Source organism: Enterococcus sp. DIV0170 (assembly GCF_051710765.1).
Taxonomy (GTDB): Bacteria; Bacillota; Bacilli; order Lactobacillales; family Enterococcaceae; genus Enterococcus_A; species Enterococcus_A raffinosus.
In genome coordinates, this window is sequence record NZ_JBIOLG010000001.1 from 229,336 (window position 1) to 1,100,000 (window position 870,665).

At 39.2% G+C, this 870,665-nt stretch carries 800 protein-coding genes, 10 tRNA genes, 4 rRNA genes, 1 other RNA gene, 5 pseudogenes, 3 riboswitches and 5 other annotated features (2 of these 828 only partly in view); of the genes and pseudogenes, 624 read left to right on the forward strand and 196 right to left on the reverse strand.

Annotated features, from left to right (window positions below; all coding sequences use genetic code 11):
- Positions 1-116: the 5' portion of a YfhO family protein gene (locus IGI50_RS01175; protein ID WP_438775804.1), read on the reverse strand. It extends 2,482 nt beyond the left edge of the window; the window shows 116 of its 2,598 coding nt (coding positions 1-116); the start codon lies at positions 114-116; the stop codon falls past the left edge of the window.
- Between the two features lie 246 nt (positions 117-362).
- Positions 363-551 (reverse strand): 50S ribosomal protein L28, encoded by a 189-nt coding sequence (gene rpmB, locus IGI50_RS01180; RefSeq protein ID WP_010747188.1) that lies wholly within the window; start codon positions 549-551, stop codon positions 363-365.
- A gap of 322 nt (positions 552-873) precedes the next feature.
- Between rpmB and IGI50_RS01185 the strand changes: the two genes are divergently transcribed.
- From IGI50_RS01185 to gshAB, 10 genes are all read left to right on the forward strand, one after another.
- On the forward strand, positions 874-1,236 hold the full coding sequence (locus tag IGI50_RS01185; protein WP_010742791.1) for an Asp23/Gls24 family envelope stress response protein: 363 nt from the start codon (positions 874-876) through the stop codon (positions 1,234-1,236).
- A gap of 29 nt (positions 1,237-1,265) precedes the next feature.
- Entirely contained in the window at positions 1,266-2,948 is a 1,683-nt protein-coding gene (locus IGI50_RS01190; RefSeq protein WP_010747187.1) for a DAK2 domain-containing protein, read from the forward strand.
- A gap of 181 nt (positions 2,949-3,129) precedes the next feature.
- On the forward strand, positions 3,130-5,163 hold the full coding sequence (gene recG / locus IGI50_RS01195) for an ATP-dependent DNA helicase RecG (protein WP_438775806.1): 2,034 nt from the start codon (positions 3,130-3,132) through the stop codon (positions 5,161-5,163).
- A gap of 115 nt (positions 5,164-5,278) precedes the next feature.
- A complete protein-coding gene (gene plsX / locus IGI50_RS01200) occupies positions 5,279-6,280 on the forward strand; it encodes a phosphate acyltransferase PlsX (RefSeq protein ID WP_218256456.1) in 1,002 nt (333 codons plus the stop codon).
- Positions 6,281-6,397: 117 nt separating this feature from the next.
- Positions 6,398-6,643 (forward strand): acyl carrier protein, encoded by a 246-nt coding sequence (gene acpP, locus IGI50_RS01205; protein ID WP_028020380.1) that lies wholly within the window; start codon positions 6,398-6,400, stop codon positions 6,641-6,643.
- 168 nt (positions 6,644-6,811) lie between these two features.
- Positions 6,812-7,507, forward strand: coding sequence for a ribonuclease III (rnc, locus tag IGI50_RS01210; RefSeq protein WP_218256457.1), 696 nt, complete (start codon positions 6,812-6,814; stop codon positions 7,505-7,507).
- A gap of 165 nt (positions 7,508-7,672) precedes the next feature.
- The gene (gene smc / locus IGI50_RS01215; RefSeq protein WP_438775809.1) at positions 7,673-11,266 is read left to right on the forward strand and encodes a chromosome segregation protein SMC; all 3,594 of its coding nucleotides are present in this window, start codon (positions 7,673-7,675) and stop codon (positions 11,264-11,266) included.
- Positions 11,263-12,081 (forward strand): Cof-type HAD-IIB family hydrolase, encoded by an 819-nt coding sequence (locus IGI50_RS01220; protein WP_218256459.1) that lies wholly within the window; start codon positions 11,263-11,265, stop codon positions 12,079-12,081. The genes smc and IGI50_RS01220 overlap by 4 nt, the downstream gene beginning before the upstream one ends.
- Positions 12,082-12,102: 21 nt before the next feature.
- On the forward strand, positions 12,103-13,464 hold the full coding sequence (ftsY, locus tag IGI50_RS01225) for a signal recognition particle-docking protein FtsY (protein ID WP_438775810.1): 1,362 nt from the start codon (positions 12,103-12,105) through the stop codon (positions 13,462-13,464).
- 399 nt (positions 13,465-13,863) lie between these two features.
- Positions 13,864-16,125, forward strand: coding sequence for a bifunctional glutamate--cysteine ligase GshA/glutathione synthetase GshB (gene gshAB / locus IGI50_RS01230; protein ID WP_218256462.1), 2,262 nt, complete (start codon positions 13,864-13,866; stop codon positions 16,123-16,125).
- Positions 16,126-16,145: 20 nt separating this feature from the next.
- Here gshAB and IGI50_RS01235 read toward each other — a convergent pair whose 3' ends face one another.
- Entirely contained in the window at positions 16,146-16,703 is a 558-nt protein-coding gene (locus IGI50_RS01235; protein ID WP_438775812.1) for a TIGR00730 family Rossman fold protein, read from the reverse strand.
- Positions 16,703-17,104, reverse strand: a complete 402-nt coding sequence (locus tag IGI50_RS01240; RefSeq protein WP_010747176.1) for a hypothetical protein — start codon at positions 17,102-17,104, stop codon at positions 16,703-16,705. The genes IGI50_RS01235 and IGI50_RS01240 overlap by 1 nt, the downstream gene beginning before the upstream one ends.
- A gap of 133 nt (positions 17,105-17,237) precedes the next feature.
- On the opposite strand from IGI50_RS01240, the gene IGI50_RS01245 reads away from it, so the two are divergent.
- From IGI50_RS01245 to IGI50_RS01295, 11 genes are all read left to right on the forward strand, one after another.
- Complete coding sequence (locus tag IGI50_RS01245; protein WP_438775814.1) at positions 17,238-18,137, forward strand: metallophosphoesterase; 900 nt, start codon at positions 17,238-17,240, stop codon at positions 18,135-18,137.
- A gap of 16 nt (positions 18,138-18,153) precedes the next feature.
- Positions 18,154-19,500 (forward strand): hypothetical protein, encoded by a 1,347-nt coding sequence (locus IGI50_RS01250; RefSeq protein WP_438775815.1) that lies wholly within the window; start codon positions 18,154-18,156, stop codon positions 19,498-19,500.
- On the forward strand, positions 19,484-19,933 hold the full coding sequence (locus tag IGI50_RS01255) for a YaiI/YqxD family protein (protein WP_218256467.1): 450 nt from the start codon (positions 19,484-19,486) through the stop codon (positions 19,931-19,933). The genes IGI50_RS01250 and IGI50_RS01255 overlap by 17 nt, the downstream gene beginning before the upstream one ends.
- A 100-nt stretch (positions 19,934-20,033) precedes the next feature.
- The gene (locus IGI50_RS01260; protein ID WP_010747172.1) at positions 20,034-21,098 is read left to right on the forward strand and encodes a D-alanine--D-alanine ligase; all 1,065 of its coding nucleotides are present in this window, start codon (positions 20,034-20,036) and stop codon (positions 21,096-21,098) included.
- Between the two features lie 164 nt (positions 21,099-21,262).
- Positions 21,263-22,618: a UDP-N-acetylmuramoyl-tripeptide--D-alanyl-D-alanine ligase gene (locus IGI50_RS01265; protein WP_438775817.1), complete on the forward strand. Its 1,356-nt coding sequence runs from the start codon at positions 21,263-21,265 to the stop codon at positions 22,616-22,618.
- A gap of 330 nt (positions 22,619-22,948) precedes the next feature.
- Complete coding sequence (gene cshA / locus IGI50_RS01270; RefSeq protein ID WP_218256469.1) at positions 22,949-24,493, forward strand: degradosome RNA helicase CshA; 1,545 nt, start codon at positions 22,949-22,951, stop codon at positions 24,491-24,493.
- A gap of 148 nt (positions 24,494-24,641) precedes the next feature.
- Complete coding sequence (acpS, locus tag IGI50_RS01275) at positions 24,642-24,992, forward strand: holo-ACP synthase (protein ID WP_218256470.1); 351 nt, start codon at positions 24,642-24,644, stop codon at positions 24,990-24,992.
- 19 nt (positions 24,993-25,011) lie between these two features.
- Positions 25,012-26,139, forward strand: coding sequence for an alanine racemase (alr, locus tag IGI50_RS01280; protein ID WP_438775820.1), 1,128 nt, complete (start codon positions 25,012-25,014; stop codon positions 26,137-26,139).
- Positions 26,140-26,384: 245 nt separating this feature from the next.
- On the forward strand, positions 26,385-26,756 hold the full coding sequence (locus IGI50_RS01285; RefSeq protein WP_010747167.1) for a type II toxin-antitoxin system PemK/MazF family toxin: 372 nt from the start codon (positions 26,385-26,387) through the stop codon (positions 26,754-26,756).
- Between the two features lie 216 nt (positions 26,757-26,972).
- Positions 26,973-27,275, forward strand: a complete 303-nt coding sequence (locus IGI50_RS01290; protein ID WP_438775823.1) for a helix-turn-helix domain-containing protein — start codon at positions 26,973-26,975, stop codon at positions 27,273-27,275.
- Entirely contained in the window at positions 27,253-27,468 is a 216-nt protein-coding gene (locus tag IGI50_RS01295; protein ID WP_438775824.1) for a hypothetical protein, read from the forward strand. Before IGI50_RS01290 ends, IGI50_RS01295 begins: the two co-directional genes overlap by 23 nt.
- A 27-nt stretch (positions 27,469-27,495) precedes the next feature.
- Here the strand turns inward: IGI50_RS01295 and IGI50_RS01300 are convergent, their stop codons facing one another.
- Entirely contained in the window at positions 27,496-28,509 is a 1,014-nt protein-coding gene (locus IGI50_RS01300) for a sortase domain-containing protein (RefSeq protein ID WP_438775826.1), read from the reverse strand.
- A gap of 243 nt (positions 28,510-28,752) precedes the next feature.
- Between IGI50_RS01300 and IGI50_RS01305 the strand changes: the two genes are divergently transcribed.
- The 12 genes from IGI50_RS01305 (at position 28,753) to IGI50_RS01360 (ending at position 47,335) form a co-directional block, all read left to right on the forward strand.
- A complete protein-coding gene (locus IGI50_RS01305; RefSeq protein WP_438775827.1) occupies positions 28,753-30,207 on the forward strand; it encodes a helix-turn-helix domain-containing protein in 1,455 nt (484 codons plus the stop codon).
- Between the two features lie 84 nt (positions 30,208-30,291).
- Positions 30,292-31,938 carry a MutS-related protein gene (locus IGI50_RS01310; RefSeq protein ID WP_438775829.1) on the forward strand — a complete coding sequence of 549 codons (1,647 nt, stop codon included), beginning with the start codon at positions 30,292-30,294 and terminating at the stop codon, positions 31,936-31,938.
- A 147-nt stretch (positions 31,939-32,085) separates the two neighbouring features.
- Complete coding sequence (locus tag IGI50_RS01315; protein ID WP_438775831.1) at positions 32,086-33,825, forward strand: ABC transporter ATP-binding protein; 1,740 nt, start codon at positions 32,086-32,088, stop codon at positions 33,823-33,825.
- Complete coding sequence (locus tag IGI50_RS01320; protein WP_438775832.1) at positions 33,815-35,695, forward strand: ABC transporter ATP-binding protein; 1,881 nt, start codon at positions 33,815-33,817, stop codon at positions 35,693-35,695. Before IGI50_RS01315 ends, IGI50_RS01320 begins: the two co-directional genes overlap by 11 nt.
- 110 nt (positions 35,696-35,805) lie before the next feature.
- Complete coding sequence (locus tag IGI50_RS01325; RefSeq protein WP_438775833.1) at positions 35,806-36,252, forward strand: GNAT family N-acetyltransferase; 447 nt, start codon at positions 35,806-35,808, stop codon at positions 36,250-36,252.
- Between the two features lie 18 nt (positions 36,253-36,270).
- Positions 36,271-37,203 carry an NADP-dependent oxidoreductase gene (locus tag IGI50_RS01330; RefSeq protein WP_438775834.1) on the forward strand — a complete coding sequence of 311 codons (933 nt, stop codon included), beginning with the start codon at positions 36,271-36,273 and terminating at the stop codon, positions 37,201-37,203.
- A 1-nt stretch (position 37,204) separates the two neighbouring features.
- A complete protein-coding gene (locus IGI50_RS01335) occupies positions 37,205-37,522 on the forward strand; it encodes a hypothetical protein (protein ID WP_218256481.1) in 318 nt (105 codons plus the stop codon).
- A 154-nt stretch (positions 37,523-37,676) separates the two neighbouring features.
- Complete coding sequence (locus tag IGI50_RS01340; protein ID WP_438775836.1) at positions 37,677-40,412, forward strand: YhgE/Pip family protein; 2,736 nt, start codon at positions 37,677-37,679, stop codon at positions 40,410-40,412.
- Between the two features lie 176 nt (positions 40,413-40,588).
- Positions 40,589-42,412 (forward strand): APC family permease, encoded by a 1,824-nt coding sequence (locus IGI50_RS01345; protein WP_438775838.1) that lies wholly within the window; start codon positions 40,589-40,591, stop codon positions 42,410-42,412.
- Between the two features lie 235 nt (positions 42,413-42,647).
- Complete coding sequence (locus IGI50_RS01350; RefSeq protein WP_010747153.1) at positions 42,648-43,094, forward strand: MarR family winged helix-turn-helix transcriptional regulator; 447 nt, start codon at positions 42,648-42,650, stop codon at positions 43,092-43,094.
- Positions 43,094-45,475 carry an ATP-binding cassette domain-containing protein gene (locus tag IGI50_RS01355; RefSeq protein WP_438775840.1) on the forward strand — a complete coding sequence of 794 codons (2,382 nt, stop codon included), beginning with the start codon at positions 43,094-43,096 and terminating at the stop codon, positions 45,473-45,475. The genes IGI50_RS01350 and IGI50_RS01355 overlap by 1 nt, the downstream gene beginning before the upstream one ends.
- Before the next feature lie 15 nt (positions 45,476-45,490).
- The gene (locus IGI50_RS01360; protein WP_218256485.1) at positions 45,491-47,335 is read left to right on the forward strand and encodes an ABC transporter ATP-binding protein; all 1,845 of its coding nucleotides are present in this window, start codon (positions 45,491-45,493) and stop codon (positions 47,333-47,335) included.
- A 50-nt stretch (positions 47,336-47,385) separates the two neighbouring features.
- Here IGI50_RS01360 and IGI50_RS01365 read toward each other — a convergent pair whose 3' ends face one another.
- Together IGI50_RS01365 and IGI50_RS01370 are read right to left on the reverse strand one after the other, a co-directional pair.
- Positions 47,386-47,979 carry a hypothetical protein gene (locus IGI50_RS01365; protein ID WP_438775842.1) on the reverse strand — a complete coding sequence of 198 codons (594 nt, stop codon included), beginning with the start codon at positions 47,977-47,979 and terminating at the stop codon, positions 47,386-47,388.
- Positions 47,969-48,973, reverse strand: coding sequence for a DUF4947 domain-containing protein (locus tag IGI50_RS01370; RefSeq protein WP_438775844.1), 1,005 nt, complete (start codon positions 48,971-48,973; stop codon positions 47,969-47,971). Before IGI50_RS01370 ends, IGI50_RS01365 begins: the two co-directional genes overlap by 11 nt.
- Positions 48,974-49,236: 263 nt before the next feature.
- On the opposite strand from IGI50_RS01370, the gene IGI50_RS01375 reads away from it, so the two are divergent.
- Both IGI50_RS01375 and IGI50_RS01380 read left to right on the forward strand, forming a co-directional pair.
- Positions 49,237-49,878 carry an L-fuculose-phosphate aldolase gene (locus IGI50_RS01375; RefSeq protein WP_438775846.1) on the forward strand — a complete coding sequence of 214 codons (642 nt, stop codon included), beginning with the start codon at positions 49,237-49,239 and terminating at the stop codon, positions 49,876-49,878.
- Between the two features lie 34 nt (positions 49,879-49,912).
- Positions 49,913-50,953: a 2-hydroxyacid dehydrogenase gene (locus IGI50_RS01380; protein ID WP_438775847.1), complete on the forward strand. Its 1,041-nt coding sequence runs from the start codon at positions 49,913-49,915 to the stop codon at positions 50,951-50,953.
- Between the two features lie 42 nt (positions 50,954-50,995).
- Here IGI50_RS01380 and IGI50_RS01385 read toward each other — a convergent pair whose 3' ends face one another.
- The 3 genes from IGI50_RS01385 to IGI50_RS01395 are packed head-to-tail and all read right to left on the reverse strand — an operon-like array spanning position 50,996 to position 53,598.
- Complete coding sequence (locus IGI50_RS01385; RefSeq protein ID WP_438775849.1) at positions 50,996-51,985, reverse strand: transketolase family protein; 990 nt, start codon at positions 51,983-51,985, stop codon at positions 50,996-50,998.
- Between the two features lie 24 nt (positions 51,986-52,009).
- On the reverse strand, positions 52,010-52,915 hold the full coding sequence (locus IGI50_RS01390; protein WP_218256491.1) for a transketolase: 906 nt from the start codon (positions 52,913-52,915) through the stop codon (positions 52,010-52,012).
- Between the two features lie 29 nt (positions 52,916-52,944).
- Positions 52,945-53,598: an L-ribulose-5-phosphate 4-epimerase gene (locus IGI50_RS01395; RefSeq protein ID WP_218256492.1), complete on the reverse strand. Its 654-nt coding sequence runs from the start codon at positions 53,596-53,598 to the stop codon at positions 52,945-52,947.
- A gap of 214 nt (positions 53,599-53,812) precedes the next feature.
- Here IGI50_RS01395 and IGI50_RS01400 point away from each other — a divergent pair, with 214 nt between their 5' ends.
- From IGI50_RS01400 to IGI50_RS01425, 6 genes are all read left to right on the forward strand, one after another.
- Entirely contained in the window at positions 53,813-55,216 is a 1,404-nt protein-coding gene (locus tag IGI50_RS01400) for a PTS galactitol transporter subunit IIC (protein ID WP_438775851.1), read from the forward strand.
- Complete coding sequence (locus tag IGI50_RS01405) at positions 55,213-56,253, forward strand: zinc-dependent alcohol dehydrogenase (RefSeq protein ID WP_438775852.1); 1,041 nt, start codon at positions 55,213-55,215, stop codon at positions 56,251-56,253. The genes IGI50_RS01400 and IGI50_RS01405 overlap by 4 nt, the downstream gene beginning before the upstream one ends.
- A gap of 14 nt (positions 56,254-56,267) precedes the next feature.
- On the forward strand, positions 56,268-56,732 hold the full coding sequence (locus IGI50_RS01410; RefSeq protein WP_438775854.1) for a PTS sugar transporter subunit IIA: 465 nt from the start codon (positions 56,268-56,270) through the stop codon (positions 56,730-56,732).
- Positions 56,733-56,829: 97 nt separating this feature from the next.
- Entirely contained in the window at positions 56,830-57,135 is a 306-nt protein-coding gene (locus tag IGI50_RS01415) for a PTS sugar transporter subunit IIB (protein WP_218256496.1), read from the forward strand.
- A 52-nt stretch (positions 57,136-57,187) separates the two neighbouring features.
- Entirely contained in the window at positions 57,188-57,994 is an 807-nt protein-coding gene (locus IGI50_RS01420; protein ID WP_438775855.1) for a Cof-type HAD-IIB family hydrolase, read from the forward strand.
- 40 nt (positions 57,995-58,034) lie between these two features.
- Positions 58,035-58,970, forward strand: coding sequence for a sugar-binding transcriptional regulator (locus IGI50_RS01425; protein WP_438775856.1), 936 nt, complete (start codon positions 58,035-58,037; stop codon positions 58,968-58,970).
- A 52-nt stretch (positions 58,971-59,022) separates the two neighbouring features.
- Here the strand turns inward: IGI50_RS01425 and IGI50_RS01430 are convergent, their stop codons facing one another.
- From IGI50_RS01430 to IGI50_RS01445, 4 genes are read right to left on the reverse strand one after another with little or no spacing between them, the layout of a single operon-like run.
- Positions 59,023-59,685, reverse strand: coding sequence for an ABC transporter permease (locus IGI50_RS01430; RefSeq protein ID WP_028020376.1), 663 nt, complete (start codon positions 59,683-59,685; stop codon positions 59,023-59,025).
- Between the two features lie 5 nt (positions 59,686-59,690).
- A complete protein-coding gene (locus tag IGI50_RS01435) occupies positions 59,691-60,608 on the reverse strand; it encodes an osmoprotectant ABC transporter substrate-binding protein (protein ID WP_010747147.1) in 918 nt (305 codons plus the stop codon).
- Positions 60,609-60,611: 3 nt separating this feature from the next.
- A complete protein-coding gene (locus IGI50_RS01440; protein WP_010747146.1) occupies positions 60,612-61,247 on the reverse strand; it encodes an ABC transporter permease in 636 nt (211 codons plus the stop codon).
- A gap of 2 nt (positions 61,248-61,249) precedes the next feature.
- A complete protein-coding gene (locus IGI50_RS01445; protein WP_438775858.1) occupies positions 61,250-62,422 on the reverse strand; it encodes a betaine/proline/choline family ABC transporter ATP-binding protein in 1,173 nt (390 codons plus the stop codon).
- Between the two features lie 431 nt (positions 62,423-62,853).
- Between IGI50_RS01445 and queA the strand changes: the two genes are divergently transcribed.
- Positions 62,854-63,885: a tRNA preQ1(34) S-adenosylmethionine ribosyltransferase-isomerase QueA gene (gene queA, locus IGI50_RS01450; RefSeq protein ID WP_438775859.1), complete on the forward strand. Its 1,032-nt coding sequence runs from the start codon at positions 62,854-62,856 to the stop codon at positions 63,883-63,885.
- A gap of 156 nt (positions 63,886-64,041) precedes the next feature.
- Here queA and IGI50_RS01455 read toward each other — a convergent pair whose 3' ends face one another.
- On the reverse strand, positions 64,042-65,220 hold the full coding sequence (locus IGI50_RS01455; protein WP_438775861.1) for a tyrosine-type recombinase/integrase: 1,179 nt from the start codon (positions 65,218-65,220) through the stop codon (positions 64,042-64,044).
- Between the two features lie 121 nt (positions 65,221-65,341).
- On the reverse strand, positions 65,342-66,022 hold the full coding sequence (locus IGI50_RS01460; RefSeq protein WP_438775862.1) for a helix-turn-helix domain-containing protein: 681 nt from the start codon (positions 66,020-66,022) through the stop codon (positions 65,342-65,344).
- 166 nt (positions 66,023-66,188) lie between these two features.
- Here IGI50_RS01460 and IGI50_RS01465 point away from each other — a divergent pair, with 166 nt between their 5' ends.
- From IGI50_RS01465 to IGI50_RS01480, 4 genes are all read left to right on the forward strand, one after another.
- Positions 66,189-66,395: a hypothetical protein gene (locus tag IGI50_RS01465; RefSeq protein WP_438775864.1), complete on the forward strand. Its 207-nt coding sequence runs from the start codon at positions 66,189-66,191 to the stop codon at positions 66,393-66,395.
- Entirely contained in the window at positions 66,376-66,675 is a 300-nt protein-coding gene (locus IGI50_RS01470) for a helix-turn-helix domain-containing protein (RefSeq protein ID WP_438775865.1), read from the forward strand. Before IGI50_RS01465 ends, IGI50_RS01470 begins: the two co-directional genes overlap by 20 nt.
- 53 nt (positions 66,676-66,728) lie before the next feature.
- Positions 66,729-67,175 carry a hypothetical protein gene (locus tag IGI50_RS01475; protein ID WP_438775866.1) on the forward strand — a complete coding sequence of 149 codons (447 nt, stop codon included), beginning with the start codon at positions 66,729-66,731 and terminating at the stop codon, positions 67,173-67,175.
- Between the two features lie 121 nt (positions 67,176-67,296).
- The gene (locus IGI50_RS01480) at positions 67,297-68,883 is read left to right on the forward strand and encodes a DNA primase family protein (protein WP_438775868.1); all 1,587 of its coding nucleotides are present in this window, start codon (positions 67,297-67,299) and stop codon (positions 68,881-68,883) included.
- Between the two features lie 456 nt (positions 68,884-69,339).
- Here the strand turns inward: IGI50_RS01480 and IGI50_RS01485 are convergent, their stop codons facing one another.
- Positions 69,340-70,296 carry a hypothetical protein gene (locus IGI50_RS01485; protein WP_438775870.1) on the reverse strand — a complete coding sequence of 319 codons (957 nt, stop codon included), beginning with the start codon at positions 70,294-70,296 and terminating at the stop codon, positions 69,340-69,342.
- 18 nt (positions 70,297-70,314) lie between these two features.
- The gene (locus tag IGI50_RS01490; RefSeq protein WP_438775871.1) at positions 70,315-72,270 is read right to left on the reverse strand and encodes a MucBP domain-containing protein; all 1,956 of its coding nucleotides are present in this window, start codon (positions 72,268-72,270) and stop codon (positions 70,315-70,317) included.
- A 227-nt stretch (positions 72,271-72,497) separates the two neighbouring features.
- On the opposite strand from IGI50_RS01490, the gene IGI50_RS01495 reads away from it, so the two are divergent.
- Positions 72,498-72,785, forward strand: a complete 288-nt coding sequence (locus IGI50_RS01495; RefSeq protein ID WP_438777558.1) for a helix-turn-helix domain-containing protein — start codon at positions 72,498-72,500, stop codon at positions 72,783-72,785.
- A 209-nt stretch (positions 72,786-72,994) separates the two neighbouring features.
- Here the strand turns inward: IGI50_RS01495 and IGI50_RS01500 are convergent, their stop codons facing one another.
- Genes IGI50_RS01500 through IGI50_RS01515 form a run of 4 tightly spaced genes read right to left on the reverse strand, consistent with a single transcriptional unit; the run spans position 72,995 to position 74,387 of the window.
- Entirely contained in the window at positions 72,995-73,246 is a 252-nt protein-coding gene (locus IGI50_RS01500; protein ID WP_438775873.1) for a hypothetical protein, read from the reverse strand.
- A gap of 42 nt (positions 73,247-73,288) precedes the next feature.
- Positions 73,289-73,717 (reverse strand): hypothetical protein, encoded by a 429-nt coding sequence (locus IGI50_RS01505; RefSeq protein WP_438775875.1) that lies wholly within the window; start codon positions 73,715-73,717, stop codon positions 73,289-73,291.
- The gene (locus IGI50_RS01510) at positions 73,717-74,175 is read right to left on the reverse strand and encodes a JAB domain-containing protein (RefSeq protein ID WP_438775876.1); all 459 of its coding nucleotides are present in this window, start codon (positions 74,173-74,175) and stop codon (positions 73,717-73,719) included. Before IGI50_RS01510 ends, IGI50_RS01505 begins: the two co-directional genes overlap by 1 nt.
- Complete coding sequence (locus tag IGI50_RS01515; protein WP_438775877.1) at positions 74,172-74,387, reverse strand: hypothetical protein; 216 nt, start codon at positions 74,385-74,387, stop codon at positions 74,172-74,174. Before IGI50_RS01515 ends, IGI50_RS01510 begins: the two co-directional genes overlap by 4 nt.
- 1,849 nt (positions 74,388-76,236) lie before the next feature.
- Here IGI50_RS01515 and IGI50_RS01520 point away from each other — a divergent pair.
- The 16 genes from IGI50_RS01520 to IGI50_RS01595 all read left to right on the forward strand — a co-directional run bounded on the left by IGI50_RS01520 (position 76,237) and on the right by IGI50_RS01595 (position 94,055).
- Positions 76,237-77,355: a tyrosine-type recombinase/integrase gene (locus IGI50_RS01520; protein WP_438775879.1), complete on the forward strand. Its 1,119-nt coding sequence runs from the start codon at positions 76,237-76,239 to the stop codon at positions 77,353-77,355.
- Positions 77,356-77,735: 380 nt separating this feature from the next.
- Positions 77,736-78,395, forward strand: a complete 660-nt coding sequence (locus IGI50_RS01525; RefSeq protein ID WP_438775881.1) for a WxL domain-containing protein — start codon at positions 77,736-77,738, stop codon at positions 78,393-78,395.
- A gap of 78 nt (positions 78,396-78,473) precedes the next feature.
- Entirely contained in the window at positions 78,474-79,520 is a 1,047-nt protein-coding gene (locus tag IGI50_RS01530; RefSeq protein ID WP_438775883.1) for a DUF916 and DUF3324 domain-containing protein, read from the forward strand.
- A 4-nt stretch (positions 79,521-79,524) separates the two neighbouring features.
- Positions 79,525-79,863, forward strand: a complete 339-nt coding sequence (locus tag IGI50_RS01535; RefSeq protein ID WP_438775885.1) for an LPXTG cell wall anchor domain-containing protein — start codon at positions 79,525-79,527, stop codon at positions 79,861-79,863.
- On the forward strand, positions 79,856-82,411 hold the full coding sequence (locus IGI50_RS01540) for a WxL domain-containing protein (RefSeq protein ID WP_438775886.1): 2,556 nt from the start codon (positions 79,856-79,858) through the stop codon (positions 82,409-82,411). Before IGI50_RS01535 ends, IGI50_RS01540 begins: the two co-directional genes overlap by 8 nt.
- 11 nt (positions 82,412-82,422) lie before the next feature.
- On the forward strand, positions 82,423-82,653 hold the full coding sequence (locus tag IGI50_RS01545; protein ID WP_207110805.1) for a hypothetical protein: 231 nt from the start codon (positions 82,423-82,425) through the stop codon (positions 82,651-82,653).
- 26 nt (positions 82,654-82,679) lie between these two features.
- Positions 82,680-83,372 (forward strand): winged helix-turn-helix domain-containing protein, encoded by a 693-nt coding sequence (locus tag IGI50_RS01550; protein ID WP_438775888.1) that lies wholly within the window; start codon positions 82,680-82,682, stop codon positions 83,370-83,372.
- Positions 83,373-83,474: 102 nt separating this feature from the next.
- Positions 83,475-83,807: a hypothetical protein gene (locus IGI50_RS01555; protein ID WP_438775889.1), complete on the forward strand. Its 333-nt coding sequence runs from the start codon at positions 83,475-83,477 to the stop codon at positions 83,805-83,807.
- A gap of 1,017 nt (positions 83,808-84,824) precedes the next feature.
- Positions 84,825-85,943: a tyrosine-type recombinase/integrase gene (locus tag IGI50_RS01560; protein WP_438775891.1), complete on the forward strand. Its 1,119-nt coding sequence runs from the start codon at positions 84,825-84,827 to the stop codon at positions 85,941-85,943.
- 376 nt (positions 85,944-86,319) lie between these two features.
- On the forward strand, positions 86,320-87,003 hold the full coding sequence (locus IGI50_RS01565) for a hypothetical protein (RefSeq protein WP_438775893.1): 684 nt from the start codon (positions 86,320-86,322) through the stop codon (positions 87,001-87,003).
- Positions 87,004-87,069: 66 nt separating this feature from the next.
- Positions 87,070-88,149, forward strand: coding sequence for a DUF916 and DUF3324 domain-containing protein (locus IGI50_RS01570; RefSeq protein WP_438775895.1), 1,080 nt, complete (start codon positions 87,070-87,072; stop codon positions 88,147-88,149).
- A gap of 24 nt (positions 88,150-88,173) precedes the next feature.
- Positions 88,174-88,539 (forward strand): hypothetical protein, encoded by a 366-nt coding sequence (locus tag IGI50_RS01575; RefSeq protein ID WP_438775896.1) that lies wholly within the window; start codon positions 88,174-88,176, stop codon positions 88,537-88,539.
- On the forward strand, positions 88,532-92,242 hold the full coding sequence (locus tag IGI50_RS01580) for a hypothetical protein (protein WP_438775898.1): 3,711 nt from the start codon (positions 88,532-88,534) through the stop codon (positions 92,240-92,242). Before IGI50_RS01575 ends, IGI50_RS01580 begins: the two co-directional genes overlap by 8 nt.
- Before the next feature lie 89 nt (positions 92,243-92,331).
- Positions 92,332-92,574, forward strand: coding sequence for a hypothetical protein (locus IGI50_RS01585; protein ID WP_242550764.1), 243 nt, complete (start codon positions 92,332-92,334; stop codon positions 92,572-92,574).
- Between the two features lie 56 nt (positions 92,575-92,630).
- Complete coding sequence (locus IGI50_RS01590) at positions 92,631-93,269, forward strand: winged helix-turn-helix domain-containing protein (RefSeq protein WP_438775900.1); 639 nt, start codon at positions 92,631-92,633, stop codon at positions 93,267-93,269.
- Positions 93,270-93,512: 243 nt separating this feature from the next.
- A complete protein-coding gene (locus tag IGI50_RS01595; protein ID WP_438775901.1) occupies positions 93,513-94,055 on the forward strand; it encodes a PepSY domain-containing protein in 543 nt (180 codons plus the stop codon).
- Between the two features lie 157 nt (positions 94,056-94,212).
- On the opposite strand, the pseudogene IGI50_RS01600 reads toward IGI50_RS01595, so the two are convergent.
- Positions 94,213-94,428: pseudogene (locus IGI50_RS01600) on the reverse strand (IS256 family transposase); the annotation flags it as partial.
- A 1-nt stretch (position 94,429) separates the two neighbouring features.
- On the opposite strand from IGI50_RS01600, the gene IGI50_RS01605 reads away from it, so the two are divergent.
- Together IGI50_RS01605 and IGI50_RS01610 are read left to right on the forward strand one after the other, a co-directional pair.
- Entirely contained in the window at positions 94,430-94,621 is a 192-nt protein-coding gene (locus IGI50_RS01605; RefSeq protein ID WP_438775903.1) for a hypothetical protein, read from the forward strand.
- A 107-nt stretch (positions 94,622-94,728) separates the two neighbouring features.
- Positions 94,729-94,899: a hypothetical protein gene (locus IGI50_RS01610; protein WP_438775905.1), complete on the forward strand. Its 171-nt coding sequence runs from the start codon at positions 94,729-94,731 to the stop codon at positions 94,897-94,899.
- 151 nt (positions 94,900-95,050) lie between these two features.
- Here IGI50_RS01610 and IGI50_RS01615 read toward each other — a convergent pair whose 3' ends face one another.
- Both IGI50_RS01615 and IGI50_RS01620 read right to left on the reverse strand, forming a co-directional pair.
- Positions 95,051-96,244 (reverse strand): hypothetical protein, encoded by a 1,194-nt coding sequence (locus tag IGI50_RS01615; RefSeq protein WP_438775907.1) that lies wholly within the window; start codon positions 96,242-96,244, stop codon positions 95,051-95,053.
- A 391-nt stretch (positions 96,245-96,635) separates the two neighbouring features.
- A complete protein-coding gene (locus IGI50_RS01620) occupies positions 96,636-96,926 on the reverse strand; it encodes an SOS response-associated peptidase family protein (protein WP_438775908.1) in 291 nt (96 codons plus the stop codon).
- 489 nt (positions 96,927-97,415) lie between these two features.
- On the opposite strand from IGI50_RS01620, the gene IGI50_RS01625 reads away from it, so the two are divergent.
- The 3 genes from IGI50_RS01625 to IGI50_RS01635 all read left to right on the forward strand — a co-directional run bounded on the left by IGI50_RS01625 (position 97,416) and on the right by IGI50_RS01635 (position 99,764).
- Positions 97,416-97,991: a helix-turn-helix domain-containing protein gene (locus IGI50_RS01625; protein WP_438775910.1), complete on the forward strand. Its 576-nt coding sequence runs from the start codon at positions 97,416-97,418 to the stop codon at positions 97,989-97,991.
- A gap of 52 nt (positions 97,992-98,043) precedes the next feature.
- On the forward strand, positions 98,044-98,223 hold the full coding sequence (locus tag IGI50_RS01630; protein WP_438775912.1) for a hypothetical protein: 180 nt from the start codon (positions 98,044-98,046) through the stop codon (positions 98,221-98,223).
- A 152-nt stretch (positions 98,224-98,375) separates the two neighbouring features.
- Positions 98,376-99,764 (forward strand): ISLre2 family transposase, encoded by a 1,389-nt coding sequence (locus tag IGI50_RS01635; RefSeq protein WP_438775913.1) that lies wholly within the window; start codon positions 98,376-98,378, stop codon positions 99,762-99,764.
- A 240-nt stretch (positions 99,765-100,004) separates the two neighbouring features.
- On the opposite strand, the gene IGI50_RS01640 is transcribed toward IGI50_RS01635, so the two are convergent.
- Positions 100,005-100,100, reverse strand: a complete 96-nt coding sequence (locus IGI50_RS01640) for a type I toxin-antitoxin system Fst family toxin (RefSeq protein WP_438775915.1) — start codon at positions 100,098-100,100, stop codon at positions 100,005-100,007.
- 197 nt (positions 100,101-100,297) lie between these two features.
- Between IGI50_RS01640 and IGI50_RS01645 the strand changes: the two genes are divergently transcribed.
- From IGI50_RS01645 to IGI50_RS01680, 8 genes are all read left to right on the forward strand, one after another.
- Positions 100,298-100,447, forward strand: a complete 150-nt coding sequence (locus IGI50_RS01645; protein WP_438775917.1) for a hypothetical protein — start codon at positions 100,298-100,300, stop codon at positions 100,445-100,447.
- A gap of 183 nt (positions 100,448-100,630) precedes the next feature.
- Positions 100,631-101,338, forward strand: coding sequence for a hypothetical protein (locus IGI50_RS01650; protein ID WP_438775919.1), 708 nt, complete (start codon positions 100,631-100,633; stop codon positions 101,336-101,338).
- A 1,583-nt stretch (positions 101,339-102,921) separates the two neighbouring features.
- A complete protein-coding gene (locus tag IGI50_RS01655; RefSeq protein ID WP_438775920.1) occupies positions 102,922-103,632 on the forward strand; it encodes a helix-turn-helix domain-containing protein in 711 nt (236 codons plus the stop codon).
- Between the two features lie 27 nt (positions 103,633-103,659).
- Positions 103,660-104,160 carry a hypothetical protein gene (locus IGI50_RS01660; protein WP_438775922.1) on the forward strand — a complete coding sequence of 167 codons (501 nt, stop codon included), beginning with the start codon at positions 103,660-103,662 and terminating at the stop codon, positions 104,158-104,160.
- A gap of 150 nt (positions 104,161-104,310) precedes the next feature.
- Positions 104,311-104,634: a hypothetical protein gene (locus IGI50_RS01665; RefSeq protein ID WP_438775924.1), complete on the forward strand. Its 324-nt coding sequence runs from the start codon at positions 104,311-104,313 to the stop codon at positions 104,632-104,634.
- A gap of 89 nt (positions 104,635-104,723) precedes the next feature.
- Complete coding sequence (locus IGI50_RS01670) at positions 104,724-107,492, forward strand: MucBP domain-containing protein (protein WP_438775926.1); 2,769 nt, start codon at positions 104,724-104,726, stop codon at positions 107,490-107,492.
- 78 nt (positions 107,493-107,570) lie between these two features.
- Entirely contained in the window at positions 107,571-108,995 is a 1,425-nt protein-coding gene (locus IGI50_RS01675) for a helix-turn-helix domain-containing protein (protein WP_438775928.1), read from the forward strand.
- Positions 108,979-109,392 (forward strand): hypothetical protein, encoded by a 414-nt coding sequence (locus IGI50_RS01680; protein WP_438775930.1) that lies wholly within the window; start codon positions 108,979-108,981, stop codon positions 109,390-109,392. The genes IGI50_RS01675 and IGI50_RS01680 overlap by 17 nt, the downstream gene beginning before the upstream one ends.
- Positions 109,393-109,836: 444 nt before the next feature.
- On the opposite strand, the gene IGI50_RS01685 is transcribed toward IGI50_RS01680, so the two are convergent.
- Positions 109,837-110,160 (reverse strand): hypothetical protein, encoded by a 324-nt coding sequence (locus IGI50_RS01685; protein WP_438775931.1) that lies wholly within the window; start codon positions 110,158-110,160, stop codon positions 109,837-109,839.
- 747 nt (positions 110,161-110,907) lie between these two features.
- Here IGI50_RS01685 and IGI50_RS01690 point away from each other — a divergent pair.
- The 8 genes from IGI50_RS01690 (at position 110,908) to IGI50_RS01725 (ending at position 122,755) form a co-directional block, all read left to right on the forward strand.
- A complete protein-coding gene (locus IGI50_RS01690; RefSeq protein WP_218256501.1) occupies positions 110,908-113,550 on the forward strand; it encodes a cation-translocating P-type ATPase in 2,643 nt (880 codons plus the stop codon).
- Positions 113,551-113,748: 198 nt separating this feature from the next.
- A complete protein-coding gene (gene tgt / locus IGI50_RS01695; protein ID WP_010747142.1) occupies positions 113,749-114,894 on the forward strand; it encodes a tRNA guanosine(34) transglycosylase Tgt in 1,146 nt (381 codons plus the stop codon).
- Between the two features lie 85 nt (positions 114,895-114,979).
- The gene (gene yajC / locus IGI50_RS01700) at positions 114,980-115,348 is read left to right on the forward strand and encodes a preprotein translocase subunit YajC (RefSeq protein ID WP_245001275.1); all 369 of its coding nucleotides are present in this window, start codon (positions 114,980-114,982) and stop codon (positions 115,346-115,348) included.
- A gap of 263 nt (positions 115,349-115,611) precedes the next feature.
- Positions 115,612-117,204: a SpaA isopeptide-forming pilin-related protein gene (locus IGI50_RS01705; protein WP_438775933.1), complete on the forward strand. Its 1,593-nt coding sequence runs from the start codon at positions 115,612-115,614 to the stop codon at positions 117,202-117,204.
- 278 nt (positions 117,205-117,482) lie between these two features.
- Entirely contained in the window at positions 117,483-120,083 is a 2,601-nt protein-coding gene (adhE, locus tag IGI50_RS01710) for a bifunctional acetaldehyde-CoA/alcohol dehydrogenase (RefSeq protein WP_438775935.1), read from the forward strand.
- A 280-nt stretch (positions 120,084-120,363) separates the two neighbouring features.
- On the forward strand, positions 120,364-120,837 hold the full coding sequence (locus IGI50_RS01715; protein ID WP_010747138.1) for a hypothetical protein: 474 nt from the start codon (positions 120,364-120,366) through the stop codon (positions 120,835-120,837).
- A 135-nt stretch (positions 120,838-120,972) separates the two neighbouring features.
- The gene (locus IGI50_RS01720) at positions 120,973-122,130 is read left to right on the forward strand and encodes an MFS transporter (RefSeq protein WP_438775937.1); all 1,158 of its coding nucleotides are present in this window, start codon (positions 120,973-120,975) and stop codon (positions 122,128-122,130) included.
- On the forward strand, positions 122,114-122,755 hold the full coding sequence (locus IGI50_RS01725) for a FadR/GntR family transcriptional regulator (protein ID WP_438775939.1): 642 nt from the start codon (positions 122,114-122,116) through the stop codon (positions 122,753-122,755). Before IGI50_RS01720 ends, IGI50_RS01725 begins: the two co-directional genes overlap by 17 nt.
- An 18-nt stretch (positions 122,756-122,773) precedes the next feature.
- On the opposite strand, the gene fni is transcribed toward IGI50_RS01725, so the two are convergent.
- Genes fni through mvk form a run of 4 tightly spaced genes read right to left on the reverse strand, consistent with a single transcriptional unit; the run spans position 122,774 to position 126,819 of the window.
- Positions 122,774-123,817, reverse strand: a complete 1,044-nt coding sequence (fni, locus tag IGI50_RS01730; protein WP_438775940.1) for a type 2 isopentenyl-diphosphate Delta-isomerase — start codon at positions 123,815-123,817, stop codon at positions 122,774-122,776.
- The gene (locus IGI50_RS01735) at positions 123,807-124,895 is read right to left on the reverse strand and encodes a phosphomevalonate kinase (protein WP_218256506.1); all 1,089 of its coding nucleotides are present in this window, start codon (positions 124,893-124,895) and stop codon (positions 123,807-123,809) included. The genes fni and IGI50_RS01735 overlap by 11 nt, the downstream gene beginning before the upstream one ends.
- On the reverse strand, positions 124,896-125,885 hold the full coding sequence (mvaD, locus tag IGI50_RS01740; RefSeq protein WP_438775943.1) for a diphosphomevalonate decarboxylase: 990 nt from the start codon (positions 125,883-125,885) through the stop codon (positions 124,896-124,898).
- Positions 125,878-126,819, reverse strand: a complete 942-nt coding sequence (gene mvk, locus IGI50_RS01745) for a mevalonate kinase (protein WP_438775945.1) — start codon at positions 126,817-126,819, stop codon at positions 125,878-125,880. The genes mvaD and mvk overlap by 8 nt, the downstream gene beginning before the upstream one ends.
- A gap of 383 nt (positions 126,820-127,202) precedes the next feature.
- Here mvk and IGI50_RS01750 point away from each other — a divergent pair, with 383 nt between their 5' ends.
- Positions 127,203-127,859, forward strand: coding sequence for a deoxynucleoside kinase (locus IGI50_RS01750; protein ID WP_438775947.1), 657 nt, complete (start codon positions 127,203-127,205; stop codon positions 127,857-127,859).
- A 25-nt stretch (positions 127,860-127,884) separates the two neighbouring features.
- Here IGI50_RS01750 and IGI50_RS01755 read toward each other — a convergent pair whose 3' ends face one another.
- The 4 genes from IGI50_RS01755 to IGI50_RS01770 are packed head-to-tail and all read right to left on the reverse strand — an operon-like array spanning position 127,885 to position 134,065.
- The gene (locus IGI50_RS01755) at positions 127,885-129,507 is read right to left on the reverse strand and encodes a glycoside hydrolase family 13 protein (RefSeq protein WP_438775949.1); all 1,623 of its coding nucleotides are present in this window, start codon (positions 129,505-129,507) and stop codon (positions 127,885-127,887) included.
- Positions 129,508-129,509: 2 nt separating this feature from the next.
- On the reverse strand, positions 129,510-131,135 hold the full coding sequence (locus IGI50_RS01760) for a glycoside hydrolase family 13 protein (protein WP_438775951.1): 1,626 nt from the start codon (positions 131,133-131,135) through the stop codon (positions 129,510-129,512).
- Positions 131,136-131,180: 45 nt separating this feature from the next.
- Positions 131,181-132,947 (reverse strand): glycoside hydrolase family 13 protein, encoded by a 1,767-nt coding sequence (locus IGI50_RS01765; RefSeq protein WP_438775953.1) that lies wholly within the window; start codon positions 132,945-132,947, stop codon positions 131,181-131,183.
- 14 nt (positions 132,948-132,961) lie between these two features.
- On the reverse strand, positions 132,962-134,065 hold the full coding sequence (locus IGI50_RS01770; protein WP_218256512.1) for an ABC transporter ATP-binding protein: 1,104 nt from the start codon (positions 134,063-134,065) through the stop codon (positions 132,962-132,964).
- 331 nt (positions 134,066-134,396) lie between these two features.
- On the opposite strand from IGI50_RS01770, the gene IGI50_RS01775 reads away from it, so the two are divergent.
- The 4 genes from IGI50_RS01775 (at position 134,397) to IGI50_RS01790 (ending at position 139,008) form a co-directional block, all read left to right on the forward strand.
- Complete coding sequence (locus IGI50_RS01775) at positions 134,397-135,653, forward strand: extracellular solute-binding protein (RefSeq protein ID WP_438775955.1); 1,257 nt, start codon at positions 134,397-134,399, stop codon at positions 135,651-135,653.
- Between the two features lie 130 nt (positions 135,654-135,783).
- Positions 135,784-137,109, forward strand: a complete 1,326-nt coding sequence (locus IGI50_RS01780; RefSeq protein WP_438777559.1) for a carbohydrate ABC transporter permease — start codon at positions 135,784-135,786, stop codon at positions 137,107-137,109.
- Positions 137,109-137,948: a sugar ABC transporter permease gene (locus tag IGI50_RS01785; RefSeq protein WP_010747124.1), complete on the forward strand. Its 840-nt coding sequence runs from the start codon at positions 137,109-137,111 to the stop codon at positions 137,946-137,948. Before IGI50_RS01780 ends, IGI50_RS01785 begins: the two co-directional genes overlap by 1 nt.
- Before the next feature lie 154 nt (positions 137,949-138,102).
- Entirely contained in the window at positions 138,103-139,008 is a 906-nt protein-coding gene (locus IGI50_RS01790) for a magnesium transporter CorA family protein (RefSeq protein WP_010747123.1), read from the forward strand.
- A 37-nt stretch (positions 139,009-139,045) separates the two neighbouring features.
- Here the strand turns inward: IGI50_RS01790 and IGI50_RS01795 are convergent, their stop codons facing one another.
- Both IGI50_RS01795 and IGI50_RS01800 read right to left on the reverse strand, forming a co-directional pair.
- Positions 139,046-139,855, reverse strand: coding sequence for a Cof-type HAD-IIB family hydrolase (locus IGI50_RS01795; protein WP_438775957.1), 810 nt, complete (start codon positions 139,853-139,855; stop codon positions 139,046-139,048).
- Positions 139,856-139,932: 77 nt separating this feature from the next.
- Positions 139,933-140,967 carry an FUSC family protein gene (locus IGI50_RS01800; protein ID WP_438775959.1) on the reverse strand — a complete coding sequence of 345 codons (1,035 nt, stop codon included), beginning with the start codon at positions 140,965-140,967 and terminating at the stop codon, positions 139,933-139,935.
- Positions 140,968-141,099: 132 nt separating this feature from the next.
- Positions 141,100-141,228 (forward strand) — a sequence feature (ribosomal protein L20 leader region).
- Between the two features lie 27 nt (positions 141,229-141,255).
- On the opposite strand from IGI50_RS01800, the gene infC reads away from it, so the two are divergent.
- From infC to rplT, 3 genes are all read left to right on the forward strand, one after another.
- A complete protein-coding gene (infC, locus tag IGI50_RS01805; protein ID WP_010747120.1) occupies positions 141,256-141,780 on the forward strand; it encodes a translation initiation factor IF-3 in 525 nt (174 codons plus the stop codon).
- Positions 141,781-141,853: 73 nt separating this feature from the next.
- Complete coding sequence (gene rpmI / locus IGI50_RS01810; protein ID WP_010747119.1) at positions 141,854-142,054, forward strand: 50S ribosomal protein L35; 201 nt, start codon at positions 141,854-141,856, stop codon at positions 142,052-142,054.
- Positions 142,055-142,115: 61 nt separating this feature from the next.
- Positions 142,116-142,475 carry a 50S ribosomal protein L20 gene (rplT, locus tag IGI50_RS01815; RefSeq protein ID WP_010781965.1) on the forward strand — a complete coding sequence of 120 codons (360 nt, stop codon included), beginning with the start codon at positions 142,116-142,118 and terminating at the stop codon, positions 142,473-142,475.
- A gap of 36 nt (positions 142,476-142,511) precedes the next feature.
- Here the strand turns inward: rplT and IGI50_RS01820 are convergent, their stop codons facing one another.
- Positions 142,512-143,717 carry a tyrosine-type recombinase/integrase gene (locus IGI50_RS01820; protein WP_438775962.1) on the reverse strand — a complete coding sequence of 402 codons (1,206 nt, stop codon included), beginning with the start codon at positions 143,715-143,717 and terminating at the stop codon, positions 142,512-142,514.
- Positions 143,718-143,753: 36 nt separating this feature from the next.
- Positions 143,754-144,314, reverse strand: coding sequence for a helix-turn-helix domain-containing protein (locus IGI50_RS01825; protein ID WP_438775964.1), 561 nt, complete (start codon positions 144,312-144,314; stop codon positions 143,754-143,756).
- A gap of 145 nt (positions 144,315-144,459) precedes the next feature.
- On the opposite strand from IGI50_RS01825, the gene IGI50_RS01830 reads away from it, so the two are divergent.
- Entirely contained in the window at positions 144,460-144,705 is a 246-nt protein-coding gene (locus tag IGI50_RS01830) for a helix-turn-helix domain-containing protein (RefSeq protein WP_438775966.1), read from the forward strand.
- Positions 144,706-144,815: 110 nt separating this feature from the next.
- Positions 144,816-146,402, forward strand: a complete 1,587-nt coding sequence (locus IGI50_RS01835; protein WP_438775968.1) for a DNA primase family protein — start codon at positions 144,816-144,818, stop codon at positions 146,400-146,402.
- Positions 146,403-146,952: 550 nt separating this feature from the next.
- On the opposite strand, the gene IGI50_RS01840 is transcribed toward IGI50_RS01835, so the two are convergent.
- Positions 146,953-147,786 (reverse strand): hypothetical protein, encoded by an 834-nt coding sequence (locus IGI50_RS01840; RefSeq protein WP_438775970.1) that lies wholly within the window; start codon positions 147,784-147,786, stop codon positions 146,953-146,955.
- 19 nt (positions 147,787-147,805) lie between these two features.
- Positions 147,806-149,575, reverse strand: coding sequence for a MucBP domain-containing protein (locus tag IGI50_RS01845; RefSeq protein WP_438775972.1), 1,770 nt, complete (start codon positions 149,573-149,575; stop codon positions 147,806-147,808).
- A gap of 236 nt (positions 149,576-149,811) precedes the next feature.
- Here IGI50_RS01845 and IGI50_RS01850 point away from each other — a divergent pair, with 236 nt between their 5' ends.
- Positions 149,812-150,078, forward strand: coding sequence for a helix-turn-helix domain-containing protein (locus IGI50_RS01850; RefSeq protein ID WP_438775973.1), 267 nt, complete (start codon positions 149,812-149,814; stop codon positions 150,076-150,078).
- Positions 150,079-150,285: 207 nt separating this feature from the next.
- On the opposite strand, the gene IGI50_RS01855 is transcribed toward IGI50_RS01850, so the two are convergent.
- Genes IGI50_RS01855 through IGI50_RS01870 form a run of 4 tightly spaced genes read right to left on the reverse strand, consistent with a single transcriptional unit; the run spans position 150,286 to position 151,723 of the window.
- Positions 150,286-150,534: a hypothetical protein gene (locus tag IGI50_RS01855; protein WP_438775975.1), complete on the reverse strand. Its 249-nt coding sequence runs from the start codon at positions 150,532-150,534 to the stop codon at positions 150,286-150,288.
- 43 nt (positions 150,535-150,577) lie between these two features.
- Complete coding sequence (locus tag IGI50_RS01860; RefSeq protein WP_438775976.1) at positions 150,578-151,006, reverse strand: hypothetical protein; 429 nt, start codon at positions 151,004-151,006, stop codon at positions 150,578-150,580.
- Positions 151,006-151,479, reverse strand: coding sequence for a JAB domain-containing protein (locus IGI50_RS01865; RefSeq protein ID WP_438775978.1), 474 nt, complete (start codon positions 151,477-151,479; stop codon positions 151,006-151,008). The genes IGI50_RS01860 and IGI50_RS01865 overlap by 1 nt, the downstream gene beginning before the upstream one ends.
- Entirely contained in the window at positions 151,457-151,723 is a 267-nt protein-coding gene (locus IGI50_RS01870; protein ID WP_438775980.1) for a hypothetical protein, read from the reverse strand. Before IGI50_RS01870 ends, IGI50_RS01865 begins: the two co-directional genes overlap by 23 nt.
- A gap of 821 nt (positions 151,724-152,544) precedes the next feature.
- On the opposite strand from IGI50_RS01870, the gene IGI50_RS01875 reads away from it, so the two are divergent.
- Positions 152,545-152,760 carry a hypothetical protein gene (locus IGI50_RS01875; RefSeq protein WP_438775981.1) on the forward strand — a complete coding sequence of 72 codons (216 nt, stop codon included), beginning with the start codon at positions 152,545-152,547 and terminating at the stop codon, positions 152,758-152,760.
- A 122-nt stretch (positions 152,761-152,882) separates the two neighbouring features.
- Here IGI50_RS01875 and IGI50_RS01880 read toward each other — a convergent pair whose 3' ends face one another.
- Together IGI50_RS01880 and IGI50_RS01885 are read right to left on the reverse strand one after the other, a co-directional pair.
- Complete coding sequence (locus tag IGI50_RS01880; protein ID WP_438775982.1) at positions 152,883-153,212, reverse strand: hypothetical protein; 330 nt, start codon at positions 153,210-153,212, stop codon at positions 152,883-152,885.
- A 326-nt stretch (positions 153,213-153,538) separates the two neighbouring features.
- The gene (locus IGI50_RS01885; RefSeq protein WP_438775983.1) at positions 153,539-154,795 is read right to left on the reverse strand and encodes a DNA cytosine methyltransferase; all 1,257 of its coding nucleotides are present in this window, start codon (positions 154,793-154,795) and stop codon (positions 153,539-153,541) included.
- A 138-nt stretch (positions 154,796-154,933) separates the two neighbouring features.
- Here IGI50_RS01885 and IGI50_RS01890 point away from each other — a divergent pair, with 138 nt between their 5' ends.
- The 6 genes from IGI50_RS01890 to IGI50_RS01915 all read left to right on the forward strand — a co-directional run bounded on the left by IGI50_RS01890 (position 154,934) and on the right by IGI50_RS01915 (position 167,028).
- Positions 154,934-157,360, forward strand: a complete 2,427-nt coding sequence (locus tag IGI50_RS01890; protein ID WP_137614183.1) for a hypothetical protein — start codon at positions 154,934-154,936, stop codon at positions 157,358-157,360.
- Positions 157,360-160,839: a helicase-related protein gene (locus IGI50_RS01895; protein ID WP_438775984.1), complete on the forward strand. Its 3,480-nt coding sequence runs from the start codon at positions 157,360-157,362 to the stop codon at positions 160,837-160,839. The genes IGI50_RS01890 and IGI50_RS01895 overlap by 1 nt, the downstream gene beginning before the upstream one ends.
- Positions 160,840-160,850: 11 nt before the next feature.
- Positions 160,851-162,761 carry a DrmB family protein gene (drmB, locus tag IGI50_RS01900; protein WP_438775985.1) on the forward strand — a complete coding sequence of 637 codons (1,911 nt, stop codon included), beginning with the start codon at positions 160,851-160,853 and terminating at the stop codon, positions 162,759-162,761.
- Entirely contained in the window at positions 162,736-163,743 is a 1,008-nt protein-coding gene (locus tag IGI50_RS01905) for a DUF3883 domain-containing protein (protein WP_438775986.1), read from the forward strand. The genes drmB and IGI50_RS01905 overlap by 26 nt, the downstream gene beginning before the upstream one ends.
- 447 nt (positions 163,744-164,190) lie before the next feature.
- Complete coding sequence (locus tag IGI50_RS01910) at positions 164,191-164,319, forward strand: hypothetical protein (RefSeq protein ID WP_010747051.1); 129 nt, start codon at positions 164,191-164,193, stop codon at positions 164,317-164,319.
- Positions 164,320-164,475: 156 nt separating this feature from the next.
- Complete coding sequence (locus IGI50_RS01915) at positions 164,476-167,028, forward strand: HAD-IC family P-type ATPase (protein ID WP_438775987.1); 2,553 nt, start codon at positions 164,476-164,478, stop codon at positions 167,026-167,028.
- A gap of 9 nt (positions 167,029-167,037) precedes the next feature.
- Here IGI50_RS01915 and IGI50_RS01920 read toward each other — a convergent pair whose 3' ends face one another.
- Positions 167,038-168,486: a helix-turn-helix domain-containing protein gene (locus tag IGI50_RS01920; RefSeq protein ID WP_438775988.1), complete on the reverse strand. Its 1,449-nt coding sequence runs from the start codon at positions 168,484-168,486 to the stop codon at positions 167,038-167,040.
- Between the two features lie 163 nt (positions 168,487-168,649).
- Here IGI50_RS01920 and IGI50_RS01925 point away from each other — a divergent pair, with 163 nt between their 5' ends.
- A complete protein-coding gene (locus IGI50_RS01925; protein ID WP_438775989.1) occupies positions 168,650-169,576 on the forward strand; it encodes an aldo/keto reductase in 927 nt (308 codons plus the stop codon).
- A gap of 429 nt (positions 169,577-170,005) precedes the next feature.
- Entirely contained in the window at positions 170,006-173,491 is a 3,486-nt protein-coding gene (locus tag IGI50_RS01930) for a MucBP domain-containing protein (RefSeq protein ID WP_438775990.1), read from the forward strand.
- Positions 173,492-173,536: 45 nt separating this feature from the next.
- Here IGI50_RS01930 and IGI50_RS01935 read toward each other — a convergent pair whose 3' ends face one another.
- Positions 173,537-173,890 (reverse strand): LytR/AlgR family response regulator transcription factor, encoded by a 354-nt coding sequence (locus tag IGI50_RS01935; protein ID WP_438775991.1) that lies wholly within the window; start codon positions 173,888-173,890, stop codon positions 173,537-173,539.
- 27 nt (positions 173,891-173,917) lie between these two features.
- Here IGI50_RS01935 and IGI50_RS01940 point away from each other — a divergent pair, with 27 nt between their 5' ends.
- Both IGI50_RS01940 and IGI50_RS01945 read left to right on the forward strand, forming a co-directional pair.
- On the forward strand, positions 173,918-174,097 hold the full coding sequence (locus IGI50_RS01940; protein ID WP_438775992.1) for an LPXTG cell wall anchor domain-containing protein: 180 nt from the start codon (positions 173,918-173,920) through the stop codon (positions 174,095-174,097).
- 24 nt (positions 174,098-174,121) lie between these two features.
- Positions 174,122-174,430 carry a DUF2089 family protein gene (locus IGI50_RS01945; protein WP_218256528.1) on the forward strand — a complete coding sequence of 103 codons (309 nt, stop codon included), beginning with the start codon at positions 174,122-174,124 and terminating at the stop codon, positions 174,428-174,430.
- A gap of 119 nt (positions 174,431-174,549) precedes the next feature.
- Here the strand turns inward: IGI50_RS01945 and IGI50_RS01950 are convergent, their stop codons facing one another.
- Complete coding sequence (locus IGI50_RS01950) at positions 174,550-175,605, reverse strand: hypothetical protein (RefSeq protein ID WP_438775993.1); 1,056 nt, start codon at positions 175,603-175,605, stop codon at positions 174,550-174,552.
- Between the two features lie 817 nt (positions 175,606-176,422).
- On the opposite strand from IGI50_RS01950, the gene IGI50_RS01955 reads away from it, so the two are divergent.
- The 9 genes from IGI50_RS01955 to celB all read left to right on the forward strand — a co-directional run bounded on the left by IGI50_RS01955 (position 176,423) and on the right by celB (position 187,476).
- A complete protein-coding gene (locus IGI50_RS01955) occupies positions 176,423-177,628 on the forward strand; it encodes a glycine C-acetyltransferase (protein WP_218256530.1) in 1,206 nt (401 codons plus the stop codon).
- A 40-nt stretch (positions 177,629-177,668) separates the two neighbouring features.
- Complete coding sequence (locus IGI50_RS01960; protein ID WP_218256531.1) at positions 177,669-178,670, forward strand: NAD-dependent epimerase/dehydratase family protein; 1,002 nt, start codon at positions 177,669-177,671, stop codon at positions 178,668-178,670.
- Positions 178,671-178,915: 245 nt separating this feature from the next.
- Entirely contained in the window at positions 178,916-180,265 is a 1,350-nt protein-coding gene (locus IGI50_RS01965; protein ID WP_438775994.1) for an APC family permease, read from the forward strand.
- A gap of 196 nt (positions 180,266-180,461) precedes the next feature.
- Positions 180,462-181,895 carry a 6-phospho-beta-glucosidase gene (locus IGI50_RS01970; protein ID WP_438775995.1) on the forward strand — a complete coding sequence of 478 codons (1,434 nt, stop codon included), beginning with the start codon at positions 180,462-180,464 and terminating at the stop codon, positions 181,893-181,895.
- A 57-nt stretch (positions 181,896-181,952) separates the two neighbouring features.
- Positions 181,953-182,270 carry a PTS cellobiose transporter subunit IIB gene (locus IGI50_RS01975; protein WP_010747039.1) on the forward strand — a complete coding sequence of 106 codons (318 nt, stop codon included), beginning with the start codon at positions 181,953-181,955 and terminating at the stop codon, positions 182,268-182,270.
- A gap of 12 nt (positions 182,271-182,282) precedes the next feature.
- Entirely contained in the window at positions 182,283-184,298 is a 2,016-nt protein-coding gene (locus IGI50_RS01980; RefSeq protein ID WP_438775996.1) for a BglG family transcription antiterminator, read from the forward strand.
- Positions 184,299-184,310: 12 nt separating this feature from the next.
- On the forward strand, positions 184,311-184,628 hold the full coding sequence (locus IGI50_RS01985; protein ID WP_010747037.1) for a PTS cellobiose transporter subunit IIA: 318 nt from the start codon (positions 184,311-184,313) through the stop codon (positions 184,626-184,628).
- A gap of 950 nt (positions 184,629-185,578) precedes the next feature.
- The gene (locus IGI50_RS01990; RefSeq protein WP_438775997.1) at positions 185,579-186,088 is read left to right on the forward strand and encodes a hypothetical protein; all 510 of its coding nucleotides are present in this window, start codon (positions 185,579-185,581) and stop codon (positions 186,086-186,088) included.
- 14 nt (positions 186,089-186,102) lie between these two features.
- On the forward strand, positions 186,103-187,476 hold the full coding sequence (celB, locus tag IGI50_RS01995) for a PTS cellobiose transporter subunit IIC (protein ID WP_438775998.1): 1,374 nt from the start codon (positions 186,103-186,105) through the stop codon (positions 187,474-187,476).
- A 42-nt stretch (positions 187,477-187,518) separates the two neighbouring features.
- Here the strand turns inward: celB and IGI50_RS02000 are convergent, their stop codons facing one another.
- Positions 187,519-187,953: an acyl-CoA thioesterase gene (locus IGI50_RS02000; RefSeq protein ID WP_438775999.1), complete on the reverse strand. Its 435-nt coding sequence runs from the start codon at positions 187,951-187,953 to the stop codon at positions 187,519-187,521.
- A 2-nt stretch (positions 187,954-187,955) separates the two neighbouring features.
- A complete protein-coding gene (locus tag IGI50_RS02005) occupies positions 187,956-188,795 on the reverse strand; it encodes an NAD(P)H-hydrate dehydratase (RefSeq protein WP_438776000.1) in 840 nt (279 codons plus the stop codon).
- 194 nt (positions 188,796-188,989) lie between these two features.
- On the opposite strand from IGI50_RS02005, the gene pepV reads away from it, so the two are divergent.
- From pepV to IGI50_RS02020, 3 genes are all read left to right on the forward strand, one after another.
- Complete coding sequence (pepV, locus tag IGI50_RS02010; protein ID WP_438776001.1) at positions 188,990-190,402, forward strand: dipeptidase PepV; 1,413 nt, start codon at positions 188,990-188,992, stop codon at positions 190,400-190,402.
- Positions 190,403-190,534: 132 nt separating this feature from the next.
- The gene (locus IGI50_RS02015; protein ID WP_438776002.1) at positions 190,535-191,455 is read left to right on the forward strand and encodes a nucleoside hydrolase; all 921 of its coding nucleotides are present in this window, start codon (positions 190,535-190,537) and stop codon (positions 191,453-191,455) included.
- 90 nt (positions 191,456-191,545) lie between these two features.
- Positions 191,546-192,439: an SDR family oxidoreductase gene (locus IGI50_RS02020; protein ID WP_438776003.1), complete on the forward strand. Its 894-nt coding sequence runs from the start codon at positions 191,546-191,548 to the stop codon at positions 192,437-192,439.
- Between the two features lie 38 nt (positions 192,440-192,477).
- On the opposite strand, the gene IGI50_RS02025 is transcribed toward IGI50_RS02020, so the two are convergent.
- The 3 genes from IGI50_RS02025 to IGI50_RS02035 all read right to left on the reverse strand — a co-directional run bounded on the left by IGI50_RS02025 (position 192,478) and on the right by IGI50_RS02035 (position 195,514).
- The gene (locus tag IGI50_RS02025) at positions 192,478-192,813 is read right to left on the reverse strand and encodes a hypothetical protein (RefSeq protein WP_218256541.1); all 336 of its coding nucleotides are present in this window, start codon (positions 192,811-192,813) and stop codon (positions 192,478-192,480) included.
- Positions 192,814-193,055: 242 nt separating this feature from the next.
- Positions 193,056-194,996 (reverse strand): FAD-dependent oxidoreductase, encoded by a 1,941-nt coding sequence (locus IGI50_RS02030; RefSeq protein WP_438776004.1) that lies wholly within the window; start codon positions 194,994-194,996, stop codon positions 193,056-193,058.
- A gap of 2 nt (positions 194,997-194,998) precedes the next feature.
- Positions 194,999-195,514 carry a DUF3237 domain-containing protein gene (locus tag IGI50_RS02035; RefSeq protein ID WP_218256543.1) on the reverse strand — a complete coding sequence of 172 codons (516 nt, stop codon included), beginning with the start codon at positions 195,512-195,514 and terminating at the stop codon, positions 194,999-195,001.
- A gap of 161 nt (positions 195,515-195,675) precedes the next feature.
- On the opposite strand from IGI50_RS02035, the gene IGI50_RS02040 reads away from it, so the two are divergent.
- The 5 genes from IGI50_RS02040 to IGI50_RS02060 all read left to right on the forward strand — a co-directional run bounded on the left by IGI50_RS02040 (position 195,676) and on the right by IGI50_RS02060 (position 198,840).
- Positions 195,676-196,911, forward strand: a complete 1,236-nt coding sequence (locus IGI50_RS02040) for a PucR family transcriptional regulator (RefSeq protein WP_438776005.1) — start codon at positions 195,676-195,678, stop codon at positions 196,909-196,911.
- A 66-nt stretch (positions 196,912-196,977) separates the two neighbouring features.
- On the forward strand, positions 196,978-197,295 hold the full coding sequence (locus IGI50_RS02045; RefSeq protein WP_010747028.1) for a thioredoxin family protein: 318 nt from the start codon (positions 196,978-196,980) through the stop codon (positions 197,293-197,295).
- 9 nt (positions 197,296-197,304) lie between these two features.
- The gene (locus tag IGI50_RS02050; RefSeq protein WP_010747027.1) at positions 197,305-197,760 is read left to right on the forward strand and encodes a universal stress protein; all 456 of its coding nucleotides are present in this window, start codon (positions 197,305-197,307) and stop codon (positions 197,758-197,760) included.
- A gap of 112 nt (positions 197,761-197,872) precedes the next feature.
- A complete protein-coding gene (gene ytpR / locus IGI50_RS02055; RefSeq protein ID WP_218256545.1) occupies positions 197,873-198,484 on the forward strand; it encodes a YtpR family tRNA-binding protein in 612 nt (203 codons plus the stop codon).
- A 170-nt stretch (positions 198,485-198,654) separates the two neighbouring features.
- Positions 198,655-198,840 (forward strand): hypothetical protein, encoded by a 186-nt coding sequence (locus IGI50_RS02060; protein ID WP_010747025.1) that lies wholly within the window; start codon positions 198,655-198,657, stop codon positions 198,838-198,840.
- A gap of 108 nt (positions 198,841-198,948) precedes the next feature.
- Here IGI50_RS02060 and IGI50_RS02065 read toward each other — a convergent pair whose 3' ends face one another.
- Entirely contained in the window at positions 198,949-200,247 is a 1,299-nt protein-coding gene (locus IGI50_RS02065) for a S1C family serine protease (RefSeq protein ID WP_010747024.1), read from the reverse strand.
- Positions 200,248-200,706: 459 nt separating this feature from the next.
- On the opposite strand from IGI50_RS02065, the gene rlmH reads away from it, so the two are divergent.
- Positions 200,707-201,186, forward strand: a complete 480-nt coding sequence (rlmH, locus tag IGI50_RS02070) for a 23S rRNA (pseudouridine(1915)-N(3))-methyltransferase RlmH (RefSeq protein WP_438776006.1) — start codon at positions 200,707-200,709, stop codon at positions 201,184-201,186.
- A 163-nt stretch (positions 201,187-201,349) separates the two neighbouring features.
- On the opposite strand, the gene IGI50_RS02075 is transcribed toward rlmH, so the two are convergent.
- Complete coding sequence (locus IGI50_RS02075; protein ID WP_438776007.1) at positions 201,350-202,375, reverse strand: LacI family DNA-binding transcriptional regulator; 1,026 nt, start codon at positions 202,373-202,375, stop codon at positions 201,350-201,352.
- 159 nt (positions 202,376-202,534) lie between these two features.
- On the opposite strand from IGI50_RS02075, the gene IGI50_RS02080 reads away from it, so the two are divergent.
- The 8 genes from IGI50_RS02080 to IGI50_RS02115 all read left to right on the forward strand — a co-directional run bounded on the left by IGI50_RS02080 (position 202,535) and on the right by IGI50_RS02115 (position 210,940).
- Complete coding sequence (locus IGI50_RS02080) at positions 202,535-203,971, forward strand: GH32 C-terminal domain-containing protein (protein ID WP_438776008.1); 1,437 nt, start codon at positions 202,535-202,537, stop codon at positions 203,969-203,971.
- A 14-nt stretch (positions 203,972-203,985) separates the two neighbouring features.
- Positions 203,986-205,266, forward strand: a complete 1,281-nt coding sequence (locus tag IGI50_RS02085; RefSeq protein ID WP_438776009.1) for an ABC transporter substrate-binding protein — start codon at positions 203,986-203,988, stop codon at positions 205,264-205,266.
- A 13-nt stretch (positions 205,267-205,279) separates the two neighbouring features.
- Positions 205,280-206,230 carry a carbohydrate ABC transporter permease gene (locus IGI50_RS02090; protein ID WP_438776010.1) on the forward strand — a complete coding sequence of 317 codons (951 nt, stop codon included), beginning with the start codon at positions 205,280-205,282 and terminating at the stop codon, positions 206,228-206,230.
- A complete protein-coding gene (locus IGI50_RS02095; protein ID WP_438776011.1) occupies positions 206,230-207,057 on the forward strand; it encodes a carbohydrate ABC transporter permease in 828 nt (275 codons plus the stop codon). The genes IGI50_RS02090 and IGI50_RS02095 overlap by 1 nt, the downstream gene beginning before the upstream one ends.
- A gap of 3 nt (positions 207,058-207,060) precedes the next feature.
- Positions 207,061-208,497 (forward strand): glycoside hydrolase family 32 protein, encoded by a 1,437-nt coding sequence (locus IGI50_RS02100; protein WP_438776012.1) that lies wholly within the window; start codon positions 207,061-207,063, stop codon positions 208,495-208,497.
- A gap of 19 nt (positions 208,498-208,516) precedes the next feature.
- A complete protein-coding gene (locus tag IGI50_RS02105) occupies positions 208,517-209,386 on the forward strand; it encodes an ROK family protein (protein WP_438776013.1) in 870 nt (289 codons plus the stop codon).
- 24 nt (positions 209,387-209,410) lie between these two features.
- Positions 209,411-210,520, forward strand: coding sequence for an ABC transporter ATP-binding protein (locus IGI50_RS02110; protein ID WP_438776014.1), 1,110 nt, complete (start codon positions 209,411-209,413; stop codon positions 210,518-210,520).
- 273 nt (positions 210,521-210,793) lie between these two features.
- A complete protein-coding gene (locus IGI50_RS02115) occupies positions 210,794-210,940 on the forward strand; it encodes a hypothetical protein (protein ID WP_438776015.1) in 147 nt (48 codons plus the stop codon).
- A 68-nt stretch (positions 210,941-211,008) separates the two neighbouring features.
- Here IGI50_RS02115 and IGI50_RS02120 read toward each other — a convergent pair whose 3' ends face one another.
- Positions 211,009-211,461 (reverse strand): DUF2188 domain-containing protein, encoded by a 453-nt coding sequence (locus tag IGI50_RS02120; RefSeq protein WP_438776016.1) that lies wholly within the window; start codon positions 211,459-211,461, stop codon positions 211,009-211,011.
- A 166-nt stretch (positions 211,462-211,627) separates the two neighbouring features.
- Between IGI50_RS02120 and IGI50_RS02125 the strand changes: the two genes are divergently transcribed.
- On the forward strand, positions 211,628-212,956 hold the full coding sequence (locus IGI50_RS02125) for an FAD-dependent oxidoreductase (protein WP_438776017.1): 1,329 nt from the start codon (positions 211,628-211,630) through the stop codon (positions 212,954-212,956).
- Between the two features lie 39 nt (positions 212,957-212,995).
- On the opposite strand, the gene IGI50_RS02130 is transcribed toward IGI50_RS02125, so the two are convergent.
- Positions 212,996-213,163: a hypothetical protein gene (locus IGI50_RS02130; protein WP_438776018.1), complete on the reverse strand. Its 168-nt coding sequence runs from the start codon at positions 213,161-213,163 to the stop codon at positions 212,996-212,998.
- A 135-nt stretch (positions 213,164-213,298) separates the two neighbouring features.
- On the opposite strand from IGI50_RS02130, the gene IGI50_RS02135 reads away from it, so the two are divergent.
- Positions 213,299-214,438: a glycerate kinase family protein gene (locus tag IGI50_RS02135; protein WP_438776019.1), complete on the forward strand. Its 1,140-nt coding sequence runs from the start codon at positions 213,299-213,301 to the stop codon at positions 214,436-214,438.
- A gap of 421 nt (positions 214,439-214,859) precedes the next feature.
- Positions 214,860-215,567, forward strand: coding sequence for a helix-turn-helix domain-containing protein (locus tag IGI50_RS02140; protein ID WP_438776020.1), 708 nt, complete (start codon positions 214,860-214,862; stop codon positions 215,565-215,567).
- A gap of 284 nt (positions 215,568-215,851) precedes the next feature.
- Here IGI50_RS02140 and ypfJ read toward each other — a convergent pair whose 3' ends face one another.
- The gene (ypfJ, locus tag IGI50_RS02145) at positions 215,852-216,748 is read right to left on the reverse strand and encodes a KPN_02809 family neutral zinc metallopeptidase (protein ID WP_438776021.1); all 897 of its coding nucleotides are present in this window, start codon (positions 216,746-216,748) and stop codon (positions 215,852-215,854) included.
- A gap of 284 nt (positions 216,749-217,032) precedes the next feature.
- Between ypfJ and IGI50_RS02150 the strand changes: the two genes are divergently transcribed.
- A complete protein-coding gene (locus IGI50_RS02150) occupies positions 217,033-218,382 on the forward strand; it encodes a CHAP domain-containing protein (RefSeq protein WP_438776022.1) in 1,350 nt (449 codons plus the stop codon).
- An 81-nt stretch (positions 218,383-218,463) separates the two neighbouring features.
- Here the strand turns inward: IGI50_RS02150 and IGI50_RS02155 are convergent, their stop codons facing one another.
- The 5 genes from IGI50_RS02155 to IGI50_RS02175 form a co-directional block, all read right to left on the reverse strand.
- Complete coding sequence (locus IGI50_RS02155; RefSeq protein ID WP_438776023.1) at positions 218,464-219,873, reverse strand: MFS transporter; 1,410 nt, start codon at positions 219,871-219,873, stop codon at positions 218,464-218,466.
- A gap of 235 nt (positions 219,874-220,108) precedes the next feature.
- Entirely contained in the window at positions 220,109-220,708 is a 600-nt protein-coding gene (gene dhaL / locus IGI50_RS02160) for a dihydroxyacetone kinase subunit DhaL (protein ID WP_218256560.1), read from the reverse strand.
- Positions 220,709-220,733: 25 nt separating this feature from the next.
- Complete coding sequence (dhaK, locus tag IGI50_RS02165; protein WP_438776024.1) at positions 220,734-221,717, reverse strand: dihydroxyacetone kinase subunit DhaK; 984 nt, start codon at positions 221,715-221,717, stop codon at positions 220,734-220,736.
- 1 nt (position 221,718) lies between these two features.
- Positions 221,719-222,117: a dihydroxyacetone kinase phosphoryl donor subunit DhaM gene (gene dhaM, locus IGI50_RS02170; protein WP_010746942.1), complete on the reverse strand. Its 399-nt coding sequence runs from the start codon at positions 222,115-222,117 to the stop codon at positions 221,719-221,721.
- Between the two features lie 55 nt (positions 222,118-222,172).
- Positions 222,173-223,303 carry a glycerol dehydrogenase gene (locus IGI50_RS02175; RefSeq protein ID WP_438776025.1) on the reverse strand — a complete coding sequence of 377 codons (1,131 nt, stop codon included), beginning with the start codon at positions 223,301-223,303 and terminating at the stop codon, positions 222,173-222,175.
- Positions 223,304-223,471: 168 nt separating this feature from the next.
- Here IGI50_RS02175 and IGI50_RS02180 point away from each other — a divergent pair, with 168 nt between their 5' ends.
- The 17 genes from IGI50_RS02180 to truA all read left to right on the forward strand — a co-directional run bounded on the left by IGI50_RS02180 (position 223,472) and on the right by truA (position 241,005).
- Positions 223,472-224,488, forward strand: coding sequence for a PocR ligand-binding domain-containing protein (locus IGI50_RS02180; RefSeq protein WP_010746940.1), 1,017 nt, complete (start codon positions 223,472-223,474; stop codon positions 224,486-224,488).
- 158 nt (positions 224,489-224,646) lie between these two features.
- Positions 224,647-226,794 carry an ATP-dependent helicase gene (locus tag IGI50_RS02185; protein WP_438776026.1) on the forward strand — a complete coding sequence of 716 codons (2,148 nt, stop codon included), beginning with the start codon at positions 224,647-224,649 and terminating at the stop codon, positions 226,792-226,794.
- A gap of 26 nt (positions 226,795-226,820) precedes the next feature.
- Positions 226,821-227,258, forward strand: coding sequence for a GNAT family N-acetyltransferase (locus IGI50_RS02190; protein ID WP_438776027.1), 438 nt, complete (start codon positions 226,821-226,823; stop codon positions 227,256-227,258).
- 27 nt (positions 227,259-227,285) lie between these two features.
- A complete protein-coding gene (locus IGI50_RS02195; RefSeq protein WP_438776028.1) occupies positions 227,286-227,672 on the forward strand; it encodes a C-GCAxxG-C-C family protein in 387 nt (128 codons plus the stop codon).
- Between the two features lie 163 nt (positions 227,673-227,835).
- A complete protein-coding gene (locus IGI50_RS02200) occupies positions 227,836-228,252 on the forward strand; it encodes a hypothetical protein (protein WP_438776029.1) in 417 nt (138 codons plus the stop codon).
- 192 nt (positions 228,253-228,444) lie between these two features.
- On the forward strand, positions 228,445-230,058 hold the full coding sequence (locus tag IGI50_RS02205; protein WP_438776030.1) for an FAD-dependent oxidoreductase: 1,614 nt from the start codon (positions 228,445-228,447) through the stop codon (positions 230,056-230,058).
- A 4-nt stretch (positions 230,059-230,062) separates the two neighbouring features.
- On the forward strand, positions 230,063-230,413 hold the full coding sequence (locus tag IGI50_RS02210; RefSeq protein WP_438776031.1) for a hypothetical protein: 351 nt from the start codon (positions 230,063-230,065) through the stop codon (positions 230,411-230,413).
- 67 nt (positions 230,414-230,480) lie between these two features.
- Positions 230,481-230,990, forward strand: coding sequence for a DinB family protein (locus IGI50_RS02215; RefSeq protein WP_438777561.1), 510 nt, complete (start codon positions 230,481-230,483; stop codon positions 230,988-230,990).
- A gap of 105 nt (positions 230,991-231,095) precedes the next feature.
- A riboswitch (Fluoride riboswitch) is annotated at positions 231,096-231,162 on the forward strand.
- Positions 231,163-231,263: 101 nt separating this feature from the next.
- Complete coding sequence (gene eno, locus IGI50_RS02220; RefSeq protein WP_438776032.1) at positions 231,264-232,535, forward strand: phosphopyruvate hydratase; 1,272 nt, start codon at positions 231,264-231,266, stop codon at positions 232,533-232,535.
- A gap of 323 nt (positions 232,536-232,858) precedes the next feature.
- Entirely contained in the window at positions 232,859-234,718 is a 1,860-nt protein-coding gene (locus IGI50_RS02225; RefSeq protein ID WP_438776033.1) for a BglG family transcription antiterminator, read from the forward strand.
- Between the two features lies 1 nt (position 234,719).
- Entirely contained in the window at positions 234,720-235,760 is a 1,041-nt protein-coding gene (gene ypdE / locus IGI50_RS02230) for an aminopeptidase (RefSeq protein WP_218256573.1), read from the forward strand.
- Between the two features lie 14 nt (positions 235,761-235,774).
- Positions 235,775-236,080, forward strand: coding sequence for a PTS lactose/cellobiose transporter subunit IIA (locus IGI50_RS02235; protein ID WP_218256574.1), 306 nt, complete (start codon positions 235,775-235,777; stop codon positions 236,078-236,080).
- Between the two features lie 26 nt (positions 236,081-236,106).
- Positions 236,107-236,448, forward strand: coding sequence for a PTS sugar transporter subunit IIB (locus IGI50_RS02240; protein WP_010746926.1), 342 nt, complete (start codon positions 236,107-236,109; stop codon positions 236,446-236,448).
- Positions 236,449-236,555: 107 nt separating this feature from the next.
- Positions 236,556-237,881 carry a PTS sugar transporter subunit IIC gene (locus IGI50_RS02245; protein WP_311816849.1) on the forward strand — a complete coding sequence of 442 codons (1,326 nt, stop codon included), beginning with the start codon at positions 236,556-236,558 and terminating at the stop codon, positions 237,879-237,881.
- 16 nt (positions 237,882-237,897) lie between these two features.
- A complete protein-coding gene (locus tag IGI50_RS02250; RefSeq protein ID WP_438776034.1) occupies positions 237,898-238,956 on the forward strand; it encodes a M24 family metallopeptidase in 1,059 nt (352 codons plus the stop codon).
- A gap of 1 nt (position 238,957) precedes the next feature.
- Complete coding sequence (locus tag IGI50_RS02255) at positions 238,958-240,145, forward strand: MalY/PatB family protein (protein WP_438776035.1); 1,188 nt, start codon at positions 238,958-238,960, stop codon at positions 240,143-240,145.
- Between the two features lie 122 nt (positions 240,146-240,267).
- Positions 240,268-241,005: a tRNA pseudouridine(38-40) synthase TruA gene (gene truA, locus IGI50_RS02260; RefSeq protein ID WP_438776036.1), complete on the forward strand. Its 738-nt coding sequence runs from the start codon at positions 240,268-240,270 to the stop codon at positions 241,003-241,005.
- A gap of 47 nt (positions 241,006-241,052) precedes the next feature.
- Here truA and IGI50_RS02265 read toward each other — a convergent pair whose 3' ends face one another.
- A complete protein-coding gene (locus IGI50_RS02265) occupies positions 241,053-241,823 on the reverse strand; it encodes an ABC transporter permease (RefSeq protein WP_010746921.1) in 771 nt (256 codons plus the stop codon).
- Positions 241,816-242,733: an ABC transporter ATP-binding protein gene (locus IGI50_RS02270; protein ID WP_438776037.1), complete on the reverse strand. Its 918-nt coding sequence runs from the start codon at positions 242,731-242,733 to the stop codon at positions 241,816-241,818. The genes IGI50_RS02265 and IGI50_RS02270 overlap by 8 nt, the downstream gene beginning before the upstream one ends.
- 176 nt (positions 242,734-242,909) lie before the next feature.
- Here IGI50_RS02270 and IGI50_RS02275 point away from each other — a divergent pair, with 176 nt between their 5' ends.
- The 11 genes from IGI50_RS02275 to IGI50_RS02325 all read left to right on the forward strand — a co-directional run bounded on the left by IGI50_RS02275 (position 242,910) and on the right by IGI50_RS02325 (position 255,801).
- Positions 242,910-243,434, forward strand: a complete 525-nt coding sequence (locus IGI50_RS02275; RefSeq protein ID WP_438776038.1) for a LysR family transcriptional regulator — start codon at positions 242,910-242,912, stop codon at positions 243,432-243,434.
- The gene (locus IGI50_RS02280) at positions 243,409-243,774 is read left to right on the forward strand and encodes a LysR family transcriptional regulator substrate-binding protein (RefSeq protein WP_438776039.1); all 366 of its coding nucleotides are present in this window, start codon (positions 243,409-243,411) and stop codon (positions 243,772-243,774) included. Before IGI50_RS02275 ends, IGI50_RS02280 begins: the two co-directional genes overlap by 26 nt.
- Before the next feature lie 101 nt (positions 243,775-243,875).
- The gene (locus tag IGI50_RS02285; protein WP_438776040.1) at positions 243,876-244,817 is read left to right on the forward strand and encodes an NAD(P)H-binding protein; all 942 of its coding nucleotides are present in this window, start codon (positions 243,876-243,878) and stop codon (positions 244,815-244,817) included.
- A gap of 181 nt (positions 244,818-244,998) precedes the next feature.
- Complete coding sequence (locus IGI50_RS02290) at positions 244,999-245,580, forward strand: MutS-related protein (RefSeq protein WP_438776041.1); 582 nt, start codon at positions 244,999-245,001, stop codon at positions 245,578-245,580.
- A 481-nt stretch (positions 245,581-246,061) separates the two neighbouring features.
- A complete protein-coding gene (locus IGI50_RS02295) occupies positions 246,062-249,466 on the forward strand; it encodes an MSCRAMM family protein (RefSeq protein WP_438776042.1) in 3,405 nt (1,134 codons plus the stop codon).
- Positions 249,463-251,022 (forward strand): SpaA isopeptide-forming pilin-related protein, encoded by a 1,560-nt coding sequence (locus IGI50_RS02300; RefSeq protein WP_438776043.1) that lies wholly within the window; start codon positions 249,463-249,465, stop codon positions 251,020-251,022. Before IGI50_RS02295 ends, IGI50_RS02300 begins: the two co-directional genes overlap by 4 nt.
- 205 nt (positions 251,023-251,227) lie before the next feature.
- The gene (locus IGI50_RS02305; RefSeq protein ID WP_438776044.1) at positions 251,228-252,940 is read left to right on the forward strand and encodes a SpaH/EbpB family LPXTG-anchored major pilin; all 1,713 of its coding nucleotides are present in this window, start codon (positions 251,228-251,230) and stop codon (positions 252,938-252,940) included.
- An 89-nt stretch (positions 252,941-253,029) separates the two neighbouring features.
- A complete protein-coding gene (locus IGI50_RS02310; protein ID WP_438776045.1) occupies positions 253,030-254,130 on the forward strand; it encodes a class C sortase in 1,101 nt (366 codons plus the stop codon).
- 132 nt (positions 254,131-254,262) lie between these two features.
- Positions 254,263-254,628 carry a LytTR family DNA-binding domain-containing protein gene (locus IGI50_RS02315; protein WP_438776046.1) on the forward strand — a complete coding sequence of 122 codons (366 nt, stop codon included), beginning with the start codon at positions 254,263-254,265 and terminating at the stop codon, positions 254,626-254,628.
- 2 nt (positions 254,629-254,630) lie between these two features.
- Positions 254,631-255,050, forward strand: coding sequence for a hypothetical protein (locus IGI50_RS02320; RefSeq protein WP_438776047.1), 420 nt, complete (start codon positions 254,631-254,633; stop codon positions 255,048-255,050).
- 40 nt (positions 255,051-255,090) lie between these two features.
- Positions 255,091-255,801: a winged helix-turn-helix domain-containing protein gene (locus IGI50_RS02325; protein WP_438776048.1), complete on the forward strand. Its 711-nt coding sequence runs from the start codon at positions 255,091-255,093 to the stop codon at positions 255,799-255,801.
- Between the two features lie 49 nt (positions 255,802-255,850).
- Here IGI50_RS02325 and IGI50_RS02330 read toward each other — a convergent pair whose 3' ends face one another.
- The gene (locus IGI50_RS02330; protein WP_438776049.1) at positions 255,851-256,399 is read right to left on the reverse strand and encodes a chromate transporter; all 549 of its coding nucleotides are present in this window, start codon (positions 256,397-256,399) and stop codon (positions 255,851-255,853) included.
- Positions 256,400-256,402: 3 nt separating this feature from the next.
- Positions 256,403-256,963, reverse strand: coding sequence for a chromate transporter (locus IGI50_RS02335; protein ID WP_218256591.1), 561 nt, complete (start codon positions 256,961-256,963; stop codon positions 256,403-256,405).
- Between the two features lie 82 nt (positions 256,964-257,045).
- Between IGI50_RS02335 and IGI50_RS02340 the strand changes: the two genes are divergently transcribed.
- The gene (locus IGI50_RS02340; protein ID WP_438776050.1) at positions 257,046-257,942 is read left to right on the forward strand and encodes a LysR family transcriptional regulator; all 897 of its coding nucleotides are present in this window, start codon (positions 257,046-257,048) and stop codon (positions 257,940-257,942) included.
- Positions 257,943-258,024: 82 nt separating this feature from the next.
- A complete protein-coding gene (locus IGI50_RS02345; protein ID WP_010746906.1) occupies positions 258,025-258,726 on the forward strand; it encodes a DUF975 family protein in 702 nt (233 codons plus the stop codon).
- A gap of 43 nt (positions 258,727-258,769) precedes the next feature.
- On the opposite strand, the gene IGI50_RS02350 is transcribed toward IGI50_RS02345, so the two are convergent.
- Positions 258,770-260,236 (reverse strand): helix-turn-helix domain-containing protein, encoded by a 1,467-nt coding sequence (locus tag IGI50_RS02350; protein WP_438776051.1) that lies wholly within the window; start codon positions 260,234-260,236, stop codon positions 258,770-258,772.
- A gap of 384 nt (positions 260,237-260,620) precedes the next feature.
- Here IGI50_RS02350 and IGI50_RS02355 point away from each other — a divergent pair, with 384 nt between their 5' ends.
- Both IGI50_RS02355 and IGI50_RS02360 read left to right on the forward strand, forming a co-directional pair.
- Entirely contained in the window at positions 260,621-260,977 is a 357-nt protein-coding gene (locus IGI50_RS02355; RefSeq protein WP_438776052.1) for a VOC family protein, read from the forward strand.
- Positions 260,978-261,041: 64 nt separating this feature from the next.
- Positions 261,042-261,548, forward strand: a complete 507-nt coding sequence (locus IGI50_RS02360) for a DNA-3-methyladenine glycosylase I (protein ID WP_438776053.1) — start codon at positions 261,042-261,044, stop codon at positions 261,546-261,548.
- Between the two features lie 94 nt (positions 261,549-261,642).
- On the opposite strand, the gene IGI50_RS02365 is transcribed toward IGI50_RS02360, so the two are convergent.
- A complete protein-coding gene (locus tag IGI50_RS02365; RefSeq protein WP_438776054.1) occupies positions 261,643-262,416 on the reverse strand; it encodes a DeoR/GlpR family DNA-binding transcription regulator in 774 nt (257 codons plus the stop codon).
- A 380-nt stretch (positions 262,417-262,796) separates the two neighbouring features.
- Here IGI50_RS02365 and IGI50_RS02370 point away from each other — a divergent pair, with 380 nt between their 5' ends.
- From IGI50_RS02370 to IGI50_RS02405, 8 genes are all read left to right on the forward strand, one after another.
- Entirely contained in the window at positions 262,797-263,870 is a 1,074-nt protein-coding gene (locus IGI50_RS02370; protein ID WP_218256597.1) for an alcohol dehydrogenase catalytic domain-containing protein, read from the forward strand.
- Positions 263,871-263,902: 32 nt separating this feature from the next.
- On the forward strand, positions 263,903-264,331 hold the full coding sequence (locus IGI50_RS02375; protein ID WP_438776055.1) for a PTS sugar transporter subunit IIA: 429 nt from the start codon (positions 263,903-263,905) through the stop codon (positions 264,329-264,331).
- Between the two features lie 68 nt (positions 264,332-264,399).
- Positions 264,400-264,873 (forward strand): PTS sugar transporter subunit IIB, encoded by a 474-nt coding sequence (locus IGI50_RS02380; RefSeq protein WP_218256599.1) that lies wholly within the window; start codon positions 264,400-264,402, stop codon positions 264,871-264,873.
- Positions 264,874-264,897: 24 nt separating this feature from the next.
- Complete coding sequence (locus IGI50_RS02385; RefSeq protein WP_438776056.1) at positions 264,898-265,665, forward strand: PTS mannose/fructose/sorbose/N-acetylgalactosamine transporter subunit IIC; 768 nt, start codon at positions 264,898-264,900, stop codon at positions 265,663-265,665.
- Positions 265,665-266,522, forward strand: a complete 858-nt coding sequence (locus IGI50_RS02390) for a PTS system mannose/fructose/sorbose family transporter subunit IID (protein ID WP_222226388.1) — start codon at positions 265,665-265,667, stop codon at positions 266,520-266,522. Before IGI50_RS02385 ends, IGI50_RS02390 begins: the two co-directional genes overlap by 1 nt.
- 351 nt (positions 266,523-266,873) lie before the next feature.
- Positions 266,874-271,691: a SpaA isopeptide-forming pilin-related protein gene (locus tag IGI50_RS02395; protein ID WP_438776057.1), complete on the forward strand. Its 4,818-nt coding sequence runs from the start codon at positions 266,874-266,876 to the stop codon at positions 271,689-271,691.
- 97 nt (positions 271,692-271,788) lie between these two features.
- Entirely contained in the window at positions 271,789-272,418 is a 630-nt protein-coding gene (locus tag IGI50_RS02400; RefSeq protein WP_438776058.1) for a CatA-like O-acetyltransferase, read from the forward strand.
- A 46-nt stretch (positions 272,419-272,464) separates the two neighbouring features.
- Positions 272,465-273,118: an endonuclease III domain-containing protein gene (locus tag IGI50_RS02405; protein ID WP_438776059.1), complete on the forward strand. Its 654-nt coding sequence runs from the start codon at positions 272,465-272,467 to the stop codon at positions 273,116-273,118.
- Between the two features lie 181 nt (positions 273,119-273,299).
- Here IGI50_RS02405 and IGI50_RS02410 read toward each other — a convergent pair whose 3' ends face one another.
- Positions 273,300-274,181: a LysR family transcriptional regulator gene (locus IGI50_RS02410; RefSeq protein WP_438776060.1), complete on the reverse strand. Its 882-nt coding sequence runs from the start codon at positions 274,179-274,181 to the stop codon at positions 273,300-273,302.
- A 129-nt stretch (positions 274,182-274,310) separates the two neighbouring features.
- Here IGI50_RS02410 and IGI50_RS02415 point away from each other — a divergent pair, with 129 nt between their 5' ends.
- Positions 274,311-274,793 (forward strand): GNAT family N-acetyltransferase, encoded by a 483-nt coding sequence (locus IGI50_RS02415; protein ID WP_438776061.1) that lies wholly within the window; start codon positions 274,311-274,313, stop codon positions 274,791-274,793.
- A 108-nt stretch (positions 274,794-274,901) separates the two neighbouring features.
- On the opposite strand, the gene IGI50_RS02420 is transcribed toward IGI50_RS02415, so the two are convergent.
- Positions 274,902-277,580, reverse strand: coding sequence for an FtsX-like permease family protein (locus IGI50_RS02420; protein WP_438776062.1), 2,679 nt, complete (start codon positions 277,578-277,580; stop codon positions 274,902-274,904).
- Positions 277,581-277,587: 7 nt separating this feature from the next.
- Positions 277,588-278,289 carry an ABC transporter ATP-binding protein gene (locus IGI50_RS02425; protein ID WP_218256606.1) on the reverse strand — a complete coding sequence of 234 codons (702 nt, stop codon included), beginning with the start codon at positions 278,287-278,289 and terminating at the stop codon, positions 277,588-277,590.
- A gap of 119 nt (positions 278,290-278,408) precedes the next feature.
- On the opposite strand from IGI50_RS02425, the gene IGI50_RS02430 reads away from it, so the two are divergent.
- From IGI50_RS02430 to IGI50_RS02540, 23 genes are all read left to right on the forward strand, one after another.
- Positions 278,409-278,996 (forward strand): TetR/AcrR family transcriptional regulator, encoded by a 588-nt coding sequence (locus tag IGI50_RS02430; RefSeq protein WP_438776063.1) that lies wholly within the window; start codon positions 278,409-278,411, stop codon positions 278,994-278,996.
- A 130-nt stretch (positions 278,997-279,126) separates the two neighbouring features.
- A complete protein-coding gene (map, locus tag IGI50_RS02435) occupies positions 279,127-279,879 on the forward strand; it encodes a type I methionyl aminopeptidase (RefSeq protein WP_438776064.1) in 753 nt (250 codons plus the stop codon).
- Between the two features lie 213 nt (positions 279,880-280,092).
- The gene (locus IGI50_RS02440) at positions 280,093-281,154 is read left to right on the forward strand and encodes a hypothetical protein (RefSeq protein WP_438776065.1); all 1,062 of its coding nucleotides are present in this window, start codon (positions 280,093-280,095) and stop codon (positions 281,152-281,154) included.
- 188 nt (positions 281,155-281,342) lie between these two features.
- A complete protein-coding gene (locus IGI50_RS02445; RefSeq protein WP_438776066.1) occupies positions 281,343-283,115 on the forward strand; it encodes an oleate hydratase in 1,773 nt (590 codons plus the stop codon).
- A gap of 181 nt (positions 283,116-283,296) precedes the next feature.
- Positions 283,297-284,268: a diaminopimelate dehydrogenase gene (locus IGI50_RS02450; RefSeq protein ID WP_438776067.1), complete on the forward strand. Its 972-nt coding sequence runs from the start codon at positions 283,297-283,299 to the stop codon at positions 284,266-284,268.
- A gap of 368 nt (positions 284,269-284,636) precedes the next feature.
- Positions 284,637-284,933, forward strand: coding sequence for a WXG100 family type VII secretion target (locus IGI50_RS02455; protein ID WP_207106780.1), 297 nt, complete (start codon positions 284,637-284,639; stop codon positions 284,931-284,933).
- A 61-nt stretch (positions 284,934-284,994) separates the two neighbouring features.
- A complete protein-coding gene (locus tag IGI50_RS02460; RefSeq protein ID WP_218256613.1) occupies positions 284,995-285,273 on the forward strand; it encodes a TIGR04197 family type VII secretion effector in 279 nt (92 codons plus the stop codon).
- On the forward strand, positions 285,270-285,632 hold the full coding sequence (locus IGI50_RS02465; RefSeq protein WP_438776068.1) for a DUF3958 family protein: 363 nt from the start codon (positions 285,270-285,272) through the stop codon (positions 285,630-285,632). Before IGI50_RS02460 ends, IGI50_RS02465 begins: the two co-directional genes overlap by 4 nt.
- Entirely contained in the window at positions 285,622-287,199 is a 1,578-nt protein-coding gene (locus IGI50_RS02470) for a T7SS effector LXG polymorphic toxin (RefSeq protein WP_438776069.1), read from the forward strand. Before IGI50_RS02465 ends, IGI50_RS02470 begins: the two co-directional genes overlap by 11 nt.
- 18 nt (positions 287,200-287,217) lie before the next feature.
- Positions 287,218-288,030: a hypothetical protein gene (locus IGI50_RS02475; protein ID WP_438776070.1), complete on the forward strand. Its 813-nt coding sequence runs from the start codon at positions 287,218-287,220 to the stop codon at positions 288,028-288,030.
- Positions 288,031-288,241: 211 nt separating this feature from the next.
- On the forward strand, positions 288,242-289,078 hold the full coding sequence (gene msrA, locus IGI50_RS02480; protein ID WP_438776071.1) for a peptide-methionine (S)-S-oxide reductase MsrA: 837 nt from the start codon (positions 288,242-288,244) through the stop codon (positions 289,076-289,078).
- Positions 289,079-289,177: 99 nt separating this feature from the next.
- Positions 289,178-289,840, forward strand: a complete 663-nt coding sequence (locus IGI50_RS02485; RefSeq protein ID WP_218256617.1) for a TetR/AcrR family transcriptional regulator — start codon at positions 289,178-289,180, stop codon at positions 289,838-289,840.
- A gap of 128 nt (positions 289,841-289,968) precedes the next feature.
- Positions 289,969-290,328 (forward strand): hypothetical protein, encoded by a 360-nt coding sequence (locus IGI50_RS02490; RefSeq protein WP_438776072.1) that lies wholly within the window; start codon positions 289,969-289,971, stop codon positions 290,326-290,328.
- A 466-nt stretch (positions 290,329-290,794) separates the two neighbouring features.
- Positions 290,795-292,234: a helix-turn-helix domain-containing protein gene (locus IGI50_RS02495; RefSeq protein WP_438776073.1), complete on the forward strand. Its 1,440-nt coding sequence runs from the start codon at positions 290,795-290,797 to the stop codon at positions 292,232-292,234.
- Positions 292,227-292,772: a hypothetical protein gene (locus tag IGI50_RS02500; protein WP_438776074.1), complete on the forward strand. Its 546-nt coding sequence runs from the start codon at positions 292,227-292,229 to the stop codon at positions 292,770-292,772. Before IGI50_RS02495 ends, IGI50_RS02500 begins: the two co-directional genes overlap by 8 nt.
- Positions 292,773-292,787: 15 nt before the next feature.
- Entirely contained in the window at positions 292,788-299,735 is a 6,948-nt protein-coding gene (locus IGI50_RS02505) for a Spy0128 family protein (RefSeq protein WP_438776075.1), read from the forward strand.
- Positions 299,736-299,763: 28 nt separating this feature from the next.
- Positions 299,764-300,072 carry a DUF2089 family protein gene (locus IGI50_RS02510; RefSeq protein WP_438776076.1) on the forward strand — a complete coding sequence of 103 codons (309 nt, stop codon included), beginning with the start codon at positions 299,764-299,766 and terminating at the stop codon, positions 300,070-300,072.
- Between the two features lie 153 nt (positions 300,073-300,225).
- A complete protein-coding gene (locus IGI50_RS02515; protein ID WP_438776077.1) occupies positions 300,226-300,963 on the forward strand; it encodes an AAA family ATPase in 738 nt (245 codons plus the stop codon).
- 74 nt (positions 300,964-301,037) lie between these two features.
- Entirely contained in the window at positions 301,038-301,673 is a 636-nt protein-coding gene (locus IGI50_RS02520; RefSeq protein ID WP_438776078.1) for a DUF998 domain-containing protein, read from the forward strand.
- A gap of 118 nt (positions 301,674-301,791) precedes the next feature.
- On the forward strand, positions 301,792-302,898 hold the full coding sequence (locus tag IGI50_RS02525) for a hypothetical protein (protein ID WP_218256621.1): 1,107 nt from the start codon (positions 301,792-301,794) through the stop codon (positions 302,896-302,898).
- A 282-nt stretch (positions 302,899-303,180) separates the two neighbouring features.
- On the forward strand, positions 303,181-304,005 hold the full coding sequence (locus tag IGI50_RS02530) for a class I SAM-dependent methyltransferase (RefSeq protein ID WP_218256622.1): 825 nt from the start codon (positions 303,181-303,183) through the stop codon (positions 304,003-304,005).
- Positions 304,006-304,064: 59 nt separating this feature from the next.
- The gene (locus IGI50_RS02535) at positions 304,065-304,757 is read left to right on the forward strand and encodes an aspartate/glutamate racemase family protein (RefSeq protein ID WP_438776079.1); all 693 of its coding nucleotides are present in this window, start codon (positions 304,065-304,067) and stop codon (positions 304,755-304,757) included.
- A 9-nt stretch (positions 304,758-304,766) separates the two neighbouring features.
- Positions 304,767-305,996, forward strand: a complete 1,230-nt coding sequence (locus IGI50_RS02540; RefSeq protein ID WP_438776080.1) for a glycosyltransferase — start codon at positions 304,767-304,769, stop codon at positions 305,994-305,996.
- Positions 305,997-306,044: 48 nt separating this feature from the next.
- Here IGI50_RS02540 and IGI50_RS02545 read toward each other — a convergent pair whose 3' ends face one another.
- Positions 306,045-306,611, reverse strand: coding sequence for a hypothetical protein (locus IGI50_RS02545; RefSeq protein ID WP_438776081.1), 567 nt, complete (start codon positions 306,609-306,611; stop codon positions 306,045-306,047).
- 350 nt (positions 306,612-306,961) lie between these two features.
- On the opposite strand from IGI50_RS02545, the gene IGI50_RS02550 reads away from it, so the two are divergent.
- A complete protein-coding gene (locus IGI50_RS02550) occupies positions 306,962-308,110 on the forward strand; it encodes a hypothetical protein (protein WP_438776082.1) in 1,149 nt (382 codons plus the stop codon).
- Between the two features lie 76 nt (positions 308,111-308,186).
- Here IGI50_RS02550 and IGI50_RS02555 read toward each other — a convergent pair whose 3' ends face one another.
- Together IGI50_RS02555 and IGI50_RS02560 are read right to left on the reverse strand one after the other, a co-directional pair.
- Positions 308,187-309,536, reverse strand: coding sequence for a PTS sugar transporter subunit IIC (locus IGI50_RS02555; RefSeq protein ID WP_438776083.1), 1,350 nt, complete (start codon positions 309,534-309,536; stop codon positions 308,187-308,189).
- Between the two features lie 158 nt (positions 309,537-309,694).
- Positions 309,695-310,408 (reverse strand): GntR family transcriptional regulator, encoded by a 714-nt coding sequence (locus IGI50_RS02560; RefSeq protein ID WP_218256627.1) that lies wholly within the window; start codon positions 310,406-310,408, stop codon positions 309,695-309,697.
- 252 nt (positions 310,409-310,660) lie between these two features.
- On the opposite strand from IGI50_RS02560, the gene IGI50_RS02565 reads away from it, so the two are divergent.
- Positions 310,661-312,079 (forward strand): glycoside hydrolase family 1 protein, encoded by a 1,419-nt coding sequence (locus IGI50_RS02565; protein WP_438776084.1) that lies wholly within the window; start codon positions 310,661-310,663, stop codon positions 312,077-312,079.
- A 130-nt stretch (positions 312,080-312,209) separates the two neighbouring features.
- A complete protein-coding gene (locus IGI50_RS02570) occupies positions 312,210-313,085 on the forward strand; it encodes an ROK family protein (RefSeq protein ID WP_438776085.1) in 876 nt (291 codons plus the stop codon).
- Between the two features lie 41 nt (positions 313,086-313,126).
- On the opposite strand, the gene IGI50_RS02575 is transcribed toward IGI50_RS02570, so the two are convergent.
- The gene (locus IGI50_RS02575) at positions 313,127-313,441 is read right to left on the reverse strand and encodes a hypothetical protein (RefSeq protein ID WP_438776086.1); all 315 of its coding nucleotides are present in this window, start codon (positions 313,439-313,441) and stop codon (positions 313,127-313,129) included.
- 265 nt (positions 313,442-313,706) lie between these two features.
- Here IGI50_RS02575 and IGI50_RS02580 point away from each other — a divergent pair, with 265 nt between their 5' ends.
- The 6 genes from IGI50_RS02580 (at position 313,707) to IGI50_RS02605 (ending at position 318,051) form a co-directional block, all read left to right on the forward strand.
- A complete protein-coding gene (locus IGI50_RS02580) occupies positions 313,707-314,225 on the forward strand; it encodes an isochorismatase family protein (protein ID WP_438777562.1) in 519 nt (172 codons plus the stop codon).
- 93 nt (positions 314,226-314,318) lie between these two features.
- Positions 314,319-315,266 (forward strand): class I mannose-6-phosphate isomerase, encoded by a 948-nt coding sequence (locus tag IGI50_RS02585; RefSeq protein ID WP_438776087.1) that lies wholly within the window; start codon positions 314,319-314,321, stop codon positions 315,264-315,266.
- Between the two features lies 1 nt (position 315,267).
- The gene (gene hxlB / locus IGI50_RS02590; RefSeq protein ID WP_438776088.1) at positions 315,268-315,831 is read left to right on the forward strand and encodes a 6-phospho-3-hexuloisomerase; all 564 of its coding nucleotides are present in this window, start codon (positions 315,268-315,270) and stop codon (positions 315,829-315,831) included.
- A gap of 13 nt (positions 315,832-315,844) precedes the next feature.
- Positions 315,845-316,471, forward strand: coding sequence for a 3-hexulose-6-phosphate synthase (gene hxlA, locus IGI50_RS02595; RefSeq protein ID WP_438776089.1), 627 nt, complete (start codon positions 315,845-315,847; stop codon positions 316,469-316,471).
- Positions 316,472-316,593: 122 nt separating this feature from the next.
- On the forward strand, positions 316,594-317,472 hold the full coding sequence (scrK, locus tag IGI50_RS02600; RefSeq protein ID WP_010746873.1) for a fructokinase ScrK: 879 nt from the start codon (positions 316,594-316,596) through the stop codon (positions 317,470-317,472).
- A gap of 153 nt (positions 317,473-317,625) precedes the next feature.
- Positions 317,626-318,051 (forward strand): phosphate-starvation-inducible PsiE family protein, encoded by a 426-nt coding sequence (locus IGI50_RS02605; RefSeq protein ID WP_010746872.1) that lies wholly within the window; start codon positions 317,626-317,628, stop codon positions 318,049-318,051.
- Positions 318,052-318,086: 35 nt separating this feature from the next.
- On the opposite strand, the gene IGI50_RS02610 is transcribed toward IGI50_RS02605, so the two are convergent.
- Together IGI50_RS02610 and IGI50_RS02615 are read right to left on the reverse strand one after the other, a co-directional pair.
- Complete coding sequence (locus IGI50_RS02610; protein ID WP_438776090.1) at positions 318,087-318,962, reverse strand: permease; 876 nt, start codon at positions 318,960-318,962, stop codon at positions 318,087-318,089.
- 118 nt (positions 318,963-319,080) lie between these two features.
- Positions 319,081-319,947, reverse strand: a complete 867-nt coding sequence (locus IGI50_RS02615; protein ID WP_438776091.1) for a LysR family transcriptional regulator — start codon at positions 319,945-319,947, stop codon at positions 319,081-319,083.
- Between the two features lie 206 nt (positions 319,948-320,153).
- On the opposite strand from IGI50_RS02615, the gene IGI50_RS02620 reads away from it, so the two are divergent.
- Positions 320,154-320,693, forward strand: a complete 540-nt coding sequence (locus tag IGI50_RS02620) for a prolyl-tRNA synthetase associated domain-containing protein (RefSeq protein WP_438776092.1) — start codon at positions 320,154-320,156, stop codon at positions 320,691-320,693.
- A 115-nt stretch (positions 320,694-320,808) separates the two neighbouring features.
- Here the strand turns inward: IGI50_RS02620 and IGI50_RS02625 are convergent, their stop codons facing one another.
- From IGI50_RS02625 to IGI50_RS02635, 3 genes are read right to left on the reverse strand one after another with little or no spacing between them, the layout of a single operon-like run.
- Positions 320,809-322,377, reverse strand: a complete 1,569-nt coding sequence (locus tag IGI50_RS02625; RefSeq protein WP_438776093.1) for an L-serine ammonia-lyase, iron-sulfur-dependent, subunit alpha — start codon at positions 322,375-322,377, stop codon at positions 320,809-320,811.
- Positions 322,378-322,389: 12 nt separating this feature from the next.
- On the reverse strand, positions 322,390-322,602 hold the full coding sequence (locus IGI50_RS02630; protein WP_218256643.1) for a tautomerase family protein: 213 nt from the start codon (positions 322,600-322,602) through the stop codon (positions 322,390-322,392).
- A gap of 33 nt (positions 322,603-322,635) precedes the next feature.
- A complete protein-coding gene (locus IGI50_RS02635) occupies positions 322,636-323,622 on the reverse strand; it encodes an ornithine cyclodeaminase family protein (RefSeq protein WP_218256644.1) in 987 nt (328 codons plus the stop codon).
- Positions 323,623-323,768: 146 nt separating this feature from the next.
- On the opposite strand from IGI50_RS02635, the gene IGI50_RS02640 reads away from it, so the two are divergent.
- From IGI50_RS02640 to IGI50_RS02650, 3 genes are all read left to right on the forward strand, one after another.
- On the forward strand, positions 323,769-324,695 hold the full coding sequence (locus tag IGI50_RS02640) for an FAD:protein FMN transferase (RefSeq protein WP_438776094.1): 927 nt from the start codon (positions 323,769-323,771) through the stop codon (positions 324,693-324,695).
- Positions 324,696-325,120: 425 nt separating this feature from the next.
- Positions 325,121-325,606 carry a rhodanese-like domain-containing protein gene (locus IGI50_RS02645; RefSeq protein ID WP_218256646.1) on the forward strand — a complete coding sequence of 162 codons (486 nt, stop codon included), beginning with the start codon at positions 325,121-325,123 and terminating at the stop codon, positions 325,604-325,606.
- Positions 325,607-326,124: 518 nt separating this feature from the next.
- Positions 326,125-327,957: a DUF4365 domain-containing protein gene (locus tag IGI50_RS02650; RefSeq protein WP_438776095.1), complete on the forward strand. Its 1,833-nt coding sequence runs from the start codon at positions 326,125-326,127 to the stop codon at positions 327,955-327,957.
- Positions 327,958-328,473: 516 nt separating this feature from the next.
- On the opposite strand, the gene IGI50_RS02655 is transcribed toward IGI50_RS02650, so the two are convergent.
- Positions 328,474-329,070: a DUF2922 family protein gene (locus IGI50_RS02655; protein ID WP_438776096.1), complete on the reverse strand. Its 597-nt coding sequence runs from the start codon at positions 329,068-329,070 to the stop codon at positions 328,474-328,476.
- 45 nt (positions 329,071-329,115) lie between these two features.
- Positions 329,116-329,499, reverse strand: a pseudogene (locus IGI50_RS02660) (hypothetical protein).
- 437 nt (positions 329,500-329,936) lie between these two features.
- On the opposite strand from IGI50_RS02660, the gene IGI50_RS02665 reads away from it, so the two are divergent.
- From IGI50_RS02665 to IGI50_RS02730, 14 genes are all read left to right on the forward strand, one after another.
- A complete protein-coding gene (locus tag IGI50_RS02665; protein WP_438776097.1) occupies positions 329,937-332,960 on the forward strand; it encodes a 5'-nucleotidase C-terminal domain-containing protein in 3,024 nt (1,007 codons plus the stop codon).
- A gap of 345 nt (positions 332,961-333,305) precedes the next feature.
- Positions 333,306-334,118: a MetQ/NlpA family ABC transporter substrate-binding protein gene (locus IGI50_RS02670; RefSeq protein WP_010746864.1), complete on the forward strand. Its 813-nt coding sequence runs from the start codon at positions 333,306-333,308 to the stop codon at positions 334,116-334,118.
- Positions 334,111-334,911, forward strand: a complete 801-nt coding sequence (locus tag IGI50_RS02675; RefSeq protein ID WP_438776098.1) for a DUF169 domain-containing protein — start codon at positions 334,111-334,113, stop codon at positions 334,909-334,911. Before IGI50_RS02670 ends, IGI50_RS02675 begins: the two co-directional genes overlap by 8 nt.
- A gap of 11 nt (positions 334,912-334,922) precedes the next feature.
- Positions 334,923-335,897, forward strand: coding sequence for a methionine ABC transporter ATP-binding protein (locus IGI50_RS02680; protein WP_438776099.1), 975 nt, complete (start codon positions 334,923-334,925; stop codon positions 335,895-335,897).
- Positions 335,890-336,546, forward strand: a complete 657-nt coding sequence (locus IGI50_RS02685; RefSeq protein WP_438776100.1) for a methionine ABC transporter permease — start codon at positions 335,890-335,892, stop codon at positions 336,544-336,546. The genes IGI50_RS02680 and IGI50_RS02685 overlap by 8 nt, the downstream gene beginning before the upstream one ends.
- Positions 336,547-336,720: 174 nt before the next feature.
- Entirely contained in the window at positions 336,721-337,920 is a 1,200-nt protein-coding gene (locus tag IGI50_RS02690) for an MFS transporter (protein ID WP_438776101.1), read from the forward strand.
- 192 nt (positions 337,921-338,112) lie between these two features.
- Positions 338,113-339,762: a hypothetical protein gene (locus IGI50_RS02695; protein WP_438776102.1), complete on the forward strand. Its 1,650-nt coding sequence runs from the start codon at positions 338,113-338,115 to the stop codon at positions 339,760-339,762.
- A gap of 97 nt (positions 339,763-339,859) precedes the next feature.
- On the forward strand, positions 339,860-340,126 hold the full coding sequence (locus tag IGI50_RS02700) for a hypothetical protein (protein WP_010746858.1): 267 nt from the start codon (positions 339,860-339,862) through the stop codon (positions 340,124-340,126).
- A gap of 20 nt (positions 340,127-340,146) precedes the next feature.
- Positions 340,147-341,223: a hypothetical protein gene (locus IGI50_RS02705; RefSeq protein WP_438776103.1), complete on the forward strand. Its 1,077-nt coding sequence runs from the start codon at positions 340,147-340,149 to the stop codon at positions 341,221-341,223.
- Between the two features lie 131 nt (positions 341,224-341,354).
- Positions 341,355-342,113: a MurR/RpiR family transcriptional regulator gene (locus IGI50_RS02710; protein ID WP_438776104.1), complete on the forward strand. Its 759-nt coding sequence runs from the start codon at positions 341,355-341,357 to the stop codon at positions 342,111-342,113.
- Between the two features lie 200 nt (positions 342,114-342,313).
- Positions 342,314-343,669: a PTS sugar transporter subunit IIC gene (locus tag IGI50_RS02715; protein WP_218256670.1), complete on the forward strand. Its 1,356-nt coding sequence runs from the start codon at positions 342,314-342,316 to the stop codon at positions 343,667-343,669.
- A gap of 27 nt (positions 343,670-343,696) precedes the next feature.
- The gene (locus tag IGI50_RS02720; protein ID WP_438776105.1) at positions 343,697-345,127 is read left to right on the forward strand and encodes a 6-phospho-beta-glucosidase; all 1,431 of its coding nucleotides are present in this window, start codon (positions 343,697-343,699) and stop codon (positions 345,125-345,127) included.
- A 13-nt stretch (positions 345,128-345,140) separates the two neighbouring features.
- Positions 345,141-345,461, forward strand: coding sequence for a PTS sugar transporter subunit IIB (locus IGI50_RS02725; RefSeq protein WP_218257313.1), 321 nt, complete (start codon positions 345,141-345,143; stop codon positions 345,459-345,461).
- A 24-nt stretch (positions 345,462-345,485) separates the two neighbouring features.
- Positions 345,486-345,800 (forward strand): PTS lactose/cellobiose transporter subunit IIA, encoded by a 315-nt coding sequence (locus IGI50_RS02730; RefSeq protein ID WP_218256672.1) that lies wholly within the window; start codon positions 345,486-345,488, stop codon positions 345,798-345,800.
- Positions 345,801-345,869: 69 nt separating this feature from the next.
- Here IGI50_RS02730 and IGI50_RS02735 read toward each other — a convergent pair whose 3' ends face one another.
- The 3 genes from IGI50_RS02735 to IGI50_RS02745 are packed head-to-tail and all read right to left on the reverse strand — an operon-like array spanning position 345,870 to position 346,723.
- Positions 345,870-346,079: a hypothetical protein gene (locus IGI50_RS02735; protein WP_438776106.1), complete on the reverse strand. Its 210-nt coding sequence runs from the start codon at positions 346,077-346,079 to the stop codon at positions 345,870-345,872.
- 59 nt (positions 346,080-346,138) lie between these two features.
- On the reverse strand, positions 346,139-346,453 hold the full coding sequence (locus IGI50_RS02740) for a DsrE family protein (RefSeq protein ID WP_438776107.1): 315 nt from the start codon (positions 346,451-346,453) through the stop codon (positions 346,139-346,141).
- Between the two features lie 9 nt (positions 346,454-346,462).
- A complete protein-coding gene (locus IGI50_RS02745) occupies positions 346,463-346,723 on the reverse strand; it encodes a metal-sensitive transcriptional regulator (RefSeq protein WP_010746854.1) in 261 nt (86 codons plus the stop codon).
- Positions 346,724-346,902: 179 nt separating this feature from the next.
- Here IGI50_RS02745 and IGI50_RS02750 point away from each other — a divergent pair, with 179 nt between their 5' ends.
- The 9 genes from IGI50_RS02750 to IGI50_RS02790 all read left to right on the forward strand — a co-directional run bounded on the left by IGI50_RS02750 (position 346,903) and on the right by IGI50_RS02790 (position 354,761).
- Positions 346,903-347,214, forward strand: coding sequence for a rhodanese-like domain-containing protein (locus IGI50_RS02750; protein WP_438776108.1), 312 nt, complete (start codon positions 346,903-346,905; stop codon positions 347,212-347,214).
- Between the two features lies 1 nt (position 347,215).
- Positions 347,216-348,865 (forward strand): FAD-dependent oxidoreductase, encoded by a 1,650-nt coding sequence (locus IGI50_RS02755; RefSeq protein ID WP_438776109.1) that lies wholly within the window; start codon positions 347,216-347,218, stop codon positions 348,863-348,865.
- On the forward strand, positions 348,858-349,157 hold the full coding sequence (locus IGI50_RS02760; RefSeq protein ID WP_218256677.1) for a rhodanese-like domain-containing protein: 300 nt from the start codon (positions 348,858-348,860) through the stop codon (positions 349,155-349,157). Before IGI50_RS02755 ends, IGI50_RS02760 begins: the two co-directional genes overlap by 8 nt.
- A gap of 160 nt (positions 349,158-349,317) precedes the next feature.
- Positions 349,318-349,995 (forward strand): deoxyribose-phosphate aldolase, encoded by a 678-nt coding sequence (deoC, locus tag IGI50_RS02765; protein ID WP_218256678.1) that lies wholly within the window; start codon positions 349,318-349,320, stop codon positions 349,993-349,995.
- A 4-nt stretch (positions 349,996-349,999) separates the two neighbouring features.
- Positions 350,000-350,446 (forward strand): PTS sugar transporter subunit IIA, encoded by a 447-nt coding sequence (locus tag IGI50_RS02770; RefSeq protein WP_218256679.1) that lies wholly within the window; start codon positions 350,000-350,002, stop codon positions 350,444-350,446.
- Between the two features lie 15 nt (positions 350,447-350,461).
- A complete protein-coding gene (locus tag IGI50_RS02775; RefSeq protein WP_218256680.1) occupies positions 350,462-351,838 on the forward strand; it encodes a PTS fructose transporter subunit IIC in 1,377 nt (458 codons plus the stop codon).
- A gap of 8 nt (positions 351,839-351,846) precedes the next feature.
- The gene (locus IGI50_RS02780) at positions 351,847-352,869 is read left to right on the forward strand and encodes a Gfo/Idh/MocA family oxidoreductase (protein ID WP_218256681.1); all 1,023 of its coding nucleotides are present in this window, start codon (positions 351,847-351,849) and stop codon (positions 352,867-352,869) included.
- Entirely contained in the window at positions 352,870-353,916 is a 1,047-nt protein-coding gene (locus tag IGI50_RS02785) for an alcohol dehydrogenase catalytic domain-containing protein (protein ID WP_218256682.1), read from the forward strand.
- Between the two features lie 68 nt (positions 353,917-353,984).
- The gene (locus tag IGI50_RS02790; protein ID WP_438776110.1) at positions 353,985-354,761 is read left to right on the forward strand and encodes a DeoR/GlpR family DNA-binding transcription regulator; all 777 of its coding nucleotides are present in this window, start codon (positions 353,985-353,987) and stop codon (positions 354,759-354,761) included.
- Between the two features lie 79 nt (positions 354,762-354,840).
- Here the strand turns inward: IGI50_RS02790 and IGI50_RS02795 are convergent, their stop codons facing one another.
- Together IGI50_RS02795 and IGI50_RS02800 are read right to left on the reverse strand one after the other, a co-directional pair.
- On the reverse strand, positions 354,841-356,172 hold the full coding sequence (locus tag IGI50_RS02795) for an ISL3 family transposase (protein ID WP_438775664.1): 1,332 nt from the start codon (positions 356,170-356,172) through the stop codon (positions 354,841-354,843).
- Positions 356,173-356,336: 164 nt separating this feature from the next.
- Positions 356,337-357,248, reverse strand: coding sequence for a prenyltransferase (locus IGI50_RS02800; RefSeq protein WP_438776111.1), 912 nt, complete (start codon positions 357,246-357,248; stop codon positions 356,337-356,339).
- A 347-nt stretch (positions 357,249-357,595) separates the two neighbouring features.
- Between IGI50_RS02800 and IGI50_RS02805 the strand changes: the two genes are divergently transcribed.
- From IGI50_RS02805 to IGI50_RS02830, 6 genes are all read left to right on the forward strand, one after another.
- On the forward strand, positions 357,596-358,909 hold the full coding sequence (locus tag IGI50_RS02805) for an NCS2 family permease (RefSeq protein ID WP_438776112.1): 1,314 nt from the start codon (positions 357,596-357,598) through the stop codon (positions 358,907-358,909).
- Positions 358,910-359,308: 399 nt separating this feature from the next.
- Positions 359,309-360,016 (forward strand): helix-turn-helix domain-containing protein, encoded by a 708-nt coding sequence (locus IGI50_RS02810; RefSeq protein ID WP_218256686.1) that lies wholly within the window; start codon positions 359,309-359,311, stop codon positions 360,014-360,016.
- Positions 360,017-361,196: 1,180 nt separating this feature from the next.
- Positions 361,197-361,853, forward strand: coding sequence for a hypothetical protein (locus IGI50_RS02815; protein ID WP_438776113.1), 657 nt, complete (start codon positions 361,197-361,199; stop codon positions 361,851-361,853).
- 64 nt (positions 361,854-361,917) lie between these two features.
- Positions 361,918-362,616 carry a helix-turn-helix domain-containing protein gene (locus tag IGI50_RS02820; RefSeq protein WP_010746840.1) on the forward strand — a complete coding sequence of 233 codons (699 nt, stop codon included), beginning with the start codon at positions 361,918-361,920 and terminating at the stop codon, positions 362,614-362,616.
- A gap of 258 nt (positions 362,617-362,874) precedes the next feature.
- Positions 362,875-364,386: a glutamate:gamma-aminobutyrate antiporter gene (gene gadC, locus IGI50_RS02825; RefSeq protein ID WP_438776114.1), complete on the forward strand. Its 1,512-nt coding sequence runs from the start codon at positions 362,875-362,877 to the stop codon at positions 364,384-364,386.
- 27 nt (positions 364,387-364,413) lie between these two features.
- The gene (locus tag IGI50_RS02830) at positions 364,414-365,814 is read left to right on the forward strand and encodes a glutamate decarboxylase (protein WP_438776115.1); all 1,401 of its coding nucleotides are present in this window, start codon (positions 364,414-364,416) and stop codon (positions 365,812-365,814) included.
- Positions 365,815-365,843: 29 nt separating this feature from the next.
- Here IGI50_RS02830 and IGI50_RS02835 read toward each other — a convergent pair whose 3' ends face one another.
- The gene (locus tag IGI50_RS02835) at positions 365,844-367,298 is read right to left on the reverse strand and encodes a helix-turn-helix domain-containing protein (protein ID WP_438776116.1); all 1,455 of its coding nucleotides are present in this window, start codon (positions 367,296-367,298) and stop codon (positions 365,844-365,846) included.
- Between the two features lie 647 nt (positions 367,299-367,945).
- Between IGI50_RS02835 and pflB the strand changes: the two genes are divergently transcribed.
- Positions 367,946-370,243: a formate C-acetyltransferase gene (gene pflB, locus IGI50_RS02840; protein ID WP_438776117.1), complete on the forward strand. Its 2,298-nt coding sequence runs from the start codon at positions 367,946-367,948 to the stop codon at positions 370,241-370,243.
- 181 nt (positions 370,244-370,424) lie between these two features.
- A complete protein-coding gene (locus IGI50_RS02845; RefSeq protein WP_438776118.1) occupies positions 370,425-371,834 on the forward strand; it encodes a L,D-transpeptidase family protein in 1,410 nt (469 codons plus the stop codon).
- A gap of 34 nt (positions 371,835-371,868) precedes the next feature.
- Here IGI50_RS02845 and IGI50_RS02850 read toward each other — a convergent pair whose 3' ends face one another.
- Complete coding sequence (locus IGI50_RS02850) at positions 371,869-372,525, reverse strand: Crp/Fnr family transcriptional regulator (protein WP_218257316.1); 657 nt, start codon at positions 372,523-372,525, stop codon at positions 371,869-371,871.
- 405 nt (positions 372,526-372,930) lie between these two features.
- On the opposite strand from IGI50_RS02850, the gene IGI50_RS02855 reads away from it, so the two are divergent.
- A complete protein-coding gene (locus IGI50_RS02855; protein WP_010746833.1) occupies positions 372,931-373,218 on the forward strand; it encodes a hypothetical protein in 288 nt (95 codons plus the stop codon).
- 15 nt (positions 373,219-373,233) lie between these two features.
- The gene (locus tag IGI50_RS02860; protein WP_010746832.1) at positions 373,234-374,430 is read left to right on the forward strand and encodes an MFS transporter; all 1,197 of its coding nucleotides are present in this window, start codon (positions 373,234-373,236) and stop codon (positions 374,428-374,430) included.
- Positions 374,431-374,489: 59 nt separating this feature from the next.
- On the opposite strand, the gene IGI50_RS02865 is transcribed toward IGI50_RS02860, so the two are convergent.
- Entirely contained in the window at positions 374,490-375,308 is an 819-nt protein-coding gene (locus IGI50_RS02865) for a hypothetical protein (protein WP_438776119.1), read from the reverse strand.
- A 297-nt stretch (positions 375,309-375,605) separates the two neighbouring features.
- Here IGI50_RS02865 and IGI50_RS02870 point away from each other — a divergent pair, with 297 nt between their 5' ends.
- From IGI50_RS02870 to IGI50_RS02940, 15 genes are all read left to right on the forward strand, one after another.
- Entirely contained in the window at positions 375,606-376,652 is a 1,047-nt protein-coding gene (locus IGI50_RS02870; RefSeq protein ID WP_438777563.1) for an aspartate-semialdehyde dehydrogenase, read from the forward strand.
- A gap of 271 nt (positions 376,653-376,923) precedes the next feature.
- Complete coding sequence (locus IGI50_RS02875; RefSeq protein WP_438776120.1) at positions 376,924-378,606, forward strand: ribonuclease J; 1,683 nt, start codon at positions 376,924-376,926, stop codon at positions 378,604-378,606.
- Between the two features lie 120 nt (positions 378,607-378,726).
- Positions 378,727-378,933, forward strand: a complete 207-nt coding sequence (locus IGI50_RS02880; RefSeq protein WP_010746828.1) for an MJ0042-type zinc finger domain-containing protein — start codon at positions 378,727-378,729, stop codon at positions 378,931-378,933.
- A gap of 89 nt (positions 378,934-379,022) precedes the next feature.
- On the forward strand, positions 379,023-380,444 hold the full coding sequence (locus IGI50_RS02885) for an MFS transporter (RefSeq protein ID WP_438776121.1): 1,422 nt from the start codon (positions 379,023-379,025) through the stop codon (positions 380,442-380,444).
- A 141-nt stretch (positions 380,445-380,585) separates the two neighbouring features.
- Complete coding sequence (locus tag IGI50_RS02890) at positions 380,586-381,917, forward strand: DRTGG domain-containing protein (RefSeq protein ID WP_010746826.1); 1,332 nt, start codon at positions 380,586-380,588, stop codon at positions 381,915-381,917.
- Between the two features lie 14 nt (positions 381,918-381,931).
- Positions 381,932-382,879, forward strand: a complete 948-nt coding sequence (locus IGI50_RS02895) for a DHH family phosphoesterase (RefSeq protein ID WP_438776122.1) — start codon at positions 381,932-381,934, stop codon at positions 382,877-382,879.
- 210 nt (positions 382,880-383,089) lie between these two features.
- Positions 383,090-383,941 (forward strand): PRD domain-containing protein, encoded by an 852-nt coding sequence (locus IGI50_RS02900; protein WP_438776123.1) that lies wholly within the window; start codon positions 383,090-383,092, stop codon positions 383,939-383,941.
- A 4-nt stretch (positions 383,942-383,945) separates the two neighbouring features.
- Positions 383,946-385,907, forward strand: coding sequence for an N-acetylglucosamine-specific PTS transporter subunit IIBC (gene nagE, locus IGI50_RS02905; protein ID WP_218256700.1), 1,962 nt, complete (start codon positions 383,946-383,948; stop codon positions 385,905-385,907).
- A gap of 190 nt (positions 385,908-386,097) precedes the next feature.
- A complete protein-coding gene (locus IGI50_RS02910) occupies positions 386,098-386,421 on the forward strand; it encodes a zinc ribbon domain-containing protein YjdM (RefSeq protein WP_010746822.1) in 324 nt (107 codons plus the stop codon).
- Positions 386,422-386,535: 114 nt separating this feature from the next.
- Positions 386,536-387,246, forward strand: coding sequence for a zinc metallopeptidase (locus IGI50_RS02915; RefSeq protein ID WP_010746821.1), 711 nt, complete (start codon positions 386,536-386,538; stop codon positions 387,244-387,246).
- 285 nt (positions 387,247-387,531) lie between these two features.
- Positions 387,532-387,867, forward strand: a complete 336-nt coding sequence (locus IGI50_RS02920; RefSeq protein ID WP_010746820.1) for a hypothetical protein — start codon at positions 387,532-387,534, stop codon at positions 387,865-387,867.
- A 93-nt stretch (positions 387,868-387,960) separates the two neighbouring features.
- Positions 387,961-388,464, forward strand: coding sequence for a tRNA adenosine(34) deaminase TadA (tadA, locus tag IGI50_RS02925; RefSeq protein WP_010746819.1), 504 nt, complete (start codon positions 387,961-387,963; stop codon positions 388,462-388,464).
- A 26-nt stretch (positions 388,465-388,490) separates the two neighbouring features.
- An RNA gene (gene ffs / locus IGI50_RS02930) (signal recognition particle sRNA small type) lies at positions 388,491-388,574 on the forward strand.
- 169 nt (positions 388,575-388,743) lie between these two features.
- Positions 388,744-389,613 carry an SPFH domain-containing protein gene (locus IGI50_RS02935; RefSeq protein ID WP_438776124.1) on the forward strand — a complete coding sequence of 290 codons (870 nt, stop codon included), beginning with the start codon at positions 388,744-388,746 and terminating at the stop codon, positions 389,611-389,613.
- An 11-nt stretch (positions 389,614-389,624) separates the two neighbouring features.
- The gene (locus IGI50_RS02940; protein WP_438776125.1) at positions 389,625-390,119 is read left to right on the forward strand and encodes an LURP-one-related/scramblase family protein; all 495 of its coding nucleotides are present in this window, start codon (positions 389,625-389,627) and stop codon (positions 390,117-390,119) included.
- Between the two features lie 43 nt (positions 390,120-390,162).
- Here IGI50_RS02940 and IGI50_RS02945 read toward each other — a convergent pair whose 3' ends face one another.
- On the reverse strand, positions 390,163-390,642 hold the full coding sequence (locus tag IGI50_RS02945; RefSeq protein ID WP_222226442.1) for a methylated-DNA--[protein]-cysteine S-methyltransferase: 480 nt from the start codon (positions 390,640-390,642) through the stop codon (positions 390,163-390,165).
- Between the two features lie 95 nt (positions 390,643-390,737).
- Here IGI50_RS02945 and IGI50_RS02950 point away from each other — a divergent pair, with 95 nt between their 5' ends.
- From IGI50_RS02950 to IGI50_RS02965, 4 genes are read left to right on the forward strand one after another with little or no spacing between them, the layout of a single operon-like run.
- On the forward strand, positions 390,738-392,117 hold the full coding sequence (locus IGI50_RS02950; RefSeq protein WP_438776126.1) for a bifunctional metallophosphatase/5'-nucleotidase: 1,380 nt from the start codon (positions 390,738-390,740) through the stop codon (positions 392,115-392,117).
- 34 nt (positions 392,118-392,151) lie between these two features.
- Positions 392,152-392,772, forward strand: coding sequence for a YutD family protein (locus tag IGI50_RS02955; protein ID WP_010746814.1), 621 nt, complete (start codon positions 392,152-392,154; stop codon positions 392,770-392,772).
- Positions 392,773-392,776: 4 nt separating this feature from the next.
- Positions 392,777-393,547 carry a TIGR01457 family HAD-type hydrolase gene (locus IGI50_RS02960; RefSeq protein ID WP_438776127.1) on the forward strand — a complete coding sequence of 257 codons (771 nt, stop codon included), beginning with the start codon at positions 392,777-392,779 and terminating at the stop codon, positions 393,545-393,547.
- Complete coding sequence (locus tag IGI50_RS02965) at positions 393,537-394,172, forward strand: TIGR01906 family membrane protein (RefSeq protein WP_010746812.1); 636 nt, start codon at positions 393,537-393,539, stop codon at positions 394,170-394,172. The genes IGI50_RS02960 and IGI50_RS02965 overlap by 11 nt, the downstream gene beginning before the upstream one ends.
- Before the next feature lie 18 nt (positions 394,173-394,190).
- On the opposite strand, the gene IGI50_RS02970 is transcribed toward IGI50_RS02965, so the two are convergent.
- Positions 394,191-394,700 carry a phosphatidylglycerophosphatase A family protein gene (locus tag IGI50_RS02970; RefSeq protein WP_010746811.1) on the reverse strand — a complete coding sequence of 170 codons (510 nt, stop codon included), beginning with the start codon at positions 394,698-394,700 and terminating at the stop codon, positions 394,191-394,193.
- Between the two features lie 18 nt (positions 394,701-394,718).
- Complete coding sequence (locus IGI50_RS02975; RefSeq protein ID WP_218256709.1) at positions 394,719-395,702, reverse strand: NAD(P)/FAD-dependent oxidoreductase; 984 nt, start codon at positions 395,700-395,702, stop codon at positions 394,719-394,721.
- 128 nt (positions 395,703-395,830) lie between these two features.
- Between IGI50_RS02975 and IGI50_RS02980 the strand changes: the two genes are divergently transcribed.
- On the forward strand, positions 395,831-396,418 hold the full coding sequence (locus IGI50_RS02980) for a peptidylprolyl isomerase (RefSeq protein ID WP_010746809.1): 588 nt from the start codon (positions 395,831-395,833) through the stop codon (positions 396,416-396,418).
- Between the two features lie 24 nt (positions 396,419-396,442).
- On the opposite strand, the gene IGI50_RS02985 is transcribed toward IGI50_RS02980, so the two are convergent.
- Positions 396,443-397,609 carry a MalY/PatB family protein gene (locus IGI50_RS02985; protein WP_438776128.1) on the reverse strand — a complete coding sequence of 389 codons (1,167 nt, stop codon included), beginning with the start codon at positions 397,607-397,609 and terminating at the stop codon, positions 396,443-396,445.
- 77 nt (positions 397,610-397,686) lie between these two features.
- On the opposite strand from IGI50_RS02985, the gene IGI50_RS02990 reads away from it, so the two are divergent.
- From IGI50_RS02990 to IGI50_RS03020, 7 genes are all read left to right on the forward strand, one after another.
- Entirely contained in the window at positions 397,687-398,067 is a 381-nt protein-coding gene (locus tag IGI50_RS02990) for a CvfD/Ygs/GSP13 family RNA-binding post-transcriptional regulator (RefSeq protein WP_438776129.1), read from the forward strand.
- A gap of 85 nt (positions 398,068-398,152) precedes the next feature.
- Positions 398,153-398,515 carry a hypothetical protein gene (locus tag IGI50_RS02995; protein WP_028020625.1) on the forward strand — a complete coding sequence of 121 codons (363 nt, stop codon included), beginning with the start codon at positions 398,153-398,155 and terminating at the stop codon, positions 398,513-398,515.
- A gap of 354 nt (positions 398,516-398,869) precedes the next feature.
- Positions 398,870-400,428 (forward strand): 16S ribosomal RNA (locus IGI50_RS03000).
- A gap of 76 nt (positions 400,429-400,504) precedes the next feature.
- Positions 400,505-400,577, forward strand: a tRNA-Ala gene (locus IGI50_RS03005).
- Between the two features lie 176 nt (positions 400,578-400,753).
- Positions 400,754-403,666, forward strand: a 23S ribosomal RNA gene (locus IGI50_RS03010).
- 78 nt (positions 403,667-403,744) lie between these two features.
- Positions 403,745-403,860, forward strand: a 5S ribosomal RNA gene (rrf, locus tag IGI50_RS03015).
- Together the 16S, 23S and 5S rRNA genes with 2 tRNA genes alongside form the textbook arrangement of a ribosomal RNA operon.
- A gap of 9 nt (positions 403,861-403,869) precedes the next feature.
- Positions 403,870-403,943, forward strand: a tRNA-Asn gene (locus IGI50_RS03020).
- A gap of 95 nt (positions 403,944-404,038) precedes the next feature.
- Here IGI50_RS03020 and IGI50_RS03025 read toward each other — a convergent pair.
- Positions 404,039-405,346, reverse strand: a complete 1,308-nt coding sequence (locus IGI50_RS03025; protein WP_438776130.1) for an ISL3 family transposase — start codon at positions 405,344-405,346, stop codon at positions 404,039-404,041.
- A 207-nt stretch (positions 405,347-405,553) separates the two neighbouring features.
- Here IGI50_RS03025 and IGI50_RS03030 point away from each other — a divergent pair.
- Both IGI50_RS03030 and IGI50_RS03035 read left to right on the forward strand, forming a co-directional pair.
- A pseudogene (locus IGI50_RS03030) lies at positions 405,554-405,742 on the forward strand (IS91 family transposase); the annotation flags it as partial.
- A gap of 71 nt (positions 405,743-405,813) precedes the next feature.
- The gene (locus IGI50_RS03035) at positions 405,814-406,176 is read left to right on the forward strand and encodes an iron-sulfur cluster biosynthesis family protein (RefSeq protein ID WP_438776131.1); all 363 of its coding nucleotides are present in this window, start codon (positions 405,814-405,816) and stop codon (positions 406,174-406,176) included.
- A gap of 14 nt (positions 406,177-406,190) precedes the next feature.
- On the opposite strand, the gene IGI50_RS03040 is transcribed toward IGI50_RS03035, so the two are convergent.
- Positions 406,191-406,811 carry a flavin reductase family protein gene (locus IGI50_RS03040; protein ID WP_218256714.1) on the reverse strand — a complete coding sequence of 207 codons (621 nt, stop codon included), beginning with the start codon at positions 406,809-406,811 and terminating at the stop codon, positions 406,191-406,193.
- A 10-nt stretch (positions 406,812-406,821) separates the two neighbouring features.
- On the reverse strand, positions 406,822-407,796 hold the full coding sequence (locus IGI50_RS03045; RefSeq protein WP_218256715.1) for a ring-cleaving dioxygenase: 975 nt from the start codon (positions 407,794-407,796) through the stop codon (positions 406,822-406,824).
- 123 nt (positions 407,797-407,919) lie between these two features.
- On the opposite strand from IGI50_RS03045, the gene IGI50_RS03050 reads away from it, so the two are divergent.
- Complete coding sequence (locus IGI50_RS03050) at positions 407,920-408,570, forward strand: HAD-IA family hydrolase (RefSeq protein ID WP_218256716.1); 651 nt, start codon at positions 407,920-407,922, stop codon at positions 408,568-408,570.
- Between the two features lie 50 nt (positions 408,571-408,620).
- Here IGI50_RS03050 and IGI50_RS03055 read toward each other — a convergent pair whose 3' ends face one another.
- Entirely contained in the window at positions 408,621-409,226 is a 606-nt protein-coding gene (locus IGI50_RS03055) for a LysM peptidoglycan-binding domain-containing protein (protein ID WP_010746801.1), read from the reverse strand.
- 829 nt (positions 409,227-410,055) lie between these two features.
- Here IGI50_RS03055 and IGI50_RS03060 point away from each other — a divergent pair.
- The 5 genes from IGI50_RS03060 to IGI50_RS03080 all read left to right on the forward strand — a co-directional run bounded on the left by IGI50_RS03060 (position 410,056) and on the right by IGI50_RS03080 (position 415,681).
- Entirely contained in the window at positions 410,056-411,459 is a 1,404-nt protein-coding gene (locus IGI50_RS03060) for a L,D-transpeptidase family protein (RefSeq protein ID WP_438776132.1), read from the forward strand.
- A 309-nt stretch (positions 411,460-411,768) separates the two neighbouring features.
- Complete coding sequence (locus IGI50_RS03065; RefSeq protein WP_438776133.1) at positions 411,769-412,500, forward strand: GntR family transcriptional regulator; 732 nt, start codon at positions 411,769-411,771, stop codon at positions 412,498-412,500.
- A 12-nt stretch (positions 412,501-412,512) separates the two neighbouring features.
- Complete coding sequence (locus tag IGI50_RS03070) at positions 412,513-413,685, forward strand: SIS domain-containing protein (protein ID WP_438776134.1); 1,173 nt, start codon at positions 412,513-412,515, stop codon at positions 413,683-413,685.
- A gap of 24 nt (positions 413,686-413,709) precedes the next feature.
- Entirely contained in the window at positions 413,710-414,717 is a 1,008-nt protein-coding gene (gene lacD / locus IGI50_RS03075) for a tagatose-bisphosphate aldolase (RefSeq protein ID WP_438776135.1), read from the forward strand.
- A gap of 10 nt (positions 414,718-414,727) precedes the next feature.
- Positions 414,728-415,681 carry a hexose kinase gene (locus IGI50_RS03080; RefSeq protein ID WP_438776136.1) on the forward strand — a complete coding sequence of 318 codons (954 nt, stop codon included), beginning with the start codon at positions 414,728-414,730 and terminating at the stop codon, positions 415,679-415,681.
- Here the strand turns inward: IGI50_RS03080 and IGI50_RS03085 are convergent, their stop codons facing one another.
- The gene (locus IGI50_RS03085) at positions 415,682-416,392 is read right to left on the reverse strand and encodes a GntR family transcriptional regulator (RefSeq protein ID WP_438776137.1); all 711 of its coding nucleotides are present in this window, start codon (positions 416,390-416,392) and stop codon (positions 415,682-415,684) included.
- 170 nt (positions 416,393-416,562) lie between these two features.
- Here IGI50_RS03085 and IGI50_RS03090 point away from each other — a divergent pair, with 170 nt between their 5' ends.
- The 7 genes from IGI50_RS03090 to IGI50_RS03120 all read left to right on the forward strand — a co-directional run bounded on the left by IGI50_RS03090 (position 416,563) and on the right by IGI50_RS03120 (position 422,438).
- Positions 416,563-418,341: a glycoside hydrolase family 35 protein gene (locus IGI50_RS03090; RefSeq protein ID WP_438776138.1), complete on the forward strand. Its 1,779-nt coding sequence runs from the start codon at positions 416,563-416,565 to the stop codon at positions 418,339-418,341.
- A gap of 2 nt (positions 418,342-418,343) precedes the next feature.
- Positions 418,344-418,823 (forward strand): PTS system mannose/fructose/N-acetylgalactosamine-transporter subunit IIB, encoded by a 480-nt coding sequence (locus IGI50_RS03095; protein ID WP_218256724.1) that lies wholly within the window; start codon positions 418,344-418,346, stop codon positions 418,821-418,823.
- Between the two features lie 11 nt (positions 418,824-418,834).
- Entirely contained in the window at positions 418,835-419,734 is a 900-nt protein-coding gene (locus IGI50_RS03100) for a PTS mannose/fructose/sorbose/N-acetylgalactosamine transporter subunit IIC (RefSeq protein ID WP_010746792.1), read from the forward strand.
- Positions 419,721-420,530 (forward strand): PTS system mannose/fructose/sorbose family transporter subunit IID, encoded by an 810-nt coding sequence (locus IGI50_RS03105; protein WP_438776139.1) that lies wholly within the window; start codon positions 419,721-419,723, stop codon positions 420,528-420,530. Before IGI50_RS03100 ends, IGI50_RS03105 begins: the two co-directional genes overlap by 14 nt.
- 31 nt (positions 420,531-420,561) lie before the next feature.
- On the forward strand, positions 420,562-420,963 hold the full coding sequence (locus IGI50_RS03110; protein WP_218256725.1) for a PTS sugar transporter subunit IIA: 402 nt from the start codon (positions 420,562-420,564) through the stop codon (positions 420,961-420,963).
- A gap of 119 nt (positions 420,964-421,082) precedes the next feature.
- Positions 421,083-421,673, forward strand: coding sequence for a helix-turn-helix domain-containing protein (locus IGI50_RS03115; RefSeq protein ID WP_438776140.1), 591 nt, complete (start codon positions 421,083-421,085; stop codon positions 421,671-421,673).
- A gap of 108 nt (positions 421,674-421,781) precedes the next feature.
- Positions 421,782-422,438, forward strand: coding sequence for a phosphatase PAP2 family protein (locus IGI50_RS03120; protein WP_438776141.1), 657 nt, complete (start codon positions 421,782-421,784; stop codon positions 422,436-422,438).
- A 19-nt stretch (positions 422,439-422,457) separates the two neighbouring features.
- Here IGI50_RS03120 and IGI50_RS03125 read toward each other — a convergent pair.
- A tRNA-Thr gene (locus IGI50_RS03125) sits at positions 422,458-422,530 on the reverse strand.
- A gap of 115 nt (positions 422,531-422,645) precedes the next feature.
- Entirely contained in the window at positions 422,646-423,809 is a 1,164-nt protein-coding gene (locus tag IGI50_RS03130; protein WP_438776142.1) for a serine hydrolase domain-containing protein, read from the reverse strand.
- Positions 423,810-423,941: 132 nt separating this feature from the next.
- Here IGI50_RS03130 and IGI50_RS03135 point away from each other — a divergent pair.
- The 6 genes from IGI50_RS03135 to IGI50_RS03160 all read left to right on the forward strand — a co-directional run bounded on the left by IGI50_RS03135 (position 423,942) and on the right by IGI50_RS03160 (position 429,053).
- A tRNA-Asn gene (locus IGI50_RS03135) sits at positions 423,942-424,015 on the forward strand.
- A 180-nt stretch (positions 424,016-424,195) separates the two neighbouring features.
- Positions 424,196-425,167, forward strand: coding sequence for an acyltransferase family protein (locus tag IGI50_RS03140; RefSeq protein ID WP_438776143.1), 972 nt, complete (start codon positions 424,196-424,198; stop codon positions 425,165-425,167).
- Between the two features lie 56 nt (positions 425,168-425,223).
- Positions 425,224-426,552, forward strand: a complete 1,329-nt coding sequence (locus tag IGI50_RS03145; protein WP_438776144.1) for an aminopeptidase C — start codon at positions 425,224-425,226, stop codon at positions 426,550-426,552.
- 131 nt (positions 426,553-426,683) lie between these two features.
- Positions 426,684-427,469, forward strand: coding sequence for a tyrosine-protein phosphatase (locus tag IGI50_RS03150; protein ID WP_438776145.1), 786 nt, complete (start codon positions 426,684-426,686; stop codon positions 427,467-427,469).
- A gap of 12 nt (positions 427,470-427,481) precedes the next feature.
- The gene (locus IGI50_RS03155; protein WP_218256729.1) at positions 427,482-428,315 is read left to right on the forward strand and encodes a fructosamine kinase family protein; all 834 of its coding nucleotides are present in this window, start codon (positions 427,482-427,484) and stop codon (positions 428,313-428,315) included.
- Positions 428,316-429,053 (forward strand): acyl-[acyl-carrier-protein] thioesterase, encoded by a 738-nt coding sequence (locus IGI50_RS03160; protein ID WP_438776146.1) that lies wholly within the window; start codon positions 428,316-428,318, stop codon positions 429,051-429,053.
- Between the two features lie 44 nt (positions 429,054-429,097).
- Here the strand turns inward: IGI50_RS03160 and IGI50_RS03165 are convergent, their stop codons facing one another.
- On the reverse strand, positions 429,098-430,072 hold the full coding sequence (locus IGI50_RS03165) for an asparaginase (protein WP_438776147.1): 975 nt from the start codon (positions 430,070-430,072) through the stop codon (positions 429,098-429,100).
- Positions 430,073-430,161: 89 nt separating this feature from the next.
- Between IGI50_RS03165 and IGI50_RS03170 the strand changes: the two genes are divergently transcribed.
- The 3 genes from IGI50_RS03170 to IGI50_RS03180 are packed head-to-tail and all read left to right on the forward strand — an operon-like array spanning position 430,162 to position 432,409.
- A complete protein-coding gene (locus tag IGI50_RS03170) occupies positions 430,162-430,992 on the forward strand; it encodes a DUF72 domain-containing protein (RefSeq protein WP_438776148.1) in 831 nt (276 codons plus the stop codon).
- A 13-nt stretch (positions 430,993-431,005) separates the two neighbouring features.
- The gene (locus IGI50_RS03175; protein ID WP_438776149.1) at positions 431,006-431,842 is read left to right on the forward strand and encodes a Cof-type HAD-IIB family hydrolase; all 837 of its coding nucleotides are present in this window, start codon (positions 431,006-431,008) and stop codon (positions 431,840-431,842) included.
- 57 nt (positions 431,843-431,899) lie between these two features.
- A complete protein-coding gene (locus IGI50_RS03180; protein WP_218256734.1) occupies positions 431,900-432,409 on the forward strand; it encodes an HAD family hydrolase in 510 nt (169 codons plus the stop codon).
- A gap of 51 nt (positions 432,410-432,460) precedes the next feature.
- Here IGI50_RS03180 and IGI50_RS03185 read toward each other — a convergent pair whose 3' ends face one another.
- On the reverse strand, positions 432,461-433,813 hold the full coding sequence (locus IGI50_RS03185) for an aspartate kinase (RefSeq protein WP_218256735.1): 1,353 nt from the start codon (positions 433,811-433,813) through the stop codon (positions 432,461-432,463).
- Positions 433,814-434,128: 315 nt separating this feature from the next.
- Between IGI50_RS03185 and IGI50_RS03190 the strand changes: the two genes are divergently transcribed.
- The 9 genes from IGI50_RS03190 (at position 434,129) to IGI50_RS03230 (ending at position 445,460) form a co-directional block, all read left to right on the forward strand.
- Positions 434,129-435,850 (forward strand): septation ring formation regulator EzrA, encoded by a 1,722-nt coding sequence (locus IGI50_RS03190; protein ID WP_010746776.1) that lies wholly within the window; start codon positions 434,129-434,131, stop codon positions 435,848-435,850.
- A 155-nt stretch (positions 435,851-436,005) separates the two neighbouring features.
- Positions 436,006-437,148, forward strand: coding sequence for a cysteine desulfurase family protein (locus IGI50_RS03195; protein WP_438776150.1), 1,143 nt, complete (start codon positions 436,006-436,008; stop codon positions 437,146-437,148).
- A 40-nt stretch (positions 437,149-437,188) separates the two neighbouring features.
- The gene (gene thiI, locus IGI50_RS03200) at positions 437,189-438,397 is read left to right on the forward strand and encodes a tRNA uracil 4-sulfurtransferase ThiI (protein ID WP_438776151.1); all 1,209 of its coding nucleotides are present in this window, start codon (positions 437,189-437,191) and stop codon (positions 438,395-438,397) included.
- Positions 438,398-438,590: 193 nt separating this feature from the next.
- Positions 438,591-439,226, forward strand: coding sequence for a redox-sensing transcriptional repressor Rex (locus IGI50_RS03205; RefSeq protein WP_010746773.1), 636 nt, complete (start codon positions 438,591-438,593; stop codon positions 439,224-439,226).
- A gap of 33 nt (positions 439,227-439,259) precedes the next feature.
- Positions 439,260-439,471, forward strand: a binding site (T-box leader).
- A gap of 116 nt (positions 439,472-439,587) precedes the next feature.
- A complete protein-coding gene (locus IGI50_RS03210; protein ID WP_438776152.1) occupies positions 439,588-442,227 on the forward strand; it encodes a valine--tRNA ligase in 2,640 nt (879 codons plus the stop codon).
- 167 nt (positions 442,228-442,394) lie between these two features.
- The gene (locus IGI50_RS03215) at positions 442,395-443,723 is read left to right on the forward strand and encodes a bifunctional folylpolyglutamate synthase/dihydrofolate synthase (RefSeq protein ID WP_438776153.1); all 1,329 of its coding nucleotides are present in this window, start codon (positions 442,395-442,397) and stop codon (positions 443,721-443,723) included.
- Complete coding sequence (locus IGI50_RS03220) at positions 443,710-444,369, forward strand: HAD family hydrolase (RefSeq protein WP_010746770.1); 660 nt, start codon at positions 443,710-443,712, stop codon at positions 444,367-444,369. The genes IGI50_RS03215 and IGI50_RS03220 overlap by 14 nt, the downstream gene beginning before the upstream one ends.
- Before the next feature lie 49 nt (positions 444,370-444,418).
- The gene (gene radC / locus IGI50_RS03225) at positions 444,419-445,108 is read left to right on the forward strand and encodes a RadC family protein (RefSeq protein WP_010746769.1); all 690 of its coding nucleotides are present in this window, start codon (positions 444,419-444,421) and stop codon (positions 445,106-445,108) included.
- A gap of 151 nt (positions 445,109-445,259) precedes the next feature.
- Positions 445,260-445,460 (forward strand): cold-shock protein, encoded by a 201-nt coding sequence (locus IGI50_RS03230; RefSeq protein ID WP_010746768.1) that lies wholly within the window; start codon positions 445,260-445,262, stop codon positions 445,458-445,460.
- A gap of 92 nt (positions 445,461-445,552) precedes the next feature.
- Here the strand turns inward: IGI50_RS03230 and IGI50_RS03235 are convergent, their stop codons facing one another.
- The 3 genes from IGI50_RS03235 to IGI50_RS03245 form a co-directional block, all read right to left on the reverse strand.
- Entirely contained in the window at positions 445,553-446,062 is a 510-nt protein-coding gene (locus tag IGI50_RS03235) for a TetR/AcrR family transcriptional regulator (protein WP_218256742.1), read from the reverse strand.
- Positions 446,063-446,306: 244 nt separating this feature from the next.
- Positions 446,307-447,983, reverse strand: coding sequence for a ribonuclease J1 (gene rnjA / locus IGI50_RS03240; RefSeq protein WP_218256743.1), 1,677 nt, complete (start codon positions 447,981-447,983; stop codon positions 446,307-446,309).
- A gap of 1 nt (position 447,984) precedes the next feature.
- Complete coding sequence (locus IGI50_RS03245; RefSeq protein ID WP_010746765.1) at positions 447,985-448,197, reverse strand: DNA-directed RNA polymerase subunit epsilon; 213 nt, start codon at positions 448,195-448,197, stop codon at positions 447,985-447,987.
- A gap of 347 nt (positions 448,198-448,544) precedes the next feature.
- On the opposite strand from IGI50_RS03245, the gene IGI50_RS03250 reads away from it, so the two are divergent.
- From IGI50_RS03250 to IGI50_RS03335, 18 genes are all read left to right on the forward strand, one after another.
- Positions 448,545-450,275 (forward strand): ABC transporter ATP-binding protein, encoded by a 1,731-nt coding sequence (locus IGI50_RS03250; RefSeq protein ID WP_438776154.1) that lies wholly within the window; start codon positions 448,545-448,547, stop codon positions 450,273-450,275.
- Entirely contained in the window at positions 450,272-452,032 is a 1,761-nt protein-coding gene (locus IGI50_RS03255; protein WP_438776155.1) for an ABC transporter ATP-binding protein, read from the forward strand. The genes IGI50_RS03250 and IGI50_RS03255 overlap by 4 nt, the downstream gene beginning before the upstream one ends.
- A 161-nt stretch (positions 452,033-452,193) precedes the next feature.
- Positions 452,194-452,706 carry a gamma carbonic anhydrase family protein gene (locus IGI50_RS03260; protein ID WP_438776156.1) on the forward strand — a complete coding sequence of 171 codons (513 nt, stop codon included), beginning with the start codon at positions 452,194-452,196 and terminating at the stop codon, positions 452,704-452,706.
- On the forward strand, positions 452,693-453,031 hold the full coding sequence (locus tag IGI50_RS03265; protein WP_438776157.1) for a hypothetical protein: 339 nt from the start codon (positions 452,693-452,695) through the stop codon (positions 453,029-453,031). Before IGI50_RS03260 ends, IGI50_RS03265 begins: the two co-directional genes overlap by 14 nt.
- A 62-nt stretch (positions 453,032-453,093) precedes the next feature.
- Positions 453,094-453,360: a (4Fe-4S)-binding protein gene (locus IGI50_RS03270; protein WP_218256747.1), complete on the forward strand. Its 267-nt coding sequence runs from the start codon at positions 453,094-453,096 to the stop codon at positions 453,358-453,360.
- Positions 453,361-453,385: 25 nt separating this feature from the next.
- Complete coding sequence (locus IGI50_RS03275) at positions 453,386-453,661, forward strand: GNAT family N-acetyltransferase (protein WP_010746759.1); 276 nt, start codon at positions 453,386-453,388, stop codon at positions 453,659-453,661.
- Positions 453,662-453,740: 79 nt separating this feature from the next.
- Complete coding sequence (gene secG, locus IGI50_RS03280; RefSeq protein ID WP_010746758.1) at positions 453,741-453,977, forward strand: preprotein translocase subunit SecG; 237 nt, start codon at positions 453,741-453,743, stop codon at positions 453,975-453,977.
- A 206-nt stretch (positions 453,978-454,183) separates the two neighbouring features.
- Entirely contained in the window at positions 454,184-454,948 is a 765-nt protein-coding gene (locus tag IGI50_RS03285) for an alpha/beta hydrolase (RefSeq protein ID WP_438776158.1), read from the forward strand.
- Positions 454,929-457,301 carry a ribonuclease R gene (rnr, locus tag IGI50_RS03290; RefSeq protein WP_438776159.1) on the forward strand — a complete coding sequence of 791 codons (2,373 nt, stop codon included), beginning with the start codon at positions 454,929-454,931 and terminating at the stop codon, positions 457,299-457,301. The genes IGI50_RS03285 and rnr overlap by 20 nt, the downstream gene beginning before the upstream one ends.
- Before the next feature lies 1 nt (position 457,302).
- A complete protein-coding gene (smpB, locus tag IGI50_RS03295; RefSeq protein ID WP_010746755.1) occupies positions 457,303-457,767 on the forward strand; it encodes an SsrA-binding protein SmpB in 465 nt (154 codons plus the stop codon).
- A gap of 288 nt (positions 457,768-458,055) precedes the next feature.
- Positions 458,056-458,769, forward strand: coding sequence for a F0F1 ATP synthase subunit A (gene atpB, locus IGI50_RS03300; RefSeq protein ID WP_218256750.1), 714 nt, complete (start codon positions 458,056-458,058; stop codon positions 458,767-458,769).
- A gap of 35 nt (positions 458,770-458,804) precedes the next feature.
- Entirely contained in the window at positions 458,805-459,020 is a 216-nt protein-coding gene (gene atpE, locus IGI50_RS03305) for an ATP synthase F0 subunit C (protein ID WP_010746753.1), read from the forward strand.
- A gap of 95 nt (positions 459,021-459,115) precedes the next feature.
- Positions 459,116-459,637 carry a F0F1 ATP synthase subunit B gene (atpF, locus tag IGI50_RS03310; RefSeq protein ID WP_010746752.1) on the forward strand — a complete coding sequence of 174 codons (522 nt, stop codon included), beginning with the start codon at positions 459,116-459,118 and terminating at the stop codon, positions 459,635-459,637.
- Complete coding sequence (gene atpH, locus IGI50_RS03315) at positions 459,627-460,172, forward strand: ATP synthase F1 subunit delta (protein ID WP_438776160.1); 546 nt, start codon at positions 459,627-459,629, stop codon at positions 460,170-460,172. Before atpF ends, atpH begins: the two co-directional genes overlap by 11 nt.
- A gap of 19 nt (positions 460,173-460,191) precedes the next feature.
- Positions 460,192-461,718 (forward strand): F0F1 ATP synthase subunit alpha, encoded by a 1,527-nt coding sequence (atpA, locus tag IGI50_RS03320; RefSeq protein WP_218256751.1) that lies wholly within the window; start codon positions 460,192-460,194, stop codon positions 461,716-461,718.
- An 18-nt stretch (positions 461,719-461,736) separates the two neighbouring features.
- Positions 461,737-462,639, forward strand: coding sequence for a F0F1 ATP synthase subunit gamma (locus IGI50_RS03325; RefSeq protein ID WP_010746749.1), 903 nt, complete (start codon positions 461,737-461,739; stop codon positions 462,637-462,639).
- Positions 462,640-462,661: 22 nt separating this feature from the next.
- Positions 462,662-464,062 (forward strand): F0F1 ATP synthase subunit beta, encoded by a 1,401-nt coding sequence (atpD, locus tag IGI50_RS03330; protein ID WP_010746748.1) that lies wholly within the window; start codon positions 462,662-462,664, stop codon positions 464,060-464,062.
- Between the two features lie 13 nt (positions 464,063-464,075).
- Positions 464,076-464,510, forward strand: a complete 435-nt coding sequence (locus tag IGI50_RS03335) for a F0F1 ATP synthase subunit epsilon (RefSeq protein ID WP_010746747.1) — start codon at positions 464,076-464,078, stop codon at positions 464,508-464,510.
- Positions 464,511-464,643: 133 nt separating this feature from the next.
- Here IGI50_RS03335 and IGI50_RS03340 read toward each other — a convergent pair whose 3' ends face one another.
- Together IGI50_RS03340 and IGI50_RS03345 are read right to left on the reverse strand one after the other, a co-directional pair.
- Positions 464,644-465,975, reverse strand: a complete 1,332-nt coding sequence (locus IGI50_RS03340) for an ISL3 family transposase (RefSeq protein WP_438776161.1) — start codon at positions 465,973-465,975, stop codon at positions 464,644-464,646.
- Between the two features lie 217 nt (positions 465,976-466,192).
- Complete coding sequence (locus tag IGI50_RS03345) at positions 466,193-467,494, reverse strand: ISL3 family transposase (protein ID WP_438776162.1); 1,302 nt, start codon at positions 467,492-467,494, stop codon at positions 466,193-466,195.
- 363 nt (positions 467,495-467,857) lie between these two features.
- On the opposite strand from IGI50_RS03345, the gene IGI50_RS03350 reads away from it, so the two are divergent.
- From IGI50_RS03350 to IGI50_RS03410, 13 genes are all read left to right on the forward strand, one after another.
- Positions 467,858-468,091 carry a DUF1146 family protein gene (locus IGI50_RS03350; RefSeq protein ID WP_010746746.1) on the forward strand — a complete coding sequence of 78 codons (234 nt, stop codon included), beginning with the start codon at positions 467,858-467,860 and terminating at the stop codon, positions 468,089-468,091.
- A gap of 45 nt (positions 468,092-468,136) precedes the next feature.
- A complete protein-coding gene (gene murA / locus IGI50_RS03355) occupies positions 468,137-469,438 on the forward strand; it encodes a UDP-N-acetylglucosamine 1-carboxyvinyltransferase (RefSeq protein ID WP_218256752.1) in 1,302 nt (433 codons plus the stop codon).
- A gap of 11 nt (positions 469,439-469,449) precedes the next feature.
- Positions 469,450-469,626, forward strand: a complete 177-nt coding sequence (locus tag IGI50_RS03360; RefSeq protein WP_010746744.1) for a DNA-directed RNA polymerase subunit beta — start codon at positions 469,450-469,452, stop codon at positions 469,624-469,626.
- 173 nt (positions 469,627-469,799) lie between these two features.
- Positions 469,800-470,087: a membrane protein insertion efficiency factor YidD gene (gene yidD / locus IGI50_RS03365; protein WP_311854915.1), complete on the forward strand. Its 288-nt coding sequence runs from the start codon at positions 469,800-469,802 to the stop codon at positions 470,085-470,087.
- Positions 470,088-470,548: 461 nt separating this feature from the next.
- Positions 470,549-471,712, forward strand: a complete 1,164-nt coding sequence (locus IGI50_RS03370; protein ID WP_010746742.1) for an ABC transporter substrate-binding protein — start codon at positions 470,549-470,551, stop codon at positions 471,710-471,712.
- A gap of 117 nt (positions 471,713-471,829) precedes the next feature.
- The gene (locus tag IGI50_RS03375) at positions 471,830-472,708 is read left to right on the forward strand and encodes a branched-chain amino acid ABC transporter permease (RefSeq protein ID WP_010746741.1); all 879 of its coding nucleotides are present in this window, start codon (positions 471,830-471,832) and stop codon (positions 472,706-472,708) included.
- Between the two features lie 9 nt (positions 472,709-472,717).
- Positions 472,718-473,692, forward strand: coding sequence for a branched-chain amino acid ABC transporter permease (locus IGI50_RS03380; protein ID WP_218256754.1), 975 nt, complete (start codon positions 472,718-472,720; stop codon positions 473,690-473,692).
- The gene (locus IGI50_RS03385) at positions 473,673-474,449 is read left to right on the forward strand and encodes an ABC transporter ATP-binding protein (protein WP_438776163.1); all 777 of its coding nucleotides are present in this window, start codon (positions 473,673-473,675) and stop codon (positions 474,447-474,449) included. Before IGI50_RS03380 ends, IGI50_RS03385 begins: the two co-directional genes overlap by 20 nt.
- Entirely contained in the window at positions 474,449-475,150 is a 702-nt protein-coding gene (locus tag IGI50_RS03390) for an ABC transporter ATP-binding protein (RefSeq protein ID WP_218256756.1), read from the forward strand. Before IGI50_RS03385 ends, IGI50_RS03390 begins: the two co-directional genes overlap by 1 nt.
- A 3-nt stretch (positions 475,151-475,153) precedes the next feature.
- The gene (locus IGI50_RS03395) at positions 475,154-475,798 is read left to right on the forward strand and encodes a CBS and ACT domain-containing protein (RefSeq protein WP_218256757.1); all 645 of its coding nucleotides are present in this window, start codon (positions 475,154-475,156) and stop codon (positions 475,796-475,798) included.
- Positions 475,799-475,873: 75 nt separating this feature from the next.
- Entirely contained in the window at positions 475,874-476,104 is a 231-nt protein-coding gene (locus IGI50_RS03400; RefSeq protein ID WP_010746736.1) for a DUF2969 domain-containing protein, read from the forward strand.
- A gap of 83 nt (positions 476,105-476,187) precedes the next feature.
- Positions 476,188-476,271: transfer RNA gene (locus IGI50_RS03405), tRNA-Tyr, on the forward strand.
- A gap of 1 nt (position 476,272) precedes the next feature.
- Positions 476,273-476,344: transfer RNA gene (locus tag IGI50_RS03410), tRNA-Gln, on the forward strand.
- 91 nt (positions 476,345-476,435) lie between these two features.
- On the opposite strand, the gene IGI50_RS03415 is transcribed toward IGI50_RS03410, so the two are convergent.
- Positions 476,436-477,311, reverse strand: a complete 876-nt coding sequence (locus IGI50_RS03415) for a helix-turn-helix domain-containing protein (RefSeq protein WP_438776164.1) — start codon at positions 477,309-477,311, stop codon at positions 476,436-476,438.
- A gap of 286 nt (positions 477,312-477,597) precedes the next feature.
- Here IGI50_RS03415 and IGI50_RS03420 point away from each other — a divergent pair, with 286 nt between their 5' ends.
- Positions 477,598-477,768, forward strand: a complete 171-nt coding sequence (locus IGI50_RS03420; RefSeq protein WP_218256759.1) for a hypothetical protein — start codon at positions 477,598-477,600, stop codon at positions 477,766-477,768.
- A 37-nt stretch (positions 477,769-477,805) separates the two neighbouring features.
- Here IGI50_RS03420 and IGI50_RS03425 read toward each other — a convergent pair whose 3' ends face one another.
- Positions 477,806-478,414, reverse strand: a complete 609-nt coding sequence (locus tag IGI50_RS03425; RefSeq protein WP_010746733.1) for a TetR/AcrR family transcriptional regulator — start codon at positions 478,412-478,414, stop codon at positions 477,806-477,808.
- 175 nt (positions 478,415-478,589) lie between these two features.
- Here IGI50_RS03425 and IGI50_RS03430 point away from each other — a divergent pair, with 175 nt between their 5' ends.
- Together IGI50_RS03430 and IGI50_RS03435 are read left to right on the forward strand one after the other, a co-directional pair.
- Complete coding sequence (locus tag IGI50_RS03430) at positions 478,590-482,831, forward strand: acyl-CoA dehydratase activase-related protein (RefSeq protein ID WP_438776165.1); 4,242 nt, start codon at positions 478,590-478,592, stop codon at positions 482,829-482,831.
- A 146-nt stretch (positions 482,832-482,977) separates the two neighbouring features.
- Positions 482,978-483,682, forward strand: coding sequence for a GntR family transcriptional regulator (locus IGI50_RS03435; protein ID WP_028020170.1), 705 nt, complete (start codon positions 482,978-482,980; stop codon positions 483,680-483,682).
- Positions 483,683-483,691: 9 nt separating this feature from the next.
- On the opposite strand, the gene IGI50_RS03440 is transcribed toward IGI50_RS03435, so the two are convergent.
- The gene (locus tag IGI50_RS03440; RefSeq protein WP_438776166.1) at positions 483,692-484,333 is read right to left on the reverse strand and encodes a YigZ family protein; all 642 of its coding nucleotides are present in this window, start codon (positions 484,331-484,333) and stop codon (positions 483,692-483,694) included.
- Positions 484,334-484,443: 110 nt separating this feature from the next.
- Here IGI50_RS03440 and IGI50_RS03445 point away from each other — a divergent pair, with 110 nt between their 5' ends.
- The 31 genes from IGI50_RS03445 to IGI50_RS03595 all read left to right on the forward strand — a co-directional run bounded on the left by IGI50_RS03445 (position 484,444) and on the right by IGI50_RS03595 (position 511,891).
- Entirely contained in the window at positions 484,444-484,731 is a 288-nt protein-coding gene (locus IGI50_RS03445) for a DUF7662 domain-containing protein (protein WP_438776167.1), read from the forward strand.
- Between the two features lie 125 nt (positions 484,732-484,856).
- Positions 484,857-486,161 (forward strand): DEAD/DEAH box helicase, encoded by a 1,305-nt coding sequence (locus IGI50_RS03450; protein WP_438776168.1) that lies wholly within the window; start codon positions 484,857-484,859, stop codon positions 486,159-486,161.
- On the forward strand, positions 486,151-486,816 hold the full coding sequence (locus tag IGI50_RS03455) for a ComF family protein (protein WP_438776169.1): 666 nt from the start codon (positions 486,151-486,153) through the stop codon (positions 486,814-486,816). The genes IGI50_RS03450 and IGI50_RS03455 overlap by 11 nt, the downstream gene beginning before the upstream one ends.
- Before the next feature lie 140 nt (positions 486,817-486,956).
- Complete coding sequence (hpf, locus tag IGI50_RS03460; RefSeq protein ID WP_218256767.1) at positions 486,957-487,505, forward strand: ribosome hibernation-promoting factor, HPF/YfiA family; 549 nt, start codon at positions 486,957-486,959, stop codon at positions 487,503-487,505.
- Between the two features lie 267 nt (positions 487,506-487,772).
- The gene (gene secA, locus IGI50_RS03465) at positions 487,773-490,304 is read left to right on the forward strand and encodes a preprotein translocase subunit SecA (protein WP_010746725.1); all 2,532 of its coding nucleotides are present in this window, start codon (positions 487,773-487,775) and stop codon (positions 490,302-490,304) included.
- 205 nt (positions 490,305-490,509) lie between these two features.
- Positions 490,510-491,620, forward strand: a protein-coding gene (prfB, locus tag IGI50_RS03470; RefSeq protein ID WP_218256769.1) for a peptide chain release factor 2 whose coding sequence is annotated in 2 segments (ribosomal slippage) — positions 490,510-490,581 and positions 490,583-491,620 — 1,110 coding nt in all. Because the reading frame shifts where the segments join, the coding sequence is not laid out codon by codon here.
- A gap of 97 nt (positions 491,621-491,717) precedes the next feature.
- Positions 491,718-492,407, forward strand: a complete 690-nt coding sequence (gene ftsE / locus IGI50_RS03475) for a cell division ATP-binding protein FtsE (RefSeq protein ID WP_010746723.1) — start codon at positions 491,718-491,720, stop codon at positions 492,405-492,407.
- Positions 492,400-493,284 (forward strand): permease-like cell division protein FtsX, encoded by an 885-nt coding sequence (gene ftsX / locus IGI50_RS03480; RefSeq protein ID WP_438777564.1) that lies wholly within the window; start codon positions 492,400-492,402, stop codon positions 493,282-493,284. Before ftsE ends, ftsX begins: the two co-directional genes overlap by 8 nt.
- Before the next feature lie 285 nt (positions 493,285-493,569).
- Positions 493,570-493,890, forward strand: coding sequence for a DMT family transporter (locus tag IGI50_RS03485; RefSeq protein WP_222226484.1), 321 nt, complete (start codon positions 493,570-493,572; stop codon positions 493,888-493,890).
- A 42-nt stretch (positions 493,891-493,932) separates the two neighbouring features.
- Positions 493,933-494,370, forward strand: a complete 438-nt coding sequence (locus IGI50_RS03490; protein WP_438776170.1) for a GNAT family N-acetyltransferase — start codon at positions 493,933-493,935, stop codon at positions 494,368-494,370.
- A 60-nt stretch (positions 494,371-494,430) separates the two neighbouring features.
- Complete coding sequence (cls, locus tag IGI50_RS03495) at positions 494,431-495,879, forward strand: cardiolipin synthase (protein WP_438776171.1); 1,449 nt, start codon at positions 494,431-494,433, stop codon at positions 495,877-495,879.
- Positions 495,880-496,022: 143 nt separating this feature from the next.
- A complete protein-coding gene (locus IGI50_RS03500) occupies positions 496,023-496,871 on the forward strand; it encodes a phosphate ABC transporter substrate-binding protein PstS (protein ID WP_280640435.1) in 849 nt (282 codons plus the stop codon).
- A gap of 140 nt (positions 496,872-497,011) precedes the next feature.
- Positions 497,012-497,734 carry a helix-turn-helix domain-containing protein gene (locus tag IGI50_RS03505; RefSeq protein ID WP_438776172.1) on the forward strand — a complete coding sequence of 241 codons (723 nt, stop codon included), beginning with the start codon at positions 497,012-497,014 and terminating at the stop codon, positions 497,732-497,734.
- 67 nt (positions 497,735-497,801) lie between these two features.
- Positions 497,802-498,194, forward strand: coding sequence for a VOC family protein (locus IGI50_RS03510; protein ID WP_438776173.1), 393 nt, complete (start codon positions 497,802-497,804; stop codon positions 498,192-498,194).
- A 63-nt stretch (positions 498,195-498,257) separates the two neighbouring features.
- The gene (locus IGI50_RS03515) at positions 498,258-498,455 is read left to right on the forward strand and encodes a helix-hairpin-helix domain-containing protein (protein WP_255212356.1); all 198 of its coding nucleotides are present in this window, start codon (positions 498,258-498,260) and stop codon (positions 498,453-498,455) included.
- Between the two features lie 258 nt (positions 498,456-498,713).
- Positions 498,714-499,646: a phosphate ABC transporter permease subunit PstC gene (gene pstC, locus IGI50_RS03520; RefSeq protein WP_010746714.1), complete on the forward strand. Its 933-nt coding sequence runs from the start codon at positions 498,714-498,716 to the stop codon at positions 499,644-499,646.
- Positions 499,639-500,526, forward strand: a complete 888-nt coding sequence (gene pstA / locus IGI50_RS03525; protein WP_010746713.1) for a phosphate ABC transporter permease PstA — start codon at positions 499,639-499,641, stop codon at positions 500,524-500,526. The genes pstC and pstA overlap by 8 nt, the downstream gene beginning before the upstream one ends.
- Positions 500,527-500,581: 55 nt before the next feature.
- The gene (gene pstB, locus IGI50_RS03530; RefSeq protein ID WP_010746712.1) at positions 500,582-501,382 is read left to right on the forward strand and encodes a phosphate ABC transporter ATP-binding protein PstB; all 801 of its coding nucleotides are present in this window, start codon (positions 500,582-500,584) and stop codon (positions 501,380-501,382) included.
- 17 nt (positions 501,383-501,399) lie between these two features.
- Positions 501,400-502,155: a phosphate ABC transporter ATP-binding protein PstB gene (gene pstB, locus IGI50_RS03535; RefSeq protein WP_010746711.1), complete on the forward strand. Its 756-nt coding sequence runs from the start codon at positions 501,400-501,402 to the stop codon at positions 502,153-502,155.
- A gap of 127 nt (positions 502,156-502,282) precedes the next feature.
- Positions 502,283-502,960 carry a phosphate signaling complex protein PhoU gene (gene phoU, locus IGI50_RS03540; protein WP_010746710.1) on the forward strand — a complete coding sequence of 226 codons (678 nt, stop codon included), beginning with the start codon at positions 502,283-502,285 and terminating at the stop codon, positions 502,958-502,960.
- Between the two features lie 182 nt (positions 502,961-503,142).
- Complete coding sequence (liaX, locus tag IGI50_RS03545) at positions 503,143-504,693, forward strand: daptomycin-sensing surface protein LiaX (protein WP_438776174.1); 1,551 nt, start codon at positions 503,143-503,145, stop codon at positions 504,691-504,693.
- Positions 504,694-504,718: 25 nt separating this feature from the next.
- The gene (locus IGI50_RS03550; RefSeq protein ID WP_010746708.1) at positions 504,719-505,036 is read left to right on the forward strand and encodes a PspC domain-containing protein; all 318 of its coding nucleotides are present in this window, start codon (positions 504,719-504,721) and stop codon (positions 505,034-505,036) included.
- Positions 505,036-505,398 (forward strand): phage holin family protein, encoded by a 363-nt coding sequence (locus tag IGI50_RS03555; RefSeq protein ID WP_010746707.1) that lies wholly within the window; start codon positions 505,036-505,038, stop codon positions 505,396-505,398. The genes IGI50_RS03550 and IGI50_RS03555 overlap by 1 nt, the downstream gene beginning before the upstream one ends.
- Before the next feature lie 205 nt (positions 505,399-505,603).
- Positions 505,604-506,539 carry an HPr(Ser) kinase/phosphatase gene (gene hprK, locus IGI50_RS03560; protein ID WP_010746706.1) on the forward strand — a complete coding sequence of 312 codons (936 nt, stop codon included), beginning with the start codon at positions 505,604-505,606 and terminating at the stop codon, positions 506,537-506,539.
- Position 506,540: 1 nt separating this feature from the next.
- Entirely contained in the window at positions 506,541-507,371 is an 831-nt protein-coding gene (gene lgt, locus IGI50_RS03565; protein WP_438776175.1) for a prolipoprotein diacylglyceryl transferase, read from the forward strand.
- Between the two features lie 135 nt (positions 507,372-507,506).
- Positions 507,507-508,526: an NAD(P)H-dependent glycerol-3-phosphate dehydrogenase gene (locus tag IGI50_RS03570; protein ID WP_438776176.1), complete on the forward strand. Its 1,020-nt coding sequence runs from the start codon at positions 507,507-507,509 to the stop codon at positions 508,524-508,526.
- Between the two features lie 20 nt (positions 508,527-508,546).
- Complete coding sequence (galU, locus tag IGI50_RS03575; protein ID WP_010746703.1) at positions 508,547-509,440, forward strand: UTP--glucose-1-phosphate uridylyltransferase GalU; 894 nt, start codon at positions 508,547-508,549, stop codon at positions 509,438-509,440.
- Between the two features lie 165 nt (positions 509,441-509,605).
- Entirely contained in the window at positions 509,606-510,166 is a 561-nt protein-coding gene (locus IGI50_RS03580) for a TetR/AcrR family transcriptional regulator (protein WP_010746702.1), read from the forward strand.
- A gap of 118 nt (positions 510,167-510,284) precedes the next feature.
- The gene (locus IGI50_RS03585; protein WP_010746701.1) at positions 510,285-510,722 is read left to right on the forward strand and encodes a DUF948 domain-containing protein; all 438 of its coding nucleotides are present in this window, start codon (positions 510,285-510,287) and stop codon (positions 510,720-510,722) included.
- Between the two features lie 2 nt (positions 510,723-510,724).
- Positions 510,725-511,291: a YtxH domain-containing protein gene (locus tag IGI50_RS03590; protein ID WP_218256780.1), complete on the forward strand. Its 567-nt coding sequence runs from the start codon at positions 510,725-510,727 to the stop codon at positions 511,289-511,291.
- A 111-nt stretch (positions 511,292-511,402) separates the two neighbouring features.
- Positions 511,403-511,891, forward strand: a complete 489-nt coding sequence (locus IGI50_RS03595) for a helix-turn-helix domain-containing protein (RefSeq protein WP_218256781.1) — start codon at positions 511,403-511,405, stop codon at positions 511,889-511,891.
- 68 nt (positions 511,892-511,959) lie between these two features.
- On the opposite strand, the gene IGI50_RS03600 is transcribed toward IGI50_RS03595, so the two are convergent.
- Complete coding sequence (locus tag IGI50_RS03600; RefSeq protein WP_438776177.1) at positions 511,960-513,060, reverse strand: M24 family metallopeptidase; 1,101 nt, start codon at positions 513,058-513,060, stop codon at positions 511,960-511,962.
- Between the two features lie 193 nt (positions 513,061-513,253).
- On the opposite strand from IGI50_RS03600, the gene ccpA reads away from it, so the two are divergent.
- Positions 513,254-514,258, forward strand: a complete 1,005-nt coding sequence (ccpA, locus tag IGI50_RS03605; protein ID WP_010746697.1) for a catabolite control protein A — start codon at positions 513,254-513,256, stop codon at positions 514,256-514,258.
- Between the two features lie 46 nt (positions 514,259-514,304).
- Here ccpA and treR read toward each other — a convergent pair whose 3' ends face one another.
- Entirely contained in the window at positions 514,305-515,027 is a 723-nt protein-coding gene (treR, locus tag IGI50_RS03610) for a trehalose operon repressor (protein WP_438776178.1), read from the reverse strand.
- A 375-nt stretch (positions 515,028-515,402) separates the two neighbouring features.
- Here treR and treP point away from each other — a divergent pair, with 375 nt between their 5' ends.
- Positions 515,403-517,349 carry a PTS system trehalose-specific EIIBC component gene (treP, locus tag IGI50_RS03615; RefSeq protein ID WP_438776179.1) on the forward strand — a complete coding sequence of 649 codons (1,947 nt, stop codon included), beginning with the start codon at positions 515,403-515,405 and terminating at the stop codon, positions 517,347-517,349.
- Between the two features lie 15 nt (positions 517,350-517,364).
- A complete protein-coding gene (treC, locus tag IGI50_RS03620) occupies positions 517,365-518,987 on the forward strand; it encodes an alpha,alpha-phosphotrehalase (RefSeq protein ID WP_438776180.1) in 1,623 nt (540 codons plus the stop codon).
- Positions 518,988-519,020: 33 nt separating this feature from the next.
- Here the strand turns inward: treC and IGI50_RS03625 are convergent, their stop codons facing one another.
- The 4 genes from IGI50_RS03625 to IGI50_RS03640 all read right to left on the reverse strand — a co-directional run bounded on the left by IGI50_RS03625 (position 519,021) and on the right by IGI50_RS03640 (position 523,137).
- Positions 519,021-519,527, reverse strand: coding sequence for a QueT transporter family protein (locus IGI50_RS03625; protein ID WP_010746693.1), 507 nt, complete (start codon positions 519,525-519,527; stop codon positions 519,021-519,023).
- A gap of 117 nt (positions 519,528-519,644) precedes the next feature.
- Positions 519,645-520,397 carry a 3-oxoacyl-ACP reductase gene (locus tag IGI50_RS03630; protein WP_438776181.1) on the reverse strand — a complete coding sequence of 251 codons (753 nt, stop codon included), beginning with the start codon at positions 520,395-520,397 and terminating at the stop codon, positions 519,645-519,647.
- Positions 520,394-520,615 carry a DUF2829 domain-containing protein gene (locus IGI50_RS03635; protein ID WP_010746691.1) on the reverse strand — a complete coding sequence of 74 codons (222 nt, stop codon included), beginning with the start codon at positions 520,613-520,615 and terminating at the stop codon, positions 520,394-520,396. Before IGI50_RS03635 ends, IGI50_RS03630 begins: the two co-directional genes overlap by 4 nt.
- Positions 520,616-520,749: 134 nt before the next feature.
- Entirely contained in the window at positions 520,750-523,137 is a 2,388-nt protein-coding gene (locus IGI50_RS03640) for a transglycosylase domain-containing protein (protein WP_218256786.1), read from the reverse strand.
- Positions 523,138-523,470: 333 nt separating this feature from the next.
- On the opposite strand from IGI50_RS03640, the gene tyrS reads away from it, so the two are divergent.
- The 3 genes from tyrS (at position 523,471) to IGI50_RS03655 (ending at position 526,649) form a co-directional block, all read left to right on the forward strand.
- The gene (gene tyrS, locus IGI50_RS03645; protein ID WP_010746689.1) at positions 523,471-524,733 is read left to right on the forward strand and encodes a tyrosine--tRNA ligase; all 1,263 of its coding nucleotides are present in this window, start codon (positions 523,471-523,473) and stop codon (positions 524,731-524,733) included.
- Positions 524,734-524,829: 96 nt separating this feature from the next.
- A complete protein-coding gene (locus tag IGI50_RS03650) occupies positions 524,830-525,735 on the forward strand; it encodes an AEC family transporter (RefSeq protein ID WP_438776182.1) in 906 nt (301 codons plus the stop codon).
- Between the two features lie 23 nt (positions 525,736-525,758).
- Entirely contained in the window at positions 525,759-526,649 is an 891-nt protein-coding gene (locus tag IGI50_RS03655; protein WP_010746687.1) for a deoxyribonuclease IV, read from the forward strand.
- Between the two features lie 195 nt (positions 526,650-526,844).
- Here IGI50_RS03655 and IGI50_RS03660 read toward each other — a convergent pair whose 3' ends face one another.
- Positions 526,845-528,095: a glutamate-5-semialdehyde dehydrogenase gene (locus IGI50_RS03660; protein WP_010746686.1), complete on the reverse strand. Its 1,251-nt coding sequence runs from the start codon at positions 528,093-528,095 to the stop codon at positions 526,845-526,847.
- Complete coding sequence (gene proB / locus IGI50_RS03665; protein WP_218256790.1) at positions 528,088-528,897, reverse strand: glutamate 5-kinase; 810 nt, start codon at positions 528,895-528,897, stop codon at positions 528,088-528,090. The genes IGI50_RS03660 and proB overlap by 8 nt, the downstream gene beginning before the upstream one ends.
- A 302-nt stretch (positions 528,898-529,199) precedes the next feature.
- Between proB and IGI50_RS03670 the strand changes: the two genes are divergently transcribed.
- From IGI50_RS03670 to IGI50_RS03710, 9 genes are all read left to right on the forward strand, one after another.
- Entirely contained in the window at positions 529,200-529,418 is a 219-nt protein-coding gene (locus IGI50_RS03670) for a YneF family protein (RefSeq protein WP_010740033.1), read from the forward strand.
- Positions 529,419-529,648: 230 nt separating this feature from the next.
- The gene (gene trxB, locus IGI50_RS03675) at positions 529,649-530,563 is read left to right on the forward strand and encodes a thioredoxin-disulfide reductase (RefSeq protein ID WP_438776183.1); all 915 of its coding nucleotides are present in this window, start codon (positions 529,649-529,651) and stop codon (positions 530,561-530,563) included.
- 145 nt (positions 530,564-530,708) lie between these two features.
- Entirely contained in the window at positions 530,709-532,433 is a 1,725-nt protein-coding gene (locus tag IGI50_RS03680) for a phospho-sugar mutase (RefSeq protein ID WP_438776184.1), read from the forward strand.
- 18 nt (positions 532,434-532,451) lie between these two features.
- The gene (locus IGI50_RS03685) at positions 532,452-532,739 is read left to right on the forward strand and encodes an ArsR/SmtB family transcription factor (protein WP_010746682.1); all 288 of its coding nucleotides are present in this window, start codon (positions 532,452-532,454) and stop codon (positions 532,737-532,739) included.
- Between the two features lie 127 nt (positions 532,740-532,866).
- Entirely contained in the window at positions 532,867-534,156 is a 1,290-nt protein-coding gene (locus IGI50_RS03690; protein WP_218256792.1) for a homoserine dehydrogenase, read from the forward strand.
- A 2-nt stretch (positions 534,157-534,158) separates the two neighbouring features.
- Positions 534,159-535,217, forward strand: coding sequence for a threonine synthase (thrC, locus tag IGI50_RS03695; protein WP_438776185.1), 1,059 nt, complete (start codon positions 534,159-534,161; stop codon positions 535,215-535,217).
- Complete coding sequence (thrB, locus tag IGI50_RS03700) at positions 535,214-536,077, forward strand: homoserine kinase (RefSeq protein WP_218256794.1); 864 nt, start codon at positions 535,214-535,216, stop codon at positions 536,075-536,077. Before thrC ends, thrB begins: the two co-directional genes overlap by 4 nt.
- A 599-nt stretch (positions 536,078-536,676) precedes the next feature.
- Positions 536,677-537,948 carry an O-acetylhomoserine aminocarboxypropyltransferase/cysteine synthase family protein gene (locus tag IGI50_RS03705; protein ID WP_438776186.1) on the forward strand — a complete coding sequence of 424 codons (1,272 nt, stop codon included), beginning with the start codon at positions 536,677-536,679 and terminating at the stop codon, positions 537,946-537,948.
- 3 nt (positions 537,949-537,951) lie between these two features.
- Positions 537,952-538,881 (forward strand): homoserine O-succinyltransferase, encoded by a 930-nt coding sequence (locus tag IGI50_RS03710; RefSeq protein WP_010746677.1) that lies wholly within the window; start codon positions 537,952-537,954, stop codon positions 538,879-538,881.
- A 2-nt stretch (positions 538,882-538,883) separates the two neighbouring features.
- On the opposite strand, the gene IGI50_RS03715 is transcribed toward IGI50_RS03710, so the two are convergent.
- Positions 538,884-539,738: a pyruvate, water dikinase regulatory protein gene (locus IGI50_RS03715; RefSeq protein WP_010746676.1), complete on the reverse strand. Its 855-nt coding sequence runs from the start codon at positions 539,736-539,738 to the stop codon at positions 538,884-538,886.
- A gap of 84 nt (positions 539,739-539,822) precedes the next feature.
- Here IGI50_RS03715 and IGI50_RS03720 point away from each other — a divergent pair, with 84 nt between their 5' ends.
- From IGI50_RS03720 to recO, 9 genes are all read left to right on the forward strand, one after another.
- The gene (locus IGI50_RS03720; protein WP_028020179.1) at positions 539,823-540,260 is read left to right on the forward strand and encodes a Fur family transcriptional regulator; all 438 of its coding nucleotides are present in this window, start codon (positions 539,823-539,825) and stop codon (positions 540,258-540,260) included.
- A gap of 138 nt (positions 540,261-540,398) precedes the next feature.
- A complete protein-coding gene (gene rpsU / locus IGI50_RS03725) occupies positions 540,399-540,575 on the forward strand; it encodes a 30S ribosomal protein S21 (protein ID WP_002356740.1) in 177 nt (58 codons plus the stop codon).
- Between the two features lie 21 nt (positions 540,576-540,596).
- Positions 540,597-541,043, forward strand: a complete 447-nt coding sequence (locus tag IGI50_RS03730; RefSeq protein ID WP_438776187.1) for a GatB/YqeY domain-containing protein — start codon at positions 540,597-540,599, stop codon at positions 541,041-541,043.
- Between the two features lie 211 nt (positions 541,044-541,254).
- The gene (locus IGI50_RS03735) at positions 541,255-542,175 is read left to right on the forward strand and encodes a PhoH family protein (RefSeq protein ID WP_051095960.1); all 921 of its coding nucleotides are present in this window, start codon (positions 541,255-541,257) and stop codon (positions 542,173-542,175) included.
- A gap of 15 nt (positions 542,176-542,190) precedes the next feature.
- On the forward strand, positions 542,191-544,395 hold the full coding sequence (locus IGI50_RS03740; protein ID WP_438776188.1) for an HD family phosphohydrolase: 2,205 nt from the start codon (positions 542,191-542,193) through the stop codon (positions 544,393-544,395).
- Positions 544,395-544,868 carry an rRNA maturation RNase YbeY gene (ybeY, locus tag IGI50_RS03745; protein ID WP_010746671.1) on the forward strand — a complete coding sequence of 158 codons (474 nt, stop codon included), beginning with the start codon at positions 544,395-544,397 and terminating at the stop codon, positions 544,866-544,868. The genes IGI50_RS03740 and ybeY overlap by 1 nt, the downstream gene beginning before the upstream one ends.
- A complete protein-coding gene (locus IGI50_RS03750) occupies positions 544,846-545,241 on the forward strand; it encodes a diacylglycerol kinase family protein (RefSeq protein ID WP_010746670.1) in 396 nt (131 codons plus the stop codon). The genes ybeY and IGI50_RS03750 overlap by 23 nt, the downstream gene beginning before the upstream one ends.
- Before the next feature lie 36 nt (positions 545,242-545,277).
- The gene (gene era / locus IGI50_RS03755; RefSeq protein WP_438776189.1) at positions 545,278-546,177 is read left to right on the forward strand and encodes a GTPase Era; all 900 of its coding nucleotides are present in this window, start codon (positions 545,278-545,280) and stop codon (positions 546,175-546,177) included.
- Positions 546,178-546,249: 72 nt separating this feature from the next.
- Positions 546,250-547,026 (forward strand): DNA repair protein RecO, encoded by a 777-nt coding sequence (gene recO / locus IGI50_RS03760; RefSeq protein ID WP_245001286.1) that lies wholly within the window; start codon positions 546,250-546,252, stop codon positions 547,024-547,026.
- A 27-nt stretch (positions 547,027-547,053) separates the two neighbouring features.
- Here recO and IGI50_RS03765 read toward each other — a convergent pair whose 3' ends face one another.
- Together IGI50_RS03765 and IGI50_RS03770 are read right to left on the reverse strand one after the other, a co-directional pair.
- Positions 547,054-547,428, reverse strand: coding sequence for a hypothetical protein (locus tag IGI50_RS03765; RefSeq protein ID WP_438776190.1), 375 nt, complete (start codon positions 547,426-547,428; stop codon positions 547,054-547,056).
- Complete coding sequence (locus IGI50_RS03770) at positions 547,409-547,837, reverse strand: hypothetical protein (protein ID WP_218256800.1); 429 nt, start codon at positions 547,835-547,837, stop codon at positions 547,409-547,411. Before IGI50_RS03770 ends, IGI50_RS03765 begins: the two co-directional genes overlap by 20 nt.
- Positions 547,838-548,143: 306 nt before the next feature.
- Here IGI50_RS03770 and hisG point away from each other — a divergent pair, with 306 nt between their 5' ends.
- The 11 genes from hisG (at position 548,144) to glyS (ending at position 559,885) form a co-directional block, all read left to right on the forward strand.
- Positions 548,144-549,703 carry an ATP phosphoribosyltransferase gene (gene hisG, locus IGI50_RS03775; RefSeq protein WP_010746665.1) on the forward strand — a complete coding sequence of 520 codons (1,560 nt, stop codon included), beginning with the start codon at positions 548,144-548,146 and terminating at the stop codon, positions 549,701-549,703.
- Positions 549,700-550,980, forward strand: a complete 1,281-nt coding sequence (gene hisD / locus IGI50_RS03780) for a histidinol dehydrogenase (protein WP_438776191.1) — start codon at positions 549,700-549,702, stop codon at positions 550,978-550,980. Before hisG ends, hisD begins: the two co-directional genes overlap by 4 nt.
- Positions 550,977-552,035, forward strand: a complete 1,059-nt coding sequence (hisC, locus tag IGI50_RS03785) for a histidinol-phosphate transaminase (protein ID WP_438776192.1) — start codon at positions 550,977-550,979, stop codon at positions 552,033-552,035. The genes hisD and hisC overlap by 4 nt, the downstream gene beginning before the upstream one ends.
- On the forward strand, positions 552,032-552,625 hold the full coding sequence (gene hisB / locus IGI50_RS03790) for an imidazoleglycerol-phosphate dehydratase HisB (RefSeq protein ID WP_010746662.1): 594 nt from the start codon (positions 552,032-552,034) through the stop codon (positions 552,623-552,625). The genes hisC and hisB overlap by 4 nt, the downstream gene beginning before the upstream one ends.
- Before the next feature lie 13 nt (positions 552,626-552,638).
- Positions 552,639-553,265, forward strand: a complete 627-nt coding sequence (gene hisH / locus IGI50_RS03795; protein ID WP_438776193.1) for an imidazole glycerol phosphate synthase subunit HisH — start codon at positions 552,639-552,641, stop codon at positions 553,263-553,265.
- Complete coding sequence (hisA, locus tag IGI50_RS03800; protein WP_438776194.1) at positions 553,262-553,981, forward strand: 1-(5-phosphoribosyl)-5-[(5-phosphoribosylamino)methylideneamino]imidazole-4-carboxamide isomerase; 720 nt, start codon at positions 553,262-553,264, stop codon at positions 553,979-553,981. Before hisH ends, hisA begins: the two co-directional genes overlap by 4 nt.
- The gene (gene hisF / locus IGI50_RS03805; protein WP_438776195.1) at positions 553,978-554,736 is read left to right on the forward strand and encodes an imidazole glycerol phosphate synthase subunit HisF; all 759 of its coding nucleotides are present in this window, start codon (positions 553,978-553,980) and stop codon (positions 554,734-554,736) included. The genes hisA and hisF overlap by 4 nt, the downstream gene beginning before the upstream one ends.
- A gap of 79 nt (positions 554,737-554,815) precedes the next feature.
- Complete coding sequence (gene hisIE, locus IGI50_RS03810) at positions 554,816-555,451, forward strand: bifunctional phosphoribosyl-AMP cyclohydrolase/phosphoribosyl-ATP diphosphatase HisIE (protein WP_438776196.1); 636 nt, start codon at positions 554,816-554,818, stop codon at positions 555,449-555,451.
- Between the two features lie 15 nt (positions 555,452-555,466).
- Positions 555,467-556,294: a histidinol-phosphatase gene (locus tag IGI50_RS03815; RefSeq protein WP_438776197.1), complete on the forward strand. Its 828-nt coding sequence runs from the start codon at positions 555,467-555,469 to the stop codon at positions 556,292-556,294.
- Between the two features lie 623 nt (positions 556,295-556,917).
- Entirely contained in the window at positions 556,918-557,805 is an 888-nt protein-coding gene (glyQ, locus tag IGI50_RS03820; RefSeq protein ID WP_438776198.1) for a glycine--tRNA ligase subunit alpha, read from the forward strand.
- A gap of 1 nt (position 557,806) precedes the next feature.
- A complete protein-coding gene (gene glyS / locus IGI50_RS03825) occupies positions 557,807-559,885 on the forward strand; it encodes a glycine--tRNA ligase subunit beta (RefSeq protein ID WP_438776199.1) in 2,079 nt (692 codons plus the stop codon).
- Positions 559,886-559,947: 62 nt separating this feature from the next.
- Here the strand turns inward: glyS and IGI50_RS03830 are convergent, their stop codons facing one another.
- From IGI50_RS03830 to IGI50_RS03845, 4 genes are all read right to left on the reverse strand, one after another.
- Entirely contained in the window at positions 559,948-560,889 is a 942-nt protein-coding gene (locus IGI50_RS03830; RefSeq protein ID WP_438776200.1) for an AEC family transporter, read from the reverse strand.
- Between the two features lie 137 nt (positions 560,890-561,026).
- Positions 561,027-562,961: a fructose-1,6-bisphosphatase gene (locus IGI50_RS03835; RefSeq protein WP_438776201.1), complete on the reverse strand. Its 1,935-nt coding sequence runs from the start codon at positions 562,959-562,961 to the stop codon at positions 561,027-561,029.
- A gap of 68 nt (positions 562,962-563,029) precedes the next feature.
- A complete protein-coding gene (locus IGI50_RS03840) occupies positions 563,030-563,842 on the reverse strand; it encodes a pyruvate, water dikinase regulatory protein (protein ID WP_010746652.1) in 813 nt (270 codons plus the stop codon).
- Between the two features lie 11 nt (positions 563,843-563,853).
- Positions 563,854-564,483: a CBS domain-containing protein gene (locus IGI50_RS03845; protein WP_010746651.1), complete on the reverse strand. Its 630-nt coding sequence runs from the start codon at positions 564,481-564,483 to the stop codon at positions 563,854-563,856.
- A gap of 241 nt (positions 564,484-564,724) precedes the next feature.
- Here IGI50_RS03845 and IGI50_RS03850 point away from each other — a divergent pair.
- From IGI50_RS03850 to IGI50_RS03875, 6 genes are all read left to right on the forward strand, one after another.
- Positions 564,725-564,796 (forward strand) — tRNA-Glu (locus tag IGI50_RS03850).
- A gap of 277 nt (positions 564,797-565,073) precedes the next feature.
- On the forward strand, positions 565,074-565,409 hold the full coding sequence (locus IGI50_RS03855) for a hypothetical protein (RefSeq protein WP_438776202.1): 336 nt from the start codon (positions 565,074-565,076) through the stop codon (positions 565,407-565,409).
- A 369-nt stretch (positions 565,410-565,778) separates the two neighbouring features.
- Positions 565,779-566,252, forward strand: coding sequence for a hypothetical protein (locus IGI50_RS03860; RefSeq protein ID WP_438776203.1), 474 nt, complete (start codon positions 565,779-565,781; stop codon positions 566,250-566,252).
- A 3-nt stretch (positions 566,253-566,255) separates the two neighbouring features.
- Entirely contained in the window at positions 566,256-567,470 is a 1,215-nt protein-coding gene (locus IGI50_RS03865) for an efflux RND transporter periplasmic adaptor subunit (RefSeq protein WP_438776204.1), read from the forward strand.
- Positions 567,471-568,157, forward strand: a complete 687-nt coding sequence (locus IGI50_RS03870) for an ABC transporter ATP-binding protein (RefSeq protein ID WP_010746647.1) — start codon at positions 567,471-567,473, stop codon at positions 568,155-568,157.
- Positions 568,154-569,353, forward strand: a complete 1,200-nt coding sequence (locus IGI50_RS03875) for an ABC transporter permease (RefSeq protein WP_438776205.1) — start codon at positions 568,154-568,156, stop codon at positions 569,351-569,353. Before IGI50_RS03870 ends, IGI50_RS03875 begins: the two co-directional genes overlap by 4 nt.
- A gap of 94 nt (positions 569,354-569,447) precedes the next feature.
- Here IGI50_RS03875 and IGI50_RS03880 read toward each other — a convergent pair whose 3' ends face one another.
- The 4 genes from IGI50_RS03880 to IGI50_RS03895 form a co-directional block, all read right to left on the reverse strand.
- The gene (locus IGI50_RS03880; protein WP_438776206.1) at positions 569,448-569,834 is read right to left on the reverse strand and encodes a type II toxin-antitoxin system HicB family antitoxin; all 387 of its coding nucleotides are present in this window, start codon (positions 569,832-569,834) and stop codon (positions 569,448-569,450) included.
- A gap of 52 nt (positions 569,835-569,886) precedes the next feature.
- Entirely contained in the window at positions 569,887-570,072 is a 186-nt protein-coding gene (locus tag IGI50_RS03885; protein WP_438776207.1) for a type II toxin-antitoxin system HicA family toxin, read from the reverse strand.
- A gap of 233 nt (positions 570,073-570,305) precedes the next feature.
- Positions 570,306-571,241, reverse strand: a complete 936-nt coding sequence (gene yidC / locus IGI50_RS03890; protein WP_218256819.1) for a membrane protein insertase YidC — start codon at positions 571,239-571,241, stop codon at positions 570,306-570,308.
- A 104-nt stretch (positions 571,242-571,345) separates the two neighbouring features.
- Positions 571,346-571,618: an acylphosphatase gene (locus IGI50_RS03895; protein ID WP_010746642.1), complete on the reverse strand. Its 273-nt coding sequence runs from the start codon at positions 571,616-571,618 to the stop codon at positions 571,346-571,348.
- Positions 571,619-571,757: 139 nt separating this feature from the next.
- On the opposite strand from IGI50_RS03895, the gene IGI50_RS03900 reads away from it, so the two are divergent.
- From IGI50_RS03900 to efp, 4 genes are all read left to right on the forward strand, one after another.
- Complete coding sequence (locus IGI50_RS03900) at positions 571,758-572,519, forward strand: TrmH family RNA methyltransferase (protein ID WP_438776208.1); 762 nt, start codon at positions 571,758-571,760, stop codon at positions 572,517-572,519.
- Positions 572,520-572,649: 130 nt separating this feature from the next.
- Entirely contained in the window at positions 572,650-573,147 is a 498-nt protein-coding gene (locus tag IGI50_RS03905; RefSeq protein WP_010746640.1) for an HD domain-containing protein, read from the forward strand.
- Between the two features lie 371 nt (positions 573,148-573,518).
- Complete coding sequence (locus tag IGI50_RS03910) at positions 573,519-574,151, forward strand: YczE/YyaS/YitT family protein (RefSeq protein ID WP_438776209.1); 633 nt, start codon at positions 573,519-573,521, stop codon at positions 574,149-574,151.
- A 164-nt stretch (positions 574,152-574,315) separates the two neighbouring features.
- Entirely contained in the window at positions 574,316-574,879 is a 564-nt protein-coding gene (efp, locus tag IGI50_RS03915; protein ID WP_010746638.1) for an elongation factor P, read from the forward strand.
- Positions 574,880-574,958: 79 nt separating this feature from the next.
- Here the strand turns inward: efp and IGI50_RS03920 are convergent, their stop codons facing one another.
- The 3 genes from IGI50_RS03920 to IGI50_RS03930 all read right to left on the reverse strand — a co-directional run bounded on the left by IGI50_RS03920 (position 574,959) and on the right by IGI50_RS03930 (position 576,489).
- Positions 574,959-575,333, reverse strand: coding sequence for a DUF1801 domain-containing protein (locus tag IGI50_RS03920; protein WP_438776210.1), 375 nt, complete (start codon positions 575,331-575,333; stop codon positions 574,959-574,961).
- 63 nt (positions 575,334-575,396) lie between these two features.
- Positions 575,397-575,591, reverse strand: coding sequence for a hypothetical protein (locus IGI50_RS03925; protein ID WP_438776211.1), 195 nt, complete (start codon positions 575,589-575,591; stop codon positions 575,397-575,399).
- Positions 575,592-575,775: 184 nt separating this feature from the next.
- Entirely contained in the window at positions 575,776-576,489 is a 714-nt protein-coding gene (locus IGI50_RS03930; RefSeq protein ID WP_438776212.1) for a GntR family transcriptional regulator, read from the reverse strand.
- Positions 576,490-576,768: 279 nt separating this feature from the next.
- Here IGI50_RS03930 and IGI50_RS03935 point away from each other — a divergent pair, with 279 nt between their 5' ends.
- The 6 genes from IGI50_RS03935 to IGI50_RS03960 all read left to right on the forward strand — a co-directional run bounded on the left by IGI50_RS03935 (position 576,769) and on the right by IGI50_RS03960 (position 582,367).
- Positions 576,769-577,101 carry a PTS lactose/cellobiose transporter subunit IIA gene (locus tag IGI50_RS03935; protein WP_438776213.1) on the forward strand — a complete coding sequence of 111 codons (333 nt, stop codon included), beginning with the start codon at positions 576,769-576,771 and terminating at the stop codon, positions 577,099-577,101.
- Between the two features lie 3 nt (positions 577,102-577,104).
- Positions 577,105-578,547, forward strand: a complete 1,443-nt coding sequence (locus IGI50_RS03940) for a PTS sugar transporter subunit IIC (protein WP_438776214.1) — start codon at positions 577,105-577,107, stop codon at positions 578,545-578,547.
- 97 nt (positions 578,548-578,644) lie between these two features.
- The gene (locus IGI50_RS03945) at positions 578,645-580,087 is read left to right on the forward strand and encodes a glycoside hydrolase family 1 protein (protein ID WP_438776215.1); all 1,443 of its coding nucleotides are present in this window, start codon (positions 578,645-578,647) and stop codon (positions 580,085-580,087) included.
- A gap of 12 nt (positions 580,088-580,099) precedes the next feature.
- Complete coding sequence (locus IGI50_RS03950; protein WP_010746631.1) at positions 580,100-580,426, forward strand: PTS sugar transporter subunit IIB; 327 nt, start codon at positions 580,100-580,102, stop codon at positions 580,424-580,426.
- 37 nt (positions 580,427-580,463) lie between these two features.
- Positions 580,464-581,516, forward strand: a complete 1,053-nt coding sequence (locus tag IGI50_RS03955) for an oxidoreductase (RefSeq protein WP_438776216.1) — start codon at positions 580,464-580,466, stop codon at positions 581,514-581,516.
- Entirely contained in the window at positions 581,513-582,367 is an 855-nt protein-coding gene (locus IGI50_RS03960) for a DUF7916 family protein (protein WP_438776217.1), read from the forward strand. The genes IGI50_RS03955 and IGI50_RS03960 overlap by 4 nt, the downstream gene beginning before the upstream one ends.
- 57 nt (positions 582,368-582,424) lie before the next feature.
- Here the strand turns inward: IGI50_RS03960 and IGI50_RS03965 are convergent.
- The 3 genes from IGI50_RS03965 to IGI50_RS03975 form a co-directional block, all read right to left on the reverse strand.
- A tRNA-Ser gene (locus tag IGI50_RS03965) sits at positions 582,425-582,512 on the reverse strand.
- A gap of 6 nt (positions 582,513-582,518) precedes the next feature.
- Positions 582,519-582,608: transfer RNA gene (locus IGI50_RS03970), tRNA-Ser, on the reverse strand.
- An 11-nt stretch (positions 582,609-582,619) separates the two neighbouring features.
- Positions 582,620-582,692 (reverse strand) — tRNA-Asp (locus tag IGI50_RS03975).
- Between the two features lie 475 nt (positions 582,693-583,167).
- On the opposite strand from IGI50_RS03975, the gene IGI50_RS03980 reads away from it, so the two are divergent.
- Together IGI50_RS03980 and IGI50_RS03985 are read left to right on the forward strand one after the other, a co-directional pair.
- Positions 583,168-583,719, forward strand: coding sequence for a hypothetical protein (locus IGI50_RS03980; RefSeq protein WP_438776218.1), 552 nt, complete (start codon positions 583,168-583,170; stop codon positions 583,717-583,719).
- Positions 583,720-583,746: 27 nt separating this feature from the next.
- Positions 583,747-584,334 (forward strand): hypothetical protein, encoded by a 588-nt coding sequence (locus IGI50_RS03985; RefSeq protein ID WP_438776219.1) that lies wholly within the window; start codon positions 583,747-583,749, stop codon positions 584,332-584,334.
- Between the two features lie 205 nt (positions 584,335-584,539).
- Here the strand turns inward: IGI50_RS03985 and IGI50_RS03990 are convergent, their stop codons facing one another.
- Complete coding sequence (locus tag IGI50_RS03990; RefSeq protein ID WP_438776220.1) at positions 584,540-586,030, reverse strand: helix-turn-helix domain-containing protein; 1,491 nt, start codon at positions 586,028-586,030, stop codon at positions 584,540-584,542.
- A 1,117-nt stretch (positions 586,031-587,147) separates the two neighbouring features.
- On the opposite strand from IGI50_RS03990, the gene IGI50_RS03995 reads away from it, so the two are divergent.
- From IGI50_RS03995 to IGI50_RS04080, 18 genes are all read left to right on the forward strand, one after another.
- Entirely contained in the window at positions 587,148-588,257 is a 1,110-nt protein-coding gene (locus IGI50_RS03995) for a tyrosine-type recombinase/integrase (RefSeq protein WP_311816446.1), read from the forward strand.
- A 587-nt stretch (positions 588,258-588,844) separates the two neighbouring features.
- Complete coding sequence (locus IGI50_RS04000) at positions 588,845-590,647, forward strand: SpaH/EbpB family LPXTG-anchored major pilin (RefSeq protein ID WP_245001287.1); 1,803 nt, start codon at positions 588,845-588,847, stop codon at positions 590,645-590,647.
- Between the two features lie 21 nt (positions 590,648-590,668).
- On the forward strand, positions 590,669-595,651 hold the full coding sequence (locus tag IGI50_RS04005; protein WP_438776221.1) for a SpaA isopeptide-forming pilin-related protein: 4,983 nt from the start codon (positions 590,669-590,671) through the stop codon (positions 595,649-595,651).
- A gap of 3 nt (positions 595,652-595,654) precedes the next feature.
- Entirely contained in the window at positions 595,655-596,329 is a 675-nt protein-coding gene (locus IGI50_RS04010; protein ID WP_218256831.1) for a pilin N-terminal domain-containing protein, read from the forward strand.
- 60 nt (positions 596,330-596,389) lie between these two features.
- Positions 596,390-598,141 (forward strand): sortase family protein, encoded by a 1,752-nt coding sequence (locus IGI50_RS04015; protein ID WP_376713197.1) that lies wholly within the window; start codon positions 596,390-596,392, stop codon positions 598,139-598,141.
- A 12-nt stretch (positions 598,142-598,153) separates the two neighbouring features.
- Entirely contained in the window at positions 598,154-600,307 is a 2,154-nt protein-coding gene (locus tag IGI50_RS04020; RefSeq protein ID WP_438776222.1) for a glucosaminidase domain-containing protein, read from the forward strand.
- Positions 600,308-600,345: 38 nt separating this feature from the next.
- The gene (gene lepB, locus IGI50_RS04025) at positions 600,346-600,828 is read left to right on the forward strand and encodes a signal peptidase I (RefSeq protein WP_438776223.1); all 483 of its coding nucleotides are present in this window, start codon (positions 600,346-600,348) and stop codon (positions 600,826-600,828) included.
- Positions 600,829-600,856: 28 nt separating this feature from the next.
- Entirely contained in the window at positions 600,857-601,594 is a 738-nt protein-coding gene (locus IGI50_RS04030) for a hypothetical protein (protein ID WP_438776224.1), read from the forward strand.
- Positions 601,595-601,629: 35 nt separating this feature from the next.
- Positions 601,630-602,193, forward strand: a complete 564-nt coding sequence (gene lepB / locus IGI50_RS04035) for a signal peptidase I (protein WP_218256834.1) — start codon at positions 601,630-601,632, stop codon at positions 602,191-602,193.
- Positions 602,194-602,225: 32 nt separating this feature from the next.
- A complete protein-coding gene (locus IGI50_RS04040; RefSeq protein WP_438776225.1) occupies positions 602,226-602,966 on the forward strand; it encodes a hypothetical protein in 741 nt (246 codons plus the stop codon).
- A 16-nt stretch (positions 602,967-602,982) separates the two neighbouring features.
- Positions 602,983-604,077 (forward strand): hypothetical protein, encoded by a 1,095-nt coding sequence (locus tag IGI50_RS04045; protein ID WP_438776226.1) that lies wholly within the window; start codon positions 602,983-602,985, stop codon positions 604,075-604,077.
- A gap of 114 nt (positions 604,078-604,191) precedes the next feature.
- Positions 604,192-604,902: a hypothetical protein gene (locus IGI50_RS04050; protein WP_218256837.1), complete on the forward strand. Its 711-nt coding sequence runs from the start codon at positions 604,192-604,194 to the stop codon at positions 604,900-604,902.
- Positions 604,902-606,392: a hypothetical protein gene (locus IGI50_RS04055; RefSeq protein WP_438776227.1), complete on the forward strand. Its 1,491-nt coding sequence runs from the start codon at positions 604,902-604,904 to the stop codon at positions 606,390-606,392. Before IGI50_RS04050 ends, IGI50_RS04055 begins: the two co-directional genes overlap by 1 nt.
- Before the next feature lie 58 nt (positions 606,393-606,450).
- On the forward strand, positions 606,451-607,242 hold the full coding sequence (locus tag IGI50_RS04060) for a helix-turn-helix domain-containing protein (RefSeq protein WP_218256839.1): 792 nt from the start codon (positions 606,451-606,453) through the stop codon (positions 607,240-607,242).
- Between the two features lie 74 nt (positions 607,243-607,316).
- A complete protein-coding gene (locus IGI50_RS04065) occupies positions 607,317-608,399 on the forward strand; it encodes a DUF5105 domain-containing protein (protein ID WP_438776228.1) in 1,083 nt (360 codons plus the stop codon).
- A 9-nt stretch (positions 608,400-608,408) separates the two neighbouring features.
- Positions 608,409-609,464 (forward strand): hypothetical protein, encoded by a 1,056-nt coding sequence (locus IGI50_RS04070; RefSeq protein ID WP_438776229.1) that lies wholly within the window; start codon positions 608,409-608,411, stop codon positions 609,462-609,464.
- Between the two features lie 142 nt (positions 609,465-609,606).
- Positions 609,607-610,092 (forward strand): STM3941 family protein, encoded by a 486-nt coding sequence (locus IGI50_RS04075; RefSeq protein ID WP_438776230.1) that lies wholly within the window; start codon positions 609,607-609,609, stop codon positions 610,090-610,092.
- Between the two features lie 275 nt (positions 610,093-610,367).
- A complete protein-coding gene (locus IGI50_RS04080) occupies positions 610,368-611,690 on the forward strand; it encodes an LPXTG cell wall anchor domain-containing protein (RefSeq protein WP_438776231.1) in 1,323 nt (440 codons plus the stop codon).
- A gap of 271 nt (positions 611,691-611,961) precedes the next feature.
- On the opposite strand, the gene IGI50_RS04085 is transcribed toward IGI50_RS04080, so the two are convergent.
- The gene (locus IGI50_RS04085; protein WP_438776232.1) at positions 611,962-613,251 is read right to left on the reverse strand and encodes an LPXTG cell wall anchor domain-containing protein; all 1,290 of its coding nucleotides are present in this window, start codon (positions 613,249-613,251) and stop codon (positions 611,962-611,964) included.
- A gap of 431 nt (positions 613,252-613,682) precedes the next feature.
- Between IGI50_RS04085 and IGI50_RS04090 the strand changes: the two genes are divergently transcribed.
- Entirely contained in the window at positions 613,683-615,215 is a 1,533-nt protein-coding gene (locus tag IGI50_RS04090; protein ID WP_438776233.1) for a GNAT family N-acetyltransferase, read from the forward strand.
- Positions 615,216-615,240: 25 nt separating this feature from the next.
- On the opposite strand, the gene IGI50_RS04095 is transcribed toward IGI50_RS04090, so the two are convergent.
- Positions 615,241-617,826: a tetratricopeptide repeat protein gene (locus IGI50_RS04095; RefSeq protein ID WP_438776234.1), complete on the reverse strand. Its 2,586-nt coding sequence runs from the start codon at positions 617,824-617,826 to the stop codon at positions 615,241-615,243.
- A 103-nt stretch (positions 617,827-617,929) separates the two neighbouring features.
- Between IGI50_RS04095 and IGI50_RS04100 the strand changes: the two genes are divergently transcribed.
- Positions 617,930-618,835: a tyrosine-type recombinase/integrase gene (locus IGI50_RS04100; RefSeq protein WP_438776235.1), complete on the forward strand. Its 906-nt coding sequence runs from the start codon at positions 617,930-617,932 to the stop codon at positions 618,833-618,835.
- A 97-nt stretch (positions 618,836-618,932) separates the two neighbouring features.
- Here the strand turns inward: IGI50_RS04100 and IGI50_RS04105 are convergent, their stop codons facing one another.
- Positions 618,933-619,379, reverse strand: a complete 447-nt coding sequence (locus IGI50_RS04105; RefSeq protein ID WP_438776236.1) for a hypothetical protein — start codon at positions 619,377-619,379, stop codon at positions 618,933-618,935.
- 380 nt (positions 619,380-619,759) lie between these two features.
- Here IGI50_RS04105 and IGI50_RS04110 point away from each other — a divergent pair, with 380 nt between their 5' ends.
- Together IGI50_RS04110 and IGI50_RS04115 are read left to right on the forward strand one after the other, a co-directional pair.
- On the forward strand, positions 619,760-620,707 hold the full coding sequence (locus IGI50_RS04110) for a hypothetical protein (RefSeq protein WP_438776237.1): 948 nt from the start codon (positions 619,760-619,762) through the stop codon (positions 620,705-620,707).
- An 11-nt stretch (positions 620,708-620,718) separates the two neighbouring features.
- Complete coding sequence (locus IGI50_RS04115; protein WP_438776238.1) at positions 620,719-621,276, forward strand: hypothetical protein; 558 nt, start codon at positions 620,719-620,721, stop codon at positions 621,274-621,276.
- Between the two features lie 132 nt (positions 621,277-621,408).
- Here the strand turns inward: IGI50_RS04115 and IGI50_RS04120 are convergent, their stop codons facing one another.
- From IGI50_RS04120 to IGI50_RS04145, 6 genes are all read right to left on the reverse strand, one after another.
- Positions 621,409-621,501, reverse strand: a complete 93-nt coding sequence (locus IGI50_RS04120) for a type I toxin-antitoxin system Fst family toxin (RefSeq protein ID WP_111945260.1) — start codon at positions 621,499-621,501, stop codon at positions 621,409-621,411.
- Between the two features lie 83 nt (positions 621,502-621,584).
- A complete protein-coding gene (locus IGI50_RS04125) occupies positions 621,585-622,205 on the reverse strand; it encodes a DUF2922 family protein (RefSeq protein WP_438776239.1) in 621 nt (206 codons plus the stop codon).
- A 54-nt stretch (positions 622,206-622,259) separates the two neighbouring features.
- Positions 622,260-622,643, reverse strand: a complete 384-nt coding sequence (locus tag IGI50_RS04130; protein ID WP_438776240.1) for a hypothetical protein — start codon at positions 622,641-622,643, stop codon at positions 622,260-622,262.
- 67 nt (positions 622,644-622,710) lie between these two features.
- Positions 622,711-622,923: a DUF2922 domain-containing protein gene (locus tag IGI50_RS04135; protein ID WP_438776241.1), complete on the reverse strand. Its 213-nt coding sequence runs from the start codon at positions 622,921-622,923 to the stop codon at positions 622,711-622,713.
- Positions 622,924-622,934: 11 nt separating this feature from the next.
- The gene (locus IGI50_RS04140; protein ID WP_218256849.1) at positions 622,935-623,144 is read right to left on the reverse strand and encodes a hypothetical protein; all 210 of its coding nucleotides are present in this window, start codon (positions 623,142-623,144) and stop codon (positions 622,935-622,937) included.
- A 280-nt stretch (positions 623,145-623,424) separates the two neighbouring features.
- Positions 623,425-624,144 carry a hypothetical protein gene (locus tag IGI50_RS04145; RefSeq protein WP_438776242.1) on the reverse strand — a complete coding sequence of 240 codons (720 nt, stop codon included), beginning with the start codon at positions 624,142-624,144 and terminating at the stop codon, positions 623,425-623,427.
- 557 nt (positions 624,145-624,701) lie between these two features.
- On the opposite strand from IGI50_RS04145, the gene IGI50_RS04150 reads away from it, so the two are divergent.
- The 40 genes from IGI50_RS04150 (at position 624,702) to IGI50_RS04345 (ending at position 681,050) form a co-directional block, all read left to right on the forward strand.
- Positions 624,702-625,805: a tyrosine-type recombinase/integrase gene (locus tag IGI50_RS04150; protein WP_438776243.1), complete on the forward strand. Its 1,104-nt coding sequence runs from the start codon at positions 624,702-624,704 to the stop codon at positions 625,803-625,805.
- A gap of 423 nt (positions 625,806-626,228) precedes the next feature.
- The gene (locus IGI50_RS04155; protein WP_438776244.1) at positions 626,229-626,645 is read left to right on the forward strand and encodes a DUF1149 family protein; all 417 of its coding nucleotides are present in this window, start codon (positions 626,229-626,231) and stop codon (positions 626,643-626,645) included.
- 175 nt (positions 626,646-626,820) lie between these two features.
- The gene (locus tag IGI50_RS04160; protein ID WP_438777565.1) at positions 626,821-628,245 is read left to right on the forward strand and encodes a glucosaminidase domain-containing protein; all 1,425 of its coding nucleotides are present in this window, start codon (positions 626,821-626,823) and stop codon (positions 628,243-628,245) included.
- A gap of 9 nt (positions 628,246-628,254) precedes the next feature.
- Positions 628,255-628,857 (forward strand): DivIVA domain-containing protein, encoded by a 603-nt coding sequence (locus IGI50_RS04165; protein WP_438776245.1) that lies wholly within the window; start codon positions 628,255-628,257, stop codon positions 628,855-628,857.
- 16 nt (positions 628,858-628,873) lie between these two features.
- Positions 628,874-629,593 (forward strand): DivIVA domain-containing protein, encoded by a 720-nt coding sequence (locus tag IGI50_RS04170; protein WP_438776246.1) that lies wholly within the window; start codon positions 628,874-628,876, stop codon positions 629,591-629,593.
- A 15-nt stretch (positions 629,594-629,608) separates the two neighbouring features.
- The gene (locus IGI50_RS04175; RefSeq protein ID WP_438776247.1) at positions 629,609-629,899 is read left to right on the forward strand and encodes a hypothetical protein; all 291 of its coding nucleotides are present in this window, start codon (positions 629,609-629,611) and stop codon (positions 629,897-629,899) included.
- Between the two features lie 64 nt (positions 629,900-629,963).
- Positions 629,964-631,610: a hypothetical protein gene (locus IGI50_RS04180; RefSeq protein WP_438776248.1), complete on the forward strand. Its 1,647-nt coding sequence runs from the start codon at positions 629,964-629,966 to the stop codon at positions 631,608-631,610.
- A gap of 64 nt (positions 631,611-631,674) precedes the next feature.
- Positions 631,675-638,778, forward strand: coding sequence for a MucBP domain-containing protein (locus IGI50_RS04185; RefSeq protein ID WP_438776249.1), 7,104 nt, complete (start codon positions 631,675-631,677; stop codon positions 638,776-638,778).
- An 83-nt stretch (positions 638,779-638,861) separates the two neighbouring features.
- Positions 638,862-644,684 (forward strand): MucBP domain-containing protein, encoded by a 5,823-nt coding sequence (locus IGI50_RS04190; protein ID WP_438776250.1) that lies wholly within the window; start codon positions 638,862-638,864, stop codon positions 644,682-644,684.
- Between the two features lie 74 nt (positions 644,685-644,758).
- A complete protein-coding gene (locus IGI50_RS04195; protein WP_438776251.1) occupies positions 644,759-645,460 on the forward strand; it encodes a class A sortase in 702 nt (233 codons plus the stop codon).
- Between the two features lie 71 nt (positions 645,461-645,531).
- On the forward strand, positions 645,532-647,025 hold the full coding sequence (locus IGI50_RS04200; RefSeq protein ID WP_438776252.1) for a Mur ligase family protein: 1,494 nt from the start codon (positions 645,532-645,534) through the stop codon (positions 647,023-647,025).
- A 41-nt stretch (positions 647,026-647,066) separates the two neighbouring features.
- Positions 647,067-647,792 (forward strand): hypothetical protein, encoded by a 726-nt coding sequence (locus IGI50_RS04205; RefSeq protein ID WP_438776253.1) that lies wholly within the window; start codon positions 647,067-647,069, stop codon positions 647,790-647,792.
- Positions 647,792-649,885, forward strand: coding sequence for a hypothetical protein (locus IGI50_RS04210; RefSeq protein WP_438776254.1), 2,094 nt, complete (start codon positions 647,792-647,794; stop codon positions 649,883-649,885). The genes IGI50_RS04205 and IGI50_RS04210 overlap by 1 nt, the downstream gene beginning before the upstream one ends.
- Positions 649,886-649,900: 15 nt before the next feature.
- The gene (locus IGI50_RS04215) at positions 649,901-650,617 is read left to right on the forward strand and encodes a winged helix-turn-helix domain-containing protein (RefSeq protein WP_438776255.1); all 717 of its coding nucleotides are present in this window, start codon (positions 649,901-649,903) and stop codon (positions 650,615-650,617) included.
- Entirely contained in the window at positions 650,589-651,443 is an 855-nt protein-coding gene (locus tag IGI50_RS04220) for a hypothetical protein (RefSeq protein WP_438776256.1), read from the forward strand. The genes IGI50_RS04215 and IGI50_RS04220 overlap by 29 nt, the downstream gene beginning before the upstream one ends.
- Before the next feature lie 22 nt (positions 651,444-651,465).
- Positions 651,466-651,819, forward strand: coding sequence for a hypothetical protein (locus IGI50_RS04225; protein ID WP_438776257.1), 354 nt, complete (start codon positions 651,466-651,468; stop codon positions 651,817-651,819).
- A 50-nt stretch (positions 651,820-651,869) separates the two neighbouring features.
- On the forward strand, positions 651,870-652,253 hold the full coding sequence (locus tag IGI50_RS04230; RefSeq protein ID WP_438776258.1) for an LNS2 domain-containing protein: 384 nt from the start codon (positions 651,870-651,872) through the stop codon (positions 652,251-652,253).
- Positions 652,241-653,953: a hypothetical protein gene (locus IGI50_RS04235; RefSeq protein WP_438776259.1), complete on the forward strand. Its 1,713-nt coding sequence runs from the start codon at positions 652,241-652,243 to the stop codon at positions 653,951-653,953. The genes IGI50_RS04230 and IGI50_RS04235 overlap by 13 nt, the downstream gene beginning before the upstream one ends.
- Positions 653,928-654,698: a CatB-related O-acetyltransferase gene (locus tag IGI50_RS04240; protein WP_438776260.1), complete on the forward strand. Its 771-nt coding sequence runs from the start codon at positions 653,928-653,930 to the stop codon at positions 654,696-654,698. The genes IGI50_RS04235 and IGI50_RS04240 overlap by 26 nt, the downstream gene beginning before the upstream one ends.
- 33 nt (positions 654,699-654,731) lie before the next feature.
- Positions 654,732-655,472, forward strand: coding sequence for a glycosyltransferase family 2 protein (locus tag IGI50_RS04245; RefSeq protein ID WP_438776261.1), 741 nt, complete (start codon positions 654,732-654,734; stop codon positions 655,470-655,472).
- The gene (locus IGI50_RS04250; protein WP_438776262.1) at positions 655,472-657,235 is read left to right on the forward strand and encodes a CapA family protein; all 1,764 of its coding nucleotides are present in this window, start codon (positions 655,472-655,474) and stop codon (positions 657,233-657,235) included. The genes IGI50_RS04245 and IGI50_RS04250 overlap by 1 nt, the downstream gene beginning before the upstream one ends.
- Positions 657,236-657,249: 14 nt before the next feature.
- The gene (locus IGI50_RS04255; RefSeq protein ID WP_438776263.1) at positions 657,250-659,061 is read left to right on the forward strand and encodes a hypothetical protein; all 1,812 of its coding nucleotides are present in this window, start codon (positions 657,250-657,252) and stop codon (positions 659,059-659,061) included.
- A 69-nt stretch (positions 659,062-659,130) separates the two neighbouring features.
- The gene (locus IGI50_RS04260) at positions 659,131-661,326 is read left to right on the forward strand and encodes a Mur ligase family protein (protein ID WP_438776264.1); all 2,196 of its coding nucleotides are present in this window, start codon (positions 659,131-659,133) and stop codon (positions 661,324-661,326) included.
- A 9-nt stretch (positions 661,327-661,335) separates the two neighbouring features.
- The gene (locus tag IGI50_RS04265) at positions 661,336-662,817 is read left to right on the forward strand and encodes a hypothetical protein (protein WP_438776265.1); all 1,482 of its coding nucleotides are present in this window, start codon (positions 661,336-661,338) and stop codon (positions 662,815-662,817) included.
- Between the two features lie 51 nt (positions 662,818-662,868).
- A complete protein-coding gene (locus IGI50_RS04270; RefSeq protein ID WP_438776266.1) occupies positions 662,869-663,900 on the forward strand; it encodes a D-alanine--D-alanine ligase family protein in 1,032 nt (343 codons plus the stop codon).
- A gap of 594 nt (positions 663,901-664,494) precedes the next feature.
- Positions 664,495-665,727 (forward strand): hypothetical protein, encoded by a 1,233-nt coding sequence (locus IGI50_RS04275; RefSeq protein ID WP_438776267.1) that lies wholly within the window; start codon positions 664,495-664,497, stop codon positions 665,725-665,727.
- Positions 665,728-665,764: 37 nt separating this feature from the next.
- Positions 665,765-667,057 carry a hypothetical protein gene (locus IGI50_RS04280; protein ID WP_438776268.1) on the forward strand — a complete coding sequence of 431 codons (1,293 nt, stop codon included), beginning with the start codon at positions 665,765-665,767 and terminating at the stop codon, positions 667,055-667,057.
- 70 nt (positions 667,058-667,127) lie between these two features.
- A complete protein-coding gene (locus IGI50_RS04285) occupies positions 667,128-668,498 on the forward strand; it encodes a hypothetical protein (protein WP_438776269.1) in 1,371 nt (456 codons plus the stop codon).
- A gap of 52 nt (positions 668,499-668,550) precedes the next feature.
- A complete protein-coding gene (locus IGI50_RS04290) occupies positions 668,551-669,840 on the forward strand; it encodes a hypothetical protein (RefSeq protein WP_438776270.1) in 1,290 nt (429 codons plus the stop codon).
- A 98-nt stretch (positions 669,841-669,938) separates the two neighbouring features.
- A complete protein-coding gene (locus tag IGI50_RS04295; RefSeq protein WP_438776271.1) occupies positions 669,939-671,390 on the forward strand; it encodes an immunoglobulin-like domain-containing protein in 1,452 nt (483 codons plus the stop codon).
- Between the two features lie 1,419 nt (positions 671,391-672,809).
- Positions 672,810-673,247: a PTS galactosamine/N-acetylgalactosamine transporter subunit IIA gene (agaF, locus tag IGI50_RS04300; protein ID WP_218256850.1), complete on the forward strand. Its 438-nt coding sequence runs from the start codon at positions 672,810-672,812 to the stop codon at positions 673,245-673,247.
- Between the two features lies 1 nt (position 673,248).
- The gene (yajC, locus tag IGI50_RS04305) at positions 673,249-673,524 is read left to right on the forward strand and encodes a preprotein translocase subunit YajC (protein WP_218256851.1); all 276 of its coding nucleotides are present in this window, start codon (positions 673,249-673,251) and stop codon (positions 673,522-673,524) included.
- 20 nt (positions 673,525-673,544) lie between these two features.
- Positions 673,545-674,027 carry a PTS N-acetylgalactosamine transporter subunit IIB gene (agaV, locus tag IGI50_RS04310; protein ID WP_218256852.1) on the forward strand — a complete coding sequence of 161 codons (483 nt, stop codon included), beginning with the start codon at positions 673,545-673,547 and terminating at the stop codon, positions 674,025-674,027.
- Between the two features lie 24 nt (positions 674,028-674,051).
- Positions 674,052-674,855: a PTS mannose/fructose/sorbose/N-acetylgalactosamine transporter subunit IIC gene (locus IGI50_RS04315; RefSeq protein WP_438776272.1), complete on the forward strand. Its 804-nt coding sequence runs from the start codon at positions 674,052-674,054 to the stop codon at positions 674,853-674,855.
- Positions 674,845-675,885, forward strand: a complete 1,041-nt coding sequence (locus IGI50_RS04320) for a PTS system mannose/fructose/sorbose family transporter subunit IID (protein WP_438776273.1) — start codon at positions 674,845-674,847, stop codon at positions 675,883-675,885. The genes IGI50_RS04315 and IGI50_RS04320 overlap by 11 nt, the downstream gene beginning before the upstream one ends.
- 132 nt (positions 675,886-676,017) lie before the next feature.
- Positions 676,018-676,746 carry a GntR family transcriptional regulator gene (locus tag IGI50_RS04325; protein WP_438776274.1) on the forward strand — a complete coding sequence of 243 codons (729 nt, stop codon included), beginning with the start codon at positions 676,018-676,020 and terminating at the stop codon, positions 676,744-676,746.
- 14 nt (positions 676,747-676,760) lie between these two features.
- Positions 676,761-677,933: an SIS domain-containing protein gene (locus tag IGI50_RS04330; RefSeq protein WP_438776275.1), complete on the forward strand. Its 1,173-nt coding sequence runs from the start codon at positions 676,761-676,763 to the stop codon at positions 677,931-677,933.
- A gap of 16 nt (positions 677,934-677,949) precedes the next feature.
- On the forward strand, positions 677,950-679,098 hold the full coding sequence (gene nagA, locus IGI50_RS04335; RefSeq protein ID WP_218256856.1) for an N-acetylglucosamine-6-phosphate deacetylase: 1,149 nt from the start codon (positions 677,950-677,952) through the stop codon (positions 679,096-679,098).
- 12 nt (positions 679,099-679,110) lie between these two features.
- The gene (gene lacD, locus IGI50_RS04340; RefSeq protein ID WP_438776276.1) at positions 679,111-680,103 is read left to right on the forward strand and encodes a tagatose-bisphosphate aldolase; all 993 of its coding nucleotides are present in this window, start codon (positions 679,111-679,113) and stop codon (positions 680,101-680,103) included.
- Between the two features lie 11 nt (positions 680,104-680,114).
- Positions 680,115-681,050 (forward strand): hexose kinase, encoded by a 936-nt coding sequence (locus IGI50_RS04345; RefSeq protein ID WP_438776277.1) that lies wholly within the window; start codon positions 680,115-680,117, stop codon positions 681,048-681,050.
- Positions 681,051-681,174: 124 nt separating this feature from the next.
- On the opposite strand, the pseudogene IGI50_RS04350 reads toward IGI50_RS04345, so the two are convergent.
- The 3 genes and pseudogenes from IGI50_RS04350 to IGI50_RS04360 form a co-directional block, all read right to left on the reverse strand.
- A pseudogene (locus IGI50_RS04350) lies at positions 681,175-681,267 on the reverse strand (helix-turn-helix domain-containing protein); the annotation flags it as partial.
- A complete protein-coding gene (locus IGI50_RS04355; RefSeq protein WP_218256860.1) occupies positions 681,260-682,159 on the reverse strand; it encodes an oligosaccharide biosynthesis protein Alg14 in 900 nt (299 codons plus the stop codon). The pseudogene IGI50_RS04350 and the gene IGI50_RS04355, both read right to left, overlap by 8 nt.
- 317 nt (positions 682,160-682,476) lie before the next feature.
- The gene (locus IGI50_RS04360) at positions 682,477-683,007 is read right to left on the reverse strand and encodes a folate family ECF transporter S component (RefSeq protein WP_010746618.1); all 531 of its coding nucleotides are present in this window, start codon (positions 683,005-683,007) and stop codon (positions 682,477-682,479) included.
- A 35-nt stretch (positions 683,008-683,042) separates the two neighbouring features.
- Positions 683,043-683,139: riboswitch (THF riboswitch) on the reverse strand.
- Positions 683,140-683,322: 183 nt separating this feature from the next.
- Here IGI50_RS04360 and IGI50_RS04365 point away from each other — a divergent pair.
- Both IGI50_RS04365 and IGI50_RS04370 read left to right on the forward strand, forming a co-directional pair.
- Positions 683,323-683,982, forward strand: coding sequence for a hypothetical protein (locus IGI50_RS04365; protein WP_438776278.1), 660 nt, complete (start codon positions 683,323-683,325; stop codon positions 683,980-683,982).
- A gap of 38 nt (positions 683,983-684,020) precedes the next feature.
- Positions 684,021-684,722 (forward strand): hypothetical protein, encoded by a 702-nt coding sequence (locus IGI50_RS04370; protein WP_438776279.1) that lies wholly within the window; start codon positions 684,021-684,023, stop codon positions 684,720-684,722.
- A 148-nt stretch (positions 684,723-684,870) separates the two neighbouring features.
- Here the strand turns inward: IGI50_RS04370 and IGI50_RS04375 are convergent, their stop codons facing one another.
- Positions 684,871-685,773 (reverse strand): LysR family transcriptional regulator, encoded by a 903-nt coding sequence (locus IGI50_RS04375; RefSeq protein ID WP_218256863.1) that lies wholly within the window; start codon positions 685,771-685,773, stop codon positions 684,871-684,873.
- A gap of 279 nt (positions 685,774-686,052) precedes the next feature.
- Here IGI50_RS04375 and IGI50_RS04380 point away from each other — a divergent pair, with 279 nt between their 5' ends.
- From IGI50_RS04380 to IGI50_RS04410, 7 genes are all read left to right on the forward strand, one after another.
- A complete protein-coding gene (locus IGI50_RS04380; protein ID WP_218256864.1) occupies positions 686,053-686,907 on the forward strand; it encodes a sugar phosphate isomerase/epimerase family protein in 855 nt (284 codons plus the stop codon).
- A gap of 18 nt (positions 686,908-686,925) precedes the next feature.
- The gene (locus IGI50_RS04385) at positions 686,926-687,777 is read left to right on the forward strand and encodes a shikimate dehydrogenase (RefSeq protein WP_218257327.1); all 852 of its coding nucleotides are present in this window, start codon (positions 686,926-686,928) and stop codon (positions 687,775-687,777) included.
- Between the two features lie 39 nt (positions 687,778-687,816).
- Positions 687,817-689,121 (forward strand): MFS transporter, encoded by a 1,305-nt coding sequence (locus IGI50_RS04390; RefSeq protein WP_218256865.1) that lies wholly within the window; start codon positions 687,817-687,819, stop codon positions 689,119-689,121.
- 144 nt (positions 689,122-689,265) lie between these two features.
- A complete protein-coding gene (locus IGI50_RS04395; RefSeq protein ID WP_218256866.1) occupies positions 689,266-690,594 on the forward strand; it encodes a citrate transporter in 1,329 nt (442 codons plus the stop codon).
- 24 nt (positions 690,595-690,618) lie between these two features.
- Positions 690,619-692,739, forward strand: a complete 2,121-nt coding sequence (locus tag IGI50_RS04400; RefSeq protein WP_438776280.1) for a hydantoinase/oxoprolinase family protein — start codon at positions 690,619-690,621, stop codon at positions 692,737-692,739.
- 40 nt (positions 692,740-692,779) lie between these two features.
- Positions 692,780-693,397 (forward strand): hypothetical protein, encoded by a 618-nt coding sequence (locus IGI50_RS04405; protein WP_438776281.1) that lies wholly within the window; start codon positions 692,780-692,782, stop codon positions 693,395-693,397.
- A gap of 92 nt (positions 693,398-693,489) precedes the next feature.
- Positions 693,490-694,326 (forward strand): SDR family NAD(P)-dependent oxidoreductase, encoded by an 837-nt coding sequence (locus IGI50_RS04410; protein ID WP_010746608.1) that lies wholly within the window; start codon positions 693,490-693,492, stop codon positions 694,324-694,326.
- A gap of 195 nt (positions 694,327-694,521) precedes the next feature.
- Here the strand turns inward: IGI50_RS04410 and IGI50_RS04415 are convergent, their stop codons facing one another.
- Positions 694,522-696,429 (reverse strand): M13 family metallopeptidase, encoded by a 1,908-nt coding sequence (locus tag IGI50_RS04415; protein WP_438776282.1) that lies wholly within the window; start codon positions 696,427-696,429, stop codon positions 694,522-694,524.
- A gap of 101 nt (positions 696,430-696,530) precedes the next feature.
- Between IGI50_RS04415 and IGI50_RS04420 the strand changes: the two genes are divergently transcribed.
- The 5 genes from IGI50_RS04420 (at position 696,531) to IGI50_RS04440 (ending at position 700,190) form a co-directional block, all read left to right on the forward strand.
- Complete coding sequence (locus tag IGI50_RS04420; protein ID WP_438776283.1) at positions 696,531-697,082, forward strand: hypothetical protein; 552 nt, start codon at positions 696,531-696,533, stop codon at positions 697,080-697,082.
- Positions 697,083-697,217: 135 nt separating this feature from the next.
- A complete protein-coding gene (locus IGI50_RS04425) occupies positions 697,218-698,189 on the forward strand; it encodes a ribose-phosphate diphosphokinase (protein ID WP_010746605.1) in 972 nt (323 codons plus the stop codon).
- 61 nt (positions 698,190-698,250) lie between these two features.
- Positions 698,251-699,396, forward strand: a complete 1,146-nt coding sequence (locus IGI50_RS04430; RefSeq protein ID WP_438776284.1) for a cysteine desulfurase family protein — start codon at positions 698,251-698,253, stop codon at positions 699,394-699,396.
- A gap of 64 nt (positions 699,397-699,460) precedes the next feature.
- On the forward strand, positions 699,461-699,808 hold the full coding sequence (locus IGI50_RS04435) for a DUF1831 domain-containing protein (RefSeq protein ID WP_010746603.1): 348 nt from the start codon (positions 699,461-699,463) through the stop codon (positions 699,806-699,808).
- A 61-nt stretch (positions 699,809-699,869) separates the two neighbouring features.
- Positions 699,870-700,190 carry a hypothetical protein gene (locus IGI50_RS04440; protein WP_218256873.1) on the forward strand — a complete coding sequence of 107 codons (321 nt, stop codon included), beginning with the start codon at positions 699,870-699,872 and terminating at the stop codon, positions 700,188-700,190.
- Between the two features lie 145 nt (positions 700,191-700,335).
- On the opposite strand, the gene IGI50_RS04445 is transcribed toward IGI50_RS04440, so the two are convergent.
- Complete coding sequence (locus IGI50_RS04445) at positions 700,336-701,667, reverse strand: ISL3 family transposase (RefSeq protein WP_438776285.1); 1,332 nt, start codon at positions 701,665-701,667, stop codon at positions 700,336-700,338.
- A gap of 414 nt (positions 701,668-702,081) precedes the next feature.
- Between IGI50_RS04445 and IGI50_RS04450 the strand changes: the two genes are divergently transcribed.
- The 3 genes and pseudogenes from IGI50_RS04450 to lepB (IGI50_RS04460) all read left to right on the forward strand — a co-directional run bounded on the left by IGI50_RS04450 (position 702,082) and on the right by lepB (IGI50_RS04460) (position 704,128).
- Positions 702,082-702,726, forward strand: a complete 645-nt coding sequence (locus tag IGI50_RS04450) for a hypothetical protein (RefSeq protein ID WP_010746600.1) — start codon at positions 702,082-702,084, stop codon at positions 702,724-702,726.
- A 116-nt stretch (positions 702,727-702,842) separates the two neighbouring features.
- Positions 702,843-703,448, forward strand: a complete 606-nt coding sequence (locus IGI50_RS04455) for a metallophosphoesterase (protein WP_010746599.1) — start codon at positions 702,843-702,845, stop codon at positions 703,446-703,448.
- Between the two features lie 137 nt (positions 703,449-703,585).
- Positions 703,586-704,128, forward strand: a pseudogene (lepB, locus tag IGI50_RS04460) (signal peptidase I).
- Between the two features lie 38 nt (positions 704,129-704,166).
- Here the strand turns inward: lepB (IGI50_RS04460) and IGI50_RS04465 are convergent.
- Both IGI50_RS04465 and IGI50_RS04470 read right to left on the reverse strand, forming a co-directional pair.
- A complete protein-coding gene (locus IGI50_RS04465; protein WP_438776286.1) occupies positions 704,167-705,543 on the reverse strand; it encodes a PH domain-containing protein in 1,377 nt (458 codons plus the stop codon).
- The gene (locus IGI50_RS04470; protein ID WP_438776287.1) at positions 705,543-705,917 is read right to left on the reverse strand and encodes a GntR family transcriptional regulator; all 375 of its coding nucleotides are present in this window, start codon (positions 705,915-705,917) and stop codon (positions 705,543-705,545) included. The genes IGI50_RS04465 and IGI50_RS04470 overlap by 1 nt, the downstream gene beginning before the upstream one ends.
- A 183-nt stretch (positions 705,918-706,100) precedes the next feature.
- Between IGI50_RS04470 and mnmA the strand changes: the two genes are divergently transcribed.
- On the forward strand, positions 706,101-707,219 hold the full coding sequence (gene mnmA, locus IGI50_RS04475; RefSeq protein WP_218256877.1) for a tRNA 2-thiouridine(34) synthase MnmA: 1,119 nt from the start codon (positions 706,101-706,103) through the stop codon (positions 707,217-707,219).
- 48 nt (positions 707,220-707,267) lie between these two features.
- On the opposite strand, the gene IGI50_RS04480 is transcribed toward mnmA, so the two are convergent.
- Positions 707,268-707,498: a hypothetical protein gene (locus tag IGI50_RS04480; RefSeq protein ID WP_218256878.1), complete on the reverse strand. Its 231-nt coding sequence runs from the start codon at positions 707,496-707,498 to the stop codon at positions 707,268-707,270.
- A gap of 78 nt (positions 707,499-707,576) precedes the next feature.
- A complete protein-coding gene (locus IGI50_RS04485) occupies positions 707,577-708,869 on the reverse strand; it encodes a multidrug efflux MFS transporter (protein ID WP_218257328.1) in 1,293 nt (430 codons plus the stop codon).
- Positions 708,870-709,065: 196 nt separating this feature from the next.
- Here IGI50_RS04485 and IGI50_RS04490 point away from each other — a divergent pair, with 196 nt between their 5' ends.
- The 17 genes from IGI50_RS04490 to IGI50_RS04570 all read left to right on the forward strand — a co-directional run bounded on the left by IGI50_RS04490 (position 709,066) and on the right by IGI50_RS04570 (position 730,017).
- Positions 709,066-709,437 carry a DUF1033 family protein gene (locus tag IGI50_RS04490; RefSeq protein WP_010746591.1) on the forward strand — a complete coding sequence of 124 codons (372 nt, stop codon included), beginning with the start codon at positions 709,066-709,068 and terminating at the stop codon, positions 709,435-709,437.
- The gene (locus IGI50_RS04495) at positions 709,376-711,451 is read left to right on the forward strand and encodes a DNA topoisomerase III (RefSeq protein ID WP_438776288.1); all 2,076 of its coding nucleotides are present in this window, start codon (positions 709,376-709,378) and stop codon (positions 711,449-711,451) included. The genes IGI50_RS04490 and IGI50_RS04495 overlap by 62 nt, the downstream gene beginning before the upstream one ends.
- A gap of 205 nt (positions 711,452-711,656) precedes the next feature.
- On the forward strand, positions 711,657-714,335 hold the full coding sequence (locus IGI50_RS04500; RefSeq protein WP_438776289.1) for a sigma 54-interacting transcriptional regulator: 2,679 nt from the start codon (positions 711,657-711,659) through the stop codon (positions 714,333-714,335).
- A 119-nt stretch (positions 714,336-714,454) separates the two neighbouring features.
- Positions 714,455-714,772 carry a PTS sugar transporter subunit IIB gene (locus IGI50_RS04505; protein ID WP_010746588.1) on the forward strand — a complete coding sequence of 106 codons (318 nt, stop codon included), beginning with the start codon at positions 714,455-714,457 and terminating at the stop codon, positions 714,770-714,772.
- 23 nt (positions 714,773-714,795) lie between these two features.
- On the forward strand, positions 714,796-715,125 hold the full coding sequence (locus IGI50_RS04510; protein ID WP_218256881.1) for a PTS lactose/cellobiose transporter subunit IIA: 330 nt from the start codon (positions 714,796-714,798) through the stop codon (positions 715,123-715,125).
- Positions 715,126-715,138: 13 nt separating this feature from the next.
- Positions 715,139-716,281 (forward strand): GNAT family N-acetyltransferase, encoded by a 1,143-nt coding sequence (locus IGI50_RS04515; RefSeq protein ID WP_438776290.1) that lies wholly within the window; start codon positions 715,139-715,141, stop codon positions 716,279-716,281.
- A gap of 18 nt (positions 716,282-716,299) precedes the next feature.
- Complete coding sequence (locus IGI50_RS04520) at positions 716,300-717,553, forward strand: PTS sugar transporter subunit IIC (RefSeq protein ID WP_218256883.1); 1,254 nt, start codon at positions 716,300-716,302, stop codon at positions 717,551-717,553.
- A gap of 83 nt (positions 717,554-717,636) precedes the next feature.
- Positions 717,637-719,025, forward strand: a complete 1,389-nt coding sequence (locus IGI50_RS04525; protein ID WP_028021109.1) for a glycoside hydrolase family 1 protein — start codon at positions 717,637-717,639, stop codon at positions 719,023-719,025.
- 20 nt (positions 719,026-719,045) lie between these two features.
- On the forward strand, positions 719,046-720,137 hold the full coding sequence (locus tag IGI50_RS04530; protein WP_438776291.1) for a DUF871 domain-containing protein: 1,092 nt from the start codon (positions 719,046-719,048) through the stop codon (positions 720,135-720,137).
- Between the two features lie 80 nt (positions 720,138-720,217).
- Positions 720,218-720,444 (forward strand) — a binding site (T-box leader).
- A 732-nt stretch (positions 720,445-721,176) separates the two neighbouring features.
- The gene (locus IGI50_RS04535) at positions 721,177-721,818 is read left to right on the forward strand and encodes an amino acid ABC transporter permease (RefSeq protein WP_438776292.1); all 642 of its coding nucleotides are present in this window, start codon (positions 721,177-721,179) and stop codon (positions 721,816-721,818) included.
- Positions 721,819-721,831: 13 nt separating this feature from the next.
- A complete protein-coding gene (locus tag IGI50_RS04540; protein WP_010746581.1) occupies positions 721,832-722,467 on the forward strand; it encodes an amino acid ABC transporter ATP-binding protein in 636 nt (211 codons plus the stop codon).
- A 23-nt stretch (positions 722,468-722,490) separates the two neighbouring features.
- The gene (locus IGI50_RS04545; RefSeq protein WP_438776293.1) at positions 722,491-723,318 is read left to right on the forward strand and encodes a transporter substrate-binding domain-containing protein; all 828 of its coding nucleotides are present in this window, start codon (positions 722,491-722,493) and stop codon (positions 723,316-723,318) included.
- A 118-nt stretch (positions 723,319-723,436) separates the two neighbouring features.
- A complete protein-coding gene (locus IGI50_RS04550; protein ID WP_438776294.1) occupies positions 723,437-725,839 on the forward strand; it encodes a DNA translocase FtsK in 2,403 nt (800 codons plus the stop codon).
- Positions 725,840-726,146: 307 nt separating this feature from the next.
- Entirely contained in the window at positions 726,147-728,093 is a 1,947-nt protein-coding gene (locus tag IGI50_RS04555; RefSeq protein ID WP_438776295.1) for a BglG family transcription antiterminator, read from the forward strand.
- Between the two features lie 3 nt (positions 728,094-728,096).
- The gene (locus IGI50_RS04560; protein WP_438776296.1) at positions 728,097-728,558 is read left to right on the forward strand and encodes a PTS sugar transporter subunit IIA; all 462 of its coding nucleotides are present in this window, start codon (positions 728,097-728,099) and stop codon (positions 728,556-728,558) included.
- A 44-nt stretch (positions 728,559-728,602) separates the two neighbouring features.
- On the forward strand, positions 728,603-728,914 hold the full coding sequence (locus tag IGI50_RS04565) for a PTS fructose-like transporter subunit IIB (RefSeq protein WP_010746576.1): 312 nt from the start codon (positions 728,603-728,605) through the stop codon (positions 728,912-728,914).
- 11 nt (positions 728,915-728,925) lie between these two features.
- Positions 728,926-730,017: a PTS fructose transporter subunit EIIC gene (locus IGI50_RS04570; RefSeq protein ID WP_438776297.1), complete on the forward strand. Its 1,092-nt coding sequence runs from the start codon at positions 728,926-728,928 to the stop codon at positions 730,015-730,017.
- A gap of 37 nt (positions 730,018-730,054) precedes the next feature.
- Here IGI50_RS04570 and IGI50_RS04575 read toward each other — a convergent pair whose 3' ends face one another.
- Positions 730,055-730,813, reverse strand: coding sequence for a DeoR/GlpR family DNA-binding transcription regulator (locus IGI50_RS04575; RefSeq protein WP_438776298.1), 759 nt, complete (start codon positions 730,811-730,813; stop codon positions 730,055-730,057).
- A 177-nt stretch (positions 730,814-730,990) separates the two neighbouring features.
- Between IGI50_RS04575 and IGI50_RS04580 the strand changes: the two genes are divergently transcribed.
- The 5 genes from IGI50_RS04580 (at position 730,991) to IGI50_RS04600 (ending at position 736,815) form a co-directional block, all read left to right on the forward strand.
- Complete coding sequence (locus IGI50_RS04580; protein WP_438776299.1) at positions 730,991-733,339, forward strand: formate C-acetyltransferase; 2,349 nt, start codon at positions 730,991-730,993, stop codon at positions 733,337-733,339.
- A gap of 14 nt (positions 733,340-733,353) precedes the next feature.
- A complete protein-coding gene (locus IGI50_RS04585; protein ID WP_438776300.1) occupies positions 733,354-734,136 on the forward strand; it encodes a glycyl-radical enzyme activating protein in 783 nt (260 codons plus the stop codon).
- Between the two features lie 247 nt (positions 734,137-734,383).
- Positions 734,384-735,451 carry a 23S rRNA (adenine(2503)-C(2))-methyltransferase RlmN gene (rlmN, locus tag IGI50_RS04590; protein ID WP_218256896.1) on the forward strand — a complete coding sequence of 356 codons (1,068 nt, stop codon included), beginning with the start codon at positions 734,384-734,386 and terminating at the stop codon, positions 735,449-735,451.
- 106 nt (positions 735,452-735,557) lie between these two features.
- On the forward strand, positions 735,558-736,376 hold the full coding sequence (locus IGI50_RS04595; protein WP_438776301.1) for a prenyltransferase: 819 nt from the start codon (positions 735,558-735,560) through the stop codon (positions 736,374-736,376).
- 40 nt (positions 736,377-736,416) lie between these two features.
- Positions 736,417-736,815, forward strand: coding sequence for a hypothetical protein (locus IGI50_RS04600; RefSeq protein WP_438776302.1), 399 nt, complete (start codon positions 736,417-736,419; stop codon positions 736,813-736,815).
- A gap of 23 nt (positions 736,816-736,838) precedes the next feature.
- Here the strand turns inward: IGI50_RS04600 and IGI50_RS04605 are convergent, their stop codons facing one another.
- From IGI50_RS04605 to IGI50_RS04625, 5 genes are all read right to left on the reverse strand, one after another.
- The gene (locus IGI50_RS04605; RefSeq protein ID WP_438776303.1) at positions 736,839-737,318 is read right to left on the reverse strand and encodes a DUF2798 domain-containing protein; all 480 of its coding nucleotides are present in this window, start codon (positions 737,316-737,318) and stop codon (positions 736,839-736,841) included.
- Positions 737,319-737,613: 295 nt separating this feature from the next.
- A complete protein-coding gene (locus tag IGI50_RS04610) occupies positions 737,614-738,441 on the reverse strand; it encodes an NUDIX hydrolase (protein WP_438776304.1) in 828 nt (275 codons plus the stop codon).
- Positions 738,442-738,547: 106 nt separating this feature from the next.
- Positions 738,548-739,480, reverse strand: a complete 933-nt coding sequence (locus tag IGI50_RS04615) for a peptidylprolyl isomerase (RefSeq protein ID WP_438776305.1) — start codon at positions 739,478-739,480, stop codon at positions 738,548-738,550.
- Positions 739,481-739,640: 160 nt separating this feature from the next.
- On the reverse strand, positions 739,641-740,021 hold the full coding sequence (locus IGI50_RS04620) for a YtxH domain-containing protein (protein WP_218256901.1): 381 nt from the start codon (positions 740,019-740,021) through the stop codon (positions 739,641-739,643).
- The gene (locus IGI50_RS04625) at positions 740,022-740,447 is read right to left on the reverse strand and encodes an HIT family protein (RefSeq protein WP_218256902.1); all 426 of its coding nucleotides are present in this window, start codon (positions 740,445-740,447) and stop codon (positions 740,022-740,024) included.
- A gap of 192 nt (positions 740,448-740,639) precedes the next feature.
- Between IGI50_RS04625 and IGI50_RS04630 the strand changes: the two genes are divergently transcribed.
- The 16 genes from IGI50_RS04630 (at position 740,640) to IGI50_RS04705 (ending at position 752,447) form a co-directional block, all read left to right on the forward strand.
- Complete coding sequence (locus IGI50_RS04630; protein WP_438776306.1) at positions 740,640-741,377, forward strand: ABC transporter ATP-binding protein; 738 nt, start codon at positions 740,640-740,642, stop codon at positions 741,375-741,377.
- The gene (locus IGI50_RS04635; RefSeq protein ID WP_438776307.1) at positions 741,370-742,578 is read left to right on the forward strand and encodes an ABC transporter permease; all 1,209 of its coding nucleotides are present in this window, start codon (positions 741,370-741,372) and stop codon (positions 742,576-742,578) included. The genes IGI50_RS04630 and IGI50_RS04635 overlap by 8 nt, the downstream gene beginning before the upstream one ends.
- 3 nt (positions 742,579-742,581) lie before the next feature.
- Entirely contained in the window at positions 742,582-743,451 is an 870-nt protein-coding gene (gene dat, locus IGI50_RS04640) for a D-amino-acid transaminase (protein ID WP_438776308.1), read from the forward strand.
- Positions 743,452-743,540: 89 nt separating this feature from the next.
- The gene (locus IGI50_RS04645; protein ID WP_010746560.1) at positions 743,541-744,323 is read left to right on the forward strand and encodes a phosphotransferase family protein; all 783 of its coding nucleotides are present in this window, start codon (positions 743,541-743,543) and stop codon (positions 744,321-744,323) included.
- A 411-nt stretch (positions 744,324-744,734) separates the two neighbouring features.
- A complete protein-coding gene (gene trmB / locus IGI50_RS04650) occupies positions 744,735-745,385 on the forward strand; it encodes a tRNA (guanosine(46)-N7)-methyltransferase TrmB (protein WP_010746559.1) in 651 nt (216 codons plus the stop codon).
- A gap of 93 nt (positions 745,386-745,478) precedes the next feature.
- On the forward strand, positions 745,479-746,411 hold the full coding sequence (gene comGA, locus IGI50_RS04655; protein WP_438776309.1) for a competence type IV pilus ATPase ComGA: 933 nt from the start codon (positions 745,479-745,481) through the stop codon (positions 746,409-746,411).
- Positions 746,390-747,403, forward strand: a complete 1,014-nt coding sequence (gene comGB, locus IGI50_RS04660; RefSeq protein ID WP_438776310.1) for a competence type IV pilus assembly protein ComGB — start codon at positions 746,390-746,392, stop codon at positions 747,401-747,403. The genes comGA and comGB overlap by 22 nt, the downstream gene beginning before the upstream one ends.
- A complete protein-coding gene (comGC, locus tag IGI50_RS04665; protein ID WP_010746556.1) occupies positions 747,400-747,669 on the forward strand; it encodes a competence type IV pilus major pilin ComGC in 270 nt (89 codons plus the stop codon). The genes comGB and comGC overlap by 4 nt, the downstream gene beginning before the upstream one ends.
- Positions 747,641-748,108: a competence type IV pilus minor pilin ComGD gene (gene comGD, locus IGI50_RS04670; protein ID WP_438776311.1), complete on the forward strand. Its 468-nt coding sequence runs from the start codon at positions 747,641-747,643 to the stop codon at positions 748,106-748,108. Before comGC ends, comGD begins: the two co-directional genes overlap by 29 nt.
- Positions 748,086-748,367: a competence type IV pilus minor pilin ComGE gene (gene comGE, locus IGI50_RS04675; protein WP_438776312.1), complete on the forward strand. Its 282-nt coding sequence runs from the start codon at positions 748,086-748,088 to the stop codon at positions 748,365-748,367. The genes comGD and comGE overlap by 23 nt, the downstream gene beginning before the upstream one ends.
- Positions 748,354-748,776 carry a competence type IV pilus minor pilin ComGF gene (gene comGF / locus IGI50_RS04680; protein ID WP_438776313.1) on the forward strand — a complete coding sequence of 141 codons (423 nt, stop codon included), beginning with the start codon at positions 748,354-748,356 and terminating at the stop codon, positions 748,774-748,776. The genes comGE and comGF overlap by 14 nt, the downstream gene beginning before the upstream one ends.
- Positions 748,769-749,089 carry a competence type IV pilus minor pilin ComGG gene (gene comGG, locus IGI50_RS04685; protein ID WP_218256912.1) on the forward strand — a complete coding sequence of 107 codons (321 nt, stop codon included), beginning with the start codon at positions 748,769-748,771 and terminating at the stop codon, positions 749,087-749,089. Before comGF ends, comGG begins: the two co-directional genes overlap by 8 nt.
- Before the next feature lie 166 nt (positions 749,090-749,255).
- Positions 749,256-750,263, forward strand: coding sequence for a class I SAM-dependent methyltransferase (locus IGI50_RS04690; RefSeq protein WP_438776314.1), 1,008 nt, complete (start codon positions 749,256-749,258; stop codon positions 750,261-750,263).
- A gap of 48 nt (positions 750,264-750,311) precedes the next feature.
- Positions 750,312-751,508, forward strand: coding sequence for an acetate kinase (locus IGI50_RS04695; protein ID WP_010746550.1), 1,197 nt, complete (start codon positions 750,312-750,314; stop codon positions 751,506-751,508).
- Between the two features lie 144 nt (positions 751,509-751,652).
- Entirely contained in the window at positions 751,653-752,003 is a 351-nt protein-coding gene (locus tag IGI50_RS04700) for a BMC domain-containing protein (RefSeq protein WP_010746549.1), read from the forward strand.
- 3 nt (positions 752,004-752,006) lie between these two features.
- Positions 752,007-752,447, forward strand: a complete 441-nt coding sequence (locus IGI50_RS04705; protein ID WP_218256914.1) for a EutP/PduV family microcompartment system protein — start codon at positions 752,007-752,009, stop codon at positions 752,445-752,447.
- Positions 752,448-752,457: 10 nt separating this feature from the next.
- Positions 752,458-752,639: riboswitch (cobalamin riboswitch) on the forward strand.
- A gap of 310 nt (positions 752,640-752,949) precedes the next feature.
- On the opposite strand, the gene IGI50_RS04710 is transcribed toward IGI50_RS04705, so the two are convergent.
- On the reverse strand, positions 752,950-753,846 hold the full coding sequence (locus IGI50_RS04710) for a PocR ligand-binding domain-containing protein (protein WP_218256915.1): 897 nt from the start codon (positions 753,844-753,846) through the stop codon (positions 752,950-752,952).
- Between the two features lie 283 nt (positions 753,847-754,129).
- On the opposite strand from IGI50_RS04710, the gene IGI50_RS04715 reads away from it, so the two are divergent.
- The 18 genes from IGI50_RS04715 to IGI50_RS04800 all read left to right on the forward strand — a co-directional run bounded on the left by IGI50_RS04715 (position 754,130) and on the right by IGI50_RS04800 (position 770,357).
- Positions 754,130-754,408 (forward strand): BMC domain-containing protein, encoded by a 279-nt coding sequence (locus tag IGI50_RS04715; RefSeq protein ID WP_010746546.1) that lies wholly within the window; start codon positions 754,130-754,132, stop codon positions 754,406-754,408.
- A 17-nt stretch (positions 754,409-754,425) separates the two neighbouring features.
- On the forward strand, positions 754,426-755,235 hold the full coding sequence (pduB, locus tag IGI50_RS04720; protein WP_088931994.1) for a propanediol utilization microcompartment protein PduB: 810 nt from the start codon (positions 754,426-754,428) through the stop codon (positions 755,233-755,235).
- Positions 755,236-755,254: 19 nt separating this feature from the next.
- The gene (locus tag IGI50_RS04725) at positions 755,255-756,916 is read left to right on the forward strand and encodes a propanediol/glycerol family dehydratase large subunit (RefSeq protein WP_438776315.1); all 1,662 of its coding nucleotides are present in this window, start codon (positions 755,255-755,257) and stop codon (positions 756,914-756,916) included.
- A 462-nt stretch (positions 756,917-757,378) separates the two neighbouring features.
- Complete coding sequence (locus tag IGI50_RS04730; RefSeq protein WP_010746543.1) at positions 757,379-758,044, forward strand: propanediol/glycerol family dehydratase medium subunit; 666 nt, start codon at positions 757,379-757,381, stop codon at positions 758,042-758,044.
- 13 nt (positions 758,045-758,057) lie between these two features.
- The gene (locus IGI50_RS04735) at positions 758,058-758,570 is read left to right on the forward strand and encodes a diol dehydratase small subunit (RefSeq protein WP_218256917.1); all 513 of its coding nucleotides are present in this window, start codon (positions 758,058-758,060) and stop codon (positions 758,568-758,570) included.
- Positions 758,571-758,608: 38 nt separating this feature from the next.
- Entirely contained in the window at positions 758,609-760,444 is a 1,836-nt protein-coding gene (locus IGI50_RS04740) for a diol dehydratase reactivase subunit alpha (RefSeq protein WP_438777566.1), read from the forward strand.
- On the forward strand, positions 760,434-760,811 hold the full coding sequence (locus IGI50_RS04745; protein WP_218256918.1) for a glycerol dehydratase reactivase beta/small subunit family protein: 378 nt from the start codon (positions 760,434-760,436) through the stop codon (positions 760,809-760,811). Before IGI50_RS04740 ends, IGI50_RS04745 begins: the two co-directional genes overlap by 11 nt.
- Positions 760,808-761,383: a BMC domain-containing protein gene (locus IGI50_RS04750; protein WP_438776316.1), complete on the forward strand. Its 576-nt coding sequence runs from the start codon at positions 760,808-760,810 to the stop codon at positions 761,381-761,383. The genes IGI50_RS04745 and IGI50_RS04750 overlap by 4 nt, the downstream gene beginning before the upstream one ends.
- 237 nt (positions 761,384-761,620) lie before the next feature.
- Positions 761,621-761,905, forward strand: coding sequence for a BMC domain-containing protein (locus IGI50_RS04755; protein WP_010746538.1), 285 nt, complete (start codon positions 761,621-761,623; stop codon positions 761,903-761,905).
- Positions 761,898-762,530 (forward strand): phosphate propanoyltransferase, encoded by a 633-nt coding sequence (gene pduL / locus IGI50_RS04760; protein ID WP_438776317.1) that lies wholly within the window; start codon positions 761,898-761,900, stop codon positions 762,528-762,530. The genes IGI50_RS04755 and pduL overlap by 8 nt, the downstream gene beginning before the upstream one ends.
- A gap of 15 nt (positions 762,531-762,545) precedes the next feature.
- Entirely contained in the window at positions 762,546-763,391 is an 846-nt protein-coding gene (eutJ, locus tag IGI50_RS04765; protein ID WP_438776318.1) for an ethanolamine utilization protein EutJ, read from the forward strand.
- 56 nt (positions 763,392-763,447) lie between these two features.
- Complete coding sequence (gene pduM, locus IGI50_RS04770; RefSeq protein ID WP_010746535.1) at positions 763,448-763,954, forward strand: PduM family microcompartment protein; 507 nt, start codon at positions 763,448-763,450, stop codon at positions 763,952-763,954.
- Between the two features lie 87 nt (positions 763,955-764,041).
- Complete coding sequence (locus IGI50_RS04775) at positions 764,042-764,305, forward strand: EutN/CcmL family microcompartment protein (RefSeq protein ID WP_010746534.1); 264 nt, start codon at positions 764,042-764,044, stop codon at positions 764,303-764,305.
- Between the two features lie 17 nt (positions 764,306-764,322).
- Entirely contained in the window at positions 764,323-765,324 is a 1,002-nt protein-coding gene (locus IGI50_RS04780; RefSeq protein WP_438776319.1) for a cob(I)yrinic acid a,c-diamide adenosyltransferase, read from the forward strand.
- On the forward strand, positions 765,317-766,702 hold the full coding sequence (locus IGI50_RS04785; protein ID WP_438776320.1) for an aldehyde dehydrogenase family protein: 1,386 nt from the start codon (positions 765,317-765,319) through the stop codon (positions 766,700-766,702). The genes IGI50_RS04780 and IGI50_RS04785 overlap by 8 nt, the downstream gene beginning before the upstream one ends.
- A 15-nt stretch (positions 766,703-766,717) precedes the next feature.
- Positions 766,718-767,836, forward strand: a complete 1,119-nt coding sequence (locus tag IGI50_RS04790; protein ID WP_218256924.1) for a 1-propanol dehydrogenase PduQ — start codon at positions 766,718-766,720, stop codon at positions 767,834-767,836.
- Between the two features lie 543 nt (positions 767,837-768,379).
- Positions 768,380-769,096 carry an MIP/aquaporin family protein gene (locus tag IGI50_RS04795; protein ID WP_218256925.1) on the forward strand — a complete coding sequence of 239 codons (717 nt, stop codon included), beginning with the start codon at positions 768,380-768,382 and terminating at the stop codon, positions 769,094-769,096.
- 76 nt (positions 769,097-769,172) lie between these two features.
- On the forward strand, positions 769,173-770,357 hold the full coding sequence (locus IGI50_RS04800; protein ID WP_438776321.1) for an acetate/propionate family kinase: 1,185 nt from the start codon (positions 769,173-769,175) through the stop codon (positions 770,355-770,357).
- A 57-nt stretch (positions 770,358-770,414) separates the two neighbouring features.
- On the opposite strand, the gene IGI50_RS04805 is transcribed toward IGI50_RS04800, so the two are convergent.
- The 5 genes from IGI50_RS04805 to IGI50_RS04825 all read right to left on the reverse strand — a co-directional run bounded on the left by IGI50_RS04805 (position 770,415) and on the right by IGI50_RS04825 (position 774,862).
- Positions 770,415-770,972 (reverse strand): BMC domain-containing protein, encoded by a 558-nt coding sequence (locus tag IGI50_RS04805; protein ID WP_218256927.1) that lies wholly within the window; start codon positions 770,970-770,972, stop codon positions 770,415-770,417.
- Positions 770,972-772,318, reverse strand: coding sequence for a 4Fe-4S dicluster domain-containing protein (locus IGI50_RS04810; protein WP_438776322.1), 1,347 nt, complete (start codon positions 772,316-772,318; stop codon positions 770,972-770,974). Before IGI50_RS04810 ends, IGI50_RS04805 begins: the two co-directional genes overlap by 1 nt.
- Before the next feature lie 17 nt (positions 772,319-772,335).
- Entirely contained in the window at positions 772,336-773,550 is a 1,215-nt protein-coding gene (locus tag IGI50_RS04815; protein ID WP_438776323.1) for a phosphotransferase, read from the reverse strand.
- A 209-nt stretch (positions 773,551-773,759) separates the two neighbouring features.
- On the reverse strand, positions 773,760-774,236 hold the full coding sequence (locus tag IGI50_RS04820; RefSeq protein WP_438776324.1) for an MGMT family protein: 477 nt from the start codon (positions 774,234-774,236) through the stop codon (positions 773,760-773,762).
- Between the two features lie 98 nt (positions 774,237-774,334).
- Entirely contained in the window at positions 774,335-774,862 is a 528-nt protein-coding gene (locus IGI50_RS04825; RefSeq protein WP_438776325.1) for a CDP-alcohol phosphatidyltransferase family protein, read from the reverse strand.
- 124 nt (positions 774,863-774,986) lie between these two features.
- Here IGI50_RS04825 and IGI50_RS04830 point away from each other — a divergent pair, with 124 nt between their 5' ends.
- The 16 genes from IGI50_RS04830 to IGI50_RS04905 all read left to right on the forward strand — a co-directional run bounded on the left by IGI50_RS04830 (position 774,987) and on the right by IGI50_RS04905 (position 793,274).
- Positions 774,987-775,553: an NAD(P)H-dependent oxidoreductase gene (locus IGI50_RS04830; RefSeq protein ID WP_438776326.1), complete on the forward strand. Its 567-nt coding sequence runs from the start codon at positions 774,987-774,989 to the stop codon at positions 775,551-775,553.
- Positions 775,554-775,976: 423 nt separating this feature from the next.
- The gene (locus tag IGI50_RS04835) at positions 775,977-776,828 is read left to right on the forward strand and encodes a DUF368 domain-containing protein (protein WP_218256933.1); all 852 of its coding nucleotides are present in this window, start codon (positions 775,977-775,979) and stop codon (positions 776,826-776,828) included.
- 318 nt (positions 776,829-777,146) lie between these two features.
- Positions 777,147-778,586 carry a proline--tRNA ligase gene (proS, locus tag IGI50_RS04840; protein ID WP_010746520.1) on the forward strand — a complete coding sequence of 480 codons (1,440 nt, stop codon included), beginning with the start codon at positions 777,147-777,149 and terminating at the stop codon, positions 778,584-778,586.
- Positions 778,587-779,327: 741 nt separating this feature from the next.
- The gene (locus IGI50_RS04845; protein WP_438776327.1) at positions 779,328-779,804 is read left to right on the forward strand and encodes a GNAT family N-acetyltransferase; all 477 of its coding nucleotides are present in this window, start codon (positions 779,328-779,330) and stop codon (positions 779,802-779,804) included.
- A gap of 275 nt (positions 779,805-780,079) precedes the next feature.
- Complete coding sequence (locus IGI50_RS04850; RefSeq protein WP_438776328.1) at positions 780,080-781,465, forward strand: sensor histidine kinase; 1,386 nt, start codon at positions 780,080-780,082, stop codon at positions 781,463-781,465.
- On the forward strand, positions 781,455-782,510 hold the full coding sequence (locus tag IGI50_RS04855) for a hypothetical protein (RefSeq protein ID WP_438776329.1): 1,056 nt from the start codon (positions 781,455-781,457) through the stop codon (positions 782,508-782,510). The genes IGI50_RS04850 and IGI50_RS04855 overlap by 11 nt, the downstream gene beginning before the upstream one ends.
- A 491-nt stretch (positions 782,511-783,001) precedes the next feature.
- On the forward strand, positions 783,002-783,682 hold the full coding sequence (locus tag IGI50_RS04860; protein ID WP_438776330.1) for a response regulator transcription factor: 681 nt from the start codon (positions 783,002-783,004) through the stop codon (positions 783,680-783,682).
- Positions 783,683-783,755: 73 nt separating this feature from the next.
- Complete coding sequence (locus tag IGI50_RS04865) at positions 783,756-784,451, forward strand: WxL domain-containing protein (RefSeq protein ID WP_438776331.1); 696 nt, start codon at positions 783,756-783,758, stop codon at positions 784,449-784,451.
- 60 nt (positions 784,452-784,511) lie between these two features.
- A complete protein-coding gene (locus tag IGI50_RS04870) occupies positions 784,512-785,555 on the forward strand; it encodes a DUF916 and DUF3324 domain-containing protein (RefSeq protein WP_438776332.1) in 1,044 nt (347 codons plus the stop codon).
- A gap of 11 nt (positions 785,556-785,566) precedes the next feature.
- Positions 785,567-785,962, forward strand: a complete 396-nt coding sequence (locus IGI50_RS04875) for an LPXTG cell wall anchor domain-containing protein (RefSeq protein WP_438776333.1) — start codon at positions 785,567-785,569, stop codon at positions 785,960-785,962.
- Positions 785,955-789,338 (forward strand): WxL domain-containing protein, encoded by a 3,384-nt coding sequence (locus IGI50_RS04880; RefSeq protein WP_438776334.1) that lies wholly within the window; start codon positions 785,955-785,957, stop codon positions 789,336-789,338. The genes IGI50_RS04875 and IGI50_RS04880 overlap by 8 nt, the downstream gene beginning before the upstream one ends.
- A 27-nt stretch (positions 789,339-789,365) precedes the next feature.
- Positions 789,366-789,596: a hypothetical protein gene (locus IGI50_RS04885; RefSeq protein ID WP_438776335.1), complete on the forward strand. Its 231-nt coding sequence runs from the start codon at positions 789,366-789,368 to the stop codon at positions 789,594-789,596.
- A gap of 115 nt (positions 789,597-789,711) precedes the next feature.
- Entirely contained in the window at positions 789,712-790,395 is a 684-nt protein-coding gene (locus tag IGI50_RS04890; protein ID WP_438776336.1) for a winged helix-turn-helix domain-containing protein, read from the forward strand.
- A 170-nt stretch (positions 790,396-790,565) separates the two neighbouring features.
- On the forward strand, positions 790,566-790,868 hold the full coding sequence (locus tag IGI50_RS04895) for an LPXTG cell wall anchor domain-containing protein (protein ID WP_438776337.1): 303 nt from the start codon (positions 790,566-790,568) through the stop codon (positions 790,866-790,868).
- Positions 790,869-790,974: 106 nt separating this feature from the next.
- A complete protein-coding gene (locus IGI50_RS04900; RefSeq protein WP_438776338.1) occupies positions 790,975-791,946 on the forward strand; it encodes a D-2-hydroxyacid dehydrogenase in 972 nt (323 codons plus the stop codon).
- Positions 791,947-792,314: 368 nt separating this feature from the next.
- A complete protein-coding gene (locus IGI50_RS04905) occupies positions 792,315-793,274 on the forward strand; it encodes a hypothetical protein (protein ID WP_438776339.1) in 960 nt (319 codons plus the stop codon).
- A 134-nt stretch (positions 793,275-793,408) separates the two neighbouring features.
- Here the strand turns inward: IGI50_RS04905 and IGI50_RS04910 are convergent, their stop codons facing one another.
- Entirely contained in the window at positions 793,409-794,344 is a 936-nt protein-coding gene (locus IGI50_RS04910; RefSeq protein ID WP_218256946.1) for an aldo/keto reductase, read from the reverse strand.
- Between the two features lie 175 nt (positions 794,345-794,519).
- Positions 794,520-794,730: a binding site (T-box leader), on the forward strand.
- Positions 794,731-795,199: 469 nt separating this feature from the next.
- On the opposite strand from IGI50_RS04910, the gene hisS reads away from it, so the two are divergent.
- The 4 genes from hisS to IGI50_RS04930 all read left to right on the forward strand — a co-directional run bounded on the left by hisS (position 795,200) and on the right by IGI50_RS04930 (position 801,828).
- Positions 795,200-796,498 (forward strand): histidine--tRNA ligase, encoded by a 1,299-nt coding sequence (gene hisS, locus IGI50_RS04915; RefSeq protein ID WP_438776340.1) that lies wholly within the window; start codon positions 795,200-795,202, stop codon positions 796,496-796,498.
- Positions 796,499-796,557: 59 nt separating this feature from the next.
- Positions 796,558-798,330, forward strand: a complete 1,773-nt coding sequence (gene aspS, locus IGI50_RS04920; RefSeq protein ID WP_010746514.1) for an aspartate--tRNA ligase — start codon at positions 796,558-796,560, stop codon at positions 798,328-798,330.
- A 190-nt stretch (positions 798,331-798,520) separates the two neighbouring features.
- Positions 798,521-799,399: a YitT family protein gene (locus IGI50_RS04925; RefSeq protein WP_438777567.1), complete on the forward strand. Its 879-nt coding sequence runs from the start codon at positions 798,521-798,523 to the stop codon at positions 799,397-799,399.
- 545 nt (positions 799,400-799,944) lie between these two features.
- Entirely contained in the window at positions 799,945-801,828 is a 1,884-nt protein-coding gene (locus IGI50_RS04930; RefSeq protein WP_438776341.1) for an acyltransferase family protein, read from the forward strand.
- 23 nt (positions 801,829-801,851) lie between these two features.
- Here IGI50_RS04930 and IGI50_RS04935 read toward each other — a convergent pair whose 3' ends face one another.
- Together IGI50_RS04935 and IGI50_RS04940 are read right to left on the reverse strand one after the other, a co-directional pair.
- The gene (locus IGI50_RS04935; RefSeq protein WP_438776342.1) at positions 801,852-802,127 is read right to left on the reverse strand and encodes a GIY-YIG nuclease family protein; all 276 of its coding nucleotides are present in this window, start codon (positions 802,125-802,127) and stop codon (positions 801,852-801,854) included.
- Entirely contained in the window at positions 802,117-802,851 is a 735-nt protein-coding gene (locus IGI50_RS04940) for a tRNA1(Val) (adenine(37)-N6)-methyltransferase (protein ID WP_010746510.1), read from the reverse strand. The genes IGI50_RS04935 and IGI50_RS04940 overlap by 11 nt, the downstream gene beginning before the upstream one ends.
- 75 nt (positions 802,852-802,926) lie before the next feature.
- On the opposite strand from IGI50_RS04940, the gene IGI50_RS04945 reads away from it, so the two are divergent.
- Positions 802,927-803,556 carry a lysophospholipid acyltransferase family protein gene (locus IGI50_RS04945; RefSeq protein WP_010746509.1) on the forward strand — a complete coding sequence of 210 codons (630 nt, stop codon included), beginning with the start codon at positions 802,927-802,929 and terminating at the stop codon, positions 803,554-803,556.
- 63 nt (positions 803,557-803,619) lie between these two features.
- Here the strand turns inward: IGI50_RS04945 and IGI50_RS04950 are convergent, their stop codons facing one another.
- Positions 803,620-804,348 (reverse strand): DUF554 domain-containing protein, encoded by a 729-nt coding sequence (locus tag IGI50_RS04950; RefSeq protein ID WP_438776343.1) that lies wholly within the window; start codon positions 804,346-804,348, stop codon positions 803,620-803,622.
- Between the two features lie 155 nt (positions 804,349-804,503).
- On the opposite strand from IGI50_RS04950, the gene IGI50_RS04955 reads away from it, so the two are divergent.
- From IGI50_RS04955 to IGI50_RS04965, 3 genes are read left to right on the forward strand one after another with little or no spacing between them, the layout of a single operon-like run.
- A complete protein-coding gene (locus IGI50_RS04955; RefSeq protein ID WP_218256953.1) occupies positions 804,504-805,655 on the forward strand; it encodes an exonuclease SbcCD subunit D in 1,152 nt (383 codons plus the stop codon).
- Positions 805,637-808,759 (forward strand): AAA family ATPase, encoded by a 3,123-nt coding sequence (locus IGI50_RS04960; RefSeq protein ID WP_438776344.1) that lies wholly within the window; start codon positions 805,637-805,639, stop codon positions 808,757-808,759. Before IGI50_RS04955 ends, IGI50_RS04960 begins: the two co-directional genes overlap by 19 nt.
- Positions 808,760-811,939 (forward strand): DEAD/DEAH box helicase, encoded by a 3,180-nt coding sequence (locus IGI50_RS04965; protein ID WP_438776345.1) that lies wholly within the window; start codon positions 808,760-808,762, stop codon positions 811,937-811,939.
- 21 nt (positions 811,940-811,960) lie between these two features.
- On the opposite strand, the gene IGI50_RS04970 is transcribed toward IGI50_RS04965, so the two are convergent.
- Entirely contained in the window at positions 811,961-812,680 is a 720-nt protein-coding gene (locus IGI50_RS04970; RefSeq protein ID WP_438776346.1) for an HAD family hydrolase, read from the reverse strand.
- Between the two features lie 780 nt (positions 812,681-813,460).
- Between IGI50_RS04970 and spxA the strand changes: the two genes are divergently transcribed.
- The gene (gene spxA / locus IGI50_RS04975) at positions 813,461-813,859 is read left to right on the forward strand and encodes a transcriptional regulator SpxA (RefSeq protein WP_010739854.1); all 399 of its coding nucleotides are present in this window, start codon (positions 813,461-813,463) and stop codon (positions 813,857-813,859) included.
- A gap of 31 nt (positions 813,860-813,890) precedes the next feature.
- Here the strand turns inward: spxA and IGI50_RS04980 are convergent, their stop codons facing one another.
- Positions 813,891-814,496: an HAD family hydrolase gene (locus IGI50_RS04980; protein ID WP_438776347.1), complete on the reverse strand. Its 606-nt coding sequence runs from the start codon at positions 814,494-814,496 to the stop codon at positions 813,891-813,893.
- A gap of 224 nt (positions 814,497-814,720) precedes the next feature.
- Here IGI50_RS04980 and IGI50_RS04985 point away from each other — a divergent pair, with 224 nt between their 5' ends.
- From IGI50_RS04985 to IGI50_RS05005, 5 genes are all read left to right on the forward strand, one after another.
- Complete coding sequence (locus IGI50_RS04985) at positions 814,721-815,365, forward strand: adaptor protein MecA (protein ID WP_010746501.1); 645 nt, start codon at positions 814,721-814,723, stop codon at positions 815,363-815,365.
- Positions 815,366-815,503: 138 nt separating this feature from the next.
- On the forward strand, positions 815,504-816,502 hold the full coding sequence (locus tag IGI50_RS04990; protein WP_438776348.1) for a competence protein CoiA: 999 nt from the start codon (positions 815,504-815,506) through the stop codon (positions 816,500-816,502).
- A 133-nt stretch (positions 816,503-816,635) separates the two neighbouring features.
- Positions 816,636-818,453: an oligoendopeptidase F gene (gene pepF, locus IGI50_RS04995; protein WP_438776349.1), complete on the forward strand. Its 1,818-nt coding sequence runs from the start codon at positions 816,636-816,638 to the stop codon at positions 818,451-818,453.
- Between the two features lie 315 nt (positions 818,454-818,768).
- A complete protein-coding gene (locus IGI50_RS05000) occupies positions 818,769-819,947 on the forward strand; it encodes a class C sortase (RefSeq protein WP_438776350.1) in 1,179 nt (392 codons plus the stop codon).
- A 1-nt stretch (position 819,948) separates the two neighbouring features.
- The gene (locus IGI50_RS05005; RefSeq protein ID WP_438776351.1) at positions 819,949-821,127 is read left to right on the forward strand and encodes a class C sortase; all 1,179 of its coding nucleotides are present in this window, start codon (positions 819,949-819,951) and stop codon (positions 821,125-821,127) included.
- A 34-nt stretch (positions 821,128-821,161) separates the two neighbouring features.
- Here IGI50_RS05005 and IGI50_RS05010 read toward each other — a convergent pair whose 3' ends face one another.
- Positions 821,162-821,806, reverse strand: a complete 645-nt coding sequence (locus IGI50_RS05010) for a DsbA family protein (protein ID WP_010746496.1) — start codon at positions 821,804-821,806, stop codon at positions 821,162-821,164.
- Positions 821,803-822,411: a CYTH domain-containing protein gene (locus IGI50_RS05015; RefSeq protein WP_438776352.1), complete on the reverse strand. Its 609-nt coding sequence runs from the start codon at positions 822,409-822,411 to the stop codon at positions 821,803-821,805. Before IGI50_RS05015 ends, IGI50_RS05010 begins: the two co-directional genes overlap by 4 nt.
- Positions 822,412-822,616: 205 nt before the next feature.
- Between IGI50_RS05015 and IGI50_RS05020 the strand changes: the two genes are divergently transcribed.
- From IGI50_RS05020 to IGI50_RS05040, 5 genes are all read left to right on the forward strand, one after another.
- Positions 822,617-823,282 (forward strand): GTP pyrophosphokinase, encoded by a 666-nt coding sequence (locus tag IGI50_RS05020; protein WP_010746494.1) that lies wholly within the window; start codon positions 822,617-822,619, stop codon positions 823,280-823,282.
- The gene (locus IGI50_RS05025; RefSeq protein ID WP_218256963.1) at positions 823,254-824,057 is read left to right on the forward strand and encodes an NAD kinase; all 804 of its coding nucleotides are present in this window, start codon (positions 823,254-823,256) and stop codon (positions 824,055-824,057) included. The genes IGI50_RS05020 and IGI50_RS05025 overlap by 29 nt, the downstream gene beginning before the upstream one ends.
- 4 nt (positions 824,058-824,061) lie before the next feature.
- Positions 824,062-824,955: an RluA family pseudouridine synthase gene (locus IGI50_RS05030; protein WP_438776353.1), complete on the forward strand. Its 894-nt coding sequence runs from the start codon at positions 824,062-824,064 to the stop codon at positions 824,953-824,955.
- A 624-nt stretch (positions 824,956-825,579) separates the two neighbouring features.
- On the forward strand, positions 825,580-826,950 hold the full coding sequence (gene mgtE, locus IGI50_RS05035) for a magnesium transporter (protein ID WP_010746491.1): 1,371 nt from the start codon (positions 825,580-825,582) through the stop codon (positions 826,948-826,950).
- Between the two features lie 41 nt (positions 826,951-826,991).
- On the forward strand, positions 826,992-827,432 hold the full coding sequence (locus IGI50_RS05040) for an NUDIX domain-containing protein (protein ID WP_438776354.1): 441 nt from the start codon (positions 826,992-826,994) through the stop codon (positions 827,430-827,432).
- A gap of 21 nt (positions 827,433-827,453) precedes the next feature.
- Here the strand turns inward: IGI50_RS05040 and IGI50_RS05045 are convergent, their stop codons facing one another.
- Complete coding sequence (locus IGI50_RS05045; protein ID WP_218256966.1) at positions 827,454-828,254, reverse strand: MurR/RpiR family transcriptional regulator; 801 nt, start codon at positions 828,252-828,254, stop codon at positions 827,454-827,456.
- A 158-nt stretch (positions 828,255-828,412) separates the two neighbouring features.
- Here IGI50_RS05045 and IGI50_RS05050 point away from each other — a divergent pair, with 158 nt between their 5' ends.
- Positions 828,413-829,861, forward strand: a complete 1,449-nt coding sequence (locus tag IGI50_RS05050) for a glycoside hydrolase family 1 protein (protein ID WP_438776355.1) — start codon at positions 828,413-828,415, stop codon at positions 829,859-829,861.
- Between the two features lie 63 nt (positions 829,862-829,924).
- On the opposite strand, the gene IGI50_RS05055 is transcribed toward IGI50_RS05050, so the two are convergent.
- Complete coding sequence (locus IGI50_RS05055; RefSeq protein ID WP_218256968.1) at positions 829,925-830,560, reverse strand: copper homeostasis protein CutC; 636 nt, start codon at positions 830,558-830,560, stop codon at positions 829,925-829,927.
- A 187-nt stretch (positions 830,561-830,747) separates the two neighbouring features.
- Between IGI50_RS05055 and IGI50_RS05060 the strand changes: the two genes are divergently transcribed.
- From IGI50_RS05060 to recD2, 4 genes are all read left to right on the forward strand, one after another.
- Positions 830,748-831,602, forward strand: a complete 855-nt coding sequence (locus tag IGI50_RS05060) for a methyltransferase domain-containing protein (RefSeq protein ID WP_438776356.1) — start codon at positions 830,748-830,750, stop codon at positions 831,600-831,602.
- 287 nt (positions 831,603-831,889) lie between these two features.
- On the forward strand, positions 831,890-832,396 hold the full coding sequence (gene trmL, locus IGI50_RS05065; RefSeq protein WP_010746485.1) for a tRNA (uridine(34)/cytosine(34)/5-carboxymethylaminomethyluridine(34)-2'-O)-methyltransferase TrmL: 507 nt from the start codon (positions 831,890-831,892) through the stop codon (positions 832,394-832,396).
- Between the two features lie 25 nt (positions 832,397-832,421).
- A complete protein-coding gene (locus tag IGI50_RS05070) occupies positions 832,422-833,078 on the forward strand; it encodes a histidine phosphatase family protein (protein ID WP_438776357.1) in 657 nt (218 codons plus the stop codon).
- A 24-nt stretch (positions 833,079-833,102) separates the two neighbouring features.
- Complete coding sequence (recD2, locus tag IGI50_RS05075) at positions 833,103-835,505, forward strand: SF1B family DNA helicase RecD2 (RefSeq protein ID WP_438776358.1); 2,403 nt, start codon at positions 833,103-833,105, stop codon at positions 835,503-835,505.
- Positions 835,506-835,537: 32 nt separating this feature from the next.
- Here the strand turns inward: recD2 and IGI50_RS05080 are convergent, their stop codons facing one another.
- Entirely contained in the window at positions 835,538-836,527 is a 990-nt protein-coding gene (locus IGI50_RS05080) for a diacylglycerol/lipid kinase family protein (protein WP_218256973.1), read from the reverse strand.
- 133 nt (positions 836,528-836,660) lie between these two features.
- Positions 836,661-836,960 carry a hypothetical protein gene (locus tag IGI50_RS05085; RefSeq protein WP_438776359.1) on the reverse strand — a complete coding sequence of 100 codons (300 nt, stop codon included), beginning with the start codon at positions 836,958-836,960 and terminating at the stop codon, positions 836,661-836,663.
- A gap of 188 nt (positions 836,961-837,148) precedes the next feature.
- On the opposite strand from IGI50_RS05085, the gene IGI50_RS05090 reads away from it, so the two are divergent.
- Complete coding sequence (locus IGI50_RS05090) at positions 837,149-837,652, forward strand: QueT transporter family protein (RefSeq protein WP_376713210.1); 504 nt, start codon at positions 837,149-837,151, stop codon at positions 837,650-837,652.
- Positions 837,653-837,694: 42 nt separating this feature from the next.
- On the opposite strand, the gene cbpA is transcribed toward IGI50_RS05090, so the two are convergent.
- The gene (cbpA, locus tag IGI50_RS05095) at positions 837,695-838,336 is read right to left on the reverse strand and encodes a cyclic di-AMP binding protein CbpA (protein ID WP_438776360.1); all 642 of its coding nucleotides are present in this window, start codon (positions 838,334-838,336) and stop codon (positions 837,695-837,697) included.
- A 291-nt stretch (positions 838,337-838,627) separates the two neighbouring features.
- On the opposite strand from cbpA, the gene rpmG reads away from it, so the two are divergent.
- The 8 genes from rpmG to IGI50_RS05135 all read left to right on the forward strand — a co-directional run bounded on the left by rpmG (position 838,628) and on the right by IGI50_RS05135 (position 844,572).
- Entirely contained in the window at positions 838,628-838,780 is a 153-nt protein-coding gene (gene rpmG / locus IGI50_RS05100) for a 50S ribosomal protein L33 (RefSeq protein ID WP_010739830.1), read from the forward strand.
- A gap of 24 nt (positions 838,781-838,804) precedes the next feature.
- Positions 838,805-838,975 carry a preprotein translocase subunit SecE gene (gene secE, locus IGI50_RS05105; protein WP_010746478.1) on the forward strand — a complete coding sequence of 57 codons (171 nt, stop codon included), beginning with the start codon at positions 838,805-838,807 and terminating at the stop codon, positions 838,973-838,975.
- 96 nt (positions 838,976-839,071) lie between these two features.
- The gene (gene nusG / locus IGI50_RS05110) at positions 839,072-839,614 is read left to right on the forward strand and encodes a transcription termination/antitermination protein NusG (protein WP_028020861.1); all 543 of its coding nucleotides are present in this window, start codon (positions 839,072-839,074) and stop codon (positions 839,612-839,614) included.
- A 184-nt stretch (positions 839,615-839,798) separates the two neighbouring features.
- Entirely contained in the window at positions 839,799-840,665 is an 867-nt protein-coding gene (locus IGI50_RS05115; protein WP_438776361.1) for an alpha/beta fold hydrolase, read from the forward strand.
- Positions 840,666-840,740: 75 nt separating this feature from the next.
- Positions 840,741-841,847, forward strand: a complete 1,107-nt coding sequence (locus IGI50_RS05120; RefSeq protein WP_438776362.1) for a lactate oxidase — start codon at positions 840,741-840,743, stop codon at positions 841,845-841,847.
- A gap of 139 nt (positions 841,848-841,986) precedes the next feature.
- Complete coding sequence (locus IGI50_RS05125) at positions 841,987-842,736, forward strand: metal ABC transporter ATP-binding protein (protein WP_438776363.1); 750 nt, start codon at positions 841,987-841,989, stop codon at positions 842,734-842,736.
- On the forward strand, positions 842,726-843,592 hold the full coding sequence (locus IGI50_RS05130; protein ID WP_218256979.1) for a metal ABC transporter permease: 867 nt from the start codon (positions 842,726-842,728) through the stop codon (positions 843,590-843,592). The genes IGI50_RS05125 and IGI50_RS05130 overlap by 11 nt, the downstream gene beginning before the upstream one ends.
- A gap of 50 nt (positions 843,593-843,642) precedes the next feature.
- A complete protein-coding gene (locus IGI50_RS05135; protein ID WP_438776364.1) occupies positions 843,643-844,572 on the forward strand; it encodes a metal ABC transporter substrate-binding protein in 930 nt (309 codons plus the stop codon).
- A gap of 42 nt (positions 844,573-844,614) precedes the next feature.
- On the opposite strand, the gene sdaAA is transcribed toward IGI50_RS05135, so the two are convergent.
- On the reverse strand, positions 844,615-845,499 hold the full coding sequence (gene sdaAA, locus IGI50_RS05140) for an L-serine ammonia-lyase, iron-sulfur-dependent, subunit alpha (protein ID WP_010746471.1): 885 nt from the start codon (positions 845,497-845,499) through the stop codon (positions 844,615-844,617).
- A 70-nt stretch (positions 845,500-845,569) separates the two neighbouring features.
- Positions 845,570-846,244: an L-serine ammonia-lyase, iron-sulfur-dependent subunit beta gene (gene sdaAB, locus IGI50_RS05145; protein ID WP_438776365.1), complete on the reverse strand. Its 675-nt coding sequence runs from the start codon at positions 846,242-846,244 to the stop codon at positions 845,570-845,572.
- 297 nt (positions 846,245-846,541) lie between these two features.
- Between sdaAB and rplK the strand changes: the two genes are divergently transcribed.
- The 4 genes from rplK (at position 846,542) to rplL (ending at position 848,907) form a co-directional block, all read left to right on the forward strand.
- Positions 846,542-846,964, forward strand: coding sequence for a 50S ribosomal protein L11 (rplK, locus tag IGI50_RS05150; RefSeq protein ID WP_010739820.1), 423 nt, complete (start codon positions 846,542-846,544; stop codon positions 846,962-846,964).
- A gap of 104 nt (positions 846,965-847,068) precedes the next feature.
- The gene (gene rplA, locus IGI50_RS05155) at positions 847,069-847,758 is read left to right on the forward strand and encodes a 50S ribosomal protein L1 (protein ID WP_010746469.1); all 690 of its coding nucleotides are present in this window, start codon (positions 847,069-847,071) and stop codon (positions 847,756-847,758) included.
- Positions 847,759-847,811: 53 nt separating this feature from the next.
- Positions 847,812-847,938, forward strand: a sequence feature (ribosomal protein L10 leader region).
- A gap of 43 nt (positions 847,939-847,981) precedes the next feature.
- Positions 847,982-848,482, forward strand: a complete 501-nt coding sequence (gene rplJ, locus IGI50_RS05160) for a 50S ribosomal protein L10 (RefSeq protein WP_010746468.1) — start codon at positions 847,982-847,984, stop codon at positions 848,480-848,482.
- 53 nt (positions 848,483-848,535) lie between these two features.
- On the forward strand, positions 848,536-848,907 hold the full coding sequence (rplL, locus tag IGI50_RS05165; protein WP_010746467.1) for a 50S ribosomal protein L7/L12: 372 nt from the start codon (positions 848,536-848,538) through the stop codon (positions 848,905-848,907).
- Positions 848,908-849,017: 110 nt separating this feature from the next.
- Here the strand turns inward: rplL and IGI50_RS05170 are convergent, their stop codons facing one another.
- Positions 849,018-849,650 carry a hypothetical protein gene (locus IGI50_RS05170; RefSeq protein ID WP_438776366.1) on the reverse strand — a complete coding sequence of 211 codons (633 nt, stop codon included), beginning with the start codon at positions 849,648-849,650 and terminating at the stop codon, positions 849,018-849,020.
- Positions 849,651-849,840: 190 nt separating this feature from the next.
- Between IGI50_RS05170 and IGI50_RS05175 the strand changes: the two genes are divergently transcribed.
- Positions 849,841-850,242, forward strand: a complete 402-nt coding sequence (locus tag IGI50_RS05175; protein ID WP_010746465.1) for an organic hydroperoxide resistance protein — start codon at positions 849,841-849,843, stop codon at positions 850,240-850,242.
- Positions 850,243-850,466: 224 nt separating this feature from the next.
- The gene (locus tag IGI50_RS05180) at positions 850,467-851,120 is read left to right on the forward strand and encodes an MIP/aquaporin family protein (RefSeq protein WP_438776367.1); all 654 of its coding nucleotides are present in this window, start codon (positions 850,467-850,469) and stop codon (positions 851,118-851,120) included.
- Between the two features lie 69 nt (positions 851,121-851,189).
- Here the strand turns inward: IGI50_RS05180 and IGI50_RS05185 are convergent, their stop codons facing one another.
- From IGI50_RS05185 to IGI50_RS05195, 3 genes are all read right to left on the reverse strand, one after another.
- Complete coding sequence (locus tag IGI50_RS05185) at positions 851,190-851,618, reverse strand: hypothetical protein (protein WP_438776368.1); 429 nt, start codon at positions 851,616-851,618, stop codon at positions 851,190-851,192.
- Position 851,619: 1 nt separating this feature from the next.
- Positions 851,620-851,817 carry a helix-turn-helix transcriptional regulator gene (locus IGI50_RS05190; protein ID WP_010746462.1) on the reverse strand — a complete coding sequence of 66 codons (198 nt, stop codon included), beginning with the start codon at positions 851,815-851,817 and terminating at the stop codon, positions 851,620-851,622.
- A 126-nt stretch (positions 851,818-851,943) separates the two neighbouring features.
- On the reverse strand, positions 851,944-853,278 hold the full coding sequence (locus tag IGI50_RS05195) for an amino acid permease (protein ID WP_438776369.1): 1,335 nt from the start codon (positions 853,276-853,278) through the stop codon (positions 851,944-851,946).
- Between the two features lie 453 nt (positions 853,279-853,731).
- Here IGI50_RS05195 and IGI50_RS05200 point away from each other — a divergent pair, with 453 nt between their 5' ends.
- Positions 853,732-853,974, forward strand: coding sequence for a GlsB/YeaQ/YmgE family stress response membrane protein (locus IGI50_RS05200; protein WP_010746460.1), 243 nt, complete (start codon positions 853,732-853,734; stop codon positions 853,972-853,974).
- A gap of 40 nt (positions 853,975-854,014) precedes the next feature.
- Here the strand turns inward: IGI50_RS05200 and IGI50_RS05205 are convergent, their stop codons facing one another.
- Positions 854,015-854,956, reverse strand: coding sequence for a 2-dehydropantoate 2-reductase (locus IGI50_RS05205; RefSeq protein ID WP_218256993.1), 942 nt, complete (start codon positions 854,954-854,956; stop codon positions 854,015-854,017).
- A gap of 275 nt (positions 854,957-855,231) precedes the next feature.
- Here IGI50_RS05205 and IGI50_RS05210 point away from each other — a divergent pair, with 275 nt between their 5' ends.
- The 4 genes from IGI50_RS05210 (at position 855,232) to IGI50_RS05225 (ending at position 859,574) form a co-directional block, all read left to right on the forward strand.
- On the forward strand, positions 855,232-856,287 hold the full coding sequence (locus IGI50_RS05210; RefSeq protein ID WP_438776370.1) for a DUF871 domain-containing protein: 1,056 nt from the start codon (positions 855,232-855,234) through the stop codon (positions 856,285-856,287).
- Positions 856,284-857,174 (forward strand): N-acetylmuramic acid 6-phosphate etherase, encoded by an 891-nt coding sequence (murQ, locus tag IGI50_RS05215; RefSeq protein ID WP_438776371.1) that lies wholly within the window; start codon positions 856,284-856,286, stop codon positions 857,172-857,174. The genes IGI50_RS05210 and murQ overlap by 4 nt, the downstream gene beginning before the upstream one ends.
- Positions 857,175-857,186: 12 nt before the next feature.
- Positions 857,187-859,142, forward strand: a complete 1,956-nt coding sequence (locus tag IGI50_RS05220) for a glucose PTS transporter subunit IIA (protein ID WP_438776372.1) — start codon at positions 857,187-857,189, stop codon at positions 859,140-859,142.
- 114 nt (positions 859,143-859,256) lie between these two features.
- Positions 859,257-859,574 carry a DUF1905 domain-containing protein gene (locus tag IGI50_RS05225; protein WP_438776373.1) on the forward strand — a complete coding sequence of 106 codons (318 nt, stop codon included), beginning with the start codon at positions 859,257-859,259 and terminating at the stop codon, positions 859,572-859,574.
- A 41-nt stretch (positions 859,575-859,615) separates the two neighbouring features.
- On the opposite strand, the gene IGI50_RS05230 is transcribed toward IGI50_RS05225, so the two are convergent.
- Positions 859,616-860,467: a MurR/RpiR family transcriptional regulator gene (locus IGI50_RS05230; RefSeq protein WP_010746454.1), complete on the reverse strand. Its 852-nt coding sequence runs from the start codon at positions 860,465-860,467 to the stop codon at positions 859,616-859,618.
- A 141-nt stretch (positions 860,468-860,608) separates the two neighbouring features.
- Between IGI50_RS05230 and IGI50_RS05235 the strand changes: the two genes are divergently transcribed.
- Entirely contained in the window at positions 860,609-861,244 is a 636-nt protein-coding gene (locus IGI50_RS05235; protein WP_438776374.1) for a VTT domain-containing protein, read from the forward strand.
- Between the two features lie 48 nt (positions 861,245-861,292).
- On the opposite strand, the gene IGI50_RS05240 is transcribed toward IGI50_RS05235, so the two are convergent.
- From IGI50_RS05240 to IGI50_RS05255, 4 genes are all read right to left on the reverse strand, one after another.
- Positions 861,293-862,087 carry a metallophosphoesterase gene (locus tag IGI50_RS05240; protein ID WP_438776375.1) on the reverse strand — a complete coding sequence of 265 codons (795 nt, stop codon included), beginning with the start codon at positions 862,085-862,087 and terminating at the stop codon, positions 861,293-861,295.
- Positions 862,088-862,172: 85 nt separating this feature from the next.
- Positions 862,173-863,180, reverse strand: a complete 1,008-nt coding sequence (locus tag IGI50_RS05245) for a LacI family DNA-binding transcriptional regulator (RefSeq protein ID WP_010746451.1) — start codon at positions 863,178-863,180, stop codon at positions 862,173-862,175.
- Between the two features lie 21 nt (positions 863,181-863,201).
- The gene (gene pgmB, locus IGI50_RS05250) at positions 863,202-863,861 is read right to left on the reverse strand and encodes a beta-phosphoglucomutase (RefSeq protein ID WP_438776376.1); all 660 of its coding nucleotides are present in this window, start codon (positions 863,859-863,861) and stop codon (positions 863,202-863,204) included.
- Complete coding sequence (locus tag IGI50_RS05255; protein WP_438776377.1) at positions 863,854-866,139, reverse strand: glycoside hydrolase family 65 protein; 2,286 nt, start codon at positions 866,137-866,139, stop codon at positions 863,854-863,856. Before IGI50_RS05255 ends, pgmB begins: the two co-directional genes overlap by 8 nt.
- A gap of 334 nt (positions 866,140-866,473) precedes the next feature.
- On the opposite strand from IGI50_RS05255, the gene IGI50_RS05260 reads away from it, so the two are divergent.
- From IGI50_RS05260 to IGI50_RS05270, 3 genes are all read left to right on the forward strand, one after another.
- Entirely contained in the window at positions 866,474-868,657 is a 2,184-nt protein-coding gene (locus tag IGI50_RS05260) for a PTS transporter subunit IIBC (protein ID WP_438776378.1), read from the forward strand.
- Between the two features lie 30 nt (positions 868,658-868,687).
- On the forward strand, positions 868,688-869,497 hold the full coding sequence (locus IGI50_RS05265) for an endonuclease/exonuclease/phosphatase family protein (RefSeq protein WP_438776379.1): 810 nt from the start codon (positions 868,688-868,690) through the stop codon (positions 869,495-869,497).
- A gap of 423 nt (positions 869,498-869,920) precedes the next feature.
- A 16S ribosomal RNA gene (locus tag IGI50_RS05270) occupies positions 869,921-870,665 on the forward strand (it continues 814 nt past the right edge of the window).

An 870,665-nucleotide genomic window follows, 5' to 3' on the forward strand; every position in this document is an offset into this window, starting at 1 on the left:
CTACGACTTGATCCAGGATAGATACCAATCGTTAGATAGACGATCACCATGAGGGTGAGCGGCAGGAAAAAGCTGGCTAATAAATACCAACGGTTTTCTTTAAGATAGTTTTTCATATAAAAATCACCAAACTTCTTTCAACAGACTATCCAAATTTTACCATAAACGCAGCAAAATATTGTGAAAGAGCTATGAAACTCAAGCAAAGATTTGAAATTTGTGTGGAGAAGTGTCTATTCAAAATGAGAAATAAAAAAACGAGCCGATACGATCGACCCGCAATTCTTATTCAAAATATGTAAAATAGAAAACTGTCAAAAAAAACCGTTCAGAATTGAACGGTTTGACTTAGTTGGATAATATTAAACGCGCTCAACTTTTCCAGATTTCAAAGCACGAGTTGAGACCCAAACTTTTTTAGGTTTTCCGTCCACTAATACGCGAACTTTTTGTAAATTAGGTTTTACAGTACGTTTAGTAGCGTTCATAGCGTGAGAACGGTTATTTGCACTTCTTGTTTTACGACCAGTAAAATAGCAAACTTTTGCCATGTGTTGTTTCCTCCTTTTGCCTTGATATTGGAGCGCTTCTTTGGCTCATACTAAAATAAAATAGCACAGATTAGCAAGATTAGCAAGTGAATTTTTTTAGAAAGATTGACATTCTATGGATTTGCAGGTAAATTATACTCTGTTAGCGTAAAAATTTTTTAGTAAAAGTTTTGATGCAAGAAAGTTGGTACAATTTGCGGCAAGCAGGCAGCGCCCTATCAGCAAATCGCAATGGAACTTTCTTTTATTTGTCATAGGGCTATGATAAACTATTATAGTAGAAAAAATGGGCGAGTGTGCCTATTTAAGGAGGCTAACAACTATGGCTGTGAAAATTAATACACAGACTGGTATGATCGAAATTTCAAACGACGTCATCGCGACGGTTGTCGGCGGTGCAGTTACTGACGTGTTTGGTATCGTCGGTATGGCTAGTAAAAATCAAATCAAAGACAATATCACAGAAATTTTAAGAAAAGAAAACTATTCACGCGGCGTCGTAGTACGTCAAGAGGAGAACGGGATCGCAGTCGACGTCTATACGATCGTCAGCTACGGCACGAAGATCTCAGAAGTGTCGCGCAATGTCCAAGAAAAAGTGAAATATAATTTGGAAACGATGCTTGGGGTTACAGCCAACTCAGTGAATGTCTATGTTCAAGGTGTACGTGTTCTGCCTGATTAAGGGCAGCGTTCTTAAGGAGGACTAAGTAAGTGAAGGTAACAGAAATCAGCGCGAGTCAATTCCAAGAAATGGTAGAGGCTGGCGCTAAACGTCTGCAAGTCAATGCAGAATATGTCAATTCATTAAATGTATTTCCAGTACCGGATGGTGATACTGGGACCAATATGAATCTATCTATGACTAGCGGTGCAACGGCCGTTGTCAATTCTGCTTCTGAAAAGGTTGGAGAGTTAGCTAATGTTTTAGCAAAAGGATTATTGATGGGCGCTCGCGGAAACTCCGGGGTTATTTTGTCACAATTATTCCGTGGTTTTTCTAAAGAGATTTTAGAGGTGGATACATTAAATGCGCGAGATTTAGCAGAAGCATTAGTGCATGGTGTAGAGACTGCCTATAAAGCAGTGATGAAACCCGTAGAGGGGACGATCTTAACTGTGGCTCGCGAATCAGCAAAAGCTGGTGAACGTAAAGCGAAACAAACAGATGATGTGGTTGAAGTCATGTCCGCTGTTGTTAAATATGGAAAAAAAGCATTAGATAAAACACCTGACATGCTGCCAGTATTAAAAGAGGTTGGTGTAGTTGATAGCGGTGGACAAGGGTTATTGTTCATTTATGAAGGCTTCTTGAGTGCGTTAAATGGCGAATTTCAAGCAGATGATACGTATGAGCCAAGTCCAGCTGAAATGGATGAAATGGTGAATGCGGAACATCATCGCAGTGTTCAAGGTCAATTAGCGACAGAAGACATCAAATTCGGCTATTGTACTGAAATTATGGTTCGTCTAGGGGAAGGTCCAACCGTTGATAGTAAATTTGATTACGATACTTTCCGTAACTATTTGGATGGCATTGGCGATTCACTGTTGGTGGTCAATGATGACGAGATCGTTAAAGTACACGTGCACACGGAACATCCTGGCGAAGTCATGAATTATGGACAAAAATTTGGTGCGTTGATCAAAGTTAAAGTGGATAACATGCGTCAACAGCATGAAACGATCTTAGAACACGATGAAGAGGTCGCAGCTTTTGAAGCAGCACCAGCAGAGCATAAACCTTACGCAGTGATTGCTATTGCAGCCGGTGAAGGAGTCCAAGAATTATTCAAGAGTCTAGGAGTCTCTTATGTCATCAGCGGCGGTCAGACCATGAATCCAAGTACAGAAGATATTTTGAAGGCTATCAAAGAAGTCAATGCGGACCAAGTCATTGTCTTGCCGAATAACAAAAATATCTTTATGGCGGCAGATCAAGCAGCGGAAGTTGCGGAAATTCCAGTTGCAGTAGTACCAAGTAAAACTGTTTCTCAAGGAATGACAGCGATGTTGGCATTTAATGGGGATCAAAGCCTAGAGGATAATAAAACATCAATGACTGAGATGCTGGATTCAGTAGTTAGCGGTCAAATTACGAATGCGATTCGTGACACAGCGATTGATGGTGTTGAGATTCATGAAGGCGACTACTTAGGGATGATCGATGGGAAAATCGTTCTTTCAGAAGCAGATAAATACCAAGCGACCTTAGATACCTTGAATAAAATGATCAGCGAGGATATCGAAATCATCACGATCATCGTAGGTGTTGAAGGTACCCAAGCAGAAGCTGAAAAAATAAGCGAAGCAATTGAAGCAAGCTATCCTGATTTAGAGGTTGAGATTCACGAAGGAAACCAACCCGTTTATCCATACTTGCTTTCAGCAGAATAAATTAGTAAAAGTCGGAGGGAGTGGGCCAAGAATATCTGGCTCACTCCTGTTTTTGTCAAATTGAATTTTCGCTTAAACACAATTAGCGGAGTCGTATGCTGAGCGAGAATAAGGTGATTTTCGAAAAATAGCGCTATTGACTCCGAGACAGCAGAAAGCCAAAAACGAAAGGGGGATTACGATGACGATCCAAGAATCTGTTTCGGTATTACTAGGTGTAGGGCCGAAACGTGCGCAAACGTTAGCTGACTTAGGGATTTTAACGATTGAAGATCTATTAAGCTATTACCCTTTTCGTTATGAAGACATTCAAGAAAAAAATTTATTAGAGATCAACGATCAAGAGAAGGTTACATTAAAAGGTGTCATTGTCTCGGCACCCGTAGTTAGCCGCTTTGGCTACAAAAAAAGCCGTCTTCAGTTTCGGATGATGCAAGATCACGCCGTATTTATGGTTTCTTTTTTTAATCAGCCTTACTTAAAAGATAAAGTTGAAGTCGGTGAAGAGCTAGCCGTTTATGGAAAATGGGATGCTAAGCGTAAGTCATTAACTGGGATGAAGATTTTAGGCGGCAAACAAACAGAAGAATATGCCCCCATCTATCATGTGACGAAAGCGATTCGACAAAGTACCTTGATTGACTTAATTAAGGCTGCTTTTGAAAAATTTGGTGATCAAGTGATGGAAAACCTGCCTGAATATCTTTTGGAAAAGTATCGCTTAATGCCAAGAAAGCAAGCGATGCGAGCGATGCATTTTCCTAAAAATCCGGCAGAAAGCCAACAAGCCAAACGGCGAGTTGTTTTTGAAGAGTTTTTCCTATTCCAAATGCGAATGCAGGGATTAAAGAATAGTGAGCGCAGCGAAAAAAACGGAATCGCAATTCGTTACGATGTAGAGCGATTAAAACAATTTACTCAAAGGTTGCCTTTTGAGTTAACAGACGCGCAAAAACGGGTAACCAATGAAATTTGTTATGATTTACGAAGTAAAAAACATATGCAGCGTTTGCTGCAGGGAGATGTTGGGAGCGGAAAAACAGTAGTGGCCGCCATTGCTTTATACGCGACAATGACAGCAGGGTTTCAAGGAGCTTTAATGGTGCCAACGGAAATTCTGGCGCAGCAGCACTTAGAAAGTCTGAATCAACTGTTTGATCCGTTGGAGCTGACGACAGCACTATTGACCGGTTCAACGAAAACAAAAGAGCGACGAGCGATTCTCGCAGGCTTACAAAATGGCGAAATAGATGTGGTCATTGGGACACACGCTTTAATTCAAGACGATGTCCAATTTGCTAATCTGGGATTAGTTATCACGGATGAACAACACCGATTTGGGGTAAATCAGCGGCGAGTCTTGCGAGAAAAAGGGCTACACCCTGATGTTTTATTCATGACAGCGACACCGATTCCGCGGACATTGGCGATCACAGCCTATGGAGAGATGGATGTTTCTGTTATTGATCAAATGCCTGCGGGGCGAATTCCCGTCAAAACCAGTTGGATTAAGCCTAAACAATTGGAGCATACCTTAGATTGGGCGAAACAAGAATTGCAGGCTGGTCATCAGTTGTATGTGATTTGTCCTTTAATTGAGGAGTCTGAAGCGTTGGACGTGAAGAATGCGACTGAAATTTATGAGCATTTGAAGGAGTACTATGCACCGACTTATCAGGTTAGTCTATTACACGGAAAAATGAAGAATTCCGAAAAAGATGCGATTATGGAAGCATTCAAGGATAATCAAAGCCAAATTTTAGTTTCTACCACCGTTATTGAAGTGGGAGTCAACGTTCCAAACGCGACTGTGATGTTTATCATGGATGCGGATCGTTTTGGTTTGGCACAGCTTCATCAATTACGTGGTCGTGTGGGCCGTGGTTCAGATGCTTCTTATTGTATTTTAGTTGCTAGTCCTAAAAATGAGCTGGGCAAGGAACGTATGAAGATCATGACTGAAACAAATAATGGATTTGTCTTAAGTGAAAAAGATTTAGAATTACGCGGGCCTGGGGAGGTTTTTGGCTTCCGTCAATCCGGGCTGCCGCAATTTTTAATTGCGGATCTGGTAAATGATGCCAACGTATTAGAAGTAGCGAGGGACGAGGCCAATCAGATTTGGCAAGTAGATAATTGGCGTGAGCAGCCAGCCTTTGCACCATTAGTAAAGACCTTAAAACCGACTGAAACTGGCGAAACATATTTCGATTAGTATGCTATACTGTAGAAAAATTTAAAGACTCCCATTGCTATTTTGGATGATATAAAAGGCAAATGGGACACGGATTAAATATGAATTTATTGAAAAAAAAGGAGAGAGTGTTCTCATGAAAATTGCTGTAGATGCAATGGGCGGAGATTTCGCACCTAAAGCTATCGTGGAGGGTGTGATGTTAGCACAACAAAATCACCCGGAAATCGAGTTCCAATTATACGGAAAAGAAGACGCCATTCGTCAATATGTAACTAACGAAAAGAATATTACGATTATCCACACAGATGAAAAAATTAATAGTGATGATGAGCCTGTTAAAGCTATTCGTCGCAAGAAAAATGCTTCAATGGTTTTGGCAGCGCAAGCGGTCAAAGAAGGGAAGGCAGATGCGATTTTTTCTGCAGGAAATACAGGAGCGTTGTTAGCTGCTGGGCTATTTGTAGTAGGAAGGATCAAAGGAATCGAACGTCCTGGGTTGATGTCTACTTTGCCTGTTTTAAATAGCAACAGTGGTTTCGACATGCTGGACCTAGGAGCGAATGCAGAAAACAAAGCAGAGCATCTTCACCAATATGCGATTTTGGGTTCATTCTATGCAAAACATGTTCGTGGTATTGAAAGCCCTCGTGTCGGACTTTTAAACAACGGGACTGAAGAAACAAAAGGCAGTGAATTAACAAAAGAAGCATTTAAACTATTGCAAGCTGAAGAGAGCATCAACTTTATCGGCAATGTGGAAGCTAGAGAGCTGTTAAATGGTGCCGCTGATGTCGTTGTTACAGATGGCTTTACAGGAAACGCGGTTTTAAAAACAATCGAGGGAACAGCAATGGGTCTGATGAGCTTGATTAAAGGCAGTATCAATGAGGCAGGTGTCAAAGGGAAATTTGGAGCACTGATGTTAAAAGATACGCTTTATGGCTTAAAAGACAAATTGGACTATTCTTCTCATGGCGGTGCAGTATTGTTTGGTCTGAAGGCACCAGTGATTAAAACACACGGTTCTACCGGTCCAGAAGCAGTAGCTAATACGATTGATCAAATTCACACGATGCTTGAAACGAATGTGGTTGGGCAATTGGTCCAGTTTTTTGAAACACCTAAGGGCGAATAAGCAGGGTGACAATTTACCGAAAAAGGTAGACAAAGGGCACAAACATCAGTAAAATGAACTGTGACCTTCTGGTAAAACATAGACGAATATTAGTTGATCAAGTGGAGGTGAATGTTGTTGACTCGTGAAGAAGTATTTAGCAAAGTTGCTGAAATAATTTCAAATCACTTTGAAATTGATAAAGACAAGGTAACACTTGAATTGAGTATCAAAGACGATTTAAATGCAGATTCAATCAGTATTATGGAATTTGTTCTAGAATTAGAAGATGAATTCGGAACAGAAATTTCTGATGAAGATGCTGAAAAAATTGAAACAGTTGGAGCTGCAGTTGATTACATTGTGGAAAACAACCAAGCTTAACAAAGTGGTACACCGGCAATTGCTGGTGTATTTTTTTTGTGTAATAAAAGAGAGGTGAAGGTCGATCATTTTTTGAAAATTTCTTACTATCATGACTTCTGATTTAAAAATCCTAGAAAAAACAGTATAATAAAGCGTGATGGAAATCTCAAAAAAAGGAATGAGCCCATGGATACACAGTTGATCAATGAATTGAAAGAAAACTACGGCATCGTTTTTCACGATGTGAACTTATTAGAGCAGGCGTTTACCCACTCATCATATGTGAATGAACACCGTAACATGAATATCTCAGATAATGAACGGTTAGAATTTTTAGGGGACGCTGTCTTAGAAATTCAAGTATCGGACTATTTGTATCACCATTATCCAAATTTGCCAGAAGGCCGCTTAACTCGGCTGCGTTCGGCAATTGTAAGAGAAGAAAGTTTATCAAAATTTGCGAAAGAATGTCATTTTGATCACTATATCCTGTTAGGAAAGGGCGAAGAGAATTCTGGCGGTCGTGACCGTGCAGCACTCTTGTGTGACTTGTTTGAGGCATTTTTAGGTGCTTTGTATCTAGATCAAGGCTATGATGTGGCTCTACGTTTCATTCAAACCGTTGTCTTTCCGAAAATTGAGGCAGGGGTCTTTACGAGAGAAATGGATCATAAGACTCGTTTGCAGGAAGTTTTGCAAAAAGGTGGAGACGTATCGATCGATTATCGATTAGTGAATGAAGAGGGACCAGCCCATGAGCGGATTTTTACGATTGATGTGTATGCTGATGATGAATTGATTGGTTCAGGTCAAGGGAAATCTAAAAAATTGGCAGAACAAGATGCAGCGGAAAAAGCATTAATAAAAATTGCAGCTAAATAAGACGTTGTTCTCTACGTATCAAAATAGATGAGGCAGACGTAGAACTACGACATATCTTAAAGGTAAAGTCAGCAGTTATATCTGCTTAACAAAAGGGATGCACAGCAACTGTCGTTGCTGTGCAAGTTCGTATAGCTCTTTTTATGAAAGTATAGGAGGAACATTTTGTATTTAAAACGAATTGAGATCGCTGGTTTTAAATCCTTCGCCGATCGAACAAAGATCGAGTTTGAAAAGGGCGTAACGGCGGTTATTGGACCAAACGGCAGCGGGAAAAGTAATATTACTGAAGCGATTCGCTGGGTTTTAGGCGAACAATCTGCAAAGAGCTTGCGGGGAGGCAAAATGCCCGATATCATCTTCGCCGGTTCAGAATCGCGAAAACAGTTGAATATCGCTGAGGTGACCGTAGTGTTGGACAATACGGATCACTATTTACCGTTAGCCTTTAGTGAAGTCAGTGTGACGAGACGTTATCGACGAACGGGAGAAAGCGATTTTTTCATTAATAAAAAAGCTTGTCGTTTAAAAGATATCCAAGACCTTTTTATGGACTCTGGGTTAGGAAAAGAATCCTTCTCGATTATTTCTCAAGGAAAAGTAGAGGCGATTTTTTCCAGCAAACCGGAGGATCGTCGCGGAATTTTCGAGGAAGCCGCAGGTGTCTTGAAATATAAGCAACGAAAGCGTAAAGCTGAACAAAAGCTTTTCGAGACGGAAGACAATTTAAGCCGCGTTCAGGATATTATTTATGAATTAGAGGATCAGCTGACTCCTTTAGCTGCTCAAAGTGAAGCAGCCAAGGAGTTTTTAGCGCTAAAAAAAGAATTGACAGCTACGGATGTCAGTTTGATGGTAGCCAAAATTAAGCAAACGCGAGATTCTTGGCAATCAGCTAAAACTGATTTTGATACATTGTCCAAAATAGTCGAAGAAAAAAGCCAGTTTATTCAACAAACAGAAGTGCAATTAGGCACACTACGAGAAAAACGTGGAACTTTGGATGAACAGTTGGAAACTGGACAGCAGCAATTACTCCACTTGTCAGAGGCTCTGAAGCAAGCAGAGGGCCAAAAGGAACTATTGAGTGAGCGTTCAAAGAATACCCAAAAAACTAGTGCGGAATATCGAACAACATTAGAGGAACAGCGCAAGAAAAAAGCAGAAGCACAATTGAACCTGCAGGATGTTCAAGCGCAGCAGAAGGATAAGCAAGCCGAAAAACTGGCGTTAGAGGAAAAGATTCAAGAATTAACTTCGGAAGCTGAGAAATATCAAAAATCTCCCAAAGAATTATTAGAGGATCTACGTGGCACTTACGTAGAATTGATGCAAGAATCAGCGAATGTCAGCAATGAATTGAAATATTTAGAGCGCCAATACTCGCAAGAAAAAGCAAAGAACCAACAGAGCATGAGTCGCTTTGAAGCGTTAAAAGAGCAATTGGAAGCATTGACAGCACAACAAACAACCGCACAAACTAAGTGTCAAGACTTAGAGACACAATTGAAAGAAGAGCAGGAAAACTATCGACGGTTAGCAGAAGAAAAAAATGCGGCGCAGCAGCAACTGCAAAAAGAGCAGCAGCTGATGTATGATTTGATGAGTCAGGTCCAGCAAGCGCGGGCACGACAAAAGAGTCTGCAAGAAATCCAAGAGAATTATAGCGGCTTTTATCAAGGGGTACGTAGTGTCTTGCAGCACAAGGACCAGCTAAGCGGAATTGTTGGTGCAGTGGCAGAATTGATTCAAGTCCCCAAGGAGTATACTTTGGCGATTGAAACAGCTTTAGGTGCATCAGCACAGCATATCATCGTAGAAAATGAAAAGGATGCCCGTCAGGGTATTACTTTTTTAAAGAGACAACGCAGCGGCCGAGGAACCTTCTTGCCGTTAACGACGATTAAGCCACGAAGCTTAGGAGCTCATCAATATCAGGCAATTAAGGATGAAGAAGGCTTTTTAGGAGTTGCAAGTGAGTTAGTATCATTTCCTGAGAATGTTGCACCTGTTATGCAGAATCTCTTGGGCGCTATTGTAATCGCCAAAGATCTAAACAGTGCCAATCAGCTTGCTCGGCAATTAAGATATCAAGTTCGAGTGGTCTCATTGGATGGCGATGTGATGAATGCCGGCGGCTCCATGACTGGTGGTGCGACGAAGCAAGGGAACCGTGGGAACTTATTCAACCAAGGACATGAATTGGAAGAATGGACGAAACGCTATGAGGAAATTAATCAAGCGTTGCAGACAAAGGAAAAATTTGTTCAGGAGCTACAAACAAAAGTAGCGGAGCAAACAGACACACTTGAAACTTTGCGAACGCAAGGGGAGCAAACACGGTTAGCCTATCAGGAAGCACAAAACAACGAAGAACAGGTTAACACTGAGTTGGCGCGTTTGCAGAAAGAGCAAGCGTTATTCTCGTATGAAGCTAAGGAATTAGAAAGCTTTTTGAATGATTATCAAACACAAAAAGAGGCTTTAGAAATTCAACAGGTTGAATTGAAGACGCAGCAAGAAAGAATCAATCAAGAAATTCAGCAGATGAATGAAGAAAGCGATCAGTTAGAAGAAAAACGCGCAAATATCAATGCTGAATTAAGTCGTCTTCAAGCGGATTACGCTGTATTAGATGAGCGGTTACTGTATCTAGAACGACAAGCTATAAGCTTTGAAAGTCAGATGAATGAGTTGACGGGTCAGATTATGAGTCTGGAAAACCAAATATTAGCACTCTCTAGTGATTCGTCAGACCATGAGGAAACTGAAGAAAGCTTAAATCAGCGCCTAACAGAGTTGGCCACGGCGAAAGAGCATTTGCAGGAGCAGTTGACTTTGTGGAAGGAATCGCGTCAGGACTTACAGAAACAAGTGGATCAGTCTGATAGCGCATTAACTGAAGCCAATCGGGAACAAAAACAATTGCTTGCAAGACAATCACAGGCAGATGTTCAAAAAAACCGGTACGAGCTGAAATTGGATAATGCATTGACCTATTTACAAGAAGAGTATAGTTTGACCTTCGAAGGGGCAGAAGCGCAGGCGGACCCTGAAATTGATCAACAGATAGCGCAAAATGAAGTCAGTCGCTTGAAACAAGCCATCGAAAAATTGGGTCCAGTGAATCTGAATGCGATTGAGCAATATCAACAGGTTGAAGAACGCTATGATTTTCTTACTACACAAAGAGATGACTTGTTATCAGCGAAAGAGCAACTATTTGAAACGATGGACGAGATGGATGATGAAGTCAAAACACGTTTCTTCACCACATTCCAAGCGATACGTGAAAAATTCAATGAGGTCTTCCCTAATATGTTCGGCGGGGGTCGTGCGGAGCTAGTATTGACTGATCCTGATGACTTGTTGAATACAGGAATTGAGATAGAAGCGCAGCCCCCAGGGAAGAAATTACAAAGTCTGTCGTTGCTTTCTGGTGGAGAACGCGCATTGACGGCAATTGCCCTACTCTTTTCGATTATTCAGGTTCGCCCAGTACCATTTTGTGTCTTGGATGAGGTAGAAGCTGCTTTGGATGAGGCGAACGTTACTCGCTTTGGTCGTTACTTGAGTGCTTTCCAAAATGATACGCAGTTTATTGTAGTTACTCATCGTAAAGGAACAATGGAAGCCGCTGATGTCCTATATGGAGTGACGATGCAAGAATCAGGTGTATCAAAAATTATTTCAGTAAGGCTTGAAGAAGTGAAAGAGGATGGGAAATTTCAAGTGAAGGAAAGGGAATTGTTGGAATGATAAAATTAATTGCGATTGATTTAGACGGAACATTGTTGACGGATGCGAAAACAATCTCCGATACAAATAAAAAAATGTTGGCTGAAGCAAAGGCACGAGGGGTTAAAATCGTGATTTGTACAGGACGTCCACTGATTGCGATCAAGGATTATTTAGCCGAGCTAAACTTATTGGATGCAGATGATTACTCTATTACATTTAATGGAGGATTAATCCAAACAAATACAGGTGAAATTTTAGGAAAGACAGCAATGGATTTGGCTGATGTACAACATATTCATCAGTTATTGACGAATCTTGCTCTGCCGATGGACGTTCTATCAGATGCTCTATGTTTCCAATTTGAAACAGCAAAAGATCATCCATCAATTTATCCAACATTGAACAAAGCATTAACGTATGTTCCAAAGACGATTGAGGCATTGGATGAGGATACGTTGTACAATAAAGTGGTGGCGGCAATTGATGCAGCATACTTGGATCAAAAAATCGCCTTAATTCCGAATGAAGAATACGAGCGCTTCGAAATTTTCAAGACGCGTCCTAATTTATTAGAATTTATGCCAAAAGGTGTGACAAAAGCTTTTGGACTTTCAGTCTTAGGTGAGCATCTTGGTATCGATGCTCGTGAGATGATGGCATTAGGGGATGAAGCGAATGATCTGTCGATGATTAATTATGCTGGAATGGGTGTCGCGATGGAAAATGCGACAGATGGAGTGAAATCAGCAGCTAATTTTGTGACGAAAACCAATCAAGCGGATGGTGTTGCTCATGCTATTCAAAAATTCGTATTTGATGATTTGAAGGAATAATTGAAATGAGGGGGGATATTCATGGGACTATTTGATCGAATAAAAAAGGCTTTTTCTAGTGAGCAAAAGGAAGAAACGGAAAAACAAGAGGCGCTTTTAGAAGATAAAGAAGTCTTAGATTCAGAAGCTGCCACTGACAATGAGGAAGAAACAGTCGTTAGTGAAGATACTGCTGATGATGCAATAGAACAAAAAGAAGAATCTCAGGAAGAATCGCAGGAACAAGCGACTGACGAAGCACCAGACACTCCTTTGGAAGAGATACCTCCACAGGGATCTGACAATTCTGATGCATCTGATGATTTAGTGACGATTGAAGAGGAGCAGTCTGACAAACAAGCTGAAGTTATCGAGGAACTCGTTGAAGAAACTGTAGAAAATTCCGAAGAGGCTGAAACAGAGACGGAGATCATGGATTCAGCAGAACCTGTTCAGGCAGAAGAGACGGTTCAGGAAAAATATGACAAAGGGTTGGAAAAGACGCGTAAATCATTCGGTGAACGAATGAATGAACTGTTTGCTCGCTTCCGCCGAGTTGATGAAGACTTCTTTGAAGAATTAGAAGAAACCCTGATAGGCGCTGATGTTGGCTTTGATACGGCCATTAAATTGACGGATTCCTTGAGACAAGAGGTTAAGTTAAAAAATGCCAAGAAACCAGCTCAGATCCAAAATGTAATTATTGAAAAGCTGGTAGAAATTTATGAGGCAGAGGGCGTCAACGAAAACAACAAACTCAATCTACAAAATGATGGATTAAGTGTGATTTTATTTGTTGGGGTCAACGGTACAGGGAAAACCACCAGTATCGGAAAATTAGCCAATCAGTATAAAAATGAAGGCAAAAAAGTTTTACTAGCTGCAGCAGATACATTTCGTGCTGGCGCGATTGATCAGCTAGTGGTTTGGGGTGAGCGTTCTGGAGTAGAAGTTGTTCGCGGCAATGCAGGTGGCGATCCGGCGGCAGTAGTTTTTGATGCGGTGGATAAAGCCAAGAGAGAAAATTATGATGTTTTGCTGATTGATACAGCAGGACGCTTGCAAAATAAAGTTAATCTAATGAACGAGTTGGAAAAAATCAAACGAGTGATAAAACGAGAGTTTCCAACAGCTCCACATGAAGTTCTGCTAGTAGTTGATGCAACAACTGGTCAAAACGCGTTAGTTCAAGCACGCCAGTTCAAAGAAACTACGGATGTTACAGGATTAGTTTTAACTAAGCTAGATGGAACGGCGAAAGGCGGTATCGTGTTGGCGATCCGTAATGAGCTTCGTCTGCCAGTTAAACTAGTTGGGTTAGGTGAAGGAATCAATGACCTTGAAGCCTTTGATCCAAATGATTTTGCAGTCGGACTCTTTAAAGGTCTGTTGAAGGAAGAATAAAAAAAGAACTGTTGAGAAAACCTCAACAGTTCTTTTGCATAGTCTGAAAATATGGCGGAACGTGCAGACTGACGTTGCTTTGCCGAGCATTGGCATCCATTATTCGATGAACCTCGTTGCAATGGAACTGATGTTGGTGGTGCGGTTTTAACATTACAAACTCTTTTGGGGTCGTTTCTTGTTGTAAATGAGTGGTATCTATCATTGAACCATTTTTTTGTTGCATGAGCGAGGCCTCCATTCTTTTAATAAAAGCAAACTAAAACTGTAGTTTGATTAGACTAGTTGTTATTAATATTTAATCATATTTTCATTTAAAAGGCTATTTCTTTTTCAAGCATTTCCGTTCTGTTTCTGGTTATTCTTCTATATAATGTAGCTTGGGAGGACTATGGACAAATGAATACAAAAAAAATGATGGCACAAGAAAAGGTAAAACCATTCTTGCTGCAAGCACGCTATGGGATCGAAAAAGAAAGTCAACGGGTAACCTTAGATGGTGAACTTGTACAGACGGATCATCCAGCCCCTGTGGGGAACCGGAGCTTCCATCCCTATATCCAAACAGATTTTTCTGAAACACAATTAGAGCTGATCACCCCAGTGACGGAATCAGTGGATGAAGTTTTAGCATATTTAGAAGCAATCCATGATGTTGCACAGCGAAGCATGTCAAAAGATGAAATGATGTGGCCGTTTTCTATGCCGCCAGTACTTCCCGAGAAAGAGGAAGATATCCAGATCGCGAAGTTGGAGCGACATGCAGATGTGTTGTATCGGCGTTACTTAGCGCGGGAGTATGGCAAACGTAAGCAGATGGTCAGCGGGATTCATTTTAATTTTGAATATGGCTTAGATTTAGTAAAGCAGCTCTTTTTAGCACAAACTGAAGAAGCTTCTATGGAAGATTTCAAAACGCGATTATATATGAAAATAGCCCGTAATTTTTTGCGTTATCGCTGGCTGTTGACCTATTTATTTGGAGCGAGTCCGTTAAGTGAAAACCGCTACTTTGATAGTGAGGATCGTCCAAAAGAACCTGTCCGAAGTATTCGGACTAGTCATTATGGCTACGTAAATAAACCAGATGTACAAGTCTCCTATGAAACCTTGACACGTTATAGTGAAGATTTAGCGGAAAATGTTTCGCAAGGCCGATTATCGGAGGAAAAAGAGTTCTATGCACCCATCCGCATGCGTGGTGGAAAAAAGGTGGCCGATCTTTTCCATACAGGAATTCGTTATGTAGAGTTGCGGAATATTGATTTGAATCCCTTTGATCGTGTGGGGATCAATGCAGAGGAGATTGAATTCATCCATTTGTTCATGTTGTATTTGTTGTGGACCGATGAAAAAATGTCAGCTGATGAGTGGGTAGCGGAAGGAAATCGCATAAGTGATGAGGTCTCTTTAGAGCATCCAATGAAACCAACTGCACATTTAGCAGAGGGACATATGATTTTTGCTGAGATGCTGCAAATGGTTGACGAGCTAGAATTAGAAGGTGCTGAACTAATTAAAAAATATCAAGCCTGGATGGATCGACCTGAAGAGACGTTAGCTGCCAAAATTCTTGCTTTGGATGAAACTGAAGGACAGGCAGCAGTGGCAACCATGTTGGGACGTAAGTTCTATGATCAAGCGTGGGCACACCCTTATCAATTAGCAGGCTTCCAAGAAATGGAATTATCAACACAAAATTTACTGTTCGATGCTATTCAAAAAGGAATCGAGACGGAAGTATTGGATCGGCAAGATCAGTTCGTGAAACTTCAGCATAATGATCATCAAGAATTAGTAAAAAATGGAAATATGACCAGCAAAGATACGTATATCGCACCGTTGCTGATGGCAAATAAGACGGTCACTAAAACGGTCCTAGCTCGAGCGGGCTTCCGGGTACCAGATGGCGAAACCTTTGGCTCGATCGAGACAGCGAAAAAGGCATATCCACGATTTGCTCAAAAGGCTTTCGTGATTAAACCAAAATCTACGAATTATGGCTTAGGGATTACCATTTTTAAAGGTGAGACCTCGGTGACGGATTTTAATAGTGGTTTGGCGCTTGCTTTTGCTGAAGACGATGAAATCATTATTGAAGAATTTTTACCTGGAACAGAGTATCGGTTCTTTGTCATCGATCACCAAGTGAAGGCCGTTTTACTTAGGATTCCTGCGAATGTTATAGGCGATGGGGATCGTACGATTGAAGAGTTAGTCGCTGAAAAGAACGCAAATCCTTTACGGGGAATGAATCATCGGTCGCCTTTAGAAAAAATTCAATTGGGTGATTTAGAACAATTGATGCTGAAGGAACAAGGATTACGGATTGACAGTATTCCCGACAAAGATCAACAAGTCTTCTTGCGGGAGAACTCCAATGTTTCTACCGGCGGAGATTCTATTGATGTAACGGATGAAATTCATGAAAGCTATAAACAAATAGCAATCGAAGCAGTGGAGGTATTGGGAGCTAGTATCAGTGGTATTGATTTGATCATCCCAGACAAGAACAAGCCTTATGAAACACACGATGACTACGGGATTATCGAAGCGAACTTTAACCCAATGATGCATATGCACATATACCCCTATATCGGGAAAAGTCGGCGATTGACTCTGGACGTATTGCGCTTCTTGTATCCAGAAATGACTATCTAAAATACTCCACACGACTTGACTCAGTCGTGTGGAGTATTTTTATAAAAGCATTGTATGAAGTTGTCGATTTCGATTAATGAGTCAGAAAATAAAACGAGCTGACGATCCTCCGCTGACAAAAAGTGTTGTTCCACCATTTGATCAAAAAAATCACGCAGAAGACGATAATAATCATTCACATCAAAGAAGATACAGGGATTATTATTTTGCCCAACACGAGCCCAAGAATAAGCCTCGCTGATTTCTTCTAATGTTCCGACGCCTCCAGGCAAAGCCAAACAAACATCTGCGTGTTGCATCATCATCTTTTTTCGTTCGTCTAAGTCATTTACGGTGATCATACGTGATAAACCGGTGTGAACACGTTCGCGATCCTGCAGAAATTTCGGCATGATGCCAATCACAGTACCGCCGGCGTCCAAAACACTGTCTGCGACCACACCCATTAACCCAAGTTTGCTACCTCCATAAACAAGTTCGTGCCCATTCCTTACGATCCAATGTCCCAGTGCTTGTGCTGCAAGAGCATAGGCAGGGTCGGCCCCAAGGTGTGCACCACAATATACAGCTATTCGCATCAGTGTTCTTCCAATTCGAGCGTTTGCTTCGTTGATTCCACGATTAACCCTGTCTTCTCTTCCCACCATAGCTTCATTTCATTTTCATAGGTATTAGGGAATTTATCAACAGTGTTCATTAAAGGTTCTTCCTGTAGTTTGGCGTAAGGATAATTCATTGCCAGATTCAATTTCAGTTCTTTTAACAAACTATAATATTGAAACATCATGTAATACATTTCTTCATCATCGCCGCTTGCTAAAACTAATGCTGCCCGATCAAGCATGAAGCCCAAGCTGCGCATCATAAATAAAAAAGCAGGAATCTCTTCTGTTTTAATATCGTTGACTTCTTTTAAAATATCCACGTGTAAATCAAGCGCTTGCAATAAATCGGTTTGAAGATTTTGATAAGTAACCATTCTGTTCTCCCCCTTAAATTCTTTCTTTGAAATAAGTATAGCACAGACCTGAAATATCCTACGTGCGGATTCAGCTTTTGGCTCGCATTATTACAAGGATTTGTGTAAAGTAGACGGGTAAGGAGGCAGTATGATGGGAAAATTAGCAGTGATCACGGACCTACATGCAGATATTAATCACTTTGGCGAGACTGAGCTGTCAAAACTTTTTGCTTTACTGAAAGAGCAAGAGGTGACACGCTTACATTTTGCTGGAGATACTGCGAATAAGATGGATCAGACACTAGCGGTCAATCATTTTTTTCGTCAACGAGAGCTTCCGACAACCTTTAATTTAGGAAACCATGAGATGGGAAATGTTAAAGGAGAACAAATGATTGAGCATTATCCAGACAGTCATTTTCTAAATCTCCGTTATTTGCCCCTCAACCAAAAAACGGTTCTATTAGGGTTTAATGGCTGGTATGATTATGGCTTTTCTGAGTTAAAAGATCCAAAACAAATTCGTTCAATCAAAAATATTTATTGGTTCGATCGGATCATCGAACGTTTTTCAGATGATCAGACGGTGAATCAAGAGATTTTACGTCAATTGCGCAATGTACTGGATGATTTAGCTAGAAAAAATTATCAGGTTATTTTGGCAACTCACTTTGTTCCGAAAGAAGAGTTTATTGTACATTTAAGTGGGAAATATCAAATTTGGAATAAATTGAATGCTTTCTTGGGGTCGAAGGCATTAGGCGAACTGCTGGACCAGTATCCCAATGTTCAACAGGTTGTATTTGGGCATACACATCGCCGGTTTGGCGATCGTAAGATTCATGACACCATTTATAGCTGTCGACCATTCGGGTATTATTATGAATGGTCGATTACAAAGAATTTTGTTTTAGATAATCATTTAGCAGAAGTTTTCATTCCTATGAAAATGCGCGGCTTATTGAATAAGCATCAGGAAGATTTTGCTGCTTATAAAGAGGATCATTTGATTGAAGAATTTCAACAAGCGATAACGTTGATTTCTTATTAGTGGAAGGATAATTTTAATGGAAGTAATAAAAAAATTTTTAAGACAATTTACGCAAACAACCCCTTTTGTTTTAGCCAACACGATGATTGTTATTCCATATCTATTATTTATGCACTTGGTAGATTCGCAGTCGTCTGTTACGGTTCTACCCTTTGTTTTCTTTTATACGTTTCGTGTGACTGGAATTTTTCTGATTCGCGGATTATATCGGTCGATTGATCAGTATACGCTATTAATGGTTTCTCTTTTGGTCGGTGGGATTGGTTCTTTTCTAACCTTAATTGGAGCATTGCATTTTACTTTCTACTTATTTGGCAGTATCTTTTTAGGATTAAGTGCGGCTTGGTTGCCGCCAGCAAATGCCAGTGTTAATTTTTTTGAAAAATCTAAAGGCTTTCAAACGATGAGCAGCCGTCGCTATCTGATCGCTTTAATTGTTCTGGCGCCCTTATTTTATGGAACAACACTTGCATTTCCTATTCAATCAGTTATCGTGCCAAGTGTCGTTACCCTTTATTTTATTTGTGCTTATCATACGGTGAAACATTATCCGCATTACGAGATGGATTTTAAAGAATTAACGAAGCATGTTTTTTCAATTTCTGAATTGATCTGGTTCATTTTATTCTTTGTTGCTCTCTTTTTATTACGAAGTGGTCGATTGTTGTTTAATGAATCTTTGTTGAACAATGCCATTATTTTGTTTGCGGGAATATTTATGGTGGCTATCGTTGTGGTTAATCAAGTGAAAAGTCGATGGAAGCTGCCGCTTTGGCAGAATGCACTAACGTTTCTTAATGGCATGTTAGGAAATTTTATTTTTCTTTTCGGTGCATTTTATGTTGCGGTTTATAAAGGGGCTGCTTCACAAGGCCTGTATCTATTTTTACCTTATCTTTTAGGGGTTATTAGTTCCTTAGTATTGGCAGGAAAGGTGCGTCAATCGTTTAAAAATGAGTTGAATGTACAACTGGCTGGTTTAGCGGCGGGTTTATTACTATTAAGTATTCGCTTCTTATTTCCAGTTGCCATCTTTGTACTAACCTTTTTTCAAAAAGGAACCAGCGCTTGGCTAAATCGTTTGTACTATCAAACAGAGAGTATTGAAGCGCAGCAGCGCCTTACTGCAAAGTATTCAACATCTAACAAAGGGAGCATCACGCATCAATTTATCTTAATGTTGTTGATGCTTGTCACATTGCAGGCGAAAAATTTACCAATGAAGGATATTTTTCTGCTGCGCAGCTTGCACTCCTCAGAAATCCTTGCCACAATGGACATAGTTAAATTTCTCTCGATCATTATTCTATTGGTTGGGCTTGGTCTAATTAGAAGGGTTGGAAAACATGCGTTTAATTATTGATGGCGATGGGTCGCCAGTAAAAGATACCACGATCGCGGTTGCAAAAAAATATGGACTGCCAGTTGTGATCGTTACAAGTATTGATCACTATTCAAAAAAAGAATATCCAGATTTCGTGGAGTTTATTTATGTGGATCGTGGTGCCGATTCCGCCGATTTTAAAATAGTTTCCGTTATTCAACCAGAGGATATTTTAGTGACGCAGGATTATGGTTTGGCGTCATTGACCTTGGCGAAGGCTGCACATGTTTTACATCAAATAGGGATGGAATATACGCAAATGAATATTGATGCGCTCCTGACACAACGTTTTATTGGAGGCAAAATGCGTCAAGCGAAACAACGTACAAAGGGACCGAAACCTTTTACTAATGAGGATCGGACACATTTTCAAGAAGTTCTGGAAAGCTTGATCCAACAGTCTTTGTTGTAATCTAAATGATAAGCTTTGTAATACTTGTAAAATTTCTTTTTGGGGATTTTGATTTTTGTGCTAAAATGTTAGGGATCAGAAAGTAATGGAGGACATTCAGTTGAAAATTATTTTACTTTATGGTGGGAAAAGTCCAGAACACGATGTAGCGATTTTATCGGCTTTTTCAGTTATTTCTGCGGTTTATTTTGACTATTATCAAGTACAACTTATCTATATTGATAAAACCGGACAATGGGTTAAAGGCCCATTGTTAACGGAAGCGCCAGAAACAGATGAAACGCTGCGCCTAACTTGGGACCCAACCGGTCATGAAGTTGAGGGATTCAGCGGCAAGGTAATCGCTCCCGGTGATATTAAGGAAGACAATGCGATTGTCTTTCCAGTTTTACATGGACCGAACGGAGAAGATGGAACCATCCAAGGCTTTTTAGAAACATTGGATATGCCGTATGTCGGTGCAGGTGTGATGACGAGTGCTTGTGCGATGGATAAAATTATGACGAAATATATCCTGCAAGCAGCCGGTATTCCACAGGTTCCCTATGTTCCCGTTTTGAAGAACCAATGGAAAGAAAATCCAAAACAAATCTTTGATAAATGCGAAGGGACCTTGTTGTACCCAATGTTTATCAAACCTGCTAATATGGGTTCGAGTGTAGGAATCACACGAGCAGAAAACCGTGAAGAGCTGCAAAATGCACTGCAAGAAGCCTATCGCTATGATTCTCGTGCTTTGGTAGAGCAGGGAATTGATGCTCGTGAAATCGAAGTAGCTGTTTTAGGAAACGACGACGTGCGGACAACATTGCCTGGAGAAATTGTAAAAGAAGAAGCTTTCTACGATTACAACGCTAAATATATCGACAACACGATTCAAATGGCGATCCCGGCAGATATTCCAGAAGAAGTGATGCAGAAAGCTCGCGATTATGCCAAGTCAGCCTATACAATGTTAGGCGGTTCAGGACTTAGCCGAATCGACTTTTTCCTAACGAATAAAAACGAATTATTCTTGAATGAATTGAATACGATGCCTGGTTTTACTGAATTTAGCATGTATCCATTATTATGGGAGAACATGGGCTTGAAGTATGGCGATTTGATTGAAGAATTAATTCAATTAGGTACAAAGCGTCATGAGCAGCGAGCTGCCCTTGAATAATTTCGCTTCTGTTTAACAACCGAGTAGGGCTTGAGACATGATTCGATTGAATGATGTTTCAAGTTCCTTTTAACGTCTGGCGTATCAAAGGAGTATTATTTGGAGGATACTCAGGCACATGAAAATTTCACTGTAGTCAGAAACAAAAATTTGGGAGGAACACCATGAATTTTACAACGACAATCATCAGCAAGGCCGTTCAAGGTAAAGTATTGGCGGAAAATGAGGTGACCGTTACTGGTGTCGAATTCGATTCACGAAAAATTGAAGCTGGCGATTTATTTGTGCCTTTGCAGGGAACAAATGATGGCCATGAGTTTGTATCAAAGGCAATAGAAAATGGAGCGACTGCAACACTATGGAGCAATGATCCAGAAACAGCGCCAGAAGGTATTGCTGTCATTTTAGTTAAGGATACGCTGCTAGCCTTTCAAGCTCTAGCAAGCTATTACTTATTGGAGGAAAATCCAGACGTGATTGCTATTACAGGCTCGAACGGAAAAACCACAACAAAAGATATGACTGAATCGGTCCTTAGCCAAAAGTTTCGGACATATAAAACACAAGGGAATTACAACAATGATATTGGCTTGCCTTATACGATCTTGCACATGCCAGAAGGAACTGAAAAGTTAATTTTGGAGATGGGCATGGACCATGCTGGTGAGATCAGTATCTTATCAGAGTTGGCTGAGCCGGATGTTGCAGCAATCACGATTATCGGTGAGGCCCATATAGAAAACTTAGGTTCGCGCGACAAAATCGCAGATGCGAAGATGGAAATTACAACAGGTTTAGCCTCAGACGGTCTACTAATTATCCCTGCCGATGAGCCTTTATTAGAAGAACGCATTAGTTCGTTGTCTCAAACGGTCGAAACCGTGGGCATTCAAAAAGGTGACCTATCTGCTACGATTCTGAATGAAAACAAAGGCGCGACCGTTTTTTCAGTTGATGATAATGGGTACCAAATTCCTCTGCCAGGAAGCTATAATGTGCAGAATGCGTTGATTGCGATGGCAATTGGTCGATGGTTCGACGTTAGCAATGAGCAAATTTTTCAAGGACTAGCCTATGTACAGGTGACTCAAAATCGCACCCAGTGGTTGAAGGCGAATAATGGCGCAGACATTTTGAGTGATGTTTATAATGCGAACCCAACAGCAATGGGACTAGTGCTGGATACTTTTGCAAAATTACCAACAGAAGGCCGCCGCCTAGCTGTTTTAGCGGATATGTTAGAGTTAGGCGCGGATTCCTATTCGCTACACGCGAGTATGGTAGATCATATTAATGACCAAGACTTTCAAGAAATCTATCTTTACGGAGATGAAATGAAGGGACTAAAGCTTGCTTTGGCGGATCGGTATCCATCATTGACAGTGCGGTACTTCAATAAAAGTGATAAATCGCAAATGATTCAGGCGATCAAAGAAAGTTTGCAAACAACAGACAGCATTGTTTTGAAAGGCAGCAACGGCATGGGCTTATTCGAAGTCGTTGAAGCTTTGCAGCAATAGTGAAAACTTGCAGAAAATGAAATGATGTGCTAAAATGAGCCATTGCCGAGAAATGAAGTAATGATTGAATGAGTCATCCAATAAATTAAAGATTCGCTAGCGGTGTATCGCTGGCTTACCAATTATTTTTGAGAAGCGGTTGGGGCATTTTTCAATTGAACGATGTCTCAACCACTTTTTGTGAGAGATGATCCTTCCGCCTGACTTCGCGGAGCGGTTTTTCGGTAGTATCGCCAAGGACGGCAACTAAAGGGACAGTTGCAGACCAAACGCAGATACCAAACCATACGCTCTAAATGATAAGGTCAACAGACATTAGGAGGATATCATTTGAAATTCAAAGAACTAAAATTATCACCAGAACTATTAGTAGCGATCGAACGCTCAGGTTTTGAAGAAGCAACACCGATTCAAGAACAAACTATTCCTTTAGCACTAGACGGAAAAGATGTTATTGGTCAAGCACAGACAGGGACTGGTAAAACAGCCGCTTTTGGTCTACCGATGTTAGACAAAATTGATACGACGAAGAATGTTTTACAAGGTCTAGTAATTTCACCAACCCGTGAACTTGCTATCCAAACACAAGAAGAATTGTATCGTTTAGGCCGCGATAAAAAAATTCGTGTACAAGCTGTCTATGGCGGTGCAGACATTGGTCGTCAGATTCGTGGGTTGAAGGATCGTCCACATATCGTCGTTGGAACACCAGGACGGATGTTGGATCATATCAATCGTCACACCCTAAAATTAGAAACAGTCGAAACGCTTGTTCTAGACGAAGCAGACGAAATGTTGAACATGGGCTTCCTAGAAGATATCGAAAAAATTATCAGTAAAGTCCCTGCAGAACGCCAAACATTGTTGTTCTCAGCAACAATGCCTGATGCAATCAAAAAAATCGGCGTGAAATTTATGAAAGACCCTGAACACGTGAAAATCAAAGCGAAAGAAATGACCGCTGATTTAATCGATCAATATTATGTTCGGGCGAAAGATTATGAAAAATTCGATATTATGACTCGCTTGTTTGATGTTCAAACACCAGATTTAGCGATTGTCTTTGGACGTACTAAACGTCGCGTTGATGAATTAGCACGTGGCTTAGAGGCGCGCGGCTACAAAGCAGAAGGAATTCATGGCGATTTGTCACAACAAAAACGAATGAGTGTCTTGCGTTCATTTAAACGTGGCGATCTTGATATCTTAGTCGCAACAGATGTTGCTGCTCGCGGATTGGATATCTCAGGTGTCACTCATGTGTATAACTATGATATTCCACAAGATCCAGAAAGCTATGTTCACCGCATCGGTCGTACAGGTCGTGCTGGTAAAGGTGGTATGTCTGTAACTTTCGTTACACCAAACGAAATGGGTTACTTGCATGTCATTGAAAACTTAACGAAAAAACGTATGAATCCAATGCGTCCGCCAACCGAGAAAGAAGCCTTCAAAGGGCAACTAGGAGCGGCGATGGAACAAATTCAAAGCCAAATGGAAGAAAATTCTGATAGCTTAGAAAAATACAATGAATCAGCACAGGAGTTATTAGCAGCTTATTCTCCAGAAGAATTAACTGCAATGCTGTTGAAGACGGTCGCTAAGGACCCAGCTGACTCTGTACCTGTTAAAATTACACCAGAACGTCCATTGCCTTCAAATAAAAAAGGCGGCTTTAATCGTGGCGGTAAACGCGGCGGAGGAAACAACCGTGGCGGCGGACGCGGAAAAGATAACTACCGCAAAGATCGCGACCGTAACAATAACAAGAACAAAAACTACGGCGGAAACAAACAACGCAGCAACAATAAAAATTCAAACCGTAGTAACGACAAAAAGCGCGGGTTTGTAATTCGCACTAACACAAACGATTAATTCGTGCATAACTGTCAAAGCCATCAATCTTTTTGATTGATGGCTTTTTTCTTGATATAAAGGACTTTGCGCGGATTATTAAAAAAAAATCATAGCATTTAAAGAAGTCTTTGGTAAAATAAAGATGTTACTTGAAAGGGTTGAGAGTATGATCAAAGGAATCGGGATTGATGCGACTGAACTTGAACGAGTCGCAAAAATCATTGAGCGCCGACCGCATTTTGTGGAACGAATATTAACTCCGGCGGAACAGACCCTTTTTGCTAGCCATTCGCCTCATCGTCAGGTAGAATTTCTAGCAGGACGGTATGCATGTAAAGAAGCTTTTTCAAAGGCGTGGGGGACCGGCATTGGAAAAGTCAGTTTTCAGGATTTAGAGATTTTACGAGATGATAACGGTGCACCCGCCTTTACAAAATCACCTCATCAGGGAAAAGTTTTTGTCAGCTTGACCCATACGGAGGATCTAGCGATCGCTCAAGTATTGCTAGAAGAATAGAAAGAAGGATACTTAGTTTATGGTTGTAACGTATCATCGACCTACAAGAGCTATCATACATAAGAAAGCATTGAGAGAGAACATCAAACATGAGGTTGAGCGTTTGCCGGAAGGCGTGGAATTGTTTGCGGTAGTGAAAGCAGACGGCTATGGTCATGGAGCGGTTGCTACTGCTCAAACGGCTTTATCGGTTGGTGCTACAGGTTTTTGTGTGGCGACACTGGATGAAGCAATCGAGTTGCGAGAAGCGGGGATTACGGAGCCTATTTTAGTTTTGAGTGTGGTATTCCCAAGCTATCTATCATTGGTTATTGATTATGATTTGTCAATCACCGTGGCGACAAAGGAATGGCTGATCGAGGCTCAAGAAGTTTTAAAAGATTTAGAAGAGGCAACAAAACCAATAAAGATCCATATCAAAGCTGATTCTGGAATGGGACGAATTGGTTTCTTAACACCAGAAGAAGTAAAGGAAGCTGCAGCAATCATTGATGATTCACCAAATATGATTTGGGAAGGTCTATTTACCCATTTCGCTACTGCTGATGAGAAAGACGCTTCTTATTGGCATAAGCAAGCAGAGCGGTTTAACATGATGATTGAGGCGCTAGATCATTTGCCACGCTACGTTCACTCAAGCAACAGTGCGACGGCCTTATGGCATGACAAAGAAATGCCTGGAAATATGATTCGCTATGGCATTGGAATGTATGGGTTGAATCCATCAGGTCATGAATTGCCAGAGACCTATCCATTAAAACCTGCAATGGAATTAGTTTCTGAGTTGATTCAAGTAAAAGAATTGGCTGCCGGTGAAGGTGTGGGATACGGGAAAACCTACGACACACCTAAAAATGAATGGATCGGGACGATTCCGATTGGTTATGCCGATGGTTGGTTACGGAAGATGCAGGGATTTTCATTATTGGTAGAAGGCGAGTATTGTGAGATTGTTGGTCGTGTGTGTATGGATCAATTAATGGTTCGTCTGCCACGAGAGTTCAAGGTCGGTACAAAAGTCACATTGATCGGTAAAAACAACGGAAAAGAGATTACAATGCAAGAGGTTGCGGATCATTTAGGGACAATCCATTATGAGGTTTGCTGCATGCTTTCAGAACGTGTTCCTAGAATTTATCAAAACTAAAGGCAAGAAATACTTAGAGGAATGATATACGGCAAGAACATCGGGGGCATTTTTTGATAAAAAAATGCCTATATTAAAAGGAGTAAGGATGTCAGTTCCTCTTTTCGCAGTATACATCGATGACTAAAGTAAAATAAGATGAAACAAGAATAAGGCAAGAATACTTAGAGGAATGATATACGGTAAGAACATCGGGGGCATTTTTTGGAAAAAATGCCTACATTAAAAGGAGTAAGGAGATTATTATGGTTAAACGTGGTGATATCTATTTCGCGGATTTATCGCCAGTCATTGGTTCTGAACAAGGTGGCATTCGGCCGGTATTGGTCATCCAAAATAATTTAGGAAATCATTTTAGCCCGACGATCATCATCGCTGCGATCACAGCGAAAATGGCTAAGCCTAAATTACCAACACATATCGGAATCAAATCAAACGGTACCGGAATTGAACGAGATTCGGTTATCTTATTAGAGCAGATTCGCACGATTGACAAATCACGTTTGAAGGAAAAGGTTTGTCATTTAGATCGGTGCTTGATGGCAGAAGTGGATGCTGCCTTACGTATCAGCGTGGGTATCGAGACGATGTCTGCTGTGACATCGAATCTTACATAAAATCAGCTAGATTTACAAGGCTTGTTTCTTATCTTAGGAACCAGCGTTTAAGCTACAGGAAAATTTCTCAAAATGTGCTAGCTAACAAGGACACAACGATTCGTTGTGTTCTTTTTTTCATGGTTCAACGAATCATCTATCAATGATTTATAGTAAACTTGGAGGTTAGCATTGTATAATACAGGTATAGAAAAGCACTGGAAATGAGGGAGAGCAATGGTTGATATCGGAGAACAGCTTCGGTATTTTCGTCAAAGAAAAAAGATGAGCCAAAAACAGCTTGCCGAGCTGCTGCATGTTACACCGCAAACCATTTCTAAATGGGAATTGAATAAAAGTGCACCAGATTATGATCAGCTGATTGCCCTTAGCAAAATTTATCGAAAAAGTATCGATGCGCTTTTAGGTCAGGCCAAACCTAGTCTTTTGGATTATTTGGCAGATTCGCAGAATTTTAGAAACCAGTATGGGTTGCCCAGTATGAACGGAGGAGAAGATGATGGAAGAAAGGATTCGTAAAATCAATAAGCTACTTTTAATTACCTATAATTTAGGCGGAGTGTGTTTAATTGCGATAGGCCATCTGAGAGGCATCGGGGCTTCACCAGGGTATATTCCAACAGGAATAAAGATAGTCGCTGCGCTTGTTTTTTCTACTATGTTGATAGCTCATCTTATTCGCTATATTATGGAGCGGACAATAAAAAAGTAGGCTGGCACACAAAGTGTCAGCCTCTTTTTATGCTTGCGCATAAACGATCAGATTGACGGTATCGCTGAGACACGTCTGTAAGGTAATACGTTCGCCTCCACCAGCAGAGGTAATCTGGTCCCAATTATCTATTCCAGAAGCGATGTCTCTGCCGCCATCATCGACTTGAATCAATCCGTTTACTATATAAGTGGTTGCATTGCCTGCGTTATCAGTAACAGTAATGGCATCTCCTCCACCAAGGGCTAATAATGGCGAGAAGATTCCAGGATTGTGCCCAATAAAATGAGTGTTTTGATTATCCATACCAGATTGTGTAGGGTTTCCACCCCAAGTTGCAGCAACCGCACTACCATTGATAACCCCCTGGCCGCTGCCTTGCCCAGCATTTACATAAGGAAGAAACTGACCGTGAAAAGAAATTTGATTTGGCTGTAAAGAAGGTGTTTGTGGAGCAGTAACTTCTGTTTGAGTTTCCTCTGGGACTACAGGCTGTATTTCTTGTTCATTGTTGAGCTGTTCTTGTTGTACTGGAGGTTCGACAGGTGCTTGTTCTGTTTCTGAAGAAGTAGTAGGTTCTGCTACTTCTGACGGATCGGGAGTTTCAACAGGGGCTAGGACTGCCTCTTTTTGCGAAGCAACAGCGGTAAGAGTTTTATCTTCTTTTTTTTCAGAAGGAGCAACTTTTTCTTCCTCAACAATAATAAGGACTTTCCGCTTATCGTAATCCTGTTTGTTTTTTGCCGATAAGGTTAGTGAGTGGCGTCCAGGTTTGCTTGTATTAATTTTAGAATAGTTGAGTTTGATAAGTTGATAGTTATCATCAACGGCTTTGTAATACTGTTTTGGGTGAAAGGAATGGTTCGCAGTGATCGTGATCGTGTCTTCACCATAAATCTTTACTTGATTTTCATAGCTATCTTCCTTTTTATTATTGGATCGAGCATCTGAAATGGAAGAAAAAATAAGTGGGACAAATAATAAGAGGAGACATACAATAACAGCTGAAAAAATAGTTTTTTTCCTTCGTGCTGATTTCATAAAAAACACTCCTTTTTCTTATTTGCCTAGATGATAAAGTATAAATGATTAACAAAAAATAAAAATAACGTAATTGTTAAAAGGAGTTGTTATATGTGGATTTTAGTTAAATAAATATCAATATTTTTCCGCTTTTATGGAGTTATTTTATGATATAATGACCAAAGAATGTTATAATCCAAAAAAATAAAAAAGATTATTGAATTTGAAGAATAGTGACAATTGGCTTAAGGGGGGACTTTTGTGCGAAGATTATTAAAAAATACAACACAACGGCGGCTAGCCATTATTGGTGTTTTAAGGGATTTGATTGGATGGCAGAATCCAGAAATGATTGCTGATCTGTTAGATTGCTCAATGAAAACGGTTATCTCTGATGTTGAAGCAATCAATGATCATTGGGGAGAACATGTTGGGGTAGAATATTCTCGTACAAACGGCTTTCGTTTGAATGATGCACTTCATAATAAGACACGACAGCTAGCGCGAAATTTGATGGAAGAGTCTGAAGCCTTTACTTTTTTGGAACGAATCTTCTTCCAACCAAATGAAGATATGGATTATTGGATCAAGGAGCTGTACATTAGTGAAGCGACTTTTTATCGCATGATCAAGCAAATTGATAAGGTTTTAAAAGAAAAAGGGCTCGTTTTGGAACGAAGGCCCTTTCGAGTAAATGCGAAAAACGAACGGTGGGTCCGTGTTTTTTATGTTCAATTATTTTTAGAGAAATATGGATTGAACGAATGGCCATTTGTATTAGAACGCCAACGAATGATTGAGTTTATCAAATGTGCGAATCGTTCTTTTGATATTGTTTATAATGATCGTGAAGTTCTAGAGAGCAGTTACTTATTGGCGATCATTATCGAGCGTACGTCACAGGGGTTTGTATTATCAGAGCGAGAGAAAATGAGCTTGAATCAAGCGTTGATTGATAAAATTTTGACCTTGAGACCAGCAGCAGATCGAATAGTCCAAAACTCGGAATATTTAGTGACAGATGAGTGGTATTATGAGGTGGCGAATAGTTTGTTTTGTTCGTGTTTCATTACGCGTTTTGATCCAACTTGTCAACATACACTCGGGTATTTAGATAGTTTTCTTGGAGAGCTGGAGCATGTTTATGAAATCCCTCTGTCTGATGAAAGACGTAAAGTTATCCTGCAAAAACTTTTGCAAATACAAGCAGCATATCAGGTTTGTCCCTATCCACGGTCAATTTTATTTGACTCGGCTGCTTATTTTTCACGAAATGCAAAACAGCAATACCCGCATTTCACAAAATACGTCCATCAATTATTACTGCGGATGGAACGAACACTCGGAGACCCTTGGTTTAGTCAATTTTATTTTTCAGTTCTGACAGTTTTATTTAAAGAATGGGAGGGATTGGCACACTCTTTAGATACTCATTCGACAAAGGTTAAGATTTTGGTGATGAGTGATTCTGGTAAAAGTCATGCAGAATTGCTTGCAGAACTCATTAGGAGTCGGTTTCATTCTCGGGTATGGATCGAATCCCATCAAGGATCAGCGTTGAATTATCGGCAGGATGTGAACTTCAAAGATTATGATCTAGTGCTTGCTAACTACCCAATTAAGAATTATTCCTATGGTAATTTGAAAATCGTTGATGATTTTTTGACAGAGAGTGATTTGTCATCGATTGGTTCTGTGATAAAAGAGATTCGTTAGACTCGCTTTGAGTCTCTTTTTTTGTTTCTATTGCTCATAACTTTCGCTACAATGGGATTAACTGTTCTAAGTGAGGAGAAATTGATGAATCCCATACTATTAGCTGTAGGTATTGTTTTGATTGTTGCGATATTTTTTGTCGTGTTAGATAGTTCTTCCCAACTCAAGATTCGGGTTAGAACCCAGTGGGGAAAATTGCCACGTCAGACTCGTTTTGATAAAGAAGAAAGTTTGAAGGCTGTCTGGCAGCTTGAAAAGCAATTTCATGAATGGGATAGTGAAATTGACGATTTAACTTGGTACGACTTGAATATGCGTGAAATTTTTGAACTGCTCAATGGGACTTATTCTAGTATTGGATCAGAGGCGTTGTATCAACGCTTGAGAAACTATAATTTTCATCAAGCCGATGATTTAGAAGAGTTGATCCAGTTTTATCAAGCGAACCCTGAAATCAGAGAGAAGGTTCAGTATCATTTTGCTGGATTGGGAAAGTGGGACAATAATTTTACTAAGCAATATATTGCGAATGGTCAAAAAGAAAAGTTAGGGAATTTATGGTTATTTGTTTTACTGGGAGCTTTGCCGCTTGTGGGACTTCTTTCGCTTTTATTCATTGGACCAATAGGTATATTTTTGCTGCTGGGTTCTATTTTATTCAATATTATTTTTTATATGACAAAGAAAGCCAACTTGGAAACAGAATTAGAAAGTATGCGCTATTTGGTTCAGTCGATTTCTTTGGCTAATAGATTAAGTAAGTTAGCAACTCCACGTCAGACAGAAATCATGAAAAATGTAAAACCCTTAAAATCCATTGCTCGCTGGGGTTTTACCTTTCGAGTAAAGAGTACAAGTGAAGCGGATATTTTATTTGAATATTTGAATTTGGCTTTTATGATTCCTTTTATTGCCTATAATTTCGTGATTTCTCGCTTGAGTAAATATAGTCAAGAAGCAATTGCTTTGTGGACGGTGCTGGGAGAGATGGAGGTTGCCGCAGCGGTTCTGAATTTTCGGACGTATTTCCCAGAAAGCTGCCAGCCAGAATTTGCTGAAGGAGGAATTCAAGCAAAGGACGTTTATCATCCGCTTGTTGATTATTCAGTGGTTAATCCTGTTGACTGGCATCGAAATACATTAGTTACCGGCTCCGATGCCTCTGGAAAATCGACCTATGTCAAAAGTATTGCTATTAGTGCGATTCTTTCTCAGACGATCAATACAGCAATTGCTGAAGAATTTGTCTTACAGGCGGGACACGTTCTAACTTCCATGGCTGTTGAAGATGACATTATCGCAGGTGACAGTTATTTTGTCGCTGAGACAAAATCAATCAAAAGGCTTCTGGATCAAGTGGAACAAGGTGAACGATGCTATTGTTTTATTGATGAAATACTAAAAGGAACGAATACGATTGAACGAATCGCAGCTTCTTCTAGTGTTGTTACCTGGTTGGCAGATTACCCAAGCTTAAGCTTTGTAGCGACACATGAGATTGAATTGACTGAAATCCTGAAAAATCAATGTGATAATGTGCATTTTGAGGAAACGGTGACAGAAGAACAAGGCATCACGTTTGACTACTTATTAAAGAAAGGACCGGCAATTACTCGTAACGCAATCGCCTTGTTGAAGGTGATGGATTATCCTGAAAAACTGGTCACTCAGGCTCAAAATGAGGCGCGTTATTTCGATCAGCAGCGAAAGTGGCCGATTCTAAAAAAATAGGCGGACAAGTATGTTTTGTTTCGAAATGAAAGAGCCTCTTAAAAACAAGAGGGCTCTTTTTTATGAAAAAGGGGTTAATTTATTAGAACTTTTGTATAAAAATCTCTATACTATAGTAAGCAATTAGTTAGGAAAGGACGTGAATACATGCTGAAAAAATTACTGGCAAATATCGGTGAATATAAGAAGCAGAGCTTACAGACCCCTCTATTTACAATGGGGGAGGTTTTGATGGATGTGATCATGCCCTTGATCATGGCAGGGTTGATCGATCATGGCATCGAAAAAAGTGATACGAATACGATTTTACGTTATGGTGGTTTATTATTTTTGTGTGCATTGTTTGCACTGGCTATGGGAACATTAGGCGGGCGAACTGCCGCTATCGCCTCAGCAGGATTTGCCAAAAATTTGCGTCATAACTTGTTTGAACGGATTCAAAGTTTCTCCTTCTCGAATATTGATCGTTTTTCAAGTTCGAGTTTGATCACTCGTTTAACCACGGATGTTACCAATGTTCAAAATGCTTATCAAATGGTGATCCGGATTTTGGTACGCTCACCGCTGATCTTGATTTTCTCATTAGTGATGACCTTTCATATTAATCGAGAGCTATCCATGATTTATTTAGTGATTGTTCCGATTATGATTGTGGGGCTAGGTCTGATTATTCGCTTTGCCCATCCTTTGTTTGAAAAGGTATTCCGAACCTATGACCGATTGAACAACGTGGTCCATGAAAATCTGCAAGGGATCCGAGTGGTGAAGTCTTATGTCCGTGAAGGCCATGAAGAAAAAAAATTCAGTCGTGTATCAAAAATGGTTTTTGATAATTTTACGAAGGCACAACGAATCGTCGCTTTCAATATGCCGCTCCTGCAGGTAGCCGTGTATACGTGTATGCTGCTGCTTTCTTGGTTAGGTGCGGAATTGATCGTAGACAAAGGGAATCTGACTACCGGTGAGTTAGTCAGTATGTTCAATTATACAATGCAGATCTTGATGAGCTTGATGATGATGTCAATGACCTTTGTTCAGTTGATGATCGCCCGTACATCTGCGGAGCGAATAACAGAGGTGTTGACGGAAGAAAGTGATCTGAAAAATGGCGATAATCCTCTGACAGAAGTATCAGATGGTTCAGTAGAATTTAAAGATGTCTGCTTTAGCTACAAAGATGATATGGATAAACTAGTATTGGAAAATATTGATTTGAAAATAGCTTCTGGTGAAGTCATCGGAATTGTGGGGGGGACCGGGAGTTCAAAATCAAGTTTGGTCCAGTTGATTCCACGACTTTACGATGTTACGCATGGTCAAATCAAAGTAGGCGGTCATGATGTTCGCAGCTACGATTTAGAAACATTACGTGACCAAGTGGGAATGGTTCTCCAGAATAATGTTTTATTCAGCGGAACGATCACGGAAAATCTGCGCTGGGGCGATGAAAACGCCACAGAGGAAGAAGTTATCCATGCAGCAACGATTGCACAGGCAGATTCATTTATTCAAGAATTTCCTAATAAATATGACACAATGATCTCTGAAGGCGGGAACAATGTTTCCGGCGGTCAGAAGCAGCGCTTGACGATTGCCCGTGCTTTGTTGAAAAAGCCCAAAATTCTGATCTTAGACGATTCTACGAGTGCAGTAGATACGAAAACGGATCGGGCGATTCGCGAAGGCCTAGCTAAAGAGATTCCAGGGACGACGACCTTCATTATTTCTCAACGGATCAGTTCCATCCAAGATGCAGATCGAATCATCGTATTGGACGATGGAAAAATCAACGGTGTCGGAACGCATGATGAGCTGCTGGCAAATAATGTTATCTATCAAGAAGTCTTTGATTCTCAACAGAAAGGATTTGGTGACCATGATGAATAAAGCAACGATGCCCAAATCCAGCCCTATGAAAACAATCAAACGCCTTTTGAAAATTATGGCGAAGGAGCATAAAATGCAACTGATCATTGTCTTTTTCATGATCCTGATCAGTGCCTTTGCGAATGTGCGGGGCTCACTGTTTTTGCAGGTCGTGATCGATGATTACATCACTCCATTGATTGGACAAAGCAATCCTGATTTCACAGGTTTGTTGAAGGCGATTATGACGATGGCTTTGATTTACGTTGTCGGGATTATTGGGACGCTTTCTTATAACCTGATCATGGTAAAAGTTTCTGAAGGAACGCAAAAGAAGATTCGCGATCAAATGTTTAATCATCTAGAAACGTTGCCCTTACGCTATTTTGATTCAAATGCTGATGGAGACATCATGAGTCATTTTACCAATGACACCGATACATTGCGTCAGATGATCTCGCAAAGTATTCCGAATCTAATGATGGCGCTAGTCACATTTGTTTCCGTGTTTATTGCGATGTTTTCATTGAGTATTCCTTTAACTTGTTTTGTTATTGTTTCGGTTTCAATGATGTTTGTCATGCTTCGTTTTATTACCAATCGCAGCGGAAGGTATTTTGGTGAACAGCAGCGCTCTCTTGGAAAAGTCAATGGATACATCGAAGAGATGATGCACGGACAAAAGGTAGTAAAGGTCTTCAATCATGAAGAAAATGCAATGAAGGAATTCGACGTAATCAATGATCAGCTGCAAGAAAGTGCGACGAAAGCCAATGCTACTGCAAATACATTAATGCCCATTATGATGAATCTCTTGAATATTCAGTATGTTTTAGTGGCAATAATTGGCGGCCTCTTTGCAGTTTACGGTGTTTCTGCTCTGACTGTCGGAATGATTGCTTCGTTCTTACAATTGAGCCGTTCGTTGAATGGTCCTATTAGTCAAATTTCACAACAAATCAATTTCGTTATTATGGCTTTGGCGGGGGCAGATCGGATTTTCCAATTATTGGATGAAGAATCAGAAGTGGATGATGGCTATGTAACGTTAGTCAATGTCAAAGAAGTTAATGAGGATCTAGTCGAGACCAATGAACGGACTGGTATATGGGCTTGGAAGCATCCTCATGAAGATGGCACGACTTCTTATGTCCGTCTGACCGGAGATGTTCGATTCGAGGATGTGAATTTCGGCTACAATGACGATCAACTGGTACTGCATGATATTAATCTTTATGCCGAGCCTGGTCAAAAGGTGGCTTTTGTCGGGGCGACAGGTGCTGGTAAAACGACAATCACGAATCTGATTAATCGATTCTACGATATTCAAGAAGGTAAAATACGCTACGATGGTGTCAATGTCAAAAAAATCAAAAAAAGCTCTCTGCGTTCTTCTTTAGGGATCGTTTTGCAGGATACCCATCTATTCACAGGGACCGTTAAGGAAAATATTCGTTACGGAAATTTAAGTGCGACAGACGAAGAGGTTTATCAAGCAGCGAAGCTATCAAATGCGGATACCTTTATCCAGCATTTGCCAGAAAAATACGATACGGTGATCACTGGCGATGGCGAAGGTCTATCACAGGGACAACGTCAATTATTGGCGATTGCCCGTGCCGCGATCGCAGATCCCCCAGTTATGATCATGGACGAAGCAACCTCTAGTATTGATACTCGAACGGAAAGCATCGTTCAATCTGGAATGGATCGTTTAATGGAAGGGCGCACGGTATTTGTTATTGCCCATCGATTATCAACGATTCAAAACTCGGATGTGATTATGGTAATGGATCATGGTCGAATCATTGAACGTGGAGATCATGAAAGTCTGTTAGCCGAAGGCGGAATGTATTATCAATTGTATACTGGAAAAGTTGAATTAGATTAGTTGCTAAAGAAAAGGTGTGTCTTGCATAGGTGAGACACACCTTTTTGTTGGAACAACTGTAAAAGAATCGCTACAATAAAAATAAAGGTTTCTGGAAAGGAAGCGGTGGGATGAATGTTGAGATTTCAAGGTTGGACCTATCGGAATTATCTGAGGCGAAAAAATTGGTCAAAAAAGTATTTATGACATTTGAAGCACCAGATTATTCAAAGGAGGGCGTGGCTCATTTTTTGACATATTTGGATGAAGAGCTAGAAATGGAGCTTGCAGCGAATCAAGTACAGGTTTGGTGTGGGAAAGATGCCCAGCAAATCGTAGGACTGCTAGCGGTCCGTTTACCTGCTCATGTAGCACTTTTGTTTGTTGACGAAGCCTATCATCGTCGAGGGATCGCGAAGCAATTATTTCAAGAGATACTTTCAGAACTAATGCCGGAACAAGTAACAGTCAATTCTTCTCCCTATGCTGTTCCGATATATGAACGGTTAGGGTTTCAAATTGAAGGAAACGAAAAAACTGTTTCAGGGATAAGGTTTCAGTCAATGGTTTATAAATAATAGAAAGGACAGATGAAGATGAAACGTTTTGCAATAAAAGATTACGGTACGGCCAAAGATGTATTGATAGAAATCGAGGCAGAACCTCGAGCGGTGGATGCGAGCCATGTTCGGGTAAAGCTATTGTCTTTCGCGATTAATCCTTATGATATTGCTTTGCGGCAAGGAGCGATGCGTGATTTTCGAACACTTAAATTTCCTTACGTATTAGGCAATGATGGTGCGGGAATCGTGACAGAAGTTGGCAGTGAAGTTGCCCATGTAAAGATTGGCGATGAAGTGATTGTTCATGCGGTTGGAGGGACTTATGGCGAAGAAGTAGTCGTTCCAGGTAAAAAAATAGTGAAGAAACCAGCTTCAATGTCTTGGGAAGCGGCAGCAGGTGCTGTAACTCCGTGGTTAACAACGTACAATTTAGTCACGCACGTATTAGGTGATGATATTGGGAAGACAGTGATGGTACAAGGGGCATCTGGAGCAGTTGGCTCACTGCTAGTCCAATTTCTAAAGAAACAAGGAAAGATTGTTTTTGCTTCGGCTTCTAAACGGAATGAGTCCTTAGTTCGTCAACTAGGAGCGGATCACTTTGTTGCTTATGATGAAGAGGATGCTGGAGTGATTTTTGAAAATCAGGCGGATACAGTAATTGACGCAACTAAAGGCGGGCGTGCTGGTGAATCAGGGATGCAGATTATGAAAGAAGGCGGGAATTTTGTCGCCTTAAACGACCTGCCAGAGGAACAAAAAAAATCTGGGCATTACCTCTCTTACAGTCCTTCAAAGGATTATTCAGATTTTGAAGCGTTGACGGCATTAACAGAACTAGCGGACAATCTTCAGTTAACGATTGCAGAAGTATTGCCCTTCACTTTATCGAGTGTGATTCAAGGACATGAAGCATTAGAAGGTCACCCGTCAGCCGGAAAAATCATTATTAAAAGAGAGGCATAAAATGGATCAACGAAAATGGTTATTAATAAAAGCGAATTTTGATGGAACAGAAGATTTGGCAGATGGCTATTATCGCTTGCGTGAAATTGATGGAGGCTATCAGCTTGCGTTTTTAGTCGCGGGGCCTTGCGGAGACAAGATTCCACATCCAGAGGTGACGCTGCGTTTAGAAGGGAATCAGATGCAGCCGATTCGTTTACGGGATTTGGAAGCAACACCGATTTTGAACCTATCACAGGAAAATGATTTAGAAAGAATCGAAGCCTTGACAGATCAACTTCTAAATCGCTTTATCAAGGCCAAAAAACTCAGCCTTTAAGCATTTCTTTAGCTTTTCATAGGTGAAAAGGGATACAATTATGACAAATCGTTAGGAATGTCAAAAAAGGTCATTTCAGACCCACACTAGAATTGAAATTAGCCGAAATTCCGTGCTAAAGTGGTTCAGCGAGAAAAAATAGTAGGTGAAATCAATGAAAGTTTTACAATCTCTTAAACATACATGGAGTCTTTTTAAATTAGATTGGCGACGAATTTTCAAAAATCCGATCGCCATTTTTCTGATGGCTGCGTTAGTTATCATTCCATCCCTTTACGCCTGGTTCAATATAAAAGCCTTATGGGATCCATATTCCAATACCGGTGAATTACCAATCGCTGTGTACAGCGCCGATACAGGGGCGAAATTCCAAGACAAGGATGTCGAGATCGGAAATGAAGTCGTCAAAAATCTTCACAAAAATAAGCAATTAGGCTGGCGCTTCGTTGACTCAAAAGAACAAGTCGTCGAAGGCGTAAAGTCTGGTAAATACTATGCGGGTATTTATCTACCAAAAGAATTTTCGAAAGATTTATTGAGCTTCACCTCCGGAGATATAAAAAAACCAAAGATCGAATATTATCTGAATCAAAAAATCAATGCGATCGCACCGAAAATTACGGATAAGGGTGCCGGATCAATCCAACAAGAAATCAGTCAAGAGTTTATTAAAACAGCTAGTTCAACACTGTTGAAGGTTTTTAATGAGATCGGCTATAACATTGATGAGAACTTAGTAAGTATCAATAAGGTCAAAAATTTGATTCTTACTACGAATGATAATTTAGGTGAAATCGATAAATATACGCAGGAAGTTGTAGAGGTGCAGGGCAAGTTACCTGAGTTGAAGGAAAAATTAGCAAAAGCCAATGAATTGCAGGCTTATTTACCACAAGTCGATGAAATGGGCCAAAAATTGATCACGTTAAATCAAAAGATGCCAGAGATCAAACAGCAAGCTAGTGTTATCTTGACTCTACAGCAGAAGATTCCAGAAATTCAACAAGCTGGCAATCAATTAGCTCAAGTTGACGGTGACTTTGCTGAGATTCAAAAGACAATGAATGACGGCATTAATGAGGCCAAACAAGGATTGAACATCATTCATCAGGTTCAAACGATCCTGCCGGACATTCAAAAGCTTGGGAACCAAGTGGACGATTTTGCTGCAACAACAAAAGATGGCGCAGAAAAGCTGAAATCCGCGGTACCCAGTATTTCAAGCAGTGTTCAGGTGACGCTGCAGTCGATTGGACAAGTAGCGACGACGACACAATCAATAACTAGTGATTTATCTGCTTTATTAGATAAAGAAGAATTGACTGCAGATGAAAAAGCACATATTGCTGCAATCATTGGTGATTTTCAAAATAATCTTGCAGGACAACAAGAAGCCATAGATAAACTCAATCAATTTTTGACGGACTTAAAGAAAACAGCAGAAGATAACGGTAATACTGAAGCAAGTCAAAGTTTAGCAACAATTATAGGTCAACTTGAAAATGTGAAAAATTCTCTAGGCGATCTAAGCAATCGTTTTGGTCACCTTAATGATTTGGTTCAAAATGGTAGTACAGATGAAGCAAAAGAATATTTAAAGGAAATCAATACAGCTGCTGGAAATATTACTAATTTCGTTAACGGTATCAACGTTGAGCAAATCTCTCAAACGGTCAGCACGATTCTTGATAAATTAATCAATACAATTACTACAGCACAAGGGGTATTGAATCAAGCACAGCAAATTGATTTTGCTTCTTTATTAAATTCGACAGAAGGCACTGTCAGCAATGCGATCACCTTCTTAGAAAAATATCAAAAACAAATGCCAGCCATTGGTCAGGAAGTACATGATGCAAATGTGCTATTAAATGGACATATGAACGACATTGTTAATGGGATAAATACAGGTGCAGATCTTTACAATAATGAATTGCCAGTAGTAGAACAAAAGTTAGGCATGGCTGCGGACTTCATGCAAAATGATTGGCCGGGTGTGAAAAAGGACCTGACAGGCGGCTTGAAAGTCGCAAATGATAAAATGCCCGAGGTTGAACAGGCCTTAAATCTTGCGACGGATTTAATCCAAAATGATTGGCCGACTCTACGCAGCGGTATCCAAAAAGCGGCGAATGCGATTCAGCAAGGGGATAAGACCATTGACTTCGGTCAAGTATTGAAATTATTGAAGCTGGATGCACAAAAGGAAAGTGACTTCTTCACTACTCCTGTAGATTTACAAACCAATACGATGTATCCAATCGAAAATAACGGGTCAGCTAGTACGCCTTTCTATACAGCATTATGTCTGTGGGTTGGAGCGGTATTGTTCTCAAGTGTTACCACAACAGAATTTTTCTTAGATAAAAAAGATCGCGGCAAATACACGAAACGTGAACAGTTTGGCGCACGGATGTTAACCTATTTGGTCGTAAGCGTTGGACAAGCGTTGATTGTAACGCTAGGAAATATGTTCTTACTAGGCGTTTATGTGAAAAATCCAGTCTATAGCGTACTGTTTGCTGTATTGGTCGCTCTGTCCTTCATGATGATTGTTTATACGCTTGTAGCGCTCTTCGGAACTGTCGGAAAGGGGATCGCGATTATTATTCTCGTGCTTTCCATCTCTGGTGGAGGCGGGAACTACCCAATCCAGGTATCTGGGAAGTTCTTCCAAGCAGTCAATCCTTGGTTGCCATTTACCCATGCGGTTAACTTGCTGCGTGAAAGCGCAGGTGGGATCTATTGGCCAAATGCGACAGGAGATATCATTATTATGATCGTTCTTTTCATCGTGTTTGGTATCCTAGGAACTTGGGCATATCCAGTATTACAACCTCGTTTAACCAAACTTACAAAAGTTGCCCATGAAAGCAAAATTTTCCATTAAAAAAGTACAGGCAAGACAACAGCGTATCACTGTTGTTTTGCCTGTTTTCGTGTTTTACTAAAGGTATGAAAATTTGTTGGAAAAATCATTGACATTTGATAGGAGTGCGAGTAATATTTCGCTTGTTTGCATTTTTTAAAGAGAATGCTGATTAATAGAAATAGGGAGTGAGTCTAGTGGATTATCTTAAACGCTTGCTGGTTGGCCGGCCGCTAAAGTCTTCGGAAAACGATGATCAAAACTTGTCACGTTTTGCTGCTTTAGCAATGCTTTCCTCAGATGCGCTATCTTCTGTGGCTTATGGGACGGAACAGATCGTTGTTGTTCTGGTTACCTTGTCAGCAGCAGCGATTTGGTATTCATTGCCAATCGCAATAGTCGTTTTGGTTTTATTAGCGTCATTGATTTTATCTTATCGTCAAATTATTCATGCCTATCCTCATGGCGGCGGAGCATACGTCGTCAGTAGTGAGAATTTAGGGAAAAATGCTGGTCTGATTGCCGGCGGCTCACTTCTCGTCGATTATATGTTGACCGTAGCTGTGTCCGTATCAGCGGGGGCGGAGGCAATTGCTTCTGCAATTCCAGCCCTGTATCATCATCGCGTGTTGATTTCCGTTATTATTGTTTTATTATTGATGCTGATGAATTTACGTGGGCTGCGTGAAAGTGCGGGACTGTTGATGGTTCCCGTGTACAGCTTTATTGCGGTGATTACGATCTTAATTATTGTTGGTCTTGTTAAAATTGTGACAGGTGCAGCGCCTATGCATGCAACGGCTCAAGTCGGAGCAGTTGTTCCAGGAATTACTATGGCGCTCTTGCTGCGGGCATTCTCTTCCGGCTCTTCCTCGTTGACGGGGGTTGAAGCAATTAGTAATGCCGTTCCGTTCTTCAAAAAACCGCGCGCAAAGAATGCTGCAGGAACATTAGCAATGATGGGCTTGATTTTAGGGTTCTTCTTTACGGGAATTACTTTTTTGAACTATTGGTTTGGAATTGTTCCGACGGCGGAAGTGACCGTCCTATCACAAGTGGGAGAAGCCGTCTTTGGTAAAGGTATCATGTATTATCTATTGCAATTTGTTACAGCTTTGATTTTAGCGGTAGCAGCAAATACGGGCTTCTCAGCGTTTCCTGTCTTAGCTTACAATTTAGCAAAGGACAAATTTTTGCCTCACCGCTATCAAGATCGTGGCGATCGTCTAGGCTACTCAAACGGGATTATTACTCTGGCCTTAGGTTCCATTGTCCTGTTGTTGATTTTCCAAGGATCAACAGAACGCTTGATTCCATTGTATTCAGTAGGGGTCTTCATTCCATTCACGTTATCACAAACTGGAATGGTCTTGAAATGGCGTAAAGAAGGACATCACTGGATTCGAAAATCTATTGCTAACATTATCGGTGCTTTGATTTCATTTGCAATCGTAGTGATTCTATTTGTTTATCGTTTACCGGATATTTGGCCCTTCTTCATCATTATGCCGATTTTGATCTTTGGTTTTTACAAGGTTCATGAGCACTATAAAAATGTTGCCGAACAATTACGTTTAGTTGACGATGTTGAATTGCACGAATACGCTGGAAATACTGTGATTGTGCTAGTTGGAAATGTGACTCAAGTAAATATTGGCGCAATCAACTATGCGCGTTCAATCGGTGACTATGTCATTGCCATGCATGTATCGTTAGAAGAGAATGAAGAGAAGGAACGGGAGATACGTCATGAGTTTAGAGAAAAATTCCCGGATGTTCGTTTTTCAGTTATTCGTTCTCCTTATCGGTCGATCGTCAATCCAGTCAGTCGATATGTTGATCGGGTAAGTAAAAATGCCAAACAGCACAACTATACAACGACTGTCTTGATTCCGGAATTTGTTCCTAATAGAACATGGAAACGTTCCTTGCATAACCAAACGGCGTTGCGTTTACGTTTCCGCTTGTCTTATCGGGATGATATCATTATCAGTACCTATAATTATCATTTGAAAAAATAGAAAACTGTCAATAGCGGGGTGTCCAAATTGCATGGATACCTTGCTTTTTTATGCTTAAAAACTATATTTCTTAAGAGAAATCAAAAAAATTAAAAATAAAACGGATTCATCTGTTTTTTTGAGTAAAATGGGTTGATTTTAATTGCTATTAGCGGTAATATCAAACAGCATTAATTACTAACACTGTTAGGTATTAATGGACTGAAATTATTTTTTCGAAAGAGGGAGGAGTCTAATGACATTCGCAGAAGATGCTGAACGTGAACTGATGCAGCTGATGGTCCAAAATCGTCATGGCGCATTCAGTAAAATAGAAAAGAGCAGCAAAGGCGCTAATATCGTCATTAAGGTGCTGGATCGTTTAGGTGAACCGACAAATCCGAAGCATTTAGCCGATACGCTTAATCTGTCTACTGCTCGAATTGCTGCTGTGTTGGGGAATTTGGAAAAGCGCGGATTGATTAGCCGAACGATGGATCCTGATGATCGACGGCGAATCAATGTCAGTTTAACGGAAAGCGGAAAAAAAGTAGCCAAAGCTGAAAAGCAGGAGATGCGAAATAAAATTGTTCGAGTGTTTGAGCTTATGGGAGAAGAAGACACAAAAAAATATCTCGAATTAACTGCAAAGTTTGTCGACTACTCGCAAAAATTATCCATGGAAGGGGAAGGTGAGCAATAGTGAAGATTTTTAAATATCTTGGTAAATATTGGTATGCGATCATCGCCGTATTTTTACTTTTAATTGTACAGGCATCTAGTGATCTGAGCTTGCCAAGTTTAACATCGGATATCGTTGATGTCGGTATTCAACAAGGAGGACTTGAACAGTCGACTCCAGATAAAATTAGAAAATCAACGCTTCAAGGAATCGAAATCTTCATGACCGATAAAGAGAAGCAAACGATTAAAGACAATTATAAGGAAGCTACTCAAACCGTTGATGGAAAAAAAGTGGCTATCTATAAACTAGATCTTCAAGAGGGCATGACGAAAGAAAAATTAGCTAAAATCTTTGATCTGCCAATGATGATGATTGCTTCGACTCGTTCAAAAGATTCAAGCAACGCGAAAGAAGCAAAAGAAATCATTAATGATTACACAGCTATTTCAAAAGATGCTGCCAAAGCACAGACGTTAGGACAGGAAGCAAAAGCTTTAGGTGAACAGGCACAAGCTGCTGGACAAGAAGCCGCAGCGGCAACAGATGGCGCAACGGCTGCCGCTAAAGGCGCTGAAGCTCAAAGCTTAGCTGCTGAGGCCCAAGCAAAAGGAGCAGAAGCTCAGAAGCTTGGCGAAGCGATTAAAGCAAAAAATGATGAGATGCCAGCCAAAGTAAACGCTGCGCGTAAGGCGACGAAGGATAGCTTAGGTGATGTTGGTGAAGCTTCATTGAAGACTGTCGGTATCCAGTTGACTTTAGCTGAATACAAAGCCTTAAACGTCAACACGCAAAAAATTCAAACCGACTACATGATCAAAACAGGTGCTAAAATGATCGGTCTAACACTCCTATCAGCAGTAGCAGCGATTATTGTAGGTCTGATTGGTTCGTTGGTTGCCGCGACAGTGGGTAAAAACCTGCGGGTCGGACAATATGAACGCACATTGGAATTCTCTAACAATGAGATGGAAAAATTCTCTCCAGCTTCATTAATTACTCGAAATACCAACGATATCCAGCAGATTCAAATGGGGATCGTTATGATCATGCGTATCGTATTGTATGCTCCGATTTTAGGAATTGGTGGTATTTACAGAGTATATAAAACCGGGACTGGCATGGGCTGGATCGTTGGTGTAGCTGTAGCGGGTGTCTTAGTTTTAGTCGTGACCTTGTTACTGACCACGATGCCTAAGTTTAAAGCTTTGCAAACATTGGTTGACCGTGTGAACTTGGTTTCTCGTGAAATCATCACTGGGCTCCCAGTTATTCGCGCGTTTTCTCGTGAAAAGTATGAAGAAGAACGATTTGATGTGGCCAACACGAATTTGATGAAAACACAAATGTTTGTAAACCGTGCGATGTCACTGATGATGCCGATCATGATGCTGTTGATGAATGGTATCTCGGTCTTGATCGTTTGGGTCGGCGGACATAATATGGACAATGGTCAATTACAGGTCGGAGATATGATGGCGTTTATTACCTACACGATGCAAATCGTTATGGCCTTCATGATGTTGTCGATGGTATCTATTATCTTGCCTCGTGCCAATGTGGCTGCAGGTCGTGTGGATGAAGTTTTGAACACAGAACCTACGATTAAAGATCCAGAACAACCAAAAGACGACCATGACTTTAAAGGTGAAGTGAAATTTGAAGGTGTTCAATTCCGTTATGGCGATGCGGATGCTGATGTACTACATCACATCAATTTCACGGCTAAGCCTGGTGAAACGACAGCCTTGATTGGGTCGACTGGATCTGGGAAATCAACGATCGTTAATTTGATTCCGCGTCTATTTGATGTGACTGGTGGACGAATCACCATTGATGGCATCGATATTCGTGAAATGAGTATGCACAAGCTGCATGAAATCATGGGCTTTGTACCACAAAAAGGTGTTTTATTCTCTGGCGATATTGCGTCAAATATCAAATTTGGCGATGCGGATATCTCTGATGAGCAAATGAAAAAAGCGGCTTCGATCGCACAAGCTGATGAATTTATCAACTCGAACGAAAAAGGCTTTGATCGTGCAATTTCTCAAGGTGGTACTAATGTTTCTGGTGGACAAAAACAACGGTTGTCAATCGCTCGTGCATTAGCGAAGAATCCTAAGATATTGATCTTTGATGACTCATTCTCAGCTCTTGATAACAAAACAGATGTTGCATTGCGTAAAGCGCTAGCTGAAAATATCAAGGATGCGACGCAAATCATTGTGGCACAAAAAATATCAACGATCCTGCATGCAGACAATATTATCGTATTGGATGAAGGCCGTGTCGTTGCGCAAGGGCGTCATGAAGAATTGATGCAAACATCAGCTGTCTATCAAGAAATTGCTCAGTCACAATTAAGCAATGCTGAATTAGGCATAGAAGAAGCGGATTAAGGAGGAGCGAGAAGAATGGCAGAACAAAAACAAAATCGCCCTCATGGTGGCGGACCTGGCCGGGGAATGGCTGCGCCAGTAGAAAAAGCCAAAGACTTCAAAGGAACAATCAAAAAATTAGTTTCCTATCTTGGCGCATATAAAATCGCAGTTTTCTTTGTAATGATCTTTGCAGCAGCCTCAACGATTTTTAATATTTGGGGGCCAAAAATCTTATCAAAGGCGATTACAGAATTATTTAATGGCTTGATTAAGAAGTATCAAGGAACCGGCGATATTAACTTTGAGAAAATTGGTGGGATCTTAGTCTTCATGTTAGGCCTGTATCTAGTAGCTTCCTTATTTGGAGTTATCCAAGGCTGGATCATGTCGACGATCTCGCAAAGAATTACGTATCGGATGCGTAAGGAAATTTCTGAGAAAATCAATCGCATGCCAATGAATTATTTTGAGAGTCGGACGACAGGAGAAGTTCTTTCCCGTATCACAAACGATGTGGACACTTTAGGACAATCCTTGAATCAAAGCTTAACTCAATTGATTACTTCAACCTTTACGATTGTCGGAGTTATCGTTATGATGCTTTCGATTTCAGTGAAGATGACAGGGATTGCGATCTTAATCGTACCAATTTCTTTAATACTGATCTTAGTTGTTGTGAAAAACTCACAAAAATACTTCAAAACCCAACAGGAATACCTTGGAGTTATCAATGGGAAGGTAGAAGAAACCATCGGTGGGTATACAATCGTTCGTTTATTTAATGAAGAAGAAAACTCATTAAAAGAATTTAAAGAGCAAAATGATGTATTGTTCAAATCAGCTTGGAAATCACAATTTCTTTCTGGTTTGATGCAGCCTATTATGAACTTTGTCGGAAACTTAGGCTATGTCGGTGTGGCGATCGCTGGTGGGGTAATGGCATACAACGGTTCAATCACAGTCGGAGATATCCAAGCGTTTATCCAATATGTACGTAACCTGACACAACCAATTGCTCAGCTTGCGCAAGTATCTAACATGCTTCAATCAATGGCGGCAGCGGCTGAACGCGTCTTTGAATTCTTAGCAGAAGACGAAGAAGATCAACTGGCTGAAAACCCAGTTCAGATCGACAAAGCAGAAGGCATGGTGGACTTTGAACATGTTCAATTCGGTTACACACCGGATAAGATCGTTATCCAAGACTTTACTTCTCATGTTGATCCTGGTCAGACAGTCGCAATTGTTGGACCAACTGGCGCTGGTAAAACGACAATGGTTAAGTTGCTGATGCGCTTTTATGATGTAAATTCTGGTGCAATCAAAATTGATGGTCATAACATCAAGGATTTCAATCGTGCAGATTTACGTAAAAATATCGGGATGGTTTTACAAGATACCTGGTTATTTAAAGGCACAATTATGGACAACCTTCGTTACGGTCGTTTAGATGCTACCGATGAAGAAGTTTATGCAGCGGCAAAAGCCGCTCACGTGGATCACTTCATCAAGACATTACCTGGCGGCTATAATATGGAGTTAAACGAAGAGTCTTCCAACATCTCGCAGGGGCAAAAACAATTGTTGACGATTGCTCGCGCGATTTTAGCAGATAAACCTATTCTAATTCTCGATGAGGCGACATCCTCTGTTGATACACGGACAGAAGGATTGATCCAAGAGGCTATGAATAACTTAATGAAGGGGCGTACCTCTTTCGTTATTGCCCATCGTTTGTCAACAATCAAAGATGCGGATAAGATTCTCTATATGCAAGGCGGAGATATTAAGGAACAAGGAAGCCACGAAGAATTATTGGCTCAAAACGGGCTTTATGCCGCATTGTATAATTCGCAATTTGAAGAATTATCAGAATAATAGAAAATGGACGAGACATCCTTCTGATGTTCGTCCATTTTTTTAATCACTCAGTAATGATCTTTGTCTGTGATCATCATTGTCTCTTTATCGTAGTGAATGGTGATCGAATGACTAGTATACTCCCCATTTTTTAGTTTATTCCAAGTAGCCATTGCTCTTGGGGGCATTCCATAATCTTCTTTTTCCCAACTAGTCACCGTATCTGGTGGGCCAACAAGCTTTTCTAGTTCTTCATAGCTGGAGCCGCCTGTGAAAGAGTACTTTTCTTTATCATTATCGTAGTTCTCTGTCGCGACCTTTACCGAATCGTAAATACTTGATGTCCATTCTCCGGGAAATTCGGTTTTTTCTCCAGAATTTGCAGCATTAGGTTTAATTGGTTCGTATGTCGGTGTGCGAGTATCATTTATTTTTGTAACCAAAAAACTAAGCGGACCAATTAAGACAAAAATAGTCGAAAGAACCGACCAAATCAAAATTTTTGTCTTTTTCTTTTGGGGATTGGACGGCTCTTGAATTGGTTTTTCTGGTGTCTTCTTTCTTTGTTTTAAATAGAGCGTACCACAGTAATCACATTTCCAGCCATTTTCAACTTGATGAAATTTAGTACTTCCACAGTTCATACATTCTTTACTTTTCATGATAAAGTCCATCCGATCCATAATTTTCAGGAAAATCATCTGGATACTTGCCTAGTCCTGCGCGTGGACATTTTTCCGGTAATCGAGTAAAGGAGACATAGCGGACTATCGGCGTCACATATCCTACTTGATCATCAGTGAAATAGACATTAGGTTTTCCTTGTTTTTCATAAACGAATTGCTTCGTATAGCCTGCATAAGAATTATCTTGAACGAAGGCAATAAAAGCTCGTACTTCTCGCCAAGTCAGTTTGCCTTGCTGCCATTGTTCTCTAAGAATTTTGGCTTCGTAACTCACGGGGTTATTTTGATCATCGAACTCAAGGGTAAGATTTTTTTGAATTTCCTCTGAATTTGTGAGAATGTCATCAGGTTGTCCCCAAATGCGTATAATATCTGAACTTGAGTATTGATCAAAATTAGGACCATAAGCCGCAAGAAAACCTGCTTCGCGGTAATAGGTGGTTACAGCGAATTCAGAGTCTGGATTTTCAATAATCATATCCTCTTTCGGTGCTGTTTTAAGTCTCTTATTTTTTAATGACTCATGTTCCGCTTGGGCTTTCTTCAAACGCTCTTCGAAGTCCGCAGTTTTGTCTCCGCCGTATTCTTTGACGGATGCGCTAGCTAGTTTCAGTTCGGTTTGATTCAAAGAAAGCTCAGCAATTCGTACATTTCTTTCTGGATTTTTTAATTGACTAGCAGTATACGTTTCTTTCCCAGGTTTATCAATTGCTGCGGGATTAGTGTAAGAAGCTGTTTTTGTTGGTGTTTGCTCTTTCGTAATGACCAGAAAAAATCCGCTAACTAAAAGAAGGCCCAACATGATAAGCAAAGTAATCCGCGTAATAGGCATCCTTTTTTGCGGAAGGCTACTCGTTTTTTTCGGGTCCTCTTCAAATTCATAAACAGCATGACAATAATCACATTCATAGCCTTCTGCGGTTTTATTAAAGTGATTTCCACCGCAATATTTGCATACTAAACCCTTCATCTTTTCTCCTCAAACTTCTTTTTCATAAAAGTCATCTTCAAATAACTTGAATAAATGATAACACGGAGTAAATGGTGAGGAAAAGCACAGAATGAAGGATTAAGGGAAAGTTTATTGTGGTCTGTCTGCCTTTATCTTATGAACACAATTTCTGTGTTTAGATAATATGTTCATATTTGACTATTATTTGAAAAGATGATAAGTTTCAAATAGAGAATGTTTTCTAATTATAGAACATAATTTCAAAAAGGAGAGGAAGAGAAATGCTGGAAGGAGAAAAGAAGTCATTGGTGGAGTATGGAAAGAAGCTTATTTCCTCAGGGTTAACGGCAGGGACAGGGGGGAATATTAGCGTATATGATTCTGAGAAGAAGTTGATGGCTATTACACCAAGCGGAATCGATTATTTTGAGATGACTACAGAGGATATTGTCGTATTAGATCTTGAAGGGAATGTGGTAGAAGGAACACGAAAACCTTCAAGCGAGTGGCAAATGCATTTAATCAATTATCAAAAACGTGGTGAGGAAGTCCGCGCGGTTGTTCATGCGCATTCAACATTTAGTTCTATCCTTGCTACGTGCCGTAAGGATTTACCAGCAAGCAATTATATGATAGCGATTGCAGGAGGGAGTGAGGTTCGCTGTTCGAAATATGCGACGTTCGGGACAGCGGAATTAGCGGAGTATGCTTTTGATGCAATGAAAGATCGGTATGCCTGTTTTTTGGCGAATCATGGTTTATTAACTTGTGGTCCGACTTTGAAAGAGGCTTTTTCTATCGCTGGTGAAATCGAACGATTGGCTGGACTGCATATAGGCGCATCGTTACTAGGGGACCCAGTGATTTTAGATGATGCAGAGATGAAGAAGGTGCATGAACAATTTCCAAGCTATGGACAATAAATAGCTTCAGATTAATCGGAGAAGAGGCGAGAAAATGAGTAAGGTAATTATCGTGGGTGATACATTTGTTACAGTCGATACAATGAAAAGAGCTGTGGAATCTATGCTCCTTCCAAAACCATTAGAGGTTGTTGCATTGGAATGGTGTCCAGAAGATTCGCCTGAGATGTTTCAGCGAAACTTGAAGTTAATCGAGCAACATGGTCCTGAAGCAGTGCCTCCGCCTGAGGGAATCATGGAAGAACTGGTGGATGCAGACTATTTATTCGTTCATCTTGCACCGATTTCACGTAGGTTGCTGGAAAATGCGAAGCAATTGAAATTAGTCGGTACTTGTCGCGGTGGAGTGGAACATATTGACATGGAAGCGGTACACGAAAAAAGGATACCAGTTATTCATGTTATTCGAAATGCTGAACCAGTTGCAGATTACACACTGGGCTTAATCTATACAGTGACTAGAAATATCGCGCTTTCTCATAAGGCAGTGATGAAGGGTGAGTGGTCCAAAAAATTTCCGAATGATGGATACCGGACGACGCTTTCAAATCAAACAGTTGGATTAGTCGGGCTAGGTCATATTGGAAAAATGGTTGCCCAACGTTTAGTAGGTCTGGGAGTGGATGTGATCGCCTATGACCCGTTTGTTGAACAGGAAAAGGTTCTTGACTCAGGACTGTCTTTGACATTTGTTTCTTTAGAGGAGCTATTTACAAAAGCAGACATTGTTTCGCTGCACATGCGTGTCACACCGGAAACGGAGAATCTAGTGGATGAATCATTGTTAGCGCTGATGAAACCTAGCGCTTATTTGGTTAATACCGCAAGACCAGGAATATTAGTAAAGGAAGCGTTCATTAAAGTTTTGAAGGAGCGTAAAATTGCTGGGGCAGCGATCGATGTTGTTTGGGAGGAACCGATGGCATTAGATGATCCTTTGCGAGAATTGGATAATATAGTTATTACGTCGCATATCGCAGGTGATACAGTCGATGCGATACCGAATTCACCGTTCTTGTTAGCGAAAACAGTAAATGACTATATAAAAACTGGAGTCAGTGAATTTATTATATAAATAAGCGTTTCTGAGAGGTTATTTCTCAGAAACGCTTTTGTGTTATACCCGATCGTAATCTTCTAAACGAATGTCTTCTAGTTCTTCTTCTTTGAAGCCTAAGTCTTTATCTATTATTTTTTCGACAGCTTTTATTAATGAAGCGGCGTCTAGCCCGTATTTTTTTAATAAATATGGTTTTGATGCACCATGTGTCCATTCATCGTCAATTCCGACTTTGATCAAGGGTCTATGCAACTGATGTTCTAACATCACTTCGCCGACTGCGGTACCTAACCCGCCGATTTTCACGTGGTTTTCCATTGTAACAACACCGTGCTTTACTTTTTTGATAGATTCTACTACCAACGGATCGGTAAATGGTTTCAACGTTGTGATATGAACATGTTGAACAGAAACTCCTTGCTTTTCCAACCACTGGGTAGCTCTCATAGCCTCTTCTGTACAGATGCTGCTGGAGAACAAAGCGACATCGGTTCCCTCTGAAATGACACGCCCCTTATTGAACTCAGTCGGCTTGTCAGGAGAGAATAGTCGCGGCATTTGTCCACGAAGCATTCGAACGTAGATAGGACCATTTACTTCTTTGCAGATGTCTAATGCGGATTCAACATCTGTCGCATCGCCACAGTCAAAAATTGTCATATTTGGAATGGTTCTTAAAATTCCGACGTCTTCGATGGATTGATGAGTGACCCCCCCGGGAGTGGTAATTCCAGGAACGAATCCTAAAAGTGAGACAGGAAGATTCGGGTAGGCAATCGACATCTCCAATTGATCCAGCGGTCGACGATATAAAAAGACTGCAAAAGTGTGCAGGAAAGGACGGAAACCCTCTCGAGCTAAGCCAGCGGCCCAGCTTAACATGTTTTGTTCAGCGATCCCCATAGATAAGTATTTTTCAGGGAAAACTTTTGGAAACTCCTTTACCTCGCAAGAAGTACCAAGGTCGGCAGATAAAACTAAAACGTCCTCGTTTTCACGTGCAAATTTGATCATATTTTTTGAATGAACATCCGATTCGATTTTCATAATAAGACTCCTTTCTGATTTAGCTTACATTTCATTGTAAAATGTTTCGTATTTATCAAATTCTTCTCCCTGTTTTAAACGAACGAAATGCAAAATGGGTCTTCTTTCGTTTAAATAAGGGATTCCTTGCGTTGGATCAGTATAGCAAAGGATAACTAGTGGTTTATTCTTTTCACCTTTTTTTGTAGCTTCTTCAATCGCGTTGATGTCATGTCCATCGACAGAGACAGCTTTTGCTCCAAAGGCAGTGAAGCGATCTTCTAATGGTTCGATGTTCATGACTTTTTTTGTTTCTCCTTCGACTTGCTGTCCGTTGATGTCGACTAATAAAACGAGATTATCCAATTCATAAAAAACAGCTGCCTGTATGGCTTCCCATAATTGCCCTTCTTCCATCTCGCCATCGGACATCATCACGAATACACGTCCTTCTTCCCCGCGCAATTTTCTTGCGTGAGCAGTTCCGCCTGCGACACTGATTGCCTGATCTAAAGTCCCGGCAGCATTTTCGAATCCTGGTGTGTGATTGGCTCCAATCATTTCCATTGAGTAACCGTCGCGGTTGAACATCTCCAAAGCGTCTTCGTCTAGGCGATTTGCTTCGATCAAAGCTGCATATACGGGCGCAGCATAATGAGCCGGTGACACGAAGAAACGATCATAAGGTGCTTTTAATGATCCGTGATACTCAGCTCCTTGGATGTAATCCATATTGTCCTTCGAAGGGGTCCCTGGGAACTTTTCAGGTAGTCGGGGCGCTGTGCTTTCGCTAAGATTGAGTACGCGTAAATAAAGCGTTGCGAAAAGTTCGGCTGAAGAGCAGGCTTGTGAAAGGTAACAGCCATTTCTTTCAAGTGTCAATTTCAGTACGTGTTTGCGAATGTTTTTTGCAGCTTTTTCTACATCGGCGATCGTATAATTATTTGCCATGATAAAACTCCTTTTTTATATAATTGTATTTATTTTTGACCATAATTGTTTTGATAGAAGTCATATACTTCAGAGGTATAGGAAGAGTCTAATGGTTTTATTGCTCCATTTAATGTTCGAGCATAATAGACACTTTGAGCGGTTTCTTCAAGGATGACAGCATTTTTTAATGAATTTGTCGCAGATTTACCTACTGTAAAGACCCCATGATTTTTTAACAAAATTGCTGGGCAATTCGTTTCTTGATAACAACGTACGATTTCGGCTCCGATAGCTTTTTCACCTACGGCTGCGATTCTAGATAAAGGAATTTCTCTACCAAAAACGGCAGCGGAAGTCGTTGTATAAATAGGAAGTGGTTCTCCAGCAATCGAAAATGCAGTAGCGTATGGAGAATGTGTATGGGTGATACCAAAAACGTCCGGACAATGATTGTACACATAGAGATGTGATTCTGTGTCGACAGAAGGGGTTAGGTCTCCTTCTATCACATTTCCTGCTAAATCAACCACAATCATATTTTCAGGAGTCAAGTCCTCGAAATGAATCCCGCTAGGTTTGATGACCACATATTCTGTTTCCGGATCTTTTGCGCTGACATTTCCGCTCGTCCATAAAACCAATCCATTTTTAGGAAGCGCTTTATTTTCTTTGCAGACAGTCTTTTTCAATTGTTCAAGCATAACGATACCTCCAATATTGTTTTTTACATTATTTCATCATAAAGAACAAATGTCAATGCTGGATTTTTAAATTAATTTGTATAAAATCTATTTATAGTAATTAAAAACCACTGTAATCGTTTCCAATAAAAGTGTTGACAGAACGAAAAACCCGTGCGATACTTTTCATAAGTTCTAACAAGTGAAAAATAGTTCAATAAAAGGAGGAATTATTGTGGAGTTGTTACAAAATATCTTAAGTTCTTTTGGTGCCGCTGTTGTTGTACCGGTAATGTTGTTCATCGTAGCCTTATTTTTGAAGGTAAAGCCGAAAAAAGCCTTTCAATCTGCGTTAAATGCCGGAATCGGATTAACAGGTTTCAACTTGATTGTTAATTCATTTGTGCCGATTGTTACACCTGTCATCAATAACATGGTTGAACAAACAGGTGTTAAATTACCAGTATTTGACACTGGTTGGCAGGCAACCTCAGTTATTGCCTATTCTACACAGGTAGGTGTCGTCTTCTTAGTAGTGGGATTGGTCCTGCAAGTGGCTTTGTTTCTATTAAAGTGGACAGATGTATTTATGCCTAGTGATATGTGGAACAACTATTCTTTCATGGTTTGGGGTTCTATGATTTATTTGATTACTAGTAACATGGCTTTAGCCATGGCTTGCATGATCGTGCAAAACTTATACGTCATGCTACTTGGAGAAGTAATCGCAAAACGCTGGGCCAATTATTATAATTTGCCTGGTACGACATTAACTGCACCGCATCATGTAACTTCTGTTCCTTATGCAATCGTGATGAATTGGCTTTTAGATAAACTAGGTGCTGGGAAAATCAATTGGGATCCTGCCACTTTGAAAAAGAAATTAGGGTTTTTAGGAGAGCCGGTTACTTTAGGATTGTTTTTAGGTTTATTAATTGGAATTATGGGAAATTTGAATAATTTAACTTCATTAGATGGTTGGGGCAGTGTTTTCACAATGGGGTTAGCAGTATCAGCCGTTATGGCGATTTTCCCTCGGGTCGCAAGTATTTTCGCTTCAGCATTCACTAGTCTAACGAATGCTAGTAAGAAAACTGCGAAAGGCAGCGGTAAAAACCGTGAATGGATGCTCTCTGTCAATGACGCCGTCGGTTACGGGGAACCCGCAACTTTAATGACTGGGCTGATCTTGATTCCAATCATGGTATTGCTGGCGATGATTTTACCAGGAAATGAAACGCTACCTTTGGTTGACTTAATCGCTTTGCCATACATGGTAGAAATGATTATTTGTGTTTCGAAAGGAAATATTTTCAAAGGCGTTATATCAGGAATCATTTGGTTTACGATTGGACTATACGTATGTACATTAACAGCACCATACTTTACTGAAGTTGCTGCTCAAGTTGGCGTGAATATTCCAGAAGGCGCTATGATGATTACGAGCTTCGGAATTTTATACAATCCTGTGATGGCATTAATCTTTTTAGCCTTTTTATCAGGGAACTTTTTATGGATGGGAATCGTTGTTGTTCTTTATTTAGCAATGTATGTATTGTTCAAGAAAAATAAACAAGCTGTTTGGAGTTTCTTGGAAGGTGAGAAAAAGGGTGCTCCAGAAGAAAAGGTGGTTGCATGAAGGCGCTAGTCAAAACAGAACCTGGCTATAATAAAATGAAGTTGTTAGAAATTGAGAAGCCTGTACCTAAAGGAACCGAAGTATTGGTTAAAGTGATTTATACAGGAATTTGCGGAACAGATATTCATGGATTCAAAGGAGAATACGATCGCTTGAAGACACCGTTAGTGTTGGGTCATGAATTCTCTGGAGTAGTCGAAGCAATAGGAGAAAGTGTAACAAATGTACAGAAAGGTGATTTGGTCACTAGTGAGACGACGTTTGATACTTGCGGGGAATGTGAATCATGTAAAAATAAGGAGTACAATCTTTGTTTAAACCGTCAAGGAATAGGCAGTCAAGTGAACGGCAGCTTTGCGGAATATGTGTTGACTCGGGAAGAGAGCATCCATGTTTTAGATGAAAAAATCAGTTTATTGGCCGCATCGATTACTGAACCCATCGCTTGTGGTGTTCATGCAAGCCTTGAAAAAGCGCAAGTTAAGAAAAATGACGTGGCAGTGATTGTCGGACCTGGTCCTATTGGCTTATGCTTAAGTCAAGTATTAAAAAGTGTTGAGGCCAAAGTGATTGTTGTAGGAATCACTCAAGATGCAGAACGGTTGAAAACGGCAAAAGAATTAGGTGCAGATATCGTCATTGATTCCTTGACAGAAGACGCGGTTGAGATCATAAATACATTTACTAATGGAAAAATGGCAGATTATTGTTTCGAATGCTCTGGTGCAGCCCCCGCAATTAAAAATATTTTTGATTATTTGAAACAAAAAGGAACTTTAGTACAAATGGGGGTCTTTTCTAAAAGCTTAAATGAGTTAGATATGAATTCAATTGTACAAAGAGAAATGAATGTTATTGGTTCGCGCTCTCAAAAACCGTCTACATGGCGTTTGACTTTGGATTTAATGAGAAAAGGAAATATTGATGCGGAACGCTTGATAACAAAAGTTTATCCATTGGAAAAATGGGATGAGGCAATTGAACAAGTAATGGCTGGCAATGAGATAAAAGTTGTGTTACAGCCGAACAAACAATAAGGTGAGGATTAGTGATGGAAGAGAGAAATCTTGTAGAAAAAAATTGCATCTTGCTTGATCAAGATGTCCATTCGTTTGACGAAGTTATTCAATTAATCGGAGCGGAATTTGAAAAGGCGCAGATTGTGAAACCATCCTACGTGGATGCTGTGATTGCCAGAGAAAAAGTATTTCCTACAGGCTTAGCGGCTGACGGGCATAATATCGCGATTCCTCACACGGACCCGGAGCATGTCTTGCGTCCAGGGATGGGTGTCGTTGTTACGAAAGAACCGATTGAAGTTTCCATGATGGGAAGTCCAGATATTAAATTGCAAAGCAACATTTTTTTCCCGCTGGCAATGGAACACCCTAAGAAGCAGTTGGCCTTGTTGCGGCAACTAATGAGTGTTTTTAAAACGAAAGAAGACTTGGATTCGATCCGTATGGCTAAAACGCCCGAAGAAGTTTTAGCGGTAACTAGTAAAATAAAGTTTTAACAGACATCAATTGATGGAAGCGTTATACTATTGGTAGATAGAGGAAATGCTGTGTACCTGAGAAAAAATGAATAACAAACTAATGGGAGGTTTAGAAATGGCTGAAATTAAAGTTTTATCCGTGTGCGGATCTGGCACAGTTAGTTCAGCAATGGTTGGTGAACGGATCGTCGAGCTGTTAGAGGAGCACGGTTATGAAGTAGAGATTCAAGAAGTTAACCCGGGAATGGTAAAGGGAGCTGTAGCCAATGGAGATATTGATCTAATTGCCTTTACAAGTCCAATTGACCCAGCAGATGCGGAGGGAATTCCACAAATCAATTCTGTCGGATTATTGACGGGTTTAGATGAAGAAACATTCTTAGATGCAGCGCTAGAAGCCTTGAAAGAAATGGGAAAATAATAATTTGTAAGGCTGGATCAGAGTGTCCAGCCTTTTTTGAAAGGATAGAATAATGAAGTTAGTTGCTTTGGATCTTGACGGGACAACACTAAATTCCAGCGGAAAACTGACAAAAAAGGTTACTGAGGCGATTCGTTTAAGAGCAGAATCCGGTGCGTACCGATTTGCTTTTTGTTCTGGACGACCCATGTCTGGTGTTTTGCCCCATGCGGAAATTGCAGGCATCGCTGGCGATTATCACGTAATTGCCAATGGAGCAATAGTGCAAAATGGAAGCGGTCAGAAACTTGTTGAAAAGTTGCTTGATTTAAACGATTATCAGGAAGTGGTAAATTATTGTCAAAACAATGCCTTGACATGCATCGCTGTTAGCGAACGAGAAGTAACAACTCCTTTTCCAACGATCAATCTAGGAACTTTAGAATTTTGTTTTCTAACAAATAACCAGTTAAATGTCTGTCCAATCAGCGAACTTAACCCAGCGGACAAATATTCCAAATTGCTTATTTGTGATAACCCCGATATAATTAAGCAGAACAAAAGTAAGATAGAACAACGCTTTTCTAATCATTATTCTTGTGTTCAGGGATACCCCACAATGATTGAGTTTTCTAAGAAAAATGTCAGTAAGGGAGCAGCATTAGTAAAACTAGCTGACTATTATGGTATTTCCAATAATCAGGTATTTGTGATCGGTGACAATGGGAACGATCTCTCGACTTTTGAAAGATTTTCTCAATCAATCGCCATGGGAAATGCTACGATTGAATTAAAAAAGGCAGCGAAATGGCATTGTCCAACGAACGATGAAGATGGAGTAGCAAAAGCATTAGAGCTCATTGACGAATTTATTACATAATTACAGGATGTCGGTCCAGTATTCGAACTAGGAGGAAAAAATGGCGAATGATATTTCTACATTATTAAAAGTAGCAGAACTTTATTATTTAGATAGGATGAACCAAAATGATATTGCGAAAATAATTGGGGTATCCCGTCCATCCATTTCCAGAATGCTGGAAGAAGCCCGTGAAAAACAAATTGTCAAAATATCGATCGAAGCGCCCTTTGAGCGAAACAATAAACTGATGATGCAATTAAAAGAAAAATTTGATTTATTAGAAGTTATCGTTGTAAAGAGTTTAGGGGACTACGATTATGATCTAGACAACGTAAGTAAAGCTTCAGCAGATTTTATCAGCAATGCGCTATCAAATGATAAGATTTTAGGGATATCTTGGGGTGTAACGGTCGAAAAAATGGTGAAAAATTTCCCGGATCATGACTTAAAAAATGTTCATGTCGTTCAGCTGACTGGAAGTTTAGGCCCAAATCGAACAGTGATGGATGGAAATGAACTGGTTTTCCGCTTAGCGCAAAAACTAAACGGACGTCATGAATTTTTCAATGCACCGGCTTTTGTCAATTCCAAAAAGCTGCAGGAAGAGCTGTTGGCGCAACCGCAAATTGATTTGAATATCTCACTTGGACGGAAAATTGATGTGGCGTTTAGCGGAATCGGAAATATCGAAACGACGCGAAATACACTTGTTTCTTCAGGGATTTTAGATAATCGTGATTTGAATGATCTTGTAGCCGAAGGCGCTGTGGGAACGATGATCGGTCGAGCGTTTGATATTGAAGGAAAAGAAATTCAATACCGCAATCAATTTCCGATATCTAGCGGCTTAGACTCTTTACGCCTAGCCCCAATTAGTATTGGTGCAGTCTGCTCGAAGAAAAGAGCAACGGCAACTCTAGGAGCTATCAACGGTAAATTGATCAATGTGTTGATTTGTGATGAAGAAGTTGGGTATGAATTATTAGATAGTTAACTAAAAAAATGCTGCTGTTTGAATGTCTCTTCAAACAGCAGCATTTTTCATTTTATTTACTTGTTTTAGTAGCAGGGTCTAATTTCCGTTCGACCATCCCTAAAATCCAGTCAGTCATGATAGCCATTAAAGCAGTAGGTAAGGCACCTGCCAAAATAATGGCGGTCCCATCTGTTGCATTCGTACCACGAATGATAATATCGCCTAAACCACCCGCTCCAACGAATACTCCGATGGCAGTGATTCCGATGGCAACGACTAACGCATTTCGAATTCCTGCCATAATGACTGAAACGGACAGAGGCAGTTCGATCATATAAAGTCGCTGCCAATTTGTCATGCCCATGCCGGTTCCGACGTCTAAGGCATTTTTATCAACTTGCCGCATACCAGTGTAAGTATTTTTGATAATTGGTAGTAACGAATATAAAAATACTGTCAGGATAACAACGTTGACACCAAGACCCATTCCAATCATCAATACGGAAATCATTGCCAATGAGGGGATTGTTTGGATAACATTGGCTAAACGAATAACCCAATTGGCTAACTTCGTATGGCGCGCAATGAAAATCCCCAACGGAATTCCCACGATCGCGGCGAAGATAACTCCATAGATCGAGATTAAGAAGTGGCGTACAAATTGGGCAAAAATAATACTGCCATTCGTTTGATAGTATTGAATGAATTGTTGAAAAGTATTTAGATTTTCCACTACGCTCACTTCCCTTCGAAATAGTTATGTTCTTTTAGAAAATCTTCTGCAACGATTTGTGGTTCGACTAAGTCATTATCTGCGCGATAATTAAGCTTTTGCATCTCTTCAGTAGAAATCGTTCCTGCAAGACGTTCCAGTGCATCTTTTACTTTGGGATCAGATTTCAATAGCTTATTAGAAACGATTGGCGCAGCGTCATAAGGAGGGAAGAAGCGTAAGTCATCTTCCAGCATTACGAGATCATAGCTGGCGATACGTCCATCTGTTGAATACCCGAGAACAATATCCATCTTTCCAGCTGAGAGGGCATCATATACAAGGCTGACCTGCATCGGTAAGATTGAAGAAAACTCAAATCCATAGGCTTGCTTAAATCCTTCGTAGCCATCTCCTTTACGTGTAATCCAAGAAGTGTCTACCCCAGCTTTCAATTCTCCTGAAACTCGTTTTAAATCACTTACCTTTTTAAGATTATATTTTTCAGCGGTATCTTTTCTTACTAAAAAGACATAGGTGTTATCAAATCCGTAAGATGGAAACCAAGTTTGATCAAAACGTTTTTCAAATTCATCATGCACGATATTGAACGCTTTTTTCGGATCTTTTTCCGCAGGCAATTGCAAGATAGACGATAAATCTGTTCCCGTGTAGCGTGCGGAAGATATGGAAGCATCGTCTTTTAACATAGCTTGATGGTTAATCATATTGGTAGCTAAATTATTAATTACGGTGGTCTTTTTATCCGTATAATGTTCAACCATACCAGCAGTGATGCTCCCTAATATTTGCATTTCTGAAGTAATCCCGCCTGTAATCGCGATTGTGTCTTCATCATCATTGGAAGCTAATCCAGGAAAAGAACAACTACTTAGAAACAATAATGAAAGTCCGAGTAAAGCTAAAACTTTTATTTTTTTCACTCTTTACTCCTCCTTCCTTAGTGCTGCGGGTGTCATGCGATCCTCTAAGAAACCTAATAAGAGGTCCACAATTAACGCCATTAAGATAACAGGAACGGTTCCAGCGATAATCAAAGGGGGTTGGAAATTATTCAAACCACTGAAAATCATATCCCCTAATCCGCCTGCTCCAATATAAGAAGCCAGCGTTGCCCATGCAATTACATACACTGCGGCTAAACGAATACCAGCCATGATCGTTGGGACTGCGATTGGCAATTCTACCGTGAAAATTGATTGCAAATTGGTCATCCCCATGCCTTTAGCAACATCTCGGTAATTTCGATCTACGTTTTTCATTCCGATATAGGTGTTTCGTAAAATCGGCAATAAAGAATAGATAAACAACGCGATGATCGCTGGGAATTTACCTACGCCGAAGAAGGGAATCATCAAAGCAAGCAAAGCAAGTGAGGGAATGGTTTGTAAGACACTGGCAACCCCGATAACAAAATTTGATATTTTCGGCAGGCGAGTCAATAAAATGCCTAAAGGTACAGCAACTAAAATACCAAGACCTAATGCAATAGCAGAGATATATAAATGTTCAGCACTCTTTGTCAGCATTTGCCCACCATATTCATTGATGAATGCTTGCATAGTTATGCCTCCTCGCTTGTAATGCTTTCGGCCGCATCTCCGAAGGTTTCTTCTTCACCCCAAAGAACATCATAAATGATGTCTACAAGGGAAACTCTAGTTAAAATGCCGACAAGATGTTTGTTTTCATCTACGACGGGAACATATTTAACGCCACGTTTTAGAATTCGTTGTAAACTATCGCGAACCAAAGCTGCTTCCTTCACATAAAAAACGTTCGGATTAATAATATCTCCGATACTCGTAGCTTTACCGCGTCGACGTTCACGGTCGATAGTTTCCACATCGACAAATCCCTTTAAGACATTGTCTTCATCAACAATTAACAACGTATCTACACGTTTTTCACGCATTAAACGAATGGCATTTTGCAAGCTCTTTTCCGGTGTAATAGATACGGCGGTATGCATCATAATTTCGCCAACTGTTGTCGTATCCGGTTTTGCTTGTAATAATCGATCTTCACCCAAAAGCTCCTCTACGAATTCATTCGCGGGTTGCTGCAGGATGTTTTCCGGTGTATCAAATTGAATGACTTTTCCGTTGTCCATGATCGCAATTCGATTGGCCAATTTTAAAGCTTCATCCATATCGTGGGTAACGAAAACGATGGTCTTACCTAAGCGTTCTTGTAAATCCTTCACAAGGTCCTGTAAAGAATCGCGAGTGATCGGGTCGAGGGCACCAAAAGGTTCATCCATTAAAATGATGTCTTGATCGGCTGCGAGTGCTCGAACAACCCCAATCCGTTGCTGTTGCCCACCAGATAGCTCATGGGGATAACGATCCAGCATGTCCCGCGGTAATTCGACTAGATCAATCATTCTTTCTGCTGTTTTATTTTGCTCTTCTTTGTCTACCTTTAACAAACGTTGAACAAGATTAATATTTTCACGAATCGTCATGTGGGGCATCAATCCAATATTTTGGATGACGTACCCGATTTGTCGACGCAATTCAACAGGGTTTTTCTTTTGAATGTCTTCCCCGTTAATCGTGATTGTTCCTTTTGTTGGATCAATCATCCGATTAATCATTCGCATAGTCGTCGTTTTCCCGCTCCCACTTGTACCAATCAAACAAATGAATTCTCCTTTTTCAAAAGAGAGGTTGACGTCCTCAACGGCTACTTTGTTTCCATTGTAAATTTTAGAAACGTGGTCAAACTCAATCATTTTTTCACTCCTTCTTTCTGAATAAAAATCATCTTATTAGCGCTTTGTACACCAAGATTACGAACTTGCATTAGCAAGATCGTAATCTTAATAATTAGCATCTTAAATGTAGAAAAGTTAACAGACTTATAGTTTTAGTATGCAACAAAGGCCAATTAAAAACAAATAACTGGCTTGTTTTTGGTCAAAATAATGTATTAGAAACCGTTATCTATGGTTTTAAAATAACCGTTTCACCCTTAGTACATCACATTTTTCTCATCACAAAGGAGTAGAGAAGGGGAGAATAAAAAAACATTTTTATACTAATGAAAGAAATCAATTTTTAAATTTGTATTATTTTTTCTTTTGGTTCTTGAGGAAGAAAGCAGCACGGTGCTTTTCAATCAGAATTCCCCATGATAGAATAGCGAAGGAAAAGAGGAGAAGCTATGTTAACCACAGAGGATTTTGATTTTGATTTACCAGAAGAATTAATTGCCCAGACCCCTCTAGAAAAACGCGATAGTTCACGTTTGCTGATTTTGGATCGGGAGACTGGTCAAATTGAGGATAAACATTTTGATGAGATTATTGAGGAGTTAGCTCCTGGTGATGCATTAGTAATGAATGATACTCGAGTTTTGCCTGCTCGCTTATATGGAGAGAAGCCAGAAACCGGCGGTCATCTAGAAGTACTTTTATTGAACAATACACAGGGTGATGAATGGGAGACATTGATCAAACCAGCGCGTAGAGCGAAAGTAGGGACCCAGATTGTTTTCGGTGATGGGCGCTTACGTGCAGAAGTGAAGAAGGAATTGGAACACGGCGGACGGATAGTAGAATTTTCATATGAGGGAATCTTTTTAGAAAATTTAGAGTCGTTAGGTGAAATGCCTTTACCGCCTTATATCAAGGAACGCTTAGAAGATCCTGAACGCTACCAAACGGTATATGCGAAGGAAAATGGTTCGGCAGCTGCGCCAACTGCGGGGCTGCACTTTACTCCGGAATTGTTGGAAAAGATTGCAGCTAAAGGTGTGAAGCTTGTCTATTTGACCCTGCATGTTGGGCTTGGTACATTCCGCCCTGTAAGCGTTGATAATATTGCTGAACATCAAATGCATAGTGAATTCTACCGTTTGACAGAAGAAGCTGCGGCTCAATTGAATGAGGTTCGTGATAATGACGGAAAAATAATTGCTGTTGGGACGACATCTATTCGTACGCTAGAAACAATCGGAACGAAATTCAATGGTGAAATCAAAGCCGACAGTGGTTGGACAGATATCTTTATCACGCCTGGCTATGAATTCAAAATCGTTCAAGCGTTTTCGACGAATTTCCATCTGCCGAAATCAACACTAGTAATGCTAGTCAGTGCTTTTGCTGGACGAGAAAAAACTTTGGCGGCTTATCATCATGCAATTGAAGAACGTTATCGTTTTTTCAGTTTTGGTGATGCAATGTTTGTTAAATAAGAAGGAGACCAGTGAATGATTTCACTGGTTTTTTTGCACACAAAAAAGCCAGGCTCTCGACTGCCTGGATCGCTATGTATAAGTGTTGACATATCAATGGTTTTTAAGTATTTAAAAAAGATGGCTAAAATTTTGGCTAAAATTGTTCGTCCTTTACTATTCTTTTCGAGATGAAGGAAGTAAGGTGGTCAATGCATCTCGCAGTTGATCTTCTGAGCGTTTTGTGACATGTGCGTATGTTTTACCTATCATTGTTGTGTCGATGTGTCCCACACGATCAGCAATCGCTTTCAGCGACACTCCATTTTGAACCAAAAGTGAGATATGAGTGTGACGAAAGCCATGTATATCAATTCTTTTGAGAATTACGTCTGATTCTTCATCCATCAGATCCTGCACATTAATTTTCCATTTTCGTATGCCAGTTGTACTGAGAAATTTGGTACCATCAGAATCTCTATTGTTTGTAAACACAAGCCAATTATCGTTCCATTTTGGATACTTACTTTGTTGCTTTTCACGCCATTTTTTCAATACTTTAAGTGTTTCATCATCAATAGAAATTTGTCGTGTTGAAGATTTGTTTTTCGTCCGTTCAGCGATATATTCACCTTCTTTGCTCACTGTGACTGCGCGGTGAATGTACAAAGTCTTAGCTTCATAGTTTATATCTTTTTCTTGAAGTGCACGTATTTCCTGATTGCGCATTCCTGTCATTGACAATAACCTGAAAAAAGCATATTGTTTATAATTTTTTTCAGACAATCGCTCTGACATGCTTAAGAATAAATATAGTTCTTCTTCTTCGTAAAAGTCATCTGCTTTTGATTGCTTAGCGTCAGACCTCGGCCTCGGTGTATCAACATATTTTGATGGATTACGCTCTAACAATTCAAGTTTGTACGCAAAAAGGATTGGTGCTACAAATCGACTGTACACCAAATCACAACATACGAACTGTTTAGATAGTTCAACTGAATAATCGTTAATCATCAAAGGTGAAATGTCAGTTAGTAGCATATGACCAAATCTAGGTAAAAAATGATTATCAAACATCCCTTTTGCTTTTTTGCTTGTAGCTGGTTCGTGATTTTGTTCAAATTTTTCCATCCATAATTCATACGCATCTTTGTACGTTAAATTTGCTTTTTTTTCATCTTTCCAATACTCACCTGCTGCAACCTGCCGTTCAATTTCGGCAGCGATCAAATTAGCTTCTTTTTTTGTTTTTATACTTCGTCGTTTTGCTGTTGAGTAACTACCCGTTTTTGGATTTTTTCCAAGTGAAACTTGTACAGTGTATGTACCGTTTTTTTCCTTTTTAATTGATGCCATTATGCGCTCACCCTTTCGATGTAAGACCAGCCTTTAAAGGCTAATCCCTGTCGAAAAGTTGATAGAATGATTGTAGAATCATTTTCTTTGCTCCTTTTTCTTCTTTCTATAGTAGAGATTTTTACGGATGGTTGGTTTGATTGCTGATAGCCCCAACAACAACACCTTTTATCTCGAATTTATATGAATCATTATTAGTCGTCAAGATAATGGGTTCGTATTTTGAATCACGGCTATCAGAATCTAAGATTGTTGTGTTTTGTGTCGTATAATAGCGTCTAACATGTTGAATTCCGTTGATTTCGCACAAAATAATTTCCCCATTATTAGGTAAAATGTTAGGAGCAACAGCGACGATATAACCTGCCAAAATAGCATTGTTTATAACATCACTGTTCAATATGAGTGTGAAAATATCAGCGTCTTCTATTAACCAATCACGTGCAATAGATGTTACATCCAATTCACCAGCAGGGTGCAATCCATTTATATCATCAAAAATATACTTAATTGGAACGTTGTCAGTGTCAGCAAATAATCTACGATCAATTTCATCTTCGTAAGACACGATTGATTCGGTGCTAAGTTCTCTCGGATCAATATTTAATAGATTTGCTATTCGAGCAAGTGTTGGTTGATCAATATCTGTTTGACCGCGTTCGGCACGTGACAATGTTGAATGGTTCATATCAATTTGCTGAGCTAGTCCTCTGACGGACATATTATGACTTTCACGAGCGTCTCTGACTATCCTTCCGATTCTTTCTCTGTATGATTGTTTGTCAGTTTCACGATTTACCATTTAAACAGCTCCTTCTCGGTTCGAAATCGAACCTCTTTCTGTAATTTTAGCATAAAATGAAACAAAAATGAACCAAATAGGATGGATGTTAAATTGAATCGACTATTACTGTTGCACTTTTGAACCATAGGTGATATAATGAAATTGAGATAAGGAGTTGAAAAAGATGAAAAAAATAGGAAATATTAAGATAGCAAAACAAGTTTTAAAGCTATTTTGTTTGAATGTTGCAGATGATGGATTACTAGTTATTTCACAAGTAATAGCTGTTCAAATGCAAAAAAATATTGCATTTAATGATAAATTTTTTTACGCCTTGTGGTTCAAAAATGAAACGGAGGTGAAGTGTGATTATGGAAAATACATTAGATAAAAAATTGATCGATCAGTTAGTCAGACAGATAACAGAATTAGTGTTGAAGCAATTACCGCAAACGTTTGAACTGAATCAACTCGAAACTCATGTACATAAGAAAAGATACATGAATCAAAAAGAAGTATGCGAATACATAAATGTATCAGCACACACAATCAATAACTACATAAAACAAGGTTTACCGATTATCCAGATCATTGATGGTGGCAGAACATACTACGACAAGAACGACGTTGATGAATTCATGCAAAACCATAAAATAAGTACAAAAAGCTAACAAACGTTGTAAATGCAACGTACAAAAAATATTATGAAAAGGAAGTTTTTACAATGACAAAAACAAGCCAAGAAACTACACAATTAACTACAGAAGAAACCATCAAAAAAGGAACATTATATCAATCAGACATCATCGAAAAATTAGGTTACAAATATCTGTCAGTATGTCAACGCTGGTACATCAATTGGGATCGGAAGGGTATGTATGAACACACAATCGTCGTTTCTGAAAAAAATGACGAAAAAATAGTAGAAGATTATCTGCGAGGTCTCAATAAACACAAAAAATATCGTTTTTTCAAAGCATATACTTTAGAGCTAAGTAACCAAAATTTGAGACGTCTGTTTGATAACGATGATGAGTTGTTCAACAAAGAAGACAAAGACGTATCTGTTAGATTGAAGAAAATCATGCGTGAAAAGATCATCGAAGATCTCGGACCCGCGTATTTGTACAGAATGATGCTCAAATTCAATACTGTGGCTTATTACAGCTAATACACAAATAAACAACCGCAACCCGGTGGCAAAGGCAGGTTCAATTCCTGCCTGCGGTGTTATCGCAAATACAATGAGTTTTGAAAATGTGATAAATCATTAAACTAGAAAGGATTTTTTCATGAAACCAATTTTAGAATTAAAGACAGCACAATATTTACAAGAATTACTTAAAACGATTGACCCGCAAAAAATTTCTGATGAATATGTTTATGAATTTGGAGTGAAGGCTTTGCATGAACTTACAACTAATATTGAATTAGAAAACGAAGGTGTAGCTAAAAATTTACAAAAACGTCTTCCAACACAGTTAACCAGCGTTGATTGTGCAGTGCTTCTAGTTCGACTTTATGATTTTCGTAAAGTACATATGAGTAATAATTCGAAAGAAACGCTTCTTTCTGTTTACGACAGAAACACAGGATTGTATCGTAATGATAGAGAATATTTTGAGTATTTAATAAAACTGATATCTCCAAATAAAACTATGCGACAATGTGAAGAAGTCTTGTCGGATATTAAGACAGTGGTATCAATTGTACATAGAACTGATGATAAGAATTTGATTGCTGTCGAGAATGGTATCTTCAATAAGAAGACAAAAGAGTTAGAACCATTTACATCTGAATACATTTTCTTTTCAAAGTTGGCTATTAAGTATAATGAATCGATAAAATTACCACGTATTAAAGCGAATGATGGCTTTCGATGGGATGTAGAAAAATGGTTAACTGAACTTGCTAACGGTGATAAAGAGGTAACTACTCTTTTTTGGCAAGTAATTGCAGATTCAATTCAAGGCAATTTTTCAAGAGGTAAAGCGATCTTTTTTTATTCTCAATCTGGGAATAATGGTAAAGGAACCATTGGACAATTGATAAAAAATATTTTAGGAAAGGGGAATTATTGTAGCCTCAGCATTGATGATTTTCGACAACCTTTTTTAAGAGCTCAGCTTGTAAATACAATTGCAAATATTTGTGATGAAAACAACGTGGATCAATATATTGATTCTGTACGAGATTTTAAAGCAAGTATTACTGGCGATGACATAATAATTAACGGGAAGTTCGAAAAGCCTTTTCCATACCAATTTCGTGGATCAAACATACAAATGATTAATGGATTACCTCGAACGCGGGATAAATCAGATTCATTTTATCGTCGAATTATATTAGTACCCTTCTTAAAATCTTTTCAGAATAATGGCGAACGTAAAGAAATTAAGATCGATTATATTGCTAGAAATGATGTTTTAGAGTATGTTCTGAAGAAAGCTTTGTTGATGGATTTTGATGAATACATAATACCAAAAATCAGTTTAGAATTAATGGACGAGTATAAAGAAGTTAATAATTCTGTTTTAAAATTTTGGAAGGAAATGAAAACGGAATTAGTATGGGATTTCATTCCTAAAAATTTCTTGTATGATCTTTATAAATCATGGTTTTATCAGAATATACCATCAGGTCGCACTTATAGTAAGCAACGTTTTTACGAAAATATTTCAGGGATAATTGGAAATGATAACGAATGGACGCTATCTGATAATCCTGTATCTGTTCAAAAACGAATGGATGCTGATGAACCTCTGATAACAGAATATAATCTAGAAAATTGGCAAGATCATCGCTACACTGGAAATGAACAAACAAGGATTAGAAATTTTGAACGAAAAGATCGATATCGAGGAATATGGAAAGTATAGATGCGAAGAGGTACAGAAACTGTATCTCTTTTTTGTGTTAAAACACAATAGATATAATTTCAATTGTGTAAAAATGAAAGCAATAAAAGGTGATTTATTAGCGTTTAATACATGTTGAAATCTACAAACACAGAAAACACAGGTTAGATTGAATTCTTACTAACCTTATAAAAAATATTTTCCTTATTATATATTTGATTGTTTTAAACTTGTGCATACTGTGTTCTGTACTATTAAAGCTGATTTATCAATATTTTTAGAACACTGAATGCACAAGATATATTTGTGAAACACAGAAACTATAGGGAATAGAAGAAAAAGAGATGCTCTCTGTGCGTAACTGCTAATTACTGTAAGCATTTGATTTGAATTTTTAGTGTATGAGTATAGGCTCTAATTTGCAAAATGACTATACAATAAAATAATCCCTCACCGTTAGAAGGCAAGGGACAGGTATTAGTTTTTGTCGACCGTGACGTTTTTTATCTTTGAGTCAGGTTTATCAAAATCTAGCAAAATTTGTTTTTTGGTTCTAAACGCAATGATACGATCAGTATTGTTAACTGTAAAGATGTTGTAATTGCTATCATAAATCTCTGACCATCGCTCCAAAGTGGGGCCATCAATATTCAATGCTTTAGTGTGTTTTTCTACATTCATTTTATAGCGCTTTTCACTTATTGCTTCATCAATAGCATCAACTGATTGACTGTCGAATTGTGTGTAGGTATCTCCATCTTCATTTACAACGCCAGTGAACGATAGATCTGGGTATGTCGCGTCGTTATAGTCGAATGATAGTTCCTCACTTTGTGTTTGATTACCCGATGCGTCCGTTATAATATTGAACGATATTTTCGATTTGTACGGTTTTACTGATTTTACGTTGTTATCTTTTTCAAGATATTCTAAATATTTTTTCTCGGCAATACGTACATTTTGATCAAAATCAGATGACGCAGAGTCATCAATGTTCTCTTTGACGGTATCAAGCCTACTTGAAAAACTATTTATTTCGTGATCCTGCTTTTCCTTCCACATTGATTTTACTTTTTCTAAAATATCACCATCGGACATTTTTGCAACATCACCCATCGTCAATTCTTCACGCGATGATCTATCAACAAGATCATAGCACGTCACATACCCATTTTCAGAAACGAGCACAGAATAAATAGGGCTATCTTTACCAAAAACGTCTCTGCGGTCAACGTTCGTCACATAAAACAGGTTTGTTTCTTTTTTCTTAGAATTGAAATAGTCAGCGAATGTTGTTGATTGAACCTTACTGTTACCATTCGACACGTTTTCGGTTTCGTTTTTATTTCCATTATCATTCTCATTATTACTTGAGCAGGCTGTCAACGTAAACATCGACACAGATAAAACAAGTAACGTAACAAATTTCTTCAATTTTCAAAACTCCCTCGTCTAGTAAATAAAAAGCTGTGTTGCGTAAACTTCGTTCTTTTCAACATACAGACCTACACCAATAGTTGTAAATGTTGGGTGAATCATTGTGGCTTTATGTCCGGGGCTATTGAGCCACTGATTGAATAGATAGTTTCCTAGTTTTTCGCCATCGCGTATATCAGTGTGTCGTGCTGCGATGTTTTCACTAGACATATCGTATTCGATAGAATATTGATCTAGTATAGACATATAGCCTGATCCGTTAGGACGAATATGTTCGAATAATGTAGAAATTTCTTGTGCGCGAACATTTGCGGCTGTTGTTAATTGACTCATTTCGCTAACAGGCGCTAGGCTGTATTGCGCACGTAATTCGTTTACCTTTGTAATAATTGTGTTGCGACATTTTACTGTTTCTGCTGGTGATAATGTTTTGTAAGTGTACACATCGAATTCATAGTCGTAAGTTTTTCCACCGACCCAGTTTTTTACAGGATATGTGACACTACTTGATAGGTCATAGATGTTTTCGTCTAAGCCTAAGTTTTTGGTGGAAGGTTGATACGATTCACCCTTTTTGATTGTTTTTACGAGAGTTGTATAATACTCATCGTCAACGTAGATTTTAAGGTTGAAGGTATCGACTAATTCAACTTTTTTGTAATCGAAAGTGATGATTGTATCACTGTTTACAGTTACCGTTTTAACGTTGTATTCGTTTAATCCGTAGCCTTCGATTTCCTCAGCGAAAGCGGTGTATTGTTTACCTTTTTCAATCATTTCGCTGCGTGTTTTGATGACTTGTCCATCGCACATCGCGTTTACAGTTACTTTGTATTTCACAGGTGCAACTGGATCTTTTTTATAGTTGAAGGTAATAGTCGTATCTTTGTTTACAACTACGGTTTTTGTTTTGACATCATCCAGCGTGTAGCCTACGAATCCCGCAGTTGCGGCATTTGCTGTGTATGATGTTCCAGCTTCAACGATATCGCCTAGATTTCCGAGCAGTTTACCGTCTGAACCGATGTGTTTAATGGTTACAGTATATTTTACAGGTGCTACTGCATTTTTAGTGTAATTAAATGTAATCGTTTGATTGGCATTAACTGTCACCGTTTGAGAGTTGCTGCCTTTCAAGGTATAGCCGCTAAATGATTCAGCTTTGGCTGTATATGATTTGCCTTTTTCTACGGCTGTTGTCGTTTTCTTTAATTCTTTGCCATCAGATCCTTTATGAACGACGGTGACATTGAATTTTTGAACAGCATTTTTAGTGTAGTTGAAGGTGATTGTTTTGTTCGCATTTACGGTGACAGTCTGAGAATTATTACCTTTTAAAGTATAGCCACTAAAACTTTCTGCTTTTGCTGTGTACGATTTGCCTTTATCCACTTTAGTTGTTGATGATTTTAGTGTTTTACCATCAGAACCAACATGCTTGATTGTCACCGTATATTTTGTGACAGGGGTTGGTGCAGTCGTTTTCTTAATTCCATACCACGAGATTCCTTCGTTTCGCCAACCGTGTTTTAACAAATTCTTTTGTTCCGCATAATTTACTGTGTAGTTATGTGAGCCAGCTTTCGCATTTGGATTATACGCGCGGTAGAGCGGAATAGCTTTTTTTGTATCTGAATACCATCCGACGCCTTCATATTTCCAGCCAACTTTTACTAAATTATTTTTCTCATTTGCATTCATCGTGTAGTGATGATCGCCAGCATTTTTGTTGTAGAGGCGATAAACAGGATTACCAGAATTTGGTGCTATCCATCCGATACCTTCCGATTTCCATCCGACCTTTGTTAGATTGTTTTTTTCTCCTGTATTTGCTGTGTAGAAGTGTTCACCAGAATTTGGATTGTACAAACGGTGCATGTCAGCGGCATTTGCTTTGTCTGCAAAGGCGAGGGATGCTGTGGCGAGTGCAAAAGTTGAAACCATTAGTGCTAAAATCTTCTTCTTTTTCATTCATTAAATCTCCTTTTTGTTATTAGATTTTGGTGCAAAATTTTGGACAAATGATTTCAATACTGATATCAATGTATAATCAGCATCGAAAGAATACATATATAGCACATTCTACACTAGAATAATATATTTATCATCTGATTTTTGATGTTAATTAAAACTATCATAGATGATGAGAGGTGAGGTGATGTGCTATTTTAAATGATCAAATTTCAAGACAAATACGAATTTATAGAAAAGAACGGAAAATGACGCTCGCTGAATTGTCGGTTCGTACTGACATCGATGATACATATTTGGGTCGTGTTGAACGTAATGAGATCAATATTACGTTAAACACGCTTGAAAAAATTATTGCTGGGTTGTCTATGACGAGCAGCGAGTTCTTTTCATTTTTGGAAGTTGAGGAAAGATCGCCTGAAATTTTCAAAATAATTCAAGGAATACAAGAATCAAAAGAAAAAGAAAAAATCTTAGAATTAATAAGAGGTATCCTAGATTTATATCAGTCATAAAAAAGTTGCTTTTTGCCGAAGTAGCTTTTTTTTCTTTCCTCGAACTTCAAGCCGAAAAACAATAAAAAAAAAGACTCAACCGTTTAACGGCTAAGTCAATAATAATCAAGCATTTTTGGGTTGTAAATAGTAAGTGAGATCATGAATTAATTTTCGTTTTGTGAAAAATTCTTGTATAAAATTAATTTTAACATACGTGTCAAATCATATCATTTTTTTCTCGATTTTCCTGCGATTTTTTTGATTTTATTCGCAAGGTGATACATGTATACACGTACAACAACCTCTGGAATATTCTGATGTGCTGGATTTAAAAGGTTGAGTGCTACCAGAATTTCACCTGCTCGGCTATAGTCATTTATGGATTCTTCGATGGTTTCGTTTTTATCTATGTTCATCATGATGTCGTAGATTTCTTTTTCTAATTTTGTTCGTTCAGCAGTTGTTAGCTTTTTGGTCATATGTAGTTTACCTCCGATTTTTTTTTCAATTATACACTATTGTTAAAAAGGATATTCATAGTCGTCGATTGATGAGGGTTCATCGAGTTTGAATTTACCGATCATTTCATCAAGACGTCGTTCATATTCAAACACGTATAGCCCCGCGACGAACTGAATGAGTGTCGAATCGCCCGCGTTTGACAGATTAAACGTTCCATGACATACATAAAATTTCGTATTTATCCGGCTGCGTACAGCCAAAATGTTGGTCGCAAAATTTAGTTCAACTGAAAACACATGAGTTCCTTCGCATGATTTTTGCGACCAAAAACATTTTTGTTTCAAATAATAGCATTTGAGCAAATCAACAGTTTCGTCATCGTATCTGCTAATATATTTATCTGCAATGAGATACGACAAATACAATGTTCGGTTTTGACTCATGATCTTTTTGATTTCACGCGTTGTCAATACGCTTACATTACTCATTACAAAATCCTCGCTTCTTCTTTGTATGAAAAATACTTGCTAGAATCGGTTACTATGATGTGGTCGAGCAAGTCGATTCCAATAATTCCACAAGCGTTCGCGATTCGTTCGGTAAAGCTGTCGTCGTTTCGCGATGGTGCCTGATGTCCTGACGGATGGTTATGAACAATGGCGATCCGCGCCGAATTCGATAGCAAAGCTCGCTGCAAGATATCTCTTGGATGTGCGACGGATTGATTTAACGATCCAATTGAAACCGTCGCGTAACTGTTAATTTGATTTTTAGTGTCTAAACAAACAACGATCAGATGCTCTTGACACTCGCTTCCAATTAGCTTTGACATCCATTGTGCAAGGGTAAACGACGACGTAATCTTTTCTGGAATGTCCTTATTTTTACGCTTTCTTTTCACTTGTTTCAACGTCATGATCTCTTCGCAGATTACGTTGTCGTTCATTTTCTATCAGCCTCTTCTCTTTTTATCTTTTCGCTTTTTTCGATACGTTGTCTCCAATATTTGCGATATGCGTCTCGTTTATTTTTATAATCCCGATATTTTCCTGACACAAACTTGTACGTTGTATAAAAGATAATAGCTAGAATAATGAGCGCATACGTTTCAGCAGATATCGCTTCAAGAATTAGTTGTAATAAAGTCAGTTGCATCATTGATAATTCCTCCTTTTTTGACATACATCTAATAGTCGACATTTATGTCGAAAAAAGCTCTTAAAATAACGCGGCGCAAGCCGATGGAGCATCCGAATGCTAATGAGGACAAGGAATATCACGGCTGAGTGATTTCCGCAGTAAGGGGTGGGGCCGGCCACTGCCGGATGGAGAAAAATGCGGCGGAGCATTTTTAGACATACACACCCCTTATGCTCTTTCCCCGATGGGCCATCGATAGCGTGTCAAATGTACCACACCCTAGGGTACATACGCTAAAACCCTTTCGCGGCGGGATTTGTGAGCAATATGAATTTTCAATTTTGCCGAGAGGTATGGTAACATGGTTACCACACCCCTGTCGAAAACCTTTCGTACCAACAAAGGTGTGGAGACATGCCCCCATGATTTTAGGTATTTTTTGTATGTCATGGGTCTTGTGGGTCATGAGTGTGGTGATTTGCGGTTTGGGGCATTGGGGAGTTAGCGTGCAATAGATGAATTTGCTGCGTTTCTGCGCAAGAGAGGCCGTCGGCGAGACCGCACAAATAACAATCTCAAAAAGGTGGTGGGGCGAAGTGAGCAAGATTTTCTGGGGTGAGTTAAAAGACGAATTTCGCGAATGGAGCGGGGACCCATCAACTTTTTATGTTGCAGGAAAAAAATAAGTTGATTGGCTGCACGAAGGTGCAAGCAAGGTTTTAGCAAATTGCTAGCAGAATGATTAAAAGTTTTAGCAGATTGCTAGCAAAAAGATATACGAGAGGAATCAGTTAACAAAGTGCTAGCAATTTGCTGTCAACGTGCTAACAAATAGTTTGCAAATTGCGCGTAGAAAAAGGAGAGCCACACAGCAGTTTGTTAACGATCAGAAGTTGATTTTGAATGTAACACAAACGGATTGTGTAACATTCGACAAAATAGCTCTATCCCTTGCGGCTTTGAGGAAAGCTTGTTTTTCCTTTGGCCGATTGTCACTTTTATTTTTAATTGGCGGAAATTTTCCTATTTATATGGCGTGGTTACAATGCATTCACAATAACTCCTTTAGAGGTACTGTGAATGTTCTGTCCTTAGCTCCATTTTTTATTAAACGGGGAAATAAAATTAAATTTATTCAAAGAATAGAAAATAAGTGGAGAGATTCTCTTCTTTAAGAGAGAAAGAAGCATTTAATAAAACCTATTCTGAAAAAGAGAGGGTTTGATCGCGTGCTATTTCTCCTCTAGCGCGTCAATGTACTATACTCCTGCCATATTTCCTTGATGGTAAAATTTCGAATAAACACTGGAAACGACTAACTTTCGTTTGATAACTCTTGATAAAAGGACTTCTTTTTGAGGTCCTTTTTTTGTTTTTATCGGTTTTCCTAAAAATGTACTTTTAAAGTACATTTTTAGGAAACCACTTAAAGCATACGCATGCTAAACTCCATTCTCTAAGAACTCTTGTTTGGGAAGAGAGGGATTCTTAGAGAACCGCTAGACATAGGAGAAATGATTGGATGAATAAAAAAAAGCATCTCCTCGAAGTGAGGGGATGTTTTTCATAACTTATAAATTCAAATAATTATTAATTGTAACCATCAAATCTCTTGGTTTTAACAAAACCAAGGGAACAGCTTGTTGTTACAGCCTATAAATAACGGTGTATATACATTTATTAATTATATTGTAATCGAACGATACAGGAAAATCAACTTAATTTTAATAATAACTGTCGCATTTATTCTGAATCTCGTTTGTTATAAGCAATTAATAGACACTCGAATGTTCCAAATCACAATAAACGGGAAAATGACTCGCTGCTTAGTACGTCATTTTCGCCGTCAAAATAAAAGGAGAAAGATATGCGTAGAGGAGAAAATATTTATCAAAGAAAAGACGGTCGTTGGGAAGGCCGCTATCGTAAAGGACGAAAAGCTGATGGACAGGTGAAATACGGCTATGTCTATGGGAAATCCCTACGGGAAGTACGAATGAAACTGTATCCGTTAAAGGTTCGTTACCAGACCATTCAGTCCATGCAAGGAAGTTCATGTATCCCTTTGGAAGAATGGGGCTGCCAATGGTTACGTGCCATCAAAAAAGACGTAAAACTATCCACCTATGCGAATTACCACTACAAGTTGACCAAATATGTCTTTCCATTTATTGGCGATCGCTCGTTAAATGAGCTGACGCACGAAACCGGGAACTACTTGGTTCAACAATGGAGTCTGTATGGATTAAAAAGCTCGACCATGAAGGTGATTATGCAGATCTTAGGCCAGTGTTTAAACAAGGCGAAGAAAGGTGATCATATAAAGGAGAATCCTTTTTCTTCTATTAAATTACCGAAGGAACGGAAACAAAAAATTCGTTCACTGACCGAAAAAGAACAAGAAAAGCTAGAAACAGCGGCGATAAACGTAGGCGGCGTCCGCGGATTACCCACGTACTTAGCCTTGAATACCGGCTTACGTATTGGAGAAATCGCTGCTTTGTGTTGGACAGATATTGATTTTGAGCGAAATCTGATTCAAGTTTCTCATACGTATCAACGAGTGGCGTCAATGGATGGGCTACGGAAAACCCAACTCGTGTATGACACCGTGAAAACGGAAGCGTCGACACGTCTCGTTCCTTTCGGAACGATAATGAAGAGAAAACTGCTACGATTAAAAAGACAATCCACGAGTCAATATGTCTTTTCAACCAATGATCGCCCAATGGAGCCACGTTTGTTAACGTACTACTTCCATCAATTACGAAAAAAAGCAGGGGTTCAAGACATCCATTTCCACCAATTGCGTCACACGTTTGCGACGCGTTGTCTGGAAGCACAAGGAGATATTTTGTCTGTTAGTGCGATCCTTGGGCATACCTCGACACAACTGACCTTAGATACCTATGCAGATTCAATGATCGAGCAGCGGATGCAGGTGATTGTTCAATTGGAGAAACACCTTCAAAGAGTAAATGAATAGCTAAAAGCAAAAATGAAAAAATTTTTTAAGGAAGAATTTTCGGTTATTCTTTTTTTGTTTTTCAAGAAAGCGCTTACTGAGAGAGCGAATTGTTTCCTTTGAATAAATGTCAGCTGTTATTAAAAGAAAAACGTTCGTCAAGCGTGTTTTTTCACTATTTGCCGTCAACTCTCGTCAAGCCCTCATAAAAAAGAGCATGACATCAATGATTCTAGCATTCAGCTTGGTTTTGTTAAAACCAAGAGAAAAAAGGACATTCTAAAAAAAGAACGGTGTCCCTTGAATATATTTATTGTACGACTTGTTTCTTTTAATATCAATTGTGCGTTTTCGCACATGTTAGATATATTAAACTATTTTATTACAAGGAGAGAAAAGAGATGAAGAAAAAATTATTGGCAGGTTTAGTAACAAGCGCAACTTTGGTCGGTATTTGTGTGGCAGGAGGTCTGAATGTGTCGGCTGCAGAAGTAGACAACGCGGATACTGAAGTAGGGATCGGCTTTACTGGACATGGACCTGGGACAACCCCTGGACCATTAGAAATTCAATGGGCGCCATTGAAACTTGATTTCCACAATGCAAATACGGTGAATACGGTTGTTGCAGATTTCCCAGAGATCACAGGGAATAAAAAATATGCCGTGATCAGCGATACACGTGCTGGGGCAACAGATGAATGGAAATTAACGGCTCAATTAACTGAATTGAAAAATGCGGCTGCTACTCAGACCTTGACAGGCGCTATTTTGAAATTCGATTCTGTTCTTCAAGGATACCAAGGCACAAACGCGCCAGAAGCACCTGGTTCAATCATTGCAGCTGGGGCACGCACAGCAACAATCTCAGCGGCTAGCCAAACAGTCAATGCTGGCGGAACAGCAGTGACTGTGATGCAAGACGGCACAGGTTCAGGGACATTCCAAGGTCAATCGGCTATGGAAATGGATAACATTGAATTAGAAGTACCTGCAAATGCCGCACAAGTGGGCGAACAATACCAAGGGACATTGACTTGGTCATTGGATGACACGATCTAATTAAGAAAGTAACCATTTGGGGGAGGAGTGAAACTCCTCTCCCTTTTCATCTTTGGATGAATAGTTAGGAGGCCACCTGTGAGACAAAAAGTCATGTATTCAACACTTGTATGTTACTTTCTTCTGTGTCTGCTTTTATTTCCAACACGGAGTTTCGCGGACGAAGCAGGGACGGAAGAAAAGATGGGATTTTCAGTGGAAAGTATCATTCCAGAGAATCAAGTGGATCGGACAAAGACCTATTTTTATTTATCGGTCATGCCCGAACAAACACAGACCATTCAAGTCAAGCTCAAGAGTTTACAAGAAGCCCCTGTGACTGTTCAAATCAACATTCATGACGCGGTAAGCAGTTCGATCGGCGCCATTGATTACGCCCAAGAGAAGCCAAAATTGGATCAAAGTTTGACCGATCCAATCACGAAGGTAGTTCGCATGAAAGACGATGTGAAAGAGGTCACCTTAAAGAATAAGGAAGAGAAAGTCGTCGAATTTGAGATCACGCCACCGAAAACACCTTTTACTGGTGTGAAGCTGGGCTCTCTTCGTTTCTTGAGAAAGAACGAAACGGCAGACAAACAAACCTCCGGTTTGATTCCACAATACGCGCGAGTGATTGCGGTCATGTTGACGGAAGACGAGGAGCCCTTTAATCAGGGGGCAGAACTTCATTTGAAACGAGTGGGGTTACAGCTGTCTAATGGACGAAAAGTGATCGCTGCCCGCATTCAGAACGATCAACCGAAGGTCCTGCAGGAAATGACGATTCAAGGAAGCGTTCGTCGAAAAGGGGAAAAGAAGTCACTGGCAAAACAGAAACTTGAGAATTTTTCTGTCGCCCCGAATTCTAATTTTGATTTCGAGATCCCTCTAGGGCTGGAACCCTTTGAAGCTGGAACCTACATATTTACAGGAAAGGCGGAAGGAGACGGCCGTACTTGGCAATGGACCAAAGAGTTTACAATTGGGAAAGAACACGCGGATAAGATCAATGAGGAAACCGCCTATAAAGTGGTCATCCCGAATTGGGTGCCTTGGACGGCACTTGGCTTGATCGGTGCGTTAGCTGTCTTAGTGAGCTACCTTCTGTCTCGTCAACAAAAATGGAAAAAGGAAGGGAAGTGAGGATGTGAATCGATGGAAACGCCTAGTTCTCTTTGTTGGACTGTTTCTTTTCTGTCTGCCACAACTAGCCGTTGGGAAAGAAGTAGATACTAGTGAAGTAGGAATCGGTTTTGTGTCTGAAGGCGGTCAACCCGCGCCGAAACCAACAGAACCGACTGAAAATGTGATTCCTCTGACCACGCGGCAAGCAGATCAACCTTATCAGGGCACACGTGCCAAGAGCCTGCCTCAGACCGGGGATCAAACAGCTGGCATTCTGCGAGCATGGGGAGTTGCATGTATAGTCGCGGTCTTTTGGCTGTTCCTCTTCAAGCAGCTGCGAGAGGAGGAGGACTATGAATAGAATTCTACGTCTTTTCTTTTGTGTCAGTCTGTTGGCTGCACCGTGCTTAGGGGCTGGCGCTGCAACAGTCGTTGCAGAAACCGAGGTGCCAGAAGAAACTGTTGTATCTACGATTCCAACGATGGCCACTGAGCCAGCGGCGAGTCAGCCGGAGGATTCAGCAACTATTCCTGAAAAGGAAACCGAACCAAGCAAAGACAAACTGGAAGATGTCCCAGAACCGGAAGCGACCAATGAGTCTGAAGAAAAGGAAGAACAAGCCGACAAACAACCCACGACCAAAGGTGCCAGTCCTTACGCGGTCACGTTGATTGAAGGCGTAGATATCGATGCGGAGTTTGCACAACGTTTACGAACGCACAATTTGTCTACAAATAAAGGAGCTGCTTGGTCTGGTCGCGGAAAAGGGCAAGATCAATTAACCAAAGCTGACATGGAGGATTTAACTCACATTCAGGTGGATATGCGCAACTTTTCCAGCTTGAAAGGAATCGAATATGCGATAAATCTTGAATCCTTATCCTGTGCTTACAATAAGCTAACAACTCTGGATGTAAGTAACAATCCTTTGTTGACTTTTTTATCTTGTGATTCAAATCAATTAACAAATCTAGATGTTACTAACAACCCGAAATTAGACCTGTTGTGGTGTAAGTATAATAAGTTAACTAGTCTAGACTTAAGTAGCAACGCTTTGCTGACAGATTTAGATTGTTCTGGAAATCAGTTAACAAGCCTTGATATAAATGACAATTCTCCGTTTGTAAATTTGAGGTGTGCATCTAACACTTTATCGACGTTAGCGTTAGATGTGAATAATCGTCTTTCATTGACTACTTTAGACTGTAGTAATAATCAGCTAACAAGTTTAGATGTGAGCAACTCACCTAAGTTAATTTCTCTTGCCTGCTATTCAAATAAGATAATCAGTTTAGATGTAAGTGATAGTCCTCTTTTGGAAATTCTATCCTGTGGATATAATTATACGTCAGGGCAACCGTCACTGTCCTCTTTAAATCTCAGTGCTAATCCTCTATTGAGGGAGTTGTTCTGTGAAAATAATCGGTTTGGCGACTATAGCTTGGATTTAACGGATAATCCATTGTTAGAGGTTTTACATTGTTCCGGTAATAACATTAGCAATCTAGATTTGTCTAATAATTCTTCGTTAGAACAACTAGTTATCGTTGGTAACAAATTTACAAATTTAAATTTAATTAGCGCGAGTGCCAATCCGTTATTGAAGACTTTGTATTGTTCTGACAATCAAATAACTGACATAACAGGCGCATTTGGGTTGACTAATTTAACTCTTTTTTCTGCTTCGAATCAGTCAATTCAGGCGGGTATACCACCAATTGTTGGAGGAAACGCGACAGTTGATTTACTAAAAACCTCTGCGAGCACTGGATTAAGTCTCTCTAATATATCTCTCGGCGGTTCACCTATTCTCACACCTAATGGAGATAAAATTGAATTAGGCAATGTAACATACGCTGATTTAGATAATAAAGAGTTACAGTTTAATTATTCCGGAAGTGATTTAACAGAGGGGGCTTCATCTGGATCTAAAAGTTATGATGGAACCATTCGTTTTGCTCCGGTTAGTGACTTGGAAAGTCAGCTTGTTTTAGTTCCAGAAGATGAAAAGAAAGTAGAATCCGGTGGTACCGTTAATTGGAAGTGGACAATCAAGAGTATCAATCCTCTTAAAGCAGAGAATGTTCATGCGACTCTCACTTTACCTACAGGTCTTGTGATCGATCCCAGCAGTATTAAACGTGACGGAGTACCAGCGTCACTTTCAGATATTGATGGAACGACCAACTTAGGGGATTTAGCTCTTGGGGAAACGCTTACCGTTGAATTCAAAACTAAAGCAAGTGGTAATGTAAATGATTGGTTAAAAGCTATCGGACGATTAGATTGGCAAGACTCACAATCAAGAACAAACCAAACAGATTGTTCTGTTCAGATCAAAGATGACGAACAGACGTATACACCGAAAACTCAAGAGGACATGGCTTTGCTGTCGGTTCCGGAATCTTTTCGCTTTGGTGTTTGGGATGTGAAGAATACCGCACAGACTTTCTCACTTCATTCATCCAATTATCTGACGAATACTGAAGTGGTGTCTGAAGGGTTTTATACACGATTGCGAGACGATCGAACAGTCAATAGCGGCTGGAAACTTAGTGCACAACTATCTGATTTTAAAGATAGCACAAGTGAGCTTATGCCAAACAGTGCCGGAACTTCGTTGCGAATGCAAGATATGTCGATCGAGTCCATTGTCGATCGGGACACACCAGCTGAAGCAATTGATCCAACACCTACAGGTGTGCCATCTACTGTGTTGGCTGATGAAACCTTAGTCGCCGGTCAAACGGCAAAACCTTTAGTCACGGCAGGTACAGGAGAAGGAGCAGAAACTTGGCAGCTTCGGATTCCTTTCGATAAGGTCTCGTTACAGTTACCGGCGAATGCTGGAAAGAAAAATACGTATTATTCCGCGACCTTAACGTGGTCCTTGGATGATACGCCATAGGGGAGAATGCTATGTCAATACAAGTATGGATCGGAGTATTCGGGATCGTCGCACTTGTTTCAATGAGTGCTTTTGCTTACTTTTTTATTAAAGACAGTCGCCTTTCCGCAAAAGTGGGACGAAAAGGAACGACGCTGCTGGTGGATTGCGGGTTGCTGTTTGTTTCGTTGCTTTCAATTATAGCGGGCGTACTCCTTTATATGAACTGGCAAGAACAATTGAATTACTTCTTAAATCGATAAATAGTGAAAAAAGACGGAGGACGATCATGACAAGAATACTGCTGCTAACGAAAAATATAGATAACGAAGACAACTTTGAAAAACAATTAAGACAATTGGGAAACGAAGTGTTCACTTCCATTTCTTTGATTGAGGGTATTTTGTCTGATCGTGTGCCGAACAGCTTTTTATCGATGTACCATCAAGTGATTTTTAGTGAAACCATTGATACGAAATTAGTGGCCACTTTAGTTTCAACCTTAAAAAGACACGCGCTGATTCTTATGAGAAAAACAGATGAGCAATTGAATGAAACGCAAACACTCGAATGGCAAGAGCTGGGGCTGACGGATTGGATTAAGTGTTGCCCAACGTTAGAAACACTCCGAGATCAATTGACTTGTGATCAAACAGGATTAGTGAATACGGATGTTTCACCTGTTCACCCGAAAAAGAACCTAGCGATATCAAGTCTTCCATTGAGCGCATCTGAAGAAAGATTGTTGACGATTTTGTATCAACACCAGACCGTTGTTACTTCTCGAGAAGACCTCTGCAGAGAAATGTGGAGGAAACCCAAAACGCACTCGACGATGTCTCAACTCTCGACCTTAGTCAGTAAATTGAAGCGGAAGCTAGAAGAAGTCGGTCTAACTGGAGAGATCATTGAAACCTCTTGGGGGCAAGGGTATCGCCTGTCGGAACAAACCTATCAACAGTTGTACATGGAAGAGCATTAAATGTAGTGTTACATCAAGGTCTTGATCCTAAAAACGCGACAAATTTCTTCGTTCAACTTCTACAGATGTCTCGAAAGTAAAATAAAGGAGACTGTTGCTGCTATGTTTGAGGTATTAGCTGAATTACTAGCTGAATTAATTTTTGCTGGTTTGATTGAGGGTCTCCTTCCCTCTTCTTCTGCGACTAGCTCAAAAAAAGTGAAAATATGGCATGCTTTTTTTCGCACAACATTTTATCTTTTAGCAACTGGACTATTTGTTTTATTAGCCCTAGGGGCTACAGATCGGAAACAGCTGATTTATGGTTTGATTGGAGTCTCCTGTTTTGGCGCTATGATAAAAACAAATTGGACATCTTACCAACGTCATAAAAAGTGGCAAATGAGACAAAAGAACGTTAATACCCACAAAGCGTCGGAAAAAAAGGGCGCTTAATTAAGCATAAAACAGCTATGAAACGCAAATATGAGCGTTTTATAGCTGTTTTAAGTCTTTTACACGAATAAAAAAATGGACCTAATAGGATTTTGTTCTTTTCACTTATCACGAATAGCTATACACTCCTACAAAAAAAGCACAATAGGGTACACTCTATCTTGCCTAAGATTATCTTGGAGTAATGATTGGTTCGATCTAGCACAATAGAGTTGTTCAAAACTTGAAAGTCAGGATTTTCTTAGTATCCGGCAATGAAGAAAAAAGTTGGGAACAAGTCGAAAATCTTAGAAATATGAATGTCACACAAACAGATTGAGTTACATTATTAAAAACACTTATCCCTTATGAATCTGAGGAAAGTTCGTTTTTCCTTTAGTTGCTGATACTTTTGAATGTTACTAATATATGTGGTACTCCTGCTACATTTCCTTGATTTTGACTTTCGAATAGGCAATGTCAAAAAATAAACAGCACTTGGTTACTCCCCGTATGAGGACATCTTTTTGATGTTCTCATTTTTTGTTTTTCGTAGCCATTACAAAAAAGTGCACTTTTAAAGTACATTTCTAGGAATCTCCTCGAATCACACGCATGCTAAGCTCAAATAATCTGAGACACCTTATTTTTGAATATAAAAGGTTTTTAGATAATTCGTTGGATATAGGAATAACCGATAAACAAAAAACCTCTCCTCGAACGAGGGGAGGTTTTTCATAACTGACAAATTTGAGCAACTATTAATTATAACCTGTAAATCACTTGGTTTTGCAAAAACCAAGATGATGAGCTTTCTGTAAAGATTATAAATAATATTTTATAGGGATATATTAACTGTATTGTAATCTATTAGGACAGAAAAATCAACTTTATTTTAATAATATCTGTCGAATTTCTCATGAGTCTGGTTAGTTACATGAAATTAAAAAAATGTCAAAAGGCCAAAATCAAAATATTCGGTGAAATGACTGTTTGCTTAGTACGTCATTTTCGCCGTCAAAATAAAAGGAGAAAGCTATGCGTAGAGGAGAAAATATTTATCAAAGAAAAGACGGTCGTTGGGAAGGGCGCTATCGTAAAGGACGAAAAGCTGATGGACAGGTGAAATACGGCTATGTCTATGGAAAATCGTTACGAGAAGTACGAATGAAACTCTATCCGTTAAAAGTGCGTTATCAAACCATTCAGTCGATGCAAGGAAGCTCATTCATTCTTCTTGAGGAATGGGGCTGGCAATGGTTACGGGCGGTTAAAAAGGACGTGAAATTGTCCACCTATGCCAATTACCAATACAAGTTGACCAAATATGTCTTTCCATTTATTGGAGATCGCTCGCTGAATGAGCTGACTCACGAAACTGGGAATCACTTGGTTCAACAGTGGAGTCTGTATGGGTTAAAAAGCTCGACTATGAAGGTGGTTATGCAGATCTTAAGCCAGTGTTTAAACAAGGCAAAAAAATGTGATCATATAAAGGAGAATCCATTTTCTTCTATTAAATTACCGAAAGAACGGAAACAAAAAATCCGTTCACTGACCGAAAAAGAGCAAAAAAAGCTGGAAACCGCTGCTATAAACGTAGGTGGAGTCCGCGGATTACCCACGTACTTAGCCTTGAATACCGGCTTACGCATTGGAGAAATTGCTGCTTTGTGTTGGACAGATATTGATTTTGAACGAAATCTAATCCACGTTTCTCATACCTATCAACGACTGGCCTTGGTAGATGGGCTACGGAAAACCCAACTCGTATACGACACCGTAAAAACGGAAGCGGCAGCGCGTCTTGTTCCTTTCGGAACGATATTGAAGAAGAAACTGCTTCGATTAAAGAGACAATCCACGAGTCAGTATGTTTTTTCAACCAATAATCGCCCAAAGGAACCACGCTTGTTAACCTACTACTTCCATCAATTACGTGAAGCAGCAGGGATTCGAGACATCCATTTCCACCAATTGCGTCATACATTCGCGACTCGTTGCTTGGAGGTACAAGGAGATATTCTGTCTGTCAGTGCAATACTTGGGCATACATCTACACAACTAACCTTAGATACCTATGCGGATTCCCTGATTGAGCAGCGGATGCAGGTGATTGTTCAATTGGAGAAAAGGCATCAGAGAGTAAATGAATAGCTAAAAGCAAAATTTTAAAATTTTTAGGAAGAACAATTTTGGGTTATTCTTTTTTCATTCTGCAAGAAAACGCTTACTTAAAAGGGTGAATAATTTCAATTACTAAAAAGCTGCGTGTTCCTAAAAAAATCGATTACCAATCGGTCTTTTTTTATTATTCGCCGTCAACTTTCGTCAAGTGCTCCTCGATAACAGCTTTGTATCAATGATTCTAGCTCTCAACTTGGTTTTTGCAAAACCAAGAGAAATTGTATTGTTAGGCTAAATCTATTCGAGGTATCACTACTAGATTTTAACAGAAAATAGTCCATTTGCTAAAACAGAAAGCTCCACTTTCTGTTTAGAATAAAAAATCAAAAAAAAGGAGAGAAATAGGATGAAAGATTTAAAAGGAAAGTTAGTCGTCAGTTTAGCTAGCCTATCCGTTTTGGGGTTGGCATTTGCAGGAAGTATTGGAGGGTTTGCGGATACCTTGGATACGCCGGTAAGGGTTCAATTCGAATCAGAAGGACATGTTACAAATCCAGATCCAGATCCAGAAGTATTACAAATGCGTTTTGTGCCAGACCTTGTTGATTTCGGGAATACGCATACTGCAGGAAATGCCTTAACACAATCTATCGGAACAACTGGAAAATATGTGGCCCTATATGATGGCAGAGACAGCAGTGTGACAAACAATGAATGGACATTGTCAGCCAGTGCGTCTAACTTAACGAACCCAGTAGCCTCTTCTCAAGTCATCAACTCAGGGAAAATTAAGGTTTCTGTTGGAGATATGAAGGATTGGGCTGCTCCAAGTGCACCTACGGCAGCGAATACAACAACCAATGCAGCGAACATTACTGTAGGGAGTGGAATCGCAGCGGGTGTTGCAGAATTGACATTAGATGGAACATCTACAGAACTCGCAAAAACAGATTCAAGTATTAGCGATCATGGGTATGCGTTACCGATTAATTCCATGACTTTGGAATTAGCCGCAGGAGATTCAACCACTGCATTTGCAGGTCAAGCATTTTACGGCAATATCACGTGGGCGCTAACTGATTCATTCTAATCATTTTATTGAGTGAAAGAGAAGAGGATTGTTCTCTTCTCTTTCTTTTATTAAGGAGAACCATTTATGGGAAAACAGTTTCTCAAGAAAGATTTTTTATTCCTATTAAAGAACATTTTTTGTTGTCTATTGGTCGTTTCTAGTTGTTTCCTTTTCGTCACCTCCGGTTATGCGGAGGAAACAAAGGAGACGGGCGGAAAAGAAAGCCAACCCCAAAATGATGTGGGATTTGCCGTTGAGCCTGTTCAAACGACCACTCAAATAGACACACAGAAAGGATTTTACTTTATTAAAGCAACACCTAATGAACCCCAAGAATTAACGATCAAAATAAGAAGTACGAATGTGCAACCAGCAACGGTGTCTATTTATGTGAAGAATGCGTACACGAATCAAAATGGTGTGATTGACTACGATAATGATGAGTATACAAGGGATAAGACCTTAAAACAGTCCATTGAAGAACTCACCTCCGTTTCTGAAAAGAAAATCACGGTACAAAATTACGAAGAAAAAAAGGTGACGATCACCGTTACCCCGCCGGGGGAACGATTTGAAGGGGTAAAAGGCGGGGCCATTTGCGTGATGAACGCCGACTCCTCAGAAACAAAAGAAGGCTTACGTTCTACTTTTGGCTATCGGATTGGTCTTTTGGTCACCGAAGATTCTGAACGATACGATGATGGTTCGTCCCTCAATCTTTTAGACGTAAAGCCGACCGTTCATCAAGGCAAGCGTGTGATTCAAGCGCGTCTGCAAAATCCAGAAGCCAAAATTCTAACTGATTTAACGGTTGAAACGAAGCTGTACAAAAAAGGCAGTCGTGAGATTCTTAAGAAACGAACGGCAAATAATATGCGGATGGCTCCAAATTCGCAATTTGATTTCGCCACCAATTGGGGAATTGATCCTATTAAAAGTGGGGCATATACACTAGCTATCAAGGCGAAGTCAGGAACCAACACTTGGGAATGGAAACGAGATTTTAGTGTTGGTGAAAAGCAAGCAACAAAGATAAACGAAGAGGCGAGTTTTACCATTACTTACCAAGGGTGGGTGCCGCTTGTAGTAATCTTAATCGGTTTGACAAGCATTATTTTAATCGGTTGCCTTTATGTACGCAGCAAAAAATGGGAAGCCTTATAAATAACTAAGAAGGAAGGTGCAGAGATGAAAAAAAAGAAACGAGGAACCTTCTTATTAATCGGTTTGGTAAGTAGTGTGTTTCTTCTGATGTCTCCTACAAAAACTTGTGCAGACAGTACCTCTACGACCGCTTTCTCCGTCACATTTTCTGCTCAAGAAGCAGCTGGTGATAACGATCACTTAAGTGATCTGCCGGTAATCAAAACAGTCACGTCGAAAAAAAGTTACGCGGTTTCTTATGGTGTACAAACGAAGCAGAAAAGACTCCCAATGACTGGAGAAGAATATAACGTGGTTCTTTACCGGCTTGGTTGGATCACGCTATTAGGTGTTTTCCTCTTTTTCTTCATCGGTAGTTATGCGCGTAAGGGGGAGAAGGACCGTGGGTAAAAAAGGAAGTTCATTTATTTTAATCGTGAGTCTTTTATCGAGCATGGTGATTCAACCCGCGATTAGTGTTGCCATCTCGCAAAACTCAGAGGAGCCGCAACAGACGGAACAGTCTTCTGGTGGATTGACCACTTTGTCTAGTGATGTGTTGGGAAATCCAAACGAACCAATGGTCTCGGAAGAAGAACCAGCCAATGACGAGAAAGAAAAAGACGTTTTTGCGGAGGAAACCTACGAAGCGCGAGACTTATCAAAAAAGGATGAAGACAACGCTTCACATCCAATCGTAGAAGTACAAATGAGTCAAGAAACGCTCAAAGGAGAAATCGTTTTGGGTTCTGACCCACCGAATGGCACCAAAACAATTTTGAAAACAATCGCGTTGCAAACAAAAGATGAAAGCACTGAATGGCAAGAAGTGAAGGTGTTTGAGGATGGGAAGGACCATGTATTAAACGATTCCTCCTTCAATTTTGAGTTTTCAGATAGTTTGAACGATCAGGACTATCGAATCATTTCAGAATATGTCATCGAAGAGACAGACGAAGAACAACACGTCGTACGCACGTTTCATAAAGGGCAAGTTCTTCTTGATCCAGTCGAACCCACAGAAAAAGGGGAAGAGCTCCCAAAAACAAAAGTGGGCACCGATGAGACCCAAGTAGCTCCAACAGAACCGGAGAATGACGTGGTGAACAAGAGTTCTGAGTTTATTGGTCCACGAGCTGTAAATGATGTTGTGTATAACGGAACTTCAAATGGAATAAGTACTTATGTGAAAATACATGATATAGGAACTAGAGAAGCATCTATTGAATACAAACATCAAAGACATAGCAATAGCGCTAGCACTTATAAACGGTATGTTTACTGGAGTACAGATGTTGCTCGTATGACTTTCCTTTGTAGGGGTCTAACAAATGCTGATTACTTACCAGCCAATTTGTGGGCTGAATTGAAGGCAGAAGGTACGAATGTAATGATCCCGCTAAAAAGTACTTGGGACGATGGATCGGCTACTTATGGCCCTGCGAAAATGACAAACCTAGAACCAAATAAGACATATTATGTTTGGCTTTTTTATGAAAATCCAATTGCATTAAGCGCAGAATGGCAGAATCCAGCAGGGACTACCACTATTGGAGCTAAATATATTCCTTATCCCTATCGGTTTACCACAGAAGCTGCAGTTCCACTGTCTATTACTACTCCAACGTTCACTCAGGGAGATGCCACGCATAACACTATTCCCATGGTTGGAAAAACATACACCGGAGAGATTTTCCAAACTAGTGGACAAGGAAAGGTTCAAGTAACTTCCAATGATGGAACGACCGTTCAAGATAAAGTAACGAATTTGGGGCATACAACGACACATGGCGGAACTTATAATAGTGCAGCAGTAACCGGTTTGACAGCAGGGACACGGTATAAAGGACGAACCGCATTAAAGGATTATGGAGGAAACTGGAAATATTCAGGCTGGAGCAGCTATTTCTATACGGCGAATACCGTGAATCAACCCGCAGCCCCGACTTTGAATACGCCAACCGCTTCAAATAATGCGACGGCCGCTGTTACGGCAACCTACAACGCAGGAGACGTGGCGGCTCATCCGACAGCTGTTGAGGTTCAGGCGAGTACAAACAATTCTGCATGGTCAACACTGAGTACGAGTAGTACGCCAGCAACCACAACTCCGACGATCAATACCGGAAACAAGAGTGTGAGCTTTACTCTGTCGAAGTTAAATTCAAAAACAAAGTATTATGTTCGGTATCGTGTACGAAATGCCAGTAATGTTTGGTCTGGTTATTCGACTTCTCGTGAGTTTACTACGGGAGCTATGACATTAACACTTAATACGCCAACATTTACCCAAACTACTGCTACACACAACGCTATATATATGACAGGTACTACCTATACAGGAGATATTTTTCAAACGAGTGGACAAGGAAAAGTACAGGTGACTCCAGATGATGGAACAACCATTCAGGATAAAGTAACAAATTTAACGCATACAGTATCTCAAGGAGGAAATTATCATAATATAACAGTCCCAGGTCTGACTCCAGGAACACGGTACAAAGGTCGCGTTGCAATAAAGGATTACGGAGGCACATGGAGATACTCTGCTTGGAGTAGTTACTTCTATACAGTTAATACCGTGAATCAACCAACAGTAACGAACTTGAATACGCCGACTACGTCAGCCAATGCGACAGCCGACATTACAGCAACCTACAATGCAGGAGATGTGGCGGCGCACCCTTCAGCTGTCCATATCGAGGTAAGTACAGACAATTCTACATGGACGACACCTAGCACGACGAGTACGCCAGCAACCACAACTCCAACGATCAACGCCGGAAACAAGAGTGTGAGCTTTACCTTGTCAAAACTTAATTCTAGAACAAAGTATTATGTTCGGTATCGTGTACGAAATGCCAGTAATGTTTGGTCTGGTTATTCAACTTCTCGTGAGCTTACGACAAAAGGGGTACCATTAGTGATTTCACCACCTGTTTTTGATCAAGCGACTGCCACGGCCACAAGTATTCAATTGAAACCAGGCAGCTATACTGGGGATATTTCCCAAACTGGAAATCAAGGAGTCGTTTTTTCTGAATCCTATAACAGTGGCACGAATGACAAAGACTGGACAGCGCGGGTGCATAATTTACAACACACCACAACAACCAATGGGACCTACTCATCTACTCAGATTACCGGGTTAACTCCTGGGACTCGGTACCGAGGGTGGGTACAAATAAAAAATGCAGAAGAGGTAGTTGTTGGTCCAGTGGGACAACCAGCAGGGGCAGAAAACGAATATTTTTACACGAAGAATGCGTTATCTAGTTTAAGTGCACCTACACTAAACACTCCCGTTGCGGAGCATGGAGCCACTGCCGAATTTTCAGTGGATTATCAAGCGGCAGGCGATCATCCAGACCAACCTGCAGCCCATCCAAACAACGTAAAAGTGTATTTGAGTACTGATGGTGTAGCCTTTTCTGAGATTAGCTCTCATCAGACATCTCCCTCAATCGATACATTTGATATTGATATGACAAATAAAAAAGCTACTGTGAAAATCAAGAACTTGACTGCCGGACAAACCTATCATGTGAAGTGCAGTGTGGTTAATCAGGGCGGCGAGTCTGAACAGACACCGGCCCGAATGTTTACGACCAATCCACGGCAAGCAGGCTTATATATTTCTGATACACCGACCTTTAACTTTGGTGTTCAGTCGGTCAACTCAATTGGAACAAACGCGAGACTATCGAATACTCAAGGAACCACTGATTTTGGAATTAAGATGGAAAATGTTGGCATAAGTTCAAATTGGTCTTTTGCGGCTCGTCTTTCTTCTTTACGAACACAAGATGGCAGCAATCAAGAGTTAACAGGCGCACAGCTTTCCTTAGGAAAGCAGCTTCAGAAAACAACCGATGGCACAACGTGGCAAGATGTAACACAAGATTTTGAAGGATTGGGCGAAACGACTGCGATACTTCCTGCCGATCATTCGACGACGCAATTATGGAAATCGACGGACATTTCTGCAGGACAAGGAAAATTCAGAACAGCAATTGCCTTTGACTCGGTGAATCTATTGATTCCAGGAAACACGGCTCAGAAAGGCGCGTTTTATGAAGGGAAAATTGAATGGTTGATGGTGAATGAACCGTAACGTTGGGGTGATTTCAAATACAATAACTCTTTTTTCTCGTTAAAAAGAGGAATAGTGAGAAAACAATCTTCCTCACTATTCCTGAAAGGATGACAGAGTTGGAACGATATAGTTGGATGATCATTTTAGCGATAATGGGAATGATCAGCTTGATTGCTTTTTTCTATTTCATATTTAAAGATATGAAGAAAATAAGCACATTGAAACTGTCAAAAAAGAAGTATCTTTTAAATTATGCGTTGTTGCTCGTTGTTGTTGTGTGTATCATTTTGGCGGTCTACTTATATTTTGATGTACAAAAACAACTTCGAATACTAGAGGGAATCTTGTGAGGTGATAGAAAATTAGACTATTAATATTGACCCATAATATTTTGAATGAACGATCCATGCAGGAAAATTTACAGAATTTTAATTATGAGGTATTTGTTTCAAAGACAATGTTGGATATGCTTTTGTATAGTGACGATCCGTGGGATAGTTCGTTTTATCAGTTAATTATCCTTAGTGAATCCCTATCGAATCGGGAATTGAAACGAATTGTTCCAAAATTAAAAGAAAGAAACGCAGTGATTTTTAGAAAGTATGTCTGTGAACCTATAAATAAAGAAAAAGGGGTTCTGGAAGAGTTAGGAATCGATCAATGGATCCCTAGAGAAATCGGGACAGATGCGTTGCGAGAATTAATCAGTGAGTGTACGACATCAATGAATGAAGCAGTAAAAGTAAAGAAAGCAACAGAAACTTTAGCAGAACTCACTATGGAGTTCACTAAGAATCAGAAGAAGTGTTTTTCAAAATTGTATGACGCCGAAGGGGCGATTGTCTCACGAGAAGAACTTTGTATGTCTATTTGGAATGATGAACCTACTCGGTCCAATTTGGCACAACTTTCAGTATTAACGAAGTCGTTACGCCAAAAACTAATGCGAAAGGGATTTGCGTCAGATATTATCGAAACCGTATGGGGAAAAGGGTACCATCTCAATAAGGAGTTTTATACTGTTTATCACACCCCTTATCAGTAATAGGCAATGTAAGAAGTAGATGAATGACCATTAAAAGAGGAATGCTCTAGTCGGATATGTTCTCGATTAGGGCATTCCTCTTTTATAAATTGGGATAAAGCAACCATAAACGACAGCTTATGAGTTAATTAAATGCATTCTTAGAATGAAAAAAATACGACTAAAGTCCCGCTTGAAAAACAATAAGAATAAATTATACTTATATTATAGTAAAGTAACTAAATGGAGGTTATTGTTATTAGCATGAAGAATATTAAGTTAATTGTTTTAGGTATGGTGACTTTAGGAGCGGTAGCAAACGTTACGTCTGTGGAAGCCGCCACTACCCCATCAAAAAAAGAGGTTTCTGTTTCTGTAAAAGAAGCAATAAAAGTATTCCAAAAAGAGTACCCTGATACAGATATAACTTCTATTGACCTGAATAGTTCATTTGGAAAATATTTTTATGAAATTGAAAGTATGGATGATTCAGTAGAATATTCAGCTAAAATTGATGCTAAGAGTAAAAAAATTAGTGATAAAGAAAAGGATCGTTTGGATGCAGACGATCGAGGAGCAAATAAAAGAAAAGAAGAAAAATTAGATACAAAAGATATTATTAGTGTCAAAAAAGCTTCTGATTTAGCGATAAAAGAAGTAGGCAAAGGAAAAGCAACTGATTGGAAATTAGATAGAGAATTAGATACGACTTATTGGAAAGTGACAATCAAGAATAAGAGTAAGTCAACTGAAGTAATGATTGATGCTAAAACAGGTGACGTATTATCTACTGAAATAGATGATTAATAAATAGAAAAGAAGCTTCTAGAAAACAGAAACTTCTTTTTTTGGTCAACTAAACTGTGGAAGTTAATTAGTTAAGTTTTCTAGCAAATAACCTTTCATAGTATTTTTAAGCAACTAGTAGAAAACTATTTGAACGTATAGTTAAATAAACCTGCCTTTATGGAAGGTAAATGGCATACTTTTCAATTCGAGAAGAGACGGTTTCGTTGACCATTAACTGATTGAGCACTATAGCCCAGTTTTGGATACGACCGCCAGCCCACTTCGTGTGTAACTCTTTCGTACGTAAATAAAGCAACTTAAGGAGCGCATTCTCATTAGAGAACGCTCCTTTTTTGGTGACTTTTATATAGCTGGAACGGATACTCTCCAGCATGACAGGTTTTAGATCATTACTTGGAGATCTTTCTCAACAATTGTTTTACTCTACAGTTATTGCCTTTGTGGTTATCGGTGTACCGTTGATCATTCTAGCCTATATTTTTCTTAAAAAAGTTATTCCAGTGTTAATTCTAGTTTGGGCACGCTACATGATTATTCAAACCAGGAGAGGGAAAGTATTCTAGTTGATCTTTAGACATTTAGTTATAAAAGATAATAATATCGCAAACGCGATAACTTGGTTTAATTTAGATTATGTCTACTAGCGAAAAACTAACGAAAAGGAGAGACCATGCAAAATACATTATATGAAGAATTTTACATTTACTTACAAGGAGTAGAGCTAAAGTTTGAAGGAGAGGATGCTCTAGTTGTAAAACAAGCATATTATGGCGCAAAAAGAAGGAAGTTTGAGGAAATTGAATTAGATAACTTAACTTTTAAAAAGGAGCGGATTGAGTGAAATCTATGTATTAAAATGGACAAAATGTTGTACACTGAGAGCTACTTTCGGAAGTATTTGTAAGTTGGAGCTATCATTGATCTATCTAAGATCCCTTATTTGGAAGAAAAAACCTCAAAAAGAAATTATCTTCTTGAGGTCATTTTGGAGTTTAGTATTTTTTCCATAACAGAAAAACGGATGTGCTCAAAAATATTGAACCGAGTATCAAATATAATGGATTTCCCTTTTTCATATTAGTTCTCGGGTAGCTACCCTTTTCTGCCCCATATATATGGGAATAGGACGAAACGTTTCTATATTTTACGTCATAGGTAGAGTGAGTATCTTTACTATTTGTTGATAGTGAATTAGATTCTGTAGTTGAACTAGGTTCTGTAGTTGAACTAGGTTCTGTAGTTGAACTAGGTTCTGTAGTTGAACCAGGTTCTGTAGTTGAACTAGGTTCTGTAGTTGAACTAGGTTCTGTAGTTGAACTAGGTTCTGTAGTTGAACTAGGTTCTGTAGTTGAACTAGGTTCTGTAGTTGAACCAGGTTCTGTAGTTGAACTAGGTTCTGTAGTTGAACTAGGTTCTGTAATTGAACTAGATTCTGTAGTTGAACCAGGTTCTGTAGTTGAACTAGGTTCTGTAGTTGAACTAGGTTCTGTAGTTGAACTAGGTTCTGTAGTTGAACCAGGTTCTGTAATTGAACTAGATTCTGTAGTTGAACTAGATTCTGTAGTTGAACCAGGTTCTGTAGTTGAACTAGGTTCTGTAATTGAACTAGATTCTGTAGTTGAACCAGGTTCTGTAGTTGAACTAGGTTCTGTAGTTGAACTATCTGGACTTATAGGGGGTGAAGGAAGAGACTCATCAATAGTAATTTCTACAGGCATTCCTTTTTTACCTTGTCCATTGCTATTCACAATATAAAAAGTCACAGTAGCTCCGCCTTCTGCAATATGATCAGGTGCAAGATCTATGGCCCAATTTGGAGCTTGCAATATAGTCTCCCAATCGTCACCTTTACCTGTAGCATTGGGATTAGAGGCACCTATGATTGCGGCGTATAAAACATAAAGATTCGTGTTTTCTGTTATAGGTCCAATCGTCAACCAATCGTTAAGGACTTCGCCTTGAGCGTTGTATTGATCGCCAGGATAGGAATCACTTTCTGAATTTCCATTTAGTTGTACGTATTTTTCCCAATTGTAGTAGGCATCTTGAACTTCAGGATCTTCCCAATGGTCGATGATACTTGTGTTATCTTCAGTGATTGCCAAAGTTCTCTGGTTTAAAAGTAAACTAGAACCAATAAGTATGCTGAGTACTAGAGAAATTCCGATTATTTTTTTGAGTAACATATTTTTCACTCCATTAAATGTTATGTTATCGATAGTAAGACAATTGGATGAATAAGACAAAAAATAGGTTTGAAAAGTAAAGAACTCTAACTATTTTAATAAAAAATCAAAATCTCAGAATTGTATTTTTAGTTTTGAATGTATTTATCGTGACTATTTATTAATAAAAAAGTTCTTCTAATGACGAAACAATATATCTTAGAATTTAAGTGATACTCATTTTTTTCAGCTACAGTCGGCGTTCAGGTTCATTTTCGAGTATCGATTTTTGGATACTCAGAATTCCGCTCAATTGTGAAGATACTGGAGAAGAAATAACTCTCAGTGAATATAAAGAAGCGACATACTGTTTAATGTATGCTGCTTCTTTATTTGGAACTATGACATCAGTTTACTGCTTGAGAGCAGGCATTCCACCTTTGATGTATTCTCTAGTGGGTTCTATATCAGGGATAAAGCGATCAATTTTTTCTTTTTCGATGATCACTGGCATACTATCATGAACTTTTGATACAGATGTGTTAGGACTGGTTATTATTATAATTGATTCTATTTCATTGCCGCTGTCTGAGTGGAGAATACGATAAAAGCCATCAACATAAGTTACTTTTCCTTTTGAGAACAAATGTTTTTGTTTACTGGAATCCCATTCGTGTTTTTCATTGTCAACAACTAGTTTCAAGTAGTAGCTTAATCTATCCCTCCCCTCTTCATACTCTGTTTGCTCACCGCAAAGTGAAAAAGGTTTCTTGATTGATGCACTTTAGCTCATACAGTTTGATCATGCTGAGTTCGTGTAAAACGAATATAATGATCTCATTCAGTCTCATGACTTTCACCTTCTGCATCTTCATAGAATGGTTGGTAAAACGCATTATCTTTTCCTGATTGATTTACTTGATTCAATTCTGCTTCAGTAGTTGATAAAACTTTTTTGGGATTTTCGAACATATCAATTAATGTTTGTTAAGAAAAAATAATTACCAAATTTATATGGATTTATTTAGGAAAACTAACAAAAAGGTTAGTGGCTTATCCCTAGGGTCAGAGCGTGTTTATCTGAGTAGATCATGAAGTTTATTTTCATAATATTACTAGTAACATTAATCCGAATATGCTATGATGTTGCTGTTAATGTTACTGGTAATTTAAAATTAGGAGGTGATAAATATTGAATATCAATGATGCTTCAGATTTGTTAGAGAAAAATGGCGTTACAAATAGTAAACAGATGTTACGCCGGTGGATTAGGCAAGGGAAAATTGAAGCTACTCTACTTTCAAAGAAACAAGGTTACCAAATCGATGAAAAAAGCCTGGACCAGTTTATCAATGAGAAGAAAAATGACGTCCAAAGATCGGGTAGTTATCAAGAAGGGTTTTCAGCAGGTTATGCAGCAGCAAAGGAAGAAATTTCTGGCCGCTTCAGGAAAATGATGCTTTTAGGTATGTATGAAAAGCAATTCCCTATTAGGCGCGGTGAGTTTAGGGAACACTGCTCTGATAGGATTTCTGAGCGAAATCTAAGGAGTTTTCTTGAGTTTTCTGACAAAACCTTTTTTAGTAAAGGAGTCAGCAACCCAAGACAAAAAATTTATTGTAACCAAATTGGAGATTATTTCTATTTTGAGAATACTGGTCTTACCATTGACCGGCTGCAGTTTAATTGTGACCAAGAAATATCTTTAGAGGGCAACGCATTAGATATGTTGATACAAGTGCTACTTGAAGATTTCAGAAACAGATAGTATAGCGTTTAAGAACATTTAAGAGTTGTTAGACTTTTGGAGGTGAGTATGCATGAATGAAGAACAAAAAGAGGCTTTCGAACAAATCGAAAAGCAAGTAAACGTTATGGGATTTACACCAATAGCAGCTTTAACAATGATACTTTCCTATCATAAAGGTGGCTATTACGAAAAACTGAACGATAAAGACTTTGAAGTCGTAGTGAAACACTTTGTTGAAAGATACATGTAGCTTGATTGAGTAAATGAATTTGAAGAACTGTTTTATTTGCCATACCAATTGTTAGCGTAAAATAATTGTTGGAAAACAAAAAAGAGATTTCTCCATGTGTGTTAAAATCAAGGTGCTTAAAACCTTAAAACATCAGCATGGAGGAATCTCTTATGAATATTGTACAACAAGCTGCAGAGAAAATCAGTCAAGAAATGCTAGAACAATTTGTTGGAATTCAAAATCATGATGTTAATTTTTCGGAACTTGTAGCGAATATTCAATCATGTGTTCATGAAATCGGTGTTTCTATGATTGAGACATTGATCATAGAAGCTGATTCTGCCTTGCGGCAGTCGCCTACAAGAAAGCGTGAGTGGCATATTCAGCGGAATGAAGATTCAAAGAGCTGTGCGACAACTCTGGGTCCAGTTGAGATTAAGCATACGTATTTTAAACATAAGAAGGATGGCCACTTTTCTTACTTGTTGGACGAGTATTTAGATATTTTACCTTACGAACGGATGGATATAGGATTAGAATCACAGATACTGGAAACAGCGTCAGAAAGATCTTACCAACAAACAGTTAAACAATTCCAACATTCTGGGATTACAAGTAAAGAAACGGTGAAAAATATTATTCACCGGCTAGAAACTGAAAAGCTGAATGTTCCTGGAAACACAAAAGCCAGCACACCTAAGGTGCTATTTATAGAAGCCGATGAGGATCATGTAGCTTATCAAGATGGTAAAAATCGCTTTATGAAGCTTGTTTATGTCCATGAAGGCTATGAAGAGAATCAAGGAACAAATAGTCGAACTAAACTAAAGAATATTCATTATTTTAGTGGCTTGTATTCAGATAATTATTGTTTGTGGGAAGAAGTTTCCAGCTATCTAGCTGTAACTTATGACTTAAATAAAGTAGAAAAGATTTATCTTTCTGGAGACGGTGCTGCTTGGATCAAAGAAGGAGTGGAAACTATTCCAAATGCACTATTTGTCTTAGATCGTTTCCATATGATTAAATATGTCCGAAATTCTTGTACGGGAATGATGAACTGTACATCCACCTTGTTAGGTTGGATTGATCATGGTCATAAGTTGTTCGTTCAAGAATTCTTTTCAAGTCGATTGAGCGATAAAAAAATAACTAAATCGCAAAGAAAGCAATTGAAGCAAGCAAAATCTTATCTCTTAGGTAATTGGCAAGCGATACAACGGCAACAAAATAGAGACTATATTGGTTGTAGTGCAGAAGGTCACGTGAGTCATGTTCTTTCGGCCAGATTAAGTTCTAGGCCGTTAGGCTGGAGTAAAGTTGGGGCAAATAATATCGCAAAGATGCGTGTATTTCTAAAGAACCAAGGAAACCTCATGGTTCACTTAGAATTGAGAAATAAAAAGATACAGAAAAAATCTAGAATTAATAAATTAGATAAACGTGTAAATAGTCCCAAAATATTGATAGATCAATCCTTTTTAGCAACACTACCAGTGTTGAAAGATGGTCGGGCAACTGGCTCAAAAACTAAAATTAAGAAAATGATCGATTATTAATTGATTACACAATCCTAGTTATATTTAGTACACACTTGGGAGAAATACAGTTTCCAACAAATTCTTGACGCAATGCTTAAAAGTTGGGAGTTGGAATTTGTAAAAGAATCGTGTTACAATGAACTTGCGAAATGTGAAGATTTCGAATATCAGGAACACGAAAGCCCTACTCGGCCAGGAGTAGGGCTTTTTTTAACACTGGATGCGACGGCCAGCGCGTGGGTTGAGTGACAGCTGCGTTCAGTTGTCGTCCCGATCATTCAACCAATGATCGACTAGTGTTGTCACTAGAGCCACAAATAGAGGTGCAACAACTAATGTGAAGAAATCTTTCATACCAGGAACACCCCCTCTCGGGGCAGCTGCCTTTGTTAGTATATCACAGGGCTTTCTTTTGTGTATGGTTACCCGCTATGAAAGCTGAAACGTTGTTAGAACGTGTTCTGACGCATGAAAATTCACAGAATTACCTTTTTTTGAAACAGCAGCATAACTTTCGTTAAATCAGCGTACTTTATTTAGAGGTGAATAGTATGCTTTATATTTTAGTTACCAATGATCAGGATCTATCAATCAGTCTTCACTTTGCTGATAGTTTTGAATTATCGTCATTCTATGTGTATGAATCCCAACAATCTTATCTAGCAGCAGTGGATCTATTCTTAAAAACGATTCTTAAATAATTTAGTAATCGTTCGGATTTGCTGCTGACGTTTGAGCTGAAGTAACTTGATTTTCCTGCAAATAGAATATTAAACAAGAACTTTCGAGCTTCCGATTGTTCACTAAAAATAATGATAGTAAGTTTGACTGTGTCTATTTATTCGGGATATAGTAATAGAAATTGGAGAGTTGGAGGTATTGATATGCCATATTATTTTACAAAGGGAAGAGCATACAATATTAATTATTCAGATCTAAAAACCGAACTATTAAAACTATTAAGAGGAACTGTCTTCAACTCATATATATACTGTGATATATATATAGATAAGTGGCTAGTGTGGTTAAAAACTTCTGATGATATGACGTTTGAGCAAATGGATACTAATCAGGAATATTACGCCAAAGTGATAAATAAATTTCGAATATTTAACCAGAATATTGAACTTGGGAATCAGATGATGAAAATTCATTTTAACTCTGAACTTTTTGCTGAAGCTATAAAAAATAAGAAGAATGTATCAAACGTTATCAGCTATAAACAGTTTGAAGGATCTCAGCCGTACTATACATGGTCTCCACCTGATGATGGTGAAAAATCTATTTCAAAGGGGCCAATTCTAGTTGTACCATTTAAGGGTGCTGGTGGAGCCTATTTAGTTATCGATGGAAATCATAGAGTATTCGAAGCAATAGAAAAAAAAGAAGATATTAAAGTTATTTACATTGATTTATCCGACAAGAGGATCAGACAAGCGTTATTTACTTCAGTATTTGATGAAGTTCTTTACGATTTCTATTTTGAAATGGCGTGTCTGTCAATTTATAAAGAAGCTAATCCTGAAATCAGTGATGTACTATTGCTAGAAAAGTCTTTTGTTTCAGGTGCATCCATTGATTATGAAATGTAGTTTAATTAGAAGTCTTAAGTTTAAATCTAATTAGCAGCATACATTTAAAGTATGCTGCTTCTTTATATTTTAGTCTATCATTCCGCCAAACTCAGAAGTTGGGACTTTAGATACTCAAAAGAGGAGTTATGTTGGGAAAACCCATACGAAAAGAGGGAGGATATCTTTGGCAACTATCAGATGAGTTCTTCGTGATAATACTAGGAGTATGCATTTTACTTGGACTACTGCTAGACTGCACAGGTTACGAAGGGTCAATTACTGTAGAAGATAGTGAAAGTTCTTCAGGGATATTAACTAATTCGGCCTCAGTCCTTTTTGGAATTGCCTTTTGGTTGCTAGGTGGGGTCAATTTTAAAGTCGCAACATTCAAGAAATCTTTTTTCACCATTCTTGTCAGTATTATTGTGGTAGATCGAGCCAGTTGTCACTTTTATTTTTAGTTGGCGACAATTTTCATTAAACGGAGAAATAAAATTAAATTTAATCAAAGAATAGAAAATAAGTGGAGAGATTCTCTTCTGTAAGAGAGAAAGAAGCATTTAATAAAACCTATTCTGAAAAAGAGAGGGTTTGATCATGTGCTATTTCTCCTCTAGCGTGTCAATGTATTATATTCCTGCCATATTTCCTTGATGGTAAAACTTCGAATAGACACTGGAAACGACTAACTTTCTTTTGATAACTCTTGATAAAAGGACTTCTTTTTGAGGTCCTTTTTTGTTTTTATCGGATTTCCTAAAAATGTACTTTTAAAGTACATTTTTAGGAAACCACTTAAAGCATACGCATGCTAAACTTGATTATCTGAGCACCTTTGTATGGGAAGAGAGGGATTCATAGAGGACGGGGGATCTGGAACAGTGACACAGAAAATAGCGGTAGAAATACAGACTATATCAAAATCATATTTTAAGAAGTTCGCTTATTTAAGTCTAAAGATTTCACATAATGTGATCATGTTGCATTCGTTTGGAACTCCTCCCTTATTCAATTAATTGTAGAAATGTATTAAGCAATTTCTGCAAGTCACTTTATTAATCCCTGACAATTACCTTAAAATTGTAAACCAATAAGTAATATTGATAATGTATATTTAAAACTATATCTAAAAATAAGCTTTTATATCTATAAAATTACAAGCAAACATGTTCTATCATCATGTAAATATATGTATTCAATTCAAGAATAGGTATCAATGCAAGAAGAATTAAATGTTGACAACTGTGTTCTTTTGTACAAACCGCGCAAACTTAATCCTAACATATCCTTAAAATCACCATGAAATGTTAGAGATATATCATCCATGAAAGCCATCCCAAATTCAAATTGGCGAAGAAATTATTGATTATGCAATTGAGTAGCTCTTTTTTATTTTCGAAGCTTTAATAAAATGATTAGAAAAAAGCGACTCTAATCTAAGAAAAACACAAGATATAAAAGTAAATTATCTATTATCATTTTTTTTTTGTGAAATAAAATTTCTGATAATTTTTCGTTTTATCCACCAACATAGAGAAATCCCTATATTGTACTATTTAGTATGTTCTTAAATTACAACTTTATAAATTAGGAGGAACGCTATGGGAAGGATATTGATACTGACGAAAAATCTATTGGCAGAGCAAGAATTACAATTAACTTTGCAAAGATCAAATGAGGAGGTTTATTGTTCATTCAATTTATTAAATAGTGTAGAAAAACATCAACAATTCTTTTCTTACTTCTCAGTTATTATATTTAGCGATACTGTATCTACACAAGAATTTGCTAAATTTCACTCTCTATTCAAAAAAACGAATCAAATTATTATTAGAAAAGGGAACCTGAGTATACTAAAAAATTCTGAACATTCATATTTAACGGATGTAGTTGATCATTGGATTGATTTAAATGGAATCAGCATTGGTGCTAACAACAAAATAAGCCTGTTGACAGATACAATTAGCGAGACAGAAAAAAGGATGGAATCCAAAAAAGAAGTGAATAGTTCAAACACTAAAATAGATTTGTTTTTTTCTAAGTTGTCTAACAATGAAAAAAAACTGTTGTATCATTTGGCTAAAGCTAATGGGAGAGCAGTATCGCGATTTGAACTTAGTTATATTTTGTGGGGAACAGAATTAAGCAGCTCACAAATGAGTCAACTTTCTAGTCTAAAAAAGCGTATCTGTAAAAAATTAGTAGAGACTGATTTTTCAGAGGACGATTTAACTATTTTGTGGAAAAAAGGATACTTGTTAAGCAACAAATTATTAAGAGAATTAATGAGTATTCCCTATTTTAAGAATTGAGATAAGAAAAAAAGAGAGAGGAAAAGTATGTTCATCCGAAAAAATAAACATATTATAAGAGATAAGATGAAAATTGGGAAATCAAAAAATGAAGACTCAGAATTAGGTGAGTGTATTCATGTAATTAATGAAAGCAAATTGGTGAAATTCTTTATCTTTATTGGAGGAATTTTGATGGGAACCTGGGTTTCATATTCATATTTTTTCTTGGGACATGTTTGGGTATATGGAATTTTCTTTGCAGAATTACCGGATATAGTGATACTAATTTTAAGCGGAGTGTTACTTCTAGTCGGAATTTCTTCTTTATGGAGTATGCGAAAAAGAAACGATATTCAAATTTATCAAAATGGGTTATTAATAAATGGGGAAAAAGTTACATATGCAAACGTCATTTCCATGGAATTAAAACGACGTATGTTTGTAAGTATAATTGTACGAACATTGGAGAATGAATTCATATATACAGCCTCTATTTTCACGCATAAGGATCAAGAAGCGATAAATCAAGTAATGAAAAGGCTATAGGGAATATTAGTTACATCTTTATTTTTATGTAAATGTCTAGATAGGTTTATTAGGTTCTAGATTAATATTGTTGAACGGGAATGAGTAGAAATCTTTTATATTGATAAAAAAGTAATTGATGCTTTGAAAATAGAATACGGAGAAAATGATATGTTACCTTGCTATACTATAGCTCAAGGAATTTCGGCTAGCTCTAATCAAGCTGTTCTTTTAGTGAATAAAAACAAATTGATTGTATTATATATTCACAAACTATCAGATAAAGTAGTACAAAAGAATGAATTAAACTTAGCTGAAATTTCAAGAAGTACTTTAAGGAATTCTCTACCTTTTTCAAAAGTTTGGAGATTCTATTACAAGGAGCAAAAATGGATATTTAGAATTCCTTATATCCATCCATTGAGAATTATCAAGACAGACTTTGTTGATTTTCTATATGAATTAAAATCTAAGGGTTTATTATCTAATGATTAGAAAGATTAAGAGGAACTTTCTAACACGAATTATTTGGGAGAATAAACTTGTGATTTAATGATTAATATTTAAAAGGAAGGATTGGATTTATGAAATATATAAAAATACTTGTTGTCTTTGTACTATTATTAGTATCGTTTCCTATAAATGTTTTTGGAGACGCTTCAGCTATCATGTTTGGAGGCACTTCATATTCGAGTATTAGAGCGCAGACCGAAAAAGTTGATTTTTCGGGTGCACCAAACAAGCTGGTTTGGAGCATTAGAGTAAATAGAGTTAATAATGAACCTGTTAATTTTAGTTCAAGAGTTTTCTTGAATGATGGAACGGTTACTACGTCATATAATGATGTATTTGAATTGGATAATAGTTTGGTCAGACTGGTGGATAGACCTGACATTTCTACTTCATCTGATTCATCGTACCAATTGCTAACTTCGACGGATGGCACTAACTATACTGAAGAGTTACCGATGGACTGGAGACAAGTAAAGGGATTCAAAGTTGTTTTACCTTCTAGCGTGCCTATAGGAACCACCTTAGAAGTCGGCTTTTCAATTGAGATAGATGCGCTTAATTTACCTACAGATTTAGCCACAAAAGGAATAGAGCATTCTTACATATATGGTAGCTCTGGTGGCAGAAGTGGTGATTGGATGCCTTTATATATAAGTCCAAAGATAGATGAAGGAAAAGATGTCATTGTTGAGTATGTGGATGAGGACGATTTTGAAATAAGCACATCCCAGGCATTAAGTGGTAATATTGGTGATCCATACGATGCTACTACTGATGAATATAAATTAGTAATCCCAGGCTATACCTTAGATGAAAGTCAACTTCCAAGTAATGCAACAGGGTTATTTAGTGAAGAAGAACAGAAAGTTAGATATGTATACAAGAAAGATATAAATTCAGCAGAAGACGTGACAGTGAAGTATCAGGATGAAGAAGGACGCAAGCTGGCAGAGGACGAAGTGAAAAGCGGAAACATTGGCGATCCGTATACCACTGAACAGAAAGAAATTGAAGGATATACGTTCAAGGAAGTACAGGGTTCGGCGACCGGCACATTGAGTGATCAGGCGCAAACAGTGACGTATATCTACAGTAAGATTCCAGTACCAGCAGAAGACGTGACAGTGAAGTATCAGGATGAAGAAGGACGCAAGCTGGCAGAAGACGAAGTGAAAAGTGGAAACATTGGCGATCCGTATACCACTGAACAGAAAGAAATTGAAGGATATACGTTCAAGGAAGTACAGGGTTCGGCGACCGGCACATTGAGTGATCAGGCGCAAACAGTGACGTATATCTACAGTAAGATTCCAGTACCAGCAGAAGACGTGACCGTGAAGTATCAGGATGAAGAAGGACGCAAGCTGGCAGAAGACGAAGTGAAAAGTGGAAACATTGGCGATCCGTATACCACTGAACAGAAAGAAATTGAAGGATATACGTTCAAGGAAGTACAGGGTTCGGCGACCGGCACATTGAGTGATCAGGCGCAAACAGTGACGTATATCTACAGTAAGATTCCAGTACCAGCAGAAGACGTGACCGTGAAGTATCAGGATGAAGAAGGACGCAAGCTGGCAGAAGACGAAGTGAAAAGCGGAAACATTGGCGATCCGTATACCACTGAACAGAAAGAAATTGAAGGATATACGTTCAAGGAAGTACAGGGTTCGGCGACCGGCACATTGAGTGATCAGGCGCAAACAGTGACGTATATCTACAGTAAAATTCCAGTACCAGCAGAAGACGTGACCGTGAAGTATCAGGATGAAGAAGGACGCAAGCTGGCAGAAGACGAAGTGAAAAGTGGAAACATTGGCGATCCGTATACCACTGAACAGAAAGAAATTGAAGGATATACGTTCAAGGAAGTACAGGGTTCGGCGACCGGCACATTGAGTGATCAGGCGCAAACAGTGACGTATATCTACAGTAAAATTCCAGTACCAGCAGAAGACGTGACCGTGAAGTATCAGGATGAAGAAGGACGCAAGCTGGCAGAAGACGAAGTGAAAAGCGGAAACATTGGCGATCCGTATACCACTGAACAGAAAGAAATTGAAGGATATACGTTCAAGGAAGTACAGGGTTCGGCGACCGGCACATTGAGTGATCAGGCGCAAACAGTGACGTATATCTACAGTAAGATTCCAGTACCAGCAGAAGACGTGACAGTGAAGTATCAGGATGAAGAAGGACGCAAGCTGGCAGAAGACGAAGTGAAAAGTGGAAACATTGGCGATCCGTATACCACTGAACAGAAAGAAATTGAAGGATATACGTTCAAGGAAGTACAGGGTTCGGCGACCGGCACATTGAGTGATCAGGCGCAAACAGTGACGTATATCTACAGTAAGATTCCAGTACCAGCAGAAGACGTGACCGTGAAGTATCAGGATGAAGAAGGACGCAAGCTGGCAGAGGACGAAGTGAAAAGCGGAAACATTGGCGATCCGTATACCACTGAACAGAAAGAAATTGAAGGATATACGTTCAAGGAAGTACAGGGTTCGGCGACCGGCACATTGAGTGATCAGGCGCAAACAGTAGTATTTGTATACACGAGGAACGACTCATCTGGAGTTAAAGATACACAAAAGAACTCTGATAAAGGAGAGGTTGTTATTCGACACACAGATATGAATGGGAAATCTTTAGGAGAAGATGAAATAATTATAGGAAATGTTGGTAGAACTTACACGACGAAACCATTAAGCTTTTTACCAAGTACAGGAATGGATAATACTACATCAGAAATGCTTAAAATTTTAGGCGTAATTATCTTAATTTGTATTGCAGCATTTTGGAGAGTGCTTTGTACAAATAAGAAACGTGGATAAAAGCTAAAACAATCTAGAAAGTAGTTTTTCTAGATTGTTTTTTTAAATATTATCATGAAATTGGAACGGTGAATTTGTATGATTCTAGATATACTTGAAGAAAAAGATAAAAATGTATTCTTAACTGCACAAGTACTTGAGCAATACAATAACGAACTTTTAACTGACAGTATAATCTGTGAAAAGTTATCGTTATCTAAATATAAAGTTGAGTCATGTATAGACGAATTGAATGGCTACCAATTAAAAGGGGAAATTTCAATTAATAAAAATAGTGAGATTGTCTATTCAAATATTACTATGAATGATTTGGAAAGATTGAAAAATGAATTAATCAGACGATCTAAAAAGTTTAAGTTATTACATTACATTGTACAAGAAGGTTCCAACATAAAAATATTTGCTAAGGAAGAGTATTTGAGTTTGCCTCAGGCCTATCGAAAAAGACAGGAATTAAACGCGTATTTATATAAAGAATTTGGAATTAAAATTGAAGGGATGAGTTTAAAAGCGGATTCTGAATTACATATAAGAAATATGCTAAATGATATTTACTTTTTCTATTTCAGTGGATTTCCTCCACCCTTTTCAAAAAAAGTATGTGAGTATAGCAATACAACCAAAACAGTAATTATGGCAGATTTACAGAATCGTATCACTAAAACGCTTCAAGAAAAATTAGTTTTGTTTTTATCTATTCAATATTGCAGGGCGAAAAATAGCTATGCAATTTCTTACAAAGATGATGAGTTTATTAAATCTATTGTATCGATTGATAGAACTAGAGTTATCAAGGTACGTAAGCACTTATATAAGAATGGATTATCGGATACAGAGCAATATTTGTTAGATACTTACATTTTTTTGGGGGGATACAAAAAAAATATAACAATTCAACCCCAAGGAGCGGTTATCTATTTAATAGATAGATTTCAAGACATCTTTAATAATTATTTTGGCCAGGCGCATCTTTATGCTGATAAAACAAGAAAAAAACTTACAATACTTTTTTCCAATTGGTTTATTTTTTCTAGTATGGCAACTTCTTTCATTGACGAATTCCAAATTAATTATTTTAGTGAAATGTTTCCTACATTTCACGCAATCGCATTTGAATTTGTTGATAAGCATTGTCGGGTAATACTAGGTATAGGGATTAAAAATTCACAATTGGTAAAATTCTATTATGACATAATATTCATGTTAGTTGATAATATACCTGTAAAAGAAATAGAACCTTTAATTAAAGTGTGTATAGATTTTTCACATGGGGAATCTTACAATTCCTTCATTGAAAGAAATATTGAATACTACAAAGATTTAAATATCGAGTTTCAGCGATTCAATGATACTGAAACAGATTTATATTTAACTGATATTTATCAACCGTTGCTTTTGGCAAAACAAATTATTTGGAGAGATCCGCCTACAAAGAATGATTGGGCGTATTTTGCCGATATAATTTTAGAACTGAAGAGGGATAAAATTGAAAAAGAAACGTAAGCATATAGTACTAATTACCTTCATTTTTTTTATCGGACAAATACAATCAGCTAGACTATCAAAGACAAATAAATACTTTAATAATTTAGAGATAAATGTTTTGAGTCAACAACATTATATTATTCAGAATAATGTACTATGGAAGCTACGTGAAATTCCAATAAATGCATCTGGGCGAATAATGAATAAAAAACAGGAAGTTCATTATGTATACGAAAGGGTAAACAGAAAAGAGAAAAGAGAACTTAGGGAGGCGACCACCTCCAAAGGAAACCAAATCTTGTCTTTACAGAAAAGAACTGCTTTTGGCGGAAATAATCATCCGAAAGAACCATATGCGTTAAATAATTTGGTGAAATGTTTATGTGGGAAATTGATATACGGACTCTCAGATTAATTATTTTAGGGTGGCTAAGATTATTCGTACAGGCATTACATTTTTCATGGTATCCGGCAATGAAGAAAAAAGTTGGGAACAAGTCGAAAATCTTAGAAATATGAATGTCACACAATCTGATTGTGTGACATTCGCTAAAATAGCTCTATCCCTTGCGGCTCTAGGGAAAGCTCGTTTTTCTTCTGGTCGGTTTTTTATTTGTGTGTTTTGAATGCAACATAACCTAATGCACACTAGACTTAAGTTGCATTGGGTAAAAAGAACGGTTGCATTTTTATGTTTAAAAGAAAGAATCGATCGTTTTTATGTATTTCTCCTTTTTTGTCTGGTTTATAGAGTAAAAGAAGTTAGTGAAGTGGTCGTAAATTGCGTGTAAAAAAAGAGGACAGCTAAAATTAGCCATCCTCAGTTGCACTCGATAGTAATACCGGAATGCTTTTTAAATTAAATTGATACAACAGTGCAGTCTTTGGCAACCTCTTTTAACAAACATGCAGATTCTGACGCGGATAGACCGTTTGATCTTTTGACGATACGCCCTTGATTGATTGCTCGCGATAGTAAGAACCGTACTTCAGCGAACCGATAATCCCATAATTTCAACGGTACATCATTCAAATGTGGATCACGCGATTTGCAAGCATCCGCTGGCACTAACGATGCAAGGTCATCGAAATTGATCGCGTCTGCAAATTCTAAATAAAATTCTTCATGTGAAATCTCGCCAACGAGATACTCTTTTCTTTTTTGCTCGTAATTGAATCCCATATTTAAGCCACTCCCTATGTTTTATTTTCGGTGATTTCATAGGGCGTAAGCCTCGTTTTTAGGTCTTAGAAAGTGGCTAAAACTTGGCTAAAATTGATGTTCAAAACAGTGCAATTCAGTGCAAACTTTTGGCAATCAATTTTTACAAAACCGCTTCAAATCGTTGTTGTTTCAATGGATTGCAAACTTAAACACAAAAAAGCCAGGCTCTCGACTGCCTGGCTCTTAGAATATCGGAAGGATTAGTTCATTCGAATTTTATATTACTTTTTATGATACATGCAAAGTATTACATGAATTTCTTGACTATAAACATAAATATTTGTTTTTACTACGTTTTCACTTTTATTCAGTTTTAAGAAACTTTTTTCTTACTTACGTATCTTTTTACTTGTGTGTTTGATGTACTACTCAACCTCTGATACGCATTCACTATTTATAAAGAAATACTTCACACGTACACTCTTGACAACTTTTCGGTGAATCTTGTATTACTAACAATTTTATTGTTTACTTTTTTCTACTTTCTTATCGAGAAATCCTTCGAATGATCTAAGTTCCTCCTTCCTTGTATCTATAATATAGCACATTTGAGTTGTTTTTGGAAGCGATTACACTTGGTTATTTAGAAAGATTAATTTTGTTACTTTTTGATCAAAAGACAAGGTGTATGCTTTGAGTTAAGACTCTTTTCTGTGTTATAGTAATAATATAGACAGGTTTTTTATAACGAAAAGGAGGGATGGGATGGAACCCTACAAAGAGACGATAGATACCGTAGTTAGCGAATTTGACGCTGATTTAGCTGATGGATTGACGGAAGATAAAGTACAGGAACAAATAAAAAATAACGGAAAAAATAAATTTGATGAAGCGCCAAAGGAATCCTTGATTAAAAAATTTTTTCATAGTTTGACAGATTTTACAACGATTATTTTATTAGTTGCAGCAGTTATATCCCTTTATACCGCTATAGCGACTGATCATGGTGATTATTTCGAAAGTTTTCTAATTATAGCTATTGTTGTGATTAATTCGGTTTTGGCGATCGTGCAGGAAGGAAATGCGGAGAAAGCATTATCTGCTTTGCAAGATATGAATAAGCAGACAGCGACTGTCATGCGTGATGGAAAACAAGAAGAAATTGATGCTGAGAATCTTGTGCCGGGGGATACACTACTACTTGAATCTGGCTCAATGATCACTGCGGATGCAAGAATCGTAGAAGCGTCACAATTACGTGTAGAGGAATCAGCATTAACTGGTGAAAGTGAACCAGTGATGAAAGATCCAGAATATCAAGGCGAAGAGGACGATGCATTAGGTGATCGCTTGAATATGCTTTACAAAGGATCGACAGTAGTTAATGGTCGCGGGAAAGCAATCGTAACTGCAACTGGTATGAAGACTGAGATGGGAAAAATCGCCGGTCTTTTAAATAGTGATGAAACACAAAAAACACCTCTGCAAAAACGATTAAATCAATTAGGGAAACGGATCAGTTTGATCGCTTTGGCAGCTGCGGCTTTTGTGTTTTTCATTGGAGAGATGCAAGGCGAACCAATGTTGGATATGTTTATCACAGCGATTTCCTTAGCTGTGGCGGCCGTGCCGGAAACATTGACGGTTATTGTGACATTAACATTAGCCTATGGCGTTCAAAAAATGGCGCAAAAGAATGCGATTATTCGCCGATTACCAGCTGTGGAGACTTTAGGATCAGCAAACGTGATTTGTTCTGATAAAACTGGGACATTGACTCAAAACAAAATGCGTGTTCGTCGTGTCTGGACACATGGTGATTCGGTCGTTGATACTGAAGAAGGTATGACGGAAGAAGCGATGGAAGTTTTGAGCATTGCGGCTTTATGTACCGATGTCATTGTGGAAAATGATGACAATGAATTAGAAATTAAAGGCAATCCTACAGAAGCAGCAATTGTTCGCGCAGTAGAGGAAAATTATCATACGAAAGCTGAACTGGAAGAAAAATACCCGAGAATCGGTGAAATTCCTTTCGACTCTGATCGGAAAATGATGACGACTGTACATAAGCGCGGGAAGAAATTTATTTCTATTACTAAAGGTGCTTTCGACGTGTTACTACCAAAATTCCATTACGGGGATGTAGATCAGGCGGCGATCGTTAATGACCGTTTCGGGAAAAAAGCGTTACGAGTCATTGCTGTAGGTTATGCGATCCATGAAGAAGAACCTAAGGACATAACCTCGGAAGCATTAGAAAAAGATTTGCGCTTGATGGGCTTGATCGGTATGATTGATCCGCCAAGACCAGAATCAAAAGCAGCTATTGCACGTGCCAAAAAAGCAGGGATCAAAACAGTGATGATCACCGGGGACCATGTCGTTACTGCCGGAGCTATCGCCAAAGAATTAGGAATCATGAAAACTCGGAAAGAAGCGATCTCTGGTGCTCAATTACAAAAAATGAGTGATGAAGAGCTTGATGGACGTGTGAAGGACTTATCTGTTTATGCACGTGTGACACCAGAAGATAAAATTCGAATCGTCAAATCCTGGCAACGTACAGGCGCTGTCGTAGCGATGACTGGAGATGGCGTCAATGATGCTCCAGCATTAAAAGCGAGTGATGTTGGTTGTGCCATGGGAATTACCGGTACCGATGTTGCTAAAGGTGCAGCCGATATGGTGTTGACCGATGACAATTTCGCAACAATCGTTGATGCAGTAGCTCGTGGACGTTCTGTGTACCAAGGAATTCGTAAAGCAATCAACTTTTTATTAAGCTGTAATATCTCAGAAATTTTCATTGTAGTGATTGCAATGCTATTAGGCTGGGGTGCCCCGTTTACGGCAGTACAATTGTTGTTTGTAAACGTGGTAGCAGATGGGCTTCCTGGATTTGCGTTGGGGAGAGAACCGGCTGAAGCTGGAATCATGGATGAAAAACCAATTCCTCGCGATGAAGGAATCTTTGCTCGCGGTCTATGGGAAAAAATTGGTTTGAACGCAGCGGTCTTTACGGTTGTGACTCTGATTGGTTTCTATATTGGGGCATTTGTTGAACATGTTAGCTACTTTACGCCACCAAGTTTGGAAGTTGGGCAAACTGTTGCATTTCTAGTTTTAGCTTACTCATCAATCCTGCACGTATTTAATGTACGTAGTAGTAAATCGATTTTTAAAGTAGATTTAGCAACGAATAAATCATTGGCTCAAATGGCCTGGTTAGCATTAGGAATTACAACGGCAATTGCGCTAATTCCTCAGACACAAGAATTGTTCTATCTTGTACCAATCAGTATGAATCATTGGGTGATTGCGATCTTGCTTTCAATTGTACCAATCATAGTGAACGAGCTAATCAAGTTCCATAAAGCACCAGAAGTAGATCCGAAAAATATCTAGAAACGAACGTCTTCGATGGTCATTCTTTCCATCGAAGACTTTTTTTAATAGTAAGGGAAAGGTTATACGCAAAAAGAGATTTTGAGTCTGTTTAAGTTCTTCTTAGGATCGCTGTAAGAGAAGTTGCAAAAGCAAGTTAAAACCAGTATTATGGTACAAGTTGCAAACACATACATATAGAAGAAAGTAGGAAATTAAATGACTGAACCTGCCATTTCTTATCGTTTAATAAAGAAAGAAAAACATACAGGCGCACGCTTGGGCGAGATCATTACGCCTCACGGTACTTTCCCGACCCCTATGTTTATGCCCGTAGGGACGCTTGCTACAGTAAAAACAATGTCACCAGAAGAATTGAAGGAGATGGGTGCCGGCATTATCTTAAGTAATACCTACCACCTTTGGCTGCGTCCAGGAGAAGATTTGGTCGCTGAAGCAGGCGGCCTGCACAAATTTATGAATTGGGATCAGCCAATCTTAACCGATTCTGGCGGTTTCCAAGTCTTTTCACTGGCTGATATGCGCAATATCGTCGAAGAAGGAGTTCATTTTAAAAATCATTTAAATGGTTCGAAGATGTTCTTATCACCAGAAAAAGCGATCGATATTCAAAATAAATTAGGCTCAGATATTATGATGAGCTTTGATGAGTGTCCACCATTTGATGAAAGCTATGATTATGTCAAAAAATCTGTTGAACGTACGTCTCGCTGGGCTGAACGCGGCCTAAAAGCACATGCGAATCCAGCGACTCAAGGCCTATTCGGGATTATTCAAGGGGCTGGCTTTGAGGATCTACGACGTCAAAGCGCGAAAGATCTTGTAAGTATGGATTTTCCTGGCTATTCTATCGGCGGGCTTTCTGTTGGTGAGCCAAAGGAAGAAATGAACCGAGTATTAGAATTTACTACACCGTTAATTCCAGAAAACAAACCTCGATATCTTATGGGAGTTGGCGCAGCCGATTCATTAATAGATGGTGTCATACGCGGTGTTGACATGTTTGACTGCGTGCTGCCAACACGTATAGCACGTAATGGTACCTGTATGACGTCTGCTGGTCGATTAGTCGTTAAAAATGCGAAGTACGCTCATGATTTCCGTCCTCTAGATGAAAAGTGTGATTGCTATACTTGTCGTAATTATACACGTGCATATATTCGTCATTTGATCCACTGTGATGAAACCTTTGGGATTCGCCTGACTTCTTATCACAATTTGTATTTCTTGATCAACTTGATGAAGCAAGTTCGTCAAGCAATTATGGATGATAACTTATTAGAATTTCGTCAAGCCTTCTTTGAAGAATATGGTTTTAACAAGCAAAACGCAAAAAGTTTCTAAAGTCTGATTAAAAAGGCTAGTGTAACGCTGGAAACTTTGTTACAGTTAAAAGTGGATTTACTAAGAATGCGAGGGGAAATTTAAAATGGGAAACTTTTCAATGATTATCTTGCTAGTATTAATGCTGGGAATGTTCTTTATGATGAACCGTTCTCAAAAGAAACAACAGCAAGAACGTCAAAGTTTATTAGATGCAATGAAGGTCGGAGATAGCGTAGTTACTATTGGCGGACTTCATGGTGTGATCTCTGAGATCAACAACAACGATAAAACAGTTACGTTAGACTGTGAAGGAATTTATCTAGTATTTGATCGTTCTTCAATCAGAACGGTGAAGTCTGGTGTCCGTCCAGCGGCAGCCCCTGTTGAAACGGAAGTTGTTGAACCAGAAACAACAGAGCCTACTGAAACTGTCGTGGAAGAAAAACCTGAAGATAAAACAGAAGATAAGTAAGATTTATTATTGTTCTTACTATTATAATCGTTGAGGTGCGTAATTATACGCACCTTTTTTTGTTTTCTCGCAAAAACCAGATTACTTATCAGCTGTTAAAAATAAGGAATATAAGATTTTAAAACCATCTCTTTTGCTAATGATAATCTGAGAAAATAAAAAAAGAGAGGTACTTTGCCAGTAGAGGAATCAGTACTAGGAAATAGTTATGACGCACGTGTTCTTTTGTTTAGTGGAATAAAACGATAGTGGAGGGGAAAAGAATGAGAGAAAGAAATGGTGTATCTATCCTTGTCCTTCTTTTGTTATTGGGGCTGAGTATGACAATGACTAGTGTGTTTTCTCCTGTGGTTACAAGCGCGGCGAAAGATGTTACAGATAAGGTAGAGGTTCTTGGGGTAGAAGTATCCAAAGAGAACGGGATTCAAGTTTCTGAAGCGAATAAAGTTCAAGTAGACGAGATTGTCCAATTGAGCTACTTATGGACCATTAGTACAGAAAACATGAAAGAAGTGGAAGCGGGAGATACATTTGCTTTTACGTTGCCCGATGAACGGTTTCTCCATACTTATATAGAGGAGCCGACATTGGATTTGACTAATTCTGTCATCAAAGAGACGATTGGTCAGGCTTTTCTAAGAAATAATCGTTTTACTGTAAGACTTAATGACCTAGGAGCAAGTCAAAAAGAGCTGATAAATATTCCATTAACAATTAAAGTGAAAGCTGTAAAAGCAGGCAATGGTATTAATCTAGGAGGCAATGATTCGCTGACAAATCACAAATTGACAATTATCGATTCAGTAACTTCAAAGGCTAGTCCAATCCAAGTAGAAGCCCAAGTAACAGGAATTGGTGACTTGCCTGAATTTCAACATTTCGAATATGTGATCGTGGATCAAACGCAGCCTGTTAAAGCAGTTGCTTATGGGATTACTGAAAAAAAGATAGTAAAAAAAGGGGAAGTAGTCAAAGTTTCCTTCTATAAAAATAAGTCTCCTCAGGGAAAGTATTTAGACAGGATCGAGGGTTTGAAAGACTGGAAGTCATTGTTAAGCGATGGACACAGCTATTTAATTCGTGAGGTTTCTACTCCAGGGTATCAAACAGTAATTACAGGCGGAGCTGGTGAAGGAAATCAATATAATTTTCGAACTCAAAATACCCAAACCAATAAATTTCTTGTCTTAAATCAAATTTCCTTAAGAGGACAGGTCTCTAGTGATCAAGTTTTTGTTCCTGCGACAGCTATTCTTCAGAGTCGAAAGGAACAGTCAGAAATAACAATTGGAAAACCTTCTACAAAAGAAAAGATGACAGCTCAAAAGTCTACTACCCCTACTTCAACCACTAGTTCAGAGAATAAAGACGGTATCAATTTAACTAAAATCGATTCGGTAACGGGAGAGAAGCTCTCAGGTGCAGAATTTGAATTAAGCAACGAGAAGGGAGAGAAGATGTATCTTCGTAAGAAGCTAATAACGGATAAGAATGGCCTGCTGCACATTCATCCGTTGCCAGAAGGTAACTATTCATTAGTAGAAATAAGAGCACCTGAAGGCTATACATTGAATAATGAGCCGATAACATTTACCTTTACCAAAAAAAATAAGCGAATCTCCTTAACAAAAGAGAATATCAAGGAAGGCGAGACAGCAGCTACGAAAAAGAATGCTTCAAAAGAAATGGACACAACAAAAGAAAGCAGCCGCGAACAATCAAGCCAATCAGCATCAACTGCAACTAAAAAACAATATCCAAAAACAGGGATGTCTAATAATAAACTTCTCTCTATTATAGGCTGCATCCTCTTGGTAGGGACAGTTTTTGTATTAAGTGCTAAAAGGACCAGTTAATGCAGACTTAATAGAAATTCATTTGGGTAGCCACTAATTTCGTATAATCCGAAAAAGCAATTAACGGGTAAATTGCATTTGTGAAAAAAGTTCTTTAAAAGAGTAAAGAATTAGTTAAAGTTACTATAAAAACAAATGTTACGAAAGTCTTTAAAATAGGGAGTTTGTTAATAAAACGAAATGGTGTGAAAAAAATCACAAAAAGTATTTACAAACGATCGGCTGTGTTGTATGATGTGTATGTGAAAAGTAACACAAAAATTTTTAGGAGGATACACATGGCTAAAGCGATTGAAAAGGAAAAAGACGCGATCAGCGTTGAGCAAGTGATTGATGAATTAGCGGCAAAAGCAAATGTTGCTCTGAAAGAAATGGAAGATTTCGATCAAGAAAAAGTTGACCATATCGTTCATGAAATGGCAATGGCTGCACTAGACAAACACATGATGTTGGCAAAAATGGCGGTTGAAGAAACTGGCCGTGGGATTGTCGAAGATAAAGCAATCAAAAATATGTACGCATCAGAGTATATTTGGAACAGTATCAAACATGATAAGACAGTTGGCGTAATCGGTGAAGACAAACAAAAAGGTTTAATTGAAGTTGCCGGACCTGTCGGTGTTGTTTGTGGGGTAACACCTACCACGAACCCAACTTCTACTACAATCTTCAAATCAATGATTGCATTGAAAACAGGGAATCCAATCGTTTTTGCATTCCATCCAAGTGCTCAAAAATGTTCAGCTGAAGCTGCACGTATCGTTCGTGATGCTGCAATCGCAGCGGGCGCTCCTGAAAACTGTATCCAATGGATCGAAAAGCCATCGATCGACGCAACTTCAATGTTAATGAATCACCCAGGTGTAGCAATCGTCCTTGCGACTGGCGGACCTGGCATGGTTAAATCAGCATATTCTACTGGGAAACCAGCTTTAGGTGTAGGTGCTGGTAACGTACCTTCATACATTGAAAAAACTGCAAAAATCAAACGTGCGGTAAATGATTTGATCGTTTCTAAATCTTTTGATAACGGAATGATTTGTGCTTCTGAACAAGCGGTCATCGTTGACAAAGAAGTCTATGAAGAAGTAAAAGCTGAGTTCCAAGCACATCAAGTATATGTAGTGAAGAAAGCAGAATTGAAGAGATTAGAAGACGCTGTAATGAACGAAGGAAAATATGCAGTAAATCCTGCAATCGTTGGTCATTCAGCTGAAGATATCGCGCAACGCGCAGGAATCAAAGTTCCAGCGGGAACTAAAATCCTGATTGCGGAATTAGATGGCGTGGGTGCGGATTATCCATTATCTCGTGAAAAACTTTCTCCAGTTTTAGCTATGATTAAAGCAAATGATCACCAACATGGATTTGATCTTTGCCAAGGCATGCTTGAGTTAGGCGGATTAGGACATACAGCGGTTATCCATACTGAAGATGAAGATTTACAAGTGAAATTCGGCTTACGTATGAAAGCTTGCCGTATCTTAGTAAATTCACCATCTGCTGAAGGCGGTATCGGTGACATCTACAATGAAATGATCCCATCATTGACTCTTGGTTGTGGTTCATACGGTAAGAACTCTGTATCTAAGAACGTATCTGCTATTAACTTAATCAATGTTAAAACTATAGCGAAACGGAGAAATAATATGCAATGGTTTAAATTACCATCAAAAATCTACTTCGAAAAGAACTCTCTATTGTATTTGACGCAAATGGAAAATGTTGAACGTGTTATGTTAGTTTGTGACCCTGGTATGGTTCAATTTGGGTATGCTGACATCGTTCGCGAAGTTCTTGGACGTCGTAAAAATGATGTGAAAATCGAAGTGTTCTCTGATGTTGAACCAAACCCTTCAACAAACACTGTTTACAAAGGGCTAGAAATGTTCAACGAGTTCCAACCAGATACAGTCATCGCTCTTGGTGGTGGTTCAGCAATGGATGCGGCGAAAGGCATGTGGATGTTCTTTGAACACCCAGACACTTCATTCTTCGGCGCGAAACAAAAATTCTTAGATATTCGTAAACGGACTTACAATATCGGCAAACCTGAAAAAACTCAGTTCGTATGTATCCCGACAACTTCTGGTACTGGTTCTGAAGTAACACCATTTGCCGTTATTACAGATAGTGAAACACACGTGAAATACCCATTAGCAGATTACGCGTTAACACCGGATGTAGCGATTGTTGACCCTCAATTTGTTATGACAGTACCTGCTTCAGTAACAGCTGATACTGGTATGGACGTATTGACACATGCGATCGAGTCTTATGTATCTGTTATGGCATCTGACTACACTCGCGGATTAAGCTTACAAGCAATCAAGATCGTTTTTGAAAACCTTGAAAAATCTGTTAAAACAGCTGATCCAGAAGCACGTGAAAAAATGCATAACGCATCAGCAATGGCTGGTATGGCCTTCGCCAATGCATTCTTAGGAATTTGTCACTCAATCGCTCATAAAATTGGTGGAGAATATGGTATCCCTCACGGACGTACGAACGCAATTCTATTGCCTCATATCATCCGTTACAATGCCAAAGATCCTCAAAAACATGCGATGTTCCCTAAATACGACTACTTCCGTGCCGATGCTGATTATGCTGATATCGCGAAGTTCTTAGGACTTAAAGGCAATACAACAGCTGAATTAGTGGAAGCACTAATCGAAGCAGTTTACAACTTAGGAGCAGCTTGTGGTATTGATATGAACTTGAAAGCGCAAGGCGTGACTCAAGAAACATTGAATACAACAGTGGATCGTATGGCTGAGTTAGCTTACGAAGACCAATGTACAACAGCGAACCCTAAAGAACCATTAATCAGCGAGCTGAAAGAAATCATCGTAACAGCTTACGATTACAAAGCGTAGAGTTTAGCGAGAGCCCTCTTTATGAGGGTTCTTTTTTTTGAACATTTCTTATCCTGTTAGGCAAACAAATAGTAAATGGATAGCTGTCAAAATTATTTTCGATCGATGTCCCAAAGACAATAGCGAGTTATGGGAAATTTACATATTTTTTAGAAAAAAATAATTTCGATTGTTTTTATTTAAAAGATTCAATTTTTTTAGGAAAAATGAATCTCTTTGATTGTTATAGTCTGTGAAAAACGATAGACTAGAATTAGGATAAGAAGAAGGGTTCGAGGGCATGGAGAAGCTGAAGCGAGAGATAAAAGAACTAAGTGAATCAAATGCGCGTTTAGGTGCATTAATTGATTATTTAACAAATGAAAAGAAGTTAATGGCAAGTAAAGCAAATCATATCTTTATGTTAGATATGCAAGATTATGTTGCCGCGTTGAGTCGCTTGGCTCCCTCGGATTCAAAATTTTCTGTGGCACCTCCTGAAATCAAGCAAATCAATCGACTTTTGACGCAGCAATACGAACTGATGAAACTGGTTCAAAGAGATTATGCTCGTCTTGAGGTTTCTGGGAATTTACCAGAGGAGCTAGAGTTCGATGCGAGCAAGAAAAAGCATTTTAGACGCTTGCAGATTATTAATCAGTTATTACTGCAAGACAATATCTATTTTCAATCTATGTTGGATGCAAAAAAAATCAGCGGAAATATTCGGATCGGTGAGAAGAAAAACTGGCTGCAACGACTTCTTAGAAGATAAAGAAATCCATTCGTGGGTTTCTTTTTTTTGATTTTTGAATTAGATGACACAAATAAAGAACGACTGATTGATGTGCTCTTCGATGAATGATATGATGTTTTGAAATACATCATATGAATTTGAAAGGAGTGCATCATGAAAAATAAAAAAATGATTTTTGTGGTATTTATCGTAGCGTTGAATCTTCGATTGGGGATTTCATCCATACCGCCATTAATTGGAATGATCAAGCAGGACTTGCAGCTGAACAATTTTCAAGTAAGTTTATTAACAAGTATTCCTGTAATATGCATGGGCATGATGGCGTTTGGTGTCAAACGAATGCAGCAACAATTCGGTCGTGATCGAAGCATTCTGGCTTGTCTATTTTTATTGGCGATAGCAACCGCCAGTCGGGGAATATTTTCAAGTTATATAAGTTTAGTCGTTTCTGCTATTGTCATTGGCTTTTCAATCTCAATCATCGGTCCCTTGCTTTCAAGCTTGATTAAGGAGTTTTTTCCAAAACAAACAGGCTTGCTAATTGGTATTTATTCAATCAGTATGGGGGTGGGATCGGCTACGGCATCGAGGTTTAGTCTTTCGTTAGCTAAAAACACTTGGCCCTTTGCGTTAGGAATTTGGAGTCTGTTAGCTATTCTAGCGGGATTAATTTGGTTCGTTATGATGGGAAAGAAGTCTGTTCAAATGATGAGCTCAGTAGCTAAAGTAAAGGGGTTTCCACTTAGTAATAAGCAAGCTTGGAAGATGGTTCTATTTTTTGGCTTACAATCAGGCATGTTTTATGGAATGAGCACGTGGTTAGTCGAACTGCTTGTTCAAAAAGGTTTTTCTCGTGAGACAGCTAGTCAATACTTAACATTATTTGTGATAGTGCAAATGCTTTTTAGTTTTGTTATTCCAGTATTGATGGACCATTGGGGAAAGATTCGAAATTGGATCATTCTTTGTGGCGTAATGATCGTTTTGGGGATAGTCTGCTTGATGATGAATGTGTTTTTTCTCTTGATTGTCGGTATTTTTCTGGTTGGTTTTGGTCTAGGCGGTTATTTTCCTATAGCGATGTTGTTGCCGCTTCAGGCTAGTGAGGATCCTTTAGAGGCAAGTTTATGGACAGGAATGATCCAATCTTTTGGCTATATTGTGGGTGGAATGATTCCGATTCTTTTAGGGATTTTTGTCGATATTTTTAAATCCTTCAACATCTTCTTATATGGTATGATTATTTTGTGTAGCGGGATACTACTACTGACAATTCAAGGAAGAGGCTATGAGAATGACGAAAAATCGTAATCTGGTGAACGAAACGATTCAACAGCTGGAGAATTACATTCAGCAAAAAGAGCTGATGATAGGAGATAAACTACCCGTCGAAAAGGAATTAGCTGAGTTTTTTGGTGTTGGTCGTTCCACATTGCGTGAAGCGGTTAAAATTCTAGCTTTTAGTAATATTTTAGAGGTGAAGCAAGGTTCTGGAACCTTCATCAAAAATGGCATAATCGGTGAGTATTCAACGAAGGAGCTCTTGCAGGCACGATCTATGATTGAGACCCAAGCATCTATCATGGCAGCAAAACACCAAACGGATAAGGAAATGCTGGAGTTGAAAGAAGTGCTGTTTCAACGGAATCAGTTGCTGGAAGCGGGGAAATTTTCCGAATACATTGATGCAGATTTGACTTTCCATCAACAAATTGTTTCTATGAGTCGCAATCCCTTTTTAATCAAGTGGTACAATGAGCTACTTCCTGATATAAAATTACATTTGAGTCAACAGGTCTTGCGAATGGAAGCGTATCAGGATAATACAAGTTTGCATAATAAGATTTATCGGGCATTACTTGATAGGAAAGTGGAAGAAGTTCAGGCGATGATTCAAAAAAATATTTTTATAGACGAAGAGGACGCAATCATTTGATCGCATCCTCTTTTTTGGCTAGCAGCGTACCGCTAATTTTTTATAATCAATTCCTCGAGCTTGGCACCATTCTTTTGGCGCACCGCTTAGAATAATAGGGTTATGAATCAAATCAGTCGTTGCGGCTTTATCCGTCATAAGGTACAGGCGATGCAACTGTATCTTCCAGTCTTCAATCAATTCGATTGTCGCGTCAATGCCATTGCTTATAAGGTGATCTAAGATGGCTGCTGAAATGCCGACAGCCTTAGCGCCTAAACAGAGTGCCTTAAAAATATCATACGCGTCGCGAATGCCGCCAGAAGCCAAAATGGTCATATCCTCGATCGTTTGGGCTTCTAGCAGTGAGATAACTGTTGATTGACCCCAATCATCCAAATAGTCCAATTCTCGTTTTTTCCGACGAGCATTTTCAATTTGAGAAAAGCTCGTGCCACCGCGTCCTGAGACATCTGCTGCTTGGGCGCCAAGCAATTGCAGCTGCTGGATGGTTTCTTTGCTCATACCGAAGCCGACCTCCTTCACAATCACCGGAACAGATAATTGCTGGATGGTTTCTTCGATATTTTTTTGCCATTCATGAAAATCGCGATCGCCCTCAGGCATGACAAGTTCTTGTGGTACATTCAGATGAATCTGCATGCCATCTGCTTGTAGCAGATCTACGATTTTTTTTGCATCTTCACTGGTTCTTCCTGCCCCCATGTTCCCTAAGATCAAGCCATTGGGATTTACTTCCCGAACTACGGTATAGGAATCGGCAACACTAGGGTCCTTTAATGCTGCGCTAACTGAACCAGTAGCCATCATTAGGTCGGTTTCTCGAGCGATGATTGCTAAATCATGATTGATTTTTTTTGTTTTTTCACTGCCACCAGTCATGGCATTGATGTAGAAGGGGACACTGAGCTTTAGTCCTAAAATATCTGTGCTCAAGTCAATTTCTTCTGGACGTGTATTGACCAAAGAAGAATGAACGAGACGAATTGCGTCGAAATCATTTTCTTTGGGTTTCTGATGAAAAGCTCTAGCTAATGAAACATGTTCATCCTTACGATTCATGGCGATCCTCCGTAAGATGGTAGACATGTAAAGGTAACGGGGTGATGCCCGCTTTTTCCCACGAACTCATCAACGGTAAGATACCGGCACGTTTATCAACAATCACGATTCCGCAATCGCCACCGCCTGCGCCAGAAGATTTTGCGGCACCGCCATATTTTTCTGCTAGGTCATTCAAGCGTTTCAATTCTTCGGTCTCAATGGATACGTTGCTTAGGCTAGTAAGCTGATTTAATAAACTGCGGTTTTTGCGAATCATTTTTTGGATCAAAGCAATATCGTTTTGTTTGAAGCCTTGGATCATTAGATCTACGCAGTTTTTACTCTCGTTTAAGAAATTCTCATAAGAGTTTTTCTTTTCTTCACGGGATTGATGAACTTGATCCACTAAATCTGAAGTTGATGCTGGACTGCCAGTCCAGCCAATCAATAAGCGCAAATCTTCGGGAACTTGCAAGGGTTCGATCTTTAGATTTGGCCAATCACTTTCAATCAAGGTAGTCATTTTTTCAGTAGCTAATTTTTCCAATACCCAATCATGATCAAAGGTTGAAAATGCGAGCCATCCGCCATAACAGCTAGCTGCGATATCGCCGCAGGAGCCGTTGCCTTGGACGTTCAGGTGAGCCAGTGTAGCCAGTTTGAATAATTCAAGTTGAGAAAGATTTAGTTCGTAAAATGCGTTCAGTGCTTTGACAGTAGCCACTGTTACAGCGCCGCTGGAGCCTAAACCGTATTTTCGTCCATTGGAATTATCTAATTCGCTGGTAACCTTTAGGTCGAAGAAGGCTAGCTGCTTACCTTTTTCTTGAGCGAATTTTTCAGTAAAGTGAATGGCAGCCAATATATAATGGAACGGATTGTCTCGAATATCTAAGACTAATTCATTTTTACGTCGTGTCCAACGAATCGGCATGTCGCTATATTGAGCGGATTGGATACTGCCGCTTTTTTTAGCTGGACCAATAGAGACGGAAATGAATTGATCGATCGCAACGATGATTGCCGGATGTCCCGGTTCAACGACCGCATATTCACCGGCGATGTATAATTTTCCAGGTGCAGTCACTTCGATCATTTAATTCTCCTCCTCTGACAAGATTTCAATAGCAGGACCAGCATGAGCAACAACGATTTGTTGTGGGTTAAAGTGGTCTTTTAAGGTATCTAACAATGCTTCTTCATTTTTACGTTCAACTAGAATTTTGACATTGGGACCAGCATCCATCGTAAAGTAACAAGCCAGCCCATTTTCTCTGATCTGACGAACGAGATTCATCGCCTTCATACTTTCTGCTGACCAATAGGTAAATGGGGGAGTTGCCGCTAAGGTCGTTCCATGCATTTTTAAGGCACTGGCTTCAGTGACTTCTCCAAGAGCAGTAAAATCTTTATCCTCGATGGCTTTTCGTGCTTTCTTAAGATCTTGCGGTACAGTCTGTAGCCAGCCGTCATAGAAAGCGGATGTTTCGACTGTTCGCTGCATACCGTCGCGGCTGGAGATGTCTTTTTGTGCGTCGTTAACCACTATGAAGAGCATACTAAGCTCGTTTTCAAAGCCGTCACTAGGAATGTTGACAGCAAAAGAAGAGTCATCGGAGTCGCCCTTTTGCCATTCAGCAAACCCGCCGTAAATGCTACGACAAGCAGAGCCAGATCCACGACGAGCCAAACGGGATAATTCTTCTGGTGACAGGTCTAAGTTTAGCGCTGCGCTAGCTGCACCAGCTAAAGCCGCCAACCCGCTAGCAGAAGAAGCCAAGCCAGCTGCTGTAGGGACAAAGTTTTGACTTTTGACAACTGCGGCCAAGTTAGTGTTTGCTTTAGCGCGCACTAAATCAAGAAAGCGACTCACTTTTAGGGTCGCTTTCGAATCCTGCAGTTGATTGTCTAGATAGAAGAGATCCTCGGACACGTCTTCTGAAAAAGTAACGCTTGTTTCAGTATAGAACGCATCCAATGTTAGTGATAAGCTGTTATTCATTGGAATGATCAGCTCTTGATTTTCTTTCCCCCAATATTTTATCAAGGCAATATTCGTATAAGCCCGAGCTTTACCATTAAACATGCGCATAGACACCTAACCCTTCGATCCATGTATTTCGTGCGCCTGCATCCAATAGAATCTGTTGCAATTGTCGCCCGCTTGTTTCGTCTTCAGCTAAAGCAATCATGCAGCCGCCACGGCCGCCACCTGTTAGCTTCGCGCCTAAAGCGTGATTTTCTAATGCCGTTTCAATCAAATGATCTAAATGCCGATTGCTCGTTCCTAATAAACGCAATAGACCTTGTGCTTGATTCATACAATCGCCTAAAATTTGTGGTCGATTTTGTAAAATGGCTTTTTGAGCTTGGGCAGTCAATTTACCCAGTGTTCGCATTTGCTTATTCGTTTCGTAAGGACGCATTTCCATCAGTTTAGCAATGTCCTTAACCGCTTTACGAGTCTGTCCTTTAACGCCGGTATCGGCCACCACTAAAAAGGCATCCATGTTCAATTGGAAGGGTTGGAAACCAATCCCTTTTTGATAAAGAATTGGTTCAGTACCGCTGATAGTGGTCGCATCAATTCCGCTAGGATTTCCGTGCGCCACAGCTTCTGCTTGATTTACGAAATGCAGCACATTTTCCTGAGTGGCTGGTTCTTCCATCCAATCAAAGACAGCACGAGTAATCGCGACTGCTACCGCTGCGCTAGAGCCCATTCCGCGTTCTGCTGGAATCGTGCTTTCTATTTTTAAATAAAATGGTTCTGGAATTTTGAAATGCTTTACCAAATACCAAAGTAAGACCGTAACATTGCGCATTGTATTAGGCGCTTCTGAAAGCGGTCCGTGAAAGAAACTGGATTCAATCCACGATTCTAATTTATTCGCGCGAATCGTTGCTTGGATTCCTGTTCCTGAAAAGGGAAAAGCAATCGCTGGTTCTCCATAGACAACCGAGTGTTCTCCCATTAATATAATTTTCCCACTGGCATAACCCGTGCCAATCGATTTCATTAAAAAAACCCCTATTTCGTTTTAGAGTAACTATTCCCAAAAAAATATTTCTGCGGTTTATTGCTGTCTGTTAATGATTTTAAAGCAATTATTTTTCTAGTGAAAGCAATACGTTTTTTTGTATTCCACCTGAATAAACAGGGGTTGATTTTTCTTTATAACGACTATTTATTTATTTCTCTTTTTCATTTTACTCAGAGAAAGCCGACAAGTAAACGAAACCCTTGAAAAGATTTTGAAAATCAACGATTTTTTAAACATTCCTTAGAAGAAGAAAATGCTTTTTTTTAGAAGTATTTCAATTGACGGCACAAGATATTGGGGGTATATTAGATAAGTTGAAAAAAACGCACTATATTTTGTATGAAATGAGTTGGAGGTTTATGAGCGTGATCGTATTAGCAGGAACCATTGGAGCAGGGAAATCAAGTTTGACCGCGATGCTGTCAGAGCATTTAGGCAGTCAAGCTTTTTATGAATCCATTGATGATAATGAAGTATTACCGCTGTTTTATGCTGATCCAGAACAGTATGCATTTTTACTACAGATTTATTTTTTGAATAAACGTTTTGATAGCATCAAAAAAGCGATGCAGGATGATAACAATGTTTTGGATCGTTCGATCTATGAAGATTCATTATTGTTTCATTTAAACGCCGATCTTGGTCGTGCAACTGAGACGGAAGTGAAGGTCTACGATGAATTATTAGCGAATATGATGCAAGAGCTGCCTTACGCCGCTCACAAAAAACATCCTGATTTATTAGTGCATATTCGAGTTTCCTTTGAAACGATGATGGAACGTATTCAAAAACGTGGACGAGAGTATGAACAATTAGAATTTGATCCAACACTCTATGATTATTATAAAGAATTAAATAGCCGTTACGACCAATGGTATGAAGAGTACAATGAGAGCCCTAAAATTCAAATTGATGGTGATCGTTTGAACTTTGTAGATGATGCGGCGGCTCGTGATGAAGTGATTCGTTTGATTGATGAAAAAATTTTAGAAGTTCAAGGCGCAGTAGTGGAATAATCAAAAGATGCTTAACTCAATGGGGTTAAGCATCTTTTTTTACCACTATCGCCTCGAAAGGACGTAATGTCATTGTTTTTTTCCACGATGGGTCGGGGTAATTTGCCAGTAATATCGTAGTTGCTGTATTTATCCAACGGTTTGGCAGAGTAACAGATTGTAGCTGATCGCTCAAGTTAGTGATGACATAGGCTTCATCGGATACTGTTTTGCGTGTATAAGCCCAGACTGTCGGGTGTTTTGGCAATTCAATTTGATAACTTCCAGAAATAAAAACAGGCATTGATTTTCTCAATGAGATCAACTTTTTATAGTAGTTGAGCGGAGAGAAAAGATCCGCTTGCTGCATAGCAACATTGATTTTGTCAGTGTTAGGATTTACCTTCATCCAAGGCAGGCTATTAGAAAAACCGCCAAAGTTGTTCCAATGCATTGGAGTGCGAGAGTGATCTCGAGTCCAATGAGTGGTTAAACGTAGAGCTTCCTCAGGCGACAATCCTTGTTCAAGCCAAGCGTGATAGGATGCTAATGAATCTGTCGCGTTCACTTCATCAATCGATTCGAAAGGATAATTGGTCATCCCTAATTCTTGTCCTTGGTAGATAAAGGGTGTTCCTCTTAAGAGCATATAGGCAGTTGCTAGTGCGGATGCCGACTCACTTGTTCCGTTTCCAAAAACGGAGTTACTACGAGGGTTGTCATGATTATCGATATAAAGTGCATTCCACCCTATCGGCTGCAGGTCTTTTTGCCATCGTGACAAGACTTTTTTGAACCCTAAGAGATCGCCCACCTCTTGACCAGGTTCTCCGCTTCGAACTTGGTGTTCTAATTCAAAGATCATATCGATATAACCGTCTTCTTCATGTGTCCAAAAAGGAGCCTTCTTACTATTGACTCCGCTTGCTTCACCGACAGTCATAATGTCGTAGCTGCGGAAGATTTCTCGCAATTCAGACATATATGTTTCGATACCGGAGACATTCATGAAAGGTGCCCATGGATTATCGGTAATTTTAAAATCCCAAGGTTCTTTTTGAATGTGACTAATCGCATCTAAACGAAAACCGTCGATACCAAAATCGAGCCACCAGCGAATCATTTGATAGATTTCTTCTCGCACTGCTGGATTTTTCCAGTTGAGATCAGGCTGTTCTTTTGCGAAAACATGAAAATACGCTTGCTTCGTTTGCTGGTCATAGGTCCAAGTTGATCCTCCAAAAAAACTTTGCCAATTATTAGGCATTTTTTCAGGGGTTGCATCAGCCCACAGATAATAATCTCGATAAGGATTTTCTCTGTCTTTTCTTGATTCGATGAACCAAGGATGCTGATCACTGGTGTGGTTTACTACTAAATCCATGATGAGGCGAATTCCTTGCGCATGGGCTTCTTCGAGCAAGTTCTTCAAGTCCTCAAGTGTACCAAATTCGGGATTGATTGCTTGATAATCGGAGATGTCATAGCCGTTATCTATGTTGGGGCTTTGATAGATAGGGTTGAGCCAAATAAAATCAATCCCTAATTCTTTCAAATAGGGAAGTTTTGACTGGATTCCTTTTAGATCACCAATTCCATCATCATTGCTATCCATGAAACTGCGGGGATAGATTTGATATCCTACAGCATTTTTCCACCATTTACTCATTATTAATCTCCTAGCTCTACTACAAAAGCATCCCAAGGAGCTAAATTAACAGTTTGCTCGCGAGGAATATCTGATGTTAAGTTTGAAATAATCACTTTTCCTAAGTTTCCTTCTGGGAAAGTAAAGGAATGAGGGGTGTTTGAGAAATTCGCGACGACCAACCATCGTTTGTCTTCGTAGATTCGAAGGTAGCTGTATACTTCATCCGCTGTGTCAAGCAGTAACTGATAATCTCCCCAAACCATAATCGGGTGCTCTTTACGTAATTGAATCAATTTTTGATAGGTATAAAAAATTGATTGGGGATTATGCAAAGCTTTTGTAACGTTGATTTTGGAATAGTTTGGTGAAACTGCGAGCCAAGGCGTTCCTGTTGTAAAACCAGCTTGAGGAGACGTATCCCATTGCATCGGAGTTCTCGCGTTATCTCTTCCTTTTTGATTGATCGCGTTTAATAAGGTTTCCTTTGATTGTCCTGCTGAGAGCTGTTCGAAATACATATTTCGACTTTCAATATCCTCGACTTCTTCAATGTCAGTAACTACATGATTGGTCATGCCGATTTCTTCTCCTTGATAAATGTAAGGTGTGCCCTTCATGCAATGGAGTAAAATAGCTAGCATCTTTGCTGATTTCTCATGATAGTCCTCGTCATTTCCCCAACGAGAAACAATACGAGGGAGATCATGATTGTTCCAAAAAAGGGAATTCCAACCGTTATCACCTAATTCAGTTTGCCATTTTGAAAAAACAGTTTTTAATTCTTTAATCTGTAACGGTCGGCTGACCCACTTAGATTGTCCCGCTACTTCATCTAAACCAATGTGTTCAAACTGGAAAACCATAGATAATTCCTCGCGAGAAGGGTCAGAATAAAGTTTTGCGATGTCAGGCGTCGCTCCCCATGTTTCGCCAACAGTCAAAAGCTCTTTGTTGCCAAAGGTCGCGTGATTCATTTCCTGTAAGTATTTATGGAGTTTAGGCCCGTTACCAGTAATCTTTTTATCCGGAATCTTTCCAATCAAGTCAATGACATCCATCCGAAAACCACCAATGCCCTTATCGATCCAAAAGTTCATCATGTCGTATACAGCTTGCCGAACAGAAGCGTTTTCCCAGTTTAGATCGGGCTGCTTTTGGCTGAATAGATGGAGGTAATATTGTTTCGTCTTTTCGTCATATTGCCAAGCAGGTCCGCTGAAGATACTCTTCAAATCATTTGGATAAGTATTATTGACTGGGTCACGCCAGATATAAAAATCACGGTAAGGATTGTCCTTGGAGTTTCGTGCTTCGATGAACCAAGGGTGTTCATCGCTAGTGTGATTGACGACTAAATCTAAGATAATTCGAATGCCGCGTTCTTTCGCTTCATGAATTAATTGCTCCATCTCTGCCATCGTGCCGAATTCTTGCATGATGGCTTGATAATCTGAAATATCATAGCCGTTATCATCATTTGGACTTTGGTAAACCGGACTTAGCCAAATGGCCCCAATTCCAAGTTTTTGCAGGTAATCCAGTCGTGAAATAATTCCCTTTAGATCTCCGATCCCATCGCCGTTTGTGTCTTGAAAGCTGCGTGGATAAATTTGGTAAACAACGACTTCTTGCCACCAGTGGCTCATAAACGTCACACTCCTATGAAAATGAGGAAAGGATCTAGCCTTCCGTTATTTTTTTAAAATTGCAAAACCATTCGGTTCAATCGTAATTCTATCGCTGTCTGCATCAGCTAGATGCAGCATGATGGATTCGCCTAGAGAATGCTCAACGATTGGTAGATCACCTGTATTGAAAATGCCGATCATGCATTCATCTGGAATAGTTCTTGTAAAGATTAACGTTCCAGTGTTCGCATCAACTTTCTGCCATTCTAGCGAGCCTTCGGAAAGAATGAATTGATTTTCTCGGCGAAACGCAATCAATTCCTTTACAAATGCAAAAAGATTCAAATCCTGTTTTTTAGGATCCCAGACCATGCATTTTCGACAATCAGGGTCCATACCGCCATCCATGCCGACTTCGTCCCCGTAGTAAAGACAAGGAACCCCCTGTTGCAAGTAAAGAAACGCTAGAACTTGTTTCATTAGGTTCTTGTCGCCGCCGGCAAGTGTTAATAAACGAGGTGTATCGTGACTGTCGATCGTGTTTAACATCATTTGATTTGTTTGCTTGCGGTACAATGTTAACTGTTCGTTTAGATTGCTGACTAATTTATCCAACGGAATCTTTTTCTCTAAAAAATAGTTCGTGATAGATTCAGTAAAGGCGTAATTCATCACCGCGGTAAATTCATCGCCTTGCAACCAAGGCTGTGAGCTATGCCAAACTTCTCCAAGAATATAGAAATCATCTTTTAATTCGTGACAGGTCTCCGCGAATTTTTTCCAAAGATGATGATCCACTTCATCAGCTACATCTAACCGCCAAGCATCGATATCGAATTCTTGGATCCAATATTTTGCAATCGTTAAGATGTATTCCTGAACTTCTTTGTTTGCGGTATTTAATTTTGGCATATGAGGTGTAAAAGCGAACGTATCATAATTCATATCTTCCGCAACTTCAAAGTCGTCTGTTTTTGTATAGTGAACGGGGAAAGAATGGATATGAAACCAATCTTTAAAGCGAGACTGCTCTCCTTTTTCTAGGACATCACGCCATTGCATAGAGGTATCACCAATATGATTAAATACCGCATCTAACATGACACGTATCCCGCGACGATGACATTCTTCGACTAATTTTCGAAAGAGCTCTTTATCGCCAAACCCAGGATCAATTTCTAAATAATCCGTTGTATCGTATTTGTGATTGGTAGGAGCGGTGAAAATTGGACAAAAATAAATGCCATTAATTCCTAGATCACTTAAATAGTCTAGGTGATCAATAACTCCTTGAAGATCTCCGCCGTAGAAATCTTGTCGTCCAGGAAATTCCTTACTAGCCCAAGGGAGTACATCTGCTGGATCGTTACTTGGATCACCATTAGCGAAACGCTCAGGAAAAATTTGGTACCAAACGGTTTCTTTTACCCACTGAGGTGCCTTGAAGCGATCGATCTCATGGAAAAAGGGCATACGGAAATAGTTATTAGCCATCAACAAATAGATTTCTTCAACAGGGAAAACTCCATGTTCTGTAAAAAAAACAGAGGTTTCGTCGTAGCCTGTAACGATAAAACCGTAACCCAGACGTCGGTGAGGAGCAGTAACATCAATTTCCCAATAATCATACAGATCGGTAGATAGGGTCTTCCTCATTTTTGCGGGTTTGCTATACCAGCGTTGTTTGTCTAGTTGATAGGGGTCTCCGTGGACTAATGAGACGTTTTTACAATCTGCCCGAGCGGTACGCAAACGTATATGCATTATTTCGTTTGTGTATAAATAGGCAAATTCACTTTCAGTGCGATGATAAATTGCTGCTGTGTTCATGTAAACCTCCGTTACTAATAGATTGCCTCTTCCGTTTCGAAATCAAAGAAGCGAGCCTTATTTAAATTGAAGGCGAGACAGATTTGTTCGCCAGGATTATGAAAATCTCGAGCATCTACTTTAGAAATGAATTCTGTGTCACCGATTGTGGAGTACAGCATGGACTCATATCCAAGCAGTTCGCTGACAACAACGGTGGCAGAGACAACGGAATTCTCATAAGCTTCTAAAGCAACCTCTTCTGCTGTAATGTCTTCTGGTCGAATCCCAAAAGTTACTGTTTTTCCCTCATAACCTTGACCCGTTAACGTTTTTACTTGTCCTTCCGGCAAAGGGAGATCCAGACCTTTATGATTTGTGATGCGTCCATTTTTAAAAGTAACTTCAAAGAAATTCATTGCTGGGCTACCCATAAAGCCGGCAACAAATTTGTTCGCTGGTCTATTATATAGTTCCTGAGGAGATCCCACCTGTTGAATGACCCCTTCATTCATAATGACGATACGATCCGCTAAAGTCATTGCTTCCGTCTGATCGTGAGTTACATAGATTGTCGTGGAACCTAAGTTTTGATGGATTTTAGCGATTTCTGCTCGCATTTGTACGCGGAGTTTCGCATCTAAATTAGATAAAGGCTCATCCATCAAAAATACTTTTGCATCACGGACGATGGCACGACCCATAGCAACTCGCTGCCGTTGGCCGCCTGACATGTCTGCGGGCTTTCGATCTAACAATTCTGTCAAACCTAAGATTTTCGCAGCTTCTTCTACACGTTGTTTGATGTCATCTTTAGGATATTTTCGCAATTTCAATCCAAAAGCCATATTTTCGAAAACAGTCATATGAGGATAAAGGGCATAATTTTGAAAAACCATCGCAATATCACGATCCTTAGGAGGAGTATCGTTCATTCTAATTCCATCGATCTCGAATTCGCCATCAGTGATATCTTCCAATCCCGCGATCATTCTAAGTGTGGTGGATTTTCCGCAACCTGAGGGACCAACGAAGACGATGAATTCATGCGTTTTGATATGAAGATTAAAATTTTTGACAGAGTAGGCATTATTGTTTGGGTATTTCTTGTTAATGTGTTTCAAATTTAATTCGACCATTCTAATGCTCCTTTGGATTTAATAGGTTATTGTGGTGCAATTATTACATATTATGCAATCGGTTGCAAATGTGTAATTTATATTTCGATAGTTAAATAATTTGTATTTTATAATGTTTAACAAGCGATGTATATAAGTTAAACGCTGTATTAACAATGCTTAATAGTCTTTTAGAAATGAAGGACATGAGATTTAAAAAAACAATTTTTTTGTTTAAAATAAAATAAATTCAAAAAAATAAAATAATTTAAGCGCTTTCTATTGCAAAAATGAGCAATCGGTTGCATAATATGTTTTGTAGCAAAAATCAACTAACGCAGGAGGAAGCGGAATGAAAAGTAAATTGAAGAAGTATTTATTGTCAGGGGCAATGTTAGGAGCAGCTGTTTTAACATTGACTGCATGTGGGTCAGGTTCTGATGAAAAGAAAGCGGCTAGCTCATCAGATAAAACAGATGTGACGTTATGGGTTACAACGGATTCAAAAAAATTCTATACGAAAGTTTTAGAAGACTTTAAAAAGGACAATCCAGATATCAATGTAAAGGTTGTTGAAACTGAAGACTCGAAGGCTCAAGAAAATGTTAAAAAAGATCCTTCTTCTGCGGCAGATGTTTTTGCGCTGCCTCATGATCAGTTAGGACAATTAGTAGACTCTGGGGTTATTCAAGAAATTCCTGAAAAATATGCAAACGAGATTAAAGAGGAACAGTCGGAAACAGCATTGTTAGGGGCTACGTATAAAGACAAGGTCTATGCGTTCCCATACGGAATCGAATCTCAAGTGCTTTATTACAATAAAAAATTGTTGAGTGAAGACCAAGTCGGAACCTATGAGAACATTACTAAAGAAGCGACTTTCGGTGCGAATTTAAAGGCTGTCGATGCTTATAAAATTGGTCCATTGTTCATGTCGGTAGGTGATAAGCTATTTGGCGATACTGGAGAAGACGTGAACGGGACAGATTGGAATAATTCTGCGGGTGTTTCAGTCTTACAATGGATCGCAGATCAGAAGAATAATTCTGGATTTGTGAATGTCGGAGACGATTATATTTCGCAATTTGAGAACGAGAAGATTGCGGCGTTTGAATCGGGTCCATGGGATAAAGATAAAGCGATTGAAGCGGTTGGAAAAGATAATTTAGGAATCGCAGTTTATCCGAAAATTACTATCGGGGGCAGTGAAGTCCAACAAAAAGCCTTCTTAGGTGTGAAATTATATGCAGTAAACCAAGCTCCTGCTGATGGTGATTCGAAAAAAATTGCAGCAGATTACAAACTTGCGGCTTACCTATCTAATGCTGCGACACAAGAAGCTCAGTTTAAAGATGAAACGAGAAATATTATTCCATCGAATACAACGGTTCAACAAGCGGATTATGTAGCGAATGATGAATTAGCGAAAACGGTCGTTACCATGAGTGGTTCGGATTACTCTGTTGTTATGCCGAAGATTCCTGAAATGACGAATTTTTGGACAGCCTCTGCAGCCGTTTTAAGTGATACTTACAATGGAAAAATCAAGCCAGATCAATATCAAGCGAAGTTAGATCAACTAGTTGAGGATATCTCTGGCAACAAGTAAGGAGTAGATGTCGGAGCAAAAAAATTAACCTTTTTTGCTCCGAAATTCTTTTGTGTATCGAACAAGCTTACTTCAAAAAAAGGAGGTTCTTTCAATGGAAATATCCGGGGGTTATGGTGATGATTTCTCAATGAAGCGTGTGTTCAGGGAGGGAGACCTCAAAACAAAGCTATCATTTGGAATTATGGGACTCAGCAACCTGTTAAATAAACAATTCTTTAAAGGTATTTTATTCTTGTTGTCTGAAATTATATTTATTATCGCTTGTATCTATCAGGTTATTCCGGGAATTGTCGGATTAGTAACGTTGGGAACGAAAACTCAAGGGATGCAATGGCAAACGATTGATGGAATAAAGATGAAGGTGTCGGTAGAAGGCGACAACTCCATGCTATTGATGATCTATGGATTAGCAGCTATTATTTTCTGTGGCGTATTTGCTTATGTTTACTGGTGCAGCCTGAAGAGTAATCGAAAATTATTTTTGTTAAATAAAGAAAATAAGAAGATCCCAAGTTTTAGAGAAGATCTAAAAACACTAGCTAACGGCCGCTTTCACATGACATTAATGATCATTCCGTTAATCGGTGTGCTGCTTTTTACTATTTTGCCGTTGGTTTATATGATTGGTATTGCATTTACGAATTATGATCATAATCATTTGCCTCCTGGACACTTGTTTGACTGGGTTGGCCTGGCAAATTTTAGCAATGTATTAACCGGCCGTATGGCAGGGACTTTCATGCCGTTGTTGTCGTGGACAATGATCTGGGCTGTTGTAGCTACGGCAACCAACTTCTTTTTTGGAATTTTACTGGCCCTGCTAATTAACACAAAAGGGCTGCGAGGGAAAAAAGTTTTTCGAACGATCTTTGTAATCACGATGGCGGTGCCGCAATTTGTTTCTTTGTTAATCATGCGTAATCTTTTAGCGGATTGGGGCCCTTTAAACGCTCTTCTAGAGAAGTGGGGATTGATTTCTAACGCGTTACCATTCTTAAGTGACGGCACTTGGGCGAAGTTTTCGATTATTTTTGTCAATATGTGGGTAGGGATTCCGGTAACGATGTTAATCGCGACAGGAATCATTATGAATTTACCGACTGAGCAGATCGAAGCAGCTGAGATTGACGGAGCAAATAAATTTCAGATTTTTCGATCCATTACATTTCCACAAATTCTGCTAATCATGACACCTAATCTGATTCAGCAGTTTATTGGAAATATCAATAATTTCAATGTGATCTATCTATTAACTGGCGGTGGACCCAATAATTCTGCTCTCTACCAAGCCGGGGATACTGATTTATTAGTAACTTGGCTGTATAAATTGACCGTTGTAGCGAGTGATTATAACTTAGCCAGTGTCATAGGGATCATTATCTTTGTGTTGAGCGCGGTCTTTAGTTTATTAGCTTATACTCGCTCAAAATCTTATGAAGGAGGTTTGCAATGATGAAGAAGCAAAAAACGCGAACACTAGCATTTGTTTACATCTTGTTGATCACTCTTTCGATCATTTGGCTATTTCCAATTTTATGGGTTGTTTTGACTAGCTTTCGCGGAGAAGGAGCGATGTCGGTCAACTATATTATTCCGAAAACCTTTACGTTGGAGAATTATAAAATGCTATTCAGTAATAACTCATATCCTTTTGCCCAGTGGTTTTTCAATACACTGATTGTAGCAATCGCTACCTGCCTCATTTCAACGTTCATCACTGTAGCAATCGCTTATTCTGTTTCGCGAATCAAGTTTAAGTTTCGAAATCGTTTCTTGAAGTTAGCGTTGGTTTTGAACATGTTTCCTGGCTTTATGAGCATGATTGCTGTGTATTATATCTTAAAGGCGATGGAACTAGATGGGACATTGATTGCTTTGATCATCGTATATTCCGCGGGTGCGGCATTAGGTTTTTATATCGCGAAAGGTTTTTTTGATACGATTCCGTACTCCTTAGACGAGTCAGCTATGATTGACGGGGCTACAAAAAAGGATATTTTCTTTAAGATCACATTGCCGTTGTCAAAACCGATCATTGTCTATACGGCATTAATGACGTTTATGATTCCGTGGATGGATTTCATTTTCGCACAGGTTATTTTGGGTCAACAAAAGCAGAAATACACGGTAGCAATCGGCTTGTTCACCATGCTTCAGCCAGATAAGATCAATCAATGGTTCATGCCTTTTACAGCAGGATGTGTGATTATCGCCATTCCGATCACATTGTTGTTTATGGTAATGCAAAAGTATTATGTGGAAGGGATCACGGCTGGCGGAGTGAAGGGATAATTTAGCTTTGCTTTCATTTTACAAATTTGAATCGTTGAGGACAGAGGTGAAATTAATTCGCTTCTGTTCTTTTTTATTATCAAGTAGTATTAAACTACTGAATCAAATTTTTTTGCTATACTGAAGGTGAATGATTTAGTTAGGGAGGATTGTGATGGACAGCAGACAAACATTCAATCAAGAGATGTGTTCATGGATCAATGTAGATGCTACACAGCCTCACGAGATAAAAAAATTACGAGCCAGCTATGCGATCAGCGACGAAATGCTGACGTACGCATTAGATGATAATGAACGGGCGCGGGTGGAGTATGATCCGATGGAAAAAGCCCTTCTATTGATCTTTAATGTGCCGAACCTCTTGAAAAAGGATAATCATTATGAGACAAGTCCGATGGCCTTTATTCTGAAGGACCATACCTTTTTTTCTTTTGTAAATGATCGGACTTCTTATGTTGAGAATATTATTGAAAACATCTTATCGAATGAGCCGAATCAAAGTACCGCGAGTTTATTGTTTCATACGTTGTTTTTGATTTCTGATTATTATTTTCCGTTAGTGGAGGAAGTCGACAGTCAGCGAATCCACCTAAATAAGAAACTACGGGAGAAAACAACGAATAAAAATTTATTGGCTTTATCTGATTTGGAGATCGGTTTGGTGTATCTAGTGACAGCGACTAAGCAAAATGCTGTGTTGCTGGAACAAGTAAAGGTTCAATCTATTTTTTCTAGTTTTACCGATAAGGAAAAAGAAGAGCTGGATGATGCGTTGATCGAGGCGAGGCAGGCAGTAGAGATGACGAAACTGTCTAGTGAAATTTTGGATCAATTATCTGGTACCTATAATAATTTATTGAACAACAATTTGAATGATACGATGAAAATTCTGACGATTTGGTCGTTGTTACTAACAATTCCGACAATCGTGACGGGCTTTTTCGGGATGAATATGCCATTGCCGTTTACGCATTCTGAGATTGGGTGGGTTATTACGCTAATCATCAGTCTTGGGTTATCAGTGTGGTTAATCTTGGTCTTATGGCGCAGAATACGTTAAAAGCGAAGCAATCAAATGATGCTTCGCTTTTTTTATCTTATAGGATGAATGTTTCAATGACTTCGGCTACAGCGCTTTGCTCGTGATCTGCAATGGTTGTATGTTGAGCCGCCTCTTTTACAGCAGGAACCGCGTTTGCTACGGCAATGCCCAGTTCTGCTGCATGGATCATAGCCAAGTCATTGGTGTTGTCACCGATTGCGATTGTTTCTTTCATAGGAATCTCCAGATGCTCGGCGAGTGTTTGTAAGGCGACTCCTTTACTGACTCCTTTAGGGTTGAATTCGATGTAACGATTAGAAGAATAACTGATCTCTAAGACATCGTGGAGGGACTTGGGCATCTCTTGCTCTAACCGTTCCAAATAGCTGCGATCTAAATTTTGGAACAAGGCTTTATAGCAGACTTGATCTTTTAGAAAGCTTATCTCATCATCCGGCCGTTTTTCGTGGGGGATTGTCGTTAAGTAGGCGTCCTCCTCTGGGTTGCTGTGATAGACATACGTTTGATCGAAGGTATAGAGATGGATCGCAACATCATAGTTCGAACCAAATTCAAATAGTTGAGCCAAAATCTCAAAAGGCATAGGAAAATCTTTGATGATTGTTGGTCCATAGTTTTCTACGACTACGCCGCCATTAAAACCGATCATATAATGATTTTTCTTATTCGCCGCATCTAACTCTTCTAGCGTTTGTTTAATGGAATAAAAGCCGCGTCCGGTAGCTGGTGCAAAGACCAATCCTTGCGCTTCAGCCATTTTTATTGTTTCTTGTGTTCGTTTTGAAACATGTCGGCCTTTATCTAACAATGTTTCATCGAGATCGCAAGCAATCAATCGATACATAGTGGAGCCTCCTTCATTTTTATTGTCCTTATTATAGCAAAATCCGAGTGGACTCACTCGGATTTTAATGGTTGTATTTAATTAGAATGGAATTTACGGTTGTAAAATTCTAAACTGGTACTCATCAACCAACCAGCAAACAGCCCCAATAAACTGCCGATCACGATTCCTAGAAAGCGGAATTGGATCAGAGAATAAAGATACTGTTGTCTTACCAACATAGAAAGCATTAATGCCATTGGGGTGGAGAAGAACTGAGCGATGGCATAATTACGTTTCACGAAATATTCGACTGTTACAAAAAGGGCGGTAATAATCAGTAAGGTTTCAAAAACGGATAATGGTAAATTCAGCAGGAAGGCTGCAATTGCCAGTCCGATAATCGTACCGAAGATTCGTTGAACATTGCGATGAGCCATCGCTCGAAGATTGTCTCCCTGTAATATGGAGGCGCAGGAAACGACCAACCAATAAGGGTTTTTCAATTGCAGTCCCATACTTAGATAAACAGCAAAGAATAAAAAGCCGCTATATAAAAGACTATCGATCACTACTGCTGGATCATCATTGATTCGTTCCTTCACTGTTTTTGGAGGTTTACTAGCAGGCAAAGGTTCCTTTTCTACAAGATGTAGCAGGAAAGCGAAGCCTAAAGAAAAAAGAACACCGAGAAGCAAGAAGCTGCTCATTATGGGAATTCTATGTAGCGGAATTTTTGTACTAGCCCCCATTGCTGTAACCATGACAATAAAGAAGGGACCAGGTTTAGCGATACCATATAATCTAAAGAAAAATCTTCCTAAAAAACCAACGATTGCAACGACGATCGGAGCCGTCCAAGCAGCATGAGTGGAAAGCATTCCGAGAAAGTTTCCTACAGTTAAAAAGCTGCCGACGATAGATAAACGGATCATCAATTGTTTTAATGGAAGTTTTTGATAATAGAGAAAGGTGAAGATACCTAATGAGCCGAAACTAGAAATCGTTAGTTGGTGGAATAAGTAGCCGGTAAAAAGAATGCTGCTCATGCAAAGGCCGGCGCCAATCAAGCGTAATGGGGATTCCTTGGGTTTGTTGTAATGAATCAATTCTTTAAAAAAAGAATGCTCCATACGATCACTTCCTTCCTCTATACGTTAGCACACAAACTAAAGAAATTTCAACAAAAGTTTCAGAAAACAATCAGAAATAGGAATTATCTGGTTGACATTTTAAGTTACTCCTTGTATACTGGTAAAGTTGAGAAATGAAAGCAGAAGCACCCGCTTCTCGCCTTACGCGAACATCTCGCTGGGCTAGATAGTTAATGACTGATCTTTTCGATGAGTCGAACTACGTGCGGGTTCGTAAAGAACTCGTTTTTTTATTCGCTTTTTTTCTCTCAAAAATTTTGGAGGTGAATGACCATAGCAAAGGATATGATGGTTAACGACGGCATTCGTGCACGTGAAGTACGTTTGATCGGACAAGACGGCGAACAATTAGGTGTGAAATCGAAAGTAGAAGCCTTAAAGATTGCTGAACAAGCAAACCTTGATGTAGTCCTAGTCGCTCCTGGTGCAAAACCACCTGTAGCGCGTATTATGGATTATGGGAAGTATCGCTTCGAACAACAGAAAAAAGAACGTGAAGCTCGCAAGAAACAAAAAGTGATCAACGTTAAAGAAGTTCGTTTGAGCCCAACAATCGACGTGAACGATTTTAATACAAAACTTCGTAACGCACGTAAATTCTTGGAAAAAGGCGACAAAGTAAAAGCGTCAATCCGTTTCAAGGGCCGTGCCATTACCCACAAAGATATTGGTCAAAAAGTTCTTGATCGCTTAGCTGAAGAAACTGCCGATATCGCGACAGTGGAACAAAAGGCGAAGATGGACGGACGTAGCATGTTCTTAGTGCTTGCACCGAAAGAGAAGAAAGACTAGCAATAATTTTGAGAATGCATCTTTGACTCTCGTTAAAGAGTATGCGAAATGAAAAGTAGGAGGAAATTTAGTCATGCCAAAACAAAAAACACATCGCGGTTTAGCAAAACGCGTAAAACGCACTGGTAAAGGCGGTTTGAAACGTTTCCGCGCGTTCACAAGTCACCGTTTCCACGGAAAAACAAAAAAACAACGTCGTCAACTACGTAAAGCGTCTATGGTATCAAAAGGCGATTACAAACGTATCCGCCAACAATTGGCACGCATGAAATAATTGCGCAACCCGCTTTACAATTTAAAAAATTCAATGATTTATTTATTAGGAGGAATTAAACATGGCACGTGTTAAAGGTGGAACTGTAACTCGTAAACGTCGTAAAAAGACATTAAAACTAGCTAAAGGTTACTACGGTTCTAAACACACTCTATTTAAAACAGCTAAAGAACAAGTAATGAATTCATACAACTACGCATACCGCGATCGTCGTCAAAAGAAACGCGACTTCCGTAAATTGTGGATTGCACGTATCAACGCTGCAGCTCGTATGAACGGCTTGAGCTACTCAAAATTAATGCACGGTCTTAAAGTTGCCGGTATCGAAATCAACCGCAAAATGTTAGCTGACTTAGCAGTTAACGATGCAGCTGCTTTCACTGCACTAGCTGACCAAGCAAAAGATTCATTAAACAAATAAGCTTATAAACGTTGATTTAACAACGTTAAAACCCGCTCATTCGAGCGGGTTTTTTGTTTGACCCAAAGTTTGACCCACACGCTTACCATTTGCCATAAAATCATCAAAGAGTGAGGCCGTTTCGTCTTTACCTTCTTGTGTTACATGGATATAGGTATTCATCGTTGTCTTAATATTGGTATGTCTTAATCGATCTTGTGCTTGTTTCATATCTGCCCCTGCTTCAAAAAGCAAAGAGGCATGAGTATGGCGAAATCCATGAACTGTAATTTTTTTCATGCTTGGATGATGATGGTAAAAAACTTGAAGCCAAGTGAGTGGAGTCCTTGAGTGTAAAAGGGAGTTATCTTCATCTTGGCTAAAAACTAGCTGTTCGGTGGAAGCAATATGACCCAATTGATTTAGGATTCTATTTTGCTGAACACGCCATTCTTTTAAAGCAGTAATAACAGTACTATCAATGCTTATAGTACCATTACTTGCTCTTGTTTTTGGTCGTTGAATTAAACGAGCACCATTTTTACCAGCAGCCAATGTTTTATTGATTGTAATTGTTTTTTCATTAAAATCAATATCTCGCCAAGTGAGTGCTAATGCTTCACCTTTACGCAATCCAGTGAAACCCAAAAGTAAAAAGAAGGTGTAGCGTTTAGGTTGATCAAGCTTCTTGTATGCCGCTAGAAAGGTTAATAATTCTTCTCGCGAATAGAAATTCTTCTTTGTTTCTTCGTCATCAAACACTACTGGAACAGTGATACGCTCTAAAGGATTCTTTTCTATTTCGTCAAGTGTTTCCGCGTATTTGAAGACCATCCCAGCGTAATTTAGATACCTTTTGTATCGTCTTGGATGCTCTTGTGACCAAGCGTTAGCTAACCTCTGGCAAAAAGTGACAGAAATACTATTTATTTTCAAGGCTCCTAATGCAGGTAAAATATGCTTTTCGAATGGAATGAGTGTATTCCAGTAAGTACTTTCCTTTACTCTGGTTTTATATACGAGTTTATACCATTCTTCGAAAACTTCTTGATATGTTCGTTGTCTTTTTTTAGGTGAAAAACCGTTTTTTGCAAATTCAATTTCTAAATTTGCCAGTGCAATCTTTGCTTCTTTAGTAGAAGAAAAACCACGTCTAGTTGTTTCTTGCCGTTTTCCAGTTACTGGATCAATTCCTAAATACTTTTTAAACATGTAAGCAGTTGTTCCGTCTTTTTTCTTATATTTCTTGATTTGTGTTGCCATAATATGCTCCTATCAACGTGGGGCGCTGAAAAAAGCCTATTTCAAGTAAAAAATCCCATCAAACACGGTGTCGCCACTCTTAACAAACACAGGAATAGATCCTTGTTTATCATTTAAAGAGTAGGGCATCTGTTTAATTGCTGAGCTTGCAACAAGTCTTAAAAATATTGGTTCTAAATCATGAATGTTGAATTCTTGTTCATTTTTTTTAATGTTTTTTATCTTAATATTGATGGCTAGTGCTGAATTGTTACTAAGATGTGGGATTTTTTCTAAGATTTCTAGTTGACCATCCAAATTAGCATCAAATGAATCACTAACTACACGTGATTTATAAGAAAAATGAGTTTCATCTTCTTGGTCAACACTTACATCAACCAAAGTGAATTCTTCTTGTCCTCCAAACTTTAGCAATTCTGATGATGGGATATCAAATATATTTGCAATCTTTTTTATCATATTGATGTTTGGTTCACGATTTCCATATTCCCAGTTGGAATATGCTCCTCCGGATATACCAATTTTTCTTGCCATCTCTGCCTTTGATAAACCATGTGCTTCTCGTAATTCTTTCATTCTTATAGATAAATCAGACATGATATGACCTCCTCTTAGAACTATTATACATTATATTCACTGAAAATTCTATTCGAAAAGAATAGAAAAAGTATTGACTATTCGTTTTGAATAGATTATTCTGATAGTACAAGTTATTCAAAATGAATAGAAATGAGGCGTGTGTATGGAAACTATAACAAATACGGAAGAAAAAAAGCTATCGAGTAAAAAAGTGCGTGATCCGACCAAATTATCAACTTCAATAACGAAACGTTACTTAAATAAAAAGGAAGCAGCAGTGTACTGTGGGGTTAGTTATAATACACTACAAAAATTTATACATAATGGTCTTAAAATAGTGATGGTTGATTCTTTAGTCAGAATTGATCGATATGATATTGATGATTTTTTTCAGCTTTATAAAAAATAAGTATACGTGGGGCGCTGAAAAAGTAATCGATTCAAATGTAAAAAAATTACTATTGTAAAAGTACATAAATGCATCGCAAAACAATAAAAATATTGAAAGGATTTATTGCAATGGACAAAATTTTAAAATTGAAAACACCAACATATTTAGAGACGCTTATACAGAAAATTGATTATCAAAACATTTCCGATGAATACGTTTTTGAATTTGGAAAATCTGCATTAACGGAACTTATTGTACAAGTTGAATTAGAAAATGAAGGTTTATCAAAAAATTTACAAAAGCGTTCTCCTGTACAGTTGACTAGTCTTGATTGTGCTGTACTTCTTGCTTATCTTTACGATTTTCGTAAAGTCCGTATGAGTAATAATTCCAATGACACACTTCTTTCTGTTTATGATAAGAAAAATGGCTTATTCCGTAATGATAAAGAATATCTTGAGCAGTTAATAAAATTAATATCACCAAACAAAACCGTAAGACAGTGTGAAGAGGTTGTATCTGATATTAAGACACTAGTACCAGTCGTACATAAAACAAATGACAAACATTTGATTGCGGTAAAAAATGGGATATTCAATAAAAAGACAAAAAAACTGGAGAAATTTAATCCAAAATATGTTTTCTTTTCAAAATTGTCTGTTGAATATAATGAAACAATTGTGTTGCCGCTTATCACAGCAAATGATGGATATAAATGGAATGTTGAAGAATGGTTATCTGAACTTGCGAATAACGATAAAGAAGTATCCGAGCTTTTTTGGCAAGTCATTTCGGATGCAATTCAAGGGAGTTTTTCTAGAGGAAAAGCAATCTTTTTTTTCTCACAATCTGGTAACAATGGCAAAGGAACCATTGGACAACTGATTAAAAACATTTTAGGCAATGGAAATTATAGTAGTTTAAGCATTGACGATTTTAGACAACCTTTTCTAAAAGCTCAACTTGTAAATGTGATTGCCAATATTTCGGATGAAAATAGTGTTGATCAATATATTGATTCTGTACGTGACTTTAAAGCTAGTATAACAGGTGATGATATAATAATTAATGGTAAATTTGAGAAGCCTTATCCGTTCCAATTTCATGGTGCAAATATCCAAATGTTAAATGGATTACCTAAAACCCGTGATAAATCCGAGTCATTCTACCGTCGAATTATACTAGTGCCTTTTTTAAAATCATTTCAGAATAATGGCGAGCGAAAAGAAATTAAGAATGATTATATTGCTAGAAAAGATGTTTTGGAATACGTTCTGAAAAAAGCTCTGCTATTAGATTTTGATGAATATATTGTACCTGAAGTTAGCTTGAAATTAATGGATCAATACAAAGAGATAAATAACTCCGTTCTAGAGTTCTGGAAGGAAATTAAGACAGAATTAGCTTGGGATTTTGTCCCTCGAAATTTCTTGTACGATCTTTATAAATCATGGTTTTATCAGAGTACACCTTCAGGTCGAGTGTATAGTAGGCAGCGCTTTTATGAAATTATTAGCGGGATTATTGAAAATGATAAACAATGGACTCTTTCTGAGTATCCTATAACTGTTCAAAAACGAATGGATGCTGATGAGCCACTTATTACTACATATAAATTAGAAAATTGGTATGATCAAAGTTATACAGGTAACAGTTTAGAACGAGTCCGAGATTTTGAGCGAGCTGATCGATATCGAGGATTTTGGAAAGTTTAGATATGTAGAGGTACAGGTAACTGTATCTCTTTTTTGTGCATAAGTACAATAAACAATCTTAGACGTGTGCAAAAAAGAAAGTAATAATGGTTGATATATCAGTATTTAGTACAATTTGAAAGTCACAGACACAGAAAACACAGAAATAAACAACCCTAGTAGTATTAACAACCTCATAACCAATAATATATATTTTTTCAATATTGTATTATTTAAACTTGTGTATTTTGTGTTTTACCTACTTTGATTTGATGTATCAACGATTCGTGTACACAAAAAGTACAAAATGAGGGTTTGTGCCATGAAATATAGTGTTAGTCGTTTTTTTGTATTAATAAGGGAGAATTGAGTTGAATAGAAAATTCGAAGCATTTATGTAAGATTGCGTCCAGAGATAATTAAAGTCTTAGTTCTTGTACTAAAGATCTTTTTCAAAAATCAACACGTTTCTAATGTATGAATCTATTTTCTGTTAGTGGAGAAAATAGATTTTCAAAAGTGAAAATCCCTCACACAATAAAAAGGCGAGGGAAAGATAGTTCGAATTCTGCTATTTTTTTGGATCAACTTCGACGTTTTTGGCGTCTGGTTCGTCAAAAACTAAAGGTGTCATTTTGTCATCGCGACAAAGTACAAAGTAATCGTCGTCGACATTAACAGTAATGTACGTAGCGTCATAAACAGTAGTACCACGCAGAACCGATGGGCCAGAAAAATTTAACTCATCTTCTTGATCGACAAGTTGAGTTTTTACGACAGAATCTTTTTCAGCGGCCTCATCCATACGTAAGTAAGCCAATTCTTGTTTTTTAAATCCAAAACTGACTGTCTCGCTGGCAGCGTTGTTGCCTGTACTGTCGGTCTGGATCGAAAATTTATAGCTAGACGGTTTTGGGGTATAAACGCTCGTATCTTTAAGATATTTTAATTGCTCATTGAATAATGCAATTTGATCTGCCGCTGCTGTGCTGTTTTCTCTGTCGTGTATTGTTTCTTCAACTCTTTTGATATTTTCATCAATTATGTTTTGATCATACGTATTTTGTTGCTTTTTGATCTCTTTTATAATTTCTGAGTCACTCATTTTTGATACATCGCCCAATGACATTTCAAACTCCTCATATTTTGTCACTTTATCTTTGTCAAAAACGTACGCACTGCTGATCTCAGTGTCTTTTCCAATACCGTCGTCATTAGACCTAACACGATACCAGATTTGTGCTTCTTTTTTTGATTTGGCGAAATATTCGGAAAAGGTCATTTCTTTACCATTTGACGCTTCGGATTCTGGCGTAGATGATGCTACATCTTTTTTCTCACCGCAGGCTGTAAGTAGTGATATAAGCGATACTGATAAAATTAATAAGCCGATTTTTTTCTTCATTTTCTAAGACCCCTTTGTACTAATCAATAAATAATTGTGTTGCGTATACTTCATTTCTTACGACGTAAACACCAATTCCGATTTTGCTGAAACGAGAACTTAGCATCGTTGCTTTGTGTCCAGCGCTACTTAACCATTGGTTGTATAGCTGCAAACCAAGCTTGTTGCCATCGCGTTCACTCGTATTTCGATCTGCAATGTTTTCGCCCGTTTGTCCATATGAGACGCCTAGTTGATCTAAAACTGTGAAAAATGCAGAATTATTCGGACGGATGTGGTCAAAGTTAGTTTCTAACTCTTGCGCGCGGATTGCTGCTGCGTTATCTAGTAATGCCACTTGGGATACAGGTGCTACGCCGTTTGCTGCGCGTAGTTCGTTTACTTTTGCTAAAATTGTTGATTTCAGTTTTGCTGTTTCAGTTGCGTCTAATTTCTTGTATGTGTATACGTCAAACTCGTATTCGTATGTCTGACCGCCAATCCAGTTTTTAAGTCCGTAAGTGACACCATTTGAAAGGTCATATCGGTTTGGATCAAGTCCTAGATTTTTCGTGGCAGGTTGATATGATTCTCCTTGGCTGATTGTTTTAACAATTGTTGTGTAGTACACATCATCAACGTAGATTTTTAGATTAAACGTATCAACAAGAGGAACCTTTTTGTAGTCAAATGTGATGGTCATGTCTTTATCAACGGTTACTGTCTTGATGTTGTATTCATTGAGTTCGTAGCCATCAATCACTTCAGCTTGAGCTGTGTATTGTTTACCGCTTTCGACATCAGTGCTTTTTGATTTAATGATTTCTCCATCGCACATAGCATTGACTGTTACTTTGTATTTTGTTGGTGCAACTGGATCTTTTGTGTAATTGAATGTGATTGTTTTATCACTATCAACAGTCACTGTTTGTGTTTTATCGCCTTTTAGCGAGTAACCAACATACAATCCAGCATTTGCTGTGTATGATTTACCTTTGTCTACGGATACTGTTAAATTGCCTAATAATTTACCGTCTGAACCTACATGTTTAATTGTTACAGTGTATTTGGTAACTGGTGCAGGATTTTTGGTGTAATTAAAGGTAATTGTTTTGTTGCCATTTACAGTTATAGTTTGAGTGTTGCTGCCTTTTAGAGTATAACCGCTGAATGATTCAGCTTTTGCTGTATAATTTTTCCCTTTTCCAACTGTAGCCGATGTTGATTTTAATGTTTTACCATCTGATCCAATATGTTTGGTAGTCACAGTATATTTTGTTACTGGCGCTGGTGTTGGCTTAGGTTTTGGTGTAGATGTTGTCTTCTTAATGCCGTACCAACTTATTCCCTCATTGCGCCATCCGTGTTTTAATAAGTTTTTCTGTTCTACATAATTTACAGTGTAATTGTGCGATCCAGCTTTTGCATTTGGATTGTATGCACGGTAGAGAGGTACAGCCTTCTTGGTGTCTGAGTACCAACCAATACCTTCGTATTTCCATCCGACTTTTACTAAGTGATTTTTCTCGTTGGCATTCATTGTGTAATGATGATCACCAGCGTTTTTGTTGTATAAACGATAAACTGCATTTCCGCTGCTTGGTGCGGTCCAACCAATACCCTCTGATTTCCACCCAACTTTGGTTAAGTGATTTTTTTCGTTGGTGTTCGCTGTGTAAAAGTGTTCGCCGCTGTTTGGATTATACAGGCGATGCATGTCAGCAGCTTCTGCTGCATCTGCAAATAATACAATGCTTGTCACCGCAAATACCGAAAATCCTAGCGTTAGTAGTAGTTTTCCCTTTTTCATTATTTTGTTCTCCTTTTCTTTTAGTCGTGATTTTTAGACAATCTGATAATTTACTGTTATCAATATATATTTAACAGTCAAAATAATACATATATAGCATATTATACATTGCGAGAATACATTTATCATCTGCTTTTTTCGAGAAAAAATACTTATCATAGATGAGAGAGAGGTGATACGCTATTCTAAACGATCAAATTGCAAGGCAAATCCGAATTTATCGCAAGCAAAAGAAAATGACTCTTGCCGATTTGTCCGCGCGAACAGATGTAGACGAAACCTACTTAGGGCGGGTTGAGCGCAATGAAATAAACATAACGTTGGCTACCCTAGAAAAGATAATCTCAGGACTAGGGATGACAAGTAGTGAGTTCTTCGCTTTTTTTGAAATTGAGGAAAGACAGCCTGAACTTTTTTCTTTAACGCAAGATATTAACGAATCTCCTGAACGAGATAAAATAATCGATTTGATTAAAGGTATTTTAAACCTGTATCAGAGCTGAAGTTGCTTCCGGCAAGAAGCAGCTTTTTTCTTTCCTCAAAATCCAGCCGAAAACGATAAAAAAAAGACTCAACCGTAAATCGGCTGAGTCTATGATATATCAACGATTTCATAAATGTAAATAGCAGTGGAAGCCTTGAATTAATTTTCGTTTTTGTAAATTTTCTTTTTGTATCAAAATTAATTTTAACATGCGTGTCAAGTCCTATCAATCTCGCGTCGCATTGACGATTTTTTCAATCTTTCTGCGAGTGTGTTGAGCATAGACACGTGCAACAATTTCTGGAATCGTTTTATGAGCTGGGTCAAGTAGATTAAGTTGTACCATAATTTCTCCAGCTCTTTTGTAGCGATCTTTGATGGTTGTTTGATCGTCTGTTTTTTCAGCGCCCAACATGATATCGTTTAATTCTTTTTCTAGCTTGACGCGTTGTGTTGCGGTTAAGTTTGATTTCATAGTAATTTTTTGCCTCCGCTTTTTTCCGATTATACACCAATTATCAAAGTGGGAACTCATAATCTTCAATACTTGGTGGTTTCGCCAGTCGGAATTTACTCACCATCTCATCCAACCTTCTTTCATATTCACAAACGTATAATCCCGCGAGGAAACGTGCTCGTGTGTAATCATCCACTCTTAATAAATCAAAAACACCGTGACAAAAATAGATGTTGGTGTTTATTTTGCTGTGCACTGATACGATATTTGTTTCAAAATCATACTCAACGACAAATACGTGAGTATCATCATGAGATTTTTGCGACCAACTATGCTTTTGTCGTTTGTAGTAGTTTCGGAGCAAAATGACCGCTTCTTCGTCGTATTTGCTTACATATTTTCCAGCCACTAAATACGACAAAAAGAGTGTTTGTCGACGACTCATAATTCTTCTAATTTCGCGTGCAGTTAATGCGCCAACATTTGCCATCAGATCACGCTCGTTTCTTCTCTGTATGAGTAGTAATCACGTGTGTCCGTGACAATGATGTGGTCCAGTAGATCAATACCCAATAATGTACATGCTTTATTAATGCGCGACGTAAATTCGTTGTCATTAGCGGATGGCTGAGGATAGCCCGATGGGTGATTATGCGCGACAACGATGCGCGCAGCATTAGATAGTAACGCTCGCTGCAAAATATCTCTCGGATGAGCTATTGATTGATTAAGAGATCCAATCGAGACTGTCGAATACGAATTGATTTCATTTTTGGTGTTAAGACATACGACAATCAAGTGCTCTTGACACTCATTACCGATTAGAACGCTGAGCCACTGAGCAAGAGCAAATGATGAAGTAATTTTTTCAGGGATACCCTTGTTTTTACGTTTACGCTTAACTTGTTTTAACGTCAGGATTTCCTCGCAAATGATTATGTCATCGCCAATATTCTGTGTCATAGTTAATTTCCTCCATTTTGATTTTTGCATTGATTGTCTCCAATTCAGCTTTTACTTCTTCTTCGATCAAAAGGCGTTCTTGATAATCTTTGTCGGACTGATCTTGGGCGTGATGTTGTTTCACAGCTTTTATCGCCACGTAAAATTTTTTGGCGAGCAAAATAATAAGAATTGCTAGGAGAATATCAATATATGAATCGATACCACCGTTTGAGAACAGTTCTGAAAAAATATAGTAAATCATTTATTGTCAGCTCCTTTTCGTTCGTCATACACTTTCTCGCCACCATTTTAGATGGTGGAAAATGTTTTAATATAACGCGGCTTAAGCCGGTAGAGCACCGACGCGCTAGTGGCGGCAAGTAACATCACGGCTGAGTGATTTACGCAGTAAGAGGTTGGGGCGGCTACTGCCGACTGACGGAAAATACGACTGAGTATTTTTTGTCATACACACCTCTTATGCTCTTTCACCGATGCGCTTCGATAAGGCACCCAAAAGCGCTTCCTATCTGAGAACGCTGGTGTATTAACGTTTCACAGGTTATGGTTTTTGCTACCACAAGCGTCGAGGGTGTCTCCTCCCTGTCGTAAACCTATGATGTCGTGAGGGAGGAGGCGCTTCCTCCACCTAAAATTTAGTATTTTTTGTATGTCTAGACGCTTGGGAGTGGTTTTTAGTCGATTTTTGTTAAAGCGTATTGGGGCGTTAACAGTGATAGACGAATTTGCTGAGTTTACGCGCGCAAGAGGCTGTCTGGCAAGACCGTGAAAATAACAATCCTAAAAAGACAGTGGGGCAGAAAGAGCAAGCTTTCATGGGCTAAGTTAAAAGATGAATTGCGCGAATGAAGCCGGGACCCACTGGCTTTTTATGTTGAGATAAAAAAAGAAGTGGACCGGCTGCACGTAGGTGCAAGCATATTGGTAGTAGAATGTTAGCAAAGTGTTAGCAGATTGTTAGCAGATTGCTGACAAAGTGATAATAAATTAATAACTGGAATTCCCAAAAGCTGATATACTTAAATTAAGACAAAATGGATAAAAGAGTCAGGAGATGTTGAAATGGTAAGTAAACAGAAAGAAATGAAGATGAAAAAAAGAGCAGAGGAAATTGCTCGAAAAATAAAAGGTAAAGGTAAAAGGTTACCACAAGATGTTTCACGTGCTGGACTTGCGGCTGCTGGGTTTGATATGGATATAACTTTAGAAATTCTGAAAGCTATCTTCGAATTTGGATTGAAAATTATTCCGTTGATTAGACAAGCGGGTGGGGTATAGTTCTTTGAGCGAAACTGCGAGATAATTGTTCACGCAGTTTTTTTTTTGCGTGTAAAAAAAAGAGGACAGCTATATAAGCCATCCTCATATTGCGCACGATATAGGATACACAAGATTTTAAATTATACATACTGCAAGCTAGCTGAACAGTCTTTAGCGACAGCTTTAAGCAAACTCACCGATTCTGCTGCTGATAGTCCGTCTGTCCGCTTAATGACACGACCTTGAACGATGGCACGACTTAATAGTAAACGCACAGCGGCAAAACGATAGTCCCAGATTTTGAGTGGTATATCGTTTAAATTAGGATCACGAGATTTGCAGGCATCCGCGGGCACTAATGTCGCTAAATCATCAAAAGCAATTGCGTCTGCTAATTCCAAGTAAAATTCTTCATGCGAGATTTTGTTGTGCAAATACATTTTGCGCCGTTGATCATAGTCGAATACCATCTGTATCACGCTCCCCGATTTTTTATCAAAAGCTTTATCGGGGCGTAAGCCCATCTTTTCATGGCTTAAAAGGGTGGCTAAAATTTGGCTAAAATCGACTTTCAATTCTCTGCAAATCAGTGCAAATTTAAGATATTTATATTTTTAGAAACAGCGTAGAATCGCTGTTGTTTCAACACATTTCAAACTTAAACACAAAAAAGCCAGGCTCTCGATAAACTTGGCTTTAAAAGTAAGTAAAATGTTCGATTCGATTATACTCTGCGAGTTAACATCTTTTATAAGAATCAATCGAATTGTTTACAGAATGAATAGTCTTTGAATATTCACCCTGTAATTGCATACAAATTTTCTAAAATATTTTGGCTAATAATTTTTGAAAAATGTGGTGGTACTGCATTTCCTATTTGTTTAAAAGCAGAAGTTCGAGAGCTTTCAAAATAAAAATCATCGGGAAATGTCTGAATTCTTGCAGCTTCTCGGACTGTGATTGAACGATTTTGAGATACATCAGGATGAATATAGTAATGACCATCTTTTGCTATATGAGCAACAACTGTATGACTATATCCGTTATCATTTATTGCTTTAAATCTATCCAAGAAAATATTTGATTTCTTATGTGTGATTAATTCAATTGGAAGATCGGAATACTTAACATTTCGATTCTTCTTCTTTTCTTTTGCTACGATCCTATAAATTTTTAAATCGTTTTCGTTATTAGGACGACAGATATTTTGGGTCAAAGGAATCTTGCTATTTCTTAGATTTATTGAAACATATTCTGAAGGAGGAACTTTCGAATATGCATTTTTAGTTTCTCCGGATTTTAATATAGGCAGATCTTGAAATAACTCTTTAATTATTGGTGGTTTTTCCTGAAATTGATCAAGGCTTCTGAAAAAATCAAAATCTGTCATTGAAGTTTTGTATCCAAAAATGATTAATCTTTCTCTAACTTGTGGAACGCCGAAATCAGCACAGTTAATTAATTTTATTTGAATATGGTAATGACCTGTAGAAATTACATTGATAAAATCGTACTTTATTTTTTCCAGAAGGCTATTTCCGTCTAAGTCCTTAAACGATAATAGTCCTTTTACGTTTTCAAACACGAAAAAATCAGGGTTATATTTTTCCAAGAACCTCAGATAATACTTATATAAGTAGATTCGCTCGTCAGATTCTTTGATTTTTTTATTTCTTGCCCTACCAATCGTTGAATAGGCTTGGCATGGTGGTCCCCCAATGATACCGTGAACCATATTTGAATTTGGCTGAGAATCAATTTGCCTGAAAATTTCTGGTAAATTATCTTCTGATATTGCTAGATTAATTACTTTTCCGACAATTTTTTCAGGGATTTCAGACAAAAATTCATCATACGAAATTTTCTTATTGATGTAATCGTTGTATCTATTTAAATTTCCATTTTCTTTTAGATAATAGTAAGCATCTCTAACTTTTAATGTTTTACTTGCAGCCTCATCCATTTCAACATGAGCAAGTAAATTAAAATCATCTTTTCTAAATCCTTCGGTTAATCCTCCCGCGCCAGAAAACAGGTCTATGATGTTTAGCATGATTTCACCTCAGCGCAATTATACCAGGTTTAAAAGTAACCTACTAGTGGGAAAGCAGAAGTTAACAAAAATAGTTGTAAATAGCCACATGAACTGAGGTATAATTTTTGTGATAGATTCATTAAGGGAGAAAACTACATGGATGCTGTAATGAAACTTTTACTATTAACTAGCCCATTTGGCTACATTTCTAAAAATAAAAAAAATGTTTTGAATGATTTTCTTAAATATGAAAAGTTTGAAGGCTCATATGCATATCAGTATTTAAACTCTAGCTACTATAAAGAACTTGTTTTGCTAATTTGTTTGGTAACTAGTTTTAAGAATCTCTCAAACGGTCAAAAGATTAATATAGACGATTTGGGTGATGAGACTAAACTTCTATTTGAAAAGACCTATTATAGTTTCAAGGGACAGGACAATAGAAGTGACGGCTATATATTGGAGCCGATATATAAAAAGAAAGATTCTTATACGCGGATTTTAAAAAAAGATGTAATTGAAAGTAAAGCTAGCATTGTAACCAATACAAAAAGTAGAAAAGTAAAAAGTACCAAAGAGGATTTTGGAAAGCAAATGGGGCTTTCTTCTATAAGTTGGACAAATGATGAAAACGTGATAGTAATTCTTGAAAAGAAGCTATTAGATGAAATAGTAAATGTAAAATTTAATATTAATAATAGATATTCATATTTGGGTGAATTTTGTACTGCGGAGTATTTAAAAGAATCATTGATTTTTGAACGAATACCACATTCTAATAGTACAGAAAAACCTATGGTAATTTTTTCATCAAGTATAGGAGCTGTCATAGAGTATTTAGATGAAAGCGATGGAGATATATCAGAAAAACGAGTATATGTTATTGGAGACAAATGGTTTTCAAATGGACAATTTTCAAATTTATTTACACTTGAGGATGCGTGTGATGATTTCGGAATTCCAATGACAGTATTTTCTAGTATACCATCAGTCATGGATGAATCAAAACTTAAATTTTTGAAGAAAATGGATAGAGAATTTTGCTGGCTTGAATCGAAAGAATTTAGCAAAATGGAAATTTCATTTGATTTTGTGTCTAGTAATGAAGAGTTTGATAATGCGATAGCAAAACTCAATGAGTATATAGGAGATATTCGTGAAATACCTAGATTAAAATATCTGGATAAACTATTAAAACGATTCTTGAAGATGAATTACAGTCAAATAATTGGGTGTTCCCGTACCCTTGAGCAACAAATGATAATTGTATCAGAATATATGGAAAAGTTAAATTTGGAAGAGACCGAAAAAATTTCTGGTATTTTATATGATATCTATTGTAATAGATTTGGTTTTCAAAACAAGAAAATTATCGACTCTATAAGAAGTAAAGATAAGTGTGCACTTGTAGTCATGGATGAAATGGTTGAAGAAACAAAAAAAATTTACATGAATGATGATACGATAACAGTTCTGCCATACAGTGAAAAGATATATGAAGACCTATATGGAACATTTGATAGTGTCATCTTGCTTTCCCCATATGCAAGGGATAGGAAAAAATGGTTATCGAGCTATCTAACAAATAAACTTTTTGTTGTTTTTCCGGATTTGCAAGAGAAGTACCTCATGCACTCCTTAAAAAGAGATAAAAGAATAATTCAACATTTATATACTTTGGATAATAGCTATTCTGATCGAGATTCTGCATATTTAAAAGCAATTAATAAATATTTTGAAAAAACAATGAGAGAAAAACAAGTAAATAATAACTGCGATGACAAGGTACTATATGATGAACTGGATAAAGAAGAAGATCCACAAAAAGAATATTTAAGCTTGATAAATAATTTAATCATCACTACTTCTGGAATTGAGACTGAAAGTGAAAAACAACTTGTCAATGTTGTTCGTGGGATAGATTTAGAGTCAGGAAAAAATATTTTTGGAACCGAGTTTGGAAAAGTTTTTATTTTACAAGAAAATTTTTGTAGAAAAACGGACGTGAATAATATTCAAATTGGGCAAAACATTGTTGAATTTGAGGTTCCTTATTCCGATACCCTTTATAGAGAACAATTGAAAAAGTATAACTTCATAAATGGAATTTTTATTGATAGTACACTTGATGAAAATTTAAGGCTTGATTATTTTTGGAAAATGATTTTACTTGAATACATTAAAGAAAGAGAAATGACTCCAACTCAATTCAAAGAAAGAATGGATGAACTAGGTGCGATAGATAAGTCAATAACTTTTTATGGATCATGGTCCTCAATTGACAAAATGCCAATCCTACCTAGAGATTCTAGTTTTATTTATTATATTGGATTACTTACGAAAAACTCTGAATTAACAAATGAACCTGATAAGTATTATAGTGCAAGCACAATAGTAAAGAAAAATTTGAATTATGAAAGAGATAGACTTATGGACTCAATTGACGGTAGGAAACTGAATGAAATAATAAAAGATAGCTCAATAAAATCTTATTCGGTGGATAAAGTAATTTTAGTTGAAGATATAGATATAGAAGACGTACCGAGATACCTGACTAATAAGTTTTTGGGAGGAAAAAGTTAATGGTAAAAATTACGGATAAGAAACAACAAAATAGTATAAGAGAAAATTATTCTAATGCTATTTCGCAATTATTATTAGGACCGGGGTCAGAAAGAATTAATCAGGATATTGAGCACGAGATAATTTCTGAAAAACCTCAAACGAGATACGTTACAGGTATTTTATATCCTTTTAAGGAGTTAAAAGAAGCTTCGACAGAAGATATTGAAACAACTCTTGAAGCTCAAGAGTTTTTGAATAAAGAAGAAGAATCAGCCGAGATTGATAATAGCTTTCTTCCATCTTCCTTAGGTATCACATTCTATTGTAAAAGTAGCAAAAAAGATATAGGTATCGAAATTCACAGCTCTTATTACAAAAAAATAAAGAATCCATTTATTCAAACGAAAAAAGAGGTGCTTGAAGAGCTACAAGAAAAAATTGCTTTATCAGAAGTTATGAATATTGAAAAGCTTTTCAAATTTGATCTGGAAAATTCAAAAATTAAATATGAAGATAGCTTCGAAGATAGAGATGGAACCATATCTGATTTTCTAAATGAACTAAAACCAGACGATAAAGCTAAAGATTCGGAGATGCTATTTTTACTAAAAAAGATTAAAAACATAAATTATAAAAACAAGAGCTGTTTTGAACGTGTTCCAGTTTTCTTTGAAGTGAAATTGGACTCTTCAAAGGAAGGTATTTCTTCTCAAAAATTATTAGTTGAAGAAGAAAAAACGTTTCAAGTATTTTCGAAAGTACAAAAAATCAACGTGGCAAAAGAGGAAACGGTGACGGCAATAACTATAGTTTTAAAAAATATTTCAGAGAATCATCTTTTTCAAACAGAAATCTCTATAAAAGCTCAAAAAAGTGTTGAGTTTAAAGCTTCTGAAGATGTAAAACTTCCAGATTTATCTAAGTTAAATTCAGAAGACGCTATGAACTTTTTTTTATATAGAGATAAAAGGACATATGCCTTTGGAAGAGGTGTATCCGCAGTTTGGAAAGAAGAGCATGGAAAAGTATCCGAAATAAAAACATCATATATTCCGAGCTATGAATTACGCCCAATGTCTTTTGATATTGATGGTATTTCGCCAGATGTTTTGAGTGCGGAAAGTTATATAGGGAGTGACTATAAGGCACAATTAGAAAAACTAAATCAGTTTGTTGAGCAATATGATAAATGGATTGATTCAATTACGAAAGAGTCTAAAACATTAATTCCTGAATATGTAGAGCTTTCAAAGGAAAACATTGAAAAGTGTAGAAATTGTAGTCATCGCATGAAGAAAACAATAGACTTCCTTTCTAAAGATAAAGATGCTTTTGCGGCTTTCAATAAAGCTAATGAGGCAATGCTTTTACAAAGATTAAAGAACTCAATTGAAAAAGAAGAGGCATATAATTCAAAAAACTATCAAATTGCAAACTTTAAATGGAGACCATTTCAATTGGCGTTCGTATTAAACTCATTAGAGTCTATATTGAATGAAGAAAGTTCTGATCGTGAGCTACTGGATTTAATTTGGGTTAGTACAGGTGGTGGTAAAACGGAAGCATACCTTTTTGCAATCGCAGCCGTTGTAATTTATAGAAGATTGAAATATCAAAATTACTCAGGCGTGACGGTAATCATGAGATATACTTTACGACTTTTAACTGCTCAACAATTTGATAGGGCTTCTCAATTAATTTGTGCGTTAGAGTTTATTAGAAGAAAAGAAGGTAATCTAGGGGAATCAGAAATTAGCATTGGACTTTGGATAGGAGAGGGAACTCAAAATAAATTAAAAGATGCTAAGGCAGATTTTAAAGATATGGTTGAACAAAAAAATATTGAATATGCGAAGAAAAAAAATACATTTCAGGTTTTGGAATGTCCTTGGTGTCATGAACAACATAGTATTATTCCTGATGATAAAAACTTTCAAAGCAAAAGAAGATGGGGATACTATGAAATTGAAAAGAAAAATGATTTCAATATGAAATGTTTGAACAAGAAATGTGAGTTTTCTAAGGGATTACCGATTTATGTAGTAGATGAATTAATCTACAAGAAGAGACCTACATTACTTTTTGGTACTGTTGATAAGTTCGCCCAAGTCCCTTTAAAGGAAGAAACAGCAAGCTTATTTGGTTCGGACGATCCAGAAAAATATCGACGCCCTGAATTAATTATTCAAGACGAGTTGCATTTGATTTCTGGACCGCTCGGAAGCATCGTTGGGCTGTATGAAGCTGGATTTGATTATATTTTAAAAAACGCAAATGGAAGTATTGCTCCAAAATATATAGCTTCAACTGCAACAATCAGAAACGCTGATGATCAGGTAAAAGGGATTTTTGACAGGAAAGTTTCCCAATTTCCACCTAGCGGAATAAATATAACAGATAACTTCTTTGTAAAAGAAGATACACATGCGTATGGAAGAAAATACCTTGGAATTATGCCGACAGGGAAATCACAAGTAACAGCAGAAATACGGCTACTGTCTTCAATGTTACAAACAATAAGAGAATTAGGCCTAAGTATTGATGAAGAAGAATTATATTGGACAGTTGCTGGGTACTTTAACAGTATTCGAGAACTTGGAAAAGCTTCAGGATTGATTAAGGATGATGTAAAAGAACATATCAATCAATTATACAGGCGAAATAATACTAATAAACGTTTCATGAATGACGATACAAGCGTGGAGTTGACTTCGCGTATACCTGGTATAGAAATCCCTACAATTCTAAAGAAATTAGACATTCCACACAATAGAATTACAGAGGAATGTAAAGGAGCGGAAAGATACCAAAAAACTGTGGATACGTTAATTGCAACAAATATGTTATCTGTGGGTGTTGATATTGATCGTTTAAATGCCATGTTTGTAGTGGGTCAGCCGAAACTGACTTCAGAATATATTCAAGCGACCAGTCGAGTAGGAAGACAATCTTTAGGCTTAGTATGCACGTTGTATAATTCTTCTCGAAGTCGAGATAGATCTCATTATGAAACATTTCAATCGTATCATGAAAGTTTATATAAATTTGTCGAATCAAGTAGTGTAACTCCCTTTTCAGTACCTGCTCTGGAAAAAGCCGCTGCTGGAGTCATTGTTGCAATGCTTAGGAATACGATTGATTCATTAGCTGGCGATAATTCTGCAAAAAACATTTTAGAATTTGAAAATGCACTTGAAAAAGTGAATGATTATCTTATGGAACGTGTTAAAGCTAGCGAAGACAGACACAAGTTATATAGAGAAGATGCAAGCAGAATAATTAATAATTTTGGTGATAAATGGTGCGATATTGCTGAAGAAGTAGAAGATACTGCGGAACTATTCAAATATTACTTATATAAAAGTAAAGCAGAAGAATTCCAAGGAAAATTGTTGCTTAGATCATTTGAAGATAAAAGTACACATTGGGAAGCTACTAAAGTAATGGGTACAATGAGGAATGTAGAAGATACAGCCTATCTGAGAATAATAGATTAGGAGATGTTATGGTGTATAAACAGAAAGACAAACCGGAATTTAACGTTAGAAGATCTCAACTTTTAACGCCATTTGGTATAGGGGCTTTAATGGATATAAATAATCAATCTGTCATGATTGCAGATTCGGAGTATTGGAATACTAGCAGATGTGAGAAAGTCCATGATATTAGATTAGAAAAAGCTATGGATGCTGAAGGTTTCATTGAGCCGCCATTTAAGGAGGAAGATGATATTGTAGGAAAAAGATTCCCACAGTGGTATTTTTCTCCAGAAGATAGGAGTTTGAGGAAAATTGATTCATGGCGTCAGTTGGTAGAGGCAAAGGGGATACCAAGTTTAGTCAAAGCTTTTAATCAGAAACCAATTGATGTTCGTAAAAGGAAAACCGAGCTTGTTCCTGTCCGGATTATATGCGCATGTTGCAATGGGCATGCACAAGATTTTCCTTGGTTAGAATGGGTTCATGAGGGGATGTCCTATGATAGTTATAAAGATCATGAAATTACTTTGGGAAGTACAGCACAATCAGGTTCTATTTCAGATTTAATAGTATCTTGTAAAAGATGCAATAAGAGCCGAAATTTAGCCGGAGTTTTTGATGAAAAGAGATTTCCACATCAACTAGAGAAATTAGGAATTGGTTGTAAGGGTGAATACATTTGGAAAAAAGAAGAGAATAGAATTAGATGTGATGAAGAGGTTCACGTACTTCTTAGAAATGCAAACAATTTCTTTTTCCCTAATATCTCAAGTTCAGTGAATATACCGTTCAAAGAAAATAAATTAATTGAATTAATCCAGAGTGACGAGTATTATAACGCTTTGGAATCAGAGCTAAGAGGAGTCACACGAGAAAAAGGAATTGAAAAACTTGAGAAAGATGAATTAGTAAATAAAATGATTACACGATTAGCGGAAAAAATTGAATATAGTTTTGATGAAGTTAAAAAAATAATTTCCGTTAAGTTTTTTAATGAGATAAGTGATGATTATCCAGATACTGTAATGGATTATAGGAGAGCTGAGTTTGAAGTTCTTTCTGGAAAAGAAAAATATGATGAGGATTCAGAGAGATTCAAAATGAAACTTTTCAATTCAGAGGAAATTTCTGGTCACATTTACAGTGAATTATTGAACGGGATAACTTTGGTACATCAACTCGAGGTAGTTAGTGCTCTTCGAAGCTACAGCAGGATACAGACTACGGATTCTGAATTAATGAAAGAACAGGTTTTAGAAGGTGAGGAGTCTTCTGGAGAGGCGCAGGAAGTATCACTTCGTAGAAAAGACAATTATTATGTTGGCATGCGCTCATTAGGAGAAGGTATATTCTTTTCCTTGAATAGTGAAGAAATAAGAAAATGGAGAGATAAAATTAAAGACTCAGTAATTTCGAATAAAATTTATAAGAAAATGAGTAATGTAAGATTCCCAGATGAAGAAGGTTACATTCGTCCGGATTACTACCTTATTCATACACTATCTCACCTTTTTATTAAAGAATTAAGTATGTGTAGTGGTTATTCTTCATCCTCTTTAAAGGAAAGAATATATTATTCAGATGAACTTGGAAAAGAAATGTATGGGATATTGATTTATACATCAAGTTCAGATTCGGAAGGAACATTGGGAGGGCTTGTTAAACAAGGCGTTCCAGAGAAATTTTTTGACCTATTAAATGCTGCATTAGAAAAAGCTAAATGGTGTAGCTTTGATCCGGTGTGTATTGAAAGTGAATCTCAAGGGAGAGATTCGTTAAACGGTGCAGCCTGTCATGCGTGTTCACTTATTTCGGAAACTAGTTGTGAGAAAATGAATGTTTTCCTAGATAGAAGTGTACTAATTGGAAGTTTAGAAGAGCCAGAGTTGGGATTCTTTAGTGGGAGAAATATTAATGACGTTTCCAGATTTAACATTTAAGGATAGTTACAAAGAAAATAGAATAGTAAAAGAGGCTAACAAATTCACATTAGTTCAGCGCGCTCATGTTGTCTCAGGATATTTACTTGACGGAAAATCTCATAGAACATTGGAAACTGAAGTGTTGAACATAACCAAAAAAGGTTTCCATGCAATGAATATTTTGCATTATTATGGATTGACTGCTCCTCATAAAGGTTTTTATATAAACACTTCAATAAATACTGCGATTAGTGAATTAAGAATGTTCGGAGATATGAAACATTCTGTAGTTGCTGATTTATTAGAACGAGCAAATGATTCATTGATAGAAAGAGAAGTGCAAGAAGTATTAAATATTGAGGTAAATGATAAAATATCTAAGTGGTTGTTTGAACTAGGAAAGGAACATTCTAATGTTATTGATTATGATGAAATTGTTGAAGTAAAGCCAGGATTGAGAAATAAATCTCCTATCTCAGAATCAATAGCGGAAACTTCAACTAAAATAATTTCAGATGATGATCTTGAAATAAGTCGTTTAGATCAAAAGCATTATGGTGATATTGGTGAAGAACTTATCTTGAAGTACTATACTAAAAAGATTATTGATAAGCTCGGAGATACAGAGGAAGCTCAGCAATTCATTGATGAAATGGAATATACCGGAAAGACACATGGACGGGGATACGATATTATAGCTTGGGATGTTGACTCATTAAATACTGATAGTCCGTCAAAGGTTTATATCGAGGTGAAAAGTTCATTGTCTGAGAAACCAGATACTCCCTTTTATATCTCGCGAAACGAACTGATGACCGGGATGGAACTTGGTAAACAATTTAGAATCGGAAGAGTTTTTAATTTAGGGAAAAAAAAGCCGAAATATTTTGAAATAATTCCGTTTAAAAGAAGTCTTATAGGAAGAGACTTCAATGAAGAATTGAATAGAGTATTCATTGCACAGCCCATAAATTATAGAATTAGTGGTTTTAAAGGATGAGTTAAAAATGGTTCCTTCTATACAAAAGAAATTATTTTTCGTAAATGTATATTGAGATTCATTTTTGAGATAAACATTTTTCAGCGCCCCATGTTTCTTATTTTGACCGAAAATTGACCCAAATCCGTTTGAAATTTTATGAAATCAAGTGAATTCAGATGCGATCTTAATGTTTATAAATTCTCTTTTTTTCACTCCTATGAGACTCCATGAAACCTGCTTAGTCGCTGACCAAGCAAAAGATTCATTAGCTAAATAATGAATGATCAACCTCGCTCGATGGAGCGGGGTTTTTTTATTTGTTCAAAAACCGTACCAAGCGTTTAAGCATATTAGAAGATACTTTCAATTACTTATGCTATGTTTAATATATAAAATGGTCGGGACAGTTAAGCGAGTTTTAACGGTTTCGTTTTTCATTAATAAAAAACGCAGGAGGGAAATAGCATGAAATCATTATTTAAGTTTATGGTTGCTAGTACACTTATCGTAGGCGGCGTTTTAGTTGCAGGGACAATTTTGACAACGAAGAAAATCGATGAATACGGCGATGATCTGCAAAACTTTTTACATTAGTCTTATTGTGGCATAGCGGCACTTCATTTTGGAGTGGCGCTTTTTTTTTGTTTGCTAAAACACAATTATTTCAGTCTTCCATGAAATTATCGACCTTAAAAATTGTGATTTCTCCGTATACTTAAGGTATCAAATGAATGAGATGGAGGAATACAGATGAAATGGTATCAATTATCAGTAAAAGATGTTTTACATAAAACAGACTCACAAGTTGCTGGATTAACAAAAGAAGAACGGAAGACACGTTTGAAAAACAATGGACCGAATAAGATGGAAGAAAAGGAGCAGGTTCCATTGTGGCGTAAAATCGCCAAGCATTTTACAGATTTATTGATGGTGGTTTTGATTGTTGCGGCGCTATTGAAATTTGCAACAGGCGAAGTGATTGAAGGCAGTATTATTTTCCTAGTAGTAATCGTCAATGGCTTTGTAGGCTATTGGCAAGAGCGAAAAGCGGAGGAATCATTAGACGGATTAAAGCAGATGATGGGGCAGGAAGCCACGGTTTTAAATGAAGGCCAAGCGCTTAAAGTAAATTCTGAGGAGCTGGTTCGAGGAGATATTGTTCTCTTGAAGGCAGGCGATGTGATTCCCGCTGATTTACGTTTAATCGAGGTACATGACTTAACGGTAGAGGAATCGATCTTAACTGGTGAATCAGAGGCAGTTGAAAAGAAGGTTGATGCGATTGCGCAAGAGGCTCTAGCTGGGGATCAGCTAAATATGGCCTTTTCAGGTACGCTGGTACAGACAGGTTCGGCACGTGGTGTGGTTATTGAAACAGGAGACGCCACTGAAATCGGAAAAATCAATCATGCGTTGCAGTCGATCCAGTCTCAGACAACACCGTTAGTGAAAAAGATGCACCAGTTAAACAAGCAAATCTTTAGAGGGATTTTAGCATTAATTGTGTTTTTACTCTTCTTTACGAGTTTCAGGTATGGAATGGATTGGAGCTTGATGTTCTCGGCGAGTATCGCGTTGATCGTTGCGATGATTCCTGAAGGACTGCCAGCCGTTTTAACAATGATTTTATCCATTGGTGTCAAAGAGATGGCTGATGAGAATGCGATTATCAAAGGCATGCCAGCGGTAGAGACGTTAGGATCGATGACAGTGATCTGTTCAGATAAAACAGGAACGCTCACGAAAAATGAGATGACTGTGCAGGAGGTTGTCACGGAGAAACCAACGTTAGTGAAGGAAATCATGAACAATTGTCAGGATTTAAAAACCAAAGATGAGCAAACAATCGAAGAAATCCATGGCAATCCAACAGAGCTGGCACTATTGAAGTATGTAGACGAGGAAAATCAGCAGCTAAAACCAGTGTTAGGGAAGATTCCCTTCAGCTCTAGCTATAAGTATATGGCAACACTACATGCCGTTGACGATGAGTACGTGATTTTCATTAAAGGGGCACCGGAAGTATTATTAGAAAAAGCAGCGTTAGAAAATACGGAAAAAAGTAAGTGGGAAAAGCGTGGTTTAGCGTTGGCTAGCAGAGGCCAGCGTGTTCTGGGATTCGGATATAAAAAGGTTTCTTCTGCGGAATTGACCCACGACGCCTTACATGGCTTAACCTTTGCTGGCTTGGCGGGGATTATTGATCCGCCAAAAGAGAGTGCGATTCGTGCTGTAGCTCAGGCGCAGCAGGCTGGAATCTCAGTAAAAATGATCACCGGGGATCATAAAGCAACGGCGCAAGCAATCAGTGAACAAATTGGCTTAAAGCACACGGCTAAACTACTAGAGGGGGCCGACATTGACGGAATGTCAGATGAGGAATTGGCTGAAGCGGTTGGGCATGTGGACGTATTTGCTCGAACGACGCCTGATCATAAGCTGAGAATTGTGACTGCGTTGCAGAAAAATGAAGAAGTTGTTGGGATGACCGGCGATGGCGTGAATGATGCGCCGGCCCTGAAGCAAGCAGATATTGGGATTGCGATGGGGATCAAAGGCAGCGAGGTAAGCAAGCAGGCTGCTGATATGGTATTAGCAGACGATAACTTCTATACAATTGTAAAAGCAGTTAAAGAGGGGCGTCGGATTTTTGATAATCTGCAAAAGACGATTAATTTCTTTTTACCTACAGCTTTGGCGCAAGGGTTGATCGTGATATTGGCTCTCTTAATGAACCGTCCGCTACCGTTGACACCGATTCAAATATTGTGGGTGAATATGGTGACTACAATCACGCTCTCCTATGCTTTAGGCTTTGAAAAAGCAAGCAGCGATACGATGACGCGTCCGCCAAGAGATACAAAGCTGGGGATACTATCAGGCTATAGCTTCTTTCGGATTCTGTATGTCTCTCTGCTGATCATGATTCCAGCCTACTTCTTATCTATGCGCTTTGAAGGAGCGGCGCTGCAGCAGACCATTCTTTTACAAAGCATTGTTTTAGGGCAGGCAGTATACATGATCAATTGTCGTGAGCTATTTGATCCAGCGATCAATCGCCGCTTCTTCGAGAATAAGTTTTTGTTTCTTTCATTAGGCATTCTCTTTATTCTCCAAGCAGGTGTGGTCTTCCTTCCTTTGGCGCAGCAGTTAATTGGAACAACGGCACTTAGTCCAGCACAACAATTAGTAATTTTAGCCAATGCATTGCTGCTGTTTCTAGTCGTTGAAATCGAGAAGAGGATCAGCAAAGGGGTTTTTCGGAGAAAAGAAAAAGCGGTCAGCCGTTACCAGAATGACTAACCGTTTTACTTATAAATAAGAATGTGAAGTGAGTTCAGTCAATTGACTGAGCTCATTTTTAGTTGGAATGGTGGATAAATAAAGTATAGGGACGGGCATCGAATCTAGCGGAATATTAGAGAGAATCAGGTCTCCGGTTCCCATCGTCGTTTCCGGCAATTGAGAAATTTCTAGCGAAACGAGGTTCACCCGTTTTCCTAAAAGGTCTGCTAGTTCCTGCTGCAAGAAGGCTTTCCAGGACGGCTCGCTTTGGAAAATGAAAAAGACGGTTTTGCTAGGCGGCTGAATCGTATAAATCGCTTGCTGACTCAAAAGAGAAAAGAGGTTGACGAAATAGGTAGTATCTCCAATTGTAGAAAATTGCGGCAAACGATTAAACAGTTTGGTACTGGCTTCGGCCAAAATAGCATATTGGTCATTTCTTTGCAGCAGCAGTTCCTGATATTCTAGTTGAAATTGCTTCGACAATACTGGCGATTCTGCATATTTTAACAATAAAAGCACGATGTTTGTCGCTAAGTTTGTTTGCAGCAACGCTTGTAAATGGAGGGCATCCGCAATTTCCTGAACCGCTTCCTGAGCGTTCTTTCGCAACAACGGGTATTCCTGCGTTAACACCTTTGAAACATTCTTGCCCAAGGGATTGTTGTAGTTCCAGCTTTCTAAAAAGCAGAAAAAGGCAAAAAAGATTTCCTCCTCTTTCAAATAGACGCCTTCTTTTTCATAGAGCTCTTTTAGTAGTGGTGCGTAGAGACTAAACAGCGGATCGTTGGCTTCAAAGCTGAAGTCATTGATTGAGCAGCCAGCCTTGATGCGAATACTGTTGATAAAAAACCAGCAAATACCAAAAATCTGTTCTGTCTCAACAGATATGCCGTCAGTAATCCTCTTTGTCAAAAAATATAGATAATGTTCTTCATGGATCGAATAATCCTCAAAGAAGTAATTGTTATGGGTGAAGGGAAGCAGCAGTCGATGATAAAAAATTCGAATAGCACTTTCTTCGCCGATTAGATAGGCGTTCGTTGAGGTTAGGCGAATTTTAATGTTAAAGGACTTCAGCTGTTGATTGATTTTTGTTCGATGGCGCTTAAGCGTTTCGTAGGAGACGCCCGTTTCATCAAGAAAACGAGGAATATTCAGTTCCTTCGTAAAAAAAAGTTCTTTGATTAATTGCAAGCTAACTGAATGGGGCAAAAAAGCTTCCCATAGATCATTGGTCAACGCCTTTTCCTTTGAGAGCAAACGAATCCCGCTGTTATCAGAGTCTAATGTCCAATGTTCCGGCAGGTAGTGGCGAATCAGCTGTAAATCAGAGAAAATTGTTCGTTCAGTGGTTCCGATGTTCTTTGCTAGTTCTTTAGCGGTCAGTTGCGGGTGATTCAAAAGCTGCTCCAAGAGTAAGATCTGACGATGAATATCTTTTTCGGTAATAATTTTTTTCAGCATCGAGTACATAGAGGAAGCCTCCTTTGGAACTAAGCATACGAAAGAGAAGCACTGCGGGTCAAGCGACAACCTCTTGAATGAGATTCTAAGTGCTAGGGATTTTTTTTATGAGGGAAATAGTCTATACTTTTATAAGTAAGAAAAAAATGTTTTATCAGAGAGGATGGACACCATGTTACAACGAAAAATCGGCAGCAGCTATTGGGAAACTTCAGCGATTGCACTAGGAATCATGCGAATGTCAGCGCTAACTTCCACAAAAGCAGCGGAAGTTTTGGAGACAGCTTTAGAAAGTGGTATTAATTTTATTGATTCGGCAGATATGTACGGTGATGGAAAATCAGAATTGGTTTTTGGTGAAGCGTTAAAAGAAGCCAACATCTCTCGAGACAAATTCTTCATCCAATCAAAAGGCGGCATCGTGACTGGCGATGAGAAACGTTATGATTTTTCGAAGCAGCATCTATTAAACTCTGTAGATGGTATTTTGGAACGGATGGGGATCGATTACTTAGATAGTTATCTGTTGCACCGCCCAGATCCATTGATGGGGCCAGAAGAGATCGCGGAAGCCTTTGATATTCTGCAAGCAAGTGGAAAAGTTCGTCACTTTGGTGTATCAAACTTTAACCCAGAGCAATTCCAACTATTGCAAGCACATGTGGATCAAAAGCTGTTGATCAATCAATTGCAATTCTCGATTATGCATACAGGTATGATTGATTACGGTATGCATACGAATATGACAGATACACGTTCCTTCGACCATGATGGCGGGGTGTTAGAATTCTCTCGTCGTAAGGGTGTGACGATCCAAGCGTGGTCGCCATTCCAATACGGGTTCTTTGAAGGGGTCTTTGTCGATAACGACAAATTCCCAGAATTGAATGAACTGTTAGAAAAATTAGCGAAAAAATACAATACAAATAAAAATGCGATCGCGACGGCTTGGATCTTGCGTCATCCAGCAAATATGCAAGTGATCTTAGGCACCATGAATCCCACGCGAATCAAAGAAAGTGCCGCAGGTGGAGAGGTAACTCTTACGAAGCAAGAATGGTACGATGTATACTTTGCGGCGGGAAATGATCTACCATAATAGTAAACGATTCTAATTATTTTTGAATAGCAATAGCAAAGGAGACTCATCATTAGAATGAGTCTTTTTTTTATCCTTTTTAATTAATTGTTATTTCTGAAATGAGATATTTTTTGTCTTTTATTAATAAATTAAGGTATTTGGCCAAACGATAAAATAAAAAATAATCCGTGTAAATTATTTTTTAAAAACTATTGAACTAAAAATGTTTTTAAATTACAATGGTTATAAATAATCAATAATTAATATAAAATCTTTAAAAAATGAATTATATTGAGTGGATTATTAATCGGTTAACGTCTAAATAAGGATGAAATAATCGACGAAAGACTAAATATAACTGATTTGTCGCTCGTAGAAAAGTGATTTATCAGCGAGTATTGTTTCTAAAAAATAACAATTGTTTTTAAAAAGAGTAGGGGGATACATATGAAAAAGAGAGGAATCATTTTAGTCAGTTTGATTGCGGGTATCTGTTTATCGATCCTATTTGGTGAGCGCGCTATGGCTGACGAAGTAGCGGTGGATACGATTGTCGAACTTCAGGATGCGGTAAAGAATGCACCGGAAAATCGCCGAGTTACTTTAAGCAATAGTTTTCCAACGGATATCACGGCAACGATCGGTTTAGTGGAATCAGCGTACGAGGTAGAGGTTGATGGCGAGGGAAAAACTCTTCAGTCTACGACAGCGAAGCAGTTATTTTCTTATAGTGGCGGAACTGGCAATGCGGCCTCAAGGCTGACCATTAAAAATTTTACTTTTGAAGGGTTGGGAAATAATACCCGCGCACTGACAGTCTCTGGGTATAAAGGTGAGTTCATTTTAGAGAATACGATCGTCAATAATTTTCGAGGCTATGATGATGGCAGCGCCTTTTACACTAGTGGAAATACGACGCTGCAAAATTGTACGTTTTCTAATAATGTGAACAATGCTTCTGGTTACTCAGGCGGAGCGATTGCTTGTAAAGGCTACTCGGCGAATTTCAAGGCGTACAATTCGAAATTTATCGGCAATCAAACCATGCAGGCGGGAACAGGAAATGTCGGCGGTGAAGGCGGAGCAATTTACTTCTTCCAACCAAGTGCATCAGCGAAGTTCACCTTCAAGAACAATTACTTTGAAGGCAATAAATCAGTTGAAGATGTATCAGGCGGTGGGAAAGCGAAACTTGCTGACGGTGGCGCGATTGCCTTCTTCAATACCGTTACAGGGACAGATATTTTATTTGAAGGCAATTCATTTGTTGGCAATGTAGCTGGGGACGATGGCGGGGCCATTCTGATCCAAACCAATGACAATATCGCCAGTGCTGCGACATTCATTAATAATACGTTTTATCAAAACAAAGCATTAGGGCAGGATCTTTCCTCAAATAATGGCGGAGCGATCCAGATTTATGCCAACGGTGGTTTGACTGAAGGAAGACGAGCCGCTGTTGATTACATCAATAACAGCTTTGTTGAAAATGAAGCGGCATATGACGGCGGAGCAATCGGCAGTTCAGGCTATGGCTTGAATTATTCAGCTGGACGTTACGCCAATAATTTATTTGTGGGAAATAAGGCCAGGGCAGCAAGTAAAAATAATATTGCAGATGGCAGAGTAGACGGTGCAGGAAACCTTGAATCGAACCTCGGCTATGATAATGGCACAGCGACTTCAGTCACGATGGAAAATGTTTTTGGCACAGCGCCGGTCGGCCTCGTAGAGAACTACAATAAGATCAAAGCAGGGACATCAAATGATGCGATCATTCTGCCAACGGTTCCAATAGCACCAGAGAAATTAGCAGATGATCAAGTAGAGAATTTGCGCAATGTCGCTGAAGACCAGCGTGGCTTGCCGCGAACGGCAAAGGCAGATATTGGTTCTGTAGAGATTGATTGGATCAAATATGACAGCAATGGCGGGATATTTGATTTGGGAACGGCACTTGCGAAATATGAAGGAACGATTTACTACGAAGGAACACAGCCCGAGACCTATTATCAAGTAGGGTATAAGGATTTGGCTCAAACGATCCCAGCGGGTACGGATCTGCATGCCACACGAGAAGGATATCAATTTGCGGGCTGGTCAAAGAATAAGGACGCAAAAGATCCAGATGCTGATTTAGCTGCCGGGCAATCTATTACGATACCAAAAGGGAATGAGACCCTGTATGCTGTTTGGAAAAAATCAGAGCCGGTGATCGTTCATTATATGACCTATGATGAAAACAAGCAGCTGGTTCAAATCAGTCCAGATGAAACGCTGACGGGTGCGTTGGGAGAAACCTACCACGCTCAAATTAAACAAATTGATGATTATGTCTTTTCTGGTGTGAAGGAAGGAGATTCCATTACGGGTATCTTCAGTGACGAGCCCAAGGAAATCACCTTGATCTATGCAAAATCTGCCAAGGAAAAAGGGATTGTGCTGGCACAGTATCAAGATGAGGCAGGAAAACCGTTGGCTGGTGATGAGCTGTCGACAGGAGAGATTGGCAGTGATTATACAACTGTCCAAAAAGATATTGATGGCTACACGCTGAAGGAGATAAAAGGGGATGCAACTGGCAAGTATGCGTCAGGCGTGGCTCAAGTTATCTATGTTTATACGAAAAATCCAGCAGCTCAAGGGAAAGTAACGGTTCATTATCAGGATGAAGAACAAAATCCATTAAGTGCAGATGTCGTATTAACAGGGGATGTAGAGACAATTTATACGGCAGAAGTGAAACCTTTTGACGGCTATGTTTTAAAAGGGATTGATGGTCAAGTCAGCGGGACATTTACCACGCAAGAACAGGAAGTGACATTGATCTATGCGAAGAAGGGCTCTGGAACTGAAAAGGGCGTCCTGATTGTGGAATATCAGGATGAAACAGGGCATCCGCTTCTAAATAGCGAAGTGACGATTGCTGAAGTTGGGGAAAAATATACAACGGTTCAAAAGGAGATCGACGGTTACGAATTCAGTGAAGTAAAAGGAAATGTAGAGGGTGAGTACATTGATGGAATCACCAAAGTCACTTATATCTATAAGAAGATTACGGAACCGATTGAATTAGGAAATGTCACGATTCAATACCAAGACGAAGCGGGTGATGAGATAGCGGAAAGTTTTACTGGAAAACAGCCGATTGGTACTCCGCTTCCTATTGAAAAACTAAATAAAGAAATCGCTGGCTACCAATGGAAGGAAGTCAAGGGATTAGACAGTGACGCAAGATACAAAAAAGAAGATCAGGTCATTACGGTTATTTACAAGAAGCAAAAATCACTCGTCATTGTCAATTATTTGACTGAAGAGGGCAAACAATTAGCGAAGTCGCTCTCAATGACTGGCGAAGTGGACTCGTCTTATCAAACTGAAGAAAAGAAATTCAAAGGGTACCGATTGAAAGAAAGGATTGGACAAGCTGCCGGAAAATACACGTTTGAACCTCAAGTTGTCACCTATATCTATACAAACAAAAGCACGATCAAGATTCAATACGTGGATGAGGCAGGCAAGGAGTTAGCACCTTCAGAACAGAAAGCAGGCATCATAGATGAAGCCTATGAAACAACCGCTAAGGATATTGAAGGCTGGACGGTTAAAGAAACACCGAAAAATGCGAAGGGAACGTATCAGGCAGAGGAACAAACCATTACTTATGTTTATGTAAAAGCAGCATCTAAAGAGGTGCCAGTGAGTGGAGGGAATAATCCGGGCAATGGTCAAGAAAATCCAGTTGCAGATGGGAGAACAACCACATATGGAACGACAAGAACCTTACCTGCTGCTGGGCAGCGCCAAGCAAGTACGAAGAAATTACCCGCTACTGGAGAAAAATACTCCGGCTCACTAATTCTGACTCTAACAGGGCTGGGAATCATCGTGCTTATCGGAAGGATGGAATTAAAAAGAATGAAGAAAGAATAAGTTGAAAAACCGCTGAAGGCGCAAGAATCCTTCAGCGGTTTTTTGTTAGGAACAATAAAGTAATTTGGATTGCAGCGATTTTAATTGTCCCTTTTTTCGAACGGCTACAGGAATTTCCACGCCGTTTTCTAGAGTAACCGAGGAAAAATTTTTGGCAATAGAGACAATCGCTTTTTTATGAATCAAGAAACTGCGATGACAGCGTAAAAAATTATCTGAGAGCTGCTCTTCCAAATTGTTCAAGGTGGTTTGATTGATCAGATACTGATCATTTCTAGTGTGAAGAGAAAGAACGTGTCCTTTATTGGAAGAAAAATACAGAATGTCATCAAGAATAAAGGAAGTGATCTCGTTTCCGGTATTCAATTTAATTGTTTGGCTCGTAGTTAAAGATGCCAAGCGCTGCTCAATCGTTTTTAAACAGGTATGAACGCGCTCGCGAATATCCCTGTTCGAAACCAAACGATAAATGGCGCGACCGAGTCAACGAAAAAGGAGCTTCCTAAGACGGGAAACACGATAAATTATCTGCTGATTTGGTGTGGTATAGCACTAATCATCGGCAGTATTACATTAATTAAAAAAACAACTATCGCTTGTAAATGATGTAGCGAAGAAAAGAGGTCTATAATGAAAAATGAACACATCCCTCGCTGGTTCTCAGAATTAAACGAGGAAGAAATCAATTTTGTAAAAAAATTTATTTTATCTTCCGGTTCAATTAAGGAGTTAGCGGGGACTTACTCAACCAGTTATCCGACCATCCGGAAAAAACTGGACAAGCTAATCCAAAAAATTCAAGTGAACGAACGAAAAGACAATGATACGGTCGTGAAATTGATCAATCAATTAGAAGAAGAAGGAAAAATCGACCAAGATATCGCCAAAACTGTCGTATTGGAATACAGCAAGTCATTGAATTGCTTGATTATTGACTGAGTATAATGAATATACCTCTCTTGAATGTTAGAGATTCTCTAGCATTCGAGGGAGCTTTTTTATTACTCAGTAGAAATGACCAAACGAAATAAACCCTGACAGCAGAGATTTCGTCTGTATTAAGTATTCCTTTTTAGCCAATCTTTGATCAGATTAAACCGATAGCCCTGCTTATTTGTACGTGGCTGGACTAATTTTGGTTTCTTAGTCGGTTCAACTGGCGGATTAGCGACTTCGACGGCATTATGATCCTTGACTAATGTAGAAGTTTTCTGACTGTTGCTAGTTGCTTTCGGAGGCACTTCAATAGTATCTCCCGCAGCTGGTTTTGCTAATATAAACTCTTCAGTTTCCTTCTTAGAAAAGGTCAACTGGAGATTTTCTAAGCTGTTCACTTCTGGATGCTCTGCTTGAACGATGGCTAGCAGCTCTGTTTCTGTTAACGTGCTTGGATCGAAGTCAGCTGCAACAAAGAGTTCCACAGATTCAGGATTTGCTGGTTCATTATCAAAAATTTGATCCACTTCTGCAAAATCATCCACTTCGAATGCTTCATCGTCGTAAGTATCTTTTTCGCCAGGACGATTGTTTTTGATAAGTTTGACAAATTTTCGTGTACCATCCGCTTTTTTGAAAATAGTCAAGGTGGTCAAAATCTTTAAAGTTCTCGCGGCTTGCGCTCTTGTTTTTGTTTCATCAGCATCTCGTAGCGTCAAGGTGTGCTTTTTACCATTCGCGTCTTCAAAGACTGAGACTAAACGGATGTCAAGATCGAGATTTTTTCGGGAACCAGTGTTGGGCGCTTCCAAAATTTTCTTATATAAACGAGCTTTTTCAGCATACTGCTGGTATTCCCGTTGATTGAGAAAGACTCGCTTAACGACGTTCTTCCACTCTGTCTTGGAAAAATAATCTTCAAATAGGATACAATATCTTCTCATGGCATCACAGGGTTTAGCTGTCATAAATATTTGTCGGATTAAGTCTTGGCAAATAAAAGCGAAGTCGCCGCAAACCAGCGCATTTCTTACCATGATTGCCACGGCATACTGGACGATGTCCGCAGCATTTTTTGAGTGCTCGAAATAAGCAATTATTTTAGCCTCTAGAGTCTCCTTCTTCATTGAAAATAATTGACGCTGACTTAAGGGGTTAGTCTGTACGATCTTTCTCATGTTTCTCTTCATCCTCTCTTCATTGTATACGGTTTCTTTTTCTTCATGAAAGTATCATACCGCTAAATAAGAAAGAAAACGAACTCAATTTTTATTAAAAAAATAAAAAAATTTCCCACTTAAGCTACAAAAATTTTTTTCAATAGGAAGTCAACAGACAGAGTATTTGAAAATAACATCCAAGCGAAATTCTCTCTCAGGATATTCTTTTCAAAAAAAAGAGAAGCAAGGGACAAAGTGAAACAATCGTTTTCTTCTGAATGATTTCTCTTTTTAGCAAAAATTCCTTCTTTTTTTGCCAAAATCGATCAGAAACTATGAAATTACGGTTTTATATGAAAATGGTAACGACTTTTATTTGTAAACGATTAGAAACAAGCAGAGACAGTAAAAAAACAGTATTTTTGTTTTTATTTAGAAATCGTCCCATAAATTGTGAGTAAAGTCGCGTAATAAAATAAGGACATAAAATTGTTGTATAAGCGTTTACATAAAAGTATGCCTTCTTTTAAATCATTTTTAAACGATCATTGTGAAATAGAACACGTTATATTTTGAATAGTTAAAAAAATAAAATAGTCTCATTTTCTCGCTCCAAAAACTAAATAATCGATAATTAAATAGAATCAATTAGAAAGATTCTAACTTTTATTATAATTCAAAGAATTGTCGAGGGTTAAAGTTGTAAACGTTATCAAAGGCGGCTAGACTAAGAGTGTAAATAAAGAAAGCGCAAACAATATCTTGAGTTGTTTAAATTTTAAAGACAAAAAATAACAACTTCGATTGCGCAATAATCGTATGGAGGAGAATCGTTATGAGTTCAAAAGTTCTTGACCAATTTCTTGAAACGAACTTGGAAGATCTAAGAGAAAAAGGATTGTTCAATACAATCGATGTGTTGGAAGGAAGCAATGGACCAATCATTACTGTTAATGGAAAGAAAATGATCAACCTTGCCTCTAACAACTATCTAGGATTTGCTACTCGCCCTGAGTTGATCGAAGCAGATGTGGAAGCAACGAAACATTATGGTGCAGGTGCTGGAGCAGTTCGGACAATCAATGGAACTTTAGACATTCACCAAAAATTAGAAGAAAAAATTGCGGAATTCAAAGGAACCGAAGCAGCGATTGCTTTCCAATCTGGCTTCAACTGTAACATGGGCGCTATTTCAGCGGTTATGAAAAAAGGTGATGCCATTCTATCTGATGAATTGAATCATGCGTCAATTATTGATGGCTGTCGTTTATCTGGTGCAAAAATTATTCGTGTGAACCACCAGGACATGGAAGATTTGGAAGCAAAAGCGAAAGCAGCGACTGAAAGTGGCGAATACAACAAAGTCATGTACATTACAGACGGCGTCTTTTCAATGGACGGCGATGTAGCGAAGATCCCTGAGATTGTTGAGATTTGTGAAAAATACAATGTCATTACTTATGTTGATGACGCTCATGGAACAGGTGTCATGGGTAAAGGTCACGGTACTGTAAAACATTTTGACATGCAGGACCATATTGATTTCCAAATGGGGACTTTATCAAAAGGAATCGGTGTTGTCGGCGGTTATGTCGCAGGTACGAAACAATTGATTACTTGGTTGAAATCACAAGCACGTCCATTCTTATTCTCTACTTCATTAACACCAGGAGCTGCAGGAGCATGTATCCAAGCCATCGATTTAATTGAGGAACATCCAGAATATGTGGACACACTTTGGGACAATGCCAATTATTTCAAATCAGAATTGGAACGTATCGGCTATGACATCGGAAAATCAGAAACGCCAATCACACCAGTCATCGTTGGGGATGAAAAACTAGCACAGGAATTCTCGAAGAAATTATTAGAAAACGGTGTTTATGTAAAACCAATCGTCTACCCAACTGTTCCATTGGGAACCGGCCGTGTTCGGAATATGCCAAACGCAGGTCATACAAAAGAAATGCTAGATGACGCAATCAAGGTATATGAAAAAGTAGGTAAAGAATTAGGCATCATCAAAGAAACCGTACAATAAAAAATACATTTAATACAAATAGAGAGAGGAAGTCACATCCATGAAAAAAGTATTAATCACAGGTGCATTAGGACAAATTGGTTCAGAATTAACTGAAAGATTACGTAACGATCTTGGGGTGAAAAATGTTATCTCAACAGATATCCGTACTGTTGAAGGCAGCCCAGTAGTAGAAAATGGTCAATTTGAAGAATTAGATGTAACAGACTACGACAGCTTTTTAGATGTTGCAAAACGTTATGAAGTGGATACGATCATTCATTTAGCCGCATTGCTTTCAGCAACCGCTGAAAAACGTCCAGCGTTTGCTTGGAACTTAAATATGACAGGGTTAATGAATGCGTTAGAAGTGGCACGTGAAATTGGACCTGAAACTAAATTCTTCGCACCATCATCTATCGCGGCTTACGGTCCAGACTGTGAACCAGACAACACACCGCAAGATACAGTGATGCATCCTACCACCATGTATGGGGTGACAAAAGTAGCGGGTGAATTATTAGAAAATTACTATCACACAAAATATGGTGTGGACACTCGTTCCGTTCGTTTCCCAGGCTTGATCTCCTACAAAGTAGAACCTGGTGGCGGTACTACAGATTACGCAGTAGACATTTATTATGAAGCATTAAAAAACAAATCTTACACATCATTCATCGATAAAGGTACCTATATGGACATGATGTACATGGATGACGCGATCGAAGGAATCGTGAAATTAATGAATGCGGATTCAAGTCGCCTGGAACACCGCAACTCATTCAATATTACAGCGATGTCCTTTGAGCCAGAACAAATTGCCGCATCGATTCGCCGTCGTATTCCAGACTTCGAATTAAACTATGATGTAGATCCAGCCCGTCAAGGAATTGCGAACTCTTGGCCAAACTCAATCGACGACAGTTGTGCACGGAAAGAGTGGGACTTCAGTCCAAACTTTGATTTAGATAAAATGACTGACGAAATGTTAGAAAGATTATCAGCGAAATTTAAGGCAGAAGGCGTCGAAACAAAAGTGTCCTTTGATAAAGTCAATTCATAAAAGGATGAGTATTTCTTAATAGAAAATGAGGGGTGACTAAGAAAAAAGGAAATGTTTAAAATAACGTTTCCCTTTTTCTTTCTCCATGTTAAAATAATGTCCGAACAAATGGAGGAAGTTATTAAATACTTGGTATAGCGCAATTTTTTTGTTTTATTTCTTTTATGTAATAACTTCAATTATTTGATTTGAAGCTCAAGTTAAGAAGTGAACAAACAGTCGCTTCGACATAAGGAGGAAAAATAATGGCAGTCGACCAACAAGAAATCGTTGGTTCACAACAAGGTGAACTAAAACGAACAATGACATTTTTCCCGGCCCTTTCGACAGTAATGGGTACTGTAATTGGTGCAGGGGTATTCTTTAAAGCAGCCAGTGTTGCTGCAGTAACAGGGTCAACCAGCTTACACATGTTGTCTTGGTTCCTAGGCGGATTAATCAGTGTCTGTGCTGGACTTACAGGTGCGGAATTAGCCGCAGCGATTCCCGAAACCGGTGGGATGTTGCGCTATATTGAACGCGCATATGGAGAATTTTGGAGCTTTTTACTTGGTTGGGCACAAGTAGTTATCTACTTCCCAGCAAACGTAGCTGCTTTAGCAATTATTTTTGCCACTCAGTTCAAGAACTTATTCGGTATGAGCGATGCAACGATCATTCCGATCGCAATCGTCGCTGCAGCGTCAATCATGTTAATCAATTTCTTAGGCTCAAAGGCCGGAGGAATGTTCCAATCGGTAACTTTAGTTTGTAAGCTAGTTCCTCTAGCATTGATCGTAATCTTCGGTTTGCTACGTCAAGGAGATGTATCTGTCAGCTTGTTCCCAGTTCAAGCGGGACCGGCTGTTGGTGGATTCGCTCCAGCATTAGGTGCCGGACTATTAGCAACAATGTTCGCTTATGATGGCTGGATTCACGTCGGAAATATCGCTGGTGAGTTGAAAAAACCTGCGCGTGATTTGCCTCGTGCTATCGCAGGCGGAATCTTAGGAATCATGGTTGTCTACTTATTGGTTCAATTTGCTTTCCTACGCACCATTGATATGTCTGCTTTAGCAGGAAACGAAAATGCTGCGATGGATGTTGCTGGAAAAATCTTCGGCGGCATGGGTGGTAAGCTAGTAACCATCGGTATCTTGATTTCTGTATACGGAACAATCAACGGCTACACAATGACTGGTATGCGTCTTCCTTATACAATGGGACTTGAAAAACAATTACCATTCTCTGATAAATTAGTGAAACTAAATAAAAACCATGTACCATACATTGCGGGTATCCTAGAATTAGTGATCGCTATCGGTATGATGATGGTCGGCGGTTTTGATATGTTGACTGACATGCTAGTCTTCGTTATCTGGATCTTCTACACGCTAGTATTTATCGCGGTAATCAAATTAAGAAAAACAGAACCAGATTTGGTTCGTCCATACAAAGTACCGCTGTATCCATTCATTCCTATCGTTGCAATTATCGGTGGTGTCTTCATCCTAGTGATGACCTTGATCAACCAATTCTCATTAGCAATGATCGGTATTGCGATTACAGCATTAGGAATTCCTTTCTACATCTATTTGAAGAAAAAATATAAATAAAAAATAAATCAATTTGATAAAAGCACCTAAGACAGAATTCTCTATCTTAGGTTTTTTTTTGCGTCAATCAGCTGTTTTTTTTCTATAGAAACTGCCGCAGCCAATAAATTGCCACAACGTTGTGGTAAAAGTCTAAGTTCTAAATGTAAACGCTACCGGCTATGATGAGGATAGAAAAGGAAAGGAAGGTAAATGTATGACAGGATTTCCAAAAGATTTTTTGTGGGGAGGTGCAGTAGCCGCTCATCAGCTTGAGGGTGCCTGGCAAGAAGATGGTAAAGGCATAAGTGTTGCAGATGTAATGACGGTTGGCGGGCCTGGGATTTCTCGAAGGATCACTGATGGGGTTCTTGAAGGAGAGTATTATCCCAACCATGAAGGGATTGATTTTTATCATCGCTATAAAGAAGACATCGCGTTGTTTGCTGAAATGGGCTTCAAATGCTTCCGCACCTCCATTGCGTGGACGAGGATTTTTCCAAAGGGCGACGAGGAAATACCAAACGAAGCAGGACTGAAATTTTACGATGATCTCTTTGATGAGTGTTTGAAATATGGGATCGAGCCTGTTGTGACACTTTCACATTTTGAGTTGCCGTATCATTTAGTGACCGAGTATGGTGGATTTGCCAATCGCAAGTTGATCGATTTCTTTGTGAAGTTCGCAGAGGTTTGTTTTAACCGCTATAAAGACAAAGTGAAGTACTGGATGACCTTTAATGAAATTAACAACCAAGCCAATTACAATGATCAATTTTTCCCATTTACGAACTCTGGAATTACCTACAAAGAAGGTGATGATCGCGAACAAATCATGTACCAAGCCGCTCATTACGAGTTAGTGGCCAGTGCAAAGGCTGTTCAAATCGGTAAAGTAATCAATCCAGATTTTGAGATTGGCTGTATGATCGCCATGTGTCCGATCTATCCTGCGACCTGTAAGCCCGCAGACGTTCTGATGGCACAGAAGGCAATGGAAAAACGCTATTACTTCACGGATGTTCACGTGCACGGCACTTATCCAGGTTACATGATGACATACTTCGATAGAAAAGGTTATGATTTAGATATAACACCTGAAGATTTAGCAGAATTGAAAAAAGGGACCGTTGATTATATCGGCTTCAGTTACTACATGTCCTTTGCCATCACGCATAAAGAGGAGAATGTTTATTTCGATTACCATGAGCAGGAGGATTTTGTCAGAAACGAATATATCGGTATCTCAGACTGGGGATGGCAAATCGATCCAGAAGGATTGCGTTATTCATTAAACTGGTTCACAGACCACTACCATGTCCCATTATTTATTGTGGAAAATGGTTTTGGCGCCATCGATGAAAAAGAAGACGATGGCAGCGTTCATGACACTTATCGAATCGAATATTTCCGCAATCATATCAAAGAAATGAAGAAAGCGGTCGTGGAAGACGGTGTTGATTTAATGGGATACACGCCTTGGGGCTGTATTGATTTAATCTCTGCTGGAACTGGCGAAATGAAAAAACGTTATGGCTTCATTTATGTGGATCGGGACAACGAAGGCAATGGAACCTTGGAACGGAGCAAAAAAGAGTCATTTGATTGGTTCAAGCAAGTCATTGCGTCAAATGGTGAGAATTTAGCTTAAAGAAGCTCCCTAATGATAGGGGAGATAAAAATAAGAACGAATAGGGAGGAAAAAACGATGAAAAAAGCATTAATTATTTGTGCCGGAGGAATGTCTTCATCAGTAATCGCAAAAAAAACAACAGAGAACTTACAAGGAAAAGGAGAAGAAATCCAAGTAGATGCGACGTCTCAATCGCAAGGAGCAAGTACGATTGCGAAGGATGAATATGATTTATACCTTGTTAGTCCGCAAACGAAGATGTACTTTGACAGCTTAGAAAAGAGTGCGAAGAAAGTTAATAAGCCGATTGTCAACATCCCGCCGCAGGCTTATGTTCCAATTCCAATGGGGATTGATAAATTGTCTAAAGTGATTCTTGAAAATATTGAGTAAAGGTTGAGAGCTATGTTGAGCAAACGAGAAACACAAATCCTAAAACTGCTTTTTGATCATAGGCACACGTATTTGACGAGCCAAGAAATTGCTTCGGGAATTGATGTTTCCAATCGAACAGCCAGAAAGTATCTGCATCTGCTAGAGGATGCATTGAAAAAGGAAGCTGTTGCAACCATCGACGCGAAGCAAGGAAATGGCTATCAGTTGAAAATTGAAGATAGCAAAAAATTTGATGTATTTTATCTGAATGAAGTAAAGGAACAGTCTACTTCAAAGGATATTACGACGATTCAGGAATCAAATGATCGACAATACTATATTTTAAACCGTCTTTTTTTTGAACAAAGTGCTGTTTACGTTGATGCAATCGCAGATGAGCTATTTGTTTCTCGCTCAACCATATCGAACGATCTAGTCGAAATTAAAAAACTGATCACACCGTATCAAATCGAGCTTCAAAGTAAAAGTAATAAAGGGATCTTCGTCGTAGGAAATGAACAGAATATCCGCCACTTTATTATGAATTACTTTTTTATGGATCGTTTGCATGACAATTTGTTTGCCTTTTCCATGTACGCGAATTTATTAGAAGGAATCAGTGTCGAGGAAATTGTCATTATTGTTTTAGATGAATGTCGGGAATCCCAATTAAAGCTTTCAGATTTCATCGTTTACAATTTAGTCCTCCATATCGGCTTAGCGATCAAACGGATTCAAAACGGCTTTTTGATGGATATCCAAGCGCCGATTGCTTTTGACGAGGATTCGATTGAATATCAAACCGCGTTGAAAATATTAGCGAGGATCGAACAGGCGATGGGGATCACGTTTTCTTCTGAAGAAGCGGATTTTATTGCTCTTCACTTGAAGAATAAAATTACCGCTAAAACGATTTTTCAAAAAGCGGATGCGACAGAGGCTGAAATTCGATCGCAATTGTTGGAAACATTGAAGGCGATTGACCAGGACACACCGTTTGACTTGGAACATGATACGATCTTAATTGATGGTTTGATGATTCACTTCATTCCATTGCTAACAAGGCTGCAGAACAACTCCAGTATTGAGAATCCCTTGCTGGAGGAAATCAAGTCGCAATATCCAGATTTGTATGAACTGACAGTCAATTACTTTTCCAAGATGCCTATATTTAGCTCCTATCGAATGACCGAAGGAGAGTGGGCTTATCTGGCTATCCACATAACAGCAGCGGTTGAACGCTACTTCAATGATCAAAAAACACATGTCTTAGTCATTTGTGCGACTGGGTTAGGCAGTTCTCAGATGATCAAAAATCGTTTAGAGCGAGAATTTGGTTCCAGAATTTTGATTGAAAAGGTCATCAGCTACTATGAGATTGCTGAGCAGGACCTCAGTCAGATTGATCTGATTATTTCATCCATTAATTTGGGAAATATTGTTTTAAACGCACCGATTGTTAATGTCAGTGTTTTTTTAGGGGAAGAAGACATTAAAAAGATCAATCATGAAATAAGCACTAAGGGCGGTCATTTCAATACCTGTGAGGAAAATAAGCAGGTCGAAATGGTGGAAGAAAAAGTTGAATTAATTAAGCGAAGTTTCCAATCAGAGCTGTTCTATTTTGCTGATAAAAGGCTAACAAAAGAAAAAGTTCTAAAAGAATTGATTGGCAAAATTGAAGCAGTTGAACAAAATGACTTGCAGGAAAGCTTTTTAAACCAGTTAAAGCTTAGAGAATCATACAGCTCGGTAGTATTTTCAGAATTTATGGCTGTTCCTCATCCAATCGAAGCACTGACCAATGAAGGTTATGTGGCGGTTGCAGTAGTTCCAGAGGGGATTGACTGGAGCGAAGAGTATCAAAAGATTCAATTGGTTTTCTTGCTGTCACCAGATAAATTAGGAAAGTTCGAGATAGACAAGGTTAGTCAAATGTTGGTAGAAATCATGGAAGATGATAGCTTCAGGAAAGCCTTAGCTTTCAGTGATACTTTTGATAACTTTATCAAAGCGTTTATTGATCAATTTGAAAAAACATCATAAAAGGAGAAAACAATGGACTCAGAAAAATTACAAGAAGCAGCATTTGAAATTATTTTGAGTAGTGGAGATGCTCGAACTCTTGTACATGAAGGCTTCAAAAGTATGCGTGAAGGAAATTATGAAGAAGCTGAGGTACATTTGAACGAAGCAAATGATTCACTAGTCAAAGCACACAAAGCACAAACAGAACTCTTACAGCAATATGCCAGCGGAGAAAAAATTGAAATGGAAATCATCATGGTCCATGCACAAGATCACCTGATGACCACCATGACACTCCGAGAAGTGGCAATCGAGATGCTGTCTTTGTATCAAAAAGTCGCTCAATAAGAGACGATCAGTCTTTTACTACCAATAAGGATATCAGTTCTGCTTTTCGCAATAAATAAACGTGCAATTCGCAGACAACAAATTTCAACAAGTCAAAGTATAAACACTTTAGCAGAATGATATACGGCATGAGAATAAACCTGATTTTTTGAAAAAAATCAATACCTTAATACGAATAAGGATGTCAGTTCTGCTTTTCGCAGTAAATAAACGTGCAATTCGCAGACAACAAATTTCAACAAGTCAAAGCACAAAGACTATAGCAGAATGATATACGGCATGAGAATAAGACATATTTTTTGAAAAAAATCATTACCTTAATACGAATAAGGATGTCAGTTCTGCTTTTCGCAGTAAATAAACGTGCAATTCGCAGACAACAAATTTCAACAAGTCAAAGTACAAACACTTTAGCAGAATGATATACGGCATGAGAATAAGACAGATTTTTTGAAAAAAATCAATACCTTAATACGAATAAGGATGTCAGTTCTGCTTTTCACAATAAATAAACGTGCAATTCGCAGACAACAAATTTCAACAAGTCAAAGTACAAACACTTTAGCAGAATGATATACGGCATGAGAATAAGACATATTTTTTGAAAAAAATCATTACCTTAATACGAACAAGGATGTCAGTTCTGCTTTTCGCAGTAAATAAACGTGCAATTCGCAGACAACAAATTTCAACAAGTCAAAGTACAAACACTTTAGCAGAATGATATACGGCATGAGAATAAGACAGATTTTTTGAAAAAAATCATTACCTTAATACGAATAAGGATGTCAGTTCTGCTTTTCGCAATAAATAAACGTGCAATTCGCAGACAACAAATTTCAACAAGTCAAAGTACAAACACTTTAGCAGAATGATATACGGCGTGAAAATAAGACAGATTTTTTGTACAAAAAATCAATACCTTAATACGAATAAGGAGAGAACATACAATGGATAAGGAAACTGTTAGTCAGTTAAAAAAAGAAACAGCATTGAAAAACTTTAGATACAATCGCTTTCTTTTACTTAGATATTTATTGGCCGGATTTTTCTTTACCAATTTATATTGGTTGCTTTCTTTAGTCATGAGTAAAAGTTTGTGGGCCTTGCTGCCGCTGGGATTAATTGTACTTTCAGTCCCTGCTATTGCAGAACATTTACGTCTGTATGGCTATCCATCCGACGATGTTCGTGATCAACTAAAATGGCACCGCTTTTATCAACGAACGCAACTGGCGGTAAATGGTATTTTGTTACTATCTGTTTTAACTAACTTGGGATTTTCACAAGTCTTCCCATTTTTTACCAATAATACAACGAGTAAAGGTTTTGTCAGCTGTATATTGATTGTCGGAATCCTGTTGTCAGGAATTATTTTGAAAAGAATTAACAGCATTTATAGTCAAAAAGATAAACACGCTTCATACATTACAGAATTCAGCAAACTAAATAATAAATAAAGGGTGATTAAAAAATGGACGGATCAAATAATAAAGTATTTGCTTTCTTAGAGAAAAACCTGATGGGCCCGATGGGGAAAATCGCTTCACTTAAAGTAGTACGTGCCATCATGGGCGCTGGGATGGGCGCTATTCCCTTTACGATTGTCGGTTCAATGTTCTTGGTGTTCAATATTCTGCCAATGACTTTCCCGTTTCTAGAAGATATCTTCAATGCGACATTTTTCAAGTTTAGTGATCTTTATATGCTAGCCAACAGTACAACAATGGGGATTTTGGCCTTATACTTCTGTGTTGGTTTAGGGTATGAATACACCAAAATCATCGCGGAAGAAGATGATTTGAACATGGCACCGATCACAGGTGCATTGCTATCAATGTTTGCCTTTTTCCTTTCTATTCCTCAATTAGTGTTAGACAACGGTACAGTGGTTCGTTTGACTGATGCAAAACAAAACATTATTAACGGTTGGGCAATTGGCGGCGACGGTGTCACACGTTTAGGAACAGTTGGTATCTTTACTGGAATTATCATGGCGGTTATTGCCGTGCAGCTTTATCGTTTGTGTGTATCGAAAAATTGGGTCATCCGCATGCCTGAGCAAGTTCCAGAAGGAGTGTCTAGAGCCTTTACAGCATTGATTCCAGCATTTGTTGTTGCTTTTGTTATTCTAATCATTACAGGTGTATTGGTCTTCTTTAATACAGATATTTTCCAATTGATCGCGATTCCATTCGGCTTCGTTACGAACCTGACCAGCAGCTGGATTGGTGTTATGGTCATCTACTTCTTGATCCATGCATTGTGGATCGTGGGGATTCATGGGGCTAACATCATTTCTTCCTTGATTGCACCGATTACTTTAGGAAACTTGGCGTTGAACGCTGATGGTGCGCATATCCCATTAGCAGGGGAATTCCAAAATGCCTTTGTAACGATTGGTGGATCTGGTGCGACATTAGGTCTATGTATCTTCTTAGTTTACATGGCAAAATCAGAACAATTAAAAGTGTTAGGAAAAGCAGCGATCGTTCCATGCTTGTTCAATATCAATGAACCATTAATCTTTGGTATCCCATTGATCTATAATCCATTTATGGCGATTCCATTTTTCTTAGCTCCGATGGTTTCAGCATCAATTGCTTATTTTGCAATTCAATTAGAATTGATTCGTCCAGTAATCGCCAACATGCCTTGGCCTTCACCCGTGGGTGTTGGTGCCTTCATCAGTACCGGGGGTGACTGGAAAGCAGCGATTGTCGCAATTATCTGTGCGGTTTCAGCGTTTGTCATTTACTTGCCGTTTGCTCGTGCCTACGACAAGAAATTGGTGGATGAAGAATCAACAGTTAGCGAAGAAGCAGCTGGAGAAAGTATTTCAGCATAATGAAAGTAAAATAGCCACTGGCAAGTTGCCGGCGGCTATTTTTTATGCTTCTTCTTTTGTTGTTTCGTAATATTCTAAAAATAGTTCATGCAGGGCAGGATGTGTTTTTCTTAATTGGACTAAACGGTTGGTTTCGTAGGACATGAAGCAATGTTGACTTGTTCCTGTTGTGACCAGCTTGTCTCCATTGTATACTCGATACTCAAAATCTAAGCGTGTACCGGTATATTTCGTTACGACCGGTTTTATTAGAATCTCATCGCCAAAGCGGACCATTTCCTTATACTCACAGCTGACGCCTAGTACAGGGATCATGATACCGTCCGCTTCAATTTTTTCAAAAGGATAGTCCATAAAGGTCAACGCATCTACACGGGCTTCTTCAAACCAGCGAATGTAATTGGAATGATGGATGATGCCCATCTTATCTGTTTCATAGTAAAAGGGCTTGCGAGCATAGCCAGGATATTTTTTCATAATTAGTTCCTTTCGGTTGCGAATTTTTTCATGTAGCGAGGCAATGCTTCGCTGATCAAAGTAGGTAAAACTACGTAGTTATCTTTTGCTAAGGTGTCGCCAATCAAACTGTGAAGATAAACGGCTGCGGCAATCGTATCCGTATTTTTTTCAAATTGAGCCAAGAAACCAGTAATCATTCCGGCTAGGGTGTCGCCGGTTCCGCCAGTTGCCATTCCTGGATTGCCAAGGGGATTCTGATAATAGGCGATCGCTTCATCATAGATGGTTGTTCGGTGACTCTTCAAGACGATCTTAGCTCCTAACAGGGCTTGTTTCGCACGATTGTTTTCATCCGTTTGATCAACAAATTTGAGACCGCTAAGGCGTTCCCATTCCGCTAAGTGAGGAGTGAACACCGTTTGATCAGGGAATTTCAGCGATAGGCTATAGTCACTAAACAGCGTGATGGCGGAACCATCGATCACCAGCCATTGCTGCTCCTGCTGATTTTTCAACACCCACTTTAGCAGTGTCAAGGCTTCCTTTTCAAGACCTAAACCAGGCCCTATTAATATGACGTCTGCTTTTTTTAGTATTTGGTAAATCGTTGTCAGCTCAGAAAAGTCCAGCACCATCGCTTCAGGTAACCGAGTATGAAGCGGGGCGTGATTTTTTTCAGCAGTGATGACCGTGGTCAGTCCGGCACCGCTTTTGATACAGGCTTCGGCACTCATAATGATTGCTCCACCGTATTGTTGATTTCCGCCAATTAAAGCGACTCGCCCAAAGGTTCCTTTATGAGAAATCTCTGGTCGTTTCGTAATTACTTTATGCAAAATCTCTTCGTTAAGTTGGACCATTTAAGCACCTGCTTTCATTAACTATATTATAGTAGTCATTTTTAATGGAAATAGCTAAGAGAAAATTCACTATGGGTATCATTATAAGGGAAAAAGGAGAGTCTGTCCTAGCATTTCTTAAAGAGTTTTCATTTTTATTCTATGGAATAGAATGCTATCATTATAGTGGTTTTAATTAAAGGAGGAATCTTTCAATGACAATCGATTTTAAAAAAGAAGTCGAAGCACGCAAAGACGATCTATTAGCGGATCTATTCACTTTATTGCGTATTAAAAGTGAACGTGAAGACGACAAAGCAACCAAAGAAGCACCATTCGGACCAGGACCAGTGGAAGCATTAGAAAAAATGCTTGAAATCGCAGAACGCGATGGCTTCACAACAAAAAATGTCGACAACTATGCCGGTCATTTTGATTACGGTGACGGCGATGAAACCTTAGGGATTTTCGGTCACTTAGATGTGGTACCTGCTGGCGACGGTTGGGATTCAGATCCTTACGAACCAGAAATTCGCGAGGGTAAATTATATGCTCGTGGTTCAAGTGATGACAAAGGCCCATCAGTTGCGGCTTACTACGCGGTAAAAATTATCAAAGAGTTAGGCTTGCCAATCTCTAAAAAAATCCGTTTTGTCTTCGGTACGGACGAAGAAAGCGGCTGGGGAGATATGGACTACTACTTCGAACACGAAGAAAAACCTGACTTTGGTTTCTCACCAGATGCTTATTTCCCAATCATCAATGGTGAAAAAGGAAATGTCACAATGATTCCACATTTTGATGGAACAAATGGAACTTCTTATGTTTTAGTAAGCTTCGAAGCGGGTCTTCGTGAAAACATGGTTCCCGGTAATGCGGTCGCTGAAGTGAAAGTTGCAGATGCAGACGCTGCTGAAAAATTAGCGAAAGATTTTGCTGATTATGTAGAAAACAACCCAGTCAGCGGAAAAGCAGAAGTATCTGGTTCAACGGTTACTTTACACTTAGACGGAAAAGCAGCTCATGGTGCTAGTCCTCAATTAGGAACAAACGCTGGGACCTTCTTAGCAGTTTTCTTGAATAACTATGAATTCGATAAAGGTGCAAAAGCCTTCATCGAAAACAGCGCAAACGCTATTCATGAAGATGTCTATGGAAAGAAACTAGGCGTTGATTTCAACAATGAAAAAATGGGCGAATTGACTATGAACGCTGGAATCTTCAGCTTCAAAGATGGTCAAGATAACGACAACCATATTACCTTGAACTTCCGTTACCCTAAAGGAACGACAGCGGAAGACATCAAAGCAAAATTAGAAGAACTATTCGGTTCAGACGTGAAGGTGACACAAGGAGGGCATCACATGCTTCCTCACTATGTGCCAGCGGATGATCCATTGGTAGCTACTTTGCTAGATACCTTCGAAGAACATACAGGAATCAAGGGAGAAGAAAAAGTGATCGGCGGCGGTACATTCGGTCGTTTACTAGAACGCGGTGTTGCCTACGGCGCTCAATTCCCTGGCTTTGAAGATACGATGCACCAAGCAAATGAATACATGTCTGTTGAAGATATCTTAAACTCTGCAGTCATTTATGCAGACGCAATCTATCGTTTAGTAAAATAACCCTAGAAGAGAATGGACCTCGCATTTTTGAATGTGAGGTCTTTTTTGTGGACTCAACTCTGATAAATTGGCGTAAAAATGAAACCTGTTGTATGATTTTTTGAGAATGTTTTATTAGAAAGAAGGCTGAACATGAATAAAAGATCGATTATTTTAAGTACAGATCCAGGAATTGACGACGCAGTAGCGATTGCGTTGGCACTCTTTAGTGAAGAGCTGGATGTAAAGCTTATTTGTCCAATTTTTGGCAACGTTAGCTTAGAGAATACCAAAGCCAATACAGAAAAGCTGCTGACTCTCTACAAAAAGACACCGCGTGTTGTTTTAGGCAGCTCGCGTCCACTAGTAAGAGAAGCGATCAATGCCAGTGAGATTCATGGAGAATCTGGAATGGACGGATATGTGTTTCCTGAGGCGAAAATTTTTGCAGAGGAGACCCTGACAGCTGTTGCGGCCATGCATGAGGTGGTGAGTAAGGAAGAAAAAGTAACCTTAGTGGGGATAGGTCCCTTAACGGATATTGCCTTGTTTCTTCATCTTTATCCGCAGGATTTAGCGAAAATTGATCAGATTGTTGTGATGGGCGGCAGCTTAGGACGGGGAAATTATGGCGTGCTGTCTGAGTTTAACTTCGCCGCTGATCCTGAGGCGGCAAAAATCGTCTTCAACAGCGGCGTTCCAATTCAAGTAGCACCCCTAGAAGTTGGAGACCAAGCGAAGATTATGCCGAAGGTTGCGGATCAGATAAGACATTTTGGTGAAATTGGCGAAATGATTTATCAGCTATTTACCAAATACCGCAGCGGCAGTTTTGATGCGGGGCTAAACATGTATGATGCTTTGGCAATCGCTTTGCTCGTAAAGCCGGAAATCTTTGAGTTGGTAACAACAAGGGTGGAGATCGAAACCTCCCCGAGTTTAACTTATGGGGCCTCACTCGTTGATTTACAAAACTACTTAAATTTACCGGCGAATGCAGAAGTGGCTGTTAAAGTTGATCCAAAGGAATTTGAACAATGGTTTATTGAAGCCTTCGCGAAAACAGCGAGGTAAAAATCGCTTTAATCTCTTTTCTTTCGAGCAAAATATTATCGCTTTTTGAAACTATCGCGTAGTGTAGTAGATAGAAAGTGAGGAGATACGATGAGCGAACCAAACTTAATCGATCCAAGAAACCTATTTCATGGGAGTAAATTTAAGAAGCAAGATCAAGACACTCCTGCACTGCAAGACGATATGATGCCTAAACCAGATTGTGGGGAAGACAGTTATGTCGGAAACAAGAAATTAGAAAATCGCAGAGTACTGATTACTGGGGGAGACTCCGGTATTGGCCGTGCAGCGGCTATTGCATTTGCAAGAGAAGGTGCGGATGTTGCGATTCATTATTTCCCAGGCGAAGATAGAGATGCGAAGGAAGTCGCGGAGTATGTTGAAAAAGCTGGGAGAAAAGCATTGCTTTTACCGTACGATTTACGAGAAGACCATGCACCAAAAGAAATGGTTGCTAAGACAGTCGAAGCCTTTGGCGGATTGGACACATTGGTCTTAAATGCGGCGCAGCAAATTTCACGTGAGTCTATTGAAGAATTACCTGTGAAGCAGGTTGAAGATACCTTCAAGGTAAATATTGTTTCTATGTTTGCGATTGTACAGGAAGCGTTGCCTCATTTACCGGCAGGCAGCAGTATTGTAACGACAACCTCTGTTCAAGCGTTCAATCCAAGCGATCATTTGATGGATTATGCGTCAACAAAAGCGGCAATTGCGAACTTCACTGTTAGCTTAGCCAGTCAATTAGCAAAAAAAGGAATCCGTGTGAACGGTGTAGCGCCAGGTCCAATCTGGACACCATTGCAATTGGATCATGGACAGCCAAAAGCGGCGTTGCCTGAATTTGGTCAAGATTCATTGCTAGAGCGAGCAGGACAGCCAGCAGAATTAGCACCAGTATATGTCTTTTTAGCATCAAACGATGCAAGCTACGTGACATCACAAATCTATGGTGTAACTGGCGGCGAGCCGATCAACTTATAAAAAATAGCGTATGCCGATGATTTTGGCATACGCTATTTTTATTCACTAATGATACGATCAATGCTTAAAACAGCGCCAGTTTTAGCATCTGCTTTAAATTCATACGCAACCAATTGATTGTCTTCGGTGCGGGTAATTCCACCCGAAAGAACATCCATTGTGATGGCGAATTTCTGCATATGCTCGGTATCAAAAGAAATCCAGGAGCCTTCGATCGGCCCTTCCTTTAAAAAGGCAGCTTTGATTTGATCTAAGACTTTATCTGGGGACATTTTTTGTTTTTTTCTGTAATAATGGTTCGCCGCAATCCCGGCAGCTAATCCGATTGATGAGCCGATAGCGAGACCTTGGGCGAACTTTTTCGTTTTCTCCATAATATAGATTCCTCCTCAATTACTAGTGATCGGTTCTTACTCCTATGTGTCAGCCATAATAGAATGGATGATGACACACCCCATTCTGTGTCCCTCTTATTTTACCATTCTTACAAACAAATTTGAAAAAGATACGTCATTATTCTTTTATTAATAGAGAATTCTGAGGCAGCTTAAGAAGGACACAGCAAAAAGAACCAGTGAGCCTTCTAATCACTGATTCCTTTTGTGAAATGGATACACTAAATCGAGCTTCCGGCATAGAAGCCGTCGCGGATAGCATCTCCTATTTTCCCTATTTTATTACTGTCTCCTAAAACACGTGTTTTTGTGTGATATTTTTCTTTGATGCTGTTGACGGTAGACAAATTAGGCTTCATTCCAAAAGCATTGATCACTGTATCAGCCGCTATTTTTTCAGTTGTTCCATCTGCTTTTTCAATCAATACACCAGCGCTGTCGATTTTGGTCACTTTTGCTTGCGTGATCATGTTGACATTGTTTGCAGCTAAAGCATTCATCAAAGAAATCCGATTGATAAACATGGCATCTTCGGCACAATTTTCTTTCATTTCTATGATCGTTACTTGTTTGCCCATCTCTGAAGCAATCTCTAAAGCACCGTCACAGCCTGTCGAGCCACCGCCGCAGACGACAATCTTATCTCCAGCGATCAATGACTCATCCTGATGACATTCAACCATCGTCGCGACATTTTCTGAGTCGATCCCTGGAATTGGAGGAACAAGAGGCTGTGCCCCACACCCAACAAAGATCTGATCGCAATCCTTTAGAATCGGATCATCTGGACTAACGAAAGTATTTAAGCGAACATCGATCCCTAGTTTTTCCATTTGTGTTTCGTACCATTGACTTAATAGCTGGATGTTCACTTTAAATTTTGCGGTTGCAACATCACGCATCATCCCGCCTAATCTTGGACTGGCTTCATATAGAGTCACATCATGCCCCCGAAGCTTAGCGACTCTAGCAGCTTCCATACCAGCAGCCCCACCACCGATAACCACAATTTTTTTAGCCTGTTCTGCTGTTTCCAATTTAAATCGGCGTTCTTCCATCGCCTGAATGTTCACTGAGCAGCCTAGCTTCGTGTGGTTGTTCCAAATTCTTCCGATACAATTTTCATTACAGCGTAGACAAGGTCGAATGTCTTCTCGATTTCCCGCTAATAGTTTATTTGGTAAGTCAGGATCAGCGATCAATCCCCGACCGATCATGGCAAAATCGGCGGTTCCTGACTGAATCAATTCAACAGCGGATTCAGGATTGTGGGTCCCCGCGTTCAACAAAGGAACAGAAACGGCCTTGCGCGCAGCGTCAGTAACATAAGACATACAAGACTCACCTAAATAAGAAGGTGGGAAGATGTAGTCTAAGGTTTCATAGCAACCTGCGTCAATATCAAAAGCATCGACGCCTTCTTCTTCTAACAGTTTAATCAGAGGAATCGAATCCTCTAACGTTCGACCGCCTTCAAAACGATGATCCAACGAAATTCTAAAGAGAATCGGCAGCTCATTTCCGACCGCCTTCCGAATGGCTTGAATGATCTCTCTAGGGAAGCGAGCAAAATTTTCTGGCGATCCGCCATATTCATCCGTCCGCTTATTCCAGACAGGGGACATGAATTGATCCACCAAATAGCCTGCGTGGGCATGAATCTCAATTCCGTCAAATCCTGCGTCTTTTGCTAAACCGGCTGCAAAGCTAAAGCCATCCATGACCGCTTGAATATCCTCCTTCGTCATTTCACGACAGGGAACATTTGGATCGAAGGTAGAAGGAATCGGAGAGGCAGACATAGGCGGTCGACCTAAGGTATCTGGAAAGGCATTTCGTCCGGTTCCACAAGTAATCTGACAAATTACCTTCGTCCCATAACGATGGACAGAGTCACATAAAGAAGTTAGTGCTGGAAGTACGGTAAAAGAATCCAAGGTTCCTTCCATTGAGCCCTGAGCGATTTCTTCATTTAACGGCTGACAGCCAAGAATAATCATTCCCGCCCCACCTTTTGCTCGTTCAACGAAGTAATCGATTTCTTGTTCATCTTTTCTTCCGCTGGCAAAGGCTGAGTTCGTTCCCATCGGTGACATCACGATTCGATTTTTGACTTCCATCGTCCCGATTTTAAAGGGTGTGAAAAGAGCATCATAGTTCATGTTTATTCCTCCTTCTCAGTATCAAAGGGCATCGCATAATAACGGTATACATCGTATTGGATGACGATTGGATCGTTGGTAAAGTCAACTCTTCCAATACCGAAGCAGGCGATTCGGTTACACCAATCATATCTAGGATCGTCAGTGTCTAAGACAGGCATCGGTTGTGTCCCCATAACAGGCGGGAATTTTCCATTTGCATAATCTGCGGCTGCTTCTTCTGAACCTAAATCAATTCGCCCCTTATAAAACATATTGATGTCTGCACCATCATCAGTACGGATCATGGTACGACAATCGACATCTACAATTCCGTTGGGGTGAACGGTTGACCAATCTGCTCCAACTGGTAAAATTTCACCGCTGATTTTCGGCCCCCAAACTTTTCCTCCAGTGATGACACCAGTTACCCGGGTTGATCCGATTGGCAGTTTTTGAATATACATCTTGGCATCCACATCGATTGAATAGGTAAAGATGTGTTCAATCTCAAATTTGTTCAACTCAAACTCTGTCATTTTCCATTCCTCCAAATCTAATTTTTTTCTTGTAAAAAGCGTAACATGTTCAAAGGTTTGTGCCATTGGTAAAATGACTGATTTTTTTCATGTGTATCGTCAAATATACCAATAGATGCTAGAATTGGTTTATAGATAGCGGTTTGAAGGGAGGATTAATCATGGAGTATACAGATGAAAAATTAACCGAATATACCAATCAAGCAATTGAAAGAATTTCACAAGGTTGTACCATTGACGACCTCGCGCAGTTCACCTATCAAAAGTTTCACCTGCCATTAATCGTGGCTGATCCGGGCTATCGTTTGATTGCTTATGCGGGCGGAGAGAACATCCATGATCCTTACTGGCAGCAGATCATATATAGCGGCGAGCCAACAGATCATACGATCATGAAGTTTTACATCGATGATGGATTGATGGAGGCGATTATCGGATCGAAGGAAGCTCTGCTTATTGATTGGGGTGTCTGCGAAGATTATCCTCAAACCTGTGGTCCGATATACATCGATCATAAGTTGGAAGGAGTTGTCAGTGTCTTATTTATGGAGGAAGAGTTACTAGACTTTTCTCTTAAGCTGAACAATCTGTTGCGTCAGTTTTGCGGGATTTTGATGCAATCTAATAACTTTCGCTTAACCCATGCGATCAATCCCGTGAAAGAGCTGTTGGCGCAGAAGTTCTTTGATACGGAGAACTACGAAAATGTTGCCTCGCTACAAGGATATCTAGAGATCGTTAAGCTTCAGCCACAATTTTGTGTGGTAGTAGTATCAGAAAAAGAAGGTGACGCGATCCTTTTGTCCCGTTTAAAAGGCCAAATCGTCAAGGAAAGCTCAAATATTCTTTACTATGAAAAAAATCAAAAGCTCTATTTGCTCTTTCAAGCTATCTCTGAGAGAGGATTAGACCAAATCTTTTTACGTTTGATCAAACAGTCTGAAAGCTATTGTGGTGTGAGTACAGTATTTAACTCTCTTGAAAGACGAGCCGCTTATATTCAGCAAGCGGAACTAGCCAATGATACCGCTCGTCTGCAAAATTTGTACGGTCAATGCACGGTTTTTTCACAGTCACTTTCGGAAATTTTTCTGCTTCAGCCCTTGGAAAGATTGAATAGAGCGAATTTAATTCCTCAGGAGATACAAAGGCTGATTGATTATGATGACCAGCATGAAACAGAACTTGTAAAAACATTGAGCAGCTATTTATATCAGCGTAACGACATCAATAAGACATCCAAGCTTTTACATGTTCATCGCAATACCTTGATTTACCGCTTAAATAAAATACGTGATTTGACAGCTGTCGAGATTGATGAGCCTGAGGTTGCTTGGACTCTTCAGCTAGTCTTTCGTGTCCTCGAAGTGCTAGAAAGAAACAGAGGGAGCGAGTAAGCTTCTTTCTCAAAAACAACGAAAAGTGTATAATCAAGGTAGTAAAAAGAAAAAGGTCGTGACGAAATGATTATCCCTAAAAGTATTGAAGAATTAGCCGACTATGCACAAAAAGGGAAGAATGTCTTCTTCTTTACCGCTGATTGGTGCGGCGATTGTAACTTTATTAAACCTCAGATGCCGGAGATCGAGGCGGAGTTTCCGCAATTTCAATTTATTCAAGTCGATCGTGATGAATTTATTGATGTGGCGGCTGAATGGAACATTTTTGGGATTCCTAGTTTTGTCGTGGTAAATGACGGAGAAGAATTAGGTCGATTGGTTAACAAAAATCGTAAAACCAAAGATGAAATCGCTGGCTTTTTGCAACGAGTAGAAGGGTAGGAGATTGTTATGTTCACACAATCATATCAAAATATTTTAGTTGGGATCGATGGCAGCGATCAAGCGATGGAAGCCTTCAAAAAGGCGTTAGCTGTTGCTAAGCGAAATCAAGGAACGGTGTATGTCGCAAACGTGATCGACCATCAAATTTATACATTCATGAGTTACTCACCCTTGAATGAAAACATCATGGATCAATTAGCCGCAGACGCAAAAGAACTGATCAATCAATGCAAAGCGATTGGAAGAGATTTTGGCTATACTAAGATCGAAGGCATTATCGCTTACGGTTCAGCGAAAGAAGCGATGGCCAAGACCCTGCCAAAAAAATATGACATCGATTTAGTCATGGTGGGACAATCAGGATTAAATGCAGTAGAACGTTTTATGACTGGCAGTGTTGCCAGCTATGTAATCAAGGAAGCTTTGTGTGATGTCCTAATCGTACATCCAAGTGCGAAATAAAATGCTGGCTTGTCCAGCTTTTTATTTGGAAAAAAATTGATGAAAAAAATCTCATGCAAAAGCCCCATTAGATTTGTTAAGATACGAGAGGACTACGACTGGAGGTAAAAACGTGATTTTTGCGTATAATAAACAAAACGTTGGCGATACTTTAATGGTCATCGTCAAAAATGATGAAAATAAGGAAAATTCAGTAGAACGAAAAGGAGCCGTTGCTCGCGTTCAAACAACTGACGGTACAACGGTCGCATGGAACTTTTTCCATGTTTCTGAGTACTTAACGATCCATGGCAATGGACAAGTAGAACTAACAGAAAAAGAGATAGATGTACTAAATGAGCAGTTGAAACTCGCTGGCTTTGAAGAACGTCTAGTTGCAGATCTTTCACCCAAATTTGTGGTGGGCTACGTAAAAAGCTGTGTTGATCATCCAGACTCTGATCATTTACACATTACTGAAACAGAGATCGATGGCGGTGAAACCTTGCAAATCGTTTGCGGAGCACCCAATATCGAAGCAGGGCAAAAAGTCGTTGTAGCCAAACCTGGTGCCATGATGCCGGATGGACAGATTATTTGGCCAGGCAGCTTACGCGGTGTAGAAAGCTTTGGGATGATTTGTTCAGCTAAAGAATTACATCTACCAAATGCGCCAGAAAAAAGAGGCATCTTAGTGTTAGAAGAAGATGCGAAGACCGGCGAAAAATTTGAAGTAGGCAAATAAAAAAACTCCGTTGAGATTTTCTCAACGGAATTTTTTTGTCTTGAGCTCTTCGAAATAAAGTTATTTAGGACGCTCTTCTTGCCATTTAGGAAATAATACTCTTTTTAGTCATGCAAAATGATAAATTAAAAAAACAATTTACTATTTTTATACGAAGGAGGTAGGGAATCTTGCTTTTATTTTTACTTGTTCTTTCGATTATTAGTCTGATCATATCCCTAATGCTGAACGCCAAACTAAAAAAATTGGCTTTAGGAAGTGCCTTTCATCTTATGGTATTGGTTCAAGGCGGCAGTATTGGTGCGACCATAGGGATTTTAGTTGTCTTATTGATTAAAGGAAGAACGATTGGATAGTGGACTAAGGAAAAAATAGACGATCCAGAGGAAAAATTCCTTTGGATTTTTTGGATGGAAAACAAAAAGCCGTCTCTATTCACTATCGAATAGAGACGGTTAAAATTCTTATTGGTTCCCTTGTTGTGAGTTTGATTTCAATGAATTCGAATCAATGCTCAATTTTACTGAAACTGTATTTTTCTTATCTTGACGATAGTAGGTGATTTTCACTGTATCGCCGACTTTATGTTTGTACAATTCAGATTGCAGTTCGACACCTGATGAAACATCGGTATCATCGATTTTTGTGATGACATCATACTTCTTCAAGCCTGCCTGATCCGCTGGTGTAGATGATTGTACGCTTCCCACCACGACTCCTTGAGTAACAGAACTTGGTACCTTAACAATCTCACTTACTTGTTCAGTCGAAAGATCAGATAGGCTAGCCATCGTAATGCCTAGAGCTGGGCGAATTACTTTCCCATCTTTTTCAAGCTGGTTAATAACGTTCACTACATCATTACTTGGAATAGCAAAGCCGATTCCTTCCACACTGACATTTGACTCTGTCTGAACGATCTTACTAGAGTTGATACCGACTACTTGACCAGCCATGTTGACTAACGGACCGCCAGAGTTACCAGGGTTAATAGCTGCATCTGTTTGGATCGCATTGATATTGACGGTTTGACCTTCATCATTTTGGTTGACTACTTGACGATTCAAGGAAGAAATAATCCCTGAAGTCACTGAGTTAGCGTACTGTGAGCCTAGAGGAGAACCTAACGCGATTGCTGGCTCACCAACCTTTAAGCTGCTTGAATCACCAAAAGTTGCTGGTTTGATGTTAGCGACTTTGTCTGATTCAACCTTTAAAACAGCTAAGTCAGTATAGGAATCCGTACCGACTAAGGTTGCCTTCACTTTTGAACCATCCTTTAACAATACTTCCAAACCATCTTGTTTTTCCACAACGTGATTATTTGTAACGATGTAGGCGGTATTGCCCTCCAGCTTGTAGATGACACCTGAACCTTCAGAGGCTTCTTCCAGTTGCCCACTATCATCTTGCGACTGCTGATCATCATTTCTATTACCGAATATATCAGAGAAGCCGCCTAAGCCGCTTTGTGATTGCTGCTTCTGCAAGTTAATAACAGAAACAACCGCGTCTTGCACCTTGCTGGCCGCTTCGGTAATATCAGAGTTTACATCAACCTTCATGTTACTGACCTTCGTGTTACCCGCACTAGGCGAGCCGCTGGCGTTTTGATTACTTGGAGATAGTAACGAACCGCTCGCTACGTAAAAGATTCCTATTGTTAAGACAGCGCCAAGTACACCGCCTAGTAAACTAATCCCAAACCGTCTAAAAAAACCGGGTGACTTTTTGGGTGTTGGGGTAATGTCTTTTCTTATCATAATTTCCTCCACCTCTACTATGATTTACGTTATATTGAGTATAGTATTTTTTTGTAAGTTAAGTCTACTACACTGATTTGATTTTTTTATGAAAAAGATTCGGAGGAAAATGTAGATAAGTGATAAAAAAACTTCTTTTCCACATAGCTAGTGGAAAACTAAGGAAAAAGTTTGTTAATTGTTTGAAGTTTTTTATCCACAAAATTGTGGATAAAGGGGATAACTCGGTGGAAAACATATGTTTGTATGTAAGGATACCTGTAAAAAGGGAATAAATTATCCATAACCTGTGGATAAACCTGTGATTAGTGTGTATAACTTCGTGGAAAAAGCCCCATATACAGATTTTAAGTTAATTGAATTGGTGGAAAAGTAAAATTTCGACAAGAAGTCCACATTAGATGAAAGGAACTTTTTAGATAAAAATTAACTCTTTAAAACAAAAAAAGGTGGAAAAACATGAATATCAAAATTATTTCTGTGGGAAAACTAAAAGAAAAATATCTGGTGCAAGGAATCAACGAGTATACAAAACGCCTATCAAAATATTGTAAAATCACACTAATCGAAGTTCCTGATGAGAAAGCACCCGAAAAGCTAAGCGAAGCCGAAATGATTCAAGTCAAAGAAAAAGAAGGCGAGCGCATCCTCGCTAAAATCAAAGAACAAGAATACGTCTTTGCACTAGCCATCAATGGCAAAAATCCTAGCAGCGAAGATTTCGCCGCTACACTAGATAAACTACAAACCAGCGGCAAAAGCCAGTTCGTCTTCGTCATCGGCGGCTCCCTCGGACTCAGCGATCAAGTCTTAAAACGTAGCAACACCCAAATCTCTTTCAGCAAAATGACTTATCCCCATCAGCTGATGCGCCTGATTCTAGTAGAGCAGATTTATCGTGCATTTAGGATCAATGCAGGGGAGCCGTATCATAAATAGGGATATTTTTTGTCAACTTTGTTGGTGTATCAAAATTTCTTGATTTGTTAGGTGTAATCATAGAGAAAATGCAACTAATTTATTCATCGAGAATAGTATAGTTGCATTTCTAAATGTACAAGTAAAAGTCATTCATAAAAAATAGTCTAGTTCATATTACTTTTTATAAATTAGTAGACTCCCTAAGGATCAGTTTCGTAGAGTATTTCGAGATCGAACAAGGAATATCAGGTTCAATCAAGCGATCCATAATGAGATGCGCGGCTTTCCTGCCCAAGTAGATTTTTGGCGTGTCAATAGTGGTCAACCCCGGCAAAATTCGCTCAGAATTCGGAATATTATCAAACCCGATGACGTTGACATCGTCTGGTATTCTATGCCCCAACGCTTGCAGGGCGTAGATCAATTGGATCGCTAGCCAGTCATTTCCGCACAAGAAGACATCGGGCACTTTTTTCATGGAATTGAGCAATTCTTTGATCTTCTCAAAATGCTCAAAAATAGTATCTGTGTTCTTGAGAATCGAAGCGTGACTGTTGATTTCCAACTCATGCTTTTTCAGCGTATTGAAAAAAGCATAATAACGTTCCATAAATCCAAGCCCCGTATTTGGTGAATACAAATCGCCAATAAAAGCAAAATCAGAGTAGCCTTTTTGAATGAGTAATTCAGTGATTCGTTCAACATTGGAATGATTTTCCATCATAACAATGTCACACTTTCCAATCAAATAATTGGGATTTTTTGGAGCATCCACCGTGACGATCGGAAGGTTTGTTTCCAACAACTTGTCCCAGACCGGTCGGAAATTCATTTCGACCACTATGATACCTTTCGTGTTAGAACTGTAGACCGCCTCGGGTAAACGGCCTTCCTCGATATCCTCTTTCGATAACGTTGCGATCGTCAACTGGTAATTCGTCTCGGAAAGGACCATTTCGATCCCCGTTAAAACATTGCTCCAAAATTGAGAATCATTTGCATGATTGATATTCAGAAACAAGATATTTCCCTGATCGATCTTGTATTCTGTCCGTTCTTCCTTCGTAAAATACCCCATGGATTCGGCTTTTCTTATAATGCTCTCCATTGTTCGTTGGGACACTTGAGGATCGTTCTTAAGCGCTTTTGAAACAGTATTTCTAGAATATCCGCTTTCCTTTGCAATATCATTGATCGTACATTTCATTTTTCACCCTCCCACAGGCAGTATACCCACCTTATGCACATAAAAGCAATATTTATTTGCACGAAAATGCACAAAAAAGTGAAAAGCGCTTGTGATTAAGCGCTACCAAAATTATTCTAAGGGTGTTAAATGATCAATTAAGTTTAGGAGAGATGCTGAATGAGTTTATTTTATCGACCGGAGAATGCGTGGGTGGGAGACTTGATCCCGTATTATGAAGATGGGACATTCTATGCGTATTATCTGCATGATCCAAGAATCATCGAGGGAAAATATGCCGAAGAAACAACGTGGCATTTGGCAACCACCAAAGACTTTGTCCACGTTGATTACAAGGGAGAAGCAATCAAACGGGGAACGGAGGAATCGTACAACCTAAATAATTACACGGGCTCGATCATTAAAGATGCTCACGGCAAGTACCACGCTTTTTATACTGCTTTTAATGAGAATAAGCCTTATGTAAATGGAAAGAGCGTCCAGTTAGTCATGAAAGCGGTCGGGGAAAGCTTGTATGAGTTAGAGACAGATCCAAATTTTCTGTTTCCATCTGACGGGAAGATCTATGAAGAGTTTGATTGGCGTGATCCTTTCGTTTTTTGGGTAGAGGAAGAGCAATGCTACTTCATGTTGCTGGCGTCCAGACGACAAGGGGCGGGAGATCTGAGAGGCGGCTGTATCTCATTGTCGAAATCGAAGGATTTGGAGACTTGGGAATATTGCGAACCGTTTTATGATCCAAAAATGTACATCACGATGGAGTGTCCAGAGGTCTTTAAGATGGGGGATTATTGGTATTTAGTATTTTCAACATTTTCTGATCGCTTTACGACGCATTACCGCTATGCAGAAAGCTTAGAGGGTCCGTGGATCATTCCAGAAGACGACGTATTTGATACACGAGCTAACTATGCAATCAAAACAGCTACAGATGGAGAAAGAAGAATTGCCTTTGGATGGGTTGCGACAAAAGAAGGAGAGACGGACTTTGGCTCATGGGATTGGGGAGGAACGATGATTTTCCATGAATTGATCCAAAACCCACAAACCGGTGAACTGAAGGCTGTGATGATTGATACGGTTGGTGAATTCTTTAAAGAAAAATCGGAGATATCCGCACCAGTCTTTTATAATGATCATAGTAATGATAAAAAGAAGGTCGCAAGTGATACGTTAGGGGCCATGCTGTTCGATAGTCCATCCGACACCTTTTCAGTGACATTGGACTTTGAAGTTTTGAAGGCAAAAGAGTTTGGCATTGCCCTTCATGTGGATGAAGGGCTGGAAACAGGCTATTTCTTGCGTATGCTGCCGGAACAACAGCTAATCGCGTGGGATCTGTGGCCACGAGCTGAAAAAGGCGAGTATCAGTGGCAGATCAAAGGAGACATTCCCTATCAAGTGGAGACAAGCCGACTTCTGCCAAAAGCCTCACACTATCATGTCCGATTGTTGCGAGAAGAAAGTATGTGTGTTGTCTATGTTAACGACGAGATTGCGTTATCGACAAGACTGTACAATCACAGCGACAAAAAATTAGGGGTATACGTGGTTCAAGGGGAAGTAGTATTGCATGAGATCGAGATAAAAGAATAGGAGTTGTTTCTTCCATGATAAGAAAAGTTGGAGTTCTAGTTAGTCTTTTAGGCATTCTTTTTATGGTAACAGCCTGTGGAGGGAAAAAAGAAGATGCCTCCACTACGACGGTCAAGTGGCTGACTTCTCGACCAGTCGGCGGGGCAATCGACGAAACCATACGGGAAATCGCCGATCAATACAGTAAGGAAACAGGCGGAAAGTGGAAAATTGATTTTGAAACCACGGCGGATAGACCTTCGTATTTACAGAAATTAAAAACATTGGTTGCCGGCAACAACATGCCAGATATCATTGACACCGATCCAGACCTTTACGCAAAAGAGCTTGTTAAAGCGGGGAAGCTCGTAGACATGAAAAAATTTCTACAAAAGAACGACTACTATCAGAACTTTTATCCGACAGCATTGAAATACCAAGAATTTTCGGATGGATCAATGTACACGCTTCCTCTGGAATACCATGTCGAGATGATTTGGTACAACAAAAAATTGTTTTCTCAACACGGGATCAGTGTTCCGAAAACCTTTGACCAATGGTTAGCGGCATGTAAAAAATTGAAAGAAGCAGGTGTGACGCCAATCTCTGTAGATGGGATTGATCGCTGGCCGGTCCAACGCTATTTGGCGATGCCCGCCTTCAGACAAACAGGAAATCAGTTTATTGAAAATCTAAGTCAAGGTAAAGAAAAAATGTCTAGTCAAACGGGTGTTGATTCTGTCAAGTTTGTAAAAGAGATCGGACAATATTTTAATGAAGGATTCTCTGCCACCGATTACGCGACGGCACAATCGATGTTTTTAGATGGAAAATCAGCGATGTATTACATCGGTGACTGGGAGATTGGTGCCATGCAGGAGAAATACGACGCGGGAGAAATTGATTATTTCTATATGCCGACAACGAAGGACAGTGTGACAGCAGCCAATGAATTTTGTGTAAACTCTGGGATCGGCATGGCCTTCAACGCGGAAACCTTCGATGAAAAAACGAAGGATTTTCTCCTATACGTGCTGGATCATTATGCGGATATCTACACGAAGAAAATGCAGATGTCTCCAATTAAAACAGAGTTGCCAAAAGATGTCGATTATTCAAGTTTATATTTGAGAATCCGAAAAGATATGGATAATACCGGAGAGCAATTTATGAAGCCATGGGATACCTATCTGGATTCTTCGACGAATACGATCGTTCAAGACAATTTGCTGCTTGTGGGTTCGGGAGACATGAAAATTCAAGATTTTGTCAAAATGATTGATGACTCGATCAAAGTGAACGTCACAGATCAATAAAGGAGGGGAAAAAATGGGTGTTTTACGTGATAAGAAGGCATTTTTCGTTTTTCTAATGCCTGGACTGCTATTCTATCTGCTCTCTGTTTTTTATCCAATCACGGAGTCGCTTCGTTTAAGTTTTATCAAATGGAACGGAATCACTCCGCAACAGTTTGTTGGCTTGGAAAATTACAAGCGGCTCTTTCAGGACCCGGTGTTTTATAAAGCATTAATCAATAATTTAATTTATTTAGTGATCGTTGTCATCATTCAATTGTCGATTGGCTTACTATTTGCGGTTTTATTGACCTACTTGAAAAAGCGGGCGAATTTAGTCAAGACGCTCTATTATGTTCCGTGTATCGTTACGACAGTAGCTATCGCGCAGCTGTTCAGAAGTATTTATTCAACACAGCCAGAAGGATTGCTGAACCAAATGTTATCAACAGTAGGTTTGGGTGGTGTGGCAACTTCCTGGTTAACGAATTTGAGTACGGTGTTAGGTGCCGTCTCGATTCCCGAAGGGTGGCGCTTCATCGGAATGTATATGGTCATCTTTTATGCAGCGCTCGTTTCATTAGACGAATCGGTCTACGAAGCAGCGAAAATCGATGGCGCAACAGAACTGCAAATCCTTTTCAAGATTAAGATTCCGATGATCAAAGACATTTTGCTGCTCACCTTCACGATGTGTTTGACGGGTGCGTTGAGAGGATTCGATATTCCTTATCTGCTGACAAACGGCGGTCCGGGGAATGCAAGCGAATTGATGTCCACATACATGTACAAACAGGCCTTTACCAATAACCAGTACGGATATGGGAGCGCCTTGGCCGTCTTTATCATTATAGAAAGCGTTTTGATCATCTTTATTTTAAGAAAAATATTTGAGAATTACGATGTGAAGGCGCAGAAAAAGGCAGCGAAGCAGGCATTGGCATTAAGTAAACGCAAAAATAATAAGGAAGGTGGTACGGTGTAATGAAAGAGAAGGCAATAAAATACTTGTTTATCCTTTTATTGGTCGTCTTTTTGATCATACAAATTTACCCTGTGATTTGGCTGTTCATCGCAAGTTTGAAAGACTCCGTAGAACTATCGACGACGCCATTCTCATTGCCGAAAGCTGTGACATTTGAGAATTATAAAAATGTGTTAGGCGATGGCGTTATAGGCGGCTATATGTGGAATAGTTTGAAGATCACCATGATCTCGTTGGTGTTGATCTTAGTATTAAGTGCAACGATCGGCTTCGCATTATCAAAATTCCGCTATAAACACAGCAAAAAAATCTATTCATTTTTCATGTTCGGCATCATGGTACCTGTCCAAATCACACTGATTCCACTGTTCATTTTTTATAGCAAAATCGGGATTTTAAACACTAGTATGGCGATGGTTTTGCCGCAAGTCGGCTTTGCATTGCCACTATCTGTAATGATGTTTGTCAACTTCTACAACTTTGTTCCTGATGAACTGATTGAAGCAGGGATCGTAGACGGTTGCTCACCCTACCGTGTATTTTTACAGATCGTCGCACCGTTAGCAAGAAATACCATGATCACTATCGCCTCAATGTACAGCATTTTGATTTGGAACGACTTCATATTTGCCAATACATTTATCAGCGATTCTTCTGCCAAAACCATCACCATGGGTTTGAAAGATTACGTAGGAGCGTTTGGAAATGTGGATTGGGGCGCGACCTATGCGGCGATATCAATCGCTATTTTGCCGCCAATCTTGATTTACTTCTCGTTGAATAAATGGGTGACTTCGGGCATGACCGCTGGCGCAACGAAAGGATAGTTTATGAAAAACGAAGCTAATCGATATATCGAAAAATATAGAGCCTTAGCCGTAAAAAGCTCCCACCAGCCTATCCTTCATTTTACACCGTCGTTAGGATGGATGAATGATCCAAACGGACTAATCTTCTTCAAAGGGGAATATCATTTGTTTTATCAATACCATCCATACCAAACGAAATGGCACCAAATGTATTGGGGTCACGCGGTAAGCAGCGATTTGATCACTTGGCAGGAACTGCCGATTGCTTTGGCCCCTTCTGAAGAGTATGAGGATAGTCCAGACGGCGGCTGTTTTTCAGGAACGGCAATAGAACATGAAGGTACGCTTTATCTATTCTATACAGCCGTCGCGAAAAATGCGGCAGGGCAACTGATACAAAAGCAATGCGTCGCAATGAGCGAAGACGGACGGATTTTTTCAAAATACGAGAACAACCCCATTATTCATATAGACCATCTTGGGAAAGAGAATCCTCATTTTAGAGATCCTAAAGTCTGGCAAAAAGGTTCTGCATTTTACATGCTTGTCGGTGTCAGTCAGAACCACGTCGGAAAGCTGCTTATGTACCAATCAGAGAATCTTTTAGACTGGACACTGATGGGGGTCGCCTTTGAGGAACCCAAAGCTTGGATGCTGGAATGTCCAGATTTTTACGAGTTAGATGGCAAGGATGTATTGACCTTTTCACCAGTAGGAATAAAAGGCGAGTATTCGAGCTATCTGATTGGTCGCATGGATTACGAAAATGGACAATTTCAATTGGAATCAAGAGGAATTCTTGATTATGGGGTTGATTTTTATGCCCCTCAGACCTTTCTAACGCCAGACGGTGAACGGTATGTTATCGGCTGGCAAAACGGTTGGGAATGGATGGATGAATGGAACGGGTTCGGCGAATTAACGGAAAATAGTTGGTGTGGTGCGATGAGCATACCAAGAAAACTGAAACGAAAGCACAATCGGTTACATTCTGTATTGCCAAAGGAAATCTCGAAATTGAAAGCAGCAGAGACGGTCATTTGTGATACACAAACTGACGGATATCAAAAAACTGTTTCGACTATTCAGGAACCTACGATTATTGAGCTGTCGCTGGGATCGGGGGTAGCACCGATTAAACTGATGTTCAAAGATAAAAGAAGTGAGAGTGAAGACACATTCATCATTGACGAGCAGCTGCACTACTATTCAACCGGAAATCCATTGGGAAGAAAGACGTTAACGATGCCGCTTTCTAATAGGACTAAAACACTTAAGATATTGCTTGATCTATATGCCATAGAAGTCTTTGATGAAGACGAAGGCACTGTGTTAAGCGTGAACAGTTTTTTCAAAGGAACATTAGCTCGCGATTTTTCTTTCAGTTGCAGTGGAAAAGAGCGACTCAAGCAGGTGGTAGTGACGGAATTGAGTGCAAAACAATTGAGCAAGAGATAAGTGAAAGGGTAGATGAAAGATGTTTGGAAGTATCGAAGCAGGAGGAACAAAATTTGTCTGTGCGGTAGCAACGGATGACTTAGAGATCGTGAGGCGGGACAGCTTCCCCACCACGAGGCCTGAAGAAACCATGAAAGCTGTACTCGAATTTTTTTCGCCATATAAAGAATCACTGAAGGGAATAGGGATTGGTTCATTCGGTCCCATTGATATTCAGCATGAATCGCCAACCTATGGTTATATCACTTCTACGCCAAAATTGAACTGGCAGCAGTTTGACTTTGTAGGAGCAGTGAAGAAAGCTTTTCCTATACCAGTTGCTTGGACCACCGATGTGAACGCAGCCGCTTATGGAGAATCTGTTTTTGGCAATGGAAAGGGACTGTCAAGCATCGTTTATTATACGATTGGGACTGGCATCGGGGGCGGCGCATTGCAATATGGGCGCTTCATCGAAGGCTTCAGCCATCCAGAAATGGGGCATATGCTGGTGAACCGACATCCAACGGACACATATGAAGGAAATTGTCCGTTCCACCAAAATTGCTTAGAAGGAATGGCTTCTGGTCCAGCTATCGAAAAAAGAGCAGGGAAAAAGGGGCAAGACTTGGGTGAAGAGGATGCTCAATGGGAGCTGGAAGCATATTATCTTGCGCAATGTGCGTACAATACGACACTGATACTTTCACCCGATGTCATTATTTTTGGTGGAGGTGTCATGAAGCAGCGCCATGTGTTAGAGAAAATGAAAACGGCCTTTAAAGAACTGATGAACAGCTACGTTGAAGTACCAGAGCTCGATCAATACCTTGTTCTTCCCAAATTAGGAGACAACGCGGGAACTTATGGGTGTCTGGCATTAGCAAAAGAGCAGCAGCTGCATTCTTAATAGAAAAGAAATGGGTGAACACATATGACAGAACTAAGTTTGAAACATATTCATAAAAAATACGACAACGCAGAAACGTATTCAGTGACTGATTTTGATTTAGAGATCAAGGACAAAGAATTTATTGTGTTTGTTGGTCCATCAGGCTGTGGGAAATCAACGACCTTGCGAATGATCGCCGGGTTAGAAGACATTTCAGAGGGGGATTTTACGATTGATGGTCAGCGGATGAATGATGTAGCTCCCAAAGACCGAGATATTGCCATGGTCTTTCAGAATTATGCACTGTACCCCCATATGACCGTTTTTGATAACATGGCGTTTGGCCTAAAGCTTCGTAAATACGATAAAAGTGAAATCGCGAAACGAGTCGAAAACGCCGCTGAAATATTAGGGCTTTCAGACTATTTGTATCGAAAACCAGCGGCGCTATCCGGTGGACAGAGACAGCGTGTCGCTCTTGGAAGAGCGATTGTCCGAGATGCTAGAGTTTTTTTGATGGATGAACCATTATCGAATTTGGATGCTAAGTTAAGAGTTTCGATGCGTGCCGAAATCGCAAAACTGCATCAACGGTTAGAGACGACGACGATTTATGTGACCCATGACCAGACTGAAGCAATGACGATGGCCGATCGAATCGTCATCATGAAAGACGGCGTAATCCAACAAGTTGGTTCTCCGCAGGAAGTCTATAACACGCCTGTGAATGTTTTTGTGGCAGGATTTATCGGCTCACCAGCAATGAATTTCTTTCAAGTGACATTGAAAGACGGGGTACTGACGAATAACCATGGATTAAAACTGAGGATACCTGAAGGGAAGAATAAAGTATTAAAAGAAAAAGGCTACGAAGGCAAAGAAGTCATATTTGGAATTCGTCCAGAAGATATTCATGGCGAACAAATCGCTCTTGATGCCACGCCTCAATCAACAGTCCGAGCACAAGTAGTCGTTTCAGAATTATTAGGAGCAGAAACAATGCTCTATTCTGTTATCGGTGACACCGAGTTTGTCGCTAAAGTGGATGCGAGAAACTTCCATGAACCGGGAAGCTCTGTCGATTTGGCATTTGATCTGAATAAAGGAAATTTCTTCGATAAAGAATCAGAAGCAGTCATCAAACTGCCTTAATAATGAAATCGCCGGGTTTCTTCTAAAAATAAGAGAGGAAACTCTGATTTTTGTGAGATTAATTCATAATAGTAAAATTATTCAATCCAGGGGTAGTTTAAACTATAAATCTAATTGGAAAGATTTAGTTGAATTTTCTATGTATATTCATTTTATAAATATATATTATTACTATGAAGCCCAATCATCTAATCGGTGATTAGGCTATTTTTGTGTATAAAGGAGGATCAATCAATGTTTGATACACAAGCAAATCGCCATTTCTAGAGGGGAGTGAATGAACAAGTACCAAAGGAAATACAGTTACGTTGTTGGCAATTGATTGATGAGAAGGAAAAACAAGCAGAGATTCGATTGGGTTATCGACAGATATTTGATTTTAATCGAGAGGATCAACGAGGAACGATCATGAAAAGTTAGTATTCTCCATTTTAGTGAAAAACCAGTGGCATGGAGGAGTAATTACTCCTTTATGCCACTGGTTCTCATTATTCCGAATAATCAAAGGTATCCTGTAACTTTCCATCTTGTTTATAGACTTTGACAGATGACTGTTTCTTCTTAGCGATTTCTTTGGCGCGTGCGACCGCATCTTCTTTTTTGGAAAAGGTATCGCTGGCTCGACTGGCTTTTTCTGAGATAACAAGCCATTCGTCGTCTTCATATTTTACTTCTACATTAGCGTTCATTAATTTTTTCGCGTTTTTATCGTGTTCGTGGGCATCGTTTTTTTGTGGAGCTTTTGCTTTTTGGAAATCTTTCTTTTCTTCTGCTGAAGCGTCATCGTACCATTTTTCTGCTTGACTGGTAGCGATTGGGATTGCTCGATCATCGGGGTAACCATCATCTAGCAGTGCATTGGCGATATCAATCGCCTTCTTGCGAACTAAAGGGTCTAAGTTTTTCATTGAGGCTGGGTAGTCCTTCATATTCCAAGGCATAAAAAATTCCTCCTTCAAGATTTTGTTACTACTACCATACTATGGAAGCGATTTGTTTTAAATTGATATGCTTGCTCTGCTCATCTATAGGCTGGAAATTTCACAGAGTAAAAACGAAGTAGTATCCTTCAAGTGTAGTTTTGAATGTCTAATGGAGGTACCAACTATGGAAAAATATAAAAATATTATCGTAGGATTTGGTAAAGGCGGGAAAACATTGGCTAAAACGCTGGCCAGCAGAGGAGAAAGTGTCCTGGTCATTGAAAAATCAAAACGAATGTATGGCGGAACCTGCATCAATATCGGCTGTATTCCCTCAAAATCTATGATATTGAATGGAGAAAAAGGCACGCCGTTTACTGAAGGTGTAGCGAAAAAAGAAGCTTTGACCGCTAAATTGCGCAATAAAAATTATCATATGATTGCTGACGAAGCGACAGGAACGGTAATGGATGGTACAGCGCGTTTTGTTTCCAATCACGTTTTAGAAGTGGAAAACGCAGGGCAAACGGAACGTGTCGAAGGGGAACACATCTTTATTAATACTGGAGCAACACCGATTATCCTTCCGATTAAGGGACTGAGAGAAAGCAAGTATATGATCGACTCGACTCAAGCGATGGATTTAGAAAGCTTACCTGAAGCATTGGTCATTATTGGTGCTGGTTATATTGGATTAGAATTTGCCTCAATGTTTGCAAATTATGGATCAAAGGTCATCGTTTTAGATGCGAAGGAAGAATTTCTAGCACGAGAAGACGAAGATATTGCTGAACAGATCTATAATGATTTAACTACGCAAGGAATCGAATTTCACTTAGGTGTTTCTGTAGATGAGGTCAAAGATCAAGCGGATCATACAGAAATTACGTATACTGAAAAAGACCAATCAATGACAATAAAAGCAGACAATATTTTAGCGGCAACAGGTCGTAAGCCAAATATTGAAGGATTAGGTTTAGAAAATACAGATGTAAAGGTAACGGATCGTGATGTTATCATTGTAGATGATTTGTTGCGAACAGATGCTCCGAATGTTTGGGCCATCGGCGATGTGAAGGGCGGCTTGCAATTTACTTATGTTTCACTGGATGACTATCGAATCATCTTGGATCAATTGGACGGAAAAAATACGCGTTCATTGAAGGATCGTACACTTGTACCATACAGTGTTTTCATTACACCGCCTTTATCGAATGTTGGTTTGACTGAAAAAGCGGCGAAAGCGAATGGAACGGAGTACAAGCTGTTCAAGTTCATGTCTGCCGGTGTACCGAAGGCCAACGTATTAGAAGATCCAAAAGGAATGTTCAAGGTTTTAGTAGATCCGAAAACAGATCATATACTAGGTGCAAGTATCTATGCAGAAGAATCACATGAGGTAATCAACCTGATCACCTTAGCAATGAAAGGAAACTTGCCCTATACAATGCTGCGGGATCAAATCTATACTCATCCAACAATGAGTGAAGCGTTGAATGATGTTTTAAAATAGACAAAATGCGTAATCCAAATGGGTTACGCATTTTTATAATCAATCTTTTCTGATTTTTGAGACATGCTTACTGCGGCCGCCAATTTTTTCAGCGAATTGCTCGGATTCTTGCTTGCTTTGGAATATCCAAAGCTTCTCAGGGTCTTTTTCACGGGTGCGCTGACCTTCTTTACCAATGTAACCATGTAGGACTTTGACAACATACATAAGATCACCTGCTTTTAAAGTTTAGCTTATAGTATACGGATTAAAAAGTGAACGCAATGTTTTTGCTTACTTGATTGAATAGGCTGTGGTGAGGGATACTATCAGTAGATAGTCAAAATATGAGGAGAAAAAATAATGAAAAAAACATTTGTTTTGGCACCAGATTCATTTAAGGAAAGTATGAGCGCCAAAAAAGCTTGTGAAGCGATGGAACGTGGGATCCGCAATGTCTTGCCCAATGCAGAAGTGATCCAAGTTCCAATGGCAGATGGTGGGGAAGGAACAGTTGATGCGCTAATTGATGGAAATGGCGGGACAAAAATAGAAGTAACAGTCTCAGGTCCATTGCCAAAAGAAAAAGTCATGACTTATTATGGCTTATTAGCAGATAAGAAAACCGCAGTAATCGAAATGGCGCAGGCAAATGGGTTAGAATTACTTACAGAAAAGAAACGCAACCCTTTACTGACTTCAACTTTTGGTACTGGCGAAATGATTAAGGACGCGCTAGATCATGGGGTGAAAAAAATTATCATTGGAATCGGCGGCAGCGCGACAAATGATGGCGGGGCAGGAATGGCGCAGGCTCTAGGTGTTCATTTATTAGACAGTCATGGAAAGGAGCTTCCTGCCGGAGGAGGTGACTTGTCAAAATTATCCCAAATAGATATTACTGATCTGGATCCTCGACTTAAGAAGACCGAAATAATCATTGCCAGCGATGTAACGAATGTATTAATTGGTTCAAATGGCGCCTCGGTTATCTTTGGTCCCCAAAAAGGAGCAACACCCGAAATGGTTCAACAGCTAGAGACAAACCTTACTCATTATGCTGAGATCATTCAAAAGGACTTAAGTATCGCTATTAAAGACCAAATTGGCGGAGGCGCAGCTGGGGGCTTAGGAGCAGGATTAATAGCTTTTGCAGGTGCAAAAATGCAATCAGGAGTGGATCTAATTATTGAGCTGACACATTTAGCTGAAAAGATGGCTCACGCAGATTATGTATTTACAGGTGAAGGAGGAATGGACTTTCAGACAAAATTTGGAAAAACGCCATATGGTGTCGCAAAAGTTGCGAAACAGTACAACAAACCTGTCTTTGCCTGTGCAGGCCATATCGGTGAACAGATTGAAGTGTTATACAAAGAAGGAATAACTGCCATTTTTGGTATTTTGGATAAAGCTGGCTCCTTAGATAATGCTTTGAAGTTAGGGGAAGCAAATTTAGAACGAACAGTAGAAAATATTGTCCGGGTATTATGTGTGAATTGAATCCCTTCACAGTTAAATAGGAAATAAAGAGCATTCTCAAAAAGAGGGTGTTTTTTTATTCGATAAAGATAAATAAAAATATTTTGTCGAGGTAATTTATTTGAAGGTATAAATGGTTAAAAGTTTGGGTTTTTTCTGTTATTTATTTTTAATTACCAGAACGTTCCTTCAAAAGTAAACTTGTTTTTTTTATCAAATATCCATATATATTCACTAAAATAATAATTTTATCCAAAAAATAACTAGATAGAAAATAATATTAAATGATAGTTTGACCTTTGTTCTACTATATAATATAATTATTTTATAAAAATACTTCTATTTTTTATAATTGTTAATTTAAAATAATTTCAAAATGCTTATTTTATTAAATGATTTCAAAAAAATAGTCAATCAGAAATACAGCATAAGGAAGGAGAAAATGATGCAACTATTGATTTTGACGAAGGCGCTTTCTTACGAAGAATCCTTTGAAAGTCAGCTAAAACAATTAGGAAATGAGATTTACTGCTCACGGAATATGATTGAAATGCTGAAAGAGGAAACATTCAACAAACAATTTTTATCTCAATTTGACGGAATTATTTTTAGTGAATCATTGTATGACAAAGAAGTAGAGGAATTAGTTCAAAGATTGCAATATGAACGCTTTAAACTTTTCCGTCGTGTTATTGAAATAAGCTGTGATGATAGAACTGAATCGATTTTTGATGGCTTGATACCAGTAGATTCGAATCTTGAACGGTTGAGAGAGATTTTGCTAATTGCAGAAATATCTCGATTAGCCTATCAAAAGGAAGATCATGCTCAGCAACTTCAGGTTAAACAAAAATTATCTGATTTGAATCTGAAATTGAAACAAAAAGAAATTGTTAATTATTTAATTCATTCTGGAAATCGAACAGTCTCCAGAGAAGAAATCAGTCGCCAAATTTGGAATAAAGAGGCTAATAAATCTGTTTTAGCAAGTTTGTCAAAAATTGTTTCTAAAGTGAATGAAAAATTAGAAGATGAATGCGGCCATATGGCTATTCAGACCGTTTGGGGGCAAGGATATCGGTTAAGTAAAGAATTCTATGATTATTTTGAAGAGGAGCTAATTGCGAAGGGAAATATAACGATTAATTAAGTGGTACACTACTTTGTAGTATTGTTGGAAGGAATAAAAGAGAAACAGAATAAATATTTGGAAAAAGCTGTTGAAACAGTTGAATTTTATGGAGAAAATGATGAAGATCAGACTGTTTAGCAACTGGAAGTTTCCACTGTCGGAAAAAGAGAGCATAGTTTTCTATACTGTACTACGTAGGTTATTCCAAACAAAAATTTCCTCTCGAAATAATTCTTGAGAGGAAATTTTTTCGTATAGAAAAAAGTAACTTTGATCGGCATAATAATGGACTATTTTCAAATTTATGCGGCTGTTGATAAATCTAGATTCTTTTCATTAAATGTATCGCCATGTTCTAAGTCACCGTATTTGAACCCACGCTTGAACCAATCCGTGCGCTGTTGGCTAGTGCCGTGTGTAAAACTATCTGGAACGACATATCCTTGGTATTCTTTTTGCAGCGTGTCGTCACCAATCGCATTTGCCGCAGTGATCGCTTCATCAATGTCGCCTTCTTCTAGAATTGGCTGTCCTTGATAGGTTTCTCCAGCGAGATATTTTGAAAAACATCCCGCTAAATAGTCAGCCTGTAATTCTAGACGTACACTATATTTATTGTATTCAGTTTCTGAAACCCGTTTTCGAATTTTTTCAAGTTGGTCTGAGATTCCCAACTCATTTTGTACATGATGTCCGACTTCATGGGCGATCACGTAAGCCATTGCGTAGTCACCTGTTGCGCCGTACTTATTGGATAACTCATCAGCAAAACTTAAATCTAAGTAAACGTTTTGATCGGCAGGGCAATAAAAAGGTCCGACCTGTGAGCTTGCTTGTCCACAGGCTGAGTTCACGCTATCAGTAAATAGCACGAGTTTTGGATTTTGATAGGGCTTGTCCAACTGTTCAAACTCGCTGTCCCAATAATCCTCTAAATGTGCAAAGACGACTGCGGCAAATTCTTTTTGCTCCGTGTATTCTTTTGAAGAAACATTTTCAGTTTCATAAGTTGCCGGAGTGATACCACCGCCTAAAGTATCGGTAACTGTCCCTAAATCTCCTCCAGAAATGAAAAAAACAATAATAGCAATCAAAAGTACACCAATACCGCCACCAGCCGCTATTTTTCCGGCAGGCCGGTTGTTACTTCCTGAACGATCTTCCACATTGGAGCTTTGTCGATCTCCTCGCCAGCGCATACTATTCCTCCCTCTTTCTTTTAATTCCATTTTAGCTGAAAAGAGAAATAGCACCAAAGAATAGGCCTAATAATGCACTGTATTTCTCTTCGTTCTCTTTCTGAAAGAGACATAAATAGTGAGGGCAAAGGGTTTTCTCTTTCTTAATTTAAAAACTTTAAGAATAATATTGAAATATATTTGTAACATTACTTTTATCTGCGTGATATATCACTATGTTAGAATTACTTCTGACGTTATGCGATCATTCATTTAAATCAACATAATAGCCGGAGGAATAATTAGTGAAAAAGAGTATATTATCAGCATTGTTGGTGTGTACAATTGCTGTCTCAGCAGTGCCAAGTATTGCACTAGCAGATAATTATGATCAACAAATTCAAGAAAAAGACCAAAAGATCAGTGATTTACAAGGAAAACAATCCGATGTTCAAACGCAAATTGATGGATTAACAAGTGAAATCGCAACAGTTAGTGGAAAAGTCAAAGACTTAGAAGCGAAACAAGATCAATTAAATAAAGATACAATGAAGTTACAAGAAAAAATTGCTACTTTGAAAGTACGTATCGCAAAACGTAATGAAGTAATCAAGAACCAAGCCCGTGATACACAGGTGAAGGGGCAAGCTTCTAGCTATGTTTCTGCTGTTTTAGAAGCAGATTCATTATCAGACGTGATCGGCCGTGTTCAAGCAATGTCAACGATGGTTAAAGCAAACCATTCATTGATGGAGCAACAAAAAGCTGATGAAAAAGCGGTAGAAGAAAAAGTTAAAGATAATGAAACAAAAGTTGCTGAAATTCAAGCAAACCAAAAAGAATTAGAAACACAAAAAAATGAAATTGCCAACAAACAAGCTGAATTGAATGTTGTGAAAGCGAACTATGCTGCGGAACAAGCAACCGCTGAACAAGATAAAGCGAAATTGAAGAAAGAACAAGAAGAAGCGAAAGCAGAGCAAGCACGTGTCTTGAAAGAACAGCAAGAAGCTGCGAAAGCACAAAAAGCTGAGGAAGAACGTCAAGCCAAAGAAGCTGCAAAAGCACAAAAAGCGTTTGAAGAGTCTCAAGCAAAGGCTGCTGCGGAACAAGCGAAAGAAACAGCGGAAAGTTCAACAGCATCTTCTACTGAAGCTTCATCAAGTTCAAGTGAAGAAAACTCAACATCATCTTCTTCAACACAAGAAACAACTACTAGCACGACTGAGGATACAAAAGATTCAACACCAGCACCAACTCCTGCACCACCAACAAGTACTGGCGGCAGTAAAGTCGATCACACTGGTTCAGGTAATATGTATGCGGTAGGTCAATGTACTTGGTACGTAAAACAAGTTGCTCCTTGGGCTGGAACTTATTGGGGTAACGGATGTCAATGGGGTGCTTCAGCAGCTGCTGATGGCTTCCAAGTTGATGGATCACCTGCTGCGGGTTCAATCGTTGTCTTTGCACAAGGACAATCCGTTGGAACGTGGAATGCGGATCCTTCATACGGACACGTTGCTTATGTTCAATCATACAATGCTTCAAACAATACAATCACTATTACTCAAGGCGGTATGGGCTTCCCATCACCGACTGGACCAAATACTGCGACATTAAGCGCAGCTGGTTTACAATATATTCACCCATAAGAACAAGCAAAAGAGTTTCCGAGAGATCGGAAACTCTTTTTTTTTTAAGGCAAATAATCCTGAAAAGCAATTAGTCTGAGGCTATTTTTTTTGCTTACTTTTGATTGCATAGATAGACAATAATAAGCAAAGAATCGCTAGAGCAGTCATAACCCAAAAAACATTATGAAAGGCATGAATAAAATGGTTGCCTAAAGCTGGTGAGATGTAGCGAACATTGGGTAATTGTGCGAACAAAACGGCAGACGCGATACTGATTCCGAGGCTCATGCCGATTGTTCTAAAGAATGAGGTTAATGAGCCTGCGACACCGGTAAATTGTTTGTCAACAAAGGACATCGCTAGTGAGTTATTTGGAGATAGAAAGATTCCCATGCCAATTCCGTTTAAAAGAATAGGAAATAAAACCAGCAGCCAATTTAGTTTTAAGGGATAAAAAGTATAGCCGATTTGAGAAAGAATCAAAATGCTGATTCCTGTGATGATTAGTTTGCTGGAACCTATTTTATCCGAAAGCCGTCCAGCGATTGGAGCAATCAACAGCATAACGACGGATTGCAGGACCATTACCAATCCACTGATCATGGGATCAATTCGGTGGAAACTTTGAAGATAGAAAGGCAATAAGATATTGGAAGCGACATTGGTTAGCATCGCTAAAAACAGCGCAAACATCGATAACATAAATCGCTTGTTTCGTAGGACATTTGGTGAAATCCAAGGATTTTTACTATGATCATCCTGAATAAAGGAATAGATGGTTAGACTAGCACCAATAAAAAATGCGAGACTTCCTACTAAATAACGGGCATTCGAACTTTGAAAGAAGAGACTTGAAAGAGATAGGGTGATAATTCCTACAGAGAAAATTCCCTGCCCCAGCCAATTGGCTTCTTTTAAGGGCTGTTCAATTGTGACTCTAGTCAACTTTGGAAAAGTAAAGACGTGATAGCCGATAAAGGTAAAAATCAAACCTAATGGGATATTAATTAAATAGATCCAGCGCCAGGAAAATGCCGATAGTAGAACACCACCTAAGGCAGGGCCTGAAATCGCGCCGACTGAAATAAACATGGAGATGATCGCCAAAGCAGTTCCCCGTTTTTCAGGAGTCGAATACTCTGTGGTTAGCCCGATAGAGTTCGCCATGATCATGGCTGAGCCGATTGCTTGGACGATACGCCCGAATAAAAGAGCGGTAAAACTTGGTGATAGACCGTTAATGAGTGATCCGGCTGTAAACAATATGCCGCCGACGAGAAAAATTAGTTCTTTCGAAAGAATGTCCCCCAAATGTCCAAAAGCCACCAATAAGATCGTCGTGGTGATTAAACCGATTTGCACGATCCATGTGGCTTCGTTATTTGTAATTGCCAAGGCATGACTGATTGTTGGCAAGGCTAAGTTCGTACTTTCACCTGATAGAGAGGTGATAAAAGAAAATAGTCCTAAAATTATAATAGACCTACTGAGTGTTTTCTGTTTTTCCATAGTGTTCGCTCCTAAAATGAAGAGATATAATTCCCACTCATTATAGTGACTATCGAAAAAAATTACGACAATAGTGTATTTTTAGTTGTATCAAGAGGCTATGAAATGGACTTTACAGTAGAAGAGATTGCCCGTATGAAGCTCTCGAAGAAACCATTATGGAGAAGATGGCTTAAAAAGAGAAGATGGCTTAAAAAGAGAAAATGCTCAGCGAGAAACCGCCAAGCATTTATCATCAGTTTAAGTAGGGGAGAAGACTTTGGAAGAGGATCGCGCTAGAGGCCGCCCCGGGATCAATGTGTCCGATGGAGCGTTCTCCTAAATAGGAAGCACGGCCTTTTTTTGCTTGCATATCTTTTGTCTTTTCTTTAGCGGCTTCGATGCTATCAGAAGATAATTCAGTGTTTTTCAGATCATCAATCACTGTTTGCCAAACATCTACCATGGTTTTGTCGCCTGGAACGCCTTTTCCGCGAGCTTGAATTCCTTGTAATCCTGCTTCTAAGAGCTCAGCAAGTTCTTGTTTATTAGTGATTTCGGTTAGATTGTTCGTTTCTTTTGTCAAATTCATAAAGGCTGAGCCATATAAGGGTCCTGAAGCTCCACCAACTTTTGAGATGAGTGCCATAGACAGAATCTTGAAGGTATCACTAATTGTCTGAGGTTGTTTTTCTTTAACTACTTTAGCATATTCAGTCATTCCGCGATCCATGTTATTCCCATGATCACCATCACCAATGGGCGTATCTAACTCACTCAAATAAGCTTTATTTTCTGCAATCGCTTGTTCGAAATCGGACAACCAAGCTTGAATTTCTTTTACTGTTATATTCATTTTCCCTTACTCCTTACATGTAAAATTACCAAGAAATTGTTGAAACTGGAGCTGTCAATGCTTTTTGCCAGTCTGTATTTGTTAAATCAATAAATGTTAAGGAAAGTCCCTGCATGTCAATCGAGGTCATGTAATTCCCAACTTTATGGAAGCTGACCTGTATCTTTTCTTTTTTCAGCAAATCTGAAACATCGTTAATAAAAATGAATTGCTCCATCAAAGGGGTTCCACCCATTCCATTGACTAAAACACCGATTTCATTTGGCTTCTTGTCATAGGAAGAGATCAATTTCCCGACTAATTCTTCTGCTAATTTCTTTGAAGGCTGCAATTTTTCTCGACGATATCCTGGTTCGCCGTGAATACCAACGCCGAATTCGATTTCATCTTCTGCTAATAAAAAGCCCGGTTTTCCGACTTCAGGAACAGTCGCGGCTTTTAGTGCCACGCCAATCGTTTTGGTTGCTGCCACAACCTGGTCCCCTAATTTTTTTAATGTGGGTAAATCAACGCCATGTTTTGCGGCATGGCCCAGTATTTTATGAACCAAAATAGTTCCAGCGACTCCTCGTTTGCCAGCAGTATACGTACTGTCTTCTACGGCAATGTCATCATCCACTACGACGATCTCCACAGCGATATCGTTCATCTCTGCGATTTCCTTCGCCATTTCAAAATTCAAAATATCACCGGTATAGTTTTTAACAACCAATAGGACACCTTGGCCATTATTTGCTTCTTCAATGGCAAGTTCAATTTGATCAGGAGTAGGTGAGGTAAATACATCACCAAGAACAGCTGCACTTAGCATGCCATCACCAACAAATCCTGCATGAGCAGGTTCGTGACCGCTGCCCCCTCCTGAGACGATTCCTACATACGAGGAAGCCATATTTCTGGCTATGACTCGCGAATCCGTCACTCGATGAACAATCGTTGGATAGCTAGTCACGATTCCAGACAACATTTCTTCGATGATGTCTCTTGGTTCATTCATAATTTTTTTCATCTTAGCTCCATCCCTTCTTAGGTGCATTTTTTGCTTCTGTTAGAATGTGCTCAAGGTCATCGGAGACACTAGCAGTAATTCCAGCAGCGAAGGCGCCCTCCACTAAAGGAGCATCAACTAATACATATTTTTTTTGCTGCTCTGCTTCCAACATATCAAAAGCCAATTCAGCACTTAGGACAGCACTTCCTAGATCAGCAAAGACAAAGAAGGTATCGACTGAATCGTTTTTATCGATAGCTTCAACGATTTTGGTAGGATCACTGCCTAGTTCATTATCAGCGGTTCCACCTAAAGAAAAGATCTGAAGGGAATCACTTTGAGCCATTTGTTCGATCATGTCTTTCACGCCATCTGTAATCTTTTTACTATGTGAAACTAAGAGAATTGCCTTTTTCATAGAATTACTCCTTATTTTAAATAGATTTAAAAGTTCTCGAATAATTAAAGCTCAATCAGTGCGAATCTTTGTAGGCCTGTCCAATGCGATCAGCGACGATGATCGCATTGGCAACTTCTTCCACCACAATTGGGAATGGCATAGAATGAATCGACTCTTCTGGAATTGAAGCGATTTTTGCGACTTCTAAGGCTTCTTCAAAGGTGATCGAAGGAACCCCCAGATCAGCTAATGTGAGAGGTAAACCAATTGCTGTCATGAAGTCCATCACCGCATGAAGTTCGGCTGTTTCCGCATCTTCTAATACAAGTTGAGCTAGAGTTGCAAAAGCAACTTTTTCTCCATGAAGATAATGGTGTGTTCCGGGAAGTACGGTCATTCCATTGTGGATAGCATGCGCTGCAGCCAAACCGCCACTTTCAAAACCTAAGCCTGAAAGTAAGATATTGGTTTCAACGATTTTATTTAACGACTCTGTGACCACGTTAGCATCACAGGCAATTTTTGCGTTCAAACCGTCTTCCTGTAAGTGTTCCCAGCAAAGTTTTGCCATGGCCAGTGCTGCGTAGGTTCCACTTGCTGGTGGCGTTGATCCATCTAGAGACCCCATTGGCAAGCTTGCGTTTACCCGTGAATAAGAATTGTGTGTAGCGCGTGCTTCAAAATACGTTGATAATGCATCTCCCATACCAGCGACAAGGAAACGCGTCGGTGCTTTAGCAATCACTTTTGTATCTACTAGGACAACACTTGGACTTTGTTTGAAATACGCGTAATCATCAAATGACCCGTCTGCGTGGTAGAGCACTGCTGAATGTGAAGTCGGTGCGTCCTGCGCAGCAATCGTAGGAACAATAATTAAACGTTCGCCTTCCGCTACGACTTTTGAAGCATCGATCGCCTTTCCCCCGCCTAAACCAATGATGCAATCTGTTTGTTTTTCCTTAGCGATTGCTTGGAGACGCTTGGTTTCTTCTCGAGTAACTTCCCCATTGAATCCGCCTTCAATAAATGAAACATTGAATTTGTTGGCTGTGGAATCAAGCTGTGGACGGATCCGCTCAACGTCATCGGGATTGGCAATCAACAGGGCAGATTTTCCGAATGTTTTGACAAAATAACCTAAGTTTAATAGTTCGTCTTCTCCTTGAACATATTTTGTTGGTAAGATAAGTGCTTTTCTCATGATGAATCCTCCTTTGTTTTGTTTACACGTTAATCATAAAGCGTTATCATAAAATAATCATTGAACTGTGTTACCGCTTTCTTTCATAAAAACATTGAACTATTTTATGAAATGGGAAAATTTTGCTATTTTGCTCGGAAGTTCTATAATAAATTTAGAGGTGATCCTGTGAACAACACACAATTTGATATTGAACAAGTACTGGATCTGAATAAATGGGAAGCTGTTCAGGAAAGTATTGCAATAGCGACGCATTTAGCCATTATATTGGTGGACTATCGAGGCAGACCTGTAACAAAGCATAGTCAGGTTCAGCCTTTTTGTCAGCTAGTCCGTAATCATCCGGAGCTTTCTGTTTATTGTGAAAAGTGTGATTCTCGCGGGGGACTTGAAGCTGTACGAACAGGACAGCCCTTTATCTATCGGTGCCATTTCGATATCGTCGATATGGCGATTCCTATCATGATAGATAATCGTTATGTAGGAGCTATCATGGCGGGAGAAATCCTGTTAGAAGAGGAGCAGGAGGATTTAGAGCAGGTGCTGCAGGTAGAGGATCAAACTTTCCTAAATACATTTAAAAAAGAGCATCATTTTTTGATCGATCAATACCCGCGTTTCACTAAAGAAGACTTAAAGAAATCGGCAGAGATGCTGGAAAAGATCAGTGAATACATTGTGTCTGAGGCGATAAAAAAGGACTATTTAATCAAAGCCTATCGACAAACATTGCGTCTATCTAAGCGGAAAGATCCCGTCGATGAGCAATCATTGGATTTAGAATTTGTTCAGCAAGATATTCAACATTCGAAATTAGAAAATCGTCTGCAGGATTCAACAGGAGTTTATTTAGCTAAAAATCCATTATTACAGCCTGCGATTGATTTAGTATTTGAGAATAAGGCGAATCATGTGGACCTGAAAACGTTAGCCGAGGTAAGTAATCTTTCGCCTAGCTATCTAAGTCGTTTGTTAAAAGAAGAGTTTGGAGAACCGTTTAGCAAAATTTATGGGAAGCTAAAAGTTTATTGGGCACAACAATTGTTAGAGACAACGGATTGGCCGATTGCTGAAATCAGTGATGCACTTGGCTATATTGAGCCTAGTTATTTTGTTCGCAGCTTCAAAAAAATTACAGGAATCACGCCATTGAAATATAGAAAAGATCAGCAAAGGCTGAAATAAGATAAATGGAGCTAATCAAAAGTGATTGTAGAAAAGAGCACTGCTTTTTTTCTGCAATCACTTTTTTGGTGCTTTGGTGGTGTTCACTATTAAATTCCTACGATTCAGTTATAATAAACAAGTATGATTTTTTTTACATAGAAGGGAACCAAGGATACATGTTCACAAAGCTTTCAAATTACATAAAATCAGATTTAATCGAAGCAGAACGAGATACGCTGGATGATAAAGATACTTTGCAGCAATTAATTGCGCAGAATAATGGTCATTCTTTTAGTGAAGATCAATTAGCGGCGATTCGTTTTCCAATGCAGACGCATTTACGGATCATCGCTGGTGCAGGAAGCGGCAAGACTCAAACAATTTGTGCCAAAGCGGCTTATTTAGTATTAGAAAAATCAGTAGATCCAAAGGCAATCATGATGTGTACTTTTTCGCGTAAGGCAAAGTTAGAGATGGAAGCGCGGGTCAATCATTATTTAGGCGGCTATGCTCGTGTCAAAGTACAAACATTTCATGGCTGGTTCAACGCGGAGTACAATGAGTTGCTGCGGAAGAATCCCGACCTGAAACAGTGGGGAATTGAAGGGCAAATCAATGAAGATCAATATTATCAAGTGGTGAATCACTTAATAAAGAAATATCGTTTATACAATTTTGACAAGCTTGAAGATCGAACGATTGCCTCTCGCATTAGTTATTGGCGAAACATGGGATATTCGGATCAGGAGATGGTTGGATTTGTTGCTAAGTATTTTGATGGGCAGGAGCTTCTTCTGAATCAAAAATTAAGTGAAGTTTTTCAGCAGTTTTTAACTGAGCTGGCGTTGACAAAAAAGACGCAGCACTTTATTACTTTTGACGATATGTTGTTTAATCTGAAATTGATTTTAGAAAACGACAGAACAGCCCGGCAAACGCTGCAGGAGAAATACCGTTACATTTTTATTGATGAGTTTCAGGATATCAACCCGTTACAAAAACAGATTGTGGCGTTGATCTGTCCGCCAGATAAGGAAGTCATACAGAAAGACTCCAGTAAGCTGATTATTGTTGGGGATGATGACCAAAGTATTTACTACTTTCGCGGGGCAGAGCCGAGTTATATTAAAGAGTTTGAACAAGAGTACAAACAAACGTCTCTGAAATTAATGACTAACTATCGTTCAGATGCACCGATCGTAGAAGCTGGCAATCGTTTGATTCGTTTTAATGCCCATGATCGATTGGAAAAAACGATGACTGCTAGTAAAACAACGACTGCTCATGATTGTTATGGCATTGGTTTTCCTGATGATGAGGATGAGGCCGCTTGGATCGGACAAAAAATACAGAAGTTAGCCAGTGAAGCTCCGCTGGAGGATGGCAGCCCTGATTATCGTGATACGATGGTCTTGTATCCGACACGGGTACAGCTGCGTTCTCTATTGAAACAATTAAAAAAACACAATGTTCCTTTTGTTACACCGTCTAACGATGACTTGTTGGGGATTTTTGGATTGCCGTTGTTTAAGACGCTCTTTGAGCAATTAGAAATGTTGGCCTCCGCGACAGTAATCCAACAAAAAAATGACGCACTGAAGAAAATCATTCAGCAATATGCCTTTTTTCATTTCATCAAATTTAATTCTAGTGCAAAATTTAGCGACGAACTGTTTAATAAAAACAAGTTTAAGATTAATGATCTAGTTGCTTTTTTAGTCAGTGAACGAAATCTTTCTCCATCATCGCAAGATCATGCAAAAGTGTTTTTTAAGGAAATGTACTTTTTTTATCAACAGGGTAGGCTAAATCTTACGGCATTAGCAGATGCGCTGCTGGCAACACCCAAATTCAAAAAGGATTTGAGTGAAGAAGAGGCAGATTGGTTGCATAAAGAGTTGTCTGCAGCAGGAGATTGGCCAGGGCTTCTAGAAGCTTTTCAACAAGCTAGTCAGCAAAACGAAGGCATGAAAAAAAGACTGCGTGACTATGATCAGGAAAAATTAAATGCCGTTTATTTACTGTCGATCCATGCCAGTAAAGGCTTAGGCAAGAAAAACATCTTTATTAAAGGTGTTTATCAAGACGCGTTACCAAACCATCACACAGTAAAGAAAGCCGACTGTGATTTGCAAAAGGCAAGAGAGGAAGGCGCTCCACCGACAACGTTAGAGGAGCAACGCCGATTGATGTATGTGGCTATTACACGTGCAAAGGAAAATCTTTATGTTACCTATCCAAAAACTGTCAACAATAAAACCATTGAACCCTCGCTGTTTTTAAAAGAAGCAGGATTGCCACTCAAAGAGTACCGAAAAAAATAGTATAATAGATGGAAACAGGAGACATTATGGCAGACTTGAGATTAGAAATAGGCAGTGCAAATTATCTGCGAGCGGCCAGCAGTTATGTTCGAATGCAGGTTTTCATTTTGGAAAGAAACCTGTCACTGGCGGATGAGTTTGATCAGAATGATACATTAGCTACTATCTATAGTGTCCTTTTTGATGGAAGCCGCCCCGTCGTAACTGCTCGCTTGTTAACGGAAGCTAATGCTGTAGCACGGATTGGCCGTGTAGCGACGATTGCCGAATATCGTGGCAACCAATTAGGTAGTCAAGTGGTCAAAGCGTTAGAAAAAGTAGCTAAACAGAAACGCTACAATCAGATTTTGATTCATGGAGAATTGTCAGCCGCAACCTTTTATGAGAGTTTAGGCTATCTAAAAAGAGGCGAGCCATACGAAGAGGATGGCGTATCTTGTATTACATTAGTAAAAATGATTTAAGTCAGTAAATCGAAAGGATGGAGGGACATGGATCACGAAGAGCAAGCAATGACTTATTTTCAAGCGGGTCGCAACTGTTGTCAGGCAGTCGTCGGTGCTTATTGCCAGGAAATCGGGCTCGAGTTGGACAGGGTAAATGAACTGGCGAGTCACTATGGCGGCGGTAATTATCAGGGGTTATGCGGAGCATTAGCCGGTACGTATATGGTCGCAAATTTTTTAAAAGGAACACCGGAAATGATTGATCCAGCAAAGTGTAAAAATGATGCAGCTGGAAAGCTTGTCGTTGAAATGACGCAAGAGTTTCAACAAACATACGGCTCGCTTTACTGCACGAAGCTGCTTGGAAAAAGACCATGTTCCGAGTATGTCCGCACTGCTGTGAAGCTTCTCGAAGACAACCTAACTGAATAAAAGAGAATATGGATCAGTTAACAGAAGCGTTGGCTGATCTTCTTTATTCAGAATAAAAATGAAAACGATTGAAAAAAGGATTTGTCAATCACAAAGCTGTATGTTAGGATTTTCACTATCTAGGAGTTGATTAAGGGAGAAGTATTGGAGGGGAATGCCTAACATGAGTATCACAACGATTGAGGAAATCAAAGAAAATCTTGTGAACTATCTATTTAAATGGAGAAAACAAATTACTATTGGGGGAGTAGTGGTAGCGATTTTACTGCTGTTTACAATTATTAATAAAGTAACACCCAATAATTCAGCTTGGCTTCAAGGTAATTGGACCAATCAATCGGTGAACTATTCCTTTAAAGCTCAGAATAAGAACTTTACTGATTGGACGATTAAGCGTAAGGGTGCTTTAGCATTAAAAAAAGCGAGAGTCGCGGTTAATTCCACTAAAAAGGAAGTCGTTATGACAGACGACGGGAACACGATCGAATATCACGTGATTCGAACAGGACGAAAGCAATTGAGATTAGAAATAGTGAGAGACGGGAAAAAGAAAAGCTTAGTAGAACTGAATAAAGAGTAAAGATCAATCCTCAATAAAAGGAGATTGATCTTTTTTGTATACTAACAATTTGTTTGGAGAACAATTCTTTGCTGGTATTTTATAAAAATAGTACTATCAAAAAAGGAACGAAATGAGGTAATACACGACTGTAGAGTTGAACCGAAGTATTACCCAAAATATAGATGTCTACCATGAAAAGGAGAGGTTCACATGAAAGTTGTAGTTATCGGCGGAGTTGCCGGCGGTCCTTCATTTGCCACACGCCTACGTCGGTTGAATGAAGAGCATGAGATCGTTATTTATGAACGTGGAGAAAATATTTCTTACGCCAGTTGTGCGTTACCATATTATTTAGGTGGTGTGATTGAAGATTTAGACTCTTTGATTGAACGAACACCTGAAATTTTGAAGGTAAAAAATAATATCGATGTCTTTACGACTCACGAAGTACAGACAATTGATCCGGATAAGAAACAACTGGTTGTTAAGGATTTAAAAACTGGAGAGGAAGCAATAACGAACTATGACAAATTAGTTATTTCTGCAGGTGCACGTCCAACTTTTCCACCAATTAAAGGAGCCGAGGAAGCAGAAAATGGCTTTGTTTTACGCAGTGTCACCAATGCGGCTGACATCAAGTCGTTTATTGATGAAAAGGATCCTCAGAATGTTCTAGTTTTAGGTGCCGGTGTTATGGGCTTAGAGTTGGCTGAGAACTTCAAGCATCGCGGGATGGATGTGACTCTCGTTGACCAATTGCCGCAGGTCGCGTTTCCTTATGATGAAGAAATTGCGGATTTAATCTACGATAAGCTTATTGAAAAGGGCCTGCATGTTCATTTAAGTACAAAGGTTGAAGAAATTCGTCAAGCAGGAAAAGAAGTTGCGTTGTCTGATGGCACAACGCTTGAGCCAGATATGATCATTTTCGCTACTGGGGTTGCCCCAAACAATGAAGTGGCGAAATCCGCTGGTATTGAACTGTCTGATGATGGGCAGATCATTGTTAATGATCAATTAGAAACGAACGTCCCTGATATCTATGCGATCGGAGATATTATTAAAACAACGAGCCTAGTTACAGGACTAGCAACATCAAGTATGCTGTCTAGTGCCGCCAATCGGCAAGGGCATATGTTAGCAGATATGCTTAACGGTACACCAATGAGTTATCGTGGGTATATTGGCGCGGGAGTAGCGAAAATATTTGATTACACCGCAAGCTATGCTGGGATGACAGAGCATGCGTTGAAGGCTGCGGGAATTACGAATTATAAATCCATCTTCGTAACGCCCTTTGATCATGCGTACTTTTATCCAGGAGCGACACGCTTAAACTTAAAAATCATTTTTGATGCGACAAGCGGCAAAATTTTAGGAGGACAAGCGGTTGGTGAAAAGGGTGTAGACAAGCGAATGGGTGAACTATCTGTGGCTATTACTGGCAATCTAACGGTATTTGATTTACCAGATTTGGAATTGCCTTATTCTCCTCCTTACTCAACGACACGCGATCCATTAAATATCGCCGGCTACGTGGCGATTAATCAAATGACCAATGTGGTCGAAACGATTAAGGTGGAGGATATTCCGGCAGATGATTTAACAAACGCTTTTTTCTTAGATATCCGCGAACCTAATAAAGCGGCCTCTGGCAGCATCGAAGCGACCAAAAACATTCCAATGAACGAGTTGCGTGATCGTATCAATGAGATTCCAAGGGATCGCAAGGTGTATATTACCTTCAGAAAAGGCCTAAATACCTATACTTCTGCTCGCATTTTAGCAGGCTTCGGCATTCCAGCTATTTTGATTGAGGAGTAAACGAATGAGTGAATTCAGTCAAGTGTTCAATCAAGCACAGCAGTTCTTGATCCTGCAGGCGTATATTGATTCGCAGCTTTCGGCAGAGGAATTAATGAATTTCACGTTATTGGAAACAATGGATAATCTGCCGGTTGTGTTCTATTCGGCGGGAGTAATGCTGATTCAACCGGATATTGATTTGGATCAATTCACCCATAAGTTTTATCCCAAGGATTCTATGGCTGTTCAACGCAAAGAGCATGAGTTAGAAATTGTTTTGCCTACACAAAAATTGCTGTTTCATTTTGACGAAATAAGTGAAGCCGAACAAATCGAAAATGATTTGATCTATTTATACTCGAATATCGAATAGTTGCCCTCTGAAATTCATCGTAGTATGGTAAAAGTAGTACATTATTACGAACTAGGAGGATTTCATGATGGAGAATACAGAATTTTCGATGGAAATGCTGGATCGCGCGCAAGAACGTTTTGAAGATACCTTTGAGCAGATGACGACGGAAGAGGCGAATCAAATGCCGGCTCCTTTAATCAAATCTGTTACTTGGCTTATGTGGCATACCGCGCGAGAACTAGATCTGCAAATTTCGGATTTAAATGGAACGGAAGCGTTATGGACAAGCGCTGGCTGGTCAGAGAAATTTGCTTTAGATTTACCGGACGATACGGAAGATTATCGTCACACCCCTGAAGAAGCCGCGAAAGTAATCGTAACAGATCGTCAATTGGTTTTAGATTATTTATCTGCTAGTGTAGCTTTTACAAAACAGTATTTGAAAAACGTTGAGGAAAGCAGTCTTGATGACGTGATCGATACCAATTGGAACCCGCCAGTAACCCGCCAAGTTCGTATCGTTTCGGCAATCGACGATGCTGTGATGCACTCGGGACAGGCAGTTTATACTAGACGATTGGTACTAGGAAAATAGATTTTAGGACAGCCCCTTTGTGAAAAAATCGGGCTGTCTTTTTTTACTTACGAAAATGAAAAACAGTGTTTCACTTGCTAAATGAACTTTGTAGTGCTATTCTTTTTTCGAAAGAGGGATGGTGCACCCCTCCTAACTGCTGAATTATTCAGCTGATGGCGCCTGTTATAAGTTAAATACTTTTAATGCTCTGGCTTATTCGCTTTGAGTCGTTTTAAAGGTACTTAACGTGTAACAGGTTTTTTTGTATTCATTTTTAAGGAGGAACTAAATATGACAGTCGTAATTGAAAAAGTAAAAGCAAGAGAAATTTTTGATTCCCGCGGAAATCCAACCATCGAAGCAGATGTCCTTTTATCGGATGGTTCGTTGGGTCGTGCGGAAGTACCAAGTGGTGCATCTACAGGAGATCGTGAAGCAGTCGAATTGCGTGACGGCGGTGATTACTTAATGGGAAAAGGTGTCATGAAGGCAGTGGAAAATGTGAATACTGAGATCAATGATGCGTTGAAGGGATTATCTCCTTTTGATCAAGCGAACATCGATAAATGTATGATTGACTTAGATGGTACGCCAAACAAGGGGCGCTTAGGAGCCAACGCCATTCTTGGCGTTTCTATGGCGATCGCTCGTGCGGCCGCTAAAAGCCAAGGTATTCCTTTGTATCGCTATCTTGGCGGAGTGGATCTTGAATTGCCACAGCCCTTTTTCAATGTAATCAATGGCGGTGTTCACGCGGACTCAGGAATTGACGTTCAGGAATTCTTGATCACACCAGTAAAACGTGAAAGCTTCCGTGATGGTGTTGAAAAAATTGCTAACACCTACCATACATTAAAAAATATTTTAGCCAAAGAAGGGTACGAGACTGCTGTTGGTGATGAAGGTGGTTTTGCTCCTAAATTAGGCAGTACAGAAGCAGCAATCGAAATGCTATATCGTGCTATTAAGGAGGCTGGGTATGTATCAGGTGAAGAAATTGCCATTGCATTAGATCCGGCATCGAGTGAATTTTATAACGAGGAAACAAAAAAATACTATTTTGAAGGCGAAGAAATGACTTCAGAGGAACTGCTGACCTACTATCAAGATTTGGTAAAGAAGTATCCAGCAATCATCTCCATTGAAGATGGATTCTCCGAACATGACTGGGAGGGCTTCAAGAAGATGACTGAAGCTATGGGAAAAGATATTCAATTAGTCGGTGATGATATTTTTGTAACGAATCCCGCCATCTTCGCTGAAGGAATTGATAAAAAAATTGCCAACTCAATTTTGATCAAACTAAATCAAATCGGTACTGTCTCCGAATCAATCGAAACGATCAAACTAGCTCGAGCTAATGGGTATTCAACCATGATCTCTCATCGTTCAGGTGAAACAGGTGATACATTTATCGCTGACTTTGCGGTTGCAATGAATGCCGGACAAATCAAAACCGGATCGATGGCCCGAAGTGAACGGGTGGAAAAATACAACCAGTTCCTACGTATCGAAGAAGAATTAGCAGGCTATGCAAAATTAGCACGTTTTCCTAAGGTTTAATTAATAAATGATTCTTTAACCCTCTGCCCATCTTTTTAATGAGCAGAGGGTTTTATATTTAAAGATCAATGATTGAAATTTTAAATACGTCCTTAAATGAGAACGTGCGCTTTGAATTATCATTTTTATTGTGAGTGAAATAGTCAATTGATACAATTCATAAAATGCGCAAATCATTAAACGTGCAAAAAAGGCATTTATAGATTTTAGTAACCAGACACGTTTTGCACTATTAGGTGGAAAAAATTCAACTTTTCTAATGAAGTAGGTTTTTCTATACTAAGCGTGTAAATGATAGCGCTTGCTAAAAAGGAGAGGTGAGGATGAGAGAAGGACAGATACTGACAATACTAAAAGAAAATGATTACTTGAAGATCAATCATTTAGCAAAAAAAATTGGTGTTTCCTCTAGAACAATCCGTAACGATTTGCAAGGTTTATCAGAATTACAACAAGGATTCAAGATTGAACGATCTGCTAAATTAGGATGCCGATTGGTTATTTTAGATGAAGAAAAGTTTTCATCTTATCTAGCTGGATTTACTGAATCAACGATTGAGATGCAAAAAGACCGATTAGATTCACTGTTGAGTCTCCTTTTAATTGATGAAAATTATCAGACTGTCAAACAACTAAGTGACGAATTACTAGTCAGTAGCAGCCAAATTAAAAAAGATCTTTCGAAGCTTGAGAGATACCTTAAAGATAGCCCTTTAATTTTGGAAAGAAAAGCGCACTATGGAATTCGGCTCATTTGTGAATTAAAAAATCGACTATTATTGCTGCAAGATTATTATCAGAAAGGGAATGTAAAGTTACTTGAGAAATTAGAGACAACATTTACGGTAGAAAAACAAAAAAAATTAAAAGACAATCTTTATCATTTAATTGATAAGAATAAGTGGAATATTGATTATATAGAATTTAGAAGGTTGGAAGAGGAACTATTTTTATTATTACTGATTCAAAAAAAAGAGAAGCAATCTGACACTGACAAATCTAATTCTCTTTTGACAGAGATTCTCCAAGGAACGGGTTTATCAGTGCCGAACCAAAAAGAGGCACATGATTACTTTGAGGCTAGTTTACTTGCTAAAACAAAGAAACTTGAAATATTAAGTAATAAACAAGTATTAAAAGAAGAAATTACAAACTTTTTTCAACAGATGGATCAGCAGCAAAAGACTCATTTTTCGACGGATCAGGAATTTATTGATCTAGTGTATCTACATGTAGCAGCGTTGATCGAACGTTCGCGTAAAGAAGTGAAATTTAGTAACCCTTATTTGGAAGATATTAGTAAAGATTATCCTGTGATTTTCAATTTCGCTGTGATGTTCTCAAAATGGCTCGAAGAAAAGTTTAAATTGAGAATAGCTTCAGATGAAATTGGTTATCTTGCGACACACATGACCGTTCCTTATCATAAATGGCAGCAAAAATTGATTGAAAACATTTATCGAATTGCGGTTGTTTGCTCATCGGGAGGAGGAATGGCTTACCTAGTAGAGATGAAGTTAAAACGAATTTTTCCCCGAGCAAAGATTCAAACTTTTTCCATGTTTGAAATAGAAAAAATAAAAGATTATTATCCTGATTTGATTTTTTCAATTATTGAACTAACGATTGAAATCGATTGTCCAGTTATTCTAATGAGTGAGATCCAAAGTGAGCTAGATTATTTAGAGGTAAGTGAAAACCTTAGTCTGCTGAGAAGCGATGAAAGTTTTTCAATAGAGCGTTCCTTTTTTGAGTTGTTTTCGGAATCTTTGTTTCGAATTGAAAGGGGCCAATCTTATTCCGATATTTTAATGGATCTTGCAGTCCAAGTAGAAGAAACTATTGGATTTAAAGGATATAAGGATTCATTACTGGAACGAGAAAATTATTTGTCGACGATCTATCAAAATGGGGTTGCAATCCCTCACCCGCTACTCATGTCTGGAAAAGAAAACCGAGTTGCGGTTTGCCTCTTGCCAGAAGGAGCAAGTTCAGCTGGGCGGACAGCCAAGATCATTTTTATGGTTTCATTAAAAGCTGAACAACTAGACATTCACCAAATTATTTCGAAAGAATTAAGCAAGTTAATGAATCATCCGGCAGCGATAAATATGTTAGCTGAGAGTAAAAATTATCATGAGTTTTACTATACATTAAAACGTGTTTTAGGAAGAAGGAATTAGAGTGAATATTGATTTTTTGAAGGAGCTTACGAATGCTGACGGGATAGCGAGCAACGAAAAGGAAGTCCGTAAAGTTATTTTAACCGAGCTGGAGGGGCTTCCTTATGAAAAAAGGACAGATGGACTTGGTAGTTTGATTTTTACGAAGAAAGGAAAAAGCCATAAAAGTATCATGATCTGTGGTCATATGGATGAAGTTGGATTCATGGTTCGTAGCATCAGCAGCTTGGGGCTGATTCATTTAATGGTCGTCGGTGGTGTAAAACCGCTCGCTCAACATCTACAAAAGGTTCGGATTACTACGTTTGATGGAAGAAAGATTAGTGGTGTCATTAATGGTGACTATCGTGAAGGTCAAACTGAAAATCTTTATTGTGACATTGGAGCGACAACAGCTGAAGAAGTAGCTGAGTTAGGTGTAGAAATTGGGAATATGGCATGCTTCGCCACGGAATTTGAAGCCTTTGATGTTCAAGATATTTATGCTGGTAAAGCCTTTGATGATCGTTTAGCTTGTTTTGTCATGGGAGAGTTGATGAAGCGTTTAGCGGAAGAGGAGGTACCGCTGACTGTTCATTTTGCAAACACTAGCAGTGAAGAAGTGGGAATTCGGGGAGCAAAGACAGCTGTTCAGATGATTAATCCGGACGTCGTTTTTGTTATTGATGTGGCGACATTCAGCACAGCATTTGTTCGGGATCATACCAACCAACGGCAGATTGGAAAAGGGCCGATCTTGACTCACTTCGATCGAACGCTCGCTCCAAATCTGGAAATGGTGCGCTATGTGAAAGAAATAGCGAAAAAACGGACGATTCCATTACAGTTGGATATGTTTAATTCAGGTGGAACAGATGGTGGGGAAGCACACAAAGTGAACGAAGGAAAACCGACTGTCGTGACGATTTTGCCTGTTCGCTATGGACATTGCGCCTATTCAATCGTAAATAAACAGGATATTCAACAAATGATTGAACTATATGAAGAGTTAATTAAAAATTTTACAGAAGAAATATATCACCGAATGGTAGATTTCATTTAGAAGGGATAAAAAACATGACAAAAGAAGAACAAGAAATTGTACAACTGATCTCGATTGCTGGAGAAAGTAAAGCGAAAGCTTTTGAGGCACTGAAATGCGTAAAAACCAAGGAGTTTGATTTAGCAAAAGGACTGATTGAAGAGTCGCGAAATTTGGATTTAGAAGCTCATAACATTCAAACAGATTTGATTAGTCGAGAATTAAATGATGAAGTGGAATCGTCAAATGTCGGATTATTAATGGTTCATGCTCAAGATCACTATATGACAAGTCAATTAGCTCGAGACTTAATAGAGACGTTGATTTCGGTATTACAATAAAAAATATTTTTAAGGAGATAGATATTATGAAAATTTTATTATGCTGTGCTGGAGGATTTTCTACGAATATGTTGATGCAGAATATGCGCAAGGTGGTTCAACAAAGTGCAAAATTGAATGATGCGGATTTTGATTTTACGGCAATTCCCGCAGACTCGATTGAAAGTCAAATTGATGGTTGGGATATTGTTCTAGTTGGACCACAAATCACACATAAGATAGATTTCATCAAATCCATTTTAGAGCCGAGAGATATTCCTTATGCTGTGATTGATAAAGATGTTTATGGACAGATGGATGGAGCAACTGTAATGAAACTTGCCTTGGTTACACATAAAAAGCACCAGTTAGCGAAACAAGCCATCTAAGCTAAAAAATATCTGCTTCGCTATTCTGAGATTAGAAAGTGTAAAGGAAATGACAATATAGTTTTTATCATGAAACAGAATCATTACTAGGAACTAGGAGGAATACTATGTTCGCAAAATTTGAAGCTTTTATGAATCGATTCTTTGTCCCATTAGCACATAAGGTTGATAATCAAAGGCATTTAAGTGCAATCAAAGCTGGGATGGTTGCAATGACACCATTTACTATTTTAGGAAGTTTCTTTGCTATCTTACCTGCATTACCGAATATGCTGGGTGAATCCAATGGATTTAGTCAGTTCATTTTGAATAATGCAGAATTATTCAATTTGCCTGTGACTTTATCAACTGGCTTGATCGGCCTCTATGCTTGTGCGGCGATTTCTTATAATTTAGGGAACCACTACAAATTATATATTCCGGGAGCAGTAACGTTATCGCTTTTTGGCTTTTTGTTCATGACAGCGATGTTTGATGAAAATGGTCTGCTAGACATTGCTAATTTTGGTGCTAAAGGTCTGTTCACTGCGATGTTCGTTGCGTTAATAACAGTGGAATTATATAATTTCTGCAAAAAAAGAAACTTGACCATTCGAATGCCTGAAGGGGTGCCAGATTTTGTATCCAAGTCATTTGAACTGATTCCTGTAACCTTGATTGTAGGGGGAACCTTCATTATTGGTCGTTTCGCATTAATGCAAACTGCTGGCGAATTGCCTCCAACCATTTTGACTCGTTTCTTATCACCACTGGTTGGATCAATGGATAATCCTTGGTCAGTTTTAGCATTGAATTTCTGCATTTGTCTGATCTTTTTCTTTGGGATTCATTCATCTGTGTTTAGTCCAATCACACGCCCAATTATGGTTGCATTTATAGCAGAAAACATTTCGGCTTTTCAAGCTGGGGAACCAATTCCTCATTTTTATACAGCTGGGGCATCAAGTGCTTTCTTCGGCTTTACTGGCTGTGGGATTTCAATCGGCTGCATCGTTGCTTGCATGGTTTCTAAATCAAAACGGTATCGAAAAATTGGGAAAGTCTCACTGTTTCCGGCTTTATTTGGAATCAATGAGCCGATCTTGTTTGGTGCACCTATTATTTTGAATCCGTTAATGTTTATTCCACATGTATTTGGTGGGGCGATCATTGGAACCTTGCCGATGTTCTTTATGCATTGGGGATTATTGAATAAACCAATTTTTGATCCACCGTATGTGGGGGTCTTTCTTGAAGGATTTTTGACGAACGGAGATTGGCGAACGATTTTAGTTAACGCGTTGCAGTTAGTCTTAGCGGTCGCAATTTATGTGCCATTCTTTAAGGTTATGGAACGAAATGAATTGAGAGATGAAGCGAAGAAAAAAGAACAGAAGAATATTTTTGATCAAGGTGATACAGATATTTTAGACGGCTTAGATTTGGACTTCTAGTAATGGAGAGTAGCAGATGAGAATTGAGAAATTACAAAAACTTCTAAAAAAATCAGATAAAGAGGCCATCATTATCAAAAATCGTGGGAACAAAAAATACTTTGGTTCCTTAGGAGGCAGTGGTATCTATTTAGTTGTGACACCTTCTTCTCAGGTACAATTTTTTGATGGGCGCTACCGACAAGAAATAAAAGATTTAACGGGTGGGTTTGAAAATTTTGAAGTGCCACAGGGAAGTTATTTGCCCAAGATTATCGAATGGCTGCACCAGCAAAAAATCAAAAATCTGGCGATTGAATCAGACGGTTTGTCAATAAAAGAATATAGTTGTTTATCTGAGACATTCAATGTAACAATTTGGTCAAGTCAAATTCAACAATTACGTGCAATTAAATCAGCAGAAGAAATTCAATTGATCAAAAATGCATGTACAATGACGGATGAAATTTTTGCGGAACTACTTCCAAGTATTAGGGTTGGTATGAGTGAGAATGAATTAGGGGCATTGATTCATTATCTTTCTTTGAAAAAGGGAGCTTCAGCTATGGCCTTTGATCCGATTGTCGCAAGTGGACCGCGAAGTGCACTTCCTCATGGAAGACCAACGCGACGTTTATTAGAACAAGGAGATTTTGTCACAATTGATTTTGGAATTGTGCTGGAAGAGTACCAGTCAGATATGACTCGAACAGTGACAATAGGCGAGGCACCTCAAGAATTGTATACGATCTATCAAGTGGTGAAAGAGGCTCAACAAACAGCTATTGATTTTATTCGCGAAGGCGTAACAGGTCAAGAAGTAGATGAAGTTGCACGAAAAATTATCGATGAGTCAGGTTATGGCAAATATTTTAGCCACGGGTTAGGCCATGGCATTGGTATGGGCGGTGATATACCGATTTTGAATAAAAACAGCCAAATGATTTTAAAAGAAAATATGGTGATGAGTGTTGAACCAGGAATTTATCTACCCGATGTAGGTGGTGTACGAATCGAAGATGATATTGCAATACAAAATGGTGTTGCCGTTGTCTTAAATCAAACGACTAAAGATTTAGTGAATGTAGGTGTGTAACATGTACAATTTGGAGAATGTCATTGACCGAAAGCAAGGAAATGCACGGAAATGGAGCAATCAGGTACTAAAAGAAAAATTTGGATTAAATGAAGAGGCAATTCCAATGGACTTAGCGGACATCGATTTTGAAGTTGCCCCGGCCATTCAAAAAGCAGTAATGAAACGCGCAAGCATTGGAGATTACAGTTATACTTATATTCCAAATGAGTTTTACGAAGCAGTGATCAATTGGAACAAACGGCGATATAATACACATATTGAAAAAGAATGGATTAAGCTAACCTTCGGAACAGTATCGACATTGCATTATATTGTACAGGCCTATACGAAAATAGGAGAAGGTGTTCTGATCAACACCCCTGCGTATGATCCATTTGCTGAAGCGATAGAGCATAATGAAAGAAAGCTCTTTTGCAGCTCACTGATTAATCGTGAGAATCGCTATTATCTTGATTTTGACGATATAGAAAAACAGATGAAAGAAAATAATATTAAGTTATATATTTTTTGCAGTCCACAGAATCCTTCTGGTCGTATTTGGACAAAGGAAGAACTTTTCCAATTAGCAGAATTATGTATTCGTCATGAGGTCCTTCTAGTTTGTGATGAAATACATCGTGATATTATTTATAAGAATCAAACATTTACTTCAATTTGGAATGCACATCCAAAAATTTCACAACATAGTGTCTTGTGTCTTTCGCCTAATAAGGGGTTTAATTTAGGGGGATTAAAAACCTCATATGTGGTAGTTCCAAATCCGGATATTAGAGAAACACTGCTGCTTCAATTGCAAAAAAATTCAATTACCTCTCCTCACGTATTTGCTGTGCCAGCAATTGTGGCCGCTTATAATGAAAGTGAAGATTGGCTGGATGAAATGATTGATTATGTAGAAGAAAATATGGAAATCATTTATGATTTTTTTGCAGATATACCAGAAGCTAAAGTTATGCCAGCCGAATCATCTTTTCTAGCGTGGATTGATGTTCGTAATTGGTTCAAGGATGAATCAGAGATGCAGGGTTTCTTTCAACGTGCAAAATTAACGATGGTGGTAGGCAGTTACTTTGTTCAAGATGGTGAAGGATTTGTTCGTCTGAGTATTGGAATGCCAAGAAACTTATTAATGGAAGCTTTAAGTCGTATAAAAAAAGAATACAACAAGAACATGATCCATGCTTAATTTCAGGGTAAGCCAGAGCACTTTTTAAAAGTCCTCTGGTCTTCTTTTGACCTCACCACTAGTCCCTCCAAGTCTTCTGTGGTACATTGGTTCAGTGTGAAGTGAACGAGGAGGAAATGTGGATGCGAAATATTAAATTAACCATTGAATATGATGGCAAACGATACCTTGGCTGGCAGCGTTTAGGAGATTCTGAAAAAACGATTCAGGGAAAGATCGAAAGTGTTATCGCGCAAATGACAGGTGAAAAGATCGAGATCATTGGATCTGGTCGAACGGATGCGGGCACTCATGCCAGAGGTCAGGTCGCGAATTTTAAAACAAATTCAGAAATGGCCCGCGGTGAAATGCTGTCATTCTTTAATCGCTATTTGCCAGGGGACATCGTTGTAAAAAAAGTTGAAGAAATGCCTGAACGTTTCCATGCCCGATATAATGTAAAAGGAAAGCAGTACAGCTATTATGTGTGGAATAATCCAATTCCAACAGCTTTCGAGCGGTATCACAGCTTTTATGTTCCTGATAAACTAGACATGGACAAAATGAATGCGGCCTGTGAGAAATTATTAGGCAAACATGACTTTATTGGCTTTTCTGCGTTGAAAAAAACAAAAAAATCAACTACACGAACGATTGAACGTATTTCGATTGAACGTGAAGGAAGCATGTTGCATTTTATGTTCGTCGGTGACGGTTTCCTGCATAAAATGGTGCGTATTTTAATGGGGACCATTCTAGAAATCGGTTCAGGCAAGCTGTCGATTGATGTCATTGATGAGGTTTTGGAAAATAAAGTGCGCAAAGATGCAGGAGAGACTGCACCAGCGCAAGGCCTTTTCTTGGATGAAGTCTATTATTAAACAAAAAGCTGAGTTCGAGCATTTATTTGCTCAAACTCAGCTTTTGTTTAGCTTCTTAATCCACGTCCGCGGTCAATTAGATGCCAGCAAACACTGTAAAGAACGACAATGAATAACACTAGGATCGACATGGATACAACGATAGATACGTCCATCACACCAAGGAAGCCGTAACGGAACCCGGAGATCATGTAGACGATTGGATTGATCTTAGAAACAGCTTGCCAAAAAGGCGGCAACATCGAAATCGCATAGAAAACACCGCCAAGATAAGTTAACGGCTGTAAAACAAAGGTCGGAACGATGGAAACATCGTCAAAGGATTGAGCGAAGATACCGTTCAATAGTCCCGCCAATGAAAACAAAATAGCCGTCATCAATAAGGTGATGACAACGATGGCCCATGAGTACACATGAAGTGGAACGAAAAAGAGCGAGATAATCGTTACTAGGGAGCCAACTAAGACACTGCGACCAACGCCGCCTGTCACGAAGCCCCAAATAATAATATGAGTCGGCACAGGAGCCACTAGCAGCTCTTCAATATTCTTCTGAAACTTTTGTGAGAAGAAAGAAGAGGAGACGTTGGCATAGGAGCTAGTGATCGCAGACATCATGATCAAGCCTGGAACGATAAACTCCATGTAAGAAAAGCCAGCCATATCCCCGATACGTCCGCCGATTAAGTTACCGAAAATAACAAAATACAAGGATGTAGTAATGACTGGGGGAACTAAGGTTTGTACCCAGATTCTTAAATAGCGATTGGTTTCTTTGACTGCCAGACTTTTAAGGGCAGTGAAGTATAGATTAGACATGATTTTCCTCCGTGATTTTTAGGAATAGTTCTTCTAAACGGTTTGATTTATTCCGCATAGAAAGTACCTTGATTCCTTGTTTCGTCAGTTGTTCAAAGAGCTCGTTGATTCCTTGATCGCGCACGACCTCTACTTCTAAGGTTTGTTCATCGACAAATGTATGCTTGAAGCCGTTGATCATAGGTTCAATCTCATAAGGCGCTAAGTCAAAAATGAATGTCTCGAATTGCAGTTTTGCCAATAAAGATTTCATACTGGTATTCTCAATCAGCTCTCCCGCTTGAATAATACCGATGTTTCGACAGAGCATCTCGGCTTCTTCTAAATAATGGGTTGTCAAAATGATCGTTGTTCCACTTGCGTTAAGCTCCCGTAGGAAAGTCCACATTTCACGGCGCAACTCGATATCGACTCCGGCAGTTGGTTCATCTAAGATCAATAATTTTGGTTCATGCATTAGCGCACGAGCAATCATTAAACGACGCTTCATTCCTCCAGATAACATTCGCGCACGAACATTCCGTTTTTCCCATAAATCCGACTGCTTTAAGTATTTTTCGCTGCGTGCCAAGGCTTCCTTTCGTGGAACGCCATAATAGCCTGCTTGATTGACAACAATCTGCTGGACAGTCTCAAAAGGATTGAAGTTAAATTCTTGCGGTACTAGGCCAATTTGTTGTTTGGCCATTACTAATTCTTTGTCTAAGTCATAGCCGAAGACTTTGACATTGCCCGATGTTTTGTTGACGAGCGAGGTGATGATTCCGATAGTTGTCGATTTCCCCGCACCGTTTGGTCCTAGTAACGCGTAAAAATCACCTTCCTCAACCGTCAAATTGATCCCCTTTAAGGCCTTCACACCAGTAGCATAGACTTTTTTCAACTCGTTTATTTCAAGTGCATTAGTCATTAATATAGTTCTCCTTGTTTCTTATGATTCCCTTATTTTATCATTGATTTTTACGATCACAAACCCGAAAAGCTTAATTAAATTTTGAAGTGATTAGATAAAAAAACGATTGAGGCTTTTTAGGAGAAGTTATCTGATATTTGTTAAAATAAGATATGGGAAACGGGGGAGAAATCATGTATTTAGAAAAGTTAAAGTACTTTATAGACTTAGTTCAAACAGGAAGCTTTACAAAGGCTGGTAAAAAGAATTTTGTCTCTCAGACGAGTATTACGCAACAGATCCGTTTTTTAGAGACACAATTTGCTTGTCAATTAATTGACCGTACAACAATTCCCGTAAAACCGACTGAAGCGGGGAAATTGCTTTATCAAGAAGCACTTCAACTTATGCAGCAATACGAGCGGTTGACACAGCGGATGTCGGATTATAATGAGCAAAAAAATCGAATTCGAATTGAATATACGTCTATTATGGATATTCAATTGTTTTCCCAAATTATCCATAATAAGAGGCTTGAGAAGGAAAATATTTTGTTGGATATTGAAAAAGTACCCTTGAAGGGCGTAGCCGAAAATCTAGTAAATCATCGTTATGATGCAGCGATTAGCTTTGATTCAGAATTTTTTGAAGAAAAGCAAATTAAAACGGTAGCATTATACTTTGGTGATTATTGTGCAGTTGTTGGAAGGAATCGATAAAGAATCTCTTTCTTTAGAGGAGCTGTATAGTCAGCCGCTTGTCATGTTGTCGCCAGAAGCTATCGGGAAATCTTACTATTTAATGTTGGAAAATGCGTTGCAAGATGGCTATGCACCAACTATTGCAAAAGTTACTGATGATGTCGAAACAGAAATTTTCTTGATTCAAAATAATGATTTGATTGGTTTTTTTCCAGAAAATTATCCATTAATTGATGAGAGTGTAGAGTTGAAGTCACTACCTATTGAAGGCTCTCATCATCAATTCGAAATTGTTCTTGCTTATTTGGCGACAGAACAAAATGCAGCGGTTCAACGATTATTGGAGTTATTAAAATGATACCAGATAAGATTTACTTATAGGTTATAAAATAGATGTATTGGTATTTGATCAATAAATCACATAAGCTTGGCTTATCAAAGATAAGGAGGCTTTATGTAATGAATAAACTAATTTTAACTGGTGTAGATGGTAACTTAGGAGGTCAAGCAGCTGAATATCTTTTGAATATAGCGGAAAAAGATCGTTTGGTCTTTTGTGGCTACGACCCAACTTCTCTGGAACGCTTTTCTGAAAAAGGTGTGGAGACAAGGGAGACAAATTTCAATCATTTGGAGGGCTTGGCTGAAAAGTTTACCGGTGGGGCGACATTGGCGCTTATTTCAATGCCTTTCGTTGGCGAAAAAAGACAAAAAGCTCACAAGAATGTCATTGATGCAGCCAAAGCAGCGGGAGTAAAGAAAATTGTTTATACATCTTTGGTCAATGCAGCTGATCCAGAAAATCCTAGTATAGAAAAAATTGATCATGCCTTCACAGAAAACTATATTGAAGAAAGTGGACTTGATTATATCTTTTTACGAAACTCTCAATATGCAGAAGCGATGATTACCAACTATTTCACTTATGCTAAAGGCGACGGTATTTTGATGAATAGTCAAGGAAATGGACAAATGGCGTATATTTCAAGAAAAGATTGTGCAAAAGCAGTAGCTTATGCATTGATCAATGAAACGCTTCATCGTCAAGTCTTAAATATCAACGGAAAAGAACTAATGACGATTAGCGACTTTATTGCAATCGGCAATGAAGTAACAGGGAATAAGGTTATCTATAAGGAAATATCTGATGAGGAAAACTACGCTGTATTTGATGCGATGGGTGTTCCACGAACAACAGACGGGAAGTTCAAGGCAGAATCTGAAGCACCGTTTTCGTCTGAAGGGATGGTAACTTTTGCTCAGGCAATCCGTGAAAATAAAATGGCTGAATATACGGAGGATTTTGCCAAATTAACAGGAGATATACCTATTTCTGTTCGCTATATGTTTGAGCATGAAAATGATTTCCAAGTTGGTGAGCGTCATTCGAAAGACGGATAACAGATAAAGAAAATATCTCGCCTATTTAAGTATAGGTGAGATATTTTTTTCTATTCGTGAAAGTTTAGCTTATTACTGTAAACCGGATTTTAGTGAAGAAAATGAAATAGCATTTGAAGAAATCATTCATCCGCTATTAGCAGAGCCTGTTCCTAACACACATAATATGGGCAATAAATTATTGATTACGGGATCAAATGCGAGTGGGAAATCTACTTTTGCGCGAACGTTGGCAGTGAACGCGATCCTAGGCCAGCTGTTTAACACCTGTTTAGCGAAAAGCTATCGCTTTAAACCTTGCCAAGTCTATAGTTCGATGAATCTTAAGGATGATATTATTACTGGTGACAGTTTTTATATGGCGGAGATAAAATCGTTGAAACGTTTATTGCACATTGCGGAATCCTCTTCCTACGTGATGATTTTTATGGACGAAATGTTCAAAGGAACCAATGTAATAGAACGAATAGCTGCCGCTTCGATCATTTTGAAAAAATTTGCTGATTTGGATTGCTTTCTTTGTTTAGCCACACATGATGTGGAGTTAAGTCGAATTTTAGGAGAACGCTATGAGAATTATCACTTTCGCGAGGTTGTTACTAATGACGAGATATTCTTTGATTATACTTTGCGGGAAGGTGTAACAACAGGTAGTAATGCGATCAAATTATTGGCTTATTGTCAATATGATCAGGAACTTGTATCACAGGCGAAAGCATACGCTGAGAATTATCGAACAAATGGGGAGTGGCTGCCTCTTTAATTACGGGACGTATCTGATTACATTAGATGCGTCTTTTTTTGTACATTAATAATTTATTTTTAATAGCTTGAATTTATTATTTTCATGAACAAAAAGTGAAAACAGTTTAACAATAGGTAAATAACTATAAATTAATCTATTTAAATCATTTTCTACGATTTCCCCAAAAAAATTAATAGAATGATTTTATTATTAATCACAAATGAAGAATCACAGGTCTTAATTTTAACCTCTTGTTCCTCCGTGGTGCATCTCACTCCTGAAATATTGTCACAAAAAAATAGTAGAAATATAATAAAAATGATTTTAAAATGATTTCTCATATTTATTTTAAAAAGCTAGAAATTGATTTTTTGATAAATAAATTATTTGAAGTTTTTTCTTGATTCTGGCTTTGAAAGGAAAAAATATCGGGAAGAGAGTGGAGGGATTGTCGATAAGGTTAAAGAGAAAAGTCATAAGTGAAAGGAGGGAGGGCATTATGAGTAAAATCAAAAAGCGGTGGTGGCCGATTCTATCGATTTTTCTGATGGTTCTGTCTAGCTTTCCAATTCAGACGATCGCTGAAAATCTGCAGACTGTAGAGACCAGTCGTGTAATGAATCTCCAGCTTACAGACAGCCAAGGAAATATACTTTCTAATGAAATCGAGCCTGATGCTCCGATTATTTTAAAATTTGATCTAAATGTGGGCGAAAAAGAAAAAAGTACATGGTTACTCCCAACAGAAATTACAACAAAGGATGAAGAAATCTATCATGACGAGGCTGTTACTCTAACGATTGAAAATAATCAATTGACAGTAGTAAACGACAATGACCAGCCTGCTTTGATTGAAGGAGTAAAATTTGAATTTCAGCTGTCTGATCAAGTACGTTCCTTGTCACAGGTAACATTGAATTTTTTTAATACACAGGAATTTCAGCTGGATTTAAAACAGGAAACACCTACAAAAGAAACAACAAGCGAAAAAAGTGCTGTGAAAAAGAAGACCGCTGATAGCAGTCAGAAGTTAACTCCATTTGGCGGTGGAATAACCCCCTTTGCAGCGACTGACAAAACAAGTGAAATTAACGATATGAAGTTGAACAACATTTATATCAAGAATGGTAGCAATCCACCCATTTATATTGTAAAAGATGGTGTTAAACAGGACCCTCAACCAACAATAAAAGTCGGTGACGGGGTGTACTTTGACTATACCTTTACTGTACCATCTTCGGCGAACTTAAAAGATGGGGACTTCATCTATATTGCGTTACCAGAAGAATATTTCAATTTTTCTAGTGTAAGCAATTCAGTACCATTTTATGAAAGTTCTGGCGATAAGATTGGAGATATGACGCTGGAAACAATTTCCGGGAAAAAGTATTTAAAAATTACCTTCAATGATGCAGTAGAGACGAATTGGAATGGGCTGCAGGATTGTTATGCGACAGCTTATGGAACAGCTAGTCAAGAAAGCAGCGGCGGTTCGACAGGCAATACCGAAACAGGTCGCTATCCTATCGAAATTGACCCCAAACCATCAGAATCTGTTTCTGATACACCGATTGGGGAACAAAAACCAATCACTAAAAATGGTTCTGCTACGAATAACAGCAATGAAGTCTATTGGAATATTCCTCTAATGATGGACAATTACAAAAAAGCGCTTGAAGGGGATACACCTGATCTATATAAGAAAGTGATACTGAAGGATCAGCTAGATCCATCGTTGACGCTATCTAGTTATGGGATTTATATGAACATTTACGCAGTGAACGAGGATGGAAAAATGACTAAAGATCCAATCGGACAGGTGCAAATGATGGGGCAAGACAATGCGCCAAGCACAATTCCGTTAGAACTGCTGACGCAAGGCGGATCTGAGTCAGATAGTGACTTTGAAGCACGAATTGAAAGTCATAATTATCCCTGTTATGGTGTGACTTCTGGGAACAAGCTAATCATGAATTTTAGAGATTTACCAAATTTTACGAACGATAAAAGTAACGGATTGCTTCTATTTGGAAATGGAACAAAAAACGCTAAAGAGCGGATTTGGGATATTATCCAGACTGCAGTGGATCAAGGGAAAATGACAGCTTCGCGCGGTGATAAAACAAAAGAAGCCTATGAAAAATATTTTAGTCACGATAGTGGAGAGACGTATGACAACTATCCATTTAATATCGTCGTGCGAATTTATGCTCGAACAACATTAGGAGAAGGTTCGATTATCGAAAACAAAGCGATGTTGTATTGGGAGACGAACACTGCTGGTGAAGAGAGTGAGACTAGCAAAGTCACTGTCAGTAATTGGGGTGGAGGCGCCACCCGTGTACCACCGACAACTTTCCGATTGAAGAAGATGGATAAGGATACACAAGTAATTCTAAAAGATGTTGAATTTGAATTGAAAAAGGAAACCTCTGCTGGTTCGAATACCTATGTCACAATTTCAGATGGAAAAAAGAAAACAGATAGTAACGGGGTACTGCTTTATGAAAATTTGACGGATGGAGATTATTGTTTGGTCGAATTGAACAATCCCGACCCGAGGTACACGGATAAATTAGAGATCGTTCCTCCAGATGGAAAGAATGAATCTGGGAAGTATTATTTTACAATCGATAAAAATGCGGCAGAAGGTGTCGCTGTCAGTGCCTACAACCATTTAGCTAAAGGCAAAATTACCTTAATAAAGAAAGACGCTGACACTGGGGAGAAACTAAACGGTGCTAAGTTCACACTTCGTAAGGAGAACGGCGACGAATTAGTTACGCCACAAGTTTTATTGGAATCAGGTAAAAATTATCGTTATCAGTACAATGATACAAGTAAAAACTACGAGTTAGTCGAGGATACTGGTTCGACCGCTCAAAAAGGGGAAATAACTGTCTCAGGGTTACCGATCGATGAGTATTATTTCCAAGAAGAAGCGGCGCCTGATGGCTATACCTACGATGACGACGGTAAGTCGAACGCAGCAAAGATTACCACTGATGGAGAGACAGTCAGTGTAACGAGAGAAAACCGTAAAAAGGTCGGAAAGCTAAAGCTGACGAAAAAAAATTCCGATAACGAAAAATTAAATGGTGCTGAATTTGAACTATACCTAGTCAATCCAGATAATTCGGAAACGAAAATGGGTGCGAAATTTGTTACTGGTAAAGATTATGAGTATAAGTACAATACGACCAGTGATAAATACGAGTTTAGCGAAAGTACAGGGACTAAAGGAGAAATCACTATTACCGGATTACCTTTAGGAAAGTACTGTCTGCTGGAGACTAAAGCACCGGATGGTCATAAGATTGTCGGTGATGGTAAAACAGCGATCAACGAGATAACCGACGAGGGTGTAACGATCACCTTTGAAGTCACGAACGAACGGGCAGAAGGCGGCGTGACACTGGAGAAGAAGGACGCTACCAATGACAAAGATTTGAAAGGTGCGAAGTTTAAAGTAGCCACTAATAGTGCTGGGACAACTTGGTTTGCATCAGAAGAATTAGAGGTCGGTGATGGGACGGCTGCAAAAGGTACGTACAAAGCAGTAAAAACAGGTACAACTTGGAATTTTCAAGCAGAGAATGTGGTGACACCAACTGGACAATTAGTGATTACCGGCTTACAGGAAGGAACCTACTATTTTGTAGAAACCCAAGCACCAATTGGCTATGTACAGCTATCTTCGCCAGTTCAATTTACGATTACTGGCGGTCAGTTAGCAACTGCCAATATAGTAACGGTTGAAAATCATCCGAAAGGCACGTTACCGGAAACTGGAGGTAATGGTTATACATGGTTTACCCGGGTAGCTCCCATTGCACTTCTGATCGTGATCGGATATTTTGCCAATCAACAGTTCAAGCGAAAAAAGGCAGGTGATGGACGATGAAAATGAAATCTCTTCTTTCTCTGCTCTTGATTTGTTTGGCGGGAATTGTATTGGTTCAACCGGCTGATGCGGCAGAAGCTCAAATCCATCTCCACAAACGTCTATTTGTAAATCAAGAAGCACCTAGCCAAATTAATCAGGGCGGCGCACTAGGTGATACAGAATTATTAAAAGATTCATACGGAGTGAATGGTTCAACTTTTGCAATTTACGAGATTGGAGATTACCTTCGCGATCATGTAATGGTCGATAAGCAGCTGTCATTTGATCAGGCAAAAGATTTTATCGCGGATGAAGCCAATGTATTACGCAGTGAGTTGGAAATATTAGCAACAACTGGTCATGTGGATGAAGCAACTATTCAAGCGCGCTACCCGAAAATTCATTTTGTTCAAACCAAGACGACTGCTAAAGGGAGCTTCACCGACAATACAGGAAATAGTGTGACTGAAGATGGGTTGCTTTCTATTACATTGCCGACTGATCAACAGCAGGTCTACCTTATTGTTGAGTTAGACAGCGGAAATCGTTTACCAGTTGATCAGGTCGGCTTGTCCAATTATCTGGTTTTAGATAGTCGTTTGTTTGGGGTAACCGCCACACATGTTTACACAAAAAATAAAGCGTATGTTCGTGAACCGTATTTTATCAAAATGTCGAAAGAAAATGACGGTTCTACCAAACCGTTAGCTGGAGCCAGTTTTATTCTCTCGAAGAATGAACAGGGAGAAAAATTCTATTTAAGAGCAACGGCAGGCTCTGTCAGCGATTGGCTTTCTGAAAAGGAAATCAAAGAGTCGCCCTTGAAAGATGAGCGTGTAAAGAAAATGATTTCCGATCAAGATGGGATCGTTAGACCGAATCTAGGTTTGAAAAGCGGCAGTTATTTGTTTGAGGAGGTCGCGACGGTTGAAGGATATGAGATATCTGAGCAAGCGCGTCATATTTCGGTGGAAATTCCTCAAGATCAGCGGCAACTGATTTTGATTAATGGAACCGAGGCCGGCACGCTATCGCAGAAAGACAAACTACCAATCGTTTACAACCAACGAGTCGTTGGAAAGAAACGATTTCAAAAAATTGACGAAAAAACTCGCGATGTGTTGAAAGAGGCGAACTTCGTTGTTTTAAACAAAGACATGCAATATTTGACGAAACAAAAAAAGTGGGTCTCAGCTGAGTATGGTAACGAACACCCAGAAGAACTATTGGTCCTAACTTCCAATGAACAAGGGATTTTTGAATTGGATGGAATGACCTATGGTAGTTACTCTCTCTTAGAAGTCAAAGCGCCAGATGGTTACTTTTTACCAGAAAATTACTTTATTGACTTTGAGATTAATGAGGCTAGTGGCGACACCAAAGAACCGTTGCGAATTGTTAACAAAAAAGGGGAAAACAAAGAGTTGCCTTCAACAGGGGCGAGTGAGATTTACTATCGCTTACCTAGCAGACGATTGCCACAGACGGGAATGACGCAATCGTTTTATCTATTTGTAATTGGTTTGATCTGTCTATTCATTGTCGTCATTTTTAAGAAAAGGGTACGAGATTAGCGGTTAAGGAAGGAAAAATAAATACATTAAAATGAAAAAGGATGGCAGTCGAACTTTTAGCAGGATTTTTAGTGAAAGAATCAAGGGTAAAAGTTTCAGTGAGTAAGTAGGTCTCAGAGTATAGAGAGATGGTATACGGCTTGAAAATCAGACTTATTTTTCTGAGGAAAAATAAATACATTAAAATGAAAAAGGAGTATGAGGCATGAAATTTAAAAAAAGAATTTGGGGATTATTGGGTATTCTGATCTTTATGTTAAGCAGTTTTGCTGGCTTAGGCAATGGTCTTATAGCGGAAGCAGCACCAACGGATGTAGACGTGAATATTTATAAAGGGGCATACGATTCCAAACCTGCAGATATCCAGAATACTGGTGAAAAAGATGAAGATTGGCATACTAGCAATGGGGGGCGCCCATTAAAAGATGTCGGCTTCACCGTTTATGACGCAACGGAAAAATTCTATACATTGGCTGCTGCGAATCCAACTTGGTCAGTGAATCAATTACGAGATGCGATCGCGACAGCGGGGGATTCCGGCTTGACTGCCGTTGGTTCTGAAAAGACGACCGATGCAACGGGACATGCGAAGTTTACATTACCGGATAAAGTGACAGTTAATTCTGTAGAAAAAGATGCGGTCTATCTATTTGTAGAAACGTCTCGTCCAACTAATATTTCAGCGAGCGGTGCAGCAGACAACATGGTAGTGATTTTTCCCGTATACAAAATGAATCCAGATGGCACGCCAACGAACGACAAACTTACGGAACTTTTCTTATATCCAAAAAATGTTCAAACAGATGACATCGATGTGATCAAAGAGAAGGAAGAAAAAGATGATTTTACAGTTGGTGAACCCATTGAATACAAAATCACATTTGATGTACCAGTAGGGATTGATGGATTAGCTAATAATGATCTAGCGAACCCCGTTTATCGCTATACTCAATTCTTCTTACGTGATGAATCGCAACCGAATCTGCATTATTTAGACAATCAAGGCTTATACGTAGTCGAATCGAATGGCTCTTTGACAGCAATTTCAGATGTAGATTTCTCGGTTGTTGCTGATCCAAGTGGCACATCAATCAAAACAGGATATGACAATATCTTCCATGTATTTTTCAATAATAAAAACAGCTTGAGTGATCAAACACCAGATGTCGTGAAACTTGGCAAGTATGCCGGCAAAAAATTAGTCTTCAAATATCGCATGTATTTAGATGAAAATACGACACCGGATGAATGGATCGACAACCAAGCAACATTGCAGTATGAAAATAACCCATCGAACGGATTACAAACATTGCCTTGGTCAGGAGATGACGTCATCACTTATGGTCGTCGCTTTGAAAAAGTTGATCAAGACAATGGTACGTCATTAGATGGCGCAAAATTCATTGTAAAACGTAAAAACAATGGCGTGACTGAGTACATGATCGCTAAAGCAACAACGTCAAGCCCATCACGCTGGTCAACCACAAAAGGCGATGCTTTAGAACTAACCTCAGCAGGTGGAGGATTATTCACTGTCACAGGCCTTGAAGGAACTGTAAGTCACGACGCGGCTGGCGTTGCATTACCATTAGAGACCGTTCCTGGAAGCTCATCAGTCGGTGATCCAACGCACCCGGCGACTGTGGGTAAGGAGTTGGTTCAATATTGGTTGGAAGAAACGCAAGCACCAAGTAATGATTACGTAGCTCTGACGGCAGATATTCCTTTCACTGTTGATTATGGCACCTATACATCAACGATCGTCGTTGGCGATGAAACAGAAGTAGAGAACAAACGTAAAGGGACTTTACCAGGTACCGGAGGAAATGGCATCTACGCAATTATTGCGATCGGTGCAGTAGCAGTAGTTGCAGTTGGGGTATACTTCTTACGCAATAAAGAAACCGTTGAAGAATAAAAAGAACAACTGATTAATCATAAGGCCGGGATATCAATCACGTGTGATTTGATACTCGGTCTTTGCATTAAAGGATAGGAGAACGGGCAATGAAAAAATGGCAAAGAAAAATCATCATAGACGTCTTCATGATGTTCATCTTAATTTTTGGGCTAGGAGCTCTTGCATATCCTTTTATTGGAAATACCGTTATGTCCTATCTTGATCAGCGAATCATTGAGCAGGCGCAGGAAAAGGCGAACCGAGAGGATCAAGTGAATCTGGCTGCAGCTCAAAAAAAGATGCAGAAGGAAAATGCAAAGCTGGCTTTGGAGGGAATCAATGCTGGCGGAGATCCTTTTTCTGAAAAAGAGGAGGAAAGAGATTTTTCTAAGAATCCTGACTATTTATCTGATCATACCATCGGCACGATCTCGATTCCTAAGATTGATGTGAGTCTCCCTATTTTTGATCGAACCAGCGAATTTTTTCTTGAACGAGGGGCTTCTTTATTGGAAGGAACTTCCTATCCTATCGGCGGGAAAAATACGCATGCGGTGATTTCTGCTCACCGCGGCTTATCGAAGGCTAAATTTTTCTCCGATCTGCCGGAACTGAAAAAAAGAGACCTGTTCTATATTGAGATCGGCGGCAATACCTTCGCCTATAAGGTAATGAATATCCAAGTGGTCAAGCCGGAAGAAACGGAGCAGCTCCGGATTGAGAAAGAGAAGGATAGGGTCACACTACTTACCTGCACCCCCTACATGATTAATTCTCATCGCTTATTGGTGACCGGAGAACGAACAAAACTGCCGGCCAAAGCGCAACAGCAGCTTAAAGGGCTTAAGAAAAAACAAAGAAGACGATTGTTTTTGGTGATTGCTGCTGGATGTATCCTACTTCTTGGAATTGGCTATCTTTTCTGGCGTCACATTAAAAGGCAAATTATTCGCCACCGTAATTATGCTATTTTGATACCGAAAATTGAAGATGATGAATATAAATTATTATATAAAAAAAGTAATAATCCCGTTTTTGTTAATAAAAGCCCGATTGTATTAGTGCCAAATGCGGAGTCAAGCTTGTTCAAATCTGGTCTAAGTGGTGGAGAATATGTATTAAAAGGAGAAAAACAACAATATTATCTATGGATAAATAAGATCAATCAAGTGGATTTTTCATATAAAATAAATAACATTAATAATTAAAAGCATAATATTTATTTTTTATGTATAATATTTCTGGTAAGGTTGGGAGGTTTTTCTATTAAAATTAAAGTGGATATCATTGATCAAGGAGAGGAAGAACTTATCCTAAAAGTAAAGTCTTTAGACGATGATTTGCTGCGATTAATTAATTCTCTGCAAGTAAAAAATGCTTTTCTATGGGTGAACAAGGATGAACAGCTGCATAAAGTAAAATTGAAGGATGTTTATTATTTTGAGGCAGTAGAGAAGAAAGTCTTTTTGTATACCAAGGATGAAGTTTTTGAAATTAAAGAAAAGCTCTATCAATTAGAAGAAAAATACAAAGACACACAATATATTCGAGTCTCTAAATCAGTTATTCTTAATATTGAGAAAATTGAGCTGATCAGTCCGACGTTCAATGGACGGCTAATTGTTAAGTTGAAGAATAATGAGAAGATTTCTATTTCAAGAAATTATGTTCGCAATTTAAAAAATCAATTAGGGATGGAGGAGTGAGTATGAATAAATGGAGCGCTATTCGGGAATTAACCATTATCTTCTCGTTCATTTTTACCCTAAGTATCATTTTTGCCCTTCTAACGGGTGCGAATTTGACGAGTGAAAATGTTTTTTCGATTCTGATTTTTTCATTAATGGTTGGTGTTGGGTGTTCGATATTTTATATTGATTCCTTAGTTGATCTTTTAGGGATTTTTTGGATTCAAGTAGCTTATCTCTTGCTTATTTTTACCGCGTTTTTCGTCTGTAGTCAGCTTTTTGTTTGGGATGTTCCGCCGATGATCATGGGATTTGCTTTTCTTGTTATGATAGCTGGCTTTTTTATTGGGAAGGCCATTTTATTCAGTGTTAGTGTCAAAATGACGGAACAAATGAACAAGCAGCTCAAGAAAAAATTTCAAAAGAAGGATCACGATTAAATGATTCTTAACAGTCTTACACCAAAGAAGAGGTGAAAAAATGATATCTATATTACTTTTAACAAAGAATATTTTAGTAGAACAAGAGCTTCAAGCAAAACTACAACGACTAAACTATGAAGTTTTTTGCTGCTCTAATATGTTTTACTTAATGGCGCAGCAAGTCAAAAAGCTGCCGATGCTTACGTATTTTGACTATATCATTCTCAGTGAAACAATCTCTGAAAATGAAGTAAGACATTTGCTATCAACATTACCGGAGTCAAAAATCATTTTGCGAAAACTTGAGAGCGAGCCGGAAAATCCAATAGAAGGAATTCACGGCTGGATCAATGAAAATGCCAGTGTCGAAGAATTGCGTGAGTCTCTTTGCCGCTGGACAAAACGACCGATATCTCAAGAGATGATCCTATCTCTAATAGGGCATCGTATGGGTGAAGAATCAGAAGTCCATACTACGGGGACTTTGACCCTATCCAAATTGGAACGCCGAGCTTTAGAAAAGCTTTATCAGGCGAAGGGGAAAGTGATTTCACGAGAGGCTTTGTGCGAATATCTATGGAAGGATGGTGCAACGAAATCTCGTTTAGCACAACTTTCAATCCTGGTTAAGAAATTGCGCATCGCATTTCAAAAGGATGGTGTCACAGGTGAAACGGTTCAAACCTCATGGGGCGAAGGCTATCTCCTGACGTCGATCGCCTTGGAATATTGTGATCAAGAGCAAAAACAAGAAATGTTGCTTTCGTAAGGGAAGAGTTTAAAAAGGTCATTCTCGTTTGAGGATGACCTTTTTCAGTCTAATAGATAAGAAACCCGATGAAGCCAGCCAAACACATCAGTAAAATTGGGTTCGGTTTGAATTTTCGTAGAATGATCAATGACGTAGTGAATAGAAATGCCGCTGACCAGTCGATATGTGCGAGCATGTTCCTAGAGAGTTCGGAGCTTTCAAAAAAAGTCAGCAGCAAAATGGTAAAGCCGGCGGACATGATTAAGCCTACGGACGAAGCCTTCAGACTCTTTAGCGCCACAGAAACATACAATGATTCCTGATGTTTTTGAAAAAATTGATACAAACTGATTGAAATGACGCATCCTCCTAAAATACAACCAGTCGTTGCAAGGACAGCACCGAGGACACCATTTATTTGCATACCAACAAAGGTCGATGTGTTGACGGCCAGAGGACCGGGAGTCATTTGCGATATCGTGATAATATCGGTGAAAACTTTGTCACTCAGCCATCCCTGTTGATGAACGACCTGTTCTTGAATCAAGGGAATGATGGCGTAGCCGCCGCCGATACTGAATAATCCAATTTTTAGGAAGGTCCAAAATAGTTGCATAGGCTAAACCTCCTTTTTCTGTAGATAATAGGTGTGGATGAGGCAGATCCCAATACTAAATAGCAAAATGTATATGACGTTTAAATCAAAGAATACATTGGCGATAAACGAAAAAGGGACCAGAGCACTTAATAGTTTTGAATGCTCTTGGCGAATCAGCTGGTACATATCGATCACGATGTCAATAATCAAAGCTGTTACACAAGCCTGCATTCCTTTTAGCACAGCCATAACGGTTTCGTTAGCAGCAAAAGCGGCGTACCAATTGGAAATAAGACCTAAAATCACTAATGGTGGAATAATGGAACAAATGGCGCTAATGAATACCCCGAGCATTCCTGCGACCTTCTTGCCGACCAGCACACTTAAATTGATAGCGATGGCTCCTGGGGAGGATTGGGCGACTGCAGCCATTTCCATCAATTCATCCTTTGTAAATAGCGCCTTCTTTTCTACATAATATTTGCGAATCATCGGGACAACCACATAGCCGCCGCCGAAGGTAAACGTACTGATGAATAAATTTATTCCCGCTAACCAGGAGTAAAATTTTAATTTTGCCATGGGACCAACCTTTCTTTTTTGCATTATCTCTAGTATAAAGGTTGGTTTGACATGTGTGAAATGATAATATCGAGAAGTAAACATGAATAGAATTCATGGGAAAGGAGCAGCAATGAATTTCAAACAATGTCTGATTTTTCGTGAAATCGCAAAAACCAACAACTTCACCAAAGCGGCAAACAATCTGTATCTGACACAATCGGCTGTCTCTCACGCGATCAAAGATTTAGAAGATGAAGCAGGGACACAGTTCTTTGAACGGTTGCATCGCAGCGTGAAATTAACTCCGGCGGGGGAATTATTTTTAAAGGAAATTCAACCGATTATTGAGGAGTTTGAAGCGGTAGAAGCACATCTGCCAAACTTAGAAAAACAGCCGCCAATAAAAATCGCTTCCTGTATCACCTATGCGCAGACGGAGTTACCGCAGCTGCTGCATAAATTTAGTGACAAGCATCCAGCGAGTAGTTTCAATGTTCAGGTTTTTCCTGCCTCTGAATCCATTGCGCTTTTAGAAAAAGGTGAGGTGGATATTGCCTTTATTGAAGGGCATGTTCTGCAGCCAGCTTTTGAATCGAAAAAAATTGCTGACTACCGTTTATGTGTCGTGGCAGCTGAAGGAGCTGCTGATGAACGGCTTAGCTTTGAGGCACTTTTACAACAGCCGCTATTATTGCGAGAACGAGGGAGTGCTGTACGAGAAACCTTTGAATCGGCTGCTGTTTTTCAAGGCTTCAAAGTTTTTCCGATTTGGGAAAGTGTGGATTCACAGGCATTGATTTCAGCAGTTAAAGCTGGCTTCGGTCTATCTGTGCTTCCTTATCGTTTGGTCAAAGAAGAGCTTATGAAGGGAAAGCTGAAAGAGGTCCTCATTGACGATTGGCAATTAAAAAATGATATTACAGTTCTTGTTCGAAAGAGTCGCTATCAATCACGAATGTTATCTGATTTTTGGCAAATGATGACTTCCTTATCGTAAAGTGAAAGGCAAGTTTATTTAAAATTCTTCCTAAAAAAGTTACTATATATTAAACTATTTACTAGAAAGGGGTTATTGGGTTATGAAAACGACTGCTGAATTAAAGGCAGAAGCGAAAAACGCACTGAGAGGGAAATGGGGACAAGCGGTTATTTTAAACTTGATTCCAACGCTGCTTACAGTAGCCGTGATGTTTTTTGTGGTATTATCTGGTGTCATTTGGTTCTTTATCCATGGATCTGGAGATGGAATGATTTCTTCTGTTTCCGAGTATCAGCAAAATAATGCGAGTGGCGGTGGAACTAGTTTGGTTTCTTCCATCATCAGCGCATTGTTTATGAGCGGGATCTCATGGACTTATTTAGATTTGCTGCGGGGCGAACGGACGCATATTGATCCTCTGAAGGATGCTTTTCGCGGCTTTCAAGGAGTATTTATCGGTGGTGTAATTCTTTTAGCGTTGCTTACCAATATCTTTACAACGTTATGGACGTTCTTATTCATCATTCCTGGGATCGTAAAAGCGTATGCCTATTCTCAAAGCTACTTTATCTATTATGATCAAATTCAACAAACAGGGGAGAAGCCTAAAGTCTTGGATACGATCACGGCAAGTCGCCGATTGATGGATGGACACAAGGGCCGGTTGTTCTGGCTGGATGTTACTTTTCTTGGCTGGTACATCGTCACTGGGTTGACCTTCGGAATCGCCTATTTATGGGTAGCACCTTATATTTCTGCTACGAAAGCGGCATTCTATGAGGATTTACAAGCGAATATCTAAAAAAATCGTCTGGACTCAAGCAAGATTGAGCCAGACGATTTTTTTAGGCAAATTTCTTTTTGTTTTGAATGGCTAGCAAACGGGGGAGAAGATCCGATGTGTAATCTGCATTCAAAATATTGATCAGATAGCAATCGCTATTTTGAGTGGGCAGGAGCTCCTTGAAGGTGGTAATAAAAAGATCAATTGGCTCATCTGGATGAGGCTGGAAAACCACTTCGATAAATTTCAGGTTGTTCAGAAATTTCACGATGTGCTGCAGGTAGAGATAGTTGGGAATCGATACAAGACCGACACGAATTTTTTCGTCATTCACAATGAAAAGCGGTAGAAGACTTAAGCATAGCGTTTTAGAAAGTGAATCGGTAACGGTGGCTAACCATTCAAGTTTTCTGCGACGACTCAATTTTCTAATGGCTTTTTTTATCTCGGGATACAGCTCACGATACAGCTCTGATTGCAGAAATTGCTCTTTGTTGCCTGTTTCAAAAAGCAGCGGAATCTTCTTCTTTTGGATAGAGTAGCCTAAAAAGGTTCGTGCGATGTTGTTGAGGAGGATTTTTTTCTCTTGTTCCCCTAGTACATTTTTCAACAGCTCACCAGAACAATAACGGTAAAAGCTGTCGATGGCTAAACATAATGGATCGCGTTCTTCCACATTTTTTGTATAGTAGAGCATCAAAGGATTTACCTTGTGAGGTTCCTTTTTGACGCAATAAGGATAGTAGTAGAATAAATAGTTGAAGAACTCAATGTTTCTTTTGATTTGCTCGGGAGAATCCAGAACATTTGAAAGATACAGCTCCAATAATGGCGTTGTTTGAGAAAATAGAAGATCGTCAAATGGGGCTTCATTTAAATAATTCTTTTGCTCGTTACGCAGACGACATACACAAAGCATCAAACGAAGTAATTTCGGATGGATCTGCAAAGGGAAGAGAGTAAGCAGGTCTCTAAGTAAATTATCCTCGGCAGTAAAATCAAAGGGACATTTCGCAATATCTTCACCTAAAGAAGCCGACCAAAGCGCTTTGATATAAAATAGTCGGATGACCGCTTCATGACCGGTTAACGCCATCTTCGAGAAATTGAGGTGAATATTGCATTCGGCAAGATAATCGATTAGAGGGCGCATTCGGCGTAAGATCGTAGATTCGCTGACAGAAGTTTCCTTGCTAAATGCAGTTAAGCTTTTTTGAGGCTGGAATAAGGAAGTCAAAATAAAACGATAGGGAATGGATTGTTTGACTTCTGAAATTAAGAAACGATTGGAACGACTGGGCTCACTTTTCCAGTAAATTTTCGAGGCCTCCACAAAGAGTGGTTTTTCTTTGAGCTCAATCAAGGATTCATTGAGCTCTCGCAGCATTTGTAAAAAGGACTGATAATTGCATTTAAACTTTTGACTCAGGGTATTTACTGAGTATGTGCCTTCGGGATATTCCTCCATCAGCTTAAAGAATTGAATTTTTTTCTGTTGCTGAGGGGTCAAGAACAGCTCTCTAAACATAAGTCCCACACCTTTCTATCCTTTTAACGCGACGACTATTAAATGACAGTTATTTATAAGTTGATTTTAACATGACAAATTTCCCCAATTTTTTGTTAAAAAAAGTAATTGACTTTGATAATTCGTCAATTAATGAAAATTATTCGATGCTTTGTGAAAATCTGCTTTTATAGAAAGGTAAATCACTGAATAAAATCAATATTGACTTACGAATGTTCGTGAATTTCTCATATTTACCAAAAAAATTACGATTGCTTCAAATTCTGGATGTTTTTTTGGGAAATGAGAGGAGAAGGGACTATCAGGAAATAGTATAGAGCGAGTTGGATGAAAGCGTTTTTTAAGCTATACTGATATTAATTGAAGGAAAGGATGGTGCAGTGAATGATTGATCATTTGAGTATTGGTGTTAGCGATTTAGCGAAGAGCAGGGCCTTTTATGAGGAAGCTTTAAAACCCCTTGGTTATCAAGTGAAGATTGCGATGGATCATGGTGTTTGTTTTGGAGGAGATGGAGGCGATCTTTGGATTGTAAAAAGCGAACCGAGTAATATTCACCTTGCTTTTAGTGCGCAAGAACGAGAAATAGTCGATCAATTCTATCAAGCGGCGATGGCTGCTGGGGGGATTGATAACGGGGCACCAGGCTTACGACCTCAGTATCATGAGAATTATTACGGCGCATTTGTCTATGATCCGGATGGATACAATATTGAAGCGGTATGCCACAAGAAAAATTAATGCAATGCTGGCTGAAAAGCCAGTTTTTTTCGTTATAATAGAGAATCAAAGGCGGTGTCACAGAATGAAGAACTATCAATGGTACAGTGATCGCTGGGGAGAACCGACGCGAGATGATCGCATGCTATTCTTGTTATTGACGGTGGGCGTTTTTCAAGCGGGCCTTAGCTGGCAGGCAGCAGCGGGAAAGCGGGAAGTATTTGAGCGAAACTTTTGCGGGATGGATTTTCGCAAGGTAGCGGCATTTTTTCCAGAAGATATTGAAGAGGTCGCAAAAGATCCGGAAATGATTCGTAATTCACGAAAAATTCAAGCGGTCGTTCAAAACGCACGGGCAATCGTGACTTTACTTGAAGATTATGAGTCCTTTGCTGACTATCTTTGGGATTTTGTAGGAGGCGTGCCAATCGTGCGCGAGTATGAATTGGCCGAGGAAGTGCCTAACACATTACCGGAAGCAACGACTATTGCTAAGGATATGAAAAAAAGAGGATTTTCCTTTGTTGGTCCAGTTGTTACCTGTATGTTTCTTAAAGCAGCTGGAATCATACAGGATCGAGTGATGGAATAGATAAAATAGAAAATGATGATAATATAATACAGGACACAAAACACTTATTTATTTAAGTAATTAAAATAATAAGTGTTTTGTGCTATTGGGAAAATTACACCTTCTCAATTTGTTTAATCCCGTTTTTGTACATCTCGTCAATGAGCTTTTTATCTGTTTGATTATCCGTGATCAGCAAATCAATCTGATCAATTGGCAGAAAAGTGTACAATGCCCGACGACCGATTTTTGTGTGATCGGTGACGACAATTTTTTTTGCAGCGGCATCGATCATATTTTTTTTCGTCGTAATCAATAGCTCGTTGAAATGAGTCAGTCCTTTTTCCACATTTAGGGCAGGTGTTGCGATAAAGGTTTTATCCACACTGAGCTGCTGCAAGGATTCGTTGGCGATTTGTCCATTCAGCATAAAGCTGTCGTGGAAGAGTGTTCCGCCGGTAACGATGGTGGTAATGTTTCGATTGGATCGTAAAACAGAAGCGATGTTCACGTCATTCGTAATGATCGTGATGTCCTGCAGCTGGGGCATTTCATTAAGTGTCTTCGCAATTTCTAAAGTCGTTGTTCCAGAATCTAAAATGATCGCTTCACCGCTTTTTATATAGTTTGTCGCGTATTTTCCAATGCGTACTTTTTCGGTTATATTCTCTGTTGCCCGATCCTCAAAGACAGGTTCATCCTGTTTGATACTGGCTGGCACCACGCCTCCGTGAATTCTTACAACGAGCCCCTGCGCCTCTAATTCATCTAGATCCCTTCGAATGGTTGTTTCGTGTACCTGAAAGATTTCTGATAATTGGGATACAGAAATAAATTGTTTGCTCTCAATCGTTTCAACTAACTTTATTCTTCGTTCTCCTGTTAACATCTCACTTCACCCTTTCGCTGTCTACGCGAATCTATGCTTTCTCCTCAAAAAAAAGACATTCTTACTTCTCAGTCTATGGAAAATAACCGAAAGTGTCAATACATAGAGTCAACTAACGAGCGTAAACGAGTTTTTTCGAGCTGTTTTTCAAATAAAATAGTGAATCTATTTGATTTATAAAAATATGAGTCATGGATCAAAGGAGTAATTAAAAGAAATTGTTTTTTTATCTCTTCACAAACTTTAGTCAATAAGCTAAAACACGTTAGGCTGAATGATATTTTAAAAATAAAGCGTTTACAAAAAGATAGCACGATGCTATACTCGTTAACGAGCAATAAAGAGTATTAATGAGCGCTCGATAATGAGGAGGAAATGGAATGGGGCAATCGATTGATTCGAGAGTTTTTAGTCTTGTTGAACCAGGGGTAATTGAGGAAGTGAACAAAACGAGAGAGATCCCTGAAAAATGGGTAGCAGTAGAACCCAGCTATGCGAGCATCTGCCATGCCGATCTAAGATACTTCGCAGGCCATCGTCGTCCGGAGGCTTTGGCAAAAAAATTGCCGATGGCGCTATTACACGAAGGGATTGGTGTTGTAAAAGAAACACGATCAGAAAAATTTTCAGTAGGTGACCGCGTGGTGGTGGTTCCGAATATACCGGGACAAATTTTACATCCCGAAATTGATCAGAAACCGGATGTCCCTGAGAATTATTCCAAGGGAAATGCGTTTTTGGGTAGTGGGTATGATGGAATGGCGCAAAGTCGTTTGGTTCATCCTGAAGAATGCTTGGTACGGATTCCTGATGAAATTCCTAACGAGATTGCGGTGCTGGCTGAGCTTTCTTCTGTTTCTCACCATGCACTTAGTCATGTGGAAGACAAGCTGAAAAAACAGGATACACGGGTTGCTCTTTTTGGCGATGGACCTGTGGGGTATTTCACCGCTGTCATGCTGAAATATTTGTATGGAGTTGACGCAGAACGGTTTGTTGTTTTTGGAGCGGCGGATGATAAGCTCACTCATTTTGACTTTGCGCGAACGGAGAATGTACTAACCTACGACTTTGAACATTCCAAAGAACGGTTCGATGTGTTGATTGAATGTACGGGGGGACGCTTTAGTGAGAGTGCCTTGAACCAAGCGATCGAAATAGCGGATTCATTGGCGGATATTATTTTTATGGGAGTCACAGAGGAGCTAGTCCCGATCGATACTCGAGATATTCTGGAAAAAGGGATCACGGCTCACGGGAGCAGCCGTTCATCGACGGTTGATTTTGAAGCAGTGGTGAATGGAATGAAGAAACCGGAATATCGCGCGGCCTTAAGTAAGATTTTACCGGAGCAGATTGTTGAGATTTCAACTGGAGCTGATTTTAGTCAGGTGATGGAGAGGTTTGTAGAGAACCCTGGCTGGAACAAAACAGTCATGCATTTTAATTGGTAAAAAATTTGTATTCAAACAAAGGGAGTGTGGAAATGACAGGAATATTGATCGTCACCCATGGGGAGATGGCGACAGGAATGATGGACAGCCTGCGTCTGATTATGGGGGAACAAGAAGCCTATCAAACGCTAGGTTTGAAGCATGGAGATGACATTGTTGAATTCAGCGAAAAAATTCAAGCAGGTATTCGTCAATTGGATAAGGGAGAGGGCGTTTTGGTTTTAGTCGATTTGTTTTCAGCAAGTCCTTATAACCAAGCGGCCATGTGCTTTAACAAATTGAAGGATCATCGCTATCGACTGGTTTCAGGCGTCAACTTACCGATGCTCATTGAAGCCTTTAATCAACGAATGATCGGTGCGGATTTAGAAACCATGTACCAAGCGGCGATGACTGCTGGACAAGACGGAATCAAAGAATTTTTGGAAGAGATGGCCAAGCTGGAGCAAAAAGTCGATTGAGGCGTTTTGGAATCGGATGGCTTTGTTGTTAGTAAATTTCAACTAGATGAAATAGGGAGTGTGTAAATATGGGAGAAATCGTTTTAGCAAGAATTGATGATCGTTTGATTCACGGGCAGGTAATGACTGCTTGGCTGCAATTTACAGGAGGAAACCATATCGTCATTGTGGATGATGCGACAGCAGGGGATGAATTTACTAAATCTATCATGTCCATGGCGGTGCCTAATGGTATCAAGCTATCTATCTTGACTGTTGAGGATGGTGCAAAACTATTAGCGGCGGTTCCTGATGGGCACAAGATCATTGTGCTGGCAAAAGAGCCGCAAACGTATTGGCGACTGATCGAAAAGGGTGTGACGTTTGATGAGGTGATTATCGGCGGGATGGGCGCACGAAAGGATCGACAAACCTTCTATAAAAATATCTCAGCATCAGAGGAAGAAAAAGAGACCTTTAGAAAAATCGTCGGTCAAAATGTCAAAATGAAGATTCATGTTATTCCAGATCAAGGGTCACAGGCAATCGAGGGATTGCTATAAAAAAATAATGAAGGAAGTGGAGAAATGAAAATTAGTCTAATCCAAGCTATTTTAATCGGCGTCGTTTATTATCTTGGAATCAATGGAACACCTTGGCTTTCGTTAGTCGGAACGCACGGCTGGATGCGTCCATTAGTCAACGGGACGGTTGTAGGGTTGATTTTAGGTGATCCCGTTCAAGGGTGTATTATTGGTGCCGCAATTAACCTGCCGTACCTGGCATTTATCTCAGCTGGCGGAACCGTTGCGATGGATCCGGCACTTGCGGGAACCCTTGGAACCGCTTTAGCCATGGCGGCGAAGGTTGAACCAGCTGTCGCAGTGACCTTGGCTGTGCCTATTGGGTTGTTAGGGACTTTGATTTGGGTAGCTCACATGACCGTTGATATCACTTTTGTCCATATGGCGGATAAGGCAGCCGAAGAAGGAAAAATCGATCGCATCAACTGGCTTCATATCGTACCACCGCAATTATTTTTATTGTTGATCACGGTTGTTCCAATTGCGCTAGCTGCTTACCTTGGCGCTGACGCAGTAGAAGGAATTGTAGACGCGTTAAGTGGCCGTCCGTTAGATGTTCTTTCGGCAATTGGCGGGATCTTGCCAGCGTTGGGGATTGCTATGAACCTGCGGGCGATGAATGGAAAGGGAACCCTGCTGTTCTTTACTTTTGGTTTTATGTTAGCGACTTATTCGGGTTTGCCTTCTGTTCCAATTGCTGTATTCGCGGGAATCATCGGTTATGTCTTCACGGAATTGTATTTGAAGGATAAGAATGGAGGTCTAGTCTAATGGAGCAAGCAGTTGAACCAAAGCAAGAGAAGCTATTGACGAAAAAGGATGTTGTAAAAGCCTTCTGGCGCTGGACATTCTTTTCCCATGCGAATTACAACTATGAACGGTTGCAAGCGACGGGAGTTGTCCATGCCTTTAGTCCGATTTTGAAAAAACTGTATGGAAAAGACGAAGACGAGATGAAGTCCGCTTTAGAACGACACATGCAATTTTTTAACACCGAGCCATCCTTTGGTGGTCCGATCTTGGCGATGACCATCGCGATGGAGGAAGAACGGGCGTTAGGCGCGGATATTAACGATCAGACCATTAATGGCTTAAAAACCGGATTGATGGGGCCGTTGGCGGGGATCGGTGATACGTTATGGCAGGGAACGCTCATTCCGATCCTACTGTCCTTCACCTTGCCGTTTGGTGCGAAAGGGAATATCTTTATGGGACCTGTCCTTTTCTTTGCTCTTCATTGGATCATCATGACGGTGATTGCCTACTTCTTATGGATTCAAGGGTACGAGCAAGGAAAAGAAGGCATCCAGAAAATGATGGCAGGCGGTCGTTTGTCCTACATTATGACCTTCTCCCAGACGTTAGGGGCGATTGTTATCGGCTCGTTGGCGGCGAACTTTGTCAAGATCGCAACACCGTTAAGTATTCACTTGAGTGGAAAAGAAAATCTGTCGATTCAGACAGATGTATTGGACGCTTTGGTCAAAGGGATCTTGCCGCTAGGGGTTACTTTACTAACGTATTACTTGTTGAAACACAAAAAATATACACCGACAAAAGTGCTGGTCATTCAAATCGTTGGCGGAGCGATTTTAGCCGCGATTGGCTTGATCGTAAATTCGATATAGGCAGAGACTGTCGTTGGTTTCCGATTGGGCGAGGGTGTTGAAGAGAATTGTTGCTTACGAACAATATAATTAAATAAAAAGTCTGAAACGTCGGCAGATTGTCGACGTTTTTTTAGTGATCTCTGGAAGAAAAGCGTAACTAAAACTGCTCAAAAGTTGAAGGAGATAAACATACTTTTTGATACGTTTAATAATTAACATTGTTCTATAATTTATTAATCTGCAATAGTTATTTTTAAATTAATTATATAAGTAAATAATTTAAAAAGTAGCTGTTATAACGAAAAGATAATTATATATCGGACGTTATCGTTTTCGTTGATTAATTAGTTAAGAAAGGTGTTAGTGGTTATGAAGAACAGATTAGTAGTGATTGGTTTAGTAGTTTTACTTGTTTTGCAAACGCTTAGTCCAGCTTTTGCCTATGGGCAAGGAACAACTGCATCAACGATAAATTCAACGGAGAGCAAGGAAAACGTGTCCTCTGTACCAAAGCCTGCTGCTCCAACGACGTCATCAACAGTTCCTTCTTCTGAGAGCAAGAAAGAAACCGTTCAAACAAGCAGTTCGTCTTCCTCTACTGAAGCGACGAAAGCAACAACGGAGACAGAAACAAAAGAAGTCGAGAAAAAACAGACACGGACAGCGATTACGGACAACATTTTCAGCTCCGTAAAAATGTATAAAATTAATGGAGATGAAGTGCAGCCGAACGATACTTTGCCGAATATGACAGGGATCAAGCTGGCCTTGAAATTTTCTTTTTCAAATAAAAATTATCAGACGGGGGATACCTTTACTACGCAATTGCCTGCCCAGATAGCGATCGCAAAAGATTTATCGGGTGATTTCAGTCCAATGACCTCCGCCAAATGGACAATTAATGCGGCGACTAAGGAATTAACGATCACCTTTTTAGAAGACAACGTTTCTTCAGAGGTTTATGACTTAACTTTGGTTACTTCTTTAGAGAAGGTCTCTGGAGTGGAGGAAGAAAATCAAAAGGTAATCTTTGATACGGCGCCGACACCAACGGTCTTTGCTATCGAAATGACTTCTAGTGTCGATCCAGGAAAGAATAGCACTGCATTAACAATGGATACATTGAACCCTAAAAAGGCTGAAATAACGTCAGTTTTTAATCTTGATCGAACAGACAACGCGAATCGTACCTATCGAGTCGATGCCTATAACAGTGATAGTAAAATGAGTTACGATTCGATTAAAGTATATTCTAGCGATGTCGATTTTAATGGAGCGCTAGTGGGCAGTAAAACGTTGCTGACTAAGGGTGTGGACTATGAGATCACTTATAAAGATGCCGATACTACACGACCGACTGCGGAGATCAGCCTAATAAAATCAATTGGCAAAAAGGCAGTGATCGCGGAATCTGTCATATCGGGTATTAATGGAAAAAATTACGTTGACGAATCCATTTCAGGAAATGAATACAATTATTTTTACGCGTATTCTTACACCAATGAAAATAGTACACAATTAAATTACAGCAGTACAAGTAAAAATTTTGTGACGCTGCAGCCATTAGAGGCAAAAGGAAAAATCAATCAAGAGACGGGGGCCATTGATTGGGAGATCAAATACAATTTTAATGAGCAGCCGTTGACTACCGCGTCTCAATTAATCACTAATCTAGCAGATCAAGGGGTTGAACTGGTAGCTGGCTCCATCAGTATTGAAAAAGTTGGATTTAACTATAGTAACGGCAATAGCTATGAGGTGGTTTCACAAGGAGACGGAACGAATGACTTTGTGAGTTCATCTGATAGCGACGGTTCAGTAACTTTCACACCGAAAGGAAACACGACACAGGCTTACGTGGTTCGATGTTCAACGAAGATCACTGATCCGACCGAGCGCGTAATCAAGAACAAGGTAACCAATGGAACGGTCACTAAAGAAGCGCAAGTGAGTCTGATTCCAAATCTTTTATCTAAAGAAGCAGGGACAATCGATATTTTCAATCGGACGATGGAATGGAACATTACAGTCAATGCGGAAAAATACACCATGAAAAGACCTGTCGTTCATGATTACTTTATTGGTGCGGTCAAAGATTATACTGGCTTAACGATTAATAAAAAAATCTCTGATACTGAATCCATTCCATTAGTTGAAAATGTTGATTACAAGGTGACTAAATTCGATGAAAACGGCTCACCTGTCGGCGCACAGCCCAATGTTAATGGAGCACCAGACAGCTTCAATGGAGGTGTGAGAATTGATTTTCTTGGGGATTATAATGAATTAAAGGACACACTCGTCATTACAATTAAAACGAAAATCGAAACATCTACTGAGAAAACAGAAATCAAAAATAAGGCGACTCTGAATTATGGTGATACTCCCGGTGTTATCGAGTATGAGGCTAAAGGAACATTCATTGATCCTTATTACACTGGCGGAACAAAAATAGCGCAAACAGCTAGCACTTCTGGCGATTATCTGTATCAAAACTGGCTCGTCTTTATAAATTCTACCGGAGCGAAATTTGATATGACCAAAATGGAAGACAGCTTACCTGCAGGTACGGAACTAGTTCCAGGCTCCTTACGTTTTGAAGAAGTGACGAATCAAGCTATGATCGATAACATTCAGCGCTACTTAACCACCGATTACAATTTAGTTCCAGAGGGCAACGACGCTTATCCAACAAAAATTGATACTGCAAATAATAGCATCAATTTGGAGTTTGGCAATTTAGGCGCCAAACGAGTGTATGTAAAATATCGAACCCGAGTCAAACGAGACTGGTATGTATATAATCGGTTAGATAATGTTGCAAAAGTAACTTACGGTGACAAGGCGCCAACAGATTATAAAGCGAGTCTCTACGCCTACAATTATGAATATGCCTTGCTAAAATCGGTGGCTAAAGATCCAGAGAAAGAGAATGTAGCCAACTGGACGGTAACGACCAGAAATATCACAGCGAATATGCCTGTTCAAGATCCTGAGATCACGGATACCTTAACACCAGGAACAACCAATGCGGCATATGATCCGACTTCTTTTGTTGTTACCAATACGGCCACTGGCGAAAAAGTCAGTTCGGATCATTATCGACTGACGATCACGGGAGATACGTTTAAGATCGCTTTTTCTGACTACAAAGCAGAAAGCAATCTTCGCGTACAATACAATACTATTAGCGAGTTCCCCGGCGGTGTAAAAAATGTTTCTCAGGTGAATGCCGCCAGCTATGGCGCACTTCCGGCGTATTATCGCCAAGCAAATACCGTGATCAATTTGAGCTTTACTAACGGAAGCGGGACGGGAGTAGTGAAGACCGCTGATCTACCCGTACTAAAAGTAGATGAAAAAGGCAAAGGCTTGGCAGGTGCAACCTTTGAAATTCTTAAAGCAGACGGCACCGAAACTGGGCTAAAAGCAGATACGGATGCAGATGGGAAGCTGACCTTTACAGGATTGCCATTAGGCGACTATCTGCTGAAGGAGAGCAAAGCACCAAATGGGTATGAAATAAATCCAGAATATCAAGATGGTAAAGCCATCACGCTCAACGAGAATATGGCGGTTATCAAGGTAGTGAATAAAGAGACCGTGCCAAATAGTGTGGAGCTGACCAAGACCGACGCACAAACAAAAGAAGCCTTGGCCGGCGCCAAATTCCGACTAGAAAAAACTGACGGAAGCGTCGTCAGCGAAAACCATGAGACTGGAATGGACGGACGTTTCACAGTGAAGGATCTGCCAATTGGTGAGTATCAGTTTGTCGAAACAGAAGCACCGACAGGCTATCAGCTGGATGAAACACCAGTGAAATTTTCGATCACTGAGCGTCAAGGACAAGTGGTCAATGTTAAGAAAACCAATACTCTCTCAACAGGGTCAGTCATCTTAACGAAAGTGGATGAACAATCAAAAGCAGCGTTAAAAGGAGCAACCTTCCAATTACAAGACAGTAACGGAAAGACGTTGAAGGAAGACTTGTCCACCGATGGCTATGGTAAGGTGGAAGTCGCTGATCTAGCGCCAGGAGATTATCAATTTGTTGAAACAAAGGCACCAACAGGGTATGAAATGGATGCGACGCCAATCGAATTCACGATTACCAAAGCACAAGCGAAAGCAGCTGAAGTGGAGAAGACAAATGCCAAGACACCACTGAAACCAGGAACAATCCTTCTAACGAAGACCGATGAAAAAACTGGAGAAGTCTTATCTGGAGCAGCTTTTGAATTGAAAGATGATCAAGGAAAAGTGCTGCAGTCGGATCTCGTGACGGATAAATCAGGAAAAATTGTACTTGAGACACCGACACCCGGCAGCTATCAATTGGTCGAAATGGAAGCACCAACAGGCTATGTGAAGGATACGACGCCAGTGAAGTTTACGGTGAAGGATCAAGCAGAATCAATGGCGCTCACTAAGACCAATAAGACGATTAGCGGCGGTGTTCTTTTAGAAAAAGTCGATGAAGCAACCAATCAACCATTGGCTGGAGCGGAATTCGAGCTGCAAACCCAAGCAGGAAAAGTAATTGAGACGGAAAAGATGCGTACGGATGACAACGGACGTCTAGCAGTGAAGAACTTGGAGCCAGGGAATTATCAATTGATCGAAACCAAAGCGCCTGCTGGGTATCAGCTGGATGCGAAACCAGTGGCCTTCACGATCAAAGCAGATCAAACGAGCCCTGTTCGAGTGAAGAAAACCAATAAAGGCCTTACTTGTACCGTCGTGCTGAAGAAAATTGACAGCAAAACCGGCGAAGGGTTAGCCAATGCGACGTTCTCTTTACAAGATCAACAAGGAAAAGTCTTGAAAGACAAGTTGAAGACCGATGAAACAGGAACGCTTGTTGTTTCGGAGATGAAACCAGGGAAGTATCAATTAGTCGAAACCGAGGCACCGAAAGACTATGTATTGAATACAAAACCAGTAACCTTCCAATTAACAAACGCGAAAAAACAATTGGTGACTGTGAGGAAGGAAAATGTGAAGGCATCCGTGAAGGGGAAAACAGGAAACCACTCACGGACAATGACTTCCGCAAGCTACAGCTCACGAAACCATACCTATCTACCTAAAACAGGCGAACAAAAATCAACGATCCTAGTGATTGTTGGGCTTATCGTATTGCTTGCTTTAGGAGGAATCGTCTACCTTAAACGAAAAAAATAAGGTGAATCAATCCGGCTAGTCTATCGGCTAGCCGGATTTGTTTTGCCCAGCGTTTCCCTGTATGGTATAGGTAAAAGAAAGTAAGGAAGGTGTAAAAATGGGAAATACGTATGTCCTGATTGACGAACAGAATTGGAAGCGAGCCATGCATTGCAAGGTATTTAGAAATTGTGTGGAGCCGGCCTTTTGTGTCTCTTTTGAATTAGATATTACGAATTTTTTGCAGAAAATTCGTGAGAAACACTACTCTTTTACGTTTGCGATGATATACAGTGTGACGGTTTGCGCCAATCAAATCGAAGAGTTCCGTTATCGTTTTTTAGACGGGAGGGTTGTCCTCTATGATCAGATCGATACAGCATTTACCTACCTTGATAAAGAAACAGAGCTGTTCAAGGTGGTGAATGTTCCGATGGAAGAAACGCTTGAGGCGTACATTGCGTCCGCTGCGAAAAAAGCTGAGGAGCAGAAGGAATATTTCACAGGACCTTTAGGAACCGATGTCTTTCAATTTTCGCCAATGCCGTGGGTTTCCTTTACCCATGTCTCCCATACAAATGCTGGGAAAAAAGATAACGCGACACCGTTGATTGATTGGGGAAAATATTTTCAACGAGAAGATCGAATCCTATTGCCTTTTTCGATACAGGCGCATCATTCCTTTGTTGATGGGCTGCACATTGGCAAGCTGGCGAATGCTTTGCAAGCATATTTAGACGCTTTTTAATATAATGAATGAGAAAGAAAAGCGAATAAGCAGCGAGGGATAAAAAATGATCACGAACATTGAAGAATTGTATACAGCGTTTAGTCGGGTCATGTCGCATAAACGCTGGTGGGATACGGATGATAAATGGGAGATTCTACTGGGAGCGGTACTCGTCCAAAATACGAATTGGCGCAATGTGGATTATGCGTTGGATAATCTGAAAAAGGAGACACGATTTTCACCGGAAAGCATTTTGGCTTTGGAAAAGGAACAGCTGCAGGAGCTGATCCGGCCAAGTGGTTTTTACAAAGGAAAATCGAATACGATTATGGCCTTGCTAACGTGGCTGAAACATTATCAATTCGACCTGCAAAAAGCGGCTACTAAAGATTTTTCGTCGCTACGGAAGGAGCTCCTGGCGATTAAAGGGATCGGCGAAGAGACCGCGGATGCACTGTTGGTCTATGTCTTTGACCAATCAACCTTTATTGCGGACAAATACGCGCAGCGGATGTTTGAAAAATTTGGCTTTGTATCTGCTGGCTATAAACAGTTAAAGGAAAAAATTATCTGGCCTGAAACGATGGACACTGTCAAAGCGCAAAATCTTCACGGCTGGATCATTGAGTACGGTCAAGTTTACTTGAAAAATGACGAGGTTTGGCAAAGTGGCCCTTTGAAGGATTTTAAGCTCGAATTAAGGGAATTGGACATTTAGCGGAAAAAAGTGTCTGAACTTTCCCTTTAAGGTATTTCTTGGCTGGAAAAGGAAAGTGGGACACTATAGAGACTTGTTTTTTTCTTACAGAAACCAACCCACAGAGGCGGACAAATAAAATATGGAAATTGAGATAGTAATGAGCAGCTGATTTAATGTCAAGGGCTGCTTATTACTATTTTTAAATTCCAGCTTCAAGTAATGAAAGAAAGGTTTTCATCTCTGGAGATACCCATTTGTTTTTATGATGAATATGAACAGCAGTTAGGGCCATTCCGCTCAAATCCATGGGAATTTCTTTCAACAAACCATTTGATAATTCTTCTGTTACAGTAAAGCGTGGCAGAAAGGCAATTCCCAGATTACTCAAGACGCTTCGCTTTATCGCTTCAATACTGCCTAATTCCATTAATCCATTCAAAGATATTTCCTTTTGATTTAAATAGGTTTCGATTTTTTTTTGATAGATGCTATGCTTATCATCTGTTAACAGACATAGGTTTATTTTCTGCTTAGGCGTTTTAAAGTCATAATCAGATAAATTAAGTTTAGGATTTCCAATCAAAACCAGAGGGAATTCTCCCAATGGTTTTGAAGTAATGCTTTTTTCATACTTTCCTACATTGTAGTGAATTCCTAACTCAATATCCCCATTTTCTACGCTGTCTCGTATTTCATAGCAGTTCAATGATTGTATCGAAAGGTTGACATCAGGAGCGATAATACGAAACTTTTCAAGAATTGGTTGAATACGATAGGTTAGGATCGTTTCAGGTGCGGCGATTTTCAAATGACCACTTAAACACTGGTCCTTATTTTGATAATTTTTCATGAATGCAGCGGAGTCGAGAATTGTTTCTATCGAGGGTAATAACTCTTTTCCAGCTTGGGATAATACCATTCTTCGGCCAATTTTTTCAAATAGTTGAACGGCTAACTCTTCTTCTAATTGTTGTATTTGGGAAGTGACCGTTGATGGAGAATAATTTAATTTGTATGCGGCTTTCTTAAAACTACCTTGTTCTAAAATTGTCTTAAATGTTGTTAGGTATTTTAGATCCATAACAGAGCCTCCAATTCGATTATTTTGAATTCACGATTCTTATATTTCTGATTTTTCGAATTAATAGTTTGAGCTATTATAAGGGTCAAGAAGATCGAAGTCAACAGCACTATTATTGGAGGAATAAAAATGAACATCATCCCGTATGAAGAAAAATACAAAAATCAGGTTATCGCGTTAATTCTATATCTACAAAATTTTGACAATAAAGTAGATCTGTCTCTTAATGAGCAAAATGATCTGTGTGATATCAGTAAGTATTATGTAAAAAATGGAGGAGGATTTTGGTTAGCCATAAATTCCTCTGATGACGTTGTTGGAACTTTAGGATTAATGAAAAAAAGTGGGCAGTATGGTATCCTAAAAAAATTTTTTGTGAATCCGGATTATCGTGGAAAAGAGAAGGGCGTTTCTTCAAAACTATATAATTGTCTAGTTGATCATGCTAAAGCAAACGGGATAACTTGTATTATCTTAGACACGCCTTCTAAGTGTACACGGGCTCATAATTTTTATGTTAAAAAGGGGTATCAGCAAATAGAACAAAATGATCTGCCAATTCACTATGATTTTCCTGACAGAAATTCTTACTTTTTTATTAGATACTTATGAAACAACGGAAGAGCGGGATCAGTATTAATGATCCTCGCTCTTTTTACAACTGAATGAAAAGGAGAGACTGACACTGAAAAATTTTCGTAATACATTTGATAGATATAATTACTCTACGGATTTCAATGCTTCCAGCATATCAACTTTTCTTAATCGGTAGTTGACCATGAAGCCTAGTAAAAGAGTGACTAGCGCGATTATGGCAGCTGGAACTAAAAAGCTAGCCAGACCTAATGCAGGATTAAACATCACTTCATCTGGAGGGACGACAGCAATAATATATTGATGAAGAAACTCGCCAATGCCAAAGCCAACAATTACTCCGAGGGTAGTCAATAGTATCGTTTCTCTGTAAATATACATGGTTACTTCTTTATCATAAAAGCCTAGGACTTTTATTGTAGAGAGTTCTCTCATACGTTCTGAGACATTTATGTTTGTCAAATTATAGAGAATCACAATTCCTAATAGAGCAGCTACAATAATCAAGACTCTCATAATTTTATTCAACGAATTTACAATCGTATGCACTTGATTGATTAAACTTGTATTTTGAACAACTGCTTTCACACCATCGAGATTCATAAAGTTTTCTGCTTGTTTTTCAGTATTGCTTAATGAACTATTCGATAAATTGATGACAAAAGCATTGGGTTCGTAGCTGTGATGAAAAATTTTTTCATACCCCTCTTTACTCGTAAAGGCGAAATGCCCCATGTACATTTCAGTAATATCATAGACATTCATTTTACGACCATGACCGTCTTCGTCATTTAAGGTGATTGTATCTCCAACGTTCACCTTTAACAATTTCGCTAAACGTTCGGTAATGATCACACCATCGTCTGGTAACTCGAGTTCTCTACCTGATTCACGATTTTCCAAGTCAATATAGCTACTCAACTCTTCCTTTTCAACAGGAACTAAAAGCTTGATGTTTTGAGTGTCATTATTTTTTCCAGCAACTTTTGTCATGTTTTCAAAATGTATGGCGGCGGATTCCTTAATAGCCTTTGTGTTTAGTTGTTCTGCTACTTCTTTCTTTTGCTTAGCCAGACTTGTATTATTCTCAACAATAATCATATCGTAATGAATAATATCACCGAATTGTCTATTGCTGATACCGTCTATCGAATGCTGGACGCTAAAACCAGCAAATAATAGTGTAACAGCCCCCGCAACTCCAAAAATTGTCATGAACATTCTTTTTTTATATCTAAAAATATTTCGAGCGGTTACCTTATGGGTGAAGGTCATCCGGCTCCAGATAAAAGTGATGCGCTCCAGAAAAATCTTCGATCCCGCAGCTGGTGGTTTGGGTAATAATAAATTTGCAGGTTGATCTTTTAATTCTTTTGATGCTACTAACCATGCTGGAACTACCGAACTAAAAATAGATAAGCAGACTGCCACGATAGTGATTTTTAAGTTGAAGTGTAATTCAATATTTTGGAAAACAAACCCATTATGATAAGCGTTATAGACAATCATAGGTAATAAGATATGCCCCAAAAGAACACCAATAAACGTACCTATTAGACTCGACGAAAGACCATAGAAAGTGAATTTTTTCAATATATCTCTATTCGAATAGCCTAGTGCTTTTAGCGTGCCGGAATTGATCCGCTCTTCATCAACAAAACGTGCCATGGTAGTTGACGTCACTAAGGCTGCTACGAAATATAGGAAAATGGGAAAAATATTTGCTAAAGCATCTACTATTTTCGAAACGGTACTATAGGTTCTATAACCTTCAGATCCTGGAATTTCACGGCGAGTATTCAGGCTGTAAACAGGCGCTTTTAGATTATTTACTATTTCTTGGGCTTCTGCTATTTTTTCCTCACCAACGCTAATTTCTTCTGCGACTTCTGATTCCCTTTTAGCAAATTCTTCAGTTAAACGCTGTGATTCTTCAGATGGAACCAAATTTAATGCTGCTAATTGATTTTTTGAATCCGAAAGCTGCTTTTTCGCCTCATCAATTTTTCTCTGTCCATCATTAATTTGATCTTGATATTCTTTTTTCAGCTCAGCTAGGCGAATAGTCGGCTGTTCTTCTAATAATTTTTCAAGATCGTCCTTGTGATCTTTGATCTTGCTAGTATATTCTTCAGAATACGGGTCAACACCTTGAGTGTTCTTGAAAGACATTCTTGCTAGCATATAGTAGGGAGAATCAAAATTCTCTTTAGAAACAACGCCATAACCTTTTAATTCGCCGCTACCCGAAGTTGATTGCCCCATATTGATACTCGATAATATTTCACTCGAATGGACAAAGCCAACGATTTTATACTCATGTCTTTTTAAAACGGTTGCTGCATCAGATTTTGCTTCTTCATCAAATACGATAGTCTCGCCTATTTTATATTTATCACTCTGCATTTCATCAATAGCAATCTCATTTTCTTTTTTTGGCAACCTACCGTCAACTAGCGAGTAATCAGACAAATTTTTCCCTTTAGAATAAAGACGAATACTTTTATGGCTATCGTTAATAGTAACGTCTTTCATATAGCCGTATTCTAACTCTTTTAGATTCTTTGTCGTATCCAAAACCTGTTCGTCTGTTTGATCTAAACCCAGAGAGCTGATAACAGTAATGTCAGCACTATTTAAGTCGTCCACATATGTTCTGCCTGTATCACGCATATCGGGTCCCGTTACTTTCAATCCAACGAGAGCAAACGAGCTAAGTAGCATTAACCCCATTATTGATAGAAAGCGACCCTTTGATTTTGAAATCGAGCGAAGCGCTTCTTTCCAGAGTATCTTCTTCATCATCGACCACCTACCATTCAATATTTTCGATTTTTTTAGGAGTTGGGTTTATATCTATACTGCTGACTTGAGCATTTCTCATACGAATAACACGGTCAGCGATAGGAGCCAGGGCGCTATTATGTGTGACAATAATAACGGTAGTTCCTTGATTACGACACATATCTTGCAATATTTGTATGATGTGCTTTCCAGTTTCAGAATCAAGTGCTCCAGTTGGTTCATCACAAAGTAGTATCTTGGGATTTTTTGCTACTGCTCTTGCGATAGCTACGCGCTGCTGCTCACCGCCAGAAAGTTGAGACGGGAAGTTATTTACACGTTTGGCTAATCCGACCATACTTAACGTTTTAACTGGTTCAGCAGCATTCGCTACGATTTCAGAGGCCAGTTCAACATTCTCTTTTGCAGTTAAATTTGGCACTAGATTATAAAATTGAAAGACAAAACCAACATCTTCTCGACGATATTTTGTCAGTTGGGTAGCGTTATAATCAGCGATGTTTTTTCCATCGACGATAACTTCTCCTGTATCGTTGCTATCCATTCCTCCCAGTATATTAAGAATTGTAGATTTTCCAGCACCTGATGCGCCAAGAATGATGGCAAGTTCTCCTTTTTCTACTTCGAAATTGACATTATAATTGGCTTTTATTACCGTATCTCCCATTTTATAGTTTTTTGAACTATCTTTAACCTCGATGTAACTCATGAATACACACTCCTTATTTAGACAACGTGTTGATTTTAATCACTCGCTCAGTATATAATCATCTTGAGAAGCATGCAATAAACACTTGGTTGACGCGTGTCCATTTAAGGAGGAGACTAATGAAAAAGCGGAATACACCAACGAAACAAGAAATAAAAAAATCTTTCATTCAGCTATTACAAACAAAAGGGTTTGAGGGAATGACCGTAAGTGATATTGCAAGAGAAGCATCCATCAATCGAGGGACATTTTATTTACATTATCTTGATAAATACGATTTAATGGATAAATTGGAGAAAGAAACGATTTATGATTTAGAACAAATATTGCTGAATGATACGCCTAGTTCTTCAGACAATAGTCATACTGAGTTGATTCCTTATGACTTAATACTAAAAGCGCTTGAATATGTACGCGCTGATTTCGCTTTTATTTCTGCGCTATCTGGAAAAAATGGTGATCCAAGGTTTTCTGAATTGGTGAAAGATGTGTTGGGAGAGATGGTCGATGCAAAAATGAAAATGTCAGGCACCTCTAAAATCTCAAAGCCTCATTTACCTGAAGACTATGCTACCGAAATTTTACTTTCTAGCGTGGTATCTATTATTATGTTATGGATCAGAAAGGGCGGACTTGAGGAGCCAAATGAGATTGCGGCGATGATTGAGCAAGCGAAGAAAATTCCACCTTGTCAATTATTACTGTGAGAGTGTTGGATAGGAGAAAGGCATCATTCGCGAAAAAAAAGTGTCTGCACTTTCCCTTTAAGGTATTTCGTGATATAACATTTCAGTATTCTGTCGTAAAAACAGAAGAGACATCATAAGGAGCGATCGCATGGTCACATTGAAATCGAGTAGAGAAATTGAACAAATGAAAGAATCTGGCGCTATCCTAGCGGGTATTCATAGGCAGTTACGAGAGATTATCGTTCCTGGAATCACAACGAATGAAATCAATCAGTTTGTCCAAGAAAGAGTCGAAGCCGCAGGTGCCACCGCAGCTCAAATTGGCTTTGAGGGCTATGAATTTGCGACCTGTACGAGTGTGAATGACGAGATTTGCCATGGATTTCCTTCGAATTATCGATTGAAATCCGGGGATGTCTTGAAGGTTGATTTTTGTGTCGATTATCACGGTGCGATTTCTGACAGCTGTTGGACGTATGCAGTCGGCGAGATCACACCAGAGCATCAAGCGTTGATGGATGTGACCAAGGAAGCCCTAAGACTTGGAATTGAACAAGCGCAGGTGGGAAATCGTGTGGGTGATATCGGCCATGCTATTCAAACCTATGCAGAAGGAAAAGGCTATGGTGTGGTACAGGACTTTTTAGCACACGGCATTGGCCCAACGATCCATGAAGAACCCTTTTTTCCACACTTCGGAACAGCTGGGAAGGGCCCACGTTTAAAAGAAGGCATGACGATCACGATTGAACCAATGATCACAACAGGGACATGGGAGGCAGGCATCGACGGCAATGGTTGGACGGCTCGAACGTTAGACGGCAGCTACTGTGCGCAATATGAGCATTCCATAGCAATTACTAAAGAAGGGCCAGTCATTATGACGGAACAAGACGCGTAAGATTGAATAAACAGGAAACCAAACAACGCTTTGGTTTCCTGTTATTTTTTATATATTCAATCGCTTTTGAAAAAATTTAAAAAATGAGTATTTTTGTTTAATTAAAAGGTTTCTTTTTCGGGTAGGATAAATTATTTCTTTTAAACTATTTACAAAGTTGTTATTTTAGTTATATCATATTGAAAAGAAAGTATGTTAAATGGAGGGGTAAACATGGAGGCAGTGAAATTAGGGCAGCGACAAATATTTTTAATGAAGAAGGAGAACTTAACCAAAAGAGTTCAGCTTTTTTATGCTAAGAATAAAAATATGGAGCATTTTATTCAGTACATGGTCGCTATTCTCGTACGGGATTCTCTTAGCAAGGGGACCTTTACTGAGCCGTTAAAAAATCTGATTCGTGAAGTGTATCTAACATTGGAGCCCAATGACACCATGCGCCAGTATAGCCCTTTTTTCAAAGCCTTCTTTAACGGAAGCGAATGGAAGCAGCTGATTAAAAAGCTGTTCAAAAATGAATCCGCTTATTTTGCCTATACGGAAGAGGCCCGTTTATATAGCAGCTATTTAGAAGAGTCGGGGACACTTAATAATCGCAGAGAGGGCCTGATTTATCACGTAGAAACGATCTTTGAAGACGCTGAAGGGAAAAAGCATAAGCTAACGATTCCGGATACGGATCCCACCAAAGATGAAGCGTTGACTGCAAACATTCTACGAACATTGTCCACTTTGACAGTTTTTGAAACTGGCGGTGTGCGAAAATTTGTTGAATTCATCAGCTACAAAACGCCAGGCATGACCATTGCTACAGCCTTCAATAGCCGAAAAGCAGAGAAAGCTGCTCAAGCTGCAAAAGAGGAGAAAGATGAGGCTGGGACTGTTTCAAAAAGAACAAAACAAGACAGTACAGATAAGAAAACTGTTCAAAAAGCAACGGACAGAAACGCAAAAATTCCCTCATTAATAAACGACCATAAAACGAATAAGGCTGCGAAGCTAGAACCCTCAGTAAAAGAAAGTTCTGATAAAAATGATACCGCTACCAATACAAGTGAGAAGAGCGCGCTTTCGTCTAATACGCATCAAGCAGCTGAAGAAACATCAAGGGAAAAGTTAAACGAACCAGATTTGACATCGTCAACATCAGATAATGCTCCTAATCTCTTTGGCAAAGTACGATCACAAATAAAAAAGGGACGAGAAGACCGACGGCTGAAAAGAGAGATCGATAAACTGATGGGGAATAAGAAGAAAAAGAAAAAAAGGAAATAGTGACTGAGTGAATAGAGGTGATTCGATATTTAGGAAAGGGCTTCGTACCTTCAGCAGCGTCTTTCTACGCCTCATTTTTAGACAAATCGTCAAAATAGTCTAATTTTTCGAAGGGGCGAGTGCGTCTTGTTTTCAATAAATTTTTCCTGCTGGTATGCTGAAATTAGATTATCAGAGGAGGGAACATCATGAGATACACGAATGGAAATTATGAAGCTTTTGCTAGACCGAGAAAACCAGCAGGTGTTGACGAAAAGAGTGCATATATCGTTGGAGCCGGATTGGCTGGCTTAGCGGCGGCTGTTTTTCTGATCAGAGATGGCCAAATGAAAGGGGAGCGAATCCACATTTTTGAAGAGCTTTCCTTATCCGGCGGTTCGTTAGATGGAAAATTTATTCCCCATGACGGCTTTGTGACACGTGGTGGTCGCGAAATGGAGAATCATTTCGAATGTTTATGGGATCTTTTTCGCTCAGTGCCATCGCTGGAAGTAGAAGACGCTTCTGTTTTAGATGAATTTTATTGGTTGGATCATGATGATCCTAACTCATCCAATTGTCGCATCATCCATAATCGCGGTGAACGTGCGGAAGACGACGGCGACTTTACCTTGTCGAAGAAAGCGCAAAAAGAACTAGTCGATCTATTTATGACGTCAGAAGATCAATTGATTGGTAAGAAAATCGAAGATGTCTTTGGTGATGAATTCTTTGCGTCGAACTTTTGGTTGTATTGGTGTTCAATGTTTGCCTTTGAAAAATGGCATTCTGCAATCGAAATGCGCCGCTATGTGATGCGTTTTATCCACCATATCAAAGGGTTGCCTGATTTTACAGCCTTGAAATTCACTCGGTACAATCAATATGATTCTTTAGTCAAACCGTTATTGTCCTTCTTGAATGATCATGGGGTCGATTTCCAATATGAAACGAAGATCACGAACATTCAAGTTGATGCGACTCCTGACAAAAAAGTAGCGAAGAAGATTCAGTTAACCCGTGCAGGTAAAGCAGAAGAAATCGACTTAACTGAAAAGGATCTCGTTTTTGTGACAAACGGTTCGATCACAGAAAGCTCCACAGAAGGTGATCATCATACGCCGGCGCCAATTACTCACGAATTAGGCGGCAGCTGGAATTTGTGGAAGAATTTAGCGAAACAGTCTGATGAGTTTGGGCATCCAGAAGTTTTTTGCGACAATTTACCTGATGAAAGCTGGTTTGTTTCTGCAACAGTTACTTGGGAAAACTTTGATATTGAACCGTATATTTCACGATTGACGAAGCGTAAATTACGGACGGGAAGAATCGTGACTGGCGGAATCATTACGATCAAAGACTCGAATTGGTTGATGAGCTTCGCGACGCATCGTCAGCCTCATTTTAAAGAACAAAATGACCAACAAACGGTTACTTGGGTCTATGGGTTATTGTCTAATACCCCGGGAAATTATATCAAGAAGCCGATTGAACAATGTAGCGGGCAGGAAATCGTACAAGAATTGATGTATCACTTAGGTGTACCGGAAGAAGATATCCAGAAATTCTCTGAGAAATCCTGTGTCGTAACACCGGTCTATATGCCGTTTATCACGTCTTATTTCATGCTGCGGGAACCTGGCGATCGTCCACTAGTCATTCCTAACGGGTCAGAAAATCTAGCCTTTATCGGAAACTTTGCTGAAACCGAACGAGATACGGTCTTTACTACAGAATATTCTGTTCGAACAGCGATGGAAGCTGTTTACTCCTTCTTGGATATTGAACGCGGCGTACCAGAAGTTTTCGCGTCAGCGTATGATATTCGTACACTGGCAAATTCCGTTTACTATTTGAGTGATCGGAAGAAGCTTTCCGAGATGGATCTGCCTTATGTAGAGAAAAAAGTGCTGGGTCACTTTGTTAAGAAGGTTGAACATACCTATATTGGTGACGTGTTGAAGGACAATCATTTATTATAAAAAGAAGGGTCACTTTCTTTCTAATAAGGTAGGGGTGTTCCCTCTGTTAAATACAAGATAAAAAATGATCACTATAATAATCTCATTCTCCTAAAGAAAGCTTCTTGGAGAATGAGATTTTTTTAATATGAAATCCTCTTTTGTAGTATAATTTTAATCATAAAAATAAGGAGGGCAACGGATGATCAAGATAGCAATTGTTGGATATGGAAACTTAGGGCGCGGGGTCGAGCGAGCATTAAAACAAAGCGCAGATATGGAATTAGTAGGAGTTTTCTCAAGAAGAAATCCGGCAAACGTTCAAACAGATGGCGCACCTGCTTTCGCGATGGAGGAACTAATCGCGCAAAAGGGAAAGATTGATGTCTGTATTTTGTGTGGTGGTTCGGCGACTGATTTGCCGGTCCAAACCCCAGAAATCACTAAAAATTTCAATACCATCGACAGCTTTGATACGCACGCGAAAATTCCTGAGCATTATGTAAATGTCGATCAGGCAGCGAAGGAAAATCAAACAGTCTCAATTATTTCGACAGGCTGGGATCCAGGACTGTTTAGCTTGAATCGCTTATACGCGGAAAGTATTCTGCCGCAGGGAGACACGTATACTTTTTGGGGCAAGGGCGTTAGCCAAGGCCACTCGGATGCTTTACGCCGAATTGAAGGCGTCGCGGATGCGATCCAATATACGATTCCAAAAAGTGAAGTTATTGAGAAGTTAAAAGCTGGGGAAAAGCTGGAGCTGACGACACGCGATAAACATCTACGCGAATGCTTTGTCGTCCTTGAAGAAACGGCTGACGAAAAAGCGATTAAAGAAGAAATCGTGACGATGCCCAATTACTTTGATGAATATGATACGATCGTTCATTTTATTACCGCGGAGGAATTGAAGCGAGATCATCATGCGATGCCTCACGGCGGTACAGTGCTGCGGACAGGAACCACGCATGAAGACACTAAACAGGTAATTGAGTACAACCTGCAGCTAGAAAGCAACCCGGAGTTCACAGCGAGTGTCTTGGTTGCCTATGCAAGAGCCTGTGCGCGATTGGCAGAGGAAAAACAATTCGGTGCTTTTACCGTATTAGATATCGCACCGAAATATTTATCCCCCGTCGATGACGCGACTTTAAGGAAAGAATTGTTGTAGGCAAAGCGTATTCTGTTTTGTTCATATGATGAATAAAAGGATAAGCCATCAGATATTTTGATATATCTGGCGGCTTTTTAATTTTAGGAAGAATGATTGCCTCTCGTCCTATATTTAGTGAAGAACTAAAGCTTATTTTACTGTTCGTATTCTGATCGTAGGAGCGTTGTTAATTGGCTAAACTTAATTTCATGTATCTATATAACTAAGACCAACGACTCTTCGATTGGTCTTTATTCGTCGTATACGCAACTTTTTTCCGTATACGACGAACTTTGATCCACTCCTCCAAATCTGGTGTAAGCTTGAATCAACCTATTGAATGCAAATGCATCAAATAGGAAAAAACATATAGGAGGACATACATTATGTCAGGAGCAATTACAGTCACACCCGAACAGCTGAAATCACAGGCGAAGGTTTACCAACAAGCCTCAGCACAAATCGAGGATGCGATTCGCAAGGTCAATTCCATGAATCAAACGATTTCCCAACAATGGCAGGGGGAAGCCTTCCGTGCTTACTTAGAACAGTACAACCAATTAGAAGGCAACGTGAAACAAATGGAAGAGTTGTTGGAGAGCATCCACGGACAATTGAACAAATATGCGGACACAGTGGCAGAACGCGACCGTCAAGATGCTGGATCATTCGGCTTGAACTAAGTGGAGTGTGGAGCGCCAGTACTTTATGTGCTGGTGCTTTTTTCAAAAAGGAGTGAAGGGTATGGCAGTAAAAAGTAATCTGGGTGTTGCTCAACAGCGAGCCAGTGCGTTGAAGAGTGCGGCAGGCAGCTTAACGGCAGGCGGTACGCCTACAAGTGATTCTCAAACAACCGTTTCGGGAAACAAAACGGCGCAAGAGGCGATAACATCGACGTTTAACGCTGTGAAAAAAGTTACTGAGGCCGTCAATAGCGCCTCCAGCAATATCAACAGTGTGGCGAAAAACTTTGAAGCAATCGATCAGGCAGGAAAAGAATTATTCACAAGGAAGATATTATGATGAGTGAAAAACGATTAGATGCAATCAAAAGTGAGAAAAAAAGTCTCACCAAAAAACAAGAAGACCTTTATCAGCGTCAGCGAACATGTGAGCGATTGACAGACGGTATCGGTTCCTATTTTCGTAAGAATCAGCGACTAATGCAAAAAACACGGGAACTCTTTCGCAAGAATGATGACAGTCGGGTCTTTGACGAGGTCTACGCCCTGTTTACACAAGATTCAGGACAAACAATGATGGCATTAGGCGATGAGAAACGAACGTTAAAGCGCCAACAACACTTACTAGAAGAGCAGAAACAAGCCCTAGTCAAGGAAGAGAAAAAACTAGACAGCAGGGAGGAATCCGATGAGCATTGATATGTCTGTCAGCAGTTCCCAAGAACAAGCGACGAGTGTTAACACGATGTGCCAAAAACAAATCCAAGGCTACCAGCAACTACAACAAGCCATCAACCAATTTGTCATGAGCAGTGCCGAACTCCAAGGGAAAACCTATGATTCTGCAAAGCAATACTTTTCAGCCGTTTTACTTCCCTTAGCTAAAGGTGGTATGCTTTTATCTGAGGCAGTTTCAAAAGCGTGCCAGAAGTTTCCAGATGATTATCAGTCACAGGTAGATAGTGCGGATTTAAAATCCTCTGAATTAGAAGAACAGATCAAGCAATACCAACAGGGCATTGACATGGCAAATGCAATCCTTCAGACGGTTTCGAGTAGTCCTTTGCCTGATCCGACGAAGAAAACCGTATTAGATTCAGTCAATAATGTCAAAGACGGACAGGAAAAAGCGAAGAAGAAATTAGAGGAGAAGCTAGAAAAACTGAAAGCCTTTGATGCGTCTTCGCCATCGATTTTTTCTGAGATTGTAGCATTAGAATCGGCGATTAACAGGGGAGCAGCACAGGCTGCCACCTGTTGGAATGGTGCTACTGGCATGTTTACAATACCCAAAAATATGTCGTGGGTAGATGAAATTAAAAGTTATGAAGATAAAAAGCGTAATGCCAAGAAGGAAGAAGAAAAACAAAAAAAAGCAGCAATAAAAGAACTGAACGATCTGATTAAAAAGAATCCAATCGCTGCTTTGGATAAAGTTAGAAATAATGATAAACTGTTTGGATACGTTATCGCAGCGTTAGACAAATTTCCTGATTCATTTCAGGACATGGTTCTAGAAATTTTTATTATGCATGAAAATTGGAGTTTACTACCCAAGAAGGCAGTGACAAGTTTGTTAAATAGTCCCAAGTTTGCTTTCTATATGAACAAATTGTCAACGAACCAGCAAGCACTTATCTATAGAAATCTTGCTAAATTAAGTGACAAGGGTTGGGATGTATTTGCACCAATGAGTTATGCTGTAGGGATTCTGTCTAAAACGTCAAAAGGGGCGAAAATAATCGAAGGAACGAAAGTTGGGCTGACAGCATTCAAAAAACTAAAAAGGGTTGCTGATTTTATAAAAGCCCATCCTGCTGTTCGTGAAGGGTTAAGTTATGGAGGAGATCTTGCGACAGTAACTGCTTATGCATATGAAGAATATTGCAATCCAGAAAGTCCAGCTTATGGTGATTTGAGTAAAGCATTTTATGGGGGAATTAACTTATTTATGTTAAATGCGGGGGTATTGGAAGGATTAGACTATGGTGGACCTGTGGGGGCTCTAGCAGGATTTGCGAACTCTGTAGTACAAGGAAAGATTACAGTTTGGCCTGACAAAATCTTAGGATTTGATTTACCTGGAAAAGAAATAAAGACTCCGGGATTAGGTTCTGAAAAGGCCAAACGAGAGTGGATAGAAAAGCAGTATAAACAATATGGGAAACATAATAGTAGCCCAACTGATAAAAATTATCGTACTGGAGTACAACCTGAGAGCGGGAGTCCTAGTTTCAATCCGAGTACCAACTACACACCGAAATAAAAAGAAAAAGGTGAGAGAATGAAAGGCATTTGGAATTTGGTGAAAGAAATCCCTTTATCGAATATCCTATTAAGGAATTCCTATCAAGAAGTTTTAGAAATTTTGGAAGATTCTAACAAAGGAATTCTCTCGAGAAAAGTAAAAGTTTATTTAATGTCATTTATTGGATGGCTCATAAGCTTAATCTCAGCTGCAAATTGGGTTGTTTTTCCGATATGTTCTACACTTATTCTAGCTGTTAATCTATTTTTATATTTAAAGAGTAAGAACTTTTTTAAAAATGCGGCTTATAATCTTGCTATGTTCATTAATTGTCAGACGGTTGTCATTTTTTATATTGCTTCTTTAGAGGTTACAGAGAACAGATCACTGAATAGAGGAATATCAACTATATACATTCTGATTAGTTTTCTATTGGTATTTTTTGTAGCAAAAACCAAATTATTAGAAACTTTACAAGTATTCTATGTTTCAAACAAAAAGAATACGCACAAGCTTCCTATCAAAATTGTTAAAAAAATTTCAATATTCATAACGATTTTTATTGTCTTGTTAGTGGCAGGGATGCAGTTTTATCGTTTGAATAAATGGTGGTTAAGAGGAATCAATTCAGATGCTTTGTCTGGGTTAAATGGGACTCTTTTTGGCAATATCATTTCCATTTTGGCGGTAATCATAGGACTTACTTTATTAATGTTAGTTACCTTGACACCAACTGTTTTATTGAATAGTAAAGTCGTTGTTACAGGCTTGTTACTTCGCAAATACTCTGAAGAAGTTCGTTTTGAATATGATTTTACTGAGGAAGAATGGTATGGGGAGATGGACTGAAGTATCTAATAACATCTGTAAAGGAAATTCAATAAAGATATTCTTTTAGAGAAAAATCAGAGATCAATCGTTTAAATGGTTGGACTCCTTATTCAAATATGGATGCCGAGGCTTATCGAAGAAGGTAAGTCTTTTTTCCAATCCAACCATTCGATTATTTAGCAAAAGTGTGGTAAATTTATGCCCCAAAAGGATAGGAGGGGTGAAAGCCATGCAATTGACCCAAGAAGTAGTACTGCAAAAGCTTTATAATCTGATATTGGATCCGAATACGCGCGAATGGGAGCGTTACTTGCTGACAACGTCTAAAAATGGATTGGATGAGCCTGCAAAGTTCAATGAACAATTGGCTAAGCTGGAAGCGGAATTGCGACCATTGGCGCTGCGTAATAATCTGACGCCGGACGTGGCTGATTTTTATCAGGCGATTATAAAAAAGGAAGCAGACATGGAACAGTCTGTAAAAGACCAGCATTTTATTTCAGAACCAGCCTATCATGAACGAGCGATTTTTGCTGGCGGCTGCTTTTGGTGTATGGTGGAGCCTTTTGAGACATGGCCGGGGATTGTCTCAGTTTTATCTGGGTACACTGGCGGGACTGTCGATAACCCAAGCTATGATCAAGTCAGCAGCGGTGCGACCGGACATGTCGAAGCCGTGGAGATTATTTACGATAACCGGTTTGTCAGCTATCAGGAGTTAATGGATCTCTATTGGCAGATCATCGATCCAACGGATGCCTTTGGACAATTTCAGGATCGCGGTGCTCAATACCGTCCGATAATTTTCACGACAAACGAAGAACAACGGAAAATTGCCGAGAATAAGAAGCAAGCAGTTCTTGATTCTAATCGGTACAGTAAACCAATCGTGACAGAAATCAGATCCGCAGAAACCTTTTGGCCCGCGGAGAATTATCATCAAGAATTTTACAAGAAGCAGCCGAAGCGCTATAAGGCCATTAAACGCGAGCGTCAACAATTTTTAACCTATCAACACTTAAAGGGGAAAATACGCGAAGGATGGAGTCGCAGGAAAAAGGGTTAGAGAAACTCAGTAAAAATCTTTTTTTACGGTTGACATTGTTGTTAGAAGCGATTATAGTGAATACATACCAACCGAATGTATGGATAGGAGATAGAATGTATGGCTCGAAATAAATACCCAGAAGAAACAGTCAATAAGATTATAGAGGTATCTATGCAGCTGTTTTTAGAAAAAGGCTATGAGCATACGTCGATTCAAGATATCGTCAATAATCTTGGCGGCTTATCAAAAGGCGCGATCTATCATCACTTCAAATCGAAGGAAGATATCTTAGATGGAGTAATGGATAAGCTGTATCAAAACAATGAGAATGAACTCGAGCATATCAAACAGCTTGAAAAAAATAAAAGTATGAACGGATTAGAAAAGCTGCAGTCGTTATTCACATCGGCTTTAGAGAATCCACGGCAGGATGATATGTTTCAAATGGCGCCAGACTTTTTGAAAAATCCTCAAATGCTGGTAATGCAGCTAGAAGGCATTTTCAAAGACTCCGCCCCTCATTATGTACAGCCGATCATTGAAGAGGGGATCGCAGATGGATCGATTCAAACAGAGTATCCGAAAGAGCTAGCAGAAGTGATTCTACTATTGATAAATATCTGGTTGATTCCATTGATTCATGACGATGATCCAAGCAGTGTCGTTAATCGCTTCGCTCTATTCCAAGAAATGATGGCTAAACTGGGGATTGAAGTTTTCAACGAAGACGCAATTAAACGTTTGGAAAAATTTCGCAAATTGTACGAACAAAAAAAATAATCTCTGCCTACAAAGGCAGTTTTATTTTAAAGTTATACATACCGTCGTTCGGTATTAAATCGTAGTATTCGTTTTTATCAAATATGAAACGTCAAAAATAAAATCAAAAATAAGAAGGAGTGTTTAAAATGGAGCAAAAAATGAGTAAAAGAAATGGGTGTCGTACAACTGGTGAGGAGCAAAAGGAGAGAGGCGTAATGGAACGACTTGGCAGTGGCCTTGCAGTAATTTTTTCAGGGATCTTCATTTTACCGATCTTGACTGTATTGACAGGAGCTTTTGGAATGATCGGGATTGGTCTGCCAGTGGTTGCTGTGATGAATCTATTTGGCATTCTTCATATTCCTTTTAATGTCTTATTCATCACCTTGACAGGAATGCCGCAAGTGTTCACTGGAGTTATTGTAGGGATGATTTTCATTGCTTTATCTTTCTTATGTGGCGGCTTGTTGAAAAAATACATGGCTATTGCCAAACGAACGTTTTAAATGAGCTAGCTGTTGGACTAGTGGAGACATGTATTAGAAGAGAATAGTAAAGAGTATATCAATAAAGAAAGTAGACGAAATTCATTTAATAGAATCTTCGATCAATATGTAAAAAGGAGCTATTATAAAAAAATAATTGTATAATAGATTCTTTTTATCATTTTTCATTAAAAATCATTCTTGATAAAAGATAAACAACATAAAAATTATCGTAATAAAAAAGAAAATAGGTGTTATACGAGACTTTCTTCAAAAAAATCTAAATATTTTATTAATATCAATGAAATATATGTTAATATTTAAATATAGTCAAAAAGTGATTTTCGTTAAGAAAGTCTCTTTTTTTTGCGCATTATAAAAAAAATAAGGACAAATCAAACGATGTACTAATTAAAAAAAGCTTATATGGATAATATAATTAGATAAAATTAATCAAAATTTTATTTTGATTTGAAAGGAACAAGAGATGCAATCGAACGATTTATTAATGGATGATGACCGTTATAAATGGTACTTGCTTCAGTATCTGGAATTAAATAAAAATGCGTATTGCTCGGCGGATCAGCTGGGAGATATTTTAGAAATATCTCGCTATAAATTAGAGAAATATCTGCAGGAGCTTCAGGATGAGCTAAAAGAAAATCATTTTAACGCAACCATCGAACTGCATGAAACAGGAGAAATCGAGATTCATCAACTTACACACGCCCTCGTAAAAAAAATGCGGGTGTATTTAGTTGAGCGGAGTCTAACGTATCAAATTTTTCATTGCTACGTGACAAATGAGACAAGTTTAGATAAGCAGATTGAAGAGTTGCATGTCAGTCGTTCAAGTACGTATCGCTTATATAAGCGGTTAAAAAATAGATTAGCAGATGAAGGCTTTCAATTGAAGCAAAATCAATTAATCGGAGATGAAGGCATGCTCCGTAATTTTCTGTTTGGCTTGTATTATGAAATATTCAACGGCTTAGCCAGTCCTTTTGATGCGGAGATACAACAGCAAGCAAAAGAGCTTTTACGTTATTTAGAGCATTATTTAAATCTTTCACTTCCTAAAACGAAAGAGCATAAGCTGTTGTTTTTCATGAGTATCGGGCTGATTCGAATGAGGAAAAATCATTTAATGCCTCAGGCACAGATCGAATATGTGGAAAATGAGGCGACAGAATATCTGAACAAATGGCTAGATAGTCATTTTTCTATGACGGCAACGGAGAAACGGCATGAAATTGCTGCGTTATTATTATTTTGCCAAATGATGGAAGTTGATTGGCAAGTGAATTTGAAGATGATTGAAGGAAAAGAAATACAAATGGCGCAAGAGTTAGTGGAGGAATTTTTACACTATCTGGCAGACCACTCGCGCTTTACTATCCAACGATTAAAAGAAGATCGTTCATTATTATCCGGCTTGTTAAGAATCAATCGCAGATGGCTACTTTATCATTTTCGCGAATCGACTTTTGTGACGAAGATCCAGCGCCGTTACTTCCAAGAAATCAATCCCAAACTAGATGAACTGATCCAAGACTTTATTGAAAGGATCGCCCAGAGGGGGCTGTTTCATTCCGATCAAGAGCGGAACAAATTGTACTATGATTATTTGTTTTTTTTGATTACGCAAATTTCTGTTGAGGAACTGGAAGATCCAGTGTTTATCTGTATCGATTTTTCACATGGCAGCAGCTATAACGACTATATTCAAACGATGCTGCGCTCCCTTCAAACCATGAACATTTGCTATGAAGAAAAATTAAGTACCAAGACGCAAATTTATTTATCTGATTTTCTGATTGATACGCTTCCCTGCCATCAAATGATTTGGAAGCGTCCGCCGACACCAGAGGATTGGGCAGAGTTTGGACACTTATTATTGACGGTAAAAGGAGGCGCTTATGAATAGAAATCTATTAATTGCATTGGCGCTTCCTTCAATGATGTTTTATCAATCCAACGCACCGATTTTATATAGTAGTGAAAAACTAATCATTCAAGTAAGAGAGGAACAAGCGCAGCTTGCGTTTGATTTGTCAGAGACGGGCAACACGTTGATCGTTGCGAATAAACGAATAGAAGAAAACGAAACGACTGTTTTCTTTGATAACACCGAATCAGCGGAGTCGACCAGCCAGATTAGAGAAGAAACAGGTGACACTAGTGAAATAGAAGAAAGCACCAGTTCCATAGAAAAAGAGAAAAAAGAGACCACTAGTGTTTTGCCGAAAACAAATACGCAAGATATGACGCGTTCAGAAAAGAAAAATAGTACCAAGATCTTGGAAACGATCGAGCAGAAAATCATTGCCCTGTCTTTTACAAATCCACCTTCTGATGATACAGGAGAGCGGGAACTCGTACGAATGTTAGCAAACATGTCTGGGACCATCTTATATGGGACTCATAAAACTGAAACCAATAAGCAAGATTATCTTATTTTTTAAAGGAGATGAAACAGGATGAAGCAATTAAAAAAAATCTGGTCATTATCAGCAATTTTAGGAATGGTGATCGGTATTTTTCCGATGACGATTTTCGCTGAGACGATTGAAGCTGCTGATGTAGTGATTAACCAAGTAGAAATCACTGATACTGAAGATCAGGAAATCACAGAAAAAAATCGCTTAAACAATAAAGACGCAATAAAAGTGAAACTTACGTGGTCATTAGCCAATGCAACATTGATAGAAGATGGAGCGATGGTGGCAGTTGACTTACCGAAAAATCTGAATTACCCAGAGCAATCCGGTAGCTTGGGTGAAATGGGCCACTATCAACTAAGCAGTCAACAAGTAATTTTTCAATTCAATAAAAATTATCAAGATACAGCAGATGGCCGTGTGCCAGAATTTTCCAGTGCAAAATTCTATGAAGGAGTAATGGAGTTAACTGCTGAAACAACGGCAGAGGATGTGGAGACAGAAACGGTTGATTTTGGGAACAACCTTGTTCAAACGCTTTATTATAATAAAAAAGTCGACCCAGCCGCAGATCCGCTAGATACAGTAGAAGCCGAACAAGAAAAAAATGAGAGACAATCACGAGCGAGCGATCCCAATTTGAATGCACGTGGTGTGAAGCTATTTCACAATATCAAAATTACAGATTTTAATGGAGATGAGTACACAGAGGAGCATCCCGCTCTATATAACGACAATATCGAGATTAAAATTGATTGGCGTTTGGACAATGACGAAGACATCTCTGATGGGGATTATTATACGTATCAGCTTCCTGATTATTTTGCGATCCATAACGTTGTAGTTGGAGATCTGGTCCGCAAGAATTCTAATGGTACAGAGGACAAACTGGGGACTTTCGAGCTAGATAAGAACGGGGAATTAAAAGTTATTTTTAATGATACCGGAAAAAATCTGTCCGAGCGTTCTGGCGTCATTAATTTGAAGACAGAACTGAAACTTGATTCAACGCTGGAGAAACAAGTAATAGAAACAGGAATTCAAGATGATGAGGACAAAGAAATTTCACTTGTCGTTCCGATTTATCATAGTGATATCGCAAAGAAGGGGGCGATCACGGATCAAGCGACAATTGATTGGGAAATCACGTTTAATCAGGATTCGAAAGCATTGACGAATGTGGAAGTAGAAGATGTTTTACCAGAAGCCGATTTTGTCTATACGGTATATGATAATGAAATCGTCGTGAATGTAGATTTATACGATAAAGAGACTGAAACTTGGAGTTCAGCAGCCAAAGGATTTTATACATTTGATGAAGCAAGCAAAACCTTCAAATTTCATGAAACAATTACCACGCCAGTAAAAATATACTTCACGGCTAAAATTGTAGACACCGCAAGAAGATTTTTCACGAATACAGCGACCATTAAAAGTAGCCAGTTCTCTGAAAAGAGTGTCAGTGCGACAGTCAGTTATGATGAGCAGGAAGCTTATAAACGAGCTGTCAGCTATGATTCCTCCAAAGGGGAAGTGAGCTGGGAAGTTGCTGTATCCTTCAAAAATGCGAATGGTTACATTCATGATAAAACGTATGATGGATCAGATTCTTCAAGGGCTCTTCATTATCTTGTAGAAGACAGTATTGTTGTAACGGATAAACAAGGAAACGCAGTTGCTGATTCTACATGGGATCTTTCCTCCGAAGATAGAATTGAAAAAGAAGGAAAACCCGTTCAATTCAAATTGACGTTTTCCGCTGCCGGAAATTATTTGATTACTTATAAAACGAAATTGTTTAAAGTGCTATTCGGAAATACTACTATCAAAAATTATATGACCGTCACTGATGGGGATGACAGTCATGAGCATACAGGTCAAACAACGATTGGACCGACAGGAAATATTGGGGTTAAAAAATCTGAAGGTGGATCAGGTAATGTTAACTTAGAGAAAATTCAGACAAAGTGGACGACGACGATCAATTCCGAGAAAAAACAAATTAAGAATGTTGTCATTACAGACCGCTATCAAAAATCTGATGGCAGCAACAAAAGTGCGTTGGAATTAATAGACGATGATGCACCAACTACTACAGAAGAAGAGAAGTTTAAAATCACCAGCTCAAATGGCAATATTCTTAAAAAAGGAGAAGATTATGAGCTAGTCCGGCTAACAGCGAGCGAAGGTGGAGTGGATTATGAGTCAGGCTTCCAAGTGACTTTTAAAGGTGCGTATGGGGAATTTGATGAAGAATTAACGATGACGTATACAACAAAATTTGATATTCGAAAGCAGGTCGAGCAGCTTGATGGGCAATCCAATCGTTTAGACAACTCCGTGATTGTTGAGTATACAGCTAGTGATGACATCACGTATAAAGAAGGCTCAGAAGCAACTAGATGGTTACAGCCATTATGGCTGAACAACGCTAGTAAAGGCGGTTTCTTTGTTGCAGAGGGAGAATCTGTTGCTGCCGGGTTAAATCAATATATCGGGTGGAATCCATCGGCTACTCCTTTTACCGAGACTACCGCACCAAAAGACAGTGTTTGTTGGCTAGCAACTTTCAATTTCTACAAAGAAACAATAGAAAAAAATGCTACGATTATTGAAAAGCTTGGAGAAGGTCAGACGCTGCGAGAATTAACCATTTGCGAAACCGAGCTTCTTCATAATGGAAGACAGATCACAAATTTTAAAGACAAGTTAGAAGAAGAGAAGGATTATAAATATGAGTTAACCGCCTCGGGTGAAATCGTTATTACGTTCCTGAAAGAGACCAATAAGACCTTTTCTGTGGCTCTAGCAGTTGATGCGAGTGAAGATGTATTCAAGTATAAGAATTATGCGGAACTACGAGATGCAAGTGATCAGGAAATTGTTCATACCGAAGGAGAAGTCATTAAATCGGATAAGGACATGTGGTTGAAAAAAGATGGTCTTCAAGATGCGGATAATAATCGCTTAGCGAACTGGCAAGTTCTGATTAATCAAGATGCTCGAACAATAAATGATGCAATCGTCTCAGATACGATTAAACTAAATCAACAGTCATTTGTCTTAAATAATCAGGATGAAGTGTCGGTTCAGGTATTTCATGCAAAAGCAAAAGATGGCGGGTTTGAAAAAGGCGAAGAAGTAATCGAAGGATTTAAATCGTCAGTGACTATGGATGCAATTAATGGGACACAGACGATGACTATCGAGTTTGAGTCACCGATAAATTCACCCTATATCATCGAGTATCAAACAAAGTTAGATCCAGGAATTGTGAATAATGAAAAAATTACGAATGATGTAAGATTGAACGGAAGCGCCACAGAAATTCATCAAGTGACAAAGGAAATTCAAATAAAATCAACAGATGGTTCGGGAACTTCAACCGGAGTAAACGGTGCGTTAATCATCAATAAAATAGATTCTGACACGAAAGAAGCAATCAGCAAGTCCGCACATTTCGAAATTTCACGGAAGAACGCAGATGGGAATTATGAATCCTTTATTTCGGATGTAGAAGTCAAAGAGAATAAAATCGTGGCTGGAGATGGTACCTTGGTCGAAGAACTCAGCAATCTTCGCTATGGAGACTACGCCATTAAAGAAATCACCGCACCAGAGGGTTATGTATTAGATGATACGTTATATGAATTTACAATAGACGCAAATACCCAGACGTATACATTTACGCTGGAAAACACCAAGAAAGTAGCAGACCCCGTTAATCTTACGTTAGAAGCCAAGAAAGAATTAAGCGGTCGCCCATTAAAAGCCGACGAGTTCAGCTTTAGCCTGAAAGGTGACGGTGTGGACCAGACGAAGAAAAATACTGCTGATGGCAAAATCACCTTTGACACAATTTCTTACGATAAAGCAGGCACCTATGAGTATACAATCTCAGAAGTCGTTCCAAACGATAACGATAAAGAAATCGGCGTGACCTACGATGAGACGAACTACAAAGTGATCGTAGAAGTAGAAGAGAAAGCTGGAAAATTAGAAGCAACGGCGACGTATGAAGGCCTTCAATCAGGCGAAGATGTTCCAGTATTTAAGAACACATACAAAGCCCTGCCAGGAAATGTTCAATTAGAAGCGAAGAAAGAATTAAGCGGTCGCCCATTAAAAGCCAACGAGTTCAGCTTTAACTTGAAGGGAGACACCATTGATCAGACGAAGAAGAACACCGCCGACGGTAAAGTCACTTTCGAAGCAATCACTTATGACAAAGCAGGCACGTACGAGTATACGATTTCAGAAGTAATCCCGAATGATAAAGAGCCTGGCCTGACCTATGATGAGGCGAAGTACAAAGTTACTGTTGACGTAGAAGAAAAAGCAGGAAAACTGGAAGCAACGGCAACGTATGAAGGTCTTAAATCAGGCGAAGTACCGACCTTCAAAAATGTGTACAAAGCTATGCCGGGAAGTGTTGTTTTAGAAGCCAAGAAAGAATTAAGCGGTCGCCCACTAAAAGCAGACGAATTCAGCTTTAACTTGAAGGGAGACACTGTTGATCAGACGAAGAAAAATACTGCTGATGGCAAAATCACCTTCGACACAATTTCTTATGATAAAGCAGGCACTTATGAATACACTATCTCAGAGGTCGTTCCAAACGATAACGATAAAGAAATCGGCGTGACCTACGATGAGACGAACTACAAAGTGATCGTAGAAGTAGAAGAGAAAGCTGGGAAGCTAGAAGCAACGGCAACGTACGAAGATCTTAAATCAGGTGAAGATGTTCCAGTATTTAAGAATGCATACAAAGCTTTATCAGGCAGTGTTGTATTAGAAGCAACAAAAGAATTAACGGGGAAAGAACTGAATGCGGATCAATTTAATTTTGAATTGGTAGACAGCACGGGTAATGTTCTTCAGACACAGCAAAACGAGGCGAATGGGACCGTGACCTTCGATGCGATTCACTATACGGAAGCCGGCACCCATGAGTATACAATCAAAGAGGTTGAAGGAACAGATCCTACAATCACATATGATGCCACAGAATATCAAGTTACAGTAAATGTGGAAGATAAAAACGGTCAACTAGTAGCGACACCAACCTATGCAGGAAATGCGGTCTTTAAAAATACGTATAAGCCCGTATCAGGCAGTGTTGTATTGGAAGCTGCAAAAGAGTTGACGGGGAAAGAGCTAACTACCCATCAATTTAGTTTCCAATTACTGGATGCCGATAAAAAGGTTCTTCAGACAAAGCAAAATGATACTAATGGAAAAATCTATTTTGATGCGATTGAATATACAGAAATCGGCGAACATGAATACATCATCAAAGAGGTTGATGATGTTAAAGACACAGATCAAACGATTACGTATGACCAAACAGAATACCAAGTCACTGTAAAGGTGGAGGATAAAAACGGTCAACTAGTAGCAACACCAACCTATGCAGGAAATGCGGTCTTCAAAAATGCGTATAAACCCGCAGCAGGCAGTGTCGTATTGGAAGCAGAAAAAGAGCTGATTGGTAAAGAATTAAGTGTGGGTCAATTTGATTTTGAATTAGTAGATAACAAAGGAGCTGTTCTGCAAACAAAACAAAATGATGGAAGCGGCAATATTTATTTTGATGCGATAGCTTACGATAAAGCCGGCACCTATGAATACATCATCAAAGAGGTCAAGGGAACGGATAGTACAATCATCTACGATCAAACAGAATACAAGGTCAATGTGAAGGTGGAAGACAAGGCTGGTCAATTAATAGCGACACCCACCTATGAAAAAGAAGCGATCTTTAAAAATACGTATACCCCTGCAGCGGGCAGTGTCGTATTGGAAGCAGAAAAAGAGCTGATTGGTAAAGAATTAAGCGTGGGTCAATTTGATTTTGAATTAGTAGACAGCAAAGGAGCTGTTCTGCAAACAAAACAAAACGATGGGAACGGTAATGTTTATTTTGATACGATAGCTTGCGATAAAGCCGGCACCTATGAATACATCATCAAAGAGGTCAAGGGAACGGATAGTACAATCACCTACGACCAAAGAGAATACAAGGTGAGTGTGAAGGTGGAAGACAAGGCGGGCAAATTAATAGCGACACCAACGTATGAAAAAGAAGCGGTCTTCAAGAATACCTATAAGCCAGCGGCAGGCAGTGTTGTATTAAAGGCTGCGAAAGAATTAACAGGCAAAGAACTGCGTGCAAATCAATTTGATTTTGAATTACTTAATAGTAAAGGGGAAGTTCTTCAAACGAAAAGTAATCATGCAAACGGTGAAATAACTTTCGAAGCGCTAACTTACGACAAAGCCGGCAGATATGAGTATACAATCTTGGAAGTGATCCCAACAGACAAAGAAAACGGAATTACCTATGATGACACAGAATACAAAGTAACCGTGACAGTCGAAGATAAAGGTGGGGTATTAGAAGCCAAAGAAGTATACGAAAATACAAAAACTGGAGACATCCCAACCTTTAACAATCTATACACGCCAGAAAAGAAAGTTCCAGCTGGTGAGATTCTATTGAAGAAAGTAGATAGCAAAACCGGTAAAACGCTAGCGGATGCAGAATTTAAGCTTGTGGACGCTAAGGATCAGCCTGTATCAGGACAAGAGAAAATCGTAACAGGTGAAGACGGAACAATCTTTATCAAAGGACTAGCAGATGGGTCGTACAAGTTGATTGAAACGAAAGCGCCAACTGGTTATCAGTTGGATGAAACGCCGATTGAATTTACGGTAAAGGACAATCAGCCAAGTAAAAAGGAGATCAGCAAAGAAAATTCTAGGGTTAACCTGCCTAACACAGGCAATTCAAGCAACACACACACAAACAATGGAGGAACGAATACCCAGACAACGTATCGGAATCAGGCTGGGAGCAGTTCTGCAACATCAAGACGGCTGCCGTCAACCGGTAGCATCCGCAACAATAAATTGATCATTTTAGGTTTATTCTTCTTATCCGTGGTCATCTTGGTGGTATTCGGGAAACGAAAAAAGGTTTAGTTTCTAACTAGCAGAAAAGAGGTGGAAAATGAAAACTAAAACAGAGAAAAATTGGATTTCGGAGTTAAATGAAGAGGAACTTGAATTTGTGAAATATTTTATCCTTTCATCGGGTTCTATCAAGAAATTAGCAGATATTTATTCAGCAAGTTACCCTACACTTCGAAAACAACTGGACAAATTAATTCAAAAAGTTCGAATCTGTGAACGTAAAGAAAATGACAAGATTGTTCGATTGATTCAGCAACTTGAAAAAGAAGGAAAAATCGATCAAGAAATTGCTGATACGGTTGTGCATGAATATGGCGAGTCATTAAATTGTTTGATTGTTGATTAATTAAAAGGATCAAGCCCAACTCTTTAAAAGAGGGGCTTGATTTTTTTCAACGTTAATCGGCGTTTATCCTTTTGTGGAGCATCCCCTTTTTACGGTTGAACAATGATAAAATAGCTTTAATAAGAACTAGCAAGTCTTTGAAAGGGGGATTCGATGTTTGTTCATGAATTAAAGCTATCGGAAATAGGCAATCGCTTGGAGTATCCCTTCGGTGTTTTTGCTATCCAAGAGATCCTGCGCAGGGGCGGCCTGTCGTTTGAAAAACCAGTGACCTTTTTATCAGGGGATAACGGAACAGGGAAATCCACAATTTTGGAAGCGATTGCTGTTGCTTATGGGATTAATCCAGAAGGAGGCAGTCAGAATTTTAACTTTAACACGGTAGAAAGTCATTCGAATTTGCATGAATCAGTTTGTTTAATTAGAAAAGGAAAAATTCCAAAGACCAAGTTTTTCTTACGTTCGGAAACGTATTACAATGTGGCCTCGGAATTAGAGGAGTTATCAAGAGATCCGATCGAAGGAGAGTTAGCCTTTGCTTCCTATGGTGGAAAATCTTTGCATACCCGCTCTCACGGAGAAGGCTTGTTGTCCATCATAGAAAATCGTTTTGGCAGGGAGGGCTTTTATCTCTTGGATGAGCCGGAAGCAGGGCTGGCGACAAGCAGACAATACACCCTATTGCAGGAAATTCATCGATTGGTCAAGGCTGGCAGTCAATTAATTATAGCTACCCATTCGCCGATATTGATGGGCTATCCAGAAGCGACGATCTATCAGTTTTCTGAAGCAGGTTTAGAGAGTTTGCCGCTAGAAGAAACGATTGCTTTTAAGGAAACGAAGCTCTTCTATGATGATCCCAATCGTATGCTGTATTACTTGCTAAACTAGTCAGAGGCTTTCTTTTCCCTGTTGAGCTGGTCAATGCTAGAATTATTCTTAGCAGGATTCAAGGAGATGGGAAAGTGAAGAATCTGAAAAAATATGGCTTCTATTTTTTACTAATAGGAGTGCTCAGTGATTTTTTAACTCCATATATTTTAGGATTTTTTTATCCAGAACTCGATCAGATGACGTCCGTGATGAGTTTGTTCGGTGATGTTGGAAGTCCAGTTCGTACGGCCTTTTTAGTTTGGTCAGTGGTTGCCGGGTGTTTTTATGTTCTCTCTTTACCGGCGATTTACGCAGCATTTCAGGCTATTTCTAAACCATTAGCTGGCTTAGCTGCTGCTGCGATTGGCTTCTATGGGATCGGAGATTGTATTTTTACGGGCCTATTTAGTGTAGATACCGCAGATGCCCAGTGGAACGTTTCAACTTGGGTACACAATATCGGCTCGGGGATCGGCTATGCTGGCTTTTTACTTTTTCCGTTGATTTTGTATTTGATCTATAAAAAGAAAAAGGATCACCAAACGAGTCGCCGATACCTCTTTTTCTTTTTACTCAGTATTGCAGTAGCTGCAATTTATGGGTTGGCACGCTTGCCGCAATTGACTCCATTCACTATTTTCAAGCAATTAGGATTTTGGCAACGAGTGAGTTTTGTTTTTAATTATTTACCGATCATTTTCATGTGTTGGCACCAGATAAAAAAATAATTAAAAATATTTTTTTATCTGAAAAATAAAGTATTTATGACGAAATGATTTGTATTAGGAACTCAAGACCGATATGATAGAAGAAAGTCTTTTAATAGTTATTCTAAAGGAGAGAAAGATGAAAAAGTTGAAATTGGTTATGGTTGTTGCCTTTGCATTGGTTCTTTTTGCAGGATGTAAAAAGCAGGCACAGGATGAATTTTCTGAAGAACTAGTGAAGCAGGGGGAAATGAATGCAGGGGAATACTCTGCTGTGATTGATAAAGTATCAATAGAAACAAAGGATGCTGATGCACCGACACGTACAATGATTGATATGGCAGCAAAAATGATTAGCGGAACAAAAATCACAGGTGATTACCAACAAGATAGTGAGAAGGAATTAGTGGCAACGACTATGTCCATTGATGGATTAGGACAGAAGCTGCCTTTAACGCTATTTATGGATGTAAAGAAACAGTCCGTCTATATGAGTACAGATTTTATGACGGAATTAGTAGACATCGCAAAAGAGTTCAACCCAGATGTTCCATTTGACGCGAAAGAATTTGAACAGTTAAAGGGTAAATACATCTATGCGAATGAGGAAGATCTAGAAAAAAGCGGAGACAAGAAAGATACTGATTCCAAGAGTGAAGCTGTTAGTCCAACATTAGTTAGTGATTATATAGCGACTTTAGATCCGGATTCTTTTGAGAAAGAGGGAGATACGCTGAAGCGTACCTTCACCAAAAAAGACATTCAGAACTTTATCAAGTATGCAAAAGAAAACGGAGATAAAGAGGCCAAGGAGCTTGTCAAAGAACTAGAAAAAAATATGGATGATTTAACTGAGTACAAACAAACGACAACCTTGAATACGAAAAAACATACACAAAAAACAACAATGAGTCTCACAATGAAGGACGAGGATACTACTGCTCAAATAGGCTTGACGCTAAATAATCAAGCGAAAAATTCAGATAAAAAGATCAAATTGCCTAAGAAAGCTGAAACGATCTCAATGGAAGAATTTCAGGAAATCGTTGAGACTGCGCAAGAAAATAATTCTCTGGTCTCAGAAGAAGACTTCAATGATTTGCTGGATGCGATCAGAAGTAATGGAAGTCAATTGTCTCAAGCAGAAATTGAGCAGATCAAGGAGACCTATGAACCTTATTTGACAGAAGAGCAGTACAAACAATTAGAAGAAGCTTTGGATCAGGCAAGTCAGATGGCAGCATAGCATAAAAGGATCAATCATTTTACATGATTGGTTCTTTTTTTACGGTCTTCTGCATGGTAAACTTATGGTGACGACAATCACATGAGAAAGAGAAGAGGCGGTTTTGGTCTGGCGCACTACTCATTACGCAACTGAAGTAATTTAGTGAAACGTGGAAAAGGATTCTGACATTGAATAAACTGAAAATTTTCGAAAGAAAAGACAGTTTATTTGGTGTGCAGAAATTTTCCACGTTTTTTTGTTGTCTGTTGGATTGTCGTCAGGTAGAAAGAGGAGTAGAAAATGATCAATAAGTTGAAACGAAATATCCCAATATTCAGTACTAGCAAGGATTCCATTTGGTTAGACGAGCACCTGGCACCGCAAATGCTGGCAGCTCATTTGGATACAGCGTCTGATGGGGCTACGAGAAGGGAAGAATATATCAACCAATCCATGTGCTGGCTGACCGAAAAATGTCCGGTGCAGGAATTTCCGAAGCTGTTGGATCTTGGCTGCGGTCCAGGAATTTATGGGGAAAGATTTTATGAAGCAGGCTATCAGGTAAGCGGGATTGATTTTTCAGAATTGAGTATCGCCCATGCAAAGAAATCTGCGGAGGCAAAGAACTTCGCTATTAATTATCAATGCAGCGACTATCTAAAGGAAGACTTAGGACAGGATCGCTATGATCTGATCGTCTTGATTTATTGTGATCTGGGGGTATTTTCGCCAAAAGACCGGAGGTGTGTCTTCCAAAAGGTTTATAAGGCTTTGAAAAAAGGTGGACGATTTGTTTTTGATGTTTTTACGCCAAGTAAGTATGAGACTTTTGAGGACAAGCATACGTGGCAGCTAGAAGAAGAAAATTTTTGGACAAGTGAGCCGTGCCTGCATTTATCTGCTCAAAAGAAGTATCCAGGGACAGCGACCTATTTGGATCAGCATTATTTGTTGTATCCGGATTCCTTCAAAGAATTTTTTATTTGGGAAACGGTCTTCACTGAAGCAGAGCTGTCAGCGGAATTGGAAGCAGCTGGTTTTACCACGATGGAGGTCTATGGAGATATTCGCGGCGCACAGCCTTCTTCTGATTCTGAAACCCTTTGTTTTGTAGTGGAAAAATAGGATTTCCACGTTTTTCCTTGCTATAATGGAGAAATAACGAAGCAAGAAGAGGTGGACAGATGAAAACAATCGGACTATTAGGCGGCATGAGCTGGGAAAGTACAGTGACCTACTATACGCGGATCAATGAATTGATGAATCAAACATTAGGCGGGCTGCATTCAGCCAAGATCAAGTTGGCAAGTGTAGACTTTGAAGAGATCGAGCAGTGTCAGGCGAAAAATGAATGGGAAAAAAGCGGGGAGCTTCTTGGGAAAGAGGCGCAGCAGCTAGAGCAGGCGGGGGCTGATTTTCTATTGATTTGCACCAATACCATGCACAAAGTCGCACCGCAGATCGCAGGTCATATAGCCATTCCGATTCTGCATATTGCTGATGCGACGATCGCGGAATTACAGGCCAATAGAATTAAAAAAGTCGCGCTTCTAGGGACCAAATATACGATGACACAAGAATTTTATAAGCAAAGGATCATTGATAGCGGGATCGATGTCTGGATTCCCAACGAACAAGACATCGAGACAGTGAATCAGATTATTTTTGATGAATTGTGTCATGGAAAAATTTTAGAAGCGTCTAAAGAAAGATTCATCGCAGTCATTCAGGAGGCTATTGCCGCAGGTGTAGAGGGGGTCATTTTAGGCTGTACCGAAATTGGTCTGTTGATACAGCAAAAAGATGTCACGATCCCTGTTTTTGATACGACGGAAATTCATTCGCAAAAGGCTGTTGAACAAGCCTTGGAAGAATAGCTGAGGCCCATGATGAAAACCATTCTTTTTGCGCCAGCAACATTCAACTTGGCAGAAACGACGCGCATAATTGAGATTGCGAAGGTTTTACGTCAGGAGTACCATTGCGTTTTCTGCGGATTCTCTAAGACCTATTTAGAATTGATTAAAGAAGAGAACTTTGACGTTACGTTAATGCAGCCGACACTGACAATTCAGCAGGAGAAGGCGATCATACAATTTGATCAAGGAAAAAGTTTGAAAAATCCATTTACCAGCGAAATCGTTGCGGAACGAGTAGAAAACGAACTAGGGTTATTGAAGCAGCTCGCTCCTCGTGTCATTGTGACTGGCAGCAATGTGACGATGTTCTTATCTGCACGTATCAGCAAGATACCGTTGGTGTATGTCAAACCAATCGCGATGTCTCGCCCGCACTTTGACCATGAAAAGGGATGTATCATTCCAAGCCAACTTAATAAGGCGTATCTCCCAGCAACTGCATTGTGGCACGTCTTTCTCAAAGTGGCGAAACACCTAACTTGGAAACCAAGAGCATTCAAAAAAGCAGCACGAAGCTACAATCTTCCGCTGCCTAAGTATACGTTGGATCTGCTGGATGGGGACTTGAACTTGATCACCACCCATCCAGTTTTTACGACGGAAGTAACGTTCCCCGATAATTACCAATCGGTGGGACCGATTTTTGCTCGATTACCCTATACGATGCCAACGGAGGTTCTTCAATTAATAGAGCGGGCACGTGAAAGCAACCGATCAGTGGTGTATTTCGCCATGGGCAGTTCAGGCAATCAATCACTGGCTGAAAAGCTTTTAAGTTATTTCGAACAAACCGATTTTGAGGTGATCGCCCCCGTAAAAAGCTATATACAGGAGCAGGCTGTGCCAAGCAATGTCCATGTATTTGATTGGCTGCCGGCGCTTAGTGTTTCTGAATTAGTGGATTTTTCAGTGATTCATGGCGGTGAAGGCACGGTCCAAACCGCTTGCTCTTCAGGCAAACCGTTTATAGGAATCGGGCTGCAATACGAACAGGAGGTCAATGTCGCTTATTGCGAAAGATTTGGCAATGCCGCAGCAGTCAGTCCAAATAACCTTTCAGCTCAAGCATTGGAGCAAGCGATTAGACACATTCGTACCCCCGAGACGCAGGCGAAAGCCCAAGAGATGAAACGATTAATGCAAGAAGTAAACGGGGCAGAGGCCGCAGCCGAAGCAATCAAGGGACATTATCTTTAAAATGGACAAATAAAGACATCCAGCTTTCAACAAAAGCCGGATGTCTTTTTAACGAGTTCGTTTTCTCATGAAGAGACCAGCGATCAATCCCAATGCGCCACAACCCAGAAGCGTGACGATTGTTACAAAGCTCATCTCAATAATAGAATATACATTGGATTGGTTAGCAACCAAGTTGGTTACGACGACTGCTGGAATCGCTAATAAAGACGCAATTCCTAAGCAAGAGCCCATATTCCAATGCAACAGTTTTCGAATGCCAATGTTAATCCAGAAATATGCGATCCAAGTCAACGCGATAGGTAAGCCTATCGGCCGTAGCCAGTAAATTGGCGCATCCAAAAAATAAGTATTTACGGTTCGTTCCAGCACCATGAAATAAGGAACGACTAACACAGTGAAGACTGAAACGGAATGAATCACCCGCGCATTCTTACTAAAAAACAAAGCATCCAATAGCATTCCAGCAAAAATCAAACTGCTCCCTACGATACGAAACCAGGTAAACTGATGATCAATCGCTAAGTTTGTAACCGCTGTTATCCCAAATGCTAAAAAGAATAAAATCCATAAAAGCTTCCTGCCCCAACTTCCCTTTTTATTCGACTCTTTCATTTATTTTCCTCCTTCCTCCTGCTAAACAGAGTGGACGTTTTATGCCCTTTTCTTAAGTATAGCAGTCGAAGGATTGATTGCTATCAGACTTATGTCCTATTTTTGATATAAGTGGCTTCAAAGAAGAGGGGAAGTATCGGTTAGAATTAAACATTTATGCTAGTGTTATCATCAAATAATGTGTATAATTTTGATGAACAAGGATATCATTTAAAATATTAATTATTTAATTAATAGATAATAATCTGATGGAATGATGTTGTAAATGAACGAAATGTTTATCGTTTATAAATAAAATAGAAAACGTTAACATTATTGGGGCATATAAAATTAGTAGGAGGAAAGGGACGATGAAAAAGTTTTTGTCAGGTGTTTTTTTTGCAGTTGCCTTGTTGGTTGGTGGTGTACTATTTGTTCAAGCGGAGGATGCGGACGCGGCAACGTTATTGAGAGTTTATAACCCAAATTCAGGTGAGCATCACTATACAGCAAATACGAATGAACGCAATCATTTGGTGAAGGTTGGTTGGCGGAATGAAGGGACGGCTTGGGAGACACCAGCCAAAGGGGCGGCAGTCTATCGTTTATACAATCCAAACAATGGCGGCGACCATCATTACACAGTCAATTTGAATGAAAAAAACCATCTGGTGAAGGTTGGCTGGCGTTACGAAGGAATTTCTTGGCAATCAGGCGGTTCAGTTCCTGTCTATCGGTTATACAACCCTAATGCAAAAACAGGTACGCATCATTACACGCTGCATGCCTATGAGAAAGATCATTTAGTAAAAGTCGGTTGGCGTTATGAGGGCATTGGTTTTTATTCTACAAAGGCTTCATCCGGCGGCAGTACAAGTTCAGGTGTCACGCCTAAAAAAGTAGATGTGAATATCACCGGTCTTGGCGGTGTGGAGAAAGGCGTGTCCGGATCATATCGCCTGTTGTATTCAAACAAGCCTTTTGATCAAGCCAATTTAAGCGGAAATGCTCGGATTGATTTTTCAGCAAATGTGACGATGACAGGAAATAAGAGCGACTACGAAATGCAGTTTGTCATTGCCGGAAATGGAAAGGCCTGTGGTCAAGTTGGGGTAGGGTTGCATTACCAAGCAGGCTCAGATGCCAATTTTGCCCAAGGGAGAATTAATACAACGAATATCAACTTCCCAGCCAATGCGGGAGTGTATGGTCAACAATACTATTCTGTGAATACAAATGCCCCGCGGATCGCTAATGGACAAACAGTACATCTTCGGGTGAAATATTTTGCATCCGGTTATATGCAGACGTTTGTTAATAATACACTGGTAGGACAATACAAGACGAACCTGACAGCTGAAGGCGGAGCCTATATTTTACATGATACGACCAACACGCCAGTCAAAATACGTAATCTGAAGGTTCTGAGAGATGGAAAAGATGTAACAAAGAGTGGGCGTCCATCATTCACAAACACGAATTATGATCATTCAAGTGGGTCTGTATCAGGAGCGTATTAAAAGAATTAGTCACTTATCATAACGAAGTTAAAAACAGGCAAGCAATTCTGGTAAAGAACTGCTTGCCTGCTTTATGTTAGTTTACTGCTTTTGTATCTGCTTCTGTCTGGGCCATTTTTGCTGTTACATGTTCATCAATTCGTAGAAATGGCAGGTAGATGAACACACTTACTGCGATGATGATGATTTGAAGTACCGCAGCGCGCCAATCGCCTCCAGTGGCTAAAAATCCTGAAATGACAGGAGGTGTAGTCCAAGGTATCTGAACCACAACATGGTTGATCAACCCCGCAGCTGTTGCAAAATAGGCAGTGACCAATGAGAAGATAGGTGCTAAAACGAAAGGAATGATCAGACTCAGGTTAAAGACGATCGGCAGTCCAAAAATAATCGGCTCACTGATATTGAACAAGGCTGGTGTTACTGATAATTTAGCGAAGTCCTTATAATCTTTTCGGCGACTGAAAATAAAAATCGCGATCAATAAAGCAATGGTATTTCCAGAGCCACCCATAACGGCGAAGGTATCTTTAAAAGCCATATTAATAATATGAGGAATTTGTTCATGGTTCGCATAAGCCGCCATATTTTCCTGCATATTCTGTAATAAGAAGGGATCAAGTAACGAACCAGAGATAACGGCTTGATGGATTCCGAAGCCGAAGAACAAGTTTGCGATAGACGTGATCAAAACAAAGCCAGGAAGTCCCGTAGTTATATGGCTTAAGGGTCCAGTGATTGCTTTAGTAATCAGACCATTCACATCCATATTAAAGAGTTGGTTCACTCCAAATGAAAGAAAGGCAAATACGGTAACAGTAATCATAATCGGAATCAATACGTTAAATGATTTCAATACGGCGGGAGGAATATTTCCCGATAGTTTGATCTGCAATTTTTCATTCGTAGATAATTTGATGAACAACTCAGTAGCCAAAAGGCCAACGAAAATACCAACAAACATCCCTGAAGCCCCAGTATGAGATCCAGGGATAACCCCTGTGACTTCGATGGCTTTCGTCGCGTTTTCCGGAGTAAACATTGTTTTCATCGGGGTTAATACTATGAATGTTGAGATGGAAACTAAAACGGCTGCAATATGATTGGTATAATTTCTGCTGACACACATATGATATGAAACTGCAGCAACTACTAATAATGTAGTGATACTCAACGTTCCGTTAGCGATTGACATACCGATTTCTTGGACCTTCATCAAGGTTGCGGGACGAATGATATTTCCCATGAATCCGGTTGGTTCTAAGATAACGTAATTGATTAGAGTGACGAACCCGGCCAACATCATAAATGGCATGAAGGTTGCAAATGCGTCACGCAATGTTCTCATATGAATCTGGTTTCCGAGCTTCGTTGCGATGATTCCGAAGCGTTCAAAGAGCTGTTCCTTCTTATTTGTTTTCTCCACGTTAAAGTCTCCTTTTTGCATTGAATGTATTCATCAAGTGAAAGCACTTTCTTATTCACATAATAAAACGAATTACAGATAAAGTAAATACTTTTTTAAAAAAATATATATTTTTGTTTTTAGCAATAAAAAAAAGCCGAGAAATTCGGCTCTTAAACTTAGTTTTCTACAAAAACAGCTTCAAAGATAAAATCTTGATACAAATGCCGCGTGATAGAATATTCAAAAGGTGTCCCATTCGCCAATGAAACACTTTTTTCCACCTCAATCATGAAATCTCCAATCTCGATTCCTAAAATTTTCGCATCAAATTCTGTTGCCAATACCCCTTTCATCCAAACATGAGAGGCATTGATTTCTAAGTGCAGCTCATCACGGATATAGGAATACACTGATTTTTTCAGATGCTTTGGCTCTAAGCCAGGAATAATAGAGAGGGGCATAAAGGTTTGTTCTAAAGAGTAAGGCTGCTGATCAACAAAACGACTGCGGATGATATTATATACGTAGTCTCTTTCGTTTAGTTGCAGCATTTCTGCAACCTTTTTCGAGGGCAACTCAATTGAAAAGGTATGAATCTCAGAATCAACATGATCTTCTCCAACCACACTCATCAGCCCTTCGCTAGGGCCAAAAACCTTTGAATTATCAATGGGTTTACGCAAAACCTCTGTTCCAAAACCGCTTCTGCTATGTAGAACGCCTTCAGAAACCAACATATCCAAGCCCTTTTTAACAGTTAGCTTACTAGTGTTATACTTTTTGGCTAGTTCTGGACCAGTCGGCAGTTTTTCACCGATAGCGTAAGTGCCGTCTTCGATCTTTCTTTTTACGTCTAAATAAACTTCCATGTATTTTGCATTCTTTCTCATTTTGACCTCCTCTAACAGCTGACTAAAGATATAAATAATTATATACCTTTACAGAGTATTATCAATGATTTTACAGATAAAGAAATAATTTATTTTTAAAAGTATATATTTTTATATAAAAACTATTTCATTTCTGGTGTTGGGATGTTATGATGAAATGGCATTCAAGAATGGAAGATTTTCTTAATTGGAATTTGATCGTTTTCAAAGGAAAAATATTACTAGGATTCCCTTAGTATAAAGGAGGACACAATGAACAAACAGCAATTGACATTTCCAAAGGACTTTTGGTGGGGATCTGCATGGTCAGCCGAACAATCAGAAGGACGTGGTGAAACAGGAAAAGCAGAAACTGTATGGGAACGATGGTATAAGGAGCAGCCCTATCGGTTTTATCAACGAATCAGCTCAGAGACGACAACAGATCACATTCATCGCTACAAAGAAGATGTCCAGTTGATGAAGCAGACAGGTCATAATTCTTTTCGAGTATCGATCTCTTGGGCACGGATGTTTCCATCAGATGGTATCGGGAAAGTTAATTCAAAAGCGATTGCGTTTTATCGTGATCTATTTACAGAAATGAACAACAATGGGATTAAGGTGTTTGCCAATTTGTATCATTTTGATATGCCTGCTGCTTTACAGGATCAAGGTGGTTGGGAGTCGCGTGAAGTAGTTGAGGCTTATGTGAACTTTGCGGACACATGTTTTAAAGAATTTGGTGATCTAGTGTATCATTGGTTCACTTTTAATGAACCATTAGGCCCCATTTTAGGTTCTTATTTAGAAGATTTTCATTATCCGAATATCATTGACTTTAAACGCGGTGCTCAGGCGGCTCATTTCACCATTCTGGCACACGCAAAAGCGATTGCTGCTCATAAGAAGCGACAGTTGGATAGTAAAATCGGCGTTATCTTAAATTTGAGTCCAACATTCCCACGAAGCCAAAATTCAGCGGATAGAAAGGCGGCAGAAATTGCTGACCTGTTTTATGTGCGTAGCTTCTTAGATCCAATGGTTAAAGGCGATTATCCAGAAAAACTAGTATCACTTTTACGAGAATATGACCAATTGCCTACGGATTATACGAAAGAGGATTTGGTTTGTATCAAAGAAAATACCGCCCAAATTTTAGGTTTGAACTATTATGAGCCACGACGTGTGAAAGCGCGCTTAACTGCTATCAATCAGGAAGGGCCTTTTTTACCAGATTGGTTCTTTGAAAACCACGTGATGCCTGGACGACGTATGAATGAGTATCGCGGTTGGGAAATTTATGAAAAAGGTATCTATGATTTATGCATGGATATTAAAAAAAATTATGGAAACATTGAAGCATTTATCTCCGAGAATGGTATGGGGGTAGCGAATGAGGAACGTTTCATGAATGAGGAAGGAAAAGTAATCGATGACTATCGTATCGAATACATTCAAGACCATTTAGCTTATTTATGGAAAGCCATCGGTGAGGGCTGTAACATCAAAGGGTACCATTTGTGGACGTTCATTGATTGTTGGTCGTGGATCAATGCCTATAAGAATCGCTATGGCCTAGTCTCGCTTGATTTAAAGACACAAAAACGAACAATCAAAAAAAGCGGTGAATTCTATAGACAGCTCAGTGACCAGAATGGGTTTGAATATGATGTGGATCGACTGATATGATCTAAGAAACCAATCTGAAAAGATTGGTTTTTTTTAGTGAAATTTGTTTTTTCTGAGCTACATGGTGTTGTAACCATAAGGAAACTTCTTTAAAATTTTTATTGAAAAAGAAATTTAGGAGGAACAACAGATGAGTCAAAAAATCTTGGCAATCGATATTGGTGGAACAACGATCAAAAGCGGGTTATGGGAAAAAGAAGTTTTAACAGAGCTAGTTAGCATTCCAACACCAAAAACTTGGGATGGAATGAAAGCGTATTTAAAAGGATTAGTGGAAGAGCATCAAATTACGGATGGCGTGGCGATCAGTGCGCCAGGAGCAGTTCATACTGAAGAGGGAGTGATCTATGGAGTCAGTGCGGTTCCTTATCTTCATCGCTTTCCAATCAAACAAGAATTAGCAGAGTTTTTGAATGTGCCAGTATCTTTTCAAAACGACGCGAATTGTGCGGCACTCGCAGAGATTTGGCAAGGAAATGCGAAAGGATTGGAATCAGCAGCGCTTATAATCATTGGTACAGGAATCGGCGGTGGCATTGCAATCAATGGAAAATTACGTGCGGGAACAAACTTATTTGGCGGTGAGTTCGGATATCAAATTATGGATCCGGAGACGCTAGAAACATTAAGCGATTTAGGGAGTCCCGTAGCGATGTCGAATCGTTTTTCTAAACAAAAAGCAGATGGTAAAAGCTATACCAGCAAAGAGATTTTTGACTTGGCAGAAGCAGGGGATGAACTGGCACAAGAGGCGATCGATAAATTTTATCATGCGTTAAGCATCGGTATCTATAATATATTGGTATCGCTGGACCCAGATCGAGTATTGATTGGTGGAGGCATCTCGACACGGGAAGAGTTAATATTGACTATCGAAGAACGTGTGCAGCAGTTATTGCAGATGAAAGGAGCAAAGGAATTGAAGGCATCTATACTGCCATGTAAATTCTTGAGTCAGGCGAATTTAATCGGAGCTGTTTATCAATTTATAACAGAATATGCCTGATAATAGATCTTTTTCTAAGTTAAAATTTTTGACGAGAATGATTACTTGAAATCATCCTTTTTTAGAAATGCGAATGGCGGTTTACTTACTTTGCCGTATTGGCTGGGAGTAAGGGAGTCAACGTGGACATCAGGGTAAGCATTTAACTCTTCGATGTGATCTTTTAACATTGGAACCAAAATCAAGGTATCAATGTCAAACTCTCGCAATAATTGTCTGGCCTCCGCTAGAGTAGCGGGGCGCCAATCATAGTTGGGGTACATTTTAGCGATATTTTCGATCATATCCGCAGTCGCATAATCAGTTGCGACCGATCCCCTCTGGATCTTTGTTTGATTGATAACGATGAACAACAAGCAATGCTTTCTTCATAAGAAGTTCCTCCTATCGGTTCTTTGGCTGAATCAATCTATTTTCTTCATTGTACCGAGTCAGGCTTTTACTCACAATTATTAAATGAATCGTTTTCTTCTTAAAAGTAGAGAATTCTGCTGGATTTTTCCTTCAAAGTGGCGTAGATTACGAAAGGAACTTTTTAACGATAGAAAGCGAGTGTTTCAATTGAAAAATTTAGACCTAGAAAAAACAGCCTTGGTTGTCATTGATTTACAAAAAGGGATTATGGGAACGGGCGAGCTGCAGCCTTACTCAGCGTCAGAGGTATTGGAAAAAAATAATCAATTGGCCGAAGCGCTTAAAAATACTGCTGGCTGGATTACTCTAGTTAACGTGGATCCAACGACCATGCAATTTTTGAACAAGGAAGGGAACGGCAAAGCTTATGGGAGTATTCCCGCTGGATTTACTGAATATGTGATGCCAATCGCAGAAGACAAGGATGCAAAAAATATCCTTAAGATGACAAAGCATAATCCAGGGGCATTCTTTGGGACAGCTCTAGATGTACAATTGCGTCGACGCGGTATCGACACGATCATCCTAACAGGAGTAGCCACAGCGAACGGGGTTTATGCGACTGCATTAGAAGCCTATCAGCACGGTTACAAAGTTCTCGTAGTTGAAGATGCTTGTTCCGATCGCGATGGCGAGCTGCATCAGCTCTTTTTTGATAAACTATTTGTAAAATTAGGTCAAGTGGCTACAACAGAAGAAATCTTGGATAGAATTGAAGGTAAGTGAGTAGATAAATGACTCACTTTTTTTGTGTTCATTTGTATGAAAGCCCTTTATAATTTGAGTTAGAAGAGTACAAATGAGAAGGGGTGGAATGAGATGAAACAACAAATAGTAAAGATTTTGCCTTTTTTTGAAGCACGGATATGGGGCGGCAAGCGAATGTTGGAAACCTTTGATTACCAGACAGATGTTTATCCAGTCGGTGAAGTATACAATGTCGTTGCTTTACCAGGGGCAGCGGATTGTCTTGTCGCAGGTACGGATCGGACGCTCTCTCAGCTTTACGAAGCGTGTCCAGACTGGTTTGCTTGTGATACGAAGGAGCTGCCGATTCGAGTAAATTTATTGGACCCTTTGGCCGATCTATCTGTCCAGCTTCATCCAGATGATACGTATGCGCTGAAGCATGATAATTCCAGAGGAAAACCAGAAGCGTGGGTAATCCTAGACACCCCCGTTGATGGAAAAATCGAGTTTGGGCATCATGCAAAAACCAAGAAAGAGTTTGAGGAATGGGCAAAGGCTGGTGATTGGGGAAAATTATTGAAATATTTACCGGCTAAAAAAGATCATTTCATTGATATTCCCGCAGGAACACTGCATGCGATCAATCGTGATGTGCTGACCTATAATATCTCTCGCAATGCGGATCTGACTTACCGCTTATATGACTATGGGAGAGTTGATCCCAATACAGGGAAAGAAAGGGCATTGCATATCGAGAAAGTATTGGAAAATGTGTTGATTCCTGATTTGTCGGAAGGATTTGTTTGGGTGGCACCCTATCAGAAGGATGGCTGTGAGATCACTGATTATTGGGATGAACCCGGATTGTATAGTTTAAGCCGTATCAAGGTTGAACAGCAAGGAATTTATCATCAGGAGCGCTTCGCTTTTCTCACGATAGTAGAAGGCGAAGGCAGGGTAAATGAAGTTGCGGTGTCGAAGGGGGAAACAATCTTGGTGCCAGACGGAATAGAGCGGTTAGGGCTTTCAGGAACCTTCGATATGTTTTTAGCGAGCTATAAAAATAAGGAGGTATAGGATGAAAACCAAAGAAGTAGCCTACACAGCCGCGCTGGAGCTGGCAGACACACTGAAGAGGATCGATCAAGAACAAATTGATCACCTGATTTATGGAATCAAACAAGCACGACGAATTTTTGTTTCTGGAGCCGGTCGTTCATTGTTGATGTTGAAGGGATTAGCAATGCGTTTGATGCATCTGGGTTATGAAGTATACGTTGTCGGAGAAGTAACAACACCCGCCTTTTTGCCGGAAGATTTATTGATACTAGCTAGCGCTTCAGGGGAGAGCTCATCCGTCATAAATATTGCGAAGAAAGCGCAGAAAATTGGTGGAAGAACCATCAGTTTGACAATCTTTCCAAACTCTACCTTGGCGAAATTATCATCGAACATCCTTCAAATCCCGGCGTATACAGATAAGCTTCCTGACAGTGAAGAAAACAAGCGGGGCATTTTACCTGGCGGCAGTATGTTTGAAGAAGCAGTTCTACTGCTGGCGGATTCATTGATTCTTGAACTGGCGCTGGATCAAAAGGTTCCTATGGATCGAGCCTTTGAAAAGCATGCGAACTTAGAATAGGAGGCGGCTGAAAATGAAATTACAACTGGCCATTGATGAACTTACTCTCGCAGAGGCCCTGGCGAGTCTAAAGGAGCTTCATCCTTATATAGATATCGTAGAAGTAGGGACACCTTTTTTGATCGATGCAGGACGTGAGGCGGTTCGGCAAATTAAGAAATCCTACCCTGAACTTGAGGTATTGTGTGATGCAAAAATCATGGATGCGGGGGCATACGAAGCACAGCTGGCCTATGATGCTGGCGCCGAGTATGTGACAGTTTTGGGAATTACTGATTCGCTGACGATCAAAGGGTGTGTAGAGCAGGCAAAGAAGCAGCAACGACAAGTCATGGTGGATTTAATCTGTGTACAGAATTATGCCGAACGAATTCCAGCTATTGAAGCTCTAGGTGTTGATATTATAGCAGTTCATACAGGTGCAGATCAGCAGCACGTTGGGCGAACCCCATTAGAGGATTTGAAAGAATTAAAGCACTATGCGAAAAAAGTGAAGGTAGCTGTTGCTGGTGGGATCAATAGCGAGACTATCGCTGACTATGTTGCTTTAGAGCCGAATATCGTCATTGTAGGAAGCGGGATTTTGAAGGCAGCCGATCCGGTGGAAGCTGCGAAGAGGATTAAAGCGGCTTTGAGATAAAAAGAAAAAACAAAGGAACCGCTGCCAATAAATAATGATACAATAGAGCTTGAAAGCATCGGGCACGCAAAATTCGTGACCTTGTATGTGGAATAAATCTAAAGGATTGTGAGTGAAGCTTAGTGGAAAAATTATTTGGCGGCATCGAAGCCGGCGGCACAAAATTTGTTTGCTCTGTAGGAAATAATGATCTGGAAATTATCGAACGGGCCAGCTACCCAACAACGACACCAGAAGAAACAATGGCGTTAGTCATCGGCTTCTTCAAAAAATATGCGGACCAGCTGATGAGTATTGGAGTCGGTTCATTCGGTCCTATTGATATTCATCGTGATTCGAAAACCTATGGCTATATTACCTCTACGCCAAAATTGGCGTGGCAAAACTATAACTTTGTCGGCGCGTTGAAGAAGGAATTTGATCTGCCGATTGCTTGGACGACAGATGTGAATGCGGCTTGTTACGGCGAATACGTGAAGGGGCGTGGCGATGGCGTCAACAGTGTCGTTTATTATACGATCGGTACAGGTATTGGCGGCGGGGCGCTGCAAAAAGGCACCTTTATCGAAGGCTTCAGTCATCCCGAAATGGGGCATGTATTGGTGAGTAGAAACCCTAAAGATGATTTTGAAGGCAGCTGTCCTTTCCACGGGCATTGCCTAGAAGGTATGGCGGCAGGACCAGCGATCGAAAAACGTTTAGGTCGCAAAGGGCAAGACTTGAGTGAAGAGGATCCTTACTGGGAGATCGAAGCAGATTACATTGCACAGTGCGCCTATAACACCACCTTGATGTTTTCACCAGATGTGATCATCTTTGGTGGCGGGGTGATGCAGCAGGAGCATTTAGTCAAAAAGGTTCGCGCTCGCTTCAAAGAATTAATGAACGAATATGTAAAAACACCAGAATTAGAAGACTATATCGTGACACCAAAATTAGGCAATAACGCCGGAACGATCGGTTGTCTAGCCTTGGCACGAGAAGCAAAATTGCATTCTTAAGAAGAAAGTAAGAAAAAAGCCGTCAATCTTGGCGGCTTTTTTTGTGGAATGGACAACTTATAGCAAATGCTTCTCTCTCAACAAGTGCGTATCTTTTCTGAGTTAATCAAAAAATTGCTATAATTTAAATGGAACCAGAAAGGGGGACACGGGGTGAAGAACAATACCTTTGCAAAATTCGAACGAGCGATTAGTACGATCGTGGATATTTTATTAGCTATCTTGATTCTCGTTGTAGTAATTGTTATGGCAGAAGGGATCATCAATATTATTATGCATGTGATTCCGCTAAACAATGTGTCCGAACTAACGCTTTTGATTGACGAGATCGCAACGCTATTTATTTTACTAGAGGTTATTCTAATGCTTCTTCGCTATATCAAAGAAGGGCATCATATTCCCGTTCGTTACTTGATTCTGATCAGTATCACAGCGATTTTGCGGGAGCTATTGCTGGCACATGGAAATGGAATGAACTCGTTGTTGCTATCTATCTCGATTTTGATTCTTGTCGGTGTTTTATTTATTTTAGAAAAGGTCAAGGCCTTTCATAAGGGTGAAAATAGATTAGAAAAATAAACGGCTCTGTACCCATTAGGCACAGAACCGTTTTTTTAAGCTGCCGCAGTTTTGCGTGATTTTAAGATGTATTGAATTCCTGTATAGAAAATAATGACAATAACTAAATAGGTAACCATCGAAATATCTAGGTTCATTAAGAATTGAGAGGCGATAATTACGCCGGGAATCCCACCGATCGTGATCGCTAAGGCAATCTTTCTAGAGTAGGCTTTCTCACGAATAAAATTGATACTAGCAACTGGCTGAAGGCCTGCACATGAGCACATCATGATAGGAAAAGCAGCTAATGGTGTCATGCCTAGCATATAAACCATCGCCATACAAGGAGCGTATAGCCCGACACCGACCGTCATTAAAGCACCGAAGAAAAAGTTCCCAATAATTCCCACGATTAACTTGATGCCCGTTAATCCCATCGCAGTGTTTCCTTTACCCAATAAGGCAATGACTTCAGTTTGACGCAATAACATTAAAATAGCAGTAATCAATAGTGCCCAGCCGATCCATTTCTGAACAGCTGTTTCTGATAGTTTAGTAACATACTTCGAGCCGAACCAAGAGCCGACAATAGCCGCTAGGATCAGTGAAACTAAGGTTAAGGAATCTACTTTTATAACTGTGACGAAAATCACAGCTTCAGTTAACACAGGAATCGCGTGTCCCACATTTAATATTCCCGGTAATTTTCGATCGTCATCATTTTGCTTAGTTACGTTCAGCATCATGGTTGTTAAGGCAAAACTACCAATTCCGATCGTATCCGCAAAATCTGCAATAAATCCAATAATCCCATTAATTACCCAATTCCCTGGTCCTAAATCCTCCCGATGCGTCACGACATCGTGTACAAGCATGATCGCTTGAAAGATCATTAGACCAATCAAAACATAAAAAATAATCTGTGCCATAAATCCTCCCGTAGGTCTTTTTCTTATAATTATAACAATAAACAAAAAAGAAAAACCATAAAAATTGAAATTTTTGTGATTCATTGAACTATTCGAATGAATGATAAGTCGTTTTATCTCAAAAAATAAGCAGCTTATTCAGAAATTCTCGACTCGCTAAAGACAGCAAAGATTCCTTTCGATAGAGGACCCCGACCTTTCTAAAAATAGGTTCGGTTAAGGGTCTCGTTTCAACCTGATAGGCGATTCGCTGTAAAATCAATTTCGGTAAAATACTGATCCCAAGATTTTTTTCTACCATTGCTAAGATCGAGTAATCATCCCATGTTCGAAATTTAATCTGAGGACAAACGTGATTCGCGGCTAGTAATTCGGTAATGTCGGAAGTTCCTTCACGCTCCAAAAGGATGAAAGGTTGTTTTTCTAGATCAGTCACACGGACAGTCTCTTTTGACAAAAATGGATGCTCCTGTGGTAAGACCACCAACTGTTCGTCATTGTGAAGAAATCGTTGTTCTAAATTATGAACCGCTGGCAATCGAGAAAAACCAAAGTCAACACGTCCATCGAGAATCCATTGTTCAATTTCTTCGTAGTCACCCAATAATAATTCAAAATCGATCTTAGGATAATCGAATTGAAATTTTTGAATCATCTCGGGCAGCCAATGTGTCGCGACACTGGAAAAGGTACCGATCCGAATCAAGCCGGTGTCTAAGTGTCCCAGCTCCGCCAGTTGATTTTGTAAAATCTGATATTTTTCCGCCAGTTCTTTAGCATAAGGCAGAACATTCATTCCATCTGAAGTCAGTCGCAGTCCCGCACGATTCCGTTCTAATAGGGTAATTCCCCATTCCTGTTCGAGATCATTGATCATTCGGCTGATTCCAGATTGAGAATAGTTCAAAATTTTCGCCGCCTTGGTAAAGCTGCCTAACTCGACGGTTTTCACAAAAGCAATGTATTTCTGAATATTCATGTCCATCTTTGTTTTCCCCCCTTGTTTACTACTGTATTAAAGTAAAATCGGAAAATACGTAGTCTTCCATCTGTTTTCCTCATGTTAAAGATGATAAAAATTCGTTTTTGTTATCTATAGTTCTATGATAAATTACTGCTATTAACTATTCAACTCAAGGAAGAAGTCTTTTTTGTTGGTTAGAAATAAAATTAGGAATAGGAATGAGGAAAATGGTTTTAGTCAGTGAAGCTTATACAAGCGTGCCAGCCACCTGCAGTACTCCTTTGCAGGAAAAGGTTTATCAGGTCTTAGAAGAACTAAAAATGGATTTTCAACGAGTGGAAACAGAAGAAGTGATCACGATGGAGGACTGCCGTCAAATCAATGAACGGTTAGAGATGGATATGGTAAAAACATTGTTCTTATGTAATCGTCAAAAAACGAATTTTTACCTGTTTGTCACCTGTGGTGATAAGCCCTTTAAATCAAAGGAATTCAGTCAGGCGTTAGCTATTGCTCGAGTCTCATTTGCATCGGCTGAGCGGATGGAGAAGCTGTTGGGGTCAAAAATTGGAGCAGCCACGATTTTCAGTACACTCTTGCCGGAAGCAAAACCAGTCCAGCTTGTTCTAGATAAAGATGTCTGTGATCAGGAATACTACGGATGCAGCGATGGAACAACCACCGGATATTTAAAGTTGAAAACAGAAGATGTGCTGCAGAAGTTTTTACCACATGTGAACAGACAGCCGAAGATTATTGAACTATAAAAACATATAAAAAAAACATATAAAAAGACGACCCAAATTCGAACTACGAGTTTGGGTCGTCTTTTGTCTACAGTCTGAGTCGAGGGGACACGTCTTTTTTATAGTTGCATAGGAATCAACAGCAATCCAACGGACAGCCTAAGCGTTCAGCGATCGCTAGTCCAGAAGGTGTTTGTGCCAATCCTCCGTGACCGGTGCAACGCAATTCTGATGGAAGCATCCGACCGACTTTATTAAAGCTCTCGATTGTTTCGTCCAATGGCACAACGACATCATATCCGGCTAAGGACATATTCGCTGCACCAAGCGCATTCATTCCGCACATCATGTTTTTCCCAAGACAAGGGACTTCCACCCGCACACCAATGGGATCACAGGTCATGCCGAATACATTTTGCAAGGCCATAGAAGCGGCATTCACTGCCTCTTCTATGGTACCGCCCATTAATTGAACCAGTGCGCCCGCTGTCATCCCTGATCCTGAGCCGCATTCCGCCTGACAGCCTGCGACTTCCGCGGCGAAAGTGGCATATTCTGCGATAAAGACACCGATCATTCCTGCCGCAAGCAACGCCCGAACCAAGTCATCGTGAGATTTTTTCTGATACTCGCTGACAGCGATCAATGTTCCCGGCAAGGCTCCGCACGAACCAGCAGTAGGTGCCGCAACAAAGACATTCATTGAACTCTTTACTTCCATTAACGCTGAAATATTTTCGATGATTTTTGCGGGCAAATCATCACCAATCAGCTTCTGTCGATTCGCCTGAATTTTCGGTGCCTGCGATCCCAACATGCGGTCTTCATAAGAAGTACCTGCCAAACCGATTTTGATGCCGTTGATCATGATTTCAAGAATCGCTTCAGCTTTTTGGTACACTTCCTCTTCGGAAATACTGCCCCGATGACTTTCATAGCGCAAGGCCATATCTGCTAAGTCCAGCTTGTCTTTTTTCGCCAGCGCAATCATTTCTTCAGCGGTTGAAAAAAGCATTTTTGGTTCCTTTTGGGACATGATTGGCAGAACGGGATCGAAGGCAATGATTCGATTGACCGTCATTTGCTGCTTCAACCAAGTTACTTCGTCATCAGGAAGAGCTTGCTGAGTTTTGATGTGCAGTAAGGTCTCACCAGCCTGCTCCTTGATTTCCGCAAAACAGAATTTACTAATTTTTTTGGACAATTCGGCTTCTTCAAGTGTGAACTGGCTGCCAAAAAGCAGTGTTTCATAGAAGCCGCCGGTCACCTCAACCGCGAAGTGATTGATCTCTGTGATTTCGATCATTCCACCGCCAACAGAAAGAGCAACAACATCCAAGACCTCATCAAGATCTGTTTTAATCGTCATCTTGTAGGTGTTCGGATGATTATTCTCGTAGGGAACGACACGAAAAAGAATCTCCATGCCGTCTTCTTTAGCAATTTCAATCGCACGTGTCAGTCGGCCATCTGTTGGGTCCATCCCCAACAGGCCGCCCACTAAGCCGATATCGGAACATTGGGTGATATAGCTTGCTGCCAGCGAGCCTTCTGGATCAAAATCCGCTTGAAAATAAGTAATTTTTCCAGCGACCATCTGACGCAGCGCACGCCCAATTCTGACAGAAGCCGCCGTATGAGAACTGGAGGGCCCAATCATGACTGGTCCTAAAACATCATTAAAAATACTCGCATGTTCTTTCATTGGCGATCCCCCTTAGAAATCCGATTCGATATAAACATCTTCGCCGGCGATTTCATCCTCGATCACATCGTGCCATTTTTCTTTTTCAATTTCTTTGAATGAGACAGATACAACATTTGGCTTGCAGCCCAATTCTTTTACAACTAAATCCTGTAACTTGTTAGCAAACTCTTGTTTTACCTCTTTCGAACGTCCAGGATACAATCTGACTGATAAATGTGGCATGATTTTTTCCTCCTAATCTTTTTAAGCTTCTAGTTAATTCCATTCTGTACCAACGTTTGCTTTAAGAGCTCGTTCATATATTTTTTGTGCAGTGACCAAATCCTGGGCCCCGATACCAACCGTTTTAAAAACAATGATTTCTTCATCATTTTCACGCCCACCGACTGTTCCCATCAAGACTTCACCGATATCGCCAGTAAAGTCGTCTTTGGTGATTGTTCCGTCCTCTAATGGGATCAGAATATCTCCAGCTTCAGAAAGGACAGCTTCTTCTGAATCGAAATAGATCTTGCTTGCCCGTTCTAAAATTACCGGATCCATTTCCTGCATATGGGGCTGATAAGAGCCAACACAGCTGACCGTCGCGCCAGCCTTAACTTTGCTGCCGTCAAAAACAGGAGAGGAAGCAGGAGTGACCGTAACGATCAAATCAGCCTCATGAATGGCTTCATCAGAAGTCTCAGCAGGTAAGATTTCTGTTCCATAGTCACTAAGCTCCACATTCATTTGATCGACGAAGGCTTTTGTCCGCTCAGGATTCTGATCAAAAACATGGACCGTTTCTAAATCACGAGCGCAAATCATGGCTTCCAGCTGAGTCGCCGCTTGTCCGCCTGTTCCGATCAATGCCCCTTTTTTTGCATCCTTTCGACCCAAAACATCAAAGGCGACCCCAGAAGCGGCACCAGTCCGAAGTTGAGTAACTGTGACACCATCTAGTAGAGCATTCACGTAGCCAGTCTTGCCATCTACTAATAGCACTTGAGCAGGGGCGGATGACAAGCCCTTATCAATATTGTCTGGGAAGATATTGATAATTTTCAGCGCCGCCGCATCCAAATCAGGTGCATAAGAAGGCATGAATAAAAACGTCCCATTCTGTTTTTCTGAAACGATCTGCGTACGTAAAGGTACATCTGTTTTGTCTTCACTAAATAATTGGAAGGCAATTTTATCTGCTTCGATAGCGTCCTTCATGGTAAAAACTTGTTTGATATTTTCTCGAGATAAAAGTAACATAAAATCCCCCTTTAGAAATTTTCTTTCACACCTAGAAGTATAAGCGATTACATTAACGGTTTCAAAGTAATTCCAGAACTTTCTCTTTTGTTCTGACTAGAAATCTATTAAGCTGATTGATAGGAGAAAAAGAAAGGAACGCAAACATGAATGAAAAAACACTGCATTTGATGGGAACCGTGATCAAGCTTTGGGTCCAACATCCTGAAGCGGAAAGCTTGTTAGTAAATGCTGAGACTCGGCTGCGTGACTTTGAACAGCGCTTTAGCGCGAATGCAGAGGACTCTGAACTCATGAATATCAATCATCACGCAGGTCTTAAACCAGTCAAAGTGGATGATGAACTGTATGAATTGATCAAAATAGGAAAAGAACGGAGTTTGGTCACAGACAGTGCACTGAATATCGCTATTGGCCCTTTGATTCAAGAGTGGCGAGTAGGCTTCCAAGACGCGAAGTATCCGTCGCCGGAAAAAATTCAGGAGCTGCTTCCGTTGATTGATCCCTCTGCGATTGAATTAGAGGACGTCAAAAAGACTGTTTACCTGAAGCATCCAGGGATGGCGATAGACTTGGGGGCGTTAGCAAAAGGCTATTTTGCCGATAAAATCATTGCTGATTTTAAAGCCGTACAAGCAAAGGCCGGCTTCATTGATCTTGGCGGGAATGTGCTGACCTATGGTCCCGCGCCGCAACGAGAAGAAAAACGTTGGCGAATTGGGATTCAAAATCCCTTCCTGCCACGAGGAAATTATGTAGCGGTGGTCAAAGTGAAGGATGAGTCTGTCGTAACATCGGGCATATATGAACGAAAGTTTGTCTGGGAGGGGAAAACCTATCATCACATTTTTGACAGTCAAACAGGATATCCGATAGAAACGGATCTTGCCAGTTTAACGATCGTTTCAAAAAAATCTTTAGATGGTGAAATCTGGACAACGCGTTTATTTAGAAAAAAAGCGTATGAAGTAATAGCGGAACTAAATAAGCTCGAAGCAATCGAGGGCATCGTCATTACCACAGATCAGCAAATGGCAATCAGTGATGGGTTAAAAGGAAGAATCGAGCTATGACAGCAAAGGCACAGACAATCGTTTCTGTGTCTTTTTTTAATTGGAAAAATGTGATTTTATTCAATTTTTTTAGTGGATATAAAAGATTTTGCAACATTGCTCTTAATTACGAATTGTTATTGAAAAAGCGTTTTCCTTTCTATATACTTTGATTGAGACAGCCCTTACATGAGGCACAGGAGGTGAAAGAAATGCCAAAACGACTATGACTATGAGGCCAAATTCAACTTAGAGTCTCTAAGCGAGTTTATTTAGCATTCTTTTCCTCAAAACATATATGTGATTAATCACACAAGTAGATACCTTCAAAATGCATACCAAAACAGTATGTTTATTTGCGTGGGAAATTTTTGGCGGATGGAATGCGAAGGCTCATTAAGCAAGTGATCCAAACAAAAATTAGAACGAAAGAAGGATTTTGAAAAATGAAAAAACGAGTAAGTGGATTATTGATCGCTTTGGCGATGGTTGCATTGGTAGTAGCAGGATGTTCAAATAACGACAAAAAGGAAGAAAAGAAAGATCGTGCAGAAGCAGATATCGAATGGCAGATGATTTCTCCTGAAGACATGAAAAAAGTACTTGAAACTGATGATTCAACCGATTATCAGATTATTGATATTCAACCAGAAGACGACTATAAAAAAGGACACCTGCCGAACTCAATCAGTGTACCTGCGTATCCAGTAGATACGGAAGAGTTGGAAAAATTAGTCGTTGATAACGCTGATCAATTCAAAGATGGCGATCACCCGATTTATGTAGTCTGCCCTGGTGGCGGAGGCGGTGCAAAACGTACGATCTCACTATTGATCGATGAAGGAATTGATGAATCCCGTCTATTCATCGTTGAGAACGGTGCGAAGAAATGGCCGTATAAGGATGATAATAAGCTTTGGGTGACGGATTAGAAGACTCTTGATTGAGAAGTTCGTTTTATTGCTTTGTACGTCTGAAATCACTAAAGTAGAAAGCGAAGAAGACCTTAGGACAGTTTTAGCTGCCTTAAGGTCTTCTTTATTGTTGTACATTTAGTTCCCATGTCAGACCGAGTGTGTCCTGAATTTTTGCTTAATAGTAATTCCAAAAGATTTGTGTGCTGTTGCGAGACTAGCCGCTAAAACATTCTATCTCACCTTATAAATGAACGATCAAAAAAGCAAATAAAAAAGGATTATAAAGTTCAGTTAATAGAATAAAGATAGAAATAATAGGCGTTATTGTTTTTATGAAGAGTCTCTTATTGGAAATTATTCGTTATCTTTATAATTTTGTTTAAATTAATATACTATGGTTTAAAGCTATTTATGAACTGTATAGTATTTACTAACTAACTAAAAAATGTTATTTTCAATACTAAGGATATTTATTGAAAATGTGTACCGTTTCGTTATGATCGGAACGAGAATAAGGGAAGGGTGGGAAACCATTGCTAGTAGAAATGAAAGCTGTACCAACGATGGAAAATCCAAGTACGCTAATAAGTGCTCGATTATCAGAGTTCTGTACCGTGAATGAATTACAGGATAATTATGGTATTGATTTCTTCTGCTCGTGCTTTTCAGGCAAAGCAGCTGAGGGGCGAGAGTTTTTTGTTCAATATAAAGACACAAAGAAGGTTTCCGAAGATGAAGAGTCTATATCTCTGGAGCTTAAGACGGCATCCGTGCGGCGGTGGTTTAAAAAGAGAAGCATTACTTTTTTAGTTTACGCTGATTCTGAGAAGGGATTGATTTATTGGGTAGATCCTTTTGTACAGCTGTTTGAAAGAATTAAGGAGTTATCAAAAAAACAAGACACCATTGTCCTTCTTGTTCCTAAAAGAAACCAGTTACAAGGAGGAAAAGAAATTCCTGCAGCTATGTTGAAGCGTATGAATCGATTCGATCATTTTCTGTTTACAGGAGTGATAGAGAGGACAAGTATGGATATGGAGAATTTTTCTAAAGAGGACTATTTTTCAGACGAACTCATTGTGGAGGAGGATGAAAACACTCTAGATATCAGCTATAGAAATGTTCATCTGAATGCCTCTTACCCTGAACGGTCGGATGAAAAAGTAGAAGAAGGATGTGTCCTTCGTTTCGCTCGTCACCAAGAAAAAAATGAGGATGAACTCTTTTTTACGCATAAGGAGATATTGGAGCTATTCTATTTTGGTAAAGAAACAGAGGCAAGATTAGGGATGCGTAAGTTCATTAAATTATATTTGGATGAAATAGATCAATATTTTGCAGATTTTGGAAATAGTATCGCTTATTTGTATCCGGATGAGGTAGACGAGCTCTGCATCGTGATTGATATATTCATCAACAAATACGTGGAAAAGATTACTGATTTTTTGAAAAAACTAGAGTCATTTGCCTTTGAGCCTTATCGCGGAAGCTATAGAAGGTTTAAGCTAATGCAGCTTGAGGTAGATTTGTGGGAGGATATTCGAGCACATGTGAAAAAGTACCAAACAAGCAATGGGGCCTATAGTGAGGGCTACATTTTTACACCGTTCGAGGATGACAATCGAATCGGAGTAGAGGATGAACGTGGCCGAGAATTGTTTAATGTTTATGGGAGTTATCGACAGGCGCCTTCTGATTCTGAAAGATTGGTTGTGGATGTAATTTGGGAGTACATCGATTATCAGGAAGAGATGGATAAGCCTGAGCAACCCTACAATGTAGCGGATACGTATGCTTTTTTTGTAAATGATCTGCTTCCCAAATTTCTTACAAACGAATTTACAGTTAGAAAAAAAAGACTTTTCGGAACAAAGCTGATTAAGGTATACAAAACATTGACGAAGGAAGAAATCGAAAAGAAAATTTTTATCCCAAAATATAAACTCACTCAATATCCGAATAGCAATGCTGAATTAGCCAGCACCTTTCACTATTTAGCAGAGTACATGAAGGAAAAAGATTTCTATCATATTCCTCATGAAACATTTGATCATTTACTCCAGAGCTTTGACCAGTTAATTCAAGCAGAATTATCTATCGGCGGTAACGCTTCAAAAGCATGGTACGAAAAGAAGAAAGAAGTTTTGACCGAAGATTTGCTCCAGATTAAGCAAAGTCAGAAAAATGACACGCTTACTGAAGGCTACTTTTTGGCAGATATGTTCGACACCCTTAAAGCAATTGTTCGGCAATACAAAGGTTCCTTTGACGGAAAAAGAATTCGTGAAAGTGATCTTCTAAGAGATTTAACCGAGATGATCGCAGATTATAATGAAGATCGGTTGATCCGATTGTTGGTTAATTAGAAAGATAAGTTTGATTTTTAAGAAAAATAAGTGTACAAAACAGCTGAGGAATAGAACTTTTCCCTGTAGAAAGGTAAACTATTGAAGTCTTACGTCTATTAGGATTATTTCCACTTTCTTAGTAACAGAGAAGCTAATCCAAAGATACAGGTAGTAATAAAAAGGATAAACAAAATAATTTTAATCATCATTGAGAATTCCATAGATTTCGCCTCCATTAATTAAAACTATAGCACAAGTAATGTTGTTCTGAGTAATAAAATAAGTGATAAAAAATAGAAAGTAGAAATTATCATTACTTTTACTAGTAGGAAAGCTACAGAAGTTGAAGAAATTAGTAACAACTTTTGGAGTAATAGAAATAGGTCATTCAATACGTTTCGTGTTTTTTCAGAAACACCTGCGATTTTTTTAATCGCAGGTGTATTTATGATTCTGTTAATAGGCAGTCCTGTCTAAATTAGTTGTCTCTTACGGTATCATAAACATATTCAATTTTGAAAGAGCAAGAGTTACTTAGGGCGATTCTGGATCACGGGTGTGAATGTCAGGATCGTCTTTGTTTCTTATTATTCTTTTATGCATCCAAGCAAAAATGTTTTTTACTGTACTTTTTTGATGAGAAGCTCTAGGCTGCGATGGAGGAACCCTTGAAGCTGCTTCGGTAGAATTTTCAGTAGTAATGGATCGGTTTTTGATCGCAAGTGATGGTTCTGTTGATAAGAGAGAGTTCTTTTTCGCTTCTGTTAATTCCTCGATTCTTCCCTCAATCGATTTTTTTGATTCATCAACTAAATACTCGTAGGCTTCAGGGGTGTTAAAAGCGAATCGTTCATTTTTTTCTACGGTTTTTTCTTGTTCTACCTGCTTTATTCCAAAATCTGGGTCTTTTTCTAAATCAAAAATTTCTGTCTCATAGGTGGTTACGATCTTGGCTGTAACGACAGAATCAAATAGTTTTACGCCATTTTCTTCAAAAATATCCAACGTGGTTAAGAGTTCGCAAGCTTCTTTGATGACGGGGATTGGCAGATCATTCTTTAAATTGCTATATTTCCAGTCGTGTGTTTTTCCTAGACCGTTAGTAAAGGTCGCGACTAAATCTTGTTGCATATCATTCTTTTCCTTTCTTAAATATTTTGTGTAGAGTCTTTTTCATCAAGGTTCATTCGTTTCATCAGGACGGACTTTTGCAATCAAGGAACGGACAAAGGATACGGCTTTTTCACCAAAGTTACGGACAGGGAAGGTTCACAGTTTTAATGCTTGCCATTCAGGTGCCATGAAGTAATCCTGAAAATAATAAAAGAAGCGCTTCATGGTGCGAGTGGCTTTGGTGTTCATAAAAATCTCACGGACAAGATCCTTCAGAATGAAGGCAAACTCTTCCGCACCTAGCTGGTGCCGTATTTTCAAAGTGAGAATGTATTTAATCGTTAAGCTGCTGTTTTGTGTACTGTAGTAATACTCTTTGATGCGTTTTTCTAAGGTTGTTGATTTTAAGTTGAACAATTGGCGGTACGAAAGAACTTGTTCATTCATGGGATCTCCTCCTTATTTTTTGTTTGAAAGGTGATAGCTAATTCTTCTTAAAACATTCGGCCGATGACTATAAGATAAAGCATTTCAAAAATAAAAGCGAACCGCAAAAATAACACTTTTCCCCTCAAAATTGCACGTTTGAAACGAAAAATTAGGCTTTTCAGAATGTAAACAAGCTATTTTGAGGGGGAAATAAAAATTTTGCGGTTAGAGAAAAAAACATAGATGGTTTATAATGAAAGATTTTCTATTTTTCGAATGTAGGTGTAAAAGAACTCATATTATATATGCTTGAACATCGATAGTGACTTCATTGCAAGGAATTCTACATTAAAAAGTTAAAAAATAAAAAGAAAATATGAAAAAAATTTGAATATTAAGTGAAGAATTGATAACATCTCTTTTGTAAGCGTTTTAAAACAGAGGGAGATGATTTTTTGAAGAAACCGAGTCTAGTAAGAAGTGTAATCACAATAATGACTGTTTTAGGATTTACTTTACCGTCAGGATTAGCAACAGCAGAAACAGTCTCTCATGAGTTGAATAGTACGGTAAGCAGTCAATCGAGTGAAACGTTAGGAAGTACTTCCAGCAGTGAAACAAACAGTGAAACTGGTAGTCTATCATCGGAAACAGCTTCACCAGCTGAATCGGTGGTAGAAAACAGTTCAGCATCTGAAAAGAACACAAAAAGTTCAACGACAGTTCCCATCCAGATGCTGGGGATCAATGATTTTCATGGAGCATTAAGTACAACCGGAAGTTATTATGGCGCGAATGGCTCTAAAGTTTCTGGTGCAGGGACGGCATCCCTGCTAGCTGCTTATTTCTCACAAGCGGAGTCCAATTTTAAGCAAACAAATAATAAGGGAAAGACACTACGTGTACAAGCTGGAGATATGGTAGGGGCAAGTCCTGCAAATTCAGGTTTATTGCAGGATCAGCCGACAATGCGCATTTTAAATCAAATGAATTTTGATGTTGGAACGTTAGGAAACCATGAGTTTGATGAAGGATTAGGTGAATTCAATCGTATTCTAACCGGGACAAAGCCAGATCCGGATTCTGAATTTTATGACATTGTCAAGAATTATAATAATGACTATACTCAAGATCAACTGAAAGGCGGCTTTGACTTAGTCATTGCGAATGTTCGTGAAAAAAATACTGGGGCTATTCCTTATGGGTGGGAACCCTATACAATAAAGAATGTTGGAACGACTGCTGATCCTATTAATATTGGATTTATCGGAGTTATTACTACAGAAGTTCCAAATTTAGTACTGGCGCAGCATCATCAAGAATATACATTTACTGATCCAGCGGATGAAATTGCAAAATATTCCCAAGAGCTTGTTGGAAAAGGAGTGAATGCAATTGTTGTTCTTGGCCATACACCCTCTGTTCAAGGTGAAGGAGAGTCTGTTAGTGGTGAAGCAGCCGATATCATGAAAAAGGTCAATCAGGTAAATCCTGATAATAGTGTAGATGCCTTTTTTGCAGGACATAATCATGTCTACACAAATGGTGTGGTGGAAAGCACACGGATCGTCCAAGCCACTTCTCAAGGGAAAGGGTATATCGATTTGCAAGGTGATTTTGACACTGATACTAAAGATTTCGCAGAGACACCAAAGGCGACAGTAAATCCTGTTGATCCAAATGGTGGCGTGATACCTGATTCTACAATTGAGGGTATTGTCTCAGACGCGGATAATCGTGTAAAAGAAGTAACAGAAGAAAAAATTGGAACAGCGGATAAAGCTGAAAGTATCACTCGAACTGTTAACGAATTGGGGGAATCTCCTGTTGGAAATCTCATAACGGATGCGCAAGTGTATATGGCAAAGAAGAATGGTGAAGACGTTGATTTTGCTATGACCAATAACGGCGGGATTAGAGATGATTTGAAGGTCAAAGAAGATTCATCCATCACTTGGGGCGCTGCGCAAGCGGTTCAACCATTCGGAAATATCATGCAGATTGTTGAGATGACGGGGCAACAAATTAAAAATGTATTGAATCAGCAAACTTTCAAGTATGACCCAAATGACTCGAGAGGAAGCGGCTATTTTCTTCAGGTTGCAGGCTTGCGTTATACAGTTAGAGAAAATCCTGATAAAAATGATACGGAACATCAATACATTGTTGAGAATTTGTTGAAATCCGATGGAACAGAAATCGAGGCAGATAGAACATATAAGCTAGTCATCAATGATTTCTTATATGGTGGGGGCGATGGGTTCTCTGAATTTACTCAAGCTAAATTGACAGGTGCCTTAGATCCCGATACAGAAACCTTTATCGGTTATATCAAGGACCTAGAAGCAAGTGGCAAAAAGGTATCGGCAGCGATTGAGGGACGTAAAACGATTGTAGATCCTGTGACAGAAGAGACTGAAAAAATCAAAGCAGAAACAGTATTTGATAAATACCGTGAAGGGGATAAATCTCTAACGGGTAAAACAATTCCTAATGGGCTGGTAACTGTCACTTCTGTTAAGACTCGAGCGTTGGCTCAGGTGAGAGCAGATAAGGATGGAAACATCAATCTTGCTGTTGATCAATTAGGTTTGACAGAAGGTCAAGAAATTACTGTATCAATTGAGGGCGAAAACGGCGGTAGAGCAGAATTTCCGATTACTGTTTTAGCGATGGAAACAACTCAAACGACGAGCTCATCAAACGACCCAGCGATTGTTGAAACTAAGCAAATTAAAGAAAAAACAGAAATAAATGACATCCATGAAAAAGATCAATATTTGACTGGTAAAACCATTCCCAATGCGACCATTGAGATTTTTGTAGCTGAGGATAATGCTGTTGCAAAAGCAGAAGGTAAAGTTGCTGTACAGGCGGAAACACCTCAAGTATCCAACGCAGAAGGGAAGTTTGAGATTAATATCCAAAACTTGAATTTAAAAGAGGGGCAAAACGTCATTATCTCAATCACTGGACCAAATGGTGGACAAGCAAACTTCCATAAGACTGTTTTGGCGGAAGTGGGCGTCGATCCAGCAGCTGATGCAGAGTCAGCAAAGATAAAAAAAGAAACGACACTAAATGATTTTTATGAAGGTGACGCGCGATTGACGGGTAAGACGATCGTAAATGCCGCAGTAAATGTATCCATTGATGAAAGTGGAAAATTTGTTCAAGGGGAGTCTGATGAAAAGGGCAATATCACTATTGACGTTAAAGAATTAAATTTGAAAAAGGATCAAAAATTTACAGTGACGGTCTACGGATCAAAGGGTGGTCAAGTGAGTTTTTCAATGACCGTTTTGAAGCGTGAAATTACATCGAACGTTACTGGCGGAGGAAATACTAGTCAGAATTGGTTAGATAGTGCATGGAAAAAGGTCTATCCAAATACTGGTGAAGGCGAACAACCAATTTTTGTTGTTTTAGGAATGGTTGCTCTAGCGGCTAGTGGATGGATGTACTTCAAGAAACGATAATAAAAATTAGCCGAATCTAACAATGGATTCGGCTTTTTTAGCATTTTTTATTTTTTTGAAGAGTTATTGTGAAGTATTTCTCTTTCGATTATACTCTTAATGATAACGCTTTTAATTTTTAGGAGGTGGAAGTTTTGTTTATGTATCAGCTGTGAGTTTGAGTGAACGGTGGACTTAGAGTTTCTAAGTCAATGAGTAAACAGAAAACCCCTCCTTTCTTTAGCGTGTGAGAAACATGTTTCTTTTCTATGGATTGGGGGAGCATACAGAATTGTATGTTTCTTTTTTGTGCGCTCAAACACATGAATGGGGCTTTAACACAAAAAAACGATGAGGAGAATCATAATGAAAAAGGCAAAAGTAATTTTAGCTATGTTAGCAGCAATTTTTGTATTGGGTGCTTGCGGATCAAAAAAGGAAGCTGCGACGGAAAAAGAGGAGAAGAAGGATATTAAGATTGCCTGCAATCAAGTATCAGAGAATTCATTGAAAGCAGCGAAGGAATCTATGGAGGCAGAAGGCTATACACCGGAATTTGTTGTCTTTTCGAATAATATTGAGGCTTTACAAGCTGTTCAGGATGGCAATGTAGACGCATCATTCGCCCAGCATGAACCCTTTATGAAATCTTTCAATGAACAAAAAGGAGGCGAGTTAGCAATGATGACGCCTCACGTTTACTATACGGGTATTGGCTTGTACTCATCTAAATACGATAAAATCGATGAGTTACCTGATGGGGCGCAGATCGCAATCATGAATGATGCTATGAATAGAGACAATTCTTTATTAATGATGCAGGATGCTGGTTTAATCAAATTAAGCGAAGAGAAGAAATCGGGGTATACAGCATTGGACATTGTCGATAATCCAAAAAACTTCAAGTTCGTGGAGATTGAACAGGCTCAGACGGTTCGTAGCTTAGAGGACTTAGACGCAGCGACTTGTTTCTTTACTTTTATGTTTAATTCAGGTGAAGATTATAAGGATTATCTGATCCGTGACCAACATGCGAAGGATTTTCCAATCAGCTTGATTGTAAAAGAGAAGAATAAGGATACGGATTGGGCGAAAGCAATCAATAACTCTTTCACGACAAAAGAAAGTAAAAAAGGGATTAATGATCATTTCAAGGGAGTGTTTACTTTCTATGAGTAAATACCATGAACTCGGCCGTCGATTAAATTATTTGTTGGATCTGGAACGCAACGTTGTCGGGATCAGCTTTTTGCGAACAAAAGAAGCTTTCGAAGCCTATGACGCACCTGCAACAAAGAAATTGGTTCCCTATTGTCGAGCGGTTCAGCAGGCAACAGAAGGGATCAGTGTGAAACTGTCGATTGATAATTTCGGTTGTCCGGCCTCTGCAGTAGCTTTAGGATTGATTGAAAATGATGAATACAGTGCTAGTGGACGAAAGCATGCCAAGATGGGAGTCTATAAGGATATTGAGGTGAGCAAGGAAATTGCGGATGACATGGTTTATTGCAGCGAGCCTTCTTATGGAGTTGCGGTAGAGCCTATTGAGGTATGGAAAAGCGCTCCTGACGTTATTTTGGTTATTACAACACCGTTTAATGCGATGCGGATCTTGCAGGGGAATGCGTATTTTAATGGACAAGCGAAAAACATCAAGATGACCGGAATGCAGGCGATCTGTCAGGAAGGGACATCCTATCCTTACGAGACAGGTCTGATCAATCTTTCAATGATGTGCTCTGGAACGCGCTATGTCGCACGCTGGAAAGATGAAGAACTTTGTGTCGGTCTTCCTTATGAGGTGTTCGAAACGATGATCGAGGGTTTAGAGGAAACATTGAACCCCATGGAGTTATTGGAGAAAAAACGTAAAATCATCAAAAAAATCGCAGAGGATGAGGTCCCGGATTTTTACGATGTGCGAAAACGAGACAATTATTTTAGAGGCGCTTATCAAGGCGTGAAACGTTAGGTGTTGAGTAGATGGAGATAGTCATCGATCAGATAAATAAAAGGTACGGCGAGCAAACGATCTTAGAAGATATTTCTCTGACGATACCGTCTGGTACTATTATGGGAATCTTAGGCGTCAGCGGTGCGGGAAAATCAACATTGTTGCGTTGTATCAACGGATTGGAGCAAAGTGAATCCGGCAGCATCAGGATCGGTACACAAGCGCTAGAGAAGCTATCGGAAAAGCAATTACGTGAAATGAAGAAGAAAATCGGGATGATCTTTCAAGGAAATTCTTTGATCGAACAAAAAACGATTTATAAGAATGTTGCTTTGCCATTGGAATGCAGTGGTTACTCTAAAGAAACAATCAAAGCACGCGTGGAAGAACTCCTGACAGAAGTAGGGATTGCTGATAAGGCGCATATGAAGCCTCGACAGTTATCTGGTGGGCAAAAACAGCGGGCAGCGATTGCTAGAGCTTTGACGATGAATCCTGAGATTCTCCTCTGTGATGAGGCGACCTCGGCGTTGGATCCCAACATTACAAATGGTATTTTGGATTTACTTTTAAAATTGAACCAAAAGATGGGGCTAACGATTGTGGTGGTAACCCATCAAATGGAAGTGGTAAAGAAGATTTGTGACCGTGTCGCCATTTTGCAAAAAGGAAAAATTGTTGAAGAAGATACTGTTCAGCAGGTTTTTCTTAATAATTCTAACGTTCTGCAAACAATCACAGGAGAATCACCAATCAACTTTAGTGAGCGAAAAAGCGGACATCGCATAGTAAAAATTGTGACAAAGTTAGAAAAGGATATTCTGGCTTTGTGGCGTCAAGCAGGGATAGAAGCACCCCGCTTGTTAAAGGCAACAACAGAACAATTTAAGGAAGGGACTTTGACTACGTTATTCGTATCAGTACCAGATGCAGATAGTGAGAAACTACTGAAACTTGCGGATCAAGATCACTTTCTTTATCAGGAGGTGAAGTTCAGTGAGTAATTCCGTGTTAATTACCCAAGTGCTGCTGCCTAATTTAGTCAGCACCTTAATTATGGTGATGGTCTCGTCGTTGATTGCGACAATCGTCGGCTTTGCCTTGGCAGTTGTTTTAGTGATCACGAATAAGAAAGGACTGTCACCTAATTTAAAGGTATATCGCTTGCTGGATTTTGTTGTGAATATCATTCGGTCCTTTCCATTTATTATTTTGATGGTTGCACTGATGCCGTTCACCCGTTCATTGGTGGGAACGACGATTGGAACATCAGCAGCAATCGTCCCCTTAACCTTTGCGATGACTCCGTATGTGGCGCGGTTGTTTGAAAATAATTTGTTGGAGATTAATCCCTATACTTTAGACGCGGCGAAGTCGATCGGCGCCACACACATGCAGATTATCTTCAAGGTCATGCTGGTAGAAGCCTTCCCTAGTATGATTTCCAGTCTGACCTTAGCAACCATCTCGGTATTGGGTTATACCGCAATGGCCGGAACGGTCGGTGCAGGTGGATTAGGCGCGGTGGCCATTACCTATGGGTATCAAAACTTTGATAACACCATTATGTATAGCACGGTTGTATTGCTGGTTATTTTTGTCCAGATTGTTCAATGGATCGGCAGTTTCTGCTATAAGAAAGCGAAAAATTGAGGTGAAGGAGGTGTGACAAAAGGATTGTCACACCTCCTATTTCTGAATAAACGGTGTCCCAAAAGTAATTTTCGGAAATTCCTTCTTATTTCTTGAAGCTATTTTCTAAAATTCGTCTGATTTCAACATTTATATCAGGTATAATGAGTGAACGATATTTTTTGAGGAGGTCGTATGGAAAAGACACATCAAGTCAAACTGAATCTGCAGTATATTAGCATGCAGGTTCCCTACTGGATGGGGTATTCAGTCCTCAGTACATTCACTTCTGTTTTTTTACTGTCCCGTGATTTTACTAATAGTCAGATTGGACTGGTCTTGTCACTAGCGAATCTATTCGCCGCGATCGTCCAACCATTCTTGGCTTCTTTTGCTGATCGGATGATTCGGATTCGTTTATCGCAGTTGGCAGCGGGGATGGCACTAGTACTTGTACTGTTTTCCGGAATTTTGCTGGTAGTGCCGAAAGTTTTTTTAATAGTAGCACTGATTTACATTTTACTGTATGCGTGTCTGGTACTGTTACAACCACTGACGATTGCTATCGGAACTTTTTTTATTAGTCGCGGCTACAATCTTAATTTTGGTGTCGCACGGGGACTTGGATCGTTAGCGTTTGCGGCTGCATCTGCTGTGACAGGGGTCTTGATTGAACGATTTTCTTCAACAGTTATTTTGTATTTATTGATTGGCTTTTTTCTCTTTTTTGCACTGATGACTTTACTAATCGATACGCGCAGGCATGGTGGAACGTATTCGGAGTCATTGATCCCGGAGCATCATGAGGAGGATCATTTAGAAGAACCGATTGGCTTGCTGGAATTTATAAAAAAATACAAACGCTTTATCGTTCTATTGGCCGGTGTTTCGTTACTGTTTGTCTTTCATACTATTACCAACAGCTATATGTTTCAAATCTTGCATCCATTAGGTGGAACTGAAGCCAATGTTGGTTCTTCCTTATCGGTTGCGGCGCTAAGTGAGCTTCCGACGATGTTCTTCTTTTCTTGGTTGTTACGTCGGTTCAAGATTCATTCATTAATGCGCGTCGCGGCCTTCTTTTTCTCAGTCAAAGCGTTATTAATCTTATTTGCTGGCAGTATTTTTCTAATTAACGTGGCTCAGAGCCTGCAAATGGTCGGCTTTGCGATGCATACGATGGCATCGGTCTATTATACAAATCAAATTATTCCGCAAAAGGATTTGGTCAAAGGCCAGACCTTGATGGCGACTGCAAATACGATGGGCGGCATTATAGGTGCATTTGTCGGTGGTCAGATGCTCAGCTTTTTATCTGTTTCCGCCATGCTTTTGATTGGAACGATGATTTCGATTGCCGGGACTTTGATTGTTTGGCTGGCAGTAGAAAAATAAATTTTAAAAAACGTCTATTTTCATTTTGAAAATAGGCGTTTTATTTCGTTTATTTTTTTAAATAGGATAGAGTAAAGTTTGTAATAATCGATAATTTCATTCGTTAGGCTGTTTGAACACGGAGCTATTCTTGTAGTCAAGCGAATGGATAGCGAACAAAAAAGTTCCTTTCTATGAACGAGGAGGTCGATTATGAAACGTTATCGCTACTATCTGATTATTTTTGTGATTGCAGGATTATTTGTGGTCCCACAACTTTGGACACACAAAATGATCTTAGGAGCAGATGCACTGTTCCATTACAATCGTTTTTATGAGACTGCGGAACAACTCAAAACGGAAAATTTCAGCTATTTTATTTCAATCTTCGGGTTTCAGCAATCTGGACGAATTGTTAATGCTGTATATGGACCATTATTTGCTTATTTCCAAGGAGGACTTGTTTTACTGGCAGGCAGCTGGTTTCGTTATCAGGTATTATCGAATTTCTTGGTATCTTTACTAGCAGGCTGCTCATTGTTTAAGCTGTTGACCTATGGAAAAATTAGAGAAAATACAGCGTTGTTTTCCGCAATTATTTTTATGACGACATACAGTATTAACTATTGGGTAGTAAATCAAGGCTTCACCAGTTGGGGAACCAGTCTATTGCCGTTGTGTTTAATTCCATTAGTAGATTTAAAAAATCGTCATTTTCCAGTGGTTAAGATCGCTGTAAGTATGGCTTTAATGACCCAAATCCATATGCTGACAGCTGTAATGTTAGGATTAATCTATTTTCCATTTTTTATTTCCTATGCACGAAAACGCTGGGGAACGGCTATTATTCAATTAATAAAGGCTATGGGGCTATATGGCTGTTTGTCAATCAACGTGTGGATCAGCTTACTCTTGATTAATACTGGAGATCAATTAAAGATGCCCTTCACCAATTCGGAAATGAGTGAGAAGGCCATTGATTTAGGAGGAGCCTATTGGTTAGAGTACCCAAGGGTTTTACGACTGGTCTTGATTGTGGGCTTTATTCTTTGCCTAATCTATTGGTACAGGGTGTCGCGTTTTACCAAGCAGTTGTTGATTTTTAGTGGTCTCTTTTTACTGCTTTCAACAAGTTTGATTCCTTGGGACTGGCTCGTTGCGCATAATGTACCGTTTATATCATTGATCCAGTTCCCATTTCGCTTTTTTGCGCCCTTTACAATATTGTTTCTGTTCTTTTTTGCTTCATTAATCAACGATGTGGCAGACAAGCATTTTTTGCCGATGATCTTGTTAGTGTTTAGTTTGATTAGCATCGGAGAGAATTTGCAAATTCTCACTAATGAGTTAAATCAATGGGGACAGCAGACCTTAACTAGCAAACATACCTTTGTTCGAGGCTCTGAAGAGGAAGCGAGACAAAGTTTTTATGATAAGGACATGCAAAAGGCCTTGAAGCTAGTCGAAAAATCTAGTCCCGATTATTTACCAATTTATCACGAGGATACAAAAAATAAATATGCTAGTTATGAGAAACAAATTCTAGAGAATCAAGCGAAATTTTCTAAGACAGCGGCCCATAATCAGTTAGAGATTTCTTGGGAGGCGGAGAAGGCAGGAGACGTCCAATTGCCCGTAATTCTTTATCAAAATTCAAAATTAGTTGAAGAGGGTCAAGAAATTACGCCTAGTGCACTTTCTAATATTGGCGTGCCAACGATCAAGCAAAAGGCTGGGAAAAATGTAGTCTATCTGCGTTATGATCCGCCAGAGTATGTAACGATCATACTTGCACTTTGCGGGCTCAGTTGGTTTGCGACAGCCGCCTGGTGTGGGTATCGCTTCTTCATGAAAACAGGATAACTTTGGTATTCTTATGGACAATCGGGTAAAATACAAAAAAGAACTGGCACTATTGGTTTTTCTTATAACATTTCAATTGAGTAAGGAGCAAATGATCATGACAAACTATAACAATGAAAAAGACCGTCGTTTACGCGGTTCTATGGCACCAAAAACGGAAGAGGATGTTGCGTTAGCTGGAACCAATTCTAGCGAAACAGAGGATAAGCAAGAAGCACTAGCTGGCAGTAATTCTGGCGAACCTAAAGAAATCGCCCGCTCTGGCTCTAATGCGGTCGAGGAAGAAGAACCTCATACTTCATTAAAAGAAGAAGCAAAAAAAATCGTTAAAGAGATCGAAGAAAAATTTGATCCTAAGAAATAAGTGGTGAAAGAGTTCATTCCATGGATAAGTATTTAAAGATTTATGACCATTGGTATCCGCAAAATTACGGGTTGAGCGACTATCCCACAGAGTGTCACGTGACCTACTCAGGAGCCGAACGGAAAACATTATTCGAAAAGCTGACACCAGCGCAGCAAGCCTTAATTTATCAGCAAAGAAAATATGAGGTTCGTTCGTTGTTTTTACAAAAGCATTATTTGCAAACCTCGGATTGGGAATTTGTTGCCTTGAATATTGATGATGAATATGAACGAGGTGTTCACAGCCAGTTAAAATGTGCCTGTGGCCGCCCATTGAAATATCAATTTGTCATTGAATCAAAGAGCAAACAACAAGAGATTCGTTTGGGAATTCAGCATTTTAAGGATCACTTAGGCATTTCTCAGCAAGTAGCAGAGGAAATAAAAAGAGGCGTCGCCCATGTCGATTTAGCTTTGGATGAATTGCTTTGGCTGGTAGATCGGGAAATTACATTTCCAGAAGACCTGTGGCAGCGATATGTTTTTGCTTACTATCGGAATGCCACGCTGCGTCATCCGTTATCTCTTAATCAGAAATTAGCCGAACGGGTCGTCCATTTTCGTGAAGCCAAAATGCCGTTGTTCATCGGAGATTACTTAAGTGTCGTGACAGAAATCAATCAAGTTGATCGAGAAGCCTTCGAGGGACAGGAACAGAATTTTATCGCGGACAAAGCTATTTTTGAAGCGTATTTGGAAGATTTTCAGCAGGATATCCAAACACCGATATACCTTGAAAAAAAGTATTGGGGTAAGAAATTAACAGACTTCATTCATTTGGAGCGATATGGAACAGAAACCTATAAAGAAGCCAAAACACGCTACTTTGATGATCTCTTATCCTTTTTGGTCGCGTTGAAAGAACCTAATAAAGCCTCACGAAAAATTCGCAGCTTTAAGCTTTTTCATCAAAAAAAATATGGAGAGGTGGAATTGATCGACTTTGTCATTGAGAAATATCAGCGGTATCAATTCACCCAGAATTTTTTCTTAGCAATCCCCAAAGTTTATCGAATAGGTATTCGAAAAGCGATTCAGCGAAAACAAAAGAGATAAGAGAATTCGACGAGTGATCGGATTCTTTTCTTTTTTTTACTTGCAAGAAAGTGTTCAATAAGCTGTGTAATTAAAGGATTTTATGGGATAATAGTTGTAAATAAAACGTTACTTTTAGGAGCTGGGATCAGATGTTTGATTCACAAAAGGTAAAGGATCTAAACGAGTTAGAACTGATTGTTTATACTTTTATTGTTGAAAATATAGAGCGTGTAGGAGAAATGACGATTCGAGATCTTTCCGATAACTGTCATGTTTCTACTTCTACTATTTTGCGCTGTTTAAATAAGCTGGGCTATTCAGGCTATACAGAATTCAAATATTCTTTGAAAGAAAATCTATCAAAGAATGGACAATCTTTCGAAGCCTTTTATGATGCAAATGTCCATGTGGATGCCTTTTTAAAAAAGGTGAACAATGAAAGTTATCATACAGTCATTGATCCGGCGATTGATTTAATTCTTGCTAGTAAGCATTTAGTTTTTTCAGGAATTGGAACAAGCGGAACATTAGGGACCTATGGAGCGCGCTATTTTTCTAATTTACTGTTTAACGCGTATGCCATCACGGATCCGTTTATCCCTGTTCCAACGAGAGGGGTAGACACGACCTTAGTAATAGCCTTGTCCGTTTCGGGAGAAACCGTCGAAATCATTAAACAGATTGAAAATTTCAAGCGCTATGGAGCAAAGATATTGAGTATTACGAATGATCAACATTCGACGATTGCGCAACTGGCTGATTTCAATATTTCCTACTACATGCCTGAAGTAACCGGGCCTGATCCGACAGAAGAATTTATTAATTTGACCACACAGGTTCCGGTTATCGCGCTTTTAGAAATTTTGGCTCATCAAGCGTATCAACGAGAAACTAATGCAAAAGGCTAGTAAACACAGCCTTTCGCATTAGTTTTTTGCTGGACAATTTTTTATCAATTATCGAAGTTGTTTTTTTTATTGGAACATGTTTCTAGGTGTTCCAGAAGTATTCCAATCGTGGGAGCCATCCCTTATGATAAAACTGTAAACGGATACAAAACGCGAATGGCCATCGCTGTGTTAAAAATATTATTTGAGGAGAATCATTTATGAATAACTTTATTAATGAGAAATTATTGCCCCCGATTTTAAAATTTGTAAATACAAAAGCTATTACTGCTCTTCGTAACGGGATGCTATATACTATGCCATTTACCATTGTAGGTTCTGTATTCTTACTTTTAGCGAACTTCCCGATTCCTGCCGTTTCTGAATGGGTGGCTAGTAGTGGCTTAGATGTTTATTTTAACGAAGCTTTCGGCGCGTCATTTGGAATTATGTCAATTTTTGCCGTAATGGGTATTGCGAACTCGTATGTAAAAGAAGAAGGCTTTGAAGGATTGCCAGCAGGAATGATCGCATTGGTTATCTTTTTACTAACACAGCATTCAAGCGCGACAAATGCAGAAACGAATGCAGTTGTAACCAATGTTATCGACAAAACTTGGACTGGCGGACAAGGGATGATCAGTGCCATCATAGTTGGGTTATTCGTTGGTTGGTCCTACTCTTGGTTCTTAAAACGGGATATCCGTATCAAATTACCAGAACAAGTACCAGCAAACGTAGCGAATTCATTTACTGCGTTGATTCCAGCGGCGGTAATCACGACAGTGGCATTAGTTGTCTATGTCATCTTTGATAAAGTATTCAATACGACGGTTGTAGAAGCAATCTATGAGTTAATCCAAACACCAATGCAAGGGGTTACAGATACCTTTGGTGGGGCCATGATGCTTGGTTTCCTAGTACCATTCTTATGGTTCTTCGGTGTTCATGGGTCTACTTTAGTCGGAGGGATCATGGGACCGATTTTGACAGCAAATTCTTTAGAAAACACGGCAATTTTGAATTCTGGTAAAGAGTTAACCATCGCTAACGGCGGTCACATCGTTACACAACAATTTTTAGATCAATTTATGACTGTAACCGGTGCAGGGATGACAATTGGGATTGTGATGTTCATGGTGGTATTTGCTCGTTCCGCTCAGTTCAAGCAATTAGGAAGATTAGCTTTGTTACCGGCATTCTTCAATATTAATGAACCAATTCTATTTGCTACTCCTGTTGTGATGAATCCGATTATGGCTTTACCATTCATTTTGACACCTATGGTTTCAGGTGTAATCACATATTTCTCACTTTACACAGGACTTGTTCCATTGTTTACGGCGGTACAAGTGCCGTGGACGACTCCACCAATCATCTCAGGCTTCTTAGTTGGCGGCTGGAGAACGGCTTTGCTACAGGCAGTTGTTTTAGTTGTAGGATTCTTCATCTACCTACCATTCGTTCGTAAAGTGGATTCATTAAACTATCTGCAAGAACAAGGTGAAAGTGTGGAGCAGATCGAAAAAGATTTAGCAAAAGGGAACGAAAAGGCAGAAGGTCAAGCAACAGTTTAACCAATAAGGAAATGAAGAGGGAGATACATGAGTATTTTTAAAGAGAATTTTTTATGGGGCGGCGCAGTTGCCGCCCATCAATTAGAAGGTGGTTGGCAAGATGGCGGAAAGGGGATCAGCGTAGCGGATGTTATGACAGTCGGTGCACATGGCGTTCCCCGTCGAATCACTGAGGGTGTTTTAGAAGGTGAGAATTATCCAAATCATGAAGCCATCGATTTCTACGGACGTTATAAAGAGGACGTGAAGCTGTTTGCAGAACTTGGCTTAAAATGTTTTCGTACATCAATTGCCTGGACTCGTATTTTTCCGAATGGAGATGATGCGGAGCCGAATGAAGCGGGCTTACAGTTTTATGATGATCTTTTTGATGAATGCTTAAAGTATAATATTGAGCCGGTCATTACTTTGTCACACTTTGAAATGCCTTATCACCTAGTGACTGAGTATGGCGGTTGGAGAAATCGAAAAATGATTGAGTTCTTCGCACGTTTTGCGGAAGTATGCTTCACACGCTATAAAGATAAAGTCAAGTATTGGATGACTTTTAATGAAATCAACAATCAAGCAAATTATAAGGAGGATTTTGCACCTTTTACCAACTCTGGGTTGAAGTTTGAGTCAGGGGATGATCGCGAGAAAATCATGTACCAAGCTGCACACTATGAACTGGTTGCAAGTGCTAAAGCTATCGAAATTGGTCATAAAATCAATCCTAAATTTGACATTGGCTGTATGATTGCTATGGTTCCTATTTATCCGTATTCCTGCAGTCCATCAGATATGATGTCGGCAACGGTAGCAATGCAGCGTCGCTATTGGTTCACGGATGTTCATTGCAAAGGACGCTATCCAAGCTATATGAAGGCTTACTTCAAACGGAAGCAGTTTGAGTTGGATATCACTCTAGAGGACGAAGAGCAATTAACAAAAGGGACTGTTGACTACATCGGTTTTAGTTACTATATGTCGTTTGCCATCAAAGATCACGATAAGGGACCAGCCTATGATTATGATGAAGCGAATGACTTGGTGGAAAATCCGTATGTAAAAGCCTCTGAATGGGGCTGGCAGATTGACCCAACTGGCTTACGTTATGCTATGAACTGGTTCAATGATCGCTATGAACTCCCTTTATTTATTGTAGAAAATGGTTTCGGAGCAGTTGATGAAATTGCAGAAGATGGGGAAATTCATGACGAGTATCGAATTGATTACTTACGTGAACATATCGAAGCCATGCAAGAAGCGGTGATTTATGATGGTATCGACCTAATGGGGTATACGCCATGGGGCTTTATTGATTTAGTATCTGCCGGAACAGGTGAAATGAAAAAACGCTATGGCTTCATCTATGTAGATAAGAATAACGAGGGCGAAGGAACATTGGATCGCAGTAAAAAAGATTCTTTCCATTGGTTCCAAAAAGTGATCGCCAGCAATGGCGAAACATTGTAGGAGGAAGGCAATGATGAGTGAAAAAACAATTATGTTAATTTGTAACGCTGGAATGAGCACTAGTATGCTAGTAACAAAAATGCAAAAAGCGGCAGAATCACAAGGCTTAGACGTTGATATTTTCGCGATCGCAGCAGCGGATGCGACAAATAAATTACAGGAGCGCGAGATTGACACAGTTTTATTAGGACCACAAGTCCGCTTTATGCAAAAACAATTTGAGGAAAAATTGGCACCTTTGGGAATTCCTGTCGACGTTATCAATATGACGGATTACGGTATGATGAACGGTGAAAATGTACTAAGTCAAGCTGTTGCAATGATCAATGCCTAATCTACTTAAATGGAGGAAGATGACATGCAAGAAGAAAATCTAGAAGCGGTGATGGGGCTGATCGTCCATGGCGGCAACGCTAAAAGCAATGCAATGGAAGCAATCCAAGAAGCAAAGGGCGGAGCCTTTGATTTAGCTGATGAGAAAATCAAGCAAGCGGAAGAATCACTGGTCGAGGCACATCATTCACAGACAGGGCTGCTAACAAAAGAAGCACAAGGAGAGCAGCTTGATTTGAATTTATTGACTGTTCACAGCCAAGATCATCTGATGACCTCTATCGCTTTTACCGATTTAGCAAAAGAGATCATTGATGTTTATCGAAAAATAAGTGCATAAGAAATCCCCTTCCATGATTCTCCTTAAATCATGGAAGGGGATTTTTTTGAGTAGTAAAAAAATTTCGAGTTACATCTGCCGAATAAAAGCTATTTTTTCTTTTATAGAACTGATCTCTGATTCAATGGTGTTTAAAAAATCCATGATCTCTTTTCGTTCTTCTTCAGAGTGAATATCCCTAGAGTTAATTTTCTCAAAATTCTCTTGGATGGTTTTCAGATTGATCAGACTACCAGTGACATGCATTTTTTTGTTGATATTTTCGATTGTGTTCAACATCCTACTCCCTTCCCATGAGCAGTTTCACCTTCTCAAAAACAGTTCCCTAATGAATGCTTTTACGGCTTAATGTAGGCGTAACCTTCTGACTGTAGTTCGATCAGATCCAAAACACCTGAGGGCACGACAACAATATTCTTTGGTAACTGTTCTTTTGTGATCTTGTAAGCTCTCATCGCATTATTGCAGGCATGAAAGGTTACCCCTTCTGTAGCGATGAACGATTGATTTTTAGGATCAAGGTACCCTTCAATCGCCTTTCCGTTAATTAAAACAATAATAGCTATTTTTTTAGGTTCTTTCAACAGGTTTTTGATATTATTAGCAGTTTCTGTCCATTTTTCTATTTCATCAATATGAAAAACAACGTTCATTATTACACCTTATTTCTTAATTATCATATTTATTGCTTGTTCTAATTTTTGCGCTTGTTCCTCTGGATTTTTATCAGGGTTTTCAAAGCAGTTCTTCAAATTTTCAGCGACGATCATTCCCATCACACGATCAATGCTAGAGCGTACGGCACTTAATTGGGTAATGACGTCGATACATTCCTTTTTCTCCTCAATCATTTTTTGTACGCCGCGAATTTGTCCTTCTGTTCGTTTCAACCGATTAAGGATTTTTTTTTCTTCGATTTCCATCTATATGCACTTCCTTTAAGAATGATCTTACAAAGAATATACCTAGAGAGGGTATGTCTCGTCAAGTGGATAGCTTTTATCAAGAAAATGAATCAATCAAGATGATTGACAGGATTAGATTTTTTATGATAAAAATACCCTATGAGGTATTTGAAAGTGATAAAAAAGGAGTGAAGAAGATGTTTAAACTATTTCAAAAGATACCAAGTATTTCAACAAATGAACTAGCGGATAAGCTTGAACAATCAATTACATTAATCGATGTTCGAACACCAGAAGAATACCGTAGAGGGCATATTGCTAAGGCGGTGAACTACCCATTGAACAAAATCGATCGTTATAAAGGAAAAGAAAACGAGCTCTACGTTATTTGTCAATCTGGAATGCGTAGCAAACAAGCGGCGAAGGTTTTGAAACAAAAAGGGTATACGGTAACAAATGTGCAAGGTGGTATGAATCGTTGGCAGGGACCGATCAGAGGAGGAAAGTAAAATGAAGATTGTTATTGTAGGCGGCGTTGCAGGCGGAATGTCAGCGGCTACGCGTTTGCGTCGGTTAATGGAAGATGCAGAGATTGTTGTGTTAGAAAAGGGACCTTTTGTGTCATTTGCTAATTGCGGGTTGCCTTATTATGTTTCTGGAGAGATCGCGGATCGTGACGCTCTTTTGGTTCAAACACCGGAATCGTTAAAGGCGCGTTTTAATCTGGATGTTCGACCTTTCCACGAAGTTACAGCTATTTCTCCAGAAAAGAAAACGGTGACCGTCGAAAATGATCAAGGAAGCTTTGAAGAAAGCTATGACAAATTGATTTTATCTCCTGGTGCAAAGCCATTGATTCCAGAAATGGCTGGATTGGCTGAGAGTGAGAATGTTTACAGCTTACGCAATGTACCAGATTTGGATCGAATCATGCAGGCTTTAGAAAAATCCCCAACTAAGACAACAGTGATCGGTGCAGGATTTATCGGACTTGAAATGGCAGAGAATTTAAAGTCACGGGGATTAGAAGTCACAGTTATCGAGAAGGCACCTCATGTTTTGCCACCGCTAGATGAAGAGATGGCCGCATATGTCAAAAATGAGTTGATGAATAAAGGGGTTCATGTCATTACTGGAGAGTCTGCGCAAAGTTTCAGTGAAAAGGGACAGAAGATCCTGTTGATCAATGGAGAAGAAGTATATTCAGATCTTACGATTCTATCAGTGGGTGTTCGACCAGAGAATACATTGGCGAAACAAGCGGGGATACAAACAGGTTTAGGCGGCGGTATCCTAGTGGATGAATCTTATCAGACTAGTATACCGGACATTTTTGCGGTTGGCGATGCGATCGTGGTCAAACAACAAGTCAGCGGTGCAGATGCATTGATTTCACTTGCCTCACCGGCAAATCGTCAAGGACGACAAGTGGCAGATACTATTGCTGGTCTGCAACGAACAAATCGTGGAAGTATCGGGACTGCGATTGTCCGTGTGTTTGATCTAGCTGCCGCTGCGACAGGTCTAAGTGAACGCGCGGTGAAACAATTAGGTTTGGATTATCAAGTGGTCCATGTTTCTGGGAAGGATCATGCAGGGTATTATCCGAATGCAAGTGATCTAGTATTGAAATTAGTGTTTGATCCGAAAACTGGAAAAATTTATGGGGCTCAAGGTGTGGGCGTCAATGGGATAGATAAACGTATCGATATTCTGGCGACAGCTATCAAGGGTGGATTAACAATTTTTGATTTACCTGAATTAGAATTCACCTATGCACCACCTTTTGGTTCTGCAAAGGACCCCGTCAATATGTTGGGCTATGCAGCGATCAATCTCTCTGAAGGTATGAGTGACTCGATCCAATGGCATCAATTAAAGGAAGAGCAGCAAAATGGCAGTCAGTTACTGGATGTACGAAATCCTGAAGAATTAGCAAATGGCCGTTTTTCTAGCGCAATCAATATTCCTCTGAATCAATTACGTGAAAGAATCAGTGAGCTGGACCCAGCAAAAGAATATATTGTTAGCTGCCATAGTGGTCTACGTAGCTATGTCGCTGAACGTATTCTAAAACAAAAGGGCTTCAAAGTGAAAAATTTGGACGGCGCATTTGCTTTATATAAAACTGTGAGACCGGAGGAATTGATTTATGACTAGTTCAATTACTATGAAAGATTTTTACCAGTTAGCGAATCATAAGGAATTGGAGATCATTGATGTTCGAGAAAGCTATGAATACCAAATGGGGCATGTTCCTCATGCAAAAAATCTGCCATTGAGCAGTTTAAGCGGTAGTATTACAGAACTTGATGACAGTAAAGACTATTATTTAATTTGCCAATCCGGTGCTCGGTCTGAAAATGCTTGTGCTTTTTTAGCTGGACAAAGCTACAATGTAATCAATGTATTAGGCGGCACCGCTGCTTGGCCAGGAGAATTGGTTAGATAACTTTCATTTGCTTTCAAATAGTAATATCGGAAACACTCCTTTAAATATGTAAAGGAGTGCTTTTTTTTGTTTTATTTCTGCTTTTTTATTTTTATATGTTGACAAAATGAAAACAAATGATAGTATAAAGGTGTAAATAAAAATGAAAAGGAGTAAGTGGATGATTGAGTTGGGAAAATTAGCAAATATGGTGGATCACACATTGTTGAAGGCCGACGCAACCAAAGAAGGACTTGAACAGCTATGTAAGGAAGCGGATGAGTATGGTTTTAAAATGGTAGCGATTAATTCTTATCCTGTAGAGATGTGTCGAGAGTTTTTGAAAGACAGTAAGGTTCATGTAGGAGCGGCTATCGGATTTCCTTTGGGGCAGACAACAATTGAAACAAAAGTTTTTGAAGTAAAGGACGCCATTAAAAACGGTGCGGATGAAATTGATTATGTAATCAATATTGGCAAATTAAAAGAGGGTGATACAAAGTATATTCGAGAAGAAATGAAAGCAATTGTGAGTGCTTCTCATGAAGGCGGAATTATCAGCAAGGTTATTTTAGAGAATTGCTATTTAACCGATGAAGAAAAAATCGCGGTTTGTGAAATTGCCAAAGAGGTAAAACCTGATTTTGTCAAAACGTCAACAGGATTTGGAACAGGAGGAGCGACATTAGAAGATGTTGCCTTAATGAAAAAAATCGTAGGGAATGAAGTGAAAGTAAAAGCAGCTGGCGGCATTCGTGATTTGGATACTGCTTTGAAGATGATTGAAGCAGGGGCGGAACGATTAGGAACAAGCTCAGGGATCAAGATCTTAGAAGAATACAAGAATTTAAAGGAGTAGAGAAATGACAGAAATTCGTGATGTATTGAAACCAGCATTTATCAAATTTGATCTAAAAACGACAGATAAGCAAGCAGCGATCAGTGAGCTTGCGAACACCTTTTTAACAAAGGGTGTTGTAACGAATGATAGCGTTTACTTAGAAGCTGTAATGAAGAGAGAAGAAGAAAGCACTACGGGGATTGGGTTTGGGGTAGCGATTCCTCATGGAAAAAGTGCGGCGGTTGCGGAACCTTCATTGGCATTTGGTCGTAGTCAAGCGGGAATTCAATACGATTCAATGGATGGTAAACCCGTTCACTTGATGTTTTTGATTGCTGTTCCAGAAACATCAAATGATGAACATTTGAGAATTCTTAGTAAGCTTTCTCGAAAGCTAATGCATGAGGATGTCCGTCAAAAACTGATGACTGTCACAGACGCTGAAGAAATCTATCAGATTTTTGAATAAGGAAAGGTGAAAAAAATGAAAATTGTGGGGATTACATCATGTTCGACTGGTATCGCACATACTTATATGGCAGCGGAAAATTTAGAAATCGCTGCTAAAAAGCGAAATATTGAAATCAAAGTAGAGACGCAAGGCTCCATTGGTGCAGAGAACGTTTTAACACCACAAGAGATAGAAGATGCCGATGCGGTTATTATTGCGGCCAGTACATCGGTGAATAAAGATCGATTCAATGGAAAACGCCTACTAGAAGTTGATGTTACTGAAGCGATTGATCATCCGGATGAGTTGTTTGACCGAGCACCGAATGCGGCGATTTATTCGACTAACACGGAGGTTAAGTCGGAAGCAAAATCAGAAAAAAGCGGGATCTATAGTCATTTGATGACAGGTGTTTCTTATATGATTCCTTTTGTTGTGGCAGGGGGGATATGTATTGCGTTAGCCTTTGCATTCGGCGGGATTAATGCAGAAGGAGAGCTTGCCTCAGCAATCAATGAATTAGGTGGGATTGCAATGGGCTTAATGTGGCCAATCCTAGGTGGTTATGTCGCCTTCTCGATCGCTGATCGTCCGGGACTTGTTCCAGGGATGGTCGCGGGAATGATCGCTTCATCAATGAATGCGGGATTCTTAGGGGCTTTGCTTGGCGGTTTCTTAGCAGGGTACACGGTTTATGGGTTGAAGAAAGTATTGAAATTGCCCCCTGCATTTTCGGGTTTATTGCCTGTTTTGATTCTTCCAGTCGTATCGGTATTACTGGTGGGACTTGTCATGAAATTTATTGTAGGGATTCCGATTACAGCGTTAAATGAAGGGATTACCAATTGGTTGAACAGTTTGTCTGGAATGAATTCAGTGTTGCTGGGACTGCTTTTAGGCGGGATGATGGCGATTGATTTGGCCGGTCCGATCGGAAAAGCAGCTTACTTTTTCGGTGTGGCGTCCCTAACAAACCTAGGTGCTGGGGAAACAAGTATGGTAATGGCAGCAGTAATGATTTCTGGGATGGTTCCGCCTTTAGCAATGGCCTTATCGTCAACAGTTTTAGGAAAAAACTTATACAGCAAAGAAGAACGTGAAGCAGGAAAATCAGCTTGGGTATTAGGATTATCCTTCATCTCTGAAGGGGCGATACCTTTCGCTGCGGCTGATCCGATTCGTGTGCTGGCGTCAGTAACAGTCGGTTCAGCGATTACCGGTGCTTTGTCGATGATCTTCAAGTGCGGAATCGCAGTTCCCCATGGTGGCTTCTTCGTATTCCTGATTCCTGGAGCAGTCGAAAATGTCTTATTGTATGTTTTAGCATTAGCTATCGGAACAGCGGTTAGCGGATTTTTAGTAACAGCAGTAAAAGTATTCTCGCAGAAGAAACAAACAGCTAAGGAGTAATGATTGGCATGTCAAAATTGGTTAACATTTGTTTGATAGGTACTGGCAGAGCAGGAATGATCCATGGAAAAAACTTTGCTCGTCGAATTGAAAATGCAAAACTGGTCGCTTTGTGTGATCCTTCAAAAGAAAGCTTGGAGCTGGCTCAAAAAGAAGTAGATTGCCAATATCTTTACGAGGATTATCGGGAAGTGATGGAAAATCCAGAGATTGATGCTGTTGTGATTGTTACACCAACGATTCACCACAAGGAGATCGCATTGGCAGCTGCAGCGGCGAAAAAGCACATTTTATGTGAGAAACCTTTAGCAATGGATGAAGCAGAATGTTTGGAAATGATCCAAGCGGCAGAGGAAAATCAAGTGAAGCTGCAGGTTGGATTTATGCGACGTTTCGATGCAAGCTTTCAGGAAGCAAAAAAAGTCGTGGATTCTGGTGCGATCGGTGAGGTTGTCTTGGTGAAATCCTTAACCCACGGACCGAGTGAACCAAAGCCTTGGATGTTCGATATCCATAAAAGCAATGGGCCAATTGGCGAGGTGAATAGTCATGATTTAGATACCTTGCGCTGGCTGACTGGCAGTGAAGTGAAAAGTATTTATGCGAATGGCGGCAATTATCGTTCACCAGAGGTAAGCGATCAGTTTCCTGATTATTATGATACGGTAGCGATGAACCTGCGTTTTGAAGATGGCAAGCTGGGTCTGATTGATGGAGCACAGTATGTTCAATATGGATATGATGCGCGTACGGAGATTCTTGGTACCAAAGGAAGTATTTTGGTTGGTGATCAGGGAAAGCATAATATTGTAGTCGCGACAAGTGATCAGAAACTGACCCAACCAACAATGCACAGCTGGATGTACTTGTTTAGAGAAGCTTATGTAGCTGAAGATCAGGCCTTTATTGATTGCATTTTGAATGACACGACACCTAAGTGTACAGGTCACGATGGCTTAATGTCCGTTCGATTGGTCAATGCCGGCTTAACTTCACTGCTGGAAAATAGAATTGTCGAGGTGGAAGGATAAATGAAAGCAATCCAATTATTAGGAAAAGAAAAGATTCAATTGAGCGAACTGGCCAAACCAGCGATATCTGAAAAAGAAGTTCTGATAAAGGTGAGAGCAGCATCCATCTGCGGGACGGATGTTCGCATGTACAAGAATGGATATCCTACCGCAAGTGAAGAAACACCCTTAACTTTAGGTCATGAGATCTCAGGGGATATTGTTGAAGTTGGAGCTTCTGTTAATTTTTATAAAAAAGGGATGAGGGTTGCAATCGCTCCGAATATGGGCTGTGGGATATGTGATCAATGTGTCAGTGGAAATACACATTTATGTGACAGTTACGAAGCCTTCGGGATCAATTTGCCAGGAGGATTTGCAGAGTACTTAGTCATTCCTGAAAAAGCAGTACGCCAAGGAAATATCTCGTTGATTCCAGATGCTTTGTCTTATGAAGAAGCGGCATTAATTGAACCTTTTAGTTGTGTATTTAATGGACAGGAGATTACTGGAAACAAGCCTGGAGATCATGTGTTGATCATTGGATCAGGACCAATCGGGATCATGCACGCGATGTTGGCGCGAGCTAGAGGTGCCGGAAAAGTGATGATGAATGACCTATCGGAAAGTCGGCTGGCGGATGCGAAAAAAATGATTCCCGATTTGATTCCACTGACTTCAAAGAATTTACAGGAGAAAATTTTTGCTGAAACTAATCATCAGGGCGTTGACCTCTGCATTATTGCGGCACCGGCACCACAGGCTCAAGAAGCCAGCTTCAACTATATGGCAATGAATGGCCGCTGCCTATTCTTTGGCGGACTGCCAAAGGAAAAAGAAGAAGTTAAACTAAATACGAATATCCTGCATTATAAACAATTAAGAGTCTTTGGCTGTACTCGTGCAAGTTTGATGGGGTATCGAACCTCTGCTCAGTTGGTTGCCAGTGGGAGAATTCCCCTGAAGGAACTGATCACAAAACGCTATTCATTCGATCAATTTGATAAGGCCTTAGACAATGCTAAAAAAGCAATTGGGTTAAAAAACGTGATTGTCTTCAAAGAATAATTTTAGTTTAATTGCTTACATTTTCAGTTTCTTTTATAATGAAACAAAACACAAAAAGGTGATTAAAAATGGATGATCAATTATACGCAGAGGAACGGAAGCAGTCCATCGTGAATCTAGTCAACGAAAAGAATCGTATGCAAGTTGCGGAGTTAGCCGATATTTTTAACGTCACAGGATCAACGATTCGAAATGACTTGCGTGAGCTTGAAAATGAGGGATTAGTGACTCGAACACACGGAGGTGTGATCAAGCGCGATTTTCAAAGGAGTGTTGAAATTATTCCTAAGAGTCGTGAACGCACAAATGAAAAATATCGGATTGCTGAGCGAGCGGTCAAGTTGATTGAAGAAAATGATATTTTGGCGATCGATACAGGAACCTCTTGTAGAGCCTTTGCAGAGAAATTGATCAATAGTTCGTTAAAGCGTTTAACGATTTTGACATACGATTTGGAGATTGCCTTATTGTTAAGCGAAAAAACAAATTATCTGGTACAAGTTATTGGCGGAGCGATCCGCAATGGGTATCCATATGTTTCTGGAAGTTCTGTAGCTCTTGGGTTAGCAGGATTTTCTGTAGATAAAATCATTCTTGGAACCACTTCTTTTGATAAGAGCTATGGGTATTCGACGCCTAATTATGAAACAGCAGAAATGAAAAAAAGCTTACTAAACATTGGACGAATAAAAATTGTCTTATGTGAGTCAAATAAAATTAATCAACGCAGCTTTAAACAGTTTGCTAAACCTGAGGAATGTGATTATTTGATTACCGACTCACGAATAACTCGTGAACAACAAGCAGACATTGATGCGTTAAATATTAATTTTTTGATTGTATAAAATAAGCCTGTGTAATTCGGCTCTTCGTCAATGAGTGTTGGTGAAGAAATTCAATAGAATAATCAAGTCATTCACACGGCTAGGCAGCTCTTCTGTCTAGCCGTGTTGTCGTTCTGGTCTTGTTCATTTGGGTGGTTTTCTTGAAATACTTTCCGCGATACAAAAAGATTCGTTCTCGGTAGTTTTGGAAGTTTCTAAAGCCATAGGCCATTCGTTTTAGTACTTTGATATGGTTGTTCAAACATTCCAGTGGCCCGTTGGAATAGGGAACCCGCAACGCGCGTTTGATTTCTGTTTGGTACTTTTTGAAGGTCGTAATCACTGGTTGGTAGTGTTCTGGTAACTCTTTGTAATTTTCCTTTAAAAGCTTCGTGAAATCAGGAACATCTCGTCTTCTGATAGCGGACAGAAAGTGCTGATAGACTTCGTAGCCTTGCTTTAAGGAGTCATCGTAAGACAACAGGCGATCGACGATTTCTGCTTCCGTTAGATGTGCCCGAAAAGAAGGTCGCCAGTAGCGGTGTCTCCCCTTCAATTCCCACGCATTCTTCTGAAGCAGTTTCCAGTATTTCTTTAAATGTTTTGATCGACTGTCGCCCTTTCTAAAGGACTTCATTATCTGAATTCGGTGATTGGTAAATGCTCGGCCAATGTGTTGACTGATATGAAAGCGATCGGCGACGATTCGGGCATTCGGAAAACAATCTTTCACCAATGTACGATAAGGTGTACAGAAATCTGAAACAACCAAGCGTACCTGTTCCCGTACCTTTCTGGGATAACGCAAGAAATAGTCGCGTAAAGGATCGAGTTGACGATTTTCCACAATGTCGATCAGTTGATGGGTTTTGCCATCCATCATGACAAAGCTCATAGCACCCGAGACATTTTTCACTGATTTGAATTCATCAAAACACAACACTTCTGGCAGTGGCTGGTTCAAAGAAATGGTTTTAGGCCGAAGGCTGCGAAGGATCCGAATAACCGTTGTTGGAGAAACGTGTTTCATGCGTGCAATCAAGGACATAGAAAGAGGCTCACTTAATAGTTCGAGAACGGCTTGTTTGACTCTGCGGGCAATGGAGCAGTGACGATCACTAACCGAATCTTCGGCTAAAAAAGTTTTTCCACAGTGTTTACACTTAAAGCGTTGCTTGTTTATCCGCAGAATCGTCTTGTAGTTACTGACGTCATTTAATAGGATAGAGACTTTCTTCCAGCCCCATTTAATGATCGTTTGATCATTTTCATAGCGGCAATGAAAGCATTCCTCTGGTCGATAGGTTAATGTGCCATCAAAAACAAAACAGGTCTCGTCCTTGATTCGCTCTTTGCGAAAGGCATTCTCATGAAAGGTAAGATTTAGGTCTAGAATATCTAGTAACTCTTTGGTAAACTCTGAATAGGACATCTTGAAACACTCCTTTGAATGGTTTTCGTCGACTTTATTCTAAAGGATTTCAAGGTGTCTGTTTGCGTTTATTAAAAAAAAGAAAAAGTGTTGGCAACAGAAGGTGTCACCAACACTAGATATTATAGAGCCTGTAATTCTCAATGGAATTACACAGGCTTTGCTTATGCAAAAAATGAACCGATAAAATAAAGTACTGGATAGAGTACCATGATTACAGACATGGCTTTCAAAACGATCGGAAACGTTGTTTTCTTATCCTGCAACATTCGATATTTCTTTAAACCTTGCCAGTTTTTTGGAAAAAGGAAGACTAGCAATAGGACCGTCCATGGATCCAATCCTGCGATGACCAAAACAATTAACCAAATAAAGCTAAATATGTAGACAACCGATAATACTTTTACTGCTAACGGTTTGCCTAAATAATAGACCAGCGTTTTGCGATGGTTTTCAATATCCTCTTCTAAATCACAGGTATTATTGGCTAATAAATTATTGAACATCATCAATACTAAGGGCAGGCTAATCAGGAATACTTTACCGATCATTGCCAAAGTGATTGCATGAGATTGGTATACTGCGAGATAATAGCTGATTACAGGAATAAAAAAACCGCTGGCGGTACCAGTCAAGGCTTCAGCGATAGGCAAGCTGTTTAACGGACGCCGACCATACGAATAAAATAAACCAATATAAAAACCAATCACCCCTAAAACCCCTATTACCCAATTCGTTCGCCAAACCAATAGTAATCCTAATAAGAAAGAAACCAATAGATTAAATAAATAAAAATTGCGTACAAAGCGTAGATCCAAGTGATCCCGTCCGATGATGTTGGTTTGTTGTTTATAGTTTTCATCAGAGGCATTTCGATAGTCCATATAATGGTTAAAAACATTCACGGTGATATGAAACATCACAATAATCAAAACAAATAAAAAGAATTCAGGACTTGGCAGACTATCGAATTGATACTTGGCAATAGCATATCCTAGTAAAATAATAAATAGATTTAATGGCGCAGTGTAAATTTCGGATAATTCCCAAAATTGTTTAAAGGTAAGTTGTTTCAAAATAATTCTCCTTTTGCTGTACTTATGATGATGGTGTGAATGAACAGAGAAGCTTTTCATTAATAGTAAGATGGCAAACATGTGACTTTCTATAGCGAAGTTAAAAGACCATCAAATAGAGAAGTCCTTTTCAAAAATAGCGAGGTTTAGGAATTTTGTCCAATAGTTTGTTTAAGGAGCCAGAATGGGTTTCGATGAAATCGGTTGTTTTACTATCGAATGTTCGTGTTTAGGCTTATTTACACATTATTGTTTACATATTATGGCGTTTATTATATGATTGACCTCGTTGTTTAAAAAAACAAGCAATTATTTCACGAACATTATTAGATTTTAGGGGGAGCATCATGAGAGGGAAAATAAGTTCCTATTTTGAACTTGAGAAATTGAATACAACAGTAAAAAGAGAGGTTTTAGCAGGATTTACTACTTTTATTTCGATGGCCTATATTCTTTTTGTCAATCCAAGTGTGTTAGGTGCCTCTGGGATGGATGAAGGTGCAGTATTTACTGCAACTGCCTTAGCGAGTGCATTAGGGTGTATTTTGATGGGTGTACTTGCCCGTTATCCAATTGCTACGGCACCAGCACTAGGAATCAATGCCTTTTTTGCGTATTCCGTTTGTATTGGTATGGGCATTCGTTGGGAAACGGCATTGGCAGGGGTTTTTGTCGCATCGCTGATTTTCATTTTGATTACGATCTTCAAATTGCGGGAAATGATTATTGATGCTATTCCAGCAGACTTAAAGTACGCCATCTCTGGAGGAATTGGTTTGTTCATTGCTTTTTTAGGATTAAGCGAAGGTGGTATTATCGTTGCAAACAAATCGACATTGGTTGGGTTGGGTTCAATGAGTGTGGGCACAACATGGCTAACAATCTTCGGTTTGATTGTAACAGCTATTTTAATAGTGCGACGGGTTCCTGGCGGGATTTTTATAGGAATGGTCGCAACAACTTTATTAGGATTGGTTACAGGTTTGATCCAGGCACCGACTCAAATTATTTCAGCTGCCCCTAGTCTGAAGCCAACCTTTTTAGTGGCTTTGAAACACGTGAAAGATATCAATACGCTTCAGTTATGGGTCGTTGTACTCACCTTTTTATTAGTGACATTCTTTGATACAGCTGGGACACTAGTCGGCTTAGCGAATCAAGCGGGCTTTATGAAAGACAATAAAATGCCGAGGGTTGGAAAAGCTTTAGCTTCTGACTCAACAGCCATGTTAGCTGGATCATTATTAGGAACGTCGCCAGTTGGTGCCTATGTTGAATCATCTGCAGGTATCGCTGTTGGTGGCCGTTCAGGACTCACAGCTATTACGACAGGAATTTTCTTTATCTTTGGATTGTTTTTTTCACCATTATTATCGGTAGTTACATCACAGGTTACAGCACCAGCTTTGATTATTGTCGGTGTATTGATGGCACAATCGCTACGACAAATCAAATGGGATCAGTTAGAAATCGCCATCCCTTCATTTTTAATTTTGATTGGCATGCCGTTAACCTACAGTATTTCTGATGGAATTGCACTAGGCTTCATTTTCTACCCAATCACGATGATCGCTGCTAAGCGTGGGAAGGAAGTCTCTCCAATTATGTACGGGCTTTTCTTCGTCTTTATTGGATTTATGTGGATACTAAACGTGAAATAATGGAAGTTGGAGGAACCGCTCAATTTTTGCTTTGTCGAAGAATGAGCGGTTTTATTGTGTCGTAAATTCATTTAATGATCATTTTTTTATTTTTTGATTTAAACGTTGTGCTTTAAATGCTATTAATATCTCTGTTTAAATCTCGTTTTGTTTAAATTGCCATTTAATTGAAGTGGATAGGTGTATTTTTTACCGGATGATTTCATCACTTATGTTTTTGTTATATGAAATTAAAAATTGACCTAAAATTAACAGTATAATATAATTGACTCGTGTAATTATTTTTCTTTTATGCGACAATTAATGAAAATTCAGATTAATTTTCGAAATTTATTAATGAGTGATTCCATTATTGGTATTCGCAAGACTGGAAGGGTATTTTTAAGGAGGAAACAAACTATGCAATTATTGCTTTTAACGAAGGTTCCATTGTATGAAGAAAATTTTGAAAAACAATTGAAACAGTTAGGAAATGAGGTTTATTGTTCCGCTAATTTGATAACAAAACTAAAGAGAAATTCTTTTGATAAAAGTTTCTTCAATCAGTTTGAAGGCATTATTTTTAGTGAAACACTTTATGATGTAGAGGCATACGAAGTGATCAAGTATTTACCTCAAGAAGAGGGGATAAAACTATTTCGTCGAGCAATAAACGGGAATCATGATGAGAAAGATCCTGCACCATTTGATGCGTGGCTTCCAGTGAACTCTGATTTAGAACGATTACGTGAAAACTTGTTAATTGCAGAACTATCAAGTTTGGCCTCCAAAGATGCTGCTCATGTTCAGCAGGTGAGTGTTAAACAAAGGTTATCAGAATTGAATTTGAAGCTGAAGCAAAAAGAAATTGTTTATTACTTGATTCAATCGGGTGACCGAACAGTACCTAGGGAAGAAATAAGTCGTGAGATATGGGAAAAAGAACCAACGAAATCAGTTTTAGCAAGTCTTTCAAAGGTTGTATCAAAAGTGAATGAAAAGCTAGAAAACCGCTTTGGCGATGAAGCGATTCAGACCGTTTGGGGACAGGGCTACCGTTTAAATAAAAAGTTTTTTGAATACTTAGAGAATGACTATGTTGTCTTACAAGAAACTTCAGTGCACTAACACATGAAAAAACTGCAAATAGACAATTTGCTATGAATCATTTGATAAAGTTCAATAAGCGATTTTTGTTTCGAAACAACGAGACAAAAATCGCTTTTTTGTCATTTGTCCAATCATATCTCTCTCAGAATATTGAAAAAGAAAAAGTTTATATTAATGCACTGATAATTGTCAAAATAATATAATTAATCTGACAGAAATGATATATAGTGATGATTCTATTAATGATACAGGGATAAAATATTGCGATAAACCCTTTATTAAGTAATAAAAGAATCGTTTCTAGCAAGAAATCTACAATTTTTACTTTCAGCGAATACGATGATAAAGCGGTTTCTTTAGCTAAAAAATGTTGATTATAATTTTATTATATTAGAACCGTTCGCGAAGATTAGAATGAATATAAAAAGAAGACAAGTCATATTTGTGTAAAGATAAGTGACGATTAAAAAAGCCGAATTAATAAATATCTATTATAAGTGTATAAAAAACCAAATAACATTTCTTGAATAATGTCGCGAAAAATTATTTTTCAAATAATTATATTAAAATTTATTGAGTGGTTTACCATCACAAAAAGTACGTTTTTTACCTATTTTCTTCTTCAGGAGTAGACTTAAAGACTAAATATTTTTCTTGTTACAGAGGGATTGTTTACAGATAATTATTATTATATAGCTATTTATGTTAAGTTGCGAATAGATTTTAGTAAACAAATTTAAAATGTGTAAACGATTAAAAATTTCGCTAAGCAAAATTCATTTTAAAAAAAAGGTTTCTCTAAAAGTTAATATGCTGTTGATTTATTATAAAAAATATTTTATAATTTTTTAAAAATAGATGTATAATAAAACATAAAAATTATTTATTTAAAATAAAAATAATTTTTATTCGATTTGAATCGGAGCAGAGAAGACAGTTTTGTTGTCTAAGAGTCTAATAGTTATTACGGTCGGGAGTCTGCTTCTTTACTTAGCTTCCATAGTCATCAGTCAATTCAAATAGAAAACGAATATTTCATTGATTGAAAAAAAGGCGAAAAATGGAGCTGCATCTTTTTTTCTAAAGATACCAGATTGAGAGGGAGGAGAAGAAAAAGTAGTCCAAAAATCAAAGGTTAGTAAATAGAAGATAAGCTTCAAATGATTTCATTAATGAATGTTGCTTATTCGGAAGAGAGATGAAGTTTTACATAATAAGTCAAAATTCATACATAAAGAAGAAAATATTTTTAATCTTAATCACAAAGAAGAGAGATGAGGCTAGGTTGGAAATTTTGGATGATTCTAAATTAAAAGAAAGTAATAATGGGAAAATTTTAAGTAAAGTTCAATTGTTAGAAGATAGAAATGATGAATTGTTGAATCAAGTGAAAAAGCTGGAGGGAATCCGAGGAGCTTTAGAAGAGAAAGTTTCAGCATATCGTTATCGCTTGAAGGAAATAACAAAACAGTTAGAAGAAACACAGTTGCCTCCAACTCAAGATGAAGTGGTCTACCATAACAAGGACAATTTAGATAGGCGTCGCTTTATTTTACGAGGAAGGCTTTTCCAAAAGGGAATAGAGAAACGTTCTAAAGGGTACAAAGGCGATCAGAATGTAAAGGAATTACAAGAAAAATATGATCGGTTGTTAGAACAATATATGTATGAACATGATAAAAGTGAAGCGTTGTTTGATTATCTATTTCAAAAAGAAGGAAACCCTGACTTAGAATTATTTGCAAGAGCGGATGCTGCAGATACGTTGTTAGAGGCAACGAGATTAAGTCGCACGATTATTCAACAAGCAGAAAATCGTGTGCAATCTATTAAGTCAGTAAATAGTAGCAATTGAAGAAACGTTGGTAGGAGTTAAAGGGTGCAAAAGTAGAAGTCAGTAAAGACTGGAGTGAAGTGAAATGAAAAAAGTAATCATTTTAACTAGAAATATTATCATTGAACAGGAATTTCAAAACGAGTTGCAGCGTTTGGATTATGAAGTGTTTGTCTTGAAAGAATTTTTTGATGTGAACAAGCCTAATTATTTTGAGGATATTTTGTCTCTTTTTGATATTGTCATTTTTAGTGAAACATTGACAAATCAAGAATTTAATGAGATTTTGCCGATTGTTGTAGAAAAAGATATGCATTATTTACGAAGAACGGATGAACCAGTACCTAATATAGATGAAAATCATTGCTTATCTATTGATTGTACACTGACAGAGTTAAGGGAGTTCTTATTGTTGAGCGATAAACGTGAGGGTCAGAAGGAATCCATTTCAAAAGGTCTAGTAAGACAATCAGAAATGAAGAAACAGGATCTAGTCCTTTTCTACAGTTCGCTTAATAATATTGAAAAGAAAATTATCGGTGCATTAGCTGAAGGCAGCGGCAAGATTATTTCTAGAGACGAGTTATGTAATAAGGTTTGGAATAATGAAGTTAGCAAGTCGCGTTTGGTTCAGATGTCGACAGCGGTAGGGAATATCCGTAAGAAAATTGCCCATGCTCATATCGACAATGTTCGAATTATTACTTATTGGGGCAATGGGTACCGTCTCCATGATGTGCCAAACGGATTAATGAATGAGCATATTAAGGAATACAGTATGTAGTTGTAAGAAATAGAAAAGCGCTAGAGCTCTCCTCACTTAGGAGAGCTCTAGCGCTTTTTTTCGATAAAATTTTCTATATTTTTTTAAGTTTGTCTTATTCGAAAGAAAAAAATTAAGAAAAAAGCTCCCCCCACACTGATTATACTTCTCCTTGTAAGGAAAGAGGTGCTGGAAAATGTTTTATCCATATTCTACGTCGTTTGTTCCCTGAAGCATTATTATGCTAACGAATTTAAGAAAAGGGAAAGAAGCGTTTATATGAATCAGAAAAAATTATCTTTATTCGGCTTTTTTGCTTTAACGGCTTCGATGGTTTTGACCGTTTACGAGTATCCAACATTTGCGACTTCGAAGTTACACCTAGTGTTCTTTTTATTGTTAGGTGGAATTTTATGGTTTTTACCAGTTGCTTTATGCGCTGCCGAAATGTCTACAGTAGAGGGATGGCAAAATGGCGGGATATTTAGTTGGGTCAGCCAAACATTAGGTGAGCGATTTGGTTTTGCGGCTATCTTCTTTCAATGGTTCCAGATTACAGTGGGATTCGTAACAATGATTTATTTCATTCTGGGCGCACTATCCTACGTGTTGAATTTTCAAGCATTGAACACTGATCCGTTAATGAAGTATATAGGATTGCTCGTCATATTCTGGGGATTAACCTTCTCGCAATTAGGAGGAACACAACGCACCGCAAAAATAGCGAAAGCAGGATTTGTGATCGGGATTCTTATCCCCTCTGTGCTTTTATTTGGCCTAGCAGCAGCATACTTTATTGGCGGAAATCCCATAGAAATTGCTATTAGCAGAAAAGCGTTTATTCCAGATTTTTCACAGCTATCAACATTGGTCGTATTTGTCTCCTTTATTTTGGCTTATATGGGCGTTGAAGCATCCGCTTCACATATCAATGAATTGGAAAATCCAAGCAAAAATTATCCATTAGCAATGATTCTATTGGTGATTTTAGCGATTGCGCTAGATGCGATCGGCGGCTTTTCAGTAGCTGCTGTGATTCCCCAAAAAGAACTGTCTTTAAGCGCTGGAGTGATCCAAACATTCCAATCATTGATTTTACATTTTAATAGTCATTTAGGTTGGATAGTTAAAGTCGTTGCCTTAATGATCGCTTTTGGTGTGATGGGAGAGGTAAGCTCATGGGTAGTCGGTCCTTCTCGCGGAATGTTTGCTGCAGCTCAACGAGGATTATTGCCTAATTTTTTAAGAAAGACGAATACTCGTGGCGTTCCTGTTCCATTGATTATGATCCAAGGTGTGATTGTTACTATTTGGGGCGCAGTACTGACTTTCGGCGGCGGTGGAAACAACTTATCTTTCTTAGTGGCTATTTCACTAACGGTCGTTATCTATTTAGTAGGATATCTTTTATTCTTTATCGGTTATTTCGTTTTAGTGTACAAAAAGAAAGGCTTGAAACGAACGTATAATGTTCCTGGGAAAACGATTGGGAAAACAGTCATTGCTGGAATCGGATTTTTATTATCCATTTTTGCATTGCTAATTTCTTTTGTTCCCCCTGCATCAATAGCGAAGAATGAAGATCGAACGTATCAGGTGATTTTGTTAATCAGCTTTGTAGTTACTGTGATTCTGCCATTTGTAATTTATGAACTGCATGATAAGCAAGGACATAAGAAAATAGAAGAGCCGATTCATATGGAAGCAGGAGATGTGAATACGGCCGTCTATCCGGCAGCTCGTGGTGAACACCAGATTGTTCAAAAAGAAGAACATACATTAAAACATTAGAAAACGAACTTATTGGAGGAATTGCATATGTTATATGGAAAAGAAAATCGTGACGAAGCAGAATATTTAGAACCAATCTTTGGTTCAGAAAGTGAACAAGTAGATTTACCAAAATATAAGTTGAATCAAGAATCGATTGAACCGCGTGTTGCCTATCAATTGGTTCAAGATGAGATGTTAGATGAAGGAAATGCTCGGTTGAATTTAGCTACTTTTTGTCAAACGTATATGGAACCAGAAGCAGTGAAACTCATGAGCCAAACTTTAGAAAAAAATGCGATTGATAAATCTGAATATCCTCGTACGACTGAAATCGAAAATCGTTGTGTGAATATGATCGCCGATCTTTGGCATGCTAGTGAAAACGAAAAATTTATGGGGACTTCAACAATTGGTTCTTCAGAGGCATGTATGCTGGGCGGTATGGCAATGAAATTTGCATGGCGAAAACGCGCTGAAAAATTGGGCCTCGATCTCAATGCTAAAAAACCTAATTTAGTCATTTCATCTGGTTATCAAGTATGTTGGGAAAAATTCTGTGTTTATTGGGATATTGAAATGCGTGAAGTACCTCTAGACCAAGACCATATGTCCATCAATTTAGATAAAGTCATGGATTATGTCGATGAATATACCATCGGTATTGTTGGGATTATGGGGATTACCTATACCGGCCGTTACGATGACATCAAGGGTTTAAATGATCTAGTTGAGGAATACAATAAACAAACGGATTACAAAGTCTATATTCATGTTGATGCTGCTTCTGGAGGTTTTTATGCACCGTTTACTGAACCAGATTTAGTCTGGGATTTCCGTTTGAAGAATGTCATCTCAATTAATTCTTCAGGTCATAAATACGGACTAGTTTATCCTGGTGTTGGTTGGGTTTTATGGCGGGATCAACACTATTTACCAAAAGAATTGATCTTTAAAGTCAGCTATTTGGGTGGTGAATTACCAACAATGGCGATTAACTTCTCACATAGTGCGGCACAATTGATTGGTCAATATTACAACTTCGTACGTTATGGCTTTGATGGTTATAAGGCCATTCATGAACGTACACATAAGGTAGCGTTGTATTTGGCAAATGCTATAGAAGAAACAGGCTTATTTGACATCGTCAACGATGGTTCCCAATTACCGATTGTTTGTTACAAATTAAAAGAAGATAGTACTCGCGAATGGACTCTTTATGACTTAGCCGATCGCCTTTTAATGAAGGGGTGGCAAGTGCCAGCCTATCCACTTCCTAAAAATTTAGATCAAGAAATTATTCAACGTTTAGTCATTCGAGCTGATTTTGGTATGAATATGGCTTGTGATTACGTGCAAGATATGCAAGAAGCCATTGAAGCGTTGGATAAAGCGCATTTGGTCTATCATGAAAAACCAGAAATTAAGACTTACGGATTTACTCATTAAAAACAGAAGCCTGGAAGGAAATGTTCCTTTCAGGCTTTTTCAATTGGTCGCACAAGTTCGTTAATCTCATAGCAAGTATTGTTGATCGTTTGCAAGGATACAGGATAGATCAATGTATTTTCGCTGCCCAGATCCGCTTGATAAAGCGCCGTATCACAAACAATGATCCTTTTTGAACAGAAAAAGACATCGTCTACAACTTCGTTTAGAGTGTTGTAGATCATATTGCTAATAGTAAAATGATCATCAAGTAAATTTTCTAGCTGCTTTCGATAATACAAAAAGTTGAAATCAGTGGGAGCTACAATGTATAGCTCAATTTTTTCATCAAAAGTATTTTTTCGTAATAGATCGAGTGTAAGAGTCATTTTCCGGATAAAATTGTCATTCCAATGAATGTTTGGTCGATAACGTGTTGACCAATCAATTAAAATAGTTTGCACGGTTTGATAAAGTTCTTTTTGTTCTTCGTCTAATAAATAAATTAGATCAGGCTGGAAAAGCTGCATGTTGGCCCAAGCAGATCGAATAAAAGGTAAAAAGGCTTTTTTCAAAAGCAGTTCATTTTCGAGGGGAATATTTAAAGAGAAATGCAATTGCTGAAGCAACTCCTCTATTTCCGGATACCGTTGAATATGATTTTGATAGACGACTTCAAAATCTTTTTGTAGTAGTTCCAAGTTGTTGCAAAGATAATTTCTGGCATTGAAAAGAGAATAAATAAAAAACAACTCGTCTTCATTTACACAAATTGATGACTGTAAATTTTTTATACCAGCTTGAATCAATCCGAATAAAGGTGTTTGTCGAGCCGTCTTCTTCTCATCCTCCGAAAAAATGATAGGAAATTGTCGTGCCCTTTGACTACTTAATTGGGTGCCTAAAACAATGATTTCTCGTTCACTTTTAGGATAATCACGCGCAAAAAAATGCGATTCAACATAGTCAATCAGTTCCTCTGCTCCAGCAGCAATCATTTTGTTGAATGGAATAGCAGAGCGGTCGCCAGTGGCTCTGGAGATAGCCAGAAGTAGGTAGCGAAGATCCTTTTCAGGTACTTGAATCGCATTATTTGAATCTAAATAGCCTAATTCTTTAGCAAAAGAAAAAATATTCGTACGAATTTGATAGATCTTACTAGTAGAGAGAAATTCTTTTTCTGCGATTTCTGTCCAATGAGTATTTCCTACTAAGAAATCATTGAGTACACGCAGAAAATCTGATCGACGATAAATTCGCTGCGATAATTCTAATAATGAAAACGCCGGGTCAAAGGATATCTTGCAAGAGTTCCTTGTTCGCTCGAATGTAAGGATCTCCTGTTCAAAAGATTCTTTTAGTGCATCTAAATCATTGTTGATTGTAATAGAACATACATCCAAACGTTCTGCCATGCTTTTTAAAAAGACTTCCTTCTTTTGATACAATTGTTGGCAAAGATAAACTTGACGAAAAATATTTTTTTCAATGTACCTTTCTAACATAAAGTACCTCCCTTTTTTGAAAAACACATACGTTTGGTATTGTATACCAATTTAATTTATTTGGATATTTCTAGTTGGAATAATTTGCTGTTTTTTTAGATATACTATCAAAATGAGCTATGATAACATCTAACGATTATCTTATGAGTATTTTTAAATAAGTTTTAGTTATTTTCAATTGATAATTATTCTAGGTGATGAATAACTTTCAATTAGGATTTCGAGTGACTAAAAAAAACTTTTCTCTGTATAGAATAACAGCAGAAGAGCTTTTCAATAAGATGAGAAAATTATGCCAGAATAATGAGATAAATTTTATTTTAGGAAAAACTTTTCCTTTTATGAGAGTTTAGAAATGAAAAAAATTCACAAAGGCTCCTGTATCAGTCCTCTGTTTTTCAATTTCATAAATGGATAGTATTGTGGAATGGTGAGCAAAATTCACTATCAAGTAGAAACTGTCATTATCAATTATCATTTCTGTTATAGTGAAAACTGTAACAGATAGTGAATAGGGATAAGATAATTATCATTATTTTAAAAGGATTTTTGAATAAGCGAGTGTAAAAAAGCCCTTTCTTAAAACAGATTCCTTTGTTATAATCATTTTAAATTATTTTGAAACTATTTAACAAAGGAGTGCGCTTATGGAAACTACAACAATCAAAAAAACTGTTGAACAAACTGAAAATCCTTGGGAAGGTTTTAACGAAGGACGCTGGCAGCATGAGGTTAATACGTTAGACTTTATCAAACGTAATTATACAGAGTACAAAGGTGATGACAGCTTTTTAGAAGGTGCCGCACCAAGTACTGAAAAATTATGGGAAAAATTACAGGAGCTTTTTGAAGTACAGCACAAGCAAAATGGTGTTTACGACATGGACAATAATGTTCCTGCAACGATTACTTCTCACGAACCTGGCTACTTGATTAAAGAAGAGGAAAAAATTGTTGGTTTACAGACAGATATCCCTCTAAAACAAGCATTCATGCCTTTTGGCGGAATCAATATGGCTAACAAGGCTTTAGAGTCCAATGGCTATGAAGTGGATGACGAAATGTCATTCATCTTTAACAAATGGCGTAAAACGCATAACCAAGGTGTTTTTGATGCATACACAGATGAAATGCGTTTAGCGCGTAAAAATAAAATTATTACAGGTTTGCCAGATGCATATGGTCGCGGACGTATCATCGGCGACTATCGTCGTGTTGCTTTATACGGAATTGATTTCTTAATGAAAGAAAAGAAAAAAGACTGGAAAAACGTTGGTAGCAAAGTGATGACTAACGATGTCATCCAATTACGTGAAGAAGTTTCTGAACAATTCCGTGCATTAGCAGATATGAAGGAAATGGCAGCAAGCTATGGTTATGACATTTCAAAACCAGCGAGCAATGCACAAGAAGCGATCCAATGGTTATACTTTGGTTATCTTGCGGCAATCAAATCACAGAATGGTGCGGCAATGTCAATTGGTCGTATTTCTGCGTTCTTGGATATTTATATTCAACGCGATTTAGATCGTGGTGTAATCACTGAGTTCGAAGCACAAGAAATGATCGATCATTTGATTATGAAATTACGCATGGTAAAATTTGCTCGGACACCAGAATACAATCAATTATTCTCTGGTTATCCAATTTGGGCAACCTTATCATTAGCAGGAATGAATATGGATGGGACTTCATTAGTAACGAAAAATGATTTCCGTATCCTACACACATTAACGAATATGGGACCTTCACCAGAACCAAACTTGACAGTACTATACTCTTCTCATTTACCAGAAGGATTCCGTACCTATGCAGCAAAAGTTGCGAAGCAAAGTTCTTCTATTCAATTAGAAAATGATGACTTATTACGTCAATACTGGGGTTCAGACGATGCAGCAATTGCCTGCTGTGTGTCCGCTACTGTAATCGGTAAAGATATGCAATTCTTTGGTGCTCGTGCGAACTTGGCAAAGGCAGTCCTTTATGCAATCAATGGCGGTGTTGATGAAATGACCAAGATGCAAGTTGGTCCACGTTTCCGTCCATTAGAAGGTGATAGCATTGATTTTGATCAATTTATGGAAAGCTATAAAGATGTCTTAGATTGGTTAGCTGAATTGTATGTAAATACCTTAAATGTTATTCACTACATGCATGACAAATATGCCTATGAAGCACCACAATTAGCATTAATGGATACTGATTTGAAACGTACTTTTGCGACAGGAATCGCGGGTATTTCTCATGCGACAGATTCATTGATGGCAATCAAACACGGAAATGTAAAAGTAATTCGTGATGAAGATGGCCTAGCGATTGACTATATTCCGCAAAATGAATTTCCAACTTACGGAAATGATAATGACGAAGCAGATGAAATGGCAAACTGGATTCTTGAATATTTCATGACGCAAATCAAACGCCAACACACTTACCGTGATTCAACACCAACATTGTCATTACTAACGATCACTTCAAATGTTGTTTACGGAAAAAATACTGGAAATACACCGGATGGTCGTCGTGCAGGTAAACCTTTAGCGCCAGGTGCTAACCCAAGCTATCAAGATGGTAAATTCTTAGGTGAGAAAAATGGCTTATTGGCTTCATTAAACTCAACAGCTAAATTGAATTACTCTTGTGCGCAAGATGGAATTTCTGATACTCAAACAATCAACCCAGGTGCTTTAGGTCGGACAGATGACGAGTCAATGCAAGTCGATAATTTACGCCAAGTATTAGATGGCTACTTTGATAAAGGTGGCTATCACTTGAATGTCAACGTCTTTGGTCGTGAGTTACTAGAAGAAATGGATAAAGATATTGATAATCCGAAATATGCAAACTTTACCATTCGTGTATCCGGATATGCTGTGAAGTTCCGTGACTTGACACCAGAACAACGTCGAGATGTTATTTCACGTACGGATCATACAAAAATGTAAAAATAATTCTATTTTTAGTAAAAAAGAATTTTTAGAAGATTCTGAAGCTCAATATTGCGCTTCAGAATCTTTTTTTACCAAAAATGTTAAAAAATATTAATAATTATGATTTAAGAGTAAAAAAATGGTTGTTTGATTTATAATGTGAGTAATTATTGGCATGATAAGAAGGTGATAAGGGTTGGGAGAGCATGAACATCGAGTAGTGCTGCGGATTGTTGGTGTTGTTGCGGGGGCAATGACGGCATTAATGTTAATTTTTGTTTATTTTGGTTCGCACTTTTATTTTGGGTCGACAGTTGCGAATGTCGCTGTTGGTGGTTTGTCAATCAATAAAGCTGATAAAAAAATCAGACAAGAAACAAAACAGGTTGAGATTAGATTGATTGGTGAAAACCAAACAGTGAAACTTCAAATCACTTCTCCTTACAGGATTCAAAAGGAATATTTGAAAAAGAATATTCGCAAAGGAGAATTTAGTCTACCTTTTAAAAAAGAAGCGAAGGAAGAGTTAATTCAAGCTGTTAACGCTGCTTCTTTTCTTGGCGGGAAGGAAGCAAAAGATGCAAAAATTATCTATAAAGATAAAAAATTTCAAATTGTTCCAGAAGAAAGTGGAACAGTGGTTGATTCTGTTCGTATTCGTAAAGAGCTCTCGAAAGCATTCGATGAGGGGAATTTGCGAACTGAGTACGATTTGGGGGATTTCTATCGTGAACCGGAAATTACCGCAAAGGATTTAAACCGAAAAAAAATTCCGCAAAAGTTGGAGAAGATAAAGGATCGGGGAATCATGCTGAAGCTCAACAAAAAAAAGATTCCTCTAACTGGACAAATGTTAGCAGATTCCATAGATGACCAAGGGAATTTTGATCAAGCTTTGATTATAGAATGGGTAGCAGATTTAGAGCGAGAGCATTCCACGATCTATAAATCAGTTGATTTCACCAATATTCATGGACAACATCTACAATACAAAAATGTAGGAAATTATGGCTGGTTTATTGATATCAAAGAGTCTACCAAGAAAATAACCAAAGCCTTAAAGAACTCTGATACTAAAACGATTCAACTTGTTTTAAAGGGAGATACGAAAAAACAGCCTCTCCACATAACTAAAAATTACATAGAAGTTGATTTAGACAATCAAAAAATGTACTGCTTCAATAAAGGAAAGTTGGTTGTTGAAACAGACGTGATTACTGGACGATATAATAAAGGAACAGCGACTGTTCCTGGGTTTCACACCATTATGGATAAACGACGTAATGTCGATTTAAGTGGTGTTTTGACAACAGGTGATGGAACTTACAATGTGCCGGTAGATTATTGGATGCCGTTGTTAAGTTATGGACAAACGATTACTGAAATCGGCCTTCATGACACAGACCATAAATTACAATATTTTGGTCAGCCAGGTGCCTATCAGACGGACCTAGGCAGTTACGGCTGTGTAAATACACCAAAAGCCAAGGTAGCGGAAATTTATGAATATAGCTATATTGGCATGCCAGTATTCATATATGGTCATATCTATGATGATGCTCCAGGTGAATTTGATAAGCCAGTAGAATATGGAACAGAAATTTAAGTGGTTCAGCCGTTTTTAGGCTGAACCTTTTAAATTAGAAAATGATATTGTCTTTAATTAATTCAATATTTTTAATCAAAATCTTGCGATTAATCATTTGGATCGCCCCGCAGCTTTTCAATTCATGCATGATACGGCTAACACTGCTTGCAGCGTTAATCCCGCAGAAATGAGCAATCTCCTCATTAGTCACAATAAAATCAATTAAGACACCGTCATCAAGTTCGACACCAAACTTATCATACAAGTCATAAATTTGTGTGCAGACAGCTCCAAATTTACCGTTCATCAGCATCTGTTGTGTTCGCTTCATTGATTTTAGCAATCGTTCTCGATAATAGTTTTTAACATAGATTTGTAATTCAAAGTTCTGATTAATATCCTTCCAAAATTCGACACGATCGATTTGATAAAGTTCGGCCTTTTCAGATTCGACACGAATATTAAAAGGGGCATCAATAAATTGTGAGTACTCATCCTTCAACAAGGATACTACTTCAAGATCATTGATGTATTCTAGGTTAAATTCACGGCCATCTCTGGAGATAACGCTCGTCTTGATAACGCCGCTTTTTAAAATGTATACATGATGATCTTGAATTCCTTCGTAAAGTAAGTATTTTTTATACTCTTTGGTTACGATAGGGAAATTATTTTTTTTTAAGTAGTCTGTTAAGGCTGTATTATCCAATTTTACTTTATTCCTTCCATGCTTTGCTGAAATTTTCATTACTATTTTATCATAAGTGCTCTTCTAATTTGATTAAAAGTATGTTCAAAAAAGATACTAACAAATGTTAATGAAATTTATTGTCATTAAAGTTTGAAGTCATTTTTTATTAAAAAAACTGATTTCGCTCTTTTTTTATATCCGTATAATCGATCAGGTAAGTCACACAAGCCAAATGCTCTATTGATTAGAAAATTTGGAAGCAAGATAATCTCATCTCAACATTTCACAACAAAAAGGAAAAGAGGGGGAAGTCAGATGTGTTATCTAGCAGAAATTTAGTTGGCTGATATATATCTTGCAAATAGAATTTATTTTTTCTAATTGAAAAACTAAGTTCTTTAATAAAAAAAGGAGTGATTAGATATGAAAGAATGGACATGTGCAATGATCGAACGTTTGGAATCAGCTTACAAGGTACGGTTTGAAAAGGAAGCGGTATTGGTTTTTCTTAACGATGCGTATCAAAATGCCTTAATGTTAAGGAAAGACTATACGCAGGAAAATGATAAAGCGCTAGCAGACTTTTTGGCAGCATTTGATCGTACGCGAGATCTATTTATTAGTCAAGCTGTAGATCGTTATCCGTCTAACTACAATAAGGTTGCGGAAAAAATTTCTGATTTAAAGAAACTAAATGAGAGTATCGCATAATAATGAGAGTAGGTAATGAAAATTAAGGAAGAGGAAAAGTTATTCAATAAAGGTTTTGTCACAATAACGATTATCAATTTTGTTGTATTTTTAGTATATTATTGTTTTGTCGTAATCACGGCGAAATACGCTACACAAAGTCTAGGTGCGTCAACTGCACAGGCGGGGTTTGCTGTTGGGATTTATATTATTGGCACCTTGCTTGCCCGTTTATACATTGGCAAAAAATTGGAATTATTCGGTCGACGAGCGGTGTTGCGTTATGGCGCACTATTTTATTTAATTACAACAGCTGCTTATCTGATCAGCAGCAACATTCTAATTTTGGATGGCGTTCGTTTTTTAAATGGTTTTGGCTATGGGGCGGTTTCCACAGCGGCAAATGCGATTGTTACAGCCTATATTCCAGAGTCAAAGTATGGAGAGGGAATCAATTATTACGGATTAAGTACCAGTTTAGCCGCTGCGATCGGTCCGTTTATCGGCTTGCTTCTATTACCCTTGGTTGGGTTTAAAGCAATTATTATTCTAGCGGTTGTGTTGGCATTTATCACATCAGTCGCCTGCTTCAAATTTAAGGTCAATAACATCGTCTTAACAGAGGAGCATCGAGCTAAAATTAATACCTTTAGTCTAGAAAGTTTTATTGAGTTTAAAGTTCTGTTTATTGCAGGAATCGCTTTTCTAATTGGGATCGCCTACTCAAGTGTGTTAGGGTTTCTTTCGATTTATGCTGATCAGTTACATTTAGTGACTGCAGGAGCTTTTTTCTTTGTTGTTTATGCATTAGTTGTTACGATTACTCGGCCGATGTCAGGAAAAATTTTTGATAAACATGGTGAAAATTCTGTCATGTATCCAAGCTTTATTTGCTTAACTATCGGGTTAATTTTGTTAGCTTTTACAGAGAATGCCGTTGTATTATTGGTTGCAGGAGCTTTTGTGGGCCTTGGTTATGGGACCTTTATGGCGAATGGTCAGGCAGTGACACTCAAATTAGTTGAAACAGCTCGCATCGGCGTTGCCTTATCAACATATTTCATTGGTCTAGATTTAGGACTAGGCGTTGGCCCTTATTTGTTAGGGGCAATCAAAGGAATTTTGGGAACTTATCAACATATCTATATCTTTTGTGCGGTGATTCCAATAGTGGTTGCTATTTTGTACATGATTTTCTATCGACCAAATAAATCGATTAATTCTAACATCTAGAAGCAATTAAAAAAGCATAAGCGAGGCTAACTTTTCTTAGCAACGCTTATGCTTTTCGTTTAGATACTTGTTAGTTTTTGGTTGATTAGCTCTTTTAAATTAAAGTTTTCATTGATATTCGCATAATAATCAGCCTGCTTCAGAAGCTCAATCTGATCTTCAATATTTTCTTGGATCGTAGCTTTTTCAAAAAATAATTCTTCAAGACCCGTAGTCATATTTACTTCTAATAATGTCTGTATCCCTTCATCGCAAAGAGCATTAGCTTTTTTTTGATTTCCACGATTGGCATAGAAACAAGCAGCTTGATAATAAGATGGACCTAATTGTAGTTGAGTATTCATTTTTTCCTCCAATTGTTCAGCACGATCAAAAAAGATTTGTGCGCGCTTTTTTTCTTCATTAACTTGATAGCATGTGGCTAATCCTTTAAGTACTAAAAGTTCGTAGCGTTTTTCATCGTGTAAAAAAGTATAGGCTCGTTGAAAATAATGTACGGCTTTTCGAGTATCATGATTGCCAAATAAGTTTGCATATGCTCGGAAATACATCAGGTGACCGACGATTCTCGCATTAACATAAGTAATTTTTTTTCCATAATTATCTAACAAAAATAAAACACTAGAAAACTCTTGACGTAAATGTAAGCAGCGAACGATGTTTAACAAAGAGACTTCATTTAAAAGCGTTGATTCTGGAAAAGCCTTTTGATAAGGAATTTCCAATGTCTTGCAAAGATCCAAAACAACTTCCAATATGCCCCAGTTTTTCTCTTCAATCAGTTCCAAGTCAGCTGTTGAACAAATAGCGGTAAAGTTGTCACGAGCCAAGCTCGCATATTCACGCATTTGCTTAATGATAAACCCGTTAACTTTCATGAATGCCCTCCTGTGAATAACACTTACATATTAATTCTAAAGCTTTTATTAGAGAATCACAATAAAAATATTCAATAATCTTCGTTTTTTTAAATTATTTTACAACAATTTGATTAGAAAATTTATATTATCTTTGTTATATCAGTTATTTAGGCAAAATAGAACATTGAAATATAAATTGAGCCTTGTATTGGAAATTCTAATAATTTGAATAGAGAAGAACAAGAATGACGCGCTTGCGTTTCAAGATAAATATGATAAACTATTAAAATACTATGATACGAAAGAGTGATTATGATGAGGAAAATGAATGTTGCAATAGTCGGTGCTACTGGCGCAGTAGGAACACAAATGATCAAATTATTAGAAAATAGTTCTTTACCCCTTGGTACAATAAAGTTTTTAGCTTCAAAGCGTTCTGCTGGAAAGCAACTTTCATTTAAAGGCGAAACTCAAACTATCGAAGAATTGGTACCAGATTCATTCGAAAATATAGATCTTGCTCTATTTTCAGCTGGAGGCAGTATATCTGCAAAATTTGCACCTGAAGCGGTTAAGCGCGGGGCGGTTGTAGTAGACAACACAAGTCATTATAGAATGGATCCAGAGGTTCCCTTAGTTGTTCCAGAAGTGAATCCTTCTGCGTTGCGTGATCATAAGGGGATTATTGCCAATCCTAATTGTTCAACCATCCAAATGATGGTGGCTTTAGAGCCCATCCGCCAAGCTTATGGATTAAAACGTATCATTGTTTCAACTTACCAAGCCGTATCTGGTGCTGGAAATCAAGCAATGGAAGAATTAAAACAACAAACAAAGGATTTTCTAGATGAGAAGCCTGTTGAAGAATGGAAAGCAGACATCTTACCCTGCGGAGGGGATAAAAAGCATTATCCGCTAGCATTCAACGCACTGCCTCAGATTGATGTATTTACCGATGCCGGCTATACAAATGAAGAGTGGAAAATGATTAACGAAACAAAAAAAATTATGGAAGATGACACGATTAAAGTATCTGCAACTTGTGTTCGTATTCCAGTTATGAGTGGACATTCTGAGTCTGTTTATATCGAGACAGAAAAAACGGCGACAGTAGCAGAAATTCAAGAGTTGATTGCTAATGCACCTGGAGCAGTGTTGGAGGATGATCCGAGCCAGCAAATTTATCCACAAGCATTAAACAGTGTGGGCAAAAAAGAAACTTTTGTGGGTCGAATTCGTAAAGATCCAGACGAGGAAAAAGGAATCCACCTTTGGGTTGTTTCAGACAACTTATTAAAGGGTGCGGCATGGAACTCCCTTCAAATTGCTGAAACAATGTATGAAATGAACCTATTCGAATAGAATCAAAGAAGTGTGAATCTTTCACGCTTCTTTTTTTTGATGAATTGTAATATATTTTGAGAAAAAGAAATGCAAAAAATAAGTCAGATAGTGAGAGGAGTCTCTGGACGTTAAGTAAGTTTCTATTAAAGGAAGGGACGATTCATTTTCCATCAATGGTTTTTCAGAAAAAATCATGTATAATAGCTAATGAGTATAGGCACAGACCGTACTGATTACGGGGTCTGAGTAAGCTGAAACGATAGATAAATAAACTAGAGAGGTGGATTTTTTGAGTACAGTCAAAATAATTCCCTTCAGTGGAGTACGTGAAAATGGTAAAAACATGTACGCAGTTGAAGTGGATAATGATATTTTTGTCCTAGATTGTGGACTAAAATATCCAGAAAATGAATTGTTAGGGATTGATGTTGTGATTCCTGATTTTACCTATTTAATTGAAAATGCAGATCGTGTAGCGGGGGTCTTTTTGACACATGGTCACGCGGATGCCATCGGTGCGTTGCCTTATTTAGTTTCTGAAGTGGCAGTGCCTGTCTTTGGAACAGAATTAACAATTGAACTGGCAAAATTAAATGTGAGTCAAAATGAAGAGAGTAAAGGTTTTAAAGACTTTCATGTAATTGATGAACACACAGAGATTGATTTTGGTACGGCAGTTATTAGTTTCTTCCGGACGACACATACAATTCCAGATTCTGTGGGGATTAGTTTAAAAACCGATGAAGGCAATGTTGTTTATACAGGTGATTTTAAATTTGACCCTACTGCAATTCCGATGTATGCGACAAATTATCGTCGTTTGGCTGAAATTGGTTCAGAGGGTGTACTAGCATTATTAAGTTCTTCTTCAAATGCAGAAAATGCGATTCAAGTAGCTTCTGAACGCGAGATCGCCAGTGAAGTCTATGATGTGATTAATGAATGGAATGGCCGAATCATTGTGGCTTGTGTAGCCAGCAATTTACAGCGTGTTCAGCAAATCCTGAATGCGGCAGAAAAAGCCGGACGAAAAGTGGTGCTAACTGGACAAGACCTAGATCGTATCATTAAAACGGCGATGCGCTTGAAAAAGTTGGAAGTGCCTGAAGACATTCTAGTAACGATTAAGGAAATGAAGAAATATCCAGATGAAGAATTAATTATTCTAGAAACAGGTCGTATGGGCGAACCGATTAAGTCATTACAAAAGATGGCCAATCGTTCTCATCGAAATCTTAAAATTGAAGATGGGGATTTAGTCTATATTACTACTACACCAACCATCGCAATGGAAACAACGGTTGCGAAAACTGAAGACATGATTTATCGTGCTGGCGGGATTGTAAAGAGTATTTCTGAGAATTTACGTGTTTCAGGACATGCTAATCCTCGTGACTTGCAGATGATGATGAATTTCATGTCTCCAAAATATTTTATCCCAGTACAAGGGGAGTATCGTCAATTGGCGGCACATGCCAGTTTAGCCAATGAGTTAGGCATGCCATTCAAAGATATTTTTATAACTGGACGCGGAGATGTGTTGGAATATAAAAATAAACATATGAGTGCGGCCGGCAGTGTACCTGCGGACAATATCATGATCGATGGTATTGGTGTCGGCGATATCGGCAATATTGTTTTGCGAGACCGTAAAGTTTTGTCGGATGATGGTATTTTTGTGGTTGTTGTAACGATTGATCGTAAGCAGAAAAAAATTGTTTCTGCTCCACAGATTACTTCTCGCGGATTTGTTTATATCAAAGCGAGTCGTGATTTGATCAAAGAGAGTGCTGAGACAACGAGTGAGATCGTAGAGAAGCATTTGCATTCTGATGATTTCGAATGGAGCAAATTAAAGCAAGACATTCGTGATCAGCTAAGCCGCTATTTATTTGAGCAAACAAAACGCCGTCCTGTTATTTTGCCAGTTATTATGGAAGCAAATCAACGACGTGGACGTCGTAATAAGTAAAAAAGAAACTTCTTCTGTAGTCATTTTCTATCGGAGAAGTTTTTTTGACCTTTCTGCTCTGTTTTTTTTGAAAAAAGGAGTATCATTATAAAAGAAGTAAATGTAGAGAGGGCTGGTCATATGTTGGAAAAACCATTAAAGTGTCCAAATTGCGGCACACATTTTTTTGTTGATGAGGTATTAAATGTTCAGCAACATCCAAAAGAAGCAATGCCGGTTGAATGTCCGAATTGTCATCATGTATATGAAACAAGGATTACAAATGGATATTTCATGACCTTTGAAGATCGTGAAGACGGAAAATATGATAAAAAGACGGGAGAGTAATCTCTCGTTTTTTGTTTTGGTTTGCTTTTTTTTAGGAGTATCCTTTAGAATAGCTATGGTTCATTTTTGTAGCGAAAGGAAGTTTATGAATGAAAACGTATCAAGATGATCCTGTGGTTCAAAAGAATCGGTGGTGGATTTTAGTTTCTGTTGCGATGTTTACCTTTATGTCTACTTTAGATTCAAGTATTGTAAATATTGCATTACCCACTATTTCAAAAGACTTAGTAGTTCCAATGAATAAGGCTGAGTGGGTCGTATCAATTTATTTAATGATCGTTTGTGCATGCTTGCTGCTTTTTGGAAAAGTAGGAGATAGCTTCGGTAAGATTAAAGTGTATCGAATCGGTACGATCGTATTTACTTTAGGTTCCCTTTTGTGTGGGTTTAATCATTCGTTAACAATGCTTCTTTTTGGGCGAGTCATTCAAGGTATTGGTGCTAGTATGACAATGGCTACTAATACAGGGATTACAACAGAAGTTTTTCCGATGGAGGAACGAGGACGAGCGCTTGGGGCAATTGGTGCTTTTGTGTCCTTAGGGTCAATCGCAGGTCCTGGCATTGGCGGTTTGATTCTTGCGCATTTTTCTTGGTCATACATTTTTTGGATCAATGTACCAGTAGGGATTTTGACAATTTTGATTGGAGAGAAATTTTTACCTAAGGATCTCACGATGTCTAAAAAGAAAATTGATTGGCTTGGTTTTGCAACCTTTGCACTCACTATTATGAGCTTTTTTGGTGCTGTTTTTATTGGGCAAGAAGTTGGTTATATTCATACGTTGCCAGTTCTTTTACTTATTGCTGCAATCATCTTTTTCATCCTGTTTATCCAAGTAGAAAAACGCAAAGAAAACCCACTGTTGGTTTTTAGCATTCTAAAAAATAAAATGTTTACGATGAGTTTGATTACAGCTCTTTTGATTTTTTCAGCGAACTTTTTTGTCAATGTAGTCATGCCATTCTATTTACAGAATGCTAGAGGATTAACAGCCAGCTATGCTGGATTGTTGATGATGGTATTTCCTTTTTTGATGGTCATCGGATCGCCTTTAAGCGGCTATTTGACAGATAAAATTGGTCCGCAAAAATTGGTATTGATCGGCTTGACGCTGCTATCAATCACTCAGTTGCTTTATGTCTTTATGAGTCAGTCGAGCCCTATTTGGTATTACGTATTAGCGACAGCCATTATGGGAATGGGAAATGCTCTATTCCAGTCGCCCAATAACACGATTGTCATGAGTAGTGTTGAAAAAGAAAATTTAGGTGTGGCCGGAAGTATGAACTCCTTTGCTCGAAATCTAGGAATGGTTATTGGAATCGCTTTATCAACGACGATTCTATATGGTGGGATGAGTACAGCCTATGGTCAACGGGTAACGACATATGTTAATGGCCGCCCGGATATTTTTATCTATGGGATGAGAGTGACTTTTATAGCCTCGTTAGTAATTTGTGCTGTTGCCTTGATGATATCTCTTGTACGTTTCAGGAAAAAACGGTAACTTAATTTATCTATTAACACAAAAAAAGTTGATTGTTACTTGAATGGTAACGGTTGACTTCTTTTTTTATAAGTACTCTGTTATACTAGTTTTGCTAAGCTGTACTAATATAATAGATAAATGCTATAACGGGAGGAAATTATGGCGACAAAACATGATTTGATTTTAGAACACATCGAAAACTTGCCCGTGGGTGAGCGTATCTCTGTTCGCAGTATTGCAAAAAATCTGCGTGTCAGTGAAGGGACTGCCTACCGTGCGATTAAGGATGCAGAAAATATTGGTTTAGTTTCAACGATTCAACGTGTTGGAACGATTAGAATTGAACGCAAATTAAAGAAAAATATTGAACGACTAACCTTCGGTGAAGTCGTTCGTATTATCGAGGGAGATGTTCTAGGCGGCTCGAATGGATTGGATAAAGACTTAAATAAATTTGTTATTGGTGCTATGACTGAAGAAGCTATGCGCCGATATATCACACCGGGATCGTTATTAATCATTGGAAACCGCGAAGGTGCACAGAAACTTGCTTTACAAGATGGGGCAGCTGTCTTGATTACTGGTGGATTTGACACCACCCCTGAAATCGCAAGATTAGCAGATGATCTAGCGCTACCCGTTTTAAGTACAACCTATGATTCGTTTACGGTAGCAACTATGATAAATCGCGCATTAAGCGACCAATTGATTAAAAAAGATATCATGCAGGTCAGTGATATTTACATGCCTCTGGAAAAAACAGTGTATTTACAAGCTGGCGATACCATCCTAACGTATCACCGTCTGTCTGAAAAAACTGGGCATTCCCGTTTTCCTGTTGTAAATAAAAGCATGCGTGTATTGGGAGTTGTAACTGCGAAGGACGTTTTAGGGAAGGCTGAAAATCAAGTGATTGATCGTGTAATGACTCGCGATCCTAATGTTGTAAAGCAAAGTATGAGTGTGGCTTCAGTAAGTCATCAGATGATTTGGGATGGACTTGAGATGATGCCTGTGGTGAAGGATGATCTTTCACTTGTAGGAATGGTTAGTCGCCAAGATGTTATGAAAGCAATGCAGCTTGTTCAACGCCAACCCCAAATGTCTAACACAATTTCCGATCAAATTGTAGGAGACATCATAACTGTTGATACAGATCGTGATGATAATTTGTTAGAAAATCCATATTTTAAATTTGAAGTTACCCCACAGATGGTTAATAGTGTTGGAACAATTTCATTTGGCGTACTAAGCGAGATTGTAGCGAATGTAGCGCAGCGGAGCATTTTAATGGATCAACGTCGGAATACACTAATTGAACAAATGAATTTACATTATTTACGTTTGATTCAATTAGAAAGTGAAATTGAGATCCATTCAAAAACATTAGAATTGGGACGTCGATCTGCGAAAGTGGATTTAGAAGTATATATTGATAATGTGATCGTTGCTAAAGCGATCGTGGTTTGCCAAGTGATGGAGCGTTCTTAGAAAGAGGAAGTAGCATGACAATTACAAAAGAAATTTTACAGATGATTAAGCAGTACGATCGGATCATTGTCCATCGTCATATGCGCCCTGATCCTGATGCATTGGGCTCACAATGCGGGCTTGCTGAAATCCTGAGGACAAACTTTCCAGATAAGGAAGTTTATCAAGTCGGCGGGCCTGTAGAAGGTCTAGCGTTCTTAGCAGAAATGGACGAGATTCCTGACCAACTATATGAAGGTTCGTTGGTAATTGTGACGGATACAGCGAATGCACCTCGAATCAGTGATGAACGTTATGCATTAGGAGATAAATTAATAAAAATCGATCACCATCCCAATGACGATCCTTATGGTGATTTGCTTTGGGTTAATACACAGGCAAGTAGCTGCAGTGAGATTATTGCTGATTTTGCATTTGCTGAAAAATTAGCGATAACAGAAAATGCCGCTCGTTTATTATATGCAGGAATTGTTGGAGACACGGGACGTTTCTTATATCCCGCAACTACTTCACATACGTTGCAGGTAGCAGCTAAACTATTGGATTATGGTTTTGATGCAACCAAATTAAATAGAGAGATTGATCAAATTTCGTTGGATGTTGCGAAGCTCTCAGGATACCTGTACCAGAACTTGCAGATTGATAACAATGGTGCTGGATATGTATTTTTGGATCAAGGAATCTTAAAAAAATATGGGATCAAGGACTCTGACACTGCATCTCTGGTTCCATTGCCAGGAACAATAGACGTTGTATTGGCTTGGGCAGTTTTTGTGGAGCAGCCGGAAGGATATTATCGCGTTCGATTGCGCTCCAAGGGACCGGTCATCAATAATTTGGCCAAAAGATATCATGGTGGCGGTCACCCATTAGCTAGTGGAGCAAATGCTAAAGACCAAGCAATGTGTCAAGAAATATACCATGAAATCCAAATTTTGTGCGAAAATTATCGAAAAAAATAAATAATTTGAAAAAAATTCGAAAAAAAGTATTGACAAAGCCTTCATTGGTCTATACTATTTAAATTGTTAACAAATACTGTTTCATGTGACTAGATCATACTAGGCATGGAAAGAATCGCAAGGGGACTCCTTGTGTTTCTTTCCATGCCTTTTTATTTGGCCAATGTCTAGTTAAAACAGTGAATTTATTCTGCAGAATGAGGAAAACAAATGAAAATCAAAAAAATATTGAATCAAAATGCAGTATTGGTAGATGATCGAGGAGAAGAGAAGATTGCTATCGGCAAGGGTGTCGGGTTCAATAAGCAAAGAAATGATTTGCTTTTTTCTCGTGATATTGAGCGTTTGTTTGTGATGGAACCAGAAGGACAGCAAAAGCTACAGACCTTATTAAATCAAATAAACGAATCTTACTTTTTTGCTGCTGAAGCAATCATTGATCATGCTGAAACGGTTCTTATGGAGAAACTGAATGAACATATTTTTATTTCATTGACAGATCACATTGCCTTTGCAGCTCAAAACATCGCTAATGGAATCGTAATTCGAAACAAGCTTTTAAGTGAGATCGAGATTCTGTATGGGGAAGAATTTGGGATTGCGCAATGGGCAGTCGACTATTTGAATCGAACATTAGAAATACCTTATGGGTATGACGAAGCTGGCTATATCGCAATCCATATTCACAGCGCTCGAACGGGGAAAAATAATAATCATGACAGCATAAGAGAAGTAAGCATTATTTCGGATGTGATTCATTTAATTGAACAAGAATTAGAGATAAATATCCGTTCTCAAGAAATGGCATTAGACTACTCGCGTTTGGCGAATCATCTACGCTTATTATTGCAGCGGTATCAGAACCAGCGTTATGCCGTTTTAGATCAGGACATTATCGAAATGGTAAGAAACAAGTATCCTGATAGCTATCAAATTGCTAAAAAGATTCGAGTCTTTTTGATGAAGCATTACCAATTAGCAATCACCACAGAAGAATTAGGTTATGTAGCCATTCATGTTGAACGATTGCGGAAAATAAAAGAATACAAAGGAGAAGAGTAAAAATATGAAAGCATATATGCAACGCATGGGTCGTTCGTTAATGTTACCAGTAGCAACATTGCCGGTGGCAGCTCTATTTATGGGAATCGGATATTGGATTGATCCTAGCGGCTGGGGTGGCAACAACTTGTTAGCAGCCTTCTTGATTAAAGCTGGAGGAACGATATTAGACAATTTAGGTGTACTTTTTGCTGTTGGGTTGGCATTAGGAATGTCGAAAGATAAGGATGGAGCAGCAGCTTTGTCTGGTTTGGTTGCATTTTTGACACCTATGACCTTAGTTAATAGTGATGCAGTAGCTATGTTTACTAAAGTTGCTGTAGAAGATGTGAACATTGCCTTTGCAGCAATAAATTTCAAAAATGTTTTCGTTGGGATTTTAGCTGGATTAGTTGCAGCAGCTATGTACAACCGCTTCAGTGGTGTCAAACTTCCTATGGCGCTTTCTTTTTTCAGTGGGAAACGTTTAGTACCTATCGTTACAGCTGGATTAATGGCAGCAATTTCGGCCGCTTTAATTTTTGTTTGGCCGCCAGTTTATAACGGATTAGTAAGCTTTGGAGAACTGATTTCAGGAATGGGACCTATAGGGGCTGGTTTGTATGGTTTATTTAACCGCTTGCTTATTCCAACAGGATTACATCACGCGTTAAATAATGTATTCTGGTTCAACTTAGCAGGAATTGATGATATTGGAAAGTTCTGGGCGAGCGAAGGCGTTCGAGGGATAACAGGACGTTATCAAGCTGGATTCTTCCCAGTAATGATGTTTGGTTTGCCGGCAGGAGCCTTGGCAATTTATCAATGTGCAAAACCTGAAAAGAAAAAAGTCACTGCTTCATTAATGGTTGCAGCAGCATTTGCTTCATTTTTCACAGGGGTAACTGAACCACTTGAATTCTCCTTTATGTTTGTGGCGTGGCCGCTTTATGTTGTTCATGCTTGCTTAACAGGGATTTCTATGTTTATAGCAGCAACGTTCAAATGGACAGCTGGGTTTAACTTTAGTGCTGGTTTTATTGATTTCTTCTTAAGTTTGCGTGTCCCCATCGCAAATCAACCATTCATGTTGATTCTGTTGGGATTAGTGATGGCGGTTGTCTATTATGTGACATTCCGGTTTGTCATTGTTAAATTCAATCTAATGACGCCTGGACGAGAAGAAGATGATGGCGAAGAAATGCCTGATATTGACATGATTGGTGATAACAAACACGTGGTTATGGCTCAGAAAATTTATGAAGGGCTAGGAGGAGCAGCTAATGTTCTATCAATCGACAATTGTACGACTAGATTGCGCCTTCAGCTTAAAGATACTGGCGTAGTAAATCAAAGCCAAATCAAAGCTACTGGTGTCCCAGGCTTGAAAGTGATTGATGATAAAAACATTCAAGTGATTGTTGGTACTGAAGTGCAGTTCGTAGCTGACGAAATGAATCGACTTCACAGTGGTGGGGGAACAGCCCATGCGGCTACTGAACAAGCCATCGTTAAAGAAGAAGCGCCAAAAACTCAAGAAATGTTTGCAGTAGCGAATGGTCGATTGGTTCCAATTACCGAAGTTTCAGATGATGTTTTTTCAGAAAAAATGATGGGTGATGGTTATGCAGTATTACCTACTTCTGGTGAGATTTTCTCTCCAGTAGCTGGGACTATCTCGAATGTTTTTCCTACAAAACATGCGGTTGGAATTACAACGGCTTCAGGTGTGGAAGTTCTTTTACACATGGGATTAGATACTGTTGATCTTGGCGGAAAACCTTTCGAACTTTATGTTCAAGCTGGTCAGCATGTTGGACGCGGACAGATGATTGCGAAAGTTGATTTGGAAGCAGTAAAAAAAGCAGGCAAGAAAACAGATATCATCGTTGCTCTGACTAATATGGATAAAGTGAAGAGCTCTGACTTAGCAGGTACAAAAGAGGTTCAGGTAAACGAAGTGATTGGTGAATTGACAAGTTTATAAAAAAATTCGCACTTATTGTATAAGTGTCAGACTGTAGACAAAGTCCATTTTATGGATGCTGTCTACAGTCTTTTCTTTTATAATGGATTTATGAAACCGAATACGATTTTTTTGTATAGAAAGTCTTTTCAAGTCATTCCGTTTCGGCTAAACTAAGTGTTTAGAAAACTATTATTATTGGAGGAAAATTATGCCAAATTGTCCAATGTGTCAATCAGAATATACTTATGAGGATCGTGGCTTATTTGTTTGTCCTGAATGTGGTCACGAGTGGTCTGGTAACGAAGAAGTTGAAGAGGGATTGGTCGTCAAAGATAGCAATGGCAACCAGCTTCAAGAGGGTGACAGTGTTACAGTAATTAAAGATTTAAAAGTTAAGGGTGCTTCTGGTGCCATCAAACAAGGAACAAAAGTAAAAAACATTCGCCTAGTTGAAGGAGATCACAACATTGATTGCAAGGTTGATGGTTTCGGACCGATGAAATTAAAATCAGAATTTGTTAAGAAGTTATAAGCTAGAGAGATTCTTAGAGTTGTTTTCATAAAAAATTCACGCTTTTCATGCTAAACTAAGAATAGGAAACTGCTTTTTTGCAGTAAAATTATCTTTGATTAGAGGAGAATGTATATGTATGGGTATGGAACATTTTATAATTTTCTAGATCCCACGTTTTTATTAGTGATTGCTGGACTGGTCATATCGGGACTTGCTTCTGCTTATGTTAATTCGACTTTTCGAAAATATGATGAATTCCGTAGCAGCAAAGGTGTTACTGGGACTCAAGCGGCTGAATATATTTTGCGTAGTCAAGGGATCAATGATGTAGGTGTTCAACAAATTGCTGGAGATTTAACAGATAACTACAATAGCGGGAATAAAATGCTGAGCTTATCGGAGTCAACCGCACAATCAACCTCAGTGGCAGCTATTGGTGTAGCAGCTCATGAATGTGGACATGCGGTACAAGATGCAAAAAATTATATTCCATTAAAAATGCGAGCAGCGATCGTACCAATAGCGAATATTGGATCGACACTTTCATTTCCATTGATTATGCTAGGGGTCTTCATGAGTTGGAACCAAACATTGATCAATATTGGTATTTTGGCCTTTTCATTGGCCTTGATTTTTCAACTAGTTACTTTACCGGTAGAGTTTGATGCTTCGAGACGTGCATTGAACATCTTGCGTGATGGAAACATGTTAGCTGAAGATGAATTAGCAGCAGCTCGAAAAGTTCTGTTTGCCGCAGCGTTGACTTATGTAGCTGCAGCGTTAGCGACATTTTTGCAATTGCTACGATTGATTTTATTATTCGGTAATCGAAGTCGTGATTAAGAACTGACGTAATGTCGGTTCTTTTTTTGTACAAAATTTGGATACGGCATTGAACTCTTTTTTAAGTTAATTTCCCCATTGTAAGATTGCGCTTTCATTTATTTGAGTTTCTTATTATTGATAATTTTAAGTGTGTGGTATGATGGAATAAAGGATGACTAATGTGCTTTGTCGTAGTGCTAAATAAACAAAATGTATTTAGTAATCTTGAGAGTGACAGACATAGCGTATTCACTTTTTCTATGGGAAAGAATAACGACATTAATAAGAATAGGAGCTGATACCATGAAAAAATCAACTAAGATCAAAATCGGAGTAGGTGTTATTGTTGCGGCTAGTACTGCGACAGCTGTCATTGCTTCTGGAAAACTAATTGAAAAAGCTCGTCACATGTCAAATCGATGCAAAGTAAAACGTTTTGTTAGTGATAAGTTTGACGGTAGTGAAACATTATTGGCAATCGTTGATAAACTATCGGATGAAGATTTAGATAACATCATGAGTATTTTAGACAAGATCAAAAGCGGAAAAAAGCGAGTATCGGTCTATGGTGATTCCATCAAAGATACGACCGAGGATTTAAAAGACCGATTGATGGATTTTGTGGACAAAGTAATGTAATGGATGTGCCAGTAATGGCGCATCTTTTTTTGTTTAAGGAGTTGTGCTAAAGTAAATTGATTAATTGATAGAGGTAAAAGAGTGAGGGATGAAATGGAAAGACAGAGCCAGTTGACAGAAGAAGAAAAAGTTTTTTTTATGCAGGAAGCAATTGCTGAAGCGAAAAAGGCAGAAGCGATCGCAGAGGTTCCTATTGGTGCCGTTGTAGTTTACCATGGTGAAATTATTGGACGGGGACATAATCTACGAGAACATAGTCAAGATGCCACAAGTCATGCAGAAATGTTTGCTATTCGTGAGGCGTGTAGTCATTTAGATAGTTGGCGATTGGAGGAATGTCAATTATTTGTTACATTAGAACCTTGTCCAATGTGTAGTGGAGGCATGATTTTGTCTCGAGTAGAGGAAGTTTATTTTGGTGCTTATGATCCTAAAGGTGGAACGGCAGGAACGTTGATGAATTTATTAACGGATGAGCGCTTTAATCATCGAGCGTATGTTGAAGGTGGTATCTTGAAAGAAGAATGCGGGATGTTATTAACGAAATTTTTTCGAGAGATTCGGGAGAAGAAAAAAAAGACTAGCCAAAATGACTAGAGTTTGTTATACTATTTTTTGCCGAAAGGCAGGACAATGCCGGGCCTGTGAATTGTGTCAGGTCTGGAAGGAAGCAGCACTAAGTAGGATCCGGCATGTGTCTGATAATATGATTTTTTACAGCAAGCGATGTGCTTGCTTTTTTTTGTGTAATTTTAGAGTTGAATAAGACTTTTGTTATTGGTTTCTATTGATGATCGAATCGTCTGAAATAATTGAAGCTCTTTCAAAAGAAGCGTACACTGAGGTTATGAATTTTGGAGGTGCAAGGATGAAAGGATGAAAGATAAACAAGCGTTTCACATTAATGGATATTTAGGTTTAGTTGGTTTAGTTATAATTTTAGGAATAGGTTTTTGGGCAATTCTTGCCGGCAATGATTCGAATAGTTTAGGATTCATTTTTCTAGGAATTATTTTATGGATTGTCGCTGCTCTATTTTTAAGTTCTTTAACTATTGTGGGGCCAAATAAAGCAAAAGCCGTTTTGTTTTTTGGAAAATATCTTGGAACGATCAAAGAAAACGGCTTATTTATTACGACGCCGTTGACAAGAAAAATTCCTGTTTCACTGAAGGTTAGGAATTTCAATAGTTCGCTTTTGAAAGTAAATGATTCAGATGGAAATCCTGTAGAAATTTCAGCAGTCGTCGTGTTTCGAGTAGTAGATACCGCTAAGGCATTATTTGATGTTGATTATTATTTGGATTTTGTAGAGATTCAAAGTGAGACCGCGATCCGACACATTGCTACTCAATATCCTTATGATACCTTTAATGAAGACGATTTAACTTTACGAGGAAATACAACTGAAGTTTCTGAAGAACTGGCTAAAGAATTACAGGAGCGTTTAGCGATGGCTGGAGTCGAGGTAATCGAAACGCGGTTGAATCACTTAGCATATGCGACAGAAATAGCTAATGCGATGCTGCAGCGTCAACAAGCAAAAGCCATATTGTCTGCACGTCAAACGATTGTAGAAGGCGCAGTGACAATGACACAAATGGCTCTTGAACAGATTGAGAATGGTCAAGAAATTCATTTTACTGATGATCGAAAGGTTCAACTTATTAACAACTTGCTTGTTTCAATCATCACTGACAAAGGAACACAACCGGTTATAAATACAGGAGATTTGTCTGAAAAATAGGAGGCTCTGCGATGAAGAAACTTTATATTAAACAAAAGGTTTTTAGTATTGGTGAAAAATTTACAGTGATGGATGAAGATCAACAACCACGTTATTTTGTTAAAGGTAGTTTTATGAAAATCCCAAAAACATTTCATATTGAAGATGAACACGGGAATGAAGTTAGCCGAATCACGAAAAAAGTCATTAGTTTGTTACCTAAGTTCTATGTTGAGATGAATGGGAAAGAGGCTATTGAAATTTCAAAACACTTAAGTTTTTTGAAGGCGAAATATTCGATTTCTGCTGAAGATTTAAGTGTCGAAGGAAACTGGTGGGACATGGATTTTGAAGTCTCGCAAAAAGGGAAAAAAGTGGCTGAAATCAATAAGCGTTGGATTTCTTGGGGAGATACGTATGAGATTACGATTTTTAATGAAGACTTTGAAGAGTTGGTTATCTCACTTGTGATCGCGATTGATTGTGTGAAGGAAGATGAAGCATCAGCGTCCTCGCCAACAAACTAAAAAACACCGTTATCGAAAAAACGCGATAACGGTGTTTTTGCAATTAGAACAGTGTAATTTCTTGTAAAACTGGATTTTCTATTGCGAGTAATTGTTCTTTAATTGTCAATCCCTTTTCAGTGGATCCAGAGTAACCTACGAGTTTTCCATTTTTTCCAATCACTCGATGACAAGGGATGATAATGGGTAAGGGATTATTTCGATTCGCTTGGCCGATAGCACGTACAGCTTTTGGTCGTCGGATTGATTCAGCGATGTCCAGATAACTACAAGTCTCGCCGTAAGGGATAGTCATTAAAGTAGACCAAACTTCCTTTTGAAAGTCGGTTCCTAATTCAAAAGTATAGGGAACATCAAATGATTTTCGTTTTCCAGATAGAAATTCCAAGAGTTGTTTTTTTGTAGATTGTAAAATTTCTTGATTAGCCAAGGGGCTTTCATCAATTACTGTATAGGAAACGTGAGTTAAAGCAGTTTGATTCGCGTTTAGCCACAACGTACCAAGGCTTGATTCAAATTTCATATTTTCACCTGCTTTTTAGCGAACGAGTTCGTTCGACCTTAATAAGCTATATGTTACTATAGATGGAACAAGAAGAGTTGAAAAGAGGTAGAATAATGGAAAAAATTATTCTTTTGCATACGAATGATCTTCATTCCCATTTGGAAAATTGGCCAAAGGTTCGCCGTTTTTTGTTGAACCGAAAGCAAGAAGAAAGTCCTGAGAAAAAGGTTATTACGATTGATCTTGGTGATTTCGTTGATCGCTGGCATCCACTGACAGAGGCAACTAATGGGCAGGCGAATGTTCAGTTGATGAATCAAATTCATTACGATGCAGCCACGATTGGAAACAATGAAGGAGTCGGGAATTCTAAGGACGAGCTGAATCATTTATATGATCGAGCAAATTTTGACATTGTATTAGACAATCTTTTTGATAAGCAAACATTGCAACCTCCAGAATGGTCGCAACAATCGAAAATAATCACAACAGATCAAGGAACTAAAGTAGGATTGCTCGCGTTTACAGCGCCTTTTCCATTAACCTATAGCCCAAACGGGTGGGATATTCGTCAAGTGATGGATATTCTACCAGATCTTGTGGAAGAACTACGCCCAAAAATTGATGTCTTAGTACTAATGAGTCATCTTGGAATTAGTGTTGATCGTCAAATCGCACGAGAGTTGCCAATGATTGATGTGATTTTAGGTTCTCACACGCACCATTTATTTGAAGCCGGCGAAAAAATAGGCAAAGTACAGCTAGCGGCTGCAGGAAAATACGGCTATTATGTTGGCGAAGTTCAAGTGTTTGTGGATAGGAACCATCGTATTACAGATACAACAGCACACACTTTTCCAACTGAAAAAATGCTGGAGTTACCAGAAGATCAAGAGGAAATAAGGGACTATCTACAAACAGGGCATCGACTGCTAGCGGATAAAAAAGTAGCGAATCTGCCTTTTACACTGAGTGTTGATCTTCAGGCTGAAAATCCTATGATTAACTACACACTTAAAGCGGTTAAGGAAGCAGCTAACACCGAAGCAGCTGTTTTAAACTCTGGACTGTTTTTAACCGATATACCAGCAGGAATTATTAATCAAGATCAGCTTCATACCGCGTTGCCGCATCCCATGCACTTGATAAAAGTAACATTAGATGGTGCCAATCTGATTCGTTTGATTTTGGAAATGGAAAAGAATCGACATTTTTTAATCAATTTTCCTGTGATGGGGATGGGGTTTCGTGGCAAAATTTTCGGGCACTTAGTTTATGATGGGATTGAGTACGACCGAGTCAATCATCAAGTTCGATGGCTTGGTGAACCAGTTGATCCAGAAACAGAATACACAATTGCTACGGTGGATCATTTTATGTTTGTACCATTCTTTCCTACGATTGAGATTGCTGGACGATATGAGTTTTTATTCCCTAAGTTTATCCGAAGTGTTTTAGGTGACTATCTGCACACTCACTATCCAATCAATTAAAAACAAGGTATAATAACAATCAGGTGGTGAAACGATGGCAAAAGAAAAAAGAGACAAACAAAAAAAGGGAACTACACCAGAAAAAACTGTTACTGAAGAATTGACTGAGGTATTAGATGAAATCGTTGAGACCCCCGCTGAAGAAAAGAAAAAAGGTGAAACCGTCGTCTTTGTCGATGAGAGTAATCTTTTGATTGGTGAACGCCAATACCGCTTAGTTAGAAATTATCGTGAGGGCTTTGATGCCGAACGTTTAGGTGAACGCTTTAGTGAGGTCTTGACACGTTATGATTATATCGTTGGTGATTGGGGGTATGATCAATTGCGGCTGAAAGGTTTTTTCCGCGAAGATGATCGAAAGAGTTTACCCGAACAGCGAATAGATACATTAGAAGATTATTTATATGAGTACTGTAACTTTGGCTGTGCTTATTTTGTGTTGGAACGAACAGGTGGGAAACGTCAACAAAATCGTAAAAAACGCAAACGTAAACGTAAGGACAAGTCACAGGCATTTATTGAGGAAAAAAAAGTTCCTTTGACGGATAAATCTAAGAAAAAACCAATTATCAAAAACCGTCAGCCTAAAAAGGAAACACCTACAAAAACAAAAGAAAAGGACGAACGCTTTGTGATTCGTCAAAGAGAAGAGTAATAAGATGTACAAAGGATACTTAATTGATTTAGATGGAACGATTTATCGTGGAAGCGAACCAATTCCAGCAGGGCGCCGTTTTGTTGAGCAATTGCAGAAGCGCCAGGTTCCGTTTTTATTTTTGACTAACAATACTACAAAAACTCCAGAAACAGTAGCGAACCGTTTAGCAAAGGAGTTTTCAATTCATGTCGCACCAGAGACTGTTTATACTGCAACTTTGGCTACAATTGATTACATGAATGATGCAGCCAAAGGCAAAAAAGTCTATGTTATTGGTGAGCCAGGACTAATTGATCCAATTTTGTCTGCTGGTTATATTTGGGATGAAGAAACACCAGATTATGTAGTTGTCGGCTTGGATACAGAGGTTACTTATGAGAAATTTGTTACAGCTACGCTGGCAATTCAAAACGGAGCAACCTTTATTGGAACGAATCCAGATAAAAATATCCCTACTGAGCGGGGGTTGTTACCTGGTGCGGGATCAGTGATTGCAATGATAGAGGCTTCAACGCAACAGAAAGCAATTTATATTGGGAAACCTGAGTCAATAATTATGGATAAAGCGGTAGAAATTTTAGCTATGGACAAAAAAGAAGTCCTAATGGTTGGGGACAATTATACAACAGATATATTGGCGGGGATTAATAACAACATTGACACGCTTTTAGTATTATCGGGATTTACTCAAAAGGCAGATGTATCGTCGCTTCCTGTACCGCCTACTTTTCTTGTAGACTCATTAGATGAATGGAATTTCGATGAAAAGTAAATGGTTAGAACGTGGAGGTTTTATCTGTTTCGTTGTCGCCCTTCTGACACTAGCAATTACATTGACCATCAATGCGCGTTGGCTCTATCGATTTGATGTAGCCTACTTAAATCTACTGGATTACACAAGTCTTTCAAATAAAGAATTAATGCATAATTTTGATCAGTTAATGGGATATTTGAATTTTCCTTGGATAGAAACGCTGGAAATGACAAATTTTCCAGTTTCAGCGAGTGGAGCATTCCATTTTTATGAAGTGAAAAAATTATTTCTTTTGAACTATGTCTTGCTAGTAATAACGATTGTACCAAGCATTTTTTATTTACGTCATTTAGTTAAGCAACGTCGATTGTGGACGATGATTCAACCTTTTCGTATAGCTGTAGCTGTTCCAATCGTTCTCGTATTTTTAATGGCAGTAAATTTTGATCGTTTTTTTGTGCTGTTTCACGGTATTTTTTTCAATAATGACGCATGGATATTTAATCCAGCGACTGATCCAATCATCAATGTTTTACCGGAAACATTTTTTTTACATTGTTTTATTTTATTCTTTGTTTTACTAGAAATTTTTTATTTCTTACCAATCTATTTTGGAAAAAGAGCATTAAAAAAAGAGCGTTAAGCTCTTTTTTTAATGCTCTTATTTGACGATAGAATCAAGCTTACGAGGATGCTCGTGAGCCAAACGACTGGCAGCAGATGCTGCGATCGCTCCTACCAAATCGTCTAGAAATGTGTGGACATGAACACCATCATGTTCGTTCAGTTTTTTTAATATTCCAGGTTTTACTTTGTCGATATAGCCATAATTTGTGAAGCCGATCGAACCATAAACATTCACGATAGAAAGTGCCATAATTTCATCGATTCCATAGAGCCCTTCGTCTTCCTCCAAAATATTTTGCAATGGATAGTCTAATTTTTTCTGTTCAGCCAATTTATCTAGCTCAATCCCAGTGATAATTGCATTATGAACTTCACGTTTAGTCAACACACGGTTTACACTGTGGATACATAATTCGATATCCAGCTTGTCAATATAATCTTTTTGTAAAAAGAAAACTAATTCGGCAATATCTTTGATGGTAACACCGCGTTCTTCTAAAAGTTCACGGGCCTTTTGTTCAAGAGCCGTTGTTTCAAATACCATATCTTACCTCCGTTAATATTAAATTTGTGGAAATAGGCTAGTGCTGTGTCCTGGTTGAGTACGATTTTTAGGATTTATATAATGTAGAGCATTATTGACTGCTGTGGGTGCTTCCCCCATACCAGTGGCAATCAATTTTACCTTGCCATCGTATGTTGCGATGTCTCCGCAAGCATAAATTCCGGGAATTGAAGTACGCATATCTGATTCAACGAGGATAGCCTGTCGTGTACTCTCTAATCCCCAAGAGCGCAAGTGATCTAATGAAGAAGAAAAACCGTAATTGACAATTAAATAGTCCACATTTAATGTAATTGTCTCATCACTTTTTGTCTTTTGTAAAGTCACATCTTCTAAATTTTGTTCCCCATGCAGCTCTTTTAATATATAAGGAGTATAAATGTTTACTGATGAATCTTTTAATTTTTGCACGCTGTGTTCATGCCCACGAAAGTTATCACGTCGATGAATAATGGATACTTCAGAGGCAATTGGTTCCAACATCAATGCCCAATCAATTGCAGAGTCTCCACCACCAGCAATAGCGACTTTTTTACCTGCGTATTTCATCAGATCATTTATGTAATAGTCAATTCCGTGATTTTCCAACAAGTCAGCATTGTCAATCATTAATCGCCTAGGTTGGAATGAACCATTTCCGATAGCAAGTACAACCGCTTTTGTGTAGTGACTATCCTTAGTTGTTACAAGTTCAAGGAAATCTTCGTGTTGTTTTACTTCTAAAACTTCTTCATCTAAGCAATAGGTGTGTGAAAAAGTCCGTAATTGCTTTTCCAAGTTGCCAATCAGATCTGCGGCTTTTACAATTGGAAATCCAGGAATGTCATAAATATTTTTCTCAGGATAAAGAGTCGTCAATTGTCCACCTAGTTGTGGTAAACTATCAATCAACTTTGTCTTCGCTTGACGAATGCCTGCGTAAAATGCCGCGAACATGCCTACAGGTCCCGCTCCAACGATAGTTATATCAAAAATTTCCATAAGAACACCCTTTCTTCTCATCGATTGTATCAAATAAATGAGAGAGAAAGAAATCCTTAGTTTGAAGAGGTGGCAAAATAAGAAAAGTTTGTTATTATGGACTCAGAAAAATAAAGGAGGATTTTGAAGTGACTCAATTTCCACAGTTAAATTTAACCGAAGAAAAAGGACCTAAAGCAACAATCAAAACAAATATGGGAGATATTAAAGTACAATTATTTCCTGAAGAAGCGCCCAAAACAGTTAAAAATTTTGTTGAATTAGCAAAGAAGGGCTATTACAATGGTGTAATTTTTCACCGTGTTATTCCTGATTTTATGATTCAAGGAGGAGATCCCACCGGTACTGGTATGGGTGGTGAGAGTATCTACGGTGAAAAATTTGAAGATGAATTTTCGCGTAATCTCTTTAATCTTCGTGGAGCATTATCAATGGCGAATGCTGGCCCAAATTCTAACGGAAGTCAATTCTTTATCGTAAATAATCAGAATGTTCCTGCGAACATGATGGCACAATTGGAAGAAGCAGGTTTCCCTGGCGAAATTATCGAAACTTACAAACAGGGTGGAACTCCTTGGTTAGACTTCCGTCATACTGTTTTTGGACATGTAACGGAAGGAATGGATGTTGTGGACAACATCGCATCAGCTAAACGTGGCGCTCAAGACAAACCTGTCCATGATATTGTCATTGAAACAATTGAAATTTCAGAATAAAAAAACGGCCATCGGCCGTTTTTTCTATTTAATAGCAGAAGCAATTCTTTTCAAGCCCTCTTCAAGTATAACTTTTGGACAAGCAACATTTAAACGCATATGTTGTTTACCCTGAGGGCCATAACTAACCCCCGTATTAAGGACAACCTTTCCTTTATGAACCAATCGTTCCTCAAGTATTTCATCAGAAAATCCATACTCTGAAAAGTCTAGCCATAATAAATAAGTTCCCTCAGGTTTCATAATTCTAGTTTTGGGTAAATGGTTTTGAAAAAAAGTCATTGTGAAGTCTATGTTTGATTGAATATAAGATAGTAACTCAGTTAACCATTCTTCTCCAGTTTGATAGGCTGCCTGCATTCCAACGAGTCCGAATGTGTTAATTTCTTGTTGAAAGTTTTGCTCCTGCTTGCGAATTAATTGTGCCCGTAATTGCTCGTTTTTTACAAAGGCCAGCGAGTTTTTAATTCCTGCTAGATTAAATGTTTTAGTCATAGAGGTAAATTGTATACTAAAATCACTAAAGGAATCATCAGCGTTAAAAAAGGAGATCATTTCATTTGGAGAAAAAACCAAATCTTGATGAATCTCATCGCTAAACACTAGGACACCATATTTCCTACAAAGATCTCCAAGCTGTTTCAATTCTTCTTTTCGCCAAACACGACCGCCAGGATTATGTGGGTTACATAAGACCATGGCTTTTACTTTATAATGTTTGAATTTTTCTTCAATATCTCTAAAATCCATAATAAAATGTCCGTCTTTTTCAATTAATTGACTGCGGACTAATTTTCGTTGATTGGTTTTGATGATATTTGCGAAAGGAGGGTAAACGGGATCATTAATCAAGACCGCATCATTTGGTTTAGTAAAAGCTTGGACCGCTGTCGCTATCCCGGCTAATACCCCTGGAAAGAAAAGAATATCTTTCTTGTTTAAAATGAGATGATGGTGTTTGGCTTCCCAATCAATAATAGCTGTGTAAAGATTCTCTGGAATATCTGCATAACCCAGTATTCCATGTTTAAGTAAATTTTGATAAGCGCGTAATACTCCAGCGGGCGCTTTGAAATCCATATCTGCGATCCACAATGGCAACAGCTCTTTTTCTTCATACATGTTAAGAATAGTGTCCCATTTCACGCTGTCGGAACCAAGACGGTCAATTGGTTGATCGAAATTTGTCATACTTCTTCCTCCTACATCCTAACTTCAATTTTATTTATAAATACAGTATAATGAAACATGCGAAAAGAGGGAAATGAATGGAATATAAAATTGGGGACATTATTGAAGGTCAAGTAACTGGAATTCAACCTTACGGGGCATTTATTTCATTAGATGATCATACACAAGGATTAGTCCATATATCAGAGGTGCAGGCTGGATATACTAAAAATATCCATAACTTTTTAGAAATTGGTCAAGTAGTAAAAGTTCAAATTATTGATATAGATGAATATACCAAAAAAATTAGTTTATCTTTGAGAACATTGGCAGAACATCCTGCAGAATCACCCTATCATCGGAAACGTTACTTTACGAATCGAAATAAAAACATCGGCTTTCGTTCATTAGAAAAGAGTATGCCAGAATGGACTAATGAAGCAATAGATTTTCTTTTGAAAGAACGCACTGAAAATTAGCCGTAGTTTTACGCAAAAAATATCTTTTTTTCAGAAAACGTGATACAATAAGAACGATTTACGATTAGCTTTTGCAGAGGTGAAAATTGTGACAAAACAAGTATCTGGAACAATCATGTTGCACTTAGAAGATGGATCGAAACGTTTTTTAGTTCACGAAATAGGAAAAGATAAAGAATTTGCCCGCACTGATACTAAAGCCGAAAATACCGTTTTAGCTAGTTTTTTGAATTTTTTAAAAGCAACATTACATATTAATGTTAACGATATTCGTTTGGTAGAGTTAACAAATACACAATCACATGGAGACAATTTACCACTGTATGTCTTTGAAATGGCTAGTGAAGTGGCTACAGAGTTGCCTGATGGATTTGCTTGGGAAAGCCCAGAAAGCGTAAGGAAAATCCTTGGAACGATTGAAATAGAAGGTGTACCATTATTTGAATAGTTATAAAAAAAGAGCTTATGAAAATAAGTTTCTTTTTTTTTGAAAAAACAGTTGACCGATGGTTGATTAAGTGGTAAATTAATAAACGTTGCTGATACAGTGAAAGACGAACAATGACTCATTGAAATAAAAAAACTTCAAAAAAGTTGTTGACATTCACTCGGTAACCTGTTAAGATATAAAAGTTGCTGAAACAAAGCGACAAACAATGTAGACCTTTGAAAACTGAACGAATAAAACAAACCAAATGTGTAGGGCGTTTCTTTTAATAGAAACAAACAACATAGCAAGCAATATGCTAGCAAGTCAATTTTTACAATTGAGCTGATCAGTCGTAAGACTGTTTCAAACACTTTTTATGAGAGTTTGATCCTGGCTCAGGACGAACGCTGGCGGCGTGCCTAATACATGCAAGTCGAACGCTTTTTCTTTCACCGGAGCTTGCTCCACCGAAAGAAAAGGAGTGGCGAACGGGTGAGTAACACGTGGGTAACCTGCCCATCAGAAGGGGATAACACTTGGAAACAGGTGCTAATACCGTATAACAATAGAAACCGCATGGTTTCTATTTGAAAGGCGCTTTTGCGTCACTGATGGATGGGCCCGCGGTGCATTAGCTAGTTGGTGAGGTAACGGCTCACCAAGGCAACGATGCATAGCCGACCTGAGAGGGTGATCGGCCACATTGGGACTGAGACACGGCCCAAACTCCTACGGGAGGCAGCAGTAGGGAATCTTCGGCAATGGACGAAAGTCTGACCGAGCAACGCCGCGTGAGTGAAGAAGGTTTTCGGATCGTAAAACTCTGTTGTTAGAGAAGAACAAGGATGAGAGTAGAATGTTCATCCCTTGACGGTATCTAACCAGAAAGCCACGGCTAACTACGTGCCAGCAGCCGCGGTAATACGTAGGTGGCAAGCGTTGTCCGGATTTATTGGGCGTAAAGCGAGCGCAGGCGGTTTCTTAAGTCTGATGTGAAAGCCCCCGGCTCAACCGGGGAGGGTCATTGGAAACTGGGGAACTTGAGTGCAGAAGAGGAGAGTGGAATTCCATGTGTAGCGGTGAAATGCGTAGATATATGGAGGAACACCAGTGGCGAAGGCGGCTCTCTGGTCTGTAACTGACGCTGAGGCTCGAAAGCGTGGGGAGCAAACAGGATTAGATACCCTGGTAGTCCACGCCGTAAACGATGAGTGCTAAGTGTTGGAGGGTTTCCGCCCTTCAGTGCTGCAGCTAACGCATTAAGCACTCCGCCTGGGGAGTACGACCGCAAGGTTGAAACTCAAAGGAATTGACGGGGGCCCGCACAAGCGGTGGAGCATGTGGTTTAATTCGAAGCAACGCGAAGAACCTTACCAGGTCTTGACATCCTTTGACCACTCTAGAGATAGAGCTTCCCCTTCGGGGGCAAAGTGACAGGTGGTGCATGGTTGTCGTCAGCTCGTGTCGTGAGATGTTGGGTTAAGTCCCGCAACGAGCGCAACCCTTATTGTTAGTTGCCATCATTTAGTTGGGCACTCTAGCGAGACTGCCGGTGACAAACCGGAGGAAGGTGGGGATGACGTCAAATCATCATGCCCCTTATGACCTGGGCTACACACGTGCTACAATGGGAAGTACAACGAGTCGCGAAGTCGCGAGGCTAAGCTAATCTCTTAAAGCTTCTCTCAGTTCGGATTGTAGGCTGCAACTCGCCTACATGAAGCCGGAATCGCTAGTAATCGCGGATCAGCACGCCGCGGTGAATACGTTCCCGGGCCTTGTACACACCGCCCGTCACACCACGAGAGTTTGTAACACCCGAAGTCGGTGAGGTAACCTTTTGGAGCCAGCCGCCTAAGGTGGGATAGATGATTGGGGTGAAGTCGTAACAAGGTAGCCGTATCGGAAGGTGCGGCTGGATCACCTCCTTTCTAAGGAATATTACGGAAACTACACAGGTTGCTTTATTCGTTCAGTTTTGAGAGGTCTACTCTCAAATAAATATTTGGGGCCTTAGCTCAGCTGGGAGAGCGCCTGCTTTGCACGCAGGAGGTCAGCGGTTCGATCCCGCTAGGCTCCATTGATGACGTTGGTCATCAATCGTTCATTGAAAACTGGATACAGAAACAATAATTTAAACAAACCGAGAACACCGCGTTGAATGAGTTTTTTAAATAAGTTCAATTGCTTATTTTTTTCTGATTGGGAAGTCTATCGCTAGATGGAACAATCAACCCCTAACGCAAGTTAGGATAAGGTTAAGTGAATAAGGGCGCACGGTGGATGCCTTGGCACTAGGAGCCGATGAAGGACGGGACTAACACCGATATGCTTCGGGGAGCTGTAAGTAAGCTTTGATCCGGAGATTTCCGAATGGGGGAACCCAGCATCTTTTATAGGATGTTACTTTTCAGTGAATACATAGCTGATTAGAGGTAGACGCAGAGAACTGAAACATCTAAGTACCTGCAGGAAGAGAAAGAAAAATCGATTCCCTGAGTAGCGGCGAGCGAAACGGGAAAAGCCCAAACCAAGAGGCTTGCCTCTTGGGGTTGTAGGACTCCGATATGGTAGTCCAGTGAGATAGTCGAAGGACCTGGAAAGGTCTGCTAGAAAGGGTAAAAGCCCCGTAGACAAAATTTGACTGGCACCTAGGAGGATCCTGAGTACGGCGGAACACGAGGAATTCCGTCGGAATCCGGGAGGACCATCTCCCAAGGCTAAATACTCCCTAGTGACCGATAGTGAACCAGTACCGTGAGGGAAAGGTGAAAAGCACCCCGGAAGGGGAGTGAAATAGATCCTGAAACCGTGTGCCTACAACAAGTTAGAGCCCGTTAATGGGTGATAGCGTGCCTTTTGTAGAATGAACCGGCGAGTTACGATTACTTGCGAGGTTAAGTTGAAAAGACGGAGCCGCAGCGAAAGCGAGTCTGAATAGGGCGAATGAGTAAGTGGTCGTAGACCCGAAACCATGTGATCTACCCATGTCCAGGTTGAAGGTGCGGTAAAACGCACTGGAGGACCGAACCCACGTACGTTGAAAAGTGCGGGGATGAGGTGTGGGTAGCGGAGAAATTCCAAACGAACTTGGAGATAGCTGGTTCTCTCCGAAATAGCTTTAGGGCTAGCCTCAGAGTAAGAATGATGGAGGTAGAGCACTGTTTGGACTAGGGGCCCATCTCGGGTTACCGAATTCAGATAAACTCCGAATGCCATCCATTCATCTCTGGGAGTCAGACTGTGAGTGATAAGATCCATAGTCGAAAGGGAAACAGCCCAGACCACCAGCTAAGGTCCCCAAATAACTATTAAGTGGAAAAGGATGTGGGGTTGCACAGACAACTAGGATGTTGGCTTAGAAGCAGCCACCATTTAAAGAGTGCGTAATAGCTCACTAGTCGAGTGACCCTGCGCCGAAAATGTACCGGGGCTAAATAGTTTACCGAAGCTGTGGAACACACCAATAGGTGTGTTGGTAGGAGAGCGTTCTAAGGGCGTTGAAGGCAGATCGTGAGGACTGCTGGAGCGCTTAGAAGTGAGAATGCCGGTATGAGTAGCGAAAGACAGGTGAGAATCCTGTCCACCGAATGACTAAGGTTTCCTGGGGAAGGCTCGTCCGCCCAGGGTTAGTCGGGACCTAAGCCGAGGCCGAAAGGCGTAGGCGATGGATAACAGGTTGATATTCCTGTACCCGTTGTTTTTGTTTGAGCAATGGAGGGACGCAGGAGGCTAAGGAATCAGACGATTGGAAATGTCTGTCCAAGCAATAAGTCTTGATGTGAGTCAAATGCTTACGTCTTTAAGGACAAGTTGTGATGGGGAGGGAAATAATAGTACCGAAGTTCCTGATGTCACACTGCCGAGAAAAGCTTCTAGTGAGAAAACAATGGCCCGTACCGCAAACCGACACAGGTAGTCGAGGAGAGAATCCTAAGGTGAGCGAGAGAACTCTCGTTAAGGAACTCGGCAAAATGACCCCGTAACTTCGGGAGAAGGGGTGCTGATCTAACGATCAGCCGCAGTGAATAGGCCCAAGCGACTGTTTATCAAAAACACAGGTCTCTGCAAAATCGAAAGATGACGTATAGGGGCTGACGCCTGCCCGGTGCTGGAAGGTTAAGAGGAGTGCTTAGCGTAAGCGAAGGTACGAATTGAAGCCCCAGTAAACGGCGGCCGTAACTATAACGGTCCTAAGGTAGCGAAATTCCTTGTCGGGTAAGTTCCGACCCGCACGAAAGGCGTAACGATTTGGGCACTGTCTCAACGAGAGACTCGGTGAAATTTTAGTACCTGTGAAGATGCAGGTTACCCGCGACAGGACGGAAAGACCCCATGGAGCTTTACTGCAGTTTGATATTGAGTGTTTGTACCACATGTACAGGATAGGTAGGAGCCGTAGAAGTCGGGACGCTAGTTTCGACAGAGGCGCTGGTGGGATACTACCCTTGTGTTATGACCACTCTAACCCGCACCACTGATCGTGGTGGGAGACAGTGTCAGATGGGCAGTTTGACTGGGGCGGTCGCCTCCTAAAGAGTAACGGAGGCGCCCAAAGGTTCCCTCAGAATGGTTGGAAATCATTCGCAGAGTGTAAAGGCACAAGGGAGCTTGACTGCGAGACCTACAAGTCGAGCAGGGACGAAAGTCGGGCTTAGTGATCCGGTGGTTCCGCATGGAAGGGCCATCGCTCAACGGATAAAAGCTACCCTGGGGATAACAGGCTTATCTCCCCCAAGAGTCCACATCGACGGGGAGGTTTGGCACCTCGATGTCGGCTCGTCGCATCCTGGGGCTGTAGTCGGTCCCAAGGGTTGGGCTGTTCGCCCATTAAAGCGGCACGCGAGCTGGGTTCAGAACGTCGTGAGACAGTTCGGTCCCTATCCGTCGCGGGCGTTGGAAATTTGAGAGGATCTGTCCTTAGTACGAGAGGACCGGGATGGACTTACCGCTGGTGTACCAGTTGTCTCGCCAGAGGCATCGCTGGGTAGCTATGTAGGGAAGGGATAAACGCTGAAAGCATCTAAGTGTGAAGCCCACCTCAAGATGAGATTTCCCATTTCTTTAAGAAAGTAAGATCCCTGAGAGATGATCAGGTAGATAGGTCAGAAGTGGAAGTGCAGTGATGTACGGAGCGGACTGATACTAATCGATCGAGGACTTAACCAAAATAAAATGATTGTCGGTCGTTTAAAAACGTTTCTGATCCAGTTTTGAGTGAACGAAGTTTACTCAAGTAAATAGCAGTGTGGTGGCGATAGCGAGAAGGATACACCTGTTCCCATGTCGAACACAGAAGTTAAGCTTCTTAGCGCCGATTGTAGTGAGGGGTTGCCCCTTGTGAGATTAGGACGTCGCCACGCTGGATTTATTCCGGCATAGCTCAGTTGGTAGTAGCGCATGACTGTTAATCATGATGTCGTAGGTTCGAGTCCTACTGCCGGAGTTTTAAAGACAATTTTTCAAAATTGTCTTTTTTTGGCTCTTTGTCAAATAGGACTGATAGAGTGAGATAAGAACATCTAAGGTAGAATTCCTTTTCTACTTTAGATGTTTTTTTGATTCATAGGTAATCAGATTATTTAGTAAGAAAATTCTAGTCTTCATTTTCCAAAAGCTTCGAAAGCCATAAGCGACTCGTTTTAACGCTTTGATGTGGGTATGCAGATTTTCTATTTTGGCATTTGAATAAGGTAATTCCAGGGCTAAACGAATGCCGGATTCATAGGTTATAAAAGCTTTTTTTATATGATGCAGTTCTTTTGGAACGGAATTGGGCATCGTTCTTACAAGTTTAAAGAAAGTGTCCGCCTCTTTGTCGTGAAACGCTTGAAGAATTTCTTGATAGTAAAAATAGGCGATTCGTAATTCGTCAGAGATTGAAAGCAGACGATCCACCACTTCACTTTCGGTGAGATACGCCCAACCAAAATTGCGCCATTTGGTCCATTTGTCATAAACAAGCTTGTCCTGTCGTTTGATCAGAAGCCGAGACAACGCCTTTAATTGTCGATAATGTTTGGCTTGTGTTGGATCGTTACGATCCAAGCTTTTCATGATTCGTACGCGAATATCCTCAAATTTGCGAATGAGATGTTTGACAATGTGAAAACGATCCACAACGAGTTTTGCCTTTGGAAAACATTCCTTTATCAGAGAGGCATAAGAAGCATTCATGTCCGTCACGATGACCTTTACCTTCAATCGTGCGCGTCGTTCAAATTGCATAAAATAAGAAACGAGGGCTTTTTTCTTCCGTGAAGGAAGAATATCCAGTAATTTTCCAGTATCGCCATCCATACAAGAAAAGGAATAGGGACCGACTTGATTTTTCAGTGAACGAAATTCATCCATTAATAAACAACGCGGTAACCAATTTCTTTTTACTTTTGTCATGGGGATTAGAGAAGCAAGTGTCCGAGAAACGGTCGACCAAGAAACGCCGCAATGCTTAGCGATTGTCGTCATTGCTTGTTTTTCCGTTAGCTCTTCTAAAATTTTATAGCGCACTTGTTTAGCGATAAAGCAGTTTCTATCGACAATGTAGGTATTCGCCGTAAAATAGGTGTGGCAGCCACGACAGTGGTAGCGTTGTTTCGCTAAAGCAAGATAAGTCAGTTGGTTCGCACATTTATTAAGTTGAATGAGCGATTTTTTCTTTCCGTTCTTAACGATCATGCCTTCATGATTCATCTGTTTACACAAAGGACAGCGACGAATTTCTTTACTTAACGTCGCAGAAACAACAAGACTCTTAATCTTTTTAATCCTCTTCGATTCTACATTTGTGATGAGAATGTTTTTATCTTTGATTCCAAGTAGTAGTTTGATATGATGAAGATCAGGCATACAGAACGCTCCTTTGATTGTGTTGTGGTGATTCAATTCTAACGGAGCTTCTGTATGTTTTGTTTTTTCATGCTCAAAAAGGAACGATAGAATGATTTTCTATCAGTCCTAGAAATTATAGAGCCAAAATTAAAAGGTGTCCAAAAGTTGATGAAATTAGTCTTTTGGGCACTTTTCATTTGGTCTTTTTCTCTTTAAAATGAATACATGAAGCTGAATATTTTACACGCTATTTTCTTTGATAACTATCAAAATTGGAACAATTTCTATCAAAAAGGGAAAAGAAGAATTCGACTAGTTGTAAAGAAGGAAGTCCATAAGTTTCGTGATTGTGGTGGCCTCATAAAAGGGGATCGTTTATTTGTCTGTGAAGGGTGCCATGCTATAAAGATAGTGCTTTTCGGGTGAGCAAAGTATTTAAGGGATTATCATAATCGTGCTATTCTTTACATGAGGTGATGATAATTATGTATATAAATGTATCAGAGGAATTAGTAAAGAGGCTTGAAGAATATCAAAATAGTCGAATTGTTTTAGATTTAGATGATGGTGTGGGTCACTACTCCAAGGCTGGTAGCTGTGCGCTGAATATTAGTTTTCGATTGTTGATTTTAGATGAAGATCAAGATCATTCAGATTATACATTAGATGTTGAGAGCAACATTGGAAATATTGGTATTAAAGAACATTCTAAACTATATTTGGAAGATGAGATGTCTTTGATTTTTGATCCTCGTATGTCATTGATTAAACTGAAGGGTCCTAGTGGCATGATTGATGGAAATGTACAAATGATTGATTTACGTGAAAAAAAGGAGCAAGCTCAATAAGAGCCTGCTCCTTTTTATTTGGGTCGATCCACATCTACAATTGCTGAGATGTGACTATATGAGTTTCCTGCCAAACGTGCTAGAGGAGCCAATTTTTCTGGATCAATGTACTCTGTTTCCTTGTCGAAAACTTTCTCTTCAAAATAATAGTTTAAGACTTCTAAAATAAAAAGATCGCTAACAATGTCTCCATTGTTGTTCTTAATAGGAAGATATTGGTGCAACCTTACTTCAAAACGAATAGGCGCTTCACTAATCGCAGGTACTGTAACTTCTTTACTAGTTAACAGCGTTAGATTGTTATGGCTTAGTTCACTTTCTTCAGATGCTAAGGAAGCAGCGGACTGATTCATTTCGGTTAATATGGTGTCATTAACAATATGAATGACACCTTCATGTTGATTCAATAAATTGTAGGCTGTATCTTTCATTTGTTTATTCTTCCGATTAATCGAAAGGCTGACCAGTGGCAAATCTTTAGCAACAATGTTGAAGTAACTGAACGGTGCAGCATTAATCACATCTGTCTCTTGATTCATTGTTGTAATCCATGCAATAGGACGTGGAATGATGCTGCCAGTCAGGAATTTGTAATTTTGTTTCGTAGTTAGTTCTTTGGCTGAATAGAAAATCATCACGTTCTCCCTATTGCCTTTTTTTATTAGCGTCTGATGTATCAAATGGTCGAACATATTCTTCAATTTCTTCACGTTTTGATTGAAGATGAGGTGGTAAAGATAAAATTTCACCTGCATGTTCATAATCCTCGTCTTGTAAGAAACCAGGTCCGTCAGTAGCTAATTCAAATAAAACATTTGGTGCTGCTAGAAAGTATTCTGATTGGAAATAGAAACGATCAACAAAACCTGAATTTGGAAATTCTAAAGCATTGATTTTTTCAATCCAATCGCGAAGTGCTTCGTCATCTGCAACGCGCAAAGCTAAATGATGGACGTTGCCGTACCCTTCTTGAGCAGGAATCATATCTGGCTGATCATCGACAATGATCGTTGCGCCGTTGCCTCCCTCACCAACTTCAAATTGATGTAAGCTATCTTCTGAAGCTGTCTCAACAAAGCCAAGTAAATTTTCTAAAACAAGCTTTAAATGTTCAAATTTAGCTACGGTAACAATAGTTGGACCTAAGCCGAAGATGGCATGTTCGGCAGGAACATTTGAGTTTTTCCAAGGGGTTCCGCCTAAAACACCTTTGTTTTGTTCATCTGAAACTAGTTGGAATAGTTGATCGTCGTAGTCTTGAAATTCTAAATATTTTTTTCCAAAACGCTCTTTTACTTCACTGTGGGCAACACCTAGTTTCGTGAACCGTTGTAGCCAGTAGTCTAATGAAGAATCTGTAGGTACTCGAAAACCAGTTCTCGAAATACTATTTGTCCCTTTCGTTCCTTTTGGAATTTGTGGAAAGTCAAAAAACGTCATGTCAGTCCCAGGTGCTCCGGTATCATCGGTGAAATATAAATGATACGTCTCGATGTCATCTTGATTAACTGTTTTTTTTATCATACGTAAACCCAATATATCGGTGAAAAAGCGATAATTTTTTTCGGCACTTGAAGTCATTGCTGTAACATGGTGTAACCCGCGAATTTGTGTGTCCATAATTAATTCCTCCTTGATTCTTACTAAAAGTAAGTATAGGCGGATTTCTTTTGTAAAGCAAGAATATTGCCTTAGGTTGATATTTTACAAAGGAATCAGTAGGATGGAAGTAGGAGGTAGACGATGAAAAAAACTGTTTTGTTTGATTTAGATGGTACATTGACTGATTCAAGTGAAGGAATCGTGAATAGTGTTCGTTATATGTTGGAAAAAAGAGGTTTGGTAATTCCTGACGAAGCCACACTCCATAGCTTTATTGGACCACCGTTAACAGAAACATTAAGCAAATTATACGATCTTACAGAGAAAGAGTCACAGGAGGCAATTGCGATTTATCGTGAGTACTACTCGGAAAAAGGAATTAAGCAATTAGCTGTTTATCCAGGCATTATTGAATTATTAACTGAATTATCAACCATATACAATTTAGCAATCGCTACATCAAAACCAGAAGTTTTTGCGAATCAGATAATTAGAGAAACCGGTTTGTCAAAATATATTTCACATATTTTCGGTGCGGATTTAGTTGGGGAACGTTCCCAAAAACAAGCGGTGATTGCCTACGCTCTAAAAGAGCTGGAAAATAAATCAGCGATAATGATCGGGGATCGAGAATTTGATATTTTGGGAGCAAAGGCAAATCATTTGAAAAGTATTGGTGTTCTATATGGATTTGGTGACCGCAAGGAGTTGGTAGAAGCAGGAGCGGATATCATTGTTGAAAAAGTTGAAGACATTCCTGATGCAGTGAGAGAAGTCTTTTATTTTGTCTAAAAAAACAAAAAATCCCTCTCATGAGAGGGATTTTTAATCTATACTTCGGCTTAGTACCAGCCGTTTGCTTGCCAAAATGCTTGTGCGCCTTCCCATGAACCATAACGAGAAGTTACATATTGATCAGCGACACGTTCTTGGTTCGCAGCTGAGTAGTCACCATTTAGATATGAAGCGGATAGTTGGTAACGTCCAATATATTGACCATTTGTGGCTGTGTAAGACCCGCTAGATTCACGTTGAGCGATCCATTCTTTTGCAGCATTCGTACTTGCTGGAGTTGATGCTTCAGAAGTAGGAGCAGCAGCTTGTTGTACGGGTGCTGTTTCTTGAACAGGAGCTGCTTGAACGGGTTGTTCTGATTGAGCAGGAGCTGCTTGTTCTTGAACAGGAGTGACAGTTGTGTTGCCTTTAGCATCTGTATCGATGGTTAAATTTTGTCCTTCAAAAATCATATCAACATTAGAAATTTTGTTTTCCTTTGCAATTGAATCAACTAAGCTGTTGTCACCAGCAAATTTTATTGAGATTTTTGATAATGTGTCACCAGATTGAACCGTGTAATTTTCAGCTGCGTGCGCATCATTTGTTCCTAGTGCAAATACTGCACCAGCTGTTAGTAAAGTCGTAAGTACAAGAGTTTTTCCAAATTTCATTATGTAAATTCCTCCAAAAAAGTTTTTAAATTTCAATCAGTCATTTCGACTACGAGACATACTTTAACATCCTTCTTGATGTCATGGGTTATAAACCCGTGACAATACGTTACAATGTAATGTACAAATGTAACAAAGGAGAGGAATACTAGAGCTTTTGAAATACTTAAACTCTTTTAAGAATAAGTGAAAAGAGCATTAGGGCAAGATAGATAACAGCTGTTTTGGATGGGGATGTTTTGAAAGCGCTGCTTAAAAATGCAATGTTGAAACTTCACTGTAAAAAATCAGAAAATTGTTTGGCGATATGTTGTGCATAGGATAGAGAAAATTAGTGTTTGTTTCTTAAGAAAAGGTAAACACTGAAGAATGAAACCTAAAATAAATTCCTTAATCAAGCGATGAATCAGTAAAAATCGGGATTAGAATTCTAATTTTGCTATTTTCATTCAATGGACATCCTTAAGGCCACTTACCTATTAGTTCTCACATAACTTTTTTACATACTATAGGGTGAATTGTTTTATGAAATGCTAGAGAGTTACTTTTAGTGACTTGTGCGAATGGTATACTGAAAATTAGACTTTCTTGATGGTTAGTAGTTATTTAGTAGCTATTTTTTTTAGTGTATTTAGATAAAAGTATTCTCAAAACACACTTATTTTTTAGAAATAGGTGCTATTCATGAAAAAAACATATTTTTATAGACATACAACGTTATTTTTTTGGTAAAATATGATGGTAACAAAAATCTGAACAATCTGAGACAGCAGGGGTAGTTGTCTTTTGGTTAGAACAATTTAAATGAAGAAAAGTGAGGGTATATTTTTTGAAAAGGTTTGGGGAAGATGTTTTTCAGAGAAAAACGAAAAGGATCATTATTGTTTGTCTATTGGTTTTACTAATATTTGTTAGCTTCTATTCTTTTAAAAGTGTCTATTACGCGGAGCGATTATTACCGAAAACTAAGGTGAATAATATCAACGTAGGTGGGTTAACTGTAGATCAAGCGAATAAAAAAATTAATGCAGAATTAACGGAAGCACCAGTTACGATTCGTCTTGATAATAAATTATGGAGGAAAATAAAACGAAGTGATCTTGGCTGGCAAGAGGATTACTTGAATACACTAATGAGTATTAAGCAGCAGCAAACACCATTTGCTTGGGGAATAAGCAGCATACTTGGAAATCAACATGAACTAACTAGCAGGTACGATGAATCGCGCGTTAATCAATTAGTTGAAAGTTTAGGAATGGAAATCCTTCAAAAAAATGTAACAAGAACGCCCACTACAAATGCAACGATTGAGTGGGGGAAAGAAGACTTTGTGATTGTTCCTGAAAAACAAGGAGACACGATAGATGTTGTTGCGGTTCAAAAGGCGCTTATCCAAAATTTGGAAAATGGTAAATCCTTAGTGAATGCGGAGGACTATTATGCTCAACCGATTTTGACAAAAGACGACAAGAACTTAAAAGATTTAAAAAGTAAAATGAATCAATTGGCTAAATTAAATATCTCTTATGAGATAAATGGGAAAAAAGTTTCTATTCCTAAAGAAGAACTACGTAGTTGGTTAACTACGAATGAAAATGCAGAAATATTACTAAATCAAGAGAATGTCATTGCCTTTGTGACGAAATTGAATGCGGAATATAACACAAAAGAAAATCCAACGCCTTTCAACAGCACAAGGCGTGGGGAGGTGTCGGTTCCTGTAGGTATCTATAGCTGGTCGATTGATATTCCTGCAGAGGCTGCGGCGTTAAGTGAGCAGATTATAAAAGGAAAAAATTTCAGACGAACACCGATTGTTGAGAGTGAAGTGCCTAATGTTCAAACAAGCATTGGCAAGACATATGTAGAAGTTGATTTGCAAAATCAATATATGTGGTATTACAAAGAAGGTCAACTCCAATTTGAAACCGATATTGTCAGTGGAAAACCATCGACGCCTACGCCGCCTGGGGTGAACTATGTCACGAGTAAATCGACAGATCAAGTATTGAGAGGGTTGAATGAGGATGGCTCAAAATATGCCAGTCCAGTTCGCTATTGGATGCCAATTGATAAAACAGGTGTGGGAATTCATGATTCTGATTGGCAGTACGCTTATGGCGGTGATTTATGGTTGTATCGGGGTTCTCATGGTTGTATCAACACGCCGCCAACAAAGATGGATGAATTGTATCCGATACTTGAAGTAGGAACGCCAGTTTTAGTTTTTTAATAAGTAATTTGCTATCGGTGCTAGCCAATGTGTTAGCACTTTTTTTTATTGTTTAAATGAATCCTGAAGAAAATTTGTCGAGCAAAAATCTTAACTGGTATTAGATTTACTGTTCATTTTGTAAGAGAAGAGAGGGAGATAGTCTTTCGTCAAAAATATAAATTATAGAAATAATCTATATAAATACTGTAATATCAGCATTTTTTGTATACCGCTCGTAACTTTTGTTTTCTTTGTGTTGACAAATATAAAAAAACCACTTTACTATTGGTTTGTGGTTATAACCAGTTGTGAAAAAAGGAGAATACCATGGAAAATTCTTTTAAAAACAAAGCTTTGTATCACCAACTTGTCGATTTATTGAAGGAGCGGATGGAAACAGGCATGATTCCACATGATAAGCTCCCATCTGAAAGAGAATTGACGGCTCAATACGGAGTTAGTCGGACGACGGTTCGCTTAGCTCTGCAAGAACTGGAAAGTACTGGATATATTTATCGACGTCACGGAAAAGGTACATTTGTCTCAGATATTAAGAAAGAAGCTGCAGATTTAGCAGCGGCATACAGTTTTACTGAGCAGATGAAGAGTCTCGGAAGAAATCCGGAAACTAGAATTCTATCTTTTGAAAAGGTTGAAGCAGACAAATTTATTTCACAGCATCTCAATCTTTCATTGGGAGAGTCTGTTTTTAAACTTAGTCGTTTACGGATTGCGGACCGCGAGCCCCTGATGATTGAGGATACCTATTTACCTGTGAAATTCTTTCTATCATTAACGGATCAGCTTTTGAGAAGTAAGCCTTTGTATGATCTTTTTTCAGAGGATTTTGATCAAACGGTTCGCCTTGCAGATGAAGAATTATATGCCAGTATTGCTTCAAAAGATGATGCGAAACAATTGATGATTCCAGAGGGGGCACCTGTTCTCCATTTGTCTCGTCAAACGTACAACATGAAAAATGAGATCATTGAATTTACCTTAAGTGTCGCTCGTGCAGATCAGTTTCATTATCAGATTCGCCACATTCGGAATAGTTAGGAGAGTTGATGCATGTTTACAGTAGAAAAAGAAAAATTAGAGCAATTAGGTGCTGAGATTACAACACGTGAGATTCGTCAACAACCAGAATTATGGTCAGAGACAGTTGAGCTCTATGAAAAGGCAAGACCAGAACTAGAGAAATTTCTAGCAGATATTAAAAATAAAGCGAACGGTAAACGAATACGCGTGATCTTTACTGGCGCAGGAACATCACAATATGTAGGTGATACTGTAGTTCCTTATTTACGAAAACACGGAGATGTGAAGGCATTTAGTTTTGAGAGTATTGGTACGACAGACATCGTTGCTGAACCAAAAGAATACTTAATTAAGGAAGAACCAACCTTGCTAGTCTCATTTGCTAGGAGTGGGAACAGCCCTGAAAGTTTGGCGGCAGTAGAAATAGCTAATCGAGTGATTGATACGATCTATCATTTGTCTATTACCTGTGCAGAGGAAGGCCAATTGGCTCAGAACAGTAAGAAAGAGGATAATAGCTTCCTGTTTTTAATGCCTACGCGTTCTAATGATGCTGGATTTGCGATGACAGGCAGCTTCTCTTGCATGACACTTGGCACATTACTGACTTTTGATCAAACATCTTTATCAGAAAAACAAAGATATGTATCAACACTTAGTCATTTAGGAAAAGAAATTATTGCTCGTGAAGGTGAGATTGAAAAAATTGTTGAGCTTGATTTTGAACGGATTGTTTACGTTGGTTCCGGTAGTTTAGCTGGATTGACACGAGAAGCACAATTAAAGATTTTAGAGTTGACTGCTGGAAAAATTGCTACGGTCTTTGATTCATCTATGGGGTTCCGTCACGGTCCAAAATCATTTATCAATGAAAAAACGATCATGTTTGGTTTTATTAACAATGATCCTTACACACGAGAATACGATCTGGATATTTTAGAAGAAGTTCATGAAGATGCTATTGTTTCTGGTGTTTTTGCTCTTACACAACCAGGCGAACGGAATTTCTCTGGTGAAAAATTTGAATTCACATCAGACGCACAATTACTGCCAGACGGTTATTTAGCTCTAGCATATGTGATGGCAGCTCAAACAGTGGCTCTATTAACATCGATTAAAGTTGCGAATACGCCGGACACTCCATCTCCAACTGGAACAGTTAATCGGGTGGTAAAAGGTGTAACGATTCATGAGTATAAGTAAAAGTATTCACTAGGAGGAAAGAAGATGCTAACATTAACGGCAGAAAAAAAAGCAGCGATGGATCGCTTATCTACTAAAGAGGGTGTTATCAGTGCCTTGGCTATTGATCAACGCGGCGCACTAAAGAAAATGATTTTGGCATTAGGGATAGAACCAACAGAGAAAGCTATTGAACACTTTAAGGAGTTAGTTTCTAAAGAGTTAACCCCTTATGCCTCCTCGATCTTGTTAGATCCTGAGTATGGCTTACCTGCTGCAAGGGCACGACACGAAGAAGCGGGACTATTGTTGGCTTACGAAAAAACAGGATATGATGCGTCGACTCCAGGACGTCTACCAGATTTATTGGCAGACTGGTCCGTTCTACGTTTAAAAGAGCAAGGTGCTGATGCCATTAAGTTCTTGCTTTACTATGACGTGGATGAGGATCCAGAAATTAATCATCAAAAACACGTTTTTATTGAACGATTAGGCAGCGAATGCGCAGAAGAAGATATGCCTTTTTATTTAGAGCTGGTTTCGTATGATGCACAAAATGTCGATAGCAATTCCATTGAATATGCGAAAATAAAACCTCACAAAGTAAATGAGATGATGAAAGAATTCTCTAAAGAACAATATAAAGTGGATGTACTGAAAGTTGAAGTCCCCGTCAATATGAACTTTGTAGAAGGCTTTACCACTGGTGAAACAGCGTATTCGAAAGAAGAGGCAGCGCAATACTTTTTAGAACAAAGCAACGCTACAGAGTTGCCGTTTATTTTCTTAAGCGCAGGCGTTTCAACAGAACTATTTCAACAAACGTTGTTTTTTGCTAAGGAGGCAGGTTCAACCTTTAATGGGGTGTTATGTGGACGGGCTACTTGGAAAAACGGGGTGAAACCTTTTGTGGAATCTGGAGAAAGTGCGGCGCAAGAATGGCTTGTGAATGAAGGTCGGAAAAATATTGAGAGCTTAAACGAGGTATTGGCACAAACAGCGACCTCTTGGCATGAAAAAGTGCGAGTAATCGAAGAAACTGTTTCGAAATAGGAGGGATATAGTGATAGTAACAGTAACGATGAATCCTTCAATCGATATCTCCTATCCATTGGAAACTTTAAAAATCAATACTGTAAATCGGACGAATCAGGTAACAAAGACAGCCGGTGGAAAAGGACTTAATGTAACTCGGGTGATTCATGATTTAGACGGTGATGTTCTTGCTACTGGAATTCTGGGCGGGTTTCACGGCGCTTATATCTCGGAGGAATTAAAAAAAGTTGGAATTAAACAGGATTTTGCTTCTATTAAGGAAGAAAGTCGGGATTCAATCGCCATTTTGCATGAGGGCAATCAGACCGAAATTTTAGAATCCGGACCGACTGTTACCGAAGAAGAACAAAATACATTTGTTGAAAAATTTAAAGAGCTGATAAAAAAAGCGAACATTGTGACTATTTCAGGAAGCCTATCAAAGGGATTGCCGCAGGATTTTTACTCAACATTAGTTCGTGTAGCTCAAAACGAGGGCGCGAAAGTATTAGTTGATACATCTGGTGAGAATTTAAGGCAGGTAATAACTGGGCAAGAGAAACCTTATTTAATCAAACCTAATTTAGAAGAATTGGAAGCACTATTGGAAAAAAATTTTTCTTTGAATCGATCAGAAGAAATTCAAAAAGCACTTTCCCAGCCTTTATTTGACGGTATTGAGTGGCTTCTAATCTCTTTAGGAAAAGCCGGAGCGATTGCTAAACACAAGGATATTTTTTACCATGTAACGATCCCGAGCATCAATGTTGTGAATCCTGTTGGCTCAGGCGATGCGACAATCGCAGGTTTTGCCTATGGATTGTCTCAAGGAATGAAAACGGTAGATTTATTGAAATTGTGTATGGCAACAGGAATGGCCAATGCGCAAGAAAAAATGACGGGTCATGTGAATCCAGAGAATGTTAAGAAACATCTCAAAGAAATCAACGTAAAAAAGATCGAGCAGCAGCTCGATCAATGATTAAGTATGGTTAGAAACCAATTCTATTTTATAGAAATTCCATTTTTTATAGGTCTCAACATACTCGAGTATTTGTTGTGTATCTTTTCGCTTGGTTACCCTAATTTGTAAAACAGTTGGTTCTTTAGTCGGAATTTGTAATTTTTCTGCTTCTTTGGTTGGAGTAGGAAATTTGATTTCATTGGTCTCAGTGAAATCTTCTTCATTCATATGAATATTGTAATCCAATTTGAAGCGTTGATAAATCGAATTGTAGTAGCTCATCTCTTGATAATTCGAGTTAACATACTGTTCTGGTAGATAAGTTCGATGATACATGTAGGGTACATTCTCGGTTGTGCGTAGTCGTTCAATACAGTAATAAAAGGCACTATCATGCAGCTCTAATTTACTCAAAATATCAGGATTATTGTCGCGATTAATGGATAAGACTTGCACTTGGTCATGGCTAATAGGAAATAATTCAATATCGGAAAACTCAACCAATTTTCCTTTTCTGGCTCTTGAAACAAACGAACCTCTACCTTGTTGCCGAACAATAAAACCGTCTTTAACTAAATCATTTAGAGCACGAATGACAGTGATTGAACTGACTTTAAACATTTCTACTAACTCTGCTTCAGTGTAAAATTTATCGCCGTTTTCAAATTTACCAGAAATAATTTGCTGTTTAAGTTCATCTTTTATAAGTTGGTATTTTGGGATTGCCATATGATTCCTCCAAAAAATGAATAGGGACTAAAAATTCCATTAGAGAATCTAAAAATCCTTCTATGGGTAGATTTTAACACATCATGAGAAAATAAAAACCATTTGACTTTTTATTTTGAATAATTTAATATATTAATATATTAAAAACGCTTTCAAGAAGGAGTGAGCATTTGAATACTTTTGAGATTCAAGAAGATTTTCTTTTGAATGGGAGGCCATTTAAAATACTATCTGGAGCAATTCATTATTTCCGAGTGGCTCCCACAGATTGGTATCATTCGCTTTATAACCTGAAAGCTTTAGGTTTCAATACCGTAGAAACATACGTACCTTGGAATCTACATGAGCCTAGAAAGGGCGAGTATCATTTTGATGGGATTTTAGATTTAGAAAAATTTTTGCTGACTGCTCAAGAATTAGGGTTGTATGCGATTGTTCGGCCGTCCCCATATATTTGTGCAGAATGGGAATTCGGTGGCTTTCCAGCATGGCTTTTAAATGAATCGACACGTATTCGCTCTAATGAAGTTGTCTATTTGAATCATGTCGCTGACTACTATGACGTATTAATGAAAAAAATTGTTCCCCATCAGCTTTCGAATGGTGGAAATATATTAATGGTTCAAATCGAAAATGAGTATGGCTCGTACGGAGAAGATAAGGACTACTTACGCTCTATTCACAATTTAATGTGTGAGCGTGGGATTACGGTTCCATTCTTTACGTCAGATGGTCCTTGGCGTGCTACATTAAGAGCTGGAAGTATGATTGATGAGGATATTCTAGTTACTGGAAACTTTGGGTCAAAAGCAAAAGAGAATTTTGACTCAATGCAAAAATTCTTTAGTGAGCATGATAAGAAGTGGCCATTAATGTGTATGGAATTCTGGGATGGTTGGTTTAATCGTTGGAAGGAACCGATCATTCAACGTGATCCGCATGAATTAGCTGAGGCAGTGAGAGAGGTATTAGATCAAGGGAGTATTAATTTGTATATGTTCCACGGGGGAACAAATTTTGGTTTTATGAATGGTTGTTCTGCTCGAGGAGTAATTGATTTACCACAGATTACTTCTTACGATTATGGCGCTCCTTTGAACGAACAAGGAAATCCAACAGAAAAGTATTATGCGCTGCAAAAAATGATCCATGACAATTATCCTGATATTCAACAAATGGCGCCTTTAGTCAAGCCATCTTTGGAAAATAAAAATATTCCATTAACTAATAAAGTCAGCCTTTTCGCTACTTTAGATACTATTAGTGAACCAATTCATTCCAAGTATCCTAAAACAATGGAGGAATTAGGTCAAAATACAGGCTATCTTCTTTATCGAACAACCATAGAAAAGGATGCGGAAGAAGAACGTTTGAGAATAATTGATGGTCGTGATCGTAGTCAGCTATTTGTTAATCAAAAGCTTAAAGCAACACAATATCAAACAGAAATAGGCGATGACGTTAAAGTTTCTTTGCCACAAAATGACAATCAAATTGATGTCTTAATCGAAAATATGGGGCGAGTCAATTACGGGCACAAACTATTTGCAGACACGCAAAGAAAAGGGATCCGTACTGGGGTGATGGCAGATCTGCATTTTATTACTAACTGGCAACACTATTGCTTGCCGCTAGAGAATTGTAAGAAGGTCGATTATTCAAAAGAATGGCAACCCAATCAGCCTAGTTTTTATCGTTATGAATTTAACTTGAGTGAAGTGAGAGACTGCTTTATCGATTTATCGAAGTTCGGTAAAGGAATTGTTTTTGTTAATCAAACGAATATTGGACGTTTTTGGGAAGTAGGACCGACACTGTCACTTTATGTTCCCGGCGATTTATTAAATGAAGGAACAAATGAAATCGTTATCTTTGAAACAGAAGGCACTTTTCAGCCGCAAATTCAGTTAATAAAAGAACCACTATATAAAGAAATGAAAGAGGGATAAACATGAGCATTATTGGAGTAAGAATTGATGGACGCTTGATTCATGGACAAGTGGCAAATTTATGGACAACGAAATTGAATATTTCGCGGATTATGGTCGTTGATGATGAGGTCGCACAAAATGATATTGAAAAAAGTGGATTGAAATTAGCAACGCCCGCAGGAGTAAGACTTAGTGTTTTACCAATTGAAAAGGCCGCTCATAATATCTTAGCTGGAAAATATGATTCTCAGCGTTTATTGATTATTGTGCGTAAACCAGACCGATTATTAAAAATGGTTGAACTGGGTGTACCGATCGAAGAAATAAATGTCGGGAATATGTCACAATCTGATGAGACTCGATCTATCACAAAATCGATCAATGTTGTTGATCAGGATGTTGAAGTGTTTAAAGAATTGAACAACAAAGGTATCCGTTTAATTGCTCAAATGGTGCCAAGTGACAAAGCAGAAGACTTTATGAGTCTTTTAGCGAAATAGGAGGGGAAAAAATGGATATCTTATGGTGGCAGATCTTATTATTATCATTGTATGCTGGGTATCAAATTTTAGATGAGTTACAAATATATTCTTCATTAAGTGCTCCTGTTTTTGCTGGACTGTTCGCAGGTCTGGTGATGGGGGACCTAAAAGCTGGACTTATTATTGGTGGTAGTATGCAACTGACCGTTTTAGGTGTTGGAACATTTGGTGGTGCATCAAAAATTGATGCGAACTCCGGAACGATCTTAGCAACAGCTTTTTCAGTTGCTTTAGGGATGAACCCAGAACAGGCCATCGCGGCTATTGCAGTACCAGTGGCTAGTCTTATGATTCAGTTGGACATCTTAGCTCGTTTTGCCAATACTTATTTTGCACATCGTATTGATAAATTAGTAGATGATATGAATTATAAAGGAATTGAACGTAATTTCTTAATGGGCGCACTGCCTTGGTCGTTGTCTCGAATGATTCCAGTATTTTTAGCATTAGCTTTTGGTGGCGGCTTAGTCGAAAAAGTGGTGGCTGTTCTAAATGGCGATTTGAAATGGTTAGGTGACGGTCTATCTGTTGCTGGAGCTGTTTTACCTGCTGTCGGGTTTGCAATTTTACTACGTTATTTACCAGTCAAAAAACATTTTCCTTATTTGATTCTAGGATTTACTTTAACTGCATTGTTAGGAACGGTCTTTACAAATATGCAAGTATTAGGTACAGGTGTTGCTAGTGTCGTGAAAAACTTCGACGGTATCTTCAATTCGTTACCAATGTTAGCTGTTGCGTTAATTGGTTTTGCTTTAGCAGCAATAAGTTATAAGAATGGTCAAATGATACCATCCGGACCAATGGTGAAAAAAGATAGCAGTTCCGATGATTCAGATGAAGGAGAGATTGAAGATGACGAAATCTAATTATAAATTGACGAAGGAAGATTTTAAGCAAATCAATCGCAGAAGCTTGTTTACTTTCCAATTAGGCTGGAACTATGAACGGATGCAAGGCTCTGGCTACCTTTACACTATTTTACCTCAATTACGTAAGATTTATGGTGACGATACACCAGAATTGAAGGAAGTTATGAGAACCCATACACAATTCTTCAATACGTCTAATTTCTTTAATACGATTATCACTGGTATTGATTTAGCCATTGAAGAGAAAGAAGGTATCGGTGGGAAAGAGACAGTTTCAGGGCTTAAAGCCGGTTTAATGGGTCCATTTGCAGCGATTGGAGATTCTATTTTTGCAGCACTGATTCCAACGATTTTCGGAGCATTGGCAGCGAATATGGCGATTAATGGAAATCCTACAGGAATATTTATTTGGATTATTGCGCAAATTGCAGTTATGGTTTTCCGTTGGAAACAGTTGGAATTTGCTTATCGCGAAGGAATTTCTTTAGTAACAACCATGCAGCATCGATTGACTGCATTAACGGATGCCGCAACATTACTCGGGGTTTTCATGGTGGGGGCATTGGTTGCAACAATGATCAATGTGAAATTCTCATGGGCGCCTAGTATCGGTGATGTAACATTGAATATGCAAAATAACTTAGATATGATCTTGCCACGTTTATTACCAGCAGGTATTGTTGGTGGTGTATATTGGATGTTAGGGAAAAAGAATATGACATCTACTAAGGCAATCTTCATTGTATTAGTTGTTTGTGTGGCTTTGTCTGCATTAGGTGTCATTTCAAAATAAGTTAAAAGAGAAAGAAGCAAGGAGGGACTCAATGGGTAAACAGTTAGTTTTAATTAGTCATGGGCTATTTTGTGAAGAATTAAAAAAGAGTACAGAAATGATTATGGGACCTCAGGAAAATATTCATACTGTAGGATTGCTCGCTTCAGAATCGGCTGAGGATTTTCGTGAAAAATTTGAAAAAAAAGTAGCTGGTTTGGATGAATTTGTCGTATTGGCAGATTTAATGGGCGGGACACCTTGTAATGTAGTTTCCCGCATGATTTTAGAAGGGCAGTCAATTGAACTGTATGCAGGGATGAATATGCCAATGGTGATTGATTTCATCAATAGTGAATTAATCGGTACAGAGATGGCCTTAGTTGATTCAGCTGTGAATAATATCTGTCATGTCAATGAACGAATTAGTAATGACGATGAGGAAGATGAATAATCTAAAACTTAATCATTCAGATTGGACCAGAAATCTTCTGGTCCTTTTTTGGCTTTAAATCGAATTCTCTACTATGGTAATATTTGTACAAGAATGTTAATTAGGATAGGAGAGTAAAAGTGGACTTTAGCGAGAAGTTAAAACAATTACGTCAAAACAAAAAGTGGACACAAGATGAATTAGCTGAAAAACTTTTTATTTCGAGAACTGCGATTTCTAAATGGGAATCGGGAAGAGGGTTTCCTAGTATAGAGTCACTAAAGGCGCTTTCTAAGGTTTTTGATGTATCTATTGATGAACTGCTTTCTAATAGTGAGTTAATTTCGATTGCGGAAAATGACAAGAAAAAGCAGACACAAAAATTTCACCATTTGTTACTGGGGAGCCTAGATTGTCTAGTGGGTTTATTGATTTTCTTACCTATTTTCGGACAAGCCCAAGAAAAAAATATTGTATTTGTTTCCCTATGGCAGCTAAATCCCGAAACGATATGGTTAAAGCTAATTCTATCGATAGTCGTTATTTTAACAGTGCTGTTAGGGATTTTCGAGATACTTTACGCAAATAGAGAACAGTCATTTTTGGTAAAGATTTCTTTGATTTTGACGGTAATTTGCACCTCATTTTTTATTTTGACAAGACATCCTTATCCCTCCATTTACTTATTAATGATCCTTGCTATTAAGGGAGTAACCCTATTAAATAAATAATGATACGCATCGTCACATGCGAGTGACGATGCGATTCTTTTTGCACATAGATAATTTTGATACTTTTTGTTTGGATGTAGTCCAAATAAAATGGTTAGGAGAAAATCTATGAAAACAAGAAAGAATAAACTAAGCGTTCCACTATTTCTATTTTTACTTTTTGTTTTATATACGTTTAGTTTGACAGTAGTTGACGTACAAAAGATAGGTCCTCAGCATTCCGAGGTGGGGTTTGCCACAATGAATCAATATTTTCAAAATATGATTGGAGCGAACTCATTTTGGTATCAAGTAACGGAAATAGGAGGAATGTCACTATTAGCGATCATCGGATATTTTCTATTGTGTGGTCTTCAACAATGGTATAAGCGTAAAAAAATATCACTAGTTGATAAGAAAATTGTGTATTTGGGTTTCCTTTATGTTGTTTCCGCAGTTGCGTATCTCTTTTTTGAAAAAGTAATTATCAATTCACGCCCTATTTTAGTCAATCAGCAATTAGAAGCCTCTTATCCCTCAAGCCATACTTTTCTTACAATCGTAGTATTACTTTCAACCTTCTACATCTGGAACGAAGGTTCGAAACTAAAACGAGTTCTTTCTTATCTATGTATCCTTGGAATGTTTGTAATGGTTGTAGGGAGAGTGCTTTCAGGGGTTCATTGGATATCAGATATCTTTGGAGGAGTATTGTTAGGTCTTTCATTTGTTTTATTTTACGTGGCAGCATTGAAAGGGAATGAAGACAACAAAAAAGAACGTTGATATTTCAACGTTCTTAGGAAGCCACCTGCCGGGCTTGAACCGGCGACCCCCACCTTACCATGGTGGTGCTCTACCAGCTGAGCTAAGGCGGCATAGTTATTTAACACAAGATATAGAATAGCGAAGTAAAGGTTATTTGTCAACTGCTAGAGTAAAAAAACTCTATTCAAAAGACCCCCGAGATAATTATTCATAAAAAAGTCGTCGCTAAGTTACAGCGACGATTTTTTTATATAATTGAGCAGCGAAATTATTATACCCCTTCGGTTGATTCCAGACATTTGAAAGTAAGATAATTCCATTTTGCCCGTCTTTTGAAAAATCAGCAACAGCTTCAAAACGAGCTTTCACACCACGAGTGTGATAACTATTTGTCATAGTATAGAGCCCACTAGCATATTTTTCACCTGGGTAAGTATGCCACAACTCATTTCGATCTTGAGAAGTCAGAAACTGTTCATTGAAGAGCGCTTGGAAGTAACTGTATAAATCCTTTGCAGACATAAAAACATTTCCTGTTCCTAATTCATCTGCGTAAGAAGAAGCTGTTGTCGGTGCATAAACAGGGCTGGCGGTGCTTTGTGAGTAGGAAAGTGCCTGAGCCATGTTTGTCTCAGAATAAAAACTGGTTTCTTTTAATTTCATTGCATCTTTAATTTCCTTATCAAATAAAGAATTATAATCTGTGGGATAAATTTTTTCTAAGATGCCAGCTAGTAGAACATAGTTGACTGGTTGGTAAGAATAGCTAGCACTTGGAGCCACTGTGGTTTGACGAATCGTTTGTGCCAATATTTCTTTCTCATCCGTAGTATTTAGAGAACTAATTTTTTTTTCGTCGATTCGCAAACCAGAGCTCATATTCAACATATCTTTGATGGAAATATTTTTACTATTTGGAATTTGTGGAAAAAAATCACTAAGTTTTTCATCTAAAAATAGTTTGCCAGATTTAATTGCCCGCATAATTAAATAAGCTGTTTGTCCTTTTTGAACCGAGCCAATACAATATTGTGTATGAACGGTATTTTGAATTCTTTTTGATTGATCTTTCCAGCCATAAGCTTTGTTCAAAATTATTTGACCATGATGAAAGACCAAAACAGTCCCGCTGAATTTTTTTTCAACTAAAGTCTGTTCAATCCCGGCAGATAGAGCATTTTTAGGCTCTATAGTTTGATTCGTCTTCAAAACAGTCTCTGTTTGTGGTAATTTGTTACTTACCGTCTTTCTCTCCTTTCCTACAGTAGTGTATTCACCACGTATATGCTCAATGTAGATGCCGCTCAATACTAAAAGTAGTACTAGGAGGACAAAGAACCCGACTTTCAATTTATAATTTTTCTTTTTTCTATGAGTTCGTCTTGACATAATATATCTCCTAATTCTATTTGCAATTGTTAAATAATATTGGTTCCTTAAGTTTCATTTTGATTAATAGCAATTGCTGAAAATTTATGATTGCATGATGAAATAAAAATTGATATTATAGTAAAGTATTCTTCCGGCATAGCTCAGTTGGTAGTAGCGCATGACTGTTAATCATGATGTCGTAGGTTCGAGTCCTACTGCCGGAGTTTTTAGAGACGATCATTTGATTGTCTCTATTTTTTTACACCTAAAAATTGAATTTTTTATGAAAAAATTCGTTAGATGTGAGGGAGTTTTTGAGGAAAGAATGACCTTTTTTTAAAACTGTTGCAATACCTTTGAAGCGTGGAAAAATCCTCGTTATACTGAGAATGAGGAGGGGTATGATGGAAAAACGCGATGCCTATTTTGACAACGCAAAATTATTTTTAATGATCTTAGTTGTATTCGGACATTTTCTACAGCCGTTTGTGAATGATCATCCTCTATATGATGATTTGTATTATTTTATTTTCACCTTTCATATGCCGGCTTTCATATTGATTTCAGGTTATTTTGCTAAAAGCGGTCCCAAGCCGATAGTGAGTTTGGTAAAAAAATTACTGCTTCCTTACATTTTTTTTCAACTCTTATATTCTGGCTATTACACAATGATAGGGTTACAAGATTCATTCAGTTTAGACTTAGGTATTCCTCAATGGTCCCTTTGGTTTTTATTGAGTTTATTCTGTTGGAATCTTTTATTACATTTAACGAAACGTTTTTCTGTTAAACAGGTGTTAATAGGCAGTATCATTATTGCAGTATTAGTTGGGTATTTTCCAATTTTTGATCGATATTTGGCTATACAACGAACATTAACTTTTTTCCCGTATTTTATGGTGGGATACGTGATCCCAAAAAGTTGGATAGAAAAGCTGAAAAATTTTCCTCAAAAATGGGTAGCTCTTGTTCTATTCGTAAGCTTGTTTCTATTTATCCAAGGAAACGATTTGATTAATAAATATTGGGTATTTGGTTCCAAACCCTATGAAGATTATTTGAGTAATCCGTTATTAGGTGGTCCTCAACGCTTGATGTTTTTTGCAGCAGGGTTGATTGGAATCGTTGCCTTTTTAATGTTAGTCCCGAAAGAACGTCGTTTTTTCTCTAACTGGGGAAAAAATACATTAACTGTTTATCTGCTCCATGGTTTTTTAGTCAAAGGATTACGTGCATTAGATGTTGATTTTGAAATCAGTTCGCTAGAGCTACTTCTTTTATTTATTGGTAGCATGTTGTTAACGGTATTGTTATCAAGCAAGCGAGTGGGGCAATGGATTGAAAAAGGAAAGCAAGTTTTGCAACCGAGTTTGTAAACTAATTGTCTCTTTGCCTTATTAAGCGTAAAATAAGGGCAAGGAGGCGTTTTTTTATGTCAAAAATTACGAATGAACGAACTCAAGCTTTTCGCAAAGCTTTTGAAGAAAACTCTAAACAAACTGCTCTACAGCGAAGCGTAGTAAAAAATGGGATTCGTGCTTCGGCAGAAAACATACAGACACATGTTGAAAATACACCTGTTTTTTCGATTGATCTTGCAACTGGAAAAGTAGCGAATCAAAAGCAATCAGGGCGTTGCTGGATGTTTGCAGCTTTAAATACGTTTCGTCATAAATTATTGACTACATTTCAGCTTAAGGATTTCGAGCTTTCCCAAAACTATACCTTCTTTTGGGATAAATATGAAAAAGCAAATTATTTTTATGAAAATATTTTAAATACAGCAGAACAAGCAGTAACAAGTCGTGAGGTTGCCTTTTTATTACAAACACCACAACAAGATGGTGGACAGTGGGATATGGTTGTTTCACTTTTTAAAAAATATGGTGTCGTACCTAAAAGTGTTATGCCAGAAAGCAGCAATAGCTCAAATTCGCGTGATTTAAATAATTATTTAAATAAGTTATTACGCAAACACGCAGTCTTGTTGCGTCAAATGGTGGCAGAGGATGCAACTGAAGAAGAAATCCAAGCGAATCGTGAGGCAATGTTGCAAGAGGTTTATAATCTTTTAGCAATATCATTAGGTACACCGCCAGAAACGTTTGATTTTGAGTACCGCGATGAAGAAAAGAATTATCATTTAGAACAAGGATTAACTCCTCAACAGTTTTATGATGACTATATTGGTGTTGATTTAGACAATTACGTCAGCATTATTAATGCACCTACTGAAGATAAGCCGTTTATGAAATCCTACACTGTTGATATGCTAGGAAACGTTGTTGGTGGAAAACAGGTGAAATATCTAAATCTTGAAATGGAAGAATTTAAGGATTTGGCAATTCATCAGTTAGAACAAGGAGAGTCTGTGTGGTTTGGCTGCGATGTGGGACAGTCTTCTACACGTGATAGCGGCATTATGGCTTTGGACGCCTATGACGTAGACGATTTGTTTGATGTGGATTTAACAATGACGAAAGCAGAACGTTTGGATTACGGTGAGAGCATGATGACGCACGCAATGGTTTTAACAGGCGTTGATATCATCAATGATCAAGCGAAAAAATGGAAAGTGGAAAACAGTTGGGGCGAGAAAGTCGGCGAAAAAGGGTTCTTTGTAATGAGCGACGAATGGATGAACGAATTTACATATCAAATCGTTGTTCGAAAAGAATTTTTGACGCAAGAACAATTAGCTGCTTTTGAAGCAGAACCAATAGTTTTAGCACCTTGGGATCCAATGGGAGCATTAGCTTAATATAAAAAGACTTGAAGCATTTTAGTGTTTGTTTCAAGTCTTTTTTTATTCTTGATAATTGGATATTTCTACTTGGAAAAGCGTTTTCTATTTTGTTGTGCTATACTTTTAGCAAAAAGGAGGTTGGTTGGATGTCTAAACATTTAGCTGTTCGACATGCTGAGAACATGCGAGAATTAGGAGGTTATGAAACAAAGGATGGGCGAAAAGTTGCCTCGCACAAGTTGATTCGTTCTGCGAGTATCAATCACTTGGATACACAGGATAAAAATTATTTAAATGAATACGGAATCAAAAAAGTTGTCGATTTTCGTTCACTTGAAGAACGCACCGCCCAACCTGATCAAGAGATACCAGAAGCAACGAATATTTTCTTACCAATTTTTCCGCTTAAAGAAACAGAGACGGCATCAGCTTCTCCGAAAAAAATGATGCAGAGAATGCAAGAAGGAGAAAATGCGCTTCAACAGATGGTTGAAGTATACAAGCACTTTGTAATTGATAAACATATTCGCGGACAATACCGTAAATTTTTCGATTTAGTATTAACGAATGACAAAGAAAATGAAAGTTTGCTATTTCATTGTACGGCTGGAAAAGATCGTACAGGATTTGCGGCAATACTTTTATTGGATTGCCTGGGTGTGAATAGTGAGACGATTGTAGAAGATTATATGGCCACAAATCGTTATTTAAAAAAAGTGATAAAAGAGATGTACAAAAAAGCAGAGCTCGCAGGTGTACCTACGGAAGCTTTACACGGGATTGAAGATATGATGTCGGCAAAAGAAGTATACTTACAAACTAGTTTTGAGCAAATCAAAGAAAATTATGGAACTGTGGAACAATTTATTCACGAAGGAATCGGTCTATCAACACACGAAATCTATGATCTGCAAAAAATCTATTTGGTGTAAGGAGCTGATAAAATGGATGAATTGCTGAAGTATCTTAAGCTGCAGTTAAAAGCCATACCTATTGGTGGAGGAGATATTAACCAGGCTTATCGAGTAACTGATGGAGCTCAAAATTATTTTTTAAAATATCATCCTAAAATGTCAGCTGACTTTTTTCAAGCTGAAGTTGATGGATTAGCTGAGTTGGGAAATGTAGTACGTGTGCCTAAAGTATATCAACATGGTAGCTTTGCGGAAGCCGCCTATCTTTTGATGGATTGGATTGAACCGGGAGAAGGCGATCAAAAGGATTTAGCACGGGAACTTAGCAAACTCCATGAAATTAAAGCAACCAAATTTGGTTATAAAAGAAATAATTTTATGGGTTTGCTGCCCCAAATTAACACGCGTTCAGATGACTGGTGGGATTTCTATTTCACTAATCGGTTAGAAGTACAAATCAAAATTGCTAACGGAAGAAACCATTGGACAGTAAAGCGAGAAAAAAATTATCAGTTATTTAAAGAGTGGGTTTATCAAAAATGGGGTACAATGTCTTTTGAACCAACTTTACTACATGGCGATTTTTGGAGTGGCAATACTTTTTTCGATACGAAAGGACAGCCTGTGTTTGTAGATCCTGCAGTTTCATATGGTCATCGAGAAATGGATCTTGCAATGTCACAGCTATTTGGTGGCTTTCGTCACGAGTTTATCGATTGTTATCAAGAAATTTCACCAATGCGTGAAGGTTGGGAAGATCGTTTGACCGTCTATCAATTCTATTATTTGCTTGTTCATCTGAATATTTTTGGTGAAAGCTATGGGGATGCGGTAGATCGTGTCTTAGCTTTAGGAGGAAAGTAATTGGGAAAAAGATACACTATTAATCACGAGGTCGCTTATTATGAATGCGATATTAATCAAAATATGACATTTCCTGCTTTGTTGAGTGTGGCTATTAAAGCTTCCTCAGACCAAAGCGATGAGTTGGAAAGAGGAACAGATTATATAAATACTTTAGGTATTACTTGGGTTATTACACAAACTGAGGTAACAATTAATCGCTTGCCGCAGGTTGGTGAACAGATTAGAATTGTGACTGAACCTACAGAGTTCAATCGTTATTTCTGCTATCGAAGCTACTGGGTGTATGATTCAGAAGATACAGAATTGTTGCGGATTGATATGTCATTTGTTCTAATGGACATTGAAAATCGAAAAATGAGTAGTGTAGATGCAGAATTAATGGCGCCTTATGAATCACCTCAAGTTAAAAAAATCCGTCGTTGGCCTAAGATCGAGAAAGTTGAAGGTAATCAAAAACAATTGTACCATGTTCGCTATTACGATCTTGACAGTAATCATCATGTGAACAATGCGATGTATTTCAATTGGCTGATTGACGTGTTGGGCTATGATTTTATGACAGCCCATGAACCAACTTATGTAAATGTGAAGTTTGATAAAGAGGTATTATATGGCAATGATATCGAAAGTTTTTATGAAGTCATTGAAGCTGAAGAAACTAAAACACGACATGAAATTCGATTAGGTGACCAGCTTGCCTGCGAAGCGAATATTTTATGGAAAAAAAGAAGTTAAATCGATGATTCGATTTAACTTCTTTCTTTATGCAATTAGGGAGTTTATTCTTCCATAAATTGTTTTAACTCTTCTTTAGATAAGTGAGCGTTTAAAGCAATTAACAATTTCAAACGAGCCTTTTGGCTATTGATTCCGTTACAGAAAATGACACCATGCTGTGCTAACTCTACACCACCACCGTGATAGTCATAAACGGGTTCTGCAATTCCGTTAAAACACCGAGAAACTAAAACGATAGGTAATCCTTTTTCCAACAAATGATAGAAGGGCGGTAAAGTTTGTGGTGGCAAGTTGCCTGCTCCTAACGCTTCAACTACGAGACCATCGACTGTAATCGCGTGATCTAAGATTTTGAAGAAATCTCCCTGCATTCCAGCAAAAACCTTAATGATAGGGATCATAGCATCAAAACTATCAATATCATAGCGAGTCGTTTTAGGTAATTCTTGTTTGAAAAGAATTTTTGATTTTGTGACTAGGCCGATGGGTCCCAAGGTCGGTGTTCGGAAAGTTGCTACGTTGGTCGTATGGGTTTTTGTTACATAACGAGCACTGTGGACCTCATCGTTCATTACAACAAGCACGCCTTTACCAATCGCATTTTCTGAAGCTGCTACACGGATCGCACACTCAAAATTGTAGAGACCATCGCTGCCCAGTTCATTGATAGAGCGCATTGCTCCGGTTAAAATGATTGGCATCAAATCACCAATCGTCATTTCGAGAAAATAAGCAGTTTCTTCTAGTGTATCTGTCCCATGAGTGATGACGACACTGTCCAGACCTTCTTGTTTCGCTTCCTTGATTCTCTCTTTTAGCTCAAACATTGTTTCAACGGTAATGTGGGGAGAAGGAAGATTTGAGAAATCTTCCACGATTAGTTCGATCCCAGCTGGTAGACGTAGTTCTTGTCCAGCGGCTAATAATGGATTTTTTTTATCTGGCCGCACTGCGCCATCATCATCTTGACTCATTGAGATCGTTCCGCCAGTATGTAAAATTAAAATCCGTTTCATTTTCATTACTCCATTCGTTATTAGCGCATTGTTGCTAATTTTTTGCTATGCTTATTGTATACTATGAAACAAAGGGAGGCTAGGATACTATGATTCGAATTGGATTAACTTCTTTTAATGAACACAGTAGCTTAACCGGGAAAAAAACCTCATCTTTGTATGAATACGCTGGATATCTTCCGTTAGTGGAGTTGGATACAAATTATTATGGGATCACGAAGAAAAGTTCTGTCGAGAATTGGTTGACCCAAGTTCCGTCAGATTTTCGTTTTGTGATCAAGATGTATGCAGGGTTTACAGGTCAGGCTAAATGGCAGGACAGCTACCCTTCTATGTCAGCGATGCAGCAGCATTTTCTAGAAACTATGGAGCCGATGATCGAAAGTGGAAAGTTATTTTGCTTTTTAGCTCAATTTCCGGCACAATTTAAGTGTACAAAAGAAAATGTCGCTTATTTAGAGGTGTTACGAGATTTATTTCCCAAGTTGCCTGTTGCAGTGGAGTTAAGAGATTACAGCTGGTATGGGAAAGAATTTGCAGAGAAAACAAAGCAGTTGATGAAAACTTTAAATTTTAGTCTGGTAATAGTTGATGAACCGCAATTACCAGATACTGTACCATTAGATGCTACAGTAACGAATAAGAATTTCAGTTTGTTTCGTTTCCATGGAAGGAATCAAGCCTACTGGAATGACCGTACCGGTGATTGGCGTAAAAAACGCACACTGTATCGGTACAATGAAGCTGAACTAACGCTTTTAGGGGAAGAAATTAAGCAAGCTGCGAAGCATTCAGCCGACGTGGGAGTTATTTTTAACAATAATTCTGGCGGGGATGCTGCGGACAATGCTCTGCAGCTAAAAAAAATTCTTCAATTGAATTATGAAGGATTGAATCCAAGTCAAATTGACTTATTTTGAATGAGGGAGAGCCATGATAAAAGCAATTTTTTTTGATATAGACGGAACTCTTATTACGAGTGATTCAAAAGTGCTTGAGAGCACCCGTGAAGCGATTCGCTTAGCTCAAAATCAAGGGATTCTTTGTGGAATTGCTACTGGACGTGGACCAGTAAAAATTGAAGAACGAATTGAGTGCCTGCCTTTAGATGTGTATGTGATGTACAATGGACAGTTAGTATACACGAATGAAAAGGATATCTACCTTCGCCCGTTTTCTAATGAGGTATTGCAACAGATCGTAGACTTTGCTGATGATGAGCATCGTCAAATTATTTTTGGGGGACGCTACCGGGTAGATGGCAGCCATTTGATGAAATGGTCACAAAAATCATTGCTAAAAAAAATTGCTGGTTGGATGCCTAAATGGTTTCCTGTAAGGTCAACTCGAAGATTATTGCAATCGTTCAGTCCAAATCGAGAAAAAGGCAGGTATAAAAAGTTATCCATTTTGCAAGAACCAATTTATCAATGTGTTCTTTTTAGTGCAGAAACTGAAGCACAGCGTCTGCAAGAACGATTACCGAATTGTTCTTTTCAACGTTCCAATCCATATTCCGTAGATATCGTACCTAAAAATGGGTCGAAGTATCATGGAATTTTGGAATTTATAAAAGCAGTAGGAATTAAACCAGAAGAAGTGATGGCCTTTGGGGATCACTATAACGATATTGAGATGATTCAAAAAGTAGGGATTGGCGTCGCTATGGGTAATGGTCTATCAGAGGTTAAAGCGCAAGCGGATTATGTTACTGCGACAAATGAGCAGGATGGAATTTATCAAGCATTAAAACATTTTGAGATTATTTGACTGAAGAGAAATTAGCGACTTTATTAGATAATAGTATAGTGATAGGAGTATTAACAGATGAATGAACCATATCAAATGGCGCGCGAGTTCCATTCAACCTTTGCGCCGTTACCACCAAGCAAACCGAAAGCTTTCACTAAAGAACGAGGAAGTTTTCGGGCAGGATTTAAGGTTGAAGAAATTGTTGAATTCTTATATGGTGTGTCAAAAGGTGACGAAGAAGAATTTAATGAGTTAGTTAAGGAACTTCATGAAAGTGTCGATCAAGCAAAAGAGAAAGTTTTGCGAAAATCGGAACCAGTAGATGATCCATTGATTGTGGAAGTCGATGCTTTAACTGATTTACTTTATTTTACATATGGTTCATTTGCTTTGATCGGGGTCGACCCGAAGCCAATTTTTGAGATTGTTCACCAAGCGAATATGGGAAAGCTTTTTCCAGATGGGAAACCCAGATATCATCCAATAACTAACAAGGTGATGAAGCCAGAAGATTGGCAAGAAAAATATGCTCCAGAACCACTAATAAAAATTGAATTAGAAAGACAAAAAGGAAAAGCCGAATAAGGGCCTTTCCTTTTTAGCTTTTGCTTTGTAAAAAAGCGTACGTTCTAAATTTTAATCAAAAAATGTGTAATAGAGTGATCGAACAGCTAACCGCTCTTGTTCACTGCGGATTGCAAAGATAATACTACGCTCATCGGCTCCCTGAGAAATCATTCGCAGGTTAACATTTTTTCGTGCTAAAGCAGCAGTACTATCAGAAGTAGTACCAGGACGCTCACGCATTCCTTCGCCAACTAGAGCTACAACAGATAGACCATGTTCGATTGATAATTGATCAGGCTTAATTTTTTCTTCAATCTGCTTCATTAATTCGGCCTCAATATCACGAGTTAATTGACGCTCTCTTAAAATGATTGAAATATCATCAATTCCTGAAGGCATGTGTTCAAAGCCGATACCTAGATCCTCAAGAATTTGCAGGATGCGCCGAACGATACCGACTTCACGGTTCAATAAATATTTCCCAATTGTGATGCCGCAAAATCCACCATCACTGGCAACACCGACAACTTCATTACGATTTTCATCATCGAATGATTTTTTGATTAGGGTTCCTTGACAATCCGGATTATTGGTATTTTTGATAATCACAGGTATTTGTGCTTTAAAGGCGGGCATCAACGCCTCATCATGAAAAACAGTAAAGCCTGCGTAGGTCAATTCACGAATCTCACGATAGGTAGCATATTCGATTAATTCTGGATCATGAATATATTTAGGACTCGCAGCAAAAATCCCATCTACATCTGTGAAGTTTTCATATAGGTCCACTTTTAAACCTGCAGCAACAATAGATCCAGTTATGTCTGAACCACCACGTGAAAATGTACAAAGATGCCCATCCTTAGTGTAGCCAAAGAAGCCAGGAATAATTAAAATATTTTCCGAGTCACGCCACTGATAAATTTTTTCATAAGATTCCTCTAAAATCCGCGCGTTTTGTGGCTCATCGGAGACGAGAATTCCCAGTTCTTTTGGATTTATATACCGAGCATTGACACCTTTTTTTTGAAAGCAAGCGGCAACGAGCTGTGCATTTAAATTTTCTCCACTAGCCAAAAAGCTATCTAGAGCATAAATGTTTTTTTCATCGTAATTATCTTGAAGTTGTTTCAGTTCAGTACTGAATTTTTTTTCAATATCTTCATCAACTTGAAATTCTGCAGCAATTTCAGTGTAACGTGCAACAATTTCACAGATTATTTCTTCTGTATCATGTTTGTACACGACAGCATTATAAAATTGAATCAATAAGTCGGTGACCTTTTTGTCTTTATTGGTTCTCTTTCCTGGAGCAGAAACCACGACGAAACGACGGCTTGAGTCGTCAGTAACAATCGTTAAGACTTTTTTTAGTTGTTCAGCTGAAGCTACAGAGCTTCCGCCAAATTTAATAACTTTCACTTTAATCACCTCTTATTTTAATGTGGCTTTAATATTATCTGAAAAGTTATACAATTTCAAGGGGATTTAGCGCTTTAGCGATCAGATTTTTTTATAAAATTACACTTTTCTTAAATTTATTGTAATTGAAGCAGCTTTCAAAAAATGCTAGTATGAGGAGTGACTGTGCGATAAACATTTCGAAAGGATTTCGAAACTAGCTAGTGAAGAGAAAAGTCTTTTGTGTTATAATCTACGTTAGATGTTTTCGCCAAAAACAGAGAAATATGAACCATTAAATAAACTGAATCTTGATAGTTGAAAGGAAAATCATACATGGGAAGTAATGTAATCATAGGGATCGTTATCGGCTTAGTCATTTTGGCTGCCGTTTTATACTTGATTGGTTATCTGATGAAGAAAAAGAATCAAGAACGCTTAAAAGAACTTGATAAAAGGAAAGAAGCGTTATTCGATCTTCCTGTCGTGGAAGAAGTCGATGAAGTGAAGAAAATGCACCTTGTCGGTCAGAGTCAGAATACTTTCCGTGAATGGAACCAGAAATGGACGGATGTTTCAACCAAGTCTTTTGCTGAACTAGAAAGTCAAATTTTTGAAGTTGAAAGTCAAAATGAGACCTTCCGTTTTATGAAGGGCAAATCAGCGATTGAAAGTGCTGAACGAACGATGACAGAGATGGAAGAAGAAGTTGAGGGCATTCGTACTGGGCTAAAGGAACTGCGTGAGACGGAAGAACGGAATTCGTTGGCGGTGCAGCAAGCGTTAGATGTTTTCGAAGAATTAAAAAAGGATCTGAAGGAGAAAAAAGATAACTTTGGACCTGCTTTGCCTGAAATTCAAAAGCAAGTAAAGAATGTTGAGATTGAGTTTACACAGTTTGTTACCTTAAATACATCTGGGGATCCGATTGAGGCACGTGAAGTATTGGATGATGCTGAAAAGCATACCTATGAAGTGCAAGCAACGATGCAAAAGGTTCCAACAATCTATGAAGATTTAGAAAAAACATTCCCAAGTCAAATAGATGAGTTAGAAAAAACATACAAAAAAATGATGACCGATCATTTTGTCTTACCAGAAGATGATTTTGAAGAACGTTTGGAAAAAGTTAAAAAGCATGTAGAACGTTCTTTAGAGGATTTAGAGAAAATCGAATTGAGTACTGTTGAAACTGCTAATAAAGAAACTGCCGAATTGATTGATGATCTTTATGCAGTGTTGGAAAAAGAGTTTGAAGCAAAAAAATATGTTTTGACTAATCGTAAGACAATTGGCGAGTATATCTCACATGCTTCTCGTAATAATCATCAGTTAATGGTTGAGTTGGATCATACTTCTCAAAGTTATGCATTAAATAATAATGAATTAGGTCGTGCTCGCGGATTCCAAACGGAAATTGAAGAATTGGAACGTCGCAATCGTAATATGGAACCACAAATCGATAAACACGAATTGCCATATTCAGAGGTGCAAGTCTTCTATAAAGACGCGTTTAAAGTTTTAGACGATATTGAAACAAAGCAAGTTGAAATTGATGAGGATCTGCATGATTTACGTAAAGGTGAAAAAGAAGCTTCTGAAAAAATTGAGAAATATGAATTCCGCTTACGTAATTTGAAACGTTATGTAGAACAGCAACGCTTACCTGGATTACCAGGAGATTATCTAGAATTCTTTTTTGTTGCAACAGACCGTGTGGAAGAATTGAGTAAATCATTAAACAAGATCCGTATTAACATGCAAGATATCAATAAATTAGTTAGTCTTTGTGATGAAGACATGGAAATGTTAGATCAAAAAACGTATGATTTGGTTGACGCTGCGGCATTGACAGAACAAATGATGCAATATGCAAATCGTTATCGTCATACGCATCCTGAAATTAAGAGTGCAATTGAAAATAGTTTGGAGCTTTTTAATAAAGAATATCGTTATCAAGATGCATTAGATGAGATTGGTACAGCGCTTGAACGAGTGGAGCCAGGAGCCTTCAAACGGATCGAAGATTTCTATTTTAATAATCGAGATTTAGTATAAGCTGAGCGAATGCTCAGCTTTTTTTGTTTCAGCGACTTATATAGGCTTGAGGAAGCTCTAAGAGATTATGAAACTCTTTGTATTTGTAAGGAATACTTGAAGACTTGTATCATTCTCGCTATAATAGGAAAGAATTTTTGAAGGAAGGTTAGACAATGATTTATTTTGATAATAGTGCAACAACAGCAATTTATCCGTTAGCACTTGATACATATGTAAAGACGAGTCAACGCATTATGGGAAATCCCTCGAGTCTTCATGACTTGGGTACACAGGCTAGTCGTCTGTTGCAGCAAGCCCGCAAACAAATTGCAGAGCTTTTAACTGTTCAGTCCAATGAAATATTTTTTACGAGTGGTGGTACTGAGGGTGACAATTGGGTATTAAAAGGTACAGCAATCGCGAAACGCGATTATGGAAATCATATTATTATTTCTAGTGTAGAACATCCAGCGGTTAGTCGAACTGCGGCACAGTTAAGTGAACTTGGATATGAAGTAAGTATCGCTCCTGTTGACGAGAAGGGCTTTGTAATAGTAGACAAGCTTAAAGAATTGATTCGTTCAGAAACAGTTTTAGTTTCAGTTATGGGTGTAAATAACGAGATAGGTGCAATTCAACCCATTGAGGAAATTAGCAAGGTATTAGAGAGTTACCCGAAGATTCACTTTCATGTGGATGCTGTACAGGCTATTGGTAAAGTTGATCAAGCTAAATGGCTAACGTCTAGAGTTGATTTTGCAACTTTCTCTGCGCATAAATTTCACGGACCGCGTGGTGTTGGATTTATTTATTGGAAAACAGGAAAAAAATTAGCACCATTACTAAATGGTGGTGGTCAGGAAAGTGGGCAACGAGCCACAACGGAAAATCTTCCAGCGATTGTTGCAATGAGTCGTGCTTTGCGAATGCACCTTGAGAAAAAAGAAGAAAGACCGAATCATACCGCAGTTATTCGTCAATATTTAAAAGAGGCCTTGTCCGGCTATGACAAGGTAGCAATTTTTTCAGGTGATGATAATTTTGCTCCTCACATCTTGACGTTCGGAATAAAAGGCATTCGTGGTGAGGTTTTGGTACATGCTCTAGAAGAAAAACAAATTTTTGTCTCGACGACCAGTGCTTGTTCCAGCCGAAAAAAAGTTGATAGCTCTACTTTACATGCAATGAATATTCCACACGATATTGCGACAACAGCTGTACGTGTGAGTTTAGATGAAGCTAATACCATGGCAGAAGCAGAACAATTTATGATAGTGTTCAATCATTTATACAACAGATTTTCAAAGATTAACTAAAAAAATGATACTTAAAGAGTAAGTAATAAGGAGAATGATCGTGCAATATACTGAAATTATGGTTCGCTATGGGGAACTTTCGACAAAAGGAAAGAATCGGCGTAGTTTTATTATGCGATTAGCACAAAATGTACGTGGAGCATTAGTAGAGTTTCCAGAGCTAAAAATCCACGCTGATCGTGATCGCATGCATATTTTGTTAAATGGCGAAGACAGCCGACTAGTTTTGCCAAAGTTGGAAAAGGTCTTTGGAATTCAAACATTTTCACCTAGTATCCGGGTTGAAAAAAATTTAGACGATTTAAAGCAAATGACACAAAAAATTATGAAAGAAATTTACACTGGAAAAGAAACGTTTAAAATTACAGCAAAACGCAGCGACCATAACTTCGAGTTAGACAGTCACGGCTTACAGCAATTTTTAGGAAATGCGGTAATGGATGTTTTTCCAGAAATAAAAGCTCAGATGAAGCGCCCAGATATCAATTTGAGGGTAGAAATCCGACGTGATGGAGCTTACCTTTCGTATGAAACGATTAAAGGAGCAGGTGGACTACCAGTAGGTACTAGCGGCCGAGGGATGTTAATGCTTTCTGGTGGAATTGATTCTCCAGTGGCTGGCTACTTGTCAATGAAGCGTGGTGTTGAGATTGAAGCTGTACACTTCGCAAGTCCACCGTATACAAGCGAACAAGCTTTGCAAAAAGCAAAAGATTTAACGGAGAAGCTGACACCTTATGTAGGAGCAATCCAATTTATCGAAGTACCGTTTACTGAAATTCAAGAGGAAATCAAAAAGCATAGTCCGCAAGGATATTGGATGACATTAACGAGACGAATGATGCTGCGTTTGACAGATGCGATTCGTGAAATGCGTCATGGATTAGTTATTGTGAATGGTGAATCTTTGGGACAAGTTGCTTCACAAACATTACACAGCATGGTGGCTATTAATGAAGTCACAGCAACCCCTATTATTCGACCAGTTGTAACGATGGATAAGACTGAAATTATAGAACTAGCCGAAAAAATTGATACCTTTGAATTAGCAATTCAACCTTTTGAAGACTGCTGTACGATTTTTGCGCCGCCACAACCAAAAACACGTCCTAAATTGGATAAAGTTTTAGAACTAGAAGAACGTTTTGACATTGAAGGATTAATGTCTCGCTGTTTAGCAGGTTTAAAGATCGAAGAAATTACTCCTAGTCAATCAGAAAAAGTCGAAGAATTTGCGGACTTTTTATAATATTCTTGAGCAAGAAAAGACACTTTCTTGCTCTTTTTTTGTCAAAAGATTGTTATTGGTTTTTCTACATGTTAAAATTGTTTATGTGAAGTATTTAACAAACGTATCGGGTATAGATAATAGAGTTTCGCAAAGAAGCGAATTCAAAGGTATTTGTAAAATAATCTATTTTTGACAAACAAGGAGAACGACCATGGAGCGCATCATTCAAAAACCACAACTATCGAAAGCAACAACCAAAAGACTGTCTTTGTATTTACGTTGTTTAAAAGGGTTAGAAAAAAACGGCGTTACTCGCATAAAATCTTCTGAGCTAAGTAAAATGACTCAGGTTGGTTCTGCGACGATTCGTCGAGATTTTTCACATTTTGGTGAACTAGGTAGAAGCGGCTACGGCTACGATGTCAGCGATTTAATCAAAGTTTTTAGCGATATGCTTGAAACAAAGGAAGAAAAGCGGATTGCGTTGATTGGCTGTGGAAATTTAGGGCAGGCTCTCTTAAATAATAATTTTCGTCGAAATGAAAACTTGAATATTGTTTGTGCTTTTGACAATGATCCAGAAAAAGTTGGAAAAGAAATCTGTGGATATCGAGTGTATTCAATTGATGAGATGAACGATGTCTTAGCGGAGGAAAAAATTACAGTAGCAATCTCAACTGTGCCAAGTCAAAATGCACAAGGAGCGATTGATCGGGTAGTTGCTAATGGCATCACAGCCATTTTGAATTTTGCACCAGACCCGCTGAAGGTTCCTGATAATGTCCATGTTCATTATATTGACTTGACTTCTGAATTGCAGACATTGATCTATTTTGATGGACAGTAGGGCTTTACAAGTTTCAGACTTCATTGTAGAATGAGTCAGACGATGATCAAGAGGAGTACATGAATATCAAAGATTTAGAGAGAAGATGCTAGGCTGAAACATTTTCACTTTGATTCATGGAAGGTAGCTTGGGAGTTTTGCGATCTGAAACGAGTAAGAACGCACGGCACATGACCGTTAAGACATGAATGAGCGGCAGATTTTTTCTGCAATTTAGGTGGTACCGCGTAATTTACGTCCTAGAACACAATCGTGTTCTAGGACGTTTTTCGTTAATAAAGCAGTAAAGAATAATTTTAGCATGTACTGTATATAAGTTAACGATAACATTTTTTGAATCATTAATTTAGGAGGATCATATATGACTGAAAATTTACCAACAAAATTCAATCCGCAAGAAGTTGAAGCTGGTCGGTATCAAAAATGGTTGGATCAAGATTTATTTAAACCATCGGAAGATAAGCAAGCAAAACCGTACTCTATTGTAATCCCACCACCAAATGTAACGGGAAAGTTGCATTTAGGCCACGCTTGGGATACAACTTTGCAAGACATGATTATTCGCCAAAAACGTATGCAAGGGTTTGATACTTTGTGGTTACCGGGAATGGATCACGCAGGTATAGCTACCCAAGCAAAAGTTGAAGAGAAATTAAGAGAACAAGGAATTTCTCGCTATGATCTCGGACGTGAAAAATTCGTTGATCAAGTGTGGGAATGGAAAGAGGAGTATGCTGGACATATTCGCGAACAATGGGCGAAGTTAGGCTTATCACTAGATTATAGTCGTGAGCGATTTACACTTGATGATGGTTTGTCGGAAGCAGTTCGCAAAGTATTTGTTTCTTTATACGAGAAAGAATTAATCTATCGTGGCGAATATATCATCAACTGGGATCCGCAAGCTAAAACGGCGTTATCCGATATTGAGGTAATTCATAAAGATTTAGAGGGCGCTTTTTACCATGTCTCTTATCCATTAGTTGACGGCAGCGGTGTATTAGAAATTGCAACGACACGTCCTGAAACAATGCTAGGAGATACAGCGATTGCCGTTCACCCTGAGGACGAACGCTACCAAGATTTAATCGGAAAAATGGTGATTCTGCCATTAGTTGATAAAGAAATTCCAATCATTGCAGACAGCTATGTAGATCGCGAGTTTGGTACAGGAGCTGTTAAAATCACACCGGCTCATGACCCAAATGACTTTGAAGTTGGAAATCGTCATGATCTGCCACGAGTGAATGTAATGAATGCAGATGGTAGTATGAATGAACTTGCTGGGAAATATGCTGGAATGGACCGATTCGAAGCTCGTAAAGCCATCGTTGCTGATCTTAAAGAAATTGGTCGTTTGATCAAAGTTGAAAAGATGGTTCACAGCGTAGGGCATTCGGAAAGAACCGGCGTTGTAGTAGAACCTCGTTTGTCTACTCAATGGTTTGTCAAGATGGGGCCATTAGCGGATCAAGCAGTCAAAAATCAAAGTACAGACAATGCAGTCGAATTCTTCCCACCACGTTTTAATAATACGTTTATGACTTGGATGGAAAATGTTCATGACTGGGTTATTTCTCGTCAATTATGGTGGGGACATCGTATTCCAGCATGGTATCACAAAGAAACGGGTGAAATGTATGTTGGAATGGAAGCACCTGCGGATAGTGAAAATTGGGAACAAGATCCAGATGTATTAGATACTTGGTTTAGTTCAGCATTATGGCCGTTTTCTACAATGGGCTGGCCAGATGAAGATAGTGAAGATTATAAACGCTATTTCCCAACAAGTACATTAGTTACTGGCTATGATATTATTTTCTTCTGGGTTAGTCGGATGATTTTCCAAAGCTTAGAGTTTACCGATGAGCGTCCATTTAAAAATGTTCTCATTCATGGATTGATCCGAGATGAGCAAGGGCGCAAGATGAGTAAATCATTGGGGAATGGAATTGACCCAATGGATGTCATTGAAAAATATGGAGCAGATGCTTTACGTTGGTTCCTTTCAACAGGTTCGGCACCAGGACAAGATGTTCGGTTCAGTTATGAAAAAATGGATGCCGCTTGGAATTTCATCAATAAAATTTGGAATGCTTCTCGTTTTGTAATTATGAATGTTGAAGACTTTACTGCAGAGAATGTTGATTTAACTGGAGAAAAAACAGTTGCAGATCGTTGGATTCTAACGCGTCTGAATGAAACGATTGAAAAAGTAACGAGCTTATTTGATCAATTTGAATTTGGTGAAGCGGGACGTCAGCTCTATAATTTTATGTGGGATGATTTTTGTGACTGGTATATCGAAATGAGTAAAGAAATACTTTATGGAGAAAATGAAGATGCAAAACAAACGACGAAGAGCATCTTAGTTTACGTGTTAGATCAAACCTTACGATTGTTACATCCAATTATGCCGTTTGTGACAGAAGAGATATGGGCGAAGATTCCTCATGTAGGTGAATCACTAGTCGTTGCCGAGTATCCAGTTGTTCATCCAGAGAATAACGATGAAACTGCCGCAAAAGGTATGGAAGTTTTAAAAGAGTTGATTCGTTCTGTTCGAAATATTCGTGCTGAAGTGAATACTCCTCTTTCAAAACCGATTACTTTATTAATTAAAACGAACGATCCGAAAGTAGATAAATTCTTGATTGAAAATACCAGCTATATCGAACGCTTCTGTAACCCAGAAGAATTAGTTATTGCGAGCGATATTATTGCTCCAGACTTAGCAATGTCAGCCGTGCTAACAGGTGCAGAGATTTATCTTCCTTTAGCTGGTTTGATAAATATCGACGAAGAAATCAAACGATTAGAAAAAGAATTAGCAAAATGGACTGGCGAGGTAAAACGTGTCCAAGGGAAATTAGCAAACGAACGATTTGTTTCCAATGCCCCTGAAAATGTTGTAGCAGAGGAACGTGCGAAGGAAAAAGACTATTTGGAAAAGCAAGCAGCAGTGCAAGAGCGTATCGAAAGTTTACGAACAATTTCGTAAAATAGTATCACGGATTAGTGGAGATGGTCAGAAGATGACCGTCTCCATTTTTCTATTTGCTAGTAAAAGTAAAGGTAAAAAATTCTTTTAAGTGAATTCACCTATGCAAAAACAATCTTTCTTTGAAAAACTTTGCTATACTGAAAGCATGAAAAAAATGATATAAAATGAGGCGAATAAATTTGACGATAGAAGAAGCGATTGCTTGGATTCATAGTCGAAAAAAATTTGGGTCACGCCCAGGTTTAGATCGTATCCAAGCCTTATTAAATAGAGTAGACAATCCTGAGAAAAAAGTACCAGTGATTCATGTAGCGGGAACAAACGGAAAAGGATCAACAGTGGCTTATTTACGCAGTATCCTGATTGAATCTGGTGTAACAGTAGGAAGCTTTACTTCACCTTACATTGAAGAATTTAATGAACGAATTGCTATTGACGCAAAACCAATTCTTGACTCAGCTTTGATCCATTATGTCCAAAAATATCAATCAATCGTTGCGGAGCTTGATAAGGAACCCTCGATTAGTGGTATTACAGAATTTGAGATTTTAACAGCCATTATGTTGGATTATTTTGCAGACGAGAAGATCGATGTTGCCATTGTCGAAGTTGGTTTAGGTGGGTTACTTGATTCGACTAACGTAGTAGAGCCGATTTTAACAGCAATTACTACGATCGGTTACGATCATATGGAAATTCTAGGCGATACATTAAATGAAATTGCACAACAGAAGGCAGGAATCATTAAAAAAAATGTACCAATAGTAACTGGGAAAATTACAAAAGGTCCGTTGATCGAGATTGTGGAAAAAGCTGCAGCTGAAACTGCAAAAGTTTATCGTTTTGGAGAAGAGTATCAGGTGGATTATTTACGTCCGGATACCATTTGGGGAGAACTATTTAATTTTACAGATCATGCAGGAAAACTTTCTTCTCTCAAGGTGCCATTATTAGGACGACATCAAGTTGAAAATGCAGGCGTTGCAATTGAACTGTTCCATCTCTATTGCGAACAACAAGGATTACCGTTTGAAGAAAGAATTATTCAACGAGGATTATCGAAAGCACAATGGCCTGCGAGAATGGAAAAAATCAGTGATGAGCCACTAATTGTTATGGATGGTGCCCATAATGGACATGCCATCAAACGTCTAGTTGAAAACGTAAAAAGAGAATTTCGTGACTACAATATAAAAATTCTTTTTTCGGCATTAGAGACGAAAGACATCGATCAAATGCTAGCACTGCTATCAGAGATTCCAAATGTTCAAATTTATTTAACAACGTTTGAATATCCAAACGCATTAGATCTTAGTCGCTTTGATAAAGCAGATAGCCGTTTTGAAGTAGTTTCTTTATGGCAATTCGGGTTAGGAGAATTACTGGAAGATATGGGATCGGATGATTTATTATTAATTACGGGCTCACTGTACTTTGTTTCCGAAGTACGTCAATTATTACTAAATTTAGGAGGTACGAATGAAAAAAGTTAAGGGAATTATTTTCGATATGGATGGTTTGTTGTTTGATACAGAATCGATTTATTGTGAGGCAAATTTAGTGGTCGCTGAAAAATATGGCATTCCTTTCACTAAAGAGACCTATGCACGCTTCATTGGCATTTCTGATGAAGAAGTATGGGCGGAGTTGCACAAAATGTATGCGGATCATGGAGAAGCGACTGTACAAAAGTTTATCGATGAGAGTTGGGGAATGGCACATGACCGTTTCAAAACAGGCGAGGTTGATCTGAAACCGGGTGTCCATGAATTACTGACCTATTTGGAAAAAAAAGGAATTCCACGAGTAGTAGCTTCAAGTAATGTACGCCCAGTGATTGAAATTCTATTAGAACATGCAGGTATTCGAGAGAAATTTTCTGATATCATTTCGGCAGAGGATGTGAAATGGGCAAAACCAGATCCAGAGATTTTTGTGATTGCAGCTGATCGATTAGGAATTGATGGTGCAGACGGATTAGTCTTAGAGGATTCAAAAAATGGTATCTTAGCAGCAGAAGGAGCCGGTATCCCAGTCGTTATGGTACCTGATATAGTACCGCCAACGGATAAACTGAAAGAGAAAACGGCAGCAGTTTTTCCAACGCTGCATGATGTGATTGATTTTTTAGAGGATTAATTAATGCTCCTTTGCGTACTTTAGTGAAAAGTACTCAAAGGAGTTTTTTATGGAAAAGAGTTTATTGTTACAAGAACTTCCAGAAAGTTCTTGGCCACGTGAGCGTTTGTTGCGAGAGGGTGAAAAGCATTTATCTGATCAAGAATTATTGGCGATTATCTTGCGTAATGGATCGCGTCAGCAAAATGTAATGGAGCTGGCAGGAAGTATTTTACGTGAATATCCAGCACTTTATGATTTAAAACATGCGTCACTGCAAGAACTCCAACAATTTAAAGGGATTGGTGAAACACGTGCAGTTGAATTAAAAGCAGTGATGGAGTTTGGCTACCGTATTAATCGAGCTTTACAACCTAAAATGGGGCGAGTCCAATCTAGTCTATCTCTGGGACAACTTCTGATCTCTGAGCTGAAGGACTGTCAACAGGAACATCTAGTCGCTTTTTTCTTGAATACCAAAAATGAGATTATTTTACAGAAAACGATTTTTATTGGTTCCTTAAATCAAAGCATCGCTCATCCAAGAGAAATCTTTCGAGAGGCCGTTCGAATCAGTGCGGCACGAGTCGCTTTGGGACACAACCATCCATCTGGAAATCCAACACCTTCGCAGAATGATTTGGATTTTACGGAACGTGTTAGAGAGTGTGGTGCAATGATGGGAATTGAGCTACTTGACCATATTATTGTTGGAGAAACCAAATATTTCAGTTTACGTGAAGAAAATTACTTAAAGTAGCGATTGAAAACCCTTGCGCCTAAGCTAAAACCAGTGGTAAACTATTATTGTAATTTTGTTTGAGTTGCGAGTTGGTATACAGATGTTTCCCTTTTCGTAGGCCAGCAATGTTACAATCAATAAGTGCTTAGGCACGAGGAGGATTTTATTCATGGAAAACGGAACAGTAAAATGGTTTAACGCAGAAAAAGGTTTTGGCTTCATCACTCGTGAAGATGGCAGCGATGTATTCGTACATTTCTCAGCTATCCAAGGCGACGGTTTCAAAACATTAGAAGAAGGACAAGCAGTAACTTTCGATGTTGAAGAAAGCGATCGCGGACCTCAAGCAGCAAACGTAGTTAAACAATAAAATTATAAGCCTTAGAGACGATTCTCTAAGGCTTTTTTTATACTCTTTTTTGTCTGAGTTATCGAGCATATTTGATAATTAAAGGGACCTACTTAATGCGAATTCTCTAAGGAGTATTGAAAAAATTGATCTTCTTCTAAATCTTCAGTATGATTCGCATCATTGGTTGCTAATGCTGCTTTTCCGATACAATACTGCCAAAAAAATTCAAAAAAGAGAGAATCGCTCCTATTGGGTTGAAGAGAGGAAAAAGTCTCTTTTGTTACTTGTTTAACCATTTGAATCGTGTCAGAATCTTGTAGAAAAAAACGATGGAACTCATCTGGATAATCTGTAGCATAGTTCATGATGGCTGTCGACAAAGCTTTTAGCGTTTTTGGTTCTTGATCTTCTATAAAATCTTTATATTTTACAATAATACGATTCGTCAAAACGGATTTCAACTCAGCCAAATTGGTAAACTCACGATAGATAGGTTGTGTCGAGCAAGCAATATGTTTTGCGATATTCCGAGCATGGAACTTTTTGAAGCCTTCATTGATAATCAATTGATACGCTCCATCAATGATATGACTCCGTTGCACGCGTTGTGTTCTAACCATAGTTTCTCTTCCTTTATCTTAAATTCAAGAAATTTTAAAATAACTGCTGATAGTTATTAGCTTTTTCTAACTAACTTTCATTGTGCAAATAATCTAGTTGTTTGTCAATTGATTTTTTTGTAATTTCAGGAAAATAATCAATTTTTTTGCACAAAAAATGAAAAATTAAGAAATGAGAGCAAATGCTCAAAAATCTCTATGAAAATAAAAAAACATCTATCTGATTATCAGATAGATGTTTTTGTTAATTATCAGGAGTCATAATCATCGGCAGAATCATTGGATGGCGTTCTGTTTGATCAAACAGAAAAGGTTGCAACGCAGCGACCATTGCATTTTTCAATTTTGTTTCTGTACATCCAGGTTCATTTAAGACTTCACGTAAGGCATGGAATAAAATTCGTTGGCCTTCATTAATCATTTCGCCTGATTCTCTCATGTAAACAAATCCACGAGATAAAATGTCTGGACCAGCTAAAATTTCTTTTTTCTCAATATCTACTGTGGCAACAGCTAGTACTAACCCTTCTTCAGAGAGGATTCGACGATCACGTAGAACGACATTACCGATATCACCAATGCCACTTCCATCAACATAAACATCGCTAGCATTAAAGTGTCCGGCACGACGAGCGCTGTCCGCTGTTAAGGCAAGCATGTCGCCATTTTCCATAATAAAGCAATTTTCTTCTGGAACACCAGTGTCTTGAGCCAATCCTGTGTGGATTTTCAACATACGAAATTCACCATGAATGGGAACAAAGTATTTTGGTTTCATTAAACGCAACATTAATTTCTGTTCTTGTTGACTACCATGTCCAGAAGTATGGATATTATTTACTTTTCCGTGAATAACTTCAGCACCAGCTTCAGAAAGCAAATTGATTAGATGGTTGACGCTCGTTGTGTTTCCAGGTATTGGTGAACTTGAGAAAATTACAGTATCATCTGGTTGGATCTGTATTTGCCGATGCGTACCATTTGCGATACGTGAAAGGGCGGCCATCGGTTCACCTTGAGAACCAGTACATAAAATCATCAATTCGTTAGCTGGTAGATGATTGATTTCATGAGCATCTACAAAAGTACCATCAGGCACAGAAATATAGCCTAATTTTTGTCCATTGACAATGGCATTCTCCATACTGCGTCCAAACACTGCAATTTTGCGTCCAGTAGCAACAGCAGCTGAAGCAGCTTGCTGTAGACGAGAAATATTTGAAGCGAAGGTAGCGAAGATAATTCGTCCTTCAATTTTTTCCATAATCCGTAAGATTGATTGACCGATTGTTTGTTCCGATTTAGTGAAAGTAGGAACTTCTGCGTTGGTACTATCAGAAAGCAAACACAACACGCCCTCTTCACCAAGTTTGGCCATTCGATGCAAGTTAGCTGGTTGACCAACTGGAGTGAAGTCAAATTTGAAGTCACCTGTTTCCACAATGTTTCCAGAAGGTGTTTTAACTACTACGCCTAACGGATCAGGAATACTATGGGTAGTGCGGAAAAAACTTACCGATGTTTTTCGGAAACGAATCACTGAATCCTCATCGATTTCGTGTAATTCTGCATCTCGTAATAACCCGTGCTCATCTAGCTTGTTTTTAATCAATGCCAGCGCTAAGGCACCTGCATAAATTGGAATGTTGGCTTGTTTTAGAAGATAAGGAACACCGCCAATATGATCTTCGTGACCATGAGTAATGACAAGTGCTTTTACTTTATTGATGTTCTGGACCACATAACTAAAATCGGGAATGACATAATCAATTCCTAATAAATCATCTTCTGGAAATTTTATTCCAGCATCAATGATAATAATTTCATCTTGGAATTGGACCCCATACATATTTTTTCCGATTTCGCCCAATCCACCAATGGCAAAGACACCAGTTTCATTGTTTTTTAGCGAAAGTTTCATGCTAAAACTCCATTAACTTAAAGTCGGCATTTTCTTTTTCGTATTCTAAATGATTGCCTTCTAAAAGTTGGATGTATTCCACGTTATATGGGGTGTTTTCACGTAATAAGTTGTGAACCATTTCTTCGTTTTCAGCTTCCACGTACAATGATTGTGTTTGTTCACGTTTTGGGTTGCGCTCTTTGGTTTCTTGATAATAAACTTTGTAAATCATGAATCTATCTCCTTTATTTGCTTAATAGCAATTTTTTCCACGACAAAATGAGGGGCGGCTGCCTCCTATTTTTTTATGCTCAACGTTTTAGTAGGGACTAAAGCGTTGAGAAGAAGCCTCGTCTTTGCTTCCTGCTTGAAAAAACAATTTCACCGTTCTTACAACAATTACTTGTAGTTTATCACAGAATAAATAAGAAGTATAGAAACTAGGAAGTGAAATGAGTATTCCTTAGAAAATTTCAGAAAGTTTAAAAAGCAAATATAAAAAAACAAATTACTGAGCAGACAGAGGTCTTTTATTTATGCTATATTGGAGTCATTACGGTATAGAAAGAGGCGAGAAAAATGAAGTTGATGTTGCGGTATACCTTACGCTACAAAAAGCTATTATTATTTGATTTCATCAGTGTTTTCGGATTTATCTTAATTGAGTTAGGGTTACCGACGATTCTAGCGATGATGATTGACAAGGGGATTGGAAATAACGATTTTACTTATGTACAGAAGATGGGGCTCATAATGATTGCGATTACAGTTGTCGGCATCATCATGAGTATTTCATTACGCTACTTTAGTTCTCAGATTACCTCGAGAATGGTAGCAGCCATTCGTGATGATCTTTTTGAGAAGGTCCAAACTTTTTCCCATTCAGAATATGAACAAATTGGTGTACCATCGTTAATTACAAGAGCAACCAACGATGCCTATCAAATCATGTTGTTTATGCAAAATATTTTGACTACAGGGTTTATGACTCCGATGATGTTCGGTATGAGTTTGTACTTGATTATGCGTACGAGTCCTGGCTTAGGCGTTTATGTATTGTTATCATTGCCTATTCTATTATTAGCGGTTATTTTGATTGCAAAATACTCAGAGCCATTATCAACGAAGCAACAAAAGAACTTAGATAATATTAATGGCATTCTTCGGGAAAATCTTTCGGGTCTACGGGTAATTCGTGCTTTTGTTAACGAAAAATTTGAGGAAATGCGGTTTCGCTTAGTCAATGATGCGTATACAAATAGTTCAAAAAGTTTATTTCATTTGATGGCAGTAGCTCAGCCAGGTTTTTTCTTTCTATTTAATATTGTCATGGTACTGATCATTTGGAATGGAACCGTACAAATTAGCCAAGGTTCTTTAGCTGTTGGGACGCTAATTGCGTTTATTGAATATATTTTTCATGCGTTATTTTCATTTATGCTTTTTGCGACAGTCTTCATGATGTATCCTCGAGCTAATGTTTCTGCACAACGGATACAAGAAATTTTTGATATGGATCCGTTGATTAAGGATAATCCAGAAAAAATGGTAGAACCGTTGGAAAAAAGTTCATTAGAGTTTAAAGATGTGACATTTGCTTACCCAGGTCACTCAGAAAGTCCTGTGATTCGTAATGTTAGTTTTACAGCAAAACCGGGGGAAACAGTTGCATTTATTGGTAGTACTGGATCTGGAAAGTCGACACTGATCCAATTGATTCCGCGTTTTTATGATGTGACAGAAGGACAAGTATTGGTCGATGGTCAAGATGTCCGGAATTATAGTTTGAAAGACTTGAGAGAAAAAATCGGCTACATTCCACAAAAAGCACAATTATTTACGGGAACGATTGCAGACAACTTGCGCTACGGGAAAAAAGACGCAACGCAAGAGGAAATGGAAGAGGCCGCAGAGATTGCTCAAGCCGCTGATTTTATCGCACAAAAACCAAACGGCTATCAGGAAGAGTTAGCAGAAGGTGGTAGTAATTTCTCAGGTGGACAGAAGCAACGATTAGCGATTGCCCGTGCAGTAATTCGCCGTCCAGAAATTTATATTTTTGATGACAGTTTTTCTGCATTGGATTATCAAACGGATGCGAAACTTCGAGCACGTTTAAAAAAAGAAACTACAGAATCAGCGGTGCTGATTGTTGCACAACGTGTTGGAACAATCATGCATGCGGATAAAATTGTCGTGTTAAATGAGGGAGATGTTGTCGGGATTGGCACACACCGGGAATTGTTGGAAAACTGTCCAATCTATTACGATATTGCTGCCTCACAGTTATCGAAGGAGGAATTGGCATGAGAAAATATACTTCTTCTTTAAAACGTTTGATGCATTATATTAATCCATATAAAAAAACGTTTATTTTAGTTTTAGTGTTGGCTATAGGGACTTTACTTTTAGGAACATGGATGCCCTATTTGACTGGTTTACCAACTACAGAGGTAAGTAAAAATATTGCACAAGGAGAATCAATTAATTTTGATTACGTCTTTAAGTGGCTTGTCGTAATTGTTATTGTGGGTATCGCCTATTGTGGGACTCAATTGGGAACGGGATGGTTAATGGCGAATGTTGTTCAATCGGCTATGCGTGATCTCCGTGAAGATATCGAAGCAAAAATTAATCGTCTGCCAGTTTCTTATTTTGATCGCAACCAACAGGGAAATATTTTGTCGCGTGTGACGAATGATGTAGATGCTGTAAGTAATGCGATGCAACAAGCGATTATTAAATCAATCAACGCGGTTTTAGGAATCTTATTGGCTGTTGCAATGATGTTTTATATCAATCCTATGATGGCCGTTATATCTATGATTATGATTCCTTTGTCACTTATTATCTCGAGAAAAATCGTTCAAGTTTCACAAAAAGATTTCCAAGGAATGCAAAATTCTTTAGGTGAGCTAAATGGTTTTGTACAGGAAAACATGACAGGTTTTAGTGTCTTGAAACTCTATGGGCGTGAACAAGAAACTCTAGCAGGCTTCAGCGAGGTTAATCATAAGCTGCGGCGGTTTGGGTTTCGGGCAGCGTTTGTTTCCAGTTTAATGCAGCCTTTGGTTCAATTGACAGCGTATGCGACATATATTGCAATGGCGATTTTAGGTAGCTGGAACGTCATTCATGGAGTGATTTTAGTAGGGCAGCTACAAGCATTTATTCAGTATATTTGGCAAGTCAGCCAGCCAATGGGAGAAATTACTCAATTATCTTCTATGATTCAAAGTGCTTCAGCTTCAGCTAAACGCGTTTTTGAGATTTTAGATGAACCAGAGGAAGAATTAAATGATTATGATCTGCCATTACCAGAACCAGTACAAGGGAATGTTGTTTTCGACCACGTGCGATTTAGCTACGATCCAAAGAAACCGTTAATTGAGGATCTAAGTTTTGAAGTGAAAGCAGGTGAAACGGTAGCAATTGTGGGACCGACTGGTGCTGGAAAAACGACATTAATTAATTTATTGATGCGCTTTTATGATATCAATAGTGGAAAGATTTTGATTGATGGTGTGAATACCCAAGAGATGAATCGCTCGGATGTTCGCTCGCTGTTCGGCATGGTCTTACAAGATGCATGGTTATATGAAGGGACAATTGGGGATAATATTCGCTTTGGCCGCTTAGAGGCGACAGATTATGAAGTTGTTGATGCCGCGAAAACAGCTAACGTCGATCACTTTATTCGAACAATGCCAGGCGGTTATGAAATGGAAATTAATTCTGAAGGAAATAATGTTTCACTTGGTCAAAAGCAGTTGTTGACAATTGCACGAGCGATTATTTCTGATCCTAAAATTTTAATTTTAGATGAAGCAACTAGTTCAGTAGATACGCGTTTGGAAGGGTTGATTCAAAAGGCGATGGATCGGGTAATGGAAGGCCGTACGAGCTTTGTCATTGCTCATAGATTGTCCACTATTCGCGACGCTGATCATATCTTAGTGATGCGTGATGGACAAATTATTGAACACGGTACACACAACGAATTATTGGCTCAAGGCGGTTTTTATGAGCAACTTTACAATAGTCAGTTTATGGAAGAAGCAGAATAATTTTTTAAGGACAGCAATCTACAGTGCTGTCCTTTTTTAGAAATATTTCTATCAATTATGACTTGACAGTTAAGGAAGTGATAATGAATAAATGCTATACTTATCTAGAAAAGAAGGTTATCAAAGCTTAGAAAAAAGTTCAATCGAGTGGAGGAAATCGAATGTCAAATTTTATTGCTCAGAGCGCAGATGTTTATGGCGATGTGATATTAGACGAGGGTTCAACGATATGGTTTCAAAGTGTTTTACGCGGAGATAGCAACAAAATATCAATCGGTAAAATGAGTAATGTGCAAGATGGTACTATTGTTCATGTTGATCATGATGCGCCAACGGTTATTGAAGATTACGTAACGATTGGGCATGCTTGCATTATTCACGGCTGTACAATACGCTCGGGGGCGTTAGTCGGGATGGGCGCAACTGTTTTGAATTATGCTGAAATTGGAGAAAATAGTCTGATCGGAGCGGGTTCGTTAGTAACGGAAGGAACTATTATTCCTAAAAATTCTCTAGCTTTTGGATCGCCAGCACGTGTCATTCGTCAATTGACTTCTGAAGAAATCAAAAAGAACCGAGCCAATGCTGAACATTATTATGAATTAGGTCAAACGTATTTAAAGAATGAAATTCATCCAGTTCGAACAAAGGAAGCCTATCATGAGGGAGACTAGTTTTTTGTTGTTGCAAGCGCAACTAAGAGCCTTGTTTCCTGATGATGGATTGAATCAATTAGCCATTTATGAGGATCAAGAAGAGCATTTTCTAATCTTTTCTAATCGTGGTCTTCACGTACTAGAAGAGGATGAATTAACAAAGGCCCCACGGAATGTTTACTATACAATGGATAGTTTGAAACCATTCTCGATCAGACAACAGGCAGGAGTCTTTGAATTGATCGTGACAACAATGGGGGAAAAAAATTTTGTAATAGCTTTTCCAGATCAAGGTGAGGCACATCATGCATTGCAAACACTTATTGAGCTTTTGGACCAATAAGACGCTTTAGTGTAATTTTTTCTTGATTCCTATTATAATCTTACTTAAAGGAAGTGATAAAAATGGATGGAAGTAAATTTGATCAAGAGCCAGTAAATGAAGAAGAATTATTAGCTCAAGGGTACCGCAAATATCATGGTGAAGGCATTGACATTTATTACAATAAAGATATTTGCGCGCATATAGGAAATTGTGTACGAGGCAATCCAGACATTTTTGAGGTAGGGCGTAGACCATGGATTATTCCTGATAATGGCAGTGTTGAAAATGCCAGCTATGTTGTGGATACCTGTCCAAGCGGAGCCTTAAAATATGTCATTAAAAAGTAAGTAAATTAGAGTAAGGGGAATTACGATGGAAATTAAAGAAGAAAAAGAACGCTTTGTTTTATTGAATGATGCGAATGAAGAAGCTGGCGAAATGACTTGGTCAAATGCTGGGTCAGAAATTATGATTATTGATCATACATTTGTAGATCCGACATATCGTGGTCAGGGATTAGCAGAAAAACTAGTTGCTGCAGGTGTAGAGAAGGCTCGAAATGAAGGGAAAAAGATTATTCCACTATGCCCGTTTGCTAAAAAAGAATTTGAGGAAAAATCAGAATATGCAGATGTTTTAAGAAAATAAGTTTAGGACTTCTCTAGTCAAACGACTTCAATTGTGCTAAAGTAAAAATGAGGTAGTTTGGAATAAGGAGGGTCATCTTTTGTATAATTTTATTTTGGGCGTTATCTTGGTTTTGTCAGTGATCATTGTTATAACGATTATGATGCAACCTAGCAAACAAAATAGTGCTGCAAGTGCTTTTACTGGTGGCGCGGATCAATTATTCGGAAAGCAAAAAGCTCGCGGCTTCGAAGCCGTGATGCAACGATCGACCGCCGTTTTAGGTGCGATCTGGATGATATTGCTCTTCGTATTAATGTTTTTATCAAGCAAATAAAACCGGCCTCTCGATTGAGAGGTCTTTTTTATTTTGTATTTGCAATAAATCAAGTACACTTTAAGATAGAACAAAGACGAGCGCTTCATTGAATGTATTCCAATGAAAATTATATATAGTGATAATGACTGAGAAGTTATCACTGCATACGAAGGATTTCAATATGGTAAGTAGTTCAATTGAGTGATAAACAAGGAGTGAAGAAAATGATTCAAGTACCCGAGTCGCTGTTTCTGCCTCACGGAAAACGAGCGGTTCTACTTTTACATGCTTATTCTGGCAGTCCCAATGATGTGCGGATGTTGACACGCTATTTAGAGAAGTTGAATTATACAATTTATGCTCCGCTATATACCGGTCATGGAACATCAGATCCACTTGATATTCTGCAAGTAGCATCTAGTCGTTGGTGGCAAGATAGCCAACAGAGTGTGGAGTTTTTAAGATCTAGGGGATATCAGGAAATTGCTGTATTTGGTCTTTCAATGGGTGGGATTTTTGCGACTCGGTTGTTGGGCACGATGCCAGAAAAGTTTATCGGTGGCGGTTTCTTTTGTTCGCCTATCTCACCAGTAAAAACAAACGTAACAGAAAACTTTTTAATCTATGCTCAACAAGTGTTAAAAAGAAACGGTGTAGAGCCTAGAAAAGATGTAATTGAAAATTACCGTCCCTTAGTGGAACAACAATTAGAGACAATCGAAGAACAGGCTCGCAATGCGAATAGTCATCTAGCAAACATTACTCATCCTTTTTTTATGGCTCAGTCCGGACAGGATGAAATGATTGAGGCTGATGGTGTTTTTCGAACCGCAGAACAGCTAAAGCAGACCACATTTACCTTGAAATGGTATCCAAATAGTGGTCATGTGATCACTGTAGGGCCTGAGAGAAGACAATTTGAACAAGACGTGGCTGATTTTTTGGCAGGTCTTGGCTGGAGTGAAGATAATGGAGAGACAAACAATTAAAAGTGAGATACTAGCTGGATTGAAAGCAGCTAATAAAAAAAGCCTTTCTATGGAAGAGTTGGCAGAAGTTCTAGACATGCGTAAAAGTGTCGATTATAAATTATTGGTTAAAACGATTGCACAAATGGAGCGAGAAAAAACAGTAGAATTTAATAAAAAGGGTCGGATCAAGCTACCTTTTCAACCAATTGAGGTAGAAGGCATTTTCCGCCGTAATGAAAGAGGATTTGGATTTGTAACAATTGATCCTGAAGAACCAGATGTTTTCATTCCGAAAGACGCGACGAACTTCGCGATGGATGGTGACATCGTCATGATTGATATTCAAAAGACAGCGGACCTTTTTTCCGATCGCGGAGCAGAAGGACAAGTTGTTTCTATTAAAGAAAGAAAGATTCAACAAATTGTTGGGGAGTTTACTGCTTTTGATGTAGACGAAATCGCAGAATCAGATTTGTATGGATACGTAACACCAAAAGATAAAAAAAGTGCACAATTTAAAGTTTTTATTGCAGCAGAAGGAATTCAACCTGTAGATGGAAGTATCGTTATCGTTGAAATTACCCATTATCCAGAAAAGGGGTACGCTACTAGTTTAGAAGGCTTGATTACTAAGGTTATCGGACACAAAAATGATCCTGGGATGGATATACTATCAATTGTTATTGCTCAAGGTATTCCTACTCAATTTCCAGAGGAAGTACAGACTGCATCTGAACAAATACCTGATAAAATCATGGATTCAGATCTAGTTGGTCGCCGTGATTTACGTGACCAACAAATTGTTACGATTGATGGTGCAGATGCTAAGGATTTAGATGATGCAGTGACTGTACGAAAATTAGATAATGGAAATTATTTTTTAGGTGTTCATATCGCCGATGTTTCATACTATGTAACTGAAAATAGTATTTTGGATAAGGAAGCCTTTGAACGTGGAACGAGTGTCTATTTGACTGATCGTGTCATTCCAATGATCCCTCAACGATTATCTAATGGAATTTGTTCTTTAAATCCACAAGTACCTCGCTTAACAATGAGCTGTGAAATGGAGATTGATTCTACTGGAAAAATCTTAAGTCATGAAATTTTTCAAAGTGTCATTCAAACAAGCGAACGAATGACTTATTCGGCAGTCAATGCTATTTTGGAGGAAGAAGATTCCGAATCAATTGAGAGATATCATGATTTAGTACCAATGTTTCGTTTGATGAAAGAACTTCATCAAATTTTGGAAGCACATCGAAACCATCGTGGAGCAATTAACTTTGAGGACCGAGAAGCAAAAATTTTAGTAGATTCTGAAGGTCATCCAATAGATATTGAATTGCGTGAACGAGGTGTTGGTGAACGATTAATTGAATCCTTCATGTTAGCGGCAAACGAAACCGTGGCAGAACATTTTAATCGTCAAAAACTACCATTCATTTATCGAATTCACGAGCAGCCTAAAGAAGAAAAGATGCAGCGATTCTTCGATTTTGCGGCTGCGTTAGGTATCTTAGTAAAAGGTACAAAGAACACAATTACGCCAAAAGATTTGCAGAAAGTGATAGAAGAGGTAGAAACGAAACCAGAAGCAGCAGTGATTAATACAATGCTATTACGCAGCATGCAGCAAGCTCGTTATTCTGAAGACAATTACGGTCATTATGGATTAGCAGCTGAATACTATACGCATTTTACGTCACCGATTCGACGTTACCCTGATTTGATTGTTCATCGTTTGATTCGGACCTACAGCCAAGATCAAAGTGATGAAACGAAAGAGAAATGGGCAGAGGCATTGCCTGAAATTGCGGACCATAGTTCAAAAATGGAACGTCGTTCTGTGGAAGCAGAACGTGAAGTCGATAGTATGAAGAAGGCAGAATATATGGCTGATAAAATTGGTGAGGAGTTTGACGGTATTATCAGTTCAGTAACAAAGTTTGGTATTTTTATAGAATTACCAAATACAGTAGAAGGAATGATCCATGTAAATGAGTTGAAACAAGATTATTTTCACTTCGTTGAAAATCAATTAGCATTAGTGGGAGAAAGGACACGCCAAACCTTTAAGATTGGTCAAAAAGTCCGGATCAAAGTAGTTAAATCAGATCCTGAGACACGAGAAATTGATTTTGAGCTGCTAGAAGCGGAAGAAATTCCTTCGTTGGAGGTTCCTAAAGGGGGAAGTCGTCAAAGACGTCAGTCGACAGGTGGAAGAAAAAACAACAAGAAGTCCGATAAATATTATGGGAAAAATGTTGACCGAACAAAAAACGGTAAAGATAAGAAAAAGAAAAAGGGTAAGAAGCCTTTTTATAAATCAGTAGCTAAGAAGAAAAAGTCTGGAAGAAAGAAGGGGTAGTATGCCAAAAGGCGAAGGCAAGCTAGTGGCACAAAATAAAAAAGCTCGTCATGATTATACGATCATCGATACGATTGAAGCAGGAATTGTTTTGCAGGGAACAGAAATCAAATCAATCCGAAATAGCCGAATCAACTTAAAGGATGGTTTTGCTCGGATTAGAAATGGCGAGGCTTTCTTATACAATGTGCATATCAGCCCTTATGAGCAAGGAAATATTTTTAATCATGACCCTGTTCGAACACGTAAATTGTTGATGCACAAAAAACAAATCGCTCGTTTGGCGGGTGAAGTAAAAAATACTGGAATTACATTAGTTCCCTTAAAAGTCTATTTAAAGGATGGCTATGCAAAAGTACTAATTGGCGTTGCTAAAGGGAAACATCAGTACGATAAAAGAGAAAGTTTGAAGCGTAAAGATGTTGATCGTCAAATTAGTCGTACGTTAAAAAATTATTCTCGATAGCAAAATATTCTTTTTCGCATATTTGGTGAGAATTACTTTACTTCACATTAGATTTTGATACGATTGGTTACAATCTATACTAGCTATATTGCGGTCAAAAACAGCTATTTAAGGCGTATAGACAGAGATAAAATAACGACGAAGAAAATATCTTTGAGTTATTCGAAAATTTTTAGGAAAATTCTTTGAAATTTTCTTTCTCTGGTGGTAACATACGATAGTATTTTGAGGAGCAGCGCTAAGCAGGCACGAGCTGACGCGAGTCGCTGGGAAGAGAGGTGAACTGAATTGGATGAAAAATCTTGGGTTTTCCATATTGGTCCCATATGGTTCGATGGTACGGTGACGACAATGATAATTGTGACATGTGTGATTGTCTTCTTCCTTGTTTTTGCGTTTACACGCAACCTGTCATTGAAGCCCAAAGGAAAGCAAAACGCAATTGAGTGGGTCATTGATTTTACAACGAATATTGTTGGCGACAACATGCCTCGTAAAGAAGTCAGAAATTTTAGTTTGTTCTCATTTACGTTGTTCTTATTTATTTTTGTAGCGAACCAAATCGGATTGGTCACAAAAATCGTCACAGGTGACGACGTGACTTATTGGAAAAGTCCCACTGCAAACCCGTTTGTAACAATGGGATTAGCCTTACTGGTGTTGGTATTAGCCAATTACTTAGGCACAGAAAAACTAGGCTTAGGTGGATACATTAAAAATTCTTTCTTTACACCCGCAGGATTATTTCCTATTAAGTTGATGGAAGAATTTACCAACGTAATAACGTTGGGCCTTCGTCTTTACGGTAACATTTTTGCTGGTGAGGTATTGCTTTCTCTTATCGCAAGCATGGTTACAAGTACAGGATGGTGGACATTGCCATTTGCAATCCCACTTGAGATGATTTGGATCGCATTCTCATTATTTATCGGAAGTATCCAAGCATTTGTTTTCACAACTCTATCTATGGTTTATATCAGTCATAAAATCGAGGTAGAATAATAAAAAATTAACACACTTTTAGGAGGAAATTTATTATGAACTTTATCGGTGCAGGAATCGCAATCATGGGAGCCGCAATTGGGGCTGGTTATGGTAATGGACAAGTAATCTCAAAAGCAATTGAATCAATGGCACGTCAACCAGAAATGTCAGGACAAATTCGTTCAACAATGTTTATCGGTGTTGGTTTGATCGAAGCTGTGCCAATTCTAGGGGTAGTTTTAGGTATGTTGATGGTTTTCCAAGGCTAATAATTGATGTTTTTTGTTACGGCTCATCTCAGAGATGAGCAAAAGAACCGTTTAACGGTTCTTTTAATGAGAAAGAACAGAAAGGAAGACCGAGTATGCTGAATCTAGTTATTGCTGAGGCTGTCAATACAACACTCGGTAATTTAATCGCCGTTACGGGTGCATTCGTAATCCTAATGGCATTATTGAAAAAATTCGCGTGGGGAGCCGTCCAAGACATTCTTAAAAAGCGTGAAGATAAGATCGCCAATGATCTAGATTCTGCCGAACAATCTCGGATCAAAGCTGCTGAGTTGGAAAAAGAACGTGAAGCTCAGTTGGCAAGTTCCCGTAGTGATGCGGCAGATATCATCAAAAATGCGAAAGAAAGTGGCGAATTAAGCCGCCAAAATATCATCAAAGATACTAAGGAAGAAGTTACTCGTCTAAAAGATCGCGCACAAGCGGAAATCAAAGATGAACGTGAAAACGCGTTGACTTCTGTTAAAGATGATGTGGCAACACTTTCTCTACAAATCGCAGAAAAAATCTTGAGCAAAGAGCTTTCACAAGATGCCCATCAAGATTTAATTAATGACTATATGGATAAGTTAGGTAATACGAAACATGAAGCTTGATAAGTATACTGTTGGTAAACGCTATGGAAAAGCTTTGTTTGAATTGGCGATCGAAAATGAAGCCGCCGATGCCGTTTATCAAGAGTTATTGACGATTCGGGAAATCTGCAAAGAAATCCCAGATTTAGGAAATATATTGACGGATGTTCGTTTAGAAGGTGCTGAGAAAAGAGCGATCATGAATGCTTTTACTAGTAATTTCGACGGAATTGTCAAGAATTTCTTATTAGTTGTTTTTGAGTACAATCGTAGTGATGATCTTCCATTTATGATAGAGGAATTTGAACGTCGCTATGATGAAATGAATAAAATCGCACATGGAACAGTCACTACGGCTGTGCCGCTCTCTGAAGAAAAGAAACATGAACTTGAAGCAAAAGTCGCTGATGTTTTTGGCTACCAGAAGGCCACGTTAACCCCGATAGTTGATGAATCAATTCTCGGTGGTGTCATTGTTGAAGCCGATCATCAAGTGATCGACGGCAGCCTCGCCAGCCAATTAAATGGTCTACGAGCAGCACTTAGTAAAAAGTAGAGAAGAAGAGGTGAAATGAATGGCCATCAAAGCAGAAGAAATCAGTGCTTTAATCAAAGAACAGATTCAAAATTATGATAATAAGCTGTCTGTTGAAGAAATCGGAACAGTCACTTACGTTGGGGATGGAATCGCCCGTGCCCACGGGTTAGAAAATGCAATGAGTGGAGAGCTTCTAGAGTTTTCTAATGGCTCTTACGGAATGGCACAAAACTTAGAAAGCAATGATGTCGGTATCATCGTTCTAGGTGAATTTGAGTCCATTCGTGAAGGAGATAAAGTAAAACGTACCGGTAAAATCATGGAAGTGCCTGTTGGTGATAACATGATTGGACGGGTAGTAAATCCATTAGGTCAGCCAATTGATGGTATGGGCCCAATCGAAACAAGTAAAACACGTCCTGTAGAAGCAATGGCTCCTGGCGTTATGCAACGTAAATCAGTTTCAGAACCAATGCAAACGGGGTTAAAAGCCATTGATGCGCTCGTTCCAATTGGTCGTGGTCAACGGGAATTAGTCATTGGAGACCGTAAAACAGGGAAAACTTCAATCGCGATTGATACGATTATTAACCAAAAAGGTCAAGATATGATTTGTATCTACGTCGCTATTGGTCAAAAAGAATCTACGGTACGCTCACAAGTGGAGACACTTCGTAAGTTCGGTGCTATGGATTACACTATCGTCGTAACGGCTGGTGCGTCACAACCTGCACCGCTATTATTTATTGCGCCTTATGCTGGAACAGCGATGGGTGAAGAGTTCATGTATAACGGCAAGCATGTACTTGTTGTATTTGATGATTTATCAAAACAGGCAGTTGCTTATCGTGAACTTTCATTGTTATTACGTCGTCCGCCAGGTCGTGAAGCTTATCCAGGGGATGTTTTTTACCTACACTCACGTTTGCTAGAACGTGCTGCGAAACTTTCAGATGAGTTAGGCGGAGGATCACTTACTGCCTTACCATTTGTTGAAACACAGGCTGGAGATATTTCTGCTTATATTCCAACAAACGTAATTTCAATCACTGATGGACAAATTTTCTTAGAAAATGATTTGTTCTATGCTGGTATTCGGCCAGCTGTTGATGCTGGTTTGTCTGTGTCACGTGTAGGTGGTTCAGCACAAATTAAAGCAATGAAAAAAGTTGCTGGTACGCTTCGTTTGGACTTAGCCAGTTATCGTGAATTAGAAGCCTTCACACAATTTGGTTCAGATTTAGATGCTGCTACGCAAGCGAAATTAAATCGTGGACGCCGAACTGTTGAAGTTCTAAAACAAAAATTACATGATCCGCTTCCAGTTGAAAAACAAGTGGTCATATTATATGCCTTGACTCATGGCGTACTTGATAGTATTCCAGTCAATAGTATTTTAGATTTTGAGGCACAATTATTTGAATATCTTGAAACAAATCATTCAGATTTATTTGCGACAATTCGTGATACGAAAGATTTGCCAGATGCGGATAAGCTAGATGGGGCGATCCAAGAATTCAAAGATATTTTTGATGCTTCCGCAGCGAACCAAGAAAAAGCATAATCGAGGTGAGAATAAAACATGGCATCCTTAAATGAAATCAAAACACGGATTGCATCGACGAAGAAAACGAGTCAAATCACCAACGCTATGCAAATGGTATCAGCATCTAAATTAACGAAATCAGAGGCTTACTCAGCAAAATTTCAGCTTTACGCGTCAAAAGTACGTGAAGTGTTAACTCACTTAACAGCAAGTGAATTAACGGAGTTAGCTAATTCTGGTCGTGAATTAGGCGGCATCAATTATCACAGTATGTTGTTGAACCGTCCAGTCAAGAAAACTGGTTATATCGTGATTACTTCAGACGGTGGATTAGTCGGTGGTTATAACAGCTCGATTTTAAAACAAACCATGACGATGCTAGAAGATGATCATGATTCTGCTGATGAATATGTTTTGTTAGCCATCGGTGGAACCGGTGCGGACTTTTTCAAAGCTCGCGGTGTAAAATTAGCCTACGAATTACGCAATTTATCGGACCAACCGAGCTTTGATGAAGTACGAAAAATCGTTTCGATGACGACTAGTATGTATGAAAATCAAGTCTTCGACGAATTATATGTATGCTATAACCATCATGTCAATTCGTTATCTAGTCAGTTCCGAGTGGAAAAAATGCTGCCGATTTCTGACTTAGATCCAAGCGAAGCACAAACATATCGGGAAGAGTATCTATTCGAACCTTCAAAAGAAGCCATTCTTGATCAATTACTTCCACAATATGCTGAAAGTCTGATCTACGGTGCAATCGTTGATGCCAAAACGGCAGAGCATGCGGCCGGAATGACAGCAATGAAGACAGCGACTGATAATGCCAGCGCGATCATTGGCGATTTAACGATTTCATACAACCGAGCTCGTCAAGCGGCGATTACTCAAGAGATTACTGAAATTGTCGGCGGGGCTTCCGCATTAGAATAATTTCGAGATTGGAGGAAAAAACATGAGTTCAGGCAAGATTGTTCAAGTTATTGGTCCCGTTGTCGACGTGGAATTTTCTTTAGATCAATCCTTACCAGACATCAACAATGCGTTGATTGTTTATAAAAAAGATAAAACAAAAGTTGTTCTTGAAGCTGCTTTGGAACTTGGTGATGGTGTTATTCGCACAATCGCCATGGAATCAACGGATGGATTACAACGTGGAATGGAAGTTGTCGATACTGGCAAGCCTATTTCTGTTCCAGTAGGGAAAGAAACTCTAGGTCGTGTATTTAATGTATTAGGTGAAACAATCGACAAAGAAGCTCCTTTTCCAGAAGATGCAGAAAAAAGTGGTATTCACAAGAAAGCACCAACTTTTGAAGAACTTAGCACTAGTAATGAAATTTTAGAAACAGGGATTAAAGTCATTGATCTGTTAGCCCCTTACTTAAAGGGTGGTAAAGTCGGATTATTTGGTGGTGCCGGAGTTGGTAAAACTGTCTTGATCCAAGAATTGATTCATAATATTGCGCAAGAACACGGTGGTATTTCTGTATTTACCGGTGTTGGTGAACGTACTCGTGAAGGAAACGACCTTTATTATGAAATGAAAGATTCTGGTGTTATTGAGAAAACTGCTATGGTGTTCGGTCAAATGAACGAGCCGCCAGGTGCACGTATGCGTGTTGCTTTAACTGGTTTAACCTTAGCCGAATACTTCCGTGATGAAGAAGGACAAGATGTGTTGCTATTTATCGACAACATTTTCCGTTTCACTCAAGCCGGATCAGAAGTTTCTGCCTTACTTGGCCGTATGCCGTCAGCAGTTGGTTACCAACCGACTTTAGCAACTGAAATGGGACAACTGCAAGAACGTATTACGTCAACGAAAAAAGGTTCAATCACCTCGATTCAAGCCATCTACGTACCTGCGGATGACTATACTGACCCTGCGCCAGCAACAGCCTTTGCCCATTTAGATGCAACGACCAACTTGGAACGGAAATTAACCGAACAAGGGATCTATCCCGCAGTTGATCCATTAGCGTCCTCTTCTAGTGCTTTAGCGCCTGAAATTGTAGGTGAAGAACATTACCGTGTTGCTACAGAAGTTCAACGTGTTTTACAACGTTATCGTGAATTACAAGATATCATTGCAATTTTAGGGATGGATGAATTATCTGATCAAGAAAAAGTAATTGTATCTCGTGCTCGTAGAATTCAATTTTTCTTGTCACAAAACTTTAATGTGGCAGAACAATTTACTGGTTTACCAGGTTCTTATGTACCTGTTGAGAAAACTGTTGAAGGGTTTAAAGAAATCCTTGAAGGGAAATATGATGATCTTCCTGAAGAAGCATTCCGCAGTGTAGGTCCGATCGAAGACGTAGTAGAAAAAGCGAAAACTTTAGGCTACTAGAAAGAGGTGCCCGATGGAACAAGAAAAAAACAAAGTTCTGCAAGTGAACGTTGTTACTCCAGATGGTAATGTCTATGATCACAATGCAACGATTGTAGTCGCGAAGACCGTGGCTGGTGAAATAGGTATTTTGCCCAATCACGCACCAATCATAGCCCCTCTTGCAATTGATGAGGTCCGTGTTCGCCGAACAGATTCGGATACCCATGTTGACTGGATTGCGGTTAATGGTGGAATCATGGAGGTTCGAGACAATGTGTTGACGATCATCGCTGATACGGCAGAACGTGAACGCGATATCGATGTTTCTCGTGCGGAAAGAGCAAAACAACGTGCGGAAGCGCGAATTCAAGAAGCGCGTGAAAAACAAGACACTGACCAATTGAGTCGTGCTGAAGTTGCCTTGCATCGTGCTATGAATCGTATTAAAGTTTCAAAACACCGTTAAGTTTACTAGATTGAAAGGATTGTGCCAAATTATCTTGGTGCAATCTTTTTTTTAAATCAATTTTAAAATTTGGGCTCTTTGTCAATGAGTGTTGGTGAAGAAATTCAATAGAATAATCAAGTCATTCACACGGCTAGGCAGCTCTTTTGTCTAGCCGTGTTGTCGTTCTGGTCTTGTTCATTTGGGTGGTTTTCTTGAAATACTTTCCGCGATACAAAAAGATTCGTTCTCGGTAGTTTTGGAAGTTTCTAAAGCCATAGGCCATTCGTTTTAGTACTTTGATATGGTTGTTCAAACATTCCAGTGGCCCGTTGGAATAGGGAACCCGCAACGCGCGTTTGATTTCTGTTTGGTACTTTTTGAAGGTCGTAATCACTGGTTGGTAGTGTTCTGGTAACTCTTTGTAATTTTCCTTTAAAAGCTTCGTGAAATCTGGAACATCTCGTCTTCTGATAGCGGACAGAAAGTGTTGGTAGACTTCGTAGCCTTGCTTTAGGGTGTCATCGTAAGACAACAGGCGATCGACGATTTCTGCTTCCGTTAGATGTGCCCGAAAAGAAGGTCGCCAGTAGCGGTGTCTCCCCTTCAATTCCCACGCATTCTTCTGAAGCAGTTTCCAGTATTTCTTTAAATGTTTTGATCGACTGTCGCCTTTTCTAAAGGACTTCATTATCTGAATTCGGTGGTTGGTAAAGGCTCGGCCAATGTGTTGACTGATATGAAAGCGATCGGCGACGATTCGGGCATTCGGAAAACAATCTTTCACCAATGTACGATAGGGTGTATAGAAATCTGAAACCACTAGACGTACTTGTTCCCGTACCTTTCTGGGATAACGCAAGAAATAGTCGCGTAAAGGATCGAGTTGACGATTTTCCACAATGTCGATCAGTTGATGGGTTTTGCCATCCATCATGACAAAGCTCATAGCACCCGAGACATTTTTCACTGATTTGAATTCATCAAAACACAACACTTCTGGCAGTGGCTGGTTCAAAGAAATGGTTTTAGGCCGAAGGCTGCGAAGGATCCGAATAACCGTTGTTGGAGAAACGTGTTTCATGCGTGCAATCAAGGACATAGAAAGAGGCTCACTTAATAGTTCGAGAACGGCTTGTTTGACTCTGCGGGCAATGGAGCAGTGACGATCACTAACCGAATCTTCGGCTAAAAAAGTTTTTCCACAGTGTTTACACTTAAAGCGTTGTTTATTTATCCGCAGAATCGTCTTGTAATTACTGACGTCATTTAATAGGATAGAGACTTTCTTCCAGCCCCATTTAATGATTGTTTGATCATTTTCATAGCGGCAATGAAAGCATTCCTCTGGTCGATAGGTTAATGTGCCATCAAAAACAAAACAGGTCTCGTCCTTGATTCGCTCTTTGCGAAAGGCATTCTCATGAAAGGTAAGATTTAGGTCTAGAATATCTAGTAACTCTTTGGTAAACTCTGAATAGGACATCTTGAAAAACTCCTTTGAATGGTTTTCGTCGACTTTATTCTAAAGGATTTCAAGGTGTCTGTTTGCGTTTATTAGAAAAAAAGAAAAAGTGTTGGCAACAGAAGGTGTCACCAACACTAGATATTATAGAGCCAAAATTTGGAAACAAAAGGGCTCTTTGTCAAATAGGACTGATAGAGTGAGATAAGAACATCTAAGGTAGAATTCCTTTTCTACTTTAGATGTTTTTTGATTCATAGGTAATCAGATTATTTAGTAAGAAAATTCTGGTCTTCATTTTCCGAAAGCTTCGAAAGCCATAAGCGACTCGTTTCAATGCTTTGATGTGGGTATGCAGATTTTCTATTTTGGCATTTGAATAAGGCAATTCGAGGGCTAAACGAATGCCGGATTCATAGGTTATAAAAGCTTTTTTTATAGAATGCAGTTCTTTTGGAACGGAATTGGGCATCGTTCTTACAAGTTTAAAGAAAGTGTCCGCCTCTTTGTCGTGAAACGCTTGAAGAATTTCTTGATAGTAAAAATAGGCGATTCGTAATTCGTCAGAGATCGAAAGCAGACGATCCACCACTTCACTTTCGGTGAGATACGCCCAACCAAAATTGCGCCATTTGGTCCATTTGTCATAAACAAGCTTGTCCTGTCGTTTGATCAGAAGTCGAGACAACGCCTTTAATTGTCGATAATGTTTGGCTTGTGTTGGATCGTTTCGATCCAAGCTTTTCATGATTCGTACGCGTATATCCTCAAATTTGCGAATGAGATGTTTGACAATGTGAAAACGATCCACAACGAGTTTTGCCTTTGGAAAACATTCCTTTATCAGAGAGGCATAAGAAGCATTCATGTCCGTCACGATGACCTTTACCTTCAATCGTGCGCGTCGTTCAAATTGCATAAAATAAGAAACGAGGGCTTTTTTCTTCCGTGAAGGAAGAATATCCAGTAATTTTCCAGTATCGCCATCCATACAAGAAAAGGAATAGGGACCGACTTGATTTTTCAGTGAACGAAATTCATCCATTAATAAACAACGCGGTAACCAATTTCTTTTTACTTTTGTCATGGGGATCAGAGAAGCGAGTGTCCGAGAAACGGTCGACCAAGAAACGCCGCAATGCTTAGCAATTGTCGTCATTGCTTGTTTTTCCGTTAGCTCTTCTAAAATTTTATAGCGCACTTGTTTAGCGATAAAGCAGTTTCTATCGACAATGTAGGTATTCGCCGTAAAATAGGTGTGGCAGCCACGACAGTGGTAGCGTTGTTTCGCTAAAGCAAGATAAGTCAGTTGGTTCGCACATTTATTAAGTTGAATGAGCGATTTTTTCTTTCCGTTCTTAACGATCATGCCTTCATGATTCATCTGTTTACACAAAGGACAGCGACGAATTTCTTTACTTAACGTCGCAGAAACAACAAGAGTCTTGATATTCTTAATGCTCTTCGATTCCACATTTGTGATGAAAATGTTTTTATCTTTGATTCCAAGTAGTAGTTTGATATGATGAAGATCAGGCATACAGAACGCTCCTTTGATTGTGTTGTGGTGATTCAATTCTAACGGAGCTTCTGTATGTTTTGTTTTTTCATGCTCAAAAAGGACCGATAGAATGATTTTCTATCAGTCCTAGAAATTATAGAGCCAACAAAAGATGAATACTCCCTCTTCTTAAAAGTTATAACTGCCAAAATAATAAGAAGAATTTTGAGTATTTTGACGAAAAGAGGAGGATAAAAATTTTTAAAGAACTTTTTGAGAAAGAAAACAAATATTAAGTTTTTTAAAAGTTTCTCTACAGTACTTTGGGTGAGCAAAGTATTCTTCTTTATCTGAAACTGTGATATAATCCAACTGTTGATTTTTTTTGAAAGGATATGAATTATGCAAGTATATGGAATTGATGCAATCGTTAGAATCGTCTCGCATTTTTCCTTCATCTATTTAGCTTTTTGGGCTTTGAGGTCATTACGCATAGAAAATCTTTTTAAAGCATTTAAGGAGACGCAGGTACGTCTTGTGATCTTGATGTTAGCAATTGCTTTAGGGTTTGCTTGCAGTACATTCTTCTTAGAAATCATTCTTTTATGTAAAAATATATTTTTGACATTTAACTAAGGTACATATACGAAGCAATCGATTAGCTTTTTGGAGGGAATACAGATGGAAGAGATCATCGTTCGTGGTGGCAAACAATTAAAAGGAACTGTACATATTGAAGGGGCAAAAAATGCCGTATTGCCGATTCTAGCTGCGACTTTATTGGCAGAAGAAGGAACATCAACTTTAAGCAATGTTCCGATTTTATCTGATGTTTTTACCATGAATCAAGTGATTCGTTATTTGAATACAGATGTTGAGTTCAATGAAGAAACGAAAGAAGTTACAGTGGATGCTACACGTCAATTAAATGTGGAAGCCCCTTATGAATATGTAAGCAAGATGCGCGCATCAATCGTTGTAATGGGACCTTTATTAGCGAGAAATGGCCATGCGAAGGTTGCAATGCCTGGCGGGTGTGCTATTGGTAAACGTCCAATTGACTTGCATTTGAAAGGTTTCCAAGCTTTAGGAGCGAAAATTATCCAAAAAAATGGCTACATTGAAGCAATTGCAGATGAATTGATTGGTGATACCATTTATTTGGATTTCCCAAGTGTCGGTGCAACTCAAAACATTATGATGGCTGCTGTAAAGGCTAAAGGAACAACAGTGATCGAAAACGTTGCTCGCGAGCCTGAAATTGTTGATTTGGCTAATTTCTTGAATAAAATGGGTGCTAGTATTCATGGTGCTGGGACAGAAACGATGCGTATTGAAGGGGTAGACCATCTTCATGCTGTTTCTCATCCAATTGTCCAAGACCGGATTGAAGCTGGTACATTTATGGTTGCCGCTGCGATGACTGAAGGAAATGTTCTGATTGATGGTGCAATTCCAGAACATAATCGTCCGTTGATTTCTAAATTGATTGAGATGGGTGTTAAGGTAACGGAAGAAAACGATGGTTTACGTGTGATTGGTCCTAAGAATTTGAAAGCAACGGATATTAAGACAATGCCTCATCCTGGTTTCCCAACAGATATGCAAGCTCAGATGACTGCTATCCAATTAGTTGCTAACGGAATCAGTACGACGACAGAAACTGTTTTTGAAAATCGTTTCCAACATTTAGAAGAAATGCGCAGAATGAATGCACAAGTCAAAATTGATAATAATGTTGCCTTAATTAAGGGCGCGACAGAATTACAAGGTGCAGAAGTTTATGCCACGGATTTACGTGCAGCAGCAGCGTTGGTTTTAGCTGGACTACGGGCAAACGGTATCACTCGTGTGCGTAACTTGAAATATTTGGATCGCGGTTATTATCAATTTCATAAAAAATTACAACAATTGGGTGCTGATGTAGAACGCGTAGATAATGAAAGCAAAAAAGCAATTGATGCAACAACTGTTTTAGCATAAGGAGTGAGTATATGAGTTCAGGCGAACATATCTTACGAAGCTTGATTCGGATTGTAGCGATATTACTTGCGGGTGTCTTGCTATTTATTATCGGCAGTATGATTGGTTATGGTGCAATGGGTGGAGGGAATCCATTTAAAGTACTATTGCCAGATGTTTGGCGCCATATTTTAGATTTTGTTCATTAATGTCTGTAGCAAAATCTTTGTTGATTATTGAAGAAGAGGTTGTTCCAATTTATGGTGCGATCTCTTTTTTATTCGTCTTATTATCGGAAAGAGACAAGCAAATAATTTGCAGCTATATAAAATGAAATGTTTAAATAGATCAATGTTGATTTAGGATAGTTTGGAGTGAGAGAATGAATATTATAGGTAGAGGTCTGGTTTTCTTAGTACGAGGCTATCAGCGCTTTATCTCTCCGTTAACACAACCATCTTGTCGATATTATCCATCTTGTTCTAGTTACATGATTAAAGCGATTGAAGTTCATGGCGCTTTTAAAGGAAGCTTAATGGGTATTTCAAGGATATTGAGATGTCATCCATTTGCCAAAGCAGGGTTGGATTACGTGCCGATAAGGTTCTCATTACGGAAAAATTTGAAAGATAGAGAAGAACCAAATTACCAAGAGCTGAAGAAAAAGTAGAAAAGTTAAAATTCTGAAGAAATTTGGGAGGTCCATTTATTTTTTTAGGTAAAATAGTGAGTTAAACAATAAAGAATACGATTAAAAGGTATGTGATTGAGGTTATTGTAAGACAAGATAGTATCTTTAAGTATTTAGATAAGTTAAATAGCCAAATAGCTCTAAAATAAGTAAAAGCATCTTTTACTATGGTGAATGTAAGTTTCATAATTAATCGTAAAAATCGTTTGCTTTTAAATTAAATAAGTTATTTTATGTAGACCTGATTAACTTTTAGTAAGTTAATCAGGTCTTTTTTTTGTTATTGTATGAGCTGTAGGAACTAGTGTAAGCGCTATAAATTGTTTGATTATTGCTGAATTATTAAAATATTCAGAAAATTTAATTGACAGTGAGAGTTTTTTCCTATATATTCTTTATTATCTTAACGATTTATCATTATTTTATTAGGGGGAAACAGGATGAAGAAAAGAACAGTAGCTGCTCTGGCAGCAGGGTTGTTTCTATTTGGCGCATGTGGTTCGCCTAAAGCTAACGATAGCAGTGGTGGAGAAGATGCCAAGACAATCAAAATCGGCGGGAACTTCGAATTATCAGGAGCTGTAGCAGCTTATGGTGAAGCGGAAAATGAAGGAGCTAAATTAGCCGTTGAAGAAATTAATAAAGATGGCGGAATTGATGGAAAGAAAATTGAGTATATCTCAAAAGATAATAAGTCTGATAATAATGAAGCAGCATCTGTTGCAGCAAACTTAACAACAAAAGATGAAGTAGTAGCAATTATTGGTCCAGCAACTTCAGGTGCGACAAAAGCAACGTTACCAAACTTATCAAAAGCTAAAGTTCCTGCTGTTACACCATCAGGAACAGATGATGCAATTACTGTACAAAAAGGTAAGGTCCAAGATTATATTTATCGTTCTTGTTTCCAAGATAGCTTCCAAGGAATTGTCTTAGCGAAATATGCGGATGATAACTTGAAAGCTGACAAAGCAGTAATCTTAGGTGATAACTCAAGTGATTATGCAAATGGCTTGAAGAAGGCCTTTAAGGATACTTACAAAGGTAAAATCGTAGCTGAGGAGAACTTTACTGCAGGAGATAAAGATTTCCAAGCAATGCTGACAAAAATCAAAGATAAAGACTTCAATGTTATCTATATTCCAGGCTATTACACAGAAGCGGGTCTAATCATCAAACAAGCTCGTGAAATGGGAATTGAACAACCTATCATCGGGGCTGACGGCTTTGGTGATGAAAAATTAGTTGAAACAGCTGGCGCAAGCAATGTCAAAAATGTTTATTATACAGGGCACTTCTCAACAAAAGCACCAGCAACTGATAAAGTGGAACCATTTGTAGAAGCTTTCGAGAAAAAGTATAACAAACAGCCATCTTCATTCAATGCTTTAGCTTACGATTCTGTTTACATGATCAAACAAGCAATTGAGGATGAAGGAAAAGCGACACCAGAAGCAATCGACAAAGGCCTGGCGAATTTGAAAGATTTTGAAGGTGTTACTGGTAAGATTTCAATGGACAAGGAACATAATCCTGTAAAATCAGCAGTAGTTCTTGGTCTGACAGATGGGAAAGAAACTTCTGCCGAAACCGTTAATCCATAATTACTCGGTGAATGCAGACAAGGGAGTGTGCCGATGGTTGTTGGCACACTCCCTTTTAAAAATTAAGGTCGTAATCGGATCGGCTACTCTATTTTTTTGAAAAGTGAAGTGATAAAGATGGAAGTATTTATTCAGCAAATCGTCAATGGGCTATTCCTAGGTAGTGTCTATGCGCTGATGGCGCTTGGCTATACTATGGTCTATGGGATTATTAAATTAATCAACTTTGCCCATGGCGAAATATATATGATTGGGTCGTTTATTGGCTACTTTTTAATCAATCAGTTTAATATGGGCTTCTTTCCCGCCTTGGTATTATCAATGGCAGGAAGTGCAATTTTAGGAGTCGTTATTGAATTTTTGGCTTATCGTCCATTAAGAAATTCTACTCGAATTGCTGCTTTGATTACTGCAATCGGTGTTTCCTACCTATTGCAAAATACGATGATTTATTTTTTCAGTTCAACAACTCGTCCATTTCCACAGGCGATTAAACTGCAGGTTTACAAACTTGGATTTTTGAGTATTTCAAATATTCAATTGTTGATTTTAGGCTTGTCTTTATTTTTAATGATTGCCTTAAACCTGATTGTTCAGAAAACCAAGATGGGGAAGGCGATGCGTGCAGTGAGTGTTGATACAGATGCCGCACAGTTGATGGGAATTGACGTAAACCGTACAATCTCCTTTACTTTTGCTTTAGGTTCAGCACTAGCAGCTGCTGGAGGGATGATGATTGGGTTGTATTACAACTCCATTGATCCTATGATGGGATATATTCCTGGTCTGAAGTCATTTATCGCCGCAGTTTTAGGTGGAATTGGTATTATTCCAGGTGCTGCAATTGGTGGATTTGTCATCGGTTTAATAGAAACATTGACAACAGCATTGGGATTTTCAGATTTTAAAGACGCAGTCGTATATGCAGTATTGATTTTGATTTTGTTAATTCGTCCAGCCGGTATTTTAGGCAAACATGTGAAAGAGAAAGTGTAGGTGGATCAAATGAAAAAGAATTTGAAATACAATTTGATTTGGCTAGCTTTGATCGTAATTGGATACGTAGTTTTATACGTAGCTTATTCTGCTGGAATGGTCAACTTGTTCTTAGACAATATTCTCGTTCAAATCGGTATTAATATCATTTTAGCAGTTGGTTTGAACCTTATTATTGGATTTTCGGGTCAGTTCTCTTTAGGACATGCTGGCTTCATGGCGATCGGAGCCTATGCGGCTGCATTGATTTCAATGAACACACCGACTTATGGCGGTTTTTTCTTAGGAATGGCTGTTGGTGTGATCTTAGCCGGTCTTGTTGCTGTAGCAGTTGGAATTCCAACATTGCGTTTGAGCGGTGATTATCTAGCGATTGCCACACTAGGTGTAGCGGAGATTATTCGTATTTTATTAATTAACTTTAAAGAGATTACGAATGGTCCTTCTGGTTTATTTGGTATCGAACCTTTTGTTGATTGGCAAATGGTTTATGGCTTCATGGCGATCACTACATTATTTATTGTTAACTATATACGTTCAGGTGCTGGCCGTGCGACGATGGCAATTCGTGAAGATGAGATTGCGGCGGAAGCGATGGGGGTCAATACTACGAAATACAAGGTAATGGCTTTTGCTTTTGGCGCGATGACGGCAAGTATTGCTGGTTCTTTGTACGCTGGATATTTACAATCAATTGCACCAAAGGATTTTGCCTTTACAAAGTCCGTTGATATTTTAATTTTAGTCGTATTAGGTGGAATTGGTAGTGTGACAGGAACATTTATCGCAGCAGTTCTTTTAGGCATTATTAATATGTATCTTCAGGATTTTGGGACATTACGGATGATTATTTACGCGTTAGCATTAATTATCTTGATGATTTTCAAACCTGGCGGATTGTTAGGCACAAAAGAATTGTCTGTGAAGAAGATTTTAGATAAGTTTAAAAAGGGAGATGACCAGAATGCCTCTGTTGGAAATTAAAGATTTAACTAAAAACTTTGGCGGTTTGGCGGCGGTCTCCAATGTCAATATCGCGTTAGAAGAAAATCAATTAGTGGGATTGATTGGGCCGAATGGTGCAGGGAAAACAACTCTGTTTAATTTGATTACAGGTGTTTACGAACCAAGTGAAGGAGACGTTTTACTAGAGGCGGATGGAAAAACTCATCGATTGAATGGTCAAAAGCCATACGCTATTGCTGATCTTGGTTTAAGTCGAACCTTTCAGAATATTCGTTTGTTTAAGGATTTAACGGTTTTAGACAATGTTTTAATCGCTATGAACAGTAAAAATAAAGAAAGCTTTTTCTCTAGTGTTTTGCGTTTACCAGCGTTTTATAACAAAGAGGATAAGTTAAAAGAAGAAGCATTGAAATTATTGACGATTTTTGAATTACAAGACAAAGCAGAAAATTTGGCTCGTAATTTGCCTTATGGTGAACAACGACGCTTGGAAATTGTTCGTGCATTAGCTACAAAACCAAAAATTCTCTTCTTGGATGAACCTGCGGCTGGAATGAATCCACAGGAAACAGCGGCATTAACATTGCTGATCCGAAAGATCCAAAAGGAATTTCAAATTACGATTTTGCTGATTGAGCACGACATGAGTTTGGTCATGGACGTCTGCGAAAGAATTTATGTTTTAGAATATGGTCGTATTTTAGCAGAAGGTATTCCAGAAGAAATTAAAAATAATCCTGAGGTTATCAAAGCCTATCTTGGAGGTGAGCTATAATGCTGAAAATTGATAATCTTTCGGTTCATTACGGCATGATCCAGGCTGTACGGGATGTTAGCTTTGAAGTAAATCAGGGAGAAATCGTTTCTCTGATCGGAGCAAATGGTGCAGGGAAAACGACCATTTTACGAACGATCTCTGGTTTAAATCAACCCTCTAAAGGGACTATTACTTTTGAAGGTTCTCCTATCCAAAAGAAAGCTCCAAGGCGAATTGTTGCTCAAGGGATTTCACAGGTTCCAGAAGGAAGACATGTTTTTCCTGGATTAACTGTTTTGGAAAATTTAGAGATGGGGGCATATTTACGCAAAGATGGAGATATTCAACAAGATTATGAACATGTTTATGAAAAGTTTCCTATCTTGAAAGAGCGTTTGAATCAAGACGCGTCCACCTTATCCGGTGGTGAACAGCAAATGTTAGCAATGGGACGGGCTTTGATGTCTAAACCGCGTTTATTATTGCTCGATGAGCCTTCAATGGGATTGGCACCAATTTTTATTCAAGAAATTTTTAACATCATACAAGAGATTCAAAAACAAGGAACGACCGTTTTATTGATTGAACAAAATGCTAAGATGGCGTTGTCAATTGCTGACCGTGGCTATGTGTTGGAAACAGGTAAAGTAGTCTTGTCAGGGACTGGTCAAGAATTGCTAGAGAGTGAAGAAGTGAAGAAAGCTTATCTAGGAGGATAAAACATGAGTGTAAAGGATTTTATGACAGAAGATTTGGTGACGGTCACACCAAAGACAAAAATATTTGATGCGGTCGATTTAATGAAGAAATATGATATTCATCGTTTACCGGTTATGGAGGAGGAACAATTGGTAGGTTTGATTACTGAAGGGACAATTCAAGAAGCACTTCCTTCAAAAGCTACCAGCTTAAGTGTTCATGAAGTCAATTACTTATTAAATAAAACAGTTGTCTCAGATGTGATGATCAAGGATGTTAAAACAATTTCCCCAGATGCGGAATTAGAAGATGGCATCTATCTGATGCGTCAAAACAAAATCAATGTATTGCCTGTTCTTGATGGGACGAAATTAGTTGGGATTATTACTAATAATGATATATTTGATGCGTTCTTAAAACTCACAGGGTATTATGAAGGTGGGACTCGGGTTCAACTAAAAATCTTAGAAGACAAAAAAGGTGTGCTAGCAAGAGTAGCGAAGATTTTGGCTGATCATGATTTCAGTATCCTGACTGTTATCGTAGATCATCAAGTCAATGCGACAATTTTAGAAATTCAGCTAGCTAGCAAAGAAACTGAAGAAATTAAGCAGCTATTGACGGATAATGGTTATGAAGTGTTGAAAGCCATAATCACACAACCTTAAATGAAAGGACGACTGAGTGATCAGTTGTCCATTTCTTTTATTGTATGATAAAATGTTTTGGACGGAGGGGAATATATGTCTAAAAAGAACAAAGATATCCAAGTTCAGGTTACTGAAGAAGAGCGTGTTATTGATGGAAAGAAACAAGCAATTACTCAATTAATGATTGGTAAAAAAGTTATTGGTGAAATTATTCCAGAAAACAAAAATTTTCAAGCCTATAATGATGGACATCTTTTAGGGAATTACAAGTCATTAGATGATGGGATCGAAGCCTTAATTCGTAACTGGAACTTACATGAATAATTTTTGAAAAAAGTACTTGCATTTTTTTTGAAGATTAGGTATTATAACTGAGTCGGGTTTTTAAATAATAAAAAAACCTATTTGGAGGAGTAGCGAAGTGGCTAAACGCGACGGACTGTAAATCCGTTCCTTAGGGTTCAGTGGTTCGAATCCACTCTCCTCCACCATTGGGGTATAGCCAAGCGGTAAGGCAAGGGACTTTGACTCCCTCATGCGTTGGTTCGAATCCAGCTACCCCAGTTGTTAAGTGAGTTGCAAAAGCAGCTCACTTTTTTTGTTTTTATATAACAATTATTTAGAGCCGCTGATCTTCTCAGCTGCTCATTAGTAACTAATGGTTGACCGTAAGTCGTCTTAGCTTCATAAGTCCCCACAGGCATACAACACAAAGCAAGAAAACTATAAAAAGCAATAAAGATATTACGGCATAGAGAAATATTGAAGTATTGGTCACTGTTAGAAATGGACCAATGATCCACTTGTCTATGACTTGTGGGACTTCATGGCGTAAAAGACTAAAAGCTTGTGATATTTCTGGTAGATTACTATGCTCTGGTAAAATACTGGTATAACTTCCGAACGCTTTGTTGCCGATAGATAGGTAACCTAATGTAAAATTACCTATACTTACACCGCCAAGGGCCAAGTTGCCTAAAGCCAATAAGCCGATACCAAGATTTCCAAAAGCAACAGCTCCTAATGCAAGGTTTCCAGCACTGAAAAAGCCCAATGTCAAAATTCCTGCTGAAAATATCCCCAGAGAAAGCAGCCCGAGCGAGAAGATCCCTTTCGTGAAAATCCCTAATGAAAAAACTCCTGATGAGAAGAAACCTACACTAAAAATCCCTCGAGCAACGGGAATTAATTGTTTCTTATGCCTCATTGTACTGAGTGCGAATCTACGATTATGCCACAACAGTTCCGAAAGATTTGGAATAATTATATGCAGCAAGGGCAGATGAAACAATATAATTTCTGAACGATATTCAAAATACAACGTCGGCTCTCGTTCATTTAGCAAGTTGTCTAACGAAATATCCAATAATTGCGCGATCTGTTTTAGCGTATCAATATCAGGGTATCCTGCCCCGCGCTCCCATTTAGAAACCGTTCGATCGGATACATATAAGATATTTGCGAGTTGTTTTTGTGTTAGTTCGTTTCGTTGACGATAATTTCTTAATTGCGTCCCTAAAAAATTGTCCATTTGATTTCCTCTTTCTTGTTGATAAATTAAGCATAGCGAATTGTTAAGGAAATGAATAGGGAATTTGATGAAATAGCCATTCTACTTTGCGTAGAGTCTTGTCAAATCAAGCTTTTACAAAAAAATAGTGAAGTAAAAGGTTTCTCACTTGAAGCCCTTTAAAATATACGCTACATTTAAATGGAAGAAGCAAAGAGAGAATCAAACAGAATTGCAAGTGGTAGGCTATGTTAAAAACTACCTTTAGAAGTCTGTGAATTTTTAAATGAGAAGGGAGAAGAAATGAATGAATAAAGTAGAAGAAGTCAAAGAAATGTTAACAGAGACTGTGGCAAAAATTTATAGTACGATTAAAGACAGTTCATTAGAAGTAACAAAAGAAAAAGGACAGGTGCCTCGTGTACGTTCTGTTCGTCCAACTCGCCATACTATTAAGTGGAAGGCAAAAAATCATTGATTAAAAAGAAGCGCTCAGAATTTCTGGGCGCTTCTTTTTAATGGTCAATCTCAATGCCTAGAACAGTCAAATGGCCGTTGCCAACTAATTTAATGACTAATTTAGAAAGGCTGTCAGCATCCATTGTCGTCTCGCTAGTGATCCACCAATGCAAGGTACCTACAAAAATGGATGTCATGTATTCAATAATAAAATCTAACGGAACTTCGATATCATTTTCAGTAATCCTCAGTCGCTTGAATACGTGGGCATATTTTTCATTTAAAATTTCCGCAACTTTTTTCCGCAGGATTTCATTTCCAGAAGCATCCATAATAGTCAAAAAGAATTTTCGATTTGCTTGAATTTGTTCGTAAATGTTTTTCAGAACCATTTCAATTTTCCGAACTTTTAATCGATTGCCTTGAACAATTTGATCAGGATCAAGCACTGCGGCAAAAGCATCAATAGCCTGTTTAAAAATGTGGTCATAGAGATCTTGCTTGTCTTTAAAATGCGCATAAAAAGTCGCTCGATTAATCATTGCTTCATCGGCAATTTCTTGCACGGTGATGTTATCATACCCTTTTTGTTCCACTAGATGGATAAAAGCCTCCATAATCATTTTATTGGTTCGCTTTACACGCAGGTCAATTTTTTTTGCCATAATAATTCCTTTCATTTTACAACAGATCGCTTCAGAATGTTGCTTATCACACGAATGAAATGGTTTTGAGTATTGCATAACGTTCGAAATGTTTTTAGAATATACGTGAGTAGTATAACAAACACTTTGTAAGTTAATCAACATGTGTTGTTAAAAATGGAAGGTAGGAATAATTATGACATTACGAGCGGGGATTGATGTTGGCTCTACAACCGTCAAGTTGGTCATTTTGAATGAACAAAACGATAGTTTATTTGCGAAGTATGAACGTCACTTTTCAGATGTGAAAGCTGCCACAGAACGTGTGTTGCGAGAAGCTGAAGAAGTAATTGGTAGTCAAGGGATGACTATGAGCATCACTGGATCCGGTGGGATGGGTTTAGCAGATGTTTTGGGGATTCCTTTTGTGCAAGAGGTAATCGCGTGCACACGCACAGTTGAGGAGGTTATTCCTGAAACGGATGTAGCAATCGAGCTTGGCGGAGAAGACGCAAAGATTACATTTTTTGAAGGTGCTCTCGAGCAACGTATGAATGGTAGCTGTGCAGGAGGTACAGGCGCTTTTATCGATCAAATGGCTGTTCTATTAAAAACAGATGCCAATGGGGTAAATGAGTTAGCCAAAAATTATAAAACGATTTATCCGATTGCTTCTCGTTGTGGCGTATTCGCTAAAACAGATGTACAGCCGTTGATTAATGAAGGAGCGGCCAAAGAAGATATTGCTGCGAGTATTTTCCAAGCAGTGGTTAATCAAACAATTGCTGGTTTAGCAGCTGGTCGTAAAATTAAAGGGAACATTGCGTTTCTTGGTGGTCCCTTATTCTTTATGTCTGAACTGCGCCAACGATTTATTGAGACCTTGAATATCGCGCCAGAGAATGTCATTTTTCCAGAAAATCCACAGCTTTTTGTCGCTATGGGTGCTGCCTTTTATTCAGAGGAGGCAGAGACAACTTCTCTTAAGGAGCTGTTGCACCGTTTGACAACGGCAGAAGAAGGGCACTTGTCTCCATCAGACACGTTAGAGCCATTATTTGCTGATGAAGCTGATTTGGCTGATTTTCGAATGCGACACGGGCAAGCACAAGCACAAGAGAAAAGCTTAACCGACCATGAAGGGGTGGCATTCTTAGGAATAGATGCCGGTTCAACAACAACCAAAGTAGCATTGATTGACGATAGCGGAAACTTAATGTATTCATTTTATGGCAATAACCAAGGCCAACCATTGGAAACGACTATGACCGTATTGAAAGATCTCTATTCAAAATTACCTGAGCATGTATTTATCGGAAAAGCAGCAGTGACTGGCTATGGAGAGCAGCTAATAAAGAATGCTTTAAAAGTTGATATCGGTGAAGTGGAGACGATGGCCCATTATAAGGCTGCCAATCATTTCCAACCAGGTGTTGATTTCATTTTGGATATCGGCGGTCAGGATATGAAGGCGATGACCATCAAAGACGGTGCGTTGTCCTCCATTCAATTAAATGAAGCCTGTTCGTCTGGCTGTGGTTCGTTTATTGAAACCTTTGCCAAATCATTGAATTATAATGTAGAAGATTTTGCAAAAGCCGCATTGAAATCAAAAGCACCTGTTGATTTAGGTTCTCGTTGTACCGTTTTTATGAACTCTAAAGTCAAACAGGTGCAAAAAGAAGGCGCTTCTGTTGGCGATATTTCTGCTGGCTTGTCTTATTCGGTGATCAAGAATGCGATTTACAAAGTAATCAAAGTACGTCGACCAGAGGAACTTGGTGAGAAAATTGTCTGTCAAGGTGGGACATTCTATAACGAAGCTGTTTTGCGAGCTTTTGAAATGGTGACAGGACGAGAAGTTGTCCGACCATCAATTGCTGGGTTAATGGGTGCGTTTGGAGCGGCATTGATTGCGCTAGAAAATTATGAGGTCGGTGAAAAAACCGAAACGCTATCTTTAGCTGAAATTGATAGTTTCACTGCCGAGAAAGAATTTACACATTGCGGATTATGTGAAAATAATTGCATGTTGACTGTCACACTGTTTTCTGATGGTCGTCAGTTCATTACTGGAAATCGGTGTGAACGTGGTGCTCGGATTAAAGTGAAGCGAGAAGATAAAAAAGTCAACTTGGTAGATTACAAATATCGTCGTCTATTCAAATACCGTCCGTTAAGAAAGAAAGAGGCTGTTCGTGGTGAAATTGGTATTCCACGTGTGCTGAACATGTATGAAAATTATCCATTATGGCATACATTTTTTAGCGACTTAGGTTTCCGAGTAAAATTATCACCTCGTTCAAACAAAGAATTGTACGAACAAGGGATGGAAACAATTCCTAGTGATACTGCTTGTTACCCAGCGAAAATTGCTCACGGGCACATCCAAGCCTTGATTGATGATGGTATACCAATGATTTTCTACCCTGGAGTTGTTTTTGAACGGGAAGAGTCAAAGGAAGCAGATAATCATTTTAACTGTCCAATTGTTCAAAGTTATCCTGATGTTATACGGAACAATGTTGATGATATCCGTGAAGGAAAAGTTGACTATCGTAATCCGTATCTAAATCTAGCAAATGAAGCATCTGTTGCTGCTGTTTTAGGAAGATGCTTCCAAGATATAGGGATTACACAAGAAGAAATCAACCAAGCATTGCATCATGCTTATGAAGAATTAGAAGCATTTAAAGAAGATATTCGCCAAAAAGGGGAAGAAACCTTATTAATGCTTAATCAAAAAGGGGAACGCGGTGTCGTTCTTTCTGGCCGCCCGTATCATTTGGACCCAGAAATCAATCACGGTATTGCAGAAGTGATTACCCAAGAAGGATTTCATGTATTAACAGAAGACAGTGTCTCTCATTTAAGCGACGTGGGAAATCTTCGCGTAGTGAATCAATGGGTATATCATTCTCGTCTGTATGCTGCAGCTCGAGTAGTAGCAAAATCTAAAAATCTAGAACTTGTTCAACTAAACTCCTTTGGATGCGGCTTGGATGCTGTAACGACGGATCAAGTTGAAGAAATCATGGAGCAGTACGGTAAAATCTATACCGTTTTAAAAATTGATGAAGGGTCAAATCTTGGTGCTATCAGAATTCGTTTGCGTTCATTGAAGGCGGCGGTTAACGAACGCGATAAATCTAATTTCGAACCAGTAAGACGTTTTGAAGAGCCTGAAAAGATCGTCTTTACGAAAGAAATGCGTAAAAAGCATACCTTGTTATTGCCAATGCTTAGTCCAATTCATCAATCAGGCTTGTTTGATATTGCATTGGAGGCTTCAGGCTATAATGTGGTTTGTTTACCGGCGATGGATCGAGAAGCGATCAATGTGGGGTTAAAATTTGTCAATAATGATTCTTGTTACCCGGCGATTATTTCTATTGGTCAACTAGTTGAGGCTTTGCAAAGCGGTGAGTATGATTTAGACAATACAAGTGTGATGATGAGTCAAACTGGTGGAGGCTGTCGTGCGACGAACTATATTCCATTATTACGCAAAGCATTGAACGATGCTGGGTTCTCGCAAGTCCCAGTTGTTTCCGTGTCCCTTGGAAATAAAGGGGTAGAAAGCAATCCAGGCTTCAAATATACGTTATCGATGTTGAAACGGATTGTCGTTGCAATTCTTTATGGAGATCTATTTGAGCGAGTAGTGTATAGGACACGTCCTTATGAATTGGAAAAAGGGCAAATTGATGCGCTACATGAAGAATGGTTGAAGAAAGTGGAGAGCAATGTTCGCAATGGTTCTCTGACAATTTTTAATCGTAATATGAAAAAAATCATCAAAGATTTTGATACAGTACCAATCTCAAATGAAGTGAAGCCGAAAGTCGGCGTTGTTGGAGAAATTTTAGTGAAATATTCCCCAACAGCCAATAATGACATCGTTCGTTTATTGGAAGCAGAAGGTGCGGAGGCAGTTGTTCCAGATTTAATCGGGTTTATGAACTACTCTTTATATAATCAAATTTGGAAATACGACAACATGGGAATGCCGAAGAAAAACAAAACGATTGCTGAAATGGCCATTAAATTGATTGAGGTAGTGGAAAAACCAATGGATAAAGCATTGCGTGCTTCTAAACGATTTACAGGCATCCATTCTATTTATCAACTAGCTGAAGATGCTAGTAAAATTCTTTCCATCGGGAATCACACAGGTGAAGGATGGTTCTTGACTGGCGAGATGATTGATTTATTGAAAACAGGGGTAAATAACATTGTATGTATGCAGCCATTTGGGTGTTTGCCAAACCATGTCGTTGGTAAAGGCGTTATCAAAGAACTACGTCATCAATATCCAAAATCAAATATTGCTGCTATTGATTATGACCCAGGTGTTTCAATCGTAAATCAGCTAAATCGCATTCGTTTGATGATGGCTACAGCCAATAAACAATTAAAAGAAGAAGTTAAAAATTAATGCCGAGAGTAGACCAATTAAAACGGGTCTACTCTTTTGTTTTTAGAGAAAAGATGAAGGGGAAGAAAGAGCAAAGGATTTTTGTTGTGCATTAGGTATATACCAGTTATAATGAAAGTAGAAAAAATTGAACGGGGTGACGGAACGTGGCGAATCAGGTGCCAGTTTATATTCAAATACATGATCAATTGAAACATGAAATTGAAAAGGGTGTATGGAAGATTGGGGCTCGCTTGCCTTCTGAACGAGAATTATCGTTAAGATTTGGAGTAAGTCGGATGACTCTCCGTCAGGCGATTCAAACATTGTCGGATGAGGGGATTTTAGAACGAAAAATTGGATCAGGTACTTATGTTGCAAGTAAGAAAGTCCAAGAAAAAATGAGTGGAACCACAAGCTTTACCGATATTATGGAATCGTTAGGCAAAGTGCCTTCAAGTAAAACAATTTCTTTCTTCCACTCACGAGCAAGCTCTAGTGAAGCAGAGAAACTTGGCTTGGAAAAGGGTGAGCAGGTATTGCGGATGGAACGAATTCGGTATGCAGATGATGTGCCCATTTGTTTCGAAGTGGCAAGTATTCCGGCAAAATTAATAGAAGGCTTCAGCAAAGAAGAAATCACAGACTCCTTTTATCACAGTTTACAAGAAAAAGGATTCGAAATAGGACGCGCAAATCAAACTGTGTCAGCTATTCTGGCTTCAGAGCAAATTGCTGATTACTTAGACGTAAAGCGCGGAGATGCGATTTTACGTTTACGTCAGGTATCGTATTTAGCGGATGAACGACCATTTGAATATGTGAGAACGCAATATGTCGGCAGTCGCTTTGAATTTTATTTAGAAAAATAATCCAAGAGTCTATGCCTCTTGGATCATTTGCTCGAAATAAGTAGTTTCTCCAGTTTTGAAGTGAACTTGTCCATTTAATAAATCTATAACTTTAGATTCGAAAGTTTCAACGTGGTTTTCATCGACCATGCAAGTAACAATAACTTGATCGGTGAACTGGGTATCTTTTACCACTACCTGTTCGTTGGTGATAAAGTTCTCCATTTTTCCCCAATTGGGATAGTCTAATTGGACAAAGACCTCTTGCTGTAGACGACCTTCCACAATACCAGTAGAAGCTATTGCTTGAGCGACGGCACCTGAATATGCACGAATTAGACCACCAGCACCGAGTTTAGTTCCGCCAAAATAGCGAGTAACCACAGCGCAAACATTTATTAGATTATTTTTTTTCAGCACTTCTAACATTGGAACACCAGCAGTTCCACTAGGCTCACCATCGTCTGATGAGCGTTGAATTTCGTTGTGTTCGCCTAAAACAAACGCACTACAATTATGATTGGCTTTCCAATGTTCTTTTTTGATCTGTTGAATAAAGTTTTTCGCTTCGTCTTCTGATTCGATACGCTTTAAAAAGCAAATGAAGCGAGATTTTTTTATTTCGATTTCATGCTGATTGTCTTCTTTGATGGTTCGATAATTTTGCATCATAATTTTGCCTCACTTTAATTTTCTCTATTATAGTATAGGAGATATATGGTGTGGGTTTCAACTATTGGTTATTTGACAAACTATTTTTTGTTTAAAGGTGAGGGATGAGAATGACACGAGTAAAAAAATACGATGGCATAACACATTATTTAAAAAGTAATAATGGCTCACAGGTGACGCTAACCTTTACACAATTTGATGAGCTGTTGTTCCCTCGCAGTGGTCTGCCGCACACTGCTCGACAGGATCTTGATTGGTGGGCGAATGATTACCGTCATCCAGAAAAGGGAGCTTACGGCTGGTTAAATGCAAACTATGAAGTAGTACAAGTAAATCTAGACAAAGAATATGTGGTTTTCAATAAACTAGTAAAATCAAGTTGGCTCATGCAAAACTGAAAAATACATAAAAAGGAGGTGCAGCATATCACAATTGCTTCGCCTTCTTTTTTTGTACTATAGAAAGAAGCTAAACCTAAAGCTTGGAAGTGTTGATTGCGTACTTTTGAAAAAGGAGAGTGTGTATGGTGATTACTGGTCAGCATTTGCTGCGAAGAGAATGGGAAGCTTTTTATCCTAATATAAATTTGAAAGCTGCCGAAAAAAGACCGGCAATGAAAGAGAGTGAAGAAGGTTGGATGTGTCAACGTTGTGGAGAAGTGTCGCGGGAAAAAACACCTGCTAATTTCTTTTATTGCCCTCATTGCTTAGTTTTAGGTCGTGTTGATAGCAGAAGTTTTCTTTATTATTTTCCAGTTAAAAAGCTACCTGCAAGGAAAATAATGCTTGTTTGGACAGGGGAGCTTTCTTCTGCACAAAGAAAAATTGCGGAGAAGCTTCTAGAAGACCAGGCTTCAGCAAATACTTTTCTTCTTTGGGCAGTGACTGGTGCAGGAAAAACTGAAATTTTATTTCTTCTATTAAAAGCCTCACTTGAACAAGGAAAAAGAGTTGCTGTGGCATCACCAAGAATTGATGTTTGTAACGAGCTTTACATACGTTTCTGCCATGCATTTCCAAAAGAAAAGATCAGTCTTTTTCATGGAGAAGATCGCAAAGATAATGGGGATGCTTTTGTTGTATGCACAGTTCACCAACTTTTACGTTATCATGATTATTTTGATTTAGTCATTGTAGATGAAGTAGATGCATTTCCTTATTCATCAGATCCCTTACTAAAACGAGCGGTAAATAATGCACAAAAAAAAGAGGGCAGCCGCATTTATTTAAGTGCAACGCCAGATGAACAATTAAAGAAAGAGGTCGATCATTTCTATTATTTGCCAGCACGTTATCATCGTCGTAAGTTGCCGGTTCCAAAATTATTTTTTTCTTGGCGCTTAGAAAAATATTTAAGCAAGGGAAAGTTACCTAAAAATATTATGGTCAAAATAGCTGAACTACTTGAGAAAAATAATGTATTGCTTTTCTGCCCGAACATCCCGTTATTAGCGAAAATGGCGAATTTTATTCAAAATACATTTTCGAATATAAAACTAACGACGGTTTACTCACAAGATAAGGAACGATTGATTAAAGTTGAAAATATGAGAGACGGAAAGTATCAATTGTTGCTGACAACGACGATTTTAGAACGAGGTGTAACTTTTGAAAAAGTTTCAGTTATCGTTTTACAGGCATCACATCGTGTCTTTAATAAATCGGCATTGGTTCAAATTGCTGGAAGGGCGGACCGTAAGGGGCAATATACGAAAGCTGAAGTCCTTTTTATCAGCAGTGAAGTAACTAAATCGATTAGAAAGGCAATCGTCGAAATCGAAGAAAATAATCGTCAGGCATTCAAGGAGGGACTAATTGATGCGTTGTAGTTGTTGTCAAGAAGAATTGGTTAACAATTTAACGTTACGGGAACTGTTTTTTTCAAGTAATCGACGCTGCTATTATTGTGAAAAATTGTTTTCTAAAATTGATCAAGAAATGGCATGCCCAGGTTGCGGTCGTTCTAACTCACTAGAGTTGTGCCAAGATTGCTATTTGTGGGAGCAAAAACTTGGCTTTGTTATGAATAATATAAGCTTATTCCATTACGATGAGGGCTTTCGACAATGGATCGAGCGCTATAAATTCATAGGAGATTACCGGTTGAGAGGCGCCTTTTTAGTAGAATTGACACAAACACTCCAACTTTTTCGTGGATATTTAATCTGTCCGCTTCCTCTTTCAAAAGAACGTTTCGAGCAAAGAGGCTTCAATCAAGTTTGTGGCTGCTTGGATTTGACAAGATGTTCTAATGAAGCTTTGCTGAAGCGAGTTGAGTTGGCGCCTCAATCAGAAAAATCACGTGAAGAGCGCTTGCAAATGACCCAACCTTTTGAATTGAAAGTATCAAAAGAAAAAATTAGAAATCAAAGAGTTTTATTAGTAGATGATGTTTATACCACTGGACGTACACTGTTCCATGCAGCAGAATTACTTTATAAAAATGGTGCAGAAACGGTGAAAAGCTTGACTTTTGCTCGCTAAAATGCATCCATTTTGCTTTTGAAATTGATAGCGATTTACTTTGCAAAAGGATTAGATTTCGATATAATAGAGTTAAGAAGAAGAGGTAAGAGTGGTCCTTCCTCCTATCTTCAGTTGGCAAGACGAAAGGGGCAATACGTATGTTCAAATATAATGTTCGTGGGGAAAACATCGAAGTTACAGAAGCTATCCGCAATTACGTTGAAAAGAAAGTAGGAAAGTTAGAACGCTACTTCACTGATGTTCCGGACGCAACTGCTTATGTCAATTTGAAAGTATACACAGAAAAAACAGCAAAAGTTGAAGTAACGATTCCATTACCTTACTTGGTTCTTCGGGCGGAAGAAACTTCACCAGATTTATATGCAAGTATTGATTTGGTTGTGGATAAATTAGAACGTCAGATCCGCAAATTTAAAACAAAAATTAACCGCAAAGCTCGTGAAAAGGGTGTCCCTGAACGCGAAGTAGAAGTATTAGTGAATGCAGAAGATTCATCAGAGGAATCTGAATTAGAAATTGTTCGTACAAAACGTCTATCACTAAAACCAATGGGCAGCGAAGAAGCAGTCCTACAAATGAACATGCTTGGACATAATTTCTTTATCTTTGAAGATGCTGAAACAAATGGTACAAGTATTGTATACCGTCGTAAAGATGGTAAATATGGTTTGATTGAAACTGATTAACAGAAATTTATTGCCTTCCAGCTGATGCTGGAAGGTTTTTTATTTTCATTGAAAATTAAGTTTTAGAATAAGCCAGATTTTTCTAATGAAAAGAACCTCTGTATGCCTTGTTGTAAAGGAAAGTCTCTGAAAAAGATTAATCATTGTATAAGTCGCCCTTTATTCGCTATGAGAAGTTTCTTTTCTCAAGGACTAATGATAAAATATACTAGCGGGTTTCTATCAAAAAATAGAAAATGAAAAGAAATAAAGGAGTAAGATAAACGAATGGCAAACTTTCTGAAACGAATGATTGAAAACGATAAAAAAGAATTAAAACGATTAAGTGGGATTGCTGACAAGGTCGAAGAATTTTCTGGCGACATGGAAAAATTGTCGGATGGGCAATTACGTGGCAAGACCGAAGAATTTAGAGGGCGTTACCAAGCTGGAGAAACATTGGATGACTTACTTCCAGAAGCTTTTGCGGTAGTCCGTGAAGCAGCAAAACGTGTTCTTGGTCTATATCCATATCACGTGCAATTAATGGGGGGGATCGTCTTACATGACGGAAATATCCCTGAAATGAAAACTGGTGAAGGAAAAACATTAACAGCGACGATGCCGGTTTATTTGAATGCCTTGACAGGAGAAGGCGTCCACGTAGTTACAGTAAATGAATATTTAGCAACACGTGACTCTACTGAAATGGGTGAATTGTACAATTTCTTAGGATTGAGTGTTGGTTTGAATATCAATTCAAAAACCGCTGATGAAAAACGTGAAGCATACAATTGTGATATCACATACAGCACAAATAATGAACTTGGTTTTGACTATCTACGTGACAATATGGTTGTTTATCAAAGTCAGATGGTTCAACGTCCATTGAACTATGCCATTGTCGATGAAGTAGACTCGATCCTGATTGACGAAGCACGCACACCTTTGATTATTTCTGGGGCTGCTGAAAAGTCTACGGCTCTTTATACACGAACAGACAATTTCGTGAAACGATTGAAAGAAGACGAAGATTTCAAAATTGATATCCAATCAAAGACAATCGGGCTAACTGAACAAGGAATTGAAAAAGCAGAAGAGAACTTCGGCTTAGAAAACTTGTATGATTTAGAAAATACAGCGTTGACACACCATTTAGATCAAGCTTTGCGAGCAAATTTTATCATGATCCGTGATATAGATTATGTGGTACAAGAAGGAAAAGTTTTAATTGTTGACCAGTTTACTGGTCGTATTATGGATGGACGTCGTTACTCCGATGGGTTGCACCAAGCGATCGAAGCAAAAGAATCCGTTGAGATCGAAGATGAAACGAAAACAATGGCGACAATTACCTTCCAGAACTATTTCCGGATGTATAAAAAATTAGCAGGGATGACAGGTACGGCTAAAACGGAAGAAGAAGAATTCCGTGAAATCTATAATATTGAAGTTATTCAAATTCCTACTAACCGACCTGTTATCCGTGAAGATCATGCAGACTTGTTGTACCCAACATTAGAAAGCAAATTTCATGCGGTGGTCCGTGATATTAAAGAGCGTCATCGTAAAGGTCAGCCAATCCTAGTTGGTACGGTTGCTGTTGAAACGTCAGAATTACTTTCTAATTTGTTGGATCGTGAAAAAGTGCCGCATGAAGTTTTGAATGCGAAGAACCACTTTAAAGAAGCGGAAATTATTATGAACGCTGGACAAAAAGGTTCGGTTACGATAGCTACCAATATGGCCGGACGTGGTACAGATATTAAATTAGGTCTGGGTGTTGTTGAATTAGGGGGTCTAGCTGTAATTGGTACCGAACGTCATGAATCACGCCGTATTGATAACCAGTTACGTGGACGTTCTGGTCGTCAAGGAGACCCAGGTGTTTCACAGTTCTATCTTTCATTAGAGGATGATTTAATGAAACGTTTCGGTTCTGAACGAATCAAGGCTTTCTTGGATCGAATGAAAGTTGAAGATGAAGATGCTGTCATTCAAAGCAAAATGTTGACACGCCAGGTGGAATCGGCTCAAAAACGGGTTGAAGGGAATAACTACGACACACGTAAGAATGTCTTGCAATATGATGATGTCATGCGTGAACAACGTGAAGTCATCTATAAGCAACGTCAAGATGTGATTATGGGTGAAAAAGACTTAACACCAAACTTGTTGAATATGGTTCGCCGTACAATTTCACGTGTTGTGGACAGCCACACACAATTAGATAAAGAAAATTGGAATCTTGAAGCTTTAGCAGATTTTGCTGGTGCGACTTTAGTCCATGAAGACTCTATTTCAAAGGCAGATTTTGAAGGTAAGACACCTGAGGAAATGAAAGATTATTTGTACGATCGTGCAAAAGCAGTCTTTGATACAAAAGTTTCTCAATTACAAAGTCCTGAACAATTATTGGAATTTGAAAAAGTGGTTATCTTGCGTGTTGTGGATACAAAATGGACTGACCACATTGATGCGATGGATCAGTTGCGTCAATCTGTAGGATTACGGGCTTATGGTCAAAATAACCCATTGGTTGAATATCAAACCGAAGGATACAAGATGTTTGAAGATATGGTTGGAGCGATTGAGTTTGAAGTTACGCGTCTCTTTATGAAAGCTGAAATTCGTCAAAATGTTCAGCGGGAGCAAGTGGCACAGAACCAACAAGAACATCCTGTAGAAGCAGATGGAGATCCGAAGAATTTAACACATACGAAACAAAAACCGGTTCATGTAGAAAAAGTGGGACGTAATGATCCATGTCCATGCGGCAGTGGTAAAAAATATAAAAACTGCCACGGCAAAGGACAATAATTTTCACGATAAAAAGAACCTTTAGGACGGGACATAGCTACTATGTCTCGTCTTTTGACAGTTCCGATATGCAGTGAAGCAATAATGAAAAACAGACATCGAGTGTTTTTTGAGAATTAACGGAAAAAATCGTATACTATAGATTAATTCGTTGAAATTATTGGTTTTGCGGGTGAAGTTAACTCGTGAGAAAGAAGGAATAGATTTGGAAAATGCAGAAATACGAAATTTGTTAGACTCTATGCAAGAGCAAGTCACAAGCTTCAGGGGGTCTCTTTGACCTAGAGCAGCTAGAAGAAGATATTGCAGAAGCAGAAAATCAAATGACTGCTCCAGACTTTTGGGATGATTCAGAAAAGGCTCAGGCTTTGATTAATCGTAACAATACTGCCAAAGAAACCTATGATCAGTTTCAAGCTATAGCAGATGAGTACGAAGAATTAAATGTTATGTGGGAAATGCAGCAGGAAGATTTTGATGCTGAACTGCAAACGGAGTTAGAAGGACGATTAGTTCAACTACAAGAAAAAATTGCCAGCTTTGAATTGTCGCTTTTGTTAGATGAGCCCTATGATAAGAATAATGCGATTTTAGAGCTTCACCCTGGAGCGGGTGGAACAGAGTCTCAGGACTGGGGTTCGATGCTTTTGCGGATGTATACTCGTTGGGCTGAACAACATGGCTTTTCAGTTGAAACGATTGATTATCAGTCAGGTGACGAAGCTGGAATTAAGAGTGTTACATTGATGATCAAGGGAACAAATGCTTATGGGTACTTGAAATCTGAAAAAGGAGTGCATCGTTTGGTGCGTATTTCTCCATTTGATTCTGCTAGCCGACGCCATACTTCTTTTTGCTCTGTCGAAGTAATGCCCGAGTTGGATGAAAATATTGAAGTTGAGATTAATCCAGATGATTTGAAGGTCGATGTTTATCGTGCAAGTGGTGCTGGTGGACAGCATATTAACAAAACCTCTTCAGCAGTGCGGATTACCCATTTACCAACTGGGACCGTGGTTGCGAGTCAGGCACAGCGTTCGCAATTTCATAACCGTGAGACCGCAATGCAAATGTTGAAGGCGAAGCTCTATCAATTAGAAATTGAAAAAAAAGAGCAAGAAGCTGCTGCTTTACGCGGTGAACAAAAAGAAATCGGATGGGGCTCTCAAATCCGTTCTTATGTTTTCCACCCTTACTCGATGGTGAAGGACCATCGTACGGACTACGAAACTGGGAATGTTCAAGCAGTAATGGATGGAGAATTGGATCCTTTTATTGATGCTTATCTAAAATGGCGCTTGGCACAAGAGGCTTAAGAATAAAATGAAATCAAATTGTAAAGTAATGAAAGCCAGTTGCAATGTTGGCATGCTATAATAACAAAGAATTTAAGAGGATTTGGAGAGATAAAGCATGATTGAAATGCAGGATGTAACAAAAAAATATCCTAATAAGACAACTGCTGTCCGTGGGATTTCAGTCCGTATCGAACAGGGTGAGTTTGTCTATGTCGTTGGTCCCTCTGGTAGTGGAAAATCTACCTTCATCAAGTTGATGTACCGTGAAGAAAAGGCAACTTCCGGAAAAATTTTAGATGTTGCCCGTCATGATTTATTAAAAATCAAGAATAAAGATGTTCCCTATCTGCGTCGCGATGTAGGCGTTGTTTTCCAAGATTTTAAATTGTTGCCCCGTAAGACAGTTTATGAAAATGTCGCGTATGCAATGCAAGTAATTGGGCGTAAACCGCGAGACATCAAAAAACGTGTTATGGAAGTGTTGGACCTTGTCGGTTTAAAACACAAAGTCCGTGTCTTTCCTAGTGAATTATCTGGTGGTGAACAGCAGCGTGTTTCAATTGCACGTGCAATTGTAAATACCCCCAAAGTTTTGATTGCTGATGAGCCAACGGGTAATTTGGATCCTGATACTTCTTGGGAAATCATGCATCTGTTAGAACGAATCAATAACCAAGGAACAACTATAGTGATGGCGACACATAATAAAACGATTGTGGATACAATGCGCCATCGCTTAATCGCAATTGAAAATGGCTTGATCGTTCGAGACGAAGCGGAAGGAGAATACGAGTTTGATGATTAGAAATTTCTTCCGACATTTGTTGGAAAGTATCAAGAGCGTTAAGCGGAATGGCTGGATGACATTAGCCTCTGTCAGCGCCGTGACGATTACACTGACAATGGCGGGAATCTTCCTAGCTGTTATAATGAATGCGACGAAATTAGCACAAGATGTTGAGGGAAATGTTGAAGTGACTGTTTTTGTCGATATCGGTACTAAAGATAAAGAACTAAAAGAATTGAAGTCTGAACTACAAGATATCAAACATGTGGACAAAGTTTCTTTCTCCAGCAAGCAAGATCAATTGAAAAAATTACAAGCACAGATGGGCGATGCTTGGGATTTGTTCGAAGGAGACAGCAATCCGCTTTATGACGTGTATGTAGTTAGTGCGACTGATGCACAATATATCCGTCCTGTGACACGTGAAGCGAGTCAGTTGCCGAATGTGTTCCGTGCAAATTATGGTGGAAATTCAGCAGACAGAATTATTCAAATGTCTAAAGTTGTTCGTACGTGGGGGTTGGCAGCAGCTGCGTTATTAATTTTTGTAGCAATCTTCCTTATTTCTAATACGATTCGAATCACGATTATTTCACGAAAAACAGAAATACAAATTATGCGTTTAGTGGGTGCTAAGAATGGATATATCCGCTGGCCGTTCTTTCTTGAAGGTGGCTGGATCGGTTTGATTGGGTCAATCGTACCAATTTTAGTATTAACTTATGGGTATTCTCAGGTTTATGGTTTAGCAGCGCCATATTTATTACAGTCTAATCTTGCTCTGCTACGCCCAAGTCAAATTGTATGGATTTTAGATATCACAATGGCACTCGGCGGCTATTTGATTGGTTCTTTAGGATCAGTCATTTCAATGCGTCGTTTCCTAAAAATTTAAAGCGTAAACTTCTCCGTTTTTTTCGGGGAAGTTTTTTTGTTTCAAAATAATACTTGTTTCTTGCCTTTTTCAATAAAAGGTACTAGGATAGAAGTCAAATTAGTAGAACGCTACCGAGCAAGGGAGCCAATTTCGTTAGGTCATAGAAGAAATTGGACGCCCTTTTTTTGTTGTCATTTATTAACGATTTTTTTGGGATATGGAGGATTTAGCGAAATCGTTAAAGCAATTAAAGTGTTCGGTCTGCGTGATAGTAGAAAAATCTATTTTTGGAGGAGAATTATTATGGCATGGGTATCATTAATAGTAGCAGGAGTATTCGAGATGTTTTGGGCCACAATGATGAAAATGAGTGAAGGATTTAGTAAATTAAACTATTCTCTATTAACAATAGTCGGTATGATTGCAAGTTTTTATTTTTTATCAAAGTCACTTCATTCATTACCTATGAGTTTGGCGTATCCAATATGGACAGGTATTGGAGCAGTAGGATCGATTTTGATTGGTGTATTCTTCTTTAAGGATCATTTAACGATTTTGACTAGCTTTTTTGTGGTTCTCTTAGTAGTTGGAATCATAGGAATTAAGGTTACTAGCGGACATTAAGCAAAAAGTACGTTAAACTGTTAAAAAAAGCAGGAGGCGCTCATGATTAAAACAACTGATGAATTAACAACACAGGAACTGTTAACAATTTTACAGGCCCGTACGGCCGTATTTGTCGTTGAGCAAAAGTGTCCCTATCAAGAAGTTGATGAAGCGGATCGTAAAGCTGTACATATCTGTATAGAAGAAAACGGGGAGTTGCAGGCTTACGCGCGAATTATAGAGGAAGAGAAAATCATTCATTTTGGTCGTGTCTTAGTAGTAAAAAAATATCGTGATCAGCAACTAGGAAGGAAAATCGTTGAGAAGACCTTACGGGAAATTGAGAAGCGTTATCCCAATCAACCTGTGGTCATTTCGGCACAAGCCTATTTAGTGGCATTTTATCAATCTTTCGGTTTTGAACAAACTTCTGATGTTTACTTGGAAGACGAAATCCCTCATATTGAGATGCTTTTACAAAATAAAAAAAATGGTTAAGGCACATTGTTTACAATTAACTTTTTCTCGGCTATCCTTTAGAAGAAGGAGTGTGGAGGCATGTCATTTGTGACAGGACACTTAGGGCTATTATTTTTGATTATCAACACCATTTTATCTTTCATTATTGTTTTTCGTGAACGAAAGGATACAGTCAACACTTGGGCATGGTTATTAGTTTTAACCTTTATTCCTGTACTAGGCTTTGTGTTATATATTTTCTTTGGTAAGGGAATTTCTAAAGAGCGCATTTTCGATTTGAAGATGCAGACCAAAATTGGTATGAATGTTGAACTACAGCAACAGCAGCGAGCTTTAGATCGCGGACTTTTTCCAAAACCAACGACCAATCAAGTAGACCCGCGACAATTGATTTATATGCTGACGATGTTCGAAAGTTCTTTATATACGACGAATAATGAGGTTAAACTTTATACAGATGGTCGTAAAAAGTTTGATGCTTTGCTTGAAGACATCAAGCGAGCGAAATATCACATCCATATGGAATACTATATTTATCGAGCAGATGATCTTGGACTAGAGGTTCGAGCAGCGTTAGTAGAAGCGGCATCTCGAGGCGTAAAAGTACGATTACTTTTAGATGCCTGGGGTTCTACGCAAGTCAATCGCCGTTTTCTTAACCCTTTGATCGAATTAGGAGGCGAAGTAGAGTTTTTCTTTCCACTATTTCTGCCTTATTTAAATCCGCGAATGAATTATCGTAATCATCGAAAAATTGTTGTGATAGATGGTGAAATTGGATATACCGGAGGATTCAATGTCGGTGATGAGTACCTTGGCTTGGTGGAAAAATTTGGTTATTGGCGAGACAACCATCTTCGGATTCACGGACAAGCCGTGTATACTTTGCAGAATCGATTTTTGATGGACTGGAATTCTCAGCAGAAACATGATCTCGTCTATCAGCCGGACTATTTTCCTGAGATTGAATCTGAAGGAAAACTAGCGTTGCAAATTGTCAGCAGCGGACCTGATAGCGAACATGAACAAATCAAACTGACCTATTTAAAAATGATTAACCTAGCAAAAAAAGAAATCTTGATTCAGACACCGTATTATATTCCTGATGCACCAATTCACGAGGCCTTGAAACTGGCACTTCTTTCTGGCGTAAAGGTACGGATGCAAATACCGAATAAGCCAGATCATATCCTCGTTTATTGGGCAACATACTCTTTTGCAGCTGAGTTACTGGAGTATGGTGCAATTATTGAAACATACGAAAATGGTTTTATTCATGCAAAAACAATGGTCATTGATGGTGGAATTGCTTCGGTAGGTTCGGCAAATATCGATGTTCGTTCTTTCAAATTGGATTTTGAAGTAAATACCATCGTTTATGATGCTGCATTTGCAGAGGAGCTGCGAGAAGAAATTCATAAGGATTCAATGAAATCGGAGCTATTGACGCAAGAAAAGTATGACCAACGCGGGACATTGATCAAGTTTAAAGAAGGCATTGCTCGTTTGATTTCTCCACTCTTGTAAAAATCATTTGCGCTTACATGGTTTGATAGTATAAAATGAACTAGCTTGTTTAGTGAGTCAAATAATGACGAATGACTAAGGATGCTAGTTCATCTTTTCGCTTTTGAAAAATGAATACTTAAAAATGAATGAGGAGATTTTTCATGAAGAAATGGTTAATTCCCCTATTAGGTACACTTTTGCTCTTGTCTGGTTGTTCAAAATGGATTGATCGTGGTGAGTCAATCACTGCTGTCGGCTCTTCTGCTTTGCAGCCTTTGGTCGAAACAGTAGCGGAAGAGTATCAAAGTAAAAATCCCGGCAGATTTATCAATGTCCAAGGCGGCGGAAGCGGTACAGGATTAAGCCAGGTACAATCAGGGGCTGTCGATATCGGCAATTCAGATTTGTTTGCCGAAGAGAAAAATGGGATTGATGCGAAGAAACTCGTTGATCATAAAGTGGCTGTTGTCGGGATTACTCCGATTGTGAATAAAGGAGTCGGCGTAACCAATATTTCGTTAGAGGATCTGCGTAAGATCTTTTTAGGTGAAATTACAAATTGGAAGGATGTCGGTGGAAAAGATCAAGAGATTGTTATTCTAAATCGGGCATCTGGAAGTGGTACGCGCTCAACCTTTGAGCAGTGGGTACTAGATGGCAAGACGGCTATTCGCGCACAGGAGCAGGACTCCAGTGGGATGGTCCGTCAAATTGTCGCGGATACACCAGGAGCGATCAGTTATACTGCTTTTTCTTACGTGACGAAAGAGATCCAAACGTTGAATATTGATAATATCGAACCTACAGATGAGAATGTGACAACGAATCAATGGAAGATCTGGGCCTATGAACACATGTATACTAAAGGACAGCCTAAAGAATTAGTCAAAGATTTTTTGGATTACATGCTTTCAAAAGAGGTTCAGGAAAAAGTGGTTCCACAACTTGGCTATATTCCAATCTCGGATATGAAGGTTGAAAGAGACTGGCAAGGAAATGAAATAAAATAGAATGTTAGTAGGACACGGATTTGCTTCTGTGTCCTTTTTCGCTTCTATTCGTTAGGTGGATTAGTATACAGTGAGGAGGAAGAAAGATGTACTAACCGATTCAATTACCTTTTGTTTTAAATAAAGATTTCACTCGTGTGATGAGTTACCATGAAAAGATTGTTCCTGAATGTAGTGAGTTTATCATTTGTTTTTGGCAAATGTCTCCAAAAACTAACGAACAAACTCAGATAAAAAATGTGATTATCGCGGATGGGTGTATTGATCTAATCGCGGATTACGATCAAAAGATGCTCTTCTTCACTGGAAATCAAAAAACTGATTTTGAGTATGACATTCAGACGCCTGCTCGCTTTTTTGGTGCGCGAATGATGCCAGGAGCTTTTTATCAATTGACTGAACTCCCCGCTACAAGAGCAATGGATGATTATGTTCTGATGCAGGACGTTTTTAAAGATTTTGACATAGAACAGTTTTTTTCAGCATCCTTTGACGAGGCTCAATTAATCCTTCGAGCCTATCTAATAGAAAAATTTGAAGGAAAGAAAGCAAATGAGTGTACACAACTGTTTCCAATGCTTTCTGATAAAATCCCTCAGACGGCGAAAGAGTTATATGAGCACCTTTTTTTGAGTCCTCGACAGTGCCAGCGTGTATTTGCAAAAAGTTTTGGCTTAACACCTAAAATGGTCCTAAGTATTTTACGCTTTCAGCGCTGCTTAACTATTTTGACTTCAGAACAGGCAAGACCAACGGATATTTTGACCGTAACGAACTATTATGACCAACCCCATTTTAATAAGGATTTTAAACAACATTTGGGAATCACTCCGTTAGAATTAGTTAGCCGTTATAAAGAATGACGTATTTTTACAATAAATGTGCTTTGCCCCTTGCTAGAATAAGAATATAAATAAGGAGGCGGTTTAAATGTACAAAAATATAACAATGAATTTAATGGTGGAAAGTGTGGATACTTCAGTCAACTTTTATCAAGAGATCCTTGGATTTGAAGTCGTGGCTTCTGTTCCAGCTAAAAATCAAGAATTACAGTTTGCGATACTTGGAAAAGATTCAGTTACTCTGATGCTACAAGAAAAAAATAATTTAGGCGAAGAATATCCAATTTTGGCGACAGAGAAGATTCAGCCCTCAATCACGCTCTACATTACGATAGAAAACTTTGAAGACTTTTATATCGCGATAAAAAAATCCTATCCAATTTATACAGAAACGCATACAACATTCTATGGTTCAAAAGAATTTGCGATTACAGATCCAGATGGTTATGTGTTGACTTTCACTGAACATACTGAAGAGTAATCAGTGATGGAAAGTCATTTAAAGAAAATTCCGGGTGTGGGAGAAAAGATGGCGTAATATTTAATCAGGGCTGGCTATCCTGATATTCAGTCACTAAAAAAACAAGTTCCAGAAGAAATTTATCTAAGAGATTGTATGGTTCAGGAAAAAAATGTTGATCTCTGTGCGTTGTATGTGTATCAATTAGCAGTATATTATGCTGAAAATGACGGAAAGTTGCCCTCAGGTAAGCAAAATTGGTGGAATTGGAAAAATGATTAAACAGAGTAACAGTGTTCTCATCAGGGAACACTGTTTTTTATCTTTATTTATAAATGATCTGCTCTAGCTTCTCAATCAAATCTGTGTTGATAGGCAATTCTGTTGCGGAAAATCTCTAATCTGGTTTACACTTTCTTTACAAATGTCATGGAAGCGTTACAGGAGATTAAAAAGAAATTGATTTTTAACAGGTAAAATGATTTTGTTGGTTTGTAAAAAAACGAATGTACTAGTTTGAAGAAGCAGGAGGAGCAGGCCTTGGAAAATGAAGATGTAAAAAAAGCACTGACGACGAAATCAAAGCGTGCGAGAATTGAACAACGAGGACGTTTCGTTAGTTTCGTTTGTATCGCGTTAATCGTGCTTGTCGTAGGAGCGATTTTCTATTTTGTAGCAAGCAAAGGGTTATCAACCTTTTTTGTAGATAAAATCAATGTATTTGATTTCTTATTTGGGACCGTTTGGAATCCTAGTGCGACAGGACCGGATGGTAAGCCATTAGTTGGAGCATTGCCGATGATTTTAGGATCATTCATGGTAACTTTTCTATCAGCAATTGTAGCGACACCATTTGCAATTGGTGCGGCAGTCTTTATGACAGAAATTTCACCGAACAAGGGACAGAAATTTTTACAGCCAGTGATTGAATTATTGGTGGGAATCCCTTCGGTTGTTTATGGATTTATTGGTTTAACGGTTATCGTTCCTTTTATTCGTTCAGTATTTGGCGGAACTGGGTTTGGTATTTTGTCAGGGACATTTGTTTTATTTGTAATGATCTTACCGACTGTTACCACAATGACGGTAGATACACTAAAATCTGTTCCCCGACACTATCGAGAGGCCTCATTAGCTTTAGGAGGAACACGTTGGCAGACGATTTATAAAGTAGTGCTGCGGGCAGCTGTACCAGGTATTTTGACGGCGGTTGTTTTTGGTATGGCACGTGCTTTTGGAGAAGCATTAGCCATCCAAATGGTTATCGGGAATGCGGCGTTAATGCCAACAAGCTTGACAACCCCTGCCTCAACATTGACCTCAATTTTGACGATGGGTATAGGGAATACAATCATGGGAACCGTTGAAAATAATGTCTTATGGTCGTTAGCGTTGATCCTATTATTCATGTCTTTAGTTTTCAATATTTTGATTCGCTATATTGGAAAGAAAGGGGAGATAACAAATGGATAAAGCAAAACGCGCGGATAAAATCGCCACAGCTGTTCTATATATTGTTTCTGGCTTAATTGTGGCAATTTTAGCCTTTCTCTTACTGTACATTTTGATTCGTGGGTTACCACATGTGTCTTGGGAATTTTTAACTTCACCCTCAAAAGCGTATCAAAAGGGTGGTGGGATTGGTATTCAACTATTCAACTCTGTTTATCTCCTATTGATTACGATGATTATCAGCTTACCAATTTCTCTTGGAGCAGGGATTTATCTATCTGAATATGCCAAGAAAAATTGGGTAACGAATGTCATTCGGACATCGATTGAGATTTTGAGCTCATTGCCTTCAGTAGTGGTCGGTTTGTTTGGCTTCTTGATTTTTGTTATTCAATTTGGCTATGGCTTTTCTATTCTTTCCGGTGCATTGGCATTGACCTTATTTAACTTGCCTTTGCTAACAAGAAATATTGAAGAATCCTTGCGAGCGATTCATTATACTCAGCGTGAAGCGGGATTAGCTTTAGGCCTTTCACGTTGGGAAACCGTCACAAAAATTGTTGTGCCAGACGCTCTTCCAGGGATTTTAACGGGAGTCATTTTAAGTTCAGGTCGAATTTTCGGAGAAGCGGCGGCCTTGATTTATACCGCAGGTCAAAGTGCACCTGCATTAGATTTCACTAATTTAAATCCATTAAGTGTATCTAGTCCGCTAAGTATTTTCCGACAAGCAGAAACATTGGCTGTGCATATCTGGAAAATCAATACAGAAGGAACGATGCCAGATGGAACAGCTGTATCTGCTGGAGCCTCTGCGGTCTTAATTTTAGCCGTTTTACTATTTAATTTTGGTGCTCGAGCAATCGGGAAACGACTTCATAGAAAAATGACTTCAGCATGAGAATTCTGATTTTCATAGAATAATTGTACTATCAGACTAAACTAGGAGAAATTCGATGAAAGAATACAATTGGGAGGAACGTAATATTATCAGCATGCCTGGTGAAATTGCGTTGCATACAGAAGATCTACATGTTTATTATGGCAGTAACGAAGCCATCAAGGGTGTTGATCTGGAGTTTGAAAAAAATAAAATCACTGCATTAATCGGTCCTTCTGGTTGTGGGAAATCAACCTATCTGCGTTCATTGAATCGTATGAATGATGGGATTGCCAGCGCCAGTGTGACGGGGAAAATCATGTACAAAGATGTCGATGTCAACGCATCTAATATTGATGTTTATGAAATGCGCAAGCGAATCGGGATGGTGTTCCAGCGCCCCAATCCTTTTAGCAAATCGATTCGAGATAATATTACTTTCGCTTTAAAACAGCATGGTATGCGGGATAAGCATCAACTGGAAGAAATCGTTGAAACTAGTTTGAAGCAAGCGGCGCTTTGGGATCAAGTCAAGGATAATCTAGACAAGAGCGCATTGGCTCTTTCGGGAGGTCAACAGCAACGCTTGTGTATTGCGCGGGCAATTGCAATGAAGCCTGATATCTTATTATTGGATGAGCCTGCTAGCGCTTTGGACCCTATCTCGACAGGAACGGTTGAAGAAACATTGGTCCAATTGAAGGAAAATTATACGATTATTATTGTGACACATAATATGCAGCAAGCGGCGCGGATTAGTGATTATACTGCTTTCTTTTATTTAGGGCATGTGATTGAGTATGATGAAACGACAAAAATCTTTACACGGCCGAAAATACAAGCCACTGAAGATTATGTATCAGGACACTTTGGCTAAGAGACGGAGGAAATTAAATGTCGAAGATTATTACTTCCAAAGACCTTCATTTATATTATGGTAAAAAGGAAGCCCTAAAAGGTATTGATATGGAGATTGAAAAAGGCGAGATCACAGCGATGATTGGCCCATCTGGCTGTGGAAAATCAACCTATTTGCGTTCGTTGAATCGCATGAATGATTTGATCCCTGGAGTGACTATTACAGGAAGCGTCGTGTATAAAGGCAAAGACATCTATAGTCCCAAAACTGACACTGTGGAACTGCGTAAAGAAATCGGGATGGTGTTTCAACAACCGAATCCATTTCCATTTTCGATTTACGAGAACGTCATTTATGGGTTAAAATTAAAAGGGGAAAAGGATAAGAACAAACTTGATCAAGTTGTGGAAGAGAGCTTAAAAGCAGCTTCCGTTTGGAACGATGTGAAAGATAAATTGCATGAAAGTGCGTTGTCATTATCTGGCGGACAACAGCAAAGGGTTTGTATCGCTCGGGTATTAGCAGTTAATCCTGAAGTTATTCTTATGGATGAGCCGACGAGTGCTTTGGACCCTGTATCAACAGGTAAAATCGAAAATATGCTTTTAGAGTTAAAAGAGAATTATACGATCATCATCGTGACGCACAATATGTCACAGGCATCACGCATCTCTGATCGTACGGCATTCTTTCTTCAAGGAGAATTGATTGAATTCGATAAGACAAAGAAAATTTTCCTAGATCCGGCTAAACAAGAAACGGAAGATTACATCTCTGGTAAATTTGGGTAATTATAAAGAACTTATAGTTTTTTGCTAAGCACATAAAGAATGTTAACTCCCCCAAAAAATGAGTAGGAGAATACATGGTTTAAAGGTAGAATAAGCATTATTCTATCATTTGAAAAGGAGGGCAACGATGTTACGTACACAATTTGAAGAAGATCTATTAAATCTCCACAATCAGTTTTATGAAATGGGTATGATGGTTTCAAGTGCAGTGCACAAATCAGTACGATCATATATTGATCATGATAAAAAACTCGCGCAAGAGGTCATTGACCATGATATTGAAATCAATGATATGGAAGTTCGTTTAGAGAAAAAAAGTTTTGAAATGATTGCATTACAGCAGCCTGTTACGACAGATTTGCGTACGATCATAACAATCATGAAGGCCAGCTCAGATCTAGAACGAATGGGTGATCATGCCGTCTCTGTGGCAAAATCAACGATTCGCTTAAAAGGGTTACCGCGAATTTTAGAAGTTGAAAAAGAAATCAACGAGATGTCTAATTATGTGAAAAAAATGGTGGACAACGTGTTGGTTGCTTATGTCAAAACAGATGAAAAAGATGCGCGTATGATTGCCAAAATGGATGAACGAGTAAATGATTACTTCCAAAAAATCTACGATATGACAACAAACACGATGGAAAAAGAATCGGATACCATCATTAGTGGAACGGATTATCTACATGTTGCTGGTTACTTGGAACGTGTTGGCGATTATGTGACGAACATTTGTGAGTGGATCGTTTACTTAGCTACCGGCAAGATCACTGAATTGAACAGCAATCGTAATGAAAATTTCTAAAGCAAATGACCAGTTAGAATAATCTAACTGGTTTTTTCTATATTTAAATAGGAAGAAACTTCACTCTTAAGGAAGTTGGATGAAAAGATGGGTCTTTAGTCCTATGACAAACCGATAAAAACATTGCATAATATGAATGTAAACAAAAGTAATGTATTTGCTTTTTGAAGGAGGCAATTTCTATGAATGAAAGACAACGAATTTTGGAATTAGTTAAAAAAGGTATTTTATCGACTGAAGAAGGTTTAGATTTATTAGAAAGCATGGCTAAGGCGAAGGATGAAGCGCAGATTAAACAAGCTGCAGATAAAGTGGATTCTTACCACCGTGACCAAGCAACTAATTTAGTTGATGAATGGGAAGATGGGGCAGACAAAGAAAAAGCAAAAGGGTCTGATGAACAGGACTTAGAAGACCTAGAAGCTTATTTTGATGACTTAGCAACAGAAGTCAATCAAATTTCTGCTCATATTGATGAAATTAACCAAAAGAAGAATGAATTAAAAGCAGTGCTTCACGAAAAAGAAGAAGTTTTGATGGAGTTAGATACAAAAGAAGAATTGGATACTTTGTCAGAAGCGGATGATGACATCCGAGCAGCTGTCGAAGAAGCAATTAGTGGTCTTAAAGAACAAATCTCAGAATTAGAAGAACAAGTGGAAGAGCAAGAAGAAGAATTGAGCAATGTACAAAACGATCAAAAAGAAAATCGCAAAAAACGTGTATATGCTCATATCGAAATTCCAGACGATTTAAAGGATCAAGCTAGCGAAACGTTCTCGCAAGTTGGTGAAAAACTGGGTGAAGCCGGCATTCAACTAGGTCGTTTAATGAAAAAAACTTGGAAAACTGTTTCTGATACGGTAGAAGAAAATGTTGATTGGAAAGATTTCAACGTAAAAGTTCCCGGTCTCGTTACATCTAAATTTGAACATCAATTTTTATATACAGATGTTGAACCTACCTTGCTTGATATTAAACTAGCAAATGGTAAAGTGACCTTAAAGGCATGGGATGACGCTGCCATCAAAGTAGATGCGAAAATCAAACTTTATGGTAAAATGAATGAAGCTACACCATTACAATCATTGATGGAGCGCAGTCAGATCGAAGTAAATGATGAACATATTTCATTCCAAATTCCAAATAAGCGGGTTCAAGCAGAATTAGTCTTCTACTTGCCAAAACGTACGTACGATCATGTAGCGGTTAAATTATTAAATGGGGATTTGGTCGTTGAAGAAATGGATGCCAAAGATGTATATGCCAAATCAACAAACGGCAATATTACCTTTAAGCAGATTGATGCAACGATGCTTGAAATTCAAGGTGTTAACGGCAATATCGAAATTCGCGAAGGCGCGATTTTAGATTCGATTATTGAAACGGTTAACGGAAATATCACTACGAAAGCAGCGATTCAAAATTATGGCATCTCATTAGTCAATGGCGATGTGAAATTAACTGCTGGTCATGACAGCCTGCAAAAGATCAAAGCAAGCTCAGTCAATGGGAACGTTAAAGTTTCGGTAGGAAAAACGATTGGTTTAGAAGGCTTGGCTAAAACGAGTCTTGGCAGCATCAATGATCGTTTATCAGACTATGAAGTAATTAGAGAGAAAAAAGAAAAAACAAATCGCTTGTTGCAATTCCGTCGAGTAGCCGATGAAATGGCGAAGATTGATGTGTCAACGACGACAGGTAGTATTTTCTTGAAAGATTTTGACAATTAGGAAATAATAAGGAAGGAAGATTCATATGCAAAAGAGATTACAAAAGTCACGAAACAATGTGGTACTGACAGGTACCTTAGCCGGGATCGCCGAATACTTCGGGATTGATCCAACAATCGTGCGTGTGATTTATGTTTTCTTAAGTTTCGGCTTAATCGGCGCACCGGTTGTACTATATGTCTTGTTAGCATTAGTGATTCCTGCTGCCCCAAGAGGCCGGGACTCTTATGGACATAATAATCCATACTACGGAAACAACGACTACAACAACTATGAGAAAAAAGCGTCCCGCCAACGTAAGAAAGCGGACAAAATCGACGATGATGACTGGAGCGACTTTTAATGACTTACCTACAGCGCTTAATAGCTAACTCACTGATTTTTATTTCACTATCGGTGCTCTTTCCCACGCATGTTTATGTGGAAAGTCTGACGATGGCTATTGCTGCAAGCTTTGTCCTATCAATATTAAATACATTAGTGAAACCTATATTGATTTTGCTTTCACTGCCGTTAAATATTTTAACTCTCGGACTGTTCAGTTTTGTGATTAGCGCTGGTATGCTGCAATTGACTTCCAACTTATTAGGAAATTATCGTTTTGGCTTTTCTAGCTTTGCCGTCTCAGTTTTAGTGGCTGTCGTCATGGCGATTGTCAATGCGATCGTTTCGGATCATAATATCGACAAATACGCGGATAGGTAAATTTAACCTATCCGTTTTTTTTGTGCAAGTTTTGTTTGGATTGATAGTTAAAGCGACTCTCTTTAGTTTAAGATACCTATCAAAGTAAGGTTTCATTAATATTTTATGAAGCCTTTTTTGATTCTTAAGGGAGAAGTAGTCTGAACCTAGTCACTCCATTGATAAAATGATAAAATAGAGCGGAAGTGTAGAAAAGAGGGATTAAATGGCTGAAACAGTAAAAGTAAAAGAACTAGTTGATAAATTATCATTGGAAGTAGTAACTGGTGATGAAGAAAGTCTTGAGCGGGTCATTACTACCGGCGATATTTCTCGTCCAGGGTTAGAGCTGACCGGCTATTTTAACTATTATTCACACGATCGGTTACAACTTTTTGGGAATAAAGAAATCACCTTTGCGGAGCGCATGATGCCTGAGGAACGGCTGATGGTTTTGCGACGTATGTGTAGTGATGATACACCTGCTTTCATCGTTTCGCGAGGATTAACACCGCCGAAAGAGATGATCACAGCAGCTAGTGAACGCAACATTCCAGTATTAAGCTCTCCAATCTCAACCTCGCGACTATTAGGTGAGATTTCTAGTTTTTTAAATGGCGGATTAGCACCTCGCACCAGCGTTCATGGCGTATTAGTGGATGTTTATGGATTGGGTGTTTTGATTCAAGGAGACAGTGGAATTGGTAAGAGTGAAACGGCGTTAGAACTGGTCAAGCGTGGTCACCGATTGATCGCGGACGATCGAGTAGACGTTTATCAGCAAGATGAATTGACTTTAATTGGTGAGCCGCCTAAGATTTTACAGCATTTAATCGAGATCCGCGGAATCGGTATAATCGATGTGATGAATCTATTTGGAGCAAGTGCAGTTAGAGGCTCTATGCCGCTTCAACTAGTGGTCTATTTAGAAAATTGGTCGAAAGACAAAAAATATGATCGCTTAGGTAGTGGAAATACCGATGTAGAGATCGCGGAAGTAAAAATCCCGCAAGTAAAGATTCCTGTGAAGACTGGTCGGAATGTCGCTATTATTATTGAAGTAGCAGCGATGAATTTCCGGGCTCGCACAATGGGGTACGATGCTACGAAGACCTTTGAAGATCGTTTAACCCAATTAATCGAAGAAAACTCGGGCCAATAAAATGGTTGGGCAGATAAATCGCACGGCCTTTGAATTGTTTGGTCTTCAAATTTATTGGTACGCGATTATTATTGTTTCTGGAATTGCCATCGCTTTATGGCTTGCGAATCGTGAGGCATTGAGAGTCGGTTTAAAAGAAGATGATATGACGAATTTCATTCTCTGGGCACTGCCGATTGCCATTGTTGGTGCGCGCCTGTATTATATCTTGTTTGATTTAGAGCCATATCTGGCAGATCCAATACAGATTTTTAATACACGTAGTGGTGGCTTAGCGATCTATGGCGGATTGATTGCGGCAGCGATTGTTTTGATTGTGTATACGCGTCATCACTTTATTGATCCATGGCTCTTCTTAGATGTTGTCGCACCAAGTGTCATGCTGGCACAAGCGATGGGACGTTGGGGGAATTTTACAAACCATGAGGCATATGGCGGAGAAACAACGCGTCAATTTTTAGAGGGGTTACACTTGCCGCAATTTATCATCAATAATATGTATATTGATGGTGCCTTTCGTCAACCTACCTTTTTTTATGAATCAATGTGGAGCTTGTTAGGATTCATTTTGATTTTAATTGTTCGAAAAAAATTGTCGGTTAAACGAGGAGAACTCTTTTTAAGTTATGTAATTTGGTATAGTTTTGGTCGCTTCTTTATTGAAGGTATGCGGACAGACAGCTTATACGCATTTGGAGGAATTCGTGTTTCTCAAGTGTTGTCGCTCATTCTTTTTGCCGGAGGACTTTTTCTGTTTTATTATCGGCGAAAAAAACGTACGGATATCAAGCTGTACGAGCGGGATAAAGGAACTAATCAGGCTCTAATTTAAGAACGAGAGGGTAGTTAGATATGCTATGATAGTAAAGGAAAAACATTTTTAAATGTGTCACATTTAGTAGATAGATAAGCGTATTTATTTTCTTAGAAGAATAAATACCTTAATATAAAATAGGAGGAAATCTCTGTGAAGCAAAAAGTTGCAGTTTTAGGACCAGGCTCTTGGGGAACAGCATTAGCACAAGTTTTGGCTGAAAATGGACATGAAGTAAGACTTTGGGGAAATCATGAGGCGCAAATTGATGAAATCAATACGTACCACACGAATCGCCATTACTTACCAGACCTGAAAATTCCCGAAAGCATTAAGGGTGAAAAAAATCTAAAAAATGCTGTGAAAGATGCGGATGCAGTTCTGTTTGTTGTTCCAACAAAGGCGATTCGATCCGTTGCACAGGAATTTGCTCAAGTTGCCGAGAACAAACCAGTAATTATTCATGCTAGTAAAGGATTAGAACAAGATACCCACAAACGGATTTCGGAAGTCCTAATTGAGGAGATCCCAGAGGAACATCGTCAAGGTGTAGTCGTACTTTCTGGACCAAGCCATGCTGAAGAAGTAGCAGTACATGACATTACAACAATCACTGCTGCCTGCAAGGATGAAGCTTTAGCAACTTATGTCCAAAAGCTGTTTATGAACGATTATCTAAGAATTTATACAAATCCAGATGTTATTGGCGTTGAGACCGGTGCAGCATTGAAAAACATCATCGCTTTAGGTGCGGGTGCATTGCATGGACTTTCTTATGGGGATGATGCAAAGGCAGCAATTATGACACGTGGTTTAGCTGAAATTAGTCGTTTGGGAGTAGCCATGGGTGCTAATCCATTGACTTTCATTGGGTTAAGCGGTGTAGGTGATTTGATTGTTACTTGTACATCAGTCCATTCGAGAAACTGGCGTGCAGGAAATCTTTTAGGCAAAGGCCACAAACTTGATGAAGTATTAGATAATATGGGCATGATCGTGGAAGGTGTTTCAACCACTAAAGCGGCAAAAGAACTGGCCGATAGCATGAATGTAAGTATGCCGATAACTGAAACAATCTATGAGGTTTTATACAACGATAAAGACGTGCGTCAGGCTTGTCGTGAATTAATGACACGTGAAGGTACGTTTGAAAATGAATTTACTTTAGAATAAATAGAAAGAGTGGGACAATTATGCGAGTAAAAAAAGCCGTTATTCCAGCTGCTGGGCTGGGAACAAGATTTTTGCCAGCTACAAAAGCGATGGCAAAGGAAATGTTGCCTATCGTAGACAAACCAACGATTCAATTTATCGTTGAAGAAGCATTGAAATCTGGAATTGAAGATATTCTAATCGTAACTGGAAAAGCTAAACGACCAATCGAAGATCATTTTGATGCAAACATTGAACTAGAAATGAACTTGCAAGAAAAAGGGAAAACAGATTTATTGAAGCTTGTAGAGGAAACTACCGATGTTAATTTACACTTCATTCGTCAATCACATCCTAAAGGATTAGGCCATGCAGTTTTACAGGCTCGTGCATTTGTTGGCAATGAACCGTTTGTTGTCATGCTTGGTGACGATTTGATGGAAGACCGTGTGCCATTAACGAAACAATTAATGAATGATTATGAACAAACACATGCTGCAACAATCGCAGTGATGCGTGTGCCGGAAAAAGAAACGTCAAAATACGGGATCATCAATCCAGGTGAAGAGGTTTCTAAAGGGTTATTCAATGTGAAGAACTTTGTTGAAAAACCAAAACCAGAAGAAGCGCCAAGTAATTTAGCTATTATCGGACGTTACTTGTTAACGCCTGAAATTTTTGATGTATTAGCTACGCAAAAGCCAGGTGCAGGAAATGAAATTCAATTAACTGATGCGATTGATACGCTAAATAAAACTCAAAGAGTGTTTGCTCACGAGTTTAGCGGAACTCGCTATGATGTTGGTGATAAATTCGGATTTATGACAACAAGTATCGAATACGGTTTGAAACATCCTGAAATTAAGGATAATCTACGTGAGTATATTATCAGCTTAGGCAAAGAATTAAGTGGACAAAATAAAACAAAAAAATAATTTTCAAAGCGCAGATTTGAGTCTGCGCTTTTTATATTATTAGTTATTTTATATAAACGAATTATTTGTTTTTTAAATGCTAATTATCAATATAACGAATAGAAAAAATTAGTAATTTCGTTATATAATATTTTTTGAAAATAACGACATTGAAAAGGAGAATGAATGAAAACTTCCCGTTTAAATAAAGAAATCGTTATAGCATGCGCGATGGACCTAGTTTATGAATCAGGTATTAATGGGTTAAGACTAAATAAAATTGCTGATCGGTTGGATGTTAAGTCTCCTTCGTTGTATACGCATACAGGAAGTGTGACAGAATTACGACAAGCGGTAGTTAGACGAGCGATGGAGGATTTTCGCGAACAATTAGTAGATTCATTGTTAGGCAGAGCGAATCTTTGCGCTTTTATCGAACTAGGAAAAACTTGGGCTGACTTTGCCAAAAATAAAAACGCGTTTTATACTGTTTTTTATGAAAAAGAGTACATAGACTCTTATGAAAAAAGCATTGCTGTTTTTCTAAGAGCTGCCTTTGAGCGAATTTTTTCAGAATGTGAACTGACAGATAAGGAAATTCTTCAAGTGGAGCGAGTAATGACAAACTATTTTCGCGGTCATGCAGATGGGTTCACTGAAAATAATTTTAACGAGACTGATTTGATTAGTGATTTAGAGATTATCTATAATGGTATTCTGCAAAACTTTACGAAAGTCCCTCAATGATTATATTGAGGGATCTTTTTAATTAGCACAGATTATAACTCTTTCTCTTTCATTAATTTCTATGAGAATGGTATAATTTAAGTTAGCATAATGAGAGAACAATGGGAGGAGTGATTGAATGAGTTTAGGTGGCATTGCAGCAATTATAGCAGCACTTGCATTTGTTGTTTTGGTCATATTCTTAGTACGTGTTTTAAGCCAAGTTTCAAAAACAGTTGAAAAGGTTGAAACGACGGTAACAGAGGCCAATACAACGATTGATGTGCTTACCAAAGATGTAGATTTACTCATGCAACAAGTAGAAGGATTGTTGGTAAAGGGCAATCATCTGTTGAATGATATTAACGGTAAAGTTGAAACGATTGATCCATTATTCACGGCGGTAGCTGATTTGAGTCAGAGTGTTTCTGATTTGAATACTACTAGCCGTAACTTAGCTGGAAAAGTCGGTGGAGTTAGTAAAAATGCAGCAAAAGCAAGTGTCGCAGGAAAAGTTGGCGCGACAACGATGAAATTCTTTAGAGATCGTAAAACTACCACAAAAACGGAGGGATAGGAATGTCAAAAAACGGAAAGTTTTTAGCAGGCGCCTTGATTGGTGGAACGGCTGCAGCAGTAGTTGCTTTATTATTAGCACCAAAATCAGGAAAAGAAATGCGTGAGGATTTAGCGAAAAAGACAGATGAATGGTTAGATGTCGCTTCTGACTATACGGATGATTTCGTTGCGAAGACTAGCGAAATGGGGTCGATCGTAAAAGATCGTGCTTCTGATTTAAGTGAACAAGCAAGTGGCTTAGCGTCAAATGTGAAGGGAAAAGTAAATGATTCTATGGATGACATGGATGATATTACGACGGATACCTTGGAAGATTTGAAACGTCAAAGCTCTGATTTGTCGGATCGTTTCCGCAAGGCAGCGAGTGAGGCGAAGGACGTAGCAGAAGATGCTTCAGAAGATATCGTAATCGATGTAAAGGAAACAAAGGAAGACGCAAAAGAAACCGTGTCTGAAGGAGCAGCGGCTCTAGCTGATAAATCAGAAGAGTTGAGTAAGGATAAGCCCGATTTTGCTGAAGTCAAGGAAGAACTGAAAGAAGAAGTGGAAAAAAATAATCCGGAATAAACCAACGTAGCCCTTAGCATTTAAGGGCTATTTTTTATGCCATTGCGTGCGCAACGCATGATATTGCTGTAATCTTTAAACATAATAATCAATAATTGAGGTGTAACGAAATTGGAATTAGGCAAACGTATTCGTTCAAAAAGAGAAGAATTGAAGATGACTCAACAGCAATTGGCCGATCAAATCTATGTTACAAGACAAACTATTTCAAAATGGGAATTAGGAAAGAGCGTTCCAGATGCGATTTCTAAAAAAGGTTTAGAGAGAGTCCTGGATATTCAATTTGCGGAAGAGTCCTCTTCGAAAAAGGAGAAGGAGGAATATTTTTTGAAAAAAGTTCAATGGTTCTTTGGTTTAGTATTGTTTGGCATTTTATTTTTACCCTTACGCTTTTTATGGATCGCGATTCGTCGTAATTGGAAACAGCCATGGGCTCGTTTTGTTTTATTGCCAATTATTTTGGCTTTTTCATTGTGGTACTTGCATTCACTTAAAGACACAGTATTCTATTTGTTTTTAATAGTGATAATGCTGGCCTATTTTAGTGTTAGCGGATATTTTTTTAATGAAAAGCAAGTGGTAGATAATCATCAGGAATGAAGTATTTTATGTTATAGGAACAAAACAGGTATCCATTCACATTAGAGATGGATACCTGCTTTTATTTTCTATAAAGTAATTAATTCTTTTGATGTTGTGGTGAATGGAATACAGCCGTCTTTAGTTACATAAAGGCAATCTTCGATTCGAACACCGACGTCGTTTGGTAAGTAAATGCCAGGTTCAATCGAGAAGCACATGCCTTCTTTAACTTCCAGATCATTTCCGCCGACGATTTGTGGGAATTCATGAATCGTTGTTCCAATTCCGTGGCCTAAACGATGATTGAAATACTCACCATAGCCATGACTTTCGATGACATCTCGGGCAAGCTTATCTAATTGCCCACAGGTTACACCTGGTTTTACAGCATTCATCGCAGCCATATGTGCCTCTAAAACGATGTTGTAGATGTCTTTTTGATGATCTGTCGGTTTTCCACAAGCAACTGTGCGGGTCGCATCACTGCAATAGCCGTTAACAATCGTACCGAGATCGAATAAAACAAGTTCATTTTCCTTACATGTATTTTTACCTGGTGAACCATGTGGACTGGCTGCGTTAGGTCCTGCCAAAACTTCTGTAGGGAAGGACATTTGTTTAATCCCTTTTTTCTTTAATTCATATTCAATCTCTGCAACAATCTCTTCTTCAGTTACACCTGGTTTCACATGTCTAAACCCAATTTCAAAAGCTAAGTCTGCTGTAGAGCCAGCTTCGATCAAGCGTTGGCACTCCTCTTCGGTCTTATATAACTGTAGTTCCTGAACGAGTGGGGTCAAGTCAGCTGAAAAATCGGCGGATGGAAAAGCTTCATTTAAGCGTAGATAACGATCAAGGACTAACTGATTTTTTTCTAATGCAATTCTTTTTGGTGTTCCATAACGTTTTTTAATTTCCTCAACAATGAGCGTGAAGGGGTCTTGGCTGTCTAGATAACCAACGACATCATATTCAAAACTGCTGGCTTTTGCATCTTCAACTTCTAAGCCGGGCGCAAATAAAAATGGATCCTTTTCAAGTGGAATGAACAATGCCAATACACGTTCCATCGGGTTGCTATCGAAGCCGGAGAAATAACCGATGTGGCTCGCATCTGAAACATAAGCCAAATCAACCTCATTTTTTTGCATCCATTTTCGTAGTTCTAAAACTTTTTCTTGGTTCATTAAAGCATCCTTCTTTCTTTTGGCGTTATATTGATTGTAACACTAATAAAATTTATTGAAAAATGATTCTGATAAAACGCTTACAGAATTTTAAGGAAAAATGTGTAAAACGGTTGCAATCAATGAAACAACGTGCTATTATCTTTTAGAAATGTAAATGATATTTTCTGAAAACAAAAAAAGGAGCATATCCATGGAAAAGCAAACAATTACGATTTATGATGTTGCCCGTGAAGCAAATGTTTCAATGGCAACCGTTTCTCGTGTAGTCAATGGCAACCCCAATGTAAAACCTACAACACGTAAAAAGGTGTTAGAAGTTATTGAGCGTCTAGATTATCGCCCAAATGCTGTCGCACGAGGACTAGCAAGCAAGAAAACAACAACAGTCGGTGTAATCATCCCAGACGTCAGCAATATGTTTTTTGCGTCATTAGCACGAGGAATTGATGATATTGCTACAATGTACAAATATAATATCATCCTAGCGAACTCAGATGGCGAAGCGCAAAAAGAAGTAAATGTATTAAATAATTTATTAGCGAAACAAGTAGATGGTGTAATTTTCATGGGTCATCGTATTACTGATGAAATTCGTGCAGAATTTTCACGTTCAAAGACACCAATCGTTTTAGCTGGTTCAATTGATCCAGATGAACAAGTGGGTAGTGTAAACATTGATTACAAAGCAGCAACTAAAGAATCTATTGATTTATTAGCAAAACATGGCAATAAGAAAATTGCCTTCATCAGCGGAGCGTTGATTGACGCGATTAATGGTCAAGCTCGTATGGGCGGCTATAAAGAATCATTGGCTGAAAATGGTTTAGACTACAATGAAGGGCTGATCTTTGAAGCGCCTTATAACTTTAAAGAAGGATTAGCATTGACTGATCGTATCTTAAATAGTGGTGCAACAGCAGCGTATGTGACTGATGATGAATTAGCTATCGGTTTATTAGACGGCTTGATTGATAAAGGCGTGAAAGTTCCTGAAGACTTCGAAATCATCACAAGCAATGATTCATTGCTGACAGAAGTGGCACGTCCGCGTCTAAGCAGTGTGACTCAACCATTGTATGATATCGGTGCCGTTGCGATGCGTCTGTTAACAAAAATGATGAACAAAGAAGACATTGAACAAAAAACAATCGAATTGCCACATGGTATCTTCGAAAAAGGATCAACGAAGCAATAATATGAAAAAAGGCTGTGCCAAATTTGGCACAGCCTTTTTCATCGGGTTACATTGTTGAAGGGTGTCGTCGTGCAAAATCGAAAAAGCGGAATTTATCCACCTGGTGACGACTTTCTGTGTATTGAAATTGCCGAGCATCACTAGTAAATACTCGACTTTTTACTGAAACAATATTGATATCATGCTGATTAAGATCCAATAGTTCTCGATCTTCATCAGTCAGGGCATCAATCGTGATTTCCTTTTCAGCAAAAGCGATATTCAACCCCAATTGATTTTCAAAGTAGCGATAAATGGAATCCTTTGCGATTTCAGTATCTAGCTCAGGCACAACTGTCGTCAGTAATAGGTCTTTATCAAGTATTACTTTTTTCTGGTCGATCGCTCGTGTACGAATCAATTCCCAGCAGACAGCCCCGATTTCAAATCCAGTCACACGTGCTTCCTTTTCATTAATCACAATTTTTTTTAAACTAATAACGTCCGTACTACTGTCATAGCCATAAGAATTTTGGAGTTCCTTGTAACTCGTTAAACCAGAAACGGGAAATCGCAGTTGCTCTCGCTTCAAAACAAGTGAACCTTTACCTTGAATTTTTTGAATGTAGCCATTAGCCATCAAAAGAGACAAGGCTTTGCGAATCGTATCGCGTGATACATGGTAGGTTTGACGCAATTTGTTTTCACTAGGCAAATAAGAACCCGCTTCATAAACGCCTTTTAAAATTCCTCGTTCGATTGCTTGGTAAATCACCTCATAATTTTTCATTTTGCCCTCCTTTTATCCAATTCGTTCACTAATCTATCAGTGCTGGAAATAGATAAACACAACTTGTCCGTATATGTGATTCCATTATACAAAGAAAATAATTACAAGTAAAACGTTTTCTTTGGGTTTTGGATGAATAAAATGAGTAAATTCTTATTTTAAGAGAAGCTTGTTTGCTTTCTTACCAACTTGTTGGTAACTATAAGACTGATTAATCATTAATAAAATTTGTTATCGTCCATTAAAATTAAATTTCTCTAATAAACACTTCGTAGCGTCGGATGTAAGCGATTTACAAAAATGTTCAAACCAATTATAGTAAACCTATCAGCTGAACTTATCCATACAAGTTAAATTTATTCGGAGGGAAAAAAGATGGGAAAATATGAAAAGGATACAAAGGACCTGCTGGCAGCCATTGGTGGAAAGAAAAATATTTCTGCGGTTACCCACTGTGCTACTCGGATGCGCTTTGTGCTAAATGATCCAAAAAAAGCAGATGAGGAGCGAATCGAAGAGATTCCAAGTGTTAAAGGAATGTTTACTAATGCTGGACAATTTCAAGTAATTATTGGAAACGATGTAGCCGTTTTTTACAATGAGTTTGTTGCTGTTTCCGGAGTAGAAGGTGTTTCGAAAGAAGCCGCAAAATCGGCGGCCAAACAAAATCAAAATCCAGTCCAACGCGCCATTACTGTTTTAGCAGAAATTTTTACCCCTTTATTACCAGCAATTATTGTCGGCGGTTTGATTTTAGGATTTCGTAATATTTTGGAAGCCGTACCAATGGGATGGCTGAATGGTCAAACAATTGTTGAAGCCTCTACATTTTGGAACGGTGTCAATGGGTTCTTATGGTTGCCAGGTGAAGCGATTTTTCACTTCTTGCCAGTCGGGATTACTTGGAGTATTGCTCGTAAAATGGGTGCGACTGAAATCTTAGGGATCGTTCTTGGGATCACATTAGTTTCGCCACAATTGTTAAATGCCTATTCAGTTAACGGCACGACAGCGGCAGAAATTGCAAAGAACTGGACATGGGACTTTGGCTTTTTCACTGTTGATAAGATCGGTTACCAAGCCCAAGTTATTCCAGCAATGCTGGCAGGGTTTCTACTAGTTTACCTAGAACGCTTTTTCCGGAAACATATTCCTGAGGCTGTTTCAATGATTTTCGTTCCATTTTTCTCATTGCTTCCAACGATTTTGGCTGCTCATATTATTTTAGGTCCTATCGGTTGGAAAATCGGAACAGCGATCTCTGCTGTAGTAAATGCGGGTCTAACTTCTAGCTTTAGCTGGTTATTTGGCGGAGTATTCGGAGCGCTATATTCGCCTCTGGTTATTACTGGGTTGCATCATACGACATTAGCGATAGACTCACAATTAATTGCCGACTTTGGTTCGACTAACTTATGGCCAATGATCTGTTTATCCAATATTGCTCAAGGGGCGGCTGTTTTAGCGATAGTTTTTGCTCATCGTGGAAATAAAAAAGAAGAACAGGTATCTATTCCATCAGTGATCTCTGCTTGGTTGGGTGTTACGGAACCGGCGATGTTTGGGATCAACTTAAAATATACCTATCCATTTATCGCGGCGATGATCGGTAGTGGGATCGCAGGCTTGTTCGTAACGTTATTCAAGGTTCGGGCATTATCAATTGGTGTCGGCGGACTTCCAGGGATTCTAGCGATTCGCCCGCAAGACTATCCGATCTTTGCGATTGGAATGGTAATCGCGGTTGCTGTCCCATTCCTTTTGACACTGACTTTCCGTCGGATCGGTTTGTTCAATAAAATTGATCGGATCGAAGAAGAAAATGTGCCAACATTGGGCAATGAGTCTGTTAAGAAAACGGGTTCTGTTGTTGAGTTGTTTTCGCCAATTGCTGGAATGCTTCATCCTTTAAGCAGTGCAAAAGATCCGGTATTTGCAGAGGGAATGATGGGACAAGGGGTTGTGATTGACCCGAGTGAAGGAAAATTAGTTGCACCCTTTGATGGTCAAATTAGTTTGTTGTTTCCAACAAAGCATGCTATCGGTTTAGTTAGTACAGAGGGAACAGAGGTATTGATTCATATTGGGATTGATACTGTACAATTAGACGGCAAATATTTTACCAGTCATGTACAGCAAGGAGACAGTGTCAAAAAAGGTCAGCTTTTAATGGAGTTTGATGTAGAGGCCATCAAGTCAGCTGGATATGAGGTGCAAACACCGATTATCGTAACAAATTCAACCGACTTTCAAGTGGATCCATTGATTCAGGAAGCCCCTGTAACAAGTGCAGAGAAAATTTTATTAGCGACAGAATTATAGAAGCTGGAGGACAAAATGAGTTTTAAAGAAAAAGTCATCTACCAAATTTATCCCAAATCTTTTTTGGATACAAATCAGGACGGCATCGGGGATCTACCAGGTATCAAGCAAAAAATTCCCTATTTGAAACGTTTGGGGGTCGATATGATTTGGTTGAGCCCAATCTATCCAAGTCCTCAAAAGGACAATGGGTACGATGTAGCGAACTATACAGCGATTAATCCAATGTTTGGAACCATGAGTGATTTTGAAAATCTAATTGCTACCGCAAAAGAACATGGTATCGAAGTAATGCTGGATATGGTTTTCAATCATGTCTCGACAGAGCATGAATGGTTCCAAAAAGCATTGGCTGGTGATAAAAAATATCAAGAGTACTTTATCTTACGGGATGAGCCAACGGATTGGGTTTCTAAATTCGGTGGAAATGCTTGGGCTCCATTTGGAGAGACTGGTAAATTCTATTTGCATCTATTTGATAAAACACAAGCTGACTTAAATTGGCGAAATCCAGAAGTACGCGAAGAATTATTTGAAGTTATCCGTTTTTGGATGGAAAAAGGTGTAAAAGGGTTTCGATTCGATGTGATCAATTTAATCGGCAAAGATGAAGTTTTAAAAGATTGTGCAGAGAATGATGGAAAACCCGCCTACACAGATCGTCCGATTAATCACGACTTTATCCACATGATGAATCAGGCAACCTTTGGGAAAGAGACAGATATGATTACCGTTGGTGAAATGAGTTTTACCACAGTGGAAAACTGTATTTTGTACACCCAACCTGAGCGCGAAGAATTAAACATGACCTTTAACTTCCATCATTTAAAAGTTGATTATAAAGACGGTAAGAAGTGGACACAAATGCCATTTGATTTTACTCGACTAAAAGAATTGTTTCATACTTGGGGAACGCAGATGAGCCAAGAGAACGGATGGAATGCTCTTTTTTGGAATAATCACGATCAGCCAAGAGCGTTGAATCGGTTTACGGATGTGGATAACTATCGTGTAGCTGGCGCAAAAATGCTGGCTAGTTCGATTCATTTGAATCGGGGGACGCCATATATCTATATGGGAGAAGAAATCGGAATGCTCGATCCAGATTTTGATTCTATGGAAAAATATGCAGATGTGGAAAGCCTAAATGCGTATCAAGAATTGCTATTAGCAGGAACATCAGAAAAGGAAGCCTTTAAAATTGTCAAAGCAAAATCGCGGGACAATTCAAGAACGCCGATGCAGTGGGATAGTGGAGAATATAGTGGCTTTTCAACGGTTGATCCGTGGCTGTCACTAGGAAATACGGCTAATGATATCAATGTGGCGAAGGAGCTGCAGGAGGGATCTATCTTTAATTATTATCAACGATTGATCAAATTGAGGAAAGAATATCCGATCATTGCGGAAGGAAGTTATGAAGCTTTTTTACCTGATCATCCGCAAATTTACAGCTATATCCGTAGCTATGAGGATCGTAGACTTCTTGTGCTTAATAATTTCTTTCCACAGGAAACAACAATTGATCTGCCTGATGAATTTCAAAAGGGCGAAGTATTAATCAGTAACTATGATAGTGATACAAAGGGTCAAGAAATCACATTGAAGCCGTATCAATCCATCGCTATTTATTGTTAAAAAAACGCGTGAGCAAAATGTGCTCACGCGTTTCTATTTAGTTAAGTCTATTCGTTTATTTATCAAATAAATGATTATACCGCCTAGTGACATAGAAAGTAATTCACCTAAACCGATAATCAGCCAATTAAGTAAAAATGGCGCCTGATAGAAGAACGTTAATTGTCCTGCTACCGTAAACATCGAAAAGGCAAAGAGGAATGCTGTGATAATCATTTTTTTCTTAAGATTTGTGACTTTTCGAGTAATTCCCCGACATATCAACAAAACGATCAACGTAGAGACACTCCCTAATGCTACATCTACAATCCCTAATGGGGATGCCAAATTGGCAATCGCGACACCTAGCGTCACAGCGATCGTATATCGCTTGTTGAAAAGAGGTAAGTAGTTGAACATTTCCGCTACACGGAGCTGGATCGCGCCAAAACTAATAACGGATAAAACGATGGTGACAGCGACATACAGCCCTGTCACGACGGCCATTTTTGCCGTGTCGGTGGTGGTCCAGCGTTGTGCTGAACTTTTTTCAAGATTCATTTTTCATTCTCCTTTACAAGACATCGTCTCGTTAATAACTGCGACCAAAGGATTGAAGTGTCACAGTGCGAAATTCTCGCTAGTACTTATCTTAGATTATTTAGAAAAAATTGCAAGCTATTTTAAAAGCCAGCCACCATCGATAGGTAAAATATTTCCTTGCATATAACGAGTCTCATCACTCGCTAAGAATAATGTCGCATAAGCGACTTCTTTAGGATCGGCCCAACGCTTAACAGGAGTTTCCTCAGCGACCCATTTTGCCATTTGGCCGTCACCGGCAAAATCAGCCTGATTCATAGGCGTATTGATGGCTCCAGGAGCGATAGCGTTGACGTGAAGCCCCTTGGCAGCATAGTCTAAAGCAAGCTGCTTAGTAAAGCCGACAATCGCATGTTTACTAGTAGTATACGCAATCCCTCCGCCACCAGCGACAAGTCCAGCAATTGAAGCCATGTTAATGATAGTCCCTTGATTCTCTAATAGCTCTGGCAGTAATAATTTTGTTAGGTTGAACATGCTGTTAAGATTCGTAGTTAATATGTTTGACCATAGTTCTTCGTCTGTATCATGCAACGGCAAATAATCATCCAATACGCCTGCTGTATTTAACAAAATGTTCACAGTACCAAAATGTTCATGACATTTTCTTATCGCTTTCTTCAAAGCTATTTTTTCGCGAACGTCGCCAATAAAGAAAGCAAAATGTTCAGGGTAGTTCGTTTGCAAAGTCAGCATCTCTTGTTTTTGCTGATCAAAGGCAAAAACATAGGCACCAGTAGTCAAAAACGCTTGTGCCTGAGCAGCCCCGATCCCTGAAGCAGCGCCAGTAATAAACACTACTTTTTTTGAGAAATCCATCGCCATCATTCGACGATTTTCCAATCTTCTGCCAAAATATCACAAACGGTCGGTGCGAAGCTGGAGAACCCTTCATCAGCGGTCTTGATCAAAAAGTAAGGGGTAACGGGCGAACCATCAAATACGTCTCCTTCCACTAGGGTTACGTACAATTCGAATCCGCCCCAACCTTCACGAATAATCTTTGCCCCTTTTTTTAGTTCAGGTAAAATTTCTTCAAATGTCATTGATATTTCCTCCATCTAAATTTTCGTTTTCTTTTGGTAGAATACCAAAAAGTTTGAGGAGCTACAAGAAGACGAAGAGAGGAGCCATCACCGAAAAAGACCTCTCCAGTAAAAGGAGAGGTCTTTTTCGGTGATTAATCATCTGTTTTTGTTTCTTCGTCTTCTTTATCCTCTTTGTTTTTGGCATTGACTTTATTACGTGTGTTCCAATATGTTTTGTAGTCATCGTCGGTTCCGCCGATACCAAATTCATAAGTATTGTCGCCAGGACCATCCTTTGCCCAAAGAGAGGTTGCTTCTCCACTTGGCACTTGATAATTTGTACCGTCGTGACTAACTTTTCCAGGTTTTAATCCAGTAAAGTCTGAAACTTTGATTTGTTTTACATCATCAGACAACTCAAACTCTTCATTTTCACCGAAGACATTCGGATTTACTTGATAAATTCGACCAGCAAGGTAAGCCATGTAGGTTGCTGTCCGATTTCCAGCTCCGTCATTCATTGGTTTGTTATCATCTCGTCCAGTCCATGTTCCTAATGTAATGGACGGTGTAGAGACGATCAACCAATTATCCGCATAATTATCAGTGGTACCGGTTTTCCCGACCCAATCGGCTGTGCTCAATTGATAATTCACACCACTTAAGATCGTTTTGAATGGCGTTGTATGCTGCTCGTTTATGACACTGCGCATCAGGTCATTCATAATTGACGCTGTTGCTTTAGAATAAACCTGAACAGGAGCTTCTTTGTGTTTGTAGATTTCTTTTCCTGTACTGTCAGTGATTGAGTCAATCAAGTAGCCCTGTTGATAAACCCCACCATTTGCTAAGGTTTGGAAACCATTTACTTCTGTTAAAGTTGTGACATTAGTCGTTCCTAGTGGTGCAGATTCTACCCCCCAAGTATTAGAGGATGGATAATTCATTTTCTTCAAGTAATTATCATATGCAAACTGGTCAGAGCCTTTATTTGTTAACAAGTCTTGGTAAACATGATAGGACGTAATATTAGTTGATTCAACAAGTGCCTGCCGTGTTGTTTGAAAAGTCTTAGACCCTTTGTTTTCTGCATTACCTAGTTCCTTGCCGGCGTTTTCACCATGTTGGTATTTCATTGGGAAGTCAGCGATACGTGATGCACTTCCTAGTAGCCCTTGATCAATAGCAGGTCCATAAACTAAAACGGGTTTGATAGAGGAACCAGCTTGTCGTGCGGTATCGAAGGCGTGATTGTTTTGATTGGTATTGTAATCTCGACTGCCGACGAAGCCATAGATACGACCGGTTTTATTATCCATCATCACTGTACCAGGCTCTACTGTTGCGCCAGAGCCGTCATCTAAGTATTGTCCATATTCGGCGACACCTAATTGCATTGCATCATAGATATTTTTATCAATCGTTGATTTTACTACTAAGCCTTGATTTTGCATCTTAACTTTCGCTTGTTCAATGTAGCGATTTTGTACATCTTCTTTATTGTAATCTGCATCGCTCACACCATCTTCTTTAGCTTGCTGTTTGGCTACAATATTAATTGCCTCATTATAAACCGTGTAATATAAGAAGCCGTGTTGCTGAACCTCGACGTCCTGTCGCGCTTGGAAATCTTTTGCTAGATCATATTTTTTTGCGTCTTCGTATTCTTTTTTAGAAATCATTTGTTCACGGTACATATTAAAAAGAACATCGTCTTTCCGTGCCATCCCAAGAGAATAGTCTTGTTTCAAATCGCCCGTATTGGTGTAAGGACTGTAGACGATCGGGCTTTGTGGCAACCCAGCAATAAATGCGGATTGCGGCAGGTTCAAATCTTTGGCGTGAACCCCAAAAATTCCAATTGCAGCTTCTTCGACCCCAGCAATGTTTTGCCCCTTGTTATTCCGACCAAAAGGAGAAACATTTAGATAGGCTGTCAAAATCTCATCCTTGCTCAAGTATTTCTCCAAGTCTAAAGCCAAAACAATCTCATTCGCTTTTCGCTTAAAAGAGGTTTCGTTTGTCAAAACTTGTTGCTTGATCAATTGCTGCGTAAGTGTGGAGCCACCCGATCCAGCTCCAAAGCCTACAACTTCACCCAGTAAGGCGCGTACAACAGCTTTTGGAACGACTCCGTGGTGTTCATAAAAGTTTTCATCCTCAGTAGCTACAAGAGCTTTTTTCACCCATTGGGAGATTTCATCGGAGTTTATTTTTTCACGAATGGGATCAGCTTGAATTGTCGCCAGTTCTTGGTTATCCGCATAGAGAAGCTTAGACGATTCCGCGATGTCTCCGACTTTTTGCTTCATTTCAGATTTTGTAGGCGTTGGCGTCCCTTCGACAAGATGCGCAAAATACCCAGCACCGATTCCGACGACTAGCATGCCGCCTAAAAAGAGCACAACGATTAAGCCGAGCAGCAGTGATTTAACCACTCGCAATGAAACGTTAAGCGCGAAAGGTCCACCAAGAGCCGGTCTTGCCTTACTTTTGCTGCTCTTTTTCGGTTGCTTATTTATTTTTTTCTTGTGAGCCAAAAAGTCCACCTCATTAGATTCTATTCATTTTAATTATCTGTTGAATTATAGCAAAGTTTTACTTCTATTAACAAGCGGATGCAATGTTTGTAATCAAAACTTCAACTAATTGTTAAGTAAAACAAAACAAACATTATTATATTGATTGTCTCACCTGATTTGAGCTTGGATTTTATTCCTGAAGAAGTTCGAATTAAATCTAGCGAATAGCTTTTATTTCCGCCTTTTTTCAGTTAATATGGGAAAGTATAAATCATTTGAAGATGATATGCGTAATGAAGAAATGTTCCCCTGTTAAATAAGGGACATCAAAATGTATTAGGAGGATAAAACATGCATTCAGACTTTTTCCAAGAACTAAAAGCCCGTGGCTTAATTTTTCAAGTAACAGATGAAGCAGCCCTAGAAAAACAATTAAATGAAGAGTCTGTTAAACTATATATCGGCTTTGACCCGACGGCTGACAGCCTGCATATAGGTCATCTATTACCGATTTTGACGTTGCGTCGTTTCCAACAAAACGGACACGTTCCTATCGCATTAGTTGGCGGTGGTACCGGAATGATTGGAGACCCTTCATTTAAAGATGCGGAACGTCAATTGAATACCTTGGATACTGTTCAAAGCTGGTCTCAAAGTATCAAGAATCAGCTTTCTGGTATTATTGACTTCGAAAATAAAGAAAATCCAGCGATTGTTGCTAACAATTATGAATGGTTAGGCGAATTAAAATTGATCGACTTTTTACGTGATGTAGGGAAAAACTTCACCATCAACTACATGATGAGTAAGGAAAGTGTGAAACGTCGTATCGAATCAGGGATTTCTTACACGGAGTTTGCTTACCAGTTGCTCCAAGCCTACGATTTTTATGAATTGAATAAACGTTATGGTTGTTTATTACAATTAGGCGGAAGCGACCAATGGGGAAATATCACTTCAGGAATTGAGTTGATCCGTCGCGAAGAAGGAAAACAGGCTTTCGGTTTAACAATGCCATTGATCACAAAAGCGGATGGTACGAAATTCGGTAAAACTGAAGGAAATGCGGTTTGGTTAGATCCAGAAAAGACATCACCGTATGAATTTTATCAATTCTGGATCAACACAGATGACCGTGACGCGGTGAAATTCTTGAAATACTTTACTTTCTTGAGTTTAGAAGAAATCGAAGCAATTGAAAAAGAATTTACTGCGGCACCTGAACAACGTGCGGCTCAAAAAGCGTTAGCCAGAGAAGTTACTGTATTGGTTCACGGAGAGGAAGCCTACAATCAGGCTGTTCATATTTCTGAAGCGTTATTTAGCGGAGATGTTAAGAACTTAACTGCGGATGAAATCAAACAAGGATTTAAAAACGTGCCTAGCTACCAAGTTAAAGCGGAGGATGATTTGAATCTTGTGGAGATTCTATTGACCGCAGGAATTGAAAAATCTAAACGCCAAGCGCGAGAAGACATTAACAATGGAGCGATCTATATCAATGGAGATCGTGTACAAGATGTGGCTTACACACTAAGTGATCAAGACAAATTGTCAAATGAATATATCGTTATTCGTCGTGGCAAGAAAAAGTACTTTGTTTTACAATTTTAATTGTTAGTAGAAAAAGGATTGTACCAATTTTTTTGGAGCAATCCTCTTTCTATGTAATAGGCGGTAAGCGTTTTAGATAGCGGATGGAGTGAGTGTGTGAGAGCAGTTTTATTAAACTCGTTGGGATTATTTGTTATTATTTTGATAGGCTATTTAACAAAACGATTAAACTTATTGATAAAAGCCGATGGAACAACGATTTCAAAAATTGTTGTCAATGTTACACTACCAGCGGCAATCATTGTCAATTTGCAATCCTTGGAAGTAAAAAATCAGCTATTGTTACTGATTGCTGCAGGATTAGTATTGAATCTTGTAATGATAATCATTGGTCATTTTTTCTCAAAAAAGCAAGAACAAGTAGAACGAGAATTTTTGATGTATAGTGTTTCCGGCTATAATATTGGGAATTTTGCGATTCCTTTTGTTCAAAGTTTTATGCCGCTGGCGATTCCTATTCTATCCTTTTTCGATATTGGAAATAGTGTGATGTTAGCTGGCGGTTCAAATGTTGTGATTGAAGGGATTAGTGGAAGCAATGGACAACGGCCATCTGCAAAAATGGTTCTTGGTCGTTTGGGCAGGTCAGTTCCTTTTTTATGCTATTTGATCATGCTCTTTTTCCGAATGGTAAAGATGGATCTCCCTCCAGCGGTATTTCAAATTGCGCAGCCAATTGCTAGTGCAAATACATTTTTATCAATGTTTATGATTGGGTTGTTTTTAGAATTACGCTTGCCAAAAAAAGATTTGTCTTTAGTTCTGCGTGTTTTAGTCATCAAATATGCTTCAGGAATCTTATTAGCTGTTGTTTTTATGCTGCTGCCGATTCCAATGATGATCAAAATCGTTTTATGTCTCGTATCTGTCGGGCCAATTCCGACGTTTGCTGTTATCAATAGTGTTGCTGCGGGAATGCGGGCGGAGGTAGTAGGGTTCACTTCGTCTCTCAGTTTCCTGATCAGCTTGCCGTTGATGACAGGCTTGTTACTATTTTTATAAAGAAAAACAGATGGAGGTTTTTTATGTTAATTGGTTCTCATGTAAGTATGAAGGGAAAAGAAATGCTGCTAGGTGCAGCACAAGAAGCGGCAAGTTATGATGCGTCAACCTTTATGATCTATAGTGGAGCGCCGCAAAATACGCGTCGTAAACCAGTAGATGAGATGAATATTCCGGCTGGGAAAGAATTTATGAAGGAACAAGGATTGTCGAATATTGTCATGCATGCGCCGTATATCATTAATTTAGGCAATACGAAAAAGCCAGAGATGTTTCCTTTTGCCGTTCAATTTTTACGTGATGAAATCATGCGGGCAGAGGCTCTAGGTGCGATGCAAATCACCTTACATCCAGGCGCTCACGTGGGAGCAGGTGAAAAAGCGGGTCTTGATCAAATTATCAAAGGATTAAATGAAGTACTTACTAAAGATCAAAAAGCGCAAATTGCTCTGGAAACGATGGCGGGTAAAGGAACTGAATTAGGAAAAACGTTTGAAGAGCTCGCATACATTATTGATGGGGTCACGTTGAACGAGAAACTTTCGGTGACGTTTGATACTTGTCATACCAATGATGCAGGCTACAATGTGAAGGATGATTTTGACGGAGTGTTGGCTGAGTTCGATCGGGTGATTGGCTTGGATCGCTTGAAGGTGATCCATGTAAATGACTCGAAAAATCCAATGGGTTCTCACAAGGACCGCCATGCCAATATTGGCTTCGGAACAATTGGTTTTGATACATTGAATGCCATCGTTCACCATGAAAAATTGAAAGAATTGCCAAAAATTTTAGAAACACCTTATGTTGGAGAAGACAAAAAAAATCAACAGGCGCCTTATGGATTTGAAATTGCTATGCTGAAAGCTGGTAAATTTGATCCCGATTTATTAGAAAAAATTCAGGCACAATAATCAACGAGGCTGACTCATAAGTGTTCAGTGTCAAGAAATAATAAGGGAATTCCGGAAGTTGTTCCTCAAATTTTTGTGAATTTTCGGTTTATTTCCGAAGACGCTACTTATGAGTCGTCGTTTATTCGCGAGAAGGAGCTGACCCAAAAGTTTAAAAGACTTTTGGGTCAGCTCCTTTGTTAGTTTTATAGTATTTTATTCTCTAATTTGCCCATCTCCATAAATGATATATTTACTGGAAGTTAAATGTTCTAAGCCCATCGGACCACGTGCATGAAGCTTTTGTGTAGAAATCCCGATTTCTGCTCCAAAACCAAATTTGAAGCCATCGGTAAAGCGAGTAGAGGCATTGATATATACAGCCGCCGCATCCACTTCTTTTAAGAATTTTTGTCCATTGTGATAACTATCCGTTACTATCGCTTCTGAATGCTTCGAATTGTAACGATTGATATGTTCAATTGCCTCATCGATGGAGGCAACGACTTTAACCGCCAAGATATAATCTAGAAATTCTGTTGCCCAATCTTCTTCAGTTGCTAAGGACGCTTGTGTTAAATAAGACAAAGCGTTCGAATCGGCACGTAAAGATACACCGTGTGAAATCAAATTTTTTTCGATCATTGGCAGAAATTCCGAGGCAATGTCTTCATGAACCAGTAAGGTTTCGATTGCGTTGCATACTGAAGGACGTTGTGCTTTCGCATTCACGACGATATCGCTGGCCATATCTAATTGCGCTGCATTATCCACATATACGTGATTGTTCCCTGTTCCTGTCTCGATTACAGGGACAGTAGCGCTATTTTTAACACGTTGGATCAAACCAGCTCCGCCTCGAGGAATTAAGACATCCAGATAATCATTTAACCGCATCATTTCGTTTGCTACATCATGAGAAGTGTCATTGACGAACTGGATCATCCCAATGTCTAATTGTTTATTTTGTAAAGTTTTCTGCATGAGCTTTACTAGGGCTTGGTTTGAGTAGAAGGCTTCCTTGCCGCCGCGTAATATTACTGCATTTCCCGACTTGAAGCATAAACTAGCCGCATCGGTTGTTACATTTGGTCGCGATTCAAAGATGATCCCGATTACACCTAATGGCACACGCTGTTGTCCCACCATTAGCTGATCTTCGGTACGCCACATTTTTTCTACGACGCCGATTGGATCCGCTAAAGCCGCTACTTGGCGGATTCCTTCAGCCATTTCTTGGATTCTATCGTCGGTTAAGCGCAAACGATCCATCAGCGGTTCTGGAATGCCGTTTTCCTTCGCTTGCTTCAGATCTTGCTGATTTGCTTGTAGTATCGTGGTTTTACTGTTCTCTAAGTCGATTGCCATCTGTAGTAGACAGTCATTTTTCTTGCTGGTCTCCAGTTGACTTAGCTCTTGCGCGGCTTTTTTACTCTTTTCTCCTAAGCTGATCATTAAGTTATTCATGTTGTCCCTCCTTAAATAATGTTCCGACTTCTACGCCTGCTAAAATATCAAAAATTATTCTGGGAGGTTTTCCATTTGCCAAGACCATCGCGCTTTTTACGTCTAAGATTCGTTGAGCGGCCTTCAATTTGCTGACCATGCCGCCTGTTCCGAAGCGACTTCCTTCTCCACCTGCTTGGTCCATCAGTGTTTGGTTGATTGTGGAGATAGTGGAGTAGAGAATGGCCTGTTTATTCTTTGATGGGTTATCAGAATAGAACCCATCAATATCGCTTAGCATAATTAACAAATCCGCATCCATTAATTGTACAACGATTGCTGATAATTCATCATTATCACCAAATCTTCTCGTGTGATCCATTTCGTCCACAGCTACAGTATCATTTTCATTTATGATTGGAACGATGCCCATCGAAAGAAGCTGCTCCAAGGTGTTAATTACATTTTTTCGACTTTCTGGAAAATCTACTACGTCTCGCGTTAACAGCACTTGAGCCGTTTGTTGACTATAGCCTAAAAAACGCTGATTATAGATGTGCATCAGCTCTGATTGTCCTACAGCTGCGACTGCTTGCTGTACAGGGATCTCCCGTGGACGTTCTGGGATATGAAGCTTGTCCATGCCGACACCAATAGCGCCAGAAGAGACTAATAGTATTTCTTTTCCTTGATTGCGTAGATCGGTGAGTACAAATGCTAATTGATCAATACCATCCAAATTGATCTTACCGTTTGGATGGATCAAAGAACTTGTTCCGATCTTTACAACAATCCGATTTACAGATTTTAAAAACTCTCTCATACTTACACCTCTTCACTTAGCCACCAGCGAGGAAGATATTGTTTTGCATTTTAGCATATTCTAATCAATATTTCATCATTTATTTAAAAATAATTGAGTATTTTCACTTTTTTCTTCAAATTAGCGAGAGAACGCCTGTCCAATTTTTTTAGTTAGTAGACAAAAAAAGGGTCGCGTCTCAACCAATGAATAAGATTGCACTAAATTTACACAGACAGATTTGAAGTTTCTTAAAACGTCTTTTCTTTTGGAGAATCTTTTAGTAAAATGTATGAGAATGTGTCAGGAAAGGAGCGGTGAAAATGGTATCAACTGGAATCGTAGTATTGATCGCAGTAATCGCTGCACTATTAGGTGCTGTCGGCGGTTTCTTCTTAGCTCGTAAATATATGCAAGACTATTTCAAAAAGAATCCTCCAATCAACGAGGATATGTTACGTCAGATGATGATGTCGATGGGTCAAAAGCCTTCAGAGAAAAAAGTTCGTCAAATGATGCAGCAAATGAAAAATCAACAATAATTTTGCAAGGACAATCGTCGCAGGATGATTGCCCTTCTTTTTTGACCTGATGTCTTCAGAGAGGTGTATCAGGTATCATTCAAAAATCTCGACAATGAGTCAGCATAATAAATGTGAGAATTTCCCAATCCTTATTATGAAGAAAATAAGGAAGGTTACATTTAGTAAGCAGATTTGTCGACAGAATAAACACTTGGATGTAAAGTTAAGCCGAATGGGGGAATGACTGAATGTATGATGTAATAGTTATCGGTGCGGGTCCAGCAGGGATGACCGCAGCCTTATACGCTTCACGCTCAAACTTAAAAGTTCTTTTGATTGAACGTGGCGCACCAGGCGGACAAATGAACAATACCGCTGAAGTTGAAAATTATCCTGGTTTTGAATCAATCATGGGACCTGAGCTTGCAATGAAAATGTATGATGGTGTCACGAAATTCGGTACAGAGAATGCTTATGGAATCGTTCAGGACATCAAGGATCATGGAGACTACAAAGAAGTAATTACTGAAGATAAAAGCTATCAAGCCAAGACCATCATTGTTGCAACAGGGTGTGTCCATCGTAAATTAGGTGTGCCAGGAGAAGAATCCTTTGCAGGACGAGGAGTTTCTTATTGTGCAGTTTGTGATGGTGCATTTTTCCGCAATAAACGCTTGATTGTTGTCGGTGGAGGGGACTCAGCAGTTGAAGAAGCGATTTATTTAACTCGTTTTGCTTCTGAGGTGGTCATTGTACATCGCCGCGATGAATTACGGGCGCAAAAGATTATTCAAGATCGTGCCTTTACTAATGAGAAAATTTCATTTATTTGGGATAGTGTAGTGGATGAAATCGTCGGCAACGACATGGTTGTTACAGGGGCTCAAATCCGCAATGTGAAAACTGGAGAGGTTCATTTAGAACCTGCAGATGGCGCTTTTATTTATGTTGGTTTGGAACCACTAACTGAGCCATTTAAGAATAGCGGGATTACAAATGCCGCTGGCTGGATTGAAACCGATCATGAAATGAAGACAAAAATTCCTGGTGTCTTTGCTATTGGTGACGCCCGTGAAAAAGATTTACGCCAAATCACGACTGCTGTCGGTGAAGGTGGAATCGCTGGACAACAAGTTTATAAGTACATCGAAGCACAAAATTAATCAGGGAGAGGAAGGCCAATCGTGTCTTCCTCTTTTTTAGAAAAAATACGGGCTTTTAGGCACGACCAAATGCAAGTTTTCTTTGCCGAATATAACAGTAATGGTATACTTAAATGGTAAGAAAAATTTGAAAGAGGTGTGTTTCATGTCTTGGGAACAAGTTTATGAGCAATGGATTGATTCAGATAAATTAGATGAAAAAATGCGTAAAGAATTACAAGACCTAGGTAAAGACCCAGAGTTGAAAAAAGATGCGTTTTATAAACAACTAGAATTTGGAACGGCAGGGATGCGCGGAGTATTAGGTCCAGGTGTCAATCGGATGAATATTTTTACTATTCGTCAAGCAACTGAAGGATTGGCGCGTTTTATGGATACACAAGATCCCGAGACTAAACGTCGTGGTGTAGCAATTGCGTATGATTCACGCCACATGTCACCAGAGTTCGCGATGGAAGCGGCAAAAACATTAGCCAAACACGATATTCCATCATTTGTATTTGAAAGTTTACGTCCAACACCAGAGTTGTCTTTTGCTGTTCGTTTTGAAAATGCCTTTACAGGAATTATGATTACGGCCTCTCACAACCCAGCAGAATATAACGGCTATAAAGTCTATGGCGAAGATGGTGGGCAAATGCCGCCAGAAGATGCAGATGCATTGACGAAGTTTGTACGTGCTGTAGAAAACCCATTAGAAGTTGAAGTTTTAGCGGATGAAGAGGTTGAACACAGCGGACTGATCAATATTATTGGTGATGAAGTGGACTCAGAATACTTGAAAGAGATCAAATCAGTAACCATCAACCAAGAATTGATTGATGAAATGGGCAAAGAACTAAAATTAGTTTACACGCCATTACATGGTACTGGGAAAATGTTGGGTGAAAAAGCCTTGAAGCAAGCAGGTTTCGAAAAATTTGTTTTAGTACCAGAACAAGCAATCGCTGATCCAGATTTCTCTACAGTAAAATCACCAAATCCAGAAGAACATTCAGCCTTTGAATATGCCATTAAGCTAGGAGAACAAGAAGGGGCTGACTTGTTGATCGCAACGGATCCTGATGCCGATCGACTAGGCGCTGCTGTTCGTTTGCCTGATGGCCGTTATCAAGTATTGACAGGAAATCAAATTGGCGCGATTATGATTCGTTATATTTTAGAGGCACATAAACAAGCGGGAACTTTACCAGCTAATGCAGTTGTTTTAAAATCAATCGTATCAAGTGAATTAGCGACAACCATCGCGGATTCTTATAACGTGAAGATGGTAGATGTGCTGACTGGATTCAAGTTTATCGCTGAAAAAATCCAACAATATGAAGATGACAACTCGCAAACATTCATGTTTGGCTTTGAAGAAAGCTATGGCTATTTGATTAAGTCTTTTGTCCGCGATAAAGATGCGATTCAAGCATTAGTGCTACTAGCTGAAGTAGCAGCTTACTATAAAAAACAGGGTAAAACTTTATATGACGGCTTACAGGATATTTTTGAAGAGTACGGGTATTATGCAGAAAAAACCATCTCTGTTACCTTGAGCGGTGCTGAGGGAGCTGAACAAATCAAAACGATTATGGGTAATTTACGTAACGAGGCACCAAAAGCATTCGCAGATGTCGCAGTTACCCTGACTGAAGACTTCAAAGTGTCTAAAGCTATTGACGCTGAAGGAAATGAAACCGCGATCGATATGCCAGCTTCAGATGTCTTGAAATACACATTGGCAGATGAAACTTGGATTGCCGTTCGACCTTCTGGTACAGAACCAAAAATCAAATTCTATATCGGTGTAAAAGGCGACTCCCATGATGCCGCTGCAGAAAAAATTGCAACTTATGAAAAAGCGATCCGCAAAATTGCCGAATAGAGTAAATGAGGGCTATAAATGAAGGAACACGAAGAATTTCAAGCGGTCAGCCAATTTTTTAAAATTTTGAGTGACCCGACACGGTTAAAAATTTTGATGTTTCTAAAAGAGGGAGAGCGGAATGTTTCATCAATCAGCGATACGCTAGCAATGGAACAATCTGCTGTTTCTCATCAATTAAAATTATTACGTGACAACCGTTTAGTCAAAGCGCGTCGTGACGGCAAGGCTATGCTCTACAGTCTGGATGATCAACACGTCCTTGATGTTTTAGAGCAAACCTTCCGACACGTCCTGCACCAATAAAAAAGAGCTTTTCCAAAATTTTTGGAAAAGCTCTTTTTTTTTGCAGAAATTTTGTTATACTGATAGCTAACTATTAGAATATGATGAAATTACTTTTAATACGAATGTAATTTAGTGGAGGCGGATTATGGAAAAAGCAGTCAAGGTAGGTCTATTAGGTTTAGGTGTAGTAGGTACTGGTGTCTTGGAAATTTTGTCAGATCATCGAGATAAAATTGAAAAAAGTATCGGCGGTCCCTTGGTTGTAACAAAAGCCTTGATCCGACCAGAGGAAGATAAAAGCGCCTTAGCAGAGAAATATGATTTGGAATTGGTTACTGAGCTCGATTCTATTCTAAATGATCCTGAAATTTCCATTGTTGTGGAGGTAATGGGTCGTATCGAGCCGGCTAAGACCTTCATTAAAAAAGCGTTATTGGCGGGGAAAAATGTTGTGACCGCAAACAAGGATTTATTGGCGCAGCATGGCAGTGAATTGGTAAATCTTGCACGAGAGCAGCAACGGAATTTGTATTATGAAGCCAGTGTTGCTGGTGGGATTCCGATCTTACGAACGATTGCTAATAGTTTGGCTGCAGATGATATTACCGAAGTTCTAGGTATCGTCAATGGAACGACCAATTACATGTTGACGAAAATGGTGCAGGAGCAACGCACTTATGATGAAACCTTGAAGGAAGCGCAAGAGCTTGGCTTTGCAGAAAGTGATCCAACAAATGATGTGGACGGAATTGATGCTGCTTATAAAATGGTCATTTTAAGTAAGTTTGCATTTGGGATGTCTATTACGATGGATCAAGTTAAGATCAAGGGAATTCGCGGTTTGGCCGCTGAAGATGTTACTTTAGCTGATCAGCTTGGTTATACGATCAAGCTTATTGGATCGACAATCAAAAAGGACGATACGATTTCAGTTGAAGTCGGTCCTATTTTAGTTCCGCATGAGCATCCACTTGCTTCTATTCACAATGAGATGAACGCTGTTTTTGTTAAAAGTTCAGGGATTGGCGAATCTATGTATTATGGACCAGGTGCTGGTGCACGTCCTACGGCGACCAGCATTGTGGCTGATTTGATGACGATTGTGAATAAGATGAAAAAGAATACTGTAGGGCATCGTTTTACTGGCTATACCCAACCAACGAAATTAACATCACCGAGTGACAATATCAGTAAATACTTTTTATCTTTAGAAATGCCAGATGAGCCGGGTCAATTCTTGAAGCTGGCTGAGATCATGACAGAGACAAAAGTAGGATTTGAACAAGTCGTTCAGGAAAAAGGTGATGGTGAGACTGCACGGGTTGTCTTGATCACACATGAAACATCAGAGACAAAGATGAATACCGTTCAAAAGGAAATTAAAGAAAAAACCAGCTACAAATTGATATCATTGATGAAAGTTATGGGGGAATAAGCATGTACGAAGGTCTATTAAAACAATATAAAGAGTATTTACCAATTACAGATAAGACACCTCAAATTGCCTTAGCAGAAGGAAATACACCGTTGATTCCTTTAAAGAATCTTTCAAAAGAGTTGGGAATTACTTTGTATGGGAAGTACGAAGGTTTAAACCCCACAGGCTCATTTAAAGATCGGGGCATGGTGATGGCTGTAGCGAAAGCGGTAGAAGATGGAGCAAAAGCGATTATTTGTGCATCAACGGGAAATACAAGTGCTGCTGCTGCCGCCTACGCAACGCGTGCTGGTATTAAAGCATATGTCGTAATTCCAGACGGAAAAATCGCTATGGGTAAATTAGCTCAAGCGATTGCCTATGGTGCGGATATTATCTCAATTCCCGGAAACTTTGATGAGGCGTTAAAAGCCGTACGTGATATTGCTGAAACTGAAGCAGTGGCTTTAGTAAACTCGGTAAATCCTTACCGTTTGGAAGGACAAAAAACGGCTGCTTTTGAAATCTGTGAACAATTGGAACAAGCGCCAGATGTTTTGGCGATTCCTGTCGGGAATGCTGGAAATATTTCTGCGTATTGGAAAGGGTTCAAAGAATGGCATGAGAAAAAAGGGACAACGTTGCCACGTATGCATGGATTTGAGGCAGAGGGGGCCGCAGCGATTGTAAAAGGTGAGGTTATCGAAGCACCAGAAACAGTAGCGACTGCCATTCGTATTGGAAATCCTGCTAGCTGGAAACTGGCTGAAGCTGCTCGAGATGAATCAAAAGGCTATATCGATTCAGTGACAGACGAAGAAATTCTTAATGCTTATCGAAAGGTTGCAGCCCAAGAAGGCGTATTTGTTGAGCCAGGCTCTGCAGCTTCTCTTGCCGGGGTAATCCAACATGTGAAAAATGGCCGAATCAAACCAGGTGAGACGGTGGTAACGGTCTTCACTGGAAATGGATTGAAGGATCCGGATACGGCAATCAATGAAACAGATATTAAGATTAACAAGATGAGTGATTTGGAGGATATGCGCCGACACTTACGTGAAGGAGTGGCCGCACTATGAAAATCCGCGTCCCAGCAACGAGTGCCAATTTAGGTCCCGGCTTTGATTCCTGCGGGATCGCGTTGTCACAATATTTGACTATTGATATAGGTCCTGAAACAAAACAGTGGCAGATTGATCATCAATTAGGAAGTGCCATTCCTTCAGATGAAAAAAATCTGTTAATTCAAACAGCTTTAGATTTGGCTCCTAAGCTAACGCCGCATAAAATTACTATGACTTCAGATATTCCTATCGCTCGTGGATTAGGGAGCAGTTCCTCCGTTGTAGTAGCCGGCATCGAACTAGCCAATCGGTTAGGGAATTTAGGAATGACGCCACAGCAAAAAGTGTCCTATGCAACAAAAATCGAAGGACACCCAGACAATGTCGCACCAGCAATCTGTGGCGATTTTGTCGTTGCGAGCTATAACAACAATGAGGTGAATTTTGTAAAACATACATTTCCTGATTGTGATGTAATTGCCTTTATTCCAAATCACGAGTTATTGACTTCGGAAAGTCGTGCGGTTTTACCAAAGGAAATGTCTTATCGCGATGCTGTCAAAGCCAGCTCAATCGGGAATGTGATGATTGCGGCTGTTCTAAATGGTAATTTGCCATTAGCTGGAAAGATGATGGAACGAGATATTTTGCATGAGAGTCATCGCCAGCATCTCGTGCCTCATTTGAAAAAAATCCGTGAGTTTTGCAAAGCTTATGGTGGATATGGCAGCTTTTTAAGTGGTGCGGGCCCAACGGTGCTTGTTTTAACACCGCCTGAAAATACAGAAAAATTGGTGAAAACTTTAAAGGCATTTGACCATGAAGCACTAATTGATGTGCTTTCAGTCGAAAAAGAAGGCGTTCAAATATTTTAATTGCGTAGAAGAGAAGAGTACAGCAGATCGGACTTGACAGAGAGCTTCGTTAACTGAGAAGAAGCAGCAGCGATTCGTTGGAAGATGGCCTTGGAGCAATTGTCATATGACACGGGAATGCCCGTTATAGCAGTTCGTAGCAATACGACAAAAGTTCAGTCTTGTGAGGGACTGATAAATTAAGGTGGTACCACGGCACTCCCGTCCTTTCAGATATGAAAAGACGGGAGTTTTTGCGAGTTGCACTTCCTGCTTTAGCAGGTTAGTGGAATCGTATGCGTATGAGAATAAAACTATTTTTTTCTGCTCTTTGAAAAAAATAGTTCTTCTAAATCGAGCTAGCTGTCAGTTCTACTTTTGCAGTTCACGTTGTTTGAGCTGGAGAACTCAATAGTTATTGAAATTATTGAACAGAATGTTTAGTAGAATGATAGTTCGACGAAGCTAAGGATAAATTTTGTTAGAAATTTATAGTCCCTCTGAATCCTGAGTCGACTGCGAACTTTAGCAGATTAGTGGAATCATATTTGTATCACCCAATCACGTTTAATTTAAGTTTTATTTATTGACTATATTATTTCAAATGAGGAGGAAGAATAATGGAATTTGAAACAAAATGTTTACATGCTGGGTATCAGCCAGAAAATGGAGGACCGCGGGTATTACCGATTGTCCAAAGTACGACCTATGCCTATGATTCTACTGATGAAATTGGGAAATTGTTTGATTTGGAAGAAGCGGGCTATTTTTACACACGATTAGCGAACCCAACGACTGGTGCCGTAGAAGAGAAGATTGCTGCGTTAGAGGGCGGTGTGGGTGCTCTATGTACATCCTCCGGTCAAGCGGCAACTTTTTATGCAGTGTTAAATATTTTAGAAGCGGGAGATCATTTGATTTCGTCCAGCTATATTTACGGCGGCACCTATAATTTGTTCGCTCACACCTTCAGAAAAATGGGCATCGAAGTGACCTTTATTGATCAAGACGCTTCAAAAGAAGAAATACTGAAGGCGGCAAAACCAAATACTAAAGCGATTTTCGGCGAAACGATCGCGAATCCGGCTGTAAAAGTACTGGATCAGGAAAAATTTGCGACAGTGGCAAAAGAACTAGATATTCCATTTATCATCGACAACACCTTTGCTACACCATATTTTTGTCGTCCGATTGATTTTGGGGCAGATATTGTCATTCATAGTACAACTAAGTATTTGGATGGTCATGCTGTGCAAACAGGTGGAGTAATCGTAGATGGCGGAACATTTGATTGGAACAATGGTAAGTTCCCACAGCTTTCTGAACCTGATGAAACTTATCACGGCATTGTTTATACTGAAAAATTTGGTCAGGCGGCCTATATCACCAAAGCTCGTGTTCAATTAATGCGGGACCTAGGAGCCACGCCGTCACCGCAAAATTCATTCCTATTGAATCTTGGGATGGAGACATTACCAATTCGTATGGATCGTCATTATCAAAATGCGATGACAGTAGCGAAATATTTGTCAGAACAAAAGGCGATAAAGAATGTTTTTTATCCTGGTTTAGAAAACGATGAAAACTATGAGCTGGCGCAAAAGTATGTACCAAACGGGTTATGCGGAGTTATTTCTGTTGAATTTTCCGGTGGAAAAGAATCGGCTGCAAAATGGCTGGATGCCTTAAACCTTGTTTCGTTAGAGGTTCACGTGGCAGATATTCGAACCTGCGCTTTGCATCCGGCGACTTCGACTCATCGCCAATTGACGGATGAAGAATTGCAGCAAGCAGGGATTTCACCAGGGCTTGTTCGATTATCTTGCGGCATTGAAAATGTAAAGGATATTCTTGCTGACTTGCAACAGGCTTTTGATAAATTGGAGGGATAAACCATGCCCATTCGTTTAGAGCCTGATTTTCCAGCGAAATCAGTGTTAGAGTCGGAGGATATTTTTGCAATTGACAATTCTCGTGCGGAACATCAGGACATTCGTCCATTAAAACTATTAATCTTAAATTTGATGCCAAATAAAATCGATACAGAAATTCATTTACTGCGTTTGATTAGCCAAAGCCCCTTACAAATTGACGTAGATTTTTTAAAAGTGGCTAGTCATGAGCACAAACATACTAGTAAAACCCATCTCGACAAATTCTATTTGGACTTCTCACAAATAAAGGATACTTGTTATGATGGATTGATTATCACGGGGGCTCCGGTCGAACAACTGGCTTTTGAAGAAGTAGACTATTGGCCGGAATTGGTTGAAATCATGGATTGGAGCCAAACTTCAGTGACGTCTGTCGTGCATATTTGTTGGGGAGCGCAAGCAGGTCTGTACCATCATTTTGGCGTTGAGAAGGTTCCATTTAAGGAAAAGTTGTTTGGGATCTATAAGCAGGACATCGAACATCATTTTCGTTTATTCAGAGGATTTGATGATCGCTTTTGGATGCCGCAGTCTCGATATACCGGTATCAATGAAGAACAAGTACGTCAAAGAAAAATCAAAGTAATCGCGAAGGATGAAGAAGAACGGTCTGCTATTTTAATATCGGATGATGAACACGATGTTTTTTTGATGGGTCATTTTGAATATGCCACCGATACGTTGGAAAAAGAATATTTACGAGACCATGATCGTGGGATAGATACGGCAAAACCAGCAAATTACTACGAGAATGGGAAAATTTATAATTACTGGCGCGCGCAAGCACACCTGTTTTATCACAATTGGTTGAATGATGTGTATCAAATGACGCCTTATCAGTTAGAGAGAATCCGTGAACTGCAAAAAGAAAGAAAGCTGAGATCAATTTGATCTCAGCTTTCTTCTTCCATAAAGTAATAACTATGGTCTTCAAGATCCAAAGCACTCATAATCATGGCTGCTGTTTCTTCAATAGAGAGTGTGGCGACATTAATAATTTCACAGCCTAGCTTTTGGTAAAGATCATTGGCGAATTTCAATTCTGCTTGAATTTTTTCACGATCTGAATAGGCTGTTTCTGGGTTTAGCCCATAGGCGCGCATCCGTTCTTTACGAATGCCGATTAATACTTCAGGATCATTCGTTAAGCCGACAATTTTTTTCGGATCAATTTCAAACAATTGTTTTGGAATATGGGCTTGCGGAATCAAGGGCAAGTTTGCGACTTTTAAATTTTTGTTGGCTAAGTACAAGCTCAACGGTGTTTTTGATGTTCGGGACACACCTAATAACACGACATCCGCCTCTAAAAAGCCGCGAGGATCTTTTCCATCATCGTATTTTACGGCAAATTCCATTGCTTTGATTCGTTTGAAATAATTTTCATTCAGATGATGCAACGCACCTCGTTCACCAGTTGGTTCAAGCTGTGCACGTCTGCCGATCTCACTCACAACTGGATTCAATAGGTCCATCGTAAACAGGTCTTCATTGTCACAAAATTCTTTCGCAATTTTTGATAGTTTTGGATCGATCAATGTATAGATGATCATACCGTTTTCGGCCTTGGCGTCATTTAAGGCTTTCATCAATAATTCTTCAGTGTGCACAAAGGTACGACGGAAGAGACAAAATTCTACGGTTGGGTATTGGGCCATTGAGGCTTGCGCCAGCTTAGAGGCTGTTTCCCCAGCAGAATCAGAGATGATGAAAATAGTGACTAACTCATTTTGTTTTTCGCTATCCATAAGAAAAACTCCCTTGCAATCAGTAATAATTTATTATACCATACTGTTTATTCGGAATCATTACACTTTGAAACGAGGGAGAATATGACACAAACGACTTTATTAGAAAAAGCCTTGGCAAAAGTAAAGGAAAATGGCTTTAAGTATACAAAGAAACGTGAAACGTTATTAGATTATTTGATCAAATGCAATCGTTACGTTGCGGCTCGTGAAGTTTATGATTATTTGAACGAACAATTTCCTGGGTTGAGTTATGATACGGTGTATCGCAATTTAAGAGAATTTTGTGAAATTGGCTTGATTGAAGACACAGAGCTGCAAGGAGAGATGAAGTTCCGCTTCAGCTGCAGTGAAAATTTTGAACATCATCATCATTTTATTTGTACTGTATGCGGGATGACAAAGGAAATCCATATGTGTCCAATGAACTTCTTTAAAGAACAATTAGATGGCTGCGAAATCGAGGGGCACCGCTTTGAATTATATGGGCGTTGTGAGAAATGTCAAAAACTGCATGAATAAATTAAGAATTAAAATTCTTCAGTACCTTGACTCAAAATAGCCCATTAGATATAATAACTTATGGACGGTCTTGTTGTTTGGAAGTACATTTCAATAACAAAAACGGTTACATTTCAAGCCCGGAGGGAGGGAATTTATATGTCAAAAACAGTGGTTCGTAAAAATGAATCTCTTGACGATGCTCTTCGTCGCTTCAAACGTTCCGTTTCAAAAGCAGGGACTCTACAAGAATCTCGCAAACGTGAATTTTATGAAAAACCAAGTGTGAAACGTAAGAAAAAATCAGAAGCAGCTAGAAAACGTAAGAAATTCTAGTCTGTGAACGGAGTGATTCTATTGTCACTACTTACTACCTTGAATGAAGACATGAAGCAAGCGATGCGAGCAAAAGATAAAGAGACTTTGCAAGTGATTCGGATGCTTAAAGCTTCGATTCAAAATGAGCAGATTAAAAAAGGTCAGGATTTAAATGACGAAGAAGAATTGACAGTATTGTCTCGCGAGATGAAACAACGTCGTGATTCTCTATCCGAGTTTGAAAAAGCTGATCGCACCGATTTGGCTGATAAGGTCAAAAAGGAAATTGTAATTGTTGAAAGATATTTGCCGGCTCAACTTTCAGAAGAAGAGATTCGTGCAATTGTTTCAGAGGCGATTACAGCAACAGGAGCGACTTCACCAAAGGAATTTGGTAAAGTGATGGGGGCAGTGATGCCGAAAGTCAAAGGCAAAGCCGATGGCAATCAAGTCAACGCAGTCGTCAAAGAGCTTCTAAACAAATAAGCAATAACGAGTCGAGAGAATTTTCTCTCGGCTTTTTTTGGCTTAAATAACCAGTTTCTCAGGTTCTCTTTATCTAGAGGTTAGACAATTTTTCTTTTATTTAGAGTGTGGTATTATAAGAAGGAATGATTCATGAAGGGATGAGCGCTTGTTGAATAGCAACGATTTTGAGTCGTTAGAGATAAAGCTTGATGGAAAAGATGACATCAGTATGCTTTTAGGTACCCACGATAAACACGTTAAATTTTTAGAAGAAAATACGGAAACGACAATCAATACTCGCGGAGAAACAATCCAAATCATTGGGCCGAAAGAAGAAGCAAAACTGGTTGGAGATATTATTCGAACATTGCAAATTTTGATTGATCGTGGAATCAAGGTGGCGACTCCTGACGTAATGACTGCATTACGTCTTGGACGTGAGAACCACCTAGATGAGTTTGTCATGATGTATGAAGAAGAGCTATTAAAGGATCGAAATGGAAAACCGATTCGCCCAAAAAATATTGGACAAAGCCGATATATTGCAGCTATCCGAAAATCCGATGTTGTTTTCGGTGTTGGACCAGCGGGTACGGGGAAAACTTATCTAGCAATCGTCATGGCAATCGCTGCCTTGAAAAAGGGTGAGGTACAGCGTATTATTTTGACACGCCCTGCGGTAGAGGCGGGAGAAAGTCTAGGCTTTCTGCCAGGAGATTTAAAGGAAAAAGTTGATCCATATCTACGCCCAATGTATGACGCTTTACATCAGATATTCGGTGTGGAGCACACGAACCGTTTATTAGAACGTGGCGTTATTGAAATTGCGCCGCTTGCATACATGCGAGGACGGACATTGGATGATGCTTTTGTTATTTTAGATGAGGCGCAAAATACGACAATTTCGCAAATGAAGATGTTTTTGACGCGTCTTGGATTTAATTCCAAAATGATTGTAAACGGGGATACGTCTCAGGTGGATTTACCAAGAGGACAAGTCAGTGGATTGATTCATGCGGAGCGTACCTTGCAAGGGATTAAGAAGATTCGTTTCGTGAACTTTGAGGCAGGGGATGTTGTCCGACATCCTGTAGTTGCGGAGATTATTGAAGCGTATGAACAAGAGAACCTACGACGCCAAGAAAAGTAGTCAGGAGGGAATTGGATGTTAAATCGACCCATCAATAACTTGCTGAAAAAATTAGGTTCAAAATTTATACCGATTATTCTAGGTGTCTTTTCACTGGTACTAGTTTTGACGATGCTTTCCAGCGTCATTCAAAAAAGTGTTGACTACAAAGAAGGTCAAGTCGCAACAGAAAGTATTCGTGCGAATAAGACGATTGAGAATAAGGCTGAAACAGATCAGAAGCGGCAGCTGGCTGCAGAAGCTGTGACTCCAGAATATACGTATCAAGCGGATTTGGCTCAAACGCAGCATGATCGAATCAATCAATTGATTACGTTGATCCAAAAGGCTAATAGCGATTTAGATAAAAATTATCAGACCAAAGTATCGCAGGCCAAGGATGGTGAAAAGGTTCCTCAGCCAACGGTTGATGAGCGTGTTGCCGCTGTTAAAAAGAATTTTGAAGGTTTGGACCAAGATGCGGTTACCTTTTATCAGCAGCTGCCGGAGGATTTTTATCAGGCGGTTGTGCAATTAAGCGCGACGGAATTGACAAAAGTTGGCACGGAAAGTCTGAAGCTTTTAGATGAACAGATGGCAAAACGAATCCGACAGAGCGATCTGGCTGAATATAAACAGCAGGCCATTGATAAAATTCAAGGATTAGGTTTGTCAGATGAATCAAATCAAGTAATGCGCTATTTGCTGGAAAATGGCATCATTATTAATGATTCGCTAAATCAGAAGCGGACGGATGAACTAAAAGAACAAGCCAGTGATTCTGTTCAACCAGTAATGATTTATCAAGGGGAAGTTATTGTCCGTGAAGGAAGCCAGATCGATGCTAATGCAATTAATAAGTTGAAGCTGTTAGGATTGACTAGTTCAGGCACCTCGATTTTTCCTTTGATTGCGATGATTCTGTCAGCGATTTTGCAGGGGGTATTGCTATGGTTTTATAGTCGTCAGTTTGAAGTCGAATTTCAACGTGTGCGCTTTATTCTATTTTATAGCGCGACGATGACGATCGGTGTTTTCATTATGAAAATACTGCAGGCGTTTCAAGGAGCTTCTTCGAACAATCTGGCATTGTTTTTCCCAGCAGCCTTTATGCCGTTGATCTTGACTGTGTTTGTTAATCGTCGGGCAGGGGCATTATCCGCTGTTTTCCAAACGGTTTTTGCATTGTTTATTTATTACAAAGCTATTGGGACCAATATGCTGCCGGTTATCTTAATGACCTATCTTTTTTCTGGTACGCTGGCAGTCATGGTTAAGCAAAAACGTCTATCCGATCAAGTGAAGCAAGCAATGCTATGGATCGTCGCATTTCCAATCATTTGGTCGATTATTTTAAGTATTTATCAAGGGATGTCCTTCACCGATCCGCAAACTTGGGGATTACTGTTAGGTGCTTTTGCAGCTAGCATCCTATCTTTTATCATGGGGATGGGCTTGCAGCCATATATTGAAATTCTAGTGACAGACAGTGGTGTGATTACGCTAAATGAACTAAGTAACCCTAATCATCCACTATTGAAGGAATTACTTGAAAAGGCACCAGGAACGTACCATCATTCAATGATGGTGGCTAACTTAAGCGCTAATGCGGTAGCCGAGATCGGCGGTCGTTCACTTTTAACACGAGTAGCCTGCTACTATCATGATATTGGTAAAATTCGACATGCGAATTTCTTCGTAGAAAATCTGCCGACTGGAGCAGAGAATCCGCATAACTTCTTATTGCCAGAAGATAGTAAACAAATCATCTTCGGTCATGTTATCGAGGGTGCGAAGATTTTGAAAGAATACAAAATGCCTCAAATGGTGATCGATATTTGCTATCAACACCATGGCACGACATTAATGAAATTCTTCTATTTCAAGGCAAAAGAGCGGAATCCTGATACAACTGAAGCTGAATTTCGTTATCCAGGTCCTAAGCCGCAAACACGAGAAGCTGGAGTAGTAAATATTGCTGACAGCTGTGAAGCGGCCGTTCGAGCGATGGATCACCCTTCAATTGATAAGATCACTGAATTTGTTCATAATTTAATTGAAGAACGGATCAATGATGGACAGCTGGATGACTCCGGTTTGACGTTAAAAGAAATTCGTATCGTTGAAAAATCATTGATCAGCGGACTAAGCTCGACCTTCCATTCACGGATCAAGTATCCACGGATGCAGTCAGAGGCCGAGAAGATGAAAGAAGAGCAAGAGAAAAAAGGAGAAGAGTAATGGATATTACTTTTATTGACGAAACAGAGCAGGTCTCTGATGAAAAAATCCAAGAAATCGATGGCGTACTGCAATTTGCTGCTGATTACTTAAAACTGCCGAAAGATACTGAAATGTCTGTTACCTTTATGGACAATGCCGCAATTCAAGTGATCAACCGTGATTATCGCGATAAAGACGCACCAACGGACGTAATCAGCTTCGCCTTGGAAGAAGAAGGTGAAGATGAAGTTCCCATCATTATGGACGAGGAGAATCCGATGCCGCGAAATCTTGGCGATATCATGATTTCAACAGAACGTGCCCGTGAACAGGCAGAAGAGTATGGACACAGTTTTGACCGTGAACTAGGGTTTCTAGCCGTACATGGCTTTTTACATATCAATGGGTATGACCATATGACACCTGAGGATGAGAAAGAGATGTTTGGTCTACAGAAAGAGATATTAGATGCCTATGGACTTAAAAGATAAAACGGAAAAAAACAAGCATTTTGTCACATCTTTGGAATTTGCGATTCAAGGAATTAAGACAGTTTTTCAAGAAGAGCGCAACATGCGTGCCCATGTAGTCTTTGGGCTAATGGCAATTTTGGTGGCATTCTTGCTGGGCGTATCGGTGCTTGAGTGGCTGTGGATTTTTCTAGCAGTCTTTCTAGTTTGGATTGTTGAGATTATCAATACTGTATTTGAAAATGTAGTAGATATGGTCACGGATTGTCATTTCCATCCGATTGGAAAGAAGATCAAGGATATGGCTGCTGGAGCCGTTCTAGTGACGTCAGTCTTTGCCATTATTGTGGGTGTGATTATCTTCCTACCAAAAATTATTGAGCTTTTTCTTTAAAAAAGTAATTACCAAAGGTTCAGAAAGGACTTTTATATGACAGAACATAAATCAGGCTTTGTGGCGATTGTTGGTCGACCAAATGTTGGGAAATCCACCTTATTAAATCGTATTGTAGGACAAAAAATCGCCATTATGAGTGATAAGGCACAAACCACTAGAAATAAAATCCAAGGGGTTTATACGACTCCTGACGCCCAGGTGGTCTTCATTGATACGCCAGGAATTCATAAGCCAAAACATCGCTTAGGGGATTACATGGTAGAGATGGCCTACAGCGCTCTGCGTGAAGTCGATGCGATTCTATTCATGGTCAGTGCAGATCAAAAGCGTGGACGCGGAGATGATTTCATCTTGGAGCGTTTAAGCCAACAGGAAGTCCCAGTTTACCTAGTGATCAATAAGATTGATACAATCCATCCAGACGATTTGCTAGCAATCATTGATGACTATCGTACGATTATGGATTTCAAAGAGATCATCCCGATCTCAGCGACTGAAGGAAATAATGTGGAACATTTATTAGAAGTTTTAGTCGATCAAATGGATGAAGGTCCACAATATTTCCCAGATGATCAAATTACAGATCATCCGGAATACTTTATCGTTTCTGAATTGATTCGTGAAAAAGTATTGAGTCTGACCCGTGATGAGGTGCCTCACTCTGTAGCAGTTGTTACAGAATCAATGAAGCGAGATGAAAATGATAAGGTTCATATACAAGCGACAATTATTGTAGAGCGGACAAGCCAAAAAGGGATTATTATCGGAAAAGGCGGTAAGATGCTGAAAAATATCGGTACTCAGGCCCGTAAGGATATCGAAACCCTTTTAGCAGACAAAGTTTATTTAGAGCTTTGGGTGAAAGTCCAAAAAGACTGGCGCGATAAGCAAACGTATCTGCAAGATTATGGCTATCGCAAAGATGATTATTAAAGAAAAGGAGCTTCACGATTTTTTTCGTGGAGCTTTTTGTAAGTCGAATAGTTAATAATGGGAGGTGAAGTTGTGGCGCAAATTGGTGAAACAAAAGGCATCATTTTATTTAGTCGGGATTACAAGGAAAAGGACAAGCTGATCAAAATATTTACAGAATCGGCGGGGAAGGTCATGTTTTTCGCCAAGGGAATCCACCGAGCCAATAATCCATTACAGACAGCCGTTCAGCCATTTACCGAAGCGGTGTTCATCGGAAATCTGAAAACAGAGGGGCTTTCTTTCCTGAATAGTGCGAAAGAAATTCAACCTATGCGTAAATTGCAGGAAGACATTTTTTTAAATGCTTATGGCTCCTATATTTTAGGATTAGCAGATGCCGCAATTGAAGACCACGTGTATGACCCTTCGCTGTATGGATTTACGCGAGAGGCATTGCAGCGGATGAATGAGGGAGCGGACGGCGAGACGATCATGAATATCTACGAAGTTCAGATCATGCAGCGTTTTGGTATTTCTCTGAATTGGCAGGCCTGCGGGGTCTGCGGGAAAAGAACTGGCGCATTTGATTTTTCTTCGAAATACAATGGGATCCTCTGTGAAGAGCATTGGCATTTGGACCAGCATCGCTACCATGCCGATCCACGAGCAATCTATTTTCTTCGAATGTTTAACAGCATCACCTACGAAAACATCAATACCATCAATTTAAAGCTGGAAACAAAAAAAGCGATCCGCCAGACATTGGATCAGCTCTATGAGGAATATATCGGGTTGCACTTAAAAAGCAAGAAGTTTATTGATCAAATGAGTGAATGGCAAGACGTGCTAAAACCAAGAGAAGAGTAATCTGCAAAACCTAATGGGTGTTGCAGGTTATTTTTTTGCTCTTAATTTTTTACAAACAAATAGCCAAATAAGAGTGCCCACAAAAGAAAGGAATAAATACAGGAACAGCATTTGACCATTTAATTGATTGCTATAGATGATTGCAGAAGCGATTGTTCCGATAATCAGAAAGTAAAGAAAATAGAACAGCCCTCGTGCTGTAGGGGATAAGCTCGTTTTCCTTTCAACCAAGTAAGAAACTATCAAAAACAATAGAATAGCCGTGATATTGAAGAGGGGCTTAAGTGACCAGCCATTTGTAAATAGATCATGAGACCAATCAAATAGCAGTGATCCGAAGAATATATACAGGACTAATAATTGATTATTGATTTTTCTGTTTTTAGGAGTTGGTTGATTCATCTTCAGATTTCTCCAATTCTTTTTTTCGCGAGGCAACAGTGTCAGCTAACATCCATGAAATACCGCCTAACAGAAGAGCTAGGAATAAAAGTATAAGCACGGAAGTATAATCTACGATGCTTTTGTCAAGAATACTTTGAATCATTAAATAAGTGAAGGTGAAGAGAAAACAAATCAAAAATTGTTTCCCCTGCTTTTTTGATAGCCAAGAGGCGAGATAACCCACGATTAGAATCCAAAATACAGCTAGATTATTGGTAAAATTCGCTAGTATGGGTTCGTTTCTATAGACATTGATGATCATTTGCGTAATGAGAAAAATCGCTAGTAAAAATAGGGTATACAAGAAAGGCCTTTTAATCATAAATAATTTAAACGAATGATTCCATTTCTTTAATTTAGTGAACATTTCTCACTCCTCCAATCTGCATCAAGCTACCAAAAGTATAGCAGAAAACAGATAGGTTTCTAAAAAGAATCTAAGAAATTCTTCTATTATTGATTCATTTATTTTCGAACTTTTAGCAAAAAGTGCGTTCTTTCACAGATTACCATTGCTAATTTATGGCAAAACAATTAATATTGTTAGAAAACACTAATGTTTGCGGCTGTTAAAAGAAAATTGGTTCGCTCTTTTTTATTTAAGCCATAAAAGGAGTCGCCTCACATTGGAGGATTTTTTCTATAGAAACTATACATAATTAGGAGTGATAATGTGGAAGAATTATGGGAAGTACTGAGACCAGAAGAACAAATCGAATTGAAGCTAAGAAAGTTGTATACTCAGCATCATTTTCATCCTTATCACTTAAATAACTTTGAAGAATATGGAAATTATCAGCAGAGCTACAATTTTTTGCGGAATTCTTCTATTATTACCTTCACGGGAAATGATGGACGGACTATGGCATTAAAGCCGGATGTGACTTTATCGATCGCTAAAAATACACCTGCGGGTGAAGCACGAAAAGTTTATTATGTCGAGGATGTGTACCGTCACGACCGACAGGCTGGAGAATACCAAAAAATCTATCAAATCGGTTTAGAAATCATTGACGACATTACCTGGGAAGATCAGCTAGAAGTTTTAAAATTGGCTTGGGAAAGCTTGGCTCAAGTGGGTGAAGGGACGTTAGACCTTTCTCATATGGGGATTTTGAATGGGATCTGTGATCGTTTTCCAGAGGAGGATCGCCAGAGGGTCTTAGACTGTCTACGTGATAAGAGCTCTCACGGCATGGATGAGCTGACGGCAAAAGCTGGATTGTCTAAAGAGGAATCGGAAAATTTAGCCAAATTGGTTCGCCTATCCGGGAATTTTGAAACGAAATATCAACGAGCGAAGAAACTATTAGCGACGTATCCTAAGGCTCAAGCAGGCTTAGAAGAATTGAAACAACTATATACAGCGCTGCAGGAAGAAAAACTATCCGACAAGATTCGCTTGCGAATTGATTTCTCTATTATGAATGATGCCGACTATTATAGCGGCCTTTTATTCCAAGGCTTTATTAAAGAAGCGCGAGAAACCATTTTATATGGTGGTCGCTATGATCGTTTAATGAGCCGTCAAGGAAAGGATCAGGGAGCACTCGGTTTCGGAATGAAACTAAATCATGTGGGGCAGAAATTGCCGTCAGATAATCAAAGCTCTGAGTATTTGAATATCGCTTTACCGAAGGGACGGATGGGTGACGCAGTCTATGAGCTGTTCACTAAGGCCGGTGTGGCAGCAGAAGGCGTTTTTGAAGAAAATCGCAAACTGATTTTTTGCGATGAGGACAATAAATTGCGTTTCTTTTTAGTGAAGCCTAGTGATGTAGCGATCTACGTGGAGCATGGTGCGGCGGATATCGGTGTGGTAGGCAAAGATATTTTATTGGAAAGTAAGGCCGAAGTCATTGAGTTTCTTGATTTGCATATGGGAAAATGTCGATTGGCCGTGGCTGCTCATAACGACTTTGAAGAAGACTTCTCCCGACCGTTGCGAGTATCCACCAAGTATCCGCGAATTACCCGAGAGTTTTATGAAGGTCTCGGCCGTTCCGTGGAATTGATTCATCTGCATGGTTCAATTGAACTGGCACCGCTATTGGGATTATCCGATGTGATCGTAGACATTGTGGAGACGGGTACAACGTTGAAGGAGAATGATTTAAAAGTAATTCAAGAGATTGCTCCGTCTTCTGCTCGTTTCATTATTAATAACGCGACGTGGCGATTTAAACAGGAACGAATTCAAAAGGTGATCGAGAAGGTGAGGAAGCAGCTATGAGAGTTTATTCAACACAAAAAGTGCCACTAAAAACGATTTTAGCACGGAAATATTCTGAAACTGCCGATGTTTCTGATGTTGTATCAAAAATAATCAAGCGTGTCCAAACGGATGGGGATCAAGCGCTTTATCAAATAATCGAAGAAATCGATCATGTAGCTTTGGATTCCTTAGCGGTCAGTCAAGAAGAGATCGATTCAGCATTAAAGGCAGTTTCTCCAGAATTACTAAAGGTGATGGAGCAATCAAAAGAAAATATTTGGTCCTTTCATCAAAAACAAGTACGCCAAGGGTTTGTTTCGACAGAAGATAGCGGCGTAGTTATGGGGCAGCGAATCCTTCCGTTAGCTCGAGTAGGGGTTTATGTCCCTGGGGGAACAGCGGCTTATCCTAGTACTGTATTAATGGATGTATTGCCAGCAAAAATTGCTGGCGTTAAGAAAATTGTCATGGTGACTCCCACAGATAACGAAGGCAATGTTCCAGCGGCTATTTTAGCGGCTGCTTCCATTGCCGGAGTTGATGAGATTTATAAAGTCGGAGGTGCTCATGGGGTCGCTGCACTTGCTTACGGAACAGAGACCATTCCAAAAGTAGACAAAATCGTAGGTCCAGGTAATATCTATGTCGCTACGGCTAAAAAAATGGTCTACGGTGAAGTAGATATCGATATGATTGCGGGACCTAGCGATGTGTTGATTGTGGCGGATCACAGCGCGAATCCTCGTTGGATCGCAGCGGATCTTCTGGCACAGGCAGAGCATGACAAGTTAGCCCAAGCAATTCTAGTAACAACAGAAGAAGCCTTGATTGAAGAGGTTCAAGCAGAAGTCGCACAGCAACTCGCTGTATTGCCTCGACAAGAAATCGCGGCAGCGGCTATTGAAAATAATGGTAAAATTATTTTAGTTAAAGACTTAGATGAAGCACTGTCGATTGCGAATCAAATTGCACCAGAGCATTTAGAGTTGTCTGTGGCTGAACCCTTTGCCTTGTTAGGTAAAGTTGAGAATGCCGGCAGTGTCTTTTTGGGACACCACACGCCAGAAGTTTTGGGAGATTATTTTGCCGGTCCGAACCATACTTTGCCGACAGAAGGAACAGCCCGATTTTACTCTCCGCTTTCAGTGGATGATTTTGTTAAGAAGAGCAGCTATCTTTATTACACAGAAGAGGCGATGAACGCCGTTGGACCAGCGGTAGAATTGTTTGCGGAGACCGAGAATCTAATGGGGCACGCGCGATCAATGAAGGTGCGAAGAGGTGAGGATGCATGAGCTTTTTAAATCAAACGTATCAGAATTTAACGCCTTATACACCTGGGGAGCAGGTGGATGAATCAGCATACATTAAATTAAATACAAACGAAAGCCCGTATCCTCCAGCGCCTAATGTTCAAAAAGCAGTAGCAGAGGCCGCTCAGAAATTGAATCGTTATTCAGATATTGCGGTAGAGGCTGTCGCAAAGCCTTTAGCAAAATATCTGGGAGTGAAGCAAGAGCAGCTTTTTCTAGGTAACGGCAGTGATGAAGTCCTCTCTTACATTTTCCAAGGCTTTACTGAAAAAGGCATCGCCTTTCCAGATGTAACCTATGGTTTTTATCAAGTTTACAGCGGACTGTATCAAGTGGAATCCACTGTGATTCCGTTAAAAGAAGATTTTTCGCTAGACTTAGCTGAGTACGATGCATTAAAAGGAACGGTCATTTTTGCGAACCCCAATGCACCAACAGGTATCTATTTGCCGCAAGACGATATTTGCGCCTTTCTTGAACGTCATCCAGATCGTTTAGTGGTCGTTGATGAAGCTTATATCGACTTCGGCGGAAAATCAATGGTTTCTTTAATTAATCAATACAAGAATCTATTTGTCGTAGGAACCTTTTCGAAATCTCGTCAATTGGCGGGAGCGCGTTTGGGCTTCGGAATAGGGAACACGGATTTAATTGCGGATTTGAATCGACTGCGTTTCAGTTTAAATCCATACAACGTTAACAGCTTGACGCAAGCCGCGGGTAGTGCTGTCTTGCAGGAGCAAGTGTATGTGGATCAGAAGGTTCAAGAAACGATCAAGGTCAGAGAGTGGAGCAAGCAGGAGTTAACCAAGCTAGGATTCGAACAAACGGACAGTCAAGGAAATTTCTTGTTTGCGAAGCATCCAAAACTCTCAGGCGAAAGTCTTTTTCTGGCTTTAAGAGAGAAGAAAATCCTCGTGCGCTGGTTCAATCAACCACGAACAAAAGACTACTTGCGAATTACTGTAGGAACGAAAGAGCAGATGGAGCAGCTGATCGTTGTCTTGACAACAATATTAAATGAGGTGAAAGCATGAGAAAGGCCGAAGTAACACGTAACACATCCGAAACGAAGATCCAGCTTTCTTTGACTGTGGATGGTACCGGACAGCAAACGATTAAAACGGGAGTAGGCTTTCTAGACCATATGTTAGAGCTGTTTGTTCGTCATGGCCGTTTTGATCTTGAACTTGTTTGTGATGGAGATATTGAAGTAGATGCGCATCATACAACCGAAGATGTCGCCATCGCGATCGGTCGGGCTTTTTCAGAAAGTCTAGGCGAACGGCGTGGAATCAAACGTTACGGTAGTATGCTGTTGCCAATGGATGAAGCATTGGTGATGTCAGCCATCGATATTAGTGGTCGTGGTATGGCAGTCGTCGAGCTGGACATTCCTAGTGAAAAGATTGGGCAGCAGTTTGATACAGAGCTAGTAGAAGAATTTTTCATTGCCTTTGCTCGTGAACTAGGTGCGACGATCCATTTACATCAAATCGCTGGAAAAAATAGCCATCATATTGTGGAGGCTTGCTTTAAGGGATTTGGGCGTGCATTGGGAGAAGCCGTAGCGATCAATCAATTGGCGCCAGATGAGATTCCATCCACTAAAGGGACGATAAACTAGGAGGAGACAAGCGATGCTAGCAATTATTGATTATGGCGTTGGCAATTTGTTTAGTTTGTCACGCTCATTGGAATATTTAGGTGTGGAATGTAAAATCACACGTTCGTTAGAGGAACTGAAGGCAGCAGAGCGAATTATCTTACCTGGTGTCGGCGCGTTTGGCGATGCACGGAAAAAGCTGGAGGAATTATCGCTAGTCGAACCGATTCAAGAATTAGCCGCTTCAGGCAAACCGTTTTTAGGAATTTGTCTGGGCATGCAGCTTTTATTTGATAAAAGTGAAGAATTCGGGAAGCATCCTGGATTAGGCTTGATTCCCGGCCGGATCGTTTCGATGCGAGAGGCCTTTGATCAAAAAAAGATTGACCTAAAAGTACCGCAGATCGGATGGAATAAATTGGACGTGCGAAATGCTGAAAGTCCACTGGTAAAGTCGTTGGGTAAAGAGGATTTTGTTTATTACGTTCACAGCTACTATGCGACGGATTGCCAAGAACATTTAGTCGCAGACAGCGAGTATGGTGTTTCCATTCCAGGAATTGTGCAGAATGGTAATGTTTTTGGGACGCAGTTCCATCCTGAGAAGAGCGGTGAAGTTGGCTTGAAAATCTTAAAAGCATTTACGGAGGTGCCGGTATGAAAATTTTTCCCGCAATTGATCTTCTAGACCAGAAAGTCGTTCGATTGTATCAAGGGGACTATGGGCAAAAGGAAGTTTTCGGCGACGATCCTGTAGCTTTTGCGCAATCCTTTGAAAAAGCAGGAGCAAAATTCCTGCATTTAGTCGATTTAGATGGTGCCAAAGCTGGCAAGCTTCATTATTTTGAAATCGCAAAAAAAATCGCTGAGAACACCAATCTTTTTGTAGAAGTAGGTGGCGGTATTCGTGACGAGGAAACGATCGAACATTGCTTGTCTGCAGGGGTGGATCGGGTAATACTCGGGACAATCGCGCAAAAAGATCCAGCTTTCACACAAGCGATGTTAAAAAAATACGGCAGTAAGATCGCTATCGGGGTCGATGCCAAAGATGAAAAGGTAGCTGTAGAAGGATGGCTGGAGAAAACAGAGACCGATGCCTTTGAATTTTGTCAGCAACTAGCTGCTTGGGGTGCAGAGACAATCATCTTCACTGAGATTTCTCGTGATGGAACGGGTGAAGGCATTAATCTGCCGCTGTATCAAAAATTGAATCAATTAGATATAGAAATCGTAGCCTCTGGCGGTGTCGCATCATTAAAGGATATTGAAGGCTTAAAACAATTAGGGATAAGCGGTGTAATCGTTGGAAAATCGCTCTACAACGGAAGCTTAAAAATGGAAGAGGTCTTGCAAGCTGGGGGTGACGATCAATGATCGCAAAAAGAATTGTCCCATGTTTAGATGTTCGCGATGGCCGTGTAGTTAAGGGAGTCAATTTTGCTGGACTGCAGGACGTCAATGATCCAGTGACTTTAGCGCGTTTTTATAATGAGCAGGGAGCCGATGAGCTGGTTTTTTATGATATCACTGCTTCGGCGGAAGAGCGAGGGTTGTTCACTGATATTTTGAAGGGTGTCGCTTCTGAGGTCTTTATTCCGTTGACGGTTGGTGGCGGGATTAATGAAGTGTCTGATTTTGAACGCGTCTTGAATTGTGGCGCGGATAAGGTCAGCGTTAATTCTGGTGCGATTCGCCGTCCTCAACTGATTGAAGAGGGGGCGAAGCGCTACGGCAGTCAATGTGTGGTCTTGTCAGTAGATGTTCGCCGTGTCGGAGATGAATGGCATGTCTTTGCTAAAGGTGGACGAGAAGATACAGGAATGGAAGCCCTAGAGTGGATTCGTCAGGGAGAGCAATTAGGAGCTGGTGAACTAGTCATCAACAGCATGGATACAGATGGGGTAAAGCAAGGGTTTGATTTAAAACTGCTGAAGGCAGTCAGTGAGATTACCACGTTGCCGATCGTAGCCTCTGGTGGTGCTGGAAAAGGTGAAGATTTCATTGACCTGTTTCAATTGCCTAAAATTGAGGCTGGCTTAGCTGCATCGATTTTTCATTATGGTGAAGTAAAGATTCCTGATCTGAAAAAACAATTGATGACGGCGGATATTCCTGTCCGCATCGTTTAGACAGTCAGTTCTACAAGATTAGCAGAATGGTATACTGAATGAAAATTAATTACATTGATAGGAATAAGGAGGGCATGGGATGACTGAATTAACATTCGACGAACAAGGATTGATTCCGGTGATCGTACAAGATGCCGAAACCAATGAAGTATTGACATTAGCTTATATGAATCAAGAAAGCTATGAATTAACATTGAAGGATCAATTAATGACCTTCTATTCACGCAGCCGCAAAGAATTGTGGCGCAAAGGTGAAACCAGCGGAAACTATCAGCATCTTGTTTCGTTAAAACTAGATTGCGATCAGGATGCCTTAGTAGCGAAGGTGAAAAAAGATGGTCCAGCTTGTCATACTGGTGCGGAGAGCTGCTTTAATGAACTCTTATACGGTGAGGATGATCAACAAGCAACAATTGATGCTTTGTACAAGCTTGTCAAGGGGCGCAAGGAAGCTCCCCAAGAAGGCAGCTATACGAGCTATTTATTTGAAAAAGGTGTCGAAAAAATTTTAAAGAAGGTCGGAGAAGAATCCACTGAGGTAGTGATCGGCGCGATGAAAGAGGATCACAAAGAGACTGTTTTCGAAATTTCCGATTTGGTGTATCATGTCCTTGTATTGATGGTTGAGATGGGGATTGACTTGACTGAGGTACGTCAAGAATTAGCCAATCGGCATGTTGTCGATAAAAAGGTGAAGCAAGAACGGATGCAGTAAAATTGGAGGTCAGCGATGTTTTATTCAAACGCTCATACGCACAGTACTTGGTGTGATGGAAAAGATACTTTAGAAGATATGGCACAAGCGGCGATTGATTTGGGCTTTACAGATTTAGGCTTTACGTGTCATTCACCAGCACTTTTTGATCCTAGCTGTCTTGGTGTACAAAATGAAGTGGCCTATCAAGCGGCATTGCGTGATTTAAAGGAAAAGTTGGCAGGGGAATTAACAATCAGCCTAGGCTTAGAATGGGATTATTACAGTGCGGATCCAATTGACGGATACGACTATACAATAGGTTCTGTGCATTATTTCCCACCGCGTCAAGGAATCTTCCGCAGTGTCGATGAGAGTCCGGAAAGCTTGATGAAGACTCTGGATGAATGGTACCAAGGGGACAAGATGCAAATGGTGCGCGATTACTATGACACCGTAGTTAAGCATATTAACCAGAACCAGTCGAAGATCGTTGGACATTTTGACCTGATTACGAAGTTTAATGAAAAACAACCTTGGTTGGATGAAGAAGGAACAGAATACCAAGCGATTGCTTTACAGGCGCTGAATCATGTCATTGATATCATCGAAACTTATGATGGTATGGTGGAGATCAATACCGGCGCGATTTCTCGCAACTGGCGAACAACACCCTACCCTAATCCATTTTTATTGAAACAACTAAAGGAAAGAGACTGTCCCATCATTATTACTAGCGACAGTCACGAGACGACGACCTTAACTTGTCATTTTCCAGAAACGGTTGAACTATTAAAGACAATCGGATTTACGGAGACAATGCAATTAAAGGATGGTCTATTTCAACCAATCCCCTTTGACTAGCTCCCTTAAAAGGTCTTTTGTAGCATAGACATTACGAAGACCTAAACTCGCAGCTAGCTCATGTTTAAGGAAATTATTTTTCGAAAACAGAAAAATAGGTCTATTTTCGTGCGCATACGATTTCGCTAAACGACAGGTCTATTGATTATGCGAATAGATTAATCAAATCTCTTGTACTATGCAAAACTGTGAAAAGCGAAACGCTCATGACAGAAAGATTTGACAAAAGGGGTCTGGTGTCGCTATTATAGAACCAAGTTGAATAGGTGCGATGATCAAATTTAGAAATTTGTGGAAGATCACAGCGAGCTTGGATCGGTGGAAGCCAAGCAGGGAAGCAGATTTTGTTGGCGTTTGTGAGCACGTTTAGTTAAAGCTGCCAAGCCTTTGCTTGGAAGTAGGGTGGAACCGCGTTAATACGTCCCTATGTCGATTATTTCGGCATGGGGACTTTTTTGCGAGTTCCACTCCGTACTTTTAGTACGGTTAGTGGAATCGTATGCGTGGTGAAAATAGGGATTATTTTTGGTGTTTTTGAAAAATGATTTCATTTGATATGAGCTAGCAGTTAGACAATAAAACAATGGATAAAGTTACATAGAAAATATACAGGAGGAAACAGAATGAGCAAGTTAACTGTGCAAGAAATGATTTTGACATTACAAAAATTTTGGTCAGACAATGGTTGTATGCTGATGCAAGCCTACGATACGGAAAAAGGAGCGGGAACTATGAGTCCGTATACTTTTTTACGAGCTATTGGACCAGAACCATGGCGTGCCGCTTATGTTGAGCCATCACGTCGACCAGCAGACGGCCGTTACGGGGAAAACCCGAACCGTTTGTATCAACACCACCAATTTCAAGTAGTTATGAAGCCCTCACCAAAAAATATTCAAGAGCTGTATTTAGACAGCTTGCGTTTGCTAGGCATTGATCCATTAGAACATGATATTCGTTTCGTTGAAGATAACTGGGAAAACCCATCGATGGGTTGTGCCGGTGTTGGTTGGGAAGTTTGGCTAGACGGTATGGAAATTACACAGTTTACGTATTTCCAACAAGTTGGTGGTCTCCAAGTAAATCCTGTCACTTCTGAATTGACTTATGGGTTGGAACGTTTGGCTTCTTATATTCAAGAAGTGGATAGCGTTTATGACTTGGAATGGAGTGCGGGGGTTAAATACGGAGAAATCTTCAAGCAGCCAGAATATGAACATTCAAAATACTCCTTTGAAGAAAGCGATCAAGCGATGCTTTTAGATAATTTCGAAAAATTCGAAAAAGAAGCGAAGCGTTGTATTGATGAAAATCTCGTGCATCCAGCGTATGATTACATTTTAAAATGCAGCCATACATTTAACTTATTAGACGCTCGCGGAGCTGTTTCTGTAACAGAACGCGCGGGTTATCTAGCACGCATCCGAAACATGGCACGCTCAGTTGCGAAGATATTTGTAGCTGAACGGGAAAAACTAGGCTTCCCATTATTGAATCAGGAGGGCAAATAAGATGGCGAAAAATCTACTATTAGAAATTGGTTTAGAAGAAATGCCAGCCCACGTGGTTTGGCCAAGCATCAAACAATTAGAAGAAAAGATCTCAAAATTTTTAACCGAAAACAGTCTAACCTTCGAATCGATCGAAAGCTTTTCAACGCCTCGACGTTTGGCGATTCGTGTAACGAATATTCCTGACCGTCAAGATGACGTGCAAGAAGAAGTCAAAGGACCAGCGAAGAAAATCGCATTGGATGCAGAAGGCAACTGGAGTAAAGCGGCAGAAGGCTTTGTCCGTGGGCAAGGCTTAACGACAGACGCGATTACTTTCCGTGAATTGAATGGTGTGGAATATGTTTACGTGACAAAATATATTCATGGGAAAGAAAGCAAAGAAGTACTAACTGGATTATTAGAGGTTGTTAAGAGCATGAACTTCCCAACGATGATGCATTGGGGCGATACAATGTTTGAATACATTCGTCCAATTCATTGGATCGTCGCATTGTTAGATCAAGAAGTCATTCCGTTTGAATTACTAGATGTACAAACAGGTCGTACGACAGAAGGCCATCGCTTCTTAGGGGATCAAGTTGAGCTTGCTGATCCTAGCGAATACGAAGTGAAGCTAGAAGAGCAATTCGTGATCGCTGATGCTCATAAGCGTCAACAAATGATCGTGGAGCAAATCGAAGAGCTGGCAGAGAAAAATAAATGGGTCATCGATCTTGATGCTGATTTATTAGAAGAAGTCACAAACTTAGTCGAATATCCAACGGCTTTTGTCGGTGATTTCGAAGAACGTTTCTTATCTGTTCCAGAAGAAGTTTTAGTTACTTCCATGAAGGAACATCAACGCTATTTTGAAGTGCGCAACCAAGCAGGAATGTTGCTGCCTCATTTTATTTCTGTTCGTAACGGAAACAGCGTGAAGCTGGACAATGTGATTAAAGGCAATCAAAAAGTTTTGGCTGCACGTCTTGAAGATGGCGAGTTCTTCTTTGAAGAAGACAAGAAATTATCAATTGAGGAATGCGTTGAAAAATTGAAGAACGTGACCTTCCATGAAAAAATCGGCAGCATGTATGAAAAGATGCAGCGTGTTGGCTTGATCAGTCAAGTCATCGGAAAACAAGTTGGTTTGAGCGAAGAAGAATTAACGGATCTGAAGCGTGCCGCTGAAATCTATAAATTCGATTTGGTTACCAATATGGTGGGAGAATTCCCAGAGTTGCAAGGGATCATGGGAGAAAAATATGCTTTGTTGAAGGGAGAGACTCCAGCTGTTGCCACAGCAGTACGGGAGCATTATCTGCCGATTTCTTCTGAAGGAGAATTGCCAAAAACAGCGATTGGTGCTGTTTTAGCGATTGCTGATAAGATTGACAGCGTACTAGGTTTCTTCGCTGTGGGCATGATTCCAAGCGGCTCAAACGATCCTTACGCATTGCGTCGTCAGACTTATGGAATCGTACGGATTGTCGAAGCACAAGGCTGGACATTCCCATTCACTGATATGCAAGGGACAATTGTAGATGCAATTAACAACGATGTTTTAGATTACGGGATTCATTTTAATCGTGATCAAAAAGAATTCATTGAGTTCTTCAAGGGACGTCTGCGTCAACGTCTGCAAATGCACAATATCCGTCACGACATCATTGATGCTGTGGTGGATTCTCGCCAAGATGATTTGGTACAAATTTTCAAGACAGCACAAATTTTTAGCCAACATTTAACGGATGAGCATTTCAAAGAAGCGATGGAAGCTTTGACCCGGGTCATTAATTTAACGAAGAAAATGAATCCTGAAACCATCAACTTCAAAGTTGATCCTAAGCTGTTTGAAAACGAAAGCGAAAAGGAATTATACACAGCAGTGAAGGAAGCGCAAGATGAGTTTGCCAACCAAAGTATGGCAGAAAACTATCAAACATTGACGAACCTGCGTCCAGTGATTGAACGCTACTTCAACGAAACGATGATCATGGTAGACGATGAAAGAATTCGTGACAACCGTTTGAATCAATTAGCAATTATTGCTCGTATGGCTGATGCCTTAGGAAGTATTGATAAGATCATTACCAAATAGAGCAAAGTTAGTGTTTGTGTAGAAAGCCAAAGAAAACCTTCGAGCTCGTGCTCGAAGGTTTTTTATAGTATCAATTTCAATAATAGCGGAATATACGCCAGATAGAGGAGAACGGAGTAGCCTAAAGAAGAAGCGGCGAATTGCTGATCCGCTCCATAAGAACGGGCCAAGATCGGTACGGAATTTTGAACCGGCATTGCTGCTTGGATAATAAATACGGAAAGCATCAAGGGAGGCACGCTGATCCATTGCCCTAAGAGCCAAACGATGAGCGGCGAGATGGCGTAACGTCCTACGAGAACCCCGATAATGTCTCTGTTTAAGGTCAGATTTTTAATTCCTACATTGTACACGATGATCCCGATGACAAACATTGACAGCGGCGTCGTCAAATTCGCGAGGTATCCTAAGAAGATCGCGATTGAATCAGATACAGAAAGATTGACCAGCACGGCACACAGGCCAAGCAAAAAGCCCAGCAGCGCCGGAGAAAAAATCTTCTTCAAAATTGGAATCAGGTGGAAATTGACAGTGGCCTGCTCAATCTGAGGATTGTCTCGAGCGATAAAGTAGATGCCCAACGTCCAAAAGATTGTGGTATTGACAATGTAATAGAGAAGTACGTACGGAACGGCCTGTTTACCGAAAATCGCTAGATTAATTGGCAGTCCAATGAAAATTGTATTGGAACAGGTGAACATTGTAGAAAAAATTCCATTTCGAGCGGGAGTAACCCGAAAAATTCGGCAATAGATAAAGCTGACGAGAAAGGTCAGCAGCATAGAAATTAATGGGATCACCATACCACCAACAAGATGGAGAAACTCCGAACGGGAAAAGTTCTTAGTGATCGTTAAAAACATGTTGCAGGGCAACGCGATCTGTAAGACGAGCTTAGAGAAGGCATCACCGATCTGGTTTGAAAACCATTGCTTATAGGTTAGGACATAACCGATGAACATTAAGACAAAAATAAAAAAGATATTAATATATGCAGAAACCATTTTTTCACCTCGCATCCACTATACAGAAAAACACGGGTAGCATCAATTGTTGATGGTACCCGTGTTGACCATTTTTTTCCTACTTCAACAGATTAAAAAAATATTATGCGTACGAAAAATAGTTCATTAATAATGAGCTAGCTGTCATTTTGGTCTTGATAGTTTAATAGTCCAGTCAGATTTTCAATCTGTTCTTCGAGACTGTCACCGACCGTCGTATCTTTGATCAGGATGCGTTTCAAGTCTTTGTCGATCACTCGCTTCAAGGAGGTTTCATCGACTTGCTTGGCTAATAGATTTTCGACCGATTCAAAGGGATCATGGGTGACGAGCTGGAAACCATACGAATTATTCAGCAGCGAATAGCCTGCGATGCCAGTCGTTTTTTGATAAGCTTTTGAGAGTCCACCGTCAATCACGAACAGCATGCCTTCACCTTTGATTGGTGATTCGCCGCTTTTCACCTTCACCGGAGTATGTCCATTGATGATCCGCGAGTTCGACGAATACAAAGCAAATTCTTCTAAAATCATCTGACAGGTATCATGAGTGTCGCGAAATTGGTAATAAGGATTTTTGATTTCCTTATGGGTCTTTTTATCAGCGATAAAATACCGTTCAAAGGTAGTCATGGCACTTTTCCCAAACTGTGGTGAGATTTTGCCAGACCAGCAGTACCAGATCCAGTCCGCCTGTGAACTATCGGTCTTCTGATTTTGGCAGCCAGAGCGAATCTGCTCTTCAAAGAAGTTCAGCAGATCTTTTCCAACATAATCTTTTCCCGCAACATTCAGTGGTAGAAAGCTACCATCAGCTTTTAACGGTAAGCAGCCATGGAAAAGCAAGTGCTGATTGTAGACTAGGTACATTGATCCTTTGTTTAACAGCAGCTGCATATGCTCCTGCATTTTGGCTGATTGCTGGAAGGAGCTTAGTAAGGTATCCACGACGTATTCTTCCTGCTCGGTCAATGCGTGAACATCTTTTTGTAAGGTTTGGAAGCAACTTCCCTGCAAAGGATAGTCTTTACCGGCTAAGTGAACCGTTTCTTTATCAAAATCAATTTTTTCAAACAGCAAACGGTCATTCATCTCAAAGTCAGGATGGCGCTTAATCAGCTGTCCTTCCAATTTGAATTGGATAATCGACAAAGCCTGGTGAACTTTTTCTAGACTGTCTAAGCTTTCAATGGAATAGCTCTCGCTGCTGTTCTTTTCTTTCGGAGTGAAGATGGGATTCTTTTGATAGTGCTCCTCAGCATACATGAATAATGGCCGAAGATTGAGTGCATAGGCCTGTTCGATCTCATACAGATAATTGTAGCGTGCAGCGATCCGCAATAAGGTCATCAGACACGCGCGAGAACCGGCATACGCACCCATCCAGAGGATGTCATGGTTGCCCCATTGGATATCAATAGAGGGCAATTGACAAAGTCGATCCATGATTTTATCGGCCTCTGGTCCACGATCATAGATATCACCAACAACGTGGAGATGGTCTACGACTAAGCGCTGGATGCTCTGACATAAGGCGATGATAAAGGGACGACCTTGCTCCAAATCCAACAGATGCGCCAAAATTTGATCAAAGTAAGCCGCTTTATCAGTATAATTCGTATCAGTATACATCAATTCCTCAATGATATAGGCATATTGCTTTGGCAAGGCCTTCCGTACTTTAGAACGCGTGTATTTAGTGGAACAAAAGGACAGCAATTCTAAGAGCTGACGAATTTTTTTACGATACCATGAACGATCACGATAGGCATAAAAGTCTTTGTCATCCAATGCTTCTCGCGGGTAAGCCACAAGGATCGTCAGTTTGTCTTTTTCGTGTTCAGTTAAGCGGTCGCCGAAAAGCAGGCTGATTTTCTCCTTGATATTCCCTGCACCAGTACGCAAAATATGGTCAAAGGCAATGAACTCCCCATGAATATCACTGATGTAAAGTTCGGTTCCTTTGGGCAGATGCATGATGGCCTCTAGGTTGATTAACTCAGTCATGATCGCCTCCTTGGTACTAAATTCTTTCTCCAACATTTGATAATATTTGTCACGGGTCGATAGCATAGATACGCTCCTTATTTATATATTCTCGTACACGTACTATTCGAAGTAAGAAGTAGAAGGGAACTTGTTTATAACGCGTTGTCCAAATGTTCGCAAATCAGTGTTGCAGATTCTTCGATTGATTTATTGGTAACGTCTAGTGTGAAGGCGCCTAATTCATCATAAACTTTTAACGCATAATCCAATTCTTCTTTGATGCGATTAATATCTGAATAACGAGAATTTTCAGCTAAGCCTAAAGAGTTCAAGCGACTCATCCGAATTTTCTTCTGAACTTCTGGTTCAATGACAAGACCGATGATTTTCTCCTTTGGTACGGCCTTGATCTGTTCAGGTAGAGGAACTTCTGGAATCAATGGCAAATTGGCCACTTTAATCCGATTATTCGCTAAATACATGCTTAACGGTGTCTTAGAAGTACGAGAGATCCCTAAGAGAACAAGATCCGCTTCCAGGAAGCCCTTCGCGTCTTTTCCGTCGTCATATTTCACAGCAAATTCAATAGCAGCTACACGATCAAAATATTCCTGATTCAACTTATGAACGACACCGGCTTGTTGTAATGGAGCAACACCGGTTTTTTGGTGAACAATATCCATGAACTGACTCATTAAATTAATGTATTGCAAGCCTGTACGTTCAGCGAAATCTTCCACGATTTGAGTTAGATTATCACTGACCAACGTGGTAACGACAACCGCACTGTCCTTTAAGGCATCACCTAAGATACTTTTCAGTTCTTCTTCATCTTTAGTAAAAGGGAAACGATAAGATAAATCAAAATCCACTGTAGGGAATTGAGCTGCTGCGGCATTCACTAATTTTAGTGAGGTTTCACCGACTGAATCAGAGATCATGTATAATGGGACACTTTTTTTCATTTTTTTCGCTCCTATCGATTGGTTTCAGTTTGTTTTGCTTGCTGCATAATATAATTGAAAATCCGTGACTTCGTTATTTTTCCAATCACTTTTTTTGGATCATCTTCACTGACTACCGGCAATGAGTCCACTTGATAATCCAGTAAAACTGCACCGGCTTCTAAGATCGTATAGTCCTTTGTACACGTCTGCAGGTGAGGTGCTCGTGTCATCACAACTGCAACAGGTGTATTTTGCAGGTTGCTGTTTAGTGAAGCCCGCAGCAAATCCTTGCGAGATAATAAGCCGACTAGCTGCTGTTCTTTATCCGTTACATAAATCGAGCCTACATCATACATGAACATATTTGTGATCGCGTCATGAATGGAGGTATCCTGCGGTGTTAACAGAGGGGACAGCATGATTTCTTCGACTTTTACTGAAAAGATTTTGTCGAACAAGAATTGTTCGATCCCCACACCTGTGTAGGTGTAGCCGACTTTAGGGCTGGCTTCCAAAATACCTGCCATGGTTAAGAAGGACAGGTCCGTTCGTAAAGTAGCGTGTGAAATTCCTAAGTGTTCAGCGATTTTTTCACCACTTAGCGGTTGATCGCGTTTGACGATCTCAATGATTTTCTCTTGCCTTTGTGATAGATTCATAGGTCCTCCTAGTAATACATTCGTTTTTCTTTGAGAAAAAATGAATTTCTTTTTCTTTGGTGGGTTATTCAAGCTCATCTGAAAAGCAACGACTTGAATACACAACCTATTATACACGTAATAAGCATATAAACAACATGAATGGTCAAATAAACACATATTTAATAATTTGGAAAAATAAAGTGCAAATACTTTCTAAAAAAATCTTTTAGCAGTATAATTCTTTCTGTTGAGAAATACTAACCCGTTAGTCAAGGGGTCAAGACGCCGCGTTCTCAGCGCGGAGGCACGGGTTCAAATCCCGTACGGGTTATAATAGTAAGAGAGAGTTGAGCATTCAGTATGTAAGCTGAGAGCTCAGCTCTTTTTTTTTGATTTTTAATCCGTGGATAGTATCTAGCGCATATACAATAAGATCAAGTAAGGAAAGACTAGCTGCGTATCTTAAAATGAATGGTTTATCTATCATCTAATTGAAAGCTCCCCCGTGACTTCTATAGTCATGGGGTATTTCTATAAATAAGCGTTCCGTCCTTTGAATCATTTTTGTAAAGATATCTTTACTCGCAAATGAAAGGTAGGAACAGAGAATGATCGGATTGGTTATGCAAATAGTTTTTTTAGGATTCATGGTTTATTCAATAGTAGGTGTGGTAACAATGTTTCGAGCATTGGTTGGGTTTCATCGCTATGATGAAATAGAAAGAAGAAGATTTTTTGATGCTTTAGCATGGAGCATGCTGATTATTCTCCTCTTCAACGGTATACAGTTGGCGGCATCGTTTATGTTTCCTGCAGGTTGGTCGGGCTTTGTCAGTCCAGGAGGATTTAATACAGGTGGGTTGATTAGCAATCATCCACTCCACTTTGATAGTTTCCTATTTGATTGTGCGATCATCGGCATTTGCTGTAACAGGATCAGATAGTCTGAATCGCTATTTTTATTTCGGAAAAAAATCCTTATTTCAAAAAAATTTATACCACTAGTTTAAATAGATACGAATAGTGGAAGATTGTTATTTTCAATGGATTGTGAAAGAAATCTTTCATAGACTTTACGATTTAAAATGATATAAATTTGATTGAAAATTATAAATTAGAATAGAAAGAATAAACGCATCAGAGTATTGATTTTATTGATTTTGTACGTTCAGGACTAAAAAGCTTCTTTTCAGGATTTTTCTTCAAAATGGATTGAGTTTAGTAGTATAATGGGAATTAATTTGTGAAATAAGTGCTTAGGGTTGTCGCGCTGTTTTCATGAATAATTGAAAATTGTTGGATGGAGTGATGAAATGGAAAAGCATTTGAAAAAAGCAAAAACGTGGAATATGGTTTTGATAGTTTTGGGACTATTTTCACTTATTTCTAGTCTGATAGGATTACCGAAAACATTAAATCCTAAAATGAGTGATTATGAGCTGATGGGGTCGATGGCACAGCAAATGTTCGATTATGCAAATAGCCCATTAATAAAAGTGATTTCGATTCTTTCTTTGATTATCACTATTGCTTTACTTGTTCTTTATTTTATGGCGAATAAAAAGTTAGCGGATGAGATAATTCCTACAAAGGTTCCTTATTACGTTGATATTGGTTGGAGTCTGTTAAGTGCTGCAATTGGTTTCATTATGCAACCTAAAATGGAGATTGAGGGGATGGATCTGTCCTTCATGACAACGATCGTGGGATTAGTATTCCAATTCATTTTCTTAATCCCAGCGATTCTTGTAATCGTCCATTTATTTAAAGCAGAGCCAGAGGAGTAGTAGATGAAAAAGAAAAAAATGACGAAAAAGCAAAAGATCCGTTGGAGTATCCTTGCAGGTGTTCTCGCATTGGTGTTGTTTATCGGGGCATTTGTCTATTCTCAAATGAAGAGCAACAACGTGAAGGAAAATCAATTTCAAACAGTGACATTGAAAAAGTCTGATCCATTGACCTTTAACGGAATTGTGGAAGCGACCCATACGCAGGATTATTATTTTGACCAAACATTAGGAAAAGTTTCTGAAATCAATGTTCAAGATGGACAAGAAGTTACTGAGGGAACTGTGCTGTTAAGCTATACAAATACAGAATATCAAGCACAAGCAGATGAACAAAGTACCAATCTAGATAAATTAAATCTTGCGGTAGCTAACGCAAGAGAAACACTAGCAATCGCCCAAGATAAGCAAGCTAGAGAGCAGCAAAAACTGAATGAAGCGACCAATAACTATAACAATACGAACGAGAATAGTGAAGATGGCGCTGTGAAAAAAGAACAATACAAGCAAGAAATGACACAATATGAAAGCAGTCTGGACGCAGCGAGCGATGCTGTTGTGCAGGCACGACAGGCATTGGAAAGCGCCAATGTAGAACTAAGCGCGGCAAATCAAAGTGTGAACACGATCCGTGGCAAGATCAGTTCAACCGTTGCCAGCGCGACAAGTGGGATTGCCTATATCAATGAAAAAGGCAAAAATGATCCGTCTGTTCCTGTTGTGAAGGTTGTCAGCAATGAGGTGACAGTAGAAGCAAAGGCTTCAGAATATGATTATCCTCAGGTACATCAAGACGCGTCCGTGACGATCAAACCAATCACCACTAATCAGGAAATTGCTGGAACAATCACGCATGTAAATAAGTTGCCAGATCAAGCAGAAGCAGCTAGTCAAGCCGCAGCTGCAGGAACCGCAGCCAACAGTTCGGTCTCCAATTATAGCTTTATTGTGAAGCCGACTGAAGCATTGCAATATGGCTACAATGTTCAAGTCGTACTGCCGGTGAATGAGATTCGCATACCGAAGAAGGCAGTCATGGAAACGGGCGATACTCACTATGTCTTTGCTTATCGCAAAGGAAAAGTTCGTGAAGTCACTGTTCAAGTAGAAGACAAAGGCGAGTATTTTCTTTTGAAGGATGGTCTCAAAGATGGCGATCGCATCATTTCAAATCCTGATAAATCATTAAGAGATGGTCAGGAAGTGGCGGTGGATTAAATGATTGAGCTAAAAAATATCAACAAGTATTACCGCAATGATGAAGAATCGCTGCATGTGCTGAAAGACATCAATTTGAAAGCTGATGCAGGGGAGATGATCGCTGTGATGGGTCCTTCTGGTTCAGGGAAATCAACATTGATCAATCTATTAGGCTTCATTGATACGAAATTTGAAGGCGAGTATTTATTTGAAGATGAGAATCTAGTCACTACAACCGATGATCGTTTATCCAAAACACGCAACGAAATGGTTGGCTTTGTCTTTCAAAATTTCAGCCTGATCGAAAATTATACGGTCTATGAAAATGTTGAGCTGCCTCTGCTATATAATGGCTACGGCTTCCATCAGACGAAGGAAAAAGTGATGTCAGCACTAGAAAAAGTCGGGATCGCGGATAAAGCGGAGAAGCATCCACGTCAGCTTTCTGGTGGACAGCAGCAGCGGGTCGCCATTGCTCGAGCGTTAATCAATCAGCCAAAGTTTATCATTGCCGATGAACCAACTGGCGCGTTGGATACTCACACATCAAATGAAATCATGGAGCTGTTTAAGGAACTGAATCGACGAGATCACGCGACAATCTTTCTTGTAACCCATGATCCTGAGGTAGTTCCATACTGTACACGACTGGTAAAAATCAGAGATGGTGCGATTACTGAGGATAGGGCGGTGATCGAAGAATGAAGTTTTACGTGAATTGGCGCTCGTCTTTAGGTTCGATTTTTAAGAACAAGAAACGCAGTGCATTGACTATGTTTGGGATCGTGATCGGGATTGCGGCGGTAATTGCGATTTTGTCCATTGGTCGCGGGTTTGAACGAGATACAATTGAGAGTTTGACTGCCAGTGACTCGGAGAAATTAGAAGTAAATATCAATTTTGTGCCTAGCAACCAGGCTCTTTATTATTCTAATATTGACATGATCCAAGCGTCTGATTTCAGTATTTTGAAAAATGTTGACGGGGTGGAATCGGTCTCTTATCCGAAAAACGATTTGTCTTATATTTATAAAGACGTTAAAGTGAAGGATAAGACAAAAAACTATCGTGTAGGAGTCGTTTCAAAAAAAGGGAAGGCCGTACGCTATGGTCGGACCATTTCCATGTATGATAATCAGACGCAAAACAAAGTAGTCACCATTGATTCTGCCTTAGCAAAAGAGCTGTTCGGTTCTGCCAAAGGCGCTGTTGGTCGGGGCTTTGAATTGGATGGACAAGTTTTTACAATCATTGGGGTTTTTCCATCTGGAGCAGATGAAACCATGTTCTCAATGGGCTCGACTAAAATACAATTACCTCGTCAAACCTATATTCACTTTTTTGGCAACGAACAGGATAAGAGTGCTGTCGTACTTACGTTAGCCGATGGCAGCCAACTGAATAAGGTTGCGGATAAGGCAATTAAGAAGCTGGAATCCGCTGGAGCGATGCGTCAGCAAGGGGAATACCAGGTTTCGAATATGGCCATGATGACGGATGGAATCAGTGAGGTGCTAAACAGTATCACTTTGTTCATCAGTGCAGTAGCGGGGATCTCACTATTTATCGCAGGGGTCGGTGTCATGAATATGATGTATATCTCTGTGTCAGAACGAACAAAGGAAATTGGGATTCGTCGGGCACTAGGTGCAACTCGTGGAGCGATTCGCATGCAGTTCCTATTAGAAGGAATGACCTTGACTCTTGTTGGAGGACTCATTGGCTACATACTGGGAATGATCGTCGCTTATGCAATCGGCAATGTGATGGACATCTCAGTTACCGTTGATCTGTTTACTGTTTGTCTGGCCGTTGGTGTTTCCAGCGGAATTGGACTGATTTTCTCAGTCATGCCCGCTTCAGAAGCAGCTAAGAAAGATTTGATTGATATTCTACGGTAGATATGAGTATCGTAAGTTGAATAAGTCTTTAGTGTGAAATGAGCTATCTCAAATTTGAGATAGCTTTTTTAATGAAGAAGAAGCCTAGCAAATGCTAAACTTCTAATTTTTCCTTCAATGCTTCAGTTAGTGTAGCTGAGAAGTTGATTCCTGCTTCATTGCCTAAATCATTTAAATATTTTGGAATAGTTAATGTTTTTTTGATGGGCTTACTTTCAAATTTTTTACGGTAAAAGGATAAATCAACTTCAATTGGGATCAATAAATTTCCAGCTGCTACACTCAGACTTCGGTGATCAGTAGGCGAAGGAAAAGCTTGCTTTTCATCCTCAGTATCAATCAACCAACCTGCTAGTAAATCTTTAGCCATATAGAGGGCCTCATGCATATTTTCACCAAATGTAGCCGCATTGTTCAAATCTGGAAAAACAACATTGATCCCATCATCTGCAAATTCGAACACAGCATAATAAATGACCACATGAATCCATCCTTTCAAATTATTATAGGAGACAGAATTAAAAAATAGCTAACTACTTTAAGCCAGCTTGTTTAAGTATGTTGTTGAGTGTTCCAATAGGGATGTCTTTGTGACTGTGGAATGGGACAGGTACTTTGCCCTTTTTTATGGGATGTTTGTAGTAGCGATGACTTCCATGTTGAGAATCAAAATACCAACCGTCGTTTTTAAGAATCTTGGCTAGCTCCTTAGCATCCATATCTATCTCCTTTTACACATTTAATTTTAACACGTGCTTTAATACGTGTAAATGTAATGATCGTATATTTTAAACATTGTTTGCTAAAAACTTCATTTTATGTGGATGGAACATCAAACAAACGTGAGCGTTAAATATACTTCTATTAAAATTACGAAAAAAATTTAAAATTGAACGAAACAAGTAGGACTAAAATAAAAAACCATCGCACATAAGCGATGGTTTGTCATTGATTATTTACGTTTTTGCTTGCCGGCGTTTCGTCCGTTCGCATTGTTGTTCTTGTTTTTATTCTTTGGCTGATTGACTTGTTTTGGTTGGATCGGTTCAGCCTTTTTGATTGGTTTTGTGACCACTTGTTTTGGTGGGTTCTTTCGCAATTCTTCTTGAATCTGTGCTTTGATACGAGGGCGCATCAAGACATTTGTAATGAAGGTTTGAAGACAGCTGAAGATACCACCGACTACCCAGTAAAGTGCCACACCCGCAGGTGAGGTGAAGGACATGAAGACGATCATCAATGGAGAGGCGATCATCATACTGCGCATGGTTTTCTTTTGTTCTTCAGGAACACCAATCAATGAGATATACCCTTGTAATAAGTAAGCCACACCGACGACGACAACCAGGATAATACTTGGTTTTGCCAAGTCGATTCCTAAGAAACTGGATTTCTGAATCCCTTCAGAAAAACGAGCCGTGTAATACAATGCGGAGAAGATCGGCATTTGGATCAGTAATGGTAAACAGCCCATGCCGCCCATCATGCTGACATTGTTTTCTTTATAGACAGCCTGCATCTCTTGTTGTGCGGCCATTTGTTCTTCTTGGGTAGTTGCTTGTTTTACTTTTTCTTGTGCTGCATCAATTTGCGGCTTGATGGATTGCATTTTTTCTGATTGAATCAGAGATTTTTTCGATTGATTGATTCCCAATGGCATAATGATCAAGCGCACGATGATCGTTAAAACGATGATCGCTAAACCGTATGACCAGTTGAAATTGTTAACCATCCAGTTCAGAAAATTCTCTAATGGAACAACCAGCATTCGATAGACAAGACCTGATGTATCTGGCGTACCATCACTATTTGAGCGGACACAGCCCGATAATAGTAAAAGAACACCCAAAAGGCCGGAGCCTAAAAGCCAATTTTTAAATTTTGTCATTTATTTCTTCCTCTGCTAATAAAAATTTATACAGGAAATACTATACTAGATAACCCAGCCCTTTTCAATGAAATTCGGGAAAATCAGGGAACCTTGTCGTTTTTTTAATAGACCACGTTGAATTGGTCGTAGTCTTTAATGGTAGGGTCTTCATATTGCTCAACATGGGAAACTTTGGCAAACGGATTTTGCGGTTTTTTGATTTTTTCAAGAAATTCAGTCATTTGTTCCTTTGTACCAACAGCTTCAATGGTCACACTGCCATCTTCTTCATTTTTAACCGTACCAGTTAATCCAATCTCAACTGCTAATTGATACGTGGTATATCGAAAGCCGACGCCTTGAACACGTCCAGTAACATTTAAATGCATCTTCATAAGAAACCCTCCTAATTATTTTTTTCTTCCTCTCCATGATAACGACTTTTGCTGGTTGAGACAAGAATTCGCGTGTTATAATGACAGACGGAGCGATTTTGTACAGAAAAGAAGACATAAAATAAGTGAGGCCAGCATTTTGAAGGAGATTCAATCGAGTAAAAATACATTAATCAAAGAAACCAAAAAATTACAGCAGAAAAAATACCGCCAGCAAACGCAAAGCTATTTATTGGAGGGCTTCCATCTGATCCAAGAGGCTAAAGCGGCGAAGGTCGCCTTTAAAGAAGTCTTTATCAGCCAACGTGGACTGAATGAATGGTCCGAATGGATCGAGGAAAATCTGACGGATTATTATGTTGTTTCTGACGAGGTGCTGAAAACACTAGCCAGTCAGCCGACACCACAAGGAATAATCGCGGTGGCGGAGATGCCTAAGGATGAAGAAAATGACTTTTCTGGTGCTTGGTTATTGCTGGATAATGTGCAGGACCCTGGCAATGTTGGGACAATGATCCGCACAGCGGACGCTGCTGGCTTTACTGGGGTTGTCTTAGGTCAGGGAAGCGCGGACTTATATAATCCGAAGACACTGCGCAGTACTCAAGGCAGTTTGTACCATCTATCCGTAAAAAGCGGAGAGCTAACAGAAATAATCCCACAATTTCAAAAGGTTGGGCATCCTGTATTAGGAACGGCGCTAGATAAAGATGCAAAGGATTATTTAACAGCAGAGAAAATGTCTGATTTTGCGCTGGTGATGGGAAATGAAGGTCAAGGAGTTTCACCAGAAGTATTAGCGATGACCGATCAGAATCTCTATATTACAATTAAGGGACAAGCGGAGTCTTTAAACGTTGCGATAGCAGCAGGAATCTTAATGTTCCAATTACTTAAGTAAAAGTTCACAATTTGATAACTGTTATTAAGGAACTGTTAAACTTTATTCACAAACTCATGGAAGCCTATTCAAGTTTTCCTCACCGTGCTATAATGAGCCACAGAGACAAACGAAAAGGGGCTTTATATCCATGACAGAAAACTGGCGTGACGATGAAGAATACGTTTCTTATATTGAAGATTTATTAGCTACCGAGGAAGTACAAAGATTAGCAAATTATACTCAACATATGAATTCAACACGGTTGGAGCACTCAATCAGTGTTTCTTATAATAGCTACAAATTAGCAAAACAATTCAATGGCGATGCAAGAGCAACCGCTCGTGCAGGGTTATTGCATGATTTGTTTTACTATGATTGGCGGACAACGAAGTTTGATGAAGGCTCACATGCTTACATGCATCCACGGATCGCTGTAAAGAATGCAGAGAAGATTACTGAATTGTCTGAGCTTGAACGTGATATTATTATTAAGCATATGTGGGGCGCTACAATTACTCCTCCTAAATATAAGGAAAGCTACATCGTAACTATGGTCGACAAGTATTGCGCCATTAAAGAAGCCGCCGTGCCTTTAGTAGATAGATTCAATTCCTACAAAGCACGCCTAAAGAAAGAATGGAATTAATAAATCAATGCTAGGCACCAAACAAAAAAATGTTTGGTGCCTTTGTTTTTGCCAGTTTTTCTCCTTGCAAAGCAGGTTAGAAAAATGGTATGCGTACGAAAATAGGATCATTTTACACGTATTTGGTAAAATGATTTCCATCACCGGGGTTAGCCGTCAGTCACGCTTTTCGCAGTTTATTAATGTGAGAATGCTTTAACTGCTGATATGAGTATCTTAGCTGGTTCGGTTTAGCGTGGTGATATGCGTACGAAAATGATTTCCTCCCCGAGTTAGCTGTCAGTCACATTTTTAAGGTTATTCTTTTATGAAAGCCTTTTAAGTAAAACAGTTTACCTAAGTGAAAAATTGAACGTTCTTAACTAAAGAAAGTGAGGTATGGAATTATCAAACCAAATTTAGCAAAGCAATTATTTTTTGCCATCATGGGAACCTTTATTGCTGCAGTTGGGGTTCGCTTGATTGTTGTCAGTGGATTAGGTGCCGATGCGATCAGTACGTTAGTTTTAGGAATTTTGCAGCATGTATCTTTGCAATTCGGTACAGTGAGTATGCTCTTTAACGGAATTATTCTTGTTATCATCTTTTTCTATGATCGGAAAATGATTGGGATTGGCAGTCTGATCAACAGCTTTGGCCTGGGATTTTGCCTGAATATCCTGGACTGGATGGGAATTTTGCACACGATTCCCGATGGGACGGGGTATGTATCAATTATTGTAGGGTCAATTGTTTTTGGTATCGGAACCGGAGTTTATTTATTGGCTGATGCAGGCTCGGCTGCTTATGAATCGTTGATGATTTTGTTGAAGCGTGTAATGAATAGTTCGGTAAAAGTCGCACGAATCGTATTAGATGCCCTCTTCTTTTTGACAGGCTTTTTACTAGGAGGGCACATCGGGTTCGGTACATTGATTGTCTTATTGTTAATGGGGCCGTCACTGGAAATGACCTTGAATCATTTGCCAAAAATAAAATTCTTCCGAGTCCAGGAAGCAAAATAGATGCCTCATCTGAGAATCCGAACAGATAGATAATTTTCCCTAGTAAGTGTTGGGGTTATTTGCTACAATAATAAAGGTTCATTTTATCGTAGAAAAAGGACGATCCATCGAATGTTCCTATCGAAGCATTCGAGCATATAAAATAAGAATAGGAGTGCTTATTAATGATTTCAGCAAGTGATTTACGTGCAGGTATGACTTTCATTCAAGACGGAAAATTGATCAAAGTATTGGAAGCCAGCCACCACAAACCAGGTAAAGGAAATACGGTTATGCGAATGAAATTACGCGATGTGCGTACAGGTTCAACGTATGATACCACTTTCCGTCCTGAAGAAAAATTTGAAAAAGCGATGATGGAAACAAAAGCTGTTCAATACTTATACAGCCAAGATGATGTCGCAATCTTTATGGATCTTGAAACGTATGAACAATATGAAATTCCAGTTTCAACGATCGAATCAGAAATGAAATACATCCTTGAAAACATGGAAGTAAAAATCCAATTTTACGGAGACGAAGTGATCGGATTAACGCCACCGACAACCGTTGTCTTGAAAGTTGTAGAAACACAACCATCAATCAAAGGTGCGACTGTTACTGGTTCAGGAAAACCAGCAACAATGGAAACTGGCTTAGTCGTAAACGTTCCAGACTTTATTGAAGAAGGCGAAATGCTAGAAATCAATACAGCAGAAGGAACTTACCAAAAACGCGCGAATAAATAATAGTAGAAATACCATGAACGCAGCCTGTGTTCATGGTATTTTTTATTTAGTAGAAAAAACTGTATGATACATTTTCACTTTATTTCGAATGATAGTTCAATGCATGATCAATGCAAATCTTTAGCGCTTCTTTAGGCAAAGGCGCATTGAGCTCAAGAAGAATTGCCCGATTTTTTGAGAAGCACAAGGTGTCAGCGAATAATGAACGCCATGTTTCAACCAAAGTGGTTTGACAATGTACGAAGAACCCAATCTGAGTATCAGAATATTTATCAATTCGAATGGGTGTTCCTTTTGGAGAGGCAAAAGAAAGCTGTCCCCACTTAATGCCTTCATTTATTTCTACATTCGCCTCTCTAGCAACTTCATGAATCAATTCCTGCAGCTCAACGAGTTTCTCTTTTTCCAATGTAGAGTAATTCGAATATAAAGTATGGATATCTGTTTTTTGCATCCTGTTCTCCAATCGTATGAGTAATCGTAACAAAAATCGGCCGTCTTTCATAATGAAAATAGACTACAAACGAAACACACAATAACCAGCAGCTAAAAGAAATACTATCCCGATAATAAAGCTAAACCATAATCCCAATAGGATGAAGGGGGAAGTGTTCTCATTACCATTTTTCTTTAGACTTGAAAACGAGCGCTTCGTCATTACCAACTGCCAAATACTAAGCAATAAAAAAATAACACCAAACAAATAATTCATCTGCGATCTCCTTTTTATACTAGTTTACTCCTATGCCTATTTTCCTACAAGTAAAAGTCAAAGAACACGGTTCTGAATAACTAAAACATTAAACATAAGACGATTTATAGAGGACAAAAAAACTGCTGAAACCTTTAGGGATTTTCAGCAGTTTTTTGTTGTTGAAGATGGTTTTAACCAAAAATCAATCAGCGATCAGGACTGTTTCGAAGTTAAACTCACTAGGTATGTGATTAGCGATCGAGAATTCGAAGATACGACCATCATCTAGATAAGCCACCTGTTCGACACTCATCAAAAAATCATTGTCAGTTAGGTTTAAATAACTTTTTTCAAGGATCGAAGGTCGAATCCCAGCGATGTGAACGTGAGCACTTTTGACCTTCAACTTTAATGTGTCGGAAATATATTTATAAATCGACGTCTCTAATTCCTTCATAGTTAAGCCTGTAATCACATTTGTAGGCATCCAAGTATATTCAATAATCGACGGAACGCCTTCGATTTTTCGCATACGAATGATTTTATAAACAAGTGTTTCTTCACTGATACTGAGTTTTTCGGCTAACGTTTTATCTGGAATCTCTGTCGAAAAACCAATAATTACGGATTCTACTTTGCCGTCATAAACAGAAAAGCTGCCTGTTAATGGAGAAAACTTCGTTACATTTCCATTTTGGAAATATTTAACAAAACTTCCTGATCCTCTGCGTCGCACGACATAGCCTTCACGCACGAGGACATTGAGTGCTTTTGTGATTGTTAATTCACTTACCTGATATTTTTGAGCTAAAAGCCGGCCTTGCGGCAATTTTTCGTTGACCTTATAGACACCAGATTCGATATCTTGCTTAATTTGCTGATAAATCTCGGTATATTTTTTGACTGTTGTAGACATTCTTCTTCTCCTTGTAAACGTTCTGCAAGATTAGTATAACACGAATTTGAAATATTTAAACTATATAGATATAAATATAGTTTAATCGTTTATATATCGCTGATTTGATTTTTTTATCAAAAAAACTATTGACATACTATTGTCAAAACTATATAGTTTTGTTCGAAGAATGCGCTTTCTGAAATTGGTAGGTAGTTGGAGGTGGAGAGACCGGATAACAGGGATGACGATTAAGGACTTATTTTTTAATTTAAAGAATGACTGGAAAGGAAGAGAGTTATGGAAGGTATGGAGGAAATTTCGTTTAGGATTATTGCGGCTGTTGGGGAAGCAAAATCATTGATTATGTCAGCAATTGGATTAGCGAATGAAGGGAAATTTGATGAAGCAAAGGAACAATTGACTACCGCAAAGGAAAAGTTTGTTAGTGCCCATAATGCTCATTTCGAAATGATTCAAAAAGAAGCCGGTGGCGAGAAGGTGGAATTGGGGCTGCTGTTGGTACATGCAGAGGATCAATTGATGACTACGAGCTTGCTGCATGATATGGCAGGAAAAATGGTTGAGATGTATCAAAAAATGTACGAGCTTCACGATGTAAAGGGGGCGTAATGAATGAAGAAGGAAAATAAGGTGTTACAGGGAATCAACAACTTTGCGAGAAAAATGGCCTCAATGATTTATTTTCGAGCATTGCGTGACGGATTTGTTTCTACTGTGCCGTTTTTAGTACTGGCAGGGATCATGATTCTGATCAATAACATCATTATTGCACCGGATACTGGCTGGATCGCCGGTTTTGTTTCGGCAGATACTTTGACAACGTGGCAAGAATTAGGGAATAAGATTATTAATGGGACATTGAATTGCTACTCCCTCATGATTGGTGCATTGATTGCCAACAGCCTAGCGAAGAATCGTGGCGAGGACAATCCAATTTTCAGTTCATTAGTGACGATTGCCGTAATCATGATTTTCTTGCCGCTATCTAATTCAGTGGTACCAAACGGGGCAGAGAAGGCAGTCGAAATCAGCGGGGTCGCACCATTTTCATATTTAGGAACAGCGGGGATTTTTGTAGCGATATTCGCTGCGATCTTATCCACTGAGCTTTTTGTCAGAATTTCACAGAGTGACAAGTTGAAATTAAAATTCAGCGGAAACGGAATTCCGCCAGCTGTATCGCAAAGTTTTGAAGCAATGGCGTCAATCATGATTACATTATTGATCTTTGCTTTACTTTCATTTGGTATTCACCAATTGACGAACATGGAAATTCATGAACTTATCAACAAAATTATTCAAGCGCCATTGATTCATTTGACGACTAGTTTGCCAGGCTTCATTATCCTGTGTTTCTTCACTAACTTGCTCTTTGCATTGGGGATCCATCCAAGTGGAATCGTAAACCCTATCTTGGAACCCCCTTTGTTAGTAGCGATGAACCAAAATACGGCGGCATTTGCGAATCATCAGGAAATTCCGAATATTATTGTTCTTCCGTTTCGTGATCTATATGGACATATCGGAGGAACTGGATCGACCATCGCATTAATTATCGCGATCTTCATTTTTAGTCGGAAGAAAGTGAACCGCCAATTTGCTGGAATGACAGGACCATTAGGGCTCTTTAACATCAATGAACCGGTAATCTATGGATTTCCTGTCGTGTTTAATCCACTGATTATGATTCCATTCATTTTAGGCCCATTGATTTCATTCACGATTGCTTACTTCGCGACTTGGGCAGGACTTGTTTCCAAGATTGTCGTCTATGTGCCGTGGTCGATGCCGCCAGTGATCAATGCTTGGGTGGCGAGCGGCGGAGACTTTAGAAATGTCATCCTGCAGGTGTTGTTGATCGTAATGATGGTGATGATCTATTTCCCATTCTTACGAGCGTATGAAAACAGCATGGGTGTTGAAGTAGAAGAACCTGTGACAGAGACTCCAAGTGTCAGAAGTGAGTCAAACGCAGAGCAGCAAACGGCAACAGCAACCTCCGCTGCATCAGCAGAAGCATCAGATGAATTTTCAGACTTCACCGATTTTATGTAACGAATCAGTAGAGTTATGTAAGGGTGTTTAACAGAGAATCACGCAATAGTAAGAGAAGAATATAAAGTGAGTTATCTATTTTTTGGGAGGAACGGATATGGAGCATTTGCAATTAAGAGCCTTCCCCAGCGATTTTTTGTGGGGATCTGCCTCAGCGGCGTATCAGATTGAAGGTGCGTGGAATGAGGATGGAAAAGGAAAATCCGTTTGGGATGAGTTTGTAACGATACCAGGTAAAACGTATAAAGGAACGAATGGAGCCGTTGCGGTAGACCATTATCATCGCTGGAAAGAAGATATCCAATTGATGAAGGAGCAAGGCTTGAAGGCGTATAGATTTTCAGTAGCCTGGACACGTATTCTTCCCCAAGGCCGGGGCGAAGTAAATAAAAAAGGCCTGCAGTTTTACATTGATCTGGTAGAAGAACTGCTTGCGAATGGGATTGAGCCCGTTTTGACCCTTTATCATTGGGATCTGCCGTTAGCATTGCAGGAAGAATATGGCGGTTGGGAAAAAAGAAAGATCATTGATGATTTTGTCAACTACGCAGAGATTCTCTTTCGCACCTTTAGAGACAAGGTAAATTATTGGGTCTCATTGAACGAACAAAATGTTTTCACTCATCAAGGCTGGCAGATTGCAACACACCCGCCAGGTAAAAAAGATCCGCAGCTTTTCTATAACGTCAATCACATCGCCAATCTAGCAAATGCGAAAGTGATCCAAAAGTTCAAGGAAATGGCGATGCCCGGCAAGATTGGACCGTCCTTTGCTTATACGCCACAGTATGCCATCGATAGTGATCCGAAGAATATTTTAGCCGCTGAGAATGCTGAAGAGCTATTGGCAAATTTTTGGATGGATGTGTACGCATATGGCGAGTATCCAAGTGTGGTACTACGGTACTTAAAGGAGCAAGGGATTACCATTGATATCCGACCGGGAGAGATGGAGCTGCTGCGTTCTGCGAAGCCAGACTTTTTAGGATTGAACTATTATCAATCAGCGACAAATGCCTGGAACCCATTAGATGGGATCGCCAATGGGGATCACTATCAGATGAACACCACGGGGAAAAAGGGAACTGCTGTTGAAAGTGGTGTTCCAGGGGTTCAAAAGACCGTTAATAATCCCTTTGTTGAAACGACGAATTGGGATTGGACGATTGATCCAATAGGCCTAAGAATTGCCCTTCGGAGAATGAATAGCCGATATCGGCTGCCTATTTTGATTACAGAAAACGGCTTAGGGGAATACGATAAATTAGAAGATGGCGAGATCCATGATTCTTATCGGATCGACTATTTAAGACAGCATGTACAGGCGATTCAAGAAGCGATCTCCGATGGCGTCGAAGTAATCGGGTACCACACATGGAGTTACACAGACTTGTTGAGTTGGTTAAATGGGTACCAAAAACGATATGGCTTCGTCTATGTGGATCAGGATGAATCAATGGAAGGAAGCCTTCAGAGAATCCCGAAAGATTCTTATTATTGGTACAAACAGGTGATTCAAAGCAACGGAAAAATACTTTAAGGAGGAACGATCATGGTAAATATTTTATTATGCTGTAACGAGGGAATGTCCACTTCATTTTTGGTCAAGAAGATGCAGGAAGTCGCGGATACGAATGGATTAAAAGTAAAAATTTGGGCTGTTTCTGAACCCAAGGTAGATACCGAAAGTAAAGAGGCGGATATTGTCCTATTAGGTCCGCAAATCGCGTTTATGCGAGACACAATCGCGGAGCGTTTAGGAACGAGAATTCCTGTTCAAGCAATCAATGCCGAGGACTTTGGCCGACTAAATGCGAACAAAATTTTAAAAGAAGCCTTGATGCTGATCCGAGAAAATCGTGAGAAGCAAGGCGAATAGAAAAAACAATCAGGATGGATTTGGAAGGAAGAAGATCATGACAGTTACTATGGGTTTCATTGGATTTGGAAAGAGTGCCAATCGGTATCATTTGCCGTATATCACTATTAGAGAGAACCTGCGGGTGAAGAAGATTTTTGATCTAAACATTAACGAAGCATTGGCTGCGCCGTATCGGGAAAAGGGTGTTGAATTTACTACAGAGATTGACGAGTTGTTGACGGACTCAGAGATCGAATTAATAACAATCTGTACTCCTGCGCACACGCATTATGAATTGGCGAAGAAGGTTATTCAAGCTGGGAAATCTGTCATTGTCGAGAAACCTTTTTGTGATACCTTGGAGCATGCCAAAGAACTTTTTGAACTTGGCAAAGAGCAAGGCGTATTAGTTATGCCTTATCAAAATCGCCGGTTCGATGGGGATTACTTAGCAGTGAAGCAAGTAGTCGAACAAGGCTTTTTAGGTCAGTTGAATGAAGTAGAGACGCATATTGATTATTACAGACCAGGAAGTATTACTGAGCCTGGGGTAAAAGAAAACGGTTCTTTTTACGGATTAGGTATTCATCTGATGGATCGTATGATCGCACTCTTTGGCCGTCCAGATAAGGTAGCCTATGATATTCGGAACAATGAAGTAGAATCAGGGGTTGATAATTACTTTGATGTCGATCTGCATTACGGACATATATTTAAAGTAAAAGTAAAAACCAATCATGTCGTAGCCAGCAGTTATCCGCGATTTATTCTTCATGGAGAAAACGGCTCCTTTGTAAAATATGGAGAAGACCAGCAGGAGAATGATTTAAAAGCTGGAATAATGCCGGGATCACCAGGATTTGGCGAAGATTCTGTCATGTACTACGGGATCGCACGTTATAAAAATGCCAATGGCGATTGGATCGAAAAACAAATAAAAACACCAGTCGGCGATTACGGACGCTATTATGACGCTGTTTACGAAACGTTAAAAAATGGTGCGGAGCCATTAGTATCACAAGAAGAAGCATTAACGAATATCCAGATCTTGGAAGCAGGGTTCCATCAATCCAGCCCAAGTGTTTACACAATGGAGGCGTTAGTATGAAACGAATTCTAGCCTGTACCGCTTCAGATTATGGAAAAGACGCGACACCCTTGGAATTAAAGGAAGCCATTAAAGCCTCGGAAGGAAGAGTCATCTTAACAGACATTGCGGCAGAAACGACGCCCTTATATCCTGAAGTGACAAATGGGGAGATGGCGGCTGCCTTTGGCGCAGATTTATTATTACTGAAGGCAATCGATGTTCAAAAAATGACCATCAGTGGTATCGGCGAGATTGACCATTTATCCCAGTTGAGAGAACTAACAGGGACAGGAATCGGACTAAACTTAGAAATCGCAGATGGCATTCCGACCTTCAAACAAGTAAACAAAGAGTCGATTCAAGAAGCACTCTTGAAAGGCCCAGACTTTCTTTCCTTAACGGCTTACGTGAAGCCAGAGGCGACGCCTGAGCGGATCATCTCTGATATTCGACTAACAAGAGAGCATTATCAAGGACTGTTGATGCTTAATCCGGTATACAGTCATGGAATGGATATGTCATTAGATGATCTATTAAGCTATGTAGCGGCTGGCGTGGATTTGCTTGTACTGCCATGTCCTGGAGCAGTTGCCGGAGTTACTGAAGAAAAACTTTCAGAAATCATTTCGGCAGTAAGAGCAAAGGGAGCATTAGTTTCTTGTACAGTTGGAACCTCACAAGAAGGTACGGATAAGGAAACCATCCAGCAAATGGCGCTTGCGGCCAAGCGAGCGGGCGCAGATGTCTTTGAGTTAGGTGATGCCGGAGTCTCCGGGATGGCTGTACCTACCACAATTTTCGAAGCTTCTGTAGCTATTCGCGGCAGACGTCATACGTTTGTTCGCATGGCGCGTTCAGCCAATCGATAAGACCTAGAATACAAAAAAACTGCTGAAACTTTAACTAAGTTTCAGCAGTTTTTTGTACGGAGAAGGAGGGATTTGAACCCTCGCGCCGGTTTCCCGACCTACACCCTTAGCAGGGGCGCCTCTTCAGCCACTTGAGCACTTCCCCAAAAGAAGGAGGATAAGGGATTCGAACCCTTGCACGGTGTTACCCGCCTGACGGTTTTCAAGACCGTTCCCTTCAGCCGGACTTGGGTAATCCTCCATTAGGATCAACGGTTCCGACGGGATTTGAACCCGCGATCTCCTGCGTGACAGGCAGGCATGTTAACCCCTACACCACGGAACCTCTATGACACAAGAAATAGTATAGCGAAAGACCGTTCTCTTCGCAACCAACGAAAGCTGAATAAAATAACGAGGATGTTGTGTATTTTTGTTTAAAAACTTAATGAAAACAAGCAGATAATAAAAATTAAACAACGTTTTAGAGCAAGTATTATCAAGAACCTTATAAAGAAATCAAGAAAAACGTTCTTTTATTTATTATATTTAAAGAAATTATTTTTTTGGGTAAAAACTAAAAATATTTTTATAAAAACTATTTATTCCGGGCGATAATGTTTTTTATTAGTATTTATTCTAAAATTTTATTCATTTTAATTATGACATATGCTATTTTAATAGTAGGGAATAATTTTTATAAAACAGCTATCAGGATTTACTGAGGATTAGTTAAAAATATCATGATTCAGGGTTGTATTAGCTTAAAGGCATAGGAAGGGTTACTGCTTTAGCTAATAAAAATAATGGGAGGGTTTATTATGAAAAAGATTGTAAAAATGTTGGTTATAGGGGTAGCGCTTACGAGTTTAGCAGCGTGTTCTGCTAGCGAGAGTGGCACAAACGCAAAAAACGCTGCCAACAAAGAATCATCCACAGAACAAAAGTCAGAATCATCATCCACTACCGCTTCATCTGAAATAACATTCGCAGAGGAGTCTGTCAGTCCTGAAGGAGCGAATTCAAACTCCAGTATATTTGATTATATGATCAGAGCTGCCCAAACACAGCTTCCTATGATGAAGGAGCAGTTTAGTGGTGTGTATTCGAATATAGAAATTCTTGCTGGAGAAGATCATACGATCGTCTATAAATTTACATTCGCAGAGGATGACGGATTAATCATGGATGCGGCAGCATTAAAACCAGTGATGGTAGAACAAATGAAGCCCATCATGGATTCTGTAAATGGAATGATTCCTGATGCCAAAATCCAAGTTATCTATCTAAGACCTGATCTAACAGAATTAGGGAATATTATGATTACCCAAGAAGACACAAATGCGATTCCTAGCGAGGAAGATCCTATATAAAAAATCGAAGGCTTGGAGAGTATACGAATGAAAAAATTATTTATTTTAACATTGCTGCTTGGTGTACTAGCAGCTTGCGGCTCTGGTGGAACAAATGAAACGGATAGTTCAGAAAAACAGACAGAGGTATCTTCTTCAGTAGAAACTTCCTCTTCGGAAAAGAAGCTTGTCTTAAAGGATGTCGATTTTCAAATTGAAGGAACAAATTATAAAGTAAAAATTATAGATAATTGGGAAGTTCTTCAAGACGAAGAGTTTTCCTTTAGTGCGAGTAATGAAGAGACTTCAGATGGCTTGATGATCTATGGATTAAAGAAGACCGATGTCGATGGCTTTGATACATTTAAAAATAAGATACGAGAACAAATTACTTCAACAGAAGATTTTCAAATAAATGAAGAGACCGTCAATGAAGAACCGTACCAAACGACGCATTATAAAGGTGTGCTATACGACTTAACTGGAAACTCTGAAGGGATGAATGGAAAAGTTCGTTTCTATATAGTAGAGACCGAGACAGATTATGTAGTTATTAACATGATTGGTCTACCTTCATTCTTTGAGAGGAACAGCGAAGTTGTTGATGAGATGCTGAATTCCTTTGTCGCTATATAAAAAATATATGAAGCTTGAACAGTGAATGTTTGGGCTTGCCTGAAAAGGGGATGTGAACAAAACAAGCATAAGGCTTGTAGCTAAATAGATTTTCTCAGAGAAAGAAATGTAAGATAATTAGTTTAAGAGATCGAAAAGCAGCACATATTCGTAAGTATAACGAATTTGTGCTGCTTTTTAAGTAATTAATCAAATAATTGATAGATTACGAATTCGGTGTATGAGCAAGAAATTTTAAAAGAGCATTTTCAACTGTTTGGAAGTCGTTTAGAAGAATCATACGATTCAGTATCAATATTTGAGCATTTGGAAAAAGTTTTGAATAGTCAGTAAGAGCTATAGACGTTAAAACAAAATCAATCTTTTCGGGATTTGAGATCGAATCAATAGGAATAATTATTAAGTTGAAAAAGCTCTCAAAATATGACTGGATTCTATTGATTTGGTTAATTTGTAAATATTTAGGTAAAGTTGAATCAAAAGTTAATAAGATTTCCTTTTCAAAGCAAGTCTGTTTGTCAATAACTAAAACGAGTTCAGCATAATGAATAATCAGAAATTTCATTTCTAAAAATAATGCTTCTTTAGAGTTCTGTAGTTTTCGAATAAAAGTCTCTAATCGCTTTTTCAAATTTGGATAATAAATAGAAAGAATATCATCGTAAAACAGTCCATTCTCATCCATATCAAACTTAGTAAACATTCGTGCGAGAGTGTGGGTCCGGAAAATAAAAAGTTCAAGCTCCAATTTTTTATCAGAGGGGATGATAAAAAAATCCTCTTCAAAATATTTGAAAAAAGTTTGTGTAGATCTATAGGTAACACTCTCATATTTAGATTCATAAAAATATTGTTGTCTCAATGGTTTTAACCAATCTAAGCCTAAAAAAAACTTAAAGGAAAAGTGCGCTTCTTCTTTATTTGAAAAATTAGTTTTAGTTAAAAGTGAGAAATATGAGGTGAAGTATGTCTCATGAAAACTTTGTTCTAACCGCTGATTTTCCATAGAAATAAAGTGTTTATTTCTTAAACGAATACGCAAAATAGCGATATAATACATTACTCGCCGTTCTTCTATAGGGACTAACTGTTTGATGATGTTTTTTTCAATTAAGGTTTTAACAGATCCATGAATAGATTGTTCAGAAACTGTAGGAAAAGGCCAAACGACACCACGATAAATCCGCCAAAAGAAAATAAATAAAAAAAAACGAATTTGATTTTCGGACCCAGCGATTTCAAAACTACTTTTAGTAATAGTTAAATCGTAATTTCTCAAAATTTCTCGAATCTTGTTTAAATATCGACGAACAGTCGCTTCGCTAAGAAAATGCCTCTGAGAATATCTAGCAACACTAATAAAGGTTTCAAAAAAAATAGATGAGAAAAGTTGTACTAATGGGCTTTGTCTTATTATATAAGCACTGAGCTCTTTCAAATCTCCGTTTTCAGGAGTGCTGAAACTAACACCCTTTTTCTTTGATAAGGTATAAGTTAAATTTGGATGATTGAATTTATAAATACGGTCTTCTAATCTCTTTAGAATCGTTCGGATTTTAGTTTGTGTAATGTTAAATTCACGTGATAATTCACTAACTGTAACAAATCGAGGACATTGATCTAAATAGTTTACGATCCGTATTTCTAACTGTTCATCAGCAGAAATAAAACCAAAATGTACGTTTCCTGTTCTCATGAGCCCTCTCCAAATGATTACAAAATCAAAGTTTTTTTATTAAAAAACTACTGTTAAAAATATTTTAAATAAAACAGTTCATAATGTAAAACAATCAGAATTACCATCAAAAACATAAATTATAAATATCAATTTGTGATTATGATGATGAATATTTTTGGATAATATTAAATAGGAAAGTGAGTGTTTCAAATAAGTTTTTTATACGTACATTCATCAATGAATAAACAAAGTATAAATTAAGCTACTTTCAAAAAAATTTTCGTTAAAGGAGAGCAGATACAAAAAGAAGAGTATTTCTTACGACCAAAAAACACGAATTGATAGATTTTTTATATCGTAAAATAATGTACCAGGATTTAAATGAATTCAAAACTTGTACATCACAATAATCTTAGCGTTCTTCAGAATCTATGTTTAGTAGTTAAGAAGGTGTATATATGTTTTGGACGTCCTTTTTTGTTAGTAGAATTGTGAGTGAATAAAGAAATTCAAAATCAATTTATAAAAAAGGAAAAACAACAATAGCGCTATCAGACATGGAACATTTAAGTGCCAGTATTTTTTGTTCATTGGGAGAGCCATATCTTTTTCCAACAACTCTAGATATAAAGAAGAATTTTTTTACTGTGGTTAGTAATCGATATACAAAGAGAGACTAGATGTGTTAACCCATTTAAGATGCTGAACTACCTTACTTAGGAGAGAGAAAATGATGGAATTACGGATTATTCTGTGTATATAAATGTGAAACTTAATTTGGGGGAATTAATTCAAGCGCGGAATGGCTATCAGACCAAGAAGAGATATATTCTCTTCTTTTTCTTTGAAAACGTTTATTACTACAGATTTAATCTAATTAGAACAAAAAAAATTTCTTGTTCCTGACACAAACAAGAAAAATAGTAACTAAACTTTATCATGCGTTTCATAATTCTAATAAGATTATAATCAAATACCATTTTGCAGTCAACAGTTTTTTTATTAGAATAAAATTTGATTTTTTTTGAGTTAAAATATAACTTTAAATAAAACTAAAATTAATAAGCATATTGATTTCATTACCTGATAAAAGCCGTCGCTTAAACCGTCAGGAATAACTATAGGAGGTTTAGATATGGGAAAACGCGGAGAGAATATCTATAAAAGAAAAGATGGTAGATGGGAAGGAAGGTATATAAAAGGACGACGAGAAAATGGAAAAATCATTTATGGTTATGTTTACGGTAAAAGTTATCATGAAGTTCGAGATTCACTATATGCCTACAAATTGAAATACCAAAAAATCATAGAGTTGCATGGTGAATTGGCGATTTCAGTAAAAGAGTGGATCGATCAATGGTTAATGTCTATCGAGAAACGAGTAAAACAATCAACTTATGCCGGATATTCTCACAAGATAAAAAAATATATTTTGCCATACATAGGTAATATTGAACTTAATCAACTGAGTACAGAAGATTTAGAAAGAGTAGTGAAAACATGGGAAAGCAATGGCCTTTCACCTAGTTCTATTCAGGTGGTCTTTAGAATACTAAATAATATAATCTCATATGCTGTAAAAAAGAAGTTTATTTCAGAGAATATTTGCGAGTTTATTGAACTACCTTCAGAGAAGCGAAAAAAAATTAGGGCCTTAACAACGTTAGAACAAAAAAAATTGGAAAAAGAAGCTTATAAGACAGTAGACAGCTATGGTTTAGCTGTTTTAATTTCATTAAGAACAGGCTTAAGAATAGGAGAGCTATCAGCATTGAAATGGAAAGATATAAATTTTGAAGAAAACTATATTATTGTGGAACATACACTGCAACGTATCCCGTTAAAAGGCTCCATTAACAAAACAAAGTTACTTTATTCAAGAAGCAAAACACATACATCTGTTAGAAGAATTCCGATGAGTAAGGATATAAAGCAATGGTTATTAAGAAGATATAATTTAAACGATACTATATATGTTTTTTCTAATAAAAATAAGCCTTGTGAACCACGGCTAATTACATACCATTTTCATAAAATAAGAAGAAATGTAGGGCTTCAACACATTCATTTTCATCAATTGAGACATACATTTGCTACACGTTGTTTAGAATCAAATGCCGATATCGCCTCCGTTAGTTCTTTATTAGGACATGCTTCAGCAAAAATGACATTAGATATCTATGCTGATTCGATGATGGAGCAAAGGATACAAACTATTGATAATATGGAAAAATTTTTAGCTTAACTTTTTCTCGAAAGGACAAGAAAAGTCACTCAACTGAGTTAGCTTCAAACTGTAAATAAAAGACGTTTCAAACTCATAATTTGAGTTTGGAACGTCTTTTTATCTAATTTCATTCGAAAGTCAGAACAAAAAAATAAAGGCTCTTTGCCTTTCCATAACCCAATGGCTAATTCGTTTAAATTTATTGTAGTAATCAAAAGCACAGTATGCGTCACAGCTTTTTTATTTTAGAAAAAAGTTTAAGCCGTCATCAACCGTCAAAGAGTGGCAATCCAAGCGTATTTAATAGTATTTTTTTTCTTTTTCTTGTTTGTGTCAGGAACAAGAAAAAAAATCAGTTGAAACAACTACATCGTACTAAAGTCTATGCATTATAAAGTCTAAAAACAGATGAAAATATTCGTATACCAGTACTAATATTTTAACATATTTCACTTTATTTTTGAATGTATGGTAGCTATATTGTTGCAACTGAAGTCAAATTCGAAAGGAGTGTTTGCCATTAAAAAATCATTCAGTTCTTTGTAGGAAACAACAAGTTATTTATGGGTTAATCAAAGAATTATTTAGTAAAAGGAGAAAGAGTTATGAAAAAAATGAAAAAGAGAAAATATTTATTGGCAAGAGTTGCTGTAACAACAACACTATTTACCAGTTTGGCTGTAATGGCGCCAGTGGGTGATATTCTGGTAGCTCATGCAGAAGGGCAGAATATTAGCTCAAATGGAGTTTCTGATAATACATCTAAACGTTCTATCACAATTTGGAAGTATGAGATTAATAGTACTGCTGAACTTGGTGAACGAGGAGATGGTGTAAATCCAGATCCAAGTAAAGCTCCTGACTTAAATGGGAAAAAATTAATGAAAGATGTTCCATTTGAAATTATCAAAGTGAAACCTTTATCAAATAAACCATTGACAGATCCATTAACAACTACAAAAGGAACTGATTGGGAAGAAGATACCAGTTTTACTAAGCTGACAGGTAAAACAGATGCTGGAGGTAAATTAACCTTTGATGTTGGAACAGGAAAAGCTGCAGATGGCATTTACTTAGTTAGAGAAGTACCTGAAATTGTAGATGGCAAAGAAGTCTACTACTATACGGATGCCGACGGAAAACGTAAAGAAGTTAGCTCGCCAATGGCGCCATTCTTTGTACACTTGCCACAAACTAAACGTGATGATACAGGTAAATTGATTTACGATGTTCATGTTTATCCAAAAAACATTGTAACCGATACTGAGCTAGACAAGACAGTAGAAGGTGGAAAGGGGTTCTCGATTCAAGCAGGGAATTCCTTCCAATGGGAAGCGACAACCAAACTGCCAAAAGGCTTATATAACAAAGTACCAGAAGATATGACAATTATTAACAGATTCGATAGAGAAGGAAATGCTTTACCCAATTTAGATGTTGTTGCAGGAACTGAAGTGTATGCAGATTATTTTGAAGTAGTCGATGATATTGATACACGATTAGCATTAGAAGATGTTGAAGTGCGTGTTTTGGGAGAAGACGGGACTACATGGACGACACTGACAAATGGTAAAGAGTACAAGGTGTCATTAAACGGTACCGAAGTAGCCGCCCCTGCAAAAGTTACAGCAGATGCGAACTCTGCCAAAAAAGTTCTTGTCAGCTTAACTCAAGAAGGAATGAAGAAGGTTGAGTCAGATAAAGATCAAAAGATTCAAGTTGTTTATAAAGTAAAGGCATTAACTGACTTCAATGGAACCATTTCAAATAAATACGATGTAAACTACTTAATTCCAGGGCAAAAACCTTTTACAGGAACAAGTGATGAACCAGAATATTTTGATGGTGGATTTAAAATCAGCAAATCTTCTGAAGATACATCGAAGAAATTAAAAGGTGCGGAGTTCTATATTGCTGAAACAAAAGAGAATGCAGATGCGAAAAAATATCTCGCTTCAGATGGTAAATCATACACTTTAAATGATGATGGCACTGCAACACCAGCGTTACCAAATGGTGTTACATTTTTGACGACTACATCTGATGAAAATGGAGTAGCAAAATTCGATGGTCTTAAACTTGATTGGTTTACAGATAGTAATGGAGATGGGAAACAAGATCCTTCTATTCCATCTGAAGCAACCTGGGAAAAAGACAAAATCAAAAAATCTTACTGGATTGTCGAAACAAAATCACCAAGTGGTTATGAATTATTAAAGAACCCAGTTGAAGTTGTTGTTACTCTGGATTCGGCTGCCGAATTAGTTGTTGATGTAGAAAATAAAGAAAAAACAGATCTTCCATTTACTGGTGGAGATGGTATGACTCTTATGATTGTTATTGCTCTAGGAGCCATTGCAATTGGTACTACAGCAGTTGTAATTGATAAAAAAAGACGTGCAGTATAGAGCTAAGAAAGGATGGGAACAATGAAGAAAGTAAATAAGTCACAAAAAATGCTTATAATTCTTCCCATCATTATCCTTTTAGGAGTGATCATCTTTTTGATCACTCCTAAAGGTCCAATATTAAAAGCATTAAGCTCTCGTGATTTGGTTGATGTTTCACCTATAGGAGATAAAAAAAGTCAAGATCAGCTGATTGAGACGACTGAAAATAGCGCTTTGATCAAGGTCGTAGCCAAAGAGACTGGGCTCTATAAGGTAAAAAAAGATCCTGGCTATTCACTCACTTTAATCGATGAGAAAAACGAACAATTAACGGTTTCCATTTTCGATGAGAAGAATTATATGTCTACTTTTTATAATAGTGACAGTGGACAGGGAGCCAGTAATGAAGCCTCAAGTGATTCAAAGACAGGAAGTTCAGAAATTAAGGAAAAAGCTCCTGAATTTGCACAGATTACGTCCTCTGGAGAGCTAGATTCATATTATTTGAATTTAGAAAAAGGAAGCAGCTTATATTTACGTGTTGAGCGAAATGGTTCAAATGCGACTAAAGTGGAGCTACAAAGCCGAGAAGACGAAAAGAAAAGCCAGGTGCTTGTGGACTTTATAGTTGATAAGGAAACAAAAGAATCAACTAAGAGTAAAGAAGATTCGTCTGAACAAGTCTCCGAAGAAACACAACCATCATTGACAGAGGAAACGAGCAGTTTATCCGAAGAGGCTGTTAATCAGAGTTCACCGTCAGAAGAAACAAAGACTGTTGAAGAAGAAAATCCGAAAGGCACGGAGAATAAAAATGATCCGCCTGTTCAAAAGGAAACTGGTGAGGAAGAGTCGTCTGCTCAGGTACCAATAGGATCACCAAAAAGCTATGAAAGAGTATTGTTTGTCGAAACAAAAGAAACCGACAAAACAGATGAGGAACTTGAAAAAGGAAATTATACAGAAAAAGATTCTCTAAAAAAACCAGTTTTTCTGAAAAATACTGCAGCTCAAATTGAAGCTAAGACCAAATCTGAACAGGACTCACCAATTATTATCCGAGATGCCAATCTATCTGTTAAGACAGGAACAGCCAAATTCGATACCGATGACGAAGCCGGACATGATAGTGGAGAAGAAAATAAAATTATTAGATCTTTTGATCAAATTGGTTATTTAGCATCTTTTTCTATTCAAAACACTAAAAAGAATGTCGAGTATACAGATATTCGATATCGAGTGATTGCTAAGATGCCAAATGCGATTGAAGTAACAGATAAGACGCCAAGAAATAATGGTGAAATTGCCAATGGTCAATATATCGATAATTCCGATGGAGAAGAAGGATCACAGTTTTCTGAAGGAGTTATGGAATCTATTATTCCAGATACTGGACAGGTTTTTGTACCCATTATACTCAACGTATACGGAGCTGCTAACTCAACGAAAATACTACCACAATTTACATTAGAAATTGTATCAGCAAAAAATAAGAAGACGGGAACAATAGAGACCTTTAATAAAGAATACGATATTAATTCGTTTTTAGAAGAAGAAGTACCTGAAACGACTGTATCAGCAAAACCTTCAGTAGGTATAAGACTCGCGCAAGGAGAGGTGAAGGATAGTTCAGTTTTTGGTTTAAGTAATACTAATATCAATGCCTATGATGTTGGAGTTGTTACTGTTTTACAAGAATTACCCGGTAGGGACAAAGGAGACTATAAAGGTTCTACATTCCCAACGGGACCAATTACTTATCAGATTAAGCAAAAAGGTGCTTATCAAATTGGTGCTAATGAGGAACAATCTATGTCTGCAACCCAATACACAGCTTTTTCTATGAAAGCCTATTCTCCAGCAATGAAAGATCGCAGTAAAGCTGCTTGGCAAAAAACGGGTACTGTAAATATAGACAAAATAGTTAGACCATTAGATATTCCAAATGCAAATACGAATAAAATTTATACATCAGTCCCTAAGACAGGCTTTGATGAAATAGGTGTTTTCTCTTCAGGAGTATTCACTAATACTAATGGAAATTATGTAACGAATGTTAAAAACAGCGACTATGTAGGGGTATTAAATCCTTACACCTATAATATGACTGGAAATAGAACTTCTGCGGCAACTTCCAAAGCCTTTTCGAGTATGGAGTTAATTTATCAATGGGATAAAACGACAACATTTAATACTGGGATTAAAAATAAATGGACGCAATATAGAATGGGCTTGTATGTTGACGAAGTTTCTTATGACAATATCAAAACGAGTAACGATTCAACTATATGGTTTCCGGATGTAATCACACCACCTGGATCGTACACAAGTGCACCAAATATCGGAGTACCAACAATTGGAGGAGCATATGATGATATGTGGGGGAAACCCTATTCATCTGCATCAGTAGGACAACCAAATGCTTCAAAGGGTGTTGGAAACGCTCAAGTCTCGCAAGGACAAGAAGCAGGTCTTTTTGATTATGCCTTTACTAAGAATACGATCGTTGTAAAAGGAACAGAACATATAGTCATGTGGGATCCTAGTGCATTTAAATATGACTTGAATAGAGAAGCATATGGAAATACTTATACAACCAAAAATATGGTTCATACTTTTCAATATGGTGTTCCCATAATACCTACTAACACACCTCCATATACAATGAGAGTAAGTAAAATTGCTGAAAACAAAAAGTTCTATACGTGGTATAACACACCAGAAGAAGCCATACTACACGGGGAAATTGGAGCGGTGGTTTATAAAGCTACATTTGATCATGATTGGGGACATCCTACTAAATGGGCTAGAGAAAATATTCAAGCAGGTCCACATATACCTGTTACTGTAATTGGCAACCCAGGAAGTGTTTCTCCAAAGAAAAACCCATTAGTTGTTTTGGCTGCCCATCAATTTGTAGATAAAGATGGAAAAATTGTATATGAAGCTCCTAATGGAGGAAGTTCGAATCCTGGAAAAAGTGGGTTTTACACGGATGCTAAAAAATATGGGACGTACGTTCCTTCAACTTTTGATTCGTCAGGTAATTTATTGACAAAAAATATGGAATATTGGAATTTCATTGGCGATAGTATTTTCATTAAAAATATGGCTATTACAACAAAGACAGAGGTTAAAAAAAATCTTTATCAATCCAATGAAGACATTGATATAAAAGTCACTGGGGTTATGAATGGAAGTGACTCAGTCACTTATGATGGTGCGCTTACCACCAATTTGCCAAAAGGAATTTCTTATAAGAATGATTCTTCAGTTGATGGAGATGGAAACAAATTACAAGACCCAATCATTTCGCCAAATACTGATGGTACTACGGATCTCCGTTGGGATTTTAGGAAATTAACCAATGATCAACGAAAAAAAGGAATTGAAGTTAACTTTACAGCAAAATCCGATTTTACTCAGTTAAGTTTTAAAGAGAGTGGTTATACTGATAGTCTTATTGTTAAAACAGTTGGAGAAATGTGCGTAAGTAATAATACTTCTATAAATGATAAAAGCGTTGAAGGGGTTCGTTCATCTAGAGATACTTTTATCGAAATGTTGATTCAACAGATTATTTTAAGCAAGAAGGCCAATAAACCAGCAATCGAACTTGGCGAAACGGATCCTCTAGGTGTGGATAACACGATTACTTATAAGGTAAAGATGGTGAATAACAGTGCCGCTGCAATTCCAGAAGCCAAGTTACTAGATGTCTTACCTTATGATGGAGACTCTCGAGGGACCAAGCTTTCAGGAACTTACACGATTGAAGAAATTTCTGTTAACGAGCCTGCAGCCACCATCAGTTATACGAATTCCTCAGCGGATGAAAAGACAGATCCAAATACTATTTCAGGATGGTCAAACTATGTCTCGGGAACGACTGCAGCATCTGCTATAAAGAATGCGAAAGCTGTCCTAGTTTCAGTTCCTTCGTTAGATGTTGGTAAGGAAGTCGAATTAACAGTGAAGGTTAAACCTACAGCTCAAAAAGCTGGAGATGTATTTGTCAATGATGCAAGTATGAACTCCAGGCTAAATATGCCGGTAGAATCACAAGCAGTCTGGACACGAGTTTATGGACGTGAGTTAACAGGTGTCGTTTGGTATGACGATAATTTGGATGGGTTAATTGGGAATAAATCAGCAGGTGGCCTAGAAGAATTTGCTAAGGATATCCCAGTAAAACTTTATCGAACAAGCTTGGCTGATGAAAATTACAAAGATAAATTGGTTGAAGCTAGTTTAACAGGTGAAAAGTTTGTTGATTCATCTGGAAACTCGTTGATTAAAACGGACAAAAATGGAAAATATACCTTTGCGGCGATACCAGAAGGAACCTATGTTGCGGAGTTTGTTATAGGTAGCCGTGTAGAGAAAAAAGAATTCCATGTCACAAAACAGCAGGTTGGGGACGATCCAACAAAAAACTCGAAAGCGGACCCGGATACCTATAAAACGCCTGGATACAAGGCACCACTGTTAAAAGATTTGAATAGTATCGAGAACGCCGAAGCGCCTACGTACAAAATTGAAAATGTGAATCTTGGATTAATTCGTCCGGCAACTATCCGTCTCTTTAAATTTGAAACAGGCAGCGCAGTTGATGCAGATGGGGATGGAAAGCTAAGTGACGAAGAAAAAGCAACCGGGAAGCCATTAAAAGGCGCAACATTTGAGATCTATAAAAAAGGGGAAACGACACCCATTGCGACCGCTGATACGGATACAAATGGCTATTTGATGTTCGAATATCTGTATAAAGGAAGCTATCAGCTTAAGGAAACGAAGGCTCCAGAAGGGTATGAGCTTATCAAGGAATTGATTGATGTAGAAGTTGTAGAAGGAAATCAGAATGTTGCTTTATTTGCCTCAGATGATAAGTCAACAGAATTGCCTTTCACTGGTGCAAATAAATGGGTATTTGGTCTTCTAATTGGTGCAGCAATAACGATGGCTGCTGGATTTGGTGGTATTACGTATTACTATCGTCAACCAAAAAAGAAAGGAGAGTAACCAATGAAACAGAAATTGTATAAAGGGCTCTCCCTACTTTTCCTTCTGGTAATCAGCTTTTCATCACCGCTTCAGGTATTTGCTGAAGACCAAGGATACAGTGTAACGATTGTAAAGTACAAACTGACCGATGCTGATTTAGCAGGAAATCCATTACCCGTAGATGGAACAAAAGCCGAAAAAGCAGTGAACAAAGAGGGGAAATCATTTGAACTGCTTCCAGGAATCAGCTATGAGATTACCCGTGTGTCTCCTGTCAATGGAACAACTCAGTTTGAAGCTATACAAGGAGCGGACGCCTTCACCAAGACGGTTACAACAGATAGTAATGGTCAGGCCCAACTCCCAGGATTGGTTCAGGGAACATACCGTGTGATAGAAAAAGCAAATAATCAAATCAAAGAGCCAATGGAACCAGTTATCTTGGAGCTTCCTCTGCCCCAGCGTAATGGTCAGGCACTAAATGATGTTTATCTTTACCCAAAATCGAGTATAGCAGGAGGAGCAGCTATTGATCCCAAAAAAGCAACAACGGGAAATGGAACTAGCCCCGAACGTATCCCACAAACAAGCGGTACGATCGGCTCCTACTACTCATTTTATGTGATCATTCTTTTTTTAGCTTTAATGGGAGTCATAGGTATTCGAATGCTGCGATCCAAGAAACATTATTACTAAATGTATCTAGAGGAAGCGTTGGGAATCCACGCTTCTTCTTTTAAAAAGAAGGGGAGTAGTTTGGTGAAAAATCGAAAAAAAAGTTCCCACTCTTTATTAATGAAATTTGCGATAATAATGATCTTTTCTGGTGTAGCTATTCTTTTGTATCCAATAGTTGGCAATTATTTAGCAAATCGTGAACGAAGTCAAGCCTCCACTGCTTACGATAATGTCCTTGAGAAGATGAGCCAAAAGGAGCGCGAGGAACAATATCGGTTAGCGAAAGAATACAACAAGTATATTTTTGAGAAACAACAAGGAAAAAAAGAAGAGCCGATTATTTATGAATCTGTGCTAAAAAATAGCTCCAAAGTAATGGGCACCATCGATATTCCAGCTATTGATATTAAAAAAATGCCTTTTTTTCATGGCACCTCTTTTAAAACATTAGACAAAGGACTCGGACATTTAAAAGAATCGTCAGTGCCAGTAGGCGGCAAAAATTCTCGAGCTGTTATAACTGGACATAGTGGGGTTAAGAATCAGGTTCTTTTCACAGATATCCGTAATCTAACTGAAGGAGATCTTTTTTTCATCAATATTCTGGGAAAACGGTTAGCGTATCAAATTGATTCTTTTGAGGAAATTTTGCCGAGTGAAGCTGACAAAGTAAAAATTGTTCCTGGAAAGGACCAAGTGACATTGCTGACGTGTACGCCACCTGGGATTAATACATATCGGTTACTCGTCACGGGGCATAGAATTCCTTATAAAGATGCGATGAAAAAGAAAATCAAAAAGCGTAACCTCTGGAGTTATCAAACGATTGTATTAGGAACAATAGGAATCAATGTCCTGCTATTTTTAATTCTGGTTTTGATCTATCGCTATCAAGTGAAACGATTTAGATCGGATAATCCTAAAATTGCTGAAAAAGCTAGAAAACGATTGAGATTACTCTTTAGAGTGACAAAGGGTTATTTTGTTTTACTATTCATCATTATGTCATCTGTCCTTGCAGTGGCAATCTACGGCTATGCTCACATGCAACAAGAAACCACGGTTTCAGCGGCGGATATAGGGAAAGAAGAGTCATTAAGTGACTACAATTTAAATAAAATAAGTACAGCAAACTATGAAGAAAAGCAAATTGCTAGTGTGAGTGTCGCGGACTACGCTCACGCAAAGGCTGTAACCAAAGATACGATTAATAATTGGGGAATCGGAAAATTAGTCATTCCAGAAGCACAGATCGATTTACCAATTTTAGCAGGGCTTGCCAACGAGAATCTATTAACTGGGGTAGCGACTTACAAACTGGATCAGCAGTTGGGTAAGAATAACTATGTCCTGCTTGCTCATAATATCTATGATCAAGACTTACTCTTGCATAGAATAGAAAAACTAAAGGATGGGGATAAGATTTACGCTACAGATTACAAAGATATCTACATCTATGAAGTGAATTTAAATAAAGTTGTCAAAGATACCGAGGTGTCTTATATAGAAAAGTCAAATGAGCAAGAAGCGAAAATAACTTTGGTTCGATGTGAAGGAAATATTGGTACAATTTATCGTCGCGTTGTTCAAGGAAAACTGACAAGTGTCCAACCACTGGACGATTCGTCGGAGACTCAAATAAAACAAATGGATCTAAAAAAAAGTGATAAGAAGTCTGATGGTGTAGTAGTTAAAAAGGAACCTGTGACCGAATTCGAAAGCTTCTCAATGGCGATTGCCGCTAGATTTGTAGCAGATCCGTTACAAACGATCATTCCGATGTTCCTATTTTTTCTATTACCGATCTTATTTTTCAGTCTAATGCGTTAAGGAGAACAAATGATGAAAAAGAAACTGCTAACTCTATGTATTCTTGGGCTCAGTGCATTTACTCTCCATAATTTATTCGGAGAAAAACTAAAAGCAGATGAAGTTTTAAAAATTGAAGAAACTAGCAATACGACAAATTCCAATGTGACGGTTGAGTCTTCTGCTTCAGTTCCTCCAAGTAGTTCAGAGCAAGAACAAATAAAAGAAACGGCGAGTCAAAATGGAGAACTTTCTACAGAAGGGAAAAAGGAAGAAAAAAACCAAGAGTCGTCCGCCTCAGTATCAAAAGCTGAGTCTACTTCAGCCACACTGGAAACATCCATTAGTGAAGTCGATGCTAGCAGTGAACATTCCTCCACTTCAACAAGCAGTGTGGAGGCGACAGATACTAGCAGGACCTCTGTCGAAACTAGTTCAACCGAAACGACATCTAGCAATACAACAATCACTAGCAGTACAGTCACTTCTTCAAGTAGCAGTCGTCCGAAAGAGTCATCAACAGCACCTTCTAATTCGAGGGAGGAAACAAAAGTACCTTCGAAACCAGAAAAAGGAACTCAAGGCTCGATAAAAAAAGAAGCTAGTTCAGAAGTATCTGTAAATAGTCCTAGTCAAGCTATAGTCGATTCACCAGACCCAACGCCGTTTTCTGTCAATGTGCAACCGGCATTACCAACTTATAGTAATCCTGGCGAGACGCTGGGGCTTTCTTCGCATGGGGAAAAAATCGAGCTTGCTGAGGAACTTCGTGTCAGTAAGGTAGCGGAGTCAGATTTGAACGGGTTTGAATTACCTCTATTGAAAACAATTGAAGATAGAAATAAGGCAATTCTAATTTATGAAGGGATTCATTTAGTGGGAAAAATAGAAGAATCCAACGTGAAAATTGATTCTTCGGAAAATTTATTAAATGAACTTACGACGAAACTATTTGGTCAAGAATTCAGTAATATCAAAAAAACGGACAGTAAGACAAAAGAACCTGGGGATTTGTTATACAAAGAAGACGCTTTAATCGGGATGTATTTAGGTGATGACTATTATTTAAGTTATCGAAACAAAGAAAAAGATGAGGAGAAGCCTTTCGGTGAAATCGTTATCGAAAAATTTACTTCTGATGAACCCGAAACAGCCTTTCAGTCTAGCAAAATGACGAGCCTAACGATGACTGACTATGGAAAGGAAGTAGAAAAAAACTATCCAGCGTCTATGGATGTTCAACAAAATGATCAAACCACTGCATTTATTGAAAAAATTTCTGATAACGCTCGGGATTTAGGTCTGAAGTACGATGTGTTTGCCTCAGTAATGATCGCCCAAGCAATATTGGAAAGTGGATCAGGAACAAGTCAATTATCCGTTGCGCCATATCACAATCTATTTGGGATAAAAGGAACGTTTAAAGGCTCTTTTGTGAATTTTGCGACACAAGAGGATGCCGGCAGCGGTGAAATGTATTCGATCAACGCTGCATTTAGAAGTTATCCGAACTATGGCGAATCCTTAGGGGATTATGTCACACTCATTCGATCAGGGATACAAGGAAATGAGAATTATTACTCAACCGCCTGGCGATCAAATGCTAAAAACTATCTGAGAGCTGCTGACGCTTTGACAGGAAAATATGCCACAGATACATCATACAATAGAAAGATCAGTTCATTGATTGCTGCGTATCATTTAACACAATATGATGCTCCAAAAAGTGTTGAGGGAACTCAAACAAGTGCCATACTGCAAGGAAAAGAAAATATCCCAGCAGAGTATCGTTCAGCAATGAAATTTCCCGATTATGACGGAAAGGACTACAATTCTTCGGGTTCTTATCCTGTGGGTCAATGCACATGGTACGCCTATAACCGTGTTGCTCAACTAGGGAAAAAAGTAGATGACTTTATGGGAAATGGCGGTGAATGGGGAAGTAAGGGGCGTGCACTAGGTTACAAGGTGACCCAAACACCTACTGCGGGGTATTTGATTTCTTTCTCTCCAGGAACCGCGGGGTCTGATCCTCGCTATGGACATGTCGCGTTTGTTGAGGCAGTCACTTCAGATGGAATCCTTATTTCTGAAGGAAATGTCGTGGGTGGAACAACGATTTCGTACCGAGTAATCAATAATGAGTTAGCAAAATCAACCCTCGTTTCTTATATTGAACCGAAGTGATAGAGAAGGGACCAGAATAAGAATTGAGAATAAAAAGGATGACTTTTAGTTTTGTTCCAGCGCTAATTCTCATGAGTTTAGTTGTTATCTTTATCCGTATGACGTTTATTATCCACCCAATTTCAGGTAATTCAATGGAGCACTCATTGAGCAATGGGGATTGGGTACTAATAAATAAGAGAATGCCAATACAAAGATATACTATTGTCGCGTTTTCCGAAAAAAACAAACGTGATTTATTGGTCAAGCGAGTCATTGGTCGACCCGGTGATACTTATATCATTCAAGACAATATGATGACGCTTGATTTAGGCGATAGGAATAAGTTTCAAACAACAATGCAAATTGAATTAGAGAAGGATGTCGCAGAAAAGCTAAGTAATCGAACCTCAATTCCTGAGAATTCTTATTTTGTAATGGGAGACAATGTTGATATTTCTAATGATAGTCGTTCCTTTGGACTTATCTCTGAGAAACACATCGAAGGAAAAATGGAAAGAGTCCTATGGACAAAAAAATAGAGAAGTTAACTAGAGAGGTGGAAATTGATTGTTTGTTCTTAGTGGGATATGCCTTGTACTCTTGATCGCATTGTTCATTGTTCTTTTATATCAATTAGCGAAACAACAGAAGTTGAACCAAATAAGAAGTAATAAGAATACTCCTCCACATTTACTTGAAAAACTAAGCTTGTATGAAAAAATCGAAGAGCAAAAACAAAAGAAATACACTCAATATACTTTTCTAAGCATAGTGATCGCTTTGTTTTTAGTAGTAGCAATCGTGGTACTTCTTTCGAGTAAATTTGCCTATACAAAGAACCAGGTTCAGCAATTGGAAGAAGAGGTCCACACCTTAAAAGTGGAGCAAAAACAGCTCATTTCCAAGATGCCTGTTAAGCAATACCCAGAAGAAGGTATTGGTCTGAAGGAGTTGGCATGGGAAAAAATCGTTGATAAAAAAAGCGCCAATAAGGAACAAGTAGAACTTGAAACAGAGATCGCAACCAAAATGGGACCTTATTTTGGCCTATCAAGGGTCCTTACGAACGTGGAACGATCCCCTAAAACGCTGTCCATCTCATTAATTAGCAACACACAAGAAGAAGAAAACAAAAAATTAATTGCAAGAAATATTCAATACTTTGTGCAGGAAGCAGAATCGATTCCTCAATTGATGAAAATTCACATTAAAGTATTGACTGCGGAAGGGAAGAAAAATAGTGCGTTGATTGATGAAACGTACTCAAGAGAGGAAGCAGATAATCCCTTTACTGTTCAAAAATAAGGGCACTAAAGTAGTAGAAAGGAGCAAGAAAATTCATGACAAATGTCCCTTCTCGTCAAACAAAAAAAGCAGAGAGTCCTTATCGACGCTCGGTAGTTAAGAGTCTTGTATTGACTATATTGACGCTTTCATTGTTAGTTGTCATGTTTGTCTCGGGACAATTTGTGAGAAAGGCGTATAGTATTCACTCCATTTCAGGGACTTCAATGACACCGGCATTAACAGAAAAAGACACGGTATTGGTAAAAAAGAAGAAGACGATTATCCGCTATGATGTGATCGCATTTTCGGTTGAAGGAGAAAAGGGAACGTTTGTAAAGCGGGTGATCGGAATGCCTGGGGACAAACTATTTGTTCGTAATGATCGGATTGTTCTAAGTGTAGGAGAAAAGGGCGACTTTGAGACCACCTATACCTTTCAATTGTCTCCATCCGTCTCTGAAGAGATTAAGTCATTGACTGCTGTTCCAGAAGATGTGTACTTCACTATTGGAGATCATGTGGATGTCTCAAAGGATAGTCGAGCATTTGGTTTTGTCCCTAAACAATCAATTGAAGGGACGGTTCAGTTTCAATTTCCATCAATACTAAAGAATTAGACTGAGAATGATACGAAAAGAGGAGAAAAGCGGTGATTGTAAATTGGATTAGTGCAGGAGTACTGATTGTGGTACTCATACTTTGTTTTCGACGCATAGCGATTAAATGGCAATTAGATAGATTGAAGCTGCCTAGAAATTTACCGTTATCTTTTCAAAGAAAGCTAGATTATGTGAAGCAAATGGAACAAAGCAGACATGTTTCAGCACTACTATTTTTGTCTTTGCTTTTGGGAATAGGATTATCCCTGACCACCTATAGCGTATTTCGAATGAACGATCAAATGGTTCTTCTTGGAGAACAGAATAATGAGCTGAAGGATCGTATCTATAAAGTGGAGAAGGAACAAAAGAAGATTGCCACCAAGTTGCCTATCAAAGCCTATCCGTCAAATGGGGTTGGACTAAGCGATTATTCTTGGGAAGAACTTTTTTCTGATGAAAATCGTGAAAAGCAATATGAAATTGAAAATGACCTATCAGAAAAAGTCAGTCCTTACTTTGGCCTGTCTACCACACTGATTGTTTTAGATATTCCTACACAAACATTAAATATTGCGTTAGCTGGAGATTCAGGCAGTGAAGAGAATAGGAAACAGATCAAAGAAAATATTAAAGCGTTCGCTAAAGAAGCCAAGAATGTGGAAAAGCTAACTCAAATCACTTTTCAAATGAATTTGATGAACGATAAAAATAAGCAAAAGGTTTACAGCTGTACATTTTCACGAGAAAACGCAAATGAAGACTTTAAGCTAATTCAAGAAGACGAGTAAAGAAAGAGGGAGAACTATGAACGCACAAAAAAAGAATAATGGTTGGTTTTTTAATAAAAATATTATTGATGAGATCAATTCTGTTCCTGAAGATGTCATGATGAATGCCCCTACCCCCACTACATCTGAAGTTGAAAAAACAAGTGAAGACCACACAGAATTGAAGCAAATGCTTCACGAAAAAGAGGAAGCATTCGAACAGTACAAAAAACAAGCAACTGAAGAAAAACAACGCCTTTTAAGAGAAAACGAAAATTTTAAGCAAACGATCCTGCAAAATGGAGAAGATAAAATTCAGAATCGACGACAAATCCAAAATCTAGAGGCTGAAATTCGGCAAAATCGTAAAGAAATACAGTATTTACAAGAGAGACAAGACTCCAGCAGTATAAAAAAACAATTAGCGAAGGCAGAAGAAAAGATTGAAGCTTTAACTGCTTCTCTGGGAGATTACCAAGCGATTCAACAAGAATTAAAAGAATCAGAAAAAAAATACAACGATTTAGAAATGAAGCAAAAAGTTGAAGCGTCACAGCAGGAAGTCTCTAATCAACAATTTGAGAGACAACTCAAAGAATTAAATGAAATTCTTCATGAAAAAGATGAAAAAATTGTTGATGTTGAGCGGATGATCGCTGAAAAAGAACAGGCATTAGAAGAAAAGGAAAGCTTGATACAACAGTTAATTGAAGAACAACGAGATTCTTCGATTGAAGGGGAAGTAGTCTCCGAGTTGCAGCATCAAATTATGGTTATTCAAAAAGAGAATGAGCAGCTAAAGCAAGAGGCACAGTATTCACAACATGAAATAGGAGAAGTTTTAGTGGCTGCTCGAAAACAAGCGAATCGTATGGTAGAAAAGGCAAAATTAGATGCTCAGCGAATTATTCAACAGTCTGAAGAGGAGATCCAAACGATCCAAGACCGTGCAAAAGAAATTTCATTTGAAGTGGATGAATCCCGTCAAGCAATCATGGTCATCTATGATGAATTGAAAAGCCGTGTCGATCAGCTGGCTCAAAATGAAGTGATTTCAACTGAGGGAGTAGAGAAACGTTTTGACTATTTCGATTATTCTCATACGTCTAAATTTTCACCCAAAGAGTCTTAACCAATAGAGGGAAGAGTCGAGAAAGCAAATATTCTTTGTTCTCAAAATATATACAACAACCTATTTTGGTTGCTAGAAACAAATCAGTGGATTATTTAAGGAGGGATAATGAGGGTGTTTACTACAGGATATTTGATCATTATGGGGATCATCTCCCTCTGCTTAGCCTATCGGTTAACCATTCATTATCGTTTAAACCAAATCTCGGTGAAACAAACGTCACGCCTTTTCAAAACGAAGTTTGTGCAATTTAAACAGAAGGAATTAAGGAAAAGTCTCACCTATTTGTTCACTGGAATGATTGCAGTGATTATCGTCTCGACGTGTTCGATTTTTCGTTTGGAAATGAGCATGAAGGATGTACAAGCGAACAATCAGAAATTTCAGTCTGAGATTCAAACGATGAAAGAGAATGTGGCTGCAGGCCCTCTATTAAAAAGGTATCCTTCCTCTGGTTTAGGATTAAAAAATAGTTTAGTCAGCGAAAATCAAACAGCTACTCAAAAAAATCAATTAGAAAAATCACTATCTAATCAACTTAATCCATATATTGATCAAGCTAATTTTATCTTTTCTTCAGCAAATGAAGCCGATTACCTGACGCTATTACTGACAGGTACGGTAGCTGCAAAACAAGCGAATCTAGTTATTCTCGGTCAAAATATTTCCGCTTTTGTTAAAGAAATCGAAGAAATCGAAAAAATTTCTGAAGTGCAGATTCAAATCAATGATCAAAAGGGGAACGATCTATATAAAGGGATTTACGTCAAAGATAATGAGGGGCAATTCAGATTTCAACCGGAACTGAGGAAAGGAAAAGGCTGATGGCTAAAAAAAATAATTGGTTTTTCAATAAAAGTTTGATTGATGAAATCAAAGAGTTTACGAATGATGAGATTGAACAGGAGCAATTGGAGCTTGAGGATCAAAGTAAGGAAAATGAGTACCTAAAAGAACAATTAACATTAGCGATTCAGCGGCAAGAAGATTATTTAACAGATAATAAACGATTATCTAAAGAATTAGAGGAGCTAAAAGAAACACAGAGTAAAGCGCTTCAAGCAGAAAAAGTAAAAAAAACTACCTATCAAGAAACGATTGAAAACCAAAAGCAAGAAATATCTCAATTAAGAGAACAACTTTCAAGTTATCAGATTCAAAAACAAGAATGGACAGAAACTAGTGAAGAAGACAAACGAGTTCTCCAACAAACAGCAGTTACCCTTGAGAACCAAGAAAAAGAAATTTCTATCCTTAAGGAACGATTGGAGAAATTAAACTTCGAAAAAACAGAGCCTCAACAAGCATACAAGAAACTGAATGAAACATGTGAGAATCAAAAAGCGGCTCTTTTAAAAGCTGAAAATCAAATAAGAAAAGTGAAAAAACAACACTTTGAGAGTGTACAGCGATATACGAGTGTTATCCAACAGGTTAATCGACTGAATGAAGAACGATCAGAATTGAGAAATCAATTAAAGCAAAATGTTATTGAAAAAAAGCATTTAGAGGAGCGATTAGTGAGTATGGAGGAAAAACAAGATCAAATTAATAATGAAAAAAAGACTTCGGATGAACAACATAAAAAGGAAATCGAACAATTGAATGAAGCACTTCAACAAGCGCAAGAGAAGATTCGTTTGTTAGAGTCAGAGCTTGATACTAGCGATGAACTAGATGAATCTGCAGAAAAGAATACAGAACTACTTATTCATTTAGCTGAAAAAGAAAAAGAAATTGTAGAACTAAAAGAGAAGATACAGGAATTGACTGAACAGAGTTCAGTGAGGGATGATCTAGAGCCGATCAAGGAGTTAACTGAAAAAGTAGAAGAATTAACGAATAGATATGAAGAAGTTCAACTTGAAAAAGCAGAAGTTACTAGGCGTTTAAAGACTACTGAGGAAGTACTCAACCAAAAAAATCAACAATTACAGCAATTTGAAGAATTGTTGGTAAAACAAACCGAAGAACTTTCATTTTCTCCTGACGAATTAGTTGAAGCAAAGCGGAAAATTGAAGAGTTGACTGAACAAATAAACAAGTTAAAAGAAGAATCTACACAATCACAATTGGAAATTGGTGAAGTGTTATTTTCTGCGAAAAAGCAAGCGAATCGTACAATCGAGGAAGCACAATCAGAGGCCAAACGCTTAATTGATGAAGCAGAATTAGAAGTTGAAACCATAGGCAATCGCGCACGAAAAATTCTATTAGAAGTTTCAGAGTCAAAAGAGACAGTGTTAGATATTTATACTGATCTTGAGCAAAAGGTTGAACAATTAGCAAAAGGATCATTAATGAGTAATGCATAGACTTAAGAGGAGTCACATTCTGTAGAGTTGAAAATGAAAAAGAATGGATGGTTTAGGTATGGATAGAGTTTTGGTTTTAACTAAAAATATTTTGACAGAACGAGAACTGCAAAACAAATTACAACTATTAAATTACGAAGTGTACTGTTCGACAAAACTGTTTAACGAGTGTATCGAGCAAAAATATAATTTAGATCTATTTAAATTATTTCAATATGTTATTTTGAGCGAAAGTATTAGTGAATCAGAGCTTACCAAACTCACTACTTTTTTCAAGCCCTTATCTTTATCAATAATTCGTAAAGTGGGAACAAAAGTTACTGAAATTGATCAACATTACTTAGAGATTGGCCTATTAAATGCAATTATTTCAACGAAAGATTCTCTTGATGAATTGAGGGAATGCTTATCATCATTGGGTGCTCTTGTTGAACAAAGTGATGAACACATAAAGGAACGCACAGAAATTCAATTATCACGCAGTGTGACTTCTTTGCAGCCACATTTATTTCAAAATTCAAAAAATGATAGAAGTGATGTTCCGCTTTATCTTGAAGTTTTACAACGTTTGTCACATACGGAAGCTAAGATCATGGCTATATTGATCAATGCTGGAAATCAAATTGTGTCACGAGAAGAGATCTGCCGTGAATTGTGGAGAGAGGATGCAAATAAGTCACATCTAGCTTCTCTTTCGAGCACGATCTCTAGAATAAAAACAAAATTTCAACAAACCCCTTTAAAGGCTACAGCCATCCATACTTTTTGGGGAAAAGGATATCGCATAGATAAAGAATTACTAATCAAACTACAATCAGATGAGATTTTAACACACTCTATTTATGCTTAAAAAATAATTAAACACAATTCTATAAAACGAAATAAATGGCTTTATAGCTTTTAACAAAAAGGGAGAAGTTCAAAATGAAAAAATTTTTTTTAGGAAGTCTATTCATTCTATCATGTTTTATATTCACTGCATGCGGAGGCAGCCAATCTGCAAGTACTAGCGACAAAAAGGAAGTTTCTTCTAAAGAAGCAACAGTAAAAGTAGTTTCTGGAACTTATGTGTTGCAAGAAGGTGATTCTGTAAATGATGGTGAAGGGTATTTGGCATTGGATGTATCAATTAAAAATAATACGAAAGACCCAATAAATATTATTCAAGATGATTTGAATCTGTACGATAAAGAAGGAAATAAAGTTGCAAATAAAAATATCTACTCCACAGAAAGTGACTTTCAAACGTTGCAAATGGAAAATCTTTCGGGAGGAAAATCAACAAAAGGGTATGTCATTTTCAAAGTAGATAAAGATAAAAAGTACGAGCTACATTATGCCCCAATGATTACTGATTCTGAAAAGAAGGAAAAAGATATTGTGGTAGATGTGAACACAAAAGATTTTAAAGATTCTTCCGATCAAGTAAAAAAAGCAACTGAAGAATATCTAAACAAAGTCTTTTTAGGGAAAGAGACGGATAAAAAAAGTGAACTGCTCAGTAATGATTTAGTAAAAGAGCACAATGAATTCAATCAAAAATTTTCAGAAGAACTAAAAAATAATTTTGATTCCTATGTCCCTTCTGACGATGAAGTAAAAACACTTATAACAAAATTTGAAGAAGTAAATCAGAAAAAAGCAGAAATTAATTACGAAGTAAAAGCACTATTTCCAAACAAAGCAGTGATCACAGTCAAGCCCACAGTTCTTAGCTTTGATGATGTAGACGCCAGTTCAATTGTTGAGACGTTTGTTGAGCAGAATGAAGGAAAATACGAAGACTATGACAAAGCCGTTCAGGATAGTGAAAAATATCTAATTCAACAATTACCAACAAAGTTTGATCAAACAACGCCAAGACAACCGCAGTACATGCCTAAAGACGGCTACAAGTTGATTCTTACGAAAGAGAAAGACAAGTGGAAGATCGATACGGCTAGTTCAAGCGATAATTATCAATTTGATGATCTAAAATCTATTTTCATGGGTGGCTTAGATGAATAAAAAAAAGTAATGATTGCGATTCTCAGCAGTTTTGTATTAGTACTATTTGCAAGTGGATATGTGGGCTATAGGAACTCGTTAAACTATAGGATAAAAGAATTAACCACGGCATTAAAGGAAGACGAATATAGTCGTTTTAAAGAAATATGTCCTAAATTCACCGACCAAAAAAAAGTGAGACGAGTTGATTATGATCGATTTCAAGACAGCCTGAAGGGAAAAATAACAGAAAAAAAAGTAAGAAAGATTTTTTTAGATCGCTCCTCCTTCAAAAAAATTAATAGTGAAAAATGGTATAAAAAGAAGTATTTTTTCCCTATTCCAAAATACCTAAATGTAGAGACATTAGACGAAAATTCTCTTTCAAAAATTGAAATAACCGTAGGAAATGAAGTTCTAGATAGAAAAAAAGGGAACAAGTTTGGTCCTTTAATAGCAGGAAAGTATAGAATCACTTATTTAGTGACCAATGAAAAATTTGGCACTACGAAATTTTCTAAGAATGAGGACCTCAATGATAATCATACCTTTGAACTAGATGATAGTTCTTTATATCTACATGATAGGAAGTTCCAAAATTATTTGGGATCAAGAGTGTCTAACTATTTTTCATCAATGGGAACAGCAATAGCTTCAGAATTAAATTTTCAAGATCTGACTGGGGTAAGCGAGGAACAAAAAAAGGAGACAATAAAGTCATTTGAAACATTAAAACCCTACTTGGAAAGTGTGAATCAAAGTTATCAGAAAATCATTCTAAATAATAGCTCTTTAAAATTTAGCGATAGCGAAAAAAATAAAATAAGTTTCGACATCTACACGGATTATAAGCTGGAGCTAAAATTTAAAACAGAAGAAAATATTCCTATCGGTATAGCAGTTAATAATGATAATGCGACAGTAACACTTATTTTTGATAGTGATACGAAACAGTGGTTAGTAGAGACTATTGATTTTGAGACGTACATTCAAAGCCCTGAAGATTGGGAAGATAAGACATTTGTAAAAATTAATCAGCCTCATCAAGATCAGTGGTCAGCTGAACATTCAGGAAATATTATATAGCAGCATGAATGAGCGTGGTTGTTAGTTTTCAATACTTTTATTAACAGTCTTAACAAATGATAAACGATAGCTATTTTTGCCTTTTATTAAACAATCTAAACCGTTTTTACGAAAGGTGGCTAAGTAAATCGAAAAAGAATTTGTGGTATATCAAAGTAAGTGGAGACAAGTACGAAATATGGGATTAGGTCTAATTGCTTGTTTCATAGGAGCTATCTTCGTGTGCAGATTATTTAACATGTATGCCTTTATCCCTGAAATATTTTTGATTTTTTATCTGTCTATATTTTTTAGACAGATAAAAAATAAGAAGATTGTTCTCTTAAATACGCAGGGAATATATTATTACAACACTTCTTTCAATAACCACAGCCTTTTTATTCCATGGAACAAAATTAAAAAAATTAAGAAAAAGCAAATTGCGGGTCAATGGTATGTCTCGATTTATCTTGTGAAAGACAATCACCTGCTTGCGGGGATGTCAAAAAAAAATCAAAAAAAAGTTCAAATGAATAAGGCAAAGGGATACGGAGCAATAACTATTGATCTTTATTCAGCAAAAAACTGTACAAACGATGAGCTAATTAAACAAATGAATCGATTTCGTCAAAAAAGGATAACGACTTAGTAGAAAAAACGATTTCTAAAACATTAGAAGTGAAATTTCTTTAGCTCTATTTTTTTGCTGGATTAAGTCTAACAGTTTTTTACGTACTCGTATTACAGAGGAGTAGTCAGCTGGATTTCTTTGTTGTTCATTTTTCGTAAATAAATTTATTAGTTTGGGAAAAGTAGTTAGAAGTAGCAATTTATTATAGGAGGGAAGTTCACCATATTCAACAGACAGTAGCTATTACTTCTATACTTTTAAATAAAAATATAAAAAAAGAAAAGGGGATTTTTGTGAAAAATAGATTGAGGGTTTTAGGAATTACATTATTATGTGGGCCGATTTTATTATCAATGCCTGTATCATTTGCAAATGCTTCATCAGCAGGAACAGGATCAAGTACATCTGTATCAGCAGTGGTTGGAGAAACAAAACCAAGTACTTCTGTTTCAACAGCCATTGCAGAATCAAAACCAAATACGTCTGTACCAGCGGCAGTTAAAGAAACGAAACCGAGCACTTCCGCACCAGCAGCTGCTGAAACGAAATCAAGTGCACCTGCACCATCAGCACCTACAACGGCCGCACCAAATACGAGTTCGAGTACTCCTAAAGCGGTCGCAGCAACCAATACAGATGCTTCAACAGATAATGAAGCTTTACGAGCTGAATTACAAGATTTAGTTAATCAAGGGAATAATGCTGTGGCTAACGCACATTTATATACAGAAGATTCGATTGCTAAACTACAAACAACATTGTCTAATGCACAATATTGTTTAGATTATAATTTAGACTATTCAATTTATATAACTTCGATGAAAAGAGCGCTTGGAGCGTTAGTTTTGGTACCGACAGAACCAAGTACGACAGAACCGAGTACAACAGAACCGAGTACAACAGAACCAAGTACGACAGAACCGAGTACGACAGAACCAAGTACGACAGAACCGAGTACGACAGAACCAAGTACGACAGAACCAAGTACGACAGAACCGAGTACGACAGAACCGAGTACGACAGAACCGAGTACAACAGAGCCAAGTACAACAGAACCAAGTACTAGTAAACCTTCCATTAAGGTATCTGACCAAACAATGTATGTTAATGATAAATTAACAGAAGAAGATATTTTAAGCTGGGCAACATTCGAAAATGCAGAAGGTTTGAATGTTGGGTATGAAGTCGTTGGTGAACCTATTCAAGTTACAGTTCTAGGAAATACCTTAGTGAAATCGGGGACACATCAAATTAGATTCTATATTGAAGGAACAGATGCCAGTGGAGAGAAAATTGATATTTCGAAGACTATAACATTGACTATTTTGGACGCAAAGGAAAATATCAACAACAAAGAAAATGGAATTAGCAATCCAGAAGTAAGTGGTGGGACGACTATTTCTAAAATAAATGAATCCAATACAGCCTCAAAGGCTCCTAATAATACAGCTATCAAAAAGCAAAAAAGTATTCCAGTAGCTACAAAACATATTGATCCAGTAAAGACATTGCCTAAAACTGGAGAGAAAAATTCAAAATCGTTTGTGGCATTTGGTGTCGGTTTACTAGGTATTAGCTTGTATTTGGCATTTAAGCGTAAAAAAACTATTATTTAGTGTTAACAAATATAAAACGATGTATTAAGCAAAAAATTATATTCTATTCAAACACCGTTATAGCTAGAAAATAGATTAGATAGTTTGTGCTATCTAATCTATTTTTTATCATCATAGAAATTCTGTGTAGATTGGTTGACAATCAATGAAAAGCAGATAATTGTGAGCAAAGAATTTTATGAAGATTTTAGAATTAACGGCACAGTGAATAGTTATTTATTACCATTTCCTTCCATTGTATTCCTCCTGCTATTAGTAAATCTGAACTAAGTTATCCTTTTTTTCTTTTCGACTGTTGAAACAAAATTCCTACGGAGCTTATTGATAGTAAACCTAACAATTGAGCAAACTTATTTTCTACAGCTTCTCCAGTTTTAGGCAATTCTTTTACCGTTGTGGGTTTATTTTCTTTTTTTATTTGTATGGATTGTTTTGCTTTAGGTGCTTCATTTTCCGTGAGAATCTGAGAATTAATAGTTACTGGTATTACTTGAGCGATATCTTCCCAATTGATTTCGCAATCAGGATATTTTTCCCTTATCTTTTCTAATGCCGCTTCAGAAATATCAAATATTGGAGTAATCGTTGTCTTCCCAGCTTTTTTTGCTGTCCATGATCCATCTTGCGACAGTTCAATATAAGGATTGTCCTTAATCTCTTGAAAGATTCCATTAAGCTCAATATCTTCAAATTTTTGGACACTTAGCTTACCAGATTGTCCTTCGGTTGTGGTAATAGAATTAGCGGAAAAATTGATTGGTAAATTAATCTTTTTCTTCTCAGAAATAGTCACTGGTATTGCCGGAGCGATATCCTCCCAATTGATTTCGCAATCAGGATATTTCTGTCTGATCTTTTCTAATGTTTCATGAGAGACAGTAAATATTGGAGTAATTGTTGTTTTTCCAGCTTTTTTTGCTATCCAAGCTCCATCTTGCGACAGTTCAATATAAGGATTGTCCTTAATTTCTTGGAAGTACCCATTAAGCTCGATATCCTCAAATTTTTTGACATTTAGCATGCCCGATTGTCCTTCGGTTGTGGTAATAGAATCAATTGAAAAATCGATAGGCAAAGTAATCTCTTCCATCTCAGAAATAGATATAGGTATTACTTGAAGGGTATCTTCCCAATTTATTTCGTTGTCTGGATATTTCTCCTTTAATTTATTCAACGTTTCTTTGGAAACATCAAATATTGGAGTAATTGTCGTCTTCCCAGCTTTTTTTGCTATCCAAGATCCATCTCCTGAAAGATCAATGTAAGGATTGTTTTTAATCTCTTGAAAGGTTCCCTTTATCTCAATATCTTCAATTTTTTGGACGCGTATCCTGCCCGATTGCCCTTTGCCTGTAGTAATAGAATCAACTGAAAAATTGATAGGAAGATTGAACGCTTTCTTTTGATCTGATTTTTCAAAAGTAGAAATATTTTTTTCTAATACATTTTCTTTTGAAATTTTTGATGCAAATACATTTGTTTCTGTACTATTCATTGAACTTAAGGCCATACCAATCAATAAAACAATCACACTAACTATGGAAATTTTTCTCCTTTTCATTTTTCTGCTAAATTCCTCCTTTAGTATTAATAACAAATAAGCAGTCCACGGAAAGTAAAAACACTTCCCGTGGACTGCTTATTTGTTATTGGTTCATATGTGTTCGAACTAGATCCAATACAAATAAACCCTTACAAGTGTTTATTATTTGGAAACTAGAACGCCTAAGTCATCTCAATTATTGTCAGACTCCTGATTCGTTTCATAAATAAGTATAATATAAGGGTATTTCTAATACTAGTGAATTTGGAATTTTGTCATGAAAAAAGTTATGATTGTTTATCAATCGTAGGAATTATGTCCTTTGTAATTGAAATATCGGGAATTTAAGTTATATGGAAAACCTAATGGGAGACGTAAAGAAAAATAAATCATTGATAAGGTAAAACATAAAAACCTCGAAATAATATTAAATTATTTGGAGGTTTTTTATGGATCAAGTTGTAAGAGTGATCGACAAATATAAAAATCTGGCAAAAGAGTCTGTCGACAATTATCTTATTGTGATGGTTTGTAATGTTAAAGGGAAAACAGAGTCTGATACTGACTACATTGATACCCCAATTGATTCTGAGTACTACTCAATGAAACAATTTGAAGAAATATCAAATGCTATTACTACTATCGGCTTTTCTTTAAAAACTTACTTTGATGAAGGAGACTTCATTAGGGACTATTCTAATGGTCTGTTGAAAGATAATTACCCTAAAAAAATAATAGTTCTGAACTCTGCTCAAAAAGGAGTTGCGGAGGGACGAAAGTCATTAGTCCCTGCTTTTTGTGAGCTTAATAACCTTTTACATACTAATAGTAGTGCTTATATATCTAGTTTCTCTAGAGATAAGTATCATTGGTATTCTCTATTAGAAAATTGTGGATATAACGTTGCAAAAAGTTGGTTATACGATCAAAATTCAGGTTGGTTATTTGGAAAGTCTCCAACAGCAGGCAAGAAAGTAATTTGTAAGTTAAACTCAGAATGCTCTAGCATTGGATTGGAAAATGAGAATATTTTTGCATACTCCAAAGAGCAAGATACTTATATAAAAGATATGAGTAGGAAATTCAATCAAAGAGTTATCGTTCAGGAGTTTATAGAGGGAAGAGAAATAGAAGTTCCAGTTATTGTAACTAAGAAAAAAGGTTTTTCTATGTTACCAGTTGGAATAAAAATTGGAACTAATAAAATTTTAGGTAAGCAAATTTTGAACTATGATGTTCGTGGGAATAACAAGTTTTCTTTTTATGATTTTTCACTAGAAGAGCAAGATTTGAGTAAGCAAATTTGCCGACAAACAGAAGAAATTGCTTATAATTTAGGAATATTTGGATTAGGTAGAATTGATTTCAGAATTAACTCAAAAAATGAATGCTTTGTAACAGACATTTCAACAAACCCACACATAACAAAAAGTATGAGCTATTATTTTGCTTATAAAAAACTTGGTTATGAATATGAGGACGTTTTAGCAACTCTTTTGGGTCTTAGTATGACTAGAAAACAACAAGTATCTTGCTTAGAAAAAAGATCATTACCAAATGCACAAACTATTTATCTGAAAAGAAGTATGCCCACTCCTAATGAATGGATCGAATTAAGAAATGAAATAGGCTGGAATATTCATACTTTATCTATACATGAGGAAGCATCTGCTGCCACTCTTTTTGGAGTTGTGATTTACGATGAAGAAAAAAATCCAATTGGAATGGGAAGAATTGTCGGTGACGGTAAAATATGTTTTTATGTTCAAGATGTCGGAGTAGTTCCAAAATGGCAGAATAAAGGAATTGGTCATCACATAATGACTGAATTAATTTCTTATCTTTATGAAAATGCTGAACCCGAGTCAATAATTGGATTAATGGCGGCAAATAGAAAAACTGAAGCATTTTATGAAAAATATGGATTTGAAAAACGGAGTATAACGAATAAAGGTGAAGGCATGATCAAGGAACTCTTTTAGTCAAGGCTTTTATACAACTGGGGTATTAAATATCCCAGTTGTATAAAGAAGCAAACATGTAACCAAGCATTCTGTAATTATCCGAGTTTTGATTTATCTGGCTATTCTTAATGCTACCAACTACCGTTTCTTTTAGCAAAATTTCTAGCCATTCCTCTCCTGAATATTTTTGTGTACCTTTTTTCATTATGGCTAATGTTTTTTCAGCCCTTTTTAATTCTGAAGTTCTTTCAGGTCCAGTACAGTCCCTTTGCTGCTGCAAATGCTTTTCCATTTTAGAGATAGCTTCTTTGTAATTTCCTAATAGATAGTCGTACACCGACAGATTGAACATTGCTCGTGCATTATATTTTCCTTCAAAATCATTCGATGTTTGCTGAAGCTCGCTTTCTGAATAAAGGGTTTGATAAGCTAAATCAAACTGATTATCTAATGCATAGAAAATAGATAGATTCGAAATAAAATAAATACGTTCGGCATTTTTCGGCATTTCTGAGATGATTTTTTTTAATGAACTGATACAGTTTTCAATATCCAAGTTTTTACTTAAATAACCACTTAATAGAGAATTATTTACTAGGATTTGAATTCTTGGAAATTTGATTGTTTTATATTCAAGAGTTAGTTCTTCAGCTTTTTGTGCAGTCTCAAAGGCCAAGTGGAATTCGCCAACTTCAATGTGAGCTGCTGACAAATTACAAAGTGAAATAAAGTAGTTTATTGTTCCCTTATCGTATGATTGATGTTTCTCAAAGTAGTTAGAAGCTTCTTTAATATGAAATAAAGAATTATTTGGGTTGAATAGTGTATTAGCCATTCTGTATAGTATATTTTTCTTGGTTTCAGTATCTGAATTTTTCAGCGGACAATTCTCGAATCGTAATAATAGATCCTGATATAGCTTTTCTGCTTGATCTAATTGACCAATGTGAACAAGCATTATAAATAATCTCATTAATAATCGTTCGTAAATATCTGGGTATTCTTCTTTTAACAGTTTGTTGTCAATGTAACTATTTAAAATGGAAACTCCATTTTTTCTACAATTACCATCAACGTTTTTTGAGTAGCAAAAGGCAATTAGAATATCACATTCTGCTTTTATTGGTGTGCTGCTGGCTCTATGTTTAATTATATTCAATATGTCTAGAGCTGAGTTATACTCATTTTTATCAATATAGCTATATGCCTCAATAAACAAATCAAGAGTTTTCGAACAATCTTCAGTTAGATTTTTTTGAATTGTGTAATCCAATTCTTCTCTATTTCTAACTTCTTGCAGCAATGATAAAAGGTAAAGATTTTGCGTCTTTCTAGATTCATCTATTACATTGGAAAGATACTTAGCCCGTCGATCATATCTGTGTGGGTATAACTTGGTAACAATTTGTTCAAGTTTTGTATAGTACTCATTCTGTCTTTTTTGTGCCTTAGTCTTAAAAAGCTCTTGAAAAAAAGTAAATGCAAATTTAAAATTTTGATCTAGCATTGTCTTTTTCAGTACTTTAATAGTTAAAACGTTGTCAATTACGGTTTTAAACTCATCGCTGTTTAGATTAGTGACTAATTTTATCTCGTTCTCAGAAAAAGTGCTTCCCATTAATGATGCATATTTCAGTATTTCTTCTGATTGGTCAGTAGGTATTTCAATATCCGCTAGCTTCATTTTTAATGCGGAATAGAAAAGTGATCTGTCCACATACATATAGTTTTTCTTTTTCATTAGTTCGTATAGTTCTCTAATCATAAATGGAATTTCTTCAATATTATCATCTGAGTATTCCTGTAGAAAACTGATAATCTCTGTTTGTTCTGAATCCGACAAACTTTCATAAGGTACGTTTGAATCTTGGATAAAATTTTTAAAATCATTTTTAGTTAGTCTCGGCATTTCCAACGAAACCGCATTACATTTCCTCTGGATTTGCCCAATTAAAAGTTCTGTTTTTTTATCGATATTAGTATTTACTGAGACTGTGAAAATGATTTTTGAATTATTAAATAAAGGATATGCCTGATTTCCATGTTCAATAAGTTTTTTTATTAGTATAAGTGAGCTATTATCCCAGGTATTAATTTCTTCAAATAAAAAAATACATGTTTGAGATTTTATGATTTCATTGAAAATCTCCGTATATTGTTTTTTCTTTGGAAAAAAAATGCTTCTGTTTAATCCTTGTTCTTTTACAAATCGAAAAGCAATATCTCGTGATAACTTATTGTTAATCTGAGACAGATAGTTTTCTTCGTTCGGCTTAAAAAAAGGATAGTTATCCTTGGTATCTTTAGTCTGTTTAAATTTGTCTATTAAATTGAGAATTAGTTGTGGAGCAGAATAATCTTTATCTCTATTTTCAATTAAAATTTTCTCGATTGAATTTGATATGGGGGCAGAGGACTTTCTGGCAGCCTTTTCAAAGGGAGCATACTTTTCATCATTTTCCATACTTCTGTCAAAGACTAGGGTGTTTTCAAAAGATTTTAGAAGTTCTTTAATGGCAGTACTTTTGCCCGAACCATTAAGTCCGTTTACAAATATGTACTTTGTTCCATCGTTGAGAAGGCGCTGAACTTCTGTTTTTATTTTCTCTTGGGATGACATAACCATCATACAAAACCTCCAAATAATTTAATATTATTTCGAGGTTTAGTATAACATATGATATGTGACAATATTCACTATTTTTGTGTATTTTGAAAAAGAGAGGGAAGCTATGGATAGTTTAGTAGAGGATTTTATTGTAAAGAAGAGATGGGAGAATCTTTCAACAAAAACACTGAATGCGTATAATTTTGACTTAAGAAAAATGCTTATTTTTTGCAAAAGCAAAGAGCTTGAACTGGGTGCAGGAGTATTTGAGTATATGCACTTTTTATCAGCGACAGATTGCTATAAGGCAAGCACGAAGCGGAGAAAACTGATCACTTTAAAAATGTTCATTGAATACTTAATAGAGACGGGCAACCTTCCGTATACAAAAATTCCTCGAGTGATTATCCGAAAAGAGAAACGATTGCCAAAGACACTTTCTTTTATTGAGATCGATAATTTATTGGAAGCTGCTTCGAAAAGAACTGGGTCTACAAAAAAACAGAGAGATCAAATACGGGATGCGGCGATTCTCGAGATTATGGTCAATTTAGGATTGCGAATCAGTGAAATTAGTAATATGAATATTAAGGATTATGACACTGAAGAGGGAATGGTAATTGTACATGGAAAGAATAGGAAAGAGCGGTTATTATTTTTGACGAACAAAAAAGCGAGGACGATCGTTAATGAGTACTTAGCTATTCGCGACAATTATTTGCCTGATCCTGCTGATCAAGCGTTCTTTTTGAATAAGTATGGGACGCGACTTTCAATTTTTGGGATTGAAAACATTTATACAAAATATCGAAATCTCTCAAATATCAATCAGGCCTCAACAGCTCACTATTTACGACATAGTTTTGCGACATCATTATTAAATAATGGAGCCAATTTGAGAGACATTCAAGAATTATTAGGACATTCAAGTATTTCGACAACGGAGATTTATACAGAGGTTTCTTCAAATAGAAAAAAAGAAGTGCTTATAAAATATGGAGTGAGAAGGGATGCAACGTTAGACACTTAATGTTTGAATTATAGTAATTGAAATCAAGGTCAATAAATACAACAACGGTATTAGTAACCATTACTGCTAATACCGTTGTTTAAGCTATAAATGAACATCAATGAAACTTCTTAATAGCTTCCAGAACATCCACTTTGATATTGCTCACATGAATATATTTCTTTCCTTCTTCAGTGAGACTTTCGATAGCGAATTTTACGGTAGCTCCAGCTAAACAGGATTTCGAGCAGCAGTGAATGGCTTTTTTGTGTTTCCAATCCTCGTAAACAAAATAAGTTCCGATAAGGTTTATGGCATGAGGACGGTATGAATAAGTGTAATCACCAAGATCCTCTAAAAATACATGCTTGCAGTTTGGACAAAGGTACCATCGTCTGCCGGGATAATGACTAGGGACGATTCGTTTTTCCTTAATGCGAAGAAGCCGAACAGGGTAACGGCTAGCTGTAGGATAATGCTCATTCAAAAATACTAGATAATCAAGAATTTTTTGTTCACGAAAGGTGTAAACTTTTGGCTCGCTGGATAATTGCCTTTGATTCATAGAATCCCTCCTTTTGCCTTCAATTATACGGATTAGCAGCTTGATAGAATCTATTATTCAACAAGTTTTATAAATAAGGTGTTTTTTGTCACACTTCCACCTTTTTACCAAAAATTTTTCTTTGCGAAGTTTCAATTAAATTTTTCATCACATTTAATAAAAAAGAGCGCCGTTAAATAAAATGGATATAGAAAATAAGCTTGCGAGTTGATAGAAAGTAAGTAAATGTTCAATAATTTACGATTTTTGTTGCATACATAAGTTTTTTCGCAGGTTGATCACCTCCTGTGATGTATTGCTCAATGCTGGTAAAATAGGTATTCTTTTTATAAGAAGTACTGAAAGAGTAAACGAAACTCAAGATAGGGAAGGTGATGGGAATGACAGAATTCAAAAAGGAACAAGAATTGTCGAATGAACAAATCGACTACCAAAAAAGCTACTGCAAGAAGCTAGCTACTCGTTATGAGGACTATACAGAGGAAGCGTTAAAGTTTGTTTTTAGTGCGTATTATCAACCAGAGGTATGGGAAGACGCGAGTCAGGTTTATAAAAAAGCGATTACTGATTTTCTTCCTTTGGACAAAAGCGAGATTCCTGTTCTTTTCGTAGGTGCAAATGCACAAAATAGAATTACTCGAAAAGCTAACGCAACGGGCTTTCTTCTGACGGATCACATGATCTATGTAAAAGACGCGAGTATTTTTAATGACACATTGCCGCTAAGCTATCCTTATTCGGCATCAAAAATTGAAGCAATCGAGGTATTGGAAAAAGCGATGAAGGCCTTTGATTGGGAATACCTTGAAACCATTCTCCCTCCGCAAATCAAAAAAGAACTAACCCAATTAATGAGAGAAGCGATTACCGATATTCTTACTGTGAAGGAAACGCTGGAGATTGCTCACATTGAACGACTCAAAGCAGGAGATGTGGAAGGAAGATTTGCTGAATTAGGGCTTAAGAATAATTCCCTGATAAAAATGGGAAGTGATGAGTCCCATCAGAAGCATTTCCGAAAAGTCATTAAGAAATTTGGCATCCCACAGGCCGAGACGATCCAATTTGCCATTACAGATTCCACATTCGTTGGTCCCTATGGACTGGTTGTCACAGAACAAGCCATCTATTCGAAAGACACGCTTGAAAAGCCTGAAAGTACGAAGCGAAACGACCTAGAAAAGCGTTATCCTTTCAAAATCGTTGAAGACAGTATTCTCTTAGGAATGAATATCGCCCATATCCTGCCTAGCAGCTTAAAAGAAAGCGAGAAAGAATCGGTTAAGACGGTGCTGCAGGAGTATCTCAATGAGGAGATTCATTTGTAAAAGGAGGAAAGATGAAAACAATCAAGCTTCTGCTAGTAGTTTCCGCAGGATTAGTTATTCTTAGCGGATGTAAAGAAAGTATAGATAAAAATGAAACCACTTCAAATTCAATTGAATTATCAACAAATAGTTCAGAAAGTTCGCAAGAAGAGACTACTCAATTCGAAGTTGGAGAAAAACTATTTCAGATAACTATTTCTGATTTTAACGTAATAGCTGATGGAGATATGAGCGATGAGAATGGGAACACTTGGCTAATCTTGCAAAGTGATAAATATCGTTCGTTGTTGATTCAATTATCACTATATAACAAAGCGGCTGTTGAACGACCGAAGGCCTACTCTCTAGAGGAGCTAGGCATAGAAAGAACGGATGCAGCCACGGTGAATTATCATCAATTCCATCGGGAAGAGTTATCAGAAGCAGTAAATGCTACAGGTGAAATCTATGAATTTGAAACAGAAGAAATCAATGGTCAGCTGGTATTTCTGTCTAAGCAAGAGCTAACGGCAAAAGAAAAGGAGTACTTCGATGAGATGATTAAAAGCATAGAAATCGTCGATCGTTAAAGATCGCTTAATAAGTGATCGAGAAGTTTTTTCCAATAGCTCTTTCCTTGATTATAGGAATGATTGTTTGACCTGTTCTTCTTATTGAAGCATCTGCGATCACGTGATCGCAGATGCTAGTATTTTCAGTCGTCATGGATCACGCCCGCTCAACCAATGGTTGACTAGGGCAATGATCAGCCCCACAAAGAGTGGAGCGAGGACATATCGAATCAGCTCGCTCAAGGTGCATCACCTCCTCTCCGATGTGGAGGCTGACGACTTGAGCAAGATAGACCTACGCATTGTTTATTTGAGAAGGGCAGAATTTAGCTGCTGGGATCACCGTTTCGAGAACGGATATCTGGATCGTCCTTGTTTCGATTGATTTTTCGACGAAGCCAAGCGGAAAAGCCTTTTTGCCGACTCTCTTGTTCGGGAACGTTCGACTGCGCAGCCGAAAGATCAGAAGAATTCTCAGCAGAGCTATTTTCCAATGATGTAATTGTTTTTTCTCCGATTTTTGGTGCAGGTATTATTAATGAAAGGGAGTCGTTTCTCGTTTCTGCTGGTTCTTCCAAAATTTTAGCAATCGCAGTTCTCGATGTATTGAACAAATAGTCGTAGCTGTTTCCTGTTTTAACAGCGGGCATTTCCGGTTCTTTCTCTATTTTTGGAGAAGGAACCGTTTTTTCTTTTTCACAAGGGCGGTCTTCTTTAGGTTCTTTTTCTTTATCAAAAATCTCGGTTTCTTTAGTAGTAATGATCTTCGCTGTCACCACGGAATCAAATAGTTTTACGCCATTTTCTTCAAAAATATCCAACGTCGTTAAGAGTTCGCAAGCTTCTTTGATGACGGGGATCGGCAGATCATTTTTCAAATTGTTATATTTCCAGTCGTGTGTTTTTCCTAGACCGTTGGTGAAGGTTGCCACTAAATCCTGTCGCATAGCTGTATTTTCCTTTCTCAAATTTTTTTGCGTATTTGCGTAGGTCATCTTCTATCAAGGTTCATTCGTTTCATTGGGACGGACTTTTGCGATCAAGGAGCGGACAAGGGACACGGCTTTTTCACCAAAGTTACGGACAGGAAAAGTTCTCATTTTCAACGTTTGCCATTCAGGTGCCATGAAGTAATCCTGAAAGTAATAAAAGAATCGCTTCATGGTGCGAGTAGCCTTGGTGTTCATAAAAATCTCATGGACAAGATCCTTCAGAATGAAGGCAAACTCTTCCGCACCTAGTTGGTGCCGTATTTTCAAAGTGAGAATGTATTTAATCGTTAAGCTGCTGTTTTGTGTACTGTAGTAATACTCTTTGATACGTTTTTCTAAGGTGGTTGATTTCAAATTGAATAATTGGCGGTACGAAAGGGTTTGTTCATTCATGGGATGGTGTCCTCCTTTTTGTTTAGTAGAGGAAGGCGGCTAAGCCGCACCTCCTCAAATTCGTTGATTAGAAAATGATTGTTTCGACAGTTTCTACATACTTAGCACTGACGACTTCGTTGAAAAGCTTCTCGCCCTCTCTATCGAATAAATGAAGTAACGTCATTTTTTCTAAGATACTGCGCACATCCTCTGGCGCTTTGCCATCTCCTGGGTTTGGATAGCTCCACGTTTGAGAGCGGCCACCGCTGGTTTTAAAGATCGATACAAGTTTTTTCATCTAGTTTCCTCCTAATTTTTTGTCACACGAGATTGGCTGGTGATGATCACGCCATCTAGCAAGGTGTCGTCTTGGTCTAGCTCCGTCATGATTTCCCCTAGTTTGATGATTTCTGCTTCCTCAGGGTTTTCCACAACGTTTGAAAAAGTAACTTTCTTTAATTTTTCCACTCCTGGGACAGACAAGTGGACTTGTAGTTTGGTACTTAGTTTTTGGATCATGTTTATTCCTCCATGTATTTTTTTGTTCCGGCCGGTGACTACAAGATAAAGGATTTGCAAAAAAAATGCGAACCGCAAAATTGCACATTATCCCTCAAAATTGCAGGTTTGAAACGAAGAATTAAGCTTTCTAAGATGCAAACAGGAAGATTCGAGGGGTGAAAAAAAGTTTTGCAGCTTGCATTAAAAAAAGAAAATCAATTATACTGAAACGTTCTGGCTTTAAAAAGTATCGGAGGGACAAAAAAAGACTGGATGAATGCATCCAGCCCTTATCTTTTTATTGATTCATATCATTCGCTTGCAGCTTATCATACTCAAGGAGCATATAGGTTTTTCGAAACCGCTCAACCAATTGTCCATAAGGAATGGTGAAATTCAGTAGAGCAGCCCGTCTACTCAACGTATTGCAAAATGGGGTGTTCGGCAGCTTCAGATAATCCAAAGGGTAAGTCCCGCGAAGAACAATCTGAAAACAATCACGTTGAATGGTGGCTAGAGCAACACAGGTCATTTCTGTTCGTATCAGTACGCTGCGTCGAGTGAGAGGAATAAGAATCTTTGGGCCCTCCATCATAAAGACATACACATCATCTTGAATAGTTTGCACCTTATAAACTTTGAGCGGATTAATCCAAATATTTTGATCGCGGCCTTCTAATGGACAAAGGGCGAAGAAAGGACAGACCCATGAAGGTTTATACTGTCCAAAACAACCAAAAGATTTGAGACAGGCGCTCATCACTGAATAATCAACAAAAGAATGCGCTAAAGCGAAGTGGTTCAGCGTGGCTAAAGGGCTCACAGGGCTATAGTAAACATTATTTTCGGAAAAAATCAAGGTCCCTCTTTTGTCTGGAACAGCAATGATACAATCAATGATGTGGATGTCGAGTGGTCGAAAGTCTAATGCTTGATTCAAGTATTCCTCCCACAGTGGCGACCATAGCATGGTGTCCAAATACTTGAACTTGTTTGTAAAACGATTTGCTAAACTCATAAAATACCCTCCTAAAATTTTTTTGTTACACCAGAAGATACTCAGAAATTAAGTGAATTTTTTTGTTCATTTTTCTCTTGTAGAATAAAAAAACGGGAAAACATTAAAAAGCAGACTAGTCACATTGAAAGTGAGCGCAGTCTGCTTTTTCCTATTAGTTAACATATTTTAGCGAGTAAATGAACTTGAATGTTTATATTCCATAAATATAATTGCATTTATTTAAATAAATGATAGTATATTTATCCGAATAGAAATAAGTCCAGAAAATGATTTTATTATATTTATTACTTAGTCTTGCAAAAAACTAGAAACAAATGAAAAACAAAAAAACTATCACACTTATTTATTCACCATTTTTAAATCGTTTTGCAAATCTATTATAAAATATAGACTAATAATAATCAATATTATTCATAAAAATAATTATTTGTGAATTACGATAAAAATAACTTACTTAATCATTATTTATTTATCTAGGTTTTTTAAGAATTCTCATAGAATACTAGGAGAAATAAACCGTCTATTAAGCCGTCAAATTAGGGGGAATTTATATCATGCGAAAAGGCGAAAATATTTATTTGCGAAAAGATGGACGCTGGGAAGGAAGATACCCAAAAGGTAGAAAAGCTTGTGGAAGGATTAAATATGGATACGTCTACGGGAAGACTTATACGGAAGTAAAACAGAAGCTTTACCCTTTAAAAATTCAATATAGAACGCTTCAACAGGTTCAAGGGAGTTCATGTGAAACGTTTGAAGAATGGACACATGAATGGTTAGAAGAAGTACAAAATGATGTAAAACCTTCCACATTATCAAGCTATTATTATAAGCTTACAAAATATATTCTTCCTATGATAAAAGATATTTCTCTAAATGAGCTTACTCTTGAAACTGGGAAAAACCTATTAAAAAACCTTCAGGAAAACCTTGCTAAATCAACGATTCAAGTAATATTTCGAATATTGAATAAATGTTTGAACCATGCGAAAAAAACTGGAAAGCTACTTTCAAATCCATTTTCTGAATTAAAAATACCGAAAGCAAAGAGTACAAAAGTACGAGCGCTTACTCTATCCGAACAAAAGAAAATCATGAAGATTGCAGAGAAAGAAAGAAGAGGATATGGTATTCCCGCACTCTTGGCATTACACTCAGGTATGCGTATTGGTGAAATTGCTGCATTAAAATGGTCAGATATTGATTTTGAAACAAGTTTAATACGGGTTTCCCATACGTATCAACGAATAAAATCAATAAAAATGACACAAAAAACTCAGTTAATTTTTGCGGATTCTAAAACAGAGGCATCTGTAAGAGTCATTCCAATGGGATCTACACTAAAAAGATTATTGACAAAGCACCGTAAGTATTCAAAAACAGAATTTGTGTTCTCTACAAATGGTCGGCCATGTGAACCAAGGCTTCTCACACATCATTTCCACAAGATTTGTTCAAAAGCAAAAATAGATAATATACATTTTCATCAATTGCGTCATACATTCGCAACACGTTGTCTTGAAGCTAAGAAGGATATTTCAGCTGTTAGTGCATTATTGGGACATGCATCAACACAAATGACTTTGGATACTTATGTTGATGCGATGTTAGAACAAAGATATCAAGTCATTGATGAAATGGAGAATTTAATAATTTAATGTTTTAATAAGAATTTTTTTTGAAAAAGTGAAATTTTCGGCTATTGTTTTTTCTTTTTTTAAGTAAGCGGTTACATTATTTGGTGATTCAATTCTAATTGAGCTAGAATCAATTACATTTAAATTTTTTAAATAAAAAGAATCGGTTATTTTATATGTTTTTTTAATAAGCCGTCACGTACCGTCACGAAGCCCGATAAACCTTGTTACAGAAAGGTTTATCGGGCTTTTCTAGTTTTTTGCAATACCAAGAGCTATTAAGCCTTTTCTAATAAGTATGACTATTTTTATAATAACTAATTTGAACGAAAAATAATTTTAAATAGTTACTTTATTCTTTCGAAACAAAATATTTATAGGTAAATAAGAATCAATAAATACTAAGTATTCAAACGTTGAAACAAAAAAACATTGGAGGTTCCTATGAACATTGAACGTTACAAGCCCAAGGTGAATTTTTTTAACTATAAAACAAAAGAGGAATACGAGGACTATGAAACGAATTTCAAAATTCACATAACTCCCTTAAGAATAGCGTATCCTGCCGACCAGGACAACTCTTGTACCTTAGGGGTTCGATTGGATTTTGAGATGGTTTTTGAAGAGTTCGTCATTTCGGGAAGCTTGGGTCAAGTAAATCTATTTAAAGACCGCAGGATTGAATCACAAGAGGATCTGAGTAAAGAGGAAGTGGACGAAATTTTGATGCCGCTCTTTATTTTGGTTCGACGATTGACTTATGAGATAACCGAGATTGCTCTAGATGAACCAGGAGTAACAGTGTTTTTTGATCAGATCAATCCAGAATCTATAAAAGATGGTAATGGTGAAGAAAGGTGAGTTTAATTTGGTGAAGAAAAAGTATTATCAGAAAAGTTTGAGAACTGTTTATCGGTCAAGAAGGAATCATCCAGAATTTATAAAAACTGGCGTTAAAGGGGCGACCACCCTGATTGGGTCGGCCTCTATTTTATTATCAAATGCGCCAATGGCTTTTGGTGCTGAAGAAGCGGGAATGCAAGAAACAAAAGAACCAACAATTGAGACGACACAATCGACAACTGAGGTGGAACAGACCACGCAATCAACGACTTCAGATACGACACAATCAAGTGGAACAGGTGAAACATCTACTGTTGTTGAACCAAAAGAACCAACTGCTCCAGTAGAACCAACTGAACCAACACAACCAGTAGAGCCAACGGAACCTGTTGATCCGATCGAACCGACTGATCCAACAGAGCCAGAGGAACCAGTGAAGCCAACCGAACCTGAGAAACCAACTGAGCCAGTGAAGCCAACTGAACCAACAAAACCGACCGAGCCAGTGAAGCCGACTAAGCCAACGACTCCGACTGAAACAAAAGAACCAACAAAAACTGAGACAGCATCAGAGGCTCAGACTGCACAAGAAACGGAGACTCAAGCAGAGATTGCGGTTGTGCCATCAGCGCCAGTCAAGCAGCCGATTGTTAGTCAAGTAGAAACACAGCCAGTGACGAATTTAGTTCCTGCTGCAACAGAAGCTAGTGATGGTGCCCTTCATTTTGAAAAGGATGAATCGGTTGAAAGCTTTATTAAAAAGATCGGAGAGCCTGCTCGCAAGATCGGACAAAAAGAAGATTTGTATGCTTCAGTAATGATCGCCCAAGCCATTCTAGAATCGGCGTCAGGAACGAGTCAGTTAGCTCAAGCACCAAACTACAATTTATTTGGTATCAAAGGTAGTCACAATGGAAAGAGTGCGACCTTTAGCACACAAGAAGATACCGGAAACGGGAATATGACGACGATCCAAGCGGCCTTCAGAGCTTATGAAAATTATGAAGAAAGCTTTGAAGACTACGCGAAACTGATGAAAGAGGGCTTGTCTGGTGGTAGTGATTACTACAGCGGTGCTTGGAAATCGAATACCGAAACCTATGAAGACGCGACGAAGTTCCTCACAGGACGGTACGCGACAGATACTTCTTACAATCAAAAGCTCAATGGCTTGATCGAGACGTATCAGCTGACTGAGTACGACAAAGAAAAATCAGAAACAGAAATTAGTGCGCAAGGCTTTGCCGTTCCAGTAGAGAACTACACGATTTCCAGTGCTTATGGTGCTCGAGGCGGAGAGTTCCATCGAGGATTAGATATGGCAGCGGCGCAGGGTGAGCCGATTTACTCGAGTAAAGCAGGCACTGTCACAGTCGCTGAATTCCATTACTCTTGGGGGAATTATGTTGCGATTGAACATGAAGACGGCATGACAACCTTATATGCGCACCAATCTCAATACGTTGTAAAAGCTGGGGATCAAGTGGAACAAGGGCAAATCATCGGTTATGTGGGAAGTACAGGTAACAGCACTGGGAGTCATCTGCACTTTGAAGTTTGTCGGAATGCGTCGTTAAGTCAAGATCAGCTGGTCGATCCAGCGACTGTCTTGTTCTAGAGGTTCAAGATGAAATTTGATGTTGAAGGCATTAAGAACCTCACCTTCCCAAGTGGTGCAATGGGATACAAGAAAAAAGACGTCGATGATTTTCTAACCTATGTCGCCAAAGACTACGGTTCCTATAAACGAATGCTAGAAAAAAGCAAGCAGGAAACGGCAGACGCAGAGAAAGAAAAACAAGAACTGCAAAAGATGCTAGACGAGCAGCAAAAAGCCCATCAAGCAGCGCTTGCGAAAGTCAAACAGGAAAAGCAAGCGCTGAAGCAGCAGCTTACATCCCTGCAAACAGAAAGTGTCTCAAATAATCTGAATGAAGATACCGCCCTATCATTGGCGCAAAAAGTCGCGCTGCGTATCGAGAAACAGGCGAAGGAAGAAGCGCAAGTGATCAAAACGAACGCAGACCAGTATTATCAAGAGCAATTAAACAAGCTGGAGCAAAAACGCAAAGAAATTGGCTCGGAAGTCGTCTCAAGTCTCTCTGAATTAATCGGCAGCGAGCGGATGATCGTCGCTTCCATCGATACGGTCAAGCAGGAGTATGTTCGATTGATGACAGTCATTCGCGAAAATTACGATGAACTGATCGATGAATCAAAGAATAAGTAGAAAAGGAGGAGCGCGGATGCATTTTAAACCACTGGACATCAGAGGGCTAACCTTTAGACGACGATTGTTTGGCTATCGTGCAGGGGATGTCAAAGATTTTATGAAGCATGTCGTTGAAGATTATGAATCATATCAGGTGAAAGAAAGCGAACTGGTCGTTTGTCAGAGCAAGCTCGAAGAACAACAGAAGATTATCAAAGAGCAGAAAGTCACGATTCATCAGTTAAATGCCAAGAATGAACAGTTGAAAAACGAGAATGAACGGCTAAGAGAATTTGAAGTAGAGCACGAAGAGCTTGAAGAGCTGAAGGAAATGGCGCAAAAAACAGCGGATGTGGTCCAAGCCGAGGCGAAGATGCTGTTAGAACAGGCCGAGCAGACCAAAGACAGTATCCTGCAGGAAGCTGAAACCGCCAAAATGAATCAGCTGCTCAATGCGCAGATTGAGCTGGGAGAACTTGTCAGTGAACAGGATCATCTCAATGCGCAAATGGCTAATAAAAAAATGGAATTCTTTGAGCTTGAGCTGCAATACGAAGACATGCTTGCGGATAAAGAAAGAATCACCAAAGAAGCGCAGGTCCTAAAGCAAGAATTCCTTTCCTTACGCAGCAAGCTGATTAAGAAATACGCGGAGGGCTTAGATGAGTTCATCGAAGAAAATAAGTTATTAAACCAAACCGTCAGTGAAGAGCCGATGAAGGTAATGAAATTAACATCCAAACGGATTGGCTAGGAGGGGGAGGGAAAAATGAATTTCGATGTCTTACTCGGCTTTTTCGATATCTTAGCAAAAATCAAAATCCGTAGATACGTCTTCGTCCTCATGGTGATTATGATGACTCTTAGTTATCTGAAAGTACGCCATTCTCGTAAGAAGATTTCTAGAGAACAAGAAGACGCTATGATCGAAGCAAATTATCAAAAGGATGAGAACGGTCTCTATCCCTGGGAAGCGGACACCAATGATCATCCTAGTCGAGTAACAAAAGGAAGTAAGCCGATTAGGAAAAATTGGGGGCCTCAGCGGGGAAGATGGTAAGAGTCCGCCTCTCCTTTCATAAGGAACACAGCCACAGGAAGAACAAGGTAAAAGGAGCGTCTACGTGAAAGAAGTCAATGTGGAAAAATTAGTCAAACAACTGAAGCATGTGCCAATTGCTACGAAACAAAAGCATCTGTTCCTATCCATATCTAACGGAAAAGAACGTGCGAAGGTCAGAAATGTTCGAGGGGAAAGCTTACAAGACTGCATCGATTGGCTAAAGCTAGAGCTGGTGAAGGTGGAAGCGGCACATATTCGTGTGGATGCGGTTACCAATATTGAAGAATGCAGCTATGGGGAGCTCATGCAGCGCTTGTCCTTAGTAAAGCGTAATAATTATTTTCGAATGGGAATTGCCTTGGATCGGAAATTCCGAACGGCTTTTCTAGGAGAAGAAGTGATGGGCAGCGCGCTGATCCGTCCTTCAAAGAACCATCGAGTAGGCTTCAATAATCCAGAGCTGTCGATAAATATGCCGAACTTAGAACGCTATGTGCAGCGCAAATACCACTCGCCATTGAGGGAGAAGCTGAAACAAAAGACCTTCTATCTGTTTACTACCCAAGGCTTCTACTTTGAAGATCAAAAATGGATCAAGTTATCCACGAAGCCCGATCAAGAGGGAATTCGGGAGACAAATTATGGATTATTGCCGAAGCAGATCGACCATGCGATTGCACATGGAGAAGATTTCTTATTTAGGCAGATAAAGGATTCTGGACAGTTCATCTACGGATACTATCCGACTTATGATTACGCACTGACCGGCTATAATTCCGTTCGTCATTTCTCTAGTGTCTATGCCTTATTAGAAGCACAGGAATATCTAGGAAAAGACGAAGAGCTGAAGCGCTCAGAACAAGCATTGGATTGGGGAGTTGAAAATCTTCTGTTAGAAAAAGGCGGTGCCCAATACGTTCAAGAACAAGCACGTTCAGGAATCTCCATTAAGCTGGGTGCGCAGGCCTTAGCGATATTGGCAATGGCGAAATTTCAAACGATTACTGGAAATCCGAAATACGAGCGCATCATTAATCAATTGATACAAGGGATCGAGGATCGCTTTGTTAATGAAGCAGGAGAAACGACCCATATCTTAAACGAAGAGTTAGAGACGAAGAAAAAGTTCAACATCATCTACTACGATGGCGAAGCCGTCTTCAGTATTCTTCGCGGCTATGCCATTACGAAGAACGAACGGCACCTGCAATTAGCGAAAAAGCTATTCGACCGTTTCGTCGAGAAGAAGTACGAACGCTATCACGATCATTGGTTGAGCTATGCCACCAATGAGATTCTTTTATACCTTAATGAAAAAAAGTATTACGAATTCGGCTTGAAGAATGCCTTTGAGAATCTGAACTTCATCGAGTTTCGTGATACCGCCTATCCTACATTGCTGGAGCTGTTAATGGCAGCGATCAAAATGACGGATAAGGTTCAAGAAACCAGCTATTTTAAACAAGGCGAGTTTACTCAATTTGTTTCCAAAATAGAGTTTTGGCGCTTGCGACAGGTTGCCGCCAAACGTGCCGAAATCGAGATTGAAAAGGGGGTTATGTTTCCTGAGATGGCAATGTTTATGAAGTGTCCAGAGAAGATCGTGAACGGGTTCTATACGCGCCATGATAAATTCCGGATGCGCATCGATGATCAAGAACACTTTTTGAGTGGCTTGATTAACTTTTTTGACTATTTCTACAAGTAGCAAAAAAAGCCTCATATTCATAGCAACAAGAAACTTTTGATAAAGAAAGAAGGGGTTATTACACATGAGTAATGAAAAGAGAATCATTTATCGTCGTGAGCCGATAAAAAAATACAAAATGCACAAGGTGAAGAAACATTGGGTTGTTAAAGGTGGGGTAGCCGGTGCGATGATCGTCGGTTCTGTCGGCGCACCGATGGTTCCACACTTGGTACATGCGGCAGAGACCGAGGCAGTGGACCCAGGCGATGGCGAAGAGATAAAGACCAAAAGCCTAGAAGAAGTACAGGAAGAAACACCAACAGTAGAATCCACAACAGCGGCAGTTCCAGAAGTAGCTCCTGAAGTAACCAATGAAACAGAAGAACCAGAAACAGTGGAAGAAACGGCAGCGACCACTGAGGAATCCACAGAAGAGACAAAGGAAGCAGAAAATACAGAAGATACAAAAACAGCTGAGACTTCGGAAGCTTCTGAAAGACAAGCGCGGGTTGTTGAGAATGAGGATGGGACGAAAACTTATAGGGCTAATGAAGATGAAATGATCAATATTGAATTCTTTGATGTCTTGGATAGTGATGGGAATACAAGTACCCTAGTTTCAAACGATCATCTTGCTGATAATGGAGTCCGATTATCTTTGAAAGTGAATGCTACTGAAAATGAGATATTGAAAGAAGGTGACAAGATATTTATTCCAGTTTCAGTCGTTTCAGTAGGGTTTGAAGATAGAAATTATAATTTAGCATTTCCAGATTCATCTGTCATAGATGGTTTAGGAACTTTAAGCAGAGTTGAGGGTGGTGTAGAAATTACTATTTCTAACAAAATTGAAGAACCTCAAAAGTTTGAGATTTCATATGCTGGAGCGAAAGGATCGACTAGACCTAGTTTTTATCCTATCAATGGACTATATTCTAACGGAGAAATAGTTTACAACGTAGCTGGTTTAGAAAAAAAGTTACATACTACAAAAGGTAGTCTTCCAATTATTTCTCCAAAAGTGGATATTAATAATGAATTATCTAACGTAGTATCATCCACCAAAGTTAGTTTTCTGATGGGGGTGTCTCCAACTCAAATACTTTATAAAGAACTAAATAATCTTACTCAAACATATTCTAGTGAAGATATTATTAAAGTTGCAAGAATAACACCCACCGAAGGTGAGGTGATTGACTTTACAGGTAAAAACGGAGAAGATATCGGAACTAATGAAATGGATTCTAAACTCTCGTCAAGAGTGTATTCGCAGATTACCCCACCAACATCGGACGGAAAAGAACTTTATAATTTTTATCTTGGAAATGGAACTTTAAACAATCAAAAGTACAATATGAAATTTATTTCTGTTCCAGAAAAATCTTCAAATGAAGAAATCAGAGATATCTTAAGAAATGCAGGACCTTATTCTTATACTTCTTTTGAAGATAGTGATGGGAAAATCGTTTTTGCGAAAAATGAAGGATCTGTTTATAACGCCCCTAAACTAGAAGATCTACAGGATTACTCAGATAGCGGAGCAAAAACGCCTTCCGAATTTTTCGAAATGAAAGGTTTTCAAATTAATGAAGATGCCAAAGATCAAGTGGACAAAGCATACTCCCAAATTGGAGGATTTTTAAGAGTTCATTTTATGGTTTCTTATGCAGATGGATCAGTAGTCAACTCTGCTTCTGCTGAGGGTGTTACCTATGTATCAGATGCAGCATACAAGAAATCTTCTTCTTTGAGTACAATGCCAGACACGATAACAGTAGAAGGGCAAAGTTCAATAAAAATTAACTACGTGGATCAATCCGGTAATGCGATTAAAACAGTAACTAACAAAAGTGGTTGGCCAGAAGATCAAATGACAGTATCAGAAGAAGATTTGAAAATAAAAGGGTACACTTTAGACAAATCAAAATTACCAACAGGTGCTAATGGGGACACTGGTGAGGTGAACATAACCTTCCCAGCAGAAGGTGAAACGAAGGAAGTAACCTATGTTTATACAGCAAATAATTCTACCGTTGATGTGAAGTATATGTTAGATACAGATGGTGATGGTGTTGGCGATGAGCCTATTAACAATGGTAGCGACGATTCTACATTGACAGGGAAGTTTGGTCAACCTCACTTAGCTTTTGCCAAATCACCTCCTAAGGATTATCGAGATAAAAACTATGTGCTTACACAAGTTCCATCAAATGTGTATGGTTCATTTAATGAACCTACACCAGATGTTATCTATGTCTACCAAGAAGTGGGCAGCTTAGTTATTGATACGACTGCTTATGATAACAATGCTACTGGTTCTACAACCAAATATGAAATCAATGATGATTATACAAGTTTGAAGGATTTAATCGTTCCAACACCACCGACAGGTTACCATTATGTAGATGGAAATGGGAATACCTTGACTCCGGGAAGTGTGATCCAACCAGCCAAGAAAAATCAAAATACGACATGGTCACTAGCGGTGAATGATGCAAAAATTATCTATCATTATGTTCAATATGTTGACGGTCAACCTAAAAAAGTTGCTGACGACATTGAAGTAGCAGCAAAAGTTAAAGATGTGATTGAAGAAAAAATCAGTGTGGTTAATGGATGGCTATTTGTAGAAAAAGACGAAGATGTTTCTGATGCAGACATGATTGTGGATGAGAGTGGTACTTCTGAAATTACTTACGTATATCGCAAAATGGGGAGCTTTGTTCCTGAAAGTGACGATCCAGCGTTCCCTGGTGAGGAAAGTATTCAATATCCAAATGATCCGAATGATCCGAGCAAGATGTTAGATCAAAACGATCCGGACTTCCCAGTTATTCCTTATGTTCCGGGGTACACGCCTACGGATAAGGATGGGAATGAGTTGGAGTTAGTTGATCCAGATGATCCATCGAAAGGGTACAAATTCCCAGACATTGATGATCCTGGTAAAGATACAGTTATTAAATATGTAGAAGATGATGATTCAGACTCGGACAGTGATTCTGATAGCGACTCAGACTCGGACAGCGATTCTGATAGTGATTCAGACTCGGACAGTGATTCAGACTCGGACAGTGATTCAGATAGCGACTCAGATTCGGACAGTGATTCAGATAGCGACTCAGATTCGGACAGTGATTCAGATAGTGATTCGGATTCGGACAGCGATTCAGATAGTGATTCGGACTCGGACAGTGATTCTGATAGCGACTCAGACTCGGACAGCGATTCTGATAGTGATTCAGACTCGGACAGTGATTCAGATAGCGACTCAGATTCGGACAGTGATTCAGATAGTGATTCGGATTCGGACAGCGATTCAGATAGTGATTCGGACTCAGACAGCGATTCGGATAGTGATTCAGACTCAGACAGTGATTCCGATAGCGATTCGGATTCGGACAGTGATTCAGATAGCGATTCAGACTCAGACAGTGATTCCGATAGTGACTCAGATTCGGACAGCGATTCCGATAGTGACTCGGACTCAGACAGCGATTCCGATAGTGACTCAGATTCGGACAGCGATTCCGATAGTGACTCGGACTCAGACAGTGATTCTGATAGCGACTCAGATTCGGACAGTGATTCGGATAGTGATTCAGACTCGGACAGCGATTCTGATAGCGACTCAGATTCAGACAGTGATTCTGATAGTGACTCAGATTCAGACAGTGATTCTGATAGCGATTCAGACTCAGACAGTGATTCCGATAGCGACTCGGATTCAGACAGCGATTCTGATAGTGACTCGGACTCAGACAGCGATTCTGATAGCGACTCAGACTCAGACAGTGATTCTGATAGTGATTCAGACTCAGACAGCGATTCGGACAGTGACTCAGATTCAGACAGCGATTCTGATAGTGACTCGGACTCAGACAGCGATTCCGATAGTGATTCAGACTCAGACAGTGATTCAGATAGTGATTCAGATTCGGACAGCGATTCTGATAGCGACTCGGATTCAGACAGTGATTCGGACAGCGATTCGGATAGCGATTCAGATTCAGACAGCGATTCGGATAGCGATTCAGATTCAGACAGCGATTCGGATTCGGACAGTGATTCCGATAGCGATTCAGACTCAGACAGTGATTCCGATAGTGACTCAGACTCAGACAGTGATTCCGATAGTGATTCAGACTCAGACAGTGATTCAGATAGCGATTCAGACTCAGACAGTGATTCCGATAGTGACTCAGATTCGGACAGCGATTCGGATAGTGATTCAGACTCGGACAGTGATTCAGATAGCGACTCAGATTCGGACAGCGATTCCGATAGTGATTCAGACTCAGACAGTGATTCCGATAGCGACTCAGACTCAGACAGCGACTCGGATAGTGACTCAGACTCAGACAGTGATTCCGATAGCGATTCAGACTCAGACAGCGATTCAGACTCAGATAGTGACTCGGACTCAGATAGTGACTCGGACTCAGACAGTGATTCCGATAGTGATTCAGACTCAGACAGTGATTCCGATAGCGACTCGGACTCAGACAGCGATTCCGATAGCGACTCAGACTCGGACAGCGATTCGGATAGTGATTCAGACTCAGACAGTGATTCCGATAGCGATTCGGATTCGGACAGTGATTCCGATAGCGATTCAGACTCAGACAGTGATTCCGATAGTGACTCAGATTCGGACAGCGATTCCGATAGTGACTCAGACTCAGACAGCGATTCAGACTCAGATAGTGACTCGGACTCAGACAGCGATTCCGATAGTGACTCAGATTCGGACAGCGATTCAGATAGTGACTCGGACTCAGACAGCGATTCAGATAGCGACTCAGACTCAGACAGTGATTCTGATAGTGATTCAGACTCAGACAGCGATTCGGACAGTGACTCAGATTCAGACAGCGATTCAGATAGCGACTCAGACTCGGACAGCGATTCGGATAGTGATTCAGACTCAGACAGCGATTCGGATAGTGATTCAGACTCAGACAGTGATTCCGATAGCGATTCGGATTCGGACAGTGATTCCGATAGCGATTCAGACTCAGACAGTGATTCCGATAGTGACTCAGATTCGGACAGCGATTCCGATAGTGACTCAGACTCAGACAGTGATTCCGATAGCGACTCGGACTCAGACAGCGATTCCGATAGTGACTCAGATTCGGACAGCGATTCCGATAGTGACTCGGACTCAGACAGTGATTCTGATAGCGACTCAGATTCAGACAGTGATTCCGATAGCGACTCGGATTCAGACAGCGATTCTGATAGTGACTCGGACTCAGACAGCGATTCTGATAGCGACTCAGACTCAGACAGTGATTCTGATAGTGATTCAGACTCAGACAGCGATTCGGACAGTGACTCAGATTCAGACAGCGATTCGGATAGTGACTCGGACTCAGACAGCGATTCCGATAGTGATTCAGACTCAGACAGTGATTCCGATAGTGATTCAGATTCGGACAGCGATTCTGATAGCGACTCGGATTCAGACAGTGATTCGGACAGCGATTCGGATAGCGATTCAGATTCAGACAGCGATTCCGATAGCGACTCAGACTCGGACAGCGATTCGGATAGTGATTCAGACTCAGACAGCGATTCGGATAGTGATTCAGACTCAGACAGTGATTCCGATAGCGATTCGGATTCGGACAGTGATTCCGATAGCGATTCAGACTCAGACAGTGATTCCGATAGTGACTCAGATTCGGACAGCGATTCCGATAGTGACTCAGACTCAGACAGTGATTCCGATAGCGACTCGGACTCAGACAGCGATTCCGATAGTGACTCGGACTCAGACAGTGATTCTGATAGCGACTCAGATTCGGACAGTGATTCGGATAGTGATTCAGACTCGGACAGCGATTCTGATAGCGACTCAGATTCAGACAGTGATTCTGATAGTGACTCAGATTCAGACAGTGATTCTGATAGCGATTCAGACTCAGACAGTGATTCCGATAGCGACTCGGATTCAGACAGCGATTCTGATAGTGACTCGGACTCAGACAGCGATTCTGATAGCGACTCAGACTCAGACAGTGATTCTGATAGTGATTCAGATTCAGACAGCGATTCGGACAGTGACTCAGATTCAGACAGCGATTCTGATAGTGACTCAGACTCGGACAGTGATTCCGATAGCGACTCAGACTCGGACAGCGATTCAGATTCAGACAGCGATTCCGATAGTGATTCAGACTCAGACAGTGATTCCGATAGCGACTCGGATTCAGACAGTGATTCGGACAGCGATTCGGATAGCGATTCAGATTCAGACAGCGATTCCGATAGTGACTCAGATTCGGACAGTGATTCTGATAGCGACTCGGATTCGGACAGCGATTCAGATAGTGATTCAGACTCGGACAGTGATTCGGACTCAGACAGCGATTCCGATAGCGATTCAGACTCAGACAGCGACTCGGATAGCGACTCAGATTCAGACAGTGATTCCGATAGCGATTCAGACTCAGACAGCGATTCAGATAGTGATTCAGACTCAGATAGTGACTCAGACTCGGACAGTGATTCCGATAGCGACTCGGATTCGGACAGCGATTCCGATAGCGACTCAGATTCGGACTCGGACAGCGATTCTGATAGTGACTCAGATTCGGACAGTGACTCGGACTCAGACAGTGATTCAGACTCAGACAGCGATTCCGATAGTGACTCAGACTCGGACAGTGATTCCGATAGCGACTCAGACTCGGACAGCGATTCAGATTCAGACAGCGATTCCGATAGTGATTCAGACTCAGACAGTGATTCCGATAGCGACTCAGACTCAGACAGCGATTCGGATAGTGATTCAGACTCAGACAGTGATTCTGATAGTGACTCGGACTCAGACAGCGATTCGGATAGTGATTCAGACTCGGACAGCGATTCTGATAGTGATTCAGACTCGGACAGCGATTCGGATAGTGACTCAGATTCGGACAGCGATTCGGATAGCGACTCGGACTCAGACAGTGATTCGGATAGTGACTCGGATTCAGACAGCGATTCTGATGGTAAAGGAACAGGAACTGGTTCAGGTTCATCGAGTTCTGGAACAACTGCGAAGAAATTGCCAAGTACAAATACAAATGATGATCAAGTGCTCTATTCAGTAGCTGGATTAGGTTTAGTTTCGATGGGAGTAGCCTTCTATGGGGGATCGAAGAAACGCAAAAAAGGAGAGAACAAAGCCTAAGTCGTTGATGCCCGTTTAGAGAGAGGTCACGTTCTGTATTAAAAAGAGCGTGACCTCTTTTCTAAAGTAAAAGGAGGTTAAAAATGAAACGCAAGTCTTATCAAATGAAAAAGAAATCCAGAACTGCCTATCGGAGATACCGATTGCATAAGGTGAAAAAGCATTGGGTAGTGAAGAGCAGCGTGATTGGCGCGATGATCTTGGGTGGCTCCTCTTCAGCAGCAGCGATTGAATCCGTTGATCCGGCGGCTATCGAACAAGCAGTTGATCCCAAGGAAGTTTCACCCCCTTTAGAGCCAGAAATAGTAGAACCATTACAGGAAAATTCCAATGTTGATAATCCGGAAGCAGCAGCGATTGAAGAACAAGTGACTGTAGATTCCACAGAGACTGTTCCTACCGAATCACCGGAAATTTCTAAAGTTCCAGAAGCAATAACTACAGAAGTAGAGGAAGTAGAACAACCAGATGAAGCCTCAACGGATGTTGTTGGAACAAGAATGACACCGCTAGAAGAGAAAGTGGATGTAGAGATTGTCAAACCCGCTTTGAATGCGGCGCAAACGGTTCAAAATGAACCTGAGATTGCTGCATTGATTACCAATTTGTTACAAGCGCAACAAAATGACACAGTGGATCATTATGGAGGTGTTACTAGTGCCGCAAATGAGTTGAAAGCGGCGGTACCAGCAGCGATCCAGAAAAGAAATGAAGCGGTGAGTCAAGCAAACGCGGCGTTACTCTATGATGGTTATTTCGAAATTAGGCCTGGATGGAGTTATCACAATGTTCTTGATGCCCCTTATGCGGCATTAATGGCTGGGCGTTCAGGTGCAACCTCATCCAATCCGACAGTGACTACTTCAGAGCTGATTAAATTGTCAGAAGATTATATGGTGATTGTTCGTCAAGTGATAGATGAAATCACTACTCTTCGAAAACCTGGACCTCTATCTGACCAAGGGGGTACGGGGGTTAAGACGACAGTTACTTATCGCTATATCGATCGGTCAGGAAAACTGGTGATTCCGGATGTTGTGAAGGATGCGGTATCAGGAGATGAGATCAATCCTGAAAAAATTGCTATTGAGGGGTATACCTACGATGGAGAGGACACTGATTCTTCAGATTCAGACATGAAGGTAAATGAGGATGGCAGTTCACTCGTTGTCTACTTTTATAGAGCGAATGCAGGAGAGATCACCTATCGTTATGTAGATGAAAATGGGACACCGATTGATTCAGATTATGTTGAACAATCGACTGTTGATGCAGAGATTCCAGAGCGCATCATTGATATCGAGAATTATACCTATTCAAAAAAAGGGGCAGATTCAGATAGCGATATGATCGTTGATCGAAGTGGGAAATCTGTGGTGACCTATGTCTATACAGCGAATAAAGCAGCAGTTACCCACCGCTACGTCAATGAAAAGGGCGAGTCATTAATAAAGGATCAGGTGGAACAAGCAGCAGTCGGTTCAGTTATTAATGGCAGGATTACAGAAATTGAAGGCTATACTTTCAAGCAAATTGATCCAAGCTTGTCAGATGATGACATGAAAGTGAATGCGGATGGCGATTCTGTTGTTACGTATGTATATTCTGCGAATGATGCAAAGGTAATTTATCACTATGTAGATTTAGAAGGAAATTTAGTCGCAAATGACAAGGTTGAGGACACTAAAGTTGATGAAGAAATCAATGAGAAGATTAATGTTGTCGAAGGCTGGCTATATGTCGAAAAAGATAAGAATTCAGATGCGGATATGATCGTTGATCGAAGTGGTATATCTGAAGTTACTTATGTTTATAAAAACATTGGCAAATATATTGTGGATAATGATGATCCCAATTATCCAGGTTCAGGAAATCAGTTTGACTACGCAAATGATCCAAATGACCCATCAAAAGCAATAGTTCCTGAAGATGCAGTTGTTCCATATGTTCCAGGATACGTAGCAGTTGATCAAGATGGTAATGAGTTGGAACAGATTGATCCAGAAGATCCATCAAAAGGATACAAGTTTCCTGAGATTGATGACCCAGGAAAAGATACAGTTATTAAATATTTAGAAGATGATGATTCGGATTCCGACGCAGATAGCGACTCAGATGCAGATAGTGATTCGGACTCAGACAGCGACTCGGACACGGACAGTGATTCGGACTCAGACAGCGATTCGGACTCGGATAGCGATTCGGACTCGGATAGTGACTCAGATTCAGACAGTGACTCAGACTCGGATAGCGATTCAGATTCAGACAGCGACTCGGATTCCGATAGTGATTCAGATTCAGACAGCGACTCGGACTCAGACAGCGACTCAGACTCGGATAGTGACTCAGATTCGGATAGCGACTCGGATTCGGATAGTGATTCGGATTCGGATAGTGATTCGGACTCAGACAGCGACTCGGACACGGACTCGGATAGTGACTCAGATTCAGACAGCGATTCGGACTCGGATAGTGACTCAGATTCGGATAGCGACTCAGATTCAGATAGCGACTCAGATTCAGATAGTGATTCAGATTCAGACAGCGATTCGGACTCGGATAGCGATTCGGACTCGGATAGTGACTCAGATTCAGACAGTGACTCAGACTCGGATAGCGATTCAGATTCAGACAGCGACTCGGATTCAGATAGTGATTCAGATTCAGACAGCGATTCGGACTCAGACAGCGACTCGGACACGGACTCGGATAGTGACTCAGATTCGGATAGCGACTCGGATTCGGATAGCGATTCGGACTCGGATAGTGACTCGGATTCGGACAGCGATTCGGACACGGACAGTGATTCAGATTCGGACAGCGATTCCGATAGTGATAGTGACACGGACTCAGATAGTGACTCAGACTCAGATAGTGACTCAGACTCAGATAGCGATTCAGACACGGACAGTGATTCAGATTCGGACAGTGACACGGACTCAGATAGTGACTCAGATTCGGACAGCGATTCCGATAGTGATAGTGACTCAGATTCGGACAGTGATTCCGATAGTGATAGTGACTCGGACTCAGATAGCGACTCAGATTCGGACAGTGATTCAGACTCGGATAGCGACTCAGATTCGGACAGCGATTCGGACTCGGATAGTGACTCAGATTCGGACAGTGATTCAGACTCGGATAGCGACTCAGATTCGGACAGCGATTCGGACTCGGATAGTGACTCAGATTCGGACAGCGACTCGGATTCCGACAGTGACTCAGATTCCGATAGTGATTCGGACTCAGACAGTGATTCGGACTCAGATAGCGACTCAGATTCAGACAGTGACTCAGACTCAGATAGCGATTCGGATTCCGACAGCGACTCAGATTCGGATAGTGACTCAGATTCAGACAGTGATTCGGACTCAGATAGCGACTCCGATTCGGATAGTGACTCGGACTCAGATAGCGATTCGGACAGCGACTCAGATTCGGACAGCGATTCGGACTCGGATAGTGATTCCGATTCGGACAGCGATTCGGATTCAGACAGTGATTCGGACTCAGACAGTGATTCGGATTCGGACAGTGACTCGGACTCAGATAGCGATTCGGACTCGGATAGTGATTCGGATTCAGACAGTGACTCAGATTCCGATAGTGATTCGGACTCAGACAGTGATTCGGACTCAGACAGTGATTCGGACTCAGATAGCGACTCAGATTCAGACAGTGACTCCGACTCAGATAGCGATTCCGATAGTGATAGCGACTCAGATTCCGACAGTGATTCCGATTCGGATAGCGACTCAGATTCAGACAGTGATTCGGACTCAGATAGCGACTCAGATTCAGACAGTGATTCGGACTCAGATAGCGACTCCGATTCGGATAGTGACTCGGACTCAGATAGCGATTCGGACTCAGATAGCGACTCAGATTCGGACAGCGATTCGGACTCAGATAGCGATTCGGACTCGGATAGTGATTCCGATTCGGACAGCGATTCGGATTCCGACAGTGATTCAGACTCAGATAGCGACTCAGATTCGGACAGCGATTCGGACTCAGACAGTGATTCGGACTCAGATAGCGATTCGGATTCCGACAGTGATTCAGACTCAGATAGCGACTCGGACAGTGACTCGGACAGCGACTCGGACAGTGACTCGGACAGTGATTCGGACTCGGATAGTGACTCGGATTCCGACAGTGATTCGGATTCGGATAGCGATTCGGACTCAGATAGTGATTCGGACTCAGATAGTGATTCGGACTCAGATAGTGATTCAGATTCCGATAGTGACTCAGATTCGGACAGTGATTCGGACTCGGATAGTGATTCCGATTCGGATAGCGACTCGGACTCAGATAGCGACTCAGATTCGGATAGTGATTCCGATTCGGACAGCGATTCCGATTCGGATAGCGATTCGGACTCAGATAGCGACTCAGATTCGGATAGTGATTCAGACTCAGATAGCGACTCGGATTCCGATAGTGACTCGGATTCGGACAGTGACTCCGACTCGGATAGTGACTCGGACTCAGATAGTGATTCGGACTCGGATAGCGACTCAGATTCGGACAGTGATTCAGACTCGGATAGCGATTCGGATTCAGACAGCGACTCGGACTCAGATAGTGATTCGGACTCGGATAGTGACTCAGATTCAGATAGCGACTCAGATTCCGATAGTGATTCAGATTCAGACAGTGATTCGGACTCGGATAGCGATTCAGACAGCGACTCGGATTCGGATAGTGATTCAGATTCGGATAGCGATTCCGATAGTGATAGTGACTCAGATTCGGACAGCGATTCGGACTCGGATAGTGATTCCGATTCGGATTCAGACAGTGACTCAGATTCCGATAGTGATAGTGACTCGGACTCAGACAGTGATTCGGACTCAGATAGCGACTCGGATTCAGACAGTGATTCGGATTCAGACAGTGATTCGGATTCAGACAGTGATTCGGATTCGGATAGCGATTCGGACTCAGATAGCGATTCGGACTCAGATAGCGACTCAGATTCGGATAGTGATTCAGACTCAGATAGCGACTCGGATTCCGATAGTGACTCCGACTCGGACAGTGACTCCGACTCGGATAGTGACTCGGACTCAGATAGTGACTCGGACTCGGATAGTGATTCCGATTCGGATTCAGACAGTGACTCAGATTCCGATAGTGATAGTGACTCGGACTCAGACAGTGATTCGGACTCGGATAGTGACTCAGATTCGGACAGTGATTCCGATTCGGATAGCGACTCAGATTCGGATAGTGATTCAGATTCAGACAGTGACTCAGATTCGGATAGTGATTCAGATTCGGACAGCGATTCCGATAGTGATAGTGACTCGGACTCAGACAGTGATTCGGACTCAGATAGCGACTCAGATTCGGACAGTGATTCAGACTCGGATAGCGACTCGGATTCAGACAGTGATTCCGATTCGGACAGTGACTCGGACTCAGATAGTGATTCGGACTCGGATAGCGACTCGGACTCAGATAGTGATTCGGACTCGGATAGCGACTCAGATTCGGACAGTGATTCAGACTCGGATAGCGATTCGGATTCAGACAGTGATTCCGATTCGGACAGTGACTCGGACTCAGATAGTGACTCCGATAGTGACTCCGACTCGGATAGCGATTCGGACTCAGATAGCGACTCAGATGGTGGCGTTGGAGGTCCTGATGATCCTTGCATTCTTAAACCATTACCGGAGGATACAGACTCCACTACGAAGACCAAGGTATTAGCGAATACAACAACATCTTCTACACCAAAATCTGGTTCAACCAATGCGGCTGGAAAAGGAACGTTGCCAAAAACGGGAATGGAGACGGATCAATCCGCCTATCGCATTCCAGGTCTAGGGATGTTAGCAGCTGGATTGGCTGGATTAGTGAAGCGTAGAAAACGAAGTAAGAAGAATGAGTAGGAACTAGTAACTAGATCATTTTTCGAAAGGCGGATCTTTTTGATTCGATCCGCCTTTTGTTTTAGGAGAGATTTATGAGACGAAAAATCATTGGAATGTTGGGATTGATACTTATTCTGGCAGGCAGCTTGTTTTTCTTTAACAAGCCGATAAAGAATTATTTCGTCGAGAAGACTGCAGAAAAGTATGAAATCTCTAAAGTAACTAAAAAAGAACTAGCAGAGAACCAGGAGAAGGAAGCGACGTATGATTTTGATGCGGTGGAGCCCTTGAATTTGAGCGCGGTCGCACAGTCGCAGCTGAGCGGCAGAAGTAAAAAGCTGCCAGTGATTGCCAGTGTTGCGGTACCAAGTGTCGGAATTTGTTTGCCTGTATTTAAGGGGCTGGAGAATGATGGACTGTATTACGGTGCGGGAACTCTTTCACCAGATCAAGAAATGGGCGTTGGGAATTATGGCATCGCCAGCCATCGTTCAGATCGAGCGGATCTATTATTCACTCCGCTGGAGGAAGTCACGTTAGGGGACAAAATCTATCTGACAGATTTATCTAATGTCTATACATATATAGCGACTTGGAAAGCGAAGGTAGATCCTAGCGCGGTGGAGGTATTGGATGTTGATCCTAATCGACGTTTAGTCACATTGTTGACGTGTGGAGATCTCTATGCCACGACGCGAATCGTGGTTCAAGGCGAACTGGAAAGTGTTGTTTCAATGGATCAACTAACTGAAGAAGCTGCGGAAGCCTTTGATTTGCCGATGAAGACCTATTAAAAAGTGTACGTGAGATCAGGCTCAATGACTAGCTGAAACGAGAAAATCTATTGAAGGAGGACATTAAGAAAATGATGCAGATGATAAGAAAAATCGAGAAGTCATTTACAAAAGATGATTTTGAACAATTTGATGGTTATTTCTTGAATGAATCAATTATTCCCTCACTTCAGATTACAAATTTTGAGTATACAGGAAAAAATATGCGAAAAATGGCAGATTCTCAAACGGCGTTTATTTCGCTTACGAAAGAACAACTTAGAACAGAATTAGGTGAAGCAAGTACGTGGTCAAATCCATATCAATTTGAGCAAAAAGATCTATTAGAAGGAGCGCTTTATATTACAGAAACACCAATAGAAGAGTTATTTGATACAGTTCCTCAGTTTATTGTCCCGAATTCTTTGATGTTTCTATATCAAGTGGCGATATTTCTTCGTGAGCAGACGTCTATTCCTGTAATTGCAAGTACAGGTTTTGCAGGCATGACGATTACACGAATGATGATCGATCATTTATTTCTAGAAGAATGCCAGATACTGTCTAATCAAAGTAGTCAAAATACACGTATCGAGCTTCCTTGTTTTTTGACAAAGCTGATTCAATCACCGGATATCTTGAATGTAGAAGTTTCTTCAAATGCTCTAGATTCTCAAAGTAAAGGCTCCTTATCTAGGCTCGTTCATCCGACAATCGCTGTTGTAACGGCGATTCGCTTCGCAGATGGAAGATCATCACAGGAGTTGAATACTTTGGCAGATGATGTAGCGAGTCTCTTCAATGGCTTGGATGATCAAGGAATAGCGATCATTAATCAAGACATACCGTCAGAGCAGCGAGAGATTGTATACTTAGCCGCGAAAAATAGAACAAATCGTATATTTACCTATAGTATGACCCGTTCCTCTGCTGATATGCATTTGCTTTCACTGAAGGAATTGAAGGATATCACGGAAGTAACGGCTTCCTATCATGGTGAGCGCTATACCTATTATTTACGCTCATCAAGTCTGGAGATTGTCGAGAACTCGTTAGCGACCCTACTGATTTTGAAAACGATGGAAGTAGATCCAGATCAATACTTAGAACGCTTCTCATCTTTTTACGCCTTCCCGAGGCTGATGGAAAGGAATCGCGGATACATTGATGGCAAAAAAGTAGACATCATCAATGATACCCACATGATTGATCCGCCATCGATGATCAATGCCGTCACTAGTTTTACCAACAAAATCGACTATTACAGGGGTGAAAAGATAGTGATTTTAGGCAGCGAGACAGATTTAGGAAGAGCCGAGGAGAGATTAGCACATTGTGTGAATGGTTCCCAAGCAGACCTGTTATTAGGCTATGGCGAAGGTCTTAGAAAATTTGTTCGTTCTATAGATATTCCTGCTTTATGGTTTCCGACGATCGATGATTGTATTGAGGAGATGTTCGAACAGCTGAAAGAAGATAGCTTGATACTGATAAAGGGACCTATGACTCATCAGGAACATAGAGAGCTTCATTCTTTCGTCTCACGATTTATGACGAAGACACGAGAAGGAAAAGTTAAAAAGTAATTAATCAATTGACGTTCAGAGTAGTAATAGGAGGAAAAGTAGTGAATGTTTTTGTTGTTTGTTGTCTTGTCATTATGGGAATCATTTTCCTCTGTTTATGCTATCGGTTATTCGTTCATTATCAATTGAGTCGTATCAATGTGAAGGAAACATCGGTGCTGTTTCAAACGAAATTGACTCATTTTAAGCAACGAGAATTACGGAAAAGCCTTGGTTTTTTATTTATCGGAACGATGGGACTTAGTATGGTCCTTTCCTTTGCGATCATTCAATTATTTCAATTAGAAACAAAGGTTCACAGCTTGACTGAAAATAATCAAGCATTAGAAGGCGAGCTTCAAGAGCTCCAAACAAAAAAGAGTTCAAAAAAGCTTTTGAAAGAATATCCCTCATCTGGGCTGAATCTTGAAAAAACGCTGACCGCAAACAATGAGACGGTCGAGAAGAAGGAACAGATAGAAAAAGAGGTATCAGAGCGGCTTCTTCCATACATTAATGAAGCGAACCTGACGCTTTCTTCAAGTAGTGAATCGGATGCACTCAGTATCTTTTTGACTGGAACAATAGAGGCATCGAATGCCAATCTAGTGATTCTGGGACAAAATATTACGGAGCTAATGCGAGAAATGGAAGGTATAGAAGCGATTGCGGAAGTGCATCTCAATATTGTCGATCGTGAAGGAAATGATTTGTATAAAGGAACCTATGCTCGAAATAAGAAAGGGCAATTTACATTTCAATCAGAAATGCGGAAAGGAAAAGGTTGATGGCGAAAAAGAACGGCTGGTTCTTCAATAAAAAGATGATTGAAGAGATCAATGAATTTACGAACGCTGAAGTAGAACAAGAGCGTCGGGCGATTGAAGACAAAAAAAGAGAAATTCACTACCTGAACGAACAATTACGCAGTGCCGCTCAGAAGCAAGAGAATTATCAAGAAGAGATCCGTCATTTGTCAAAAAACTTAGAGGAGTTAAAGGAGAGCCACAGCAAACAAGTAGAAGAGCTTTATCAAGAAAAATGGGAAAAGGAGCAGCTCAAAAATAACATAAAGGAAGAGCGTGCTGCTACAAAGGAACAATCAGAATCGGCTGAAGCTCTTAAGCAGCAGCTGAAAAAAGAAAAAGAGAAAAGCAAACGAATCGGCGAACTATCTGAAACGATTAAAAAGCAAAAGCAGCAGCTGGTCACGAGTCAGCGACAGCTAGAAGATGCGAAAAAGCAACGAATGCTTCGGGAAAAGCAGCTAAAAAGACAAATCAATGAGTTAAAGGAAGAGCAATTATTATTTGTTGAAAAGCAGCAAAAGAACGCAGAGAAGCTGGAAGAAAAAGAAGAAGCGCGAAAAGCAACTTTGAATGAATTGAAGGTTCTACAAGGTGAGTGTGCGCAATTAGAGAAGCACCTCGCAGAAAAAGGCGAGGAACTAACGGCATTGAACGAATTGGCTGAAGAGAAGAAGCAAGAAAATGATCTGCGGATGCTGCAGCTCTCAGAGGAGCTCTATGCTCAAAAAGCCAAAATTGAGTTGTATGAGGAACAAATAAAGGAGCATCAAAAGTTTGTCTCTGAGATGCAGGAGATGAATCAGGAGCTTCGGATTCTAAATGAGCAGCAGCTAAGAGATACGCAAACAATCGCGACACAGAAAGAGTCCATTGCTTCCTATGAGCAGCAGATCAGTGAACTGAAAGAAGCTGTCAAAGAAAGTAAGAATAAGGATCAGAAAATTCATCAGCTGACCACGCAGCAAGAGCAAGATCAAGCGACGATAGCAGCTAAGGATAAGGAAATACAAGATTTGAAGGCTCAGCTGAATCAAGCGCTCTCTGTAAATGAGGAGCCAACTGAAGCCTATCTATCATTGGAAAAAGAATATAGCGAACAGAAGCAGCAATTCATTGAAGAGCAAGAACAACACCAGCAACTGGTGATTCAATATACGAATTTGACTGAACAGGTCAATAGTTTAACTGAAGAACGAGCAACTTTGCAAAATCAATTAACGGAACAACAAATTGAAAATAAACAATTAGAGGAGCGAACAGCAGCTATGGAAGAAACGAAGGAAATGATCGATCAATTAGGAGAAGAAAAAACGACTTTGGAGGAGCAATTCAAAGCAGAAAGAGAAGCACTAAATAATGCGCTGTTCCAGGCACAAGAGGAAATTATCAAGTTGGAAGAACAGATGAACAATGAAAAAGCCGATGAACAATTAACAGAAAAAAATACGAAATTGGAGAGTCTTATCGTGGAAAAAGAAGCGCAAATCACAGAACTACAACAGGAACTAACGAAGCTTTCTGAACTGACCCAGCAAACCAGCGAGCAAGGAACAGACCTAGCCGAGTTGAATCAAAAGATTACGAAATTAACTGAATCTTACCAACAAATCAAAGGAGAACGTGATGAAATGGCGAATCGTCTCCAAGCAACAGAAGAGGCCTTACGTCAAAAAAATGAGGCACTGAAGCAATTGGAAGAACAGCTTGCGGCTAGAGCGAAGGAATCAGGCAGTGATCCAGAAGCACTCAATCAAGCGAAACGGCAAATTAATGAATTAATGGAGAAAAATGAACAATTAAAACAAGAAGTAACACAGTCCCAGCTGGAAATTGGAGAAGTCCTTTATACAGCGAAGAAGCAGGCGAATCGTACGATCGAAGAGGCTCAGATCGAAGCGAAGCATCTGATTGGCGCGGCGGAACTAGAAGTAGAAAACATCGGCAATCGCGCGAAAAAAGTTCTCCGTGAGGTCGCTGAATCGAAAGAATCGGTGATGGAGATTTATTCAGATTTAGAATATAAGGTCGATCAATTGGCTAAGGGAGTCATACTCACTGAAAAGAAACAGTAGGAGGAGGGGAACGCAATGACAATTCTACTATTAACGAAAAGCTTATCCTTTGAGCAAGATTTCGTTCGGGAACTGAACAACTTAGGGCATGAAGTTTTGTGCAGCAAACGATTTTTATTTGATTTACAACATAAAGATTATTTTGGACTGGATTTGAATTATTTTGACGCGGTGATTCTCAGCGAAACGATCTCAGATCAGGAAGTAAGTGCGATCTTGCCATTTTTCCTAAATTTCTCTTGTGTGATTTACCGGAAAACCAGCATCCAATTATCTAAGGAAACCATCAATAAATGGAAAGATTTAGGTATTACTGGATTTATCTCCCAGAACACCTGCTTCGATGAGCTGCGTGAGGAGCTAGTCGCCTGTAACAAAAATAGAACAATATTAAAGTGGGACACCTCGAACAATGAGGAAGATGCATTAGAAAGTCTAGTGAGAAACTTTTCTAAGCAGGAGCTGCAGGTTTTTCGTATTTTACAGGACTCACATAAAGATTTTGTTTCTAGAGAGTTTTTCTCACACGAGCTATGGGGAGGCCCACAGACCAAATCGAAGGAGAGCCGTTTATCCGGCATCATCCGCAGTATCAAAAAGAAACTAAGTGATTGCGGCTTCGATGAAACCTGTCTTGAAACATCCTGGGGACGAGGCTATCGTCTAGAAACCTTGAAGTACAAACAAATCAGAGCTGAAATCAATGAGGATTACAAGGTCGTTGAATCTTAAAAATTGGGGATTACCCGTTCTTTTTCTTTTACTACTGATGGGAACACTCTACTGTCTGTTTTTACCTGTTTACTCTCAAGAAAGAATCGACAAGGTGAGTCAAGCAGCTCTTACTGAAAAAGGCACGACTAAGAGTTTGGAGGAGCCATCTTCAACCAAGGAGGGCGTCATCGGGTCCATACAATTGCCGACGGTACGTTTATCTGAGACCCCTATTTATAAAAAAGAAACGAATGATTCTTTCTTTCATTATAAGTATGGGTCTTTTCCCTCCTCAGCTGAGAGTAGCCACCTCACTATTGAAGTAGGTAAGCGCTGGAGGGATCAGATAAGTTTATTGAAGCTTGTTCAATTAAAGTCTGGAGAGTGTTTCTTCGTAAAGGTAAATGGACAAACGCTGATATATCAAGTAATCGAGAGAAAGAAAATAGAGGCTCTAGATAACAAGATTCTTCCAAACGAGCAGCGACTTACGATAGTCCTATCAGATTTCACTGGCTTTACTGATTATCGCTTTGCCATTATCGCAAGGCAAATTCCAGCAGCAAACGTGAAAAGAAAAATGCTTGCACCAAAGAAGACACTGAATTATCAAACACTGATTATCAGCTTTCTTTTAGTCAATGCACTCTTTTTCTGTTGTCTATTGCTGTCGTATCAAAGGTACGTCCGGCGATTATCCTCCAAACCTTTTCGAACAAGATACAGCGGTTATCGAAAATTGCGTACATTGCTCAAGATCACGCGAGGCTATTACATTCTCCTAATTCTGATCATGAGCTGTTACTTAGGCGTAATGGTCTATCGCTATGTGTTTTTAAGATGAATCAAAAATGAAGGGAAAATCAATGAAAAGAATAGTCACGATTCTCAGCCTATCCATACTTTGTTTAGGACTGGTGGGCTGTGAAACCAATAGTACCAAGGAATCACAAACAAAAGATTCGAAAAAAATCGAAAGCAGTATCAGCGCTTCTTCCTCGAGCAACACTGAGAAGGCAACGTCTGAAGAAACGACACAGACTGAGACCACTGACTCTACTGAACAAGCCAACGATGCGGAGTTCAAAGAGTTGTTGTCGGGAATTGAATACAACAAGGAATACCTGACAGAAGATCAGATTGCGGAGCTGAAGGAGATGCATAAGGCGAGTCTGACGGACGAGCAATACCAAGAATTATTGAAGGTATTAGGGGAGTAAATATGCTTCCGATATTTGAGTAAAAACGATAGAAAGTGCAGGCAAATGGGATGAAAGCAATCGTAATGGATATTGATAATACGTTTTGTGAAAAAAGAGGATCAAAAGAGTATAAAGATTTGGAGCCCTATCCGGAAGTCGTCGAACAAATGAGAAGTTACCACGAAAAAGGCTACAAAATCGTTCTGCAAACAGCCAGACAAATGAATACTCATCAAGGGAATTTAGGCTTGATCAACAAAATCACTGTGCCCATATTAATTGAATGGTTAGAAAAATGGGAAATTCCTTACGATGAATTACATGTAGGCAAGCCTTGGTGTGGTCATGGCGGTTTTTATGTGGATGACCGAGCTATTCGACCCAAGGAGTTTGTCACATTAACAGAAGAGGAAATCTTAAAACGAATCGAGGATGACACATGGAAGCAGTAATGATTTTAAATACCAAAAAAATTCCAGAAGAAATGCAGAAGAGATTCGGTGATATCTATCCCTCAATGCTGCCCTTTAAGAATGAAAGTATCGGGGATTATCTTTTACAGGACTATGCCGATAAAGATTTCATCTTTATGATATCGAATCAAGATCAGGCACCTAATGAAAAAGTAAAGCTGCAAAAAATGGATGAGCATCGATATGAACTCTATTTAACTGAAAAAGAAAGTTCTTCTTTGTTAAAAGCTGCACTAAACGCCTTGAGACAAATGATTCCAATAATCTCAGAAGACTTTTCCTTAACGATTAACTTTGGCGATACCATCATTGAAGAAAAGGCTTATGGACAGTCAAAAAACTATTTAATGACCGGTCTAAAGGAACAATTGGCTCCATGGACAAGTGTTCGACGTGATGCGCAGCAGTTAGTTTTTAGCAATAAAAACGCAGACTCAGGCCAAAAGGATGGAGAAGTGGTTGCCGGAGTGTTTGGCTTTAAAAGTGGTAAAAATTTTTATCAATCATGTGAAACGATTTCAAAGAACGAAATGAATCAGATGAATGATGACAGCCTGACTTTTTATCAGGCAATAAGCGACTACGACCAAAACTACGAACGAGTGGCCCTAGTTCATACCGATTCTTGGTTGGATTTAGGACACGAAAGCGAATATCTGGAAACAAAGAAAATCGTAAAAGCTCGTTTCTTCAACGCTATATCAATTGATGACCAGCGAGGCATCTTAACGAAGAGCAGTGAAGAGCGTAAGAAATTGATCAACGAGATTCAATGGTATTTGAAAATGCCGGCTTCACTACAATATTTAACCCCGCGTATTTATGATTATTCACTCGATCCAGAGAGTCCACAGGTAAAGATGGAATACTATCCTTATGAAACGCTGCATAATCTCTACATTTATGGGAATTTGGCTATTCAAGAGTGGGGAAAAATTATAGAAAAGCTGCTCTTTGTTAGAAAAGAAATGTCTAAGTGTGCAGAAGCACCTTGTTTGAAATTAGAAGAAAAGGATTTATTAGCGATTTATTATCAAAAAACATTTGATCGTCTAAACCTTCTCTTACAAGATCCCGAGTTTCAGCCGTTTTATGACCATTCGCCAGAAATCAATGGTGTCGCCTATTTGCCATTAAAACAAATTGTTGGGAATTTACAATCGGTTCTTAGCCACTATGGCTTATTGACTGCGAAATCGGCTCATGTCATTCACGGTGATTTCTGCTTGAGTAATATCTTGCTTGATCGAGAGAGCAATCTAATTAAGCTCATTGATCCGCGTGGGCAATTTGGTTCCTTTGATATTTATGGTGATGAATTCTATGATATCGCAAAAATTCTCCACAGCTTTGAAGGCTCGTATGATCATATCATTACAGATCATTTTAGTTTGAATGAAGAGGATTCATTGAACTATTCTTATGATTTTGAAAAGACACCGATACAAGAAACAATCGCGGAGTTGGTCAATCAAAAAGTAGGAGAGAATTATAAGATTCAAAAAATCCGATTGATTGAAGGCCTATTATTCTTATCGATGATCCCTCTTCACAAAGATTATCCGAAACGCCAGAAAGTTATGTTTGGTCAAGCGATGAAGTTATTGAAACCGTATTATGACGATTTGACTTTAGTCGAAGGGAATGAAAAACATGCCATTAACGAAATACACGGATAAACTAGGTGATTTCCTAGAAAAGAATAAGATCTATTTTGCTTATGGTAAACGTCGCCGAATCAAAGCAGGTGAACAATTTCGTTTTTCAATAAATTCAAAAATTGAACCTTACACCATTTTTATGGCAGGCAATACGATCAATACGATGGGATTATGTTCCTATAGTCGCAGTCGTTTAACGGAACATACCGTAGTAGGCCGATATTCCTCTATTGCTCCTAATTTTAGAGTAATGGGTTTCCAACATCCCGTGGATCGCTTCACTACATCACCTATTGCTTATACGCTGAACCCAGCTCATGTAAATGTCCCATTGGCTTCTAAGGAGGAAGAGGGAAACTTCCAATCTATTCCCTACAAACAAAAAACGGCAGGAGTGACTATTGGAAACGATGTCTGGATCGGCGAAAATGTGACTTTTAAACCTGGAGTCGTTGTTGGGGATGGAGCGATAGTCGCGACAGGTGCAATTGTGACCAAGGATGTTCCTCCTTATGCAGTGGTTGGAGGTGTTCCCGCAAAGATTATCTATTATCGTTTCCGAGATGCGATCATTGAGGATTTGTTAGAACTCAAATGGTGGGATTATTGTTATTGGGACTTCGACGGACTGAAAGGGACTGACGGAGTTGAGTACTTTATTGATCAAGTAAGAGAAATGAAAACTAAAAATAAATTGAGAAAAGCCTCTGACTTAGGCTTTGTGACTGGAGCAGAAATTCAAATGCAGTTGCAGAAAGAATGATTTTTCAACTAAAAGATACTCAGGAGGAAATACATGAACGTAGTTATTACTATGGCAGGAAGAGGCAGCCGCTTTACAAAGGCTGGCTATCACCAGCCAAAGCATGAAATTATGGCTGGTGATCGAAGCTTATTTTCATGGTCAATGCACTCATTACAATCATTTTATGACGAGCGCTTTATTTTTATCGTTAGAGAAGGGTGCTATTCCCGTACTCATTTAATAGAAGAAATTAAAAATTTAGGCATAATCTCTTATTTCATCATGGAGTTAGCCGAGGTTACTAAAGGTCAAGCAGATACAGTGATGCAAGTAGCAAGCTATCTTGAAGATGATCAAGATATCTTGGTTTATAACATAGACACCACCATAAAGCCTGAGTTTGTCTCAAAAAAAGAAATTGTTCAAGGAGATGGGAGTGTCCCATTGTTTGAAGCCGAGGGCACTCATTGGTCCTTTGCCAAGTTAAATAAAACAAATGACCGTATTACTGAAATGGCTGAAAAAATCCCAATATCCTCATGGGGCTCAGTAGGTTTGTATTATTTCCGTCAATGGAAAGATTTTTCTGATGCTTTTGAAGAGTTAGCTGAGCAACTGTTAGCAGATTATGGTGAGATTTTTATCGCTCCTCTATACAACCAGCTTATTGAACGTGGAAAAGTAATTCGACCAGTCTTCTTGCCAAAGAATAGTTATGCAGCGCTGGGGACGCCGGAAGAGTTGAAGGTATTTGAAAACAATATAGAGAAATTTCAGGTAGGAGAGAAATAATGGAATTTTCGATTGAGACAATAAAGAATATGAAAATTGAGAAAAAGGCAAAACAAATTGGAGATGAAGGATTAGGAAACGTTCTTCTATTACTCTTGATTCTACAAAATTTGGAAAGTGGTGACTTGCTTCCGGAAGATACCGTAGTTGTTTCTGAAGCCATATTTGCTGAGAAAAAAAATCCGGCTTGTATTGGATTTGACGTTGATGATGAATGGTTATTATCCGATCTCATCAAGCTGCAGGTTATTACAGGTGCTCCAGATTGTTCTCTACTGTTAGCTAAACTTTTTCGCGAAAAAGTAAAGAAAAGTGCACAGAAAGAGATAAATCACTTTGTTGCTAAAAACAGATTAAGTGAAGATTGTTGTAAAAATATTTCTGGCAGAAAAAAGAGGAATGCACCTCAAAGCTATACCATCAATGATATAAAAATCATTGCTAAAGAATTTTCAAAGCTATCGCCTAAGTTTCACCATTATCTTACTATCTCTGAGGTTACCTTTAACGGGAGACTACATAAAAATATTTCAAAGGTATTTCAAGAGAAAAAAGCGGATTTCGGATTATTCTGGAACAGAAAGAACGGTTTTTTAATTCGCGGAACGGATATCAGCATTGTTTTACAAGCAGAGAATGAGTTTGAACTGAATGACACTTTTTATCAATTATTGGATAAGCGAGAAGATACAAATGTTAAGACGAAATATCAGCAAAAGGTATTTTCTAAATCCAATGTACGTGTGTCAATTGTTGGAGATACGTATTTGGGAGAATGGTATGCGGCGCATAGAAAAAGATTAGGACGATGGGATCCAATTCTTGATGAAGGCTATGACTATTCTTTTACTGGTGTTGGCTCACTCATAAGTGATGCTGATTTTCGAATTGCTAATTTAGAAGCTGTTTTAGTGAAGGAGCCTTCCAATTCTCCATTAAAGAGAATCAAGAAATTTGTATTAGGAGCGGATATTGAAGAAACCACAGCAGTATTACAAAGGCAATCTATTGACATGGTTACCTTAGCTACTAATCATATTAACGATTACGGACAATCTGGTGTGATTGAAACTATTCAAGCATTGAAGGATAAAAAAATTGCTTACGTAGGTGCGGATGAGACTACTGAGGGAGCATACGAACCCTTTAGACTTAAAACGAAAACTCAGGAAATCTTTATTTTTAATGCGTACTGGTTTAAACGATATCAATATAACGTCACTAATACTTATTCAATTGGAGAAAATTTAGGAGCTGCTTGTATATCTAGTCATTTTTTAAAAAAAATTTCGGATACAAAAAAAATACATCCGAATTCTAAAGTAATCGTCATTCCGCATTGGGGAACGGATTTTAAGCCTATACAAGCTTATCAACGCGAGAATGCACGTAGATTAGTAAAGGCGGGGGTTGATCTAATTATTGGCCATGGACCACATGCTTTGCAACCGGCAGGAAAAATTGAAGACATAGATATTTTGTATAGCATTGGTAATTTCGTTTTTAATAGTGACGGAGATTATAAAATAAATCCTAAAGCGTTACCTTACGGAGCGATTGCTAACTTGAATTTTAAAGGAAAGTCATTATATGCAACTATAAAATTTATTGAAACAAATAATTTGAAAACAAAGTGGATTCCAAAAGAAGTTACCAATGAAGAGTTTAGGGAAATAGTACATGCTTTCAAAATAGAAAAGTGTTTGGAAGTGGGCTGGCAAATAAATGAATTAAAAAAAGAAATTTCAAAGAAAATTTGGTAGGAAGGATCAATGGCATGAAAACTTGGGCAGTTGTATGTGGAGCAATTCGTGAAGAATTAGATCTTCGATTAGCAATTAACAAATTATTAGAGATGCGTGAATCAGAGCTTATTGCTGGCATTATTGTGAGTACTTGGGAAAGAGACTTCGATCGCTTTCCCAGTTTGCGTAAGCAATTAGAGGACAATGATATAAAGATCGTTGAGCAGCGACCATTAGAAGATCGTATGGATATTGCTCGAACGAATTCAATAAATTATATGAGACAAGCTCTGCAGTTTCAAGCAGCACTTGATATACTTCCAGATGATTGTTTCGTATTAAAAGCTAGAACAGATAGATCATTGCACCAAATTCTTCAAATTGAAGAGCAATTAACAGAAAATCCTAAAAAGGTTGGGTTCACCAAAAAAGAGATGAATAGAGATATGCCTCATATATTTAATTACAAAATAACCATTTTTAACGCTAGAATTCAACGAATTTTTAATTTTAGCGATTTTGTTTTTTGGGGACATATTTCAGATGTTCGAAAGTTTATCAATTTTAATCTTGCAGAACTAAACTTTAACCGTGATTTAGTGGCAAATACTCAATGGTTTCTCTATCCGTTTATCGAGAAGTTTCCAGTAATTCGAGATTATTTTAGATTTATTAATTTTCGTCCACTAATTTTTGGGATGAAAGATTACTTTGAACAAGACCATTATGATGAGAAATTCCCAGTGTTTTTCTATCGAGTTTATGCAAGTTATCTATTAATTTTAGCTTATTATTTCAATTTGGTTGATATGAGAAGAGATTTAGAAACTAGTAATCGCAAATTTGAAGAAGGTTTGGAGAATACAACGTATCATTTCTTAGAACTGTTCAAAGGAAATAGCTCAAAAGGACTGGTTCATGCATCTTTAGGTTGCGTTCTATTAAATAATAAAGTAATTGAAAATATGCTGGATAGGAAATACTGTAATGGTTATACTTCGGATAAAAAATTCCATCAAATAGTTGTTAAAGATTCGCTTTTCAATGAGATTCACTCTGATGAATATCATGAGTTAAGTGATTTTGAAAAAGGACACGGATGGAATATTTCTAGACATTGGTTGAGGAGAATAAATTGGAAAGGGAAAATCGTTCGACAACATCAAGTTTATAAAGAAAACGTCTTAACGTATGACTTTAGAGGACTGAATCAAAAAGAAAATGATGAATTACTAAACGAATTAAAACAAGTAGATCGAACAGATTTCTATTTATATAATTTTTGGCTAAATACGGGAAAGCTAGGATGGGAGTCTGTCGAGCAAATGGTGATCCCACTAGCTCGTACACAAAATCAAGAGGCTGTTTTAATGGTCTCAAGAATATTGCGAGCAAGTAGGATTCAAGATCCGAAAGTGATTGATAGTATGAGTCATTTGATCCAAGTGACCTATGGAGTAAGAAAACAAAGAGGGACTGTTAATATCAAAACTTGTCAATTAATGATTGATTTTTTGATGTACAAGTTATCAAGTGAAGGGACAGCTGACCTTTATAAGAATAAAGAAATCCTTTTTATTTTGGATAGATATTTAGAAAAGGAAGAATTTGAAATAGTAGCCAAAGAAAAATTTGTTCTGGATGACCTAGTAGATTTTCTTTATGAACTCTCTGATAATTATCGACAAAAAGGCAGAGGCACTCGAGCTGTAAGATTACTTGAATTAGCAACAGAATTTGCTTTTGATAAAAAGTCTATGGAAAAAGTTTTGACTCGGTATTTAAAGAGAGACGCCATGAAAAATGCGATACTAACTAGGAAAACACTTACTTTATTTTCTTAGATAATTTTGATATCAGATAATAATTAAAGCGAGAGGAGTACGATTATTTAGAGTAATCGGATATAAGAAATGAAAAAAATAGAAAATGAACTATTTCAAACTACTGTTTTAACATTTAACAAAAATAGAATAACTAGTGATCGACCTTCGGGAAATAGGCTTTCACCTTGGGGAACAATGCATTTATTGACCTACTTAGCCATTTTAACTGATTTAGAATCAGGAAAACTTTCGCCTGATAAACCATTATATTTTTCAATTGAGTCAGAAAAAGAGTTTTCTGCTATAAGATCAACTCAAGGACAGGTAGGAGAAAAACGTTTATTACGTGATGTTTTAAATCAAGCGATTTCTTTGAATGCACCAGATTGCATTGTTTCGTTATTTGATGTTTATGGTGGATTATTGGGGACTCAGCGCAGAATCAATGAATATTGGTATGCTTCTAATTACTCTAAGAAATCAGCTACAGGAAGAAAGAAATATCCTCAGTTAAGTAATTTATTTGACTATTATAAAATTGGAGAAGCCTTCCTTCACCTAAAGGAAGAAACTTTTTCCTATATAAAGAATAAGAACCACTTTATTCATGACAAATGGCATTTGGCACAATCTTCAATAGATGGAAAGGACAATATCTTGGCAAGTATTTATTGGGGAACCGACCAGAATGATTGTTTAATGTTTTTTAAGGAAAATGCCCAACTAAGTTGCTCACTTGTCATAAACGGAGATAACTATTTTCATACTACGGAGGTTGCACTTAATGCAACAGTAAAACATTCTCAATCAAGAAAAGTCTTAGAAGAAAATAAAATAAACAAACATACGTTGGAACAAAAATTTAGAGGTCACTTCCTAAATAGGGATTTAGCTCAAAAAATTGTTGTTGAACATACAGTGTGTGATCAAAGCTCGATATTAAGAAACAAATGGAAGAATGTTGCCTATATCGCGCTTTCTTCTGAGAGTCATAATTCTATGATCCCAAGTGCTAAAAGAACATTCCATGGTAACGATCTTATATCAAGGTTTAAATTGGAAAAGTACTTATCCGTTATTATTACAGACGAACCGATCCCGCATTTAAAAGATAAAATTCCTCAATTTATTGTTCCTAATAGTTTAGCATTTGCCTATGAGTATGCGTCTTATCAAATGAGAAACTATAAAGGGAAATTTTGCACGATAACAGGAAGTGCAGGAAAGTCATCTACACGTTTGATATTATCTCATTTGTTAAGTAGTAAAGGAAAAGTATTTGAAAATTTTGGAAACTCTAATTCTCATTATTCCACATTTAGCCTATCACAAGAAATCAGTAATCGCTATGATTTCATTTTATTTGAGGCTTCAGTCGCCTCTATGAATCGGCTGGGGTATGGAAATTGTGCCTATATGTGGAGGGCTGATGTTGCCATAGTGACTTCTATAGGAAGTGCACATGCAGTTTCAGGTATTGAAAGAAACTTGATGATAAAAGAGCAACTGTTTCAAGGAGTGAAAAATAATGGCCATGTTGTAATCAATAAAGATATAGAAAAAGAGCATTTAGAAAATTTGATTCAAAGAGCAGAATCACTAAGTTTGAAAACATTATTTTGTAGCCTCAATGATTCAACCGCAGACTGTTATTTGTTAGAAAAAAAAGTATTAAAAGATAAAACGGATATTCGGATTGCTTTTCGAGGAAGAGAAATTAATTTTTCTTTGTCTACTGATAGTGATGGACAAATTCAAAATGCTATGAGTGCGTTACTTGCAATTGATGTGATGGGCTATCGAATTGAAGAATATGTGCACCTTCTTGAAAGCTATCGAAGTCTGGAAAGAATACTACGTCCGATAAAATTAAAACTTGATTCTAAGACTGTAACAGTTATTGATGATACACACAATAGTTCCATTGAATCAATGATAAATGGAATTAAACACTTCGGTAGTAAGAAATCTTTCTATAAAGGAAGGAAACTCTTAGTTTTAGGCGAAGTTGCTGATTTAGGTAATGATGCAATAAAACATCACAAACGACTAATTCCGTATATCAAAAAAGTAAAACCTGATCATGTAATTTTATACGGAGAACCATTTAAGAAACTTTCGTTAGATGTAGAGTCGATAACTTTGTGTGAAACAAAGGAAGAAGTAGTGGAGAAGATTATCAAAGAAAGTTCAGAGGATTCTTTGATTTTTGTAAAAGGTTCTCATGGAATTGGATTTTACGACGTGATTGAAAAATTGAATAAAAGGGCCGAAACGGTATAGGAGGGTAAAATGAGAGAAACGTATTCGAGTCAAGAGATAGACAAAGAATTTGTTTATTCAGAGATTATTGCGGAAAATTTACTTAAGAATTCTTGGTGGACCTTGGGGACTTCCGAATGGGAAATAAATTCAGGATATGTTGAGGTAGAGGAAGACGAGTCTGGTTATATGAACTTAACGATGGATAGTAATATCTCATCTCAATTGAAACAAGAAGTGACGTTAAAACCAAATCGTCATTATTTTGTTATGTTTGATGTTTGTGTTACCAGATATGTTAAAGGTCTTTTTGGACTACATTTTAATGGGAGATTCAAATCAGGAAATTCAGATTTTGGTTTACGTCGCCTATCCAAAGGCTATGAAACAATTATCGGAACATTACAAACGCCCGCAAATTGGCTTCATCCTCAACTAATTTTTTCAGGGAGCATTCATGAGGCTGATGGTGCAGGAAGCATTCGATGTTTATCATTGTATGATTTGACTGAATTATATGGTGAAGGAAAAGAACCAGAAGCTGATGAATTTTTTAGTATATTAACAAGTCGTCAAGACGAAAAAGGTTTGTACTTATCCATTCGGGAAACCTTCACAATGTTAAATAATAATATTAATAAGAAAAAAAATAAAGTTCAGATTTCAGATGAAGCTGCATCAAAGTTATTTTTTGACGAATTGAAAAAAAAGACTCAAATCTTAGAGATGGGCAATACCTTTTTAAATAATAATGGAGATAAGAAAGAAGAGCATCTTTCTACCTCCAGAGACATTGTAAAGTTAGGATTTCACGCTTCTGGTTACAAAAAAATACTATCAATTTGGGGTAGAAAAAGGTATCCAATTTCTATCTTAGGAATAAATGCCAGGAAAATTGACACGGTCACGTCCCTTCGAGGTAAATTAATAGATCAAACATATTCGATTTTGGGTGGGGTCTTTGATGAAATGATTAGTGAAAATTTAAATTTAGTTGCTTTGTTAACTGATTCAGAAGGAGAACTTTATTTAGCTTCTGTTATGGGAATTTCTGGTAAGAATCGCAAAGCAGACTGTTATGAAGCAATGAGACAATTGATTGATATTGCTAAATTAAGAAAAAAAATCCCGTCATATCAATCTACAGACGTATTTAAAGCAAAATCAGGTAGTATTATTATAATGCCGAAAGGGGACCCACATTTTTATATCGATGTTCCTCCAAAATCAATTTATAGTATAAATGAAAATCAAAGTATACCTTCTGCTTCCATTACAAAGTTAATCAACGCTCTAGTAGTCTTAGATTATGTTCAGAATTTACATGAAACTTTTGAGATTAAAAAGAGTGATATCATGGACAAAAGCGATCTGAAGTTTTACGAAGGAGATGTGATCAGTTTTTGGGATGCACTTCATATTTTATTATTATATGGTACAAACACAATTTCGAAGGCTCTTTCGAGAGTTATTGGTCATAAGATTTTCAAAATAAAAGGATACGTTGATTAGTTTTTAACAACCAATAATTAAAATTTTTATTAGTTGGAGGATGGATTTATCATGAAGATTGTTGTTTTAGCAGGTGGAAAGAGTAGTGAACGAGAGGTATCTATGACCTCTGGAAGTAAGATAGCCAATGCATTGATTGCAAATGAACATAAGGTTTTGCTGGTGGATTTACTTACTGGTGTACCAAATTATAAAACTTTTGATAGTGCGTATGAAGAATACAAGACAGAACATTATGATCATGATGTTTCAGAGAGTATTCCTGATTCAGGTATAAAACTGGAAAAAGAAATAGGAGAAAATGTTTTGGAAATCTGCGCAAGTGCAGATATTACCTACTTCGCTTTACACGGAGGGATAGGTGAAAATGGGAAATTACAAGCAGTTTTTGATGTTTATGATATTAAGTATACTGGATCAGATTATCAGAGTAGTCTTTTAGCGATGGATAAGCTTATTGCGAAGGAATTAATGAGATTTCATGGGATTCCAACAGCAAACTGGAAAGTCGTTTCTGATGTAGAAGCGATCGAAGCAATCAATTTGCCAGCAGTAGTAAAGCCACTTGATTGCGGTTCTAGTATCGGGATATCGTTGGTAGACTCAAAGGATGAATTAAGAGAAGCAATCAATAAAGCACTCAAATATTCCGACAATCCAAAAATTTTAATAGAGGACAAAATTGAAGGAAGGGAATTTTCTGTAGGGATATTGGGAGAACAAATTTTACCTGCAATTGAACTGATTCCTAAATCTGGCTTTTATGATTATAAAAATAAATATCAGAAAGGAAGGACAGAAGAAATTGTTCCGGCACAGATTGATAATCGATTAGCTGAGGAAATGGGGCAATTAGCACTAAAAACACATAAAACTTTAGGGTTATCTGTATGTTCAAGAACAGATTTTTTGGTTGATAAGGATAATAATATCTTTGTCATTGAAGTCAATTCCTTACCCGGAATGACGCCCAATAGTTTGCTTCCGCAAGAGGCAGAAGCGGTAGGGATTGGGTTCAAAGAATTGTGTGAAACTATTATTGATGAGTCAATGAGAAAGTATGAATCAGAAGGTTTTCATTGATTGTATAGGCATTAGATTTGTATATCTGAAGCTTATATAAAGTGGGGAATGATGCTTTTTCAGATTTTTGTTTAACTAAAAAAGTTTTGTAACTTTGTTTGATCAATAACTCTTGTGAATTTTTGTTCGTGTCTGTTATAAGGAGGATATACAAAATGAAAAAAGTATTATTGTTGTTAGTTGGTATAGTGACTATTGGTATGTATCCGAATAATCAAGTAGATGCGAAGGAAGAGGAATAGCAAAAGGTAGTAGAATTAAAGGACGCTGAAGAAAATGATGGGGAAGAGTCTGATGTGATGCCTCAGGAATCTAAACAAAGAAGTTTAACAAAATCAGCAGATACACGAACGATCGATATAAAAAATTTTATGTTGCAGTAACTGACGGTGCTGCTGACAGCTATTGATAATAAGTATGTTCTTACTCGTTCTGATAAAGAAAAATTCGCTAAGCTTCTTGAAATAAATGGCTTATCTAGATATGAGGTATTTACTTTAGATAATGATGGAAATCCTTTGATAGAACCTTAAATACTTAATTTATAAGAAATAATGCTTGTTGTTGATTGAGAATAGTGTAAGGAGAAAAATAATGAAGAAGATGGCTTTGTTTATTGTTGGATTCGCAGTTTGTCTCTTTTGTTTTCCAAAATTAGGTTTGGCTTTGGAAAATAACGAGATTCAAATAGATAATTTTAAAATGCATATTCGTGAAGATTCTAATTCCGAAGCACTTCCAATTAAAAATGTGAAAGTGAAAATCTATGGGGGGAATAAAGGAGAAAATAAGCCATTCTTGTTAGGAACGACTACTTGTGATGAGGACGGGGCTATAAAAGGTCTTTATTATAAAGGACAAAGAGATTTCGATCAAATTAGTTTTCAATTTTTTTTCGGAAAAGATGATCGTGGCTACATTATTAGATTGACAGATATGAAATACAATGCGAACCACACTCGAGCAGTTCCAGCTAATCGTAAGTTAGACTTAAAGACGATTCGCTCAATCAGTGGAGCAAATGGAACATCTGCCTTTTATGTCGAATTAGCTAAGCTAAATAATATTTATGATGCAGTATACCGGCAACAACAGGAAGCAATCAAAGCAGCTTCTCCTTATATAAGTAATCGGCATATCACTTTTGAGCCGATTGATATGATTTATGACTTAGATTTAGTTCAAATTGGAAACTCATTTAATAGAGGGGGGAAAGGAGCAGTTAACAGGCCAGTCCTTTGTATTAATACGAAGGTTGTTCCTGATTGGGACTGGATAAGAACTTGTGCCGTAACACATGAATGGGCACATTGGAACATGTATCGTGTTACTGGTCTACCTGGTGGAGCATATGAGTCAGATTTTTCTCATAATATAAAACCTGAAACAAGTTATAAAGAAGGTTGGGCAATTTTTCAAAGACATCAATATACATGCGGTTTAAAAAATGAGTTTCCTAATGATGTACAGGTTCAAAATGATAAGAGGTTATATGGGATCTCTACTAATTACACAGTTAAAGGTGCTTTGTACGATCTTTATGACATTAATTATGATAAATACAGTTCTATAGAAGATGATCCATTTGATATTTACACATTATTTGTAAATGGAACCCATACAATAGAAGAAAAAGATTTAATCTCAGAGGGAATTTTGCATACTTTGATGGTGAATAGTGAAGCAAAGACGTTCAAAGAATTTTATCAGTATCTGGTGACAAACTATATAGATAAACATCCTGACAAAACAATGAAGCAAAAATTGATTCGTGCAATGGCTGTGAATGGAATTAATGAACATGGGGACTTCATTTTAAAGGAGTAGTCTTAATGGATATCTTTGGTAATTAGGAGGAGTACTAATGAAGAAAGTAATCCAAAGTTGTTTAATGGTATTGTTTTTCCTGTTCTTCATATTAGTAGGTGTTATCGAAAGTCAAGCTGCCGAAAAAATGGTCACAATCAATCGTTTCCTTACTCAAGTTTATTCGGATAAAAAAGAAGAGGCGATACCGATTAGGAATGCGTCAGTAAAAATTCTTTATTACGATGCACAAGGGAAAAGACAGATTCTTAGAGATGATATTAATTCAGACAATAATGGAGAAATCAAAAACGTTACGGTTAATGTTCCAGAAGAAATCACTCGTGTTTATTTTGAGTACTGGCTTAGTAGACCAGAAATTGGAAATATCGTGAATTCAAAGGGAATCACCTATCGACCAATAACCAGTTGGCCAATACCAGAAAATAGAACAATTGATGTTACTTCAACACGCTTTTTTGTCAATTCAGATCATGAAGATTCGAAGGAGTATAATTATCAGTCAATTAAAGTATGGAATCTTTATTACGATATGGTAAATGATACAAAGGAAAGTGTCAGATTAACACTAGCCAACTTTCCAGAATTAAGAGCGAATTATCAATACCTAATAAAACCAATTACTGTCTTATACGAAAATGATCATCAAAGAACAACTGGAGCTGTCTTTTCCAGATCATCCAATGGTATTGGTGAAATAAGGAAAGGTGATCCTTATATAAGTATTCCACATATTGACATTTTGAAAACTTACACTCGTGCGCAACAGAACGAATGGTTCAATGTAAATTTAGCACACGAGTGGTCACATTGGACGATGTATTTAGCTATAGGCAATCAAATGGCGAGTGGAAATTATTATGGTCATACTGGATACAATGAGGATGAAGGCATGAGTTATAAAGAAGGATGGGCAGTCTTTCATGCGAATCGCTACACATATGGTTATAACTGGAATTGGAAACGTGATAATTCTATCCAAATTGGAGAAGGGAAATATGCTAATTGTTTCGGCAGATCTACCAACTGGACAGTGAACAGTGTATTTAGAGATATTTATGATATGGAATCACCTAGAGAACCTGAGGATCAATATGATATTGCAAGGGATTGGATGCCTGATGTTGCTACTAAAGGAGAGGGGTATCGTCAAAAATTATCAAATGGGTTGATGTTCGTCACTATGGTGAAGAGTAAGGCGACAACCTTAGAGGAGTATATCCAATACATGAAGGCAAATAGTATGGTTAAAAACATGAATCAGTTTGATGCTATATTGAGATTAAATGGTATTGATTCTAACGGAAAGTTCATGTTGGGGCCCATCTAATTAATTATGTTTGTTGCGAGTGTTTACAGAATCTGGACTATTAGGTTTCTGCGATAAAGGAGGAACTCCAATGAAAAAATTTATCCAATGTTGTTTGTTGATATTGTTGGGTATTGTGTTCTTTGCGGTAGGTAGTGAAAGTTACGCAGCTGAAAAGCCAGTGACTGTTAATCGTTTCCTGTTACAATTATATTCTGATAAAAAAGAAGAAGCAATTCCGATTAAAAATGCGTCGGTTAAAATTATGTACTATGATGCGGATGGTAAAAGACATACTGTAGGTGAAGGAATAAGCTCAGATGATAATGGTGAAATAAAAAATGTTACTGTAAATATGCCTGAAGAGATTAAGCGTATTTATTTTCAATTTGGTATGACAAACTCTGAAGTTGGAAGTTTGGTCAGCTCTAAAGGAAATATTTATCATCCTATAGTGAGTACGACAATTCCTGAAAATCGTCAAATTGATCATACAGACATTCGATTTATCATGAATTTAGGAAATGAAGCAACAAAGGAGTTTAACTATCAGCTATTTATTTTTTGGGATCTATATCAGGAACTAGTGAAAGAAATGAAGGACAACGTTCAAACAGCTCTAGATGCTTTTCCAGAATTAAAAAAGGATTTCAATTTCTCGTTTGAGCCAATTCCTGTCTTATATGAGCCAAATTATATGTATAACGGGAAGAATGGAGCGTTTTTTAAAAGTAAATCAGAAGGGATTGGCGTAATAAAAAAGGGTACACCGTTTATCCATATACCTCATCCAGAGTCACTAAGTGCTAAAACACGGGCGGAACAGAAGGAAAATCTAAGTGTGAACTTATCCCATGAATGGGCGCATTGGACCATGTATCAGGCTCTTGGAAGTTTAGACGGTGGCGGTTACAGTTCGCATTCTGGATATAATATGAATGTAAAAACAAGCTATAAAGAAGGGTGGGCGCTCTTCCATGCCAATCGTTATCCTTATGGGTATTACTGGAATTGGCGCCTAGATACTTCGATGCAAACATCAGAAACTGTATATGAAAAAGGAAGACTTGAAAAATGCTATGGAAAGTCAACGAATTGGACTGTAAACAGTGTACTCAGAGATATTTTTGATATGGAAGCAATCAATTATGATAAGGAAGCAATCAATTATGATAAGGAAGCGACTAATAAAGAACCAGAGGATCAATATGATATTGCTAAAGATTGGAAACCAGATGTTGCAGTAATGGGAGATGAATATAGACAGAGCCTGTCTACAGGATTGATGTTCATTGCGATGGTAAATAGCAAAGCGACAACTTTAGAAGAGTATGTTACGTACATGAAGGATAATGGGTTTATCAAAGATAAAATACGTTTTGATATCATTCTTGTTCTAAACGGAGTCGATCATTTAGGAAGATTTATCTTGGATAAAGATGGAAATAGAATTACTTATTAATTGAAATTTGTTGCTTTCTAGAAAGTAGATTTGCGTTTTGAGGAGGTACAAAATGAAAAAGATACTACTGATGTTAGTTGGTTTGATAGCAATAGGTCTCTATACAGGAGATTCTGTGGAAGCAACGGCTGAATCCACGCAAATTGTGACAATCGAGAGTTTCAGAACACAGGCTCAATCAGTAGACATAGATGGAAAAATAGAGAAAGTACCATTTTTAAAATCATTGATTGAAATTTACTACTATGATCTAAATGGAGAAAAGTGTCCTTTAAAAACAACAGAAACTGATGAAGCAGGCTATATAAGAAATATTTCTATAGAGCTTCCAGAGTCCATACAAAGGAACCAATTATTTTTTAGATACGTACTAAAAAATGATAAGTATGGTTATTTAGTTAATAAAAGCGGCGTTCAATATCGAGCGATTACAAGTGCTTTTATTCCTGTAAATAAGGTAATAAGTATTGATACGACTCGTGAGTTTCCTGATGCTGAAAAAATTAGTAATGCGGTAAAAACATGGGAATTATTCGTTTCTTCAGTGGATGAAGTTCAAGTCTCAGTTAAGTATGCTGAAGAGAATTCTTCATTTAAAATGAGAAATGATTTTGAATTCAAGCCGATTTTTGTTCAATATGAAAAGGGAGAGAATCTTAGCAATTCTTTTAATATCGCAAAAAAAGATATCGGTATAATTCCTACTGGTTCCTCATACATGACGATAAATGAGGCAGATGTAGGTACAAGATTAATCAACCTCGTTCATGAATGGTCACATTGGGTAATGTATTCGGCATTAGGGGGATTTAACACTGGTAATGGTAAATATGATGGTTATTATACAATTTGTGATCCCCGTGTAAGCTGGAAAGAAGGCTGGTCCGTTGCTCAGTCCAATTTAATCTCAACGTCATGTGGAAATTGGCCATATAGTAGTTATCAATTTGGGCGAAAAGTGTATGACACCAGTCCACAAGATCATAATGTTACTGGTAAACCGACTATTTCAACTGTCAATGGCGTTCTTATTGATATATTCGATAAAGATTATATTTATAAGGGACTTGAAGGAGTTAACGAAGAAGAATTTTATGACTTAGCGAGCGATCATAGTAAGTTAACAACTACTTTTAACAATGATAGAGCAATTAAGGATGGACGACTTGCAAATGGATTGATGACAATTGCCATGGTCAATAGTAAAGCAACAACTTTATCAGAGTATATTCAATATTTGAAGTCTAGTGGAATGGTCAAAAATGTGAAAGAGTTTTATGATATGCTAAGTCTAAACGGGATTGATAGAGATGGAAACTACGCTTTAGGAACTGTTAATTAAATTTATTAGAACAAGGAAAATGAAACAGAATTAAATATTGCTCAATCATGTGAATGGTAGAGCAATATTTAAATAAAAAAGTGGAAGGTTGGGTAAAAATGAAAAGGAAAAGGTTAAAGGTATTAACAGTGGCTGCATTCGTCATGATGGGGATTAATCTGAATCAAACGGCATTGGCTACAGAGAACGAAGCAACACAAGTAAGTGAAACAGCGTCTACTGAAAGTACAACTGTTTCAAGTAGGACGGAATCAACGTCAACAACGGAGTCAAGTACGACTATCAGTCCTAAGGTTAAGGCTGAGCGTTCAGTACCCAAAATAATGGGTGCAGAGAATCGAACCATTGCCTTGAATGAAAAATTTGATTCAAAGACGGGTGTGACGGCACAAGATGCGAATGATGGTGTTCTGACAGATAAGGTTAAAGTTTCTGGAACAGTCGACAGCAGTAAAGCAGGTAAATATGCACTGACTTATTCTGTCGAAAATTCTCAAGGAGAAAAAGCAGAAAAGACTGTGACTGTCACCGTCAAGGCACCTGTAACAAAAGCAAACAGTTACCAAGTAGAACTGGCTGATTTTTCGTTGCCATTAAATTCTAAACTTAGCGATGAAATCCAAAAACGTTTAGTAATCAAAGATAAAGACAATAAGGTCGTTCAACTTAGTGGTGTGAAGGTAACAGTAGAGGGCAATGAACGTGCGAGTAAGGAAGGTGCTTCTTCGGTGAATTTCACTGTGAATTTACCGGATGGTACGATTGTAAAAAAAGTGGTAACTATTACGGTTTACAGCGGTATACGCATTGTAGAACCGAAAGAAGGATACAAACATACGGGTTCGATTTATGAGGATGCTATAGATTTTATGAATTACATTGAAGCTTACGAGATAGACAGTGAAGGAAAAGAGAAATCGTTAACTGCCTATGATGAGAATACGGGTGTTGGGATCAAGGTATTAAAAACGGATATAGATATTTCTACACCGGGTAAGTATTCTATAGTCTATAAAGTGACCAATTCATTAGGAGAAATCAAAGAGCATACGTCTTATGTTACAGTTGAGAAAAGGCCGGAAGCTGTTACGCCAACGCTTCAAGTAACGGATCAGGTAATGTATGTCGGGGATGTCTTAACGAAGGAAATCGTTCTAGGGTGGGCGAAAACAACGAACACGGATCAGCTTTCTTTTGAAGTTATTGAGGATCAGATTCTCATTAATAGTCTTACGAATCGTTTGGAAAAAGCTGGAGTTTATAAAATTCGTTTTACTGCTTCAAGAATAGATGAGGCAACACAGGCTGAATTAACGGTTCAAAAGACGATTACCCTAACAGTTAAGGAAAAAGAGACCACCCCAACAAAAGAAACCTATACCAATACTGGAACGGTGGCCAAAAGAGCCGTACCAACATCTAGTGTAGGAGCAAAGAGCTTACCGAAGACAGGGACAGAAAAAGCGGATGCTAGACTAATGATCAGCGGAATTATCCTAGTCGGGTTGACATGCTTTGCGGCAGTTAATAGAAAACGTGTTGCCAAATAATTGAACTTAGTATGAAGCAAAACTTTCATTTTCGAGAGTTTTGCTTTTTTTCATTTAAGAGCTTCTATTGATTTGAAGTATTTTTTGATTACTAAAACTAGAAAACAAGGGAACCCCATTACATTGACTGTTCCTTATAAAGGAGGGAACAGTCATGGAGACTAGCTTGATGAAAACTGGGATTTTTTTGAGTTTGATTAATGGAGGTATGCCGATCAGGATTTATTAGATGAATCCAAGGAACGCAAGAAAAATCTGCCTAATGTTTTAGACAAATTAGCAAAACAGAATTTGTTAGAAAAAAATATAATGAGCAAAGCTGAGTTGGAGAAAGACCTAGATTTTGATTTCAAGCAAAAAAGGCGTGTCTCAGCACGGCGTTTTCTGCCTAATCAACTTTGTGAAAGTATCACCATAAAATAACTAAAAAAAAGTAAAATCAGTATGTTTTATCGAATTGTTTTTTACTGGTATTGTTATATTATACCAGTTAGTCTGATTGGTCTTTGATTACGATTTTTTTAGCGGTAATTGATACCAGTCGTTTCTATTGCGAAAATACTTATTTTTGTAGTTTTTTCGAAAGTTTTTCACTATGAATTTATGTGATTTTCTATAAAATGATTTAAGAGTAAAATATACATAATTGCTTTGATTTTAAAGAGATGCACTGTGGTTTATTCAAATTCCCAGCGATGACATTCGATAATTTCGAATAGTTTCTGATATTTATAAAATTAATTGTAATATAGGTGTTCTCTTGACTTATTATGTGGTATCTACCAATTATTAGAAAAATTCCATTTTTATGAAAGCGTTGACATTGTCATTTTCGTGCGTTACTATTTTTATAGGAAGTTATTTAAATGATTCTTTTAAACACTTGTGAAAAAACTAATCATTGGTATGGTTTAGTCTCATTCTTTTTCACTAGCTTTAATGAGTTGTATTGGCGTCTCGATAAATATATTTGTGGTTAGTGGAACAAGGAACAACGTTCAAAAGCAAAAGTATCAGGAATCAAAAGAAGCAACCCACTCAAGAAATAGTCTGAAAGGGCGGTGTGATTATAGCTGAACTGGTTGTAACAAGTCAAGATTGGTGGTTTTAAGAGCACAGCAGCTGAATTCTATCCCGGTGCGATAGGAAGTCATATATTGTTTGTTGCTACAGTATTTCTAGCAAGAGAATTTTAACAGTAATTATGAAAGCGCTTACTAGTTTTTGGCAAAAATATCGAGGATTCCCTCACAACAGCGAATAAACCACTGACCTGAAAACAGGAATGAACAAAGTAACTGTATTGGCATCAGCGCAAGCTTTACGTTGCGAATCACACCGTAAAAACGAAGGGACCTAAGCATAGTCCAGCCGCTTGGTTCTCTTATCAAAGTCTAAACAAAAGAAAGAAGGATGACGATGATTGGATGTATTTTAACTGGACATGGTAGTTTTGCGCCGGGGATTATGGGGGCAGTCGAAATGATCGCGGGTCCGCAGGAAAAATTTGAAGTTGTGCCGTTTTTAGAAGAGGAGACGTTGGAGTATTTTGATGAAAAAATGCAGGCTGCGGTAGAAAAACTGGATAAGGTTTGTGATGGTGTGGTCATTTTCTCTGATTTATTAGGCGGGACGCCGTTTCGCTCCGCGATGTTAGCCGCTCATGAAAGAGATTCGGTGGAAGTGATCGCTGGGACAAATCTGCCGTTACTAGTAGAAAGCTCTTTATTGCGTCTGGGTGTTGAAAATGTCAGTGAATTTCTGGAGCAAATGGTGGAAGTTGGCCGAACAGGTCTGATACATGCTCGGTTGGGCGAATCACAGCAAGAAGACAGTAGCGAGGAAGAAGGGATCTAGCATGGCACAAAGTATTTTGGCAGCCTCAATCGTTATGATCGCTTTTTTGATCATTATGGCACTGATTTACTATTTGGTCAGTCGCAAGGGCGTCAAGAAAAGAAAGGAACATTATCAGAAATTACATCAGTCATTACAGAGTGGTCAGAAGGTTCAGCTGTCTAGTGGGATATTGGGTACTTTGAGACGGGTGGACGAAGAAATTGTTGAGTTGGAAATAAAGTCAGGAATAGTCATGGAAGTATCACGCTACGCTATTTCGGACATTATTAAATAGAACAATTGGAGGAATGCATAATGGGAGAACCGAATATTTTACTAACAAGAATCGACAATCGTCTGATTCATGGCCAAGTCGCGACACAGTGGAATGGGACGATCGGAGCAAATCTGATTTTAGTTGCAAATGACAAGGTCGCTGGTGATAAGGTTCGTCAGGGTTTAATGGATATGGCGGCACCTGCGGGAGCACAAACACGGTATTTTTCGATCCAGAAAACGATCGATATCATTCATAAGGCATCTGCGAAGCAAAAGATTTTTATTATTGCTGAGAACCCTGCTGATGTTTTGAAACTAGTGGAAGGAGGCGTACCGATCAAGAAACTGAATATTGGGAATATGCACATGGCAGAAGGCAAACGACAAGTTGCTACGACGGTTGCGGTAGATGATGCAGATGTTTCGGCATTCAAAAAGATGAAGGATCTAGGTGTTGAATTAGAAATTCGCCGTGTTCCGACGACACCGATCGAGGATTCAAACAAGTTATTCAGTTAAATTGAAGTAAGGAGGAATTATTGAATGGATTACAATATTGCTCAAATTATATTGGTCTTCTTAGTAACGTTTATTGCTGCAATCGATCAGTTCAGTTTTTTGGAATCATTATATCAACCGATTGTAACCGGAATGGTCATTGGTCTTATTCTAGGCGATTTAAAAACAGGTCTGATCGTTGGAGGAACCTACCAGTTGATGACGATCGGGAATATGCCAGTCGGCGGAGCACAGCCGCCAAATGCGGTTATCGGGGGAATCATGGCCGCAATTTTGGCGATTACATTGAAGTTAGAACCAACTGTAGCGGTGGCGACAGCAATTCCATTTTCTTTATTGGGTCAATATGGCGTTACGTTGATTTTCTCTTTGATGTCTCCTGTTATGACCGTTGCCGATAACTATGCCCATGAAGCGAATACGAAGGGAATTGATCGAATCAACTATCTAGCGATGCTCGGTTTAGGAACGATCTTTGGTTTGATTGTTACCTTATTCTTTATTGGCGGAGCCGCTTTTGGTCAGCAGGTAGTTGATGCGATTCCAGAATGGTTGATGGGTGGTTTAGGTGCTGCTGGGGGCATGATGCGTTATGTCGGTTTTGCGATTCTATTGAAGGTGATGATGTCACGGGATATGTGGGGCTTTTACTTCATGGGCTTTGGGCTAGCGACGATCGTTATGGCAGCGCCGAGCTTGACTGGTCCGGCATTGTTGATTCTAGCATTCATCGGTTTTGCGTTAGCATTCTGGGATTATCAAATCCAATCCAAATTCAAAACAGCAAAAGTATCGAATGATTTAGGAGGCGAAGAGGATGGCATATAATATTCCAGACACATATAAGGATCAAGCACCTTCAGAACAACTAGATCAAAAAACATTGAATAAGATGGCCTGGCGTTCATTGTTCTTACAGGCTTCTTTCAACTATGAGCGGATGCAATCCGGAGGCTGGCTGTACAGTATTTTACCAGGATTAAAGAAAATTCATAAAAACAAAGATGATTTGGCCGCTTCAATGAGCCACAACTTAGAGTTCTTCAATACCCACCCATTCTTAGTTACCTTTGTGATGGGAATCGTTCTATCAATGGAACAAAACAAATCAGATATCCCAACGATCCGTGCAGTACGGGTCGCAGCGATGGGGCCTTTAGGCGGGATTGGGGATGCGTTGTTCTGGTTTACTTTAGTGCCGATTACTGCGGGGATCACGTCAAATATGGCGATCAACGGAAGTATCGCTGCGCCGTTTATTTTCTTGTTGGTATTCAACGTTGCTCAATTTGCTATACGTTTCTTCTTGATGAACTGGTCTTACAAACTGGGGACTGATGCGATCGGTATTTTAACGGAAAATGCCAAAGAGTTCACTCGTGCAGCAAGTATACTGGGGATCTTTGTGGTCGGCTCATTGACTTGTGTTTATGGCGCGACGAAGGTGAATATCGAGATCCCGAATGGGACAACCAATAATGTGCATTCCGTAACGGCAGTGGTACCAGAAAGTCAGATGCATAAATACGACGAGTTTGTTTATAAAAAAGATGCTAATGGTAAGCTGACGGATGAAGTGCAGGATGCTGGTACAGATGAAAAAGCTTTGGGTGTCAAGGAATTACCTTCTGGTGAATACGAAGTGACCTTCAATCGGAACGAAGAAGCACCGGTAGTGATCAACATCCAAGAGATCTTGGACGGCATTTTACCACAGATCATTCCATTGGCGTTGACAATGCTGCTGTATCTACTAATGTCAAAACGCGGTTGGACACCATTGAAATGTATTGGATTCCTACTGATTATCGGTTTGCTGGGCTCTGGCTTTGGCATTTGGCCGAATATCTGGCCATAATAAGCCAATTAGATACCTCTTATCTCAAAGGTGAGAGGTATCTCTTGTTTTGCCTTACTGGGTCTGGTTGTAACCAGTGTGTTGTGAGTAGGATGCGAGTGAATGAAAATGATGAAGAAGAGGGACTGGCATATGAGTAATAACGTCAAAAAGCAACCATTGTATGACCAATTGGTTACGCTGCTGAAAGAGAAAATCGAAAAAGAATATGTGGCGAATACTTTGTTGCCGTCAGAACGAGAGTTGTCCAGTACGTATGGCTTGAGTCGGACAACGGTTCGATTGGCTTTGCAGGAGCTGGAGAAATTAGGCTATATCTATCGCCGTCATGGCAAAGGAACCTTTGTATCGAACATTCGTGAGTCGGCACTGAACTTGTCTAATACCTATAGCTTTACGGAGCAAATGAAATCATTGGGGAAAACACCCCGTACAGACGTCTTGAGTTTTCAAAAAATCGAAGCGAATAAGTATTTAGCGGAGCAGTTAAATGTCAACTTAGGAACCAAGTTGATCGAGATTGAACGTCTGAGATGCGCCGATGGGCTCGAGATGATGCTGGAGATGACCTACTTACCTTTGCAGTTCTTTATGACATTGGAGAAGGCAGAGTTGGAGAAAAAAGCGATGTATGACATTTTTCGCGAGAATTACCGTCAGATCATCCGCGTGGCCGAAGAAGAGTTTTATGCAGGGATTGCTGAGGAACAGGATGCTTCAATCTTAAAGATTTGTCCAGGTGCACCAGTCTTGAATTTGCTGCGAAAAACCTACAATACGAAAAATGAGATCATTGAATTTACGATAAGTGTCGCGCGGGCGGATCAGTTTCGATATAAAATCGTCCATCATAAAGATTAAGGAGGAATTCATTGATGTTTCAATTAGCAACGGCAGAACTAGAAAAAATGGGGGCTGAGATCACGACTCGTGAGATCAAACAACAGCCAGAACTATGGGAAGAAGCGTTCCAAATTTATCAACAACAGCAAGAGGAAATTCGGTTTTTTCTAGAAAAGGTCAAAGCCTCTGCGGATGGTAAAGTACGGGTTGTCTTTACTGGTGCGGGTACATCGCAATATGTTGGAGATACACTTAAACCGTATTTATCGAAAACGGGGAATAGCACCAGCTTCATTTTTGAGAGCTTAGCGACCACCGATATCGTGGCGGCTCCAGAAGAATATTTATTTGCAGACCAAACAACTTTACTTGTCTCTTTTGCTCGCAGCGGAAATAGTCCAGAAAGCATCGCGGCGGTTGAGGTGGCAAATGCCTATGTTAAGAATATTTTTCATTTGACCATCACCTGTGCAAAAGACGGCAGCTTAGCCAAAGCGGCGGCCGATGATGACCGGAATTTATTGTTGCTGATGCCGTCACGGTCGAATGATGCGGGGTTTGCTATGACCGGTAGTTTTTCTTGTATGACCTTGATGGGACTTTTGGTCTTTGATCAAACAGCGGTGGAGACCAAAGCAGCCTATGTTCGGACGTTGAATAGGCTAGGCCGTGAAGTGATTGATAGAGAAACAGATATCCAACAATTCCTGGCAGGTGACTATGACCGGATCGTATATCTTGGTTCTGGCAGCTTGGCTGGTTTGACTCGTGAGGCACAGCTGAAGGTATTAGAGTTGACGGCAGGCAAGGTCGCGACTGTCTTTGATTCATCGATGGGATTTCGCCACGGGCCAAAATCCTTTATCAATGACAAGACGTTGGTCTTTGTTTTTGTAAATAATGATGAGTACACCCGTCAATATGATTTGGATATTTTGGAGGAGGTAGCAGGTGATAAGATCGCACCTCAAGTAGTGGGGATTGGTCAAGCCGGAAAGAGCAACTTTAGCGGAAAGACCTTTACTTTTGAACAGGGAGAGATGCTGCTGCCGGATGGCTACTTAGCGTTGGCAGACATCGTCATCGGGCAAACGATCGCCTTATTGACTTCGGTCAAAGTTAACAATACTCCTGATACTCCTTCATCGACGGGAACTGTCAATCGGGTCGTGAAAGGTGTGACGATCCACGAATTTGCCAAATAAGAAAGAAGTGAAAAGGATGCATTATTATATCAAAGCGGATCGCTTCTTTTTAAGAAGCGGGATGGAAATAGGCGGTTATCTAGAGGTAAAGGATGGTTTGTTTGGACGCTACAGCAAAACTGAACCCACTGGTGAAATCTTGGATTATTCTGGCAAGTGGATCGCACCGGGCTTAGTGGATACTCATATTCATGGTTATAAGGGTCATGATGTGATGGATGGGGATTTTGACGGTCTGAATGAAATTTCCCGAGGCTTATTAAGCTGCGGGGTCACTTCCTTTTTGCCTACGACGTTAACGTCGGATGTGGAGAGCTTGAATCAAGTCAGCCAATTAATCGGAGAGCATTACCAAGACGTGGAAGGCGCGAAGATCCAAGGCATCTTCTTTGAGGGTCCATTTTTCACGGAAGAACATAAGGGTGCACAAAATCCGATCTATTTTAAAGATCCAGACTTAGCAACTTTTGCTCATTGGCAGGAATTGTCAGGCGGTTTAATCAAAAAAATCGCGCTTGCACCGGAGCGTGAAGGGGCATTAACGTTTATTGAAACAGTGACGAATCAAGGGGTTAAGGTGGCGCTTGCTCATAGTTCGGCCACGTATCAGCAGGCGAAAGCGGCGGTTGATGCGGGTGCGAGTATCTTTGTTCATACATTTAACGGCATGAGCGGCTTTACTCATCGGGAGCCGGGGATGGCAGGTGCAGCGATGACCACCAAGGCATCTTTCGCTGAGGTGATCACTGATGGGCATCACGTACATCCTGCAGCGGTGGATGTGTTGCTGAAGGCCAAAACCTCCCAGCAGATCGTCTTGATCACCGACTGTATGCGGGCTGGCGGAATGCCAGAAGGTGAGTCGACTTTAGGAGAATTTGCGGTCATCGTGAAGGATGGAGCGGCACGCTTGAAAGAAGGAGGCAGTTTAGCTGGCAGTATTTTGGAATTGTTTGAAGGCGTAAGAAATGTCGTGGATTGGAATCTAGCGACAGCCGAAGAAGCAATCAAGATGGCCTCGTATGTTCCAGCTAAGAGCGTCGGGATTGAGGATCAATGCGGCAGTATCCAACCAGAACGTGCCGCTGACTTTTTAATCATTGAACCAGAGCTGTCTCTGGCAGAAACATATTTGGATGGAAAAAAAGTGTATTCGAAAGATTAGGAGCGAAAATAAATGCTAGAACTTACTAAAGGAAAAAAGGCAGCGATGGACAGATTGTCAACACCGGATGGCTTGATTGGGGCTTTAGCGATCGATCAGCGGGGCGCATTGAAAAAAATGATCACAGCCTTGGGAGCCGAAGTGACTGCCGAGCATATCGAAAACTTCAAAGCATTCGTCTCAGAAGAGTTAACGCCCTATGCTTCTTCTATCTTATTAGATCCAGAATATGGTTTACCTGCAGCCAAGGTTCGGGCGAAGGACGCAGGATTGCTGCTGGCATATGAAAAAACGGGCTACGATGCTTCTACACCGGGGCGCCTGCCAGATTTATTAGAAGACTGGTCCGCCTTACGAATCAAAGATGCGGGAGCCGATGCGGTGAAATTCCTACTTTATTATGATATTGATGAAGACGCGCGGATCAATCATTTGAAGCATGTTTTTGTTGAACGTTTAGGTAGTGAATGCGTAGCGGAGGATATTCCTTTCTATTTAGAATTAGTTTCTTACGATGCGAACATTGTGGATGCTGCGTCACTTGACTATGCAAAGGTAAAACCGCATAAAGTGAATGACATGATGAAGGAATTTTCAAAACCGCAATACAAGGTTGATGTTTTAAAAGTAGAGGTTCCGGTGAATATGAATTACGTGGAGGGCTTTGCGAAAGGCGAGACGGTTTATTCAAAAGAAGAAGCGAGAACTTATTTCAAAGAACAGAGTGAGGCGACTCATCTGCCATTCATTTTTTTGAGCGCCGGTGTTTCAGCTCAGCTCTTCCAAGAGACCCTGATATTTGCGAAGGACTCCGGTTCAACCTTCAACGGTGTCCTCTGTGGACGTGCAACTTGGAGAAATGGTGTGGCGCCGTTTATTGAAAAAGGTGAAGCTGCAGCTAGAGAATGGTTGAAAACAGAAGGCAAACACAATATCGAAAGCTTAAATGCGGTGATTAAGCAATGTGCGAGTTCATGGCACGACAAAGTACAAGTAAGAGATTAGGAGGAACACGGATGATTGTTACAGTAACAATGAATCCCTCAATCGATGTCTCCTATCCGCTAACGAGCTTTAAACTGGATACCGTGAATCGTGTAGCGAAGGTTTCGAAGACTGCCGGCGGCAAGGGGCTGAATGTCACACGGGTGATTCACGAATTAGGTGGCGAAGTGATCGCTACTGGAGTGATCGGTGGGCATCATGGTGCGTTTATCATGGAACAGCTGGACATGGAAGGCATTTCTCATCGTTTCTCACCAATTAAAGAGGAGTCGCGAAACTCAATTGCAATTCTTCATGAAGGGAAGCAAACGGAAATTTTGGAAAGTGGTCCGACAGTTAGTGCAGCAGAGCAGTCAGCTTTTTTAGAGCTGTTTAAGAAGCTTTTGTCTGGCGCAGATTGCTTAACGATCTCCGGCAGCTTAGCAAAAGGTTTTCCAAGCGATTTTTATCAGACGCTGCTGAATCTAGCCGGACAGGTTGAAGTGAAAGCTTTAGTAGATACTTCTGGCGAAAGTCTGAAGCAAAGCTTGCTAAGCGAGCAGAAACCTTACTTGATCAAACCAAATGCTGAAGAAATCCAAGAGCTCTTAGGCCAATGTGTTTCACTAGAAGATTTATCGGCCTTTAAAGCAGCACTAAGAAATGAATTGTTCACCGGTGTCGAATGGGTCATTGTTTCTTTAGGCGCACAAGGAGCGGTAGTCAAACATCAGCAAGACATTTATCGTGTGTCGATTCCTAAAATTACTGCCGTCAACCCAGTAGGCTCAGGTGATGCAACTTTAGCTGGTTTGGCGTATGGGATCAGTCGTCAGGATGATCCCGAGACATCGATCAAAACCGCGATGACGACAGGGATTTTGAATACGCTGGAGAAGAAAACCGGACATATTAATCGTGACAACTTTGAGCAGTATTTTTCACAGATCCAAGTCGAAAAAATTTAATCAAGTTTTGGGAAGAGTGTGATAGTCGTATGGTCACACTCTTTTTTCAGTATTCGAAGTGAATGTTTTGGGAAAAAGATGTCGTTATAACTAAAAAAAGCCGTGCACTCGCACGACTTTTTACTTACTCTTCCACATATTCAATGATATCGCCCGACTGGCACTGCAAAATCCTGCAGATACTTTCTGGCGTATTAAAGCGAACCCCTCTACAACGCACTCTCATGCGCCATCAGCTCTGGGTAATACTCGAACTCCTCAAAAAGTGTCGGATCGTAATCAACAAAGCGTTTGACCCAATTCTTAGCTTCGAAGAAATCCAGCATTTCTTGATCGGCTGGATGATAAGGGATATTCAAGAATGCCGTCAGCTTACTTAGATCTGGTTCGATCATGAAGACATTTCTCGGATCGTACAGCCGGTAAAAAGGCAGCATCGCATTCGCTGTAACAAGTTTCTTCTGCAAAAATAAGGACTCGAATGTTCGCAGAGTCACTCCGTATTGTCCAGCACGTAGGATTTCAAGGATGCCTTTACTGCGTTTAACCAGCTGCAAATAGTCGTTATAGGGCAAGTAGCCTTCTTGCTCATTGCCTCGTTTAGGCAGGATATGATAATGAGTCGCAAGGCCAAGAGACTCGAATCGGTCTTTTAATTCCAACGCCTGCTGCTTCCGTCCATTGTCATTGGCGCCAAAGAAAATATCGTATTCAGTCTTATGCACGGACTCACCGACTGATTGTGTATAAAAGGAGCTGTTATGTTTTAGCCCTAGATCTCGTGCTTCTAGTGGATCGAAATGATAGATCTCATCGATTGCGGGTTCTTTTTGTGCGTCGTTCAATTTTCGATAATGCTCTAATTTGAAGTGATTCCAGAAGAATAGAACGATCTTGGCTTTTGTGAAGGGGCGGATTCGTGCCGCCATTTCTGGTTCAAAGCCGAAATCTAAAAATATGATCAATTGAAAGTTTTTCAAGTAGTGACGTAACGTCTCGTTGCTTGCTGCAAGTAATTCTTTCCCTGAACAAACACTCATTTCTGAGATGGCAGGGAAAAAGTATAGTGAACGGTCCTTAGGGACAATCAAAACATCAGAATTTTTCATTTTTCTCCCAGCTTTCTTATTAAATTTGACCTAGCATAGCGCTTTCCAAAGTCAATAGCGATAATTATGCTTGAGAAAAATAACACAGAAACCTCATAAGAAATGAAAAATTCTTTGTTCACGTGCGGTTTGCATCACGCTATATTGATTGAACAGGACTCCTTTATTCTTTCTAAAAAGGCGCTATTAGCCTACTTAAGTGTGAAAATTGTGAATGACCAAAAAAGAGGCTGTCTATGGGATAAGACAGCCTCTAAAGGAATTTACGATGTGAAAGAAAGAACTACTTTCAAACAAACGTAATCTTTTCTATAAAATTAGTGTGCGCGATTGAAGCGTGCGATCCATTGCTTGTAGGGCAATACGCCACCTAAGAAATAGGTGATGATGGCTTGAATCGGAATCCAAATCACGGTTTTAATCAAACGTGGTGCCCAGATCACCCAGCTGTTCAATGGCACATGATACATCATCGCCAGCCAAAGCGGAGTTAGGATCAAGTTGATCACAATCGTCGTAACTAGCACCGCTTGAATCGAGTTTTTCCAAGTGATCTCTTTCTTATAGAAGAAGTATCCGTAGATTGCTCCTTCAAGAAAGGCATTGATGGTAAAACCAATGAAAAAGGGTGCTTTTGCAAAAAGTGACATACCGATAAAATCAGCGATAACCGCACCGATCCCCGTCCAAAATGGACCGAAGAGCATTCCCATAATGATTTGTGGGATAAAGGTAAAGCTGACTTTGAGAAATTGTGTCTCGATTCCTAGTATCCGAGACAGAGTGACCATCATGGCGATCAATAGCGCCATCGTTGTGATGCTTCTAGCATCGAGGTGTTTCTTCATTTCTAGCATCTCCTTATAGAGCTGCTACATCTTCATGCAGCGAATGCGAAAATAAAACCGCAGACCAAGTCTTTCGTCCAGAAGGCAACATCCCATCCCTCCAGCACTTAACGCTTTATTTTCTACTCTGATTTATTTTTGGGAGAGTTCCCCCGAAGAAATACTAGCACAGAATGAAAAAGGAAACAATCTTTTCAAGCGTAACTTTCAATTATCGGAAAAACTTTTTTTTCACTATTAATTTTGGGTAATTTTCGGCTTATTTTAGAGGTATGATAGAACTATATCTAAGCTATAGAGAAAAGAGGTCTGAATATGTTTGTAAAGCCGTTGAATGAAAGGCAGCTGTTTCGAATGAAGCGGGAGAACTTGGAAAAACGGATCCAGCAATACTATGAAGAAACCCATGATACAGATGCTGTACTGGAATATAATCTGGCGGTTCTAGTTTTTAACGCGATTACGATGGATGATTATTCATTTGTCTGTCAAGAGTTGATCAAGGAAATTTTCTTAACAAGTGAACCAAGTGATAAATTACGAGATTATTGCTTGTATTTCTATGATTTCTTTGACTACCGTGAATGGGAGCTTGTGAGAGCTCGGTTGTTCAAGAACAGAGCGGAATTTTCGGAATATACACGCTTGATTCGTCCCGAAACGACGTGTGTTCGAGCGGCATCTGCGCCTACGGATAAAGCACGGGATTGGCTTTTTGAGCGTTATTACGGTGATGGGAGCCATACCCATCACGTGAAAGAAAGCTGCGACTACTTTTTCGAAACCGTCTTTAAGGATGCACAGGGGAAAAAACATAAACAAAAATTTCAAAATGCGGATATCAGCATGTCGACTAAGAAGTTAAAGGTACTGCTAACGATTCTGACAAAGCTGACAATCTTTGAAAGAGATGGGAATCGAAAGTTTGCGGAGGTCGTGTTTCCCGACTGCAAAACAGTTGTGGGAGACCTATAAGCTAGAAAAAACAATAGTATTAGAAAGAGGGGAAAAACGTGCAGCCTTTACAAGAAAGACAACTGCTCCAAATGAATCGAGATTCTTTAGAAAAGAGGATTCAACAGTACTATTACGAAACAAAAAATGAAGATGTAGTGATCGAATATGGATTGGTTCTTCTAGTGAGAAATGCGATGGTGATGGATGACTACTCCTTTATTTGCAAAGACTTGATCTGCAAAATCTTTTTAGAAGGCAAGCCCAACAATACAAAGCGCGATTTTTGTTTGTATTTCTACGACTACTTTGAATACAGTGAATGGGAGATCGTACGAAATCGACTGTTCAAGAATCGTGCGGAGTTTTCGGAATGGACACGAGGGATTCGTCCTGAAACAAAGTGTTTTCGTGCGGCTGCGGCACCGACTTATGACAAATTTGACGAAATCTTGAGCTATGCGACACAGAACTATCCAGAAGAACAGAGAGCTGCTGCTTTTGCTGATAAGGAGAATTACGATTTTTGTTATAAGGCATATTTTGCTGATGCGAATGGCAAGAAGCATATGGTGACCTTCAAACATGCCGATATCAGCAAGTCAGGTGCGGAGCTCTATATATTATTTGAGATGCTGACAAAGCTGACAATTTTTGAGAAAGACGGGGTTCGCCGATTTACAGAAATTATGGCGGACGACTGCAATGAAGTGACCATCCACTCATTGATCCGTTCAAAGAAAAGAGCCCATAGTCGTTAATTTAAAGAAGCAGGACGATAAGAACGTCCTGCTTCTTTAAATGGGCAATACGTTGAAGACTAGTATGCTCCAGAAAATTAGAAAAAATGATTAATATAATGAGGATTGAACATCATGAATTCCACTTTGTTGATTTCAAGTTTGTTTTTTAATAAACGATCTCTTTCGGATCCGAATGCGCCAAGACGAATTCTTTGAAACTAATGACCGCTGGTGTTAGATAGGCTTCTTTGTTCGTGACTAGATAAAAGGAACGATCCTGTATCACATTTTTTAGGTGAATCGTTTTCAACGGCAGTTGCTTCAAGATGGTCATATTTGGCACAACAGCGATCCCAAACCCTTGACTGACAAGGCCGGCAATAACCTGATCAACGGTCACCTCATATACGATATTGTAGCTGCAATTATTTTTTTTGAATATTTCATCAATCACATTCCTCAGACCGCTGCTTTTGCTGAAGCCGATCTGCTCATAGGGTTGTGTTTGCTCCAAATAAATATTGTCAAACTGCGCCAATGGGTGATCAAGGGGCGCGATAACGACTAATTCTTGGCTAGCGATGGGTAGAAATTCTACGCTAGGTTCGTCGGGTAGGTAGGAGGCGATACCAATATCGTAGTGCATCGTTTTGATGCCATCCACGATTTCTTTTGTTACCCCAGAAGAAGTATGAAAATCAAAAAGAATCTCTTTATCAGGATTTGCGTCATGAAAGCCTCGAACAAGCTTTGGTACAAAAGTCGTTCCTAAAACGGGCAGAAAAGCAAAGCTGATAAAGCCGCTGCCTTTACTGATTTTTGTCACTGTTTCTATCCCGTCATCCAGTGTACCCAAAGTACGGGCGACATAATCTTGAAAGATTTTTCCTGGTTTCGTCAATACCACATTCCGGCCTTTTTTCTCGAATAAGGTGATGCCTAGCTCATCTTCTAAAGAGGCGATCGCATTGCTCAAGCTTGGCTGTGTAACATTCAGTATTTTACTGGAACGGGTATAATGCTGCTCTCTGGCCAATACATCAAAATATTTCAAATGTTGTAAATTCATCTGCCTCACTCCCGGGTATTTTTAACAACTTCATAAAGCTTTTCTATAAGTATAGCAAAACCTATATGTTTTACCTATAGATTGTTCGAGAAAAACCAATTAGAATTTTAAAAATTCTCACGTTAAAATGAAAACAAGATTTGATTGTGAAAGCAGATACATTATGGACCCTATAGTTTTCACATCAAAAAAGCTTTCATTTATTAAGGGACTGCAGCCTAGCATGTGAAAGAAATAACTTTTGAATAACTGAGAGACGATTTAGGAGGAGAGCAAGAAATGAAAAAAGTACCATTAACGATCAGTTCGTATACTTTGGGTATGGAAATTGACTTTGAAGAACGGGTGAAAATTGCGAAAGCAGCAGGCTTTGATGGCATTGGTCTTCGTGCTGAAACGTATATGTTAGCTATCAAGCAAGGCTATTCTGACGAACGCATGTTAGAAATTTTAGAAGAAAACGACATGAAGGTGACGGAAGTAGAGTATATCACCTTATGGGCGGATCCAAATAAAACGCAAGAAACACCAGAAACGCTATTGCAGCAATTCAAAGAACAAACCGTTTATCATATGGCTCGTTTGTTTGGCGTAGGCCATATCAACTGTGGTTTGATGGAAAAATATCCAGCAGAAGTTCATATTCAGGCCTTCAAGGAATTGTGCGCACGGGCGAAGGAATTAGTGATTGGTTTGGAATTTATGCCGTATAGTGGTGTTCCAGATTTAGCGAGTGCTTGGAATATTGTCAAGGGCGCGGGTTGTGACAACGGCATGCTGATCCTAGATACATGGCATTGGGCACGAGCGGAAACATTAGCGGAAGATTTAAAAGAAGTTCCAGCAGAAAAAGTGGTCTCTGTTCAAATCTGTGACGTATTAGAACGCCGCTACCCAGATACGATTTTACGTGATGAATCCATGCATGATCGTCTTTGCCCGGGAACAGGCTGGGGAGATACCGTTGGCTTCTTGAAAGCAATCAAAGAACACGGCATCAAACCTCGTGTGATTGGTACCGAAGTGATCTCTGATCCAATCTTAAGCTTAGGATATGAAAAATCAGCTCAAATGAACTATGAAACAAGTATAGATGTTATCAAGCAAGCTTGGCCAGAACTACTAGAAGATTAAAAAAGGATGGATAAAAATATGTTAGAAGGCGTATCAGGTAAAACACAATTATATGGATTGATCGGTAGTCCAGTAGGACATTCAGGATCACCAGCGATGTACAATTATGGATTTGAACAATTAGGGATTGATGCTGTTTATCTTGCGTTCGATGTGCAAATCGACGAAGTTGAAAAGGCAATACAGTCTGTTCGTACTTTCAATATGCCTGGGGGAAACGTGACGATGCCTTGTAAGGGCGAAGCGGCGAAATACATGGATGAGTTATCTCCTGCTGCTCAAATGGTCGGTGCGATTAATACCTTCCAAAATAAGGATGGAAAATTAACCGGACACATCACAGATGGTATTGGTTTTGTTGATAATCTGAAAGCGAATAATGTGGATCCTAAAGGAAAGAAATTTGTCGTTTTAGGGACTGGCGGTGCGGCGACAGCGATCCAGGTTCAATTAGCGATCGAAGAAGCGGCTGCTATTGATATCTTCAATATCAAGGATGACTTCTTTGTGAAGGGTGAAGAAACAGTAGAACGAATCAAAAAATTCTATCCAGATTTAGCGGTTGCCATCCATGATTTGGGAGATGCGGAATTATTGAAACAAAAAATCGCTGAAGCAGACGTATTAGTGAATGGTACGACTGTTGGAATGGGTGAAGGTTCAACGAGAACACCAATCAGTGATACGAGTATGCTTCATGAAAAACTAGTGGTAGCAGACGCGGTATATAATCCTCCAGTAACACAGCTGATCAAAGATGCTAGAGAAAAAGGTTGTGACACCGTGACTGGTGAAGGAATGCTGTTAGGGCAAGGAAAAGCTGCCTTTGAAATTTTTACTGGACAGGCACTTCCAACAAAAGAAAAATAGCAGTTGGAGCTAAATAAACGAGTAGGAGTTAATTATTATATGAGAAAGAAATATTTACCGTCACTGATTTTTGTATATTTGGCCTATTTTACTCACGGAATGCAGACACTGAGCCTGAGTCAAAATGCCTCATACTTTTTTGACAAATGGGGATATACAGATGCTACCGCTGGGGCGGCAGCCGTTTCAATGGCGATCACGTTTACAGGTTTCGGGAAGCTGATCTCTGTTTGGATCGGTGGAGAAATTTCAGACAAGGTTGGTCGGAAAGTGTTGGCTGTCGGAGGCTCTGTGCTATATCTTCTGTTCTTCGTCGTTTTATTACTGTCAACTAACGTGTATATCGCCTATGTTGCGGCGTTCATTGTTGGGATCGCTAACTCAGGGATGTGGGATGCGGCGTTGTATCCGGCAGCACAAGAAGCGACACCTAAATATGCGGCTTCGGCCCTATTAGGAATTAAATTATTTGTCTCCATCGCTGGGGTAATCTTCCCATTAATGGTTGTTCGTTTTGCAGAAGCTGGACAAAACTCTATGAGTATCATCGTACCGGGAGTATTGGCACTTATTTGTGTGATTATGTCGATTCTTTGCCCATTTGCTTATGATGATGATATGAAGGCTAGTAAAAAAGCGAAAAGTGATTCTTCCGTAGAGGAAGCGTTAGAGTCTTCAGAAGATTTGGTTCAAAAAGAAATTGATGAAGCAAAAGCGAAGATGCTGGTTCAACCAAACAAGCTGGTTAATTTTACTACGATGTTTTACGGTTTTGTTTGTATGTTCATTATGTACGGTGGCCAACAATATACAAAGGCATATGGTTTGAGCAATGCCGGCATGACAGAAATGCAGGCAGCGAGTCTGACGTCTGTTTATACGATTGGGTCTATTATTGCTGTTCTTTTCTGGGCCTTTATGATGGGTAAATTAAGATGGAATCCGGTGAAGGTATTGTTCATCGATGCAATCTTTACAACGATTCCTTTGGTTGCAGTGTTGCTTATTCATAATATTACGGTGATCTATATCAGTATCGCTTGTCTGGGATTCTTCGCAGCAGGTGGTGCGTTGCAAGCTGGACTAAGTGTTCGCCAAATGTTCTCACCAGGTAGAAAAGGTAGAAATACAGGAATCTATTATACTTGGATGAGTATCGCCAGTGTGGCTTTACCATACTTTGTCGCTTACATGACTAAATCAGTAGGTGAAGCCCAAGCGGTGTATATCATGATGGGCTTATTGTTAATGTTTGGTGTCATCTCAATCGTTATGATGAGCTATCTTGTTCTACAGCACAAAAAGATTTTTGGCTATAGTGCTTTTGAGAAGCTGAAGGATTAACAGGAATTGAATAATACTTACGGAGGAAGGACTGATTTTTAGAGAATCAGTCTCCTCCTTGTTTTCATATTATGAATAAACATGTGAATGTTTTTTCAATAGTCAATTATGAAAGCAGAGACTCAGGGTTTGAAGGAGGTACCCATGAATATTTTAATTGGGTTATTGTTAATCTGTTCCTTTGCAGGGATGGTCATCTATTGTATAAAAGGTCATAACTTAATGATCGGTTTTTTCATTATGGCAACGATTTGGACATTTTTACCAATTATTGGAAACTTGCTATCACCGAATGCGGCATTTGATGGATTGACTGTTCACGATATGCTGGGACAAGTGTATCAAACGGCACCAGAAAAATATGGTGCTTCTGTTATGAATATTTTCTTAGGCGCTTTTTTTGGGCGGATTTTACTAGATACTGGTATTGCAGCCACAATCATTCGAAAAAGTGTTGAGCTGGGAGGAGATAATCCAGCGGTAATTTTAGCGATCGTCAATATCATCAGTGGGTTTATTTTTACATCAATGACGGGAGGCGGCTCAGTGATTGCGATTGCAGTTATTGTTTTACCAATCCTGTTTTCAATCGGTATCCCAAAGGTTGTCGGCTTTTTCTCCTTTACTGGTTCAGTCGCAGCGGGCATTTTTTTGAACCCGATTAATTTTGGGCAATATTCCGCCTTCTTTTTAAATTCAAACGGCGGTCAAGAATACACCTATAACGACTATTTTCCTTTTGGTATTTTGGCTTTTGTGGTGATGATTACAGTAGTCTCATTAGCGTCAATGGTTTATTTGAAAATGGAAAATCTCACGTATTCTTGGGCAGCAGTGAAGCAAAGTGAAGTGGTAGATGCACCCGGTATCTCACTCATTACCCCTTTTTTGCCTGTCGTTGGGGTGATTGTATTTAAGTTGCCTGTGATTTTGTGTTTTATTTTAGCGAGCTTGTATGGGCTGGGTGTTTGCGGTGGATTGACGGGGAACTTTCGTGAAGTGTGTCGGACGATCTCACGGATATTTACTGAAGGGGTAAAGGATATGTCAGCGTTGATTGCTTTTTGGATCACCTTGGCGATGTTCAATGATGCGGCAGTTTACGCGGCACCTTATTTTCAAGAAATTATTGGCAGCTGGATTCCGTCTTCACCGTTAATTTTATGTATTGCCTTTGGAATTTTGGCTCCATTGACTTGGTTCAAAGGACCGCTTTCATTGATTGGTTCAGGAGCGGCTCTGCTTGCTGTGGTGAGTCAAACGACAAATTTTCCAACGACCTTTTTGTATCCTTTATTTGCGTCTGTCTTGATTGGCATGGCTCACTTTGATATTACGATTTCATGGAATGCATGGGGATTGGGCTTTAATCGGATCAATGCGGTAGATTATATGAAAGTCGCGCTGATTCCTGGAACAACAGTCGCGTTAGTTTTAGAAATCGCGAACTTTTTCCTCAATAATCCGCTATAGATTTAAAAAAGGAGTGTCTCAAACATGAAACGACGTGTTCGAATCGGGATCGATGTCGGTGGAACCCATACAAAAGCGGTAGCAATCGACAATGATACCCAAGAAATTATCGGGAAATCTTCGGTAAAAACAACCCATGACAGCGAGCAAGGAGTAGCTGAAGGTGTGGTCAATTCCTTTTTAAAATGTTTAGCGGAGTTTGATATTGCACCGGAAGAAGTCGTCTTTGTTGCTCACAGTACTACTCAGGCGACCAATGCTTTGTTAGAAGGCGATGTTGCAAAAATCGGGATTATTAGTACAGCCAAAGCAGGAATTGAAGGTTGGTTGGCGCGTCCTCAAACCAATCTAAAGGATATTGATTTAGGAACTGGTAGAAGTATCCGCGTGGTTTCACGTTATATTTCACAAAAAAATATTACAGAAGAAGAAATCGAAACAGTAATTGATGAATTGGTAAAAGAAGGCATTGATGTGCTTGTCGCATCAGCAGCATTCGGCGTGGATAATCTATGTTTGGAAGAACAGATTGCTGAGGTAGCTAGAAGAAAAAATATACCAGTGACTTTAGCCTCAGAAATGACCAAGCTCTATGGTTTATCACGAAGGACGCGTACCGCAACGATCAATGCTTCTATTCTGCCAAAGATGCTGGAGACGGCTAATTCTACTGAAGAAAGTGTCCGTTCTTCTGGTGTAGATGTTCCTCTAATGATCATGCGAGGGGATGGCGGGCTAATGGATGTTGTTGAAATGAAGAAACGTCCGGTCTTAACGATGCTATCGGGTCCTGCCGCTAGTGTTATGGGGGCTTTAATGTATTTACGGACTTCAAATGGTATTTATTTTGAAGTTGGTGGAACCTCAACGAATCTAGGAGTTATTAAAAATGGTCGCCCGGTCATTGATTATTCAGAAATATCAGGCCATAAAACCTATGTAAACTCATTGGATGTGCGAGTATTAGGAGTAGCTGGCGGAAGTATGATCCGAGTGAACAAGAATGGTGTGAAGGATGTCGGCCCCCGGAGCGCTCATATCGCGGGGTTAGAATACGCTGTGTATACACCTGAAGAAGAAATCATTGATCCAAAACTGGAGCTTTACTCACCAAAAGAGGGAGATCCGGCAGATTATGTAGCCATAAGACTTGCGAGTGGAAAGTGTATTACGATTACTAATTCCTGTGCGGCCAATGTTTTAGGGTATGTTACGGAGGAAGATTTCTCATATGGGAATGTGGATTCCGCAAGAAAGGCAATGACGCCGTTAGCGGAGTATTTGAATACTACGGTAGAGGATGTTGCTCGTCAAATTTTAGCAAAAGCGGTCGAGAAGATTGAACCTGTTATTCGTTCGTTGGCTAAAAAGTATCAGCTAGAAAAGAATCAAATGACGCTAGTCGGTGTTGGCGGTGGCGTTGCATCGCTGATTAAGTTTGCGGCAGAGCGAATGGAATTGAATTATAAAATTCCGGAAAATGCTGAGGTGATTTCTTCTATTGGTGTGGCTTTAGCCGCGGTCCAAGATGTTGTTGAGCGGATTGTTCCTAGTCCGACGAAGCAGGACATTCAGGCAATTAAACAGGAAGTCACCGATATGGCAATTGAAAGTGGAGCGACGGAAGACAGCGTTGAAGTTCATATTGAAATCGATCCTCAGACGCAAAAAATAACAGCTCGCGCCTCCGGGTCTACTGCGGCACAAGCTACAGAGCTGCAAAGTGCAGCTACAGAAGCAGAAGCTAGAGAAATTGCTGTTCAGGATTTTCGTTTGCCGTCTGAACAGATCAAACTATTGAACTCAACTGATTATTTTAATATTTATGGAACCAGTACGAAAAAAGGTAATGGGATTCGTGTCATTGATAAAAAAGGATTTATTCGTGTGCAACGTGAACACGCTGAAGTAGTTAAAACAACGATTCAAAGTTATTTTGAGGTCGTTAATCAGCTGTGGGAAAGCATGGCGAATTATCAGAGTGATCTGATTATCCGACCAGATTACTATTTCTGTGTTGGTCCACGATTGTTAGATTTTTCAAGTACCGATTTCTCTCAATTAACCATGTTAATGGAAATTGAGATGAGCGAAATTATGGGAACCGATGAGATAATTATTATTGCCGCAAACCGTTATATTTAGCAAGGGGATAGGAAACTAGAAATCAGAAAGGGCGTTGTTTATGAATTTTTGTGCTTTATTGGATCAGAAAGATGAAAAATATGCGGAGTATTTATTATCACAAGATCATCTGTACAAAAAAATTCCTGAAACTCAACGCTGGGATTTGTTAAATAAAGCAATAGCATGTGGCAGAGAGACTGCTAGCGAATTTACTTCGACAGATTTATGGGCCTTTTGCCAACAAGAGTCCATAGAGATTGAGTATTTTGAAGAGGAAATAAAAGCGGAAAACTTTCGTTTTGTATTAGCAGAGTTTCAATTACCTAATCGGATTCGAATCAATCAAAGCCTGCTGAGAGAAGCAGAAACCTTTTTAGCGGAGCAGGAATTTTTGAAGGATCGGCGAGTGGAGGAGATTTTATTAGCCCACGAGCTCTATCATTATCTGGAAAATCAACAGGAATCCTATACGACGCAAAAGCAGTTGACCTATCAAACGGGGCCATTTAAACGCCAGGCACGTGTACATTCCTTGAGTGAAATCGCGGCGACAAGCTTTGCAAAAGAGTTATTAGATTTGAACTTTTCGCCAATTTTATTAAATGCACTTTTGCTTTATCCAGTCGCTCCTGATTACAGTCAGGAGCTAGCAAAGCAATTGCTGATGATTGATTGAACAAGGCTATAGATTGATTGAAAAAAAGAATTAGTATCCATTGATAGGATTCAGTATATTTAAAGAAAGAAAACCTTTAAGGAGCGGAAATAATGGAAAAATCATGGTTAGATTTAGCAGGCGACGTGGTCGTAATCACGGGAGCTTTAGGTGGAATGGGACGCAAAATCGCGAATGACTTCGCGGAGCAAAAGGCAAACTTAGCTTTAGTCGACTTAAATGAAGAAGCGACTGAAAGCTATGCGAAAGAGTTAGCTAAAAAATATGGCGTTCAGGCGAAAGGTTATGCCTGCAATTCAACAGTTGAAGAGCAGGTAGACGCATTAGCGAAAACGGTAAAAGAAGATTTTGGAAGAATTGATGTGTTGGTTCAAACAGCAGCTATCTTGACCTTCAGTCCATTAGAGGACTTAGCGTTGGATGAGTGGAAGCGTACAATTGATGTGAACTTGAATGGGTATTTCTTAGTTTCACAACGAATTGGTCGTGTGATGATCGAGCAGCAATCCGGTCGGATGGTCCACATTTCTACGATCGCTTCGATTGCACCGGAAACTTACTCAGGCGCATACAGCCCAAGTAAAGCGGGTGTGAACATGCTGTCTAAGATGATCGCCGGTGAATGGGGACAATATGGTGTACGTAGCAACTGTGTATTGCCATGCTTCGTAAAAACACCGTTATCAACGAAATTCTATGAAGACGCGGAGGTGGAAGAAGGCAGAAGAAGAATGACTGCCAACCGCCGCATCGGTGAAGTACAAGACATCGCGAATGCGGTATTATACCTTGCGAGTAAGCGTTCAGATTATACGAACGGTCACGAATTACGTGTGGAAGGCGGCTTCGGGAATATGATCGGTGATCTTGTACCAAAACCAGGCGGTCGCCGTCAATACGCTATTGATTCAAAGAAACCAAAAGCTTAATACATCGCCAGAGCCTTGACAATATTTGTCAGGGTTCTTTTTTATGCGGTTTAAAGAAATACCTGCGGTTGATTTAACTAGGTATCCTAACGAGAAATCTTAGAAAATATAATCAATTGCTAATCTCCATAACTAAAAAAGTTCGAAGAAAACAGGGAGTGCTTTCTTCGAACTTATTGTTTTAAGTAAAAGAGATTACCAAATACTTACCCGTTTTTCTGGTGCTAAATACATCGCATCTGTTGGTTGGACATCAAAGGTTTGGTAAAAATCTGCCAAATTCTTCACTTGAACGTTGGCCCGTAATTTATTTGGCGCATGCACATCAATTGATAAAAGTAGTTGTGTGTATTCTTGGCGCGCCTTCATGCGCCAAATGGTTACCCAATTAATAAAGAAGCCTTCGAGGTCAACGTCTTTGTCCTTTTTAGCAGCTTCAAGTGCACAGCTCAAGCCACCCGCATCGGCGATGTTTTCTGAGACCGTCAGCTTGCCATTTACTTTTCCACCGGCAATTTCTAGACCGTCAAATTCAGCGATCATTTGATCAGCTAGTTCTTGGAAGTGTTGCTGATCTTCTGCTGTCCACCAATTGTTCAAGTTCCCATATTCGTCAAAGAGTGAGCCATTGTTGTCAAAAGCGTGAGAGATTTCGTGAGCAATTACCGCACCGATGCCGCCGAAATTTGCACTGCTGGATTGCTCTAGGCTGTAAAATGGCGCTTGAAGAATCGCTGCTGGAAAAACAATGATATTGCGGAATGGGTGGTAATAAGCATTCACTGTATCTGCACTCATTTCCCATTCATCCCGTTCAACAGGTTGATTCCATTTAGCATAGTCTTCTTTCCGTTTAAGATGACTGAAGTGCAGCGCATTACCTAAAAGAGTGCCGCCTTTTTCTGCTGGTGTCACTTTAAATTGTGTATAGATTGGTGGGATCTTTTCTGGATATCCAACATGGATACCTAATGTACCTAACTTAACGATGGCTTTTTCACGAGTTGCCTGACTTAACCAAGTATTATTGTTTAGACGCTCTTGATAAATGCCGACCATTCGTTGAACCATTTGTTCCACGTCTTTTTTTGCCTGTTCGCCGAAGTATTTCTTTCCGTAGTAGTCGCCGACGATTTGGTCGAAGCGGCCGGAAGCCAAATAGAACGCTGCTTTTTCTTGTGAACGGGCTTCAGTGGCGCCAGAAAGTGTGCGGCTGTAGATGCCGCCGACTTGACGAAATTCCTCGCTGAGATAAGCCGTCAAGGCATTGATCGTCATCACTAACATCCAGCTTTTCATCGGTTGGAAGGTGGTTGGATTCACTAATTCATCTAGCTTGTCAAAATAAGCAGGTTCAGTCACGATGATTTTTTCGGGAACCTCACCGACTAATCCAGTCAATAGCTTTTTCAAATCTAAATGCTGGCTATGCTTAATGAAGGCGTCGCCGCTTTCAGGATTGTACATTTTACTGTAGTCGGCATTTTCCTCTGCACTTTTTACGTGAGGAGCCAACAATTTGTCGTATTGCAGTGCTTCATCTGTGATTTGTTCTGCGACAGCTGTTTCATAGCCTGCAAGTTCAAAAAGCTTCATTGTCATTTCTTTAAAGACGGCCAGCAATTGTGGCGCTTGTGGATGTTCCGCCTCGTAATAAGTTTTATCCGGTAAGATCAAGCTAGGAGCTCCGGCAAATAAAGCATTGATTTTTGTATTTTTCATGTCCGCATCTACGTCAACGCCAAAGGGTAAAGGCAGTCCGTCCAGCACCCAACTGGTTAATTGCTGTTCGAGCTCCGTAAGGTCCTTTACATCTTCCACGCGTTTCAATAAAGGGAGCATGGGTGATGCGCCATCTTGATCCCGTTTTTGATAATCATTGGCTAGTCGATAATAGGCAATGTATTCTTTCATCAAATCATTGGGAATGAGTGAAGCGTCCTCACTCATTTTTTTGGTATCTGCCATTAATAGCTCATCAATGCCATCTACAAGGTCCTGGAACCCGCCGGTTGCTGGTTTGTCTGCTGGGATCGTCGCTTCCTTGATCCATTCGCCATTAACCGCTTCATATAGATCTTCTTTGATTAATGCTTTGTTCAAAATAGATTCCTCCATCCTTTTTTTCTAGTTCTTTTAGCTACTATCCATTATGATATAACTTAAGAAGATACACAAAAGAAAATGATTCGGAGGTGGCAAAAATGAATTATCCTATGGATCAATGGATAGAGCTAAACAGCTTTGAACCTTACCGTGATTGGAAAACACCGCGCGGTTTTTTATGCGGAACCTATGCCAGTAGTGTTCTTTTAGCCTATTGGCAAGATCAAATAGATGACCGTATTTTGCCGAATGGGTTAAGAAAAAAAGAGAATGAACAAAATGAAGCGCTGATTCAAGCGCTGCAGCCTTTGTTGCAGCCGATCGATTTTCCAACTGTACCGCTACAGATTTCTTTAGGTTTAAATCGCTTTTTTCGCCGCTATCGAATTTCTTATCGTGCTCGCGGAACAGTGGCGGGGTCTTGGCAGCGTGTGACCAAACGCATTTTGAAGGGAGAGCCTGTGATGATCGGACTCTTGCAGCTGTTTGGCAGCAGCTATAAAAATCATTGGGTAGTCGTTCATGGCTTCATGGAAACCTCGGACGGACAAAAATTTTATAAAATCCACGACAATTGGGGTAAAAGTGATGCAGTAATTCCTGCTGAATGGGGAAACGGCACGATATCTTTGGTGGCACAAAGAAGCTGACCGCGGATTTTATTAGAGATGTCAGATCAAATTTTTCAAATCATCGTATTTATCCGCCTAAACAAAAAGTAAAATCTACATCAAATAACTCAAAATATGTTAAACTGGTGGTACAAAAATACTTGGAGGGACACCATGTCAGAAGAAAGTAATGAAAAGTTTAAAATTTTTAGCCTAAATGGAAATAAACCATTGGCTGAAAAAATCGCCGATGTCTGTGGCGTGCCATTAGGGAAAAGTACTGTCAAGCAGTTTAGTGATGGAGAAATCGCTATTAATTTGGAAGAGACAGTTCGCGGATTCGATGTTTATTTGATCCAATCAACCAATGAGCCGGTGAATGATTATTATTTAGAATTATTGATCATGATCGATGCGTTAAAACGAGCAAGTGCGAAAACAATCAATGTTGTCTTGCCTTACTATGGGTATGCCAGACAGGATCGTACAGCAAAGCCGCATGAGCCGATCACAGCAAAATTGATTGCGAATTTACTTTCAGACGCAGGGGCAACAAGAGTCTTGACTCTTGATTTACACACTGTGCAGGTCCAAGGATTCTTTGATATTCCAGTTGATAATTTGTTTACGATGCCATTGTTCGCGCATTATTATCGTCGCCGTGGAATGGTTGGGGATGATTATGTTGTTGTTTCTCCAAAAAATAGTGGTGTTCAGCGTGCCCGCAGTCTAGCGGAGTATTTGGATACTGCCATCGCGATCGTGGATGTTGCAGAAGAGGGAAATCCTGAATCTGGTTACGTTATCGGTGATGTCGAAGGTCGCTGCTGTATCATGGTGGATGATATCCTGAATACAGGGGAGGTTTTCTCCAATGCGTCAAAAACATTGAAGAAAGCTGGCGCTAAAGAAGTGGTTGCCTGCGCCTCTCATGGACTACTATCACCTCCAGCAAAAGAGAATTTAGATGCCGCGGACATCAAGGACATCTGTATTACAGATTCTGTCTTGACTGATCCAGAACGCCATCCAGAAAAATTATCCATTATTAGTTGTTCTGTGCTGATGGGAGAAGCAGTCAAACGTATCCATCAAAATGAATCAGTCAGCCCATTGTTTACGATGGAACAAAAAGATTTCGAATAAAAAAGGGCATTAAGCCCTTTTTTTGTCGAAGCACTGACTATGAAGAGAGGTTTAAAAGTTTGTGGAAAATATATATTTAGATCATGCGGCGACAAGCCCTATGCATCCAGAAGTCATCGCGACGATGACAGAAATCATGGCGGATACTTTTGGTAATCCATCAAGTGTTCATTCTTTTGGCCGACAGGCTGCCGGAAAATTGGAAATGGCGCGAGAGGTGATCGGCAAGAGTCTCGGTGTGAAATATCATGAGATCATCTTTAACAGCGGCGGAACAGAAGGAGATAACACGGCTATTTTAGAGACTGCTTTTGGCCGACAAGCAGAAGGACGGCATTTGATCACTACTCAGATTGAACATCCTGCGGTAATTAATACGATGAAGTATTTAGAGACGCAAGGGTTTGACGTGACCTATTTGCCAGTAGATCGCAAAGGCAACATCTCCTTAGCCGATTTTGACGCCAGTTTGCGGCCAGATACGATCTTAGTTTCCATCATGTATGGCAATAATGAGATCGGGAATTTGATGCCTATCAAAGAAATCGGAGAACGGTTGAAGGAGCATCCGGCGTATTTCCATACGGATGCGGTTCAAGCTTATGGCAATCAATTCATTCGTCCTCATGAATTAGGGATTGATTTTTTGAGTATCTCCGCCCATAAGATCAATGGGCCAAAGGGAGTTGGCTTCTTGTACAAAAGCGATGATGCCAAGTTACCTCCATTGCTTCGAGGCGGCGAACAAGAGGAGAAACGTCGTGCGGGAACGGAAAACTTGGCCGGGATTTGCGGTATGGCTAAGGCGGTTGAATTACTGACTGAAGAAGAACGAGAAAAACGGCGTGCGCTGTATGATCAATTCACTCATAAAATTTTAACTACCTTGGATCAAGCAGGAGTCGACTATCAGGTGAATGGCGATTTGAACAATAAGCTGCCTCATGTACTGAATCTTCGTTTCAAGGGAATTATCAATGATTTGTTGTTGATGAAGCTGGATTTACGAGGCATTGCCGTCTCAACTGGTTCTGCTTGTACAGCAGGAACGATCGATCCTTCCCATGTATTAGAAGCCATGTACGGAAAGAACGCTCAGGAAGTAAAGGAATCACTACGTGTAAGTTTTGGCTACGGAAATACCATGGAGCAAGTGGACTATTTTGCTGAACAGCTCGTTGCTAGTTTACAAGAACTAACAAAGTAGATTGAAATGGCTCATGCTTATCTTTATAATTAAGAGTGAAAGAAAAAAACGATGAGGTGAGTAAATGGCATTTACAGAAAAAGCGACGATTAAGGGATCAAAATATCAATACGCGTTAGCACCAACGGCTAAACGCTATACACTGCGAGACAATGGCTTTACAGAAACAAGTTCTGGTAACTTCCAATTGGTTCGTCCTTTACAGGCAACACCACAAAGCAAAGAAGGCTTCAAACTAAAAATTACGGTATCAAAAGATATCCATACGATGAAAATGTCGGTAACAACGGCAAATGGCTTAAAAGCAGTAGATATCTTTAAAGATTCGAAGCAAGAAATGGTTCAAGAAAAATTTTACTTTCTGATGGACGGTATGATCGATCGTGGGCTCTTTGTAAAAGAAGAAGTTTAATTGTGAGATTTAATGAATGAGGTCTGTTTTTTATTAGCAAAACAAAAAAGGACTGAAGCGAATGAGTAGGAAAGTGATTTGGATATGGTCATTTAATAACCGTCAGCAAACTGTTGGCTCGCCCAATGGAATGATTGCGTTGATGCATCCCTTTAAATTTCAAAGAGGGATAAGACAAATACTAGCGCCCGATTGGACGGTTGAATTTATCAGTGATGATTTTTCAGAGGAGCTCCCACAGGCAGATGTCATCGTTATCCCTAGATCAAATAGAGCACTTTACGCAGAACGAGCAAAAGATGCGAAGGTTGTATGGGTGTCGGGAAACGAGGTTTTGGAGAACGATTTTGAAGGAATCAAGAAAAAGATCGTCGAAGCTTAAACAGCAAGGGGAGTCATCAGTTGCTATTCCTGTACAAGTAGCGTTTTTAATGAAGTAAGAAGAATCATGTGAATATTGAAAAGAGGCTCTTCGTCAATGAGTGTTGGTGAAGAAATTCAATAGAATAATCAAGTCATTCACACGGCTAGGCAGCTCTTTTGTCTAGCCGTGTTGTCGTTCTGGTCTTGTTCATTTGGGTAGTTTTCTTGAAATACTTTCCGCGATACAAAAAGATTCGTTCTCGGTAGTTTTGGAAGTTTCTAAAGCCATAGGCCATTCGTTTTAGTACTTTGATATGGTTGTTTAAACATTCCAGTGGCCCGTTGGAATAGGGAACCCGCAACGCGCGTTTAATTTCTGTTTGGTACTTTTTGAAGGTCGTAATCACTGGTTGGTAGTGTTCTGGTAACTCTTTGTAATTTTCCTTTAAAAGCTTCGTGAAATCAGGAACATCTCGTCTTCTGATAGCGGACAGAAAGTGCTGATAGACTTCGTAGCCTTGCTTTAAGGAGTCATCGTAAGACAACAGGCGATCAACGATTTCTGCTTCCGTTAGATGTGCCCGAAAAGAAGGTCGCCAGTAGCGGTGTCTCCCCTTCAATTCCCACGCATTCTTCTGAAGCAGTTTCCAGTATTTCTTTAAATGTTTTGATCGACTGTCGCCTTTTCTAAAGGACTTCATTATCTGAATTCGGTGATTGGTAAATGCTCGGCCAATGTGTTGACTGATATGAAAGCGATCGGCGACGATTCGGGCATTCGGAAAACAATCTTTCACCAATGTACGATAGGGTGTATAGAAATCTGAAACTACTAGACGTACTTGTTCCCGTACCTTTCTGGGATAACGCAAGAAATAGTCGCGTAAAGGATCGAGTTGACGATTTTCCACAATGTCGATCAGTTGATGGGTTTTGCCATCCATCATGACAAAGCTCATAGCACCCGAGACATTTTTCACTGATTTGAATTCATCAAAACACAACACTTCTGGCAGTGGCTGGTTCAAAGAAATGGTTTTAGGCCGAAGGCTGCGAAGGATCCGAATAACCGTTGTTGGAGAAACGTGTTTCATGCGTGCGATCAAGGACATAGAAAGAGGCTCACTTAATAGTTCGAGAACGGCTTGTTTGACTCTGCGGGCAATGGAGCAGTGACGATCACTAACCGAATCTTCGGCTAAAAAAGTTTTTCCACAGTGTTTACACTTAAAGCGTTGCTTGTTTATCCGCAGAATCGTCTTGTAGTTACTGACGTCATTTAATAAGATAGAGACTTTCTTCCAGCCCCATTTAATGATTGTTTGATCATTTTCATAGCGGCAATGAAAGCATTCCTCTGGTCGATAGGTTAATGTGCCATCAAAAACAAAACAGGTCTCGTCATTGATTCGCTCTTTGCGAAAGGCATTCTCATGAAAGGTAAGATTTAGGTCTAGAATATCTAGTAACTCTTTGGTAAACTCTGAATAGGACATCTTGAAACACTCCTTTGAATGGTTTTCGTCGACTTTATTCTAAAGGATTTCAAGGTGTCTGTTTGCGTTTATTAGAAAAAAAGAAAAAGTGTTGGCAACAGAAGGTGTCACCAACACTAGATATTATAGAGCCTGAAAAGAGAAGGCTTCTTAGGGTGTCCAAAAGTTGTGATGAACAAACTTTTGGACACTTTTTTTGAGTTGCATTCTCTGAAAACAGTTGTTATTTTTAGTTTAGAAATAATCGTTCTTTTTCGATTACTCCATTAAATTCACGGATATCAGATTATAATACGCTTTCTATTTTTCTATATTCACCTTTTTTTCTAAATATTTTTGGTACTTAAAAGCTTAAATCTTTAAAGATTATGGTACACTGATACTAAGAAATTTGTTGGAAACGAAGGTGAGAAGTTGGTTCACAAGATACATACAATCGAGCATCACAAAATTATTTCTGATTTCCGTCTCTTGTCAGGGCTGACCGTCTCCATTGAAGACTGTGCCCATCTGACGAAAGAGTTCCAAAAATATGGTGTAGAGGATTATTATATTAGTGATTACGAGGGAAACAGTTATTTGACCCGTTACGTTGATTACTTTATAGACGGGATTCCTTGTTGGAAATATAAGAAGAACTACTTGGTTCCGTTGATATTTCGTGATATGCCCGACACGCAAAAAATGTTCCGCGATAGCTATCGTTGGGAAGCTTTTTTTATTCTCTTAGATTGGTACTTGGAATACAATCCTGAAAAAGTGATTGTTGCCTGCAGTAAGAAAAGAAAAAAATTTGAAGTGATCGATACGGCCTTTTTAATCTTCCGTTTATGGGAAATTTGTGACGGCGCGGCATTTCCAATCGCCAACATCACAAATCTATCCGAATTCGAAAAGTGGAATCAAATCTTCCATTTGATTGATACAGGAAAATCCTTTAAGCGCACAAAGGAATTCGATGCAACGAAAGTAGAAGATTTAACGCAACTAGAAGCAGTCATTTCGATTATTAAATTAAAATATCAAACGCTTTTACAAAAGCAAGGCTACCAGTTTTAAAGTGGTAGCCTTTTTTCACGAGAATCTCTGACTAGGCAATGATGACAAGTGGGCTTTTTTTTAGAAGAGATGGTAAAATAAAGATAAGAATCAGAATTCGTTTGTAGGTGATGAGAATGAAATATTTTATATCAGATACACACTATTTTCACGAGAATCTTTTAGGTGACAACGATTTTGCGCCACGTTTATTTGATTCGGTGGAAGAGATGAATCAGCAAATGATCGATGCGTGGAATGCTGTCGTAAATGAAAAGGATACGGTTTATCATTTGGGAGATGTAGCGATGCATCCGCAATATGAAAGAGGCTTTAGAGATATTTTAAACCAATTGGTTCAATTAAAAGGCAAGATTGTTTTTATCAAGGGAAACCATGATTCTCGCACCTTTTTCCGATATTTAGCTTCCCATGATCCGAAGCTTCCCAATGGAGAAGACAAGTTTGAATTTCATGATGTAGGTGCGATCGTTAAATTTAATCATCATCAGTACTATTTGACTCATTACCCAATGCTTTTAGGGAAGACATTGAATATTCGAAACCTGCACGGGCACATCCATAACTACAGTATGCCGATTGCAGAAGATATCAATGTGGGTGTCGATGCGCCGGAACGTGGATTTCTCAAGACCTCTTTACCTTTTGGTACACCGATTTCTGAAAATTTGATTGATGAGATTGCTGATTACAAAGAAGCGGAAATTAAGAAGTTGAAGTAGAAAGGGACAGTTTGTTCCTTTCTTTTTTCTGCGCTCATTGATCTTATGGCAAAATCCAATTTGCCGTTCTCATAGGCATGCCTCTGTGGTACAGTGGAAGTAAGCGATAACAGAGATGTTTATAAGGAGGCGAAAAAGTGAAAATAAAAGAAGTAGTCAAAACAATTCTTTTATATGTTGTGATGATTGGAGCGGTGCTTGCCTTGCGTCACTATGTATTTACACCTGTTGAGGCGATTGGAGATTCCATGAAGCCAACATTGAATGATGGTGAGCGGATGTTTGGTTTAAAGCATGCCAAGATCGAACGTTTTGATGTCGTGACCTTTCCAGCACCAGATGATCTGGGAAGAGAATATGTTAAACGGGTGATCGGTCTGCCAGGAGATACGGTTGCTTACAAAAATGATCAGCTCTACATCAATGGAAAGAAATACGATGAGCCCTATTTGGATGAGTACAAAGGGAACTTAACTGATGGGCAGCCGCTGACCTATGATTTTGACTTGCAGAGCTTATTTGGCAACTAGAAGGTTCCTGATGGGCAGCTCTTTGTTTTAGGAGATAATCGTCGGATCTCCAAGGATGGACGAATCATTGGGATGATTAATCAAAAGGACATTCTAACCAATGTTAAATTTGTCTTTTGGCCCATCAATCGAATGGGTACTGTAGAATAAATGAACGCCCTCTCAAAAATTGAAGAGGGCGTTTTCTGTTACTTACGTGTTTGAATGCTTTGGTAAGCCTGCTTTGTTACAGCGGAATCAGTATTAGTATAATAGTAATCTCTTTTTTTCGTTGTGATTTTTAAGATGGGTTTCGATTGATGATCCACAAAAAGCGTTGCGGATTTTCCGCCGACTTTAAAGCTGCCGATGGCGTAGTTCTCCGTTGCAAGCCCATTGATTTTCATTCCTGTGGGAGGGAGCTGCTCAATTAGGGACACTTTTTCTATATCCTGGAACGAAATTTTTTGTTCACGATAGTACGGACCGTCTAGTAGGACGCTTTCTTGTTTTACTTCATAGGTTAACGGATCAGGATGATAGTCTAGCACATATAAAGGAACTACTACGATCAGCATAGCAGCAATCAATATAATCGGAATCAATCCGATAAAAATTTTCCCCCCTACACGTGCCAAGTTGATCGTAATATTCAACCCGATGCGATCAGGAATCATTAGCCGTCTGTCATCTGGGTTGTAATAAATGCCATAGCGCCAGTAATAATCATCGCCAGTATAGCGAAAACTGGGTGTTTGTGTCAGTAATTGATCCTGCTTGTTTCGTAACCGAAACAGCCACCAGAAGGTAAGACCGCAGAAAAGAAAAATCAGTAAAAATTCGCTGATCATTAAAACCTCAAAGAAGCGATCACTGAGATTCACCGTCAATAATGGAAGATAGATGACCAGATTTACAAAGAAGCTTGTCGCCGCCATAAAGGCTGACCAATAGAATTTTGTCAGGTCATTGTATTGACGATTAATCGTTTGATCATCTGTTAATGCGCGTACCGGTAATCGACCAATAGCCCACCAACCGATAGCAAATAAAGCCACGGTAAGGCCACAGGTGATGAATAGGACCCAAGTCAAGCTTTCCATTCCTTGATTATGAAGGACAAACGTCAAGAGAAGCAAGAGTCCCAATGAGACCGCAAACCACCAAGGAGAGACAAGTTTGCGATTTTTTTCGATGACTAGTGCTGTGTTTATTTGAATCGGTTGTTCGGTCAGTTGCCAGTTGTTCTCTATAATTAATTGATGCCCCTTGCGGATGTAGCGAATTTGCAACAGATAGCCTGCGCCAATCGTTATATATATAAGAACGAAGAATAGCATCATGAAGATCGAATCCTTCATAGGAATAAGTAAACTCAAATCTAGTATAGTCAGGATAGAAGCCAGTTGAAATTGGCGCTTCCGATATTTTTTTCTAAAAGAAAGAACTTTTGGATCGTCGATTTTATCTGCGGGAAATGTATTTTCCACGATGACATAGTTATGCGGTTTAGCCGCTATTGAATTGGTAAAAGCCATGATAAAGTTGCAAAAAATTAATATACCCAAAATAAGAGGAGAGAACATCAGGCATCGTCCTTTCTGAAGCTTGTCAAAATTCTGTGAACTTTTTCCTGAACCGCTTTTTCGTTAGGCTCAGACAAGTAAAGTTCTGCCAATAGTAAAGTCAAATTTTCTTCGCTTGTTGCCTTAGAAGTGACAGGCAGCGGAGCGACTAAGGTTCCTTTTCGTCGATCAGTGATCAGATAGCCTTCTTCTCGCAGTTGTTGATAACCCTTAGAGACAGTCATCGTATTCACACCAAGCTCATCCGCAAATTGCCGGACGGTCGGCAACTGCTCATTCGGCTTTAATTCGCCGCGAGCAATACCGATAATGATCTGTTTTCGTAATTGTAAGTAAATGGGCTCTTCAGAATGGGAATCAATTTCTAAAATCATTTTCTCGTCCTCCTTTGTATTATTTATATTAATACAAACGATACAAAAGATCAATAAAAATCGATTCTCAAAGAATTATCTATCGAAAATTTAAGATTTATGTTGTATAATTCGTCATACTGAAAAGTTGCGACCTTCAAATCGTAGAGTTTTCGGAATCTATATTGAAATGATGGTGATACTGTGTCTAACAGCAACACACGAGTCGTCGTAGGAATGAGCGGCGGCGTCGATTCATCAGTAACTGCTTTGTTGTTAAAGGAACAAGGCTATGATGTAGTCGGCATTTTTATGAAAAATTGGGACGACACTGATGAAAACGGTGTTTGTACCGCGACAGAAGATTATAAGGACGTGGCGAAAGTCGCTGCCCAAATCGGAATTCCTTATTATTCTGTCAACTTCGAAAAGGAATATTGGGATCGTGTCTTTGAATATTTCTTGGCGGAATACCGTGCAGGCCGCACACCTAATCCTGATGTGATGTGTAACAAGGAAATCAAATTCAAGGCTTTCTTAGATTACGCGATGGAATTAGGTGCGGATTATGTAGCAACAGGACATTATGCCCAAGTTGAAAAAGACGAAAATGGGGTTGTCCATATGCTGCGTGGTGTGGATAATAATAAAGACCAAACCTATTTCTTGAGTCAATTGTCACAAGAACAGTTAGCGAAGACGATGTTTCCACTTGGCGGCATGCAAAAACCAGAAGTTCGCGCAATCGCAGAACGAGCTGGTTTAGCCACTGCTAAGAAAAAAGATTCAACGGGCGTCTGCTTCATCGGTGAAAAGAATTTCAAGCAATTCTTAAGCAATTATCTACCTGCTAAAAAAGGGAAGATGGTCACTTTAGATGGTGAAGAAAAAGGAACACATGATGGTTTGATGTACTATACAATTGGTCAGCGCCAAGGTCTTGGTATCGGCGGCGGTGGAAAAACCAACGATCCATGGTTTGTCGTAGGAAAGGATCTATCTACGAACACCTTATATGTCGGTCAAGGTTTCCATCATGAAGCACTGTATGCTACTAGTTTAGATGCTAGTGAAATTCACTTCACCACTAACGAAGACCGACCAAAAGAATTCAAATGTACAGCGAAGTTCCGTTATCGTCAGCAAGATGTACCGGTAACAGTTCGTTTATTGGAAGACGACCGAGCAGAAGTGATCTTTGATGATCCTGTTCGTGCGATTACACCAGGACAGGCTGTTGTTTTCTACGACGGTATGGAATGCTTAGGCGGCGGTCTGATTGATCACGCGTATCAAGAAACAAAAGAGTTACAATATATTTAATAGATAAGATCAAAAAAAGTCATCGTCGATTTTCGACGATGACTTTTTTTATGCAAGACTTTGAGCAAAATGTGCCATTGCAACTTTTACTTCGTTTAGTTTCTCTGGTTTGATCAGAGGAAAAAGCTTTTCTTGGAGCTTTTTGAATTCTTCAAGACTTAGTGCCTCTGTTTCTTGATCTGCGAAACTCTTTACTAAGATTTCCTTTGCCTCGTCTTCTTTTCCTTCAATCGTACTGTTTAGGAAAAAGTCTAAAAACTTTAATTGGCCTTCAAGCATGTTGTTCACTTCTTTCATTAGAATCACTTATTAGTATAAAAAACTAACGAAAAAGTTGCCATTAATATGTCTTGGACATTAGTGCGTATGCTGTGTTTGATGATATTTTTCAGCGATTTCCTTCGTGTTGCGATGAACCAATAGGTAATTGGTCAAAACAAGAGCGGAGGTTGAAATGAAGACTCCGCGGTATCCAAAGATTGATGAAACGCTTGAACCAATCATCGGGCCAACCACATTTCCGGCCGCTTGAAAGGACTGATTATAGCTGAAAATTCTCCCGGCTGCTTCTTGGGGTGAGTACTTCGTAATTAGCGCTTGAACTGCAGGTAAGAGACACGCATCGGAGATCCCGACCAAGAAACGTAAAAAAGCCAGTTGCCAAACATTCGTAACGATGGACATCGGTAAAAAGACCAACATCGCAAAAATCAAGCCAATTCCTAAAACTTTTTCGCTGCCAATCTTATCGCCGAGGCGGCCGAAACGAGGAGCTGCGATCAAGGTGGCGATTCCAGGGATTGAAGCGATGATTCCGCTGACTAAAGTAACGTTGCCATGATTATGCATCAATTGCCGAATATACAGACTGATAATCGGACTGATGGAGTTATTCGACGCTTGGATAATCAAGGTGGTGACAAACATGCCAATGACGACATGTGGATACTTCAAGCTGTGAAAAATTTCCTTCGCAGGCATCATATCTTTCTTCTCGATCGGAGTAAATTCTTCGTGAACGAATAGAACACTGAGCAAAAAGACAAGAAATAGAATACTGCCGGTAATGAAAAACGTTAAACGATAACCAAAAACTGAGGCTGTGACGCCACCAACTAGTGGGCCAAGTAGGTTTCCAGTTACTGCACCGGTCGCTAACGTACCAAGTACCTGACCACTCTTTTCGCGAGGGGTTCCCGTAGCAACTAAGGCTGTTGCGTTACTGATATAGCCGGAAAAGACGCCTTGAAGTAGACGCAAGCCGATCAGCTGATAGACATTACTGACAGTTCCCATTAAACTAATGACGATTGCCATACCAAGGGATGCACGCAACAGCATCAGCTTTCGCCCTTTTTGATCGGCTAAGCGTCCCCATAAAGGAGAAACTATCGCAGTGATCAAAAAGGTGGATGAAAAAGTAATTCCGCTCCAGAAATTCAACTGTTGGTTACTATAATGGCCTAATGAATCTATGTATAAGGACATAAAAGGCATGACCAGACTAAAACCAATGCCGGCCATAAAAGTACCGAACCATAAAACGATCAGATTCTTTTGCCAAGTGGGACGAGGTTGGAATAATTTACTTTTGATTTTACTCAAATTGAGAAGGCCTTCTTTCAAAACTATGAAATTTTCAAAAAACATTTTCATTATAACTCTCTTAAGGACCATATAAAATCCTGTCGCTTTGTGTTAGGATAGAATTAAGAAAAAAGCAATATTTTTCTGCAAAATTCTTGCGGTTATCTATTTTTTTCTTGAACTTGTTTCAACCGGAAACATTTTTCTTGAATTTTTATTTCATGATACTTATGATTGAGGTGGAAAGAAGGGTAGCGGGATGTATCAAGTAATAACCATGTACGGCGATAACGAACCTTGGTGGTTCTTTGAAGAATGGCAAGAAGATATTCAAGAAACCGCGGCTTTTGAAGATTTTGACGCGGCAGTAGCCTATTATGAACATCGTTGGAGTGAACTCCAAAAGACCAATACATATAGTAATGCAAAGCACAATTTTTTGAGCGCATTTTGGAAAGAGCAGGACGAACGCTGGTGTGAAGAGTGTGATGACTATTTACAACAGTATTGGGGGCTTGCACTATTAAAAGATGAACAGCCATTAACGGTTGATAGCAGAAAGGAACTTTATGAAACAGCTAATTATAGCGGAAAAGCCAAGTGTTGCAAGAGACTTGAGCAAGGTGCTTAACGCCAATCAAAAAAATAAAAACTATTTTGAAGGACCCAATGTTGTCGTGACTTGGGCCCTTGGTCATTTATTGGGCCTAAAAATGCCAGAGGATTTGAATAAAGAATGGCAAAGCTGGCAGATGGAAACTTTACCGATGATTCCTAAATACATTGGGATCAAACCTTTACCTAAAACGCGTGGACAACTAAAATCCATTCAGCAGCTGGCAAAACGTAAAGATATTTCAGAAGCGGTGATCGCAACAGATGCGGGGCGTGAAGGAGAACTTGTTGCACGTTGGATTTTAGAATATGTACGGTTCGAAAAACCAGTGAAGCGCCTGTGGATTTCGTCACAGACGAATAAAGCGATCAAGGATGGCTTTAAAAATCTGAAGCCCGCAAAAGAGTATGATAATTTGTATCACTCTGCATTGGCGCGAGCAAAAGCAGACTGGCTAGTTGGGTTAAATGTTACCCGCGCATTGACTGTTAAATATGAAGACAGCCTATCCGCTGGTCGAGTACAAACACCGACGCTTGCGATGGTTCGTCAGCAGGAAAAGAGAATCGAGAAATTCCGTCCACAAAATTATTTTGTGATTTCTTTAGAGGTCGAAGGACAAAAAGCTAAGCTTAATCAAAAGAATCCATATGGAATCATAGAACGCGAAACAGCCGAAAAATTAGTCAAAGAGCTGTCTAAGCAAAAAGGAACCGTGACAGATATTACGGAAAAAGAAAAGACAGAGCCAGCACCGCTGCCTTATGATTTAACGGAAATCCAACGGGAAGCGAATGCTCGTTATCAATTTTCAGCCAAGAAGACATTGTCCTTGGTTCAAAGCTTGTACGAAACTCATAAAATCGTGACGTATCCGCGAACAGACAGCAAATACCTAACCAATGATATGAAGGCTACGATGAAAGAACGTTTGCAAGCAATCATTGACTTTGCACCTGAAGTAAAAACGTATATCAAAAATGGGGCACAAGTAAAACAGAAGCGTGTATTCCAAGACAGTAAAGTAACGGATCATCATGCGTTGATCCCGACAGAGCAACGTCCGCGTTTCGAAAAGCTTTCAACGGATGAACAGCGTATCTATAATATGATCGTAACCCGTTTCTTGGGCTTATTCGCTGATGCACATAAAGAGAGCCAACAAAAAGTAACGGTAACCTTCCAAAAGGAAACCTTTACCTTCCGTCAAAATAAAGTTCTAGTAGCTGGATGGAAACCAGCAGAAGAAGCAAAAAAATCCATTCAATGGTCTGAAGGAATGAAGATCGTACCGAACTTTACGATCGAAAAAGCATTGACCACACCGCCTAAACCATTGAATGAGGGCACACTGCTGGCTCAAATGGAAAAGCATAGCTTAGGGACACCAGCGACTCGCGCGGAGATCATCGAAAAGTTGATTAAATCTGAGTTGATGGAACGAACGACTAGTGGTTTGATGGTTTCACCAAAAGGCAAGCAATTACTAGAGCTTGTTAACCCTTCATTAGTGACGCCAGAGCTGACTGAAAAATGGGAGAAGCAGTTAGAGGCAATCGCCAACGGCAAGTATAGCAGTAAGCAATTCTTGCAGGAGATTGAATCAGATACAAAGAAACTTGTCAGTGAAGTAAAACAGAGCGACAAAAAGTATCAAGATTTCTCGATTACTGCCAAAAAATGTCCAGAGTGTGGTTCGCCACTGCGAGAAAAGAATACTCGTGACGGAAAAATCTATATTTGTACGAACCCAGAGTGTAGTTACCGCCGCCGGAAAGATCCAAAAGTCTCGAACCATCGCTGCCCTCAATGTCACCGCAAAATGGAAATCATTGATGGAAAAAATGGCTCGTATTTCCGTTGCAAATATGACGGGACGACAGAAAAAATGTTAGATAAGAAAGAACGCTCGAAAAAAATGACAAAGCATGAAGAGCGCCGCTTACTGAAAAAAGTGAACGAACAGGAAGAACCACAGGAAAGTCCATTAGCTGCGGCACTGAAAGCAGCGATGGAAAATAAAGATTAGGCAAAAATAACTCAAACATTTTTATCGGCTCTCCTTCTATAAGTCACGATTATAAAAAGTGACTTATAGAAGGAGAGTTTTGTATACATTTAATTATTTTCAATGTAAAATAGATCAGCGGTATTTTGAATGAGTAGAGACTAGAAATTCAAAAAGAAAAGGGTTACAATATAAATGGTTTATACCATTTTCGGGAGGGATTTTTTTGAAATCTAGAAAAGATGAAGTATTAGACGCATTAAGAGCAAATCCTAACGAACAGACTGCACAAGAACTAGCGGAGCAGCTAGGTGTTGACCGTACTAATGTCAGTCGTTACTTAAATGAACTGACGAAAGATGGAAAAGTAAAAAAAATTGACGGTCGCCCAGTAAAATTTCAGCTAACGACAGTTTCGACTGAAGGACATATTAACTTTGACAATTTGATTGGTCGTGAGGATTCGTTAAAAAGTCAAATTCAAAAATCTAAAGCGGCTATTTTATATCCTCCACGCGGATTACATACGATTATTTTTGGCGAGACGGGAACTGGAAAGACGATGTTTGCAGAATGTATGTATCGTTTTGCTGTCTCCGCTAAAGTGTTAGACGAAAGTGCACCATTTGTTACTTTCAATTGTGCAGATTACGCACAAAATCCTCAGCTCCTATATGGACACATATTTGGTGTGAAGCGGGGAGCATTTACAGGTGCAGAAGAAACACGGATTGGGTTGATGGAACAGGCGGATGGAGGAATTTTGTTCTTAGATGAGATTCATCGTCTGCCGCCAGAAGGACAAGAAATGCTTTTCACCTTCATTGATAAAGGGACTTTTCGATCTTTAGGAGATGGACAAGAAAAACAAGCATCTGTTCAGATTATAGGGGCAACGACTGAGACCAGCTCTATGTTCCTATCAACATTTAATCGTCGAATTCCAATGCAGATAGAGTTGCCTTCTCTGGCGGAACGTTCTTTAGATGAACGCTTAGCTATCATCAAAGAATTTCTACAGCAAGAGGCGAATCGGTTGATGCAGGAAATTGCGATTGATAAGCGAAGTCTATTAGCATTTCTTCTATATAATGCAGAAGGAAATATTGGTCAGTTAAAACGTGATTTAAAATTAGTCTGTGCCAAGGCCTTCCTTCATCATCAAACCAATAGCGATTCAGAAAAATTGATGATTGTGGAAGAGGACCTGCCTCTAGTTGTACAAAAAGGGTTACTACGAATGAACGAGGTTCAGGATAAGCTGACGCCATTCATGGATAAGAGAAATCTTTACTTAACCTTAAAGCCAGGTACGGAGGAAGTTGTTTGGGGACAAGACCCTAACAAAGATATGGAGGTTTACCATTCGATCACGTACAAGTTGGAAAAGCTCGGACGGGAAAACCTATCAGAAATCGATCTAGAAGAATTGATTTCCGATGATGTGGATCAATACTTTGAGACTTATGTTGAAGAACTTTCTCACAGCAATGCCTATCGTGAAATTATTTCTGATGACCTCTGGAAGCTGGTCAATGAGCTTTACGATTTTGCTTCGATTCAAATGAATCGGGAATATGATGAGAAGGTTCGGTTTGCCTTTGCGCTGCATATCAATTCAACGATTGAACGAATTCGTGGGAATCAATTTATTTCACATCCTAATTTGAATGATATTCGTCGGAACTATTCAAAAGAATTTCAAGTGGCGATTGAATTATCTAATCGCATTGAAGAAGCCTACAATATCATGATTCCATTAGACGAGATCGGCTTTATTACTATGTTTCTTACTATGGATAATCAAGAGGAAAAGCAAATCGATGAACGGCAAGTCGCAGTTCTTGTTGTGATGCATGGCAAGTCGACGGCTTCGAGTATGCTGGAGACGGTGCAAGAACTTCTGGGAACAACGAATGGCATCGCCTTTAATATGCCGCTGACGTTAAATACTGAAAAAATGTATGCTCAAATTAAAAATTACATCCAGAAGAAACGGGAAGAATTCTCAGAAGGAATCATTCTTTTGACAGATATGGGCTCCCCAAATAATTTCGGCAATCTAATCTTTCATGAAATGGGGATTCGGACACGAGTGATTTCAATGGCAAGTACCATGTTAGTATTGGAAAGCTTACGCTTAGCAACGTTAGGGCGTTCGTTAGAAGAAATCTATACGAGTGTTATCTCCATGTTCCAAACGATGGTACGTCTAGAAGAACCAACTCAGAAGGATGAAAAGAAAGTTATTATCGTAGCCTGCTTTACCGGAGAAGGTGTTTCGAAACGATTAAATGAAGTCGTCTCACAAATCGTTAACTTGGAAGAATTTGAGATTATTCAAATGCAGTCTTTGGAGCGAGAAAGCTTTAAGCATCGTATCGACCAGCTGATTACACATAAAGACATTGTAGCGATTGTAGGCACTATGGAAATTCATTATCAAAAAATTCCTTTTATCCCAGCCATGAACTTATTCAAGCGGGATAAAATTCTAGAATTTCAAGATTTATTAGGCAGCACGATCACGCTCCCAGAAATGGTGGATTCATTAACTAAAAACTTTTCACCTGAGATAGATGTAAAGACGTTGTTCCTGTTAATCGACGATGTTTTACAATTAATTCGTAAAGATCAGGAGCTTATTATCGAGAATACAGCGATGCAGGCACTAAGTGTACACATCGCGTTCTTAGTAGACAAAATAAAAAAAGGGGAAGAACGTCCTGCTTTTGAGGATGTCAAATGTTTCCACCAGCAGTATCGTAGCCGCTTTAATCAAACTGCGGCCAATCTATCCCTGATTGAAAAACAATTTGAGGTTCGCTTTACCGAAGACGACATTGCTTACATTGTAAAGACTCTTGAAGATAATCGAATCGAACTAGGATTGCACAGTGTGTAATCCTAGTTTTTTTGTGTGTAAAATGAAAACCTTATCACGGCGCCTTCTGTGCGGTAAAAAAGTTGGCACGCATCTTGCATTATATAAAGTGAACAATTAAAAACTAAGGAGTGTTTTACATGAAAAGAATTATGTTAGTTTGTGCGGCAGGAATGAGCACTAGTTTATTAGTAACTAAAATGGAAAAAGCAGCAGCTGATCAAGGATTAGAATCTGATATCTTCGCAGTTTCAGCTTCAGAAGCAGATGCAAAATTAGAAGACGCAAGCAAACCAGTCGATGTTTTGCTATTAGGCCCTCAAGTTCGTTTTATGAAAGGTCAATTTGAAACAAAATTAGCAGACAAAGGAATTCCAGTCGATGTTATCGATATGAAAGATTACGGCATGATGAACGGCGAAGCTGTTTTAAATACTGCGCTTAATCTTATGAAATAAGAAGTAGAAGGGGAGCTAAGCAAATGAGCGATACAATGAGTCAAGAACAATTAGAAGCAGTAATGGGTCTAATCATTAATGCTGGTAACGCAAAGAGTGATGCAATGGAAGCGATTCAAGCAGCTAAAGATGGCGACTTCGCTTTGGCTCAAGAAAAACTTGCAGCAGCAGATCAGGCGTTAGTTGAAGCACATCATTCTCAAACAGGGCTATTGACAGAAGAAGCTAGCGGTAATCCAATGACCGTGACATTGTTAGCGGTTCATAGTCAGGACCATCTGATGACGGGCATTACTTTCAATGATATGGCAAAAGAAGTAGTAGATATTTACAAACGTTTAGGGAACGAATAGAGGAAGTGATCCTGTGAAATTAGCTCGTGATCAGGAATCGTTGAAAGCGATCACAGGTTTAATTGAATACGCTTTTAGAAAGCAGCAGCCAATCATCAACGACCCACTCTTTTTATCACGGTATGAACATGCCGATGCTTATGGTGTTTACCAAGAGAGTGAGTTAACGAATTTAGTGATGGCGAATCATTTTGAGATTCAGCTTTTTCAACAGAGAGTCAAAATGGCCGGCGTTGGTTATGTGGCTAGTTATCCAGAGTATCGAGGCAAAGGCGGCATCAGCGGTATCATGTCCGAACTTTTGTCCGATCTTTACCAACAGGGTGTTGCAGTGTCACAATTGGCTCCTTTTTCCGAAGATTTTTATCGTCAATTCGGTTATGAGCCTACCAGCCGTAGAAAAACCTATCGCATTCCAGCACTGGCCTTTAATTATTTGACAAGTGAAAGAAGGGGGAATGTTAAACGTGGAACCTGGCAACAGATGAAGTCAGTGATCCAATCGATTTATCAGCGCTTATTAAACCAGCAGCAAGTCGGAACGGTTGTCCGTGAAGACTGGTGGTGGGAACGTCTAAATGACTACTATCCTCATCGCTTCTACGCTGTAGCTTATGATGACGCTGAAGAAGCGAAAGGGTACATTATTTATCGGATGCAAGGCAACACATTAGTAGTAGACGAGCTTGCTTATGAAACGGAACTAGCTCTGCGAAAATTGTTAACGTACTTAAAATCCCATGTCTCATCATTTGAAGAATTTCTTTATCACGCACCAGTTCATGAGATTATTGAAAAATGTTTTCGTGAACAAGAATATTTTACGATTACTTTAGAACCTTACATGATGAGTCGAATTATTGACATCAAGCAATTATTACCGAAAATTCCGATTTGCCAAAAAGAAATTATTATTGAAGTAACTGAAGATAAAGAGTGTCCTTGGAATGTTGGTAGCTGGCTAGTCAGTCAGGGGAATTGTAAAAAAGTACAACAAGCAGGTACCATCAAAGCTTCGATTCATGGGTGGAGTGAATTATTATTGGGAGAATTGACTTTAGCTGAGGGAATTTTTCTCGGCAAGGTCACCGCTTCAAAAGCGTTTGAAGGGGAAATTTTTCCAAAAGGTCGACAAAGTTTTTACGATTACTTTTAAAATAGGGGGAACACAAAAATGGATGGATTTATTAATTTTATGGAGAAACACTTTATCCCGCATGCGTCAAAAATCGGGAACCAGCGTCATTTAATCGCAATCCGTGATGCATTTACAGTAACAATGCCGTTAATGATTTTAGGTGCGCTAGCAGTAATGCTTAATAACTTGCCAATTGATGCTTTCCAGAACTTTATGAATGGTATTTTTGGCGGTGAAGCTTGGAAAGGCTTCGGCGGTGCAGTTTGGAACGGAACGTTTGGTGTTCTTTCAGTCTTCATTGCATTCTTAGTCGCTTATAATTTAGCGCATCACTATGGTAAAGATCCAATCGGTACAGGGGTTGTATCTGTCGCTTCTTTCTTCACTTTAGGTGCAGCGACTAGCGGAATGAACTCTTCCGGTTTATTCGTAGCGTTGATCGTAGGTATTGTTGTTGCAGAAGTCTTCACTCGTTTAGTTGGTAACGAAAAATTAGTTATCAAAATGCCAGACGGCGTTCCGCCAGCAGTTGCCCGCTCATTTGCTTCTTTATTCCCAGCAATGATTACTGTATCAATCTTCGGTTTGATCGCTGCAGTTATTGCCGGATTTGGTGTTGAAGATATGTTTGCTGAATTCTATGCATTGGTTCAAGAACCTTTCATGGGCTTGGCTAACTCTTATGGTTCTGCATTATTAATTGCTTTCATTACACCATTCCTATGGTTCTTTGGATTACACGGTGCCAACATGATCGATCCGTTCATGCAAGCAATCAACGCGCCTGCAATCGAAGCAAACAATGCAGCACTTTCAGCTGGTAAAGCAGCTCCTTATATCGTAAACAAACCATTTATCGATTCATTCGTTAATATGGGTGGTACTGGTGTAACAATCGGTTTGATTATCGCAATTTATCTAGTTGGACGTAAGAACAAACCATTTATGGTAGTAAACAACTTGGCCGCAGCTCCTGGTATTTTCAATATCAATGAACCATTGATGTTCGGACTACCATTAGTATTGAATCCGATCATGTTCATTCCATTCATTTTGACACCAATGGTCTGTGTAACAACAGCTTATTTTGCAACGAGTCTTGGATGGGTACCGGCAGCAACAGTTATGCCACCATGGGTAACACCGCCAATCATTGGTGGATTCTTAGCAACACAAAGCTTCTCAGGTGCCATTTTAGCAGCAGTAAACTTGGTTATCTCAATCGTTATGTACGTACCATTTGTTTCATTGGCAACAAGACAAGAGCTTAAAAAAGTAGCTGAAGCATAAGGTTTATCTGGGGGTTATGGATCGCTTGATCCCTAACCCCTTTTATATTAAAAATTTAAAGATCTAATATGAGGAGATTTACAATGAAAACTTTTCCAAAGAATTTTTGGTGGGGCGCGGCAACTTCTGGCCCACAAAGCGAAGGACGTTTTAATAAAAAGCATGCCAATGTCTTCGATTACCATTTTGAAATCGAGCCGGAGAAATTCCATAATCAGGTAGGACCGGATGTTGCATCAAATTTTTACAACAGTTACAAAGAAGACATTCAAATGATGCGTTCAATCGGTATGAATAGTTTACGGACAAGTATCCAGTGGAGTCGCTTGATCGATGATTTGGAAACAAATACGGTCAATCAGGATGCTGTAGATTTCTATAATAATGTGATTGATACAATGTTGGCAGAAGGCATGACTCCTGTAATGAATCTGCATCATTTTGATTTACCAGTGGAATTATATGATAAATATGGCGGCTGGGAATCGAAAAAGGTTGTAGAATTGTATGTTGGATTTGCTGAAAAATGCTTTGAATTATTTGGCGATCGTGTAAAATTCTGGGCAACTCATAATGAGCCAATGGTAGTTGTAGAAGGGGAATACCTATTCCAATTCCATTACCCAAATATTGTTGATGGAAAAAAAGCAGTACAAGTAGCTTATAACTTGAACTTAGCTTCGGCTAAAGCGATTCAAGCTTTCCGTAAGTTAGCCATCAAAGATGCAAAAATTGGTACTATTTTGAATCTGACACCGACTTATGCTGCTTCTGATTCACCAGAAGACCAAGAAGCCGCACGGATCGCGGAACTTTGGAATAACAAAATGTTCTTAGAGCCTGCCGTTTATGGTCATTTTCCTGCCGAGCTGGAAGAGTTATTGACGAAGGACAAGGTTTTGTGGGAAACAACAGAGGAAGAAAAAGAAATCTTAAAGAACAACACGGTTGATTTCTTGGGAGTAAACTTCTATCATCCGAATCGTGTGAAGGCACCCGATGTAGCTCCAAATTCTGTCGGCGAATGGATGCCAGATCGATATTATGACGCTTACGATATGCCAGGTCGTCGTGTGAATTTAGATCGTGGCTGGGAAATTTATCCGAAAGCTTTATATGATATTGCAGTGAATATCAAAGAAAACTACAAAAATATCCCTTGGTATGTCTCTGAAAATGGTATGGGCGTCTCAAATGAAGAACGCTTCAAGAATGAAGGCGGAATGATCGAAGACGACTATCGGATTGATTTTGTTCAGGAGCACTTGGAATGGTTGCATAAGGGAATCGAAGAAGGTTCAAACTGCTTTGGTTACCATATGTGGACACCAATTGATTGCTGGTCTTGGTTAAACTCGTATAAGAATCGTTATGGATTTATTTCAAATAATATCCATACTCAAATCAAAACGGTGAAGAAGTCAGGCTACTGGTTTAAGCAAGTGACTGAACGAAATGGCTTAGCAGAGTAACTCAAAGAGGAGGAAAATTAGTGAAACGTGAATTAGGTATTTCGGTTTATCCCGATCATAGTGATCCGCAGGCGGATCGTGACTATATCAAAAAAGCTGCAGCACTAGGATATACTAGAATCTTTATGAGTATGCTGGAGGTAAATGAAGGCAAAGAAAAAGTCAGCGAAAAGTTTGGCAGTATCATCCATTACGCGAAGGAATTGGGCTTTGAAACAGTCTTAGATATTGCGCCTTCTATTTTTGATGATTTAGGGATTTCTTATGATGATTTAAGCTTCTTTGCAGAGCTTGGTGCCGAAGGAATTCGTTTGGATGAGGGCTTTGATGGAAACAAAGAAGCGATGTTGAGCTATAATCCAGAAGGTCTGGCGATCGAGTTGAACATGAGTAACAATGTCGCTTATCTTGATAACATCCTATCTTATGAAGCAAATGAACCATTTATTTACGGCTGTCACAATTTTTACCCGCAAGAAGGTTCTGCGTTACCTTATGACTTCTTTATTAGTTGCAGTAAACGATTCAAAGGTCATGGGATTAAGACAGCGGCCTTTATTACCAGTCACGATGCAGAGTATGGCCCATGGGATGTCAATGATGGTCTACCAACGCTAGAAATGCATCGTCATTTGCCGATTGATTTGCAGGCACGCCATATGTTTGCGACGGGATTGATTGACACAGTCATTATCGGAAATGCTTATGCTTCTGATGAAGAATTAGAAAAAGTAGCGGCAGTTGATCGTTATAAGTTGAGCTTAGGAATCGAGTTCGTACCTGAGACAACTGAAATCGAACGTAAAATTGTTGCCGATCCGAAACATTTCCGCCGTGGAGATATCACTGCAACGACAGTTCGTTCAACAATGGTTCGAGTGAAATACGCCGATGTTGCAAATCCTGTTCACGACAATACGCAAGAATTTCAAGTTGGTGATGTTGTCGTAGGAAATGATGCGTTTGGAAAATACAAAAATGAGCTGCAGATCGTTTTGGAACCTCATAGTGATCCACGAAAAAATTTAGTTGGCAGAATCCCGCAAGAAGAGCTGATTATGCTGGATTTCTTGAAGCCTTGGGCAAAATTCCAGTTCGTTTCTAAAAACTAAGTTTGAAGGTTATGATAAAAAGATGAAGGTTCTTTATTGACAAACCCGATAAAGGCGTGTAAAGTATGACTCAACTTAATCAAACGACAATGAAAAGAAGAGTAGCAGTTCATTTGTTCTCAGAGAGTCTCTGGTTGGTGAGAAGAGACAGCAGTGATTTGTGAACCACATCTTTGAGTCGATCAGCTGAAATAAAGTAGGTTGATCCGGGTGAGCCCGTTAGCGCAGAGGTCAGATTGACCAGTTGAGATCGTTCGTTGTGAGACGACGATGAAAAAAGGTGGAACCACGTAATTACGTCCTTTAGTCCTAGCGACTAAAGGACTTTTTTTATTTTCACCTGCTGGAACGGCTGACCCGTAGAGGTGCTTTTCGTGAGAAAAGGACAAAGATGAGGTGGAACCACGTATACGACGTCCTCTGGTAGAGATACCAGAGGGCTTTTTTTGCGAGTTACGCTTTTCGCAGTTTATTTAGAAGGCGGATACTATTCGATGTATCTGAATAAATTATTGAATGGGCTGTTTAGCGGAATCGTATGCGTACGACGATAAAATCTTTTCTGTTTTTTTGGAAAAAGATTTCCTTAACTGGAGCTAGCTGGAATTATTAATAGGTTAGTAGAATGATATGCGTGGTGAGAATCAGACTAACTTTTTCGTTTTTTTGAAAAAGTTAATTCCTTAACACGAAATAGCAGTCAGTTACGCTTTTCGCAGTTTATTTAGAAGGCGGATACTATTCGATGTATCTGAATAAATTATTGAATGGGCTGTTTAGCGGAATCGTATGCGTACGACGATAAAATCTTTTTCTGTTTTTTGGAAAAAGATTTCCTTAACTGGGAGCTAGCTGGAATTATTAATGAGGTTAGTAGAATGATATGCGTGGTGAACAATTCCTTTAATTAAGGTTAGCTGCCACTCAAAAACAAAGAGCTATCCGCAACGAGCACTTTCCACCTAAATAAAAAAACGAAGCCACGATTAAGAAACTTCGAAGAGCCATACACTTTTCGAGAACATGGAGGGATATTGGGATGAATTATTTGATCGAAGTTATGCCGCAATTATTGCAAGGGGCATTGATCACACTGAAATTATTTGCTTATACGATATTGGGCTCACTGCCGCTGGGAATTTTATTATCATTTGGTTTAGCGAGCCGCTTTAGACCATTACAATGGATCTTGCGTTTTTACGTTTGGATCATGCGAGGGACGCCTCTGTTATTGCAATTGATTTTTGTTTTTTACGGGCTGCCGCTTGTTGGAATTATTTTTGATCGTTTTGAAGCGGCGCTTTTCGCCTTTGTTTTGAACTATGCGGCATATTATGCGGAAATCTTCCGCGGCGGGATTCAATCAATTCCGTTAGGTCAATACGAAGCGTCAAAAGTGATTGGATTAACCCCCGTTCAAACAATCACACGAATCATCATTCCGCAGGTTGTAAAAATTGTTTTACCCTCTGTTGGGAATGAAGTCATCAATTTAGTAAAAGATACTTCACTAGTTTACATTTTAGGGTTATCTGATGTCATGCGTGCTGGTAAAATCGCGATGGAACGTGATACGACCTTGTTGCCGCTCTTCGGAGTCGCCATCATATACTTGGCGTTGACGGGAATTACGTCAGTTATCTTGAAGCAATTAGAAAATCGTTTGAACTATTATCGTTAGGCAGGTGGAAAAAATGATTGAATTAAAAAAAGTAAATAAATCTTTTGGCAACAAAAAAGTTATTGATAATTTGGATTTAGTTATTCCCGATGGTCAAATCTTAGCAATCGTTGGACCATCTGGTGGTGGTAAGACGACGTTACTGAGAACCTTAGCTGGATTAGAAACGTCAGATAGCGGGACTTTTTTATTAGATGGAAAACCGTTTGATCCAACGTCTTCGAAAGAACAGGAGCAAGTTGTTGGAGTAGTTTTTCAGGATTTTCAACTGTTTCCACATTTGAGTGTATTGGATAATATCACGATTGGTCCACGTTTGGTCTTAAAGCAAGACAAAGAGACCTATACAAATAAAGCAAGACACTTAGCGAGTTTGTTAGGAATTGAAGAGCTGCTGGATAACTATCCGTATCAGTTGTCAGGTGGTCAGAAGCAGCGGCTGGCTATTGCTCGAGCTATGGCAATGAATCCTAAAGTATTGGCTTACGATGAACCAACGAGCGCATTGGATCCCGCTTTGCGCCAACAAGTAGCTAGTCTGATTTTAGAGCTAAAGGCAGATGGAGTGACCCAAATCGTGGTTACCCATGATTTAGTTTTCGCTGAGGAAATTGGTGATCAGTTATTGAAGGTTGAACCTATCAAATAAAAAAAGATGTAGGAGGAGTAAGTATGAAAATGAAGAAAATTATTTTAGGAATGGTGGCTGTTTTAACATTGGTGACGTTAACTGCTTGTGGGAAAAAAGAGGCTAGCAGTACCGATAGCTGGAAGACGATTGAAGAGGACAAAAAAGTAACGATCGGTTTAGATGATACCTTTGTTCCGATGGGGTTCAAAGATGAGGATGGAGAAATCGTTGGATTTGACGTTGATTTAGCTAAAGCAGTCTTCAAAGAATACGGGATCAAAGCCGATTTCCAACCAATCGATTGGTCAATGAAGGAAAGCGAATTAGAAAATGGGACAATTGATTTGATTTGGAATGGTTACACAGTAACAAAATCACGGGAAAAGAAAGTTCTGTTCACTGATCCTTATGCACAAAATGAACAAGTGCTAGTAACGAAAAAAGACAGTGGCATCACGAATGCTGAAGGCATGAAGGGGAAAATTCTTGGGGCACAGGAAGGATCTTCCGGTTATGAAGCCTTCAATAATGAAACAAAAACCTTAAAGGATATTGTAAAGGATAATGATGCTACTTTATATGCCAGCTTTAATGAAGCGATGATCGATTTGGAAAATGGTCGTATTGATGGTCTGCTGATTGATAAGGTTTACGCTGATTATTACTTGAAGCAAGCTGGTAAACTAGACGCATACAACATTTCAAGCGTTGGTTTCAAAAACGAGAATTTCGCAGTGGGAGCTCGTAAGGGGGATAAGGAATTGGTTGATAAAATCAATGAAGCCTTCAAAGAATTGCAAGATAACGGCAAATATGCGGAGATTTCTAAAAAATGGTTTGGTGAAGAGCTCACTTTACCAAAAGACTAATTGACTTTTTAAATCCCCTTAAATTTTAAACTTTAATTAACCAAAAAGAAAAGGCGAGCAAAACTTTTGTTCGCCTTCTTTTTTTTGTATAATGGTACAGAATGGAAAGAGGGATAGCATGGCGCAAAAGAAGCGTACAAAGAAAAAAAGAAAAACAAAAAAACAAAAACAACTGCAAGAACAGCGCCTGATTATAGGCATTGGGCTTTTATTTATTTTATTCGCAGTCTTCTCCCTGTTTAAGCTAGGATTTTTAGGAAATTTGATTGCAAATGTATTACGCTTAGTCGGTGGGAATACGTATCAATTTCTTGCGATACTTTTGGGTCTATATGGCGGGCTGCTTGTTGCTAAGAATACGAAATTGCGATTGACAAAGCCGCGGCGCTGGATCGGAATCGGTGTTTTCTATTTGGGAATTCTGCTGATTATCCATGCTCGTTTATTTGCTAATGTGCAAAGCAAAGACCCCAATATTTTGAAGATCACATGGGATTTATTGATGACGGATTTCTTAGGAAATCAAATTACGCAAAATGTCGGCGGAGGCATGCTGGGAGGCGTGCTGTATAGTCTAACTCATTTCTTAGTATCCCAAGTTGGAAGTTATTTGATTGCGGTCTTACTATTAATTTTAGGTGGATTCTTATTTAGTCAGCTAGAATTCAATCAAGTGATTGACTATTTATCAAATTTTGTGGAAACAATGCAAGAGAAATTCACTGAGTCAGATGAGAAAAAAGCGATAAAAACGGCTAAAAAGGAAGAACGACAGGCGCAAAAGGCTCAGGCTAAGGCAGAAAAGCAGGCAGCTGAAAAAGCCAAAAAAGAAGCTGAACGGGCGGAGCGCGAGAAGAACAAGGTACGTTCAATGACACCAGGGGAACAACTAGCGAAAGAAAGCCAAGAGCACTTAGTCAACGAACCAGAACAGATGACTTTAGTTCCAATTGAAGGCTTCCAGGAAAACCTAGAGCCGACTGTTCCTCCAGCACCAATGAAAAAAGAATCCTTCGATGAAGAGGACATTGAAGATCCAGGTGATTTGGAATTTGAGATCAATGCGGAACCAGAGGATCACGATTATCAGTTGCCGCCTTCAACCTTGTTAGACTCGATTCCTGCTGCAGATCAAAGCGATGAATATAAGAAAATCGAGCAAAATATCAAAGTGCTGGAAAAAACCTTTAATAGCTTTGGTGTAGATGCAAAAGTGGTTAAAGCAAGCCTAGGACCATCGGTTACCAAATTTGAAGTTCAACCAGCAGTCGGTGTGAAAGTCAGCAAGATCGTGAATTTAACAGATGATATTGCTTTGGCCCTAGCGGCGAAAGATGTGCGGATGGAAGCACCGATTCCTGGGAAATCATTGATTGGGATCGAAGTACCTAACAGTACTATCAGCATGGTTTCCTTCCGAGACATCATTGAGGCGCAGCCGAATCATCCAGATAAGCTGCTAGAAGTGCCTTTAGGTCGAGATATTTCTGGGATGGTGCAAACAGCGGATCTATCAAAAATGCCTCACTTACTAGTCGCAGGGTCAACCGGAAGTGGGAAATCTGTCTCCATTAACGGAATTATCACCAGCATCTTGATGCGGGCAAAACCAAATGAAGTAAAACTAATGATGATCGACCCGAAAATGGTTGAATTGAATGTCTATAACGGTATTCCCCATTTGTTGACTCCGGTTGTTACGAACCCGCGAAAAGCAGCACAGGCTCTGCAAAAAGTGGTTCAGGAAATGGAAGAACGCTATGAAAAATTTGCGGCTACCGGTGTTCGTAATATCTCTGGATTCAATGAATTAGTCATTCAAAAGAATTTAGAAGATGGACAAAATCGCCCGATTCTTCCCTTCATCGTTGTAATCGTTGATGAGTTGGCTGACTTGATGATGGTTGCTAGTAACGAAGTAGAAGATGCCATTACACGTTTGGCACAAATGGCCCGTGCGGCTGGGATTCATATGATCTTAGCCACACAACGACCAAGTGTTGATGTTATTACTGGGATAATCAAAGCGAATGTGCCTTCGCGAATCGCGTTTGCCGTTTCCAGCGGGACAGATTCGCGGACAATTATCGACAGCAATGGTGCTGAAAAACTCTTAGGGCGCGGGGATATGCTGTTCTTGCCTATGGGTGAAAACAAACCAATCCGTGTTCAAGGTGCATTTATTTCAGACCATGAGGTAGAACGTGTAGTGGAATTTGTTTCCGATCAGCAAGAGGCTCATTACGAAGAAAAAATGATGCCGACAGAGGAAACCACCTCGTCACCTTCGGAAACACCTCAGGATGAATTATACGAAGAAGCGAAGGCCTTAGTGGTGGATATGCAAACGGCTAGTATTTCATTGCTGCAGCGACGTTTCCGTATTGGATACAATCGAGCAGCTCGAATCGTTGATGAGCTAGAAGAACACGGAGTAATCGGACCTTCAACAGGTAGTAAACCACGTGAAGTACTCTTGCAAAAAGCTGAGGAAGAACCAGAAAATCCATTAGATGAATAGGAAAGCTTTGCCAAATTATTTTTGGCAAAGCTTTTTTTGTATTTTGCAGTTGCACATATGTGCATAACGGAAACTAATTGGGACTGAATCTGTCTGTTTATTTTTCCGACTTTCATTATAGGCAGAATTTGTAAAAAGCTTGATAGTATAGGGTTTAAAGTGGAAATATAAAGAAATATTTGGACTTGAAATTGATGGAAAGAATAAATTTCAACATTAATGTGTAACTTTTATGTGTTATACAATAGAAAAACCCTGTGCTATCTTTTTGTTAGATTGATAAGCGCTTACAATTGGAGGAATAAAAATGAAAGGGTTGAATCCACGGCAAAAAAAATTAATCCATTTACTTGTACAGAATGAGCAATATCTGCCGGTGTCTTTTTATTCAGAGAAGTTGGAAAAATCAAACCGAACCATTTATTCTGATTTGGAAAAGATTCAAGCTTTGTTACCAAAGGAACAGCTTTTCTTAGAAAAGAAACCACGGCTTGGTATTCATTTAAGAGGTACAGTCGAAGCGAAACTGCACTTTTTAGAACAAATTACCGGAGCCAGACAAGAAGCGGTGGTTGAATCGCGGGAACGTCAATGGCAGATTGTGAAACAACTATTGATCGAGGATAAGACTGTGACGCAGCAGAAGCTTGCACAACAGTTTCATGTGAGCCCGAGCTCGATTGTTAGCGATTTGGAGAAAATTACTGAAAAGTATCGTTTGATACTGTCATCCTCAAAACGCGGAACGAAAATCATCGGGAATGAGGAGGAAATTCAAAATAGTCTCTTTCGTTTTTGTGAAGATTATTTGGATGTTCAGGGTATTGATACGGATCAGCTTTTTGATGAACCAACGCAATACGTATTATTTCAGTTGCTACCGCAACAATTAGTCAAAGTTCTATTGGAACAAGTAAGGAAGTGGAGAAGTCAAATAGATTTCTGTATTCCAGAACAGTATGTAAAATCGCTCGTTATTCGACTACTTGTCTTTTGTTTTCGGTTGAGTAAAGGGAAGCATATCGAGGAAAAAGAGTTTTTATTTGATCAAATAAAACTGATTGATACGTTTTTGATGGCAAATGAGTTATTAGAAAAGGTTGCGGAAATCATAACGGTTGATTTCGACGAAGACGATGTTTCCTATGTGAATCGTCAGTTAGTCGGGTACGGAGTCAAGCCAAATACGAAAGAACAGAAGCGTTATGAGAAATATGCAAGCACGATCCAAGCGATTTTAAAAAATATGAGTGAAATGATGCAAATTGATTTCTTAGCAGACACGCAACTATCTGAACGATTTGCCAGTCATTTTGTTCCGATGGTCTATCGATTAAAAATGGGGATCGTGATTACGAATCCATTAGTCGAAGAAATCAGGAATCAGTATGGAATTACTTTCAGTGCGACGTGGTATGCGTTGGCAAATGTGGAAGAAAAATTGGGTGTCCAATTTAATGATGAAGAAGTCGCTTTAGTGGCAATGTACTTTCAAGTTTCATTGGAAAAAAGTCAAAATGGTAAAAAGATTTTAATCGTTTGTCCAAACGGTATCGGCACTTCCGAATTGATTTTTAATAAAATTAAACGAATCTTACCGGCACAGGATACGGCTGAAGTTACATCAGTAGATAAACTTTATAAGAAAAATTTGAGCAATGTTGATCTGGTTATTTCTTCCATTAAGTTAGAAAAGATAAATAAACCAATTATTACGGTTTCTACCTTAGTTACCCAAGAAGATATTAAAAATATCACAGCATTTTACGCACATTTATTTTATTCAGAAGATGCAGAGGAAGCCGAGGAAATCAAATTATCTATTTTGAAGAAGGTAATTGACTTGGAGTATATTTACACACAGAAAAAATTTTCAGATAAGGAAGTTTGTTTACATTGGTTGATTGATCGTTTAGAGAAGAAGCAGATAGTCACAAGGGCTTTTCGCAGAGAAGTCTTTGACCGTGAGGCAATTGGTGAAACGGCACTAGCAACAGGTGTAGCAATTCCTCATGCGTCTCCTCAAAATGTTCTGCAAACAAAAATTGCCGTCGTCACTCTTGAACAGCCGATTATTTGGGACCAGCGAAAAGTATATTATGTATTTTTAATGTGTATTGCAAAAAATGACCGTAAACTTGTTCGTGGTGTAATTACTGATATTCATAAAATCGTCCAATCAGAGAAACAGTTGAAAAATTTTTTCGCAGAAAGAAATGCAAAAGAGATTTATAACAATATTATCAGGAGGTAAAACATGCAAGTAATTAACGAAGAATTAGTTGATTTAGCAGTTGATGCGGATTCAAAAATGAGTGCCATCAGTATTCTAGCAGATCGAATCAATCAGGCAGGACGACTACATAATCATGCCGGATACATTGAAAGTGTCGTGGAACGAGAAAATTTAACGACAACAGGTATCGGCTTTGGGATCGCGATTCCTCATGGAAAAAGTCCCCATGTCAAAGAGACAACCGTAGCCTTCGGACGCTTGAACACTAAAATCGATTGGCAAAGTCTTGATGGTGAAAGTGTTGGATTAGTCTTTTTATTGGCGGTTCCAGAAGAATGTCAAGGGGATCAGCATTTGAAAATAATCGCTGGATTATCAAGAAAATTAGTTCATCAAGAGTTTCGTGACACTTTAAAACAGGCTTCAAGTGATCGCGAAATCGTCGAACTGCTTAATGATAGCTTGGCAGGCGTCTTAGTATAAAAGTTAATACAAACAAATTTAAATGATATAAAGGAGCGAAAACTATGAAATTAGTTGCTGTAACTGCTTGTCCATCAGGCGTAGCCCACACTTACCTTGCTGCAGAAAGCTTAGAGGTAGCGGCGAAAAAGAACAACGTTGAAATTCATGTCGAAACACAGGGATCGATCGGAATCGAAGATGAATTATCAATGGATCAGATCCAAAGTGCGGATGCGGTGATTTTGACCAATAACATCGGAATTAAAAACGAAGAACGCTTCAAAGGAAAACCAGTAGTCCGTGTGAGTGCAGGTGATTGCATCAACAAAGGAGAAGCGATTGTCAAAAAACTCCAACAAAAATTAGCAAAATAGGAGGAACTGGAATGATAGAACTATTAAAAAATACAAGAAAAAATTTGATGACCGGCGTCTCCTACATGATTCCATTCGTTGTAGCTGGTGGAATTTTATTGGCTCTGAGCGTGCTGCTTTCTGGAAATGCTTCTGTGCCAGATAAAGGCTGGTTAGCCGACATCGCGAATATTGGTATTACAGGACTTGGCATGATGGTACCAATTTTATCTGGCTATATTGCCTTTTCAATGGTGGATCGTCCAGGATTGGCACCGGGGATTATTGGCGGATTGATCGCTAGCAATATTGGAGCAGGCTTTTTAGGGGGGATTTTGTCAGGGATCATTGCCGGGGTTGTGGTTTTTTACCTGAAGAAAATTAAATTGCCATCTAGTTTGCGTTCATTAGGTCCGATTTTTATTATTCCATTATTTGGCACATTGATCGTTGGTATTTTGATGTATTGGGTGATTGGTCAGCCAATCGCCACATTGATGACGGCATTAACTAAATGGTTGGAATCCATGGGGACTGGAAATTTGGTAGTCTTAGGATTAATTTTAGGAGCAATGATTGCTTCCGATATGGGCGGTCCAATCAATAAGGTAGCGTTTAGCTTTGGTTCTGCAATGGTAGGCACGATCAATCCTGCAACTGGTTTGCCTAGTGAAACCGCGTTAACGATCATGGCGGGAATTGGAGCGGCAATCTGCATTCCACCGCTTGCCATGGGATTAGCGACAATAGTTGCACCTAAGAAATTTACAGTAGAGGAAAGAAATTCAGGTAAAGCAGCGATCGTTATGGGAATGGTTGGTATTTCAGAAGGAGCGATCCCTTTCGCTGCAGCAGATCCTCTACGCTGCATTCCAGCAAATATGATCGGTAGTGCTATTGGAGCGGCTATAGTGATGGTTCTAGGTGCTGGTAACCCAGCGCCTTGGGGTGGATGGATTGTTGCGCCAGTTGCACAAAATCCGTTCGTGTATATTCTCGGAACAGTGATTGGTTCTGTCATTACAGCAGGAATCGTCATTGCTTTGAAGAAGCCGATTGTTGATGAATCCATGCAAGCAGCTACTCTGGAAGACGATTTTGATCTAGATATTGAGATTATGTAGTAAAAAGATGTGCCGACAAATGCTCGGCGCATCTTTTTTAAACTAAAATCAATTTTGCGTATGCACGGATCATTCGTTCGTAATCTAATGGGAGCTCTTTATTTGAGATAACGATATCGATTTCAGACCAAGGAGCAACTTGAACGAGGGAGGTCTTTTCAAACTTTGTGTGATCAAGCAGAACGATTGTTTTAGTAGATTTTTTTAGCATTCGTCGCTTAGCTTCAGCATCAATCAGCGAAGAGGTGCAAAAACCTTTACGATTTTTAACCCCGCTGGAGCCGAAAAAACATAGATCGAACTGAATATCCGGGTAGATCTCACTGCCGCTATTGCGAAAAGCCATATCGTCAGGAGAGTATTCACCGCCGAAACAAAAAAGTTTATGGTGACCGCTGGCTAACTGAGTAATGGCTGCTAAGGAGCTAGTGAAAATTTGCTTCTCTTCTAAAGAAAGCATTTTTTTAGCGAGCAGGGCCAAGGTGCTGCCTTGGTCTAAGCCAATCGTGTAATCTTCTGAAGTAATACACCTCATAGCCGCTTGCGTGAGTTTGTTTTTTTCAGGAAACTGTGTCGTTCGTTGGAAAACAGGAGCCAATTCTTTTTCAAGTATCAATCTGGCCTTTCCATGGTGTTTTTCCAATATTCCTTCTTTAGCTAAATAGGCTAAATCCTTTCGGATGGTTTCATCGGAGACTTGAAATTTTCTCACTAATTCAAGAACTTTGATCTCTTTTTGTTGATATAAAAGTTCAGTGATTTGTTTGCGACGTTTTGCGATTTCAGCAGCTTTCATTCATCAATCCTCCCGTTTTTCATTTACGGTAGCATGAGAATCCAACAAAAACAATCTAAAACTTGGGAAAAGTTGAACAAATCCAACTTTTTTCTCGTATTTCAAAGAAGTCTATGGTTTGAAGTAAAAAAACTTTCTATACTAATGGAAAATAGAAATAAAAAAGGAGTGAAAAACTTGGGAACGGGAGTTATTAATCATGAAAAAAATATTGCCAATGTAGTAGTGAAAGGGAACCCACGTATTCAAATGATGAAGGATCATCTCTTCAAAGAGAAACGCCAAATTTCCTTAGAACGTGCACTACTTTACACAGAAAGCTATCGTCAGACGGAAGGTGAACCCACAATTATTCGTCGGGCAAAAGCGGTCGCTCATATCCTTGAAAAGGTGGAAATTAGTATTCGTGAAGGAGAATTGCTTGTGGGAAACCGGACGGTTCGTCCGCGGTCAGGAATTCTTTCACCCGAGATGGATCCCTATTGGATTATGCAGGAAATTAATACGATCGCTTCACGTCCACAAGATCAATTTGAATTTACTGAGGCAGATAAAAAAATTTATCGGGAAGAGCTATACCCTTATTGGGAAAAACGTTCGATGAAGGATTTTATCAATGGTGAACTGACAGTTGAAGTGAAAAGGGCGGTGAAGGATGAAGTTTTCAAGCTGAATCAAACAGATAAAGGCCAAGGGCATATCATTATGGATTTCCCAGGAATATTATCGCGAGGGATTGGGAATTATCTTATTCTATTAGAGAAAAAAATTAGTGAAGAGCCAGATAATCATTTCTATCAGGCAGGTAAAATCGTATTTACAGCGATGAAAGATCATTTTATCCGCTATTCAGAATTAGCAGAAGAGAGCAGTAGAAGCGAAAAAGACCAGCAACGATGTCGGGAACTGCAAGCGATCGCTGAAATGTGTCGCAAACTAAGTAATGAAAAACCTGATTCTTTTTACGAAGCGCTGCAATTATTATGGATGACTAGTATTGTAGGCCAATATGAATCAAATGCTTCATCCCTTTCTTTAGGGAGAATGGATCAATATTTGTATCCTTTTTATCAAATGTCACTGCAAGCAGGAGTGGATGAAAAATTCCTCTACGAAGTTCTGGGAGACTTTTATATTAAGACAAATGATGTTGTGCTTTTGCGTTCTGAGAGTAGTGCCAAATGTTTTGCTGGATTTCCAACAGGCTATACGGTTGTTTTAGGTGGACTAGATGAATTAGGACATACTTCGGTAAACCCGCTATCTTTTGTAATGTTGGAGCTTTATCATGAGATCTTATTGCCGCAGCCAAACTTATCGGTACGTATGAACGAATTAATTCCCAGACGTTTTTTGCTTAAAACTGTCGAGACGATTCGGTTGGGGACAGGCATTCCACAATTATTTAACGATGAGGTTTGTGTTCCAGCCTTTTTGAGCAAAGGAGTGTCCCTTGATGATGCCCGGGATTATGCGACGGTGGGCTGTGTCGAGACCTCGATTCCTGGCAAAACTTACGGACTGCACGATATCGCACTGTTTAACTTACTAAGGATTATGGAATTGAGTATGTATGAGTTAAGAGATGATGCTGAATTAACCTATGACCAATTGGTGGAGACGATCGAAAAGAAAATTGATTATTATGTTGAACTAGTAGTCAAGGGCTCAAACATTGTTGACTTAGGTCACCGCCATTATGCGCCGACACCCTTTTTATCTGTGTTGATCGATGATTGTTTAGCAAAGGGCAAAGACGTTACAGAAGGCGGCGCACGTTATAATTTCTCAGGAGTGCAAGGCATCGGCGAGGCTAATCTAAGCGACTCTCTATATGTTATCAAAAAAATGGTTTTTGAAAAGAAAGAGATGAGCTTTAGTCAGTTAGTAGAGGCGTTAGAAGCAAACTTTTCAGGCGAGTATGCTGACTTGCAAACACATGTGATTCAAGACTTTGAAAAATTCGGCAATGATGATGAAGAGCTAGATATTATCGCAGCAAAGTTGTTTCGTCATTATGCTAAAGAGTTAGAAAAATACGAAAATGTAAGGGGCGGTAAATTTATCCCGGGTGCTTATACAGTATCTGCTCATATACCATTAGGAGAAGCAGTCGGTGCGACACCTGACGGACGTAAAGCACAGGAACAATTAGCTGATGGCGGTTTATCACCGATGGTTGGAAGAGATCATTTAGGGCCTACCGCGGTATTAAAATCAGTCAGTAAGCTAGATAATTATTTGACCGTCAATGGCAGCTTGTTGAATTTGAAGTTTCAGCCAAACACTTTGAAGGGACAGCAGGGATTAAACAAATTTGCTGATTTCTTAATGGCGTTTACTAAATTAAAAATTCAACATGTTCAATTCAATGTTCAATCAAAAGAAACCTTACTGGAAGCACAAAAGCATCCAGAAAAATATTCAGGTTTATTGGTTCGTGTCGCAGGCTACAGTGCCTTTTTCGTAGATTTGAACAAACAAATTCAGGATGACATTATCTCGCGTGTCGAACATCAATTGTAGGATGAGGGATAGAAATGGATCAAGGGTTAGTTTTTAATATTCAACGTTATTCTGTACATGATGGCGGCGGGATTCGTACATTGATTTTCTTAAAGGGCTGTCCATTGCGCTGTCCTTGGTGTTCCAATCCTGAGTCACAAAAAAATGTAGAGCCTGTTAGCTGGAAGAAAAATGGCAAAACAGAACAAATTGGGCAATGGCGTTCAATCGACGACTTGCTAGATGAAGTACTGAAGGATGAGATTTTTTACCGCACGTCTGGCGGCGGTGTAACCTTATCTGGTGGAGAGGTTTTGATGCAGGCTGATTTTTCCGAAAAATTTTTACGGGAGTTGAGAGACCTTGGTATTCATACGGCTATCGAAACAACTGGGTGTTTTCCAGTTGAACGACTAAAGAAGATTGCTCCTGTAGTTAATCAAGTACTATTCGACTTGAAGATTATGGACCATTGCGAAGCAAAAAAAGTTATCGGATTGGATTCTAAAATCGTAGAAGAAAATTTTGACTATCTTTTAACACAAAAGCAGCTCCAATTAATTCCGAGAATTCCATTAATCCCTTCATACACGACGAACAAGAGCAATATTCAGCAGTTAATTAGATTTTTGACTGCACGAAAGGTAACAGAAGTACATTTGCTGCCGTTCCATCAATACGGCAGCAGTAAATATGAGTATCTGGGTTGGGAATATCATATGAAAGAGGTTCAAGCCTTGACTCAAGTAGAAGTTGATACGATTAAAGAACTGTTTGAACGTGAGGGGATCGCTGCAAATATTGACGGATTGGAATGAGAGGGTAACTACCTCTCTTTTTTTCTGGAACACCGAGTTTGTGAATTCTTTTCTTTTTTCCAAAGTTGATTGTTTTCTCCTTGTGAATCGGTTATAGTATGTAGCGAATGTCGCCATTTTTCGAATGTTACGAAAAGCGGAAGACGTACGAAGAGAAATTTTTTGAAATTTCTGATCTTATTAGTGAGCTTGCTTGTCCTTTAATAATGAGCGAGCGCTTCGGTAGAATGTAGTAGGAGGTAACACCTTGGAAAAACCCTCAATTTATGGTTTAAGAAGAGAAGAATTGGTCGAATGGTTTTTAGAACATGGAGAGAAGAAATTCCGTGCCACACAGGTATGGGAATGGCTATATCGCAGCCGTGTAACTGAATTTGCGGAGATGAGCAACCTATCGAAAAAAACGATTGCTCTGTTAGAAGAAAATTTTGTTATCAATCCATTAAAGCAATTAGTTGTGCAGGAAGCCAGCGATGGAACGGTCAAGTATTTATTTGAATTACCGGATCATTTGATGATCGAAACTGTTTTGATGCGTCAAGAATACGGATTGTCTGTCTGTGTAACGACTCAAGTGGGCTGCAATATCGGTTGTACCTTCTGTGCTTCAGGATTATTGAAGAAGCAGCGTGATTTAACAGCTGGTGAAATTGTTGCTCAGATTATGTTGGTACAGCATTATTTTGATGAACGCGGTGAAGAGGAGCGTGTCTCCCATGTCGTGGTTATGGGGATCGGCGAGCCATTTGATAATTATAAAAATGTCATGGACTTTCTAAATGTGATTAATGATGATAAGGGGATGGCAATCGGTGCACGCCACATCACGGTTTCCACAAGTGGTTTGGTTCCTAAGATCAAGAAGTTCGCAGAAAATGGCTTACAGGTGAACTTGGCAATCTCACTGCATGCGCCTAATAACGAGGTTCGTTCATCAATCATGCGAATCAATCGTAGTTTCCCCATCGAAAAATTGATGGAAGCTGTTGACTATTATATAGAAGAAACAAATCGTCGAGTCACCTTTGAATACATCATGCTTTCTGGAGTGAACGATCGACCAGATCACGCACAGGAATTGGCGGATCTGATGAAGAACAAGAAAAAATTAGTTTATGTGAACCTGATTCCTTATAATCCAGTCAGTGAACATGACCAATATTCACGTAGTAGTAAAGCAGATGTTTTACGCTTTTACGATGTTTTGAAAAAGAATGGTATCAATTGTGTGATTCGTAAGGAACATGGAACAGACATTGACGCAGCTTGCGGACAATTACGCAGTAAACAAATGAAAAAAGCAACAGCTAAATAAATAGCTTACTTCCTCATTTTTAGTGAGGAAGTTTTTTTAATTAATCACGAAAATAACTGGAATGACTATGATACACTGAAAAGAAAGGGCATTCAAGGAGAATAAAATGGATAAAGCAGCAGACATTCAAGCAATTTTAGCTCATCGGTATGATCAAGGATGGGATTATTGGACGACAGAGGATAGGCGATTAGGCAAAGGGGCGCCGTTTTCTTGTTTAGAATCAGCGGAATACCTATTGGAGTTAGGGATGGATCCGCAGGAAGAAATTCTGCAGCAGGTAGCAGAACTTATATGGGAAAGCTGGCGTGAACCTGGTGAATTTAAACTTTATCCAAAAGGCGCCGTTTTCCCCTGTCAAACGATCCCGGCAGCGACTCTTTTGGTTCGTTTGGGACACGAGGATGATCCGCGAATGAAGCAAACACAAGAGTATTTGCTCTCGACTCGATACGAAGACGGCGGCTGGTGGTGCAAAAAATTTTATTTTGGACGAGGACCAGAGACAGAGTTTTCTAATCCATTACCAACACTAAATGCATTAGAGCTCTTTCGTCGGACAAAATTCATTGAAGAAGCGGAACTCGATGATGCGGTAGAGTTTTTGTTGCACCATTGGGAGACAAAAGCACCAATTGGTCCTTGCCACTATGGAATCGGAACCTTATTTATGCAGGTAGAGTATCCGTTTCGCGGATATGATCTCTTTTATTATCTCTATGTACTGTCCTTTTATGAAAAGGCCCGACAGGATGTACGTTTCAAAGAAGCATTTGAAGCACTGAAGGAAAAAACGAAGGAGGGACAAATCATTGTGGAACGAGTTGTCCCTAAATTACGAAAATTGAGTTTTTGTAAAAAGGACCAAACGAGTGATCTGGCAACGGAACGCTATCAAGAAATTTTGGATAATTTAGCAATATAGCTCTTTTTGCGTCTCTTTTTAGTAATTAGGGAGGTGCAGAATGAAATTAATTAAGATTAAAAGAGAATACGGGCTCAATCAAAATATGTTTTATGGCTGGTTAAAGGAAAATCAAATGATTGTAAAGGAACTGACGGGTTACGTGGTAGGGCCAAATGCGTTAGAAGGAATGGAGACTAGTACAAATCGGCGGGTCACCGAAGATGGCGAGATCTTGATTACGACACAAGTCATCGTTGACAATCAAAGAATCCCAGAGCTTTTAGAGCACTATGAGTCATCAGGGTTACCAAGAAGATATTCTCCTCAAAAAAAGGAGCGAGGACAGAATTTAAACGATGAGTTAGAAAAGCGAGTGGCAATTCTTGAAAAGCAGGTATATATCCTCACTGAACAATTAGCAACATTCATTAAGCAAAACAGTCGGGAACACGAATAACGTGTTTCCGACTGTTTTTTTCTTTAGGCTGTGATTGTTCCTACAGGGAAAATTCTTCTGAAAACTTTGCGAACAAGTGGACCTGCGATTAGTATTTGAAATGGTAGAGCCATAACAAGATTTTTCAAAATGTTCGTTCCCCAAATAATGAATAGCAAATGCCATTCGTGCGTTTGGCTTAGTACCTCAAGAGTACCATATAGTGACATAAAAAAGACCATTGGCAAAACCATGCAGGTGGAAATGGTTAAAATTTTACGTAAAGGGCTAGCAAAGGTTGGTAGAAGTTTAAAGGCTATTTTTTTTGCAGGACCCGAAACGACAAACCAATCCAACAGTAAAGCACAGCAATAACCTAGCGGCAAGCCGAGCCAGGCTAATTTAAGAACTTCGAAAGTGAAGGCTCCTGAATGTAAATAAATATTGTACAAGCTCATCCAGAACACCATCACAAAACACATCATAATTGTATAAACAAAACTTTCTCTTTTATTACTTGGCATAAAAATCCTCCTATTAATTTGAATACAGCAACTTTTATAGAAAGAAAACGTTTTTCGATAACCTGAACAAAGATATTAGTGGAAGCTATATATCAAACGGAACTTTAAATAAAATGTAGCAAAGAATGTATTCGTTTCATTATTTGATTGTCTGCGAAAGGCAGAACTCACAAAAAAGCGGCCATCGTATAACTCGCTACGATGACCACTTTGGGAATCTTCACTGCGTTATGGAAAGACGTTTTTTGCTTTTTCCATTATATACACAGTTTTCAATTTCATGTAAGTAAAAATTTTATTTTTTTTCACCAATCTCGTCTTTTAAACGGTAAATCTTTGAAGGACGGCCAATTCCGACAGGGCGTTCACCAATTTCATCAAAATATTGCAGCATTGCTTTTTTGAAATTAGAATGATCCACTGTTTTGAAATCAACCCCTAAAAATTTCGCAAACACCTTGCGTGCTTCAGTGATGGTGAATTCATCTCCTAAAACTTGTAGAATTAGTGGTTCATGATCCATTTTATTCACCACTCGGTTAAAGGCTTTACGAATGATCTCATTGTGGTCAAAGGCTAAGGTATCTTTTCCGACCGATTTTCCAGCCTCTAGCTCAATCTCAATTGAAATGTCATCGCTGGTTAAAGAAATCGTTTCACCATGACGCTCAAGATTGAACCAGCGGGCATCTTGTGTGTCATCACCAGCCGTTGGTGGTACTTGACCAATAAATGCTAAATAGCTGACAGTAATTACCCAGCCACGAGGATCACGATTTGGTGTACTGAAGGTATGAAGCTGCTCGACACTCTTGCGACCAATGGTCAATCCAGTTTCTTCAGCGGTTTCGCGCCGAACACTGTCATTGGTTGATTCATTGCGTTCGACGAAGCCGCCAGGCAGTGCCCAAGAATTCCGATAGGGGTTTCCACGACGTTGAATCAGTAATATTTTCAGCTGATCCTCTTCCTTGTTATAGCCCATAATGACAATGTCAACGGTGACAGAAGGCTTGTCATATTCGGGATGATCTTGTTCTTTATACCAAGCGACGAATTCAGCTTCATCTGCTTCGTGTTCATAATAATCTTTTTCTGCTTCTTTAGAGGCAAATTTTTTCATGCGTTGTTCACCCATCCTCTTACTATAAGTATTCGCTACTTTATTGTAGCATGAATAACTAAAAAAGGGGAACTCCGCTTGGAATTCCCCTTTTGCTTTATACGAATTATTTTGTTGACTCAGTTGTAGCCTTTTTGCTTGAACTATTTGTTGTTAAGAAGTCAGATAAAATATTTTCGAATGAATCATCTTTGATCTTCACGTTGGCTTTCTTCAATTCTTTTGCGATAACCTCAGAAGAGAAGGTTTGGTCAGCCATTTTTGTATCTTCAGCAATTTGTTTCAATTCTTTTTTGTATTTATCCATGTCATTGCCCTTAGAAGAGTTTTTCTCCATTTTGACAATGTAGTGACTTGATTGGTAAGTAGATGAATCCATCGCAGTAATTACATCAGAAACTTCGCCATTCTTCAATTTGAAGGCTGCTTCTTTGACTTCAGATGGAACGGTCGATGATTGTGAATCAAATTTGATTTCTCCACCATCTTCTTTTGTTGTTGAATCTTGTGATTTTTCTTTTGCGATTTTAGCAAAATCGCCTTTATCATCTAGTTGTTTCTTGATTTCTTTTGCTTCATCTTCGCTGCTTGCCAAAATAATACGTGCAGTTACTTCTGGATGGAATGAATCCCATGCCGATTTTAGATCCTTATCTGTGATCTTCACGTGAGATTTCAACCCTTCTTGGAAAGCTAGTGATTGTTTCAAATACTCTTTATAAGATTTTTTGGTATAGCCAGCAGATTTCAATTGGCTTTCGAAGCTATCGCCTAATTGTTTTGCTTGCTTATCGTATTCTTTGTCGATTTGCTTATCGGTTACTTTGTCACCATAAGCATTTTCGAAAACCTTGTAGATGATCATATTACGAACTAAACTTTGGTTTGTTTGTTCTTTTTTCGCTTCATTATAGAAATCTTCGACGGTAATTTTTCCGCCTTTCATTGTTGCGATGTCTTGATTAGAACTTCCTGAACAAGCCCCCAGTACAACTACGCTAAGTAAGCCAGCAGTGGCTAAAAGAATCTTTTTTTTCATTTCTTTGCTACAACTCCTAAAATTTAATTTACATACGTTTGTTATTCCTTTTCAACTATAACACACCTAAAAATGTAAAGGAAAGGGGGTTAAAAATAGTTTCCGAGAAAATTCATAATAAAGGCATAATTACTTAAGTGAAACAACTTAATTCTTACTATTATTCAACAGGACGTTCTAAAGAGAAGCGTCCTTTTTTTATGACTGTTGTCTCTTCTGCTTGAGGCAATGCTTGATTGATTTTTTCTATTTGAGCCTGAATTTGTTGAATGCGAGGCTCTGCTTGGAAGCGAAACTCTTCAATATCTTTCTCAACCCCTGATTTAAAGGCAGGGACCAGCGTATCAAATGTTCCTTTTAGAGTCACCAATGACTCTCTAAAATCGGTCAAATTATCATTAAGTTCGTCTGTTAATTCAACAAGTTCTCGGGTATTCGTAATTAGTTTTTCTCTTGTTTCTTCCCCTTTTCGAGGGGCTAACAGAAGACCGCCTAGTGTCCCAAGTCCGGCACCAAATAGAATTCCTTTAAAAAAGCTCATTTATTTCACCTGCTCCTTGATCTTATCAGCGATCGCTTGCATTTCTTCGGGAGACTGCTGCTCCGCATGATTACCGAAGTGAATGGAAAAGTCATCGTTTTTACTATAACGAGGAACTAAGTGCACGTGAGAATGGAAGACTGATTGATAAGCTAATTCTTTATTATTATTTAGGATGTTTAGTCCTTCCATCTCAGGAAAAGCTTTCTCAATGGCACGGGCAATTTTAGGAATCCGTGCAAAAACCTCTGCGGCTAATGTCTCATCATATTCAAAAATATCAGTAACGTGTTGTTTTGGAACAACAAGAGTATGACCCTTTGTCGCTTGTGAGATGTCTAAAAAGGCATAAACTTTTTCATCCTCATAAATTTTGTAGCTAGGGATTTCTTGGTCGATGATTTTACAAAAAATACAATTTTCCATTGCAAACATCCTTTCTGATCAATTATGATTTTTATTTTATGGCGACGCTGTTAAAAAGAAATTCAACAACAGCCGTAAATTCTTCTTTTACTTTACCATAACTTGTTATACTTGTGCTGGAAAAGGTCAGGAGAACATTAAATATTTGTAGGATTCTGCTATAATACTAACTAAGAAATTGGAGGGAAAAAGATGAGCTTAGCAATTCAGCATGTTACGGGCGGCTACGGCCACTTGCCTGTTTTAAAAGATATTAATTTTGAAGTCCAAAATGGAGAAATGATCGGCTTGATTGGCTTGAATGGTGCGGGGAAATCCACTACGATCAAGAACATCATCGGTTTATTGACACCGCAAAAAGGAACTATTACGGTAGATAATTTGACGTTACAACAGGATCCAGAGAATTATCGAAAAAAAATCGGCTACATTCCTGAAACACCTTCATTATATGAAGAGTTGACTCTACGAGAACATATTGAAGTGACGGCGATGGCTTATGGTATTCCTAAAGAAGAAGCGATGCAAAGAGCAGAGACGCTACTGAAGACTTTTCGTTTAGAAAATCGGCTTGAGTGGTTTCCTGTAAATTTTTCTAAAGGAATGAAGCAAAAGGTCATGGTTTTATGTGCATTCTTGATTCAACCAAGTCTGTACATTATTGATGAACCCTTCTTAGGGTTAGATCCTTTAGCGATCAATGCTTTGTTGGAACTGATGGTGACGATGAAGGAGCAAGGAGCGGCTATCTTGATGTCCACGCATATTTTGGCGACGGCTGAAAAGTATTGTGATCGTTTCGTCGTATTACATGAAGGGGAAGTACGAGCGCAGGGGACTCTGCAGGAGCTGCAAACAGAATTTGAGTTACCTGGCTCTTCTTTAGATGAAATCTATATCGCACTGACAAAGGAGAAAGAACATGCATGATTTTTTTCTATTAAGGCGACAACGCCATCAGAAAAAAATGATGAAATATATGCGTTACGTGTTAAATGATCATTTTGTCTTGGTGTGCTTGTTTTTAGTCGGCGGCCTAGCCTTTTATTATTCGAATTTATTAAAACAATTGCCGCCAGATTTTCCATGGAGTTTGCCGATTGTTGCTGTTGCGTGGTGGTTTATTTTACCATTTGGCAAATTAGCCACACTGGTGGAGCCTGCGGATATGACCTTTTTATTACCTAAGGAAAAAGAAATGGGTAGTTATCTGAGTCGCGGAGTGCGTCACTCGCTAGCATTTCCATTTGCTGTTGAGCTGCTTGTTTGTGGTGCCTTACTACCATTAGTGGTTCTAGCTAAGCAAATCAGCTTCATAAATTTTTTCTTCTATTTATTCATGTTGTGGGGATTGAAATATTCTCATCTAAGATTACAACGACTAGCTTGTTATCAGAAAACTCATGAGCAAGCACGGCGATTATTCCTATTATGGTTTATCGCCAGTGGGGTGATAATTTTTGTTAGTCTTTATGTTAACGCCTGGGTTGGCACAGTGCTAGCTTTTGTTTTGACGTTTTGCTTCTTATTCTTAACTCAAGAAAAAGAGCGTCTACTGGACTGGAGTAAAATGATTGACCGTGAAAATGCGCGGTTGCATCGTATTTATCAATTCATTAACTTGTTTACCGATGTGCCGGAGGTCGAAGCAAAAGTCCATCGTCGTAAATACTTGGATTTTCTATTAGCTAGAATCTCTTCCAAACAGGAAAATACGTATTTGTATTTATTTGCCAGAGGTGCTTTACGTGGTGCGGAGTTCGGAGGCTTATTTTTCCGCTTGCTGATTGTTGGCAGTGTGTTATTGTTCTCATTAAATGACTTTCGCTTTATAATCGGTATCAGCGCATTGTTTATCTATTTGATTGGGTTCCAAATGATTCCCTTGTACAATCAATTTGATTACATTAGTGCGGTCCAGCTTTATCCAGTACAAATGAAATATAAAAAAACTGCTTTGCAGAGATTAATGGTGATGTTGCTGTTTGGCGCAGCGCTTCTCTTCGCTTTGTGTAGTTTGGTTCACTTGTCAGTTGTTGAAAGTTTGGTTTTACTTGTGTTGCTTTTGATTGAGATCGGGTTATTTGCATGGTTGTATCTCCCGGTAAGAATAAAGAAAATGGAGGCTTAGTGGATGAAAGTATTATGGAATGAAAAAATTGTCGATGAATCAGAAGTTAAAATTGATTTGGAAGATCGTGGCTATCAATTTGGCGATGGTATTTATGAAGTGATTCGTATTTATGATGGCTATATGTACATGGAAAAGGAACACTTGGATCGTCTATGGGTCAGTGCGGAGAAAATTAGAATGACTCTTCCATTTACTAGAGAAGAATTAAGCCAACGGTTGCATCGTTTAGCCAAAGAGGTTGGATTGGACAATGCCCGTGTATATTTCCAGGTGACTCGCGGGATTGCGAAGCCACGTTTGCATGATTTCCCAGATCCAAAAGAGGTTCAGCCTGTTTTAATGGCGGATATTCAACCAGCTTCACGTCCGGCTGCAAAGCAAAATATTGGTATTCGTGCGGGAATCGTTGAAGATAAGCGCTGGTTGCATTGTGATATTAAATCAATCAGTTTATTAGGAAATATTCTTGCTTTAGATGAAGCACAGCAAAAAGGGTATGACGAAGCCGTCTTGGTTCGTGATGGCAACGTGACAGAGGCCTCCGCATCGAATCTATGGATGGTAAAAGACGATATCATCTATACACACCCTGACAGCAATTTGATTTTACCAGGAATTGCAAAAATTAAAATTCGCGAGCTGACTAAAGCGTTAGGGATTGAGCTGAGAGAAGAAACGTTTACTGAAAAGGAATTGTTGGCCGCTGATGAATGCTTTAAAACTAGTTCAGTAGCGGAAGTAATGCCGATTGTTGAGATCAATGATCATAGAATTGGTGACGGAATGCCAGGGAAAGTTACGAAAAAAGTTCTTGATGCCTATATTGAAGCGGTGAACTTAGCGGTTCAAGCACATCGCGATGAAAAATAATCAAAGAAGAACATACATGCCCTTGACGAAGTGCCTTTCCCCGACTAAAATAGTAAATACGTTTAAAATGCTAGGGGAGGGCCTTGGGAATGGAGTTTCAGTTAGATAGTGACTGGCGTGTGCAGCCGATCAAAGGCGATACGGGAAAAACGTATATCGGCTATCGAGACGAAGATCGCGTCTTCATTAAACGAAATACCACTCCGATGTTGGCTGCTTTATCCCGTGAAGGAATCGCACCCAAGCTTGTGTGGATCAAGCGGACAGGGAATGGGGATACGTTAACTGCACAAGAGTGGCTAGATGGGCGAATCCTCGAACCAGAAGAAATTCCTCGTCGTAATGACGTGGTGGATGTTTTGTATCATCTTCATCATTCACCTTCATTGAAAGTCATGCTGAAGAAAATGGGTGGACGTCAAGTGTCGCCGCAACAGCTTCTAGCGGATTATGAAGCAAATTTGCCAACCATGATTGAGCAAAATAGCTTTATTGAGTTAGTCTATGATTATTTAAAGAAAAATATTCCAACGTATGCCAAAAAGAATTACACCGTTGTTCATGGCGATGTAAATCATCGAAATTGGATAGTATGTTCGAATTATTTATATTTAGTTGATTGGGATTCAGTCATGTTTGCTGATCCGGCACTGGATGTTGGAACGATTTTAGGTAATTACGTGCCATTGTCCAGCTGGAGTAAGTGGCTTGTACGATATGGTATTCGGCCAACAGATGAGAACATGGAGCGGGTTTACTGGTATGGTCTGATGAGTTTGCTTTTAGAAATCGCTCGTCAATACAAGCGCAAAGAATACCATCATATGAATCAATCAATTTTACAATTAAAACGAATTTTTGCCGGAAGCTGAACATTTCGTTCAGCCTTCTTTTTTGCGAGTCCAACTTTTCGCAGGACAATAATGTTCGAGATGAAATATTTAGTCAAAGTATATTATGCTACGTAAAGTATAGTTGGATCGTATGCGAAGTGAAGAACAGACTCATTTTTCGTGTTTTTGAAAAATGAATACGAAATTAGAACTAGTTGCGAGTCCAACTTTTCGCAGGACAATAATGTTCGAGATGAAATATTTAGTCAAAGTATATTATGCTACGTAAAGTATAGTTGGATCGTATGCGAAGTGAAGAACAGACTCATTTTTCGTGTTTTTGAAAAATGAATACGAAATTAGAACTAACTATGAGTTCTGCTTTTCGCAGTTATACAAAAGAGAAGTTACTAAGTGCATGAAATAGAGTGAATTATTTGGAGGAAAACAATGCGGGTAAGAAATCGTCCAGGCGCTGCTGAAATGTTGGCAGCTCGTCCTGAATATGTAGTACAAGATCCAGAAGGATGGAAGGGTCGCTGGTCTGAACGTTTTGGCAACGACCATCCGATTCATATTGAAATTGGGATGGGAAAAGGTCAGTTCATTACTGGAATGGCTGCTGCTCATCCAGAAATCAATTATATTGGAATAGAGATGCAAGTTAGTGTTATTTCCCTTGCGTTGGACAAACTAGTTGAGGCAGAGCTTCCTAATTTGCAATTATTGCATGTCGATGGGTCCGAGTTGACCAATTACTTTGCAGATAGTGAAGTTGATCAAATCTACTTAAATTTTTCTGATCCTTGGCCGAAGAAGAAACATGAGAAGCGCCGTCTAACGTCCCCTAGTTTTCTAGCTGTAGATGAAACGATTTTGCGGCCTGCCGGGGAAATACACTTCAAAACTGATAACCAAGGTTTATTTGAATATTCCTTAAGCAGTTTTTCAAAATACGGGATGACGCTTGAGCAAGTCTGGTTGGATCTACATGAGAGCTCATATGAAGGAAATATTATGACTGAATACGAAGAAAAATTTTCTAACAAAGGGCAGCGTATTTATCGAGTAGAGGCACGCTTTCAAGACAAAACAAAATAAGAATTTTTGAGAAGGTAAATCAATTTTTTGGTTTATCTTCTTTTTTTGAAGCCAAAAGATTTTTTTACGTATATTATTTTTGAGGTGAAAGGAATGGAGATTGAAAAGCTTTCAGATGATCTGATTCAACATGGCTTCGAACATCAAATGCAAGACTTATATTTATTACCTCAAGGAGAGAAGTACCGCTGCTTCTTTCGGCGAGGCCCCTTCTATGAGCGCGAAAACTCAAATCTATCCTATGTTAAAAATGACTTGTGTGTGGATACAGCCTTGCAGCTGATTAATCGGTTTAAGTATCTGGGTCAGATGGACGTCAGCGAAAAAAGAAAAGCGCAATTGGGTGCAATCTCCTATTCCTTGCCTCATGGTGAACAAAGACTGCGACTTTCCACTGTGGGAGACTATTTGCAGCGAGAAAGTTTAGTCGTTCGCTTTTTACACCAATTTGGTCGCAGTTCTGAAGTCTATCATGTGCCAGAACAGCTAGAGGTTATTCGAAAGCATAGCAAAAAAAGAGGTCTTTACTTATTTTGCGGTCCAGTCGGGTCAGGCAAAACAACGTTAATGTACAAACTAGCTAGAGAAATAGATGGACGGGTACTAACAATAGAAGATCCAGTAGAAATAGAAGAGCCTGATTTTTTGCAGTTGCAGGTAAATGAAAAAATTTATCAAAGCTATGAAGAATTGATCAAATTATCGTTGCGCCATCACCCAGACGTCCTAATTATTGGAGAGATACGCGACACGAAAACAATTCAAGGTGCAATTCGAGCAGCTTTGACAGGACATTGTGTTTACGCGACTCTGCATGCTGCCAGCTTGGAATCTGCTCATGCAAGGGTTTTTGAATTGGGAGGGGAAGCAACTCTGCTCAAGGAATGTTTGCAGGGCATTGTTTATCAGGAATTATTGCCATTGGATGAAACAATTGGACTATTGACAAGCTATCGATTCTATCAAGAGGATATTTTATATACATGGGAGGAAGGGCTAGAGGCATGCGGCGCAGGACAAAATTAACTAGAAAACAGCGAATTGATTTTGTTCATTTGTTAGGAGATTTATTGGAAAACGGGTTTAGCTTGCAGCAGGCTTTTGACTTTTTCAGCAATGCGAATCTCTTTAGAACGACGATTTTAGAGAGTATTCAGACTGATCTAAACAAAGGGGAAAGTCTGGCAAAGAGCTTTGCACGATTAGACTATTCGAATGACCAGCTTTTACAAATTGAACTGGCCGATTCGCATGGCAACCTGTCTCAGACGCTATTAGGTATTGCAAGCCAGATGAAACTCATGCAGCGTCAACGAGAAAATTTTCTTAAAGCAGTTTCTTATCCCGTTCTTTTACTTCTTTTTTTACTGGTTATTTTGTTAGGAATGCGTCTCTTCCTATTACCGCAATTACTGGCTGGTGGGATGATCAAACCGGATGATTTTTCAGTTCAATTGATTACAGCAGTGCCTTTCATTGGACTAGGAATATTGTTTTTTTTGTTCCTATTACTGTTTTGTTGGCAGTATTTTGGTAAAAGATATACATACTTAGCTCGGTTTCGTTATCTAGCTAGAATTCCTTTAATTGGAACCCTATTCAGCAACTATTATTCAGCGTATTTCGCCTTAGAGTGGGGAAAATTATTTCAGCAAGGGTTGGAATTGAATCAAATCATTGACTGCTTGTTAGCAATTGATGGCAAGTCTTTGATGCAGGAATTGGCTGGTGATTTAAAAGTTCGTCTAGCTCAAGGAAATGCTTTAGCGGAGGAATTACGAAAGTATCCTTTTCTAACTAAGGAATTTAGTCGAATCGTTTTTCAAGGAGAAGCTCGAGGAAACTTAGGAAAAGAATTATTGACATACAGTCAACTAGTTTGGCGCCGTTTTTTCAATCAGCTAGAGTTTATGTGTTCATGGTTGCAGCCGTTTGTTTTTTTACTTGTCGCCTTATTGATTATCAGCTTGTATTTGACGATGCTCTTGCCAATGACAAATCTGGAGGGAATCTTGTGAAGAAAAAAGTTTCTGGCTTTACATTAATAGAAATGCTAGTTGTTCTTTTCGTAATCAGCTTACTATTACTGCTTTTTGTACCAAAGCTGATCAATCAAAAAGACAGTGCCACAAAGAAAAGTGATGCGGCTATTGCAAAAGTTGTCGAAACTCAGATTGAGGTTTTTGAGTTGGATCATGGTAGAACACCGAGCAAACAAGAATTAATTGATCAGGGCTATGTTAAGGAGAAGCAATATGAAGCCTATGAACGCAATAAAGAATAGTAGTGAGAATGGCTTTACACTTTTTGAAACGTTGCTCGTTTTATTCTTGGTTTGCAGTTTTGTTTTATTACCAACAATTGCGCTTAAAAGTTGGCAGTCTCAGTTGGAGAAGAAGTTCTTCTACTACCAATTTGAGAAATCAATTTTACATTTACAACAAGTGGCTATTACTGACCATCGCGGCACTCGAATTGAGCTTCATAAGGACCAACAGAGCATTATATTTTATACGATTCATACAGAGCTGCCGTGGAAACGGCTTAATGTACCGGACAATATTCAATTAGAAAGTAGGGACACAATCTTTTTCAGTGCAGGAAAAGGAAATATTTCAACAGATCAGCCGGGAAACGGAAATATTCCTAAAGTTGTCTTTTATGATAATGGTCAAATTATCTATCAATTTCAAATGGGAAGTGGTCGCTTTGAAAGGAAATAATGGATATATCTTGTTAGAAAGTCTAATCAGTCTGGCGGTTTTGATCATTATTGTTTCGAGTTATGTAGAAGTAACGGTGAAGATGCAGAAGGACAGCCAACAACGTCTAAGCAGTATCGCAAATTATCGTGACCTTTATAATGAGACTCGACGGTGTCGTTTGCATTCTGTTCCTCCGGTCAAGCCGCAGATAGAAGTTTCTTTAGAGCAAGGTCGAGCATCAAACCAGCAAGGAGGAATTCTGATTGTCAAAAAATAGTGGTTTTACCTTGCTTGAAAGTTTAGTCGCTCTATTGATGCTGAGCGGAATTCTTTTGCTGCTCTCAGGTCTAATTCAGCATGCCAATAAAATGGAGCGAGCTATGGGTGGTTATCATCAATTAGAATGGGAAATTTTCTTGCTTCAGCTGGATAATGAGTTGAGCGAGGTGAATTATATCGGGACTACGCAGACTGAAATTTCAACTGAAATAGAAGATAAGGGAAGAGTGGTTCCATTGGTCATAAAAAAAGTAAATAGAAGAATTATTAAAAGACAGTCTGGTGGGAATCAGCCATTATTGACGGGAGTGGATCAATTTGTGTGCCAAGAAAAAAATCATGGAGTGGATTTTATCGTTACCTTTACTGATGGGAAAAAGAAAGAAGGAACATGGATCTTTGAATAGCCAAGGCGGAATACTGTTATCCGTACTGTTGGCTATTTTTTTGTTTAGTTTTTTATTGATGAATATGGTAACCAGTTATCACCAAACGGTTGATTTGGCATCACGGACTGAGCAATTGTATCAAGCTAAAATTGCCAAGGAACTTTTTTTAGCTGAGTATCCTCAATTAACGTCAGAAAAAGGGACATGGGGGTTTAACAAAGGAGAGATCACTTATCAGAATGAACAGGATCGGGTAAAGATTACAGTGAAAATTAAAAAGAAAACATATCATTTTTATGAAAAAAATAGCACATCAAACTCCTCAGACTGATATAGCGCGTGAGCTCATGCGAAAACGAGTGTTTTTATTGTAAAAGATACTTTTATATGGAATTAGAAAATCAATGATAAAAGAAAGAAAGCGATTGATTAATTGGAACATGTCCGCTAAAATAGAACAGGTATCGTGAGTGTTATATTAGTTAGTGAGGTGCAAGATGAATCCAGAGAAAATTGAGACAGCTTTTTCTTTGATGGAAGAAGCGATCATCGCATTGCAGCATTCACTAGGGACTTCTTTTTTTGACGCTTACATCGAAAATACGGAGAACTTAGTTGACAATGCAAAAGTACGTGTGCTTGATCAACAGCCAGACGAAGTTACTGTGAAAAAGGTAGAGGCACTCTATCAGGAATTATTAGCTTTAGAGTTAGAAAAAGAAGATTGGCGGAAATTGACACAATTAGTTTTACTAAAAGGATCGAAAACTGAAAGTTTACAGCCCAATCATCAATTGACGCCTGATAGTATTGGCTTTTTATTTGTCTTTTTGATTGAACAATTGACGTTAAAAAAAGAACAGCCATTAGATATTTTAGATATTGCTGTCGGTATGGGCAATCTATTACTGACAACAGTGATCAATTTGCAAGCGGCTAACTACACTGTCAAAGGAATCGGCGTGGATAACGACGAAACTTTATTGGCAATTGCGGCTTCAGACAGTCTTTTAATGGATGAAGAAATTCAATTATTCCACCAAGATAGTCTGCAAGACTTATTAGTTGATCCAGTTGATTATGTTATTGGCGATTTACCTGTGGGGTATTATCCAAATGATCAGCAGGCTGAAAAATTTGCTACCCATTCCGAGAAGGAGCATAGTTATGCCCATCATCTTTTAATGGAGCAAGGAATGAAGTACGTGAAACCAGACGGCTTTGGTCTATTCTTAGTTCCTAGTAATTTCCTTGAGACTGAGCAGGGACCATTACTGCAAAAATGGTTGAAGGATGATGTGTTGCTGCAGGGAATCATTCAATTGCCGGATGAATTATTTAAGTCTGAACATTCGCGTAAGAGTATTTTACTACTGCAGAAAAAAGGTGAAACTGCTCAGCAGGCTGAAAAAGTTTTGCTGGTTCACTTACCATCCTTAAAAGATCCAGCACAAGTAACAGAATTCTTCAAAAAATTCGAGGACTGGAAGTCTTCTAATTTATAAAACTGCTCAAAAGAGCGGACAGCAATTCAATTATAAAGGAGAGTAAAAATGTCAAAAACAATTGCAATCAATGCAGGTAGTTCAAGTTTGAAATGGCAGCTTTATCAAATGCCTGAGGAATCAGTAATCGCAAAAGGAATCGTTGAACGGATCGGTTTGAACGATTCAATCTTTACAATTAAATATGGCGATGGACAAAAATTTGAACAAATTTTAGATATCAAAGACCATGAAGTTGCGGTTCAAATGTTATTAGATCAATTAATTGAACTTAAAATCATTGCATCATTTGATGAAATCACTGGCGTTGGGCACCGCGTGGTAGCTGGCGGCGAATACTTCAAAGATTCTGTTTTAATCGATGATGATGTTTTAGCCAAAATTGAAGAGTTAAGTGAATTTGCACCACTGCATAATCCAGCAAATGCCATGGGAATCAAAGCTTTCCGTCATATTTTACCAAATGTAACGAGTGTGGCTGTTTTTGATACTTCTTTCCATGCAACAATGCCGGCAACAAATTATTTATATAGTATTCCTAAAGAGTATTATGATAAATATTCTGCTCGTAAATATGGTTTCCACGGAACAAGTCATCGTTACGTTTCCGAACGTGCAGCTGAATTGCTTGGCAAACCTATCGAAGAAACGAAGATCATCACTGCACATATCGGTAATGGCGGATCGGTAACTGCTGTTGAAGGTGGAAAATCAGTGGACACTTCAATGGGCTTCACACCTTTAGCAGGTTTGACAATGGGAACTCGTGCAGGAGATATCGATGCTTCGCTACTTCCATACTTAATGGAAAAAGCAGGAATTAAAGACATCAACGAAATGATTGATGTGTTAAATAAAAAGTCAGGTGTTTTAGGACTAACTGGTATCTCAAGTGATATGCGTGATATCGAGAACGGAGCAGATGAAGGCAATGAAGAAGCTATTCTAGCCTTAGATATTTATTGTGATCGCATCCGTAAGTATATTGCTCAATACATTTCAGTAATGAACGGTGTTGATGCTATTGTCTTTACAGCTGGTGTTGGTGAAAATGCTGATCCTGTTCGCCGCATGGTTCTAGAAAAAATGACTTGGTTCGGCATTGAAATCGATGAAGAAATCAATAAGAGCATCCACGGAAAAGAAGCAGAACTTTCAACAAAGGATTCTCGTGTGAAGGTTTATGTGATTCCAACAGATGAAGAAGTGATGATCGCTCGTGATGTTGAGCGTTTAGGGAAATAGTTTGTTAAGCCTTTGTCCTCTGGAGACAAAGGCTTTTTTTAGTCATTGTTGTGTAAGAAATCCGAAGGCATAATTTTGTTGTATTAGAACAAAACTATGCTATTTTTTTATGCTAAACTTTTTATGAAAGTGAGAGTGACTGTCATGAGTGAGAAAAGAAATATTGAACGTTCTATTCAAGAATATGTTCCTGGGAAACAGGTCACGCTTGCTCATTTGATTCCACATGCCAATCAAGAAGTTTTTGAAAAGCTTGGTCTTGAACATACTGGTGATGCGATTGGTATTTTAACCATTACACCAAGTGAAGCGTCAATTATTGGTGCGGACATTGCTAAAAAATCAGGAAATGTATCGATTGGTTTTATGGATCGTTTTAGCGGAGCAGTCGTGATTATCGGTGAAGTGTCCTCTGTAGAATTTGCCCTAAAGCAGGTAACGAATTCACTCGCAACGATTTTAGATTTTGATGTTGCAGAAATCACTAGGACATAACGGATGAAGCGAGTTATATTTATAGGTGAGACGGGATCGGGGAAAACAACCCTGATGCAAATTCTTAATGAATGGGAAATCAAATATCATAAAACACAACAGGTCTATTTTACAGATAATGTGATCGATACACCGGGTGAGTTTATGGAAAATCGTTTCTATTACAATGCTTTGGTGAGCTCCGCTGTCGGTGCGGATTGCATTGCCATTGTTCAAAGTATTACGAGTAAACAAAATTATTTTCCACCTTGTTTTTCTTCACGTTTTACGAAACCGATGATTGGAATTATTACGAAAACAGATATAGAGCACAGCCAAGAGGAATTTGATATAGCGCAAAAAAGACTTCGGTTAGCTGGAGCAAAAAAAGTTTTTTCCTTATCTGCAGTTAATCAAGAAGGAATCTCAAGTTTGAAAGAGTTCTTATTAACGAATGAATTTTGACAACGCATACATTCTGAGTTATTATGTAGGCGGATAGAATTGAATAAGAGCATTTGGAACAGGGAACAAGGTGAGAATCCTTGGCAGACCCTTTCTACTGTATTGCGGACGACATCTCAATAAGCCACTTTCGGGAAGGCGAGGTGAAGGATGATGCGAAGTCAGGATACCTGCCCACTTGCTGAGATAATTGTATTGGGAGAATTATTTCACCATTAAAAGTGTCAGATTGACGTTTATTTGGTGAGGTGTCTTCCAGACACCTCACCTTTTTTTCGAGTTTCACTTTTTTCAGTTTGTACAGTGAAAAAAGAAATCATTGATTTAGATTAAATTGTGAATAATGATACTAGTGGAATCGCATGCGTAACGAAATAAGCTCATTTTTTCCGGTTTTTGAAAAATGAACTTCCTTAGGATTGTTTTCTTCAGTCCAATCCCTTTACACTGCGAAAAGCAGAACTCGCAAAAAAACAGCCGTAATTCGGCTGTTTATCAGGAGTTATTTGATTTTTCGATAATTGACTGGTGTCATACCAACAAGTTCTTTGAATATTTTACAGAAGTAGCTAGTCTGAGAATAGCCGATATTTTGAGAAATAGACTTTATACTCAAGTTGGATTGAGTCAAAAGAACTTTCGCTTGTTCAATTCGTTGCTGATTTAAATAGGTAATAAAGCTGACACCAATTTCTTTTTTGAATAAACGGCTGAAATAAAATTGGCTTAAGTAAACATGATTAGCCACATCTTCAAGCGTTAAGTTGGTGGTTAAATTGGTATCAATATAAGAAATCGCCTTGCGAATCTCATCGTTTTTCGAATTTATTGTATTTTTTGTCTCTTTTTTGTTTGAATGAAAGTTAAACTTGATTTGTTCACGTGGGTCAGTGTCGTTAAAGTGGTAGTCGCCAATTGTTTTGAGCAGAGCAGCCGCAGATTCAATTTGAGTCGTATTAACTGTCTTTATTTTTTTTCTAGCTTGACGTAATTCTGGGGAAGATTCCCAGTGAGTAACGATCGGGTGGATGCGGGTAAATGGGTTCTCAGTGTCATCGTTCATCTCTACTTGACCAAATAATGCGAATCCAATCAATTGATTATTGCGAATAATAGGTAATGAGATATCTGTAAGTCCAGCATGGCAACGATAAATACAAGGGTTACCATTTTTTGAGGCTTCAAGGCCTCCAAATGCATCACATTTTTGGCAAAGAGATTTAAACTCTGGCTTCGAACGCATAATCTGACAAAAAGGGGAAAAGTTATACAGGTCAGAAGTTTCCTTTCCATGTATATCAACGAGGACCGAGCCAAAATCTGCTGCTAGAGCGAAATCTTGGATTGTTTTGGAAAGTTGCAAGGAACTTTGCGAATTCAATGTACTGATATTTTCCATGTAAGCGCCTCCTAGTCATCTATTATTCTACCAGAACACAAATTCAATTTAAATCGCGATAATACCAATAACATTATTTTGACTAGCAGAAGACAAAATTTTGCTATTTTTTGACCTTAATTGACTTCTTATTAAGGCTTGTTTGGCGTTGTCTTGACATAATGTGATGACAAAATATTAATATTGCGAATAATCGGACTAAAAGATAGGACAAATTTGTTCTATCTTTTTTGTTTATCATAATAAATGTAAGTGCTATCAAAATAATTAGGAGGAATGTTTTATGCAACAGGAAGCGTTAGGAATGATTGAAACTAGGGGGTTGATTGGTGCTATTGAAGCAGCTGACGCGATGGTAAAAGCTGCGAATGTTTCCTTAATTGGAACGGAGAAAATTGGTTCGGGATTAGTCACTGTAATGGTAAGAGGAGATGTAGGTGCGGTAAAAGCAGCAGTTGATGCAGGTGTTTCTGCGGCCGATGCAGTTGGAGAAGTTGTTTCTAATTATGTTATTCCACGTCCACACACTGAAGTTGAAGGCTTGCTCCCTAAATCAGAATAGAAAGGGTGGGATAGCTGATGGCAAACACGGATCAAAAGATCGAAGAGATTATGAAGCGCGTCCTCGCAAAAATGGAAACAGGAAATGAGATGAAAACAACTAACGGAGGAGATCAAAAAATGATTGAAAAGCAATGTGCATTGACTGAATTTGTAGGAGCGACAGAATTTGGAGATACAATTGGGTTAGTAATTGCTAACGTCGATTCCTCTCTTTTAGAAACAATGAAATTAGAAAAAAAATATCGTTCAATCGGAATTGTTGGTGCCCGTACTGGTGCCGGACCTCATATTATGGCTGCTGATGAAGCGGTGAAAGCAACAAATACGGAAGTAATTTTGATTGAAATGCCTCGCGATACAAAAGGTGGCGCCGGTCACGGGTCGATCGTAATCTTTGGCGGGGACGATGTATCAGACGTGAAACGTGCAGTAGAAGTAACGTTGAAGGAAGTAGATACACGTACTTTTGGTGATGTATATGGAAATGAAGCTGGACACATCGAATGTCAATATACTGCTCGTGCTAGCTATGCTTGCAACAAAGTCTTTGGTGCCCCTGTTGGCAAAGCCTTCGGAATTTTAGTAGGAGCTCCTGCTGCTATTGGTGTAGTAATGGCAGATACAGCCTTAAAATCAGCGAATGTTGACGTAGTATCTTATGCGACACCGCAAAATGGGCAAAGCTTCTCCAATGAGGTAACGATGACAATCACAGGCGATTCAGGCGCTGTGCGTCAAGCGATTATCTCAGCTCGGGACATTGGCTGTCAGTTACTTGGAACCATGGGAAGCACGCCTAAAAATGATCAACCATCATACATTTAATAGTGGGAGTGAAAAATAGATGAAATCAAAACGATTTGAAGAACTAGAAAAAAGACCGGTCAATCAAGATGGTTTCGTGGATGAGTGGGTAGAAGAAGGCTTAATCGCGATGCAAAGCCCTAATGACCCTAAACCAAGTATTAAAATCGTCAATGGCGAAGTGGTTGAGCTTGATGGAAAAGACAAAGCTGACTTTGATTTGATTGATTCATATATTGCTCAATATGGAATTGACTTGAGTCGTACCGAAGAAGTGATGGCCATTCCTTCTAAAGAATTAGCGAATAAAATCGTTGATCCAAACATTTCTCGAGAAGAAATCGTTCAATTAACCACAGCGGCAACACCAGGAAAACTGAATGAAGTGGTTGGTTATATGAACGTGGTTGAAATGATGATGGCGGTCCAAAAAATGCGGGCGCGTCGTCGGCCAACAACGCAATCACACGTAACGAATGTGCGGGACAATCCTGTTCAAATCGCTGCAGACGCTGCTGAAGGAGCATTGCGTGGATTTGATGAACAAGAAACAACCGTTGCCGTAGCTCGTTATGCGCCATTCAATGCGGTGGCAATCATGGTTGGTTCGCAAACTGGACGTCCAGGCGTATTAACTCAATGTTCATTGGAGGAAGCAACAGAGCTGGATCTAGGGATGCGTGGGTTCACTGCTTATGCAGAAACGATCTCTGTCTATGGAACCGAACAGGTATTTACTGACGGTGACGATACACCTTGGTCGAAAGGATTTTTGGCTTCCTGTTATGCTTCTCGTGGCTTGAAAATGCGCTTTACTTCTGGAACTGGATCAGAGGTACAAATGGGGTATGCGGAAGGTAAATCGATGCTGTATCTTGAAACCCGTTGTATTTATTTAACAAAAGCAGCAGGTGTTCAAGGCTTACAAAATGGTTCGATTAGCTGTATCGGCGTGCCAGGAGCGGTCCCTTCAGGAATTCGAGCGATCTTAGCTGAAAACTTGATTGCCATGTTGCTTGATTTAGAAGTAGCTTCTGGAAATGACCAAACCTTCTCACATTCTGATATTCGGAGAACGGCTCGTCTATTGATGCAGTTCTTACCAGGAACAGATTTCATTTCATCAGGTTACTCGGCAACACCAAACTATGACAACATGTTCGCCGGTTCAAACTTCGATGCTGATGATTTTGATGATTACAATGTCATTCAACGTGACTTGAAGGTCGACGGTGGATTACGTCCAGTCAGTGAAGAAGATGTCGTTGCAGTGCGTAACAAAGCAGCGAGAGCATTACAGGGTCTCTTCGATAAATTAGGTTTGCCAACCATCACCGATGAAGAGGTTGAAGCAGCAACCTATGCTCGCGGCTCACAGGATATGCCTGAACGCGACATGGTTCAAGATATCAAGGCGGCACAGGAATTGTTAACGCAAGGGAAAACAGGATTGGATCTTGTTAAAGGATTGTCAGAAAGTGGTTTTGAAGATGTGGCGACGAGCTTGCTTAATCTTTTGAAACAGCGTGTAGCTGGCGACTTCCTTCAAACGTCTTCAATCTTTGATGCAGATTGGAATGTTATCTCTGCGGTGAACGACAAGAATGATTACGCTGGACCAGGAACAGGCTACCGACTAGATGGTTCAGAATGGGAAAAAGTTAAAGCAATTCCTAAAGCAATCAATCCGAAAGACATTTAAGAATGGCAACGCTACTTTTCACCATGCGATCAGTGGAGAGTGAAGGCATCAAACATTAAATGTTGAAACATCGTGGAATGATATACGGCGAGAAAATAAAACTAATTTTTACGTTAGAAAAATTAATTCCTTAATATGAAATAGGATGTCAGTTCCACTTTTTGCAGTTAGAAAGGTAAGAAAAACTCAATAGGCAAAATCCTTATGATTAAGGATCGAAGCCTAGTGGAATGATATACGGCGAGAAAATGAAACTAATTTTTACGTTAGAAAAAATTAATTCCTTAATATGAAATAGGATGTCAGTTCCACTTTTTGCAGTTAGAAAGGTAAGAAAAACTCAATAGGCAAAAGCCTTATGATTAAGGATCGAAGCCTAGTGGAATGATATACGGCGAGAAAATAAGACTAATTTTTACGTTAGAAAAATTAATTCCTTAATATGAAATAGGAGGATTAAAAATGACAGAACTGAATGAAAATCTTTTGCGCTCCATTATCAAAGAAGTGTTGACGGAAATGGAAGCGAGTACTGGAGACCAGCCTGTTGCATTTGAACAAACAAAGACAGAGCCTGCAGCATCATCGGATTGGTTTAAATCTGTCGGTGTTGCTCAACCAGGAAATTCTCAGGATGAAGTAGTTATTGCTGTGGCACCGGCATTTGCAGAATCACAAACCACCAACATTCTTGGTGTACCCCACAAAGATATTCTGAAGCAAGTTATTGCTGGGATTGAAGAAGAAGGCTTAAAGGCACGAGTTGTAAAAGTTTATCGAACCTCTGATGTTGCCTTTGCCGGTGTCGAGGGAGATAAGTTGTCAGGCTCAGGTGTCTGTGTATCGATCCAATCAAAAGGAACAGCGATCATTCACCAAAAAGATTTGCAACCGCTATCAAATCTAGAATTGTTCCCTCAAGCACCGCTGATTACTTTAGAAACCTATCGTGCAATCGGGAAAAATGCTGCAAAATATGCCAAAGGTGAATCACCAAACCCTGTGCCAATGATGAATGACCAAATGGCACGACCTAAATATCAAGCGTTATCAGCTTTGCTCCATATTAAAGAAACAAAGCACGTGGTAATCGGAAAACCAGCAGAAGAAATTTCTGTAACTTTATAGTGAGGTGACTAGAATGAATGAACAATCTATTGAAAGTTTGGTTCGAGGAATCTTAAAAGATATGAATAGCGGTGCAAGTCCTGCCGCGCCAGAAAATTCAGTAAGTTCTGGGGCAGCGACAGTAGCGGATTACCCAATCGCTAAAAACCATCCAGATTGGATTAAAACGAATACTGGCAAGACACTGGATGATATCACGCTAGAGAACGTATTAAATGGCTCATTAACACCAGATGATCTAAAAATTACTCCTCGCATTTTGAAAGCGCAAGGGGAGATCGCAACCAGTGCTGGAAGAAAAACAATTGCGAACAACTTTGACCGTGCGTCTGAGTTAACGGCTGTTCCTGATGCACGAGTGCTGGAAATGTATAATGCTTTGCGCCCTTACCGTTCAAGTAAGCAAGAGCTGTTGGATATCGCCAATGAGCTGGAAACAAAATACCAAGCAAAAATCAGTGCAGCTTATGTTCGGGAAGCGGCAGCACATTATGAAAAACGGAAAAAACTTAAAGGTGACAACTAAATTCTAGTTCGGAAATTCAGGAAGAGGAGCAATGAATGATGAAACGTGTAATTGGGATTGATATTGGAAATTCCTCAACTGAAGTCGCTTTAGTTGAAGTCGATGACCATCAGCATGTCCGATTCCTAGAATCAGCAATTGCGGATACGACCGGAATAAAAGGAACGAAGAAGAATCTATTTGGTATCTACAAAGCGATTAATGAGGCTTGTTCAAAAAATCGCCTTAAGGTTGAAGACATTGATCTGATCAGGATCAATGAAGCAACGCCCGTTATCGGGGATGTGGCGATGGAAACCATCACAGAAACCATTATTACTGAATCAACAATGATTGGACACAATCCGAAAACACCTGGTGGTTTAGGACTGGGTGTAGGAACAACGCTTCGGTTTGATGAGCTTGAAAAAGCAGGTAAAAAAGAGATCCCTTATATTTTAATCATTGATAAATCATTTGATTTTGATGATGTGGCTAAAAAAATCAATCAGTTAGTCGCGAATGGTTATCGGATTACTGCTGCGATCATGCAATCCGATGATGGTGTTTTGGTAAACAATCGTCTAACACATAAAATTCCAATAGTCGATGAAGTTTCCTATATTGATAAAGTACCAGTAAACATGCTGGCTGCGGTTGAAGTAGCGGAAACAGGCCGCGGGGTTTCTCAATTATCAAATCCTTATGGAATTGCGACGGTTTTTGATCTTGATTCGGAGGCAACCAAAAATATTGTCCCTGTTGCAAGAGCCTTAATTGGCAATCGTTCTGCGGTGGTGATCAAAACGCCAAAGGGTGATGTAAAAGCACGAACAATACCTGCTGGTAAAATCGAGATCACTGGAGGAAATCGTCGTAGTACTGTAGGAATTTCGGCGGGTGCTGAAAAAATCATGGAAGCTGTATCGGCCTTTGAAGTGATCGATAACGTTACTGGAGAATCTGGAACGAATGTTGGTGGTATGCTGGAAAAAGTTCGCTTAACAATGGCTGAGTTGACGGATCGACCAGTCAATCAAATCTTTATTCAAGACTTATTGGCGGTGGATACCTTTGTGCCGATTAGTGTCAAAGGTGGTTTAGCCGGTGAGTTTTCAATGGAACAGGCGGTTGGGATTGCCTCAATGGTCAAGTCTGATCACTTGCAGATGTCCAAAATTGCTGATGAAATTCAACAGGACTTAGGTATTAAAGTTGAAATTGGTGGAGCGGAGGCCGAAGCGGCGATCTTAGGAGCATTGACCACACCGGGAACTTCTGCACCTTTAGCGATATTAGATTTAGGCGCGGGTTCGACAGACGCATCGATTATCAAAAAGGACGAAACAATTGTGGCGACTCATTTGGCAGGTGCAGGAGATATGGTAACGATGCTGATTCAATCGGAATTAGGTTTAGAGGATGTTTATTTAGCTGAGGACATCAAGAAGTACCCTTTAGCAAAAGTGGAAAATATTTTCTACATCCGTCATGAAGATGGCTCTGTTCAATTCTTTGATGAGCCTTTGGATCCAGCTTTGTTTGCCAAAGTGGTGGTGGTAACACCTGATGGGTATGTACCAATACCAGGAGACGATTCCATCGAGAAAATTCGATTGGTTCGACAAACAGCGAAGGAACGTGTTTTTGTAACCAATGCCCTGCGCGCCCTACGACGGGTTAGTCCGACGGGAAGTATTCGAGATATTCCGTTTGTCGTAATCGTTGGCGGTTCTGCTCTGGATTTTGAAATACCTCAGATCGTTACCAATGCACTGTCTCATTATGGATTGGTTGCGGGTCGAGGAAATATCCGACAAATCGAAGGACCGCGGAATGCGGTAGCTACAGGCTTAATTCTTTCCTATCTAAGGGAGGGATTCGATGGAGCTTGATTTAAATGTTCGTCCAGTTGTATTGATCTATATTTCTAAAAATGTGTCAACGGAGGATATTCAATACATTCTTTATGGCTTGGAAGAAGAAAAAATTCCTTTTTCGATTGAGCAAAGAGATTTTTCGACAGCGACAGAGGCTGCTTATGTCGCGGCGAACACTTCTTCTTTAAATGTTGGAATCGGCTACGTAAATAATGAAGCAGCTCTGCACTATAAAAATTTGGCACCAGAAACTCCTTATCAATCGATTCAACGAGTTGTAACTTGTCCGCCGATGATTTTGAAAAGGTTTGGCGGGAATGCGGCACGTTTAGTAAAGGGTGTGCCATTCAAATCAATTGATCCTATGGAGGTGAAATTATGAAACAAGCAATTGGCTTAGTCGAGGTGAAGGGTCTTGCTAGTGCTATCGAAGTATCAGATACGATGGTTAAGGTCGCAAATGTTGAACTTTTAGGCGTTGAAAAGGCTAAAGGGTTCGGCTGGATGACAGTCAAGGTTGCTGGTGACGTTGGCGCTGTGAAGGCAGCGGTTGATGCTGGTAAAGCAAAAGCAGTCGCCAACAATGTGTATTTGTCAGCACTGGTTATTCCTCGCCCAGCCAATAATTTAGAAAAATTCTTCTTTGCGAAGGAGAAAAAAGCCTCAGATTTACCTGCGGAAAGATCGGATAAAACGCCAATGGTTAACGAACCTGTAGTAGAAGAAGCGAAAAAAGTTTCAGAAGAACCGAAGTCAGAAGAGGAACCAGTAGTGGCGGAACCGATTAAAGAAACGACAGACAAAAAAGAGGCGGTAAAAGAAGAACCAATTAAGGAAGAGCCAATCAAACAAGATCCGGTTAAAAAAGAAAAACCAATCAAGGAAGAACCGAAGAAGAAAAAGAATCCTCCTAAAGGATCAAAGAAATCTTCGGAGTCCAAAAAGAAGAAATAGCGCCAGAAAGTAGAGCTCTAGAAATAGGATTAATTTTTACATTAGGAAAAATTAGTTCATTGAGATGAAATAGGATGGCAGTTCCACTTTTAGCAGTTAGATTCAAAAGAGATCAATCTGAAAGAAACTGTTAATTAAGAACAAAAAAGTATAGTGGAATGGTATACGGCTTGAAAATAGGATTAATTTTTACGTTAGGAAAAATTAGTTCTCTGAGATGAAATAGGAGGAATAGACATGAATGATGCATTAGGAATGATTGAAACAAAGGGGCTTGTCGGAGCTGTAGAGGCAGCAGATGCGATGGTCAAAGCGGCGAATGTAACCTTAGTCGGGACTGAGAAAATTGGTTCTGGATTAGTTACTGTGATGGTTCGTGGAGATGTTGGTGCAGTAAAAGCGGCAGTGGACGCAGGAAGTGCGGCTGCTGATAAAGTGGGGGAAGTGGTTTCCGTTCACGTAATCCCAAGACCGCATCGTGATGTTGACGAAATTTTGGTCCCTAAAGTAGGCAATGAATAATTACAGTGTCGAGGAAATCAGAAAAATTGTTCGTGAAGTGTTATTGGAGATGCAAGCAGAAACATTTCCAATTGGCATCTCTAACCGACACATACATTTAACGGAAGAACATTTCAATATTCTATTTCCGAATGAAACGATAGAACCTCTAAAACCTTTGAAACAACCAGGTGAATTTGCGTCGAAACAGACAGTATCCTTAGTAGGAGCAAAAGGAGAAATTAAAAAGGTTCGAATTTTAGGACCGTTACGCAAAAGATCTCAGGTAGAAATTTCAAAAACGGATGCACGAAATTTGGGTCTTCAGCCACCGATTCGTTTGTCTGGGAATTTAGACGATGCAGTGGAAGTCATGATTCGCAGTGGGGCGGCAGAACTGACAATTCCTGCGGCAATCATAGCGAAACGCCATATCCATCTTAATTTTCAGGACTTAGAACGCTTGAAATTGAAGGAGGGACAGCTTGTCTCAGTAGAGATTTTCGAAGGGACACGGAGAACGATCTTTCACGATGTAGAGTTGCGACCGGGAAAAAATTTTGTTTTAGAGATGCATGTAGATACAGATGAAGCCAACGCTGCGGATATTCAGCCAAATACAAGAGGACGGATTATCAAGGAATAATCCAGAGGAGGAAGTATGGAATCAATCGAAAAAGCCAATCAATTATTAACTTCTTTTCATGAACTTGTGAACACCAAACAAGCGCAGGCATTTAATCCTGAAGATGGTTATAAAGTTGGAGTCGATTTAGGTACTTCCTCCATTGTATTAGTTGTTTTAGATGGAAAGAGTCAGCCGGTTTTCGGTGCCTTCGAGTATGCAAACGTTATCCGAGATGGATTAGTCGTTGATTATCAACAATCAGTCCAAATTGTGAATCGTTTGCGTATTCAAGCAGAGGAAATACTTGGTTTTTCGTTGAAAGCAGCATCAGGCGCTATTCCGCCGGGAACGGTGGGAAACAACAAACGAGTAGTGGCAAATGTCATTGAAAGTGCCAATATGCTGGCGGATCAATTAGTCGACGAGCCTACAGCAGCTGCTCTAGTTTTAGGTGTAACTGAAGGTGCGGTAGTAGATGTCGGTGGTGGAACGACCGGTATCAGTATTTTTGAACAGGGACAGCCAATCATCGTCGAGGATGAACCCACTGGTGGGACACATATGACGTTGGTCATTGCTGGAAATAATAAAATATCAATTGAAGAGGCTGAACTGCTTAAGCGAGATCCAGCACGTGATCGAGAGAATTTTATTATTTGCCGTCCAGTGATCCAACGAATGGCGAATATTACTGCCAATGTCCTGCGAAAGCATCCAACAGAACCGATTTATGTTGTTGGTGGCGCCTCGTATCTATCTGAGTTTGAAAAAGAATTCTCAACGTATTTGAAACAAGAGGTATACAAACCGAAATATCCTCAATTTGTAACACCAATTGGAATTGCGATGTCATCTAAGCCAATCATGGATTTGATGTAAAGCGAGATCCAATGGAAACAGTCACTATATTAGCAATAAGAACTGGGAGTAAGAATATGGACGAGTTAATTAAGCGTATTATTTCAATTATCAATGAACGAGAGCAAAATACCTTAGTTCTTTCTTGTCGTACACCTTCCCCTGTTAGCCAAGGAATTAGAAGCTTTCTATATAACAAGCATATTCATTTGACCGAGGTAGATATCCTATTTTTAGAGCGGTTCATAAAAAAAGACGAACAAGATCCACTGGTGAAATGGCTGTATCAAAGTTATAGCTATGATTGTCGTCTGACCTTTGAACTTGCTTTCTCAAACACAGATTTGATTCCCAATGAATTATTCAACGAATGCAGTGTTCGGCTGCTTAATAATCAAGGAAAACAATACTTTCTATTACCAAAAAGGGTCATTACTTACCAACAAGTAGCGATGCTGACGCAGCAGGATATTCTACTCATTGCATCCAATCAGCTCATTACAGATTTGGCGAGGGATCGATTGCGGGAAAGAAAAGTCGTTGTTGAAGAAAGGATGTCCGTTCTACTTTTCGCAGGAATTTAAAGGAAACTAGCCGAACGTGAAAATGGATTTGTATGATAAATGCACGAAAAGTAACCCATCCTTAATTAGAGAAAGGAGTTCAACCCTATGCTGATGGCAAAAGTAATTGGAAGTGTCGTTTCAACTCAAAAGGATGCCTCATTAGTTGGAAAAAAATTGATGATCATTCAACCGATTAACTCTGAGCAACAGGATATTCGCTTCCAGCAGGTGGCGGCGGATACAGTAGGGGCTGGTATTGGAGATTATGTTTTATTAACTAGTGGCTCTTCTGCCAGAAAACTGTTTTCGACTCCTTCAGATGCTGTTGATTATGCAATTGTTGGAATTATTGACACGTTTGATTTTTAGGGAGCTGAGGAAAGTATATGGCGATTTATACAAAAACGGGAGATAAAGGAACAACAAGCCTTTTTGATGGAACAAGAGTAAAAAAATCAGATCTGCGTGTCGATACCTACGGAACATTTGATGAATGTTGCGCCCAAGTCAGTGTAGCTCAGAAACTGGCGAGGGATTCAGAAACGATTCAGCATTTAGAATGGGTCCAACAAAAGATTTTCCAATTGAATGCGGAAATCGCGACACAAAAAGATTTCACGAAATTGGAAGAAAAAAGCACATTGATTGGATCAAAAGACATTCATCAAATGGAAGAATGGATCGATCAGTACACTAAACGATTGCCTGAATTGCATCAGTTTATTTTGCCGGGGCAAACCCATTCAGGCGCTCAGCTGCATGTAGCTCGTGCAGTTTGTCGCCGGGGTGAACGTTTATTGACGGACTTATCTGAAGCAACAGATATACGCGAGGATCTTCGAAAATTTGTAAATCGACTATCAGATTGTCTTTATATTTTTGCTCGAATGGAAGATCAAAAGGAGAGCGAACAAAAGTTAATCAATGAGATTCTTCGCCGCTATCTCGAAAAAACGGGTGTACCACTACAGAAAAGCCCATTAACGATGTATCAAGAAATATTCCGTGCTTGTGAAGCACAGGCTGAAAAAATGTCTCTACCTGTTTCGATGGCATTAGTTGAAAAAAATGGCAAGCTTGTAAGCTTTTATCAAATGCCAGGCGCTCTGCTGGTCAGTGAATCAATGGCCCAGAAAAAAGCATATTCTGCTGTTGCCATGAAAATGCACACGCATGAATTAGCGAAGCTAGTCCAACCGGACGGCGCCCTTTACCAATTAGAAACGCTGACTGATGGACAAGTCGTTACTTTTGGCGGAGGATTTGTAATTAAAGATGTTTCTGGGAAAGTCATTGGTGGCTTGGGTATCAGTGGTGGCGCCGTAGAGGAAGATATGGCGATTGGTCAAAAAGGTTTAGAGAAGTTGAAGGAGATTGGCTATGCATGAAGAAGAAATAAAGGAACTCATTAAAAAAATTCTTCAAGAAGCTCAAGCAACTACCTCTCCAGCGAAGGAATATGGTGTTTTTGAGACCGTTGAAGAAGCCATTCATGCGGCAAAGTTTGCCCAAGAATGCTACGAGAATCAAACTTTAGAAACAAGAAGAAAAGTCATTGCCGCGATACGTTGCGGCATGCAGCCGCACATTGAAAAAATTGCTCGCGATACGCTAGAAGAAACAGGTATGGGGCGTTACGAAGACAAGCTACAGAAGCTGCAGCTGGCGATAGATAAAACACCGGGGGTCGAGGATTTACGTACAGAGGCATTGACCGGTGACAATGGGATGACCTTGTATGAACTATCTCCTTATGGTGTAGTGGGAGCGGTTACGCCAAGTACTAATCCGGCTGAAACGGTTATTTGTAACGCCATTGGCATGCTGGCAGCTGGGAACGCTGTATACTTTAGTGTTCATCCAGGAGCGAAGAAAATTTCGAGTTGGGTCGTAAGTAAAATGAATGAATTGGTTTACGAAGCTTGTGGTATCCAGAATCTGATCGTAACAATTGCCGAGCCTTCAATTGATGCAGCACAGGAAATGATGATACATCCGGATGTGCCATTGTTAGCTATTACTGGCGGACCAGGTGTGGTTCGACAAGCTCTGAAAAGCGGGAAGAAGGTTATCGCGGCAGGGGAAGGAAATCCGCCTTCACTTGTGGATGAGACGGCAAATGTCGAAAAAGCTGCGAAGGATATTGTAATCGGTGCATCGTTTGATAACAACATTCTTTGTACGGCTGAAAAAAGCGTCGTTGTCGTAGAACAAGTAGCGGATTACTTGATCCTTCAGATGGAAAAGCAAGGAGCCTATTTGGTACAAGACGATGCGGTTATTCAAAAAATGATGGATATGACCATTATGGAGAACGGTGCACCTAGTCGGAAATTTATTGGTAAAGATGCCAATTATATTTTAGCCGAGGCGGGTGTCAACGTAGACTTTGAGGTACGGGTGATCATTTTACGGACAGATAAAATTCATCCTTTTGTTGTGAAGGAAATGCTGATGCCGATTTTACCGATTGTTACAGTGAAGGATTTTGATGAAGGGTTAGCAACAGCTCTGCAGATTGAGAATCGCCGGCATCATACCGCGACCATGCATTCACAAAATGTTGGTCGAATGAATATCGCAGCGAAGAAGTTTCAAACGTCGATCTTTGTTAAGAACGGCTCCTCTTTCGCCGGCTTAGGTTTTGGCGGAGAAGGCCCAGCCACCTTTACCATTGCCACGCCAACAGGAGAATGTACGACCTCGGCGCGGGATTTTGCTAGAAAACGCCGTTGTGTGCTGACTGATGGGTTTTCAATTCGCTAGAGGGGAGGTTTTTGTTTGAAAAAATGGTCCATGAAACCAGAAATCTATTCTGGTTTTGCCAGTCTGGAACGACTGCAGCAATTTGAAAAAGAAAACCTCTGCTTCGTGTGTGATCCCTATTTAGCGGAGTCCGATAGCTTAAAAAGAATTTTAGGTTATGTGAAGCGGACAAATACGGTGGAAATTTATTCTGATATTATCCCCGATCCGCCAATTGAAACGGTAATAGACGGGATCGAAAAGATGACAAAACACCAACCGACCGTGGTTATCGCAGTTGGCGGAGGCTCAGCCATTGATACGGCTAAGGCGATGCTGTTCTTCTATAAGCGAACAACAGGCAATAAAGTAAAGCGGTTTGTCGCTATTCCAACGACTAGCGGTACCGGATCGGAAGTCACAAGCGCATCTGTGATTACGGATACACAAAACAAAATTAAATACCCGATTTTTCATGAAGCGATCATTCCACATGAGGCAATCTTAGACGCAAGCCTAGTCATGTCTAGCCCGCCATCGGTGACAGCGTTCAGCGGGCTGGATGTTTTAACTCATGCAATGGAATCGTTAGCTTCAGTAAATCGAACAAATTATACCAATGCTTTGGCAGAAAAGGCGACAGAGTTGGTTTTCCAATATTTACCAACTTGTGTGAACCAAGGAATGGAGCTAGATGCCCGAATTCAAATGCATGAGGCTTCTACCTTGGCAGGCTTGGCTTTTGATGCGGCAGGTCTGGGTGTCTGTCATGCGATTGCCCATCAGGTGGGCGCGAATTTTAAAGTCCCTCATGGGCTAGCAAATTCTATGCTGCTTCCCTATGTAATAGAAGCAAATAGCAAGAATAAAGAAACTCGAAGAAATTACGCAAGAATTTCACGTAAATTGAGCATCTGTCCGCCAAGTTTGCCAGATCATTTGGCTGTTTCAAACCTCTCTCAAGCGGTTCAACAACTAGCGATCGAATGCAAGGCCCCGATTAAATTGAACAGCTTTGGGATTCAAGAAGAGACAGCTTTGCAAGCGGAGGATACGATTGCGAATAACGCATTGAATGACACGACATTCAAGACCAATCCGGTTCAGTTTTCAGCAGAAGAAATCAAAGAGATCTATCGTAAAATCATTAAGTAGCAATGACAAACGGCATGAACATCAGACTTATTTTTCTGAACAGAAAAATGAATACATTGAAAAGAATAAGGATGTCAGTTCCTCTTTTTGCAGTTTGCTTGAGTAAAAAAGAAATAATGAAACTACAACTAGCTAAAGATCGAACAGTATAGAGGAATGATATACGGCATGAACATCAGACTTATTTTTCTGAATAGAAAAATAAATACATTAAAAAGAATAAGGATGTCAGTTCCTCTTTTTGCAGTTTGCTTGAGAAAAAAAGGAAATAATGAACTAGAACTAGCTAAAGATCGAACAGTATAGAGGAATGATATACGGCATGAACATCAGACTTATTTTTCTGAACAGAAAAATAAATACATTAAAAAGAATAAGGATGTCAGTTCCTCTTTTTGCAGTTTGCTTGAGAAAAAAAGGAAATAATGAACTAGAACTAGCTAAAGATCGAACAGTATAGAGGAATGATATACGGCATGAACATCAGACTTATTTTTCTGAATAGAAAAATAAATACATTAAAAAGAATAAGGAGGTCTCATAATGAATAGTCCAGTATTTGGTGAATTTTTTGGTACGATTGTTCTGATCCTATTTGGGTCGGGGGTTGGTTGTTCTGTCAATTTGAAAGGTACTTTAGCAAAAGGTGTTGGTGCTAGTTGGCTATACATCGCGGTAGGCTGGGGTGTGGCGGTTATGCTAGGTGTGCTTAGTAGCGGATACTTCGGTTCACCTGGTCACTTGAATCCAGCGGTTACTATTGGATTTGCTGTAGCAGGTTCTTTTGAATGGGGACAGGTAGCGCCATTTATTTTGGCACAGGTTGCTGGAGCCTTTGTAGGTGCCTTGATTGCTGCCATTCATTTCTGGCCGCATTTCCAACAGACAACAGTGGAAGAAGGCAATAGTGTTGGTATTTTTGCTACAGGACCAGCCATTCCAAGCACAGCATTAAATTTAGTTAGTGAAATCATTGCAACTTGTTTCTTCGTTTTAGCGATTCAATTAATGCCAGCTGACATTCCTCCTGGATTACAGCCGCTGATGCTTGTATTTGTTCTGATTGGTATTGGGTTGTCATTAGGTTCGACCACCGGTTATGCCATTAACCCTTGTCGAGACTTCGGTCCACGGTTGATGTATGCAGTAATGCCAATTCCAAATAAAGGAGATGCGAATTGGGGTTATGCTTGGATTCCGATTGTCGGTCCAATCATCGGTGCTTGTATCGCGACCTTATTAGTAAAAGGTTTAGGATAAAAATTATTGCTGTGAATTCGGTATCTTATCATTTTATGACGAGATACCGAATTTATTATCAGCAGAGGAGGAAAAGATGGCGAATAAAATTATGTCTATCAATGCCGGCAGTTCCTCGTTAAAATTTCAATTATTTGAGATGCCTGAGGAAGAGCTGTTAGTAAAGGGATTATTTGAACGAATAGGTTTAGAGGATCAAATGATTTTCTCCTATTCAATGAAAGAGGAAAAAGTAAAGACGACGGTTGAGGGGAGGACCCATGAAGCAGCCATCAATTTTCTTTTGCGCTTTTTGTTAGAGAGAAAGATTTTAACTAGTTTAGACGAACTTTCTGCCGTGGGACATCGCGTGGCTCATGGCGGTGAGGAGTTTAAGACATCGAGTCTGGTTGACCAAAATGCCCTGATAAAAATCAAAGATTTAGGCAAGTTGGCTCCTTTGCATAATCCGGTAAACGTCGTGGGAATCGAAGCGCTAAAAAAAGAGTTGCCTAATTGTCCTCAAGTCGCTGTTTTTGATACGTCCTTTCATCAGACGATGGCACCAAAAAATTATATCTATCCATTGCCCTATCGTTTTTATGAAGAGGATAATGTGCGTCGCTATGGTTTCCATGGGACGAGCCATCAATTTGTGGCTTCAGAGGCAGCCAGCTATTTAGGAAAACCTTTGGAATCGCTGAAGATCATTTCCTGTCATTTGGGGAATGGAGCGAGTATCTGTGGGATCAAGGAAGGAAAATCCGTGATTACGTCTATGGGCTTTACACCATTAGCTGGCTTAATGATGGGGACGCGCTGTGGCGATATTGATCCGTCTATTATTCCATTTTTACAAAATGAGAAGAATCTTTCAGCCAGTGATATGGACCAGCTGATGAATGGTGAATCAGGATTTAAAGGAGTAACGGGGTTCAGCAGTGATACACGGGATATTATCAGTGAAGCTGAGAAGGGCAACGAGAAGGCAGAGCTTGCACTGGATATGTTTGCAGGACGTGTGAAGCAGACAATTGGTGCTTATACTGCGGAGCTCGATGGTGTGGATGTGTTGATTTTTACTGCGGGAATAGGTGAGAATTCTTCTGTTATTCGTGAGATGATCTGCGAGAATCTAACCTTCTTTGGTGTTCAGATCGATCAGGAGCTAAATCAGCAGAATAATAAAAAAATCAGTTCAGCGACTTCTTCTGTAGAGGTATTGGTCGTGGAAACGAACGAGGAGCTGATGATTGTCAGAGATACGTTCGAATTGATTTAAATAGAGTGTATGAGCTCAGAAAAATGCCATGGATTCGAAAAAATCCATGGCATCTTTTTATTGGATCAGACTGTCAATCAATTCTGGATGAGGATTGGATAAGACGATCTTGTTGATAAGCATCGCCTGATCGCGAGCGCCGTTTGCACCAGCTTCAACCGCGGCTTTCACGGCTGCGACGTCCCCTGTCAAAACAACGAAGGATTTGCCGGCGATGCCTGTACCTAACTGAATCGCAATCAGTTCAACGTCGGCAGCCTTAACTGCGAAATCGGCTGCGATAATTGAGCCGGTGGCTGAATAATATTCTAATACTCCCACTGCTCGAATGTTTTCTGGTACTTTGGCCATGTTAATGGCTTGGATCACGGAACTGTTGATTCGTGGGATGACCAATTCACCAACGACGTAGCGTCCTCCAAGTTCAACGCCTACTTCCATAGAGCGCTCAATGGCTGCGACTTGCCCGCAGATCATGATGTAGTATTTTCCAGGACAACTTGCTCGCGCCATGATTAATTTCGCGTCAGCGGCTTTCAGCATGTAGTCCACGACCTCAATTCCTTTGGCGATACTATTTAGTTCTAAAAATCCGATCGTATCCATTAATTTCATTAGTTGTCCCTTCTTTCAATTGTAATACCGGTATCTATAGCAGTCACTGTACCATCAATACTTGCATGAATAGCTGCACCTAATGCTTTTTCAGGTTTTCTGCCAATCATCTCGCCAGCTTTGACTTGATCGCCCACCTGAACAGTCGGCTCACAAGGTGCGCCGATATGCATCTTCAGCGGAATAGTCACGCGAATCGTTTCATACTTTGCTAATTCTTCGACTGTTAAATCAACGTATTGCTTCAGTCCGTCCTTCAATAAAATTTTAACTGGAGAGACCTGCTGAAACTCCCGCATGATAGAAGGGGAAAGGGGCTGTTCGGTTTTCTGATACCGAATGCCTTTTTCTGCTAAACGCTGCTTTACATACTTATTGACTTGCCGTGGCAACAGCCCCATTGGACAGGCAATTGTCTCGCAAATCCCGCATTCGCAGCAAAGGAGCGCTTCCTTCCAGATCGGGTCGTCATCAATATCCTCAGGAATCTCTGTAATGGTTAAATGACGCATTACCCGATGAGGATGAATGGGGTGCCCAATCTGATATCGAGGACAAAGCTCTGTACATAACCGGCATTGAATACAGGAGGAACGGGCTTTATTGATCATCTGAGGGATATCTTTTTCTAGCAATTCGTAGATAAAGTCCCGTTTCTCCATAATAATGATGCCAGAGGTTGTCTTCGTTACTACTTGATGGGAGAAATCCTCCTTTGTACCGGTTTTCCCCATCATCGGTCCGCCGTTGATAAATAAAAAATCGTCGATCGTCGCACCGCCTGCCAAAGCCAAACAATCTTCAAAAGAGGTGCCAATTGGAACCTCTAGGATTTGGGGTTCGCTGACTGCTCCAGTGATCGTCAATAACTTATGTGTGACATTTTTTCCTTGCTGGGCATGAAAAACATTCAGCATAGTGGAAATATTGGAGATGACACAGCCGACTTCAATTGGAATGCCTCCCGGAGGTACGGTTCGACCAGTGACTTCAAAAACCATAATCTGTTCGTCACCAGCAGGATAGAAATTGTTCATTTTGAAGATAGAAATTGGTGCATTGTGTGCGTGTATCGCCTGTTCTAGCGCGTTGATTTCTTTTGTGTAGTGACCTTTTGTGGCGATCACGAGATGCTCTGCCTCTAATAATTTTCCTACCGCTACAATGGCTTGAATACATTCTTCCGCATAATGATTCATGACATAATGATCGGTCTTTAGAAGCGGCTCGCATTCCGCCGCGTTGATAATAAAATACTCCGCTTTTGTATTGTATTTCGCAGCAGTAGGAAAACCAGCTCCGCCGCAGCCGACAATACCCGCATCCGTAATTTGTTCCAATAGCATACTCGTACCTCATTTCTTCAAGTTAAAATAAGAGCGTTTTCATTTTTTGGAATTAATTTTTGTAAAAAGTCTTTTTGTGTTGATTGAATCAAGTCGCAAACAACTTCAGTAGATCTTAAGTGTTGACGGTGAGCCAGGAGCGTTTGTGCTAACATCATCGACAGACCTTTTGCTAGAAAGATTTCTTTGGGTTTGGCTAAGCAGTCAAAATCTGGAAATTCACCTAAGTTTGCGATACGGTTGATATTCGCTATCGCTAAATACCCTAAAGAATCTTGAAAGATTTTTATGATTCGTGCTTGTTTACTACGTTTTGCATGACTTGAAAAATAATCAAAATAAGTTTTGTAAGCATCTTTGATGACCTGCAGCAGATAGGTACACATAGACGTGTCACCCCGTATGCTGAAAGCCGCATACTGTGAAAGGATATTCGCCAAGAAATAGCCGATGTCATAGGAAAAAGGGCCAGTCATGGTATATTCCATATCAATCACTTTAAAGGAATTCTGGGAAACAAAAACATTGGACGAATGGAAATCCCCATGGATCAGACAGTCATCTTGACTGGTGATACGTTCAATCAATGTCTGCCAGTCACTTCGTATGGTCTTATCCGCCAAAATAGTATCTAGAATTGCCAGTAGTGCTTCTTGATCGGGCGTTTTCTTTGTCTCAGTTCTAGGCGGCGGCTTCAAAATGAAATCCGTAATAATCAGTCGCATATCGGTATTTTGAAAGTAATTTTTTAACGCGTGCCAATAGTCGGTGGACAGTTTCATTTTCGAGGTTGCTAAATGCGTCCGTGCTAGATATTCTCCCACCTGTTTGCCTAATCGTGGAAACTGATCGCCTCGACAAAGAGCAAAACGCAATACGCTCAGATAAGAGAGGTCTTCCATAATGAAGAGGTGCTCAGTTGGATCGGCATAATAGGTTTCAGGAACCATTTGAGGCGCTAAGCCGGCACGCAGCTGATACGTCATGTATTCCAAGTAATTTCGTTTCGGATCGATTGGCGCCAAAGAGATGCCACTAGAGATGGTCTCTTTTGAATGCTTGACAATGTAGGTTTGCTTTCCTTGTTTAAGGGTGTAAAGATAATTCAAATAACCATCAACGTATTTGTCTTTTTCGTTGCAAAGAGCGGTCACGATGAGGGGACTGGTTTGATTAAAAAGAGAGGTCCGTTGAAGCAGATATTTCGGTAATGTCGACTCACTAATCTCCATCGTTTTCCTCCTGTTCAAAAGGGATCATAAAGCTTATAAGAATCCTATCCTACCAACCATTTTATCGAAATCTAGAAGGAAAATATATAATAAAAATATGCACTTTAAGGATGTTTGTGAAAAAGCTTATCCCCGCTAGGATCAGAAAAAATACCGGAAAAAAGTGAGCAAAAAAATACAATAAAAAACCGTTCTCGTAAAGAAAACGGTTATAGGTCATACATTACTTCTTCGTAATTTTCTACATAATAGCGAAAGTTTTTCCTTCCTCGACGAACGACTGAATGTCCTTCAGCCTCAAGCTTTTCTATCTGTGCCTCTACACCGCCAGGAAATTTCGGATTGATTTCTCCCTTATTTTTAAGTGTGCGCCAATAAGGGGTCAAGTCGGTCTCCCGCTGCTCGCTAGCCCATGCAGCAATTGAGATAAAGGCTCCGGCAGTAATTGGTTCAGTAAAATCTCCACCATTTTGTTTTGCCAAATAGTCTCTGATCGCACCAGTGGTGATGATCTTACCATAAGGGATTCTCTTCATAAGCGCATCATAATCTAAAGGGGGTGCGAAGTACATTTTTGTCCCACCATACCGTTTGATCGTTGCTTCATCGGTAATGATCTGCATTTTCGGCATTCCTTTATCCTCATTCATCATTGCATTGAAATCCTTTTGATCCTCATTAGCCATGAGGGCCACCTCCTACTATCTTATAATCATGTCGTCATTACGCGCGCAATTCCTATTACTAGTTTACCTAGTATAAAAATAGGGTGCAATGAGACAGTTTATTTTTTTTGAAAAAAAGTTGGCACATTTTTGTCTAATTTTTTGGTAGTCGCAACAATAAAAAGTTCTTCAATCGAGGACAGGCTGCCGCAGGTCAAGAGAATCAATCCAAAGGGTGTGATGGGAAGGAGAATTAATAGAATGGGAGATAAAAAAAGCAGCAGGCCGGTCAATTTATTTAGATAGGTATGCAAACTGGCGAATTGGTGAAAACGGAAGAAACCAATGACGTATGTCAGACAGCGAATGAGGACAATGACACCAGCTCCCCACAGTAAAAAAGACGGTAATTGGACCGTAAAGACGATTTTAAAGACAACAACGAGAAAAAAGATCAAGTCAGCAATACTATCTAAAAGCGTTCCAAAGCGGCTGGTCCAGTTCATTTTTCGTGCAATCCAGCCGTCTAAGATATCAGTCATTCCTGCAAAAAAATAAAGGGAAAAGAAAAAATAATCAGGAGCAATCAGTATGAAGAATGAAGCCAAAATACGAAAAATTGTTAATATGTTCGGAATATAATTCATGGGCCAGCTCCTTCTTTGAATATAACTTAACTTTAGCATGTTCTTAGCGGGTTTGAAATCAAATTGACATCTAAATGAAATGAATTTGTGCTATTTTGATAAAAAGGGTAATGAGGAGGGTAAAATGACTACAACATTGATTATCGATCATCCGTGGAAGGGCAGCTTTAATCATGGGATTCTGAATCATTTGATCACAGGGTTGGAACAAGATCAAAAGATTTTTCAGGTCATTGATCTAAACAAAGATGGCTTTGATCCAGTTATGAAGGAAGAAGAATTGGCTGTGTATCAAAGTGGGTCGGTCTTAGATCCTTTGGTCCTTCACTACATGAATTTGCTGCGGGAGACGTCACAGTTGGTACTGATCTTTCCGATCTGGTGGTATAGCTCACCGGCAAGTTTAAAGGGCTTTCTTGACAAAGTATTATTAAATGAATTCGCTTTTTTCGATGGCGGCAACGGGATTCAGCCGTTATTGTCAATTGATTCGGTGGTTGTTTTCACGACCTCTGATCAACCAACAGAAGGGCTGGAAAAGCGTTGTACACGCAGCTACAAGCATCAGTTGACCACTACTTTAGAAGATATTGGGATGCGGAATATTTCTTGGTATCATTTGGGTTCTGTCAAAAATTTAACAGAGGAAGAGCGGCAAGCGTATCTTGAATCTGTCTATAGCAAAATTTAAAGATTCAAGACCCCGCCTTTTTCGGGGGGCCTTGAATTTTTTTCTTTTCAAATTCATGTCGACCGATTGGTAAGAATGAGTGCGTTATTTGCTGATCCGGCCGTGATGAACTTGCCTGTATTGTCTTCTTTTTTAAAAGCACGTTTTTCAGCTGATTTATCCACTTTTTCTTATCATCTATAAAAACATAGTGTTAAGGGATTCAAGTTTGATTCTCTCAGCTTGATAAAATCTCAAACTTTTTATAAGTTTTTGCGAGAAGCTTCTTGTGGGGTCTTGCACCGGCATCTTTTTATCGGTACACTGGCTAAGATGCGATAAAAGCGACTTGCTTAAGTTGAATCATAGGGCAATAAAAGAAGGGTTCTTTTTCGCCTTTTGAAAGAGGATTTTTAGAGACGAATTAGGAGGATTTATTTTTTTATGGAAAACGAGAAAGTGACACAGCCGAATAAGAGCGACTGGTTTTTACGCTTCATCAAAGGAATGTTCATCGGCTCTGGATTTATTTTACCGGGAGTCAGCGGTGGTGCTTTAGCGGCTGTATTTGGGATTTATGAACGAATTATTTCATTTTTGGCTCACATCACGAAAAACTTTAAAGAGAATGTCTTATTTTTTATTCCAGTAGGATTAGGTGGATTAGCGGGAGTATTTGTCTTATCTTTTGCAGTCAGCTTCTTACTAGGCGAATTTGAGACAATTATGCTGTGGTTTTTTGTTGGTTGTATTATCGGAACGGTTCCCGCATTATGGAAAGAAGCTGGAAAGAAAGGCCGAGATACCAAAGACTATGTCATTATTGCGGTTAGTTTCGTCGTAGGCTTTTTGTTCCTGTGGAAAGGCTCAAGCCTTTTCGGAACAGTGGATCAAAACTTTTTCACGTGGATGATTGCAGGTGCGTTGATCGGGTTGGGTCTGATCGTTCCTGGCTTGAGTCCTTCAAACTTTCTGGTCTATATGGGGATGTATAAAGCAATGGCCGATGGCTTTAAGACTGTGGACATGGGGGTAATTATCCCTATTGGAATTGGCGGTTTAGTCACAGTGTTAAGCTTATCGAAAGTCATGGATTGGGTATTTAGTCATTTTTATGCGCCAATGTATCATTTTATTTTAGGAATTGTTTTTGCATCGACGGTCATGATTGTGCCGACCGATTATAGTGGCATTGGCTTCCTTGGTTTCCTTGGTTGCGCGGTTCTATGTCTATTAGGTGCTGCTTTAGGATGGTGGATGAGTCGCCTAGAAGAACGTTATGTTCCAGAAGATTAAAAAAAAATTTGACATTTGGGCTTGCATTTTTGATGAGAAGTCTTTAATATGGTGTTAAGCATTTGGAATAGTAATAAATTTTATCGGCAGCAGAGAGTTGATTCACCGTCTGAAAGATCAACACGCCCTCTGGGATTTATGAACCTACCAAAGTTGATTGTTGTGAAAGCAGCACGCGTCTCTAGCGTTATTAGAGCTGAAAGTTGGGTCAACAAGGTTTGACCAAGCAAGGTGGTACCGCGAAATTATCCGTTTCGTCCTTACAATATGTAGGGATGGAGCGGTTTTTTTATTTTTATTTTCTAGGAGGATGCATGAATGACAAACTTACAAAAAGAAGATTTTTCAAAATGGTATTTACAAACAATTCAAAAAGCTGACTTGATGGATTATTCACCTGTTCGTGGCTGTATTATCTTTAAAGCCGATGGTTGGGAACTATGGGAACATATTCAAGAGGACTTCAATAAATGGTTGAAATCTCAAGATATCCGTAACGTTTACTTCCCAATGCTGATTCCTAAGCATTTCCTAGAAAAAGAAGAAGAGCACGTTGAAGGGTTTGCGCCAGAATTACCTTGGCTGACAAAAGTCGGTGACGAAGAATTAGAGGAACCATACGCATTACGTCCGACTTCGGAAACATTGATCGGAGATGCCTTCTCTAAATGGATCAATTCTTACCGTGATCTACCTTATGAAATCAACCAATGGGCAAATGTTTTCCGTTGGGAGAAAAAGACAATGCCGTTTTTACGTACTTCTGAATTCTTATGGCAAGAAGGACATACGGCTCATGAGTCTGAAAAAGATGCACGCGAACGTACAATGAGCGCATTAGAAGCCTACGCGACATTGATCGAGGACACTTTAGCGATCCCAGTTTATCGTGGACAAAAAACACCGTCAGAACGCTTTGCCGGTGCCGTGGATACTTATTCTGTAGAGGCAATGATGCGTGACGGGAAAGCCGTCCAAGCAGGAACGTCTCATTACCTAGGTCAGAACTTTGCGGAAGCCTTTGATATCAAATTCTTAAACCGCAACAACGAACATGAATTTGTTTATACGACTTCATGGGGAATTTCTACTCGTTTGCTTGGATCATTGATCATGGTTCATGGGGACGAACAGGGGTTAGTGTTGCCACCAAAGGTTGCACCAACACAAGTTATTTTGATTCCAGTTGGGCCTTGGCAAAAGAACCCAGCAATTCTAGATCGTTTGACAGAATTGAAAGCATCTCTAGCGGAAAAAGATATCCGTGTACGGATTGATACCACTGATAATACGCCAGGCTATAAGTTCAATGAGTGGGAACTAAAAGGGGCGCCATTACGAGTGGAATTCGGACCGCGTGATTTAGAAAATAATCAAGCAGTAATTAAAATGCGTGATCTAGATGACAAAGAATCTGTATCATTAGACGGCATTGAAGACTATATTACTGAGCAACTGGATGTTATGCAAAAACGTTTATTCGAAAGCGCGCAAAAACGCTATGAAGCGAATGAACATACTGATATTGATACATTAGATGATTTGAAGGCACATATCGAAAAATCTAAGGAAGCTGGCGAAGTTCCAGGATTTGTCTTAATCGGTTGGGATGGTACTGAAGAAACAGAAGCTAAAATCAAAGAAGAAACTGGCTTCACTACTAGAAATATTCCATTTAATCCACCTGTTGAAAAAACAGTCGACATCGTTAGTGGAAAGCCTGCGAAACACACTGTTTGGATCGCACGCGCTTATTAATCTATATGGATGATAGTAGCTTTTACAGGATTATTCCTGTCTAAGTAATATTATCCATGCCCGGCTTCATGAAGCCTTTGTTACTTGAGGAAGTCCGCTACAGAATCACTTTTATATAAATGAGTTTTTGCAATTACTGTTTAATCAATCAGCCACCAGTAAGCAGGACGGTCGGGAATTTAGTTTCCCAAAAGGTTGATCTGTGCGGTTATATTCTTAGAGCCAGCAACAATCAAAGACATTTGATTGTTGCTGGCTTGTTTTGTCAGTTTTTCTTCCTGCTTTAGCAGGTTAGAAAAATGATATGCGAAGCGAAAATAGAGTGATTTTTCTGATCTTTGGAAAAATCATTTCGTTAGTAGGAGTTAGCTGCGAGTCCAACTTTTTGCAGTTTAATTAGATTCGAAAACAATTTTGGTTATCAGCTAGGATAAGTTGCGAGCTATTTAGTTGGATCGTATGCGTACGAAAATAACCTCATTTTTCGTTTTTTGAAAAATGAATTCTTTACTAATGAAGTAGCTGTCAGTTTTTCTTCCTGCTTTAGCAGGTTAGAAAAATGATATGCGAAGCGAAAATAGAGTGATTTTTCTGGTCTTTGGAAAAATCATTTCGTTAGTAGGAGTTAGCTGCGAGTTATTTAAGGTATAATCATTATTAAGCACTTCAAAAAAAGTTGAATAGAGAGGATTAACAAATCGTATAGGCACGTAGTTAAAAGAATAAGTAGCAGGAGGTAGTATGGACTATTTAATTCGAGAGTTAAAAGAATCAGAATATCCTGTGTTGGAAGAATTTTTATACCAAGCGATTTTTCAAAGAGATGAGAAAAACCCGATTCCAAGAAGTGAGCTAACTAAACCGAGTATCAATATTTACATTCGTGATTTTGGTAAGGATGAGGATGATTTCTGCTTATGCGCAGAAGTCGATCATAAAATTGTTGGGGCAGTTTGGGTTAGAAACATTCAAGGATTTGGGTCGATCGATGATCAGACCCCTGAATTCTCAATCTCACTTTATTCGGACTATCGTGGGAAGGGTATCGGTACAGCGATGATGCGAGCGATGCTTCAAAAATTGAAAGAAAAAGGATATGCAAAAGCTTCCTTAGCTGTTCAGAAGGACAATTATGCTTTGAGAATGTATACTGCTGTTGGTTTTGAGATCGTTGATGAAAATGAAGAAGAATATATCATGGTATGTTCGTTAAATTAAGCTTCTAAATCAAAAAACATAACGGGCAAATCCCTCGAAAGAGCACTCATTTTTTTGTTGAGTGCTTTTTTGACGTTCAACTTTAAAAAATGAACGAATTATGATCCTTGACAATTAGACTGAAAAAATATCTAAAGAAAGTTAGTTACAGGTTTTAATTCCAGCATAATGCGAATGATTTTTATCAAATGACAAAGAATCACTATCCAAAATTTATTTTTCATAATATATTTAATGTATTACAATAAAAATATAATGAAAAATGGAGAGTTTGAATGAAACGAAATAATCTATTCAACAAACGACTCTTGGTGGTATCCGTTATCATTTATCTCATTTTTGCTTGTGTCATCGTGCAAAGTGTTTATGTTTTTCGAAATTTTTATCGCCATGAAGAAAATGTCTATATAGAAGAGATCCAAGAAGATATCCATGCGGCTTTGAAAAAAGATACCTGGGAAAATGAATTGGATAAATTAGTTGAGGATACGGCGATTGAGTTTGTTTTGCGAGATGAAGCGGGGAATCGATTGTATTCCACCATTGATTTGGCAAATGATGCCCAAATTAAAGGGGTGGTCAATGATAATGCGAAGTTCTTGGAATCTTTTGAACAAACAAAAATTGGGGAGCAAAAAGGTTCTCTTTGGTACGTGATTTATCAGGTTCCCTTTGTAAATGTGGTCCAAAACTTCATCTTCAAATTCAATATACTGATCCTCGCGGTATATGTGGCGTTGGTGCTCATTATTATCTGGCTGCAAAGGAAACTTCTGACCCCCTTATATCAAATCTCTACTTCCCTTGATCGGGCGGAACGCAATGAGCTTGATGAGAAGTTTTTTGCTACTGCAGACGATCAGTTGAATGAACGGCTGAATAATTTCTTCTTGAAGCAGAAGCAAACCTTGAATATGGTTTACGGAAAGAATACAAATCTTGAAATTGAGTTAGCTTTAGAGCGAGAACACTTGGAGAATACGATCAATCTTTCAAAGGCAATGGTTCATGATTTGAAGGGGCCTTTGCATAATCAGCTGCTAGAAAGTGAAATGAAGTTGATGCGTACAGAGCAAGAGGAAAAGAGGCAGTTTTTAGAAAAAGAAATCGAAGTCTATAATGAACTGCTACTTGAAATTAATGAAATCCTGCATCTATTGCGAGAAAATATGTATCAACTCGATGCTGGCATCGAACAGTTTGACTTAGTCGATATGGTGCGGACCTCGCAGTTCTATCAAATGAATGAATTGAAGCATAAGAAACTAAGCTTCTTCTTTGATGGCCCTGAAAAAGCAATGATCTATCAAAATAAAGTTGCTATGCGCCTGTTGCTGCACAATATCAGCTCAAACATGGTTCATTATGCGCTAGAAAATTCAGAGTTAGAAATTACGCTTGAATTAAGGGACAGTGAGGCTCATATCACCTTTAAAAATGTGGCCCAGACTCATCATCTGCAAAATATTTTAGAAAGTAATAAATCTCCTTTCTTCATTCCAAAAGAGACACAGGATTATTCTTACAGCAGCGGAAATGGTATTTACTTAATTAAGGATCTTGCAAAGTTTTTACATGGGTCCTGTGATTATCAGATTGAAGAAAATTATGTGGTGACTCGGTTAATCATCCCCAACGAGGAGCAGCAGCATGAAGATTAGGAAATGGGTTTGGTATATGTTGTTGCTTTCAGCATTAGTTCCTGTGAACGCTTTTGCTGAAGAGGAGGGTGAAACGGCGCTTTGTTCAGGTACTTATTTTCCGATTTTGACATACACGAAGCAAAAGAAACAAGTGGAAGTCCCTTTGAAGGTGACTCTCACTTCTGAAAATGGACAGACGGATGAAAAAAAGCAGGTCGGCATCGATGGACGAGATTTTGAATATGAAAAAAAGGTCAATTTACGGGGATTGGACAAGGAAAAGCTTGCAGAAATGGCAGAGGTCCGTTTTTGGTCCTTGGAGGATGGGAAAACACTAGCCATAGATGAGTTCAAAATAGAGACGCTGGATAATGTAGAGAGTCAAATCACCTTTTACAATTTTGAGAAGAACGTTAAAAAATCCGTTCGAGCGTATAAAAGCGGAGATGAAATCCATGGAAATAAGAAGTACTCACAAGTAAAGCTGCAAAAGTATAAGAACATCAAAGGAGATGTGAAGGAAAGACCTTGGAGTATCGAACATCGAACGATGCTTACCTACATCATTTTCTTTTTAACAGTGAGTCCAGTCATTTTAGTGATCGCATTGATTATCTTTGTTTATATTCAAACAGAGCAGCTAGATAAAATCGCACGAAAAAAGAAGATTAAGCGTCAACTGTTATGGCTGCTTTTTCCGGCACTTTTTTCTTTTAGCGGTGAAGCTTCAGCAATTGATGTAGAGCTCCATGCAATAACCCTTATTCAAGAAAAAGCAGAAGTATTGGCGAAAGAAGAGGCGTTGGATAACTATCTCATTGAAAAATCTGGTATCAAAAAGCAATTGAGCTCAAAAGAAGCAGCTACTGCCAAGGTCGACAGTAAAGAGCTAACGGATCAATTGAATCAGCCGAGAGAACAAGTGGTTCAGGTCTATTATTCAAGAAGCTTGAAGGTAGGAGATTACGAGAATCATATTGTGCCTGCGATTGTTCTTTACTCAGCAGTTATTGCTCTCCCCTTCATTTATTTTTTCAATAGATGGATCAAAACGAATCAATAAGAAACATTCAAATAAGCTGTGAATCTTCGCGTTTTAGACGAGAGGCTTCGCAACTTATTTTTTTGCAAAGGAACATATTAAAAATTATAAGTTAATTTTCGATTATCATTTTCTGTTTTTTTAAATTATGAGTAAATAACGTTTGTGATTCCCGAAAAAACAATTATATGATTCGTTGTTTTTACTCTAAAATAATTGAATTTAAAAATGAATTTTAAGTAATAATTAGTTAGAAAGGCTATATGTTTCTTTAAATACACAAAAAACACACAAATCACACAATTTTAACTGTAAATATAATAAAAATATTTAATAAAGTTTTGAAAAAGTATTTAAGTTTTGCTAAGATTATAATTAAGGAAACAGGTAATTTTCAGAACATAAAAATTAATTTAAGGTTAAATGGTTTAAAAGTATGTTATATAAAGACGGAAATTAATAGTCGCTGACAAGCTTTGTTTAAATCATGCATTCAACTGGAGGTATATAAATTGGGTAAGCGAATTATGTTAGTAGAAGATGATGTACGGTACGCCGCAAAATTAGTCGAGGCGTTAGAGGAAGTCGGCTATGAGGTCACGTTCATGGAAACACCCATCAGAGCGGTTGCTGAGTTTACGAAAAAGAAATACGACTTGATTATTTCTGATTTTTGTATGGATGAAATGGACGGGGTAAAGTTATTAGCCATTCTCAAAGAGATCAACCCGAGTGTCCACTGTATCATTTTGACCGCCTTTCCAGAGGAAGAAGTAGAGCTGGAGGCCATAACGATTAACGTGGACCATTACTTAAGCAAGGATAAGAGCCTGACCGTCATGATCAAGTACGTCCAGCATCTTCTAAAAAAAGAACTAAATGCAAAAGAAGAGAATATCTACGGTCTCACCTCTGCCATTGAACGAATTTCCATTGATACACAAAGCCGTATTGTCGAAAAAGAAAATCAAGTGGTGTCGTTGACGAAAAAGGAATACGATTTGCTGGTTCTTTTCTTGAAAAATAAAGGAACAGCACTAAGTCGTGAAGAGATTGCGGAACAGCTTTGGAGTAATGATATTGAAAATATTGATCTGCGAGTAATTGACGGACATATCAAGCGCTTGAGATCGAAGCTGTCGCTTTTTAGTATCTCGTCTATTCGTGGATACGGATATAAGTGGAGCGAGTAAAGAAGTTTCTAATTAACGGAATTAAGGCGTATTGCTTTTATTCAAATATATTTTATTTATTGGAGGAATAATGATGAAAATGAAAAGAACATTGGTTACTGCTTTAACAGTAACGACATTAGCTGCAATTGGTGCAGGGACTGCGTATGCTGCAGATGTGGATCAAGCAGATACAGAAGTAGGAATTGGATTTGTGGATGCCCATATTCCAGGAGAAAATGACGGCGACCTGCAATTACGCTGGGTTCCTAAAAAATTAGACTTTGGTAAATATAATGATGTCAATGGAAAATACACTGAATTCGAAGAAGTAAGTACGAATAGCTATTACGTTGTTGTTCGAGACACTCGTAAAGACGATCAAACTGGATCAGTGATAGATACAAACACTTGGAAAGTCAATGCAAAATTAGGCGTGATCACAAATGCGAATGACACTTCTAAAAAATTAACAAAAGCTCAATTATTCTTTGATTCTCAAGCACATGGATATGAGGGAGAAGACGATCCAAATACGGTTGCTTCGACGATCAAATCGGCAGCTGCGCATGCAACAAGTAAAGGAAGTACAACACCAACAGTTACAGCGAAAACACAATTAGAAGCTGGCGGAGCGACGAAAGAATTGATGCGTCAAACTGATCAAAAAGCCTCTGCTGATTGGGCAGCTTCATTAGAAAACATCAAGTTAGGTGTGGGCGGACATCAAGGAGAAAAAGGTCTGTCATACTCAGGAACACTTACTTGGACTTTAGACGACACATTATAGTCGGGGCGAGGATAGTGAAAGCTATCCTTGACTCATTTTAAATTGACGGAGGTTTTTACGTTGAAAAGGATAGTTGCTCATTTGCTCGTTTTTCTTTCACTCTTACTTTCGTTTTCATCAGTCGCAGCTGCGGATGAAAAAGAAGACAAAAAGAATCGAGATACCATGGGATTCACTGTTGAGACAGTGCTTCCTTCTAATCAAGTAGATCCATCAAGAAGTTTCTACTTTTTAAAAGTAAATCCAGGAGAGACGCAAAGAGTTCAAATGAAAATCATAAGTACCAGAAAGGAAGCGCGTACAGTAAAAGTTTCCTTGAATGACGCGATCACCTCTTCCGAAGCAACGATCGATTATGGGGTAGATACCCCTGAACTGGATGATTCGTTACAAAATCCAGTGACATCAATCGTTAGTGTACCTGAAGAGTTCAAAGAGGTCACAGTTGAAAATTATGAAGAAAAAACGATTGAGCTTGAGATCACTCCACCGCAAGAGGCGTTTTCAGGAATCAAGCTTGGAGCTGTTCGTTTGATCGGCGTTCCAGGAAAAGATGAAAATAAATCTAAAGGCTTAAAAGTAGAAACAGGCTATACGGTCGGCATGGTATTGACAGAAGACGCTGCCCAATACAACGCAGGCGGCAAGCTGCATTTAAAAAATGTAGATGTCCTGCTTTCCAACGGAAGTAAAGTTGTAGGGGTTTCACTGCAGAATGATCAGCCGAAAATGATTGATCAGCTAAACATGCACGTGAAGGTGAAAAAGAAAGGTTCTGAAAAAGTTCTTTTTGAGAAAAAAGGTGAGGACTTATCAGTCGCCCCTAATACGAACTTCATGTACCAAGTTCCTTTAGGAGTAGAAAATGTCGAAGCTGGCAAATATCTCGTAGAAATCGTTGCACAAAATAAAGAAGACAAATGGACTTGGACGAAAGAAATCACGATCACTAATGCAGCCGCGAACAAATTAAATGAAGAAACAGTTGATAAAGTCATAACACCGCAATGGGTGCCCATCACGACCATCGGGTTAGCATTGTTACTTGGCGGGTTAGTCATCGTTCTTACCAATCGTCGTCGTTCAATTCTCAAAAAGAAGTAAAGGAGAAAAAGATGAAAAAGAAAATTGCATCCGTATCTTTCCTTCTTTTAATCGTATCGCTTTTTACTTTAACGGCTCATCCTGGCATTTCCAATGCTGTGGAAGCAGATAAGGCAGATACGGAAGTTGGGATTGGCTTTAATTCAAATGAAGAAAAACCAAAGGAAGACCCAAAAGAAGAGCCGACGCTGCCTAGCACCAAGCAGCCGGAAGAGTCAACGCCGGTGAACAATGAGCGCATTCCCAATTCGACTGAAGTAAAAAGTTATTCCAGAGTTTATCGAAGATTGCCGCAAACCAATATGCAGAGGCAATTTCTATTAAGTCTGGCAGGTGTATTGCTCGTTGCCTTGTTTTTGATTGTCGTTACTCATAAAGAAAGAAGGAAGGTGCGCCCAGTTGAATAACCGCTTAACCAAAATTTTCAGTTTATCCTTGCTCGTTTTATTAACGCTGGGTGAAGGCAGTCAGTTTGTTTATGCCGTTACCGAAGAAACATCTTCAAGTACTGCGCCTGTAGAGGAAGTGGCAACGACCGAAGAAAAGACTGCTGAATCAACGGAAGTCTCCAGTGAAGCGGCGACAGTTGAAACGACAGCTTCAAGTGAAGCAACAGAGAGTACATCAAAAAAGGAAGAAACAAAAGAAAAAGAATCAAAAAAAGAGAAGGCTGAGAAAGATAGTATCAAGCCGCAAGCAGCGAATGATCCAGTGAATATTCCGGATAATAACCTGTATCAAATGTTAAGAGAAATATTGAATAGACCTACTGGAGCAAATCAAAGCATTCCAGATGGAACACCAATTACTGAAGCGCAAATGGAAATGGTGACAACCTTTAATCGAACTTCACTATCATCATCGTGGGATTCTAAGCCCATTGCCAATCTTGAAGGCATTCAATATGCTAAGAACTTGGAAGAGTTCAGTCTAAATGGTAAATATGTTAATGATACATTCGTCTCGTTACCAGCAGGCTTTAGTGAGCTGAAGAAATTGCGGGTGTTAAAATTTTCCTATGGTGTTTTAAAAGATATCGATGAATTAAAAGATCATCCGACCTTAACCACTTTTTCAGCGGTTCAGAATGAACTAGACTCCTTAAAAGGTCTTTCTGGGTGTGAGAAATTGGAAGTAGTCGATGTTAGTGGATCTGATAACAGCAGAGTTAAACAAAATGCGGGAATTCAAAATTTTGAAGGATTGGAAGATGCAACAAATCTACGAGAAGTCTATTTCAAAAAATATGATGAACAGACCACTAGCAGTATATTAGTCGGGCCAACTGATCCGGAACCTTCATATGTAGGCTACGGACTTCAATCTTTGGAAGGACTTAATTGCGCCAATTCATTAGAGGTACTTGATCTAAAAGGCCATCCTGGTCTACACACGTTAGCTGGATTAGAGAATTATACAAAATTAAAAACATTAAAGGTTTTGGGAGCTAGTAATTATAATGGCCGTCCCTACTATTATGATAATCCTGGCGGAGTTACAACAGAGATGTTTGATCCAGCTGTCCACACTCCTACGTACCGCACTAGAGGGTTGAAGGGTGCGAATGCATTAGATGCTTTGCAAAGCTGTACATCGTTAGAAACAGTGAATTTAAATGGGAATGCAATTGAAGATTTAAGTCCTCTTTCAAATAAATCTTCGATAAAAGAGTTGAATTTATCACGTAATTTGATTCAAACATTAGCTCCTTTAAGCACGACGAATAATCTTGTAACGTTGATTGTCTCTCATAATTTATTGACTAATCTTACAGGAATTGAAAGTGCAAATTCTCTGGAGGAATTAGATTGTTCTTCACAAGCTGGTGGTGCGAATCAAATGAGGTTTTATCCGGCTTTTCAAACTGAACACGTTTTAAGAGGCCTGCTAGAGGATATTTCAGCGGTCAATGTTCAGAGTTTAGTGACCTTTAATTGTAGCAGTAATCGACTCGACAATTTAAATGGCTTAAAGAATGCTGCTAATCTGACCCGTTTGCAAGCTTCAAACAACCTTTTTTCTGATATAAAGGGTGATTTGCAGGGATGTTCAAGTATAAGTTATGCAAATTTTAGTAATAATAATTTCGTCCACTTTAAAGATATAGGTATTGGAGATGCAAAGGACTCTTTGAAAGAATTTTATCTGCCTGAACAAGGATATAAAAGTCTTGCTGTAGGAACAAACTCTAACAATGATAGTGCGATATTAGAAACGCTTGAAGGGTTAGAAAAATTCACCATCTTAGAGACAATCAGCGTAAGCATCAATAAAATTACTGATGACGAGTTCGCACATATTCCAGAGTGCATTATATTGATTGAAGCAAATCACAATGAATTGCAAGATAAAGCTTTCTCAAAATTTGATCCGTCAAAAAATACCCGTTTACAGACTATTAGGGCTAGCTACAATCATATAAGTAATATTTTACCTTTAGAAGCATTTACTGGATTGAAGGAACTTACTCTAAGAGGACAGTCAATGACTGTTCCGAAACATGGAGGGACAGCTACCAAGGTGACCACACCGGACATAGGGTTTGAAGTAGATGTTTTAAAGACTGATCAAAGTACTGGTCTTTCTTACGTGAAATTTGGCTCATGGGGGACAACCGCTACAGCAAGTAAAAAAGAGGGATCGAATATCTTAGCTATTAAGGACCCAGAGTATTATTTAGAAGGGCGATCTCCTACTACGGATTTTGCTTTTAGTGGAAATAATGTTTTTGCTAGTTTTGTCTATGATGGAAAAATTACATTCAATGCAGATTACGATATTGCTACGACAGCAAAATTAAAATTGGTTCCTACAGATATTAATGGAAATGAAATTACTGAGATTGAACAAGGTGGCCTCATTTATTGGCGTGCTGCTGTTAATAGTGAAAATAGTCGCTACTTAATGAAGCCAGATTTTAAACATCACCTGCAATCCACGGAGCATGATATAGTAGAGGACTATGCTGACCCATCAGATGCCAAGTCAAGTGAATACTACAAAGGTGTTCGAGTAGAGGTAGAGGGGAATCACATTCCAACTCCAGCAGGTTTTTGGTCGCAAGTGGATGTTCTAGACAATAAGATTAACGATGCGAATACTGCGAATATTACTATCGTTACGAAAGTTCGCGATAATGCGACACCTGGAAATACAGCGAATATGTATTTCAATTTTCAAGGGAAAAATTTCTCGCTAACTAGAGACACGAAAACCGTAACAATCGTAGCCAGTGCGCCAGAAGAGCTAAACTTAACAGCACCAGAACGTTTTGATTTCGGTAAAAAGAATGAAGCGAGTAAAAAGAAACACAGCTATAGCTTAGATACAAAGGCGCATTCAGCTAGCGAACAGACGAATGGCTTCAAGATTCGTGTAACGGATTCTAAGAGAAATGCGAACCGAACAGATTGGAAAGTAGTTGGACAATTAAGTGATTTGACTGCATCGGATGGAAATGTATTGAAAAATACTTCACTTTCGCCAAAACTATCGATAACAGATATTTCCTTAGCGAAGATAACAGGTGCTGGAGGAACCGAATCGGCTACAAACATTACTCACGGCTCACCTGGCTCACCAACGTGGGAGCAATCAATTGATTTAACCGCAGGAGGAGCTTCTGTCACGTTATCACAAGCGTCAAAAGCTGACGGTGAAGGGGTTTGGGATTACCAAATGCCGTTTGATAAAGTGAAGTTAGAGGTACCAAGTAATGTGAATAATCAAGCCGGCTATACCTTTAACGGAAAAATTACTTGGACACTTCAGGATGCTTTGTAGTAAATAATGATGAAATAGGATGTGCAAATGATGAAACCAATGTATTGGGTATTTATTCTTGGGGCTATCGGAGTTTTGTCTTTGATTGCTTTTGTAATGTGCTATATAAAAGACAAAGAATTGAAGAAAGAACGAGGACTAAAGGAAAATTTTCTGATTCTTGACTGGATATTGTTGTTAGTCATGATTTCCTCATTTGCCTGTGCAATCTTTGTCTACTTGGATATCCAAAATCAGATTAGCAGTTTTACCCTGTAATAGATGCGTGAGGTGTGTCTAACATACCTCACGAATTACAGGTTCAAAGTATCTCCACTTAGCAACGACAGAACATTGATTATTTAACGAAGTGAAAGAAGAAGGTGATTCCCATATGGGACATGTACTAATACTTACGCGCAATATCTTATCCGATGGCGAATTACAGGAAAAATTGCAGTTTTTGAATTACGAAGTTCTTTGTTCCTCTAGTTTGTATGATTATTTGGTTCAACATCAAAAATATCCTGATTTGATGAACCATTTTCAATTCATTATTTTCAGCGAGACGGTATCCAATGCGGAAATTAAGTTTCTGTTGCCGCTTTTTGAAAATAAAAAGAATCTGCTGTTTCGTAAAGTCGGCGAGGTGGCAGATTTAGGTGATTTGAAAAATGTTGAGAAAATCACGTCAATCAATTTGAATCTGGATTCTTTAAGAGAAAAATTAATGGTTTCAAAATTTAATCATGCGACACAAACAAGCTTTAGAAAAACAGGGATTAACTCTAGTTTTGGTCAAAAGATCGACATTGCAGAGCAAATGAATCAATTAAGCCTTTCGAAATTAGAAGAGAAAGTCTTTAATGAGCTGTATTATTCAAATGGTGAAGTAATTACGAGAGAGGCCTTATGCAACAAGTTGTGGGGAACAGGTGTGACGAACTCCCACTTATCTCACCTTTCCTCCATCGTAAAAAAACTGAGAAAGAAAATAGACAGAATAGACCTGACTGAAGAATCAATCAAAACAGTCTGGGGGGAAGGCTATCAGTTGTCTCCTGTATTTTTCTCGTAACGGGTAAATGAAGTAGTCAAGGAACAGTACAAGCCTGTTTTTGATTGCTTTTTTTGTTTAATTGATTAAAGAGAAACAAGAAATTAGCTAAAAATTATTCTTGACTTATTAAGCTATTATTTCGAAAACGTTGGTATGTGAAAGATAAGAAATCAGAGGATGTCTTTGAAATGCCAGTCGGCGGTTTGACGCTTGTTGCAAAATGGGCGAAGAAGGAAATCACAACAGGTGGCGCGAAAACAGAGGACAAGGATTCGGGAGTGAAAGCACCGCAATCTGAAAGCACCTATCGCAGCTACTTCGGTGGAAGGTATTACAGTAATAAAGCGGATAAAGAAGCGACATCTGCTAAGAATCTGCCAAAAACTGGTTCGGAGCAACATCCTTTATCAGCGATCCTCGGTCTCTGTGTACTCGTAGGAAGTTCCTTCCTATTATGGATCCGCAGATCAAAAAAAGAGGAAGAAAAATAAATAAGCAGAATCCGAGAGGTGAAATCATTTTTCCCTCTCGGGTTTTTGTTTCTTTTCAATTCAAAAAAGAATCGGTACAATGAATGGTAAAGAATGGAGGCAAATGATGAAAATCGTAGTTTTAGATGGTTATGCGTTGAATCCAGGAGATCTGAGCTGGAAAGGCTTTGAAGAATTTGGCGAGGTTATCGTTTATGATCGTACGTCCTTTACAAATAAAAAGGAAATCATTGAGCGAATCGGTGACGCTGAAGCGATCCTGACGAATAAAACACCGATTGATGAAGAAGTTTTGGGTGCTGTTCCGCAGTTGAAATATATTGGTGTGTTGGCGACTGGATACAATGTTGTAGATATCGAAGCGGCTAGGAAGCGGAATATTCCGGTGACGAATATTTCAGCGTATGGAACAGCCGCAGTTGCACAGTTTACTTTTGCGCTTTTATTGGAGATCGTGAATCAAGTCGGTGTTCATAATGACTCAGTCCACCAAGGCGATTGGCAACGGAGTGTTGATTTTACCTACCAAAAAACACCGTTGATGGAGCTGCAGAACAAGACACTTGGATTGATTGGCTATGGTGAAATTGCACAAGCAACAGCGGCGATTGCCCATGCTTTTAATATGAAGGTTATCTATTGGAATCATCGTCCAAAAGAACCTCAGGCTTCATGGGCGCAGCAAGTACCTATTGAGGAGCTTTACCGTCAAGCGGATATTATCAGCCTACATGTCCCACAGACAGCGGAGACACAAGAGATGATTAATCAAGAAACCATCCATCAAATGAAGGATGGCGTCGTTTTATTGAATACAGCACGCGGCGGTCTATTAGATGAGGCAGCTGTCGCAGAAGCTTTAAACAAAGGGAAAATTATCGGTGCAGGTGTCGATGTGGTCTCTAAAGAGCCGATGGCTGATAATAATCCATTACTGAAGGCTAAAAACTGTATTATTACGCCTCATATTGCTTGGCGGCCATTGGAAACTCGAGAACGTTTGATGGGAATTGCAGTAGATAATTTCGCGGCATTTATAGCAGGAGAAGAACAGAATGTCGTGAATAAGCGCGACTGATTGGGACATTTTTGCTCAAAGATATCACCTTTTTATAAGGGTGGTATCTTTTTTTGTAAGAAATATGATTACCTTACGTTGGATAAAATAATTCTGTTTATTTTAAAAAGTTGCATAAATTTTTTATCTGTTTGTTTTTGGACGCATGAAATTATCGTTATTTATTAAGCTTGATAAAGTAATATTAAAAAGGGGGAATAGAATCGATAAAGTTACTATCCAAAAGGTTTAAATAAATTAACATTAGTGAATACTTCAAAAAACTATTTACTTCAAGGTTATTTTATGTATAAAATATTTTTGTGAACGGTTACATAAGAATCATTACTATAATGGAATTAGGATTTAACGGATGGAGGATGAAACGAATGAAGGAAGCATTGTTAGGGCAGCGACAAATTTTTGGTATGTTGAGAAAGAGCTTGGAAAAACGCGTGACTCAGCGCTATGAACAAACAAAAAATGCGGCAGAGATCGTAGAGGCGGCAGTGGCTATTTTGGTACGTGACGCACTTTCTGTGGGGGATTTTGCCTACCTGTTCCCAGAGCTGATTCGTGAGATTTTTCTGACCGCTACACCTAATGATACCTTGCGTCGTCATTGCGCCTATTTCCGCGATTATTTTGTAGGTGAAGAAGAGTGGCAGACAGTTATCCAACGTCTGTTCAAGAGCGAAGAAGAGTATCAAGAGCTGACAAAACAAGCTCGTTCTTATAGAAAACTCTTGATAGAGAGAGCCGCTGAAACCTTCGAAAAGACAGCGTTTCAATTTGATCTTGCGACGGTTTTTAAAGATGGCAACGGGAAAAGATATGCATGGACATTGCGTGACACGAAACAGATTCCGGCCGGACAAGAAAGTGAAACGGCGGAAATATTGGAAATTTTGACGACCTTGACCATCTTCCAAACGGGTGGCGTTCGTCGTTTTGCGGAATATGTGAAATTCAAGAGTGTAAAAACCTGTCTCGATACGCAGCATGAGGCGAGTCAACCAGAACAAGAAGAAGCACCTGAGTTGGAATCAACGGATGAAAAATGTCAGACTTCTGAGAGAAAAGAACAGCCTGAAGAGGAAACGGTGTTGACAGAACCTTCGAATGAAAATAAAAAACGTAAGCTGAACTATCAGGAGCTCGCTGATCAAATCGATGCGAAGTACCCGCTGCCTTGGGAGTTGCCACCAAATGATTCAGCCGCTGCAACGGCACATAAGCCCAAAAGCTTTGAAAGACGTCACGGCAAAACGCAAGAAGAAATTGATCAGGGACGAGAGAAAAGAAAATGGGAAAGGAAAGTCAAGAAACTATTGACTGGAAGGAGATAGCGATGTGCTTTTTTGCCCATAGGGTTTATTCAGCGAGCCTTTAAAAAGCAAAAAAAACGAGCACATACGTACTCGCTTTTGCTTATTATTATCGAATTTAAGAAAAAGAGAAAGAGCTTTTCGTTCTTTTTCTTCTATTTAAATAGTTGATCAATTGCTTCGAAATCTTCCGTCGATAATCGAATATCCACGGCTTTGGCATTTGCTTCGACCTGATCTGGGCGTTTTGCGCCAGGAATGACTACGTCGATTTGCGGGTGCTTCATGTACCAAGCCAAGACTAGCTGTGTAACAGTAGCTCCGTAATTTTTCGCAATAGGTTTTAGTTGATCAACTTTTTTGATAATCTCTGCGAAACGTTCTCCCTTGAAGTCTGGATTTTTACTGCGCAGATCACTGGCTTCGAAGGTTGTTTCTTCACTGTATTTTCCTGTCAATAAACCTGAGTCTAGTGGGTAATAAGGAACGAAGCTGATTTTATTGGCTTTCAAATAAGGAAACAGTTCTTTTTCATGTTCACGGTGGATCAGGCTAAAGCGTTCCTCAACGATATCGACATAGCCGTCTTGATTGGCTTCCTTTAATTGTTCCAATGAGAAGTTCGAAACACCGATCGCACGAATTTTACCTTCTTCTTTTAGCTCATGTAACGCTGCTACTGCTTCATTTTTCGGAGTCGTCTCATCAGGAAAATGGATATAGAAAATATCTAGATAATCCGTTTGAAGTCGTTGCAGGGCAGCCTCTACCGCGTTGCGCAGAAATTCTGGCGAGTTATTAAACTTTCCATCCTGTTGCATGTCATGAGCGGCTTTCGTCGCTACGATCACACGGGAGCGATCAAACTCAGGCTCTTGCAAAACTTCACCAATCAATTCTTCTGAACGACCACGCCCATAAGAAAAAGCGGTATCCAATAGAGTTATTCCGTTATTGATGGCAGTGCGAACAACATCTTTTCCAATTTCATCTGTCAAGTTCGGGTAAAGGTTGTGTCCACCTACGGCATTCGTTCCTAGACCTAAGTCGCTTGCATAGACTCGTGATTTTCCAATTCGTACATCTGTCATATAGTATCCGCTCCTTGCTTTTTTCGTCTCTTTAAAGAAACGATCATTCTTTTTCAAGTTTAAAATAAAGTATGAAAAAAAGCGACTATTCTTTTTCGAACTTCAGATATACCCATGAAATCACTTGACTTTCATGCTTTTTTTTAGTAGCTTAGGAAGAGATAAAAATATCAATGAAATATCTATGAAGGAACCAGTAAATTACGAAAAAACGTACAGAAAAAATTGCCTTGGCTGAAAGCAATTTCGTGAAAAGTAATTGAAAGACAGTCTGGAGATGAGCGCGTGCAAAGCCGCTCCGTTACGCAAGCGTTAATTGCTAGAGAAAAAAGAGGGAGACTCTTTTTTAAAAAATAGGTGGTACCGCGATAATTTTCGCCCTTGTTCGTTCACACGAACAAGGGCTTTTTTTGCGAGTTCTGCTTTTTGCAGCTTTTAACGTTTGAAAGGTAACTATAAGTTTGCAGCAATCTAGTGAACAAGTAGTATAGCAGAATCGTATGCGTACGAAGATAAGCTCATTTTTCACGCTTTTGAAAAATGATTTCCGTATTGATGAGCTAGGTGTCAGTTGCACTATTCGCAGTTTGCCTATTGAGAAAGTATATTCATTATATAAGGTAAATTTTAGCTCAATATGTATAGTGCATGATATGCGTACGAAAATAAATTCATTTTTCCTGTTTTTAGAAAAATGATTTCCTTATTAATAAGCTAGCTGTCAGTTCTTTTTACCAAAACGTACAAATTTTTAATCCAAGGTATAACACCTCTACAGAAGGGTATTTGGCTTGAAGAGCAATCGTACTTTTCTGCAAAGTTAAAATAAATACATCAATATGAAGGAGATAAACCATGAGTTATCAGCGACCAAAAGGGACCAATGATATTTTACCGGGAGAAAGCGAAAAATGGCAGTTTGTCGAAGAGACTGCCCGCTTAGTATTCAACGACTACCAATATCAAGAGATCCGCACACCGATTTTTGAACACTATGAAGTCATCGCCCGCAGCGTTGGGGATACGACAGATATCGTTTCAAAGGAAATGTATGATTTTCACGACAAAGGGGATCGTCATGTGACGCTTCGTCCTGAAGGAACGGCACCAATTGTACGGGCTTATGTTGAGAATAAATTGTTTGGACCAGAGTTCAAGAAGCCTTATAAGGTTTACTATACAGGTCCGATGTTCCGATATGAACGTCCGCAAAAAGGCCGTTTGCGTCAATTCCACCAAATCGGTGTAGAAGCCTTTGGCAGTGAAAATCCGAGCTTGGATGTTGAAGTAATGGCGATGGCGATGGATTTCTTTAAACAGCTGGGGATCAATCAGCTGCGTTTAGTGATCAATACTTTGGGAGACAAAGAAACGCGTACAAACTATCGTCAAGCGTTAATTACGTATTTGGAGGCGCATGAAGAAGAGTTAAGCGAAGATTCTCGTCGTCGTTTACATGAAAATCCATTACGGGTCTTAGACAGTAAAGATCGCAAGGATCAACCAATTGTTGCGGATGCGCCAAGCATCTTAGATTATTTAAGCGATTATGCAAAGGACTACTTTGAAGGTGTCACAAAGACATTGGAATATTTGAATATTTCCTATGAAATCGATCACCGGATGGTTCGTGGTTTGGATTATTATAACCATACGATTTTTGAGATCATGAGTGATGCTCCTGGAATGGGTGCACAAACAACGATCTGTGGTGGTGGACGTTATGACGGACTTGTAGAAGAACTGGGCGGACCGGAAACACCAGGTATCGGTTTTGCGATGGGGATTGAACGGATTCTATTAACTCTGGAACAAGAAGACGTAATGATTCCAAGTGCGGCAAGTCTTGATGCCTATGTAGTAGGACTTGGCGAGGAAACAAATATGGAGAGTTTGAAGGTCGTTCAAGCGATTCGCGGCTTTGGTTTTTCAGCAGATCGGGATTTTATGGGAAGAAAAGCAAAAGCGCAATTTAAGACGGCTGATAAGGAAGGCGCGAAGCTTGTCCTAACCTTAGGTGAAGATGAGTTGGCAAAAGGCGTCATCAATGTGAAGGATTCTGCTACTCGGGAAGAAAAAGCTTTTCCACTAGCTGATCTTTATGAAGACTTTGCAGCAATCTATGATGAAATGACCATGCCAAAGCTTGATTAAATGAAATAAAACTTACTTTTAACAAGGTAGATTACTTAAATAAATGGAGGAATGAAAAAATGGCTAGACGTACTGTCTATTGCGGACGCGTGTCCGATGAGTATTTGGATCAAAAAGTAACATTAAAAGGGTGGGTGCAAAAACGTCGTGATTTAGGCGGATTGATCTTTATCGACCTACGTGACCGTGAAGGGGTTGTACAGGTAGTTTTCAACCCAGAAGAATCAAAAACGGCTTGGGAAGTTGCGGATCAATGCCGCAGCGAATTTGTCGTTGAAATTACAGGGACAGTTATCCGTCGTGATCCAGGTGCCGTGAACAAGAAAATGGCGACTGGGGATTATGAAGTGAAGGGTGAAGCGATCACTATTTTAAATAGTGCAAAAACGCCGCCATTCTCAATCGAAGATGAACAAAATATCAGCGATGAAGTGCGCTTGAAATATCGTTACATGGATTTGCGTCGTCCGAAAATGACACAAAACCTGATGATGCGCCACCGCTTAACGCAATCAGTTCGTCGCTTCTTGGATGACAATGATTTCTTAGATATTGAAACACCTTACTTGGCGAAATCTACACCAGAAGGCGCGCGGGACTACTTAGTTCCTTCACGTGTGCATGCGGGACATTTTTATGCGTTGCCTCAATCACCACAAATTTTGAAGCAATTATTGATGACTGCTGGCTTTGACCGCTATTATCAAATCGTTCGTTGTTTCCGTGATGAAGATTTACGTGGGGACCGTCAACCAGAATTTACTCAAATCGATATCGAAACAAGCTTCTTAACGGCTGAAGAGATTCAAGAATATACAGAAGCGATGATCGCACAAGTAATGAAGGATGTTCGCGGCGTTGAAGTAACGCTGCCGTTCCCACGTATTACTTGGGATGAAGCGATGGAACGCTATGGGTCAGACAAACCAGATACACGTTTTGACATGGAATTGATCGATGTAACAGATATTGCTGCTGCGACGGACTTCAAAGTGTTCCGTATGGCTTCTGACAACGGCGGCGTGGTTAAAGCCTTGAACGCGAAAGGTGCAGCGGACAAATATTCTCGTAAGGAATTGGATCGCTTAGGTCAATTCGTTGGACAATTCGGAGCAAAAGGCTTGGCTTGGATCAAAGTGGATGAAAATGGCGAGCTAACTGGCCCAATCGCGAAATTCATGGGCGGCGTCAGTGAAGAGTTGAAAAAGGCAACAAATGCCGAAGCAGGCGATGTCTTGATGTTTGCGGCGGATCAATTCTTAACAGCAGTAACTGCTTTAGGCGCAGTTCGTTCAAAAGTTGGGAAAGAGCTTGGCCTGATTGATGAAAATCGTTTTGATTATCTGTGGGTTGTTGATTGGCCGCAATTTGAATTTGATCAAGAGCTTGGTCGTTACGTCTCTGCTCACCATCCATTCACGATGCCGATGGAAAAAGATATTCCGAACTTGAAGGAGCATCCTGAAAAGGTTTATGCGCAAGCTTATGATATTGTCTTGAACGGCTACGAATTAGGTGGCGGATCTTTGCGTATTAATACCCGTGAATTGCAGGAGCAAGTCTTTGAAACATTAGGCTTTACTCGCGAAAGCGCCAATGAACAATTCGGCTTCTTATTGGAAGCATTGGATTATGGGTTCCCTCCAATCGGCGGAATCGCCCTTGGCTTGGATCGTTTTGCGATGTTATTGGCTGGTGAAGACAATATTCGTGAAGTCATTGCCTTTCCTAAGAACGGGAAAGCAGCAGACCCTATGTCTGATGCGCCAAGTACCGTATCGCCGTTACAGCTTTATGAGTTGAGCATTGATGTAACAAAAATAGAAGAATAATTAGAAAAGCTAGTCTGTAAATCGATATATAAAGTATCATGTGGGAAAGTTCGCTGAATGATTTTTCATATTTCTAATAACTCTAAGAATATACTAAGAGAAGTGCCTGCCATCATGGTAGGTGCTTTCTTTTTTTCATGAAAATACGTATAATGTGAGTGAAATTTTGAAATGAGGCGGACATAACATGATGAAAAAGAAGATAGAGGAGTGGCCCCATCACGATTACGCCACTCGATTATCTGTCGCAGTTGTTTATGCATTTTTAGCGGCGATTGCCGTAAACTTTTTTTACCAACCAGGACACATTTATTCCAGCGGAGCGACCGGTTTCGCGCAAATCTTAACGACCTTGTCGCACCGTGTGATTGGCTTTACGGTGCCTGTATCCATCACTTTATTTTTGATCAACGTGCCCTTGTTTTTCTTGGCATGGTTCAAGATTGGTCATAAGTTTACGATTTTTACATTCATCACCGTTTTCTTAACGTCGTTCTTCATTCACATTATTCCTGAGACGACCTTGACTACAGACCCAATAATTTGTGCGATCTTTGGTGGGGCGATCATGGGTGTCGGTATCGGCTTTGCCTTGAAGAATGGCTTGTCTTCTGGCGGATTGGATATTTTGAGTATTACAATTCGTAAGCGAACAGGAACTTCCGTTGGCTCGATCTCGATCATTTTTAATATTATGATCATGCTGATGGCGGGAATTCTATTTAGCTGGCAATACATGTTCTATTCTGCTTTGGCGATCTTCATGAGTGGAAAATTGACCGACGCGCTTTATACAAAGCAGCGCAAGATGCAGGTCATGATCGTTACGAAATGTCCCGACCAAGTGATCAATGGTATTCAGGATCAAATGCGTCGCGGGATCACGATCATCAACGAAGCGGAAGGTGCGTATAAGCACGACAAGCAGACCGTTTTATTCACCGTCGTTACCCGCTTTGAATTGCCGGTATTGGAGTCAATCATGCGGGAAAATGATCCTGATGCCTTTGTAAGTATCTCAGAAAATGTACGAATCATGGGACGCTTTTACGAAGAATCGATGGATTAATAAGTTGGGGCAAACGTCTCGACTTTTTTTGTAATAGGCTGTCGAAATTGGTTAAATCGTTCGATTGAAGAAATGTTGGAAAAAATTTAAAAAATAATCGTGCCGTTTGATAATCATTTAGCGGAAAAAGAAAATTATTACAGGAATATATGTTTAGAATATTTACAAACGGTAAATTTAATGTTAAATTATCAACATGGTTGTTTTGTAAAATAACTACCCAATTTCTTTGACGGAGAAATGACGGTGACTCCTGCTTCTTCCAGCAGGAGTCTTTTTTTTGTCAATTCTCAGTATGAAATGTTCAAAGAGTGCATACGGACTAAAGAGCGCTCCAGCTTGTGCCGCATTAAGCAGAATGTCACATGAATGAAGAAAAATTCATCAAATTTGAACTAGCTGAATAGAAGTTTCTCATCAAACCTCATTCCGTTAAAAACTAAAATATTTAGGAAATACTTTTTTTATTGAGAAAATGTTGCAGTTTGTCAGAATAATACGTATAGTTAATTTGATATTCTATAGTAAAGTTGGAAAGTAAACTTATGGGAAAAAGACTAAAGCATAGTCGCTATATTACTGGGTTTGATGGGATTCGTTCCCTAGCGGTAATCGGCGTAATTTTATATCATTTGATGCCTGCGCAAATGCGGGGCGGATATTTAGGGGTTCCTGTATTTTTTGTGGTCTCTGGCTACTTGATCACAGATTTATTATTGCAGGAATGGAAGCAGACCGGCCGAATTGATATCAAGCAATTCTATTATCGACGGATGAAGCGTTTGTATCCTGCGTTGGTTACAATGCTGATTGGAGCTTCGGCGTACATAACATTGTTTCAGCGAAACCTTTTAAACAATTTAAGAGGCAACGTCATAAGTAGTTTGTTCTATGTAAACAACTGGTGGCAGATCAATCATGGGATGTCTTACTTTGACCGCTTTTCTGGCGAATCTCCCTTTACCCATATTTGGTCATTGGCCGTGGAAACACAGAACTACATTTTGTGGCCGATCGTGTTTGTTTTACTGATGAAGCTGGTGAAAAATAAGGGGAAAGTCTTTCTGGGGATTATCGCAGCAGCTTTTCTATCTGCTATTTTAATGGCGGTTTGGTTCGTTCCGGGTCAAGACCCAACGCGTATCTACTACGGCACAGATACTCGTTTATTCTCGATTCTATTAGGTGGGGCATTGGCCTTTATTTGGCCAAGTACTCGACTGAAGGCCAAGATCCCACGGCAGGCGAAACGGATACTAAACGGCATTGGATTAGGCTCACTGCTATTATTAGTTCTTGCCTTTCTCTTTATGCGAGATGATTGGTCCTTCGTTTATTACGGCGGGATGTTCTTAGTGAGCTTATTAAGTGTTTTACTCGTGGCTATTACGGCACATCCGGGAGCAAGCTGGAATCGTTGGTTGACGAATCCAGTCTTTTCATGGATCGGAAAACGCAGTTACGGGATTTATTTGTATCAGTTTCCAGTAATGATCTTCTATGAAGCAAAGGTCAATGTTGCAAACCATACCTTTCTTCATACGATCATGGAAGTGATTCTGATTCTTTTCGTGACAGAGCTTTCCTACCGATATGTGGAGACACCGCTGCGTCGCTTCAATTACCGTCGAACCTTCGTCTCATTGAAGCAATCATTTTGGGCGCCAATAAAAAGCCGCAGAAAAATCGGTTTTATCTTTTCGAGCGTGCTTACTATAATTGCCGTTGTCGGAGTGATTATTGCGCCGACAAATAAAGTAGATGCGAATCAACAGGCACTGCAAAAGCAGATTGAACAAAATAAGAAGGCTGCAAATAAAACAGAAGTACAACCTTCGGCAAGTGATTCCACTGCTGGAAGTGCGCCAACAGAGGAGACCACCAGCAGTTCGGAAGCACCAAAAAGTCTAGGAGATAAGTACAATCTTAGCAATCGTGAAATCACTAAAGCAAAAAATCTAAAGGTGACAGCATTCGGTGATTCTGTGTTACTAGCAGGTTCAAAAGGATTAACGGAAATTTTCCCTAAGATGGTGGTAGATGGGGAAGTCGGACGACAATTGAAAGACAGTCCGCCACTCTTGCAAGCGTTGAAGGACAAGGGTGAATTGAACGATACTGTCCTATTGAGTTTAGGAACAAATGGTGCCTTCAGCAAAGACGATTTTGCTCAGATCATGAATGTCTTGGGAGATAAGCGTGAGGTCTTCATTATCAATACCCATGTCCCAACCCGACGTTGGCAGAATGATGTGAACGCGAATTTACAGGCTGCATCAAAGGAATATAAAAATGTTCATTTGATTAACTGGTATGATTTCAGTAACGGTCATCCAGACTGGTTCTATGATGATCAAGTCCATCCAAACGATGTTGGCTCAGTTCATTATTGCCACCTGATCGCAAAAGAAATTTTAAAAGGGGTATAATCAAAAGAACGTTTTGTGAGGAATCACAAAACGTTCTTTTTTTGGTTGTCTTGTATATATTTTTCCTTTTGTTTACGAGGGAGTTTTTTAAAGGCAGCTTCGGCTTTTGTTGCTTCGCTGCGTGTTTCAAAGCGCTCGGCATGGATCATTTGCACAGGTCGGCGGCTTTTGGGATGCGTATATTTCGCTCCTGTTCCAGCGTTGTGTTCCGCTAAACGTCGTGTCAGATCCGTCGTATATCCACCGTAAAAGCTGTGATCCCTGCAAAGAAGTACATAAAAGAATTGATCAGTTGCCATAAAGCATCTCCTGTAAGTCGGCTGAGTAGCTGCCGGATTGGTCATACGTATATAATGGTGGAAGAAAACGCAGCCCTTCGCTTTTGCCATCCTTGATGCCTTCGATCAAAAGGGTGTTGGCTTCTTTTCCTGGTTTAGGATAAACGAATTGGATCCGTTTAGGTGCGAGACGATGGGCACGCAGACAATCGACGATCTCCAAAAAGCGGTCCGGACGATGAACCATCGCAAAACGACCATTCATTTTCAACAGCTTTGCAGAGACACTGACGACATCTTCTAGTGTCGCGTGAATCTCGTGGCGAGCAATCGCTAAATGGGGATTCGGATTTTTTTGACTAGTAGGCAGCTCCTTAAAATAAGGCGGATTGCAGACCACTAAATCTGTCGAGTCCGCTCTGAAAACATCAAAGGTTTTTTTGAGATCCAGTTCATGCATTGTCATTTGTTCTTCTAAATGGTTCAAAGCGATACTTCGCTGTCCCATATCAGCGAGGCGAGGCTGGAGTTCGATCTGATCAATGGTTGCGGCTGTTTTTCGACTCAGAAAAAGCCCAATTGCCCCATTTCCGGCGCAAAGATCAATGATTTTGCCGCGTTTTGGTACACGAGCGAAATTTGCTAGTAAGACTGCATCGATCGAGAAAGAAAAGACTTCTGAGCTTTGGATAATTTGGATATCCTCGGCGTAAAGTTGATCGATCCGTTCACCATTTCTTAACAATTTCTTTTGCCCCCTTAAAAAAATCATACCGTTGTATTATACTACGTTTAGTGAGTACACTGAAAGGAAGAAAAAATGTTTTTTAAATTTATTCGTGTCATCGTTCGCGTCCTCTTAGCCATCATCAATGGCAATGCGCACTATCAAAATAAAGAGAAATTGCCAGAAGGAAATTATATTTTGGTCGCTCCTCACCGAACGTGGTGGGACCCGTTTTATATGGCGCTCGGCGCATCACCAAAGCAATTCAGCTTCTTGGCTAAAGCGGAGCTCTTCAAAAATCCGATTTTACGTTTTATCTTGGTCCATTTGAATGCTTTTCCTGTGGATCGTGATAAGCCTGGTCCCAGCGTTGTAAAACGACCAGTAAAAATGTTGAAGGATTCTGATAAAGGCTTGATCATGTTTCCAAGCGGTACGCGCCATTCCTCTGAGTTAAAAGGCGGAATGGCTTTGATTTCACGTCTATCGAAGAAACCGATCGTTCCATCCGTTTATCAAGGACCAACTAAATTCTCACACCTGTTCAAACGGACTCCCGTGATTATTCGGTATGGCGATCCGATCGATATTTCTGATATCAAGAAAATGGATAAGGCTGGTTTGGCGGAAGTAGAGCGTAGAGTTCAAGGTGCGTTCGATCAGCTGGATCATGAGATTAATCCAAACTATAAATATGTGGCTAAAGAAAAGGACGCTGAGTAGTTCAGCCATAAACGGTAAACAAAACAGGTATCCATCTCAAAAATGAGAGGATACCTGTTTTGTTTATCCTAATAAGGGAAGAATCCAAGTGGTACATATCCAACTGATAGGCATCACTAAGAGCATCGCCGGAATCATGTCAGCGGTCGGGAACATCTTGACCTTAATCATACGAAAACCGGTGGCAAGCATTAAAAAACCGCCGCAGGCTTTAAAATCCAGGATCATGGCTGGCGTAGTCAAAGGGAAAACGACTGTCGCGACTAAAAATAAACTGAAAAAAATGAGGAACTGCGGGATCGCGATGACAGAGACTACATAACCGATATTGCAGGCGAAAATCGCAGCGGTAAAGAAATCGAGAATTGATTTTGCGATTAGGATCGTATGATCTCCCGTCATTCCTTCTGTTAGGCTGCCGAATATTCCAGTACCGCTAGCGCAAAAAAGAACGACAATAGTGACGAGTGTACTCATGTAGTCGTCGTATGAAAGCTTTAACTCCTGCTGTGGGAATTTCGCGATGGGTTTTTGCATCAAGGTTGCTGCCGCATTAATCTTTTGATTAAAATTTAAGAGCAGTCCTAATGACGTACCTAAAATGATGGCTAAGATCACGGCGGGCATATTCGCCATTTGACTAATGCTGGGAATCCCCATCGCCATAGAACAAACGCCGAAGATCAAGGTGATTTGCACTTTGAAATCTTCAGAGAGTAGATGGCCTAAGAAGCCACCCAAAAGCCCTCCGATAATGATGGATAAAGAATTAATAATAATACCAATTGGCACAAAATTTCCTCCTTTTTTTGTCACTTGATTTATCGTAGCGCAAAATTCGTTGAAGAGAAAGCTTTTTATGAAACGATACTCACTTGCTTAGCAGAAAAAAATGCTGAATCGTGTTATACTTTTGGGAAGGACTAAATGAGGAAAAGGGTGGATCAATGAAAGTTTTACATACGGCTGACTGGCATATCGGAAAAAAGCTTCACGGGTATGATTTACTGCCAGATCAAGCATACATTCTTGATCAAATCAAAAAAATCGCAAAAGAAGAAGCGGTGGATGCCATCGTGATCGCGGGAGATTTGTATGATCGGTCAGTACCGTCTGAAGAGAGTGTCCGGTTATTAAATCAAACAATCGCAGACTGGAACTTGCATGAGGGGTTTCCTTTGCTGGCGATTTCAGGCAATCATGATAGTGCGACCCGCTTAGCTACGGGGGCGCCCTGGTTCAATCAAGCGAATTTCCATCTTCACACTCGCTTGGCAGAAGCTTTCACTCCGATCGAAATGGCGGATACACAATTTTATCTTTTGCCCTATTTTGAACCCGTTGACGCACGGATTTATTTCGAAGACCCTGAGCTGCGAACGATTCAGCAGGCAATGCCTAAAGTAATAAAAAAAATCCAGGAATCTTTTGATCCAGCGAAAAGTCATGTATTGGTGAGTCATTTTTTCGTTGCAGGGAGCAGCAAGACAGACTCTGAAACGAAGATTGAGGTTGGTGGCCTTGACGGGATCAACGGTACTTTATTAGAGGCGTTTGACTATGTGGCGCTGGGACACCTTCATGGTAAGGATGCGTTGAAGCTCGCGAATGCTCGCTATAGCGGCTCGCCATTAAAATATTCTCTATCAGAAAAGGATCAAACAAAAGGGGTTTGGATCGTGGAGACGGAAACGGGAGAGTTCTCTTTTCGGGAGGTAACACCGCTGCACGAGATTCAGGAGCTGCAGACGAGCTTTGCTTCTTTATTAGATCCGACGTTTTATTCTGCTATTGATCGGAAAAATTATCTCTCGATCCTCTTAGAAGATCGAGCGGTGATCCCCAATTTGATGAATCAGTTGCGCCAGGTTTATCCGCGGATTATTCAAGTGGAACGGGCCAATGGCTTTGAAACAGCAGTCGAAGCTCGACTAAAAACAGAAAATATCAAGGAAAAGTCTCCTATTGCCTTAACCGAAGATTTTTTTATGGACGTTTCGCAAAATGAATTAACAACCTTACAAAAGCAATGGATCGAAGAGGGCTTACATACGATCCTTAAAGAAGGAGGCGCAAGCGAATGCTTCCGAAGAAAATAATCATGGAAAATTTCGGTCCGTTTCTTCATGAAGAAGTGGACTTTGAAGAAATGTCTGATGCGCCGCTGTTTTTGATCAGTGGCAAGACAGGTGCGGGCAAGACTACGATTTTTGATGCCATCACCTTTGCTCTATACGGAGATGCTTCCGGTGGGGTCCGCTCATCAAATGAAATTCGATCGTCCTTTGCTGAGCCCACGGAAGAAACCCGTGTTCAATTTCTATTTGAACATCAAGGACGGCAATATTCGATTGAGCGCTGGCCTAAACAAACATTGGCTAAGAAAAACGGTAAAGGCGAGACAACGAAGAATCAAAAAGTTCAACTGAGTATTTACAACGACGCAGGTCAAGAAGCGGAGGCCTATACAAAGGTTGATGCGGTGAATGAAGTGATCTATCAGATTCTGCATTTACAAAAGGATCAATTTCGTCAGATCGTGATGCTGCCGCAGGGAGAGTTTCGAACCTTCTTAAATGCCAACAGTACAGAAAAAGAAACGGTGTTACGCAGTTTATTCGGAACGAATATTTATCGTAATTTTACCGATAGCCTGAAGCAGCAAAAGAGCGAATTGGAAAAATCAGTCAGCGAGCTGACGACCCGCATTGATCAGCTGTTTCAGCAGGTTATCAGTGAAAAAGGAGCCACCTATGAAGAATCTCTGATTTTTGCGAAGGATTATCTTTTGGAGGAGGAACAGGCGCTTCAAAAGAGCCAAAAGGAGTTGGCGGAAAAACAGGCGGAGCAAAAAGCGCTTCAGCAGAAATTCCAGCATGCGCAGGAGCTTTGTGAGAAATTCAATCAAGCAGAGGAAACCCAGCAGCAGCTACTGGAATTAGAGGAACAGCTTCCTGAACAGGCGGAGAAAAAAAGTCGACTAGTTCAGGCACAAAAAATCGAAAAATTGCGACCGACCTATGAGCGGGTCCAAGAGTTGGAACTTCTTCAAAAAAAGCAAAATCAAGAAGCTGATGAAAATCAACAACAAGCAGAGGCGTTAGAGACACGCTATGCGGAATACCAAAGAATTACCGCTGATTTTGAAAAAAGTAAGTCTGAATGGGCAGCGAAAGAAAAAGAACTGCAAAGCTTAGAATCTTTTCGGCCTTTAGTTGAACAAAGGGAGAAGCTAACGACGCAAAAAGCGGAGTTCGTTGAACAACAAACCCAGCAGCAAACCCAACTGACATTGATCAATGAGAAAATAAAGGCTTGTGAAGAAAAGCAAAAAACGTTGGAAACCAAGCGGCAGACTGAAAAAACTTGGCAGGAGCGACGGTATGAGGAACTGCAATATCAGCAAAAAATTCTGCAATTGCAAGAGCTGGATAAGCAGATCTTTGATCAACAGGAAGAGGAAGAAGATCAGCAGATCAAGCTTGCTCAATTAGTTGAAACAGCGAGTCGTACTAGCAATCAATTAACGAGTGAAACAGCAATCTATAAGAAATTAAAGAGTCAATGGGCATCTGCGGAGATTGCTCGCTTGAGTATGGATCTTCTACCGGGTGAGCCTTGTCCGGTTTGCGGCTCGAAGGAGCATCCTAATCCTGCACAGCATGAAGAAATGTCTACGGAAAATCTGGGACAATTGCAGGTAGCACTCGAAACACAAGAAGCTCGTATCAAACAGCTGGAACTACAAAAGGAGCAGGCGGAAGCTCGTTATGAAGTAGCGATGAAGGCATTTGACCACCTGCAAAATGAACGCTTAGCCGCGCAGGAATCTCTGGAGCAGCAACTTCAGGATTGCCAGAAGGCTTTCCAGGAGTATTATCAGCTAGAGGTAGCTGCTGAAATAGCGGAGCTTAAAGAGTTTCTCAAACAGCAACAGGCTGAAACAGCGCAGGCTTTGCTTGAGATCACTGAAGCCGATCACGCGTTGCAACAAATGACAACAGAACTCACTGAGGATCGAACCAAAAAACAGGAGGCTGAAGCAAGTCTTCATACAATCAATGGTGAGCTGCAAACGCTCCAAGGCAGACTTGCTGGATTAGAAGAGCAGACAGCTGCTTGGCAATTAGCAGAGCTTGAATTCCGTATCAAGGAATTATCAGAAAGCCTGTCAGAGTACCGTGAACAACTTCTAGCACACGAAAAGCGGATGAAGGAAACGGAGCAGCAGCGGATTCGATTGCAAGAGAACCAAAAGCTGTTGACGAAGCAGCAGCTAGAAACATCAGAGAGTCTGCAGCAGTATCAGGAACAATTACAGCAACAATTCGTTGAAGCAGGCTTAGACATGACCGATTTAACAGCGCCAGCGCTTAATCTTTCAGTATTGGAAAAAGAGATTGCGACTTTCGATCAAGAGTTATTGGTTTTAAGAGATCGACAGGAGCGTTTAAAAGCAGTCATCAAAGGGCGAGAAAAACCCGGATTGGCGCCTCTACAGCAGCAGTTGGCGGAAAAAGAAGAAGAGCTCTCCCAATTCCAGCAGCAGCATTATGGAAAGGAAAATCAATTGCGTCAGCAGCGTGAGCTGGTCGAAGCAATCGAAGCGCTCCAGCAGCAAAGTAAGGGACAGTTGGATGAATTGAGCCAAATGATCCAGCTGTATCAGACGATGAACGGGGACAATCCACAAAAAATCAGTTTGGAGCGTTATGTGCTGCAATGGTATCTAGCTGAGGTGCTGCAAAGTGCCAATCAGCAGCTGAATCAGCTCACGAAAGGCCGATATCGCTTTGAATTAAAGCAGGAGACCGGACGTTCGAAGGGCAATACAGGCTTGGAGATCAACGTATATGATGACAATGCCGGTGCGACCCGCAGTTCCCATACACTGTCAGGCGGTGAAAGCTTTATTGCTGCACTTTCTCTGGCATTAGGGCTGGCGGAAGTGATACAAAACCAAGCTGGCGGCGTGACGATTGAAGCACTATTTATTGATGAAGGCTTCGGCTCTTTAGATGAAGAAGCGTTAGAAATGGCGATGGAGGCCTTAGAAGGCATTGAAAATGCGGGGCGGATGATTGGTATCATCAGTCACGTAAGAGAGTTGAAGGAACGTATCCCACAACAAATTATTGTGGAAACTAGCGGAACGGGACGCAGCAGTATTCGTTACCAGCTAGAAGGATGGAGTGAAACGTAAATGAGATGGAGTATTCCAGAAAAAGTGATCGAACGCGGCAGAACGTACTTGAAAGAGGGGCGGGTCTTATCCGTTGAGGCAGACCCTGCTCGGCGTGTTTGGCATGGTGAAGTATTAGGCAGTGAACTTTATCTGGTTGATTTAGATGGCAGTGGAAAAGAAAATGATATTTGTGCGTGTCCTTATTGGGAGGAACATGGTTATTGCAAGCACACTGTAGCAGTGGAATTGTATTTGCGGGAAAAAGGACTGTCTCGTGTGATCAAACCTGAAACAGTGCTGCCTAAGAAAATGGAGAGCAGTGTGTCCTTTGCGGATTTGTTGAATCAAGGCTTTTCTCGTTTGGCTAAAGAAGCAGAACCGTTGCAATCCTTGTTTGTTGAATTCGTAGTCGAAGCGATTCCCACCAATCCTTATCATCCTGAATTGGATGTATTGGCGGTGTCACTGCGCATCGGCAGCAATCTAAGCAAACGCAGCTACATTGTAAAAAATCTGTACGACTTTTTGCATGCTTATCAAACGGATTCGGCTTATACCGTCAATAAGCAATACAAATTCCAGATTGAAGCCGGCGCCTTTGATCCCAAATGTCGGGATTTGATCGAAGATTTAGTAGGTGTCAGTGAAACTTATCAGTTATTAGGCAAAGCTGGGCTGCAGGTCAAGGGGAAATTAGACAAGCGCTACCTTCTATTACCTGTCCACCGAATACAGGAATTATTGGAAGCGATGGAGAAAACGGGGAATTTGAGTATTCATTTGGGCGATAAGGTCTATTCAGAAGTCCACGAAGGACAAGAATTGCCGTTAACCTTCACGCTAGAAAAACGTGGAGAAAACGATTTTGGCTTAACAATCGAGGATGGTTTTACGAACTACTATAGCAATTATTTCATGGGCTTTGTAGAGAATTCCTATTACCTGATGACCCATGAGCAGCAGGATACGTATATCACATTGAAGCAGCTGATGAAGCGCTTGAAAGAACCAGTTATCGCCTATGAGCAACGACAGCTTTCACAATTGTTTACAGAGGTCTTTCCTTATTTACGGAAAATCGGACGTGTCATTGTAGCTGATGAGGTGGCGGAAATTATGAAGGAAGAGCCGCTGCGAGCAGTGGTAATCTTCCGAAAGATTAAAGGGATGGTCAAGGCAGAGGCAGAATTCCACTACGGGAATGCCTACTTTTCTACCAATGAGGCCCACCAGCCCAAACTGCCTAATAATGTTGAGATTTTGCGGGATAGTAAGAAGGAGAAACAAATTCTAGACCTCTTTGATACGTACCGATATCAAAAAATCGATACTGGCTTTGAGAAGAAGCTGCCGGTCAAAGAGAATCTGTACTATTTCTTCAAAGTCGAAATAGAAGAATTCAGACGCTATGCAGAAGTACGAATGGGGAAAAAGCTGCGTCAACTCTTCTTAGATGGAGAGGAATTTCAGCCGACTTTAGAAGTGAATCAAGAAGGCTCATGGCTGGACATCAAGTTTGATGTCACCGGTATCAAAGACAATGAGATTGATCAAGTCCTGAACAGCCTTTTGCGGAAGGATCGTTTTTATACGCTTGAAAACGGAGAGGTCTTGTCCTTTGATTCAGAGGCCTTTCAGCAAACGAGTGAGATGATTGGTCAGCTACGGGAACGCATCAGTGCAAAAGATGGGTTGATTCGCTTGCCGAAGAGCCAAGGAATTATGCTGGAGCAGCGATTGAAGGATAACCCGCAGGCACAGTTTAGCGAGAGCTTTACCACGATGGTACAGGATCTGACTCATCCTGAGGAATATCAAGCTGTGCTGCCTGATACACTTCACGCAACACTGCGGCCTTATCAGGAAGCTGGTTTCCGCTGGCTGAAAATGCTTAGTGATTACGGTTTTGGCGGAATTTTAGCAGATGAGATGGGACTAGGGAAAACGATTCAAGTAATCACCTTCCTACTAGCTGAAAAAGCTCAGCAGCCGATCAAAGCACTGATCGTAACGCCAGCAAGTCTGGTTTATAACTGGCAGGCTGAGATCAAAAAATTCGCACCAAGTATGAATTCGGTAGTGGTTTCAGGAAACCGGAGTGAGCGTGAGCAATTACTTGCGGACGCGGAAGAAGTGGTCATCACTTCTTATGCGAGTCTGCGCCAAGACATCGATTTGCATGAGGCGATGGGCTATCAATATATGATCCTTGATGAAGCACAGATGGTAAAAAATGCGGCGACGAAAACCTCCAGTGCCCTAAGAAATCTATCGATCCCGCATCGCTTTGCGTTGAGTGGGACACCGATTGAGAATAATTTAGAAGAGCTTTGGTCACTATTCCAAACGGTGATGCCAGGATTCTTCCCGCCAATCGGACGTTTCCGTCAATTGGCGGTGTCTGAGATCGCGAAGATGATCCAGCCATTTGTATTACGCCGAGACAAGGATACTGTCTTGCAAGAGCTGCCAGAGCGAATCGAGTCCAACGTTCTAAGCAGCCTGACTGAAGAGCAGAAAACCGTCTACTTGGCCTATCTGAAACGAATGCGGCAAGAAGTGGATCAAATGGATTCTGCGACCTTCCGCAAGCAGCGGGTAAGTATTTTAGCAGGACTGACACGTTTGCGACAAATTTGTGATGATCCCCGCCTCTTTATGGAAGGGTATGAGGGCGGTTCAGGAAAATTAGAGCAGGTCAAAGACTTGATTCATGCTGCAAAAGAAAATGGCAGACGTGTATTGCTGTTCTCTCAATTTACCAGCATGCTTTCCATCATTGAGAAGGAATTTGCGGAGGAAGGAATTTCCAGCTTCTATTTAAGAGGTAGTACGAAAGTTTCTGATCGTCTGAAAATGGTGGATGCCTTCAATGAAGGAGAAAAAGATGTCTTCTTGATTTCACTAAAAGCAGGGGGAACAGGATTGAATCTGACGGGGGCCGACACCGTTATTCTTTATGATTTATGGTGGAACCCTGCGGTGGAAGAGCAAGCCGCTGGTCGCGCACATCGAATCGGTCAGAAGAAAGTCGTTGAAGTTTGGCGAATGATTGCTGAAGGTACGATTGAGGAACGAATGAATCAACTGCAGCAGGAAAAACGTGAACTATTCCAAAAAGTGATCCAAGGCAATGAAGAACAATCCAGCAAGCTTACAGAAGAAGATATTCGCTTAATCTTGAGTTTGGGAGAATAAAAGTAGAAAAGTTTGCAGCGCTCAGCGTTGCAAACTTTTTTTATGGGTGATGGCGTTACTCAATTCGCTGAAAGACGTAATCTCCTTTTCAAACAGCGCTGTTTGGCCCTTGGGGATCGCTCTTAACTGATGATTGAACCACCAAACAGACCAGTCGGCGGCTTTGGCCCCAACCACATCATTATCAAAACTGTCTCCGATATACAGCAGCTTGTGGGGCGTCAGATCAAGTTTCTCTTCCATTAATTTAAAAATCCTTGGATCCGGCTTTTGAATTTGGACGCCATCGGAGATTATGATCTTTTCTGAAGGAATCCAATGTGTTAGTTGTAGCGCATGAATCTTATCCTCTTGCCGCTTCACAGGTCCATTAGTAATGATTCCCAGTGGTGTTTTCTGGGCGACTAAAAAATCTAGCATTGTACAGATCGCTGGTGGGAGTGAAATAGTTTGTAAGGCCTCATCATATGCTGTTTGAAAGGCATCAAGATCTGAATCATTTGGTGAGAATTCAAAATCAGCTAGGGCCAGTCGAATACGTTCGTAGCGCATTTTTTCCAACGACCACTCCCCAGTGATTGATTTCATGTAATGGAAATCACTATAATAGCGAAAGCGGATGAACAATGCATTCATTTTCTCAGTCGGAAATGTGGGAAAAAGCGAATGGATTGCTTCAGCAAACGGGGCTTGTTGCTCATATAATGTATCATCTAAATCAAAAACAATTCCTTGAATCATCGGACCACTCCTAAATTATCAATGCCTTTATTATACCAAAAAATACTTTTTTTTATTGTCAGTAAACAAAAAAACAACATGTTTAGATGAATGGTGTTATGTTATTCTGATTGGTTCGAATGGAAAAAAACATATCGTGCAATCAATCAAAAATATTCTTACAAAAAAAAATAATGATTGAAAAGAGAAAAATGCGTGAATTTTTAAGGTTCACCAATTTTTGAAAACCGTATAAAAATTTTGATTTTTTTTGATTTTTTGTAAGCTGTATCTATTTTATCTCTTGATTTTATTGATAAAATTTAATACAGATCAAGGGTTTACCGTTCGCGATTAAATAACTGTAAATTAATAACAGTTGTCTTTTAATGAGCAAGCTATTTTAAAATGATTCTAATAAGACCTTGTAAAACAAAGTTTTTTTCGCGTTTTTTTTATTTTTAAAAATATATTTTAATAATTTCGATTGAATAAAAAAATTATATTTCGAATGTAAAATTGATAATTTGATAAAAAAACGCTACTTGTTAATACAGATTCGATACCTGTTATAATACTGCGCTAAATGAGAGTCGCGCCACTGTTTTCTCATCTTGACAAATCAGTGCTGTCGTGACACCCTTGATCCCCTTAAGATAAATTAAATAACGCTAATATTTGTAAAGAAAATACGTAGCACCTCTTTTTTTTGTTACCTTTTTTTTGTATAATAGAAACAGATAGCAGGAAGCTAGTATCACCTGTTACAAAAATTGAGAGTCAAGAAAAGGAGTGATATGCATGTTAACACTATATACTTCCCCTAGTTGTACATCATGTCGGAAAGCACGTGCTTGGCTACAGGAACATGAGATTCCTTACGTTGAACGAAATATTTTTTCTGAGCCATTGAACATTGATGAGTTGAAGGCCATTTTACAAATGACTGAGGACGGAACTGAAGAGATCATTTCTACCCGTTCAAAAGTTTTCCAAAAGTTGAACATGGATTTAGATGAATTGTCCCTAAAAGAATTGTTGGACTTAGTTAAAGAAAATCCTGGATTGTTACGTCGTCCGATCATGATAGACGAGAAGCGTCTGCAAGTTGGATTTAACGAAGATGAAATTCGTCGTTTCTTACCACGAGACGTTCGCCAATATGAATTACGTCAAGCCCAATTAATGGCTGGATTATAGAGTAAATACCCCGCGTTTGCGGGGTATTTTTTTATAATAGCTGAAGTCGCGTCATTTCTTTTTCTAATGGAGGAAAGTTCTTTTTATAATGAAAGCCCCTCATACCTGTTTCTTCAGCGGCTAAAATATTGGCAGCCATGTCGTCAATAAAGTAGCATTCGGCAGGATTTAAGCGGAAATGACTATAAAAGGCTCGAAAGATCTCATGCTCGGGTTTGGATAATCTCCAATCTGAAGAAATGAAGATCCCATCAAAAACGTCATGATTGGGGACTTTCTCCTCGTAAAGATAATAATCTTGTGGCGCATTCGACAGAATGTAGACATTTAAGCCCTTGTCCTTCAAACGTCGCGGTAATTCTTCCATATGAGGCAGGGGAGTTAGACCGTTATACCAGGATGCTAAAAGCTCTTCTGCAAGAGGGTGCAGTTCGCGAGGCAAGCGAGTTTTGACTGATAAAGAGAGTTCATCTTTTGTCATAGTCCCTTTGTCGTAACGCAGCCAATCCACTGAACCGAAGATTTCTGACACTAGCATTTTTTGCTGTTGAGGATCCGTCGTTTTTTCACGGACAAAGCGCATAGGGTCAAAATCGATTAAAACGTTTCCTAAATCAAACACAATACTCTTGATCATTAAAAGACCTCCTTTACCAAAGTATACGTCAGTTAGACGAGCATACAAGAACGATTCCTATTTATTAACGAAAACTTGAATTGAAAAAGACTTTGAGGTTGTGTTTGAAGTAGCGAGCCTTGTTTATTTATAGGAATTTAATAAAATTCGTCGGCTTTCTTTACTTTTAGTCGGAATCAGTTACAATGAACATATAATCTATCTTTAAAGTGAGGTGTGCCAAGATGGAGATGGAACACATCAATGAGAATACGATCCGCGTCATTATCGAGAATGAAGATTTAGCTGAACGAGGAATTACTTTTTTAGATTTGCTAGGAAATCATCGTGAAATCGAATCTTTCTTCTATAGTATATTAGAGGAAGTCGATATCGAGGATGAGTTCAAGAGCAGTGAGGCTGTCACTTTCCAAGTACTTCCGAAGAATGACGGATTGGAGCTATTTATTAGTAAAAACCTGACACCTGAGGATCTCAATAAAATGAACAACTCAACAGAGTTCGAAACAAGTGATTTCGATCAATTGATTCGGCAGCAGATTTTAGCAAACTCTGAGAGTCTTGAAGAAGACGGAAAAGTAAGCCGATTACGGGTTTTTCAATTAAATAGTTTTGAAGACATGATTGAATTGTCGAGCTATCACTTTTTAGATGAGGCCTGGTGTGATTTATACCTGCTAGATGGGACATACTATCTGCAAGTCTATTTTGACCCTGAAGTTTTCGGTGAATTCGGATTGTCCGATGTGATCGCTGAAATTTTAGAATATGCTCAAGATTCTGCCGTTTCTACAGAAATGCTGGAGGAATATGGAAAGCTTTTGATGCATCGTGATGCAATCGAGATTACGCGTGCGCATTTCAATTAAAGTGTTCACCGCCATCGTTCGTTTGAACGGTGGTTTTTTTGTCGTTCGTTCAGCAAAAAGAAACGGGGATTCTGCAAAAAAAGAGCGGTTCGACAAAAGTTTGCGAAAAACTGCGTATCTTTTCATGAGGTGAGAAGAATGTTGTTTGCGTATACAAAAGAAAAAGAAATGATCCCAGCGTCAGAAAGTCACGAGGATACTTCCTTTTACTGTCCAGATTGTGGAGAACGATTGATTCGAAAAGTGGGAAAAGTGAAGATTCCTCATTTCGCTCATCGGTGTAGTGGAGATTGTCATGGGTTGAGTGAAGGGGAAACGCCTGAACATCTAGAGTTAAAGCAATTATTTTTTTCATGGGGAAATCAATTTGAAGACGATTGGAAGCTGGAGTCACCATTGTCCGATTTGCCGCAGCGTCCCGATTTATTGCAGAACAAATTGGCAGTGGAGATTCAATGTTCGTCAATCAAGGGGGCGCGTTTGGCGGAACGAATGGCGGGATATCGGCAGCAGGGGTATGAAGATTGGTGGCTGCTGGGAAAGAAATTATGGCCTACGGACAAGTTTTCAGCCTTGCAAAAACAATTTTGCTCCTTTGATAAGGAGCGAGGCTTGCATCTTTGGCTAGTAGAAAAAGAGCAGATCCGTCTCCTTTATCATATTCATGAGATGGAGCAATTGATTTATTGCGAAGAGAGTTGGCCAAGCTATTCGCAGCCCTTGAGTGAAATAATCAAAGCCCCTGTAACTAAACGCCCAATACAGCTTTTTCCTACGATAGAAAGTATTAGAAAACGAAAGCAGGCGCTAAGTCTTAAGCTGGTTCAAAGCAATCCGAAAATTCGAGGCTTGCAGCATTATTTTTATCAAGAGCGGCGACACGTATTGTATTTGCCGGATTGGATGTACTTCCCTAGTCGGTATTCCTTTTTTTATCAGGATGATTTGTTGGTGTTTCGTTACTTGTTTCAAAAGGAAGGGAAGCATGCTTCAAGGATTTTTGACCAGTTTTTAGCCTATCGTGAAGAAAACCAAAGGGAATGGCTTTTTCATCGTATTGAACAGCGAGAAATATTGGAACGCCTATATTTAGAGGCTCTTTTTTGTCAAAGAAAGGCTAAAGTTTCATCTGCCTGACAGCTTTTAAAAATACTTTTTTCAAAATTGTGGTAAGATTGAGGGTGATTAAATAGATGAGGGTTGTCTACTCTTTATGGATTTACCATTATAAAAGAGAAGAAAATCTCAAAACAAGTTAGGAGTGTTTTTTATGAGTGAAGCAAAACAATTGCCAAAACGGCAGGAAGTACCCACTGAACTGACTTGGGACTTAACTAAAATTTTTACAGATGACGCCGCCTTTGAAACAAAATTCCAGGCCTTATCTGATGAACTGACTGAAGTGGATAAGATCAAAGGGAGTTTAGGAAAAGGTGCGGCCGAATTTTTAGCGGCGATCGAATATGTCCTAGATATTTATCGCAAGGCGGAAGTCATTTACGTATATGCCCATTTAAAAAATGATGAAGATACCGCCAATACAACGAACCAAGCATTGTATGCGCGCGCTTCTAGCTTAATTGCACAAGTGAGTGAAGCGGTTAGCTGGTTTGAGCCAGAAATGCTGGAGCTTTCTGATCAAGAAATTTGGTCATTTTTTGAAGCAGAGCCCAAATTAGAATTATATCGTCATTTTGTTGAGCAGATCATTTCAGAGCGAGCGCATGTCTTGCCGGCTGAACAGGAAGCCTTATTAGCAGGAGCCAGTGAAATTTTCAGCAGCTCAGCAGATACTTTTTCTGTCATGAACAACGCCGATCTTAAATTTCCGGTGGTACAAAATGAAGCAGGCGAAGACGTTCAATTAACACACGGGGTGTATGGTCAGTTATTGGAAAGCACGGATCGAAAGGTGAGAGAACAAGCCTTCAAGGCATTGTACTCGGTGTACCATCAATTCCGTAATACCTTTGCTTCAACCTTAAGCACGCACATTAAAGGGCATAATTACAAGGCGAAGATTCGCGGATATGCCTCTGCGCGGGCGGCAGCACTTAGCGGAAATCATATCCCGGAAGATGTGTATGAAACATTGACGCTAGTAGTCAACCAATATTTACCTCTATTGCATCGTTATGTGGAATTACGGAAAGAGCTGCTCGGTTTAGATGAACTGCACATGTATGATTTGTACACACCGCTTTTAGCAGAAGCGCCAGTGAAGTTCACTTACGAAGAAGCGCAGGCCAAAGCGTTAGAAGCATTGAAACCGCTAGGTGAGGAATACTTAGAAGTCGTTAAAAAAGCCTTCGATGAACGTTGGATCGATGTTGTGGAAAATCAAGGGAAGCGCAGCGGGGCCTACTCTTCTGGTGCCTATGACACACAGCCATATATTTTATTAAACTGGCATGATCGTCTGGATGAATTGTATACATTGGTACATGAGATGGGTCATAGTGTTCATAGCTATTTCACACGACACACACAACCCTATGTTTACGGTGATTACTCCATCTTCTTAGCAGAAATTGCTTCAACAACCAATGAGAATCTTTTGACCAGCTATCTATTGGAAACAGAAAAAGATCCAAAGGTTCGGGCTTATATCATTAATCATTTCTTAGATGGCTTTAAGGGAACGATTTTCCGTCAGACGCAATTTGCGGAGTTTGAGCACTTTATTCATACAGAAGATGCCGCAGGAAATCCATTAACTAGCGAACACCTAAGCAAGTTTTACGGGGAACTAAACGCGAAGTATTATGGACCAATCGTAGTGAATGACGAAGAAATCAAGGATGAATGGTCAAGAATTCCGCATTTCTACTATAATTACTATGTTTACCAATATGCGACTGGTTTTTCTGCGGCTAGTGCCTTAGCGAAACGAATCGTGGAAGGCGAACCAGATGCATTGGAAAAATATTTGGCTTACTTAAAATCCGGCAGCAGTGACTACCCAATCGAGGTCATGAAGAAGGCAGGGGTCGATATGACTCAGCCAACCTATATCGAAGATGCGATGGAAATTTTCGCCTTGCGCTTAGATGAGCTGGAACAACTTGTCCAAGAATTAAAAGCATAAATGAGAGGAACAGGGGCTTCGGCTCCTGTTTTTTTGTGGACTCCATCTACTAAGAGCTAGGGAAAGAGAGAATCTTATTATTAAACTGAAAAATATTTATTTTTAGTTAAGATTGGCGCTTTTTAACTTTTGGAATTGAAAAAAATAACTTAAAAAATAGGAATATACACATGAAACAAAACCCCTAAATCATAGGAAATGAGATGGCTTTCAAAGGAAAATTATTCAAATATTTGAAAGAAATTTTACAATTGGAATTTCTCTTTTGAGTTTTATTATGCGAGAATTAGCATAAGTAGAGGGGGGTGGATCATAATGGCAAAACCAAACAAAAGAGACAAGATTGACTTATTTTTAAAATTATCAATCGCTGTCATGTTTATCACTGGTTTTCTAATATTTATGTATCCATTTGTCGTCGATTCGATCAATAATTACATTGATCAGCAGCGTCTGGAAGAGGTTCAAGACAAGATGGAGGCTCGATCAGAAGCTGAAAAGAAGAAAAGATTAGACAAGCTTGAAAAAGAAAATAAAAAATTAAAAACGATCATTCCTGGGGCTGGAAGTTTTGATGATCCCTTTGAATCCTCCCTTCAGGGAACCAAGAGTCCTAAAAAGGAATATTATGAAAAGCATATGATCGGCGCTGTCTTTATTCCCAAAATAAAAGTCAGCCTGCCGGTTTACGATGAGACCAATGACTTTTTATTGGATAAGGGAGCGACAGTTTTGCAGGGGACCTCTTTTCCGGTAGGAGGAAAGGGCACGCATTCAGTCATTACTGGTCATACCGGGCTACCAGAAAAAAAGCTGTTTACAGATTTAGAGCTGCTTAAAAAGAAGGATAAGTTTTACTTACATATAGAAGGGAAAAAACTAGCTTATCAGGTTGATCACATAAAAATTGTGAAACCTGATAAGTTTGACGCGCTTAAAATTGAATTGGATCGTGATTTGGTCACTCTGTTGACCTGTACACCCTATGGAGTAAACAGCCATCGGTTATTGGTTACCGGTCATCGAATCAGCTACCCAGTTGCTGCTGCGAAAAAAATCGAAGAGACAGAAAAGTATCATCGTAGCCGTGTGTATTACCTTATTGCAGGGTGTCTCTTATTTGCTCTGATCTTCGGCTACTTTGTTTGGCGGAAAATCATCCTTTATCAATCCAAAAAACGCAATTACAATTTCGTTTTCTATCTATACGAGAATGGCGAGCCGTTACCTGGTGTCCGTGCATTGCTTACGCAGAAGCGAGATGTGGTTCGAATTGATGGAAAACTTGTTCACACTGTTAGTGATGCCTATGGAAAAATTGAGTTCAAGCAAATCCCTGGCGGCGTCTATCGAGTTGAGACTGAAAATGGCTTGAGTGTAAAAGGGAAAGTTTGGCGATTGAAGGATAAGAAATTCAAGATATTAAGCCATCGCAGTTACAAGAACATCAAGCAGAAGATCAAGCATTTTATTATTGAAAGCAAGGTGAGCTAGCATGAAAAAATCACCGAAGCCTAGAAGCGATAGACGGCAAATGCTCAGCAAAATCTTTATGATCCTAGTCTTTCTAGTAGGCGTGCTGGTCATGATGTATCCTTTTTATATCAATGCAGTGAATGATTTTATTGATCAAAAGAGGATGGAGGAAGTTCAGGAACAAAATATCAAGCAAAACAAGGAACAGGTTCGTAAAGCCAAAGAGCGGATGAAAAAGCGTAACGAAGAGTTAAAAAAGAATGGGCTTGTTCCAAAGGCGCCAAAGTTTACGAACGATAATGAGCGGAAGATTGTGAGTGATGAATACATCCGCAAGCATTTGATCGGTGCCATTAGTGTTCCCTCGATTGAGGTGACGCTGCCATTGTTTGATACGACCAATGAAAAGCTGCTGCAGGAAGGGGCAACGGTATTACAAGGAACGTCCTTTCCGACAGGTGGAGTCGATACCCACTCTGTCATTTCTGCCCACAGCGGCTTGCCAGAAAAGAAGCTGTTTACCGATTTGGAAGATGTGAAAATAGGTGAGATTTTTGTCATCACCCTGTTTGAAGAAAAGCTTGCCTATGAGGTAGACAAGATAGATGTGGTGGAACCGAGAGATACATCCGTCATAGATATTGAACCGGGGCGAGACATTGTGACACTTTTGACCTGTACGCCTTATATGATTAATAGTCATCGATTATTGGTGACGGGGCATCGAATCCCTTATACTGAGGAAATGGCACAGGCGATCAAGAAGGCTGATGATACTAGAAAACTCAAAGAATTACTGACGTTGATTGGGGTGGGTGTCGCGATTTTGGTTCTGCTTTTTGGAATTTATCGCGCGATTCATATCTATCTGCTAAGAAAACGACGATTCAATCTCAACATCTTGCGAACTGACCCAACGGGAAATGCCTTGTCAGGAATCGAATTGGCCATGTACACGAAAAACGGCAAGCGCCCTGTCCAACGAAATGGGATTCCGCTGATGATAATAACCGATGATGAAGGGCGTGCTCGCTTTGAGAATATCCCAGGCGGCGTGTATTGTATTAAGGACAATAAAGAGGTTGGTTTTAAGGTTGGGATAAAGAAACTGCGGCAAAATAAAATCAATCTCTATTTAACGAAGCAACAGAAAAACTATATCTTTACGAAGAATAATGCGGTACAAATAAAAAAATAAGCATCGCTGCCTTATGAGGCGCGATGCTTATTTTTTAGATTAGTGATAAGTGATTGTCATCCGTGGACTGTCTAGCGGTATTTTTACTTTGTGATTCTAAAAACGCGATTAATGATTCCTTCGTGTTATATGTATCTAGGATATGATGGATCGTGTCGCACCCCTCGATGCGAATTCCCGCGTCACAATCATCCGCGTAATTATAAATGACTGCTGATGGATGCGAGGTGATCTCCATCTCGTGAGCGATCTGTTGGTCCGTAAGAAAGGCCTCATGAACAAATGCTGAGTGACGGTCTTCTAAGAACATTTCGATGTCTCCACCAATTTTGGTGAATAATTGAATAGCCAGCTTTTTTGAATAGGGCTGCTTTTCCACACCAACCGTTTTTTGCAGCTCGACCAAAAAATCACGCCCACGCTTTTTACCTTGCAGGTGTGCGGCTTTGACATCTAGAGCGGCAGAATGAATTTCTTGTGAAAGCTCGGTTCGCAGCTCAATGTCTTTTTCGGAGGCGCCAATTCGCTGCATAAACTCAGAAACGGTTTTTAAGTTCATAATAGGAATCAGGCGTAGCTGAATCTTCATGTCATACTTGTTAATCAAATCAATGATCCGTTGCTCGATCGATAAACATTTTTTTCCAATTGGATTTACAAACAAATAAATTTCGATCACTGGAGCCCCTCCATTTCTTTTTCTCGCCTTTGCTGTTCAGTAACAGCTCGTGCGACTTTGTTTTGTGTTTTGCGATAAGGGATATGAAATCTGCTTAATAATTGATTAAAATCACCTTCATTATAGGTTGAATCAGGGACTTCGAGCTCTAGCTCAAAATCATGCTGATCGCCATACCAACTTTCGTCTAATGCCAGCTTTCCTTCTGGAATGTCGAATTCCGCTCGTTTTGTGATTAATTTCCCAATTAATTGCAAGTCAGACCGAGCGATCGCTAACTGGTTTAATTGTGTCAAAACTTCTTTCGCTTCTGAAGCGAAGGCCCTATTTTCGATTGCCTGTGCTGCGGCATCCACTGTGAGGGAGTCAGTTACCTCAAGTAGACCGACTTCTTGAGGAATCTTCAAAGTCGCTTCTGCTTTGCTGGTGAAGCGGCGAATCCGTAACCCCATTCCCAGATGCTTTAGTTGAAAATCCGCTGTATCGAAGTAAAGATTCGTCTGCATTACAAATTGTTCGTCTGTAACATTATAGTAACGTAACAATTCAATGTATTCGTCTGGTGTTAACATACTCTTGAATTCGATTTCAATTTCTTTACTCACACTTATTCTACTCCTGATCCTAGAAAATTCCTAATATAAGACATCCTCACATAGAATAACCTGAATAGTCAAACAATTAGAACCATTTCCATGAAAATGTTAGTATTTTGTAATATTCGATAAACTGAGAAAATATGATAATTCTTTCTGCAGAAGGTTTGTGATAAGATAAGAAAGAATGGAAAAATGAAGTGAGGGATAGGCGATGGAGAGAGACTGGGATTCGTTTCTTGCTCCGTATGAATTGGCAGTAGCGGAGTTGAAGATAAAATTACGTGGATTGCGAAAACAATACCGCACAAGCGGAGATCATGTGCCGATTGAGTTTGTCACCGGTCGCGTGAAGCCAGTAGAAAGCATCCTTAACAAAGCAGAGCTGCGGGGGATCCCGTTAGAGCGTTTAGAAGATGAGATGTCTGATATGGCAGGCATGCGTATCATGTGTCAATTTGTTGAGGACATTCCTTTAGTCGTGGAAATTTTGCGACGTAGAAATGATATGAAGGTCATTCAAGAACGAGATTATATTACGAATCGAAAGGCCAGCGGCTATCGGTCGTATCATTTAGTGATCGAATATCCAGTACAGATGCTGGAGGGTGAGAAGAAATTGCTTGCCGAAATTCAGATTCGAACATTATCCATGAATTTTTGGGCAACAATTGAGCACTCCATGAATTATAAATATAAAGGTCAAATTCCTGAGGATATTCAGAAGCGATTGTTTCGTGCAGCCGAAGCGGCGTATCAGCTAGATGAAGAGATGTCCAGCATTCGCGATGAGATTCAAGAAGCACAGCATGTATTTAATCGTAAGGAACAGAAAAAGAAAGTGGGTCGGCATGGGACTACGGATCGGAATCATTCATAATCAAGAAGAAAAATCAATTCGAGTGCTGCAGCGTTTGCGCGGCCTATTAGCAGAGAAAGAGGACCTGCATATCGTGGATCGTGATCCGGAATTAGTGATTACGATCGGCGGCGATGGAACATTACTATCGGCCTTTCACCGCTATAATCATCGCTTAGATGAGGTGCGTTTTTTAGGTGTCCATACGGGACATCTAGGCTTTTACACTGACTGGCGTGATTACGAGCTTCCTGAGTTAGTGAACAGCTTGAGCTGTGAGCAAGGAAAGAGCGTCAGCTACCCACTGTTAGATGTTTTATTGACGACGGCAGAAGGCGACCAAAAACACTTTTTGGCTCTAAATGAGTCCACGATTCGTAAAGGAAGCCGGACGATGGTGGCGGATGTTTACATTAAAGAAGAGTTATTTGAACGGTTTCGAGGTGATGGATTAGCGATCTCCACGCCAACTGGTTCGACAGCCTATAACAAAAGTGTAGGCGGCGCAGTCGTTCATCCAAGTATCAATGCAATGCAATTAGCTGAAATTGCGTCATTAAACAATCGAGTATTCCGTACCCTGGGTTCGCCAAGTATCATTGGTTCCCATGAATGGATCGATGTGCGGTTGAAGAGCGATGAACAGCATTTGATTACCATCGATCAATTAGATATTAATCGAAAAGGAATTGCATCAATCAAATACAAAATCGCCGAGGAGCGCATTCACTTTGCTTCCTATCGGCATATGCATTTTTGGCATCGAGTAAAAGATGCCTTTATTCGAGAGGATTAGTTTTGTGGAATTCAAATGGACTTATGAAGAGCAGACCAGCTCAATTGTACGAACGTTTTTAAAGCATCAGGGCATTTCGAAAAAATTGCTGGCAAAAATTAAATTTCAAGGTGGAAAAATCTTAGTAAATGAGACAGAACAAAACGTCTTGTTTTCTCTAAAAACCCATGATATTGTAACTGTTGTGATTCCAGATGAGGAGCCCCATGAAACGTTACTGGCAGACGAAGTACCGATCGAGATTGTTTTTGAAGATGAGCATGTCCTTGTTGTAAATAAACCAGCCGGGATCGCCTCTATTCCAGCACAATACCACCCGCGAGGAACGATGGCGAATCGAGTCAAAGCATACTATGTGAAGCAAAACTATGCCAATCAGGTGGTGCATGTCGTAACTCGATTGGATCGAGATACCTCTGGCTTGATGCTGTTTGCCAAACATGGTTTCGCCCATGCCAAACTGGATCAAGGATTGCAGAAGAAGCAATTTGTCAAAAAATATCAAGCACTTGTTTCAGGAGAAGTGGATTCCCTACAGAGTCATGGGAATATTTCGATGCCGATTGGACGTGATTTATCGTCATTGTTGAAACGTCAGGTCATTGAAACGGGTCAAAAAGCCGAGACAGAATATTGGTTGAAAAAGCGAAATCAGACGTGTGCTTTAGTTGATATCCAGCTTCACACAGGTCGAACCCATCAAATACGAGTGCATTTTTCAGCAATCGGCTGTCCGCTTTTGGGTGACGAGCTATATGATGGTTCGCTAGATTTAGGCATTGAACGTCAGGCATTACACTGCTATTCCCTGACCTTTCCCCATCCCTTCAGCAGTGAACCGTTGCATTTTGAACTGCCGTTGGCTGAAGATATGGCAACAATAGCAGCCACGATTTAAATAAAAGAAAATGCTGCTTTTCCCAGAAATTCAGAGACAAAGAACGAAACAAAAAAGATTAGCACAATTGCCAATCAAGCAGTATAGCAGAAGGATATCCGTGACGAAAATCAAGGCAATTTTTCTAAGGAAAATTGCTACATAAAAAAGAGGTAGGTTGTCAGTTCTGCTTTTCCCAGAAATTCAGAGACAAAGAACGAAACAAAAGAGAGTAGAACAATTGCCAATCAAGCAGTATAGCAGAAGGATATCCGTGACGAAAATCAAGGCAATTTTTCTATGAAAAATTGCTACATAAAAAAGAGGTAGGTTGTCAGTTCTGCTTTTCCCAGAAATTCAGAGACAAAGAACGAAACTAAGAAGAGTCGAACAATGACCAAACAAGCAGTATAGCAGAATGATATCCGAAACGAAAATCGAGGCAATTTTTCATAGAAAAATTGCTACATAAAAAAGAGGTAGGTTGTCAGTTCTGCTTTTCCCAGAAAATCAGAGTCAAAGAACGAAACTAAGAAGAGTCGAACAATGACCAAACAAGCAGTATAGCAGAATGATATCCGAAACGAAAATCGAGGCAATTTTTCTATGAAAAATTGCTACATAAAAAAGAGGTAGGTGAGATTGATGGATGAAAACCAAGAAGAGCTAGAAATACATTTCCAACAATTAAGGGAGGAACTGGACCAGAATGAACTGCAGTCCTTTCGCGATCATTTTCTAGAGATGCATTTCTATGATCAGGGGCAATTTTATCAATCTTTGAATCAAGAAGAGCGTCAATTAGTTTATTCCTACCTATCACCCAAAGAATTGGCTGATATGTTTGACGTCATTGAAGAAGACGATGAACATATGGATGAGTATCTGAGTGAGATGCGTCCGCAATATGCAGCGGACATGTTGTCTGAAATGTATACCGATAACGCGGTTGACTTACTGAATGAATTAGATAAAAAGCCAGTAGCTAAGTACCTGAGTCTAATGGATTCTGAGCATGCGAACGAGATTCGTGAGCTGCTGCATTACGAAGACGATACTGCTGGTTCATTGATGACCACGGAGTATGTCTCAATTGTAGCGAATCAAACGGTTCGTTCCGCCATGTATGTGTTAAAAAAAGAAGCACAAATTGCCGAGACAATCTATTATACTTATGTAGTAAATGATGAAAATCAGCTTGTAGGAGTTATTTCTCTACGTGATCTGATCGTGAATGACGATGATACGATGGTCTCTGATGTCATGAGCGAGCGGGTGATATCTGTTCACGTAGGTGATGATCAAGAGGATGTAGCACAGACCTTCCGTGACTACGATTTCCTAGCGTTACCGGTCACAGATTATGAAGATCATTTATTAGGGATCGTTACTGTCGATGATATCATTGACGTTATCGATGATGAAGCGGCCAGCGATTACTCTGGTTTGGCCGGGGTTAATGTCGAAGAAGTGGATGAGAATCCCGTCAAAGCGGCTTCTAGGCGGTTGCCGTGGTTGATTACGCTGCTATTTTTAGGAATGACTACAGCCACCTTGATCAATCATTACGAGGCGTTGGTTAGTAAGGCGAGTATTTTGGCTGTCTTTATCTCATTGATCACTGGGACTGCCGGAAATGCCGGGACCCAATCACTGGCGGTTGCTGTACGTCGTTTGGCGATTTCTGATGACAATGAGAAAAATTTTGGTAAACTGGTCTTGGGTGAAATCTTGACAGGACTTGTTACAGGCTTTGTGACAGGTGTGACGATTTTCATTATTGTAGGTATTTGGAAACATAATTTCATTTTAGGCTTTGTGATTGGAACAGCAATGATGGCAGCAATTACCGTGGCTACTTTGGCAGGTAGCTGGATTCCGATGATTATGGAAAAGCTGGGCTTTGATCCAGCCGTTGCCAGTGGGCCATTCATTACCACGCTGAGTGATTTGACAAGCGTGTTGATTTACTTTAATATTGCCAGTCTCTTTATGGAACGATTCATCGGTAGTTAAGTGTAACTGAAAAGACATATGCTGAAAGTAGTGAGAAAATTTTGAAAAAAGCTTATGCCGTTATTATTCGCAATGGATTGATTTTGCTTGTTCGACGTCAAGGGGTACCTGTGTGGGATTTACCAGGTGGGGATCTTTTGCCTGATGAGAATGAGCGAGAGGGGATTCAGCGTTTAGTTAAGGAGTTGCTGGCGTTTGACAGCAACGTTGAAGATTTGATTGGCATCTATACAAAAGAGCATTATGAAGATATTACCTATGTTTATAAGGTTCAAGAAGCGGTTTCCCAAAGTAAAATGGACTCTCATGAATACGTGGCGTTCAATTTCTTTGATCTCCAGAATTTACCGTTGAATATTTTTCCTGATCGCCTTCGACAGATCAAGGACTATAAGACAGGACGATATCCCGTGCGTCTTCGCTTAAAAGAAAATAAATGGCTCTTTAAATTAAAATCATTCATCAAAGAAAAAAGAAAATGATTCGCAGTTGTCATAAGCGAATCATTTTCTTTTTTCATTTAGGCTGGCATAGCGTCGAACAAAATAATCACAGAAAAATTCTAACGGATAATTTCCAATTTGAACATAGTTGGTGCTGGTCAAGTTTAAAACCTGATCAAAAAGGTTTGTAATCAAATTTTGTGTGTGCTGAGTGATCAGAACAGAATGGGCTGGCCGTTTACTAATTTGATTGATCAAATCAACATGGCTGGTCAGGATAGTCCCGTAGGAGGAAAGAACCAAAATCACTGTATTTTCATCCGCCTGTTGAATCGCAATTTTTTGAAGCGCCTCATTTTCTGGAACATGAGTCAATTTGTTTGAAGCGATAAAATCAACCTGCATATTTCGAGCAAGCTCTAAGGTGGTTGTATAACCGATCAGAATGACTCTTTCAGCGTCCCTTATTTTTTCAAGCAAACAATCTACGAGCCCATAATCCATATTCGTCAGGATGTCCTTTAATGCCGCACTTATTTCAGCAGCATAATTTGTCAGAAAAGCTTCTGGCTGATCCTGCAACTGCTGAAAGTCTGCTTTTTTCATTCTTAAAGAGTTATAGCTTTTCATTCGTTCGTTGGTATCAAGTGCCTCCCTTAGATGTGAAAAGGACGAAAAGCCAAAAGTTTGGCAAAAACGCGTCATCGTCGCAGGAGAAACAAAACACTGTTCGGCGATTTGCGAAATTGTTAATTTTTGGATTTCCTCTTGGTGTGTGAAGAGATAGGCGATGATTTTTGAATAGGTTTTATCAGAATTGTGCCGATTTAAATAATTCAACAGCTCATAAATATTGAACATAGGACGACTCCTTTTTTTAGGGATCATTTTCATGTTTATGAAAATAAACAGCGAAAAAGAAAATGCCTTCGCAAAGGTGAAATCAGCAAGCGTTTCATCTGTGCTAGACTAATAAAGTAATGATAATTATACACTAATTGTTCAGAAGGGATGAGAAGATGAGTAAATTTCCGAAAAATTTTTTATGGGGCGGCGCAGTCGCTGCGAATCAATGGGAAGGTGCATTCTTAGAGGACGGAAAAGGCTGGTCAACGGCGGATACGGCTCTTTTTGAGGAAAATCCTGATAAAGTAAATATTTCACTGCTTCAGCCTATGACCACTGAAAAAGTTGAATTTGCCATGAAGGATACAGAAGGAATCTATCCGAAGCGTTTTGGGATTGATGCCTACCATCATTATAAAGAAGATATTGCATTGTTTGCGGAGATGGGGTTCAAAACGTTTCGATTGTCGATTTCATGGCCGCGAATTTTTCCAAACGGAGATGATCGTGAACCAAATGAAGCAGGCTTGGCTTTCTACGATTCGTTATTTGACGAATGCTTAAAGTACGGAATCGAACCTTTAGTGACGATTTCTCACTATGAATTTCCTTTAGCTTTGGCATTAAAACAAAACGGGTGGGAAAGTCGCGAAACGGTGGATGCTTTTGTCCGTTATGCGAAAGTATTATTCAAGCGCTATCAAGGGAAAGTAAAATATTGGCTGACCTTTAATGAAATCAATATCATTGGCATGACTGGATATTTAAGTGGCGGCTTATTAGCAGATAAGACGGATAATATGCTGCAAGCTCAATATCAGGCAGCCCATCATCAGTTTATTGCCAGTGCACTAACAGTCAAAGCTTGTCACGAGATGCTGCCGGATGCGCAGATCGGTTGTATGCTTGCTCGTCAGGAGGCTTATCCTGAAACGTCGAATCCGTTGGATGTTATGGAGAGTGTGGAGGCGGATCATACGAATCTATTCTATTCTGACGTTCAGATTCGTGGGTATTACCCTCGTTATATGGAGAAATTCTTCCGTGATCACCAGATTGAGATCAAAAAGGAAACCGGAGACGATGAAATTTTAAGACAAGGTGTCGTAGATTTCATGTCCTTCAGTTACTATATGAGCAGCATTGCTTCCCATGAGAAATCAGGAGAAGAAACCGCTGGAAATCTATTAGGCTCTAAGAAAAATCCATACTTAGCAGCAAGTGATTGGGGCTGGCAAATTGATCCGGTCGGTTTGCGGATCACACTGCACAAATTGTATGATCGTTACCAAATCCCACTGTTTATTGTTGAAAACGGCTTAGGAGCGAAGGATGTTGTCACAGAGGATGGAAAAATCCATGACGATTATCGAATCGATTACTTACGTGACCACATTAACGAAATGGCGAAGGCGATTGATGAAGGCGTCGAATTAATGGGCTATACCCCTTGGGGCTGTATTGATTTGATCAGCGCCAGCACCAGTGAGATGGCGAAGCGCTATGGGTTCATTTACGTGGATCAAGATGATAAAGGCAATGGTTCATTGGAACGCTTGAGAAAAGATTCTTTCTACTGGTACAAAGAAGTTATTGCGACGAATGGCGAGAATTTAGCGTAATCAAAAAGACCTGACACAGCTTTTTAGTTGCTGCGTCAGGTCTTTTTAATTGAATAGTTATGTCTAAAATTGAACGACTTTTGTTCCATGAACCTCGCTGACGCCTAAAGCTTGAGCGATTTTTTCTGCATTTGACGCAGTGATGCCACCGCCGGGCAGGATGATAATCCGTCCAGCCGCGTAATCGACGAGCTCTTTAAGATGAGGAAGATTGTCCTCGATAGAAGTCGATAAAGGTCCGCCGTGAGTCAGGATTCTGTCAATTCCTAATTGGACAAACCAATCAATGGTCTTAAATTGTTCTTCTTTTGACAGCTCATCAAAAGCCATATGAAAAGTCGTTAATAAGCCTTCACTGTTGCCCATCAGCATTTCCAGAGCTTCTTCGTCCACTTCATTGTCTTCGGTCAAACACCCGAAAACAACACCATCTGTTCCCGCATTTTTAGCATGGATCAAATCATTTTCCATTATTTTCAATTCAATATCGTTGTAGACAAAGTTGCCGCCACGTGGACGAATCATTGTCATAACAGGAACGTGCTTTTCACCAGCGTAAGCTAGGACTTCTTCGATAACCCCCATGCTTGGCGTGGTGCCGCCTACAGCCAAGTTGTCACATAGCTCGATGCGTCCTGCACCTGCTTGGATCGCTTTGGGAATATCCGTATAATTTTCTGCACAAAATTCTTTAATCAAGATTGAATCCTCCAATTGTGTCCTAATTTTTGAAAAATCAAGCCTAAGAGATGTCGCCTCTTTAAGCTCAGGGATCTCTCCCGATTTGTTTGACGAATCAACGTCTCGCGTATAGTTTAGCACATCTCGACGATAGTAGGAATAGAAGAACTATGCTATGATAGGAGAGCAAAAAAGGAGTGGAAAGATGCTTAAAAAAATTGATCGGGGAGTATTATTTTTGGCTGAGCAGCAGGAATTGTTTCGTTGTCCAAAATGTCACCGTGAAATGATCCAACGAGAGAAGAGCCTGATTTGTGGTGAAGGCCATCGCTTTGACTTATCAAAAAAAGGCACGGTGTATTTTTTAGACCATCAGATCAAGACGGACTATGACAATGAAATGTTTGCCCCACGTGGACGAATGATTCGTTCTGGAATGTACCAGCCTGTAATTGAAAAGATTGCGAAATTAATGCAGACTGGGAATTTATTGGATGTCGGCTGCGGTGAAGGAAGTTTCCTACAGCAGATTACCCAGCGAAAGGAAAATCCAGTATCGATTGGTTTTGATATTGCTAAGGAAGGCATATATCTTGCGAGCAATCAACCGATGGAGGCTTTTTGGTGTGTCGCGGATTTGACGAATCTGCCTTTTGCGGACGATTCTTTTGATACAATCCTAAATATTTTTTCGCCTTCACACTATCGCGAATTTAAGCGAGTGATGAAGCCTGATGGCTGTGTGGTCAAAATTGTTCCTCAAGCGGGCTACTTAAAGGAATTGCGAGAGGTGTACCATCCTGATGGGGAAACGTACTCCAATGAAGCAGTTATTCAGCGCTTCACAGAGGAGCTTTCGATTGCCCACCGGGAACGGGTGACCTATGAGTTTGATATACCAGAAGAAAATCGATTGGATTTACTGGAGATGTCACCGTTGGAATGGAAGGTTTCTCCAGCTGTAAAAGCGAAATTAGCGGCGAATCCTTTGAAGAAGATAACAGTAGATATCGAAATATTAAAAGGTTATGAGAGTAATCGCTTTCATTCAAATTCCTGAAAATAGAAGGTTGCATTTGTGACTTCGTGATGTTATAGTACTAACAAGTTGTTTTTCATTGGTTTTTATCAGGTTCCTGTTCTGATAAAAGTTAGTGAAAAGTGCTTCACTAACGTAGCGACTCGCCGTGCTAGACACCGAGTTGGTACGTTTTTTTTTATGCGAATTCCTGAACATGCTTCTTGTGTTTGTGAATTAGAAAGATTTGTGTAGATAAAACAATGAAGGAGCTATCATAGAATAGCTTTGTGAAAATAAAGACTGAAATAAGAACGAGGGAAATCAACATGACAAACCATATTGTACTATTTGAACCGCAGATTCCAGCGAATACAGGGAACATTGCACGAACTTGTGCGGCGACCAATTCACCCTTGCACCTGATTGAACCGTTGGGGTTTTCAACAGATGATAAGCATTTAAAGCGTGCAGGTCTTGATTACTGGAATGATGTAAATATTACTTATCACGAAAATCTAGCAGCATTTCTAGAGTACTTAGGCGATCAGCAGCTGCATTTGATCACAAAGTTTGCGAATGCGACGTATTCAGAAATCGATTATACAGACGACGCAGATCATTTCTTTATGTTTGGGAAAGAAACTACGGGGCTGCCAGAAGAGTTTATGCGAGAAAATGAAGAAAAATGTTTGCGCATCCCTATGAATGATGAACATGTTCGTTCATTGAATCTTTCAAATACGGTGGCTTTAGTTGTATACGAAGCGTTACGTCAGCAAAGCTTTCCAAATTTAGAATTGACGCATCATTATGAAAACGATAAGTTAGACTAGAGATTAGACGCGGAAAGGGATTTTTATGAAACTGTATTTTACTCGTCATGGAAAAACACAATGGAATCAAGAGAAACGTTTCCAGGGAATGATGGGAGATTCTCCATTATTACCTGAAAGTAAAGAAGCAATCAAAATGCTTGGAAAAGAATTGAAGGATGTCCCCTTTGAGAAGATTTATACGAGTACATTGAAGCGGGCATACCTAACCGCAGAAGGAATCAATAAGCAGCTAACGCAGCCAACGGAAATCATTCGTTCAGAGGATTTAAGAGAGCTCGGCTTAGGGAAATTGGAAGGACAGCTGATTCCTGTGATTGAGGAACGTTACCCTAAAGATATGGTCAACCTGCGGCATCACTTAGACTTGTATGATCCAGCTCCCTTTGACGGAGAGAAAATTGAAGATATGCTAAATCGCATCAATCATTTAGTTGAACAAGCAGTCGCAGAAGCAGAAGAGGGACCGCTTCTTTTTGTCGGTCACGGAGCGGCATTAACCGCGGCTATCCAAGCATTGACGGGAAAGCCGTTAAGTCAATTAAGAGAGATGGGCGGCCTCTTTAATAATAGCCTGACAATTTTAGAAGCAACGAGCAGTAAACCACCGTATGAATTGATCCAATGGAATGACGTCAGCTTTTTAGAAGGTACCGGAGCCAAACCAGATTCACTATTATAATAGGAAGTAGAAGGGAGGAGCGAAATGTCGGAAGAACAGCTATACATTGTGGGAACACTAAAAGCGATCTTTTTCCAAAATCCTAGTAATTTTTATAAGGTGTTGCTGATTAAAGTCAGTGAAACCAATAGTGACTATCTTGAACAAGAGATCGTTGTTACGGGAAGTTTTGGTGATGTGCAAGAGGATGAAGACTATCGCTTCTTCGGACATTTTGTTGATCATCCTCGTTACGGAAAACAATTTTTAGTAGAAAGCTATGAACAGGCGCATCCTACTTCTGCCAACGGTTTGATTAATTACCTTTCCAGCGAAAAATTTCCTGGGATCGGAAAGATAACCGCTGAGAAAATCATCGAGGTTTTAGGAGAAGAGGCCATTGATCAGATTATGGAGAATCCGGCAGTATTAGCAAAGGTTCCTAATCTCAATGCGAAGAAGCAGAAGGTGATCGTAGACACGATTCGTCAAAATCATGGAATGGAACAAATCATCGTCGGCTTGAGCCGCTATGGCTTCGGCAGTCATCTTTCCTTTGCGATTTTTCAGACCTATCGAAACGAGGCTCTGGAGATCATTGCCGAAAATCCTTATCAGCTGGTTGAAGATATCGAAGGCATCGGCTTTAAAAAGGCAGATAGTCTTGCTGAGCAGTTAGGGATAGCCGCGGATAGTCCGCAGCGTATTCGCGCCGCGATTTTTCATCAGGTCAATGAAGATGCCAATCAAAGCGGGGATACATATGTCGAGGCGCAGCAATTACTGACTGAAGTTCTGCAGCTTCTAGAAACAACCCGTCCAGTGGAGATAGCGCCAGATCAAATTGCTACGATGATTATCCAATTGGTGGAGGAGGAAAAGATTCAGCAGGAAGCCACCAAAATTTATGAGAATACTTTGTTTTATAGTGAATGGGGCATTGCTTCTTCGATTGAGCGACTGCTAGCTCGTAAAAAAGAAATCAATTATCCTCAAGCGACCATTGATAAAAAGCTGCGCTTGATTGAGAAACAGCTAAAGATCACTTATGGCGACTCACAGGATCAAGCGATTAAAGAAGCGATTCGCTCCCCGTTGTTTATCCTAACAGGGGGACCCGGAACAGGGAAAACAACGGTAATTAACGGGATCGTTAAGCTATTCGCTGAATTAAATGATTTGTCTTTGGACCCAAAAGATTATACGAACGCAGTTTTTCCAATTCTTTTGGCGGCACCGACAGGTCGTGCAGCGAAACGTATGAATGAAACGACTGGTCTGCCAGCAAGTACGATCCATCGTTTATTGGGCTTGAATGCCAATGATGATACGCCAGATATTGATGCCAAAGAACTTGATGGCGGCTTGTTGATAGTGGATGAAATGTCGATGGTAGATACATGGTTGGCAAATACGCTGTTAAAGGCAATCCCTGATAACATGCAGGTGATTTTGGTGGGAGATAAGGACCAATTACCATCTGTTGGTCCGGGACAAGTTTTCCATGATTTGCTGCAAATTGCAGACATTCCAAAGATGGAATTGACGGATATTTATCGTCAAGGAGACGGTTCTTCTATTATTCCACTAGCCCATGAGATCAAAGATGGCAAGCTGCCGCAGGATTTTAGAAAAAACCAACAGGACCGCTCTTTCATTGCTTGCCATGCGTTTCAAATGGAAGAAGTTGTTAAACAGGTGGTTGAACGAGCGAAGAAAAAAGGATTCACGGCCCAAGATGTTCAAGTTTTAGCGCCAATGTATCGTGGTCCTGCTGGGATCGATGCGATCAATAAGATGATGCAGGAGATTTTCAATCCCAATGATGGACGGAAAAAAGAGGTTCAATGGAACGATGTAGTTTATCGGATCGGTGACAAGGTTCTTCAGTTAGTCAACAATCCAGAGCTCAACGTCTTCAATGGTGACATGGGAATCATAGTTGGAATTATTCCAGCGAAAGAATCGGATGATAAAGTAGATGAACTGGTCATCCAGTTTGACAGTAATGAAGTTAGCTACAAGCGTACAGAATGGAACAAGATCAAACTTTCCTACTGCTGTTCGATTCATAAGGCGCAAGGTAGCGAATTTAAAATGGTGCTGTTGCCCATGGTAAAACAATATTCTCGAATGCTGCAACGAAACTTACTTTATACCGCAGTGACACGCAGCAAGGATTTGTTGATCTTATTAGGGGAAGAAGAGGCTTTTCAAGCCTGTGTAAACCGAGAGTCCGCCGTGCGAAAAACCACTCTGATCGAACGGATCATGAAGGGTGAGGACGTAGCACCAGTACAGCCTAAGGTAGAGCCTTTTGAAGCTGTAGAGGAAAAACAAAAAGCAGCGAAGAATGAACCAGCTACATTAACACCAAAATTAATTGCTGCCCAAACCATCGACCCGATGATCGGGATGGAGGGTGTTACGCCAGCAATGTTTATGTAAGCAAAAAAGGACTGAAAAATAAATCCACGGATTTATTTTTCAGTCCTTTTGTCGGCATACCAGATATATTGGGTTGCCGTGGAGAAGTTCATATCAAAGGAACGTTCCCCCATATCTTCACCATCTGCTTGCCCGTGCTGTGGAACGACAGAAACAATTCGAATTTTACTGCTGGTAAAATGCTGATAGTGTTTGTTCGTTGTATGCTTCTTCCGCAAAAGCTGAAGTAAAAAGCGCAAAATTGCAGGCAGATTCGGCTTCTCAACCACCACAAGATCGATCGCATCTTTCTTTGGATCAGCCATAGGTGCAATAGCTACCCCACCACCAAAATAAGGGATGTTTGTAGTGGTACATAGAAAGGTTCGCTGGAAACTCAAGCTTTGTCCGTTCAATTCAACAAGAATCGGAAACGTTTTTTGAGTAAAGATTGCTTTTACTAGATACAACGCATAAGAAGCTGATCCAAGGTGGTATTTATTCAACACTTTTTTTGAAGTAGAGGCATTTGTCGTCGCAACGATCAAGGCATCTAAGCCGATTCCCACATTATTCAAAATAATCCCCTGTTCTTCACGAATTTTTTCTTCATAATGAAAGACGTTGATTGGTTGCGGCTGTAAAGCAGAAGTAATTTGCTCAAAGGCTTTTTCCGGATCACGTGACAAGCCGATTCCGCGAGCAAAATCATTTCCTGAACCTGCGGGAATATAGCTGACTGGACGCTGGATATCCATAGCGTAAAATTGATTGACAACTTGATGCAATGTCCCGTCACCGCCGATGACGACTAACAGATGAAACGAATGATCGATATGTTCCTTCTCGCAGTCTTTTGACCAAGGGCTCAGTAACGCAACGAGTCGTTCAACAATTTCTCTTTCATCGCCTGGCTTTTCCGTATAATAAGGCGTGTATGTATAATCACCGTCATCTAGCAGTTGGATGATTTTCTTTGCAGTTTTTGCCGCATTGCCGCTGCCGGCTGCGGGATTAATTAATATATGATAATGAAAATTCATGTCCTCGATCCTTTCAAAAATTGATTATAACAGAGTAACGAAAGGAACTGTAGAAAATTGAATCATTTTTCATTAATCAAGACAATGAAAAAATCCCTATTCACAAGGAAAAGGGAAAGAAATCTGCTATTTTTTAGTTTTTCTTGGCTTTCTGAATAAACCAATCAATGATTTTTTTCTCGTAGTTTGAAGAGAGATAGTCGTTGTTAACAGTTATCGTTTGCATATTCTTATCAAATGTAACGACGAGCGTTCCCCATATTGAAAAGAGCAATTGATTCTCCGTGTTTTCGATTTTATATTTTTCTACTAATGGGGCACGAGTGCTGCAGCAACCGTAATTTCCAGGAGTCCAGCGTTCCTTAATAATTGCTTGCCCTTCTTTTTCTGCCTGCAAATACAGCTGTTCTAATTCACTGTCTATACCGATCATGATGAATCCCCTCCTACTTAAACGCCATTTCTATGAAGAGTGTATCATCGGAAGCTTGAAAAATTCAATGTAAAGCCCTTCGATAAAAATCGAGAGTTGACTTACATTCTGAAACAACGTATGCTGTATAAGGTTTACAGCGGTTCATCAACCATCCCGCTTTAAAAAAACTCGGAGAAAGAAGGAAAATTATGAATATGGTAGAAAGAAAGCGAGTCAATGTCGTGGTGACGAATGGCATCATTATGGCGCTTTATTTGGCTCTGACGGTTTTAGTTTCGCCGGTAGCATCTGGCGCGATTCAGTTTCGTATCTCAGAAAGCTTGAATCACTTGGTCGTATTTAATCGAAAATATCTATGGGGAATCTTTGGCGGAGTCGTCGTCTATAATGCGATTTTTGGTATGGGCTGGCTCGATGTGGTCTTCGGAGGAGGGCAAACGTTATTGGCTTTATCTTTAACGGCAATTTTACAGAATGTCGTAAAGAATACGAAGATCCGCTTAGCATTAAACGTTCTGTTCTTTAGTGCAAGTATGTTTCTCATTGCATTGATGCTGAATTTGACCGCTCAATGGCCTTTTTGGCCAACTTACGGCTGGACTGCCTTAAGTGAAGCAATCATTATGACTGTTTCAGCACCGATTATGTATTATTTGAATAACCGTTTGCATTTTGCAAAGCAAATATAAAAAATGGTGATCCTAAAACTAGGGTCACCATTTTTAATTAATCTAGTCTTGCATCGTTAAAGATTCTACTTCTTGAATCTCAAAGTGTTTTCGTTCCAGATGATCAATGATATGATTTAGTTTATTTTCGTCGACCCCAGCGGGCAAGGTGAACAAGGTCCGACGTCCTTTAAATTCTTGACCAACATCAAGCGTAATACAGCTGGCGATGGTCGTAAACTTAGAGATAATCTTAGACATCGCTGCTAAATCACCGCGTTTTCCTGTAGAAACAACAGTGATGACATAGCTGCCAGTTTGAATATTCCAGGATTGGGAAAGCATGTTCAATAATGTACTGTGGGTCAAGATACCATAAAAATGGTGATCCTCATCTAAAACAGTAATATATGGCAATTCTTTAATCGTAAAAAAGATTTTAAAAAAGGAAGTATCTAAGGAGATAAATTTTGTTGCGTTTTTCAGCAAATGAGTGACTGGTAAATCCATGTCGCCGCCATTTGCTTTGTGCCGGTAAATGTGCATCTTGTAGATATTGCCTCGGAAAATTTGATTGCTCTCATCTAGAATCGGTACACAACGGAAACCGGTGCTTTCTAAGATATCCAGCGCCTCTTGCAATGTCGTTGATTCATTGATCGTCGTCAAATTATCTTTCGGATAAACGAGACTTTTTAATAACATCCAATAACCCTCCAATAAAGCTATTCATTCTTTCATCATATTATCATATTCTACTAGAGAAAGAAATTCATTTTAGAAACAATTCAAATTGAAGGGGCACGGCTCTTAATGAAAGATTGACAGAAAAAAAGATAGATGATAATGTTAATCTGTGACTTTGCGAGTTTCCATCTGTAATAGTAAATATTTAAAAAATAAGGCATGAAAATCAGACTCATTTCTACAGAAAAATGAATCTATTAATAAGAATTAGGATGGCAGTCCAATAATAAGAATTAGGAGTAGATCGCTATGGCAACAAAGAAAGCGGCTCTGGCCTGCACGGTTTGTGGTTCAAGGAACTACACAAAATCAGTGAGTGAAGGCAAACGCGGGGAGCGTTTAGAGATCAATAAGTTTTGTAAACATTGTAATCAGTATACGATACATAAAGAAACCAAATAATTAATTGACTAGGAGGATAATCAATTGAACTTTTTACGCAGTGTTAGAGAGGAAATGAAACTTGTTTCATGGCCTTCAAAAAAACAATTACGTCATGATTCGCTTGTTGTAATCGAAACAGCAATCATTTTTGCTTTGATGTTTTTCATCATGGATACAGCGATTCAAGCATTGATCAATTTGATCATTCGCTAGTAGCCAATTCAAAAAAAGCATGTTATACTGTTTGAGAGAAAAAACCTTGGTACTACTGAGGTTTTTTTATTTTAGAACGAGGAGCCGATGGCGAAAATGGAATCTTTTGAAAAACAATGGTATGTGCTGCATACTTATTCCGGCTATGAGAACAAAGTAAAAGCAAACTTAGAATCACGTGCACAAAGTATGCGGATGGAAGACTATATTTTCCGTGTAGTTGTCCCAGAAGAAACAGAAACAGAAGTTAAAGGCGGTAAAGAAAAAGAAATCGTCCATAAGACTTTCCCTGGATACGTGTTAGTAGAAATGGTCATGACGGATGATTCTTGGTATGTGGTTCGTAATACACCAGGTGTAACTGGCTTCGTCGGTTCACACGGTGCCGGAAGTAAGCCAGCGCCATTGATGCCTGAGGAAATCAATCATATCCTACGCTCGTTAGGTATGAGTACTCGCCAGCACGATCTTGAAGTAGAAGTAGGCGAAACAGTAAAAATCATCGAAGGAGCCTTTGCTGGACTGGAAGGTGTTATTACTGAGATTGATGAAGAGCGCGATAAAATCAAAGCTAACATTGATATGTTCGGTCGTGAAACGAGTACCGAGTTAGACTTCGACCAAATCGATAAAATTTAACTAGCAAATTAAGCTGAGACAAGAGGTCTCGGCTTTTTTTGACAATAATTAAACTCACGGACAAGGTTCTTAAACTTTTGACTCTTTTTATTGAGATAACGACAAGATGTGCCTATAGTAGAAGATAAGAAACGAAAAGTGATGGCCATTACTTTAATCTAGAAACGGAAATGGAGCTATAAGGTTGAAAAAAATATTACTCAGTTTAGTTGCTGCGGCGACAATTTTGGTGCTTGTCGGTTGCGGTTCTGGTGAAACAAAGCAAACAGAAAAGACGGGGAAATCGCAAGCTACAGCGACCGTTCATGAGAAGGACGTTGTTAAAAGCACAGTACCGACTGTCTTTATTCACGGGTATGGCGGGACGATCAATTCCTTTGGCGGAATGATTCAGCGTTTATCTAATGAAGGAGAAACGAAAAGAGAAATGCTGATTACTGTCCAGTCAGACGGTTCCTTAAACGTTGATGGACAATTAAGCCATAAAAAAAATAACCCGAGTATCCAAGTGTTGTTTGCCGCTAACAAGGACAATGAATGGAATCAAACTGAATGGATCTATAGTGTTTTAAGATACTTGAAGCAGCAAGGAATCGATCAGGTCAATTTAGTGGGGCACTCGATGGGGGGCGTAAGTTCTTTGCGCTATTTAACGACGTATGGACAACCGACGGATGCAGCGAAGATTGATAAGTTTGTTTCTATTGGAGCGCCCTTCAATGATTTTAACGATACGGCAGAGAATCAGTCCATCGATGATTTACTGAACAATGGTCCTTCTCCGCAAGCTAGTCGGTATGTGGATTACAGTAACGGAATCAGTCATGTGCCAAGTTCATTGCCAATATTATTGTTGGCCGGAAAATTGAGCGAGAATGAGACTTCAGATGGGACGGTACCATTAACTAGCGCATTAGCAACCTATTCTTTACTGAAAGCTCATGGTAATCCAGTTAGCTATCAGATTTTTACTGGACCAAATGCTCAACATAGTCAATTGCATGAGAATGCTGGCGTTGATAAAGTTGTTTCAGAATTTTTATGGAAATAGGAAGACAAGTTGCTTGCTTACTTTTTGTAAGAGTATTATGATAACTCATGTATTCAAAAGAAAGAAGGAGTTATCATGACTTATCAAGCAAGTAACGAAGAACATCCAATTGACATTATAAATATTGCCTCATTAGAAGGTCGCGTAAAAGAACGCATGGAAAAAGGTGCTTTCGGCTATATTCGCGGTGGTTCTGAAGACGAATGGACAATGAAAGAAAACACTTCTTCATTTAATAATAAAACGATCATGCCAAGAGTATTACGTGGAATTGATCATGCGGATCTTCATACGAAACTTTGGGATATTGATTTGGCAACACCAATTATCCAAGCGCCATCTGCTGCACAAGGTTTGGCTCATGAAAAAGGGGAAGCAGATACCGCTAAAGGTGTTGCGGCAGCTGGTTCAATCTTTTCAATCAGCACTTATGCCAATACAACAATTGAAGATGCGGCTGCAGCTGCACCAGATGCGCCACAATTTTTCCAATTATATATGAGTAAAGATGACGGCTTTAACGAATTCATTTTAGAAAAAGCTGTTCAAGCAGGAGCGAAAGCAATTATATTAACGGCGGATTCTACACTTGGTGGATACCGTGAAGAAGATATTATTAATAATTTCCAATTTCCTCTACCAATGCCTAACCTAGCAGCATATAGCGCAAAAAGTGCCAGCGGTGACGGTGAAGGCAAAGGAATCGCAGAAATTTATGCGGCAGCAAAACAAGGATTAGTTCCTGAAGATATTAAGAAAATCAAAGACTTGACGAACTTACCTGTTTTCGTCAAAGGCATTCAATCCCCAGAAGATGCTGAAGTAGCAATTGCAGTTGGTGCGGACGGTATTTGGATTTCAAATCACGGCGGCCGTCAATTAGATGGTGGACCAGCATCCTTCGATGTATTGCCATTAATTGCAGGCGTTGTAAACAAACGAGTGCCAATCGTTTTCGATAGTGGTGTACGTCGCGGTGAGCATGTCTTCAAGGCCCTTGCTAGTGGTGCTGATTTAGTTGCCATTGGTCGCCCAGTAATTTATGGGTTAAATCTTGGAGGTGCTGAAGGAGTAACCTCTGTGTTCGAACATTTAAACAAAGAATTATCAATCACGATGCAGCTTGCAGGAACAAAAACGATTGATGAAGTAAAAAATACGCGTCTAAATGATGCAAAATAACTAGTATATATAGGCTTTACCGAGAAAAAGAATTTCTTGGTAAAGCTTTTTTTTGCGTTTTTCTTGCTTACGCTTTCTTTTTAGTTTATGATTAACTAAAAGTTTAGGTTAGCCTAAAATTGGAAAAGAGAGGGTATCTATGAAAACGATTCGCGTAGAAGATTTATCCGTTGCTTACCGTGGGAAAATCGCCTTGCAGCAGGTAAGCCTTCAGTTGTCTGCTGGAAAACTAACGGGCATCGTTGGTCCTAACGGTGCGGGAAAATCCACCTTGATGAAAGGGATACTGCAGCTTATAAAAACACAATCAGGAAGGATATTTTATGGTGAAGAGCCGTTAAGTAAACAGAGACAAAAAATTGCTTATGTCGAGCAGCGGCAAGATATTGATTTGAGTTTTCCGATAGATGTGTTTGGGGTAGTACTGTTTGGTACATATCCTCGTTTAAAAATGTTTCAGCGACCTGGGAAAAAAGAGAAAGCATTTGCATTGGAATGTCTTGAAAAAGTCGGCTTAACTAAGTTCGCTGACCGCCAAATCAGCGAGCTGTCAGGCGGTCAACTTCAACGTGTATTCATCGCGCGGGCATTGGCACAGCAAGCAGAATGGATTTTACTGGACGAACCTTTTGCCGGTATCGATGCGACAAGTGAAAAAATTATTATCGAGTTATTGAAGAAACTGCGTGATGAAGGAAAATCAATTGTCATTGTTCATCATGATTTGCACAAGGTCACGGATTATTTCGACGAAGTTATTTTGTTGAATAAAGGGTTGATAGCCGCTGGTCCTGTTGATCAAACGTATACAACAAAAAATATGGAAAAGACGTATGGAAATGAAATTACGCAGATGTTAAAGATTGGAGGCGCTGACTTTGCTACATGATTTTTTTCAAGGATTAATTGAGTATCAGTTTTTACAGAATGCATTGATCACTTCGATTATGGTAGGAATATCCGCGGGAGTGATCGGTTCGTTCATCATTTTACGTGGAATGTCATTAATGGGGGATGCGATCTCTCATGCGGTGCTGCCAGGAGTAGCGATTTCATACATGTTGGGGAGCAGCTATATTATCGGCGCGACATTTTTTGGACTATTTTCAGCCGCGTTAATCGGTTTTGTCGGTAAACACAGCCGATTGAAAAATGATACGGCAATTGGAATTGTCTTCAGTTCATTCTTTGCTCTTGGAATCATTTTGATTTCTTTTGCTCGAAGCGCCACCGATTTGTACCACATTCTCTTTGGGAATGTTCTGGCAGTTCGTGATTCGGATATGCACTTGACGGCTGTCGTCATGGCGGTGGTTCTGTTAGCGGTCTTGCTATTTTATAAACAATTAAAATTGACCTCCTTTGCGCCAACGATGGCACAATCCTACGGCTGGAATATCAGTCTGATTAATTATGGTTTGATGTTCCTGCTGACATTAGTAGCCGTGACTTCATTGCAAACGGTGGGGACAATTTTAGTTATCGCTATGCTGATTACACCAGCAGCGACGGCCTATCAGTTGACCAACAAACTATCCGTGATGGTTGGACTATCAACCCTTTTTGGCGTCATGAGCGCGATCATCGGTTTGTATTTCAGCTATAGTTACAACCTTCCCTCTGGTGCAACGATTGTATTAACAGCGGCGGTATTCTTTATTGCGTCCTTCCTGTTTTCACCTTCTAAAGGATTGATTCAACAATTGCGAAAGGATGCACGTACGGCATTTCCAAGCGGAAAGTAGAGTCAAATTTAAATTTCGGACGATTACAAATTATGAAAGGAAGAAAGTGAATGAAATATAAAAAAGTAGTTTTCGCGGGAATCATAGGTTTATTAATGCTTGCAGGCTGTGGAACAAAAGGAAGTAATACAACGGCCAAAGATGAATCAAAAAAGTTAGAGGTTGTTGCCACAAATTCGATTATTGCGGATATGGTGAAAGAAGTTGCCGGAGATGAAGTGAAGGTGCACAGCATTGTTCCAGTAGGGACAGACCCTCATGAGTATGAACCACTGCCTGAAGACATCAAAAAAGCTAGTGAAGCAGATGTTGTTTTTTTTAATGGTCTAAACCTAGAAACCGGAAATGGCTGGTTTGACAAGCTGATGGAGACAGCTAAGAAAAAAGAGAATGAAGATTATTTTGCAGTGAGTAAAGAGGTTGAACCCATTCATTTAACTGGAAACAGCAAACAGGAAGATCCCCATGCATGGCTGGATATTTCGAATGGTATTTTATACGTGAAGCAGATTGAAACGGTTTTAAGTGAAAAAGATCCAGAGCATCAAGAAGCCTATAAGAAAAATGCTGATAACTATATTAAAAAGCTGGAAGAGTTAGATAGCCGGGCAAAAGAAGCATTTGCGGATATTCCAGCAGAGAAAAATCTGTTGGTTACCAGTGAAGGAGCCTTTAAATACTTTTCTAAAGCCTATGGGCTGACTGCTGCATATATTTGGGAGATCAACACAGAAAGTCAAGGAACACCTGAACAAATGAAACAAATCGTTGAGAAGGTGAGAGCGTCAAAAGTTCCCTCATTATTTGTGGAGACAAGTGTTGATAAGCGTAGTATGGAACGTTTAGCCAAAGAAGTTGATCTGCCGATTTATAGTGATCTATTTACTGATTCCCTAGCGAAAAAGGGAGAAACAGGAGATAGCTACTATGGCATGATGAAATGGAATTTGGAAAAAATCCATGAAGGTCTGATGAAATAAGAAAAAGCAGCTGATTTTCATGTCAGCTGCTTTTTGCTGGATTTAAACAGTCGCTTTTTCAGGTTCACCAAAGACTTGGCGTTGTAAACGCAAGCCTGTTGGCGTTGTCGCTACGCCGCCTTCGGCAGTTTCCTTGAAGATTTGAGGCATTGCTCGCCCAACTTTGTACATCGCCTCAACAACTTCATCCGGTGGAATGACACTGCGAATTCCTGCTAATGCCATATCGGCTGAAATAAATGCTTGAGAAGCCCCCATCGCGTTTCGCTTCACACAAGGCACTTCCACTAAGCCCGCCACAGGATCACAGATGAGCCCCATGACATTTTTCAAAGTAATTGCTAATGCGTTTGCCGCCATTTCCGGGGTTCCGCCATTTGCAGTAACTAAAGCAGCGGCTGACATTGCGCTGGCAGAACCGACTTCTGCTTGACAACCGCCTTCAGCACCGGAAATAGAGGCATTGTTCGCCATGACTAATCCAAAAGCACCTGCTGTGAACAGAAAATCAATTTGTTCCTCATGGGATAAATTTAATTTTTCACGTGCCGCCATCAGAACACCAGGCAAGACACCGGCGCTGCCTGCAGTAGGGGTGGCGCATACGAGCCCCATTTTCGCGTTGACTTCGTTGACGGCAATCCCATTCCGGACAGCCTTCAAGATAGTTTCACCGCTCATAAATTTGCCGCTCTCAATGTACTCATTCATACGTTTGGCATCGCCACCAGTGATTTTTGTTACAGAGGTCACCCCTTGGATGCCTTCTTCAATAGAACTTTCCATTACTTCTAAATTGCGTTCCATCAACGCAATGATTTCTTCACGTGTACGATCAGTTAATTCCATTTCAGTCGCGATCATCAATTCACCGACGCTTGAATAATCCTTTGCTTGTTCCACAAGCTCTTGGATCGAGTAAAACATGACAATTCCTCCTTAATAATACCTATCCATATAATCAATAGTAAAAATGAGTATTCACATCTAATAAAAGCTATTTAAAATAGGTCACGCTTAAGACATCGTCTTCACGTTTGATTTCTTGTCTTAAGCCTTCTGGATCATCAGGGGTGTCGTCGATTTCTAATAGTACGATCCCGTTTTCGCCTCTGGTTTTGCGAGTCATCGTTACTTTACCAATATTCAAGCCATGCTTCATGAAAATTGTAGAGACACGTGAGAGCAAACCAGGAACATCCTTATTGATAATGATATACGTTGGATTTCCCATGCCAAGTGAAATGCTGTAGCCATTCATTTCGGTGATCTGGATATTTCCGCCGCCGATCGAAACACCTGTTACAGACATTTCAAGATCCCCCTTAATCATACGTAAGGTGACAGTATTTGGATGATCAGCGATTTCTTTTTTGGGGACAAAGAGAACTTCCATTCCTTGTTCATGAGCGATTTTCAATGAATCGGATAAACGAGGATCGTCTGGTTCCATTCCTAAAATGCCGCCGACTAAGGCGATATCTGTTCCATGTCCGCGATATGTTTTAGCAAATGATTCAAATAAGTCGAATTCAACTGAATCTGGGCGTTCACCAAAAATCATTCGGCAAACTTTTCCGATTCGCGCAGCGCCAGCAGTATGAGAACTACTTGGTCCAACCATTACCGGACCAATAATGTCAAAAACACTTCGATATTTTAATACTTCCATTATTTTAAACCTCCCTAGTTTATCCGATGAAAATCCTCATCAAGTCGACCATAGTGTAACATATACGCTTTCTGAAAATAGTAAGATTAATAATTTATTTTGTTATTCTCATAGTAGTTAAAGAGATTGTGAAGCGTTTTATTATTGTCAAAAAATTGCAACAGTAAGAAATCAGTCTTGCATTCAAATAAATAATCTGCTATGATACCAAAGTGTGTCTTGTGCACACTGTTTTAAGTGGGAGGAGAAATTTTGATCTCCAATTAACCACATCACGGACTCAAGGAGGTATGTCTCGTGGCAAAGAAAGTAGAAAAATTAGTTAAACTGCAAATTCCTGCAGGGAAAGCAACACCAGCTCCCCCAGTAGGTCCTGCACTAGGTCAAGCGGGTATCAACATCATGGGATTCACAAAAGAATTCAATGCTCGTACAGCTGATCAAGCAGGTTTGATCATTCCAGTTGTGATCTCTGTATATGAAGACCGTTCATTTACATTTATCACAAAAACACCGCCAGCTGCAGTATTGTTGAAAAAAGCAGCGAAAATTGAAAAAGGTTCTGGCGAACCAAACAAAAACAAAGTTGCAAAAGTTACTAGCGATCAAGTAAAAGAAATCGCTGAATTGAAAATGCAAGACCTAAACGCAGCTAACGTTGAGTCAGCAATGCGCATGGTTGAAGGAACTGCACGAAGCATGGGTATCACTGTCGAATAATTTTCGATGAACCCAAGAAAGTAGCTTCTCAGTTGGCTCCCTATCTAAAGATACGGAACACGTGGGAGGTTCTACCGTTATAACCACATCAAGGAGGAAACAAAATGGCTAAAAAGAGCAAAAAAATGCAAGATGCATTAAAAAAAGTTGATACTACTAAAGCTTACCCAGTTGCGGAAGCAGTAGCACTAGCAAAAGAAATTAACTTCGCGAAATTTGACGCAACGGTTGAAGTTGCTTACAAATTGAACGTAGACCCTAAAAAAGCGGACCAACAAATCCGTGGAGCAGTTGTGCTTCCAAACGGAACTGGTAAAACTCAAACTGTTTTAGTATTCGCTAAAGGCGAAAAAGCAAAAGAAGCAGAAGCTGCCGGCGCTGATTTCGTTGGTGATGACGACATGGTTGCAAAAATCCAAGGTGGATGGTTCGACTTTGACGTTGTTGTAGCGACACCTGACATGATGGCTACAGTTGGTAAATTAGGTCGTGTGCTTGGACCAAAAGGTTTAATGCCTAACCCTAAAACTGGTACTGTAACAATGGATGTTACAAAAGCTGTTGAAGAAGTTAAAGCTGGTAAAGTAACTTACCGTGTTGATAAAGCTGGTAACGTTCATGTGCCAATCGGTAAAGTATCATTCGACGATGCGAAATTGATTGAAAACTTTAACACAATCAACGAAACTTTAGTGAAAGCAAAACCTGCGACTGCTAAAGGTCAATACATCAAAAACATTTCAATGACTACAACATTTGGACCTGGTATCCATGTTGAACAAACTGCTATCTAATTAATTTTAGAAAAAGCTTGACCTGACTAGCTTATCTATGGTAAGTTAGTCAAGGTTAAATATTAACTGTACCGAAGACAGTAGGTGACGCAAGTCTTAATTTCCTACCGAGGACGTTTATTGAGAACATTCAATAGTCCCTCTATGTCTACGGTGGCATAGGGTATTTTTTTGCTTTCAGCAAAAAATGCTCTTCCATCAAAATCAGGAGGTGAAATATATAATGAGTGAAGTAGCAATCGCTAAAAAAGCCGCTATCGTTGATGAAGTCACTGAAAAATTCAGCGCAGCAGCTTCAGCCGTTATCGTTGATTACCGTGGTTTAACAGTAGAACAAGTGACTGAATTACGTAAACAATTACGCGACGCTAACGTTGAAATGAAAGTTATCAAAAATTCTATCTTGGTTCGTGCAGCTGAAAAAGCTGGTTTGAACGGATTAGAAGAAGTATTCTCAGGACCTACTGCTGTTGCATTTAGTAATGAGGATGTAGTTGCCCCAGCTAAAATTATCGATGAATTCGCTAAAACAGCTGACAAACTAGAAATCAAAGGCGGGATTATTGAAGGAAAAGTAGCTTCTATCGAAGAAATTACTGCTCTTGCAAAACTACCGAACCGCGATGGACTTCTTTCTATGCTATTATCTGTCCTTCAAGCGCCAGTCCGCAACGTGGCTTACGCTGTGAAAGCAGTCGCAGAAAAAGAAGAAGAAGTAGCTTAATCGCTGCATAAAATATAAAACAAAAAAACTTACCTAAACGGAGGAAATTTAAAATGGCATTGAACATTGAAAACATTGTCGAAGAACTTAAAGGCGCGACAATCTTAGAATTAAACGACTTAGTTAAAGCTATCGAAGACGAATTTGGCGTAACTGCTGCTGCTCCTGTAGCTGCTGTTGCTGGCGGAGCTGCTGCTGGCGCTGCTGAAGAACAAACTGAATTTACAGTTGAATTAACAGCTGTAGGTGACCAAAAAGTTAAAGTTATCAAAGCAGTTCGTGAAGCAACTGGTCTTGGCTTGAAAGAAGCTAAAGCTGTAGTTGATGGCGCTCCTGCACCAGTTAAAGAAGATGTATCTAAAGAAGACGCTGAAGCACTTAAAGCTGCTTTAGAAGAAGTTGGCGCATCTGTAACATTAAAATAATCACTATTGATTATTACGACAGGGATCTGAATTCAGATCCCTGTTTTTTTGTTTAGAAGTCAAAAAATCCGAGCCGATAAGTTGGGCCCGGATGAATTCTATTATTTACTTTATTGTAAAACCTCGATCATAACATCACTTTGTTCTTCAGTTACATTTCCCGCATAATTCGGAGTGGCTAAAGATAGCCCGCCTTGTTTATTATGAAACAGATACAAAACTCCAGATTGATTATTTGAATTGATGGCACCAGACTGCTGTTGCCCAACAGTCAAGGTAGTACTTACTTTAACGGTTCTAATATCATTTGTATTTGCTGAAAAAACACGAATCGATTTAACAGGATTATTTTGCATTGTCAAATTGTAAACTGCTTCACTAGGCGTATCCACGTTAAAAGTGACCTGATTTGTATTAGTATTTATATTGATCGAATCCGGAACATTCATACCAGTGAAGTAAAAGGTTGCGTAACCGCCAAATTCACTGCTGGATACAGTGTCAACTGTTTGCTGTGCCGTTGAGGAAGTGGACTCAGAGACTGTTGAATGATTTGTTGAATGTTTGGATGCAGATGATTCAGACGTCTGATCAATACTGGATGATTCTTGGCTAATCGATGTTGAACTTTCTTCAGAAACTGGATCACTACTTGAGGATTCGTTCGTTTGTTGCGATGAATCACGAGAACATCCAACTAGCAAGAAAGCTGTAACTAAAAATGCTACAAAAATTTTTTTCAAAGACAATCCCCCCTTCATACTAGATTATAGCAAAAAAACATGAATTTGTAATCGTTTGCACAAACTGCTTGAAAGTGGATGAAATTCGATATAAGAAGTCAAAAGATTTTATTTAATGAGCAATATCTTTGTATAGATAATGAATAACGCGTAGACTATTAATCAAGAAGTAGAAAAGGACTGATTGAATTTGAAGAAAATGTATGAAACAGCGATGATCAACCATGGCGGACGTACGGGTGATGTACAAGCGCCGAACGGAAGCATGAAAATGAAGATCGAACCACCTTCAATTCATGCAGAAGGAACGAACCCAGAACAATTGTTTGCAGCGGGTTACGCTTCATGTTTCAATGGCGCAGTTCATCATATGTTAAAAGAGCATAATATTGAATCTGATGCGGAAGTAAAAGCAAGAGTTTCTTTATATCAGCTTGATGATGGCGGTTATCAAATCGGAGTGATCTTAGAAACTTCATTGCCAGGTGTTGAAAAAGAAGAAGCGCAAAAAATTGTAGAAGAAGCTCATGAATTCTGCCCATACTCAAAAGCCACTCGTGGTAACATCGATGTAGAAGTAGTATTGGTATAGTTTAGAAACTCCTCAAATTTTGAGGGGTTTTTCTTTTCAACAATTTATGTAATGAAATGTAAGTACAAGAACTATCAGTGAAATAACGTTCTTTATTATAAAAAATATTTTTGGGATTTAGTGAAAAAGAGAAGAAAATAAGACGGATTACTTATTGCTTTACAAAAAATAAAGAGTTAAATAAACTAAACTCTCAACTATTTTGTAAAGGATGTGGAATGAAAATGAAAAAATATTTAGCAGAATTCATAGGTACCTTTATGCTTGTTTTTCTTGGAACTGGTACAGTCGTTATTGCTAAAGGCGGCGCATTAACCATTGGGTTAGCATTTGGATTGGCGATTACAATCATGGCGTATGCAGTAGGTGGTATTTCTGGAGGGAACTTCAATCCTGGCGTATCTATCGCTATGATGATTAACAAGCGTTTAGCTGTGAAGGATGGTATTTTTTATATCATCGCCCAAGCGTTAGGTTCAATTGTAGCTTCAGCAATTTTATATAGTTATGTTCATGCGCTAAAATTACCTAGCGACGGTTTTGGTCAAACGGATTTTCCAAATATTAGTGCAGCTCAAGCCTTTGGTGTAGAAACATTGATCACCTTCTTATTCGTGTTTGTTATCTTGATGGTAACGAGTGCGAAATACGGTAACGCTCAAATGGCTCCGTTAGCTATTGGGATTACATTAGCTTTCTTGATTATCGTTGCATTGAATTTGACAGGTGGTTCATTGAATGCTGCACGTAGTTTAGGGCCCGCACTTTTTGCTGGCGGTAGTGCTCTATCACATTACTGGGTTTACCTTTTAGCACCAACTCTAGGTGCAGTCATTGCAGCTTTTGTTGCTAAGTTTATGGGTAGCGAAGAAAAATAATATTAAAAAAGCGATCCACAATGATCAAACTTCATAAAGTTTGGTTTATTGGGATCGCCTTTTTTATTTTTAGTGTACTTTCTCAATCTTCCCTCGATGATAAATAGAATAACCAATGACAAATAAATAGGCAACAACTAGTGGGATGAGAACATTGAAAGATATCCCCATTAGCGCAAATGTGAGCAACAGGGCAGAGTAAACATAAAGCATCATATCATAGCCTTTTGCTTTCGCCATATTACCAATCATAACATTCCGTTCATCTTTAGTATCAATTTCAATTTGCTTTGCCAGTTGTGGGTCGTTTTCCATTGATTTTTTACTGATAAATTCGCCAACGCCATTTCCAAATAATCCGCAGCCTATGCCGATGCAAAGGTATGGCAATGACCTCATGACATTTTGAGGATTATCAATGGCTTTGATCAAATAAAAACCTGCTAAAATCAACAGTACTCCGAATAGTGCAATAAGTAGATCCTTTTTGTTCTTCATTTTACTCCTCCTCATAAATAAAAATATCCTCAATTGTCATATCAAAAAACTTGGCGATCTTAAATGCCAATACAATGGATGGATTATAACGGTCGTTTTCCAAAGAGCCGATTGTTTGTCGTGAAACTTCTAAAGCAGTCGCTAAATCTTCCTGTTTAATGCCTCTTTCTTTACGAATTTCTTCTAGTCGATTTTTCATTGGTAACCTCCAAAAGGAAAGTAAGCTTTACATCTCATTTATAGTATAAAAGATAATCTCACAAATGTAAAGCTTGCTTTCCATGAAAAAACGCATCAATCATCCGTAGATTGATGCGTTGCTCGTTTAAATTTGTTCTGAAATAGGATCGGTTTGTTTCTTACGGTAGCTGAATAGAATAACTAAATAGATGCAGGCCGTGAAAAGTGTTACAACGATTGGGTTGTTCATAAGGATTCCGATGAAGATCAATCCTAAAACTAAAATGACTAATCCGCTGAAGAAGCGTTCTGACCATGTTCCTTTTTTTAAGGCTAATACAAAGGCGGCTACACTAATCAACAACCAAGTCAATAGAACAGAATAGGACAACGAGCCCACTAAATAATTAAACAGCTTGTTCCCTAAGAAATATGAAAGGATAACGCCTAGATAAAGTGTGCCTGTGCAAAATAAAACGGCTCTTTGTGGCACTTGGTGTTTGTTCAGTGCTGCTAGTTTAGACGTAAAACCGTCATTGTCTTTAACACGGAAGTATAACGTTCTGGATGAAGCATACACACCAGAGTTAATTGAAGAAAACAATGCCAGCACAATAACAAAATTCACGATATCAGTTGCAAAAGGGATATGCATTTTTTGAAATACCATGACAAACGGACTAACCGTTGTTGCTGATAAAGTGTCCCAACGATAAATAATCAGCAGTAAGGTCATTGGTACGATATAAAATGAAATGATGCGTCCCATAACTCCTTTGATTGCTTTAGGAATCGCCGTTTTTGGATCTTCCGTTTCACTCACTGTAATGGCGATCAACTCAGAACCGCCATAGGAATATATAACAACTAAAAGAGAACTTACTAAACCATGAAGACCATGAGGAGTGAATCCTCCATGACTATTCATACGAGAAATCGTATCAACGAAGCCAATATTAAAGACCTCATGCGCGACTAGATAGGCGCTAAAGACGATCAAAATGATAATGACCGCTATTTTGATAAATGCTAGCCAGTATTCAGTCTCGGCAAACAATCGTACGGAATACAAATTAATCATTGTCGTAAGTATCGCTAGGATCAACACGAAAATCCATGAAGGGACGTTGGGAAACCATAATTGCATGAAACTAGCGGCGGCTACCGCCTCAGCAATAATATTAACCATCCATAATGACCAGTATAACCAGTCAATAAAATCTGCTGTACGATCACCAAGAAAGGGTTTAATAATACCAGATAAGCCTTGAACATTGTCGCTGTTTAAAACTAAGCGACCTAAACCATTCATTACAATGAAGAGTACTAAGCCTCCAAGTAAGAAGGCCAAGATGACAGAAGGACCGGCGATGCCGATTGCTTCACCGCTTCCTTTGAACAATCCCGCACCGATTGCACCGCCAAGCGCGAGCATCATAATGTGGCGTGAAGTCATTTGTTTTTGTAATTTATTTTCCATAAAGCTGCCTCGTTTCTAAATTGAGAGAATAATTTGTAGATTTGAAATATTCTGATAATTATTTGTCAATAATAGCAGAATGTTCTGACAATTCAATTTTAGTGAAAAATTTTTCATTCCTTTTTCACTAAATCACTATAATCAGCTAGTGTTCTGTTATTTTAATAAAAAAATTCTTACTATATGATTAAAAAGAGAAAAAACAAAAATTGTTAACCATGTGAGATAAAAATTCTTTTTTACTAGTAAAAAGATGTTTTTTTACTTCAGGATTTTCTTTTTATGAGAAATTTTTGGAGTTGGACTATCATAGGCAAAAAAGCTCTTCATTTCAATGTTTTTAGCTTTAAAAAAGAAAATTTCCGACAATCTTTGAGCAGATTAATGGGAAAATTTGAAGCTTATTTGTAACATAATAATGTAATTATTTTATATAGAAAGAGGGAGAGAAGAATGGGTTGGTTATGGACTTTAATCATTGGTGCATTAATCGGTGTGATTGCAGGTGCAATTACAAAAAAAGGCGGTTCAATGGGCTGGATTGCAAACATTGTTGCTGGTTTAGTCGGTTCTGCAATTGGTCAAGCGTTACTTGGCTCATGGGGGCCTAGCTTAGCAGGTATGGCACTAGTTCCTTCTATTATTGGTGCAGTTATTGTTGTTGCAGTAGTTTCATTCTTTATTGGAAGAAAGTAATTATTCATCCGTAAATAAAAAAAGCGCCTAGGCGCTTTTTTTATTTTGCATTCAATAACTCTTCCTTTGCATGAATGAGTTGGGTTAAAAAGGCACAGTAAGGTGTTTCAATTTGATGTTTTCTCCCTTTTTGCCAAACAGCTCCATTGATATAGTCAATTTCTGTTTTTCGATGATTGCGGATCAAATCCTGATACATTGATGGAAAATGCAATCCCTGAGTTTTAACATCATAAGTTGCTTCAATAGCGCGAATAACCTGCGGCTGATCCAATTCGATTCCTTCCATTTTGGCAACTGAAGCAAATTCTTCAACAATTGTTTCAATTAAATTCTTGGCTCCGGTTAATGCGCCGAAGTCAGCGATGTTGCAATCTAGGATTGTACACAAACCATTAAGTGTCCCATTAATACAAGCTTTCTTCCAAATGGAATATCGAACATTGGTACTATAAATAGGATTTAATCCAGCTTTTTGGAAGACGTTTAACACTTCCAATGTGAAGGACTTTCCTTCAGAGGCTAAATTCTCCATCTCTATACTTCCAGTGCCAACTAATTTTGCGTGTCCCGGTCCAGCAAGTCCAGCAGTCCAAGTTGTGGTACCAAAAATAATGTTTTCTTTTGGTACGAACTTTGATAGTGTCTCTTCGTGACCCAGCCCATTCAATAGACAAAAGACGAAAGTATCCTTACCAATAATCGGTTGGATATCTTGAAACATTGATTCAAGCTGCATAGATTTAGTCAATGCGATAACTAGGTCAACATTTGCATGATCTTCCACGATTTCCTCTGGTGAGTAGATTGGTAGATGTGCGACGACTTCATGATCCTCAAACTCTCCGATCAATCCTTTTTCACGTATAGCCTGAATATGATCCGGCCAGCGATCGATTAGTATTACCTCATTGTTTGCTTGATGGAGCATTAATCCGATGCGACTCCCCATTGCACCCGCTCCAGCAATTGCGATTTTCATAGTGAGATTTCCCCTTTCAAGTTCCATAGACAGTATACATAAAAAAGCCTAAAAAGGCGGGTTATGTGCTCTTGCAAGAAATGATATTTCATATAAAATAAAATAATTATGAAATAGTGTTGCATTTTGTCGTGGATGCGTTTATAATCATCTCGTAAAGTTGAAATGGTTTTCATTAACGAACCGTTTAATTTTTACTTTTATAAGAATGAGAGTATCTTAGAAAAATTCTTTACTTTAAATGCTAGTGATTGCCATGAGATAGGAGGAAGCCCATGTTTGGATTTTCAATTTTTCTAAATGAAAGCCTAACCAATGAAACAAAACAATATATAGCAGAGATGGCACAAACAGGTTTTTCAGGTATTTTTACTTCGTTACATATTCCTGAAGATGATGCCTCGCATTATCGAAAGCGCTTGACTGATTTAGGTGATATTGCCAAAAAATATCAATTAGATTTAATGGTGGATATTTCAGGTGATGCTTTGACTCGTGCCGGTTTTTCTTTTCATCAAATAAAGGAACTTATTGAGATTGGTGTTACCGGACTACGGATGGATTATCATATCAGCAACCAGCAGATTGCTGAACTATCTCAAGAGATATCAATTGCTTTAAATGCATCAACGATTACGGAAATGGACATTCAGGAATTACGAAAAGCAGGAGCGGATTTCGATCATTTAGAAGCGTGGCACAATTATTATCCACGACCTGAAACTGGGCTAGATAAAAATTGGTATCATACAAAAAATCTCTGGTTGCGTTCACAGGGTTTTACAATTCAAGGATTTGTTCCGGGAGATAAAAAATTTAGAGGCCCGCTATTCAAAGGACTGCCGACGCTGGAAGAACATCGTGGGATGCACCCGTTAGCAGCAGCTTTAGATCTATTAAAGGATACCGACAAAGTTTATATCGGCGACAGTGGGTTATCCGAAGAAGTACTGGAGCAATTTTCTTTCTATATTAAAGAAAAAAGTTTAAAACTAAGTGTCGAAGCATATGATGAGCAAATTGAGTACGTCTTAGGAGATCACATCAATCGTCAAGACGAGGCGCGTGATGTGGTACGTAGTGCGGAGGCTCGGTTTAAGAAAATTCCTCACGTTCGCCCATTGCCGGCACAAGAACGAACTGTCGGGAGCGTAACCATTGATAATGCGAACTACTTGCGTTACATGGGGGAAATTCAAATAGTAAAACGAAAGCTAGCGGCAGATGAAAAGGTAAATGTCGTTGGACGAATAACGAAAAAGGATCAAGCTTTGATAGAACATATTAAAGCAGGACAGAAATTTAGCTTAGAGAGTGTGGAGAAAGAATGATTAATTTAGAAAACTTAACAACAGAACGACGTAATGAAACAACTTTTGGTTTAGATGAAATGAGTGTAGCAGAAGCAGTTAAGCTAATGAACCAAGAAGACCATAAGGTTCCGGATGCAGTGGCAGAACAATTGCCGCAAATTGAAAAAGTTATCGAAGCAACGATCACCGCGTTTAAAAATGGAGGGCGATTGATTTATATGGGCGCAGGTACAAGCGGCCGCTTAGGTGTTTTAGATGCTGCGGAATGTGTACCAACGTTTGGTGTTGAACCTGAAATGGTGGTTGGTTTGATTGCAGGTGGCGAACAAGCGATGACTGTCGCGGTGGAAGGCGCTGAGGATGATGCAGAATTAGGTGCACAAGATTTGAAAGATCTAAAATTAAACGAAAATGACATGGTGATCGGTATTGCAGCAAGTGGCCGTACTCCTTACGTCATAGGTGGATTGGATTATGCTCGTTCGATCGGTGCAGCAACTGGAACGATTTCATGTAATAAAGGGGCCGAAATCAGCAAGCATGCGGCACTGCCAATCGAAGTTGATTGCGGACCAGAGTTCCTAACCGGTTCAACTCGTTTGAAGTCAGGGACAGCTCAAAAATTGATTCTGAATATGATCTCTACTATCAGCATGATTGGAATTGGAAAAGTTTATAACAATTTAATGGTGGATGTAAAACCAACTAATGAAAAACTTGTTGAGCGTTCAAAACGAATTATCATGCAAGCCACAGACGCAGATTATGAAACTGCCGCTCGTTACTTTGAAGAGGCTGAACAAAATGTTAAATTGGCAATCGTGATGATTTTGACGAACAGTACGAAAGACGAAGCAGCTGAAAAATTAATCCAAGCCGATGGATTTGTTAAAAAGACAATTTAGGAGGGAAGAACTATGGCGAAAGAAGAATTAAGCTTAAATCAAATTGCTAAAGAGATCTATGAAGGTGCCGGTGGGATGGAGAACGTTCAGAGCGTAGTCCATTGTATGACGCGAGTGCGCATGAGTGTTCGCGATGATAGTAAAGTCGATCAGGCAAAATTAAAGAGTATCCCTGGTGTCCTTGGCGTTGTTGATGATGAACAACTTCAGGTAATCATTGGTCCCGGTAAAGTGAACAAGGTTGCGAAAGAAATGGTGGATATCGCTGGAGTTGGTCTAGGAGAGGAATTACCTCACGGTTCTGGGAAGGACAAGGTGAATGCTAAGGCTGCTGAAATGAAAGCCGCACAAAAAGCGAAACAAAAGAATTCCCCATTTAAAGCTATTTTAAAAGATATCTCAAATATTTTTGTTCCGATGATCCCGGCATTCGTTGGGTCTGGATTAGTCGCTGGTATCGCAGCGATCCTAACGAACTTAGTGACTGCAGGCACGATTGATGCAGCGAATTGGCAACAAATCATCGATGTAATGAACATCTTAAAAAATGGAATGTTTACGTATTTGGTCATTTTTACAGGAGTAAATTCGGCACAAGTATTTGGTGCTAACCCGACGCTTGGTGGAGTAATTGGTGCGGTGGTATTGTTAACGGGAATGAACCCGGAAGCGCCGATTAAAAATTTATTCACTGGTGATGCCTTAGCTGCTGGGCAAGGCGGGATTATCGGTGTTATCTTCGCCGTTTGGTTACTATCAATCGTTGAAAAGAAATTACATCAAATTATTCCGGATGCGGTAGATATTATTATCACTCCAATGCTCTCCTTGTTAGTAATAGGCTTACTGGAAATCTTCTTGATTATGCCGCTAGCAGGTTTCATTTCTAATGGAATGGTCGGTGGAATCAACTGGGTATTATCAGTAGGTGGAGCGTTCTCTGGCTTTGTTTTAGGAGCATTGTTCCTACCGATGGTTATGTTTGGCTTGCATCAGATTTTGACACCGATTCATATTCAAATGATCGGGGAAACAGGTAAAACACTATTGTTACCAATCTTAGCAATGGCTGGTGCTGGACAAGTGGGTGCCGCTTTCGCATTATGGATGAAACTTCGTAAGGACAAAGAATTGACTGAAATGATCAAAGGAGCGCTGCCTGTTGGTATCTTAGGTATCGGTGAACCATTGATCTATGGGGTTACATTGCCATTAGGTCGTCCATTTATTACTGCGTGTATCGGCGGTGGTATCGGTGGTGGCGTGCTTGGCGCATTAGGCGGCATTGGTGCGATCGCTATTGGCCCTTCTGGTGTTGCCTTGATTCCATTAATTGCTGATGGACGCTGGTGGGGGTATGTGCTTGGCTTGTTAGCTGCATATATTGGCGGGTTTGTTGCAACGTACTTCTTTGGTATCCCTAAAGATAAATTAGCAGAACAAAAGTTGGCTGAGGAAACAATCATCGACTCAAAAGAATCAGCAAACAATACAACAGTATCAGCACATGAAACAACTGTTTTCACCTCAGTTGCTAATGGTTCTGTTCATCCGCTAGAAGAAGCGGCGGATCCAGTTTTTGCGGATAAAATGATGGGAGAAGGCTACTTTGTTGAGCCAACAGATGGAGCGATTTTTACTCCAGTAGCTGGAAAAATCTCAACTATTTTTCCAACAAAACACGCGATTGGCATCACAACTGCTAGTGGATTAGAAGTTCTGCTTCATATGGGAATCAATACGGTAGAACTTGACGGGAAACCTTTTGAAGTGCTAGTAAAAGAAGGGCAAAATGTTACACCTGAAACACAGCTTGCTTCTGTAGACTTATCAGCAATTAAAGAGGCTGGTAAAGGCACATCTATGATGGTACTAATTACTAATATGAATGATGTAGAAACGCATGTACTTGAAAAAACTGGTGCTGTTAGTGCTTCAGAAGAAGTATTTAAGGCAACGACAAAATAAAGAGTATACTGAGCAGATCCTTTTGATCTGCTCTTTTTTGCAATATAAGACTTTAAGAGTTTCCAACGATTACTCTATGCTACAATTAATTAAAATAGATTAGGAGGAGAAGATATGGATAATAAAGGGATCAATTATGAGTTTTCCTCAAGTGTTTATTATTATTCTTCGTCACCTCAGATGACTGGTTGGACGATGGTCTCGCTTCCTAAAAATCTTTCGTCAGCTATCCGAGAGGCATTCAAATCTTTAGAAGAGGGATGGGGAAGGATGAAAGTGACGGCAAAAATTGGGCAGACAGAGTGGCAAACAGCTATTTGGTTCGATACGAAGCAGGACACTTATTTGCTTCCTCTTAAAGCGGTGGTTAGAAAAAAAGAAAAGATCACAGAAGAGTCGATGGTAACAGTCAATATTTGGATACAGTATTAAGCAAAAGGCCCTGAAAGGAGTTGTCTCCTTTCAGGGTCTTTTTAAAAATATTTTTTTCGATATTCTTGGACAATCGCGCGGGTCGTATAAATTTTCTCCGCATTTTCCTTGTTGCGGCTGATATAGACATAGAACAATAAATCGATTGTAATAAATTGTGCTAAAATCGAGTCGGTCGCAGCGCTTCGGTAAGTCGCTTCGGTAGGTCGAGAAGTTTGAAGGCAAACATCGGAAAGTTTTGCCAACGGGTTTTGCCCAAACTGAGTCAACGTAATGATTGGAATGCCTAAATCTTTCGCGGTCTCAGCTAATGCGATCAATTCAGAAGTTAAGCCAGAATTTGAAACCAACCAAATAACGGCTTCTTTTTGGTGTAAAACAAGCTGTGGTAGGATCGTGTTATAATCCGGCTCACTAATAATATTTTTTCCTAAGCGGCTCCATTTCTGAACAATATCGGTTGCTGCTAAATTAGATGCTCCGATTCCCAAGACATAACAAAATTCTTTTTCTTCAAGTAATGTGCAGGCTTCAAGAAATTCCTCTTCGTTAAACAAGGCGGTCGTCTCATCGATTGTGTAGCGAGCATTACTTGCTAATTTATTTTTCAAGCTATGGAAGGATTCATCATGATCCACATCACTATACGTATTATTGCTACGTTCCTGCATCGTTTCAGCAGAAAGTTCAATCTTGAAATCAGTTAGGCTATTAAAGCCCATTTTTTTTGAGAAGCGCACAACGGTAGGCGCGCTGGCTCCCGAAGCTTCCGCGATTTCATTCGCTGTCATGCTGGCGGCTTTTTCACTGTTATCACGAATGAAGCAGTAGATTTTTTTTTCGGCTGCAGACATTTCCTTCTGCATGCTTTTCATGTGAGAAAGAACGCTCATAAAATACTCCTTTTCCTCTTTTTTACTATTATACCATTTTCCGTATAATTTTATTTTTTCTATAAAACAATGGGTCCTTCTTTCCTTTTTCTAAAAAAGTCGTATGATAAGAATGGAAACATGTCAGAAGGAGTAGGATGTATGGCTTTAGTTGATTTTATTTTGCATATTGATGCGCACATGGTGTCTTTAGTTCATCAATACGGTCTTGGGATTTACCCCATTTTATTTGCAATTGTTTTTATTGAAACAGGTGTCGTTATTTTTCCATTCTTGCCTGGAGATTCTTTCTTATTTGCGGCAGGGGCATTAACTGCTTTAGGAGGAAACGTTCTTCATCTACCCTATGTGATTGGGATTTGTGTGATTGCAGCGATTTTAGGAGATATGATGAATTACTGGATTGGTCATACATTAGGTGTTAGGGCGTTATATCATAGCCCGATATCTCGTTTTATCAAAGAGGACAAAGTGCGAGAGGCTGAAAACTTTTTTAATGAACGAGGAAAGTGGACGATTTTCTTAGGACGATTTATGCCATTTGTACGTACGTTCATCCCGTTTATTGCTGGTTCGAGTAAAATGAATTGGGGGACGTTTTCTAGTTTCAATATTTTTGGTGCGATTGTCTGGGGAACGGTTGTCAGTGTAGCCGGCTACTTTTTAGGAAATATCCCGATTGTCAGCGATCATTTTTCATTAATTATGCTGCTGATTGTTTTTGTTTCCTTGGTGCCGATCATGATCCCGTATCTTAAACAAATAATTCGCGCATGAAAAAGAGTTTGGAAGACTTTTTGAGTAGAAAAGCTTCCAAACTCTTTTTTATAGATGGAAATACAGGATTTCTGGTGTTACTCTAAAGCGTAAAGGGGGTCCTGTCGTCCCCAATCCAGTATTGACGACTAGCCCTGTTTGAGGTGTCAGCATATAAATACCCTGATCGTAGAGTTTCGACCCAAAATTTTTATAAGGTTTAATTGGAAAACGAATCTGTCCACCATGACTGTGACCAGATAAAATTAGATCGAAACGATCGAGCTGAGGCAAGTGTCTGACTTGATCAGGTTCATGAACCATTAAGACAGAGAAGTCTGCCTCTTTAGGAAGCGTATGATAGTCAGGATGTCCTTCTTGCCCATCATCAATTCCTGTCAGACTAAGTTGATCTACTTGTAAGCTCTGATTTTTCAACAGGACAAATCCGCCATCTTTCAGCATTTGACCTACCGCTGATTGTCCATCGGAACGATAATCATGGTTTCCCAAAATTGCGAATTTTCCTTTTGGGGCATTAATTTTTGCTAGTTGTTGACTAATGGCTGTACAATCGCGAGTTTGCCAATAACGATAGTTTTCGATCAAATCACCGGTAAATAATACAATATCAGGCTGTGCCTGATTCAATTTATTGATAATATTATCAAACCGTTTGGGAGAATAAAACGGTGAGAAGTGGCTGTCGCTGATTTGCGCGATAGTTAAGCCAACTTTTTTTCCGGATTTAATTGTCAATTGTTCATTTCTTATGAGTTGAAAGTGCTTTTCGATCAATTGGTAGGTTACGTAACGGCAATAGATCAGAAAGAGCACCAGCAGTATACCTAAAAGTAGAATCATCTATACCACTTTCCTTCTGATTTTTTGCTAGTATATAAAAAATAACGACCTGTCACAAGTTGGACAGGTCGTATTTAAGGATAATTTAAATCGTGCGAACAGTTTCTCGTTGGATAAGATGATGCGGTACAACTAGTTGGACGCCGCTAGATTGTTTCTGGTCAATTTGTTCCATCAATTTTTGTGTTCCTAGACGACCAAGATCAGAAATATCGATATCAATCGTTGTCAGATAAGGGTGAACAAGTGTTGCAAATATTGAATTGTTGAAGCTGATAACGGATAGATCATCCGGTACTTTATAGCCATGCAGTGTTGCTAATTGGATCATTCTTAAAGCAAAGATATCATCGATAACAACTAAGGCTGTCGCACCCGTTTCCTTGATGACTTCAGGGAAATCTGTGTAATCTTCTGGCTGAAGCATCGTCAACGGTGGATGAGTAGGCAACCCTTGCAGCATCATAGCCTCTTGATAACCGAAATAACGTTCAAAGAAAATGACTTCTTGATTCACGTTTGATACGAACAAGATATTTTTGTGCCCTTTTTCAATTAAGTGCTCCGTAGCCTGCTTCCCTAATAGCTGATTGTCATTATCAACATAAACGATGTCAGCTTCTCTTTTTGCTGGACGCCCAATCAATGTGAAGGGAACTTGATTGCTATACAGATACTCTGCCACAGGATCTTTCTTTTCAGAATAGGTGAGGATAAAGCCATCCACCTGTTTTTGCCGATGCATTCGCGTGACATTTTCTAATAACGTTTGGCTATTGTCAGCAGAGGCGACTGCTGTTGTCACTTGGAATTCTGCGGCTGTTTCATTTACAGCAGTCAATATTTCTAAATAGAAGGGGTTGCCTAACCGTTCCCGTGAGTCAAGGGGCGGTAAAATCACCCCCACAGAATTGGCCCGTTGTTTTCCAAGATTTCGAGCTGTGATATTGGGAAAATACCCCATCTCATCCATGATCTTTCGCACTTTCTGTTTTGTATCATCAGAGATACTAGGGTGATCATTTATTACACGAGAAACAGTAGAAGGAGAGACCTTTGCTTTTTTTGCGACATCTTTAACTGTAAATACCATCTTTCTCTCCTTCCTAAGTGGCTATCTATGCCACTGTTCTTCTAAAAATTCTAAAGTTAATTTGTCAGTAGAATCTACTAAGGGGATATCCTCTCCTAGTTGTTCAGGATTTCCGACACCCACTGGGATAGCATCACTCGCTTTAATTGCAGTGATACCAGCCTGCGCATCTTCAATTCCGAGACATTCTTCAGGGGATAGACCTACGACTTGCGCAGCTAATATAAAAATATCTGGCGCTGGTTTTCCAGCTTTTACTGCTGCTGGATCGGCAATGCCGTCAAAGTATTCTGTAAGTGCCATTTGCTTCAAAAGAAACGGTCCATTTTTACTAGCAGATGCTAGAGCTATTTTAATGTTAGCTTTCTTTAGGGCCTTCAACAATTCTAAAATACCTGGATAAACATCTTTCGGTGAGACAGCTTGAATCATTTCCACATAGTTGTCGTTTTTCATCTTTGCTAAATGATTGAATTCAACTTCGGTAAAATCGTTTTCGCGATTTCCGTGAGCTAGAATCAGGCGTAAAGAATCTTCGCGACTGACGCCTTTTAGCTTCTCGTTGAATTCGCGATCAATCGAGATTCCTAGGTCATCGGCTAATTTCTTCCATGCGAGGTAATGATATTCGGCCGTATCAGTAATGACGCCGTCTAAATCAAATAAAACTCCTTTAAACATGCTGTTCCTCCTGTTCTAAGGGAACGCTTATTGAGCTGCTTAAGGAAATTTCTTTTCCATAAAGCATCATATCTAATGCTGGTCCATCTTTCAAGTCGATTCGTACTTCTTTTTGATTCACTGCTATCGCTAATAAGCGTCCGCGATAATTGATATGGAAAGCGTATTGTTCCCAGTTAGTTGGTAATACTGGTGCGAAGCTAAGGTTTCCAGTATTTGTTTTCATTTGAGCGAATCCTTGTACAATCGCTAACCAGCTGCCGGTCATAGAAGTAATATGAAGACCGTCATCCGTATCGTTGTTGTAGTTGTCTAAATCTAAACGAGCGGTACGTTGATACATCTCCATTGATTTGTCCGTTAGCCCCAATTCAGCCGCTAAAATAGCGTGAATTGAAGGGGAAAGGGAAGACTCGTGAACTGTCATAGGTTCATAAAATTCAAAGTTCTTTCGTTTTTCTTCTTGTGTAAATTGATCACTGAAGAAGTAGATACCTTGCAAAACATCTGCCTGTTTAATGAAGCAAGAACGTAAAATTTTATCCCAAGACCAATTTTGATTCAGGGGCCGATCTGCTGGATCAAGTTCAGAAGTAGGCATTAAATCCTTGTCTAAGAACGTATCATGTTGAACGAAAATACCTAACTCTTCATCAGTTGGGAAGTACATATGGTCGATAATGTCTTGCCATTTCGCCTGTTCTTCTGATGAGATGGTAACAGTTGCCAACGTTTGGAATTTTTTGTAATTTTCCAAAGTATAAGAAAGAACCCAAGTCGCTAGATAATTTGTATACCAGTTATTGTTAATATTGTTCTCGTATTCGTTTGGTCCTGTTACTCCATGAATCATGTATTTTTGTTGACGTTTTGAATAATGCACGCGATCCGCCCAGAAACGTGAGATTTCAGTTAAGACTTCTAAACCTTCCTTTTGAATATAGCTTTCATCGCCAGTATAGGTTGTATAGTTATAAATGGCATGAGCGATTGCTCCATTTCGATGGATTTCCTCAAAAGTAATTTCCCATTCATTATGGCACTCTACACCCGTGAAGGTAACCATTGGGTATAATGCGCCTTTTAAACCTTGCTGCCGCGCGTTGTGCTGAGCCTGTGGTAATTGGTTATGTCGATATTTCAATAAATTTTTAGTGACGTTTGGCTCAGAAATTCCAAGATACATAGGGACTGCGTAGGCTTCTGTATCCCAATAAGTAGCACCGCCGTATTTTTCTCCTGTAAAACCTTTTGGTCCGATATTCAAGCGTTCATCTTCTCCATAATAAGTAGCGAACAATTGGAAAATATTGAAGCGAATCCCTTGTTGAGCTTCATCGTCTCCGTCGATTAAGACATCCGCTAGCGCCCAACGATTTGCCCAAGTAGCATTTTGCTCAGCCAATAAATCTTCAAAAGAAGCATCGTATTCTGTCAATAAGTCGATGGCTTTTAGAGCTTGTTCCGATTCAGGAATATCCCGACTAGTTAAAACAACCACACGTTTTTCTAATTGGATAGGATGTTCCTCTTTTAAATCAAAGGTAAACGTTTCTGCTACTTCTAATAAATCGTCCTGTTGCAGCCCAGGTACGGAGCCAATATGTTTCATTGCACCGGTCACTGAGAATTGCTCAATGCCGAAATTGTTTGGAATCGTTTGTGTCGTTAAAAAGCTGATCTCTTCCTGATGCCCACGTTCTTTTTCTAACCAGAACATTTCTTCGTAATTACTGTCTTCGTTTTGAACATTACTATCTAATTTAGAAACAACTTTTAATTGTGCATCGCCAACCAAAGTTTCTGCTGTAAGTCGAATAACTGCTAATTCTTGCTTAACAACACTTAAAAATCGTTCAAAAGTAAAGCGAACTTTCACTTCATCAACAGCTACAACAAAAGTACGAGAGAGCACACCATTTTTCATATCAAGCTCTAAATCAAAATCTTCAATGTCATTTGTAGCCAGATCAATCTCTTGCTCGTTTATAAACAGTTTCATTTGAATAAAATCAAGCGCGTTGATGACTTTCCCGAAATATTCAGGATACCCATTTTTCCACCAACCAACACGTGTTTTATCAGGATACCAGATGCCTGCTAGGTAGGTTCCTTGATGATGATCTCCTGTGTAGCTTTCCTCAAAATTCCCGCGCATCCCCATATACCCATTTCCGATACTTGTTAGAGATTCCTGTAGACGTCGGTTTTCTTTATCTAACTTAGTCGTGCGAATTTTCCAAGGGTCAATCTCAAAAAGACGTTGTACTTTTTTCATGATAGTCCTCCTTATTTCCTATTAATAGATTTGATGCTTGTATGGATAGTTGCTTAGTTAATTTTTTGATAGAGGTACTTCAGATAGCTCTTTTTTCTATTGTAACTAAAAACTTTACTTGCATCATTCATTTCTTAATACTATAATAAACGCAATCGGTTGCGCAAGTCAAGCGTTAATTTGCTTAATACAATAAGGCTATTTGAAAAGGTTTTTGTGATTTTTAATATTTTTTGTTGAAAGAGTTTACAAATCAAAAGCGAAAGTATATAATGTAAATCAACGAAACCGATTGCGTTGTTGTTAGCAACAGAAAAAAGTAGGAGGAGCAAAGATGAAGGGAATAAAAAAGATTTTTAGTTTTGAGTTTTGGCAGAAGTTCGGGAAGGCCTTAATGGTGGTAATTGCAGTAATGCCGGCGGCGGGGTTAATGATTAGTATAGGTAAATCCTTACCTTTGATTAATGAGAATCTCGGATGGTTAGTTACGACAGGTGGAGTAGTAGAGAATATTGGTTGGGCAATCATTGGAAATTTACATCTGTTGTTTGCCTTGGCAATTGGCGGAAGTTGGGCGAAAGAGCGAGCTGGTGGTGCATTTGCGGCAGGGCTATCATTCATTTTGATTAATAGAATCACCGGTGCGATTTTTGGGATTTCCTCAGATATGCTTGCAGATCCGAGTGCAGTAACTCATACATTGTTTGGACAAAAAATAATGGTAGATGGTTATTTCACAAGTGTCTTGGAGGCTCCTGCATTAAATATGGGAGTGTTTGTCGGTATTATTGCCGGGTTCGTGGGTGCAACAGCTTATAATAAGTATTACAATTTCCGTAAGCTGCCAGAAGTTTTGACTTTCTTTAATGGAAAACGCTTCGTTCCTTTTGTAGTTATCTTACGATCAGTAATAGTTGCGTTAGTTTTGGCACTTGTATGGCCTGTTATTCAAACAGGAATTAATGATTTTGGTAAGTGGATTGCAAATTCACAGGAAACAGCGCCAATCTTAGCGCCTTTCCTTTACGGTACATTGGAACGTTTGCTCTTGCCATTTGGATTGCACCACATGTTGACGATTCCAATGAACTATACACAATTGGGTGGAACCTACGATATCTTGACTGGCGCACAAGCTGGAAGTCAAGTGTTCGGGCAAGATCCTTTATGGTTAGCTTGGGCAACGGACTTAGTTAACTTGAAAAACACTGGTGACATGTCTCAATATCAAGAAGTATTAACTCAGTGGACACCAGCGCGTTTCAAAGTTGGACAAATGATCGGTTCGAGCGGCATTCTGATGGGATTAACGATTGCTATGTATCGTAATGTTGATCCAGACAAAAAGAAAAAATACAAATCTATGTTTCTTTCAGCAGCAGTCGCTGTCTTCTTAACAGGAGTAACTGAACCGCTAGAGTTTATGTTTATGTTTGTCGCGGTACCGCTGTATGCGTGCTATGCAGTGATTCAAGGGGCGGCTTTTGCAATGGCGGATGTCATTAATTTACGTGTCCATTCATTCGGTAACATTGAACTGCTGACTAGGGTACCGATGACGTTGAAAGCGGGACTAGGCGGAGACTTACTAAATTTTGTATTGACTAGTATCGTATTCGGTGTATTTACTTATTTCTTTGCTAATTTTATGATCAAAAAATTCAATTATGCTACACCGGGAAGAAATGGGAATTATGAAGTAGATACTGAAGAAGAAAGTACAGGAACAGCAGACGGTTCTGTTTCTGCCGATTCTCAAATTGTGAAAATTATTAACCTTTTAGGTGGGGCGAAAAACATCACGGATGTAGATGCTTGTATGACTCGGTTACGGGTATCCGTTGCAGATAAAAGCATTGTTGGCGGAGAAGAAGAATGGAAGAAAGCTGGTGCGATGGGTCTACTAGTTAAGGATAATGGTGTTCAAGCGGTGTATGGACCTAAAGCAGATATATTGAAGTCAGATATACAAGATTTACTAGATTCAGGTGTAGAAATTCCTGTAGCTAATCTGCAAAACAATTCATCTGAACATGAGAAAGCAGCAGTGGCGTTCAAAGGTCTCCAAGCTGATATCGTTGCGCCGGCGAATGGTGAGCTCATTCCAATTGATAAAGTAGAAGACGATGTATTCTCACAAAAAATGATGGGTGAAGGGTTTGCGGTGGTTCCTGAAAATGGTGAGATCGCTAGTCCGATAGCAGGAACAATTGTTTCGATTTTCCCAACAAAACATGCGATTGGGATCAAAACGGATGATGATATTGAGGTGTTACTACACATGGGGATTGATACGGTTGATCTTGGTGGTGATGCTTTTGAAATTAAAGTTCGCGAAGGTGAAAAAGTAAAAGCTGGGAAAATTGTGGCAAGCGCAGATTTAGCGACAATTCAAAAAGCAGGAAAAATGACAACGATGATTGTAGTGTTCACTAATGGTGACAAGATTGACAATTACCATTATGATAAAACTGGGCTGGTTTCTCGTGGAGAGAAGATTGGGTCAATCGATTATTAAAGTGGGGCGAGAACAATCAAAGTACTAACCTTGAATACTCATAGCTGGATGGAAACAGATAATCATATGCAGGTCGATATTTTAGCTAAACGAATTGCTAAGGAAGACTATGATTTTGTTGGGCTACAAGAAGTGAATCAGCTCATGGACAGCCCATTGGCAGAACCGGATGAGTATTTTCAACCGACCTCAGAGCAACAAGCGATTCGTCAAGACAACTTTTTGTTTTGTTTGGTCAAATGCTTAAAAGATTTGGGCTGCAACTATTATTGGAGCTGGAGCTATAATCATATCGGCTATGATATTTACCACGAAGGAATCGGATTGCTATCAAAAACACCGATAGAATCGGAAAGTCATCTAATTTCTGAAAGCTCTGATCCAACGGATTATCATACAAGAAAAGTTATGATTAGCACTACCACGATCAATGGTCAAAAAACATTTGTAGCTAGCGCTCATTTCTCTTGGTGGCAAAATGAAAAAAAAGCTTTTGCTTATGAATGGAGTATCATAGAAAAGATATTGCTGGAAAAGCAAGGCTCGTTGATTATGATGGGTGATTTTAACAACGAAGCGAAAAGAATCGGTGAAGGGTATGATTTAGTAAAAAACAGTTCACTTGGTTTGCATGACGCATTCGTTTTGGCAAAAGACAGGTATGGTGAGAATACAGTAGAAAAAGAAATTGACGGTTGGTCAGGGAACGATGCCAAGCTTCGAATCGACTATATTTTGGTATCTGATAATTACGAGGTTAAAAGCTACCATATTGTTTTTGATGGAAATAATGAGTCTATAATTAGTGATCACTTTGGAATAGAAGTAGAGATGGACTAGCAATTAGCTAGTCCATTTTCTATTATAATGAAATTATTTTGAAAAACAGTTGAAAAGTATTTGACATTATTTTTCAATATGATATTATCAATAACGTTGCTGAAACAAGTTGATTTAACAATGGATAATAAATGTTGACAGACTTTTTGTTAAATGTTATTATTTCAAAGTTGTCAATTGAGTTTCAAAACTTTTTCAAAAACAAATGAAAAAAGTTGTTGACATTCACTCGGTAACCTGTTAAGATATAAAAGTTGCTGAAACAAAGCGACGAATAATGTAGACCTTTGAAAACTGAACGAATAAAACAAACCAAATGTGTAGGGCGTTTCTTTTAATAGAAACAAACAACATAGCAAGCAATATGCTAGCAAGTCAATTTTTACAATTGAGCTGATCAGTCGTAAGACTGTTTCAAACACTTTTTATGAGAGTTTGATCCTGGCTCAGGACGAACGCTGGCGGCGTGCCTAATACATGCAAGTCGAACGCTTTTTCTTTCACCGGAGCTTGCTCCACCGAAAGAAAAGGAGTGGCGAACGGGTGAGTAACACGTGGGTAACCTGCCCATCAGAAGGGGATAACACTTGGAAACAGGTGCTAATACCGTATAACAATAGAAACCGCATGGTTTCTATTTGAAAGGCGCTTTTGCGTCACTGATGGATGGACCCGCGGTGCATTAGCTAGTTGGTGAGGTAACGGCTCACCAAGGCAACGATGCATAGCCGACCTGAGAGGGTGATCGGCCACATTGGGACTGAGACACGGCCCAAACTCCTACGGGAGGCAGCAGTAGGGAATCTTCGGCAATGGACGAAAGTCTGACCGAGCAACGCCGCGTGAGTGAAGAAGGTTTTCGGATCGTAAAACTCTGTTGTTAGAGAAGAACAAGGATGAGAGTAGAATGTTCATCCCTTGACGGTATCTAACCAGAAAGCCACGGCTAACTACGTGCCAGCAGCCGCGGTAATACGTAGGTGGCAAGCGTTGTCCGGATTTATTGGGCGTAAAGCGAGCGCAGGCGGTTTCTTAAGTCTGATGTGAAAGCCCCCGGCTCAACCGGGGAGGGTCATTGGAAACTGGGAAACTTGAGTGCAGAAGAGGAGAGTGGAATTCCATGTGTAGCGGTGAAATGCGTAGATATATGGAGGAACACCAGTGGCGA

Excerpts from the sequence above, each read along its gene's own strand:
- IGI50_RS04160 (WP_438777565.1), top strand. The coding sequence starts at position 626,821 with ATGCAAGAAACAAAAGAACCAACAATTGAGACGACACAATCGACAACT.
- IGI50_RS01420 (WP_438775855.1), top strand. The coding sequence starts at position 57,188 with ATGAAGTTAGTTGCTTTGGATCTTGACGGGACAACACTAAATTCCAGC.
- IGI50_RS01725 (WP_438775939.1), top strand. The coding sequence starts at position 122,114 with ATGACGAAAAATCGTAATCTGGTGAACGAAACGATTCAACAGCTGGAG.
- IGI50_RS04190 (WP_438776250.1), top strand. The coding sequence starts at position 638,862 with ATGAAACGCAAGTCTTATCAAATGAAAAAGAAATCCAGAACTGCCTAT.
- IGI50_RS03715 (WP_010746676.1), bottom strand. The coding sequence starts at position 539,738 with ATGGATAGCGAAAAACAAAATGAGTTAGTCACTATTTTCATCATCTCT.
- IGI50_RS03630 (WP_438776181.1), bottom strand. The coding sequence starts at position 520,397 with ATGATGGCGATGGATTTCTCAAAAAAAGTAGTGTTTATTACTGGCGCT.
- IGI50_RS02125 (WP_438776017.1), top strand. The coding sequence starts at position 211,628 with ATGGAAAAATATAAAAATATTATCGTAGGATTTGGTAAAGGCGGGAAA.
- IGI50_RS01595 (WP_438775901.1), top strand. The coding sequence starts at position 93,513 with ATGAAGAATATTAAGTTAATTGTTTTAGGTATGGTGACTTTAGGAGCG.
- IGI50_RS02035 (WP_218256543.1), bottom strand. The coding sequence starts at position 195,514 with ATGACAGAGTTTGAGTTGAACAAATTTGAGATTGAACACATCTTTACC.
- mvaD (WP_438775943.1), bottom strand. The coding sequence starts at position 125,885 with ATGTTTAATGGTAAAGCTCGGGCTTATACGAATATTGCCTTGATAAAA.
- IGI50_RS02915 (WP_010746821.1), top strand. The coding sequence starts at position 386,536 with ATGTATGGGTATGGAACATTTTATAATTTTCTAGATCCCACGTTTTTA.
- IGI50_RS04400 (WP_438776280.1), top strand. The coding sequence starts at position 690,619 with ATGAAACGACGTGTTCGAATCGGGATCGATGTCGGTGGAACCCATACA.
- IGI50_RS03155 (WP_218256729.1), top strand. The coding sequence starts at position 427,482 with ATGGATGAATTGCTGAAGTATCTTAAGCTGCAGTTAAAAGCCATACCT.
- IGI50_RS02760 (WP_218256677.1), top strand. The coding sequence starts at position 348,858 with ATGACTAGTTCAATTACTATGAAAGATTTTTACCAGTTAGCGAATCAT.
- IGI50_RS01890 (WP_137614183.1), top strand. The coding sequence starts at position 154,934 with ATGGATGCTGTAATGAAACTTTTACTATTAACTAGCCCATTTGGCTAC.
- IGI50_RS04715 (WP_010746546.1), top strand. The coding sequence starts at position 754,130 with ATGCAACAGGAAGCGTTAGGAATGATTGAAACTAGGGGGTTGATTGGT.
- recG (WP_438775806.1), top strand. The coding sequence starts at position 3,130 with ATGACGATCCAAGAATCTGTTTCGGTATTACTAGGTGTAGGGCCGAAA.
- IGI50_RS02370 (WP_218256597.1), top strand. The coding sequence starts at position 262,797 with ATGGGGCAATCGATTGATTCGAGAGTTTTTAGTCTTGTTGAACCAGGG.
- IGI50_RS01465 (WP_438775864.1), top strand. The coding sequence starts at position 66,189 with ATGAAAAAAATAGGAAATATTAAGATAGCAAAACAAGTTTTAAAGCTA.
- IGI50_RS03085 (WP_438776137.1), bottom strand. The coding sequence starts at position 416,392 with ATGGCAATCCCAAAATACCAACTTATAAAAGATGAACTTAAACAGCAA.
- IGI50_RS04645 (WP_010746560.1), top strand. The coding sequence starts at position 743,541 with ATGGAGTTTCAGTTAGATAGTGACTGGCGTGTGCAGCCGATCAAAGGC.
- IGI50_RS04875 (WP_438776333.1), top strand. The coding sequence starts at position 785,567 with ATGAAAAAGAAAATTGCATCCGTATCTTTCCTTCTTTTAATCGTATCG.
- IGI50_RS03870 (WP_010746647.1), top strand. The coding sequence starts at position 567,471 with ATGATTGAGCTAAAAAATATCAACAAGTATTACCGCAATGATGAAGAA.
- rplL (WP_010746467.1), top strand. The coding sequence starts at position 848,536 with ATGGCATTGAACATTGAAAACATTGTCGAAGAACTTAAAGGCGCGACA.
- IGI50_RS04220 (WP_438776256.1), top strand. The coding sequence starts at position 650,589 with ATGAGGATTACAAGGTCGTTGAATCTTAAAAATTGGGGATTACCCGTT.
- IGI50_RS01970 (WP_438775995.1), top strand. The coding sequence starts at position 180,462 with ATGACAGGATTTCCAAAAGATTTTTTGTGGGGAGGTGCAGTAGCCGCT.
- IGI50_RS02325 (WP_438776048.1), top strand. The coding sequence starts at position 255,091 with ATGATATCTATATTACTTTTAACAAAGAATATTTTAGTAGAACAAGAG.
- IGI50_RS04010 (WP_218256831.1), top strand. The coding sequence starts at position 595,655 with ATGAAACAGAAATTGTATAAAGGGCTCTCCCTACTTTTCCTTCTGGTA.
- IGI50_RS02400 (WP_438776058.1), top strand. The coding sequence starts at position 271,789 with ATGGGAAATACGTATGTCCTGATTGACGAACAGAATTGGAAGCGAGCC.
- pflB (WP_438776117.1), top strand. The coding sequence starts at position 367,946 with ATGGAAACTACAACAATCAAAAAAACTGTTGAACAAACTGAAAATCCT.
- lepB (WP_218256834.1), top strand. The coding sequence starts at position 601,630 with ATGACAAATGTCCCTTCTCGTCAAACAAAAAAAGCAGAGAGTCCTTAT.
- IGI50_RS03210 (WP_438776152.1), top strand. The coding sequence starts at position 439,588 with ATGACTGAAAATTTACCAACAAAATTCAATCCGCAAGAAGTTGAAGCT.
- IGI50_RS05190 (WP_010746462.1), bottom strand. The coding sequence starts at position 851,817 with ATGAAAAATCGACTAGAAGAAATTCGTAAAGAAAGAGGCATTAAACAG.
- IGI50_RS01340 (WP_438775836.1), top strand. The coding sequence starts at position 37,677 with ATGAAAGTTTTACAATCTCTTAAACATACATGGAGTCTTTTTAAATTA.
- IGI50_RS01615 (WP_438775907.1), bottom strand. The coding sequence starts at position 96,244 with ATGTTACTCAAAAAAATAATCGGAATTTCTCTAGTACTCAGCATACTT.
- IGI50_RS04275 (WP_438776267.1), top strand. The coding sequence starts at position 664,495 with ATGAAGAAGATGGCTTTGTTTATTGTTGGATTCGCAGTTTGTCTCTTT.
- IGI50_RS01960 (WP_218256531.1), top strand. The coding sequence starts at position 177,669 with ATGAAAAAAGTATTAATCACAGGTGCATTAGGACAAATTGGTTCAGAA.
- IGI50_RS03905 (WP_010746640.1), top strand. The coding sequence starts at position 572,650 with ATGACAGAAAACTGGCGTGACGATGAAGAATACGTTTCTTATATTGAA.
- IGI50_RS04525 (WP_028021109.1), top strand. The coding sequence starts at position 717,637 with ATGAAAACTTTTCCAAAGAATTTTTGGTGGGGCGCGGCAACTTCTGGC.
- IGI50_RS02495 (WP_438776073.1), top strand. The coding sequence starts at position 290,795 with ATGCAATCGAACGATTTATTAATGGATGATGACCGTTATAAATGGTAC.
- efp (WP_010746638.1), top strand. The coding sequence starts at position 574,316 with ATGATTTCAGCAAGTGATTTACGTGCAGGTATGACTTTCATTCAAGAC.
- IGI50_RS02935 (WP_438776124.1), top strand. The coding sequence starts at position 388,744 with ATGAAAGATAAACAAGCGTTTCACATTAATGGATATTTAGGTTTAGTT.
- treP (WP_438776179.1), top strand. The coding sequence starts at position 515,403 with ATGGGAAAATATGAAAAGGATACAAAGGACCTGCTGGCAGCCATTGGT.
- IGI50_RS04265 (WP_438776265.1), top strand. The coding sequence starts at position 661,336 with ATGAGAGAAACGTATTCGAGTCAAGAGATAGACAAAGAATTTGTTTAT.
- IGI50_RS02100 (WP_438776012.1), top strand. The coding sequence starts at position 207,061 with ATGAAAAACGAAGCTAATCGATATATCGAAAAATATAGAGCCTTAGCC.
- IGI50_RS01750 (WP_438775947.1), top strand. The coding sequence starts at position 127,203 with ATGAGCGTGATCGTATTAGCAGGAACCATTGGAGCAGGGAAATCAAGT.
- atpD (WP_010746748.1), top strand. The coding sequence starts at position 462,662 with ATGAGTTCAGGCAAGATTGTTCAAGTTATTGGTCCCGTTGTCGACGTG.
- IGI50_RS02440 (WP_438776065.1), top strand. The coding sequence starts at position 280,093 with ATGGAGGCAGTGAAATTAGGGCAGCGACAAATATTTTTAATGAAGAAG.
- IGI50_RS04740 (WP_438777566.1), top strand. The coding sequence starts at position 758,609 with ATGAAACGTGTAATTGGGATTGATATTGGAAATTCCTCAACTGAAGTC.
- IGI50_RS03450 (WP_438776168.1), top strand. The coding sequence starts at position 484,857 with ATGGTGATTACTGGTCAGCATTTGCTGCGAAGAGAATGGGAAGCTTTT.
- IGI50_RS01830 (WP_438775966.1), top strand. The coding sequence starts at position 144,460 with ATGGAAACTATAACAAATACGGAAGAAAAAAAGCTATCGAGTAAAAAA.
- IGI50_RS04425 (WP_010746605.1), top strand. The coding sequence starts at position 697,218 with ATGTCAGAAGAAAGTAATGAAAAGTTTAAAATTTTTAGCCTAAATGGA.
- IGI50_RS02090 (WP_438776010.1), top strand. The coding sequence starts at position 205,280 with ATGGGTGTTTTACGTGATAAGAAGGCATTTTTCGTTTTTCTAATGCCT.
- IGI50_RS05045 (WP_218256966.1), bottom strand. The coding sequence starts at position 828,254 with ATGTTCAATATTTATGAGCTGTTGAATTATTTAAATCGGCACAATTCT.
- IGI50_RS04480 (WP_218256878.1), bottom strand. The coding sequence starts at position 707,498 with ATGCTTGAAGGCCAATTAAAGTTTTTAGACTTTTTCCTAAACAGTACG.
- agaV (WP_218256852.1), top strand. The coding sequence starts at position 673,545 with ATGGGAGAACCGAATATTTTACTAACAAGAATCGACAATCGTCTGATT.
- yajC (WP_218256851.1), top strand. The coding sequence starts at position 673,249 with ATGGCACAAAGTATTTTGGCAGCCTCAATCGTTATGATCGCTTTTTTG.
- IGI50_RS02235 (WP_218256574.1), top strand. The coding sequence starts at position 235,775 with ATGACAAAAGAAGAACAAGAAATTGTACAACTGATCTCGATTGCTGGA.
- IGI50_RS03945 (WP_438776215.1), top strand. The coding sequence starts at position 578,645 with ATGGAGCATTTGCAATTAAGAGCCTTCCCCAGCGATTTTTTGTGGGGA.
- atpE (WP_010746753.1), top strand. The coding sequence starts at position 458,805 with ATGAACTTTATCGGTGCAGGAATCGCAATCATGGGAGCCGCAATTGGG.
- IGI50_RS03385 (WP_438776163.1), top strand. The coding sequence starts at position 473,673 with ATGCCTCTGTTGGAAATTAAAGATTTAACTAAAAACTTTGGCGGTTTG.
- aspS (WP_010746514.1), top strand. The coding sequence starts at position 796,558 with ATGGCTAGACGTACTGTCTATTGCGGACGCGTGTCCGATGAGTATTTG.
- IGI50_RS01570 (WP_438775895.1), top strand. The coding sequence starts at position 87,070 with ATGGGAAAACAGTTTCTCAAGAAAGATTTTTTATTCCTATTAAAGAAC.
- IGI50_RS03485 (WP_222226484.1), top strand. The coding sequence starts at position 493,570 with ATGGCATGGGTATCATTAATAGTAGCAGGAGTATTCGAGATGTTTTGG.
- IGI50_RS02045 (WP_010747028.1), top strand. The coding sequence starts at position 196,978 with ATGATTATCCCTAAAAGTATTGAAGAATTAGCCGACTATGCACAAAAA.
- IGI50_RS04185 (WP_438776249.1), top strand. The coding sequence starts at position 631,675 with ATGAGTAATGAAAAGAGAATCATTTATCGTCGTGAGCCGATAAAAAAA.
- IGI50_RS03585 (WP_010746701.1), top strand. The coding sequence starts at position 510,285 with ATGAGTTTAGGTGGCATTGCAGCAATTATAGCAGCACTTGCATTTGTT.
- IGI50_RS05085 (WP_438776359.1), bottom strand. The coding sequence starts at position 836,960 with ATGATCGGTATAGACAGTGAATTAGAACAGCTGTATTTGCAGGCAGAA.
- IGI50_RS03885 (WP_438776207.1), bottom strand. The coding sequence starts at position 570,072 with ATGGATGCTAAGGAGCTAGCCAAGATTCTTAAAAACGACGGTTGGTAT.
- dhaK (WP_438776024.1), bottom strand. The coding sequence starts at position 221,717 with ATGAAAAAAATTATGAATGAACCAAGAGACATCATCGAAGAAATGTTG.
- IGI50_RS01930 (WP_438775990.1), top strand. The coding sequence starts at position 170,006 with ATGAAAAAGAGAGGAATCATTTTAGTCAGTTTGATTGCGGGTATCTGT.
- IGI50_RS04195 (WP_438776251.1), top strand. The coding sequence starts at position 644,759 with ATGAGACGAAAAATCATTGGAATGTTGGGATTGATACTTATTCTGGCA.
- IGI50_RS01980 (WP_438775996.1), top strand. The coding sequence starts at position 182,283 with ATGTTGAGCAAACGAGAAACACAAATCCTAAAACTGCTTTTTGATCAT.
- IGI50_RS02780 (WP_218256681.1), top strand. The coding sequence starts at position 351,847 with ATGTCAAAATTGGTTAACATTTGTTTGATAGGTACTGGCAGAGCAGGA.
- IGI50_RS01505 (WP_438775875.1), bottom strand. The coding sequence starts at position 73,717 with ATGAGTAATGTAAGCGTATTGACAACGCGTGAAATCAAAAAGATCATG.
- IGI50_RS01845 (WP_438775972.1), bottom strand. The coding sequence starts at position 149,575 with ATGAAAAAGGGAAAACTACTACTAACGCTAGGATTTTCGGTATTTGCG.
- lacD (WP_438776276.1), top strand. The coding sequence starts at position 679,111 with ATGCTAGAACTTACTAAAGGAAAAAAGGCAGCGATGGACAGATTGTCA.
- IGI50_RS04710 (WP_218256915.1), bottom strand. The coding sequence starts at position 753,846 with ATGGAAAATATCAGTACATTGAATTCGCAAAGTTCCTTGCAACTTTCC.
- IGI50_RS02240 (WP_010746926.1), top strand. The coding sequence starts at position 236,107 with ATGAAAATTTTATTATGCTGTGCTGGAGGATTTTCTACGAATATGTTG.
- IGI50_RS03370 (WP_010746742.1), top strand. The coding sequence starts at position 470,549 with ATGAAGAAAAGAACAGTAGCTGCTCTGGCAGCAGGGTTGTTTCTATTT.
- pduB (WP_088931994.1), top strand. The coding sequence starts at position 754,426 with ATGGCAAACACGGATCAAAAGATCGAAGAGATTATGAAGCGCGTCCTC.
- IGI50_RS01660 (WP_438775922.1), top strand. The coding sequence starts at position 103,660 with ATGTTCATCCGAAAAAATAAACATATTATAAGAGATAAGATGAAAATT.
- IGI50_RS02890 (WP_010746826.1), top strand. The coding sequence starts at position 380,586 with ATGGCGACAAAACATGATTTGATTTTAGAACACATCGAAAACTTGCCC.
- IGI50_RS02500 (WP_438776074.1), top strand. The coding sequence starts at position 292,227 with ATGAATAGAAATCTATTAATTGCATTGGCGCTTCCTTCAATGATGTTT.
- IGI50_RS02960 (WP_438776127.1), top strand. The coding sequence starts at position 392,777 with ATGTACAAAGGATACTTAATTGATTTAGATGGAACGATTTATCGTGGA.
- IGI50_RS04925 (WP_438777567.1), top strand. The coding sequence starts at position 798,521 with ATGAAAAAGAAGATAGAGGAGTGGCCCCATCACGATTACGCCACTCGA.
- IGI50_RS02320 (WP_438776047.1), top strand. The coding sequence starts at position 254,631 with ATGAATAAATGGAGCGCTATTCGGGAATTAACCATTATCTTCTCGTTC.
- IGI50_RS01540 (WP_438775886.1), top strand. The coding sequence starts at position 79,856 with ATGAATAGAATTCTACGTCTTTTCTTTTGTGTCAGTCTGTTGGCTGCA.
- IGI50_RS05240 (WP_438776375.1), bottom strand. The coding sequence starts at position 862,087 with ATGATTCTACTTTTAGGTATACTGCTGGTGCTCTTTCTGATCTATTGC.
- IGI50_RS02105 (WP_438776013.1), top strand. The coding sequence starts at position 208,517 with ATGTTTGGAAGTATCGAAGCAGGAGGAACAAAATTTGTCTGTGCGGTA.
- IGI50_RS01460 (WP_438775862.1), bottom strand. The coding sequence starts at position 66,022 with ATGGTAAATCGTGAAACTGACAAACAATCATACAGAGAAAGAATCGGA.
- IGI50_RS01895 (WP_438775984.1), top strand. The coding sequence starts at position 157,360 with ATGGTAAAAATTACGGATAAGAAACAACAAAATAGTATAAGAGAAAAT.
- IGI50_RS04465 (WP_438776286.1), bottom strand. The coding sequence starts at position 705,543 with ATGTTCTCTCCTCTTATTTTGGGTATATTAATTTTTTGCAACTTTATC.
- IGI50_RS01350 (WP_010747153.1), top strand. The coding sequence starts at position 42,648 with ATGACATTCGCAGAAGATGCTGAACGTGAACTGATGCAGCTGATGGTC.
- IGI50_RS02725 (WP_218257313.1), top strand. The coding sequence starts at position 345,141 with ATGAGTGAAAAAACAATTATGTTAATTTGTAACGCTGGAATGAGCACT.
- IGI50_RS02755 (WP_438776109.1), top strand. The coding sequence starts at position 347,216 with ATGAAGATTGTTATTGTAGGCGGCGTTGCAGGCGGAATGTCAGCGGCT.
- IGI50_RS02670 (WP_010746864.1), top strand. The coding sequence starts at position 333,306 with ATGAAAAAGGCAAAAGTAATTTTAGCTATGTTAGCAGCAATTTTTGTA.
- IGI50_RS04560 (WP_438776296.1), top strand. The coding sequence starts at position 728,097 with ATGCAAGTAATTAACGAAGAATTAGTTGATTTAGCAGTTGATGCGGAT.
- IGI50_RS05185 (WP_438776368.1), bottom strand. The coding sequence starts at position 851,618 with ATGAAGAACAAAAAGGATCTACTTATTGCACTATTCGGAGTACTGTTG.
- IGI50_RS02030 (WP_438776004.1), bottom strand. The coding sequence starts at position 194,996 with ATGAACTATGATGCTCTTTTCACACCCTTTAAAATCGGGACGATGGAA.
- IGI50_RS03265 (WP_438776157.1), top strand. The coding sequence starts at position 452,693 with ATGAGGGAGACTAGTTTTTTGTTGTTGCAAGCGCAACTAAGAGCCTTG.
- IGI50_RS01795 (WP_438775957.1), bottom strand. The coding sequence starts at position 139,855 with ATGTATCGATTGATTGCTTGCGATCTCGATGAAACATTGTTAGATAAA.
- IGI50_RS03685 (WP_010746682.1), top strand. The coding sequence starts at position 532,452 with ATGAAGGAACACGAAGAATTTCAAGCGGTCAGCCAATTTTTTAAAATT.
- ftsY (WP_438775810.1), top strand. The coding sequence starts at position 12,103 with ATGGGACTATTTGATCGAATAAAAAAGGCTTTTTCTAGTGAGCAAAAG.
- IGI50_RS04105 (WP_438776236.1), bottom strand. The coding sequence starts at position 619,379 with ATGAATCAAAGGCAATTATCCAGCGAGCCAAAAGTTTACACCTTTCGT.
- IGI50_RS02565 (WP_438776084.1), top strand. The coding sequence starts at position 310,661 with ATGAACAAACAGCAATTGACATTTCCAAAGGACTTTTGGTGGGGATCT.
- IGI50_RS03440 (WP_438776166.1), bottom strand. The coding sequence starts at position 484,333 with ATGATGCAAAATTATCGAACCATCAAAGAAGACAATCAGCATGAAATC.
- IGI50_RS04230 (WP_438776258.1), top strand. The coding sequence starts at position 651,870 with ATGAAAGCAATCGTAATGGATATTGATAATACGTTTTGTGAAAAAAGA.
- IGI50_RS03065 (WP_438776133.1), top strand. The coding sequence starts at position 411,769 with ATGGAAAATTCTTTTAAAAACAAAGCTTTGTATCACCAACTTGTCGAT.
- hisS (WP_438776340.1), top strand. The coding sequence starts at position 795,200 with ATGAGTTATCAGCGACCAAAAGGGACCAATGATATTTTACCGGGAGAA.
- msrA (WP_438776071.1), top strand. The coding sequence starts at position 288,242 with ATGCAATTGACCCAAGAAGTAGTACTGCAAAAGCTTTATAATCTGATA.
- IGI50_RS04110 (WP_438776237.1), top strand. The coding sequence starts at position 619,760 with ATGACAGAATTCAAAAAGGAACAAGAATTGTCGAATGAACAAATCGAC.
- IGI50_RS04865 (WP_438776331.1), top strand. The coding sequence starts at position 783,756 with ATGAAAATGAAAAGAACATTGGTTACTGCTTTAACAGTAACGACATTA.
- rplJ (WP_010746468.1), top strand. The coding sequence starts at position 847,982 with ATGAGTGAAGTAGCAATCGCTAAAAAAGCCGCTATCGTTGATGAAGTC.
- IGI50_RS02630 (WP_218256643.1), bottom strand. The coding sequence starts at position 322,602 with ATGCCACATTTATCAGTCAGATTGTATCCTGGACGTTCGAAAGAGGTA.
- IGI50_RS04330 (WP_438776275.1), top strand. The coding sequence starts at position 676,761 with ATGTTTCAATTAGCAACGGCAGAACTAGAAAAAATGGGGGCTGAGATC.
- IGI50_RS03400 (WP_010746736.1), top strand. The coding sequence starts at position 475,874 with ATGTCTAAAAAGAACAAAGATATCCAAGTTCAGGTTACTGAAGAAGAG.
- IGI50_RS03680 (WP_438776184.1), top strand. The coding sequence starts at position 530,709 with ATGTCTTGGGAACAAGTTTATGAGCAATGGATTGATTCAGATAAATTA.
- liaX (WP_438776174.1), top strand. The coding sequence starts at position 503,143 with ATGAATGAAAGACAACGAATTTTGGAATTAGTTAAAAAAGGTATTTTA.
- IGI50_RS01655 (WP_438775920.1), top strand. The coding sequence starts at position 102,922 with ATGGGAAGGATATTGATACTGACGAAAAATCTATTGGCAGAGCAAGAA.
- sdaAA (WP_010746471.1), bottom strand. The coding sequence starts at position 845,499 with ATGTTTTACTCGATCCAAGAGCTTGTGGAACAAGCAAAGGATTATTCA.
- IGI50_RS03550 (WP_010746708.1), top strand. The coding sequence starts at position 504,719 with ATGCAAAAGAGATTACAAAAGTCACGAAACAATGTGGTACTGACAGGT.
- deoC (WP_218256678.1), top strand. The coding sequence starts at position 349,318 with ATGATTGAGTTGGGAAAATTAGCAAATATGGTGGATCACACATTGTTG.
- IGI50_RS03420 (WP_218256759.1), top strand. The coding sequence starts at position 477,598 with ATGAATAAAGTAGAAGAAGTCAAAGAAATGTTAACAGAGACTGTGGCA.
- IGI50_RS02970 (WP_010746811.1), bottom strand. The coding sequence starts at position 394,700 with ATGGTATTTGAAACAACGGCTCTTGAACAAAAGGCCCGTGAACTTTTA.
- IGI50_RS03735 (WP_051095960.1), top strand. The coding sequence starts at position 541,255 with ATGCTTTTAGGTACCCACGATAAACACGTTAAATTTTTAGAAGAAAAT.
- mgtE (WP_010746491.1), top strand. The coding sequence starts at position 825,580 with ATGGATGAAAACCAAGAAGAGCTAGAAATACATTTCCAACAATTAAGG.
- IGI50_RS02200 (WP_438776029.1), top strand. The coding sequence starts at position 227,836 with ATGAGTATCACAACGATTGAGGAAATCAAAGAAAATCTTGTGAACTAT.
- atpA (WP_218256751.1), top strand. The coding sequence starts at position 460,192 with ATGGCCATCAAAGCAGAAGAAATCAGTGCTTTAATCAAAGAACAGATT.
- IGI50_RS01870 (WP_438775980.1), bottom strand. The coding sequence starts at position 151,723 with ATGATTTACTATATTTTTTCAGAACTGTTCTCAAACGGTGGTATCGAT.
- IGI50_RS03195 (WP_438776150.1), top strand. The coding sequence starts at position 436,006 with ATGATTTATTTTGATAATAGTGCAACAACAGCAATTTATCCGTTAGCA.
- smpB (WP_010746755.1), top strand. The coding sequence starts at position 457,303 with ATGCCAAAAGGCGAAGGCAAGCTAGTGGCACAAAATAAAAAAGCTCGT.
- IGI50_RS04055 (WP_438776227.1), top strand. The coding sequence starts at position 604,902 with ATGGCTAAAAAAAATAATTGGTTTTTCAATAAAAGTTTGATTGATGAA.
- IGI50_RS04700 (WP_010746549.1), top strand. The coding sequence starts at position 751,653 with ATGAGTGAGAAAAGAAATATTGAACGTTCTATTCAAGAATATGTTCCT.
- IGI50_RS02705 (WP_438776103.1), top strand. The coding sequence starts at position 340,147 with ATGGATAAGTATTTAAAGATTTATGACCATTGGTATCCGCAAAATTAC.
- IGI50_RS04435 (WP_010746603.1), top strand. The coding sequence starts at position 699,461 with ATGGCATTTACAGAAAAAGCGACGATTAAGGGATCAAAATATCAATAC.
- IGI50_RS02110 (WP_438776014.1), top strand. The coding sequence starts at position 209,411 with ATGACAGAACTAAGTTTGAAACATATTCATAAAAAATACGACAACGCA.
- treR (WP_438776178.1), bottom strand. The coding sequence starts at position 515,027 with ATGAAAAATTATGAGGTGATTTACCAAGCAATCGAACGAGGAATTTTA.
- IGI50_RS01440 (WP_010747146.1), bottom strand. The coding sequence starts at position 61,247 with ATGCAAGCATTCATCAATGAATATGGTGGGCAAATGCTGACAAAGAGT.
- dhaL (WP_218256560.1), bottom strand. The coding sequence starts at position 220,708 with ATGAATATAACAGTAAAAGAAATTCAAGCTTGGTTGTCCGATTTCGAA.
- IGI50_RS01955 (WP_218256530.1), top strand. The coding sequence starts at position 176,423 with ATGAGTTCAAAAGTTCTTGACCAATTTCTTGAAACGAACTTGGAAGAT.
- sdaAB (WP_438776365.1), bottom strand. The coding sequence starts at position 846,244 with ATGGAAGTATTAAAATATCGAAGTGTTTTTGACATTATTGGTCCGGTA.
- IGI50_RS04750 (WP_438776316.1), top strand. The coding sequence starts at position 760,808 with ATGAAACAAGCAATTGGCTTAGTCGAGGTGAAGGGTCTTGCTAGTGCT.
- IGI50_RS02740 (WP_438776107.1), bottom strand. The coding sequence starts at position 346,453 with ATGAACGTTGTTTTTCATATTGATGAAATAGAAAAATGGACAGAAACT.
- IGI50_RS03325 (WP_010746749.1), top strand. The coding sequence starts at position 461,737 with ATGGCATCCTTAAATGAAATCAAAACACGGATTGCATCGACGAAGAAA.
- IGI50_RS04610 (WP_438776304.1), bottom strand. The coding sequence starts at position 738,441 with ATGAAAAAATTTGCCTCTAAAGAAGCAGAAAAAGATTATTATGAACAC.
- IGI50_RS02865 (WP_438776119.1), bottom strand. The coding sequence starts at position 375,308 with ATGAAAGTTAACGGGTTTATCATTAAGCAAATGCGTGAATATGCGAGC.
- IGI50_RS01315 (WP_438775831.1), top strand. The coding sequence starts at position 32,086 with ATGCTGAAAAAATTACTGGCAAATATCGGTGAATATAAGAAGCAGAGC.
- IGI50_RS04845 (WP_438776327.1), top strand. The coding sequence starts at position 779,328 with ATGGACTATTTAATTCGAGAGTTAAAAGAATCAGAATATCCTGTGTTG.
- IGI50_RS05220 (WP_438776372.1), top strand. The coding sequence starts at position 857,187 with ATGGCGAAAGAAGAATTAAGCTTAAATCAAATTGCTAAAGAGATCTAT.
- IGI50_RS04495 (WP_438776288.1), top strand. The coding sequence starts at position 709,376 with ATGAAACAGCTAATTATAGCGGAAAAGCCAAGTGTTGCAAGAGACTTG.
- IGI50_RS03035 (WP_438776131.1), top strand. The coding sequence starts at position 405,814 with ATGTATATAAATGTATCAGAGGAATTAGTAAAGAGGCTTGAAGAATAT.
- IGI50_RS01645 (WP_438775917.1), top strand. The coding sequence starts at position 100,298 with ATGCTTTATATTTTAGTTACCAATGATCAGGATCTATCAATCAGTCTT.
- IGI50_RS04520 (WP_218256883.1), top strand. The coding sequence starts at position 716,300 with ATGGATGGATTTATTAATTTTATGGAGAAACACTTTATCCCGCATGCG.
- IGI50_RS02700 (WP_010746858.1), top strand. The coding sequence starts at position 339,860 with ATGACAAACTATAACAATGAAAAAGACCGTCGTTTACGCGGTTCTATG.
- IGI50_RS01780 (WP_438777559.1), top strand. The coding sequence starts at position 135,784 with ATGAAGCGTGTGTTCAGGGAGGGAGACCTCAAAACAAAGCTATCATTT.
- IGI50_RS03275 (WP_010746759.1), top strand. The coding sequence starts at position 453,386 with ATGGAAATTAAAGAAGAAAAAGAACGCTTTGTTTTATTGAATGATGCG.
- IGI50_RS01885 (WP_438775983.1), bottom strand. The coding sequence starts at position 154,795 with ATGCTAAACATCATAGACCTGTTTTCTGGCGCGGGAGGATTAACCGAA.
- acpS (WP_218256470.1), top strand. The coding sequence starts at position 24,642 with ATGATCAAAGGAATCGGGATTGATGCGACTGAACTTGAACGAGTCGCA.
- IGI50_RS04115 (WP_438776238.1), top strand. The coding sequence starts at position 620,719 with ATGAAAACAATCAAGCTTCTGCTAGTAGTTTCCGCAGGATTAGTTATT.
- IGI50_RS01475 (WP_438775866.1), top strand. The coding sequence starts at position 66,729 with ATGACAAAAACAAGCCAAGAAACTACACAATTAACTACAGAAGAAACC.
- IGI50_RS03985 (WP_438776219.1), top strand. The coding sequence starts at position 583,747 with ATGAAAAAATTATTTATTTTAACATTGCTGCTTGGTGTACTAGCAGCT.
- IGI50_RS02245 (WP_311816849.1), top strand. The coding sequence starts at position 236,556 with ATGTTCGCAAAATTTGAAGCTTTTATGAATCGATTCTTTGTCCCATTA.
- IGI50_RS03765 (WP_438776190.1), bottom strand. The coding sequence starts at position 547,428 with ATGAATCAACCAACTCCTAAAAACAGAAAAATCAATAATCAATTATTA.
- IGI50_RS01925 (WP_438775989.1), top strand. The coding sequence starts at position 168,650 with ATGTTACAACGAAAAATCGGCAGCAGCTATTGGGAAACTTCAGCGATT.
- IGI50_RS02580 (WP_438777562.1), top strand. The coding sequence starts at position 313,707 with ATGGGAACGGGCGAGCTGCAGCCTTACTCAGCGTCAGAGGTATTGGAA.
- IGI50_RS04785 (WP_438776320.1), top strand. The coding sequence starts at position 765,317 with ATGCATGAAGAAGAAATAAAGGAACTCATTAAAAAAATTCTTCAAGAA.
- IGI50_RS05200 (WP_010746460.1), top strand. The coding sequence starts at position 853,732 with ATGGGTTGGTTATGGACTTTAATCATTGGTGCATTAATCGGTGTGATT.
- IGI50_RS01585 (WP_242550764.1), top strand. The coding sequence starts at position 92,332 with ATGACAGAGTTGGAACGATATAGTTGGATGATCATTTTAGCGATAATG.
- IGI50_RS01880 (WP_438775982.1), bottom strand. The coding sequence starts at position 153,212 with ATGGTATTCGACTATGATCAACGGCGCAAAATGTATTTGCACAACAAA.
- IGI50_RS02730 (WP_218256672.1), top strand. The coding sequence starts at position 345,486 with ATGCAAGAAGAAAATCTAGAAGCGGTGATGGGGCTGATCGTCCATGGC.
- thrB (WP_218256794.1), top strand. The coding sequence starts at position 535,214 with ATGAAAATCCGCGTCCCAGCAACGAGTGCCAATTTAGGTCCCGGCTTT.
- IGI50_RS04510 (WP_218256881.1), top strand. The coding sequence starts at position 714,796 with ATGAGCGATACAATGAGTCAAGAACAATTAGAAGCAGTAATGGGTCTA.
- IGI50_RS04095 (WP_438776234.1), bottom strand. The coding sequence starts at position 617,826 with ATGATGGTTATGTCATCCCAAGAGAAAATAAAAACAGAAGTTCAGCGC.
- rplT (WP_010781965.1), top strand. The coding sequence starts at position 142,116 with ATGGCACGTGTTAAAGGTGGAACTGTAACTCGTAAACGTCGTAAAAAG.
- IGI50_RS03720 (WP_028020179.1), top strand. The coding sequence starts at position 539,823 with ATGACACAAACGACTTTATTAGAAAAAGCCTTGGCAAAAGTAAAGGAA.
- IGI50_RS05205 (WP_218256993.1), bottom strand. The coding sequence starts at position 854,956 with ATGAAAATCGCAATTGCTGGAGCGGGTGCAATGGGGAGTCGCATCGGA.
- IGI50_RS03170 (WP_438776148.1), top strand. The coding sequence starts at position 430,162 with ATGATTCGAATTGGATTAACTTCTTTTAATGAACACAGTAGCTTAACC.
- pduL (WP_438776317.1), top strand. The coding sequence starts at position 761,898 with ATGAATAATTACAGTGTCGAGGAAATCAGAAAAATTGTTCGTGAAGTG.
- IGI50_RS05225 (WP_438776373.1), top strand. The coding sequence starts at position 859,257 with ATGGATAATAAAGGGATCAATTATGAGTTTTCCTCAAGTGTTTATTAT.
- IGI50_RS03245 (WP_010746765.1), bottom strand. The coding sequence starts at position 448,197 with ATGATTTACAAAGTTTATTATCAAGAAACCAAAGAGCGCAACCCAAAA.
- IGI50_RS01300 (WP_438775826.1), bottom strand. The coding sequence starts at position 28,509 with ATGAAATCAGCACGAAGGAAAAAAACTATTTTTTCAGCTGTTATTGTA.
- IGI50_RS04165 (WP_438776245.1), top strand. The coding sequence starts at position 628,255 with ATGAAATTTGATGTTGAAGGCATTAAGAACCTCACCTTCCCAAGTGGT.
- adhE (WP_438775935.1), top strand. The coding sequence starts at position 117,483 with ATGGCTAAAGCGATTGAAAAGGAAAAAGACGCGATCAGCGTTGAGCAA.
- IGI50_RS01575 (WP_438775896.1), top strand. The coding sequence starts at position 88,174 with ATGAAAAAAAAGAAACGAGGAACCTTCTTATTAATCGGTTTGGTAAGT.
- IGI50_RS04145 (WP_438776242.1), bottom strand. The coding sequence starts at position 624,144 with ATGAGTTTAGCAAATCGTTTTACAAACAAGTTCAAGTATTTGGACACC.
- IGI50_RS02545 (WP_438776081.1), bottom strand. The coding sequence starts at position 306,611 with ATGAAAGAGTCGAATAAAAAGGGAAGTTGGGGCAGGAAGCTTTTATGG.
- pstB (WP_010746712.1), top strand. The coding sequence starts at position 500,582 with ATGAAAGAATACAATTGGGAGGAACGTAATATTATCAGCATGCCTGGT.
- IGI50_RS03770 (WP_218256800.1), bottom strand. The coding sequence starts at position 547,837 with ATGTTCACTAAATTAAAGAAATGGAATCATTCGTTTAAATTATTTATG.
- IGI50_RS03285 (WP_438776158.1), top strand. The coding sequence starts at position 454,184 with ATGATTCAAGTACCCGAGTCGCTGTTTCTGCCTCACGGAAAACGAGCG.
- IGI50_RS05005 (WP_438776351.1), top strand. The coding sequence starts at position 819,949 with ATGAAAAAATCACCGAAGCCTAGAAGCGATAGACGGCAAATGCTCAGC.
- IGI50_RS02535 (WP_438776079.1), top strand. The coding sequence starts at position 304,065 with ATGAAAACAATCGGACTATTAGGCGGCATGAGCTGGGAAAGTACAGTG.
- IGI50_RS03705 (WP_438776186.1), top strand. The coding sequence starts at position 536,677 with ATGGAATTTGAAACAAAATGTTTACATGCTGGGTATCAGCCAGAAAAT.
- IGI50_RS01425 (WP_438775856.1), top strand. The coding sequence starts at position 58,035 with ATGGCGAATGATATTTCTACATTATTAAAAGTAGCAGAACTTTATTAT.
- IGI50_RS02675 (WP_438776098.1), top strand. The coding sequence starts at position 334,111 with ATGAGTAAATACCATGAACTCGGCCGTCGATTAAATTATTTGTTGGAT.
- IGI50_RS03860 (WP_438776203.1), top strand. The coding sequence starts at position 565,779 with ATGGAAAAGCATTTGAAAAAAGCAAAAACGTGGAATATGGTTTTGATA.
- IGI50_RS03510 (WP_438776173.1), top strand. The coding sequence starts at position 497,802 with ATGTACAAAAATATAACAATGAATTTAATGGTGGAAAGTGTGGATACT.
- IGI50_RS01875 (WP_438775981.1), top strand. The coding sequence starts at position 152,545 with ATGGTAAGTAAACAGAAAGAAATGAAGATGAAAAAAAGAGCAGAGGAA.
- IGI50_RS02340 (WP_438776050.1), top strand. The coding sequence starts at position 257,046 with ATGAATAGAATTCATGGGAAAGGAGCAGCAATGAATTTCAAACAATGT.
- glyQ (WP_438776198.1), top strand. The coding sequence starts at position 556,918 with ATGAGCAAGTTAACTGTGCAAGAAATGATTTTGACATTACAAAAATTT.
- truA (WP_438776036.1), top strand. The coding sequence starts at position 240,268 with ATGCGAAATATTAAATTAACCATTGAATATGATGGCAAACGATACCTT.
- IGI50_RS04090 (WP_438776233.1), top strand. The coding sequence starts at position 613,683 with ATGGATCAAGTTGTAAGAGTGATCGACAAATATAAAAATCTGGCAAAA.
- IGI50_RS02790 (WP_438776110.1), top strand. The coding sequence starts at position 353,985 with ATGGATGATCAATTATACGCAGAGGAACGGAAGCAGTCCATCGTGAAT.
- eutJ (WP_438776318.1), top strand. The coding sequence starts at position 762,546 with ATGGAATCAATCGAAAAAGCCAATCAATTATTAACTTCTTTTCATGAA.
- IGI50_RS02720 (WP_438776105.1), top strand. The coding sequence starts at position 343,697 with ATGAGTATTTTTAAAGAGAATTTTTTATGGGGCGGCGCAGTTGCCGCC.
- IGI50_RS03260 (WP_438776156.1), top strand. The coding sequence starts at position 452,194 with ATGTCAAATTTTATTGCTCAGAGCGCAGATGTTTATGGCGATGTGATA.
- IGI50_RS01560 (WP_438775891.1), top strand. The coding sequence starts at position 84,825 with ATGCGTAGAGGAGAAAATATTTATCAAAGAAAAGACGGTCGTTGGGAA.
- IGI50_RS04135 (WP_438776241.1), bottom strand. The coding sequence starts at position 622,923 with ATGAAAAAACTTGTATCGATCTTTAAAACCAGCGGTGGCCGCTCTCAA.
- IGI50_RS03165 (WP_438776147.1), bottom strand. The coding sequence starts at position 430,072 with ATGAAACGGATTTTAATTTTACATACTGGCGGAACGATCTCAATGAGT.
- IGI50_RS03205 (WP_010746773.1), top strand. The coding sequence starts at position 438,591 with ATGGAGCGCATCATTCAAAAACCACAACTATCGAAAGCAACAACCAAA.
- IGI50_RS04490 (WP_010746591.1), top strand. The coding sequence starts at position 709,066 with ATGTATCAAGTAATAACCATGTACGGCGATAACGAACCTTGGTGGTTC.
- IGI50_RS02205 (WP_438776030.1), top strand. The coding sequence starts at position 228,445 with ATGAAAGTTGTAGTTATCGGCGGAGTTGCCGGCGGTCCTTCATTTGCC.
- IGI50_RS05195 (WP_438776369.1), bottom strand. The coding sequence starts at position 853,278 with ATGGAAAATAAATTACAAAAACAAATGACTTCACGCCACATTATGATG.
- IGI50_RS03130 (WP_438776142.1), bottom strand. The coding sequence starts at position 423,809 with ATGTCAAGACGAACTCATAGAAAAAAGAAAAATTATAAATTGAAAGTC.
- IGI50_RS02430 (WP_438776063.1), top strand. The coding sequence starts at position 278,409 with ATGAAAAAGCGGAATACACCAACGAAACAAGAAATAAAAAAATCTTTC.
- IGI50_RS05080 (WP_218256973.1), bottom strand. The coding sequence starts at position 836,527 with ATGAATTTTCATTATCATATATTAATTAATCCCGCAGCCGGCAGCGGC.
- IGI50_RS01410 (WP_438775854.1), top strand. The coding sequence starts at position 56,268 with ATGGAAGAGAGAAATCTTGTAGAAAAAAATTGCATCTTGCTTGATCAA.
- IGI50_RS02420 (WP_438776062.1), bottom strand. The coding sequence starts at position 277,580 with ATGATGAAGAAGATACTCTGGAAAGAAGCGCTTCGCTCGATTTCAAAA.
- IGI50_RS02715 (WP_218256670.1), top strand. The coding sequence starts at position 342,314 with ATGAATAACTTTATTAATGAGAAATTATTGCCCCCGATTTTAAAATTT.
- rnr (WP_438776159.1), top strand. The coding sequence starts at position 454,929 with ATGGAGAGACAAACAATTAAAAGTGAGATACTAGCTGGATTGAAAGCA.
- IGI50_RS03150 (WP_438776145.1), top strand. The coding sequence starts at position 426,684 with ATGTCTAAACATTTAGCTGTTCGACATGCTGAGAACATGCGAGAATTA.
- IGI50_RS01675 (WP_438775928.1), top strand. The coding sequence starts at position 107,571 with ATGATTCTAGATATACTTGAAGAAAAAGATAAAAATGTATTCTTAACT.
- IGI50_RS02965 (WP_010746812.1), top strand. The coding sequence starts at position 393,537 with ATGAAAAGTAAATGGTTAGAACGTGGAGGTTTTATCTGTTTCGTTGTC.
- IGI50_RS02635 (WP_218256644.1), bottom strand. The coding sequence starts at position 323,622 with ATGTTACTTTTATCTCGAGAAAATATCAAACAAGTTTTTACCATGAAG.
- IGI50_RS02570 (WP_438776085.1), top strand. The coding sequence starts at position 312,210 with ATGAGTCAAAAAATCTTGGCAATCGATATTGGTGGAACAACGATCAAA.
- IGI50_RS05235 (WP_438776374.1), top strand. The coding sequence starts at position 860,609 with ATGGCTTTAGTTGATTTTATTTTGCATATTGATGCGCACATGGTGTCT.
- IGI50_RS01690 (WP_218256501.1), top strand. The coding sequence starts at position 110,908 with ATGGAACCCTACAAAGAGACGATAGATACCGTAGTTAGCGAATTTGAC.
- rpsU (WP_002356740.1), top strand. The coding sequence starts at position 540,399 with ATGTCAAAAACAGTGGTTCGTAAAAATGAATCTCTTGACGATGCTCTT.
- IGI50_RS02005 (WP_438776000.1), bottom strand. The coding sequence starts at position 188,795 with ATGGTCCAACTTAACGAAGAGATTTTGCATAAAGTAATTACGAAACGA.
- IGI50_RS02405 (WP_438776059.1), top strand. The coding sequence starts at position 272,465 with ATGATCACGAACATTGAAGAATTGTATACAGCGTTTAGTCGGGTCATG.
- IGI50_RS03845 (WP_010746651.1), bottom strand. The coding sequence starts at position 564,483 with ATGAATCTATCACAAAGGCAAGAGAAAATCATTGAGATCGTCAAACGC.
- IGI50_RS01985 (WP_010747037.1), top strand. The coding sequence starts at position 184,311 with ATGGACTCAGAAAAATTACAAGAAGCAGCATTTGAAATTATTTTGAGT.
- recD2 (WP_438776358.1), top strand. The coding sequence starts at position 833,103 with ATGTCGGAAGAACAGCTATACATTGTGGGAACACTAAAAGCGATCTTT.
- IGI50_RS03960 (WP_438776217.1), top strand. The coding sequence starts at position 581,513 with ATGAAACGAATTCTAGCCTGTACCGCTTCAGATTATGGAAAAGACGCG.
- yidC (WP_218256819.1), bottom strand. The coding sequence starts at position 571,241 with ATGACAAAATTTAAAAATTGGCTTTTAGGCTCCGGCCTTTTGGGTGTT.
- IGI50_RS01835 (WP_438775968.1), top strand. The coding sequence starts at position 144,816 with ATGGACAAAATTTTAAAATTGAAAACACCAACATATTTAGAGACGCTT.
- IGI50_RS01840 (WP_438775970.1), bottom strand. The coding sequence starts at position 147,786 with ATGAAGAAAAAAATCGGCTTATTAATTTTATCAGTATCGCTTATATCA.
- IGI50_RS02460 (WP_218256613.1), top strand. The coding sequence starts at position 284,995 with ATGGCAGTAAAAAGTAATCTGGGTGTTGCTCAACAGCGAGCCAGTGCG.
- IGI50_RS03050 (WP_218256716.1), top strand. The coding sequence starts at position 407,920 with ATGAAAAAAACTGTTTTGTTTGATTTAGATGGTACATTGACTGATTCA.
- comGB (WP_438776310.1), top strand. The coding sequence starts at position 746,390 with ATGCGGCGCAGGACAAAATTAACTAGAAAACAGCGAATTGATTTTGTT.
- IGI50_RS02770 (WP_218256679.1), top strand. The coding sequence starts at position 350,000 with ATGACAGAAATTCGTGATGTATTGAAACCAGCATTTATCAAATTTGAT.
- lgt (WP_438776175.1), top strand. The coding sequence starts at position 506,541 with ATGGTTGGGCAGATAAATCGCACGGCCTTTGAATTGTTTGGTCTTCAA.
- IGI50_RS03600 (WP_438776177.1), bottom strand. The coding sequence starts at position 513,060 with ATGAACCAAGAAAAAGTTTTAGAACTACGAAAATGGATGCAAAAAAAT.
- nusG (WP_028020861.1), top strand. The coding sequence starts at position 839,072 with ATGGAATCTTTTGAAAAACAATGGTATGTGCTGCATACTTATTCCGGC.
- IGI50_RS02410 (WP_438776060.1), bottom strand. The coding sequence starts at position 274,181 with ATGGATCTAAAATACCTAACAACATTTAAGACAATTTTAGAACAAGGT.
- IGI50_RS02390 (WP_222226388.1), top strand. The coding sequence starts at position 265,665 with ATGGAGCAAGCAGTTGAACCAAAGCAAGAGAAGCTATTGACGAAAAAG.
- IGI50_RS04745 (WP_218256918.1), top strand. The coding sequence starts at position 760,434 with ATGGAGCTTGATTTAAATGTTCGTCCAGTTGTATTGATCTATATTTCT.
- IGI50_RS03865 (WP_438776204.1), top strand. The coding sequence starts at position 566,256 with ATGAAAAAGAAAAAAATGACGAAAAAGCAAAAGATCCGTTGGAGTATC.
- IGI50_RS02020 (WP_438776003.1), top strand. The coding sequence starts at position 191,546 with ATGAGCGAACCAAACTTAATCGATCCAAGAAACCTATTTCATGGGAGT.
- IGI50_RS05025 (WP_218256963.1), top strand. The coding sequence starts at position 823,254 with ATGGGACTACGGATCGGAATCATTCATAATCAAGAAGAAAAATCAATT.
- hxlA (WP_438776089.1), top strand. The coding sequence starts at position 315,845 with ATGAAATTACAACTGGCCATTGATGAACTTACTCTCGCAGAGGCCCTG.
- IGI50_RS04800 (WP_438776321.1), top strand. The coding sequence starts at position 769,173 with ATGGCGAATAAAATTATGTCTATCAATGCCGGCAGTTCCTCGTTAAAA.
- IGI50_RS02195 (WP_438776028.1), top strand. The coding sequence starts at position 227,286 with ATGGATCACGAAGAGCAAGCAATGACTTATTTTCAAGCGGGTCGCAAC.
- IGI50_RS01515 (WP_438775877.1), bottom strand. The coding sequence starts at position 74,387 with ATGATGCAACTGACTTTATTACAACTAATTCTTGAAGCGATATCTGCT.
- IGI50_RS01650 (WP_438775919.1), top strand. The coding sequence starts at position 100,631 with ATGCCATATTATTTTACAAAGGGAAGAGCATACAATATTAATTATTCA.
- IGI50_RS03190 (WP_010746776.1), top strand. The coding sequence starts at position 434,129 with ATGGGAAGTAATGTAATCATAGGGATCGTTATCGGCTTAGTCATTTTG.
- IGI50_RS02985 (WP_438776128.1), bottom strand. The coding sequence starts at position 397,609 with ATGACAAATTTCGATCAACCAATTGACCGTCTTGGTTCCGACAGCGTG.
- IGI50_RS04155 (WP_438776244.1), top strand. The coding sequence starts at position 626,229 with ATGAACATTGAACGTTACAAGCCCAAGGTGAATTTTTTTAACTATAAA.
- IGI50_RS03175 (WP_438776149.1), top strand. The coding sequence starts at position 431,006 with ATGATAAAAGCAATTTTTTTTGATATAGACGGAACTCTTATTACGAGT.
- IGI50_RS01480 (WP_438775868.1), top strand. The coding sequence starts at position 67,297 with ATGAAACCAATTTTAGAATTAAAGACAGCACAATATTTACAAGAATTA.
- IGI50_RS02940 (WP_438776125.1), top strand. The coding sequence starts at position 389,625 with ATGAAGAAACTTTATATTAAACAAAAGGTTTTTAGTATTGGTGAAAAA.
- IGI50_RS03445 (WP_438776167.1), top strand. The coding sequence starts at position 484,444 with ATGACACGAGTAAAAAAATACGATGGCATAACACATTATTTAAAAAGT.
- IGI50_RS01565 (WP_438775893.1), top strand. The coding sequence starts at position 86,320 with ATGAAAGATTTAAAAGGAAAGTTAGTCGTCAGTTTAGCTAGCCTATCC.
- IGI50_RS01825 (WP_438775964.1), bottom strand. The coding sequence starts at position 144,314 with ATGTCTGATTTATCTATAAGAATGAAAGAATTACGAGAAGCACATGGT.
- IGI50_RS04570 (WP_438776297.1), top strand. The coding sequence starts at position 728,926 with ATGATAGAACTATTAAAAAATACAAGAAAAAATTTGATGACCGGCGTC.
- fni (WP_438775940.1), bottom strand. The coding sequence starts at position 123,817 with ATGAATCGTAAGGATGAACATGTTTCATTAGCTAGAGCTTTTCATCAG.
- IGI50_RS01800 (WP_438775959.1), bottom strand. The coding sequence starts at position 140,967 with ATGGAGCATTCTTTTTTTAAAGAATTGATTCATTACAACAAACCCAAG.
- IGI50_RS02265 (WP_010746921.1), bottom strand. The coding sequence starts at position 241,823 with ATGTCTAATCTATACTTCACTGCCCTTAAAAGTCTGGCAGTCAAAGAA.
- IGI50_RS04830 (WP_438776326.1), top strand. The coding sequence starts at position 774,987 with ATGACTACAACATTGATTATCGATCATCCGTGGAAGGGCAGCTTTAAT.
- trmL (WP_010746485.1), top strand. The coding sequence starts at position 831,890 with ATGACAAACCATATTGTACTATTTGAACCGCAGATTCCAGCGAATACA.
- IGI50_RS03430 (WP_438776165.1), top strand. The coding sequence starts at position 478,590 with ATGACATTACGAGCGGGGATTGATGTTGGCTCTACAACCGTCAAGTTG.
- IGI50_RS01920 (WP_438775988.1), bottom strand. The coding sequence starts at position 168,486 with ATGTACTCGATGCTGAAAAAAATTATTACCGAAAAAGATATTCATCGT.
- IGI50_RS04255 (WP_438776263.1), top strand. The coding sequence starts at position 657,250 with ATGAAAACTTGGGCAGTTGTATGTGGAGCAATTCGTGAAGAATTAGAT.
- IGI50_RS02880 (WP_010746828.1), top strand. The coding sequence starts at position 378,727 with ATGTTGGAAAAACCATTAAAGTGTCCAAATTGCGGCACACATTTTTTT.
- IGI50_RS01770 (WP_218256512.1), bottom strand. The coding sequence starts at position 134,065 with ATGGTCGAATTAAATTTGAAACACATTAACAAGAAATACCCAAACAAT.
- IGI50_RS02015 (WP_438776002.1), top strand. The coding sequence starts at position 190,535 with ATGAATAAAAGATCGATTATTTTAAGTACAGATCCAGGAATTGACGAC.
- IGI50_RS01525 (WP_438775881.1), top strand. The coding sequence starts at position 77,736 with ATGAAGAAAAAATTATTGGCAGGTTTAGTAACAAGCGCAACTTTGGTC.
- rpmI (WP_010747119.1), top strand. The coding sequence starts at position 141,854 with ATGCCAAAACAAAAAACACATCGCGGTTTAGCAAAACGCGTAAAACGC.
- IGI50_RS01855 (WP_438775975.1), bottom strand. The coding sequence starts at position 150,534 with ATGAAATCAAACTTAACCGCAACACAACGCGTCAAGCTAGAAAAAGAA.
- IGI50_RS02255 (WP_438776035.1), top strand. The coding sequence starts at position 238,958 with ATGTACAATTTGGAGAATGTCATTGACCGAAAGCAAGGAAATGCACGG.
- IGI50_RS01975 (WP_010747039.1), top strand. The coding sequence starts at position 181,953 with ATGAAAAAAGCATTAATTATTTGTGCCGGAGGAATGTCTTCATCAGTA.
- radC (WP_010746769.1), top strand. The coding sequence starts at position 444,419 with ATGGAAAAGAGTTTATTGTTACAAGAACTTCCAGAAAGTTCTTGGCCA.
- IGI50_RS02000 (WP_438775999.1), bottom strand. The coding sequence starts at position 187,953 with ATGAAAAAATATCCTGGCTATGCTCGCAAGCCCTTTTACTATGAAACA.
- IGI50_RS04445 (WP_438776285.1), bottom strand. The coding sequence starts at position 701,667 with ATGTCCTATTCAGAGTTTACCAAAGAGTTACTAGATATTCTAGACCTA.
- IGI50_RS03835 (WP_438776201.1), bottom strand. The coding sequence starts at position 562,961 with ATGCTATCGACCCGTGACAAATATTATCAAATGTTGGAGAAAGAATTT.
- IGI50_RS03840 (WP_010746652.1), bottom strand. The coding sequence starts at position 563,842 with ATGAAAAAAAGTGTCCCATTATACATGATCTCTGATTCAGTCGGTGAA.
- IGI50_RS02505 (WP_438776075.1), top strand. The coding sequence starts at position 292,788 with ATGAAGCAATTAAAAAAAATCTGGTCATTATCAGCAATTTTAGGAATG.
- IGI50_RS04410 (WP_010746608.1), top strand. The coding sequence starts at position 693,490 with ATGGAAAAATCATGGTTAGATTTAGCAGGCGACGTGGTCGTAATCACG.
- IGI50_RS03345 (WP_438776162.1), bottom strand. The coding sequence starts at position 467,494 with ATGCCTGATCTTCATCATATCAAACTACTACTTGGAATCAAAGATAAA.
- IGI50_RS01720 (WP_438775937.1), top strand. The coding sequence starts at position 120,973 with ATGAAAAATAAAAAAATGATTTTTGTGGTATTTATCGTAGCGTTGAAT.
- plsX (WP_218256456.1), top strand. The coding sequence starts at position 5,279 with ATGAAAATTGCTGTAGATGCAATGGGCGGAGATTTCGCACCTAAAGCT.
- glyS (WP_438776199.1), top strand. The coding sequence starts at position 557,807 with ATGGCGAAAAATCTACTATTAGAAATTGGTTTAGAAGAAATGCCAGCC.
- IGI50_RS04620 (WP_218256901.1), bottom strand. The coding sequence starts at position 740,021 with ATGAGCTTTTTTAAAGGAATTCTATTTGGTGCCGGACTTGGGACACTA.
- IGI50_RS01415 (WP_218256496.1), top strand. The coding sequence starts at position 56,830 with ATGGCTGAAATTAAAGTTTTATCCGTGTGCGGATCTGGCACAGTTAGT.
- IGI50_RS04990 (WP_438776348.1), top strand. The coding sequence starts at position 815,504 with ATGTTGTTTGCGTATACAAAAGAAAAAGAAATGATCCCAGCGTCAGAA.
- IGI50_RS01950 (WP_438775993.1), bottom strand. The coding sequence starts at position 175,605 with ATGAGAAAGATCGTACAGACTAACCCCTTAAGTCAGCGTCAATTATTT.
- IGI50_RS02795 (WP_438775664.1), bottom strand. The coding sequence starts at position 356,172 with ATGTCCTATTCAGAGTTTACCAAAGAGTTACTAGATATTCTAGACCTA.
- IGI50_RS01910 (WP_010747051.1), top strand. The coding sequence starts at position 164,191 with ATGAAATCATTATTTAAGTTTATGGTTGCTAGTACACTTATCGTAGGC.
- IGI50_RS02645 (WP_218256646.1), top strand. The coding sequence starts at position 325,121 with ATGAAAAAACGAGTAAGTGGATTATTGATCGCTTTGGCGATGGTTGCA.
- map (WP_438776064.1), top strand. The coding sequence starts at position 279,127 with ATGGTCACATTGAAATCGAGTAGAGAAATTGAACAAATGAAAGAATCT.
- IGI50_RS04505 (WP_010746588.1), top strand. The coding sequence starts at position 714,455 with ATGAAAAGAATTATGTTAGTTTGTGCGGCAGGAATGAGCACTAGTTTA.
- IGI50_RS04140 (WP_218256849.1), bottom strand. The coding sequence starts at position 623,144 with ATGATCCAAAAACTAAGTACCAAACTACAAGTCCACTTGTCTGTCCCA.
- IGI50_RS03955 (WP_438776216.1), top strand. The coding sequence starts at position 580,464 with ATGACAGTTACTATGGGTTTCATTGGATTTGGAAAGAGTGCCAATCGG.
- IGI50_RS03220 (WP_010746770.1), top strand. The coding sequence starts at position 443,710 with ATGAAAAAAGTTAAGGGAATTATTTTCGATATGGATGGTTTGTTGTTT.
- IGI50_RS01905 (WP_438775986.1), top strand. The coding sequence starts at position 162,736 with ATGACGTTTCCAGATTTAACATTTAAGGATAGTTACAAAGAAAATAGA.
- hpf (WP_218256767.1), top strand. The coding sequence starts at position 486,957 with ATGTTCAAATATAATGTTCGTGGGGAAAACATCGAAGTTACAGAAGCT.
- hisF (WP_438776195.1), top strand. The coding sequence starts at position 553,978 with ATGATCGCAAAAAGAATTGTCCCATGTTTAGATGTTCGCGATGGCCGT.
- IGI50_RS03055 (WP_010746801.1), bottom strand. The coding sequence starts at position 409,226 with ATGAAATTTGGAAAAACTCTTGTACTTACGACTTTACTAACAGCTGGT.
- IGI50_RS03270 (WP_218256747.1), top strand. The coding sequence starts at position 453,094 with ATGGATGGAAGTAAATTTGATCAAGAGCCAGTAAATGAAGAAGAATTA.
- IGI50_RS04540 (WP_010746581.1), top strand. The coding sequence starts at position 721,832 with ATGATTGAATTAAAAAAAGTAAATAAATCTTTTGGCAACAAAAAAGTT.
- IGI50_RS02450 (WP_438776067.1), top strand. The coding sequence starts at position 283,297 with ATGATCAAGATAGCAATTGTTGGATATGGAAACTTAGGGCGCGGGGTC.
- IGI50_RS04630 (WP_438776306.1), top strand. The coding sequence starts at position 740,640 with ATGAGCTTAGCAATTCAGCATGTTACGGGCGGCTACGGCCACTTGCCT.
- IGI50_RS04735 (WP_218256917.1), top strand. The coding sequence starts at position 758,058 with ATGAATGAACAATCTATTGAAAGTTTGGTTCGAGGAATCTTAAAAGAT.
- IGI50_RS03950 (WP_010746631.1), top strand. The coding sequence starts at position 580,100 with ATGGTAAATATTTTATTATGCTGTAACGAGGGAATGTCCACTTCATTT.
- IGI50_RS04960 (WP_438776344.1), top strand. The coding sequence starts at position 805,637 with ATGCTTCCGAAGAAAATAATCATGGAAAATTTCGGTCCGTTTCTTCAT.
- IGI50_RS03380 (WP_218256754.1), top strand. The coding sequence starts at position 472,718 with ATGAAAAAGAATTTGAAATACAATTTGATTTGGCTAGCTTTGATCGTA.
- IGI50_RS03590 (WP_218256780.1), top strand. The coding sequence starts at position 510,725 with ATGTCAAAAAACGGAAAGTTTTTAGCAGGCGCCTTGATTGGTGGAACG.
- IGI50_RS02550 (WP_438776082.1), top strand. The coding sequence starts at position 306,962 with ATGAAAAAGTTTTTGTCAGGTGTTTTTTTTGCAGTTGCCTTGTTGGTT.
- IGI50_RS01320 (WP_438775832.1), top strand. The coding sequence starts at position 33,815 with ATGATGAATAAAGCAACGATGCCCAAATCCAGCCCTATGAAAACAATC.
- IGI50_RS04890 (WP_438776336.1), top strand. The coding sequence starts at position 789,712 with ATGGGACATGTACTAATACTTACGCGCAATATCTTATCCGATGGCGAA.
- nagE (WP_218256700.1), top strand. The coding sequence starts at position 383,946 with ATGAAAGCATATATGCAACGCATGGGTCGTTCGTTAATGTTACCAGTA.
- IGI50_RS04440 (WP_218256873.1), top strand. The coding sequence starts at position 699,870 with ATGAGTAGGAAAGTGATTTGGATATGGTCATTTAATAACCGTCAGCAA.
- IGI50_RS01240 (WP_010747176.1), bottom strand. The coding sequence starts at position 17,104 with ATGGTTACTTATCAAAATCTTCAAACCGATTTATTGCAAGCGCTTGAT.
- IGI50_RS04200 (WP_438776252.1), top strand. The coding sequence starts at position 645,532 with ATGATGCAGATGATAAGAAAAATCGAGAAGTCATTTACAAAAGATGAT.
- IGI50_RS02385 (WP_438776056.1), top strand. The coding sequence starts at position 264,898 with ATGAAAATTAGTCTAATCCAAGCTATTTTAATCGGCGTCGTTTATTAT.
- IGI50_RS03040 (WP_218256714.1), bottom strand. The coding sequence starts at position 406,811 with ATGATTTTCTATTCAGCCAAAGAACTAACTACGAAACAAAATTACAAA.
- IGI50_RS03415 (WP_438776164.1), bottom strand. The coding sequence starts at position 477,311 with ATGGACAATTTTTTAGGGACGCAATTAAGAAATTATCGTCAACGAAAC.
- IGI50_RS05230 (WP_010746454.1), bottom strand. The coding sequence starts at position 860,467 with ATGAGCGTTCTTTCTCACATGAAAAGCATGCAGAAGGAAATGTCTGCA.
- IGI50_RS03580 (WP_010746702.1), top strand. The coding sequence starts at position 509,606 with ATGAAAACTTCCCGTTTAAATAAAGAAATCGTTATAGCATGCGCGATG.
- IGI50_RS01670 (WP_438775926.1), top strand. The coding sequence starts at position 104,724 with ATGAAATATATAAAAATACTTGTTGTCTTTGTACTATTATTAGTATCG.
- IGI50_RS03230 (WP_010746768.1), top strand. The coding sequence starts at position 445,260 with ATGGAAAACGGAACAGTAAAATGGTTTAACGCAGAAAAAGGTTTTGGC.
- dhaM (WP_010746942.1), bottom strand. The coding sequence starts at position 222,117 with ATGAAAAAGGCAATTCTCTTAGTTTCACATAGTAAAAAGATTACAGAT.
- dat (WP_438776308.1), top strand. The coding sequence starts at position 742,582 with ATGAAAGTATTATGGAATGAAAAAATTGTCGATGAATCAGAAGTTAAA.
- IGI50_RS04955 (WP_218256953.1), top strand. The coding sequence starts at position 804,504 with ATGAAAGTTTTACATACGGCTGACTGGCATATCGGAAAAAAGCTTCAC.
- hprK (WP_010746706.1), top strand. The coding sequence starts at position 505,604 with ATGGCTGAAACAGTAAAAGTAAAAGAACTAGTTGATAAATTATCATTG.
- IGI50_RS01255 (WP_218256467.1), top strand. The coding sequence starts at position 19,484 with ATGCGTTTAATTATTGATGGCGATGGGTCGCCAGTAAAAGATACCACG.
- rplA (WP_010746469.1), top strand. The coding sequence starts at position 847,069 with ATGGCTAAAAAGAGCAAAAAAATGCAAGATGCATTAAAAAAAGTTGAT.
- IGI50_RS04455 (WP_010746599.1), top strand. The coding sequence starts at position 702,843 with ATGAAATATTTTATATCAGATACACACTATTTTCACGAGAATCTTTTA.
- IGI50_RS01330 (WP_438775834.1), top strand. The coding sequence starts at position 36,271 with ATGAAACGTTTTGCAATAAAAGATTACGGTACGGCCAAAGATGTATTG.
- IGI50_RS04810 (WP_438776322.1), bottom strand. The coding sequence starts at position 772,318 with ATGCTATTGGAACAAATTACGGATGCGGGTATTGTCGGCTGCGGCGGA.
- murA (WP_218256752.1), top strand. The coding sequence starts at position 468,137 with ATGGAAGAGATCATCGTTCGTGGTGGCAAACAATTAAAAGGAACTGTA.
- IGI50_RS04980 (WP_438776347.1), bottom strand. The coding sequence starts at position 814,496 with ATGATCAAGAGTATTGTGTTTGATTTAGGAAACGTTTTAATCGATTTT.
- IGI50_RS01665 (WP_438775924.1), top strand. The coding sequence starts at position 104,311 with ATGTTACCTTGCTATACTATAGCTCAAGGAATTTCGGCTAGCTCTAAT.
- IGI50_RS04245 (WP_438776261.1), top strand. The coding sequence starts at position 654,732 with ATGAACGTAGTTATTACTATGGCAGGAAGAGGCAGCCGCTTTACAAAG.
- thrC (WP_438776185.1), top strand. The coding sequence starts at position 534,159 with ATGTACGAAGGTCTATTAAAACAATATAAAGAGTATTTACCAATTACA.
- pgmB (WP_438776376.1), bottom strand. The coding sequence starts at position 863,861 with ATGTTTAAAGGAGTTTTATTTGATTTAGACGGCGTCATTACTGATACG.
- IGI50_RS05120 (WP_438776362.1), top strand. The coding sequence starts at position 840,741 with ATGACTTATCAAGCAAGTAACGAAGAACATCCAATTGACATTATAAAT.
- IGI50_RS02465 (WP_438776068.1), top strand. The coding sequence starts at position 285,270 with ATGATGAGTGAAAAACGATTAGATGCAATCAAAAGTGAGAAAAAAAGT.
- tgt (WP_010747142.1), top strand. The coding sequence starts at position 113,749 with ATGACTGAACCTGCCATTTCTTATCGTTTAATAAAGAAAGAAAAACAT.
- IGI50_RS03830 (WP_438776200.1), bottom strand. The coding sequence starts at position 560,889 with ATGGTTTCTGCATATATTAATATCTTTTTTATTTTTGTCTTAATGTTC.
- IGI50_RS03095 (WP_218256724.1), top strand. The coding sequence starts at position 418,344 with ATGAGCATTATTGGAGTAAGAATTGATGGACGCTTGATTCATGGACAA.
- IGI50_RS02775 (WP_218256680.1), top strand. The coding sequence starts at position 350,462 with ATGAAAATTGTGGGGATTACATCATGTTCGACTGGTATCGCACATACT.
- IGI50_RS03360 (WP_010746744.1), top strand. The coding sequence starts at position 469,450 with ATGAGTTCAGGCGAACATATCTTACGAAGCTTGATTCGGATTGTAGCG.
- IGI50_RS03635 (WP_010746691.1), bottom strand. The coding sequence starts at position 520,615 with ATGACATTTGAAGAAATTTTACCTGAACTAAAAAAAGGGGCAAAGATT.
- IGI50_RS03855 (WP_438776202.1), top strand. The coding sequence starts at position 565,074 with ATGATCGGATTGGTTATGCAAATAGTTTTTTTAGGATTCATGGTTTAT.
- IGI50_RS05210 (WP_438776370.1), top strand. The coding sequence starts at position 855,232 with ATGTTTGGATTTTCAATTTTTCTAAATGAAAGCCTAACCAATGAAACA.
- IGI50_RS04485 (WP_218257328.1), bottom strand. The coding sequence starts at position 708,869 with ATGTTTTTTGAAAATTTCATAGTTTTGAAAGAAGGCCTTCTCAATTTG.
- IGI50_RS04725 (WP_438776315.1), top strand. The coding sequence starts at position 755,255 with ATGAAATCAAAACGATTTGAAGAACTAGAAAAAAGACCGGTCAATCAA.
- proS (WP_010746520.1), top strand. The coding sequence starts at position 777,147 with ATGACAAACTTACAAAAAGAAGATTTTTCAAAATGGTATTTACAAACA.
- IGI50_RS03120 (WP_438776141.1), top strand. The coding sequence starts at position 421,782 with ATGAAAACAAGAAAGAATAAACTAAGCGTTCCACTATTTCTATTTTTA.
- IGI50_RS01820 (WP_438775962.1), bottom strand. The coding sequence starts at position 143,717 with ATGGCAACACAAATCAAGAAATATAAGAAAAAAGACGGAACAACTGCT.
- IGI50_RS03070 (WP_438776134.1), top strand. The coding sequence starts at position 412,513 with ATGTTTACAGTAGAAAAAGAAAAATTAGAGCAATTAGGTGCTGAGATT.
- IGI50_RS04825 (WP_438776325.1), bottom strand. The coding sequence starts at position 774,862 with ATGAATTATATTCCGAACATATTAACAATTTTTCGTATTTTGGCTTCA.
- IGI50_RS02975 (WP_218256709.1), bottom strand. The coding sequence starts at position 395,702 with ATGGAAATTTTTGATATAACTATCGTTGGAGCGGGACCTGTAGGCATG.
- IGI50_RS02130 (WP_438776018.1), bottom strand. The coding sequence starts at position 213,163 with ATGTATGTTGTCAAAGTCCTACATGGTTACATTGGTAAAGAAGGTCAG.
- IGI50_RS02025 (WP_218256541.1), bottom strand. The coding sequence starts at position 192,813 with ATGGAGAAAACGAAAAAGTTCGCCCAAGGTCTCGCTATCGGCTCATCA.
- ftsX (WP_438777564.1), top strand. The coding sequence starts at position 492,400 with ATGATTAGAAATTTCTTCCGACATTTGTTGGAAAGTATCAAGAGCGTT.
- IGI50_RS02955 (WP_010746814.1), top strand. The coding sequence starts at position 392,152 with ATGGCAAAAGAAAAAAGAGACAAACAAAAAAAGGGAACTACACCAGAA.
- IGI50_RS01630 (WP_438775912.1), top strand. The coding sequence starts at position 98,044 with ATGAATGAAGAACAAAAAGAGGCTTTCGAACAAATCGAAAAGCAAGTA.
- IGI50_RS02625 (WP_438776093.1), bottom strand. The coding sequence starts at position 322,377 with ATGAAAGAACATGCGAGTATTTTTAATGATGTTTTAGGACCAGTCATG.
- IGI50_RS04130 (WP_438776240.1), bottom strand. The coding sequence starts at position 622,643 with ATGAATGAACAAACCCTTTCGTACCGCCAATTATTCAATTTGAAATCA.
- IGI50_RS02365 (WP_438776054.1), bottom strand. The coding sequence starts at position 262,416 with ATGTTAACAGGAGAACGAAGAATAAAGTTAGTTGAAACGATTGAGAGC.
- tadA (WP_010746819.1), top strand. The coding sequence starts at position 387,961 with ATGGAAAGACAGAGCCAGTTGACAGAAGAAGAAAAAGTTTTTTTTATG.
- IGI50_RS02250 (WP_438776034.1), top strand. The coding sequence starts at position 237,898 with ATGAGAATTGAGAAATTACAAAAACTTCTAAAAAAATCAGATAAAGAG.
- IGI50_RS01455 (WP_438775861.1), bottom strand. The coding sequence starts at position 65,220 with ATGGCATCAATTAAAAAGGAAAAAAACGGTACATACACTGTACAAGTT.
- IGI50_RS02350 (WP_438776051.1), bottom strand. The coding sequence starts at position 260,236 with ATGTTTAGAGAGCTGTTCTTGACCCCTCAGCAACAGAAAAAAATTCAA.
- lacD (WP_438776135.1), top strand. The coding sequence starts at position 413,710 with ATGCTAACATTAACGGCAGAAAAAAAAGCAGCGATGGATCGCTTATCT.
- IGI50_RS04965 (WP_438776345.1), top strand. The coding sequence starts at position 808,760 with ATGAGATGGAGTATTCCAGAAAAAGTGATCGAACGCGGCAGAACGTAC.
- IGI50_RS04260 (WP_438776264.1), top strand. The coding sequence starts at position 659,131 with ATGAAAAAAATAGAAAATGAACTATTTCAAACTACTGTTTTAACATTT.
- IGI50_RS02560 (WP_218256627.1), bottom strand. The coding sequence starts at position 310,408 with ATGAGAAAGAATGCAAAATACATGGAAGTTTATTTAGACGTAAAAAGA.
- IGI50_RS04705 (WP_218256914.1), top strand. The coding sequence starts at position 752,007 with ATGAAGCGAGTTATATTTATAGGTGAGACGGGATCGGGGAAAACAACC.
- trmB (WP_010746559.1), top strand. The coding sequence starts at position 744,735 with ATGCGGGTAAGAAATCGTCCAGGCGCTGCTGAAATGTTGGCAGCTCGT.
- IGI50_RS01735 (WP_218256506.1), bottom strand. The coding sequence starts at position 124,895 with ATGATCGAAGTGACTGCACCTGGAAAATTATACATCGCCGGTGAATAT.
- IGI50_RS02175 (WP_438776025.1), bottom strand. The coding sequence starts at position 223,303 with ATGAGAAAAGCACTTATCTTACCAACAAAATATGTTCAAGGAGAAGAC.
- IGI50_RS03145 (WP_438776144.1), top strand. The coding sequence starts at position 425,224 with ATGTCAAAAATTACGAATGAACGAACTCAAGCTTTTCGCAAAGCTTTT.
- IGI50_RS02805 (WP_438776112.1), top strand. The coding sequence starts at position 357,596 with ATGAGAGGGAAAATAAGTTCCTATTTTGAACTTGAGAAATTGAATACA.
- IGI50_RS04545 (WP_438776293.1), top strand. The coding sequence starts at position 722,491 with ATGAAAATGAAGAAAATTATTTTAGGAATGGTGGCTGTTTTAACATTG.
- IGI50_RS01545 (WP_207110805.1), top strand. The coding sequence starts at position 82,423 with ATGTCAATACAAGTATGGATCGGAGTATTCGGGATCGTCGCACTTGTT.
- IGI50_RS04005 (WP_438776221.1), top strand. The coding sequence starts at position 590,669 with ATGAAGAAAGTAAATAAGTCACAAAAAATGCTTATAATTCTTCCCATC.
- cls (WP_438776171.1), top strand. The coding sequence starts at position 494,431 with ATGTCATTTGTGACAGGACACTTAGGGCTATTATTTTTGATTATCAAC.
- IGI50_RS02710 (WP_438776104.1), top strand. The coding sequence starts at position 341,355 with ATGTTTGATTCACAAAAGGTAAAGGATCTAAACGAGTTAGAACTGATT.
- IGI50_RS02335 (WP_218256591.1), bottom strand. The coding sequence starts at position 256,963 with ATGGCAAAATTAAAATTTTACTCCTGGTTAGCGGGAATAAATTTATTC.
- IGI50_RS05000 (WP_438776350.1), top strand. The coding sequence starts at position 818,769 with ATGGCAAAACCAAACAAAAGAGACAAGATTGACTTATTTTTAAAATTA.
- IGI50_RS03555 (WP_010746707.1), top strand. The coding sequence starts at position 505,036 with ATGACTTACCTACAGCGCTTAATAGCTAACTCACTGATTTTTATTTCA.
- IGI50_RS03235 (WP_218256742.1), bottom strand. The coding sequence starts at position 446,062 with ATGGTTAGAACACAACGCGTGCAACGGAGTCATATCATTGATGGAGCG.
- IGI50_RS04405 (WP_438776281.1), top strand. The coding sequence starts at position 692,780 with ATGAATTTTTGTGCTTTATTGGATCAGAAAGATGAAAAATATGCGGAG.
- IGI50_RS03350 (WP_010746746.1), top strand. The coding sequence starts at position 467,858 with ATGCAAGTATATGGAATTGATGCAATCGTTAGAATCGTCTCGCATTTT.
- IGI50_RS02515 (WP_438776077.1), top strand. The coding sequence starts at position 300,226 with ATGTTTGTTCATGAATTAAAGCTATCGGAAATAGGCAATCGCTTGGAG.
- IGI50_RS01185 (WP_010742791.1), top strand. The coding sequence starts at position 874 with ATGGCTGTGAAAATTAATACACAGACTGGTATGATCGAAATTTCAAAC.
- IGI50_RS01685 (WP_438775931.1), bottom strand. The coding sequence starts at position 110,160 with ATGGGATTCAATTACGAGCAAAAAAGAAAAGAGTATCTCGTTGGCGAG.
- IGI50_RS04565 (WP_010746576.1), top strand. The coding sequence starts at position 728,603 with ATGAAATTAGTTGCTGTAACTGCTTGTCCATCAGGCGTAGCCCACACT.
- IGI50_RS01325 (WP_438775833.1), top strand. The coding sequence starts at position 35,806 with ATGAATGTTGAGATTTCAAGGTTGGACCTATCGGAATTATCTGAGGCG.
- IGI50_RS03505 (WP_438776172.1), top strand. The coding sequence starts at position 497,012 with ATGAGTTACCATGAAAAGATTGTTCCTGAATGTAGTGAGTTTATCATT.
- IGI50_RS01220 (WP_218256459.1), top strand. The coding sequence starts at position 11,263 with ATGATAAAATTAATTGCGATTGATTTAGACGGAACATTGTTGACGGAT.
- IGI50_RS04100 (WP_438776235.1), top strand. The coding sequence starts at position 617,930 with ATGGATAGTTTAGTAGAGGATTTTATTGTAAAGAAGAGATGGGAGAAT.
- IGI50_RS04060 (WP_218256839.1), top strand. The coding sequence starts at position 606,451 with ATGGATAGAGTTTTGGTTTTAACTAAAAATATTTTGACAGAACGAGAA.
- IGI50_RS03690 (WP_218256792.1), top strand. The coding sequence starts at position 532,867 with ATGGAAAAAGCAGTCAAGGTAGGTCTATTAGGTTTAGGTGTAGTAGGT.
- IGI50_RS02620 (WP_438776092.1), top strand. The coding sequence starts at position 320,154 with ATGGTTTTAGTCAGTGAAGCTTATACAAGCGTGCCAGCCACCTGCAGT.
- IGI50_RS02585 (WP_438776087.1), top strand. The coding sequence starts at position 314,319 with ATGAAACAACAAATAGTAAAGATTTTGCCTTTTTTTGAAGCACGGATA.
- IGI50_RS01395 (WP_218256492.1), bottom strand. The coding sequence starts at position 53,598 with ATGCTTGAACAATTGAAAAAGACTGTCTGCAAAGAAAATAAAGCGCTT.
- IGI50_RS01605 (WP_438775903.1), top strand. The coding sequence starts at position 94,430 with ATGACAGGTTTTAGATCATTACTTGGAGATCTTTCTCAACAATTGTTT.
- IGI50_RS05260 (WP_438776378.1), top strand. The coding sequence starts at position 866,474 with ATGAAGGGAATAAAAAAGATTTTTAGTTTTGAGTTTTGGCAGAAGTTC.
- IGI50_RS02640 (WP_438776094.1), top strand. The coding sequence starts at position 323,769 with ATGAATGAAAAAACACTGCATTTGATGGGAACCGTGATCAAGCTTTGG.
- IGI50_RS04555 (WP_438776295.1), top strand. The coding sequence starts at position 726,147 with ATGAAAGGGTTGAATCCACGGCAAAAAAAATTAATCCATTTACTTGTA.
- IGI50_RS01365 (WP_438775842.1), bottom strand. The coding sequence starts at position 47,979 with ATGAAAAGTAAAGAATGTATGAACTGTGGAAGTACTAAATTTCATCAA.
- IGI50_RS04280 (WP_438776268.1), top strand. The coding sequence starts at position 665,765 with ATGAAGAAAGTAATCCAAAGTTGTTTAATGGTATTGTTTTTCCTGTTC.
- IGI50_RS01785 (WP_010747124.1), top strand. The coding sequence starts at position 137,109 with ATGAAGAAGCAAAAAACGCGAACACTAGCATTTGTTTACATCTTGTTG.
- IGI50_RS02900 (WP_438776123.1), top strand. The coding sequence starts at position 383,090 with ATGAAAATCAAAAAAATATTGAATCAAAATGCAGTATTGGTAGATGAT.
- IGI50_RS01335 (WP_218256481.1), top strand. The coding sequence starts at position 37,205 with ATGGATCAACGAAAATGGTTATTAATAAAAGCGAATTTTGATGGAACA.
- IGI50_RS01715 (WP_010747138.1), top strand. The coding sequence starts at position 120,364 with ATGGAGAAGCTGAAGCGAGAGATAAAAGAACTAAGTGAATCAAATGCG.
- IGI50_RS03340 (WP_438776161.1), bottom strand. The coding sequence starts at position 465,975 with ATGTCCTATTCAGAGTTTACCAAAGAGTTACTAGATATTCTAGACCTA.
- treC (WP_438776180.1), top strand. The coding sequence starts at position 517,365 with ATGAGTTTTAAAGAAAAAGTCATCTACCAAATTTATCCCAAATCTTTT.
- IGI50_RS01635 (WP_438775913.1), top strand. The coding sequence starts at position 98,376 with ATGAATATTGTACAACAAGCTGCAGAGAAAATCAGTCAAGAAATGCTA.
- IGI50_RS04345 (WP_438776277.1), top strand. The coding sequence starts at position 680,115 with ATGATTGTTACAGTAACAATGAATCCCTCAATCGATGTCTCCTATCCG.
- IGI50_RS04065 (WP_438776228.1), top strand. The coding sequence starts at position 607,317 with ATGAAAAAATTTTTTTTAGGAAGTCTATTCATTCTATCATGTTTTATA.
- pepF (WP_438776349.1), top strand. The coding sequence starts at position 816,636 with ATGAGTGAAGCAAAACAATTGCCAAAACGGCAGGAAGTACCCACTGAA.
- IGI50_RS01865 (WP_438775978.1), bottom strand. The coding sequence starts at position 151,479 with ATGACACAGAATATTGGCGATGACATAATCATTTGCGAGGAAATCCTG.
- IGI50_RS04420 (WP_438776283.1), top strand. The coding sequence starts at position 696,531 with ATGAATTATCCTATGGATCAATGGATAGAGCTAAACAGCTTTGAACCT.
- IGI50_RS04815 (WP_438776323.1), bottom strand. The coding sequence starts at position 773,550 with ATGGAGATTAGTGAGTCGACATTACCGAAATATCTGCTTCAACGGACC.
- IGI50_RS04930 (WP_438776341.1), top strand. The coding sequence starts at position 799,945 with ATGGGAAAAAGACTAAAGCATAGTCGCTATATTACTGGGTTTGATGGG.
- IGI50_RS03215 (WP_438776153.1), top strand. The coding sequence starts at position 442,395 with ATGAGGCGAATAAATTTGACGATAGAAGAAGCGATTGCTTGGATTCAT.
- IGI50_RS02310 (WP_438776045.1), top strand. The coding sequence starts at position 253,030 with ATGAAAAAATGGCAAAGAAAAATCATCATAGACGTCTTCATGATGTTC.
- IGI50_RS02300 (WP_438776043.1), top strand. The coding sequence starts at position 249,463 with ATGAAAATGAAATCTCTTCTTTCTCTGCTCTTGATTTGTTTGGCGGGA.
- IGI50_RS02855 (WP_010746833.1), top strand. The coding sequence starts at position 372,931 with ATGAAAGAATGGACATGTGCAATGATCGAACGTTTGGAATCAGCTTAC.
- IGI50_RS04910 (WP_218256946.1), bottom strand. The coding sequence starts at position 794,344 with ATGACAGATGTACGAATTGGAAAATCACGAGTCTATGCAAGCGACTTA.
- IGI50_RS02870 (WP_438777563.1), top strand. The coding sequence starts at position 375,606 with ATGAGGAAAATGAATGTTGCAATAGTCGGTGCTACTGGCGCAGTAGGA.
- comGA (WP_438776309.1), top strand. The coding sequence starts at position 745,479 with ATGGAGATTGAAAAGCTTTCAGATGATCTGATTCAACATGGCTTCGAA.
- IGI50_RS02910 (WP_010746822.1), top strand. The coding sequence starts at position 386,098 with ATGCCAAATTGTCCAATGTGTCAATCAGAATATACTTATGAGGATCGT.
- IGI50_RS04365 (WP_438776278.1), top strand. The coding sequence starts at position 683,323 with ATGTTTGTAAAGCCGTTGAATGAAAGGCAGCTGTTTCGAATGAAGCGG.
- hisB (WP_010746662.1), top strand. The coding sequence starts at position 552,032 with ATGAGAAAGGCCGAAGTAACACGTAACACATCCGAAACGAAGATCCAG.
- IGI50_RS03395 (WP_218256757.1), top strand. The coding sequence starts at position 475,154 with ATGAGTGTAAAGGATTTTATGACAGAAGATTTGGTGACGGTCACACCA.
- IGI50_RS04595 (WP_438776301.1), top strand. The coding sequence starts at position 735,558 with ATGGATAAAGCAGCAGACATTCAAGCAATTTTAGCTCATCGGTATGAT.
- IGI50_RS04315 (WP_438776272.1), top strand. The coding sequence starts at position 674,052 with ATGGATTACAATATTGCTCAAATTATATTGGTCTTCTTAGTAACGTTT.
- IGI50_RS02885 (WP_438776121.1), top strand. The coding sequence starts at position 379,023 with ATGAAAACGTATCAAGATGATCCTGTGGTTCAAAAGAATCGGTGGTGG.
- IGI50_RS01860 (WP_438775976.1), bottom strand. The coding sequence starts at position 151,006 with ATGGCAAATGTTGGCGCATTAACTGCACGCGAAATTAGAAGAATTATG.
- IGI50_RS03105 (WP_438776139.1), top strand. The coding sequence starts at position 419,721 with ATGACGAAATCTAATTATAAATTGACGAAGGAAGATTTTAAGCAAATC.
- IGI50_RS04285 (WP_438776269.1), top strand. The coding sequence starts at position 667,128 with ATGAAAAAATTTATCCAATGTTGTTTGTTGATATTGTTGGGTATTGTG.
- IGI50_RS04470 (WP_438776287.1), bottom strand. The coding sequence starts at position 705,917 with ATGATTTTAGAAATTGATTCCCATTCTGAAGAGCCCATTTACTTACAA.
- IGI50_RS04240 (WP_438776260.1), top strand. The coding sequence starts at position 653,928 with ATGCCATTAACGAAATACACGGATAAACTAGGTGATTTCCTAGAAAAG.
- IGI50_RS01915 (WP_438775987.1), top strand. The coding sequence starts at position 164,476 with ATGAAATGGTATCAATTATCAGTAAAAGATGTTTTACATAAAACAGAC.
- era (WP_438776189.1), top strand. The coding sequence starts at position 545,278 with ATGACAGAACATAAATCAGGCTTTGTGGCGATTGTTGGTCGACCAAAT.
- IGI50_RS04390 (WP_218256865.1), top strand. The coding sequence starts at position 687,817 with ATGAGAAAGAAATATTTACCGTCACTGATTTTTGTATATTTGGCCTAT.
- IGI50_RS03940 (WP_438776214.1), top strand. The coding sequence starts at position 577,105 with ATGAAGAAGGAAAATAAGGTGTTACAGGGAATCAACAACTTTGCGAGA.
- IGI50_RS01490 (WP_438775871.1), bottom strand. The coding sequence starts at position 72,270 with ATGAAAAAGAAGAAGATTTTAGCACTAATGGTTTCAACTTTTGCACTC.
- spxA (WP_010739854.1), top strand. The coding sequence starts at position 813,461 with ATGTTAACACTATATACTTCCCCTAGTTGTACATCATGTCGGAAAGCA.
- ybeY (WP_010746671.1), top strand. The coding sequence starts at position 544,395 with ATGGATATTACTTTTATTGACGAAACAGAGCAGGTCTCTGATGAAAAA.
- IGI50_RS04835 (WP_218256933.1), top strand. The coding sequence starts at position 775,977 with ATGGAAAACGAGAAAGTGACACAGCCGAATAAGAGCGACTGGTTTTTA.
- comGD (WP_438776311.1), top strand. The coding sequence starts at position 747,641 with ATGAAGCCTATGAACGCAATAAAGAATAGTAGTGAGAATGGCTTTACA.
- IGI50_RS02095 (WP_438776011.1), top strand. The coding sequence starts at position 206,230 with ATGAAAGAGAAGGCAATAAAATACTTGTTTATCCTTTTATTGGTCGTC.
- IGI50_RS04905 (WP_438776339.1), top strand. The coding sequence starts at position 792,315 with ATGAAGGAAGCATTGTTAGGGCAGCGACAAATTTTTGGTATGTTGAGA.
- IGI50_RS02540 (WP_438776080.1), top strand. The coding sequence starts at position 304,767 with ATGATGAAAACCATTCTTTTTGCGCCAGCAACATTCAACTTGGCAGAA.
- IGI50_RS04730 (WP_010746543.1), top strand. The coding sequence starts at position 757,379 with ATGACAGAACTGAATGAAAATCTTTTGCGCTCCATTATCAAAGAAGTG.
- IGI50_RS05135 (WP_438776364.1), top strand. The coding sequence starts at position 843,643 with ATGAAATATAAAAAAGTAGTTTTCGCGGGAATCATAGGTTTATTAATG.
- ftsE (WP_010746723.1), top strand. The coding sequence starts at position 491,718 with ATGATTGAAATGCAGGATGTAACAAAAAAATATCCTAATAAGACAACT.
- IGI50_RS03625 (WP_010746693.1), bottom strand. The coding sequence starts at position 519,527 with ATGAATCTTGAAAAAAGTTCAGCACAACGCTGGACCACCACCGACACG.
- IGI50_RS01360 (WP_218256485.1), top strand. The coding sequence starts at position 45,491 with ATGGCAGAACAAAAACAAAATCGCCCTCATGGTGGCGGACCTGGCCGG.
- IGI50_RS03740 (WP_438776188.1), top strand. The coding sequence starts at position 542,191 with ATGTTAAATCGACCCATCAATAACTTGCTGAAAAAATTAGGTTCAAAA.
- IGI50_RS02185 (WP_438776026.1), top strand. The coding sequence starts at position 224,647 with ATGTTCACAAAGCTTTCAAATTACATAAAATCAGATTTAATCGAAGCA.
- IGI50_RS03250 (WP_438776154.1), top strand. The coding sequence starts at position 448,545 with ATGAAGTTGATGTTGCGGTATACCTTACGCTACAAAAAGCTATTATTA.
- secA (WP_010746725.1), top strand. The coding sequence starts at position 487,773 with ATGGCAAACTTTCTGAAACGAATGATTGAAAACGATAAAAAAGAATTA.
- IGI50_RS04600 (WP_438776302.1), top strand. The coding sequence starts at position 736,417 with ATGAAATTAATTAAGATTAAAAGAGAATACGGGCTCAATCAAAATATG.
- IGI50_RS03930 (WP_438776212.1), bottom strand. The coding sequence starts at position 576,489 with ATGTCTACAACAGTCAAAAAATATACCGAGATTTATCAGCAAATTAAG.
- pepV (WP_438776001.1), top strand. The coding sequence starts at position 188,990 with ATGACAATCGATTTTAAAAAAGAAGTCGAAGCACGCAAAGACGATCTA.
- gshAB (WP_218256462.1), top strand. The coding sequence starts at position 13,864 with ATGAATACAAAAAAAATGATGGCACAAGAAAAGGTAAAACCATTCTTG.
- IGI50_RS04125 (WP_438776239.1), bottom strand. The coding sequence starts at position 622,205 with ATGCGACAGGATTTAGTGGCAACCTTCACCAACGGTCTAGGAAAAACA.
- IGI50_RS04325 (WP_438776274.1), top strand. The coding sequence starts at position 676,018 with ATGAGTAATAACGTCAAAAAGCAACCATTGTATGACCAATTGGTTACG.
- IGI50_RS02075 (WP_438776007.1), bottom strand. The coding sequence starts at position 202,375 with ATGAAATGTACGATCAATGATATTGCAAAGGAAAGCGGATATTCTAGA.
- trxB (WP_438776183.1), top strand. The coding sequence starts at position 529,649 with ATGTATGATGTAATAGTTATCGGTGCGGGTCCAGCAGGGATGACCGCA.
- IGI50_RS03455 (WP_438776169.1), top strand. The coding sequence starts at position 486,151 with ATGCGTTGTAGTTGTTGTCAAGAAGAATTGGTTAACAATTTAACGTTA.
- IGI50_RS01375 (WP_438775846.1), top strand. The coding sequence starts at position 49,237 with ATGCTGGAAGGAGAAAAGAAGTCATTGGTGGAGTATGGAAAGAAGCTT.
- IGI50_RS02680 (WP_438776099.1), top strand. The coding sequence starts at position 334,923 with ATGGAGATAGTCATCGATCAGATAAATAAAAGGTACGGCGAGCAAACG.
- IGI50_RS04550 (WP_438776294.1), top strand. The coding sequence starts at position 723,437 with ATGGCGCAAAAGAAGCGTACAAAGAAAAAAAGAAAAACAAAAAAACAA.
- hisA (WP_438776194.1), top strand. The coding sequence starts at position 553,262 with ATGAAAATTTTTCCCGCAATTGATCTTCTAGACCAGAAAGTCGTTCGA.
- phoU (WP_010746710.1), top strand. The coding sequence starts at position 502,283 with ATGTTACGTACACAATTTGAAGAAGATCTATTAAATCTCCACAATCAG.
- agaF (WP_218256850.1), top strand. The coding sequence starts at position 672,810 with ATGATTGGATGTATTTTAACTGGACATGGTAGTTTTGCGCCGGGGATT.
- IGI50_RS02695 (WP_438776102.1), top strand. The coding sequence starts at position 338,113 with ATGAAACGTTATCGCTACTATCTGATTATTTTTGTGATTGCAGGATTA.
- IGI50_RS03100 (WP_010746792.1), top strand. The coding sequence starts at position 418,835 with ATGGATATCTTATGGTGGCAGATCTTATTATTATCATTGTATGCTGGG.
- IGI50_RS02375 (WP_438776055.1), top strand. The coding sequence starts at position 263,903 with ATGACAGGAATATTGATCGTCACCCATGGGGAGATGGCGACAGGAATG.
- IGI50_RS03425 (WP_010746733.1), bottom strand. The coding sequence starts at position 478,414 with ATGGCAAAAAAAATTGACCTGCGTGTAAAGCGAACCAATAAAATGATT.
- IGI50_RS04085 (WP_438776232.1), bottom strand. The coding sequence starts at position 613,251 with ATGAAAAGGAGAAAAATTTCCATAGTTAGTGTGATTGTTTTATTGATT.
- IGI50_RS05020 (WP_010746494.1), top strand. The coding sequence starts at position 822,617 with ATGGAGAGAGACTGGGATTCGTTTCTTGCTCCGTATGAATTGGCAGTA.
- rnc (WP_218256457.1), top strand. The coding sequence starts at position 6,812 with ATGGATACACAGTTGATCAATGAATTGAAAGAAAACTACGGCATCGTT.
- IGI50_RS04885 (WP_438776335.1), top strand. The coding sequence starts at position 789,366 with ATGATGAAACCAATGTATTGGGTATTTATTCTTGGGGCTATCGGAGTT.
- IGI50_RS01550 (WP_438775888.1), top strand. The coding sequence starts at position 82,680 with ATGACAAGAATACTGCTGCTAACGAAAAATATAGATAACGAAGACAAC.
- IGI50_RS02040 (WP_438776005.1), top strand. The coding sequence starts at position 195,676 with ATGGAGTATACAGATGAAAAATTAACCGAATATACCAATCAAGCAATT.
- IGI50_RS04780 (WP_438776319.1), top strand. The coding sequence starts at position 764,323 with ATGGCGATTTATACAAAAACGGGAGATAAAGGAACAACAAGCCTTTTT.
- IGI50_RS02345 (WP_010746906.1), top strand. The coding sequence starts at position 258,025 with ATGAAAACGACTGCTGAATTAAAGGCAGAAGCGAAAAACGCACTGAGA.
- IGI50_RS05060 (WP_438776356.1), top strand. The coding sequence starts at position 830,748 with ATGCTTAAAAAAATTGATCGGGGAGTATTATTTTTGGCTGAGCAGCAG.
- IGI50_RS03935 (WP_438776213.1), top strand. The coding sequence starts at position 576,769 with ATGGAAGGTATGGAGGAAATTTCGTTTAGGATTATTGCGGCTGTTGGG.
- IGI50_RS02120 (WP_438776016.1), bottom strand. The coding sequence starts at position 211,461 with ATGCCTTGGAATATGAAGGACTACCCAGCCTCAATGAAAAACTTAGAC.
- IGI50_RS01790 (WP_010747123.1), top strand. The coding sequence starts at position 138,103 with ATGGACAGCAGACAAACATTCAATCAAGAGATGTGTTCATGGATCAAT.
- pduM (WP_010746535.1), top strand. The coding sequence starts at position 763,448 with ATGGACGAGTTAATTAAGCGTATTATTTCAATTATCAATGAACGAGAG.
- IGI50_RS02455 (WP_207106780.1), top strand. The coding sequence starts at position 284,637 with ATGTCAGGAGCAATTACAGTCACACCCGAACAGCTGAAATCACAGGCG.
- yidD (WP_311854915.1), top strand. The coding sequence starts at position 469,800 with ATGAATATTATAGGTAGAGGTCTGGTTTTCTTAGTACGAGGCTATCAG.
- IGI50_RS02945 (WP_222226442.1), bottom strand. The coding sequence starts at position 390,642 with ATGAAATTTGAATCAAGCCTTGGTACGTTGTGGCTAAACGCGAATCAA.
- IGI50_RS04535 (WP_438776292.1), top strand. The coding sequence starts at position 721,177 with ATGAATTATTTGATCGAAGTTATGCCGCAATTATTGCAAGGGGCATTG.
- nagA (WP_218256856.1), top strand. The coding sequence starts at position 677,950 with ATGCATTATTATATCAAAGCGGATCGCTTCTTTTTAAGAAGCGGGATG.
- IGI50_RS03980 (WP_438776218.1), top strand. The coding sequence starts at position 583,168 with ATGAAAAAGATTGTAAAAATGTTGGTTATAGGGGTAGCGCTTACGAGT.
- IGI50_RS02355 (WP_438776052.1), top strand. The coding sequence starts at position 260,621 with ATGATTGATCATTTGAGTATTGGTGTTAGCGATTTAGCGAAGAGCAGG.
- IGI50_RS02445 (WP_438776066.1), top strand. The coding sequence starts at position 281,343 with ATGAGATACACGAATGGAAATTATGAAGCTTTTGCTAGACCGAGAAAA.
- IGI50_RS02490 (WP_438776072.1), top strand. The coding sequence starts at position 289,969 with ATGGAGCAAAAAATGAGTAAAAGAAATGGGTGTCGTACAACTGGTGAG.
- IGI50_RS03815 (WP_438776197.1), top strand. The coding sequence starts at position 555,467 with ATGTTTTATTCAAACGCTCATACGCACAGTACTTGGTGTGATGGAAAA.
- IGI50_RS04775 (WP_010746534.1), top strand. The coding sequence starts at position 764,042 with ATGCTGATGGCAAAAGTAATTGGAAGTGTCGTTTCAACTCAAAAGGAT.
- IGI50_RS03670 (WP_010740033.1), top strand. The coding sequence starts at position 529,200 with ATGGTATCAACTGGAATCGTAGTATTGATCGCAGTAATCGCTGCACTA.
- IGI50_RS02270 (WP_438776037.1), bottom strand. The coding sequence starts at position 242,733 with ATGACTAATGCACTTGAAATAAACGAGTTGAAAAAAGTCTATGCTACT.
- IGI50_RS02735 (WP_438776106.1), bottom strand. The coding sequence starts at position 346,079 with ATGTTGAACACAATCGAAAATATCAACAAAAAAATGCATGTCACTGGT.
- IGI50_RS04895 (WP_438776337.1), top strand. The coding sequence starts at position 790,566 with ATGCCAGTCGGCGGTTTGACGCTTGTTGCAAAATGGGCGAAGAAGGAA.
- IGI50_RS04380 (WP_218256864.1), top strand. The coding sequence starts at position 686,053 with ATGAAAAAAGTACCATTAACGATCAGTTCGTATACTTTGGGTATGGAA.
- IGI50_RS01265 (WP_438775817.1), top strand. The coding sequence starts at position 21,263 with ATGAATTTTACAACGACAATCATCAGCAAGGCCGTTCAAGGTAAAGTA.
- hisD (WP_438776191.1), top strand. The coding sequence starts at position 549,700 with ATGAGAGTTTATTCAACACAAAAAGTGCCACTAAAAACGATTTTAGCA.
- IGI50_RS03045 (WP_218256715.1), bottom strand. The coding sequence starts at position 407,796 with ATGGACACACAAATTCGCGGGTTACACCATGTTACAGCAATGACTTCA.
- IGI50_RS04290 (WP_438776270.1), top strand. The coding sequence starts at position 668,551 with ATGAAAAAGATACTACTGATGTTAGTTGGTTTGATAGCAATAGGTCTC.
- IGI50_RS04585 (WP_438776300.1), top strand. The coding sequence starts at position 733,354 with ATGGATCAAGGGTTAGTTTTTAATATTCAACGTTATTCTGTACATGAT.
- IGI50_RS02835 (WP_438776116.1), bottom strand. The coding sequence starts at position 367,298 with ATGTTAGAAAGGTACATTGAAAAAAATATTTTTCGTCAAGTTTATCTT.
- IGI50_RS02360 (WP_438776053.1), top strand. The coding sequence starts at position 261,042 with ATGAAGAACTATCAATGGTACAGTGATCGCTGGGGAGAACCGACGCGA.
- IGI50_RS04215 (WP_438776255.1), top strand. The coding sequence starts at position 649,901 with ATGACAATTCTACTATTAACGAAAAGCTTATCCTTTGAGCAAGATTTC.
- IGI50_RS02510 (WP_438776076.1), top strand. The coding sequence starts at position 299,764 with ATGAAAACTAAAACAGAGAAAAATTGGATTTCGGAGTTAAATGAAGAG.
- IGI50_RS02395 (WP_438776057.1), top strand. The coding sequence starts at position 266,874 with ATGAAGAACAGATTAGTAGTGATTGGTTTAGTAGTTTTACTTGTTTTG.
- proB (WP_218256790.1), bottom strand. The coding sequence starts at position 528,897 with ATGAGAGAGTTTTTAAAATCTGTAAATCGGATTGTTGTAAAGATCGGA.
- IGI50_RS03990 (WP_438776220.1), bottom strand. The coding sequence starts at position 586,030 with ATGAGAACAGGAAACGTACATTTTGGTTTTATTTCTGCTGATGAACAG.
- IGI50_RS02525 (WP_218256621.1), top strand. The coding sequence starts at position 301,792 with ATGAAAAAGTTGAAATTGGTTATGGTTGTTGCCTTTGCATTGGTTCTT.
- IGI50_RS04690 (WP_438776314.1), top strand. The coding sequence starts at position 749,256 with ATGAATCCAGAGAAAATTGAGACAGCTTTTTCTTTGATGGAAGAAGCG.
- IGI50_RS01755 (WP_438775949.1), bottom strand. The coding sequence starts at position 129,507 with ATGAGTAAATGGTGGAAAAATGCTGTAGGATATCAAATCTATCCCCGC.
- IGI50_RS01285 (WP_010747167.1), top strand. The coding sequence starts at position 26,385 with ATGGTTAAACGTGGTGATATCTATTTCGCGGATTTATCGCCAGTCATT.
- atpH (WP_438776160.1), top strand. The coding sequence starts at position 459,627 with ATGAAGCTTGATAAGTATACTGTTGGTAAACGCTATGGAAAAGCTTTG.
- IGI50_RS01470 (WP_438775865.1), top strand. The coding sequence starts at position 66,376 with ATGGAAAATACATTAGATAAAAAATTGATCGATCAGTTAGTCAGACAG.
- IGI50_RS02920 (WP_010746820.1), top strand. The coding sequence starts at position 387,532 with ATGAAAAAATCAACTAAGATCAAAATCGGAGTAGGTGTTATTGTTGCG.
- IGI50_RS01990 (WP_438775997.1), top strand. The coding sequence starts at position 185,579 with ATGGATAAGGAAACTGTTAGTCAGTTAAAAAAAGAAACAGCATTGAAA.
- cbpA (WP_438776360.1), bottom strand. The coding sequence starts at position 838,336 with ATGTTATTAAAAAGTCTCGTTTATCCGAAAGATAATTTGACGACGATC.
- IGI50_RS04695 (WP_010746550.1), top strand. The coding sequence starts at position 750,312 with ATGTCAAAAACAATTGCAATCAATGCAGGTAGTTCAAGTTTGAAATGG.
- IGI50_RS04355 (WP_218256860.1), bottom strand. The coding sequence starts at position 682,159 with ATGAAAAATTCTGATGTTTTGATTGTCCCTAAGGACCGTTCACTATAC.
- IGI50_RS04250 (WP_438776262.1), top strand. The coding sequence starts at position 655,472 with ATGGAATTTTCGATTGAGACAATAAAGAATATGAAAATTGAGAAAAAG.
- IGI50_RS04900 (WP_438776338.1), top strand. The coding sequence starts at position 790,975 with ATGAAAATCGTAGTTTTAGATGGTTATGCGTTGAATCCAGGAGATCTG.
- IGI50_RS04225 (WP_438776257.1), top strand. The coding sequence starts at position 651,466 with ATGAAAAGAATAGTCACGATTCTCAGCCTATCCATACTTTGTTTAGGA.
- IGI50_RS05180 (WP_438776367.1), top strand. The coding sequence starts at position 850,467 with ATGAAAAAATATTTAGCAGAATTCATAGGTACCTTTATGCTTGTTTTT.
- IGI50_RS04000 (WP_245001287.1), top strand. The coding sequence starts at position 588,845 with ATGAAAAAAATGAAAAAGAGAAAATATTTATTGGCAAGAGTTGCTGTA.
- IGI50_RS03025 (WP_438776130.1), bottom strand. The coding sequence starts at position 405,346 with ATGCCTGATCTTCATCATATCAAACTACTACTTGGAATCAAAGATAAA.
- IGI50_RS04210 (WP_438776254.1), top strand. The coding sequence starts at position 647,792 with ATGGCGAAAAAGAACGGCTGGTTCTTCAATAAAAAGATGATTGAAGAG.
- IGI50_RS03255 (WP_438776155.1), top strand. The coding sequence starts at position 450,272 with ATGAGAAAATATACTTCTTCTTTAAAACGTTTGATGCATTATATTAAT.
- IGI50_RS05050 (WP_438776355.1), top strand. The coding sequence starts at position 828,413 with ATGAGTAAATTTCCGAAAAATTTTTTATGGGGCGGCGCAGTCGCTGCG.
- tyrS (WP_010746689.1), top strand. The coding sequence starts at position 523,471 with ATGCATTCAGACTTTTTCCAAGAACTAAAAGCCCGTGGCTTAATTTTT.
- IGI50_RS01445 (WP_438775858.1), bottom strand. The coding sequence starts at position 62,422 with ATGATTGAGTTTGACCACGTTTCTAAAATTTACAATGGAAACAAAGTA.
- IGI50_RS03180 (WP_218256734.1), top strand. The coding sequence starts at position 431,900 with ATGAATGAACCATATCAAATGGCGCGCGAGTTCCATTCAACCTTTGCG.
- IGI50_RS01295 (WP_438775824.1), top strand. The coding sequence starts at position 27,253 with ATGATGGAAGAAAGGATTCGTAAAATCAATAAGCTACTTTTAATTACC.
- IGI50_RS05245 (WP_010746451.1), bottom strand. The coding sequence starts at position 863,180 with ATGGTATTTACAGTTAAAGATGTCGCAAAAAAAGCAAAGGTCTCTCCT.
- IGI50_RS04320 (WP_438776273.1), top strand. The coding sequence starts at position 674,845 with ATGGCATATAATATTCCAGACACATATAAGGATCAAGCACCTTCAGAA.
- IGI50_RS02275 (WP_438776038.1), top strand. The coding sequence starts at position 242,910 with ATGTATTTAGAAAAGTTAAAGTACTTTATAGACTTAGTTCAAACAGGA.
- IGI50_RS04045 (WP_438776226.1), top strand. The coding sequence starts at position 602,983 with ATGAACGCACAAAAAAAGAATAATGGTTGGTTTTTTAATAAAAATATT.
- IGI50_RS02820 (WP_010746840.1), top strand. The coding sequence starts at position 361,918 with ATGAAAAAAGTAATCATTTTAACTAGAAATATTATCATTGAACAGGAA.
- IGI50_RS01705 (WP_438775933.1), top strand. The coding sequence starts at position 115,612 with ATGAGAGAAAGAAATGGTGTATCTATCCTTGTCCTTCTTTTGTTATTG.
- IGI50_RS02295 (WP_438776042.1), top strand. The coding sequence starts at position 246,062 with ATGAGTAAAATCAAAAAGCGGTGGTGGCCGATTCTATCGATTTTTCTG.
- IGI50_RS02750 (WP_438776108.1), top strand. The coding sequence starts at position 346,903 with ATGTTTAAACTATTTCAAAAGATACCAAGTATTTCAACAAATGAACTA.
- ccpA (WP_010746697.1), top strand. The coding sequence starts at position 513,254 with ATGGAAAAGCAAACAATTACGATTTATGATGTTGCCCGTGAAGCAAAT.
- IGI50_RS04575 (WP_438776298.1), bottom strand. The coding sequence starts at position 730,813 with ATGAAAGCTGCTGAAATCGCAAAACGTCGCAAACAAATCACTGAACTT.
- rpmG (WP_010739830.1), top strand. The coding sequence starts at position 838,628 with ATGGCAACAAAGAAAGCGGCTCTGGCCTGCACGGTTTGTGGTTCAAGG.
- IGI50_RS04070 (WP_438776229.1), top strand. The coding sequence starts at position 608,409 with ATGATTGCGATTCTCAGCAGTTTTGTATTAGTACTATTTGCAAGTGGA.
- eno (WP_438776032.1), top strand. The coding sequence starts at position 231,264 with ATGACAGTCGTAATTGAAAAAGTAAAAGCAAGAGAAATTTTTGATTCC.
- IGI50_RS04170 (WP_438776246.1), top strand. The coding sequence starts at position 628,874 with ATGCATTTTAAACCACTGGACATCAGAGGGCTAACCTTTAGACGACGA.
- mvk (WP_438775945.1), bottom strand. The coding sequence starts at position 126,819 with ATGAAATCGATTGGCACGGGTTATGCCAGTGGGAAAATTATATTAATG.
- IGI50_RS04850 (WP_438776328.1), top strand. The coding sequence starts at position 780,080 with ATGAAACGAAATAATCTATTCAACAAACGACTCTTGGTGGTATCCGTT.
- IGI50_RS05125 (WP_438776363.1), top strand. The coding sequence starts at position 841,987 with ATGAAAACGATTCGCGTAGAAGATTTATCCGTTGCTTACCGTGGGAAA.
- IGI50_RS05070 (WP_438776357.1), top strand. The coding sequence starts at position 832,422 with ATGAAACTGTATTTTACTCGTCATGGAAAAACACAATGGAATCAAGAG.
- alr (WP_438775820.1), top strand. The coding sequence starts at position 25,012 with ATGGTTGTAACGTATCATCGACCTACAAGAGCTATCATACATAAGAAA.
- IGI50_RS02305 (WP_438776044.1), top strand. The coding sequence starts at position 251,228 with ATGAAATTTAAAAAAAGAATTTGGGGATTATTGGGTATTCTGATCTTT.
- IGI50_RS04805 (WP_218256927.1), bottom strand. The coding sequence starts at position 770,972 with ATGAAATTAATGGATACGATCGGATTTTTAGAACTAAATAGTATCGCC.
- IGI50_RS03995 (WP_311816446.1), top strand. The coding sequence starts at position 587,148 with ATGGGAAAACGCGGAGAGAATATCTATAAAAGAAAAGATGGTAGATGG.
- IGI50_RS02155 (WP_438776023.1), bottom strand. The coding sequence starts at position 219,873 with ATGGAAAAACAGAAAACACTCAGTAGGTCTATTATAATTTTAGGACTA.
- IGI50_RS03660 (WP_010746686.1), bottom strand. The coding sequence starts at position 528,095 with ATGAATAACTTAATGATCAGCTTAGGAGAAAAGAGTAAAAAAGCCGCG.
- infC (WP_010747120.1), top strand. The coding sequence starts at position 141,256 with ATGACCATAGCAAAGGATATGATGGTTAACGACGGCATTCGTGCACGT.
- IGI50_RS02745 (WP_010746854.1), bottom strand. The coding sequence starts at position 346,723 with ATGGAAATCGAAGAAAAAAAAATCCTTAATCGGTTGAAACGAACAGAA.
- IGI50_RS03895 (WP_010746642.1), bottom strand. The coding sequence starts at position 571,618 with ATGAAGATGCATTTAAATGTTACTGGACGTGTTCAAGGCGTCGGCTTT.
- IGI50_RS04360 (WP_010746618.1), bottom strand. The coding sequence starts at position 683,007 with ATGAAGAAACACCTCGATGCTAGAAGCATCACAACGATGGCGCTATTG.
- IGI50_RS04395 (WP_218256866.1), top strand. The coding sequence starts at position 689,266 with ATGAATATTTTAATTGGGTTATTGTTAATCTGTTCCTTTGCAGGGATG.
- IGI50_RS01940 (WP_438775992.1), top strand. The coding sequence starts at position 173,918 with ATGAACGCGCTCGCGAATATCCCTGTTCGAAACCAAACGATAAATGGC.
- IGI50_RS01765 (WP_438775953.1), bottom strand. The coding sequence starts at position 132,947 with ATGAACACAGCAGCAATTTATCATCGCACTGAAAGTGAATTTGCCTAT.
- IGI50_RS03390 (WP_218256756.1), top strand. The coding sequence starts at position 474,449 with ATGCTGAAAATTGATAATCTTTCGGTTCATTACGGCATGATCCAGGCT.
- IGI50_RS04795 (WP_218256925.1), top strand. The coding sequence starts at position 768,380 with ATGAATAGTCCAGTATTTGGTGAATTTTTTGGTACGATTGTTCTGATC.
- IGI50_RS04635 (WP_438776307.1), top strand. The coding sequence starts at position 741,370 with ATGCATGATTTTTTTCTATTAAGGCGACAACGCCATCAGAAAAAAATG.
- IGI50_RS04820 (WP_438776324.1), bottom strand. The coding sequence starts at position 774,236 with ATGGCTAATGAGGATCAAAAGGATTTCAATGCAATGATGAATGAGGAT.
- IGI50_RS01405 (WP_438775852.1), top strand. The coding sequence starts at position 55,213 with ATGAAGGCGCTAGTCAAAACAGAACCTGGCTATAATAAAATGAAGTTG.
- IGI50_RS01500 (WP_438775873.1), bottom strand. The coding sequence starts at position 73,246 with ATGACCAAAAAGCTAACAACTGCTGAACGAACAAAATTAGAAAAAGAA.
- ypfJ (WP_438776021.1), bottom strand. The coding sequence starts at position 216,748 with ATGCGCTGGCGAGGAGATCGACAAAGCTCCAATGTGGAAGATCGTTCA.
- hisC (WP_438776192.1), top strand. The coding sequence starts at position 550,977 with ATGAGCTTTTTAAATCAAACGTATCAGAATTTAACGCCTTATACACCT.
- IGI50_RS04605 (WP_438776303.1), bottom strand. The coding sequence starts at position 737,318 with ATGCCAAGTAATAAAAGAGAAAGTTTTGTTTATACAATTATGATGTGT.
- IGI50_RS02380 (WP_218256599.1), top strand. The coding sequence starts at position 264,400 with ATGGGAGAAATCGTTTTAGCAAGAATTGATGATCGTTTGATTCACGGG.
- IGI50_RS02610 (WP_438776090.1), bottom strand. The coding sequence starts at position 318,962 with ATGGCACAGATTATTTTTTATGTTTTGATTGGTCTAATGATCTTTCAA.
- IGI50_RS04855 (WP_438776329.1), top strand. The coding sequence starts at position 781,455 with ATGAAGATTAGGAAATGGGTTTGGTATATGTTGTTGCTTTCAGCATTA.
- IGI50_RS02330 (WP_438776049.1), bottom strand. The coding sequence starts at position 256,399 with ATGCAACTATTTTGGACCTTCCTAAAAATTGGATTATTCAGTATCGGC.
- IGI50_RS01370 (WP_438775844.1), bottom strand. The coding sequence starts at position 48,973 with ATGAAGGGTTTAGTATGCAAATATTGCGGTGGAAATCACTTTAATAAA.
- IGI50_RS02615 (WP_438776091.1), bottom strand. The coding sequence starts at position 319,947 with ATGGACATGAATATTCAGAAATACATTGCTTTTGTGAAAACCGTCGAG.
- IGI50_RS01290 (WP_438775823.1), top strand. The coding sequence starts at position 26,973 with ATGGTTGATATCGGAGAACAGCTTCGGTATTTTCGTCAAAGAAAAAAG.
- IGI50_RS01760 (WP_438775951.1), bottom strand. The coding sequence starts at position 131,135 with ATGAGCCACTGGTGGCAAGAAGTCGTTGTTTACCAAATTTATCCACGC.
- IGI50_RS04295 (WP_438776271.1), top strand. The coding sequence starts at position 669,939 with ATGAAAAGGAAAAGGTTAAAGGTATTAACAGTGGCTGCATTCGTCATG.
- yajC (WP_245001275.1), top strand. The coding sequence starts at position 114,980 with ATGGGAAACTTTTCAATGATTATCTTGCTAGTATTAATGCTGGGAATG.
- IGI50_RS01235 (WP_438775812.1), bottom strand. The coding sequence starts at position 16,703 with ATGCGAATAGCTGTATATTGTGGTGCACACCTTGGGGCCGACCCTGCC.
- hisH (WP_438776193.1), top strand. The coding sequence starts at position 552,639 with ATGCTAGCAATTATTGATTATGGCGTTGGCAATTTGTTTAGTTTGTCA.
- IGI50_RS02475 (WP_438776070.1), top strand. The coding sequence starts at position 287,218 with ATGAAAGGCATTTGGAATTTGGTGAAAGAAATCCCTTTATCGAATATC.
- IGI50_RS04935 (WP_438776342.1), bottom strand. The coding sequence starts at position 802,127 with ATGGCAACTGATCAATTCTTTTATGTACTTCTTTGCAGGGATCACAGC.
- IGI50_RS01555 (WP_438775889.1), top strand. The coding sequence starts at position 83,475 with ATGTTTGAGGTATTAGCTGAATTACTAGCTGAATTAATTTTTGCTGGT.
- IGI50_RS01250 (WP_438775815.1), top strand. The coding sequence starts at position 18,154 with ATGGAAGTAATAAAAAAATTTTTAAGACAATTTACGCAAACAACCCCT.
- IGI50_RS03710 (WP_010746677.1), top strand. The coding sequence starts at position 537,952 with ATGCCCATTCGTTTAGAGCCTGATTTTCCAGCGAAATCAGTGTTAGAG.
- IGI50_RS02485 (WP_218256617.1), top strand. The coding sequence starts at position 289,178 with ATGGCTCGAAATAAATACCCAGAAGAAACAGTCAATAAGATTATAGAG.
- IGI50_RS02215 (WP_438777561.1), top strand. The coding sequence starts at position 230,481 with ATGGAGAATACAGAATTTTCGATGGAAATGCTGGATCGCGCGCAAGAA.
- IGI50_RS01610 (WP_438775905.1), top strand. The coding sequence starts at position 94,729 with ATGCAAAATACATTATATGAAGAATTTTACATTTACTTACAAGGAGTA.
- IGI50_RS02065 (WP_010747024.1), bottom strand. The coding sequence starts at position 200,247 with ATGATAAGAAAAGACATTACCCCAACACCCAAAAAGTCACCCGGTTTT.
- IGI50_RS01945 (WP_218256528.1), top strand. The coding sequence starts at position 174,122 with ATGAAAAATGAACACATCCCTCGCTGGTTCTCAGAATTAAACGAGGAA.
- IGI50_RS04150 (WP_438776243.1), top strand. The coding sequence starts at position 624,702 with ATGCGAAAAGGCGAAAATATTTATTTGCGAAAAGATGGACGCTGGGAA.
- IGI50_RS01640 (WP_438775915.1), bottom strand. The coding sequence starts at position 100,100 with ATGAAAGATTTCTTCACATTAGTTGTTGCACCTCTATTTGTGGCTCTA.
- IGI50_RS04385 (WP_218257327.1), top strand. The coding sequence starts at position 686,926 with ATGTTAGAAGGCGTATCAGGTAAAACACAATTATATGGATTGATCGGT.
- IGI50_RS04175 (WP_438776247.1), top strand. The coding sequence starts at position 629,609 with ATGAATTTCGATGTCTTACTCGGCTTTTTCGATATCTTAGCAAAAATC.
- IGI50_RS01850 (WP_438775973.1), top strand. The coding sequence starts at position 149,812 with ATGACTCTTGCCGATTTGTCCGCGCGAACAGATGTAGACGAAACCTAC.
- IGI50_RS02990 (WP_438776129.1), top strand. The coding sequence starts at position 397,687 with ATGGAATATAAAATTGGGGACATTATTGAAGGTCAAGTAACTGGAATT.
- IGI50_RS02950 (WP_438776126.1), top strand. The coding sequence starts at position 390,738 with ATGGAAAAAATTATTCTTTTGCATACGAATGATCTTCATTCCCATTTG.
- IGI50_RS04615 (WP_438776305.1), bottom strand. The coding sequence starts at position 739,480 with ATGAAAAAAAAGATTCTTTTAGCCACTGCTGGCTTACTTAGCGTAGTT.
- IGI50_RS02050 (WP_010747027.1), top strand. The coding sequence starts at position 197,305 with ATGTTCACACAATCATATCAAAATATTTTAGTTGGGATCGATGGCAGC.
- IGI50_RS04270 (WP_438776266.1), top strand. The coding sequence starts at position 662,869 with ATGAAGATTGTTGTTTTAGCAGGTGGAAAGAGTAGTGAACGAGAGGTA.
- IGI50_RS04235 (WP_438776259.1), top strand. The coding sequence starts at position 652,241 with ATGGAAGCAGTAATGATTTTAAATACCAAAAAAATTCCAGAAGAAATG.
- gadC (WP_438776114.1), top strand. The coding sequence starts at position 362,875 with ATGAATCAGAAAAAATTATCTTTATTCGGCTTTTTTGCTTTAACGGCT.
- IGI50_RS02860 (WP_010746832.1), top strand. The coding sequence starts at position 373,234 with ATGAAAATTAAGGAAGAGGAAAAGTTATTCAATAAAGGTTTTGTCACA.
- celB (WP_438775998.1), top strand. The coding sequence starts at position 186,103 with ATGGACGGATCAAATAATAAAGTATTTGCTTTCTTAGAGAAAAACCTG.
- IGI50_RS02140 (WP_438776020.1), top strand. The coding sequence starts at position 214,860 with ATGATGCAACTATTGATTTTGACGAAGGCGCTTTCTTACGAAGAATCC.
- IGI50_RS02830 (WP_438776115.1), top strand. The coding sequence starts at position 364,414 with ATGTTATATGGAAAAGAAAATCGTGACGAAGCAGAATATTTAGAACCA.
- atpF (WP_010746752.1), top strand. The coding sequence starts at position 459,116 with ATGCTGAATCTAGTTATTGCTGAGGCTGTCAATACAACACTCGGTAAT.
- IGI50_RS04945 (WP_010746509.1), top strand. The coding sequence starts at position 802,927 with ATGTTTTTTAAATTTATTCGTGTCATCGTTCGCGTCCTCTTAGCCATC.
- IGI50_RS02085 (WP_438776009.1), top strand. The coding sequence starts at position 203,986 with ATGATAAGAAAAGTTGGAGTTCTAGTTAGTCTTTTAGGCATTCTTTTT.
- IGI50_RS02815 (WP_438776113.1), top strand. The coding sequence starts at position 361,197 with ATGAAGTTTTACATAATAAGTCAAAATTCATACATAAAGAAGAAAATA.
- IGI50_RS04375 (WP_218256863.1), bottom strand. The coding sequence starts at position 685,773 with ATGAATTTACAACATTTGAAATATTTTGATGTATTGGCCAGAGAGCAG.
- IGI50_RS03920 (WP_438776210.1), bottom strand. The coding sequence starts at position 575,333 with ATGCAAAAAACAGATATCCATACTTTATATTCGAATTACTCTACATTG.
- murQ (WP_438776371.1), top strand. The coding sequence starts at position 856,284 with ATGATTAATTTAGAAAACTTAACAACAGAACGACGTAATGAAACAACT.
- IGI50_RS03500 (WP_280640435.1), top strand. The coding sequence starts at position 496,023 with ATGAAGAAATGGTTAATTCCCCTATTAGGTACACTTTTGCTCTTGTCT.
- pstB (WP_010746711.1), top strand. The coding sequence starts at position 501,400 with ATGTCGAAGATTATTACTTCCAAAGACCTTCATTTATATTATGGTAAA.
- IGI50_RS01775 (WP_438775955.1), top strand. The coding sequence starts at position 134,397 with ATGAAAAGTAAATTGAAGAAGTATTTATTGTCAGGGGCAATGTTAGGA.
- IGI50_RS02530 (WP_218256622.1), top strand. The coding sequence starts at position 303,181 with ATGATCAATAAGTTGAAACGAAATATCCCAATATTCAGTACTAGCAAG.
- IGI50_RS04970 (WP_438776346.1), bottom strand. The coding sequence starts at position 812,680 with ATGATTCAAGGAATTGTTTTTGATTTAGATGATACATTATATGAGCAA.
- IGI50_RS03335 (WP_010746747.1), top strand. The coding sequence starts at position 464,076 with ATGGAACAAGAAAAAAACAAAGTTCTGCAAGTGAACGTTGTTACTCCA.
- IGI50_RS01310 (WP_438775829.1), top strand. The coding sequence starts at position 30,292 with ATGAATCCCATACTATTAGCTGTAGGTATTGTTTTGATTGTTGCGATA.
- IGI50_RS01390 (WP_218256491.1), bottom strand. The coding sequence starts at position 52,915 with ATGGCAAATAATTATACGATCGCCGATGTAGAAAAAGCTGCAAAAAAC.
- IGI50_RS03925 (WP_438776211.1), bottom strand. The coding sequence starts at position 575,591 with ATGAATTATTTGTTTGGTGTTATTTTTTTATTGCTTAGTATTTGGCAG.
- IGI50_RS04625 (WP_218256902.1), bottom strand. The coding sequence starts at position 740,447 with ATGGAAAATTGTATTTTTTGTAAAATCATCGACCAAGAAATCCCTAGC.
- IGI50_RS01510 (WP_438775876.1), bottom strand. The coding sequence starts at position 74,175 with ATGAACGACAACGTAATCTGCGAAGAGATCATGACGTTGAAACAAGTG.
- hisIE (WP_438776196.1), top strand. The coding sequence starts at position 554,816 with ATGACTGAATTAACATTCGACGAACAAGGATTGATTCCGGTGATCGTA.
- IGI50_RS05255 (WP_438776377.1), bottom strand. The coding sequence starts at position 866,139 with ATGAAAAAAGTACAACGTCTTTTTGAGATTGACCCTTGGAAAATTCGC.
- IGI50_RS03875 (WP_438776205.1), top strand. The coding sequence starts at position 568,154 with ATGAAGTTTTACGTGAATTGGCGCTCGTCTTTAGGTTCGATTTTTAAG.
- IGI50_RS02895 (WP_438776122.1), top strand. The coding sequence starts at position 381,932 with ATGACAATTACAAAAGAAATTTTACAGATGATTAAGCAGTACGATCGG.
- hxlB (WP_438776088.1), top strand. The coding sequence starts at position 315,268 with ATGAAAACCAAAGAAGTAGCCTACACAGCCGCGCTGGAGCTGGCAGAC.
- IGI50_RS04755 (WP_010746538.1), top strand. The coding sequence starts at position 761,621 with ATGAATGATGCATTAGGAATGATTGAAACAAAGGGGCTTGTCGGAGCT.
- IGI50_RS02415 (WP_438776061.1), top strand. The coding sequence starts at position 274,311 with ATGAACATCATCCCGTATGAAGAAAAATACAAAAATCAGGTTATCGCG.
- IGI50_RS02655 (WP_438776096.1), bottom strand. The coding sequence starts at position 329,070 with ATGCAACAAGATTTAGTCGCGACCTTTACTAACGGTCTAGGAAAAACA.
- IGI50_RS03375 (WP_010746741.1), top strand. The coding sequence starts at position 471,830 with ATGGAAGTATTTATTCAGCAAATCGTCAATGGGCTATTCCTAGGTAGT.
- rpmB (WP_010747188.1), bottom strand. The coding sequence starts at position 551 with ATGGCAAAAGTTTGCTATTTTACTGGTCGTAAAACAAGAAGTGCAAAT.
- IGI50_RS01520 (WP_438775879.1), top strand. The coding sequence starts at position 76,237 with ATGCGTAGAGGAGAAAATATTTATCAAAGAAAAGACGGTCGTTGGGAA.
- IGI50_RS03490 (WP_438776170.1), top strand. The coding sequence starts at position 493,933 with ATGATTAAAACAACTGATGAATTAACAACACAGGAACTGTTAACAATT.
- IGI50_RS03750 (WP_010746670.1), top strand. The coding sequence starts at position 544,846 with ATGCCTATGGACTTAAAAGATAAAACGGAAAAAAACAAGCATTTTGTC.
- IGI50_RS02810 (WP_218256686.1), top strand. The coding sequence starts at position 359,309 with ATGCAATTATTGCTTTTAACGAAGGTTCCATTGTATGAAGAAAATTTT.
- IGI50_RS04020 (WP_438776222.1), top strand. The coding sequence starts at position 598,154 with ATGAAAAAGAAACTGCTAACTCTATGTATTCTTGGGCTCAGTGCATTT.
- IGI50_RS02190 (WP_438776027.1), top strand. The coding sequence starts at position 226,821 with ATGGCAGACTTGAGATTAGAAATAGGCAGTGCAAATTATCTGCGAGCG.
- IGI50_RS02080 (WP_438776008.1), top strand. The coding sequence starts at position 202,535 with ATGAGTTTATTTTATCGACCGGAGAATGCGTGGGTGGGAGACTTGATC.
- galU (WP_010746703.1), top strand. The coding sequence starts at position 508,547 with ATGCGAGTAAAAAAAGCCGTTATTCCAGCTGCTGGGCTGGGAACAAGA.
- IGI50_RS02425 (WP_218256606.1), bottom strand. The coding sequence starts at position 278,289 with ATGAGTTACATCGAGGTTAAAGATAGTTCAAAAAACTATAAAATGGGA.
- IGI50_RS03655 (WP_010746687.1), top strand. The coding sequence starts at position 525,759 with ATGTTAATTGGTTCTCATGTAAGTATGAAGGGAAAAGAAATGCTGCTA.
- IGI50_RS02225 (WP_438776033.1), top strand. The coding sequence starts at position 232,859 with ATGAGAGAAGGACAGATACTGACAATACTAAAAGAAAATGATTACTTG.
- lepB (WP_438776223.1), top strand. The coding sequence starts at position 600,346 with ATGACTTTTAGTTTTGTTCCAGCGCTAATTCTCATGAGTTTAGTTGTT.
- IGI50_RS03140 (WP_438776143.1), top strand. The coding sequence starts at position 424,196 with ATGGAAAAACGCGATGCCTATTTTGACAACGCAAAATTATTTTTAATG.
- rlmH (WP_438776006.1), top strand. The coding sequence starts at position 200,707 with ATGAATATCAAAATTATTTCTGTGGGAAAACTAAAAGAAAAATATCTG.
- IGI50_RS01380 (WP_438775847.1), top strand. The coding sequence starts at position 49,913 with ATGAGTAAGGTAATTATCGTGGGTGATACATTTGTTACAGTCGATACA.
- IGI50_RS02785 (WP_218256682.1), top strand. The coding sequence starts at position 352,870 with ATGAAAGCAATCCAATTATTAGGAAAAGAAAAGATTCAATTGAGCGAA.
- IGI50_RS02470 (WP_438776069.1), top strand. The coding sequence starts at position 285,622 with ATGAGCATTGATATGTCTGTCAGCAGTTCCCAAGAACAAGCGACGAGT.
- rnjA (WP_218256743.1), bottom strand. The coding sequence starts at position 447,983 with ATGAAACTTTCGCTAAAAAACAATGAAACTGGTGTCTTTGCCATTGGT.
- IGI50_RS02285 (WP_438776040.1), top strand. The coding sequence starts at position 243,876 with ATGAATAAACTAATTTTAACTGGTGTAGATGGTAACTTAGGAGGTCAA.
- IGI50_RS02135 (WP_438776019.1), top strand. The coding sequence starts at position 213,299 with ATGAAAAAAACATTTGTTTTGGCACCAGATTCATTTAAGGAAAGTATG.
- queA (WP_438775859.1), top strand. The coding sequence starts at position 62,854 with ATGTTAACCACAGAGGATTTTGATTTTGATTTACCAGAAGAATTAATT.
- IGI50_RS02210 (WP_438776031.1), top strand. The coding sequence starts at position 230,063 with ATGAGTGAATTCAGTCAAGTGTTCAATCAAGCACAGCAGTTCTTGATC.
- IGI50_RS02690 (WP_438776101.1), top strand. The coding sequence starts at position 336,721 with ATGGAAAAGACACATCAAGTCAAACTGAATCTGCAGTATATTAGCATG.
- IGI50_RS01245 (WP_438775814.1), top strand. The coding sequence starts at position 17,238 with ATGGGAAAATTAGCAGTGATCACGGACCTACATGCAGATATTAATCAC.
- pstA (WP_010746713.1), top strand. The coding sequence starts at position 499,639 with ATGGATAAAGCAAAACGCGCGGATAAAATCGCCACAGCTGTTCTATAT.
- IGI50_RS01590 (WP_438775900.1), top strand. The coding sequence starts at position 92,631 with ATGCAGGAAAATTTACAGAATTTTAATTATGAGGTATTTGTTTCAAAG.
- IGI50_RS01965 (WP_438775994.1), top strand. The coding sequence starts at position 178,916 with ATGGCAGTCGACCAACAAGAAATCGTTGGTTCACAACAAGGTGAACTA.
- IGI50_RS03110 (WP_218256725.1), top strand. The coding sequence starts at position 420,562 with ATGGGTAAACAGTTAGTTTTAATTAGTCATGGGCTATTTTGTGAAGAA.
- IGI50_RS04985 (WP_010746501.1), top strand. The coding sequence starts at position 814,721 with ATGGAGATGGAACACATCAATGAGAATACGATCCGCGTCATTATCGAG.
- IGI50_RS01385 (WP_438775849.1), bottom strand. The coding sequence starts at position 51,985 with ATGAAAATCGAATCGGATGTTCATTCAAAAAATATGATCAAATTTGCA.